The 810198-nt window shown below is 62.8% G+C and carries 746 protein-coding genes, 10 tRNA genes and 2 riboswitches; of the genes, 385 read left to right on the plus strand and 371 right to left on the minus strand.

All coding sequences use genetic code 11. The annotated features are described in order from the left end of the window. Positions 1 to 207: 207 nt before the first annotated feature. From GKC30_RS00005 to GKC30_RS00050, 10 genes are all read right to left on the minus strand, one after another. Positions 208 to 1185, minus strand: a complete 978-nt coding sequence (locus GKC30_RS00005) for a DUF4037 domain-containing protein (protein WP_155931374.1) — start codon at positions 1183 to 1185, stop codon at positions 208 to 210. A 463-nt stretch (positions 1186 to 1648) separates the two neighbouring features. Next, positions 1649 to 2968, minus strand: coding sequence for a (Fe-S)-binding protein (locus GKC30_RS00010; RefSeq protein WP_155931375.1), 1320 nt, complete (start codon positions 2966 to 2968; stop codon positions 1649 to 1651). 63 nt (positions 2969 to 3031) lie between these two features. Continuing rightward, complete coding sequence (locus tag GKC30_RS00015) at positions 3032 to 3934, minus strand: universal stress protein (RefSeq protein ID WP_155931376.1); 903 nt, start codon at positions 3932 to 3934, stop codon at positions 3032 to 3034. Next, entirely contained in the window at positions 3927 to 4919 is a 993-nt protein-coding gene (locus GKC30_RS00020) for a CoB--CoM heterodisulfide reductase iron-sulfur subunit B family protein (RefSeq protein WP_155931377.1), read from the minus strand. The genes GKC30_RS00015 and GKC30_RS00020 overlap by 8 nt, the downstream gene beginning before the upstream one ends. Next, a complete protein-coding gene (locus tag GKC30_RS00025) occupies positions 4916 to 5485 on the minus strand; it encodes a 4Fe-4S dicluster domain-containing protein (protein WP_155931378.1) in 570 nt (189 codons plus the stop codon). Before GKC30_RS00025 ends, GKC30_RS00020 begins: the two co-directional genes overlap by 4 nt. A gap of 16 nt (positions 5486 to 5501) precedes the next feature. Further along, positions 5502 to 8960 (minus strand): 4Fe-4S binding protein, encoded by a 3459-nt coding sequence (locus GKC30_RS00030; RefSeq protein WP_155931379.1) that lies wholly within the window; start codon positions 8958 to 8960, stop codon positions 5502 to 5504. A 52-nt stretch (positions 8961 to 9012) separates the two neighbouring features. Then, entirely contained in the window at positions 9013 to 10155 is a 1143-nt protein-coding gene (locus GKC30_RS00035; RefSeq protein WP_155931380.1) for a 4Fe-4S dicluster domain-containing protein, read from the minus strand. A 19-nt stretch (positions 10156 to 10174) separates the two neighbouring features. Continuing rightward, positions 10175 to 10600, minus strand: coding sequence for a hydrogenase iron-sulfur subunit (locus tag GKC30_RS00040; RefSeq protein ID WP_155931381.1), 426 nt, complete (start codon positions 10598 to 10600; stop codon positions 10175 to 10177). A 9-nt stretch (positions 10601 to 10609) separates the two neighbouring features. Beyond that, positions 10610 to 12634, minus strand: coding sequence for a CoB--CoM heterodisulfide reductase iron-sulfur subunit A family protein (locus GKC30_RS00045; RefSeq protein WP_155931382.1), 2025 nt, complete (start codon positions 12632 to 12634; stop codon positions 10610 to 10612). Between the two features lie 21 nt (positions 12635 to 12655). Further along, positions 12656 to 12925 carry a transposase gene (locus tag GKC30_RS00050; RefSeq protein WP_155931383.1) on the minus strand — a complete coding sequence of 90 codons (270 nt, stop codon included), beginning with the start codon at positions 12923 to 12925 and terminating at the stop codon, positions 12656 to 12658. A gap of 574 nt (positions 12926 to 13499) precedes the next feature. Between GKC30_RS00050 and GKC30_RS00055 the strand changes: the two genes are divergently transcribed. Further along, entirely contained in the window at positions 13500 to 14912 is a 1413-nt protein-coding gene (locus GKC30_RS00055; protein WP_155931384.1) for a sigma-54-dependent transcriptional regulator, read from the plus strand. Positions 14913 to 15008: 96 nt separating this feature from the next. Here GKC30_RS00055 and GKC30_RS00060 read toward each other — a convergent pair whose 3' ends face one another. The 4 genes from GKC30_RS00060 to GKC30_RS00075 form a co-directional block, all read right to left on the minus strand. After that, positions 15009 to 16376, minus strand: a complete 1368-nt coding sequence (locus GKC30_RS00060; RefSeq protein ID WP_196772769.1) for a sigma-54-dependent transcriptional regulator — start codon at positions 16374 to 16376, stop codon at positions 15009 to 15011. Between the two features lie 161 nt (positions 16377 to 16537). After that, positions 16538 to 17335: a response regulator gene (locus GKC30_RS00065; protein ID WP_155931386.1), complete on the minus strand. Its 798-nt coding sequence runs from the start codon at positions 17333 to 17335 to the stop codon at positions 16538 to 16540. Between the two features lie 33 nt (positions 17336 to 17368). Continuing rightward, a complete protein-coding gene (locus GKC30_RS00070; RefSeq protein WP_155931387.1) occupies positions 17369 to 17797 on the minus strand; it encodes a DUF1634 domain-containing protein in 429 nt (142 codons plus the stop codon). A 48-nt stretch (positions 17798 to 17845) separates the two neighbouring features. Next, a complete protein-coding gene (locus GKC30_RS00075) occupies positions 17846 to 18853 on the minus strand; it encodes a sulfite exporter TauE/SafE family protein (protein WP_437179094.1) in 1008 nt (335 codons plus the stop codon). Positions 18854 to 18968: 115 nt separating this feature from the next. Here GKC30_RS00075 and GKC30_RS00080 point away from each other — a divergent pair, with 115 nt between their 5' ends. From GKC30_RS00080 to GKC30_RS00110, 7 genes are all read left to right on the plus strand, one after another. Continuing rightward, entirely contained in the window at positions 18969 to 19328 is a 360-nt protein-coding gene (locus GKC30_RS00080) for a response regulator (RefSeq protein WP_155931388.1), read from the plus strand. Further along, positions 19325 to 21085, plus strand: a complete 1761-nt coding sequence (locus GKC30_RS00085) for a sensor histidine kinase (protein WP_155931389.1) — start codon at positions 19325 to 19327, stop codon at positions 21083 to 21085. Before GKC30_RS00080 ends, GKC30_RS00085 begins: the two co-directional genes overlap by 4 nt. Next, a complete protein-coding gene (locus tag GKC30_RS00090) occupies positions 21057 to 21434 on the plus strand; it encodes a response regulator (protein WP_367613888.1) in 378 nt (125 codons plus the stop codon). The genes GKC30_RS00085 and GKC30_RS00090 overlap by 29 nt, the downstream gene beginning before the upstream one ends. A gap of 2 nt (positions 21435 to 21436) precedes the next feature. Further along, the gene (locus tag GKC30_RS00095; RefSeq protein ID WP_155931390.1) at positions 21437 to 22099 is read left to right on the plus strand and encodes a nitrogen regulation protein NR(II); all 663 of its coding nucleotides are present in this window, start codon (positions 21437 to 21439) and stop codon (positions 22097 to 22099) included. A gap of 76 nt (positions 22100 to 22175) precedes the next feature. Then, on the plus strand, positions 22176 to 23384 hold the full coding sequence (locus GKC30_RS00100) for a hybrid sensor histidine kinase/response regulator (RefSeq protein WP_155931391.1): 1209 nt from the start codon (positions 22176 to 22178) through the stop codon (positions 23382 to 23384). Between the two features lie 73 nt (positions 23385 to 23457). Next, the gene (locus tag GKC30_RS00105) at positions 23458 to 23868 is read left to right on the plus strand and encodes a response regulator (RefSeq protein WP_155931392.1); all 411 of its coding nucleotides are present in this window, start codon (positions 23458 to 23460) and stop codon (positions 23866 to 23868) included. A 64-nt stretch (positions 23869 to 23932) separates the two neighbouring features. After that, positions 23933 to 24292 carry a hypothetical protein gene (locus GKC30_RS00110; RefSeq protein ID WP_155931393.1) on the plus strand — a complete coding sequence of 120 codons (360 nt, stop codon included), beginning with the start codon at positions 23933 to 23935 and terminating at the stop codon, positions 24290 to 24292. Positions 24293 to 24481: 189 nt separating this feature from the next. Here GKC30_RS00110 and GKC30_RS00115 read toward each other — a convergent pair. From GKC30_RS00115 to GKC30_RS00155, 9 genes are all read right to left on the minus strand, one after another. Then, positions 24482 to 24575, minus strand: a tRNA-Ser gene (locus GKC30_RS00115). 84 nt (positions 24576 to 24659) lie between these two features. Next, a complete protein-coding gene (der, locus tag GKC30_RS00120; RefSeq protein WP_155931394.1) occupies positions 24660 to 26156 on the minus strand; it encodes a ribosome biogenesis GTPase Der in 1497 nt (498 codons plus the stop codon). A gap of 289 nt (positions 26157 to 26445) precedes the next feature. Continuing rightward, positions 26446 to 28773 (minus strand): methyl-accepting chemotaxis protein, encoded by a 2328-nt coding sequence (locus GKC30_RS00125; protein ID WP_155931395.1) that lies wholly within the window; start codon positions 28771 to 28773, stop codon positions 26446 to 26448. 191 nt (positions 28774 to 28964) lie between these two features. Next, positions 28965 to 30008 (minus strand): S-methyl-5-thioribose-1-phosphate isomerase, encoded by a 1044-nt coding sequence (gene mtnA / locus GKC30_RS00130; protein WP_155931396.1) that lies wholly within the window; start codon positions 30006 to 30008, stop codon positions 28965 to 28967. A 61-nt stretch (positions 30009 to 30069) separates the two neighbouring features. Beyond that, complete coding sequence (gene gatB, locus GKC30_RS00135; RefSeq protein WP_155931397.1) at positions 30070 to 31503, minus strand: Asp-tRNA(Asn)/Glu-tRNA(Gln) amidotransferase subunit GatB; 1434 nt, start codon at positions 31501 to 31503, stop codon at positions 30070 to 30072. 21 nt (positions 31504 to 31524) lie between these two features. Next, positions 31525 to 32166, minus strand: a complete 642-nt coding sequence (locus GKC30_RS00140) for a DUF4254 domain-containing protein (RefSeq protein ID WP_155931398.1) — start codon at positions 32164 to 32166, stop codon at positions 31525 to 31527. Beyond that, positions 32159 to 33517, minus strand: a complete 1359-nt coding sequence (locus GKC30_RS00145; RefSeq protein ID WP_155931399.1) for an MltA domain-containing protein — start codon at positions 33515 to 33517, stop codon at positions 32159 to 32161. The genes GKC30_RS00140 and GKC30_RS00145 overlap by 8 nt, the downstream gene beginning before the upstream one ends. Before the next feature lie 54 nt (positions 33518 to 33571). After that, the gene (locus GKC30_RS00150) at positions 33572 to 35338 is read right to left on the minus strand and encodes an ARMT1-like domain-containing protein (RefSeq protein WP_155931400.1); all 1767 of its coding nucleotides are present in this window, start codon (positions 35336 to 35338) and stop codon (positions 33572 to 33574) included. A gap of 1 nt (position 35339) precedes the next feature. Next, complete coding sequence (locus GKC30_RS00155; protein WP_155931401.1) at positions 35340 to 36191, minus strand: NAD(+)/NADH kinase; 852 nt, start codon at positions 36189 to 36191, stop codon at positions 35340 to 35342. A gap of 161 nt (positions 36192 to 36352) precedes the next feature. Between GKC30_RS00155 and GKC30_RS00160 the strand changes: the two genes are divergently transcribed. Together GKC30_RS00160 and flgM are read left to right on the plus strand one after the other, a co-directional pair. Further along, entirely contained in the window at positions 36353 to 36763 is a 411-nt protein-coding gene (locus tag GKC30_RS00160; RefSeq protein WP_367613889.1) for a DVU0524 family FlgM-associated protein, read from the plus strand. A 28-nt stretch (positions 36764 to 36791) separates the two neighbouring features. Beyond that, the gene (gene flgM / locus GKC30_RS00165; protein WP_155931402.1) at positions 36792 to 37118 is read left to right on the plus strand and encodes a flagellar biosynthesis anti-sigma factor FlgM; all 327 of its coding nucleotides are present in this window, start codon (positions 36792 to 36794) and stop codon (positions 37116 to 37118) included. 167 nt (positions 37119 to 37285) lie between these two features. Here flgM and fliW read toward each other — a convergent pair whose 3' ends face one another. The 11 genes from fliW to flgF all read right to left on the minus strand — a co-directional run bounded on the left by fliW (position 37286) and on the right by flgF (position 47665). Then, positions 37286 to 37732, minus strand: a complete 447-nt coding sequence (gene fliW, locus GKC30_RS00170) for a flagellar assembly protein FliW (RefSeq protein WP_155931403.1) — start codon at positions 37730 to 37732, stop codon at positions 37286 to 37288. Next, positions 37705 to 37947: a carbon storage regulator CsrA gene (gene csrA, locus GKC30_RS00175; RefSeq protein ID WP_155931404.1), complete on the minus strand. Its 243-nt coding sequence runs from the start codon at positions 37945 to 37947 to the stop codon at positions 37705 to 37707. The genes fliW and csrA overlap by 28 nt, the downstream gene beginning before the upstream one ends. A gap of 123 nt (positions 37948 to 38070) precedes the next feature. Next, on the minus strand, positions 38071 to 39735 hold the full coding sequence (gene flgL, locus GKC30_RS00180; RefSeq protein WP_155931405.1) for a flagellar hook-associated protein FlgL: 1665 nt from the start codon (positions 39733 to 39735) through the stop codon (positions 38071 to 38073). 16 nt (positions 39736 to 39751) lie between these two features. After that, positions 39752 to 41863, minus strand: a complete 2112-nt coding sequence (gene flgK / locus GKC30_RS00185; protein ID WP_155931406.1) for a flagellar hook-associated protein FlgK — start codon at positions 41861 to 41863, stop codon at positions 39752 to 39754. Next, the gene (flgN, locus tag GKC30_RS00190) at positions 41864 to 42343 is read right to left on the minus strand and encodes a flagellar export chaperone FlgN (RefSeq protein ID WP_155931407.1); all 480 of its coding nucleotides are present in this window, start codon (positions 42341 to 42343) and stop codon (positions 41864 to 41866) included. Between the two features lie 76 nt (positions 42344 to 42419). Further along, entirely contained in the window at positions 42420 to 43133 is a 714-nt protein-coding gene (locus tag GKC30_RS00195) for a rod-binding protein (protein ID WP_155931408.1), read from the minus strand. Between the two features lies 1 nt (position 43134). Continuing rightward, positions 43135 to 44268: a flagellar basal body P-ring protein FlgI gene (locus tag GKC30_RS00200; RefSeq protein WP_155932337.1), complete on the minus strand. Its 1134-nt coding sequence runs from the start codon at positions 44266 to 44268 to the stop codon at positions 43135 to 43137. A gap of 45 nt (positions 44269 to 44313) precedes the next feature. Next, the gene (locus tag GKC30_RS00205; RefSeq protein WP_155931409.1) at positions 44314 to 45024 is read right to left on the minus strand and encodes a flagellar basal body L-ring protein FlgH; all 711 of its coding nucleotides are present in this window, start codon (positions 45022 to 45024) and stop codon (positions 44314 to 44316) included. A 14-nt stretch (positions 45025 to 45038) separates the two neighbouring features. Next, entirely contained in the window at positions 45039 to 46055 is a 1017-nt protein-coding gene (gene flgA / locus GKC30_RS00210) for a flagellar basal body P-ring formation chaperone FlgA (protein WP_155931410.1), read from the minus strand. Between the two features lie 33 nt (positions 46056 to 46088). After that, the gene (flgG, locus tag GKC30_RS00215; protein ID WP_155931411.1) at positions 46089 to 46871 is read right to left on the minus strand and encodes a flagellar basal-body rod protein FlgG; all 783 of its coding nucleotides are present in this window, start codon (positions 46869 to 46871) and stop codon (positions 46089 to 46091) included. Positions 46872 to 46891: 20 nt separating this feature from the next. After that, positions 46892 to 47665: a flagellar basal-body rod protein FlgF gene (gene flgF / locus GKC30_RS00220; RefSeq protein WP_155931412.1), complete on the minus strand. Its 774-nt coding sequence runs from the start codon at positions 47663 to 47665 to the stop codon at positions 46892 to 46894. Between the two features lie 132 nt (positions 47666 to 47797). On the opposite strand from flgF, the gene GKC30_RS00225 reads away from it, so the two are divergent. The 11 genes from GKC30_RS00225 to pnp all read left to right on the plus strand — a co-directional run bounded on the left by GKC30_RS00225 (position 47798) and on the right by pnp (position 58371). After that, a tRNA-Gly gene (locus GKC30_RS00225) sits at positions 47798 to 47873 on the plus strand. Positions 47874 to 47964: 91 nt separating this feature from the next. Continuing rightward, positions 47965 to 48423, plus strand: a complete 459-nt coding sequence (rimP, locus tag GKC30_RS00230) for a ribosome maturation factor RimP (protein ID WP_155931413.1) — start codon at positions 47965 to 47967, stop codon at positions 48421 to 48423. A 60-nt stretch (positions 48424 to 48483) separates the two neighbouring features. Then, entirely contained in the window at positions 48484 to 49797 is a 1314-nt protein-coding gene (gene nusA, locus GKC30_RS00235; protein WP_155931414.1) for a transcription termination factor NusA, read from the plus strand. Positions 49798 to 49853: 56 nt separating this feature from the next. After that, the gene (locus GKC30_RS00240) at positions 49854 to 50072 is read left to right on the plus strand and encodes a YlxR family protein (protein WP_367613954.1); all 219 of its coding nucleotides are present in this window, start codon (positions 49854 to 49856) and stop codon (positions 50070 to 50072) included. Next, positions 50069 to 52948, plus strand: a complete 2880-nt coding sequence (gene infB / locus GKC30_RS00245; RefSeq protein WP_155931416.1) for a translation initiation factor IF-2 — start codon at positions 50069 to 50071, stop codon at positions 52946 to 52948. Before GKC30_RS00240 ends, infB begins: the two co-directional genes overlap by 4 nt. A 67-nt stretch (positions 52949 to 53015) precedes the next feature. Continuing rightward, positions 53016 to 53309, plus strand: coding sequence for a DUF503 domain-containing protein (locus GKC30_RS00250; protein ID WP_155931417.1), 294 nt, complete (start codon positions 53016 to 53018; stop codon positions 53307 to 53309). A 10-nt stretch (positions 53310 to 53319) separates the two neighbouring features. Continuing rightward, positions 53320 to 53661 (plus strand): 30S ribosome-binding factor RbfA, encoded by a 342-nt coding sequence (rbfA, locus tag GKC30_RS00255; RefSeq protein WP_155931418.1) that lies wholly within the window; start codon positions 53320 to 53322, stop codon positions 53659 to 53661. Next, positions 53648 to 54604 carry a DHH family phosphoesterase gene (locus tag GKC30_RS00260; RefSeq protein ID WP_231116975.1) on the plus strand — a complete coding sequence of 319 codons (957 nt, stop codon included), beginning with the start codon at positions 53648 to 53650 and terminating at the stop codon, positions 54602 to 54604. The genes rbfA and GKC30_RS00260 overlap by 14 nt, the downstream gene beginning before the upstream one ends. Next, positions 54604 to 55545 (plus strand): tRNA pseudouridine(55) synthase TruB, encoded by a 942-nt coding sequence (gene truB / locus GKC30_RS00265; RefSeq protein WP_155931420.1) that lies wholly within the window; start codon positions 54604 to 54606, stop codon positions 55543 to 55545. The genes GKC30_RS00260 and truB overlap by 1 nt, the downstream gene beginning before the upstream one ends. A 61-nt stretch (positions 55546 to 55606) precedes the next feature. Continuing rightward, complete coding sequence (rpsO, locus tag GKC30_RS00270; RefSeq protein WP_367613890.1) at positions 55607 to 55876, plus strand: 30S ribosomal protein S15; 270 nt, start codon at positions 55607 to 55609, stop codon at positions 55874 to 55876. A 251-nt stretch (positions 55877 to 56127) separates the two neighbouring features. Then, positions 56128 to 58371: a polyribonucleotide nucleotidyltransferase gene (pnp, locus tag GKC30_RS00275; protein WP_155931422.1), complete on the plus strand. Its 2244-nt coding sequence runs from the start codon at positions 56128 to 56130 to the stop codon at positions 58369 to 58371. Between the two features lie 78 nt (positions 58372 to 58449). On the opposite strand, the gene amrB is transcribed toward pnp, so the two are convergent. The 10 genes from amrB to GKC30_RS00325 form a co-directional block, all read right to left on the minus strand. Beyond that, the gene (gene amrB / locus GKC30_RS00280) at positions 58450 to 59274 is read right to left on the minus strand and encodes an AmmeMemoRadiSam system protein B (protein WP_155931423.1); all 825 of its coding nucleotides are present in this window, start codon (positions 59272 to 59274) and stop codon (positions 58450 to 58452) included. Positions 59275 to 59290: 16 nt separating this feature from the next. Further along, the gene (locus GKC30_RS00285; RefSeq protein ID WP_231116976.1) at positions 59291 to 62161 is read right to left on the minus strand and encodes a tetratricopeptide repeat protein; all 2871 of its coding nucleotides are present in this window, start codon (positions 62159 to 62161) and stop codon (positions 59291 to 59293) included. A 318-nt stretch (positions 62162 to 62479) separates the two neighbouring features. Continuing rightward, positions 62480 to 63496, minus strand: a complete 1017-nt coding sequence (locus GKC30_RS00290; protein ID WP_367613891.1) for a sigma-54 interaction domain-containing protein — start codon at positions 63494 to 63496, stop codon at positions 62480 to 62482. Positions 63497 to 63682: 186 nt separating this feature from the next. Beyond that, a complete protein-coding gene (locus GKC30_RS00295; protein WP_155931426.1) occupies positions 63683 to 64447 on the minus strand; it encodes a substrate-binding periplasmic protein in 765 nt (254 codons plus the stop codon). Positions 64448 to 64559: 112 nt separating this feature from the next. Beyond that, complete coding sequence (locus GKC30_RS00300; protein WP_155931427.1) at positions 64560 to 65954, minus strand: NAD(P)/FAD-dependent oxidoreductase; 1395 nt, start codon at positions 65952 to 65954, stop codon at positions 64560 to 64562. Positions 65955 to 66073: 119 nt separating this feature from the next. Next, on the minus strand, positions 66074 to 66400 hold the full coding sequence (locus GKC30_RS00305) for a flagellar basal body rod C-terminal domain-containing protein (protein ID WP_155931428.1): 327 nt from the start codon (positions 66398 to 66400) through the stop codon (positions 66074 to 66076). A 78-nt stretch (positions 66401 to 66478) separates the two neighbouring features. Further along, complete coding sequence (locus GKC30_RS00310) at positions 66479 to 66859, minus strand: hypothetical protein (RefSeq protein ID WP_155931429.1); 381 nt, start codon at positions 66857 to 66859, stop codon at positions 66479 to 66481. A 43-nt stretch (positions 66860 to 66902) separates the two neighbouring features. Beyond that, positions 66903 to 67673 (minus strand): GTP cyclohydrolase FolE2, encoded by a 771-nt coding sequence (gene folE2, locus GKC30_RS00315; RefSeq protein ID WP_155931430.1) that lies wholly within the window; start codon positions 67671 to 67673, stop codon positions 66903 to 66905. Between the two features lie 100 nt (positions 67674 to 67773). After that, positions 67774 to 68193 carry a nickel-responsive transcriptional regulator NikR gene (gene nikR / locus GKC30_RS00320; RefSeq protein WP_155931431.1) on the minus strand — a complete coding sequence of 140 codons (420 nt, stop codon included), beginning with the start codon at positions 68191 to 68193 and terminating at the stop codon, positions 67774 to 67776. A 23-nt stretch (positions 68194 to 68216) separates the two neighbouring features. Beyond that, positions 68217 to 68876 carry a class I SAM-dependent methyltransferase gene (locus GKC30_RS00325; RefSeq protein ID WP_155931432.1) on the minus strand — a complete coding sequence of 220 codons (660 nt, stop codon included), beginning with the start codon at positions 68874 to 68876 and terminating at the stop codon, positions 68217 to 68219. Between the two features lie 310 nt (positions 68877 to 69186). Between GKC30_RS00325 and gcvH the strand changes: the two genes are divergently transcribed. From gcvH to GKC30_RS00345, 4 genes are all read left to right on the plus strand, one after another. Next, on the plus strand, positions 69187 to 69567 hold the full coding sequence (gcvH, locus tag GKC30_RS00330) for a glycine cleavage system protein GcvH (RefSeq protein WP_155931433.1): 381 nt from the start codon (positions 69187 to 69189) through the stop codon (positions 69565 to 69567). A gap of 72 nt (positions 69568 to 69639) precedes the next feature. Further along, positions 69640 to 70974, plus strand: coding sequence for an aminomethyl-transferring glycine dehydrogenase subunit GcvPA (gene gcvPA / locus GKC30_RS00335; protein WP_155931434.1), 1335 nt, complete (start codon positions 69640 to 69642; stop codon positions 70972 to 70974). Then, complete coding sequence (gene gcvPB, locus GKC30_RS00340) at positions 70971 to 72413, plus strand: aminomethyl-transferring glycine dehydrogenase subunit GcvPB (RefSeq protein WP_155931435.1); 1443 nt, start codon at positions 70971 to 70973, stop codon at positions 72411 to 72413. The genes gcvPA and gcvPB overlap by 4 nt, the downstream gene beginning before the upstream one ends. Then, complete coding sequence (locus GKC30_RS00345) at positions 72403 to 73764, plus strand: dihydrolipoyl dehydrogenase family protein (RefSeq protein WP_155931436.1); 1362 nt, start codon at positions 72403 to 72405, stop codon at positions 73762 to 73764. The genes gcvPB and GKC30_RS00345 overlap by 11 nt, the downstream gene beginning before the upstream one ends. An 86-nt stretch (positions 73765 to 73850) precedes the next feature. Here GKC30_RS00345 and GKC30_RS00350 read toward each other — a convergent pair whose 3' ends face one another. After that, positions 73851 to 74552, minus strand: a complete 702-nt coding sequence (locus GKC30_RS00350) for an SDR family NAD(P)-dependent oxidoreductase (RefSeq protein ID WP_155931437.1) — start codon at positions 74550 to 74552, stop codon at positions 73851 to 73853. 173 nt (positions 74553 to 74725) lie between these two features. On the opposite strand from GKC30_RS00350, the gene GKC30_RS00355 reads away from it, so the two are divergent. Then, positions 74726 to 75172, plus strand: coding sequence for a NanQ anomerase/TabA/YiaL family protein (locus GKC30_RS00355; RefSeq protein WP_367613893.1), 447 nt, complete (start codon positions 74726 to 74728; stop codon positions 75170 to 75172). 94 nt (positions 75173 to 75266) lie between these two features. On the opposite strand, the gene GKC30_RS00360 is transcribed toward GKC30_RS00355, so the two are convergent. Further along, entirely contained in the window at positions 75267 to 75785 is a 519-nt protein-coding gene (locus tag GKC30_RS00360) for a hypothetical protein (protein WP_155931438.1), read from the minus strand. Between the two features lie 215 nt (positions 75786 to 76000). Between GKC30_RS00360 and GKC30_RS00365 the strand changes: the two genes are divergently transcribed. Both GKC30_RS00365 and GKC30_RS00370 read left to right on the plus strand, forming a co-directional pair. Continuing rightward, a complete protein-coding gene (locus GKC30_RS00365; protein ID WP_155931439.1) occupies positions 76001 to 76525 on the plus strand; it encodes a hypothetical protein in 525 nt (174 codons plus the stop codon). Then, complete coding sequence (locus GKC30_RS00370) at positions 76495 to 77844, plus strand: L-cysteine desulfidase family protein (protein ID WP_367613894.1); 1350 nt, start codon at positions 76495 to 76497, stop codon at positions 77842 to 77844. Before GKC30_RS00365 ends, GKC30_RS00370 begins: the two co-directional genes overlap by 31 nt. Positions 77845 to 77912: 68 nt before the next feature. Here the strand turns inward: GKC30_RS00370 and GKC30_RS00375 are convergent, their stop codons facing one another. From GKC30_RS00375 to GKC30_RS00395, 5 genes are all read right to left on the minus strand, one after another. Further along, on the minus strand, positions 77913 to 78380 hold the full coding sequence (locus GKC30_RS00375; RefSeq protein ID WP_155931440.1) for a hypothetical protein: 468 nt from the start codon (positions 78378 to 78380) through the stop codon (positions 77913 to 77915). Positions 78381 to 78461: 81 nt separating this feature from the next. Continuing rightward, positions 78462 to 78971, minus strand: coding sequence for a tetratricopeptide repeat protein (locus tag GKC30_RS00380; RefSeq protein WP_231116978.1), 510 nt, complete (start codon positions 78969 to 78971; stop codon positions 78462 to 78464). A 60-nt stretch (positions 78972 to 79031) separates the two neighbouring features. Beyond that, a complete protein-coding gene (locus GKC30_RS00385; protein WP_155931441.1) occupies positions 79032 to 80690 on the minus strand; it encodes a ribonuclease J in 1659 nt (552 codons plus the stop codon). Then, complete coding sequence (locus tag GKC30_RS00390) at positions 80691 to 81416, minus strand: lysophospholipid acyltransferase family protein (protein ID WP_155931442.1); 726 nt, start codon at positions 81414 to 81416, stop codon at positions 80691 to 80693. It abuts the gene before it with no gap. Between the two features lie 160 nt (positions 81417 to 81576). Then, positions 81577 to 83640: an elongation factor G gene (locus GKC30_RS00395; RefSeq protein WP_155931443.1), complete on the minus strand. Its 2064-nt coding sequence runs from the start codon at positions 83638 to 83640 to the stop codon at positions 81577 to 81579. A 259-nt stretch (positions 83641 to 83899) separates the two neighbouring features. Here GKC30_RS00395 and GKC30_RS00400 point away from each other — a divergent pair, with 259 nt between their 5' ends. Both GKC30_RS00400 and GKC30_RS00405 read left to right on the plus strand, forming a co-directional pair. Then, positions 83900 to 84862: a ParB/RepB/Spo0J family partition protein gene (locus GKC30_RS00400; RefSeq protein ID WP_367613895.1), complete on the plus strand. Its 963-nt coding sequence runs from the start codon at positions 83900 to 83902 to the stop codon at positions 84860 to 84862. Further along, the gene (locus GKC30_RS00405; protein WP_155931445.1) at positions 84855 to 85994 is read left to right on the plus strand and encodes an SPL family radical SAM protein; all 1140 of its coding nucleotides are present in this window, start codon (positions 84855 to 84857) and stop codon (positions 85992 to 85994) included. Before GKC30_RS00400 ends, GKC30_RS00405 begins: the two co-directional genes overlap by 8 nt. On the opposite strand, the gene pgm is transcribed toward GKC30_RS00405, so the two are convergent. Further along, the gene (pgm, locus tag GKC30_RS00410; RefSeq protein ID WP_437179095.1) at positions 85991 to 87643 is read right to left on the minus strand and encodes a phosphoglucomutase (alpha-D-glucose-1,6-bisphosphate-dependent); all 1653 of its coding nucleotides are present in this window, start codon (positions 87641 to 87643) and stop codon (positions 85991 to 85993) included. The two genes, GKC30_RS00405 and pgm, sit on opposite strands and share 4 nt — an antisense overlap. A gap of 216 nt (positions 87644 to 87859) precedes the next feature. Here pgm and GKC30_RS15090 point away from each other — a divergent pair, with 216 nt between their 5' ends. From GKC30_RS15090 to GKC30_RS00420, 3 genes are all read left to right on the plus strand, one after another. Continuing rightward, positions 87860 to 87982 (plus strand): hypothetical protein, encoded by a 123-nt coding sequence (locus GKC30_RS15090; protein WP_269203793.1) that lies wholly within the window; start codon positions 87860 to 87862, stop codon positions 87980 to 87982. Beyond that, the gene (locus tag GKC30_RS00415) at positions 87975 to 89867 is read left to right on the plus strand and encodes a methyl-accepting chemotaxis protein (protein WP_155931447.1); all 1893 of its coding nucleotides are present in this window, start codon (positions 87975 to 87977) and stop codon (positions 89865 to 89867) included. The genes GKC30_RS15090 and GKC30_RS00415 overlap by 8 nt, the downstream gene beginning before the upstream one ends. A gap of 171 nt (positions 89868 to 90038) precedes the next feature. Continuing rightward, entirely contained in the window at positions 90039 to 90923 is an 885-nt protein-coding gene (locus GKC30_RS00420; RefSeq protein WP_155931448.1) for a tetratricopeptide repeat protein, read from the plus strand. 20 nt (positions 90924 to 90943) lie between these two features. Here GKC30_RS00420 and GKC30_RS00425 read toward each other — a convergent pair whose 3' ends face one another. Continuing rightward, positions 90944 to 91363, minus strand: coding sequence for a DUF3592 domain-containing protein (locus GKC30_RS00425; RefSeq protein ID WP_155931449.1), 420 nt, complete (start codon positions 91361 to 91363; stop codon positions 90944 to 90946). Between the two features lie 104 nt (positions 91364 to 91467). Here GKC30_RS00425 and GKC30_RS00430 point away from each other — a divergent pair, with 104 nt between their 5' ends. After that, the gene (locus GKC30_RS00430; protein WP_155931450.1) at positions 91468 to 91926 is read left to right on the plus strand and encodes a hypothetical protein; all 459 of its coding nucleotides are present in this window, start codon (positions 91468 to 91470) and stop codon (positions 91924 to 91926) included. A 34-nt stretch (positions 91927 to 91960) separates the two neighbouring features. Here the strand turns inward: GKC30_RS00430 and GKC30_RS00435 are convergent, their stop codons facing one another. Together GKC30_RS00435 and GKC30_RS00440 are read right to left on the minus strand one after the other, a co-directional pair. Then, positions 91961 to 92353 carry a response regulator gene (locus GKC30_RS00435; protein WP_155931451.1) on the minus strand — a complete coding sequence of 131 codons (393 nt, stop codon included), beginning with the start codon at positions 92351 to 92353 and terminating at the stop codon, positions 91961 to 91963. A 7-nt stretch (positions 92354 to 92360) separates the two neighbouring features. Beyond that, on the minus strand, positions 92361 to 92981 hold the full coding sequence (locus GKC30_RS00440) for a D-sedoheptulose 7-phosphate isomerase (RefSeq protein ID WP_155931452.1): 621 nt from the start codon (positions 92979 to 92981) through the stop codon (positions 92361 to 92363). A gap of 204 nt (positions 92982 to 93185) precedes the next feature. Here GKC30_RS00440 and purU point away from each other — a divergent pair, with 204 nt between their 5' ends. Next, complete coding sequence (purU, locus tag GKC30_RS00445) at positions 93186 to 94064, plus strand: formyltetrahydrofolate deformylase (protein WP_155931453.1); 879 nt, start codon at positions 93186 to 93188, stop codon at positions 94062 to 94064. Between the two features lie 63 nt (positions 94065 to 94127). On the opposite strand, the gene GKC30_RS00450 is transcribed toward purU, so the two are convergent. Beyond that, entirely contained in the window at positions 94128 to 95771 is a 1644-nt protein-coding gene (locus tag GKC30_RS00450) for a hypothetical protein (RefSeq protein ID WP_231116979.1), read from the minus strand. Between the two features lie 133 nt (positions 95772 to 95904). After that, the gene (locus GKC30_RS00455) at positions 95905 to 96807 is read right to left on the minus strand and encodes an HD domain-containing protein (RefSeq protein ID WP_155931454.1); all 903 of its coding nucleotides are present in this window, start codon (positions 96805 to 96807) and stop codon (positions 95905 to 95907) included. Positions 96808 to 97153: 346 nt separating this feature from the next. Here GKC30_RS00455 and GKC30_RS00460 point away from each other — a divergent pair, with 346 nt between their 5' ends. The 3 genes from GKC30_RS00460 (at position 97154) to GKC30_RS00470 (ending at position 102228) form a co-directional block, all read left to right on the plus strand. After that, positions 97154 to 98356, plus strand: coding sequence for an efflux RND transporter periplasmic adaptor subunit (locus GKC30_RS00460; RefSeq protein ID WP_231116980.1), 1203 nt, complete (start codon positions 97154 to 97156; stop codon positions 98354 to 98356). 3 nt (positions 98357 to 98359) lie between these two features. After that, positions 98360 to 101503 (plus strand): efflux RND transporter permease subunit, encoded by a 3144-nt coding sequence (locus tag GKC30_RS00465; RefSeq protein ID WP_155931455.1) that lies wholly within the window; start codon positions 98360 to 98362, stop codon positions 101501 to 101503. Positions 101504 to 101637: 134 nt separating this feature from the next. Continuing rightward, positions 101638 to 102228 (plus strand): hypothetical protein, encoded by a 591-nt coding sequence (locus tag GKC30_RS00470; protein WP_155931456.1) that lies wholly within the window; start codon positions 101638 to 101640, stop codon positions 102226 to 102228. A gap of 17 nt (positions 102229 to 102245) precedes the next feature. Here GKC30_RS00470 and GKC30_RS00475 read toward each other — a convergent pair whose 3' ends face one another. Continuing rightward, complete coding sequence (locus GKC30_RS00475) at positions 102246 to 102983, minus strand: ion transporter (RefSeq protein WP_231116981.1); 738 nt, start codon at positions 102981 to 102983, stop codon at positions 102246 to 102248. 217 nt (positions 102984 to 103200) lie between these two features. Between GKC30_RS00475 and GKC30_RS00480 the strand changes: the two genes are divergently transcribed. Together GKC30_RS00480 and GKC30_RS00485 are read left to right on the plus strand one after the other, a co-directional pair. Then, positions 103201 to 103407 (plus strand): DNA-binding protein, encoded by a 207-nt coding sequence (locus GKC30_RS00480; protein WP_231116982.1) that lies wholly within the window; start codon positions 103201 to 103203, stop codon positions 103405 to 103407. Between the two features lie 22 nt (positions 103408 to 103429). After that, on the plus strand, positions 103430 to 103936 hold the full coding sequence (locus tag GKC30_RS00485; RefSeq protein ID WP_155931459.1) for a hypothetical protein: 507 nt from the start codon (positions 103430 to 103432) through the stop codon (positions 103934 to 103936). Between the two features lie 34 nt (positions 103937 to 103970). Here GKC30_RS00485 and GKC30_RS00490 read toward each other — a convergent pair whose 3' ends face one another. Beyond that, positions 103971 to 104282 carry a zinc-ribbon domain-containing protein gene (locus GKC30_RS00490; RefSeq protein WP_367613896.1) on the minus strand — a complete coding sequence of 104 codons (312 nt, stop codon included), beginning with the start codon at positions 104280 to 104282 and terminating at the stop codon, positions 103971 to 103973. Positions 104283 to 104558: 276 nt separating this feature from the next. Here GKC30_RS00490 and GKC30_RS00495 point away from each other — a divergent pair, with 276 nt between their 5' ends. The 12 genes from GKC30_RS00495 (at position 104559) to tsaB (ending at position 115650) form a co-directional block, all read left to right on the plus strand. Then, entirely contained in the window at positions 104559 to 104846 is a 288-nt protein-coding gene (locus GKC30_RS00495) for a DUF1844 domain-containing protein (RefSeq protein WP_155931460.1), read from the plus strand. Between the two features lie 39 nt (positions 104847 to 104885). Then, positions 104886 to 105941 carry an N-acetyl-gamma-glutamyl-phosphate reductase gene (gene argC / locus GKC30_RS00500; protein WP_155931461.1) on the plus strand — a complete coding sequence of 352 codons (1056 nt, stop codon included), beginning with the start codon at positions 104886 to 104888 and terminating at the stop codon, positions 105939 to 105941. 129 nt (positions 105942 to 106070) lie between these two features. Next, positions 106071 to 107681, plus strand: a complete 1611-nt coding sequence (locus GKC30_RS00505; protein WP_155931462.1) for a glycosyltransferase family A protein — start codon at positions 106071 to 106073, stop codon at positions 107679 to 107681. A gap of 165 nt (positions 107682 to 107846) precedes the next feature. Continuing rightward, complete coding sequence (gene rpsB / locus GKC30_RS00510) at positions 107847 to 108674, plus strand: 30S ribosomal protein S2 (RefSeq protein WP_155931463.1); 828 nt, start codon at positions 107847 to 107849, stop codon at positions 108672 to 108674. Between the two features lie 2 nt (positions 108675 to 108676). Then, a complete protein-coding gene (tsf, locus tag GKC30_RS00515; RefSeq protein WP_155931464.1) occupies positions 108677 to 109507 on the plus strand; it encodes a translation elongation factor Ts in 831 nt (276 codons plus the stop codon). Positions 109508 to 109608: 101 nt separating this feature from the next. After that, on the plus strand, positions 109609 to 110331 hold the full coding sequence (gene pyrH / locus GKC30_RS00520) for a UMP kinase (RefSeq protein ID WP_155931465.1): 723 nt from the start codon (positions 109609 to 109611) through the stop codon (positions 110329 to 110331). A gap of 1 nt (position 110332) precedes the next feature. Beyond that, positions 110333 to 110887, plus strand: coding sequence for a ribosome recycling factor (frr, locus tag GKC30_RS00525; protein ID WP_155931466.1), 555 nt, complete (start codon positions 110333 to 110335; stop codon positions 110885 to 110887). 12 nt (positions 110888 to 110899) lie between these two features. After that, on the plus strand, positions 110900 to 111610 hold the full coding sequence (gene uppS, locus GKC30_RS00530; protein WP_155931469.1) for a polyprenyl diphosphate synthase: 711 nt from the start codon (positions 110900 to 110902) through the stop codon (positions 111608 to 111610). A gap of 123 nt (positions 111611 to 111733) precedes the next feature. Further along, a complete protein-coding gene (locus GKC30_RS00535) occupies positions 111734 to 112534 on the plus strand; it encodes a phosphatidate cytidylyltransferase (RefSeq protein WP_155931471.1) in 801 nt (266 codons plus the stop codon). 12 nt (positions 112535 to 112546) lie between these two features. Continuing rightward, positions 112547 to 113764: a 1-deoxy-D-xylulose-5-phosphate reductoisomerase gene (gene dxr / locus GKC30_RS00540; protein ID WP_367613897.1), complete on the plus strand. Its 1218-nt coding sequence runs from the start codon at positions 112547 to 112549 to the stop codon at positions 113762 to 113764. A 58-nt stretch (positions 113765 to 113822) separates the two neighbouring features. Beyond that, the gene (rseP, locus tag GKC30_RS00545) at positions 113823 to 114881 is read left to right on the plus strand and encodes an RIP metalloprotease RseP (protein ID WP_155931473.1); all 1059 of its coding nucleotides are present in this window, start codon (positions 113823 to 113825) and stop codon (positions 114879 to 114881) included. Beyond that, complete coding sequence (gene tsaB, locus GKC30_RS00550; protein WP_155931475.1) at positions 114859 to 115650, plus strand: tRNA (adenosine(37)-N6)-threonylcarbamoyltransferase complex dimerization subunit type 1 TsaB; 792 nt, start codon at positions 114859 to 114861, stop codon at positions 115648 to 115650. Before rseP ends, tsaB begins: the two co-directional genes overlap by 23 nt. Positions 115651 to 115764: 114 nt before the next feature. On the opposite strand, the gene dnaA is transcribed toward tsaB, so the two are convergent. Beyond that, positions 115765 to 117111 carry a chromosomal replication initiator protein DnaA gene (gene dnaA, locus GKC30_RS00555; protein WP_155931477.1) on the minus strand — a complete coding sequence of 449 codons (1347 nt, stop codon included), beginning with the start codon at positions 117109 to 117111 and terminating at the stop codon, positions 115765 to 115767. A 621-nt stretch (positions 117112 to 117732) separates the two neighbouring features. After that, complete coding sequence (gene thyX / locus GKC30_RS00560) at positions 117733 to 118467, minus strand: FAD-dependent thymidylate synthase (protein WP_155931479.1); 735 nt, start codon at positions 118465 to 118467, stop codon at positions 117733 to 117735. Positions 118468 to 118603: 136 nt separating this feature from the next. Here thyX and GKC30_RS00565 point away from each other — a divergent pair, with 136 nt between their 5' ends. Beyond that, the gene (locus GKC30_RS00565) at positions 118604 to 119053 is read left to right on the plus strand and encodes a DUF2721 domain-containing protein (protein ID WP_155931481.1); all 450 of its coding nucleotides are present in this window, start codon (positions 118604 to 118606) and stop codon (positions 119051 to 119053) included. Here the strand turns inward: GKC30_RS00565 and GKC30_RS00570 are convergent. Beyond that, positions 119050 to 119580 (minus strand): hypothetical protein, encoded by a 531-nt coding sequence (locus GKC30_RS00570; RefSeq protein ID WP_367613898.1) that lies wholly within the window; start codon positions 119578 to 119580, stop codon positions 119050 to 119052. The two genes, GKC30_RS00565 and GKC30_RS00570, sit on opposite strands and share 4 nt — an antisense overlap. 88 nt (positions 119581 to 119668) lie before the next feature. On the opposite strand from GKC30_RS00570, the gene GKC30_RS00575 reads away from it, so the two are divergent. The 20 genes from GKC30_RS00575 to GKC30_RS00670 all read left to right on the plus strand — a co-directional run bounded on the left by GKC30_RS00575 (position 119669) and on the right by GKC30_RS00670 (position 141491). Beyond that, positions 119669 to 120655, plus strand: a complete 987-nt coding sequence (locus tag GKC30_RS00575; RefSeq protein WP_196772770.1) for a zinc dependent phospholipase C family protein — start codon at positions 119669 to 119671, stop codon at positions 120653 to 120655. 89 nt (positions 120656 to 120744) lie between these two features. After that, positions 120745 to 121515 (plus strand): AsmA family protein, encoded by a 771-nt coding sequence (locus GKC30_RS00580; RefSeq protein ID WP_155931485.1) that lies wholly within the window; start codon positions 120745 to 120747, stop codon positions 121513 to 121515. 97 nt (positions 121516 to 121612) lie between these two features. Then, on the plus strand, positions 121613 to 123301 hold the full coding sequence (locus GKC30_RS00585; protein WP_155931487.1) for a glycosyltransferase family protein: 1689 nt from the start codon (positions 121613 to 121615) through the stop codon (positions 123299 to 123301). A 235-nt stretch (positions 123302 to 123536) separates the two neighbouring features. Next, positions 123537 to 124421, plus strand: a complete 885-nt coding sequence (locus tag GKC30_RS00590; protein ID WP_155931489.1) for a flagellin N-terminal helical domain-containing protein — start codon at positions 123537 to 123539, stop codon at positions 124419 to 124421. A gap of 162 nt (positions 124422 to 124583) precedes the next feature. Then, entirely contained in the window at positions 124584 to 126284 is a 1701-nt protein-coding gene (gene fliD / locus GKC30_RS00595; protein ID WP_155931491.1) for a flagellar filament capping protein FliD, read from the plus strand. Between the two features lie 22 nt (positions 126285 to 126306). After that, on the plus strand, positions 126307 to 127017 hold the full coding sequence (gene fliS, locus GKC30_RS00600) for a flagellar export chaperone FliS (protein WP_155931493.1): 711 nt from the start codon (positions 126307 to 126309) through the stop codon (positions 127015 to 127017). A gap of 86 nt (positions 127018 to 127103) precedes the next feature. Next, complete coding sequence (locus tag GKC30_RS00605) at positions 127104 to 128177, plus strand: glycosyltransferase family 4 protein (RefSeq protein ID WP_155931495.1); 1074 nt, start codon at positions 127104 to 127106, stop codon at positions 128175 to 128177. Beyond that, positions 128174 to 129388 carry a glycosyltransferase family protein gene (locus GKC30_RS00610; RefSeq protein WP_155931497.1) on the plus strand — a complete coding sequence of 405 codons (1215 nt, stop codon included), beginning with the start codon at positions 128174 to 128176 and terminating at the stop codon, positions 129386 to 129388. Before GKC30_RS00605 ends, GKC30_RS00610 begins: the two co-directional genes overlap by 4 nt. 93 nt (positions 129389 to 129481) lie before the next feature. Continuing rightward, positions 129482 to 130708, plus strand: a complete 1227-nt coding sequence (locus GKC30_RS00615) for a YIP1 family protein (RefSeq protein WP_155931499.1) — start codon at positions 129482 to 129484, stop codon at positions 130706 to 130708. A gap of 9 nt (positions 130709 to 130717) precedes the next feature. Beyond that, positions 130718 to 131050 (plus strand): hypothetical protein, encoded by a 333-nt coding sequence (locus GKC30_RS00620; protein ID WP_367613899.1) that lies wholly within the window; start codon positions 130718 to 130720, stop codon positions 131048 to 131050. 119 nt (positions 131051 to 131169) lie between these two features. Beyond that, complete coding sequence (locus GKC30_RS00625) at positions 131170 to 132315, plus strand: OmpA family protein (RefSeq protein ID WP_155931501.1); 1146 nt, start codon at positions 131170 to 131172, stop codon at positions 132313 to 132315. Positions 132316 to 132465: 150 nt separating this feature from the next. Beyond that, positions 132466 to 133659, plus strand: a complete 1194-nt coding sequence (ahbC, locus tag GKC30_RS00630) for a 12,18-didecarboxysiroheme deacetylase (protein ID WP_155931503.1) — start codon at positions 132466 to 132468, stop codon at positions 133657 to 133659. A 209-nt stretch (positions 133660 to 133868) separates the two neighbouring features. Continuing rightward, positions 133869 to 134849 carry a porphobilinogen synthase gene (hemB, locus tag GKC30_RS00635; protein ID WP_196772771.1) on the plus strand — a complete coding sequence of 327 codons (981 nt, stop codon included), beginning with the start codon at positions 133869 to 133871 and terminating at the stop codon, positions 134847 to 134849. Positions 134850 to 134853: 4 nt separating this feature from the next. Continuing rightward, a complete protein-coding gene (gene ahbD / locus GKC30_RS00640) occupies positions 134854 to 136053 on the plus strand; it encodes a heme b synthase (protein WP_155931505.1) in 1200 nt (399 codons plus the stop codon). Between the two features lie 115 nt (positions 136054 to 136168). After that, on the plus strand, positions 136169 to 137296 hold the full coding sequence (locus tag GKC30_RS00645) for an SGNH/GDSL hydrolase family protein (protein ID WP_155931507.1): 1128 nt from the start codon (positions 136169 to 136171) through the stop codon (positions 137294 to 137296). Positions 137297 to 137468: 172 nt separating this feature from the next. Beyond that, positions 137469 to 137918 (plus strand): siroheme decarboxylase subunit alpha, encoded by a 450-nt coding sequence (ahbA, locus tag GKC30_RS00650; RefSeq protein ID WP_155931509.1) that lies wholly within the window; start codon positions 137469 to 137471, stop codon positions 137916 to 137918. 26 nt (positions 137919 to 137944) lie between these two features. Beyond that, a complete protein-coding gene (locus tag GKC30_RS00655; protein WP_155931511.1) occupies positions 137945 to 138280 on the plus strand; it encodes a hypothetical protein in 336 nt (111 codons plus the stop codon). 94 nt (positions 138281 to 138374) lie between these two features. Then, the gene (gene rpe / locus GKC30_RS00660) at positions 138375 to 139025 is read left to right on the plus strand and encodes a ribulose-phosphate 3-epimerase (RefSeq protein WP_155931513.1); all 651 of its coding nucleotides are present in this window, start codon (positions 138375 to 138377) and stop codon (positions 139023 to 139025) included. Between the two features lie 41 nt (positions 139026 to 139066). Further along, positions 139067 to 140992: an ATP-binding cassette domain-containing protein gene (locus tag GKC30_RS00665; RefSeq protein ID WP_155931515.1), complete on the plus strand. Its 1926-nt coding sequence runs from the start codon at positions 139067 to 139069 to the stop codon at positions 140990 to 140992. Between the two features lie 7 nt (positions 140993 to 140999). After that, on the plus strand, positions 141000 to 141491 hold the full coding sequence (locus GKC30_RS00670) for a GNAT family N-acetyltransferase (protein ID WP_367613900.1): 492 nt from the start codon (positions 141000 to 141002) through the stop codon (positions 141489 to 141491). Positions 141492 to 141567: 76 nt separating this feature from the next. Here GKC30_RS00670 and GKC30_RS00675 read toward each other — a convergent pair whose 3' ends face one another. After that, complete coding sequence (locus GKC30_RS00675; protein ID WP_155931517.1) at positions 141568 to 144594, minus strand: proline dehydrogenase family protein; 3027 nt, start codon at positions 144592 to 144594, stop codon at positions 141568 to 141570. 21 nt (positions 144595 to 144615) lie between these two features. Continuing rightward, positions 144616 to 145089 (minus strand): Lrp/AsnC family transcriptional regulator, encoded by a 474-nt coding sequence (locus tag GKC30_RS00680; RefSeq protein ID WP_155931519.1) that lies wholly within the window; start codon positions 145087 to 145089, stop codon positions 144616 to 144618. 205 nt (positions 145090 to 145294) lie between these two features. Here GKC30_RS00680 and GKC30_RS00685 point away from each other — a divergent pair, with 205 nt between their 5' ends. The 7 genes from GKC30_RS00685 (at position 145295) to GKC30_RS00715 (ending at position 150955) form a co-directional block, all read left to right on the plus strand. After that, positions 145295 to 146383: an ABC transporter permease gene (locus GKC30_RS00685; RefSeq protein WP_196772772.1), complete on the plus strand. Its 1089-nt coding sequence runs from the start codon at positions 145295 to 145297 to the stop codon at positions 146381 to 146383. 14 nt (positions 146384 to 146397) lie between these two features. After that, positions 146398 to 147192 (plus strand): ABC transporter ATP-binding protein, encoded by a 795-nt coding sequence (locus GKC30_RS00690; protein ID WP_155931521.1) that lies wholly within the window; start codon positions 146398 to 146400, stop codon positions 147190 to 147192. A 9-nt stretch (positions 147193 to 147201) separates the two neighbouring features. After that, on the plus strand, positions 147202 to 148350 hold the full coding sequence (locus tag GKC30_RS00695) for an MlaD family protein (protein WP_155931523.1): 1149 nt from the start codon (positions 147202 to 147204) through the stop codon (positions 148348 to 148350). A gap of 15 nt (positions 148351 to 148365) precedes the next feature. Continuing rightward, positions 148366 to 148968, plus strand: a complete 603-nt coding sequence (locus tag GKC30_RS00700; protein WP_155931525.1) for an ABC-type transport auxiliary lipoprotein family protein — start codon at positions 148366 to 148368, stop codon at positions 148966 to 148968. A gap of 4 nt (positions 148969 to 148972) precedes the next feature. After that, on the plus strand, positions 148973 to 149530 hold the full coding sequence (yjgA, locus tag GKC30_RS00705) for a ribosome biogenesis factor YjgA (RefSeq protein WP_155931527.1): 558 nt from the start codon (positions 148973 to 148975) through the stop codon (positions 149528 to 149530). A gap of 94 nt (positions 149531 to 149624) precedes the next feature. Then, entirely contained in the window at positions 149625 to 149894 is a 270-nt protein-coding gene (locus GKC30_RS00710; RefSeq protein WP_155931529.1) for a hypothetical protein, read from the plus strand. A gap of 155 nt (positions 149895 to 150049) precedes the next feature. Beyond that, the gene (locus tag GKC30_RS00715) at positions 150050 to 150955 is read left to right on the plus strand and encodes a DMT family transporter (RefSeq protein WP_155931531.1); all 906 of its coding nucleotides are present in this window, start codon (positions 150050 to 150052) and stop codon (positions 150953 to 150955) included. Here GKC30_RS00715 and GKC30_RS00720 read toward each other — a convergent pair. Beyond that, positions 150915 to 151790: a 1,4-dihydroxy-6-naphtoate synthase gene (locus GKC30_RS00720; RefSeq protein ID WP_155931533.1), complete on the minus strand. Its 876-nt coding sequence runs from the start codon at positions 151788 to 151790 to the stop codon at positions 150915 to 150917. The two genes, GKC30_RS00715 and GKC30_RS00720, sit on opposite strands and share 41 nt — an antisense overlap. 122 nt (positions 151791 to 151912) lie before the next feature. On the opposite strand from GKC30_RS00720, the gene GKC30_RS00725 reads away from it, so the two are divergent. The 4 genes from GKC30_RS00725 (at position 151913) to GKC30_RS00740 (ending at position 155634) form a co-directional block, all read left to right on the plus strand. Continuing rightward, positions 151913 to 152584, plus strand: coding sequence for a TetR/AcrR family transcriptional regulator (locus GKC30_RS00725; RefSeq protein ID WP_155931535.1), 672 nt, complete (start codon positions 151913 to 151915; stop codon positions 152582 to 152584). Further along, positions 152575 to 153669, plus strand: a complete 1095-nt coding sequence (mqnE, locus tag GKC30_RS00730; protein ID WP_155931537.1) for an aminofutalosine synthase MqnE — start codon at positions 152575 to 152577, stop codon at positions 153667 to 153669. The genes GKC30_RS00725 and mqnE overlap by 10 nt, the downstream gene beginning before the upstream one ends. Positions 153670 to 153751: 82 nt before the next feature. Beyond that, positions 153752 to 154816 (plus strand): cyclic dehypoxanthinyl futalosine synthase, encoded by a 1065-nt coding sequence (gene mqnC / locus GKC30_RS00735; protein WP_437179096.1) that lies wholly within the window; start codon positions 153752 to 153754, stop codon positions 154814 to 154816. Beyond that, complete coding sequence (locus tag GKC30_RS00740) at positions 154813 to 155634, plus strand: menaquinone biosynthetic enzyme MqnA/MqnD family protein (RefSeq protein ID WP_155931541.1); 822 nt, start codon at positions 154813 to 154815, stop codon at positions 155632 to 155634. The genes mqnC and GKC30_RS00740 overlap by 4 nt, the downstream gene beginning before the upstream one ends. Positions 155635 to 155697: 63 nt before the next feature. Here GKC30_RS00740 and GKC30_RS00745 read toward each other — a convergent pair whose 3' ends face one another. The 48 genes from GKC30_RS00745 to GKC30_RS00980 form a co-directional block, all read right to left on the minus strand. Next, positions 155698 to 156591: a selenium metabolism-associated LysR family transcriptional regulator gene (locus GKC30_RS00745; RefSeq protein ID WP_155931543.1), complete on the minus strand. Its 894-nt coding sequence runs from the start codon at positions 156589 to 156591 to the stop codon at positions 155698 to 155700. Between the two features lie 63 nt (positions 156592 to 156654). After that, a complete protein-coding gene (rplQ, locus tag GKC30_RS00750; RefSeq protein WP_155931545.1) occupies positions 156655 to 157194 on the minus strand; it encodes a 50S ribosomal protein L17 in 540 nt (179 codons plus the stop codon). Continuing rightward, a complete protein-coding gene (locus GKC30_RS00755; protein WP_155931547.1) occupies positions 157184 to 158224 on the minus strand; it encodes a DNA-directed RNA polymerase subunit alpha in 1041 nt (346 codons plus the stop codon). The genes rplQ and GKC30_RS00755 overlap by 11 nt, the downstream gene beginning before the upstream one ends. 12 nt (positions 158225 to 158236) lie before the next feature. Further along, entirely contained in the window at positions 158237 to 158863 is a 627-nt protein-coding gene (gene rpsD / locus GKC30_RS00760; protein WP_367613901.1) for a 30S ribosomal protein S4, read from the minus strand. 16 nt (positions 158864 to 158879) lie between these two features. Then, positions 158880 to 159266 (minus strand): 30S ribosomal protein S11, encoded by a 387-nt coding sequence (gene rpsK / locus GKC30_RS00765; RefSeq protein WP_155931549.1) that lies wholly within the window; start codon positions 159264 to 159266, stop codon positions 158880 to 158882. A gap of 85 nt (positions 159267 to 159351) precedes the next feature. Further along, on the minus strand, positions 159352 to 159723 hold the full coding sequence (gene rpsM, locus GKC30_RS00770; RefSeq protein ID WP_155931551.1) for a 30S ribosomal protein S13: 372 nt from the start codon (positions 159721 to 159723) through the stop codon (positions 159352 to 159354). Between the two features lie 12 nt (positions 159724 to 159735). Next, positions 159736 to 159849: a 50S ribosomal protein L36 gene (gene rpmJ / locus GKC30_RS00775; protein ID WP_155931553.1), complete on the minus strand. Its 114-nt coding sequence runs from the start codon at positions 159847 to 159849 to the stop codon at positions 159736 to 159738. Between the two features lie 129 nt (positions 159850 to 159978). Then, positions 159979 to 160749: a type I methionyl aminopeptidase gene (gene map, locus GKC30_RS00780; RefSeq protein WP_155931555.1), complete on the minus strand. Its 771-nt coding sequence runs from the start codon at positions 160747 to 160749 to the stop codon at positions 159979 to 159981. A gap of 2 nt (positions 160750 to 160751) precedes the next feature. Beyond that, complete coding sequence (gene secY / locus GKC30_RS00785) at positions 160752 to 162059, minus strand: preprotein translocase subunit SecY (protein WP_367613902.1); 1308 nt, start codon at positions 162057 to 162059, stop codon at positions 160752 to 160754. 25 nt (positions 162060 to 162084) lie between these two features. Then, a complete protein-coding gene (rplO, locus tag GKC30_RS00790; protein ID WP_155931559.1) occupies positions 162085 to 162531 on the minus strand; it encodes a 50S ribosomal protein L15 in 447 nt (148 codons plus the stop codon). Next, positions 162528 to 162701, minus strand: coding sequence for a 50S ribosomal protein L30 (rpmD, locus tag GKC30_RS00795; protein WP_367613903.1), 174 nt, complete (start codon positions 162699 to 162701; stop codon positions 162528 to 162530). The genes rplO and rpmD overlap by 4 nt, the downstream gene beginning before the upstream one ends. A gap of 11 nt (positions 162702 to 162712) precedes the next feature. Continuing rightward, the gene (gene rpsE / locus GKC30_RS00800) at positions 162713 to 163204 is read right to left on the minus strand and encodes a 30S ribosomal protein S5 (protein ID WP_155931560.1); all 492 of its coding nucleotides are present in this window, start codon (positions 163202 to 163204) and stop codon (positions 162713 to 162715) included. A 17-nt stretch (positions 163205 to 163221) separates the two neighbouring features. After that, positions 163222 to 163581 carry a 50S ribosomal protein L18 gene (gene rplR / locus GKC30_RS00805; protein WP_155931562.1) on the minus strand — a complete coding sequence of 120 codons (360 nt, stop codon included), beginning with the start codon at positions 163579 to 163581 and terminating at the stop codon, positions 163222 to 163224. Positions 163582 to 163593: 12 nt separating this feature from the next. After that, positions 163594 to 164130 carry a 50S ribosomal protein L6 gene (gene rplF, locus GKC30_RS00810; protein ID WP_155931564.1) on the minus strand — a complete coding sequence of 179 codons (537 nt, stop codon included), beginning with the start codon at positions 164128 to 164130 and terminating at the stop codon, positions 163594 to 163596. A gap of 12 nt (positions 164131 to 164142) precedes the next feature. After that, positions 164143 to 164526: a 30S ribosomal protein S8 gene (gene rpsH / locus GKC30_RS00815; RefSeq protein WP_155931566.1), complete on the minus strand. Its 384-nt coding sequence runs from the start codon at positions 164524 to 164526 to the stop codon at positions 164143 to 164145. Between the two features lie 15 nt (positions 164527 to 164541). After that, the gene (locus GKC30_RS00820) at positions 164542 to 164727 is read right to left on the minus strand and encodes a type Z 30S ribosomal protein S14 (protein WP_367613904.1); all 186 of its coding nucleotides are present in this window, start codon (positions 164725 to 164727) and stop codon (positions 164542 to 164544) included. Positions 164728 to 164738: 11 nt separating this feature from the next. Continuing rightward, complete coding sequence (gene rplE / locus GKC30_RS00825; protein WP_155931568.1) at positions 164739 to 165278, minus strand: 50S ribosomal protein L5; 540 nt, start codon at positions 165276 to 165278, stop codon at positions 164739 to 164741. Positions 165279 to 165287: 9 nt separating this feature from the next. Then, a complete protein-coding gene (gene rplX, locus GKC30_RS00830) occupies positions 165288 to 165608 on the minus strand; it encodes a 50S ribosomal protein L24 (protein ID WP_155931569.1) in 321 nt (106 codons plus the stop codon). A 12-nt stretch (positions 165609 to 165620) separates the two neighbouring features. After that, positions 165621 to 165989 carry a 50S ribosomal protein L14 gene (gene rplN, locus GKC30_RS00835; RefSeq protein ID WP_155931571.1) on the minus strand — a complete coding sequence of 123 codons (369 nt, stop codon included), beginning with the start codon at positions 165987 to 165989 and terminating at the stop codon, positions 165621 to 165623. Between the two features lie 17 nt (positions 165990 to 166006). Next, a complete protein-coding gene (rpsQ, locus tag GKC30_RS00840; RefSeq protein ID WP_155931573.1) occupies positions 166007 to 166273 on the minus strand; it encodes a 30S ribosomal protein S17 in 267 nt (88 codons plus the stop codon). A 3-nt stretch (positions 166274 to 166276) separates the two neighbouring features. After that, complete coding sequence (rpmC, locus tag GKC30_RS00845) at positions 166277 to 166468, minus strand: 50S ribosomal protein L29 (RefSeq protein ID WP_155931575.1); 192 nt, start codon at positions 166466 to 166468, stop codon at positions 166277 to 166279. A gap of 1 nt (position 166469) precedes the next feature. After that, entirely contained in the window at positions 166470 to 166883 is a 414-nt protein-coding gene (gene rplP / locus GKC30_RS00850) for a 50S ribosomal protein L16 (protein WP_155931577.1), read from the minus strand. Next, on the minus strand, positions 166883 to 167524 hold the full coding sequence (gene rpsC, locus GKC30_RS00855) for a 30S ribosomal protein S3 (protein WP_155931579.1): 642 nt from the start codon (positions 167522 to 167524) through the stop codon (positions 166883 to 166885). Before rpsC ends, rplP begins: the two co-directional genes overlap by 1 nt. Before the next feature lie 2 nt (positions 167525 to 167526). Then, positions 167527 to 167859, minus strand: a complete 333-nt coding sequence (gene rplV / locus GKC30_RS00860; RefSeq protein WP_155931581.1) for a 50S ribosomal protein L22 — start codon at positions 167857 to 167859, stop codon at positions 167527 to 167529. A gap of 12 nt (positions 167860 to 167871) precedes the next feature. Beyond that, positions 167872 to 168141: a 30S ribosomal protein S19 gene (rpsS, locus tag GKC30_RS00865; RefSeq protein WP_155931583.1), complete on the minus strand. Its 270-nt coding sequence runs from the start codon at positions 168139 to 168141 to the stop codon at positions 167872 to 167874. 11 nt (positions 168142 to 168152) lie between these two features. Next, complete coding sequence (gene rplB, locus GKC30_RS00870; protein ID WP_155931585.1) at positions 168153 to 168983, minus strand: 50S ribosomal protein L2; 831 nt, start codon at positions 168981 to 168983, stop codon at positions 168153 to 168155. Positions 168984 to 168986: 3 nt separating this feature from the next. Beyond that, positions 168987 to 169277 (minus strand): 50S ribosomal protein L23, encoded by a 291-nt coding sequence (gene rplW, locus GKC30_RS00875; protein ID WP_155931587.1) that lies wholly within the window; start codon positions 169275 to 169277, stop codon positions 168987 to 168989. 2 nt (positions 169278 to 169279) lie between these two features. Continuing rightward, on the minus strand, positions 169280 to 169900 hold the full coding sequence (rplD, locus tag GKC30_RS00880; RefSeq protein ID WP_155931589.1) for a 50S ribosomal protein L4: 621 nt from the start codon (positions 169898 to 169900) through the stop codon (positions 169280 to 169282). 21 nt (positions 169901 to 169921) lie between these two features. Then, positions 169922 to 170554 (minus strand): 50S ribosomal protein L3, encoded by a 633-nt coding sequence (rplC, locus tag GKC30_RS00885; RefSeq protein ID WP_155931591.1) that lies wholly within the window; start codon positions 170552 to 170554, stop codon positions 169922 to 169924. Positions 170555 to 170564: 10 nt separating this feature from the next. Further along, positions 170565 to 170885 carry a 30S ribosomal protein S10 gene (gene rpsJ, locus GKC30_RS00890; RefSeq protein WP_155931592.1) on the minus strand — a complete coding sequence of 107 codons (321 nt, stop codon included), beginning with the start codon at positions 170883 to 170885 and terminating at the stop codon, positions 170565 to 170567. 130 nt (positions 170886 to 171015) lie between these two features. Beyond that, on the minus strand, positions 171016 to 173088 hold the full coding sequence (gene fusA / locus GKC30_RS00895; RefSeq protein ID WP_367613905.1) for an elongation factor G: 2073 nt from the start codon (positions 173086 to 173088) through the stop codon (positions 171016 to 171018). Between the two features lie 15 nt (positions 173089 to 173103). After that, on the minus strand, positions 173104 to 173574 hold the full coding sequence (rpsG, locus tag GKC30_RS00900; protein ID WP_155931596.1) for a 30S ribosomal protein S7: 471 nt from the start codon (positions 173572 to 173574) through the stop codon (positions 173104 to 173106). A gap of 97 nt (positions 173575 to 173671) precedes the next feature. After that, on the minus strand, positions 173672 to 174043 hold the full coding sequence (gene rpsL, locus GKC30_RS00905; RefSeq protein ID WP_155931598.1) for a 30S ribosomal protein S12: 372 nt from the start codon (positions 174041 to 174043) through the stop codon (positions 173672 to 173674). Positions 174044 to 174250: 207 nt separating this feature from the next. Then, positions 174251 to 178399 carry a DNA-directed RNA polymerase subunit beta' gene (rpoC, locus tag GKC30_RS00910; RefSeq protein WP_155931600.1) on the minus strand — a complete coding sequence of 1383 codons (4149 nt, stop codon included), beginning with the start codon at positions 178397 to 178399 and terminating at the stop codon, positions 174251 to 174253. Positions 178400 to 178480: 81 nt separating this feature from the next. Next, a complete protein-coding gene (gene rpoB / locus GKC30_RS00915) occupies positions 178481 to 182584 on the minus strand; it encodes a DNA-directed RNA polymerase subunit beta (protein WP_155931602.1) in 4104 nt (1367 codons plus the stop codon). A gap of 296 nt (positions 182585 to 182880) precedes the next feature. Beyond that, entirely contained in the window at positions 182881 to 183267 is a 387-nt protein-coding gene (gene rplL, locus GKC30_RS00920) for a 50S ribosomal protein L7/L12 (protein ID WP_155931604.1), read from the minus strand. A gap of 39 nt (positions 183268 to 183306) precedes the next feature. Further along, positions 183307 to 183828 (minus strand): 50S ribosomal protein L10, encoded by a 522-nt coding sequence (gene rplJ / locus GKC30_RS00925; RefSeq protein ID WP_155931606.1) that lies wholly within the window; start codon positions 183826 to 183828, stop codon positions 183307 to 183309. Positions 183829 to 183988: 160 nt separating this feature from the next. Further along, positions 183989 to 184696 carry a 50S ribosomal protein L1 gene (gene rplA / locus GKC30_RS00930; protein ID WP_155931608.1) on the minus strand — a complete coding sequence of 236 codons (708 nt, stop codon included), beginning with the start codon at positions 184694 to 184696 and terminating at the stop codon, positions 183989 to 183991. A 14-nt stretch (positions 184697 to 184710) separates the two neighbouring features. After that, positions 184711 to 185136 carry a 50S ribosomal protein L11 gene (gene rplK, locus GKC30_RS00935; RefSeq protein ID WP_155931610.1) on the minus strand — a complete coding sequence of 142 codons (426 nt, stop codon included), beginning with the start codon at positions 185134 to 185136 and terminating at the stop codon, positions 184711 to 184713. A gap of 45 nt (positions 185137 to 185181) precedes the next feature. Beyond that, complete coding sequence (nusG, locus tag GKC30_RS00940) at positions 185182 to 185739, minus strand: transcription termination/antitermination protein NusG (RefSeq protein WP_155931612.1); 558 nt, start codon at positions 185737 to 185739, stop codon at positions 185182 to 185184. Between the two features lie 35 nt (positions 185740 to 185774). Continuing rightward, positions 185775 to 186032: a preprotein translocase subunit SecE gene (secE, locus tag GKC30_RS00945; RefSeq protein ID WP_155931614.1), complete on the minus strand. Its 258-nt coding sequence runs from the start codon at positions 186030 to 186032 to the stop codon at positions 185775 to 185777. Between the two features lie 85 nt (positions 186033 to 186117). Beyond that, a tRNA-Trp gene (locus tag GKC30_RS00950) sits at positions 186118 to 186194 on the minus strand. Positions 186195 to 186206: 12 nt separating this feature from the next. After that, positions 186207 to 186356: a 50S ribosomal protein L33 gene (gene rpmG, locus GKC30_RS00955; RefSeq protein ID WP_155931616.1), complete on the minus strand. Its 150-nt coding sequence runs from the start codon at positions 186354 to 186356 to the stop codon at positions 186207 to 186209. A 3-nt stretch (positions 186357 to 186359) separates the two neighbouring features. After that, positions 186360 to 187553, minus strand: coding sequence for an elongation factor Tu (gene tuf / locus GKC30_RS00960; protein WP_155931618.1), 1194 nt, complete (start codon positions 187551 to 187553; stop codon positions 186360 to 186362). Positions 187554 to 187623: 70 nt separating this feature from the next. After that, positions 187624 to 187699: transfer RNA gene (locus GKC30_RS00965), tRNA-Thr, on the minus strand. Positions 187700 to 187753: 54 nt separating this feature from the next. Next, positions 187754 to 187830, minus strand: a tRNA-Gly gene (locus GKC30_RS00970). Between the two features lie 63 nt (positions 187831 to 187893). After that, positions 187894 to 187979 (minus strand) — tRNA-Tyr (locus GKC30_RS00975). 11 nt (positions 187980 to 187990) lie between these two features. Next, positions 187991 to 188066 (minus strand) — tRNA-Thr (locus GKC30_RS00980). A gap of 237 nt (positions 188067 to 188303) precedes the next feature. Here GKC30_RS00980 and GKC30_RS00985 point away from each other — a divergent pair. Both GKC30_RS00985 and GKC30_RS00990 read left to right on the plus strand, forming a co-directional pair. Then, the gene (locus tag GKC30_RS00985; RefSeq protein ID WP_155931620.1) at positions 188304 to 189335 is read left to right on the plus strand and encodes a tRNA dihydrouridine synthase; all 1032 of its coding nucleotides are present in this window, start codon (positions 188304 to 188306) and stop codon (positions 189333 to 189335) included. Between the two features lie 67 nt (positions 189336 to 189402). Beyond that, positions 189403 to 190398, plus strand: coding sequence for a chemotaxis protein (locus tag GKC30_RS00990; RefSeq protein ID WP_155931622.1), 996 nt, complete (start codon positions 189403 to 189405; stop codon positions 190396 to 190398). 81 nt (positions 190399 to 190479) lie between these two features. Here the strand turns inward: GKC30_RS00990 and hypE are convergent, their stop codons facing one another. Beyond that, a complete protein-coding gene (gene hypE, locus GKC30_RS00995) occupies positions 190480 to 191484 on the minus strand; it encodes a hydrogenase expression/formation protein HypE (protein WP_155931624.1) in 1005 nt (334 codons plus the stop codon). Positions 191485 to 191486: 2 nt separating this feature from the next. Beyond that, on the minus strand, positions 191487 to 192581 hold the full coding sequence (hypD, locus tag GKC30_RS01000; protein ID WP_155931626.1) for a hydrogenase formation protein HypD: 1095 nt from the start codon (positions 192579 to 192581) through the stop codon (positions 191487 to 191489). 334 nt (positions 192582 to 192915) lie between these two features. On the opposite strand from hypD, the gene GKC30_RS01005 reads away from it, so the two are divergent. From GKC30_RS01005 to GKC30_RS01040, 9 genes are all read left to right on the plus strand, one after another. Then, on the plus strand, positions 192916 to 193287 hold the full coding sequence (locus GKC30_RS01005; protein WP_155931628.1) for a hypothetical protein: 372 nt from the start codon (positions 192916 to 192918) through the stop codon (positions 193285 to 193287). Between the two features lie 312 nt (positions 193288 to 193599). Further along, positions 193600 to 194241, plus strand: coding sequence for an HDIG domain-containing metalloprotein (locus tag GKC30_RS01010; protein WP_155931630.1), 642 nt, complete (start codon positions 193600 to 193602; stop codon positions 194239 to 194241). Next, positions 194207 to 195121 carry a D-alanine--D-alanine ligase family protein gene (locus GKC30_RS01015; RefSeq protein WP_155931632.1) on the plus strand — a complete coding sequence of 305 codons (915 nt, stop codon included), beginning with the start codon at positions 194207 to 194209 and terminating at the stop codon, positions 195119 to 195121. Before GKC30_RS01010 ends, GKC30_RS01015 begins: the two co-directional genes overlap by 35 nt. 3 nt (positions 195122 to 195124) lie before the next feature. After that, complete coding sequence (locus GKC30_RS01020; RefSeq protein ID WP_155931634.1) at positions 195125 to 196408, plus strand: 3-deoxy-D-manno-octulosonic acid transferase; 1284 nt, start codon at positions 195125 to 195127, stop codon at positions 196406 to 196408. Positions 196409 to 196429: 21 nt separating this feature from the next. Beyond that, the gene (gene kdsB, locus GKC30_RS01025; RefSeq protein ID WP_155931636.1) at positions 196430 to 197170 is read left to right on the plus strand and encodes a 3-deoxy-manno-octulosonate cytidylyltransferase; all 741 of its coding nucleotides are present in this window, start codon (positions 196430 to 196432) and stop codon (positions 197168 to 197170) included. Then, positions 197170 to 198294 (plus strand): glutamine-hydrolyzing carbamoyl-phosphate synthase small subunit, encoded by a 1125-nt coding sequence (carA, locus tag GKC30_RS01030; RefSeq protein ID WP_155931638.1) that lies wholly within the window; start codon positions 197170 to 197172, stop codon positions 198292 to 198294. Before kdsB ends, carA begins: the two co-directional genes overlap by 1 nt. 42 nt (positions 198295 to 198336) lie before the next feature. After that, positions 198337 to 199140: a tetratricopeptide repeat protein gene (locus GKC30_RS01035; RefSeq protein ID WP_155931640.1), complete on the plus strand. Its 804-nt coding sequence runs from the start codon at positions 198337 to 198339 to the stop codon at positions 199138 to 199140. Between the two features lie 145 nt (positions 199141 to 199285). Next, on the plus strand, positions 199286 to 199408 hold the full coding sequence (locus GKC30_RS15095) for a hypothetical protein (RefSeq protein WP_269203795.1): 123 nt from the start codon (positions 199286 to 199288) through the stop codon (positions 199406 to 199408). A 122-nt stretch (positions 199409 to 199530) separates the two neighbouring features. Next, complete coding sequence (locus tag GKC30_RS01040) at positions 199531 to 201033, plus strand: FAD-binding protein (RefSeq protein ID WP_155931642.1); 1503 nt, start codon at positions 199531 to 199533, stop codon at positions 201031 to 201033. Positions 201034 to 201056: 23 nt separating this feature from the next. Here the strand turns inward: GKC30_RS01040 and GKC30_RS01045 are convergent, their stop codons facing one another. From GKC30_RS01045 to GKC30_RS01065, 5 genes are all read right to left on the minus strand, one after another. After that, on the minus strand, positions 201057 to 201602 hold the full coding sequence (locus GKC30_RS01045; protein ID WP_367613908.1) for a D-glycero-alpha-D-manno-heptose-1,7-bisphosphate 7-phosphatase: 546 nt from the start codon (positions 201600 to 201602) through the stop codon (positions 201057 to 201059). Continuing rightward, complete coding sequence (gene pdxA, locus GKC30_RS01050; RefSeq protein WP_155931644.1) at positions 201599 to 202642, minus strand: 4-hydroxythreonine-4-phosphate dehydrogenase PdxA; 1044 nt, start codon at positions 202640 to 202642, stop codon at positions 201599 to 201601. Before pdxA ends, GKC30_RS01045 begins: the two co-directional genes overlap by 4 nt. Positions 202643 to 202688: 46 nt before the next feature. Then, positions 202689 to 203156 carry an NUDIX domain-containing protein gene (locus GKC30_RS01055; RefSeq protein WP_155931646.1) on the minus strand — a complete coding sequence of 156 codons (468 nt, stop codon included), beginning with the start codon at positions 203154 to 203156 and terminating at the stop codon, positions 202689 to 202691. 42 nt (positions 203157 to 203198) lie between these two features. Further along, the gene (locus GKC30_RS01060; protein ID WP_155931648.1) at positions 203199 to 203813 is read right to left on the minus strand and encodes an L-threonylcarbamoyladenylate synthase; all 615 of its coding nucleotides are present in this window, start codon (positions 203811 to 203813) and stop codon (positions 203199 to 203201) included. Between the two features lie 132 nt (positions 203814 to 203945). Then, positions 203946 to 204536 carry a TrmH family RNA methyltransferase gene (locus tag GKC30_RS01065; protein WP_155931650.1) on the minus strand — a complete coding sequence of 197 codons (591 nt, stop codon included), beginning with the start codon at positions 204534 to 204536 and terminating at the stop codon, positions 203946 to 203948. A 163-nt stretch (positions 204537 to 204699) separates the two neighbouring features. On the opposite strand from GKC30_RS01065, the gene GKC30_RS01070 reads away from it, so the two are divergent. From GKC30_RS01070 to lipA, 10 genes are all read left to right on the plus strand, one after another. Next, entirely contained in the window at positions 204700 to 205095 is a 396-nt protein-coding gene (locus GKC30_RS01070; protein ID WP_155931652.1) for a response regulator, read from the plus strand. A gap of 14 nt (positions 205096 to 205109) precedes the next feature. Then, positions 205110 to 205835 carry an Hpt domain-containing protein gene (locus tag GKC30_RS01075; protein WP_155931654.1) on the plus strand — a complete coding sequence of 242 codons (726 nt, stop codon included), beginning with the start codon at positions 205110 to 205112 and terminating at the stop codon, positions 205833 to 205835. A gap of 9 nt (positions 205836 to 205844) precedes the next feature. Beyond that, positions 205845 to 207521, plus strand: a complete 1677-nt coding sequence (locus GKC30_RS01080; protein WP_155931656.1) for a chemotaxis protein CheA — start codon at positions 205845 to 205847, stop codon at positions 207519 to 207521. Between the two features lie 413 nt (positions 207522 to 207934). Continuing rightward, complete coding sequence (locus GKC30_RS01085; protein ID WP_155931658.1) at positions 207935 to 208816, plus strand: ABC transporter substrate-binding protein; 882 nt, start codon at positions 207935 to 207937, stop codon at positions 208814 to 208816. A gap of 40 nt (positions 208817 to 208856) precedes the next feature. Continuing rightward, entirely contained in the window at positions 208857 to 209573 is a 717-nt protein-coding gene (cobI, locus tag GKC30_RS01090; protein ID WP_155931660.1) for a precorrin-2 C(20)-methyltransferase, read from the plus strand. Positions 209574 to 209585: 12 nt separating this feature from the next. After that, on the plus strand, positions 209586 to 210380 hold the full coding sequence (locus tag GKC30_RS01095; protein WP_155931662.1) for a sirohydrochlorin cobaltochelatase: 795 nt from the start codon (positions 209586 to 209588) through the stop codon (positions 210378 to 210380). A 94-nt stretch (positions 210381 to 210474) separates the two neighbouring features. Next, positions 210475 to 212028, plus strand: a complete 1554-nt coding sequence (locus GKC30_RS01100; RefSeq protein WP_367613909.1) for an ASKHA domain-containing protein — start codon at positions 210475 to 210477, stop codon at positions 212026 to 212028. After that, positions 212018 to 213145, plus strand: a complete 1128-nt coding sequence (locus GKC30_RS01105) for a small ribosomal subunit Rsm22 family protein (RefSeq protein WP_155931665.1) — start codon at positions 212018 to 212020, stop codon at positions 213143 to 213145. The genes GKC30_RS01100 and GKC30_RS01105 overlap by 11 nt, the downstream gene beginning before the upstream one ends. Then, positions 213142 to 213804 (plus strand): lipoyl(octanoyl) transferase LipB, encoded by a 663-nt coding sequence (lipB, locus tag GKC30_RS01110; RefSeq protein ID WP_155931667.1) that lies wholly within the window; start codon positions 213142 to 213144, stop codon positions 213802 to 213804. Before GKC30_RS01105 ends, lipB begins: the two co-directional genes overlap by 4 nt. Beyond that, entirely contained in the window at positions 213731 to 214615 is an 885-nt protein-coding gene (gene lipA, locus GKC30_RS01115) for a lipoyl synthase (RefSeq protein WP_155931669.1), read from the plus strand. The genes lipB and lipA overlap by 74 nt, the downstream gene beginning before the upstream one ends. Before the next feature lie 58 nt (positions 214616 to 214673). Here lipA and GKC30_RS01120 read toward each other — a convergent pair whose 3' ends face one another. Then, positions 214674 to 215366, minus strand: a complete 693-nt coding sequence (locus GKC30_RS01120) for a Crp/Fnr family transcriptional regulator (protein ID WP_231116983.1) — start codon at positions 215364 to 215366, stop codon at positions 214674 to 214676. A gap of 72 nt (positions 215367 to 215438) precedes the next feature. Between GKC30_RS01120 and GKC30_RS01125 the strand changes: the two genes are divergently transcribed. The 4 genes from GKC30_RS01125 to GKC30_RS01140 are packed head-to-tail and all read left to right on the plus strand — an operon-like array spanning position 215439 to position 217581. Then, on the plus strand, positions 215439 to 215660 hold the full coding sequence (locus GKC30_RS01125; protein ID WP_155931671.1) for a hypothetical protein: 222 nt from the start codon (positions 215439 to 215441) through the stop codon (positions 215658 to 215660). A 38-nt stretch (positions 215661 to 215698) separates the two neighbouring features. Beyond that, complete coding sequence (locus GKC30_RS01130; RefSeq protein ID WP_155931673.1) at positions 215699 to 216058, plus strand: DsrE family protein; 360 nt, start codon at positions 215699 to 215701, stop codon at positions 216056 to 216058. A gap of 13 nt (positions 216059 to 216071) precedes the next feature. Further along, positions 216072 to 217055, plus strand: coding sequence for an arsenic resistance protein (locus GKC30_RS01135; protein ID WP_155931675.1), 984 nt, complete (start codon positions 216072 to 216074; stop codon positions 217053 to 217055). 22 nt (positions 217056 to 217077) lie between these two features. Continuing rightward, positions 217078 to 217581, plus strand: coding sequence for a universal stress protein (locus GKC30_RS01140; RefSeq protein ID WP_367613910.1), 504 nt, complete (start codon positions 217078 to 217080; stop codon positions 217579 to 217581). A 105-nt stretch (positions 217582 to 217686) separates the two neighbouring features. Here GKC30_RS01140 and recJ read toward each other — a convergent pair whose 3' ends face one another. From recJ to GKC30_RS01185, 9 genes are all read right to left on the minus strand, one after another. Next, positions 217687 to 219336, minus strand: a complete 1650-nt coding sequence (recJ, locus tag GKC30_RS01145) for a single-stranded-DNA-specific exonuclease RecJ (RefSeq protein WP_231116984.1) — start codon at positions 219334 to 219336, stop codon at positions 217687 to 217689. A 68-nt stretch (positions 219337 to 219404) separates the two neighbouring features. Continuing rightward, the gene (locus tag GKC30_RS01150; RefSeq protein ID WP_155931681.1) at positions 219405 to 220265 is read right to left on the minus strand and encodes an HDOD domain-containing protein; all 861 of its coding nucleotides are present in this window, start codon (positions 220263 to 220265) and stop codon (positions 219405 to 219407) included. A 66-nt stretch (positions 220266 to 220331) separates the two neighbouring features. Beyond that, a complete protein-coding gene (locus GKC30_RS01155; RefSeq protein WP_155931683.1) occupies positions 220332 to 221330 on the minus strand; it encodes a tetratricopeptide repeat protein in 999 nt (332 codons plus the stop codon). 16 nt (positions 221331 to 221346) lie between these two features. Further along, positions 221347 to 222048, minus strand: coding sequence for an orotidine-5'-phosphate decarboxylase (pyrF, locus tag GKC30_RS01160; RefSeq protein ID WP_155931685.1), 702 nt, complete (start codon positions 222046 to 222048; stop codon positions 221347 to 221349). Further along, positions 222041 to 222682: a guanylate kinase gene (gene gmk, locus GKC30_RS01165; RefSeq protein ID WP_367613911.1), complete on the minus strand. Its 642-nt coding sequence runs from the start codon at positions 222680 to 222682 to the stop codon at positions 222041 to 222043. The genes pyrF and gmk overlap by 8 nt, the downstream gene beginning before the upstream one ends. After that, positions 222683 to 222937, minus strand: a complete 255-nt coding sequence (locus GKC30_RS01170) for a DUF370 domain-containing protein (protein ID WP_155932352.1) — start codon at positions 222935 to 222937, stop codon at positions 222683 to 222685. Positions 222938 to 222987: 50 nt separating this feature from the next. After that, positions 222988 to 223869 (minus strand): YicC/YloC family endoribonuclease, encoded by an 882-nt coding sequence (locus GKC30_RS01175; RefSeq protein WP_155931687.1) that lies wholly within the window; start codon positions 223867 to 223869, stop codon positions 222988 to 222990. Positions 223870 to 223882: 13 nt separating this feature from the next. Continuing rightward, positions 223883 to 224410: a DUF4416 family protein gene (locus GKC30_RS01180; RefSeq protein WP_155931689.1), complete on the minus strand. Its 528-nt coding sequence runs from the start codon at positions 224408 to 224410 to the stop codon at positions 223883 to 223885. Beyond that, positions 224407 to 225762 (minus strand): MiaB/RimO family radical SAM methylthiotransferase, encoded by a 1356-nt coding sequence (locus GKC30_RS01185; protein ID WP_155931691.1) that lies wholly within the window; start codon positions 225760 to 225762, stop codon positions 224407 to 224409. Before GKC30_RS01185 ends, GKC30_RS01180 begins: the two co-directional genes overlap by 4 nt. Positions 225763 to 225819: 57 nt before the next feature. On the opposite strand from GKC30_RS01185, the gene GKC30_RS01190 reads away from it, so the two are divergent. Both GKC30_RS01190 and GKC30_RS01195 read left to right on the plus strand, forming a co-directional pair. Beyond that, positions 225820 to 226338, plus strand: coding sequence for a tetratricopeptide repeat protein (locus tag GKC30_RS01190; protein ID WP_155931693.1), 519 nt, complete (start codon positions 225820 to 225822; stop codon positions 226336 to 226338). Between the two features lie 45 nt (positions 226339 to 226383). After that, positions 226384 to 226884 carry a tetratricopeptide repeat protein gene (locus GKC30_RS01195; RefSeq protein ID WP_155931695.1) on the plus strand — a complete coding sequence of 167 codons (501 nt, stop codon included), beginning with the start codon at positions 226384 to 226386 and terminating at the stop codon, positions 226882 to 226884. A gap of 6 nt (positions 226885 to 226890) precedes the next feature. Here the strand turns inward: GKC30_RS01195 and mnmA are convergent, their stop codons facing one another. Then, positions 226891 to 227940: a tRNA 2-thiouridine(34) synthase MnmA gene (mnmA, locus tag GKC30_RS01200; protein WP_155931697.1), complete on the minus strand. Its 1050-nt coding sequence runs from the start codon at positions 227938 to 227940 to the stop codon at positions 226891 to 226893. Between the two features lie 153 nt (positions 227941 to 228093). Between mnmA and GKC30_RS01205 the strand changes: the two genes are divergently transcribed. Further along, positions 228094 to 229833 carry a dipeptidase gene (locus GKC30_RS01205; protein ID WP_155931699.1) on the plus strand — a complete coding sequence of 580 codons (1740 nt, stop codon included), beginning with the start codon at positions 228094 to 228096 and terminating at the stop codon, positions 229831 to 229833. 92 nt (positions 229834 to 229925) lie between these two features. On the opposite strand, the gene GKC30_RS01210 is transcribed toward GKC30_RS01205, so the two are convergent. The 7 genes from GKC30_RS01210 to GKC30_RS01240 form a co-directional block, all read right to left on the minus strand. Further along, positions 229926 to 230684: an FRG domain-containing protein gene (locus tag GKC30_RS01210; protein WP_155931701.1), complete on the minus strand. Its 759-nt coding sequence runs from the start codon at positions 230682 to 230684 to the stop codon at positions 229926 to 229928. 75 nt (positions 230685 to 230759) lie between these two features. After that, the gene (gene gatA / locus GKC30_RS01215; protein ID WP_155931703.1) at positions 230760 to 232217 is read right to left on the minus strand and encodes an Asp-tRNA(Asn)/Glu-tRNA(Gln) amidotransferase subunit GatA; all 1458 of its coding nucleotides are present in this window, start codon (positions 232215 to 232217) and stop codon (positions 230760 to 230762) included. A 25-nt stretch (positions 232218 to 232242) separates the two neighbouring features. Further along, the gene (gene gatC, locus GKC30_RS01220) at positions 232243 to 232527 is read right to left on the minus strand and encodes an Asp-tRNA(Asn)/Glu-tRNA(Gln) amidotransferase subunit GatC (protein ID WP_155931705.1); all 285 of its coding nucleotides are present in this window, start codon (positions 232525 to 232527) and stop codon (positions 232243 to 232245) included. Positions 232528 to 232571: 44 nt separating this feature from the next. Then, entirely contained in the window at positions 232572 to 234578 is a 2007-nt protein-coding gene (locus tag GKC30_RS01225; protein WP_231116985.1) for a type 1 periplasmic-binding domain-containing protein, read from the minus strand. 113 nt (positions 234579 to 234691) lie between these two features. Beyond that, positions 234692 to 236614, minus strand: a complete 1923-nt coding sequence (gene dnaK / locus GKC30_RS01230) for a molecular chaperone DnaK (RefSeq protein ID WP_155931709.1) — start codon at positions 236612 to 236614, stop codon at positions 234692 to 234694. Positions 236615 to 236724: 110 nt separating this feature from the next. Beyond that, on the minus strand, positions 236725 to 237390 hold the full coding sequence (locus tag GKC30_RS01235) for a nucleotide exchange factor GrpE (protein WP_196772773.1): 666 nt from the start codon (positions 237388 to 237390) through the stop codon (positions 236725 to 236727). 152 nt (positions 237391 to 237542) lie between these two features. Continuing rightward, the gene (locus GKC30_RS01240; RefSeq protein WP_367613912.1) at positions 237543 to 238748 is read right to left on the minus strand and encodes an aminopeptidase; all 1206 of its coding nucleotides are present in this window, start codon (positions 238746 to 238748) and stop codon (positions 237543 to 237545) included. Positions 238749 to 238862: 114 nt separating this feature from the next. Between GKC30_RS01240 and GKC30_RS01245 the strand changes: the two genes are divergently transcribed. Further along, positions 238863 to 239843 carry a YheT family hydrolase gene (locus tag GKC30_RS01245; protein WP_155931711.1) on the plus strand — a complete coding sequence of 327 codons (981 nt, stop codon included), beginning with the start codon at positions 238863 to 238865 and terminating at the stop codon, positions 239841 to 239843. A gap of 27 nt (positions 239844 to 239870) precedes the next feature. Here the strand turns inward: GKC30_RS01245 and GKC30_RS01250 are convergent, their stop codons facing one another. The 7 genes from GKC30_RS01250 to GKC30_RS01280 form a co-directional block, all read right to left on the minus strand. Beyond that, a complete protein-coding gene (locus GKC30_RS01250; RefSeq protein WP_155931713.1) occupies positions 239871 to 240320 on the minus strand; it encodes a hypothetical protein in 450 nt (149 codons plus the stop codon). After that, a complete protein-coding gene (locus GKC30_RS01255) occupies positions 240304 to 240897 on the minus strand; it encodes a hypothetical protein (RefSeq protein WP_231116986.1) in 594 nt (197 codons plus the stop codon). Before GKC30_RS01255 ends, GKC30_RS01250 begins: the two co-directional genes overlap by 17 nt. A 215-nt stretch (positions 240898 to 241112) precedes the next feature. Continuing rightward, entirely contained in the window at positions 241113 to 242273 is a 1161-nt protein-coding gene (locus GKC30_RS01260) for a Bcr/CflA family efflux MFS transporter (protein ID WP_155931715.1), read from the minus strand. A 78-nt stretch (positions 242274 to 242351) separates the two neighbouring features. Beyond that, a complete protein-coding gene (locus tag GKC30_RS01265) occupies positions 242352 to 243635 on the minus strand; it encodes a Fic family protein (RefSeq protein WP_196772774.1) in 1284 nt (427 codons plus the stop codon). Between the two features lie 151 nt (positions 243636 to 243786). Continuing rightward, positions 243787 to 246384: an ATP-dependent chaperone ClpB gene (gene clpB, locus GKC30_RS01270; protein ID WP_155931719.1), complete on the minus strand. Its 2598-nt coding sequence runs from the start codon at positions 246382 to 246384 to the stop codon at positions 243787 to 243789. A gap of 89 nt (positions 246385 to 246473) precedes the next feature. Beyond that, on the minus strand, positions 246474 to 246809 hold the full coding sequence (locus tag GKC30_RS01275) for a chaperone modulator CbpM (protein WP_155931721.1): 336 nt from the start codon (positions 246807 to 246809) through the stop codon (positions 246474 to 246476). A 12-nt stretch (positions 246810 to 246821) separates the two neighbouring features. Beyond that, positions 246822 to 247781, minus strand: coding sequence for a DnaJ C-terminal domain-containing protein (locus GKC30_RS01280; RefSeq protein WP_155931723.1), 960 nt, complete (start codon positions 247779 to 247781; stop codon positions 246822 to 246824). Positions 247782 to 247930: 149 nt separating this feature from the next. Here GKC30_RS01280 and GKC30_RS01285 point away from each other — a divergent pair, with 149 nt between their 5' ends. Both GKC30_RS01285 and GKC30_RS01290 read left to right on the plus strand, forming a co-directional pair. Then, positions 247931 to 248488: a BON domain-containing protein gene (locus GKC30_RS01285; protein ID WP_155931725.1), complete on the plus strand. Its 558-nt coding sequence runs from the start codon at positions 247931 to 247933 to the stop codon at positions 248486 to 248488. A 37-nt stretch (positions 248489 to 248525) separates the two neighbouring features. Then, positions 248526 to 249848: a phosphoglycerate mutase gene (locus GKC30_RS01290; protein ID WP_367613913.1), complete on the plus strand. Its 1323-nt coding sequence runs from the start codon at positions 248526 to 248528 to the stop codon at positions 249846 to 249848. A gap of 95 nt (positions 249849 to 249943) precedes the next feature. Here GKC30_RS01290 and GKC30_RS01295 read toward each other — a convergent pair whose 3' ends face one another. From GKC30_RS01295 to GKC30_RS01305, 3 genes are all read right to left on the minus strand, one after another. Next, positions 249944 to 250909, minus strand: coding sequence for an ABC transporter substrate-binding protein (locus GKC30_RS01295; RefSeq protein WP_155931727.1), 966 nt, complete (start codon positions 250907 to 250909; stop codon positions 249944 to 249946). 17 nt (positions 250910 to 250926) lie between these two features. Beyond that, positions 250927 to 252036 carry a transporter gene (locus GKC30_RS14940; RefSeq protein ID WP_155931729.1) on the minus strand — a complete coding sequence of 370 codons (1110 nt, stop codon included), beginning with the start codon at positions 252034 to 252036 and terminating at the stop codon, positions 250927 to 250929. 431 nt (positions 252037 to 252467) lie between these two features. Continuing rightward, positions 252468 to 253040: a Fur family transcriptional regulator gene (locus tag GKC30_RS01305; RefSeq protein ID WP_196772775.1), complete on the minus strand. Its 573-nt coding sequence runs from the start codon at positions 253038 to 253040 to the stop codon at positions 252468 to 252470. A gap of 209 nt (positions 253041 to 253249) precedes the next feature. Here GKC30_RS01305 and GKC30_RS01310 point away from each other — a divergent pair, with 209 nt between their 5' ends. Next, the gene (locus tag GKC30_RS01310) at positions 253250 to 253567 is read left to right on the plus strand and encodes a hypothetical protein (RefSeq protein WP_155931733.1); all 318 of its coding nucleotides are present in this window, start codon (positions 253250 to 253252) and stop codon (positions 253565 to 253567) included. An 86-nt stretch (positions 253568 to 253653) separates the two neighbouring features. Here GKC30_RS01310 and GKC30_RS01315 read toward each other — a convergent pair whose 3' ends face one another. Together GKC30_RS01315 and GKC30_RS01320 are read right to left on the minus strand one after the other, a co-directional pair. Further along, entirely contained in the window at positions 253654 to 254382 is a 729-nt protein-coding gene (locus GKC30_RS01315) for a rhomboid family intramembrane serine protease (protein ID WP_155931735.1), read from the minus strand. Then, positions 254379 to 256139: a dephospho-CoA kinase gene (locus tag GKC30_RS01320; RefSeq protein ID WP_155931737.1), complete on the minus strand. Its 1761-nt coding sequence runs from the start codon at positions 256137 to 256139 to the stop codon at positions 254379 to 254381. The genes GKC30_RS01315 and GKC30_RS01320 overlap by 4 nt, the downstream gene beginning before the upstream one ends. A gap of 177 nt (positions 256140 to 256316) precedes the next feature. Between GKC30_RS01320 and upp the strand changes: the two genes are divergently transcribed. The 4 genes from upp (at position 256317) to GKC30_RS01340 (ending at position 260466) form a co-directional block, all read left to right on the plus strand. Continuing rightward, positions 256317 to 256943: a uracil phosphoribosyltransferase gene (upp, locus tag GKC30_RS01325; protein ID WP_367613914.1), complete on the plus strand. Its 627-nt coding sequence runs from the start codon at positions 256317 to 256319 to the stop codon at positions 256941 to 256943. 93 nt (positions 256944 to 257036) lie between these two features. Then, a complete protein-coding gene (locus GKC30_RS01330) occupies positions 257037 to 258407 on the plus strand; it encodes a uracil-xanthine permease family protein (protein ID WP_155931739.1) in 1371 nt (456 codons plus the stop codon). A gap of 336 nt (positions 258408 to 258743) precedes the next feature. Next, positions 258744 to 259502, plus strand: coding sequence for a glycosyltransferase family 2 protein (locus tag GKC30_RS01335; protein WP_155931741.1), 759 nt, complete (start codon positions 258744 to 258746; stop codon positions 259500 to 259502). Between the two features lie 127 nt (positions 259503 to 259629). Continuing rightward, the gene (locus GKC30_RS01340; protein ID WP_155931743.1) at positions 259630 to 260466 is read left to right on the plus strand and encodes a mechanosensitive ion channel family protein; all 837 of its coding nucleotides are present in this window, start codon (positions 259630 to 259632) and stop codon (positions 260464 to 260466) included. 47 nt (positions 260467 to 260513) lie between these two features. Here the strand turns inward: GKC30_RS01340 and lpxB are convergent, their stop codons facing one another. Continuing rightward, on the minus strand, positions 260514 to 261650 hold the full coding sequence (lpxB, locus tag GKC30_RS01345; RefSeq protein ID WP_155931745.1) for a lipid-A-disaccharide synthase: 1137 nt from the start codon (positions 261648 to 261650) through the stop codon (positions 260514 to 260516). A 144-nt stretch (positions 261651 to 261794) separates the two neighbouring features. Here lpxB and GKC30_RS01350 point away from each other — a divergent pair, with 144 nt between their 5' ends. Beyond that, positions 261795 to 262715, plus strand: a complete 921-nt coding sequence (locus tag GKC30_RS01350) for a Gfo/Idh/MocA family protein (RefSeq protein ID WP_196772776.1) — start codon at positions 261795 to 261797, stop codon at positions 262713 to 262715. An 81-nt stretch (positions 262716 to 262796) separates the two neighbouring features. Here the strand turns inward: GKC30_RS01350 and GKC30_RS01355 are convergent, their stop codons facing one another. The 5 genes from GKC30_RS01355 to GKC30_RS01375 form a co-directional block, all read right to left on the minus strand. Further along, entirely contained in the window at positions 262797 to 263495 is a 699-nt protein-coding gene (locus tag GKC30_RS01355; RefSeq protein WP_155931747.1) for a BON domain-containing protein, read from the minus strand. Between the two features lie 105 nt (positions 263496 to 263600). Then, complete coding sequence (locus tag GKC30_RS01360) at positions 263601 to 265247, minus strand: ArnT family glycosyltransferase (RefSeq protein ID WP_155931749.1); 1647 nt, start codon at positions 265245 to 265247, stop codon at positions 263601 to 263603. Next, on the minus strand, positions 265247 to 265870 hold the full coding sequence (locus GKC30_RS01365) for a phosphatase PAP2 family protein (protein ID WP_155931751.1): 624 nt from the start codon (positions 265868 to 265870) through the stop codon (positions 265247 to 265249). Before GKC30_RS01365 ends, GKC30_RS01360 begins: the two co-directional genes overlap by 1 nt. A gap of 9 nt (positions 265871 to 265879) precedes the next feature. Further along, entirely contained in the window at positions 265880 to 266227 is a 348-nt protein-coding gene (locus GKC30_RS01370) for a hypothetical protein (protein ID WP_155931753.1), read from the minus strand. A gap of 97 nt (positions 266228 to 266324) precedes the next feature. Then, positions 266325 to 268106, minus strand: coding sequence for a motility associated factor glycosyltransferase family protein (locus GKC30_RS01375; protein ID WP_155931755.1), 1782 nt, complete (start codon positions 268104 to 268106; stop codon positions 266325 to 266327). 172 nt (positions 268107 to 268278) lie between these two features. Between GKC30_RS01375 and GKC30_RS01380 the strand changes: the two genes are divergently transcribed. After that, positions 268279 to 270576: a cysteine synthase gene (locus GKC30_RS01380; protein WP_155931757.1), complete on the plus strand. Its 2298-nt coding sequence runs from the start codon at positions 268279 to 268281 to the stop codon at positions 270574 to 270576. A 102-nt stretch (positions 270577 to 270678) separates the two neighbouring features. Continuing rightward, a complete protein-coding gene (locus GKC30_RS01385; protein ID WP_155931759.1) occupies positions 270679 to 270933 on the plus strand; it encodes a hypothetical protein in 255 nt (84 codons plus the stop codon). Positions 270934 to 270998: 65 nt separating this feature from the next. On the opposite strand, the gene GKC30_RS01390 is transcribed toward GKC30_RS01385, so the two are convergent. Then, positions 270999 to 272258, minus strand: coding sequence for a glutamate-5-semialdehyde dehydrogenase (locus tag GKC30_RS01390; RefSeq protein WP_155931761.1), 1260 nt, complete (start codon positions 272256 to 272258; stop codon positions 270999 to 271001). A gap of 335 nt (positions 272259 to 272593) precedes the next feature. Between GKC30_RS01390 and GKC30_RS01395 the strand changes: the two genes are divergently transcribed. The 5 genes from GKC30_RS01395 (at position 272594) to GKC30_RS01415 (ending at position 279041) form a co-directional block, all read left to right on the plus strand. Then, entirely contained in the window at positions 272594 to 273247 is a 654-nt protein-coding gene (locus tag GKC30_RS01395) for a tetratricopeptide repeat protein (RefSeq protein WP_155931763.1), read from the plus strand. 38 nt (positions 273248 to 273285) lie between these two features. After that, positions 273286 to 275121, plus strand: coding sequence for an indolepyruvate ferredoxin oxidoreductase subunit alpha (iorA, locus tag GKC30_RS01400; RefSeq protein WP_155931765.1), 1836 nt, complete (start codon positions 273286 to 273288; stop codon positions 275119 to 275121). A 1-nt stretch (position 275122) separates the two neighbouring features. Further along, positions 275123 to 275719 (plus strand): indolepyruvate oxidoreductase subunit beta, encoded by a 597-nt coding sequence (locus tag GKC30_RS01405; protein ID WP_155931767.1) that lies wholly within the window; start codon positions 275123 to 275125, stop codon positions 275717 to 275719. Positions 275720 to 275731: 12 nt separating this feature from the next. Further along, positions 275732 to 277312: a sigma-54-dependent Fis family transcriptional regulator gene (locus GKC30_RS01410; RefSeq protein WP_155931769.1), complete on the plus strand. Its 1581-nt coding sequence runs from the start codon at positions 275732 to 275734 to the stop codon at positions 277310 to 277312. Between the two features lie 85 nt (positions 277313 to 277397). Next, complete coding sequence (locus GKC30_RS01415; protein ID WP_155931771.1) at positions 277398 to 279041, plus strand: glycosyltransferase family 2 protein; 1644 nt, start codon at positions 277398 to 277400, stop codon at positions 279039 to 279041. A 70-nt stretch (positions 279042 to 279111) separates the two neighbouring features. On the opposite strand, the gene GKC30_RS01420 is transcribed toward GKC30_RS01415, so the two are convergent. Together GKC30_RS01420 and GKC30_RS01425 are read right to left on the minus strand one after the other, a co-directional pair. Beyond that, positions 279112 to 279663 (minus strand): hypothetical protein, encoded by a 552-nt coding sequence (locus tag GKC30_RS01420; RefSeq protein ID WP_155931773.1) that lies wholly within the window; start codon positions 279661 to 279663, stop codon positions 279112 to 279114. Between the two features lie 163 nt (positions 279664 to 279826). Then, entirely contained in the window at positions 279827 to 281440 is a 1614-nt protein-coding gene (locus GKC30_RS01425) for a glycosyltransferase family 2 protein (protein WP_155931775.1), read from the minus strand. Positions 281441 to 281541: 101 nt separating this feature from the next. Between GKC30_RS01425 and GKC30_RS01430 the strand changes: the two genes are divergently transcribed. Both GKC30_RS01430 and GKC30_RS01435 read left to right on the plus strand, forming a co-directional pair. Beyond that, positions 281542 to 283278 carry a glycosyltransferase gene (locus GKC30_RS01430; protein ID WP_155931777.1) on the plus strand — a complete coding sequence of 579 codons (1737 nt, stop codon included), beginning with the start codon at positions 281542 to 281544 and terminating at the stop codon, positions 283276 to 283278. A gap of 39 nt (positions 283279 to 283317) precedes the next feature. After that, positions 283318 to 283641, plus strand: a complete 324-nt coding sequence (locus tag GKC30_RS01435) for a hypothetical protein (protein WP_155931779.1) — start codon at positions 283318 to 283320, stop codon at positions 283639 to 283641. 14 nt (positions 283642 to 283655) lie between these two features. On the opposite strand, the gene GKC30_RS01440 is transcribed toward GKC30_RS01435, so the two are convergent. Together GKC30_RS01440 and GKC30_RS01445 are read right to left on the minus strand one after the other, a co-directional pair. After that, positions 283656 to 283886, minus strand: coding sequence for a cold-shock protein (locus GKC30_RS01440; RefSeq protein ID WP_367613915.1), 231 nt, complete (start codon positions 283884 to 283886; stop codon positions 283656 to 283658). Positions 283887 to 283959: 73 nt separating this feature from the next. Next, positions 283960 to 285492 (minus strand): ABC transporter ATP-binding protein, encoded by a 1533-nt coding sequence (locus GKC30_RS01445; RefSeq protein ID WP_155931781.1) that lies wholly within the window; start codon positions 285490 to 285492, stop codon positions 283960 to 283962. 234 nt (positions 285493 to 285726) lie between these two features. Between GKC30_RS01445 and GKC30_RS01450 the strand changes: the two genes are divergently transcribed. Together GKC30_RS01450 and hypF are read left to right on the plus strand one after the other, a co-directional pair. Beyond that, entirely contained in the window at positions 285727 to 286665 is a 939-nt protein-coding gene (locus GKC30_RS01450) for a DUF362 domain-containing protein (protein ID WP_155931783.1), read from the plus strand. 40 nt (positions 286666 to 286705) lie between these two features. After that, positions 286706 to 289033: a carbamoyltransferase HypF gene (hypF, locus tag GKC30_RS01455; RefSeq protein ID WP_155931785.1), complete on the plus strand. Its 2328-nt coding sequence runs from the start codon at positions 286706 to 286708 to the stop codon at positions 289031 to 289033. Positions 289034 to 289119: 86 nt separating this feature from the next. Here hypF and GKC30_RS01460 read toward each other — a convergent pair whose 3' ends face one another. Both GKC30_RS01460 and GKC30_RS01465 read right to left on the minus strand, forming a co-directional pair. Beyond that, positions 289120 to 290304 carry a phosphoglycerate dehydrogenase gene (locus GKC30_RS01460; protein ID WP_155931787.1) on the minus strand — a complete coding sequence of 395 codons (1185 nt, stop codon included), beginning with the start codon at positions 290302 to 290304 and terminating at the stop codon, positions 289120 to 289122. Between the two features lie 21 nt (positions 290305 to 290325). After that, a complete protein-coding gene (locus GKC30_RS01465) occupies positions 290326 to 291465 on the minus strand; it encodes a pyridoxal-phosphate-dependent aminotransferase family protein (protein WP_155931789.1) in 1140 nt (379 codons plus the stop codon). A 315-nt stretch (positions 291466 to 291780) separates the two neighbouring features. Here GKC30_RS01465 and GKC30_RS01470 point away from each other — a divergent pair, with 315 nt between their 5' ends. Next, entirely contained in the window at positions 291781 to 292437 is a 657-nt protein-coding gene (locus GKC30_RS01470; RefSeq protein WP_155931791.1) for a nicotinate-nicotinamide nucleotide adenylyltransferase, read from the plus strand. Positions 292438 to 292489: 52 nt separating this feature from the next. Here the strand turns inward: GKC30_RS01470 and GKC30_RS01475 are convergent, their stop codons facing one another. Further along, positions 292490 to 293509, minus strand: a complete 1020-nt coding sequence (locus GKC30_RS01475; protein ID WP_155931793.1) for a glycosyltransferase family 9 protein — start codon at positions 293507 to 293509, stop codon at positions 292490 to 292492. A 129-nt stretch (positions 293510 to 293638) separates the two neighbouring features. On the opposite strand from GKC30_RS01475, the gene GKC30_RS01480 reads away from it, so the two are divergent. The 20 genes from GKC30_RS01480 (at position 293639) to hisA (ending at position 312524) form a co-directional block, all read left to right on the plus strand. Next, positions 293639 to 294688, plus strand: a complete 1050-nt coding sequence (locus tag GKC30_RS01480; protein WP_155931795.1) for a hemolysin family protein — start codon at positions 293639 to 293641, stop codon at positions 294686 to 294688. A gap of 31 nt (positions 294689 to 294719) precedes the next feature. After that, positions 294720 to 295151: a cytochrome c maturation protein CcmE gene (locus GKC30_RS01485; RefSeq protein WP_155931797.1), complete on the plus strand. Its 432-nt coding sequence runs from the start codon at positions 294720 to 294722 to the stop codon at positions 295149 to 295151. Positions 295152 to 295735: 584 nt separating this feature from the next. Continuing rightward, positions 295736 to 297631 carry a heme lyase CcmF/NrfE family subunit gene (locus GKC30_RS01490; RefSeq protein WP_155931799.1) on the plus strand — a complete coding sequence of 632 codons (1896 nt, stop codon included), beginning with the start codon at positions 295736 to 295738 and terminating at the stop codon, positions 297629 to 297631. Next, the gene (locus GKC30_RS01495) at positions 297631 to 298302 is read left to right on the plus strand and encodes an ABC transporter ATP-binding protein (protein WP_155931801.1); all 672 of its coding nucleotides are present in this window, start codon (positions 297631 to 297633) and stop codon (positions 298300 to 298302) included. The genes GKC30_RS01490 and GKC30_RS01495 overlap by 1 nt, the downstream gene beginning before the upstream one ends. Beyond that, a complete protein-coding gene (locus tag GKC30_RS01500) occupies positions 298296 to 298973 on the plus strand; it encodes a heme exporter protein CcmB (protein ID WP_155931803.1) in 678 nt (225 codons plus the stop codon). Before GKC30_RS01495 ends, GKC30_RS01500 begins: the two co-directional genes overlap by 7 nt. A 3-nt stretch (positions 298974 to 298976) precedes the next feature. Continuing rightward, the gene (gene ccsA / locus GKC30_RS01505; protein WP_155931805.1) at positions 298977 to 299642 is read left to right on the plus strand and encodes a cytochrome c biogenesis protein CcsA; all 666 of its coding nucleotides are present in this window, start codon (positions 298977 to 298979) and stop codon (positions 299640 to 299642) included. 71 nt (positions 299643 to 299713) lie between these two features. Beyond that, a complete protein-coding gene (locus tag GKC30_RS01510) occupies positions 299714 to 299863 on the plus strand; it encodes a CcmD family protein (RefSeq protein ID WP_155931807.1) in 150 nt (49 codons plus the stop codon). Beyond that, positions 299853 to 300449, plus strand: a complete 597-nt coding sequence (locus tag GKC30_RS01515) for a tetratricopeptide repeat protein (protein WP_155931809.1) — start codon at positions 299853 to 299855, stop codon at positions 300447 to 300449. The genes GKC30_RS01510 and GKC30_RS01515 overlap by 11 nt, the downstream gene beginning before the upstream one ends. A 198-nt stretch (positions 300450 to 300647) precedes the next feature. Continuing rightward, entirely contained in the window at positions 300648 to 301814 is a 1167-nt protein-coding gene (locus GKC30_RS01520) for a branched-chain amino acid ABC transporter substrate-binding protein (RefSeq protein ID WP_155931816.1), read from the plus strand. 81 nt (positions 301815 to 301895) lie between these two features. Then, entirely contained in the window at positions 301896 to 302798 is a 903-nt protein-coding gene (locus tag GKC30_RS01525; protein WP_155931818.1) for a branched-chain amino acid ABC transporter permease, read from the plus strand. Between the two features lie 147 nt (positions 302799 to 302945). Next, entirely contained in the window at positions 302946 to 304139 is a 1194-nt protein-coding gene (gene livM / locus GKC30_RS01530; RefSeq protein ID WP_155932359.1) for a high-affinity branched-chain amino acid ABC transporter permease LivM, read from the plus strand. Further along, positions 304132 to 304926: an ABC transporter ATP-binding protein gene (locus tag GKC30_RS01535; protein WP_155931820.1), complete on the plus strand. Its 795-nt coding sequence runs from the start codon at positions 304132 to 304134 to the stop codon at positions 304924 to 304926. Before livM ends, GKC30_RS01535 begins: the two co-directional genes overlap by 8 nt. Position 304927: 1 nt before the next feature. Next, on the plus strand, positions 304928 to 305635 hold the full coding sequence (locus GKC30_RS01540; protein ID WP_367613955.1) for an ABC transporter ATP-binding protein: 708 nt from the start codon (positions 304928 to 304930) through the stop codon (positions 305633 to 305635). Positions 305636 to 305711: 76 nt separating this feature from the next. After that, entirely contained in the window at positions 305712 to 307166 is a 1455-nt protein-coding gene (guaB, locus tag GKC30_RS01545) for an IMP dehydrogenase (RefSeq protein ID WP_155931824.1), read from the plus strand. Positions 307167 to 307232: 66 nt separating this feature from the next. Further along, a complete protein-coding gene (gene guaA / locus GKC30_RS01550; RefSeq protein ID WP_155931826.1) occupies positions 307233 to 308777 on the plus strand; it encodes a glutamine-hydrolyzing GMP synthase in 1545 nt (514 codons plus the stop codon). 33 nt (positions 308778 to 308810) lie between these two features. Further along, complete coding sequence (tatB, locus tag GKC30_RS01555) at positions 308811 to 309137, plus strand: Sec-independent protein translocase protein TatB (protein ID WP_155931828.1); 327 nt, start codon at positions 308811 to 308813, stop codon at positions 309135 to 309137. Further along, entirely contained in the window at positions 309134 to 310441 is a 1308-nt protein-coding gene (tatC, locus tag GKC30_RS01560) for a twin-arginine translocase subunit TatC (RefSeq protein ID WP_155931830.1), read from the plus strand. Before tatB ends, tatC begins: the two co-directional genes overlap by 4 nt. Before the next feature lie 114 nt (positions 310442 to 310555). Then, positions 310556 to 311143: an imidazoleglycerol-phosphate dehydratase HisB gene (gene hisB, locus GKC30_RS01565; RefSeq protein WP_155931832.1), complete on the plus strand. Its 588-nt coding sequence runs from the start codon at positions 310556 to 310558 to the stop codon at positions 311141 to 311143. Continuing rightward, positions 311143 to 311793 (plus strand): hypothetical protein, encoded by a 651-nt coding sequence (locus GKC30_RS01570; protein WP_155931834.1) that lies wholly within the window; start codon positions 311143 to 311145, stop codon positions 311791 to 311793. Before hisB ends, GKC30_RS01570 begins: the two co-directional genes overlap by 1 nt. Beyond that, on the plus strand, positions 311790 to 312524 hold the full coding sequence (gene hisA, locus GKC30_RS01575; RefSeq protein WP_155931836.1) for a 1-(5-phosphoribosyl)-5-[(5-phosphoribosylamino)methylideneamino]imidazole-4-carboxamide isomerase: 735 nt from the start codon (positions 311790 to 311792) through the stop codon (positions 312522 to 312524). Before GKC30_RS01570 ends, hisA begins: the two co-directional genes overlap by 4 nt. A 115-nt stretch (positions 312525 to 312639) precedes the next feature. Here the strand turns inward: hisA and GKC30_RS01580 are convergent, their stop codons facing one another. Continuing rightward, on the minus strand, positions 312640 to 313011 hold the full coding sequence (locus GKC30_RS01580) for a response regulator (RefSeq protein ID WP_155931838.1): 372 nt from the start codon (positions 313009 to 313011) through the stop codon (positions 312640 to 312642). Positions 313012 to 313229: 218 nt separating this feature from the next. Between GKC30_RS01580 and GKC30_RS01585 the strand changes: the two genes are divergently transcribed. From GKC30_RS01585 to lepB (GKC30_RS01600), 4 genes are all read left to right on the plus strand, one after another. Beyond that, entirely contained in the window at positions 313230 to 313427 is a 198-nt protein-coding gene (locus tag GKC30_RS01585) for a ubiquitin family protein (protein WP_155931840.1), read from the plus strand. Between the two features lie 10 nt (positions 313428 to 313437). Beyond that, positions 313438 to 314361: a PP-loop family protein gene (locus GKC30_RS01590; RefSeq protein WP_155931842.1), complete on the plus strand. Its 924-nt coding sequence runs from the start codon at positions 313438 to 313440 to the stop codon at positions 314359 to 314361. 2 nt (positions 314362 to 314363) lie between these two features. Further along, positions 314364 to 315383, plus strand: a complete 1020-nt coding sequence (locus GKC30_RS01595; protein ID WP_155931844.1) for a glycosyltransferase family 2 protein — start codon at positions 314364 to 314366, stop codon at positions 315381 to 315383. 84 nt (positions 315384 to 315467) lie between these two features. After that, positions 315468 to 316358, plus strand: a complete 891-nt coding sequence (gene lepB / locus GKC30_RS01600; RefSeq protein WP_155931846.1) for a signal peptidase I — start codon at positions 315468 to 315470, stop codon at positions 316356 to 316358. Between the two features lie 47 nt (positions 316359 to 316405). Here lepB (GKC30_RS01600) and mltG read toward each other — a convergent pair whose 3' ends face one another. The 3 genes from mltG to GKC30_RS01615 are packed head-to-tail and all read right to left on the minus strand — an operon-like array spanning position 316406 to position 318986. After that, positions 316406 to 317488 carry an endolytic transglycosylase MltG gene (gene mltG / locus GKC30_RS01605; RefSeq protein WP_155931848.1) on the minus strand — a complete coding sequence of 361 codons (1083 nt, stop codon included), beginning with the start codon at positions 317486 to 317488 and terminating at the stop codon, positions 316406 to 316408. Further along, positions 317461 to 317877: a Holliday junction resolvase RuvX gene (ruvX, locus tag GKC30_RS01610; protein WP_155931850.1), complete on the minus strand. Its 417-nt coding sequence runs from the start codon at positions 317875 to 317877 to the stop codon at positions 317461 to 317463. Before ruvX ends, mltG begins: the two co-directional genes overlap by 28 nt. Next, on the minus strand, positions 317877 to 318986 hold the full coding sequence (locus tag GKC30_RS01615; RefSeq protein ID WP_155931852.1) for a sensor histidine kinase: 1110 nt from the start codon (positions 318984 to 318986) through the stop codon (positions 317877 to 317879). Before GKC30_RS01615 ends, ruvX begins: the two co-directional genes overlap by 1 nt. A gap of 272 nt (positions 318987 to 319258) precedes the next feature. On the opposite strand from GKC30_RS01615, the gene GKC30_RS01620 reads away from it, so the two are divergent. After that, positions 319259 to 320269, plus strand: a complete 1011-nt coding sequence (locus GKC30_RS01620) for a T6SS phospholipase effector Tle1-like catalytic domain-containing protein (RefSeq protein ID WP_196772777.1) — start codon at positions 319259 to 319261, stop codon at positions 320267 to 320269. Between the two features lie 67 nt (positions 320270 to 320336). Here GKC30_RS01620 and GKC30_RS01625 read toward each other — a convergent pair whose 3' ends face one another. From GKC30_RS01625 to hmcA, 9 genes are all read right to left on the minus strand, one after another. After that, on the minus strand, positions 320337 to 323858 hold the full coding sequence (locus GKC30_RS01625; protein ID WP_155931856.1) for an FAD-binding and (Fe-S)-binding domain-containing protein: 3522 nt from the start codon (positions 323856 to 323858) through the stop codon (positions 320337 to 320339). 275 nt (positions 323859 to 324133) lie between these two features. Next, the gene (gene hslV, locus GKC30_RS01630; RefSeq protein WP_155931858.1) at positions 324134 to 324682 is read right to left on the minus strand and encodes an ATP-dependent protease subunit HslV; all 549 of its coding nucleotides are present in this window, start codon (positions 324680 to 324682) and stop codon (positions 324134 to 324136) included. A 16-nt stretch (positions 324683 to 324698) separates the two neighbouring features. After that, entirely contained in the window at positions 324699 to 325244 is a 546-nt protein-coding gene (locus GKC30_RS01635) for a macro domain-containing protein (protein ID WP_155931860.1), read from the minus strand. A 114-nt stretch (positions 325245 to 325358) separates the two neighbouring features. Further along, positions 325359 to 326759: a sulfate respiration complex iron-sulfur protein HmcF gene (hmcF, locus tag GKC30_RS01640; RefSeq protein WP_155931862.1), complete on the minus strand. Its 1401-nt coding sequence runs from the start codon at positions 326757 to 326759 to the stop codon at positions 325359 to 325361. A 28-nt stretch (positions 326760 to 326787) separates the two neighbouring features. Continuing rightward, positions 326788 to 327465, minus strand: coding sequence for a sulfate respiration complex protein HmcE (gene hmcE / locus GKC30_RS01645; protein WP_155931864.1), 678 nt, complete (start codon positions 327463 to 327465; stop codon positions 326788 to 326790). 27 nt (positions 327466 to 327492) lie between these two features. After that, positions 327493 to 327624 (minus strand): sulfate respiration complex protein HmcD, encoded by a 132-nt coding sequence (gene hmcD / locus GKC30_RS01650; RefSeq protein ID WP_155931866.1) that lies wholly within the window; start codon positions 327622 to 327624, stop codon positions 327493 to 327495. Positions 327625 to 327640: 16 nt separating this feature from the next. Then, positions 327641 to 328810, minus strand: coding sequence for a sulfate respiration complex protein HmcC (gene hmcC, locus GKC30_RS01655; protein ID WP_155931868.1), 1170 nt, complete (start codon positions 328808 to 328810; stop codon positions 327641 to 327643). Further along, the gene (hmcB, locus tag GKC30_RS01660; protein ID WP_155931870.1) at positions 328811 to 329884 is read right to left on the minus strand and encodes a sulfate respiration complex iron-sulfur protein HmcB; all 1074 of its coding nucleotides are present in this window, start codon (positions 329882 to 329884) and stop codon (positions 328811 to 328813) included. A 34-nt stretch (positions 329885 to 329918) separates the two neighbouring features. Continuing rightward, a complete protein-coding gene (gene hmcA, locus GKC30_RS01665; RefSeq protein ID WP_155931872.1) occupies positions 329919 to 331502 on the minus strand; it encodes a sulfate respiration complex hexadecaheme cytochrome HmcA in 1584 nt (527 codons plus the stop codon). Between the two features lie 748 nt (positions 331503 to 332250). On the opposite strand from hmcA, the gene GKC30_RS01670 reads away from it, so the two are divergent. After that, a complete protein-coding gene (locus GKC30_RS01670; protein ID WP_155931874.1) occupies positions 332251 to 332448 on the plus strand; it encodes a 2-hydroxymuconate tautomerase family protein in 198 nt (65 codons plus the stop codon). A 24-nt stretch (positions 332449 to 332472) separates the two neighbouring features. Here the strand turns inward: GKC30_RS01670 and GKC30_RS01675 are convergent, their stop codons facing one another. The 3 genes from GKC30_RS01675 to GKC30_RS01685 form a co-directional block, all read right to left on the minus strand. After that, positions 332473 to 334593: an acetate--CoA ligase family protein gene (locus tag GKC30_RS01675; RefSeq protein WP_155931876.1), complete on the minus strand. Its 2121-nt coding sequence runs from the start codon at positions 334591 to 334593 to the stop codon at positions 332473 to 332475. A 135-nt stretch (positions 334594 to 334728) separates the two neighbouring features. Then, positions 334729 to 335448 (minus strand): MBL fold metallo-hydrolase, encoded by a 720-nt coding sequence (locus GKC30_RS01680; protein WP_155931878.1) that lies wholly within the window; start codon positions 335446 to 335448, stop codon positions 334729 to 334731. Between the two features lie 88 nt (positions 335449 to 335536). Next, complete coding sequence (locus GKC30_RS01685; protein WP_155931880.1) at positions 335537 to 335974, minus strand: gamma-glutamylcyclotransferase family protein; 438 nt, start codon at positions 335972 to 335974, stop codon at positions 335537 to 335539. Between the two features lie 205 nt (positions 335975 to 336179). On the opposite strand from GKC30_RS01685, the gene GKC30_RS01690 reads away from it, so the two are divergent. Beyond that, positions 336180 to 336255, plus strand: a tRNA-Thr gene (locus tag GKC30_RS01690). A 168-nt stretch (positions 336256 to 336423) separates the two neighbouring features. Here the strand turns inward: GKC30_RS01690 and GKC30_RS01695 are convergent. Next, positions 336424 to 337032, minus strand: a complete 609-nt coding sequence (locus tag GKC30_RS01695) for a glycerol-3-phosphate responsive antiterminator (RefSeq protein ID WP_155931882.1) — start codon at positions 337030 to 337032, stop codon at positions 336424 to 336426. Positions 337033 to 337343: 311 nt separating this feature from the next. Between GKC30_RS01695 and GKC30_RS01700 the strand changes: the two genes are divergently transcribed. From GKC30_RS01700 to GKC30_RS01725, 6 genes are all read left to right on the plus strand, one after another. Further along, entirely contained in the window at positions 337344 to 338180 is an 837-nt protein-coding gene (locus GKC30_RS01700) for an HAD-IIA family hydrolase (RefSeq protein WP_155931884.1), read from the plus strand. Then, positions 338173 to 339039 (plus strand): carbohydrate ABC transporter permease, encoded by an 867-nt coding sequence (locus GKC30_RS01705; protein WP_367613916.1) that lies wholly within the window; start codon positions 338173 to 338175, stop codon positions 339037 to 339039. The genes GKC30_RS01700 and GKC30_RS01705 overlap by 8 nt, the downstream gene beginning before the upstream one ends. A gap of 19 nt (positions 339040 to 339058) precedes the next feature. Then, on the plus strand, positions 339059 to 339859 hold the full coding sequence (locus tag GKC30_RS01710) for a carbohydrate ABC transporter permease (protein WP_231116987.1): 801 nt from the start codon (positions 339059 to 339061) through the stop codon (positions 339857 to 339859). 14 nt (positions 339860 to 339873) lie between these two features. After that, positions 339874 to 340722 (plus strand): phosphodiesterase, encoded by an 849-nt coding sequence (locus GKC30_RS01715; RefSeq protein WP_196772778.1) that lies wholly within the window; start codon positions 339874 to 339876, stop codon positions 340720 to 340722. An 11-nt stretch (positions 340723 to 340733) separates the two neighbouring features. After that, a complete protein-coding gene (locus tag GKC30_RS01720) occupies positions 340734 to 341831 on the plus strand; it encodes an ABC transporter ATP-binding protein (RefSeq protein WP_155931892.1) in 1098 nt (365 codons plus the stop codon). Between the two features lie 63 nt (positions 341832 to 341894). Continuing rightward, positions 341895 to 343202: an ABC transporter substrate-binding protein gene (locus GKC30_RS01725; RefSeq protein WP_155931894.1), complete on the plus strand. Its 1308-nt coding sequence runs from the start codon at positions 341895 to 341897 to the stop codon at positions 343200 to 343202. 203 nt (positions 343203 to 343405) lie between these two features. On the opposite strand, the gene GKC30_RS01730 is transcribed toward GKC30_RS01725, so the two are convergent. From GKC30_RS01730 to GKC30_RS01760, 7 genes are all read right to left on the minus strand, one after another. Further along, complete coding sequence (locus tag GKC30_RS01730; RefSeq protein ID WP_155931896.1) at positions 343406 to 343882, minus strand: hypothetical protein; 477 nt, start codon at positions 343880 to 343882, stop codon at positions 343406 to 343408. Positions 343883 to 344261: 379 nt separating this feature from the next. Further along, positions 344262 to 344675 carry a hypothetical protein gene (locus tag GKC30_RS01735; RefSeq protein WP_155931897.1) on the minus strand — a complete coding sequence of 138 codons (414 nt, stop codon included), beginning with the start codon at positions 344673 to 344675 and terminating at the stop codon, positions 344262 to 344264. A gap of 179 nt (positions 344676 to 344854) precedes the next feature. After that, positions 344855 to 346597: a bifunctional metallophosphatase/5'-nucleotidase gene (locus GKC30_RS01740; protein ID WP_155931899.1), complete on the minus strand. Its 1743-nt coding sequence runs from the start codon at positions 346595 to 346597 to the stop codon at positions 344855 to 344857. A gap of 111 nt (positions 346598 to 346708) precedes the next feature. Then, positions 346709 to 346966 carry a HypC/HybG/HupF family hydrogenase formation chaperone gene (locus tag GKC30_RS01745; protein WP_155931901.1) on the minus strand — a complete coding sequence of 86 codons (258 nt, stop codon included), beginning with the start codon at positions 346964 to 346966 and terminating at the stop codon, positions 346709 to 346711. Continuing rightward, positions 346935 to 347489 carry a HyaD/HybD family hydrogenase maturation endopeptidase gene (locus tag GKC30_RS01750; RefSeq protein WP_155931903.1) on the minus strand — a complete coding sequence of 185 codons (555 nt, stop codon included), beginning with the start codon at positions 347487 to 347489 and terminating at the stop codon, positions 346935 to 346937. Before GKC30_RS01750 ends, GKC30_RS01745 begins: the two co-directional genes overlap by 32 nt. A 336-nt stretch (positions 347490 to 347825) precedes the next feature. Beyond that, complete coding sequence (locus tag GKC30_RS01755; RefSeq protein ID WP_155931905.1) at positions 347826 to 349544, minus strand: nickel-dependent hydrogenase large subunit; 1719 nt, start codon at positions 349542 to 349544, stop codon at positions 347826 to 347828. 61 nt (positions 349545 to 349605) lie between these two features. Next, entirely contained in the window at positions 349606 to 350592 is a 987-nt protein-coding gene (locus GKC30_RS01760) for a hydrogenase small subunit (RefSeq protein ID WP_155931907.1), read from the minus strand. Positions 350593 to 350942: 350 nt separating this feature from the next. On the opposite strand from GKC30_RS01760, the gene GKC30_RS01765 reads away from it, so the two are divergent. The 3 genes from GKC30_RS01765 to GKC30_RS01775 all read left to right on the plus strand — a co-directional run bounded on the left by GKC30_RS01765 (position 350943) and on the right by GKC30_RS01775 (position 352931). Next, the gene (locus GKC30_RS01765) at positions 350943 to 351791 is read left to right on the plus strand and encodes a YkgJ family cysteine cluster protein (protein WP_231116988.1); all 849 of its coding nucleotides are present in this window, start codon (positions 350943 to 350945) and stop codon (positions 351789 to 351791) included. A 159-nt stretch (positions 351792 to 351950) separates the two neighbouring features. Beyond that, positions 351951 to 352250, plus strand: coding sequence for an MTH1187 family thiamine-binding protein (locus GKC30_RS01770; RefSeq protein ID WP_155931909.1), 300 nt, complete (start codon positions 351951 to 351953; stop codon positions 352248 to 352250). A 27-nt stretch (positions 352251 to 352277) separates the two neighbouring features. Further along, on the plus strand, positions 352278 to 352931 hold the full coding sequence (locus GKC30_RS01775) for a Crp/Fnr family transcriptional regulator (RefSeq protein WP_367613917.1): 654 nt from the start codon (positions 352278 to 352280) through the stop codon (positions 352929 to 352931). Positions 352932 to 352962: 31 nt separating this feature from the next. Here GKC30_RS01775 and GKC30_RS01780 read toward each other — a convergent pair whose 3' ends face one another. Next, entirely contained in the window at positions 352963 to 353709 is a 747-nt protein-coding gene (locus GKC30_RS01780; protein ID WP_155931911.1) for a UPF0280 family protein, read from the minus strand. 89 nt (positions 353710 to 353798) lie between these two features. Continuing rightward, a complete protein-coding gene (locus GKC30_RS01785; protein ID WP_155931913.1) occupies positions 353799 to 354452 on the minus strand; it encodes a lactate utilization protein in 654 nt (217 codons plus the stop codon). A 237-nt stretch (positions 354453 to 354689) separates the two neighbouring features. On the opposite strand from GKC30_RS01785, the gene rpmH reads away from it, so the two are divergent. The 11 genes from rpmH to GKC30_RS01835 all read left to right on the plus strand — a co-directional run bounded on the left by rpmH (position 354690) and on the right by GKC30_RS01835 (position 362831). Next, positions 354690 to 354824, plus strand: a complete 135-nt coding sequence (gene rpmH / locus GKC30_RS14945; protein WP_231116989.1) for a 50S ribosomal protein L34 — start codon at positions 354690 to 354692, stop codon at positions 354822 to 354824. Between the two features lie 20 nt (positions 354825 to 354844). Next, entirely contained in the window at positions 354845 to 355183 is a 339-nt protein-coding gene (gene rnpA / locus GKC30_RS01790) for a ribonuclease P protein component (RefSeq protein ID WP_231117018.1), read from the plus strand. A gap of 11 nt (positions 355184 to 355194) precedes the next feature. Further along, positions 355195 to 355488 carry a membrane protein insertion efficiency factor YidD gene (gene yidD, locus GKC30_RS01795; protein WP_155931917.1) on the plus strand — a complete coding sequence of 98 codons (294 nt, stop codon included), beginning with the start codon at positions 355195 to 355197 and terminating at the stop codon, positions 355486 to 355488. Further along, a complete protein-coding gene (yidC, locus tag GKC30_RS01800) occupies positions 355443 to 357101 on the plus strand; it encodes a membrane protein insertase YidC (protein WP_155931919.1) in 1659 nt (552 codons plus the stop codon). The genes yidD and yidC overlap by 46 nt, the downstream gene beginning before the upstream one ends. Before the next feature lie 45 nt (positions 357102 to 357146). Then, positions 357147 to 358229 (plus strand): protein jag, encoded by a 1083-nt coding sequence (locus GKC30_RS01805; protein ID WP_155931921.1) that lies wholly within the window; start codon positions 357147 to 357149, stop codon positions 358227 to 358229. 168 nt (positions 358230 to 358397) lie between these two features. Further along, positions 358398 to 359807: a tRNA uridine-5-carboxymethylaminomethyl(34) synthesis GTPase MnmE gene (gene mnmE, locus GKC30_RS01810; RefSeq protein ID WP_155931923.1), complete on the plus strand. Its 1410-nt coding sequence runs from the start codon at positions 358398 to 358400 to the stop codon at positions 359805 to 359807. Between the two features lie 2 nt (positions 359808 to 359809). Continuing rightward, positions 359810 to 360097 (plus strand): hypothetical protein, encoded by a 288-nt coding sequence (locus tag GKC30_RS01815; protein WP_155931925.1) that lies wholly within the window; start codon positions 359810 to 359812, stop codon positions 360095 to 360097. Positions 360098 to 360178: 81 nt separating this feature from the next. Next, positions 360179 to 360625, plus strand: coding sequence for a pyridoxamine 5'-phosphate oxidase family protein (locus tag GKC30_RS01820; RefSeq protein WP_155931927.1), 447 nt, complete (start codon positions 360179 to 360181; stop codon positions 360623 to 360625). Between the two features lie 3 nt (positions 360626 to 360628). Continuing rightward, complete coding sequence (locus GKC30_RS01825) at positions 360629 to 361207, plus strand: GDSL-type esterase/lipase family protein (protein WP_155931929.1); 579 nt, start codon at positions 360629 to 360631, stop codon at positions 361205 to 361207. 11 nt (positions 361208 to 361218) lie between these two features. Continuing rightward, complete coding sequence (locus GKC30_RS01830; protein WP_155931931.1) at positions 361219 to 362250, plus strand: threonine aldolase family protein; 1032 nt, start codon at positions 361219 to 361221, stop codon at positions 362248 to 362250. After that, positions 362247 to 362831 carry an LOG family protein gene (locus tag GKC30_RS01835; RefSeq protein WP_155931933.1) on the plus strand — a complete coding sequence of 195 codons (585 nt, stop codon included), beginning with the start codon at positions 362247 to 362249 and terminating at the stop codon, positions 362829 to 362831. The genes GKC30_RS01830 and GKC30_RS01835 overlap by 4 nt, the downstream gene beginning before the upstream one ends. Positions 362832 to 362865: 34 nt before the next feature. Here the strand turns inward: GKC30_RS01835 and GKC30_RS01840 are convergent, their stop codons facing one another. Beyond that, the gene (locus tag GKC30_RS01840; RefSeq protein ID WP_231116990.1) at positions 362866 to 363519 is read right to left on the minus strand and encodes a DsbA family protein; all 654 of its coding nucleotides are present in this window, start codon (positions 363517 to 363519) and stop codon (positions 362866 to 362868) included. Positions 363520 to 363559: 40 nt separating this feature from the next. Further along, entirely contained in the window at positions 363560 to 365404 is a 1845-nt protein-coding gene (locus GKC30_RS01845; RefSeq protein WP_155931935.1) for a bifunctional lysophospholipid acyltransferase family protein/GNAT family N-acetyltransferase, read from the minus strand. 203 nt (positions 365405 to 365607) lie between these two features. On the opposite strand from GKC30_RS01845, the gene GKC30_RS01850 reads away from it, so the two are divergent. The 4 genes from GKC30_RS01850 to GKC30_RS01865 all read left to right on the plus strand — a co-directional run bounded on the left by GKC30_RS01850 (position 365608) and on the right by GKC30_RS01865 (position 368618). Continuing rightward, complete coding sequence (locus GKC30_RS01850; RefSeq protein WP_155931937.1) at positions 365608 to 366042, plus strand: bacteriohemerythrin; 435 nt, start codon at positions 365608 to 365610, stop codon at positions 366040 to 366042. 218 nt (positions 366043 to 366260) lie between these two features. Then, positions 366261 to 366548: a co-chaperone GroES gene (groES, locus tag GKC30_RS01855; RefSeq protein ID WP_155931939.1), complete on the plus strand. Its 288-nt coding sequence runs from the start codon at positions 366261 to 366263 to the stop codon at positions 366546 to 366548. Positions 366549 to 366598: 50 nt separating this feature from the next. Further along, entirely contained in the window at positions 366599 to 368254 is a 1656-nt protein-coding gene (gene groL / locus GKC30_RS01860; RefSeq protein ID WP_367613956.1) for a chaperonin GroEL, read from the plus strand. A gap of 103 nt (positions 368255 to 368357) precedes the next feature. Beyond that, a complete protein-coding gene (locus GKC30_RS01865; RefSeq protein WP_231116991.1) occupies positions 368358 to 368618 on the plus strand; it encodes an antibiotic biosynthesis monooxygenase family protein in 261 nt (86 codons plus the stop codon). Positions 368619 to 368703: 85 nt separating this feature from the next. On the opposite strand, the gene GKC30_RS01870 is transcribed toward GKC30_RS01865, so the two are convergent. Continuing rightward, a complete protein-coding gene (locus GKC30_RS01870; protein ID WP_155932363.1) occupies positions 368704 to 369234 on the minus strand; it encodes a tetratricopeptide repeat protein in 531 nt (176 codons plus the stop codon). An 84-nt stretch (positions 369235 to 369318) separates the two neighbouring features. On the opposite strand from GKC30_RS01870, the gene GKC30_RS01875 reads away from it, so the two are divergent. The 5 genes from GKC30_RS01875 (at position 369319) to GKC30_RS01895 (ending at position 374929) form a co-directional block, all read left to right on the plus strand. Beyond that, a complete protein-coding gene (locus GKC30_RS01875) occupies positions 369319 to 371079 on the plus strand; it encodes an aldehyde ferredoxin oxidoreductase family protein (RefSeq protein WP_155931943.1) in 1761 nt (586 codons plus the stop codon). Further along, positions 371076 to 372269, plus strand: a complete 1194-nt coding sequence (locus GKC30_RS01880) for a class II aldolase/adducin family protein (protein WP_155931945.1) — start codon at positions 371076 to 371078, stop codon at positions 372267 to 372269. Before GKC30_RS01875 ends, GKC30_RS01880 begins: the two co-directional genes overlap by 4 nt. Positions 372270 to 372340: 71 nt before the next feature. Continuing rightward, positions 372341 to 372700, plus strand: a complete 360-nt coding sequence (locus GKC30_RS01885; RefSeq protein ID WP_155931947.1) for an ArsR/SmtB family transcription factor — start codon at positions 372341 to 372343, stop codon at positions 372698 to 372700. An 11-nt stretch (positions 372701 to 372711) separates the two neighbouring features. Beyond that, a complete protein-coding gene (gene arsB / locus GKC30_RS01890; protein ID WP_155931949.1) occupies positions 372712 to 373800 on the plus strand; it encodes an ACR3 family arsenite efflux transporter in 1089 nt (362 codons plus the stop codon). A gap of 214 nt (positions 373801 to 374014) precedes the next feature. Then, complete coding sequence (locus tag GKC30_RS01895; RefSeq protein ID WP_155931951.1) at positions 374015 to 374929, plus strand: CPBP family intramembrane glutamic endopeptidase; 915 nt, start codon at positions 374015 to 374017, stop codon at positions 374927 to 374929. A 417-nt stretch (positions 374930 to 375346) separates the two neighbouring features. Here GKC30_RS01895 and GKC30_RS01900 read toward each other — a convergent pair whose 3' ends face one another. The 11 genes from GKC30_RS01900 to GKC30_RS01950 all read right to left on the minus strand — a co-directional run bounded on the left by GKC30_RS01900 (position 375347) and on the right by GKC30_RS01950 (position 385521). Continuing rightward, positions 375347 to 377269: a response regulator gene (locus GKC30_RS01900; RefSeq protein WP_155931953.1), complete on the minus strand. Its 1923-nt coding sequence runs from the start codon at positions 377267 to 377269 to the stop codon at positions 375347 to 375349. A gap of 224 nt (positions 377270 to 377493) precedes the next feature. Beyond that, positions 377494 to 377850: a DVU0259 family response regulator domain-containing protein gene (divK, locus tag GKC30_RS01905; protein ID WP_155931955.1), complete on the minus strand. Its 357-nt coding sequence runs from the start codon at positions 377848 to 377850 to the stop codon at positions 377494 to 377496. 104 nt (positions 377851 to 377954) lie between these two features. Beyond that, complete coding sequence (locus GKC30_RS01910) at positions 377955 to 378359, minus strand: response regulator (protein WP_155931957.1); 405 nt, start codon at positions 378357 to 378359, stop codon at positions 377955 to 377957. 10 nt (positions 378360 to 378369) lie between these two features. Next, positions 378370 to 379299 (minus strand): universal stress protein, encoded by a 930-nt coding sequence (locus tag GKC30_RS01915; RefSeq protein WP_155931959.1) that lies wholly within the window; start codon positions 379297 to 379299, stop codon positions 378370 to 378372. Between the two features lie 3 nt (positions 379300 to 379302). Continuing rightward, positions 379303 to 379839: a hypothetical protein gene (locus GKC30_RS01920; RefSeq protein ID WP_155931961.1), complete on the minus strand. Its 537-nt coding sequence runs from the start codon at positions 379837 to 379839 to the stop codon at positions 379303 to 379305. Positions 379840 to 379864: 25 nt separating this feature from the next. Further along, on the minus strand, positions 379865 to 380266 hold the full coding sequence (gene tmcA / locus GKC30_RS01925; protein WP_155931963.1) for an acidic tetraheme cytochrome c3 TmcA: 402 nt from the start codon (positions 380264 to 380266) through the stop codon (positions 379865 to 379867). Positions 380267 to 380278: 12 nt separating this feature from the next. Continuing rightward, the gene (tmcB, locus tag GKC30_RS01930; protein WP_155931965.1) at positions 380279 to 381601 is read right to left on the minus strand and encodes an electron transfer complex ferredoxin TmcB; all 1323 of its coding nucleotides are present in this window, start codon (positions 381599 to 381601) and stop codon (positions 380279 to 380281) included. Positions 381602 to 381637: 36 nt separating this feature from the next. Continuing rightward, positions 381638 to 382297 carry a TmcC family electron transfer complex membrane anchor subunit gene (gene tmcC, locus GKC30_RS01935; protein ID WP_155931967.1) on the minus strand — a complete coding sequence of 220 codons (660 nt, stop codon included), beginning with the start codon at positions 382295 to 382297 and terminating at the stop codon, positions 381638 to 381640. 12 nt (positions 382298 to 382309) lie between these two features. After that, positions 382310 to 383569 (minus strand): electron transfer complex subunit TmcD, encoded by a 1260-nt coding sequence (gene tmcD, locus GKC30_RS01940; protein WP_155931969.1) that lies wholly within the window; start codon positions 383567 to 383569, stop codon positions 382310 to 382312. 85 nt (positions 383570 to 383654) lie between these two features. Beyond that, entirely contained in the window at positions 383655 to 383999 is a 345-nt protein-coding gene (locus GKC30_RS01945; RefSeq protein WP_155931971.1) for a NifB/NifX family molybdenum-iron cluster-binding protein, read from the minus strand. Between the two features lie 175 nt (positions 384000 to 384174). Next, positions 384175 to 385521, minus strand: coding sequence for a sigma-54 interaction domain-containing protein (locus GKC30_RS01950; RefSeq protein WP_155931973.1), 1347 nt, complete (start codon positions 385519 to 385521; stop codon positions 384175 to 384177). 278 nt (positions 385522 to 385799) lie between these two features. Between GKC30_RS01950 and GKC30_RS01955 the strand changes: the two genes are divergently transcribed. Next, complete coding sequence (locus GKC30_RS01955) at positions 385800 to 386216, plus strand: MarR family winged helix-turn-helix transcriptional regulator (protein WP_155931975.1); 417 nt, start codon at positions 385800 to 385802, stop codon at positions 386214 to 386216. Positions 386217 to 386229: 13 nt separating this feature from the next. Here GKC30_RS01955 and GKC30_RS01960 read toward each other — a convergent pair whose 3' ends face one another. Continuing rightward, a complete protein-coding gene (locus GKC30_RS01960) occupies positions 386230 to 386562 on the minus strand; it encodes a thioredoxin family protein (protein WP_155931977.1) in 333 nt (110 codons plus the stop codon). Positions 386563 to 386695: 133 nt separating this feature from the next. Continuing rightward, positions 386696 to 389602: a sigma 54-interacting transcriptional regulator gene (locus GKC30_RS01965; RefSeq protein ID WP_367613918.1), complete on the minus strand. Its 2907-nt coding sequence runs from the start codon at positions 389600 to 389602 to the stop codon at positions 386696 to 386698. Between the two features lie 188 nt (positions 389603 to 389790). Between GKC30_RS01965 and GKC30_RS01970 the strand changes: the two genes are divergently transcribed. The 4 genes from GKC30_RS01970 (at position 389791) to GKC30_RS01985 (ending at position 392566) form a co-directional block, all read left to right on the plus strand. Beyond that, on the plus strand, positions 389791 to 390033 hold the full coding sequence (locus GKC30_RS01970; protein WP_155931981.1) for a hypothetical protein: 243 nt from the start codon (positions 389791 to 389793) through the stop codon (positions 390031 to 390033). A gap of 246 nt (positions 390034 to 390279) precedes the next feature. Further along, positions 390280 to 390699 (plus strand): response regulator, encoded by a 420-nt coding sequence (locus GKC30_RS01975; RefSeq protein WP_155931983.1) that lies wholly within the window; start codon positions 390280 to 390282, stop codon positions 390697 to 390699. 3 nt (positions 390700 to 390702) lie between these two features. Further along, on the plus strand, positions 390703 to 391968 hold the full coding sequence (locus tag GKC30_RS01980) for a glycosyltransferase (RefSeq protein WP_155931984.1): 1266 nt from the start codon (positions 390703 to 390705) through the stop codon (positions 391966 to 391968). Between the two features lie 46 nt (positions 391969 to 392014). Beyond that, positions 392015 to 392566 carry a peptidylprolyl isomerase gene (locus GKC30_RS01985; protein ID WP_155931986.1) on the plus strand — a complete coding sequence of 184 codons (552 nt, stop codon included), beginning with the start codon at positions 392015 to 392017 and terminating at the stop codon, positions 392564 to 392566. Positions 392567 to 392682: 116 nt separating this feature from the next. Here GKC30_RS01985 and GKC30_RS01990 read toward each other — a convergent pair whose 3' ends face one another. The 5 genes from GKC30_RS01990 to GKC30_RS02010 form a co-directional block, all read right to left on the minus strand. Continuing rightward, positions 392683 to 393486 (minus strand): class I SAM-dependent methyltransferase, encoded by an 804-nt coding sequence (locus tag GKC30_RS01990; protein WP_196772779.1) that lies wholly within the window; start codon positions 393484 to 393486, stop codon positions 392683 to 392685. 88 nt (positions 393487 to 393574) lie between these two features. Beyond that, positions 393575 to 395266 (minus strand): AMP-binding protein, encoded by a 1692-nt coding sequence (locus GKC30_RS01995; protein WP_155932364.1) that lies wholly within the window; start codon positions 395264 to 395266, stop codon positions 393575 to 393577. A gap of 77 nt (positions 395267 to 395343) precedes the next feature. Continuing rightward, positions 395344 to 398670, minus strand: a complete 3327-nt coding sequence (locus GKC30_RS02000; RefSeq protein WP_155931990.1) for a response regulator — start codon at positions 398668 to 398670, stop codon at positions 395344 to 395346. Positions 398671 to 398804: 134 nt separating this feature from the next. Continuing rightward, complete coding sequence (locus GKC30_RS02005) at positions 398805 to 399131, minus strand: AzlD domain-containing protein (protein ID WP_367613921.1); 327 nt, start codon at positions 399129 to 399131, stop codon at positions 398805 to 398807. Continuing rightward, entirely contained in the window at positions 399107 to 399826 is a 720-nt protein-coding gene (locus tag GKC30_RS02010) for an AzlC family ABC transporter permease (RefSeq protein ID WP_231117019.1), read from the minus strand. Before GKC30_RS02010 ends, GKC30_RS02005 begins: the two co-directional genes overlap by 25 nt. 140 nt (positions 399827 to 399966) lie before the next feature. Between GKC30_RS02010 and GKC30_RS02015 the strand changes: the two genes are divergently transcribed. Beyond that, positions 399967 to 401454, plus strand: a complete 1488-nt coding sequence (locus GKC30_RS02015) for an aminotransferase-like domain-containing protein (RefSeq protein WP_155931992.1) — start codon at positions 399967 to 399969, stop codon at positions 401452 to 401454. 145 nt (positions 401455 to 401599) lie between these two features. Then, complete coding sequence (gene rarD, locus GKC30_RS02020; RefSeq protein ID WP_155931994.1) at positions 401600 to 402577, plus strand: EamA family transporter RarD; 978 nt, start codon at positions 401600 to 401602, stop codon at positions 402575 to 402577. 165 nt (positions 402578 to 402742) lie between these two features. Here the strand turns inward: rarD and GKC30_RS02025 are convergent, their stop codons facing one another. The 3 genes from GKC30_RS02025 to GKC30_RS02035 are packed head-to-tail and all read right to left on the minus strand — an operon-like array spanning position 402743 to position 406572. Next, on the minus strand, positions 402743 to 404488 hold the full coding sequence (locus GKC30_RS02025; protein ID WP_155931996.1) for an ADP-ribosylglycohydrolase family protein: 1746 nt from the start codon (positions 404486 to 404488) through the stop codon (positions 402743 to 402745). Position 404489: 1 nt separating this feature from the next. Next, positions 404490 to 405185, minus strand: coding sequence for a DarT ssDNA thymidine ADP-ribosyltransferase family protein (locus GKC30_RS02030; protein WP_196772780.1), 696 nt, complete (start codon positions 405183 to 405185; stop codon positions 404490 to 404492). Next, positions 405175 to 406572, minus strand: a complete 1398-nt coding sequence (locus tag GKC30_RS02035; RefSeq protein WP_196772781.1) for a 3'-5' exonuclease — start codon at positions 406570 to 406572, stop codon at positions 405175 to 405177. Before GKC30_RS02035 ends, GKC30_RS02030 begins: the two co-directional genes overlap by 11 nt. 293 nt (positions 406573 to 406865) lie before the next feature. Between GKC30_RS02035 and GKC30_RS02040 the strand changes: the two genes are divergently transcribed. Next, entirely contained in the window at positions 406866 to 407321 is a 456-nt protein-coding gene (locus GKC30_RS02040; RefSeq protein WP_367613923.1) for a response regulator, read from the plus strand. A 105-nt stretch (positions 407322 to 407426) separates the two neighbouring features. Here GKC30_RS02040 and GKC30_RS02045 read toward each other — a convergent pair whose 3' ends face one another. The 4 genes from GKC30_RS02045 to GKC30_RS02060 form a co-directional block, all read right to left on the minus strand. Further along, positions 407427 to 408437: an electron transfer flavoprotein subunit alpha gene (locus GKC30_RS02045; protein WP_155932002.1), complete on the minus strand. Its 1011-nt coding sequence runs from the start codon at positions 408435 to 408437 to the stop codon at positions 407427 to 407429. Between the two features lie 14 nt (positions 408438 to 408451). After that, the gene (locus GKC30_RS02050) at positions 408452 to 409258 is read right to left on the minus strand and encodes an electron transfer flavoprotein subunit beta/FixA family protein (RefSeq protein ID WP_155932004.1); all 807 of its coding nucleotides are present in this window, start codon (positions 409256 to 409258) and stop codon (positions 408452 to 408454) included. Between the two features lie 109 nt (positions 409259 to 409367). Continuing rightward, positions 409368 to 411224 (minus strand): 4Fe-4S ferredoxin, encoded by a 1857-nt coding sequence (locus GKC30_RS02055; protein ID WP_155932006.1) that lies wholly within the window; start codon positions 411222 to 411224, stop codon positions 409368 to 409370. A gap of 176 nt (positions 411225 to 411400) precedes the next feature. Further along, positions 411401 to 413509, minus strand: a complete 2109-nt coding sequence (locus tag GKC30_RS02060; RefSeq protein WP_155932008.1) for an acyl-CoA dehydrogenase family protein — start codon at positions 413507 to 413509, stop codon at positions 411401 to 411403. 244 nt (positions 413510 to 413753) lie between these two features. On the opposite strand from GKC30_RS02060, the gene GKC30_RS02065 reads away from it, so the two are divergent. Then, entirely contained in the window at positions 413754 to 417692 is a 3939-nt protein-coding gene (locus GKC30_RS02065; protein ID WP_231116992.1) for a class I adenylate cyclase domain-containing protein, read from the plus strand. Positions 417693 to 417734: 42 nt separating this feature from the next. Here GKC30_RS02065 and GKC30_RS02070 read toward each other — a convergent pair whose 3' ends face one another. From GKC30_RS02070 to GKC30_RS02080, 3 genes are read right to left on the minus strand one after another with little or no spacing between them, the layout of a single operon-like run. After that, positions 417735 to 418535, minus strand: coding sequence for a metal ABC transporter permease (locus tag GKC30_RS02070; protein ID WP_155932369.1), 801 nt, complete (start codon positions 418533 to 418535; stop codon positions 417735 to 417737). Then, positions 418535 to 419335, minus strand: coding sequence for a metal ABC transporter ATP-binding protein (locus tag GKC30_RS02075; protein WP_367613924.1), 801 nt, complete (start codon positions 419333 to 419335; stop codon positions 418535 to 418537). Before GKC30_RS02075 ends, GKC30_RS02070 begins: the two co-directional genes overlap by 1 nt. Before the next feature lie 58 nt (positions 419336 to 419393). After that, complete coding sequence (locus tag GKC30_RS02080) at positions 419394 to 420416, minus strand: rhomboid family intramembrane serine protease (RefSeq protein WP_155932012.1); 1023 nt, start codon at positions 420414 to 420416, stop codon at positions 419394 to 419396. Positions 420417 to 420518: 102 nt separating this feature from the next. On the opposite strand from GKC30_RS02080, the gene GKC30_RS02085 reads away from it, so the two are divergent. Then, positions 420519 to 421631, plus strand: a complete 1113-nt coding sequence (locus GKC30_RS02085; protein WP_196772782.1) for a glycoside hydrolase family 3 protein — start codon at positions 420519 to 420521, stop codon at positions 421629 to 421631. 98 nt (positions 421632 to 421729) lie between these two features. On the opposite strand, the gene GKC30_RS02090 is transcribed toward GKC30_RS02085, so the two are convergent. The 3 genes from GKC30_RS02090 to GKC30_RS02100 form a co-directional block, all read right to left on the minus strand. Further along, the gene (locus GKC30_RS02090) at positions 421730 to 422212 is read right to left on the minus strand and encodes an META domain-containing protein (RefSeq protein WP_155932014.1); all 483 of its coding nucleotides are present in this window, start codon (positions 422210 to 422212) and stop codon (positions 421730 to 421732) included. A 115-nt stretch (positions 422213 to 422327) separates the two neighbouring features. Beyond that, positions 422328 to 423671 carry a TrpB-like pyridoxal phosphate-dependent enzyme gene (locus GKC30_RS02095; RefSeq protein WP_155932016.1) on the minus strand — a complete coding sequence of 448 codons (1344 nt, stop codon included), beginning with the start codon at positions 423669 to 423671 and terminating at the stop codon, positions 422328 to 422330. A 274-nt stretch (positions 423672 to 423945) separates the two neighbouring features. After that, positions 423946 to 424677 (minus strand): SIR2 family NAD-dependent protein deacylase, encoded by a 732-nt coding sequence (locus GKC30_RS02100; RefSeq protein WP_155932018.1) that lies wholly within the window; start codon positions 424675 to 424677, stop codon positions 423946 to 423948. 173 nt (positions 424678 to 424850) lie between these two features. On the opposite strand from GKC30_RS02100, the gene icd reads away from it, so the two are divergent. After that, positions 424851 to 425993: an NADP-dependent isocitrate dehydrogenase gene (gene icd / locus GKC30_RS02105; RefSeq protein WP_155932020.1), complete on the plus strand. Its 1143-nt coding sequence runs from the start codon at positions 424851 to 424853 to the stop codon at positions 425991 to 425993. 334 nt (positions 425994 to 426327) lie between these two features. Then, positions 426328 to 427017, plus strand: a complete 690-nt coding sequence (locus GKC30_RS02110; RefSeq protein WP_231116993.1) for a hypothetical protein — start codon at positions 426328 to 426330, stop codon at positions 427015 to 427017. A gap of 81 nt (positions 427018 to 427098) precedes the next feature. Here GKC30_RS02110 and GKC30_RS02115 read toward each other — a convergent pair whose 3' ends face one another. The 4 genes from GKC30_RS02115 to greA all read right to left on the minus strand — a co-directional run bounded on the left by GKC30_RS02115 (position 427099) and on the right by greA (position 431728). Next, complete coding sequence (locus tag GKC30_RS02115) at positions 427099 to 429282, minus strand: glutamine synthetase III family protein (protein ID WP_155932022.1); 2184 nt, start codon at positions 429280 to 429282, stop codon at positions 427099 to 427101. 446 nt (positions 429283 to 429728) lie between these two features. After that, positions 429729 to 430376: an RluA family pseudouridine synthase gene (locus tag GKC30_RS02120; protein ID WP_155932024.1), complete on the minus strand. Its 648-nt coding sequence runs from the start codon at positions 430374 to 430376 to the stop codon at positions 429729 to 429731. Beyond that, positions 430373 to 431149: a hypothetical protein gene (locus GKC30_RS02125; protein ID WP_231116994.1), complete on the minus strand. Its 777-nt coding sequence runs from the start codon at positions 431147 to 431149 to the stop codon at positions 430373 to 430375. The genes GKC30_RS02120 and GKC30_RS02125 overlap by 4 nt, the downstream gene beginning before the upstream one ends. A gap of 84 nt (positions 431150 to 431233) precedes the next feature. Beyond that, positions 431234 to 431728 (minus strand): transcription elongation factor GreA, encoded by a 495-nt coding sequence (gene greA / locus GKC30_RS02130; RefSeq protein ID WP_155932028.1) that lies wholly within the window; start codon positions 431726 to 431728, stop codon positions 431234 to 431236. Between the two features lie 323 nt (positions 431729 to 432051). On the opposite strand from greA, the gene GKC30_RS02135 reads away from it, so the two are divergent. The 6 genes from GKC30_RS02135 to GKC30_RS02160 all read left to right on the plus strand — a co-directional run bounded on the left by GKC30_RS02135 (position 432052) and on the right by GKC30_RS02160 (position 439373). Continuing rightward, a complete protein-coding gene (locus GKC30_RS02135; RefSeq protein WP_155932030.1) occupies positions 432052 to 433239 on the plus strand; it encodes a BMP family lipoprotein in 1188 nt (395 codons plus the stop codon). A 3-nt stretch (positions 433240 to 433242) separates the two neighbouring features. Continuing rightward, on the plus strand, positions 433243 to 434721 hold the full coding sequence (locus tag GKC30_RS02140; RefSeq protein WP_155932032.1) for an ATP-binding cassette domain-containing protein: 1479 nt from the start codon (positions 433243 to 433245) through the stop codon (positions 434719 to 434721). After that, the gene (locus GKC30_RS02145; protein ID WP_155932034.1) at positions 434718 to 435770 is read left to right on the plus strand and encodes an ABC transporter permease; all 1053 of its coding nucleotides are present in this window, start codon (positions 434718 to 434720) and stop codon (positions 435768 to 435770) included. The genes GKC30_RS02140 and GKC30_RS02145 overlap by 4 nt, the downstream gene beginning before the upstream one ends. After that, positions 435767 to 436753, plus strand: a complete 987-nt coding sequence (locus GKC30_RS02150) for an ABC transporter permease (RefSeq protein ID WP_155932036.1) — start codon at positions 435767 to 435769, stop codon at positions 436751 to 436753. The genes GKC30_RS02145 and GKC30_RS02150 overlap by 4 nt, the downstream gene beginning before the upstream one ends. 251 nt (positions 436754 to 437004) lie before the next feature. Further along, entirely contained in the window at positions 437005 to 438009 is a 1005-nt protein-coding gene (locus tag GKC30_RS02155) for a 2-hydroxyacid dehydrogenase (RefSeq protein WP_155932038.1), read from the plus strand. Beyond that, positions 438006 to 439373, plus strand: coding sequence for a glycerate kinase type-2 family protein (locus GKC30_RS02160; protein ID WP_155932040.1), 1368 nt, complete (start codon positions 438006 to 438008; stop codon positions 439371 to 439373). Before GKC30_RS02155 ends, GKC30_RS02160 begins: the two co-directional genes overlap by 4 nt. A gap of 80 nt (positions 439374 to 439453) precedes the next feature. Here GKC30_RS02160 and GKC30_RS02165 read toward each other — a convergent pair whose 3' ends face one another. Continuing rightward, positions 439454 to 440146: a M15 family metallopeptidase gene (locus GKC30_RS02165; protein WP_231116995.1), complete on the minus strand. Its 693-nt coding sequence runs from the start codon at positions 440144 to 440146 to the stop codon at positions 439454 to 439456. Positions 440147 to 440292: 146 nt separating this feature from the next. Next, the gene (locus tag GKC30_RS02170; RefSeq protein WP_155932042.1) at positions 440293 to 441180 is read right to left on the minus strand and encodes a PHP domain-containing protein; all 888 of its coding nucleotides are present in this window, start codon (positions 441178 to 441180) and stop codon (positions 440293 to 440295) included. 252 nt (positions 441181 to 441432) lie between these two features. Here GKC30_RS02170 and GKC30_RS02175 point away from each other — a divergent pair, with 252 nt between their 5' ends. Next, positions 441433 to 443937, plus strand: coding sequence for a diguanylate cyclase (locus GKC30_RS02175; protein ID WP_155932044.1), 2505 nt, complete (start codon positions 441433 to 441435; stop codon positions 443935 to 443937). A 15-nt stretch (positions 443938 to 443952) separates the two neighbouring features. Here GKC30_RS02175 and GKC30_RS02180 read toward each other — a convergent pair whose 3' ends face one another. The 4 genes from GKC30_RS02180 to GKC30_RS02195 are packed head-to-tail and all read right to left on the minus strand — an operon-like array spanning position 443953 to position 449634. Continuing rightward, positions 443953 to 445077, minus strand: coding sequence for an HD domain-containing phosphohydrolase (locus tag GKC30_RS02180; RefSeq protein WP_155932046.1), 1125 nt, complete (start codon positions 445075 to 445077; stop codon positions 443953 to 443955). Next, positions 445074 to 446276 (minus strand): response regulator, encoded by a 1203-nt coding sequence (locus tag GKC30_RS02185; protein WP_155932048.1) that lies wholly within the window; start codon positions 446274 to 446276, stop codon positions 445074 to 445076. Before GKC30_RS02185 ends, GKC30_RS02180 begins: the two co-directional genes overlap by 4 nt. 29 nt (positions 446277 to 446305) lie before the next feature. Beyond that, entirely contained in the window at positions 446306 to 448483 is a 2178-nt protein-coding gene (locus GKC30_RS15100) for a two-component system sensor histidine kinase NtrB (protein WP_155932050.1), read from the minus strand. Beyond that, positions 448480 to 449634: an HD domain-containing phosphohydrolase gene (locus GKC30_RS02195; protein ID WP_155932052.1), complete on the minus strand. Its 1155-nt coding sequence runs from the start codon at positions 449632 to 449634 to the stop codon at positions 448480 to 448482. The genes GKC30_RS15100 and GKC30_RS02195 overlap by 4 nt, the downstream gene beginning before the upstream one ends. A 245-nt stretch (positions 449635 to 449879) precedes the next feature. On the opposite strand from GKC30_RS02195, the gene GKC30_RS02200 reads away from it, so the two are divergent. From GKC30_RS02200 to GKC30_RS02290, 19 genes are all read left to right on the plus strand, one after another. Further along, the gene (locus GKC30_RS02200) at positions 449880 to 451268 is read left to right on the plus strand and encodes a sigma 54-interacting transcriptional regulator (RefSeq protein ID WP_155932054.1); all 1389 of its coding nucleotides are present in this window, start codon (positions 449880 to 449882) and stop codon (positions 451266 to 451268) included. A 277-nt stretch (positions 451269 to 451545) separates the two neighbouring features. Next, complete coding sequence (locus GKC30_RS02205; protein WP_155932056.1) at positions 451546 to 451821, plus strand: hypothetical protein; 276 nt, start codon at positions 451546 to 451548, stop codon at positions 451819 to 451821. 76 nt (positions 451822 to 451897) lie between these two features. Further along, positions 451898 to 452473 carry a GNAT family N-acetyltransferase gene (locus tag GKC30_RS02210; protein WP_231116996.1) on the plus strand — a complete coding sequence of 192 codons (576 nt, stop codon included), beginning with the start codon at positions 451898 to 451900 and terminating at the stop codon, positions 452471 to 452473. A gap of 23 nt (positions 452474 to 452496) precedes the next feature. After that, positions 452497 to 452769, plus strand: coding sequence for a hypothetical protein (locus tag GKC30_RS02215; protein ID WP_367613926.1), 273 nt, complete (start codon positions 452497 to 452499; stop codon positions 452767 to 452769). A gap of 64 nt (positions 452770 to 452833) precedes the next feature. Beyond that, positions 452834 to 453484 carry an SET domain-containing protein gene (locus tag GKC30_RS02220; RefSeq protein ID WP_367613927.1) on the plus strand — a complete coding sequence of 217 codons (651 nt, stop codon included), beginning with the start codon at positions 452834 to 452836 and terminating at the stop codon, positions 453482 to 453484. A gap of 80 nt (positions 453485 to 453564) precedes the next feature. Next, complete coding sequence (locus tag GKC30_RS02225; protein ID WP_155932060.1) at positions 453565 to 454632, plus strand: acyltransferase family protein; 1068 nt, start codon at positions 453565 to 453567, stop codon at positions 454630 to 454632. A gap of 179 nt (positions 454633 to 454811) precedes the next feature. Next, complete coding sequence (locus GKC30_RS02230) at positions 454812 to 455708, plus strand: YitT family protein (protein ID WP_155932374.1); 897 nt, start codon at positions 454812 to 454814, stop codon at positions 455706 to 455708. A 338-nt stretch (positions 455709 to 456046) separates the two neighbouring features. Beyond that, on the plus strand, positions 456047 to 457999 hold the full coding sequence (locus tag GKC30_RS02235) for an amylo-alpha-1,6-glucosidase (RefSeq protein ID WP_155932062.1): 1953 nt from the start codon (positions 456047 to 456049) through the stop codon (positions 457997 to 457999). Positions 458000 to 458001: 2 nt separating this feature from the next. After that, positions 458002 to 459288, plus strand: coding sequence for a glycosyltransferase family 4 protein (locus GKC30_RS02240; protein ID WP_155932064.1), 1287 nt, complete (start codon positions 458002 to 458004; stop codon positions 459286 to 459288). Continuing rightward, positions 459285 to 460484, plus strand: a complete 1200-nt coding sequence (locus tag GKC30_RS02245) for a glycoside hydrolase family 57 protein (RefSeq protein ID WP_155932066.1) — start codon at positions 459285 to 459287, stop codon at positions 460482 to 460484. Before GKC30_RS02240 ends, GKC30_RS02245 begins: the two co-directional genes overlap by 4 nt. A 17-nt stretch (positions 460485 to 460501) precedes the next feature. After that, a complete protein-coding gene (gene glgP / locus GKC30_RS02250) occupies positions 460502 to 464743 on the plus strand; it encodes an alpha-glucan family phosphorylase (protein WP_155932068.1) in 4242 nt (1413 codons plus the stop codon). A 148-nt stretch (positions 464744 to 464891) separates the two neighbouring features. Continuing rightward, complete coding sequence (locus tag GKC30_RS02255; protein WP_155932070.1) at positions 464892 to 466304, plus strand: sigma-54 dependent transcriptional regulator; 1413 nt, start codon at positions 464892 to 464894, stop codon at positions 466302 to 466304. Between the two features lie 258 nt (positions 466305 to 466562). After that, positions 466563 to 466877, plus strand: a complete 315-nt coding sequence (locus GKC30_RS02260) for a hypothetical protein (protein ID WP_155932072.1) — start codon at positions 466563 to 466565, stop codon at positions 466875 to 466877. Then, complete coding sequence (locus GKC30_RS02265; protein ID WP_155932074.1) at positions 466861 to 467214, plus strand: hypothetical protein; 354 nt, start codon at positions 466861 to 466863, stop codon at positions 467212 to 467214. Before GKC30_RS02260 ends, GKC30_RS02265 begins: the two co-directional genes overlap by 17 nt. 35 nt (positions 467215 to 467249) lie before the next feature. Continuing rightward, entirely contained in the window at positions 467250 to 468491 is a 1242-nt protein-coding gene (locus GKC30_RS02270; RefSeq protein ID WP_155932075.1) for a KamA family radical SAM protein, read from the plus strand. Beyond that, a complete protein-coding gene (locus tag GKC30_RS02275; RefSeq protein WP_155932076.1) occupies positions 468488 to 469525 on the plus strand; it encodes a D-alanine--D-alanine ligase family protein in 1038 nt (345 codons plus the stop codon). The genes GKC30_RS02270 and GKC30_RS02275 overlap by 4 nt, the downstream gene beginning before the upstream one ends. After that, positions 469522 to 470535, plus strand: a complete 1014-nt coding sequence (locus GKC30_RS02280; protein WP_155932077.1) for a D-alanine--D-alanine ligase family protein — start codon at positions 469522 to 469524, stop codon at positions 470533 to 470535. Before GKC30_RS02275 ends, GKC30_RS02280 begins: the two co-directional genes overlap by 4 nt. A 1-nt stretch (position 470536) precedes the next feature. Beyond that, positions 470537 to 471055, plus strand: a complete 519-nt coding sequence (locus GKC30_RS02285) for a GNAT family N-acetyltransferase (RefSeq protein WP_155932078.1) — start codon at positions 470537 to 470539, stop codon at positions 471053 to 471055. Positions 471056 to 471138: 83 nt separating this feature from the next. Beyond that, positions 471139 to 472899, plus strand: a complete 1761-nt coding sequence (locus tag GKC30_RS02290) for a histone deacetylase family protein (protein WP_155932079.1) — start codon at positions 471139 to 471141, stop codon at positions 472897 to 472899. A gap of 87 nt (positions 472900 to 472986) precedes the next feature. On the opposite strand, the gene GKC30_RS02295 is transcribed toward GKC30_RS02290, so the two are convergent. The 5 genes from GKC30_RS02295 to GKC30_RS02315 form a co-directional block, all read right to left on the minus strand. Then, positions 472987 to 473571: a histidine phosphatase family protein gene (locus GKC30_RS02295; RefSeq protein WP_155932080.1), complete on the minus strand. Its 585-nt coding sequence runs from the start codon at positions 473569 to 473571 to the stop codon at positions 472987 to 472989. Positions 473572 to 473605: 34 nt separating this feature from the next. After that, positions 473606 to 473776, minus strand: coding sequence for a hypothetical protein (locus GKC30_RS02300; protein WP_155932081.1), 171 nt, complete (start codon positions 473774 to 473776; stop codon positions 473606 to 473608). Positions 473777 to 473918: 142 nt separating this feature from the next. Further along, positions 473919 to 477083: a beta-phosphoglucomutase family hydrolase gene (locus tag GKC30_RS02305; protein ID WP_367613928.1), complete on the minus strand. Its 3165-nt coding sequence runs from the start codon at positions 477081 to 477083 to the stop codon at positions 473919 to 473921. 28 nt (positions 477084 to 477111) lie between these two features. Further along, a complete protein-coding gene (locus tag GKC30_RS02310; protein ID WP_155932082.1) occupies positions 477112 to 478314 on the minus strand; it encodes a trehalose 6-phosphate synthase in 1203 nt (400 codons plus the stop codon). Between the two features lie 10 nt (positions 478315 to 478324). Next, positions 478325 to 479728 carry a DUF4139 domain-containing protein gene (locus tag GKC30_RS02315; RefSeq protein ID WP_231116997.1) on the minus strand — a complete coding sequence of 468 codons (1404 nt, stop codon included), beginning with the start codon at positions 479726 to 479728 and terminating at the stop codon, positions 478325 to 478327. A 257-nt stretch (positions 479729 to 479985) separates the two neighbouring features. Here GKC30_RS02315 and GKC30_RS02320 point away from each other — a divergent pair, with 257 nt between their 5' ends. Further along, a complete protein-coding gene (locus tag GKC30_RS02320; RefSeq protein WP_155932084.1) occupies positions 479986 to 480966 on the plus strand; it encodes a GGDEF domain-containing response regulator in 981 nt (326 codons plus the stop codon). Positions 480967 to 481357: 391 nt separating this feature from the next. Here the strand turns inward: GKC30_RS02320 and GKC30_RS14850 are convergent, their stop codons facing one another. The 5 genes from GKC30_RS14850 to GKC30_RS02340 all read right to left on the minus strand — a co-directional run bounded on the left by GKC30_RS14850 (position 481358) and on the right by GKC30_RS02340 (position 486923). Continuing rightward, the gene (locus tag GKC30_RS14850) at positions 481358 to 481522 is read right to left on the minus strand and encodes a hypothetical protein (protein ID WP_196772783.1); all 165 of its coding nucleotides are present in this window, start codon (positions 481520 to 481522) and stop codon (positions 481358 to 481360) included. Between the two features lie 503 nt (positions 481523 to 482025). After that, entirely contained in the window at positions 482026 to 482679 is a 654-nt protein-coding gene (locus GKC30_RS02325; protein WP_155932085.1) for a S24 family peptidase, read from the minus strand. Positions 482680 to 482785: 106 nt separating this feature from the next. Then, entirely contained in the window at positions 482786 to 484984 is a 2199-nt protein-coding gene (gene rnr / locus GKC30_RS02330) for a ribonuclease R (RefSeq protein WP_155932086.1), read from the minus strand. After that, positions 484971 to 486152 carry a tetraacyldisaccharide 4'-kinase gene (gene lpxK, locus GKC30_RS02335; protein ID WP_155932087.1) on the minus strand — a complete coding sequence of 394 codons (1182 nt, stop codon included), beginning with the start codon at positions 486150 to 486152 and terminating at the stop codon, positions 484971 to 484973. The genes rnr and lpxK overlap by 14 nt, the downstream gene beginning before the upstream one ends. A gap of 39 nt (positions 486153 to 486191) precedes the next feature. After that, positions 486192 to 486923, minus strand: coding sequence for a Bax inhibitor-1/YccA family protein (locus tag GKC30_RS02340; protein WP_155932088.1), 732 nt, complete (start codon positions 486921 to 486923; stop codon positions 486192 to 486194). Positions 486924 to 487107: 184 nt separating this feature from the next. Here GKC30_RS02340 and GKC30_RS02350 point away from each other — a divergent pair, with 184 nt between their 5' ends. Then, positions 487108 to 488322 carry a GAF domain-containing protein gene (locus tag GKC30_RS02350; protein WP_155932090.1) on the plus strand — a complete coding sequence of 405 codons (1215 nt, stop codon included), beginning with the start codon at positions 487108 to 487110 and terminating at the stop codon, positions 488320 to 488322. On the opposite strand, the gene GKC30_RS02355 is transcribed toward GKC30_RS02350, so the two are convergent. From GKC30_RS02355 to GKC30_RS02365, 3 genes are all read right to left on the minus strand, one after another. Continuing rightward, a complete protein-coding gene (locus GKC30_RS02355; RefSeq protein WP_155932091.1) occupies positions 488319 to 488747 on the minus strand; it encodes a YccF domain-containing protein in 429 nt (142 codons plus the stop codon). The two genes, GKC30_RS02350 and GKC30_RS02355, sit on opposite strands and share 4 nt — an antisense overlap. Positions 488748 to 489031: 284 nt before the next feature. Continuing rightward, positions 489032 to 489961 carry a calcium/sodium antiporter gene (locus tag GKC30_RS02360; protein WP_155932092.1) on the minus strand — a complete coding sequence of 310 codons (930 nt, stop codon included), beginning with the start codon at positions 489959 to 489961 and terminating at the stop codon, positions 489032 to 489034. Positions 489962 to 489970: 9 nt separating this feature from the next. After that, on the minus strand, positions 489971 to 491080 hold the full coding sequence (locus tag GKC30_RS02365; protein WP_155932093.1) for a tRNA(5-methylaminomethyl-2-thiouridylate) methyltransferase: 1110 nt from the start codon (positions 491078 to 491080) through the stop codon (positions 489971 to 489973). Between the two features lie 212 nt (positions 491081 to 491292). Here GKC30_RS02365 and recA point away from each other — a divergent pair, with 212 nt between their 5' ends. From recA to trhA, 10 genes are all read left to right on the plus strand, one after another. Continuing rightward, positions 491293 to 492366: a recombinase RecA gene (gene recA / locus GKC30_RS02370; protein ID WP_155932094.1), complete on the plus strand. Its 1074-nt coding sequence runs from the start codon at positions 491293 to 491295 to the stop codon at positions 492364 to 492366. Positions 492367 to 492454: 88 nt separating this feature from the next. Continuing rightward, positions 492455 to 495094, plus strand: a complete 2640-nt coding sequence (alaS, locus tag GKC30_RS02375) for an alanine--tRNA ligase (RefSeq protein ID WP_155932095.1) — start codon at positions 492455 to 492457, stop codon at positions 495092 to 495094. A 407-nt stretch (positions 495095 to 495501) separates the two neighbouring features. Further along, positions 495502 to 495930: a 50S ribosomal protein L13 gene (gene rplM, locus GKC30_RS02380; protein ID WP_155932096.1), complete on the plus strand. Its 429-nt coding sequence runs from the start codon at positions 495502 to 495504 to the stop codon at positions 495928 to 495930. A gap of 12 nt (positions 495931 to 495942) precedes the next feature. Next, positions 495943 to 496332: a 30S ribosomal protein S9 gene (rpsI, locus tag GKC30_RS02385; protein ID WP_155932097.1), complete on the plus strand. Its 390-nt coding sequence runs from the start codon at positions 495943 to 495945 to the stop codon at positions 496330 to 496332. 160 nt (positions 496333 to 496492) lie between these two features. After that, positions 496493 to 497755 carry a radical SAM family protein gene (locus GKC30_RS02390; RefSeq protein ID WP_155932098.1) on the plus strand — a complete coding sequence of 421 codons (1263 nt, stop codon included), beginning with the start codon at positions 496493 to 496495 and terminating at the stop codon, positions 497753 to 497755. A gap of 13 nt (positions 497756 to 497768) precedes the next feature. Further along, positions 497769 to 499016, plus strand: a complete 1248-nt coding sequence (locus tag GKC30_RS02395; RefSeq protein WP_155932099.1) for an HD domain-containing protein — start codon at positions 497769 to 497771, stop codon at positions 499014 to 499016. A gap of 535 nt (positions 499017 to 499551) precedes the next feature. Then, positions 499552 to 500157 (plus strand): cobalt transporter CbiM, encoded by a 606-nt coding sequence (cbiM, locus tag GKC30_RS02400; RefSeq protein ID WP_155932100.1) that lies wholly within the window; start codon positions 499552 to 499554, stop codon positions 500155 to 500157. A gap of 11 nt (positions 500158 to 500168) precedes the next feature. After that, positions 500169 to 500816: a NikL family nickel/cobalt ECF transporter subunit gene (locus tag GKC30_RS02405; RefSeq protein ID WP_155932101.1), complete on the plus strand. Its 648-nt coding sequence runs from the start codon at positions 500169 to 500171 to the stop codon at positions 500814 to 500816. A gap of 197 nt (positions 500817 to 501013) precedes the next feature. Next, a complete protein-coding gene (locus GKC30_RS02410; protein ID WP_155932102.1) occupies positions 501014 to 501460 on the plus strand; it encodes an RrF2 family transcriptional regulator in 447 nt (148 codons plus the stop codon). Between the two features lie 85 nt (positions 501461 to 501545). Further along, positions 501546 to 502187, plus strand: coding sequence for a PAQR family membrane homeostasis protein TrhA (trhA, locus tag GKC30_RS02415; protein ID WP_155932375.1), 642 nt, complete (start codon positions 501546 to 501548; stop codon positions 502185 to 502187). 53 nt (positions 502188 to 502240) lie between these two features. Here trhA and GKC30_RS02420 read toward each other — a convergent pair. The 3 genes from GKC30_RS02420 to GKC30_RS02430 form a co-directional block, all read right to left on the minus strand. After that, positions 502241 to 502317, minus strand: a tRNA-Pro gene (locus GKC30_RS02420). Between the two features lie 62 nt (positions 502318 to 502379). Then, a complete protein-coding gene (amrS, locus tag GKC30_RS02425) occupies positions 502380 to 503399 on the minus strand; it encodes an AmmeMemoRadiSam system radical SAM enzyme (RefSeq protein WP_155932103.1) in 1020 nt (339 codons plus the stop codon). A 67-nt stretch (positions 503400 to 503466) separates the two neighbouring features. Next, positions 503467 to 503844 carry a hypothetical protein gene (locus tag GKC30_RS02430; RefSeq protein WP_155932104.1) on the minus strand — a complete coding sequence of 126 codons (378 nt, stop codon included), beginning with the start codon at positions 503842 to 503844 and terminating at the stop codon, positions 503467 to 503469. Positions 503845 to 504161: 317 nt separating this feature from the next. On the opposite strand from GKC30_RS02430, the gene purM reads away from it, so the two are divergent. The 4 genes from purM to GKC30_RS02450 all read left to right on the plus strand — a co-directional run bounded on the left by purM (position 504162) and on the right by GKC30_RS02450 (position 508192). Next, the gene (purM, locus tag GKC30_RS02435) at positions 504162 to 505223 is read left to right on the plus strand and encodes a phosphoribosylformylglycinamidine cyclo-ligase (RefSeq protein ID WP_155932105.1); all 1062 of its coding nucleotides are present in this window, start codon (positions 504162 to 504164) and stop codon (positions 505221 to 505223) included. Between the two features lie 112 nt (positions 505224 to 505335). Then, on the plus strand, positions 505336 to 506271 hold the full coding sequence (locus GKC30_RS02440; protein WP_155932106.1) for a glycosyltransferase family 2 protein: 936 nt from the start codon (positions 505336 to 505338) through the stop codon (positions 506269 to 506271). Between the two features lie 11 nt (positions 506272 to 506282). Beyond that, complete coding sequence (locus GKC30_RS02445) at positions 506283 to 507785, plus strand: glucosyltransferase domain-containing protein (protein WP_155932107.1); 1503 nt, start codon at positions 506283 to 506285, stop codon at positions 507783 to 507785. Further along, the gene (locus GKC30_RS02450) at positions 507785 to 508192 is read left to right on the plus strand and encodes a GtrA family protein (RefSeq protein ID WP_155932108.1); all 408 of its coding nucleotides are present in this window, start codon (positions 507785 to 507787) and stop codon (positions 508190 to 508192) included. The genes GKC30_RS02445 and GKC30_RS02450 overlap by 1 nt, the downstream gene beginning before the upstream one ends. A 31-nt stretch (positions 508193 to 508223) precedes the next feature. Here GKC30_RS02450 and rlmD read toward each other — a convergent pair whose 3' ends face one another. After that, on the minus strand, positions 508224 to 509621 hold the full coding sequence (gene rlmD / locus GKC30_RS02455) for a 23S rRNA (uracil(1939)-C(5))-methyltransferase RlmD (protein ID WP_155932109.1): 1398 nt from the start codon (positions 509619 to 509621) through the stop codon (positions 508224 to 508226). Between the two features lie 256 nt (positions 509622 to 509877). On the opposite strand from rlmD, the gene GKC30_RS02460 reads away from it, so the two are divergent. After that, the gene (locus tag GKC30_RS02460) at positions 509878 to 510183 is read left to right on the plus strand and encodes a hypothetical protein (protein ID WP_437179098.1); all 306 of its coding nucleotides are present in this window, start codon (positions 509878 to 509880) and stop codon (positions 510181 to 510183) included. Positions 510184 to 510331: 148 nt separating this feature from the next. Here the strand turns inward: GKC30_RS02460 and GKC30_RS02465 are convergent, their stop codons facing one another. Further along, positions 510332 to 510649 carry a helix-turn-helix domain-containing protein gene (locus tag GKC30_RS02465; RefSeq protein ID WP_367613929.1) on the minus strand — a complete coding sequence of 106 codons (318 nt, stop codon included), beginning with the start codon at positions 510647 to 510649 and terminating at the stop codon, positions 510332 to 510334. Positions 510650 to 510826: 177 nt separating this feature from the next. Then, complete coding sequence (locus tag GKC30_RS02470; RefSeq protein ID WP_155932111.1) at positions 510827 to 511630, minus strand: DUF3108 domain-containing protein; 804 nt, start codon at positions 511628 to 511630, stop codon at positions 510827 to 510829. A 140-nt stretch (positions 511631 to 511770) separates the two neighbouring features. Here GKC30_RS02470 and GKC30_RS02475 point away from each other — a divergent pair, with 140 nt between their 5' ends. Further along, a complete protein-coding gene (locus GKC30_RS02475) occupies positions 511771 to 512259 on the plus strand; it encodes a CBS domain-containing protein (protein ID WP_155932112.1) in 489 nt (162 codons plus the stop codon). Between the two features lie 78 nt (positions 512260 to 512337). Here GKC30_RS02475 and GKC30_RS02480 read toward each other — a convergent pair whose 3' ends face one another. Both GKC30_RS02480 and pyk read right to left on the minus strand, forming a co-directional pair. After that, the gene (locus GKC30_RS02480; protein ID WP_155932113.1) at positions 512338 to 513351 is read right to left on the minus strand and encodes an HD-GYP domain-containing protein; all 1014 of its coding nucleotides are present in this window, start codon (positions 513349 to 513351) and stop codon (positions 512338 to 512340) included. Then, complete coding sequence (gene pyk / locus GKC30_RS02485; protein ID WP_155932114.1) at positions 513348 to 514808, minus strand: pyruvate kinase; 1461 nt, start codon at positions 514806 to 514808, stop codon at positions 513348 to 513350. The genes GKC30_RS02480 and pyk overlap by 4 nt, the downstream gene beginning before the upstream one ends. A 295-nt stretch (positions 514809 to 515103) precedes the next feature. Here pyk and GKC30_RS02490 point away from each other — a divergent pair, with 295 nt between their 5' ends. From GKC30_RS02490 to GKC30_RS02565, 16 genes are all read left to right on the plus strand, one after another. Further along, on the plus strand, positions 515104 to 515550 hold the full coding sequence (locus GKC30_RS02490; protein WP_155932115.1) for a division/cell wall cluster transcriptional repressor MraZ: 447 nt from the start codon (positions 515104 to 515106) through the stop codon (positions 515548 to 515550). A gap of 2 nt (positions 515551 to 515552) precedes the next feature. Beyond that, the gene (rsmH, locus tag GKC30_RS02495; RefSeq protein WP_155932116.1) at positions 515553 to 516530 is read left to right on the plus strand and encodes a 16S rRNA (cytosine(1402)-N(4))-methyltransferase RsmH; all 978 of its coding nucleotides are present in this window, start codon (positions 515553 to 515555) and stop codon (positions 516528 to 516530) included. Beyond that, the gene (locus GKC30_RS02500; RefSeq protein WP_155932117.1) at positions 516527 to 516811 is read left to right on the plus strand and encodes a hypothetical protein; all 285 of its coding nucleotides are present in this window, start codon (positions 516527 to 516529) and stop codon (positions 516809 to 516811) included. Before rsmH ends, GKC30_RS02500 begins: the two co-directional genes overlap by 4 nt. A gap of 49 nt (positions 516812 to 516860) precedes the next feature. Beyond that, the gene (locus GKC30_RS02505) at positions 516861 to 518819 is read left to right on the plus strand and encodes a penicillin-binding transpeptidase domain-containing protein (RefSeq protein ID WP_155932118.1); all 1959 of its coding nucleotides are present in this window, start codon (positions 516861 to 516863) and stop codon (positions 518817 to 518819) included. Continuing rightward, on the plus strand, positions 518794 to 520314 hold the full coding sequence (locus GKC30_RS02510) for a UDP-N-acetylmuramoyl-L-alanyl-D-glutamate--2,6-diaminopimelate ligase (protein ID WP_155932119.1): 1521 nt from the start codon (positions 518794 to 518796) through the stop codon (positions 520312 to 520314). Before GKC30_RS02505 ends, GKC30_RS02510 begins: the two co-directional genes overlap by 26 nt. After that, positions 520311 to 521708, plus strand: coding sequence for a UDP-N-acetylmuramoyl-tripeptide--D-alanyl-D-alanine ligase (locus GKC30_RS02515; protein ID WP_155932120.1), 1398 nt, complete (start codon positions 520311 to 520313; stop codon positions 521706 to 521708). The genes GKC30_RS02510 and GKC30_RS02515 overlap by 4 nt, the downstream gene beginning before the upstream one ends. Next, positions 521705 to 522781: a phospho-N-acetylmuramoyl-pentapeptide-transferase gene (gene mraY, locus GKC30_RS02520; protein ID WP_367613932.1), complete on the plus strand. Its 1077-nt coding sequence runs from the start codon at positions 521705 to 521707 to the stop codon at positions 522779 to 522781. The genes GKC30_RS02515 and mraY overlap by 4 nt, the downstream gene beginning before the upstream one ends. Before the next feature lie 3 nt (positions 522782 to 522784). Continuing rightward, positions 522785 to 524086, plus strand: a complete 1302-nt coding sequence (gene murD, locus GKC30_RS02525) for a UDP-N-acetylmuramoyl-L-alanine--D-glutamate ligase (protein ID WP_367613933.1) — start codon at positions 522785 to 522787, stop codon at positions 524084 to 524086. Next, complete coding sequence (gene ftsW / locus GKC30_RS02530) at positions 524083 to 525198, plus strand: putative lipid II flippase FtsW (RefSeq protein ID WP_155932121.1); 1116 nt, start codon at positions 524083 to 524085, stop codon at positions 525196 to 525198. Before murD ends, ftsW begins: the two co-directional genes overlap by 4 nt. Beyond that, positions 525195 to 526283, plus strand: coding sequence for an undecaprenyldiphospho-muramoylpentapeptide beta-N-acetylglucosaminyltransferase (gene murG, locus GKC30_RS02535; protein WP_196772784.1), 1089 nt, complete (start codon positions 525195 to 525197; stop codon positions 526281 to 526283). Before ftsW ends, murG begins: the two co-directional genes overlap by 4 nt. Before the next feature lie 83 nt (positions 526284 to 526366). Further along, positions 526367 to 527788, plus strand: a complete 1422-nt coding sequence (gene murC / locus GKC30_RS02540) for a UDP-N-acetylmuramate--L-alanine ligase (protein WP_155932380.1) — start codon at positions 526367 to 526369, stop codon at positions 527786 to 527788. Positions 527789 to 527792: 4 nt separating this feature from the next. Then, a complete protein-coding gene (murB, locus tag GKC30_RS02545) occupies positions 527793 to 528674 on the plus strand; it encodes a UDP-N-acetylmuramate dehydrogenase (RefSeq protein ID WP_155932122.1) in 882 nt (293 codons plus the stop codon). Next, positions 528671 to 529552: a cell division protein FtsQ/DivIB gene (locus tag GKC30_RS02550; RefSeq protein WP_367613934.1), complete on the plus strand. Its 882-nt coding sequence runs from the start codon at positions 528671 to 528673 to the stop codon at positions 529550 to 529552. Before murB ends, GKC30_RS02550 begins: the two co-directional genes overlap by 4 nt. Positions 529553 to 529631: 79 nt before the next feature. Beyond that, positions 529632 to 530870 (plus strand): cell division protein FtsA, encoded by a 1239-nt coding sequence (gene ftsA, locus GKC30_RS02555; RefSeq protein WP_155932123.1) that lies wholly within the window; start codon positions 529632 to 529634, stop codon positions 530868 to 530870. Positions 530871 to 530928: 58 nt separating this feature from the next. After that, the gene (gene ftsZ / locus GKC30_RS02560; RefSeq protein WP_155932124.1) at positions 530929 to 532176 is read left to right on the plus strand and encodes a cell division protein FtsZ; all 1248 of its coding nucleotides are present in this window, start codon (positions 530929 to 530931) and stop codon (positions 532174 to 532176) included. Between the two features lie 160 nt (positions 532177 to 532336). Further along, complete coding sequence (locus GKC30_RS02565; RefSeq protein ID WP_367613958.1) at positions 532337 to 533995, plus strand: radical SAM protein; 1659 nt, start codon at positions 532337 to 532339, stop codon at positions 533993 to 533995. A 592-nt stretch (positions 533996 to 534587) separates the two neighbouring features. On the opposite strand, the gene GKC30_RS02570 is transcribed toward GKC30_RS02565, so the two are convergent. The 9 genes from GKC30_RS02570 to GKC30_RS02610 all read right to left on the minus strand — a co-directional run bounded on the left by GKC30_RS02570 (position 534588) and on the right by GKC30_RS02610 (position 543948). Next, complete coding sequence (locus GKC30_RS02570; RefSeq protein ID WP_155932126.1) at positions 534588 to 535652, minus strand: type I restriction endonuclease; 1065 nt, start codon at positions 535650 to 535652, stop codon at positions 534588 to 534590. A gap of 159 nt (positions 535653 to 535811) precedes the next feature. Further along, positions 535812 to 538313 (minus strand): leucine--tRNA ligase, encoded by a 2502-nt coding sequence (gene leuS / locus GKC30_RS02575; RefSeq protein WP_155932127.1) that lies wholly within the window; start codon positions 538311 to 538313, stop codon positions 535812 to 535814. A gap of 20 nt (positions 538314 to 538333) precedes the next feature. Continuing rightward, positions 538334 to 538828: a transcription antitermination factor NusB gene (gene nusB, locus GKC30_RS02580; RefSeq protein ID WP_155932128.1), complete on the minus strand. Its 495-nt coding sequence runs from the start codon at positions 538826 to 538828 to the stop codon at positions 538334 to 538336. 3 nt (positions 538829 to 538831) lie between these two features. Further along, positions 538832 to 539302 carry a 6,7-dimethyl-8-ribityllumazine synthase gene (gene ribH, locus GKC30_RS02585; protein ID WP_367613959.1) on the minus strand — a complete coding sequence of 157 codons (471 nt, stop codon included), beginning with the start codon at positions 539300 to 539302 and terminating at the stop codon, positions 538832 to 538834. 40 nt (positions 539303 to 539342) lie between these two features. Further along, positions 539343 to 540563 carry a bifunctional 3,4-dihydroxy-2-butanone-4-phosphate synthase/GTP cyclohydrolase II gene (locus GKC30_RS02590; RefSeq protein WP_155932130.1) on the minus strand — a complete coding sequence of 407 codons (1221 nt, stop codon included), beginning with the start codon at positions 540561 to 540563 and terminating at the stop codon, positions 539343 to 539345. 173 nt (positions 540564 to 540736) lie between these two features. Then, positions 540737 to 541483 (minus strand): glycosyltransferase, encoded by a 747-nt coding sequence (locus tag GKC30_RS02595; RefSeq protein WP_155932131.1) that lies wholly within the window; start codon positions 541481 to 541483, stop codon positions 540737 to 540739. Positions 541484 to 541652: 169 nt separating this feature from the next. After that, positions 541653 to 542318 carry a riboflavin synthase gene (locus GKC30_RS02600; protein ID WP_155932132.1) on the minus strand — a complete coding sequence of 222 codons (666 nt, stop codon included), beginning with the start codon at positions 542316 to 542318 and terminating at the stop codon, positions 541653 to 541655. 66 nt (positions 542319 to 542384) lie between these two features. After that, positions 542385 to 543479, minus strand: coding sequence for a bifunctional diaminohydroxyphosphoribosylaminopyrimidine deaminase/5-amino-6-(5-phosphoribosylamino)uracil reductase RibD (gene ribD, locus GKC30_RS02605; RefSeq protein WP_196772785.1), 1095 nt, complete (start codon positions 543477 to 543479; stop codon positions 542385 to 542387). A 10-nt stretch (positions 543480 to 543489) separates the two neighbouring features. After that, a complete protein-coding gene (locus GKC30_RS02610) occupies positions 543490 to 543948 on the minus strand; it encodes a deoxycytidylate deaminase (protein ID WP_155932134.1) in 459 nt (152 codons plus the stop codon). A 306-nt stretch (positions 543949 to 544254) separates the two neighbouring features. On the opposite strand from GKC30_RS02610, the gene GKC30_RS02615 reads away from it, so the two are divergent. The 5 genes from GKC30_RS02615 (at position 544255) to gltX (ending at position 550157) form a co-directional block, all read left to right on the plus strand. Further along, positions 544255 to 544764, plus strand: coding sequence for a Spy/CpxP family protein refolding chaperone (locus GKC30_RS02615; protein WP_155932135.1), 510 nt, complete (start codon positions 544255 to 544257; stop codon positions 544762 to 544764). Between the two features lie 249 nt (positions 544765 to 545013). Further along, positions 545014 to 546993 (plus strand): two-component system sensor histidine kinase NtrB, encoded by a 1980-nt coding sequence (locus tag GKC30_RS02620; RefSeq protein WP_155932136.1) that lies wholly within the window; start codon positions 545014 to 545016, stop codon positions 546991 to 546993. Then, positions 546990 to 548375, plus strand: a complete 1386-nt coding sequence (locus GKC30_RS02625; RefSeq protein WP_155932137.1) for a sigma-54-dependent transcriptional regulator — start codon at positions 546990 to 546992, stop codon at positions 548373 to 548375. The genes GKC30_RS02620 and GKC30_RS02625 overlap by 4 nt, the downstream gene beginning before the upstream one ends. 92 nt (positions 548376 to 548467) lie before the next feature. Continuing rightward, the gene (locus tag GKC30_RS02630; protein ID WP_155932138.1) at positions 548468 to 548692 is read left to right on the plus strand and encodes a NifU family protein; all 225 of its coding nucleotides are present in this window, start codon (positions 548468 to 548470) and stop codon (positions 548690 to 548692) included. Positions 548693 to 548759: 67 nt separating this feature from the next. Further along, positions 548760 to 550157: a glutamate--tRNA ligase gene (gltX, locus tag GKC30_RS02635; RefSeq protein ID WP_155932139.1), complete on the plus strand. Its 1398-nt coding sequence runs from the start codon at positions 548760 to 548762 to the stop codon at positions 550155 to 550157. 172 nt (positions 550158 to 550329) lie between these two features. On the opposite strand, the gene GKC30_RS02640 is transcribed toward gltX, so the two are convergent. From GKC30_RS02640 to rpmB, 4 genes are all read right to left on the minus strand, one after another. Next, positions 550330 to 551055: a 4Fe-4S dicluster domain-containing protein gene (locus tag GKC30_RS02640; RefSeq protein ID WP_155932140.1), complete on the minus strand. Its 726-nt coding sequence runs from the start codon at positions 551053 to 551055 to the stop codon at positions 550330 to 550332. 10 nt (positions 551056 to 551065) lie between these two features. Continuing rightward, entirely contained in the window at positions 551066 to 554113 is a 3048-nt protein-coding gene (fdnG, locus tag GKC30_RS02645) for a formate dehydrogenase-N subunit alpha (protein ID WP_155932141.1), read from the minus strand. A 26-nt stretch (positions 554114 to 554139) separates the two neighbouring features. Continuing rightward, the gene (locus GKC30_RS02650) at positions 554140 to 554316 is read right to left on the minus strand and encodes a hypothetical protein (protein WP_155932142.1); all 177 of its coding nucleotides are present in this window, start codon (positions 554314 to 554316) and stop codon (positions 554140 to 554142) included. A gap of 1165 nt (positions 554317 to 555481) precedes the next feature. Continuing rightward, entirely contained in the window at positions 555482 to 555694 is a 213-nt protein-coding gene (gene rpmB, locus GKC30_RS02655; protein ID WP_155932143.1) for a 50S ribosomal protein L28, read from the minus strand. A gap of 208 nt (positions 555695 to 555902) precedes the next feature. On the opposite strand from rpmB, the gene GKC30_RS02660 reads away from it, so the two are divergent. From GKC30_RS02660 to glyA, 8 genes are all read left to right on the plus strand, one after another. After that, positions 555903 to 556424, plus strand: coding sequence for a YceD family protein (locus GKC30_RS02660; protein ID WP_155932144.1), 522 nt, complete (start codon positions 555903 to 555905; stop codon positions 556422 to 556424). A 79-nt stretch (positions 556425 to 556503) separates the two neighbouring features. After that, positions 556504 to 556683 (plus strand): 50S ribosomal protein L32, encoded by a 180-nt coding sequence (gene rpmF, locus GKC30_RS02665; RefSeq protein ID WP_155932145.1) that lies wholly within the window; start codon positions 556504 to 556506, stop codon positions 556681 to 556683. Further along, positions 556676 to 557734 (plus strand): phosphate acyltransferase PlsX, encoded by a 1059-nt coding sequence (gene plsX, locus GKC30_RS02670; protein WP_155932146.1) that lies wholly within the window; start codon positions 556676 to 556678, stop codon positions 557732 to 557734. Before rpmF ends, plsX begins: the two co-directional genes overlap by 8 nt. A gap of 79 nt (positions 557735 to 557813) precedes the next feature. Continuing rightward, entirely contained in the window at positions 557814 to 558803 is a 990-nt protein-coding gene (locus tag GKC30_RS02675; protein WP_155932147.1) for a beta-ketoacyl-ACP synthase III, read from the plus strand. 160 nt (positions 558804 to 558963) lie between these two features. Beyond that, positions 558964 to 559707: a 3-oxoacyl-[acyl-carrier-protein] reductase gene (gene fabG / locus GKC30_RS02680; RefSeq protein ID WP_155932148.1), complete on the plus strand. Its 744-nt coding sequence runs from the start codon at positions 558964 to 558966 to the stop codon at positions 559705 to 559707. Positions 559708 to 559745: 38 nt separating this feature from the next. Beyond that, the gene (locus GKC30_RS02685) at positions 559746 to 559982 is read left to right on the plus strand and encodes an acyl carrier protein (RefSeq protein WP_155932149.1); all 237 of its coding nucleotides are present in this window, start codon (positions 559746 to 559748) and stop codon (positions 559980 to 559982) included. Between the two features lie 106 nt (positions 559983 to 560088). Then, positions 560089 to 561327, plus strand: a complete 1239-nt coding sequence (gene fabF / locus GKC30_RS02690; protein WP_155932150.1) for a beta-ketoacyl-ACP synthase II — start codon at positions 560089 to 560091, stop codon at positions 561325 to 561327. A gap of 185 nt (positions 561328 to 561512) precedes the next feature. Then, entirely contained in the window at positions 561513 to 562751 is a 1239-nt protein-coding gene (gene glyA / locus GKC30_RS02695) for a serine hydroxymethyltransferase (RefSeq protein ID WP_155932151.1), read from the plus strand. Positions 562752 to 562933: 182 nt separating this feature from the next. Here glyA and GKC30_RS02700 read toward each other — a convergent pair. Together GKC30_RS02700 and GKC30_RS02705 are read right to left on the minus strand one after the other, a co-directional pair. After that, positions 562934 to 563009: transfer RNA gene (locus GKC30_RS02700), tRNA-Ala, on the minus strand. Positions 563010 to 563092: 83 nt separating this feature from the next. Continuing rightward, positions 563093 to 564616 carry a glycosyltransferase family protein gene (locus tag GKC30_RS02705; RefSeq protein ID WP_155932152.1) on the minus strand — a complete coding sequence of 508 codons (1524 nt, stop codon included), beginning with the start codon at positions 564614 to 564616 and terminating at the stop codon, positions 563093 to 563095. A 65-nt stretch (positions 564617 to 564681) separates the two neighbouring features. On the opposite strand from GKC30_RS02705, the gene GKC30_RS02710 reads away from it, so the two are divergent. From GKC30_RS02710 to ruvC, 3 genes are read left to right on the plus strand one after another with little or no spacing between them, the layout of a single operon-like run. Next, the gene (locus GKC30_RS02710) at positions 564682 to 565281 is read left to right on the plus strand and encodes an RlmE family RNA methyltransferase (RefSeq protein WP_155932153.1); all 600 of its coding nucleotides are present in this window, start codon (positions 564682 to 564684) and stop codon (positions 565279 to 565281) included. Positions 565282 to 565336: 55 nt separating this feature from the next. Continuing rightward, positions 565337 to 566080, plus strand: coding sequence for a YebC/PmpR family DNA-binding transcriptional regulator (locus GKC30_RS02715; RefSeq protein WP_155932154.1), 744 nt, complete (start codon positions 565337 to 565339; stop codon positions 566078 to 566080). Positions 566081 to 566110: 30 nt separating this feature from the next. Continuing rightward, entirely contained in the window at positions 566111 to 566593 is a 483-nt protein-coding gene (gene ruvC, locus GKC30_RS02720; protein WP_155932382.1) for a crossover junction endodeoxyribonuclease RuvC, read from the plus strand. A gap of 80 nt (positions 566594 to 566673) precedes the next feature. Here the strand turns inward: ruvC and GKC30_RS02725 are convergent, their stop codons facing one another. Next, complete coding sequence (locus GKC30_RS02725; RefSeq protein ID WP_155932155.1) at positions 566674 to 567171, minus strand: hypothetical protein; 498 nt, start codon at positions 567169 to 567171, stop codon at positions 566674 to 566676. 137 nt (positions 567172 to 567308) lie between these two features. Here GKC30_RS02725 and ruvA point away from each other — a divergent pair, with 137 nt between their 5' ends. The 7 genes from ruvA (at position 567309) to GKC30_RS02760 (ending at position 576659) form a co-directional block, all read left to right on the plus strand. After that, a complete protein-coding gene (ruvA, locus tag GKC30_RS02730; RefSeq protein ID WP_155932156.1) occupies positions 567309 to 567929 on the plus strand; it encodes a Holliday junction branch migration protein RuvA in 621 nt (206 codons plus the stop codon). Next, a complete protein-coding gene (gene ruvB / locus GKC30_RS02735) occupies positions 567926 to 568909 on the plus strand; it encodes a Holliday junction branch migration DNA helicase RuvB (protein WP_155932157.1) in 984 nt (327 codons plus the stop codon). The genes ruvA and ruvB overlap by 4 nt, the downstream gene beginning before the upstream one ends. Before the next feature lie 93 nt (positions 568910 to 569002). Next, positions 569003 to 569158, plus strand: a complete 156-nt coding sequence (locus GKC30_RS02740; protein ID WP_155932158.1) for a rubredoxin — start codon at positions 569003 to 569005, stop codon at positions 569156 to 569158. Between the two features lie 501 nt (positions 569159 to 569659). Next, on the plus strand, positions 569660 to 571465 hold the full coding sequence (lepA, locus tag GKC30_RS02745) for a translation elongation factor 4 (RefSeq protein ID WP_155932159.1): 1806 nt from the start codon (positions 569660 to 569662) through the stop codon (positions 571463 to 571465). Positions 571466 to 571495: 30 nt separating this feature from the next. Then, a complete protein-coding gene (lepB, locus tag GKC30_RS02750; protein WP_155932160.1) occupies positions 571496 to 572116 on the plus strand; it encodes a signal peptidase I in 621 nt (206 codons plus the stop codon). A gap of 109 nt (positions 572117 to 572225) precedes the next feature. Then, positions 572226 to 573389, plus strand: a complete 1164-nt coding sequence (locus GKC30_RS02755) for an efflux RND transporter periplasmic adaptor subunit (protein WP_155932161.1) — start codon at positions 572226 to 572228, stop codon at positions 573387 to 573389. After that, positions 573390 to 576659, plus strand: coding sequence for an efflux RND transporter permease subunit (locus GKC30_RS02760; RefSeq protein ID WP_155932162.1), 3270 nt, complete (start codon positions 573390 to 573392; stop codon positions 576657 to 576659). Between the two features lie 6 nt (positions 576660 to 576665). Here GKC30_RS02760 and GKC30_RS02765 read toward each other — a convergent pair whose 3' ends face one another. The 3 genes from GKC30_RS02765 to GKC30_RS02775 form a co-directional block, all read right to left on the minus strand. Continuing rightward, positions 576666 to 577328, minus strand: coding sequence for a response regulator (locus tag GKC30_RS02765; protein WP_155932163.1), 663 nt, complete (start codon positions 577326 to 577328; stop codon positions 576666 to 576668). Beyond that, on the minus strand, positions 577316 to 580162 hold the full coding sequence (locus tag GKC30_RS15190; RefSeq protein WP_367613937.1) for a PAS domain S-box protein: 2847 nt from the start codon (positions 580160 to 580162) through the stop codon (positions 577316 to 577318). The genes GKC30_RS02765 and GKC30_RS15190 overlap by 13 nt, the downstream gene beginning before the upstream one ends. A gap of 154 nt (positions 580163 to 580316) precedes the next feature. After that, positions 580317 to 581924 (minus strand): hypothetical protein, encoded by a 1608-nt coding sequence (locus GKC30_RS02775; protein ID WP_155932164.1) that lies wholly within the window; start codon positions 581922 to 581924, stop codon positions 580317 to 580319. Between the two features lie 298 nt (positions 581925 to 582222). Between GKC30_RS02775 and GKC30_RS02780 the strand changes: the two genes are divergently transcribed. Next, positions 582223 to 582900: a CBS and ACT domain-containing protein gene (locus GKC30_RS02780; protein ID WP_155932165.1), complete on the plus strand. Its 678-nt coding sequence runs from the start codon at positions 582223 to 582225 to the stop codon at positions 582898 to 582900. Positions 582901 to 582966: 66 nt separating this feature from the next. Here GKC30_RS02780 and GKC30_RS02785 read toward each other — a convergent pair whose 3' ends face one another. Both GKC30_RS02785 and GKC30_RS02790 read right to left on the minus strand, forming a co-directional pair. Further along, on the minus strand, positions 582967 to 583335 hold the full coding sequence (locus GKC30_RS02785; RefSeq protein ID WP_155932166.1) for a response regulator: 369 nt from the start codon (positions 583333 to 583335) through the stop codon (positions 582967 to 582969). A 30-nt stretch (positions 583336 to 583365) separates the two neighbouring features. Then, on the minus strand, positions 583366 to 585780 hold the full coding sequence (locus GKC30_RS02790; RefSeq protein WP_231117001.1) for a PAS domain-containing hybrid sensor histidine kinase/response regulator: 2415 nt from the start codon (positions 585778 to 585780) through the stop codon (positions 583366 to 583368). Between the two features lie 348 nt (positions 585781 to 586128). Between GKC30_RS02790 and GKC30_RS02795 the strand changes: the two genes are divergently transcribed. After that, positions 586129 to 586998 carry a radical SAM protein gene (locus tag GKC30_RS02795; RefSeq protein WP_155932167.1) on the plus strand — a complete coding sequence of 290 codons (870 nt, stop codon included), beginning with the start codon at positions 586129 to 586131 and terminating at the stop codon, positions 586996 to 586998. 1003 nt (positions 586999 to 588001) lie between these two features. On the opposite strand, the gene GKC30_RS02800 is transcribed toward GKC30_RS02795, so the two are convergent. Together GKC30_RS02800 and GKC30_RS02805 are read right to left on the minus strand one after the other, a co-directional pair. Then, positions 588002 to 588274: a hypothetical protein gene (locus tag GKC30_RS02800; RefSeq protein WP_155932168.1), complete on the minus strand. Its 273-nt coding sequence runs from the start codon at positions 588272 to 588274 to the stop codon at positions 588002 to 588004. Positions 588275 to 588338: 64 nt separating this feature from the next. Continuing rightward, positions 588339 to 589217, minus strand: coding sequence for an alpha/beta hydrolase (locus tag GKC30_RS02805; protein ID WP_155932169.1), 879 nt, complete (start codon positions 589215 to 589217; stop codon positions 588339 to 588341). Between the two features lie 104 nt (positions 589218 to 589321). Between GKC30_RS02805 and mobA the strand changes: the two genes are divergently transcribed. Next, entirely contained in the window at positions 589322 to 589975 is a 654-nt protein-coding gene (gene mobA, locus GKC30_RS02810; RefSeq protein WP_155932170.1) for a molybdenum cofactor guanylyltransferase, read from the plus strand. Here the strand turns inward: mobA and mobB are convergent. Next, positions 589972 to 590559, minus strand: a complete 588-nt coding sequence (gene mobB / locus GKC30_RS02815) for a molybdopterin-guanine dinucleotide biosynthesis protein B (protein WP_155932171.1) — start codon at positions 590557 to 590559, stop codon at positions 589972 to 589974. The genes mobA and mobB overlap by 4 nt on opposite strands. 134 nt (positions 590560 to 590693) lie before the next feature. Here mobB and fdhD point away from each other — a divergent pair, with 134 nt between their 5' ends. The 8 genes from fdhD (at position 590694) to GKC30_RS02855 (ending at position 600017) form a co-directional block, all read left to right on the plus strand. Further along, the gene (fdhD, locus tag GKC30_RS02820) at positions 590694 to 591473 is read left to right on the plus strand and encodes a formate dehydrogenase accessory sulfurtransferase FdhD (RefSeq protein ID WP_155932172.1); all 780 of its coding nucleotides are present in this window, start codon (positions 590694 to 590696) and stop codon (positions 591471 to 591473) included. Positions 591474 to 591508: 35 nt separating this feature from the next. Continuing rightward, positions 591509 to 592741, plus strand: a complete 1233-nt coding sequence (locus GKC30_RS02825; protein ID WP_367613960.1) for a molybdopterin molybdotransferase MoeA — start codon at positions 591509 to 591511, stop codon at positions 592739 to 592741. Positions 592742 to 593061: 320 nt separating this feature from the next. Beyond that, entirely contained in the window at positions 593062 to 593949 is an 888-nt protein-coding gene (locus tag GKC30_RS02830) for a formate dehydrogenase accessory protein FdhE (RefSeq protein ID WP_155932173.1), read from the plus strand. A gap of 14 nt (positions 593950 to 593963) precedes the next feature. Further along, complete coding sequence (locus GKC30_RS02835) at positions 593964 to 594935, plus strand: transposase (protein ID WP_231117003.1); 972 nt, start codon at positions 593964 to 593966, stop codon at positions 594933 to 594935. 293 nt (positions 594936 to 595228) lie between these two features. After that, entirely contained in the window at positions 595229 to 595456 is a 228-nt protein-coding gene (locus GKC30_RS02840; RefSeq protein ID WP_155932174.1) for a hypothetical protein, read from the plus strand. A gap of 25 nt (positions 595457 to 595481) precedes the next feature. Further along, positions 595482 to 598511, plus strand: coding sequence for a formate dehydrogenase-N subunit alpha (fdnG, locus tag GKC30_RS02845; RefSeq protein WP_155932175.1), 3030 nt, complete (start codon positions 595482 to 595484; stop codon positions 598509 to 598511). A gap of 12 nt (positions 598512 to 598523) precedes the next feature. After that, complete coding sequence (locus GKC30_RS02850) at positions 598524 to 599249, plus strand: 4Fe-4S dicluster domain-containing protein (protein ID WP_155932176.1); 726 nt, start codon at positions 598524 to 598526, stop codon at positions 599247 to 599249. A gap of 222 nt (positions 599250 to 599471) precedes the next feature. Continuing rightward, positions 599472 to 600017 carry a TlpA family protein disulfide reductase gene (locus GKC30_RS02855; RefSeq protein ID WP_155932177.1) on the plus strand — a complete coding sequence of 182 codons (546 nt, stop codon included), beginning with the start codon at positions 599472 to 599474 and terminating at the stop codon, positions 600015 to 600017. Positions 600018 to 600073: 56 nt separating this feature from the next. Here GKC30_RS02855 and GKC30_RS02860 read toward each other — a convergent pair whose 3' ends face one another. The 3 genes from GKC30_RS02860 to GKC30_RS02870 all read right to left on the minus strand — a co-directional run bounded on the left by GKC30_RS02860 (position 600074) and on the right by GKC30_RS02870 (position 604046). Beyond that, on the minus strand, positions 600074 to 600820 hold the full coding sequence (locus GKC30_RS02860; RefSeq protein ID WP_155932178.1) for a response regulator: 747 nt from the start codon (positions 600818 to 600820) through the stop codon (positions 600074 to 600076). After that, on the minus strand, positions 600817 to 602754 hold the full coding sequence (locus tag GKC30_RS02865) for an ATP-binding protein (RefSeq protein ID WP_155932386.1): 1938 nt from the start codon (positions 602752 to 602754) through the stop codon (positions 600817 to 600819). The genes GKC30_RS02860 and GKC30_RS02865 overlap by 4 nt, the downstream gene beginning before the upstream one ends. Before the next feature lie 65 nt (positions 602755 to 602819). Next, a complete protein-coding gene (locus GKC30_RS02870; protein ID WP_155932179.1) occupies positions 602820 to 604046 on the minus strand; it encodes an ABC transporter substrate-binding protein in 1227 nt (408 codons plus the stop codon). Between the two features lie 264 nt (positions 604047 to 604310). Between GKC30_RS02870 and GKC30_RS02875 the strand changes: the two genes are divergently transcribed. Continuing rightward, positions 604311 to 604985, plus strand: coding sequence for a CBS and ACT domain-containing protein (locus GKC30_RS02875; protein WP_155932180.1), 675 nt, complete (start codon positions 604311 to 604313; stop codon positions 604983 to 604985). Between the two features lie 186 nt (positions 604986 to 605171). On the opposite strand, the gene GKC30_RS02880 is transcribed toward GKC30_RS02875, so the two are convergent. Next, a complete protein-coding gene (locus GKC30_RS02880; RefSeq protein WP_155932181.1) occupies positions 605172 to 605921 on the minus strand; it encodes an N-acyl homoserine lactonase family protein in 750 nt (249 codons plus the stop codon). A gap of 168 nt (positions 605922 to 606089) precedes the next feature. Here GKC30_RS02880 and serS point away from each other — a divergent pair, with 168 nt between their 5' ends. After that, on the plus strand, positions 606090 to 607367 hold the full coding sequence (gene serS / locus GKC30_RS02885; RefSeq protein WP_155932182.1) for a serine--tRNA ligase: 1278 nt from the start codon (positions 606090 to 606092) through the stop codon (positions 607365 to 607367). 70 nt (positions 607368 to 607437) lie between these two features. On the opposite strand, the gene GKC30_RS02890 is transcribed toward serS, so the two are convergent. The 3 genes from GKC30_RS02890 to GKC30_RS02900 all read right to left on the minus strand — a co-directional run bounded on the left by GKC30_RS02890 (position 607438) and on the right by GKC30_RS02900 (position 609233). Then, positions 607438 to 607623, minus strand: coding sequence for a hypothetical protein (locus GKC30_RS02890; protein WP_155932183.1), 186 nt, complete (start codon positions 607621 to 607623; stop codon positions 607438 to 607440). Between the two features lie 26 nt (positions 607624 to 607649). Continuing rightward, positions 607650 to 608126 (minus strand): hypothetical protein, encoded by a 477-nt coding sequence (locus GKC30_RS02895; RefSeq protein ID WP_155932184.1) that lies wholly within the window; start codon positions 608124 to 608126, stop codon positions 607650 to 607652. Positions 608127 to 608216: 90 nt separating this feature from the next. After that, positions 608217 to 609233, minus strand: a complete 1017-nt coding sequence (locus tag GKC30_RS02900; RefSeq protein WP_155932185.1) for a TAXI family TRAP transporter solute-binding subunit — start codon at positions 609231 to 609233, stop codon at positions 608217 to 608219. Between the two features lie 223 nt (positions 609234 to 609456). Here GKC30_RS02900 and GKC30_RS02905 point away from each other — a divergent pair, with 223 nt between their 5' ends. The 8 genes from GKC30_RS02905 (at position 609457) to GKC30_RS02940 (ending at position 616104) form a co-directional block, all read left to right on the plus strand. Next, positions 609457 to 610200 carry an RNA methyltransferase gene (locus GKC30_RS02905; RefSeq protein ID WP_155932186.1) on the plus strand — a complete coding sequence of 248 codons (744 nt, stop codon included), beginning with the start codon at positions 609457 to 609459 and terminating at the stop codon, positions 610198 to 610200. A 60-nt stretch (positions 610201 to 610260) separates the two neighbouring features. Then, a complete protein-coding gene (gene dinB, locus GKC30_RS02910; protein WP_367613939.1) occupies positions 610261 to 611439 on the plus strand; it encodes a DNA polymerase IV in 1179 nt (392 codons plus the stop codon). A 147-nt stretch (positions 611440 to 611586) separates the two neighbouring features. Then, the gene (locus tag GKC30_RS02915) at positions 611587 to 612867 is read left to right on the plus strand and encodes a hypothetical protein (protein ID WP_155932187.1); all 1281 of its coding nucleotides are present in this window, start codon (positions 611587 to 611589) and stop codon (positions 612865 to 612867) included. Positions 612868 to 612950: 83 nt separating this feature from the next. After that, the gene (locus GKC30_RS02920; protein WP_367613940.1) at positions 612951 to 613121 is read left to right on the plus strand and encodes a hypothetical protein; all 171 of its coding nucleotides are present in this window, start codon (positions 612951 to 612953) and stop codon (positions 613119 to 613121) included. A gap of 20 nt (positions 613122 to 613141) precedes the next feature. After that, entirely contained in the window at positions 613142 to 613582 is a 441-nt protein-coding gene (gene fliJ, locus GKC30_RS02925) for a flagellar export protein FliJ (protein ID WP_155932188.1), read from the plus strand. Further along, a complete protein-coding gene (locus GKC30_RS02930) occupies positions 613569 to 614234 on the plus strand; it encodes a MotE family protein (RefSeq protein WP_231117004.1) in 666 nt (221 codons plus the stop codon). The genes fliJ and GKC30_RS02930 overlap by 14 nt, the downstream gene beginning before the upstream one ends. Before the next feature lie 164 nt (positions 614235 to 614398). Further along, entirely contained in the window at positions 614399 to 615175 is a 777-nt protein-coding gene (truA, locus tag GKC30_RS02935) for a tRNA pseudouridine(38-40) synthase TruA (RefSeq protein ID WP_155932190.1), read from the plus strand. Continuing rightward, positions 615172 to 616104 (plus strand): DMT family transporter, encoded by a 933-nt coding sequence (locus GKC30_RS02940; protein ID WP_367613941.1) that lies wholly within the window; start codon positions 615172 to 615174, stop codon positions 616102 to 616104. Before truA ends, GKC30_RS02940 begins: the two co-directional genes overlap by 4 nt. Before the next feature lie 37 nt (positions 616105 to 616141). On the opposite strand, the gene GKC30_RS02945 is transcribed toward GKC30_RS02940, so the two are convergent. The 4 genes from GKC30_RS02945 to GKC30_RS02960 all read right to left on the minus strand — a co-directional run bounded on the left by GKC30_RS02945 (position 616142) and on the right by GKC30_RS02960 (position 618494). Continuing rightward, positions 616142 to 616660 carry a cache domain-containing protein gene (locus GKC30_RS02945; protein WP_155932191.1) on the minus strand — a complete coding sequence of 173 codons (519 nt, stop codon included), beginning with the start codon at positions 616658 to 616660 and terminating at the stop codon, positions 616142 to 616144. Positions 616661 to 616762: 102 nt separating this feature from the next. Continuing rightward, the gene (locus tag GKC30_RS02950; RefSeq protein WP_367613942.1) at positions 616763 to 617161 is read right to left on the minus strand and encodes a secondary thiamine-phosphate synthase enzyme YjbQ; all 399 of its coding nucleotides are present in this window, start codon (positions 617159 to 617161) and stop codon (positions 616763 to 616765) included. Between the two features lie 8 nt (positions 617162 to 617169). After that, positions 617170 to 617955, minus strand: a complete 786-nt coding sequence (gene cobM, locus GKC30_RS02955; RefSeq protein WP_231117005.1) for a precorrin-4 C(11)-methyltransferase — start codon at positions 617953 to 617955, stop codon at positions 617170 to 617172. Next, entirely contained in the window at positions 617955 to 618494 is a 540-nt protein-coding gene (locus GKC30_RS02960) for a 3'-5' exonuclease (protein WP_155932192.1), read from the minus strand. The genes cobM and GKC30_RS02960 overlap by 1 nt, the downstream gene beginning before the upstream one ends. Before the next feature lie 242 nt (positions 618495 to 618736). Between GKC30_RS02960 and lptE the strand changes: the two genes are divergently transcribed. The 5 genes from lptE to lon all read left to right on the plus strand — a co-directional run bounded on the left by lptE (position 618737) and on the right by lon (position 623909). Further along, on the plus strand, positions 618737 to 619246 hold the full coding sequence (gene lptE, locus GKC30_RS02965) for an LPS assembly lipoprotein LptE (RefSeq protein WP_155932193.1): 510 nt from the start codon (positions 618737 to 618739) through the stop codon (positions 619244 to 619246). 36 nt (positions 619247 to 619282) lie between these two features. Then, positions 619283 to 620275, plus strand: coding sequence for a DNA polymerase III subunit delta (locus GKC30_RS02970; RefSeq protein WP_155932194.1), 993 nt, complete (start codon positions 619283 to 619285; stop codon positions 620273 to 620275). 56 nt (positions 620276 to 620331) lie between these two features. Beyond that, positions 620332 to 621015, plus strand: a complete 684-nt coding sequence (gene radC / locus GKC30_RS02975) for a RadC family protein (RefSeq protein ID WP_155932195.1) — start codon at positions 620332 to 620334, stop codon at positions 621013 to 621015. Continuing rightward, positions 621016 to 621288 carry an acylphosphatase gene (locus GKC30_RS02980; RefSeq protein ID WP_155932196.1) on the plus strand — a complete coding sequence of 91 codons (273 nt, stop codon included), beginning with the start codon at positions 621016 to 621018 and terminating at the stop codon, positions 621286 to 621288. Positions 621289 to 621383: 95 nt separating this feature from the next. Beyond that, positions 621384 to 623909 carry an endopeptidase La gene (gene lon / locus GKC30_RS02985; RefSeq protein WP_155932197.1) on the plus strand — a complete coding sequence of 842 codons (2526 nt, stop codon included), beginning with the start codon at positions 621384 to 621386 and terminating at the stop codon, positions 623907 to 623909. A gap of 93 nt (positions 623910 to 624002) precedes the next feature. Here the strand turns inward: lon and GKC30_RS02990 are convergent, their stop codons facing one another. The 4 genes from GKC30_RS02990 to GKC30_RS03005 are packed head-to-tail and all read right to left on the minus strand — an operon-like array spanning position 624003 to position 627768. Beyond that, the gene (locus tag GKC30_RS02990; RefSeq protein WP_155932198.1) at positions 624003 to 625037 is read right to left on the minus strand and encodes a tetratricopeptide repeat protein; all 1035 of its coding nucleotides are present in this window, start codon (positions 625035 to 625037) and stop codon (positions 624003 to 624005) included. A 41-nt stretch (positions 625038 to 625078) separates the two neighbouring features. Continuing rightward, positions 625079 to 626140, minus strand: coding sequence for a tetratricopeptide repeat protein (locus GKC30_RS02995; RefSeq protein WP_196772786.1), 1062 nt, complete (start codon positions 626138 to 626140; stop codon positions 625079 to 625081). Positions 626141 to 626161: 21 nt separating this feature from the next. Further along, positions 626162 to 626776 carry a hypothetical protein gene (locus GKC30_RS03000; protein ID WP_155932199.1) on the minus strand — a complete coding sequence of 205 codons (615 nt, stop codon included), beginning with the start codon at positions 626774 to 626776 and terminating at the stop codon, positions 626162 to 626164. Continuing rightward, positions 626773 to 627768 (minus strand): tetratricopeptide repeat protein, encoded by a 996-nt coding sequence (locus tag GKC30_RS03005; RefSeq protein WP_155932392.1) that lies wholly within the window; start codon positions 627766 to 627768, stop codon positions 626773 to 626775. Before GKC30_RS03005 ends, GKC30_RS03000 begins: the two co-directional genes overlap by 4 nt. 313 nt (positions 627769 to 628081) lie before the next feature. Here GKC30_RS03005 and GKC30_RS03010 point away from each other — a divergent pair, with 313 nt between their 5' ends. The 3 genes from GKC30_RS03010 to GKC30_RS03020 all read left to right on the plus strand — a co-directional run bounded on the left by GKC30_RS03010 (position 628082) and on the right by GKC30_RS03020 (position 629708). Then, on the plus strand, positions 628082 to 628324 hold the full coding sequence (locus GKC30_RS03010) for an FmdB family zinc ribbon protein (protein ID WP_155932200.1): 243 nt from the start codon (positions 628082 to 628084) through the stop codon (positions 628322 to 628324). 75 nt (positions 628325 to 628399) lie between these two features. Further along, a complete protein-coding gene (gene hemC / locus GKC30_RS03015) occupies positions 628400 to 629332 on the plus strand; it encodes a hydroxymethylbilane synthase (RefSeq protein ID WP_155932201.1) in 933 nt (310 codons plus the stop codon). Positions 629333 to 629510: 178 nt separating this feature from the next. After that, the gene (locus GKC30_RS03020) at positions 629511 to 629708 is read left to right on the plus strand and encodes a hypothetical protein (protein WP_155932202.1); all 198 of its coding nucleotides are present in this window, start codon (positions 629511 to 629513) and stop codon (positions 629706 to 629708) included. A 91-nt stretch (positions 629709 to 629799) separates the two neighbouring features. On the opposite strand, the gene cobT is transcribed toward GKC30_RS03020, so the two are convergent. Continuing rightward, entirely contained in the window at positions 629800 to 630870 is a 1071-nt protein-coding gene (cobT, locus tag GKC30_RS03025; RefSeq protein ID WP_437179099.1) for a nicotinate-nucleotide--dimethylbenzimidazole phosphoribosyltransferase, read from the minus strand. A 186-nt stretch (positions 630871 to 631056) separates the two neighbouring features. Between cobT and GKC30_RS03030 the strand changes: the two genes are divergently transcribed. From GKC30_RS03030 to GKC30_RS03040, 3 genes are all read left to right on the plus strand, one after another. Next, positions 631057 to 631890: a WcbI family polysaccharide biosynthesis putative acetyltransferase gene (locus GKC30_RS03030; RefSeq protein WP_155932204.1), complete on the plus strand. Its 834-nt coding sequence runs from the start codon at positions 631057 to 631059 to the stop codon at positions 631888 to 631890. Then, entirely contained in the window at positions 631880 to 632872 is a 993-nt protein-coding gene (locus GKC30_RS03035) for a glycosyltransferase family protein (protein WP_367613943.1), read from the plus strand. The genes GKC30_RS03030 and GKC30_RS03035 overlap by 11 nt, the downstream gene beginning before the upstream one ends. A 69-nt stretch (positions 632873 to 632941) precedes the next feature. Further along, entirely contained in the window at positions 632942 to 633349 is a 408-nt protein-coding gene (locus tag GKC30_RS03040; protein ID WP_196772787.1) for a hypothetical protein, read from the plus strand. 76 nt (positions 633350 to 633425) lie between these two features. Here GKC30_RS03040 and GKC30_RS03045 read toward each other — a convergent pair whose 3' ends face one another. From GKC30_RS03045 to pyrR, 3 genes are read right to left on the minus strand one after another with little or no spacing between them, the layout of a single operon-like run. Beyond that, entirely contained in the window at positions 633426 to 634040 is a 615-nt protein-coding gene (locus GKC30_RS03045; protein ID WP_155932206.1) for a hypothetical protein, read from the minus strand. Continuing rightward, a complete protein-coding gene (gene thrB, locus GKC30_RS03050) occupies positions 634037 to 634573 on the minus strand; it encodes a homoserine kinase (protein ID WP_155932207.1) in 537 nt (178 codons plus the stop codon). Before thrB ends, GKC30_RS03045 begins: the two co-directional genes overlap by 4 nt. A 7-nt stretch (positions 634574 to 634580) precedes the next feature. Beyond that, a complete protein-coding gene (gene pyrR, locus GKC30_RS03055) occupies positions 634581 to 635120 on the minus strand; it encodes a bifunctional pyr operon transcriptional regulator/uracil phosphoribosyltransferase PyrR (RefSeq protein WP_155932208.1) in 540 nt (179 codons plus the stop codon). Positions 635121 to 635285: 165 nt separating this feature from the next. Between pyrR and GKC30_RS14855 the strand changes: the two genes are divergently transcribed. Then, entirely contained in the window at positions 635286 to 635609 is a 324-nt protein-coding gene (locus GKC30_RS14855) for an IscA/HesB family protein (RefSeq protein ID WP_196772788.1), read from the plus strand. 124 nt (positions 635610 to 635733) lie between these two features. Continuing rightward, positions 635734 to 636063: an IscA/HesB family protein gene (locus GKC30_RS03060; RefSeq protein WP_155932209.1), complete on the plus strand. Its 330-nt coding sequence runs from the start codon at positions 635734 to 635736 to the stop codon at positions 636061 to 636063. Between the two features lie 139 nt (positions 636064 to 636202). Here GKC30_RS03060 and GKC30_RS03065 read toward each other — a convergent pair whose 3' ends face one another. The 15 genes from GKC30_RS03065 to GKC30_RS03135 form a co-directional block, all read right to left on the minus strand. Next, positions 636203 to 637441 carry a phenylacetate--CoA ligase family protein gene (locus GKC30_RS03065; RefSeq protein WP_155932210.1) on the minus strand — a complete coding sequence of 413 codons (1239 nt, stop codon included), beginning with the start codon at positions 637439 to 637441 and terminating at the stop codon, positions 636203 to 636205. A gap of 312 nt (positions 637442 to 637753) precedes the next feature. Then, the gene (locus tag GKC30_RS03070; protein ID WP_367613945.1) at positions 637754 to 638554 is read right to left on the minus strand and encodes an ABC transporter ATP-binding protein; all 801 of its coding nucleotides are present in this window, start codon (positions 638552 to 638554) and stop codon (positions 637754 to 637756) included. A 278-nt stretch (positions 638555 to 638832) separates the two neighbouring features. Next, entirely contained in the window at positions 638833 to 640065 is a 1233-nt protein-coding gene (locus GKC30_RS03075; protein WP_155932211.1) for an ABC transporter substrate-binding protein, read from the minus strand. Between the two features lie 89 nt (positions 640066 to 640154). Beyond that, complete coding sequence (locus GKC30_RS03080) at positions 640155 to 641201, minus strand: branched-chain amino acid ABC transporter permease (RefSeq protein WP_155932212.1); 1047 nt, start codon at positions 641199 to 641201, stop codon at positions 640155 to 640157. A 2-nt stretch (positions 641202 to 641203) separates the two neighbouring features. Next, positions 641204 to 642091, minus strand: coding sequence for a branched-chain amino acid ABC transporter permease (locus GKC30_RS03085; protein ID WP_367613946.1), 888 nt, complete (start codon positions 642089 to 642091; stop codon positions 641204 to 641206). Then, complete coding sequence (locus GKC30_RS03090; RefSeq protein ID WP_155932213.1) at positions 642092 to 644002, minus strand: AMP-binding protein; 1911 nt, start codon at positions 644000 to 644002, stop codon at positions 642092 to 642094. Between the two features lie 57 nt (positions 644003 to 644059). Beyond that, a complete protein-coding gene (locus GKC30_RS03095; RefSeq protein WP_437179097.1) occupies positions 644060 to 644905 on the minus strand; it encodes an ABC transporter ATP-binding protein in 846 nt (281 codons plus the stop codon). 66 nt (positions 644906 to 644971) lie between these two features. Next, the gene (locus GKC30_RS03100) at positions 644972 to 645628 is read right to left on the minus strand and encodes a CBS domain-containing protein (RefSeq protein ID WP_155932214.1); all 657 of its coding nucleotides are present in this window, start codon (positions 645626 to 645628) and stop codon (positions 644972 to 644974) included. Between the two features lie 151 nt (positions 645629 to 645779). Further along, complete coding sequence (locus GKC30_RS03105; protein WP_155932215.1) at positions 645780 to 646814, minus strand: GNAT family N-acetyltransferase; 1035 nt, start codon at positions 646812 to 646814, stop codon at positions 645780 to 645782. Then, positions 646811 to 647878, minus strand: a complete 1068-nt coding sequence (locus GKC30_RS03110) for an SGNH/GDSL hydrolase family protein (RefSeq protein ID WP_155932216.1) — start codon at positions 647876 to 647878, stop codon at positions 646811 to 646813. Before GKC30_RS03110 ends, GKC30_RS03105 begins: the two co-directional genes overlap by 4 nt. A 28-nt stretch (positions 647879 to 647906) precedes the next feature. Continuing rightward, on the minus strand, positions 647907 to 648434 hold the full coding sequence (locus tag GKC30_RS03115; RefSeq protein ID WP_155932217.1) for a nucleoside deaminase: 528 nt from the start codon (positions 648432 to 648434) through the stop codon (positions 647907 to 647909). Between the two features lie 33 nt (positions 648435 to 648467). Next, positions 648468 to 649586, minus strand: a complete 1119-nt coding sequence (hisC, locus tag GKC30_RS03120) for a histidinol-phosphate transaminase (RefSeq protein WP_155932218.1) — start codon at positions 649584 to 649586, stop codon at positions 648468 to 648470. After that, complete coding sequence (locus GKC30_RS03125; protein WP_155932219.1) at positions 649579 to 650907, minus strand: ATP-binding protein; 1329 nt, start codon at positions 650905 to 650907, stop codon at positions 649579 to 649581. Before GKC30_RS03125 ends, hisC (GKC30_RS03120) begins: the two co-directional genes overlap by 8 nt. A gap of 138 nt (positions 650908 to 651045) precedes the next feature. Continuing rightward, positions 651046 to 652407 (minus strand): sigma-54-dependent transcriptional regulator, encoded by a 1362-nt coding sequence (locus tag GKC30_RS03130; RefSeq protein WP_155932396.1) that lies wholly within the window; start codon positions 652405 to 652407, stop codon positions 651046 to 651048. Beyond that, the gene (locus GKC30_RS03135; protein WP_155932220.1) at positions 652407 to 654872 is read right to left on the minus strand and encodes a c-type heme family protein; all 2466 of its coding nucleotides are present in this window, start codon (positions 654870 to 654872) and stop codon (positions 652407 to 652409) included. Before GKC30_RS03135 ends, GKC30_RS03130 begins: the two co-directional genes overlap by 1 nt. Positions 654873 to 654994: 122 nt before the next feature. Between GKC30_RS03135 and GKC30_RS03140 the strand changes: the two genes are divergently transcribed. Next, positions 654995 to 655345: a hypothetical protein gene (locus tag GKC30_RS03140; RefSeq protein ID WP_155932221.1), complete on the plus strand. Its 351-nt coding sequence runs from the start codon at positions 654995 to 654997 to the stop codon at positions 655343 to 655345. 10 nt (positions 655346 to 655355) lie between these two features. Here the strand turns inward: GKC30_RS03140 and GKC30_RS03145 are convergent, their stop codons facing one another. Then, the gene (locus tag GKC30_RS03145) at positions 655356 to 655646 is read right to left on the minus strand and encodes a hypothetical protein (RefSeq protein WP_155932222.1); all 291 of its coding nucleotides are present in this window, start codon (positions 655644 to 655646) and stop codon (positions 655356 to 655358) included. Between the two features lie 120 nt (positions 655647 to 655766). Then, positions 655767 to 657518, minus strand: a complete 1752-nt coding sequence (locus GKC30_RS03150; protein ID WP_155932223.1) for a YeiH family protein — start codon at positions 657516 to 657518, stop codon at positions 655767 to 655769. 325 nt (positions 657519 to 657843) lie between these two features. Here GKC30_RS03150 and GKC30_RS03155 point away from each other — a divergent pair, with 325 nt between their 5' ends. Beyond that, positions 657844 to 658377 (plus strand): ferritin-like domain-containing protein, encoded by a 534-nt coding sequence (locus GKC30_RS03155; protein WP_155932224.1) that lies wholly within the window; start codon positions 657844 to 657846, stop codon positions 658375 to 658377. Positions 658378 to 658457: 80 nt separating this feature from the next. Here GKC30_RS03155 and GKC30_RS03160 read toward each other — a convergent pair whose 3' ends face one another. The 4 genes from GKC30_RS03160 to GKC30_RS03175 all read right to left on the minus strand — a co-directional run bounded on the left by GKC30_RS03160 (position 658458) and on the right by GKC30_RS03175 (position 662279). Continuing rightward, the gene (locus GKC30_RS03160) at positions 658458 to 659801 is read right to left on the minus strand and encodes a glutamine synthetase family protein (RefSeq protein WP_155932225.1); all 1344 of its coding nucleotides are present in this window, start codon (positions 659799 to 659801) and stop codon (positions 658458 to 658460) included. Positions 659802 to 660058: 257 nt separating this feature from the next. Further along, on the minus strand, positions 660059 to 660481 hold the full coding sequence (locus GKC30_RS03165) for a universal stress protein (RefSeq protein ID WP_155932226.1): 423 nt from the start codon (positions 660479 to 660481) through the stop codon (positions 660059 to 660061). Continuing rightward, positions 660478 to 661098 (minus strand): sugar transferase, encoded by a 621-nt coding sequence (locus GKC30_RS03170; protein WP_155932227.1) that lies wholly within the window; start codon positions 661096 to 661098, stop codon positions 660478 to 660480. Before GKC30_RS03170 ends, GKC30_RS03165 begins: the two co-directional genes overlap by 4 nt. Next, complete coding sequence (locus GKC30_RS03175; protein ID WP_155932228.1) at positions 661095 to 662279, minus strand: glycosyltransferase family 4 protein; 1185 nt, start codon at positions 662277 to 662279, stop codon at positions 661095 to 661097. Before GKC30_RS03175 ends, GKC30_RS03170 begins: the two co-directional genes overlap by 4 nt. Positions 662280 to 662488: 209 nt before the next feature. Between GKC30_RS03175 and GKC30_RS03180 the strand changes: the two genes are divergently transcribed. After that, positions 662489 to 662695, plus strand: a complete 207-nt coding sequence (locus GKC30_RS03180; RefSeq protein WP_155932229.1) for a hypothetical protein — start codon at positions 662489 to 662491, stop codon at positions 662693 to 662695. 63 nt (positions 662696 to 662758) lie between these two features. Here GKC30_RS03180 and GKC30_RS03185 read toward each other — a convergent pair whose 3' ends face one another. Continuing rightward, on the minus strand, positions 662759 to 664468 hold the full coding sequence (locus GKC30_RS03185; RefSeq protein ID WP_269203797.1) for a methyl-accepting chemotaxis protein: 1710 nt from the start codon (positions 664466 to 664468) through the stop codon (positions 662759 to 662761). 239 nt (positions 664469 to 664707) lie between these two features. Here GKC30_RS03185 and ilvD point away from each other — a divergent pair, with 239 nt between their 5' ends. Then, positions 664708 to 666369 carry a dihydroxy-acid dehydratase gene (gene ilvD, locus GKC30_RS03190; protein ID WP_155932230.1) on the plus strand — a complete coding sequence of 554 codons (1662 nt, stop codon included), beginning with the start codon at positions 664708 to 664710 and terminating at the stop codon, positions 666367 to 666369. A gap of 60 nt (positions 666370 to 666429) precedes the next feature. Here the strand turns inward: ilvD and GKC30_RS03195 are convergent, their stop codons facing one another. From GKC30_RS03195 to GKC30_RS03210, 4 genes are all read right to left on the minus strand, one after another. Next, complete coding sequence (locus GKC30_RS03195; RefSeq protein ID WP_155932231.1) at positions 666430 to 667116, minus strand: HD-GYP domain-containing protein; 687 nt, start codon at positions 667114 to 667116, stop codon at positions 666430 to 666432. 203 nt (positions 667117 to 667319) lie between these two features. Further along, positions 667320 to 667994 (minus strand): DUF47 domain-containing protein, encoded by a 675-nt coding sequence (locus tag GKC30_RS03200; protein WP_155932232.1) that lies wholly within the window; start codon positions 667992 to 667994, stop codon positions 667320 to 667322. Between the two features lie 41 nt (positions 667995 to 668035). After that, positions 668036 to 669274 (minus strand): inorganic phosphate transporter, encoded by a 1239-nt coding sequence (locus GKC30_RS03205; RefSeq protein ID WP_155932233.1) that lies wholly within the window; start codon positions 669272 to 669274, stop codon positions 668036 to 668038. 28 nt (positions 669275 to 669302) lie between these two features. Beyond that, positions 669303 to 671117: a HAMP domain-containing sensor histidine kinase gene (locus tag GKC30_RS03210; RefSeq protein ID WP_155932234.1), complete on the minus strand. Its 1815-nt coding sequence runs from the start codon at positions 671115 to 671117 to the stop codon at positions 669303 to 669305. Between the two features lie 317 nt (positions 671118 to 671434). Here GKC30_RS03210 and GKC30_RS03215 point away from each other — a divergent pair, with 317 nt between their 5' ends. Then, positions 671435 to 673105 carry a methyl-accepting chemotaxis protein gene (locus GKC30_RS03215; RefSeq protein WP_155932235.1) on the plus strand — a complete coding sequence of 557 codons (1671 nt, stop codon included), beginning with the start codon at positions 671435 to 671437 and terminating at the stop codon, positions 673103 to 673105. A gap of 74 nt (positions 673106 to 673179) precedes the next feature. Here the strand turns inward: GKC30_RS03215 and GKC30_RS03220 are convergent, their stop codons facing one another. From GKC30_RS03220 to GKC30_RS03235, 4 genes are all read right to left on the minus strand, one after another. Continuing rightward, a complete protein-coding gene (locus GKC30_RS03220) occupies positions 673180 to 674262 on the minus strand; it encodes a mechanosensitive ion channel family protein (protein ID WP_155932236.1) in 1083 nt (360 codons plus the stop codon). Between the two features lie 168 nt (positions 674263 to 674430). Then, entirely contained in the window at positions 674431 to 674694 is a 264-nt protein-coding gene (rbp, locus tag GKC30_RS03225) for an RNA-binding regulator (protein ID WP_013513777.1), read from the minus strand. 264 nt (positions 674695 to 674958) lie between these two features. Then, a complete protein-coding gene (locus tag GKC30_RS03230; RefSeq protein ID WP_367613947.1) occupies positions 674959 to 677637 on the minus strand; it encodes a cobyric acid synthase in 2679 nt (892 codons plus the stop codon). 266 nt (positions 677638 to 677903) lie between these two features. Then, positions 677904 to 679421, minus strand: coding sequence for a catalase (locus tag GKC30_RS03235; protein WP_155932237.1), 1518 nt, complete (start codon positions 679419 to 679421; stop codon positions 677904 to 677906). Positions 679422 to 679859: 438 nt separating this feature from the next. On the opposite strand from GKC30_RS03235, the gene GKC30_RS03240 reads away from it, so the two are divergent. Genes GKC30_RS03240 through GKC30_RS03280 form a run of 9 tightly spaced genes read left to right on the plus strand, consistent with a single transcriptional unit; the run spans position 679860 to position 689145 of the window. Then, positions 679860 to 682070 (plus strand): heavy metal translocating P-type ATPase, encoded by a 2211-nt coding sequence (locus tag GKC30_RS03240; protein WP_155932238.1) that lies wholly within the window; start codon positions 679860 to 679862, stop codon positions 682068 to 682070. 2 nt (positions 682071 to 682072) lie between these two features. Beyond that, on the plus strand, positions 682073 to 682372 hold the full coding sequence (locus GKC30_RS03245; RefSeq protein ID WP_155932239.1) for a hypothetical protein: 300 nt from the start codon (positions 682073 to 682075) through the stop codon (positions 682370 to 682372). A gap of 32 nt (positions 682373 to 682404) precedes the next feature. Further along, positions 682405 to 682959 (plus strand): hypothetical protein, encoded by a 555-nt coding sequence (locus GKC30_RS03250; protein WP_155932240.1) that lies wholly within the window; start codon positions 682405 to 682407, stop codon positions 682957 to 682959. Between the two features lie 27 nt (positions 682960 to 682986). Continuing rightward, positions 682987 to 683526, plus strand: coding sequence for a magnetosome protein MamC family protein (locus GKC30_RS14860; RefSeq protein WP_196772789.1), 540 nt, complete (start codon positions 682987 to 682989; stop codon positions 683524 to 683526). 21 nt (positions 683527 to 683547) lie between these two features. Further along, positions 683548 to 683925 carry a YtxH domain-containing protein gene (locus tag GKC30_RS03260; RefSeq protein WP_155932241.1) on the plus strand — a complete coding sequence of 126 codons (378 nt, stop codon included), beginning with the start codon at positions 683548 to 683550 and terminating at the stop codon, positions 683923 to 683925. Between the two features lie 3 nt (positions 683926 to 683928). After that, positions 683929 to 684168 (plus strand): hypothetical protein, encoded by a 240-nt coding sequence (locus tag GKC30_RS03265; protein ID WP_155932242.1) that lies wholly within the window; start codon positions 683929 to 683931, stop codon positions 684166 to 684168. A 3-nt stretch (positions 684169 to 684171) separates the two neighbouring features. Next, positions 684172 to 686319: a heavy metal translocating P-type ATPase gene (locus GKC30_RS03270; protein WP_155932243.1), complete on the plus strand. Its 2148-nt coding sequence runs from the start codon at positions 684172 to 684174 to the stop codon at positions 686317 to 686319. Beyond that, a complete protein-coding gene (locus GKC30_RS03275) occupies positions 686303 to 687034 on the plus strand; it encodes a ferrous iron transport protein A (RefSeq protein WP_155932244.1) in 732 nt (243 codons plus the stop codon). The genes GKC30_RS03270 and GKC30_RS03275 overlap by 17 nt, the downstream gene beginning before the upstream one ends. Then, positions 687031 to 689145, plus strand: a complete 2115-nt coding sequence (locus tag GKC30_RS03280; RefSeq protein ID WP_155932245.1) for a heavy metal translocating P-type ATPase — start codon at positions 687031 to 687033, stop codon at positions 689143 to 689145. Before GKC30_RS03275 ends, GKC30_RS03280 begins: the two co-directional genes overlap by 4 nt. 101 nt (positions 689146 to 689246) lie before the next feature. Here GKC30_RS03280 and GKC30_RS03285 read toward each other — a convergent pair whose 3' ends face one another. Continuing rightward, positions 689247 to 689465: a hypothetical protein gene (locus tag GKC30_RS03285; RefSeq protein WP_155932246.1), complete on the minus strand. Its 219-nt coding sequence runs from the start codon at positions 689463 to 689465 to the stop codon at positions 689247 to 689249. Between the two features lie 63 nt (positions 689466 to 689528). Next, positions 689529 to 689954, minus strand: coding sequence for a hypothetical protein (locus GKC30_RS03290; protein WP_155932247.1), 426 nt, complete (start codon positions 689952 to 689954; stop codon positions 689529 to 689531). Between the two features lie 260 nt (positions 689955 to 690214). Between GKC30_RS03290 and GKC30_RS03295 the strand changes: the two genes are divergently transcribed. Both GKC30_RS03295 and GKC30_RS03300 read left to right on the plus strand, forming a co-directional pair. Beyond that, entirely contained in the window at positions 690215 to 690940 is a 726-nt protein-coding gene (locus GKC30_RS03295; RefSeq protein WP_155932248.1) for a DUF4198 domain-containing protein, read from the plus strand. Positions 690941 to 690955: 15 nt separating this feature from the next. After that, a complete protein-coding gene (locus GKC30_RS03300) occupies positions 690956 to 691279 on the plus strand; it encodes a hypothetical protein (protein WP_155932249.1) in 324 nt (107 codons plus the stop codon). Positions 691280 to 691408: 129 nt separating this feature from the next. Here the strand turns inward: GKC30_RS03300 and GKC30_RS03305 are convergent, their stop codons facing one another. The 4 genes from GKC30_RS03305 to cbiE form a co-directional block, all read right to left on the minus strand. After that, complete coding sequence (locus GKC30_RS03305; protein WP_155932250.1) at positions 691409 to 692545, minus strand: sensor histidine kinase; 1137 nt, start codon at positions 692543 to 692545, stop codon at positions 691409 to 691411. A 1-nt stretch (position 692546) separates the two neighbouring features. Beyond that, positions 692547 to 694817 (minus strand): PAS domain S-box protein, encoded by a 2271-nt coding sequence (locus GKC30_RS03310; RefSeq protein WP_155932251.1) that lies wholly within the window; start codon positions 694815 to 694817, stop codon positions 692547 to 692549. A gap of 158 nt (positions 694818 to 694975) precedes the next feature. Next, entirely contained in the window at positions 694976 to 695686 is a 711-nt protein-coding gene (locus GKC30_RS03315) for a CDP-alcohol phosphatidyltransferase family protein (RefSeq protein ID WP_367613948.1), read from the minus strand. A 364-nt stretch (positions 695687 to 696050) separates the two neighbouring features. Further along, positions 696051 to 697295 (minus strand): precorrin-6y C5,15-methyltransferase (decarboxylating) subunit CbiE, encoded by a 1245-nt coding sequence (gene cbiE, locus GKC30_RS03320; RefSeq protein ID WP_155932252.1) that lies wholly within the window; start codon positions 697293 to 697295, stop codon positions 696051 to 696053. Between the two features lie 147 nt (positions 697296 to 697442). On the opposite strand from cbiE, the gene fsa reads away from it, so the two are divergent. The 3 genes from fsa (at position 697443) to GKC30_RS03335 (ending at position 700564) form a co-directional block, all read left to right on the plus strand. Beyond that, positions 697443 to 698090: a fructose-6-phosphate aldolase gene (gene fsa, locus GKC30_RS03325; RefSeq protein WP_155932253.1), complete on the plus strand. Its 648-nt coding sequence runs from the start codon at positions 697443 to 697445 to the stop codon at positions 698088 to 698090. Positions 698091 to 698541: 451 nt separating this feature from the next. Then, entirely contained in the window at positions 698542 to 699426 is an 885-nt protein-coding gene (gene yhdJ, locus GKC30_RS03330) for an adenine-specific DNA-methyltransferase (RefSeq protein ID WP_155932254.1), read from the plus strand. Next, a complete protein-coding gene (locus tag GKC30_RS03335) occupies positions 699413 to 700564 on the plus strand; it encodes a restriction endonuclease (RefSeq protein WP_155932255.1) in 1152 nt (383 codons plus the stop codon). Before yhdJ ends, GKC30_RS03335 begins: the two co-directional genes overlap by 14 nt. A gap of 34 nt (positions 700565 to 700598) precedes the next feature. Here the strand turns inward: GKC30_RS03335 and GKC30_RS03340 are convergent, their stop codons facing one another. Next, entirely contained in the window at positions 700599 to 701369 is a 771-nt protein-coding gene (locus GKC30_RS03340) for an exodeoxyribonuclease III (RefSeq protein WP_367613950.1), read from the minus strand. Between the two features lie 115 nt (positions 701370 to 701484). Then, positions 701485 to 701625, minus strand: coding sequence for a hypothetical protein (locus tag GKC30_RS14865; RefSeq protein ID WP_196772790.1), 141 nt, complete (start codon positions 701623 to 701625; stop codon positions 701485 to 701487). A gap of 59 nt (positions 701626 to 701684) precedes the next feature. Between GKC30_RS14865 and GKC30_RS03345 the strand changes: the two genes are divergently transcribed. After that, positions 701685 to 702878, plus strand: a complete 1194-nt coding sequence (locus GKC30_RS03345; RefSeq protein WP_155932257.1) for a BaiN/RdsA family NAD(P)/FAD-dependent oxidoreductase — start codon at positions 701685 to 701687, stop codon at positions 702876 to 702878. Positions 702879 to 702948: 70 nt separating this feature from the next. Here GKC30_RS03345 and cmk read toward each other — a convergent pair whose 3' ends face one another. The 3 genes from cmk to GKC30_RS03360 all read right to left on the minus strand — a co-directional run bounded on the left by cmk (position 702949) and on the right by GKC30_RS03360 (position 705255). Beyond that, a complete protein-coding gene (gene cmk / locus GKC30_RS03350; protein WP_155932258.1) occupies positions 702949 to 703611 on the minus strand; it encodes a (d)CMP kinase in 663 nt (220 codons plus the stop codon). Then, the gene (hisC, locus tag GKC30_RS03355) at positions 703604 to 704704 is read right to left on the minus strand and encodes a histidinol-phosphate transaminase (RefSeq protein WP_155932259.1); all 1101 of its coding nucleotides are present in this window, start codon (positions 704702 to 704704) and stop codon (positions 703604 to 703606) included. Before hisC (GKC30_RS03355) ends, cmk begins: the two co-directional genes overlap by 8 nt. 110 nt (positions 704705 to 704814) lie before the next feature. After that, a complete protein-coding gene (locus tag GKC30_RS03360; protein ID WP_155932260.1) occupies positions 704815 to 705255 on the minus strand; it encodes a universal stress protein in 441 nt (146 codons plus the stop codon). Between the two features lie 318 nt (positions 705256 to 705573). Between GKC30_RS03360 and GKC30_RS03365 the strand changes: the two genes are divergently transcribed. Beyond that, on the plus strand, positions 705574 to 706035 hold the full coding sequence (locus GKC30_RS03365) for a hypothetical protein (protein ID WP_155932261.1): 462 nt from the start codon (positions 705574 to 705576) through the stop codon (positions 706033 to 706035). A 130-nt stretch (positions 706036 to 706165) separates the two neighbouring features. On the opposite strand, the gene GKC30_RS03370 is transcribed toward GKC30_RS03365, so the two are convergent. The 14 genes from GKC30_RS03370 to aprB all read right to left on the minus strand — a co-directional run bounded on the left by GKC30_RS03370 (position 706166) and on the right by aprB (position 723691). Next, a complete protein-coding gene (locus GKC30_RS03370) occupies positions 706166 to 706894 on the minus strand; it encodes an ABC transporter ATP-binding protein (protein WP_155932262.1) in 729 nt (242 codons plus the stop codon). A gap of 186 nt (positions 706895 to 707080) precedes the next feature. Continuing rightward, positions 707081 to 708271 (minus strand): ABC transporter permease subunit, encoded by a 1191-nt coding sequence (locus tag GKC30_RS03375; RefSeq protein ID WP_196772791.1) that lies wholly within the window; start codon positions 708269 to 708271, stop codon positions 707081 to 707083. Next, entirely contained in the window at positions 708252 to 709154 is a 903-nt protein-coding gene (locus GKC30_RS03380) for a branched-chain amino acid ABC transporter permease (protein ID WP_155932263.1), read from the minus strand. Before GKC30_RS03380 ends, GKC30_RS03375 begins: the two co-directional genes overlap by 20 nt. Before the next feature lie 85 nt (positions 709155 to 709239). Further along, positions 709240 to 710397 carry a branched-chain amino acid ABC transporter substrate-binding protein gene (locus GKC30_RS03385; RefSeq protein ID WP_155932264.1) on the minus strand — a complete coding sequence of 386 codons (1158 nt, stop codon included), beginning with the start codon at positions 710395 to 710397 and terminating at the stop codon, positions 709240 to 709242. A gap of 40 nt (positions 710398 to 710437) precedes the next feature. Beyond that, the gene (locus GKC30_RS03390; protein ID WP_155932265.1) at positions 710438 to 711193 is read right to left on the minus strand and encodes an ABC transporter ATP-binding protein; all 756 of its coding nucleotides are present in this window, start codon (positions 711191 to 711193) and stop codon (positions 710438 to 710440) included. Between the two features lie 373 nt (positions 711194 to 711566). Beyond that, complete coding sequence (gene proX / locus GKC30_RS03395; protein ID WP_155932266.1) at positions 711567 to 712595, minus strand: glycine betaine/L-proline ABC transporter substrate-binding protein ProX; 1029 nt, start codon at positions 712593 to 712595, stop codon at positions 711567 to 711569. 47 nt (positions 712596 to 712642) lie between these two features. Beyond that, the gene (locus tag GKC30_RS03400; protein ID WP_155932267.1) at positions 712643 to 713470 is read right to left on the minus strand and encodes an ABC transporter permease; all 828 of its coding nucleotides are present in this window, start codon (positions 713468 to 713470) and stop codon (positions 712643 to 712645) included. A 97-nt stretch (positions 713471 to 713567) separates the two neighbouring features. Further along, positions 713568 to 714782: a glycine betaine/L-proline ABC transporter ATP-binding protein ProV gene (gene proV, locus GKC30_RS03405; RefSeq protein WP_196772792.1), complete on the minus strand. Its 1215-nt coding sequence runs from the start codon at positions 714780 to 714782 to the stop codon at positions 713568 to 713570. A 665-nt stretch (positions 714783 to 715447) separates the two neighbouring features. Further along, positions 715448 to 716104, minus strand: a complete 657-nt coding sequence (locus GKC30_RS03410; RefSeq protein ID WP_155932269.1) for a coiled-coil domain-containing protein — start codon at positions 716102 to 716104, stop codon at positions 715448 to 715450. A 51-nt stretch (positions 716105 to 716155) separates the two neighbouring features. After that, entirely contained in the window at positions 716156 to 717427 is a 1272-nt protein-coding gene (gene qmoC, locus GKC30_RS03415) for a quinone-interacting membrane-bound oxidoreductase complex subunit QmoC (protein WP_155932270.1), read from the minus strand. A gap of 10 nt (positions 717428 to 717437) precedes the next feature. Then, entirely contained in the window at positions 717438 to 719720 is a 2283-nt protein-coding gene (locus tag GKC30_RS03420; RefSeq protein WP_155932271.1) for a hydrogenase iron-sulfur subunit, read from the minus strand. Positions 719721 to 719723: 3 nt separating this feature from the next. Then, entirely contained in the window at positions 719724 to 720959 is a 1236-nt protein-coding gene (locus GKC30_RS03425) for a CoB--CoM heterodisulfide reductase iron-sulfur subunit A family protein (RefSeq protein WP_231117007.1), read from the minus strand. Between the two features lie 168 nt (positions 720960 to 721127). Further along, positions 721128 to 723125 (minus strand): adenylyl-sulfate reductase subunit alpha, encoded by a 1998-nt coding sequence (gene aprA / locus GKC30_RS03430; RefSeq protein WP_155932273.1) that lies wholly within the window; start codon positions 723123 to 723125, stop codon positions 721128 to 721130. Between the two features lie 65 nt (positions 723126 to 723190). After that, a complete protein-coding gene (gene aprB / locus GKC30_RS03435) occupies positions 723191 to 723691 on the minus strand; it encodes an adenylyl-sulfate reductase subunit beta (protein WP_155932274.1) in 501 nt (166 codons plus the stop codon). A gap of 621 nt (positions 723692 to 724312) precedes the next feature. Between aprB and sat the strand changes: the two genes are divergently transcribed. The 11 genes from sat (at position 724313) to GKC30_RS03490 (ending at position 740531) form a co-directional block, all read left to right on the plus strand. Further along, positions 724313 to 725599 (plus strand): sulfate adenylyltransferase, encoded by a 1287-nt coding sequence (gene sat, locus GKC30_RS03440; protein WP_155932275.1) that lies wholly within the window; start codon positions 724313 to 724315, stop codon positions 725597 to 725599. A 178-nt stretch (positions 725600 to 725777) separates the two neighbouring features. Continuing rightward, entirely contained in the window at positions 725778 to 727517 is a 1740-nt protein-coding gene (locus tag GKC30_RS03445; protein ID WP_155932276.1) for a carboxyvinyltransferase, read from the plus strand. Then, a complete protein-coding gene (locus GKC30_RS03450) occupies positions 727486 to 727788 on the plus strand; it encodes a hypothetical protein (RefSeq protein ID WP_155932277.1) in 303 nt (100 codons plus the stop codon). The genes GKC30_RS03445 and GKC30_RS03450 overlap by 32 nt, the downstream gene beginning before the upstream one ends. 57 nt (positions 727789 to 727845) lie before the next feature. Next, positions 727846 to 729765 (plus strand): aconitate hydratase, encoded by a 1920-nt coding sequence (locus GKC30_RS03455; protein ID WP_155932278.1) that lies wholly within the window; start codon positions 727846 to 727848, stop codon positions 729763 to 729765. 71 nt (positions 729766 to 729836) lie between these two features. Beyond that, entirely contained in the window at positions 729837 to 731735 is a 1899-nt protein-coding gene (locus tag GKC30_RS03460) for a SurA N-terminal domain-containing protein (protein ID WP_155932279.1), read from the plus strand. Between the two features lie 163 nt (positions 731736 to 731898). Continuing rightward, positions 731899 to 733113: a CgeB family protein gene (locus GKC30_RS03465; protein ID WP_155932280.1), complete on the plus strand. Its 1215-nt coding sequence runs from the start codon at positions 731899 to 731901 to the stop codon at positions 733111 to 733113. Between the two features lie 12 nt (positions 733114 to 733125). Next, positions 733126 to 734535, plus strand: a complete 1410-nt coding sequence (locus GKC30_RS03470; RefSeq protein ID WP_155932281.1) for a glycosyltransferase family 9 protein — start codon at positions 733126 to 733128, stop codon at positions 734533 to 734535. Between the two features lie 168 nt (positions 734536 to 734703). Beyond that, a complete protein-coding gene (locus tag GKC30_RS03475; protein ID WP_231117008.1) occupies positions 734704 to 736659 on the plus strand; it encodes a flagellar hook-length control protein FliK in 1956 nt (651 codons plus the stop codon). A 12-nt stretch (positions 736660 to 736671) separates the two neighbouring features. Next, positions 736672 to 737406 (plus strand): flagellar hook assembly protein FlgD, encoded by a 735-nt coding sequence (locus GKC30_RS03480; protein WP_155932282.1) that lies wholly within the window; start codon positions 736672 to 736674, stop codon positions 737404 to 737406. 59 nt (positions 737407 to 737465) lie between these two features. Then, the gene (locus GKC30_RS03485; RefSeq protein WP_155932283.1) at positions 737466 to 739127 is read left to right on the plus strand and encodes a flagellar hook protein FlgE; all 1662 of its coding nucleotides are present in this window, start codon (positions 737466 to 737468) and stop codon (positions 739125 to 739127) included. Between the two features lie 474 nt (positions 739128 to 739601). Then, the gene (locus GKC30_RS03490) at positions 739602 to 740531 is read left to right on the plus strand and encodes a flagellin N-terminal helical domain-containing protein (RefSeq protein ID WP_155932284.1); all 930 of its coding nucleotides are present in this window, start codon (positions 739602 to 739604) and stop codon (positions 740529 to 740531) included. Positions 740532 to 740652: 121 nt separating this feature from the next. Here GKC30_RS03490 and rnc read toward each other — a convergent pair whose 3' ends face one another. After that, positions 740653 to 741363 (minus strand): ribonuclease III, encoded by a 711-nt coding sequence (gene rnc, locus GKC30_RS03495; RefSeq protein WP_155932285.1) that lies wholly within the window; start codon positions 741361 to 741363, stop codon positions 740653 to 740655. Positions 741364 to 741381: 18 nt separating this feature from the next. Between rnc and GKC30_RS03500 the strand changes: the two genes are divergently transcribed. From GKC30_RS03500 to GKC30_RS03510, 3 genes are all read left to right on the plus strand, one after another. Beyond that, positions 741382 to 743484: an acetate--CoA ligase family protein gene (locus tag GKC30_RS03500; protein ID WP_155932286.1), complete on the plus strand. Its 2103-nt coding sequence runs from the start codon at positions 741382 to 741384 to the stop codon at positions 743482 to 743484. Between the two features lie 76 nt (positions 743485 to 743560). After that, entirely contained in the window at positions 743561 to 744625 is a 1065-nt protein-coding gene (locus tag GKC30_RS03505) for a phosphotransacetylase family protein (protein WP_155932287.1), read from the plus strand. Positions 744626 to 744750: 125 nt separating this feature from the next. Continuing rightward, a complete protein-coding gene (locus GKC30_RS03510; RefSeq protein ID WP_155932288.1) occupies positions 744751 to 745056 on the plus strand; it encodes a DUF4911 domain-containing protein in 306 nt (101 codons plus the stop codon). A gap of 352 nt (positions 745057 to 745408) precedes the next feature. Here the strand turns inward: GKC30_RS03510 and GKC30_RS03515 are convergent, their stop codons facing one another. After that, positions 745409 to 745645: a flagellar biosynthesis anti-sigma factor FlgM gene (locus GKC30_RS03515; protein ID WP_155932289.1), complete on the minus strand. Its 237-nt coding sequence runs from the start codon at positions 745643 to 745645 to the stop codon at positions 745409 to 745411. Positions 745646 to 746012: 367 nt separating this feature from the next. On the opposite strand from GKC30_RS03515, the gene GKC30_RS03520 reads away from it, so the two are divergent. Together GKC30_RS03520 and GKC30_RS03525 are read left to right on the plus strand one after the other, a co-directional pair. Continuing rightward, entirely contained in the window at positions 746013 to 747692 is a 1680-nt protein-coding gene (locus tag GKC30_RS03520; protein ID WP_155932290.1) for a glycosyltransferase family protein, read from the plus strand. A 368-nt stretch (positions 747693 to 748060) separates the two neighbouring features. Further along, on the plus strand, positions 748061 to 749251 hold the full coding sequence (locus tag GKC30_RS03525; protein ID WP_155932291.1) for a PhoH family protein: 1191 nt from the start codon (positions 748061 to 748063) through the stop codon (positions 749249 to 749251). 198 nt (positions 749252 to 749449) lie between these two features. On the opposite strand, the gene GKC30_RS03530 is transcribed toward GKC30_RS03525, so the two are convergent. Genes GKC30_RS03530 through GKC30_RS03540 form a run of 3 tightly spaced genes read right to left on the minus strand, consistent with a single transcriptional unit; the run spans position 749450 to position 753737 of the window. Next, complete coding sequence (locus GKC30_RS03530; protein ID WP_196772793.1) at positions 749450 to 750622, minus strand: CDP-glycerol glycerophosphotransferase family protein; 1173 nt, start codon at positions 750620 to 750622, stop codon at positions 749450 to 749452. Next, positions 750615 to 751994 carry a 2-C-methyl-D-erythritol 4-phosphate cytidylyltransferase gene (gene ispD / locus GKC30_RS03535; protein ID WP_155932293.1) on the minus strand — a complete coding sequence of 460 codons (1380 nt, stop codon included), beginning with the start codon at positions 751992 to 751994 and terminating at the stop codon, positions 750615 to 750617. Before ispD ends, GKC30_RS03530 begins: the two co-directional genes overlap by 8 nt. Before the next feature lie 15 nt (positions 751995 to 752009). Then, positions 752010 to 753737, minus strand: a complete 1728-nt coding sequence (locus tag GKC30_RS03540) for a 6-hydroxymethylpterin diphosphokinase MptE-like protein (protein WP_196772794.1) — start codon at positions 753735 to 753737, stop codon at positions 752010 to 752012. A 321-nt stretch (positions 753738 to 754058) separates the two neighbouring features. Between GKC30_RS03540 and GKC30_RS03545 the strand changes: the two genes are divergently transcribed. After that, on the plus strand, positions 754059 to 754985 hold the full coding sequence (locus tag GKC30_RS03545) for a class I SAM-dependent methyltransferase (protein WP_196772795.1): 927 nt from the start codon (positions 754059 to 754061) through the stop codon (positions 754983 to 754985). Between the two features lie 92 nt (positions 754986 to 755077). On the opposite strand, the gene GKC30_RS03550 is transcribed toward GKC30_RS03545, so the two are convergent. Then, positions 755078 to 755896, minus strand: a complete 819-nt coding sequence (locus GKC30_RS03550) for a TatD family hydrolase (RefSeq protein WP_155932296.1) — start codon at positions 755894 to 755896, stop codon at positions 755078 to 755080. A gap of 29 nt (positions 755897 to 755925) precedes the next feature. After that, on the minus strand, positions 755926 to 756924 hold the full coding sequence (locus GKC30_RS03555) for a glycosyltransferase family protein (protein ID WP_155932297.1): 999 nt from the start codon (positions 756922 to 756924) through the stop codon (positions 755926 to 755928). Between the two features lie 252 nt (positions 756925 to 757176). Here GKC30_RS03555 and GKC30_RS03560 point away from each other — a divergent pair, with 252 nt between their 5' ends. The 3 genes from GKC30_RS03560 to GKC30_RS03570 all read left to right on the plus strand — a co-directional run bounded on the left by GKC30_RS03560 (position 757177) and on the right by GKC30_RS03570 (position 760635). Next, a complete protein-coding gene (locus tag GKC30_RS03560; protein WP_155932298.1) occupies positions 757177 to 758070 on the plus strand; it encodes a DMT family transporter in 894 nt (297 codons plus the stop codon). Between the two features lie 124 nt (positions 758071 to 758194). Next, positions 758195 to 759556: a protoporphyrinogen/coproporphyrinogen oxidase gene (locus GKC30_RS03565; RefSeq protein WP_367613951.1), complete on the plus strand. Its 1362-nt coding sequence runs from the start codon at positions 758195 to 758197 to the stop codon at positions 759554 to 759556. Between the two features lie 8 nt (positions 759557 to 759564). Continuing rightward, positions 759565 to 760635, plus strand: a complete 1071-nt coding sequence (locus GKC30_RS03570; RefSeq protein ID WP_155932300.1) for a M24 family metallopeptidase — start codon at positions 759565 to 759567, stop codon at positions 760633 to 760635. Positions 760636 to 760715: 80 nt separating this feature from the next. Here GKC30_RS03570 and uvrA read toward each other — a convergent pair whose 3' ends face one another. Beyond that, on the minus strand, positions 760716 to 763502 hold the full coding sequence (uvrA, locus tag GKC30_RS03575) for an excinuclease ABC subunit UvrA (RefSeq protein ID WP_155932301.1): 2787 nt from the start codon (positions 763500 to 763502) through the stop codon (positions 760716 to 760718). A gap of 193 nt (positions 763503 to 763695) precedes the next feature. Then, positions 763696 to 763825, plus strand: a riboswitch (cyclic di-GMP riboswitch). A gap of 73 nt (positions 763826 to 763898) precedes the next feature. On the opposite strand from uvrA, the gene GKC30_RS03580 reads away from it, so the two are divergent. Then, the gene (locus GKC30_RS03580) at positions 763899 to 764906 is read left to right on the plus strand and encodes an HD-GYP domain-containing protein (RefSeq protein WP_155932302.1); all 1008 of its coding nucleotides are present in this window, start codon (positions 763899 to 763901) and stop codon (positions 764904 to 764906) included. Positions 764907 to 765058: 152 nt separating this feature from the next. Here the strand turns inward: GKC30_RS03580 and GKC30_RS03585 are convergent, their stop codons facing one another. From GKC30_RS03585 to GKC30_RS03595, 3 genes are all read right to left on the minus strand, one after another. Then, positions 765059 to 766258 carry a methyltransferase domain-containing protein gene (locus GKC30_RS03585; protein WP_155932303.1) on the minus strand — a complete coding sequence of 400 codons (1200 nt, stop codon included), beginning with the start codon at positions 766256 to 766258 and terminating at the stop codon, positions 765059 to 765061. A 168-nt stretch (positions 766259 to 766426) separates the two neighbouring features. Next, positions 766427 to 767137: a M48 family metallopeptidase gene (locus GKC30_RS03590; RefSeq protein ID WP_155932304.1), complete on the minus strand. Its 711-nt coding sequence runs from the start codon at positions 767135 to 767137 to the stop codon at positions 766427 to 766429. Beyond that, positions 767134 to 767580 (minus strand): 2-thiouracil desulfurase family protein, encoded by a 447-nt coding sequence (locus tag GKC30_RS03595; protein WP_367613952.1) that lies wholly within the window; start codon positions 767578 to 767580, stop codon positions 767134 to 767136. Before GKC30_RS03595 ends, GKC30_RS03590 begins: the two co-directional genes overlap by 4 nt. Before the next feature lie 121 nt (positions 767581 to 767701). Between GKC30_RS03595 and GKC30_RS03600 the strand changes: the two genes are divergently transcribed. The 10 genes from GKC30_RS03600 (at position 767702) to sppA (ending at position 777161) form a co-directional block, all read left to right on the plus strand. Beyond that, complete coding sequence (locus tag GKC30_RS03600; protein ID WP_367613961.1) at positions 767702 to 768859, plus strand: MFS transporter; 1158 nt, start codon at positions 767702 to 767704, stop codon at positions 768857 to 768859. A 69-nt stretch (positions 768860 to 768928) separates the two neighbouring features. Then, on the plus strand, positions 768929 to 769474 hold the full coding sequence (locus GKC30_RS03605; protein ID WP_155932306.1) for a chemotaxis protein CheD: 546 nt from the start codon (positions 768929 to 768931) through the stop codon (positions 769472 to 769474). A gap of 38 nt (positions 769475 to 769512) precedes the next feature. Continuing rightward, a complete protein-coding gene (gene budA, locus GKC30_RS03610; RefSeq protein WP_155932307.1) occupies positions 769513 to 770292 on the plus strand; it encodes an acetolactate decarboxylase in 780 nt (259 codons plus the stop codon). Positions 770293 to 770309: 17 nt separating this feature from the next. Beyond that, positions 770310 to 770654, plus strand: a complete 345-nt coding sequence (locus tag GKC30_RS03615; protein ID WP_155932308.1) for an Hpt domain-containing protein — start codon at positions 770310 to 770312, stop codon at positions 770652 to 770654. Continuing rightward, complete coding sequence (locus tag GKC30_RS03620; protein ID WP_155932309.1) at positions 770651 to 771610, plus strand: glycosyltransferase; 960 nt, start codon at positions 770651 to 770653, stop codon at positions 771608 to 771610. Before GKC30_RS03615 ends, GKC30_RS03620 begins: the two co-directional genes overlap by 4 nt. A 109-nt stretch (positions 771611 to 771719) precedes the next feature. Then, positions 771720 to 772424: an AMIN domain-containing protein gene (locus tag GKC30_RS03625; RefSeq protein ID WP_155932310.1), complete on the plus strand. Its 705-nt coding sequence runs from the start codon at positions 771720 to 771722 to the stop codon at positions 772422 to 772424. Between the two features lie 145 nt (positions 772425 to 772569). Beyond that, complete coding sequence (gene pstB / locus GKC30_RS03630) at positions 772570 to 773331, plus strand: phosphate ABC transporter ATP-binding protein PstB (RefSeq protein WP_155932311.1); 762 nt, start codon at positions 772570 to 772572, stop codon at positions 773329 to 773331. Between the two features lie 96 nt (positions 773332 to 773427). Next, entirely contained in the window at positions 773428 to 774093 is a 666-nt protein-coding gene (gene phoU / locus GKC30_RS03635; RefSeq protein ID WP_155932312.1) for a phosphate signaling complex protein PhoU, read from the plus strand. A gap of 347 nt (positions 774094 to 774440) precedes the next feature. Next, entirely contained in the window at positions 774441 to 776252 is a 1812-nt protein-coding gene (locus GKC30_RS03640) for a 30S ribosomal protein S1 (protein ID WP_155932313.1), read from the plus strand. A gap of 9 nt (positions 776253 to 776261) precedes the next feature. Continuing rightward, positions 776262 to 777161 (plus strand): signal peptide peptidase SppA, encoded by a 900-nt coding sequence (gene sppA, locus GKC30_RS03645; RefSeq protein ID WP_155932314.1) that lies wholly within the window; start codon positions 776262 to 776264, stop codon positions 777159 to 777161. A 103-nt stretch (positions 777162 to 777264) separates the two neighbouring features. On the opposite strand, the gene GKC30_RS03650 is transcribed toward sppA, so the two are convergent. Both GKC30_RS03650 and GKC30_RS03655 read right to left on the minus strand, forming a co-directional pair. Further along, the gene (locus tag GKC30_RS03650; protein ID WP_155932315.1) at positions 777265 to 777828 is read right to left on the minus strand and encodes a DUF2087 domain-containing protein; all 564 of its coding nucleotides are present in this window, start codon (positions 777826 to 777828) and stop codon (positions 777265 to 777267) included. 202 nt (positions 777829 to 778030) lie between these two features. Continuing rightward, complete coding sequence (locus GKC30_RS03655; protein WP_155932316.1) at positions 778031 to 778753, minus strand: glutamine amidotransferase; 723 nt, start codon at positions 778751 to 778753, stop codon at positions 778031 to 778033. Between the two features lie 346 nt (positions 778754 to 779099). On the opposite strand from GKC30_RS03655, the gene GKC30_RS03660 reads away from it, so the two are divergent. After that, positions 779100 to 780470 carry a M48 family metalloprotease gene (locus tag GKC30_RS03660; RefSeq protein WP_231117009.1) on the plus strand — a complete coding sequence of 457 codons (1371 nt, stop codon included), beginning with the start codon at positions 779100 to 779102 and terminating at the stop codon, positions 780468 to 780470. 108 nt (positions 780471 to 780578) lie between these two features. Here GKC30_RS03660 and GKC30_RS03665 read toward each other — a convergent pair whose 3' ends face one another. After that, on the minus strand, positions 780579 to 782192 hold the full coding sequence (locus tag GKC30_RS03665; RefSeq protein ID WP_155932317.1) for a lytic transglycosylase domain-containing protein: 1614 nt from the start codon (positions 782190 to 782192) through the stop codon (positions 780579 to 780581). A 204-nt stretch (positions 782193 to 782396) separates the two neighbouring features. Between GKC30_RS03665 and GKC30_RS03670 the strand changes: the two genes are divergently transcribed. The 3 genes from GKC30_RS03670 (at position 782397) to GKC30_RS03680 (ending at position 785594) form a co-directional block, all read left to right on the plus strand. Beyond that, positions 782397 to 783146 (plus strand): TrmH family RNA methyltransferase, encoded by a 750-nt coding sequence (locus tag GKC30_RS03670; protein ID WP_155932318.1) that lies wholly within the window; start codon positions 782397 to 782399, stop codon positions 783144 to 783146. A 45-nt stretch (positions 783147 to 783191) separates the two neighbouring features. Further along, on the plus strand, positions 783192 to 784574 hold the full coding sequence (locus tag GKC30_RS03675; RefSeq protein ID WP_155932319.1) for a protein kinase domain-containing protein: 1383 nt from the start codon (positions 783192 to 783194) through the stop codon (positions 784572 to 784574). A 162-nt stretch (positions 784575 to 784736) separates the two neighbouring features. Then, on the plus strand, positions 784737 to 785594 hold the full coding sequence (locus GKC30_RS03680) for an AraC family transcriptional regulator (protein WP_155932320.1): 858 nt from the start codon (positions 784737 to 784739) through the stop codon (positions 785592 to 785594). 91 nt (positions 785595 to 785685) lie between these two features. On the opposite strand, the gene metE is transcribed toward GKC30_RS03680, so the two are convergent. Continuing rightward, positions 785686 to 787959, minus strand: coding sequence for a 5-methyltetrahydropteroyltriglutamate--homocysteine S-methyltransferase (gene metE, locus GKC30_RS03685; RefSeq protein ID WP_155932321.1), 2274 nt, complete (start codon positions 787957 to 787959; stop codon positions 785686 to 785688). A gap of 50 nt (positions 787960 to 788009) precedes the next feature. After that, positions 788010 to 788207: riboswitch (cobalamin riboswitch) on the minus strand. Between the two features lie 1467 nt (positions 788208 to 789674). Here metE and GKC30_RS03690 point away from each other — a divergent pair. The 7 genes from GKC30_RS03690 to GKC30_RS03720 all read left to right on the plus strand — a co-directional run bounded on the left by GKC30_RS03690 (position 789675) and on the right by GKC30_RS03720 (position 799772). Next, complete coding sequence (locus GKC30_RS03690; protein WP_196772796.1) at positions 789675 to 790988, plus strand: sigma 54-interacting transcriptional regulator; 1314 nt, start codon at positions 789675 to 789677, stop codon at positions 790986 to 790988. A 266-nt stretch (positions 790989 to 791254) separates the two neighbouring features. Further along, a complete protein-coding gene (locus GKC30_RS03695) occupies positions 791255 to 792103 on the plus strand; it encodes a substrate-binding domain-containing protein (RefSeq protein WP_155932323.1) in 849 nt (282 codons plus the stop codon). A 34-nt stretch (positions 792104 to 792137) separates the two neighbouring features. Then, the gene (locus tag GKC30_RS03700; protein ID WP_155932324.1) at positions 792138 to 794159 is read left to right on the plus strand and encodes a TonB-dependent receptor domain-containing protein; all 2022 of its coding nucleotides are present in this window, start codon (positions 792138 to 792140) and stop codon (positions 794157 to 794159) included. 52 nt (positions 794160 to 794211) lie between these two features. Then, entirely contained in the window at positions 794212 to 796035 is a 1824-nt protein-coding gene (locus GKC30_RS03705; RefSeq protein ID WP_196772797.1) for an extracellular solute-binding protein, read from the plus strand. 1 nt (position 796036) lies between these two features. Then, positions 796037 to 797131 carry a microcin C ABC transporter permease YejB gene (locus GKC30_RS03710; RefSeq protein WP_155932326.1) on the plus strand — a complete coding sequence of 365 codons (1095 nt, stop codon included), beginning with the start codon at positions 796037 to 796039 and terminating at the stop codon, positions 797129 to 797131. A gap of 2 nt (positions 797132 to 797133) precedes the next feature. After that, positions 797134 to 798177 (plus strand): ABC transporter permease, encoded by a 1044-nt coding sequence (locus GKC30_RS03715; RefSeq protein ID WP_155932404.1) that lies wholly within the window; start codon positions 797134 to 797136, stop codon positions 798175 to 798177. After that, positions 798174 to 799772, plus strand: coding sequence for an ABC transporter ATP-binding protein (locus tag GKC30_RS03720; protein WP_155932327.1), 1599 nt, complete (start codon positions 798174 to 798176; stop codon positions 799770 to 799772). The genes GKC30_RS03715 and GKC30_RS03720 overlap by 4 nt, the downstream gene beginning before the upstream one ends. 145 nt (positions 799773 to 799917) lie before the next feature. Here GKC30_RS03720 and GKC30_RS03725 read toward each other — a convergent pair whose 3' ends face one another. Together GKC30_RS03725 and GKC30_RS03730 are read right to left on the minus strand one after the other, a co-directional pair. After that, positions 799918 to 800487: a manganese efflux pump MntP gene (locus GKC30_RS03725; protein WP_155932328.1), complete on the minus strand. Its 570-nt coding sequence runs from the start codon at positions 800485 to 800487 to the stop codon at positions 799918 to 799920. Between the two features lie 302 nt (positions 800488 to 800789). Beyond that, positions 800790 to 802883 (minus strand): TonB-dependent receptor, encoded by a 2094-nt coding sequence (locus GKC30_RS03730; RefSeq protein ID WP_155932329.1) that lies wholly within the window; start codon positions 802881 to 802883, stop codon positions 800790 to 800792. A 454-nt stretch (positions 802884 to 803337) separates the two neighbouring features. Between GKC30_RS03730 and GKC30_RS03735 the strand changes: the two genes are divergently transcribed. The 4 genes from GKC30_RS03735 (at position 803338) to GKC30_RS03750 (ending at position 808986) form a co-directional block, all read left to right on the plus strand. Beyond that, positions 803338 to 804300, plus strand: coding sequence for a helix-turn-helix domain-containing protein (locus GKC30_RS03735; RefSeq protein ID WP_196772798.1), 963 nt, complete (start codon positions 803338 to 803340; stop codon positions 804298 to 804300). A 237-nt stretch (positions 804301 to 804537) separates the two neighbouring features. Further along, positions 804538 to 806337: an ABC transporter ATP-binding protein gene (locus GKC30_RS03740; RefSeq protein WP_196772799.1), complete on the plus strand. Its 1800-nt coding sequence runs from the start codon at positions 804538 to 804540 to the stop codon at positions 806335 to 806337. Continuing rightward, positions 806331 to 808058: an ABC transporter ATP-binding protein gene (locus GKC30_RS03745; protein ID WP_155932332.1), complete on the plus strand. Its 1728-nt coding sequence runs from the start codon at positions 806331 to 806333 to the stop codon at positions 808056 to 808058. Before GKC30_RS03740 ends, GKC30_RS03745 begins: the two co-directional genes overlap by 7 nt. A 400-nt stretch (positions 808059 to 808458) precedes the next feature. Next, positions 808459 to 808986, plus strand: coding sequence for a DNA-methyltransferase (locus tag GKC30_RS03750; RefSeq protein ID WP_367613962.1), 528 nt, complete (start codon positions 808459 to 808461; stop codon positions 808984 to 808986). A gap of 567 nt (positions 808987 to 809553) precedes the next feature. On the opposite strand, the gene GKC30_RS03755 is transcribed toward GKC30_RS03750, so the two are convergent. Beyond that, on the minus strand, positions 809554 to 810093 hold the full coding sequence (locus GKC30_RS03755; protein WP_367613963.1) for an IS66 family transposase: 540 nt from the start codon (positions 810091 to 810093) through the stop codon (positions 809554 to 809556). Between the last annotated feature and the right edge of the window lie 105 nt (positions 810094 to 810198).

Genomic DNA, 810198 nt, shown 5'->3' on the forward strand with positions numbered 1-810198 from the left:
AATAATCACCCAACCGAGGTCCTTTCTGCCGAATAGCCATGCCTTCCTCCTTTGAATGAAGAAAGAATAGCATAATAAATCAAATACTTAAAGAGAAAAAGTGTGGTTGTTGCCGTGCAGAGGTCTCCCTTCCGTGTCACGAGGTGTCTTGACGTGGCGGGTAAAGATTCATTGATCTGCTCCAAAACATCCAATCCAGCTGGAGTCTTACCTCATCAAGGCTTTGATGGCGGAGTCGCCAATGCGACTTGTGAGATAGGCTTGGGCTTGAAAGAAAAGTGGAAGTCCTGAGCCGTCATCAAGGTCTTCCGGCACAATATCGCGTTTCACAAGTTCCTTCATTAGCGTCTTGCAGATACTTGTTACGAGTGTTGCACGGCGTTCATATTCAATTGTTGTCGATACCTCGAAAAGATACGCATCGAGCTGACCTGCTATTGCACAAGATTGGAAGACATGGTGGATCCACTTCCAGTAAGGGGCGTAGTCGTGGTCCATGACTATGGCGAGTGCCATCACCGCATGTTGAAAATTACCAATCGCAATTTCTGAGGCGATGGGGTCCTTCCGCTTGGCTAGCCTCCAGCAGAAATTGTATTCTCCATAGTGGGCGACATCATAGCAAAGCTGCGCCATACGGAGAAACCAGATATCCTCTGGATAGTTACGGAGCTTTGCCTGTATATCTCCCAGTATTCCCTTGGGGTCATAAAAGACTGCGCCGTGGCGGATGTAGTGGAGATGCGATTCAAGATTCGCCAGCGCGTTCCTGCAGCAGACCCAATCATCCAAAGACTCAGGCAGTCTGTGGTTGGTAAAAAAACTGCCAAAGTATTCACAGGCGGTATGCACTTGTATGGATGGCGTAAACTGAAAACGGTTTCGAACACCACTCCACTCGGCTGGGGCTGCGTTTCTCATTTCGGATTGCAGGGATTCGTTTGATATGCCGTCCTCATCGACGCGGAACACGTCAAAACGAGGCCCCCAACCATGATCGCGGGATAATGCGTCATCCGCGCAGAGAACGTCCGAACCGCTGAAGAGACCGACGCCGATGTTGCTGAGCAGGTCGGCATACCGGGAAGCAAGCCAGGAACGACCCCATTCAGTCCAGTACTCTCTCGCGATATCCAGACCTTTTCCTGGTGCTGGGATGGTCATATGAGCCTTTGGATCTGACATGAATCTTCACCTGTCTGCCCACGGGGCAATCAATTGTTCTCAGAGGTCACAGTGGGGTCACATCAGGGGCAGCACCCCATGGTCCTGCCCAGCTTCGCTCCACCTCTTGAAGTGCCCCCCGGTTTCTGGCGAGAAAGGATTCAATGAGCCACTTGCGCTCGATTCAGGCGATGATTGTTACCAGACAAAGGCTTGCCTGAAAAGCCGGGCTGCCTGGACAGCATGCCTTGTTGGTTTTGCACGCAGGAAACTGATAACCCAGAGGAGTTATCTGGTTCAGCCCTATAAAAATCCGAGTGCCCGGCAAGAATAAAAGGCAAGACAGCCGCATACTGACAATACGCGAGGTTTGCCTTTTTTGAAGCAACGAAACGCTAGGACCTTTGCCAACGACCTGAGCCCCGGAATATTTGATTCCGGGGCTGTTCCCATGGTCCGGCCGCAGCCTTTCCGCAAGTCCGAATCAGTATTCGGCCGAGTCCAGTTCCACGCCCAGCCGCTCCCATTGGGTTTTGGCCGCAGCCTCGGCCCGAGCCACCATGTCCTGCTCCCATGGTTCCAGGATCAAGGTCTCGGCCACCAACTGCCAAAGGTATTTCACTTCGTATTTGTAGTCCGTGTAGTACTTGGGAATGCGCTTCATGATCTGGTCCCGGCAGTTGGAGCAGCCGACCACGACCACATCCGCGCCGCTGCGCTTGATCTGGTCGTACTTGTGTCGGCCATGCCAGGCGGACTCGTCCTCAAAGGGCATGGGCCACATGCCCCCACCTCCGCCGCAGCAATAGTTGAGGCCCCGACCCGGCGACATCTCGACAAAGTCGTCCACGCACTGCCTCACAATCCAGCGAGGCTCGTCGTAATACCCCTTGCCGAAGTGGCGGGCCAACTCGCGACCATGCTTACAGGAGTCGTGCCAAGTGAACCGTTTGCCCGCATTGACCGACTTATCGAGCTTGATACGGCCCTCGCGAATGACCTGCATCAGGTAGTCGTAGAGGTAGATGAATCCAACCTCGTTGTTGGGGTCCTCCAGCACACAGGTGTCCATCCCCTTGCGGCAGCCATAGGACCCACCGCCGCAGTCGGGCATGATCATGCGCTCGATATTGTACTGCTTCATATAGTCGATCTTACGCTTGGCCAGTTTTTTGTTGCCCTCGTAATTGCCGGTGAAAAGGGCCCAGTCCACAGCCTCCCATCCTTCGGAGGGCACGGTCCAGTCCTCCCGGGCCGCGTAGAAAACCCGCCACCACCAGAACTGGTCCTCGAAGTCGCCGTAAACTTCCTTGGAATTGGGAAAAAACAGAACCTTGGCGTCCTGCTTATCCACCGGAACAAAGAAGCCGGGACACTCCTCGGCCATCTCCACGCCCAACTCGGCCATGCCCAAGAGATACTCCTCCCTGGAGATGGCGAGATTGTTGCCGGTCTCAAGATTATTCGCCATGCCCTTATGCAATGATCCTGGCACTTTGTCGCGTTCGCGCAGACTCTTCATGTGGGCCATGACCGCCGGGATGTCGATACCCATGGGGCAGGAATAGGCGCATCGTCCGCAGCCAGTGCACAGCCACGGAAAGTTGGAGCCCACAACCTCGTCCACCATCCCGTAGGCGAGCATGCGCATGACCTTGCGCGTGTCCCACCCCTCCATGCCGGGTGTGCCTGTGACCGGACAGCCGTTTGAGCACGTCCCGCAGATCATGCAGGCACTGAAGTCGAATCGGTTCAAAAAGTCGCGCACCGCGGCGTCCATCGGCTTGGGTATGACCATATCCATGATCCGCTCCTTGTGATGCGCCGCCTCCCCTGCCCCGTCGGAGCAGGGGGAGCGGCGGGCAGGCTATGCAGTGGCCTCGGTATGCACGACCTGTCCGGCCTGGTCGTACATAAGGCCGCAGCGCAGGTCGAAGTGACGGTTGACGCTCATGGTCGGGCATGCTCCGTTGAGAGCCACCTGGACCACAGTGGAACCCAAAAACGCCTTTTCCGGGTCCATCTCCTTGGAGTGGTGGGCCATGATTATCAGATCGGCCCGCTTTTGCTGCGCCATGCGCAAGATTTCCATGGGCGGCTGGCCGTGGCAGACCCCGAAGGAACAATCGGAAACGCCGTCCAGACGCGGCCCGTATTCGTTGACAAGACGGGCCTCCACATCCCCCGCGCTCACGCCGGGCTCGACCACGTGCATGACCGTCAGGTTCGCCTTATATTGGCGGGCCATCTGGCCCCCATAGTTCACGGCGCACTCGGCCTGGTCCGAAAAGTCCGTGGCCACAAGGATATTCCCAAACAACGGGTCCTTGCAGGCCATGTCCTTGTGTACGATCATGACCGGGCAGCGCGCCTTCTGACTGACGCGCTCAAGAGTGCTGCCCGCCATGCCCCACATCTTGGAGCGCTTCTCTTCATATTCCTTGGTGTGCGGCCCCATGACGATGAGGTCGGTATTCTTCTTGCGGGCCAAACGCAGTATCTCGGCATGGGGGATGCCCGGAATGACGTTGATCTGGTACTGCGCGATGCCACTGAGGATGTCGCCGTACATCTCCTGAATCTGCCCCTTGATCCGCTCGGTTTCGCCCGAGGGCTCAAGGTGCTCCATGGAACCCCACCCCTGGGCCATTCCCGCCACGTGGGCCAGGTAAAGCTTTGCCTCGAACTTCTTGGCGAACTCAGCTGCCGCAATGACCGCGCACTTGTCCACGCCAGAAGGCGTGACACCGACGATGATGTCCTTAAACATGATTCCCTCCCTTGTTGAGGTTGTTCATCTTTCCAGTCCGTGCCTGGTCCGGTATGCTCTGTTCTGCCCCGGCCGCCCGGCCCGGCTCGGCGCCTTCGGCCTGGAGCGTGACGCTCCAGGCCCGGGTTTCAATGCCGCGCCTGGCTCCAGCGTTCAGTGTCAGGTTCTTGCCAAGCTGCACCTCCGACTCGCCAAGCCCCATGGCAAGCCCCATGATCTGCGTCAGATAGAGCACCGGAATCCGGCGGCCTCCTGCCTTGACCGCGTCTCCCTGGTAGGCTTCGAGATTCATCTGGCACAGCGGGCATACCGTGACCACGGCGTCGGCACCGGCGGCCTGGTCGAGAATGGCGGCCACGGAGCGTAGCGCCACATCGCGATGGCCGACCATGAGCGAAGCGCCGCAGCAACGGTTGCCGCACTCCCATTCATGCACCTCGCCGCCCATGGCCCGGATGATCGGCTCCATGGACGTCGGTCTGCCCGGCGAGTCGAACACGGCATAGGGCCTGAGAATCTGACAACCGTAATAGGGGGCCAACTTCATGCCCTCCAGGCTGCGGGTCACCTTCTGGGCCATGATCCCCGCGCCCACGTCGTTGAGGAGCACATCCAGCAGATGGCGCACCGGCACACCGCCCCGGTAGGTCAGGCCGGATGCGGCCAGCACTTCGTTGACTTGGCCGTGCAGATGTCTCTCGCCCACCACCTCGCGGTTGACCTTGAGCAGGTTGAGATAGCAGGCGCTGCACGGGGCGAGAATGTCCATGCCCGGCAGCGCATCCTGGGCGATGGCCAAGTTGCGGGCGGGCAAGGCATAGTTCATCAGCTTGCTCACCGGCTCGGCCGCACTCGCTCCGCAGCAAGTCCAGTCAGGAATCTCGACCAGCTCCGCGCCCAGCCGGACCATGACCGCCCGGACCGAAACATCGAACTCGCGTGCGCTTTCCATGAGCGAGCAACCTGGGTAATATGCGTACTTCATGATCCCGCCTCCATCTGTCTGGCCTTGGCAAACATGGGGCCGAGCCTTCCTCGCTGGGCGCGGCTTGGCAGATGCAGCTTGCCCTTGCCGAGCATCCTGAGCCCAAGCGGCAGAAACGCCATTGGCAATCTCGGGTCCATACGCCGTAGAAAGTACCCCTGCATCATGCTTGCCTCCTGGAGCCGCCCGTTGGCCTCCACATCGCTCATGAACGCCTCGTAGAATGCTCCGTTGCGTCTTGCCTGCCTCGCCCCGTCGAGCCGGGCCAACCGCTTGAGCGCCCCCATGGCCGATGTCAGCCTGAGGCCCCGCGGGCAACGCAGGGTGCACATGTAGCACGACGAGCAGAGCCAAAATGTCCGACTCTTGAGGATATCATCGATCATGCCGAACTGGACCATCCGCCACATGCGGCGCGGGGTAACGTCCATGGCGTACCAGTTGGGGCAGGAGGCGGTGCAGGTGCCGCACTGCATGCACGCCCCCACCATGTCCCGCAGCTCGGTCAGCGCGATACGGGTTTCATCTCCTTCCGGGCTCCATGTCCTTGTGATCGTTTCGCTCATGGCTCACCATCCTTGGCTATGCCGGTTCTTCCAGGGCTGCGTCGATAACCGCCATCATCGGCCCGTCGTGGAAGCCCCGGAGTATGGTCGCGCTGTTGGGGCACACGGCCGCGCATGCCCCGCACCCCTGACAGAGCAGTTCGTCCACGGCTATGCGCCCGGCGTCCATGTCCAGAGAACGAGCGCCATAGGGACAGGCAGTCACGCACGCCTGGCACAGGGAACAAAGGGAGTGGCGCACCTGGGCCACCACGGTTTCCCGGGTGATTCTCTCGGCGTTGAGAATGCGCAGGGCGCGCTGTCCCGCCGCCTTGGCCGAGGCAATGGTCTCGTCCATGCGCCGGGGAGAATGGGCCACGCCGCACATGTAGATGCCCTGCTTGAGAAAATCCACGGGACGCCACTTGAAATCGGCCTCGCGGTAGAATCCGTCTCCATCCACCTCGACGCCGAATATTTCGAGCAACTCCTCCACGTCGTTGGGTTCCAGGCCGCTTGACAGGGAGACCATATCCGGCCGAAAACGGACCTCGGCCCCCAGCACAGGGTCGCGTCCCGTGACCACTGGCCCGTCTTCCTCGAATGTCACGGCGGGCCTGGATTCGTCATCGTAGCGAATGAAGATGGCCCCGACCTTGCGCGCCTGCGTGTAATAGGTCTCAAGAAATCCCTGGGCCATGATGTCGCGGTAAAAGACGTAGACAGGCAGGTCAGGGTTGCGCTGCTTGAGGGTGAGGACATTCTTGAGCATTTCCGGGCAACAGACCCGGCTGCAATATTTCCTGTCGTCGTCCGGGGCGCGCCAGCACTGGATCATGACAACGGAGCCCAGAGCCCCGGCGTCGATGGCGCCTGTGGCCAGCCCTTCCTCCAGTCCCAAATGGGTCATGACCGACTTGTGGACGCACAGGCCGCTTTCATAGACCTTGGCCTCGTGGCCGCCGGTAGCCAGGACGGTCACTCCGTGCTCCAGGGGAAACACCCCCTGTGGGCTGGCAATGGCCGATCGGAACCTGCCGGCGCTGCCGCGCGAAAGCACCACTCGCGAATCCTTGAAAACCTTGATGTTCGGATGCTTCTGCACCTGTCCGATCAACTCCTCCATGAATTTTCGCGGGTCCGAGCCGTCGAGCTGGGTGTGCAGACGCATGGCCAGGCCCCCGAGTTCCTCTTCGGATTCCACGAGACAGACGCCATACCCCTGATCCGCAATGGTCATGGACGCAGTCATCCCGGCCAGTCCGCCGCCGACCACCAGCGCAGAGCGTGCCACATCCACCATGACTGACGGGGGTACCGGGTCCGCCCCCTGGAGCCTGGCCACGGCAGTGGCCAGGGCCGCATAGATATCCTTTTCTGCCTTGACCTTCCGGGCCTGGGCTTCTGTATCGTCTGTCAGGTCAAGCCCGAAGGTGGGTGTATAGATGTCCACCACATCCATGAGGGCGGGATTGAGCCCGATGGTCCGTCCGAGTTCCTTGAGGCGGGGAATATAGGCATAAGGCATGCAGGCTCCGATCAACACCCGGTTGGGTCCGAATTCGGACACGCCCTCCCTGATCTCGTTCCAGCCCGCTTCGGTACAGGCGCTCCGCACGGGCATGACCCGGCATACGGAGTGGACATCGGCCATCCGCGCACTCAGCGCCTCCAGGTCCACCGCCTGCCCGAGGGTGGGGCAGGAGGCGCACACGGCCACAAAGGTCCGGGGCGGCTCCCTGGAGACGTCCGGATAAGACGGCTCCGGCTCGCCGCCGATACCGGCCAGCACATCGTAGACCTTGATGATCCGCGATGCAGCCGAGGCAGCGGCGCCAGCCTGAATGACCGACTCCGAAATGTCCCTTGGCTCGCCGAAGGCCCCGGCTGAAAACACGCCGACGCGGCTGGTCCGCTCCGGGGCGTAGGGCTGGGTCTGGACAAACCCCCACTCGTTGAGGTCGATATCCGTGGTCAGGGCGAACCTCTCCATGCCGTGCGGCGGGCGGGCCCCGGCGGCCAGAACCACCATGTCGTAGTGTTCTGCCACCAACTCGCCCTCGTCGGTCATGAATTCAATCTTCAGCCCGCCGTCTCCGTTATCGGGCACCACCGAATGGGGCCTGCTGCGCACGAAACGAACGCCCTCCTCGGTCTCGGCGCGGTTGCGGTACCGCTGGTATCCCTTGCCTGTGGTCCGCATATCCATGTAGAAAATGGTGGTCTCCAGGTCGCCGTCTGCGGCCTGTCTGGCCAGAACGGCCTCCTTGATGGAGAACATGCAGCACACCGCCGAACAGAAGTCCGCCCCCTTTTGCACGTCGCGGGAGCCCACGCACTGTATCCATGCTATACTGCGCACAGGGGCGTTATCGCCCGGCCTGAGCAGCCTGCCTCCGGTGGGGCCGGTGTGGCTCATCAGCCGCTCGAACTCCACTGCGGTCAGCACGCCAGGATGGTCGTAACACCACACGTCCTGCCCTCCTTCCGGGTCCATGGACGGGGTGTAGCACTCGAATCCGCCGGCCAGAACCACGGCACCGACCTCAAGCTCCTCCACCGTGTCCGACATGATGCGCATGTAGAGCTTGTCGAGCCAGGGGACGAAACGCTTGGCGAAGAGGGGCTTGATCAAATATTCCCGGGCACCCTGCATGACCAGGTCTGCCCCTTGTTCCTCTTGTCCCGGATCAACCATAATCACCACGGGCATATCCGGCCGCAGCTCGTGACAGCGGGCAAGCAGGCGATCGGCGGCCATGTCGGCGAGATTCGTACCTGCCAGCACCAACCCTGTGCCCATGTCCGCGGCGAGCATGTCCAAGGCATCGCTGCCCGAAGCGGCGAAACGCAGGGAGAAGTTCTCCTCGCCCAGGCTCTGGCTGACCACGGCCGCTGTTTCCTGGTCGCCATCCACCACCAGGATGTTGAAATCCTTGCGCTCTTCGAACTTGAAGTCAATGGCCCCGGTGGGGCACGCCTCATGGCATTTCCAGCAGCGCTGACAGTTTTCGAGATCAACCACGTAGTGATTGGGGATGGCGTGGGGTACCGGCAGGTGTACGGCAGCCCGCATGGTCAGCCCGGCGTTATATTCGCTGGGGACGCGAACGGGACAGACCTCTGAACAAAGACCGCAGCTGACGCACTTAGCCGGATCGATCAACGGGGACTTGCGGTTCAAAGAGACGAAGAACTTGCCCGGTTCGCCCTCCAGGGAGGTCAGCTCGGTGGAAAGCATGATGTCGATGTTGTCGTGAAAAAGTCCCTTGCGCAGACAGAACTGGCTCGATGAGTCGCGAGCCATGAGCGGCAGCATCTTGCACATGCCGCAGTGGTCCGAGGGAAACTGGTGGTCCAGCTGACTTAAGATGCCACCGTGATTGGGCCGCCTGTCGATGAGGGCCACCTTGTGGCCGGTGACGGCGAGGTCCAGGGCGGCCCTGATGCCTCCGATACCGGCCCCGACCACCAATGCGCCATATTGCTTTCTCATACTGTCCTCCCAATAATCATGCTCCGGCCTGGACCGGAGAGCGGCCCCGGAATCAGGCCATGTGCGACACCGCCTCCTGGAACTCGTCCTCCTTGAACACCGAAAGCGGCGGCGGCTCCTGAAGGCTGCGCCCCGGTTCGTAGCCAAAGCTCTCCTGAGTCCGCGCCGCGACGGTTCGGAACAGTTCCATGACCGGGATGTCGTTAGGGCAGGCGTTGGAACACTGCCCGCAGCCCACGCAGGCCATGCTCATGTGCGCCATGCGGGTGAGATGGAAAAAGATGGTGTCCGTGGGCAGCTTGAGGCTGCCCTTACGCTTGGCCCACTCCACATACTGCCAGGGCTTGTGCTCGAAAACGTCGGTGTTGAAGACGCATTCCTTGCAATAGCAAACCGGACAGGCCACCCGACAGTTGTAACAGTTGACGCAGCCGCTGAGGTACTCGGAAAGATCGGTCAGGGTTCCCGTCACCGCCTTGGTCCTCTCGATCATGGCGTCGCGATAGGCGGTTCTGGCCTCCACCAGGGAGGCCAGAGCCGTGTCGCGCCCGTTGGAAGACTGGATCTCCTGCAACCCCAGAGCACTGAGCAGGGCCTCTCCCCGAGCGCTGTCGGCCATGGCAGGAATACTCTCGCGCAGATCAGCCCCGGCCACGCCCACAACGATGTCCGCATTGGTCGGCGAGGGGTGCTCGCAGGCCATGCAGGCGGTGGCGATCCCAACCCCGTCGGCAGCCGCGTCCGCCCCGGCCAGGCCATGGAAGCCGAGAGTGGCCTCAAGCGGGTCCCGATCGCCCAGGAACAGCCTGTAGTTGGCGTTGTCGTATGCCCCCAGACAGTCCATGCCGATCAGAACGACATTGTCGAAGCTGCCTTGGTTGAGCTTGACCAACTCGACAAAAGCCCGGATCTCACAGGGGCGCATGACCGCCGCGATGCGCTCGCCTGCCTGGCCCCGCGTCAGGCGCGACAGGAGTTTGGCGCTGCTCATTGGAAAGGCCGGAGCAAGCGGGTCCGCGCCCAAGAGTTGCTCCGGATCGGTCACCAGGGTGGGCATGGGCATGCCCCTGCCGAAATGATGGACAGGCACCAGGACGCCGCCGACGGCCCCGTCGGCCATTAGCCCCTTCAGAAACCCCTGCAGGGCCAGGATCGGATTGTTCCCTTCCACCCGTATCTTTGCTGTGGTCGCCATGACGTCCCCCTCCTGCCAGTTAGACCACGGCCATGGAACGCGCTTCCATGGGACCGAGTTCCCTGATCTCGTTGATGAAATGGTTCACCGTGGCCGCAAATTCGTTGCCCTCGCTGGCTCCCACCCAGGTCAGCTTGACCCGGCCCTTGTCAATGCCGAACTGAGGCAGGATTTCGTTTAAGAGCTTGATTCTGCGCCGGGCCTTGTAGTTGCCGTTAATATAGTGACAGTCACCGGGATGGCAGCCGCTGACCAGCACGCCGTCCGCGCCGGAGAGCAGGGATTTGACAATGTACTTGGGGTCCACCATGCCGGTGCACATCATCCGTACCAGCCGCAGGTTGGGCTGCTGAAGCATGCGCGAGGTTCCGGCAAGGTCTGCCGCGGTGTAGGTGCACCAGTTGCAGACAAAGGCCAGAATGGTCGGCTCGAACTCGGTGTGCATGACTGCCTCCTAAGCGTGTTCGCCCGTTTGGGCGTGAGGTTGCATCGCATGTTCCGCCCCAGCGTGAGCCGGAGTGGCGGCGGGCATCATGCCCAGCAGCCCGTCGATCTCGTCGAAGAGCTGGTTTTCCGTAAAATGTTTGATCTGGGCCGCTCCGCTCGGGCAGTATCCGGCGCAGCTGCCGCACCCTTTGCACATGGCCTCGTTGATGACCGACACCTGACGGCGCTCGTCGAACTCAATGGCCGAGTAGGCGCACAGGTCAATGCACACCTTGCAGCCGATGCAGATGTCCGGGTTGATCCACGAGGTGGTCGGAGAGATGGAAACCTTGCCCCTGGCTGCCAGAGCCAGGGCCTGAGCCGCCCCGCCCGAGGCATGGGATACCGCGTCCGGGATGTCCTTTGGCCCCTGGCAGGCCCCGGCCAGAAACACGCCGTCCGTGGCCGTGGAGACCGGCCCGAGCTTGGGATGCTCCTCAAGGAAGAATCCATCCTGTCCCTGGGCCACTCCGAAGACGCGGGCCACCTCGGCCATGTCCGCCCGGGGCTCCATGGCTGTGCAAAGCACCACCATGTCCACCGGCACACGCACATTCATGCCGAGCAAGGTATCCTCGCCGACCACCACCAGTCTGCCGTTCTCCTGCACTATCTCGGCGGGACGGCCACGGATGAAGGTGACTCCCTCCTCCTGGACCCTCTTGTAGAACTCCTCGTACCCCTTCCCGAAGCAGCGCATGTCTATGTAGAAGTTGTAGACTTTCGCATGGTGGCCCACCTTGTCCTTGATCAGGTGGTCGTACTTGAGGGCGTACATGCAGCAGGTGCGCGAACAGTATTCGTGATAGTTCCTGTCGCGACTCCCCACGCAGTGGATGATGGCCACGCTCTCTGGGGATTCCCCGTTCTTCATGACGATCCTGCCGCCCGTGGGCCCCACGGCGTTGTTCAGCCGTTCGAACTGCAACGCGGTGTAGACCTCGTCAAAACGGCCGAACCCGTATTCGGTCATGGGCGTCGGATCCATGGCGTCATACCCCGTGGCCAGGACAATGCTGCCCACATGAAAAACCTCCCGGCTCTCCCGCATGGCGTAGTCTATGGCCCCGGTGGGACATACCTGCTGGCACAAACCGCACTTGTCTTTGGTGATCTTGCGACAGATGGCGCCGTCGATGACAGGAGTGTTGGGCACGGCCTGAGGCGAGTTGCGGTAGATGGCCTTGCGCATGCCAAGCCCCTCGTTGAATTCGTTGGGCGCCTTGGTCGGGCACTTTTCCAGGCACGCCCCGCAGCCTGTGCAGATGTCCGCGTTGATGTAACGCGGCCGATGCAGGACTGTGACCGTGTAGTTGCCCACAAACCCGGATACGTCCACCACCTCGCTCCAGGTCATCAGGTTGATGTTTGGCTCCTGGGAGACGGCCACCATCTTGGGGGTCGAGATGCAGGCCGCGCAGTCGAGGGTTGGAAATGTCTTGTCGAACTGGGCCATGTGCCCGCCGATGGAGGGCGATTTTTCCACCAGATGCACCCGGTGGCCGGACTTGGCGATATCGAGGGCGGCCTGGATGCCCGCAATGCCCGCACCCACGACCATGACGTCGGGCAACACGTCCACCTCACGCGAGAACAGCTCCTGGTGCCTGCCCACCCGCTCCACGGCGGCTTCCACGATGTGCTTTGCCTTGGCCGTGGCCTCTGCCGGGTCTGCGGTGATCCACGAGCAGTGCTCGCGGATGCAGGCGTGCTGCATCAGATAAGGGTTGAGCCCTCCCCTGGCGCATGCTTTCTGAAACGTCTTCTCGTGCAGACGGGGCGAACAGGACGCCACCACCACCCGGTTCAGACCGTGTTCGCCGATGTCCCTGATGATCATCTCCTGACCGGGATCGGAACACATGAACTGATAATCGCGAGATACCGCCACGTTCCTGATCCGCCCCGCATACTCGGCGACATCGGCGCAATCGACCTTGCCCGCAATGTTCGAGCCGCAATGACACACGTACACGCCGATCTTCTCAGCCATGGCCCGCCCCTCCTCGCATGGTCAGCGAATGGTTTTGCCGTTGTTCAACTCCAGGGTCAGCTCGCCCACAAGCCGCTTGAGTTTTTCATTCTCCGCGGCCAAGTCGGCCTCGGACTGGGGACCGGGCTGCCTTTCAAAGACTTGGTGGCAGTTTTCAAGAAAATGTCCCCGCCACTTGTAGTACTGCCCGGGACGAAGATCGTGCGCCCGGCAAAGGTCATTGACGCATCCTCCGGTAAGCCCCTCCAGCACGATCCTCGCCTTTGTCTTGGAATCCCATTTGCGCTTCATCCGCCATACCTCCTTGCCAATATCCCCTGCGTCCCGTGTTTCCGGTCTCCACCAAGGAGAGCAAGGGAGTGCCCCATCATGCAGGCGGCCGTGCTTCCAAAGATCCAAGCCATGCCAACCTCCCAAGGTCAAAGGGCAAATCGCACAGCACTGTTCCGTCTGCCAGCGCATCCGAGGTGTCTCATACTCTCAAGAACAAGTTGTGTGCCGAAACGGACATCTGCAGGAATATTCGGTGAATGCCAGAGAGAGTCGAGCCCCTGGGCTGATTTTCGGTTGGCAAATTCAGGCGGTTTTGTCTTGTTTTGCTGGACGAATATCGTTCGGCAAGAAAGCCGATCCTGAACAAGAGAGTCCGGGACGCACAAGAACGCGTAAAATGAAGACGATGAGACGGCACGGACTCTCTTCGCCCCATGGCTTCGGGATGGCGGCTCAAGTCGCACCGGACAGGACAAATGCTCGCGCCGCTGACACCTTTTTCTTTTTTTTTCCCATGAATCCGGCAGCTAGGCGCATTGAACAAGAACGCACAATTGTGATATGCTCTGTGCGGAAATACCCTGGGGGGGGAATGTCCGAGACAGACATCCTGATCATTGACGGCGACGTCGGCTACACCGCCAAACTGTGCGAAGATCTCGCCAGACATGGCGTGTCCGCCGTCTGTTGCAACTCCCTTGCCCGGGCCATGGGAATGTTGCACACCGGAAACTATCGGGTGGTCCTGCTCGGCGACGACCTTCCAGACAAGGGGATAGACGCCCTGGCGGCCATTCGCGAAATCCCGTCCTTTCCCGAAGTCATCCTCGTCTCACGCAACAGGGACCCGGACGTGGCGGAACGATGTATTCGCGAAGGCGCTTGGGACTATCTGCTCAAGCCGCCCAACATCCAGCGCTTGTTTGTGCTTGTCGATCGCATAGGAGACTATTGGAGAAAGAGGTCTTCGACCCGTCCGCCCGTGGCGCTGCGCAGGGGAGGCATTGTGGGCAGCAGCCGGATGCTGCAGCTCGCACTTGACAACGTGGCCGTGGCCGCCGCCAACGAAAGCAACGTCATGCTCATTGGCGAAACAGGCACGGGCAAGGAATTGTTCGCACGGGCCGTCCACGAAAACAGCCCGCGCCGGAAGAAATCGTTTGTGGTGGTGGACTGTGCGGCCCTGCCCGACACCCTGGCCGAAAGCCTGCTTTTCGGTCATGAACGCGGGGCGTTCACCAGCGCCGACAGCCAGACCATCGGCCTGATCAGGCAGGCGGACGGCGGTACGCTGTTCCTTGACGAGGTGGGAGAACTGCCGCTGCCCATTCAGCGGGTATTCCTGCGCGTGCTGGAAAGCCGGACATTCAGGCCCGTGGGGGCAACCACCGAGGTGATGAGCGACTTCAGGCTGGTTTCCGCCACCAATCGCGACCTGGAGGCAATGGTGGAAAGTGGTGACTTCAGACGCGATCTCTTTTACCGTCTGCACGGCTCCCACATCCAGTTGCCGTCTCTGCGGGAAATCTCCGAAGACATCAACGAAATGACCTGTCACTTTATCAGGCGTCATTGCCAGCGGCTCAACCTGGAGAACAAGGGCTTCTCTCCCGATTTTCTGGCAGCGCTCCTTGATTACGACTGGCCCGGAAACATCCGCGAGATGATAAATACCGTCGAACAGGCCATCGCCCAGGCCGGGTCGGAGAGCATCCTCTACCCTCGCCATCTGCCTCGAAGGCTCCGCTCGCGAGTGGTCAGGCGCACGTTGGGCGGCGAGCCAGCCCCCGCCGAGAGCAAGCACCAGGATTTCTGCCACGACGCCTCCCCCCTGCCCTCCCTAAAGAGCTATCGCGCCATCCAGACCGCCCTCATCGAACAGGACTACCTTAACCGGCTGATGGATCAGACCGGCGGCGACATTCGCCGGGCCTGCGAGGTTTCCGGGCTTTCCCGCGCCCGCCTTTATTCCCTGATCAAACAGCACGGAATCGAAAGAGGCTGACCGATACCACCGGCCAAAACAGCCAAGGACACGCCTTGCGGGGCAGGCAGGACGAAACATTGTCCGGATGATGCGGGAGGACGGGACGGAGCGAGACTATTCCGCGGCCGCTTCGGCCTCGTCCATCTTCTTGAGCTTGCGCCAGAGCCCGGCGCGGCTGATGCCGAGAACCTTGGCCGCTTCGAGCTTGTTGTGCCCCACTGCGGCCATAACCCGTCGGATGTGCTCCTCTTCGATCTCGGCCAGGGTAGGCAGGCGTTCGCCATGCGGACGGCCCGGAGCCGTTTTCGCGGGAGAAACCCCGGATTTCTGAAAACGCCTGGGCAGATCCTCACGGCGGATCAACCCTTCGCGCCGGACAATGACTCCTCGTTCAACGATGCTTTCCAGCTCGCGGACGTTGCCGGGATAGGGATAGTCCATGAGCAGATCCAAGACCTCGGTGTCGAACCCGTCAACTTTCATGTCAAATGACTGGTTGTAACAGGCCAGAAAGTAGTTGCACAGCGGGGGTATGTCATCGCGCCGTTCCCGCAAGGGAGGCACATGCAGGGTAAAGACGTTGAGCCGGTAGTAGAAATCCTCGCGAAACTGGCCTGCGCGGATCTTGGCCTTGAGATCCTGGTTGGAGGTGGCCATGATGCGCACGTCCACATGCACCTCCTGCCCCCCGCCCACGCGGTGGATGGTGCGGTCTTGCAACATGCGCAGCAGCTGGCTTTGCATGGGCAGGGGAGTGTCTCCCACCTCGTCGAAGAGAATGGTGCCCCCGGAGGCGGCCTCAAACAGGCCGGTGCTGCCCCGGCCGCCACCCGCCTCGGGCTCCTGGCCGAACAACTCCCTTGAGAGCAGGTCGTGGGAGAACGAGCCGCAGTTCACAGCAAGAAACCGGCCCCGCGTACGCGAACTCTTGCGGTGGATGGTGCGTGACAGCAACTCCTTGCCAGTGCCCGTCTCACCCAGGAGCAGCACGGTGCAGTCCAGAGCCGCCACCATGTCCACGTCGCGCTTGAGCTGCTGCATGGCCTTGGTCTGGCCGATGATGCTGCGTTCCTCGCCGGGCCTGTCCATGCCTGCACCCGGAACTACGGTGGACTCCGCCGCCGGCTCTTCCTTCAGGCTCTCCAGGCGTTCCCATAGCCGCGACATATTCTGCTTCTCAAAGTACTCGGTGTGCTGATCCTGGGCCGCCTGACGCAGGGTATTTCCGCCAAAGCCCGTGAGCAGGGCGGTGCGCATCCCCGGTCGCATTTCATGGAGTCTGGCGATGGTTTCCAGACCATCCATATCCGGCATACGCATATCCACCACAGCCAGGGCGGGTTCCTTTGTGGCGGCCAGCCTCAAGGCTTCGGCGCCGCTTGATACGGCGACAACGTCGAAGCCGCGGCTCTCCATGCGTTGTACCAGGGTATCCCGGAAGCTTTCGTCGTCGTCTACGAGAAGGATAATGCGTCTGCTCATGGTGTTTCGGAGCTCTCTGCTCAAAGAACCGGCATGTGAGGGTTGAAAGGAGTGCGGGAGGTGCTCATTGAGCGAAACACCCCCCGCGTCCCGTTGGGTTTGCATGGTCTTGTGCCATCAAGGCGCTGTTCTCTCGACTCGCTCCCCATGGCTTGAGAATGCTATTTGCGACTACTCTTGTCGATAGCCTCGGCGTTGTCCAGGTCGCCGCCCGTCGCCATGCCCGCCGCGGCCATGGCGTCTTCGATACGCCGGGGCACGCGCTTGAGAAACGCCCAGAAGCTGCCCATGCTCTGCTTCTCGAAGTATTCGGTATTCAGAGCCATGGTTGCCTCGCGCAGCTTATCACTGCCAAAAGCCGTGAGCAGCATGGTTTGCATCCCCGGCTGCTCGCGCTTGAGCCGGGTGATCAGATCCAGGCCGTCCATATCGCCGAGCTTGAGGTCCACCACGGCGAAATCGATTTTCTCCCTGGCTGCGATCTCGAGGGCTTCGGCACCGCTGCTGGCCGTGAACACCTCGAAGCCCTTGAGTAACACGCGCTGCGCCACGGTGTCCAGAAAGGCTTCCTCGTCATCTACCACCAGGAATGCGGGACGCCTGGAAAAACCGGCCAGGAAGGCCCAGAAGCCGCTCATGTCCTGCTTCTCGAAATAGGCGGTGTTCAGAGCGTCGCTGGCCTCGCGCAACTTGTCGCTGCCGTAGCCCGTGAGCAGGAGAGTCTCCAGTCCGGGCTTGTCCCTCTTCAGCCGGGTGATAACGTCGAGCCCGTCCATGTCCGGCAGCTTGAGATCAATCACGGCCAGATCAATGTCGTTTTCCGCGGCCAGCCTGACGGCTTCGGCCCCGGTCGCTGCCTCCAGGGTGTTGAAGCCCTTGAGCCTCACGCGTTCGGCCAGGGTTTCCAGAAATTCTGCCTTGTCGTCCACGAGAAGGACGGTTATTTTCTTGTCACTCATGGGAAACTCCTTGTGTTTCGCTGTGGACGGTTCCTAGTGTCCACCGCTGCCGAATATGCCCGAGGCCGCCAGAGACAATACCACCACTTCGGCCACGCATATGCCGAAATAGGTCCAATCCTTGCGCCGCACGAAACCTGGCAGCAGCACGAGGTAGCAGACGATGGTCAGCAGGGCCAGCAGGGCCATGCCCAGGAAGTTGAGATAATCCCCTTTTCCGAGGAGCGCCACCCAGCCCCAACCGCGAGGGGCGTTGGTCACCTGGATGAATTGCTGCACGTTGAGGTGCCAGTTGCGGACAACCATTTCCAGCTCGATATGTGCACCAATGATGCCGGTCACATAAAGAATGTAAGTGACAACCATGACCAGAATCCCCAGATAGGCACCCATGCCGAGGATGTTTGCGTAGATGATCTGCTCCGGCATTGGCCGGATATCGGGATCGGTGTGCTGACTCATACCGTTTTCTCCTTGATTTGCGCTCAGTTCGTCCGGCTTGCCGACTTTCTAACCGAGCAGTCCGATGTGCAATCCCTTGTCGATGGCCTTGAGCCCCGCAAAGAGAAGGACCACAATCACCATGTAGCGGATGAATTTGGGCTTGGCTATGCTGAGCAGCCTCACGCCCACAAAGGAGCCGAGCATCAACCCGATGATGGAGGGAATGGCCATCAGCGGAATGACGCAACCCTGATTGATGTAGATCCAGGCGGCCGAGGTGTCGGTGATGGAAAGGAGGAACTTGCTGGTGGCCACGGATATTTTCAGCGGTGCGCCCATCATCAGGTTGAACACCGGCACGTTGGCCCAGCCGGCACCCAGGCCGAACATGCCCGCCAGTATGCCGATGAGGATGAAAGTAATCAGGGCCTGGGGGGTGCGGTGGGTTTTCCAGGAGACTTTCTGGTTCATGGATTCGTCAAAGTAGGTGCCGCCTATGCCAAAGGCCATGCCTAGAGCGTCTTGCTTTTTGATGTCCGGTATGGCCGAATTTTTGCTCATGAGCAACAGAACCGCTATGCCGACAATGGTGGTACCCAGGCAGATCTGGAGGATGTCGGGGTTGAGCTGGGAAAGGTGCAGGCCGAGAACGGCCCCGCCGATGGAGCTGGCCGAGGCGATGAGGGCCATGGGAAGCGCCATGCGCAGACTGGCCAGATTGCGTCGCAGCAACCCCGGCCCGGCGGCCAGGGCTCCGGCCAGGGCGACCATCAGGCCCGCACCGCGCACAAAGTCGAGATGAAAAGGGAAAAAGCCGCTGACCAGAGGGACATAGAGAACGCCCCCCCCCACTCCCGCCAGCACGGCGATGATGCCCAGGACAAAACAGAACACCAGCAGCACCAGGGGCCAGAACCACCAGGGCTGTGTGTCCATGGCGGCCACCGCGGCCCCTTCGGCGGCCCCGGCGGCCGCCGCCGGGTCGGACATGAGGAAGACAAGGAGTGTGAGCGAGACCAGGGTGCCCGCTGTTGCCCAGGCAATGGGTGGCAATGTGAAGTTGAATCCGCGCATGCTGAAACCTCTTGCTGTGATTTTTTGAAACAAGGGCATTTACAAACGAAACAGTTTGTGCTTAGTTGGCAACGGCATTTGTGTCAATACTTTTATCTTTGTCAAAAATTGAAACATGCGAATCCTTCTTGTTGACGATGAGGTCGGGTTTGTGGAGGCCCTTGCGGAACGGCTGCTCCTGCGAGGGTTCCGCCCTGTGGTCGCTCTCGACGCGACCCAGGCGCTGCGCACCCTGGAGGCGGAGTCTTTCGACGCCATGGTTCTGGATCTGCGTCTGCCGGACGCAAACGGTGCAGAGGTGCTGCGCCATGCCAGGAGACATTGCCCGGCCATGTCCGTGCATGTGCTCACCGGCCACGGCACGGACCTGGATCGCGAGCTGTGTCTCGGCCTGGGAGCTGTTTCATTTATCAACAAACCGATCGGTGTGGAAAAGCTCGCCCTGCTCTTGCGTGGCGAAGAGGAGGCGGTATGAGCGCAATGCGGCGGCGTCTGGTTGCCTGCCTGGTGCCCAAATTCCTGAAACCGCACAACAGCTCGCTGGTCAGACAGGGGTTTCTCGATTATCGGTCGCTGTGGCTGCTCGCCATTGCGCTGCTTGCCGTGGTGTCGCTGCTGCCGCTTTGCACTCTCACGGCCATAGACTACGCCCTGACAGGGCAGGTGGCGCGTTCGGAACAGGTGCTGCGAACCGTACGCACCGCGTCCAACGCCCGACGCACCGTGACCTATTTTCTGGATGAGCGGCGCTCGGTGCTGGAATTCACCCTGCGCGAGGAGACCTTCGACCTGATGAAAGACCCCGAGCATCTGGCCCAGGTGCTCAGAAACATGCGCGCCGGTTTCAACGGCATCGTGGACCTTGGGCTGCTCACCGAGGATGGCGTTCAGGTGTCCTATGCCGGCCCGTTCGACCTTCAGGACCGCTCCTATAAGGATATGCCGTGGTTCAAAACAGCCATGGAGAAAGGGGCCTACATCAGCGACGTGTTTCTGGGGTTTCGCAACATCCCCCACGCCATTGTGGCAGTGCGCGGCGAGACCCGAACAGGACGCCCCTATCTGTTGCGGGCCACGCTGGACACCCTGGCCTTCTCCAACATGCTCGCCTCCCTTGAGGCGGGAAACAGCGGCGACGCCTTCATCATCAACGGGGGAGGCATACTCCAGACGCCGTCCAAGACCTATGGGGCCATCTCACAGGTGGCGGGCATTCCGGTGCCCGCATTCAGCGAGCGCACGGACCATTTCGTCACTACGGACAGCAGAGGGGTGGAGCTTCTGGTGGCCTATGCCTACATCAAGGCGTCGCCGTTTATCCTCTGCGTGGTCAAGCCCACCTCCGAGGCCATGGTCGGCTGGCTGCAGCCGCGAATGGACCTGCTCTGGCTCGCGGGAATCAGCCTGGTGGTCATTGTCACAGCCATCTATGTCATTTCCACCTACATGACCAACGCCATTTACGACTCCAACCTGCGTCAGGCCCAGGTCATGGAGCGCATGGAGCAGACGGGCCGGCTCGCCTCCATCGGCCGCCTGGCCGCAGGCGTGGCGCACGAAATCAACAACCCTCTGGCGGTCATTTCCGAGCGGGCCGGGCTCGTCCGCGACATGCTCACCCTGCCGGGACGCGAGGCAGACCCCGGGCTGGTGGACAACATAGACATCGTTCTGGAGTCCGTGGAGCGCTGCGGCCAGATCACCAAGCAGCTCCTCGGCTTTGCCTGCAAGATCGATCTGACCATCGAGAAACTGGACCTGGGCCGTGTGGTCCGCGGCGTACTCCGCTTTCTGGAAAAAGAGGCCGAGTACCGCAGCATAGACATTAATGTGGACATTCCGTCCGATCTGCCGCCTATTCATTCCGACCGAGGCAAACTGCAGCAGATCACCCTGAACCTCGTGACCAACGCGCTACAGGCCATGAAGTCCGGTGGGCGCATGGCCATAGCGGCAAACCTTGGCAAGGACCGGGATGTCATTTTGCGTTTTTCGGACACGGGTTGCGGCATTGCCCCAGAGCATCTGAGCCGCATTTTCGATCCCTTTTTCACCACCAAGGGCAACCACGAGGGCTCCGGCCTCGGTTTGTCCATAACCTATGGACTGGTCAGGAAACTCGGGGGGGCCATCTCCGTCGAAAGCGAGATAAACAAGGGCACGACGTTTTTCGTCTCCCTGCCCCTGAGAATGGAGGAGCAAGGTGTCGGCACTGAAGATACTGTTGGTTGACGATGAGGAAAAGTTTGTTTCGGCCCTGGCCCAGCGGCTTGCTCTGCGGGGCTTTGTGGCCGAATGGGCAGTGTCCGGCGCCGAGGCCCTGGCCAAGGCATCCCGCACCACGTTCGATCTGGCGATCCTGGACGTGAAAATGCCGCGCCTTGGGGGCGTGGATCTCAAGCGCGAGTTGAGCCGGATCATGCCGGGTACGCGGTTCATCTTTTTCACAGGACACGGCAGCGAGGACGAGTTCAAGGTCTGTTCGGCCGAGGCCTCCTGCTATCTGGTCAAGCCGATGCCCATCGACGAACTGGTGGTCAACATCCACCGGGTCATGGGCATTTCGCCCAAGGAGAATTGAACATGAACGCGACTCTGCGGATACCCTTTGAAACCCTGCACACCTTCGGACAGATGAACGTGCACCTGACCCATGAGTTGCAAAACGTCATGGCCACCATCTCCGAGACCTCGGGCCTGCTTGAGGATCTCGCGGCCTTCAGGACCTCGGGAGGCGGCGTGGACCCGGCCCGCCTCGAAAAGCTGCTGCGCCGCATCGGAGAGGAGGCCGGCCGAGGTCAGCGGCTCGTCAGCCGCATCAATTCCCTGGCCCACAGCACGGACGCCCCGGCCATCCGCCTGGACCTGGGCCGGGTGGTCCGGTTCATGGCCGAGGTTTCCAGCTGTTTTCCCAAGTCCCGCACCATACGCCTGGACATCTGCGACCGATGCGTGGCCCTGGATGCGGCCCCTTACACCGTGCAGCAGTTGCTCTACGGGTGCTTGCAGGCGGCCTTCCGTGGACTTGCGCCGGACCAGGAGGTGGCCTTGAGCCTGCGCATGGAGGGTAACATCTGCGTCCTGCGCCTCTCCGGCCTGGCGAAGCTTGCTGCGGCGGACCAGGAGGAACCTTTTCCCGACCGCCCCACGGCCCTGGCCGCCGAGGCGCTGGACGCGACCCTCGGCCTGGACCGCGACGCGGGCATCCTGACCCTGCACCTGCAATGCGTGACCGGCGGAGACTAACATATCCCGCAGCCCCCGAAACGGTCACTGACGCCGCATCGGGACGCCTGAAACGCGCAACTCGGGAGGTGCTACAATGGACGATTCCATACTTCCAAACCAGCGGACCGACGCGCCCCTGGACATCCTGTTGGTGGACGACGAGACGGGCTTTCGCGAAAGCGTGGCCCAGCGCCTCCAACTGCGAGGCATTTCGCCCAGGACAGCCGGTTCGGGCGAAGAATGCCTCGAGATCATGGCCAGCCAGCCAGCCCCGGTGTTGGTTCTGGATGTCCGGCTCCCGGGCATGAACGGCCTTGAGACCCTCAGGCGCCTCAAGGACGGGTATCCCGATGCCGAGGTGGTGCTCATCACCGGCCACGCCACAACCTCCGACGGAGTGCAGGGCATGAAGGACGGGGCCTTCGACTACCTGATCAAACCTGTGGAAATCGACCAGCTGGCCCGGAAGGTACGGCAGGCCCACGACACCGTCATCCGGCGTGAGGAGCGCCGCCGCGAGGCGGCCTTCCGCACCCAGGTGGCGCAGCGCATGGCCGAGACCGAACGGCTGGCCTCCCTGGGTACTCTGGCGGCCGGGGTGGCTCACGAGATCAACAACCCGGTGGCCATCATGATCCAGGAAGCCGAATGGCTCATGGATCTGCTGCAAGACGACGACCAAGGCCGGATCAATCCCGCGGAACTGCGCCAATCCCTCCAGATTATCCAGACTCAGGGGAACCGATGCCGGGAAATCACCCACAACCTGCTCCACTTCGCCCGCAAGGCCGAGACCCGGCGGCAATCCATGAGCCTCAACGCCATGGTCATGGAGCTTCGCGAAATCATGGAGCGTCAGGCCGCGAAGCACCATATCATCCTCGAAATCAGGCTGGCCCCGAACCTGCCCGAACTCGTGGCGTCCCCTTCAGAAATCCAGCAGATACTCCTCAACCTCGTCAACAACGCCATTTCGGCCATGGAGGACAAGGGCGGACGCATCCAGATCGCCACGGCCGTGGAAGTTCGCGCCGACATAGGCAAAACGCTTCTGCTCCGGGTGGAAGACACCGGACCCGGTATTGCCGAAGCCGACATCTCCAGGATATTCGACCCCTTTTTCACCACCAAACCTGTGGGCAAGGGCACGGGGCTTGGCCTGTCCGTCTGCTACGGCATCGTCGCCAGGATGGGGGGCGATATCTCGGTGCAAAGCGCCCCGGACCAGGGCGCCGCCTTTTCGGTCCACCTGCCCTTGCAAGCGCCTGGCATCACACCGCAGGCGCGGCCCGACCCATCGTGACAGGCACTCCGGCCACCCTTGGCCGGGAAGCGAAATGCCTTGCTGCAAGGCGTTTGTACCAGGAGAGGATACCATGAGCGAGATACGCGTAATGCTGGTGGATGACGAGCCCGCCTTTCTGAACACTCTCAAGAAACGGTTGGTTCACCGGAAGTTTTCCGTATCCACAGCCCAGTGCGGAGAGGAGTGTCTGGCCCTGCTGAAGCAGGCCCCTGTGGATGTGGTTATTCTGGATGTCAAGATGCCTGTCATGGACGGCATCGAGGTCCTGGGAGAGATCGTCCGGCGCATGCCACGCGTCGCCGTAGTGCTGCTCACGGGCCACGCCGACTCGGCCACAGCCGTGGGCGGCATTGAGGGGGGGGCCTTCGACTACCTGCTCAAGCCCGTGGCCATCGACGATCTCGTCAACGCCATCCAAGGGGCATACGAATCAAAACAGCTTGGGGGCTCCTCCGGCTCCAAGGCATCGAAACGGGATTGAAATACGCCGCCAGGGAGAGCATAGGGGCTGGTTCGCGAAGAAATCCCGACCGCAAAAGATTTCCTTGCCGACGGGGCTGGTTGGCGAAGTCGAAAAACTCGGTCAGCGCTTTCGCTTCCGGTCCAAAGAGTTCCAGCTGCTGCCGGCCACCAGCGACCATGTCCTGGCAGTCATGACCGAACCGGATTCCGCCCTGAAAAACAGCCAGCGCGACTTTATCAAGGCGCGGCTTCGAACCCTGGGCTACCTGATCATGCCCTCCCGCAGGCATACGCCGAAAATTGGCCCCGCCATGGCCGTCTCCCCAAAATCCCATATCAAACCAAAAGAATATCACGCCTTCGAAAACCGGAGAAGGGAAGCCGCATACGCACCGCAACAAGGGAACCCACTTCTGATCAACGGGCTGGGTGCTGTACGGTGAGAGTCTTATCTCTATGCAACAGAACGAAGCATAATGAGCGCACGACGCCTGTTACCTGTCATGGCGCAGTCAGTATGCGGGTTTGATGCCATTTTATTCCAATATTCAAAGGCTCTCAATCCCTTTACACTTCCCGACTGTCACCCACGAAAAAGGGGCTTGCGACATTCATCGCAAGCCCTTGAAATCTGGCGGAGAAGGAGGGATTTGAACCCTCGATACGGCTCTACACCGTATACACGCTTAGCAGGCGTGCGCCTTCAGCCAACTCGGCCACTTCTCCTGTTTCGAATCCTGGCCGCAGCCGCGGCCGGGTCGAGGTAGAAGGCTCTACCCTTTTCCTGCGGACCTTGTCAACACGCCGGTCCTATTTCTCTTTCTTGTCCCGCTCAGCACGGTGGCGTTTGCTCTTGAGAGCCTTGTATTTGTCCTCGTGGCGGCGCGTCTTGGCCCCGCCGATGCGCTCGCGGCCAGGCCCGCGTTTGCCCAGGGCAGAAATACCCCTGCTCTTCTCCCATTCCTTTTTGTCATGGCTGGACCGAAAGACGATGTTCACTGGCGCGGAAGTGATGCCCAGCAGCTTGCGGAACTGGTTCTCAAGATAGCGGGTGTAGGATTCCCGGACCAAGGTATGGTCATTGCAAAAGAAAACAAAGGTCGGGATGGGCTCGTCCGCCTGGGTCACATAGAAGAACTTGGGCCTGCGCCGCTTGACCACCGGGGGCTGGAGCTTTTCCACCACCTGGGCCAGGGCGCGATTGAGCGCCCCGGTGGTTATGCGGATTTCGCACTCACGACGCAGGGTCTCGGCCAGGGGAATGATCTTGCCGATACCGACGCCCTTGTGGGCCGAGGTCATGACCAGGGGCACATGCGGGATGATGCGCAGTTCCTCGCGAAACGCCTCCAGGGCCCGTCTGGTCTCGCCGCGAGGAATAAGGTCCGCCTTGTTGACCACCACCATGAAGGGCGTTTTCTCCTTGGCCAGAAACTCGATCAGCCGTTTGTCCTGTCGGCCCACGCCCAGGGTTATATCAATGACCAGGATGGTCACGTCCGAGCGTTTGGAATTCTTGAGGGCCCGGATGACGCTGATCTTTTCCAGGTGATCCTGAATGTTGGCGCGTCTGCGCACCCCGGCCGTGTCCACAAAGGTGTAGCGCTTGTCCTGGCGCTCGAAGGTCACGTCGATGGAGTCGCGGGTGGTGCCGGCCACGTCGCTGACGATGAGCCTGTCCGTGCCGATGATGCGGTTGATGAGGGAGGACTTGCCCGCATTGGGACGGCCGAGCATGGTCAGGCGCAAGCCCCGCTCCACGGTATCCTCCTCCCCGGCCGTGTCCATTCCCAGATCAAGAACGAAGCGGCGCACCCTCTCCCGCACTTCATGCAGATTATAGCCGTGGGCGGCGGAAACCGGCATCAAAGGCAGCCCCAGCCCATGGAACTCGGCCGTGCTCTGGGCCGCGAACTCGTGGCCGTCCACCTTGTTGACCAGAACCATGACCGGCTTGCCGCTGCGGCGTACGAACTCGGCGGCCTGCTCGTCCAGCGGCGTCAGTCCCTGCCTGCCGTCCACCACGAAGAGGATGGCATGGGCTTCAGTAATGGCCTCGCGGGCCTGCTCGAAAATCTCGTCCTCAAAGTCCTTGCTCAGTTCCGGCGTGGCCTCGGACTCGAGAACCATGCCGCCTGTATCCACCAGGTCGAACTTGACATCGCCCATCTGGCATTCGCCATAGATACGGTCGCGGGTCACGCCGGGCAGATCGTGGGTGATGGCCCGCGACTTGCGAAGCAGCCGGTTGAAAAGAGTGGATTTGCCAACATTGGGGCGTCCCACAAGGGCGACGATGGGCAGCATGGGCACAGACTCCAGGGATAATGTGACTGCGGGCCGGGACAGCGCGAAACCGGCACTTCCCGAACTCCCGCAATGGAAGAGTTCTTGCGGCAGACTGTTCAAAAATGTTCGAGTGCAAGGCGCGAAAAAAGGACAAGGCCGAAGCGTACTCCTGGTACGCGAGGATTTGACCTTTTTGAAGCAACGCAGCAATCGGACGTTTTTCAACAGCCTGCCAAGGGAAGCGCGGGCTTACCGTACCTTCAATCAAATGTCGAGTCCATTGTTCCCGGCATCTGACATTGTATAATCAATCCTTGGCAGCCATGCGCTCAATGACGGAGTTGAGCCGCGAGGCCATGGACGCCACCTCCTGGATGGCCTGGGAGGATTCCAGCATGACCTGCGAGGTCTCCAGGGAGATGCGGTTGATGTCGTCGGTGGCGCGGTTGATCTCCTCGCTGGTGGCCGACTGCTCTTCCGAGGCGGTGGCGATGGAACGCACCTGGTCGGCAGCGTTGTCCACCCGACCCACGATCTCCTTGAGCGCCCGGCCGGACTCGTTGGCCAGTTCGGTGCTGTGGGCCACAGCCTTTGCAGCACGATCAGTGGCGGCCACGTTGTCGCGAGTCATGGTCTGGATGCGCTCAATGGCACCGCCCACCTCGCTGGTGGCGGACATGGTCTTTTCGGCCAGCTTGCGCACTTCGTCGGCCACCACGGCGAACCCGCGTCCGGCCTCGCCGGCACGCGCCGCCTCAATGGCTGCGTTGAGAGCCAGCAGGTTGGTCTGGTCCGCGATGTCGGTGATCACTTCCAGGACGTTGCCGATGCCCGCCGCCTGCCGCCCGAGTTCCTCCATGGAGGTCTTGAGGCTCTCCGCCTGCCGCTGCACATCGGCCACGGCGGCGATGACCTGGCCCACGCTGGTCTCGCCCTGCTGCGCGTTCTCCTTGGCCCTATCCGCATCTTCCGCCGCGTTGCTGGCGCTCCTGGCCACCTCGAGCACGGTGGAGTTCATCTCCTCCATGGCCGTGGCCGTCTCGGCCACTCTGGCCTTCTGTTCGTCCGCGCCCCGGCTGGCCTGCTCGATCTGGGCCGAAAGCTCCTCGGCCGCACTGGAAAGGTACTGTGAAATCTCCTCGGCCTCCCTGGCGGCCTCGGCGATGCGTAGGTTCTGCTCCTCAATGAGCTTCTGCTGGCTGCGGATATCGGTCATGTCGATCCAGATGCCCAGCGAGCCGAGCATCACGCCGTCCATGTCGAAAAACGGCGTGGAGGTGCACATGATGTGGCGCATCCGCCCCGTACGGGTCTCGTACTCTATCTCGTTTGAAAGCTGGTTGCGCTCCTTGATGGCCCGGTCCGAGAGAGTCTCCCGGCCGGGCTCGTCGTAGAAGAACCGGCCGGGCGACATGCCGATGAAGCTGTCCGGCTCGCCGTCGCGACCCAGAAGGTCGCACATCTGACGGTTGACCCAAAGCAGCTTGTGGTCGGCTCCCACCAGGGCGCAGGGCAGGGTCAAGCCTTTGAGCACCCCCTCGGAAAAACCGAGCTTGGTCTTGAGCTCGGCCACCATGGCCTCGATCCGCCCAGCCAGCTCGCTGAACTCGAAGCGGTAGATTCCGTCCAGTTTGGCATGAAGATCACCGCCCGCCACCTTGGTGGCAAAGTCGAGAATCCCCTGCACCGGATGGGTGACAAGAAACCGGATAATGACTACCAGCACACCGGCCAGGAGCACGGCCACCACAGCGCCACCCACGGCCAGTGCATTGCGCTGGACCGTGGCCGGAGCGGCCATGTCCTCTTCATAGGCGCTCATGACCATGACCCAACCGTTTCTGGCCATGGTGTCGAAAACCATGTATTTTTCCCGACCTTCCCACTCGTATGTGGTGCTTCCGGCCTTGCGCGACAGGGCGGTGCGCACGAATTCGAAGTCATTCATCTCCTTGAGATAGAGATCCTTGTTCACAGCGTGGGCGATGATGCGTCCCTTGGCATCGAGCATGAAGCCGTAGCCGTTCTCGGCCACGCGGAAGGGATCGATGAACCGGCTGGTGAAGGTCTCCCAGTTGGGAAAGAGGCCAACGCCGCCGATGACCTTGCCGTCCGGGCCGTACACCGCGCAGGCCACAGCGAAGATGAGCAGGTTGCTATTGCCGCTCTTGGCGACAAGGATATCGCTTGAAAGATAATTCTTGTGACGGCCGCCGAGGATGACCTTGACGTATTCCCGTTCACTGCGGTCCGCGCCGGCCATGCTGTCGCCCAGGGCGTTGTATCCGGCCACTACCTTGCCATTGGCGTCAAAGGCAAAGGCAGCCCAGAAGCCCCGGGTGTTTTGGAGCAGTTCCCTGAACAACCCGTCGGCGCTGACCAGGTCGCGGCCCATGAGGGCGTCGCTGACCGACTGCTGCGAGGCAAGCATTCCCGCCATGCTCTCGGTCTGTTCCATGTAGGCGTCCAGCGCCGTCATGGACTGCTCGACCATATTGTGCATGGCCACGGATTCCTCTTTGAGCACCGTCTCGTAGGTATGGCTGCTCACCCACCAGACGCCCGCTCCCACCGCAGCAAGGATCACCACCGAAATCAGCGCGGCGATGACTGAATTGACACTACGTACCTGCATTGTTTTATCCTTTTCCCGCCAGAGTGATGGCGCTCCCCAACGCCGCGATGCTTCCAAGTCCTTAGAATTACAGAAACACGCAATTTTGTCAAATTTCTGTGAAGGGTACGGGGAAGCCGACGGCAAACGTCGTCGGCTGCGTGAGTTTCCATGTCAGAATCTGCAAAAGAGGAGGCGCCTGGGCGGCTCGATCAATGCTCGGCGAAGAGCTTGCGGATGGCCTCGGAATACGGGGGATAGAGCACCCCCTTTTCCGTTATGATGCCGGTAATAAGCTCGTTTGGCGTGGGGTCGAAGGCGAGGTTGTAGACCTCAACGCCCTCGGGCGGGATGCGGTGGTCGCCGATGTGCGTGACCTCACGCGGATCACGGTCCTCAATGGGCACATCGTCGCCGGTAGGGGTCTCGGGGTCGATGGTGTAGACCGGGGCAGCCACATAGAATGGAATGCCGAAGCGCTGGGCCATGATGGCCACGCCAAAGGTGCCGATCTTGTTGACCGCGTCGCCGTTAGCCGCGATGCGGTCAGCGCCCACCACCACCTTGTCCACCAACCCGCGCTTCATGAGCAGGGCGCAGGCGTTGTCGCAGGCCACCTTGACAGGGATGCCGTCCCGGTGGAGCTCATAGGCCGTCAGCCGCGCACCCTGAAGGAAGGGGCGCGTCTCGTTGGCAATGACAGACACCTTCTTGCCCTGATCCACGGCTCCGCGCACCACGCCCAACGCGGTGCCGTATCCGGCCGTGGCCAGCGCCCCGGCGTTGCAGTGGGTCATGATGGTGTCGCCGTCGTCCATCAATGCGCCGCCGAAGCGGCCGATGGCCTCGCACATGGCAATGTCGCCCTCGTGAATCTCCCGGGCCCGGGCCAGCCAGAGGGTCAGCAGCGCCTCCAGGCCCACGTCTCCGGCCTCGCTCCAGACGCGGCGCATCTCGCGCACAGCCCAGCGCAGGTTCACGGCAGTGGGCCGGGCGTTCTCGATCTGGTCGAGCTTCCCGTTCAGGTTCGCCGCCCAGTCGCCGCCCTGGCCCTGGACCTCGCGGCCCGCCAGATAGCAGCCGTAGGCCGCCGTGACGCCGATGGCCGGTGCGCCACGCACCACCATGACCACCAGGGCGAAGCAGATGTCTTCCGTGCTCCGGCACTCGAACCACTCCTCGCGGTTGGGCAGGTAGCGCTGGTCAAGCAGGATCAGACTGTCCTTGTCCGGGGAATACTGGATATGTTCCGTCATGGAGTAGCCTCCGTGCTGATGTGGTACGGGAAATCGTGTCTTGCCGCGTGATGGGGCAAGACTAGGAAAGCTTCTGTTGAATCAGCTTGGTCACCACGCCGGGATTGGCCTGTCCCTTGGAAAGGCGCATGACCTGCCCCATGAAGAAGCTCATGAGCTTGGTCTTGCCGCCCCTGTAGGCCTCGACCTCAGCCGGATTTTCGCTGATGACGCGATCCACCATGGCCTCCAGTTCTCCGGCATCGGACACCTGGGCCAACCCCCTGGCCCTGACATACTCGGCCGGGTCGTCGCCGCTGGCGCACAGGTCGCGGAAGCTGTCCTTGCCGATCTTGACCGAGATGGTGCCGTCGTCCACCAGGATAAGGAGCGCGGCCAGCTTCTCTGGCGTCAGCGGGCAATGGCCCGCCACGATTCCGGTCTCGCCGAGAAAGGGCAGCAGATCGCCCACCACCCAGTTGGCCACCTTTCTGGCTTCGCCGCAATAGGCCCGGACTGCGGCCTCGTAGTACTCGGCCACGGCCAGTTCACTGGTGAGCAGAGCGGCATCGTAGTCGGCCAGCCCGTATTCGGCCATGAAGCGCACCCGCTTGGCCGAAGGCAACTCGGGCAGTTCGCCCCGCCACTCTTCCACCCGGGACGCGTCCAGGACCAGCGGCACCAGATCCGGGTCCGGGAAATAACGGTAGTCGTGGGCCTCTTCCTTGCCGCGCATGGAGTGGGTGGTGCCCTTGTCCGCATTGTAGAGCCGGGTTTCCTGGATCACTTTTTCGCCGTCCTCGACCAGATCGATCTGGCGGGCCACCTCGTATTCGATGGCCTTTTGGACATGCTTGAAAGAATTGAGGTTCTTCAGCTCTGCGCGGGTGCCGAAGGCGTCCTGGCCCACGGGACGGATGGAGACGTTGGCATCGCAGCGGAAGCTGCCCTCCTCCATGTTGCCGTCGCAAATGTCGAGATACAGGAGGATGGAGCGCAGTTCCCTAAGGTAGGCCACAGCCTCCTCGGCCGAGCGCATGTCCGGCTCAGAGACAATCTCGATAAGCGGCACCCCGGCCCGATTGAGATCCACGAAGCTGGCGTTCTCGGCCGCGGAGTGGATATTCTTGCCCGCGTCCTCCTCCATGTGGATGCGGGTCAGCCCCACCTCCTTGCGCTTACCGTCCACCTCGATGACCACGCGACCATGCTCGCATATGGGCAGCTCGAACTGCGAAATCTGGTACCCCTTGGGCAGATCTGGATAAAAATAATTCTTGCGGGCAAACACGGACTTGAGGTTCACGGCGCAGCCGGTGGCCAGCCCCATCTTGGCCGCGAACTCCGGGACCCTGGCATTAAGCACGGGCAACACGCCGGGCATACCCGAGCACACGGCGCAGACGTTTTCGTTGGGTTCCTGGCCAAAGGTGGTGGAACAGGCGCAAAATATCTTGGTCCGGGTCTTGAGATGGGCGTGGACCTCAAGGCCGATGACGGTTTCGTACCGGGACATGCGAAGGCCTCCTTGCGGCCGCTAGCCGTTTTTTCCGTAGAGTTCCGGGTTGAGGCTCGGATCGTTGTACATCTTGAACTGGTAGTAGACCTTGGGCCGCTTGCTGCCCGCCGCATACTCGTCGATGAGTTCGAGAACAGCACCCTCCAGGTCCGCGTGTTGGCGTTTGAGCACTTCAAGTTTGGCCTGGCACTGGGCCACATGATCCGCGTCCACGCCGCGACGGGTGCACTGCTCTTTCATGTGATAGATCTTCAGCGCCTGGATGGAGAGCCGATCCAGTGCAGCGCCCACGGTCTCGGTGTTATAGCGCTCGGCCCCTTCGGACGGGAGCAACGGGCCAAGTACGCCGTTAAGACAGGCGTCCACGCGCTCGATGAGGTCGTTGCGCTTCTGGTTGAGCTTGTCGATGGCGAACTTGCATTTGGCGATGACCTCGGCGTCCACATCGGTGCGACGGGCGCGATCTTCCACATGCCAGAGCTGGAAATTGGTCCAGTGCTGACGGGCCACCAGCTCGCGAAAGCCTTGGATGCCCTCAACCTCTCCAGGCTCGCCCTCGTACACGGGTTCACCGAAGTGCCAATCGATGACGGAACGGATCTGGTGCGCCACGGCATCGCGCATGGCCCCCTTGACTGTGTCGAATGTAATCTCAGCCATTGATCAATGCTTCTTTGCTGATGAGGAGGTAGACGGTGGCCTCGGTCATGATGTTGTTGGCGATGGGCTCCACCTGATTACCCTCGCCGATATAGTAGTCGAGCCTGGGGCCGCGAATGGCAGTGCCCACATCCTGGGCCAGCCCGATGCCGGTAACGGTCCGCTTGCCCACGTTCCTGCCGTTCTCGGCCCTGGGAATCTCGGCCTCAAAGGCGAGGAGGCTGCCAAGTGGCAGGAGCTCCCGGTCTGTAGCCAGCGAAACCATCGGCGTCAACGGCTTTCCCATGGCTCCTTCGGGCGGCGAATCCTCCATGCGGAAGAAGACATAGCTGCGGTTCTCGGCCATCAGCTGAAACATCTGCTCAGGATGCTTGACGAAATACTCCTTTACATGGGCCTTGGAAAGCCGTCCCCTGGGGAGCAGCCCCCTGGCGTGCAGGATGAGGCCGAGACTTCTGAACTCATGACCATTCTTGGCTCCATAGAGCACGTTGCGGGTGGTGCCGTCGGGCAGCAGCAACCGCCCCGCCCCTTCCACCTGCATATAAAACACGTCGATGGGGTCTTTGGCCCAGGCGATCTCCAGCCCGCGCCCGGCCAGAACGCCGCGCACGTCCACAGCGCCCCGGTCGTGATAGGGAAGCACCCGCCCCCGCTCCACCCGATAGACCGCCCTTCTTCCGCGCACCAGCCCGGTGCGCAGGTCGTCGGGCACACCGTAGATGGGGAATTCGTACCCGGGCATTCTGGTCAGGCTGGCCGGAATCTCCGGGGTGAAATAGCCTGTCATCAACGGTTTCTGGCGCATGCCGAACCAGACAAACCGGCTGGCCAGCAGATGCGGATCATCGTCCAGATACGGCAGCAGCTCAAGAAATTCCTCCAGGCTGCGCACCACCTGTCCCCAGGTCAGGGCCATGCCGGGCCGGGTCAGGGCGAGCCTGTCCCGAGGCATGTTCATGGCATATTCCAGGCTGCGCTGCACCGGCCCGGCAAGCTCCGCCCAAGAGGAAAGCCCCTGACTGGAGAGATCGATGCGGGCGATGCTCTGCGCCCCCTCGGTGTTCGAAAGGGGAAAGAACAGATCGCAGGCAGGCAGATTGTGCAGATCGGCGAGGGGCCGGAGGGTCAAGGCGCCGGCAGAGCGCGACCGATGCAGGCCCACGTTGGCGACGGAGTCCGGCCCACCGTCGCAGGCCACGGTTCCATTGCCCTCGGCCTGATCAGCGGCCCGGCCCGCCCCGAAAAAAGGACCGCCCTTCACACAGGCGGCAAGGCCGACCGCCCACAGAAGCAGGAGGACAAGCCCGGCCGCCTTCAAGGCCGTTGCACCGCGCCAGAGTGTTGTCATATTCTGATTCGCACTTTGTCGTTCGCCCAGAGGGCGAGGCTGATCCAGGCCGCGTCAGTTGGAGCAGGAATCCACGGCAACGTCGCAGTATTTGCCCACGCCGTATTCCCGCCTGCGGAAAAATTTTTCGGCGCTGGGACCGATGATCTGCAACTCGGGCGAGGTCTTAAGCACATCAAGGGCGATGTGCATTTCCTTGGTGCAGCCGGTGGAATAGGTGGCGTCCTTGCCGGTCCACACCGGGGGCACCTTTCTGCCCATCAGGGCGAAACTCTTCTCGATGTCGAAATGGGTCTGGAAGCGCCAGACGTTGATGTAGCCGCTTCGCTGCACCTTCTCCCACATGAACATCAGGTCGTCGCCATCCATGCCTTCCTCAAAATGCTCGCCCGGGTTGATGATATACACGTCATCAAGCTGGGAACGCAAGTGGGCGACGAAGGTGGTCATGATTTCGATGGCGACCTTGGTCTGACCGGGCACACTGCCGATGATGCCTGAATAGAACATGACCGTCTTGCCCTCGCGTCGGGCGCGGCGCATCTCGGCAATGATTTCGTCGGCCTTGCCATTGATATAGCGCTCGCTGAACTTGCGCACCCACTCCGGCTTGGGACGGTGATAGAGATGGAAGGTGCCTGCCTCGTCCCGGAAAAAATTGACGATGTCCCGCGTGTAGCCGTGGCTGCATTGGATGAGCCGGTTGTAAAGCTCCGCGCCCCTGGCAAGAATCAGGTCGCACTCCTTCCATGCCCTGGCAAAGGTGACGGAGCAGCGGTAGGGGTTGAAGCGCTCGCGTGTGCCCTCGGAAATGACCACGAACCGATGTTTGCCCATGATGTCGAGCAGCTCGTTTTTGGTGAGCCGGTCCTCGTTGACGAACTTCGCACCCTCGAAAGCGGTAGCCAGAGCCGGATCAAAATCGCGATCCCAGAAGGTCGAATGATCGAAAAAAAACCCCTCCTTGAGCGCCATGACCACGCGGTGTCCCAGGCGCAACAGGCTCCTGACCACCTGGAGATCGAAGATGATGCCGCCCGCCCGGCTGGGGATGTAGAGGACACGCTTCTCTCCGCCCAAGGAGGGATTCAGGGCCTCGTAAACCGGCGCGAACAACTCCGAAGATCCGGCCAGTTCGCTGGAGACTCCTGGCGCCTTGAGGGCCTCGGCCTCAAATGTGCCCACATCCCAATTGTCGCACAGGGTGGCAACACGCATAAGCCGTTCGATCTCCAGCATGTCCAGGGAAAACCGCTTGGTATCGATACGGTCGCAGGGTCCGCAATTTTCAGCGTACGCATTGATTACACTGTCAAAGATTTCGCTGCGCACCACCTGGGCGGCCTGCCGGTTCAGATCGCGCCGGACCTGCCTGTAGGGGTCGTCGATGCCGCTTTGGGTCATGAAGATGGTCATGAACCGCTTGAGCAGCCGCGAGGGGATGACGATGGGAGAGGCAAGAGCCATGCGGAACTTGTGACGAGCCAACTGGATGAATCGGCTGGAAACATTCCGGTCGGGACAGTATTGGCGCGACAGGCGGATGAACGCCCGCCACTGCAGGATGTACTCTTGCATCAAGAGGCGCGGCAGCCCCTCCTTGAGCAGCATGAGGAACATCCAGTCCGAACATGGGGCGTAAAATTCGCCCGGTTGAAGGGCCACCATGAATTTGAGCTGCTCCATGGAGGCGTTCTTAGTCGGATCTATGGTGTATTCGAGGTTGTTCTCGGTCATGAAGTGCAGCAGCAGCGCGTCGAGGGACGCATCGTCGCCGAACTTGACATCAAGGACGGAATGGAAATGCCGGTTGAAAGCCATCTTATCTCTCCGTCAACAAACCATGGTTCTTCAATTTATCGAAATACGCCCCCTGCCCCATGTCCGCCACCAGCAGATCACGGGGGCTGCGCCGCACCCGCACCTCGTCGCCGGATTCAAGAGGGAAGGAGAACTGCCCGTCCTCGGTCAGGGAAACGCCAGTGGCCGCCTCCTCGACGCACACCGCGCACTCCTCCCCGACGGGAAGGACCAGGGGTTTGAAACCGCTCAGGAAGGGGCACACCGCCGTGACGCAGTAGGAAAAAAGGTCGGCATGGACCAACGGACCGCCCGCCGAGGCACCATAGGCCGTGGAGCCGGTAGGCGTGGAGACGATCAGTCCGTCGGCCCTGACCGAGGCCAGTCGCCTCCCGCCGTAGGAGAACCCAAGCCGGACAAGCCTGGCCAACTCGCCCCTCCCCACCACGACATCGTTGACCGCCAACCCTGAACGCACCACGTTTCCCTGACGCACGACATCGTAGGCAAGGGCCATCCGACGCACAGACCGCACATTTCCCTTCAGATTTTCTGCCAGCCAGGGCTTCCATCCCGCCCTGTCCAGTTGGGCCAGAAAACCCACCCGGCCAAGATTGACGCCCACAAACGGCGCCTCAAGGTGAAGCATCCTTCGGGCCACGCCGATGAATGTTCCGTCGCCACCGAGGACCATGATCAGATCCGGTCCGGGCTGCCCGAAAACATCCGCATCATACGCCTCGGGCCGATGCTGGCAGACCATGACCTCGACATCCGAACCGGACAGAAAGGCGGCCACCTCAGCTCCGAGGGCCTTGGCCTCAAAGTCGCCCGACCGGGTGACAACCAGCACTTTTCGCAGATGAAGTGACATGCCTTGAATGAGTAGCTAAAATTTTATAACCATTCAACCTTTTTCCGATTGTCCGCAGAAGTCGACACTTGCGACGCCAACCATTTCTGGCTTTTTTCTCCAATTGGCCCTAAAGTTAATCAAACCAGGGACGATCTATACATTCAAGGAAGGGTTTGCGCGTGAATACTTCGTCGGCCAATGTTCGCACCATGCTGCGCACCTACGGGAAGCAGCTCACGAATGCGAAACGCTTGGCGCGCTTCAGGCAGGCCCTGGGAGAGGCCAAGGCCCTGGACGGAGTGGACCGGCAGGCCAAACGCCGCGAACTGGTGGAGCGCATCGCAAGGGAGGTCATCGAAAACCTCATCGTCAGTTCGACCCCCTCGCCCGTGGTCGCGGCCATCCTCGGCCAGATCCAGGAGGAGTTCGGACATCCGTTCCTCTTCGAGTACCCGGTGGACGGGACGGACGTGATCATACTGCGCAGCACGGCCGATGGCCCTCAGGAGGTCGTCGGCCCGGAGCGCAACCGGGTCATGAGACGGCTCTGGGAGATCACGCTTTCGAAGGTTGACGACACCATGCTCTAGTTTAGGATTATGGTTCCGGGAGGGAAACATGGTCATCAAGAATATCGCGGGGGAGATGACTCCCTACAGCAACAGGAAGATCGAGAACCAACGCACGGCCGACCAGCAGCGCCGGGGCCAGGAGTCCGCCAGAACCGCGGGCGAGTCCGCCGACAAGGTGGTGCTCTCCTCCGAGGCCCGCTTGCGCGGCGCCGCCCTGCAGGCCGCCAATGAGGCATCCGATGTCCGCCGCCGCAAGATCGACGACCTCAAGCAGCAGATCAAGGACGGGACTTATAAGCCCGACCTGAAAAAGGCTGCGGCCAACCTCATCCGGGACGACCTCGACCTGCTTTCCACGGGGCAACCGGAATAGTTCGGTCCGGCGCTCCTGCCCGATGCGGGCAGGAGGCCGATGCGTCTGCGCGATCGGCAGAAAAGACCCCTTTGTCCGGGCTGCAGCCCGGACAAAGGGGTCTTTTCTGCCGAAAATCCTAAGGAATCGTGATACTCGGCCAAACCCGGTGCCGCCAAAAGGCGGCATCAGCCGCGAATGGGACTGAAGTGCGTGGGGTATCCACTGTCGGTCTGGGGCACCTGCACCCCTATCCGCGCCTCGGTGTTGATGACAATGGGGCCTTGAAGATTGAGGGTTGTCTCCTCGGGTCTGTTCTGGGGAATGGTCACCGTGACCAGAATGGCCAACTGCTTGATGTTCTTGATCTTGAGAGTTTTGCGATCCAGGTTTTCAAGCTTCACGTCGTATTTGTCGAGAAAGGAATAGGGGTCTGCCACCAGCAGCCCCAATCCGGGATCGGTAACGCACTGCAGGAGGAAAAAGGGAGACTCTCCTTCCCGAACGCTTAGAAGCGCGAACTCGCGCTTGTCCTCAAGACCAATGAGGCCGCGGGGGAAATAGACGATGCCGTCCGAGCTCACTTCCCTCTCGCCCAGCCTGGTCATTATTTTCTTGGTTCTTTCTTTTCCCATAGCGCAGCCGCCGCGAGCAGGTCCTGCTGGCTGGTCTCCAGCGCCTGCTTGTTCTGTTCCTTGATCTTCAGATACACCTCTTCCCGATAGACGGTCATGTCCTCGGGTACCTCAAGGCCGATCTTTATCTGCTTGCCCTGAACGCTCAGGATTTTCAGCTTGATCGTATCGCCCAGGTACAGGCTTTCTCCCGGTCTCCGGGTCAATATCAGCATAATGCCACCAAATGGGTCATCCTAGGGCTTGAGTCCGCATACTCGCGGGTTCTTCCCGGCGACTACATCACCTGGCCCGGGAAGTCCAGCAGACAAAGAAAATCGCCTAGCCATTCCGGGCTCCTAGATGAACTTGCTCAGGTTGAGCTGCATGATCATGGAGGAGGAACGCAGTACAGCCTCATAGACTATCTGCTGCTGGACCAGATCGGTCATCAGTTCGCTGACATCGGCATCCTCGACGGAACTGAGCAGCGCCTTTTCGTTGTATTTGAGACCATCAAGGATGTTCTCGGTAGCGAGAAGCCGGTTTTGGCGGCCACCCACGTCGGCAAGCCTGTTCATGATCTGGGCCTGGGCATTGTTCAGGTTATCGAGCATCTGCTGCACGCCGGTCTGGTTGTTGGTCTCGGCGAAGGCCACAAGGTTGCCCATGACCTCGAAAAGATTCTTGGAAAACTCGTCGTCGCCCTGAATGGTCAGAGCCATTTTGGGGTCGTCGTCTGAGTGAAACACCCTGTTCGCATTCTGACTGCTCAGGGGAACGGAGGCTCCCCCCGCGGCAAGCACCGCATCGGGGTCCATATAGATGCCGCCGAAGATGTCCTTGCCCACATCGTTGATGCACACCCGATCGTTGGCCGAAATATCGAGGTTGATGTCTGCGGCTCTCGGCCGAATGACAAACTGCTGCCCCGGTTGCAGTATATTGCCGCCATTGGAGGAAAGGGTAAGAAGACCGCTGTTGGCAATGCTCAAGACCGAGGAATTGCTCGAAGTATCGGCCGGAGCCACGTTGCCCGTGACCCAGTTGATGCCGCCGTCGAGGCTGTAGGAGTAACGGATCTCCTCGTTCATGGCCACAGCGGAGGTATTGTCGATACGCACGGTGACGGAACCGCTCTGGAACGATCCCGAGGCGTCGGCATTTACGCCGCCAACGGTGCGCGGGTCCACCATGGGGGGAGCGTCCTTGTCATCGCCGACGTACCTGGCCGAGGGGCGCACCCAAAGCCAGGTTCCATCGGCCACGGAAGGATCGTCAGGGTCGTTGACCTTGACCGTGGCGTCGGAGTGGAAAAGCACATTGGTGCCGCTTGATGGCAGACTGACGGTGGCCACGCCGGCGGCAAAACTCACGGCTCCGTCTTCGAGCCAGGTGCGGCCGCCGTCAATGCTGTAGCGCACCCCGAGATCTCCGTTGGAGAGATCCATGGTGCCGCCAGGCGGGGTCGGTGTCGTGGTATTGGTGTCGATGAACTGGACCAGCACGGTGGTGTTCGAAGACCCCTGGATGGTGAAATCGGTGTGTCCGAAATCCTCGTCGTTTGTGGTCAGCCACATGATCTGCTCAAAAGCCTTGCCGTCCACCTTCTGGCCCGAATAGATGCTCTTGCCCTCGAAGTTGGTGTTGGCCAGCCCGATCATCTGCTCGAAAATGCTGCGCAACTCGTAGCTGACCTGTTCGCGGTTGTCGCCGCTCACTGTGCCGGTGGCGGCCTGACCGGCCAGTTCCTTGGCCCGGGTGATGAGTGTCGAAACCTGCCTGAGCGCCTCGTCCGAAGAGCCGAGCCACCCCTTGGCCGTGGAGATGTTATCGCCATACTGCTCAAGCGAGCGCAAGGTGTCGCGGTGACCGAGAATCCGCGTCATACCCGCGGGATCATCGCTTGGCGAATTGACCTTCTTATGCGTCTGGGCCTTGGTATTGAGGTCCATCAACGAGTTCAGAGAGGTGTTGAGGTTGTGAATGTACCTGCTGAAGAGCATTTGTTGCGATACGCGCATGACCGTCCCCTTCTTCCTAAGACTTCAGCGACAGGATCGTCTGAAGCATCTGATCGGCAGTGGTGATGAGCTTGGCCGCCGCCGTATATGACGCCTGATAGCGGATCAGGTTGCTCATCTCCTCGTCGAGGTTCACACCCGCCACCTGCTGCTGGCGCTCATTGAGGTCATTGGCCAGCGTGTTGTAGAAACCATGATTGAACTTGGCTCTATTGGTATCCGCGCCGACATTGCCCACAAGCCCGTTGTAGTAACTGAGCAGGGTTGTGTTTGTTGTCCCCTCCGCCACCGAGGAGATGGCCACCTGGGCCTCGCGCAGGGCATACATGGCCAGGGTCGTGGTGTTGTCGCCCGCGTTCATCTCGCCTGCGCCATTGACATGGCCGGTGGCCAGATAGTCGAGATCGCCGGTAATCTTTTCGTTCACCTGAATGTCCATGGGCGAGGAACCCTTGAAAAAGGTGTTGATGCCCAGAGCGGCCATGAGTCCCGCGCTATCGTTGCCAAAGGCGAAGGCGTATCCCTCTTCGGCTTCGAGATGCAGCTTGTTGTTGATTATTTCGGCTTTTATGGCCCCTGCGAAACTGGAGTTGACCGCGTCCGCCACATCGGTAAGCGAGTGGATCTTGGGGTCGAAGCTGCCCCCGCTAAAATCCAGAGAAGCGGACGAAGCGAGGAGCCCGGTTTCCTCGTCGTACACATAGATGAAGGTGTTGCCTGCCTGGAGCTTGTCGCCGAAGACCAGCCCGGTGGAGTCCGAACCAAGGGCCTTGGTGATCGAGGACACACCGTAGGTGCCATCCACCACGTTGAAAGCCTGGAGTCCGGCTCCCTGGCTGTGTCTGCGGTTGGTCTCCCAAACAAGGGTTTCAGTCAGGTTTTCCAACTTGTCGCGGTACTTGCCAATGTAGTTGTCACGAAATGAGAGCAGTGCTGCCAGACTGCCGCCAGTGAGCCGGGTGGTGTTCTCCTCGCCGTTGAAATGAATCTGGGGTGTGATCTCCAGCTTGCTCGACGTATTTTCCACCCAATAGAGTCCCTGATGCGGACTGATGGTGAAACGGTCGCCGACAGCGAACTGTCCGGAGGGGTTGCCCTGGGAGCTGTTGGCCGAACCGAACCAGATCTGGAGCCCTTCCACATTGATCCGTGATTCATAATCCCGGGCATTGAAATGACGTTCCTTGCCGTCTGCGTCGGTAAGCCAGGTGACACCCCCGTCCAAGGAAACACGGAACTGGGCCGCGGTAGCGTCCGAGGCGGCCGGTCCGTCTTTCACGAAATCAATGGTGTATTCGAAATCATCGTTTCCATCGAAATAGATGTCGCCCGCAAAGGTGGAGCCGGAGCGCAGATCCGAGCTCTTCTGCGGGGCGAGGAACTCAAGGCTGAAATGGCTGGTGCCGTCCACCAGGGTGTGTCCGGCCTTGGTCAGAACGGTGAAATTTCCGCCGCCGTTATCAATGGTGGAGATGTCCATCAATTCCGCCAGCTCGCGGACCTTGCGCGCCCGTTCGTCAAACAGGCCGTTGGCGTTGTTGGACCCCTCGATATTGTGGACCTGGATCTCCTTGTTGAGTTCCGAAATCTCCACCATCAGGGAGTTGGCCTGCTTGACCTGGGCGGCGACGGTGGAATTGATGCGCTGCTGCATGAGCGAAAGATCGGTGTCCACCTGACGCAGGGTCGAAATAAGAGTTGCCGTGTCATTGACAACGGACTGACGCGCCCCGTAGTTGTCCGGGCGCTGGCTGACCTCGTTCCAGGAGTTGAAGAACTGGGAAAGGGTATTGCTCACTCCGGTGCCGCTCGACTCGTTGAGCAGATTCTCAACACCCCTGAGCTGCTCCCACAGCGTCCCCCATTTGTCGCGCATTGCCGATTGACCGAGATACATGGCCTCGACCATCTCGTCGAAATGACGCACCACCTCAGTGGCCTTGACGCCTGTTCCGAGCTGACCCGGAGAATAGTCGATGTACGGCCCTTCCTGCAGCACCGCCGACTGGCGCGAATATCCCACGGTGTTGACATTGGAGATATTCTGGCCGGTGACCTGGAGCTGCACCTGCGAGGCGAACAGGGCCCAGCGGCCCATATCGAGAATCGAGTTGGCGCCAAAGGACATTTAGAGCCTCCCGGTCAGCAGCCGGGCCGAGCTGGGAGCCCGTGCCAGACGCCCCGAGGGGGCATAGGCTCCCGAGTTCTTTGGCTTGATCTGATTGTGCATGAAGGTGAGCAACTTGCTGCTCTGCTCAAAGAGGGCCATGGCCATCTCGTTGTTCTTGGCGGCCTGGACAGCGCATTTCTGCTCGGTATCATCAAGCATTTCGAGCAGCTTCTCCAAGGTTTCCGAGGTTTCCGGCTTCAGGGTGACATACAGCTCGCGCACCCGCACCGCGCCCGGCACGAGCGTATCGATCTTGGCACGCAATGACCGTCTTTCTGCAGCCACCTGACGCATCAGCTCCTGGATGGACAACTCTATCTGGGAAACCCCCTGGGGCTGGCCCTGATTGAGCCTGGAAAATTCTTCCTCCAAAAGGACGAAGAGGAGCACCATTGCCTTGTTCTGGCGGACCAAGTTTTCCTCAATGAGACGAATCATGCCCGTCACCAGCCTTTGCATCTAGCTAAGAAGATTAATGAAATATTAACTCCCCCTGATACGCGACCACTTTCGGTCAGCCGTTTCTTGCAAAACTCCGGCCAACTTTGGCTGCCTCGTCCACGCCAGATTCGCGCCCATAGGTTCTGGCCCGCTCCCGGGATTCGCCGACAAGGCCTTCGCGGATGCGCTCGGCATCCAGCCGTCTGGTCAGGGCTTCAAGGCGCGCCTTGACATCCACATCGGTCATGGGAGCATGGAACGCGGAGCCCTGAACGTCTCGAACAAAGGTCCCCCCGTTCCCCTCGCCCGATCCGCCCCAATCCTCCAGGGTCTTGCCCCGGTTTTGGTTCAGGGCGATGGGATCCTGTCCACCCATGGCGATGGGCTGGGCCTTCAGCGGCCGGATCTCCACGGCACCGGGCAATGCTTCGCGGCTGGTTTCCTTGAGCTTCTCACTGAGTTGCTCGTAGATCATATCCGCCAGTCCGATGCCGCCCGCCTGGGCCATCTTTTCGGCAAAGTCCTTGTCAAACATCGAGAGATACATCTCTTCCTGCTTGCTCTTGGTGTACCCGTCCTTGGGCACGGTGTTGCGCATCTCCTGCCACATCTTGCTGATGAACACGGCCTCGAAGCTCTGGCAGGCCTGGCGAAGCTGCTTTGACTTGTCACCGGAATCCCCGGCCAGCCGATCCTTGAGTCCGTCCATCTCCTGCTTGAAGCGAACGAGATCGCTGGTGTCTGCCTGTTTGGCGAGGAGTTGCGGGTCTATCCCTGAACCGAGCATCTTAAATCACCTCCACTTCCGCGTGCAGCGAGCCCGCGGCCCTGAGTGCGCGAATGATGGATATCAGATCGCGGGGGGTGGCCCCTATGGAATTGAGACCGTCCACCAACTCCTGAAGGGTGGCGCCCTCCATGAGCATGAGCGGATTGTTCTGCTCCTCGATGGCCAGATCGGTTTCGGGAGTGACCACGGTTTGCCCGTCCGAGAAGGGGCCGGGCTGGCTCACGTCCTGGCTCTCTGCAATGACGATCTGCAAGTTGCCGTGAGCCACGGCCACCCGGCTCAGGCGCACCTCGTGGCCGAGGACCACGGTGCCGGTCTTCTCGTCCACCACGACCTTGGCCCTGCCGTCCGGCGCGATATCGAGATTCTCAAGGGAGGCCATGAGAGGGACCATGTTGCCCAGGTATCTGTCGGGCAGGTTGAGTTCCACGGTGGAGATGTCACGGGCCGAAGCGTAATCCCCGCCCATGGTGGCGTTGATTTTGTTGACTACCTGCATGGTGGTGCTGAAATCCTGCACCATGAGGTTGAGGGTCAGGGTGTCCTGATTGTTGAACTTGAAAGGAACGCCGCGCTCCACCGATGCGCCGCTTGGGATACGCCCCACTGTGGCAATGTTCTTCTGGGCCGTAGCCGCCTCGCCCTCGACGGCGAAACCGCCGATGGTCAGGGGGCCCTGGGCCACGGCATATACACGGCCATCAAGGCCCTTGAGGGGAGTAAGCAGAAGAACGCCGCCGAGCAGACTCTTGGCGTCACCCAGGGAAGAAACCGTGACATCAAGCGTGGAGCCGGGCCTGGCCGAGACCGGCATCCTGGCCGTGACCATGACCGCTGCCACGTTCTTGGGCTTGAGTTTGTCCGGGCTGGCCTCCACTCCCATCTTCTCCAGCATGTTGGACATGGACTGAAGCGTGAAGGTGGAAGAAGTGCCGTCCCCGGTTCCCGAGAGGCCAACCACCAGGCCGTAACCCACCAAGTCGTTGTTGCGCACGCCGCTGAAGCTGGCGATGTCCTTGAGTCGTGCCGCCGAGGCGTCGCCAGGGGCGACGATCAGGGCCAGAGCCAGAACCGCCGCACCCAGCATGAGTAAAAGCTGGCTGCCCAACGCCCGCGTGTTCCGAGTGTGCATGGTCATGATTCCTGTCCTTGTGCCTTGGGTGTGCATCGTCTCCACCTAGAAGGGGTAGATGTTGTCCAGAATCCTCGTCAGCCAGCCCGGACGCTGCTTGTCGGCCAGGACGCCCTGTCCGAATATCTCGATCTGCGCCTCGGCGAGACTGGTGGAGGGAATGGTGTTGTTGGAGGCGATGTCCCGCTGGCGAATGAGTCCCCGGACCACCAGGAACTGGGTCTCGTTGTTGACCCGGATGCGCCGTGCGCCCTCGACCTGGAGCAGATTGCCCGGTAGCCTGCGCACGATGCGCGTGGCCACCACGGCCTCGAACTCCGACTCCTGCTTGGTCTCGCCGTTGGATTTGAGATCGGTCACGGTGGAGGTGTCGAGTTCCATGCCCGCCTTGGCACCCAGTGTTCCAGCCAGGGGCATGTGGCCGATCAGGCCGGTGCTTGGCATGGCCGTGACCGATATGTTGTTGGAATTGTCCTTCTTGGCCTTGGTCTCGGACTTGATGCGCGAGTTGGATGCCTCGGCCACCTGGACCAGGACGATGTCGCCCACCCGGCTGGCCCGGTTGTCGTCATAGAGAAATTCCGAGCGGTTGGCGTCGAACAGCGAGCCGGGGTTCTGGGCCGGGTCCTGCTCCTCGTATACCGGCTCCGTCAGCACCGGCATGGGCATCTCCTGATACCGGGAGGCACACCCTGCCATCAGGGCGAGGGAGGCCAGCATCATGGCGGCCATAGCGATCAGAAACAAACGTCTCATGACTTTCTCCTTTATTACCGGACCACGACCGTTTCGTTGTCCACCACGGTCGCCACGATCACCTTGTTGCTTTGCATGTTCCGCACCGACACCTGCTGCCCCATGTCCGCATCGGCCAGGGCCTCGGCCTTCATGGTCAGTTGTATCCGCTTGCCTTGATAAACCAGAGTGACCACATCGCCCTTCTCGATGGGCGGCACCCGCTCCAGATGGGCCATGGAAAAGGGCTGGTTGCGGCCAAGGGGCCGGACCATGCGCCAGGGACCGCCCGTGCCGTCCCACAGATCCTGATTGTAGGCCAGGTTCATACGCATGAAGGTCACATTCTCCCTGCTGACACGCTCGAAACGGTTCAGCGGCTTGGCGGCCACGGGCACGGCCTTCCATACATCAACAAAGACGTTGCCAGCCTTGGTGGACACGGTGCGGCCGTCCGGGGACACGCCCCGCAGCCTGATCTGATTGCTGCCGGGCCTGAGGTCGCCCTCAAGCTCCACTGACAGCGTGTCGTAGTCGTTGGGGAAAAAATAATACAGCGGCAGCCGCAGGTTGCGAAACTCGAAGTCGTCGCTCAGATCCCTGGCTCGCGGCGTCAAAAACGCGACAACTGCCGCCTCCAGCTCCTCGCCCGAAACCACGGTTCCCCCGGTCTGAATCGTGAGCTGACTGGGCAGCACGAGATTGCGCACCATGTCGCCCATGTAATACCGCAGCACGCCGAGCAGTTTATCGCGATCGATGGTCACGGGTCGGCCGATCCGGTCCGACGCCTTCCACAGCTTCACCTTGCTCACGGCCTCCCAGGTACGCTGGTCAATGGCGTCCACCGGATCGGCAATCTCGCCCAGGAGCACATCCGGCCCGCGGACACAGGCCACGCTGCGAACCAGAAGCTTCCAGTTGTCGCCCGACACCGGGCGTGTGCCCGCGCCTGGCATGGTGGCCGTACCCGCGACCAGAGCGACCGCCAGCGCCAAAGCGCGGACCATGCGGCCCAGACGGCTGTTCCGTTTCCGTGTCGTGCCTGCCATGTCTCGTCCCTTTCTCCGCCGCCAGCGCATCCGCTAGCGCTTGATGTTGATGGCCGTCTGGAGCATGCCGTCTGAGGTGGTGATCGCCTTGGAATTGATCTCGTAGGCGCGCTGGCCCACGATCAAACCGACCATCTCGTCCACCATCTCGACGTTGGAGCCCTCCAGAAACCCCTGGGCCAGAGTGCCGAAGTTGTCATCGCCGGGCGTGCCACCCACGGCAGCGCCGGACGCTTCGCTCTCTCGGTAGAAGTTGCGCCCGATGGCGGTCAGACCTGCCGGGTTCTGAAAACGGTAGATGTCGAGGTCCGCTTCGGCCAGGGCCGCGCCCTCGCGATCCAGGGCGGCGATATGGCCGGTCTCGGTAATGACCACGCTGACGGTCTCCGGCGGCACAGTGAACTCGGGCTGGAGCACGTGGCCGCCCGCCGTGACCACCCGGCCCTCATTGTCGAGCTTGAAGGCGCCGTCGCGGGTGTAGACATCCTCGCCATTCATATCCACAAGAAAGAACCCTTCGCCCTCAATGGCCATATCGAGCGCGTTGCCCGTGTTCTTGAAGTCTCCCTGAGTGAAGAACTTGTGCACCGTCACCGGCCGCACACCCATGCCGATCTGCATGCCCACAGGCAGTCGGCCGCCGCTTTGGGTTTCGGTGCCCGCGATCTGGAGTGTCTGGTACATCAGGTCCTCGAACTCGGCGCGGCTTTTCTTGAAACCCGTGGTGTTCACGTTGGCCAAGTTGTTGGAGAGGGTGTCGATGTGTGTCTGCATGGCGACCATTCCGGTCGCGGCAGTCCAAAGTGAGCGCATCATTGGCTATTGCCTCCTGGTTGTCATAAGAGCTTTCCGATCTTGACGATCATATTCCTGTCGAGACTATCCGTGCCCTGAAGCATCTTGGAATACATCTCAAAGGCGCGTTGGGTCTCGATCATCTGGACCATCTCGGTGACCACCTCGACGTTCCCCTTTTCGATGAAACCCTGTTGAACGGTCAGGTCCTCGGGCGGTATCTCCTCCGCTCCGGGAGCCGCCCGGTAAAAATTGCTGCCCACGCGCACGAGGGCTCCGATGTTCTCGAAAGTGACGAGATCAAAGGCTCCGGCCGGTTCGCCATTGATGGAGATCATGCCGTCCGACTCCACGCTCAACGTGGCTCCGGGCGGCACCACCAGAGGGCCACCCTCCACCATGACGGCATGGCCGTCCTGCGTGACCAGGGTTCCCGTGGTGTCGACCAGGAAGTTGCCCGCCCGCGTGTAGAGCACATCGCCACCCACCTGGGCGCGGAAGAACCCCTCGCCCGACAAGGCGAAATCAAGCTGGTTGCCCGTCTGGTGCATACCGCCCTGGGAGAAGTCCACCGTCTGCTCCGAAAGCCGGGCCTTGGCCATAATCTTGGGATCGGGAAACATGTCCTTGTCGCGCAGAAACGACTTGGTGGTCACCACATAGTCATGGGCAAAGCGCGTGAAGACATCGTGAAAGGCCATATGGTCCTTTTTGAAGGCGGTGGTGTTCACGTTCGCCAAATTATTGGCGATGGATGACATCCTCATTTCATTGGACAAAGCGCCGAACAACGCGCTCAAGCTGCTGTCTCGCATGGGGCGGACCTCCTGTCTGCCCGATGGATTGCACTATGTATGCCAACCCGATGCCGGTCATCGGCTGCGGATTTCACCGAAAGGCGGCTGTTGACATTGGCTGCGGTTATGTATAAATAGGCACGCTTCCGAGCGGGTGTAGCTCAGCTGGTAGAGTACAAGCTTCCCAAGCTTGGTGTCGCGGGTTCGACCCCCGTCACCCGCTCCAACGCCTTTCGCAGGGTCCGTCATGGCCCCTGCGGGGTTCGCACAACAGGGTGAGCTCGGGCTCGCCTTTTTTATTGGCATCGGGAGAAACCATGCGTCCGACATTCGAGGATACACTCGCGGAACTCATCCGCCCGGAGGTGGAGGCCATCGGCTGCCGCCTATGGGGGCTCACCTCGCCAAGCAAGGGCCAACGACGTATCATAAGGATATATATCGACGGCCACGACGGGGTGACCATTGACCAGTGCGCCGAGGTCAGCCGACAGGTGGGCCTGCTTCTCGAGGTGGAAGACATCATCCCCGGCGCATTCATTCTCGAGGTCTCCTCGCCCGGCATGGACCGGCGGTTCTTCAGCACGGCCCAGATGAACGACTATACGGGCAGCCAGGTCGCCGCCCTGCTTCACGAGGCCCGCGACGGCAGACGCAAGGTGATCGGCACACTCGTCCGGGTGGACGAGACCGAATTCACCGTGAAAGAAGACGGGCAGGAGACGACCCTGGCCTGGAACGACCTGAAGGAAGTCAGGATTGTTCCTGAGTTTTAGGGCATATCAGCAATATGCACCGGGACGGAGACTGACCCCGGGCGAAGCGGAGGTTTGATCATGTCGGAGCTGAAAAGAGCCATCGACCAGATTAGCAAGGACAGAGGTATCGACCGCGACCTGCTCATCGACACCCTCGAAGAGGCCGTGCGCTCCGCTGTGGCGCGCAAACACGGCGACACCATGGATATAGAGGTCGCATTCAACGAAGACAGCGGCGAGATCGAGGTCTTCGAGTTCAAGGTGGTGGTGGCCGAGGTCCACGACCCGGTCAGCGAGATTTCCCTTGAAGACGCCCGGGAGCATGATCCCAACGCTCAACTCGACGACGAGATGGGCTTTCCCGTCAATATTGAAGACCTGGGCCGCATCGCCGCCCAGTCGGCCAAGCAGGTGATCATCCAGCGCATGCGCGACGCGGAACAGGAGATCATCTACGAAGAATACAAGGACCGCATGGGCGAGATCGCCAGCGGCATCGTCCAGCGGCGCGACCGCACCGGCTGGATCATCAACCTCGGCCGGACCGAGGCGCTGCTGCCCAAGGACGAGCAGATTCCGCGTGAACGCTACAAGCGCGGCGACCGCGTCCAGGCGTACATCATTGACGTGCTCAAGGAGTCGCGGGGACCGCAGGTCATCGTGTCGCGCTCCCATCCCGACTATATGGTCGAGCTGTTCAAGCGCGAGGTGCCCGAGGTGGCTGACGGCACGGTCAAGATCATGGGCGTGGCCCGCGATCCGGGCCTGCGCGCCAAAGTTGCCGTCATGTCCCGCGAACGCGATGTCGATCCGGTGGGCGCCTGCGTCGGCATCCGTGGCTCGCGCATCCAGAACGTGGTGCAGGAGCTCAAGGGCGAGCGTATCGATATCGTGGTCTGGAGCCCGGACATCGCCATGTACGCCCAGCACGCCCTCTCTCCGGCCGTCATCACCCGGATCACGGTGGACGAGGAGGAGGAGACCCTCGAAGTGGTCTGCCCCGACGACCAGCTCACCCTGGCCATCGGACGCAAGGGACAGAACGTCAAACTGGCCGCAAAGCTCCTCGGCTGGAAGATAGACATCTTCACGGAATCCCGCTACGGCGAACTCAACGCCTCGCGCAAGGGCATGGACCAGATCGCCAGCGTGGCCGAAATATCCATGGAGAGCTTCTTCAACGCGGGATTTGAATCCCTGGAATCCATCGTTCGCGCCAGCGACGAGGAACTGCTGGCCGTAAGCGGCCTGAATGAGCGCAAGATCGCCGACATCCGGCTGGCCATCAACATGCTGGCACCGGAAATAGCCGCCCTGGCCACCGAGACCGGCGCCGACGCCGCCAACGACGACACGAACGACACTCCCGCCGATGGCGAGGAGACGAAATAAGGGCCGGTCAGCAAGGACACGCGGGCATGATGAACGCAGGACACCAACCCGTCCGCATGTGCGTCGTCTGCCGCCAGCGCTTCCCCAAGGAAGAGTTGACGCGGTATGTCCGCCCGGCCGACAGGGAAATGCCGGAAACAGACGATCCGGTTTCCGACCCGGAACAAATCAAACCGGGGCGTGGGTTTTACGTATGCGTCCAGGCCCGGTGCAGGGAATTATTCCCGAAAGTGTTCAAGGGCCTGATGAAGAAACGCAAGGGGGAAAGTAGATGACGGCACAGGTTCGGGTAGAAGACTTGGCAGCTGAGCTTGGACTCAGCACCAAGGAAATAATACAACACCTCCGCGAGATCGGTATCCAGGCCAAAAGCCAGATGACCACCGTCGACGCCGAGGATGTGGACCGCCTCAAGGCGGAACTTAAGAAAGGCACCCCCACGCGGCGGGAAGTGCGCCGCGTGACCGATACCGGCGTCATTGTCAGGCGCAGGCGCACCAAGACGCCGACAGCCGGAACCAAGGCCCCGGCCGAAGAGACCGAAGAGGCCGTGATCGCGGAGAGCGATGAGACGGTAGAAGCTGTCACGTCCGGACCGGCGGAGGTCCCCGCCCCCGAGCCGGAGCCGACCGCCAAGCCCGCCGCCGCTCCCCTCAGGAAACGCGAAAAGCCCGAGCCCCAGGTCAGGATCATCAGACCCGCGGCAGAGCCGACGCCTGAACCCGAGACCGTTCCCCAAGCTTCCCCCGTGGCAGAAGAGGCCGCGCCCGAACCCGCGCCTGAAAACGCCGCGCCCGTCGCTGTGGACCAAACCGTGGACGACACCATGGAAATCGCCCCGGCCAAGGAAGAGACCCCTTCCACCCCGGAAGACGAGGCTGTAGAGGCCGACAAGGTTCCCGTCGAAGCGACCTCGGATGACGTTATCGCCGCCGCCCCGGGCGAGGCGGACGAGCAGCCCAGAAAAAAGAAGAAACGCAAGAAGGAGCCCGAGGCTCCGAAGGTCAAAATAATTTCCATGCCCGACCCTGTTGAGGTCAGGGCCCGGGAGGCGGCCAAGCTGGCGTCCGAAAGCACCCCGCGTCCGGCCCGTCCGAACGGTCCGGGCGGACCGCGTCCCGCTGGCGGCCGACCGGCCAGCCCGCGCCCAGGCGGCTTTGCCGCCCCCGGTGGCCGTGACGATGCGCCCCCCATGGACCCGTCCATGCCCGATGGCCGCAGCAAAAAGAAAAAGGGCAAGAAGGACCGGCGCGTGGTCGAATTCGCCGCGGGCGGCAAGACCGACCGGGGCGGACCGTTCAACGACGGCTTCCCCCAGGGGAGAAAAGGACGCAAGGGACGCAAGGGTCAAAGGCCGCTGACTCCCGATCAAAACATCCAGCCCATGAAGGCCGCAAAGCGCAAGATCCGCTTCGACGAAGCGATCCGCCTGGCCGACATGGCCCACCAGATGGGCGTCAAGGCCCAGGATCTGATCAAGACCCTTTTTGGCATGGGCGTCATGGCCACCATCAACCAGGCCCTGGATCTCGATACCGCCTCACTGCTGGCTGCCGAGTTCGGGTATGAGGTGGAAAACGTCTCTTTTGACGAGCAGGAATTCCTCACGCCCACCGAGGCGGACAAGGCAGAGGATCTCAAGCCGCGCCCGCCCGTGGTAACCATCATGGGCCACGTCGATCACGGCAAGACCTCCCTGCTCGACGCCATCCGGCTCACCAACGTCACCGACGGCGAGGCGGGCGGCATCACGCAGCACATCGGCGCGTACCACGTCAATACCGACCGCGGCGAAATCGTGTTTCTCGATACTCCGGGCCACGAGGCGTTCACCACCATGCGTATGCGCGGCGCCCAGGTGACGGACATCGTCATTCTCGTGGTGGCGGCCGACGACGGCGTCATGGACCAGACTCGCGAGGCCATCAGCCACTCCAAGGCCGCTGGCGTCCCCATCGTGGTGGCGGTCAACAAAATGGACAAGGAAGGGGCCAACCCCGACAACGTCAAGCGCGAACTGGCCGAGCTGGGCCTCATTCCTGAGGAATGGGGCGGCGAAACCATCTTCGCCCATGTCTCGGCCAAGATGAAGACCGGCCTTGACGAGCTTCTCGAAATGATCCTGCTCCAGGCGGAAGTGCTGGAACTCAAGGCCAATCCCGACAAACACGCGAGAGGCCACATCGTGGAGGCCAAGCTCGACAAGGGACGCGGCCCGGTGGGAACCATGCTCATCATCGAAGGCACCATCAACCAGGGCGACAGCTTTGTCTCGGGCATCCACTTCGGCAAGGTCCGGGCCATGTTCGACGACCAGGGCCGCAAGATCAAGAGCGCGGGTCCGGCCATGCCTGTGGAAATCCAGGGCTTCGACGGACTGCCCGAGGCGGGCGACGAGCTCTTCGTGGTGGATGACGAGAAAGTGGCACGTCGCATCGCCCAGACCCGAGCCATGAAGCAACGCGAAAAGGTGCTCTCCGCCAAGTCCAAGGTCACGCTGGAATCCTTCCTGGCCAGCCGCCCCAACGACGAAGCCCAGACACTCAACCTGGTGCTCAAGGCCGACGTGCAGGGCTCCCTCGAAGCCGTCACCGAAGCGCTCAACAAACTCTCCACGGACGAGGTCAAGATCAACGTCGTCCATGGCGGTGCAGGGGCAATCACCGAATCCGACATCCTGCTGGCCAGCGCCTCGGACGCCATCACCATCGGCTTCAACGTGCGGCCCAACCTGAAGGTCAAGGAGATCGCCGAGCATGAAGGCGTGGAGGTTCGCTTCTACGACATCATCTACAAGCTGGTGAGCGAAGTGAAGGACGCCATGAGCGGCATGCTGGCCCCGGACATCGAAGAGGTCTACCTCGGTCAGGCCGAGGTGCGCGACACCTTCAGTGTGCCCAAGGTCGGCACCGTGGCAGGCTGCTTCGTGGCCGACGGCAAGATCACCCGCAACTGCAAGGTCCGGCTGCTGCGCGGCGGCGTGGTCATCTACACCGGCTCGGTCTCATCGCTGCGCCGCATCAAGGACGATGTCAAGGAAGTCACCAAGGGCTTCGAGTGCGGCATGGGCCTTGAAAAATTCAACGACATCAAGATCGGCGACGTGATCGAGGCATTTGAGACCAAGGAAGTCGCCCGCACCATAGACTAGACACACGGCAATCACGGCGGGCGGCCCATGACCCATGGGACCGCCCGCCTCTTTTTTTGGACCAGACATGATCATCGGCGTCCTGACCCTCGAATTCCGGCTCCACGGCAACCGATCCCTCAAGGAGAAGCGCCGCGTGGCCCAGAGTCTGAAACAGAAGCTGCGCAACACCTTCAACGTGGCCGTAGCCGAGGTGGAGGCCATGGACATCCACGACAGGCTGGTGCTCGGGATCGTCACCGCGGCCAACCGGACGGACAAGGTGGAAAGCCGCCTCGGCAAGGCGCTGGCCATGGTGGAAGCCATCGCTCCGGTCGAGCTGACCCGGTGCGACACGGAAATATTCAGCGACAGCGAATGAGGACACATCCATGAAGGCATCCAGTTCCCGCCGGGCCGTACGCATGGGCGACCAGATCATGCGCGAGGTCGCCATCCTGCTGGTGGAGGAGGCCCAGGACCCCAGGCTCCAGTTGGTCACCCTCTCGGGCGTACGCATGAACGCCAATCTGCGCATCGCCGAAATATTCTACACCGTCTCCGGCGACGCCGAGCATCGGCGCGAGGTCCAGGCCGGGCTTGAAAAGGCCACGGGATTCCTGCGTTCCAATCTGGGCAAGCGGCTCAAGCTCCAGTACACCCCGGAGCTGCGCTTCGTCTTCGACGAATTCCTTGAGGACATGGTCTATGCCAGACCCGATGCGTCGCGTTAGCGAGATCATCCGCAACGGCGACGACTTCCTGGTGGCCGCCCACGTCAACCCCGACGGCGACGCCATCGGCTCCACCTGCGCCGTGGGACACATCCTGGCCCGTCTTGGCAAACGGTTTCGGCTCTACAACCCTTCGGGCCTGCCCGCCAGCTACGACTTTGTCCCCCTGCCTGCGCCGTTTGAGACCGATCTTCCGGCAACAATGCCCGCCTTGACCATCGTTCTCGACTGCGGCGCGATCGAGCGCATGGGGCCCGAGCTTCTCGCCCGAACCCGCGAGACACGCATCATCAACATCGACCACCACCTGGGCAACGGCGACTACGGCGACGAAAACTGGGTAGCCGTGGACCAACCCGCCGTGGGGTCCATGATCGCTCTCCTCGCCAAGGACCTGGGACTGCGCCTTGACGGAGGGCTGGCTGAGTGTGTCTACCTGGCCGTGTCAACGGACACCGGGTTCTTCTCCTACGGCTCCACCACCCCCGAGTCGCTGGAACTTGCGGCCGAGATGCTGCGCGACGGGCTTGATCTGGCCCGCATGAACATGCTCATCAACAAGCAATGGACCGAGGCGAGACTGCGCCTCTGGACCGAAGTCATGGGCAGCGTCGCTCTCTTTGCCGGCAAGCGGGTGGCCATCGGCGTCATCACCCGCGAGATGTTCCGACGCACAGGTACCGACTCCCAGGACACCGAAAATCTGATCAACACCATCCGCCGCCTCAAGAGCGTTCGCGTGGCCGTCATCCTCCGCGAGGAAAAGCCGGGAACCTACAAGTTCAGCCTGCGCTCCTACGGCGAGGACAACGTCCAGGCCATTGCCGCCCTCTTTGGCGGCGGAGGCCATCGCAACGCCTCGGGCGGCACCATTGCCGCTCCCCTTGAAGAAGTCCGCCGCCTTCTGGTGGACGCCATTACCAAATCCCTGGAGCTTGCCTGATGGGTCGCCGCAGAAAAAAGCGCAGCGCCGAGCAGCTCGACGGCCTGTTGGTCCTCAACAAGCCGTCCGGCCCCACTTCGGCCGCCTGCCTCAACGACATCAAATACCGGCTCAAGCAGTTCAAGATCGGCCACGCCGGAACCCTGGACCCCTTGGCCGAAGGGGTCTTGCTCGTTCTGCTCGGCCATGGTACCAAGCTGGCTACATACCTCAGCGGCGCGACAAAGACCTATCGCGGAACGCTCAAGCTCGGACTTTCCACCGATACCTATGATATTCAAGGGGAAATAGTCTCCGAAACAGCGGTTGAGGCCAGCGCCGAGGATGTCGTAAAGGAAATTTTGCACTGGAATCTGTTGACAGAGCAGGAAGTTCCAGCCTATTCGGCTGCCAAACACGAGGGCACGCCGCTGTATGCCATGGCCCGCGAGGGACTGGCAACTCCGGTCAAGACAAAGCCCATTGTTATTTCTCATGTGGAAGTGCTGGACGTGCGAATGCCGGAGGCGGTGTTCAGGGTCAGCTGTTCCGCGGGCACCTACATACGATCCCTGGTCCACAGCTTGGGGATGCGAATGGGGTGCGGCGCAGTGCTGACCGGCCTGACCCGCGAGCGCAGCGAGCCCTTCGGGCTTGATGCGGCTCACGACCTCTCGGACGTTCTGGAGAATGCGGACTCGTTCGCGGACAAGGTGATCCCCCTGCGGGACACCCTGCCCCACTGGCCCCGCTTCACGCTGACGCGGCCTCTGGCCGGACTTGTCAGAAACGGGGCCTGGCTGCCCGTAGCCGACGATCCGGCCCGGGGGCTCTACGGCACCATCGGCGATCGGGCGTTTCTGCTCGATCACGACGGAGCGCCGCTGGCCCTGGTGGAGGCAAAAATCCAGGACGGTAAGCCCAGGTGGGCCATTCTCAGAGGTCTGTGGGGCGAGGACTGACCCGCCCGCCGACGCACCGAAGGCTATTTGATACGAAACACTCAATTAGGAGGATACCGCTGTGGTCATGACTGCCGAAGACAAGCAGAAGATCGTTGAAGAGTACAAGACCTGCGAGGGCGACACCGGCTCTCCCGAGGTCCAGGTCGCGTTGCTGACCGCCCGCATCCAGTACCTGACCGAACACTTCAAAACCCACAAAAAGGACTTCCACTCCCGCACCGGCCTGCTGAAGATGGTCGGACAGCGCCGGAAGCTTCTGAAGTATCTTCAGAACAAGGATGTCCAGCGCTACCGCGACCTGATCGGTCGCCTCGGCCTGCGCAAGTAGTTCTTTGAAACACTGATGTCGGGGGAGGCGCCAGCCTCCCCCGGTTGTTTGTCACTTTCTGCGGCGGAGCCGACTTTTGTTGCTCCGCGCAAGACCCCCTCACGCGACGTTTAGTTGGCTGCGGAAGGCGTTTTTGGACACGAATTTCCGGTCCGAACTCTCCAAAAGCTCCTCCCCAAGCCGGCTAACCCCAAAGAGGGTCAATCGCAGGAAGTGATCCACCCATTACCTAAAGAAAGGTAGGATTATCCATGCTGAAACCCTTTGACAGCACCAGCCTGACCACCACGGTCGGCGGCATCGACATCACCATCGAAACGGGCAAGTACGCCCGTCAGGCCAGCGGTGCCGTGACCATCCGGTCCGGCGGCACCGTCATCCTGGTCACCTCCACCACCCAGCCGCTGGAAGTGGACCGTGGCTTCTTCCCCCTGACCTGCAACTACCAGGAAATGGCCTATGCGGCCGGTCGCGTGCCGGGCAACTATTTCCGCCGCGAAGGCCGCCCTTCCGAGCGCGAAACCCTGATCTCCAGGCTCATCGATCGACCCATCCGGCCCCTGTTCGCCAAGGGCTTTGCCGACGAGGTGCAGATCATCGCCACGGTCCTCTCGGCCGACAAGCATGTCAATCCCGACGTGCTGGCCCTGACCGGCGCCTCGGCAGCGACCCACATCTCCAAGATGCCCTTCCTCGGCCCCATCGTGGGCGCTCGTGTCGGGTATGTGGACAAGCAGTTTGTCCTTTTCCCGTCCTACAAGGGGATGGAGGAGCTTTCCAGCCTGAATCTGGTCTTCGCCGCCACACGCGAGGCCATGGTCATGGTCGAAGGCGGGGCCAACTTCGTCAGCGAGGAGCTGGTGGCCGACGCCCTGGCCTGGGGCCACGAACAGGTCCAGCCCCTTTTTGACATTCAGGACGAACTGCGCGCCAAGGTCGGCGTGCCCAAGATGGAAGTCACCCCGCCCAAGCAGGACGAGGAGCTTGTCGCCTTCCTCGGCGAAATCATCACCGACGACCTGCGCACCGCCGTGACCACCCCGGAGAAAATGATCCGCTACGCGGCCAAGGACGCGGCCAAGCAGAAGGCCAAGGAAGCCGTGGCCGAGAAGTTTCCTGACGACGAGGCCAAGCTCAAGGCTGTGGGCGACGTTGTCGCCGACCTGACCAAGAAGATCGTGCGCGAGCGCATCGTCAAGGAAGGGCTGCGCATTGACGGCCGCGACACCACCACGGTGCGCCCCCTCTCCATCGAGACCGGCGTTCTGCCCATGACCCACGGTTCCAGCCTGTTCCGCCGCGGCGAGACCAGCGCCCTGGCCGTGGCCACCCTGGGCTCCACCCGCGACGAGCAGCGCTACGACTCCCTGCTGGGCGACGCCACCAAGCGGTTTATGCTCCACTACAACTTCCCGCCCTATTGCGTGGGCGAAGCCCGCATGCTGCGCGGCACCAGCCGCCGCGAAGTGGGCCACGGCGCCCTGGCCGAACGCGCCATCGCTCCGGTGCTGCCCAACCAGGACGAGTTCCCCTTCACCATCCGTGTGGTCTCGGAGATCATGGAGTCCAACGGCTCCTCGTCCATGGCCTCGGTCTGCGGCGCGACCCTGTCGCTGATGGACGCGGGCGTGCCCATCTCCGCCCCGGTGGCGGGCATCGCCATGGGCCTGTGCAAGGAAGGCGACCAATTCTTCGTGCTCACCGACATCCTCGGCGACGAAGATGCCCTGGGCGACATGGACTTCAAGGTGGCCGGAACCCGCGAGGGCATCACCTCCATCCAGATGGACATCAAGATCTCGGGCATTCCGTCCGAGGTTCTGAAAAAGGCCCTCAGCCAAGCCCGGGACGCCCGTCTGCACATCCTCGACCACATGGCCGAGGTGCTGCCCGAGCCCCGCGCCGAACTCTCCGACCTGGCCCCGCAGATGGCCGTGGTCTACATCGACCCCGAGAAGATCCGCTCGGTCATCGGACCCGGCGGCAAGAACATCAAGGCGATCACCGCCGAAACCGAGGCCGACATCGACATCGAGGATTCCGGCAAGATCTCCATCTTCGCCCCCACCCTCGCCTCCATGGAAAAGGCCAAGGAAATGGTCCTCTACTACGACCAGAAACCCGAGCCGGGCAAGAACTACCTCGGCACGGTGCGCAAGGTGCTCGAAGTGGGCGCCCTTGTCGAAATCCTGCCCGGACAGGAAGGCATGCTCCACGTCTCCCAGCTCGATTTCGAGCGGGTCGAGCGCGTTGAGGACGTGGTCCAGCTCGGTCAGGAGGTCTGGGTCAAGTGCATCGCCCTTGAGCCCGGCGGACGCATCCGCCTCTCCCGCAAGGCATGGCTGATGGAGCAGGCCGGGCAGGAGGTTGACCTTGAGGAGTTCAAGCGCCCCGCTCCACGCGGCGACCGGGACGGCGGACGCCGCGATGATCGCAGCGGACGTGGCCGTCGCGACGACCGCGGGGGCGACCGCGGAGGCCGTGGCCGCCGCTAGACGCTTCCTCTGAATGAAAACAAAGGCGACCGTCCCCGGACGGTCGCCTTTTGCGTTCGAAGATTCTCGGCAGACGCCCTAGCCCACCAGCACGCCCGCGTAGCCCACCACCTGATCGAAATCGCCGGACGCCTCTCCCGAAGTGGCGTAGGCTGCCAAGTGCCCCCAGGTCGCGCCCATTTCCAGAGCCGCGAACAGGGCCACGGTCATGGGCAGCACCCCGCACATGGAGATGGAGTGCGAGCGCACCGTGTCGAACAGGCCCCGCGGATCAAGGGCCAGCACAGCATCAAGGGCCAGCGAGTCGAGCCGCCGGGCCTCGTCGTGGGACACATAATGGCTCATATCCGAGCTGACCACCATGGACACCGGCCTGGAATAGGCCGCAAGGGTCCGGCCAATGGCCCGCCCCACCCCCTCAAGATCGGCAAAGGAGCGAGAGGCCACGGCCAGGGGAACCATGGTCACCAACGGGTCGAGCCGGTGCAAAAAGGGCAGGACGACCTCGATGGAATGCTCGCGCAGGTGGGCGGCCGTGTCCGCCTTGATGCGCTGATCGGCCGCGAGCAGGAGCGAGGCCAGCTCCTGGTCCACGGGAAGGGCTGCGCCCGGAATATGCCAGTTGCCGTCGGGCCAGAGGGCGAATGGAAGGCCAAGGCCGGTATGATTGGGGCCAAGAAGCAGCACAGTGCTGGCCAGCGCCGCCCCCGCCAGGGTCATGCCGCAAACGCCGCCCGAGTAGATGTATCCGGCGTGGGGCACCATGGCCAGAAGGGTCCGGGCGCCCTCGGGTGCGTGCTTTTCAGGAAAACTTTGCGGCGAGAGAAGGCCCTGCACCACCGCACCAAGACGAGCCGGGTCGGCATCGTAGAAACGTCCGGCCACAACGGGCTGTCTGTCCATGACTCTCTCCTTCTCCCTAGCGTGGAGCGGGTGCGTACTGTTGCGCCTTCTGCTCCAACTCATAGGTGTCCAACGCCGATTTCGCCAACTGGGCCTGAAGGCTCTCGGGTTTTTTCTCGACAATGTCGCTCAGGAGCTGCTTCCACTCGTCCATGGCACCTGCCTTGCGATAGATCCGCGCCAGCTTGAACCGGGTCGAGGCCCACTCGGGATTGCCCACGTCAATGTAGCGGTCATACTCCCTGGCCCACTTGAGGGCCTCCTCGTAGCGCCCGGAGCGCTCTGTGGCATAGATGGACATGAGTACGGCGTCCTTGACCTTCTCGGGATCGCCCCGGGTCTGCAACAGCAGGGACAACGCCTCCTGAGCATAGACGAATACCCGACGAAGATCCTGCTCCTCCATGGCCGACTTGGCCATATAGTACATGGCGTAAGCGCGAAAAGCCGGGTCCACCTTGACATCCTTGGCCAGCTCGGCCCACATCACCAGCGCTTTGGACGCCTCCCCGAGATTCTGCAGCGACATGGCCCTGGCGTACTCGAACTGGCGCAGCCGCTCGGGCGACAGGGACCAGTTGGTCCGGGCCATCTCTACCACATCGGCTATCTCCTTCCAGGCCAGCTGGTCGAGATAGATATTCACGGCAAGCCCCAGAGCCTCGTCGGACACGCCGGGCTTCTGCTCTGGCACCAGGTAGGGCCTGATCAGCTCAAGGGCCTTTTCCGGCTTGCCTATCCGCGAGTAGCTGAGGGCCACCTGAAGAATGACCGCATCGTCGACCTTGGTATCTTCCTGCCCGATGAAGTCGTAAGTCTCCCAGTATCTGACGACCCTGCCAAAGCGCTCCTCGGCAACCATGCCGGGCACGGCCAAGGCAAAGACCGAGTCGCCCAGGGAGCGCGCCCTGGCCACCAGCGGACTGGAGGGATACTTCTCTATGAGATCCTGGGCAGCGCCCAGGGCTTCGGGATACTGGCGGTTAAAGGCATACCACATGGCCAGCTTGAGTTGGGCCACCGGGGCCAGCGGGCTGTCCGGGAACTGTTCCACTATCTGTTGGTATATCCGCTCGGGACGCAGGTTGTAAGGCCGATCGAAGACGCTGACCATATCCATCATGGACGGGTCGTCATAGATGCCCTCCTCGGCCAGACGCATGCTGGCCACCAGCCCGCCTTCCTTGGTCGGGAATTCCAGCACGGTCCGCTCATATATCTGCTTTGCCGCGTCCTTTTCACCCAGATGCAAGTAGATGTCGCCGATGCGGGCCAGAACCACATCCGCGCCCTCGCTCTCTGGATTGAGGTTGTAGTAGGTGAAGAAATGGTCCTTGGCCTGAGCCCACTTCTCAAGAGCCATCTCCACACCGCCCGCCAGCCGCAGAAATTCCATGTTTTCCATGTAATAATCCGGCCAGCGTTTATCGATGTAGTCCACGATCTGATAGGCCTGCTCCACGAATCCGGTCCGGTTGAGGGACTGGGCCAGATAATAGGACGCGGGTTTGGCCAACTGGTGCTCGGGATAGGTCTGAATGAGATACTGGAACTGGTCCGCTGCCTTGAGATACTCGCCCCGGCGATAATAGTATTCACCCCAGTAGTAACTGATGGAGGGGATGTTGTCGTCATCGGGGTAATTGTCCTGCAGAACCTTGAAATATGCCTTGGCTTCGGGAAAATTGTTCACCTGGAGGTTGAGCAGGCCGAGGTTGAGCAGGGAGCTGGGCACACGGGTGGATTGAAGATTGGCGTTCATGGCCTCGATGAAGGCCTGGGCGATCTCGCCGAAATGACCTGAGAGGTCATGACCATAAAGCTGTTTCTTGATGTCGGCCACAGCGTAGAGCGTCTCTTCGCGAATATCCAGAGGCACCTCAGGCTGTCTGAGAATATCTTCGAAAAGCGGCAGGGCCTCGCCCAGCTTGCCGCTGAACATGAGGGACTGGGCATCCTGGACCTGCTCGGCCAACTCCCGCTCCCTGATACTTGCCGGAGTTTCGGATTCGGGCTCGGGCAGCGCTTCGGGCGCCGGAGCCTCCTGGGCCAGAGGCTCCACCGTGACCGCCGGGCCCTGCTCTGCCACCTGGGCCGCCTCCTCAGGGCTCAGAACCGGAGGCGGCGCACCCTGCACCACGGCGGGCGGCGCGGCCAGATCTCCGGCCATGCCTTCCTGGTGGGATGGGTCCCCAGGCACCGCCTGAAAGCCATCAGACTCCTGGGTCTGCTCCCGGAATCCCGGGTCGATTTGAACCGCACCGGGAGGCGGCGCAACGTGGCCGCCCACCATGGAACCGTCGGACCCTGGGATGGGCGAGGCGTCCACCACCTGGGCTCCGCCGGAAAACGGACCGGCCAGCTCCGCGAACTTGACCTCATCGGCCGTCCGGTTTTGGGCCCTGAATCGCAGGGCGCTCGATGCCGGATACTCGCCTGTCCGTTCAGGGGAGGCAGCCACCGGAGCGGGGACCTGCGCCCCTGACGCATCAGGGACTGAAGGGACCGGGGCCTCGTCTGAAACAGCCACGTCACCAGGCGGAGCCACCTCGGTGCGCACGGAATAAGGCACGGCAAAGAAGGGGCGGCGGTCGGCGGGAACGCCTGATTCCGGGGGCAGCTGGGTTTCGGCAGGCCCACTCCCTTGCACCGGGACGGCTTCGGAGGTCGGCTCCGCAGCCTCGGCGGGCTCTGCGGTCGGCCTGGGGGCCTGAGCAGCCTCGGACGGCGGACGCCAGCGCGCTCCGATGGGGTCGCGGAAAATCTGAAGCACAAACTCCGGCCTGCCCGGAGTGGGCAGACTGATGAAGCCAAAGGCATCGGTCTTGGTGGTGATGAGGACGCCCTCGTCGTCGGAACGGATGGCCTCCACCAATTTGCCCGGCATATCCTTGGTTCCTGGCCGAGGCTCGGTATCCCAAATGGTCGCCGGGAGTTGGACCCGAAGCTCCCGCGGGCCTGTCCGACGCACTGAATTTTCAGGCAAAGAGCCGGAATCAAAAGAAAAAGTGAGCCTGTCAGAATCCCCCTGAGAGGCAAAATTCACGCGCAGGGCCGCCGCCGGATCAGGCAGGCACAACCAGGCAATCAGGGCCAGCGCAACGGGCCAGGGGGTGAATTTGGCTCTTTTCACAGTCACGTCGAGCAGTTATGCAATTGTCGTGCTACACGGCGCATCGGAGATAATGCAGCCATGGGCGACGGGTCACAGCAGATCCCGTTTCTTCAGCTTCTCAATGAGGGTCGTGCGTTTGATCCCGACCATCTCTGCGGCCTTGTTCTTGACACCGTCACACTGATCCAGCGCCTCTTCCAACAGCCTCCCCTCAATGGTTTCAATGAAGTCCTTGAGCTTGAGCCCCTTGTCCTCCATATCCTTGAGCGTAGGCCAGACAAACCCAGCTGGCCGCAAGGACTCCACTTCGACCACCTTGCGCAGCGGCTTTTCGCCGATGTCGTGAAACATCTTGTCCGGCAGATCCTCGGGCGTGACCTCACCGGCATCGCAGAGGATGGAAAGCCGCTCCATGAAGTTTTCCAGCTCGCGGACATTGCCCGGCCAGGAGTAGGTCAAAAGCATCTCGCGGGCGCGTTCCGAGAGGGTCAGGGGCTTGCGGTCCTTGGTCTTGCAATGGGAGGAAAGAAAATGCTGGGCCAGAAGCAGGATGTCGCCCCCCCTCTCGCGCAGGGGCGGCAGATGCAGAGGGATGACGTTGAGCCGGTAGAAGAGATCCTCGCGGAACCGTCCGGTCCGAACCTCTTCCTCAAGATCGCGATTGGTGGCGGCCACCACGCGAACATCCACCTTCTTGACACAAGTGCCGCCGACCCGCTCGATTTCCTTCTCCTGCAGGGCACGCAAAATCTTGACCTGCAGGCTCAGATCCATCTCGCCTATCTCGTCGAGAAAAATGGTACCGCCGTCTGCCAGCTCGAACCGGCCCGGACGGGTGCGGATGGCGTGGGTGAAGGCGCCCTTCTCGTGGCCGAACAATTCGGATTCAAGAAGCTCCCGCGGAATGGCCCCGCAATTGATGGGCACAAAGGCGTTGTCGCGGCGGGTGCTGTTGCGGTGCAGGGCGCGCACCAACAGCTCCTTGCCCGTGCCGGATTCGCCGGTAACGAGCACGGTGCTGTCCGTAGGCGCGACCTTGGCCAGCACCTTGAACACTTGGGCCAGGGCGGAACTGCCGCCGATGATGCCATCCAATTTGAGCATCACTTCTCCTTGCGTAATGGCGTGGAAATTCTGCCAAAGGGGGCTGCCCCGCATGGCCTTATCTGCACCTTGACCATCACTGTCAACAAAATGACGGCGTGTCAACAGGTCCGGACAACATTGGCCCGCTTAAGAACCTGCGCCGGAGCTGTGAGAGGGAATGGATATCCGGTGAAACGACACTGGACCTCAGCGGGGGATGTCAACAGTATCAACGGCCTTGATGGCCTGGTTTACGCGCTCGATGACACTGGCAGGCACTCCTCGGCTGAACATGAGGTGGCGCATGTTGCCCGAAGGGATGTCCGGCAGGGCTCTGCTGCCAAATATATCCGCGGGCAGTCCGTTGACACGGATCAGGGAATCCTTCTCTTCTGGAGCGACAAGGATGCAGTCGAACCGCTCCATGGCCAGCATGCGGACCAGTTGGGCGTAATCGCCATTAACCCGTGCCATGCCTGGACGTGCCCGGGCGATGGCCTCGTCAACCGGCGCACCCAGCGAATACCCTTCAAGCACTCCCAAGCTGATGGAGTGGTCGGCAAGAATACCGGCCAGGGTATGCGTGCTGTCCCATATGTCGTTGTTGTTGATCAGATAAAGCACTTCCAACGGCTTGTTTTGGTATATCGGCCGGGAGAATTGTGCATACTGTTCCCGCTGCGGGGTTTTGAACCAGCCGATGGAACAGACCGGCTCCTCGGAGTGCATGAGTTGCAGAATCCGCTTGGCGGGCATGGACTGGAACCTGGGTTTGATCCCGGCCACGCGCAGGATGTTGGCCGTCTTGCGCAGCAGGAAGCCTTCCGGCCTGCCGGTGGAAGTGGTGTAATAATAGGGAGGGAACTCGAGATACACGACCAGAAGGGTGTCGCCGTCCTCATTGGCCGACGCGGACAGCGGTACGGCCATCAGGCACAGGACAAGGGCAAGCAGACGAAAGGCGATACGCATACGATCCCCGTGAGCTGGTTGTATCCCATCCAGACACAGGCTAGCCCAATCGTCAGAAAATGAAAAGCCCGGACCGGCCGGGCTGTATTCATCACTTTATGGACGGCGATTCCTACGCCCGGCGCAGGATCTCCTTGGCCGGAACCAGGGCCGTGGCGGCCGCGCCCACGATATTGCCCGCCACCCCGGGGCCGTCGCCCGCCACAAAGAGGCCCTCAACGGCTGTCTCCAGGTGTGCACGGGTTTCCACCTGGGTGGCGAAAAACTTGATCTCCGGGGCATAGAGCAGTGTCTCGTCGTTGGACACGCCGGGCACCACATTGTTGAGCTTCTCCAGGCCGTCCATGAGGTTGGTCAGAATACGCTCGGGCAGGGCCATGGCGATATCGCCGGGAATGGCGTTCTTCATGGTCGGCTCAATGTAGCTGTGGCGGATACGGTCCCAGGTGGAGCGGCGGCCCCGGCGCAGGTCGCCGTACCGTTGCAGGATGGGCTTGCCTCCGCCGATCAGGGTGGCCAGCCTCCCGATGGCCTCACCGTAAGCCTGATTGTCCTCCACCGGATCGTTGAGCACAACCTTGGAGAGGAAGGCGAAGTTGGTGTTGTCGGACTTGGTGTTCATGAGCGCGTGCCCGTTGACGCAGACGAAATCCTGATAGTTCTCCAGGGCCACGAATCCGCCGTAGTTGGTGCAAAAGGTGCGGGTCAGATCGTCGTACTTGGTGGTGCGCACGAAAAAGGTCGGGTCGTAGATGACCGAGCAGATGTCCTGCATGATCTCGTTGTGCACCTCCACCCGCACCCCCACCTCGATACCGCGCTGAGAGACCTCGATGCCGTGTTTGCGCACCAATGAGCCCACCCACTCGGCCCCCACCCGGCCCGGCGCCAGGATGACGTTCCTTGCCGTATATTCCTGCCGGTTGGTGATCACCCCGGTGACGCGGCCGTGGCTGACCGACACATCCTTGACCGTCTCCGAGGTGTGGAAGGTCACGCCCCTGTCCTGGATATACTCGGCCATGGCCGCGATATGGCCGGGCAGATTGTCGCTGCCCAGGTGCTTCTGCTTGATGACCAGCAGGTCGATGCCCACCCTGCGGGCCTGCTTGCGGATTTCCTCGGCCTTGGTCATGTCCGTGGGGAAGACCTTGCCGTCCATGTTGAAGCGGTTGAAGATGGCCTCGGTCTCGTCGATGAGCGCCCTGGCCTCGGACACGCCCATGAACTGGGTCAGGTCGGTCTTGCCCAGGGTATGGATGAAATTGAGCTTGCCGTCGGAGAAGAGCCCTGCCCCGCCGATGCCGCTGAGAATGTTGCAGGGGCGGCACTTGATGCACTCCTGGTCGCCGGAAATGGGACAGTTGCGGGCCAGGGGCCGCTTGCCCTTTTCGATGACCAGCACGTCGAGCTCGCCGTGCTCGGCCAGATGGTATGCGGCAAAAAGCCCTGCCGGGCCACCGCCCACGATGATAACGTCGAAATCGGTCCTGACGGTCTTGTTCATTTTCTTCCTCTCGGGTTGAGCGCAAGTATGGCCCGCGTTGCGCCGCACCGGATTCGCAGTGCACACAAACGGGCCATTATCTACCGTAAGACACGGGATGCGGAACTGTCAAGCCGGGATCAGACAATCATGTTCAACAGATGGCCGGTCATCTCCTCGGAGGCGCGGACCACCGCCGTATTAGCCGAAAAGGCGTGGCCCGTGGTGATCATGTCCACCATCTCGGTGGCGATGTCGGTGTTGGCCCCCTCCACTCCGCCGATGAAGGGCGCGGGCGCGGAACTCTCGCGAATGGCCGAAACGCGGACACCCTGGTCCCCGGGACCGGATTCGAGCGTCACCGAACTGGCCCTGAAGCCCTCGGTGTTGACGTTGGCGATGTTGTTGGCCGAGACCTGCTGGACCGTTGAGAGCGCCGAGAGCGCGGAAAGGCTGATGTCGGACATGTTGTGAGACCCCCTCTTCGGCTTCGGGGAAGCAGCCAGGAATAACCATACCCTGTCCCGACGCGGGAGGCAAGCCGCCTAGAAGGTGGCCGAGCCGGGCCAGGCCAGGATAAACACGTTGGCCTCGCCGAAGAGACGCCGGGTCAGCGTCTTGATCTGACCGCTCAGGTCGCGATCCGCGCCAACGACAAAGGCGATGTTCTCCTCGTGGACGATGCCCTCGGGGTGCATCTTGCCGCCGCGAGACGGGCCGAGTTCGGTATAGCCGCCCGCAAGACGGATCAGTTCGGCCCGGAATTCGACCAGGGCCGGCCCAGGGTCAGAGCCGTCTGGCATGACCGCGGGGATCACGGTGAAGTGGACGTGGCAGGGCTTGGCCTCCCCTGCACGGGCCTCGGTCACGCAAAGGGCAAAGGCAACGGTCATCAGAACCAGGGTGAGCATGGCAATGCGTTTCATGATCGACTCCTCGGGTCGGTGATTATCCCTCCCCTTACACGGATCAACCCCCGCTTTCAATAACCGCGAAGGCCGAGTGATTGTGGATGGACTCGAAGCTCTCCACCTCCACGCGGTACCAGCGGATCTGGGGATGTTCCTCCAGTCCCTGGGCTGCGGCGCGGACCACGTCCTCCACAAAGGCGGGGTTGGCGAAGGCGTGTTCAGTGACAAACTTTTCGTCCTCGCGCTTGAGCAGCGAGTAAACCGGGCACGACCCGGCCCGCTCACCGATTTCGATGATGTCCTCAAGCCAGAGGAAGCCCTTGAACCGGGTCTGAATGCGTACCTCGGCCCGTTGGGAGTGGGCACCCTCGTCCGAGATGGCCTTGGAGCAGGGGCATACGGTCATGACCGGTACGTCCGCGCCCAGAGTGAAGGTCAGGGTGTCGTCGCGGTATTCGCCGTCCACCCGGCAGGTGTAGTCCATGAGGCAGTCGGCCCCGCTCACGGGCGACTTGCGCCGCAGGAAGTACGGGAACACGAAGCGCACATGGGCGCTGCGGGCCTGGAGCCGCCCCACGATGTCGTCGAGCAGGGTCAGGAAGGTGTTGTAGTCCAGCTCGCCGGACCAATGCTCCAGGGCCTCCACGAACCGGCTCATGTGCGTCCCCTTGAACTCGGCAGGCAGGTCCACGGACAGGGAGACCTGGGCCACGGTGTGTTGGATGCCCGACTCGCGGTCGCGGACGATGATGGGCAGCCGAAGCCCCTTGACGCCCACCCGGTCGATGGGCATGGCGATGTCCGCCACATGCTTTTGTACGTCTTCCATGTCTCTTTCTTCCGTTATCTCCGGGCACGGGGACACGACGGACGTGACCACGCCGGAAGAGGGTGAAGCCGTGCCGCCGAAGCGTTGTCGGCGGGCCGGGCTAAATGAGGTCCTTGCCCGTGGTGGTCAGGGCAAGATTGCCGTGTTTGACGCCTTTGGTTGAGATGAGTTGCTGCCCCAGAGTCTTGATGGCGTCGGCGTCGCCTTTGAGAATGATCACCTCAAGGCAGTTGTGGTGGTCCAGATGGACATGCAGGGACGACTGGATGACCTGATGGTGATCGTGCTGGATCTCTGTCAGCTTCTGCGAGAGGCCCGACTTGTGGTGGTCGTAGACCAGGGTGAGGGTTCCGGCAAGATCCCCTTCGGCCTGCTCCCATTCGCGTTGGACCAGAGTGTTGCGAATCAGGTCGCGGATGGCCTCGGAGCGGGTCTGATAGCTGCGCTCCTCGCAGTGCTGGTCGAATTTTTCCAGCAGTTCAGAATCCAGAGACACGCCGAAACGAATGGTCTTGCCCATGCTTCCCTCCGATCAGGTTGCGTTCAGGGTATGGTCATTTCCCACAAATTTACCGTGGCGTTCTGGCCGCACAGGACCACTTTCTCCACCGTCAGCAGTTCGGCCGAAAAACCATGACGCCGCACCATCTCCCACACCGGCCTGGACACGCTGCGCACCGGCTCGCCGATCCATATCCTGCCGCCTGGGGCCAGGGCTTGGCGAAACAGACGGATGATCGGCTCAAAGAACCGCTTTTCGTAGAGCACATCGCCGCCCCATATAAAGTCGAAGCCGTTGACGCGCACGGCAGGCTCGCGCCAGTCCATAAGCGTCCACAACGGCTGGGGAACACTGTTCAGGGCCGCGTTGCCACGGGCGAATCGCACGGCGGGCCACTCGTAGTCAAAGGCCACCACCCGCGCTCCGGCATGGCTGGCAAGGATGCCGGTCAGTCCCAGACCGCAACCCATATCCAGGCAGGGCCTGCCGCGCAGCGTATCCGCGTTGCGCAGAATATGCCGCCCCAGCAGTACGCTGGCGGGCCAGACCTCGGCCCAGTAAGGCAGCCGCTCGTCCTCGCCCATGTCGCCCTCGCCCATCCGATCCCACAGCGCCTCCATGTCGGCCTCGCGCTCGAGAACCCACACCCTGCCGCCAACCTCCACGGACACACGCGAAGGACAGTCTGGCTGGTTTCCCATGTTGGACGCGGCTTCACGGCCGTCGACAGTAGAATCGCCAATCATACGCATGAAGGAGGGTACATGCGCAACGTGCCATGGTCAACGGTGTTCGTATCACTTTATACCACACCATGAGACATCCTCTGGCAAGTGGATGGGTGTCATATTTTTGGCGACCGACACACAAAATTCGGAAAATGGACATACGGGCAGAAAAAGCGTCATATTTTTTACTATTTCCAACGGCATTGGAGCGTGGTACGTTTACAGGATAGCTTTTGTCGATCAGCTTTCTTCCGACATATTATTTTTAAGGAGATGAACCACCATGATTCCCGACAATCTTCTCTACGCCAAATCCCATGAATGGTGCCGCATCGAGGGCGATGTGGCCACGGTGGGCATCACCCACTTCGCCCAGGAGCAACTGGGCGATTTGACCTTCGTGGAACTGCCCGGAGTGGGTGACACCTTCGAGGCCGGAGCCGAGATGGGCTCGGTCGAGTCTGTCAAGGCGGCCAGCGAGATATACGCCCCGGTGGCGGGCGAAGTCATCGAGATAAACGAGTCGCTGGAAGACGCCCCGGAAAAGGTCAACGAGGCTCCCTACGGCGACGGCTGGCTGCTCAAGTTCCGCATCGCGGCCGCTCCCGAGGGGTTGCTCGATGCCAGGGGCTACGCCGCCGTGGTCGAGTCCGAGAGCCACTAGCGCCACATTTTCGGCCGGAGCGCACCTGCTCCGGCCGCTTTGATTTTCACCACCACCCAGCAGGTATAGCCCATGCCCTATGTTCCCCATACCGAAGATGAAGTCAGGGAAATGCTCGCCGCCATCGGAGTCGCCTCCATCGGCGACCTCTTTGCCGAGATCTCGGCCGAGATGCGCCCGGCCAGCTTCGACATCCCCGAAGGATTGAGCGAGATGGAAGTCCTGGCCAGGCTGGAAGCCCTGGCTGGCAAAAACGCCATTGACCGCACCAGCTTCCTCGGGGCCGGATTCTACGACCATTACATCCCGGCCGCGGTGGACGCACTGACCATGCGCGGCGAATTCTACACCGCCTACACGCCTTACCAGCCCGAGGCATCCCAGGGAACGCTCCAGGCCATCTTCGAATACCAGACCGCCGTAACCCGGCTGCTGGGCATGGAATGCGCCAACGCCTCGGTCTACGACGGAGGAACCGCGCTCTACGAGGCGCTGATGATGGCGGTACGCAAAACCAGGCGGCGCAAGATCATCGTCTCCGAGGGGCTCAACCCCATCTACCGGGTCATGCTCGGCTCCTATACCTCGAACCTGGACCTTGAGCTTGTCACCGTTCCCCATCTTGACGGCCAGACCGACCTGGCCGGACTTACGGCGGCCCTGGACGATGACACCGCCGCCGTGCTCGTCCAGAATCCGAATTTCTTCGGGGCCATCAACGACTTCACCGACCTCTTTGCCGCTGCCAGGGCCAGAGGGGCCGTGGCCGTCATCTCGGCCTACCCCGTGCTCCAGGCCCTGCTCAAGACACCGGGCGAAATGGGCGCGGCCGTGGCCGTGGCCGAGGGCCAGTCCCTGGGGCTGCCCCTGTCCTTCGGCGGCCCCTACCTTGGCATCATGACCTGCACCAAGGAGATGATCCGCCAGATGCCCGGCCGTATCGTGGGCCGCACCGTGGACGACGAAGGCCGCACCGGCTACGTGCTGACACTGCAAGCCCGCGAGCAGCACATCCGCCGCCAGAAGGCCACCTCAAACATCTGCTCCAACCAGTCCCTGTGCGCCCTGCGGGCCTTGGTACACATGTGCGCCCTCGGCGAACTGGGGCTTAAACGCGCTGCCCGACTCTCGGTGGAACGCGCCCACCTCTGCGCTGAACGGCTCACGGCCATCCCCGGCGTGTCCATGCTCACCAAGGGCCCCTTTGGCAACGAATTCGCCGTGAACCTGCCGGTCAACGCCTTTACGGTCATCGCCCGGTTGACTGAACGGGGCTTTGTACCCGGATTTCCGCTGGGCAGGTATTACGAAGGACTGGAAAACGGCCTACTCGTGGCCTGCACCGAAAAGACCAGCGAGGAGCAGATCGGCATCTTCGCCGAAATGCTCCGGGGGGTGCTCAGATGAAGACAATATTCGACACATCCGTGGCCGGCCGAGAAGGATGCTGGCCCTGCGAAGGCAAGTCCGAGGAGGCGTTCATCCCGTCCGACCTTCTGCGCCGGGGCGACATAGGGCTGCCCTCGGCCTCGGAGCTTGACGTGGTACGCCACTTCACCCGGCTCTCCCAACGCAATTTCGGGGTGGACGGCAACTTCTACCCGCTCGGCTCGTGCACCATGAAATACAACCCCAAGTTCACCGAGGTGGCGGCCGCCCTGCCCGGCTTCACCCGGCTGCACCCGGTGCTGCCCCAGCTCCAGGGCGCGGGCGGCCAATGCCAGGGAGCCCTTGAGGTCATGCACGAAACCGAGCGGCTGCTCTGCGAGATCACGGGCATGCACGCCTTCACCCTGCACCCCATGGCCGGGGCCCACGGCGAACTGACCGGCGTCATGCTCATGGCCGCCTATCACAAGGACAAGGGCAACAGGAAAACCAAGATCATCGTACCCGACTCGGCCCACGGCACCAACCCGGCCTCTGCGGCCATCGCGGGCTACACCGTGGTTTCGGTGGAGTCTGTGGACGGCATTGTGGACCCGGCCGCCCTGGCCGCGGTGCTGGATGACGAGGTGGCGGGCATGATGATGACCTGCCCCAACACGCTGGGCCTGTTCGAGAAGAACCTGCCCGAGATCGTCCGCCTGCTGCGAGAGGTGGACGCCCTGCTCTACTACGACGGAGCCAACCTCAACGCGGTCATGGGAAAGATGCGCGTAGGCGACGTGGGCTTCGACATCGTCCACCTCAACCTGCACAAGACCTTCGCCACCCCCCACGGCGGCGGCGGTCCCGGCTCTGGCCCGGTGGGCGTGTGCGAAAAACTTGAACCCTTCCTGCCCATCTCGCGGGTGGTCAAGCTCGAAGACGGCCAGTTCTTCCTCGACTACGACTACCCGAAATCCATCGGCTACGTGGCACCTTTCTACGGCAACTTCGGCGTTGTGCTCAAGGCGTATGCCTACATCCTGCGCCTGGGCCGCGCCGGGCTGATTCGGGCCACGGAAAACGCCGTGCTGGCGGCCAACTACATGCGCAAGCGGCTTGAGAAACACTTCGAGATTCCCTTCAACCGCATCTGCATGCACGAATTCGTTGCCAGCGCGGCCGAACAGGCCAAAACCGGCGTACGCGCCCTGGACATTGCCAAGGCGCTCCTGGACAAGGGATACCACGCCCCCACGGTCTATTTCCCGCTCATCGTGCCGGAATCCATCATGATCGAGCCCACCGAGACAGAGAACAAGGAGACCCTGGACCAGTTCATCGACGCCCTCATCAGTATCGCCGAGCTGGCGGCCACAGACCCGGCAGCCGTTCAGGCCGCTCCGCGCACCCTGCCGGTCTCCCGTCTCGACGAGACCCGCGCCGCCCGCGCCATGGAGCTGACCGATGACCTATGATCTCGTGGTCCTGGGCGGAGGTCCGGGCGGATTCGACGCGGCAGTGGCCGCGGCCGGGCATGGCCTGAAGGTCGCCCTGGTGGAAAAGGGCTTTCTCGGCGGCACCTGCCTCAACCGGGGCTGCATCCCCACCAAGCTGTGGCTGGGCGCCACGTCCGCCATCGACGAATTGCACAACCAGGCCAGAATGAAGGTCGCCTCGGGCGAGGTGGTCGTGGACTTCCCAGCCCTCCAGGCCCGCGTGACCAAACATCTGGCGGGCACACGCAAGGCCATGGTCATGCAGCTTGGCAAGCTCGGCGTGGAGTTGGTGGAAGGAATGGGCAGACTGGCGGGCCAAGGCACGGTGGAGGTCGAGACGGCCGACGGAACCAGGACGCTTACATCCGCCAATGTCGTCATTGCCACCGGGTCCAAGCCCATCTTCTTTCCGGGCCTTGAGCCGGACGGTGAGTGCGTGCTCGACTCGGACATGTTCCTGGCCATGAAGACCATGCCCGCCTCCCTCATCGTGGTCGGGGCAGGCTTCATCGGCCTTGAGATGGCCCAGGTGGCCCACCGCCTCGGGGCCAGGGTCACGGTCATCGACGCCATGGACCGGGTTGCCCCGCTGGAAGACCCCGAGGTCTCGGCCGCCCTCCTGACCATCTTCAAGCGGTGGAAATGGGACGTACTGCTCGACAAACGGGTATCCGGCGTCCGAACCGCAGACGGCCAAGGCGAGCTGACCCTGGACACAGGCGAGAAGCTCGCGGCCGACATCATCCTGGTGGCCGTGGGACGCGGCCCGACGACCGACGGGCTCGGCCTCGAAACCGTGGGCATCGCCACCCCCATGCGGCGCATCGAGGTGGATGACCGCCTCCGGGCCGCGCCGGGCATCCACGCCGTGGGCGATGTCAACGGCATCATCCAGCTGGCTCACGCCGCATCGCATCAGGGCCATTACGTGGCCGCCCTGGTGGCCGGAAAGACCGACGCCCCCTACGACTCCGGGCCGGTGCCCAGTGTGCTCTACGGCGCACCCGAGGTCATGCGCGTGGGCCGCATGGAGAGCGAAGTCCACCTGGCCGACGAGGGGTGCGAGGTTTCCCGCGCTCCCCTGGCAGCCAATCCCATGGCCCAGGCCCATGCCGCCACCCAGGGATTCGTCAAGGTGATCTGGGCCAAAGGCCGCGTGGCAGGGATCACGGCCGTGGGCCACGATGTGTCCCGCCTGACCACCCCGGCCACCATGATCGTGCGCCAGGGCTGGACCGCCGACGACCTGCACTCCATCGTCTTCCCCCATCCCTCCCTGGATGAATCGCTGCTGGCCGCGCTTCAGGCCGGACGTACCCCGGTGGAATAACCCGCACCCCACATCCGAGAGCACAAAGAGGGGAAGGCCATGGCGGCCCTCCCCTCTTTTTCGCCGTGTCGGCTTGCGCTCCCCGGCTACCTCGGAAACGACCCGTTGTTGATGTCCAGGCAGGTGCCGTTAATGTATTCCGGGCAGTCGGTGGCCAGCCAGAGAATGGCCCGGGCCACTTCCTCGGCCCTGGCGAAACGGCCGGTGTACACGGCCTGGAGAATCGCCTTTTTCCGGGCCTCGGGGATGACATGAAGCATGTCGGTCTCCACGGGGCCGGGGGCCACGGCATTGACCACCACCCCGCTCGGGCCGAGGAGCTTGGCAAAGCTCTTGGTCAGGTTGATCAGCCCGGCCTTGGTCACGCCGTACCAGATGTCCGGGTGGCCGATCTGCCCGGCGATGGACGCGTTGTTGACGATGCGGCCATGGCCCTGGGCGGTCATGTGTCGGGCCGTCTCGCGAATCAGGGCGGCCGGAGACTCCAGGTTGAGACGCAGGATGGTACGCACCTTGTCTTCTGGATACTGGTCGTAGGGCAGGGCGTACATGACGCCCGCGTTGTTGACCAGTACGTCCACGGGGTCGAGCCGGGCCACCAGGGCAGGGATGCCCTCCACATCGCTCAGATCGTACTCCACGGCCGTGACGGCAGCGTTCCCGGCCAGCGGGAAGCTGGAAAAATCACGGGCCACGACGGTGACGCGGCAGCCTCGTTCGATGAACAACATGGTGGTTTCCAGGCCGATACCCTTGTTGCCTCCGGTGATCATGATATGTTTTTTCATGGGAAGTCACTTCTCCTGTGTTTGATTCGATGTTGCATTTCTGATGCTACCCGCACGCGGCCCGAGCGTCCACCCGCCGACGACCGCCCCACTCAGGCACCACTGCCCGCTTCCCTTCAAGGACAGGATGTGATTGAATCGATAAAAATCCACCCGCAACCAGCGAGGCTTCCGTGATTCTGGACACCCTGGCAAACGCCGACCGTTACGCAGCCCTCAATCCCCGCTTCCGGGCCGCCTTCGACTTTCTGCGCAGAAGCGACCTGTCCGCCTTGCCCTTGGGCCGGGTGGACATTGACGGCCCGCTTTATGCCATGATCGCCAAGGGGTCAGGCCGGACCCCCATGGAAGCTCTCATGGAGACCCATGACCATTATATCGACATCCACCATGTCCTGAGCGGTTGCGAGACCATCGGCTGGAAGGCGCGGCCCGACCTCGGCCCGGCCACAGCAGAGACAGATACGCGAACGGATGTAGCCTTCTACCACGACAAGCCCGAGGCATGGACAACGGTATCGCCCGGCATGATCGCCATCCACTTTCCCGAGGATGCTCACATGCCCATGCTCTCAGGCGGCGAGGTGCACAAGGTGGTGGTCAAGGTGCCCGTGGAATAAGGGGGAAGGAAAACCCGCCACAAGAACCGGAAAGCCCGCAGCGAGCCAACTTACGGCATCACAGGATCAATCAGCGGGGAGAGGCGGCCGTAGCTCAGTGGACCACCTGCTCGTCCATGTCCGCCGCGTAGAAACCTCCCTGTTGGGGCATTTCCAAGGCCATGAGCCCCTCCACGGACAGATCCGGCCCGGCCCAGAGGACGCCTTTCACGGCAAATCCCCGCGCCAGCCGCTTGGCGTGGTCCAGAGCCAGGGCGACCTGCTGGACGTACTGCTCACGAGAAAAGACGAACTCTGCGTCGTGGGTCCAGTCGGGCATAGGCTCCTCGGCAGGCCAGGAGATGGGGTTGCGCAGCCGCCACTTGACCGTGTCGGCAGTATGCGAAACCACGACACCGTCGTCGATGCCCAGGCAGGAGGGATCGCCGCAGTCGCAAGTGTAGATGAAGAACTCGCCGGACATGGTTGAGGAGGTGACGAGGTCCACAGGGTCCACATACACATTGGGCTCGTGCAGGAACTGACCGTCCACCGACAAGTTGAAGTCGATGTAGGCATCCTCGGGGTGCGTCTCATCCAATGACAGCGTAACGGAAATCCTGATCTCGTTCATGGGTAGTGTTCCTGGGCTCCTTTGGCCGCAGGGGCGGCCGCCGACAGGCATGTAGCACATTCGCGCACCCTTCACAACGCCGGGAATCACCCCCTCCCTTCCGCCCCGAGGCGCGGCTCTTCCCCCCATCCGCCACATGCTCATACGACTTGAGACCCGAGGCGAAAACGGGTATCCACAGTATCCTTCCATGACACCACACGAGGAGACCATCCATGGCCGCATACGAGATCACCCCCCTTTCACCCATGCCCGAGTTCGACATCATGTACTTTATGGAAATCGCTGGGGAAACCCGCGTGGACCACGAGGCGATGGAAGAGTTCGAACCTTTCTGGGACAAATGGGCCGCCAACAACCTCAAGGCATACAAGCTGACCAACCCCGACGGAGCGGGCAGCTTTCTGCTTATCTTCCTTGATCAAGAGGTCGAGGACACCATTGAAGGCGTCTGGCAGGACTCGCCCACCCATGGCCTGCTCTTCCACGCCCTGGCCATCACCATGGTCATGAGCGCGGCCCAGGGTTTTGTTCCCGAGCTTTCTGACGGCAACTGTGCGCCGCTCCCCAGACCCGGCGAGGGCGTACTCGGAGCCTTTTCCGAGCTGGGGCTGACCTGGAACCAGGAGGGCACGGTCAACCGGAAATACGCGGTACTCACGCCCTATCCCTATGCAGGCGGGTGCGAGGTGTGCTACCTGAGTGCGTCATGTCCCAAAAGCACAGCCAGGAGCAACTGACCATGCCCTTCTCGGTCAAGGATGTTCTTTCGATGCAGGTGGCCCCGGCCCTGGGCTGCACCGAGCCGGTGGCCATCGCCCTGGGCGCTGCGGCCGCCGTGTCGATATTGCCCGACACGGGATTCGATTCCATGGAAATATTCCTGGACCCCAACGTCTACAAGAACGGCTTGGCCGTCTCCATTCCCGGAACAGGCGGGCTCTCGGGCCTGGACATGGCCGCCGCCCTGGGCGCATCCGGCGGCGATCCCTCCCTGCGCCTCGAAGTGCTCCGCCCCATTCTTGACAGCCATGTGGCCGAGGCCAAGGCCACCCTTGCCGCCGGGAAGATCACCGTCTCGCTGCTCAAGGACCGCCACGGACTCTTCGTACGCAGCGTGATCCGGCGCGGCGACGATGTGGCCGAGAGCGTTATCGAGGGGCTGCACGACAATATCACCAGCCTGACCCTCAACGGACGGCCTGTGCCAAGCCCGCTGCTCAAGCCCCACGGCGAGGACGGCCACGCCAGACTCGTGGAGATGGAGGAATGGCTCAAGGGACTCTCCCTGACCGAAATCATGGCCCTGACCGATGACCTGGACGAGGCAGACCTCGCCTTTGTGCGCGAAGGGGTCGATGTGAACATGCGTCTGGCCGAGCAGGGTCTCAAGTACGGGCTGGGCCTTGGCGTGGGCAAGACCCTCGAGCGGCTGGTGCGCCAAGGGCTGATCAAGAAGGACATGGTCCTGGCAGCGCGCATTCTCGCCTCCAGCGCGGCGGACGCCCGCATGTCCGGCGTGCCGCTCCCGGCCATGAGCTCCGCCGGATCGGGCAACCACGGGCTGACTGCCATACTGCCCATCTGGGCGGTCAAGGACTTCATCGACGATGCCGACGAGAAGACCGTGCTCGAAGCCATAGCCCTCTCACACATCGTCACCGCCTTTGTGAAGGCCCACACGGGCCGACTCTCGGCCATATGCGGCTGCTCGGTGGCGGCCGGGGCCGGGGCCACGGCAGGCATCACCTACCTGCTCGGCGGCGATGCCGTCCACATCGCCGGAGCCATCAAGAACCTGCTCGAAGACCTGGCGGGCATCATCTGCGACGGGGCCAAGGCCGGATGCGCCCTCAAGCTGTCCACCGCAGCCGGCACGGCGGTACAGGCCGCCCTCTTCGCCCTGCACGGGGTCAACGTCCACTCCAGCGATGGCATCATCGGCGATTCTTCCGAAGACACCATGCGCAACATCGGCACTCTGGCCGTGGACGGCATGATCCAGACCGACCGGACAATCCTCGACATCATGCTGCGCAAGAGGCTTGCCGAGGCATAGCCCCGCCTCCACGAAAAAGCCCTGCCCACGCAAGCGGACAGGGCTTGAAACCACTGTATCGAAAAAGTCTAGAAATAGACCAGAGCCTGAGGCGGGGTCTTGCCCTCGAAGAAGGCTTCCACCCGCTCCCTGTCGGCCACGCTGATCCTCAGATCCGAAAGGTGCAGCGGCATTGCGAGGCCGCCGTAGGTCCTGACCGCCCTGTCGATGAAGTCTGCGTCCACAAAGGCGGCGCGGATGGTCACAGGGCGCCCTCCCCAGCCCACGGTAAGGCTCACCTCAGGCTGACGGTCAGGGCTCCTGGTGATGAAGTTGCCGGTACGGACCAGGCACTCGGAAACCTGATCGGGAAACATCCCGGCCATGCGACCCAATTGATCGACAAAGGCAGGCATCACCGCCAGATAGTGCAAATGATCGATCTTGCAGGCAATGGAGCGGCCGGGCATGTTCAGCATCCAGGGCTCCTCGGCAAATCCGCGCCCAAGAGCCCGTTGCACCCTCTCGACCATCTCGGCATAATCCTTGATAGGCATGGCGCCCTCCCCCGCAATGACGTTCCAGCCGCCCAGGCGGCCCCAAAAAGAAGACGCCCCGGCAAGCGGGGCGTCGTTCGCTCACTTGGTGCTGGTGGAGAACTGCTGCATGTACCGGGCGTTGAGTTCGGCATTTATTTTGGCCTTAATGGCCTTGACCTCGGCCGCGCCCACATCCGGGGCGAGCTTGTGGAGCGTGTCCGGCAGAATGCGCTCGCAATACTCGCTACGTGCATAGGTGTTCAGGTTCTCGTGCTCGGTGCTGGTTGCCACATCGTAGCAGACCACTATCTTGGCGGCGTAGTAATTTTCGTAGGCCCCGGCAGCATCACCCGCATTTTCAGCGCACTTCGCCTTGAGAAAATAGGCATAGGCGATGTCCATGGTCTCGTTGGGCCGGGCGATGGTCTGGTCGAAGAACGGCTGGGCGGCGGCGCAATCCCCCTGCTTATACAAAGCAACCCCTTGGTCCAGAGCGGTCCGCTGTCCACCGCATGCGGCCAGCGCAGCGGCAACACCCAGCAACATGGCAACCATCAGTATCCTCTTCATCGTCACATCCTCGCTGGCAAGGTTATAATTCTTCAGCATGTCCAATCATTAGTCCAATCTTGTCGTGAAGTCCATACATCAGGCAACAGGCGTGGAAACTCAGATGGAAATGACCAGGGGGACAACCACCGGGTCGCGCCCGAGCACCTTGCGGAAAAAACGGCGCAAGGCCGAACGGATGCGTTCCTTGAGCTTGGTCGTCTCGCCAGGGGCGATATTTTCGTGCACATCCAGCACGATACATTTGGCGTCGTCGAGCAGGTGCATATACTGCTGTTCGAAGACGAACCCCTTGGACATGATGTCAGGCCCCATGCTGATCTCCCCGGTGGCCTCGTCCACCACCAGGACCACGATGACCATGCCCTCGCCCGCCAGCAACTGGCGCTCGCGCAGCACGCTCTGGCCCACATCGCCGACCCCCTTGCCGTCCACCAGAATCTTCTCTGCCCTGAAGGGCCGACCGAAATACATGGAGCCGTCGGCCTCAAAGGCCACCGACTGGCCGTTCTCCACCACCAGGGCATTTTCCTCTTCCACCCCGCACTCGAATGCCAGCCGGGCGTGCTTGACCAGATGACGATACTCGCCGTGAACAGGAATGAAATACCGGGGCCGCACGGCTTCGAGCATCAGGGTCAGCTCGCCCGCATGGGCGTGGCCCGAGGCATGGACGCCGTGCATCTTTTCATAAAGCACCTCGGCCCCGAGGCGATAGAGGTTGTTGATGACACGGGTGATGGCCCGCACGTTGCCCGGAATAAAACGGGACGAGAGAATGCACAGATCGCCGGGTTTGACCGTGATCTGCCGGTGCTCGCCCATGGACATGCGCGAAAGCGCGGCCAGGGGTTCGCCCTGGGAGCCGGTGACAAGCAGCACCAGCTCGGAATCGCCGAACTCGTCCAGCCGGTCCAGCTCGATGAGGGTTCCCTTGGGAATGCGCAGGTAGCCCATGTCGCGAGCCAGCTCAATGTTGCGCAAGAGGGATTTGCCGGAAACGGCCACCTTGCGCCCTTCGGCGTCCGCCAGATCAACGACCTCCTGGATGCGCTGGATGTGGCTCGAGAAGAGCGAGACCAGGATGCGTCCCTTGGCGGTGGAAAAAATCTCGCGCAGACTGACCTTGATCTCCCGCTCCGTCAGGGCGAACCCCTCCCGGGCCACGTTGGTGGAATCCGAGAACATGAGCAGCACTCCCGGCTCGGAAAACCGGCGGAAGGCATTGAGGTCTGTGGCGTGGCCGCCGAGGGGATTGCGGTCGATCTTGAAATCGCCGGTATGGACCACCCGACCCGCCGGGGTCTCAATGCCCAGACCATACCCCTCGATGATGGAATGGCAGACCGGAAAGAAATTGAAGGTGAAATCGCCAAGGAGCACACGATCATGGGGCCGGACCGGCCGAAGATCGGCCCAGCGGGCGAGATCGTGCTCGCGCAGCTTGTTCTCCACCAGCCCCAGGGTGAACTGGCTGCCGTAGACGGGCACGTCCACATTCTGGAGCAGCCAGGGCAAGGCGCCGATGTGGTCCTCATGACCGTGGGTGAGCACGATGCCGTGAAGCATGGCCTTGTTTTGAAGCACGAAGTCGAAACAGGGAATGACCACGTCCACGCCAAAGTGGTAGTCCTCGGGGAACATCAGGCCGCAGTCCACCAGCACCATGGAGCGCGGCGTCTTGAAAGCCATGCAGTTCATGCCGATCTCGCCCAGCCCGCCCAGCGGGTGAACGCTGAAACAAGGAGAGTCCGTCATTTAGGCATCCTTGGCGAGCAGTTCGCGGTAGGCGGTGCGCATCATCTGGCGCAGGTCGTCCTTGAAGGCATCGCGGTCCTTGATGGTGTACTTGGCCGGGTCAATGACCGGCAGGGCCTTGAATCGGATCAGATGACGATTGTCGATGATTTTCGACCCCTTGGGCATGATCTTGCCGGTGCCGGTCATAACGAAGGGTACCACGGGCAGACCGCACTTGAGCGCCAGGATCATGCCGCCGATCTTGAACTCCATCAGATCGTCCAGTTCGGTGTTGCGCGTGCCCTCGGGAAAGATCAGCGGCGAGATGCCGGAGCGGGCCGTCTCCACTGCGGCGCTCAGGCTCTCCATGGCGGCCCGGCGGTTGTCGCGGTCGATGGAAATGTGCCCAGCGTGGGCCAACGCCCGGCCATAGAGGGGAATGTCAAAGAGGCTCTTCTTGGCCACGAAGCGAATCCTGTTGCCCTTGAGCAGCGTAAAGAGCACCGGAATGTCCAGATTGCTCTGGTGGTTGCCGATGAAGACATAGTGGCCCTTGGGGTCGATCTCGCCCATGTCGGCTTCGATTTTGACCCCGGCCAGGCGCACGGCGGCCGCCCCCCAGGCCAGCCCCCAGAAGTCGTACTCCTCGGGCGTGGAGTTTTCCCGGTCCACGCGAAGCATGCGGATGCTGTAGTAGATGGTGACAGGTATCAGGAGCAGGATAAAAAAAACGCGTCGAAACATGGGCATCCTCGTGGTGTTGACTCACGACTGAGTAAACCATATTCCTGCGCGAAACAAGTGCGCAACCAGCCCATTACGAAGAGCCGGATGTCTGCGGACGCCCGAAAAGAAGACGGGACGACGGAATGACCCGCCGTCCCGTTATTGCCTGGGTTCGGTCCTACTCGTCCTCGCTGCCCTTCCTGTGGGCGGCGATGACCTTTTCCGCCTCCTGGGGCGGGCATTCCTCGTAGGAGGCAAACTCCATGAAGAAGGTGCCCTGGCCGCCGGTCATGGAGTTGAGATCCGGGGCGTACTTGAGCATCTCGGCCATGGGCACATGGGCCTTGACCTCGGTGATGCCGGCCTGGGAGTCGGACCCCAGCACCTTGCCGCGCCGCGAGGAGAGGTCGCCAATGACATCGCCCATGAAGGAATCGGGCACGGCCACGGTGACGAGCATGATCGGCTCGAGCAGAGCCATCTTGGCCTTCTCGCAAGCCTTCTTGAAGGCCAGGGAGCCGGCCACCTTGAAGGCCATTTCCGACGAGTCCACGGAGTGGTAGCTGCCGTCGTAGAGCGTGACCTGGAAATCAATGACCGGATAACCAGCCAGCACACCCCGGGCGGCGGTCTCCTGGATTCCCTTGTCCACGGCCGGAATAAACTGGCGCGGGATGGAGCCGCCCACCACCTGATCCACGAACTCGTAGCCCTCGCCCGAGCCCCTGGGGGCGACATGAATCCAGCAGTCGCCGAACTGGCCGCGGCCGCCGGACTGCTTCTTGTGGCGGCCCTGGATCTCGCGGGCACCAGTCTTGAAGGTTTCGCGATACGGCACCTTGGGAGTCTTGAGCACGATATCGGTCTTGTAGCGCCGCTTGGCCTTCTCCACCGAGACCTCGATATGGTTCTGGCCCATGCCCGAAAGCAGGATGTCGCCGGATTCCTCGTCGCGGCTCAGGGTCAGGGTGATGTCCTCGTCAAGGAGCTTGGCCACGGCGGCATAGACCTTGTCCTCGTCGCCCTTCTCGGCCGGAGCCAGGGCAAAGGTGATGAGCTGCGGGGACATCTCTGGCTTTTTGAGCACAAAGCCGCTTTTCTCGGCCGTCAGGGTGTCGCCGGTCGAGGTGTTCTTGAGCTTGGCCAGGGTAACGATGGAGCCGGGGCCCATGGGTGTTTTGGACTGGGTCTGCTCCTTGCCGTTCATGAGCAGCAGCTGGCCCACGCGCTCCTTCTCGCCATTGCTGGCGTTGAGCAGGGCCGAATCGGGCTTGAGTTCACCCGAAAGGACGCGAACCACGGTCAGCTGCCCGGCAAAGGGATCGGCCAGGGTCTTGAAGACGAAGCAGGCCAGGGGCTCGTCCGGGGAACCGGAGCGCTCGCCCTCGTCCCCCTCCCATGGCTTGTGGGCCAGGGGGCCGGGTAACAGGCTCTGAACGGTGTCGAGAATCATCTGGCCGCCCTGGTTGTTCAGGGCAGAGGCCACGACCACGGGCACCAGCTCGCCCGCGGCCACGCCCGCCTGCAACCCGCGGGTGATGTCGTCCGGGGAGAGCTGCCCCTCCTCCAGGTACTTTTCCATCAGTTCCTCATCGCTCTCGGCGATGTTTTCTATCATGGCCTCGCGCAGGGCCTCCACCTCGTCGGCCACCTCGTCTGGAATGGCTTCCTCTGATACCGCGCCGTCAGCGCCGAACATCAGCGCCTTGCCGGACATCATGTCCACCACGCCCCGGAACTGCTCCTTGCTCCCCACAGGGTAGTAGAGCAGCGCCGGGCGGGCGCCCAGGGCGTCGGAAATGCCAGCAAAGGCGGTGTCGAACTCGGCCCGGTCGCGGTCCATCTTGTTGATCACGATCATGGCGGGCAACCCCATGCCCTGGACCAGCTGCCACACCTTGCGGGTCTGCGGCTTGACGCCGTCCACCGCGTCGATGACCAGTACCGCGCCGTCGGCAGCGGTGAGAGAGTAGGAAAGATCCCCGGAAAAATTGGAGTCGCCCGGAGTGTCGATGAGAAAATGGTCGTTCTTCTTCCACTTGAAGGTGGCGACGCCGGGCTGGATGGACCCGCGCCGCTTGATCTCCTCGGGCTCGTAATCCAGAACAGTGCTCCCTTCCTCGACCTTGCCCAAACGATTTATCACGCCGGCGTTGAAAAGCAGCATTTCGGCAACCGTGGTCTTTCCACTGCCGCCGTGACCGACGAATGCGTACGTTCTCTGTGTCTTCAGGTCAGGCATTTTCTACTCCACTGGTATTTATTGGTTTTTCCTATGATCAGGGGAACCTCCGGCCCCGTGGCATCACTGGCACTTGGTTTTTCACAGGTTTAGTCCTATAGGAAGAGCAACGCGAGATTGTCAAGGGGGGCGACCCGAAAAACATGCCCCCATGACACTGTTTTTTTTGGCAATTTTAGCGGAGTACGCCAATAATGGGCAACAAAGTCCCGCATTCCCGAACGGTTATCCCCCGGCAAGCACACAGCAGGAGCCCAAAGTGCATCTTTCAAACGAGACAGTGACCACCCCGGCCAGCGCCATCCGCACCGCCGGGACGCACCTCTTCTGGGCCACCGCCCCTTCTCCCGCCCTAATGTGCTCCCTCGAACGCCACGGGCAGATTCAGCCGGTGCTCGTCCGTACGACTGCAGGCGGGCTGGAGCTGGTGGCCGGGTACGCCCGGGTTGCGGCTCTGGGCCGACTGGGCCGCCCGGTACTGGCAAGACTGGTGGAAACGGAAAACCCGGCCGAGCCCGGCCTACTCTATCTGGCCGACAACGCCCAGCGCCCGCTGGACGATGCCATGCGACTGGCCGCCTGGCACCACTTCCGTCCCCTGCTCGATGATGCCCGGCTGGCCGAAGAAGTCCTGCCCTGCCTGGGTATCACCCCCGGCAGCCGCGACGCGAAACTCCTGGCCGACTGGCTCTCCCTGCCCAAGCAATGGCAGGGCAACCTCGCGGCCGGACGCGTTCCCCTGGCAGCCGGAACCGTTCTGTCCCGCATGACCGATGCGGACCGGCAGGCCGTTGCACCGCTCTTCGCCGAATTGTCCTGGTCACGCTCCAATGCCGTCAACCTGCTCACCTGGCTTTTCGAGGCAGCAAGGATGACCGGCAGACCCGTGGCTCGGATCATGACCGAACAGGGCATGGAGCAGACGACACAGCGCGGCCTCTCGCCCAAGGACGCCATGTCGCGGCTGGCCGCCCTGGCCCGCGAGGCTCGCCATCCCACCTTGAGCGCCATGCAGGCACGATTCACAGCCGCAGCCAGCGACCTGACGACAGGCACCCGGTGGCGCATCACCCAACCCGACCACTTTGAAACAGACGGGGTCGAACTCTCTGCCCGCATCGCCAGCCCAGACCAACTCGAACGCGCTGTCCGCGACCTTCAGATCATGGCCGAACGCCCGAGCTGGCATCAACTCTGGAAGGCCACCACAGACCATGACTGATCCCGCACAGCTGCCCCCACACCTGCGCCGCATCGCCCAGGTCTTTGTGGACGAATCCATGGCCGACTCGCCTCTGGCCCGCCGTGTCCGCAAGCGGCTGGCCGCCTCCACCCACGCCCAGGTTCCCTGGACCGTGGTTCCGGCAGGAACCGACCGGGTCCTCTTTGACCAAGGCGATGCCCAGGCACTTTATCTCAAGGATTACAAAGGAAAATTTCTGCGCTTCTGCCCCGGCACCCGCGCCTACCACTGCTGCGCCTACCGTATCATCCATATCGGCGAGAACTGCCCCATGGCCTGCTCCTACTGCATCCTGCAGGCCTATTTTCAGGACCGCGTCCTCAAGATCTGGGCCAATCAGGACGACCTCTTCACCCAGCTCGCCGACGCCTTCGGCGCCGACCGCACCACCCGGTTCCGCGTGGGCACCGGGGAGTTCACCGACTCCCTTGCCCTCGAACACCTCACCGGATACAGCCGCGACCTGGTTTCCTTCCTCAATGACCACGAAAACGTGGTTCTCGAACTCAAATCCAAGGTGGTGGATCTCTCCTGGATGGACGCGGCCAAACGCACGGATCGCGTCCTGCCCGCCTGGTCGCTGAACGCGCCCTTCATCAACGAGCACGAGGAGTTCCACGTCTCCACACTGACTCAGCGCCTGAAAGCGGCCCGCATCTGCGCCCAGGCCGGATTCCGGGTCTGCCTCCACTTCGATCCCATCATCCACTTCCCCGGCTGGCGCGAGGGGTATGCCCGGACCATCGACATGATCTTCGATTATCTCACGCCGTCCCAGATCGCCTACATGAGCCTCGGCTCCTTTCGCTGCATGCCGCAGCTCACGCCCATCATCGCCGACAACTTCCCACAGGCCACATACATATATAACGAATTCGTTCCTGGTCTCGACGGCAAGGCCCGCCTGCTCCGCCCCCTGCGCCTTGAGCAATTCGCCTTCATGGTCAACCGTCTGCGCGGCCACGGCATGAACAGACAGCTCTACTTCTGCATGGAATCCTCGGAAGTCTGGCAACAGGTCCTCGGCTACACCCCGAAAGACCTCGGCGGACTCGCCAACCACCTGATGACCAGGGCCTTCGGTGCACAGCGTGGAAAGGAACCGGCCTAAACTCCGGCCTTGCGGAAGACGGCGTCCACCATGGCCCGGGCCTCGCGCTGGATGGCCTTCAGGTGATCCGCGCCCCTGAATGATTCCGCATATATCTTGTAGATGCTCTCGGTACCCGAGGGACGAGCGGCGAACCAGCCGTTGTCGCTGACGACCTTGAGGCCGCCGATGGGCGCATCGTTGCCGGGTGCGCGGGTGAGCTTGGCGCGGATGGTCTCTCCGGCCAGGGTATCGGCTACTACCATGTCCGGCGTGAGGCAGCAGAAAGCGGCCTTTTGCGCGGGAGAGGCCGGGGCGTCCATGCGCTCGTAGACCGATGTGCCGTGTTCGTTTTCCAGTTCGCAGTAAAGCTCGCCGGGATCGCGCCCAGTGCGGGCCGTGATCTCTGCGGCCAGCAGGTCCATGATGATGCCATCCTTGTCCGTGGTCCAGACCGTGCCGTCGCGCCGCAGGAAGCTGGCCCCGGCCGATTCCTCGCCGCCGAACCCGCATGAACCGTCGAGAAGTCCGTCAACGAACCATTTGAAGCCGACCGGCACCTCGTGCACACGGCGGCCCAGGCTGGCGGCCACCCGGTCTATCATGGAACTGGATACCAGGGTCTTGCCCACGGCCGCGTCGGACGACCAACCGGGACGGTGGGTGAAGAGATACTGGACGGCCACGGACAGGTAGTGGTTGGGGTTCAGCAGACCGGAGCTTCTGGTGACGATACCGTGGCGGTCGTAGTCCGGGTCGTTGCCAAAGGCGATGTCGTACTCGTCCTTGTGCCGGATGAGCGAGGCCATGGCCCAGGGGGAGGAGCAGTCCATACGGATCTTGCCGTCCCTGTCCACGGTCATGAAGCCAAAGGCCGGGTCCACCGCATCGTTGGTGAGAGTCAGGTCAAGACCATACATGTCTGCCAGGGGCTCCCAATAGGCTATGCCCGACCCGCCCATGGGGTCCACCCCGATCCGAACCCCTGCGTCACGGATGACATCAAGGTCCACGGCATGGCGCAGATCGACGATGTAAGGGGTGATGTAATCATAGTGCTCGGTGGCCGGGCTCTTCAGGGCGCGGTCAAGGGGCATTCGCCTGACCCCCGCAAGCTTGGCCCCGAGCAGTTCGTTGGCCCGGTCCTGAATGGCTCTGGTGGTCATGGTGTCGGCAGGGCCGCCCTCGGGGGGATTGTACTTGTAGCCGCCGTCACGCGGCGGATTGTGGGACGGGGTGATGACCACCCCGTCGGCCAATCCGGTCTTGCGGCCGCGGTTCCAGGCGAGGATGGCGTGGGAAATCACCGGGGTGGGCGTGTACCCCCCATCGCGCTGGATACGCACCGCGACCCCGTTGGCGGAGAAGACCTCCAGGGCTGTAGCCAGGGCGGGCTCGCTCAGGGCGTGGGTGTCCATGCCCAGGTGCAGCGGGCCGTCAATGCCCCGGGACGCCCGGTGTTCGCACACGGCCTGACTCACGGCCAGGATGTGGTTCTCGTTGAATGTTCCGTCAAGAGACGACCCCCGGTGGCCGGATGTGCCAAATTCCACGGCACAGGCAGGATCCGCCGGATCGGGCTTGATTTGAAAATAAGCCGCCACGAGCCGGGGGATGTTGACGAGGATGTCTCTCGGGGCGGGCTTTCCGGCCAATTGGTGAGGCTGCATGGTCATGTCTCCGTTTCGTTGCCGTCGTTCGCGTCCGTTGACGGACAATACCACCACAGCACCCCCCGTGTCATGTCTTGCCGTATTCACGGAGTTATTCTCTTGCCGGCCGACAAGACAAGGGATAAAATTAATAGTAATCATTATACAAAAATTCATTATAAAAGGATAATCCGATCTGATATGGCAATGAAAACGTGCTGCCTCGCTCTGCACATGGCGCTGATTGATCAATCGGTCATCGGCGACGGGGAGGAGTGCCATGGCGCGGCAGCGGTTTTCTCGAGAAACATGGCCGCTTCGGCGGCGAAAGACAAAGGAGAGTCGCAGAATGTTTGATTTCGTGAACAGGAGACTGGCGAGCGCCGTGCTGATCCCCGTCATCGCCTCCATCGTCCTGGGCGTAGTCGCCTTGGTCGTGTATGTCCGCCAATCGTCCTACGCCATGAGCCTGGAAAGCGAGACCCGGGCCGCCGAAGGACAGGCTGTCAGCGTGACGGCCGCCCTCGACCTCTTTGTGCAGGACACCCTGGCCGCGACCCGGGCCATGGCCGAGCGAGGGGAAATCGTCGCGACCCTCGGCTCCGGCACAGGAGCAGCCCAATCGGTTCTGGACAACTACGTCAGAGACAATCCCAATCTCTTGGGAGGGATGGCCTTCGACACGACCGGACACGCCACAGCGGGCAGCATGAACGACGGATCAAGCCTGATCGGCCTGTCCGTCTCGGACCGCGACTATGTCAGAGCCGTGCTCGGCGGCGAAGCCTTCTTCGTATCGCGCACGGTTTTCAAGTCCAGAACCGACGGCTCCCTCACCTTTGCCCTCAGTGCACCAGTGCGCGACGACCACGGCAGGATCATCGGCGGCGTGGCGCTCTTCTCAGCCTGGGACGAGTTCGGGAAAAACTTCGTGGACCCCGTGGCCATCGGCGATGAAGGATACGGGTTCATCCTTGATGGTACGGGAAGGCTGGTCTATCACCCTGTGGACCGCTCCTTGGCGCTGACGGATATCAGCAGCAACGAGTTCGTGCGCCGGGCCATAAGCATGCGCAACGGCGAATTCTCCTACGACTGGGAGGGCCAGGCCAAGATCATGGCATTCCGGACCCATCCTGTCACGGGATGGATCGTGTGCATGTCCGCCTACGAGTCTGATCTGGCGGCTGGCGCAGTACGCCAGGGATACGTCCTCATGGGCATCGGCGCGGCCATCGCGCTGGCCGTGTCCGGGCTGGTGGCGTTTTTCATGAGCCGCCTGGTGGTCACGCCGGTAACGCGGGGCATGCACGCCTCGCACAATCTGGCCAAAGGCGACCTGACCATGAACCTCCACAGCGACTCCCCCAATGAATTGGGGCGGCTGACACGCGCCCTGGGCGAAATGATCGGCTCGCTGCGCAGCGTGGTGGGCAACGTCAAGTCCGCGGCTGAAATCGTGGCCTCCGGGAGCGAGGAAATTGCGGCCTCGGCCGAACAGATGAGCGAGGGTACCACCGAGCAGGCGGCCAGCGTCGAGGAAATATCGGCATCCATGGAGCAGATGGCGTCGAGCATCCGCCAGAACATGGAGGTGGCCCGGCAGACCCGCGACATGGCTGTCAAGATGGCCAGCGATGCGACAATGGGCGGCGAGGCGGTGTTGCAGACCGTGGCCTCCATGCGCGACATCGCGGACCGGACCTCGGTCATTGAGGAGATCGCCCGGCAGACCAATCTGCTGGCACTCAACGCGGCCATCGAGGCGGCCCGGGCCGGCGAGCACGGCAAGGGCTTCGCCGTGGTGGCCGCCGAGGTGCGCAAGCTGGCCGAGCATAGCGGCGAGGCCGCACGCAGGATCAGCGAGCTGACCGGCAGCAGCCTCAAGGTGGCCGAGGAGGCCGGAGAGATGCTCCAGAAGATCGTGGCCGACATCAAGCGCAACGAACAGTTGGTGAACGAGGTGGCCGCCGCCAGCCAGGAGCAGGACTCGGCAGCCGTGCAGATCACCCAGTCCATCGAGCACCTGGATATTGTGGTCCAGAAGAACGCCTCCTTCTCCGAAGAGCTGTCGGCCACTTCCCAGGAACTGTCCCAGCAGGCAGTGCAGTTGCAGCAGACTATGGAGTTCTTCACGGTGGCCGACGATAACGGCCGGGACCGCACAGGAGAAATCCGTGTGGTGCCTGGAAGTTCTCCCAGGGCGCTGCCCCGTGGCAATGACGGCCTCGAACGCATGTAAATCCCGCCAAAACCAATGGGGCGGCGCTTCCGGCATGACCGGGAGCGCCGCCCCTTTCCCGGCCGGGCAGGTGCGTGTCACACGGTTGTTTCCAGGCACTTGCTAAAACAGTCCCCCTGTATTAGCCTACGGCGGAACCATTTTGTCTCAACCGTCGGGAAAGATTGATCGATGCCAACCAACAAGGTCACTGCCAAGGACATCCGCGAGGACATCGCCCGCGCCCGCGCCTACGCGGGCAGGAACGATTACATGCGCACCCTCAGCTGTCTGGCCAACGCCGTTCGAGGATTGGTCTCAAGCCAGATATTCGGCGCGGAAAAATTCGAGATATACGCCCACATGGAAGAGGCCCTGCGTGATCTGAACAAGATGAAAATGATCAAACGCCTCTTCCCCGACGGTCTGCGCTTCACACGCGGCAAGGAGAAGTCCTTCTACCAGACCCTGACACGGCTGCACGGCAAGCTCGGGGAAGCAATGGAAAAGGCGCGGCTGACCAAGATGCGCCAACGTCTGGCCGTGCTGGACGACAACATGATCAAGGCAAGTCAGTTGATCAAGGAAGGCAACAGGCTCGACGCCCGCAAATTATACCGCAAAATCTCCGAGTATTTCCAGGACATCGAAGGCATAGACTCGGACATCGGCAACAGATTGGCCATGTCCGGCATGTTTCCCGAGGCCGTCGAGTATCTGACAAAGGCGCTGGCCGTCTCGCCTGCGGACACACGCGCCCACAACGCCCTGATCCTCTGCTATGAGGGCATGCGCGAACATGCCAAGGCCATGGATGCGATCAAGGAAGCCATGCGCCGCCTCGGCCCCAGCGAGGGGCTCTATCTGCGGCTGGCCAAGCTGCATCTGCTCAAACGCGAATGGGGCGAGGTCCATACCAACGCCCAGGCCGCGCTGGATCGCAATCCGCTCAATTCCGAAGCCCAGAAGCTGGTCAGACAGGCACAAACCAAGGTCTTTGCCGGACGCTCCGTCCCTTCGGCATCCGGCACTCCCCCGGCAACGCCCGCGAGCAAACCCCACAAGCTCGAATTCTAGGACATGGCCGCCCGCCGTCTTCAACGAAGCATGGCCCGCAACCAGAGCTGAAAGCGCGGTTCGATTTCGCCCGGCGTTCGCGAAATGGCTGGCCGCTGGCGGGCATAAAGCACATCGATGCGCTGTCCCGGCCGGTAACGCTCCCACTGATCGTAAGGCAGACTGGCCGTGGCTGTACGCACCAAGCCGTCGGTGTCCACGTACTTGTACTCCACCAAGAACCGGGAACCGTCGTTGCCGCCCGCTTCGGCACGCAGGACGGTGACCACGCCGACCGTGAAGGTTTCTCCATAGATGCGGAATCGCTCGGCACGCAGGATGTCGTAGGGGACCATGGACAAGACATAGACGATGAACGCGACTGCGGCGCAGCCCGTGAGCCCGCGCAGCACTCGCTTGAGCGGAGTGCGCCTGACGCCTTTGCCCGAAAGAAAGGTCATGCCATTGGATACACGGCCCGGCACCCCCACGCAAGAAGCGAAAAAGCCGAATCGGCGGCTTCTCCCCCTTGCCATCCACATCCGGGCCGGTCTACAGTGGAGCGATGGCACAAAAGAGCGAGAAATTTCGGGCGACGGCAAGGTCGGCTCCTTCCCCTGTCCCGGCCGCAGACGCCATTGCCCTTATCGAGGGGACCATTCTGCGCATGACGGCCTCGGTGCGCCGGGAGATGGCCGGCAGCCCGGCCCCCGTAGCTGGCGCGGCAGCGGGGGCGGACAACAGCGAAGCGCTTGAGGTGCGCCCGCTTGGCTGGTGGGTGCTTGTTTGCGGCGAGCCCCTGAACGAACGCTCCCTTGCTGCCCGCGACGCGGCTCGCGACCGCCTGCTTGATCAGGTCCGCGCCAGCGGGCTGGTCCTGGCGGAAAACATCTGGGTTTGGGACGAAACCGGCATGGCCCAACTGGTAATCAGCACCGTGCCCAGCCTCAAACGTGCCGAACGGCTGGCCAGCCATCTGCGCGGCAAGGGGCTGTCCGTCCGCATCCGCCGGGAAAAATTCTAAGCCGCTCCCCTCTTCGGTTCCCTGGCCCGAAGGCTCAGTCGATGAGCCCGAGGCGGCGCAGTTCCCGCTCAACCACTGCCTGACACACGGGCTTGGCGATGCAGCCCGTGGCGCCTCGAGCCTCCGCCCCCAAGGCCCCCTCTCCTTCGTCCAGGGCAGAGGTGACGATCACCTTGACCCGCCGCGCCGCGGGCACACCCCTGCCCTGCTCCAACCGGCGCATGCGCTCCAGGGTCTCCAGGCCGTCCATGCCGGGCAGCATCACGTCCATGAAAACGATGTCAAAGGGCGTGGCGTCCAGCGCTCCGGCAAAGAGGTCAAGGGCCTGCTCGCCGCAGTCCGCCTCATGGCACTCGCCAAAGGCCGAGAGAATGAGCTTGAGGAATTCCCGGTTGATGAGGGTGTCCTCGACGATGAGCGCACGCATGGGCTGGTCAGGGTTCCCGCGCCAGGAAGGGAGTCAGTTCGGCCACGGCCTCGAACAGGAAGTGGTCCACAAGATGGCAGAGCATGTGCCCGGCGGCGATGTGGATCTCCTGAACAACGGCGGTATCCCCTGATGGAACGGTGACGAGATAATCCGACACGGCGGTCATCTCCCCGCCGCTCTGACCCGAGAGGGCCACGGTGGCGATGCCGTTGCGCCGGGCCTCGCGCATGGCGCGGATGACGTTGGCGCTGGTGCCCGAGGTGGAGATGCCTACCAGGATGTCGCCGGGACGGCCCAAGGCCTGGACCTGCTTGGAAAAGACCTCGTCAAAGCTGTAATCGTTGGCAATGGCGGTCAGGGCCGAGGTGTCTGTGGTCAGGGCCAGACCGGGCAGGGGCGGCCGCTCCAGCCTGAAACGGTTGGTGAATTCGGCGGCCAGGTGCTGGCTGTCGGCCGCGCTGCCGCCGTTGCCGCAGAACATGACCTTGCCGCCGTTGGCCAGACACACGGCCATGGCCCGGGCGATGCCGACCACCAGTTCCGCCTGGGCGTCAAAAAAGGCCTTACGCGCCTCAAGCCCGGCCGCTGCGTGATCCATCACCTTCCTGAGAGCGGTTTCTGACATATGTGGTATCCTTGTGGTTCTCCCATGTGAGCGAGGGCATACCCTAATGCAAATCATGCCGACACGCAATCGCCCCTGGCAGTGCCCGCCCGAGGCAGGGGGGAGCAAAAGGCTTTTTTTCGAACGGATTTTAAGGTACAGCCCTCGATCAACCCGGCCGGATCACACGGCCGTAACCCAAGGGAACAAAAGCGACGAAAGGCCATGACAGAATCCAAGGAAAGCACCGTCCGCCTCCTCATCACCTGCCCGGACCAACCCGGCATCGTGGCTGCGGTCAGCGGTTTTTTGCACAGGAAAAACGCCAATATCATCCACTCGGACCAGCACTCCACCGATCCGGAGGGCGGCCGCTTCTTCATGCGCAACGAGTTCTTCCTGCCCGGCCTGGACCTGGACGGTCTCACCCGGCTGCGCGAGGAATTCGCCGAGGTGACCAACGGATTTGTCATGGACTGGAGCCTCAGCCCGGTCTGGATGCCCAAAAAGACGGTCATCCTCTGTTCGCGGGTGGACCACGCCCTGATGGAACTCCTGTGGCGATGGAAACGGGGCGACATGCGGGCCGACGTAACCATGGTCATCAGCAACCACCCGGATCTGCGTCTGTCGGTGGAGCACTTCGGCGTCCCCTTTCACCACGTTCCGGTAGGACCGACCCTTCGCGACAAGGTCCACGCCGAGGACACCATGATGTCTCTGATGGAGGGACAGGCCGATCTCGTGGTGCTCGCCCGCTACATGCAGGTTCTGACGCCAGACTTCGTGGCCCGGTTCGACCGGCGGATCATCAACATCCACCACTCGTTCCTGCCCGCCTTTGTCGGCGCCGACCCATACCGCAGGGCGCACCAGCGCGGGGTCAAGCTCATTGGGGCCACCGCCCACTACGTCACCGAGGAGCTGGACGAAGGCCCGATCATCGAGCAGGATGTCATCCGCGTCACCCACAGTCACGACATAGACGACCTCAAGCGGCTGGGTGCGGACATCGAGCGCCATGTCCTGGCCAGGGCCGTGCAGTGGCACCTGGAGGACCGCGTCATCGTGGACGGCAACAAAACCATCGTCTTTCGCAGGTAGATCAAGGGCTGACGCAAATCAGATCCGAGCAGCACCCCGAAAGGTCGCCCGCAATCCGGCCGGTCACGTTTCTGAAGCGCTTTCTGTCCCGTCCACACTCCGACCCTCGTCCTGCGCAGGAGCATCCGGCAAAGGCTGCACCGGGTCGGCCGCGCCGTCGCCCCCCGGCTCCTGCGGCCGTTTCGCCACGCCATATTTCTGCAAAATGCCCGCCAGCTTGGCCTTGAGGTTGGTGGTCGTCCTGGCCACCTGCTCCAGATTGATCAGCACCATGATGTCCACACGAAAGAGGGCCTTGCCCCATAGGGAGGCGATGGATTCCTTGAGTTCGGACTCCAGGTTGAGCATGTCCATGGCTGCGACCAGTTGCTTGCCGGTCTTGAGCTTGAACAAAAGCGTACCCTGACGGGTCGCGTCATTGGCGAAGAGCTGCGCCTTGCGGATCTTGGACATGCCGGGCAGACCGTCCACGGCCGCAACGGAAACGCGCCGCGCCCGACCGCTGCGCACCTGAATCTTGCCCCCCTCCTCGCGGCCGGTCTCGGCGAGAATGTGAACGGTGTGGTTCTCTAGCAGAAAAAACAGGAGTTTTTCCAACGTGGGGATGCTGAAGTCCTTAGCCAGAGGACGGATGGCCTCTATCTGGTCGGGGACGAACTCCGCAAGGGCATGATAGAAATGGTCGCTGGTACGGCCGATGGCAATGGCCGCGCCAAGCCCCACGGCCACTACCTGATCCAACAGAAACCTGAACTCCGTCTGCTCCTGCCTGCGCTCATCCTCCCCGATCGATCCTTCGCCCGAGGCGCGGGCCAGGGCACGCTTCTCGTACAGCTTCTCGAAAATCTCGCTGACCGGGTCGATGCAGGTGACGCGGGCTGCCTGGAGGATCTCGCCATCGCCGATATCCGCAGCCTGGGACAGCTCGGACACCCCGCGGGAAAGCACCGACTGAAGGAGCTTGACCCGCCTGCGCCCTTCGAACTCGGTACGGCTGGCGATGAAGCTTTTCTGGATGCGCGTCTTCTCAATGACCTGATTGGTGGGATTGAGCCCGGCCAGGATATCGTCAAAGAGAAAACGGATGACCAGAAAGCTCTTCTCCTTGGTCACGGTGAATCGTTCACCCGCAAGGATGGCCCCATGGGCGTCCGCCACGCGTTTGGCGATGAACTGCTGGACAAAGGCCCTCCAGAACCGCTCGTCCAGCTCGTGCTGCTCAATGAGGGCGCTATATTCGCGCAAGGCGTCCTTGCCGAAATAGCGCAGGACGATCTCCTCGAAATTGTCGGTGATCAGGGCCATGGCGTAGACAATGCCCTGCACGCACTTGATGAGCATGGACTCCGTATTGACCAGCCCGGTGCGCAGCTCGTCCGCCCTGCCCGTATCGCCCGCCCTGACGGCTTTTTCGTAATGCCCCAGCTGGACGATGAAGCCCGCGATCTGCTTGTGGATGTATTCGTAACCGGGGTGCCCGGCCCGGGCGCACAGCAATTCGATGACACTCGCCTGCTGGGCTTTGAGCAGAGGGTATTCGCTGATGTTGCCGTGGTTGACCCTGATGAATTCCAGCAGCAGATCGCGCTCCATGACCTCGCGCAGGGCGGAGCGCTCCTTGAGGATACGCAGCTTTTGCTGATAGGCGGCCAGCCGCTGATTCTTGTCCAACTGGGGGGAGCCGGACTCGGAAGAGGATGCGCTCATGCTTACCCCATGTCACGGGTCTTCGGGATGGGTATCCTCAGAAACCTACGCCATATAAGATTTTTTTGCAAAACATAAATGCCCCGACAGCCCACCATTGAAGGGAGCACAACGGGAGGGACGGCCTGTCCCCTCAGGCGGCGACGCGGACCGGCTCCTGGCGGCGGGAAAGACTGCGGCGCAATCCCTTGCGATACTCCCGGCCGTGCTCGTCCAGGATAAGGCCCAGGTAGAGCATGTTGCGCCGGGCGGCCTCGGTATAGGGATCTCGCTCCACGCCGAACCGCGCCTTGAAGTGGGCGGACATGCAGCCGATGGCGTTGGATAGACAGTTTTCCATCCTGGCACGCATAAAGGCGTGAAACCCCCTGGTGGAGGCAGCCAGCTCAAAACGCGAACCAAATTCGGTGATCCCCGCCTCTACAAACTCATCAAAAAGGAGATCCAGTTTTTCCAAATAGATGTCGTCCGCCATCTGGGCGATGATGTCGGCGGTAGCCAGAACGTGCGCGGCCAGCATCACCTCGATGTTGGCATGGACCACGGCAAGGGGCGAGGCAGCGAGTTCGGTGCAGCGGATCATGCTCTCCATGTCCAGCATGTCGGCCACCGGCCAGTTTCTGGCGTCTGCATAGGATTCAAGCAGGTCAATGGACCGCTCCACATGCCCGACGGCGAACCGCGCCCCGGTGCCGATGCGCTCTTCTTCGCGACGGATGTAGCCCGTGTCGTGGAACAAAGCCGCGATAAGGGCCAGCTCGACCGTGCGCGGCGACATGCCGTGACGGACGAGGTGAACGCCGTGGAGCAGACGGGCCGTGGCAAGCAACACACCGAGGGTGTGCGCAAAGTCGTGATAGCCCGTGTCACAATGATGGTAGCCCTCCATGGAGCCGTGAAAGAGCCGCTCAACGTCGGCAAAGGCGCGACCATAACGGCCCGGCTCGAATCCGGGAAGCATGGAGGCGACGATGTCACGGACCTCGCGGTCCGCTTCGGACGGATTTCTGATGATCAGGCGTACACTGCGGGTCATTCTCGAAACAACACCTTGCAAGAGAGTTTCCGATGCTGTTTTCACAGAAAACAGCCCGCGTCAACTGTCTGGCCGCTCCCGACAGGATAGGCGCATGGAATTCCCAATCAGCGTCTTGGGGACAAATCGATAATCCATCCGGCGCAACTTGAAATGCCTTTGCCCAGCGTGGTCAGAAAGCTGACAAACTTCACGCCCGGCCTTGCCTCCTTGACAATTTTTTTCTATGAAAATAAAGAGTTGATATTTCTCGCCAACAGGGCGGGCACAAGGGGAGCATTCCCCATGCAATTCGAGGGGTTGTGCGGCACCGTCCAAAAAAGCCACAAAACCGAAAGAAGGCGCGATGGCATCCAAAGTACGTATCCAGCGGCTGGGGTTTTCTTTCCTGATGGCAATCCTGCTTCTTGGAGGATGCGGCAGCGAAAACGCGACCGAGCACGGCAACACCGCCCAAACGGAAGCCGTGCCCATGAAGGTGATCAGGGCCGAAACCCGCGACATGCCCTTTTGGGTCGAGTTCATCGGCCAGATCAACGCTGCGGAGACCGTGGACATCCGTGCCCGCGTGGCCGGCTTTCTGCTGGAGAAGAACTTCAGGGAAGGCGCGTCAATCTCCAAGGGAGATCTCCTATTCGTCATTGATCCCAAGCCGTTTCAGGAAACGCTCAAGCAGGAGCAGTCGGGCCTGGACTACAACATGGCCTTGATCGAAAAAGCCCGCAGGGACTACGAACGCTTCAAAAAGCTCTATGAGGAGGGTGTGGTCAGCCGCGACGAGTATGAGAGCTACCAGACCCAATTGGCAACGCTCAAGGCCCAGGTCAACGACAACAAGGCCAGGGTGGAGAATGCCAGGATAGAGCTGGGCTACACCAGAATATACTCGCCCATAGACGGGGTCATCGGCCGGGTGCAGGTGGATGTGGGCAACCTTGTGGGCCAGGGGGAGAACACCCTGCTGGCCACGGTGTCCACCGTGGACCCGGTCTACGTCAACTTCAGCGTCAGCGAAAGCGACTACATCCGCGCCGTGCGCAACCAGTCCGCCAAGGACAGCCGCGATTCCCAGATCAGGATGATCCTGGCCGACGGCAGCGAGTACGACCACGACGGTGCCTACGACATGGTGGACCGGGCCGTGGACTCGCGCACAGGGACCTTGGGTGTGCGCGTCACCTTCCCCAACCCGGCGCATATCCTGCGACCCGGACAGTATGCCAAGGTTCGGGTGCTGTTCGACACGGTCAAGGACGCGGTGGTGGTTCCGACACGTGGGGTGATGGACACCCAGGGCATGAAGTCGCTCCTGGTGGTGGACCAGGCAGGCACGGTGCACAGCCAGCCTGTGACCCTCGGCTTCGAATTCAAGGAGATGGTGATTGTCAGGGAAGGGCTTTCGCCGGGCGACCTGGTCATCGTGGACGGCATCCGCCGGGTCAGGGCGGGCATGACCGTCAAGCCTGTGCTGGAACCCATGGATGCGGGCAACGGCCCAGCCACGCCCAAAGCCGATCAAAACGCCACGACACCCCCTCAGGCCGGATAGCCTATGTTCGTCAGATTCTTCATCGACCGGCCCATCTTCGCCTCTGTGGTGGCCATCATCATCCTGATGGTTGGCGGCCTGAGCATCCTCGCCCTGCCCGTTGCCCAGTATCCACAGATCTCGCCGCCTTCGGTCCGGGTCACGGCCAGCTACACCGGAGCGGACGCCCAAACCGTGGAGCAGTCGGTGGCCACGCCCATCGAAGAGCAGGTCAACGGCGCCCAGGACATGATGTATATGAACTCCATCTCGTCCAACGACGGCTCCATGAACCTCACCGTGACCTTCGACCTGGGACGCGACCTGGAGCTAGCCACCGTGGACGTGCAAAACCGGGTCAACCTTGCCCTGCAACAGCTGCCCCAGGAGGTCCGCAACACTGGCGTCCAGGTCAAAAAGCAGTCGCCCGAATTCGTGCTGATCATCAGCCTGACCTCGGACCAGCCCCAATTCGATTCGCTCTTTCTGAACAACTACGCCAAGATCAACCTGTATGACGCCATCAAGCGCATCGACGGCGTGGGCGATGTCAACCTGTTTGGCGACCAGGATTACGGCATGCGCCTCTGGCTTGAGCCGGACAAGCTGGCCTCCTACGGCCTTACGGTCACCGACGTGATCAACGCGGTGAACGAACAGAACGTCCAGGCCCCGGCCGGCCAGCTGGGGATGCCGCCCGCGCCCAAGGGCCAACAGTTCCAGATGACCCTGCGGGTCAAGGGACGGCTGACGGACGCCGAGGAGTTCGGCAACATCATTCTCAAGGCCAACGAGGACGGCAGCACGGTCAAAGTGCGCGACGTGGCCCGTGTGGAACTGGGAGCCAAGAGCTACTACACATTCTCCAGGCTCAACGGCAAGTCCACGGCCTCGCTGCTGATCTACCAACTACCCGGCTCCAACGCCCTGGACGTGTCCAAGAATATCAAGAAGACCATGGCCGAACTCGAAGCCTATTTTCCCCAGGGAATCGAATACTCCATCCCCTACGACATCACCCGGTTCGTCAATTCGTCCATAGACGAGGTCATGGATACCCTGTTCGAGGCCCTGCTGCTGGTCTTCCTGGTGGTCTTCATCTTCCTGCAGAACTGGCGCACCACAATCATCCCGATGGTCTGCGTGCCCGTCTCGCTCATCGGCACCTTTGCCCTGTTTCCGCTGCTCGACTTCTCCATCAACACCCTGACCCTCTTCGGTCTGGTCCTGGCCATCGGCATCGTGGTGGACGACGCCATCGTGGTGGTCGAGGCCACGCAGCGGATCATCGACGAGGAAGGACTCTCGCCCAAGGAGGCCACCAAGAAGGCCATGACCGAGGTCACAGGCCCCATCATCGCCTCCACCCTGGTGCTTGTGGCGGTCTTCGTTCCCGTGGCCTTCATGGGCGGCATCACGGGCCAGCTCTACAAGCAGTTCGCCTTGACCCTGTCGGTGTCGGTGATCATCTCGTCCATCAACGCCTTGACCCTCTCTCCCGCCCTGAGCGCCCTGCTGCTGCGGCCATACACCCCTATCCGGGGTCCGCTGGGCTGGTTCTTCGGCCGGTTCAACGCCGTCTTCGACGCCGTGAGCCGCCGCTACAACGCGGCGGTCGGAGCCATAGTCAGGCGCTCGGCCCTGGGCATCCTGACAGTGGCGGTCTTCGGCATCGGCTGCGGCGGGCTCTTCTCCATCCTGCCATCGAGCTTCGTGCCCGACGAGGACCAGGGCTACTTCATCGTCAACGCCATGCTCCCCGAAGGGGCGTCGCTGGAACGCTCCAATGCGGTGGCCGACAAGATCGAGCAATACCTCGAAAGGGCTCCGGGCATCAGTGACTATGTGACCCTTGGCGGATTCAACATGCTTACCGGCGCGTACTCGTCCTATTGCACGACCGTGTTCGTCATGCTCGACGACTGGTCGGAGAGGACCACGACGGACCTCTCCTTCGCGGCCGTCCTGGGCCGTGCGCAACAGATGTTCAGGGGTATCCAGGAGGCCATTGTCATGGGCTTTCAGCCGCCGCCCATACCGGGACTCAGTTCCACTGGCGGGCTCCAATTCGAATTGCAGGACCGCACGGGCGGCTCCATCGATGACCTTTCGGCCGTGGCCGAGACCTACATGCGCGAAGCGGCGAAACGTCCCGAGGTGGCCAACCTCTTCACCTCCTTCAGCGCCCAGGTGCCGCAGTACATGGTCGACATCGACCGCGACAAGGTCAAGAAGCTCGGTGTGCCCCTCAAAGAGGTCTTCCAGACCATGCAGACCAACCTCGGCGGCTATTACATCAACGACTTCAACAAGTACGGCCGCACATACCGGGTCATGGCCCAGGCCGAACCCCAGTACCGCACCCGGCTTGACGACCTGAACCGCTTCTACATGCGCTCTTCCGACGGCCAGATGGTCCCGCTCAGCACCCTGGGCACGGCAGAGAGGATAACCGGACCGGAATACATCCAGCGCTACAACATCTTCCGCACCGTGGAGATCAACGCGGCCACCCCGCCGGGCTACAGCTCGGGCCAGACCATCCGGGCCATGGAGGAAGTGGCGGCAGCCACCCTGCCCGAGGGCTACGGCCATGACTGGACGGCCATCGCCTATCAGGAGAAACATTCCGGCGGTCAGACCGGCCTGGTCTTTGCCCTGGCCATCGTCATGGTCTTCCTGGTCCTGGCCGCCCAGTACGAGAGCTGGGCTACGCCCTTTGCCGTCATCCTGTGCGTGCCCCTGGGCATATTCGGAGCCATGGCCTCTCAGTGGATTCGAGGACTTGACGACAACGTCTATGCCCAGATCGGCCTGGTCATGCTCATCGGCCTGGCAGCTAAAAACGCCATCCTCATCGTCGAATTCGCCAAGGAGAAACACGAGCAGGGACTGTCTCTGCCTGAGGCAGCCATGGCAGCGGCAAAATTGCGGTTCAGGCCCATCCTCATGACCTCCTTTGCCTTTATCCTGGGCGTCATTCCGCTGGTCACGGCCTCGGGCGCGGGCTCGTCGAGCCGCCACGCCCTCGGCACCTCGGTCTTTGGCGGCATGATCGCAGCCACCTGCCTCGGCGTGCTCGTGGTGCCCGCCCTGTACGCCTTTGTGCAGGAAATGGCCTTGAAAACGCGGCAGGCGCTGAAGCGGGGACTGGGCACCAATCAATAGACAGTGTCGACAGGCCGCCCATGCGGCGGTCCGTCTGACGACAATGCCCCAAGGGGGCCGAGCCGCCCTTGCCGCTGTTGCGGTCGAGCAATCGACGTGCTACCCAGCCCCGACATCATGTTGGAGGCAACGCCATGTCATATGTCGAGGAATTCCGGGCTGCGGCAAGCCGCACTGCCAGATGGGGACTGGGCGAATTCGCTCTGGGGGATGCGGACAGCCCCCTGGACCGGGCCATCCTCAACGAGCTTGAGGCGTCAAGCCACATTCCGTTCGGCGAGCGGGCGGGAAAGGCCATGACCGTGAACTTCGGCATGTTTCACATGCTGGTCAAAAAATACAACATGACCGGCTGCGTCATCACCATGGGTTCGGTCTCGGTGGAAGGCAGGGCGCTGATGGACGCGCCCCCGGCCCGCTTCAAATCCATGCTGGCCGAGCAAAGCGGCGAGGAGAACCTCGGCTCCTATCACCTGTGGACCACCCTGCCCGGCGGCGTGATCCTCGACCATGCCATCCTCTCGTCCCTGCACCGCGAGGGGCTTGCCGAGATCAACCCCGTGATCCCGTCGGAACGGGTCGTGTGCGCCCCGGCCGACGCATTGCCTCACGGACTCGCCTACCATCCCGCCGTGGTGGGCGAGGAGTTCCTCGTGGCCTCAGGCACCATCGACCGCGAGGCCATGGACTACCTCATGGGCGGAAGTTTTCCCAAGCAATACTGAGCCGTGAACCGCGATCTTCAATCCGTGCGCCCTGGCCCGAGCGGCTTGCCGCAATGGGGGCAGACGGTGTCGCCTGTCTTTCCTGCGTCTCCGTGTTCCACGAACCCCGCGCTCAAGATGCCCGCTGGCACGGCAAACATGGCGATGCCGAGCAGGGCAATGACCGAGGCCAGCAACCGTCCCATGCCCGTGACGGGGTACACGTCGCCGTAGCCCACGGTGGTCATGGTCACGATGGCCCACCACATGGACTGGGGGATGGAACTGAAGGCTTCGGGCTGCGCTTCGCTTTCGAGGTAGAACATCAGGCTTGACGCAATCATGAGCAGGATGAGCACCGCAATGCAGGCCACCACAAGTTGTTCCTTCTTTTGCACCACCACCCGGCAGAATATCTGGATGGCCTCGGAATATCGGCCGAGCTTGAGTACGCGCATCAGGCGCATGAGCCGCAGGGCGCGCAGAAAGATGAGATCAGTGGGCAGCAGGAGCGGAAGATAGACGGGAAGGATGGCCAGGAGATCAACCAGCATCAGCGGGGTGAGGGCATATCTGAAGCGTCCGGCCAACCCCTGGGCGCGGCCAGGACCACCCACCCAAAGCCGGGCCAGATACTCCACGGTGAAGATGCCGACGGAAAGCCACTCAAACGCCTTGAGCCAGAATTCGAACACAAGGGAAACTTCACGTACGGTCTCAAGAATCAAGGCCGCTATGTTGAGGAGAATGAGGGCCATGAGAAAGATTCTGACCATTCCGGCTCGAGGATTGCGCCCCTCCGGGTCTTCAAGCAGTAAATAAAGTGTCTCTTTCAGCGATTCGCCCACGGCGTCCTCCCAATGGATGAAACTGACTATAGACGCCTTCGGACGCCGCCTGTCAACGAGTCCGGCGCATACGGCTTTGCAAAATACCGGCATCGGGTGTACACCCGGCTGAAACGACCCCTATATCAAACGGATGATTGTGACGATGAGGTTTACGGACAGGATTCGCAAGGAAGGCTACACCCGCTATCGCGGCGCGGTGGACGCCTCGGTGTACGAATACTTCAACTGCGAGCACTCGTGGAAGGCGGTATGGTTCCTCAAGGACGGCCACTACCAGTGCTGCGGCTGCAAGGAACGGTGCGAAACCTCGGACCCGGACGGTTTCCAGCTTTTTCTCGACATCCGATAGCCCGAACAGGACAGGACAGGGAATGCGCCCCATCACACGCCTCATACTCAGCCTCGCCGTAGTGGCCTGCATGGCCGCAACGGCCAGGGCCGACGAATTCCGGGACATGGAGATATGCCTTGGCAGGCAGATGCTCGCCCGTCTGCTGTGCAAGCCCGCCGACGAGATCAACTACGTTTCCAGAATGCGCGATGGCCTCTACCTCTTCTCGGCCTTCTACGCCAACCGCGAAACCCACTTCTTCGTCGGCGTGGACCGCGATGTCATTCGGATTCAGGGCAGGGAGTTCAAGACCGTGACCAGGACCATCCCCTATCACTTCGACACCTCCTCCAAGTGCGCTGTGGTGGATTACAGGACCCCCGGCTGCCCGGTCACCGGCCCCATCGTCTGCTGCGCCGAAAAGACCGAAGAGGATCGGCAGGAGGAGAGGTTCTGGAACCGCCCCATCCCCGAGCTGCTTGAAGAGGACCTGCGCCGGGCCCTGCAGGGCGTCAACGCCACCGACAACGGCCAGCAGCCTGAATAAGGGCTGCTTGAAAGGCAGAGAGAAAAGGGGCTCCTCAAATACGGCGCAGCCAGGCGATCAGCCCGAGCAAGGCCACCGCGGGATACAGAGGCCACCATACTTCGCGGACAACACAGACGGCCCCCACGACAGCAAGCATGAGCACATAGGCCCAGGCCTCCGCCATGCGCCAAAGCGAAGTGCGCGTCCCCGGAGCGATACCCTGATGGCGAAAACGTGAAAGGGGTGCCCCCGGAGAGGCCCCCGTTGGGGCCGTACGCCGCGACGACTGAAGCTTCCTGCCGCATTCCTCGCAGAATCGCGCCTCGTCGTCGTTCTTTGTTCCACAGCCTGTGCAAATGATCACGGCGTGTTATCGCCTTTTCGCCCTTTGTGGTCAAGCTCTGAACGGCCAGGGCGCCCCTCCCCTCACAATCTCAGCATGGGGCAAAGCCATCACCCTCAAGAAGCCGACAGGAAATCTGGCGGTCTGCCCCGTCTGCCCGGGACGCCCCTGTTGACTCCGAAGCCCGCAGCAATTAACACCTTTGGGGGCGGCCAGGATTCCCGGCCGCAAAACATTCACCAGGCCGGTCCAAAGCGGCGCGGCCGAAACACCCCGGACGGCCCGGCGGAGGCGAAGATGGCTGACACCACCTGCAAGGAAAACCCCATGAAGGGGATTCCGCTGGACATCAACTTCACCACCTTCATCTATTCCCTGTCATCCTCGGCCATGGTCGCCTTGGGCGAGGCTCCCGATCCGAGCACCGGCAAGGTCGAGCTCCAGCCGCAAATGGCCAAGCATACCATCGACGTACTCGGCATGCTCAAGGAAAAATTCGAAAAAGGGCTGGATGACACGGAAAGAAAACTGCTGTGCGACATCGTCTACAACCTGCGCATGGCCTATATCAACAAGGTCCGCTAGCCCCACGCACCCCAACGATAAACCGAAGCGGAGACTGTCATGTCCCATATGATCAAGGCGGGGCTGGTCGGCGTGACCGGCTACACCGGCATGGAGCTTGCCCGGCTCATGGTCCACCACTCCTCCATGGAGCTGGTGCGCGTCACCTCCAGGGCCGAGGCGGGCAAACGGCTGGCCGACATCTATCCCTTTCTCCACCGGCTGCCCCTTGGCGAGCTGGTCATCACCCGACCCGACCCGGCCGATCTGGCCGAGGAATGCGATGTGGTCTTCCTGGCCGTGCCCCACAAGACAGCCATGGAGATCGCCGCCACCCTGCTTGAGCAGGGCGTCAAGGTCGTGGACCTGTCCGCGGACTTCCGCCTCAACGACAAGTCAGTGTACGAGCACTGGTACGCCACGGAACACACCCGGGCCGGGCTGCTCCCCGAAGCCGTCTACGGGCTGCCCGAACTCTATCTCGACCAGATCATGGGGGCGCGGCTCATCGCCAACCCCGGCTGCTATCCCACCTCGGCCATCCTCGGCCTGGCCCCGGCCCTGAAGGCAGGCATTGTCGAGACCGGCGACATCGTCATCGACGCCAAATCCGGCGCTTCCGGCGCGGGACGCGGGGCCAAGGTAGGCACCCTGTTCTGCGAGGTGGCCGACTCCTTCCGCGCCTACGGACTGCCCAACCACCGGCATACGCCGGAAATCGAGCAGGAAATTTCCAAGATCGCCGGAACCGGCATCACCGTTTCCTTCAACACCCATCTGCTGCCCATCGACCGGGGCATCCTCTCCACCATCTACACCCGGCTCAAGGGCTCGACATCCATCGAAGAGGTCCACGACATCTTTACCGAATTCTACTCGGACAAACCCCTGGTGCGGGTACTCCCCAAAGGGCTGCTGCCCGAGACGCGCCACGTTCGCGGCACGGTCTTCTGCGACATCGGGCTGGTGGTGGACCAAAGGACCAACCGACTGGTGATCCTCTCGGCCATCGACAATCTCTGCCGGGGCGCCTCCGGGCAGGCGCTGATGAACGCCAACCTCGTCTGTGGACTGGACATTGACGAGGGATTGCCCATGGCCCCCATGATGCCCTAGGCGCATTCCGCCGTCTTGCCCCAGGGGCCGGTCGTCAATGACGACCGGCCCCTGCCCTCCCCCATAAAACCTGATGCAATTCCCGCCACTTTCCGCTATACTTTCTGTAAACCCTTAACCGGACGCTCCATGCCTGAAGCCCGCTACATCCCCACCGACCGCTTTGAGGAACTCAACCTCATTGATCTCGACGGAGTATTCGGGGTTCTTGATGTTTACTGCGACAACTTTCTCCCGGACATGGAGGCATGCCAAGTCTTCCTCGCCCGCATCCTTGGCACCCCCGGAGCGTCGACTCATCCGGCCACCCGGCCCCGAGTGGCCGCGCTGCTGCGCAAGGCGTTGGCCTTCGGCCCCTTCCATCTGCCCACCATGGAAATCGCCCACAACCTGACTGGCAATGCCGAACTGGGCGAACGTATCCGCAAGCTGCGTTCCCTGGCCCTGGATTCTTCCCTCTCCGATCCCCGGGCGCTCATGAGTGACGAGGGACTGTTCCTGCGCAAGCGAAACAAGCTGCTGGACATGCTCGAGGACAAACCGGGCCATGTGACTGCCGCGTCGCATCTCCTCTACCTGGACGCATGCCGGGGCCTTGCCTCCGACCAATGGCTGGCCCGGTTCACCGTACCGAAATTCGTGCGTACGCAATGGGAACGCCGACTGTTGCTGCACTACGCGGCCACGGGCGAGACAGACCGCGCCCTGGCCCTGTGGCCCGGCGTGGCCCAAGGGCCTATCTGCGAGGTGGAGCTCAACTGCGCTGCCGAACTCTTCGCCGCCTCGGGCGACCGGGACCGGGCTGCCACCTGCTACGCCCGGTCCCTTGAGATCGATCCCGCCCAGACCCCGGCGCGGCTGCGGCTGGTCGAACTGCACAGCCCCACCCTGGCCGACGCAAACCTCCCGGCCCAACGCGATGTGACCATCTGCCTGTATTCATGGAACAAGGCCGAGGACCTGAAACGGACCCTGGCCAGCCTTGCCGAGACCAACCTGGGCCGGGCCAGGATACGGGTGCTGCTCAACGGCTGCACGGACGACAGCGCCCAGGTGGCCGAGGCGGCCCGGACGCATTTCCCCGAACGCGACTACGCGGTGCTGGCCCTGCCGGTCAATGTGGGCGCCCCGGCGGCCCGCAACTGGCTGGGTGCGCTGCCCGAGGCCCGCGCCAGCCAGTTTGTGGCCTACATCGACGATGATGTGGAACTGCCCGAAGACTGGCTGGCCCATTTTCTCACGGTCATGGAGCGCCATCCGAACACCGCCGTGGTCGGCTGCAAGGTGGTCTTCGGGGCCGACCCGAGGATGGTCCAGTACCTGTACCGCGCCTTTGCCCTTGCCCGGCCAGAAATCATCAAACTGACCGACCCCTGCCAGGTGGCGCAGATGGACCGGGGCCACTACGACTTCGTCCGGGAAACCGACACGGTCATGGGCTGCTGCCACCTGCTGCGCACCGCCTGCATGCCTGACGGACCTGACTTCGATCTGCGCTACTCCCCTACCCAGGTGGACGATACCGCCCACGACCTGACCCTGAGACTGCAAGGACATGAAGTCCGTTACTGCGGGCTGGTCCGCTGTCGGCACCACCAGAACACAGGCGGCGGCTTCAGACGCCAGATGACCGACGCCCAACTGGGACAGGCCCTGGGCAATGACATGAAATTCCACTATTTTTTCAAGGCGCATCTGGAGCGTATCAAGGCGATCATGGCCAATGCCGCCCGGACCTGAAAGCCGACACCGAAAATCGACACCTGCCCCCTTGCCATCCACCGGGGAATGCGCTAAGTACCCCGGACTTCAAATTCACACATCCCGCCCATAACTCCGGGTGGCCCGTGATGTCACGGGCTCCTTTACAGGCTGCGGGATGGACGAAAAACCCAGGAGATCACCATGGCTTACGTTACCATGAAGCAGATGCTGGAAACCGGCGTCCACTTCGGCCACCAGACCCGCCGCTGGAACCCCAAAATGCGCCCCTACATCTTCGGCGCTCGCAACGGCATCCACATCATGGACCTGCAGCAGACCGTCAAGATGTTTGCCACGGCCCATGACTTCATCGTGGACACCGTCGCCCGGGGCGGCAAGATCCTGTTCATCGGCACCAAGCGTCAGGCCCAGGAGGCCGTGACCCAGGAAGCCCAGCGCGCCGGCATGTTCTACGTCACCCACCGCTGGATGGGCGGCACCCTGACCAACTTCCAGACCATCAAGAAATCCATCGACCGCCTCAAGCACCTGGAGCAGATGTTCGAGGACGGCTCCATCTCCCGGTACACCAAGAAAGAGGCCGTGGGTATGAGCCGCGAGGTCAAGAAGCTCAACCTCGCGCTGGGCGGCATCAAGGACATGAACGACGCGCCCAGGGCCGCCTTTGTCATTGATCCCAAGCGCGAGCACATCGCCATCATGGAGTGCCGCAAGCTCGGCATCCCGGTAGTGGCCGTGGTCGACTCCAACTGCGACCCGGACATGGTGGACTACATCATCCCCGGCAACGACGACGCCATCCGCGCCATCAAGCTCTTCGCCGCCCACATGGCCGACGCCTGCATCGAGGGCGCCGCCATGCAGAAAGATTACGCCAAGACCGCAGACGAGGCCAAAGCCGCCCCCAAGGCCGCTCCCGCCGAGCAGGCCGCGGCGACCCCCGAAGCTGAAACCGCAACCGAAGAAAAAGCCGCGGCTCCCGCCGAGGCCACTACCGAGGAGAAGTAAGCATGGGCATCACCGCATCCCAGGTCAAGGAACTGCGCGAAAAGACCGGCGCAGGCATGATGGACTGCAAGAAGGCGCTGGTCGAATCCGGCGGCGACGAGGAAAAGGCTGTCATGTACCTGCGCGAGAAAGGCTTGTCCAAGGCCGCCAAGAAGGCCGGACGCGCCACCTCCGAGGGTCTCGTCACCCCCTATGTCTCGGCTGACGGAAAGACCGTGGTTCTTTCAGAACTGATGTGCGAGACCGATTTCGTGGCAAAGAACGAGGACTTCCAGTCCTTTGCCGCAGCCCTTTCCGAAAAGATCTCCGGCCTTGACGTGACCAGCGGCGCAGCCGCCGACCTTCCTGCCGAGGTGGCCGACGTGACCGACCTCATCGCCAAGCTGGGAGAAAACATGGGTGTGGGCCGCTTTGTCAAGGTGGCCACCGACGGCGTTGTTGGCGTCTACATCCACTCCAACAACAAACTTGGCACCCTTGTCGAACTAAAAGGCTCCGACGACGAGGCCCTGGCCAGGGACATTGCCATGCACGTGGCAGCCATGAATCCCGCCTGCATCAGCCCCAAGGAACTGCCCCAGGATACGCTGGACAAGGAAAAGGCGCTGTACATGAAGCAGGCCATGGACGAGGGCAAACCCGCCGAGATCGCCGAAAAGATCGTCATGGGCCGCCTGAGCAAGTTCTACAAGGAGGTCTGTCTCATCGAGCAGACCTTCATCAAGGACGACAAGAAGAGCATCAAGGACCTGCTCGGCAAGGCCGAGGTTGCCAGCTTCCATCGACTGGCCCTAGGCGAGGGCGCACCAAAAGACGCCGACAGCGACGACTAAAAAAATGAAAACGGGCCGCACGGCCCGTTTTTTTTGATCGCAAAACATGCTATCGCCAGTGGGCGAGTTCATCACTGACACGCAAAGACCTAGAGGTGAAAATGGAAACGATGCGGTATTCGCGGATATTGCTGAAACTCAGCGGCGAGGCCCTGGCCGGGGAACAGCGCTTCGGCATCGAGCCCGAAGCCATCGGCCAGTTCGCAAAAGAGATCGCCCAGGTGGCCACCACCGGACTCCAGGTGGCCCTGGTCATCGGCGGCGGCAACATATTCCGCGGAATGGCCGCCAGCGCCAAGGGCATGGAGCGGGCGCAGGCAGATTACATGGGTATGCTGGCCACGGTCATGAACGCCTTGGCCGTCCAGGATGCGCTGGAGAAGAACGGTTGCAGCACCCGTGTCATGACAGCCTTCAGCATGGCCGAGGTGGCCGAGCCCTACATCCGCCGACGCGCCATCCGGCACTTGGAGAAAGGGAGAGTGGTCATCTGCGCGGCAGGCACCGGCAACCCCTACTTCACCACGGACAGCGCCGCCACCCTGCGGGCTCTGGAGCTCAAGTGCGACGCCATCTTCAAGGCCACCAAAGTGGACGGCGTGTACGACAAGGACCCCCTCAAGTTCCCCGACGCCGTCCGCTACGACACCGTCACCTACATGGAAACACTGGAAAAAAGGCTGGGGGTCATGGACTCCACAGCCATCACCATGGCCCGGGACAACAATCTGCCCATCATCGTCTTCAACCTGTACGAGGAAGGCAACATCCGCAAGGCCGCCAGTGGCGAGAACATCGGTACCACCGTCCAAGGAGGAAACTGACATGCAAACCGTACTCAACGATGGCAAAAAGCGCATGGCCGGAGCCATTGGCGCCCTGGAAAAGGATTTCGCGAAGCTGCGTACCGGACGTGCCACCACAGCCCTGGTGGATACTATCGTGGTCGATTACTACGGTACCCCGACCCCCATCAACCAGCTCTCCTCGGTCTCGGTGCCCGACGCCAAGACCATCACCATCCAGCCCTGGGACAAGGGTGCCTTCGGAGCGGTGGAAAAAGCCATCCAGACCTCGGACCTCGGACTCAACCCGGTCAATGACGGCAAGATCATCCGCATCGTCATCCCGCCCCTGACCGAGGAGCGGCGCAAGGAACTTGTCAAGGTCGCCAAAAAGTACACCGAGGAATGCAAGATCGCCATCCGCAACGTCCGCCGCGACCTCAACGACACCCTCAAGAAGCTGGAAAAAGACAAGGAAATCAGCGAAGATGAGCTGAAAAAGGGCGAGGCCGACGTGCAGAAGCTGACCGATGACTTCGTCAAGCAAAGCGACAGCGTCCTTGCTGCCAAGGAAAAAGAAATCCTGGAAATTTAGGAAAAACCTCTTTTGCAAAGCATCACACCTCCCACCCATGTGGCCATCATCATGGACGGCAACGGCAGGTGGGCAAAACAGCGCGGGCTGCCCAGGACCGAGGGCCACAGGGCCGGTACCGAGGCGGCCCGCGCAGTGGTCACCCGCTGCCGCGAGCTCGGGGTCGGATACCTGACCCTCTACACCTTCTCCAAGGAGAACTGGGCGCGCCCCAAGGACGAGGTGCGCACCCTCTTCGATCTGCTGACCACCTTTCTCACCCGCGAGGAATCGAGCTTGGTCAAGCAGTCCATCCGTCTCAAGGTGCTTGGCGAATTGGAAGACATGCCCCTGGCCGTCCGCCAAGCCCTCAAGCACGTCATGCGCCGGACCGCCCACTGCGAGGCAATGACCCTCAATCTGGCCCTCAACTACTCGGGCCGCGACGAGATCGTCCGGGCGGCCAAAGCCCTGCTGGCCAAAGGCGTGGCCCCGGAAGCCGTGACAGAGGAGAGGTTCGAGGCCGAGCTGTGGACCGCCGGGCAACCCGACCCGGACCTGATCATCCGCACCAGCGGCGAGCAGCGATTGTCCAACTACCTGCTCTATCAGTGCGCCTACGCAGAATTCTACTTCACAGACACCTACTGGCCCGACTTCACCCCTGACGAACTGGACAAGGCCATTGCGGAACTAGCCGGGCGGCGGCGCCGTTTCGGCCTGACCGACGAGCAACTCGACTGATCTGAAACGAGCGGCGGCTTGGGCGGGAACAGGCTCCGCGCCTTGCCCCCACGCAGCAAATAGCGTACACAGTTTCCACTCGCCACCAATCCGAAATCACATGAAAAGCGCCAAAGACAAGCTATGACCATCGCCCTGCACAAAAAACGGCTCGCCACCGCGGTGTGCCTGACGGCCATCCCGGCGCTTGCCCTCGTTTTTCAGGGTTGGGTGCTTTTCGTGGTCCTGGCCCTGTTCTGCTCCCTGACCCTCTGGGAGTTCTACACCATGTTCCAGCCCATGCCCGGGGCAACGACCATCAAGGGGCTGGGGGCGGCATTCACCTTCGTGATGCTGGGCGCCTTTGCCACCGGAGAACCCGGCTACCCTGCCATGGTTTTCCTCGGGGCCTTCTGGACGGCGGCGGTTTTGTTCCTCCTCCGTTTCAGCAGCGATTCGACCTCCTCCTTCAAGCCCTTTCTCGTCTTTCTGGCCGGACTGATTTACATCCCCCTCAATTTCCACTTTCTCCTCTCCTTCTCCCGCCACGAGATCCTGCTCGTCATCGGGGCCGCCGCCATCTCTGACACGGCGGCCTTCTACTGCGGCACTCTCTGGGGCAAGAAAAAAATCTGGCCCAAGGTCAGCCCCAAAAAGTCCTGGGTCGGCAGCCTCGGGGGGATGGCGGCCTGTATGCTCGCCACTACCGCCTTCGGCCTGAGCTTTGGCACAGCCCACATCTGTCAATGGCTGCTGCTTGGCGCAGCCCTCAACATTGCCGCGCAGATGGGCGATTTTTTCGAGTCCGCCCTCAAGCGCTCCCTGGACATCAAGGACTCCGGCTCACTCCTGCCCGGCCACGGCGGCCTGCTCGACAGGGTGGACAGCCTGCTCCTGGTGGTGCCAACCTACGGCCTCATCCGCATGGCCCACACTTTCTTCTAACCGGGTAGCACGGTGAAGACATACATCTCCGCCTGGCCGCAAGCCGCCACCCTGCCCGACTTCCCGCGCTCCGTCGCCGTGCTCGGGTCCACAGGCTCCATCGGCGTCAACGCCCTGAAGGTGATGGAGACCCACCCGCAACTCTTCAAGATCACAGCCTTGTCCGGCGGACGAAACGGCTCGCTGCTGGCCGAACAGTGCGCGCGGTTACGGCCGCCCTACGCAGCCGTCCTCGACGATGCCGCACGACGCGAATTCGTGGCGCATCTGCCCGCCGGGTATTCGCCCCAGATTCTCGTCGGCCCCGAAGCCTTCGCCACCCTGGCCGCCCTTGACGAAGTGGACACGGTCCTCTCAAGCATCGTGGGCGCTGCCGGATTCGAACCGACCCTGGCAGCGGCCCGAGCGGGCAAACTCATCTGTCTGGCCAACAAGGAGTCCCTGGTACTCGGCGGCCACATCATCCGCGCCGCCTGCCATGCCTCGGGCGCGGTGATCCTGCCTGTGGATTCCGAACACAACGCCCTTTTCCAGGGTCTCATGGGCCATGGCCGCGATCACGAAATAGCCCGGCTCATCCTCACGGCTTCGGGCGGCCCCTTTCGCGGCCGCGCCGCCGCCTCCCTCAGGGAAGTCACCCTCGAACAGGCCCTGGCCCACCCAAACTGGAGCATGGGCGCGAAAATCTCCATCGACTCGGCCACCCTGATGAACAAAGGGCTTGAGGTCATCGAGGCATGCCACCTCTACGGTCTGCCCGTGGACATGGTCCATGTGGTGGTCCACCCCCAGTCCATCGTCCACTCGCTGGTGGAATACGTGGACGGATCGCAGCTGGCCCACCTTGGCATTCCCGACATGCAGATACCCATCGCCCATTGCCTGGGTTTCCCCCATCGCCTCGGACTGAACCTGCCCCGGCTCGACCTGGCCAGCGTGGGCTGCCTGACCTTTGAGGAACCTGATCTGGGGGCTTTCCCCTGCCTGAACCTGGCCCGCCAGGCCCTGGATGCCGGACCGAGCCACCCGGTGGTGCTCAACGCGGCCAACGAGATGGCCGTGGCCGCCTTTCTGGACCGGCGGATAGGTTTTGCAGACATCCCGGCCACCATTGAGACCGCCCTTGACCGTCACCAGCCCATGGACGTATCCACCCCAGAGGCGGTGCTCGACCTGGACAGCGTCGTCCGGGAGGAAATCCGCCGCGCCCTCTGGCCTGTCGCGGATTGATGCTTATCTCTGTAAAAAGCCGCGACAACACCACAGCGGGCGGCCCCATGAGGACTCTATGCTGACAAGCGCTATCGCCATTATCCTGGCCCTTGGAGGGCTGATTTTCTTCCACGAACTCGGCCACTTCGCCGTGGCCCGTCTCTTCGGCATGGGAGTGAGGACCTTCTCCCTCGGCTTTGGTCCCCGCCTGGCCGGATACACTTCCGGGCGCACCGAGTACAAACTCTCGGCCATCCCTCTTGGGGGCTACGTCCAACTGGCGGGCGAACAAGGCGAAGACGAGGAGGAGTTCCCCGAGGACCAACTCTTTGCCGCGCGCCCCGCCTGGCAAAGGCTTTGCGTGGTTGCGGCTGGACCTCTCTTCAATTTCCTGCTCGCCTTTCTCATCTACTGGTTCCTGGCCCTGGCCCAGGGGCAGGGAGTGATCATGCCCACCGTGGGAGATGTCATGCCCGAGAGCCCGGCCTTTGAAGCAGGGCTACGCAAGGACGACCATGTCCTGAGCGTGGACGGCAGGCCCATGGACTCCTGGAACCAACTGGTGGAGACGATCCGCGCCGGCAACGAAACCCCGCTGCGCTTCGAGGTGGCCCGCGGCAATGAGAGGCTGCTTCTCACCGTGACCCCCAGGGTGAACACGGTCAAAAACCTCTTCGGCGAGGAAGTGACCGTGCCCATGGTGGGCATCGGCCAGGGCGGGGTCATTGAATATCGGCCCGTGGAGGGCCTTGGGGCGGGCATGGCCCTTGCCCATACCTGGACCATGTCCAAGGTCGTGGTCAAGGGATTCGTCAGCATCATTGAGCGGCTCATTCCGGTGGAGTCCATCGGCGGCCCCATCATGCTCGCCCAGATGGTCCACACCAGCGCCCAGTCCGGGTTCTATGACCTGCTGGCAATGATCGCCATCATTTCCATCAACCTGGCCATCATCAATCTGCTGCCCATCCCGGTACTCGACGGCGGCCATATCGTCTATTTCCTGCTCGAGATGATCTTCCGCCGCCCTGTCAGTGACCGCTGGAAGGCGGCCGCAACCCGTGTTGGCATCCTCCTGCTGCTGATGCTCATGAGCCTTGCCATCTTCAACGATGTCCGCCGCCTGCTCTCATAAGCCGCATGAGCTGACCCTGGCCCTGTCCGGGGTTGAGGACCGCCTCCAGATGGCGCTTGGCGAGCCGTCGGAAACGGGCTGGACGCTCCTCGCCTCGCGGGAATGGACCGTGCCCGGGCAGTCGGTGCGTTTCCTGGCTCCGGGCATCAGGGAGACCCTGGACGGGTTCGGCGTGACGGCCTCGGCCATTACCCGCATCGCCTGCGTACGCGGTCCTGGCAGCTTCACCGGGCTACGACTGGTCCTGGCCGCAGCCCAGGGCATGGCCGCCGGCATCGGCGCCGCCCTGGCCGGCATCGACCTCCTCCCCCTGCTGGCCTCAGGACCTGGGCCGCTGCTGACCACCCCCCTGCACGTCCTGACCTATGCCCGACGCGGGCTGGTATATCACCAGAGCTTCCACCCCCCGTCGCTGACCCCCCTGACTCCGCTGACGGCCTGCACCCTGGCCGAGTCGGCCGAGCGCATGGTCAGCCCCGACGCCCCCGCCCACCTCTTGGGCAGCGGCCTGCGCCGCAACAAAGACTTCTTCGCCGACCTGACCGCCAGAGCGCCGCATCTATCTATTCTCCCGCCCAGATGGGACACCCCGTCGCCCGAGCTTCTGCTGGCGGCGGCCATGGCGGCCCAATATGCCCACGCCCCTTTGGAGCCGTGCTATGTCCGGCCTTCCGACGCGGAGACGAACCTGCCCCACATTGCCAGGCAACGCGGCCTTGACCCCGATGAAGCGGCACAGCGCCTGCGCGACCTCGGCCTAGGCCGATAAGCCGCCTGTTCCGATCAGTGATAAAACAGCCTCCCGGCTGATGGACGGCTCATGCGAGCCGGTCATCCGGGAGGCCATGTGGGGGCGTGTCCCCAGCCGACGCGATATGTCGACTCAGGGGGTCAGGCGGTCCGCCGTCTTTTCGATCTGACGGCCCAGCGGCGTCTGAAGAGAAATTTCGCGCTCGACCTTGGTGATGCCCTTGAGCACCGTGGAATGTCTGCGGCCGAGTTTTTCCCCTATGTCCTTGAGGGAGAGATCGGTATGCTTGCGGGCCAGATAAAAGGCGGTGTTACGCGCCAGCACGATCTGCCGCTTGCGGCTCTTGGACTTCAGCTCGTCCTCGGACAACCCGTAGCTCTTGCAGATGAACTCCACAATATTGAGAAAATCCGGTGCGCAGTGGTGCACGGCATAGTTGTCGAGCACTTCCCAGGCAAGGCTGAGGGTCACGGCCCTGTTGAGGAGCCGGGCCTTGAGCACAAGATTGTGCAGGCAGCTTTCGAGCTGACGGATATCGGTGGTGATGCGCTCGGCCAACAGTTCGGACACCTCCACAGGCACGACCACCTGCAGCTTGCGGGCCTTTTCCATCACGATTCTGCGCCGGGTCTCCATGTCGGGCCGGTTGATGTGGGCCAGAAACCCGGAGCAAAAACGCGACACCAGGCGGTTGTCCACGCCGGAAAATTCCTTGGGCATGAAGGAACTGGTCAACAGAACCTTGCACCCACGCTCGCGTAGAGCAGTGAGGGTGCACAGAAGCTCCTCCTGCATCTTCTCCTTTCCCTGAAAGAAGTGAACGTCCTCAAGGAGCAGCACATCAAGATTCTCGCGGAACTGCGCCTTGAACACGTCCACCTGCCGGGACTTGATTGCCAGCACCATGCGGGTGGCGAAGTCCTCGGACGACAGGCAGGCGACTTTGAGCCGTTTTCGGTTGGCGGCCCGACACAGCTGATTGCCCACCGAGTGCAGCAGATGCGTCTTGCCCAGGCCGGGGCCGGAACTAAGAAAGAGATGGTCCGAGGAAAAAACACTCTCGCACAGGCTCTTGCTGGCCGCACAGGCCAGTTCATTGGAGGACCCGACCACAAAATCGTCGAAGGAGAATCGCCAATTATGCACGGTGACGGCCTTTGGGGCCTCGGCTATTGGCAGACCGAGCTGGGCGGACGCGGCCTCGCGGGGCCTGGAGGCAGGGGCAGCGGGTGCGGCTGTGGGGGCGGAGGCCACGACAGTGATTCTGGGATCAGTGCCCATAACCTCGGCTGCGGCCTCGCGTATCACCAGAAGCAGACGCTCGCGCACCCAGTTGGCCACGAACTCGTTGGGGGCTGAAAGTGTCAGCCTGCCGCCCTCGACCACGCCGTCAAGGGGTTTGATCCAGACAGTGAAGAGACCGGGGTTGAGGCTCTTTTCAAGCGAAGTGCGTATTTGCGTCCAGGCAGCTTTCATCATGTCGTGTGAGATAGTGGATTGACCGGGCCAAGACAATTCTTGATTTTCAATTGTGAGATCAAAGCCGGGCTGGGGTTATCTACAGTTGCCAACCACAAACACGCTTCGCAACAACCTGAAATTATATGGCATTAACACAAAACGGCTGGCGGAGACGATTCCCGGTCTCAAACCAGTGAAACGGGCGTCCGCCAAGGCTTCCCGGGGTTTCGATTTTTTCTAGATTTTCTATTTATCAACATCCTGTGGATTTTTTTTCAACAGTCACAAATCTGTATTTCGACGAATTTTCAAAGATTGGATGATTTTTCTTTTATCTCGATTTTATTTTCTCACTTTTGCTACCGACACCATTTCCGACCGCGAAGGAGGGGTATATCTTAATTGCTTGAAATAAATCAAAAAATATAAAAAGCAGTGATAACCGTTTTCATCAACGATCACACACTTGTCACACTGCTGCCACACGAGCCCGCCCATAGCAAGGCTCCCGGCAGGAGGACCAATTATGAACACACAAAAATCTTGGAAATTCGAGAATAAAACACCTTGACAAAAAAAGTACAAGGCGTTTCGGGGACCAGCCCCATGGGAAGAAATCCCGGGCTGTTGGAAAAATTTCTAGTCGGCCTGAACTCGGGTCGGATACTTGCCGCAAGCGAATTTCGGCGATTCCGGGCAGTAACCCAACTGTTCGCATCGGGCGCCACCGCTGGCGAACAGGGCCGGGAGCCGCTCGCGGCAGAGTTCCAGCATGGCATCGGCCAGGGCGCGAATCTCCCACTGCGCCCGGTTGCAGCAGCGCAGGTTAAAGAAATGATGCAGACTGCGGCAATTCATGGTCATGACAATCTTGGTTTCGGCCGCCTGGGGAAGGACAAAACGGGCATCTTCGTTAGCCTTGGTCTTGCGGCCATGGGACACCAGGATTTCACGCAGATCGCCGTAGGCCGAACGGACCTCGTCAATGAACCGCTCGAAGCGCTCCCTGGCCTCGGGAATCCTGGCGATGGCCGGAGGCATGATGTAATCAAGGTCGTTTTCAGCCACATAGCGCTGGCTTTGCTGCGAATAGGAGGCAATGCGATGGCGCACTATCTGGTGTGAACACGCACGAGAGACACCCTCCACCGCAAAGGTCAGGGACACATGCTCCACCGGGCTGTCGTGACCGGACTCCATGGTCTTGCGCACGAAATCGGCCTGGGTCTCGCGGTCGATCTCGCCCGAGAGCAGTCGGGGCCACATGTCGCCAACGAACCCGGCGTGGTAGCACTGCCGGAAGGCGGCATAGATAAGCGACAGGGCATCGGGGGTCATGGACAGGAGTTCGACCCTGAGTTTTTTTTCGGGCATAGACGGGGCTCCGTGGCGGCTGGTGTGCATTCGGGTTTCACTGTGTAGCGCAAAGAGTCAGGGCTGTCACCCTCCGGCCGCCTTCCATCCGCGCTTTGGTCTTGACGGGCCGCAAGATTGGGAGCAAAGAGGCCCCATGGAAACCACCACCCTTGTCACCATCCTCCAGGCATCCATCGCCCCCTTTGTACTCATTTCCGGCATCGGCTTGCTGCTGCTCTCCATGACCAACCGCATCGCCAGGCCCACGGACCTCATCCGCCGCCTACTCGAAATGCTCCCCACAGCGCCCGAGCGGGATGTGAAATTCCTTCTCGGTCAAGTGACCGTGCTGCGCAAACGCTGCTCCATCATGCGCTGGGCCATCTTCTACTCCATCCTGGCCATCGTCTGCGTCAGCTGCGTGATGCTGCTGCTCTATGCCAGCCTGCTCTTCGACATCCCGCTGCATTTCATGGTCGAGGTGCTTTTCGGCGGCTCCCTTGTCAGTCTGATCATCAGTCTGCTCTACCTGCTTGAGGACATCCGCATCACCCTGCGCTCTCTTGACCTGGAAATCGAACGCCACGAAGGAAATAGCGACTAGAGCGCGATCTTGGCCAGGGCGTCTTCGGCCATGTCCTCCAAGGAGCCTGCGGCTTGGAGGATGAAATGGAGTACGCCGTAAAAAACCGGCTCCATGGTCTCCAACCGGGCCGAAAGCTCTCGCCACGCAGCATCCCGGTCCTCGTTGCCCTCCCGCTCCACGACCCTGGCTGCCAGGGTTCGTGAATCGGCCATGAGATAGAAGACTTTGCCCGCACCGTGGATATGCGGGTGAATCAATGGATCGGCCACCAGCCCGTCGGCCAGGACAATGACCGCCGCCGGTCCGGTCAGCGCGGACATGGCCGAAGCGGCATCAGCGGGTGTCGCCACATCGAGACCGAGCCGCTCTGCCAGGAGCCTGGCCAAACCATTCCTGCCGCTGCCGGGAAGCCCCACGAGCACCACCCTTCCGGTGGTTGCCCAGGGGTCGGCATAATCCTCGCGCCGCTCACCCCGGCCATGGGTCCGGGTGATTCCGGCCTCGTCCACCTCGACCACTTCCTTGCCCAGATGATCGTATCGCACACCGCACTCCTCGCGCTGACAGATGTTTTCCTTGCGGGAGCGAGGGTATCAAGTAGGATGGGGGCAACGCAAACGGTTTGAGGAGACCATGCCCAAGGATCTGATCCATTTCGACACGGCCAAGCGGACTGCCCGCGGCCTTGCGGACACGCGCTTCGCCCCCTGCCTCGCCGCTGAAGGCCACGGCCTGCTGCTCGGCTCGGTCTTTCACGATGCCCTGTTCTATGCCGCCTGGCCCGGCGACGCCCCCCTTGAGCGGCTGGCCCACGCCCTCCATGGCGCACAGGGAGAAGACACCTACGCTCTGGTCAGGATGCTGACTACCCATGCCCGAAGGAACGGCTCGTCCCTGGCCGTCTCGATACTGGTCGGAGTCGTGTCCCATCTCTTCGCGGACGCGGTCATGCACCCGCTGGTCTGGCACCTGACCGGCGACTACTACGCCACCGATGCCAAAGCGCGATCCCTGGCCCGTCAGCGCCACCGCGCTCTGGAGTCGCTCATGGACATGGTCGCCTGCCCGCACATGCTTGGCCGGTCTCGGTACAGCCTGCGGTTCATGCTGCATCGCTGCCCGGCCCTGCTCGAAAACGGCCTGCCCGTGGCCGACCTCGCCGCCATGGCGGGAATGGATTCGGACGCTGCCCGAGCCGGACTTGCCCGCGCCTGGCGCATCTTCGCCCTGTTCCAGGCAGCCTACTGGTCCCGACCGCTGGCCCTCGCCGCCTTTGCCCTGCGTCCCCATCTGCCGCCGACTGCGGCCGAACTGGCCGCCCTAGCCTACGCGCCACAGCTCCTGCGTCAGGCCCGACCTCTGTCCGGCTCCATATCCTTTCGCCATCCGGTCACGGGCGAAAGGCACTCTGCCACCCTTGACCAACTCACAGACGAGGCGGCGCAGCGGGCTGCCGCCCTGTGCCGCAAACTCGAACCCGCAGTTTTCGGCCCAAAACCCCTTGAGCCGAACAGGATCGCTCCGGGCGAAACCGGCCCTTCCATGGACGCCGGACTGCCCGGGGTGGAAAGCGGCCGCATGCGCCACTTCGCCGATCCGCCCTTCCCAGAACTGGCCTGACCCGGTCAAAGTACAAGACCGTTGCGCTCGCCACTCGGATGGCCTAGGCTGCAGATACTGACAAACACAGGCATTACAGGAGTGCGTACATGAAAAAATTTCTCGTTATCGGCCTTGGCGTGATGGTCATCGGCGTCATCGCCATTATCGTCCTCGCCATTCTCAACCTCGGCACCATTGTCAAAACCGCGACCGAAACCTACGGCCCACGGATCACCAAAACCGAAGTCAGGCTCGGCTCCGCCGACATATCCATCCTCTCGGGCTCGGGTGCTCTCAACAACTTCTTCCTCGGCAACCCCGAGGGTTTCTCCATGCCAAGCGCCCTGGAATGCAAAACTATTTGGGTCAAGGTGGTCAAGGAATCCCTGGCCACAGACACCATAGTCATCGAGGAAATCATCGTGGACGGCCCGATCGTCAGCTATGAACGGCGCGGCAATACCGACAACTTCAAGACCATCCTGAACAATATCAATCAGACCGTGGCCAGCGAGAAAAAAACCGCCCCTGCCGAACAGGAGGCCACCGGGGCCGAAAAAACCATCCAGATCAACAACTTCATCGTCAAAAACGGACGTATCAATGTGGGCGGTTCCCTGCTTGACGCCTTTGGCGCGGACAAGGGCGTGGGCATCGCCCTGCCCGACATCCACATGAAGGACATCGGCAAGGACAAGAAGACCACCCCGGCAGAGGCCTTTGCCCAGGTCCTGGCCGAGATGACCGGCGATGTCGCGGGAACAGTCACCCAACTCGGCCGCGAACTATCCAAGACCCTGGGCAAGGCCATGGAGGGGGCAAGCGAAGGCGCCAAATCCCTGGGCTCCACGGTCAAGGGTCTCTTCGGCTCGGAGTAGTCGCAGACGGGGCCGCGCCAAACCAGGGCGCGGCCCCATTACATTAATATATAGAGCACTGTCCGGGCTCCCGCTCCCCGCCCTGCGAAACAACGCCATGCCACACCCCGCACCCTACACAGCCCATCCCCTCACCGAGCCTGACGGCCTCGTGGATGTCCGCATCCAGATCAACGGCAAGACCTGGCACCTCTGGGGCCGCAAGGGGCAAGAGCGCGAACAGACCCTGGCCGCGACCGTGGAGCCGGGCCGTCTGCCGGTGCTCATCGGGGCCGGGCTCGGCCACTGTCTGCGCTCTCTCGCCGCGCTGGGCGGCCCGGTGGCCGTGGTGGATCGCGAAACCTCCATTGAAAAGATCACCGGGGTACGCCGCCAAATGGAAGAACACCCGGCCGTGACCTGGGTCGACGATGGTGAGCCACAGGCCGTGCTGGACCGGCTCCAGCGCTGGCGTGCCGCCCATGGCCACGCCCCGCCGCAGCCGATGATCATCCCCCTGTATCAAAGACTCGATCCGGCCTATTACGGCTCCATCGCCCATGCTCTCAAAGCAGAGGCGAAAGCGGACTTCCGTGCCGAAGCCGCCTATCCCAAATTCCGCTCGAAGATGCCGCGTGTCCTGTTCCTCGACTCCAGCTACTTCCTGTGCGGGGAGATTGTGGCCGCCCTGGCCCGGCTCGACACTCCCCACCGCACCCTGCCCCTCGGGCGCACCGCCACCGGCAGCACCCGGTTCATCGAAGACCTGCTCCATGCCGTTCTTGACTTCCGGCCCGACTTCGTGCTGACCGTCAACCACTTCGGCCTCGACCGCGAGGGACGGCTGGCCGGTCTTCTGGCCGAGCTGGGACTCCCCCTGGCGTCCTGGTTTGTGGACAATCCGGCCCTCATCCTGCACGACTACGCCCACCCCGGAGCGGACAACACGGCGGTCTTCACCTTTGACGCGGGCAACCTTGCCATGTTGCGTTCCCGGGGTTTCGCCCGCGTACAATACCTGCCCCTGGCCACGGACCCTGAGCGGTTCCGCCCGGGACTCGGCACGACCGCTCCGCCGCAGTGGGCCGCCAGGGTCTCCTTTGTGGGCAACTCCATGGCAGGCCCAGTGGCCCGGACACTGGAGATCGCGACTCTTCCCGAAGCCATGCGGGACCAATACCCGGAGGTGGCTGCCGAGTTCGGCGCATCAGGCCAGACCGATGTACGGGGCTTCCTCCTGTCCCGGCGCCCCGACTGGCGCACCGCCCTTGACGAACTGCCCACCCCCGAGCGCCGACTGGCCCTGGAGTCGCTGCTCACCTGGGAAGCCACGCGCCAATACCGGCTGGCCTGCGTCCGGTCCATCCTCGGCTTTTCCCCGCTCATCGTGGGCGACGAGGGCTGGCTGCCCCAGCTCGGCCGTTCTAACGACTGGCGCAGACTGTCGCCGCTGGACTACTATGCTGATCTGCCCCGCTTCTACCCCCTCAGCGAGGTCAGCCTCAACTGCACCAGCCGCCAGATGGCCGGGGCGGTCAACCAGCGGGTCTTCGACGTTCCGGCCTGCGGCGGATTCGTGCTCACCGACAGGCGCGAGCAGATGGACGATCTCTTCGAGCCGGGAACCGAGGTCATCGCCTATGACAGCCCGGACGAGATCCCGGCCCTGACTGCCGAGCTGCTGGCCGACCCGGCCCGGCGCGAAAACGTCTCAAGCGCCGCCCGTGCGCGCATCCTGGCCGAGCACACCTATGATCTCCGGCTGCGCACCCTGCTTGCAGCCATGCGCGAGACCTTCGGCGGCTGAGCGCCGCCCGCCCCCTCATCCCTGCTTTTTCTCGCCGTCTGGCCACCGTGGCGGCCAGGATTTCCCGCCCATGTTCACATTGACTTCACGATCAAAAAAAACATTCACACAACCTAAAGTTTTCCATTGGCCGGACGATCAGTAGGGCAACACAAGAAAGGTCTGCCCGGTAATCCACACCGCCGGAACAACGGATCTTAGGCAAGGAAGCCGAAACACTTTCAAGGAGGAAATTATGTCCCTGGTTATCAACAACAACCTGATGGCGATGAACGCCGCCCGCAACCTCGGCTCTTCGTACGGAGCCCTGGAACTTTCCACCCGTCGTCTGTCCTCCGGCCTGCGCATCACCACGGCCGCGGATGACGCCGCCGGTCTGGCAGTCCGCGAACTCATGCGCGCGGACATCACCTCCCTGACGCAGGGTATCCGCAACGCCAACGACGCCATCTCCCTCATCCAGACGGCTGACGGCGCCCTGGCCGTCATCGACGAAAAGCTGATCCGCATGAAGGAACTGGCCATGCAGGCGGCCACGGGTACTTACAACTCCGACCAGCGCCTGATCATCGACTCCGAGTACCAGGCCATGGCCTCGGAAATCACCCGTATCGCCAACTCCACGGACTTCAACGGCATCTATCTGCTCAACGGCAACCTCTCCGGCGAACACATCGGCTCCGGCCTGGCCACCACAGGCCAGTTGAAGGTCCACTTCGGTACTGGCAACGACTGCTCCGAGGACTACTACTACATCCAGATCGACAACGCCACGGCCTCGGCCCTGGGTGTCGGCTCCGGCATCGGAAGCGGCGCTGGCCATTCGATCTCGACCCAGGCCATGGCGCAGGCGGCTCTGGATGTCCTGAACAACGCCATCATCTCCAAGGACAAGATCCGCGCCAACCTCGGTGCCCTGCAGAACAGGCTGGAGAACACCGTGACCGTTCTGGAAACCCAGGCACTGAACGTCTCGGCTGCCGAGTCGCGCATCTCGGACGTGGACGTGGCCCAGGAGATGACCCAGTTCGTCCGCAACCAGATCATGACCCAGGCCGCCGTCTCCATGCTGGCCCAGGCCAACTCCCTGCCGAGGATGGCCCTGTCCCTCATCGGCTAGACGCACTCAGGGTCCCAAACCCAGCGCACTCAGGCCGGGCCCTCCCCAACGAGGGTCCGGCCCTTTGCTTTCAACAGGTTATGAAGATCGGCACTGGCACCCGGATTGCATTCCACAAGGCAGCGCATAGCAACCGGAAAAAACTTCCGACAGGAAAACGCCATGGCAGACGGAACATACTCCTCTGGTTCGATCAATTTCTCCGGCCTGGGAAACGGCACGGACTTCAACAAGCTCATCGAGGGGCTCCTTGATGTCGAGCGCAAACGTATCACCCGGCTTGAAAACTGGAAAAGCTCCTGGCAGCAAAAGAACGACCAGTTCTCCGCCCTCAACACGCAGATGCTCAACCTCAAGACAACCCTTGAGGAGTTCGACACTGTCGATGAATTTCTGAAGAAGGTCGTGACCAGCACCGACACCACGCGGCTCACGGCCACGGCCACGAGCAAGGCGCTGGAGACCAACGCCACCATCGAAATCGGCCAGCTCGCGTCCAACGATGTGCTCATCACGGCCTCGGGAGCCAGCTCGCTGAGCACCGCCATCACCTCGACCAACACGTTCTTCAAATTCTCGTACGCTGGCGAGACATACACCATCAACGACATCCCGGCGGGAACAACCCTCGAGAACTTCGTCAATATCATCAACAGCCACCCCGACTCCCGCAGCCGCATCCGGGCCTCCACAGTGTACGACGGCTCGGTCTACCATCTGCAGATCAGCGGGCTCGACCAGGGCAGCGAAAACCAGCTGGTCATCTCGGACGAAGGCGACATCATCTTCGGCGGTTCCTCCTTCCGCGAGACGCAAAACGCGGTCAACGCGCAAATCCGGGTCAACGGTTTTCCCTCTGCGGGCGGCGGCTGGATAGAGCGTTCGTCCAACTCCATTACTGACGTGCTCGAAGGACTCACCCTCAACCTGCACGACGCCGAGCCGGGCCGCACCATCAAACTGACCACGACCACGGACACGGCGGGGATCCGCGGGACCATCGACAAATTCGTCAGCTCGGTCAACGAGATCCGCGCCCAGATCATCAAGCTGACCAAGGTCAACGACGACGGCGAGGGCTCCATCCTCACCGGCAACTACGGCGTTGACATGATCGCCCAAAAACTCAAGAACATCACGGCCGACATCGGAATCGGCTTCACGGTTTGGGACCCGGAGAACATGACCGGAGACCGATTCTCGGCCCTTTCCCAGCTTGGCATCATGACCGACGCGGAACAGGGTTCCCCAACCTACGGTCTGCTCAAGATCAATGAGGACATGTTTGAAAAGGCCATGGCCGAGAACGATCCCGAGGCCATTGCCAAGCTCTTTGCAGCCAACAACTTCGGCGAAAGCCAGTCCCCTGATTTTACCTTCTCATCCCTGATCGAAGGCACCACCAAACCCGGCGCCTACAAGGTGGAGGTGGTCAGCGACGGCACCAAGATCATCAGCGCCACCATCAACGGCGAAGAGGCATCCATCGACGGGTGGGAAATCACAGGCAAGTCGGGCAATGCGCTGGGCATGGCCGTGCGCCTTGACAACATCTCGGCCGGAACCCACTCGGGGACAGTCTCCATCAAGACCGGCAAGGTCGGCGAGATGATCGAGGAACTCAAAGAGCTGACCAAGCCCTACAGTAAATTCACCTTCGAAGGCGGCCCCCTCTCGGTCCTGCAGGACAACTACAAAGACATCATGAACTCCATCGACGACAAGATCGCCTTTGAGACAAAGCGCATCAATAAGATGGAGACCAACCTCAAACTCAAATTCGCGCGCCTTGATGCGCTGCTTGGCCAGTACGAACGAATCCAGGGGCAGCTTGGCTCCTCAATCGCACAACTGGACGCATAGAAGACCACAGGAGGATGGCTGAATGACCAACCCCGCAAGGGCATATCTCACCACCCAGGTCGAAACGACCACGCAGGGCGAACTGCTGATCATGCTTTATGATGCGGCGATCAAGTTCCTCAAACGCGCCAGGATCGAAATGGAGAACAAGGACTACGCCAAAAAGGGCATATACATCTCCAAGGCCATGGCCATCATCCACGAGCTGGCCGAAAGCCTGAATAAGGAAAAGGGCGGCGACATCACGCCCAAGCTGAACCAGCTTTACATGTTCTGCACCTCGCAGTTGCTCAAGGCCAACATCCGCATGGACATCAAGATGATTGATGATGTCATCAGAATTCTCGACGGACTTCGCTCGGCCTATGCCCAGATCATTCCGGGGCAGGCGGGCAAGAGCAACCCAGCCCAGACCGTGCAACGACCAGCCCCGCCGCCCGTGCCCGGCATGGGCTCAATGCCGGCCATGACAGCCAACTCCATGGCGGGCAGGCCCCAGGCGACCAGCCCGGCCGCAGCGGCATCCACGCCGTCACTCGGGCCAGCCGCTCGGGAGGCGGCCCAGCCTGCCGCCCCAGAAGTACAGGCCGGGCCGGAGCAATCGACGCAGCCCGACCAGAAAAAGCAGCCGCAGCAAGCGCCGCCAAGCCTGGCTGAACCGCCAAAGCTGCGCACCGCCTTCAACGCGGCCAAGCTTCGCGCCGCCAACGCCTATACCAATAACAACCGATGATCCCGTCCGGCCCCTTGGAGGGGCCGGACTTACGTCGCCCCATGCGCCGTGTTTACAAGACAGACGCCTTGTGTCACTTTCCGGCCATGCCCCATTCCCCTGTCCGCGTTCTGCACATCGTCAACACCCTCGGGCTCGGCGGGACTGAAAAGGCCATGCAGCTTTTCCTTGCCCACCTGGACAAGAACCGCTTCCAACCCGCCGTCTTTTCTCCCCAGGACGGCCCGCGTGCCCGCCAGATCAGGGCTCTGGGCGTCAAGACATTCATCGGCGGCGACCTGCTGACCGAACTCCAGCGGCTCAAACCGGCCATCGTACACATCCACCGCGCAGGCTGGCCCGAAACGCACACCCTGCGGACAATCCGCCTGGCCAGAGTGCCCGTTGTGGTGGAAACCAATGTCTTTGGCAGGCACGACCCCAGCTCTTCTGCGGAAGTCATCGACCACACCCTGTTCGTTTCGCGCTTCTGCCTTGAACGCTATGCCCGGCACACGGGCATTTCACCGACCGCACATCGGTACTCGGTCCTGCCCAACCCCGTGGACACCGACACCCTCAATGCCGCGTCGCCTTCAAAGCGCGATTTCACCGCCATGGCGGCGGCACGCGTCTCGCGGCCCGATCCGGGCAAATGGTCGCGGTTGGCGCTGGATTTCGTCCCCGAAGTGGTCCGGGCCATCCCGAACTTTCGCTACCATATCGTCGGGGCCATCCCCGATGCCGTGAACTTTGCCCGGACAAAGGGCCTTGATCGTCACATGGTCTTTCACGACACCCTGGCCTCGGACACCGACATCGCCGCCTTTCTCGCCCCGGTCTCCCTGCTGGCCCACGCCAACGATACCGGCGAGTCCTTCGGGCTGGTCATTGCCGAGGCCATGGCCTGCGGCCTACCCGTAGTCACCCACCCCTGCCCCGGCATGCGCGACAACGCCCAGCTCGAACTGGTGGAACACGGCGTCACCGGACTGGTGGCCAGCAACGCCACAGAATACGCCAAAGCGGTAATCCGCCTCCTCACCCACCCGGAGGAGGCGCAGCGCATGGGACGGGCCGGACGCGAAAAAATCGCCGCCCTCTGCAGGGCGCAGACGGTGACGGCACGACTCGAAACCCTGTACCAGGACTTGCTCGCCCGCAAAGGAATACCATCATGAGCGTCTCCCTCCTCGCCACATACACCGACGCGGTACTCGACTTCGCTCTTGGGGCGCCGCCCTCCGCCACCCCGATACCACGCCCCGCCAAACCCTCGGACGAGGACATCGCCGCCTTTGTCCGGCGCACCCTCCGGCTGGCCGAAAAAAGCGGCGCGGATCGCCTCGTGCTGCTGGGTCTCGGCTCGGGCGCCATCCCCGCAGCCCTCAAGGCCGCCATGCCTGAAACCATGGCCCTGACCGTCTGCGAGATGGACCCGGACGCGGCCCGCGCCTTTCTGGACGCCAACCCGGACTGGCGCGACAGCTCGGAACGGGCCTGCGTCATCGCCGACGCCTCGCCCTGGGCGCAGCTGTGTCTGCTGGCTCTCTCGGGTGCCAACGCCCAAAACAGCGCCACAGCCCTGACCCCGGACCTGGAAGCCACGGACCGGGCACGGCTCCAGTCCCTGCAACGCCTCTTTGTCAGCGCCCGGCCGCATCAGGCCCTCAACAGCGCCCTGCTCAGCCATGTGGCGGTTCAGGCACCGGACTTGAGCGTGGGCGTAATCCTCAGCCCGGACGAGCCCGGACTTGACGACTTCTTCGGCCAGTTTCCAGACTGGGTTCGCGAGGTGGTGGTGATATGGGACGCAGAAAATATCCCGGACCGCGCCTACGCCTGCGCCGCTCCGATGCGTCATCTGGCCCGCCCCCTGGACGATTTCGCCACCCAGCGCAACCACATGCTTGCTCACTGCTCGGGCGACTGGGTTCTCTACCTTGACGGCGACGAGTGCTTCAGCCAGGATGTCTGGAGCCTGTTCACCGCGCTCATGCTCATCAAACGCCTTGAAGCATGCTATTTTCCGCGCATGACCCTGTATCCCGACGAGAGCCGCTGCAAGGTTGGCTTCGGCCTGTGGCCCGATCTTCAGTTGCGGCTGTTCAGAAACCGCCCCGGTTTGCGCTTCGAGCGACCTGTTCACGAGCGCCTGTGCGGCATCTCGGGCCGCACCGCCCTGGCCCTGGACGCGCCCATCCTGCACCTGAGCCGGATACGCAAGACCCCGGAACAACTGGCAGCCAAGCTTGAGCGCTTCCGTCAGGCAGGCGGCCCGGTCCATCGACTGAACAGCGAATACCCCCATCTGCCGCGCACCCTGTTTCCCGAGGCGGCCTTCATCTCGGGCGCATTGCAGACCCTGCTGCTGGAGGACAACCCGGCCTGAGCCCGGCGCAACGCGTTGCGCATCGCTTGATTCTTCCATATAAAATGGATACGAGCATGCAGCTTGAACCAAAACGTCATTCAAGGAACGACGATGGAAATACTTTGCCCGCACTGCCAGTTCAGCCGCGAGGTTGACGAGTCGAAAATCCCGGCCCGTTCCCAGATCGCCACCTGTCCCAAGTGTCAGACCAAATTCAAATTCCGCGACCTCCCGGACGAGGAGGATTTCGCGCTGGAAAACCCGGAGCCCTCCCGTCAGGATGACGCGGCCCTGGCCAGCGACAAACGGGAAACCCTACACCGCGAGACCGACAGCGGCCATGACGCGGACATGGAACCGGCCAACGGGATCGAAATGGACCCCGCGCCAAGGGATGAACCGCAATCCATGCCAAGGGTCGAACCCGAAGACGCCTTCCCCGGCCTGCCCGGGGACGACGACACGGCAGGACAGGAAAAGCACGAACGGCCAGCCAGGGACAATGCCGACGCCGAAGACGACGCACTCTGGAACCGGCTCAACGACATGCGGCCACCCCGGACAGGACACCGCTCCGACAGGGACCAACCGGAACAGGCCAACTCCGGCCCCGAGCCTATTCCGGGCTGGACCGGCGAATTCAACGAATCTTTCCCGGACCCCATGGACGATAACCCGACTGACCACAGCGTCGACGAAACAATGGGCGAGGCCGGCCCCCAGGTGCCTCCGCCTTTCGAACAGCTCGACCGCTACGGATTCTTCCCCGGCCTGTTCCTGACCGTCAAACTGATCCTGCGCACACCCCGCCTCTTCTTCGCGGTCATGCCGGTGGGCGGCGGACTGGCCAAACCCTTGACCTTCACCATCCTGGTGACCATGATCCAGGGACTGGCGCAATACTTCTGGCAGGCGGCCGGACTGTCCACCTCCATGGGAGCGGCCTCGCCCGAAGCCGGAGGCGGCGCGGCCGAGGCACTGATGATGCTGCTGTTCATGCCCGCCATCATCGCGGCCGGGCAGTTCGCCATCACGGGCGTCTACCATCTGCTGATGATCGCGATGCGGGCCGACAGCCAAGGCTTCGAAGGCACATTCCGCGCCCTGGCCTACGCCAACGCCCCGCTCATCCTGGGCGTCTTCCCCATGCCCGGAATGCAGGTGGAGATAGGCTGGATGGGCATCGTTGCCGTCTGGGTGCTCATCCTGACCATCATCGGCCTCAAATACATCCACAAGGCCAGTTATTCCAAGGTGGTGCCCGTGGCCCTCATCCCCCTTCTGCTGGGCCTCATCGGCGGAATCATGGCCTACTACAGCCAGTTGGCGACCATCTAGGAAAACGCCGTGGGCTGGTTGCGCGACACCATCGAGGCTTGGCGGGCACGGCGCAAGCTCGCTCGGGAGATAGATCCACGCACCATCCAGAAAATGGCGCGGGAAATCCGCGATCTGGCCATGCTTGCCGCCCAGCTCGGCCCCCGAGGCAAGGATGTCAGGGCCTTGATCCGAAATATCATGACCGAGATGGACCGGCTCACGGAACTGGCCGACCGACCCGAATTCCGCCGCCTCTCACCGGGCAAGCGGCTGCTCCTGCGCCAGGGACTGCTCGAATCACGCGAGCAACTCCTCGAATCCATCGAGTCCAGCCCCTCGCCCACAGAGCGAATCCAATAGCGCAGACACCGAGCCTCAAGCGGCATGCTCTTTGCTAGCTCCCCTCCCAAAGGACCGGGGAGCCTTGCCGCTGGGGCCTGTCTCCCCGTGGACGCCGCAACCACAATCCGGTGTGTGCCATGAAAAAAACTATTGTTTTCGGGCTGTTGTTTGCCTTGATCTCCTGCGGGCACATAGATCCGTCCATCACTGACCAGACCAGGGTCTACAGCGATCCCACTGTCAGAAAATCGCCGCTCCAGGTGGCGGTCCACCCCAAGGGTCGCCAGTACAGACCTTTGACCGCCTACTTCCACCCCTTCATCATCCAACAGGAAAACAGCGACTACGCCCAGCTTTCCGTCTCCTTTGCCAGGATATTCAACAACGTATGGCTCGAGGAGCGGCTTTTCTCCACCATGGAGTTCAGGCCGGAAAACACCTACCAGGGAGTGAACACCGCCCTGCGTCAGGCCAGGATGCGCGGCGCAGACCTGACCATCGTGGGGTATGTGCCCTACTTCTATGCCGGGCACACCTTGGATGACACGGCCATCACCATCCAGATCGACATCTACGAGACGGCCAGCGGAACCCTGGTCTGGACCATGCTCCAGTCCGGCCGCATCGAAAGCAAACTGCCCAAGGACTACATATACTTCCGACACGAATTCCGCATGACCGACGCCCCCTTTGACATGATCATCCGATCCATCGCCTCGGACATGGCCATCCCGCTCAAGGCGTGGCTGCCCTCGCCGGACGCCGACTTCGCCTTTGCCGGCAACGCCCGCGACGTGACGGCAAGTCTCACCGGCACGCCGCCCGCCTCCGCGTCGGCCACAGGCGGCGAGGCCGACCTGCCCCCCGAACCCGTTGTGCGCAAGCCAGCGCCCGTCGCCACGGCCGCAGGACATCCCGAGGATACAAGACCCCACGTCAACGGTGTCAATCTCGACATCCAGTTCGATTTCAACAAGGACACCATCCGCCCGGAATCCTACCCGCTTCTCGATGCCCTGGGCGAAGCCCTTAACGCCGACGACCTGCGCGGCCGCAAAATCATCGTCGGCGGCCACACCGATTCACGCGGCGACGAGAACTACAACCTCGCCCTGTCCAAGCGCCGCGCCGAAGCGGTCAAGACGTATCTCGTCAACAAATGGGGCGTGGCACCGAGCCAGATCGAAACCGCGGGTTACGGCAAGACCCGGCCCATCGCCACCGGCTCCACGGCCGAAGACATGCGCAAGAACCGGCGCGTGGAAGTCCGGCTTGCCGAGTAGCAAACCAACGCCTTGACATTTCGAGAACAATTCTTACATACTGAGGCGACACGGGAAAGGGGAGTGCGAAACTCCCCTTTTTTGCGCTTTTACAGCGTCGACAATGTGTGCTACCTGACAGCTTCACTTCATCAGAGAGGTTACATTCACATGATAGGCATTTCCAAGCTCTATTGCGGTGCCGTGGAGCCGTCCGACGCCCTGCGCTATGGCCGCGAATCCGGGCAGCTGCCCTCCCATCTGCTCCAATTCTCCAAGGACAAAAAACCCGTGGTGGTCTGGAACATGACCCAGCGGTGCAATCTCAAATGTGTCCACTGCTACGCCCACGCGGTTGATCCGAGCAGCCACGCCGACCCCATCTCCACAAACAAGGCCAAGGAAATCATCGACGACCTCGCCCAGTTCGGTGCGCCGGTCATGCTCTTTTCCGGCGGCGAGCCGCTGGTGCGCGAGGACTTGGTGGAGCTGGCCAAATACGCCACCGGCCAGGGCATGCGGGCCGTCATCTCCACCAACGGCACTCTCATCACCAAAAACAAGGCCAGGGAACTCAAGGAGGTGGGTCTCTCCTATGTGGGCATCTCCCTTGACGGCGCCGAGGCTGTCCACGACAAGTTCCGAGGCATCAAAGGCTCCTACAGACAGGCCCTCAAGGGCGTGGAAAACTGTCAGGCCGAGGGGCTCAAAGTTGGTCTGCGCTTTACCATCAACAAGCGCAACTCCCAGGAAATCCCCCACCTCTTCGACCTCATTGAGCAGCTTGAGGTGCCGCGCATCTGTTTCTACCACCTCGTCTATTCCGGGCGAGGCTCGGACCTGATGAAGGAAGACCTGGACCACGCCGAAACCCGGCAGGTGGTGGACCTGATCATGGACCGCACCCGCGCCCTCTTCGACAAGGGCAAGCCCAAGGAAGTCCTGACCGTGGACAACCACGCCGACGGCCCCTACCTTTACTTTCGCATGCTCAAGGAAGACCCGGCCCGCGCCGCCGAAGTACTCGAACTGCTCAAGATGAACGAGGGCAACTCCTCGGGTCGCGGCATCGGCTGCATCTCCTGGGACGGTCAGGTCCACGCCGACCAGTTCATGCGCCACATCACCTTTGGCAACGTGCTTGAACGCCCCTTCTCCGAGATCTGGACCGACCCGAACATCGAACTGCTCCAGAAGCTCAAGGACAAGCGCCCCCACGTCAAGGGTCGCTGCGCCAAGTGCCGCTTCCTCAATATCTGCGGCGGCAACTTCCGCGCCCGGGCCGAGGCATGGTATGACGACTTCTGGGCGCAAGATCCGGCCTGCTACCTCACCGACGAGGAAATCAGCGGCGAGAAGCTGTAGGGGGGAGGATGCCTCCGGCCGTCGGGGGAAGGGGAAAAGAACCCTTTTCAAAGGGTTTTTCCCACTTCCCCCGGACCCCCATCCCCTTTTGCCCCAACTTTTTGGAGCCGCTTCGGGGGGAGAGGAGAAGGTGAGCGGAATGGACGGCATTGTCGGGCGGGCTTGGATGTTGTAGAAGAATTACCGAGTTTTTTACGCGGGAGAATGCCATGATTCCTTTGGATTTCCATCGCGGACGCAGACTGAGGTCCAGCCTGGCCCTGCGCGAGATGGTACGCGAGCATGAGATCAGACCCCAGGATCTGATCATGCCCTACTTCGTGGTCGAGACCGACGACGAGTCCTTCATGAAGGAAATCTCGTCCATGCCCGGCCAATATCAGCTCTCCCTCAGGCAGCTGGAAAAGAAGGTGGGCGAGGCCGTGACCCTCGGCCTTCGATCCTGCATCCTCTTCGGCATCCCGGCGACCAAGGACGAGACCGGCTCCCAGGCATACGCCGACACGGGCATCGTCCAGCAGGCCATCCGTCTGCTCAAGGAGCGATGGCCCCAGCTGATCGTTGTGGCCGACACCTGTCTGTGCGAATACACCTCCCACGGCCACTGCGGACTGGTCAAAAACGGCGAGGTGCTCAACGACCCCACGCTCAACCTGCTGGCCAGGGCCGCCGTGGCCCAGGCCCGCGCCGGGGCCGACATGGTCGCCCCGTCCGACATGATGGACGGCCGGGTGACCGCCATCCGGGCCGCCCTGGACGAAGCGGGCTTTGTGGACACGCCCATCATGTCCTACGCGGTCAAGTATGCCTCGGCCTTTTACGGCCCCTTTCGCGAGGCCGCCGAGTCCACCCCGCAGTTCGGCGACCGCAAGACCTATCAGATGGACCCGCCAAATGGCCGCGAGGCCATGCGCGAGGCGGCCGCCGATTTGGCCGAGGGCGCGGACATTCTCATGGTCAAGCCCGGACTGCCCTATCTCGATGTCATCCGCCAAGTGCGCGACGCCTTTGACGCCCCTGTGGCCGCCTATCAGGTCAGCGGCGAATACGCCATGATCAAGGCCGCGGCCCTCAACGGCTGGATCGACGAGCGGGCCGTAGTCATGGAATCCCTGGTGGCCTTCAAACGCGCCGGGGCCGACCTCATCCTCACCTATTTCACGGAAGACGTACTCAAGGAACTCAAATAAAACGATGACCAAACATCAAGGACACCCCGGCGGCTGCCCGCCCGAAGGACACCCCGGTTCCATGCCCGGCTCGCACCACAGCGCAAAGGGACTTCCCGGAGTCCACCCCGGGGCCGAGACAGCCCCCAAGCGGTTCCTCGACGACGGCGTCACGCCCATCTGCCGACTCATCGCCTGGGAAGTGACCCGCTCCTGCAACCTCGCCTGCAAGCACTGCCGGGCCGAGGCGCATCCAGAGCCCTATGAAGGCGAACTGTCCACAGCCGAGGCCAAGGCGTTGATCGACACCTTCCCGGCCGTAGGCAGCCCCATCATCATCTTCACCGGCGGCGAACCCATGATGCGCCACGACGTGTACGAGCTCATCGCCTACGCCAAGGCCAAGGGACTGCGCTGCGTCATGGCCCCCAACGGCACCCTGATCACGCCCGAGACTGCGCGGATGATGAAAGAGGCGGGCATTGAACGCTGCTCCATCTCCATCGACGCGCCCGAGGCCGCCCAGCATGATGAGTTCCGTGGTGAACTGGGCGCTTTTGACGCCTCCATGCGCGGCATCCAGCACCTCAAGGACACGGGCATCGAATTCCAGATCAACACCACGGTGACCAAGAACAACCTCCACCTGTTCAAGGACATCTTCAATCTGTGCGAACGCATCGGCGCCTCTGCCTGGCACATCTTCCTGCTCGTGCCCACAGGCCGCGCCGTGGAGCTGGGCACCGAGGTCATCACCGCCGACGAGTACGAGGACGTGCTCAACTGGTTCTACGATTTTCGCAAGACCACGGACATGCAGCTCAAGGCCACCTGCGCCCCCCACTACCATCGCATCCTGCGGCAGCGGGCCAGGGAGGAAGGCATCCCGGTCAACTTCGAGACCTTCGGCCTCGACGCCGTGAGCCGGGGGTGCCTCGGCGGCGTGGGCTTCTGCTTCATCTCCCACCGGGGACAAGTACAGCCCTGCGGCTACCTCGAACTCGACTGCGGCAACGTCCGCAACATCCCCTTCCCGGACATCTGGAAGTCTTCGCCCCAGTTCCTCAATCTCCGCAACCCGGAGGTGTACGAGGGCAAGTGCGGCCACTGCGAATACGAGCGCGTCTGCGGCGGCTGCCGCGCCCGCGCCCAGACCATGAAGGGCCACTATCTGCGCGAGGAGCCGCTGTGCTCCTACGAGCCGAGAAAGAAAGAGAAAAAATAATGTCTTCGGCGGCTAAGGGAAATAGCATCCACGGGGCTGGATTCGTTACGCATGCCTTCAGTCCGACTGGAAAACCACCGGATGCAACCTCTTGACACTGCCCAACATCTCAATAATGAAAAGATTTTTTCTCAATACCACCCTTGTCCTTGTCAGTTTCCTGATTGCCTACGGCTTGATGGAGTTCCTCTTTCGACTCGTCATGCCCCACCTCCCCATGACCCTCTTCAACAACGAATGCAGGGAACTCAGAACCATCGGACAAACATCAAAGCGGGACAACGTACCGATCGGTCCGTACATTGCCGTCATCGGCGACTCCTATGGCGCCGGCCAGGGAGACTGGTTCATTGAGGAAGGCTACAACCCCAACTCTCGCTATCAGGCAACTCACGTCTTGCACGATCTCACAGGGCGGGACGTAGTCTCCTTTTCCCGCGCCGGAGCCGGGAATTTCGACGGTGCCGCCATCTACGCCGTCAACACTTGGCGGTATCTGAACAGCGCCAAGTTCCATTTTGCAAGTCCGGAAACCGTTATCGTCTACTTCTATGAAGGAAACGATATTTCGGACAACCTGCAGTTTCTGGAGCGCCACTTCAAACCGAGCCATGATCCGGTGCACTTATACGACGACGACAGCTTTGACCTCTTTGCCGAGCGGATGGATGCGACGCACTGCCAAGGCAATCTGCCAAGATTACAGGATAAATTTTTGGTGGGCAATCTGGTTAGCCGCTTTATCGAAGGGATGTTCTATGCCGCGACACGGAATCGACAGATCGCTCCGCGTGGAACAAAGTACGAAGCCACCATCTCAGACGAGACACATCAACTCCCGGATGCCTTGGAATCCGAATTGACCATGTTCACTCAGGAACAAATCAATGACGGCTGCCGACTTTTCGACAGAGCCCTGTTCCGTCTCGCCGAGGTGTGGCCTGACGCACGAAAGTTCGTCGTGTATATTCCCTCGCCCCTGACCACTTACGCGCTGCTGGACGCCAACCGTAACGCGAGGATGGAAGTTTCAAGAAAAGTTGAAAAGCTCGTCAAACGACTTTCTTCGCAACGCGGCTACACTTTCATCGACTTCGCGCAAACCGTCCGCGATGCGGCCCGGTCACAGTTTCTTCATGGCCCCAGAGATTGGAACCATTTCAACCGGGCTGGCTATGAACTTCTGGGATCGACAATGGCGCAAGCCCTGACTGGCGAAACTGCAAATCCACAGCAACAATGATTGGACAGGCACGGCTCCAAAATGCCTGCCAAACAGGCGCAGGACATTCCTGAGGAGAATGCGCCGTCTTTTGACACGATAGGCACAGTCAAGCAAGGAATGATCATAGTCGGGCGTTTCACCGAGACATCTTCGCGATGTTCACCGAGACAACCCGCAGGAGGCAAACCCCATGGACACCTACGACAAGCAGATACTCGACATCATCCAGTCCCATTTCCCCCTGGTTTCGCGGCCTTATGACGAGGTCGGCAGGCAGGTGGGATTGAGCGGGGAAGAGGTGCTGGCGCGGGTGCGGGCCATGAAGGAATCCGGGCTCATCCGCAGGATGGGGGCCAACTTCACCTCCCAGGCCCTGGGCTGGCAATCCACGTTGTGCGCGGCCTCAGTTCCCGAGGACAAGCTCGACGACTTCGTAGCCGAGGTCAACAGGCACGACGGCGTGACACACAACTATCTGCGCGAGAACGAGTTCAACGTCTGGTTCGCGCTCATCGCCCCAGACATGGACGCGGTGGAAGCCATCCTCGCCTCCATCACCGAGGCCACGGGCATCAAGGTGCTCAACCTGCCCGCCAGCCGCCTTTTCAAGATCAAGGTCGATTTCAAGATGGACAAGTAGGCCCGACTCGGGCAATAGCGGAGAGCATGGACATCTTCATCAAGGCCCTGCTCCTCGGCACCGCCGCCGGAATCATCGATGTGATCCCACTGGTCTTCCAGGGGGCGGGATGGCACCTGTGCACGGCAACCCTGTTGCGCTGGGTGGGCCTTGGAATCCTCATCACCTATGCCCGCATGCCGCTTTCGGGCTGGTTCACCGGGCTGGTCATCGGTCTGCTCACGGGCATCCCCTTCGCGCTCCTCGCCGCAGAGACAATGGCCTCGGCCGTGCCCCCTCTGCTGCTGACCTCTCTGGTCCTTGGCGGCCTTCTGGGCCTTGCCGCCGACAAGCTCATCACCGTCCACCCCAGACGCAGATGAGCGCGACGGGCCGGAGTCGCCCGAAGAGCTTGCGCATCCGAGGCGGAGCGGGTACACCTCTCCCAGCAGACAATTCCTACCCGGAGCGAGCGAGATGATCCTTTCCCCATCCATGCTGTCCTCGGACTTCGCCAACATGGAATCGGAGCTGACGGCCCTGAAACAGGCAGGCCTGGCATGGGTCCACCTGGATGTCATGGACGGCCAGTTCGTGCCCAACATCACCTTCGGGCCGCCGATCATCAAGGCCATGCGAGCCAGATCCGACCTGTTTTTCGACTGTCATCTGATGATCCGCGAGCCGGGGCGCTACGTCCGCGACTTCGCCGAGGCCGGTGCCGATCTCATCTGCGTCCACGCCGAGGCATGCGACCACCTGGAGCGCGTCTGCTCCCAGATCGCCGAGACCGGGGCCAAGCCTGCCGTGGCCCTCAATCCGCACACCCCGCTCAATGTCCTGCGCTATCTCATCCCCCAGCTCTCCATGGTCCTGATCATGTCGGTCAATCCGGGATTCGGCGGCCAGGCCTTCATCCCCTTCTGCATGGACAAGATCCGCGAACTCAGGGCCATGATCACCGCCGCCGGAAGCGACACGCTCATCCAGGTGGACGGTGGCGTGACGCTCGACAACGCCCGCGCCTTGGTCGAGGCCGGAGCCGACGTGCTCGTTTCAGGCTCGGCCTTCTTCGGCCATCCGCCCTACGATGCGCGGCATCGGGCCTTTCAGGACGCCTGCGCCTAGCCGCCCCGGCCCGCGCAGACCCTCTCACGGGCAGACCCCCCATGGCCGTCGTCAACCTCCGCGACATACACGTCAACTTCACCGGGACGGTATTGCTTGACGGCGTATCCCTGCGTATCGAGCCGGGCGAGCGCGTCTGCCTGCTGGGCCGCAACGGCGAAGGCAAGTCCACGCTGCTCTCGGTCATCCACGGCACACTGACGCCGGACGACGGGAGCGTTGATTACGCCCGGGGAGCACGGGTGGCCATGCTGCCCCAGGAGGTACCCGGCGATCTCGACGGGCGAATCTACGACATCGTGGCCGACGGGCTGGGCAAGATCGGCGCACACCTGAGCGCCTATCATCAGGCCGCCAACCAACTGGCCATGGCTGACGGGGACCAGACCGCGCTGGTGGCACGGCTGGAACACGCCCAGCATTCCCTGGAAGACGCCGGGGGATGGCCCCATCATCAGACCATCCAGGCAGCTCTCTCGCACCTCAAGCTGGACGGCGACGCGCCGTTCGCTTCGCTTTCGGGAGGCATGAAACGGCGCACACTGCTCGCCCGAGCCCTGGTCAGCCAACCCGACCTGCTCATCCTCGACGAGCCTACCAACCATCTGGACATCGAATCCATCACCTGGCTTGAGGATTTCCTGCTGCGCCAGAACGCGGCCCTGCTCTTCGTCACCCACGACCGGGCCTTCCTCAGGCGGCTGGCCACGCGCATCGTGGAACTGGACCGGGGCAATCTTTACAGCTGGGAGTGCGACTACGCCACCTATGTCGAGCGCAAGGAGGCGGATCTGGCTGCCGAGGCGAAGCAAAACCACAACTTCGACCGCAAACTGGCCGAGGAGGAGGCGTGGATTCGCCAGGGCATCAAGGCGCGGCGAACCCGGAATATGGGCAGGGTGCGCGAGCTGATCAAGCTGCGCGAGGAACGCCGCGCCCGGCGCGAACGCGGGGGAACGGCCAGGATGGTCATCCAGGAAGCAGAACGCACGGGCAAGTTGGTCATCGAAGCCACGGACCTGTGTTTCGGCTTCGGCGACACCCCCCTGATCGGCGGATTTTCCACCACCATCATACGTGGCGACAAGGTGGGGCTCATCGGTCCCAACGGCGCGGGCAAGACCACCCTGCTCAAACTGCTGCTGGGAGAGATCGCCCCGCAGACCGGAAGCGTCCGACATGGCGTCAATCTCCAGGTGGTGTATTTCGACCAGTTGCGCGATCAGCTCGACGAAGCCAAATCGGCCCGCGATAACGTGGCCGACGGCAATGATTTCATCGACATCGGTGGCCGCCGCAAGCACGTCATGGGGTATCTCAAGGATTTTCTCTTTCCGCCCGACCGGGCCAGGGTGCCGGTCTCGGTCCTCTCGGGCGGCGAGCGCAACAGGCTGTTGCTGGCCAAACTCTTCATGCGCCCTTCCAACGTGCTGGTCATGGACGAGCCCACCAACGATCTGGACGCCGAGACCCTGGACCTGCTCGAGGAGCTGCTCATGGACTACCCTGGCACCCTGTTGCTGGTCAGCCACGACCGCGAATTTCTCAACAACGTGGTCACCTCGACCATCGCCTTTGAGGCCCACGGGGTGGTGGCCGAGTACGTGGGCGGCTACGACGACTGGCTGCGTCAAAGGCCCGCCTCCCCCGCCCAACCGGAAAAAACCTGCCGCGCCAAGGAGCAAACGTCCCGCACGGCAACCCGAAAAAAACTGAGCTACAGGGATAAATATGATCTGGAGCAGAAGCGGGAAGCCCTCAAAGGGCTGCCTGCTCGCATAGAGACGCTGGAGTCGGAACAGACCACGCTCCAGGCAAGAATGTCGGAGCCGGACTATTACAAGACGCCGGGCGAAACCATGGCCGCGGACCAGACGCGGCTGGAAGCCATTGAACAGGAGCTGGAAAATGCGTATGGCACTTGGGAAGAACTCGAAGCCGCCCTTGAGGGCGTCCAACTGGACTGAAACGCCCGTGAACAATATCACCATACGAATGGTCGAGCCCGACGACCTGACCGCCTGCCACACCATTGAGGCGCGGTCTTTCCCGCCGCTGGAGGCGGCCTGGACCTCGGCCCTGCGCACCCGCATCGAGACCTATCCCGAGGGCTATCTCGTGGCCGAGACGGGAAACCGGGTGGTCGGCCAGATCAATAGCGGCTCCACCAGCAAGAACGACATATCGGACGCGGAATTCAAGCAGCTGGTTGGGCACGACCCGGACGGCGAGAACATCGTCATCTTCTCCCTCTCGGTGCTGCCCGAATACCGCAACCAGGGCATCGCAACCCGGCTCCTCGAAAGCTTCGTCGACCATGCCCGCGACATGGGCAAGCACAAGGTCATGCTCCTGTGCAAACCGGACATCGTGCCCTATTACGAGCGCCGCGGCTTCACCGACGGCGGCCTGTCCACCTCCACCCACGGCGGCGCCACCTGGCACGTCATGAGCCTGACGCTGTAAGGCGTCTTTCGACAACACGCAAGAAGGCCGGGCCGGATGATTCCGACCCGGCCTTTGTTTGGCTTTTGGTGATGGCTCAACTCAACCAGTCGTCGTCTTCCTCAATGGGGGCGAAGCCGCGGCGCATGGTATTCTCGCAGACCAAACGCGGATCGAGGAACTGGAGCAGATAGTCCGGCCCGCCGGACTTGGAGCCCACGCCGGACATCTTGAAACCGCCAAAGGCGTGGCGCTCGACCAAAGCGCCTACGCTGGGTTTGTTCAGATACAGGTTGCCCACCCGGAATTCACGGTAGGCCCGCTCAAGATTGGCCGGGCTGCGCGAATAGATCGCCCCGGTCAGAGCGAAGCGGGTGGAGTTGGCAATGTCAAGGGCCTCGCTCATATCCCGGGCGCGCATCACAGCCAGGACCGGGCCGAAGACCTCTTCCTGGGCAATGCGGTGTTCCCGGTTGATGCCATCCACGATGGTCAGCGGCACATAGCAACCGCCTCCGGCCTTCAGTTCGTCGGAAACCTCGCGCCGGACCAGCACATTGCCCTCCTGCCCGGCTATTTCCACATAGCGCAGCACGTTCTTCTGGGCGCTCCTGTCCACCACCGGCCCCATGTAGTTGGCCGGGTCTTCGGCCGGACCGAGCCTGACGGAATTGGCCGCCTCGGTCAGCCGGGCCACGAATTTGTCATAGATGGCATCAAGCACTATGACCCGTGAACAGGCCGAGCATTTCTGGCCCTGGAAGCCGAAGGCGGCGTAAAGCACGCCGAGCACGGCCTCGTCGAGGTCGGCGTCGTCATCGATGATGGTGGCGTTCTTGCCGCCCATCTCGGCGATGACCCGCTTGCACTGCTGCTGGCCGGGCTGCACCTTGGCCGCTCGCTCCTGAATGCGCAGACCAACCTCCATGGACCCGGTGAAAGCGATGACCGACACGGCCGGGTGATCCACCAGGTGGTCGCCGATGACCGAACCGCGCCCCGGAGTGTAGTTAAACACGCCATCAGGCAGCCCGGCGGCCTTCCACATCTCCACCAGCCCCCGGCCAATGCAGGAAGAGCTGCCCGCCGGCTTGTAGACCACCGGGCAACCGCAGACGATGGCCGCCGCGACCATGCCCACAGAGATGGCCAGCGGAAAGTTCCACGGCGCGATGACAGCGGCCACGCCCTTTCCCTGATAGAAAAGCTGGCTCATTTCGCCAGGAGCCTGCCCCATGCGCCTCGGCTTGCCAAGGCGGATCATCTCGCGGGCATAGTATTCGAGGAAGTCGATGGCCTCGGCCACGTCGGCATGGGCCTGATCCCACTGCTTGCCCACTTCAAGCACCTGCAAGGCGCTGAAGTCGTGAATGTTGTCCTTGAGGTATCCGGCAGCGCGCAGGAGCACTGCGGCGCGTTCCTCAGGCGCCACGTCGCGCCAGGAAAGATAGGCGGAAGAGGCGGCCTCGATGGCCTCGTCAACCTCGGCCACGCCCGCCTGGCAGACCCGTCCGATGATCTCGGCAGGGTCTGCCGGATTGTAGGATTCGAGGATGTCGCCCGTCTCCACGTCGCGGCCGTTGATAAAGAGAGGCACCATGGCGCCAAGGCTCGGGCGCAGCCTCCCGATGGCCTCGGGGAAGGCCAGCCGCTCTGCTTCGCTGGTGAAGTCCACGGCCGGGAAGTTGCGGAAGCGTCCGACGCCCTCCGCATCATCCTTGCGGGGCTCGGCGGCCTTGCACTTGCCCTCAAGCTGGCGGTGCAGGGTGATCTCGGGGTTTTCCAGCAGCCTGTCCATGTCCGCCTCGTCGGCAAAGGTCTGTTTGAGGAACGATTCGTTGGCTGTGTTTTCAAGCAGACGCCGGACCAGATAGGCCATGCCGGGCAACAGGTCGCCGTAAGGGCAATAGAGGCGCACCCGCCGGGCCACGTTCTTCAGGCCCTTGCGCACCGGCTCGGCCATTCCGTAGAGCACCTGGAACTCGTAGCGCTCCTCGGGCACCTTCAGGGCCGAGGCCAGTTCCATGACCGCCGAGATGGTGCGGATGTTGTGCGAGGCGCAGGCAAAGTGGCAGATGTCGCTGTTTTCGAGAATCCTCCTGGACACGCGCTCAAAGGCGGCGTCGGACTCGGGCTTGTGGGTCCACACGGGCACGGGCCAGCCGTTCTGCTTGGCCATGACCGTCTCGTAGTCCCAGTACGCGCCCTTGACCAGACGGATGGAGACCGGCAGCCCGGCCTCGCGAGCCCAGGCCAGGAAGTCGGCAACATCGGCATCCACGCTGCGCAGATAGGTCTGGAAGACAATGCCAAGGTGCGGATAGTCGGAATACTTGGTACGCAACTGCTTGTACAATTCCACCGTGGCGTCCTTGTACTTGAGCTGCTCCATGTCGATGCACAGAAAACCGCCCATATCCATGACCTTGCGGTACACCGGCTCAATGTTGGCGAGCATGCCCCGGACCGTGCCCTCAATGTCCACAGGCTTGGATTGGGAGTAGAAGGCCGAAGGCTTGACCGCCACATTGATCCGGGGTGCGTGGTCCCAGTCGAGGTTGCTGGCGCTGTCCAGGGCGGGCCATTTGTCCAGTTCCTTGTGGATGGCGTCGAGCACTTCGAGATAGCCGTCGCGGTAGGCTGCGGATTCGGCCTCGCTGACCGTGGCCTCGCCCAGCAGGTCGATGACAAAGGCGAAGCCGTCCTTGCGCAGCTTGCGGATGCCCTTGACCGCCTCCTTGGCCGTCTGGCCGATGATGAACTGACGGGCCATGGACTCGATGTTGGAGCGGATGGTCATGTTGAGCACCTTGGCCACCAACCCGCCGCCCAGCTTGGTCTTGGTCGCCCCCCACTTGAGCACATCCGGGATGTTGGAGTCGTCGCCCGCGAAATATTCCTCAATGTGGCGCGAGAGCGATCCCGAGGTGTTCAGGTACGGCAGCACATCGACAAAACGGAACATCTGAACCTTGAAGTCCTCGTTCTTCATGGCCCAGTCCATGACCTTGCCTGTCCACCACCCCTTGTTGAAGACAGAAGGGGCCTCGCCGGAAATGGACGAAAAGAACTCCCGCCCCCGAGCGATGATTCTCGGGTCCAGAAAGGATATGTCGATTGTCATCAGAAACTCCTTGAATCGGGTCTAGCCCTCGTTCACCGGAAGCGGGATCACGCGGGATTCCTTTACCGTAGTCAGAACGATGGTCGAATTGGTATCGCGCACCGCGCCGATGGTGCCGAACTTGGCCAGGGTGGCCTGCAGGGCCTCGGTATCCTCCACCCGGACCTTGACCAGATAGGAGTCCCGACCGGCCGTGTAGTGGACCTCCAGGACCTCGGGCAAACGGGCGAGCTTTTCGCCCACCTCGGTGGCCCCCACGCCCTCCTCGACGCGGATGGAAGTGAATGCGGTCAGGCCGCGGCCGAGCTTCTTGTGATCCACGATGCACTCGTAGCCCTTGATCACGCCGCTTTTGCGCAGCTTACGCACACGTTCAAGCACGGCGGACGGAGCCTTGCCGACCTTGCGGGCTATTTCCGCATTGGAAACCTTGCCGTCCTCCTGAAGGATGTTCAGGATTCTTAGATCGAGATCGTCAATTTTTCTGTTATTCATAGTCAAAAAAAATAATATTCTTTCCAAGCCCTGTCAAGAGGGTGCGCAACAAGCGAAAGGAAATAGCGCACGGGCTTTTCATTTCCCAAGAGCTCGTATATCTTCTGCTTTCCACCAACGTAGCCAGGGAACCGCCGTGACGCATCATCAGTTGCCCAAAGACCATCCGGGTGCCTCGGTCGTCGTCGACCAGGAGGGCGGTTCGATGCAGCTGCTCATCCGAGGCAGGCTTGATGCGCCGGGCACGGCCCATGTCTGGGACGCGGCAGCCGCCACGGCCAGGGAGGCTGCCGCAAGGCTTCCGGGTCGTGAGCTGGCGGCGGACTGCTCGGCCATTGAATACATGGACGGTTCTGGCGCGGCCCTGCTGCTCAAGCTGCGCGAAGTGGTGTCGGCCCAAGGGGCCACCCTGGCCCTGACCGGCCTCGGCCCGAGGCACAGCCGACTCATGGATCTGACCTGGCACTGCCCGGACGAGACCGACGCCCGGATTCCCGAGCGGCGCGGACTGGCCCATCGCGTGGGCATGGCGGCCGGCGATACCCTGAGGGCGGCGCGGGAGATGGTGACCTTTGTGGGCGAGGCTTCGGTCATCATCGCCGGAGCCATCGCGCACCCCTCGCGAATCCGTTGGAAGGATGTGCTGCTCTCCTGCGTCCAGGTGGGCGTGGACTCGCTGTTCATCATCACCCTCATCGGTTTCTTGATGGGGCTTATCATGTCCTTTCAGTCGGCCATCAGCCTGCAGCGGTTCGGAGGTGAAATCTTCGTGCCCAACATGCTCGGGCTGGTCATGTTCCGCGAGATGGGGCCGCTGGTGACGGCCATCCTGCTGGCAGCGCGCTCGGGCTCGGCCTTTGCCGCCGAGATCGGCACCATGAAGATCAACGAGGAACTCGACGCCCTGACCACCATGGGGCTCTCCCCCATGCGCTTTCTGGTGGTGCCAAAGCTGCTGTCGTCCCTGGCCATGGTGCCGCTGATGACCATCTTCTTCAATCTGGCGAGCCTTGTGGGCGGGGCCATCGTCATGCTCTCCCTGGGGTATCCGCTGGTGACATTCACTTCCCGGGTCTTCAAGTACGTTCAATACAGCGATTTCTTCGGGGGAATGCTCAAGGCCCTGGTTTTCGCCGTGCTGGTGGCCGGGGTGGGCTGCCTGCGCGGCATGCAGACCCGCAGCGGGGCGAGCGCGGTGGGCCTCTCCACCACAAGTGCGGTGGTCACGGGCATCATCTTCATCGCCTTTGCCGACGGCCTCTTCGCCGTGGCCTACTACTACCTCAAGATATAGGCAGCGAGGAACCCATGACCGCAGTGCAACCCATCATCAGCGTGCGCAACCTCACTTGCGGCTACGACGACACTGTTGTGGTGGAGGATGTCAGCTTCGACATCATGCCCGGCGAGGTTTTCGTCATTCTCGGCGGTTCCGGCTGCGGCAAGAGCACCCTGCTCAAAAACATGATCGGACTTTATGAGCCCATGGCCGGGCAGGTGCTCATCGACGGACGCGACCTGGTCGCGGCCAACGGCCGCGAACGCGATGCGATCATCCGCCGGTTCGGGGTCATGTATCAGATGGGTGCGCTCTTCGGCTCCATGTCGCTTTTGCAGAATGTCATGCTTCCGCTTGAGGAGTTCACGGATTTGCCGCACGAGGCCATGGTCATGGTCGCCCGTTCCAAGCTGGCCATGGTCAACCTGGAAAACTCGCTCTACAAACTGCCTGCGGCCTTAAGCGGGGGCATGAAGAAGCGTGCGGCCATCGCCAGGGCCATGGCCCTTGACCCCACCATCCTTTTTCTCGACGAGCCCGGGGCCGGGCTCGACCCCATCTCATCGGCCGAGCTTGACGAACTGATACTCAGCCTGTCACAGGCGCTGGGCATCACCTTTGTCATCGTCACCCACGAACTGGCGAGCATTTACAAAACGGCCGATCGGGTTATCATGCTTGACAAGGAAGTCAGAACCATCGTTGCCCAGGGCGACCCCAGAGTGCTGCGCGACACCTCGGAAAACATCTACGTCAAGCGGTTCTTCCACCGCATGCCCTCACAAGGCTCAGGAAGCTCCCAGGCCGACTGCGCCGCAGGATAAGGACAACAGATGATCAGAAAGCAGGACTATTTCAAGCTTGGCACGTTCATCATCGTGGGCACCGCGATGTTGCTTGCGGTCATCGTCATCCTGGGCGCGGGCCGCTTCTTCAGCACCAGCTTCACCATCGAGACCTACTTCAACGAATCGGTCAACGGCCTGGAGGTGGGCTCGCCGGTCAAGCTGCGCGGCGTGAACATCGGCCGCGTGGCGGACATCGACTTCGTACTCAACACATACCCCGATGCCAGCCTGGACGAACGCCGCTACGTCTACGTCATCTGCGACATCGACAACGACGTGTTCGGCGACCTGGACAAGCAGGAGTTCGCCGAGACCATCAAGCAGGAGGTTGCCCACGGACTGCGCGTACGGCCCACCTCGCTGGGGCTCACCGGCCAGCTCTTCCTCAACCTGACCTACGATTCGAACGGCGAAGCGCCGCTAACCGTGGACTGGATTCCGACCAACAACTACGTTCCTGCCGTCCAAAGCACCATGAACCGCATTGAGGCGGCCATCACCTCCATCAGCAAAACCTTGAGCGGCCTCAGCCAGGAAGACATCGGCGCCATCATCAAGGACATCAAGTCCATCGTCTCGACCATCAACAGCTTCATCCAGACCGAGGACGGCAAGGAGGCCGGAAAACGCATCCTCTCCATCCTCGCCGAAACACGCGACACCCTGACCAGGGTTAACCAGCTCCTGGCCGACCCGGCCGCAAAGCGCATCATCCCGGCCACCGCCAGAGCCGTCGAGGGCATTGACCGGATTGTTGCGGGTGCCGAGGGGGATGTCATCGCCGCTGCCCACGACGCACGGGCGGCCATGGCCAGCTTCCGCAAAGCTTCCGACGCCCTGGCCCGCACCCTGGCAGATCCGCGCCTGGATCAGGCCATGGAACACTTGGCGCCGTCCCTTGAGAACATAGGCAACGCCTCTCGCGACATGGCCGCCGCCGTATCCAAGGTCCACGCCCTGACCAACCGGCTCAACGCCCTGACGGCCAGCGAGGAGGCCAGCATCCGCGCCATCATCGACGACACCCGCGAGGTCATGGAAAACATCAGGGAGATCACCCGCGACGCCAAGCGCTATCCCTCTGGCATGCTCTTCGGCAACCCGCCGACACAGGCCAGGCCTGAAACCGACTAACCGGACCCGGAGACCATGAAAAAAATCATCCTGCTCATCGCCCTGGCCCTGGCCTGCACAGCCTGCGTCAAGCTCGGCGGCAAGCCCGTCGACAAGCGATACTACCGCATCGCCCTTGCCAGGGAACAAGTCGTCCCTCCGGCCCAGGACGGTCCGGTACTCAGCGTCCGCAGACTTTCCGTCTCGGAACTCTACAACACCCGGGAGATGGTCTACCAACTGGCCGACGGACGCATGGAGTCCGACTTTTACAACCTCTATTTCATCACGCCGGGCATCATGCTCTCCACAGAGCTGCGCAACTGGCTGGCTGCCTCGGGCCGGTTCTCCCATGTCGTGTCTCAAGGCAGCCTGGCCGTGCCCCATCTGACACTTGAAGGTGTGGTCAACACCCTGTATGGAGACTTCGCGGCCTCGCCACCGGCAGCTGTCATATCCATGCAGTTCTTCCTGGTGGACGAATCCACCCCGGACAATGCCATCCTCTTTTCCGGCGACTATGCCCAGCGCATTCCCCTGGCCCAGCCGACCCCGGGCGAGCTGGTCAAGGCGCTGAACCAGGGTGCCGGGGCCATCTTCACCCAACTTGAACTTGATCTGGCGCAGGCGGAGTATTGAAACCATGGGCAAACGAAAACCCCTGTATCATCCCGAGGAATTCAACGACCGGCAATACGGTCCGAGCAAGTCGCAACTCAAACGCGACAGCACAGAACTGCAAAGCCTCGGCGAGGAATTCGCCGCCCTGGGCGACAAGGTGGTCCGCGAGGCAGGGCTGCCCCCGGAGCTGGAGGCCGCCCTGCTGCTCATCCGCACCCTCACCAAGCACGAGGCGCGGCGCAGGCACCTGCAGTACGTTGGAAAACTCATGCGCTCCTTCGATACCGGGCGCATCCGCGAGATCGTGGAAGCGGCCAGACAGGGACACGCGGTACGCACCGACGCCTTCCACCGCACCGAGAGGCTCAGGGACCGCATGGTGGACGGCGACGACGAGCTGGTGCAGCAATTCTTCACAGCCTACCCCGGCGAGGGACAGCGGCTGCGCCAGCTGGTACTGGCAGCCAGACGTGAAAAGACCGCGGGCAAGCCGCCGACCTCGGCCCGGGCCCTGTTCCGGTTGTTGCAGGGCATACCGGAAAACCTTTCGGATGAGACCGCGCCCGAACGGCAGGAATAGCGGGCAATATCCTTCCGCACCCTTGACGCGGACGGTTGCGGGATTATCTTGAGCATCAACACGTCCCCCTGACACGCACCCCAAAGGAGAGATCATGGTCATTCACGAATATGCAGGCATCGTCACCGAGCTTGAGGACCACGACTGCCCGCACTGCGGCCGGGCCATGGAGCCCTGGCTCGCCCCGCCGGAAACCGGCTGGGGGGTCATCCTCATCTGCAATAACAACAACTGTCCCTTCTACCTCGGCTCCGAGGAGAACATTGAGCACAAGCGCGACGACTCGCACCTCGGCTGCCGCTACGCCCTGGACCCGGGCAACGGTTACAAGCCGGTCAACGTCCTGGCCGTCTGCCCCCACTAGCCCCGCTCTTTGCGGCAAGAAGACAAAGGCCCCGCTGAACCGGGGCCTTTGTCTTTTCCGATGGCAGCTATGGCAAAAAATGATGTCGGTTTGTGTTCCCAAGTCCGCCTGACAGATGATAGACCTCCCTACAAACTGGCGAAAAGGATGGAACAATGACGCTGACGCAAGGCAAGGGGCTGGCGTTCGTGGCGCTGCTGACCGGCGTGACCCTGTGGGCCAGCTCGTTCGTGGTGCTTAAGGTCGCCTTCACCCGGTTCGACCCCATGGTGGTCATTTTCGGGCGCATGGCCGTGGCCTCGCTCTGTTTCCTCCTTGTCGCCAGGCATCTCGCCCGTACGGTGGATTATCGCCCGGGAGACTGGAAACCGCTGCTGTTCATGGGCTTTTGCGAACCGGGGCTCTATTTCATCTTTGAGGCCATGGCCCTGACCTACACCGACGCCTCCCAGGCAGGCATGATCTGCGCCCTGCTGCCGCTCATGGTGGCCGTGGGTGCGCGCTTCCACCTGGGCGAGCGCATCTCGCGGCGGACGCTCTCGGGTTTTGTTCTGGCCATCGCGGGCGCTGTGGCGCTGTCGGCGGCGGCAAAACCCAGCATCAGCGCCCCCAACCCTGCCCTTGGCAATTTCCTCGAATTCATGGCCATGGTCTGCGCCACCGGCTACATGGTCACTCTCAAAGGCCTCACCCCTCGCTACAACCCTTGGTTCCTGACCATGATCCAGGCGTTCATCGGGTCCATCTTCTACTTTCCGCTGCTTTTTCTGCCCACCACGACCCTTCCGGCCACCTTGGATCCGGTCGGCATCGGCTCCATTGTCTTTCTTGGCGTGTTCGTCACCATCCTGGCCTACGGCTCGTACAACTTCGGCATGTCCAAGATTCCGGCCAGTCAGGCATCCGCATTTGTCAACCTGATCCCGGTGATCACCCTGGTTTTCGGCTGGTTCTTCCTGGGCGAACTGCTGACCCCCTTCCAGTACGCGGCCTCGGCTGTGGTCCTTGCCGGAGTGTTCCTCAGCCAGGACCGCAAGCGCCCGGCTCCTTCGGCCGCGTGATGAACACCGAGTCAGGCCCGGTCCGCCGCGCCCGAGGCGCTGCCTCGACCAAAAGGCGGCTCATGGCCCGTTCACCGGCCTCACCCACGTCCAGGCTGTAGCCGGTCACGAATGTCTCGATATGCCGGTGGATGACCGCGTCATCCATCTCCTGGGCATGAGTTTTGACATACTCCCACGCTCTCTGCGGGTTGGCCCGGGCGGCCAGCAGGCTCTCGCGGATCGCCTCGTTCATGGACAAGGCCGCCTCCCTGCCCAGAGACCGGCGCATGGCGATGGCCCCCAGGGGAATGGGCAGCCCAGAATGCGCCTCCCACCACGCCCCCAGGTCCAGGATGCGCAAAAGCCCCTTGGACGCATAGGTGAAACGCCCCTCGTGGATGACCACTCCGGCGTCCACCCGCCCGGCGGCCACGGCGTCCATGACCTCGTCAAAGACCATGGGCACGGCCTCGACGGAAATCCCGGCCTCGCGGCAGCACAGGCCAAAGAGCAGCGCACCCGTGGTCATGCGACCCGGAATGGCCACCCGTCCGCCGTCCAGGGCGGCCAGACCGTCCTTGGCGCAGCGCCCCACCAGCACAGGGCCGACGCCATGCCCCATGGCCCCGCCCGCCCGAAGCAGCACATACTCGTCCAGAATCCCGGCCACTGCCGCGGCCGAAACCTTGACCACATCCAACCGCCCGGCGGCAGCCATGGCGTTGAGCTCCTCAACGTCCGCCAAGGTGACTTCCAAACCGCCGGACCAGGGGACAATCCCGGCAGCCAGGGCATGAAAGATGAAAGTGTCGTTGGGGCACGGCGAATAACCGATTTTGAGCGCTTCAGCCATCCTTGTCCTCTTTGGTCGCTTACACGGTTTCATCAGGTTGACAGGCCAGCTGGGCACGGATACACAGAGTGACCACCTGGTCACCACTACCGGACCCGACCCGCAAGGGCAAGCAGGAACACATGGAATCCCGAAACCGGACCTTTGAAAACCTTCCCGGCGACAAACGCGAGCGCGTGCTGGCCGAGGCAACGCGGGAATTTGCCGAGCACGGCTACCACCAGGCAAGCGTGAACCGCATGGTGCAGCGGCTGGGCATCGCCAAGGGGTCGCTCTTCAAGTATTTCGGCTCCAAACAGGGCATCTTCGAGTACCTTTTCAGTCAGACCGTAGCCGAGTTCAAAAAGCCCCTCAAGGCCATCAGGGACGACGAAAGCGGAGATCTCTTCGAGCGCATCGAGCGGACCCTGTTGGCCGGTGCCGAGTTCGTGACCGCCCATCCTCTGGTCTACGGCATCTATCTCAAGATGGTCTACCAGCAGGGGTTCCCCATGCGCGACACCTTTCTGGGCGAAATCCGCACGGCCTCCGACAAGTATCTGCGCACCCTGGTGGCCAACGCCGCCGCCACGGGCCAACTCCGCCCGGACATAGACCAGGGCATGGCTGCGCTCCATCTGGACGCGGTAATGGACCGCTTTCTCCAGTCCTGCGCCGTCCCGGCCCTCAACCCCGGCGGAGGAGACATCCCGGACCGGGAAACCACCCGGACCAGGGCCAGGGCCGTGGCCGATTTCCTGCGCCGCGGACTCGGCGCCCACTCTGCAAATTCCGAGGAACACCGATGCAGATAGTAAAAAGCGACTTCTTCAAGAACATGGGCCTGGGCGACATCCGCGCCAAGATCGAAGCGGGCGAGCGGCTTTCCCCTGACGACGGAATGCGTCTCTTCGACTGTCCCGAGCCCCTGGCCGTGGGCGCCCTGGCCCAGCGCGTACGCACCCGGCTACACGGCCACAAGGCCTTCTACGTGGTCAACCGCCACATCAACTACACCAACATCTGCGTCAACGGCTGCGCCTTCTGTGCCTATCAACGCGAAGAGGGCCAGCCCGGCGGATTCGTCCTCTCCCCGGACGAAGTGCTGACCCGCATCGACGCCTCGCCCCTGCCACCGCGTGAAATCCATATCGTGGGTGGCTGCCACCCCGGCCTCGGCCTCGACTACTTCGAGACCCTGCTGCGCACCCTGCGCCAGCGTCTGCCCGAGGCCGTGCTCAAATGCTTCACCGCAGTGGAAATCGCCCATTTCGCCAGGATCGAAAGCATGACCACCCGCCAGGTGCTGGAACGCCTCCGGGCCGCCGGACTGGGCATGCTCCCCGGCGGCGGGGCCGAGATCTTCGCCCCGGCCGTGCGCCAGCGCATCTGCCCGCGCAAATCCACGGCCGACGAATGGCTGGCCATCCACGAGGAGGCCCACGGCCTGGGCATCAAGACCAACTGCACCATGCTCTTCGGCCATGTCGAATCCCGGGCCGACCGCCTGGACCACCTTATCCGGCTGCGTGAAAGCCAGGATCGAAGCCACGGCTACACCTGCTTCATCCCCCTGCCCTTTCTCACCGAAAACAGCCGACTGGCCATCGACAACCCCCTCACCGGGCTCGAGGAGTTGCGCACCATCGCCGTCAGCCGCCTGATGCTCGACAACATCCCGCACATCAAGGCCTACTGGGTCATGCTCGGGGTCAAGCAGGCCCAGGCCGCCCTCAAATTCGGGGCCGACGACTTCGACGGCACCGTGGTCGAGGAAAAGATCGGCCACGAGGCCGGAGCCGACAGCGAGCAAGGGCTGACCCGCGCCGAGCTCGAAGCCATGATCCGTGGCTGCGGCTGCACTCCCGTGGAACGCGACGCGTTTTTCAACGAGATATAGGGTGCCCCCGGCCACCCCATCCCTCCCCTTTCCCAAACTTTTTGGCGGGGGGGGAAAAGAACGAGAGGAAGGAATGAACGTGATGGAGAGAGTTTTCGGGAAGGTGCTGGGCGGGGAGCGGATCGGGGCAGAGGAAGCCATGATCCTGCACGATCAAGCCGAGCTGGCCGACCTGGGATGGCTGGCCCACCGGGTGCGGCTGGCCAGGCACCCCGAGCCGGTGGTCACCTATGTGGTGGACCGCAACATCAATTATTCCAATATCTGCGTGTGCTGCTGCACCTTTTGCGCGTTCTATCGCGAGCCGGGCCAGGAGGGCGGCTATGTGCTCTCGTTCGACGAGATCAGCCGCAAGATCGAGGAGACCGTCACCCTGGGCGGCACACAGATCCTGATGCAGGGCGGACATCATCCGCACCTGCCCCTTTCCTGGTACGAGGAGATGCTGGCCCACATCAAGGCCCACCACGCCATCCACATCCATGCCTTCTCGCCCCCGGAGATCGTCTTCATCAGCGAGCTTGAGCGCATCCCGGTGGCCGAGGTCATCAGGCGGCTACGCAAGGCCGGGCTCGACTCCATCCCCGGCGGCGGGGCCGAAATCCTGGTGGACGAGGTCCGCTCCCGGGTCGCGCCCAACAAGTGTCCGGCCGGGCAGTGGCTGGCGGTCATGGAGGAGGCCCATGCCCAGGGGCTGCGCACCACGGCCACCATGATGTTCGGCCATCTGGAGAGCGTGGAGCAGCGCGTGGCGCACATGCTGGCCGTGCGCGAGGTGCAGGACCGCACTGGAGGCTTCACCGCCTTCATCCCCTGGACCTTCCAGCCCGACCGCACCGCCCTGAGCCATTGCCGCAAACTGACCAGCGTGGAGTACCTGCGCACCCTGGCGCTGTCGCGCATCCTGCTGGACAACGTGGACAACATCCAGGTCTCTTGGGTGACCATGGGGCCAAAAATCGCCCAGCTCGCCCTCTTCTTCGGCGGCAACGACTTCGGCTCCACCATGATCGAGGAGAACGTGGTCAGGGCCGCTGGCGTCTCCTTCAGCCTCTCGCGCCAGGAGATCCACCGTCTCGTGGAAGACGCCGGGTTCACGCCCAGGCAGCGGACCATGAACTACGCCCTGGTGGAGACCCGGCCATGACCATACGCATCGGCAAGATCGGCTACCTCAACGTGCTGCCCATATACCACCCGCTGGAAACCGGGGAGATCGCCAACGACTTCTCTATCGTGTCCGGACCGCCCTCGGCCCTGAACCAGCTCATGGACGCTGGGCGGCTCGACGTTTCAGCCGCTTCGAGCATCGAGTACGCCAGGCATCCAGACAAATATCTGCTCCTGCCTGACATCGCCATCGGCAGCCGCGGGCCGGTGCAGAGCGTGTTGCTCCTCAGCCGCGGGCCGGTGGACTCACTGCACGGCGAAACCATTGTGGTCAGCGCCCAGACCCACACCTCGGCCGCCCTGCTTCGCGTCCTGCTGGCCGAGTGGAAAATCAGAACGAACTTCGTCACTGGCGATGCCACGGCTATCCTCTCGCGGGGGGAACGGCCGCAGGCCATCCTGTGCATCGGCGACGAAGCCCTCAACCTGCGCTTTCACCCGGACTATCCGGTGCGGACCGATCTCGGCGAGGCATGGCGCACCCTGACCGGCATGCCCTTCATCTTCGGGGTGTGGATCGCCCGGCGCGACAGCCTGGACAGGAGCGGACAGGCCGTTCGCCGGGCCTGCGACACTCTGATCAGGGCAAAGGTCTGGGGCCAGACCAACATCGCCTCCATGTGCGCCCTGGCCGCCGAGCGCAGCTGCCTGAGCCGGGAAGAGCTGCGCTCATACTTCGACGGGCTGGTCTACGACCTGGGCGAGGCAGAGAAACAAGGCATGACCCGCTTCTATCGCCATCTGGCCGAGCATGGAATCATCGAGGACGTGCCCTCCCTGAACTTCCTCGCCTGAAACGACCACGCAAAAGACCCGAACGATGACCGTCCGGGTCTTTGCACGCCCATGCCAGTCCTGTCAGCGGCCCAGGCAATGGTCCACGAACGCGTTGTAGGCCGGAAACATCTGGCGCTCCCTGTGATGGACGAGGAAGAAACGGCGGCGCCCCACCAGCTCGGGCACATCAAGCCGCACCAGAGCTCCGCTCTCAACCATCTGACGGGTGGCAAGGCGGGAAGTGACGCTTAGTCCCGCCCCGCTCAACACATGGGCCACGGCCTCGCAGGTTCCATCAACCCAACAGCGGACGTTGATGTCCTGCAGGCACAAGCCCAGACCGGCCAGGGCATCTTCCAACACCCGCCGGGTAGCAGATCCGTGCTCCCGCATCACCCACGGCAGCCCTGCAAGCTCGCGCACGGACACCGGCCCTGCCCCACCGGGGAGCCACGGAGCGCTGCTAGATGCAACCACTACGGTCTCGTCCTCAAGCAGGGGATGCGCGGTCAATTCATCGGACTCGGGCCGATGGCCCATCATGCCAAGAACCCACTGCCCATCGGCAACCCGCGCCGCCACCTCGGACGAATCGCCGGTCTGGACGCGAAAAGAAACCAGAGGATAGCGCGAGCTGAATCCGGCCAGAAATCCGGGGAGAATGTGATGGGCCGGGATGGTGCTGCAGCCGATGACAAGCTCGCCGACCACTTGATCGCGCAATATTTCGATGCTGTCCCGCGCCTGCCGCACATGGCTGAAGATGGCCTGGGCGCTGCGGTAGAGAATATCGCCAGCCTGCGTTGCCAGCACCCGGCGTCCCAGGCGGTCAAAAAGCCGGACTCCGAGCTCGGCCTCCAGGTTGGCCACATGGGAACTGATGGTCGGCTGCGAAAGAAACATCGCTTCTCCCGCCTTGGAAAAGCTCTGTGTCTCGTAGACATGGCAGAACGCCTCAAGCTTGCGGATATCCATGCTTCCTCCCTGCTCCCAATGAAAAAGGGGCAGGTCCATGACCTGCCCCTCTCGAAACGCCGGTTAGGCTTCCTTTTTCGGATCGGGCTCCTCGGCGGGAGCGGCTGCCTCGGCGGCAGGTTCCTCGGCGGCGGATTCCTTTGCGGGAGTCTCGGCCTTGGGAGTCGCCTTTTTGGCCGGAGCCTTCTTGACGGATGTATCCTCGGTCTTTTCCTCGGCCTTTTCAGGAGCCGGGGCATCGGCCGCCTTTTTGGTCAACTCAATGATGACCATGGGAGCGCAGTCGCCGGTGCGGGGCTGAGAGAGCTTGATGATGCGGGTATAACCGCCCTGACCGCCCGCGAAGCGCGGCCCTATCTCGTCAAAGAGGCGCTGCACCAGCTGGTGGTTGCCCAGAACCTTATAGGCCTGGCGGCGGGAATGCAGGTCGTTGCGAAGAGCCAGAGTGATGAGCTTGTCGACAACGCGGCGAAGTTCCTTGGCCTTGACATCAGTGGTGCGGATTTGCTCGTAGGTCAGGAGCGCACGAGCCATGTTCTTGAACATGGCGGTGCGGTGAGAATTGGACCGATTCAGCTTGCGACCGGACTTTCTATGCCTCATTTTTCTCTTTCCTCTTCAACCATTCCTGGTATTTCTTGTCAAAATCCTCGACGCCCATGCCGAACTTGAGGCTCATGGAGTCCAGAACGCGACGGATCTCGTCCAGGGACTTGCGGCCGAAGTTCTTGGTCTTGAGCATGGCCTGCTCGCTGCGCTGAACCAGTTCGCCCACAAGCTGTATGTTGGCGGCCTTCAGGCAGTTGGTGGCCCGAACAGAGAGTTCGAGTTCGTCAATGCTCTTGAAGAGGTTCGGGTTCAGGTCGATGGAGCTGTCCTCCTCCTCCATGGTCTCGGAAGAGAGTTCATCGAAGTTGATGAACACGGACAGTTGGTCCTTGAGGATCTTGGCGCTGTATGCGCAGGCATCCTCGGGGGTGACGGACCCGTCGGTCCAGACCTCGAGAATGAGCTTGTCATAGTTTGTCATCTGGCCGACACGGGCCTGCTCAACGGAGTAGGCAACCTTCTTGACCGGAGAGTAGCTCGCATCCAGGATGATGGAGCCGATCTCCTCGGTCAGGCCCTCGTGCATGTCCGCGGGCACATAGCCCTTGCCCATCCGCACTTCCAGCTCCATCCGCAGGGAGCGATCCTCGGTCAGGGTGGCGATGAGCTGGTCGGTATTCAGGATTTTGACATTCTGGTTCTCCTGAATCATGCCAGCGGTCACGCGGCCTTTGGTATCGGCCTCGAGAACCAGCCTCTGGGGCTCATCGGTGGTCATGGCGATGCGAACCTGCTTGAGGTTGAGCACGACCTCCGTCATGTCTTCGAGAACACCGGGCAGCGTCGTGAACTCGTGCTGCACTCCCTCTATGGAGGCGGCAACAATGGCACACCCCTGCATAGAGGAAAGAAGAACCCTGCGCATGGCGTTGCCGATGGTGGTGGCATAGCCGCGCTCAAGGGGCTCGCAGATGAACTTCCCGTAACGGCTGGTGGACTTGGAGTCGCGCACCAGCTTCTCGGGCTTTACCAGTTCACTCCAGTTGCGGGTGTTGATGAGTTTGTCGCCGTTCTCAATAAGCATGAAGTCCCCTATTTACTTGGAGTACAATTCGACAATGAGCTGCTCGTTGATCGGGAACTGGATGTCGTCCCGGCTCGGCATGGCCTTAACCGTGCCCTTGAAGTTGGCGCCGTCGGACTCCAGCCATGCGGGGCAGCCGCGGCGGGCGATGACTTCCTGGGCCTCATTGATCACGGGAATCTTCCGTGCCTCCTCGCGGACCTGGATGACATCCTCTGCCTTGACCTGCATGGACGGGATGTTCACCCGGCGGCCATTGAGCTTGAAGATGCCGTGGCGCACGAGCTGGCGCGCCTGGTCGCGGGAGTTGGCGAATCCAAGACGATAGATGACGTTGTCGAGACGGCGCTCAAGCAGCATCAGCAGGTTGTGGCCGGTGACGCCCTTCATGCCGTCGGCGCGCTCGTAGTAGGCGCGGAACTGGCCTTCAAGGATACCATACATACGCCGCACCTTCTGCTTCTCGCGAAGCTGGACGGCGTAGTCGCTCATCTTGTGACGCATACGTCCGGCGTGGCCCGGGGGATAGGGCCGCTTCTCGTACGCGCATTTATCAGTGTAGCAGCGATCACCCTTGAGGAACAGCTTGGTCCCCTCGCGGCGGCACAGCTTGCATTTTGCTTCAGTATATCTTGCCACGATTCATCTCCTTACATTAGACCCTGCGGCGTTTGGGCGGACGGCAACCATTGTGGGGAATCGGAGTGATGTCCCGAATGAAGGTCACCTTGAAGCCAGCGTTGTTGATGGCGCGCATGGCGGCCTCGCGCCCGGAGCCGGGGCCCTTGACGTAAATGCCCACAGTGCGCATGCCGGAATCCTGGGCACGCTTGGCCGCAGCCTCGGCAGCCATCTGAGCCGCAAAAGGAGTGGACTTGCGCGAGCCCTTGAAGTGGGCGCCGGCAGAAGCCCAGCTGACCACATTGCCCTTGACATCGGTGAAGGTCACGATCGTGTTGTTGAACGTGGCCTTGACGTGTGCGATGCCAACGGGAATGATCTTTTTCTCTTTCTTCTTCCCAGTTCGACGGGGTTTAGCCATTGCCTTGATCTCCGTTGAATAAAAGTCATTGAAAGCGCGGCGGCAGAGCCCTAAGGATTACCCGCGCATATTGTCTGTACCGACGCTATTTCTTCTTGCGGCCCATGACAGAGCGGCGCGGACCCTTGCGGGTGCGAGCGTTGGTCTTGGATTTCTGCCCGCGAACGGGAAGACCGCGACGATGACGCAGGCCGCGATAGCAGCCGATGTCCATCAGGCGCTTGATGTTGGTCGTGATCTCGCGGCGCAGGTCGCCCTCGACCTTGTGGTTGTTCTCGATCTCGGTACGGATGACGTTGACTTCCTCGGCAGAAAGATCATCGGAATTCGTGCGCCAGTCAACATTGACGTTTTCGAGAATCTGCAGGGCCATTGTCCGGCCGATACCGAAAATGTAGGTCAGCGCAATGTCCATGCGCTTATTTCTCGGCAGATCAACACCAGCTATACGTGCCATAGTTATATCCCTCTATCCTTGACGCTGCTTGTGCCTGGGGTTGTCACAAATGACACGCAAGACACCGTTACGCCTGATAATTTTGCACTTGGAACACATTTTCTTAACAGAAGGTCTGACTTTCATGACCGACTCCGGACTGTCTTGATAATACATAATGCCTATGCCCCACCAGGGGGTGGCCATTGAAAACGAAGCTGCGATTTATACAGCGTTTCGATATAAAGAGCAAGCCCGAATCTCTGCCCTGCCGGGCTAGTCGGAAATGCTCAAGATCATCGGCCCGTCGGAGGTGACGGCCACGGTGTGCTCAAAATGCGCCGACAGTTTTCTGTCTCTCGTCACCGCGGTCCATTTGTCCTCAAGAACTTCAACTTCGTGGGTCCCAACCGTGACCATCGGCTCAATGGCGAGCACCATACCGGCCTTGAGAGGAATGCCGGCCATGCCCTTGGGGACGAAATTGGGGATCTCGGGCTTCTCATGGAGATGGCTTCCGATCCCGTGTCCAACAAATCGACGGACTATACCGAAGCCGAACCCTTCAACATATGACTGTATTGCCGCGGAAATGTCATAGAGGTTGTTGCCGGGCACGGCCTGCTCGATACCTATGTTCAGCGACTCACGGGTAATGTCCATGAGCCTTTGGGCCTCATCGGAAACCCGCCCCACCGCGAAGGTGCGGGCGGAATCGCCGTAAAACCCTTCGTACACGACACCCATGTCGAAGCTGACGATGTCGCCCTCGACCAGAATGCGCTCCCGGGACGGAAAGCCGTGCACGATCTCCTCATTCACAGAACAGCACAGGGCAAAGGGAAATCCCTGGTAGCCCAGAAACGCCGGTCGAACCCCGTGCTCTTCGCATCTGGCCCGGCAGATTTCCTCGAAGAGCATGGTGGGAACGCCGGGTTTGACGTTTTCGCCCAACTCGTCGAGAATCAGGGACACTATGCGATTGGCCTCGCGCATGAGGCCGATCTCTTTGTCGTTTTTAAGGAAGATTCCCCTGAATTTCTTCAAGACTATCTTCCTTTGCCTGCCTTGCCGAGCAAGCCTTCATACTGACGCGAAATCAGATAGGACTCGATCCGGCCCATAAAGTCCATGGCAACGCCGACCACGATCAGCAGCGAGGTGCCGCCAAAGTAGAAGGGGACGCCGAAGTTGGAAATCAGCACCATCGGCAGCACGCAGACCGCAGAGACATAGAAGGCGCCCCACAGGGTGATACGGGCAAGCACCTTGTCTATGTATTCCCGGGTGCGGGCACCCGGGCGGATGCCCGGAATGAAACCGCCCTGCTTCTGGATATTTTCCGCTATGCTTTTGGGATCGAACATGATCGCCGTGTAGAAATAGCAGAAGAATATGATGATACCGATAAACATCAGGTTGTAAATGATGGAATCAGGGCTCAGGAACGAAGAGATGTCCTGAAGCCACTGCACACTGGAGAACTGGGCCAGGGTGGCCGGAAACATCAAAATGGACGAGGCGAAGATCGGCGGAATGACACCTGCGGTGTTGATCTTCAACGGCAGGTGGGTGGTCTGGCCCCCGAACATTTTGCGACCCATCTGACGCTTGGCGTAGTGGATGGGAATCCGGCGCTGGCCGCGCTCCATGAAGACAATGAAGGCCAGGGTGGCCACCATGAAGACCAGGATGAAAAGAAGCACGAACAGCGTGATCTCGCCCACGGTCATCAGGCGCACAGTGTTGATGGCCGCGCTCGGAAGTCCGGCCACAATGCCTGCATAAATGATCATGGAGATGCCGTTGCCTATCCCCTTTTCCGTGATCTGTTCGCCAAGCCACATCAGGAAGATGGTACCAGCGGTCAGCGTCAGCACCGTCATCAGCTTGAAACCCATGCCCGGAATCAGGACCATGGGCGCACCAGTGGGACTGGAAGCGCTCTCAAGCCCGGCCGCGATGGCAAAGCCCTGGACCACGGTAATAAGCACCGTTCCGTACCGGGTGTATTGAGTGATCTTTTTACGCCCGGCCTCGCCCTCCTCCTTCTGCAGTCGTTTCAGCTCGGGCGAAACGACTGTCAGAAGCTGGAGGATGATCGAAGCCGAGATGTACGGCATGATCCCCAGGGCAAAGATGGACATGTTGGAAAGTCCGCCGCCCGAGAACATGTCGAAGATGCCGAACAGGGTATTCTGCGCGTTGGCAAAAAAATCGGCCAACGCCGCACTGTCGACGCCGGGAATCGGGATATGGATGCCAATCCGGTAGACAGCAAGCAAAGCGAAGGTCCAGAGCAGCTTTTTTTTCAGCTCCGGCACTCGGGCAAGATTCTCAACTCCTGACATCGCCACAATAACCCTTCCGATACTCTATTCGTTATGCCTCAACGGCCTTGGCGCTGCCGCCTGCCTTGGCAATCTTGTCCGCTGCCGATGCGCTGAAACGATGCGCCTCGATGGTCACGGCCCTGTCGATCTCGCCAGTGGCCAGCACCTTGACCGCCGCGCCGTTCTTGACGACGCCGCGCTCATACATGTCGGCCAGGGTGATCTCGTCCTTGCCGTCGAACATGGCCAGCAGCCGGCCAAGATTGACGACTTCGTATTCCTCCCGGAAGAGGTTCTTGAAACCGCGCTTGGGCAGACGGCGGGCCAGAGGCATCTGGCCGCCCTCGAAACCGGGGCGCACTCCGCCGCCGGCGCGGGCGTTCTGCCCCTTGTGGCCCTTGCCGGCCGTCTTGCCGGAACCGGAGCCCGAGCCGCGGCCTATGCGCTTGCGGTTCTTCGTCTCTTCGGGGAACGGGTACAGTTCATGAAGTCTCATGATTCGGTTACCTCCACCAGGTGTCGCACCTTATAGATCATGCCCCTGATGACCGGAGTGTCCTCGTGGGTCTTTTCCTGCCGGATTTTGCGCAGCCCCAGGGAGTCAAGGGTCTTGACCAGTCCAGGCTTGACCGCAATCCTGCTTTTTATCAGCTTAACTTTCAACACGACGATCTCCTTTACTTTCTCGGCGTGGACACCGAGACGCCGCGCAGGGCGGAAACGTCCTCGGCGCTGCGCAGGGACTCAAGACCGGCGATGGTGGCCCGAAGCACGTTGTGCGGATTATTGGTGCCGATGGCCTTGGTCAGGATATCGTGGACACCTACCGCTTCCATGATGGCGCGCACCGGACCGCCGGCGATGATGCCGGTACCGCGACTGGCTGGCTTGAGCATGACCCGGCCCGCGCCGTAACGGCCCAGCACCTCGTAAGGCAGGGTGCCGTCCAGCAGGGGAACGGTGATCATGTTCTTCCTGGCCCGCTCTGAAGCCTTGCGAATGGCCTCGGGCACTTCGTTGGCCTTGCCCAGCCCGTATCCGACTCCACCCTCACCGTCACCGACGACCACCAAGCAGCTGAAGCTGAAACGGCGGCCACCCTTGACAACCTTGGCGACGCGATTGAGGTAGACGATTTTTTCGATCAGTCCACTTTCATTTTGTTCCATTGTACTTTCCTAGCTGCCTAGAATTTCAGCCCGCCCTCGCGGGCACCGTCGGCAAGGGCTTTGACCTTGCCGTGGTAGATATAGCCGTTACGGTCGAAGACCACGGACTCGATCTGCTTCTCGAGCGCCTTGGCGGCAATGTCTTTGCCCACCTTGGCGGCGGAGTCCCTGTTAGCCTTCAGTGTTTCTCCCGCCTTGTTCAGCACCTGGGTGCTGGACGAGGCCAGGGTGGTTCCGGTCACGTCGTCAACCAGCTGCGCGTACAGATGCTGGTTGGAACGGAAGACCACCAACCGAGGCCGGGCCTGGGTGCCGGAGATCTTCTTCCTGATGCGGGGCTTGCGCAGAAGCCTCTGATCGTTCTTGCTCTTACTCATGGCTTATTACCCCTACTTGGCGCCGGATTTACCAGCCTTGCGGCGGATAACTTCGTCGATGTACTTGATGCCCTTGCCCTTGTAGGGTTCCGGCGGACGGACACGGCGGATGCGGGCCGCTACCTCTCCGAGGAGCTGCTTGTCGATCCCCTGGAGAATCAGCTTGCTGCCCTCGACCCGACCTTCGATGCCAGCGGGCAGATCGAACTCGACCGGATGGGAGAACCCGACGTTCAGAACGATCTTGGGGCCCTGCACGGACACCTTGTAACCGACGCCGATGACCTCCAGGCCCTTCTCAAAGCCCTTGGAGACGCCCTCGACGCAGTTGGCCAGGAGCGTACGACGCAGACCGTGCTGGGCACGGGCCTCGCGAGAGTCGTCAGCTCGGGTGACGGAAACCTTGCCATCCTCGAGCGCATAAGCCACGGCCGGATGAACCGCGGTCGTCAGGGTGCCCTTGGGGCCCTTGACCTGGATCTCGGAGGCTCCAACAGACACCTCAACACCCGAAGGTATTTCGATGGGATTTTTTCCTATACGAGACATTGTGGAACCTCACTACCAGATTTCGCACAGCAGTTCGCCGCCGACATTGGCCTCTTTGGCCTTGGCGCCTTCGAGCACCCCTTTTGAGGTGGACACGATACAAATGCCGATGCCGTTTTGCACACGAGGGATGTCAGAAGCACCGACATATACGCGACGACCAGGCTTGCTGACCTTCTTCAGGCCAGTAACCAGCGGTTTTCCGTCAGCGTATTTGAGGGTAATACTGATGTCCCTGTCCTCGACAGCGTAGTCGGCGATATAACCTTCTTCCTTCAGGATACCCGCGATGGAAGTCTTCATTTTGGAAGACGGCACGACGACATCGCTATGATGTGCGCCGTAGGCGTTCCGAATGCGGGTCAACATGTCGGCTACAGGATCAACAACAGCCATTTCATTTCTCCTTGATTACCAGCTCGACTTGCGAACACCGGGCAGCTCCCCGGCGAGAGCCTTGTTGCGGAAGCAGATACGGCAGATGCCGTAACGCCTCAGAAAAGCCCGAGGACGGCCACAAATCGGGCACCGATTGTATGCGCGAACCTTGAACTTGGGTTTGCGGCGTGCCTTAACGCGAATGCTTGTCTTGGCCACTTTCCGTCCTCCTACTTTTTAAAGGGCATGCCAAGGAGATCAAGAAGCATCTTGCCTTCCTTGTCTGTCTTGGCGCTCGTGCACACGGTCACGTTCATGCCCTTGACCAATTCCACCTTGTCGATATCGAGCTCGGGGAAAATGGTGTGCTCCTTGATGCCCATGGTGAAGTTCCCGCGACCATCGAACCCGCGATCGGGAATGCCGCGAAAGTCGCGCACCCGGGGCAGGGCAAAGCTCACGAGCCTGTCGTAGAAGTCCCACATGGCGTCGCCGCGCAGCGTGACGCGTGCGCCGATGGGCATTCCCTCGCGCAGCTTGAACTGGGCGATGGACTTCTTGGCCTTGGTCACCACGGCCCGCTGTCCCGCGATGGCGGTCAGTTCCTCAACGGCCGGTTCGATGAGCTTGCTGTTCTGGCTAGCCGCACCCAGACCGATGTTCAGGGAGATCTTCGTCAGTTTCGGGATCTCCATGGAGGAACTGTAGCCGAACTCCTTCTGGAGCTCAGGGACTACCTTTTCCGCATATACTTTTTCCAGACGAGTCATTGGTACACCTTATTTGAAGACTTCGTTGCACTTTTTGCAGTAACGAAGCTTCTTGCCGTCTTCGGTCTTCTTGTACCCGACCCGCGTGGGCTTGGTGCACGCATCGCACACCACAGCCACATTGGATACATGGATCGGGGCTTCCTTTTCGATAATCCCGCCGGGCTGCTGGGCGTAGGGATTGGCTTTGGTGTGACGCTGGACCATGTTGACTTTCTCAACGAGGACGGTGTCCTTCTTGGGCAGAATCTTGAGCACCTTGCCGATCTTTCCCTTATCCTTCCCGGCGATGACCATGACCTTGTCGTCTTTGCGTATCTTGGTCTTCATCTGCATATCCTCTTACAGGACCTCGGGGGCGAGGGAAACGATCTTCATGAAGCCGGCTGCACGCAGCTCGCGGGCCACGGGTCCGAAAATACGGGTTCCCACAGGCTCGCCGTTGTTATTGAGCAGCACGGCGGAATTGTTGTCGAACTTGATGTAGGAGCCGTCGGGGCGCCCCACTTCCTTTTTGGTCCGAACGACCACCGCCTTCATGACCGCGCCCTTCTTCACCTTGGAATGGGGCATGGCCTCTTTGACGGACACTACGATAATATCGCCGACGCTCGCATAGCGGCGCTTGGACCCGCCGAGCACCTTGATGCACGCGACCCTTTTGGCCCCGGAATTGTCAGCGACATCGAGGTTGGATTCAACCTGTATCATGGTATTTTCTCCTAACCCTAGACGGCCTTTTCGAGGATCTGCACCAGGTGCCACCGCTTACGGCGGCTCATGGGCCTCGATTCGACAATCTGCACCTTGTCGCCAACACCGCAGTCGTTGGCCGGATCATGGGCCATGAACTTCTTGCGGCGGCGGATGTACTTCTTCAGCAGCGGATGCTTTACCAGGGTCTCGACCCGGACGACAATGGTTTTGTCGGCCTTGTCGGAAACGACCAGTCCGGTCAGCACGCGCCTGTTGCCGGTGTGTTTGAACTCAGCCATTGGTTACGCTCCCTGTCGTTCCTGCTGGATGGTCAGGATACGGGCGATGGTCTTTTTGACGCCGCTGAGTTGCCGGGTATTCTCAAGCTGCGCGGTGGCATGCTTGAAACGCAGACCAAAGAGTTCCTTGCGGGACTCGGTCAGCTTCTCGGCCAGCTTGGCGTCGTTCAGTTCACGAAGTTCCTTGGAAGTCATCTTACAGACCCTCCTTGACAACGATGGCCGTCTTGATCGGCAGCTTGTAGGAGGCGCGCTTGAGCGCTTCCTTGGCCAGTGCGATATCGACGCCCTTCACTTCGTACATGATCCGGCCCGGTCTCACCGGGGCGACCCAACCATCGGGTGCGCCCTTTCCCTTGCCCATGCGGACTTCCGCAGGCTTGGAGGTGACGGGGAAATCCGGGAAGATGCGAATCCAGACCTTACCACCGCGCTTGATGTGCCGCATGATGGCGACACGAGCGGACTCAATCTGCTGGCTGGTGATCTTTCCGTGCTCCAATGCCTTCAGCCCGATATCGCCGAAGGACACGCTGTTACCCCGTTGGGCCTTGCCTCTGTTGCGGCCTTTCTGCCGCTTTCTGAATTTCACTCTTTTTGGAGCAAGCATTACTGTTCCACCTCTTTGTCCAGAATCTCACCCTTGAAGATCCAGACCTTGACTCCGATGACGCCGTAGGTCGTCGCGGCCTCGGCAAAACCGTAGTCGATGTCGGCACGGAGGGTGTGCAGAGGCACACGCCCATCACGGTACCATTCGCCGCGTGCGATCTCGGCGCCTGCAAGGCGACCGGCACACGCAACCTTGATACCCTCGGCGCCGAATTTCCTGGCAAGGCCCACCGTACGCTTCATGGCACGGCGGAAGGCAATTCTGCGTTCGAGTTGCTGGGCAATGCTCTCAGCTACGAGCTGAGCTTCAACCTCCGGTCGACGAATCTCGTTGACCTCAATGGTGAATTCGGTTTGAAACTTGCCGCGCAATTCCTCACGCAGCTTCTCTATCTCTACACCTTTGCGACCGATGACGATTCCCGGACGCGCAGTGTGGATGATCAGGCGAATCTTGCCGCCGGCGCGCTCAATTTCCAGCCGAGCGATGCCGGCCTGAAAGAGCTTCTTCTTGACGAACTTGCGAATCTGATCGTCCTGCAAGACAAAGGCAGGATAATCTTTCTTGCTGTACCAGCGGGACAGCCAGTTCTTGTTATACCCCAGACGAAAACCGTAAGGATGTACTTTCTGTCCCATAACTACATTTCCTTCACTACGATGGTGATATGGCTCGTGCGCTTCTTGATCCGGTAGGCGCGGCCCATGGCACGGGGCTGGATGCGTTTCCAGGTGGGGCCTTCGTTGACCATGACCGTATCCACGATCAGGGAGTCCACGTCCACTCCAGGCATCTGCTCCGCGTTGGAAATGGCGGAATAGAGCACCTTGCTGAGAATCTTGGCGGCTTTCTTCGGGGTGAAGCGGAGGATGTTCAAGGCATCCTCGACACCCTTGCCCTTGATATTCTCGGCAACGATGCGGGTCTTGCGCGGAGACACGCGAATGTACTTGGCGACTGCTTTGGCTTCCATAATGGTCTCCCCCTACTTCTTCTTGTCGGCAGCGTGGCCGAAGTAGGTACGGGTGGGCGAGAACTCGCCGAGTTTGTGACCAACCATGTTTTCGGTCACAAACACGGGAATGAACTTGCGGCCATTGTGGACAGCGAAGGTCATGCCGACCATCTCGGGGATGATCGTGGAGCGACGCGACCAGGTCTTGATAACGCGGCGATCCTGATTCTCGGCAGCCACTTCGACTTTCTTTATCAGGTGGCCGTCGATGAACGGACCCTTCTTAAGAGATCTTGGCATTACTTATACTCCTACTTCTGGCCGCGGCGCTTGACGATGAGCTTCGCAGAAGCCTTCTTCTTGTTGCGGGTCTTGTAGCCCTTGGCCGGGATGCCCCACGGCGAGACCGGGTGGCGGCCGCCCGAGCTGCGGCCCTCGCCGCCGCCAAGCGGATGGTCAACCGGGTTCATGGCCACACCGCGCACCTTGGGACGGCGTCCAAGCCAGCGGTTGCGTCCGGCCTTGCCAATCTTGATCGACTCGTGGTGGACATTGCCCACCTGGCCGACAGTGGCGCAGCAGGCGGCCAGCACCTTACGCACCTCACCCGAGGGCATGCGCAGCAGTGCGTACTTGCCTTCCTTGGCGATGAGCTGGGCATAGGTACCGGCGGCGCGGCAGAACTGGCCGCCGCGACCCGGATGCAGCTCAATGTTGTGCACGATGGTACCAGTGGGCACCAGCTGCAACTGCATGGCGTTGCCGGGCTTGATGTCCGCGCCCTCACCGGAGAGGATGCTGTCCCCCTGATTCAACCCCACAGGGGCCAGGATGTAGCGCTTCTCGCCATCGGCGTAATGCAGCAGCGCGATGCGGGCGCTGCGGTTCGGATCGTACTCGATCTCGGCCACCTTGGCGGGAATGCCAAGTTTGTTGCGCTTGAAATCGATGATGCGATACAGGGTCTTGTGCCCTCCGCCACGGCGACGGGCAGTGATGCGACCGTTGTTGTTGCGTCCGGCCTTCTTGGTCAGGCCCTTGGTCAGCGACTTCTCGGGAGTGGTCCTGGTGATCTCGGCAAAGTCGGAGATCGTCTGGAACCGGCGGCCCGGAGAAGTAGGCTTCAGCTTGCGGGTTGCCATGTGTTACACTCCCTCGAAGATTTCGATCTTGTCGCCTTGCGCGAGCTTGACGTAGGCCTTCTTGTAACCGGAGATGCGTCCGGTAACGCGGCCAAACTTCTTGCGCGGCATGGCTTGTTTTCTGACAATGTTCACGGACTCGACTTTAACGTCAAAGGCTGCCTCGACCGCCTTCTTCACCTCGATCTTGTTGGTGTCGGGGTGGACGTAAAAAGAGACGTGATTGGACTGCTCCTTGGCTTCGTTGGCCTTCTCGGAGACAACGGGCTTGAGCAAAATCTTGGAATAATCCATGACTATTTCAACCTCTCTTGAACGTCTTGGGCGGCGGCCTCGAGCATGACCAGCTCGGGATACAGCAGCACGTCGTAAACATTCAGCTTGTCGGCCTCGATGACCTTGACGCCCGGCAGGTTCCTGGCCGAGAGGGCCAGGGTGCTGTCAGCCTCCTTGGCCACAATCAGCGTCTTGCCGAGGCCGAGATTCCGAACTATGGCCGCAAAGGCCTTGGTTTTCACTTCGGCCAAATCAATGGCCTTGAGCACGGTCAGCTTCTGCTCGGCCACCCGCGATGACAGGGCCATCTGCAGGGCCAGCTTGCGGACCTTCTTGTTGACCTTGAACGAGTAGTCGCGGGGCTGCGGGCCGAAAAGGACCGCGCCGCCACGCCACAACGGAGAACGGCTGGAGCCGGCGCGGGCGCGGCCGGTACCCTTCTGGCGCCAGGGCTTGCGCCCGCCGCCGCTTTTCATGCCGCGGGTCTTGGTGGCATGGGTACCGCTGCGCTTGGCTGCGCGCTGGGCACGGACAACGAGGTTGAGAATCTCGGGTTGCACCTCGACCTCAAAGACCTCGGGAGCCAGCTCTATATCGCCAACTTTCTGATTATTCTGATCTACAACTTGCAATTTTGCCATGACGTATACCTCCAGCCCCGGCTAGCCGTTCTTGCGGATCATCACGAAGCCGTTGTTGGGTCCGGGCACCTGGCCCTTCACCACCAGGACATTGTCCTCGGGCCTCACGTCGATGATTTCCACGTTGCTCAAGGTCACGCGTGCGTTCCCCATCTGGCCGGGCATCTTCTTGTTCTTCCAGACGCGACCCGGATAGGTGGCGTTACCGACGGAACCGGGAACGCGGTGCACCTTCTCGGCGCCATGGGATGCACGGGAACCGGAGAAGTTGTGACGCTTCATGACACCCTGAAAGCCCTTGCCCTTGCTGGTGCCCGTCACCTTGACCTTTTCACCGGCCGAGAAAATTCCGACGGTGATCTCCTGGCCAAGCTCGTAGCCGTCGACACCGTCAAGGGGAAACTCCCTGAGGTGGCGATAAAGGTCCTTTCCGGCCTTGGCCATGTGGCCTTTCATGGGCTTGTTGACCTTGCGTTCGGCGATGACATCATAGCCGAGCTGCAGGGCGTTGTAGCCTTCCTTGTCCTGCGTCTTGATCTGCATGACCGGGCAGGGTCCCGCCTGGATGACGGTAACGCAACACACGCTGCCGTCATCTTTGAAGATACGGGTCATGCCCAGCTTCTTTCCAAGTATTCCAAGCGTCTTAGGCATAATGAAACTCCTAGAGCTTGATTTCGACATCAACACCGGCAGGCAGCGAAAGCTTGCCCAGGGCGTCAACAGTCTGCTGAGTGGGTTCCAGGATGTCCAAAAGGCGCTTGTGAATGCGCATTTCAAACTGCTCACGGGACTTCTTGTCCACGTGAACGGACTTCTGAATGGTATTACGATGAATGTCGGTGGGCAGGGGCACAGGGCCTGCAATAGCCGCACCAGTATTCCGGGCCGTGTCAACGATTTCGCTGACAGCCTTGTCCAGAATACGATAATCGTATGATTTCAGTTTGATTCTGATGCGATCGCTCGCCATCGAAGCAGCCATGGTGCTTTCTCCTCAAAGGATTTATCTTCGCCGCGCCCGAAAAATTGCAGGCGCACAATTTCGCAACGGTCGGGTTGTGTACTCTCAACTCGCCGTGTCTGTCAAGCGAAGGGAAAATCCCGGCTCGTCGTTAATCTTTCTTTGTCATCAACTCTTCAGCCAAGCTGTTCGGCACCCTTTCGTAGTGATTGAACTGCATGGTAAACGTGGCGCGTCCCTGTGTCTTGGAGCGCAGGTCCGTCGCGTAGCCGAACATCTCGGACAGCGGGACATAGGACCGCACCACCTGGACACCGGGCCGGGCTTCCATTTCTCCGACACGTCCCCGGCGGCCATTGAGGTCGCCCATGACATCGCCCAGATATTCCTCGGGCGTGACCACCTCAACAGACATGATAGGCTCGAGGAGCACGGGCTTGGCGCCCTTGCATGCCTGCTTGATGGCCATGGAACCGGCAACGTAGAACGCCTGCTCGCTGGAGTCCACCTCGTGGAACGAGCCGAATACCAGCTTGACCTTGACATCGACCACCGGGAATCCGGCGACGATGCCGTTTTTCAGGGCATCCTTGATGCCCTTGTCCACGGCGGGAATGTATTCCTTGGGAATCACGCCGCCCTTGATCTCGTCCTCGAACTCGTAGCCCTTCTCGGGGTTGGGCTCGATCTCGATGACGACGTGGCCGTACTGGCCGCGGCCGCCCGACTGCTTGGCATGTTTGACATCCGCCTTGTTCGACGCGGAAATGGTCTCGCGATACGCAACACGGGGCGCGCCCACGTTGGCGTTGACGTTGAACTCCCGAAGAAGACGGTCAACAATGATCTCGAGATGCAACTCACCCATTCCGGCGATAAGGGTCTGCCCGGTTTCCTCGTCGGTCTTGACGCGGAAGGAGGGGTCCTCCTTGGCCAGCTTGACCAGGGAGTTGGACAGGTTGTCGCGGTCAGCCTTGGTCTTGGGCTCAATGGCCACTTCGATGACCGGCTCCGGGATATCCAGGGATTCGAGCACCACCGCCTGCTTGAGGTCAGCCAGGGTGTCGCCGGTAGCCAGGTTTTTGAGGCCCACGGCAGCGACGATGTCGCCCGCGTACGCCTCTTTTATCTCTTCACGCTTGTTAGCGTGCATTTTGAGCAATCGGCCGATGCGCTCCTTCTTGCCGGTGGCGCCGTTCATGAAGGTGGCGCCGCTTTCGATCTTGCCCGAATAGAGGCGCAGGAAGGTCAGGTGGCCGACAAAGGGATCGGTCATCAGCTTGAAGGCAAGGGCCGACAGGGGCTTGTCGTCGTCGCAGGGGCATTCGACGGTGTTGCCGGAATCGGGGTCGATACCCTTCATCACTTCGATGTCCAGGGGCGACGGCATGAAGTCCACGACCGCATCCAGCAGTTGCTGCACACCCTTGTTGCGGAAAGCGGTGCCGCAAAGCACAGGGCAGATGGCCAGGGCGGTGGTGGCTTTACGCACACCCTCGCGAATCTCCTCGGGCGTCAGCTCCTCGTCGGCCATGAACTTTTCGAGCAGGACTTCGTCTTCCTCGGCGATGGCCTCGATCAATTCGACACGCATCAACTCGTATTGGTCCTGCAAATCTGCGGGAACATCGGTGACCTGGAAGCTGGTGCCCTTGTCCTGGCTATCGAAGATGTAGGCCTTGCCCTCAATAAGATCGACCATGCCGACAAACTCGTCCTCTGCCCCGATGGGCAGTTGCACGGGCACGGCCTTGGCGTTGAGTCGGGTCTTCATCATGGAGACGCAACGGAAGAAGTCGGCACCGATACGATCCATCTTGTTGACAAAGGCCATGCGCGGCACGCGGTAGCGGTCGGCCTGCCGCCAGACGGTCTCGGACTGGGGCTCGACACCGGCCACGGAGTCGAACACGGCCACGGCACCGTCGAGCACGCGCAGCGCGCGCTCCACTTCCATGGTGAAATCGACGTGTCCGGGAGTATCGATGATGTTGATGCGATGATCGCGCCAAAAGCAGGTGGTGGCGGCAGAGGTGATGGTGATGCCGCGCTCCTGTTCCTGGACCATCCAGTCCATGGTGGCTTCGCCGTCATGCACTTCGCCGAGCTTGTGGGACACGCCGGTATAAAACAGAATGCGCTCGGTCGTCGTGGTTTTGCCCGCGTCGATGTGGGCCATGATACCGATATTGCGCTGCTTGTTTCTGGGAACCATTCTTGGCACAGTGATACTCCGGGTCTACCAGCGGTAGTGGGCGAAGGCTTTGTTGGCTTCGGCCATCTTGTGGGTGTCTTCCCGTTTCTTGACCGCCCCGCCGCGATTATTGAAGGCGTCAAGCAGCTCGCCGGAGAGCCGGGCGACCATGCCCTTCTCGCCGCGGCTGCGGGCGTAATTGATCATCCAGCGAATGGCCAGCGCGGTCTGGCGGTCGGGCCGGACCTCCATGGGTACCTGATAGGTGGCACCGCCGACACGGCGGGACTTGACCTCCACCGAGGGCCGGACATTGTCCAGGCACTTCTCGAAGGCGCGCAACGGATCTTCGTTGGTCTTGTTGGCAAGGCTTTCGATGGCCTGGTAGAAAATTCTTTCCGCGGTGCTCTTCTTGCCGTCAAACATGAGACGGTTGATGAAGCGGGTGATGAGCTTGCTGCCGTACACAGGGTCCGGCAGGATCTGCCGACGCGCGACAGGACCTTTACGAGGCATTTCTTTCTCCTTGAATTTCGGCCGGGGGGACATTATTTCGGGCAGCCTCCGCCCTACTTTGTCATCCCACCCCGGGCATTACGAAAAAAGCGTCAACCTATTTGGGGCGCTTGGTACCGTACTTGGAGCGGCCGCGACGGCGATCATCGACACCAGAAGTATCAAGGGAACCGCGCACGATGTGGTAACGGACACCGGGCAAGTCCTTGACACGGCCGCCGCGGATCAGCACCACCGAGTGCTCCTGAAGGTTGTGGCCTTCGCCGCCGATGTAGGCGGTTACTTCAATGCCGTTGGTCAGGCGGACACGGGCGACCTTACGAAGCGCAGAGTTCGGCTTCTTGGGGGTCGTGGTGTACACCCTGGTGCAGACGCCGCGGCGCTGCGGGCATTCGAGCAGGGCCGGAGTCTTTTTCCGCTTGGGCTGCGCCACGCGCGCCTTGCGGATCAATTGGTTGATGGTGGGCATTCATCCTCCGAAATCAATAGTTAATACATTACTGCACGCAATCATGCGCAAAGAGGACCGCTATTAAGCCAAAAGCCGAAGCCTTGTCAAGCGGTTTGGCCCGACCGGCTTTCCAAGGGGCGGTCCCCTGCGGCAAAGTGACCGGGGAGGACCAGCCTCCCCAGTCGCTTTACTATCCAGAACACCGCACGAGCGATGTTATAATCTTCAGTCAATCTCTACCAGGAGCGGGCTTTCCTCGAGATCCTCAAGGAACTTGTCCTTGCGCTCCAGCTGATCGGGCACGAGGATTTCCGCATCAGTGTATCGACGGAAGCCGGTGCCCGCCGGGACCAGCCTGCCGACGATGACGTTCTCCTTGAGTCCGCGCAGGCTGTCGGACTTGCCGCGCAGGGAGGCCTCGGTCAGCACCTTGGTGGTCTCCTGGAAGCTGGCGGCCGAGATGAAGGAATCCGTGGAGAGCGAAGCCTGGGTGATGCCCAGAACCAGCGTCTCGGCCACGGCCGGAGTGCCTCCCTCTGCCAGGACCTTGGCGTTCTCATCCATGAACCGCTGCTTGTCCACCTGCTCACCGATAAGGAAGGTGGTGGAACCGGGCTCAACAATGGACACCTTCCTGAGCATCTGGCGGACGATAATCTCGATGTGCTTGTCGTTGATGCTCACACCTTGGAAGCGGTAGACCTCCTGAATCTCCTCGACCAGATAGCGGGCCAGATACTTCTCGCCCTTGATGCGCAGGATGTCGTGCAGTTCGGGGCTGCCCTCGGTGAGCAGGTCTCCCGCCTCCACGAAGTCGGACTCCTGAACCGTGATGTGCTTGCCCTTGGGGATCAGGAATTCCATGGGATCTCCTGTCTCCGGGGTGACGACTACCTTGCGCTTGCCCTTGGTCTCGGAGCCGAAGGTGACGATGCCGTCGATGGACGAAACAACACCCATGTCCTTGGGCTTGCGCACCTCGAAGAGCTCGGCCACTCGCGGCAGACCGCCGACGATGTCCTTGGTCTTGGACGATTCACGCGGCTTGCGGGCGATGACATCGCCCGAGCGCACGGTGTCGCCGTCCTTGACCATGAGGATGGCGCCGACAGGCATGGCAAAGGTGGCGTCGATGGCTGTTCCTGCGCGTTTCTTGGGCCTGCCGTTCTCGCCCAGGATGGTCACGGCCGGACGGTAGTTGGTGGTCCGGTATTCCATGATGGTGTAGGACGCCTTGGAGGTACGGTCCTCCTGGACGGTCTTGCCCTCGATGATGTCGGTGAAGCTGATGGTGCCGGCCGCGTCGACGATGAACGGCTCCATGTAGGGGTCCCATTCGGCCAGGGGGGTGCCCTTCTTGACCGTCTGCCCTTCGTCCACCAGGAGCCTTGCGCCGGAGGGCAGCACATATTTCTCCCGCTCACGGCCCTGCTCGTCAACAATGCCCACCTGGCAGCTCTTGCCGAGCACCATCTTGTGGCCGTCGGCATTGACGACGGTACGCATGCGCGAGCAGACCACGCGGCCCTGGTGCTGCGACTCGATGGACGAGGACTCGATCTCCTTGGACGCCGTGCCGCCGATGTGGAAGGTACGCATGGTCAGCTGGGTGCCCGGTTCGCCGATGGACTGGGCAGCGATGATGCCGACCGTCTCGCCGACGTTGACCAGGTGCCCGCGGGCCAGGTCGCGTCCGTAGCACATGGCGCAGATGCCCTGCTTGGACTTGCAGGTCAGGCCCGAACGGATGGTGATGGAGTTCACCCCCGAGGCATCGAGCTTGGCCGCGTAGTTTTCATCAATCATGGTGTTGGCGGGAATGATCATCTCGCCAGTCTCCTCGTCATGGATCGGGAACATGGTCACCCGGCCCTTGACGCGGTCGGCCAGCCGCTCCTTGATCTCGCCGCTCTTGACGAAGTGGGTCAGCTCAAGGCCGTCCACGGTGCCGCAGTCCAGCTCGGACACGGTCACGTCCTGAACCACGTCCACCAGGCGACGGGTCAGGTAGCCGGAGTTGGCGGTCTTGAGCGCCGTATCGGCCAGACCCTTGCGTGCGCCGTGGGTGGAGATGAAGTACTGAAGGACCGACAGCCCCTCGCGGAAGGACGCGGTGATGGGCGTTTCGATGATCTCGCCCGAGGGCTTGGCCATCAAGCCGCGCATGCCGGCCAGCTGGCGCATCTGGTCCTGGTTGCCTCGCGCACCGGAGGTGGCCATCATGTAGATGGGGTTGAAGCTGGAGTTGACCTCGGTTTTTCCGGTCCTGGGATCGGTCAGCACGTCGGTGCTCATCTCCTGCATCATTTCGTTGGAAATGTCGTTGGTGGTCTTGGTCCACACGTCAACGACCTTGTTGTATTTCTCGGTGCGGGTGATGATGCCGTCCTGGAACTGGTTCTCGATCTCCTCCACCTCGGCATGGGCGGCGTCCAGAAGCCCGGCCTTGGCATCGGGAATCTTGAGATCCTTGACGCCGATGGTCACGCCTGCCCGGGTGGCGTACTCATAGCCCATATCCTTGATGCGGTCGCAGAGAATGACCGTGGCCTTGGTTCCGGCCAGACGGTAGGCACCGGAAACCAGGGCGGCGATGTTCTTCTTGTTGAGCACGCAGTTGACCATCTCGAAGGGCATTTTCTCGGGCAGCAGTTCGCTGACGATGATGCGGCCTGTGGTGGTCTCCACCAGCTTTCCGTCGATGCGCACCTTGATGCGGGCGTGCAGGCCCACCACGCCGTGGTCGTGGGCTGCAATGACCTCGGAGGGATCGGCAAAGACCATGCCCTCGCCACGCTGGAAGGAACGCGGGGTGGTCAGATAATAGAGCCCGAGCACGATATCCTGGGAGGGGTTGATCACAGGCGAGCCGTTGGAGGGGCTGAGGATGTTGTTGGTCGACATCATCAGCACCCGGCATTCGATCTGGGCCTCCACGCTCAGGGGGACATGCACGGCCATCTGGTCGCCGTCAAAGTCCGCGTTGTAGGCGGAGCAGACCAGCGGGTGCAGCTGGATGGCCTTGCCCTCGACCAGAAGCGGCTCAAAAGCCTGGATGCCCAGGCGGTGCAGTGTCGGGGCGCGGTTGAGCATGATCGGATACTCGCGGACCACATCCTCAAGGATGTCCCAGACCACAAGATCTTCGCGCTCGACCATTTTTTTGGCCGACTTGATGGTGGTGGCGATCTCGCGCTTCTCAAGCTCCGCATAGATGAAGGGCTTGAAGAGTTCCAGGGCCATCTTCTTGGGCAATCCGCACTGGTGGAGCTTGAGCTTGGGACCGACCACGATGACAGAGCGGCCGGAGTAGTCCACGCGTTTGCCCAGCAGATTCTGACGGAACCGGCCCTGCTTGCCCTTGATCATGTCCGAGAGGGACTTGAGCGGACGGCCGTTGGTTCCGGTGATGGCCCGGCCGCGGCGGCCGTTGTCGAACAGGGCGTCCACGGCCTCCTGCAACATGCGCTTTTCGTTGCGGATGATGATCTCGGGGGCGCCAAGTTCCAGCAGCCGCTTGAGGCGGTTGTTGCGGTTGATGACGCGGCGGTAGAGATCGTTCAGGTCCGAAGTGGCGAAACGGCCGCCGTCCAGGGGGACCAGCGGGCGCAGCTCGGGCGGAATGATGGGGATCACTTCCATGATCATCCACTCGGGCTTGTTGCCGGATTCGAGGAACGCCTCGACGATCTTGAGCCGCTTGGTGATTTTCTTTTTCTTGGTCTGGGACCGGGTGGACTGGGACTCCTCGCGAAGCTCGATGCGCAGGGCCTCAAGGTCGAGGGCCTCCAGCATCACGCGCACTGTCTCAGCGCCCATGCCGACCTTGAGCGCTTCCTCGCCAAAATGGTCGATGACCTGGAAGTACTGGTCCTCGCTGACCACCTGATGCTTTTTGAGCGGCGTGTCGCCCGGATCGAGCACGATGAAGGAATCGAAGTAGAGCACCTTTTCCAGGTCGGCCATGGTGATGTCGAGCAAGGTGCCGATCTTGGAAGGCAGCGTCTTCAGAAACCAGATGTGGGCAACGGGCGCGGCCAGCTCGATATGGCCCATGCGCTCGCGGCGGACCTTGGAGGCGATGACCTCCACGCCGCATTTTTCGCAGACGATGCCGCGATGCTTCATGCGCTTGTACTTGCCGCAGTTGCACTCATAGTCCTTCACCGGGCCGAATATCTTGGCGCAGAAAAGGCCATCGCGCTCCGGCTTGAAGGTGCGGTAGTTGATCGTTTCCGGCTTCTTCACCTCGCCAAAGGACCATTCCCTGATGGTTTCCGGCGAGGCGATGGATATCTGGATAGCGTTCAGGTTACGCCCCTGGACGGCGGCATTCGGTGCTCCACGCAAGGTGAACAGATCGTCCAACGTCATGGATATCCCCTATCGTAAAAAGTTATCACATGCCCGGCCGGCCGACTGACCGGCCGGGCTTGTCACCGAGAGTGTCCGGTCTTACGCGATATAGGGCCGCTGCGGAGCAGAGGCCGGGCGCTTGCGTTCCTCATAGTGCAGGGTCACATCCAGACCCAGCGACATGAGCTCCTTGACCAGAACATTGAAGGATTCCGGCAGGCCGGCTTCCAGGAAGTTGTCGCCCTTGACGATCTTCTCGTACATCTTGACGCGGCCCTGCACATCGTCGGACTTGACGGTGAGGAACTCCTGCAGGAGGTAGGCGGCGCCGTATGCCTCGAGAGCCCAAACCTCCATCTCGCCCAGACGCTGGCCACCGAACTGCGCCTTGCCGCCCAGCGGCTGCTGCGTGACAAGGGAGTAAGGGCCGGTGGACCGGGCGTGGATTTTCTCGTCAACGAGGTGGTGCAGCTTGAGGATGTACATGACGCCCACCGTGACCCGACTGTGGAAGGGTTCGCCGGTACGGCCGTCATAGAGGACGAACTTGCCGTCGTCGGAGAGACCGGCCTTTTCGAGCCAGCCCCATATCTCTTCCTCGTTGGCGCCGTCAAAAACCGGCGTCTTGGCCACGATGCCCTTCCTGACCTTCTTGACGGCCTCCACCAGCTGCTCGTCGGTCAGGGAGTCGATCAGGGCGTCCATGTCCTTGTCCTCGAAGAAGCCCTTGACATCCTTACGCATGTCCTTGAAGGCGTTCTCCTCGTACATGGCGTTCAACTGCTCGCCGAGCTTGCGGCCGGCCATGCCCAGGTGGGTTTCCATGATCTGGCCGATATTCATGCGCGAGGGTACGCCAAGGGGGTTGAGCACGATGTCCATGGGGGTTCCGTCCTCAAAGAAGGGCATGTCCTCCTCGGGCAGAATGCAGGATACAACGCCCTTGTTGCCGTGGCGTCCGGCCATCTTGTCGCCCACGCTGAGTTTGCGCTTCACGGCGACGTAGACCTTGACCATCTTGATGACGCCCGGAGGCAGATCGTCGCCCTCGGTCACCTTCTCGCGTTTCACGTCGTAGAGGTTCTTGATGAAATGGACCTGCTGATCGTAGTCGGCGATGATCATTTTTATCTGCTCGTTGGGATCTTTGTCGAAGATTCCCAACAGCTTTTTGACCGGCACCGAGAAGATGGCCTCGCGGTCCGCCACCTCGCCGGTCTTGCCCACCACGGCCTTCTTGTTTCCGGCCAGGTCCTTCTTATATGTCTCGCCCTTGACCACGGCCCAGATCCGTTCACGGGTGGTGTCGGTCAGCGAGGCGATGTGCTTCATTTCCTTGACGTCAAAGGCGGCCAACTCGGCTTCCTCGATGGCCTTGGTGCGCTCGTCCTTTTCGGAGGACCGGCGGTTGAACACCTTGACATCCACGATGGTTCCGGCAATTCCCGGCGGCACCTTGAGAGACGTGTTCTTCACATCGCGGGCCTTGTCGCCGAAGATGGCCCGCAGGAGTTTTTCCTCAGGGGTCAGCTGCGTCTCGCCCTTGGGCGTGATCTTGCCGACCATGATATCGTCGGGTTTGACACGCGCACCGATGCGGATGATGCCGCACTCGTCGAGGTTTCGCAGCATCTCCTCGGATACGTTGGAGATGTCGCGAGTCACTTCCTCGGGTCCGAGTTTGGTGTCGCGGGCTACGAGTTCAAACTCCTCAATATGGATGGAGGTAAAGACATCCTCCTTGACCATACGCTCGGAGATGAGGATGGAGTCCTCGAAGTTGAAACCGCACCAGGGCATGAAGGCCACAAGCAGGTTCTTGCCCAAGGCAAGCTCGCCGTCCTCGATACCGGGACCGTCGGCCAGCACGTCGCCCTTCCTGATAGCCTGTCCCACCTGGACCCTGGGCCGCTGGCCGAAGCAGGAGTTCTGGTTGGACTTGTGCCATTTCTGCAGTTCGTAGTGCTTGGCGCCGCCTGAGGAGGCATACAATCCGTTGTCGTAGTTGACGATGACCCGTTCGGCATCGACGTAATGAACAACGCCGTCCTCCTCGGCAAGGACACAGGCACCGGAGTCGCGAGCGACCGGGCCTTCCATGTCGGTGCCGACCAGGGGCTGCTCGGCCTGGAGCAGAGGCACGGCCTGGCGCATCATGTTCGAGCCCATGAGGGCGCGGTTGGCGTCGTCGTGTTCCAGGAACGGAATCAACGCGGCCGAGATGGAAACCGTCTGGCTCGGGCTGATGTCCATGCAGGTCACTTCCTCGGCCAGGGTCAGCTGCACGTCGCCGCTGATGCGGGCGTTGACGCGGGGGTTGACGAAGGTGCCGGTCTCGTCCAGGGGCGCGTTGGCCTGGGCCACCACTTCCTTGGCCTCCTTGGAGGCGTCCATGTAGTGGACTTCGCTTGTGACCTGCTTATCGCGAACCATTCGATACGGCGTTTCGATGAAGCCGTAGTCATTGACCTTGGCGTAGGTGGTCAGGGAGACGATCAGACCGATGTTCGGTCCTTCGGGCGTCTCGATTGGGCAGATGCGGCCGTAATGGGAGGTGTGCACGTCGCGCACCTCGAAGCCCGCCCGTTCACGGGTCAGGCCGCCGGGGCCCAGGGCGGAAAGGCGGCGCTTGTGCGTGACCTCTGAGAGCGGGTTGGTCTGGTCCATGAACTGGCTGAGCTGGGAAGTTCCGAAAAACTCCTTGAGCACGGCTGCCACGGGCTTGGGATTGATCAGGTCATGAGGCATGAGCGTGGCCACTTCCTGAAGGCTCATGCGCTCCTTGATGGCACGCTCCATCCGCACCAGTCCGATGCGGTACTGGTTTTCCACCAGTTCGCCCACCGGACGGACGCGGCGGTTGCCCAGGTGGTCGATATCGTCGGCCGGACCGTGGGAATCCTTGAGGCGCAGAAGCTCCTTGACCGCAAGCAGAATGTCCTCGTTGGTCAGGGTGCGGATGTTCAGGTCCACTTCCTGGTTGAGACGGGAATTGAGCTTGTAGCGGCCAACGCTGGAGAGGTCGTAGTAATCGGCGCTGCGGAACAGGTTCTCGAAGAAGCTGGCAGCGATCTCGGGCGTGGGCGGCGAACTGGGGCGCAGACGGCGATATATCTCGATCTGGGCCGATTCCATGTCCGTCGTCTTGTCAAGAAGCAGCGTGTCGCGCAGGGAGGAGGACACGTCCTGCCCCCGCGTGTGCAGCACGGCCAGATCCTTGATCCCGGCCTCGCGGATGCGAACGACCAGATCCGGGGTCAGCTCGTCGGCCGCCTCGGCGATGACCTCACCGTTCTTGTCCACCAGATCGGCAGCAAGGAAGAGACCGGCCAGGGAATCGGGATCGACCTCAACGGTCTTGATCCCGGCTCGGACGATTTTCTTCCATGCGCCCTTGGTGATGGGCGTTCCCTTGGCCACCAGCACCGTGTCGCCGTCCTTGATGTCGGCAAAGGCGATCTCCTTGCGGTACTGCTCGGCCACAACTGTGCGCTGCACCTTGCTCTTGAGCAGGGTGTAGGATTCGATGCCGTAGTAATATTCAAGGATGTCGGTTCGCGACAGGCCCATGGCCTTGAGCAGGATCGTGGCGGGCATCTTGCGGCGGCGGTCGATACGCACATACAGGATGTCCTTGTGGTCGAAATCGAAGTCGAGCCAGGAGCCGCGCATGGGGATGATGCGGCTTGAGTAGAGAACCTTGCGGCTAGAGTGGGTCTTGCCCGAATCGTGCTCGAAAATGATGCCCGGGGAACGCTGCAACTGGTTGACGATGACACGTTCGGTGCCGTTGATGACGTAAGTTCCCTTGTCCGTCATCAGCGGCAGGGTGCCGAAGTATATGTCCTGTTCCTTGATGTCGCGAATGGTGCGGTTGTCCGTTTCTTCGTCCACGTCAAAAACTACGAGACGGACAGTGATACGGATGGGCGTCTCGTAGGTCAAACCCTTGGAGATGCACTCATCGACGTCGTATTTTGGCTCACCGATTTCATATTTGACGAAATCAAGGCTGGCGGTCTTGTTGAAATCTTCAATGGGAAACACGGACCGGAACACGCTCTCAAGCCCGATGTCGGCACGACTGGTGGGCGGAGTGTCAAGCTGGAGGAACCGCTTGTAGGAATCGACCTGAAGCTCCAGCAGGTGGGGGATGGGGAGCGTGTTGACGATGTTGCCGAATTTTTTTCTGAGTTGACCCATTGTACCCTCATGTATGAGTGGTTGATGGTTGGGGCGCACTGTCCGATAGGAACCCGCAGCCCACTGTCGTCTGCAACGACCGCGTGGATTCGGCCGCCGCGTTAAAGGGTCCTGACCATGGCCGGGATTCCGGTCCCGGAGCGCATGTAAAACGGGGGCAGGCGATCGCTTTCGCCATCAGTGCCTGAACCCGAAGGCGGAACCAATCACCCAGTATATATAGAGACAGGACAAAGAGCGCAACACCCTTATTTCAGGGCGAGCGCTCTTTGCCTGATTAGCTTAAAACTTCGAAGTTACTTGATTTCAACTTCGGCGCCGGCTTCCTTCAGCTGCTTGGCAGCGTCGTCGGCCTCATCCTTGGAGACGTTTTCCTTGATCGGCTTGGGAGCCTCGTCAACCACAGCCTTGGCCTCTTTCAGACCCAGCCCGGTCAGGGCGCGCACGGCCTTGATAACGGCGATCTTGTTGCCGCCAGCGTTGGTCAGCACGACAGTGAACTCGGTCTGCTCCTCGGCGGCGTCGGCAGCAGCGGCACCCGCGGGAGCGGCGGCGACAACGGCAGCCGGGGCAGCAGCCTCGACACCGAAAACGTCTTCGAGCTCTTTGATGAACTTGGAAAGTTCCAGGACGGTCATGTTGCCGATGAATTCGACAACCTGTTCTTTGGTGATGTCAGCCATGATAAATTCTCCTTACGAAAGTTACGCTTTGAACCTGGTTTAGGCGGCTTCCTTCTGTTCCTTGATGGCGGTCAAGGCATAGAGGAACTTGCGCTCGATGTTTGCGAACAAACACACGAAATTGCGCGGTACGGCCTGCATGGTGCCGAGTACGGAACTCAAGAGCTCAGGCTTGCTGGGCATCTTGGCGAGTTCACGCACACCGTCGCCATCAAGAAACTGCCCCTCAAGAGAACCGAAACGCAGAGCGAACTTCTTGTTCGACTTGTCGAATTCGGCCAGCGCCTTGGCCAGGGCGACAGGATCGTCGTACCCGAGCGCAATGGCGCAGTTCTCTTTGAGATGTTCGCTCAAGCCACCGTGTTCGGTGTCCTTGAGAGCCAACCGGGCCAGGGTATTCTTGACGACCTGGTAGTCAACGCCGACCTCATAGCACTTGGCGCGGAGCCTTGTGAGCTCTTCAACGCTGAGTCCCTTGAAGTCGGTGACGACGGCAATGCTCGCCCGCGCAGCTTTTTCGTGCAGCTGCTCGATGATCTGGGCTTTTTCTTGCCTGTTCATCAACCACTCCTCGTCGTTCGGCCCGGAAAGCAGGTCAAAGCATTGTCTGAGCAGGATATTAAGGGATCACGGCCCCACCTGCCTTCTCTGACTCAACTCTCCGTGCGATTATATCCAGGGCGCCCCGCGAGGGACGCCCGGTATCCCAGTATCAGCCTTGTTAGGCTTCGATGAACTTTCTGATGGCCAGGGGGTCGATCTTCACGCCGGGCCCCATGGTGGTGGCCACGGCCATGGCCTTCATATAGGTGCCCTTGGCACTGGAAGGCTTCATACGCATGACCTGGGCCAGCAGGGTCTTGAGGTTTTCACACAGCTTCTCGGTACCAAAAGAGACCTTGCCGATGGGGGCATGAAGCACCCCGGCCTTGTCCACCTTGAACTCGACCTTGCCTGCCTTGAGTTCGGTCACGGCCTTGGTCACGTCCATGGTCACGGTGCCGGTCTTGGCGTTGGGCATCAGCCCCCGCGGGCCGAGGGTCCGGCCGATCTTGCCGACCAGGGCCATCATGTCCGGGGTGGCCACGGCCTTGTCGAAATCGAGCCAGCCGCCCTGTATCTTCTCGACAAGATCGTCAGAGCCGGCATAGTCGGCTCCGGCGGCCTTGGCCTCGGCCACCTTCTCGGGCTTGCAGAAGACCACCACGCGCACGTCCTTGCCAAGCCCGTTGGGCAGGCTGACCGCACCGCGGATCATCTGATCCGAGTACTTGGGGTCAACGCCAAGGTTGATGGCCACGTCCACTGTCTCGTCGAACTTGGCGAAGGCGCTCTCAATGGCGGTCTTGACGCCTTCCTCGACCGGAACGCGCAGGGCGGTATCCCTGTCGCCGACGGCATTGCGGTATTTCTTTCCATGCTTGGGCATTTCGTATTTCCTCGCTAGCCCTTGACTTCGATGCCCATGCTGCGGGCGGTGCCCTCAATCTGCAGCATGGCCTTCTCAAGGTCGTTGGCGTTCAGGTCCGGCATCTTCAATTCGGCAATTTCCTTGATCTGGGCCTTGGTGACTTTGCCGACCTTCTCCTTGTTGGGTTCACCGGAACCCTTTTCCAGCTTGGCGGCCTTGAGCAGCAGCACCGGGGCGGGCGGAGTTTTGGTGATGAAGTCGAAGGAACGGTCTGCAAAGACCGTGATGACGACCGGGATGATAAGCCCCTTCTGGTCCTGCGTCCGGGCGTTGAACGCCTTGCAGAACTCCATGATGTTCACGCCGTGCTGGCCCAAAGCCGGGCCGACCGGCGGAGAGGGGTTGGCGCTCCCGGCGGGGATCTGCAGTTTGATCTTTCCTATTTCTTTCTTGGCCATTGTATTCCTCGGTGAGAAATTTCGCTGTTGGCGAGTATTTCCGGGCTATCCCTTGTCCACCTGGACGAAATCAAGCTCCACAGGAGTCTGACGTCCGAAGATGGAGACGGAAACCTTAAGTTTTCCCTTGTCGTAATTGACCTCTTCCACAACACCGTTAAAACCGCTGAAGGGGCCGTCGATGACCCGCACCTCGTCCCCGCGCTCGAAGTTGAACTTGGGACGCGGCTTCTCCTGGCGGCTCTCCATCATGTTGAGAATGTTCTCCGCCTCGCTGTCGCGCATGGGCGTGGGTCGGTTCTTGCCGCCCACAAACCCGGTGACACGCGGGATGGACTGTATCAGATGCCATGTGTCATCGGTCAGGATCATCTTGATCATGATGTACCCGGGGTAGAATTTCCGGGTGGAAGTCTTGCGCTCCCCCTTGACCATCTCGACGACCTTCTCGGTGGGCATGACGACCTCTTCGATGAGGCCCCGGTCCTGTCCGGTCCGCATCATCTCCCGTACGGTCTGCTCCACGCGCTGCTCAAAACCCGAATAGGTATGAACAATGTACCAGCGCGAGCGGGGTGCTGCTTGTTCCAGTGTGGCATCCATGTTTGATCCAGCCTTTGCTCCAGAGCTAGGGACTTCTAGGACAATATGGCCCCGACGATCTTGGAGAGCGCCAGGTCAACAATGCCCAGGTAAAGAGCCACGACCAGACTGACGAGCAACACTGCCACGCAGGTGCTGATGGTCTCCTTGCGCGTCGGCCAGACAACCTTCTTGATCTCGACCTTGGACTCCTCAAAGAATTCGATGAACTCCTTGATTTTCCCGACCGGACCGGCTGATGACGCCATGGCGGACTGCTTGTCAGCGGCCTGTTTGCCTTTCTTTTTGGTCATAACTTCTTTTCCCAAATTATTGAGCGGGTCGCGGGGCCTTGCCTTGCACGGGCAAGGCCCCGTAACGCCCGCTTGCAAACAGAGTTGGCAGGGGTAGAGGGATTCGAACCCCCAACATCCGGTTTTGGAGACCGGCGTTCTAGCCGTTGGAACTATACCCCTGCTCTATCGAACCTACTTAGTCTCTTTGTGGACAGTGTGCTTCTTGTCCCAGGGACAATACTTGCTCACTTCCAGCCGCCCGGTAGTGTTCTTCTTGTTCTTCTGCGTAGCGTAGTTTTTACGCTTGCACTCGGTGCACTGCAGCTGAATGTTGATACGCATGGACTACTCCACGATCTCGGTGACGACACCAGCGCCGACGGTGCGGCCACCTTCGCGGATGGCGAAGCGCAGGCCGGCTTCCATGGCGATGGGCGCGATGAGCTCGACGTTGAAGGTGGCGTTGTCACCGGGCATGACCATCTCGACGCCCTCTTCCAGCGCGACAACACCAGTGATGTCGGTGGTGCGGAAGTAGAACTGCGGACGGTAGCCGGAAAAGAACGGGGTGTGGCGTCCGCCCTCGTCCTTGGAGAGGACGTAAACCTCGGCCTTGAACTTGGTGTGCGGGGTGATGGAGCCGGGCTTGGCGGCAACCTGGCCGCGCTCGACCTCCTCACGCTTCACGCCGCGGATCAGCAGACCCACGTTGTCGCCAGCCTGACCCTGGTCGAGGATCTTGCGGAACATCTCGACGCCGGTGCAGGTGGTCTTGATGGTGTCCTTGATGCCGATGATGGCGATTTCCTCGCCGACCTTGACCACACCGCGCTCGATGCGGCCGGTGATGACGGTACCGCGGCCGGAGATGGAGAACACGTCCTCAACGGGCATGAGGAAGGGCATGTCCACATCGCGCTCAGGCTCGGGGATGTAGGAGTCACAAGCGTCGAGCAGCTCGTAGATGGGCTTGGCATCTGCATCGTCGGCGCTCTCGCACTCAAGAGCCTTGAGGGCGGAACCGCGGACGACCGGGATGTCGTCACCGGGGAACTCGTACTTGCTCAGCAGTTCGCGCACCTCAAGCTCCACCAGCTCCAGCAGCTCCTCGTCATCGACCATGTCGCACTTGTTGAGGAAGACGACCATGGCGGGCACGCCGACCTGACGGGCGAGCAGAATGTGCTCACGGGTCTGGGGCATGGGACCGTCGGTGGCGGCGCACACGAGAATGGCGCCATCCATCTGGGCGGCACCAGTGATCATGTTCTTGATGTAGTCGGCGTGACCGGGGCAGTCCACATGGGCGTAGTGACGGCTCTCGGTCTCGTACTCGACGTGGGCGGTGGCAATGGTGATGCCGCGCTCTTTCTCCTCGGGAGCCTTGTCGATCTCGTCGAAGGCGACGAACTGGCCGTGGCCCTTGAGGAAGGCGAGCTTGGTGATGGCCGCGGTCAGAGTGGTCTTGCCATGGTCGATGTGACCGATGGTGCCGATGTTGACGTGCGGCTTGCTGCGCTCAAATTTTGCTTTACCCATTTGATCCCCCTAACTGAAAAGGTGTGTAGGTTTTATTACGCTAAAAACTCGGTTGACACGGCATGAACCATGGAGCCCACGACCGGATTTGAACCGGTGACCTCATCCTTACCAAGGATGTGCTCTACCTGCTGAGCTACGTGGGCGGCGAACCCACTTTTACCGTAAGGAGATGTGTGGCCATGGAGATGCTAGAGAAATGGAGCGGGAAACGGGACTCGAACCCGCAACCCTCAGCTTGGAAGGCTGATGCTCTAGCCAATTGAGCTATTCCCGCTCACTCTCCGTAGTCCATACAGCAGTCCCAGACCGCCTCCTACAGCGTGGCTTCAAAAAAATTTGGTGGTGGGGGGAGGATTTGAACCTCCGAAGTCGTTCGACGACAGATTTACAGTCTGTTCCCTTTGGCCACTCGGGAACCCCACCATTTTTGTCTTTGGAGCTGGCGATGGGACTTGAACCCGCAACCGGCTGATTACAAATCAGCTGCTCTACCAATTGAGCTACGCCAGCTCTCCGGGAACGAAGTCTATATCCGCCATGATGTCAAAAAGCAAGCGTTTCGTCGGCTTTTTCGCCAGATGCCCGCATGCGCCTTGATGCGCTCGAAGACGGGTCGGTTTATGTTGTTCACCCTGCTCTTGTCAACCCTGCCGATCAAGTTTTTTCAATTTCTCGACCACCGCTGCGGGAGCCTCTCCTTGCCGAACCCTTTGACTCCGCTTGCGACTCCCAGTATGAGCCTGTCCCATGACACCTTTTCGCATCGCTCCCGACGAGCCCTGGCTCGCGCCATTGGCCGGATATTCCGACCGGCCCTTTCGCCTGCTCGCCAAGCGTTACGGCTGTGCCGTGGCCTGCTCCGAAATGGTCAGCGTCAAGGGCATGGCCTTTGACAACGAAGGGACGCGCCGACTCATAGCCACCTGCCCCGAGGACACGCCCATGGTTCTCCAGCTTTTCGGGTCGGACCCGGCTCTCTTCGGCCCCGTCATGGACACGCTGGTGGCACAGGGCTATCGATACTTCGACCTCAATGCGGGCTGTCCGGTGCGCAAGGTGCTCAAGTCCGGCAGCGGCGTAAAACTCATGGAAGAGCCGGACACCCTGGTGCGTATCGCGTCCATCATGGTGGAGCGGGCTGCGGCCCTTCCCCAGAGCCAGGGCATTGGCGGCCGCGTGGGCGTCAAGTTCCGCCTGGGCTTCGAAAAAGGGGCGGACACCTATCTCGAGCTTGCCCAGCGGCTTGAGGACGCGGGCGTCAACTGGGTAACGCTGCATCCTCGCTACGGCCGCCAGATGTTCGCGGGCCAGGCCGACTGGGCCAAGCTCGCCCTGCTCAAGCGCACGGTCTCCATCCCGGTCATCGCCTCGGGCGACCTGTTCACGGCTGAAGACGGCGTTCGCTGCGTGAATCAGACCGGGGCGGATGCAGTCATGTTCGCCCGCGGGGCGCTCTATGATCCGTCCATCTTCGGCCGATTCCGCGCCCTGATGGCCGGAGAACGTCCCCCTGACCGCGACGGCGCGGCCCTGGCCGAAATCGTGCGCGAACATATCCGCCTGACCCGGGAGTATGAAGGCGACGGCCGATCCTTTCGCAAGATCCGCTCCATCATTCCCCGCTACGCCAAGGGACTCAAGGGTATCCGGGCTCTGCGGGCCTCTCTGCTCCAATGCTCGGACTGGACCGCTCTTGAGGAGGCGGCCTCGATCATCGCCGGGCTTGAGCCCGCCGACGGAGTCGCCCCGGAAACGCATGTTGACGTGATTTGCCAATAACGGTTACAACCACGCCTGATCGACCTTCTCGTTTTCGTACTCTTTTTTGAAAAGGAAACGGTGCCCCATGTCCACCGAGACGAGCGAAATCCTGCTTGAGGCAGGAACCAACGAACTGGAAATCGTCGAGTTCTATATCGAGGAAATCCCGAAGAACAAAGACGAGTCGCCGTCCGCCCAGACCGAGGGCGCGCCAAGAACCCGCAAGAGTTACTTCGGCGTCAACGTGGCCAAGGTGCTCGAGATCATCCGCATGCCCGAGGTGACGGAGATGCCCGAAGTCTCGCACGAATCCGTACTCGGGGCCTTCAACCTGCGCTCGCGCATCATCCCCCTGCTCGACCTCGCCATGTGGCTCAGGAAACGCCGCGTGGAGAACGAGCCGCCCAAGGTCATCGTCACCGAGTTCAATCAGGTGACCTCGGCTTTCATGGTTTCCGGCGTCACCCGCATCCACCGCATCAGCTGGGAGGATGTGGAAGCTCCCAACAAGTACGTCTCTGCCCTGTCGAGCGACTCCATCACCGGCGTGGTCAAGTTCGACGACCGCATCGTTTTCATCCTCGACCTGGAGCGCATCGTCTCCGAGCTCAATCCCGAAATGCGGCTCAAGCTCGACGACAATGTGGAGTTCAACACCGAAGAGCGCTACCGCGCCCTTATCGCCGACGACTCGCCCCTGATTCGAGAGATGATCCGCGACATGCTCGGCCAGGCCGGATTCCGGGTGGAAAAGACCAACAACGGCCGAGAGTGTTGGGACCGGCTCAAGGAGATCAAGCAGAGCGCCGTGGACGAGGGCCGCCCCATCACGGATTTCGTCCAGGTCATCGTTTCGGACATTGAGATGCCCATGATGGACGGCCACCACCTGACCCGGCGCATCAAGGACGATCCGGTCCTGCGGGACATCCCGGTCATCCTCTTCTCCTCCCTGATCACCGAAAAGCTGCGCTACCGGGGCGAGGCCGTGGGTGCCGACGACCAGATATCCAAACCCGAGATCACCTACCTCGCCCAACGCGCCGCCGCACTCATCGAGGCGCGCAAGAAGAAGCGCTGATCCGTAACGACTCGCCAAAAGAAGCGGCCTTCGGAGGATTCCGAAGGCCGCCTGTTTTTTGGATATTGCACCAAGGACGCGTCAGCAGATGCGCGGCAGTTGCTCGCCCTCGAGCATACCGAGCAGCCGCTTGCCGCCCAGGCGGGTGATCAGCGCCACCTTGCCGGGATTTTCGTCGGTCATGGTGCCGATGCGGCAGGCGTCCCGCCCCAAGGGGTCTGCACGCATGATCTCAAGGGCCTTCTCGGCATCTTCGCCGGGCAGCACGCACAGGAACTTGCCCTCGTTGGCCAGATAGAGAGGGTCCAGGCCGAGGATGGAACAGCCGCCCGCCACCTCGGGCCGCACAGGCAGACTCCCCTCGTCCAGGTGGCAGCCTACCCTCGAGCTGTGGGTGATCTCGTTGAGCGTGGTGGCCAATCCTCCGCGAGTGGGATCGCGCAGCACATGCACCTCGGGCAGTTCCCGCACCAGTCGAATCAGCAGATGGTTGAGCGAGGCGCTGTCGCTCTCGACCCGGGCTTGAAAGTCGAGCCCCTCGCGGGTGCCGAGGATGGTCAGGCCGTGGTCGCCGATGGTGCCGGAGATGAGCACCGCGTCGCCGGGCCGGGCGCGGTCGCCGCTGGGGGCCGGGTCCACGATGATCTCGCCGATGCCGGTGGTGTTGATGAATATCTTGTCCACCGCCCCCCGGGGAACCACCTTGGTATCGCCGGAGACGATGACCACCCCGGCCTCGCGCACGGCCTCGCCCATGGAGGCCACGATTATTTCGAGATGGTCCATGGGCAGCCCTTCTTCTATGATATAGGCGCAGGTCATGAACCGGGGCACCGCCCCCATCATGGCCACATCGTTGACCGTGCCGTGCACGGCCAGGGAGCCGATGTTGCCCCCCGGAAAGAAGATCGGGTCCACGGTGAAGGAGTCCGTGCTCATGGCGATGCGGCCGGAAACGGCCAACTCGGCCGCGTCATTGAGCCGGTTGAGTTCCTCGTTGCCCAGGTGCTTGAGAAAAAGCTCGGAAATGAGCCGCTGCGAAGCGCGGCCGCCGCTGCCGTAATCGAGTAAAACCTTGTCGCTCATGACTAATCCAGCTTGTATTTATAATAGGCGGCACAGCTGCCTTCGGTGGAGACCATGCACGGGCCGACCGGATTGGCCGGGGTGCACGCCTTTTTGAACAGAGGACATTCATCGGGCCGCTTGATGCCCTTGAGAATGTCGCCGCACTTGCAGCCGGGCAAGGCCGGCCCCTCTTCAATGACGATGCCGAACTCTTTCCCCGCGTCAAAGGATTCCCAATCGGGCCGGATTTCCAGTCCGCTGCCGGGAATGCACCCAATGCCGCGCCACAAGGCGTCGGTCGGTTGAAAGACCTCGTACATGATCTCCCGCGCCTTGGCGTTGCCCGCATCGCTGACAATGCGGGTGTAGCTGTTGACCACACGGGCCTCGCCCGCGTTGCGCCAACGGACCATGGACAGCAGGGCCTGGAGGATGTCCAGAGGCTCGAATCCGGCGATCACGGCGGATTTTCCATATTTATCGGCGATGAACCTGTACGGTTCCAGACCGATGATGGCCGAAACATGGCCGGGCAGGATGAAACCCTCGATACCGGCCCGCTCGTCGGCCAGCAGCGCTTCCAGGGCGGCAGGCACGGTCTTGTGAAAACAGAGCACGCGCAGGTTGCCGATGCCCTGTTCCCTGGCCATCTTCATTGTGGCGGCAATGGTCGGAGCCGTGGTTTCAAAACCCACGCCGATGAAGACCACCAGGTCTCCCGGATTTTCCCGTGCCAGCTTTAAGGTGTCAAAGGGCGAATAGACGACCTTGACCCGTGCTCCATCGGCCTGGGCCTTTTTCAGGTTGCGCCCCTGGTGGCCGGGCACACGCATCAGGTCGCCGAAGGTGGCCATGATCACCCCGTCCCGGCCCGCAAGATCGAGAAAGGCGTTGACCTCGGACTCGTGAGTGACGCAGACCGGGCACCCCGGTCCGCTCAGATGGACGATCTCCTCGGGAAGCAGGGAGCGCAGCCCGCTCTGAAATATGGCCACGGTGTGGGTACCGCACACCTCCATGAACCTGAGGCCGCCGGAAAGCTCGGTCCGCAGGGTTTCCAGCACCTTGCCGCACAACTCAGGGTCACGAAATTTGTTCAACAATTCAAAACTCAAACCATCCCCCCATGCGAAAGTGTCACCCCAATGCCGGGGTCAGGACTCTGCATATACCGATTGCATCCATCGGGCAAACAAAATCCCGGCGCATTTGCCTCGATCGTGCGGATGGCCTCTGAACATTGGACCAAGGAAGGATCAGCGCAGCACCGGCAAATCACTATCTGACAGAAATAGTGTACTATTTCAACTTTTCTGGCATTTTTTTATGAACATATGTTCACTTTACCCTTGACACTCCGACGCATGAGCATACCCTCATTCGTACAGGTGACCGCACCTTGTGCGGACGATGAAAACGGCCCAACCGGCCACAACAATGGAGGTATGTATGCCCTTCTTCAGCAATCGAGGATTTGGACGAGGCTTCCTGGCCAACGATCCCGCCCGGCGGCAAGGTGGGGGGCGCGGCTTTGGCCGCGGTTACGGCGGACAGGGATGCGGCCAGGGTTACGGCTACGGCTGCGGCTTTGGGCGCGGAATGGGTTTTGGCCAGGGATTCGGCCCCGGCCGGGGCGCTGTGCCCATCGCCCCGGCAACAGACCGCCCGAACCGTCGCATGAGCGGGTCCATGGCTCGGTCCCGCGAAGATGTCGCTCCCGGCCGAGGCTTCGGTGCCGGCCCGGCCTGGGGTTGCGGAGGAGCCATCCGGCGCAGGCGGCGCACCCGCATCCTCTGGAACCCGGCGGAGACCAGGGGATAGCCACCCCGGCAAGAGACGGGGCCGTCTCATGACCATCAGGCGGCCCCCGGCTCGGAAACACGCGTGCCTGCCGTCGCCAAACCAGCCATCTCAAGGCCGCCCCCCTGCCCGCAAATCGGGGCAATGGCGGCAGGACGCATGCCAACACCCTCTGCACGGTCTCAATGCCGGGACGCTGGCTCACAAAGAAATGCCATCTTCCCGATCCGCCCCGCTTTCTTTTTCATGCGCCTGCTGATAGATTGAATCCGTCGGGCGCAATGACGCCTCCGGCCAGACGAACCGTGCCCCAAGAGCGGCACGAAATCCGCGATGAACGCCTCCAAGACTCCCCCGGCTTCCGGCCTCGACATGTGCTCGCCCCTGCCCGCGCCGCCACCAATGGTCCACGATCCAGGACTTCCGGTGCCGGACGAATCCCGGTGCATGGAGCACTGGAGCGCCTTTGCCATGCTCGAAAATGTGGCCGCCCACAGTCTGGTGGTGGCCAGGGTGGCGACCTTTCTGGCCGTCCGCGCCAGGGAGATGGGTATGGCCGTGGACGTGCCCACGGTACGCGCCTCGGCCCTGCTCCACGACATCGCCAAATCCTATTGCATCCGCCACGGGGGCAACCACAGCCAACTCGGCGGAGCCTGGACAGTGGCCCTGACCGGCAACCCGGCCATTGCCACTGGCGTCACCCACCACGTCTACTGGCCCTTTGCATTGAACCTTGCCGACTATTTCACGCCGCTGGCGGTCATCTACGCGGACAAGCGCGTCCGGCACGACACCCTGGTCAGCATCGAATCCCGGTTCCGCGACCTGGGCGACCGCTACGGCGTCTCCGAACCCATACGACAACGCATCGAGATCACCAGGGTCCAGGCCGTGGAGCTCGAAACGCTGCTGTGCGACACTCTTGAGGTGGATTTGAATGAATGTGCTTTTGATTGCGGGCGGGTGGTCTGACGAACGGGAGGTCTCCCTCTCGGGCGCAAGGATGATCCACGCCGCCCTGGAAAGGCTCGGGCACCAGGTCTCCTTTTTCGACCCCGCCCTGGACTTTGCAAACCTCCTGCGCGTGGCCCGCGAGGCAGACTTCGCCTTCATCAACCTGCATGGAACCCCCGGCGAAGACGGCCTGATCCAGGCGGTTCTCGACAAGGCGTGCTGCCCCTATCAGGGGGCTGGTGCGGCGGCTTCCTACCTGGCCCTGAACAAGGCGGCGTCCAAGGAAGTCTTCGAGTCGGCAGGCATTCCCACGCCGGACTGGCAGTTCGTCACCCGTGTGCAGGGGCCGGACACCCCGCCGACCCTGCCCTTGCCGGTTTTTGTCAAACCCAACAAAGGCGGCTCCAGCCTGGGCATGAGCCTAGTGCGAACGTCCGGGGAGTTCCCGGCCGCCCTGAACACGGTCTTCTCCCTGTGCCAGTCGGCCCTGGTGGAACGCTTCATCCCCGGAGTGGAGCTGACCTGCGCGGTGCTCGACCATCGCCCTCTGCCCCTGATCATGATCACCCCGAAAGGCGACGCGGCCTTCTTTGACTACCACAACAAGTATGCCGAGGACGGCGCCGAAGAGATCTGCCCCGCACCCGTGCCGGACGAGGTGACGCGCAATGTCCAGTCGCTCATGGTCAAGGCCCACAAGGCACTGGGCCTGACCGGCTACAGCCGGGGAGACTTCATCCTGTCTGCCGACGGCACTCCCTATCTGCTGGAGATCAACACCCTGCCCGGCATGACGCCCACCAGCCTCCTGCCCCGCGCCGCCGCCCAGGCGGGTCTGGCCTTTGAGGATCTCATAACCGAGCTGATCCGCCTCGGCCTTGAGGAGCGAGGGCGCTAGGCCATGGGAAAGGGCATCGACGCGGCCCTGACCGCGTACAACGCGCTCTGGAAGTGCGCAACACCGCTGCTTAAGCTCAACCACCGCCTGCGCGACGGATGGGACCAGCGCACCCTGACCGGCGGCCTGCCCGCCCGTGCCGATCTCTGGGTCCAGTCGGCCAGCGGCGGCGAGGCGTATCTGACCTGGGAAATACTCAAGGACATGACCCCGCCCGGAGATGCCCCCCTGCGCATTCTCGCCACCGCGACCACCCGGCAGGGATACGAAACACTGTGCCGCGCCGCCGAGGACATCAACGGCCGCAGGCATGGGCTGGCCGTGCAACCCTGGTTCTTTCCCCTGGATGCGCCAGCGGTCATGCGCCGGGTCGCGGCCCATGTCCGGCCTCGTTGCGTCCTGATCCTCGAAACCGAGCTGTGGCCCGGATTTCTCGATGCCTGCCGCAGGCAGGGAACGCGGGTACTGCTGGCCAACGGACGCATGACAGCGCGCAGCCTGGGCGGCTATCTGGCCTGGCCCGAACTTTTCCGCACCCTGGCCCCGGACCGGATCATGGCCGTGTCCGAGGCCGACGGCCGACGCTTCGCCACCCTCTTCGGCCGCGAGCGCGTCGAGGTCATGCCCAACATCAAATTCGACCGCATGACAGCGCCCACTCCCTGGGGACAGCACGACAATCCCCTGGCGCGGATCATCCCCGGCGGGTCGCCTTTCGTGGTCCTGGGCTCGGTGCGCAAACAGGAACAGGCCGAGGTGGCAGGTCTGGCCTCAGGACTGTTGCATGCCCGCCCTTCGGCCATCATCGGGCTCTTCCCGCGCCATCTGCACCACATCCCTCTGTGGCGCAAGGCCCTCGAACGCGCCGGGGTGGCCTGTGCCGAACGCTCGAGCCTGAATGGACCCGCCGCGCCCGGCACGGTGGTGCTTTGGGACACCTTCGGCGAACTGCTCCCGGCCTATGGACTGGCCCGGACAGCCTTTGTGGGCGGCTCCCTGGTACCGCTTGGCGGACAGAACTTCCTTGAGCCCATCACCCGGGGCGTGGTGCCTGTCACCGGCCCGCACTGGAGCAACTTCGCCTGGGTAGGCCGTGAAATCTTCGACTCCGGGCTGGCCGTGTGCGCCGCCGATGGGGCCGAGGCACTCAACGCCCTGCTGCGACTGCTTGACGACCCCCCTTCGCGTGACCATGTTTCGGCAAGGGGCACGGCTTACATCAAGGACCGCAGGGGCGGTGCCCGGGCCGTGCGCAAACAGGTTGCCGATTTTCTCAATTCGGATTAACAACCCTCTGCACGAGACGAGATGAGCACATTTCCCGAGTGTCACGGCATCATCCCGGCGCGGTACGAATCGTCGCGCTTTCCAGGCAAGCCTCTGGTCGAGATCCGAGGCATGCCCATGTTTTGGCACGTCCACGAACGGGCCAGCCGGTGTCCGCAGCTTGCCAGCGTGACCCTGGCCACGGACGATGTGCGAATCCTCGACGCCGCACGCAAGCTTCGAGTGCCCGCGGTCATGACCGGCAGCCATCATCAAAGCGGCACGGACCGGGTGCTGGAAGCGGCCCAGAGCCTGGGCCTCCCCCCCGAGGCCGTGGTGGTCAACATCCAGGGCGACGAGCCCTGCCTTGACCCGGCCATGCTCACGGAACTGCTCACTCCGTTCTCGTTGCCCGAGGTGCGCGTGACCACGCTGGCAACGCCCATCGCCCCGGACGAGGCCGCCTCGCCCGACCGGGTCAAGGTGGTCCGGGCGCACAATGGCCGCGCCCTCTATTTTTCCAGGGCCGTGGTTCCCTTTGACCGCGATGCCGGGCCCGGTGGCCATCTGCTGCACATCGGGCTCTATGCCTTCCGCATGGAGGCCCTGCGACGATTCGGCCAGCTAGAACCAAGCCCGCTGGAACTGCGGGAAAAACTTGAACAGCTCCGTCTGCTTGAAAACGGCGTGGACATATACGTGACCGAAACGAGGCATGCCTGCCATGGCGTGGACAGGCCGGAAGACCTCGAAAAAGTGAAGCATATTCTGGAGAACGACTGATGAAAGCTATTTTGGCCCTTGAAGACGGCACCATTTTCAGGGGATCAAGTTTTACCGGCGAAGGCGAGGCCAGCGGCGAGGTCATCTTCAATACCGGCATGACCGGCTACCAGGAGATCCTGACCGACCCCTCCTACACCGGCCAGATGGTGGTCATGACCTACCCCCTGATCGGCAACTACGGCGTCAACCCGGAGGACGTGGAATCCGCCAATGTCCAGGCTGCGGCCTTCATCGTCAAGGAATGCTGCAAGACCCCGAGCAACTGGCGGGCGACCATGTCCCTGCCCGACTACCTGGCCAAGGCCGGAGTCATGGGCATAGAGGGCATCGACACCCGCGCCCTGACCCGCCATCTGCGCATCCACGGCGCACAGCGGGGATTCATGGCCACCGGCAACATGTCGCCCGACGAGCTTGTGGACCGGGCCAGATCCATCGAGAGCATGGAGGGGCTGAATCTGGCCGACCGCGTCTCCTGCTCCAAACCCTACACCTGGAACGGTTCCCGCCCGGTCTACATCGACGACCTGGGCGTCTTCGTCTGGAAGGGCGTTGGCCCAAAACTGGTGGTCTACGACTTCGGCATCAAGTGGAACATCCTGCGGCTTCTGGCCGACCAGGGATTCGACATGCTCGTGGTCCCCTCCAGCTTCAGCGCGGCCCAGGTGCGCGAGCTCGGACCCGACGCGGTATTCCTGTCCAACGGCCCGGGCGACCCGGCCGCAGTGCACACCGCTGTCGAGGCCACCCGCGAGCTCGCTGCCGACCTGCCCCTGGCGGGCATCTGCCTGGGTCATCAGATTCTCGGGCTGGCCATGGGCGGAACCACCTACAAACTCAAGTTCGGCCACCACGGCTGCAATCATCCGGTGATCGACCTGCACACTGAAAAAATCGAAATTTCCTCACAGAACCATGGCTTCTGCGTGGACATCAAGGGCTTGAACTTTCTTGAACCCACGCATATGAATTTGAATGACAGAACCCTCGAGGGGTTCCGCCACAGAGAAAAGCCGCTGCTGGCCATTCAGCACCACCCTGAGGCTGGCCCCGGTCCACACGACAGCAGCTATTTCTTCGTGCGTTTTCGTGATATGGTCAGGGACAGCACCGGCAAATAAGCGCCTTATCCGAACCGGAACCAACGCAAAGGGCAGGCACCCATGTCAACCGAACTGGTCAATGCACGAAAAAAACTGAACATGGTCAACACCATGCTCAAAAAGGGAAAGTACATGAACGCCGTGCAGTGTATTCACGACGGCCTCATCATGCTGCTCAAGACCCCGACCATCAAATCCGAGCGCGACGAGTTCGAGGACCTCATCAAAAAAGTCACCTACAACCTGAACAACGACCCGGACCTGCGCAAACTCTACCCGCTGGTCATCAGCTACGAACCGGGCAAGGAACGCGCCCTGCTCGACGCCATGCGCGAGCTGCTGCAGGAGTTGCAGAAGGTGCTCAACGAGGAAGTCCAGGAAGACATGCAGGCCATCATGGCCAGAAAACGCGAAGCCCTTGAAAAGGGTCAGTCCCTGCTCGACCAGCAGCAGTGGGACGAAGCTGGCAAGGTCTTTGATGCGCTGGTCAGGGAATTCGGCGGAGACACGGACCTCAAGGCGGACATTGCAGACCGCTACCTCAATGCGGACCGCTACAAGGAAGCCTTTCACATGCTGGACGACGCCCTGCGCGACGATCCCAACGCCATCCACCTCTACAACCGCATCGGCATGGTCCTGCGCAAAATGAAGGACTACGACACCGCCGAAAAATACTATGTCAAGGCCCTCAGCCTGAGCCACGGCGACGAATACCTGCACTACAACATCGGCCGCCTCTACTACGACTGGCGCAAGTGGGCCAAGATGGCCCGGGCCGCCGAGGCAGCCGTCAGCCTCAATCCGGATTTCGCCGAAGCGGTCAAGATGCTCAAATTCGCCAGAAAAAAAATGGCCGAATAACCCAGCCCTTTCCCGTTCTCACCTCCGGTCGCCCTGCTCCCTCCCCGGTTGAGGGTTTGCCCCGCCGACTGATACCGGCACCCTTTACTCCGCCTGGATCGTCTGGTAGACACTCCCTTCCCCGACAAGGGGTGCGGGAGGAAACATGAGTTATTGGACAGAATTGGGATGGATGGTCATACCCATGGTCGGCATTGAGATCGGTTTCGCGCTCCTGATGTGCGCCATTTCACATGCCATGGACAGGAAGCACCGGAACCGCTCCTGACCGCCGGGTATCTGCCCGGGCACAGCGTAGCGTTCCCACTTTCCCTTGACCCCGCATCGGGGTCAGGGGAAAATCTTTTTTGGAGCAGACCAGAAAGGCCGCCCCAAAACCCACGGTGCCCCATGCCAGCCACCTCCGCAACACCCGTCGGCCAGTCCGCCGCCATCCTGACCACTGACATTCTCGTCCTTGGGGCAGGGCTGGCCGGACTGCGTAGCGCCTGGGCCGCCGCCGAGTCAGCCCCCAACCTTTCGGTGACGGTCGTGCGTCCCGGCAACGGGCCGGACGGCTCCTCCTTCGCCAACCGCAACAACGCGCTGGGAATCCAACTGCCGGATACGGATGCGCGGCGGACCGCTTTTTTCTCCGAGGCAATGGCCTTGGCCGCCCCTGGCCTGATCGACCCGGCCCTGGTCACGATCCTGGCCGAAGAGGGCGAGGCCCGAGTGCGCGAACTCATGGCGCTTGGGCTGTGCCTTCGACAGGCCGCCACGGGTGGACCTGCCCGGTTCCCAGGCTGCGGGAGCCACGATCCTCGGGCTCTCGTCTTTGACAACCTCGGCGACGCATTTAATCGATTCTTCGCAAAAACAAGGTGTTGCGGCGTCAACTTTATAAACGGCATCGAGATAATGGGCATTCTGGACGACGGCGGCACGGCTCGGGGAGCGTGGGGTCTCGAATCGGCCACGAACAGGCCGGTGGCATTGGGTGCCAGAGCCGTGGTCATGACCCTGGGCGGCCCGGCACCGCTCTTTGCCCGCCATCAGGCAGGGCCAGGCAACTCCGGTCTGGCGCTTGGCATACTCGCCGAAACCGGAGTCCGAACAGCCAACGAACCATACATTCAGTTCATGTGGGGACGCGAAGACGCCTCTTTCCTCAACCCGGCCCAAGTGCTCGCCCCAGGCAACAGGATTCGGCCGCCTGATCCCGATGCGTCACGAACGGACACCCCCCCGCTTGATCCGCTCCGGCTCGACGCATCCGCCCCCTCCCGCACGCTTGACGGATTACGCTCTGCACGGGCTCTCCATTGCCCCGCTTTCCACCACCGCCCCCAGGCCGTGCTGGACAGACTGCTCCTGCTGGGATTGCACCAGGACGGATTTGCCAGGGTGATTACGCCCGCAGAGACGATCAAGGCCGGGATGTATGCCCATGCGGGCAATGGCGGAGCCGTGGTGGACGAACACGGGGCAACGACCCTGCCCGGCCTCTTTGCTGCAGGAGAATGCGCCACGGGTATGCACGGAGCTAACCGACTGGGCGGCGCCATGGTCCTGGCCACCCAGGTTTTCGGACGCCGTGCGGGGCTGGCTGCGGCTTGCCACGCCGCAGACGCGGAAACAATGGACATGGGGCGTCTTTATAACCTCGGCCAGGAAGAGTTCCGCCATATCAGGAACTCCGGGGACGAATGCCGGGCCTTGCGGAGCATCGCCGACGGCCTTGCCCGACACGCCCTGTTCGGCGGCACACCAGGGGACAGCGACGGACTCGCGGCTTTTCGCACCCGGCTGGCCGAGCTGGCCCGATCTTCGGAAACAAGAATCAGGATTGCGGCCCGGACGGCGCTGCTCGTGTCCAGGCCCACGGATGATCCCTTCCAGCCGGTATTCTGATCGACAGAAACCGGCCCGGACAATCATTTCAGGCTTTCGACAATGGCTGCGGCCGCCTCAAGGTCGTCCACCACGTGGTCCGCACTGTGGCGGCAGCGCGCTTCGTGCTCGGTCCCCTTGCCGGTACGCACAAGAATCGTTGTGGCCCCTACGGCCCGGCCCAGAAGCATGTCCGCCTCCTTGTCGCCGATGACCACGGCCCTGCGCGGATCAAACCCCAGGACGGCCACGGCCTGCTCCACCAAGCCGGGAGCGGGCTTGCGGCAAAGACACCCGGCCTCGGGCGCATGAGGGCAATAAAACACACCGTCAAGCTCCACTCCGCAAGCCGAAAGCAACTCGGCCATGCGCAGGTTGCAGGCGTGGACCGATGCCTCGTCATAATAGCCGCGACCCACTCCGCTCTGATTGGTCAGCACGGCCAGCCGGAGCCCCAAAGCGCTCATGCGGCGCAATCCCTGGACCGCGCCGGGCAGCAACTCCACCCCGGCCGGATCGTTCAGGTAATGCCTGTCGAAGATGATAGTTCCGTCACGGTCGAGAAGGATCGCCTCAACACCCACGATCACGCCCCCGCCGCGGCCAGACGCCTGAGCATGTCCAAAGCGGCCTGAAAACTGCCGATGGACGCCTTGCCCGTGCCCACCAGATCGTAGCCCGTGCCGTGATCCGGCGAGGTCCGCGGACGGGGCAGGCCCAGAGTCACGTTAACCGCCCGGCCAAAGTGCAGAAGTTTAAGCGGACCCAACCCCTGGTCGTGATACATGGCCAATACGGCCGGATAATCGCCCCGGGCAGCGAAGTGAAACAGGGTGTCCGCAGGGAAGGGCCCGGCCACCTCAAGACCTTCGGCCCTTGCCGCCTCCAGGGCAGGCACGATGACCCGCGCCTCTTCGTCGCCGATGCGGCCCGATTCGCCCGCGTGGGGATTAAGACCGCACACGGCCACCGGCCCGCACAGCCCGAGGGTCTCGACAAACCGGACCGTGAGCCTCAGGCAGTGCAGCACCCGCTCGGTGGTGACCAGACCAGCTACCTCGCGCAGGGCCGGGTGAGTGGTGGCGAGGCTGACGCGCAGAACCGGATCGCGATTCTCTCCAGGGCCGGATTCATCGGCCGTGTCCGCATCAGGATCATGACCGCACAGGTGCATACAGACCTGATCAGCGCCCACGCCCAGCCCCTGGGCAAGAAATTCGGTATGTCCAGGAAAATCAAACCCGGCGGCCTGAAGCATGGCTTTGTTCAGCGGGCAGGTAAGCAACCCGTGGACCAGACCTGTCTGCAGCAGGACCACGGCCGTCTCGAGACAGGTTCCCGCGGCCAGCCCGCCCGGCACCGTGGCCCGGCCGGGCGGAAAATCGAGTCCGCGCAAGGCAGCGGGCTCATACGCATAAATCCCGGCCCCCTTGCCCGCGATGGCGGCCGGATCGTCAAGGGACTCCCAGAATACGGGCAGGCCCAGCCGATTGAGTTCACGGTCCAGCACCGCCTCGGGGCCGACCAGAAGCACGCGCTCCTCCCGCCGCCGGGTATGGGCAAAATGCCGGACAACAAGCTCCGGTCCGAGGCCGCAAGGATCGCCGAGGGTAACACACAGGGTCAGCATGGCATGTCCGCCTGTTTGTGGTTGTTTCACGCCCCCGGAGCGAGGGTCACGCGTGGTGCGCCAGCCGGACGCGGAAGTCCGCCAGAATCAGGTCATGGTCAAAGGCGGTGCGCGGAAGCCGGTCCAGAGGGAAAAGCCGGACCTCGCCCGCGTCATCCCCGGCCCGCAGCGTCTCCATGTTTCGGGCCACGCCGGTATAGACCACGCTCATGGTGTGCTGGCGGGGATCGCGAGCCGGGTCGGAATAGACGCCGAGCAGGCCGGTCAGGATCACCTCAAGCCCGGTCTCCTCAAGGCATTCACGCACGGCCGCCCCCTCGCAGGTCTCTCCGCAATCCACGAATCCGCCGGGCAAGGCCCAGCCCAGGGGCGGGTTGGCTCTGTTGACGAGCACCACCGAGTCCTCGCCGGGTGCGCTGCCCGGCACCAGGATGACCACGTCCACCGTAGGAACAGGGTTGCAGTAAGGCGACAGCTCGCCCCCGCAATGCGGACAGTTCTTTCTTGACTCCATTGCAACGCTCCAAGGAGCCGTCGGGCCGACCGGCGGCAGTGTCTAGGCCGGTTCGGCAATGGTCACGGAAAAGCCCTTGTCGCAGAGCTTCTTGACCGACACCGCTCCGTCGCGCAGAACCTCGAGCCGGGTGGCGCCGAGTACGCGGATGACTGTGGACGGTTTGCCGCCCTTGGGCCAGGGCGGGTCCACATAGGCCGCACCGACCATCTCCATGAGCTGGGGCGAAAGATCCTCGGGCAGAGCTACCGGGGCCTCGCCGCCCAGATTGGCACTGGTGGCCACGATGGGACGGCGCAGGCGGCGGGAAAGTTCCGAGGCAAAGGGATGCCCGCTCCAACGCACCGAGGTGTAGCCATCATCGTCCGAAAGATTCGAAGGCAGACCCGGCAGCGCCCTGACCAGGATGGAAAGCGGCCCGGGCCAAAAGGCGCTGGCCAGTTGCAACAGGGCTGAGGGCCTGTCGTCAGTGACCAGGCCGAGCATGTCCACCCCGCCGATGATCAAAGGCAGCGGCTTGGCCGCTGTCCTCCCCTTGATCTGCATGACCTTGTCGCAAGCCGCCGCATTGGTGGCATCGCACCCCAATGCGTAGAGAGTCTCGGTGGGATAGACGACGACTTCTCCTGCGGCCATGGCCTTGAGTAGATTCTGCAAATGTGCCTCCAATGGTGCGCAATGCTGACAGCGGCCGCCTTCCGAGGGCTGTCCGGCCGGGCATGGAAACTTGGCCGAATATGTATACCCGAACGGACGGCCTTTCAATGAAAAAGTGGCCCAAGACGGCCCTCAGCGGCCATACCAGTCCGCCCGCAGGGCGGCCAGCTCTGCGGCTCCGAAGGACGGCGCGTCGTACATGCCCGCCCCATGCCGCTGGGTGAACGCCTCGTACAGGATGATGGCCGCGGCCACCGACACGTTGAGGCTCTGCACCATGCCCTGCATGGGAATGTACACTTCATCGGGAACCAGGGCGGCCAATTCGGGCGAGGTGCCCCTGTGCTCGTTGCTCAAGACCACGGCCGTGGGCCGGGTGAAGTCAAAATCCATCACCGGCCGGGCCGTGGGCGAGAACCCGGTACGCAGCACCTGACCGCCCTCCTGGTTCAGCACCTCCACCATGGCCCCCGCGTCCACATGCTGATGGAGCCGAATCCACTTCTTGGCCGACCCCGAACTCTTCCTGCCCAAATCCGGCCACTGCGAGGTGGTGTAGTACAAATGCACGTCCGACACCCCGAAGGCGTCGCAGCTGCGCAACACGGCCGACACATTGTGCGGATCCCAGATATTGTCCATAATCAGGGTCAGATCCTTTTGCCGCCGGGACAACACTCCCTCTATCCGCTGCTTTCTCTTTTCCGATATTTCGCGTCTCATTGCGGTTTGGTACCCGAAGACAGCACTTCAGCGCAAGGAGGTCGGGGAGTCGGCCCGCCACGGGACGGGGCATTATTTTTTTAAGCAAGTTATTGACAAATTTTTCCATTACATAGGAAAAGGTAAATGACTCTTTCACAGGTCCAAGAATCAGGGGACGCCGATGCGAGCACTCATAGTCGAAGACGAATTTCTGAGCAGAAAGGTTCTGAAATCCTTCCTGATGACACTTTTTGAAGTGGAGATCGTGGTCAATGGCCGCGAGGCCATAGAAGCCTTCCGGCTGGCGCATAGGGAAAAACAACCCTACTCCCTCATTCTCATGGACATCATGATGCCCGAGGTGGACGGCATCGAGGCCCTGCGCCGGATCAGGGAGATGGAAGACAAGGAGGGCCTCGCTCCGAAGGTCAAGGTGATCATGACCACGGCCCTTGACGATCCGCAGACGGTCATGAAATCCTTCTACGACGGCGAGGCCTCGGCCTACATAGTCAAGCCCGTGGTCAAGGAAAAACTCTACAAGGAGCTTGAGAAGCTCAACCTTCTCAGCAAGTAGAACGAGGAACAACCATGAGCGACGACCCGATGGTGGAGGAGTTTTTCTCCGAGGTCAACGACAAGTACTACCCCCAGGTGATGGAGGGACTGGAACTGCTCGAAGGAGGCGAGGTCGCCCAGGGAGTGGAGATTCTCTCGCGCCCGCTGCACACCATCAAGGGCGTCACAGGCTTCATGCCCGGCTTCGAGCCCGCCTCTCACTTCACCCACAAGATCGAAGACTTCCTGAAGAAAGTCCAGTCTGGCGAGGTGGAGCCTGCCCAGGAGAATCTCACCCTGCTTTCCAGGGGGATCAACATGATCTTCCAGGTACTTGAGCAGCTCAGAGACGACACCGTTGACGAGGAGGAGCAGGAAGAGGTGCTGACCCTCATAGCCGAAGCCTCGGCCAGCCGACAGACCGACACCGAAGCTGTCGGCGCCGGAGTGGAGGTGCGCGTGCGCGATGCTGTCACCGTCATCAGCGTGCGCGACCCCCGGGTTCACCTGGAGGGGCACTACAAGCCCATCATCTCCGCCGTCCTCGGTGTGGAGCCGGGCGACAAAATATTGCTTGATCTGAGCGGAGTGCTGACCTTCGGCTCCACGGCCTGGGCCACGGTGGCCAGCATGGGTTCCACCTTCACCATCGCCGCCTGTGGCTTGAGCCCCGCAGCCAAGCAGACCCTCTACGCCTGGGGGTTCGACGCCACCATCGCAGTGTATCCCGACGAAGATACATATTTTTCGACGCACTAAGGAGATTCCATGCAGGACAGCATCAGCAAATGCATCGAAGACATCGAGAAACAGATTCTCGACATGGCGGATACCGGCACCGGAGCCGGAGAAGCCGTGGATGCGCTCGGGCTGTCGCACATGAAGCTTTCCAGTGCGGGCGTCATCGCTGTCCTCGACATGCTCACCGACGGCATCACCCCGGTCAACGACGACATCGTCACGGCCATGCTCGGCGTATGCGAAGCGCAAAAGCGCTTTCTCTTCGCCGTTTCCGGCCAGCTCGACACGGACGCCGCAGCCATGGGCCGCATGGAGTCGCGCCCATGCGCTGAAAAAGAAGAACGATTCGAAAACGAAGAGGAAGCGGCCAAGGCGTTTCTGGACCCGGCCGAGGTTTCCGCCGAAACGGGGCAGGAGAAAGATCACGAAAGCAAGCAAACGGACAAGACTCCGGAAACCAGGGAAGAGGCCCAATCCAGAGCGGACAAATCACTGGCACCACAGGCCATCTCCTCTATCCGGGTACCCACGGACAGACTCGACCGGGTCATTGAGCTGGTGGGTAAACTCATGGTCACTTATGCGGTCATCGCCCAGGGCGGAGCCCGCAACCTCGCCCAGATGGCCGCCTCGTTGCGCGAGTTGGACAACGTCATCAGCCGTTTGCAAAAGGAAGTGGACGCCATCCGCCTGGTGCCCCTCAAGCAGATATTCATGCCCATGCACCGGCTGGTGAAGAGCCTGAGCCAGAAAATCGGCAAGAAGCTCGAATTTACCGTGCGCGGGGACGATCTGGCCCTGGACAAAACCATTGTGGAGAGCCTTAACGAACCCTTGGTCCATCTGCTGCGCAATGCCGTGGACCACGGGCTGGAAACCACCGAAGGCCGTAGGCAGGCGGGCAAGGACGAGACCGGCAACGTCATTCTTTCGGCCTGGCGCAAGGGCGACAACGCCTTCATCCAGGTGCGCGACGACGGACGCGGGCTCGACCCGGACCGCATTCTGGCCAAGGCCCTGGAAAAGGGGCTGGCCGACCCTGACAAGACCTACGAAACCCCAGAAATTCTGCAATTCGTTCTCCAATCCGGCTTCTCGACCGCAGAGAAGATCACCGATGTTTCGGGCCGGGGCGTGGGCATGGACGCGGTGATCAACGTCATCCGCACCACCCTTGATGGCGACATTGCCATTGAAAGCACCCTGGGCCAGGGGGCCTCCTTCACCATCTCCATCCCCCTGGACAGATCAGCCAACGAAGGCATTGTGGACGCCCTGGTCTGCAAGGTGGGCGGCGACACCTTCATCGTGCCCAGCCGCGACGTGGTCGAGATATACATGCCCCGCATCCACGACGTGGTCGGCCTGCCCGACGGACGCGAGACCGTGGACGTGCGCGGCGAAGTCCATTCCCTGCTCCGGCTGGCGGACCTGCTGGGCCTTGAGCCGGAGGTCACGGACATCCAGATGGCCCAGGCCATCGTGGTCCGCGTGGGCGAATACAAGGCCGCCATCCTGGTGGACGAGGTTCTCAGACAGCAGCAGGTGGTCATCACCGGCTTCACCGTGCCGGTGGAAGAGATATTCCACATCCCCATCCTCGGTTTCGGCATGATGGGCGAATCCGACGCCCTGGTCATCGACACGGAAGAAATTCTTCACTATTTCGAGGAACTTCGCGGAATATCCGCCGAGACGGCCTGACACGCCCCCCTCATCCATGACACCGTGGCGACAGCCGTGCGCCACAGGAGCGCCACGGCCCAAGGCGTACCGTGTCGCTTGCCTGACAAGCCCACTTCGAGTATGGACATCCGGCATCCCCGGTCCGTAACGGCCGAGCCGTGCGGTCCGGCAACAAAAGACCAGCCGCCTGTCACGGCCACATCGTCATGCCCGGCCCACTCCGGCCGATTCCCTGAGAGGCCGGGCCGCAGTCTCGCCCCGGAGCCGCTGCAAGAACTCCGAGACACGCGCCACAGTCGGCCCAAGGGCCTTTGACCCATGACAATAGCCAAAGCCCCCAAGGACTTCACATGAACCCCCTTTGCACTTCCCGCTCTCACTGCTCTCTGTTCGGCCTCGCCTTGCGCCTCATTGCCCCCGCGGCCCTCTGCATGATCATGGCACTGCTGCCCGGCCAGGCCCAGGCCCATAGCGTCCGCGACGATACCGGGCGTGTCATAGAAGTAAACCAGCCCTTCACGCGGATCATTTCGCTCTATGCCGCGCACACGGAAAACCTCTTTCAACTCGGTCTGGACGATGCCATCATCGGCGTCACCGATCGGGAGGACTTCCCCTCCACCGCACTGGAAAAACCTGCATTCACCGCTCGCGACACCGCAGAAAGATTTCTGAACGCAGGCCCGGACCTCGTCCTCATCCGCCCCGAGCAGCGGGCCGCCCACGCCGCCCTTTGGGCCGATCTGGAGCGGCAGGGCGTCATCGTGGCCGCCATGGAGCCGTCCACTGTCCCGGAAATGTACGACTATTGGCGCAGACTGGGCATCCTCACCGGCAGGGAGGTGCAGGCCGAGGAAATGGTCGGCCAGTTCAAGGACGGGCTGTTCATGGCCCGGCAGCGGGTGGATAGCATCGATCCGGCCCAGCGGCCCGGCGTCTTCTTCGAGTCCATCCACCGCAGAATCTCCACCTTTTCCCCAAACTCAATGCCCATCTTCGTCATGGAAACGGCAGGCGGTCGCAACGTGGCCGCAGACGCCGCCTCGCGTCCGGGCACCACTATCGCGGACTACGGCCTGGAGCGGATGCTGGCAAAGTCCTCGGAGATCGATGTCTACCTCACCCGGTACGGGGAGATGAATCCGGTGAACGTCAAGGACATCACCACCAGCCCGGCGGCATCGCACATCAAGGCCGTGCGCGACCGCAATGTCTTTCTTGTGGACGAGCGGCTCGTGTCGCTGCCCACCATGCGTCTGCTCCGCGGCATCGATGCGATCCACACCCTGCTGCACCCCACAATGTGGAACTGACAAACGCCCGGCGCGTGACGCCAACGGGAGATTCCAGCACATGACACGAAAAGGCACCCTCTACGGCATCGGCGTCGGCCCCGGCGACCCGGAACTGCTCACGCTCAAGGCGGTCAGCGCCCTGGGACGGGTGGATGTCGTCTTTGCCGCCTCCTCCACCAAAAACGACTACTCCACGGCCTACGGCATAGCCCGCCCCCACCTCAAGGAAGGAGTGCGCGTGGAGCACCTCGGCTTTCCCATGACCAAGGACGAAGCCGAACTCGATGCCGCCTGGGCCGTCAACGCCCGGGCCGTGTCCCAAGTGCTCAATCAGGGAATGGACGCCGCCTTCCTGACCCTGGGCGATCCGCTGACCTATTCCACCTACGGCTATCTCCAGCGCACCCTGCTGAAAATAGACCCGACCATCAGGCTCGAAGCCATTCCGGGCATCACGTCGTTCCACGCGGCGGCCGCCCGCATCGGGCTTGTGCTCTGCGAATCAAAGGAGTCGCTGCTCGTCACCTCCGGCGTGTCCGACCAAACGAACCTTGAAGCCCAGCTTGACGTGGCCGACAACGCTGTTATCCTCAAGACGTACAAGAACTTCGAGCAAATCCGGGCCACACTGGAACGGCTCAGGCTCTCGGACAAGACAGTGCTTGTCTCGCGCCTGGGCATGGACGGCGAATCCATCCTCATGGACATCAGGGACGCTCCAGCCACGCCCCACTACTTCTCGCTGGCCCTGGTCAAGAAAAACACCGGAGACTGAGAGCGCCGGAACATGAAAAAAGCCATCGTCCTTGCCGCCTTCGGCTCACGCCACGAAAACGCCATCGCCTCCCTGGCCCGCATCACGGAATGTGTCCGCCGCGTACATCCCGACACCCCGGTGTGCGTGGCCTACACCTCAAGGACCATCCGAGGCCACATGGCCAGGGCGGGCGAGGCGGTGGAATCCGTGGCCGAAGCCCTGGACAGGCTGCTGGCCGAAGAAGTCACCCATGTGGTCGTCCAGTCCCTGCACCTGATCCCGGGCACAGAGTTCCACGGCCTGCTGGAGCTTGCCAACGAACGCATGCTCAAGCGCGATGGTTTCAGCCGGGTCGAGGTGGGTTTTCCCCTGGTGGCGGGCGAAGCCGGGGTGGACAGGGTGGTGGACGCCATCCTGGCCGAAGCCCTGGACGGCCGAGGCGAGCACGACGCCGTGCTCTTCATGGGACACGGCACCAAACACGACGGCAACGTCTACTACGATTGCCTGCACCGGGCATTTCAGGCCCGCGACAAGGCCGTGCACATGGGGGCCATGGAGGCCGAGCCCGGTATCGACACCATCATCGAGCGCTTCACCGCAGGCGGGGTCAAACGCGCCTATCTCCTTCCCTTCCTCTTCGGAGCAGGCTGGCACACCGCCCGCGACATGGTGGGCGAGGAAGCAACCAGCTGGAAGACCCGGCTCGAAAACGCGGGCATCGAATGCGTCCCAGTGCTCAAGGGAGCGGGCGAATACAACGCCCTGGTGGACATCTGGCTGGCCCACCTGGACGACGCCATGCGCCGCCTCACCCGCTGCTGAACCGTCTCCCCATCACCGGACCTGCCTACCGGACGAGTTGCGCATTTACAGGCGCCTGGGCATGGGCTAATCTGCCCGCCACAAGGACGAAACCGTGAGCATACTGATACACACAGCCGACGGCGGTTGCCTGAACCTTGAGCCGCGCCCGGAAGAAAGCCTGGCCCGGACAATCGTTCTGAGCCGCCTCTGGCACGGCGTGCCACTCTGCTCCGGCCTGGGCAAATGCGGCCTGTGCCGGGTGCGATTCCTCTCCCCTGCGCCCGCCCACACGCCCGAGGAAGCCAGAAAGCTCGGCCCCGAGGCCCTTGCCCAGGGGTGGCGGCTGGCCTGTCTGCATCCGTCCGAACCCTGCGAGGTGGAAGTCCCGGCCCCGGTGCGTAGCGCCCGCGCCGTACGTGATTTGTCTCCGGCCAGAGGGGATTTCTCCCTGGCGGTGGACCTCGGCACCACCTCGCTCCACTGGGCTGTCCTGATCGACGGAAAACCCGTGACCATGGGCCAGGAACTGAACCCCCAGGCCGGCCTGGGCAGCGAAGTCATGTCCCGGCTGGCCGTGGCGGCCACGGCCGAGGGACGCTTGGCGCTGCGCACCCTGATCCTCGACCGGCTGACCGACATCGCGGCCACGGCCGCTCGGGACACGGGCGGATCGTGTCTCGCCCTGGCCGTGTCCGGCAACCCGGCCATGACCTACATCCTGCTGGGCATTCCCCCCGACGGGCTGGCCGCCGCACCCTATGCCCTGAGTTACGCGGGCGGCGACGAACAGCCGCTGGGGGCCGGGCTGCCCCCGGCCAACATCCCCCCCCTGCTGGCCCCTTTCGTGGGCGCCGACATCAGCGCAGGGCTGGTGGCCATCGAGTACGACGGCGCAGCGAGGTATCCTTTTTTACTGGCCGACATGGGCACCAACGGCGAGTTTGTCCTGGCCCTGTCTCCCAAGCGGCGGCTGGTGGCCAGCGTCCCTCTGGGGCCGGCCCTGGAGGGCGTGGGCCTTTCCTTTGGTCGCACGGCCGGGCCATCCACCATCACCGGCTTCAGGCTGACACCGCAGGGCCTCGCCCCCGTGCGCTTTGAAGGGGACGCGGCCCAAGGGCCGCCCACTGCCATGACCGGCACGGGCTATCTCTCCCTGGCCGCCATCCTGCTGCGCCAAGGCGTGCTGGACCGGGCAGGCCACTTCGGTCCCGGCTCCACCCCGCTGGCCGCCCGGTTGGCGGCCCGGCTGACCACCCTGGAGGGCGAACCCGCCCTGGCCCTTGATGACGGCCTGTTCCTCCCGGCTTCAGACTTGGAGGAGATCCTCAAGGTCAAGGCGGCCTTCAACCTGGCCATGTCGGCCCTTCTGACCGAGGCCGGGCTGTCCCCGTCCGGGCTGGCCGCAGTGCACATCGCCGGGGCCCTGGGCGAACATGTCTCCCTGGATGACCTGGAAACATTGGGTTTTCTACCGCCCGGCCTGGGGGCCAGGACCATCAAGGCGGGCAACACCTCGCTCAAAGGCACCGCGAAACTCGTCACCGACTCCCGGGCGCTGGCCTTTGCGCGCACACTGCCGGACACCATAACCGCCCTTGACCTGACCGCCGATCCCGCCTTTGGCGACAGGTTCATGCAAAGGATGCGCTTCACCCATGTCGATTGAAACCCTGTTCCCGGAAATCACGCCTGGAAACGCGGCCGAGCTGGAACGCTTCGGCGACATCCTCAAGCAGGTATGGCCTCTCAAGGCCAAGCACCGCGAGCAGCTCAAGTACGACATCCGCGACATGTCGCGCAGCCTGACCAACGAACGCGCAGAGCGGCGTCCCGACTATATGGGCGAGGCCCGGTTCCTCTCGCCCTACCTGTGTTATTTCCTGCCCTGGAACCTCTACCGCATGTCGCGGCTCTTCGGCGGCATGGAGCTGGACATCCCGGAAGACGGCGAGATAACGGACCTCGGCTCCGGGCCGCTCACCGCTGTCATCGCCCTGTGGATGTCACGGCCGCACCTGCGCGGACGCAGGCTCAACTTCACCTGTCTCGACCGTGTGCCCAAGGCCATGCAGGCGGGCCTTGCGCTCTTCAACGCCCTGGCCGGGGACACCCCGTGGCGGATCAGGACAGCCAAGGCAGCCTTCAGCGACCGCATCCAGCGCAAGGCCGATCTGATCATTGCGGCCAACGCCCTCAACGAATTGGACTGGTCTGGCAGGACCGCCCGGCCCCAGGCGGAAAAACTCGCCCGGCACCTTATCGGCGCCTGCAAGGACACAGGGCGCGTCCTGCTCATTGAAACCGGAGTGCGCCTGACTGGCCGCATCATCGCCGAGATGCGCGGCCAGTTCCTGGCCCAGGGGTTCAAACCCATCGCGCCCTGCCCCCACGCCGGGGAATGTCCCATGCCCGCCACGGGCCAGGGGGCGCCGTGGTGCCACTTCAATCTCTCGGTCAAGGGCGCACCCCGCTGGCTCGAACTGCTTTCGTCCGAGGCGCGGCTCGAAAAGACCGGCGTTTCCCTCAACTTTCTCTACCTCTCGCGCAAGGGAGGCAAGGATTTCGGCGCAGTGCGCCTCATATCCGAACCCTTCCCCCTGCACGGCGGCCTTGGGCAATACGCCTGCTCCGACCAGGGACTGACCCTTGTGGATTACGGCCCGAAACAGCGCCCACTGCTCCCCGGGCAGGGCATGATCCCGCAGTGGCCCGCCACTCCGCGAAAAGACCTTAAATCCGGGGCGCTGCTGCTGCCCTTCAAGCCCGCCATCAAAGAAAAATGACCATCATCGATCTCGGACTCATCGGCTATGCCCGGGCTGAGACGATCCAGCTGGAAACCCTGGACAAGGTCATCTCTGGCGAGTGCGGCAACACGCTCTTTCTGCTGGAACATCCCAAGGTCATCACCCTGGGCCGTCAGGGCGGAACCGAGAATCTGCATGTCAATCCCGCCTTCCTGGCCGCCCAGGGCATAGAACTGGCCCGCACCGCGCGCGGGGGCAACATCACCTGCCACTTTCCGGGCCAACTGGTGGCCTACCCCGTCTGGCGGGTGGAAAAGCGCCCCGGCGGCATGCGTCGCTTCTTCCACGACATGGAGGCTGCGGTCATCGCCACCTGCGCCGCCTTCGGGGTCGATACCGTGCGCCGCCCCGGCCATCCCGGCGTATGGGTGGACGAAAACCGCAAAATATGCTCAATGGGCATCGGTGTCCGCCGCTGGGTCACGTATCATGGCCTGGCCCTCAATGTGGGACGCGACGTAAGCCTGTTCGACACAATCACCCTGTGCGGCATCCAGGGCGCGAGGCCCACATCCCTCAGCGCCGAGGCGGGCCGCGACATCACCATCAAGGAAGTCAAGCATGTCTTTGCCCGCGAATTTGGAAAAGCCTTTGCGGATTCCGCCCTGGCTGCGGATCAGGCTGCCCGGCAATGAGCAGTTCGCCTCCACGGCCGGGCTCATGGACGACCTGCGCCTGAACACGGTCTGCCAGAGCGCAAAATGCCCCAACAAGTGGGAGTGTTTCTCCAGGAACGTGGCCACGTTCCTGATCATGGGCAGCGTGTGCTCCCGCAATTGCGCCTTCTGCAACATCACGCCTGGCCGCCCGACGCCCCTGGAAGACGACGAACCGGCCCGCGTGGCCGAAGGAGCTCGCAGGCTGGGCCTCACACACGTGGTCATCACCTCGGTCACACGCGACGATCTGCCCGACGGCGGGGCCACCCATTTCGCCGCCACCATCAGGGCCGTGCGCTCGACCCTGCCGGGCTGCACCGTTGAGGTGCTCATCCCGGACTTTCAGGGCGACGAGGCAGCCTTGGACACCATCTTCGCGGCAAGGCCCGACGTGCTCAACCACAATCTGGAGACTGTGCCTGCTCTGTACCCGGCCATCCGGCCCCAGGCCGACTACCGCCAGAGCCTGAGGCTCCTTGAACGGTCAAAGGGGATGGCCCCGGACATCCCCACCAAGAGCGGCATCATGGTCGGGCTTGGCGAGACCGATGCCCAGATCCTGCCCGTGCTCGACGACCTTGCCGCCGCAGGCTGCGACATCGTCACCATCGGCCAGTACATGCGCCCCACCCGCCAGCACCCCCCGGTGGACCGCTATGTGGAACCCGCCGTCTTCGACTCCTACGCAGACCAAGGCAGGCAGCGCGGCATCCGCCACGTCTTCAGCGCCCCCTTGGTCCGCTCAAGCTACAACGCGGCGCAGTTCGTGGGATCAGTAGGCAGCTAACCGGGCGCGGACTGCAAGGCGTTCGGCCGGGGCCGGACAAACAAGAGGCAGGGGCGGCTCACGACAGGCCCGATGCCCGGCATTGCTCCAGTCCTGATCGATCCAACACCTTCACATCCTTGCCCTGGACATCCACAAGCCCGGCCTCGCTCATTTTCCTCAATGCGCGGGAGAGTGCCTCGGGCGTGGCGCCGATGATCTTGGCCAGCTCTCGATGGGTTATGGACAACGTGACAGCGCCTCCGGCCGCTGCCGACAAGAAATAGGCGGCCAGCCGGGACGGCAACTGCCTGAGGGACAAGGCGTCGATCATGTCCATGGCCTCCTTGAGACGACGCGACATCACCCGCAATATCTGCAACAGCATACCCGGATCTTCCGCCACGAGCCTTTCCAGTTCCACCGGAGGGATGACCAGCACGGTGCTCGATTCCAATGCGGCCATATTGGCCGGAAGCTGACCGTCGGAAAAAACGGAGCAGAGACAAAACGGTTCGCCCGGATCGAAAATGAAGATCGTCTGCTCCCGCCCCTCCTCGGACATCTTGAAGAGCTTGACCCTCCCCGCAATAAGCAGATGCAGCCCTTGCGCCGATGCCTGCTCGCTGAAATACAGCCCGCCAGCGGGAATCGTTTCAACACTCGCCGACCGCGCCAGCCGCTCGACCTGTTCTCTCTCCAGGTGAGAGAACAGCGGGAGCGTTCCGATGATTTCCACAATTCTCGGCGTGTCCATTTTTTCCTTACGCATTGATCGAGGTCAATGCCGGCCAGACACCATCGGGGCATCATGGGACAAACAGTATGAAACCAAGGAGGTCCCATGCCCGCTTACGCCATTCAATGCCCCTATTGCCATGCCCCGCAGCACGCGGAACACCCCGGCGGCTATGCCCCCATGTATGTCAATTGCCCAACCTGCGAGAAGCGTTTCATCCTTGAACCCGTTGCCAACGGAGTCAAGACCTACCGGATGAACGAGGCTCCCTGCTGCTCCGACCCGGACTGCCGCGCAGCGGAGATGGGCGACACCGGCAACGACTGACAGACCCTGCCACCAAAAAGAAACCTTCAGGAGAGGTCATGAGCAAATATCAGTTCATCATTTCCGCAGGGCCGGAAAACCCGGTCCGCGCCACCCGGTCCGTCATGTTCGCCACCAAGGCCGTCGACGAAGGGCATCAGGTCGCCCTTTTCCTTGTGGACGACGCCGTTTATCTGACCAACCCGATGCTGACAGAGCATGTCCGGGCCGCCACTGGCGACACGCTCATGCAGTATCTCCAGGTCATTTTGGATCAAAGCATAGAGGTCATGGTCTGCCTCCCCTGCGCCAAGGCCCGGGGCATAGACGAATCCGCCCTGCCGCGCAACTGGCGGCTGGCAAAAGGGATCGAAGCCATCCGGCGCAATGAAGACGGATGGAACACCTGGACATTTTAACCTGGAGCGCCCCATGTGGTCTTTTCTGCAAACCATCACGAAAAAACTGACTCTGGCCATTCCCCTCATGATGGCCCTTGGATTCGCTTACGGCGTCAGCGCCGAGACCGCGTGGCTCAAGGGCATGATCATTCCCTTCACCTTTCTCATGGTCTACCCGATGATGGTCACTCTGAACATCAAAAAAGTGTTCGAGGGCGGCGACACCAAGGCCCAGATCATCACCCTCGGGGTCAACTTTCTGATAACCCCGTTCCTGGCCTGGGGTTTGGGGCTGACGTTTTTTGCCGATCTCCCATACATGGCCCTTGGTCTGCTTCTGGCCGGACTGGTGCCGACCAGCGGAATGACCATATCCTGGACCGGCTTTGCCAAAGGCAACATGGCCGCGGCGGTGAAGATGACCGTCATCGGCCTTGTGGCGGGATCGCTGGCAACTCCGTTTTACGTTCAGGGGCTCATGGGCGCGGCTATTGCCCTGGATATTGGGGCCGTCGTCAGCCAGATTTTCTTCATCGTGTTCCTGCCCATGGCGCTTGGCTTCGTCACGCAGCGCCTCCTGGTCCGCAAGTTCGGCCAAGAGCATTTTCAGCAGCGCATCGGGCCAAGATTCCCGGTGCTCTCCACCATCGGCGTGCTGGGGATCGTGTTCGTGGCCCTGGCGCTCAAGGCCCGCACCATCGCCGCCTCGCCCGAGCTGCTTGTGACCATCCTCGTGCCTCTGCTGCTGCTCTACGGCATCAACTTCACGATCAGCACGGTCATAGGGAAATGGCTGCTCAACAGAGGCGACGCCATCGCCATGGTTTACGGATCAGTTATGCGCAACCTGTCCATCGCCCTGGCCATCGCCATGAACGCCTTTGGCGAGCAGGGGGCGGACGCGGCCCTGGTTGTGGCGCTGGCCTACATCATCCAGGTGCAGTCGGCGGCCTGGTATGTCACCTTCACCCCTCGCCTCTTTGGTCCGCCAAAGGCGGCAAACACCCTGTCCTGAAAAGACGCCTAGGAGAAACACCGTGCTCCCGACCATCAAAAACATCCTCTATGCAACCGACCTCTCGACCAATGCCCGGCTGGCCCTGAGCTATGCGGCTGTCCTGGCCGACCGTCACGATGCGAACGTGACCGTCCTGCATGTGCTGCCAGACTCCCTTGAACTCCTCAGCGAACAGGCCGGCATGGATCTGGCAGAGGTCTTCGGCGAAAAGGCCGCCTACTGGATTGACAAGGGGGAAAAGGAAAAAACCATCCATGCAATCCATGAGCGACTGGAAACCATTGCCCACGAAGACTTCAAGGTGCCCGGCAGTTCCTCCCATCTCGCCGGGGCCAGGGTCGAGGTGGTTTGCGGCGATGCGGCGCAACGCATCGTCGCCGCAACGAAAAGCGGAGACTTCGATCTCGTCGTGATGGGAACCCATGGCCAGACGGGGTTGATGGGCATATTGCTCGGCAGCGTCGCCACCGAGGCCATTCGTCACAGCAAGATTCCGATCCTGGTCGTTCCCCTGCCCGATTGAACAAACCCGCGGCGGGCTGGACACGTTTCCTGCCCGCCGCATGTCAACTTTTGCCGCTTGCAGCGGACGCCGACGCGATCCATTCCATTCGCCGGGGCAGGCGGTCTACTCCAGCCAGTCACGGATGCGCAGATCAATAGTCGGGATGCCCCGGTAGCGGTCGATCTTGGGGGTGAAGGCGAAACGCATGGCCTGCCCCTTGGTGTTGCGAGGAAAATCGCGGCCCATGCGCCATGCCTTGCCGGGCAGTCTGGCCCCGGTTTCGGCATCGGCCAGCACGAGCTTGACGTGCTCGTTGTCGCGTCCGAAGAGGCGGTAGTCGGCCACGGTCACGGGCGCTGAGGCGAAGACGGGCTCGGGATTGCCCACGCCAAAAGGCTGGAGCATTTCGAGTTCGTTGAGCAGGGTGTTGGTGATCGCGCCAAAGGGCAGCTGGCGGTCGAGCTTGAGGGTCGGGGTCAGCGGATCAGGGCCGAGCTTGGCCATGACCGCTTGGTTGAATGCCTCCCGCAGGGCGTCAATATTGGCCGGATCGAGCGAGAGCCCGGCCGCCTGCTGATGACCGCCGAAACCGGCCAGCAGGGAAGCGACCGCCTTGAGCCCCTCATGCAGGTCAAACTCCGAAATGCTCCGGCCAGATCCCTTGAGCAGGCCGTTTTCCCCGGATGAGCAAAGCATGAGCGCGGGCCGGTAGAAGCGCTCGGCCACCCGCGAGGCCACAATGCCGATGATGCCCGGATGCCAGTGATCGGCGTGAAGCACCAACCCGGCCATGTGCCGCATGGTTTCGGCCTGGGCCAACGCCTCCTCGGCGATCTCCTGTTCCTGGCGGCGACGCTCGGTATTGATGGCGTCGAGTTCCCTGGCGATGGGCATGGCCTCGTCGAGGGTGGCGGCCAGCAGGAGCGCCAGCGCCTTGCCCGGATCGCCCATGCGCCCTGCCGCATTGACCCGCGGGGCGAGGTTGAAGCCGATCTGCCCGGCCCCCAGCTCTGCTCCGCGCTCATAGTCGCTGACCATCTTGAGGGCGGCCATGCCCGGCCGGGCGGCCTCTTTGATGAACAAAAGGCCGTTCTTGACCAGGATGCGGTTCTGGCCGGTGAGCCGGACCACGTCGGCCACGGTGCCCAGCGCCACCAGATCAAGCAGGGGGCGCACATCCATCGGCTCGCCGGGCAGCATCCGGTTCAGGGCGCAGGCGAGCATGAAAGCCACCCCCACCCCGGCCAGATCATCGCACGGGCCGCCCTCACGCAGGCGCGGATCGCAGACGGCATGGGCGTCGGGCAGTGTGTCGCCGGGCAGGTGGTGGTCGGTCACGGCCACCAGCATGCCAAGCTCCCGGGCACGGGCCACAGGAGCGATGTCGGAGATGCCGCAATCCACGGTCAGAAGTACGCCCGCACCCCGGTCGACCAGCCGCTCCACGCCCGGAATGTTCAGGCCGTACCCCTCCTCCATGCGGTTCGGCAGGTGGTGGAGGACCTCGATGCCGTGTGCGGCGAAAAACTCTTTGAGCAGGGCCGTGGCCGTGATGCCGTCCACGTCATAGTCGCCCCAGACCGCCAGGGTGCGCCCCTCGGCCAGGCCGCGCACCACCACCTCGGCAGCATCCAACAGACCGGGAATCTCCGATGGACGGGCCAGATGGCGTAGTCCCGGCGAAAGGAAACGGTCCATCTCCTCCACAGAGGCCAATCCGCGATTCCAGAGGATGTCCACGATAAGCGGAGACACGGACAGTTGATCGGCCATGGCCTCGGACGCGGGTGGGCGGCTGTCGCCGCGGGCTTTCCAGATGCAGGGCAAGGCGGTCCCCCGGATCAGGCCAAGAGCCGGACGAACTGCTCGATGTCCTTGGACTCAGCCAGTTCCTCGGCCACTTCCATGACCTCGTCCAAGGCCATTTCCAGGTCCGGACACAGGGATTCGAGCCGGGAGGAGAAATACTCGCCGTCCTCGTCAACGGCATGGGCAGCGCAATCCGCCAGACAGACCACAGTGGCCTCATTGGAATGGCCAGGCGAAAGCTCGGGAGTGTGGTGCCAGTTGACCGGCTCCACCAGCGCGGGGGGGAGATCCCACGACTTGAGAACCAGGGCTCCGATCACGGCGTGGTCCAGTCCCCAGTATTCGTCCTCGGCCTCGACATCGGGCAGCCCCTCCTCCTCGGCCAGCTCGCGGATGGCGACCCAGTCTTCCGGGCGACGCAGGGCGATGATGAGCTTGCCGATGTCGTGCAGCAGACCGGCAGTGAACATATTGTCGGGCTTGCCCACCTCGGTGACACGGGATATCTCGCGGGCGATCATGGCCACATAGAACTGGTGCCGCCAGTACTCGGCCAGATCAAAATCATCGGGCATGGCGTATCCGGAGGTGAGACCGTTGACGCCCAGGGTGAGGACGATGTTGCGGATCTCGTGCATCCCGAGAACCGCGGCGGCGCGGGACACTGAGACCACCTCGGACTGAAGGCCGTAATAGGCGGAATTGGCAAGCCGGAGAATACGCGTGGTCAGCCCCTGGTCCCTGCCCAGGGTCTTGCCCACATCCTCAAGGGAAGCCATGGACGAGGCCCCGGTCTGCGCGAAGAGTTTGCCGAGCACCTCCGGCGAATAGGGCAGATCGTCCCGCATCTTCGGAATTTCCCGCAAGAAGGTCTGTATCTTGTCCTGGCTCATGAAGGCTCCATGCTCACCGCGTGTTTCTCCGCCAGCTCCGAGCGCTACCCCAGGCGGCCCGGCCCGTCAATCGATCTCCAGCTTGATGGGCGCGGCAGGCTTGGCAGGCTTGGCCCCCTGGCCCCCCGGCTCGTTGCCGCCGCTCCCGGCAGGGGCGTTGGCAGACGCCCCGTTCGCCGAGCCACTCCCGGCCGAAACCGGGGTCTCGCCCACAGACGACTCCCCGCCTGCCGCCTGTCCCCCGCCGCCCCGGCGCACACCTGCGCCGGGCGGGTCATCCCCATCGGGCACATGGCCCTCGCTCTTGAGAAATGCCCAGAACATGCGGCTTTCCTTGAGGTCGGGATTGACCTCAAGGCTCTTGCGCAGGTACTTCCGGCATCCCTCCACATCCCCTTTTTCATAGAAGCAGCGGGCGATGTTGTGAAACAGATGCTCATCGTCCTCCACCAGATTCTCGGCGCGCAGATAATATTGCAGGGCCTGCTCGTACATCTTGTTCTTGCGCATATTGATGCCGAAATCGTTGAACAGATGTTTGTGCTCCGCCTCGAACGCCGCCTCAAGGCTGACGATGCGCTCGAAAATGTCGTTGGCCTTCACCTGGTCGCCCCGGTCGAGATAGGTCAGTCCCAGGCCGAAATTCGCCCGCACGTTCTCCTCGTCAATGGCCGTTGCCCGCTTGAACTCGAATTCCGCGCTGTAGGCTGCGCCGCGCTCACGATGCTTCTCGCCGCGCACCACGGCTTCGTCCATTTCCTTAATGGCTGGGTAGACGGTGGAAAGATAAAATTCGGGTTCTGGATTGAACTTGGTCAGGAATTCGTCGCGGGAAAGATTGCGCTTGGGACCGGAGGGAACATAGTTGCGGTTGAGCGGCTGCACCACGACGGTGCCGTCCTCCTGCTCCTCGCTGCTCCAATAGGTCTTCTGGATGGTGCGCCGCTGAGTGGTGCCGGTGCCGACCCTGGAAACGGACTGGGTGGAGAAGACGCCCTTGATCTTCTCCGCTCCGTCTCTGACGATCTCCCGGCCGCTTCGTTCCGTGTCGCTTCGTTCAGTCATCCGCTCCCCCCGGGGATTAGGCTGATCGCATCTCCTCAAGCATGTTCCGGGCCGCGTCCGCCGGAGCGTCAGCCATGGTGACGGGCCTGCCAACCACCAGAAAGTCCGAACCAGATCGAACAGCCCGCCCCGGCGTGACAACCCGGCGCTGATCGTCCGCCGCTGCCTTCGCGGGTCGAATGCCCGGCGTCAGGCACAAAAAACCTCCCCCGCACCGCTCCTTGACCGCAGCAACCTCAAGGCCGGAACAGACCACTCCATTTACTCCATATTGCTTGGCTTTCACAGCAAGGTCAAGGGCCATCCGCGAAGGATCGCCCCCATTGCCCAGCGGCAGGTCGTCCGGCCCCATGCTGGTGAGCATGGTCACGGCCATGACCAGCGGCGGCAGAGCGCCCGGAGGCGCTCCCAAGGTGCATCCTTCCATGGCCGCGTGGGCCATGCGTTCGCCGCCCAGGGCGTGGATGGTGATCATGTCCACCCCAAGACGGGCGGCGGAGCGGGCCGCCCCGAGCACCGTATTGGGAATGTCGAAAAATTTCATGTCCAAAAAAACCTTGAACCCCAGCTCCTTGAGCGGGGCAATCACGGCCGGGCCATCGGCGGTGAAAAGTTCAAGCCCCACCTTGACCCACCCTGCCGTGCCGCGAAGCAACCGGGCCATGGCATGAGCCGCTGCGGCATCCGGATAGTCAAGGGCCACCACCAGTTCAGCCATCGCTCCCCCACTGGTCGAGAATGGAGCCGAGAATGTCAGGACGCAGCACAGGCTTGCAACGCCCGGCCAGATACACGGCCCGAAGCTCCTGATAGGCCGAGTCCAGGGAGCCGTTGACCACCCAGTATTCAAAGAAATCCGCCTGCCGGATTTCATCGGCAGCATTGTCCAGCCTGCGGGCCACGGAGGCCTCGGAGTCAGTACCCCGGCCCGTCAGCCGCCGGACCAGCTCCTCTCGCGAGGGCGGCAGCAGAAAGACACAGGTGCCGTCAGGAAATGTCCGGCGCAGTTGCTTCGCCCCCTGCACGTCGATGTCGAAGAGAACATCGCGGCCCTGATCGAGCATGGCCTGGACCGGCTTGGTGGCCGTCCCGTAGAAGTTGCCGTGGACCTCGGCCCACTCGCAGAACTCGCCCCGGCTGCGCATGGCAACAAAGGCCTCGCGAGAGACGAAATGGTACTCGCGACCATCCTGCTCGTGCCCTCTGGGTGGCCGGGTGGTGTAGGAGACCGAGAAACCTATCTCCGGGAACTCGTCCCGCAGCATGGCGATGAGAGTGCTCTTGCCCGTGCCGCTGGGGGCGCAGACCACAAGAACCTGTCCGAGGCGGCGGAAGGTATCGGACCTTGTCACCTAGTCTCCCTCCTCGGCGCTGAAGCGCTGCCCAACGGTCTCGGCCTGGATGGCAGAGAGAATGACATGGTTGGAGTCGGTGACGATGATGGCGCGGGTCTTGCGCCCCTGGGTGGCGTCGATGAGCCGTCCCTCCTGGCGTGCGTCCTCGCGCAGACGGCGCATGGGCGCACTGGTGGGGTTGACGATGGAAACCACGCGGTTAAGCACCACGAAGTTGCCGAATCCCACATTGAGCAATCCCTGTTTCTGCATACTCACCTACAATTTCTTGATGCTTCGGACTTCACGATACGGCTCCCAGGCTACTCGATGTTCTGCACCTGCTCCCGGCAGCGCTCCAGCTCGGCCTTGAAGTCCACCACAAGGCGGCTGACCTCCACATCCTGAGCCTTGTTGCCGCAGGTATTGATCTCGCGAAAGGTCTCCTGGATGAGAAAATCAAGCTTCTTTCCCACATCGCTCCCGCCCCGCAGGGTCTCGCCGAGGCGTTCGAGATGGGCCTCAAGCCGGGTCAGCTCCTCGGAGACATCCAGCTTGTCCGTCAGATAGGCCACCTCCTGAAGCATGCGCTCCTCGGAAAACTCGGCCCCCGCCGACTGGAGCATGTCGAGGATGCGCTGGCGCAGTCCGGCTTTCTTTTCTTCGAGAATGGCCGGCACGCGCAAGGCAACGGACCGGGCGATCCCGTTCAGGGTGTCGAGCCGGGCGAGCAGATCGGCCACCATGGCCCCACCCTCCACGCTACGCGAACGCATCCAGTCCTCCAAGGCTCCCTCCAGCCCGCGGGTCAGGCTCTGGGCCAGCCCCGGATCGGGCTCGTTGCCCGCATCGCGCCACAGGGAGGACATGGCCATGATCCGGTTGAAGTCCGGCTCAAAGACACGGCCCTGACTGGCGGCCAGTTTCTCCATCTCGCGCATCATGGCCCGGGCCATGACCTCGTTGAAAGCCACGCCCAGCACCCCGGCGTCCATGACTTCAAGGTTGAGTGAGACATCCACCCGACCACGCGAGGCGCGGGTGCGCACGATTTTTTCCCAGCCGTTCTCCAGGCCGCGCAAGGAGCCGGGCAGACGCCACTTGACATCGAGAAAACGGCCGTTGACGCTCTTGATTTCCCAAACGTGGGTCCAGGCGTCCTCTGTGGTCTCGAACCGGCCAAAACCTGTCATGCTGACGGGCATATGTATCATCCCCTTATGTGTTGAGCTTGGTTTTATACAACTGACGCAACTTTGTCAGCCGCGATTTCATTTCCGGCCCCGCGTAATCGGGAAAGGTCCAGGGAAAATCCGACCATCTCCCTCGCTGCCAGATCAGGGTAAGGTCTGCCCAGATGCCCTGGCCAAGGTAGATGCGGTGTGAAAAATTCTTGCCCGTGGCCAACACCAGCCGCTCCAGGGTGAGAAACCCGGGATCAAGGTTGAAACATCGTCTGGTCCCGGCAGCATGGGCGGCCTCAATGGCATTGGTGTCCAGCTTGATCCGCGCCAGCTCGTCAAGGGGGCGCAGGGCATCGAAGGCGAGCAGCCGTCGGCCGATGGGTGTGCCCAACTCCTCGTCATAATAGCCGGTCTGATCAAAGGGGAACAACTCCGAGACATGTCCGGCCGGGCCGAAACGCGTCTCAAGCTCGCCGAGCAAGCCGGGCCAGACCTCGTTCCAGCGGGCACTGAGCACGGACATGATCAGCAAGCCGGGCGGCGGAATCTTCGGGGTGCTCATGCCAAGCCCTCCTCCGCGGGGTTGCCTGCGTCGCTCCTGCGCTCTGCCAGCGGCTCGACAAGAACGACACCCCGCTCGATGCCCGTGGGCCTCGCCCGGACCAAAGAGCGCGGCCCGACGCCGTCGGCAAGCCGGGTCAACCGGCATCCGGCGTAAAATTCGCACACCCCGTTACCCTGCCCGTCCTGCACCAGCACATCGAGACTGGGAAGCCCTGCCAGCCGCTCCCGGAATGTCCGCTTGCGCCGGGCCACCAGGGTGCGCAGCCGTGCGGCCCGCTCCTTGCGCTCTGGCACGGGCACCTGCCCGGCCATGTCGGCGGCCCGTGTGCCCGGCCTCTCGGAATAGGGAAAGACATGGGCATAGGTCAGAGGCAGCTCCCGGCACAGGGCCAGGGTGTTGGCAAAGGCGCTCTCGCCCTCACCGGGAAATCCGGTGATCAGGTCAGCGCCAAGGCCCATGACCGGCCAGACACGGCCCAGTCGGGCGAGAAAATCCACTGCCCCGCAAGGATCATAGTGACCCCGGCCCATGGCCCGAAGCACGTCCCGGTCCCCGCTTTGCAGCGAGAGATGCAGTTGGGGGCAGACCATGGACGATGCAGCCAGAACATCAAGGGCCTTGCTGTCAAGCTGGCCCGGTTCCACGGACGAGATGCGCAGCCGCGCCCGACCGGCCCAGCGCGGGCCAAGCTCCCGGTCCAACCGGGCCAGAAGATCCCAGAAATCCATGCGGCCCGGCAGTTCCCGGCCGTAATGACGCAGGTTGATGCCGCTGACGACCAGTTCCCGAAACCCGGCGTCAAGCAGCCGCGAGGCTTCGTCAACCACATCGCGGGGCGGCCGACTGACAGAGGGACCACGGGTCAGGGGCACAATGCAGTAGGTGCAGTGGTGCGAACAGCCGTCCTGGACCTTGACCACGGCCCTGGCCCGGGAATAGCCTGAGATGGAAAACGGGGCATACCCCCCGCAGTGGCGGGCCGTGCCGGGCGCCGCGGACGGCGCATCCGACATTGGGCCGGGGCCGTCCAGGAGCGCGGCCTTGTCCGCCTGGGGCACCACCCGAACCACGCCGGGCAGCCCTGCCAACTCATCGGCCATGACCTGGGCCGCGCAGCCGGTGACGATGATTTCGGCCTCTGGGTTGGCACGGTTGAGGCGGCGCACGGTCTGGCGCAGATCGGCCACGGCATTGGCCGTGACCGCGCAGGAATTGACCAGGATAAGGTCCGCCTCCCCGGCCGAGTCCGTTTCCGCGGCCCACCCGTCCCCGGTCCATGCCTCGGCAATGGCTCGGGTCTCATACTGGTTTATCTTGCAACCCAGGGTGGCGGTGAACAATCGAATCATGTACTCTCGGCCTGTCGCTGCGGCGAACACTCATGTTTCGGAGAGAAATACGAACCCATGACATACACCAAACGGCTCCGTCCCCTTGCCCTGACCCTCCGGGCCTTCCTGCTCTCGACCCTGTTGCTGGCAGGATGCGCCCACCAGCCCAAACTGGCGGGCAATCTGTCCATGACCTTCAAGGATTACGAACAGGCCGTGGTGGAATACCAGAAGGCCCTCAAGGAGGAGCCAGACTCGGCCCGGCTGCTGACCGGCCTGGGCCGTGCGTACTACAACCTCGGCCAATACGACAAGGCCGAGGAGGCGTTTCGCCATGCCGCCGGGGTGGAAAGCTACCCGAGCGCCGACTTCTACGTCGGGCTCTGCCAGATCGCACGGGGCGATCGCACTGGCGGCTTCGAGACCCTGACGGCCTTCCGCTATCCCGGCAGAATCCATGTGACCAAATCGGTGCGCGACATGGCCGCTCGCCTGGCCGCCAACCCCGACCTGACCGACGAAGCCATCGCCAGAGCCATGTTCCGGGCCTGGGACGAAGGCGTGGACCGCGAGAGGGACTCCGGCTCGCGTTAAGCTCCGCCCGAGCGACTAAAGCATTTGCCACCGGGGGTCAATGCCATGACACTGACAAGCCTGCCCCTGCTCGCCGCCCTGATCCTGCTCGCTGGCTGCCTCGCCCATGGCACGGTGGGTGTGGGCGCGGCTTCGGGCATGGGCGTGGCCCTGAGCAGTTACGGCGACTTCCTGCACAGCGGACCGGACGCAGCCTACCGCAACAACCGTGATGGGCTGCAAGCCTTCCTCCGCGGCGACTACGCCACGGCACGCACCCGCTTCGACGCCACCCTTGAGCAGCATCCGGGCAACCCCGACGCCGTGTTCTACCTCGGACTGACCCTGATGTTCCTGGACGAGCGCGAACAGGGATTCGCGGTGCTGGCCACGTATCGCGAACCCTTCAAAACACGCGTCGCCCAGGAGGTGAGCTGGTGGACGGACTACTGCCGAAAACGGCCGGACATGTCCCCCGAGACAATCCGCCAAACCCTGGTCAGGGCCAGGGCCGAAGGACTCGCCACCGAGCGGCGGGAACGGTGGGAAAGGCGCCGGGGGCTCTGAGTTGGCTCACTCCCCGTCCCGCTCCAGGGAGCGTTCGATGACGCCGCCGCCGAGCACTGCCCCTTGCTGGTCGTACACCGCCGCCACCTGCCCCGGTGCCGGCCGCTCATGGGGCTCCCGAAAACGGATCACGAGATGGTCGCCACGGAAGGCGAACCGGGCCGGTCTCGGTCGCTGGCGGTAGCGCGTCTGAACCATGACCTCTTCGGGCCAGCCCGCCGGATCGGTCATGAGGTTGACCCGTCCGGCCACGCAACCGGACACCAGGAGCGACGTTTTCGGCCCCACGATCAGGGCGTTGTCGGCCAGACGCTTGTGGAGGACATAGAGCGGTTCGGTCCAGGCAATGCCAAGCCCCCGCCGCTGCCCCTGGGTGTGCCGCCAAAGCCCCCTGTGCCGACCGATGACCGAATCGTCTTCAAGGAGAATGGGGCCGCCACCGGGCATGGAACCGCGCCGGGCCAGAAACGCCTGATAGTCGTCGCCGGGCACGAAGCAAATCTCCTGGCTTTCGCCAGGAAGGGACGGGGTCAGGCCAAATCCGGCCAGCCGCGCAGGCACGTCCCGCTTAAACAGGGCACCAAGGGGGAAACAGGCACGGCGCAAGGCCCCCACCCCCACCAGCGAGAGGAAGTAACTCTGGTCCTTGGCCGGGTCCGCTCCCCGCGCCAGCAGGGGGCCATCCCTAGTCACAACCAGTTGGGCATAGTGGCCCGTGGCCAGACTCTCGGCGCCCAGGGCTCGGGCCGCGTCAAAGAGTGCGCCGAACTTCATGCGCGGGTTGCAGACCGCGCAGGGATTGGGGGTCAGGCCCCGTCGGTAGGCATCGGCAAAGGGAGCCACCACCTCGCGCTCGAACTGGGGGCGCAGATCGACCACATGAAAGGGCACGTCCAGGCGTGCACAGGCTGCGTTCAGTCCGGCCGCAGCGTCCTTCCCTCCGCCGCCCGGCAGAAAACGGCCGTGCAGGGCAAGCACATCGTGCCCGCGCTCCTTCATCAGGGCCAAGGCGAGCAGGCTGTCCATGCCCCCGCTCACGGCTACGGCTGTGGTCATCGTTTTTCCCGGGGTTGTCGTTTCGGCAGTGCGGCACGCCCGCTCCTGGGGGCATCCTAAGGAAGCCGGGAACGAATGCAAAGACTTTGTGGTATGACCGGGCCGAGTCATGCTACATCGACCCAGGGAATGTTACCACACAAGGAGTACGCCATGAAGTCGCTGTATTGTTTCCTGCTGGCCGCCCTGCTTACCCTGACAGCCGCGCCCCAGGCCCCGGCATGCACCACGATGATCATCACGCCCGGTGCAAGCGCCGACGGCTCCATGATGGTCGCCCACTCCGACGACGACGAACTGGGCGACCAGCGGCTGGTCTACGTGCCCGCCAGGGAGCAGACCGGCAGCCGCAAGGTATTCCACGAAGCATACGCCTTTCCGCGCCTTGTCACCAAGGATCGAGGCCCGGCCTACGCTACACCGGGGCATCCGCCCACCGAGCCGGTGGCGACGATCCCCTACGCCGAGATATGGAAGCTCCTGGGCCGGGAGCAAAAGGTCTCCTTCGCCTATTTCGACGGCAACTACGGGATAATGAACGAAAAGAACCTGATGATGGGCGAATGCACCAACGCGGCCAACTTCGAACCGCCGTCCAACGCCAAGGCGGGCGCGGGCAAGCCCCAACGGCTCTTCTACAGCTCGGAATTGTCGCGCATCGCCCTGGAGAACTGCGCCACGGCGAGGGAGGCCATCACCCTCATGGGCGCACTGGTGGACAAATACGGCGTCTACGACACGGGCGAGACCCTGCTGGTGGCCGACGAAAACGAGGGATGGGTCTTAGAGATGTGCGCCCTGCCCGATGCCGTCCACCACTCGGCCTGGGTGGCCAAGCGGGTGCCGGACGGCGAGTTCTTCGTGGCCGCCAACACCTTCCGCATCCGCGAGGTAATCAGGGACGACCCGGACAACTTCCGCTACTCCAAGCACCTCGTGCCCGGCCTGAAGAAGCTCAAGTGGTGGGACGAGAAGACGCAAGGGCCCATCGACTGGCTGCGAGCTGTCAGCCCCGGTGAGTACAACCACCCCTACTACTCGCTGCGCCGCGTCTGGCGGGCCATGGACCGGGTCAACCCGGATCTGGGCCTCTCCCCCTGGGTCAAGGACACCTACACCACGGACTATCCCTTCTCCATCAGGCCCAATGTCCCCATCGACGTGGCCAAGGTTTTCAGCCTCTACCGCGACCACTACGAGGGCACCCAGTTCGACCTGACCAAGGGCGTGGCCGCCGGACCATACGGCGATCCGCATCGCTTCGTCGGCCCCTATGACGGCAACCAGAACAACGTGGACACGGACAAGAAATTCTACGGCGCATGGGAGCGGCCCATCTCGGTCTTCTACCAGGGCTACACCTTTGTCTGCCAGACGCGGCCCAAGGCCCCGGAATATACCAAGGGCGTACTCTGGTTCGGCCCGGATGTGGCCTACACCACCTGCTTCACGCCGTTTTTCGCCAGGGCGGCCCAACTGCCGCGCCCCTACCAGACCGGATCGCCACAGGGGTTCGATCCCACCTCGGCCTGGTGGCATTTCGACCTGCTTGGCAACTGGGCGCGCCTCAACTTCCAGCGCATGACCCAGGTGGACATCCAGCCCGTGCAGCAGCGGCTCGAAACCAAGGCCATGGCGGGCGTGACGGCCATGGACGAGGCTGTCAGGGACAAGAGCGACGAGGAGGCCATCCGCCTGATCACCGAATTCGGCTTTGCCACGGCAACCCGGGTGCTTGACACCTGGCGCGACCTGACCTTCGCCCTCTTCGCCAAGTATTCCGACGGCTACCTCAACACCCCCGGCGGCCCGGTGCGCGACATCGGCTACTCCTCGGACTGGCTCGACCGGACCAACTACAAGGACGGCCCGATCAGCTACGACATGAAGTAGCCCGCACCGGATGCAGAGATCGGACGCAGAGCATGAAAAGAGCCGGTCGCCGAGTTTTCGGCGACCGGCTCTCCTTAACATTCACAGAATTCTTAACGCAGAACCTTTTTTTCTTTTCGGAAGGCATCATCAAGGAGACTTTCCTGAGTACCATACAATGAAAAAGCATTAATATTCATAAAGTCAAGTTCAATTAAAAAATCCTTTTTCAATGAGCTTGGGATTATTATCTTCTTGAGACTTGACCCATTAAAACCACTTAACGCATTATCTATTTCAGCAAAAAACAGCCCGTCATCATTTTTATTAAAAGCCCATAAATACTCAGCTTGCTGAACAAAATGACGTTTTTCCCCAGCAATATATGGCCCAACAGAGTTCACGTTTAGTCCTGGCAATGTCACTATTTTACTGTTTGAATCCAATGTGTATTCAAAAACAACACCGTCTGCCTCATCGTTATTTGAACAACAAAAAAAAGCTGCGATGAATGGCGACCGTGTCCAATCCAAAAGTGGAGATGGAAACCCATAGTGCCTGAGATAAACAAGATAATCCGGATTACTCAGACCCCTAGTGACAAAAGACTCTTCTTCATAGCCAGTTATGTCGAATTGCCAAGACTTGCCCGTAAATGTTTCTAAGTTTGGAATTATTCTGGCCAACATGTTGTAGTACTTGACTATTGGAACATTATAACAACCTCTTCGTTCAAGAGTTGTTTGCAGTTTCCATTGACTGTCGGCTTGACCTCTGAACAATAGAGACTTCCTCTTACTGGATTCTCCACCAACCATGCTGAACAAATCGAGAAAATCACGCCACGATTCAACTCTCTTTTCTTTCGTCATAAGTCTTCCATAAAGTAAAAGGCTGCCCCCTTCAACAGGAGCAGCCTTCTATCAGCAGCAAAAACCAAAGATCGTCTACAGCGCAGCCATGGGCATGGAGTCCAGATTCCGCTCCAGGCAGTCGGCCACCGAGAGCATGGCCGCCTCCTCGAAGGGGCGGCCCATGAGCTGGAGGCCCACCGGCATGCCGGAATCGGCACCAAGGCCCACGGGTAAGCTCATGCCGGGCAGACCCGCCAGGTTCAGGGAGATGGTGAAGATGTCCATGAGGTACATCTGGATGGGGTCGGCCTTGGCCCCGATTCGGAAGGCCGTGGTCGGACAGACCGGCCCGGCGATGAGATCGCACTGGGCAAGGGCCGCGTCGAAATCCTGGCGCAGCAGACGGCGGACCTTGGCGGCCTTGTTGTAGTAGGCGTCGTAGTAGCCGGACGAGAGGACATAGGTGCCCATGATGATGCGCCGCTGCACTTCGTCACCGAACCCTTCGGTGCGGCTGGCGGTGTACATGTCGATGAGTTCCTCTGCGCCCTGGCTGCGGTGGCCGAAGCGCACCCCGTCGAAGCGCGAGAGGTTGGACGAGGCCTCGGCCATGGCGATGATGTAATAGGTGGCAATGGCATAGTCCGTGAGCGAGAGGGAAAGGGGCACGGTCTTCGCGCCCAGGGCCTCGGCACGGGCCACGGCGGCGCGGCAGGCCGTCGCCACCTCGGGGTCGATGCCCTCGCCCCAGTATTCGCGGGGCAGACCGATGGTCACGCCGTCCAGGGACTCGCGGCCAAGCCCGGCAAGATAGTCGGGCACGGGCGCATTAACCGAGGTGGAGTCACGGGGATCGTGCCCGGCGATGGCCTGGAGCACCCGGGCCGCATCCTCCACCGAACGGGTCATGGGGCCGATCTGGTCCAGGGACGAGCCGTAGGCGATGAGTCCGTAACGCGATACGCGGCCATACGTGGGCTTGACCCCCACGATGCCGCAAAAGGAGGCGGGCAGCCGAATGGAACCGCCAGTGTCCGTGCCAAGGGCGGCAAAGCACTGGCCCGCGGCCACAGAAGCTCCCGAGCCGCCGGACGAACCGCCGGGTACGCGGTCCGCATCCCAGGGGTTGGCAGTGCGGAAATAGGCGGAGTTCTCGGTGGAGGAACCCATGGCGAACTCGTCCATGTTGGCCTTACCGATGAGAACGGCACCGGCCTCCCGCAGACGGGTCACGGCCGTGGCGTCGTAAAAGGGGGTGAAGTTGTCGAGAATTTTCGACCCGCAGGTGGTCCGCGTCCCGCGGGTGGTCAGCAAATCCTTGAGAACCACGGGAACGCCCCACAGGGGTTTTGCAGGGTCCGGCCCCCTGGCGTCCAGGGCCTCGGCCGCGCCCCTGGCCTCGTCGGCCATGACGGTGATCAGGGCGCGGACAGAGGGTTCGGTGGCCTCGATGCGTTCCAGGCAGGCGTCCACGGCCTGGACGGCGGTAATGTCACGATCCTTGAGCAACGCGGACACTTCGGTCAACGTCTTGGTGTGCAGTGCAGACATGATCAATCCTGAGTATGGGCGGAAATCAGACGATTCTGGGGACAATAAAGAATTGGCCGTCCTGCCTTGGCGCGTTGCCCAGCACCTCGTCGCGGCAGTGCTCCTTGCGCGGCTCGTCGTCGCGCAGCACCGTGGTGTGTTCCACCGGGCTGTACATGGGCTCCACGCTGGCCGTGTCAAGGGTGGCGAGCTTGTCCATGTGGCCCAGGATGTCGCCGAGCTGTCCGGCGAAGAGTTCGAGCTTTTCCTGCGGCAGATCCAGACGCGCCAGACGCGCCACCTTGGCCACCTCTTCGGGGCTTATCTTCATTGTCGATGCTCCTTGCATGAATATGAGCGTGGCGAAACAGACGGCTAACGGCCGCCTCCCTCAATGCGCTTTTCGTAGGCTTCAAGACGCCTCTCCCGACGCTCCCTGGCCTTGGCGATGGCGTCGGCAAGGGTTGCGGCGTTGACCAGCCGCTTGCCGTTGCGAGCCGGGCTGAAGAGATACATCTCCTGCATGGCCACGCCCTGCCCGTCCCAACTGATGGGGGCCATGCTGAAGTCCATGCTACTTGCCGAGGCAATGCGCTCGTTGACATCGGCAGGGTTCCACCCCGCGGGCAGGGTGCCGAGCTTTCCGGCGAAACGCACAAAATCGTAGCCAAGGGCCACCCATAGATCGGCCTGTCCAAGCCCCTCCCCGGTCAATGCTGCCTGGAGAGCGCGGCCGCCCTCGCTTCCTTCCCACCATGCACCGGGGCACACGGCCAGCCGGTAGTAGTGTTCGTCGATGTTCCTGGCGCTGTCCAAGGCGCGACTCCAGAGGCTCGTTCCCAGATAGAGGAGCTGGTCGCCCTCGTAGAAGAAGAAGTTGGGCAGCAGGGTCTGGGCCTGGCTCCAGCCGTCGGGCAAGAAAACCGCACCGAAATCAGGCGGATCAAGAGGCGCGTCCTTGTTGTCCTTGAAATCGGCGGGCACCTTGAGCAGCCGGGCCACGCGTCGGCTCCACTCCTTGAGCTCCCTGGGCGGGTAGGACTGCATGCCCCGGACCCGGGCGCCCAGGGGCGCAGCCTCGCGGTAGAAGGTCTCGGCCATGGTGCGGCCAAAGGCCTCCTCGGGATAGAAGATGGCAAGATCCTTGATGTTCAGCTGGTCAACGGAAAGCCTGACCAAACTGCGCACCTCGTCGTCGCGGCTGGAAAAGAACCGCCAGGCGTCGCGCCCCTCGGTCAGCTCGCCCAACGAGGAAAGGAAGGCGAAGACCGCACGGGTATCGAGAATCCGCCGCCCCTTCGCCCCTTCGGAAAGCAACCTGAAATTCTGCACCTGGAGCGGTCCGCCCACCACCGAATAATGGGCAGGCAGTGCGGCCAGCCGCGCCTCCCAGCCGGGGGTGTCGGTATTGATCACCCGCAGGTCCACATCCATGGCGTCCTGGGCCAGCCGCCATTGGGCCAGCCCGGCACCGCGCAGGATGCCCGCCCCCATTTTGCCGAAGGGACCGGACAGCGGCAGGGCCAGGACCACGCCCACACGCGGCAGACCGAAACGGGCCTCAAGGGCGGCCAGGGTCTGCTCAAGGGGGGCGCGTTCCACCAACTCGCCACGGGCGGCCAGGGTGCGCATGGTCCGCCAGATACCGGACCATGCCGCCTTGTCCGAGGCATCGCGCACGCCCCGCTCAAACCCGACGAGCACATAGGGGAAACGCCACTGGCCCTCGGCGGTTACAGCGCGGGAAAGCTCAATGACCCTGGTGTTGTCCAGTGATTGGAGGGTGGCACGGTATGCCGCCTCCATGGCGGCCCGGTCAGCAGTGGACGGCGCCTGAGCATAGAACTCCGCCAGGGTTTCAAGGGAGCGGTCGAAATCGCCCCGGTTGCGAAAATACTCGCCATACCACAGGGCCGCGTCGGCCCGCGTCTCCCAGGGAAGGTCACTGGTCGCGAGCAGCCAGCGCAGATGGTTGCGCAGCCGCTCGCCCCGATTCAGTGCGGCCATGGTATCGAGATACAGCCGCTCCCAGGAACGCAGCCGGACCACCGAGGCGTCCATGTTGGCCCACGTCTCCAGGGCGATGCGCGCCTGATGGTTATGCCCGCTGCGCAGGGCGGAGTCTGCCAGCCGCTCGTAGACCTTTGGCAAGGCGTCGGGCGTCAGGTCGGGCCGCTCCAGCAGGGCGGCGTAATACAGTTCTGCGGCCTCGTAGTTTCGGCGCTCCCATGCTGCGTCGGCCTCGACGATCAGGTTTGGCGTGGAGAGCAGGTCCGCGCTGGGCACGGTCAGCCTCGGGGCGCAGCTGGCCAGAAACAGTGCTGCCAGAGCGAGCATCGCAAAGGTCCGCAGGAAGGGGGGCGTGATGGTATGTATTTTCATGGTAGGCATGGTGCGTTGTGTCCCGGCTTGATGAACGGGCAAAGAAAAACCCGGCCCGCTTCATGCGGGCCGGGTAATGCTATACTTCGCTTGGCCTCTCAAGGCAAGTTGGATTACTTGACCTCGGTGTAGTCGGCGTCCACCACGTCGTCGTCGCCCTTGGCCGAGGCAGCACCCTCGGCCCCGGCCGCTCCGGCAGCACCGGCCGCACCTGCGGCTCCGGCCGCCCCGGCGGACTGCTGGGCATAGAGCTGCTCGGCCAGCTTGTGGGAGACCTGGGCCAGCTCGTCGGTCTTGGCCTTGATCTCGTCCACGTTGTCCGAGGCCAGCGCGGCCTTCAGGGCCTCGATCTTGGTCTCGATGTCCGCCTTGAGTCCGGCGTCCACCTTGTCGCCGAGGTCGCGCAGGGACTTCTCGGAGGTATAGACCAGGGTATCGGCGTGGTTGCGGGCCTCGATGAGGGCCTGCTTCTTCTTGTCATCGTCGGCGTGGGCCTCAGCGTCCTTGACCATCTGCTCGATCTCGTCGTCGGAAAGACCCGAGGACGCAGTGATCTGGATGGACTGCTCGCGGCCGGTGCCCATGTCCTTGGCGTTGACATGGACGATGCCGTTGGCGTCGATGTCGAAGGAAACCTCGATCTGCGGCACGCCGCGGGGCGCCGGGGGAATGCCCGAAAGCTCGAAATTGCCCAGCAGCTTGTTGTCGGCCGACATGGGCCGCTCGCCCTGGAAGACCCGGATGGACACCGAGGGCTGGTTGTCGGCCGCGGTGGTGAAGACCTGGGACTTCTTGGTCGGGATGGTGGTGTTGCGCTCAATGAGCCGGGTCATGACCCCGCCCATGGTCTCGATGCCAAGGGACAGCGGGGTCACGTCGAGCAGGAGCACGTCCTTGACATCGCCGGCCAGGATGCCGCCCTGGATGGCCGCGCCCATGGCCACGACCTCGTCGGGGTTGACCGAGCGGTTGGGCTCGCGGCCGAAGAAGCTTTTGACCTTCTCCTGGACCAGGGGCATGCGGGTCATGCCGCCCACAAGGATGACCTCGTCAATGTCCGAGGCCGAGAGCCCGGCGTCCTTGAGGGCCTTGCGGCACGGCTCCACCGTGCGCTCCACCAGGTCCTCCACCAGCTTTTCGAGCTTGCCCCGGCTGATCTTGACCATCATGTGCTTGGGGCCGTTCTGGTCGGCGGTGATAAACGGCAGGTTGACCTCGGACTCCATGGAGCTTGAAAGCTCATGCTTGGCCTTTTCGGCGGCCTCCTTGAGGCGCTGCAGGGCCATACGGTCCTTGGAGAGGTCGATGCCGTTCTCTTTCTTGAACTCGTCCACCAGATACTTGATGATGCGGTGGTCGAAATCTTCGCCGCCGAGGAAGGTGTCACCGTTGGTGGCGCGCACCTCGACCACGTTGTCGCCCACCTCGAGGATGGAGATGTCAAAGGTGCCGCCGCCCAGGTCGAAGACCGCGATCTTCTCGTTGGCCTTCTTGTCGAAGCCGTAGGCCAGGGAGGCCGCGGTGGGCTCGTTGATGATGCGCTTGACCTCAAGGCCCGCGATCTTGCCCGCGTCCTTGGTGGCCTGGCGCTGGGAGTCGTTGAAATAAGCGGGCACGGTGATGACCGCCTCGGTCACAGGCTCGCCCAGGTAGCTTTCGGCGTCCTTCTTGAGTTTTTGCAGGATCATGGCCGAGACCTCGGGCGGGCTGTACTTCTTGCCGCCGATCTCGACCCAGGCATCGCTGCCGTTGCCCGCCACGATCTGGTAGGGGCAGTGCTCCTGCCACTTCTGGACTTCCGGGGCATCAGACCTGCGGCCCATGAGCCGCTTGATGGCGAACACGGTCTTCTCGGGGTTGGTGACCGACTGGCGTTTGGCGATGTCGCCCACCAGCCGCTCCTTGTCCGTGAAGGCCACCACCGAAGGCGTGGTCCGTCCGCCCTCGGGGTTGCTGATGCATTTGGGGTCCTTGCCCTCCATCACGTAGACACAGGAGTTGGTGGTCCCCAGGTCGATCCCTATGATCTTGCCCATACGTATATCCTCCTAAAATATTGCGATGAAAAATCTATTGCAGGGGTTTCGTTCTGTTTTCAATAATCACGCGCCCGCGGATGTAAAGGGCAGACGCGCAACATTTCCCGCTAGCGTTTGGCGACCATGACCTTGGCAGGACGCAGCAGACGGCCCTTGAGGGTATAACCGCCCTGCACCACCTGGGCGATGCGGTTGTCGCCCAGCTCGCCGTCCTCCACCGTGCCCACGGCCTCGTGGACCTCGGGGTTGAACTCGCCGCCGCGCAGCGCTTCCACCTGGATCAGCCCGTGGCCCTTGACCGCGTCGAGGAAGAGCTTGCGGGTCATGTCCACACCGATGACGAAATTCTTGCATGCGCCGTCGAGGTTGCCGGTGTGGGCCAGGGCGAGGTCGAGGTTGTCGAGCACGGGCAGCAGGTCGGCCAGGATGGATTCGCCCGCGTATTTCTTGAGGTCCTCGGTTTCGCGCAGCAACCGTTTCTTGACGTTCTCGGTGTCTGCCAGGGCCCGCAGCCGAATCTCCTCGGCCGCCTTGTGCACATCGCACACCGGACAGACAGAAGCACGGCACAGGGCCTCAAGCTCCTCCTGACTCAGGGAGACCTCGGGTTCGTCCACGATTTCCTGTCCGGTTCCCGGATCAGCCTGCGGGCCTGTCCCGGATTCCGGCCCCCTGTCCGCCCCGCCAGCCGCGCCCTTGTCGCCGCCGAAGAGCTTGCCTGTCTCGTCGTACAGATCGCCGATCGGATTGTCGGATTTCCTGTGTTTCGCCATGTTCGTCAGATTCCTCGCGCTGGGATTGTCGTGAAAGGCCCCGCGCCACGGCGGGACATGCCCGGCAAATAAGCACGGACAGGGGGTTGTCAATGGAAAAGGGCAAGGCTTTTTCAATACTGGCAGGTTCGCAATCACAACCGGGCGCTTCTCTACACCCGAAACTCCCCACCCTCGTAGATCAGCTTCGGTTCGCCGGTCCGCAATCTCGCCGTGACCCGTTTGGGTTGGGTGTTGACCAGGTCCCAGTGCATGTCAGAGGAGTTGAAGCCGAGCGACGCGGCCAGTTCCGGGGTGAGCAGCTCGGGCGGGCCGGAGAAGCTTTCGAGGACCGAGCCGCCCAGGGCGAGGTGGCAGTTGCCGCTTGGGCCGCCGAAGTTCTCGTCGAGCAGGGTGTGGGCCATGAAGCGGTCCACGCGGGAGAAGCGCTTGTCCGTCAGCGAAAACTCGCCCACCCGGCGTGCGCCGGAATCCGAATACATCTGGTTTTGCAGGAAGATCTGGCCGCGCCCGGCCTCGACCCGGGCGGCCACGCCGTCGGTGAACTCCAGAGCCGCGCCCATCACCAGATGGCCGTAGCGCAGGGTGGGCTGGTCCGCGTAATAGGTGCCGGACACGCCTCGCGCATCGGGCGCGAAATAGATTTCGTAGCCCGGGATGTTGGCCCCGCCCACGCCCACGAAGCGGCGGTTCTCGCCCAGGGGCACGGTCAGGTCCACGTCCTCGGACTCCACATGCAGCCGGGCGATGCCCAGCCCGTCGAGCCATGCACAGATCTCGCCCACCTCGCGGTGCAGCCGCCGCCACTCGCGCACCGGGTCGGGCATGTTCAGCCAGCAGGCCCGCAGCACGGCATGGGCGTATTCCTCCAGGGTCATGCCCGATGCCTCGGCCAAAGCCTGGGTGGGGTAGAGGCAGGTGGTCCAACCCAATGTGCCCGCTAGTCTGCGCCGCTCCAGGATGCGCCGGTTGGGGCCGTCGGCCTTGCGGGCCTCGGCAATGGTGCGCGGGTCCACGGTCTGGAGGTGGGTCAGGTCTTCGGGGGCCAGGATGTTGATGGCCCCGGCGGCCCGGGAATAGAGCTCTGCCACGCCCGGCTGCTGGAAGACGAGCTGGCCGAAGCTGGAGTTGAGGTAGCGCTCCATCTCCATGTAGGGCGTGGGCATGGCCACGGGCACGGGCATGAGGTGGGCGTCCATGAGCCGGGAATACACGGCTTCGGCCAGGGCCAGCCCGGGGATGTCGTAGCGGATGAGGACCACGTCGCCATTCCTGAGCGGCGTGGTCCGGGTCTGGGCCAGGGCCCAGAGCATGACCTCGGCGTAATTCTCCAGATCAACGGAATCGAAAAGCGGCACGCGGTCTCCTGCATTGCGGGGGCTTGCGGGACAGCGCTAGCCGCCCCTGTCGCCACCACTCTGCCCCGCCACCGCGGTTTTGACAACAACCGGGTTCGGGCGTACCTCTCTGCCATGCCCGTCCTGCCCACGCCCGACTACCTGCCCCCGCTCCCCTTTCGCAGCGGCAATGTGGCCACCCTCTATCCGCCGCTCATGCGCCGCGTCCCGCCCGGCTCGCCCCGGAGCCAGCGCATCGAGACCCCGGACGGAGACTTTCTGGACGTGGATTTTCACCCGGCACGCACAGGGGCCACGCGGCGGCTGGCCATCATCAGCCACGGGCTGGAGGGCAACGCGCGGCGCAAGTATGTGCTGGGCATGGCGGTCATGGTCACGGACATGGGCCTGGACGCGGCCTGCTGGACCCAGCGCGGCTGCGGCCCTGAACCCAACCGGCTGCCCCGGCTCTACCACTCGGGCGAGACCGGCGACCTGCACACGGTCATCACCCACTGCCTGGGGACCGGACGCTACGACGAGGTGGTCCTCATCGGCTTCAGCATGGGCGGCAACCAGATCCTGAAATACCTGGGCGAGGCCCCGGAAAAAGTGCCGCCCCAGGTCAGGGGCGCGGCCGCCTTCTCGGTGCCGTGCGACCTGTCGTCGGCCGAGCGGATCATCAGCCGGGCCGCCCTGGGCATCTATCTGGAATACTTCATGCGCGGTCTGCGGGCCAAGGTGCGGACCAAGGCGGCGGCGTTCCCGGAAATCTACGACGCCGCCCTGCTCGAAGGCATCGACTCCCTGCGCAGCTTCGACGACCGCTACACCGCGCCCATCAACGGCTTTGCCGATGCCGAGGACTACTACGCCCGCTCAAGCTGCATCCGGGTTCTCGACGACGTGCGCGTGCCCGCCCTGCTGGTCAACGCCCGCAACGATCCCTTCCTGACCAGCCGCTGCCTGCCCGTGGCCCAGGCCCGGCGCAATCCGTCCCTGCTGCTGGAGATGCCCCGCTTCGGCGGCCACGTGGGCTTTGTGGCCCAGGGCCACGCCTACTGGTCGGAAGTGCGCACCCGCCGGTTTCTGGTCGAGCTGCTGGGACTGGGCTGAGGGCCGCCCGGCGCTTCTGCGGCGCGACTACTCCCGAGGCCGGTGCTCCAGCACCCGCCTGGGGATGGGCGGAATCTTGTCCGCGCAGATGGCCATGAGCTTGCGCCGTGCTTGCTCCCAGGTCTGCTCGGTAAAAAAGAAGGTCTGCGGGATGGCGCGGACATTGCCGTCATACATCGTGATGAGCAGGCCATCTGCGTGGATCGGCAGCCACCGGGAAGCATTCCTGCGCCGATACTCCTCGAAGGAAACAGCGGCCGCAAAGGTCAACTGAACCTGACAGCCGATGTCCCATCGCTGGTTTTCCGAATCAAGGGCATCCATGTCCGGAAAAAGCTCCACCAGGATCGACTCCACCCGGTCGCAGGCAAGGATGAACGGCGCAGGGTCGTCTGCCTGCGCCAGACCGGGAAATCCCGCAGCCAGGGCCAGGAGGAGAAGGAGCTTGGGCAGAGGGTTGTTATTTGATCTGCTCATACTCTATCCTGTATCCGACCACCGTGGTGGCTGCCCCCTTCTGCACTATATGGATTCGCCAAAACACATTTGAGCCAGTAAACATATTAAATGTAAAGATTATTTTCTTTTCCAAGGTGTGTCCACTCCTCACCCCGTCATTATTGGAAAACACTTGCACTCCCGACCCTAGAGCGCCAGTTATGTGATTGATGGTAACCTTGACATGTCCCAACCCATGGAACAGCCTTACCACACTTCCCTCATACCCTTGAATACTGCCGTCAATATAATACTTGCGTCGCTCCTGTCCATGCTTCCGAATCTCGCACTTGCAGTTGGGGGGCGGCCTTTCCGGCTCCTCCTCGAACTGAATGCCTGCCATGGCCTTGCACTTGTCGCACGCCTTGTCCTTTGGGTGCACGGTCCAGAACGTGCCCGTTTCCGCCTTCTTGGGTCGGGTCCGGTATGGCGGGTCGCCGGGGACAGGCCCGGACTTCTTTTGCTCCATACTGGCGGAAACGCCGACCATGTGCTTAGGCATACCGTTCACGAGTTGATCGTCACCAATGTGTTGCATCCATTGCTCTTCCATCATGCACTCCTTTGCAGAGGACTAGATTTGCGCATCCATGGTGGATGCGAAACCCCCTGGTGTGCAAAAACATTAGCATGGACTTTTCGCCATCCGTTGATACCGGATGATAACGGGCACAGTCGGGCAAAAAAAGCGCCTGATGTATAGAAGAAAATCTCTTGACAGGATTTCGGCCGCCGTTGTCCCCTAAAAGGGTAACGTGGCCGCGCCTCCGCCTATTCCGGCCGCCGACCGAAAAAACGGAGCATGACCCAGAGGATGGTCAGGGGGGCCAGGGCACCGATGACCGCGAGCTGGCCGACAAAGGCGGGCTTGGAGGGCCAGTCGAGCCCGATGAGGCCCATGGACCCGGCTCCGACGAAGAAGATGGTGAAGGTCAGGATGGACGAGGCCGCGCCGATGTCGGTTTTGACCTGCTCAAGGCACATGTTGTTGCTGATGGGCCGGGACACGCCGATGGAAAAGGTGATGCAGAACATGAGCGCGGCCATGATGACGGGCGTGGGCGCATCGAACACGGCCAGAGCCGCCCCGGCGGCCAGCACCCCAAAGAGCGAGAGGAACAGAACGCGCACCGAACTGACGGACACGGTCAGCCGGGTGCAGGCAAAGGAACCGAGCATGATGCCAAGGGCGTTGATGCCGAAATAGTAGCCGAAAACCTGCTCGGACACGCCAAAACCAGTGATGTAAATGTCGGGAGAACCGCCGATGAAGGCGAAATGGGGCAGAACCATGACCGAAAAGGCCAGGGTCAGGGCCATGAACCGGCCGTTGCCGAGAATCTTGCGGTAGCGGCCCATGACGGCCAGGAAACCGCCGCTGGTGAATTCCGTCAGCGGCTCCTTGAGGCGCACCGCGCCATAGAGCACCACCAGGGCCAGCACCCCCTGGCAGGCAAATATCCACCGCCAGGATGCCACCTGGAGCATCAGTCCGCCCAGAAAGGGCGCCAGCATGGGGCACACGGCCAGGATGACCCCGATATAGCCCAGGATCTTCTGACGCCTGTGTCCCTCGTACAGATCCTTGGCCAGGGCCAGGGACAGTGCCGAGGCGGCCGCGGCCCCGGCGGCCTGGACCACCCTGGCCACCACGAGCATGACGATGGAGTCGGCCACGGCGCACAGGCCGCAGCCCACGATGAAGAGCGTGATGCCGCCAAGGAGCACGGGCCGGCGGCCGAAGCGGTCCGAAAGCGGCCCATGCACCAGCAAAAACACGCTGAAGGCCATAAAGAAGACCACCAGCGACATGTTGGCCTCCACCACCGAGATGCCCCACAGGGCCTGCAGCGTAGGCAGGGCGGGCAGATACATGTCGGTGGACAGGGCAGGAAAGGCGGCGAGCATGGAAAGCAGAAGCAGATTCGGCATCAGTGGCATCCTTGAAAATGAAAGCACCCTGCCGGTGTGACAGGGTGCCTTGGTGATACGCCTCTATCCCGCGAAACGCTAGCCGAAAGTCAGCTCCCCGCCGGATTCGTCCACGGTGACGGAGGCGCCTGTGTGCGTGAGCAAACCTTCTCCGACCCCCAAAAACGCGGCATACACACTATCAATGCTCTTACCCTGCACCGACCTGAAAGGCTTGTACCCCGACTCGCCCTTGACCAACAGGGATTCCGTGGCCAGACGGTCCAAATCCCTGCGTACCGTGTGCACACTCAATTGATCATAGACCACATTAAACGGAAACTCTTCCTTCATTGATCGGACGGTCATAACACCACCAGTCTTCTGCATCGCCAGGGCGACATTGAGTTGCCTCTTGTTGATTCTCCGCTTCTTAAAAAGAGATTCCGTCTTTTCCTTGAAGACAACACGTTCATAATCGCTGACAACCATCTTGAGAACTTCCGCAATACTCGCGCCAAAGCAGGCTAAGAATACATCAAGAAACGCATTGACTATTTTATCTCCGTCTTTCTGGCATATTCTGTAGGCTTCGTAGTACCGCTTATGAAATTGATTGTAATACCTGGATATCATCATGGGAGCATAACGAATCCCGGATTTATGCAACAGGTACGCCTCAAGAAGGCGTGCCGTTCTCCCGTTTCCATCCCAAAAAGGATGAATCAGAGCCAGATGGTAATGGGCGAGGGCAGCTCGCACGATGGGGTCTACTGCAAGCAGTTCACTGGAGTTGATCCACTGGACGAGCCGCCCCATGAGTGTTTCAATATCCTCTTTCAATTTCGGCGGCTTGTAGATTCCGCCGGTTTCCCTGCTTCCGACCTTGATATCATGCACACTCGGAAATTGCCGCAACTCTCTATACTTCCCAGGCACATTGTACTTGTGCGCGATTCCTTCAGTCAAAATTCGATGAAATTCCTTGATCATTGCCTCGGAAATCAACGATCCATCGGGATTATCTAACTGCATCGCATCAAGGGCGGCATATGCCCGTCTGGCGTTGAGCAACTCCTGCTCTGCCTGACTTCGCTCCGGACTATCCTCTGGGCGGGCCAACACGGATTGTGCCTCGGCCTCACTCAGGGGGTTGCCCTCAATGACAACCGTCCCCCAAAGCCCACGCCGTTCAAGCTTCTGGATTTCGACAAGTACAGCGTCTCCAGCAGGAAGCATGCAGAGATTTTCATGTATAGACTTAATGCTGTCCATGACTTGCGCAATAGCATCGTCGTCATATCTGCGGCTGAAATGGAACCGATCCCCCCTGGTCAAGGTAACCACTTCGACGCGGCTGTCACCATCAAACTTGCTAGCCATTTTGCAACCCATAACTAACTAAATTTAAAGTATAAAACCATAATTCATTTTATCTTTTGCAACGACACTTTGTTTCTCTATGCCAAAAAAAGGCGGAATAGGGAAGCCCCATTCCGCCTTCATATTTCGTTTGTCTCTATCCCGCGAAACGCTAGCCGAAAGTCAGCTCCCCGCCGGATTCATCCACGGTGACGGAGGCGCCGTCGGCCAGTTCGCCGGAGATGATCAGCCGGGCCAGAGGGGTTTCCAGGCGGGTCTGAATGTAGCGGTGCAGCGGGCGCGCCCCGAAGTGGGGATCGTAGGCCGACTGGGCGATGAAGGCACGGGCGGCCTCGGTCAGGGTCAGCCCTATCTTGCGGTCAGCCAGTCGTCCCCGCAGACCGTCCACCATCAGGTCCACGATGCCCATAAGCTGATCGAGACGCAGGGGTTTGAAGAGCACGGTCTCATCCACGCGGTTGAGAAACTCGGGTCGGAAGTGGCGGCGCAGCACATCCATGACCTGATCGGCCACACCGGGGCGAAAACCGCCCTGCTCGTCAATGCCGTCGAGCATGTATTCCGCCCCGAGATTGGAGGTCATGATGACGATGGTGTTCTTGAAGTCCACGGTGCGGCCGTGGGAATCGGTCAGACGGCCGTCGTCGAGGATTTGCAGCAGCACGTTGAACACGTCGTGGTGGGCCTTCTCGATCTCGTCGAAAAGCACCACGGAATAGGGCTTGCGGCGCACGGCCTCGGTCAGCTGGCCACCCTCGTCGTAGCCCACGTAGCCGGGAGGAGCCCCGATGAGCCGGGCCACGGTGTGCTTCTCCATGTACTCGGACATGTCGATGCGAACCATGTTGTCCTCGGAGTCGAACAGGGCCGAGGCCAGGGTCTTGCACAGCTCGGTCTTGCCCACGCCGGTAGGACCGAGAAAGATGAACGAACCGATGGGACGGGACGGGTCCTTGAGTCCGGCCCTGGCGCGCAACACGGCATCGGCCACGGCCTGCACGGCCTGATCCTGCCCGATGACCCGCTCATGCAGCAGTTCGGGCAGCTTGAGCAACTTCTCGCGCTCGCCCTCCATGAGCTTGGAGACCGGGATCCCGGTCCACCGGGCTATGACCTGGGCCACATCGTCCGGGCCGACCTCCTCCTTGACCATGCGCGGCACATCCCCGGATTCCAGGGCCTCGTTGCGCTGGGCCAGATCCTTTTCAAGCCCGGCAAGGGTTCCGTATTCCAGCTCTGCGGCGCGGTTGTAATCGTGGATGCGCTTGGCCTCCTCGATGGCTCGGCGGGTGGACTCGATCTCCCCCTTGAGGGAGCGCAGCCGCTCGATGCCCGACTTTTCGTTCTCCCACTGGGCAAGCAGGGCGGCCTGACGCTCCTTCTGTTCGGCCAGGTCCTTTTCCAGCTTGCCCAGCCGCTCCCGCGACGCCTTGTCCGTCTCGCGCTTGAGGGCCTCGCGCTCGATTTCGAGCTGCATGATAAGGCGGTTGGCCTTGTCAAGCTCATAGGGCTGGGAATCGATTTCCGTACGGATCAGGGCCGCAGCCTCATCGATGAGATCAATGGCCTTGTCCGGCAGCTGGCGGTCGGTGATGTAGCGGTTGGAAAGAACGGCAGCCTCCACCACCGCCCCGTCGGAGATACGCACCCCGTGGTGGACCTCGAAACGCTCGCGCAGACCGCGCAGAATGGAGATGGTGTCCTCCACCGTGGGTTCGTCCACCAGCACGGTCTGAAAGCGGCGCTCCAGGGCCGGGTCCTTTTCGATGTACTTGCGGTACTCGTCGATGGTGGTGGCGCCGATGCAGTGCAGTTCGCCCCGAGCGAGCATGGGTTTCAAGATGTTGCCCGCGTCCATGGCCCCGTCTGTCTTGCCCGCGCCCACGATGGTGTGCAGCTCGTCAATGAACATGATGATCTGCCCGGCCGACTCCTGCACCTCCTTGAGCACGGCCTTGAGCCGCTCCTCGAACTCGCCGCGGTACTTGGCCCCGGCGATGAGTGCGCTCATGTCCAGGCTGAACACGGTCTTGTCCTTGAGACCCTCGGGCACATCCTGGGCCACGATGCGCTGGGCCAGCCCCTCGGCGATGGCCGTCTTGCCGACCCCTGCCTCGCCGATGAGTACCGGGTTGTTCTTGGTGCGGCGCGAGAGAATGCGGATGACGCGCCGGATCTCGCTGCCCCGGCCGATGACCGGGTCAAGTCTGCCCTGACGGGCCTCCTCCACCAGGTCGCGCCCGTATTTCTTGAGGGAATCGTAGGTGGCCTCGGGGTTGTCGGAGGTGACGCGCTGCTTGCCGCGCACCTCGCTCAAGGCGGCCAGCACCTTGCCCGCGTCCAGGCCGAACTGCTTGTTGACTCGACCCACCCCCGTTGAAGGCGGCTCATTCATCAGGGAAAGAAAAACGTGCTCCACCGAAACGAACTCGTCCTTGAGGCGGCGGGCCTGATCGTCGGCCGCCACCAGCACGGACTGAAGCCGCTGGGTGACCAGAATCTGGTCTGGCCGGGCTCCCGGGCCGGAAACGCGGGGCTGCCGGGCTATTTCGGCGTCCACCGCGCCCAGGTAGGCGTCCGGGGCCACGCCGAGTTTGCCGAGTATCTGCGGCACCAGCCCCTGCTCCTGGGCCACCAGGGCGTGCATGAGGTGCTCGCAGTCCACCTGCTGGTGGCCGTGGCGGATGGCGAGGTTCTGGGCCTCGGACACGGCCTCCTGGGTCTTGCGCGTGAATTTGTTGGGATCCATTCGCGGTCCTCCTTGCTCACCTATTCACCGGGACGGCCGGGCCGCGATGCCAACGGCTCGCGCCCGAAAACCCGGCATTGTCCGAGGGATCAGACAAGCCGCCTGAGTTCCTCTATTTCCTTTTCCAATTCCTCGATGCGCTCCAGCAGATCCACAATGATGGACCCGCCGTCAAAGGAGATGTCGAGGTCCTTGACCAGCCGCATCAGCTTGTGGATGCGGTAGACATCGCGCAACCGGAAGAGATATTCCGAAGCCCCGGTGCGGGCCGGAGTAATCCAGCCGAGGTCGACCAGTTCCGCCACCTGGGACGGCTCGATGCTGGTCAGCTCCACCAGTTGGGTCCAGGCCACATACTCGCTACGCTCGGGCAGATTCAGGCCGGGCGAACGCATCATGATCTTTGCAAGGCGTTTGGTCGTCATGATCGATATCCTCTAGAAATTCCTGGGCATAAAGGACGATGTCTCCTTGAGTTCCTCCCACAGCCGCCTCTCCTCGCCCGAGAGTCTGTCGGGCGACTGGATCATGATGCGCACAAACTGGTCTCCCCGCCGGGCGCCGCTTCCCAGCCCGCGCCCCTTGATGCGCAGCTTCTTGCCCGAGCCGATTCCCGGCGGAATCTTCATCTCCACCGGCCCGTCCAAAGTCGGGATGCGTACCGTGGCCCCGAGGGCGGCCTCCCAAGGAGCCAGCGGCAGATCAAGGACAATGTCGCTGTCCTTGACCTTGTAGAGATGATGCGGCACGAGCCTGATCCGCAGATACAAATCGCCCCTGGCCCCTCCGTTCATGCCGGGATTCCCTTGCCCGGCCAGTCGGATCTTCTGCCCGTCCTTGACCCCGGCGGGCACCTTGACCTCCAAGGTCTTGGTGGTCAGCCGCGGAATGTTGTCCGGCCCGGCCACCTGCTCCTGAAGCGTGATGGACTTGGCCCCGCCCTGATATGCCTCCTCAAGGGTCAGCTCGTACACGGCCTCGGAGTCGCTCCCGCGCCGTGGGCGCGAATGATACCCGGAACCTCCGAACCCCTGGGAATAACCACCCTGCTGGAAGCCGCCGCGGAAGCTGCCGCCGCCCCCACCGAAGATGGTCTCGAAAAAGTCCGAGAATCCGGCCCCGCCGCCAAAATTGACGTTCTCGTATCCCGGGGGAGGCTGAAAGTGCTGCCCGTGCTCCCAGTCCGAACCGAACTGGTCGTAGAGCTTGCGTTTCTTCTCGTCCTTGAGCACTTCGTAAGCCTCGTTGATCTCCTTGAACCGGCCCTCGGCAGCGGCGTCGTTGGGATTGAGGTCGGGATGGAACTTGCGGGCCAGCTTCTTGAAAGCCTTGCCGATCTCATCCTTGGTCGCGGACCGGGACACGCCAAGCAACTTGTAGTAGTCTTTGTATTCCATTGGACGGGAATTCCTCTGTTAGGAGAAAAAACATTTTATTGAATCAGGATTCTAAGGTAATATGCTTTCAGGTTGTGTCAAGAAAGGAACCGACCCGGACACGACATTTTTTCCACAAAGTTTTCCACAGGAGCCAAAGGAAGCCCTTGATGCAACACCCCCGGAGAACCGTTCCCTGCCTCCTGCTTGTCGCCCTCGCCTTTGCCTGCGCGGCCTGGACTCCCTGGGGAGCCGTGTACGGCAGCATCCGCGACGAACGCAGCGTGGCCGACCAGGCCGTGGACAAGAAGATTTCCCTGAGCATCAAAAAGGCCATGGCCGACCGCGACGCCAAGAAGGCTCTCAAGATCCATGTGTACTGCTTTCTACGCCATGTCTATCTGGTAGGAGCCATCGATGACCGGGACTTCCGCGACTTTGCCGCGGACTCCGCCCGGAAGACCGAGGGCGTCGATCAGGTTTACACCCACCTGGTGAATGAAACCGACACCCTGACCGATGATTTGGAGATCGCTGCCAGGGTTCGCGCCGCCCTCATCGCCGAGAAGCAGCTGAGTTCCACCCAGATCGAGACCGAGACCATGAACGGCGAAGTGGTCATGATCGGCATGGTCCGCAGCCAGGCGGACGCCCAGCTGGCGGTGCGCATCGCCCGGGGCGTCCAGGGCGTTCGCAAGGTGACATCCTATCTGATCCCGCCCAGATAGACGCGACACAACCATATCATTAAACAATGGAGAACTCGTGCCAAAAACCTGTGTCATGATCGTGCTCGACGGCCTGGGGGACCGGGCCCACGGCGAGCTTGGCCATCAAACCCCCTTGCAGGCGGCGCAGACCCCGACGCTGGACCGCCTCGCCGCCCTGGGCAGCGCCGGTCTGTATCACGCGGGCAAGCTGGGCCGTCCCATGCCCAGCGAAGACGCCCATTTCGCCATGTTCGGCTCGCCCAGAGCAGAGTTTCCCGGACGCGGACCGCTGGAGGCACTGGGGGCCGGGGTGAACCTGGACGGCGACGCCATTGCCATGCTCGCCCACTTCACCTGCGTGCTTGAATCCCTGGAGGGGCAGCTCATCGTCAAACACGACCGCATCTGCGGCACGCCTGACGAAATCGACGCCTTCCACGCGGCTGTGGCCAACTATTCCCGCAACGGCATCGCCATCGACCTCCACCGCACCGGGGGCATGTCCAGCGTACTGACCATGCGCGGCGACGTGTCGCCATTCATCACCGATTCCAACCCCATGGCCGACGGCCGGTTCGTTTCTGCGCTACGCCCCCTGGCCTCCCACGCCGACGACCCGGCCGCCATACGCACGGCAGACGCTCTGACAGAGTATCTTCGCTGGGCCTACGCCCGGCTGTGCGACCTGCCGCAGAACAAGCAACGGGTGCGCCAGACCCTGCCCCCCATCAACGGGCTGGTCACCCAACGAGCCGGCAAGCTCAGCCAGGGCGTGTCCATGCGCGACCGCTTTGGCCTGCGCGGCCTGTCCATGGCCAGCGGCTTCATGTACAAGGGTTTGGCAGCCTTTCTGGGGCTGGATTTCCGCAAGGTGCGCGACAGCCGGGACCCGGCCCGCGATCTGGCCGAACGGGTGCGGCTGGCCACCGAATTTCTGGACCGCTACGACTTCATCCACATCCACCACAAGGCCGCCGACCGCGCCGCCCACACCAAGAGCCCCCGGGGCAAGGTCAAGGCCATCGAAGCCCTTGACCGCGGCCTGGGCGAGACCGTGGACCCGCTGTTGATGAATGAGGATGTTCTGCTGGTGGTGACTTCCGATCACTCCACCCCGAGCCGGGGTACACTGATCCACTCGGGCGAGCCGGTGCCGGTCCTGTTCGCGGGCGAGGGGGTGCGCCGCGACGCTGTGGCCGCCTTCGACGAGACGGCGGTGGCGGCCGGCGCCCTGGGCCTGCTGCGCGGCGACGAGATGATGCACATGGTCCTCAATTATCTCGACCGCGCCCGCATGGAGGGCACCCACGACACACCCATGCCCCAGGAATTCTGGCCCGGCGACTACGACCCCTTCCTGGTCCGGCCGGAGGGATGACGGGCGCGGTGGGTAAAAGCTGCTGAGAGAAGAGACAACAGGACCGCGCCGGTTCACCCGGCGCGGCCCACGACAGCGCATGACTTTTTTGAGGATCAGTCTTGCAACGCCAGCGTCCATTGACGCAGGAAGTCAGGATAGTCCAGCAAATCCGCCGCCACATAGAACGGCAGGGTGAAAACCGCTCTGTTTTTGATGGCCGGGACATCGGCAAGCCCGGGATCCCGGACCAGGGCGCCTTGCAACGCCTTTTGCACGGCAAAGGCGTTGCCGACCATGACAATGACATCGGGGTTGGCCTGTTTGAGTCCGTGAAGCCTCGGTGTGGAGGCATGCCCCTTTGAGACCGCCGACGGATCGGGAATCATCGGCGCAGCAGCGTTGACGCAACCCAGGCGGGAGAGAAAGAACTGATCCGAGTAGCCGCCAGGGGCTTCCACGTTGACAAATGTTTTTCCAGTGGACGACGAATAGGTGCCGCTCAGAACCACCACCCTTTTCCCAAGAGGCTTGCCTGGAAGGGCCGTCTCAGCCTGCTTCATGTTCTCTTCGTAGGCGGAAATAAGCTCCTTGCCGCGCTCCTCTTTGCCGAATTTGGCCGCTATGTCCGCCACGGCAGAATCCAGCCCGCTGTCAAAATCCACATACTCCACTGTCGCGCCCGGAACATCTTTGACCAGATCCGGAATCTTGCCGAAGTCAATGTCCTTGTAAAGGCATGTCGGAGTGTATTTTTCCACGATAACCCGCGTCACGCCGGTTTTCTTCATGAACGTGGAAAGCGACGCAGGCGCCATGACAGTGACCTTGTTGGCGCAACCCAGAGCCTGGGCCACCAGAGCGACCTCGCGCCCCTTGGACCAGAGGCTCAAACGACTGACCATGCCCGTAGGGGCAATGCCGAGCTTCCAGGCAACATCCACCAGCCTGTCGCCGACCATGACCACCTTGACCTTCTGCAGCGTCTTGGGCGGCCCGGCAGCCAAAACCGGATTCAGGGCCAAAACGACAAACAGGGCCATAAACGCAAGGGTCCTCGCGGACCAACTGCAAACCTTCATTGAAACACTCCTTGCGGCTAGAAATGATAGGACAGGCTGGTGACGATCCTGTAGTCCTCACCAAGATTGAACTTGCTGCTTCGCTCCGGCGTCCGTGGCTCGCCCCGCAGGTTGCGGTAGACCACCACGGGGACACCCACGGCAAGCCGGGTGCTGTCGGTAATTTTCCAGTGTACTCCGGGGGTGATGAAGATGAAGTGCCCCCCAGTGTTGACCGTTTTTTCTCCATTGTGCGTCACTGGCTGTTGGTCCACCCCGTTAAGCTCGATTTCCAAGTCAAAATACTTGTTCAAAGCATAGCCGTAGCCGAAATCGTACTTGAACTGGTTCCCCCCACGCGAATCGTGGGCTCCGTCGCCAGCTATGGTGTACATGAAATGTGCATCGACCCTGGACCTGCCCAGCATCTTGGTTGCGCCAATCTCCATCTTGGGGTCCCATGAGCCTGTGCTCAACTGGAAGTTCGGCCCCATGTACTCAGCCGAAGAAGCCCCGCCAGGAGGAGTTTTTTTATCGGTATTGCTCAAGGGGACTTTCACGCCCGCTCCAACTGCCAGACTGAAGGGATCACCATTGCGCTCGGAGAGCAGTGCATACCTGCCCATAATGATCGGATCGCCAAATCCGCTGTTGCGCACCGTGGCTGAGTGTGCAGGAGGATTGCCGGACTTCTGCTTCTGCTCGCGGTTAATCAGTGGAACCTGAATCCTGGCCTCAAAATCATCGAACAATCCGGCCTTGGCGGTGAGATTGACCACATTGTCGACCCGTTTGTACTTCCCGTTGTAGTTTCCGGTCTTCCGGTCCTGGCCGTCATAGAGCTTGTCCTTGCTCACATGCACATACTTGAGGCTGACGGAATACTTGCCAACAGGCAAAACCATGCCGTTGGACATGTTCACGAGTCCTGCGCAGCGCAGGGGTTTTTCTCCAGCCTGACCACCCTTTGGGCCACCACCCTTTCCCTTGCCACCCGCCATCCTGCCCTTGGCTCCTGCCCCACCGCCGAGTTCGCCCACCACGGCATCGCCAGCGCCGTGGTCATGCGCTGACTCTTCCGCGACGGACGCTCCCGGGCTGGCCATGCCCATGATCAGGGCGACAACCAATGCGTAAAGTATCTTCACAACATCCTCTCCTCGCAGGCGCGCTCAATGGGCGCACCCGCAGATGAAATTGAAACTCATGTTCATATGATACGCGTCGGGAAATAAGTCAACAAAAACAGATGGATGACAACAATGCCTCTGCCGCGACAAGAATGGCGGGTGCAGAGGGCTGGCGTTGAGAACGCTGTCATTCGCGCAGGGGCAGCAATCGAAAAGCGCTACAGGCGTGTCCGCCCAATGTGAACACCCCGAACGTACGACATGTCGTTCAGGCCAACACAGCCAGCGCCAGCCGAGTCCGCCGCACCAACGCATAAAAGCAGAAGCGAACGGCATCCCTCGCGCAAACAGGCGAGCCGACGAATGGCTTCCCCAGAGCAGTCAAGCCGCCGGGATTATGGTCGGGAAACCGGCAGGGCAGCGGAATCCACAGTTGAACCGGCTAGATGTCAGTCCAGCCCAGACTTGATGCCGTGCCGGGTGCCGCAGTCCGGGCATAGCCCGTAATATCGGGCCGTGCAGTGGCGCAAGACAAATCCTTCCTGTAGTGCAGCCACCTCGCGCATGCTTTCGAGAAACGGGTTGCTCACTGACACGCGACGACCGCAGTTCTCACAGACGAGTTGGCAGGAATGACCGGAAACGACTTCGTAAAGGCATGAAACTCCTGCCTGTCCCACGCGCCTGGCAAGACCGGCCCCCTGAAGATGGGAAAGCGCCCTGTAAAGAGTGGACAGACTGATACCGCTTTCGACACCGCCCGACGCGGCCAGCAGTTCCTCGGCGCTGAAAGGTTCCCTCATCGCAAGAAAAGCCATGAGGATACGCCGTCGCTGCGGCGTAAGTTTCAGGTTGTTGCTCTCGAGATACTCCTTGAACTGGTCAATTCCGTCATCAACTTCCCGAGAAGCAGACTTGAACCTTGGTCGGCCACTCCTGCTGCGAATATTCTCATTGAGACGCGCAACAGGCAAAGAACTGGCGGCAACCCCCTGACAATCAACGCAATAGTCCTTTTTCATTGACATTTCTCCCCCAACAAAAGTATTGTACTGATATCGAATTTCATTTTCAAAGGCAATAAAAACATGTGTCGCGCATTCCTGGCCAAAACCCGGCAACGAACCCGCCCCGGAACCACGTAAGAGCTATAAACCTCTCAATGGTTGCGGTGTCGTTGACACCGGGCACAAGCGGGCTGTCTCAAAACTTACAAACAGGGAGTATTCAGATGAAAAAAACCATGTTTTGCGCGGGGATCGCCGCCCTGCTTCTCTTCTCCACATCCGTGTGGGCCCACACCCCTCTGTGCGACTGCTTCGATAACGGCGACGGAACCGTCACCTGCCAGGGCAGCTTTTCAGATGGTTCTTCGGCATCAGGCGTTACCATGCGGGTCCTTGATGCTGGAGGCAAGATCGTTGTGGAAGGAAAAATGGACAAAGTCAGCGAATTCTCCTTTGAAAAACCCCAGGGCGACTACACCGTCCAGTTCGATGCCGGAGCTGGCCACACTCTGGACATCGGAAGTTCCAGAATCGTTCACTAGCCCCGAGAAGCGACACACGGCAGCAGGCAACACGCAAGGTCGCTTGTCCAGCGCTGGGCAAACGACCTTGCCGCCCTTCCTCCGGCCTACTTGTCCTCAAGCTCCGGATCGTAGTCCCTGGTGGTCGGGTTGTAGCAGTAGCGGCATTTGCCGGGCCGACGGAACCAGTGGATCAGGCCGCTTCCGGCCACGAAGCCGCCCACGTGGGCCCACCAGGCCACGCTCTGTGCGCCGCCGCCCGAAACAAGTCCGGCCGCCACCTGGGACAAAAACCACACCCCGAGAAAAAGCCCCGAGGGAATGCGCAGGAACAGGGGAATGAAGACAATGGGCACCAGGGTAAGCACCCGCCCGTGGGGATAGAGGATGATATAGGCACCCATGACCCCGGCCACGGCCCCGGATGCGCCGATGATGGGCACAGGCGAAGTCTGCTCGAAAAGCATCTGCAGCCCGACCGCGGCCAGCCCGCACAGCAGATAGAAGACCACGAACCCGAAATGGCCGGTGACATCCTCGATGTTGTCGCCGAAGATCCAGAGCATCCACATGTTCAAAATGACATGGACCCAGCCGCCATGCAGGAACATGTAGGAGAGCAGCGGCCAGCCCGAGATGTCGGGATACCCGGCCCGCACGGCCCAGACTGGCTCGAAGAAACGGGCCGGAACCACGCCATGAACGTGGAAGAGATGGGCCAGGGAGCGAGGATCAAGCCCGAGACTGTAGAGGAATACCGCCGCGTTGAGCAGGATGATGGCCGAGACCGCCACGGGCGTGGTCACTCGCGGCACGTTGTCCCGGATGGGTATCATTGGTCGTCTGCCTCATCCGGGTCGCTCGTCCACGCTTCGTCCTGCGTCTCGTCCGCCTCTTCCCGCTCCGCCATCAGCGCGAGTTCTCCGGCCGCCTCGCGGTCCATGTTCGCGGCGAGTTCCGGCCAGAGGCCGACCAGCCAGGAACGGGTTGCCGCCGTCCGCTCCTCGTACCGGGCCAGGGCCGCCCCGTGCAGCCGGGCGGCCTCGGCCTCCAGGCGGTCCAGCCCGTCGTCGTTATCAAGGATCACATCGCAGACGGCCAGCTTGTCCGCCTCGGGCCACTGCCAGGAATCGAACACGGCCAGGGTTTCGGCGTCCAGCCCCCGCGCCAGGCGCAACGCTCCGGTGCGCAGGGCCTCCGGGCAGCGCACCCCGGCCACCATGTCCACCACTCCGTCGGTGTGCCAGCCCCCCTCCAGCAGCAGCGGCACCTCGGCATAGACCACGGACGCGTCACGGTGGGCGCGGAAGAACTCCTCGCAGCGGTGCCGGACCATGGGATGAATCATGTCCATGACCTCGCGCCGAAGCCCTTCGGAGTTCCGCATGGCCGCCAGGAGGGCGGGGCGGTCCACCCCGCCGTCGCCGCGCAGATAGGCACTCCCGTAGCGTTGGCCGAGCATGGTCGCCCCGTCGCCGCCCGGCTCGTAGAGCCAGCCCACGGCCTCGTCGGCGCTGAAGCAGGCATGTCCCTGTCGGCAAAGAAACCCGAGCAGGGCCGACTTGCCGCTGCCCGGCATGCCCACGATGCCCACCCGCAGACACTCCCTGGGCAGGGCGGCCAGCAGGGAGCGGAAATCCTCTGGGGGCTCGCGCCACAGAATGAGCGGCTCCCCCGTGGCCGGATGACGCAGACCGAGATGAAAGGCGTGAAGCATCTGGCGCGGGGCCAGCCCGGCCAGAATGTCGGGTCTGCGCGTCCACTGGGCGTTCTCACGCGGCCCGTAGACCGCATCGCCCAGCAGAGGATGCCCCAGATGGGCCATGTGAACCCGAATCTGGTGGGTCCGTCCGGTGTGGATGCGCACGGCCACGAGGCTGGCCAGCCCACGCGGCCCGGTCCACAACACCCTGTAGTCGCTGCGGGCCTCGCGCCCCCCCCTTGGCGTGACAGCCATGCGCGTCTTGTGGGTCGGATGCCTGCCTATGGGGGCGTCGACGGTTCCCCTGGCCGGATCCGGCCGCCCGTGAACAATGGCCAGATAGGTCTTGCACACCCGACGCAACGCGAAATCGGCGGCCAGCCGCAGCCTGACCGCCTCGCTGCGGGCAACGGCAATGAGACCCGAGGTATCCTTGTCCAGCCGATGAACAATGCCAGGCCGCTGACGGTCCATGCCCGAAAGTCCGGCAGCCATGTCCGGCCAGCGGTGCAGCAGGTGGTTGACCAGGGTGGGCCCCGGCTCGCCCGGCGCGGGGTGAGTGGTCAGCCCGGCCCGCTTGTCGACGACCGCGAGATGTTCATCCTCAAAGACCACGGCCACCTCGCCGGGCACGGCACGGGCCTCGGCATCGGCCGCGGGCGGCCCCCCGTCGCCCAGGCGCAAGGTCTCGCCGCCCGAGAGGACATGCTTGCCCCGGATCACGGCCTCGCCGTCCACCAGAGCCAGCCCGGCCTCGATCCACTCCTTGGCCCGGCCACGCGACACCCCCTCGTCCGCCAGCTCCCTCGCCCAAAACCTGTCAAGCCGCAGTCCCCGATCCGATGGCGCGACCACGCGCTCCCAGCTCCGTTTTTCCGCTTTGATGCTCATGCCTCACGATATACCGGGAATCATTGGAAAGCAAAAACCATTTTCCCGCGAGTTCCCGCAGACGGCCAATTTACCCTTGACCCGACAGGGGCGGGAGACTAGAAAAGGAAAGTTTTGCACAGCGGCGTTCATCCGCCGTCCTTCATCCAACCCAACATCGCACCAAGGGGGAGTTTCGTGGCCCTACACGTGGTTGACCACCCGCTCATCCGGCACAAGATCGGCATCCTTCGCAAACATGACATTTCCACCAGCCGCTTCCGCCAGTTGGCGAACGAAGTTACCCGGCTCCTGACATACGAGGCCACCAAGGACTTTGAGACGGAGAAGATCACCATTGAGGGATGGGCCGGCGAGGTGGAGGTGGACTCCATCAAGGGCAAGAAGGTCACGGTGGTGCCCATCCTGCGCGCCGGGCTCGGCATGATGGACGGCGTCTTCGACATGATCCCCGGCGCCAAGGCATCGGTGGTGGGCTTCTACCGCGACGAGGAGAGCCTGGAGCCTGTGCAGTACTACGTCAAGCTCGCCAGCCAGATGGAGGAGCGCACCGCCCTGATCCTGGACCCCATGCTGGCCACCGGGGGCACGCTGAATGCCACCATCAAGCTGCTCAAGGATTCGGGCTGCAAGTCCATCCGGGGGCTTTTCCTCTGCGCCGCGCCCGAGGGTATCGAACGCATCCTGGGCGAGCACCCGGACGTGGATATTTACGTTGCGGCCGTTGACGAAAAGCTCAACGACATCGGCTACATCATTCCCGGCCTCGGAGACGCCGGGGACAAGATATTCGGCACCAAATAGGGAGTCGGGCACGCCGGGCGGCGTGCCTTTTTTTTGGGGGAGTCTTACCGGGGCCGACGGGGTGTCGGCCGCAACACGAGGAGGAGTCGCAAGATGCGTGAGGTTCATTCCACGGAGTACAGTTTCAAACCCAAGGATGCGCTGCTGGGCGCCCAGATGCTCTTTGTCGCCTTCGGCGCACTGGTGCTGGTGCCGCTGCTCACCGGCCTTGACGCCAACGTGGCCCTGTTCACGGCCGGGGCGGGAACCCTGGTCTTCCAGGTCATCACCCGCGGCAGGGTGCCCGTGTTCCTGGCCTCAAGCTTCGCCTTCATCGCCCCCATCATCTACGGCGTCCAGACCTGGGGCATTCCCGCAACCATGTGCGGCCTCTTCGGAGCGGGTGTCATGTACATGGTCATCAGCCTCCTGGTGCGTATCTTTGGCGTGGGCATGTTGCGTCGCATCCTCCCCCCGGTGGTCACCGGCCCGGTAATCATGGTCATCGGCCTGGTGCTGGCCCCGGTGGCCGTCCACATGGCCATGGGCCGTACCGGCGACGGCTCGGCATGGCTCGTGCCAAACGCCACGGCCATGATTATCGCGGGCGTGGCCCTTGTCACCACGGTCTTCGCCTCACTGCTCGGCAGGGGGTGGATCAAGCTCATCCCCATCCTGCTCGGCATCGTTGCAGGCTACACCACCTCCCTGGTCCTCGACTTCACCGGCTTCACCGCCGCCACCCAGGCCGCCTTCGATCCCGGCCAACTGCCCAACTGGACAGGCTCCGCCCTGATCGGCTTCGAGGCCGTGGCACAGGCACCCCTGCTGGCCGTGCCCAACTTCGTCTTCCCGGAATGGAGCGCCGAGGCGCTGCTGTTCATCGTGCCAGTGGCCATCGCCCCGGCCATCGAGCATTTCGGCGACATCCTGGCCATCGGCGGCATCTCGGGAAAAGACTACGTCAAAGACCCCGGCATCCAGCGGACCATGCTCGGCGACGGCGTAGCCACCTCCCTGGCCGCCACCCTGGGCGGCCCGCCCAACACCACCTACTCCGAGGTCTCGGGCGCTGTGGCCCTGACCCGCGCCTTCAACCCGGCCATCATGACCTGGGCGGCCATCACGGCCATTGTCCTCGCCTTTGTGGGCAAACTCGGCGCGTTCCTCTCCACCATCCCGACCCCGGTCATGGGCGGAATCATGATCCTGCTTTTCGGGGCCATCACCGTCATCGGCATCAACACCCTGGTCCGGGCAGGCAATGACCTGATGCTGCCGCGCAACCTGGCTATCGTGGCCATCATCCTGGTGGTCGGCATCGGCGGCATGACCTTTGACCTGGTCATCGTCAAGCTGGGCGGCATCGGCCTTGCGGGCATCGTGGGCGTACTGCTCAACCTCGTGCTCCCCTGCAAGGACTGCAACGACCCCCTGCCCGACGAAATCGCCCCGGCAGGCCCGGACCACCGTACCGACCTCTAGCAGACAGTTGAAAAATGGCCATCTGCGTCGTTGCTTCAAAAAGGTCACACCTCCGCAGGACAGCGGATTTGGACGTCGGCCCAGCCGACGCCCCGAAGGGGTGAGCCCCAGGACGGGGCGAATCAACCCCCCGCGTGCAGGGAGTACACTTCGGCCTTGACCTTTTTCCGCGCCTCGCTTCTCACCATTTTTAAACAATCTGCATGTTCTGACTTTTCCAACGACCAGCCAAGCCCCTACCACCGGCCGGGAGCGCGACGCTCCCGGCCATTTTTTGCATTGGACCCGGCCAAGGGAACCCGGTATGAAAAAGCGATCCATCCAAGGGAGACGACAATGCGCGAAACCGTGACCGGACTGGTCCTGACCCTCAACGGCGAACGGCTGCTCGAAAAATGCCTCACCTCGCTCGACTTCTGCGACGAACTGCTGGTGGTGGATTCGGGCTCATCCGACCGCACCCGCGAGATAGCCGAGGCATGCGGGGCCAGAATCATCGTCAACCCCTGGCCCGGGCCGGTGGCCCAGTTCGCACTCGCTCTGGCCCAAGTGCGGACCGACTGGGTCGTTTCCTTAGACCAGGACGAATACCTGACCGACGAGCTGCGCCAGACCATCGTGGCCCGGCTGGCCATGCAGGAGCAGGTGGCAGGATACTATGTGTCGCGCAGTTCCTTTTATTTCAACAGGTTCATGAAGCACTCTGGCTGGTATCCAGACCTTCTGCTGCGCGTGTTCCGCCTGGGGCGCATGGAGGTCTCGGCCAGCGGGGCCCACTACCACTTCACCCCGCAGGGCGAAACGGGCAGGCTCGCGGGCGACATCCACCACTATCCCTACGAGTCCTTCCGACAGCACATGGACAAGATCAACTACTACGCGGAGGAAGGAGCCAAGGCCCTGCGAGAGAAGGGACGCCGGGGCGGCCCAGCCGCAGCCCTGCTCCACGGCGCGGGCCGCTTCCTCAAGCTCTATCTGCTCAAGCTCGGACTGCTCGACGGCAAGGCCGGATTCTACAACGCCATGGCCGGATTCTACTACGCCTTCCAGAAATACGTCCGCATTGAGGAAACCAACAAATGGGGCAATAACTGACCTGAATTTCCTTCATTATTTTGCCGGGAGTACTCCACACCCTGCCAGGTCGTGCCAGGGTCCGCCATGAAAGGCCGCGACGACTGACCGCTCCCGGCGCAACACCACCAGCCCTTCAGGAGGCGTCATGAATCCCCTGGACACCCAGACCGTGCAATCCCTGCTCGAACAGACCGTCACTCTTGTCTCCATTCACGGACTCAACCTCGTTATCGCCCTGATCATCTTCTTCGTGGGGCGGGCCGTGGCGGACAAGGTGGCCGGACTGGCCCGAACCATGATGATCAAGACCCATGTGGACGACACCCTGCGCTCGTTTTTGCGCAATGTCATCTATTACGCCCTGCTGGCCGCGGTCACGGTCATGGCGCTGGGCCAGGCGGGACTGAACGTGACCTCCTTCCTGGCCGTGCTGGGTGCCGCGGGTCTGGCTGTGGGTCTGGCTCTCAAGGACTCGCTCTCGAACTTTGCGGCCGGAGTCATGCTCATCATGCTCAAGTTCTTCAAGCGCGGAGACTGGGTGACTGTGGCCGGGGAGTCGGGCACGGTAAAATCCGTGAGCATCTTCAACACCATCCTGACCACCGCCGACAACCGCATGGTCATCGTACCGAACTCGGCCATCCTTGCTGGCACCATCGTCAACGTCACGGCCAACGAGACGCGCCGCGTGGATATGGTCATGGGCATCGGCTACGGCGACGACCTGCTCAAGGCCAAGGAGCTGCTCCGCAAGATCGTCACCGAAGACCCCAGGGTGCTGCCCGAGCCCGCCCCGGTCATCCAGGTCCTTGAGCTGGGTGAATCGTCGGTCAACTTCGCGGTCAGGCCGTGGGTCAAGACCTCGGACTACTGGGCCGTCTACTTCGCCATCACCGAGAAGGTGAAACTCGTCTTTGACCAGGAAGGCATCTCCATCCCCTTCCCGCAGCGCGACGTGCACATCTATCCTGTCGAAAAATAAAAAAAGGGAGCCGGAAGGCTCCCTTCTCCCGTGCAGCCAGAAAGGAATCAGTCGAGGGATGCCAGATCGTCCAGAATGATGGCCGCGGCCCGCGCCGCAGCCCCTGGCTCACCCACCATGGATCGCAGCCCGGCAAGATCGCGCCGGACCGAGGCGAGGGCGTCCGGCGAATCGAGCCAGACGGTGGCGGCAGCGGCCAGTTGCCGGGCCGTGGCCCGCTCTTGGACAAGCTCCGGGTACACCTCCCGTCCAGCGATGAGATTGGGAAGACTGATGTGGGGCACCCGAATCAGCATCCGGCCCATCAGTGCCGAAAGTGCCGAGACCCGGTAGGCCACCACCACCGGGGTGCCGATGAGGGCGGTCTCAAGAGTGACCGTGCCAGAGGCCGCAAGCATCATCGAACAAACGCGAAAGGTCTCGTACCGGGCCTCGGGTCCGACTATCTCGACCTCAATATCGCTGCCCCACAACGAGCGCAGCCGCTCGGCATCCATGCCCGGAGCGCGGACGATGACAAAACGCAAGCCAGGTCGTTTCTCGCGCAGGAGGCGCGCCGCCTTGGCAAACTCGGGCAGCAGGGTCGAGACCTCCCTGGTCCGGCTGCCGGGCAGCAGGCCGACGAGGTTTTCATCCACGGCCATGGCGTCGAGCCGCTCAAGGGGCAACACGTCCATGAGCGGATGGCCCACATACTCCACATCCATGGCGTGGCGGGCATAAAAATCCTTCTCAAAGGGCAGGATGCAGACGACCCGGCGGACATGCTCGCGCAAGAACTCCACCCGCTTCGGTCGCCATGCCCAGAGCTGGGGGCTGATGTAGTAGTAGACCGGGATACCCAGCTCCCGAGCCATCCTGGCAACGCGAAAGTTGAACTCCGGGCAGTCGATGAGCACCACGGCCCGAGGCCGTACGGCCATGAAGGCCAGCCGGATGCGCCGCAAAAGAAGCAGGATGCGCGGCAGACCCCCCAGAATTTCGGTGATGCCCACCAGCGAAATAAGGCCCATGTCGTATCGGGTCTCGAAGCCCAGGGCACCCATGGCCGGACCGCCCATGCCGGTGAAGCGCAGACAGGGTTCCCGTTCACGCAGCTGCTTCATCAACTCGGCCCCGTGCAGGTCGCCCGATGCCTCGCCGACGTTGAACCAGATGGGGGCGTGTGCATTTTCCTTCAGCATGTCCGCTGAGTATCCCATGTCCGGCTTGGGGGCAAGGAGGGTGTACCCTCGTCGGGAAAGCGCTGCGGCCGGGGGTTGCCAATCGTGCACCGAGGGCGTAGTAAGGCGGGCTCAAGCACGAACTCTCAACAAGGAAACCCTGTCATGCTGAAAGTCGGAGTTGTCGGTCTGGGCTGGATGGGACGCGTCCATCTGCGCAACTACACCGAAATGGCCGGAGTCCAGGTTATCGGCGTGGTCGATGTGGACTCCAAGGCGCGGGAAGAGGTCGCCACCCAGTTCGGCGTTGCTGCCTTCGCCACCCTTGAGGACCTGCTCGAACACGAGCTTGACGCCATCAGCGTCTGCGTGCCCACCAGCCTGCACCACGAGGCCGGGCTCAAGATCATTGAAAAGAAAATCAACCTGATCATCGAAAAACCCCTGGCCGCCACCGCCGCAGAAGGCGAAGAGCTGGTCCGCCGGGCCGGCGACATGGGCGTGGCCCTCATGGTCGGCCATGTCGAGCGGTTCAACCCGGCCGTGGCACGGGTCAAGGAACTGGTGGGCGACGATGTCATCTCCATCCAGATCGAGCGCGTTGGCCCCTATCCGCCGCGCATCCAGGACGTGGGCGTGGTCAAGGATCTCGGCTCCCACGATATCGACCTCATCCGCCACATCACCGGCTCGGAGTTCAAGTCGGTCAACGCGGTCATGTCCACCACCCTGGGCAAGCACGAGGACAGTGCGCTGATAACCGCCCAGATGGAGAACGGCGCCCTGGCCAGCATCTCCACCAACTGGGTCACGCCATACAAGAGCCGCAAGATCCTGGTGGCCTGCGAATCCAAGTATATCGAAGCCAACCTGATCACCCAGGAGGTCAAGGAATACTCGGCCTTCTCCACCTACGACAAGAGCTATTCGGTGCGCGAATGGCCGCTGATGTTCCGCGAGCCGGTCAAGGAGGAGCTGACCCGGTTCCTGGCCGCCCTGCGCAACAACACGCCAGTGCCCATCCCCGGCGAGGACGGCTTGGCCGTGCTCCGGGTCTTCGAGCGCATATTCAGCCGCCAAGGGTAATCCCGCTCCGGCAACACGAAAAACGGCCCCGGCCCCTGCGCAATCAGGAGGCCGGGGCCGCTCTTCGTGGACAAGACGCTCTCAGTCGCGGACCGCTCGGGCGGACTGGGCAGATTGAATGGTCGGGTTCACCGCGATATAGTCCACCACGTCCCGAACGCCCCACACTTCTCCGGCAATGGCCAGAGCGGCGGTTTTTTGACTGTGATCGGCTGTGGCGCCTATGAGGATGGCCGTGCCGCCGATGACCTCCACCCGCAGGTAGGCACTCTCGAGCCGCTTGGTATCGGACAGCTTCCTGCTGACCGAGTACAGGAGCGAGGCGTCGCTCCTGGCTTCGGCCGGGGTCGAGGGCGGGAAGAATTTGCAGGTGACGAACTTGAGCCCCTCCACGTTCCGGGCTGTGGATACCGCCCTGTCCGCCTGGCCCCGGTTGTCCAACTGGCCCACGAGGTAGGCATGACCGCCGATGACATGGGCGGAAACCTGGGGCACGCCGCCCATGATCAGCCGCTCGCGCAGACGGCGTTCGAGCATCCTGTCTGAATCGCAGACCAGCTGACCGCCCGACACACTGTTCTTTGGGATGTATTCGTCGGCCAGCACCACGGCATCGTAGCCGGTCATGGCCCCGCTGGCCACCTGGACGGCAGGATACACGGCACACCCGGCCAGCACGAGGACGGCAAGCAACGCGGCCGCCGGGGCAGCGAAAGCCCCCAGGCTCCGGCCACGGGATGCGCCCCAGGGGCGATCAAAGGGATGCGACTGGCGTTTCATGAACATTCTGCGCCATGAGCGACTTGTCTGGACTTTATCTCAACAACCTCTGCCCCAAGTCTCGGTCCCGGTCAAGCATATTGCAAAAACCGTACACATCCCTTGTCAGTCCCGCACGGCCAGCACATAGGTCATACCTGCGATTTCCTGACTGTCGATGACCCGCAGCCCGGTCGGTCGGCCGGGCCACTCGTCCCAGTGCCTGTCGCGGATGACGAGGATGACCCGTCCACGCCGGGCCATGAGGGCGGCCAGCTCGTCATAGTCGCCGGTCTCCTCGATGTCATGCCCGGCATAGTAGGTGAAGATGCCGGAATAGACCTTGTAGGCCAGGGGCGCGTAGCCCTGGTCGACATGCTGGCCGATCATTTCCCCCTGCCGCCTGGGGCTCATGGCGTCGTCCAGGGACGGGGCGACCATCAACCCCACAGGGTAAAGCCACAGGGTCACTGCCAGCACCGACCAGAGCAGACAGGTCTTGCTCCCCCGACGGCGCAGCCAGACAAGCCCCAGCCCGCCAACCAGCAGCAGGCAGGCCGAGAGGCCCAGCCCGCGCACCGGCACCGGAAACGGCAGCAGATCGCCCGCAATCAGCAGCCCCGCGCCCAAAGCCAGCCACAGCCCGGCCACCCAGGCCCAGAAACGGGCCGAGCGGACCGCGTCGAGGCGGGTCATGGCCTGGGCCGTGAGCAGGGCCAGAGGGGGAAACATGGGCAGGATGTAGATGAGCACCTTGCCGCTCAGGCTGGAGAGAAAGACGAAGGTGGAGAGGACCATGATCCACAGGAAGGGCATAGGCGTCGCCTCGCGCCGCCCGGCCCAGATCGCGCCCCACGCCTCGAGCGAGAAAAACCGCCTGGCCGGGGCGGACACGGCAAAAAGCGTCCAGGGCAACCAGGCCAGGGGAAGGGCGATGAAATAGTAGGTTAGGGGTTCCCGATGGTGAAAGGTGTGTGTGGCCCGCTGCAACACATGCTTGCCAAGGACGGTATCCAGAAGAAAAGACGGTCCTTCGGCCAGGGCCACCCCGACCACCCAGAGGGTCAGCATGGACAACATGGCCAACAGACCGAGCCCCATGGCCCTGGTGAAAAGCCTGCGCACCTCTCCCCGCCACGCGAGATAGAGAACAAGGGTCAGCAGCGGCAGGATGAAGCCGATGGGCCCCTTGGTCAGCGTGGCCAGCCCGGCCAGGAGAAAGGCGGCCAGTGGCCATCCCCCCTGCCTTGGCCCGGACACGGCCCGGTACAGGCAGGCGTGGCTGAGGATGATCAGCCCGGCAAAGAGCAGGTCCATGCGCGAGTAATGGAACAGCCCCACCAGAAAGAAATTGGCAAGGAGCATGAGCACACAGGCCAGACACACGGAGCGGTCGAAACCCAGCGTCCGGGCCAGCACATGGGCCGAGGCCACGAAGAAGAGCCCGGACAGGGCCGCGCCGAGGAAGAACACGGCGGGCATGTCCGCCGGAGTCAGGGTGTCGATGAGCCACAGGAACCAGAAATAGACCGGCGGCTTGTCCGGGTAGGGCTGGCCGTTGAGGGAGAGGACCAGCCATTTGCCGCGCTCCGCCAGATTCTGGTAGGCGTTGGCGTAGCGCACCTCGTCAGAAAACCACAGAGCTCGGTTGCCCAGGGTGAACCATGTCTGAGCCGCCACGGCGAGGATCATGGTCAGCCAAGGGTGGTCCCTGAGCAGGGACCACAGCCGGGAGGCCGGGCGCTTTTGGGAGTTGCAGCAGTCCATGAGCATCACCCCTTTTTCCTGAACAACGAGGAGTCCGCCAGGACCATGGTGGCCATACCGCCAAAGCTGCCGAGCATCCAGCCAAAGAAGACATCGCTCGGATGATGCCAGCCAAGATAGACACGAGAGAGCCCTACCAGGGCGGCAGCGACACCCGTCAGCACGGTCAGGCCGGTTCTGCCCAGGCGCAGGGCGAAAGGCACGGCCCAGCCCATGAACTCCGTGGTGTGGCCCGACGGGAGCGAATGAAAGGCCCCCCGTGTGGTGATGGGGTCGAACCACACCCCCTGGCCCGGCCGGGGGCGGCCCACGGTGTGCTTGACGAAATGGACGGCCAACCCGGCCACCACCGCCTGCACGGCCACCAGGATGCCCATGAAGCGGAGGGTCTCCCTGTCGCCGGAGCGCCACGCCCGAAAGAGCACCCAGCCGAACAGGCCGTAGAAAACCGGGTTGCACCAGTCGGTGATCAGGGTGAAGGCCAGGGTCAGACCGGGATGCGCCTCGCGATGCTCCTGGAAGAATCCGGCCACTGCCTCCTCCGAGGGGAACACGAGCCAGAGTGCTGCAAGCAGGAACAGCAGGGGCGCAGAGAGCAAGGCCAGATGTCTCAGATGAAAAATACGCATGCGGACTCCCTAGGCCATCCGAGCCGGATGGGCAAGGTCGGCCTCCGAGGGCAGCGGCTGTTCGTCGTCGAGTCCGTCTTCCGGGTCATCGGTTTCGTCGCCAAACCCTTCCGCGTCCGCATTATCGGCTATCATCTGCTGCGGCGCCCCGGCATCGGAAGCGCCTCGGGCGGCTGCGGTGCCTGGGTACGGAACATGGGTGTAGTCGTCCCATACCGCCTCGTCCACGCCCAGTTCGGTCAGGATGCCGGCCAGGGGCCGACCCTCCTGCTTCCAATACTTGTAGCCGTGATCGGCGCACGCAAAGGGAATGACCAGGGTGCCGTCCTCGTCCAGGTAGGGTATGGTTTTGTCCATGGACGGGGACTCTTTCACCTTTCGCGAAAAAATTCAACTGAACTCGCGCCCGTCCGCATATGCGGGGCTGGACGCCAACAGAGGCTCGTCAAAACGGTCAGGCCACGGCCTGCCCTTTGTCGGAATTGGCGTCGGCCAGGCAGACCAGCCTGTCGATCTCGCGGACCTTCTTGAGCACGCAGCGCATGATGCGTCTGAATTCAGGATAATCGCGCTGCGCGTATCGCTTTTTGGCACGGGTCAGTCCGGCCAGATCCACCAGCTCGTTATAGAGGTAGGGAGTATACAGCGGGTCCTGGTTCAGGAATATCTCGACCCGGCCCATGGCCTCGTGCACTGCGGTCTGGTTGGCTCCAAGGTTGCGAAAGAGCTTACCCAGGTGCTTTTCGATATTGCGCAGCGATGTGGACCACGCCGGTCCACGCGGCTCGAAACGCATCGGGACCATGGTCCCCCGGCTGGCCGCAAGCTCGGCCATGAACCGCATCACCCCGCCCGGAGCCGAGGCGAACAACCCCTCGACGTAGGCGGTTTCCAGGTCCACCACGCGGGTTCCCTCAATGGGTACGCCGCCTCCGTAGACGTTGAAGACCGGCACCGGCGACTGCTTCAAATCCTCTTCCAGTTCGCGCTTGGCGGTCATGTACTGCACCGTGGTCAGGATCTCCTCGCCTTCCATGTTGCGGGTGGTCTGATGAAAGCTGCGGCGGGTCATGTTGGTGGTGTGGCCGTGGTGACCGGCTGCGTGGGAACGGTTGCCGATCCAGGCGTAATCCTGGCCGACGAGAACCATATGGCTGACGCCCATCCAACGCAGCAGGCGCGAGAGAGTCACCGAGACGTTGCCGCCCGCGTCAATGACCAGCTCGTGGTCCTTCATGACATACGTTCCCATGCCACCCACGGTCCACAGGGGAAAGGTCGGCCCGGCATATCGGGCCACAGCCTCGGGCTGAACCTTGGTGGAATAGATGAGCGGAATGTCTTGCACGAAATCGGGATCAAGACGGCTGAAGATGTTGAGCATGGACACGTCGTAGTCGATGGCCACGCAGAAGTGGGGCCTGATGCCAAGCGCCTGGAGGGCGGGCACTGTCTGCAAGGCGCAGGTATAAAGGGCCTGTCCAGGGTTGTCCCGCAGCCGCGCAGCCGATTTCTCGAGGCTCGGCCCGGCGCCGAGAATGACCCCGCCCAGTCCGGCCGCCCTGCCCTCAAGCCCCCTGATGGACCCCTCGGCCATGGCCCGACGGAAGTTGCGCACCTCGTTGCCGACCATCACGTCCTGGCGAAAACGCAGGGTCGTCAGTTCCAAGGAAAAATTCTCCAGCTTGTTGCGCATCCAGGTGGTCCAGCGGGCGTACTCCGGCCCCAACTGCTGGCTGGGCAGATCGCCCTTGAGATGAATCTGGCCATAGACGAACTGGAGATCAAGGTTCTTGACCACCTCATGGACATACCGCTCATCGGGCATGAGAATATGAAACTTCCTCGCCTCGAAAAAGGGGCGGTAATCGGTCTGGCCCAGGCAGGCCAGGAGCATCTCCGGCCGCGGCTCGAGCAACATGACCTTGTGGCTGTCTGGCGTGTTCTTGAGTACGTGATTGACGCCGTAGCCCAGATTGCAGCCCACGATGAAGGTGGCCGAGGTGTCGGGCTTGTCGCCTTCGGTCCACGAGGAGTAAAGCCCCACGGGCGGCAGAGACTCGAACATGCCCTTGCCGCTCTCCATGCGCCAGTCGTGGATGCCGTATTCATTGATGAACAGGTTGTTGAGCAGCGCCTCTTCACCAAAGGGATGAGTGGAAAGCCACTGAAAAACGGGATGCCCCTTGGCCTGGAGGTACTCGATGTTGTCCTTGAGAAAGGGATATGCGGTCATGCTCGTTCCTTTTCGCGGCAGGGCGCGATGCTGCGACTCATTGCCGGGTCCGCCCGGACTGCTTGTTCTGGCTGAAAATTGCATGATGCGTGCCAGTTGCGCCCCCCGGTTTTTTACCATACGGTGCCTGGGTCGAACACGAATCCTTTTTCCGCTATTTCAGGGAACTGTCATGACCAAAGACCTGCTGGCGCTCATCGGGAACACCCCGCTGGTGGAGATTCGCCACCTCAACCCGAACCCGAATGTCAAGATTTTGGCCAAGCTCGAGGCGCAGAATCCAGGCGGATCGGTCAAGGACCGCGTGGCCGCGGCCATGATCGAGGCGGCCGAACGCTCGGGCGAGCTGACCAAGGACAAGATCATCATCGAGGCCACCTCGGGCAATACCGGCGTGGGGCTGGCCATGGTCGCGGCCATCAAGGGATACCGCATCAAGCTGCTCATGCCCGAGACGGCCAGCGAGGAGCGCAAGATGATCATGGCCGCCTACGGGGCGGAGCTGGAACTGACGCCCGGCCATCTCTCCACCGACGGAGCCATCGAACGCGCCTACCGCTACGCCCGCGAGGAGCCGGACACCTATGTGCTCATGGACCAGTTCAACAACCCTGCCTCCATTGACGCCCACTACCACGGCACGGGCCTCGAGATATGGGAGCAGACCGGCGGCGCTGTGACCCATTGCGTCATGGCGCTTGGCACCTCGGGCACGGCCATGGGCATCGCCAGGCGGCTGCACGAGATGGGCCAAGTCCATGTGGCTGCCGTGGAACCTTACGCGGGCCACAAGATTCAAGGCCTCAAAAACATGCTGGAATCCTATCCTCCCGGCATATATAACAAGACCTGGCTTGATGAAATCCTGCACGTGGACGACGAGACCGCCTTCGAGAACTGCCGCAGACTGGCCCGGTCCGAGGGCATCTTCGCGGGCATGAGCTCGGGCGCGGCCCTGGGCGGGGCCGTCCAGCTTGCGGAGCGCATCGACTCCGGCCTTATCGTGGTCCTCTTCCCGGACTCGGGCGAGCGCTACCTGAGCACCCATCTTTACCGCCAACAGGCGGGCAGCGGCATCAGCGTCTTCGACATGGCCACGGGCGCGACCAAACCCCTGGCCACCCAGGCCGGCCTCGGTCTCTACTCCATGGGACCGAGCCTGGACAATCCCGACGGCCTCGACGCATGGCGGCGCGTGGTGGTCCTCGACGTGCTCACCCGGCATCTGCGGGCAAACGGGGTGGATGTCCACGCCGCTGTGGGGCTGACCGACATGGATGACCGCACCCTGGCCGCGGCGAGGCACGCGGATATAGACCGGGCCGCCTTCGCCGCCAGCCGACGGGCCATGATCGTGGACCGCGCCCGAAGCATGGGCGTTGACGCGGCCGAAACAGGGGGCGCGGGCGTGGCCTTCCCCCTCTCCTCCACTGGCGAGGACAAGGCCCTCGCCCTCTGCCGCAAGCTGCTCGGCAAGGGACTGGCCTACGAGAAACTGCGCTCGGTCTACTTCGACGTGTTCCGCGACAAGCGCTACGGCGAAATCGGGGCCATGGACATGGACAAGGTCTCGGGCGGTCGCACCGTGGACCTGGACGCCTACGTCAAGGACAACCCGCTTGACTTCACCCTGCTCAAGCGGGCCACCCTGCTCGACCTCAAGCGCGGCGAGGTGCTGGAAACCGAATGGGGCAACGTGCGCCCCTCCTGGTTCCTGCAGCACGCGGCCACGGCCCTGACCGTCCTGCCCCGCATCGACGTGATGATCGGCAGCGAGAAGCACCGCTTCCCCCACCTTGAGAATCTCAGGGCCATCTGGTCCACTTCCGGGCGCGAGCTGCAGGCGTGGCTCATCTACCATCAGACCACGGAGTGCAGCGACGAGACGCTGCCCACCGTGGCCGAAAAGCTCGGCGGCTACCGGGCGGCCCGCTTCTGGCTGCTCTCCTCGGCCTGCCGCAAGCCCCTGTGCGCCAGCGCCGAAAACCTCTCCATGTGGTCGCGCAACTGGCGGCGGGTGCAGGAGGCGGCCGCATCCCTCATGACCGGACGCACCGACAAGGGAGAAGCCGTTTCCGCCGAGGTCAGCCAGGCCGCCTTTGATCTGCGGGCCGGATTCAAGACGGCCATGAGCGAGGATTTCGCCCTGCACCGCTTCTGGCCCGCGCTCTTCCGCTTCGTCAAGCAGGTCAACGCCTGGGCCGCTGCCGCGACCCTGACCGGGGCCGAGGCCGCCACCTGCCTTGAGGAGCTGCTGGCCGTGGATTCCATCCTCGGCATCCTCGACCACGCGCAGATGCCCCTCTCCCTCTCGGAGCTACCCCGCGAGGTGCAGGGCATGCTGGCCGACCGCCAGAAGGCCCGGGAGACCCGCGACTTCGCCGCCTCCGACGCCCTGCGCGACATGATCGCCGAGGCAGGCTACCGCCTGGAGGACACCGCGGGGGCGCCCAGGGTTTTCAGGATGTGAGGGGGGCAACATAGTACCCGAACATTTTCGAAACTATCTTGACAATCTCAACAAAAAAAATGAAACTATATCCAAACCACTTTTTCCACGAGGGTACACTTGATGAGAAAGCATGTTTGGGGGATTATCATTGTTGCTGCGGCTGCTCTGGTGGGATTGTTTAGTCTATACAAACTATACTCTGCCTATCAAGCATACAAGTACATATCTTTTTATAAAATGGATGAATTCTTCATGGATCCCGTCAAAGAAGCTTTTGTCATTTATTCAGTTCTTTTTGTTACTGCCTTTATTGCAGCCAGAAAGGGAACAAAGTTGATCGATAAAGAGTCGTTGCAGAACATCGTGAAGGAATAAGTATCTTGGGGGCTGACCTGACAAGGCACTCCGCTTTGCTAGGACAGCCTCCACCTTACCCCCCCCTACTCCCGCACCTGGCCCTCGCCCAGGAGGACGAACTTGGCGCTGGTCAGCTCGTGTACGCCCATGGGGCCGTAGGCGTGGAGCTTGGAGGTGGAGATGCCGATTTCGGCACCCAGGCCGAGCTGAGCGCCGTCGTTGAAGCGGGTGGTGGCGTTGGCCACCACCAGGGAGGCGTCCACCTCGCGCAGAAAGCGCATGCAGTGCTCGTAGTTCTCGCTGAGGATGGCCTCGGTGTGGTTGGAGCCGTGCTCGGCGATGAAGTCCAGGGCCTCGTCCAGGGAATCCACCACCCGCACCGCCAGGACCAGATCGAGGAACTCGCATCCCCAGTCGGCGGGCGCGGCCGGTTCGGCGCTCTCGCCCAGCAGGGGCAGGGAGCGCGGGCACGCCCTGAAACGCACCCCCTTGGCGCTCAGGGCCTTGTCCACGCGGGGCAGGAGCACCTCGGCCACGTCGCGGTGGACCAGCAGGCACTCCAGGGCGTTGCAGCCGCTGGGGTACTGGGTCTTGGCGTTGTCGATGATGGGTACGGCCCGGGTGATGTCGCAGGAGGCGTCGGCAAAGAGGTGGCAGACGCCCTTGTAGTGCTTGAGCACCGGCATGGTGGCCTGCTCGGTCACGGCCCGGATCAGCCCCTCGCCGCCGCGGGGAATGACCACGTCGATGTAGTCGGCGAGCTTGAGCAGCTCGGCCACGGCCTCGCGGTCCGTGGTGGCGGGCACCTGGACCGCGTCACGCGGCAGCCCGGCCGCTTCCAGGGCGCGGTGCATGAGCCCTGCCAGACAGGCGTTGGAATGGAACGCCTCGGACCCTCCGCGCAGGATGACCGCGTTGCCCGCCTTGAGGCAGAGGATGCCCGCGTCCACCGTGGCGTTTGGCCGCGACTCGTAGATCATGGCCACCACGCCGAGCGGGACGCGCATACGCCCCACCAGCATACCATTGGGCCTTCGGGTCATGGACTCGATGCCGCCCACAGGGTCGGCCATGGCCGCCACCTCGCGGCAACCGACGACCATGGAGCCCAACACCTTTTCGCTGATGGTCAGCCGCTGCACCCGGGCCTTGTCCAGCCCGCGCTCGGCGGCGACCGCAAGGTCCAGGGCGTTGGCTTCCGCCACGGCCACGGACTCGGATTCCAACAGATCGGCCAGCACCAGCAGCGCCTCGCTCCTGGCCTTGCCGGACGCCCCGGCCAGCGCCCGCGATGCCCGCCGGGCGCGCCTGCCCATGTCAATCATCTCCTGGCGTATGTCCATGCCCCCTCCGTGCGCGGCTTGTCGATCATCTTGTGCATATCCGAAAACGCGGGTCGGACCGGAGGTCCGCCCGGTCAACAGTGCTAACCTCTGTACAGTCGCAAAGTCAAACCTTCCCGACGAACTCTGCCCTGGCTCCGACACAGGTGGTTTTACATATTTTGTCATTTAATCGACACCTGAGCCACAGCGGGACCGAAAATCAGACCCAAAAACCCTGTTTCAACGAAATAGGCTTTGACCTTTTTTACAATTTTGCTTATCAAGCCCTCTGCGCCGTCAGGCCATAGAATCCAAGAGCTATCCAGACACCCACACGGAGGACACTGAAACCCATGGTTGAAAGCAAGACCGCCGGACAGGCCACCCTTGACGAGATCGAGGCCCGCGTTCCCTCGTCCCTGCACCCCGTTCTCGAAGCGGCTTTCAAGTACAGAAAGCAGATTGTGGCGGGCGTGGCGGCCATCATCCTCGCGGCCGCGGCCTACGCGGCATACAGCGGCTACGCGGCGCGGACCCTGGCCGAGGCCCAGAGCCAGCTCGGCGTCATCGTCATCGAGGCATCGGGCCAGGACAGGCTCGACAGGCTCGAAACGCTGCTCGGCACAGCGCCCTCGTCGGCCAAAGCCGCCGTGCTCTCGGAACTGGCCCAGTCGGCCATGAAGCTTGAGGACTGGGACAAGGCCGCCAACGCCTGGAGCCGTCTTGCGGGGGTGGCTGACAAGGAGATGAAGATCGTGGCCCGCCTTGGCGAGGCCAAGTGCCTGCTGCTGGCGGGCAGGGCCGACGAGGCTCTGACCAATCTCAAGAGTCTGGCGGGCATGGTTCCGACAGGATTCGCCGCCCCCGTCTACCGCCAGTTGGCCCTGGCCGCCGAGAAGGCGGGCGATACGGCCCAGGCGCTCCAGGCCTATCGCCGACTGGCCGGGGAGCAGGTGTCCGACAAGCCCTTTATCGACCACAAGATCGCCCAGTTGGAAGCGAACTGATCGCGCTCACCCGATCCTATCAATTACGGAGAGATTTCATGGCACATTCCCTCCTGGCCGACACCCCCGGCCACATAGACCTTCTGCTCGGCAACGAGGCCATCGTCCGCGGAGCGGTCGAGGCCGGCCTGCAAGTGGCCACCTGCTACCCCGGCACCCCATCTTCCGAGGTGCCCGACACCCTTTTCCGGCTCTCGCCCGAAGCCGGGTATTCCTTCGAGTACTCGGTCAACGAAAAGGTCGCCCTTGAAGTGGCAGGAGGCGCGACCCTGGCCGGAGCGATGACCCTGTGCACCATGAAGCATGTCGGGGTCAACGTGGCCGCCGACCCGCTCATGACCCTGTGCTACACAGGCACCCCGGGGGGCCTGCTCCTGCTCTCGGCCGACGACCCCGGCTGCCATTCGAGCCAGAACGAACAGGACAACCGCTACTACGCACGGCTGGCGTGCATGCCTGTCCTCGAACCGACCACGGCCCAGGAGGCCAAGGACATGACCCGCGACGGGTTGCTCCTGAGCAAAAAACACGGCGCACCCTTCATGCTGCGCACCACCACCAGGGTCAACCACCTGCGCGGCCCGGTGGAGTTCGGCCCGGCGCCCGCTCCGGGCAAACCCGACGGCTTTCAGCGCAACCCCTCGAAATTCGTCCCCATCCCGGCCTTTTCCCGGCCCATGCACGTGGCCCTGCTGGAGCGGCTCGAAGCCTTGCGCCAGGAAGCAGAGAACTCTCCCTACAACACCGTCACCGGCAACGGCCCGCTGGGCATCGTCTGTTCGAGCATCAGCCGCGCCTATGTGGCCGACGCCCTGACCCAATCAGGCCTGACCGACAAGGTTCGGGTGCTTGGACTCGGCTTCAGCCACCCCCTGCCCGAGACCCTGTGTCTCGACTTCCTCTCGGGTGTCTCCAAGGTGCTCGTGGTGGAGGAGCTGGAACCCATTCTCGAAAACGACCTGCGGGCACTGGCCCAGAAAAACGCGTTGAACGTCGAAATTCTGGGCAAGAACGTGCTGCCCCGCTGTAATGAATTCACGGTGACCATGGTCGAGGACGCCATCCGCACCCTGACCGGCGACCCCGCTCCGGTGCGTAACGCCTGCCAGCCCGCCGCCCTGCCCATGCGGCCGCCCAATCTCTGCGCAGGCTGTCCCCATCGCGGCACCTACTTCGCGGCCCGCAAGGTCTTTGGCGACGACGCCATCTATTCCTCCGACATCGGCTGCTACACCCTGGGGCTGCTGCCCCCCCTCCAGGCGGCCGACTTCCTGCTGTGCATGGGCTCGTCCATCTCGGCGGGCGGCGGGGCGGCCCTGGCCTCGGGAAAGGCCGTGGTGGCCTTCATCGGCGACTCCACCTACTTCCACTCGGGCCTTACCGGCGTGGCCAACGCCGTGTTCAACAAGCACAACGTGCTCATCGTGGTGCTGGACAACCGGACCACGGCCATGACCGGCCATCAACCGCATCCGGGCGTGGACAAGACCATCCTCGGCGACAACGAATCACGGCTGGACATTGAGGCATCGGTGCGCGGGCTCGGCGTGACCGAGGTGCGCGAAGTCAACCCCTTCAACCAGAAGAAGACTCAGGCCGCCCTTGAGGAACTCAAGGCCATGAAGGGCGTACGGGTGCTCATCGCCAAGGAGCCGTGCCCGCTGTTCACCCGCCGGGTCTACAAGAAGGTCGCGCCCCAGGTGGCCTATGTGGCGGAAAGCTGCACCGGCCGATTCGAGTGTCTGGACACCCTGGCCTGCCCGGCCATGTACCGCGACGGCGACCGAGCTGCGGTCAATCCCATCCTGTGCAACGGCTGCATGCTCTGTCTGCAGGTCTGTGGGCACATCAAAGCCAAGAAAAGGGGCAGCTAGAATGCACCACGTCAAGCCCATACGCATATTCATGACCGGCGTGGGCGGCCAGGGAACCCTGACCGCCACCACCCTTCTGGCCAGGACCGTGCTCGCCGCCGGTCTGCCCGTCACCTCCGGGGAAATCCACGGCATGGCCCAGCGCGGCGGTGTGGTCGAATCCACCGTGCTCATTGGCTGCAAGTCGCCCAAGATCGGCCACGGCGAGGCGGACATCCTCCTGGGTTTTGAACCCATGGAGACCGTGCGCGCCCTGCCCTACCTCAAGCGCGGCGGCTTGGCGCTCTCCAGCACCGAGTTCATGCCCCCGCTCTCGGTGGCCATGGGCAAGCAGGAGTGCCCGAGCCTTGACGAGATCAAGGCCCAGGTAGCCGCCTGCACGGATCAGGCTCGCTTCATGAACAGCCAGACGCTGGGCATCCAGGCGGGGGCTGTCCAAAGCGGCAACATCGCCCTGCTTGGCGCCCTGTGCGCCACCGGGGCGCTGCCCTTCGGCCCTGAGGCCCTTGCGGCGACCATCAAGGCAAACTTCCCGGCCAAGATCCAGGCCGTCAACCTCAAAGCGCTGGAACTCGGCGTGGCCGCGCTCAACGCCTAGAGAAAGAAACCCATGGCACACACCACACAAGGCGACTCCGACCTCAGTTATCTGGTCACCCTCAAGACCATTCAGGAAACCCTCAAGCGGGACGCCCCGCTCGAGGAGTCCCTGAACCAGCTCCTGAGGATACTGGCGCAGGATATGGAGTACGTCAGGGCGTTCATGGTCATCATGGACCCCAAGACCGAGAACCTGAAGCTCTCCCTGACCTACAGCCCGGCCCAGACCGACGATGTGACCTATTCACCGGGCCGGGGAGTCATCGGCCGCGTCTTCGGCTCGGGCCAATCCATCACCGTGCCGCGCATGTCCGACGACAAGGAATTCCTCAACAAAGCCTTCGGCCGTAGCGAGGAGGAGTTGCGCAAGCTCGGTTTCATCTGCGTGCCGGTCATCAGCCGTGGCGCGGGCGACCATGAGGTCATCGGTGCGCTTTCGGTGGACGTGCCCCTCATCCCTGCCGAGGACCTCGACGCCCACCGCCAGTTCCTGGAGGTGGTGGCGGGCATCATCGCGGGCCATGTGGCCCAGCTTCAGGAAGAGATGGCCGCCCAGAACCACCTGCTCACCCAGGGACTGTTGGCGGGCAGCGCGGACTCCACGCCACCCAAGGACTTTGTGGCGGCGAGCAAGGCCATGCGCCTGGTGCTGCGCCAGTCGCGCCAGGTTGCCCCCAGCCGGGCCACGGCCCTGCTGCGCGGCCAGTCCGGCACGGGCAAGGAGCTTCTGGCAGAGGCCATCCATTCCGCCAGCCCCAGGGCGGACAAACCCCTCATCCGACTCAACTGCGCGGCCCTGCCCTCGGAGCTCATCGAGTCCGAGCTGTTCGGACACCAGAAGGGCGCTTTCACCGGAGCTTTCCAGACCAAGCGCGGCCTGTTCGAGGTGGCTGACCAGGGAACCCTGTTCCTCGACGAGATAGGCGAACTGTCCATGGACGCCCAGGCCAAGGTGCTGCGCGCCATCCAGGAAAAGGAAATCCAGCGCGTTGGCAGCGAGCAGACCATCACCGTGGATGTGCGCCTCATCTGCGCCACGCACCAGCCCCTTGAGGAACTGCTTGAAAAAGGCAAATTCCGCGAGGACCTCTACTACCGCATCAACGTCTTCCCCATTTTCATTCCGCCTCTGCACGAGCGCCGCGAGGACATCCTGCCCCTGGCCGAACATTTTCTTAGCGAGTTTTCCAGCGAGTACGGCAAGGAGGTCAAGCGCATCTCCACACCTGCCATCGAGCTGCTGGTCATGTACCACTGGCCCGGCAATGTGCGCGAACTCAAGAACTGCATCGAACGCGCCGTGTTGTTGTGCGAGGAGTCGGTCATCCGCACCTACCACCTGCCGCCAACGCTCCAGTCGGCCGAAAGCTCGGCCACTGGCATCAACCTCTCCTTTGGCGAGGCGGTGGCCAAGTTCGAACAGGAACTGCTGGTGGACTCGCTCAAGAAGACCGGCGGCAACATGCTCCAATCCGCCCGCGATCTGCGCGTCTCCTACCGTATCGTCAACTACAAGGTGAAGAAATACAACATCGACGTGAAGAAGTTCTCGCAGACCAAGAAGAAGCCTCGCAGAAAGCTGGAGAACTGATCCCTGCCCAGCCAGACAACAAGCCCCCGGAAGCCATCGCCTCCGGGGGCTTTCCCTTGGCAGGCCAAGTCTGCTACACCGGGGCATGCACAACGCCGCCCGCCTCGTCTCGCGTCTGGTGAGCCGCACCCGAAACAGCGGGTATCTCCCCCCGGACCACGCCACGGCCGCAGCCGCGACCCTGCTTGAAGCCCGGCCCCTGACCCCGCCCCTGGCGGCCCTGGGCAGCGCCCTGGTACGCCATGCCGCCACCTTTGACCCCTTTGACCGCGACACCTTGAGGCTGGCCGGGGACGTGAACCGGACCCTGGGCCACCCGCCCATGGACAATTGGCTGGCCAAGGCCCAACGGTTGACTGCCGGCGAACCCGTGCCGGAAAACATCGCGCCGCCCGACCCGCGTTCAGCCGGACCCGCCGATCTGCTTGCCCATGTGCAGGCCCAGCCCGCCAATGCCCACCGCTACCCGCTCCTGCTCGCTCTGTGGCGCCTTGGAGCTCGCGACCAGTTGATCAGGGCCATCGAAATCGTGGCCGCCTCCCCCTCGGGGCTGTTGGCCGGAACCATGCTCGCCTGGGGAGCCTGGAACGCGGGCGAACCGCTGCTGGCCCGGATGCTGCTCGACGAGGCGGTGCCGGCCTTTCCCGGTCACAACCTTCGCGCCCGCATGGCCCTGGACCAGGGCGACAGGGCCACGGCCCGCGCCCACCTGCTGGCATCCCTTGACGCCGAGCCGTTCCAGCCCGCCGTTATCGAGCAGTTGGCCGAGATGGCAACGGACCGCGCCGGGACCAACCCCGGACCGGACACCCACATCTGCCTCTACTCCTGGAACAAACCGGACATGCTGGCCGACACCATGGCCTCTCTGGCTGCCACGCGGCTTGGACAGGCGCAGGTGACCGTCCTCAACAACGGCACCACCGTCTGCCCGCCGGACGAGTTGGAACGCCGGGTGCTACAGGCCGCGCCCGGACTCGCCGCATCGCTTGCCTTTGTCCACCTGCCGGTCAACGTGGGCGCTCCGGCTGCCCGAAATTGGCTGCTCGCCCTGCCCGATGTGCGCTCCGCCCGTTTGGTGGCCTTTCTCGACGACGATGTGCTCCTGCCGCCCCACTGGCTGACCCGGCTCACGTCCAGCCTGACCCGCTTCCCCGAGGCCGCCGCCGCAGGCTGCAAATGCGTCAACCAAGGAGTGCGGACCATCCAGTACGCCTTCCGCAACCTCGCTGAGGTGGGCCAGCGCAGAATCCGTTTTACGCCCAATGCGCCCACCCTCATGGACATGGGGCAGTTCGATGCGGCCCGCCCCTGCCTGACGGTCATGGGCTGCTGCCACCTGCTCCACAGGGAGCGGCTGGACCGGCTCGGCGTACCGGACTTTGGCGTGCGCTTCTCCCCATCCCAGGTGGACGACATTGAGCATGACATGCAGATATGGAAGGCGGGCGGCCAGGTGGTCTACGATGGCGGCGTGTCCGTGGTCCACCTCCAGGAAACCGGCGCCACGCGTACCAGGGCCTCCCTGGCCCAGGCCCACGCCAACCACCACAAGCTCGAACACACCTTTGACCCTGACGACCTCGTACGCATGGACAAGGCCACTGGCCGCGCCGACCGGCTCCACTTCACACGCTCCCTGGGAGCGGTGCTGCCCGCCCTGGGCGGCCCGGCAGGAGCGTTCTGGCGCATGCTCCATCCCCTGCTCCTCGAAGCCCTGGCCGACTGAGGAGCGCCCGCGAAAAAAGGCGGCCCGGCAACCCCGGACCGCCCCTGATGACGACAGAAACTATTTTCGCCTACTTGAAGGAGCGGGCAAAGAGGTCCACAATGGCCTTGCGGCCGTTTTCCTCAAGAAAACGGGTGCCGGTGCCCGTGAAATGGGTCTCGGTAATCAGCGGATCGGTCACGGCAGACCACTGGCCGGAATCCCAGCGGAACCAGCCGTTCTTCACCTGACCGAAGACATAGAGATCCTTGTTGCAGATCTTGGCGAACTCCGCGCCCCATCCTGTGCCGCCCTTGACTGTCCCGTCTTCCTGGATGGTCCCGACAACGAACACCTGATGGGAGGATTCCACCTGATACATGATGGTCTGGAGCACCTTGCGCATCTTCTCCGCGTTGGTGAACTTGCGGTTAAGGAGTTTGGAGACGTAGGTAAGGCTGACATCCTTGCGGACCAGCTCCTCTCCCGTCAGAACCCGGATTCCCCGGGTACGCTCGATCTTGTGTCCCTCGAAGGTATAATTGACCTCGGCCAGGCCGTATTGTTCGGCCAGACGACCGAACTCGGCCTCGGCGCCCTGTGCGCCGCCGCTGAACAGCGTGTAGGAATCGAATCTGGACATGCGTTCTCCTTGGTATGGATCGATATGCGTGGCGTGGACGGCCGTATCGACACGGCCCGGATTTCACTGATGCTCATTATGCACACGCCCGGCGCACGGAGCAATGGCCTCTGCAACACTTTTTCCCAAAAATCCACTCTTTTCTCAGGCGGCCATGCCCCTGTCACTCGCCCAAGGCCCGCATCTTCGCGGTCAGGTCCGCCAGCAGGATGCTGTCCATGCTCCGGGCCATGCGCTCGAAATCCTCGGGCTCGTATTTGCCCAAGAGCTTGCGCATGTTGGCCGCGGCCCCTGCCGCCTGACCGCCGCCCACGTCGCTCTGCGCACCCGAGACACGCTTGTGGCGCACGGCCAGAAACCCCTGGTACACGGCGTACCCCCCGCCAAGGACCATGCGCAGGTCGCGCTCCAGGTCGTCATATTGGGTGGGCGAGAAGCGTAGATCAAAGGGGCCGGTCTCAAGCAACCGCTCTGCCCTGAAAAGATGCACGCAGCCCGTGACCGAGGCGCAGGGACGGATGTAGTCCGCCTGACCGAAATCCGCCTCCTGGAGCATCAGGGTGGTCATCAGTGCCTGCCCGCGTCCGGCCGGGTCCGGGGTCAGGTTGTGCTCGCCGCACTGGACCCGGGCCGGGCCATCGAAATCCACCACCTTGCAGCCCCACACCCCGGCGTCCGGGTATCGGCCCACAGCCCCGCCAAGGCGAGGCAGCCAATCCGGCGGCAGGGCAATGTCGTCGTCGATGAAGGCGGCGAAATCGCACGCCTGCACTTCCGGCAGGTGCATCAGCCAGTTGCGGGCAGCCGGAGCGCCCACGTTGACCGGAAGCCTGACCAGGGCGGCCCGGTCAGAACCCACCCTGTCAATGAAGCGGCGCACCACCTCGGCCGTGCCGTCGGTGCTACCGTTGTCGAGGAGCCGCACATGGGCTTCGCCCAGCTCGGAGCGAGCCAACGAGTCGAGGGTCACGGCCAGATCGGCCGCCTTGTTCCAACTGTAGCCCAGAACCATCACCCGCCCGGCCAGAGGGCGCAGATCATGCAGGCCGTCCGCGCTCAACTCGAAAAGACGCAACCACAATCCGGGATGCCACGGACGTGAACGGGCACACTGGCGCAGCAGCCCGGTCCCCTCGTCGAGCCTGCCCGAGCGCAGCCAGGCGGTAGCCAGCCGTTCACGCACCAGGGGCAAGGGCAGCGACTCCCCCAGATGGCGGTAGATTCCGGCCGCGGACAGCGCCTCGCCCGACACCAGCAATGCGTTGGCCCTGGCAAAGGCGAAAAGCGGACCAAGCCCCTCGGGCTCGACCCCGGCGGCCAGGGCGGTGGAAAGGGGCGACCAGTCGCCCCGGATGCGACAGAACTCGTAAAGATGATGCCACCAGAAGAGATTGCGCGGGGCATGGCGCAACTGCCCGGTGATGCAGGCCAATTGATCCTGAGGCGATCCGGCCATGGCCAGCCGCGTCTCGGGCGTGATCTCGGGTTGCCAGTGGGCCATGGCCGAACGAAGCATGGGCACCAGCGGTCCGGGCAGGGCGGGCAGCCTCCCCATGGATTGGGCCAGCCGGGCCGCACACTGGCCGTCAAAGGGATTCTCACCCCAGGCCGCCAGCATCAGGTCCGCGGCGATCATGGAAAAGAGATCGTCCCGATTGCGGCTGTGGGCCAGGGCCGTGGCCGCCGTGGAATGCAGATGTTCCCTGCCGGTGCAGCCCAGCAGCAGCGGGCGCAGCAAATCGCCCGGAAGCCTGACAAGATCGCTGGAATGAGCCATGCTTCCCCCTATGCGCCGCATGGCGAAAAGTCAACGGCCTCCACGGAACACAGCGTGTAGCCTCTTTCGGAGCACCCGGATTTCTGCTAGGAATCGGCATCATGGACACGCCGGAAACCTCTGCCCCTCCGGGCCTCGACGAAGCCGCCGCTCCCCCGGCCGCGTGGGCCGGAATCCTGCCCACCTTCCGGGAGCGCTTTTCAGGCTGGCATCTGGGCATGGGCACTCCAGACGTTCTGGCCGGACTGCTGCGGGGCCTCGCCGCCCTTGGGGCCAGCGAGCCCGGATGCCACGACACGGCCAGGGCAATGGGCCTGTGGGGAGCGCAGGCATACCCCCTTTCGGCCTCCCTTGCGGCGTCCATGCCCCCGGACGCTGTTGCCGATCATCCCGCCCTGCACGCGCTTCTGGCCCGGCTGGCCGACACCCCGCCGCCCGAGCAGGCGGACAGGGAGGCCGCCGCCACCTGGCACACCCTGGTCAGGGGCAACGACCACGAACTGACCCTGCGCTTTCTGACCCTGACCCTGCGCGACCCGCTCCGCTGGCCCGCATGGCTCCGCCACTGCTGGCAGGATCTGCTCTTTCTGAACCGACCGGATCTGGCCGAAGCCGCCCTGGACATGGTCCCCTGGGACGCTCCCTCATTGCCTCTCAAGGCGCGGCTGACGGCCGAACTGGCCTTCCATTCGCAGCCGCCCGACAAGGCGCTGCCCCTGGTGGCTGCCCTGGACCCCGCCCAATGGGGGCTCTGGCGCATCCAGGCGGGCAGCGAGCTGCTGCTGCGCCTCGGAGAAGCGGAAAGGGGACGCGATCTCCTGGCCACGCTCTGGCGGGCCATCCCCTGGCATGTCAATCTGACCCTCAAGCTGCACGCCCTTTACGCCCAACCGATCCGGGAAACGAACGACGAGGAGACCTCCTCCGTGGCCGTGCTGCTGTACTCGTGGAACAAGGCGGACCTGCTGGCCTCCACCCTGGAGAGCCTGGCCGCCAGCCAACTGGGACAGGCGCGGATATTTGTCCTGGACAACGGGTCCGCGGACCATACCCCCCAGGTGCTCGAGCAGGCCAGAAACCTCTTCCATCGGCCAAGCGGCGGCCCGGCCCTGCATGTGACCACCCTGCCGGTCAACGTGGGCGCTCCGGCGGCTCGAAACTGGCTGCTCTCCCTGCCCGAGGTGCGCCCCATGACCTGGGCCGCCTTCCTGGACGACGATGTGATCCTGCCCCAGGACTGGCTGATGAAGCTGCTGGGCGCGGCGCGGGAGCACGGCGGCGCGGACCGCATCGGGGCCGTGGGCTGCCGCATCACCTCGGCCACCGCGCCCCACGGGCTGCAATCGGCGGACTACAATCTCTTCCCCAGACCGCCCAAAGCCCCGGAACCGGGCGCACTGCCCAACCGGGTGGCCATCTTCGACAACTGCACGGGCTCGCCGGACACCGGGCTATTCACCTATGTCCGGCCCTGCCTGTCGGTTTCGGGCTGCTGTCACCTCGTGTCCATGGCGGCCATTGCCAGGGCGGGCGGCTTTGACCTGCGCTTCACCCCTTCCCAGTTCGACGATCTGGACCGCGACCTGCGCTCGGCCCTGGCCGGGATGCCCGCCCTGTACGCCGGAAACCTGGCCGTGCGCCACGTCCAGCATTCCAGTCTGGCCAAGGCCCAGACCCTGCGCCAGACCGGCCACGTCATGGGCAACAAGCTCAAGCTCGACACCAAGCACTCGGACGAGGAACTGGCCGGACTGGCCCGCGATACCTCCCGGATGCTCTGGGACGACCTCGCTGCAAAGCACGACACCCTGGTTGACCGGCTCGGCCGCAATGCTTAGTTCCCGTTTCGGAACATCAGCCTGAAGAGGAAGAGTGGCATGGAAGATGTCAGGGTTTACGGCGATTTTCACCGCGTTTCCCCGGAGCTTTACGAGCGGATCAGGGATGCGATCCCCTTTGATCAGGTGGAATACGACGGCGACGTGCTGCGCCTGGACCACGAGGGCGTCTACCTGATGATCGACGATTTTCTGGAGCTGATGCGCGACTCGCTGCCCGAGGGCGGCTACGGCCACGTCGAATACATCGACAACCTCGAATGGGCCGTGACCCGCTACACCATCACTCCGGGCAGGATCGACGAAAAACACGTCCCCGTGGACAACGTCCTCGACGCCCACATGCGCGACCACGGGCTGTAGGCGAACGACCCCCGCTACAGCAGCGTCCGGCGCCCACCTTCTTCGACCAGGTGAACGTCCACGGCCTTGGGGGCGATCTCCTCGTCGGTCACGGCGTAAGCGACGCGCTCGCCCGGCTCCAGGCTCTGGAAGCCGTCGCGCACGATCTCTGTGTAGTGGACGAAGACATCCACTCCATCGTCGCCGGTAATGAAGCCGAATCCCTTCTTGTCGTTGAACCAGGTCACTTTGCCTTCGCGCCGCACGGGAACCTCCGGTTGCATGAGCCGCCTGCAGTCCACCCTACCCCGCGACGGAATCCTTGGCAATGGCCGCGCCTCACGAACCCCGAAGCCTCTCATGCTCCTCGCGGGTGCCGGAAAAGACCACCCGGCCCGCATCAAGCGCCAGGACGCGGTTCACAGCCCCGATCATGTCGGCCTCATTGTGGGAGATGAGGATGAAGGGCACCCCGGCCCCGGCCAGTCTGTCCAACACCCGGCGCACAAGGGCTCGCGAGGGTGCATCCAACCCTGACAGCGGCTCGTCGAGCAGGAGCACGTCCGGCCCCGGAGCCATGGCCCGGGCCAGAAAAACCCGCCGCTGCTGCCCATAGGACATGCGCCGCAGGGAGCGCCCGGCCAGATGGGCCAATCCCACCCGCGCCAACCACTCGCGAGCGGCGAGCAGCTCGTTGCCCGTGGGTTGGTCGAGCATGCCCACGCTGCCCCGAAAGCCCGAAAGCACGGTTTCCAGCGCGGTCACTTCCCAGCCCAGCTCCCGAGCGTATCCGGCCTGAAGCGCGGGCGAAACCACACCGAGCCGCGATCGCGCCTGATCCATGGACATGCCGCCCAAGCGCTCGACCGTCCCGGTTCCGTTCCCGGCATCGTCGGCATAGGGAGCCAGCTCCGAGGTGATCAACCGCAGCAGGCTCGACTTGCCCGCCCCGTTGGGACCGACCACGGCCCAGCACTCGCCGGGAAGCACCTGCCAATGGACGGAGTGCAGGATGCGCGTGCCGCCAACGACCACGCTGACGTTATCCATACGCACCAGAAAAGGATACCCGGCAGCCGAAGGCTGGACGGACTGCCGCGTAGGCAAGTCGCAGGCGGCCAGCCCGGCCGGTTCGTCGGCCAGAACCTGCAGGGCCGTCTGGCGGTCGCCCTCGGCCTTCACCTGCCCGCCTTCAAGTATCGTGAACCGCTCGACGCACCCCGGCACGTCGCCCGCCCGGTGGGCCACGCAAACCAGGGTGGACCGGGCCGAAGCCGCGTCGATCAGGGCCAGCACCTCCCGATGCGCTGCGGCGTCGAGCCCCTCCAGACATTCGTCGAGCAGGAGCACTTCCGGCCCGGTAGCCAGGGCGCGGGCAACGAGGACCATGCGCGTCTGCCCGGTGGAAAGAGTGCCCATCTCCCGGCCCGCCAGATGGCCGATGCCGAGTTCGTGGATGACCGCCCCGGCCATGGCCCGCTGGGCCTCGGTCGGCTCGTCGTAGAGCAACGGGGTGTCAAAGAGTCCGGCCAGGATCACGGAACGGGCCGTGGCCCGGCGGGCATGGAGAAAGTAAAAATCCTGCATGTCCGAGGAGACCAGTCCGATGCGCTGGCGCAGACCGATGGGCGAGGATTGGGGACCGTGGCCGAAGTCGTAGGTCCGGGTCTGGGTCTGGCCCGGAGTCTGGTCGGTCGCCAATTCCCCGCGCAGAAGCTTGAGCAGCGTGGTCTTCCCCGAGCCGTTATCCCCGATGACCGCGGCGTGGCGGCCTCGCCTGAGTTGCCATGAGATGGGGCCGAGCAAGCGGGATGCGCCACGCGTGACCGTGGCGTCGCGCAGCTCGATAAGGCAGTTGTCACAAGAGCGCATGGCGGCATTGTTCCTTTTCGCTTCACGCTTGGCAACACTTTTGCCTTGAAGGTTCACGGGGTTCCGGCCATGAGGCTGTTGAAAACGGCGGCCTGCGTCGTTGCTTCAAAAAGATCAAACCCTCGCGTACAGGAAGTACGCTTCGGCCTTGAGCTTTTTTCGCGCCTAGCAGCTCACCATTTTTGAACAGCCTCCAGGTTTTGACTTTTTCAACGGTCGGCCTATGCTCGGGCCATGAGGAAAAACCCGCCCCAGCCCATGGTCGCCATGATCCATCTGCCCGGCTACGCCCCGGTCCGGCTCGGCGACGCCGTGGCCCGGCTGCTCGAGGCAAGCGGCCTGGGCCTGACGCCAGGCATTCGCGTCCTGGTCAAGCCCAACCTCGTGGCCGCCAGAAACGCCCGCCACTGCACCACCCATCCCGGCGTGGTCAGGGCCGTCTGCGCATATCTGCTTGATGGCGGTGCCAGGGTGACGGTGGCCGACTCCCCGGCCTTTGGCCCGGCAGGCCAGGTGGCCCGCGCCTCGGGGCTGGCCGAAGCCGTGGCCGGACTGGGCCTGAAGGTGACAACCTTGAGCCGCCCGGTGCCGATCCCCCTGACACGGGGCGGCAGCATCGGCCTCTCGCGGGACGCCCTTGAGGTGGACGCCATTCTCAACCTGCCCAAGCTCAAGGTTCACTGCCAGATGGTCATGTCCGGCGCGGTCAAGAACCTCTTCGGCTGCGTGGTCGGATTTCGCAAGGCCGTGGCCCATCACACCATGGGCGACGACCGTGATATGTTCACCGCCATGCTCATGGATGTGTACACTGCCCTGCCCCGGACACACCACCTCATGGACGGAGTGGAGACCCTGCACCGCGACGGTCCCACCGGGGGCGTCCCCTTTCCCTTGGGCCTGCTGGCCGCGTCCGACTGCGGAGTTGCCCTCGATACCGCCGCCTACACCATTTTCGGCCTTGACCCCGACCAGGTGCCCCTGTGGCGCGAGGCCATGAGCCGGGACATGGCCGGGGCAGTTCCCCTCGGCCTCGCCTACCCCCTGGACACCCCGGAGCGGTTCGACCCGGCCGGATTCCTCATGGCACCCCAACGCGCCCTGAAATTCGAACCGATGCGCCTGCTCAAGGGACGGGTGCGCAGCCTGTTGAAACACTTCACGAAATCCTGATTCCCCTTGCGCTCGCCCGCTGGGGGCGCTACGGTAAGCCATGTCCTTGCTCTCGCGCCACCGCTTCATCGTTACCGGCCAGGTGCAGGGGGTCGGATTCCGGCCCTTCGTCTACCGCATAGCCTCGGCCAACTCGGTCACGGGCACGGTCAACAACTCGAGCCAGGGCGTGGTCATCGAGGTGCAGGGCACTGCCGCCCAGGTGGAAGCCTTCGGCTTTGACCTGACCGAGACCCTGCCGCCCCTGGCCCGCGTCGTCAGCCTGCATTCCGAGCCGGTGGAGCCGGTGGAAGGCGAAAACGGATTCACCATCCTCAAGTCCACGGACGGGGCAGGACACTCGGTGCTCATCAGCGCGGACGTGGCCACCTGCCCGGACTGCATGGCCGACATCTCCAACCCCGGCAACCGTCGCCACCGCTACCCCTTCACCAACTGCACCAACTGCGGACCGCGCTACACCATCACCCGGTCCATCCCCTATGACCGGCCCATGACCTCCATGGCCTGCTTCCCCCAGTGCCCCGAATGCCAGGCCGAGTACGACGATCCGCTGGACCGCCGCTTCCACGCCCAGCCCAACGCCTGCCCGGCCTGCGGTCCCGAGGTGTGGCTGGCCGACCCGGCCGGGACCACCCTGGCCCGTGGCGACGAGGCCATCCGCGAGCTGGCCCGTTCCCTGGCACAGGGAAACATCGCGGCGGTCAAGGGGCTGGGCGGCTTTCACCTGGTCTGCGACGCAGCGTCGGACCGGGCCGTGGCCGAACTGCGCCGCCGCAAGCACCGGCCGGACAAGCCCCTGGCCATCATGACCTCCGACCTGGAGGCGGCCCGGCGTCTGGCCAGCCTGATCCCGGCCGAAGAGCAGTGGCTGACCGGCATCCGCCGCCCCATCGTCCTGGCCGCCAAGCGGGAGCCGTCGCCAGTATCCGCCCTGATCGCACCAAACACCAACTTTCTCGGGGTGATGCTCCCCTACACGCCGCTGCACCACATCCTGCTCGAGACCTTCGCCACCGCGAGCGGCCACGAAACGCCCGCCCTGATCATGACCTCCGGCAACCTCTCGTCCGAGCCCATCGCCCTGGGCAACCGCGAGGCCCTGGCCCGATTGTACGGGCTGGCGGACGTGTTCCTTCTCCACAACCGCGACATCCTCATACGCACCGACGACTCGGTGGTGCGGGTCAACCCGGATACCGCAGGACCCATACTCCTTCGCCGGGCGCGGGGTTTCGCGCCCGAGCCGGTGTTTCTGGCCAAGTCCGGCCCCACAGTGCTCGGCACCGGGCCGGAACTGAAATGCACCCTGACCCTGACCAAGGGCGACCTCGCCTTTCCCAGCCAGCACATCGGCGACATGGCCAACCTCGAATCCCTGGCCTTTTACAGGGAAATCCTCGACCACATGCAGGACATCCTGCGCGTGACGCCGACCCTCATCGTGCGCGACCTGCACCCGGACTACATGACCAGCACCCTGGCCGACGATCTGGGACAGCGGCTGGACATCCCGATCCTGAAGCTCCAGCACCACGTGGCCCATATCCACGCCGTGCTGGCAGAAAACCGCTTCAACGACCCGGTCATCGGGCTGGCGCTGGACGGCACCGGCCTTGGCGAGGACGGAACCATCTGGGGAGGCGAGTGTCTGCTGGTGGACCCGCAAAGCCTGGAGCATCAACGCCTGGCGCATTTCGCCCAGATCCGGCTGCCCGGCGGCGAGGCCGCGGTGCGCCAACCGTGGCGCATTGCCCAAGCCGCCCTATGGGAACTTGGCGTGACGGAGTCCGGGGCATATCACTGGCCGTGGCTCGATCGATTCGGCCAGGAGAGCGCCTTTCTGCCGCAGATGCTGACCCGGGGCATCAACTCGCCGCGCACCAGCAGCTGCGGCCGCCTCTTCGACGCCATGGCCGCCCTGTGCGGACTGTGTTCGACCATCTCCTACGAGGGTCAGGCCGCCATCCTTCTCGAAAAGGCCCAGGACATGACTGAAACCGGGGCCTATCCCTGCCCGCTCAAATCGGCGGACCCGGTCTCGCTGAACACTCTGGAACTGGTGGCCGCCGCCCTCGGCGACCTGAACCGGGGAACATCGGTGGGCAAGGTGGCCCGCCGCTTCCACCTTGGACTAATCCGCGGACTGACCGAAATGGCCTTCGCCTTCTCCACCCTGCTCGATACCCACCATGTGGCCCTGTCGGGCGGGGTGATGCAGAATCTGACCCTGGCCACCGAACTGCCCCGAGCCCTGGAGAGCGCCGGACTCATCCCCCTCATCCACCACCACCTTCCGCCCAACGACGGGTGCATCTCGCTTGGGCAGGCCGTCTGGGGCCAGCGCCGGATGCTGCTGGACGGATAGCCGCCACGCCCCCGAAACCACGCACAAAAAAAAGGGCCGGAACCCGCGTCCCGGCCCTTGGTACCTGTTCCGATGCAACCAGGCTGCTAGAAAGAAACCCGGCTGACGCCATCAATGGCGTTCAGAGCCTCCCGCACCGCCTCGCCCGGCTGGGTGTGCACGATGTACACGGTCTGGACATGGTCGCCCAGACGGCGGGAATTGCTCTCGCGGATGTTCACGCCCAGTTCGCCCATGGCCGTGCCGAACTTGCCGAACATTCCCGGCGTGTCTTCATGGGTGATGAAGATGGTATAGACATCCGCCCCCTCATCATCCACGGTCTGGCCGACGTTGACCGAGTTGTTGAACTCGCCGCGACGCAGATAGCCCGTGACCACCTCGGCGATCTCCATCCCGGTGCGGATGCCCGCGTTGCGGGTGGACGCCCCGAGGTGGGCGGAGAGCACGATGTTGTCGAGCTCGCGCAAGCGGCATTCAAAGGGCATTCCCTCGCGCTTGGGCTCGGATTCGTAGCAGTCGAGCGCGGCCCCGGCGATGGCTCCGGTCTTGAGCGCGTTGTACAGGGCATCCTCGCTCACGTTCATACCCCGCGAGGCGTTGACCAGGAAGGCGGTGTCCTTCATGATCTTCAACTCCTCCTCGCCAATGACCACCTCGCAACCACCGCAGTGCAGGCTGACGAAATCCGAGCGCTGGAGCAGTTCGGGGATGGTGTCCACATACTCAAGCGGCGCGTCGATGGAGCGGTACATGTCAAAGCCGATGACCTTCATGCCCAGGGCGCCCGCCTTGGCCGCCAGGGCCTGACCGATACGGCCGCAACCGATGATGCCCAGAGTCTTGCCGAAGAGTTCCACGCCGCCGAACCGCTTCTTGTGCCAGACCCCGTTCATCAGGGTGTGGTGGGCAAAGGGCACCCGCCGGGCGATGGCGAACATCAGCCCCAGGGCGTGCTCGGCCGTGGCATTGGTATTGCCGTTGGGCGCGAACTTGACGATAATCCCGAGCTCCTTGGCGGCCTCAAGGTCGATATTGTCCGTGCCAACGCCGCCGCGGCCCACTATCTTGAGCCGCCCGCCGTTGCGAACGCCCGCCTCCATCACCATGCGGGTGACTTTGGTGGCCGAGCGCACCAGAAGCGCGTCAAAGGAACCGATCTCGCTGATCAGGTCGTCTTCGTCGCGTTTCTCGGTTTCAACAGTAAAACCTTCCTTTTTCAAATACTTGACGGCCTCGTCCACCAATCCGTCATTGGCCAGTATGCGCATGCGCCTTCCCCCCTCGGGTTCCTAAAGTTTCTTCAGTTCGGCTTCGAGCTTGCCGAGATAATCGGCCAGCATGTCGGGCATGATGTCGCCCATGTGGCCGATGCGGATGACCAGCCTGCGGCCCTCGGCCTCCAGGGCCGCGTTGAGCTTGCCGTAGCCCGGGTCCATAAGGTAGCCCTGGCCGCGCAGCGACTCCTTGACGCCCTTCTTCAGCTGGGCAGCACTCACGCCGGCCGGGCAGAGCACGGCGGACACCGTGGGCGAACGATAGCCCTCGGGTGCGAACATCTCGAATCCGTTGAGACGGGCCGCCCAGGCCTCGACCATGCCGCGCATCTCAATATGCCGGGCAAAACGGGCGGCCACGCCCTCTTCCTTGACGATGCGCTCCAGCTGCACGAACATCTGGTTGGCCAGGGTGCAGTTGGGCGTGGTCAGGGTCTGGTTCTTGCGGGCGCGCTCCAGCTGCTTGGTGATGTCCGTGGTGTGGCCCTTGCAGGTCACGGCCTTTGCCTTTTCCTCGGCCTCGCGGCTGATGAAGCCAATGCCGAACCCAGCGGGCAGGGCCAGGGATTTCTGGGTGGCCGTGGAGTACATGGCCGCCCCGGAATTGATCAGATCAAGGTCCGCCCCGCCGAAGATGGACACGCCGTCCACCAGGGGCATGGCCCCGTGCTTGCGGATCATGGCGCAGACCGACTTCATGTCGTTGGTCACGCCGGTTGAGGTCTCGTTGTGGGTGAAGGAGACCACCGCAGGCTTGAGTTCGCGCAGTTTCGCCTCAAGCACGGTCAGGTCGATGGCCTGACCGTATTCGAACTTGAGATTCTCGGCCTTCTTGCCGTTGGCCACCGCGATATTGAAGTAATGGTCGCCAAACGCGCCCACCGAGACGTTGAGCAGGGTCTCGTTCTCGGCCACCAGCGAGCGGATGGACGCCTCCATGGCCGTGGAGCCGGACCCCAGGAAGAGGACCGGCTCATAGGCGTCGCCCGCCCCGGCCAGTATCCGCAGATTTTCCCGGATGGGAGCGAAACGCAGGTCGTTCTCGCTGTCGCGATGCCCGAACTCGGGCAGCAGCGCGGCCTGCTTGACATCGTCGCGAATATACGTCGGGCCGGTGATGAAGAGTTTCAGGGGTGCAAAATTTGGGGTGTTCATGGCTCGTGTCCTTCGGTGAATTTGACGAAAAATGGGAATTTCCGCCTGGCGCGCGGAAAATGTCCCCGTTCATATAACGGGAAGAACCCAATGTCCAGACGGGCCAAGACCCGACAGGACCTTCGCGGATGCGGGGGCTGGGGAGAATTTCATGCAGCAGAAAGGGGAGACAAGTCGATTTTCCCCTGGGGATGGGGGTGAAGGATGAAGAGCCGTCGCTGTCGCTCCTCCCCTCTCCCGCCCATGCACAGCCTCTCCCTTGCCACCCCCGCCCATCCGCTGTATTTTGCGGGCACAATCACGCAAGGAGACCCCATGAAGATCGGCATCCTCGGCGGCAGCTTCAACCCCGTCCATGTGGGCCATGCGCGCGCGGCCATAGAAGTCCTGGAACGGCTCGGGCTGGACCGGGTCGAACTGGTCCCGGCCAAGCGGCCGCCCCACAAGGAAGGCGCGGATATCCTGCCCTTTGACTTGCGCATGGAGCTTGTGGGCCGGGCCATCGAGGGCATCCCAGGGCTCGGCTCCAACCCGCTTGAGGGGGCGCGGCCCGGCCCTTCGTTCACCTGCGACACCCTGACCTGTTTCCGGGCGGAGCAGCCCGAGTCCGAGATATTCTTCATCCTGGGCGCATCCACTTTCCTTGATCTGCCATCCTGGCGGCGCGGGCTGGAAATCCCGTCCATGGCCTCCCTGGCCGTGGTCAACCGCTGGGAGGCGGCCGACAAGGTGGCGGGATTCATCGAATCCCAGTGGCCCGAGGCCAGGCGCGAGGCTGACGACACCTGGACCTTCCCAGGCGGCCGAATCGTGCGTGTGCTGGACATCCCCCGCCTCGACATCAAGGGCGGGCACATCCGCCGCCGCTGGCTCGAGCGCCGCTCCCTGCGCTACCTCGTGCCGCCGGGCGTGGAGGCCCTGCTCGAAGAGCGGGACGACGAAGTGGCCGTCTACTGGGGCAAACGGGCCTGATTAATGTATTGAACCGCCCTGACGGGGGGAGGGGCGCGAGCCTGATCCGCTTCTAGGCTTTCTTTCCGGCGAGCATCTGCCGGACCACGGCCATGACCGCCTCGGGGCGGATGGTGGTCAGACATGCCTGGGCCTTGGCGCAGGGTTTGCCTCCGTGCAGTGAGCAGGGGCGGCAGTCGAGATCGGCCTCGATGATCCGGTCGTGCGCCCCCGCCGGGAAGAACCCCCAGGCGCGTACGGTGGGACCGAAAAGCGCGGCCGCGGGCGTGCCCACGCCGCCGGCCAGGTGCATGGGTCCGGAGTCGGCCGTTATCAGCAGATCGGCCCGTGCCATGAGGGCGCAGGTCTCGCGCAGGCTGGTGGCGTTGGTGTAGTCCCGCCGATTGTCCCGGACCAGAGGCGCTGCATCACGCCCGACCACGAACCAGCCCATGCCCGCCGCAGTCAGCAGGCGGGTCAGCTCCTGCCAGTGCCCGCGTGGCCACTGCTTGGCCGGATGAGTGGCGTAGGGATGCAGGGCGATACGCGGCTTGTGCCGGTTCATGCCCGTCAGGCGCTCGTCGGCCCCGGCCAGTTCGGCCTCGGTCAGGAAGAGGCGCGGGGTGATGACGGCTGCCTCGGGCGCGTCGGAATCACGGGCCAGGGCGTAACGCTGGGGCACGGTGGTGGCCTCGAGTTTTATCCGCAATCGGTCCAAGCGGCTCAAGCCGAAGAGCCGCCGCGTGATCCCCTGTTTGGGATAGCGGCGCACCGGGCCGCGCCACAACCAACCGAGCACCCGCGAACGCAGGGTGCCGTGCAGGTCGATCAACTCGTGGCGGGCGAACTCCCGGGCCAGCTCGCGTGCCGTGGCGGGCCACGCATCCCTGAGGTGACGGTCTTCGAGGCCGACGACGCGGACCACGGCGGGATGATTATCGAACAGGGGCGCGTTGGCCGTCCGGGTGACGAAGACAAAGGTGTCGCCCCTGACGGCGTGCCAGTGGGCGAGCACCCCGGTGGTCAGGGCCACATCACCAAGATGACCCAGGCGAAAGACGACACCGGGCATCGCCGCGCTAGAGGATTTCATGCCCTTTCCGTTCGCCTCAATCCACCCGGAAGTCAAGGCGATTCCATATTGCGCCGCAGGTTGGCATCTGGTATGTTTCAGGCTCCAGACTCCGGCCCGACCCGGACTGACAGGAAGTGACAGAGCCGTATGATCGAACTCGTAATTGCGGTCGGCGTGGCCGTTTTCGTTTCCATGTTCTGCTCCCTGGCCGAGGCGGCCCTCTATTCCATGAGCTGGGCGGACATCGAAAAGCTCACGTCAACCGGCAGCAAGTCGGCAAAGATGCTGCACAGGCTGCGCACCAAGGTGGACGAGCCCATCACCGCCATCCTGACGCTGAACACCTGCGCCCACACGGCGGGAGCGGCCGTGGCTGGCTGGGCCTGGGCCAATGTCTACGGCAAGGAGACGCTCTGGCTCTTTACATTGGTCTTCACAGTAATTATTCTCGTCTTCACGGAGATACTGCCCAAGACCCTCGGCGTGGTGTACAGTGACCGCATCGCCCCGCCCCTGGCAAGGCCACTGAACGCCCTGGTGTGGGTATTCAGGCCGGTCATCTCGGTGATGCGGCTGCTGTCCAAGGCCGTGAGCCGGAAGACGGAAGGCCCGAACCACACCGAGGACGACATCAGGGCAATTGTCTCGCTGACGAGGCGCTCGGGCTCCATCAAGCCGTACGAGGAGCAGTCCATACGCAACATCCTGCTGCTGGACCTCAAGACGGTGGAAGAGATCATGACGCCCAGAACCGTGGTCTTTTCGCTCCCGGCAGAACTGACCGTGGCCCAGGCGCGGCAGCAGCACCCGGAATGGCCGCACAGCCGCATCCCTGTCTGGGCGGACGACCCGGAGGATATTGTGGGCGTGGTCTACCGGCGGCAGGTGCTTGAGGCCCTGGCCGACGACCAGGACGACCTGCGGCTTGCAGACATCATGCGGCCCGTACGCTTCGTGCTCGAGAGTGTCACGCTGGACAAGCTGCTGGTGAAGTTCCTTGGCAGCCGCAACCATCTCTGCGTTGTGCTTGACGAATACGGCGGTGTGGCTGGCGTTGTCACCCTTGAGGACGTGCTGGAAGAGATACTGGGCAGCGAGATCGTGGACGAAACGGACCGCGTGGTGGACATGCGGGAGTTTGCCAGGGCGCAGCGTAACGCGCTGGCCACATCGGGCGACGACACCGTGGAAAAATAGGCGCGGCCAACCGCGCCCGGAGCAACGAATAATGGCAAAAAAGTCGAACAAGACAGTGTATGCGGTAGCGCTGACGCTCTTCCTGGGCGGCCTTGGCTACCTGATTTTTTCCGGCCTGACCCAGGACAGCATGTATTTCCTCAACGTGTCCGAGGCCCTGGCCGTGGAACCTGGGGAGGTGCGTCAGGCGCGTCTGTTCGGCAAGGTCTCGCCCGAGGGACTGGTGCTCGACCCGGACAACCTCGGTGCGGCCTTCAACCTCATCGACAAGATGGACCCGACCAAGATCCTGCGCGTGGAGTACCGGGGAGCGCTGCCCGACACCTTCAAGGAGGATGTCGAGGTCATCGTGGAAGGCGGACTCGACCCTGCCGCCACGGTGTTCACGGCCCGGACCCTGGTGACCAAATGTCCCTCCAAGTACGAGGAGGAGAGCCGCCAGATGGAGCAGGCCAAAGGCTGATCCCCGCCGGGTACCGGGGCCGCCTGAGCGCCGCGGCCACGGCCGCCTCCCGCAGCTTGCGGACGGGGGAAAATGGGGTATGCCCCAAAGCGGCTCCGGGGGTAAGGCAATGCGCCCCCCCCCGCTGACCGGGCGCGGACGGATTTCTTCCGGTCAGCAGTTCCGCGAAATCACTGTGAGCGGTTGTGGTCACCGACCAGAATGGCTGAAGCAATAAAATCAAAGGATGGCGCCCCACAAGAGTGCGCGAGGGCCTGCCCGGTTTGAGGCAGCCTCGCAAGCGGGCATGGGACGACAACCCGACCGGGCGGAATCCGCCTTTTTTTATGCCAGCGCGATTGGTGAAATTTTGTTCACATGCTTGCCAGGAAGGGAATCAGGGGCATATCGCCTCCTGACACTGCTCCGGGGCGGGTGCCCCGGCTCGCGGAGAGCGTTTCCGGCACCCGGAAAAAACTCATACCATCCCGGTAAAAAGTCGAGTATGCAGACCGGGGAACACGGTTCGAGCGTGTCCAAAACGCCCATCGGGCGAAGCCGACCTCCGGCGTGAACCGTGTCCGACCATCTGCCAAGGAGCCTTTATGCATCTGACAGGTTACGTGGCCCTGCTGTTCTCCCTGCTGTCATTTCTCTTTCTTGCCGCCTGGGCCGGATTCGCGGCCTGGAGCCGCAAGGACGAGGCCCTGGTCCTTGTGGAGCGGGGACAGATTCTCGCCGCTGCGGGCGTGGCCTTCTCCTCCCTGCTGCTGCTCATAGCCCTGGGCTCGCGCGACTACTCCTTCCGCTATGTCTACGACACTGTGGACAACGCCCTTCCCTTCATCTACACCCTGACCGCCTTCTGGGGCGGCCGCGAGGGATCGCTGCTTTTTTGGGAGCTGCTCATCGCCGTGTCCGGCGTCATTTTTCTCTATTCACCGAGCTACAAGATGCTGGCCCCGAGGACCAAGCTCTTTTTCTGGATGTTCTTCCTTACAGTGCAGGGCTTCTTCCTGCTCCTGCTGACCGGGTGGAGCAATCCCTTCATCGAGATCGTACCTGCCCCGGCAGACGGGCGCGGCCTCAACCCGCTGCTGCGCAACCCGGGCATGATCTTCCACCCCCCGCTCCTGTTCATCGGCTTTGCCTGGTACACCGTTCCGGCTGCCTGCGCCCTGGCCGCAAGCATCGCTGGCGAGGAGAAATCCTGGGTCACCATCTGTCGCAACTGGAACATCCTGGCCTGGGCATTTTTGGGCGCAGGCATCATCCTGGGCGGCTGGTGGTCGTACATGGAGCTTGGCTGGGGCGGCTACTGGGCATGGGACCCGGTGGAAAACGCCTCCATCATCCCCTGGTTCGTGGGCACGGCCCTGCTCCACACGGCGCTGATCGAAGCGAGACGCAACGCCCTGCAGCGGACCAACGTGTTTCTCATGTCACTGACCTTCCTGCTGTGCATCTTCGCCACCTACCTGACCCGCTCCGGCGTCATCGACTCCCTGCACACCTTTGGCGAGTCCCCCGTTTCCGCGCCCCTGTTCTGGAGCATGGTCTTCTGGCTGGTGCTGACCACACTGATCGTCTTTGTCAGCGAACGCCACACCCGCCGCACCCTGTCCGATTTCATGAGCCGACAGGGAATACTGGTGATCACGGCCTGGTTCCTGCTGGCGCTGGGAGCGGTGGTGACCATCGGTACCATGTGGCCGGTCATCAGCAGGCTGTGGACCGCACACCCCATGGGGCTCGACGCCAACTTCTACAACCGCGTCTGCCTGCCCTTCATGGCCGTACTGGTGCTGATATTCAGCTACTGCCCCTGGCTGGGCTGGAAGGGCGGTCTGCGCGACACCAGGGGCGTCATCATCGTGACCGTGGCCCTGGTTGCATCCCTGGCCGGATTCCTGGCCATGGGCTTCACCAAACCCCTGGCGGCCTTTTCCGCCGCCTCGTCCGTGGCGGCACTGGTCAGCATTGCGACCCTCTTCGCGCTTCAACCCGCCATGCGTACCTCCCGCCAATCCTGGGGGGCTTACGGCATCCACCTCGGCATGGTGCTCATGGCACTGGGCATCACCTTTTCCGGCCCCTACAAGGTTGAGAGCGAATATGTCATGAGCGAAGGCGATACTGTGGTCCTGGAAGACTACGAGATCACCTACGTCAGTGTGGCCGAGGACTCGACCCCGGAGCTGCGGGCCAGAGCCACGGCAGTGCTTGAGGTCTCGCGGGACGGGAAGGTGCTCGGACAAATGCGTCCTGACAAGCGCATCTACGTCAACTTCGAACGCCAGCAGTTCGCCGAGGCGGACACGGTCTTCAGTCTGGGCAACGAACTGTACGCCACCCTGCTAGGATTCACCGAAGACCACAAGGCGAGCTTCAAACTCAGCGTCAATCCCCTGGTCAACTGGATATGGATCGGCGGCACCATCCTCTGCATGATGCCCCTGCTCATCCTCAGGCGGATACGACGCCCGGAGGCGCACGGCTGATGTCCCACTGCGGCGGCGAGGCCCTGCTGACGGTCAGGCGGGCGGCCAAGTTCTACGGCGGCAAGCTCGTCTTCAAGGACGTGTCCTGCGAGGTGCGGGCCGGCGAAATACTGCTGGTTGCCGGGCCCAACGGCGCGGGCAAATCCACCCTCATGCGCATGATGGCCGGGCTCTCCAGGCCCTCGGCCGGGGAGGTGGTCACCCACGCCGAGCCGGAACGCACCGCCTATCTTGGCCACGCCACCTTCATCTATCCGGGCATGACCGCCCTGGCCAACCTCGGCTTCTGGGGAACCATGTACGGCCTGACCCCCTCACGCGACGAACTGATGGCCCTGCTCAACCGGGTGGGCCTGGAGCGCGCTGCCGAGGAAAAGGCCGGATCGTTCTCGCGGGGCATGGCCCAGCGGCTGAATCTGGCCCGGGTCTACATGGTGCGGCCCGCCCTGCTCTTCCTCGACGAGCCGGGAACCGGGCTTGATCCCCGCTCCCTGGCCCTGCTGCGCCGGGAGATTACCGGGTTTCGAGACCAGGGTACCGGAGTGGTCTGGATCAGCCATCACATCGGCGAGGACGCGGCTCTGGCCGATACAGTCCTCGCCCTGGGCGGACGCCGGGTGGAGTACCTTGGCCCGGCACGGGAGTATGCGACGGAGGCCGGAACATGCTGAAGCGCTCGGCAGCCATGGCCGCCAAGGATCTGCGGCTCTCGGTCTCCGGCGGGCAGGGGCTGGTGCAGGCCATGCTTCTGGGCCTGCTGCTCATTTTTCTGTTCAGCCTGTCCAAGCCCCTAGGCGGCGTGATAACGGCCCAGGCGGCAGGAGCCATCTTCTGGCTGGCATCGGCCTTCGGACTGGTCCTGGTGTTCAACGACCTCTTTGCCATCGAGGAGGCCAACGGCGCACGGGTGGGCATTCTCTCGTCACCCGCGCCCGTCCATGCGGTATGGGTGGGCAAGGGGCTGGCCGGGCTGTGCCTGCTCCTGGTCTCGCAGCTGGTATTTCTCCCGGCCACCGCGGCCTTCCTGGGCCAGACCGTGTATGGTCCGTGGTGGCTGCTGCTCACGACCCTGATCGGGGCGGACATCGGGCTGGTGGTCATCGGGGCGCTGCTTGGCGCACTGTCCCAGGGGCAGGCGGCCAGGGAATCGCTGCTCTCGGTCATCGTGTTCCCGCTGCTGCTGCCCGTGCTGCTGGCGGGCATCACCCTGTTCGCCCTCTGTTTTTCGCCGGAACCCGCTGAAGGTCCCGGCAGCTGGCTCGGGTTGATCCTCGCCTTTGACGCCCTGTTCGCGGGGGCCGGATTGTTCCTCTTTCCCTTTGTCTACAGCGGTGAGGAGTAGCCAATGAAGGTGAAGATTCTGGCCGCATCGGCCGCCGTGGCCCTGCTGGCTCACCAGTATATGATCTGGTTCTACGCGCCCGTGGCCCAATCCGGGCCGGTGCAGAAGATTTTCTACATGCACCTGCCGTGCTCCTGGTGGGCGCTGGCGAGTTTTTTCGTGGTCTTTCTCGCCTCGCTGCTCTACCTCTTCCGGCGCGATCCCGCCTATGACCGCATGGCCGGGGCCGCCGCCGAGCTGGGGGTGCTCTTCGCCACCTTGAGCCTGATCACCGGCTCCATCTGGGCCAGGGCCGAATGGGGACACTGGTGGATATGGGACCCCAAGCTGACCACCTCGCTTATCATGTGGTATGTGTACGCGGGCTATCTGGTCCTGCGCTCCACGCCCATGGGCCGCGAGCGCAAGGCTTTGGTCTGCGCCGTGCTCGGCATCGTGGCTTTTCTGGACGTACCTCTGGTCTTTTTCGCCGCCAAGCTGTGGGGCAGCGCCCATCCCGATGGCGTGGCCAGGGAGAGTTCGGGCATGGCTCCGCGCATGTGGCACACGATATTCACCGGCCTCGCCGCCTTTGGCCTTGTCTGGGGGGCCATGCTCCTGACCCGTGCCGGGCAGTTGGCCCGGCTGGCCCGGCTGGAGGCCATGCTGATATGGGACGAAGAGGCGTGACCGCAAGGCAATAAATACCACACGTCCCAAAACCGGACGGCTTGAACACCCGATCAAACCAAGGAATCCCTATGTCTGCAACAACCTATATCTTTCTGGCCAATTGCGCGGTCTGGCTCGGCGTGACCGGCTATCTCGTATTCCTGGCCACCCGCTCGGCCGAACTCGAAAAACGCGTGCGGCAACTCGAACTGCTCGGAGGTGACGACAATGACCGCTAGCAATGTGGAACTGGGCCGCAAGGCCGTCATCGCCATGGTTTTCTTGGGCGTGGCCGCCATGTTCGTGGCAAGCTTCGTCTACCGGCTGAACAACCCGAACCTGTTCGTGGCGTCCCGGCAGACGCCCAACCAGGAGGTGTCTCCCGGCACCATGCCCCCGGGCATGGAGCAGATGGGCGGCAACATGGCCCGGATCAGGGATTATATGGCCCAGGTGGAGGCCAACCCCGACGACGTGGACGCCTTGATCGGCCTTGGCAACTCCTTTTTGATGATGCGCGCCTGGGAACGCGCCGTGGCCCCCCTCGACAGAGCCAACGAGCTGCGGCCCGGCGACATTGAGGTACTCAAGGGCATCGGCATCGCCCGGTTCAGTCTGGAGGACTACATCAAGGCGTCGGCCGCCTACGATGAGATCCTGGAGATCGCTCCCGATGACACTCTGGCCCTTTTCAATCTGGGCGTTATTTTCAAGTATTACTTCGACAAGCCCGATCAGGCCCGCGCCTATTTCGAAAAAGTCCTTACCCTTGAACGCGAGGACTCGGAGATGATCAAGCTGGCAAAACAGGAACTTGAAAAGTAAAAGTCCTTGAATACCAGGATTTTGCCCACAGCACGCCGAGGCGTTATCCTATTGACAAGATTCGCGAAACATCTACAATGACGCATTCATCCGCAGACGTGAGCGCACGTGCTGTGGCCCGTGGCGTTTCAGTGAAAAAATCGTCGCGGAACAGTGTGTTGCTGAGAAAACTTATACTTTAGTGAGGAGAGAGGAAGTATGCGCACCAAACTGCATTTGATCGTGCTGTGCCTCGCCATGGTCGCCATGCTGGCGGCCTGCGGCAGCGAAGAGAAAAAAGCCGATGAAAAGGCCGATGTCCAGACCGGCGAGGTCGCCCCGGCCGGCAAGCTGGTCCTCGGCGTGGCAGGCGCCCATTCCGGCGATCTGGCCTCCTACGGTCTGCCCAGCGTCAACGCCGCCAGACTGGTGGCCGCCAAATTGAACGCCGCGGGCGGCGTCAACGGCATGCAGGTGGAGGTTGTGGCCCAGGACGATCAGTGCAAGCCTGAGCTGGCCACCAATGTTGCCACCAAGATGGTCTCCGACAAGGTCTCCATCGTACTCGGGCACATTTGCTCCGGCGCCACCAAGGCCGCCCTGCCCATCTACCTTGAGTCCAGAATCGTGGTCATGTCCCCCTCGGCCACCAACCCGCCCCTGACCCAATCCGGCGAGTACCCGAACTTCTTCCGCACCATCGCCCCGGACGATGCGCAGGCCGCCCTTGAGGTCTCCTTTGCCAAGAGCCTGGGCCTCAAAAAGCTGGCCGTCATTCATGACAAGGGCGACTACGGCATGGGCTTCGCCAACTTCTGCAAGCAGTTCATCGAGGCCGATGACGAGATGGAAGTGGTTCTGTACGAGGGAGTAACCCCCGGCGCGGTGGACTACTCCGCTGTGATCCAGAAGATCAGAAGCTCCGGTGCCGACGGCGTGATCTTCGGCGGCTACCACCCCGAGGCATCCAAAATCGTCTCCGGCATGCGCAAGCGTGATCTTGCCATCCCCTTCCTCTCCGATGACGGCGTGAAGGACGATACCTTTATCAGGGTCGCTGGCGAGTTCGCCGAAGGCGTGTATGCCACCGGCCCCATGGACTTCTCCACCAACGCCATCTTCCAGGAGGCCGTGGCCGCCCACAAGGCCGAGTTCGGCTCCGACCCCGGCCCGTTCTTCCCCGAGGCCTACTCCGCCGCCCTGGCCCTGCTCACCGCGGTGCAGAACGCCGGTTCCACCGACTATGACAAGGTCATCGAGGCCCTGCGCACCCAGTATGTGGACACCCCGGTCGGCTCGATCAAGTTCGATGCCAAGGGCGACGCAGAAGGCGTCGGCTTCGCGGTTTACCAGGTGCAGGATGGCAAGTACGTGGAAATCAAATAGGTTGTCATAATCAGATGCCTTTATCCAGGGGACAGGCTCACGCCTGTCCCCTGGTGTATTTAACGTATAGGACCAACATCAATGGATTATTTTCTTGAACTCTTTTTCGGTGGCCTGACACGGGGGAGCATCTACGCCCTCATCGCCCTGGGCTACACCATGGTCTACGGCATCATCGAGCTGATCAACTTCGCCCACGGCGAAATCTACATGATAGGGGCCTTTACCGGCCTGATCGTGGCAGGCGTGCTGACCACCCTCGGGTTCCCCGAGGCTTCCATACTGGTCATCGCCCTGATCTGCGCCGTCATCTGGTCGGCCTCGTACGGCTACACCGTGGAGAAGATCGGCTACAAGCCCCTGCGCGGCGCACAACGCCTCTCTCCCCTCATCTCGGCCATCGGCATGTCCATCTTTCTTCAGAACTACGTCATGCTCGCCCAGACCCCGGACTTTCTGCCCTTCCCCTCGCTCACGCCTCAGTTCGATTTCATGCGGCCCTACAGTGCCATCATGAACTCCTCCGAGCTGGTCATCGTCGTGGCCACCATTGCGGTCTGCGTCGGCCTGACCCTGTTCATCAAGTACACCAAGCTCGGCAAGGCCATGCGCGCCACGGCCCAGAACCGCAAGATGGCCATGCTCGTCGGCGTCAATGTCGACATGGTCATCTCGGCCACCTTTGTCATCGGGTCGAGCCTGGCCGCGGTGGGCGGAGTGCTCATCGCCTCCCACATCGGGCAGATCAACTACTTCATCGGCTTCATCGCGGGCATCAAGGCTTTTACCGCCGCAGTGCTGGGCGGCATCGGGTCCATCCCCGGAGCCATGCTCGGCGCACTGGTTCTCGGTCTGACCGAGGCCTTTGCCACCGGCTACGTCTCCTCGGACTACGAGGACGTGTTCGCGTTCTGCCTGCTCGTGCTCATCCTGATCTTCCGGCCCGCTGGCATCATGGGCAAGGAAAAGGCACAGAAGGTGTAACCGGGCATTCACGGCGGCCTGACCGCCTTGCCTTACAAGGACTATCTCGTGAACAACACAATCAACGAAACAAGCCCGCTGGGGATACTACGCCACATCCTCTCGGCCGGATGCCGGAACATCCCCCACGCGTTCCAAAAATCCGTCATGGTAGCCGCATGGTTCGCCTTCCTGACCTTCCCCATCCTGGTCGTCAAGGTCAACACCATTGACGGAACCATCCTCTGGCGCTGGGAGAACATGGTCTCCATCGCGGTGGCCACCTTCTTCGGCTCCTATCTCTGGCGCTGGCTGCTGGCCCGCAAGGAGCTCAAGCGCGATGAGGCGAAGCGGGAAACCCTGGCCGAAAGACTGCTGACGACAATCCAGTCCCATCCCGTGCTCAAGCTCGCCGGGCTCTGCGCCATTGCCGTCCCTGCAGTGCTCTATCCCCAGGTCTTTGACCTTTACCAGACCAACATCATGGTCTCCTGTCTGGTCTTCATCGTGCTCGGTCTCGGACTGAACATCGTGGTGGGCCTGGCAGGTCTGCTGGACCTCGGCTACGTGGCCTTCTACGCCTCCGGCGCCTACGCCTACGCCCTGTGCAACATGCACTGGGACATCGGATTCTGGACCATGCTGCCCATCGGCGCGGCCTTGGGCACCGTCATGGGTGTCCTTCTCGGCTTCCCGGTGCTGCGCCTTCGGGGCGACTATCTGGCCATCGTCACCCTCGGCTTCGGCGAGATCATCCGCCTCGTGCTCGAAAACTGGGGCGAAGTGACCAAAGGCCCCTCGGGCATCTCCAACATCTCGCGCCCCGAATTCTTCGGCATGAAGCTGACCATCGCTGAATCGACCATGTATATGTATTACATCATGCTCGGCCTCCTGGTTCTCACCATCTTCTGCGTGAACCGTCTGCAGTATTCGCGCATCGGCAGGGCATGGCTTGCCCTGCGCGAAGACGAGATCGCCTGTCAGGCCATGGGCATCGACAAGGTCAAGACCAAGCTCCTCGCCTTTGCCCTGGGGGCCACCTGGGCAGGCATGGCCGGAGTCGTGTTCGCGGCCAGAACCACCTTCATCAACCCGGCCTCCTTCACCTTCTGGGAATCGGCCATCATCCTTTCCATCGTGGTCATCGGCGGCATGGGCTCCATCCGGGGCGTCATCGCCGGAGCCATCATCCTCATCCTCGTGCCGGAATACCTGCGCGAATTCTCTGAGTTCAGAATGCTCCTGTTCGGGGCCATCATGGTCATGGTCATGGTCTTTCGGCCTCAGGGACTGATCAGCGCCAAACGCAAGGTCTACACCTACAAGGGCGCAAACACAGCGGGGGCGGCCAATGAATAACCCGGTTCTCAACGTTAAGGCCGTGGACAAGGACTTCGGCGGCATCCGCGCCCTGGACGATGTCGATCTCGTGGTGCACCAAAAGGAGATTGTGGCCCTCATCGGTCCCAACGGGGCGGGCAAGACCACCTTCTTCAACTGCATCACCGGCATCTACACCCCCACCAGCGGCGACGTGCTGCTGGACCCGAAAGCCTCGGGCAAGCCCGTGCGCGTCAACGGCAAGAAGCCCAACAAGGTCACCGAGCTGGGCATGGCCAGAACCTTCCAGAACATCCGGCTCTTCCCCTCCATGACCGCCCTGGAAAACGTCATGATCGGCACCCACTGCCGGACCAAGTCCGCCGTATTCGGAGCCATCACCCGCTGCAAGGCCACACGCAGGGAGGAGCAGGCCGTCATTGACCACAGCTATGAGCTGCTCGTGCTGATGGGGCTTGAAAAGTACGTCAACGAAACATCGGCCAACATGCCCTACGGCAAGCAACGCCGACTGGAGATAGCCCGGGCCCTGGCCACCGACCCCTTCCTGCTGCTGCTCGACGAACCTGCAGCGGGCATGAACCCCCAGGAGACCCATGATCTTGAAAAACTGATTGTAGACATCCGCGACCGCCTGGGCATCTCCATCATGCTCATTGAGCACGATATGAAGATGGTCATGTCCATGTCCGACCGGATCTACGTTCTCGACTACGGACGGATGATCGCGGACGGCACTCCCCGCGAGATCGCCGAAAACCCGGCCGTGATCAAGGCCTACCTCGGGGAGAGCGACGATGCCTAGGATTCTCGAACTCAAAGGGGTCAACAGCTTCTACGGCAACATCCAGGCCCTCTATGACATCGACATGCACATCGACCGGGGCGAGATCATCACCCTGATCGGCGCCAACGGCGCGGGCAAGACCACCACCCTGATGACCGTTTGCGGCGTGGTCCAGGCGAGAACCGGCGAGGTGATTTTCCAGGATGAACCCATCACCCGGATCAACCCGGAAAAGCTTGTGGCCCGTGGGGTCTGCCAGGTGCCCGAGGGGCGGCTGATCTTCCCGGAGCTGACCGTGCAGGAAAACCTCGACATGGGCGCTTTCCTGCGCAACGATCGCGAGGGCATCCGACGCGACATCGATATGTGCTTCGGCCTCTTCCCCATCCTTTCGGCCCGGCGCAGACAGCAGGGCGGCACCCTCTCGGGAGGCGAGCAACAAATGCTCGCCATCGCACGGGCCCTGATGGCCAAACCGAAGCTGCTGCTGCTCGACGAACCGTCCATGGGGCTTGCCCCGCTGGTGGTCCGCCAGATTTTCGAAATCGTCCAGAAGGTCAACGAGGAACACAACACCACCATCTTCCTGGTGGAGCAAAACGCCAACCTCGCCCTGAAGATCGGACACCGCGGGTATGTGATGGAAAACGGGAGGATCGTCCTCACCGACACCTGCGACAAGCTCCTGGCCAACGAACAGGTTAAAAAGGCCTACCTGGGCCTGTAAAAACACGCCGCGAGGCCGGACCCTGTCCGGCCTCTGGCATATATGGCGGCACAATCGCCCTGGAGGTTTTTTGAAGATGAGCAAGATACTCGAAAAGGCCCTGACCTTTGACGACGTGCTGCTGCTACCGGCTTACTCCAACGTGCTGCCGGACTCGGTGGACGTTTCCACGCAACTGACGCCCGAGATCAAGTTGAACATCCCGCTGGTTTCCGCGGCCATGGACACGGTCACCGAATCGCGCATGGCCATCTCCATGGCCCGGCACGGCGGAGTGGGCGTCATCCACAAGAACATGTCCGTGCGCGAGCAGGCCCGCGAGATCGACCGGGTCAAGAAATCCGAATCAGGCATGATCACCGACCCCCTCACGGTCCACCCGGACGACGACCTGGCCAAGGTCAAGGCAATCATGGCCGAGTACCGCATCTCGGGCCTGCCCGTGGTCAAGGGCGACCATCTGGTGGGCATCATCACCAACCGTGACATTCGCTTCGTCAAGGACGATGCCTCCCTGGTCTCTGAGCTGATGACCAGCCGCGACCTGGTCACCGTGCCCGAGAACATCGACAACGACGAGGCCAAGCGCAAGCTGCACCAGCACCGCATCGAAAAACTGCTGGTGGTGGACGGCGAAAACCGCCTCAAGGGACTGATCACCATCAAGGACATCAACAAGCACAAGAAATACCCGGACGCCGTCAAGGACAGCCGGGGCCGTCTGCTGGTGGGCGCGGCCATCGGCGTTGGACGCGACTGCCTGACCAGGGCCGAGGCGCTGCTCCGCGCAGGGGCCGACTTTCTGGTGCTTGACTCGGCCCACGGGCACTCTGAAAACATCCTCAAATCCGCACGCGAGCTGCGGGCCTCTTTCCCGGACATTCAGTTGGTGGGCGGCAACGTGGCCACCTACGATGGAACCAAGGCCCTCATCGAGGCCGGAGTGGACACGGTCAAGGTGGGCATCGGTCCCGGCTCCATCTGCACCACGCGCATAGTGGCCGGAGTGGGTGTGCCCCAGATCACGGCCATCATGGAAGCGGCACGGGCCGCCCGTGAGGTCGGCAAGTGCATCATCGCCGACGGCGGCATCAAGTATTCCGGCGACGTGGTCAAGGCCCTGGCCGTGGGCGCCCACTGCTGCATGATGGGCTCGGTCCTGGCGGGCACGGACGAGAGCCCCGGCGAATCCATCCTCTACCAGGGCCGCACATACAAGCAGTATCGCGGCATGGGCTCCATTGATGCCATGAAAAAAGGAAGCTCGGATAGGTACTTCCAAGAAAAATCCAAAAAACTGGTTCCCGAAGGCATTGTGGGCCGGGTTCCCTATCGCGGCCCGGTGGGCGAGTCGCTCTACCAGTTCGTGGGCGGTCTGCGCTCGGGAATGGGCTACACCGGGGCGTCCAACCTTGAGGAGCTCCACGAAAATTCCAGACTGGTTCAAATCTCCCCCGCAGGACTGCGCGAATCCCACGTCCACGACGTGACCATCACCAAGGAATCGCCCAACTACCGGGGAGACGCCTGACCCGAAGCAGGGCCAGGACCGGGTTTCACCTTTTCATTTTCCATGATGTGAAGTAAAGAGAGACACATGCACGACAACAGAGTTCTCATCCTTGATTTCGGCAGCCAATTCACCCAGCTCATCGCACGCCGCGTGCGCGAGGCAGGGGTCTACTCCGAAATCCATCCCTGCAATGTGGACCCCGAGCGGGTCAAGGCATTCAAGCCGTCGGCACTCATCCTTTCAGGAGGACCGTCCAGCGTGCTTGAGGGCGGTTGCCCGGCCCTGAACATGGACTACCTCGACATGGGAGTACCCGTGCTCGGCATCTGCTACGGGATGCAGCTCCTGGCCCACAACCTGGGCGGCAAGGTCGTGGCCTCCACGGACCGCGAATACGGCCGCGCCCAGTTTTCGGCCCAGAACGACTGCGTCCTGTTCGAAGGGATCGAGGAGCGGGACAACCTCACCGTCTGGATGTCCCATGGCGACCGGGTCGAGGCTCTGCCCCAAGGCTTTCTGCCCATGGGCCGGACCGACTCCATCGAGTTCGCGGCCATGGGCGACCCGGCTAGGCGCTTTTACGCCCTCCAGTTCCACCCCGAGGTGGCCCATACCACCGACGGCGCCCTCATCATCCAGAATTTCCTCTTCAAAGTGGCTGGGCTCAAGCCCACATGGTCCATGGCCAGCTTTGTCGACACCTGCATCGCGGACCTGAAAAAACAGGTGGGCGAGGCCAAGGTCGTTCTCGGCCTCTCCGGCGGCATCGACTCCACCGTGGCCGCAGTGCTGCTGCACCGGGCCATCGGCAAGAATCTGCACTGCATCTTCGTGGACAACGGGCTCTTGCGCATGGGCGAAAAAGACGAGGTGGTCGGCTTCCTGGCCGAACACTTCGACCTCAACGTCAAATTTGTGGACGCCTCACGCGAATTTCTGGACAAGCTCGCGGGAGTGACCGACCCTGAACAGAAGCGCAAAATCATCGGCTACACCTTCATTGATGTCTTTGACCGCGAGGCCAAGGCCATTCCTGGCGTCAAGTTCCTGGGCCAGGGCACCCTGTACCCGGATGTCATCGAATCCGAGTCCTTCAAAGGCCCGTCAGCGGTCATCAAGAGCCACCACAACGTGGGCGGGCTGCCCGAGAAGATGAACCTCAAGCTGGTCGAACCCCTGCGCGAACTGTTCAAGGACGAGGTGCGCCGCGCCGCCTACGAACTGGGGCTGCCCGAACACATCATCTGGCGTCAGCCCTTCCCGGGTCCGGGCCTGTCCATCCGCATCATCGGCGAGGTCACGGACGAACGGCTGTCCATCCTGCGGCTTGCCGACCGTATCGTGCAAAACGAGATGGTCGCCTCGGACTGGTACCGCAAGGTCTGGCAGGGTTTCGCCGTGCTCCTGCCGCTGAAGACCGTTGGAGTGATGGGCGACGACCGCACGTATGAGAACGTCATCGCCCTGCGGGTGGTGGATTCCATCGACGCCATGACCGCTGACTGGTCGCGGCTGCCAAGCGAACTGCTGGCCCGCATCTCCAACCGCATCATCAACGAGGTCAAGGGCGTCAACCGCGTGGTTCTGGACATCTCGTCCAAACCGCCCAGCACCATTGAGTGGGAATAATACGATTCTGTCTCCTGTAACCAGGGTGGATATATGTTTGGAATAGGCGGACCCGAACTTCTGATCATCTGCGTTGTGGCTCTCATCGTCATCGGCCCCAAGAAGCTGCCAGCCATGTTGCGGTCGCTGGGCAAGGGCATGGCCGAGTTCAAGCGCGTCACCACCGACGTGAAAAGCACTCTCGACGACGAGGTCAAAAAAGCCGAGGCAGCCGCACGCAAACGCGAGGTGGACGAGGAAATGGAGCGGCGCAAGGCTGAAAAGGCCGCCGCTTCCGCCGACCAAAACACCGAAGCCTCTGCCGCGCCTGAAGGCACCTCTGCCGACGACTCGAAAACGGAGGCCAGGGACAAGGCATGACCCCGGACAAGGAAGAGGCCAGAAACGGGGCCGTCGGAAAGCAGGAAACGGACCCCTCAGCCACCGCTGCCACGGATGATCCCTCGCTGACCGAGCCCAATGGGCCGGTGATTTCCGACGAGGAGCTGGCCCAGGCCAGAGAGGCCCTGGACCGCGACCCGGCGGAGGGAGATCGGGGCGGAACCGACGAGCCTGGATCGGACGAGACCTCCGGCCCCGATGCGCCGGGCGGCAACAACGCCCCGCCTCCTGCCGTGCCCGGTGACGGCACCGCGGGTGACGCCGAACCAGAACCCGACTCCGAAGACGGGGAAGGCGCACAGATGAGTCTGCTCGACCACCTGGGCGAACTGCGCCTTCGGCTGACACGCAGCTTCATCGCCATCGCGGTGGGCACGGTCGCCTGCTACGGCTTTGCCGAGCAGATGTTCAACATCCTGATGCAGCCGATGATCGAGGTCTTCCAGCAGCGCATGGCGGACAAGCCCATGCTGCCCATCGGCTTTTACGACGATCTGCGGGACGCCCTGACCAAGCTCCTGGGCGAACAGGGATTCCAGCACACGGACAAGATCGACCTGTTTGTGGACGCCCTGCAGCGCTCTCTGGTGCAGATGGCCCAGGAGGGGCACTTTCAGTACACCTATCCGGCCGAGGCGTTTTTCTCGTACATCAAGATTTCCATCGTGGCCGGGCTCTTCCTGGTCAGCCCTTACGTCTTCGCCCAGATATGGGGCTTCATCGCCCCGGGCCTTTACGCCCACGAGCGCAAATGGATGATACCCATGGCCGTGATCTCGGCCGCGTTCTTCACCTCCGGCGCCCTCTTCGGTTACTTTGTCGTCTTTCCCTTTGGTTTCGAGTTTTTTGCCAGCTTCTCCACCGAGGGCATCCAGTTCACGCCCAAACTCAATGAATACCTGAGTTTCTGCCTCAAGCTGCTCTTTGCCTTCGGGTTTGTCTTTGAACTGCCCCTGTTCATCTTCTTCCTGGCGCGCATGGGCATGGTCTCGTCCCAGGGGCTGCGCAAAAAACGCAAATACGCCATTCTTATCGGCTTTGTGCTGGCCGCCGTGCTCACCCCGCCCGATCCCTTCACCCAGTGCCTCATGGCCGGGCCGCTGATCGTTCTCTACGAGGTGGGCATCTGGGTCGCCTTCTTCTTCGGCAAGAACGAAAAACGCCACCTGGAACGACGCGCCAAGGCCGAGGAGGCCGCCCGGGCCGAGATGGACGCCGCCGCTGCCAACAGGCAGGACAAGGAAACGGCTGACAAAGAGGCGGGAGAACCGGACAAGGCATAGACCAGCCGGACAGGGGTGGAACACGGCACATGGCGCAACTGCCCGGTTTCCTTTTCTAGAGTTTTACTATACACTCCTGCCCGAAGAGTGACGCTGCAACACAAGGAGAGGCCCATGGGCAAGCGCACGGCCACGGTCAAGCGGGCCACCAAGGAAACGGACATCCTCCTGACGCTGACCCTCGAAGGCGAGGGCCGGGTGTCGGTGGACACAGGCATCGGCTTTGCCGACCACATGCTCACCCTGGCTGCCTTCTGGGCCGGATTCGATCTCGACCTCACCTGCCGGGGCGACCTTGAAATCGACTCGCACCACACCCTGGAGGACATTGGCCTGTGTCTTGGCCAGGCCCTGTCCGAGGCCCTGGAAGACAAGCACGGCATTGTCCGTGTGGCCTCGGCCAAAGTGCCCATGGACGAGGCCCTGGCCGAGGTGGTCATCGACCTCTCGGGCAGACCATACATCGTCTACGACGACGCCCTGCTGCCGGACATCATCGCCGGGGACGAAAAGGACGTTTGGCGCGAATTTTTCAAATCGTTTGCCTACAGGGCTGGCATGAACCTGCACATCCAGTTTGTTTACGGCCAAAACGGCCACCACCTGCTTGAAGCCGCCTTCAAGGCCCTGGGCATTGCCCTGTCCCAGGCTGTAAGGGTCGGACGTTCGGGGGTTTCCAGCACCAAAGGGAGTCTTGACTGATGCGACGCACACGCCTTATCCCGGCCTTGGCCCTGTGCCTTGTTCTGCTCGTCACCGCAGGTTGCGGCACGCCCCAGCGCACGGCGGCCGTCCCCAGGCCCGAAGGCAAGCTGGCCGTAGTCGGGTTCACCAACCCCATCTACAACTGGCAGCTCCTGGCCGGATACCTGGATGAAGAAGGCCGCCCCGTACCCGACGGCACACTCTCGGCGCTTGATTCTGTCCTCATCGACACTTTGCACCGCCATCAGGTCTACGATTTCATCACGCCCGACTCGGTGGCCCCCTGCCAGGAGCTGGTGGTCTTTGAAGAATCGGGCATGCCCAAGCTCTCTTCATGGAAATACTGGCTGGGCGTGGGCAAATGCGTCCAGGCGGACGTTCTCCTCGTACCCCAGGTCACTCACTGGCGCGAGCGCGAAGGCACCACCAGCGGGGTGACACACGCCGCCTCGGTGGCGCTTGAATTCTTTCTCATCGATGTGAAAAACGAGCGCATGACCCGAGCCCGGTATGAGGAAACCCAGGTCGGACTGCTGGAAAACCTCTTCACCGCCCGCAAATTCGCCGACCGGGGTGGCGCCTGGGTGACAGCCACCCGTCTGGCCTCGGACGGCATCGAAGAAAAACTCATGGAACTTGGCTTATGATTCTCTTTCCCGCCGTTGACATCAAGAACGGCCAGTGTGTCCGCCTCGCCCAGGGCAGGGAGGACCAGGTCACGGTCTTTAGCGCCGACCCTGTGGAGCAAGCCCTGCGCTGGGCCGACCAGGGCGCCCGCTACCTGCATGTGGTGGACCTCGACGGTGCCTTTTCGGGACTGCCCCGCAACTTCGAGCTGATCCGCTCCATCTGCGCCGCCATCGACATCCCGGTGCAGCTCGGCGGCGGCATCCGCGACATCGCCACTGCCCAAAAATACATTGAGGCCGGTGTGGAGCGGCTGATCATCGGCACCATGGCCCTGGAATCGCCAGACCTCTTCTCCGAACTGTGCCGGACACTGCCGGGCCGTATCGGCGTCTCGCTGGACGCTGTGGACGGCAGACTCAAGACCAAAGGATGGGTCAAGGACGCCGGGTTGACCATGGACGATGTTCTACCCCGGCTGGAACGCGACGGCATCCGCTTCATCGTGTTTACCGACATCGCCCGCGACGGCATGCAAACCGGGGTCAACGTGGCCGGTCTCAAGGCACTGTGCGCCAGGACCAGTGTGCCGGTCATAGCCGCCGGAGGAGTGCATACCCTCGACGACATCAAGGCCCTGCATCCGCTGTGTGCCGACGGCCTTGAGGGCGCCATCTCGGGCCGGGCCATCTATGTGGGCACACTGGATGTGCGAGAGGCCCACGCCTGGATAGACGCACAGGCAGCATAACTCTCCGCCTCCAAAGACAGCGACGCTCCCCGGACCGACCCGGGGAGCGTCGCTGCATTTCCTTCCGCCGCGGAAAACCGGCCGAACCGGCCGGGGCGGGGCCGCACCTAGCCCGTCAGGCCCGGACCTTGTTCAGGGCCATCTTGACCTTGTCCTTAAGCTCGGTCAGATCCACGGACTTGACCACATAGTAGTCGGCCGCAATGGACTTGAGGTCGTGCTGGAAGGAGTCATAGGCGGTGGACAGGATCACGGGTATCTGCTGGTCCTCGGCGCGAATCTCCTGAAGCAGGTCAAGGCCGGAGCGATTGACCCCCAACTTGATATCAAGAATGATGATGGTCGGTTTCTCGCGGTGGACGACATCAAGAATGTCCTCCTCGCCGTCAGAGGTGGCCACGGCGTAGCCCTCGGTTTCCAGCTCCTCCCGGTAGAGCATGCGTATGTGCTTTTCGTCATCGACCACGAGTATCGTCGGCTGGCTCATGGAATCCTCCTTGGGAATTTTCCCTAGCATCCACCCTAATAGATTATCCCGAACCCGGTCAACAATACGCCGCGTCTTTTTGTTCGATAATCACACGGACGGCTCCAAGCCCCGCCAATGGGGGCCGCAGGGGGCATCTTGGGTTGAGTTTGCCAGCCATCGCGGGTAGGGTCCGCCTCATCTGTCGGCTCTCAAATGGCTGGCAAAAGGAAGTACCCATGATAACTGTCCGCCTGGAGCCGGACAACGATGTGGTCGAGCTGCACGGAACCAAGACCGTGCTGGCCGTCCTCAACCGGCTCAAACTTCGTTCCACCATGGCCATCGTGGTCCGCGACGGCCAACTGCTCACCCCGGACCGTCGGCTGGCCCCCGGCCAGACCCTCATGGTCCGCAAAGTGACCTCGGCAGGCTAGAGGCGTTGCCATGAAATGCTCACGCTGCAAACAGCTCGCCTGCGTCTCGCTGCCCAGCCACAACTCCGGCTTTTGCGCCGAGTGCTACCCCCTCTTCTTCACCCGCCAGGTGGAGACCGCCATCCGCCGCGAAAAGATGTTCACCCGCGAGGAACGCATTCTGGTGGCCCTGTCGGGCGGCAAGGACTCCCTCTCCCTGATGCTCGAGCTTGCCTTGCAGGGCTATGCCGTCACCGGCCTGCACATCGATCTCGGCATCCCCGGCTCCTCTGAAAAGGCCCGTGCCAAGGTGGAAACCTTCTGCGCCGCCCACGGCCTGAAAATCCAGGTGCTCGAGATGGAGAAAGAAGGGCTGCCCATCCCGGATGTCAAGGCACACGTCAACCGCCCTGTGTGTTCCGTGTGCGGCCGCATCAAGCGCCACCATTTCAACCGCGTGGCCCTGGAGGGCGGCTACGACGCCCTGGCCACTGGCCACAACCTCGACGACGAGGTGGCCCGGCTCTTTGCCAACACCCTGCGCTGGGACACGGCCTATCTTTCGGACCAGGGGCCGGTGCTGCCCGCGCGCGAGGGCTTTGTGCGCAAGGTCAAGCCCCTGTTCCGATTAAGCGAATTCGAAACGGCCAACTACGCCTTCCTCAAGGGCATCGAAATCCACTCCGACCCCTGCCCTTATGCCTCGGGCGCAAGCTTCACCGGGCACAAGGAACTCTGGGGCGAGCTGGAGCATCGCAGCCCGGGCCAGAAATTCCAGTTCTATCAGGGCTTCCTGAAAAACGGCAAACCCGCCTTTGCCGCCCGCGAAAAGGAGATCGGCGAGCCCCTGGCCCCGTGCTGCGAGTGCGGCTCGCCCACCAGTGCGGGCACCTGCTCGGTCTGCCGAATCAAGGCCGCCGTACGCGAAAGCAAGGCCAAGACTACGGGCGCCTGACCATGACCGGACCGATCGTCACCGTGACCATGCCCTGCCGCAACTGTGAGGGGACCGTGAGCAGGGCGATGGAAAGCATCCTGGCCCAGACCCTGACCCGGATCGAGGTGGTGGCCGTGGACGACGGGAGCCAGGACGCCACGGGTGCCATCCTGGACGAGTTCGCCCGGCGCGACAAGCGGGTGTGTACGGTCCACTCCGCCCACGGCGGGGTTGCCATGGCCGCCAACACAGCCATCGGTCTGGCCCAAGGACGCTACATCGCCCGCATGGACGCCGACGACGAGATGCTGCCCGACCGTTTGGCCGCCCAGGCCCGGCTCCTGGACGAAGACCCTGCCCTGGGGCTGGTCGGTTGCCGCATCCGCTTTGGCGGGAGTCGGCGGCGCAGCGCCGGGTATGCCCGGTATGTGGACTGGACCAACACCCTGCTGACCCACGAGGCCATCAGCCTGAACCGATTCGTGGAGTTTCCGGTGCCCAACCCCTCCATCATGTGCAGACGCCAGTGCCTTGAGGACCACGGCCCTTACCGGGATGGAGACTTTCCCGAGGATTACGACCTGCTCCTGCGCTGGCTCGACGCCGGAGTGCGCGTTGCCAAGGTGGATGCCGAACTCATGGTCTGGAACGATCCTCCTGCCCGGCTGTCGCGCACCCACCCCCGCTACCGGGTCGAGGCATTCTACCGGCTCAAGGCGCAACACCTCGCCCGCTGGCTGGCGCGGCACAACCCGCACCATCCCGAGGTCCACATCCTCGGTTCGGGCCGTACCACGCGCAAACGGGCGGATATGCTCCGCGGGCACGGCATCCGGTTCGCGGCATACTACGATGTTGACCCGCGCAAGATCGGTCAGGTGGTGGAGGGCCTGAAAGTGCGGCCGCGAGACGCCGTGCCGCCGCCCGGCAACGCCTTTTGCCTTTCCTACGTGGCCAGCCGGGGGGCCCGCGAGGACATCGACGCATTCCTCAAGGCCCGCGGCCATCAGCTGGGTCGCGACTACCTGCCGGTGGCCTGATCCCAGGCCGCTTCCCATATCCGGCCCGCTCTGGCATTATCCCCACGGGCGGTTGTCGCCCCGCCAGACTGAACCGGAGTAGCCATGTCTCATGACTCGGCCCCGTGCAACAGTGATCCTCAAACCGTCCGCCCCACTCCGGCCGAGGACGGCTCCGGCAACTCCCTGCCGCGTCGCAGGCCGTGGCTCGCCGCACTCCTCTCGCTGATCGCAACAGGCGTGGGCCAGCTCTACAACGGGCAGTGGCGCAAGGGGCTGGCCTTTTTCGTGGCCGAGGTGGCGATGGGAGCGGCGCTGCTCCGGTCCATGGGCACCTTTGCCGGACTGGCCACAGCCATGGCCGGTCTGATCGCCCTCAACCTGCTGGCCGCGACCGAGGCATACCGCTCGGCACGGCGCGGCGGACTTCCCCTGACACGGCTCAACCGCTGGTGGATATACGTCCTGGCCGTACTGGCCAGCAGCACGGTCGGTGTTGCCGGCGAGCGGCTGGTCAAGAGCAGATTCTACCAGAACTTCCAGGTGCCGTCCGGGTCCATGGAGCCCACCCTGCTCGTGGGCGATCGGTTCATGTCCGTTCGCCTTGCCCCGGACGCCCCCCTGAGGCGTTCGGACGTGGTGGTGTTCATTGAGGAGACGAGCGGGCAGCATTTTGTCAAACGGGTGGTTGCCCTGCCCGGCGAGACGGTGCACATCGCCGAGCGGCAGGTGTTTGTGGACGACCGTGCCCTGAACGAACCCTACACCCGGCACGTCGGGCGCTCCATGCTGCCGGGCCGCGACCGATTCGGCCCCCTGCATCTCGGTCCCGACCAATACTTCCTGCTGGGCGACAATCGGGAACGCTCCCACGACTCCCGCTGGCTCGGGCCGATCCCCAGGGATCGGATCGTGACTCGCGCCCTCTACATCTATCTGCCGGGCGCACCCGGTGACCGGGGGTGGACGGCCCGCCTTGGCGAATCGATCCGCTGACCGCGGGATTCAAACTCTCTGCCCAAGGGAGTGCCTGTCAATCCGGGCTATTGCACCTGGCCGCCGGGTGCGGGGGTGGAACGGTACGTGGCCGGATTGCGTCTGATCTGGTATCTGACCACGGCCCGGTTGTGTTCCTCCAGGGTTTTGCTGAACTGGTGCGAGCCGTCTCCCCTGGCCACGAAATAGAGGTACTCGTGCTCCTCGGGATTGACCGTGGCCAGCAGCGCCTCCAGGCCCGGCGAACAGATGGGGCCGGGCGGCAGTCCCCGGTGGACATAGGTGTTGTAGGGATTGTCCGGGTCACGCAAGTGTACACGGGAGATGTTGCCGTCAAAGGCCTCGCCCAGGCCGTAGATGATGGTCGGGTCGGCTTGGATGAGCATGCGTTTCTTCAAACGACTGTGGAAGACCCCGGCGATGCGGGCGCGCTCCTCGGGAACCCCTGTCTCCTTTTCCACCAGGGAGGCGATGATCACCGTACGGTGCAGATCGTCCCAGTCCGGCAGCCCGTCCGGCCAGACCTTGGCCGCGTTGGCGAAGAATTCCCGGACCATGAGTTCGACCATGGCCCGCGAGTGGTCGCCTCTGGGAGGCGTGATGAGGTATGTCTCGGGAAACAGGTATCCCTCGGCCGAGTCAGCCAGGATGCCAAACCCGGCAAGCAGGTCCGGGTCGCTTACGGCCTCGGCAAAGGCTGCGTGGGAGCCGACCCCGGCCTCTTCCACCACCTGGGCGGTCTGCCACCAGGTGAGCCCCTCGCGCACGGCCACCCGGCGCATGATCCCCGCCGAGGTCGTCAGCTCATGCAGAATCCTGTCCGGCGTCCAGCCAGTGTGCAGTAAAAACTCCCCGGCGCGGATGGAGGCGGTCTTGTTTTCACGCACGGCCATGGCCCGAAAACGCCGACCGTCAGAGATCAACCCGTCGCTGCGCAGCCCGGCCGCGATGACCGAAAAGGGCTGACCGGGCTCCACTCTGAAGACCATCTCGCGGCCCGGACTCTCCGGCGGCACGGTGTGAAACCGATGGTCGAGCCACAGCTGATGTCCCTTGTAACCGCCAAGGGCCAGGATGGCCAGGAGAGTCAGGCCGCCAAGGGTCAGAAGGATTGTTCGTTTTCTAGCCATGAGCGCAGGATGATGACGGCCGCCTGACTGTCCAGGGCCATCTTCCGTTTGGTGCCGCGGAGTCCTGCGGCGTTGAGTTCCTCCTCGGCCTGGGCCGATGTCAACCGCTCGTCCATCAGGTGAATGGGCAGCTTGGTTCGGCGCCCCAGACTCAGGACGAAATTACGCACCTGCCGCGTGGTCAGGGTGTCCCCGCCGTCGAGCCCGAGGGGCAGGCCCACCACAATGGTTTCCACCGACTCATTCTGAACGATTTCGAGCAGATCGTCAAAGAGCCTCTGGCGCGTGGTCCGTTCCAGGGGTCGGTAGGGGGAGACCAGGATTCCCGACGGATCGCTGATGGCAAGGCCCACCCGCTTGAGACCGAAGTCAATGCCCAGGGCGCGCATCAATCATGCTCCCGCGTCCTTTGCGACTCGGCGGCCACCACGTCCGCCCCGCCCATGGGCAGATGAATGATCACGCGGGCGTGACCGCCCTCGGCGTTGGCAAGGGTAATGGAGCCCTGATGCTCGCCCACCACGCGCTTGGCACGGGTCAGGCCCATGCCGGCGCCCACGGTCTTGGTGGTGTAGAAAGGATCAAAGGCCAGCTCAAGCCCCTCGTCGGTAAAGCCCGGACCGTCATCGCTCACGGTGATGACCACGCCTCCATCGCGTTCCAAGGCGCAGACCTGCACTTGGGCTCCTGGTCCGGCGAACTCGGCACTGTTGAGCAGAATTTCGGATAGGGCGCGGACCATCAGGTCGCGATCCACACGGATGTTCATGTCCGGGCAATCCGTCTTCCAGACGATGCCCCTGCTCTTCACCGCAGGATGGTCCCCGATGCGATGCTTGGCCTCCTCGATGACCACCCACAGGTTGACCTGGACGATCTGGCCGACGCTGATGGCGCTGTAGTCGGCAACGGACCGGACCATGGTTTCAAGTTTCAGGGCCTCCTCGGCAATGGCCTCAAGGGGCTGGCGGGCGGCCTCGTCCGCACCCCGGAGGAGCAGACGGGCGAACCCGGCGATGGACACGACCGGATTGCGGATCTGATGGGCTACGGACCGGGCAAAGGCGATGAGGCTTTGGGCCCGCTCGGCGGCCAGACGATGATTCTGGGCCAGAATGTCCTTTTCGCGCTGGTTGAGCAGGGTCAACTCGGTCATGTCCTCGATGAGGACCACGATCGAGGAGATTTTGCCCTCCTCGCGCAGGGCCGAGGAGATGACCGAGAGGTATTTGCGTGTGCCATCTGGCGTGAGGTAGGGCGTGACCCGTTCGGTCTTGGGCGTCTCCTTCTGGATCGCCTCAATGACCACCTCGGTGAATTCATCGTTTTCGCCGTTGGCCAGAAACAACTCGCCCCAGGTGCTGGCCCTGAAGAGGTGCATCGAGCAGCCCATTATCTCGCAGGCCGCCCTGTTGACTTCCACGATACGGCCATTCGGGGCGATGATGATCAATCCCACCGGAAGGTTGGCGAGAATGGCTTGGACGAGTTTTTCCATGGTGTTTCCGGCCCTGAATATGCCACGGGACCGGCATTATGGCAATCGCCCCGCGCATCCCCGACGGCGCAGTCTACGGGGGCGAGGGTTTCACGGGTCTCGCCCTGCTCTCCGGCAACGGACAGCCCGCCTCTCTGCGGATGATCAAGATCAGAGACCGAAAACTCCCAGTGTCCGACAGGACCCGTCCACCGAAATTCGCGCCCCTGGTTGACGCAACGAGGCTTTCGTGTATTGATGGGCGCATATCTCTTGGGCGATCGGGAGGCAGCATGAAACGACTGGTCATTCTCTGCGACGGCACATGGAACTCGGCTGACGCCGAGCACACCACCAATGTGGTCAAGACATGGAAAGCCCTGGCGGAAACCGACGCTGACGGCAACCGGCAAGTCCCCTGGTACGACCCCGGGGTCGGGTGCGACGGGAGCTGGCTTCGCCGGGCCTTTGACGGAGCCACCGGCACCGGGCTGTCCAAGAACATCCGGCAGGCATACACATGGCTGCTCAAGCACTATGCTCCGGGTGACAAACTCTATCTTTTCGGATTCAGCCGCGGGGCTTACACGGTACGCAGTCTGGCGGGCATGATCCGCAACTGCGGCATCATTCGGCGGCCAGCCTTTGAGAAGGACGCAAAACTGGTGGAAAAGGCGTTCAAGCTCTATCGATCCCACGCCCAAGGCGACCACCCCAACGGCGAAAACGCCATGGCGTTTCGGAGGGCCCACGCCGACGAGGCCAACATCCTGTTCATCGGAGTGTGGGATACCGTGGGCGCCCTGGGCAATCCGCTATGGACAAACAGCCTGGCCAGCAGGAAAAACAAATTCCACGACACCAGCCTGAGCCGCATCGTCCAGAACGCCTACCACGCCCTGGCCATCGACGAAAAACGCCTCAACTTCAACGCCTGCCTCTGGGAGCAGCAACAGTCGCACCGCACCACCCAGGTGCTGGAGCAGGTCTGGTTCTCCGGGGTGCATGCGGATGTGGGCGGCGGCTATGCGGACGCCACCTTTTCGGACATCCCCCTGGCCTGGATGATGGAAAAGGCGAAATCCTGCGGCCTTGCCTTCACGGACCCGCCGCCGACGCCGCAGCCCCTTTGGGGCAAAAATCCGCACGAGTCCTGGAAGGGATTCTACAAGGCCATCCCGGCCCATTCGCGCCCGGTTCGGCTCAACGGAACCACCAACGACACCATCCACGAGTCCGCATCCGAAAAATTCTTCCGGGAGGCGACCTACCGCCCCGCCAATCTCATCCCGCCCCTGGGCTAGACGATGCAAAAGAAGGGGAGTGCCCAAGCGGACACTCCCCTTCTTCCGACGGCAAGACCGGCCAGGATCAGGCGCCCTTGCGCTCCACCTTGTCCATCAACGCCTTCATTTCCCGGCGCCATTTGCGCCCGCCCAGGCACTCGGCCAGATACTCCACGGTATGTATGACCCGGTTCGACCGCTTCATCTGAAGCATGGACCGCTTGATGCCCACCTTGCACGACGGACAGCCCACCACGATGGGCCGGGCCCGGTCCTCGCCCAGGTCCTTGCCCAACTGCGCCTGCTTGCGCTCGCGCAATCGATTGTAAATGGCCGGACTGGTCATGGCCCCAAGGCCGGACTCGCCACAGCAGCCGGGAGAAAGCGCCACCTCGGCTCCGGTAAGCCGGGACAGTCCCGCCCGGTACATCTCGGCGGCCTTGAGCTTGGGCACATCCACCCATTCGGCATGGCAAGCCGCATGGTAAAGAACAGCTCCGCTCCCGCCCAAGGGGGGCAGACGGTCCATAAGGAACTGGACCGCGTCCAGATGCACCAGCGGCTCCACCAGCTCGCCGGAAAAATCATAGCTCTCCAGGGATTCGCGGCAGGTGCCGCAGGCCGTAAGCAGTGTGGTGGCCTTGAGTCCAGCCTTGCCGGTCTTGACCAGCAAATCCAGGAACTCGCGCACGTTGCGGTGGCGGTTGGTCTTGTACGCCTCTTCGCAACCGCTCGCGAGCAGTGGATAGCCGCAGCACATGTGCCTATCGGGCAGAACCACGTTCACCCCGGCCTTGAGCAGCAGATAGACGGTGGCCATTCCGATGGAGCGCGAAAAAAGCGCGGCCCCGCAGCCCGGGAAGTAGAGCACAGTCTCGTCCCGGGCGGCCCGGCTGTTCCTGAGCACCGAGCCGCTATCCAGATCCAGCACCTCGTGCAAGTTGCGATAATCCATGTGGGGGCTGCGGCCCGACAGGACCGGGGATTCGAAACGAGACAGCCAGCGGGCGGGCACCAGCCCCAGGGTCTTGTCCTGGATGGTCTGGCCCACGGAAAGGACCTTGGCCGTGGCGGGCAGGCTTGCGGCCGGGTTGCGGGCCAGGGTCTTGAGAACGATCTGCTTGAGCGGATGCCCGGACCTGCCCTTGGAATCAAGAAAGGCCCGAAGGGACAGGGCGGCCCCGGCCGAATCGATCTTGACAGGGCACACGGCCGTACACTTGCCGCAAGCCGTGCAGTGGTCCATAAGGTCGCGCAGCTGGGCCAGGAGTCCAGGAGAGGGCTCGCCTGACTGGACCTGCGAATAGTAGATGCCCTCGATGAGCGCCCCCAGGCTGATGTTCTTGTTGCGCGGATGGTGCATCAGCCCCCGTGCCGGATGGTACATGGGACAGACCTGTTTGCACTTGCCGCACCGGGTGCAGGCCTGGATGTTGCGCAACAGGGCCATGAGCGCCTCCTTGTCCTTCAGCGCGGTCTTGTCCAGATCCTGGATCAGCCGGTTGAAGGAAAAGGTGAAGGGCTGGCTGGGCAGTGTGCGGCGGACCAGCTTGCCGGGATTGAGGACATCGGCGGGGTCCACGCGCCTCTTGTAGGCGGCCAGGGACTTGATTTTTTCCTCGCTCAGGAAGCCTATCTTGGTGATGCCGATGCCGTGCTCGCCAGAGACCTCGCCCTTGAGCTCAAGCACCTTGCGCATGACCACCTCGGCCGCCTCGTGCGCCGAGGCCAGCATCTCCGGGTCGTTGGAGTTGACCGGCAGGTTGACGTGGCAGTTGCCGTCGCCCGCGTGCATGTGGTTGGCGATGATGACGCGCTTTTGCTGCATCTCCTGCCACATGGCCTTGATCTCGCGGTCGAGCTTGGGATAGGCGTCGCGCAGCTTGATGAAGAGGAAACGGCACTGGGCGTCCTGCTCCTGGTCCGAAATATCGCGGGCCGTGATCTCGCCCTCGATGATGGCCCGGGCGCGGGACAGGGCTTCTAGAATGTCCGGGTCCTCGTAGTCGACGCCCTCCATGTCGCGCACCTTGTGCAGGGTCTTGCGATAGATCTTGGCCAGATAGACGAGGTTGAGGTCTTCCAGGAAGTCCGAGAACTCCGGGATGACCTCCAGGGGAATGACCACGTCCTCGTTGACCTTGAAGCCCGAGGTGCGCTTGGCGATGGCCGAGAGCTTGTGCCTGTCCTCCCAGAACACTTCGGCCTCGCGGTCGTTGCGGGCAGTGAAGATGTCCACCCCCTCGTAGGGCTGGGCCAGGGCCACGATGGTCCGGCAGGCGTCGTCGAGCGCCGCCTTGTCATCGGAATCGAGCTGGAGCAGCAGCACCGAGATGGGGTCGCCCTCGTAGCGCATGGATTTGGCCTGATACTCGATGGCCTGCACGTATTTCGGCCCGAACTCCTCCAGGGCCGAGATCTTGACCAGGTCGCCCTGGCTGCGGATGGTGTCGCGCAGGCCGACCACGTCCTTGATCACGAACATGGCGTTCTTCATGGACCGGCCGTAGAACTCCAGGCACAGGGTGCGCGAGTGGGCCGGAATCGGGTAGCAGACAAAGCTGGCCTGCGTGATGATGCCGTCCACGCCCTCTTTCTGCACTCCGGGCAGGCCGCCCAGATATTTGTTGGACACGTCCTTGCCCAGGCCCTCGCCGCGTATCTCGCCGCCGTGCAGACTGACCGTGTCCATGAGGCCGCCATGCTCGTCGAAGATGTCGAAGACCGCTGTTTCGTCGGTGTAGATCTTGTGGCGCGGGTGGTTCTTTCGCCGCACCTCGATCAGTCCGCCGTCGGGCGTGACCATGCGGTAGCTTTCGATGGTGTCGATGGTGGTGCCGTACTCGAAGGCGAAAGGGCCGCCCGAGTTCTCGGAGATGTTGCCCCCCAGGGACGAGCCGGCCTTGGAGGCCGGGTCCACGGTGAAGAGCAGCCCCTGCTCTGCCGCGGCCTTGATGGCGTCAAGGGTGATCACGCCCGATTCGGCCGTGAGGGTCCGCGCCTCGGGATCAATGTCGATGATCCGCTTGAACCGGGCCAGGGAAAGGATCACGCAACGCCCCAGGGCCGGGATGGCCCCGCCGGTCAGCCCGGTGCCGCCCCCGCGGGGGATGATGCCGAATTTCAACTCGTTGGCCAGCCGCACCACCTGCCTTATCTGCGCCTCGGTCTCGGGAAAAAGCACCAGCAGCGGCAGCTCCATGCGCAGGTCCGTAGCATCCGTGGCCGACTCGATGCGGCAATGGGGCGCGTCGCCTATGGCCTCGCGGGGCATGAAGGCACCCAGCCGCTCGACCAGGGTGTCGCGAAAGGCCTGATCCGCCTCAAAGCTCTCCCAGAAAAGATCGATGCCCGTGGACAGTATCTTGGCGAACCCCTTGGAAAGCATGGGCCTTGACATATTCAGCCGCCGCTCCACCGAGGTACGCACCAGTTGCGGGTCTATGAAGGGGTTGTAGCGGACCATGAACAGCTCGGCGGCCAGGGTGGAGGCCAGGGTCTTCACGTCCTCGGGCCAATGCTGGTAGCGCTCCATGTCCACCACGCCCAGGGCGCGGGTGATGAGCTGTTCGTCGGAAATGGATATATGGGGGCCGAGCTGGGCCATGTCTTTACTCTCCAGGCGGTTCGTCAAAGGGGATTGCGTAAGCGGTTTTCCCTTGGAAGGCAAGTATAGGACCCCGGGGGGTGGTTGGCAAGGAAGGGCGGCAGAGGGGAAAAAAAGAGAAGCGCCGTCGTTGGCGCTCCTCCAGTTTTGCAATTGTCCTCCCGGCGGAGTGACACGCTCTTACAGCCCAAAAGAATGCTGCCAGAGGAATCAAACGCCCCGCAACAAGAACCAATCAACAAGCCCGGCGTCGGCTGGCGCAGCCCCGCCCCAAATCAGTCAACTGGTTTCTCCTGGGTTTCCAGGACGATCTTGTCATTGGTGAAGACGCAGATTTCCGCGGCGATCTCCATGGATTTGCGGGCGATCTCCGTGGCGGTCAGGGCGGTGTTCCGCCTCAGGGCGCGGCCGGCGGCCAGGGCGTAGGCACCGCCCGAGCCGATGGCGGCCAGCCCGTCGTCGGGCTCAATGACATCGCCGGTACCGGAGATGATCAGGATGTGCTCGCCGTCGGCGGCCAGGAGCATGGCTTCGAGTCGGCGCAGGTACTTGTCGGTGCGCCAGTCCTTGGCCAGTTCCACGGCAGCCCGGAGCAGATTGCCCGAAAAGCTCTCAAGCTTGCCTTCAAAGCGTTCTGACAGGGTAAAGGCATCTGCCGTGGCCCCGGCAAAGCCGATGATGACCTTATCCTTGTAGATACGGCGCACCTTGCGGGCGGTGTGCTTCATGGCCACGGACTGACCCATCGTGACCTGGCCGTCTCCGGCCACGGCCGTGCCGTGCTCGTCCCTGACCGCGATGATGGTCGTGCCTCTGAGTTCCATGGGGTCTCCTTGATGGTTACAGGATGCGCTCGGCGTGGGCGGTCCAGACGGCAAGGGCGGCGGCGTCGTGCAACACCAGATGGACCTCGGCGGCCAGCCCGGCGTCAAGCCCCTGCCTGAGGGCGTCAAGGGCCACGGGCGCGGCCAAATCCACGGGATACCCGTAGGCCCCGCAGGAAATGGCAGGGAAGGCGATGCGCTCAAGGCCGTGTTGCCGGGCCAGGGCCAGACTGTTGCCATGGCACTGGCGCAGCAGTTCCGGCTCGCCCTGCCCGCCGCCGCGCCAGATCGGGCCGACGGTGTGGATGATGAAGGGGGCCGGGAGATCGAATCCCGGAGTGATCACCGCCTGCCCGGTTTCAAGCCGCCCTATCCCGGCGATGATGGACTGACAGGCGTGCTGAAGTTTCTGGATACCGGCGGCACGGTGGATGGCCCCGTCCACGCCGCCGCCACCTGCCAGCCGGGAATTGGCAGCATTGACGACGCACTCCACCGCAAGGGTGGTGATGTCTCCCTGATGGATGACAAGATGGCCGGGGCCGGATTTCCAGCGTCGCATGTTGGCCGAGGATACCGATTCGCTCGGTTTTGGCAAGGGGCGCCAGGAGAAAAGGAAAACGGCGGGCCAGAGAAAAGGCGGCCCGGGATGACTCCCGGACCGCCCTGCTTGCGGTTATTCGTCCTCGTCTTCCTGAGGCTTAAGATGATCTGGCACAACGGCCATCTCGATCAGCAGCGGCTTGAGGAAGGACCACTTGATGCCGATCTCGAATTCCTCTTCAAGGTCGCGGATGGCATCCCAGCAGTTGTGACAGGGAGCGATGACCAGTTCCGCGCCAGTGGCCAGGATCTGATCGCGCTTCTTTTCCAGGGCCACGTTGCGTTGCGGGCGGTACTTGCCTATGCCGTTGAATCCGCCGCCGCCGCCGCAGCAGTAGTTGTGCTCGCGGTTGGGGCTCATCTCGTGGAAGTACTCGGGCTCCACGATGTAGGACATGATCTCGCGGGTGATGTTGGCCAGACCGTGGTTGCGCACGTAGTTGCAGGAATCCTGCAGAGTGACGGGCTTCTTGAGCTTCTTTGCCGGGTCGATCTTGAGTCGGCCGGTGCGCAGCACCTCGGCCACCCACTCCACGTAGTGGATGTAGGGCCGGGGCGGCAGGCCGTCGGGACGGCCGACCCAATAGGGGCCTTCGATGACCGATGCGCGGTGTGCATGGCCGCATTCGGTGCCCACCACCCGCTTGGGGCGCAGCCGCTCAATGGCGTCGTAGACGGTCTGCACCTGCATGGTGCAGGCCTCCCAATCTCCGGCGAACATGGAGAGCGAGGTCTGCTCCCAGCCTTCGCTGGGCATGGTCCAGTTCTCGCCGGTCAGGTGGAAGAGGATGGCCGCCTCGGCAATGTCCTCGGGGTAGTGCTTGGCCTCGCGGGCGTTGAGGGTGTACATGATGTCCGCATCCTCGACATCGATGGGGATGGTCAGGCCCGGCCACTCCTCCTCGGACTCCTCGGCCATCCACTCGCAGGTCTCGACCCAGTCCTCGGTGGTGACGTTCATCTGGGCGCGGTAGACCCGGTGCATCCCGGCGCCGATTTTCAGCTCCCAGGGCACGAATCCCTGCGAATAGAGCAGCCCGCGCAGATAACTGAACATGACGCCCATGTCGATGCCGTGGGGGCAATAATGTCCACAGCGGTTGCAACAGGTGCACTGGGACCATGCCACGTCCATGCAGTGGCGCATGAACTCGTTGGTGACGTTACCGTTCTTCTTGACGATCTCGCCCAGGGTGGACTGGATCTTGTAGGCCGGAACCTGTTTGGGGTCGCGGTCGTTGACATCGTACAGGAAGCAGGCGTCGGCGCACAGGCCGCAATGGGCACACATCTCAAGCCAGGTCCTGATCCGGGATTTGAGGGTGGCCTTGAGCGACGCCTGGAGCTTCTCGACATCCACGTCGAGCTCTTCCATTTCCTTGTAATATTGCTTGCCGCCGGTATCGCCGAGCACCATCTGGAGGTATTCCTCGGTGTTGATCGGCTTTCTGTTACACAGCTTTCCTTCTGGCATTTTTGCTTCTCCTTGTTTGGCCTGCGACTTACCAGTCGAAGCTCTTGTACTTCATGCCGCCGCGCTTGATGCCGAAGTCCATGCCCAGCTGGGCGCGGGACCAGAAGAAGCCGACGACATGGAACAGCTTGGTGAAAGGCAAAAGCGCGATCCAGGCCAGGCCGCTGATGATGTGGGCCAGCAGCCAGAAGTCGTAGTCGCCCACGCCCTGCACGACCATCAGGCCGGTGATGAAGGGGGCAATGGAAACCACCAGAACGAACCAGTCCCTGGCATCGGTGACGATACGCACCTCGGGCAGCAACATGCGGCGCACGGCGATGCCAAGGGCGGCCACCAGGGTGGCGATGGTCAGGAAGTCGGCAGTGGCCATGGACATGGTGGGCCAGGCGATGCCGAAGCGCTCCATGAGGATGACGGCGTGGCCCTCAAGGAAGAGAGGGACGCCCAGAAGCCCGATATGGAAGGTGAAGAACATGACCGTAAAGCCAGGCTTCGCCCGCCAGCTATGGTTGGCAAAGGGAATCAGGAACGCCAGGATCGAGCGGACGGCGCCTTTGGCCGCAGCGGCCGGATGCGCGGTGTAGGCCACGCGGTCCAGCCTCCAGTTCAACCCCTGGATATAGAACACGGTGCGGACGACAAGCCCGATGACGGCGACGGAAAACGCCAGCCACAGGGCGGGGCCCGTTAACAATTCGTACATTGTATACTCCTCGTCTCTTATGACCTGTTAATCTTTGTCCCTGCTGAAGAGGAACTTCCAGTAGGCCAGGAAAACCACAAGGGACGCTCCCATGAGGATATATGCCCACCCCTTGGTATAGAGCAGGAAATCCTGAAGGGTGTAGAATGCATGTTCCATTTCCGTCCTCCCGGGTCTAGTGCTCATCCTTGTACTCGGGATGCTCGTAGAAGATGGGCATCCGGGTAACGATGAACTTGAAGGTTACGACGAGCATGGTGCACACGAACAGGGTGACACCGATTTCCTGCCAGCTCGGGAAGTAGCGCATCTCGGAAGGCAGGTGGTAGTTGTAAGCGATGAGCGAAACATTGAGCCTGTTGAGGACAATGCCCAAAACGGTCAGCAGCGCGGTCCAGCGAATGAGCTTGAGGTTCTTCTCGCGCACGCCGATGGCGTAGAGCAGCGAGGGCAGGAGCGCGAAGCCGAGCAGCTCGAAGAGGAACCACTGGCCCCAGCCCGTGGCGAGCAGATGCCAGTTGTCGTCAACCGCCACGCCGATGACCTTGATGAAGACATAGCCGAGCAGAACCCAGGATGCGCCCTTGGCAAAGGCGTAGTACAGGTCGTCGTGCTGGCTCAGGTAGTCCTTGCTCATCTTGTTGTGGAACGCCTTGTGGGAGACCCAGCCCTCGAACAGGACCATGGACATGCCCGCCGCAGCCGACGACACGAAGAAGAAGGTCGGCAGATAGGTCGAGTACCACAACGGATGCAGCTTGCTCGGCGCGATGAGATAGAGTGCGCCCAGCGAGGACTGGTGCAAGGTGGAGAGGATCACGCCAAAGATGGTCAGCGCGATGGTGCAGCGGTGGATCATGTTCCGCAGCCGCTTGTAGCCCAGCCACTCCAGGGCGGCGGGCGAATACTCGAGGAACAGGACCGTCAGATACAGGGCCACGCACAGGCCCACCTCAAAGAGCATGGAGGTGGTGCCGGACTGGACCACAAAGGGATAGGCCAGACGCCAGGGGCGGCCCAGGTCGTACTGCAGGGCGATGACAACGAAGAGATAGCCGAGGAATGCGGTCAGGATGGCCGGACGCACGGCGGCGTGGTGCTTCTTCATGCCGAAGAGGTAGACCGCGGACGAGGTGACGTAGCCACCAGCGGCCAGGGCCACACCGCAGAGCAGATCGAACCCGATCCAGATGCCCCAGGGGTTGTTGTGGTCGAGATTGGTCACAGCGCCAATGCCCCAGCCGAAACGCCAGACCGTAAGGAAGGCGCCCAGGATCAGGATCATGCCGGTGATGACGTTGAACGGGGTGAACAGTGTTTTCTTGGAGACGGCTTCGGTGGTCATTTATGCGCCCTCCTCTTCCTTTTCGCCCTGCTCGGCGACCTCGGCGGCCTTGGCGGCCTCCTCGAGCGCCTTGGCGACTTCACGCTTGACCGTGGCTTCCTTGTCCGCCGAAGCGCGCTCCATGGCGGCCTTGAGTTCGGCCTGGGCCTTTTCCTGCGTGGCGGCAACTGCCTCGGCCACGGCCTCGGCTTTTTCCTTCTTGTTGATCTTGTCGGTGCGCTTGGTCACGCCGTAAAGGCCCGCCAGGAGCAGGGGCCAGAGGGCCGGAACCATGGCCACCACCGACAGGGCGCCGCTGGTCAGCTCAGGGCCGGACTTGACGCCCAGATCCTCGCGCATGCCGATCTGCGAGAACGGCGCACCCGAAAGATAGAGCCAGCTGGTGCCGCCCATCTCGTGCTCGCCGTAGATGTGGTCCACATAGCTGTCGGGCGCGGCCGCGATGCGGCTATGGGCGATCTTGATCAGCTCCTTGCGCTCGCCGTAGACCAGGGCCTCCTTGGGGCACTTGGACACGCATCCGGGGATGGTCAGCCTGCCCGCCTGGATATTGGCCTCGCACAGGTCGCACTTGAGCACCTTGGGGGTGATGGGATCGTTGTAGGTAAAGGTGGGTATCTCGAAGGGACAGGCCACCATGCAGTAGCGGCAGCCGACACAGACCGATTCGTCGTAGGTCACGGCGCCGGAGGGCTGTTTCTTGAAAGCGGCCACAAAACAGGCCGAGGCGCAGGAAGGCTCCAGGCAATGCATGCACTGGATCTTGTTGAACACGGAGGCACCGCCTCCGGGCTGGTACTTGTTGACCACCGTGAACGCCTCGTTCTGCGTGCGCCGCCAGGTGTCGAGCACCGTCAGATCGTCAAAGGGCTTTTCCGGGGCGGGCTGGTTGTTGACCGCGTTGCAGCCCTCCTCGCACTTGCGGCAGCCGATGCAGCGGACCGCGTCGAAGAGTACGCCCTTGCTCCCTGGATATCCTTTAAAGTGTACGTTTCCAGCGGCTTGAGCCTTGGTGGCGAACGCGGCGGAAACACCCGCCGCTCCCATCAGGCCGAGGAAGTTTCTTCGTTTCATGGATGACTCCTAGTGTCTTTTCACCGGGTTCGGATTACTTCACCTTGTGACAACCGTCCGCATCGCCGCAGCCCGTATTGGTGGGCTTCTCAAGCTGCATGGAGGTGTGGCAGCCCATGCACTGGCCGTGGTAGGCGGCCATGAGGCCCGGTCGGCCCGGCGTGGCCGGGTCAAAGGGCGCGGTGTGGCAGCTGGCGCACTTGGGCGGGGTCTTGGAGGCCGGGCTGTTGTGATGGCAGCCCTGGCACATGAGCACATCCTGCCCATGGAAGTGGCCCGCCATGGTGTCACCCTGCATGTCCTGGATCAGTCGCTTGACGATCTTGCGGTGCGGCAACTTGCTGGGCTCGTAGGTGTCGGAGAGGGAACCGATGATCACGATCTCTGGGATCTCCTCGTCGGCGATGGTGGCCACGGTCAGGTCGCGGGCGGCAATGGCCCCGGCGGCCCGTGCCGCTGCGGCTTCCTTGGCCGGAATCGCGCCATCGGCGTAGAGATCCTTGAGGGAGTCGTCATGGCATTTGACGCAGGAGGTTTGCGAGGGGGCCTTGTTGACGGGCATCAGATCATGGCAGCCCGCGCAGACCGGCTTCTCCTGCTGCATGGCGCTGTGGCAGCCGATACAGCCCTGCATGTTGGAGCGCAGGTGCATATCGCCTGCCAGCTCGAAGAACTTGCCGTCCATGGTCCCTTCGCCCACATGGCAGGAGCGGCAGTCGCCCACGGCGGTTTCGTGCTTTTCGTGGTTGAAGGCCACCGGCCCCATGCTGACCTTGGGCTTGTCTCCGTCCATGGTCACCAGCAGGGCGGCGTCTGGCTGGCCGCGTTTGAGCCGGGGGATGTCGGCGAGCACCTTGTACTTGGCCTGGGCCTCGGTGGAATGGCAGCCCGCGCAGGAAACAGGGCCGCTGTCCTTCTTCTGCGCCGTGAAGTCCTGATGGCAGGAGACGCAGGACGAGTGCGAGGCCTGGGCGTAAGAGGAGACCAGCAGGCCCGTCTCATCGTGGAAGGGCTTCTCCTGGTGGCAATTGCGGCAGCTTTCCTCCTTGCCCTTGACCTCCACGGTCTTCTTCTGCGCCTCGTCGTAACGATGGTGGCAGGTTCCGCACTTTTCGTCGCCGCCCGTGGCGATGACATGGCGGGCATGAAGGGAAAGATCCATGGCAACAGGCTGCCAGGCGGTCTCGGCGCTCCTGTCCACATGGCAGGAACGACACTGGCCGTCCAGGGGTCCGGTCTGCTGGCCAGCCCGCGACATCTCCTGGTGGCAGCCGATACATTGATTGTGGTAGATCAGCTTGAGTTCGTCGGCGTCCCCGTCCTCAAGACGCATGAACTTGGTGGACAGTTTTCCATCGGCGTCCTTCTTGTGACAGCTTGCACAGTCCTTGCCCTGCTTGGCCAGGGCGTCGGTGTGCTGGTCATGATAGAAGGTCACCACGGGCAGTTCGAGCTTTCCGTAGCTCGCCAGCGTGTCGATGTACACTCCGTCGACCCGTGCCACCGCGCCGGCATTCGCCTGCGCATCCAGCCCACGGGCCTCAAGAAAGACGATCGATGTCGCTGCGAACACGAAGAGGATTCCAGCCCAAAAAAGCAGTCTTCTTCCTTTCTCCATAACGCATTCCTTGATAAGTTGGTGGAATACTGTGCACCTTCTCCAACCGGACGCACCCTGGCACCTTTCGCGCCAGACAGTGGCGCGAAAGCAACCGGAACCGGCCGGACGCCATTGCGCCGCCCCGGTCCGGGAACGTCTCACGGGTTGCAGCAATACGCGGAAAGCGTCAGTGCAACGAGCCCCTCAAATCCCTGGCTGCTCCCAGAGGACGAGCCCACTGGCCGCCACAGCGCACCAGTTGTCTCCGCCCTGGGGAAAGCACCCCTTTTCCTAATTCATGCCCCCGCAGGTAGGAAATACCCCTTGCCGGGACCATGTGCGCAATCACGCTCGGTCCCTCCGTCCCGCACCATGGCGAAACGGCCGCCAGCGCCTGATTTTCGCGCCCGGACTTAAGGGCGAACATCACGGTCCACCCTTGCCCCAAGTCCGCTTCCATACCGAGTCAGTATGGATTGTTTCAGGTGTTGGTATATAACCAGCAAAATCGCGTCAAGCTATTTGACGAGATTAAATCCCAGCTCGGGAAAATACAGGAACAGATACGGCGTGTTGCAAATCCGGCAAGGATTGGACCGGCCAGGGCGACACGAAGCCTTATTTGCCTACAGAAAGGTATGGAATTAATTGGAAGGGCGATTCTCCACTTCAGCGAGTGGTCACCGTCTGGAAAAGGGGGTACGGTGCAGCACCGGCCCAAAAGAATCGAAAACCAAGAAAAACCCGGACAGAGATGGGAGGATCAATGCCCCACGTCAACATACGCATCACCAGGGAAGGCGCCACCGCCGAGCAGAAACAGCGGCTGATCAAGGGCGTGACGGACCTGCTGGCCGAGGTGCTGGGCAAGAATCCGGCCACCACCCTGGTCATCATCGACGAAGTGGAGACCGACAACTGGGGAATCGGCGGCCGGTCCGTCACCGAGTTGCGAAAAAAGTGATCCGCCCTGGCGGGCCGGCACCCCCTAGCCCCGGCTCTCCTTGAGCAGCAGGGTCAGGCGCACGTCGGCCACCAGGGCGCGTTCGTGATTGATGAGCACGGGATTGAACTCCGCCTCCCATACCTGGGGAAAATCACTGGCCAACTGGGCCATGATCAGGATGATTTCCTCCAGGGCGGCAGTGTTGACCGGCGGATCGCCGCGAAGGCCGCGAAGGAGCATGTAGGATCTGATCTCGCGCACGATCTCGAAGGCGTCCTGGCGCGAAAGCGGGGCCAGCCGGAAGGAAATGTCCTTCATGATTTCCACGAAAATCCCGCCAAGGCCGAACATGAGCATCGGCCCGAACTGCTCGTCGCGCTTGAAGCCGATGATCACTTCCTTGACTCCGGGCGGGGCCATTTCCTGCACCAGACAGCCAGCGATGTAGGCATCGGGCCGCATGCGTTGCGCCCTGGCCGCAATCTCACGGAAGCTCCGCATGACCTCGCCCGCATCGCCCAGGCCGAGCACCACCCCACCCACATCCGACTTGTGCGAGATGTGCGGCGAGGCGATCTTGAGGGCCACGGGGTAGCCCATCTCCTCGGCTGCGGCCACGGCCTCGTCGCTGGAGCGGGCCAGTACGGTTTTCGGAGTGGGCAGACCATAGGCCCGCAGCACCTCCTGGGCTTGAAACTCCACGATCTCCGGCTCTCGACGCTCCTCGTGCCGGCGGATCACCTCCAGAGCCAGCTCCCGGTCGCTGGAATATTCCGCGTAAACCGGCTCGGGCCTGTGCTTCCACAAATAGTATTCATACATGCTCTCAATGGAGCGGACCGCGGCCTCGGGAAAAGCGTAGCAGGGTATCCCGGCCTCCATGAGCATGGCGCGGGCGCGGGCCACGCGCGTCTTGCCCATGAAGCAGGCGAACACGGGCTTGCCGCACTTGCGAGCCGTGTGGATGACCGCCTCCGCGGTCTTCTCAATCTCCACGGAGGCCGTGGGCGTAAGCAGGACGAGCAGCGAGTGGACCAGGGGATCGTCGGCCACCACATCCAGGGTTTTGCGATAGCGCCTGGCGTCCGCATCGCCCACAATATCCACCGGGTTGTAGAAGGCGGCGTAGCTGGGCAGGAAGGCCTGGAGCCGCTCGATGGTGCGCTGTGACAGCTCGGCCACAGTCAGGCGCGAGCGGTCAGCGATGTCGGCCGTGAGGATGCCTGGTCCGCCGGAGTTTGTGACCACCGCCAGATTCGGCCCCCTGGGCAGCGGCTGGGTGGAAAAGGCCTGGGCCAGGTTGAAGAGCGAGGCCACGTCGGCCACCCGGATCACACCGGACTGGAGAAAGGCGGCCGCGTAGGCCTGATCCGACCCGGCAATGGCCCCGGTATGCGACGAAGCGGCCTTGGCACCCGCCGTGGTGGTGCCCGCCTTTATCATGATCACCGGCTTTGTGCGGCACACGGCACGGGCCTGACGGAGAAACTCCTCGCCGTGCTCCACGTTCTCAATGTAGCCGAGAATGACCTTGGTGTCCCTGTCGTCGGCGAGGTAGCCGAGCATGTGCGCCTCGTCCAGCACCGCCTTGTTGCCCAGGCTGATGAATTTGGAAAACCCGATGTTCTCGCCCAAGGCCCAATCGAGAATGGCCACGCACAAGGCGCCCGACTGCGAGAAAAAAGCGATGGACCCCGCTCGGGGCTGACCCGCCGCAAAGGAGGCGTTGACCCCGTGGGCCGGATTCATCATCCCCAGACAGTTTGGTCCGAGCATGGCCATGGAATGCGCCTCGCACAGGGCCTTGATCTCCTGCTCGAAGTGGTAGCCCTCCTTGCCCACCTCCTTGAACCCGGCGGTGATGACGATGACCGACTTGGTCCCTATTGCTCCCAGGGCCTCGATGGACCCAAGCACATGGTCGCGGGGCACGGCGATCACCGCCAGATCGAGCCCGCGAGGCAGGTCCGCAATGTTGCGCACAGCGACAAGGCCCTCGATGACGCCCCCCTTGGGATTGACCGGAAAGAGCTTGCCGCGGAAACCGGCACCGAGCATGTTGGTCATGACAGTGTGCCCGATCTTGCCGGGCGACGCGGATGCGCCGATGACGGCCACGGTCTCGGGGTGAAAGAAGGCGTGCAGATTTTCCTTGGCGATCAACGGAGGCTCCTGGAGCGATTGGGGTTGCGCGACGCAAGGGCAACCTAACCTGAAACACGGTCCTGAACAAGCTCTGCACAGCCCCTGGCATCAGACCGGACCAGCGCTCTCGCGCCTCCCAGCCCCCAGGAAGGCTCAGACCTCGAACTCCGCCCTGTCGCCGGAACGCTCGTAGCTAAAGACCTGCGGCCCTCCCGGATCGGACTCGAAACCGGCCAGCGACGCGGTGTCGCCAAAGGTGTGCATGGGGACAAAGACCCGCGCACCCGTCATCCTGCAGGCGGTCTCGCCGCCGGACTTGTTGGCCAGCCTCGGATCAGCGTTGGAAAAGACCACATGCGGCCGGAACTCTCCCACCCGCTCCATGGCCGCACGAAAGTAACTCCGCGTGAACTCCGCCTCCCGCGCCGACACACCGGGCCATATCCACTCCGCAAGATCGCCGCCGTAGTAGAATCGCAGCCCCTGCTCCTCCACAAGAAAGGCCACCCCCATGTCGTTGCTGGCCAGAGTGTGCACCTCCATGCCCTCAAAGGCGTACCTCTCGTCCGCCTCGACCACGAACACCTTGCCCCGCGTCGGCACAGCCTCGGGCCGCAGCTCGGGCACATCGTCCGAAAGCACTGTCCGCACCGAGGCCGCTCCAGCGGTAATCGCATCAAGATTTCCGCTTAGGTGGTCCTCGTGGCCATGGGAGATGAACACGGTCAGGTCGCGCCCGGCCACGGCCCGTCGAACCGCATCGGGTGCCCCTGGCGGCAGATGGGTGTCGGCCGGATAGTCGAAGAGATAGGACCGCCCCGGCGCGTCGAGCACAAAGCTATTATGACAAATATAGGTGATGACAATACGCATGGCCCGCTCCTGACCAAGCATAGCCCGGCCGACACCGGACGGGCAAGCCTTCCCGGGCTTCCGGCCAGAACATGCTCCCAGCAGACAGTCAGGGCCGGAATTCACCCCCCTCGACGAGTCGCCCGCCCCGGTGCGGATAGAAATATATCCAGGCCTTCACCACGAGCCCGTCGTCCAGGGCCACCTCGACCTCCTCGCGCCGGTAGAGGGTCGGATGGTCTTCCAGGGCATCGAGCCGGGCCAGCATGGCTTCATTCACCGCATACACCTCCCCCTGCACCCTGCTCACCGGCTCGCCGGGATACACGCCGGGATATTCGTCCACATACAATGCGAATCGCTCCACCGTCTGCCCGCACCCGACAAAACATGCCCGCCCGAGGAAAAAATGATTGGAAAAACCGCGCTTCAAGGTGCCATAGACAAAAACCAGATGCCTTCCCCCCTGCCTTCCGCCGCCACCGGACCGACGCGTCTGCGGCACATCCACCCCTCTCTGCCCTCGCCTGATTGACGTTTTGCGCATCTCTCACCCGCCGAGTTTGACAAAAACGTCACCAACATCCCTCGCCACAAACAACATTACCCCGACAAATCAAAGACATACCCAATCAAACAGCCTTGTCTCCAGCTCCCGCTGCCACTGTTTCAAAGAACGGGCCAAACCCCGACCATCAGTGTTTTTCGCTTGACCCAGCGCCCGCCCGTGGTTTAAAAATCGTCCCTCTTTCGCCAGAATAGCTCAGATGGTAGAGCAACTGATTCGTAATCAGTAGGTCCGGGGTTCAATTCCCCGTTCTGGCTCCAAGAAAATCAAGAGGTTAGGCTGATTCGCCTAACCTCTTTTTTGCTTAAATGAGTCTTTTGTACAACTCGTGTAAAAATTCTCCCCTCCCTGCCGGACACTGTCCGTCAGAGAACTCGTCCCAAAGCCGTCTCCCTCCTTGGCGACTCGCATGGTTTCGCCTAGCTGAATCAAGACAGCTCTGCCCCCTCCCTTGTCACGTGATGGGCACTGTCCAGACAAAACGGCACCGGAACCCACAGCCCGGTGACGGAAGCAGAGATGGCGGCCACAGGTGTTGCGAGCATCATTTCTACTTCCTCTCGCGTAGAGATCATGCCCCCCGTGATAAGGGGCGGACGAATTAATCCATGGAGATGATGGACAGCCTTGGCGAGCAAGCCGGGCATGATCTCCACGGCATCCGGCTCGTATTTCCCGACCGCGCTCACGGCCGTGTCAATGGAACGGGAGTCGATCATGAAGATTCGTTGAATGGTCACAAGCCCAAGCTTTTTGCCCTTGCGAATGACCCCGCCTTTGGTGGTGATCACGCCGTCAAAGGAAAACAGACTCCTCAAATGCTCCAGCCCGGCCGGATTCGGAGCCAGCCCCTCCACCATGTCGAAATGGATGAACACCCGCTTGCCGTTTCCGCGAAGCACACCTACCGCCTGCTCAAGCTCCCTCACGTTATCATGAAGCAGGAACACCGTATGAATGTCGGACTCCAAAGCCGTGACCACATGCTGCAAATCCGCAATGGCTGCAATGACCCGCTCGCGCCTGATGGTGTCCATGATCGCAATCCCCGCACTCACCACTCGCCCCTTTTTCTTTTTACCATACCGGAGCCAGCCATCTCGTCCGCGTCGAAAAGGTGACGCCAAAGAGACAAGTGTGAAACGAAAAAAGTCATAAGTTTCACTTGATTTACGCTATTTCTGTTGTAGGCTTGTCCCGAGCTGCGTCAGAGATCATGTGAAAGCGGCGTCATATTCGTTCTTGGGAAAAGCACCTGAAAAACCCATTTGCTTTGGCAGGTGGAATAGCTTTCCAGCGAGTATGGCGCCCTTTTTTGTTCAACCAGCAACCAAGGCAACAGGTTCCAATGCCTAAACATTTTCAAGAGCTTAAGGAAAAGCGTCTTTTCCTTTTCGACATGGACGGCACTCTGAATAACGGCCCGCAGTGCATCACGGGCACCGTCGAGTGCCTGAAGGCTATCGCTGACATGGGGGCGCACTCCTGCATATTGACTAACAATTCTTCCAGAACCAGGCAGGAATGCCGGCACATTCTGGCAGGATTCGGCTGCGACGTCCCGGAAACGAACATCTACACCGCCGGAACAATCGCCGCCCATTACATTGCATCCCACTGGCCGGGATCAAGCGTCTATGTACTCGGCAATACGGCCTTGAAAGAGGCGTGTGGGGAGTTCGGTCTCAGCGTAACCGACAGCCCGGCCACCACGCCGGACACGGTGCTGGTCGGCCTTGATCCCACCTTGAGCTACAGCAAGCTATCCACTGCCTGCATGCACCTCAGGGCCGGAGCCCGCTACCTGGCCACGCACCACGACATGATCTGCCCGGTAGGCGAGGGGCGGATCGTGCCCGATATCGGCTGCACACTGGCCTATATCCAGGCCGCCACCGGGCTCCAGCCTCTGAGCACGGGAAAACCAAATCCGTATGTACTTGCAGTGATCCGCGAGAAACACCCGGTTCCGCTGGAGCACATCATCATGGTCGGGGACAGGCTCACCACCGATATCGCTCTCGGCGTGTACGGCAGTATTGCCACGGCGCTAGTGTTCAGCGGAGTCACCTCACGCAAGGAATACGACCAGTCCGCCTACACAACCCCGCATGTGTTCTCCCATGTCGGCGAGCTTGCCAGCGTCCTGAAGAGGCATGAAGCCGAGGAGGCGGGCCGTGCTTAAACGTCTTCACATTCTGCTGCTTGCGCCCAGTGCGGCACTGCTGTTCCTTTTTACCTACAAGCCCTTTTTCCAGGCGGTCATCGAATCGATGTACGACTCCCGCGCCACCAGCAGCGGTCAGTTCGTGGGATTGGCGAATTTCGTCCGTCTCTTCGATGATCCCGCCTTCATGGCCGCAGTCATCAACAACATCATTTATGTAGTATTCACGGTGATCCCCAGCCTGATCATCGGCTTGTTCTTCGCATTGCTTCTCAAGGAAAACTCGCGGGCCAACCGCTGGCTGCGCTCCATATTCTTCTTTCCCACCCTTGTGCCGCTGGTTGCGGCCGCCGCCCTATGGTCGTTCATCTTTCTGCCCGGCGTGGGCCTGCTGGACCACTACCTCTCCGTCTTCATCAGGAGCAGCCACCACAACTTTCTGGGACAGGAGAACACGGCGCTTACGGTGCTCATTATCATCAGCATATGGAAATACTCCGGCTATTACATGCTCTTTTTCCTCGCTGGTCTGCAGTCCATCCCAGACGACGCCCTGGAAGCGGCCCACATCGAGGGGGCTTCGCCCTGGCAAGGATTCTATCACGTCACCTTGCCGCTTTTACGGCCCACGCTGACCTTTGTGGGAACCATAGCCCTGGTCTATTCCTTTACCCAGATTGATCATATCCCGGCCATGACCAACGGCGGTCCAGGCCATTCCACCACAGTGCTGCTCTACTACATCCAGACCATAACCATGGAATCGCAGGATCTGGGCAAGGCTTACGCCGCGACCCTATGCACGGTCGTGGGTCTCTTTTTCCTCACCTGGCTCAACAACGCACTTCTTGATTCCGGAGTTGACTATGAGCGGTAACCACTCGGCATACAACAAAATGGGAACGATCATTTGCGCCTTGATCGGCGCGGTGTGGGCTCTCCCCTTTGTCTGGATGATCACGGCTTCCCTGCGTCCGGATTCCGGCGGGGCGGACATCGCATCGCTCATTCCCCAATGGCCCCTCTCGGTAGGGTATTTCCAGGACGCACTCATCTACGCGGACTGGGGAACCCTCTACCGCAATACCATTATCTTCAGCGTCGGCATCCTCTCGGCTCAACTTTTCTCCATCACCACGGCAGGCTATGTCTTCGCCTTTGTACCGTTTCGGGGCAGAGAGCTGGTCTTTCGGCTCTTTCTTGTGCAACTGATGCTCTGGCCCATCGTGCTCATGGTGCCCAACATGGTGACGCTCAAGTCGCTGGGCCTGCTGGACACCCTCCTTGGCGCCATGCTTCCATACATGGCTTCGGCCTTTGGCATCTTCATGGTCCGCCAGGCGTTCCGCAGCGTGCCAAAAGAGATGATCGAGGCCGCGCAGGTGGAGGGAGCCAACCTCCTCCACATCTTCATCCTTGTGCTGCTGCCCGCCATCTGGCCGACGCTCCTGGCCTTCAGCATCGTCAGCCTCACGACCCATTGGAACGAATATCTCTGGCCGCTCATGGTCCTCAGCGACATGGACACCCATACCCTGACCATCGGACTGGTAAGCTTCACCACCAGCGCCGAATCCGGGGCCGAGTGGGGGCTCATTGCCGCAGGCACCCTGCTCGTATGCCTGCCCATAACCTTAACATTCGTCCTGTTCCAGAAGCACTTCATCAGCAGCTTCGGATTCACTCAATATAAATGAAACGGAGGACATTCATGCTCATCGCCCACATATCCGATCTGCACATTCGCCCGCACGGGGTGAAGCTCTACGATTTTGTGGATACCAACGCGCTCATCAGCCGCCATGTGGCAACGCTCAACAGCATCGCCAAGACAACGGACAGGCCTGATGCGGTGATCATCACCGGAGACATTGTCAACTGCGGGCAAAAACAGGAGTATGCGATGGCACGGCGCATCCTTGGACAGATAACCCTGCCTGTCTACATCATCCCGGGAAACCACGACAACAACGCGCATCTCCTTGAAGCGCTCATGGACATCTGTCCGCCGCTCGAAAATGTCGACAAATCCGGCGAGCACAACATTCGCTACACCGTTGAAGACTATGCTGTGCGCTTCATCATGCTCGACTCCTCCATCAGCGGCGAGTTGCACGGCGAGATAGGCCGAGAACAGATGGCCTGGCTGGCAAGGGAACTGCAGAAGGACACGGACAGGGAAACCGCCGTGTGCATGCACCACCACCCCCTGCCTTCGGGCAACGCCCACATGGACGCCATCAGGTGCCGTGACGGCCAAGCGCTCATCGACATGTTGAAGGGATACCCAAATGTCACGCGATTGCTGTGCGGCCACACGCACCGCTCCATTTTCCAGAACGTAGGCCACATCCTCATCTGCACCGTGCCCGGTGCCGCCCACCAGGTGCCCTTTCACAGTACGGACCTGGACGGTTCCTACACCCTTGAACCCCCCGCACTCTATTTTCACCGCCATACACCCGAAACCGGCCTGGTCACCTACAGCCAGTCGCTGGCACCCTTCGACGGACCGTATCCGTTCGATAGTGCCTGCGCCTGCCCTGAAGGCCAGCTGTAAGGAGAAACAACATGAGCAGTGTCCGCTTGAACAACGTCGCAAAACACTTCGGCGCCGCAAAAATCATCCAGAACCTGTCCCTGGCCATCAACGACGGGGAATTCATCGCTGTTGTCGGACCTTCGGGAAGCGGCAAGTCCACTGTTTTACGGCTTATCTCCGGCCTTGAGCCGGTCACGGAAGGGACCATACAGATCGGCCCGCGGGATGTGACCACGCTGCATCCCAAAAAACGCAATGTGGCCATGGTCTTTCAAAACTACGCCCTCTACCCGCACATGAGCGTGGAACGCAACATCCTCTTTGGCATGAAAATCAGAAAGGAAAGCCGCGAAGCGCAGCGGAAGGCCCTCAGTCGGGTCGTGGAAATCCTGCACCTTGAGGGATTGCTGAAGCGCAAGCCGCGCCAGCTTTCCGGCGGACAGCGGCAGCGCGTGGCAATGGCCCGCGCCATCGTACGCAGACCCGAGTTGTTTCTCATGGATGAGCCGCTCTCCAACCTCGACGCCAAACTTCGCAACGAGGTTCGCCTGTCTATCATGGAGCTTCACCGCAAACTGAAGACCACCACCGTGTATGTGACCCACGACCAAGTGGAGGCCATGACCATGGCTGACCGCATCGTGGTGCTGCGCGACGGGATCATCCAGCAGGTGGGCACGCCGCAGGAGCTATACCAGACTCCCGCCAACCTCTTTGTGGCGCGGTTCATCGGCTCGCCTGCCATGAACATTATCGACATAGCCTGCGAGAATGGTTCACTGCGTCTGCCAAACGGGTTGAAAGTTCCTACCCCAGCATTCGTGAAGCCTGCCCTGAATCAAGCCAGGACAGTGCGGATGGGCATCCGCCCCGAGCACATAATTCTAGCCTCCGAAGGACAAGCCGATGATCAAGGGAGCGGCCTCGTAAGCCTCGCCGGCACGCTTTCGACCGTCGAAATGCTCGGCAGCGACATCGTGCTCCACACAACCGGCGGTTCCAACGGACTCAGAGTGCGCGTGGCAAACCATGGCGTACCCTATGCAAGCGGGGACACCACCCGACTCCTGCTGGACCTTAGCAAGGCGCACTTCTTCTCCGCAGAGGGCAAGGAACGCCTGTGCTGATCGTACCGAAGCCCCCCCCTGCATGCAGGGGGTATATGTAAATCAAACCATTAGGAGATGATCATGAGAAATGTACGAATCGTGCTGTTCCTGGTCCTAGCGGTAATGCTCATCAGCAGCGCCGCAACGGCCGCAACCAGGATCGACTTCATGTTCCCTTCCCCGGTACAGGGCAAGCTGGCCAAGGAAATGACCACCATCGTCACCGAGTACAACAAGTCACAGTCCGAGGTCGAAGTGCGCGGCATCTTCACTGGCGACTACGACACCACCAAGGTCAAGGCCGAGGCCGCCGCCAAGGCGGGCAATCCTCCGGCGCTGGTCATCATGATGGCAAACCTCATACCCGACCTGGCCATCAACGGCTTCATCGCGCCCATCCAGACCCTGGCCCGACACGCCAATGTGGACGCCGACACATTCCTTGCCGAGGAGTTCTGGCCTGCGTTGCGACAGAACGCCTCCTTCAGCGGCGAGGCTTACGGCATCCCATTCCACAACTCCACCCCGGTCATGTACTATAACAAGACCATGTTCAACAAAATGGGCATTGAACCGCCCACCACGTGGGCCGAAGTGGTCGAAGCAGCGAAAAAGATAGCCAATCCGGACCAAGGCCGCTGGGGCATCATGCTCCCGAGCGTGAACACCGACTACTGCGGGTGGATCCTTTCCTCCCTGGTCATGGCCAATGGCGGCCAATACTACAACTCCAAGTATCCTGGCGAGGTCTACTACACCGCACCGACCACGGTTGGAGCAATGACCTTCTGGCGCGACCTGGTGTTCAAACACAAGGTCATGCCCCAAGGCGTTCTGACCCCCAACACCATCTCTTCCACCTTCTTCGCCGGCCAGCTCGGCATGGCGTTTCTCTCCACTGGCGCATTGGGCCACATGCGCGAAAACTCCAAGGACTTCGAACTTGGTGTGGCCTTCATGCCGCAGAAAGTCACCCGCGGCGTTCTTATCGGCGGAGCTTCACTGGTCACCTTCAAAGGCATCTCCGAAGAGCAGCAAAAGGCTGCGTGGAAGTTCATGAGCTATCTGACCAGCCCCGAGGTGTCCGGCCGCTGGAGCCGGTTCACCGGGTATTTCGCCCCGCGCATGAAGGCATACGACCTGCCGGAAATGAAACAGTATCTCACACAACACCCAGACGCCAAGACCGCTCTGGACCAGCTCAAATACGCGCAACCCTGGTACTCCACCTACGAGACTATCGCCGTACGCAAAGCCATGGAAAACAACATGGCCCGTCTGCTCAACGATCCGAACCTGAAGCCTGCGGAGGCCGCCCGCGCCGCGCAAAACGAAGCCGACGAAATCCTTGCTCCCTACGTGGAGAAGACGGCCCTGCAACTGCCTTAGCGGCATCGTATAACTTCCCAAATAAAGGGGGGCGCACCTTGCGCCCCCCTTTTCGCCTTTGCCCAGGCAGGTCCAATGAAATCCTTTGCACCCGGAAGAAAGATGAAGGCGTTATGCCAACGCCACTCGGCAAAGCAGGTTTGATCTGCCAACCGCCGCGAATGACAAGGCATACCTGCAAGTTGTCCGGCACAGCCAAAATCCTAGATGTAGATGCACTTGAAATTACGGGTCACATCTGGATGCTTGCGAAACTCCTCGTATTCCCTGGCCGCTTTTTGCATGTAATGGACCATCTGGGAAACCAGCGCGGCCCGCTCCACCTTTCGGCTCCATGAGCGCACCTCGCAATCGCCATCGGCCTCAAGGACCATGGCCCAAACCAGGATCGTGTCTCCTTCGATACGCCCCGAGACTGTCTTGGCATCCAAAAAAAGGTCGATCTGACGAAAAAGCGCACTGTGCTCCTGAACAGCCCTGTTGATCTCCATGACCTCACCGCCGGTCAGCTCCAGAGCCTTAAGCGAAACAGTGCCCTTCACAGAGACCAATCCCGACAGACCGTCGCTGGCGGCCCGCTCGCCACCGAAAAAACCGGGGGCGAACAGGGCCACGCACCAGATAGCAATTCCAAGGACGAACGCCGCACCCAAAAGGGGCATCCGCTTCGATCTATTCATATTGACCACACGCTGCAACCTTGAATAAAAAAAACGTAATCTTTCCAATGAGAATCCCTGTGAATTTCTTTGCCAAAGGGCACAGCTATCCCATTTTGCCGATCTTGGCAATGCAGTGATTAGGCTCATTCCCGACCAGGAGGGCCAACTGGTTCATTTTTTGTGGCAAACTTTTTGGCCGAGCCCAACCGCCGTTGGTCTGGGCGCATCAAGGCCGTTGCCCGACTCCGGGAGATCAAGCGCGGCAACCCCGCTGGGATAATTCCCGACCGCCCTCACCCCGCAACAGGCTCTTCTCCGACAAGGAACCCCCAATAGCCCCTCTCGGCGAGAGGCAACCTGCGCATCATCCGTCCCTTGGGCGCTTGGCGCTTCCGCATCAGAGGCTGGGTATCTGGGACACTATCCGCGCCACGGTGGCCGCGGCGATGACAGAAAGGCAAAGCCGGGCCCGGGTCGGACCGAAAAACACATCAAAATAGACCATGTCGCCAAACTGGAAGCTCTCCGGGACCACCTCCGTGAGCAGGGGCAGCTCAATGGCTTCGTCCCCGTCAAAGGCCACGGGAATCATGCCCTCGCGCTCCGGCCCCATGTCAGTCATGTGCATGGCGCCCAGCGCTTCGGCCATGGCGGGACAAACCTCAAGAGCAACAGGCAGATAGACCCCGCCGAACTGGAGCAGACAGACCGGATGATCCTCAAGCAGCATTGCCTCGGGCTCGGCCTCGAACGCTTCAAGCAGATACGGTCCGGCATCTTCGAATAGTATTCTCTGCCCTTCCTCAGTCATGGTGTCTCCTTTGTTTCCGATTCTCGCGCCTTCGCTCGATAGAGGACGGCCGAAAGGCTGATATACTGGCCTTGTTCACGCCTCGTCAACCATACCGGACCGGCTGCCCAGGAAGCCGGGACACCCCCCGGTCATTGCAGCGAGGGCGGCTTTGGTTTTCGCGTAAAACGCTTCGGCCCTTAACGGACAGGAATGTAAGTGACACCAGTGGTTGTCGGCGGGTCCAGGACTTTGGTCCCGGCCACGAACCCGAGGAAGACCAGGGCGTCCACGAAGCCCGTGTCCGTGGCGTTCGAGGCCTCTTGCATGACCGCATAGCCATCCCCGCCCCGTGCGACATAGGCGTTGGTCGCCACCCGATAGGTGCGTGCAGGGTCCAGCGGAATGGCTGCGCCCCCGACGCCGACCAGTGCCACATCGCTGATTCGTGAGCCTTCGGGGCGGTTCATGTCGGCCTTGAAGCGCATTCCCGACACGTAGGGAAAGGCCCCGCCGCCTCGTCCCACGCCGTTTTCCAGCGCACGCACGACCTGGGCTCCGGTCAGCTCCACGACAACGATCGTATTCCCGAAAGGCAGCATGGTATGGATCATGCCCACGGTGATGCCGCCCTGCTCCAGCCCGTGGCGTACGCTGCCCGCATTGATCAGGGCCATGTCCGCCGGGCCGCCCGTGGCCGCGAGCCTCTCGAGCATGGAACGGGCGACCAAGGGGGCGATCAGACTGCCGCCGTGCAGACCGCGCCCGGTCACGTCCATATCCGGAACCCGGATATGGGGCAGGTCGGCGGACGCCCTGCCCACCGTCTCTTGACGCATGGCCGCCACGCCATCGCGATAAGGCTTGAGAAAGGCATCGATCTGCGCGTCCGCAGGCACCACTGCCGCCGCCGGATTCCGGTTCACCAAGGCCAGGATATCTTCCCTGGCCCGGCCTGTAAGGGTTTCCCGTTCCCCGTCAGCCCCGCTGGCCTCAAAGACATCGCCAACCAGCAGGAGCGGCCTGCCCTGCGCAGCCGTGATCCTGCCAGACTTGTCAAAGGAAACATCGAACCGGCCGAGCACACGCGCCCATTTCCAGGCCGTGACCACATACACCGGGTCGCCGTCCGGTCCGGCCACCAGCACAGGATAGGCGTTGTCCGCTGTCAGGCCCAGGCCAGCCAGGGCCTCGGCATCGCCAAGCAGGGAATGGGAGTGGCCACCCACAATCAGGTCCACTCCTGGCACCGTGGCCGCCAGCTCCATGTCGCGGGCAAGGCCCACATGGGTGAGCAGAATGATCTTGTTCACCCCTGCCCGCTCAAGCTCGGCAACGGCGCTCCGCGCCGCAGCGGCTTCGTCGGAAAAGGAGAGACCCGGCCCGGGGCTGGACAGGACAGGGGTATCGCGCAGGCTCAGGCCGACGACGCCAACCGACTCGCCATTGAAATCGAGCACCACAAACGGAGTGATGCGTCCGGCCAATTCCGGCACGCCTGAGGCATCCACATTGGCCCCCAGCACCGGAAGCCGGGCGAACCCGAGCATACGGGCCAGAAACGCACCGCCCCGGTCAAACTCATGATTGCCAAGAACCATGGCCTCGAAGCCGAGCCGGTCGAGCAACTCCATCTCGGGTCTGCCCCCGTATCTGGTGAAATACAGGTCGCCCTGCACTGCATCGCCCGCGTGAAATAGGGCCACGGAACGATTGTCTGCACGGCCCGCATCACGCTCCTCCTCCACGGCACGGGCAAGCCGGGCCCAGCCGCCCAGCCGGGCCGTAACCGGCGTACCGCCCGGCAGCAGCCTCTCGGCAGTGTCATCCAGGAAGGAATGGGAATCGTTGATGTGGAGTACCGTCAGCTCCAGAGCCGGGGCCTGAGCACCCAGGGTCAGCACCATCATGAAGGCGAGCCAGAATCGGACTGTCAACAGCATCGGCACCTCGAGGTTTTCCCTCTCATAGCAGGGAACGCAGGCGATGGAAACGGACGCAAAAAGGCCCGGGGACGCACTGCCCCGGGCCCCTGAAAATGGCCGGGAAAGAGGCTAGAGCATCTCGTGGCGATAATTATCGCCGCCAAGCAATTCCACCATATCGCGCAGGATTTTCAGGGTTTCCTGAGCCTCCTTGGGATCGAGCCTGCGCAAGGCGAACCCGGCGTGGATGATGATGTAGTCGCCCAGGGTGACTTCCTCGTCCAGAAGCATGATGGAGGCCTGGACCGTGGTATCCCCTTCGCCCACTCGGCAGGTGGCGACGCCATCGTTGATCTCAAGTATTTCTGCTGGAATCGCGAGGCACATAGATCTTCTCCGTTGCTGGGTTCATCTCGGTTCGCAGGGCGAATTCCCCCCCCGCCCGCTCCACTTCGGCGAGCACGGCGTCCGCGACCTCGGGCAGCCGAGCTTCCAGGTCCGGCGACAGGGCGGCAGAGAGGTCCTGATAGTTATATGGTTCCACTCCGAGCAGGACCACCTCCTCGGGCACATGGCCGATCAGGCTGCACTGGGCGAGGGTGTCGAGCAGATCGGTCTGGTGCATGGAGTTCTTGAAGGCGCAGGCCTTGCTCAGATCTTCGCCCAGCAGACGGAAGAGGTCGCCGGGCTGGCCCTCGTTGAGCACGATGTCCACAATGATCAGGACATCGGACTCCATGATCGGCCCCATGAGCTTGAGGCCCAGGGTACCGCCGTCGAGCACCTCGACATTGGACGAGAATTCGTATTTCTGGATCAGCTCCTCGGCCACACGGACGCCGAACCCCTCGTCGGTGTAGAGGATGTTGCCGACGCCGAGAACAAGGATGCGCTTTTCACTTCCTGACATGCTTTTCCCTTAATGGACGCCGCCGATAGAATCAATGGCTAACAGGCTGTTGAAAAACGGCGATCTGCGGACGTTAAGCGACTGTAGGCGAGTCTTCGAGCCGTACAGAAAGCTTATTCAAAAAATTCAAACCCTCGAGCACAGGAAGTACTCTTCAGTCTTGAACTTTTTCCCGCGCCTAACATCTCACCATTATTGAACATCCTGCATGTTTGGACTTTTTCAACGGTCTGTTAAGGTGTCCTGCCCGGAGTTTTGCCCCCGCGCCTGGTGAAAAAAGGCGGGAGCCCGAGGGATTCGGGCTCCCGCTTCATGGCGTTCGCGCCCCGTAGCGGACTACAGGATCTTGAACTTCTTCACATTGCCGGTCTTGTTGTCGATGACGTGCACGCCGCAGGCGATGCAGGGGTCATAGGAGTGCACGGTACGCAGGATTTCGACCGGACGCTCGGGATCGGCGATGGGAGTGTTGTCGAGCAGGGCCTCCTCGAGGGGGCCGGGGATGTCGTTGTCGCAGCGGGGACCGATGTTCCAGGTGGAGGGAACCACAAGCTGGAAATTCTCGATCTTGCTGTCCTTGATGTTGATCCAGTGGGAGAGAGCGCCGCGGGGGGCGTTGACCCAGCCGACACCCTGGGCGGAGGCGGCCATGTCCCAATCCTTGCAGATGTCCACGTCGCCCTTGGCGACATTTTCTCTGAGGTCGTTGACCCACTCTTCGGTCTTCAGAGCGACGATCAGGCACTCGATTCCGCGGGCGCCGGTGCGTCCCAGGGTGGAGAAGAGAGCCTCGGGACCGACGCCGAGCGCCTTGAGGACGAAGTCCACATAGGTTTTGAACTCGGGATGTCCCTGGGCATAGTTGACCAGGCAGGTGGCCAGCGGGCCGACCTCAACGGACTTCCCGGCATAGCGCGGAGCCTTCATCCAGGAGTACTTGGTCTTGTCGTCCAGGCTGGTGTACATGGGATCGGTCACGCCGCTGTAGGGATGCCGGGGTGCGCCGTCCTTGTACCAGGCGTGCTTGACATGCTCGTCGATCTTGGAGGGATCAAGCGGGTCCACTTGGCCCAGGTTGCGATTCAAGATCACGCCGGGCTTGACATAGCGGGTGTTCAGGTCGGTCTCGCCGCCCGGAACCGGGAACTCGCCGCAGCACATGAAGTTGGTGGTGCCGCCGATGGCAGCCCAGTCCTTGTAGAAACCGGCAACAGCGATGAGGTCCGGGATGTAACAGTCGAGAATGAAGTCCTTGACCTCTTTGTAGAGGGCCAGGAAGTCATTGATGTACTGGTCGGTGAGGCCTTCGTAGCAGGTGACGCCGCCCATGACGGTGAACTGGGTGTGCGGGTTCTTGGCACCCCAGACAGCCATGGCGCGGGCAGCCTTGACCTGCATATGCAGGGCCTTGAGGTAGTGATCGGTGGCGATCAGGTTGACCTCGGGCGGCAGGACGTAGGCCGGGTGGCCGCCGAGGAAGTAGGCATTGGTGAAGATGCCCAGACGGCCGGAATCCACGATGCTCTTGACGGTGTCCTTGGTCTTCTGCAGGTCTTCCTTGCTGGAGACGAAAACCGGGTCCTGGCGAACGGTCTTGGCCACGGCGGCGGCCATCTCGGCGGCCTTGTTGACATCGGCCTTCAGACAGTCGGTGACATCGACAAAGTCCAGGGCGTGCAGGTGATAGAAATGCACGAGGTGATCGTGCATGAACTGCGCGGCCAGAACAAGGTTACGGATGATGGTGGCGTTGTGGGGCAGCACCTTGTCAACGCCCACGGCGTTGTCCACGCAACGGACCGAGGCCAGGGCGTGGGTATAGGTGCAGACACCGCAGGAGCGCTGGGTAAAGTGCTGGGCATCGCGGGGATCGCGGCCCTGCAGGATGATTTCGAGACCGCGGAACAGCTGGGAGCTGCTGCGCACATCGATTATCTTGCCATTCTCCACCACGGCCTCGACGCGAAGGTGCCCTTCGATCCTGGTTACCGGGTCAACGATGACATCGTGTTTCCCGGCGGCCATGGCAGCGGCTTTGGGAGTGCAACCGGACATATTGTATCCTCCTTAAGAATTCTGATTCAGTCTGCCTGCAACGGACTCACGCGACACGGACCTAGAAATCGGTGAGGTCCGCATACATGTAAGTCTCGCCATCCCAGTCCGCTCCATCCCAGAAATCGGGCTGCGAGCAGCCGATGCAGGGGTGGCCGGCCTGAACGGGCCAGTTGTACTGGTTGAATTTCACGGTGGGACAGTTGTTGTACGTCTCCACACCGCGGCAGCCAAGCTTGCGCAGACACCAGCCCTCGCGGGCTTCCTTGGAACCGAAGGAGGGGGCGAACTGATCCATGTTGAAGAAGTCCTGCCTGGGGCAGTGGTCATGGACGGTTTCGCCGTAGAAGGCCACCGGGCGACGGAGGTTGTCCAGCTCGGGGATGCCCTTGGTCACGAAGTGGACGATGGTGCCGACCAGGGAGAACGGGTTGGGCGGGCAGCCAGGCACGTTGATGATGGCCTTGTCCGGGTACAACTCGTCAATGCCCTTGGTCGCGGTCGGGTTGGGAGCGGCTTTTTGCACACCGCCATAAGAGGCGCAGGTGCCGTAGGTGATGGTGGCCATCGCCTTGTTGACGACCTTGGTGGTGGTCTCCAGCATGGTGTGACCGCCGACCTTGCCATGAGCGCCGGGTTCGTTGGCGATGCCGGCCGGGGCAGTGGGCACACCACCCTCGATAACGGCCACGTACTTTCCGGCGGCCACAGTGTCCCACAGCGCCTTTTCGGCGGCGTGGCCCGCAGCGGCCATGATGGTTTCGTGGTAGTTGAGCGAGATGTAGTCCAGAATGAGGGCGTCGATGTAAGGCTCGACGGTCCTCAGGATGGACTCGGAGCAACCTGTACATTCAGCGTTGTGCAGCCAGACCACGTCGGGCCTGTTGTCGCTGGTGAGGGCTTCGGCGACCTTCGGGGCGAAAGCCGGTCCCATGCCCATCACTGCGGCCACGGTTCCGCAGAACTTCATGAAATCACGACGGGAAACACCGCGTTTTTCCAGCCGTTCCACGGCTCCTTCCCTGCCATGACCTACGGAAAATTTCATAGAACACCTCCGTAATAAAATGAGTCTGTCATGATTGGCGAGAACACCGTTATTCTCTGTAATCACAACCGCCGGACACACGCCCGGACTCGGACCTATACCATCTTCAATGACACGCTTACCGTAATCGTGTCACTTTTGACATTATTTTCCCAAGTTCGTGCTATAACCCCCCGGAAAAATTAATTAACAATGATCTAACCCGCTTTACAAACAAAAGCAATAGGCAACTTCCAAAAATCTTTGAAGTGTCTCGGCATGGTAGCTGCATAAGGCATCGGGGAGCGCCAAATGGCCGCCTCGCGGCAATTTCCGGCAATTCTCAATCATTTTGGAGACTCGCACCGACCATGCCCGCAGACCGCCAGACAGAGCCAATCCCCGCCCCGGCCATGGCTGCCAGCAACCCGATGCGCCTTCTGATCGACTTTGGCCAGGGCGACCCGCTGACGCTGCGACTGAAACTGCCCCTCGGGCCTGTTTCCGTCGGCGACCTGCTTTGGGCCGTGTTCGCTGTGGCCGACGCCATCCACAAGCGCACCGCCCTGGACCTCGCGGCCATGGGCAAGACCATCGGTTGCGGGCCGGGCTGCTCGCGTTGCTGCCACCAGCTCGTGCCTGTCAGCGACCACGAGGCGGCCCATCTCGCCGGGCTTGTCAGGGCCATGCCCGAGCCGCTTCGCCGCCGCGTGATCTCACGTTTCGCCCTCGCCACCAACACCCTGGACCAGGCGGGCCTGATCACCCCGCTCACTGGTCATTTCTCAACCGGCGCCAGTGACGCAGCCGCCTTTCGCGATCTGGCCCGCCGCTACTGGCGGCTCGGCATCCCCTGCCCCTTCCTCGAAAAGGACTGTTGCCTTGTTCATCCGAACCGGCCCATGGCCTGCCGACAGTATCTGGTCACCTCGCCCCCCGAGCTATGCGCCGCACTGCATACCCCGGAGCAGAACCACGAGCTTGTCCTCCATCCCGTGGACGCAGGAGGGGCCTTGGCCGCCTTCTCGGGCGAGGGTCTGCGCCATTCCCGCGTTCTCCCCCTGACCTTCAGTCTGCTCGCGGAGCGGGCCATCAGGAGCGAGCCGGCTCTCACGCTGCCCGCCCCGGTGATGCTGGGCCGCTTCCTGACCCTGATGACCGACTGCTTCACCCGGAGGGACCCCCCTTTACCGGGCAGTGATATTTCCATGCGTGATTGACTCTTTGCCCGCGACGATGCAGGAATAAGTCTGTGGAGGCACCCTGTGCCGTGCCTCCGGCGCAAGGAGGAGCGCAAGTCCTCGGCCGGGACGCGGTAACGCCGACCATGCCGGACTGCTCCCCAGCCAACATCAACGCGTCAGCAAGGAGGGCGGCCCATGAGCGTCATCGTCCAGCTCAGTCTGTTTCCGCTTCATGTCCAGGGCTCTCTCGCCCCCCATGTAGCCAGAATCGTGGAGGTTATCCGCGCCTCGGGCCTCCCCTGCCAGCTCGGCCCCATGGGCACGGCCATTGAGGGCGACTGGAACGAGGTCATGACCGTGATCGACGCCTGCTACAGAGAGCTCGAACCCGACTTTGACCGCCTTTACCTCAGCTTCACCGCCGACAGCCGCCGGGGCAGAAAAAACGGGCTGACCTCCAAGGTCAGCTCCGTTCTGACCCGCATCGAACCCTGACCGGCAGCGCCCCACAGGAGAAACCGCGTGAGCATCGTCCACCAGCAGACCGTCCAGATGAAACAAGTGTCCCACGGGAACTTCCTGATGCGCAACGTGCTCAAGCACAACGTCGTGTTCAACGAAGGCACCCGCGGCGATGCGGCCTACATCCTGACCGAGGGCAAGATCGAGATTTCGGGCATCATCGAGGGCCACAAGAAGGTCTTCGCCATCCTCAAGCCCATCTCCATCTTCGGAGAGATGGCCCTGTTCCTGGACGACAACACCCGCACAGCCACGGCCATCGCCCTGCAGGATTCCAAGGTCATCGTGGTGACAAAGGATGACCTGGAAGAATACATGCGCGACTCCCCCAAGGTCATCTCTTCCATCATCACCGTGCTCGTCAGCCGCCTCAAATCCACCACAAGAAAGGCAATGAAGGTGCCGAGCACCGGCATGGGCGTGGTCCGCATCCTCGACCTTTTCTCGGCCAACGGGACCACCACCCTGCGCTACGACGCCACGGTCAGGTCCATGGCCGACACCTTCATCACCACCCCCGAGCGCATCGAGCAGTATATCCACGGCCTGGCCCAGCAGGGGCTGCTGAGCGTGGGCCGCGACGAGCACGACACCAGGATCATCCGGCTGCTCAAGCGCAACCTGCTGCACGAGGTGATGAAAAAAAAGGATTGAGGAAGCCTCGCCAGAAACAGCGAACCGCGAACTACTCCAGGGCCACCAGCTCCAGGTTGCCCCAGGCCGCAATCTTCTCATCATACTGGACAAAGACCCCGTCCAGCCCGCTCCCGGCCAGCTCTGCCGCCCGGTCCAGAACGCGGCGGATGTCCCCCGGCCCGCGCAGCAGATTGCCAAGGGCCGTGGCCGCGGCGTCGGCCAGCCGGGCATCGCGGGCGCGCACGGCCACCAGGTCGCCGCTGCCCAGGCTCAGGGAGTGGCCGATGGTCCCGCTTGAGGCGCAGAGGGAAACAGGGAAGGCGTCGGGCGCCAGCCGCAGACCAAGGCGAGCCCCGGACTGCGGCTCGGCCAGCAGGGCCACCACCCGCTCGCGGGTGGAGCACAAAAAGCTGTCGCCGCCGTTTTCCACAAGAACATTGGGGCTCTGTCCGACGAACGCCTCGGCCACGGCCTGAGCCACGGCCCCGGCCACGGCGGCCATGGGACCTACCCCGCACAGGGCGGCGGCACCGGCCATGGCCCGGACGATCTCCGGCGCCGAGTCCGGGACCTCAACAGGAGCCAGACTGGCCGCGAACTCCGGGTGAAACAGCATCCAGTTCTTCAACTCGCCGCGCAACCGCGCAACATGCGCCGCCATCTGGTGACGCAGATCAGACTCGGCCACCACCAGCAGATCGGTCTGCTCCACGGCCACCTGAAAGCGCACCTCCCCGTTCCGAGGGCGCACCATGTCGCGGTAGGCGCGGTCGCTCGAAAGATGCCGTTCACTCATGACAACTCCGCCGACGCACGTTATGAACAATGGACGAACACGGCTCGGAACATGATTTGGAACACGGTTTGGAACAGCTTTTCCACAACCTAGAGCCCAAGATCCTCGTTGATGAGCACCACCTTGATCCGCCCCTTGGGCAGACATTTCTCGGTAATGGTCCAGACGTTGCATATGCGTTGGGGCGAGTCGCAGTCCATGCAATAGCCCGTCTTGGCGCATGGCGTCTTCATGTCAAGCCGCATGGCGTTGACCGGAGCGGAATATTCCTTGACCCGGTTCATGGCCCGCTCAAGGTCGGGCACAAGCTTGTTGCGGCCCACAAGGACGATCACGTTCCTGGGACCGAAGGTGATGGCTCCGCAGCGGTTGCCGTACATGTCCAGATTGACCAGGGCTCCCTCGGCGGTGATCGCGTTGGCACCGGAAAAATAGCAATCCACCAGAAGGGCGCGGCGGCGCAATTCATATTTCTCATCGGCAGAAAGGCTTTTGTCCCAGGGGTCCAGCACCGCAAACCCGCCGTCAGCCGCAATCCGCTCGTGCAACCCGGTTGCCACAAGGGTGGCCGAACCGCCCCAGGACACTGTCTTGGGTTGCAGGGCGGGCAGGATTTCGCCAAGGACCAGCTCTCCCGCCGCCTTCACCGACTCGACCAGATAAGCGTCAAAGCCGTTGCCCGCCAGTTGCAGCTTCACCTCGCGCAGGGCGAGTTCCCAGTAGGCGTCTATGGGATTGTCCATGGTCACTCCTTATTTTATGTAATGGCCGATGCCGGAGGCCCGAAAAAAACCGCAAAAAAACTCTCGCCATCCGACTTGAAAACCTGTAGCAGATTGCGCGGCCGACAGGAAGCCCCGATACCCGCCCGACAGGCAGATGCGCCGCTTTTGCCTTGACGACAGCCGTGACTCCGGTTATATGCTTCCGTTCGACAGGGTTCCTGTTTCTAAAAAAACACACTCTCAGGAGATACCGATATGAAACGTACTTACCAGCCCAGCAAATGCCGCCGCAAGCGGACCCACGGATTCCTGGTGCGCTCGCGCACCAAGAACGGTCGCGCAGTGCTCCGCCGCCGTCGCGCCAAGGGACGCAAGAGATTATCCGTCTAAACTGGGGCAAGGAGCGCCGCCTGCTTGCCCGCCTCCAGTTCGGGACATGTTACGAGCAGGGCAAAAAGCACTTCTCCAAGAGCTTTATCCTGTTCATTGTTCGTCGCGAGTCCGGGTCGGGCGGCCTGCGCCTGGGCCTGACCGTCAGCAGGAAAATGGGCAATGCGGTGGCGCGCAACCGAATCAAAAGGGTGGTGCGCGAGTACTTCCGGCTGCATCAGTACGATTTCGAGCTGCCTCTTGATATCGTCGTCGTTCCCAAGCGGAACCTGGAGGCCGATCAGCTGGACCTCGCCCTGGCCACAGAAGAGTTCACCCCGCTTTTATCCCGCCTCAAGGCGCAAGCGGCGGCCTCGTAAGTGAGGAAATGATGCGCGCTCTTTTTCTTGCGCTCATTTGGTTGTACCAAAAACTCATCTCCCCCTTGCTGCCTCCGGCATGCAGGTTCATCCCGTCGTGCTCCGAGTACGCACGGGAGGCCGTCATCCGCCACGGAGCGCTCAAGGGCGGCCTTCTTGCGTCGTGGCGCCTGCTCCGCTGTCAGCCTCTATGCCGCGGGGGATACGACCCCGTCCCGGCCGTCTGGCCCACCGACAAACTCAAAGCGAGAATCATCCCATGGAAAAGAAGGAGCAACTCCGCCTTGTCCTCGCCCTGGTCCTAAGCTTCATCGTCATCTTCGGGTGGCAGTATCTCATGGCCCCTTCGGCCGAGGAGCAGGCGGAAATGGCCCGAAGGGCCGCCGAGGCTGAGCGCATGGCGGCGGCGCTCACCGTCCAGGAACAGGGCGTCGCCCCGGCCCCGGCAACCGAAGTCGGGGACTTCGCCCCCACCGAGGGCGTATCCGTCAAGGTGGACACCCCCCTGTACACGGCGGTCTTCAATTCCCAAGGCGGCATCCTCGAAAAATTCGTCCTCAAGAACTACCGCGAAACCGTCAAGGAAAACTCTCCCAACGTCGACCTCATCGGCGCCAACGCCTTTGCCAAGGGCCCCCTCGGCCTCATCCTGACCGCAGGAGGCAGGGAAATCCACACTTGGCGCCACGGGGAATGGGCCTTCACCGGCTCGAACATCACCCTTGGCCCGAACCAGGAACCAAAGAGCCTGACCTTCACCGGACAGGCTGGCGACTATCGCATTGAACGGACCCTTACCTTTGACCCCAAGACCTATCACATCACCGAGTCGTCCACCATCACCACCCTGGCCGCCATCGGCGTGGAAGGCGCCGTGGCCTTCACTGCGGCGGCAAAGTCCATGTCCGCCGAGGGAGACAGCTACAACCCCACCAAGATCGCCTACCTGAGCGTCAACGGCCGCGACGAGATGAGCGACCGCGACGACCTGCGCGACAAGGGCTTTTTCGCCCCGGCAGGACTCAAGTGGGGAGCCATAGAATCCAACTACTTCCTCTTTGCGGTCATTCCGGCCAGCGACCGGGCCACCCTGGCAGCCGGTGTTCAGGACGACATCTTCCGCATGGCCGTCAGCGAGGACGCCACCTTCCTGCCCAGCGTGGCCAAGACGGTCAGAGCGTCTTACTTCCTCGGCCCAATGGACCGCGACCTGCTCGCGGCCATGCCCAACCAGCTCAAGGAGGCGGTCAACTTCGGCTGGTTCGACTTCCTGGCCAAGCCGCTGCTCATCGGCCTCAATTTCTTCTATGACTATGTGCACAACTACGGCGTGGCCATCATCCTGCTGACCATTGTCATCAAGTTGATTTTCTGGCCCCTGTCCCAGCGCAGCTTCGCCTCCATGGAAAAAATGAAGAAGCTTCAGCCCATGGTCCAGAAACTGCGTGAGAAGTACGGCGACGACAAGCAGCGCCTCAACCAGGAGACCATGGCCCTGTACAAGACCTACAAGGTCAACCCCATGGGCGGGTGCCTGCCCATGCTCGTGCAGATTCCCGTCTTCTTCGGCCTTTACAAGGCCCTGCTTGGCGCTGTCGAGCTGCGCCACGCCCCGTTCATCGCCAAGGTGCCCTTCACGGACCTGCCCTGGCTGGTCGATCTCTCGGCCAAGGACCCATACTACGTCACCCCCATCATCATGGGCGCGACCATGTTCCTGCAACAAAAGCTGACTCCCGCGGCAGGAGACCCGACCCAGCAGAAGATCATGATGCTCCTGCCCATCGTCTTCACCTTCATGTTCCTGCAATTCCCGTCAGGACTGGTCATCTACTGGCTGTTCAACAACATTCTCTCCATCGGACAGCAGGTCATGATCGCCCGGTCAAGCAAAAAGAAAGCGGCCGATAAAGCCTAAATACCGCACCGGAGGCATTAACTCCGGCTTTGGAAGGATAATGAAATGAGCGACTTCAAGGAATTCCAGGGAAAAAACCTGGACGAAGCCATCGAAAACGCCTGTGATTATTTCAATCTCAAACGCGACCGCCTGGAAATCGAGATCATCGGCGGCGGTTCCACCGGGATATTCGGCATCATGGGTGTCAAGAAGGCCAAAGTGAAGGCCCGGCCCAGAGCCCAGGTCAACGCCTCGGACATCCTCAATGGCGAAGCGGACCCCAAACGCCGGGAGGCTCCCAAGACCCCGGAGCGTGATCGCAAGCCCGAGCCCCGCGCCAAGGCCGAACCCAAGAACCAGGGCGAGGCCGGGACTGAAAACCGGGAGGCCCGCCAGGAACGCAAGCCCGAGTCTGCCCCCGCGCCGCAGGGCGAGCCTGTCATCGAGGCCAACGGCAACGTCGAAACCGAGCCCCGCCAGGAACGCAAGCCCCGCGAGCGCAAACCCAAATCCGACAAACCCAGGGGCGACCGGCCCCGTGCCGATCGTCAGCGCACCGAGCGGAGCCGTGAAGAACGTCCGCCCCGCGAGCGCACCCCGCGCCAGCCCAGAGCAATGGACGAGGCAGAGGAGCATCCGCGTGCCAACCTGGCGGATATCGATCCCGTGGTCCTCCAAAAGACCGTGCATGAAGTCATGGTCAGGATTCTCACCCCCATCATTGGCGAGACCAAACTTGAAATCACCATCGAGCCCGACCGGGTCAAGGTCTTCATCGACGATGAGGAAAACAGCGGGCTGATCATCGGCCGCGAAGGGCAGACCCTTTCCTCCATCCAGTATCTGGTCAACCGCCTCGTCTCCAGGGCCATGGAAGCCTCGGTAAGGGTCCAGGTGGATACCGGCGACTACCGCGAAAGACAGGACGACAAGCTTCGACAGGTGGCCTGGCATCTGGCCGAAAAGGCGGGCAGCCTGGGCCGCACCCAATCCACCAAGCCCTTGTCCTCCTACCACAGGCGCGTGATTCATCTCGCCCTGCAGGACAACGAAACGGTCTTCACCCGCTCCAAGGGCGAGGGACCGATGAAACGGGTGCTCATCGTGCCCAAGGCCCGCAGAAACGGCAACAGCTCGCGCTACTAGCGACCATGTCGGGGCCGGCGGAGCGAAATCCCCGGCCCCTTTTCCTCCCGCCAGACCTGCGCCGGGGAAGACAGCGGGATCTGCCCCAGATACCCTGCGGAGCCCTCGGGGCAAGCCCCGGCTCGCCACCCCAACCCACGGGTTCCTTTTCGGACCCCGGAGTGCGGAATGCCTGACCCGCGACGCGCACACGACACCATCGCCGCCATCGCCACCCCGCCCGGCGACGGCGGCGTGGGCATCATCCGCCTAAGCGGCGTCTCCAGCCGGAGCATCGCCGCCCGGATGTTCCGCCCTGCCCGGCCCTCCTTCACGGACTTCACGCCCTACACCCTGCACTACGGCCGGATCGTCGCCTCCGACGGAGCGGTTCTCGACGATGTCCTGGTGGCCTTCATGCCCGGTCCCGGCTCCTACACTGGTGAAGATGTTGTGGAAATCAACTGCCACGGCGGTCGCGCCGTGCTGGCTGCCGTGCTGGAAGAGACCTTGCGCCAGGGTGCGCGTCTGGCCGAACGCGGGGAGTTCACCTATCGCGCCTTCATGCACGGCCGCCTGGACCTGACCCAGGCCGAGGCCGTGGCCGAGATGATCCACGCACCAAGCCGGAGCGCTTTGCATCTGGCACAGGCCAAACTCTCGGGCCTGCTCGGCAGGCGCATCACCGAACTGCGGTCCGGCCTGGAATCCCTGCGGGCCAGGCTCGCTGTGGCCGTGGATTTTCCTGAAGATGAAGTGGAGTGCCTCGCCCCCGGGGAATTGGCCGGAGACGCGGCCCGCATCCGCGCTGAAATCGACGCCCTGCTAGGGGCGGTGGACCGCTCCAGGACATGGCGGGAAGGCGCACTGGTGGTCCTGGCCGGACGGGTCAACGCAGGCAAATCGAGCCTGATGAACGCCCTGCTCGGCCATGACAGGGCCATTGTCACCGACCAGCCCGGCACCACCCGCGACTACCTGGAGGAATCCCTGAATCTAGACGGCCTCCTGGTCCGCCTGGTTGACACGGCGGGTATGCGGCCATGCCTTGCCGACGATTCAGGGCACGAACCCATAGACGCCGTGGAGACGGCCGGGATGCACATGGGCCAAAAGCTCATGGACAGAGCCGATCTCGTCCTGCTCCTGGCGGACGGGACCGCGCCCCTGGATGCAGCCACGCTGGAAACCGCCGCAAAGCTTTCGCCCGGTCGCGCCCTGGCCGTGCTCACCAAGCAGGATCTGCCGGGCTTTGATCCGTCCATCCGCGCCGCGCCGGGCCTGGAAACAGTCACCGTGTCTTCGACCACGGGGCACGGCCTGGATGCCCTCTGTGTCCGAATCCGCGCTCGGATTCTCGAGAACGCGGGCCAACCCGACCCGGACGAATTGGCCCCCAACGCCCGGCAGGCAGCGGCCCTGGGTCAGGCTGCGGAAGAGTTGCGTCTCCTGGAGGCCGATGCCGTGGCCGGGGTGCCTTACGACCTGCTCAGCGTACGACTGGAAACAGCCTGCGCCACCCTTTCGTCCATCACCGGAGAGATCACCTCCCAGGAGGTGTTGGACGCCATCTTCGACGCCTTCTGCATAGGGAAATAGCCATGACCGAGAGCAAACAATCCTCCGAACGCCCCGAAAGCATTGATGTCGCCCACGTCACCTGCGGGCTTGTGCCCCTGATGCAAACCCATCTGGGCGGCACCCCCCCCGAGGTGGAGTCTGTGGAATTCCGCGTCCGTCAGGGCATTGAGGTCGAGCTGTGGAATGCCTTTGGCACGGGGCGGCAGTGGCGGCTGGTCGAGATCAGAAATGATCTTTTCACCGATGTGGCCCGGTTCGTGCGCGTGGAGCAGGACGACCTGGACCCCCTGGGGCTGCTCGAATTTTAAGCCGCATCCAGCGGGTTGTCTTCGCGGCCCGAGGGGATTATGACTCGGGCTGCCGCTTCGACCAACCCACGGAGAACCACCATGCGCAAAGACGTGACCGTTGATCCCCCAGTCGTCGCCGACATCCTGGCCAGGGCCGAGGTGCTTTGGCTGGCTTTCACCGACGAGCATGGGCCCTGCTGCGTACCCGTCAACTTCGCGGCCATGGAAGGCGGGCTCTGCATCCATTCGGGCCGACGCGGCCGCAAGGCGGCGGCTCTGGACTCGGGAGCGCTCCTGGCCTTTTCGGCGGCTGTGGACCTCGAACCAAAGACCGGGGACGCAGCCTGCAAATACGGCTACCGCTTCCGCTCGGTCATGGGCACGGGCAGACCCCGCCGCGTCGAGGGCGAAGAAATACACACCGTCCTTGACGCCATCACCCTGAAATACGCGGGGAAACCGCTGCCCTACGAAGACAGGCCCCTGGCAGCCACTGTCGCCTATGTCATCGACATCGCCGCCATCACCGCACGCATCAAGGAGTAAGCCATGGTCATCTGCTATTTCGGAGATTCCCTGACCCTGGGCGTGGGCGACGAGGCGGGCATGGGCTGGCCGGGCAGGCTGGGCGTCGCCCTGCGCCGCGAGGGCGTCGAGGCCACGGCCTACAATCTCGGGGTGCGGCGCGATGCCACGGTACGCATGCAGCACCGTTGGCGGGCCGAGACCATGGTCCGGCGCATGGAAAACACTCCGCTCAGGCTGGTCTTCAACTTCGGCGTGGCCGATGTGTTCAACAATATCGGCACCGAGGAATCCCTGGGCGCGGCCGTGGCCATGCTCACCAGGGCAAAGGCCGAGGCCGAGGTGCTGGTGATCGGCCCCACCCCTGTGAACGACCGGAACAAACGCGAGGCCATCGCCGGTCTGTCGCGCCTCTTCCAATCCATGTGCCAACGCCTGGATATCCCCTTTGTACCCGCCATTGACGCCATGCACCGCTCCTTTGTCTACGGACAGGCCTTAAACGACGGCGACGGGGTCCACCCCGCCGGGGCGGGCTACGCCGATTTGGCCGAACACATTCTCAAGCACGACGCGGCCCGCGCCTTCTTCGGGCTCAAATAGGAGGCTTTCCCATGCGATCCTTTGCCAGCGACAACAACTCCGGGGCGCACCCGGCCATCATGGAGGCCGTGGTCAAAGCCAACGCGGGCCACGTCAAGTCCTACGGCGACGACGAAATATCCATCCGCACCGACGAGGTGTTCAAGGAATTCTTCGGCTCCCAGGCGCGCATCCACTACGTGACCACGGGCACGGCCGCCAACACCCTGGGGATTCGCGCAGTGACCCACACCTACAACTCGGTCATCTGCGCCGAGCAGGCCCACATCAACAACGACGAATGCGGCGCCCCCGAGGCCTTTGGCGGCATCAAGCTGGTGCCCGTGCCCTCAAAGGACGGCAAGCTCACGCCCGGCAGTGTGGCCCCCTACCTGGGCCACATCGGATTCGTCCACGCCAGCCAGCCCAAGGTCATCTCCATCACCCAGCCCACAGAACTGGGCAAGCTCTACACCCTCAGGGAGATCGAGAATATCGTGGAGTTCGCCCACGACCGCGACCTGCTGGTCCATCTGGACGGCGCCCGGCTGGCCAACGCCTGCGCCGCGCTCGGCTGCTCCTTTTTCGACATGACCACCGCCCTGGATGTGGACCTGCTCTCCTTTGGCGGCACCAAGAACGGCTGCCTCATGGGCGAGGCCGTGGTCTTCCTCAACCCGGACATCGGCGAGGGCTTCCCCTACCTGCGCAAGCAGGCCATGCAGCTGGTCTCCAAGATGCGCTTTGTCTCGGCCCAGCTCGAACGCTACCTCAAGGACGACCTGTGGCTTGAGAACGCCCGCCACGCCAACGCCATGGCCAAACGGCTGGCCGAGCGGGCCGGAGCCATCCCCGGCGTACGCATCAAGGGCAGCGTGGACTGCAACGCCATCTTCGCCCACATCCCGCCCGAGGCCACGGACATCCTGCTGCGCAAATACTACTTCTACGTCTGGGACGAGCACGACCACACCGTGCGCTGGATGACCTCCTGGGCCACCACCGAGGCCATGGTCGACGAGTTCGTGGCCGACATCGGGAAGGCCGTGCGGGCGGTGTCATGAAACGGGTCTGCGTCTATCTCGGCTCCAACCCCGGCACTGACCCGGCCTATGCCCAGGCCGCCGACGCCCTGGCCCGCGAGCTGGCCCAACGCTCCATCGGTCTGGTCTACGGCGGGTCCGACGTGGGTCTGATGGGTCGGCTGGCCAACGCCTGCCTGGACGCGGGCGGCGAGGTCATCGGCGTCATCCCCGAGCTGCTGGTGGAAAAGGAGGTGGCCCACACCGGGCTGACCGCCATGCACGTGGTGGCCTCCATGCACGAGCGCAAGCAGAAGATGGCCGACTTGTCCGACGGCTTCATCGCCCTGCCCGGCGGCCTGGGCACGCTTGAGGAATTTTTCGAGGTGCTGACCTGGAACCAACTCGGCTACCACGCCAAGCCCTGCGGGCTGCTGGATGTCAAGGGCTACTACGCCTGCCTCGCCGACCACATGGATCGCATGGTGCATGAAGGATTTCTGGTGCAGGAGCACCGAGGCATGGTCCTGACCGGCTCGGACCCGGCCGACCTGCTGGACCGCTTCGAGACCTATGCGCCGCCCCAGGTGGACAAGTGGATCAAGAGGAAGAAGGGGCTGTAGGCACCGATCACCCCGCCGCCCAAGCGCCCGAAGGCTATGGGCAAACGGACTTGGCGGCGAGGGCTTCCAGCCAGGCCTCCGGGCCGTAGCCCATGACTATGGTGTCTCCGGCGATGAGGATGGGGGTGCCGGGGAGCTGTGCGGCCCGGGCCAGTTCGGCCCCGGCGGCCACGCGGGGGCCGTGCTCTTTGGCCAGACGCAGGAACAGATCGGGCAGGGTCGTGCCCTCCAGCATGTCCGGGAAGGCCGCGGTGAACTGTGCCAGGATGAGCATCCGCGCCTCGTCCAGATCGCTCACCTTGGGCTGACGCAGGTCGCGATACGCGAAATCAAGCAACGGCTTAAGCCGGTCCGTCCCGGCCACGTCCTCAATGACCCAGGCGGCCATATCCGAGCCGAGGAAGCTGCGGCCCGGAAGAAAAAGGACTTTCACCCGGCCATAGAGATCGGGATACTCGCCCACCAGCTTGTGCCCCAGGCGGCAATGCCAGCACAGGGGGTCGGTCACAATCAGCACTTCCGTGTCGCCGGTACCGCGCAACTCGACCCTGGCCGCCTCGACCAGAGCCCGATACCTGGGGGCGCATCCGCCCTCGTCTTCTGCCGCCATGGCGCTGGCCGCGGCAAAGAACAACGTCAGGACCAGGACCGGCAGGATGGGCGTTGCGCCCGCAAGGTATGGTTTCATGGACCGGACTCTATACCCATCCGGCCCGGATGCCAACAGATCAGGCGGCCACGTGCAGATGGGGCGGCCTCCCCGATGGCTTTGCCGCCGTGGCGCCGTTGACGGCCAGAAAATCGCGCACCCCGTCCGCGCCCATGAACCGGCCAAGCACCTTGGGATCGCTGTGCAGGAGGTCCACCAGGATCAGACCGTCCAGACAGTGGCCGAAATCCGGGTCCACGTTGAAGCCCAGAATCTTGCCGCCCAGCTTGAGATACTGACGAAGCAGCACCGGGATGGACCGGCCCGCCTCCACGTCGCGCACCAGATCGGCCACATCGTCCGGGTCGTCGAAGACCGAGTCGGGCAGCGAAAAATCCACCTTGCCGAGCCGCCTGACCTTTGGAGGCCGCCTGGGAACGGCCATGCCGACCATGTCGTGCCGGAAGGCGTGGCGCTCCATGAAGCGCATGATCAGCTCGCGAGAGAGTTCGGAATACTCGCCCGAGATGGAAACACAACCGAAAAGCTTGGTGTATTTCGGATTGTTGACCACAAAGGCGGCCACCCCCTTCCACAGAAGCAGCAGCGGCTGGTAGCTCTTCTGATATTTGGGGACCACGAAGGAGCGGCCCATCTCCAGGGCCGGGCCCATAGATTCCAGCAGGCCGGGACGATACTTGAAGAGCGTACTGGTATAGAGACCAGCCACGCCCCGCGCCTTGAGGATTTCGTCGGTCAGACCGAAACGGTAGGCCCCGGCCACCTCGCGCTCGGCGTGGTTCCAGAGCACCAGATGACGATAGGTGTCATCGAAGGCGTCGATGTCCATGGGTTTTCCCGTCCCCTCCCCCACCAGACGGAAGGTCTCTTCCCGACGAATGCCTATCTCGCGCAGCAGGCGCGGGATGCGGAAGGCATCAGCCTCCAAGACCGTGAAGTCGCCGGAGCGGATCAGGATGTTGGCATCGGGCAGGGCGGCCACTTCGCTGGCCAGGGTGCGCCTGTCGCGGGAGTTGGCGACGGGCTCCATGGCCCTGGACGAAGACACGGCCCGGAAGGGCGCACGCGAACCCGGCGCCTTGCGCAGCAGGTAGGTCCGAAAGCGCAGGTGGTCCATCATCTCGCGGTCGTCGGCAAAGGCGGAAAGCCGGGCGCTCTCCACCACCCCGCCCAGGGCCACGCGGATGAGCCGGGCGGCGTGCTTGAGGTTCTCGTGTGGCAGGAGCACGGTCCGAAGCCGGGGATGGATCAGGCCCAGGGTCTGAAAGAGCCCGCTGTTGCGGCCCTCGAAAAACACCGGCATGGCCGCGGCTCCGGTCTTGCGGATGATGCGCCCGACCATGGGGCTCCACTGCGGGTCCGCCACCATGGCCTTTTTCATCCTCAGGCTCGACACCTCGCCCGCGGGAAAGACCACGAGCATACCGCCATCCTTGAGCCAGCGCATGCTCGCCTTGAGCCCGGCGATGTTCTTGGCAGTTGAGCCCTCCTTGCCAAAGGGGTCCACCTCGATGAGCAGCTCGTCCATCTCCGGGATCATGCCAAGCATGAAATTGGCCATGATCTTGATGTCGGTACGCACCGAGCGCAGGATTTTCACCAGCAACAGCCCCTCGATGACCCCGAAGGGATGGTTGCACACGGCCACCAGCGGACCGCAGGAAGGCACACGAGACAAGGGCTGACCGTCCAGGGTGAATCGTACCCCGAGCAGGTCCATGACCCGGTCGATGAACGGCTCCCCGGCCTCCCCGGCCTTGAGGGCGTCATACATGGAGTTGAGCGTGTCCAGCCGCAGCACCTTGGTCAGCGGCTTGCGAAACAGGGAAAACAGGGCGTGACGAAGCGGGTCGCCAAACGGGGAAGCGAGATTGAGCAACGGGCCTTTGGCCAGAGCGTCCATACCATCCCTCCTGGGTGCCGGGTTTGATGGATGCTACGCCCGAGCCTGGCTCGTATCCCGCCAATGCAGTGACAATACCGTGTCCGACGGTGACGGCCGGCGCACCTTCCCGTGACACGCGCCGAGGCGAGTCGGGGCGTGACAGCTGACCAGAATATAGGTATAGGCATAGCAAACCAATCAAGGCGTTACAGGAGAAACGCATGACTTCACGACTCAACCTCGCCGGATTCACCCAGGAATACATTGTGGGCATTGAGGAACTCGACGAGCAGCACAAGACCTTCTTCACCCTGCTGGACAAGATCGGCAAGGCCGCCCCGGACATGTACAGGCCCCTTGACGAGGACGAGGCCGACGCGGTCATCGACGTGCTCAACGAGCTGCGGGACTATGCCCTGCTCCACTTCCGCACCGAGGAAGGATATATGCAGGAGATCGACTATCCGGGCCTTGCCGGGCAGAAACGGGAACACAACAGGTTCATCACCGATGTGATCCGCATGGAAAGGGAACTCATGAACGGAACGGCCATGCCCGCCATCACCATCCGCAACTTCATGCACGACTGGTACCGCGACCATATTCTGAACCTGGACAAGCCATTTGGCCAAGCATACAAGAAAATCAAAGGGTAAGACGCGAATCATCCCCGTGCTTCTTCCCTGACACGGGCCGTCTGCCGAGATTGCATTTTTTTTGTCGGACGCGCTTGACTCGCTCCCGGCCGTGTTTATCTATCACCCAGCCTGGAGGAGCGCCCCCCGGGTGCGCCCCATTCATGCGGGCCGCCATGACGGCCGCAAGGCTCTGGAGCGGCCCCGAAAAGAACAATCACAATCGGAGGTATAGAGGAATGAAGCTGAAACCGCTGAACGATCGCGTTCTGGTAAAGCGCCTGGAAGTTGAGGAGAAGACCTCTGGCGGCATTTACATCCCTGATTCCGCCAAGGAAAAGCCCATGAAGGGCGAAGTCGTCGCGGCCGGTCCCGGCAAGCTGGACGAAGACGGAAAGCGCGTCGCGATGACCGTCAAGAAAGGCGACACCGTGCTGTTCGCCAAGTACGCCGGAACCGAAATTTCCATCGACGGCGACGAGCACCTGGTCATGCGCGAGGACGACATTCTCGCCATCATCGACTAACCCCAGGCTTCGCATTACCAAACCCATTTCTTTCCCCTAAGGAGTTATAGATCATGGCAAAAGAGATTCTTTTCGATGCCAAGGCCCGTGAAAAGCTGAAATCCGGCGTGGACAAGCTGGCCAACGCCGTCAAGGTGACCCTCGGCCCCAAGGGCCGCAACGTGGTCATCGAGAAATCCTTCGGCTCCCCGATCATCACCAAGGACGGCGTGACCGTGGCCAAGGAGATCGAGCTTGAGGACAAGTTCGAGAACATGGGCGCCCAGATGGTCAAGGAAGTGGCCTCCAAAACCTCCGACGTGGCTGGCGACGGCACCACCACCGCCACCATCCTGGCCCAGGCCATCTTCACCGAGGGCGTCAAACTCGTGGCCGCAGGCCGCTCCCCCATGGCCATCAAGCGCGGCATCGACAAGGGTGTCGCAGCCATTGTCGAGGAGCTGGGCCGGATCGCCAAGCCCACCCGCGACCAGAAGGAAATCGCCCAGGTCGGCACCATCTCCGCCAACAACGACGCCACCATCGGCAACATCATCGCCGAGGCCATGAACAAGGTCGGCAAGGAAGGCGTCATCACCGTGGAAGAGGCCAAGGGCCTGGACACCACCCTTGACGTTGTCGAGGGCATGCAGTTCGACCGCGGCTATCTCTCCCCCTACTTCATCACCAACACCGAGCGCATGACCTGCGAGATGGAAGAGCCCCTGATTCTCATCAACGAGAAGAAGGTCTCCAACATGAAGGAACTGCTGCCCGTGCTTGAGCAGTGCGCCAAGATGTCCAAGCCCCTGCTGATCATCGCCGAAGACATCGAGGGCGAGGCCCTGGCCACCCTGGTGGTCAACAAGCTGCGCGGCACCCTGAACGTGGTGGCCGTCAAGGCTCCCGGCTTTGGCGAACGCCGCAAGGCCATGCTCAAGGACATCGCCACCCTGACCGGCGGCCAGGTGGTTTCCGAGGACATCGGCATCAAGCTTGAGAACCTCACCGTCAACGACCTGGGCTCCTGCAAGCGCGTGGTCATCGACAAGGAAAACACCACCATCGTGGACGGCGCAGGCAACGCGGCCGACATCAAGGCCCGCATCGCCACCATCCGCGCCGAAATCGCCGACTCCACCTCCGACTACGACCGCGAGAAGCTCCAGGAGCGTCTGGCCAAGATCGTGGGCGGCGTGGCCGTCATCAACGTCGGTGCCGCCACCGAGACCGAGATGAAGGAGAAGAAGGCCCGCGTCGAGGACGCCCTCAACGCCACCCGTGCCGCTGTCGAGGAAGGCATCGTGCCCGGCGGCGGCGTGGTCCTGGCCCGCTCCGGCAAGGTCATCGCAAAGGTCAAGCCCGCCGACGACGACGAGCAGGCCGGACTGAACATCATCGCCCGCGCCGTGGAAGAGCCGCTGCGCCAGATCGCTGCCAACGCCGGGATGGAAGGCTCCATCGTGGTGGAAAAGATCAAGGAAGGCAAGGACGGCTTCGGCTTCAACGCCGCCACTGGCGAATACGGCGACCTGATCAAGGCGGGCGTCATCGACCCCAAGAAGGTCACCCGCACCGCCCTGCAGAACGCCGCTTCCGTGGCCGGTCTGCTGCTGACCACCGAATGCGCCATCGCCGACAAGCCAGAGCCCGCCTCCGCGGCCCCGGCCATGCCCGGCGGCATGGGCGGCATGGGTGGCATGGGCGGCATGGGCGGCATGTACTAGACCATTCCCCCTCACTGATCCTATAGTGAACCGGCCCGGACACCTCGTCCGGGCCGGTTCCGCCTTTTCACGCGGCGGCAGACACCATGCTCCAGGAATAACCATGACCGACACACCGCCACCGCCCTACTTTGCGGTCGTCTTCACCTCGACACGCACCGGCTTCGACGACGGCTACGCCGCCACGGCGGCCCGGATGTTGGAACTGGCCCGAGGCATGGAGGGCTTTCTCGGCGCGGACTCGGTCCGCGACGGGCTGGGCGTCACCGTATCGTACTGGGAAGAGCGAGGCGGCCATCCGCGCTTGGCGCGACCATCCAGAACACGCCAAGGCACGCCGAATGGGACGCGAGAAATGGTATGAAGCGTTCACCACCCGCGTCTGCCGGGTGGAGCGGGCGCAGGCTTTTTGCCGCACCGGAAATGACGGGGAATCGGGCTAGACGCCCTCAGCCCACGGCGTGGCCCGCCTTTGCGATGGCCTTTTCCACGGCCTGGGCGATGGTCTCCGGCGGGTCGGACACACCCTCTTCCATCAGCCCCGCCTGGAGATTGAGTTCGCGCTGCACGGCCAGTGCGCCGGGATTGAAATAGCGCTTCCATAGCCCCAGGGCCTTGTCCGGCCGCTCCAGACGGACCATGGTCAATCCCAGATAGAGGAAGGCGTCCATGTACTCACGCCGGATGCGCAGGGCCCGCTCAAACTCCAGCTTGGCCTGCCGGTACATGCCGAGGCGATAGAGACAGACCCCGAGCCGGTAGCGCACATCCGGGTCGTTCTTGTCCTCGTCAAGACACTGCCGATACTTCTGGCGAGCCTCCTCCCAACATCCGTCGACATACAGGGCGTTGGCCTCCTTCATCATGTCGATACAGGCGGCGGTGGACGCGGCCGGACCGGCGTTCTCCTCCTTTCGGAACCTGCGCACCGCGCCAAACAGGAAATCCCTGCGCGACCTGTCTATCTTCTTCTCGGCCATGGCATCCTCCGGGCGAAACAATACCCGTTTCACGGTCTCGGTCAACCGATTGCCTTTTCAAGGGGTTCGTGGGAATCTTTGGCCATGCACACCCCGCTCTCCGGCTGGACCGGCAAGATACTGCACATCGACCTTGGCACGGGCGAAACAGCCGTGCAGCACCCGGCCCGGGGACTCTACGAGACCTGTCTCGGCGGCCGGGGGCTGGCCGGGCATTTTCTACGCCCGGCCTGCACCCTGGAAACCGACCATCCCGACCTGCCCCTGCTCCTCTTTGCAGGCCCCCTCACCGGCACCATCGCCCCCGCCTCGGGCAGGGGGACCATCATGTCCCGCTCGCCGCTCACCGGGGCCATCTGCGACTCATCGGCAGGAGGCGGACTGGCCACCCAGCTCAAACGGGCCGGTTGGGACGGACTGGTCATCACCGGCCGGGCCGACACCCCCTGCGGCATCGAAATCAAGGACGCCGAGGTTCGCCTTGTCTCAACGGATCTGTCCGGGACGACAACGGACACGGTATTCGACCGGCTGGCGAACCGGATACCGGCCGACATGGCTGCGGCCGCCATCGGTCTGGCCGCCGAAAACGGCTCGCCTCTTGCCTGCGTCATGATCGACCGGCACCACGCCGCCGGGCGCGGCGGCCTCGGGCTGATCTGGGCGGTAAAAAATCTCAAGTATCTCTGCGTCACCGGCACCGGAAAAGTGCGCGTCCACGACAAGGCCGGACTGCTGCGGGCCCGCGAGGACATTCTGCGGCTCACGGCCGCTTCGCCAGTGCTGCTCGGCAGACACGGCTTTTCCCGCCGGGGCACCGGGGCACTCTACGACCTCATGGACGCCCGGCGGATGATGCCCACGGACAACTTCTCCCGCACCCGCTTCGAGGATGCGCCGCGCCTCAACGCCCCGGCATTCCAGGCGGCCTACGCCCCTCGCAGCCACGGCTGCACCGGCTGCCACATCCGCTGCAGGAAGATCGCTGCCGACGGGCGGGCCATGCCCGAGTTCGAGACCATGTCGCACTTCACCGCCCTCATCGGCAATACGGACATGGAGCTTGCCATGCAGGCCAACACCCTGTGCAACCGCCTGGGTCTCGACACCATCTCGGCCGGGGCCACCCTGGCCTGCCACCGCGAAATCACTGGCGAGGACTTCACGGCGCGTACGCTGGTCAAGGCGCTCTACGACATGGCCCACGGCGGTCATCTCGGCCGGGGCTCCCTTGATTTCGCCGAATCCTGCGGGCAGGCGGAGCTGTCCATGTCGGTCAAGGGAATGGAGCTGGCCGCCTACGATCCCAGGGGAGCCTACGGCATGGCTCTGGGCTACGCCCTGAGCACCCGGGGCGGCTGCCATCTGCGGGCCTACCCGGTCAGCCACGAGATCCTGCGCAAACCCGTGTCCACGGACCGCTTCAGCTTCGGCGGCAAGGCGCGGATCATCAAACTGGCCGAGGACACCCATGCGGCCACAGACTCTCTTGGCGTCTGCAAATTTGCCCTCCTTGCCACCGGCCTCGAAGAATACGCCCGTGCCTTCGGCGCCGTCACCGGGGTGGAGGCCGACGCCCGGTCGCTCATGGGCGCGGGGGAGCGCATCTGTTACAATGAGCGGATCATGAACGCTGAAAACGGATTCGACGCCAGCGACGACGACCTGCCGCCGCGCTTTTTCACCGAAGAAGGCTCATCGGGCGACGATGTCGCGATCCCCCCCATCGACCGGAACGCCTTTCTTGCGGCCCGGGCCGGCTACTACCGCATCCGGGGTCTGGACAACCAAGGCAGGCCCACCCGCGAAACCGCCGCCCGTCTCGGCCTGGAGCCGACACGATGAAAACCCTGTGCATCAAATACGCCCGCAAGCTCGAAGACCAGGGGCTGTGTGAGCCGGGCAAGACGCTGGTGGGCGGACTGGACGCCGGGCTGGAGTGGAACAGGCCCGATCCGCAGATCGCCATCCTGGCCCCGCTCTTCGACCTGCTGCCCATCAATTCCCTGGTCTTCGCCCCCCCGGCCGAACCTTACGCCACCATCATCGACCACCTGGCCGCCCCGATCCCGGACGCCCCAGTGGACAACCTGCGCCCCGAGGACACCGAAACGCGCACCTTCCTGCACGACATTCCCGTGTGCCACGAGTTCTCGGTCACGGCCCTGGCTGCGGCCCTGGCCCGACGCAAGGCGGCCATCGTGCCCGGCCACGGCATCGTCTCCTGCGGCACGGTCAGCCCGGAGCAGGGCTTCGTCTTTGTCTCGTCCACGGTCTTCGCCTGCTTCGTGCTCTTCTTCTCCCGCTATCTGGCCCAAGCCCGAGCCGGGGGACCGGATGTCCGCTTCCGGGCCGCCTTCAAGGCCGCTTCCTCCATGCTGAATGCCATGCGCCGCGACCAACCGCCCCTGGCACAGACTATCCCCACCGCCCGCGACCAAGCCCTGGCCGCCATGGCCGGGGCAGGCCGGGCCGTGGTGGGGCACGGACTGGTGGACTCCTTCTTCGGCAACATCTCCTGCCGACTGGGCGACACCATCCTCATCAGCCAGACCGGCAGCTCCCTGGACGAGCTGCCGGGGTGCATCGACGCCTGCCCCATGGACGGCTCGTCCACCACCGGGCTGACCGCATCCTCGGAACTGACCGCCCACGAGGATGTCTACCGCCAGAGCCAGACCCGCTGCATCCTGCACGGCCATCCCCGTTTCTCGGTAATCCTTTCCATGGACTGCGACCGGCCGGACTGCGCACACCGGGGCCGCTGCCATGTGGCCTGCCCCGAATGCCGCACCGTCGAGGGGGTGCCCATCGTGCCCGGCGAGGTGGGCACCGGCCCCACCGGGCTGTGCAACACCCTGCCCCCGGCCCTGGCCGGACACGGTGCGGCCATCGTCCACGGACACGGCCTGTTCGCCGCCAGCGACACAGGCTTCGCCGACGCCTTCGCCACCCTGCTCGACACCGAAAACCGCTGCCGCGAGGGGTATTTCCGCCGCCTGGAAGACCTGCTTTCAGGCCGCGCCCCCGCCTGACCAGCCGCCACCCGATCGTCGCCACCAGATCGTCACTTGACATATCCGCGCAAGCGGATACGATCTTGTCCATGGAAAAATTGGCGGCACGATGCAAGGGCCTCTCGGACGCCACCCGGCTGCGCATCCTCGGTCTGCTGGCCGGAGGGGAGTTGTGCGTGTGCGACCTGATGGCGGTGCTGGGCATGCCCCAGTCCACTGTCTCGCGCCATCTGGCTTTCCTGCGCAAGCAGGGTTGGGTCGAGGCGCGGCGAAGCGGCAAGTGGATGCACTACCGCAGACCAGATCAGCCCGACCCCTTCGCGGTCTCCGTCCTCGCGCTGCTCGACGAAACACTTTTAGCCAACGCCGCTGCCCGGGAAGACGCCCGGGCCCTGGAAGCTCGCCTGTCCGCCAAGGAGAACAATTCCTGCGGCAACGGCACATCATAAGGGGAATTGCCATGCCTGAGGCCAAACGCCTTTCCTTTTTGGACCGCTTCCTGACCTTGTGGATTTTTCTGGCCATGTTCGTCGGCGTCATGGCCGGGTACTTCCATCCCGGGATCAAGGAGGCCATCAACCTCTTCCAGGTGGGAACCACCAACATCCCCATCGCCGTGGGCCTGATCCTGATGATGTACCCGCCCCTGGCCAAGGTGCGCTACGAGGAGCTGCCCCGGATATTCCGCAACACACGGGTGCTCGGCCTCTCCCTGGTGCAGAACTGGGTGGTGGGGCCGCTGCTCATGTTCGGCCTAGCCATCGCCTTTCTCTCCGGGCATCACGAATACATGGTGGGCCTGATTCTCATCGGCCTGGCCCGGTGCATCGCCATGGTCATCGTCTGGAACGACCTGGCTGACGGCGACACCGAGTATTGCGCCGGACTGGTGGCCTTCAACTCCATCTTCCAGGTGCTCTTCTTCTCCTTTTACGCCTATATCTTCATCACCATCCTGCCCGGCTGGTTCGGCCTTGAGGGCGTGGTGGTGGACATCTCCATGGGCCAGATCGCTGAGTCGGTCTTCATCTATCTCGGCATCCCCTTCCTGGCGGGCATGGCCTCCCGGTACATCGGGCTTCGGACCAAAGGCAGGGAGTGGTACGAGAAAAAATTCGTCCCGGCCATCGCGCCGCTGACACTGGTATTTTTGCTCTTCACCATTCTGATCATGTTCTCCCTCAAGGGTGAATACATTGTGGAACTGCCTTTTGACGTGGTTCGCGTGGCCATCCCGCTATGCGTCTACTTCCTGCTCATGTTCGTTGTCTCCTTCTTCATGTCGGCCAAGGCCGGGGCCACCTACGAACAGTCGGCCACCCTCTCCTTCACGGCGGCCTCAAACAATTTCGAACTGGCCATCGCCGTGGCCATCGCGGTCTTCGGCATCGACTCGGGCGTGGCCTTTGCCGCGGTCATCGGGCCGCTGGTGGAAGTGCCGGTGCTCATCGGACTGGTGGGCGTGTCATTGCGCATCCGCAGGCGTTTCTTCCCCCACGCCGTGAACACCCCAACAGGCGTGTGCCATGTGACCTGCAAGCCGGAGTAGCCTTGAATGCAACAGAATTCAGACTGTTCAAAAATGGGCGAGTGCGAGGCGCAAAAAAAGATAAAGACCGAAGCGTAGTCTTCCTACGCGAGGGTTTTATCTTTTTGCAGCAACGAAGCAATCGTCCATTTTTCAACAGCCTGAACAGGCGTGTGCCATGTGACCTGCAAGCCGGAGTAGACGGACGCGAGGGGTTTGGGGTAGATTCGCGGCCATGAGTACCCAAGCGTTCCGCAGCTCCGCGGGCCCGATTCTCTGGTTTCTGGGCCTGGTCTTCGCCGCCACCTGGGGAGTGCAGTACTTCCAGATTCAGGATGGGCTGCGCTTTGACGCCGACCAGTTCACGCACACTCCGGCCGCCTGGCTGCTCCTGATCACCTGGATTCCCGGCCTGACCGCCCTGCTGATCACCACCGTGACCGAAAAGGGATCGCCCCGCCGGGTGGCCGACAGGCTGCTGCTGCGGCCGGGCACCGCCGGGCCGTACTTTCTGACCGTGCTTCTGGTTCCGCTGGTTTACGGGGTCATCCACACCGTCGGCTGGCTGGCCGGATTCTCCCAGGCAGACCCGGCCCTTGCGGCGCTCAACGCCTTTGCCGACACCCCTCAGGACCTGACCTCCCTCTTCACGGTCATGCTTCCGGCCTCCATGCTCCTCGGGCCGCTGCTCCAGTTCGTCTACGCCTTGGGCGAGGAGCTTGGCTGGCGCGGGTTCCTGCTGCCCCGGCTCATGGGGCTGGGCAAGGTTCCGGCCTATGCCATCCTGGGGGTGGTCTGGGGGCTATGGCACGCCCCGCTGATCCTGGTGGGCTTCAACTATCCCGGCCATCCGATTTCCGGGGTGATCATGATGTGCGTGGTGGCCTCCGCCCTTGGGGTATTCATCAACGAGATGACCCTGCGCTCGCGCTCGGTGGTGGTGGCGGCCTTCATCCACGCGACGGTCAATGCCCAGGTCCAGGGCATCTGGATGTGGCTCTTTCCCGAAACCGATCCCCTGCTCGGCGGCAGCTTCGGCCTGGTGGCCGCCCTGATCTGGCTGGCCGCTGGCCTGCTCTGCGCCAGGGCAGTGGCCCGACAGGAAACCCGCGACCGCGAATACGGCCGCTACGACACGTCCGCCAGTTGATCGGCGCATCGCGCTTGAGCCCCAGACACGGGAACCGTCAAGCCACCCTCCCCGAAATCACAGCCTCCCGCCACCCAAAGCACCCGTTTAGGGGCGCAGGGGGATCGAGTGCAAGGCGCAAGCGGGGGGCAAGGCCAAAGCGTAGTCCGCTACGCAAGTGGTTTGCCCCCCCGCGCAGCAACGAAGCAATCGGCCAGCGCCCACATTGGGGAGAAATGTTCGAGTACCAGTCGCGAAAAAGGGGCAGGGCTCCCCTTCTTCGCTTCCCGCTTCCCCATCTGCTCTTACGAAGCACCCGTTTAGGGGCGCAGGGGGAGCGAGTGCAAGGCGCAAGCGGGGGGCAAGGCCGAAGCGTAGTCCGCTACGCGAGGGTTTGCCCCCACGCGCAGCAACGAAGCAATGGGTCCCCCTGCGCCCCTAAACCTGGACGCTGAGTTCGCGGGGGATGTAGACTATGAAGGTGGAACCGTGGCCCTGCTCGGATTCCACGGTGATATTGCCGCCGTGCTGCTGCACGATCTCGTTGGCGACGAACAGGCCGATGCCGGTTCCGGCGATGCCTTTGGAAGAAAAGAAGAGGGTAAAGAGCTTGTCACGGGTCTCGTGATCCATGCCCGCACCGTTGTCCGTGATTTGGAAGGCGATCTGGCTGGCGTCGCAGGTGATCTTGAAGAGGACGTTGCCGGGCGCGTCAGGCTCGTTGCCGTTGCAAGCATCGATGGCGTTTTCAAGAATGTTGCCCAGGGCCGAGACAAGGATGGAGGCATCGGCCTTGAAGGAGCCAAGATTGGCGGCAAGGTCCAGCTCAAGAAGCACGCCTCTGGCCTCTGCCTTGGCCGACATGGATGTGTAAGTGTTCAGGGCAAAGGTGGCCACATCTATGCTTTTCCAATTCAGTTCGCGCTTTTTGGCGTAGTAGAGAATGTCGAGCACGGTCTGCTTCACGCGGCCGGTGAGGTGTTGCAGATCGTTGAACCCGTCTTCGACCCGGGCGAAGTTCTGCTTCTCAAGTCCGGCGCCCAGGCGGTAGATGGCCCCGTCGATGCCGGTGAGCAGCCCCTTGATGCCGTGGGCCGTGGAGCCGAGCAGAAGCCCCAGCGAGGTCAGCCGATCCTGGAGCTTCCTTATCTGGGTGATGTCCGTGATCATCTCGATGGCCTCGGTGATCTCTCCCGAGGTGTCGCGGATGGGCGCACTCCAGATGAGGGCGTTGATCTGCTCGCCCTTGCGGTTGGTGATGACCGTCTCCATCTGGTGCATCTCGCCGTCCTCGAAGGTCTTGATCAAGGGACAGTCGCGACAGGGCGAGGCGCGGTGCATGATTCTCTCGTAGCACAGCCCGCCTTCGAGATCGCCCAGGCCATCCTTATGGCGAGCGTTGGACGAAAGGATGGTGAAACCGCGATTCTGCACTGAGATGAAACAGGGAGTCTGGTCGAAAAGCTGTTGGTATTTGTGCTGGGTGGTGCGCAGTTCGTCGCGCAATTGCTCGGCCTCGCGCAGGTCCACCATGAATTCGAGGACCAGCTCCACCTCGTCGTCGCTTGCGGTGATGGGCACGGTATCCACGGCCACGGAATGGAGGTTGCCATTGACGCAGCGAACCACATGCTCGGCCCGGCGCGCCGCCTTGTCGGCGATGGTCCGGGCCACGGGACATTCCTGCTCGCCTTGGCGCAGATCGTCGTACATGCTCCAGCTCTTTTCGCCCACAAGGTCGCCAAGACGCTGGCGGTAGTGGTCGTTGATGGCCACCACCTCACGGTTGCGATTGTGAATGGAGACGAACATGGGCATCTGATTGAACATGCTCATGTTGTCGAGGTTTGCGGCAAAGGCGTCCAGGCTGGCGGTGAGGCCCTCGAAGAGTTGACTGGCCGCCATCCGACGCTCCACCTCCACCAGCTGCGCCGACTTTTTCTCCACAAGCGCCTCAAGGTTGCTTGTGTATTCCTCCAGCTGACGGCGCATGGTGCTGCGTTCTTCGGCCCGCTGCAGGGCAAAGGTGAAGACATCCATGTTGATGGGCTTGGTGATAAAGTCCGAAGCGTCGTGCTTGAGGCTCTGGATGGCCACATCGATGTCGGCGTGGCCCGAAATCATAATCACTTCGGTCTTGGGATCAATGCGCTTGATTTCGCGCAGGAGTTCCACGCCGCTCATGCCGGGCATACGGATGTCCGTGACCACCAGGGGGTAGCGTCTGGCCCTGAACATCTCCAGGGCATCGCTGGCATTGGCCGCCGTATCGACCTTGTGCCCGGCATCCTCAAGGGTGATGGAGAGAACTGTGCGTATGCCCTCTTCGTCGTCAACGAGCAGGATGGGAAGATGACTCATAGCGGTGAAAGGCCTCCATGCGAATTTCGCCGCAGCGAAGACGCGACCCTACACTACAGTGGCCGAATGCTCAACCGCACCTTTTGGCGGGGAAATGAAGCCCAGGACCCGGAATTACACGCGTTTTCAACCGGAAAAACGCGAGCGGGATACTTTCCGCGGTCCATGAGGGGCATTCCCCGGCGGCGGGGGCACGCCGCCGGGGAAGGCTCGTTGCATGAACCCTAGGAGTCGAGGGCCTTGTGGATGGCCTCGAGAAGCTCCTTGGGGTTGAAGGGCTTCTTGAATGATGCCACGGCGTTCTTGATGGCCAGATGGATGCCGGAAAGGCCGCTGACCACGATGACCGGGATGTTGTTATGTTCGGGATCCTGGATCATCTTCCTGTAAAACCTCGGCCCCCACTCGTTGGGCATCTCAAGGTCCAGGGTGATCAGATCCGGCTTTTCCTTCTTGAGCAGCTCCAGGGCATCGGCGACATTGGACGCCGTACAGGTGGAAAACCCGTCATCCTGGAGGACATCCTCAAGATACTTGACGATGTACGGATCGTCGTCGATGATGAGTATCTTACGAGACATACCTTGACCCCCTCGTTTTGATCGGCGCTCGATCCCCGGCCCGATGGCCGCCAAGGAAAGCTCCTGTTGTCGTATCGTTTCTGACCTGTTTCATGGTCACTCCCTTACCTGTTTCGCAGTGCGTGGTCGATGATGGCCTTTATTTCGTCCACCTTGGGCGGTTTCTGGACATAGGCGAAGGGGTCGGGATAGGTGGCTTTGCCTATTCCCATGATCTTCAGGGCATGCCTGAAGGTGGTGGCCCCCACGGCCGAGAGCATGATCACCGGAACCTTGCTCAGGCTCTGGTCCTCCTGCAATCCCTGATACATGACCAGTCCCCCCTCTCCGGGCATCATCACATCGAGGATGATCAGATCGGGTTTGAGTTCCCAGGCCCGCTTAAGTCCCTCCCGGGCGTTGCGGGCCAGGTGGGGCTCGTACCCACTGGTCTCAAGAAGTGTCTTGAGAAACAGCCGGATGTTGAGTTCGTCGTCCACCACCAGGACTCTCTTCGCGGTACTGCTCATGGCGTGCCGCCTAGCGTGCGTCCGCTGCCACCCAGTCGGGATGGTTGATGCTCGCCACGGGGCAGGAGGAGCGCAGGACAACCTCTTCCAGAGTGCTGCCGATCTCCGCCTCCTCGGGCGGAATGTCCTGCGAGTGGTGGGCCATGACCACCAGGTCGCCCTCCTTCTCGCGGGCGTACTTGAGAATCTCCACATAGGGCACACCCTCGCGGCACTCCACCTCGAACATGCCGAACTCGCCCATCTGGGAGACATAGCGCTTCTGGATGCGCTCCCTGGCTTCCGCAAGGCCCGCCTCGATCTGGGCCTGGGTGGGCTTGCCGCCCAGGTCGCCGGACTGGAGGTTGAGGGCATGGAAGATATACAGCGGGCATCCGATGTCCTTGGCCGCCTTCAGTGCAAACTGGAAGGCCGCGTCGGCCGCCTTGGAGAAGTCCGTGCAGAAGATGATGTTGGAGAAGAGGTTCCAGCATGTGTTGCACGGACGGTTGATGATCAGCACCGGGCACTTGGCGCGCTTGGCCACCTCGAGCATGGTGTTGCCCATGATGGAGCGGTGGCGGCCACCGCCCTCGTCGGAACGGGTGTTGGCTCCCATGACGATCAGGTCCGCGTTTTCCCGGCGGGCGAGCCGCAGGATTTCGGTGGCAGGTACGCCAACGGCGGACTGGATGCGCGTCTTGTAGCCGTATTGCTTGAGCTGGTTGTCATATGTGTTGGACAGTTCTTCCCTGACCCAGGCCTCGTAGTCGTCGCCAAGGCCTTCCCTGTCGCCGGTGCGAACATCCGTCACCTCAAGGCTGAATCCCCGGGAGGGTACGCCGAGCACATGAAAGAGGATGAGTTCCGCGTCCTCTCTTTCAGCGAGGTCGAAGGCGATCTTGGCCGGGCTGTCACAGACAGGAGTTCCGCTGGTCGCAAACAGGATCTTCTTAAACATGTACTACCCCCTAATGCTACAATGTTCCGGGATTCTCTGGAAACCAAACTCCCAGGCCACCCCTTCAATGAACTCGAACAGGGTGTAATCCGTCTCGAATTCCATGATGTTCACCGAGTCTCCGAAGACCGAGTGCTTGAGCAGACCGAGCTTCACCGGCATGTCGAGCAGACTTTCAAGCTGAAAGAGCCGCAGTTCCTGCTCGGCGTCGTTGTATCGCCCGGCCAGGGTACAGAGGAAGCTGAACCGGGGTTCTCCAGGGAACCCGACCATCTCCACCCGCCGGACCAGTTCCATGTGCGTCAGCATGTCGGTGACGCAACCGGATTCCGGGCAGCGGGCGCACTCGTCCAGAAGAGGGGGAATGAACACGCTCAGGGCCTGGAAGTCGGGATAGCGGCACATCATCGAGGCGAAGGAGCGCAGGGTGTACCTGTCCTCAAGGCGGACCTTTGCGGCCAGTACGGCCAGCGGCGTCGCCACTTCGGCTCCCGACTCAGAGACGATGATCCCGTTTCTGGCTAGTGAGACTGTGTTCATGGTTCCTCTCCATCCCCTCAGGGCACTACTTTTGATGGCACTCGCCGCAGGTGACGGGGCCTTTGGCCTCGTCCATATGGCAGGTGATGCACTGGCGATGATAGGCGCGCATCAGAGGCGTCTCTCCGCCTTCAGGCTTGACCGGATGGCAGGATTCGCAGCTCTCGCCTTCGCTCGAATACTCCATGTCCATCTTTCCGTCATCGGTTCTGCCGTGGTGGCATACCCCGCAATCGTCAAGCATGGCCTTTTCATTGTGATCGTCATGGTCAAAGGCGACCTGGGGCCGCTGAAGGACGCCGAAGGCATCCACAGGCACCATGGTCATGTCGTCCTGCGAAAGGGCGGCCGGCGCCAGATAGACGACCAGCAGGGCCGCGACAACGGCAATGAACGCCAGGGTCTGTCTTACGTGTGTTTTCTGCATCTTTGGTTCCCCCTACAGTCCTTCCGGCTTTTCCATGATCTCGTAGATGATGTCGCCAAGGAACCTCGGGTGCATGCCAAGCTCGTAGTAGCCGATGATGTCCTCAAGGCCGCCGTGGCAGTTGTGACACGGGCAGATAATGGTGTGGACACCTGTTTTCGCCAGCTGGTCGGCCTTGGCCTTGTTGCCTTTGGTGCGCACATTCTTGAAAGGCGGGCCGCAGTTGATGACCCCGCCGCCCGCGCAGCAGCAGTAGTTGTGCTCGCGGTTGGGAATCATCTCCACGGTCTGCTCGCACAACATGCTTGTGACCTCGCGCAGCTTGTCCATCAGGCCGCGTCCGCGGATGATGTTGCAGGGATCCTGGATGGTGACCGGGCCTTCGAGCTTCTTGGCGATCTTGATCTTGCCCTCGGTGAGCAGCTCCCAGAAGAACTCCACGGCATGGACCACGGGCACCGGCATGTCGGCATAGCCGAGCCAGCGGTTGCCCATGTCATAGATGGAGCGGAAGGCGTGGCCGCACTCGCCCATGACGATCTTCTTGACGCGCAGCTTCTGGGCGGATTCGAAGTGAGCCCGCTTGAGGCGGCCCATGTTCTCGAAATCGCCCACGAACATGCTCATGTCGCTGTTGTCCCATCCGGGCGTGGAGGGCATGGTGAAATCAACGCCCGCCACGTGCATGATGGCCGCAGCCTGGTAGATGAGCTGGGTACGGAACTTGGGCTCGGGACCGATGACCGAGTAGTAGATTTCGGCCCCTTCCTTGTCGAGCGGGATGCGCAGGTCGGGGAACTCGTCCCTGGCCTCGTCCTCCTGCCACTGCAGACTGTCTATCCACTCGTCATCCTTGACCCACATCTGATTCATGGTGGCCGCGTGGGAGTGGGAGGTATCGCGAATGTACTGTGGCACCACGTCCAGCAGGTAACAGATGCGCCGCATCATGGACATGGCGTAGCCGGTGTCAATGCCGATGGGGCAGTAGTGGGCGCACCGCTTGCAGAGGTTGCACTCGGTGTAGGCGATCTGGGCCATCTCGTAGATGCGCGACGGCTCGACCCTGCCCTTTTTGTTCATAAGTTCATAGATGGTCTCCGTGGTCTTGCTGACCGGGGAGTAACTGGGGTCACCGTCGTGGGACACGTAGTAGTGACACGCCTGGGCGCACAGTCCGCAGCGCATGCAGGTTTCCTGATACGCCTTGAGCTTGGCCCCGGTCTCTCCCTTGAGCACCCGGTTGACGACTTCCTCGATCCGCTCCGGGGTGAGCTGGGCCACACCCGCCGCGAGCCCCGGATCGTCTATCAATCTGTCCGCTATCTGACTCATTGTCTTTTCCTCGTGTTGCTGTGGTTGGATCGGCCGCTACCAGTCGCGGACACGCCGTACGCCGCCGAACTCTGAGCCCATGTACGACCGCGTGAAAACGGCGAAGAGGGCGTGGCTTAAGCGGGTGAACGGGATGAGCGCGATGAGCAGTTCGCCTGCGAGTATGTGCAGGGTCGTCATCAGCAGGGAGGGGCCGATCTGATGATAGGCCAGTACCCCGGTGACAAAGGGCAGCGCGACCAGGAGCAACGCGAACCAGTCCTTGCCCCGGGTCACGTTCCTGACATGGGGCAGCGTGAGCCGCCGCACGGCGAACACGACGCAGGCACCGATGACCACGAAGCTGATGATGTCGCCGGTCGTATCCGAGAGGCTCCACCAGCTGATGCCGAAGGCGGTGTCCCAGAAGACCACATGGGCGCCAAGAAAAATGGCCACCAGGAAGAAGCCTATGTGGAAGGCAAAGGTGGCGACGGTCATGAGCGGATCGCTCTTCCATCCCAGGGTGCCAAAGGGCACCAGCCAGTGGAAGATGGACCGCAGCGAATAGGGCAGGCTCATGTAGGCCAGCGAGGATGAGTCCTTGGCCTTGGCCAGGTTGTACATGCTTACCAGCCGGTAGATGGAGCCAAAGACGAAAATGGACCAGGCTACCCAGGCCAGGGGGCCGCTGACGAACGTATAGATTTCTATCATGGCGACCTCCCCCTAGAACCTGGCCATATCCGCCACGATGCGGACATAGCTGTTGTTTTCGATGGCCCGAATGAGCACCTTGGTGCCGTCCTCGCTGAACACGGGCGGGAAGGCGCGGTCGAAGCTCTGCTCGTACGCCTTGCCGTTGACCAGCACATGGAAGCGGCCACCCTTCTCAACCAAGGCGGCAGCGTTGGAGCCGTCGGGAGAAAAGACCACGGGCCAGGCCATGTCGTTGACGCCGGGCCACGCCTTGCCGTCCACGACGATGCGGAAGTTCCTGTTGTATTCGCTGGCCAGGACCGCTGCGCGGTGGCCGTCGGGGCTGAGAACCAAGTCGGTGACAATGGGGAAGGTGGCATCCCAGGGCACGTTGTCGCAGGCCACGGTAAACCGGCCAAATCCGGTGGCCACCACGCCCCAGAGCTTTTCGCCCGAGGCCGAATACTGAAGGCCCAGACACTGCACGTAGCGCGGACTCCAGATGAACTGGCCGTCAAGGGCCACGCCCCACTTGCCGGCGCTGCGCACGGGCGCGACCACGCCGACACCCTTGGGATGAAAGACCGGCTCCCACACCTGCTGGAAAGTCTTCTGCCAGGGCTTGTTGTCCACGGCGATGGTGTAATCGTAGGAGGTCAGCCGGGCCTGGGCCGCCACGCGTTCGCCATCGGGGCTGAAAGTCGGGGTGAAGAGGTTGACGTAGCGGCCGTCCCATGCCTCGCCGTCCACGGCCACGCTGTAGACGCCTTTCTTGTACCCCTCGATGTCCGCTTGGCCCAACGAGGCAACCTGGACCACGGCGGTGGTGTGCCTGCCGTCCGGGCTCAGGGAGTACTGGTTGGCGTTTTCAAAGCAGGTTTCCCACAGGGTACCGTTGAGAGCCACACAGTACTCGTTGTCGATCTTGGTCATGGCGGCGATAGAGGAACCGTTACGGCTGAACTTGGTCTCCCAGACGTATTCCGCAAAATCGCCCCAGGGCTCGCCGTCGATGGCCAGCGACCATTCCATGTCCTGCTGACACAGGACGGTCAGCCGCCCGTCGGGCGCGTACCGCGGGAACCACAGCTTTTCAAAGGTCGATTCCCACACCTCGTCGTTGGTCCGCACGGAGAACTCGCCGTCCCCCACCTTGACGATGGCGGCCAGTGTCTCGCCGTCGGGCGAAACATAGGGCTCCTCCTGCCATTCATGATCCTGGAGAGGGGAGAGGGAATCAACGACCTTTTTGCGGCCCACTTCCCAATCCCATGAGGATATTCGTCCCATAGCACCCCCTTGTGTTGTGTCGCCGCGCCGGGCGGCGGATTCGCCCCCTTCGGGGCTTCACTCCATCAACTGCGGGGGTCGATCGTCAGCGGGTCGTCCTGGCGGACCTCCCGGGCATGATCATCTGGTCCAAACGGTCTTCGAGGTAAGCGGCCAGCACTGCCTCGATGGGCCCCTTGACCCAGGGAATGATCCGTATGCCCAAGGCTTCGAACCCGTTTCTCACCGCGGTGCTCAGGCCGCCGCAGATGACGATGTCGACTCCCATGGTCTTGAGGTAGGCCGGAAGGGATGCCGCCCCGGCAGAGGGCAGCGCGGTCATCCCGCTACGGACCACGCGTCCGTCTTCCAGCGTGTACAACCTCAATTCCGTCGCTGTTTCCAGCAGGGTCGCCACCCGGTTCTGATAGCCTGCGATACAGATATCCATAGATCCTGCGTTTCGTTTTACGACCGTTACTCATTCGCGGGCTGGCGACAGCGCTCACTCTGCACAGCCCATACCAATAATTTTTATTAAATCATTTCAAACTATTAAGAAAAAACCCACCTCAGTCAAGCCCAGAAATCGACTTGTTTTGCAGCATCTCTCATGGCAATGCGCGTCATTTTGCGCCACCTCGCTGCAGTATCCTGCGCACCGTGTCGCGGGATATGCCAAGCTCGCGGGCGGCCGCGCTCTTGTTACCCCGGTTGCGCTTGAGCGCCTCAAGCACGGCCTGTCGCTTGCGACCGAGCATGTCCACCGAGCCGCTCCCCTCTGCCGGCCTGCTGTGCGCGGCAGGCTCCCCCCTGGCCTGGGGCTTGAGATATTCGGGCAGATGCTCGGTATGGATCATTTCCCCCGGACAGAGGATGAAGGCGTACTCGACGATGTTCTCCAGTTCGCGCACGTTGCCGGGAAAGGCGTGACGAAACAGTATCTGATGGACGTTTTCGGACACGGCGCGGATGTTCTTGCCCTTGAGGGAATTCTGCTGGCGGATGAAGTGGGAGACAAGGAGCGGGATGTCCTCGGGCCGCTCGCGCAGGGGGGGGATGTCGATACGCACCACATTGAGGCGGAAGAAGAGGTCCTGCCGGAACCCGCCCTTTTCGACCATGACCTCCAGGTCGCGGTTGGTGGCGGCCACGAAACGGACATCGGCGGCCACGGGCCTGACTCCTCCGAGAGGTTCGTAGACCTTCTCCTGCAGCACGCGCAGCAGCTTGACCTGGAGCGGCTGGGGCATGTCGCCGATCTCGTCGAGAAAGAGGGTGCCCCCTTGGGCCAGCTCCACCCGGCCGGGCTTGTCCTTGCGGGCGTCTGTAAAGGCCCCGGCCTTATACCCGAACAGCTCGCTTTCGAGCAATTCGCCCGGCAGCGCACCGCAGTTGACGGCCACAAAGGGTTTGTCCCGGCGCAGGCTCTGGGTATGGATGGCCCTGGCGAAAAGCTCCTTGCCCGTACCTGACTCGCCGAGCAGGAGCACGGTGGAACTGGACTGGGCGATGGGCGGCAGTATCTGAAGGGTGCGGATCATATGCGGGTTATTGGTGCGGATGTCCTCCACCGAATACCGCTCCTCCACCTTCTGCATGAGCTGGTGGATGGGGGTCAGGTCGCGAAAACTCTCCACGCCGCCGACCACTTTGCCGTCCTTGTCGCGCAGGGGGGAGGAGCTGAGACCGATGGGTATCTTCTCGCCGTCTGCCCGCAGCAGGAAACCGGACTTGTTGCGCACCGCAAGGCCGCTCTTCAGGCACGGACGCATGGGGCATGCGCCATCGCAGACGCTGGACGCGAAAATCTCCCAGCATTTCTGGCCCACAGCCTCGTCCGGGGGAATGCCGGTTATCTCGCCCGCGGCCTGATTGAAAAAGGTGATGTTCCAATCAAGGTCCACCGTAAAGATGCCCTCGGCCACGGAATCCAGCACGGATTCGAGCGGAATGTCCCGCGGCAGCCTCATCTGCGTCACCCAAACCTCCCTGGCGGGCCGCCGCGCACATCCCGCAACCATTCTCCCGCCACTCCCACATAGCAGAGTGCAGCAAAATACGCCAGCTTGTTTCGCCGCGTTTTCCGCGCAAAGCCGCGTCCGGCATTTTGCGTTGACAGCCGAAGCATTGGCGAACTAGCGTCTTATCCTCAAGGCGATCAGATGGTTCCACGCCGTATTGCGCCGCCATGCGTTCCGGGATGCGGCTTTGCCGTCTCCACCCTCTTGATGCCGACAACGGAGGCAGCATGAACGATACCCAAAGACTGACCCAGCTCATCGTGGAATTCTATGAGCGCCTCTCGTCATGGGAGCATTGCGTGGTGCGCGACACAGGCGTGACCCCGACCCAGATGCACGCCCTGGAGATACTGGGCAGCCACACCGCCCTGCGCATGAAGGAACTGGCCGAGCGCATGGGCGTGACCACCGGCACCCTCACCGTGCTGGCCGACCGGCTCGAAAAGGCGGGGCTGATACGCCGCAAACCTCACGAGGAGGACCGCCGGTCCATCCTGGTGGAGCTGACAGTGCAGGGTCACGCCCTGTACCGCCAGCATGACGAACTGCACACCCAGCTCACCCGCGACCTGACTGCGGGACTCACGGACTCCGAGCGGACCGCACTGAGTGCAATGCTTGAGAAGATGATCAGGGAGTTTTGAAGACAGACGTTCCTCAGGCCCCCTTGCCGGGACCAAGGCTTGCGCTGATGAATTCGTCCAGGGTCTCGGGATCGGACTCGCCGATGAGCCGATCCACCTCCCGGCCGCCGGAAAAAAGAAGAAAAGTGGGAGTCCCCCTGACCAGGAATCGCTGCATGGCGGTTTCCAGGTAGTCTTGGGAATACAGATAGCAGTCAAGTCGGCCGGCGTACCGTCTGGAGGCATCGTCGAGCAGGCGCGACTGCTCCCGAAAGCGCTCGTTGCGCTTGAGAAAGGCGACGAGAAAGGGCCGGGTGCCGCCGCTCAGTTCCAGTTCGAATGCCTGGGGTTTTATCGTCTTGACCATCACCGCGCCTCCGCAGGCCGCCGCTCCGAACAGGGGCGACGACTGTGCTCCGACACTACCAGCACTCCCGGCGCTACGCATCATATCGTCGCATTAGAGACGTTATAATTTGAGAAGGGCCGGACCAGGATGCTCAGTCGGCCAGCCCCCAGGCCTTGAGCCTGCGGTAGAGGGTGGCCCGGTGGATGCCGAGCTGCCGTGCGGCCCTGGCCTTGTTTCCGCCGCACCGTTCCAGCGCATCAAGCACGGCCCGCCTGTCCGCCCTTCCGGGGCGCACCAAAGGCCAGCTTCCCTCGCCGGGAAGGTCGGCATCCACCGTTCCCGCACCCCCGCCCGGTGTGGTCGGGAATCCGGCCGGAGGCCCGCCGAACATCTGGTCCACAAAATCGCGGCGGATGTGCCGCAAGGCGATCTCCCCACCCGGAGCGAGAATGCAGGCATGCTCCAGGGCGTGGCGCAGTTCGCGGATATTGCCGGGCCAGGCGTAGCTCATGAACAGGTCCATGACCTCTCCCGACACCCCGTCAAAGACCTTGCCGAACTGATTCGAGAAGATTTCGAGGAAGTGGTCCACCAAAAGCGGGATGTCCGCCTGTCTGGCCCGCAGGGGCGGCAGGGCCACGGGCATGACGTTGAGGCGGTAGTAGAGGTCTTCGCGAAAGAGCCCCTGGCGCACGGCGTTGCGCAGGTCCGCATTGGTGGCGGCGATGATGCGAACATCCGCCGTACAGGTGCGCGACTCGCCCACCCGCTCGTACTCCTTCTGCTCGAGAAAACGCAGCAGCTTGAGCTGGATGAGCGGCGAGATGTCGCCGATCTCGTCCAGAAACAGGGTGCCCCCCTCGGCGGTCTGGATGCGCCCCGCCTTGTCACGTATGGCTCCGGTGAACGCGCCCCGCACATGACCGAACAACTCGCTTTCGAGCAGGCTCTCGGTCAGGGCAGAACAGTTGACCTTGACCAGCGGATGCCCGGCCCGCGACCCGCCATAGTGCAGGGCCTCGGCAGCCAGCTCCTTGCCGGTGCCCGATTCACCCAGGATGATGACCGTGGAGTCCAGCGACGAGAGCTGCTCAAGCAGCCTGTACATGTCCTGCATGGCCGAGCTGCGGCCAATGATGCCCCGAAAGCCCTGCCGCTCGTGGAGCCGCTTCTCAAGGTCGGCAATGCGCGAGATGTCGCGCACCACGAGGACAGCGCCCGCGTGGCGCTTGTCGTGATCGATGAGCGGTGTGCAGTTGAGTTCGGCCGTGCGCACACCGAGACCGGGCACGGCAAACTCCGCCTCATAGCCGTGCACGGAACGGCTGGTGCGCAACACCTGCGACAGCACGCTCTGGCAGGCGTTGCCCGGCACGGGCAGCAGTTCGGAAAAAAGCGTTCCCCGGGCGTGCTCGCGGTCGATGCCCAGGAGTGTCGCGGCGGCGCTGTTGGTGGCGATGACCCGTAGCTCGCTGTCCACGGTGATGATGGCGTCGGGTATGCTGCGAAAGGTCGCCTCAAGGTTGAGGCGGTACTGTTCCTTCTCGGCCATGGCCAGACTCAGGGCATGCTCCGCCTCCTTGCGCTCGGTGATGTCGCGGCCCACTGCCTGGATCTCCACGACCTGGCCGCGATGGTCGAGCACTGCCCGATTGGTCCAGAGAACCCATCGCCCGTCCCCGTCGTGACGGACCACGCGCTGCTCGCGGTCGAACACAGGCCTCTCAGGCCCGGCCTCGCGCAGCCAGGAGCGCACGTCGCGCCGTTCGTCGTCGGCCAGGGCCGGGAAAAACTCGTGGCCCACGACCTCGTCCCCATCCACGCCAAAAAACTTGGCATACGCCTCGTTGACAAAGGAGAGTGCCCCGTCGGGCGTATAGCGGCAGATCAGCTCTGTCTGGTCCTCCACCACGGCGCGATAGAGCCGCGCCCCCTCGCGCAGGGCCTCTTCCACAGCCCGGCGGCGGGAGATATCCGACACGCAGACCGTGCAGACCTCGCGGCCCCCGTGGCTGAAGTGGCTCAAGGCCATCTCGGCCGGAAACTCCGTACCGTCCTTGCGCCGATGACTGGTCCCGGACAACCGGGACACGCCCGAACGGATCGCCTCCATGACCGGGCCCGGCTCCACCATCAGATCGGCAATGTCCATGCCGATAAGGGCTTGGCGGGCATGTCCGTAAAACCGTTCCGCCGCTTCGTTGCCGTCGAGGATGACGCCGTCGGCGCGGTCGAAAACCAGAACCGCGTCGCGCACCGAGTCGCGCACCGCTCCATAGAGCAGACGGCTCTCCGCCAACTCGGCCTCCAGGCGTCTTTGCGGCGTCATGTCACGCCACAGGACCACGAACCCCGAGGAAGCATGTCCCTGAAACACGGGCCGAAACAGGATGTCCAAAACCAGCCCGCCCCGGCAGTCCTCCAGGCGCTGGGGCAGAAGGACGGTGCCGGCCCTGGCCAGGGCCTCGCTGTGGCGGTGCGCCGCACCTGCAGGCAGGAGCGAAAGATAAGGAGCCCCCGTCACCTCGACAGCGGGCCGACCAAGCATGGCCGCGCCGCGCTCGCTGGCGGCCTCCACCGTGCCCTTGGGGTCGAGCAGAAAGACAGCTCCGTCCACCGCTTCGAGCAGGGAGCCGAGGAAACCGGATGTGCGGACCAGGCTCGCGGTCAGGTCGCGCTCGCGGACCTTGCCCGCTTTGAGATCCAGCCCCAGGCAGGCAAGCATGGACAGGCGGCGCCCGTCCACCGGCCTGCGCAGATAGGTCATGGCCCCATAGCGAACCACCACCCCGCCGGGATCGTCCATGTCCCGATCCACCAGCAGAACCAGAGGGGCTTCGCAGCCATTGTCCCGAGCCATGCGCAAGAGGTCGTAGCCGGGTCCGCCGTCCAGGTCCAGGGCAGCCAGGATCATGTCCGGCTCAAGGCGCTTCAGCAGGGATCGCGCCTCGGCCATGGTTTGTACGCACTCCACGCGGTATCCCTTGGCTGTCAGGGTGTCCGTGACAAGTCTGCGCGTCCCGAGGTCACTTTCGGCAACGAGAAAAATGGGGTTCACAGGCGATTCTCCTGAAAAACTCCATACATCACTTGGCCGGTTATCACCAGCCCCAAGGGCCTCAGGCAATGGCCCGCACATCGTATTGATTGAAGATGTCCAGTTTGCGCTGTCCATTTTGATCGCAAGGGTGTATGAGGGAAACGTGGAGGACCGTTCTGTTCGCAACCGCACACAGGAGGAGCGTCATGTCTTCGTTCACTGAAACCGACCTGCCCTTGGAACTCAACGACGGCGAGATCGTCACCCTGGCCGACGGCACCTCTGTCCGCTTCGAGTCGAGCGGCGAGGCCAAGGACATCATGATCAACGACGGATTTGCACCGGCAGCCACCCTGTTCCCCGGCAACGAGCATGTGTTCGAGGCAGGAGGGAACACCTACCGGCTGTCCTGTGAGTTCGGCAACTCCATGAAGATCGAGCGGGTCTGATCCGAGCCCGGCAGACGACGCGTCCGGGGCGCCGCGGCCAGGCCCTGCCGTGCGCTCCGACGCGGACTCCGGCGTCTCGCCCGACGTCGCCCCAAGTACCGCGCACTGGCAATGCGCCCGCTGTCACGCCCGGGGCGGTACCGCGGAAGAGGATTATTGCCTTTACTTTTTTCGCCAGCTTGGTACTCATGGAGGTCCCGCCCCCGGGCGGGACCAGGAGCTGACAGTCCTGGCAGGGAGGGGAACATGGCCAAAATACTCGTCGCCGAAGACGACAGGATTTCTCAGAAACTGGCGGTCAGGATCGTCGAGGATCTCGGGCATTCGGCCTTTGTCAGCCCCCACGGCCGCCATGCCTACGAGTCCCTCACCGCGTGCAACGATTTCGACCTGCTGCTCACAGACATCATGATGCCCGAAATGGACGGCCAGCAGCTGATCATGACCCTGCGCGGGGACCAGCAGTTCGCCCACCTGCCCATCATTATCATGTCCGCCGTGGTGGGCATGGCCGAAATCTCCAGCCTGCTCAAGCTGGGCGCCACCCTGTTTCTGGCCAAACCCCTGGACCGCAACGAGCTTCAGAACTACATCAACCGCTGCCTGGGCAGACCGGGAAGAATGGCCGCCCGCGGAGCCGCTCCACGAACCAACTCAAACCCCTGACCAATGCGCATCCTCATCACCCACAACAACTTCCCGGCCCAGTTCAGACATATCGCGGAGCACCTGGGCCGGGTTCCCGGCAACACCATCGTCTTCGCCACCAAGACACCCCGCGAGGAATGGACCATCCCCGGTGTGACCAAGGCGGTCTTCGCCCCAATGGGCGAGCCGTCCAAAACCCATCCCCTGGCGGGCGGGTTCGACGATGCGGTGCGCCACGGCGCCGGGCTGCTGCAACTCTGCCTGGGCCTGAAAAAGCAGGGTTTCGTGCCCGACGTCATCCTCGGCCATTCGGGCTGGGGGCAGACCCTGTTCCTGCGCGACGCCTATCCAGACACCCCGTTCATCGGCTATTTCGAATGGTACTATGCGGCCGACAGCCCGGAGACCGCCTTTGACGCCCGAGCCCGCACCGAGGCCGAAAAGGCCGCCATCCGGTTGCGCAACACGGCCATCCTGCACGATCTGGCCTCCTGCCGCGCCGGAGTAGCGCCCACGGCATGGCAGCGCTCGCAGTTCCCAACCGAGTTCCAGCCCAAGATCATCCAGGCCCACGACGGCATCAATACCGTATATTTTTCCCCTGCCGACGACGGACTGCTGCCCATCGACCAGCTCGATCTGCCCGGCACGGACCTGACAGGGGCCACCGAGCTGGTCACCTACTGCTCGCGAGGGCTCGAGCCCTATCGCGGATTTCCCCAATTCTACGAGGCCCTGCCCGCCATCCTCGATGCGCGGCCCGGCTGCCATGCGCTCATCGTGGGTGAAGACCGCGTCTGCTACAGCCCGCGGCTCCCTGAGGGACAGTCCTACAAATCCCTCTTGCAGGAAAAGGTGGCTGTGGACCAAAGCCGCGTCCACTTCACCGGCCCCCTGCCCTACGGCTGGTACAAGCGGGTGCTCCAGGCATCATCGGTGCATGTGTATCTGACTTGGCCCTTTGTCCTCTCCTGGTCGTTTCTTGAAGCCATGTCCTGCGGGGCGCTGGTCGTCGGCTCGGACACCGAGCCCGTACGCGAGGTGCTGCGCCATGGCGAGAACGGCCTGCTTACGGACTTTCGCTCGCCCTCGCGCATCGCCCGGACCGTGATCGAGGCACTGACGCGCCAGCGTGAGATGCTCCCGCTCCGGGCAGGAGCCCGGCGGACCATCCTGGACCGCTATTGCCTAAGCAAGTGCCTGCCCGTGCACCTGGGCCTGCTGGCCCAGGCGGCCAAGGACGGCCCGGCCCGCTTCGCAACTCCGGCCCACTCGGTCGCCAACTGACCCCTCTGCCCCGCCCCCTGCAACCCACAACCAACGGACCTCTGCCATGACACACACAGCAAAAATCCTTACCGCCTCCCTGCTCCTTGTCCTGCTCCTGGCCGCACCGTGCCGGGCAGCCGACCCCGAAAACACCCTCTTCCTCGACCTCGACTACGGCCGCGTGGTCATCGAGATGCGCCCGGACCTTGCCCCGGCCCATGTGGCACGCATCAAGGAGCTGGTGCGCTCGGGCTTTTACAACGGCCTTGTCTTTCACCGCGTCATCGACGGCTTCATGGCTCAAACCGGCGACCCTTCCGGCACCGGCCGCGGCGGCTCCGGGAAAAACCTCCGCGCCGAATTCTCCCGCCAGCCCTTCGTGCGCGGCACGGTGGGCATGGCCCGCGCCCAGAGCGAACACAGCGGCGACAGCCAGTTCTTCATCTGCTTTGCCCCGGCTCCCTACCTTGATGGCCAGTACACGGTCTGGGGCCAAGTCACCTCGGGCATGGAGTTCGTGGACAAAATCCGCAAGGGACAAGGCTCAAGTGGCATGGTCGGCACCCCGGACCGTATCGTCCGCATACAGGTGGCCGCCGACGTGGCGGCGAAATAATCACGCCCGCACCGGAGAAAACGACAAAAGGCGCACCTCCCCATGGAGGTGCGCCTTTTGTCGCGCATGGCCTTTGGCGGATCAGTTGTCCACCCTTGACGAGAGATTCCCACCAATCAATATCGCGTTATCCAATCAGGCAACTCCGACTGGACCTCTCCCGCCGCGGAATCGCCCTCTTTTCTCACGGCCAACGCAAGCCTGTCGCAACACAAGGTGGTTCGTGCGGTCAGAGCTTCGAAAACGGATTTCCCGTGTTTCGAGTTGGCAAGATTTGTCTCCTTCTTCATGGTGGTTAGCCATGTGCAGGGAATAATCAACCAAGCAAAGAGCAAATAAAAAAGGTATGACTTGAGTTTCGGATAAACGCCATCCACATCTATGGGCTTCATGTTAAGGGCATGAAAATAATAAAGCGCGACAGGCAGATGCACAGGATGATTGTGGTAGGCAAAAGAACAGTCCATTGGGACATCAAAACCGATGAATTTCCATTTGACCTTGAAAAGACCAGTCAAAAAAAAATGAATCCGTGACTTAATGCTCATGATGTTTGGGGTGGTCATAACAAAAATTCCACCCTGTTTCAAAACCCGTGCAACTTCTTTATATACCGCGACATGGTTGGGAATATTCTGTACCGTCTCTGAAATAATCACACAATCAAAGCTCTCATTTTCAAAGGGAGTTTTCTCTGTAAGATCAACGCCATTAACGATTTTTACGTTTTTGTTTGCGTTCTTGTACACAGAATAATTGGTTCCGGTCACTTCGTATCCAACCTCCTGCAAAGCGGCGCAAAGAGCGCCATCTCCGCAGGAATATTCGAGGATCCTTTTCCCGACAGGACAATGTCCAGTGACCAGCTCGTATACCTTCGCCCGGGTATATCCAAAGTGAAAACTATCTACGTCCTTCATATCGTCACAGCTGTTCAACATGTATCAAACCTCAAGAGCACTTGTTGGAGTGTACGCCCGCCGATCAATACGCATGGCCTTTGGCGGATCAGTTGTCCAGATAGATGAAGCGCTTGATCTTCTGGGTGGGGGTCTTCTCAAAGGGCTCCACCTGCTCCACCACGCGGGCGAGGCGGGCGAAGGTGGAGACCTTGGAGTTGGTTTCCTGGCGCACGGCCTCGAGAACGCCCTGGACCTTGGCCCTGACCTCGGACTCCATCATCTTCTTGACCCCGAAGACCTCGTCCAGAGTCTCGTAGTTGAGATGGATGCGGGCCGAGAGCTTGCCCGCCGCGTCGTAGACCATGGATTCCATGACGTGGTCGCAGCCGTTGATGATGGACTCGATCTCTTCGGGATAGATATTTTCCCCGCTGGAACCGATGATCACGTTCTTGAGACGGCCCTTGATATAGAGGTAGCCGTCCTCGTCGATGAGGCCGAGATCGCCGGTCTTGAGCCAGCCATCCTCGGTGAAGGTGTCGGCCGTGTCCCGCGGCGCCTTGTAATACTCGCGCATGACGTTGGGCCCTTTGGCGTATATCTCCCCCTCGCCCGTGGCCGGGTTGGGGTCGGCGATCATCAGCTCGATGCCGGGCAGCGGCGGGCCGATGGCCCGGAAGCGCTGGCGGTCCGGCGGGGCCCCAGCCAGCAGCGGCGAGGTCTCGGTCATGCCGTAGCCGATGGCGTAGGGCACTTGGGCCTCCCCGAGGAAACGCTCCACTTCGGGCGACAGGGGAGCGCCGCCGATACACATGCAGCGCAGACTGCCGCCAAAGGCCTCAATGAGTTTTCTTCCGGCGATGCGGGAGACCTGGCGCCGCGCCGCGCCGATCTTCATCAGCCCGCCCATGACACCCTTGCCCGAGAGTTTGGGCTTGATCCGGCTCTTGTAAATCTTCTCGATGATCAGGGGGACCACATTCATGACCGTGGGCCTGACCTGTTCCATGGCGGGTAGCAGGGTCTTGGGTGTGGGCGGTTTCCTGAGGTAGTGGACCGAAGCCCCGCAATGAACCGGAACAAGCAGGCCCACCGTGCATTCATAGGTATGGGCCATGGGCAGCACCGACAGGAAGCGGTCGGTCTCGAACACCGGGATGGTGGCGACCCCGGCCAAGACGTTGGAGACGAGGTTGCCGTGGGTCAGGACCACCCCTTTGGAATGGCCTGTGGTGCCCGAGGTGTAGAGGATGGCGGCCACGCTGTCGCTGGTCAGGCCGGAGTCCCCCTTGCCGGTCTTGCGCTCAATGAAACGTCGGGCGGCATCGCTGAACTTCTCGAACTTTTCGCGCCCCAGCTCCACCGCCTCTTCGAAGCTGGTGCGCTGCTCCTGTTCATCGACCACGGAAAAGTCGTCCATGACCACCACGGTCTTCAGGTTGGGGAAAGAGCCTTCCTCCACCTTGTGCAGGTAGCGGTTCGAAGCCACAACCACCTTGGCCTCGGAGTGCCTGAGGATGTGGTGGACCGCGCTGACATGGAACTCCTGCAGGATGGGCACGGCGATGGCTCCCGAGGAGACGATGGCAAAATAGGTGATGGCCCAGTTGGGCATGTTCTCGCCGATGATGGCCACCTTGTCGCCGGGATTGACGCCATTTGCCGCCAGCAAGGTGGTCACGGCGTGGGCCAGATCAATGAAGCGGGTGTAACTGATGGGCTCCTCGCCGACATAGCTCAAGGCGGGCCTGTCGGGAAAACGGCCGGCTGCCGTCACCAGCAGGTCCTTCAGGGTCATGGTTTCGGTGTTCACACTCTCCTCCAGGTGGGGGCTGCCTCAGGGCGCCCGCATCCATACCACGCCGGGCGCAGGGGTCAAGCCCGGGATTTGGCCGACCGACGCGGCACAAGACTCGACAGCACACGGACCAGGTCGGTAAAGTCCACGGGTTTGGCCAGATAGTCGTCCATGCCCGCGGCCAGAAACTTCTCGCGATCGCCCTGCATGGCATGGGCTGTCAGGGCGACGATGGGCAACTGCGCCTTGGGGCCGAGGCTCTCGTCATCCCGAATCATCCTGGTGGCGGCAAGCCCGTCAAGGCCGGGCATCTGGATGTCCATGAGGATAATGTCAAACTCCCCGGAACGGAGCCTGTCCAGGGCCTGTTCGCCGTCTTCGGCCGTGACCACCCTGTGGCCGAGCTTTTCCAGCATCCGCAGAACAGACACCCGATTGACCGGCTCATCCTCGGCCAGAAGTACGGTGAGGGGTTTGACGCTCTCAGGAACCGGCACCACCAGATCGCAGGAACGCGACACCTCGTCCGCCTCGCGGACCCTGATGTAGAGGTGGATGCGCGTGCCCTCCTCGTCACTTTCCACATACACTTCGCCGCCCATGAGCCCGGCCAGCCGCTTGACGATGCCAAGGCCCAGGCCGGTGCCGCCGTATTTCCTGGTATGCGACCCGTCCACCTGGGAAAAGGCGTTGAAGACCGTTGCGAGCATGTCTGCCGGGATGCCGATGCCCGTGTCGTTGACCGCCAGAAAGAGGCGCATCTCGCCCGGAGCGTCAAGGGGCTGCGTCCATGCCTCCACAGTAACCCGCCCCGAGGGGGTGAACTTGACCGCATTGCCCACGAGGTTGAAGAGTATCTGGCGAATGCGCGCCTCGTCGCCCACAAGCATCGGCGGCACGGACTCATCCACCTCCACGGCCATGAGTAGTTGCTGTTCGGCGGCCTGAACCGTGAAATTCTCAAGCACGTCCGCCACCACATGGCGCAACGCAAGGGGCTCGCTCTCAAGGGAGAGCATCCCGGCCTCCATCTTGGAGAAATCGAGCACATCGTTGATGACGCGCAAGAGGCTGCGGCCGGAGTTCAGCGCAGTGTCCACATAGTCGCGCTGCTCGTCGTCGAGACGGGTGCCGCCCACCAGCTGGAGCATGCCGAAGATGCCGTTGAGGGGTGTGCGTATCTCGTGACTCATGTTGGCCAGGAATTCGCTTTTGGCCCGATTGGCCGACTCGGCCGCCTCCTTGGCCCTGATCAGCTGCTGGCCGGAGAGCTTGCGTTCCTCCTCCACCCTGATGGTGGCGGCCACTATGCCCATGAGTTGCCTGTCATTCTCCGTGGGGTCGAAATCCCCCCGAAACAGAACATAGAGTGCACCCACGGCCTTGCCGTCCAGGAAGACCAGCTCGCCCGCAAAGGTGGACGGAGCCGCTTCGCCCGCGTGCGGCGTCTGCGCGGCATAGGGCGAATCCGCAAGATCTTTGACCAGAAACACGCCGGGCTTGCCCTCTGCGATCATGGCGGCGAAGACTCCCTCGTCAATGCAGCCGGCGCTCAGGGCGCAGGAGTTGGTGCCGCGGATGCTGGCGCAGCCGCTGGCACCGGAGCCAAAGCGGTTGTAGCAGCCCACCTGCCCGCCCAGCAGTTCGCGGATCAACCCGCACAGGCTCGAAATATTCTCGTCGGGATCAGCGGTGAATCCCAGAACGCAGGTGTTGATGCTGGCCAGACGGTTTTCGGCGCGTCTGCGCTCGGTGACATCGTGGGCGATGCCGACCATGCGGCGCGAGTCGCCGTCAGGCCCGCGATGGAAGACCCGACCGCGGGAGGCGAGCCAGCGCCACGAGTCCGCATCGGTGCGGACGCGATACTCCACCTGAAAAACCGGGGTGTCTCCGGCCAGGCTGCGCTCCACCTCGTGGCGCACCGTCGCCGCATCATCGGGATGGAGACGGCCGTACCAGTCCTCCAGACGGCGGGGCAGCCTGTCAAAGCCGCACTCCAGCAGCCCGGCCCAACGATCGCTCAAAATCAGCAGGTCCTCGGCCACGTCCCAGTCCCAAAAGGCGAGATCGCCGCCGCGCACAGCCAGATCGAGCCGTTCGTCGGTCTCGCGCTTGGCCCGGTCAGCGGCCACTTGATCGGAAATGTCGAGTACGCAGACCAGGTCATGGCCAACCTCGCCCAGATGAACCACACTGACGAAAAGCTCCACGTCGCGTACGCGGCCGTCCGCCAGCCGATGACGGGTTATCAGGCGTTTGCCGCCGCCCTCCCTCACGTCGTCCAGACCGTCCGCAAGGTGTTCGGGCCTTGAATCCGGGCGCAGACCGTCCAGGTCCATGCCCACCAATCGCCCCATCGGATAGCCGTAGAACCGCTCGGCCGCAGGGTTTGCCTCTCTGATCCGCCCGCTGGCCGATTCCACGAGCATCAGCGGCATATGACTATCGATAAACATGGCCCGGTGCCGCTCAGTGCTTTCCCACAGGGCGCTCTGGGCCCGCTTGCGGATCTCTGTCTCCTGCTCCAGGGCCTTGCCGGTGCGGTCCGCTTCAAAGGATTTCTTGAACAGCCTTCGGCCAAGCCAGATGATGGCCACGGTCAGCAGAGCCAGCACGACCGAGGCGACCCATAGGGCGACAGCTCCCGCCCCGGTTTTTTCGCCCGTCGGCGAAAGCCAGCGCCGCATGGCCTGATGATAGGCAGACCCCCGGTCCACGCGGAGCGCTCCCAGTTCGGCGTCCATGGCGGCCAGCAGTTCGGCTGCCTCGGACCGGGCAGCCAACCTTAAGCTCACCGGATCAAAAAACACGAGCGTGTCCTGCACGCCCAGTTCCCGCTGATGCCGCAGCCCGAGAACCCGGTTGGCCACAGCAGCGTCCAGATCGCCGCGGCCCACGGCAGCCAGGGCCTCGCGGCAGGTGTCGTACATGCGCAGCGTCAGGCCCACGCCATGGCTTCCCACCAGACGCTTGAAGGCGTCCACATGGGAGCAGTCGCGACCAAAGCCCACGTTCCTGCCGTCAAGATCCTTGATGCCCAAGACGGTCAGGTCGCGCACATACACCGCACCCCAGTCGGCAATGATGGAATTCCCGGAAAAGATCACATTCCCGTCGCCGTAGGAAAAGGGCAGCCCCGCGCAGAGGTCCGTTTCTCCTGCAAGGAGTCTGCCCCGGCACTCTTCCCGGGTGCCCGGCACGAAAACCGTCTCGCGCCCAAGGGCCTTGCCCACGGCCCGCACAATGTCCGGCACAAGGCCCTGGGCAGCGCCGTCAGGGCCGGTGAAGGCGAGGGGGGAATTCTCGTAGTAGCCCACCCGGACACTCCCCTCTCCGGCGGATGCGGGAAGGTGGACGGACAGGCAGAACAGCGCTGTCAAAAAGAGGATACGGATTGCCATGGAGCCCCCATTGGCTTCGGCCGGGCCTGCACGATGCTCGCCGCCGGGACGAAGGCCGCAGCCAGGACACCGATACCTGAAACCGTCCGGCAAATCCATTATTAGATACGGACGGGAACAGCCGGGCCAGGGAGCTATCCGAAAAACCAGCGGCCAGCGGCCACCAGCCCCATGCCCAGGGCCACGGTGCCAAAGAAGCTGCGCGTCTTCCAGGCGAGAAGAAAGGCGGGAAGCGCCGCCCAGAGAAAGAGATTGTCCAGGCCGAGGGCGAATCCCCCGTCCGGGAGCAGGAGCGCGGGAAAGAGCATGGCCGAAAGCACGGCTGTGGGCACGTAGGAGAGCCAGCGCACCACCGGCCCGGGCAGGGAGCGCGAGGCCAGGAGCAACACAGGGGCCACCCTCGGCCCATAGGTAACCAGAGTCATGCCGACAATGGTCAGGAAGACTGCCGTTTCATCCACGACTCCACTCCCGCTCCAAAGGTTGCGCCAGCAATGGTGGCGACGATCACGCTGAACCTGTCGGCCCCGGCCTGGATCAGAACCATGGCCGCCAGTCCGCTGAACCCGGCCACCAGGACGTGCAGCCCGTTGCGCACCTGCATGGTCAGGAGGGCGATGAACATGGCGGGCAGGGCGTAATCAAGGCCCAGGGGCCTGACATCCGGTATGGCCGCCCCGGCAAGGTGGCCCAGCCAGGAAGCCAGCACCCAGGCCGCGTGGGCTGTGACGTTGATGGCGAAGCCCACGGCGCGGCCCGTCTCGCCCCTGGCAAAGCGGGAGGAGTGCACGGCAAAGGTCTCATCCGTGACCTGATAGGCGAACAGTCCGAGTTGGCACCGGCTCCACCCCTTGAGCCCCGGTGCCAGGGAAGCTGTCATGAGCAGGTGGCGCAGGTTGACCACAAAGGTGGTGACCACAATGGATACCGGCGGCATGCCTGCGGCAAACATGGCCACCGCAATGAGCTGGGCCGAGCCCGCGTAGACCAGCAGCGACATGAGCGCGGTCTCAGCGGCCGAAAGCCCCGTCTTGTGGGCCAGCACGCCAAAGGCCGCGCCAACGGGCAGATAGCCCATGACAATGGGCAGCGCCTGCCGGACGCCCGGAAGCCATGCGGCAAAGCCCGCCTGCGGCTCCATGATTTCGCTGTTCATCTCCTGGCCCTCCCCCATACCGGCGTCTTGTCCTGCCATGGCCTTGCAGTAAAAGGGAAAAACTGCCATCAGTACAGACACAGACAACAAGATTTTCATACGGAACAGATTTTTCCGCAGAGTCCTGCCCAGGGGGCGCCATGCACGACCAGACAACATCGGGCGACCACGTCCCGCACGATACCGCACCAGACGGCGGGGCGTCCTACCGCTATCAGGCTGTGGAGCGCCACATCATGACCATGGTCGGGTCCGGCGCCCTCGGCCTGGGCGACAGACTGCCTTCCCTGCGCACCCTGAGCGCCAACCTCGGGGTGTCCATTTCCACGGCCAATCAGGCCTATGTGGAACTGGAGCGCAAGGGAGTCATCGAATCAAGGCCACGCTCAGGGTTCTTTGTCCGCCGCCCGGCCGTCCGGCTGCCCCTTGCGGAGCGCACCGAGTCCGGCCACCACGACGGCCCCCGTCCGGTGACACGCAGCGGGCTGATCCAGACCGTGCTCGAGGCCGTGGGCCGAAGCGACACCGTGCCGCTTGGCGTCATCGCCCCCGGGCCTGAACTGCTGCCGCGCAAGGAGCTTTCACGGATCACGGCGGCAGTGGTACGCGATGACCCTGTCCGGGCCATGGGCTACGCGCCCATCCCCGGCGACCCGGAACTGGTGCGTCAGATCGCCTTTCGCTCCATGGAGCACGGCATGAACACGGCCCCTGACGAGCCGGTGGTCACGGCCGGGTGCATGGAGGCGCTCTATCTGGCCCTGCGCTCTGTCTGCCGCGCAGGCGACGCCGTGCTCATCCAGTCGCCCACCTATTACTGCTTCCTGCAACTTCTCGAAACCCTGGGCCTGAGGGCCGTGGAGATTCCGTCCCACCCCGAGGGCGGCGTCCGCCCGGAGGAGCTTGACCGCGCCCTGCGTACCTTCGCCATCGCGGCCTGTGTTCTGGCCCCCAACTTCAACAATCCGGACGCCAGCCTGACCCCGGACGCAGCCAGACGCGAGATCGTGTCCATGCTCGCCCGCCGGGACATCCCGCTGGTGGAGGACGACGTGTCCACGGACCTGCACTTCGCCCAGGCGCGTCCAGGCACCTACAAGCAATACGACAGGGCCGGGCTGGTCCTGCTCTGCTCCTCCTTCTCGAAGACCCTCTCCCCTGGCTATCGCGTGGGCTGGATGCTGCCCGGCCGGTTTCGCCGCAAGGTGCTGGAGATCAAGGCCACCACCAACGTCTCCACCTCGACCCCGGCCCAAATGGCCATCGCCGAGTATCTTCGCCAGGGCCGCATGGAGCGTCACCTCAAACGGCTGCGATCCGCCCTGGAGCGGCAGATGGACACCATGCAACTCCATCTGGGCAGGCACTTTCCGCCCGGCACCCGCGTCAGCCATCCGTCAGGCGGGGCCGTGCTCTGGGTCCAACTGCCCGGCGGCGTGGACTCGGTGGAACTCTTCTTCCGCGCCCGGGCCAGGTCCATCGGCATCGCGCCCGGGGCCATCTTCTCCACTGGCGACGCATTTGCCGGATACATCCGCCTCAGTTGCGGCGCACCCTGGACCGACGCCCTGCACGACGGCATCCGCACCCTGGGCCAGATGGCCTCGGCCATGCTCGGCGGGGAGTGACGGCGACATCGCGCCGCCCAGCGCCATCCCCCCGGTCCGCCGAATGTCCGGCGAATTTTCCCTTTACCGCGCCGGGACGCAGGCGTAGCCTCCCTTCCTGGCGCAGGAAGCCAGCACCGCAACAACCGCGAACCGGACCACGGGCATGACCTCACGACCCCCAAGCGACATCACTGCCGGGCTTCTTGCCGCCCTCGCCGCATTCATCGCCTGGGGGCTGCTTCCGGTCTACTGGAAGGCGGTCCAGGACGTGGCTCCTCTCGAAATTCTCTGCCACCGCATCCTCTGGTCACTGGTCTTCATCGCCGCCATCCTGTCCTGCAAGCATCGCTGGGCCGAGACCTTCGCCCCCCTGCGCTCGCCGAGAAACCTGCTCATCCTGAGCCTGAGCAGCCTGACCATCGCCTGCAACTGGCTCATCTACATCTGGGCCGTGAACAACGGCAATGTCCTGGCCACCAGCCTGGGCTATTACATCAACCCGCTGGTTAACGTCCTCTTTGGGTTCCTCTTCTTCCGCGAACGGCTCAACCCCCTGCAGACCACGGCCATCGGCCTGGCCGCCCTGGGGGTGGCCAACTCCGTGATCGGTTACGGAGAATTCCCCTGGATTTCCCTGACCCTGGCCGTGACCTTCGCCTGCTACGGGCTGCTGCGCAAGATCGCGGCCGTGGAATCCCTGCCCGGCCTGTTTCTCGAAACCATGGTCCTGGCCCCGGCCGCCCTGCTCTATGTGCTGCACCTCCAGGCCGCTGGCCGCAGCGGCTTTCTGGCCGGCAACTCGCACATCGACCTGCTGCTGATAGGCGCAGGCGCCGCCACGGCCCTGCCTCTCATCGGTTTCGCCTTTGGTGCGCGTCGGCTCCGCCTGACCACCGTGGGGCTGCTGCAATACATTGCGCCCTCCATCGCCTTCTCTCTTGGCATCTTTGTCTACAACGAGCCCTTCGGCCCGACGCACCTGCTGACCTTCGCCCTGATCTGGAGCGGGCTGGCCCTGTACACCATCGACTCGATCCGGGCCATCCGCCGCCATCGCCGCACCCGGACCATGGTCGACCGCACCCCCGAAGCAACGACAACGGTGCCGACCGATCCCGCGCCCAAGGGCCGGGAGCCCTGACACGCTCCGCTTCCCCTCAACGTCCATCGCGATCCACGATGAAACCAGAAGTCCGTTCCCCTTTTGCCCGCCCCAGGAGGAGCAATTGTCGGAAAGGCTTTCCTGGGTGTCTTAAATTGCAAGATGGTAGTCTGTTTAGCTGTAGGAAGAAGCTAGCTCAGACGACTACACTTGATTAAATTCGACAACATAGCCATTAGGGTCTAAGCACTTAAAAAAGGATTCAGCCTCTGCCGTGGTTAGGCTTGTCACTATTTTGAGATCAGACTGTTCGATGTTTTTAAAAACAGCTTTGATATCCTCAACCATGAAGCAAAGCACTAGTGATGGTGTCTGCTCGCCATTTTTGTTTTTTGCATTCTTGTAGACTGAAAGACCATTCTTAAAGCGAGCATAATCGTTCGTCTTCTTCTTCACTTCAAGACCAGCTCGATTTGAATAAAAGTCAATAGTTTCTTCAAAAAGTGAGGTGCCTATTTTAACACCAATACGATTAGAAACAGACTGTGGCCTTGCAATATCTGACTTTCCATGAGCAGTAGTAGCATAATCCAAAAGGGTTCTCTCTTTTTGAGGCTTCCGAGAAAACTTCTTTATGTACAATTTCTGGCTATCATCAGTAATAAATTTATACCTAACTACGCTATACTTTGCCGTCTCAGGTGCAATCTCGACACCTTCTAGCAATGTAGCTCTCCTACCATCAGGTAATATGACTTTCTTATCTGCGATAAGGGCAGGAAGCTTGTTATAAAAAGACGTCAACATGCTTTCCGTAATAGGTGGCGGAGTTTTATCGGTTGCCCCTGGATTATTAACAATTTGTTTGGAAATCCTTCTAATATATTCGCGATCTTGAACATATTCTATATATCTTGCTGCCCACTCTTCACCAAAAAGAGCACCATACAGCCCTCCAGCCATTGAGGCAATCGTATCTGAATCTGCACCATCAGCTTTCGCAACTTTCAACAGCCCTTGTTCTGGGTTTATCGCATTTGAACTTACAATGAACACAGCAGACATAGCAGCGACTGTACCAGCTCCATTGATTCGCTTATCATAAAAACCAATTTTACCAAGTACATCGCCTTCGACTAGCAATGCTCCCTTTTGTATTTCGCTTTTTATGAATTCTAGGTTGCGTACAAAGCTATCTAGAGATTTGTTCCACAATTCTTGATAGTTTTTCAAAGCTTGATTCGCAGCATCAAACCATTCACCATAAAGATCATTATCGCTAGGTATCGCCCCCCAATCAGACACAGAAGAAAGAAGCGTATCGACTAATTCACCATACTCTAATGTCTTAAAGACCTTAACCCCATGCCAAACAGCATACCCATATGCTAAAGCACCAATAAGAGCTAATGGGTGACCATGTGTAGTGATGCCATTACGAAAGATATCATTCGCAAGTAATCTAAATTCAGCATCAACTGCCCTATCTATGCAATGAGGAAGGATTCTCATTGCCACGCCATTGCCACCTGCTTGAAAATATTGATGCCGCTGTTTATCCGCCGCTTGCCAAGGCTGTCTTCCTTCCAGCCAAAGCTTAGCTGCTCGCTTGGTTGCCCCTCCACCACCGCGCTCATACTTGGTCCAAAATGGAAGTTCAACTAATGAAAATGCATCAAACCATTTTTTACCATACTGAAGACTTCTGGCAGTTGCTAAAATCAGTTGAGTGTCATCACTATAGTCCCCAGCGCCAATAACTTCTTCATGATTGTAGAACCTACCACCAGTTCTTCTAGACCAATCGGGAAAAGCGTCTTTGCCAGTATACGAAACCTGAACAGTTCCAGCACGCAACTCGTAAGGCCATCCAAGGGAATCCCCTATCGCCGCCCCAAGAAATGATCCGCATGATTTAGAATTTATATCTATTGTGAGGGTATTGCTCATCTCATTCTCCAAATAGGATTTCTCGAGGTCTCTCGCCTGCTTGAATCATCCTACTCAACTCGTATTTATCAAACAAATCAGGAGCTACGTAGAAAGGTACATCCAAAACTTGTTGGTTTATTCGAATTCTTGCTAATTCGTTTTTAGCTTGCGTTTCATTCACTACGCAAATCCCCTGAATATCCTCTAATGGAATCTTGCCTTTGACGAGGACTTCTGCCTGTTCGTCTGTTGGGCATGCACTTATCCGAGTTGCACCTCGGACGAAATTTTTTCCATAGGATCCCACCACGACATCTTCATACAACCACGAAAAGCCGTCAACGCCTTCTCTCAACAATCGTCCATACTGTGTTGCAGCATTTCGAGGACAAAAAAGTGTCCCTTCCTGCCACAGATAATGCGGAGAAATTAGGAGGACCAGCCAATCTGAAAACAACTTTTCTTTCCCTTTGGCTTTTGAGAGATACCACGCATTCGGATATTCTATTGAACAGCAAATCGATTCTGGATGCCCGTCGAGTCGATCTAAGTCCGTAGGATTATAAACCTTTCTAACATCACCAGCCAACAACTTTGTTGGCAGCACCCCAGCCCTTCCTTCTAGCATATACGGAAGATTTCTTGACGGTGTAAAATGGCACAAACGGCTAATCCCTAGCTCTTGCACCTTGTCCTTGACCAAACTACTCATCATCAAACACTCCATATAAACCTTTATTTTCAGGCATCAATGGGGTTAGCTCATCATAATATATAGCCAACAACACCCGCTTTGCACGAGTTACTCCGACATAAAATAATCGTCCATCAATCGCCATAGCCTCTTCTTCACCGAATAGAGATACCGACTCTGAGTTCGGTAAATCCTCAAGTGTGCAGAAAGGCATGATGACTGTATCAAACTCAAGCCCCTTGCTCGAATGAAACGTTCCATAGCGAATTCCTGGTCCATCAATCCACTCATTCATATCTCGCCGCAATCGCGTACTCCCCGCCGGCAGCAGAGGTTCCAAAATACGTTCAACACTTCTCGTTCTGTAGAGAATTGCAACACTTTGCGTTTGGGCCAGCCTCGCCCCTAGGTCGGTAGCCAATTTCGCAGCTCTATTTAAATCAGAACACCGAACCAAAGTTGGGAGTGGACCATCTGCAGCAGGCGTCTTCGGCTCAACAATGTCGGGCACGCCTTCAAAAAACGGCATTCTCGACACTTCCAATGCCAGCCGAGCTATCTGCTTTGAATTTCGGTAGTTTTCTTCGAATTCCCAGACTTTCGCGATTTCCAAGCCTGCACTTCGCCAACTCATCCTGTTCCCATAAATTTGTTGAGCGACATCGCCAAAAAAAGTGATCGTACCATCATCAGGAACCATTTTAACTAAAGAACGAATCATTTCTGGCGACAAATCCTGCCCCTCATCAATCACGATATGTTTATACAGACGAGGAGAATAATCATTGTCTAGTTCATCCGAAACAGAGCATGATAGATCATCCCAATCGTAATCCTTATCATGGTCACGCCTTCTGCTTACATACTCTTCGTACACTTCAAACATTAACGGGCGCTGGGCTCTTCTCATACGGAAATGCCCCCGACCTTGCCTTTCGGCGGCAACATAGTCTTGTAATGTCCGAAGACCGTGTTGACTTATCCACTTAACTTCTTCGACAAAAAAATCGGCGGACCGATTCAAAAGCGGAAGATTTCCATGCTCAGCCCTTTTGTCCGAAATGACTTGGTTGAGAATCCTCTCCCTTAAATCGTTGCTTGCAATAGCTCCATATCGCATTTTGCCGCGTGAATTGAGATATCCTCGAGCAACCTTATGATAATTTTCTACAATGATATCATTTGGAATACCAACAAGTAAGGACTTCAAATAGGTTACTAGCGTAACATTGAATGTTACCAACAGGGTATTCCCACAATGATCAGTATTGGGGTCAGACAAGAATAAGGCGCGCAAAATCGCCATCGTAGTTTTACCGCTACCAGCAGTCCCTAAAATTGCGAAATGACCTTTGGCTGGCAAGTAGACAACCTCTTTTTGTCTACCTTCTGGTTTTGGCAGTGACATGTTGCCTCCAAAGCATATTGGATTTTCAAATTTTTGATTTAATAGACGACTATCGAAAATCCAATTACCATGAGAAAGGATGCTCAGCAACAAACACGCGGAACCTTGCGCGACGGCCCGTAGGCGACGGTATGAGGTTTCCGAAAGCACGAGCCACAACGCTTTTTCCCCTGATTCCCTGATGGCCCCGGACGGCCCGTTTCCGCCCCTCCCGGTGTCGCGCCCGCCGGGCCGTTGCCCCATTTGCGCACCCGCAGCATTAGTGGTGGCGCACAAGCGGAGGCTTTGCTAACGTGAAAGCATCAGAAAACCCCAGGCAAAGCGAAACGGCCATGGACACCGAAAGCGAAGCCGGAACGCCTTCCGGCCAGGATACTGGCGTCATCCTGGTGGCCGACGACTCGGACACCAACCGCGCCCTCATCGCCCTCTACTTCCGGGGAACACCCTGGCGGCTCGATTTTGCCGCAGACGGACACGAGGCCGTGGCCCGATTTGCCTCGGGATGCTACGCCCTGATCCTCATGGACATCCGAATGCCCGACATGGACGGCTACGAGGCCACCCGCCGCATCCGCGCCATGGAGACCGAAAGGGGCATTGCGCCCACCCCCATTGTGGCCGTTACGGCCGATGCCTTTCCCGAGCACCAGACCCGGTGCCTGGACGCCGGCTGCACGGACTTCCTGGCAAAACCCGTGCGCAAGGAAACCCTGCTCGGCTGTGTGGCCCGCCACACCCGCCTCTGAGCGCCCATCCCTGACCGCCAGTCCCTGCGGCAACCTCGCACGGGCCACGCAAAAAGGGCCGCCCCGTCACCGGAGCGGCCCTGCATTTCCGAGTCTCCCGACCAATCAGCCGAGGAGTTCGTTGACCTTTTTCATGACGGCAAAGGCGTCGCCCACATAGAGTACGTCGCATTTGCCCTGGGCCCAGCCGCACCCGGCATCGGTGTTGATGGCCCGGCGCTCGCCGATGAACCGCCAGCCGACCACATGCGGCTCCTCGCCATGGCAGCAGGTGGCCAGCCCCTTGGCGTGGCGGGGCGAAGAGCCGGTCTGCCCCACCTGGTGCATGTGCGTCAGGAACGAAATCACCGCATGCCCCTCGCCAGAGATGTCCACCAGGGACTTGGAAGAGCCGAGGGAACTCTTGGTGGCGTTCAGAAAGGTCAGAATGGTCTCCTCGGCGGCATCCACATGGACCGCGCCGTCGGCTTGCTTCTTGGTCCAGCCCGCCCCGGCCACCAGGAGCACCCTGGCATCGGGCCGGATGGTCTGCTGGTCGGCCGAAGGGCATTCCAGGCCGGACACGGTGGTACGTGTCGCCACATCCACGGCCAGCGCCTCCACCTCGGCCTTGCCCGCGCCGGAGAAGGGCTCGGCGCAGCCGGAATCGAGGGTCAGCACCCAGGGCCGCTCGCTGCGGGTCAGGGTGCCCTCCATGCGCTGACGGTAGAACCAGCGCCGGGCCACGGGCTGTCCGTCTGCCGCTTCGAGCCCCGAGAGATGCGTGTCCACCCGGCCGCCCAGGCGCACGGCCAGTCCGGGCAGGGCGCGGCTGAAGCGCGAGGTGGCCGGAGCCACGACGATTTGCGCATCGCATGCCTTGGCCACGGCCTCGGCAGCGGCCAGATCAGAGGCGTAACGCCCGTCAGCAAAGGCGGGGCCAGACACGCCGTATATCCTGGCGCCGCATTGCGCCACGGAGTCTGCCGCGGCAGTCACCTCCGCGCCGATGATGCCCACGACCAACGTGTGCCCAAGCCCCCCGGCCAGCGCCGTGGCAGCCGTGAGCGCCTCAAGGGCGGACTTGTGCAGAGTGCCGTCGCATTCGGTGTGTGCAAGAAAAAGAACGGTATTCATATCGGATACTCCCCCTATGCCTTGAGCCATTCGACGATTTCGCGGGCCATGTCGTCCACCGGCACGTCCTTGACCACACGGGTCTCGCGGCGCTGCTGGGGCACAGCCACTTCCGAGAGCCTCAGCCCTGAGCCGGAAAGATCGGCGGGCTTGGCCTGCATCAGGGCGGGCATGTTCTTTTGCATGTTTTGCATACCTGTCTGCGGATTGTTGGGCGGCTCGGGCAGCTCGCCCGTGGCCCAACCGAACACCGCCGGAGCGCCGGATACCACCGAGATCTGATACGCGCCGCCTTCGATGCGTTCCTTGACCTCCATGGACCCGTCGTCGCGCACCGCAAGCTTGTCCACACCCTGAAACTGCTCGGTGACGCCGAGGATCTCGCCCACCATCTGCATGACAGCGCCGGACCCCCGCGAGGCGGACTGCCAGCCGCCGAAAAGCAGCAGCTTGCCGGTGTCCAGTCCGGCGATGCCCTTGATGGATTCGGCCAGCACCCTGGCGGTCTCGAAGCTGTCGGTGAAGCCCGAGGCCGGGCCGTCGGCCACCACCAGTTCAAAGGGAGCCTTCTGACTCACGGACATCATCACCTGCTGCAACTTGGCCTTGGGCGCCAGGCTCACCAGCCAGACGCGACTGCCGGGGTTGGCCTTGGCCAGGGCTGCAGCCTCAAAAAGGGCATGCCCGGCCCAGGGATCAAGCACGGCTGGAAGCATCATCTCGTTCTTGAGCGCCCAGCCGGAAGGGCCCTCGGTCGGGGCCAGTGTCTGAAGCGGGTCGGGCACGATGCTTCCGCAGACCACGATATGCAATTCGCTCATCAGTTACTCCTTGGAATGATTCCACAACCCGGTCACAGCCAGGCTGCACGACAGGACCATCCGAAATGGTTCAAAAGCGGTGTGCATTGGCGCACCCCGTGCGTATAGCCTAATTCTCCACGGAATGCAGCCCGCCCGAACCGGCCAGGAAGCGGACGTTGGTACGCTCCTTGTCCTTGGGGTCAGACTTGCTGCAATTCCAGATACATGCTCCGCAATGGACACATTTCTCGCGGTCAAAAAGCGGGACGCCCCCCTCGGGATTGACGGAAATGGCCTGTCCCGAGCACGCCTCGATACAGACCCGCTCGCGGCACGCCTCGCAGGTGTAGGGATCGGCAAAGCGGACATGGTCGGCGTAGCCGGGCGCGGCCTGGACCTTGCCGCCCAGGAGCAGCGCATCCTGATGAGAGACGAGCAGGGTGCCGTCCAGGGGTATCTGCGGCCAGCCCACGCGGTCCATGAGGGCATCGTGCAGCGACTTGCCCTGGCGGGCGCACTCGGCCCTGATCTCGCCTATCTCGCCATGGGCGATGTAGCCCTCGTAGTAATCCTCGATGGTCGGGATGCGGTCCTGGGGCTTGCGCGGAGCGCCGGGCATGTTCAGCAATCCGCCGGTAAGGCCGCTGAGTCCCATGCCGATGAATCCTTTGACCACGGACGAGACAAACCCGTCACGCGATTTTTCGGCCACCCTGGCCTCGGCCTCGACCCAGGAGGCGCGGCGTCTGGAGACATAGCTGGCTTCGAGATTCTCCCGAGTGAAAGGCTTGCCCGCCTTCATCAGCTCCAGCACGGCCTCGCCGAGCATGACGCCCGTGGCCCATGCCTCGTCCACGCCCGAGCCGGTGAGCACGTTGGTGGAGCCGGAGCCCTCGCCGATACGCGCAAACCCGTCGCCGCAAAGGACAGGTTCGCCGCGCCGCCCCGACTCCTGCAACGATTTTGCGCCCCAGGAACGCAAAGCGCCACCCTGAAGCCGCTTCCACAAATAGGGGTGGAGCATCCAGTGCTGCATGTAGCGGTAGGCGGTGCGGACCGGATTGTCGAACCAGGAAGGAACGAAGATGCCCAACGAGGCCACATTGCCCGGATAGACATAGAGGAAGCCGAATATTTCCGGCTCGGGGTAGCCGATGGTGTGCAGCACGGTGCCGGGCTGCCAGTCGCACCCCTCGGGCAGGTCCACCACGCACTTCATGCCGATGGCCCATTCGCGCTGATGATTGCCTTCCGGCAGGCCCAGCTCGCGGTCCAGGTGGCGACCTACCGGCCCCACAGGGCCGTCGGCCACCACGGTCAGGGCGGCCTTCATGTCCATGCCGGGCATGGAGCCGGGGGTGAGTGCGCCGTCCTTGCCCACGCCCTGATCGACCATGCGTACGCCCCGGACCGCCCGGCCCTCCACAAGGGGTGCGGCCACCGGGCTGCCCGGCCAGATCTGGGCCAGGCCCGTGCCCATCAGGTTCGCCCCGACCCACTGGTTGAATTGGCCTATGGAAAAAATCATGCCCGGATGCTTCTTAAGAAACGGCGGCACATATGGCAACTCGAAGGCCTCGTCCTCCATCCAGCGGGACAGGGCCTTGTCCGCCAGCCGGAAGGCCGTCGGCCTGCGGCTGGCACCCACGGGATCGCCCAGATAGACCACTTTCTCCTCCACGACCTCGTGGGCCATGGGAATCTGGGTCAGGTCAATATCGGGAAACGATGCCCTGATGGCGCGCCCCTTGGTGACCACACCGGACACGCCGAACCCGATGTCGTCGGCGCGTTCGTAGCAGATGACCTGCGGTGGCATGCCGGGCATGGCCGCGCTCTCCACGGCCGGGGTGCCGTCCTCGTTCATCAACCCACGCGTCAGGGTGGTCAGGAACCCGCCCGCGGCCGGGCCGAAGCCCACGCAGACGATGTCCGCCTCCATCTCGGCGCGGGGAATCTCAGGGGTGTCCGGGGAATCGCTCATGGTGCCTCCGATGGTGACTCCGGTGTTGCCTCCGGCGGCCAGGAAACCTGTTGGCAAAGGTTCCCCGGACCCTCAAAGGCTATATGGTATGCGCTGCGGCGTTTCGGTTCTGGTCACATTGATCAAGAAAAGAACGGGAGGGAAGCGCTGTGTTACGCTACCCTCCCGCATTGTCGTTACCCTATGGGATAATCCAGCGCCTCGGGAATCATGACCTCGGTGAGGGCGTTGCCCGCCCGATCCCTGGCCTTGCGCGACCCGGCCATGCACATGTCGATCCTGGCCTTGAGGGCGCGGAATCCGGGCAGTTCGTCGCGGCAGCAGTCGCCGTGGTCGCCGGGCAGACTGTCCGGGGCGTTGCACTTGCATTCGTTGAAGCCGTAGACCAGCTCGGTGCAGATGCGGGCCACCTCGCCAGCGGCACGGGCGGCCTGGACATGGCAAAGATCTTTATAGAATCCGGTCAGATCGTCAATACCGTCGGCCAAGGTGGGGCTCATGGGTCCCTTCTCAATGAGTTCCATGACGTCGCAGGCCAGGAAGTAGGGGCCAAGCAGCCAACCCAGGGCGTCGGCCATGGGGAAGGTCACGCCTTGGCGCTTGCTGTGGAAAAGCTTGCGGCCGTCATCGTCGGTGGCGTTTTGCAGATGATTCAGGGTCCACTGCCAAAGCTCCATGGCCGAAGCCAGGACAAAGCCGCCCAGGCCGGGAACGTCGCGACCCGCCCGCTGCATCTGGCGCACCCAGGCGCTCATGGTCGCCTGGAAGACCTCGCTGGTCATGGTCATGGTCAGATGACGCCGCTGCACGGCCTCGGGGCCTTCGTAGGTGGCCTCAAGCTGGGTGTCGGCCCATTTCTGCATCAGGAAACCGGGGCAATCCTCGGTGATCCCGTAGCCGCCGACCATGGCCACGGCCTCGCGCATCATGGTGGCGCCGACTCCGGTGTTCCAGAGCTTGACTCCGGGATTGAGCACCCCGGCCAGGGCCTCCATATAGGCGTACTGGACCAGGGTGTCCGCCCTGAGGGCGTCGAGACGGGCCTGATCGCGCTCGGCGGCCGGGGCGTATTCGAGGTCGATGAACTCTTTGACCTGATCGTGCATGGTACGCAGGACGGCCATCTGCTTGCGCGGGCTGGTCACGCCCTGGGCCTCGAAATGGGCCTCCTTGGCCTTTTCAATGGGATCAAAGGCATCGGCCAGCCTGGAAGCCGCAAAGGCCAGGGAACACCCCGCCTCGCCCGAGGCCCATACATCAATGAGCCGTTGCAGGGCGTCCTCGTTGATCTGGATGCCCTTGTCGAAACGGGGCGAGCCTTCCTTGCAGGAATCGCCGCCCCGAAAACGGTTGCGGTGGTAGCGGATGACCGGCTCCACGGCCGAGAGCAGCTTGGCCGAGGACATCAGGCCCACCGGGATGCGGGTGCGGTGAAAGACTGCGCCGATGATCTCGGAGTGGTTGTATTTGGGCACGATGACGCCGTCCACCACGTCGTAGCCGCCGATGATGCGGCTGGCCGGAACCTTGAGGTTGAGCACGGGATCGCGGGTGGAGGAAAGCTGGTGGACCATCTTGAGGGTGGGCGCACCCCGGTCGAAGAGCCCTTCGTCCGAGTCCTCGAGAATGACCATGAACGAGCCCTTGATGCGCTCGTCGGCCGACTCAACGGCCGCGGTGACGAAATTGGCGAAGTCCATGTTGGTGATGAACCGGCCCCGCTTGTCGATCTGGAGGACCGGCTCCTGGCCGTCCCGCCACTCGGCCACGGTGGCTTTGCCGCAGAGTACCCCGGTGTCAACGCCCACATAAGGCAGCGGTTCGGTCAGGGCAAACGCCCCGCGCCAGATCTCGCGGTCCTCGCCCGGCTGCGGCGGCACACATTTGGCCATGTAGAAATCGCGCTGCTCTGGCGTGCCCTTCTCGTGGATGGGGGCCAGGGCCAGGTTGGAGGCCAGGGAGCAGGTGGCCGCGCCCGCGTCCACCCAGGACAACTCGAAGGCGACCAGTGACAGGGCCAGATTCTTCGGCCCTTCGATGAAGCCGCCCTGATGGGGGTCCATGAACAGCGCGGTCAGCCCCGACTGGTCGAAGGCGGTGAGCAGCTCGTTCTTCTGGTCGGTCCACTCGTGGGTGTTTCTGGCGCCGTCCGCCACCAGCCTGGCCACCACGCTCCGGGCGATGGCCCGGGCGGACTGGACGGACATCTGAAGATCGAAACGGTCGGAGAAACGCCACATGATCTGGCGGACGTCGTCTCCCGGGAGCGTACGCAGTGTATACATTGAACCTTTCCTGAGTTTGATTTTGTGCCGGAATTCTGGACTATATAATAGTAGTTGGGCACGATAGGGGAAGTTCCACCATGAGTCAAAGTGTTTTTGGCTCTCAAACACCCGTTTACCCCGCATCCTGCCTTGATTCCCGGACTTTCCCGCCTCGCCGGTCCATCCCCCGCAGGGCGTGCTCCAGATTGCCCGGAGCCGCAGTCGGCCGGGAGTGGGCCCGCCTGGAAGACTGTCGATTATAATGCCCGCAAGCCGCGACTCCTTTGACTTCCGCACCTGTTGGCGGCACAGTGGCTATGCCCGTACCGGCTCCAACGCCATGAACCAGCACCTAGCGAACATAGCCAGCCTCGCCGACGCCATCCGGCTCTGCCGCGCCGCCCCCTTGCCCGCTGACACGCCGGATCTGGCCGGGATCGCCGCCGAATTTGCCGCTACGGTCGCTAAACTGGGGCCGGACAAAACCTCCCAGGCAGGCCCGATGGCCGACGCGGCCCTCAACCTCTTCCGCATCGCCCGTTCGTCGAGCGACGGGGCCACTCTTCGCGCCTGCCTGTCCGGCATGCTGGCTGCAGGCCGCTTCGGCAGGCTCTTGGCAGGTCGGGTAATCACAGGCATGACCGTGTCCCTGCACGAAATGGCCGCAGTGGTCGCACAGCTGCCGACTTACTCCCGGCTGGCCCTGGCTCACGAGATGCTGTGCGACATGCGGACCATACCGGACAAGCCGCTCTTCTCCTGGCTCGAGGGGCTGGTCCGCCCCCTTGTCGAGACCGAGCCGGACGGGCTGATGCCGTTCCTGGCCGACTTGGCCCGCGAGGGCGAAATCCTGGCCTTCCCGGTGCGTCAGGCGCTGGCTGACCGCGGATTCGAGCAATGGCTCGAGTCCCGGCTGACCTCAGGAGCGGAGGGTACGGACCTCGACCGTCTGTGCCTTGCCATGGCTGCCCTGGATTCGCCGGAACTGGCCGCCAGCCTGATCCGCGCCATGGCCGCCGGGCTCACAAGGCCCACGCCCACTGCCCTCCGCACCGTGGCCGCCCTGACCGAGGCGGACAACCGCGCCGCGCTCGACATGTTCCTCAAGACGCTCGCGTCCTGCAGCCGCACCCGCTGCGACGTTTCCCTGGCCGGGGCCTGCCTGGACGGCATCATCGCCCAGGACAATCCGGCCACAGGGCGGCTCATGGCCACCATCCGCCAAAAGAAACCGTCCCTACGCCGGGTGGCCGACAGCCGTGTGCCCCTGCTGGGCGACACCACTTTCGCTGCCTACATCGCCGCCCTGCCCGCAGACCAGCGGGCCGGGGCCGGGGCCGACGGTCTTACCGCGCTCAGGGCCGTGGCCCCGGATTTCGTGGAGAGCGCCGGGCGGGGGGGCGCCATCAGACGAGCCGCCAGTCCTTCGCACCCTTCCCAGCCTGCAGAAACACAGCCCGATGAGACCAAGCCCGCCACTTGCCCCAAACAGGGTCTTCTGGCCCGGCTCCTCGGCCCCAGACGAAAGACCCTGGACACGATGCTGACCGATCAGCGCAACATCCGCGACATGGATCTGGCCCGCTCCCGGGTCCAAGGCCGGGAACTGGACGGCAGGGAACTGACCGGGCTGGACCTCTCGGACTCCACCTTCACATCCGTCACCTTTCTGCGGGTCAAGGTGGCCGGTTCCCGGTTGACTGGCAGCGTATTTTCAGGCTGCTCGGCCACCGGATGCGCTTTCACGGCCACGGATTTTTCCGGCGCGGACATAACGGACGCCGCCTTCACAAAATGCACCTTCACGGACTGCGATTTCACGGGGGCAGCCATCTCGGGCTGCACCTTCACCGGCTGCCGGTTTCAAACCAGCGCATTCGGCGGGGCCGCGCTCCTGGACATGCGCCTCACCAGGACCGTGTTCACGGCCTCGGCCCTGGCCGGCTCCACCCTGCACGGGGTACGCGCCCGTTCGTGCCGATTCGAGGACACTGACTTCACAGCCGCGTCATTTACGGACTGCGCCATGGCCGGACTGGAGTTCTCGAACTGCGTCATCACAGCCGCGAACCTTGACGGATGCGCCCTGCACTCCGCGACCATGCCCGGCACCACCGTGACAGGCTGCCGGGTCCAGGCATCGGACATCCCCCACTCCCTGTTCCTGGGCAACCGGCTCGACCGGCTGCCCAAGGCAGCCGACAGATTCGCTTCGCAGAACCTTGAAAACGCGACCGACGCCGGGGAGGACAGCCAGCCGGACAATGCCGTAGCGATCTCGCACGACTGGTCCAGAGAATTGACCTTCATGCGGCGCGAACGGAGCATCCAGATGGCCAACCGCAAGCGGTTGGCCCGGGCCGTGGGCCGTCTCGCCCCGGAAAAGCGGGCCTATCTGCACATGCTCCCCCATCTGCTGGCAACCGACCTGTTCGAGACCCGTTTCGGGCTCGACAATGTGCCCGCCTGCGAGATCTGGGGCTACTCCCCCACACTGACCGCCATCGAACTGTGCCGTCAGTTCTTCCCTGGCACAACCCCTTCGGGGACCAGGGCGCGGCTGCGCATCCTTGCCGTGTACGCCATGGGCAGCTTCGGCACCGTTGCCCAGACCGCGCAATCCGACATCGACTGCTGGGTCTGTTATGACGGAGAGGCGGACCCCGGAATCGAGGCCGGACTGCGCCGCAAACTCGACGCCCTGGGCCTGTGGGCAGAGAGCGAGTTCGGGCTTGAGGCGCACTTCTTCCCCATGCGCATGGACGACGTGCGCGACAACAGGTTCTCGTCGGGCGACGAGGAAAGCTCGGGCTCGGCCCAGGCGCTGCTGCTCAAGGAGGAGTTCTACCGCACGGCGGTACGCATCGCGGGCAAGCACCTGGCATGGTGGGTGACACCGGCCGGGGCCGACATCTCCACCCACGATGCCTGTGTGCGGGCTGCGCAACGCTATCCGGCCATGGGCCGCCCGAGGCTCGAGGACTTCGGCCACCTTGCGCCCGTGCCGCCGGACGAATATTTCGGCGGATCGCTGTGGCAGATGGTCAAGGCGATCCACTCCCCCTTCAAATCGGTTCTCAAGCTCGGGCTGCTTGAGACCTACGCCGACCCGGCCGCATCGCACCTGCCCCTGTGCGACCGCATCAAGCGCAACCTGTTCATGAACCGCCGGGGGATACGACGCACCGATCCCTACGCCGGGCTCTTCAGCACCCTGCGCACCTACTACACGGATCGCGGCGACACCAAGGCCGCGAGCCTGCTCACCGAATCCTTCCGGCTCAAGGCAAGCCTGCGCGACATGGAATTCTTCCTGGGCGCCCCGGCCCGGATGGAGGACGCAAGCCTCGTGGCCACCCTCTTCGGCCGGGAGTGCTCCGAACCCGAACGCCGCTGCCAGTCTGAAGCCTCCTGGACCTTCGGCAAATCCCTGAAGATGGGCGACGCCGTGCGCGACTACATGGTCTCCACCTACCAGCGCATCCAGGCGAGCCTCTCGGAGGGCGCCCGACGGGACGTGCGTATCAACCCGGAAGACCTGACCCGCATGGGGCGGCGCATCGCGGCCAATTTCTCGCCCAAGCCGCACAAGGTCATGCGAGTCCCCTTCATGGATGCTCAGGGCGGAGCCTTCGCCCTGCTCCACTTCTCGGCCAGGAAGGCTCCGGGCAAAAAAACCGTGTGGATCACGCGGGGCGGCTCAAGGGCCGAGGCCAAAAAGCCCTCCTCCGCCCTCCATATCCTGCACACGGGCGACGATCCGGCGCACATGCTCGCCTGGCTGCTGGCCAACCGGCTCCATACCCCGCGAACCCTGCTCCAGGGAGACAGGACCATGGCTCCCCTCTCCCTGGCCGACCTTCAGAAGCTCATGCCCGCAATGCACGAATTCTTCCCCTATGCGCAGACCTTTGAGCCCGACATCAACGAAGGGCTGACTCCCGAGCGCGTCAACCGCGCCTTCTTCATCTTCAACCTCACGGCCGCGCCGGATCAAAAGCGCATCGAGCAGGTCTCGGTGATCTATTCCACCAACTGGGGCGAGATGTTCTGCCGCACCTTCCACCACCCCGGTCCGATCCTGGAGCGCCAGCCATCCCAGTTCCTGGCCGAGGCTCTGAACCAGCCGGTCACGGACATTCCTCGGATGGCCCAGTTCCTGCCCAAGGGGTCGCAGTGCAAGCGGATCAATCTGATCTGACGGAGTCGAGCACCCAGGGCCCCTGCCCGCGGGCGGGCAGGGTCACGACGCCTTGCGCGGCAAGAGCAGAGAGAGGAAAAAACCGGCCGAGGCCACGGCGATGATGGACGCGCCCGAGGTGATGTCCGCCTGATACGAGACCGCCAGCCCGACAACCGTGAAAAGCCCGCTGAGCAAGGCCGAAAGGACCATCATGGCCCCCAGGGAACGGGTGCGGCGCTCGGCGATGAAAGGGGGGATGGTCAGCAGCGCGATGACCAGGATCAACCCCACCACCCGGATGACCATGACCACGCTTAAGGCCACCATGGAAATGAGCAGGCAATAGAGGGCATCCACAGGCACACCACGGGCCCGGGCGAACTCCTCGTCAAAGCTCATGGCCAGGAAGCCGCGATAAAAGGCGAGGACCAGGCCGGCCACAAGACAGGCCAGACCGGCCATCACCCAGAGGTCGGAACGCGGAACGGCCAGGATGGAGCCAAAGAGGTAGCTCATGAGGTCCACGTTGTAACCGGGGGAGAGGTCGAGCAGGATGATGCCAAGGGCCATGCCAGCGGCCCAGATGACACCGATGACCGTGTCGGCCCGCTCCCGGACGCGCAGGGTGACAAGAGCCATGACCAGTGCCGCGCATAGGGTAAAGCCCGTGGTCACGGGCAGCACGGGCAGGCCCAGGAAAAAGGCCAGCCCCACCCCGCCGTAGGAGGCGTGGGCGATTCCGCCGGAGATGAAGACGATGCGGTTGACCACCACCAGGGTGCCGATGATGCCGCAGATGAGGCTGGCCAGCAGCCCGGCCAACAGCGCGTTGCGCATGAACTCGAAGTGGAGCATTTCCATCACGACTCGTCCCCCTCGCGGTGACGGCCCAGCACCCGGTGAGGCACATCGCCGTGGGTCACCAGCTCCACAGGGCAGCACAGCTCGCCCTCGCCGCCGTACCCCATCCTGAACATCTCGCCGGTCAGCTCGGGAGCCTTGTGAAAATGCAGGCTGCGGTTGACGCAGGCCACGGACTTGACCCCCGAGGCCAGGGACGAGATGTCGTGGCTGACCATGACCACGGTCATGTCGCGATTCAACTCGGCAAGGAGCCGGAAAAGGGAGTTGCGACTCCTGGAATCCACGCTGGCCGTGGGCTCGTCCAGCAGGAGCAGTTCGGGATCGTCCACCACGGCGCGGGCGATGAACACCCGCTGCTTCTGCCCTCCCGAGAGGTCGGCCAGGGCGCGGTGCGCGTGGTCGAGCATGTCCACACGCTCCAGGGCGCGGCGGGACTGCCGGGCCTCGTCCTGTCCGCCGCCGAATCCGGCGATGCGCTTAAGGCCGGTGCTGACCGTGCCCATACGCACCGCGTCGAGCACGGTGATGGGAAAAGAGCCGGAAACATGCGTATGTTGCGGCAGATACCCGATGCTTCCGCCCGCTTCCCCCGCGGGAACGCCCAGGACGCGCACCGTGCCGCTGTCGGGCTTGAGCAGGCCAAGCATGACCTTGAGCAGCGTGGATTTTCCGCCCCCGTTGGGGCCAAGCACGGCCAAGAAATCGCCGCGTTCCACGGTGAGCGAAACATACTCCAGCACCGGAACGGAGCCGAAGCGCAGGGTCAGCCCATCAATTTCTATAACATTTTCAGCCACAAAATACTCCCGATGGTTCATGACCCGTCAACGACTCCAGGCTAGCACGGCCCCTGCCTCATGCCAACCAGGCATATGCCCAGGCCCCGGCAGGAAGAGCCAGGGCCGCAGCATAGAGGGCTCCGTCCGCCAGGGGGGAGGGCAGGCCGGTACGGCTGGCGCCCACTCCGGCCAGCCCGCCAAGAAGCAGGCCGGCCGCAAAACCGAACAGATGTGCGCCCAGATCGGTGTTCTCCCCGGTACCAAGCATGGCCAGCAATCCCAGCCCGGCTGCCACCGGCACCAGGGCCGATCGCAGGAGACGGGCTGCACGGCGAGCCAGGGGTTCGCCGTTCAGGCCCAGACCATGCAGCCCCCCCCCAACGGCGAAGGGAGCGATGGCCGCCAGCACCCCGGCAGCGCCGAAGGTGGCTGTGGAAAAACCGATAGCGTTGTGCGGCGCGGACAGGACCATGGAGTTTATCATATTGCCCAGGCCGCCCGAGAGCATGGTCAACAGCCAGGCAAGCCCGGCCCCCAGACGCCGCGAGGCAAGCCAGACAAAGACCCCGCCGATGACGGCGTTGCCCAGCACATGGGCTCCGTCCCCGTGCAGGGTCAGGGCCGTAAAGAGCCGCCACCACTGGCCCGAAAGGATGCGCCCGGCATCGGCGCTGCCCAGTTCGAGCCACAGGGCCGGGTAGACCCCAAGCCCCGGATAGGCGCGGTTGTATGCCCAGAAAAAGAGCACCAGCAGGGCCATGGCCGCCAAGGTGGGCTCCGGGCCGCTCACAGGCCGCAGATCGGGCAGTGATGCCGGATGCCGACCCGGCGCGTTTTCCTCAAGATACAGGCGGATTTCGGCGGCCGCCCGCTCGGCGAACCACGCCTGCACCTGGATCGAATACCCCTGCCCCTGATCGGGCCGCAGTCGCCGCTGACGATGGGGAATGTGGCGCGAGGAGAGGACCAGGGACCATTGCCGGGCCGTGGCGTGATCCAGGGCAACCGCTTCCCCGTCCAGAACCAGGGGGGCCAGTTCGGTCCAAGACGGCCTGACGGCCCGGCCCAGAAAGCCTCGGGGTATCTCGTGGCTGTGCATGTCGGCATAGTAAGGCAAATCCCGGCCGGGTCAATGCGCGTGCGCCCTTGCGTCCCATGGCCGGGCGGTCTATGAACCGGAAAACCGCAACCGGAGACCACCATGCGCCCCAACGCCTTCGCCCCAGTCCTCGCCCTGATCCTTGTCGTGTCCCTGCTCGCCCCCCTGCCAGCGAGCGCCGATGACGACCTCGACATCATGGTCGGCCAGATGCTCATGGCCGGGTTCCGGGGCTTCGCCGTGACCCCGGACAGCCCCATCGTCCGCGACATCCGCGAGCGCCACCTGGGCGGAGTCATCCTCTTCGACTATGACGTGGCCATGAACAGCCCGGACCGGAACATCGACTCCCCGGCCCAGGTGGCCCGGCTCACGGCCGATCTGGCCGGGTACGCAGCGATCCCCCTGCTCGTGGCCGTGGACCAGGAGGGCGGGCGGGTGCAGCGGCTCAAGCCAGGGCGCGGTTTTGCCGGATCGCCCTCGGCCAGGGAGCTGGGAACCCTGGACGACGCGGCCATCGAAGCCGCCGGGGCCGAGGTGGGGCGGACCCTGCGCCGGGCGGGGTTCAACCTCGATTTCGCGCCTGTGGCCGATGTGGATGTCGATCCCGACAGCCCGGCCATCGGCAGGCTCGGGCGCAGCTTCTCGGCCAACCCTGCCCGCGTCGGCCAATGCGCCGGACTCTTTCTGGCCGGTCTGGCCAGCCAGGGCGTGACCGGCTGCCTCAAGCATTTCCCCGGACACGGCAGCGCGGGCACGGACAGCCACCTGGGCGTCACCGACGTTACCGCCACCTGGAGCCGCGACGAGCTCATTCCCTACCGCATCCTGATCAACCGGGGTGCGGCCCGGATGATCATGACCGCCCACATTTTCAACGCCCGGCTCGACCAGGACCATCCGGCCACCCTCTCGCGTCCGGTCATCACCGGCCTGCTGCGCCAGGAGCTCGGCTTCGACGGCGTGGTCGTCACAGACGACCTGGACATGAAGGCCATCACCGACCGCTACGGCCGCGACGCGGCCATCCGGCTGGCCATCGAGGCCGGGGCGGACATCCTGCTCATCGGCAACAACCTGACCTACGACCCGGACGCGGTGCGCCTCGCCCACGGCCGGATCACGGCCATGGTCCGCGACGGAATCATCGCCGAGGCACGGATCAGGGAGTCCTTTGAGCGGATACTGCGGCTCAAACAGAATCTGCCCGAATAGCCGCGACAAGACGCCAGCCACGCACAAGGCCCCGCGCATCACAGGATGCACGGGGCCTTTTTGCATTGATAGACATGGGCAACGCCCGCAGGAGCCCTCTACCAGAGCCACCCGGAAGAGCCGGTGGTAAGCCGGACGGGGCGCAGGGACTCCTCCATGGTCAGGTCCACATCGCTGCCCGCAAGCCTGACCCCGCTCACGCGGCGCAGAAAGGAAAGATAGGAGAAAGCCTGCTCGTCCAGGGCCGGGCCACAGGACGTGCCATCATGGGTCAGATCGTCAATATGGAGTACGCTCCCCTCAAGGACGTAGCTGCCGCTGAAGGTGCCGCAGCCCGCGCCGCCGCTCACGCTGCCGTCAGGGAAAAACTCGATGGTCAGCGGCTCCTTACCCACCACCGAACGGCCGGACAGGGACCCCACGGTCCATTTTTTGCCCACCAGGGCGCTTCTGACCGCTTCGGGGTCCACCGGGGCTGCTTCCTTGGAGCCGCATCCTCCGGCCATAATGAGGGCGGGCACAAGGACGAGGGCAAGGGCAAGGGCGGCCAGCTGGGGCATTGGACGCGTCGCATTGGGCATGAACTGTCTCCTTGTTGATTTCTGCCCCCAAGTGGTACCAGTCGGCGCAACCCATTGGCAAGAAAAAGGCCCGGCCCCCCTTCGCCGGGCCGGGCCTGAGTGGGCAGCGGGAGGATTACTCGACCACGGGGCAGCGCTTCAGCGCCTCCTCAATATCGCGCTGGGGCAGCTCGAAGTTGGTCAACAGCCCATGGTTGAAGGCATCGTAGGAGGCGAGATCAAGCAGGCCGTGGCCTGAGTAGAGGAAGACGACGACATCGTCGGGCCCGGCCGTTTTGGCCGCCTCAATGGCCCCCTTGATGGCGTGGGATGTCTCGGGCGCGGGCAGAAACCCCTCGGTCTCAAGGAAGAGCCGGGCCGCCTCGAAACACTCGGTCTGGAAGTAGGCCACGGGCTCGCACAAGCCCTCGGCCACCACATTGCAGACGATGGGCGCGTCGCCGTGATAGCGTAGGCCGCCAGCATGGATGGGCGCGGGCATGAAGTCGTGCCCCAGGGTGTGCATCTTGACCAATGGAGTCAGCCGGGCCATGTCGCCGTAGTCGTAGCGGTATTCCCCACGGGTCAGTGTCGGACAGGCCCGCGGCTCCACCGGAATGAAGCGGACCGGGTCGCCCGCCAGCTTCTTGGGCAGAAACGGCAGCACCAGCCCGCCGAAGTTGGACCCGCCGCCCACGCAGCCCACCAGATGGGTCGCTTTCTCGCCGATCATGTCGAGCTGGGCCTGCACCTCAAGGCCGGTGATGGTCTGGTGGATGATGACGTGGTTGAGGACCGATCCCAGGGCGTACTTGGTGTTGTCGTGGGTGGCGGCGTCCTCCACCGCCTCGGAGATGGCCAGCCCAAGCGAGCCCTTGCAGCCCGGATCGCGGGCCAGCATCTCGCGGCCGGTGCGCGTCTGCTCGGAGGGCGAGGCGAAGATGGTGCCCCCGTAGGAGTTGATGAGCATCTTGCGGTAGGGTTTCTGCTCATAGCTGACCTTGACCATGTAGACCACGCACTCAAGCCCGTACTGGGCGCAGGCAAAGGACAGGGCCGTGCCCCACTGGCCCGCGCCGGTCTCGGTGGCCAGCCGCTCCACGCCTTCCATCTTGTTGTAGTACGCCTGGGGCACCGAGGTATTGGGCTTGTGCGACCCGGCAGGAGAGACGGACTCATCCTTGTAGTAGATGCGGCATTTGGCGCCGATGGCCTTCTCGAGCCTGTCTGCCCGGACCAGGGGCGAGGGCCGCCAGAGCCTGTAGATATCCTGCACCGCCTCGGGAATGTCGATGAACCGCTCCTGGCTCATCTCCTGGGCTATGAGAGAGTCCGGGAAGATGGGGGCCAGCATGTCCGGGGTAATGGGCTTGTGGGTCTCGGGATTGAGCGGCGGGGCCAGGGGCGTGGGCAGATCCGGCATGGGATTGTACCACTGTGTGGGCATCCTGTCCTGAGGCAGAAAGATCCTTTTGAGCATGAAACTCCTCCAAACTGTTGCATATGGTCCCCGGGCGGGCAATGACGCCGGCCGGGCACGAAAAAGCCGCCGGTTCGGCAACCGGCGGCTCCACAGGCCCTTGACCGCGCACGGCGAATGGCCGCCGTCGGCAGACGGCGGGCACGCCCGGACGCGGGCTCAGGACCGGGGCCGCTTGACGTTGCGCCACCCGCGTCCGCAGAAATAGGAATGCGATATGGGTGTGTTCATGGCTTTCTGGGTACGCTCAATGGCCCGTCCGAGTCAAGCCGGGTCAGGAAGCGGTTCCGGGAACCATCTCGGGCAGGATGACCCCGGCCGGTCCGTGCAGGGCGAAATCCATCAGCCCGGTGCTGGGCGTGGGCTCGGCATTGATTTCCACGGTGACGGCCCCGTGATCCCTGGCCAGCTGGTGAAAGGAGGCCGCAGGCTGGACAAGGCCGGAGGTGCCCACCGAGAGAAAGACATCCACGTCCCGAAGCTGGGCCACTGCCAACCGCAACACCCCGGGCGTCAGCGGCTCCCCGAACCAGACCACGCCAGGCCGCAACAGATGCCCGCAGACCGGACACTCGGGCAGGGGCGGCAGCGCACTGCGGTCCTCGCGGGCGTGGGTGCAGACCGTGCAGCGCACCTGCCACAGACTGCCGTGCATCTCCACCAGCTTCCGACTCCCGGCCTGACCGTGCAGCCCGTCCACGTTCTGAGTGATCAGAAGAAAATTCGGAATCAGCCGCTCCATGGCCGCCAGGGCCAGATGGGCGGGGCCGGGCTCGCACCCGGCCACCAGGGTTCGCCGCCAGTTGTAGAATTCCCAGACCAGCTCCGGGCGGGCCGCAAAGGCGTCTGGCCGGGCCAGATCCTCGGCGCGATGGGTCTTCCACAGCCCGTCCTGACCGCGAAAGGTGGGCACCCCGCTCTCGGCCGAAACGCCCGCCCCGGTAAGCACCACCACTTTCCTGCCCGGATCGAGCAGGGCCTTGACCATTTCGATGTTCGCCTGCATCTCGTCCCTTACCGGCTGTTGAAAAACGACTATCTACAGTATTCATGTTCTTGTGACCGTCTGCGAGACCGGGTAGCGGCTTGCAATCCGGCCGAATAAACGTCATAGTCCGCTTCCCGTTTTACTCAATCCCAACCGAACATCCGCTGTTTCATCTCGCGAAGGAGGACGCTTTGGCTGAAAAGACCATCTACTACATCGAAGGTGACGGCATCGGCCCCGAGGTCTGGAAGGCCGGACGCCCCGTACTCGACGCCGCCGTGGCCAAGGTTTACGGCACGGCCAACTCCCTGAACTGGGTCGAGCTGCTGGCCGGCGAGCGCGCCTATGCCGAGACCGGCGAGCACCTGCCAAAGGCGACCATGGACGCCCTGGCCGGGGCCGAACTGGCCATGAAAGGCCCGCTCCAGACTCCGGTGGGCAAGGGGTTCCGCAGCCTCAATGTCACCCTGCGCCAAGTCTTCGACCTCTACGCCTGCATCCGCCCCATCAAGTACTTTAAGGGAATCGAGTCCCCCGTCAAGCGGCCCGATCTCGTGGACATGACCGTGTTCCGCGAAAACACCGAGGATGTCTACGCGGGCATCGAATACCAGTCCGGCAGCGCCGAGGCCAAGAAACTCATCGAATTTCTGGCCGACGAACTGGGCGCAAAGGTGGACATGAGCGCCGGAGTGGGCATCAAGCCCATCACCCCGGCCGGGTCCAAGCGGCTGGTCAAGCGCGCCATCGACTTCGCCCTGGAACACGGCAAGCCGTCGGTCACGCTGGTCCACAAGGGCAACATCATGAAGCACACCGAGGGCGGCTTCCGCGCCTGGGGCTACGAGCTGGCCGAGCAGGAATACGCTGGCAGGGTCGTGCGCGAGGGCGAGGACGGCAGCGGCGTGGTCATCAAGGACCGCATCGCGGACGCCATGTTCCAGAACGTGCTCATGTACCCCGAGCAGTATTCGGTCATCGCCACCACCAACCTCAACGGCGACTACATCTCCGACGCCCTGGCGGCGCAGGTGGGGGGCCTGGGGCTGGCCCCTGGCGTGAACATGGGCGACACCCTCGCCTTTTTCGAGCCCACCCACGGCACGGCCCCGACCATCGCGGGCAAGGACATGGCCAACCCCGGCTCGCTGATCCTCTCCGGGGCCATGCTCCTGGAGCATATCGGCTGGACCGAGGCCGCATCCCTCATCCACGCGGCCATGGAAAAAACGCTTCAGGACGGCAGGGTGACAGTGGACCTCGCGGCCCAGATTCCCGGCGCAACCCAGGTGGGCTGCCGGGAGTTCGGCGAGATTCTGCTGGCCAACCTGTAGGGCTGTTGAAAAACAACGATCTGCTTCGTTGCTCAAAAAGGTCAAGGCCTCGCGTACCTGAAGTACGCTTCGGCCCTGACCTTTTTTCGTGCTTCGCATCTCACCATTTTTGAACAGCCCCGGCATTGAGATTTTCAGAGGATTACTCGTTGGAACGACCAGATCATGAACAAGGGCCGCCCCCGAGATGACGGGGGTGGCCTTTTCGTTGTTCTCAAGGCTGGCTCCACAGCCTTGGGCGGGCCGCGAACCCGCGCCCTGTCGCGGTTTCCGGCCGATTTCGACCGGGATTGTTTGACCAGCCGGAAAACCTGCGGTAACTTCACGCATTACCATGACCGCACGACTCCGCCATATGGGCCGCTTCATCCGGGCCGCGCCCTGGCCCTACATGACCGGGCTGGCCTCGCTCCTGCTCGCCTGTGCGCTAGCGGGACTGGGCCTGACGCACCTGGCCCAGACCAACCCGGCCCGGGCCGTGGTCCTGGGCGGATGGGGCGCGGGCTGGCTGGTGGTGGGTCTCTTCGCCATGGCCGACGGGGTGTCCCGCTACCGCGAATACCAGCGGATCAAGGCCATGCTCCTGCGTTTCGGCTATTCCGAGCGCATCCTCGAACCCCTGGCCCGCTCCCGCTGCCAGCGCGATGCCGCCCTGCTGGCCGCCCGCGAGGCCGGGCACGGCGACTGCGCCCGCGCCTACTTCACCGCCCTGGGCTACCGCTGGTACCACATCCTGCCCGATTCGGTCATGCGCAACCCGCTGGCCTTCCTGCGCCCGAGCTTTCTGCGCTCGTCGTTTCTGCCCGGCAAAAAGGGGGGGCGCCGCGAGGCAGCGGACGCCAAAGCAACTACCCCGGCCGCCGCGCCGGAGCTGTCTGTCCACACCGGCCACCTCCGGCCCGACGGCGTGGCCCGGCACGGAAAGCAAACCGAAACGCAACTCTCGACTCCGCGGTCGAGATGCCTCCCCAGCGTTCAGATGCCGTCAGAATGCGCTCCGGGCACAGAGGGCTCCCACGCCTAACCTCTCCCCCCATCTCCCCAGGCACAAACAAAAAGGCCCGCCATGACGGCGGGCCTTTCGTGTTTGGGGGCTTGGGAGGCGCTACTTGATGAAGAGCATCTCCTGGTAGCTGGGCAGGGGCCACAGGTCGTCGGCCACCACGCACTCAAGGGCGTCGGCCACCTCGCGCACGGCGAGCATGGCGGGCAGGATCTTCTTGGTCTTGTAGACCGCCTCTTCTTCCACGGACTTGAAGCTGGCTTTCCCCATCAACTTCTCAAGGGCTTCGGTGTTGGCCTGGAGCTTGCGCAGCTTGGCGGTGATGTCCTGGAGAATGGCCGTGGTCGGCTCGATGCCGGCGGCCTTCATGCTGGCGGCGGTGGCGGCCAGCTCGCCCTGGTAGCGGATGGCCGCGGGCAGAATGATGGTCCTGGCGATCTTGCACACCAGCAGGGCCTCGGTCTTGATGGCCTGGTTGTACTGCTCGTGGTAGATCTCCACCCGGGAGTGCAGCTCGGCCTCGGAAAGGACGCCGTACTTGCCGAACATCTCGACCACGTCGGCATCGCCGATGCAGGGCAGGCAGTCGGCGGCGGTCTTCAGATTGGGCAGGCCGCGCCGCTTGGCTTCCTTCTGCCACTCCTCGGAGTAGCCGTCGCCGTTGAAGATGATGTGGCCGTGCTTCTTCATGATGGCCTGGATGACCTTCTGGCAGGCAGCACCGAGCTTGGAGGCGTCGCCCTTGGTAATCTTCTCGATCTCGTCGCAGACAAAGTCGAGGGATTCTGCCAGCATGGTGTTCAGGGCCACCTGGGCTCCGGCGATGGATTGGTTGGAACCCACGGCGCGAAACTCGAAACGGTTGCCGGTGAAAGCGAAGGGGCTGGTTCGGTTGCGGTCGCCCGCGTCCATGGGCAGCGGGGGCAGGGTGTCCACGCCCACGGTCAGGCAGTCCTTGGTCTTGCATCCCTTGAGGCTGCCCTTTTCGATCTGCTCGAAGATGTCGGTCAGCTGCTCGCCGAGGAATACGGACATGATGGCCGGGGGGGCCTCGTTGGCGCCCAGGCGATGGTCATTGCTGGCCGTGGCCACCACGGCCCGCAGCAGTTTGCCGTACTTCTCCACGGCACGGATGGTGGCCGCAGTGATGGTCAGAAACTGCATGTTCTCGTGCGGGGTGTCGCCGGGATTGAACAGCGAGCCCTGCGAGGGGGTGGAGAGCGAGAAGTTGAGGTGCTTGCCTGAACCGTTGATGCCCGCAAAGGGCTTTTCGTGCAGCAGACAGGCCATGCCGTAGCGCTTGGATACGGACTTCAGCGTTGTCATGAGAATCTGGTTGTGGTCGGTGGCCAGGTTGGACTGCTCGTAAATGGGCGCGATCTCGAACTGGCCGGGGGCCACCTCGTTGTGGCGGGTCTTGACCGGCACACCCAGCTTGTACAGCTCACGCTCCACTTCGAGCATGAAGGAGAGCACCCGGCGCGGGATGGCGCCGAAGTAGTGGTCGTCAAGCTCCTGGCCCTTGGAGGGCTTGGCCCCGAACAGGGTGCGGCCGCAGACCATCAGGTCGGGCCGGGCGAAGTAGAAGTTGCGGTCCACCAGGAAGTATTCCTGCTCGGGCCCGGCATTGGACACGACCATCTCGCCGTTGTCGTTGCCAAACAGGGAGAGGAAGCGGCGTCCGGCCTTGTTGATGGCCTGGTTGGCGCGCAGCAGCGGGGTCTTCTTGTCCAGGGCGTGTCCCTTCCAGGAGACGAAGGCCGTGGGGATGCACAGGAAGGTGCCGTTGGGATTCTCGATGATGTATGCCGGGTTGGTCACATCCCAGGCGGTGTACCCACGGGCCTCGAAGGTGGCCCGCAGACCGCCGGAGGGGAAGCTCGAGGCGTCGGGCTCGCCCTGGATGAGCAGCTTGGGATCGAACTCGGCGATGGCCCCGCCCTCGCCGTCCGGGGTCAGGAAGCCGTCGTGCTTCTCGGCGGTCAGGCCGGTCAGCGGATAGAAGACATGGGTGTAGTGGGTGGCGCCCTTGGAGAGCGCCCATTCCTTCATGGCCGCGGCCACCGGGCCGGCGATGGCGGGGTCCATCTTCTCCCCGGCCTTCTTGGTCTTCATCAGGGACTTGTACACGTCCTTGGGAAGCATCGCCTTCATGACCTTGTCGCTGAAGACGTTGGACCCGAATATCTGCGCCGGGGAGGTCTCGGCGAAGTTCAGCGGCTGATTGGTGGGTTTGTAGTTGGTCACCGCAGCGATGGCGGTCTGACGTGTCTGGTATCCGCTCATGAATGACTCCTTATCAGGCAAGTGGAAGATGTTTCCGGACAGAGCCGGACCAAAGGGCAGCCTGCCCCGACTGTCTTGCCCGCCCCTCTACCAAGGAACGTGCCAAACAGAGAAAATTCATCAAGAACAAATAGTTAAACAAAATCAGCCAGCATGGCCTCTGACAAAATAATACGAAAATGTATCACAATTGCTCTTCCTGCCGCTTTCAGGTTTCATTTTTGTGAAACGAAACGTACTTTTCTTCCAACGCTTCGAAATAAATGCTTAATATTATCACATTAATGAGAAACCGGCCTCTGCGTACCGCTGGCAAGACCGCTACCAGTCCCCAAGGACTGGCACGGATCGGTCATGCCGCGGCATCTCTTTGCATTTTTACCAAAAACGTCACAAACGGCTTTGCCATACCTGAGTGCGCCGGAAGGATGAAGGATCAGGGGGGATCAGAAGGGGGGCGGCGACGAGAACTCCATGGGCTGGCGTGTGGCCGGATGGCGGAAACGCAGGGTCGAAGCGTGGAGCCGGAGCTGCCCCGGCCCAGTGCCCGTGCCATAAAGCCGGTCGCCGACGATGGGAACCCCGAGGCCCTTGGCGTGAGCCGCATGAAGGCGGAGTTGATGGGTCCGGCCGGTCAGAGGCATGAACTCCACACGGGTGCGCCCGTCCTCGACGCCGAGCTTCCGCCAGCGGGTGACACCCGGCTTGCCGCCCTCGGGATCGTAGACCTGGCGGGGCCGGTCGGCCGGGTCGAGCCGGAAGGCCAGTTCGATGACGCCAGCGTCCTGCGCCACCACCCCGTCCAGCAGGGCCACATAGCGCTTGCCCACCAGCCGCTGCATGAACTGCCCGGACAGGGCGCGGTGAGCCCGTACGGTCAGGGCCATGACGATGAGGCCGGAGGTATCCTGATCCAGACGGTGGACCGAAGGCTGGTCGAGACACTCCGGGAACAGAGCCTTGAGGCGGCTGACCACGCAATCCTGGTTCTCCGGCCCGCGACCGGGCACAGAGAGCAGACCGCCGGGCTTGTCCACCACCACGAAAAGCGGATCGCGGTGGAGGATGGAGAGTCCTTCCGGGATGCGGATCATGCCGGGTCGAGCCCGCAGAGCATGTGGCCGAGAATGCGGCCGCATTTCTGGGAACAGGAGGTGTAGACCCCGCCGTGTCTGCGGGTGCCCGAGCGGTTCTCGCGGCCAAAGTAGAACTCGGCAACGCCCAGAGGGATCAGGTTGTGGCGGGCCGCATAGCCCAGCAGCTTGGGTGCGCAGCAGTCTCCCGTGCCCGCGGGGATGCCGCTTTGGCCAAGCACGATCTCGGGCAGGGGTTTCGCCTCGTTGCGGAAATTGGGGATGCGATAGAGGGCGTGGATGTCGAGCATGAGGGCCCGCGAAATCTCCGCCCGTTTGGCGGCCAGGACAGCCCGTCCGGGGTCGCCCTCGGGCAGACGCTCCATGTCGCGGCCAAGCCGCTTGATCAGCCGCTCCACCCCGGAGCTCATGGCGGCCAGTTCTTCGGTATTCACCAGAGGCGGCACCCAGCCGGGCACATGCCACACGCCGTTGAGCTGACCCGAGAACGCCTTGAGAACTCCGGTGCGCCCCTGTTGATCGCGGCAGACGAGGACACCGAACATGTGCCCGCGGGCCTCGCCGAAGAGGGATGCGGTGGAGAGGGCAGGGTCCGCGGCCTCGGCATTGACGTGCATATCCACCCGCCCGGCGCTGGTCAGGCTATGCAGCAACTCCCTGGCCTGGGCCAGGGCAGGCCCCACGGGCAGGGAATGGGCCCTCCCGCACCGGGCGCAAAACCCGGAGCAGGCGGTACGCCCGTCGCCCTCGACAGATATTTCGATTGGTTCCATCAACATATAAACGTACAGTGACCCCACCGCTGTGTGCGATGGGGCCACTGTACACCGAAGGCAGATGGGAACCAAGTGCAAAATCTACCTGATGTTCAACCCCGCTGATCCCAGGAACCGGACGGAGAGAATCTCGTACTCGATGCGGCCTCGCGGGGCGTCCACCACGACCTCGTCGCCGGCCTCCTTGCCAAGCAGGGCGCGGCCCATGGGCGAGAGCACGGAAATGGAGCCGTTCTTGTGGTCAGCGTCGTCCGGGCCGAGCAGGGTGAACCGCTTGGTTTCCTCGGTCTCAATGTCTTCGATCTCCACAGTGGCCCCGAATATGGCCCGCTCGCCTCCAAGGGTGTCGAGGTCGAGAACATCGAAAAGCGGCATGCGCGAGTTGATGTAGGTGATGCGGGCCTCAAGCATTCCCTGGCGCTCGCGGGCGGCGTCGTATCCCGCGTTTTCGCTCAAGTCGCCCTCCTCGCGGGCCTCCTTGATGGCCTGAATGATGGCGGGCCGCTGCGCCCGAAGCTCTTCGAGTTCCTGTCTGATCTTTTCAAAGCCTTGTTTGGAAATGGGAATTCTGTCCATTGCGTGTTTCCTTCCTGATTATGATAAGGTAAAAAAAAAGAGCAGATGCGCGGCTACTCGTGAAAGGGACCGCGCCCCTGCGTTCGTCGTCTCGTGTGCGTGACAATTGAATACATAGAACATGAACGCACACTGGTCAAGCCATGAAGACGCCAATTCCACATTCCTCAGTTGACACGATCGGGCCGAGTGTTTCACAAATACCACTTTGCGCGGCGGGAAACAGGAAGGTTCCCCGCCTTTCCCGCAGCCTGCCCACAGGCCGGGAAACCCAACCGCCAGACGCCTGCCCAGACGGCGGGCAACCACAAATGGAGGATTCGATGTCCAAGCTACGCTCACTGCTTTTCGTGGCGCTTTCCGTGGTGTCCATGGCCGTGCTGCTCGCCCCGGGGCCGGTTCTGGCCAAGGAGTTCACCATCGGCCTGATTCTGGTCGGCCCTTACAATGACAAGGGATACAGCCAGGCCCAGTACGAAGGCGGCAAGTATGTCGAGGCCCGCATGCCCGGCGCGAAAATGATCTACCTCGACAAGGTCAACCCGGCCGACAGGCCCGGACTGACCGTGCCCCAGGTGGTGGACGATCTCGTGGAAAAGGGCGCCGACCTGATCATCGCCGGGTCCGACGACATGAAGGACGGCATTCTCGAAGCCGCGGCCATGCACTCCGACAAAACCTTTGTCCACATCTCGGGCGACGCCGCCTGGACCGGGTCTGCCCCGGCCAACCTCGGCAACCTCTTCAGCCGCATGGAATATCCCAAAATGATGGCCGGATTCGCCGCGGCCATGACCACCGAAACCGGCAAGATCGGCTTTCTCGGCCCCCTGATCAACGAGGAGACCCGCCGTCTGGTGGCCGCCGCCTACCTCGGCGCGGCCCACGCCTGGACCACGGTGCGCGGCCGGGACATTAAGGACCTCTCCTTCAACGTCAAGTGGATCGGCTTCTGGTTCAACATCCCCGGCGTCACCGCCGATCCGACCCAGGTGGCAGGCTCCTTCTTCGACACCGGATACGATGTGATCATTTCGGGCATAGACACACCCGAGGCAGTGGCCGTGGCCAGACAGAAAAGCGCCCAGGGTGCCAGGGTCTTCGCCCTGCCCTACGATTATGAAAAGGCCTGCGAGGGCCAGGGTTCCATCTGTCTTGGCGTACCCTACTTCAACTGGGGGCCGTCCTTCCTGCGGCTGGCCACCCAGGTGCGCGACGGCAGCTACAAGCCCGCCTTCGAGTGGGACGCCCCCTACTGGGACGCCATCAACGACCACGACAAGTCTCCCGTTGGCTTCATGCCCGGCGAGGGACTCAGCGCCGAGGTCAAGGCCAAACTCGACGCGTTCGTGGCCCAGATGGGCTCCGGGCAGATCGACCTGTTCACCGGACCACTCAACTACCAGGACGGCTCCGTCTTCCTCAAGCCCGGCGAAAAGGCCACGGACAAGCAGATCTGGTACATGGAGCAACTGCTCGAGGGCATGAGCGGACTGTCCAGCGCCAAGTAGCAGATGATCGTCTTACAGGACATTCACAAGCATTACGGCCGGGTTCGGGCCAACGACGGCGTCAGCCTGACCTTCGAACCCGGCCGCATCTACGCCCTGGTGGGAGAAAACGGCGCGGGCAAAAGCACGCTGATGCGTGTCCTGGCCGGGCACACCCGCCCCACCTCGGGCACCATCGACCTGTGCGGCCGCACCGTGGCCTTTCTCACGCCTGCCCTGGCCCGCGATCACGGGGTGGGCATGCTCTACCAGGATCCTCTCGACTTTCCGGCCATGCCCATTTGGGAGAACTTCCAGCTGGGTGCGCCAAGCCGGACAAAACGACAGGTCGTCGATGTCATCGGCGAACTCTCCTATCGGCTCGATGCCTGTTTCCTGCCCGACGAAGCGGTCTCGTCCCTGACGGTGGGCGAGCGCCAGCTCCTGGAACTGCTCCGGCTCCTTGACCTGGGGGCCACCGCATTGATCCTCGACGAACCGACCACGGGCATCACCCCGGAACAGAAGCGCGACCTCTTCGACCTGCTGATGAAGCTGGCCCGCGAGGAAAACCACACCATCGTCCTGGTCACCCACAAACTCTCCGAGGCCCTGGAAATGGCCGACGCCATCCTGGTCATGCGCCAGGGGGCCCTCGTGGCGACACTGACCCCTCCCTATGACGAAAGGGAGCTGGTGCGGCGCATGTTCGGCGAGGCGGCCAACGCCGCGGCCGTGGGCGCGCCGGAACCGGCCGAGTCGGATACGCCTCCCAGGCTGGCCCTCGAGGATGTGGTCATGGCCGGACCCAAGTACTCCATGGGGCCGATGTCCTTTTCTGCCAGACCCGGCGAGTGTGTTGGACTGGCCGGGCTGGACGGCAGCGGCCAGGAGCTGTTCCTGCGGGGCCTGTGCGGGCTGGACCGAATGCCCGGCGGCTCTCTGACCCTGGACCAACGGACATACGCCGACAACGACTTCGCCGCCTTGCGCCGGGCAGGCGTTCACTTTGTGCCTGCGGACCGGCTGGAGCTGGCGCTGTTTCCGGCCCTGACCCTGCGGGAGCACATCGCCCTGGCCTTTCCGGGCCGCCTGGACGAGATGGACGCCTTCTACCAGAGCCAGTGCGTGGAACGGTTCAACCTGCGAGCCCACCCGGACACCCTGGCCAGCGAGCTTTCCGGCGGCAACCAACAGAGACTTCTGCTTTCCCTCATCCCTGACGATGCCTCCCTGCTGCTCATGGAGCATCCCACACGCGGCCTTGACGCCGGATCGGCCCGACAGGTGTGGACTCATCTCAACAGCCGCTGCCGGGCGGGGGCGACCCTGATCTTCTTCTCGCCCGACCTCGACGAGGTGCTGGAGCACAGCCACCGGGTGGTGGTCTTCTACGACCGGGCCATGGTCGCCGTGGTGGACCGGGCCAGGGCCAGCACCGAGGTCGTGGGTGCGCTCATGGCAGGCAAGAGCCCCGCGGAAGTCCTGGGAGACAGACAATGACCCGGCCCTGGACACGTTTTTCGGCGCTGGTCGAAGCGGGCTGGCTCGGCGCGGCCCTGCTCCTGGCCCTGGGCCTGACCGTCCTGGTCACGCTGCCTTCGGGCGCCCCTCCCCTGGAGACCATTGCCGTGCTTCTGGACGGCGGCCTCGGCTCGATGGCCAAGCTGGGCCGGGCGCTGGCGGGCTGGGTGCCGCTGACCCTGTGCGCCGTGGGTCTGCTCGTCACCTTCACGGCCCGGCTCTGGAACATCGGCGTGGAGGGCCAGGTGGTCATGGGGGCCATCTTCTGTACCGCGGCCCTGCGCCCCTTTGCCACAGGCGGGGTGCCCGAGATACTCCTGGCCATGGGGGCGGGAGTCCTGGGTGGTGCCCTCTGGGCCCTGCTGGCGGGACTGTTGCGCGTCTTTGGCCGGGTCCACGAGATATTCTCCGGCCTGGGTCTCAACTTCGTGGCCCTGGGCGTGACCCTGTGGCTCATCTTCGGCCCGTGGAAGCGACCGGGCGTGGCCTCCATGTCCGGCACCGCGCCCATCGACGTGTCCCTGTGGCTGCCCCGGCTCGGCCCCATGAGCGTAAGCTGGGCCGCCCTGGCCCTGGCACTGTCCGCCATCCTCGGGGTGGGACTGCTGCTTCACCGCTCGTCCTGGGGGCTCAAGCTCAGGGCCGTGGGCGAAAATCCCAAGGCAGCCACCCTGTTCGCGCTGGGACCGCGCCGCCGTCTGCTCCAGGCATTCATGCTCTGCGGCGGGCTGGCCGGACTGGCCGGGGCCATCCAGGTGCTCGGCGTCTACCACCGGCTGCTGCCCTCCATCTCGTCGAGCTACGGCTACACCGCCCTGCTGGTGGGCATGATGGCCTCCTTCCGGCTTGGTCCGGTACCCTTCATCTGCTTCTTCTTCGCCGTGCTCAATGTGGGGTCCATTCAGCTGCCTCTGCAAATGGGCCTTGATTCGTCCCTAAGCGGCGTCATCCAGGGGATCATGGTCCTGTCCGTTTTCATCGTCCACGGCCTGCGCCTGTGGCTGCGCCAAAGGAGGGAAACGGCATGACCGAAACCCTGGCCCTGGCCCTGGCCGCCGTACTCATGGCCGCCGCGCCCCTGGTGCTGGCCACCCTGGGAGAGACGCTCACGGAAAAGGCGGGCGTCATCAACCTGTCGCTCGACGGCTCCATCCTGCTGGCCGCCATGACCGCCTTTGCCGTGGCCGTGACCTTTGACAACCCATGGCTGGGCATGCTCGGGGGCATGGCCGTTGGCGCGGCCATCGCCGGGCTGCTGGGGATCATCGGCATCTTCATGGGCCAGTCGCAACTGGCCGTGGGCTTCATCCTCACCCTGCTGGCCCGCGATCTGGCCTATTTCCTGGGCCACGCCTTCTCGCGCCTGCCAGGGCCCGATCTGGGGCTGTGGACCATTCCGGGGCTGGCCGAGGTGGTTGGCATCGGCCCCATTCTGGGCTCCCGCTCGCCAGTGGTCCACCTGAGCCTCGTGGCCGTTTTCCTGTGCTGGTGGTGGATGTACCGCACCGAGGCCGGTATGCGGCTGCGGGCCGTGGGCGAATCCCCTCGGGCGGCCTTTGGCCGGGGTATCCGGGTACGGCTGGTCAGGCTGTGGTACTGCCTTGCGGGCGGCGCCCTGGTGGGCATGGCCGGTGCCGCCTACTCCCTGGCGGTCAAGCCGGGCTGGGGTCGCCCCCAGGGCTGCGAAGGCGCGGGCTGGATCGCCCTGGCCATCGTCATCTTCGGGGGCTGGCATCCGGTTCGCGCCGCCCTTGGCGCGGTCCTCTTCGCCGCGCTCCAGGTGTCGGGCATCTATCTGCAGGAAATTTTCCCGTCCATTCCGGCCCCTGTCTTCCAGGTGGCCCCGTTCCCCGTCATGATCCTGACCCTGCTGGCCGTGAACATGGGGCGCGTGGGCTGGATTCAGGATCTGGTCCGCCGCCACCCCTTCCTCAGGCGCTTCTCCCGGGGCTGGTCCTTTGATCCCCCGGCGGCCTTAGGCCAGGACTTCAACCCGAAAAAGGGACTGTAATCGACACAGCCCTGACTGGTTACAACAAATGTGAACACATAGGTTGTTCAGAAGTGGGGGGAGATGCCAGGCGCGATAAAGGTTCAAGGCCGAAGACCTTGAGCCCTTGGCGAATCTTCGAGCCTTGCGGATCAGGAGGGCAAAGAGGTACTCCTGGTGCGCGAGGGTTTGATTCGCCCCGTCAGAGTCCGCCTGCAACGACGGCAGATCGCCGTTTTTCAACAGCCTGCCAACCCGACAAGGAGGTGTGCATGAGCAAACCCAAGGTCTTCGTCACCCGGCGCATCCCGGACGCGGGCATTGACCTGCTGGCCCAAACGGCCGAAGTGACCGTCAACCCCGAGGACCGCACCCTGTCGAGAGCCGAGCTGCTGGCCGCGGTGGCCGACTGCCAGGGCGTCATCGGCCTGCTCACCGAGCGGATCGACGCCGAGTTCTTCGACGCCGCGCCACAGCTCAAGGGGTACGCCAACTACGCCGTGGGCTACGACAACATCGACGTGGCCGAGGCAACCCGCCGCGCCATTCCGGTCTCCAACACCCCGGGCGTGCTTACCGACGCCACGGCCGAATGTGCCTGGGCGCTGCTCTTTGCCGCGGCCCGGCGCGTGGTGGAAGCGGACAGGGTCATGCGTTCCGGCGACTGGCAGGGCTGGGGGCCGCTCCAGTTCCTTGGTCAGGGCGTGCGCGGCAAGACCCTGGGCATTGTCGGCGCAGGCCGCATCGGCACGGCCATGGCCCTGATGTCGCGGGGTTTCGACATGCCGGTGCTCTACACCAGCTCCTCGGGAAGGCGCAACGCGGTCCTTGAAGACCGTCTCGACGCACGTCTGGTTCCCTTTGAAACCCTGCTGGCCGAAGCGGATTTCATCTCCATCCACGCCCCGCTCACGCCAGACACCCGGCACCTCTTCAACGCCGCCGCCTTTGCCCGGATGAAGCCCACGGCCTGTCTCGTCAACACATCACGCGGCCCGGTGATCAAGGAGGACGATCTGGTGCAAGCCCTCAAGGACGGCGTCATCGCGGGCGCGGGGCTCGACGTGTTCGAACGCGAACCGGCCATGGCCGACGGACTGGCCGGGCTGGAGAATGCGGTGGTCCTGCCGCACATCGGCTCGGCCACCATAGAGTCGCGCACGGACATGGCCACCCTGGCTGCCCGCAACATGCTGGCCATGCTGGCCGGACAGAGGCCCGAGACCTGCCTCAACCCCGACCTCTTTGCCGCCCCGGCCGGTAGGACATGGACATGACCACTGTCCATGCCGCCCGGCGTGACCACCTGCTGGCCATCGTCAACCGGGCCATTGAGGCCGTGGCCCCGGAAGGAGCCATGCGCAAGGCCGTGACACGCGACGGGGATGTCCTGACCGTGGGCAAAGAGCGCTACGACCTCAACGACTTCGAGCGCATTCTGGTCCTCGGCGCGGGCAAGGCGAGCGCGGCCATGGCCCGCGCCCTGGAGGATATTTTGGGCGAGAGAGCCCTGGCCCGCTGGCTCCACGACGGCTTGGTGGTCACCAAGTACGGCCACGGCTGCGCCCTTGGTCGCGTGCGGGTGACAGAGGCCGCCCATCCCGTGCCCGACGAGGCAGGGCAACGCGGGGCCGAGGCGCTCCTGCATCTCGCGGCCACGGCCACGGAGCGCGATCTGGTCTTCTGCCTCGTCTCGGGCGGGGCCAGCGCCCTGACCCCCGCGCCCGTGCCGCCAGTGACCCTGGCCCACAAGCAGGAGACCACCAGCCGCCTGCTGGCCTGCGGGGCGACCATCGACGAGATCAACGCCATCCGCAAGCACCTCTCGGCCTTCAAGGGCGGGCATCTGGCCAAGGCCCTGGAACCGGCCACGGTCCTGACCCTGATCATCTCCGACGTGGTGGGCGACAGGTTGGATGTCATCGGCTCCGGTCCCACCGCGCCTGACGACGCCACCTTTGCCGACTGCCTGGACATCCTCGACCGCTACGGACTCGGCGGGGCCGTGCCTCCCGAGGTGGTTGCCCTGCTCCGGGCCGGGCGCAACGGCAGCCTTCCCGAGACGCTGGGCAGCGACGATCCCTGCTTCGCCCGCGTGCGCAACCTGATCATCGCGGGCAACGCCCAGGCCCTGGCCGGAGCTGCCGAGGCGGCCCGCGAGCTGGGCTATTCGCCGCTAGTGATGGAGCCGGCCATGCAGGGCGAGGCGCGGCAGGTGGCCTCGGATCTGATCTGCGCGGCCATGGGCATCTGCGGCGGCAACGGCCCCAAGCCTCCGGTGTGCCTGCTGGCCGGGGGGGAAACCACCGTAACCCTCCGGGGCAACGGCAAGGGCGGCCGCAACCAGGAGATGGCCCTGGCCGCAGCCATCCGACTCCACGAATCCGGCCCGGAGAGCGGCCGCATCAGCATGGCCTGCGTGGGCACCGACGGCACCGACGGCCCCACGGACGCGGCAGGCGCCCTGGTCCTGCCCGACACCCTTGGCGACTGCGACGCCACAAACCTGAGCGCCGCGCTCCGCCACCTCGCGGACAACGACGCCTACACCTTCTTCACCGCCACCGGAACCATCGTCAAAACAGGCCCCACGCGCACCAATGTCATGGACGTGGCCGTCATTCTTGTGGACCCGGCCTAAGCTCCCTTGACCGCATGAAAAATACCGGCGCACAGGGGGCTGTGCGCCGGTATTTTTCATGTGGATCGGATTCGGGCCGATCAGCGGACCGGAAAATCGAACCAGGTGTCCGGGAAGGGTTCGTTCTCCAGGGTGAAATGCCACCATTCCTCGGCCAGGGGGCGGAACCCGTGGCTGACCATAATCCCCTGAAGCAAGGCGCGGTTGGCCCGCACCTGGGCGGACATGGCCGGGCTCTCGGGCCAGGAGGGTGGGCCGAAGAAGTCAAAGGGCGTGCCCATGTCCAATGCTTCACCCGTGCCCAGGTCAATAATGGTCAAATCCACGGTGGACCCGCGTGAATGACCGGAACGGGCCGCAATGTAGCCATCGCGGAACAGATGGGCCTTGTCCACGTCCGGGTAGAACTCCGCCTTCATCCGCGTGTCGCTGAGGTCTTCGGCCCAGCGCACGAAATGGTCCACGGCCCGTTGGGGCCGGTAGCCGTCAAAGACCTTGAGGCCCAGGCCGAACCGGGCCAGGGTGGCCTGCACCCCGGCCAGGGCGCGGGCCGCCTGCACCGTCAGGATGACTCGGGGGGCTTCGTACCCGTCCACCGGATCGCCCAGGAAGTTGTGGCTGGTGAAATAGCGCACATCAAGGACCACCCCCGGAACGACCTCCTCCACATGGCAGAACCCCTCGGGCAGCCCGGCGGCCCAGGCGGGAGCGGCCAGCAGAAGAAGCAAAAGCAGGGACGGCAGGAAAAAGCGCATTCCGGGAGCACGGGACATGGCGGCACTCCTGTGTTTCAATCGGTTCGACAGTCGGGGCGGACTATTCCCGCCGTGCTCACGCATACCTGAAACCGCGCAAGCGGACAACCCAGCACGGAATAATTTCTGTCAGGAGATGAGGCCGCCTTCGGGCGACCAGGGGATCACATGGAGGCAAAGGCTCCGCAGGAGAGGGCCAGGGCCACCCCGGCGGCGCGGGCGCGACCGGAAGTCCTGAGGCACTGTTTGACCATGGCCTCCTTGAGCACCCCCTGAAGGCTGCGCAGCAGATGGAGGCTGTTGACCGAGTATTCGGTGGGCGGCTCAATCAGAGCATGGGGGGCGAAACGGATTCTGCGACGCAGGAAGTCGAGCACGGGCTCTGCGGGAGCCATGACCTCATCGGTGCAGCCGACGATGAACTGCTCGCCGGGATAATGGGCGTCACTGCTCACGGCCCAGCCCAGCCCCTCGCCCCGGTCGGCCATGGGCAGATCCAGGGTCAGGTCGAGCTTGTGCTGGGTCTTGCCGAAGAGCTGGCCCGCCCCGCAACCCGTGAGTTGCGAGTCAAAGGTCAGGGCCGAGCCGTTGTGGATCTCCACGTAATCGGACACGGCCAACAGCCGGAGATAACCCCGGCGAGAGAGGATGTTGCCCGCCGAGGTGCGGCCCAGGTGAAAGGGATGGGGCACGATGGTCAGGGCGCCTGTGTGGGCGGCGATACGGCCCACGTCGCGCACGGACCAGCCAAAGGTGGGAACATCCCCAAGGCCCCGGCGCAGCCCCGCCTCGTCGTCGAAGAGAAAGATGATGTCGATGCCCTCGGCCGACACGGCCTCCACGCCCGGGATGACCGAGGTGCGCAGATCCGCCGAGGCCTCGGCCAGTCGCTGGTAGGCCTCAAGGGGCTTCTTGTAGGAGTGTTCGGTGGACGCCACAAAGTCCGGGCCGCACTGCCGAAGGTGCCGCCGAATCTTACGCAGCCTCAGGGACTTGCTCCTGGCAGGCATGCGGTGGATATTGGCATGAAAGTGAAGGTCGAATGTCAGCATGGACTGGGTATTCCGAAGCTCCTCACGGCTCACGGGGCAGGTAACGGATGCGCCTTGCGGTGCGTGGTCTGCCAAGTTGACGCCCGGTGCAGAATTTAACCACTCCCCCCGCTTTGTCAAGCAAAGTCGGGCTGCGCCTCTCGCCCCGCCCGAAACAATGATTCTCATTGCCCGCGAATGAATAATGCCGCATGGTGAGTACGCTTGCGCCAAAAGCGCTCCACCGATTCCAGTGAACGAGGATGGCTCACCGTGAAACGGCAATTCCTGATACGCGTTCTGATCTACTCTGCCGCCGCAGCCCTGCTCTGCGTCCTGCTCCACAGCCTGCTGACCCAAGGGCGCAGGAACGACCAGCGGATTGCTCTGTCCCTCCGGCTGGCCACCCTGCGCACCAGTATCGAAAAGGAGGTCATCAGCAACCTCCTGCGCATACAGGGCGTGGCCACCTTCATCGCCACCACGCCCCGCCTGGACGACGACGCCTTCAGCCGTTTTGCCAGTGAAGCCCTGCGGGATACCGTTCTGCTCAAAAACATCTCGGCCGCACCGGATTTCATCATCCGTTTCGTCTACCCCATGGAGGGCAACCGCCAGGCCCTCGGAGCCGACTACAGAACCCTGCCCGGTCAATGGGAACAAGCGCTGCGGGCAAAGGAAACAGGCGCTCTGGTGGTGGCCGGACCTGTCGCCCTGATCCAGGGGGGCACCGGGCTGGTGGGCCGCGCCCCGGTGATCATTCGCAACGGGGACCGGGAGCGCTTCTGGGGGCTTGTCTCGGCCATCATCGACGTTGACCGCCTCTACGATGCCGTCGGACTGCGCGGCTACAGCGACCTGAACCTGGCCATCCGGGGCGTGGACGGCAAGGGCGAGGAGGGAGAGGTCTTTTTCGGCGATCCTTCGCTCTTCGCCCCGGCAAGCGGGGCCGTGTTCATGCCCGTATCCTTTCCCTCGGGCTCATGGCAGTTGGCCGCCCTGCCCGCATCGGGATCGGCGGGCATTGCGCCTTCCCTGCCTGTGATGTACGGGCTGGTGGTCCTGCTCTATGGGGGCGGGCTGCTTCTCTCCTACCGGAACCTGCGCAAGGATCACGACCTGCAGCGCGTCGGCCAGGGACTGGCCGAGGCGCAGACCCTGGCCCACCTGGGCAGTTGGGAGATGGATTTCACCACCAAGGAGGTCCGATGGTCAGACGAGACCTACCGCATCTTCGGACTGGACAGGAACAGCTATGTCCCGACCATGGACGCCATATGGGATCTGGTCCATCCAGAGGACCGGGAGTCGGCCGAGCGAGCCTTTGGCGCCGCCATGGCCGAAGGTGCGGGGTACTCCCTGACCCATCGCATCGTCAGACAGGACGGCAGCGTGGGGCATGTTCTGGCCAGGGGCTCCTTCACCATCGGAAAGGACCGCTCCCCGGCCAGCGCCATGGGCACCCTGCTCGACATCACCCCCCTCAAGGAGACCGAGTCCGCCCTGCGCACCAGGGAGCAAACCCTGCACGCCATGAGCGACGCCTCTCACGATGCCATCATCATGGTGGATGGCGAGGACACCATTCTCTTCTGGAACCGGGCCGCAACAAAGCTTTTCGGTCATACCGAGCAGGAGGCCATCGGCCGCAAGCTGCACCCCATGGTCTCTCTCGAAGCAGACGCGGCGGCGGCCAGGCACTCGTTTCAGCGATTCGCCCGCACCGGCTCCGGCCAGGCGGTAGGCACGGTCAGGGAGTTCACCGCCGTGCGCAAGGACGGCACCACCTTCCCGGTGGAACGGTCGGTCTCCGCCTTTGAGCTGGACGGCCAATGGCACGCTGTGGGCATCCTGCGCGACATCACGCGGCGTATCGAGGCTCGCGAAAAACTCGAATCCTACGCCCGGCGCATCGCCCTGGCCTCCGAGGCCGGAGGCGTGGGCGTGTGGGAGTGGAACCCCCTGACCGACGAGCTGATCTGGGACGCCCGCATGCGACAGATTTACGCCATCAAGCCCGGCGAGTTCAGCGGACTCTACCGCGCCTGGGCCAGCCGGGTGCATCCGGAGGACCTGCCCGGCGCCGAGGACGCCCTGACGACGCTGCGCAGCCAGGGCGGCGACTGGAGACACGAGTTCCGCATCCTGCTGCCCGACGGCGGCCTGCGCCACATCCGGGTCGCGGCCAGAGCCCGCAAGGACAAAAACGGCCAAGTGACGAGCATCATCGGCATCAACAGGGACATCACCGAACAGCGGCTGGCCGAGCAGGAACTGACGCGGCTGGCCACTCGCGACAGCCTCACCGGCCTTTTCAGCCGGGGGCACTTCATGGAACTGGGCACCAGGGCCGTGGAACACGCCAGGCGCTACGGCGAGCCGGTCTCGGTGCTCATGTTCGACGCCGACCGATTCAAGGCGGTCAACGACACTTACGGCCACGACGCGGGCGACGCGGTGTTGCGGGCCTTGGCAGCCACAGCCGCCGACACCCTGCGTCAGGTGGACATACTGGGCCGTATCGGGGGCGAGGAGTTTGCGGCAGTGCTGCCCCAGGCAGACACCAAGCAGGCCATGCTCGTGGCGGAACGGCTGCGCTCGGCCATCGCGGCCCACGAGATGGACATCGGCACCGGCAAGCCGCTCTCGGTGACAGTGAGCATCGGCGTAAGCGTGTTCGATGAGCCCTCGGCCAGCCTCGAGACCATGCTCAAGGACGCGGATGCCGCCCTGTATGCTGCCAAGCAGAACGGACGCAACCGCGTCGAACGCGGCTGATCTAAAGACGCACCCTCACCCGTCCACAGGCACCAGAACCCGCAGCCGCTCGGGCAGACGCTGGGCCTTGGCGAAATTTTGCAGGCGCATCAATGCCGTCTCGGTTATCTCCGTTCCTTCGGCCATGATGTGGACCTCGTCCAGGCTCCACAGGGGTTCGTCGAGAATCATTCCCTGCCGCATGTCCCCAACGGGAATCTCCCGCCGGATGTAGCCGTCGCCCCCGGCCGTGCCCAGCTCCAGCACGCCGAGGACACGGGAATCGTAAACCCCGGACCGGGCTCTCAAGGCATCAATGGCGTCCCGTTTGTCCATGCCCTGCTCCACCAGGGCGTCATAGTCGAGACACGCCTTGAGGATACGCGCCTCAACGGGCAGCGCGGGCGTGTCGGACAGGGAGTCGTTCTGATGCAGGATGATCTCCGAAACACGCTCCATCCTGGGGATATGGGCCAGCATCCTGGCCGTGACGGCCGGATGGGCCTCAAAGGCCGTACGCTCGTCATCGGTCAGGGGCTCCCCGCGGAAGACCTTGCCCAGCACCGCATCGGTCAGGGTGACGCTCCCGAGCTGGCAGAGCATGGCCGCCAGATCAAGGCTCAGGGTCTGATTGAGGCCCAGACGCTGGGCCACGAAGGCTGCCAGTCGGCGGACCCTCTCGCTGCGGCCAAAGGCCGCCGGATTGACCAGCCCGAGAATGTCGGTGAGGACCTTGATGCTGCCGCGCAGGGTGCCGCGCAGCAGCTCGCGCTCGGCGATGACCAGGGAATACTGGCGTATGGCCGCCTCCAGGGTACGGATCATTTCGTCCATGGAGCAGGGTTTGGTCAGAAAACGGAAGACAGCACCGTCGTTGACCGCCGCGATGGCCGCCTGGAGGTCGGCATGGCCGGTGAGCATCACGCGCACGGTGTCTGGCGACACCGCCTGGACCTTGCGCAGGAAGCGGATGCCGTCCATGCCCGGCATCTTGAGGTCTGAAACCACCACCGCGTATGGCCCGAAGAGGCGGAAGCGTTCCAATCCCTCATCAGGGCCAAGGGCCGTGTCCACCTTGAACCGGCGACGCAGGGAGGCCCGGTAGGTGTCGAGAATGTTCTGCTCGTCATCGACGAAAAGCACCTTGGGTTCGCCGCTCATTTTCCCTCCATGTGGCGGCGACAGGCATCGCGCCAGACCGGATAGCGGTCAGTCTTTCCCACTCCCTCCAGCCAGTCGAGATCAATGGTGGGGAAGACGTAAGCGCCACCGCCCTGGTCCAGCTCATGCTGCAGGGAGTCGGCGGCGTGGACCACGAACCCCACGCAGAACTCATGACCCGCCACTTCCGGCGAATGGTGCTCGTTGATGGCCTCCACCACCTCCTTCCTGAATCCCCACAAACCGGCGAGGTAGGCCCCCACCTCGGCGTGGCTCACCCCCAGCTCGCGCCGCTCGATGGACAAGACCGGGCCCTTGCCCAGGCGGGCCTGCTCGATCACGGGCAGATACGTCTCGGACATCTGGGTGACAAAGACGAACTTGCCGATGTCGTGCAGGATACCGGCGATGAAGCACGCCTCGACAAAATCGTCGTCACCTCCTTCGAGCCGGGCCACCTCCTTGGCGCAGTAGGCGGCCTGAAGGCTATGGATCCACAGTCTGCCGATGGAGTAGCCGGGCACGCCCGAGGCGTCCGCCTCGGTGAGCAGATTTGCGCCCAGCACCAAGCCCTTGAGGGCCTCCACGCCAAGCAGGGCCACGGCGTGGGCCGGGGAGGTGATCTTTTCATAGAAGCCGAAAAACGAGGAGTTGACCACCCGCATCAGGGTGGCGGAAATGCCCACGTCCTTTTCCACCAGCTTGGCGATGCGCCGCAGATCCGGCTCGCCTTCCTTCAGCTCCCGCTCGATCTGGATGTAAAGGTCGGGCATGGCAGGCAGGGATTGCAGCCCGGTGACAACGGCGCGGACCGCCTCGTTGTCGAGGATGTGCCGCAAGTCCGTGACCCGGCGGATGGTGGCCACCACGGTCTCGGAGCTGCATGGCTTGCTTAGGAACTGGTGGGCGTGCTTGACCGACTTGAGCACCGCCTGCATCTCGGAATATCCCGAGAGGATCATGCGCACGGCTCCCGGCTGTCTGCGCTCCACCTCCTTGAGAAAATCCGCGCCGTCCATGCCCGGCATGCGCATGTCCGCAATGACCACGTCGAAGCGCTCACGGTCGATGTGTTCAAGGCCCTCCCTGGCGTTGAGGGCGAAGCGGCATGTCCACTCCTTGCGTCTGCCGTAGAGCAGTGTCCTGAAACCGTCCAGAATATTCTGGTCGTCGTCCACAAAGAGAATGTTTCGTTTCATTGCTCGATTCCTTGCCTGTTGCACCGGGCTCAATCCGTTGCGGGCAAACGGATGATAAAGGTCGAGCCCCTGCCCGGCTCGGATTCCACGTCGATGACCCCGCCGTGCCGTTCGACAATGATGTCGTGCACGATGGCAAGTCCCTGCCCGGTCCCCTTGCCCACCTCCTTGGTGGTGAAGAAGGGGTTGAATATCTTGTTTCGGATCTCGGGGCTGATGCCCGTGCCGGTGTCGGAGATGGAGATGATCACCTCGCCCTCGCCCCGGCGGGTGGCGATGGTGATGGTCCCCTTGTCGCCCGAATTGCCCACCACATCGCCGATGGCCTGGGCCGCGTTGACCAGGATGTTGAGAAACACCTGATTGATATCGCCGGGCAGGCATTGGACCATGGGCAGGGCATCGAAGTCCGTGACCACCTCGGCCACGTATTTCCACTCGTTCTTGGCCACGATGATGGTGTTTTCCAGGGCGGCGTTGATGTCCACGGCCTTTTTCTCGCCGTCGCCGGGGTGGGCGAAATTCTTCATGGCCCGGACAATGGTGGCCACGCGCCCGGTGCCTCCCAAGGCCCGCTCGCACGCCTTGGGTACCTCGTCGAGAACGAATTCGAGATCCGCCTCCTGGCCAAGGGCGTCGATCCGCTGGACCAGATCGGCCCGGAATCCGGCCTCGCGGCATGCCTCGGCCAGTTCGGCCTGGGCTGCCAGCACCTTGGTCACTTCGGCAAAGGCGTCCTGAACGAAGAGGACGCTGTCGCCCACGTACTGGATGGGGGTGTTGATCTCATGGGCCACCCCGGAGGCCAGCTCGCCCACGGATTCGAGCTTCTGGGCGATATGCAGCCGCCGCTCCAGATTCTTGCGCTCGGTGATGTCAAGAACGATGACCCCGATATGGTCCTCGCCCCGCAACTCCATGGGCACCAGATACCGGGCCACCGGAAAGGACTGACCATTGGTGTGCCGGGCGACACCCTCCACATAGGTGTTGTTTCTGATGACCCGGGGGCAGAGCAGATCCTCGAGCAGAGCCGCCGAGTTGGCAAACGCCTCGGCGCACGGCCTGTCCGCCAGTTGCCAGGGCGAAAGGCCGAACATGGCGTGGACCACGCTGTTGGACTTGACCACATGCCCGGTACGCGGATTGAGAATGAAGAAGGCCGCGCCGATGCCTTCCAGCAGGGCCGAAACCAGCTGGCCTGACTCCCGCGCCTCGATCTCGGACTCGCGCCGTTCGCGGATTTCGATGGAGAGTTGCACGGTACGCATCTTGAGATCGGCCGTGCGTTTCTCCACTTCCCTCTCCAACTCGTCGTGCATGGACCGAAGCTTGGCTGTGGGCACTATATAGAGCTTGTTGCCGACCACATGGATAATGAGCATGAGCAGGAGCGCCCCCACCCCCAGGGTGGCGACCATGCCTGCGGCCAGCGCCCGCGTCTGCCTGTCCACCTCGCCGCCGTGCAGCGCGATCTCCAGGGAAACTCCCCGGTAAGCCGTATCCAGCCGATAGGTGCTGACCGGCTCGGGAACCGAAGCCGAAACGATGACGGGCACGCCGTCAAGCAAAAGGGCCACGCCAACGGCACCGTCACTCGACAGCCACGCCTGGGCGGGATCGACGGGCACGAAGGCGCACAGCAGGCCAACCGGCTCCCCCCCGCGCAGCACGGGCATGGCAAGACGCCACAGGCTCCCTCCGTCTCGGTCCATCACCAGGGAGACCTCGCCGGAAGCGGCGGCCGACAGGGCATCAAAGGTCCGCCCTCGGGGCACCAGTTGCTCCGCCCGGCGGTCTGTGACGTAGACCGCATCGCCCCCGGCGTCCTGAAGGGTGAAGACCGCGCCGCGGTCCAGCAGGAACAGGGAGTGCATGACCCCCCTGACCCTGTCCTGCCCGATTTGACGGTCCAGCCTTTCGATCAGGACAGGCAACCGGGAGAACTCGCCCAGCAGGATCAGTCCGGCCGAATGGTGCGCCTCAAGGGCCTGACTGCGGAAATGAAGCTCGCACTGGGCGCGCTCGGTCTGCAGCCTTTGCGCCTCGCCGCCGATGAAGTGAAAAATGACATACAGCCCGACCGCGAGCTGGAACAGGAAAAAACCCACCACACCCCAGTTGAACAGCCTGGGCAGGGATATCCGTCCGCCCTGGCTCCCGCAGGCAGCTGCTCCGGTCTTGTCACGGTTGTCGAGATTGGTCATTGCCCACCCCGCCTCTCAGGCACCAGCACCTTGAAGGGCTGGCGAACGGACCCGCGCAGTTGAAACGCCTTGAGCTTGGCGATGATGCTGCGGGTCACCTCCATACTTTTGCGGCAAAGCACCAGCCCGGTCGCGTCCACCACCGGCTCGTCCAGAATGATGCCCGGCCATAGTTCATCGATGGTCATTTCCGCCAGGGAATAGCGGGCCTCCTTGCCCAGGCTCCCTTCCAGATAGTAGAGCAGTTCGGGATCGTAGCGGTCAATGTGCTCCTCCAGGGCGGCAAAGGCCGCGCTGGGCTTGCCCGTGTGCATCATGGCCGTGTCGTAGTCAAGGACCAGCTTGAGCATCCTGGAGCCGAGGGGGATGTCTTCCCCCTTGACGGAATCAAGGGGGACGCCCGTGCCGTCGTAGTTCTTTTCCTGATAGGCGATGATCTCGGCGACCTTTTCCATGCGCGGGATCTTCTTGAGCATCTCGGCCCCGAGGGTGGGGTGCATGGCGAAAAGCTGCAGCTCCTCGCCCTCCAGAGGCCGTCCCGCCTGGAGCTTGGCCAGGGTTCTGTCCGGCAGCAGAATGCAGCCGAGCTGGGAGAGCATCCCGGCCATCTCGAAGAGCCAGCCGTTTTTCAGGTTCATCCGCTCCACCAGATAGCCCATGTGGCGCTTGATGCGCTGGGAGCGGCCAAAGGCCTCGGGATTGACCAGGGAGACGATTTCGGTAAGCAGCTCCACGGTTCCCTTGAGAGTTTGCCGGAGCAGCACTTTTTCGGCCATCACGAGCCGGTGCTGGCGCAACGCCGCCTTGATGGCGCGCTCCAGATCATCCAGGGGACAGGGCTTGAGCAGGAAGCGGTAGAGCTGACCACGGTTGACCGCGTCCATGGCCAGGGTGAAGTCGCCATGCCCGGTGAGCATGATCCGCACCGTGGCAGGGGAAAGGGTCTGGACCTCGGCGAGCAGATCCATGCCCGACATGCCGGGCATTTTCTGGTCCGAAACCACCACGGCGTATTTCTCGCCGGACTTGATCTTGTCCAGGGCCTCTGCCGCGCCCTCGGCCAGGTCAAGGTCGAATTTCTTCCTGTAGCCGGCCCGGAAAGTCTTGAGGATGTTCGGATCATCGTCAACAAACAGCACCCGTTCAGGCATGCGGACCTCGCTCGCGACGCACCCGCCACAGGGCACGGTAAGTTATCCCACAGGGGGCGACCATAGAACAATCTGTGTCATTTTGGAATTATAAGTAACCCCTGACCATACGATTTTCGGCTATCGCCGCCAGTCCAGAGTTTGGCGTTGTCCCCGGTCGGGTTTGCCGCTATGGCTTGTCAGACCGGCGGCCATTGGCAGATAAGGCCGTGTGGGGACGCGAGGTGCAACGAGTCGTGCGAAAAATGCTTGTCATAACCCGTGACGGTGGCCAAACGGAACAGCTCGGGCTGGCGCGTTGCCAGGACCACGGGATGGCGTCGGCCCGGGAGGGGGCGCTTCCGGGCCGCAACCACGCCGGAGATATCGACACCCTGCTGGTGGACGCCGAGTCCCTGCTCCGGGGCAACGACTCGGTGGCCGACGCCCTCAAGGCGCTGTGGGAGCACTATCCGGCGGCGGCCATCGTGGTCATGACCGACGAGGCGCACACCCAGGTGGCCATCGACGCGGTCAGGGCCGGGGCCTTCGACTACCTGACCCACCCTGTGGGCTGCGAGGAGCTTGGGCTGGTCATGGACAGAGTCCATCAGTCCGATGTCATGCAGTCGGAGCTGGACTACCTGCGCGGCCAGTTCTGGAACGAGGAGGCGCTGGAATTCGTGGACACCCGCAGCCGGACCATGCGCGAGGTGTTCGCCAAGATCAGACAGGTGGCGGCCACACGGACCACCGTGCTCCTCACTGGCGAAACAGGCACCGGCAAAAGCCTGATGGCCAAGCTCATCCACGCCCACAGCAACCGCAACGACAAGCCCTTCATCAGCGTCCACTGCGGGGCCATCCCGGACACCCTGGTGGAGAGCGAGCTCTTCGGCCACGAAAAGGGCGCCTTCACCGGAGCGGTGCGCCGCAAGCTGGGCAAGTTCGAACTGGCGGGCGGCGGCACTCTCTTTCTGGACGAGATCGGCACCATCAGCCAATCCGCCCAGGTCAAGCTGCTCAATGCCATCCAGGAGCGGGTCATCCAGCGCGTGGGCGGCGAGGCAGACATCCCTGTGGATGTACGCATCATCGCCGCCACCAACGACGACATAAGTACGCTCTGCGACAACGGGCTGTTCCGGCGCGACCTCTTCTACCGGCTCAATGTTTTCCCGGTCTGTCTGCCGCCCCTGCGCGAACGCAGCGAAGACATCCTCAAGCTTTCAGAATCGTTCATCAAGCAGCTCAACAATCTGCTTAACAAGGAAATCCGGGGCATCCATCCCGACGTGCTCGACGCCTTCAGGGACTACCCCTGGCCCGGCAACGTCCGCGAGCTGGAAAACATCATCGAACGCGCCTGCATCCTCGAAACAGGGCCCATCCTGCTTCCGTCGAGCTTTCCGCCCGATTTCTTCTCCCCCCCCGGCACGGTCGTCACGGCGCCGGTCAGAACCGGCCTGCCCCTGCGCGAGGCGAGGCGGATCACGGTGGAGCGGTTCGAAAAGCAATACCTGACCGCCGTGCTTGCGGAATGCGCAGGAAGAATCACTGAAGCAGCCAGGCGCACGGGCGTCACCACCCGGCAGCTCAACAAGCTCATGAACCGCCACGGCCTGACCAGACGGCAGTTCCGCCCCCCTCGATAAGTCCCGAAAGTTCCCTTTTTGCCCAAACAAGAACAAATACTTCCTGAACAAATGTAACGCGCAGGAATAGATAACTTTTCCAGCCAGCCTTCCCACGCTTGCCCCCTGCTCGACCTCCACGATGCCGTGACAGCGGCCATCGCCAGAGCAAACAGGAACCCGCAGTTCCCTTTCGCTCCGCTCCCGCAAGCATCTTTAATCAATAATTTCAAAATATTGATGTTGTGGCACGGTGTCTGCTTTGGAGCCGGGGTCCGTCACGGCCCCCGAGGAGATCATGCAGCGCCACGCCGACGCCCCATCCGCGCACAGGGAAACCATCAGCGGATTCATCGTGCCCATGCAGTGGGACGAGCAGTTCCGCGTGACCGAGGTGCTCATCGCCTGCGAGGCCGAGCGGGACGTTCAAGTGGCCAACCTGGACAACTTTCCGGGTCTGGTCTCGCTGGCCCGGACCCGGGCCTTTGTCACCGGGACAGTGCGGCGCGTGGGCAACGTGGAAACCATCCATGTGGAGAGTTTCACCCCCGTGGAAACCACGGAGTACCGATAGTCATGCCGCCCCTGACGGACACGGCCGGACGGATGACGCCCGCCGATCTTTTCAACCCAAGCGCCGCCCGGACGGCATGACCACCATGGACAACCAAAGCATTGATCAGGATACCGGGCAGGCGGTCGAGTGCGAAGTACGCATCTTGACCGGCGTAGCCCCCGAGGATGTGGAATCCCTGCTCGACATGGCAGCCGCCTGCGGCATGTTCAACGACGATGAACTGAGTACCGCCGAGAGCATGGTCTGGGATTGCGCCTACCAGGGCGAGAGCGACGCCTGCCGCTTCATCCAGGCCAGGACCAACGACACAGGCGGCGACTCCCTGGCCGGTTTTCTCTGCTACGGCGCCCTCGCCCACTGGCCCGACAGCTTCGAGCTCATCGGCATATCTGTGACACCAAGGCTCCAGCGCCAGGGCATTGGCTCGGCCATGCTCGCCGAGATGGAGCGCCAGGTGGCGGCCAGGGGCGGCAGACGCATCCTGCTCGAAACGGAAAGCGCTCGAGCCTTTGAGGCCGCGCACTCCTTCTACGAAGCCAACGGCTACGACAGGGAAGACAGGTTCCTCCGGCAATTCATCCCCAAAGAAGGCGGACTGGTCTATCGCAAGGATTTCACATCTGAAGCGCCGGAACGCCAGCCCCAGTAAACGACACAGGGAGACCAATCGACGTGGCAGCAGATTTTTACGACGACACCATCTACGGGCAGATCCTGCCCGTGGAACGGGAGGACGACGACGAGTCCGGGCTCATGATCCTGGTGGACGGCGAGGAGGAGTTCCTCGTGGAGCCCGACAAAAACGGCCTGAAACTCATGGACCACATGGACAAGTGGGTCACGGCCCAGGGCGCCGTCACCGAAGAAGGCGACGAACTGCTCATCAGGGTGCGCGACTTCACCCTTGACGACGACTGGTCATACGGGGACGACGACAACTGGTGACGCCGTCCCGCCAACCCGGCCAAGGTGCACCGCCCGCAACCGCATCATCAAACGAGACAATACCGTGATCCACCCGAACACAGAAGTCCGCTTCGTCAACGCGCAAATCGGCTACGGCGTTTTCGCCACTGCAGACATCCCCCGCGGAACTATCGTCTACGTCAAGGACCGTCTGGAGATCGAACTTTCCGACAAGGATTTCAATGCCCTGGACGAATGCCACAGGGCCATTGCAGGCAAATACTCCTACATGGACGAGAACGGGGTACGCATCCTCAGCTGGGACCACGCCAAATACGTCAACCACCGCTGCGACTGCAACACCATGAGCACGGGCTACGGGTTCGAGGTAGCCATCCGCAACATCTGGAAAGGCGAGGAGATCAGCGACGAATACGGCCTCTTCAACATCGAGGAGGAGATCCCCCTGGCCTGCGGCTGCCCCAATTGCCGAAAAGCGTTGCGACCGGACGACATAGAGCGCTATCATGGCGTGTGGGACATGCAGATCATCGCGGCCTTGGACAAGATCACCGATGTCCACCAGCCCCTGATGGAATTCATGGACCCCGACGCCCGGCGCAGGCTCCGCGCCTACCTCTGCGGCGAGGAACCCTACACCTCTGTGCTGGCCCTCAAGTGCCGCCGAAGCGACATCGTAAGCCACGCCTGCGCAGATGGGCCGCTCCCGGAAGCCGTGGGCCTTCGGGGATAGCGCCATGCGCCTTCCGGCGGGCGACCCGGCTATTCCGGGCTGCCGGGGGAACCGGCGCCTGATCACGGGAGGCAACGCCCATGGGACTGATCCGCCTGCTGCTCGCCATCGCGGTGCTCAACTCCCACTTCACTGTATCCGGGCTGCCCATGGTCCGGGGACACGAAGCGGTGCTCGCCTTCTTCGCCATCTCGGGCTTCTACATGGCCCTCATCCTGGACACCCGCTACGCCTCGCCCGGACGGTTCTACCTCTCCCGGTTCCTGACCATCTACCCGCCCTATGTCCTGGCCGTGGCCGTGGCCGTCGGTCTGCTCGTGTCCTTTGACATCCACCCCATGACCTCCAAGGCGGAGCTTTCACGGCTGATGTCCGATCCGGCGGGCTTCCTGGTCATGACCTGGACGACGCTGGGCATCCTGGGCCAGGAGCTGCTCTTCTGTCTCTCCCACGCCCCGGAAGGCGGGCTCCAGTTCATTCCGGCGGCACGGGACTCCATCTGGCGAAACGCCCCGCTCATCCAGGGCTGGTCCCTGTCCCTTGAAATCATGTTCTATGCCATGGCGCCGCTCATGGTCCGCCTGCGATCGCGCACCCTGGTCGGCCTGGCCTGCGCAAGCCTGGCCCTGCGGCTGGCCGTGCCGCTGGCCGGACCGGAAAACGTCCTTTTCTTCAAGCGGTTCTTCCCCCTTGAGCTGTGGACCTTTGCGGGAGGCATCCTGGCGTACAGGCTCCGCAAGAGGCTGCCCGCCACGCCGCAATTGACAGACTACGCGGCCTTCGCCGCCCTTGTCGCGACCCTTCTCCTGGCCGGATGGACGCCCGAACCGGCCAAGCCCTATCTCATGCCCGCCGCGGTCATGGCGGCCATGCCCTTCGTCTTCCGCAGCTTTGGCCGATTCTGGTTTGATCGCTTCATCGGCAAACTGAGCTACCCCTTCTACCTCTTCCACTACAGCGCGGTCGCCGTGTTCGAGGCCGCGGCCGAAGCGCCCGAAGGGTGGGAGATCCTCCTGATCTCCCTGTCCGCCGCCCTGATGGTCCACACCCTGTTCGAACCGGGGCTTGCCCACCTCAAACGCCGGCTGCGCGGCCCTGCCCCGGACGGTCTCGGCCAGGACGCATCGTCCGCCACCCCGGCGCGGTAGCAAGGCTGCCCGTAGGCATCCGGGCCCGACAGCGCCGAAGCCCACCCGACGATCACCCTTGATCGACCCCCCTGAAAAAGGTATGCCCCAATGGGGGCCGCATGAAGTCGCATCGGCCCTTTGACGATTACCGGCAGCGAACGAGCAGGACCACAGCGTTTCAGGGCGGAATGTTCACCATGTCCAACACGGCCAAATCACGGCTCGGCAAGGGGCCGTCGTTTCGAATGGAGTTCTCCTACTCTCTGTGGTGGAACGCGCTGCTCATCACCCTGGGCACCCTGCTCGTGGCCGTGGGCATGAAAAGCCTGGCCGTGCCGCACGAGTTCATCCCCGGCGGACTCTTCGGGCTGGCAAGCCTGATCTTCTACGTCACCGGCCCCCTGAGCCCGGGCTGGATATACCTGCTGCTCAACATCCCACTCTTCATCTTTGCCTGGGTCAAGGTCAGCCGCCGCTTTTTCTGGTACAGCGCCTACGCCACCGTGACCACAACCCTGTTCTACGAGCTGGTGACCATCCCCATCCATGTGGAGAACCAGCTCTATGCCAGTGTGGCCTGCGGCGTCATCGTCGGATTCGGCGCGGGCGTGGTCCTGCGCTCGCTTGGTTCCAACGGCGGGCTGGACGTTATCGCGGTCTACCTTTTCCAGCGCTTCAACATCGGCATCGGCAAGGTCTACCTCGTCTTCAACGCGGTTCTGTTCAGCTTGAGCCTGTTCCGGCTGCCGCTCGACCTGATCATCGCCTCCCTCATCCTGGTCTTCATCACCGCCGTGGTGGTGGACAACACCCTGTCCATGTTCAACCAGCGCAAGGTGGTTTTCATCATCTCCAACCACGCCGATGCCATCAGCCGCGACATCCTCAACTCCCTGCGCCAGAGCGCGACCTTTCTGCGCGGCTTCGGAGCATACTCCCGCGAGGAAAAAAACGTGCTCATGACCGTGGTCAACAACGTCCAGCTCAAGAAGCTCGAGGAGATCACCTTCAGCCACGACGACAACGCCCTGTTCATCGTGGAGAATACCTTCTCGGTTCTTGGGTCAAGCTTTTCCCGAAGAAAAATATACTGACCCGAGAAAAACGGCTTCGGCGACCAAGACGGCCGCCAATCGCTACCGACATCCGCCACTATCCCTGCCCATCGCCCACAAAAACAGACTCTCCGACCAAATGCGCCCCCAAAGAACGGTCGCAAACGCCTTATCCGGCACCAATCGACAGCCAAAACAATCCCGGCTGCCAACATCAGATCAGCCGATCCGTGAGGCGGTCGTGAAAAAATACCATGGCGCTCCACGTTTTCTCTTGCCAGTCGCAGCCATTTCTTATCTAAATCAAAGATGGGACAAGTGCCTTTTGCGCGGGGATCAGCGGACAACCAAGGCACAAAACCTGACTGGCGGTCAGCATGATAAGAATTTCCAGGGACATATGCGTCAACACCGAAACGGCGACGCGCCGGGAATGGCTCGATACCAACGGTATCGGCGGGTATGCGTCGAGCACGGTCATCAACTGCCACACGCGCAAGTACCACGGCCTGCTCGTGGCCGCGCTGGCCAAACCGAGGGGTCGTTACGTCCTGCTCTCCAAGGCGGAGACCTCGCTGGTCAGCCACGACCGGGAATTCGTGCTGGCCACCAACAAGCATCCAGGGGTCTACCACCCCACCGGACACCAGTTCGTGGACTGCTTCGAGCAGGGGCTCTTCCCTGCCGTCACCTACCGCATCGGCGACGTACGCATCAGGGAGAGCGTCATGACCCTGCACGGGGAAAACACCGTGCTGCTGTGCTATGAACTCCTAGAGGGCAAGGTCAGCCCGGTTATGCGCGTCCGTCCCCTGCTCGCCTACCGGGACATCCATGCCCTGACAAAAGAGAACATGTTCCTGCAACCCAAGTGCTTTGTGAAAAAGAACGGGTGCGTCATAGAGCCCTACGAGGGCATGCCTCCCCTGCACATGGGTACCAACCGCGCCTCGGAGTTCTTCCCCGGCCCCAAATGGACGCGCAACGTCGAATATCTCATTGAGCGTGACCGAGGCTTCGACTACCAGGAGGACCTCTTCTGCCCCGGCATGTTCGAGACGCGGCTCACGCGGGGCAAGCCGGTCATTTTTGCGGCCTCGACAACTCCCCTGGGAAACCTGGAACGCCGTCGCAAGGCCGAAACCGCCCGGCGCGAGGCGCTTTTCGCCGCGTCCGGGGACCGCTCCAGAAGCGTTCACTGGCTCAAGTATTTCGGAGATCAGTTCCTGGTCCGCAACGCCTCTGGCTTCGCCTCGGTCATTGCGGGCTACCACTGGTTCGGCGAGTGGGGCCGCGACACCATGATCGCCCTGCCCGGGCTGACCTTCCACGCCGGGCGCAGGGAATTCGGCGAAGAGGTGCTGGCCGCCTACGCCGGACTTGAGCGCGACGGGCTGCTGCCCAACTACCTGGACCAGAAATCCGAGCACCTGGCCTACAACTCGGTGGACGCCTCCCTGTGGTTCTTCTGGACCGTGCAGGAATACCTCAAGACCGGAGGCAGCCGGGCCTTTGTGATGCGGCATGTCTATCCTGCCCTGCGGAGCATCGTGGCCGCCCACCTGGACGGCCGGGTGCCCCTGTGCGGCCTGGCCGACGACGGGCTGCTGTATGCCGGCAATGAGACCACCCAGCTCACATGGATGGACGCCCAGGCCTACGGCAGGCCGGTCACGCCGCGCCACGGGGCTCCGGTCGAGATCAACGCCCTGTGGTATAACGCGCTGCGCTTCTTCCTTGAACTGGCTGGCGGCGACGACGCCCTGGCATCCCGAGCCCGCGAGGCCGCAGCCCGGCTTGAAGCGAGCTTCATCGACCGATTCTGGAGCGCCGAGGAGCGCTGCCTCTGCGACGTGGTCAACGGGGAGCGCCGGGACCATGCCGTCCGCCCCAACCAGATATTTGCCGTGTCCCTGCCACACAGCCTGCTTGATGTGGCCCACATGCGCGCAGTCATCAGCAAGGTCCAGGCGCATCTGCTGACCCCCTGCGGTCTGCGCACCCTCTCGCCCCGGAACCCGGCCTACTCGCCCTTTTACCGGGGCGACGCCGACTCGCGGGATTCGGCCTACCACCAGGGCATGGTCTGGCCCTGGCTGGCAGGACACTTCGGCGAGGCCCTGCTGCGACAGGCCGAGGACAAGGCCGGAGCCAAGGCATTCCTGCGCACCTATTTCAAGCCCATCTTGCGCGAGTTTCCCGACAATTTCGGCATCGCCTCGGTGCCCGAAATCTACACGGGCAACCCCCCGCACCAACCCAGGGGCTGCATCGCCCAGGCGTGGAGCGTGGCCGAGGCCATCCGGCTGAACAAGCTGTTGAGGAACTGATCATGCGTGTACTCATGTTCGGGTGGGAATTTCCCCCATATATTTCCGGCGGCCTAGGCACCGCCTGCCTCGGCCTGAGCAAGGGGCTTGCCGGGCTCGGCACGGACATCGTCTTCGTGCTGCCCAAGCTCGAATCCGGCGAATCCGGCGGCCACCTGACCCTGCTGGGCGCCAACCGCGTCCGTGCCAGGATAGGCGTCTCCGAGATCCTGGCCCTGCGCGAGCGGGTCAAGGTGCTCGAAGTGCTCTCGCCATTGCGCCCCTATCTGACCGAAAAGGAATACAAAAGCCTCATCGAGCGCGACGAGTTCGTCTCCGCCCGCGACATTCTGGGGGAGATAGAGAACGACTTTGCGGGCGGCTACGGCGAAAACCTCATGGCCGAGATCGTACGCTACAGCGTGGTGGCCGCGCATCTCGCCGCCTCGGAGCGGTTCGACGTGATCCACGCCCACGACTGGATGACCGCCCCCGCGGGCATCGAGGCCAGACGCGTCTCGGGCAAGCCCCTGGTGGTCCACGCCCACGCCCTGGAGTTCGACCGCAGCGGCGATCACGTCAACCAGAAGGTCTACGACATCGAACGGGCCGGATTCGAGGCCGCGGACAGGATCATCGCCGTGAGCCACTATACCCGGGACACCATCGTCAACCGCTACTCCATCGACCCGGCCAAGATCACCGTGGTCCACAACGCCGTGTCCAAGGAGCGGCGTTTCGGACAGATGCGCCTTGCAAAACCCCTCAAGGAAAAGATCGTCCTCTTCCTTGGGCGCATCACTTTCCAGAAGGGGCCGGATTACTTTGTGGAGGCAGCGGCAAAGGTGCTGGAGCAAAACCCGGACGTGCGCTTTGTCATGGCCGGAACAGGAGACATGTTCCCGCGCATGGTGGAACGCATGGCCGAACTGCGCATGGCCCATCGCTTCCACTTCCTCGGCTTCGTGCGCGGGGCGGATGTGGAACGCATCTACGCCATGAGCGATCTGTATGTCATGCCCAGCGTGTCCGAGCCCTTCGGCATCACCCCGCTCGAGGCCATGGTCTACAACGTGCCCGCCATCGTTTCCAAGCAGTCTGGCGTGGCCGAGATCCTCGACAGCGCCGTCAAGGTGGACTTCTGGGACGTGGACCGCCTGGCCGCCGAGATCGTCGACATCCTCGGCAACGAGGAGCGGGCAGCCAAGCTTGCCGCACAAGGTGCCGAGACCCTCAAGAAGATCAAGTGGGAGATCGCGGCCGAGCATGTCCTCAACGTCTATCGGGAACTCGCCGGAGGTGCGCGATGATCTCCGTCTGCCTCTACTTCCAGGTGCATCAGCCCATGCGGCTCAACCAGAACTACTCCTTCTTCGACATCGGCGTGAGCCACGACTACCGAGACGAGGCCGCCAACCGGGAAATCCTGCGCAAGGTGGCCGACAAGTGCTACCTGCCCGCCAACCGGCTGATGCTCGACCTGATCAACGAATTCAAGGGAGCGTTCCGCATTTCCTATGCCATAACCGGCGTGGCCATGGAGCAGTTCCAGGAATTCTGCCCCGAGGTGCTCGAATCCTTCCGCGAGCTGGCCGACACGGGCTGCGTGGAGTTCATCGGCGAGACCCACTACCACTCCCTGTCCTTTCTCTTCTCAAGGGATGAATTCAGACGCCAGGTCAGGATGCACGAGCGGGTGCTCAGGGAGTTCTTCGGGGTCAAGCCCGTGACATTCCGCAACACCGAGCTGATCTACAGCAACGCCCTGGCCCAGGAGATAGAAAAGATGGGCTACCGTTGCGTCCTGGCCGAGGGTGCGGACCATGTGCTGGGGTGGCGCTCCCCCAACTACGTCTACCAACCCGACGGGTGCTGCAAGCTCAAGGCACTGCTCAAGAACTACCGCCTCTCGGACGACATTGCCTTCCGCTTTTCCAACCAGGCCTGGAGCGAATGGCCCGTGGATGCGAACAGATTCGCTGAATGGGTTCATGCCGTGGCCGGCAACGGCGAGGTGCTCAACCTGTTCATGGACTACGAGACCATCGGCGAGCACCAGTGGGCGGACACCGGCATCTTCGAATTCTTCCGCGCCCTGCCCAGGGCCGTGCTGGCGCACCCGGATTTCGCCTTCGAGACCCCGGCCGAGGCTGCGGCCAGACACGACCCCATGGCCCAGCTCGACGTGCCTCACTTCACCTCCTGGGCCGATCTGGAGCGCGATGTGACCGCCTGGCTCGGCAACCCCATGCAGGATCAGGCGGCGGAGCTGGCCTACGCCCTGGAGGACAGGGTGCTGGCCACGGGCGACGACGATCTCATCGCCACATGGCGCGAGCTGCTCACCAGCGACCATTTCTACTACATGTGCACCAAATGGTTCTCGGACGGCGACGTGCACAAATACTTCAACCCCTATGAAACGCCGCATCAGGCGTTCATCACCTACATGAACGTACTTAACGACCTGACTTTGACCGTGGACAGCAAACTCGGCAACAAGTGACACCAGGAGTGTGCCCGATGAAATCCAGCTGGCTCTTTGAAGTATCGTGGGAAGTATGCAACAAGGTCGGCGGCATCCACACCGTCATCAGCAGCAAGGCCGCAGAGGCCGTGGCCGCCTTTGACGGCCACTATGTGGCCATCGGCCCCCTGCTCGACCGGAACCCGGGATTCGAGCCCTGCGATCCGCCCGAGGAGTTTCTGCCCGCCCTGGAACGCCTTGCACAGCAGAATATTCCCGTCCAGGTCGGCCGCTGGGACATTCCGGGCAACCCATGGGCTCTGCTCGCCGGATTCCAGGGGGTCTTCCCGAGTCACGACAAGCTCCTCTTCCAACTCTGGAGCGACTTCGGCGTGGACTCCATGACCGGCGGCTGGGACTATATCGAGCCGGTCATCTTCAGCACCGTCTCGGCCATGATCATCAAGGAAATCAGCGACGAGCTGGGCGACGAAACCGATGTCTACGCCCACTTCCACGAGTGGATGTCCGGGGCCGGGGTGCTCCATCTCAAGAAGCAGGCCCCGGATGTGGCCACCCTGCTGACCACCCATGCCACCATGCTCGGCCGGGCCATGTCCGGCTCGGGCGTGGACATCTACGAACGTCTTGAGGAGATCGAGCCGTCCCAGGAGGCCAAGGCCATCGGGGTGCTGGCCAAGCACTCCATGGAATCCGTCAGCGCACGCGAGGCCGACTGCTTCACCACCGTTTCCGACATCACCCGGCGCGAGGCATCCAACCTGCTGGGCACCAACCCTGCCGTGACCACCTATAACGGATTCAACCTCGAAGGCTTCGCCAGACCCGCTGCCGTGGAAAAGGCGCGGCGCGGCGCCCGCGCCCAACTGGTGGACCTCGCCTCCCGCTTCCTGGAGCGCGATCTCAAGCCCGACAAAACCCTGCTGGTGGCCACCAGCGGCCGCTACGAATTCCACAACAAGGGCATCGATCTGCTCATCGAAAGCCTGGCCAAGGTGGACGAGGAGCTGGCCGGAAGCGAGTCGGACATCACCGTGGTCGCCTTCCTGCTCGTCACCTGCGGCTATGCAGGCTTCAGCGAGGAGGCCCGCAGACGGCTCAAGGACGAGCACTACAGCATCGAAAAATACGGCGGCATCGCCACCCACCACCTGGGCGACACCGACCGCGACGCCATTGTGGTCAAATGCCGCGAGACCGGCCTGGACAACGCGCCGGAAAACCGCTGCTGCGTGATCTTCATCCCGGTCTACCTCGACGGCAACGACGGCATCCTCAACCTTGAGTACTACGACGCCCTTGCAGGCATGGACCTGACCGTGTTCCCCTCTTTCTACGAGCCGTGGGGCTACACGCCCATGGAAAGCGCGGCCTTTTTCGTGCCCACCATCACGGCCGACAGGGCCGGATTCGGCCAGTGGGTCATGGAGCGCCACCCTGGCGGCCATCCCGGAGTCATGGTCCTCGATCGGCTCAAGGACAACTACCGCACCGCGGTGGGCAAACTGGCCAAGCTCCTGTCCGACTTCACCCGCTGGTCGTCCGAGGAGCGGGCGTTCCGGCGAGGCGAAGCCCGGCGCATCGCCGAGGAAGTCACCTGGAAAAACTTCTACCCGCACTATCTCGAAGCCTACAAGATGGCGGGCGACATCCGCACCGAACGGGTGGCCGGCGTGCAGCGCATGGCCGTGGCCCCAGGCAGGCTCTTCAGTTTCACTGGCGTCAACACCACCCAACCCAGGCTCAAATCCTTCTCCGTGATCACCGACCTGCCGCCGAGCCTGGCCCGGCTGCGCGATCTGGCCGCCAATCTCTGGTGGGTCTGGCACCGCGACGCCCAGGAGCTTTTCGAGACCATCGACAGCCAGCGATGGGCCCAGTGCGCCCACAACCCGGTCCAGTTTCTGGACACCATCGACCCCGAGCGCATCGCCGCCATCGCCAACGATGCTGCCTTCATGGCCCGCGTCGCCGAAATCCTCCGCCGCTTCGACGCCTACATGGCCGAGAGCGGCAAGGCGGACCACGGCGGCATCACCTGGAACAATCCCATTTCCTACTTCTCCATGGAGTTCGGGCTGCACGAGTCCATACCCATCTACTCCGGCGGCCTCGGCCTGCTGGCCGGAGACCACATCAAGGCGGCCAGCGACCTCAACCTGCCCTTCATCGGCGTTTCGCTGCTCTACAAGAACGGCTACTTCCACCAGCGCATCAACGGCAACGGCGACCAGGTGGTCGAATATCACGAGAACAACTTCGCCTCCATGCCCGTCAATCCGCTGCAACGCGGCGACTCGGACCGGATCATGGTCACAGTGGACCTGCCGGGCCGCACGGTCTTCGCCCAGATATGGGAGGTGCGCGTGGGCCGGGCCAAGCTCTATCTGCTCGACACCGATGTGCCCGAGAACTCGCGCACCGACCGCGATATCGCGGCCAAGCTCTACGAACCCTCGTCCAAGGGACGCATCGAGCAGGAGATCGTGCTGGGCGTGGGCGGAGTGCGGATGTTCCAGACCCTGGAGATCGCCCCGTCCATCTACCACCTCAACGAGGGCCACTCGGCCTTCCTGCTCTTCGAGCGCGTGCGCCAGCTCATGCGCCTCGAGGGAGTTGATTTCTCCACGGCCAAGGAGATAGTGCGCGGCTCCACGGTCTTCACCATGCACACCCCGGTGCCCGCGGGCAACGAACGATTCGAACGCTCGCTGGTGGAGAACTATTTCCGGGGCTATGCGGCCGAGATGGACGTGCCCTGGGACGCCCTGTGGAATCTGGGGCACATGTACGCCGAGGAGGCCGACCACCTGAACATGACTGTGCTCGCCCTCCAGCTTTCCTACCTGCGAAACGGCGTCAGCAAGCTCCACGGCGAGGTCTCGCGGCGCATGTGGATGGACCTGTGGCGAGGCTTCCTGCTCGGCGAAGTGCCGGTGGGGCACATCACCAACGGGGTTCACATTACCACATGGCTTGACGAGAGGGTCCGCCGCGACATGGAGGAGAGTTGCAACATCTCGGTTCACAAGACACTCATGGACGACATTGACTGGAACGTCATCGACGCCATCGACGACCGCCGCCTGTGGGACACCCATGTCGCCCTCAAGCACCGGCTCTACGAGGAGATACGCCGCTCCATCTCCAGCCAGTGGGCACGCGAGGGCGAGCCGCCCAACCGTCTGCACAGCTTCCTCGAAACCCTTGACCCCGGACACCTGACCCTGTGCTTCGCCCGGCGTTTCACGGCCTACAAGCGGCCCACGCTGCTCTTCCACAACCTGAACAAGATCAAGCAGATATTCAACGACCCCAGCCGCCCGGTCAATATCATCTTCGCGGGCAAGGCGCACCCGGCAGACACCATCGGCGCAAGCTTCATCAACCTCATCTGCCGTCTGGCCAAGCAGGACGACTTCCTTGGCCGGGTCATCTTCCTCGAAAGCTACGACATCAGGCTGGCCCGCCTGCTGGTTTCCGGCTCGGACGTGTGGCTCAACACCCCCACCCGGCTGATGGAAGCCAGCGGCACCAGCGGCATGAAGGCCGCTCTCAACGGCGTGCCCAATTGCAGCATCCTCGACGGCTGGTGGGACGAGGCCTACAACGCCGCCAACGGCTGGGCCGTGGGCCAGGGACTGGTCTACGAAACCCAGGTCAACCAGGATATCGTGGACGCGGACAACCTCTACGCCGTGCTGGAAACCGAGGTGGTACCCGAGTTCTACGACCGGGGCGACGACGGCGTGCCCCACGCCTGGATCAGGCGGATGAAGGAATCCATGAAAACCGCCCTGGCCCAGTACGGCACCCACCGCATGGTCCGCGACTACATCAGCGGCATGTACCTGCCCGCCCTGGCCCTGGCTGCGCGACGCAACAAGAACGACCACGCCCTGGCCAAAGACGTTGGCGCGTGGCATCGGCGCATTCCCGGCCGCTTCTCCACGGTCAACATCAAGGAGATCCGGGTGGAAGGTATTCACGGCGATGTCTTCATGCTCGGCAACACCCTGCGCATCACCGCCAAGGTGGACAAGGGCCAGCTGCTCCAGGAGGAGATGCTGGTGGAGATGTTGGTGGCAAACCCCTCCGAGGACGCAGTGATAGACTGCGTACCGCTCAAGCTCAAGCACACCGAAGGAAACACCCTGGTCTTCAAGGTGGAATACACACCCGCATCGTCGGGCACCTGCCGCTACGGGGTACGGGTCATCCCGGTGCATCCGGGACTTGGCACCAAGTACGAAACCCGTCTGGTCCGGTGGAGCTGATTCCCCGGCGCCACGCGCCGACAGGCTGACCACGTCCGGCCCGGACGCCCTCCCCCGCAGGGAGACGCGTCCGGGCCTTTGTACGCCGAGGCGCAATTCCCCTTGCCAGTCGATCCTCCTGGGATTACAGCGTTCACGAGGAGCAACCATGCGCAAGTACATGATCGCCACACCGGACACCGCGGCCCATGACGCTCTGGAGGCGATCCTCGCACCCGACGGCGAGGGTGAGACCTTCCGGGACATGGCCGCCCTGCGCTCGGCCCTGGCCGCCCGTCCGGTCGATGTGCTCTTCGTGGACTACGGTCTGCTGACCGAGGGCAGCGCTTCGCACCGAGACGGCATCAGCGCGGTCTGGCAGGGCCACCAGGACGTGGAGATCGTCATCCTCGTCCATCAGGAGGAAATCCGCCGCGCCGTGGACGCGGTCAAGGAAGGCGCCTCGGACTACCTGACCTATCCGGTCAACCCGGCCGAGGTGCAGATGGTTCTCGAGCGGCTGGACAAGACCCTCATCCTGACCAGCGAGCTGGACTACCTCAGGGATCAGTTCTGGAACGAGGAGGCCCTGCGCGTGGTCAGGACCAACAGCCCGGCCATGCGCGAAGCCTTTGCCAAGGTCCGCCAGATGGCCGGGACCAGGACCACGGTGCTGCTCACAGGCGAGACAGGCACGGGCAAAAGCCTCATCGCCAAGCTCATCCACTCCCACAGCGTTCGGCGCGACGCCCCTTTTGTCAGCGTCCACTGCGGGGCCATCCCGGACACCCTCATCGAAAGCGAGCTTTTCGGCCACGAAAAGGGCGCCTTCACTGGCGCGGCCAAGCGCAAGATCGGAAAATTCGGTCTGGCCGAGGGCGGCACCCTGTTCCTCGACGAGGTGGGGACCATCTCGCCCTCCATGCAGGTCAAGCTCTTAAGCGTTCTTCAGGACAAAACCATCCAACGCGTGGGCAGCGACCGGGACATCCCGGTGGACGTGCGGATCATCGCAGCCACCAACGACTCCCTGCGCGACATGTGCGAAAAGGGGTTCTTTCGCAAGGACCTCTACTACCGGCTCAACGTCTTTCCCATCGAAATCCCGCCGCTTCGCGAGCGCAGGAGCGATATTTTCTCCTTTGCCGAGGTGTTCATCCAGCACTTCAACGGCCAGCTCGGAAAGAACATCAAGGGGCTGCACCCCAAGACACTGGACGCCTTCCAGCGCTACTCATGGCCCGGCAATGTGCGCGAGCTGGAAAACCTCATCGAGCGTGCCTGCATCCTGGAGCAAGGCGAACTGATCACCCCGTCGAGCATTCCGCAGGACCTCTTCGGCCACTGTCTCCAAAGCGCCGGGAGCCGCACCGACATCTCCATCCCCCTGGGCCGGGCGAGGCAGAATGTGGTGGACGCCTTTGAACGCGCCTATCTGACCGAGCTGCTTGAGTCCACCCACGGCAAAATCAAGAACGCCGCCCAATGGGCGGGCATCACCCCGCGCCAGCTCCATAAACTCATGGCCCGCCACGGGTTGCACCGCCGCGATTTCCGCTCCCCGACAAAAAAAGGGAACTGACGCTTCACTGCACCCTGTTTCGGAACCGACGATTCTCCTTTCCTAAAACCCCCACAAATTCAGGATATTGGGCAGCAAAGCCCGGCACCGACCACTGCCGCGGACACCACGCACACGCCCGGCGACAAAAGGGGGAACTCGCAGTTCCCTTTTTCTTCCCCCTGACAATCCTATCTATTCCCTATTATTTCAAGATTATACACGACTGGCCCCAAATATGCTTTGCCCTGCCGATCGTGATGGACTCAAGGAGCAGACATGGGAGACCGCACACGCACATCTGCGCCAGGACATGAGATCGCCGTGGGCGTTCTCATTCCGCACGGCTGGGACGACAACTTCAGCGTCACCAGTGTTTCCCTGGCATGCGAGGGCGAGCGGGAAATCGTCATCGGCAATCTTGAGAGCCATCCGGGACTGCTCGTGCTGCTGCGCAGACGGGTCAGACTCACCGGGACCGTTGCCCGCGACGGGGAGGGGGAGACCATGACCGTGGAAGGATACAAACCCGTCGCCGACAGCGACGCAAACGGCCCGGAAACCAGAGGGACGACGAATGGAAAGATTCTGTAAGCTTCTTGCCCCCCTGCTCCTGGCCCTGGTTCTTGCCGCGGGACCAAGCGCGGCCCGGGGCGAAGCGGAGATGATGGAAATTGAGGCGGACATCACGGTGGAGGGCATCGTGGTCGTCATGGATGACGGCGTGTTTCTCGATGACGGTGTCAGGCTCTTCCTGCTCATCGACATGGAGGATGTCCGCCTGGAAGGGATGCTCGTGGAAGTGTTCGGCCAGTATCTGCTGGTAGACGAGATGCCCGCCATCAAGGTTCAGGAAATGACCGTCCTCGACGAGGGGGCAGCCTCTCCCGGCAACCGCCGCCCAAAGCCAGAGAACGACCGCAACGGCTGACCAAGCCATACCATTTCACCCAAGAGGACATGACAATGATCGAAATCGAAGCCTGCACCGAACAGGAGCCTCCCCTTCCCAAGGACATCCCTTGCGCCGATGGCACCTCCGCCTTCGGCGGTCTCTATCCCTCCCTGCGGGCTTTCCGCGAACACGTTTTTCCGGGCGTGACCGAGTCGCGATGGAACGACTGGCGCTGGCAAATAGCCAACCGCGTTCTGGACGTGGACACTGTCGAAAAAGTGCTCGGATATTCCAGGGCCGGTTCCATGCCCCTTGGCAAGGGGCTGCCCATGGCCGTGACACCCTACTATCTCGGCGTGGCGGCTGTGGCGGGCTCCACCGCCCTGCGCCGATGCATCGAGCCGACCATCCACGAATTCGTCATGGACCCAAGCGAGGCCGAAGACCCCCTTGGCGAGGAGGGGCACACCGCCGTGCCCGGCATCGTCCACCGCTACCCGGACAGGGTTCTCTTCCTGGTCACCGACTATTGCTCCACTTACTGCCGCTACTGCACCCGCTCGCGGTTGGTGGGCAAAGGCGGACGCAGGCACGATACGCGCAAGTGGAAACGCGGCATCGAATACATCCGGGCCAACCCTGCCGTGCGCGACGTACTCCTCTCGGGCGGCGACCCCCTGACCATGCCCGACGACAGGCTCGACTGGCTGCTGACCGAACTGCGCACCATCCCCCATGTGGAGATCATCCGCATCGGGTCAAAGGTGCCTGCCGTGCTGCCCCAGCGCATCACGCCGGAGCTGACGGCCATGCTTCGCAAGCACCACCCGCTCTTCATCAGTCTGCACTTCGCCCACCCCGACGAGCTGACGGCCCAGACCGTTCGCGCCTGCGCCATGCTGGCCGATGCGGGCATCCCCCTGGGCAGCCAGACCGTGTTGCTCAAGGGCGTCAACGACGAGGTGGAGACCATGAAGCGGCTCATGCACGGCCTGCTCAAGGCCCGTGTGCGCCCCTACTACCTGTATCAGTGCGACCCCATCCCCGGTTCGGCCCACTTCAGGACTCGCGTGGAAAAGGGGCTTGAAATCATCCAGGGCCTGCGCGGCCACACCTCGGGCTACGCGGTGCCAAGCTACGTCATCGACGCACCGGGCGGCGGCGGCAAGATTCCCCTGCTGCCCGAATATTACGTGGGCCGCGACAAGGGCAACGTGCTGCTGCGCAACTACGAGGGCAGGCTCTTCACCTATCCCGACCCCGAGCCGTCGGCCGTCATCACTGGCGCCGCGCTCACGGAGAACGCGCAATGAACATCGGCATGACCTACGACCTCAAGGACGACTACCTCAGGCAGGGATTGTCGTGCGAGCAGGCCGCCGAATTCGACTCCGAAGTGACCATCGCGGGCATTCAGGGAGCGCTCGAGGACCTCGGCCACACCGTGGACCGCATCGGCAACGTCACCGCCCTGGTCTCGCGGCTGGCCGCAGGCCACCGCTGGGACCTGGTCTTCAACATCGCCGAAGGGCTGCACGGGCTGGGACGCGAGGCCCAGGTTCCGGCCCTGCTCGACGCATGGTCCATCCCCTACACCTTTTCCGGCCCAGAACTGATGGCCCTGACCCTGCACAAGGGCAGGACCAACGCCGTGGCCCGCTCCCTTGGCGTACCCACGGCCGACTACGCAGTCGTCGCCCGGCCCGCTGACCTGGACGCGGTGTCCCTTCCCTTCCCCCTGTTCGCCAAACCCGTGGCCGAGGGCACCAGCAAGGGCATCAGCGACCGCTCGCTGGTCCGCGACGCCGCCGCCCTGCGCGAGGTCTGCACCGACCTGCTGACAACCTTCCGCCAGCCTGTGCTGGTGGAAACGTATCTGCCCGGCCGCGAGTTCACCGTGGGCCTTCTGGGCAGCGGCGACCACAGCCGTGTGGCCGGCGTCATTGAGGTCAGGGCCGTGGGCCAGGGCGACGCCTCGGCCTACACCTATGAAAACAAGCAGGACTGGACCCGGCGCGTGGCCTACGAGTTGGTGGACGACGAGGCGGCCATGGGCGCGGCCCGGCTCGCCCTGCACGCCTGGCGCGTCCTGGGATGCCTGGATGCGGGCCGCATCGATGTGCGCCTGGACAGCGACGACGCGCCCCGGTTCATTGAGGTCAACCCCCTGCCGGGCCTCAACCCCGAAAGCTCGGACCTGCCCATCCTCTGGCGCCTTGGCGGCCGCACCTACGACGCCCTGATCCGGGAAATACTTCTCTCCGCCCTGGATCGCGTCAGGAGAGCGGAAAACGCCGGGGAGGCCCCCGGAATGGCTGCCGGAGTTGCAGCCGGAGTAGCAGCATGAAACGTACAGCGGCAGTGGTCAGAAACCGGGTTCCCCGAGGCGCAGCCGGAGACGTGGCCGATGTCATCGCCCAGAGCCGGTTCGTCAGCCGCATGTTGCGCGAACTTGGCTGGAGCGTGGTCGAGGTGGAGCTTGGCTCCGACCTGGGCGAGGCCGTGAACACCCTCCAGGGCATCCGCCCGGCCGTGGTCTTCAACTTGGTGGAAAGCATCATGGATTCCGACGAGCTGGCCAACCTCACCCCGATCATCTTCCGCAAACTCGGCCTGCCCTTTACCGGGGCCGACAGCTCGGTGCTCTTCCTGACCAACGACAAACTTGCCGCCAAGCGGCACATGCTCTCCGTTGGCCTGCCCACCCCGGCCGGGGTGGACGAGACCGGGCTGAAGCGGGGCCGCTTCCCCGGACCCGGCCGCTACATCGTCAAGAGCCGTTGCGAGCACGCCTCCATCGGCCTGGACGATTCCTCGGTCATGGACATAACCGGCGCGGACCAGTTGCTGGCCGCCATGGCCGCCCGACGCCACCGCCAAGGCGGGGCCTGCATGGCCGAGCGGTTCATCAACGGCCGCGAGTTCAGCGTCTCCCTGCTTGAGACAGCGGACCACACGGCCGAAATCCTCGGCTCGGCCGAAATCGTGTTTCGCCACGACATGCCGGTCAAGATCGTGGGCTACGACGCCAAGTGGCAGGAAGGGTCCGAGGCGGACCTGTCCACGGTGCGCGGCTTCGCCTTCCGCAGGGCCGAGCCAGGGCTGACGGCCCGATTGGAACGCACCGCCCGAGACTGCTGGGACGAGATGGGACTCAGCGGGTACGCCCGTGTGGATTTCCGGGCCGATGCCCAGGGGGATCTTTTCATCATTGATGTCAACGCCAATCCCTGTCTGGCGGAAAACGCCGGATTCATGGCCACGGCCAGGGAGGCTGGGAGAAAACCTTCCGATGTCATCGCCGCCATCGTGGACGGTGCGCTGCGAAGACACATCGGCGAAAAGAAGGCGGCCTGACATGAGCGAGACGCAGCTTTTGACCCTGGACATCGTCTACGACGACCAGCTTGCCGTGGAAGACGTGCGGGCTTTGTGCGCCCTGACCGCCGAGACCCGGTTTTTTTCCGAGGAGGAAGTGCTCATCGTCGAGGAGCTGGCCTGGGCGGCCATCACCGGAGGCGAGGAAAGCGGCTACCACTTCCTGCTCGCCCGGCCAGAGGCCGACACGCCGGTCTCGGCCGCTGGCTTTGCCTGCTTTGGCCCGGTGCCGTGCACCAAGGGGAGCTGGGATCTCTACTGGATCGTGGTCGATCAGGCCATGCAGGGGCGCGGCCTGGGCAGACGCATCCTGCGCGAGTGCGAGCGGCGGATGCTGGCCATGGGTGTGCGCAAGGTGTTCGTCGAGACCTCCTCGCGGGAGCAGTACGCGCCCACCCGGAGTTTTTACGAGTCCTGCGGCTACAGGCTGGAATCGCGGATGATGGATTACTACGACCGGGGTGAGGACTGTCTTGTCTACACCCGGAGCCTCGACTGACCGGATACGGCCAACTTCAGAAAATGACATGGTCCGGGCTGGCAAAGGACAGGTACCGGGCCGCGAGGGCCAAGGACTGACGCATGTTCAGGATTCGTCCGGTGTACGACACCCGGCTGCCAGTGGATCAGACAGCCATGACCAAGGCGCAGGCCATCCTGCGCGAGCGCTTCCCCCTGCTCGATCCCGCCGAAATTGACCTGCTTCCCGAGCTGCTGGCCAACCCGTTCCTCAAGCAATACCGCTCCATCCTCTTCGTGGCCGAAAACGGCAAGGGCGAGGTGCGCGGCTTTGCCCTGCTCTGCCATTTTCCAGACCTCGACTTCTGCTATCTCGACTTCGTCTCGGTCAGCCTGCGCCACGGCGGGGGCGGCATCGGCTCTGCCCTGTACGAGCGAATCCGCGAAGAGGCGCTGGCCCTTGGGGACACGGCCCTGTTCTTCGAGTGTCTGCCCGATGACCCGGCTCTATGCTCCAACCCCAAGATCCTCAAGGAAAACAAGGCCCGCCTCGCCTTCTACGAGCGCTACGGTGCCCGGCCCATCACCGGCACGGCCTACGAGACCCCGCTGATCCCGGGGGGCGAGTGTCCGCCCTATCTTGTGGTCGATCCGCTGGGCAGAAAGCTCAAGCTCACCCGCGCCAGAATCCGGGCCATTGTCCGGGCCATCCTGACCCGCAAGTATCGCGATGTCTGCCCGGCAGAATACACGGACAGGGTGGTGGCCTCTTTCGCCACCGGAGATCTCGCCCTGCGGCCGCCCCGATACGGGGCGCGAAACGACTCCGCGCCCGCCCCGGCCCCATGTGCGGTCATGAGCCGCGACAGGCGCATCGCCCTGGTGGCCAACGACGTTCACGACATCCACCATGTCCGCGAGCGCGGCTATGTGGAAGCCCCGGTACGCATCGCCAAAATTCGCAAGGAACTGGATCGGTGCGGCCTTTTTGACGAACTTGCCGTACGCCATTTTCCCGAGGCGGTCATCACCGCGGTCCACGACAAGGGGTATGTGGACTATTTCCGCCGGGTCTGCGCCAGCCTGCCCGAGAACAAATCCGTGTATCCTTACGTCTTTCCCATCCGCAATGCGACCAGGCCGCCACGCGAGCTGCCCGTGCGCGCCGGCTATTACTGCATGGACACCTTCACCCCCCTCAACGCCAACGCCTGGAAGGCGGCCAAACGGGCCGTGGACTGCGGGCTGACCGCGGCCCAGGCCATGACCTCCGGCCGCAGACTCGCCTACGCCCTGGTGCGCCCGCCCGGCCACCATGCCGAGGGACGCGCCTTTGGCGGGTTCTGCTATTTCAACACCGCGGCCGTGGCCGCCCACTGGCTCTCCCGGCTGGGCAGCGTGGCCGTGCTCGACATCGACTACCACCACGGCAACGGCACCCAGAACATTTTCTATGAACGCGACGATGTGCTGACCCTGTCCATCCACGGCCACCCCCGCTTCGCCTATCCCTACTTCAGCGGATTTGCCGAGGAAACGGGCAAGGGCCGGGGACTGGGGTACAACCGCAACTTCCCGTTGCTGGAGCGGGTGGACGGCGAGAAGCATCGCAACACCCTGGTCCGCGCCCTGGCCCTTGTGCGCGACTTCGCCCCCACCTTCCTGGTGGTCTCCCTGGGCCTGGACACGGCCAAGGGCGACCCCACCGGCACCTGGAGCTTAAACGCCCGTGACTTCGCAGCTTCGGGCCAGCTCATCGGACGCCTGGGACTGCGCACCCTGGTCATCCAGGAAGGCGGCTATCTGATACGCTCCCTGGGGGTTAACGCCCGCAGCTTCTTCCAGGGATTGCACCAGGGCGCAACCAGAGCCTCCCGGCGGTAGCGACGGTGCTCGCCCCATGGCGACCCGGCGGCCCACACGACCAGATTATCCGATAAGCCGCGCTGGCGCGGTTCCACGGCCGGCCTCTCAGGCCATGCCGTCCAGGCACAGGCCCACCGCCCTGGCGGTCCAGCCCGCTGGCGAGCCGTCGAGCACGTTGACGCAGCAGTACTCCTGGGGAATTGAGAAGAGATCGGCCAGATGGCGGCCTGTGACATGGCAGAGCAGCGCCCGGTTGAATCCGCCGTGGGCCACGGCCAGGACCGTGCCGGTCAGCGGGGCCAGCGAATCAAGGAACCGGACGGCTCGTGCCTGAACGTCGGCAAAGCTCTCCCCCCCGGCCGGGCGGTATCCGGGCAGGTCCGCGCCGCGTCGCCCGTACTCGCCGGGGTATCGTTCGCGCACCTCGGCAACGGTCAGCCCCTCCCACTGTCCGAGGGCTATCTCGCGCAGCAGGGGCGTGGGCGCGGCCACACCCTGGGAGCAATGAGCCAGCACGCGCCGGGCCGTTTCCCGCGCACGGGCAAGGTCACTGCAAAAGGCCGCGTCAAAAGGCATGGCCAACGCCCGGCCGACCGCATCCGCCTGCCGCTCTCCCTCGGCGTCCAGAGCCACATCGCGCTGGCCCAGAAAACGCCGCGGCGTCACCTGGGCCACCTGTCCATGACGCATGAGGATGAGCCTCAGGCTTGCGCCCGGCGTAAGGTCAGTAGGAAAACGGATACTTGCGCCCGTCCTTTTCGTAACTCTTGCTCTTGTCGAAATTGAAGGACTCCAGCTCCCGCTTGGGGCGGGCCGCCTTCTTGCGGAACAGGAACAGGCCAAGGATCAGCCCGGCAACAGCCAGGGCCAACCCGACATATATGTAAGTCTGCATTGGAGTTCTCCTTTGCTCCGTCCACCCCCGCCTCCCCGAAAGAGAGGTGGAATCGGGCGACAACGGGCATATCGTCACCATTTTAGATGCTCGCCCACCGGCCGTCAATACGATCCGACCGAAAAGCGGCTCCCGGCGGCGGTTACTCGCGAACGGCCTCCACAGTCATGCCCGGCTTGAGCATGTAGGGCCTGCCGAAGATCTCCACGGGCAACACGCGGTCGCCCTTGTGATAGGCGGTAATGTTCACCCGGTCGCGGGCGATGTGCAGATCGAACCACACCTTGCGCCAGACGAAACTCAGGTGCACCTCGCCCCAATGGTCGGGCAGATCCGGGGCCACCTTCATGGGCGTGGCCGAGAGGTTAAGCCCGATGAAGTCCTGTTTGACCACTTCCAGGGTTCCGGCCATGACTCCTGTATGGATGCCTTCGATGGTGGTGCCGCCCTGGGTGTCTTCGATGTCGCTGTGCATGGCCTCCATGAACCAGTCCCAGGAGACCTCGCTCGGGTAGATGTAGCGGGAGATGACTGCATGCACCACCTTGGACAGGGTTGAGCCGTGGCTGGTGCGCTGCTCGTAGTAGTCGTAGTTGTCGCGCAGCAGCTTGACGGGATCGTCCACCCGGTGGCCGAGCTGGTTCAGAATCCGCGCCACCTCGTCGGGCTCCAGCACATACCAGGTCATGAGCGTGTCCGCCTGCTTGGCCACCTTGTAGTTGTCGGGCGAGTCATTCTCGGCCTTGAGAATGCGGTCCATGCGGTGGATGGAATAGAACCGTTTGCGATACGCCTCCCAATCCAGCTCCTTGAGATCCATGTAGCCGTCGAACTGGCTGATGATGCCGTCGCCGGTCATGATCACGTTGAGCTTGGTGGTCATGTCGCGCCACTTGGCCACGTCGCCCCCGGTCAGGCCGATGCGTTCTTCCAGCCCCTCGCGCACCTTGGCGGGCAGCTCGTCGAGGATCTCCAGAGACTTCTCCAGCAGCCAGACCACCATGATGTTGGTGTAGGCGTTGTCCTTGAGCCCCGGCTCGGTGCTGCCCGGCAGCTTCTCGTGGAACTCGTCCGGCCCCATGACGCCCTCGATGTGGTATCTGCCGGTCTCCTCGTCGAAGCGGGCTATGGAGCCCCAGAAGCGGGCGATGTCGAGCATCAGCTCGGCCCCGAAGGCCCGAAGGAACGCCTTGTCCCCGCTCCAGGACACATAACGCCAGGCATTGACGAACACGGCGATGGACACATGCCGCTGGCGGCGGGAAAGGTCCGGGTCCCACTTCTTGGATTCCGGGTTGTAGTGGACCTCCTGGGTCTCTTCGGTGCCGTCGTCTGCGGTCTGCCACGGGTACATGGCCCCCAGGCAGCCGTTTTCACGGGCATAGGCCCTGGCCGCGTCGAGGCGGTTGTAGCGGTACATGAGCAACGACTTGGAGATGTCGGGGAAGTTGGAGTCAAAGAAGGGCTGGATGTACATCTCGTCCCAGAAGATGTGTCCCCTGTAAGCCTCGCCGTGCAGTCCCCGGGCGGGCATTCCCGCGTCGCGGTTGACATTGTGGGGGCTGGCCGTGACCAGCAGGTGGTAGATGTGCAGGCGCAGCACCCGCTGCACGAAACGGTCGCCCGTGACCCGGATGTCCGCCTTCTGCCACAGGGCCTTCCAGCTCCTGGCGTGGGGTCCGTGCACCCCGGCGAAGGTACGCGCCCCGCGCAGCCCGTCCAGGCACATTTCCTTGAGATCGCCCGGTTCCTGGTCCAGCGAGGTGCGTACATAAACGAACTTTTCCAACGTGTACCGGGTGTTTTCCGTGGCCGAGACGCATAGTTCCTCAGACACCTTGGCCTCGTCCTGGACCACCTCGCGCTGAACGCGCAGGGGTTTGCCGTCTTCATACACCGAGCACTTGGCGGCCATGACGATCTGATAACGCGACTGCGAGGTCTCCACATGGAGAAAGATGCCCTCTCCAGCCGGGCCACCGCCCACCCGGCGCAGGTGGCGGGTATTGAGCGAGGCGTAGCGGGCCACGCCCTTGTTCTCCACATTGCCGTCGATGGACGAACGCAGGGTGATGCGCGAGGAGTAGTTGAGCGGGGTCAGGTCGAAGCTCAGGGCGCAGAGGTGACAATTGGCCATGGACGCCAGCCGACGCGAGGCGATGCGCGTGAGTCGGCCCACCTGGTCCTTGACCACCATGTCGCGGGAAAGCACCCCGGAGCGCATGTTCAGCCGGTGGGAGTAGCTGAGGATCTCCATGGACAGCGGGCTGACGAACTCGCCCTGACCGATGCGAAACTCCACGGGCAGCCAGTTGGGGCAGTTGACCATGTCGTTGTTCCACACGTCGCGCCCCTGCACCTGGCTGACGGTCTTGTTGAACACGCCCGAGATGTAGGTGCCGGGATAAAAGTAGTACGAGGCGCACTCGCACTCATAGGCCCCGCGTGTGCCGAGATAGCCGTTGCCCACGGCGGTCAGGGTTTCACGCAATTTCTCGTCGCCGGGATCAAAGCCGTTGTATGTCAGCAGCCACTCGTCGCTGGCCATGCCTGTCTCGAACCAGTCGAAGAGGTCATCCACCGTGATTTCGCCGAGGTCGGAAACGACCTTGTCCGCACCAAAGCGCAGCAGCAGCTCTCCCGGAGTGTTGCGGGCCACGCCCAGCGTCATGCCGAAATTGCCAGCTCGCCCGGCCTGAACGCCGGAGATGGCGTCCTCCACCACCGCGCACTCTCCCGGATTGCATTGAAGCTCTCTGGCCGCGGCAACGAATATGTCCGGGTCGGGCTTGCCCTTGAGCCCGCGCTCGGCCGAAACCACGCCATCGATATGCGCCTCGAAAACGTCGTCAAGCCCGGCCAGTTGAAGAACGAGCATGCAGTTGCGGCTGGAGGTGGCCACGGCCACGCGCACCCCCCGCGCCTTGAGCTCGTCGATGAGCCGCACCGAGGAGGCGAAGACCTCCGGGCCTTCATCGCGCAGAATATTCTGATACAGCTCGTTCTTGCGATTACCCACGGCGCAGATGGAATCCAGCCCGGCCGGGTCCTCGGGATCTCCGGCGGGCAGCCGGATGCCGCGTGACTTGAGAAAACTCAGCACACCCTCGAAGCGTGGCTTGCCGTCCACATAGTTCTGGTAGTCCCGGGTCCGGTCAAAGGGTTCGAAGGGGATGTTCTTCTCCTCCGAGTGGCGTTTGAGAAATTCGTTGAACGCGGTTTCCCATGCCTGAGCATGAACGCTCGCCGTCCTGGTGATCACGCCGTCGAGGTCGAACACGACGCCTTTGAGGGGAATTGCAGCCACAGTGTCTCCTTATCTGAGATTATCCCGGTCACGGGGACAGGGAGCCCATGATCGCCACCAGCATGTCCGGCTCGGGGACGATCACCGCGTTGGTCGTCACGCCCCTGACTCGCGTGGCCAGGGCTTTGTCGCGGGTTACGAAGATGGCTCGGGTATTGGCGGCCATGGACATGGCCGCCTCGAGCATGGGCACGTCGCTTGCGGTATCGCCGCAGACGAGATGCGGGCCGTGGACCATCTCCAGGTCCAGCTCCGAGCTGAGGTATTTCACCCCGTCGCCCTTGTCGAAATCCTTGACCGCATCCGCTTCGGTCTCAATGGTCAGGATGATTTCCACATCCAGCCCCGTGTCCTCGATACGCAACATGTCGCGGCCAGGGTCCAATTCCTCCACCAGCCCGGCGAGCACCCCCAGAAAAGCCTGGGACTCATCCTCGGGCACCGAACGGCCGATGTCCTGACGGGCCACGGTGGACTGGCCGAACTTGAATTGCAGCCCCGAACCGATGAGCGAGAATTTCTCGTACTGGGGCCGCGCCACCAGCTCGGCCAGCCGGTCGTTGAGGTCGCTCATGAGCCGCTGCTTCTCCGGCGGGATGGGCAGGCGGCGGACCCGGCCTTCCAGGTCGAGGCACTCGCGTCCCTTGGACGCAGCGTAGTAAATGCGCCCCTCTGGGTTGACGCTGATTTCAATGAGCCCGGCCAGCGGGGCCGAGGTCAGGACCATCGGGCGCTGCACCGCGCCCATGGCGAAACGCGACAGGAAAACCGCGTTGTACGCCGACTGGATGGATGTCAGGTAGCGGGCGCAGTAGTTATTGATGGTCCCGTCGCGGTCGGTGATCAGGCAATTGAGGTCAAGCCCCTTGAGCAGATCGCGCCCGGCAGCCACATGACCGTCGAAACCGGGATGCAGGTCCGAAAGAAACTCGAGGAAGGTTTCCTCGCCCTGCTCAAGATAAAAGATGTCCTTGCGGGTCTCGTTGATCTCGTAATCCATGTCCAGGACGATGTCGCGCACTCCGTCCAGGGAGAGTACGCGACGGCCATCGACTTCCGGCACTTCGTCCAGGGCGCACAGGGCGCTGCGCAGCGAGGGCACCACATGGCCGGGCACCTCGTCGCCGCGCAGAATGGCGGCCACAGCCTGGGCCCGAACCTCCCTGGTTTCGGCCATGAGGGCGTAGAAGTCCTTGAGGGTGGTCAGGGTCACGGCGTCTTGTGCGGACATTGCGTCTTCCTTAGTAGCTCACTTGCACTGTGTAGGTGATGATCAGAGGCGCACCGTCTCCGGTGGGAGGCACCAGGAGATCGAACTGGAGACTCCCGGCGTCCGGCGTGGTGTAGTCCCGGCTTGCGGCAGTGACCTTCCACTGGCCGGGATAGGCGTCGGTCAGCTTCAGGGCTCGCGGATCGGGCTTGCTGTTTCTGACCTCGATGCGCCAACTCATTTCAACGGAATTCTTGCCCAGCCGGCTGAAGGCAGTCTGGGTGCGGGTCACGGCCACGTCAAAGGAGGACCCGAGCGCCAGGTCCACTTCGCCGCCACGGCCCACATGGCCGAGCCGGGCCTCGCCAGCCAGCAGCAGCCGGTTGTCCGAGGCGGGCATGAAGACCCTGGCAAGCCCGGCCGGCATGGCCCGCCCAAGACCATTGGCATCGGTGTTGTCAAAACGCAGGGCCAGGGCGACAGCCTGGGACACAGGACCCGACACCTGTCCGATCCCGCCGTGATAGCGGCTCGAAAGCTCCTGCCGCACCGACGCCTTGGGGGCGGAAAACAGACTCAGCTGGACCATGCCCGAACCCGGGATGTCCACGGGCCGCTCCACGGTATAGACATGGTACTCGGAGAACGACTCCTCGACGGGTTGCCCGGCCATGTCCATGTCTTCGCTCATGGACCGGGTGACCATCATCCCCTTGCCCATGGCCCGCTCCGGCGCTGCCTGACGCACGTCTCCGGCCACCAGCTTCAGGGCCGACTCGGCATGGGCATGGCCCGAGCGGTTGTCCACTGTGGCCCAGGCATCAACGGACGCGGCCTTGCCGGCGGCATCGACGATGACCGTGTAGTCGGCCCGCCAGTTGATGCCGCCCATGAGATAGCTCAGACGCACGTCACGCCGCCCCTCGTTGCCGTTTTCGGTGATCAGGGTCAGGGCGGGCACCGCGCTCAGGCCAGCGGGCAACTGGGGCAGCAGCAACGCCTCATAGCTGCCCACATAGATCTCCTCGCCTATCTGGAACACGGGTGCGCCGTCGTTGGCGACCAGGGTGGCCTTGCGCTGAACGCGTGCGTTGGCGTCGGCCGGATCGGGCAGGATGACCGTCAACTCGCGCCCCACATAGCGATCGAGCAGGGATTGCACGGTGATCGATGGGGCCTCGTACTCCAGCCCGACAACACGCATTCCCTGTGCGGACGCACGCACCGAGGTGGGCTCCAGGGTTGCGGGCACATCCTTGAACACCACCCGCGCCGCCCCCTTGGGCAGGACCACGGAACGCGACTCCTCCACCAGAGCGCGGCCGGAATTGTATACAGCCAGCGACGCGCCAGTGGTTCCGGCGGCCCGGCCCTGAACCGGCAGCAGCAAGAGCAAGGCGGCAATGAAGAGCATCAACCGTTCAAGTTTGGGCATGGTCGGCATTTCTCCGTTTCGAAGTGACAGGTTTCCTGCGGAAATACGGTCCGCTAAGTAAATCCAAACTACATTGACGCGCCGCGTTTTGCAAAATTTTTAGTCCTCTTTTTGACCGAAACCACGAAAGGCGTTCAACCTGCCGTATTTTCATGACTATCGAACGCAAGCAGGCAGACGCTCTGTCTCCCAGGCCAGCCCGCCCCAGCGTTGATTGCTCGCCATGCGCCGCGTTTTCTGATAGTCGCCAGGCGATCATGAAACTTCTGATCGTCGATGAGTGCTCGGCCTCGGTGGCCTTCATGCGAAACGTCCTCGCCGCAGCGGGCTACGCCGACATCATTGCCGTGTCGCATTTCGATCAGGCCATGGCCGTTCTCGCCGCCTCGCTCGAATCCGGCACTCCGGTCGATCTGGTCATCATGGGCGTGGACCTCCCCGGACATGGGGGCATCGGGGCCATTCTGACCCTCAAATCGCACCACGACTTCGAAGACATCCCCCTTATCGCCGTGACCCAGCGCAGCGACGAAGCCACACTGGACCACGCCTTCTCTGCCGGAGCGTCGGACTACATCGTCAAGCCCCTAAGCGCCATTGAGCTGCGCGCACGGGTACGCTCGGCCCTGCAACTGCGCCGGGAGATGGTCAAACGGATGCAGCGCGAACGGGAGCTTGAGGAACTGGCGCGAAAGCTCGAGCGCATGTCCAACCTCGACAGCCTGACCGGACTGGCCAACCGCCGCTGCTTTGACGACAGCCTGGTCAAGGAATGGGTGCGCAACGGCCGGGCCGACACGCCGCTGGGTTTGATCATGATCGACATCGACCACTTCAAGCACTACAACGACGCCCTTGGACACGTGGACGGCGACGCCTGTCTGCGCCGGGTGGCCGAGGCCATCCAGGCAGAAGTCCACCGGCCGGGCGACATGGTGGCACGCTACGGCGGCGAGGAATTCGCCGTGATCCTGCCGAACACCGACTACCCCGGCAGTCTGGCCGTGGCCGACAACATCCATGCCAGCGTGGCCCGCATCGGCATCGAACATCCTGATTCCACGGTGAGCTGCGTTGTCACCGTGTCCATCGGCGTGGCCTCGGGCGTCCCCTCCTGCGGAACCACCCCCGAACATCTGCTCAAGGCAGCCGACCGCGCCCTGTATCAGGCCAAGGAATCCGGGCGCAACCGCACCCGGGGCCTTTTCCTGCCCGGCCCTGAAGACCTCCGCCAATAAGCCGAGCTCCCGCTTCCGGCAACGACGCAGGCTCTCTCCGAAGTCAGCCCTCACAAGACCGGCACGCCTTCGCGCAGACTCAGAGGTTTCCACAACCACTGTCCGGGCCGGATATTGGCGACTGGGCCCCATGCACACCCTACTGCCCTGACCCCCGGCATGACCGGGCAGCGCACCCAAATCCCCAGCGGTTTGACACGCACCGCAGAAAGACCCGCCGCACCCTGCCCCGAAAGGCCGCACGCCGAGTTGAAGACTGACCGCGCAGGAACACGCGGGGCCGACCGCATCGGGGAATGCGGCCGGCCCACGCTCAACAGGGATGGGAAGGCGGGGATGACCGGCCAAGGATCGCCGGCACCGCCAGGGGGATGGGAAATTCTTCCCGCGCCTAGCGCAGGAAATGAATGGACAGATATGACCCGCAGCAAGGGCAGACCTTGACCGGGGCATCGGCGGAGTCGCCCTTGAGAATCACCGCCTCCCAGGGAATGAAACCGTCAAGGGTGTACTGGACCTTGAGCCTGTGGCCGCACTTGCAAAACCGTTCCTGCATGACTCTCTCCTTGGTCTGCGCCTATGGCGATTGCTTCTGATCAAGCCAACGTGCCTTCTTGATAGACACGTCGCGCCACGGTGTCAAGCAAAAACCTACATTTGTATTAAAAAGATTTACAGAGTTGTCCTGAGGATGCAGGCGTCGCCGGGCAGCGGTTGCCTTAGCAGGCCGTTGAAAAAGTCAAAACATGGAGGCTGTTCAAAAAGGATGAGATGCTAGGCGCGAAAAAAGTTCAAGGCCGAAGAGCACTTCCTGTACGCGAGGGTTTGAACTTTTTGAAGCAACGACGCAGATCGCCGTTTTTCAACAACCTCTTAACGCATGGCAAGGCGGCCTCAAGATCCGGGCTGCTGGGAACAAAGGGAGAAGAAAAAGAGATGAAAAAGCAAGGAAAGCGGCCCGAGCGGACCAGACGCGGACCGGCTGGGCAGGAAAACAGCTGACAGGATAGGGGAGCCAGACCAGACAGGCCGCCCACACGCCGCGCCGCTGTCGGCAGGTTATCGATATTCCCGCGAAGTCCAGAGAATCTTGCCGATGACGCGCACGTTGTCGAGCTCGTCGCCGGAGAGGTGAATGGGCGAGTAGTCGGTATTGTCGCTGCGCAGGACCAGGGTGCCGGGCAGGCGCTCGACCCGCTTGACCATGACCGTCTCCTCCACGCCCACGGCGTAGATGCCCCCCGAGAGAATGTCCGAACGGGACTGGTCGATGAGGACCATGTCACCCTCCTTGATCTCGGGCTCCATGGAATTGCCCACCACTTCCATGAGGACCATGTTGGCCGGATTGCCCCGCGAGCGCAGCCAGTCTGCCCTAAAGGAGTAGTATCCTTCCACCTGCCCCTCGGTCTCAAAGGAACCGCCTCCGGCGCAGAGACGGGCGCGGACCTTGGGAATCTCGTGGTAGGGGGCGTGCCCCTCGTCCTCGAAACCGGCAGAGCGAGGCGATCCGGCGCCCTTTTCCAGCCACAGGGGGTTGAGTTCGAAACGGGCCGCGAGGTCGAGTATCCAGCGGGCAGGAACGGTTCCCTTGCGTTTGGCAAGGGAAACGGCCGCCCGGCCAAGGTCCAGCTCGCGGGCAAGATGGGACTGGCTCGTAATGCCTGTCTCGGAACACAGCCTCTCGAAAAATGCGTCGAAGTCGTTGCTCATCGTTGCGCCCTGGTTCTTGCGGTGTTGCTCCAATGCGCAGATGTTTACCAAGAATATACTTATGGGTCAACAAAAAACAACAACCGCGTGAACCGGGCCAGGAGGATCAGATAAGATCCTTGTAGTCCATTGCCGAGTCGGCAATGGACTTGAGGGTGAAGTTCAACTCCAGCCGCTCCAGGCTCGCCTCCTCCAGAACGACCTCCACGGACTGGCCGAGCTTGAAGGCCTGTCCGGTTCGCTCGCCCACCAGCATCTCGCGCTTGGGCCAGTAGGTGTAGTAGTCGTCGTCCATGGACGAAAGGCGGACCATGCCCTCGGCCATGACCTCGCGCAGCTCCACATAAAATCCATAGTCGGTGATGTGCGAGATGACGCCGCCGAAGGTGCCGCCCACCTTGTCGCGCATGAAAAGGACCATGACCCGCTTGTGGATCTCGCGCTCCGCGTCCATGGCCGCCCGCTCGCGCCCCGAGAGATGCCCGGCGATGTTGAAGAGCTTCTTGCGGCCCGGTATGGCCGGGGCCGGGCCGTCGGCCGAGGCCAGGGCCGCCTTGACCAGCCTGTGGACCACAAGGTCTGCGTAGCGCCGGATTGGCGAGGTGAAATGGCAGTATTCCGTCGAGGCGAGGCCGAAGTGGCCTTCGTTGTCCGGCGAGTACTTGGCCTGCTTCATGGAGCGCAGGAGCATACGGTTGACCACGTATTCCTTGTCCGTGCCCTTTTGGGAACTGATGAGCCGTTGCAGGGCGGCCGGGGTCATCTCCTTGGGCATGGTCACGCCCGGATCTGTCTGGGCCAGGAGGCGGAACAGGTTCTTGAGCCGTTCCTCGTCGGCCGGGGGATGGATGCGAAAAAGGCAGGGCAGGTCGCGCTCAATGAGAAACCGGGCAACGGCCTCATTGGCCGCGATCATGAACTCTTCGATAAGCTGATGGCCGAAGTGGCGGGTCTTGGGCCTGATGTCGCTGGTGTCGCCGTGCACGTCAAAGAGGATTTCGGCCTCTGGCAGATCAAAGTCGAGGCTCCCGCGCCGAGTGCGCAGAGCGTTGATCTTGCGGGCCAGCTCCACGGCCAGGGTAAGCATGGGCAACACCGGCCCGATGGCCCCGGCCTCGGCGGCATCGCCCTCGAGCACACCGCGTTTGACCTGGCCGTAGGTCAACCGCGCATGGCTTCGGATGACGGCTGGAAACAGTTCGGACTTGCGGGGTGCGCCCTGGTCGTCCATTTCCATGCGGGCCGCCATGACCAGACGGGAAACGCCGGGATTGAGGGAGCACAGGCCGTTGGAGAGCCGCTCCGGGAACATGGGTTCAACGGATTGGGGGAAATAATAGGAATTGCCGCGTTCCAGGGCCTCGCGATCCAGGGGGGTTCCCTCGCCTACATAATGAGCCACGTCGGCGATGGCCACCCACAGCACGTAGCCTTTCCCCTTGCGCTCCACCAGCACCGCGTCGTCGAAATCGCGGGCCGTGGCCCCGTCGATGGTCACGAACGGAAGGGCGGTAAGGTCGCGCCGCCCCTTGATGTCCTTGGCCGCAGGTTCCTGGGGCAGCGCCTCGGCCTGGGTCTGCGCCCCGGACGGGAAGCGCAGCCGGATATTGTGGTTGGATTTGACCAGGGCCTCCTGCACCGGAATGCTCGCCTCGGGGCCGAGGTAGGCGGTGATCTCCCCCTCCCACATGGTCGGGTCGATGCGCTCGCCAGGGGCACACAGGGCGATGTCGCCCGGTCGGACCTCGATGGCCGGATCGGCCAGTCCGGCGATGATGCCGAAGCCGAGGCGCGGGTCCGTGGGCCGACAGAGCCACTCCCCGCCGCGCATGCGCTTGTGTATCTTGACCGGCAGCACCTTGCGGCCGCGCTCCAGCACCCGGACCACGCGGCCCTCGTGATTGCGCTCGCCCTTGTTCTCGCGGACGATGGCGGCCACCACCTTGTCGCCGTGCCAAGCGTCGCCCAGGTCGCGCTGGTTGATGAAGACATCCTTGCGCCGCGAGTCCTCGGGCACCACGAAGCCGAAACCGCCGCGCTGGATTTCAAGCCGCCCGGTGATGCAGTGCATGGCCTCGGCCAGTCCGTAGCCGCGACGGATGCGGATGAGCCTGCCCTGCTCCACCAGCTCGCTCAGCATGTCCTTGACAGCGGCCTTGTCCTTCTTCTTGAGCTTAAGGCGGCGGATAACCTCTGCCCGGGACATGGGTCGACGCACCTCCTTGAAGAGCCTGAGCAATCCCGCCGAAGAGAGCGGCGGCTCAGCCGGGCCCGGGCCGGTCTGCCTGCGTTTATTTTTGGCCATGGTCATCCTCCCTGTCCGCACTTTCTTCCTGGTATGCCGCCATGTCGGCCGCAGTCTGTTCCTCGGCCTCGCGGGCTTCCTCGAGAACATCCTTGCGCCGGAGATTGAAGGCGTCGAACCGGCGGCTCCACCATGTGTTGAAGGGCTTTCCCGACCCCAGGGCGGACGGGCCGAAATCGATGCGCAGGTCAAGCCGCCAGAACTCCTCGGAGCACATGGGGCCGAGCTTCACAGCATCCTTGGGCGTGCACAGGATCGCATCGCAGCCCAGACGACGGGCCGTTGTCTGCATGGCCAGCACATCGGCCTTGGTATAGGCGTGATGATCGCGAAAGACCAGATGCCGCGCCGGGGGGTATCCGAAATATCGCGCCGCAGAACGGCGGACCTGCTCGGGATCACCAACGCCCGTGACCAGGAGATAGGCCCCGCCTCCGAAACCGATCTCAGCATTGCCATGCAGCACATGGGTCACGCCCACTGGCCGCAGCTGGAAGCTGAAGACCGGCTTGCGAAAACGCTCCAAACGCTCGGAGAAAAAAGGAATAAGCCGGGTGAAGTTCTCGGGCGACATCTTGACCAGAAAGGCGTCGGCCCGCTTGAGGGCGGCTATAGGCTCGCGCCAGGACCCGGCAGGAATGACCCGGTTCCACTGCCCGGCCAGATCATCGGGCCGCAACAGCACGAGATCGACATGGCGTTTGACCGCCATGTGCTGGAAGCCGTCGTCAAGGACCACCAGTCCGGGCCGGAAGCGCTCCATGGCCCAGCGTCCGGCGCGAGTGCGGACAGGGTCCACCACCACCTTGGCCTTGCGGTGCATGGTGGCGAGCATCAGCGGCTCATCCCCGGCTTCCTCGGCCAGGGCGCCGGGGGTGACGAGATAGGGGTGGGTCACGGGCTTTGCCTTGTAGCCCCGCGTGAGCAGGAGCGCCTCCAGCCCCCGACTCTCCGCCCAGCCGAGCAGCCACCCGGCGATGGGGGTCTTGCCCGAACCGCCCCAGCCGATGTTGCCCACCGAAACGGTCAGCGCGTCGGCCTCCCAGGCGGCGAGCAGCCCGCGCTGATAGAGCCCGGCCCGCATCCGCATCCCGGCCGAATAGACCCATGAGAGGGGGGCCAGCACCGGGGCCAGGGAGCGTTGGAGCGCATCAATGGAGTGTGACATCGCAAAAAGGGGAGGCTGAAGAGCCTCCCCGTCAGTGCGTTATCTGCGGTCGCCCATGAGCCGCAGGAGCATCAGGAAGAGGTTGTAGAAGTCGAGATAGAGGGTCAGGGCGCCAAGGATGGTGCCGCGCCGGATGGCGGCGGTGTCCCCTGCCGGGACGTTCTCGCCCATGGTCTTGAGCTTCTGGGTGTCGTAGGCGGTGAGGCCGAGGAAGATGATCACGCCGATGACCGAGATGGCAAAGGCCATGGCCGAACTCTGCATGAACATGTTGACCACCATGGCGATGATGATGCCGATCAGGCCCATGAAGAGCAGGCTGCCCCAGCTGGTCAGATCTTTCTTGGTGAGCATTCCGTAAAGCGACATGGCGCCGAACATGCCCGCAGTGGTGACAAAGGTGGAGACCACCGAGGCCGTGGTGTAGGCCATGAGGATCGGGGCCAGGGAAAAGCCGTTGAGGGCGCTGAAGGCCAGGAACAGGCTGGTGGCCGTGGACGGGTTCATGGTCGAGATCTTGAAGCTCAGGAAAAAGACCATGCCAAAGGCCGCGAACAAGGCGATCATCGGCAGCATGGTGGGAGCAAGGGTTCCGGCTTCGGGATTGTAGGAAAAAGCGAGATGGAACAGGGCCGGGACGTTGAGCGTGGCATAGGCCATGAACGCGGTCAGGGCGAGGCCGCCGCTCATCCACCCGTACACGCCGCGCATGAAGGCGTTGACGATTTCCGCTTTCGCCACCTGGCCGGATGCGCTGGGGTACTGATTCATGAATATTCCTCCACAATGTTTTGATGACTGTTTTTTTGGCCGAGACAATGCCAGCAGTGCATTAATTAATCAGCTTTCCCCCCCGAGGCAAGAAAAAGCGGATTCCTGCACAAAAATATTTGACCGCGCACATGAAAAAGGCATTACTGACAAAGCGGAGTAGTCACCCCCGGAGAAGCGCACCATGCCATCACGATACTGCACTGTCGCCAAAGTCGCTGTTGTCGGCCAATCGCCCGTGCTCCTGCCAACTTCCGGCGTGGACAAACCGGAAATCTCGCCGACGGTCATGGATAAATGGCAAAGCCTGACAAACGTGGTAGCCAAGGCAACCGGGGCCGCCGCAGGGCTGGTCATGCGGCTGCATCCCGAAGACATCGAAGTCTGCATCGCCAGCACGGGGCCGGACAACCCCTACAAGCCCGGCGAGCGCGAGCGCCTGGGCCTTGGGCTTTACTGCGAGACCGTGCTTGGCACACGCAATGTCCTGAACATCCCCGACGCCGCTGCCGATCCCCAGTGGCGGGACAATCCCGATGTGCCCCGTGGCATGGTCGCCTACCTGGGCATGCCCATCAAGTGGCCGGACGGCGAACTCTTCGGCACCATCTGCGTGCTGGACAGAAACAAGCGGGAATTCTCGCCCCAGAACATCGATCTGCTGGCCCATCTGCGCATGGCCCTGGAGTCCGACCTGCACCAGCTTTCGGAACGTCATCGGCTCGCCAGGGAAAACCGCGAAAAAGATCTCGCCCTGCGCGAAGCGCATCACCGCATCAAGAACCACCTGCACATGCTCGCCGGGATCATCCAGATGAAAGCGCTTGAACCCCTTCCCGAGCAGGCAGGAGTAAACAGACTGCTCGACGACCTGACCGCCCGCATCCGGGCCATCGCCAGCCTCCACTCCCTCATGGCCGAAACCACGGAAGACCGGATCGAGCTGGGCGACCTGCTGGAGAGGATCGCGGCCACCATCATCGATGCGCTGGCCCAACGCCCCGTAAAGCTGCGCCTGGAGCTTTCGCCCGTCAGGGTCAATCGGCGGGTGTTCTTTCAGGCCGGGTTGCTGGTCAGCGAATTGGTCACCAACGCGCTCAAGCACGCCTTTGCCGAGACCCAGGAACCGGAAATAGCCATTCACCTGGCCGACAGGGATGAGAACACCTTTTCACTGGTGGTGCGCGACAACGGGTGCGGCATGCCCGAAGGGTTCGCGCCCGGAGAGTGCGACTCCATCGGCATGACCCTGATCAGCGATCTGCCCGGCCAGATGGACGGCTCATGCACGTTCCGCTCGGATCACGGCGCGGTCTTCGAATTCGTTCTGGAAAAACGGCCGGGGGAACCTGACCCGCCAATGGTTCCGCCCGAGAGCGGACCACCAAGGGTCCCCTAGGCGCGGGGGTTGAAGGCTTCCGCCTCGCGGATGGAGACCACGGCCGTGCCCACCGGAGCCAGGGTGAGGGCCGCCAGCTTGAGGTGCTGCCAGCCCCACGGGATGCCGATGATGGTCACGAAACAGGCCAGGGCCGAGAGGATGTGCCCCACGCACAGCCACCATCCGGCAAAGACGAACCAGATGATGTTGCCGACAACACCCCAGCCCGAGGTGCCGAGGTCTCTTCGTCCGGTGAGAATGTCGCGCCGGATGAGGGTACGGCCAAACGGCACCAGGGCGAACCCGGCGATGACAAAGGCCGAACGAGCCCAGGGCAGGCCGATGATGGACAGGGCCATCAGGCATCCGGCCAGGAGCCAGCCCAGGGCCATGAACACCCCGCCCATCACGAACCAGATCACGTTACCGAGAAATGAGAGCATGCCGCCTCCTTCTTATCATATTGGAACATGCTGCAACTGACCTTCAAAAATGAATTTCGTAGGCTGTTCAAAAAACTCGAATGCAGCCTTGAGCCGTTGGCGAGTCTTCGAGCCTTACGGATCATGAGAGCAGAGATGTACTTCCTGTACGCGAGGATTTGATTCGCCCCGTCCTGGGGCTCACCCTTTCGGGGCGTCGGCTGGGCCAACGTCCAAATCCGCTGTTCTGCGGATTTGTGACCTTTTTGAAACAACGCAGCAATCGGATCTTTTTCAAAAGCCTGTCAGGCCGTGAAGTCGTTGACCCAGCGAAGGAGGTTGATGCCGACGAGCAGCGCCCCCTCGAGGCGGGTCACGCGCCAGCCGGTGCGCAGCATGACCAGCACCAGCCCGACCATGCCCACCAGCACGATGAGGCCGGACCCAGCCTCGGGCGAGACGGTCAGGGGTTTGATAAGGCAGGTCAGGCCCAGCACTCCGGCGAAGTTGAAGAAGTCCGAGCCGATGAGGTTGCCAAGCAGCATCTCGTTTCTGCCTTTGACCGAGGCGGCAAGGCAGGTGACCAATTCCGGCAGACTGGTGCCCGCGGCCACGATGGTCACCCCGATGACCCAGGAGGAGACCCCGAGATCCGTGGCAATGGCCGTGGCCGCCGAGACCATCAGGTGTCCGCCCGCCGAGATGGCTCCAAAGCCCAGCAGCAGCAGCAGGCCGTCGCGCCAGGAAGCGCTGCGTCCCATGAGCTCGTCAAGCTCGCCTTCTCCCGGCGACTCGCGCCGCATGCCGAGAAAGATCAGGTAGCCCACGAGCAGGGCCACCAGCGCCCCGCCGAAAACCCTCCCCAGTTCGCCCGTGAAGGACATGAGCAGGATGCCGCCCGTGGTTGCCAGGAGCAGCAGTCCGTCGCGGTACACCACTGTCCGGCTGGCCACCAGTGGCCTGATCATGGCCATCAGGCCGAGGATGAAGCCGAGATTGAAGATGTTGGACCCGACCACGTTGGACAGGGAGATGTCGTTGTGTCCCCGAATGGCCGCGTTGAACGTGACCAGAAATTCCGGGGCCGAGGTGCCCATGGCCACGATGGTCAGGCCGATGACCAGCTCGGAGACATTGAACCTGCGGGCGATGAGCGCCGCCGAGGTGACTATCCAGCTTGCCCCGAACCAGAGCAGAGCGGCCGAAGCGCAGAAGGTGGCGAAATCGATGAGCATGAAGGCACCTTACGCCGTGTCCCCGGCGGGTGCAAGGGGGGCTCGCGACGGCCTGGCTGCCCGGTTTTTTTTCCACTCCCCCACGGCTGCGGGCTGGGGCTCGGCCCAAGGCAAAGCGGTGTCACGCGAGGGGGCCACCGCCACGATCTCGCCCCCGGCGCCGCTTTTAACGCCCCGACGCACTACAACGCGCACCGGCTGCCCCGTGGCCTCGAAATGGCGGCGGGCCCGGGTGGCATAGGAGGCGACAAGGGCGGCCGCATCGTGCACGGCTCCGGCATCCCACTCGCCCGCCAGAGGACGGGCCACGGCCAGAGGGCCGGGAAAATCCGCCAGTCTGAAGACATAATCACCAGGAATAACGCACGATTCGAGGGCATCGTTGTCCTCGGCCTTGCGACCAAAGGCAAGCCAGTGACTCCCGGCCCAGAGCTGCCTGCCCGCCCGGGCCAGACGAAAATCGACCGGCTCCGGCTCGGGACGGTGCATAAGCAGTCTGGCGAATCGGGCCGAGCCCTGGACCTCGGTCAGGCAGCAGCCGCCCGCCGGGGTGGGAATCTCGGTAAACCCGTATCGCCCGGCCAGTTCATACTGGGGTTTGCGGCCCCGACCGCGCCAGTCGAGCAATCCGTCGCGGTCCACCAGCCCGGATTCCTCCATGGGCGTGGGCGGCAGATTGCGGGCGCAAAGGGGTCTGAGGAGCAGATCGCGCACCCCGGCCCGCTTGGTGATGACGTTGAGGGCGTCGCTGCGCTGGCTCATGGGCCGCTGGCCGACGACCTCGCCGGAAATCAGGAATTTCGCGCCGTAAGCGGGCAGCAGTGCCGCGGCCCGGCCAAGCATGGTGATCTTGCAGTCGATGCACGGATTGAGCCACTTGCCAAACCCCTGGGACGGGTCGCCAAGGAGCATGGCAACAAACTCGCTGTCGATATCCACTGCCTCCACCTCGATGCCGTAGTGCTCCCGCCAGAAGGGAATCAGATGCGGCTTGCCGAAAAAGGGCGTGGTAAAGTGCAGGCCGAGCACGGCCAGCCCCTGGTCCATGACCGTACGCATGGCCAATATGGAGTCCAGCCCGCCCGAGAGCAGGGCCAGGGCATCGTATTTCCTGTTCATGGATGCGACCCTTATTGGAGAATCGGTCCAAGGTCAAAGGAAGACATGGCACCCGACCGCACCCCGACACGCCCGGTCCGACGAAAACCTAGCGGTAGCGCCGCTCTCGGGGGTTTTCCCGACAGGCATCTGCCTGTTGCCCGCCGGACACGTATCTGGTATCGAAGCGTGTTGCTCATACGTTGCGCCTGAAACCCCCGGAGGAAATTCCCATGGCACGAAAAGCCGTTGATCCCGAAACCCTGCGCAAGGAGGCTCTCGGCACCGCCCTGACCACCATCGAGCGCAAGTTCGGCAAGGGCGCCATCATGCGTCTTGACGACGAGGCCTCCCACACCATCCCGTTCATCCCCACGGGTTCCATCGGCCTGGACATCGCGCTGGGCATAGGCGGCGTGCCGCGGGGCCGCGTCATCGAAATTTACGGCCCGGAGTCCTCGGGCAAGACCACCCTGGCCCTGCATATCGTGGCCGAGGCCCAGAAGCGCGGCGGCAACGCGGCCTTTGTTGACGCCGAGCACGCCCTGGACCCGGGCTATGCCAAACGGCTGGGCGTCAAAACCGACGAACTGCTCATCTCGCAGCCAGACTACGGTGAACAGGCCCTTGAGATCGCCGACCTGCTGGTGCGCTCCGGGGCCATGGACGTGGTGGTCATCGACTCGGTGGCCGCCCTCATTCCCCAGGCCGAGCTTGAGGGGCAGATGGGCGAAACCCAGGTGGGCGGACAGGCGCGGCTCATGTCCCACGCCCTGCGCAAGCTGACCGGCACCATCCACAAGTCCAACTGCGTGGTCATCTTCATCAACCAGATCCGCATGAAGATCGGCATGACCGGCTACGGCAACCCCGAGACCACCTCGGGCGGCAACGCTCTGAAATTCTACGCTTCCTGCCGGCTCGACATCCGCCGCATCCAGACCCTCAAGGACAAGGACGAATCCTACGGCATCCGCGCCCGGATCAAGGTGGTCAAGAACAAGGTCGCCCCGCCCTTCCGCGAGGCGCTGGTGGACGTGCTCTACGGTCAGGGCATCAGCCGCACGGGCGAGCTGATCGACATGGGCGTCGAGCTTGGGATCATCGAAAAATCCGGCTCCTGGTTCGCCTTCGGGGCCGAAAAGCTCGGCCAGGGCAAGGAAAACGTGCGCCAACTCCTTGAAGACAACCCGGACATAGCCGGAGCCATTGAGGAAAAGCTCATGACCCACCTGGGATACCGCGGCGAGCCCGCCTCCGGCAAGCTGGCCGGGGCATCCTCCGCATCCGACGAGGCCGACGACTAGACACCGCCCGTGCCCGGCAACGGCGCCTCGGCCATCCGGTCCGGGGCGCTCTTGTCTGCAACCACCTCTTTCTGGAGACCATTCACAGATGAACGCCGCTGAAATCCGCCGGAAATTTCTGGACTATTTTGAAAGAAACGGCCACGCCGTGGTCGGGTCCTCACCGCTCATCCCCAAGGACGACCCCACCCTGCTCTTCACCAACGCTGGCATGGTTCAGTTCAAGCGTCTCTTTCTGGGCCAGGAGAGACGCGACTACTCCCGGGCCACCACCTCGCAAAAATGTCTGCGCGTTGGCGGCAAGCACAACGACCTGGAGAATGTGGGCCGCACTGCGCGTCATCACACCTTTTTCGAGATGCTCGGCAACTTCTCCTTTGGCGACTATTTCAAGGAAGACGCCATCCGCTACTGCTGGGAGTTTCTGACCGAGGAGCTGAAGCTGCCCAAAGACCGCCTCTACATTACTATATATAATGACGATGACGAGGCCGGGGAATTATGGCAGACGGTGGCGGGCGTACCGGCCGAGCGCATCTACCGGCTGGGCGAGAAGGACAATTTCTGGTCCATGGGCGACACCGGCCCCTGCGGCCCGTGCTCCGAGGTCCACTTCGACCAGGGCGAGCATGTGGGCTGCGGCCCGGAGTGCGGCATCGGCAAGTGCGACTGCGACCGCTACCTCGAAATCTGGAACCTCGTGTTCATGCAGTACGATCAGGCCGAGGACGGCACCCGCACCCCCCTGCCCCGGCCCTCCATTGACACGGGCATGGGCCTTGAGCGCATCGCTGCCGTGTGCCAGGGCGTTGCCTCCAACTACGAAACAGACCTCTTCCAGTCCATCATCAGCTACACCGCCGATCTGGCCGGGGTGAAGTACCGCGAGAACGAGGAGATAGACACCGCGCTCCAGGTCGTTGCCGACCACAGCCGGGCCATCGCCTTCCTCATCCCGGATCAGGTGCTGCCCTCCAACGAAGGGCGGGGCTACATCCTGCGCCGCCTCATCCGCCGCGCCTGCCGCTTTGGCAAGCTCATGGGGCTGACCGACTCCTTTTTGTGGAAGACCGCCAGCCGGGTGGTGGACGACATGGGCGACCACTTCGCCGAATTGCGGGAATCTCGCGACTTCATGATCGAGGTGGTGCGCGGCGAGGAGGAAGGATTCGCCAAGACCCTGGACAAGGGGCTTGAGATGCTCGAAGCCGAGCTGGGTGAACTCAAGGCGTCCAAGGCCGGGCAAGTGCCCGGAGAGACGGCCTTCAAGCTCTACGACACTTACGGATTTCCCATCGACATTGTCCGCGACGTGGCCGAGCGCCACGGCATCGGGGTGGATGAAACAGGCTTCGACGCCCTGATGAAGGAACAAAAATCCCGCTCCAAGGCCGCCTGGAAGGGGTCCGGCGACAAGGACGTGGCCACGGTTTTCCACACCCTGCTCGAACAGGGCGTGACCAGCGAGTTCACCGGCTACGAGGCCATGGCCGACCAGTCCGAAATAACGCATCTGCTCGACGAGACGGGCCAGACTGCCGATACCCTGGAACAAGGCGCCACCGGCTGGGTGGTAACGCGCTCCACCCCCTTCTACGGCGAATCCGGCGGCCAGGTGGGCGACACAGGCGAGATTGCCGCGTCCTCGGGCCGGGGCGGAGTGGTCGACACGGTCAAGCCCTCCCAGTCCCTGACCGCCCACAAGGTGGAGATGGGCCAGGGCCGATTGCGCGTCGGCGACTCCGTGTTTCTGAATGTGGACCGCGCCCAGCGGTTGGCCACCATGCGCAACCACACCGTCACCCACCTTCTCCACTCGGCCCTGCACAAGGTGCTGGGCGAACACGCCAAGCAGGCGGGCTCCCTGGTCGGGCCCAACAGGCTGCGCTTCGACTTCACCCACATCAAGGGGCTGACCGTGGAGGAGATCGCCCGCATCGAGGCCCTGGTCAACCAGAGCATTCTCGATGCGGTTCCGGTCAGCCGCCAGGAGGTCTCCATCGAAGAGGCCCAGGCCAAGGGGGCCACAGCCCTGTTCGGCGAAAAATACGGCGACACGGTCTCGGTCATCGAGGTGCCGGGCGTGTCCATGGAGCTGTGCGGCGGCACCCACCTCGACAACACGGGCCTTGCCGGGCAGTTCGTCATCCTCGGCGAGTCCGGCGTGGCCGCGGGCATCCGGCGTATCGAGGCAGCCACTGGCGGCAATGCCATCGCCTACCTCAACGAGCGCCGCGCTGCCGCCGCCGAGGCGTCGGCCCTGCTCAAGGCACAGCCTACCGACCTGCCCGCCAAGGTCCGCGCCCTGCAGCAGCAGGTCAAGGACATGGCCCGCGAGGTCAGGCAACTGCAAGCCAAGCTGGCCTCGGGCACCGGCCGCGACATGCTGGCCGAGGCCGAGCAGATCGGCGGCGTCACCGTGCTGGCCGCCCGAGTGGAGGCCCCGGACATGAACGTCATGCTCGAACAGATGGACGCCCTGCGCAGCAAGATCGCCTCTGGCATTGTCTGTCTCGTGGCTGCCCATGACGACGGCAAGGTCTCGGTGGCCCTGTCCGTGACCAAGGACCTGCACGGCCGTTTCAAGGCGGGCGATCTGATCAAGTCCGTGGCCGCCGAAGTGGGCGGAGGCGGAGGCGGCCGCCCGGATCTGGCCCGCGCAGGCGGCACCGATGCCTCGGGCATCGACAACGCCCTGGCCAGGATCAAGGCGCTTGTGGCCGGATAGGCGGGGCAAGGCCTCGGCCCGAAGGGACGAAATACTTGCATCAATCGCTTCGGGTGACCAAAGTATGAGAGGCCAGGCAGCCGCGGCGAATTCCCGAGCTGCGAACGGAAGATGCGCGACCCTGATTCCTCCAAACAAACCCCTTGTGGGCGGAAAGGTTTTTGTGTATCTACGTTCTCCCGGTCAGGCTCGGCGGCGCGAGGAACACCCCGTTACACCCCAGTTCCTCCCGCCACGGACAGATCGGACAACCGACTGGAACGACACTCGAATCGGACCGCCGAACCACTCCCGACCGGGCCGAGCGCCCTGTCGGCGCAAGAATGTGGCGGCCTGAAAAATTGGTTGACATGCGGGGGCAAACTCCGTAAATGTCCCCTTCCCAGTTTGCGCAAGGAGCATTCATCATGAAGACATATAGCCCCAAGCCGGAAGACGCGAACCGCGAATGGTACGTGGTCGACGCCACGGACAAGATCCTTGGCCGTCTGGCCACCGAGATCACCAATCGCCTGCGCGGAAAGCACAAGCCCGAGTTCGCCCCCCACATGGACATGGGCGACTTCATTGTCGTGGTCAACGCCGACAAAATCCGGGTCACCGGCCAGAAGCTCGACAAGAAAATGTATTACAAGCATTCCAACCATCCCGGCGGGCTCAAGGAAAAGACCCTGCGCGAGATGCTGGACAAAAAGCCCGAAAACGTCATCACCGCCGCGGTCAAGGGCATGCTGCCCAAGAACCGGCTGGCCGCCCAGCTGCTCAAGAAGCTGAAGGTCTACGCAGGTCCCGAGCATCCGCACGCGGCCCAGGCTCCCAAAACTCTGGATTTCTAATCGGGGATAATCATGAGCGATTTCACATACAGCACCGGCAAGAGAAAGAACGCCATCTCCCGCACCCGCATCTACGCCGGGACCGGGCAGATCACCGTTAACGGCCGTCCCTTCGAGGACTACTTTCCCCGCAAGACCCTGCAGATGATCGTCCAGCAGCCGCTCAAGCTCGTGCGTATGCTCGACAAGTACGACATCAAGGCAAACTGCTCCGGCGGCGGCGTCACCGGCCAGGCCGAAGCCCTGCGCCACGGCATCTCCCGCGCCCTGTGCGAGATCAACCCAGAGCTTCGCTCCGTGCTCAAGCCCGCCGGTCTGCTGACCCGCGACGCCCGCAAGAAGGAGCGCAAGAAGTACGGTCTGCGTAGCGCCCGCGCCAGCTTCCAGTACTCCAAGCGTTAAGCCGCCTGCCAGGATTATCCGGTTCATTCGGGCCGACACCGCGTCGCGGTGTCGGCCTTTCTCGCGCAATCCGACCTGCCAGGGACAGGCCGGGGCAACCAGCGGCCCGCCACCCATTCACTCCTTGCCCTGCCTCGACCTTTTCCCGTATACCCTTGGCATGGCTTCCAAGAACAAACCCCAGCCCCACATGCTCTTCGCCACCCCCGAGGGCGAGATATACGACCACCCCGAACTGCTCATGCTCTGCCGCCGGGGCAACGAGTTCGGCCTGCCCCGGCCCGATGAAATCACGCCTCTGCCCGAGGAATCCGAATTCTTCATGCTCCCCGGCCGCCATGCCATGGGCTACGACCCGGAAAGCGGACAAACCGAGGTCATGGAGGAGCTGGCCGTGGCCGCCTTCGCCTGCCCCGGGAACACGGTCACAGGCATCAGCGCCTACGAAACCGACGAGGGCGCCCCTCTGCTGCCCCTGCTCTCCTACGCTGCCATAGGTTACGCCAACGGCAGGTTCTGGGTCTGCGCCAAACAGGTGGACGAGGACAAGCGCCAGGTCTTTTCCCACATCCCGCCGGACCGCATTGAGGCGGGTGCGCACACGCTGATCAACGAGATGCCCGGCAACCGTCTCGTCAACCATCTTGCCGGATGCGCCCTGACCAGCGGTTGTCCGGCAGCAAAAAACCTGGCTCTGGGCCGGTTCGAATGTCCCCTGCCCACCTCGCGCACCTGCAATGCCCGGTGCGTGGGCTGCATCTCGCATCAACCCGAAGACTCAGGCTTTCCCTCCCCCCAGTGCCGTATAGCCTTCACCCCCACCGTGGAGGAAATCGTCCAGATCATGCGCCGCCATGAATCACGCGAGCGCAGGCCCATCTTCTCTTTCGGCCAGGGCTGCGAGGGCGAACCGCTGCTGGAGGCGGAGCTCATCTGCGAAGCGGTCAGGGCTTATCGGGCCGACGGTGGAACCGGCACGGTCAACGTCAACACCAACGCTTCCAGGCCCCAGGTCATGCCCGCCCTCAAGGTGGCCGGCGTCAACGCCATCCGGGTCAGCCTCAACTCGGCCCGCCCCGGCCCCTACGAAGCTTACTACCGGCCCGCGGGCTACACTTTCGATGATGTGCGCGAGGCCATGATCAAGGCCCACGAGGTGGGGCTCTTTGTCTCCCTGAACCTGCTTTTCTTCCCGGGCGTCACCGATACCGAGGAGGAACTGGAGGCGCTCATCGAGCTTGGCGAGACCAGCCGGTTCGACTTTGTCCAACTGCGTAATCTCAACCTCGACCCCGAGCTTTACCTGCGCCTCATCGCTCCTTTCGGCCACTCCCCCTGTATGGGCTTCATCAACTTCCGCAAGCGGCTCAAAAAGGGGCTGCCGTGGATCAACTACGGGTATTTCAACCCGTATCTCCCCTGAGCCGGAGCCAGCCATGTCGGTGATCATCAGAAAGAGCCTGCTGGAACTCGTCTTCTCAGGCGCTTTCATGAAGCGCTGGAACGACAAGCTGCGGCCCATGGAGCTGGTGGAGGTGGACAAACAGGCCCACAAGATGATCGTGGCCTGGCTCCTGTTCCTGCTCAACTCCAAGTCCATGGATGTGGCCCGCAAGCGGGCCCTTGGCGAGTCCATCATCGAGGGGGGCATTTTCGACTATCTCTACCGGCTCGTGATTACGGATATCAAGCCCCCGGTCTTTTATCGCATCAAGGAAAACCCGGTCCACTACCGCACCCTGACCGACTGGGTGCTCGCCGAGCTCCGCCCCCGTATCATGCCCCTGGGCGACGAATTCATGCGCCGCATGACCGACTACCTCATGCGGCCGGAAGACACCGGGCTGGCCCGGCGCATTCTCCACGCCGCCCACCTCTACGCCAGCTATTCGGAGTTCAAGCTGCTCAAATCCATCAACAGGATGGACCATGAACTGCTGGAAATCGAACAGAGCTTCATCGAGCGCCTGGGCGAAATGCGCGATCTGGCTGGAGTTGCCGAACTGCTCGACGAAGAAAGCAACGTGCTCGGCCGCTTTGCGCGCATGTGCGGCAGACTGCGCTTTCAAAAACGCTGGTCCCAGACCCCGCGTGTGCCCGAGACCTCGGTCCTTGGGCATCTGTTCATTGTGGCAACCTTTTCCTGGTTCTTCAGCATGGAGGTGGGTGCCTGCCGCGCCCGCGCCCAGAACAACTTTTTTGCCGGACTCTTCCACGACCTGCCCGAACTGCTCACACGCGACATCATCTCGCCGGTCAAAGGCTCTTCCAGTGACATCGCGTCCCTGATCCACGAATACGAAAACCTCGAACTCACGCGGGTGGTGCTCGCCCCCCTGCGCGAGGGAGGCTACGACGAGGTGGCGCAGCGGCTGGAATACCTGCTGGGCAAGGCCGTAGGCAGCGAGTTCAAGGGAACCATCCGCCGCGACGGCATGGTCCTTGAGGCCAGCGACGACAAGCTGGCTGGCGAATGGAACATCGACTCCCTTGACCCCAAGGACGGCCCCCTGCTCAAGGTATGCGACTCTCTGGCCGCCTTTATCGAGGCCCATACCGCGCTGAAGAACGGCATCTCCTCGGGCCAGTTGCACCATGCCCTGTATCGCATCCGCATGCGCTTCAACGAAACCCCGGTGGTGGCAGGAGTGCAGATCAGCGCCCTGCTGGCCGACTTCGATTAACCCGCTGGCTGAAGAATCGCTGCTTGCGGACGGTTCTTTTCTCCTCTCTTCGATCACTCAAGGCGTCGATGCAAGAGAGAGGTGCGCTTTCGGATCAAAACCAAAAGCCAACAACCGCTTTTTGGCTGTGATCGACACTTCCGCGCCGCGCCGTCCATTGCCTCTGCGTCGCAAGTTAAGTGCAAAAAGTGTCACCAACCCGGACAGGAAGCAGATTCAAAGCCACCGCAGCCCCATCTGGCCCGGCGGTTTCCCGGTCTGCGTTTCCCCCTGCCATCCCGCCGCCTCTGGCCAAGCTGGGGCACGCTGTTTTCTCTGGCTGCTCTCCACTGGGCGCAGCAAAAGAAAGTACCTGGTCAGGGAGTTATGAAAGCCTGGGGAAGCGAAGGCGACGGCATTTTGCCTTTCTCTTCCTTGCGCTGCCGCCCGCAACGGCGTATACGGAATCCGGGTTGTTCACACGCCGCAGACATTCACCCCTTGGCCGCGGGCACGGCGATAGGGCGAACCGGCGCAACACCGGGGCAAAAATCACATGCACATATCCGAAGGCGTCCTGGCGGCTCCGGTGCTGCTCGGCGGAGCCGTCCTGACCGTGATTGGCACGGCCATCGGGCTGAAAAAAACGGATAACGACCGCATCATGACCGTGGCCATCCTCTCTGCCGCCTTTTTCATCGCCTCCCTGATCCACGTGCCCATCGGCCCTGCCAGCGCCCACCTGATCCTCAACGGCCTGCTTGGGGTCATGCTCGGCTGGGCTGCCTTTCCCTCCATCCTCGTTGCCCTGCTGCTCCAGGCCGTGCTCTTCCAATACGGCGGCCTGACCACGCTGGGAATCAACACCTTCAACATGGCCGCCCCGGCCGTGCTTTGCTTCCTCGTGTTCCGCCCCTTGCTGGCCCGCGCCGCAAGCTGGCGCTTTGCCGGGGCCTTTGTCTGCGGATTCCTGGCCGTGCTCTTGAGCGCCCTGCTCACCGCCGCCTCCCTGGCCCTCTCGGGCGACGCCTTCACCCACGCGGCAACGGCTCTGTTTGCCGCCCATGTGCCGGTCATGGTGGCAGAAGGGGTTATCACCGGATTCGCATACACCTTTCTGGCTCAGGTCAAGCCCGAGGCCCTGGCCTCACCCATCAAATGACGGAGACCATCATGCCCCGCCAAGCTCTCGCCATCTACCTGGCTCTGACCGCCCTGCTGTGCCTTGCCACACCCGGACACGCCCACAGGGTCAAGCTCTTTGCCTATGTTGACGGCGACACCATTGTCACCGAAAGCGGTTACAGCCGCAGCAGCCGGGTCAACCAGGGCACCATAGAGGTCTTTGACGCGGCCACTGGCGCACTCCTGCTCACCGGCATCACGGACGAGGCGGGCAGCTTCGCCTTTGCCGTGCCCGAACCGGCGCGGGGCGGAGCCATGGCCCTGCGCCTCAAGCTCTCGGCAGGCGAGGGGCATCAGGCTGAATGGACCCTCTCCGCCGACGAACTGGCGGCCACCGGCCAGCCTCCGGCATCTGAAGCCAAGCCAACCCCCGCGGCCGAAGCTGAGGCCGTTGTCCAGCCCACCCCGGAAAATCAGACGCCCGCCATGCCAGCCGCTTCCCAAAGCCCCCAGAACGAAGCCCAAATGGAAGCCATGATCCGCAGAGAGCTGGCCCCGATCAAACACATGCTGGCCGAACTGAGCCAGACAGGGCCGGGCATGACCGAAATAGCGGGCGGCATCGGCTACATCGTCGGCATCTTCGGCATCCTCGCCTATGTGAAGAGCCGGGCTAGATCCAAAGACCGCGGTTGAATCTTCCCGCCCCGGCCGCCCTGCCTCCCGGCGCTGCACCTGCCGTTGTCCTGGCCCGGATTTTGTGCTAATTCCCCTTCAGGTAAAGACCTGTTTAGTTTCCATCCTTTAATTCCAAGCAGATGGGGAAAGGTCTTTTCCGACTTATTCGGGTAACAATGAACAACGCAGCGCAGCAGCAACCAATCAGGGGAACCATGCGACTCACCACGCGCAGCCGATACGGCACCAGGATGGCTCTGGACATCGCCCAGCATTGCGGGACTGGCCCGGTCAGAATACAGGACATTGCCGAACGCCAGGGAGTTTCTACCAAATACCTTGAAAAACTCATCAAAAAGCTCAAGGATGCAGGCTTCATCAAAAGCAAGCGCGGCCCCAAGGGTGGTCACACTCTGGCCTGTCCGGCTTCGGAAATCCTCCTGGGCGAGCTGGTACGCATCCTTGAGGGAGACGACTCCCTGGTGGAGTGCCGCACGGGCAAGGTCGACTGCCTGCGGCGCGAGGTGTGCCTGACCAGCCGTCTGTGGGTGGAGGCGGCCGAGGCCATGTATCAGCGCCTCAATTCCTTCACCCTGGCAGACATGCTGGCCGATGCCGAGCAGTGCTCCAAACCCGAAGCCCCACCCATGCTCATGGACTGACCTTCCTTCCGCCCCCTTGATCAAACGCTTGTTTCATTCGCGACAACCGTGTAATGAAAGCATGACAGCATACCTTGGAGGCATGATGTTCCGCTTTCTGCGCGACCCCATGAACGGGCTGACTCACTGCATCGCGGCGGCCTTGGCCGTGGCCGGGACCGTAGCGCTCATTCTGCGGGCGGTCGATCCGGTAATGCCCTGGCATCTGGTGGGATTTTCCGTCTTCGGCGGCGGTCTTGTGCTGCTCTATACGGCGAGCACTCTCTACCACTGGCTCCCCCTTGGCGAACGAGGCGTACGGGTTCTGCGCCGGGTGGACCATGCCATGATCTTCGTCTGCATTGCGGCCACCTACACGCCCATCTGCCTGATTCCGCTACGCGGCCCCTGGGGCTGGTCCATCCTCGGGATCATCTGGGGCATCGCCCTTGGCGGCATCCTGCTCAAGATGTTCTGGCTCTCGGCCCCACGCAGGCTCTCCACGGCCATCTATCTCGGCATGGGCTGGATCGCCCTGGCCGGCATCTACCCCCTGGCCATGAACCTGCCCGCAGCCGGACTGGCCTGGCTGGTGGCCGGCGGCCTTGTCTACACCATCGGGGCGGTGATCTACGCCCTCAAACGGCCGAACCCCTTCCCCGGCCTCCTCGGATTCCACGAAATTTTCCACCTCTTCGTCATCGGCGGCAGCACCTGCCATTTCATCCTCATGTACCGTTTCATCTGACCTGTAAAAGGCAAAAAAGCCGACACGATGCTCGTGTCGGCCTTTTTACCTTCTGGTCGGGGCGGAGAGATTTGAACTCCCGGCATCCTGCTCCCAAAGCAGGCGCGCTACCAGACTGCGCCACGCCCCGATGTCCTGCTCCCTTGGCAGGGATGACTCTCTACTGGAAAAATGGCGCCTTGGCAAGCGAGCCTACCCCATGCCCACTCCAGCCAGGGGCGTTCCGCAGCGCAGGCAGCGCCCCCCTGAGAGGCCTGTGACCACAGGCGAGAACCCGACGCGGTCGACAAGCGTGGCCCCACAGCCCGAGCATTGCGTCCGCTGACGCCTGGAGCCCGGCAGGTTGCCGATGTACACATACTTGAGCCCCTTGTCCCGGCCCATGGCCCACGCCGCCTCCAGCGCCTCGGCCCCGGTGACGGACGTGTTGTTCATGCGATAGTCCGGGTGAAAGCGCGAGATATGCCACGGCGTGTCCTCGCCCAGTTCGTCCACCAGAAAATCCGTAAGCCGGTCCAATTCTTCAGGCGAATCGTTCTTGCCCGGAACAAGCAGGGTGGTCACCTCCAGCCACCAACCGAGATCGTGGCGGATTCGCACCAGATTTTCGAGCACTGGCTTGAGCCGCGCCCCGCATATATCGCGGTAAAAGTCGTCATTGAAGCTCTTGAGGTCCACGTTGGCAGCGTCGATGAGGGAGGCGAGTTCATCGAGACACTCGGGGCTCATGAACCCGTTGCTGACCATGATGTTTGCCAAGCCCTGCTCTGCGGCCAGCCGGGCGGTGTCCTGCATGACCTCGAAAAAAATGGTGGGTTCGGAATAGGTGTAGGAGATGCTCTCGGCCTTGAGCTTGACGGCCTCCTCCACCAGATCGCCTGGGGTCATGGCCCGGCCGGCGACACGCCCCCCCTCGCGCTGAGGCTGCGAGAGCGACCAGTTCTGACAGAAGGCGCAGCTGAAGTTGCAGCCAGCCGTGGCAAAAGAATAGGTGCGGCTGCCGGGATGGAAATGATAGAGCGGCTTTTTCTCTACCGGATCAAGGTTGATGGCCGCTATTTTGCCGTAATTGAGGGCCATGAGCGTCCCCTCACGATTTTCGCGCACGCCGCATTGGCCTCGCTCGCCCTCACCGACAACACAAAAATGATTGCACAAACGACACTGGACCGTGTCGCCTCTCAGCCGCCTCCAGAGCCGTGCCTCGTGCATGGTTCACCTCCCGGGCATTGAGCATGCCACAAGCCGCAGCCGCCGTCACCGTCCCTGGGGAGAAAAGCTACCAGTTGCGCTCCTCGGTGGTGGTGGTCCTGGTCTCGGAATCGGTGGCGCTGTCGTAGGTGGTGGTTGAGCGCGTGGACGAGGATGTTCCCGAGGCGGGCCACTTGGTTTCCGGGTTCACGGTGATGATGACCTTGTCGTACCAGTCCACCTCCTCGGGCTTGGGACGCGGCTTGACCTTGATGGTCGAGTCCCCCGCCCCGTTGGTGCCGAACGTGGCGGTTGCCGTCTCCGCGCTCTGTTCTGTGCCAAAGGTGTTGTTGCGGCGGTCCCTGGCCGTGTCCTTGTTGATGAACTTGGACTCGGCAGCCACCTGGGAGAGCGTCAAAAACACAACGGCCGCAGCCACGACAAGTATCCTGCATAATCGGCGCATGGTTCCTCCGGGTTTTGGGCGAACCGCTCTTAGTGCTGCATACGACCGGCCCGCAAAAATGGCAAATGCAAATCGCGGGCCGGAAGCACCGCGCAGATGCCCCTTGAACTTGGCCGGACAAACCCCTATAACCCGAGGAATCCCCAGCCCTAACCGGGAAGAGATTACAATCCTTCGCGCAGGCTCTTCAAAACGATCCAATGACAGGGCGCTGGAAAAGCACAGGGCCGTAGTGCGCCCGCCGTGCGCAAGGGGTTGGAATTTTTATAGCAACGCAGCAATCGGACGTTTTTCTACAGCTTGCCAAGGAGCAGCACATGAGCGAAAGCGCCAGACGGTCCCAGGCATACACTGCCGCAGGGGTGGACATTGAGGCGGGCAACCGATTCATCGGCCGCATCAAGGATATGGTCAAATCCACCTTCACGCCCGGCGTGGCCATGGACATAGGCGGGTTCGGCGGACTGTTCAAGCCCGACCTCAGCGGAATGCAGGCGCCCATGCTGGTGGCCGGGGCCGACGGCGTGGGCACAAAGCTCAAGCTTGCCTTCCTCTTTGACCTGCATGACACCGTGGGCATCGATCTGGTGGCCATGTCGGTCAACGATGTGCTGGTCCAGGGCGCGGCTCCCCTTTTCTTCCTCGACTACTTTGCCACCGGCAAGCTGGAATCTGGCGTGGCCGAGCAGGTGGTGGCGGGGGTGTGCGAGGGCTGTCGCCAGTCCGACTGCGCCCTGCTGGGCGGCGAAACGGCCGAGATGCCCGGCTTTTATCCTGACGGCGAGTACGATCTCTCGGGCTTTGCCGTTGGCCTCGTGGACACTCCGCGCCTGGTCACCGGCAAGTCCGTGGCACCCGGCGACATACTGATCGGGCTCGCCTCCTCGGGGGCGCACTCCAACGGCTACTCCCTCATCCGCAAGCTCCTCGACCAGTCCGGCCTGCGCCCCGACCAGCCCTTTCCCGGCTCCAAGCGGACGGTGGCGCAAGTGCTTATTGCGCCGACCAAAATCTACGTGCGTCCGGTGCTCGACCTGCTGCGCAGCATTGAGGTCAAGGGCATGGTCCATGTCACGGGCGGCGGCTTCTACGACAACGTGCCCAGGGTGCTGCCCGAGACCGTCTCGGCCCGCGTGGAGTTCGGCTCCTGGCCCATGCCCCCCGTCTTTGACTGGCTCAAGACCGAGGGCCGTCTCTCCTGGCCGGAAATGCTTCAGATATTCAACTGCGGCATCGGCTACATTCTCATCTGCTCCCCGGATCATGCGGAGAAAGCCATGGAACTGCTCGACGCCCGCGACGATGTGGACGCCTACCGCATCGGCGAGATCACTGAACGCGACCCGGCACGCGAGCAGGTGGAAGTAGTCTTTCCATAGCCGCGGCACAGCCCTATTCACTCCGAGCGTGGTCGCGACTCTCCCGGAGCAGGGAACCAGACCGTCGAAATCCTCGACAGTCTGCCAATCGACCAAGAATGAGGCAAGAGCGATGACCAGCCCGCCACTTCTGACGCTTATCATACCCGTATACAACGAAAAGGAAGTTATTCCTGTTTTCCTGAGAGAGACCGCCTCAATAGTCGATAGCATGAAGAATATCGACGTTGAATTCTTATTCATCAATGACGGAAGCACTGATGGCAGCTTGGCGACCCTTCTTGATTTAAAACAAACATACGAGAATATCAGAATCATCGACTTGAGCCGGAACTTTGGGAAAGAGGCGGCCCTTTCAGCCGGACTGCACCATGCAAGAGGAGAAATTGCCATTCCCATCGACGTTGACCTGCAAGATCCTCCAGAGCTGATCCCCGTCATGGTAGACAAATGGCGCGAAGGATATGACGTAGTACACGCCCGCCGCATAGACAGATCATCAGATTCCATTGCAAAGAGACTCACGGCAAAGTGGTTCTATCGGGTCCACAATGCAACTTCGGACATTTCAATTCCCCAAAATGTTGGCGACTATCGCCTGCTGTCAAGGCCGGTGATAGATGCCATCAACAGCCTGTCAGAAACGCAAAGATTCATGAAAGGCATCTATTCATGGGTTGGATTCAAAAGCACGGTGGTTGACTACACCCGCCAAAAACGGGCTGCCGGGAAATCAAAATTCAATGGCTGGAAGCTATGGAACTATGCACTGGAAGGCATCACAAGCTTTGGCACTGTGCCTTTGCGGATATGGACATACATCGGCTCAATAGTCGCTCTTATAGCATTCATGCTTTCCATCAAAGTGCTTGTACAAGTCCTGATCTTTGGCATTGATGTCCCAGGATACGCCTCATTGCTGATTGCCGTATGCCTGATCGGTGGATTGCAACTGATCGGCATAGGCGTGTTGGGCGAGTATGTAGGCCGCACTTACATCGAATCAAAAAACAGGCCTGTTTTTATTATTCGGAATATAATCGAATAACGGGGTAATGAATGGAGTCACTCATCAATCTGGACAAAGAGGACAGAAAATTCTGCCTATACTTCGGCGTTCTGCTGTTACTATATTTTTTGCCCATAATTATCGCAGGCTACCCGGTAAACGACGATTATCACAGAATCTTTAGAGGAAGCTCCTGGGACGATGACGGCCGCTTCCTGGCATCCCTCGCCCACCGCTTGCTGGGGCATTCGCTCACAATATATAACCCGGCGCCCCTTCCGCTTCTCTTATCCATTCTAATTTTCACATATGGGGGGCTGCTGATTAAAAAGACCTTTCTCCCTGATAATGATGCACTGCTGTCACCGCTTCTCGCGCTGGGATTCATCATCAACCCTTTTCTCATTCTTATCCTCGTTTTTCAACTTGACTCTATCGGAATCGCCCTCAGCCTGGTGCTGCTGATAATACCCTTCGCAATACGCGCTTCCCAATTCAAAAAAAGGCTCAAATATCATGCCTGCTGCGTAGTCTTCATCTTCCTGAGCTTGAATTCATACCAAGCGTCTTTAGGATTTTTCCTGTCCCTTGCCTTCATCGAGTTTCTCTACAGGGCGAAACAAGGGCAGCCCGTTTTCAAGGCACTGTCGGACAGAATCCTTCAACTCGGAACAGGCTATCTTTCCTACAAAATATTCTTGCTGCTCCCTGTCATTTCGAACAATGCCCGCCGCCCTGCACGATCACAGCTCATCGAGTTCAACCGGGAGGGGGTAGAGCTTTTTGCCAGCAACAGCATAGAAATCATAACAACAACCATTACTTCACTGAGCTATCTGCAACTAACGTATTTCACGGCCCTTTTCATTCTCTCCATCTGGCTTTCGTTCTCCATATACAAACAAGCAAAGTCGCCAAAGAAAATGGGTGTAGCGCAAAAGATTGTTATGCTCCTCCTTCCAGCCACACCTTTCATCATCCTTTTCTCATCCTTCGCACACCTGGCTGCCATTGATGGATTTTGGCATCTCGGAAAGCTGCACTCCCTCACCTCATTCAGCGGACTCACAGCATTTCTTTTTTTGGCCCTCAGATGGCGAACCGGCGACAGGCGCACCTTGTTGTGGGTGCTTACTCCAATCATTACTCTTTCTTTGAGCTTCAGTTACCTGACAGCAAATGTTGTGAAAGCTGAGTACGAATTTCACGCGTCCACCATTACTTCAATAGTGAACGAGATCAACGATCAGATAGTTGACGAGAAAGTACCGCTCTATGTAGCCGGCTCACTCCCCAGATCACACTACTTCAACCGCATTTCGCGCACATTTCCAATATTCAACGCGCTGGGCACGAACATTGGGTGGGCGCTGATGTACAGACTGTCGTATTCTGGATGCGCTGTTGACAAGTATCTGGCTGCACCTGAAGAGATGACGCTTAGGAACTCTTTAAAGGAGTTCGAAATAATCCAGGACTCTCACTTTTACCAGATCAGCAGAAGCGACGATGGACTACTTTTGACGCTCAAAGGCACAAGCTACTCACGATAATGATATCCAAGCACTTGATTATATATATACTGATAGGCTTCATCGGCGCTGCGGTAGACTTTTCGACATTCCTTATCATCAACGTCTACACAGGCCTTGGGTATATTGTTGCAAACACCATGGGTTCACTTTTTGGCATGATCAACAATTTTATTCTTAACTTTACATTCAACTACAAGCTGAAGAACAAACACTTGCAAAGATTTGCGTTGTTTTGTTCTGCCGGGTTGATCGGCATTCTTGGTTCAAACCTCATAATTTTTCTATTAGTGGAATTGATGAATCTCCAGGAAACCCTCGCCAAAACAGCAACCTTGGCTGTCGTGGTGGCGCTTCAGTATACCTTCAACCGCCTATACACTTTCCGCAAGGAATTGGACCAGAGTCCTTCTGCCCACACGTCATAAGCGTTCGTTGGTCACATTCCCCGAAACATTGCTACACGACCAATTCCAACAATGCCACAGTCTCAATGTGATGGGTGTGGGGAAACATGTCAACAGCCCGTGTGCGCGTAAGCCTGTATCTGTCCGAAAGCCGCTTGACATCGCGGGCCAGGGTGGCCGGGTCGCAGGACACGGCCACTATCCTGGGAGCGCCCAGCGCCAACAGGGCCTGGGCCGTGTTCTCGTGCAGACCTGATCGCGGCGGATCGACCACCACCACATCGGGCGGAGCCTGATCGCCGGAGCCGTCCATGCCTGGAATGCCCTGCTCCAAGGAACCCGCGATGAAGGTGCAGTGTGACAGACCGTTGAGCCGGGCGCTTTCCCGCGCCTTGGCCACGGCTTCTTCGCTCAGCTCAACGCCGATGACGCGGCCCGCCTCGCCGGCCAGATAGATGCCGATGGCTCCGGTGCCGCAGTAGAGATCAAGAAGCGACTGAGCCTCGGACAGGGCGCAGAAGTCGGCTATCGTGGCGAACAGTTCGCCTGCCCCGCCCGTGTTGGTCTGGAAAAATGCGTTGGGCGAAAGGCGGTAGCGCACCTGACGATCCCCCCGGATCAACCGCTCTTCCACGAAGGCGTTGCCAAGGGTGTGAATGATGCGCTCACCAAAGGCCACGACCGAGCGCCTGGACCGTATGGAGTGGACAAAGGAGGCCATTTCCGGGAACCGCTCGCGAAACAACGCGGCCAGATCGTTGATGAGATTGTCCTTGCGCTCGTCCCTGGCCGTGATGAGATGGGCCATGACCTCGCCCGCCCGGGTGTGACGGATGACCAGATGCCGCCAATACCCGGTGTCTGCGGCCGGATCGTAGGCGGGGACGCCCGATGCGCGGCAGAACTCGCGCACTGCGGCCATGATTTCCACGTCATACGCGTCGCACAGGTGGCACTGGGCGATGTCCAGCACCGGGCCTGGCCGATTGGCTCCCTCAGGCGTCGGCTGGCGCAGGCCGAGATGCAGGCCGTCCTGACGCTGCTCAAAGGCGAACTCCATCTTGTTGCGATAACCCCAGACCTCCGGCGATGCGGCGGGCGGGTCCATGACCAGCCCCTGCACCCCGCCGATGCGGGCCAGGGCGGCGGCCACCTGGGCATTTTTCTGAGCCAGTTGCTCTTCGTAGGCAAGGTGCTGGAGGACGCAGCCGCCGCAAGTGCCAAAATGAACACAGTGCGGCTCCACTCGATGGGCAGAGGGGGTGATCACGGCCTCGGCCACCCCCTCGGCAAACCGCTTCTTGGACCGGACGATGCGGACGGACACCGTATCCCCCGGCAGACCGCCAGCCACGAAAACCGCCATGCCGTCCACATGGGCCACGCCCCGGCCGCCATAGGCCAGGGATTCGATGTCGCAATTCACAAGAGAGTCTTTGGGCAGTGGCATGACGCGCTCCGGGTTAACAGCTTGTCGATAACCGTCGATCTACTGTCGTTACGTGACTGCAGGCGAATATTCGAGCCGCAGGGCCCCCATGCTCTACAAGTTCATGTCATCCTGCGACAAAAACCCGTTTTGGTCCCGCACTCTTTCGCGCCTAGCATCTCACCGTTTTTGGGCAATCTGCAAAGTATACTTTTCCACCAGTCAAGGCGAGAGGGTCGTTTGACACGGATCAGGCCGACTGTCTATGGTAATACGCATGATCGACAAGGCCACGGCCATGGAAACCGTCATGCGCAGGCTCGACAAGCTGCCCGAGGGCCACGCCATCGACCTGCGCACATACAAGCGCAACCGATCCATCGTCATCGCCCGCACCGGCCAGGACGCCTATGAAGTGGTGGAAAACGGATTTGCCCAGGGACGCTACGAGGCCACGGCGGACTCCCTGAAAAAACTGCTCAAAACACTCTTCAAGCGCGAGTTTCCACGCAGCACCAAGATCAGGCTTTACGACCTCGGCCCGGCCGGGGCCGACATGGTTGTGGACCGCAAGACCCTCTGATGCCGTCATGCCAGCAACGGGCGGAATACAATGGAAACCGGGCTCCCGAACGGGGCGCGGTCAGCGGGGAACCTTGCGACGCCAGGGGATGCCGGGAAAGAAAACACGGCAAGGCGCAGCAAGAAAACCATCGCCTGACAGGGCAACGCTATTGTCCGTTGCCGCCGTTCTTGATCTGGTTGAGCAAAGAGACCACGCGCTCAGGGTCTTCAAAGACGGCCCGTCGAACCGCCTCGGAGACCTTGCCGTTCATGGCCAAAAGCAGCTCCGGGTCGTCACCCAGCTCCTGCGCCAGGGCGATGATGCGTTTCTCGCACAGCGAAGCAGGCTCACCCCGCTCGATCTTGCTCAGATACGAGTGATGAATCCCGATCCGCTTGGCCACCCGGCGGATGGAATACTCAGGATCGTGCTGGCGCATGGATTCCCGCTTCGCTCTGATGTAATCGCCAAAAAGCTTGCTCACGTCTACCCCTGAGACTATACTGACAGGTTTCCCACCATTCTTGCGTCTACTATACAGTAGCCAACAACCCATCGACAAGATTGAACAAGATCGCTTGGCGAACATTTCGCAAACACGATGCCAAGGGCCGCACGCCAAGCTGGCGGCGGCCCAAGGAAGAGAAAAAGGACGGGGGGATCAGTCGGCCGAGACAGGGGTTGGCGGCTGATAATCGACCAATTCCAGGGTGAAGTGGCCGACCACCACCTTGGAACGGACCTTGACCGGAATACGGCGGCTGTCGGCCGAAAACCAGACGATCAACTCTGCGCCGGGGCTCTTGCGGAACACGCCCGAAAGGTTGCGGACATCAAGCCTGACCCGGAAGCAGGGGATGTCCCCAATGGGGGTCTTGAGGGTCTCCATGTCCTCGACAAAGGACTCGCCCACCACGCTGACCTTGCCGTCAGTGACATTGGCGCCAAAGCGCATGGTCTTGAAAAGAATCTCCTTGCGGAAAGCGAAGAGCACGGACATGGGGTCAAAGACGTGCTCGGGCTGCTCCAGTTCATGGCGCAGGTCGCCCTCGATATAGCGAAACGTGCGGCGGGCCGCCGGGTCAAAGACGATTTCCGCCTTCTTGCTGTACTTGCCCTCGTTCTGATCGCTCACGTAGCGCAGGGAGTGGGTCACATCGAGATCGGTCCAGGACTCCATGGTGTCGCGCACCTTATAAAACTTGTCCACCCAGGGCACGGTGCTGGCTGTACCGCGAAAATAGCGGGCGGGCACCCCGTCCACCTCGGTGTCGGGCATGACCTCAAGCACGGCATTGCCAGCGTGGATAAAGGTCCAGTGAATTTCATAGGTCAGCTTTTCTCCCGGACCGAACGGGAGGGGCCGCGCCTGGGCGGCTACGGGCAGAAAATGGAAAAGCCCCACGACCAGGGCCAGGACAAGGACGAAATAACGAGACGACGAGCCGGATTTGAATATCTGCATCTCCCATTTTTTCCCGGCTTTGGCGACCGAGTCAAGACAAACCGGACCAACCGGGCGCGGCATATGGACAAATCAGGCCCAAAAGGCTAGAAGACCGGATAGCCGGAAAGCAATGTTCGCATGCGAAGGAGACACAGGACATGATGCTGAGAAAACGCGCCTGGGACATGATGCGCGATGAATTTCCCACCGTGCAGGACGACGCCAGCCTTGCCGAGGCAATCCGCGTCATGCGCCACGCCATGACCGATGCCCCGGACTGCCAGGTGGTGGTGGTCCAGAACAAGGGCGGCAAGCTCGTTGGCGCCATCAACCTGTGGAACCTCTTCAAGGCGGTCAAGCAGTCGGTGCTCAAGGACGACAACCTCAAGGCCGACGGCGAGGTGGACTGGGACCAGCAATTCGCCAACGCCTGCCTGCTCTGCACCCAGCTGCGCCTTGACGACTACCTGATCACCAGCCCGCCCACGCTGCGGCCCAACGAGCCCATCCTGCTCGTCCTCGACACCTTCATCAAAACCAAGCGCGACTGGGCCCTGGTGGTGGAAAACGACAAGGTCATGGGCGTGGTCTACGTCACCGATGTCTACCGCGAGATGACCCGCGACATGGTCCCGCTCTTCAAATAGTCAAACGGAAAAGACAATGAAAAACGCCCCCTGCGCTTCCGGCACGGGGCGTTTTTTCGTCTTTGCGGTCCGGTCCCGTCACTCCTTGATCTTTAGATCCACCATCAAGAGCAGTTGAAGCGCCTTGGTGATCTCCTTGTCGTAGCGGGCGTCGCCTGCCAGATCGGCGGCGGCCTTGAGATAAGGGAGTCCGGGCGAATGCGGTCGGTCGCTGATCATGGCGCAGAAGGAATCAACCACAGCGCAAAGTCTGCCAGGGAACTCGATCTTGGAGGTCTTCATGGGGTATCCCGAGCCATTGAGGCGCTCGTGATGCTCCATGACGCACTGCTCCACCTCGGGATACTTGAGGTTGAGCTTGCCAAGCATCTCGTAGCCCACCTTGGTGTGGGCGTTGACCTTGGTTCGCTCGTCGCCGGTCAGGGGCTTGTCCTTGGAGCGGATGAAGGCGGGAACCTTGGCCATGCCCAAGTCGTGGAGAAAAAGTCCGGCCGTCAGCCTGTCGAAGGTCTTGCGCCGCACACTGTCGCGAAAATTCTTTTCCTTGAGCTTGCCGAGCAGGGCCAGGCCGAGAAAACCGCAGTTGACGCTGTGGTTCTCCAGCGAATGCTCCTTGTGCATACGCCGGACCAGCGCCCGGGCACGGCGAATGTCCTCGTAGAGGTATTCCGTGAGCACCATCAGGTCCACCCAGAGCTTTTCGAAGACCACTGGCACGGGCTGGTCGAAAAACTCCTTGAGCTTTCGCGTCAGGGCCTGGGTGAAGATGTCGGCAATCTCCTTCTCCTTGAGATTGCCGTCCACCAGGACCAGATCAAGCTGGTAGCTGATGTGCTTGACGTACACCGGGTGGTCTTCTCGAGAGACAAAGATGAGCCCGTCGTTGGTCAGGGCCAGCAGGTCATCCACCTGCTCGTTGCTCAGGCGCCCACCCACCTTGTAGTAGGGCATGATCCGGGCCACATCCTCCTTGAACAGGAAGATGTTCAACGGCGGACGGTACTTGTTGAAGCTGCCGAGGATGTCCGCACTGATCTGGTAGTATTCCTCGTTCAGCCCGTCGGGGATGTCGTGCTTCTGCTTGGCGCTCATCGTTCCCCTTCTTGATCGTTTTTGTCTCTGCCGAGCTTTTCATACAGCTTGACCACGTTGGTCTGGGTCATGGACCTGCCCTTTTCCGGCTGTCCGGCGGTGACGATGACAATGTCGCCCTCGTCAAAGGCCGGGCATTGGCGCACAAAGACCTCGGCACGCTCCTGGTGGTCGTCGATGACATCCAGGGGCGCGGCCGGGATGACCCCCCAAGAGAGGTTGGTGAAATGCCGCACGATGTGGTCGCGGCTCAGGGCGTAGATGGACTGCTTGGGGCGGCAGGAGGCCAGTATGCGCGCCGTGCCGCCCGAGGTCGAATGGCAGACGATGGCCTTGGCTCCGGTCTTGCCCGCCAGCATGGCCGCGGCATAAGCCAGAAAAGTGGAGGGGTTGTCCTGCTCGCCGCCCCGGTCCACCTCGGCCCGGCCCGACTCGAACATGAAAGCCTCGGTCTCGTAGGCGATCTTGCGCATGAACCGGACGGTTTCTCCCGGATAGCGGCCGATGGCGGTCTCTTCAGAGAGCATGACGCAGTCGGCTCCGTCGAGAATGGCGTTGGCCACATCCGTGGTCTCGGCCCGCGTTGCCATCGGCGAGTTGACCATGGAGAGCAGCATCTGGGTGGCCACGATGACAGGCTTGCCCGCCTCATTGCATGCCTTGATGATGCGCTTCTGGGCCACGGGCAGCTCGGCCAGGTCCAGCTCCAGACCCAGGTCGCCGCGGGCCACCATGACGCCGTCGGCCTCGCGCAGTATCTCGGGCAGGTTCTTGAGGGCTGCCGTACGCTCGAGCTTGGCCACGATGGGCAGCCGACGGTTGTACTTGACCATCTCCTGGCGCAGGCCGCGGATGTCCTCGGCCTTCTGGACAAAGCTCATGGCCACAACGTCCACCCCGAGCTCCATGCCGATGGCCAGATCCGCCTTGTCCTTGTCGGTCAGCGGGGCCAGGGGCGTGGTCTTGCCGGGAAAGGTGATGCCCTTTCGGGGCGGACACATGCCCGAATTGGTGGCGCGCAGACGCAGCAGAAACTCCTCCTCCACCTTGACCACCGTGAACCGGATCATGCCATCGGACAGGGCCACGGGGTCGCCCTCCCTGATCCCGACATAGAGATCCGGGATATCAAGGCAGATGAATGGGCCGTCCACCTTGGACGCCTTGTCCGAGGTGCCGAGCATGACCTCAGTGCCCTTCTCCACCTCGAAGACCGGCAGGCCAAGGTCGCAGGTGCGGATCTTGGGGCCGGACAGGTCCTGGAGGATGGTCAGGGTCAGCCCGGTCTCGTCCTCAAGACGACGGATGATGCCCACCATCCGTTCGAAGAACTCGCGGCCGCCATGGGAGAAGTTGAGACGAAAAATCTTGGCCCCTGACTCCACCAGCTCCTTGACGGCCTCGTAAGAGCCGGTTCCCGGCCCCAGCGTGGCAATGATCTTGATATGCCTGTCCATGAAAACCCCGTGGGGCGCGACAACGCGCCCTGTTACCGACCAGGACGCAAAAACACCCTGGCATTATTTACTTTTTCTGTCAGCGTGGAGAAGCTTGCCAACCGCCCCACTCCTCCAGGTAGGCCGAAGTCTATGCGTCCGGCCCCGAAAAATCAATGATCCTCGCGGTATTTTGCCGCTGTTTTTTCTCTTTGCTGTTGACTTTCTCAAATTTTTCAATCATCGGTGGAAAGAAGTGGAACTTAGTGTAAAACTAGGGTAAGAATGTGGAGCGAGCAGCCGCTCCGGGGGAACGATGAAATTTCGAGGTCACGCACACAGAAGCCTGGACGACAAGGGACGGCTCATCCTGCCGCCCGAGTTCCGGGACATGATCCGCTCCGGCGTACCGGAGTCGATCATTGTGCTGACCATTTTCGACAAGCACGTTATCGGCATCACCCCGGAGCAGTGGTCGCGGATGGAAGACGAGCTTGAGAAGGTCAAGACCCCGAGCCGGGAGCTGCAAAACACCATCCGCATCCTCTACTCCGGCTATACCGAAACGCCGATGGGAGCACAGGGGCGCATCGCCATCCCCGCCCATCTGCGCAAAAGCGGCAAGCTGGACAAGGATGTGGTGGTCATGGGCGCCGGGCGTCGGTTCGAGATATGGCCTGCGGACAGCTTTGAACGGTTGCTCGACGAGGACTACGACGTGTCCCGCGAACTGGCTGAAAACAACGTCAGTCTGCCCTTCTAGCGATGGAAGGCCGCGTTGATCCCGCGACCCTCCACACGACGGTTCTTTTACATGAAGTGATCGAGTGGCTCCGGCCGAAACCGGGAGGGCGGTATCTGGACGGAACCCTCGGCATGGGCGGCCACAGCCTCGCGCTCATGGAGCGTGCCGGGGCCGGAGCCGAACTTGCCGGACTTGATCGCGATGCGCGAGCCCTGGCCCTGGCCGGCGAGCGGCTCGCAGGAATGGGCGACCGCGCCCATCTTTTCCACCTGCCGTTTTCGAGGTTTGAGGAAGCCTTGGACACACTGGGGTGGGAAACGGTGGACGGGGCCGTTCTCGACCTTGGCGTCTCGTCACTCCAGCTCGATGAAGCAGAGCGGGGATTCAGCTTCATCAGCGACGGGCCGCTGGACATGCGTATGGACCCGGAGTGCGGCCCCTCGGCAGCCGACCTGGTCAATACGCTCAAGCATGGTGATCTGGCGCGGATCATCAGGGCCTACGGGGAAGACCCCCTGGCCGGGAAAATCGCGTCGGCGATACTGAAGGCACGGGACAAGGGAGCGATCACCAGAACGCTCCAACTGGCCGAGATAGTGCGGCTGGCCTATCCGCCCAAGATGCGGCACACGGCCCGCAACCATCCGGCGACCCGGACCTTTCAGGGACTGCGAATAGCGGTCAACAGGGAAACAGAGGAACTTGAACACTACCTTGAAACCATAATCGGGCGGCTTGCGCCCGGTGCGAGAGCGGCCATCATCTCGTTTCACTCCCTGGAGGACAGGGCCGTGAAACGCGCCTTCCTGGCGGCAGCCAGGGGATGCCGCTGCCCGTCGCACCAACTGCACTGCACCTGCGGGGGCGTTCCCTCGTTCAAGGTGCTCACCCGCAAGCCGCAGACGCCGTCCGACGAGGAAGCGGCCCGAAACCCCCGCAGCCGCAGCGCCAAGCTGCGCGTGGCCGAGAGGCTCGGGCCGGATGGAGAAGAGGCATGAGCACGACGGACAAAACCCTTTTATGGATGATCCTCACCCTGCTGGGTGCGGCCCTCTCCCTCGGGCTCGGCGCGGTATGGCTCAACATTGAACGCATGGATCTGGCATACGACCTGCGCAAGATGGAGAAGAGCCTGAACCAGAAGGAGGCTCTGGCCGTGAAACTTTCGGTTGAGAGGAACAACCAGGTTTCACCTTATCAACTCAAAAGGCTCGCCGGTCAGTTGGACCTTGGCGTTGCCGCGCCGGGACAGATACGGCGTATCACCGACACGCAATAGTCGGCGTCAGGCATCATACCGGCGCCGCATAGGGAACACAGGGAACAGGATGGCTCAGGACGGCCAGAGGCGCAAGGATCACAGCAAGGTGAAGATAGGGCTTGTCGCGGCCCTTTTCGCGCTTGCCTTTGCCGGGCTTTGGGTTCGTGCGGGCTGGGTGCAGTTGCACCTTGGCGACGCGCTGCTGACCCAGGCATCGCGCCAGAGCCTTGCCGCCGAATTCGAATACGGCGAGCGCGGCCGAATTTTTGACCGAAACGGCGAGATGCTGGCCACCAGCGTCCAGGCCAACTCGGTGTATGCCAGCCCCTTTGAGATAGCCGATCTCGACGCGGCGGCCACCGCTGTGGCCAAGGCGCTTTCCCTGCCCCGCAAGGACGTGCGCCAGAAACTCTCCGCCAAAAAGCAATTCGTCTGGATCAAACGGCAGGTCAGCGATCGCGAGGCCGCTGCCCTGGCCCGGGCCGACATTCCTGGAATCCGCCTGACCACCGAATATTCCCGCATCTACCCCAACGGCCATCTGGCCGGACAGACGCTGGGCTTCGTGGACATCGACGGTCAGGGGCTGGAAGGAGTGGAGCGCCTCTATGACGCCCGCATGCAGCCGGGAAAGGCCAAGTTCGTGGTCCAGCGCGACGCCAAGGGCAGCCGGCTCTATCTCGACGCCCAGGGCCGGGAAATGAACATCAACGGCCTGGATGTGTTCCTGACCCTCGACACCCACATCCAGCACGCCGCCGAACAGGCCCTGGCCAACGCCATCGCCAAGTACAAGGCCCGGGCGGGCATCGTCCTCGTGGTGGAGGTGGAGACCGGCGACATCCTGGCCATGGCCAACCAGCCCTTCTTCAACCCCAATGCTGTCAAGGGCTCCACTCCCGGCCAGCGCAGACTGCGGGCCGTGACCGACGTGTACGAGCCCGGCTCCACATTCAAGCCTTTCCTTTTCGCCGCCGCCCTGGAAGAAGGCGCCATCAAACCGGACACGCTCATCGACTGCGAGAACGGCCGCTGGCGCGTGGCCAACAAGACCATCCGCGACACCCACCCCAGAAGCTGGATCCCGGCCCACCAGATTATGCGCTACTCCTCCAACATCGGTTGCGCCAAAATCGGCCTGGACATGGGCGCCGACATGTACGCCGACTATCTTTCCAGGCTCGGCTTCGGCGAGAAGACGGACCTCGGCCTGTCGGGCGAGTCCTCCGGGCTGGTCATGCCCCCGGCCAAGTGGACCAGTGTGGATCTGGCGGCCATCAGCTTCGGCCAGGGCATCGGCGTCACTGCCGTGCAAATGGCCCGGGCCTTCCTCTGCCTCGCCAACGAGGGCGTGACGCGCCAGCTCAATCTGGTGCGCGACCCTGCCCCGGCCCGTCCCCATGCGGCGGTGCGCGTCTTCAGCCGCGAAACCTCGGCCACGGTGCTCAGGATGATGCGCGATGTGGTCCACGAGGACGGCACCGGCCGTTCCGCTCGCATCCCCGGCATCACCATGGCAGGCAAAACCGGCACGGCCCAGAAGGCGACCAAGGGAGGCTACGGCGACCAGTATCTCTCCTCCTTCGTGGCCATGGTCCCGGCCGAAGACCCGAAACTTCTGGTCATCACAATGATTGACGAACCGCAGACGGCCAACTACGGCTCCATGGTCGCGGCGCCGGTATGCCGCGACGTGACCGTGCGTACCCTGGCCTATTACGGCAAGGTCTCCGAAACCCTGGAATCCGTGGTGGCCGAAAGGGTCTCCGTGGACTCGCTGGCGGACTCTCCGCTCAACGAGGCCATGGCTCCCCCGGCCGAACACCCCGAGAGCGACACCGTGCCCAACATCAGGGGCCTGACGGTGCGTCGCGCCCTGGAACTCCTGGCCAGACGGGGCATCGTCCCGGTGCTCAAGGGACAGGGCATGACGGTAAAAGACCATAAACCCAATGCGGGACAACCGTGGCCCACGGAACAACAGACGGAGGGAACGGACGATGTTTTTATTCTCTGGCTCTCATAGCGAAAAGAAGGCGAAACGAGGCGTTATGGAATTCGATGCCCTGCTCAAGGAAGCCGCAAAAGGCTTGGTTGTCCGCACGGATTCGCGAAAAATCCTGCCCGGCGACTGCTTTGTGGCCATGCCCGGCACCTCGGTGCGCGGCATAGACTACATCCCCGGAGCGCTGGACCGCGGCGCGGCCTACATCGTGGCCCCGGCCCAGGCCCGCGACCTGGTGGCTCCGGTGGCAGAAAAGCGCGCCCGGGTCGCCTACCACGAAAATCCCGCCGTGGCTCTCGGCGAACTGGCCCGCGCCCACTTCCATCTGCCCGACCGGGACCTCAAGCTGGTGGGCGTCACGGGCACCAACGGCAAGACGACTACCACCTACATCATCGAACACCTGCTTGCGGCCACCGGCCTCAAGGTGGGCGTGCTCGGCACGGTCAGCTACCGCTGGCCCGGATTCTCCATGAACGCGCCCCTGACCACGCCCGACTGCTGGATGATCCACGAGCTGCTCTTCAACATGAAAAAGGCGGATGTGGATGTGGCGGTCATGGAGGTCTCCTCCCACGCCCTGGACCAGTACCGCGTGGCCGGGCTCGACTTCGACGCCGGGGTGCTCACCAACGTCACCCAGGACCACCTGGACTATCACGGCGACATGGAAACATATTTCAATGCCAAGTCCAGGCTCTTCACCGGCTGTCTGCGCCAGGGCCGTCCCGGTATCATCAACTACAACGACCCCTACGGGCGCCGACTGCTGGCCGACCTTGACGACGCCATTGGCTACGGCATCGGGGACACAGCCATCGTCACCCATCAGGTGGGCGACAAGCCCATGGTCCAGGGACGCATCCTCTCCCTCACCGGCCAGGGCATGGAGATCGAGACCTCGTACAAGGGCAAGACCTGGACCGTGCAGTCGCCGCTCATCGGCGCGTACAACGCCATGAACCTCCTGGCCGCCCAGGCCGTGGGCCTACAGCTGGGCCTCACCTGCCGCGACATGCGGGCCCTCAAGGATTTCGCAGGCGTCCCCGGCCGCCTGGAGCGTGTCGTCAACGACCGGGACCTGGACATCTTCGTGGACTACGCCCATACCCCCGACGCCCTGGAGAACGTCCAACACACCCTCAAGAGCCTCGACTTCAAACGGCTGATCACCGTATTCGGCTGCGGCGGCGACCGCGACCGGGCCAAGCGCCCCCTCATGGCCAGGGCCGTGGCCCGCTATGCCGACGTGGCCGTGCTCACCTCGGACAACCCGCGCAGCGAACCACCCGAGGCGATCATGGACGACGCCCGGCCCGGTCTGGCCAAGGCCGCCCGGATCATCGAACACCCGGACCGGCAGACGGCCATCACCCTGGCCGTGGCAGAAATGGAACCCGGCGACGTGCTGCTCATTGCGGGCAAGGGGCATGAGGACTACCAGCAGATCGCCGGAACCACCATCCACTTCTCGGACAGGGAAGCGGCCATCAAAGCCATTGAGGAGACGCGATGAGGCTGACTCTGGGCGATGTCCAGCACTGCCTGACCGGGCTGACCGAGGCCTGCCGGGAATGCACCGTGATCAACGCGGTTCGCACCGACAGTCGTGCGGTGGAGCCGGGCGACCTCTTCTTCTGCATCGAGGGCTGGAACTTCGATGGTCACGAGTTCGCACCCCAGGCCGAGGCCAAGGGCGCCGTGGCCGTTGTCGCCTCGCGCCCCCTTGAGGGGCTCTCGATTCCGGTCATCGTGGTTCGCGACACGATCCGCTCCCTGGGACGGCTGGCCTCCTGCTGGCGCGACCTGTGCGGGGCCAGACTGGTGGCCGTCACCGGCACGGCGGGCAAGACCACGGTCAAGGAAATGCTCGCTGCCGTCATCTCCCGCAAGCACGCTGTTGCCAAAAACTTTCGCAATTTGAACAACCAGATAGGACTGCCACTGTCCATGCTCAAGGCAGACGATGCGCAGCCGGTTTGGGTCATGGAACTGGGCATCTCGATCAAGGGCGACATGGAAGAACTGGCCGTCATCGCCAGCCCGGACGTGGCCGTGATCACCAATGCGGGACCGGGCCATCTTGAGGGCCTGGGCGACGTGGCCGGAGTTGCCAGGGCCAAGAGCAGCCTGCTCAAATACCTGCGCCAGGACGGCGTGGCCGTGATCAGCAGGGATTATCCCGAACTGTGGGAGGCCGCCACCGCGCTGGTGCCCGAACCCGCAGGATTCTCCACCCGCGATGAATCCGCACCATTTTTCGCCGCATCACTCGGCGCGGACGATGAAGGCAGGGGCCACTTCCGTCTGCGCACCCCGGACGGCGACGGTGAATTCACGGCCCCCTTCTGCGGCGAGCACTATGCCGAGAATGTGGCCTGCGTTGCCGCAGCAGCCAGCGCCCTGGGCCTTTCCCGCACCGACGTGGTCGAGGGGGTCCAGGCCGTGGAACCGGACTGCCAGCGCTTTTGCTGCCGCAAGAGCGGCCATGCCCTGGTCATCGACGACACCTACAACGCCAACCCCCTGTCCATGGGCCGGTCCATCCGCACCGCCGCCACCATGACCAAGGGCCGCCCCCTGGTCCTGGTGCTGGGCGACATGCGCGAACTCGGCGCACAGGCGCGGGAAAGCCACGAGGCGCTTGGGCGGCTCATCAGGGAGGTCGCGCCCCTGGCCGTCTTTTACAAGGGTACGCATTTTGAGGATGTGGCGCGGGGCCTTGACCACGCCGCACCCCTGACCCGCATCGAGGAATTGGAACCTTTCCTGGCCCAGTGGCAGGCCCTTGGGACCGACAACGCCGTGGTGCTGGTCAAGGGATCGCGCTCCCTGAAAATGGAGGCATTTGCCGCCGCCCTGTGCCGGGAGCTTCAGGACGGACCCGCAATCGAGGGAGGTTCCCGGTGATCTACAATCTTCTCGTGCCGCTGAGCAGCGATGTCGGCGTGTTCAACGTCTTTCGCTACATCACCTTCCGCTCTGTGTGGGCGCTTTTGACCGCCCTGATCATCTCCATCCTCTTCGGTCCGGCCATGATCCGCTGGCTCCAGCGCATCAAGTGCGGCCAGTACATCCGCGAGGACGGTCCCAAGCATCAGGCCAAGCAGGGCACGCCGACCATGGGCGGAATAATGATCATCTTCGCGGTCTGCGTCTCCACCCTGCTCTGGGCCGATCTGACCAATGTGTATGTCTGGCTGACCCTGCTGGTCTTCGCGGGCTTTGGCGCTGTGGGGTTCGCCGACGACTATCTCAAGGTGGTCAAGAAGCGCAACGAAGGGCTCTCGGCCAAGGCCAAGTTCCTGCTCCAGTGCGCGGTGGCCGCGGCGGCCATAGCCCTGCTCATCCAGGAGCCCGCCTATTCCACCCGTCTGGCCGTGCCCTTTTTCAAGAATTTCAACCCGGACCTCGGCTGGTTCTATCTGCCCTTTGCCCTGGTGGTCATGGTCGGTGCCAGCAACGCGGTCAACCTCACCGACGGCCTCGACGGGCTGGCCATCGGCCCCATGGTGGTGGCCATGGCCTGCTTCGCCATCTTCATCTACGTCTCCGGCCATGCGAAAATGGCCGATTACCTGGCCGTGCCCAACGTGGTCGGCATCGGCGAGGTCACGGTCTTCTGCGGGGCCATGGTGGGCGCGGGCCTCGGCTTCCTCTGGTTCAACGCCCATCCGGCCCAGGTCTTCATGGGCGATGTCGGCTCCCTGTCCCTGGGAGGAGCGCTCGGCTTTGTGGCCGTGCTGGCCAAGCAGGAGCTGCTGCTGGCCATTGTGGGCGGCGTGTTCGTCTTCGAGACCCTCTCGGTCATCCTCCAGGTGGGCTACTTCAAGCTCTCCGGCGGCAAACGCATCTTCAAGATGGCTCCGCTGCACCATCATTTCGAACTCAAGGGCATCCCGGAATCGAAGATCATCGTCCGGTTCTGGATTCTTTCCATACTCATGGCGCTCATGGCGCTCTCGACCCTCAAGCTGAGGTAGGCAGTGAACCGCATCGTCAGACAATTCATCGAGCAGCGCACCCTGGCGGGCAAGCAGGGCGTGGTGGTGGGCACCGGCCGCAGCGGCCTCGCCGCCGCACGGCTGCTCGACGTGCTGGGCTGCAGGGTGCGCGTGGCCGACAGCGACGAAACCGTGACCGCCCAGCGCCTGGGGCCTCTGGCCGGACGGGTGGACCTGATCACCGGCCCCCACAAACCCGAACACTTCCGCGACGCGGACATGGTCGTGCTCTCGCCCGGCGTGCCGGTAAAACGGCTGGCCAGCGCCCTTGAGGGCGTCCCGGCGCAAAACGTGGTGGCCGAACTGGAGCTGGCCTCCTGGTTCCTCGAGGCCCCGGTGCTGGCCGTGACCGGCACCAACGGCAAAACCACGACCACCACGCTCATCAGCGAGATTTTCCGCCACGCAGGCATCAACGCCTTTACCGGCGGCAACATCGGCACCCCCCTGTGCGAGTATCTGCTCGACATGGAACAGGCCGAGGTCATCGTGCTTGAAGTGTCAAGCTTCCAGCTCCAGAACTGCCGCCTGTTCAAGCCGCATGTCGGCCTCTTCCTCAACTTCGCGGCCAACCACCTCGACTACCACGACGACATGGACGAGTACCTGGACGCCAAGCTGAACCTCTTTGCCCGCATGAGCGGCGATGACACCGCCCTGCTGCACGAGTCTCTGCGTCCGGCCATCGAAGGCCGGGGATTCACCGACGCCCGTGTCGAATGGTTCGGCCCCACGGACCGTTTCGAGGCCCCGCACCTGCCCGGCGAGCACAACCGCTCCAACGTGGAGGGCGCCTGGCAGGCCGTGCGCCGCTTCGGCGTGACCGAGGCCCAGGCCGCCGAGGCCATCCGCGGGTTCCGGCCCCTGGCGCATCGCATCGAACGCGTGGCCGAGGTCAGGGGCGTTGTCTACGTGGACGATTCCAAGGCCACCACCCTGGACGCTGTCCTGGCCGCGGTGCGCAGCTGCCGCAAGCCGGTGCGCCTACTCATGGGCGGAGTGTGGAAGGGCGGGGATGTGGCCGCCTTTGCCCGCGAGATCGGCGACACGGTTATCCATATCGGCCTGTTCGGCGGCAGCCGCGACGTGTTTGAGCCGGAACTCTCCAAGGCCTTTCCCGTGACCTGGGACGAGACCCTGGAGCTGGCCGTGCTCAGGCAGGCGTCCATGGCCCGGCCCGGCGAGACGGTGCTGCTTTCCCCGGCCACCTCGAGTTTCGACCAGTACAAGGGCTATGGCGAGCGCGGCGACGACTTCAAACGCGTGGTGGAAGGTCTGTCATGAGCGGAGGACTCAACGCCAAGGCGGCTGTGGGCCGCGCCGATCCCTGGCTGATGACGGCCACCCTGTTCCTGGGCGGGTTCGGCCTGATCATGGTCCTCTCCTCAAGCGGGATCATGGCCGAACGCGTATATGGCGACACCTACTTTTTCTTCAAGCGCCAGCTGCTTTTCACCGCCGTGGGACTGGTGGGCATGGCCGCGTGCATGCAGATGCCCCGCCGGGTGCTCTTCGGTCTGACCTATGTATGGATTTTGGCCGCCCTGGTCCTGCTCGCCCTGTGCCTCTCCCCTGCCGGGTTCACCGTCAACGGCGCCAGCCGCTGGGTCAGAATCGGCCCGGTCCACCTTCAACCGTTGGAGTTCTCCAAGGTCGCCCTGGTCCTGTACCTGGCCTATTTCTTCGCCCGCAAGCAGGACATGGTACGCACCTTCTCGGTGGGTTTCCTGCCGCCGTTCATCGTCACCGGCATCTTCTGCGGCCTGCTCCTGCTCCAGCCGGACTTTGGCGGGGCCGTGGTCCTGGCCGGGCTGCTTTTCTTCATGTGTCTGGTGGGCGGCACCCGTTTCAGCTATCTTTTCCTCTCGCTCCTCTTCGCTGCTGGCGCAGCCTGGCTGCTCATCTCGTCCTCGCCCTACCGATTCAAGCGCTGGACCGCCTTCCTCGACCCCTTTGCCTCGGCCCAGAACGAAGGCTACCAACTGGTCCAGTCCCTCTACGCCTTCGGCTCGGGACGCATTTTCGGCACAGGGCTGGGAGCGGGCAAGCAAAAGCTCTTTTTCCTGCCCGAGGCGCACAACGACTTCATCATGGCCGTGGTCGGCGAGGAGCTGGGCTTTGCGGGCATGTCGCTGTTCTTCATCGCCATCGGCTTCTTCCTGTGGCGGGCGCTTCGGGTCTGCATCAGGCTTGAAGACCTCCAGGACAGGTTCACGGCCTTTGGCGTCACCTGCGTCCTGGCCCTTGGCATGCTTCTGAATCTGGCCGTGGTGTTGGGCACCGTGCCGCCCAAGGGCGTGGCCATGCCCTTCATCAGCTACGGCGGCTCGTCCCTGACCGCGTCCTTCATCTGCGCGGGCATCCTGCTCAATCTCTCAAGGAGGGTGCCGTCATGACCCTGGCGCGCATCCTCATCGCCACTGGCGGCACCGGGGGCCACATCTTCCCGGCCCTGGCCGTGGCCGACGCGCTGGCAACACGCCATCCTGGAGCGGCCATCCTCTTTGCGGGCGGCAAGGGCCCCGAGGGCGACATGGCCCGCAGCCACGGCCTCGATTTTCTGGAGCTTCCGGCCAGGGGAATCATGGGCAGGGGCGTGTCCGGGCTGCTGGGCGGGCTGGCCTGGATCGGCCGGGGGCTCCCCCTGGCCCTGCGCGAGGTCAGACGTTTCCGCCCCGACGCGGCCATCGGCTTTGGCGGATACGCGGGGTTTTGCCCGGTGCTGGCCGCCGCCCTGCTCGGGGTCCCTTCGGCCGTGCATGAACAGAATTCGGTGCCCGGTGTGACCAACAAAGTCCTGGGCCGGGTGGTCAAACGGATATTCCTGAGCTTTCCCGACTCCTCGGGAGCCTTTCCGACGCACAAGACAACCCTCACGGGCAATCCGATACGCACGGCCATCCTCGCCGCGGGCGAAACCCGGAAGAAACAGGCGGGCCATACTCCCGGCAAGCAGGTGCTCGTGCTGGGCGGCAGCCAGGGGGCGCGTCCGGTGAACGACGCGGTCATCGCCGCCCTGCCCCGGCTCACGGAACTGGGCGTGACCCTGACCCATCAGGCGGGCCGGGCCGACGCCGACAGGGTCCGTGCGGCCTATGCGGCGTCCGGGGCCGATCCGGCCCAGGTGCGCGACTTTATCGACGATATGGCCGCCGAGTATGCGCGGGCCGATCTGGCTGTATGCCGGGCGGGCGCGACCACGGTGTTCGAGGTGGCGGGAGCCGGGGTTCCGGCCCTGTTCATCCCCTTTCCTCAGGCCACCCACGACCACCAGACCATGAACGCCCGCGCCCTGGCCGAAACCGGCGCGGCCCGGCTGCTGCCCCAGGCGGAGCTGACCGGCGCGGGGCTGGCAGAGGCCGTTCTGGCCCTGCTCGGCGATGCGGAACAACTGATGACAATGAGCCGCGCCGCCCGGAGTTTTTCCCGGCCGGACGCGGCGGCGGACATAGCAAGGGGCCTGGAGGCCCTGGCGGCCTAGCCCTGCGGGGCAGGCACAGGAGAGATGTCATGGCGGCAGCACAGGGACCATATCTGACCGTGGGCGGCGAGGCCTGCCCGGCCATGCGGGCGCGGGTCAACAACATCCACATGGTGGGCATCGGCGGGTCGGGCATGAACGGCATCGCCGAGGTGCTCATCAACATGGGCTTCACCGTGACCGGCTCGGACCTCAGCGCGTCCGCGGCCGTCCGTCGCCTGGAAAAACTCGGGGCCACCGTGTACATCGGCCACGGCGCGGCCAACGTGGGCGAGGCCGATGTGCTCGTCAAGTCCACGGCCGTCCCCGAGAAGAACCCCGAGCTGGTGGAGGCGCGTGAACGCGGCATCCCCATCATTCCCCGCGCCGAGATGCTGGCCGAGCTGATGCGCCTGCGAACCGGCGTGGCCATTGCGGGCACCCACGGCAAGACCACCACCACCTCGCTTCTGGCCACCATCTTCACCGAGGCCGGGCTGGACCCCACGGTAATCATTGGCGGCAAGCTCAACACCTATGGGGCCAACGCCCGTCTGGGCGAGGGAGACTACCTCATCGCCGAGGCCGACGAATCCGACGGCTCCTTCCTCCTGCTCTCGCCCATCATCAGCGTGGTCACCAACGTGGACAAGGACCACATGGATTTCTATGCAGACCAGGAGGCCATCGACGACGCCTTCACCCGGTTCATGAACGCCATCCCCTTCTACGGCATGAACGTGGTCTGCGGCGACGACGAGGGGGTGCAACGTCTCCTTCCCGCCATCAAGCGCCCCTGCCTGACCTATGGCCTGGGGCCGAAAAACCGACTGCGCGGGGAAATCGTCTCCTCGCACCTGCGCAGCCTCTTTCGCGTTTTCCTCGACGGCGAGCCCTTGGGCGAGGTGACTGTGGCCCAGCCCGGCATCCACAACGTGCAAAACGCCCTTGCCTGCATCGGGGTGGCCCTTGAGGCCGGGCTCGACAAGGAAGACATCGTCAACGGACTGGCCAATTTCGGCGGAGTGGGCCGCCGTTTCGAGCGCAAGGGCGAGCGCAGGGGGGTTCTGGTGGTGGACGACTACGGCCACCATCCGGCGGAAATCCTGGCCAATCTGCGCACGGCCAGGGCCTGCTATCCCGACCGGCGGCTGGTGGTGGCATTCCAGCCCCACCGCTTCACCCGGACCCAGGCCCTGTTCGGTGAATTCTGCAAGGTCTTTGCCGATGCCGACCTGCTCCTGCTCACGGAAATCTATCCGGCCAGCGAATCGCCCATCCCGGGGGTCAACGGCCTCTCCCTGGCCCAGGGCATCCGGCAGGTCAGCGACACCAAGGTCCAGTTCTTCCCGGATTTCGAGTCCCTGGAAAAACGGCTCAAGGACACCCTGCGGCCCGACGACCTCTTCATGACCCAGGGCGCTGGCTCCATCTGGCGCGTGGGAGAGAACTGGCTCAACCAGGAAGAGGAACCGCAAACCCCGGCCCCGGCCGGGACGCCTGAAACCCTGGCGGACGAGGCGTGAGCCCATGGCATTGCAACTGATTCCCGACCCGTCGCTCGCCGAGAGAACCACCCTTCGCCTGGGCGGCCATGCCGAGGTGGAGGCCGTGCTCCGCGAAGCATCCGACCTTGACGAGTTGGGGACGTTTCTGACCCGCCACACCCTGCGGCCCTTTGTCATCGGCCGGGGCAGCAATCTGCTGGCCCGCGACGGGCGTTGCGACATCGCCCTGATCCGCGCCGCAGGCCAGCCGGGACCGACGCGGGTTGAGCGCTCGGACGAGGGTTTGGTGGTGCGCTGCGGCGCAGCCCTGGCCCTGCCCGGTCTGCTCGGATGGGCGCAACGGGCCGGTCTGACCGGGCTGGAAGGGCTCACCGGCATTCCCGGCACCGTGGGCGGAGCCGTGGCCATGAACGCGGGCTCCTACGGAGTGGAATTCGGACAACGGGTCAGCCGGGTGCGGCTGTGGTCCCCCTCGGGCGGCCTGACCTGGGTGGGGGCGGACAGATGCTCCTTCGGCTACCGCCGTTTCGCGGTGCCCGATCTCCCTGCCGGGCGGCTCATCTGGGAGGTGGAGATCGTGCTTGAAACATCGACACCACGGGCCGTGCGTCAGGCCATGCGCGAGGTCTACGGCAAAAAACGCACCACCCAGCCGGTCACTGCCCGGAGCGCGGGCTGCGTGTTCAAGAACCCCGAGGGCGATAGCGCTGGCCGTCTGCTGGACAGGGCAGGCATGAAGGGGATGCGGCGGGGCCAGATGGCATTTTCGGACATCCATTCGAATTTCCTGATAAACCTGGGGGGCGGCACCAGCGCCCAGGCCCTGGACCTGATCGAACTGGGCCGGGAGGTGGTCAAGACCCGGCTCGGCGTCACCCTCGAAACGGAGGTCATCATCCTGTGAGCACCCTGACCATGAACAATCAGGGCCGTCTCGGCCTGGGCGGCAAACGCGGCAATTCGCTGCGCAAACGCAAGCCCCGGCCTACCCGCTCCCTGACATATGACGGTTTTTCCCGCTCCGCCTTCTCGGGCGCTGGCCGGATGGTTGTGCGGCTGGTCATGACAATGCTCGCCCTGTCGCTGGTGGCGGTGCTGGGCGTGGGCCTGCTCTACGGCTACCGGGTGCTCACCTCGCATCCCTATTTCGCCCTGAAGGAAATCCACGTCACGGGCAACACCCGGGTCTCCCGCGGGGACATTCTCAAGGTGGCCGAGGTGGGCCTCGGCATGAACAGCTTCGAGATGAACGTGGACCTCGTGGAACGGAGAATTTCGGACAACCCGTGGGTCATGTCGGCCACGGTCCGGCGCGAGTTCCCGGACAAGCTGCGTATCGCGGTGGTGGAGCGTGTGCCCGCATTCTGGCTGCGCCAGGGCGATGCCATGTATTTCGCCGATGCCCGGGGCCGGGTCATCGCCCCCATGCACCCGGGCGAGTTCGCCTCCCTGCCCGTGCTCAATGTGGCCGAGGGCGTTGACGATGGCGGGCCGGTGCTTTCCGGTCTGCTCAAAAGGATGGAGGAGCGCGGAACGCCCTTTACCCAGGCCCAGGTCGCCTGGGTGCGGCTGACCAGCGCACACGACCTGGAAATCCACCTGGACGGCCAGGAGGCCGGGCTGACGCTGCGCCTGTCCATGGACCGCTGGGAAGTCCAGCTTGAAAGGCTCAAGGTGGTCTGGCGCGACATGATGCGCCGGGGCGAACTCAAGGATGCGGCCATCATAGCGGCCAGCGGCGACAAGGTATGGATCAAGAAGCGTCCGGGTCAGGGCGCGTAGAATAGCGCACGGCAAAACCGAATCAATTGCGGCCGGGAGCCGGGGGTGCACCCCGGAAAAGCCGGAGAGGAGACACAGCATGGCCAGAAACGAACTCGTGGTGGGACTTGATGTCGGCACCACCAAGATATGCACAGTTGTGGGCGAGGCCACCGAAAACGGCGTGGACATCATCGGCATCGGCACGTCCCCGTCCACGGGTCTGCGCCGGGGCGTGGTGGTCAACATCGAAAAGACCGTCCAGTGCATCAAGAAATCCCTTGAGGACGCAGAGCTCATGGCCGGCTGCGACATCCGCACCGTGTACGCGGGCATCGCGGGAAGCCACATCCAGGGATTCAATTCCCACGGCGTCATCGCGGTCAAGGGCGGCGAGGTCACGCAGCGCGATGTGGACCGCGTCATCGAGGCGGCCAAGGCCATCGCCATCCCCATGGACCGCGAGGTGCTGCACACCCTGCCCCAGGAATTCATTGTGGACGATCAGCGCGGCATCGCCGATCCGCTGGGCATGGCCGGGGTGCGCCTGGAGGTCAAGGTCCACATCGTTACCGGCGCGGTGACATCGGCCCAGAACATCATCCGCTCCTGCAACCGCTCAGGACTCGATGTATCCAACATCGTGCTCGAGTCCCTGGCGTCGAGCAAGGCCGTGCTCTCGCCAGAGGAACGCGAGATCGGCGTGGCCCTGGTGGATCTGGGCGGCGGGACAACGGACATCGCCATCTTCTCCAAGGACTCCATCAAGCACACCTCGGTGCTGGCCCTGGGCGGGCACAACCTGACCAACGACATCGCCTACGGACTACGCACCCCCATGATGAGCGCAGAGAAGATCAAGATGCAGTACGGCTGCGCCATGGCCGATCTGGTCACCAGCGACGAGATCATCGAGGTGCCCAGCGTGGGCGGCCGCGAGTCGCGCCGCATGAGCAAGCGCGTTCTGGCCGAGATATGCGAGCCGCGCTGCGAGGAGATCCTGGCCCTGGTGGACCAGGAGCTGATCAAGTCCGGCTTCAAGAACATGATCGCGGCGGGAGTTGTCCTCACGGGCGGCACCTGCCTGATCGACGGCATGCAGGAACTGGCCGAGCAGATCTTCGATCTGCCGGTACGCATCGGCATGCCCGGCGAGGGCATCGGGGGCCTGACAGAGGAAGTCAGGAGCCCCAAATACGCCACCGCCGTGGGCCTGCTGCTCCACGGAGCCGAGGAGCAGGGCCTGCACAACAAGGTGCGCCCCTTCAAGATTCGCGACGATTCCGGTTTCGACCGCATCCTCTCGCGCATGAAGAAGTGGTTCACCGACATCGCCTAGGCAAACGAGGAATGACAGGGAACATCTAACAGGGAAGAGGATTTGAGGAGGAAGACACATGGAATACTTTGAAATCGAACACGAAAGCAACGCCAAGATCAAGGTCGTGGGTTGCGGCGGAGGCGGGGGCAACGCGGTCAACAACATGATCCTCTCCGCCCTCAAGGGCGTCAAGTTCATCGTTGCCAACACCGACAGCCAGGACATCCAGAAATCCCTGGCCGAACACAAGATCCAGATCGGCGAAAAGCTGACCAAGGGTCTTGGCGCGGGCGCAAACCCCGAGATCGGCCGCAGCGCGGCCATGGAGTCGGTGGACCATATCCGCGCCGCCCTTGAAGGCTCGGACATGGTTTTCATCACCGCGGGCATGGGCGGCGGAACAGGCACCGGCTCCGCTCCCGTTGTGGCCGAAGTGGCCCGGGAGCTGGGCGCCCTGACCGTGGGCGTTGTCACCAAACCCTTCTATTTCGAGGGCAAGCGCCGCCTGGAGCAGGCCGAGGAGGGCACCCGTGCCCTGGCCGACGTGGTGGACTCTATCATCACCATCCCCAACGACCGCCTGCTCCAGCTGGCCGCCAAAAAAGCCTCCTTCTCCGACATGCTCAAGAAGGCTGACGAGGTGCTCTACTACGCGGTCAAGGGCATCGCCGATCTGATCACGGTCCACGGCCTGATCAACCTCGACTTCGCGGATGTCAAGGCGGCCATGTCGCAGTCGGGCATGGCACTCATGGGCACCGGCATTGCCCGCGGCGAGGGCCGGGCCAAGGAAGCGGCCATGAAGGCCATCACCAGCCCCCTGCTCGAGGACGTATCCATCGAAGGCGCCAAGGGCGTGCTCATCAATATCACCTGCGGCCCGGACATGCTCATCGACGAGGTCTCCGAGGCGGCCGACATCATTTACAAGGAAGCCCACGACGAAGCCGAGATATTCTTCGGTACCGTCTTCGACCCCGACGCCGGAGACGAGATGCGCATCACGGTCATCGCCACCGGCATCCAGGCAGCCATGGAAGAGCCCGAACCCGCACTGAGCAAGGCCGAACAGCAAAAACTGCTGCTCCTTGGACCCCGGGGCGCGGAAAAGGCCCCGGCTCGCCGCCCCGGCCATCAGAAGGTCATCTCCCAGGACCGCAACATCCCCGCCTACCTGCGCAAGGCCGGCGGCGAACTGGCCACCGCCGAGATTCCCCAGACCCGCCGCAGTCAACGCGCCGTGGCCGGTCCGGGCGAAGAGGAGTTCATCTTCGAAGAGGACAATTACGACGTGCCCGCATTCATCCGCAAGAACGTGGACTAGAAACGGACGCATTTCACGAGAACACTGTTGATCGTCTGCGAGTAACGCGTCCGTCAATGTCGGCGGGCCGTGGCGTGCGCCCCTGATCCGGGGCAGCCCGCTCCGGCTGACCGGCGGTGTCGCGCCGCAAGATGATCCAAAACGCGAAGCGGGGGCCGTCATCCACAAGCGAATCCTGTACCACGGCACGTCCGAGCCATCGGCGCCGGACCTAGGCGGGCGTCTGCCCGTTGCCATCGCCATTCCTGGCGGAGAGGCCGCGGCCGTCTCCACCCTGGGATGGCAGGCCGTCTACAGGATGCTCGCCGAAGAGCCCGGACTTGCCGTCGAACGTGTCTTCCCGGACAAGCTCGGCCTCACAGAAGACCGCGAACCCGCGACGCGTGAATCACGAAGCCCACTATCCTCATTCCCTGTGATAGCCTGGAGCGTCACCTTCGAGGAGGACTTCCTCAACCTCCCTCGAATGCTTCGGGCAGCGGGCGTTCCGCCACTGTCGGCGGAACGCCCGTTCCTCCCCCTGGTCATGGCCGGGGGCCCGCCCGCCTTCCTCAACCCCGCGCCCATCGCACCCTTTGTGGACTGCTTCTGGGTGGGCGAGGCTGACGGACACTTCATCCCTTTTTTTCAGACCCTCCGCCGCCTTGTTTTCGAGGGCGCAGACAAGACCGCCATCCTCGACGCCATCAGGGACCACCCTGGCATCTACGTCCCCGGCCGCACCAGGCCCCCGGTGCGCCGCGTCGCCTCCGGCCGATCCGGCGCCCCCCTGCCCGACCCTGCATTTTCCTGTTTCATCAGCGGCCAGGCCGCCTTTCGCGACACCCTGCTCCTGGAAATCAACCGGGGCTGCCCCTACGGCTGCCGCTTCTGCGCAGCGGGATTCATCTACCGCCCGCCGCGCCACGCCGACCTCGACGAGCTCAAGCGCATTGTCACCCTGACCGACCCGCCCAAGGTGGGGCTGGTGGGCACGGCCCTGACCGACTGGCCCGACCTGCTCCCCTTTCTCAAGTGGCTGCACGGGCAGAAAAAAAAATTTTCCCTCTCCTCCATGCGCGCCGACGGCATCACCGAGGAACTGCTCGTCTACCTGCGAGAGCGCGGCATCCGCACCGTGACCCTGGCCCTGGAAGGAGCCAGCGAACGGCTGCGGCGCATGATGAGCAAGAAGCTCAAGCCCGAGGATTTCCTCAACGCCGTCAGGCTGTGCGCCCGCTACGGGGTCAACCATCTCAAGCTCTATCTCATCGCGGGCTGGCCCGGAGAGACCGATGCCGACTACGATGAACTCCGCGAATTCCTGGCAGAGATCATCCGCATCCGCTCCGAGGAGCCCGGCGGAGGCAAGAAGCAGTTCATGCGTATTACCATCGGCGTCAGCTCACTGGTTCCCAAGCCCTTCACCCCGTTCCAATGGGCGCCCATGGCCTCGGAAGCCGCCCTTGAAACACGCATGAAGCAACTCACGGCCATGGCCAAGCCATACAAGGGTGTGACCCTGCACCATGACGCGCCCTTCCAGGCCCGGCTCCAGGCCATGCTTGCTCGGGGCGGCGAGGAGCTGGCCGAGTTCATCCTCCTGGCCGCCGAACACGGCGGATGGAAAAAAGCCCTCAAGCTCTGGAGCGGCGATCAGTCCGCCATCATCGACCGCGAGCGCGGCGAGCACGAGCCCTTCCCCTGGGAGGTCATTGATGTCGGCGTCTCCCGCCAGCATCTGTGGAAGGAATGGCAACGTGCCAAAGAGGCGGTCGTCTCGGCGGGGTGTCCCCCCAAAGGGTGTGAGAAGTGCGCAGGGTGCGGGATGAATGAGTGAGAGGAGAGCCGTCGCTGTCGCTCCTCCAAGTGTTTTGATGCCCTCCCGGCGGGGTTACTTTCTTTTGCTGGCCCAAAAGAAAGTAACCAAGAAAAGGGCCTTACGATCTTGGCCGCCTGCACTCCACGGCCAAGAAGCTGATCAAATCGCGCTGCTCCCGAATCAAGTCGCCGAAGCGGCTCCGTGATTCGAAAAAGCCGCAGCCTGCGATTTGTCAGCTTCTAAGCCTTAGGAGGCTTAAGGGCTGGGGCGTTCGGGAGCCGGACGGGCCTTACGATCACGATAAGCTCTCTTCATGTCCACGCTGGTCACGCCATTTTCATCTTCACTTACGACAGATAGACAATGGGCGGAGCATCGCAGCGCCAGTTCGTCGGCCCGCGTCTCGGGCGAAACCCGGCGGAAGCGGAGTCTTCGACGCTTCCAACTGTTTCGCCAGCGGGACGACGTTACTGGAGCGCGGCGCGGGAGACCCGATCACAGTATAAAGAGCGCCTTTTGCTTACTTTTGGGCGCTCCGGTCCAAAAGTACCTCGGCCCGAAGGGACGAAACGCTTCCCAGCAGTCACTTCGGTGGCAGGTTTGCTCGAAATCATTCGTAAAAGAGAGGAGTCGCCTTCAGCCGGTCGGAATATGCGTAAATGTCGTCCAGTTCAGCAATGGGAACTCTCTCCATCGCCTTTTCCGCGTTGACAACAATACCAAGATAGTACTGAGACCTATTGAAATGAAATCGACAAAGAGGTTTTCTGTTGTTGTCGTCAAGCAGCACACCACAATAGCTTTTTGTATCTCGCATCGCGACACGTTCAGGAGAAACGACTTCCCGCAATATTGACTTGACGATGTAAAAAGCCTCTATTTCATCTTCTGTGGTGATGATTCCTGATCCTTCTTCTTGAACTTCAACATCCTGAATATCGTCGATGTCTTCATCCGATTCTGTAATCATGGCACTTTTCAATCTGTCATTGATTACTTCATTTATATAAATGCTTATGGCCTTCTTCACCAATTCTGTGAATTTTTGCCGGACCGCAGGCATCAGCTTCCCAGAGTAGACCTTGCATGCAAATAGACGTACAAACTCATCGGATGGTGCCTGCATTTCTTCAGAAAAGAGACGCCTGATCGCCCGTGTGTACTTGAGCTCGCTTGCCGCGGAAACGGTTTTTTCTATGTCGAACTGTGTTTTGGTGAGTTTTTTGAGTTCTTGAACCAAGCTCTCTTCTGGAGAATTGAAGTCAAGGACCATGTATGGCTTGTCGTCCATTATATTGGCACGATCAAGGTCTGTGAAGAACTGGTACTGAATCCCGTTGGTGAGAACACCGATTCGCGCCGAAGGGGTGACTTGATAATACCGCAACAATTGCGTTGGATTGATCTTTCTCAAGTCCAACTTGGAGGACTTACACTCAATGAGCATAATGGGTTTGCCATCCCTCATGACGGCGAAATCCACCTTCTCCCCCTTCTTCACACCAATGTCGGCAGTGTATTCAGGGAATATTTCCTGAGGGTTGAATGGATCATACCCCAGCGTTTGCAAAAAAGGGAGCACCAAGGCATTTTTGGTCATCTCTTCATTGGAAAGCATGTGCGAATGCTCTTGGATGCGAGCGGCCAAGGAGTGGAGGCGTTCGGCAAAATCCATACGTCACCTCTTTGTGGGTTATTGAAAACCTGTTATACTACCGAGTCATTGGTTGCAACTCCTCATGCGTTTTGATGGGGTATTCAACTACGCACAGCAATAAAAGGCCGGGCGGACCAGCATGGTCCGCCCGGCCGGGTTTCGCGGGGAAGGCGCGGCCTAGTTGGCCACGATATTGACAAGCTTGTTGGGGATGACGATGACCTTTCGCACCGTGGCGCTCTCAAGGTATTTGGCCACATTTTCAAGCTCCAGGGCGATCTTCTCCACCTCGGCGGCCGGGGCGCCGCTCGGGGCCTCGAACTTGCCGCGCACCTTGCCGTTGACCTGGACCACCAGGGTGATCTGATCCTTGACCAGGGCGGCTTCGTCATGGATGGGCCATGGGCGGGTGGCCAGCGGTTCAGCGTGCCCCATGATGCTCCACAGCTCCTCGCACAGGTGCGGGGCCACGGGCGAGAGCAGGGTCACGGCCGTGGCGATGGCCGAGGAGAGGGCGGCAGGCTCGCTGGCGGCCAGCTCGTCCTTGAGGGCGTAAATCTCGTTGACCAGCTCCATCACCGCAGCGATGGCCGTGTTGAACTGGAACTCGTTCTCGATATCCCGGGTGACGCGGCGTACGGTGTCGTGCTCCTTGAAGCGCAGTTGCCGTGCCGCATCGGAGTTCGGCTCGGCGTGGGAGGCGGGGGTGGCGGCGGCGAGCTTGTCCTCAAGCTCTTCCACCAGCCGCCACACGCGGCTCAGGAAACGAAACGCACCCTCGATGCCCTGGTCCGACCACTCAAGCTCCTTGACCGGAGGAGAGGCGAAGAGGATGAACAGTCGGGTGGCGTCCGCGCCGTAGCGCTCGATCATGGAATTGGGGTCCACCACATTGCCCTTGGATTTCGACATCTTGCCGCCGTCTTTCAGAACCATGCCCTGGGTGAGCAGATTGGCGAACGGCTCGCTGGCCTGGACAAAGCCGGTATCGCGCAGGGCCTTGGTAAAGAAACGGGAGTACAGCAGGTGCAGGATGGCGTGCTCGATGCCGCCGATGTACTGGTCCACATTCATCCAGTAGCCGGTGGCCTCCTGGCTGAAGGGGGACTCCTCGTTGCGCGGATCGCAATAGCGCAGGTAATACCAGGAGGACTCGAAAAAGGTATCGAAGGTGTCTGTCTCGCGCCGGGCGGGCTTGCCGCAGGCCGGACAGTCGCAGTTGACGAAGGACTCCATGGCAGGCAGGGGCGACTTGCCGTCGCTTCGCACCTGAGCGTCTTCGGGCAGGAGCACGGGCAACTGGTCCTCGGGCACGGGCACCACGCCGCAGGCGTCGCAGTAGATGACCGGGATGGGTGCGCCCCAGAACCGCTGGCGCGAGACGTTCCAGTCGCGCAGCCGGTAGTTGACCGCCATCTTGCCCAGGCCGGAGGCGTCCAGATGCTCGACAATGGCCTTCTTGGCCGACTCGTTGTCCATGCCGTCGAAGTCGCCGGAGTTCACCAGGAAGCCGGGGGCGGTGTATGCCTCGGTCAGGTCGGCTTCAGCCAGCACCTCGCCCCTGGCGTGCAGGTCGGGCGGGTTGATGACCGTCTTGAGCGGCAGGCCGTACTTGCGGGCGAACTCGAAATCGCGCTGGTCGTGGGCCGGAACGGCCATGACTGCGCCCGTGCCGTAGCCCATGAGCACGAAATTGGCCACATAGATGGGCATGAGGGCGCCTGTGACCGGATTGACGCAGTACTTGCCGGTGAAGATGCCTTCCTTCTCCAGGTCGTCCGCGCCGCGCTTGATGCGGTCCATGTTGCGGATGTTGGCCACAAAGGCGTCTATTTCGGCCTTGTCGGGCGCATCGGCGGTGAGGATGTCCACCAGGGGATGCTCGGCGGCCACGGACATGAAGGTGGCACCGAACAGGGTGTCGGGCCGGGTGGTGAAGACCGGAATGGAGTGGTCCATGTCCTTGACCCGGAAGGTCAGCTCCGCGCCGTAGCTGCGGCCTATCCAGTTGCGCTGCATGGTCAGCACGCGTTCTGGCCAGCCGCCCTCCAGGGTGTCCAGGTCGGCCAGCAGCTCGTCCGCATAGTCGGTAATGCGCAGGAACCACTGCTCCATGTCCTTCTGCTCCACCTCGGAGTCGCACCGCCAGCAGCGGCCTTCCTCCACCTGCTCGTTGGCCAGCACGGTGTTGCAGTCCGGGCACCAGTTCTGGGGCGAATGCTTGCGGTAGGCCAACCCCTTCTCAAGGAAACGCAGAAAGAATATCTGCTCCCATTTGTAATATTCCGGGCGGCAGGACGCGATCTCGCGCCGCCAGTCGTAGGAATAGCCCAGCCGCTTGAGCTGCTCGCGCATCTCGGCGATGTTCCGGTAGGTCCAGTGGGCGGGGTGGGTGCTGTTCTTGATGGCCGCATTCTCGGCGGGCAGGCCAAAGGCGTCCCAGCCCATGGGGTGGAGCACGTTGCATCCCTGCATGGATTTGAACCGGGCCACCACATCGCCGATGGAATAATTGCGCACATGGCCCATGTGGATCTTGCCCGAGGGATAGGGGAACATCTCAAGGACGTAGTACTTGGGCTTGGACGGGTCGACCTCCACCTCGAAACAGCCGGACTCCTGCCAGATGCGCTGCCATTTGCGCTCAATCGCCTGGGGATCGTATTTGCCTAAGGCCATGGTTCTCTTCCTTCGTGAAATTATGCGTTGCCGTCCATGGTCGAGTCCCGGGCCGCGTCCATGGCCGACTCCCTGATCTCGCTGCGGGCCGCACCGTCGAGGATGCCGTTGACAAAGCCACGCGATTTTTCGTCGCCGAAGAGCTTGGAGAGCTCGATGGCCTCGTTGATGGCGGCCTTTACCGGGATGTCGGTGAACAGCATCTCGTAGAGCGAAAGACGCAGGATGGACAGCTCGATGACCGCGATGCGGTCGAACTTCCAGTGCTGGGAGTGCTCGCCGATAACCGCGTCGATACGGGCGAGGTTGGCGTCCACGCCCATGACGAGGGTGCGGGCGAAGTCGCGTGCGGTGGCGGATTCCTGCTCATCGACCATGGGATTGCGGTCAAAGGCGGTTTCTATGTCCACCGGGTTTTGCGGGTCGTCGAAATGGACGCCGTAGAGCACCTGAAAGGCCAGGGTTCGGCCGACCCTGCGCACACCGGGCCTGTTGCCCTTTTTCTTGCCGGACATGGGCTAGAGCTGTTCCAGGACCCGGATGGTCTCAAGCATGGCCGAGGCAGCCTCGACGCCCTTGTTGCCCGCCTTGCTCCCGGCCCGCTCGATGGCCTGATCCAGGGAGTCGCAGGTGAGCAGGCCAAAGCCCATGGGCACGCCGGTCTCCATGCTGGCCTGGGCCACGCCCTTGGCGCACTCGTTGCACACGTAGTCGAAGTGGGGGGTGGCTCCGCGGATGACCGCGCCGAGCACAACCACGCCGTCGTAGTGGCCTGAACGGGCCAGCTTCTGGGCGGCCAGGGGCAGCTCGAAGGCACCGGGCAGCCGCACCAGGGTCAGGTTGTCCTCGCTGCCGCCGTGGCGGACCAGATAGTCGACGGCGCCGGAAATGAGCCGGTCCACGATAAAATCGTTGAAGCGCGCCGCCACGATGGCCACCCTGAGGCCCTGCGCGTTGAGCTGTCCTTCAATGGTCTTCAAGGGCATGATGGAATCTCCCGTGTAATGAAATTTGGTCTTATGGACTATGTTACGCTTTGTCGTCTTCGTCAACGTGCAGCAGATGGTGCATCTTGTCGCGCTTGGTCTTGAGGTAGCCTTTGTTCAGCTCGCAGGCGCCCACTTCGATGGGGACGCGCTCGACCACATTGAGACCGTAGCCCTCAAGGCCCACCATCTTCTTGGGGTTGTTGGTCATCAGCCGCATATTGGAGACGCCCAGTGCGCGCAGTATCTGCGCCCCGGTGCCGTATTCGCGCAGGTCCGGGGGAAAGCCGAGCTTCACGTTGGCCTCCACGGTGTCGTAGCCCTGATCCTGGAGGTGGTAGGCCCTGATCTTGTTGCCAAGGCCGATGCCGCGTCCCTCCTGGCGCATGTAGACGAGCACTCCCTTGCCCTCGTTGTTGATCATGCACATGGCATCCTGGAGCTGGGGCCCGCAGTCGCAACGCATGGAGCCGAACACGTCGCCGGTCAGGCACTCGGAGTGGACGCGCACCAGGGTGGGATCGTCGGGGGTGATGTCTCCCTTGTAGAGGGCGATGTGGGTCTTGCCGTCTGTTTCGGAGTAGAAGGCCGCGCTCTTGAAGTCGCCCCAGCGGGTGGGCAGGTTGGCCTCGGCCACCTTGGTTACGGAGAATCCGCCGAATTTCATGCGGTAGGCGATCAGATCAGCCACCGAGCATATCTTAAGCCCGTGTTTCTTGGCGTAGATTTCGAGTTCGGGCATGCGGGCCATGGTCCCGTCCTCGTTCATGATCTCGCAGATGACCGCAGCGGGCTTGAACCCGGCCAACCGGGCGATGTCCGTGCCGCCCTCGGTCTGTCCGGCACGCACCAGCACGCCGCCGTCCTTGGCCCGCAGGGGAAAGATATGACCCGGGGTGACGATGGAGTCCTGGTCGGCCCCGTCGGCCACGGCGGCCAGCACGGTGGTGGCGCGGTCCTTGGCCGAGATGCCGGTGGTCACGCCCTCGCGGGCCTCGATGGAGACCGTGAAGTTGGTGCCGAAACCGGACTCGTTTTTCTTTGCCATCAGCTCCAGGCCGAGATTGTCGGCCATCGCGTTGCTCATGGGCAGGCAGATGAGTCCCCGGCCGTGGGTGGCCATGAAATTGATGATTTCCGGGGTGATCGCCTCGGCCGCGCAAACAAGGTCGCCCTCGTTTTCGCGGTCCTCGTCGTCCACCATGATGACCATCTTGCCCTGGCGGATATCCTCAATGGCTTCTTCCAGCTTGCACAGTGCCATGTTCACAATACCTCGTTGTTCTTTTTCCTGCGCGGTGGGCCGCCCGGCGGCCTGCGCCCGGCCTCGCGGAACCACACTACTTACCGCAAATGGTCCCGGTGGGAAAGAGGAAAAATTGGCATTGAAAATCGGCTGGATAGGCGGAGGTTGGCCCCTGCCGCCATCCCGGGCCGTCAGACCCGGTTGGCGTGGGTCGATGCGGTGTCGCGGACGCGACAGAGGGAGTCGGCAAGGCATATGGGGCACTCACGCGCCCCGGCGAGCCTGTCAAGCAGGGCGGCCTGTCTCGGCGACAGGGCCGAGGCGTCGAGGCTGCGCCCGGCATCGAACATGCCGACCACGTCTTCGACCACGGTTTCGCTGTGGGCGTTGACATGCCAGTCGAGGATGTTCATGAAGTCTGCGTCAGCCCTGTCCCGATAGCGCCAGCCGCCGCAACGCGCCGTGACCAGCCTGCGCGAGACGCAGACGCACAGAGGGTCCACGTTGCCAGGGCGGACCACGTCGCCTCCGGGCCGGGGAAGCTGCGGCGCGTCAAGGGTCAGCTGGGTGTCGATGCGGCCGATGATCAGCTCGGTGTCGAAGTGTTTCAGGTACAGGCGCAGGGCCAGGGGTTTGAGGACGTTGTCGTCGTCAAGGAAGATAAGCTTGTCGCCCTGGGCCAGACTGGTGAGCAGAGCGCGGATGCCGTTGCCGCCGTTGCGGTCTGCCGGCAGGTTGAAACCACGCACAGCATAGGCCGAGGCCGGGCATTCGCCCCGAACCCCGTCAAAACCTATGAGGATTTCCACCTGATCCGTTTCCAGTCCGGCGAACCGGGCTGCCCGTTCAACCGATTCCACGGCCTTGCGCAACGCCTTTGGCCGGTTGCCCGCTGTGGGCGTGATGATCGAAAAGAGGATGCCGCCGTCCCTGGCCATTTCCGCTCCCTTCCCGCGTCCATGCGGGCCTGATGGGCCGTGGAGCCCTGATTGTCGCGTGGCCGGATTGGCGGCCTTTCACCTTACCGTATCGGCTCGCGGCTCTTCGGGCTTTAGGGGCAAATGGCGAAAAAATGGAAACGAGGGCAGGGAGTTGGCAGGGCCAGGGTCAAAATCCGTGCTCGCGCAGATATTCCATGGTCATGGCGGATTTTCCGCCCTCCGTTGCCTCGGGCTGGCCATTGGTCCAGGGGCCGACCATGCGCTCCACGTATTTGCCGATGATGTCGGTTTCCATGTTCACCCGTCTGCCCGGCGTCCACTCGGCAATGGTGGTGGCCTTTTGCGTCTCGGGAATGATGTTGACCTCGAGCCAGTCCGGGCCGCAGTCATTGACCGTCAGGCTGATGCCGTCCAGGGCCACAGAGCCCTTGGGGATGACGTAGCGGCCGTGGGCGGGGGGAAAGGCAAGACGGAAGATGCGCGATTCCCCTGCCGGGCGCACTCCGGCCACCTCGGCCAGACAATCCACATGACCGGAAACGATGTGTCCGCCAAGGCGGTCGCCCAGGGCCATGGCCCGCTCCAGGTTGACCCGCGAGCCGACCTTGAGCGCACCCAGGCTGGTGACGGACAGGGTCTCGCGGCTGGCATAGGCCGTGAACCAGCCGTCGCCAAAGGTCTCCACGGTCAGGCAGACGCCGTTGACAGCGATGGATTCGCCCGCCTCAATATCGTAAAGGGGAAACAAGGCGCGGATGCGCAGCCGGGTTTCAGCGCCGCGCCCTTCCGCCGCCTCTACGCGGCCCATGCCCATGACCAGTCCCGTAAACATGGCGTCTCCTCGCTTGGTTGTCGTCCGTGGTTGTAGCAGGCGTCCGGTGCGGAGTAAACCGCCGGTCTATCTGGGCCGCAGGGTGATCATGATGTCATCGCCCGAGCGACGGGTGTCGATGATGCGGAAGTTGGCGGCCTCTGCCATGGAGCGTTCCCCGTGGCCCGCATAGGCAGAGGGTGCGGATTCGTCGCCCAGGATGCGCGGGGCCACGAAATGAACGATCTCGTCGGCCAGCCCCTGGTCGACGCATTGCATGGCGAGCCGTCCGCCCCCCTCCCACAGGCTGGTGTGGCAGCCCAGGTCGAAGCGCAGGCGCTCCAGGCCCACCGCGAGGTTGAGTCCGCCTGCGGATCCGGGCAGGGGCCAGACGCTACTGCCCCGGCCGCGCAGCCTGTCGGCCTCGGAGCTGCGGGCGCTTTCACGGGTGGTCATGAATATGGTCCGCTCCGGGCGCTGGCGGGTCAGAACATGGTCGTCCGGGTTGACGGGCAGGCGCGATGTGACGACCACCCCATAGGGCTGGAGGAAGTCATCGGCCAAGCCCGGCGCACGGCAGGTCAGGCTCGGGTCGTCGGCACGGAAGGTGGTCCCGCCCACGATGACCGCGTCTGCCCGGGCGCGCAGTTCGTGAACCCGGGCAAAGGACTCGGGACAGGAAACGGGCTCTGGTCTGCGCTGGCGCGAGGCGATCTTGCCGTCCAGGGTGGCGGCCATCTTGACGATGTTGAACGTGGAGTGGGTGGTCTGCCAGACCAGGAAGTCGGCGATGAGGTCGCGGCAGACCTCTTCAAGGACGCCCACTTCGATCTCCAGGCCTGCGGCGGCGAGCCGCTCCACGCCCCCGGCGGCCACCGGGTTGGGATCGCGGGTACCGATCACGACCCTGGCCACGCCCGCGTCGATAAGGGCCTGGGTGCAGGGCGGCGTCTTGCCGTGGTGGTTGCAGGGCTCAAGGGTGACGAACATGGCGGCCCCGCGTGGGTCGATCCCCTTGCTGCGGGCATCCACCAGACACTCGCGCTCGGCATGCAGGCCGCCGTAGCGCATGTGCCACCCCTCGGCCACAATGCGTTCGTCGCGCACCAGCACCGCGCCCACGCAGGGGTTGGGGGCCGTGGTTCCGCGCCCCAGCCGGGCCAGCTCCGCGGCCCGGGCCATGAATGCGGCGCTAGAGGAAGTCGCCTTCCATGAACACATGCTTCACTCCGGCCTCGTCGAGCATCTGCTCCGAGAGCTCGTCGGGGTAGTTCTGGGCGTAATAGATGGTCTTCACTTCGCAGTTGATGAGCATCTTGGTGCACAGGATGCAGGGCTTGGTGGTGCAGTATATGTTGCACCCGGTCAGGTCCAGGTGGTGGGTGGCGGCCTGGATGATGACGTTTTGCTCGGCATGGAGACCCCGGCACAGCTCGTGGCGCTCGCCCGAGGGAATCCCCAGTCTTTCGCGCAGGCAGCCCGCCTCCTCGCAATGAGCGATGTTGGTGGGCACCCCGTTGTAGCCGGTGGCCAGGATGCGCTTGCCGCGCACGGCGATGGCTCCCACCGCCCGGCGGGTGCAGGTGGACCGCTGGGCCACCAGATGGGCGATACGCATGAAATACTCGGGCCAGGGCAGTCTCTCGGACATGGTTCCTCCAAGGCTCGCGGCTTGATGAAGCGCGGCAAGCTCCCCCTATCATGTCTCATGCCGAAAGGAAATGAGCATGTGCCCGGCATGAGCCCAGGACTTGATGCGCGGGGCATTTTGTGCAAATTTGGGAACACTTTTTGTGCAGAAAAAAGCACTTTTGACCGACTTGCGCCAGGCCGTACGCTCTATCTCCATGGATTTGCACATGAAAAACATTGGCATGGGGTATGCTTGAGCAGAGCCAGGCAGGTCGGCTTTCGGCCTGCCTGAAAAACACACCCACAGCAACATGGAGGAACCCGCATGACCAAGAGAAACATTACCACCACCGCCCTGGCGACGATCCTTGTCCTCGCCTTGGCGGGCTGGGCCATTGCCGGTCCCGGCCATGGCCGCGGCTACTGCGGCCCCGGCCCAGCCGGACAGAATCCCTACGCCCAACTCACCCCGGAGAAGCAGGCGGCCGTGGAGGCCATCTTCGAGAAGTACCGCCCGCAGATGGATCAGCTTCGCGACTCCCTGTGGACCAAGCACGCCACCATGCAGGCCATGATCAACGGCGGCAAGGCCGATGAGAAGAAGCTCGGCTCCCTGGTGGCCGAGATGCGCAACCTGCGCGAGAAGATGGGCGAGCTGCGTGCCGCCATGAACGACGAACTGACCAGGGAGACCGGCATCGAGGCGCCCTTTGGCCCCAAGGGCCGCGGTTTCGGCAAGGGATTTGGCCCTGATGACTGCCCCGCCTTCGGCAAGGTGTACGGACGCAGTTTTGACGGTGGATGCGGGCCTTGCGGCGAGCCGCGTCGTTCCTAAAGGACAGGTATTTCCGAACACTGCGGAAAAACAGGACGGGCGGGGCGGTCATTCATGGGGAATGCCGCTCCGTTTCCGTGCGCCGGACATGGCGGCGGGCGTCGCCTTTCGGGGATATCCCGCAGGGTGGCTTGCGGTTTCGTCCGGTGCGGAATAATGGTACATCCGTGATCCGGACCGGGCATCTCCCCTTGCCCGGCTCCGGTTCGGGATATTCCTGCGGCGACACCAAGGGGGCTAGGCGCGTTCATGGAAATCAATTCCACTGGTAAAGAGAAAGGCCCGCTGGTGGCCCTGGTCCTGGCCCTCATCGTGCTGGGCCTTGGCAGCCTGTACCTGACATGGCGATCCATCGCGCACCAGCGAGAAATCGTCGAGGGCCACATCATCATGACCGGCGGCTCCATCCTGCGCGGGGTGGACAACAATCTCTCGCGCATAGTCCGCTCCCTGCGCACCAATCCCCAGGTGGCCCCCATCTTCCCCTCCATGGCCGAAGACCTGTTCTCCGAGCTTTCCAAATCGGACGACATCGTCTTCATAGCCCTGTGCGACGCCGACGGCATCCCCCTGGCCTCGTCGGACAGGGAGTCGGGCAGTCCCATCATCTCCCTGCCTGACATGGTTACCCGCGACCTGGAGCCCGGCAGGGCCTTCCACGCCATGGCCGAGATGAACAAGCGGGCCGTGCTCGTTTCCGGCATCCGGGTCCGGGCCGACTCGGCTCTTCTGAGCCGGGGCGAGCCGGTGCCCCAGCGCGATTCCGGCCGGGGCGGGACCCGCGGCGCGGGGCCGGGGATGATGGAGCACGGCATGATGGGTCCGGGCATGGGCCGCGACCCGGGGCTTGACGGTCCTCTCGATATCGACGTGGCCCCGGTCTATCTGCTGGTGGGACTCAACGCCGAGAAGCATCTGGCCCAGTTCCGCCAGTACCGCAGGGCGGCCACCTATCAGACCGGCTATGTCTTCCTGGCCGCTGTGGGGCTGTGGTCCCTGGCCTTCGCCTATCTGCGGCGGCGCGACGAAGGGCGCAAGCTCGTACGCATGGAGCGCTTCCAGAACAAACTGCTCGACAATATGCCCGACGGCCTTGTCACCCTCTCCGAAACCGGCGAGATCATGGCTGCCAACCATTCTGCCAAGCGGCTGCTGGCCCCGGCCGGCGAGGACGGTGCGCCCGAGATCCTCGGCGTGGACTGGGCCGGCTTTCCCTTTGCCCGCGAGCCGGGCGGCAAGGCCGGATCCGCGTCCTACAACTGGGAGCAGTTCGACTACCAGGGACGACGCCTGGAGATCCTTTCCCTGCCCTTCCAGGGGGTGGACGAGGACGCCGCGCCCGAATTGGGCCAGCGGCTGGTGCTTATCCGCGACCGCACCCAGATCCGCTCCCTGGAGGAGAACCTGAACGAGGCCAAACGGCTGGCGGCCATCGGCTCCCTGGCTGCGGGCGTGGCCCATGAAGTGCGCAACCCCTTAAGCTCCCTGCGCGGTTTTGCCCAGCTCTTCGCCGCCAAGCTCAAGGGCCAGCCCCCCCTTGACCAATACGCCGCCACCATGGTCCAGGAGGCCGACCGCCTCAACCGCGTGGTCACGGACCTGCTCTATCTGGCCCGGCCCCGACGGCTTGACCCCGAGGAGACGGACCTGAACGCGGTGGGCGAATCTCTGCGTCAACTCATGCGTTTCGACTTCAAGAGCAAACGGGTCGAACCGGAATTCGATTTTGTCCAGCCCGTGGTTTATGCCGATCAGGATGCGCTGCGACAGGTGCTGCTCAATCTCATCAGTAACAGCCTCGACGCCATCGGCGATTGCGACGAGTGCGGAAAGCCGGGGCATATCCGGCTGACGAGCGAGCGGGTCGAGGGCGGGGTGTGCGTCCTGGTCTCGGACGACGGTCCCGGCATGGACCCGGGCATAGCCGACGACGCATTCAAGCCCTTTGTCACCGGCAAGAAGACCGGCACCGGGCTCGGTCTGGCCATCGTCCAGAACATCATGCGCGCCCACCGGGGGCGGGCCGGGATGGAATCGCAGCCGGGGCAGGGCGTCACGGTGCGCCTCTTTTTCCCCGACGCGCCGCCCGACGGGGAGGCATCGCAGGGGGATCAGCCGGAAGGCCCAGGCGCACCGGACCTGCCGGAGCGGACCCGGGAGACGACATCACAAGGAAATGGCAGCCCCCTGTCCGGGCAGGACGGGGCAGGCCGCCGGGAGGATACATGATCGAGGATCGCGTGGTACTCGTGGTGGATGACGAGCCGGGTCATCGGCTCATGGTCCGGGCCGTTCTTGAGGATGACGGCTGGACCGTGCTTGACGCTCCCTCGGGCGAACGCGCCCTGACCTTGCTGGCCGAGGCTGCCGAATCCGGCACCATGCCCGACGTGGCCCTGGTGGACATGAAAATGCCGGGCATGGACGGCATGCAGTTGCTCAAGGAGCTGCAGATGCGCCGCCAGGGCATGCCCGTGGTCCTGCTGACTGCCTTCGGCAGCGTGGGCAGCGCCGTGGACGCCATGAAACGCGGGGCCTTCGACTACCTGACCAAGCCTGCGGACAACGAAGAGCTGACCGTGGTTCTGGGCAAGGCTTTCGAGTACCACAAGCTTGTCCGCGAAAACGTGCGGCTCAAGGCCGAGGCGGGCGGCGACCTGAAGTTCATCGGGGCCAGCCCCGGCATCGAGCGGGTGCGCGACCTCATCGCCCAGGCCGGCCCCACCGAGGCCACGGTGCTCATCCTGGGCCAGTCGGGAACAGGCAAGGAGCTGGTGGCCGAGGGACTGCACCGGGCCAGCAACCGCGCCTCTCGTCCCCTGATCAAGGTCAATTGCGCTGCCCTGCCCGACGACCTGCTGGAGAGCGAGCTCTTCGGCTATGAAAAGGGTGCCTTCACCGGAGCGGTCAAGGACAAGCCCGGACGCTTCCAGCTGGCCGACGGCGGCACCCTCTTTCTCGACGAGATCGGCGAGATGCCCGGCGCACTTCAGGCCAAGCTCTTGCGCGTGCTTCAGGAGAAGACCATTGAGCCGCTGGGCTCGGTCAAGACCTTGCGGGTGGACACCCGGATCATCGCGGCCACCAACCGCGACCTCAAGCGAGAGGTGGAGGCGGGCCGCTTCCGCGAAGACCTGTACTACAGGTTGGCGGTGCTGGAGATCCGCATTCCGCCCCTTTGCGAGCGCAAGGAGGATCTGCCCCTTTTGGTCAGCTTCCTGCTGCGCAAGCTGGGCAACAAGAACCACAAGGTCATCCGCACCGTGACCCCGGCCTTTCTGGACGCCCTGTCGGGCTACGACTGGCCCGGCAACGTGCGCGAGCTGGAAAACGTGCTGGAGCGCGCCCTGATCCTGTCGCGTTCGGACGCCCTGGGCCCGGACCTGCTGCCGCCCCAGGTGTCCGGCGCCCGTGAGGCCGCAGTGGACATGGCTCCCAGCTACAGCCAGGTCCTGGCCTCGCCCGCCTCGCTGGAGGAAGCGGAGAAACTCGCCATCATGCGCGCCCTGGAGGAGAACGGCAACCATCGCGAGCGCACGGCCGACGCCCTGGGCATCAGCCGCCGCACCCTGCAGTACAAACTCAAGAAGTTCGGCCTGACCCGGCGCTGACCGCGCCTGAACCGGGCACGTCGCTGGTCAATTGACAGGCCGGGCCGAACCCCGTACTTGTGCCACCCATAAACACAAACGGAGGAAGCGCCATGCGCGAGAAAGTCATCAAGGTACTCGACAAGGTCCGTCCCGCGCTTCAGGCCGACGGAGGCGACGTGGAGCTGGTGGACATCACCGACAACGGCATCGTTCAGGTCCGCCTGACCGGAGCCTGCAAGGGATGCCCCATGTCCCAGATAACGCTGAAAAACGGCATCGAACGGATCGTTCTCAAGGAAGTCCCCGAGGTCAAGGCCGTCGAGGCCGTCAACTAGTCGTCCGGCCGTGCCCCCTGGCGGGGCGCCGCGTTGAAACAGGTTCACCCGCAAGGAGACCATGCCCATGGGCAAGATCGTATCCCGGTTCGCTCCGAGCCCAACGGGATTTCTGCATATCGGCGGCGCCCGCACCGCGCTGTTTTCCTGGCTTATCGCCCGCTCCCGGGAGGGCGAATTCCGCCTGCGCATCGAAGATACCGACCGCGAGCGCTCCACCGACGAAGCCACCCAGGCCATCATCGACTCCATGAACTGGCTCGGGCTCGATCACGATGGCGAGATCGTCCACCAGTCCGAGCGGGCCGCCCGCCACAACGAGGTCATCGATCAGATGATCGCCTCGGGCCACGCCTACTTCTGTCAGTGTACCAGGGAAGACGTGGACGCCATGCGCGAAAGGGCCATGGCCGAGGGCCGCAAACCCAAGTACGACGGGACCTGCCGCGAGCGGGGGCTGACTTCCGGCGCGGTCCGGCTCAAGGCGCCCCAGGAGGGGGCCACGGCCTTCAGGGACATGGTCAAGGGCCCCATCGTGGTGGAAAACGCCGAGATGGACGACATGATCCTGCGCCGCAGCGACGGCACGCCCACCTACAATCTGGCCGTGGTGGTGGACGACCACGACATGGATGTGACCACGGTCCTGCGCGGCGACGACCACGTCAACAACACGCCGCGCCAGATCCTCATTTATCAGGCCATGGGCTGGGACGTGCCCGAGTTCGGCCATGTGCCCATGATCCTTGGCCCGGACAAGAAAAAGCTCTCCAAGCGCCACGGTGCGCTCTCGGTCATGGAATACGAGAAGATGGGCTACCTGCCCGAGGCCGTGTGCAACTACCTCGCCCGGCTGGGCTGGTCCCACGGCGACCAGGAGCTTTTCACCATGGACGAGATGAAGGCCCTCTTCAATCCCGACAACCTCGGCTCGTCGCCCTCGGTCTTTGACCTGACCAAGTTCGAATGGGTCAACGGCCAGTACATGCAAAAGGCCGACCCGGACCGGCTGGCCGGAATGCTCTGCGATTTCCTTGCCCGCGAGGTGGGCAAGGAGGAGGCGGCCAAAGTGGACCGGGCCACCTTCGCCCGCATCGCCCCCCTGCTCCAGCCCCGGGCCAAGTCCGTGGCGCACATGCTGGAACAGGCCCGGCCCTTCATTGTGGACGCCGCCTTCCTCCATTACGACGAGGCTGCGGTGAAGAAATTCCTCACCGACGAGACCAGACCCCTGCTCGAAGCCATCGCCCAACGCATGGAGGCGCTGCCCGAATTCACCGAAACGTCCCTTGAGGCCATGCACAAGGCGTTCATCGAAGAGCGCGGTATCAAGTTCAAGGACATAGCCCAACCCATCCGCGTGGCCATCATGGGCACCACCCAGTCGCCGGGCCTCTTCGAGACCATGGCCGTGCTCGGCCGCGAGCAGACCATGGCCCGCCTGGAGCGCGCCCTGGGCCTGTAGTCCCGATCCGCTAACATGTGAGAACGCCCCTGCCGGAAGGGTTCCGGCAGGGGCGTTTTGCGCACCGAAAGGACGAAGGAGGGCGGCCCTTCCGGCGTGGCTTTTCGGAAGGCGGCCCGGGATCGCTCCCGGGCCGCATTGGTATAGGTCCGGTCACGGCCTGGACGGTGCGCTACGAGGTCATGCGCTTGATGGGGGAGCCGAGCTTGGCCAGGAGTTGTTTTCTGGTCAGCGGCCCAGGCTTCACACCCGAGGCGTCGGCCTCCATGTATTCGTAGTAGCTCTCCGGCGGGAAGGCCGCCAGATAGATGACCCGAACCATGTCAGGATCGATGAGCATGGCTTCGGGATACTGTTTTTTGACTTCGGCCAGCCGTTTTTCTGCCAGTTCGAGCATCTCGCTCCTGTCGCCAAAGTTCATGGTTCCGGTGGGACAGGCCTTGACGCAGGCCGGGAGCATGCCCGCCCTGACACGGTCGATGCACATGTCGCACTTGGAAACCACCCCGGTATCCGGGTCCGTGCGCGGGATGTCATAGGGGCAATTGTTGCGCAGGGTGTCGGCTTTCTCCTTGGCGGTATGGTCGGTGTAGACCACCGCGCCGGTGGCCTCGTCGTGGATGACGGAGGCCGGGTTTTCGTTGACATCGGCGCAGGGCGGATAAACGCAGTGCCGACACTGTTCCGGGAAGAACAGCCAGCGCAGCATGCCGCCCGCCTCCGTCTCGGCGAAGCGGACCAGCCGTATCGTCTTGGACGAAAGGTCTCTGGGGTTCTGGTAAGAGCCCCAGTTGACAGTCTTCTCGGCCGGGAGTTTTTTCCATTGCTTGCAGGCGACCTGGCAACCCCGGCACGCCGTGCACAGGGTCAGATCAACAAAGAAGGACTTTCCACTCATAGCGTTCTCCTTACAGCTTGCGGACGTTGGCCACAAAGACCTTGGTTTCGGGGATGCCGGTGTTGGGATCGCCCACCGCCGGGGTCAGCAGGTTGGCCGAGTCGCCGCCGCTGCCATCGTGGGGCATCTGCCAGCCGAAGTGCCAGGGCAGACCGATCTGGTGGGTGGTCCTGCCCATGACCGTCAGCGGACGCAGCCGCTTGGTGACCATGGCCACGGCCCAGACGCTGCCCCGGATGCTCTCGACCATCACCTTTTCACCGTTTGCAATTCCCTTCTCCCTGGCCAGTTCCTCGCTCATTTCCACGAATATCTGGGGCATGGCCTCAAGCAGCCACGGCGTATGGCGAGTCATGTGGCCGGTCTGCCAATGCTCCGTGACCCGGAAGGTGGTGGCCACCAGGGGGTATTTGGGATCGGCCACGGCCAGGGCCTCGCGGGCGAAGCGCAGGACCGCGGGGTTGTTGAGTTCCTTGGAGAAACTATGGGCCTTGAAAGGTGTCTCCATGGGTTCATAGTGCTCGGGGAATGGGCCGTCCTCGCGGCCGGGGCCGTAGAGCTGGCCAAGGCCAGCCGCTTGCATGATGAAGGCGTACTTGGCGCCGGGCGCCCAGCCTCCATCGGGCACGTCGCCGATCCACTTGCCGCCGTCCCAGCGGACCACGGCCTTTTGCGGGGCATAGGGCTTGCCGGTGTTGTCGCAGGAGGCGCGGTTGTAGAGGATGCGCCGGTTCACGGGCCAGCACCAAGCCCAGTTGGGGAACAGACCGATGTTGGCCTGCTCCGGGGTCTGCTCCTTGCTTCGCCGGGCGGCCATGTTCCCGCTCTCGGTGTAGGAGTTGCAGTAGAGCCAGTTGCCCGAGGCCGTTGAGCCGTCGTCCTGGAGCAGGGCGAAGCTGGGCACCTGGGTTCCCTTCTTGTAGGTCTTGCCGTCAATGGTCACGTCGCGGGTGAAGTGGCCGTTGATCAACCTGGCCACTTTGTGCGGATCAAAGTCATGGCCGCTCTTCCACATGTCCACGGACAGGTTCTTGATGGGCTCGGGCAGGGCGCCGCCTTCCTTTTCGTACAGGGCGCGAATGGCGTCGTAAAGCTCGGTCATGATGTGGCCGTCGCTCTTGGATTCGCCCCGGGGAACCGGTCCCTCGTAGCGCCACTGCATCCAGCGGCCCGAGTTGATGATGGAGCCTTCCTTCTCGATGGACACGGCGCAGGGCAGGAAGAAAACCTCGGTCTTGATCTTCTTGGGGTCCTGGCCGGGACCGCGCCAGAAGGAGCCGGTCTCGTTGTCGAAGATGTTGACGTTGACCATCCAGTCGAGGTTGGCCATGGCCTTCCTGTTTTTGCCCGCGTTGGCTCCGCCGCAGGCCGGGTTCATGCCCCAGGCGAAGAACCCCTTGAACTCGCCCTTGGACATGGCGTCAAAGAGCTGGAGCCATGTGTAGGTCTTGCCGTCCTCGGCCTTGGGCAGCCATGCGTATGCCTGCTCCGCCGTGGCCGCCGGGTACATGGCCTTGAGGAAGCTCGCCATGTATTTGGGGGTGTTCTGCCACCAGGCTGCGCTCATGGGGTCTTTGGCTCCCTCAAGATGCGGCTTGGTCTTGGCGTCGATATACGTCTTGTAGTCCGCAAGCCCCGCATTGGGAGTGGCCAGATATCCTGGCAGCAGATGCCACAGCAGGGCGTGGTCCGTGGACCCCTGGACATTGGACTCGCCGCGCATGGCGTTGACGCCGCCGCCGGCCACGCCGATGTTGCCAAGCAGCAGCTGGACCATGGCCATGGTGCGGATGTACTGCACACCCACGGTGTGCTGTGTCCAACCCATGGCGTAGAGGATGGTTCCGGCCTTGTCCGGCTTGCCGGTGGCCGAGTAGAGCTTGTAGAATTCAAGCAATTTCTGCTTGTCCGCGCCGGAAACCGAGGACACGGTGTCGATGTCGTAGCGCTCGTAGTGCTTCCTGAGCAGGTTGATGACGCATCTGGGGTGCTTGAGGGAGGGGTCTTTCCTGGGTAGCCCGTTCGCGTCCCGCTCGAAGGCCCACTGGGACTTGTCGTAGGAACCGGCGTAGTCTTGGTCGTCGCCGTTTTTCGTGTACCCGGTGAACAGGCCGTCGTTGAAGCCGAACTTCTCGCCCACCAGGGTCGAACCGTTGGTGTGGGTCAGCACGTAATCCTTCTGGATCAGGTCGTTGTCGAGGATGTACTTGATGAGCCCGCCGAGGATGGCGATGTCCGTACCGGCGCGGATGTGGCAATGCAGGTCTGCCCTGGACGAGGTACGGGTGAAGCGCGGGTCGAGATTGATGAGCTTGGCCCCCTTGTGCATGGCCCTGGTCACCCACTTGAAGGAGATGGGATGGTTCTCTGCCGCGTTGCTGCCCATAACCAGAACGCAGTCGCTGTTGGCGATGTCGTTCCAGTGGTTGGTCATGGCGCCGCGGCCAAAGCTCTCAGCCAGGGCGGGCACGGTGGAGCTGTGGCAGATGCGGGCCTGGTGCTCGATGTAGACAAGGCCGAGGGAGCGCAGGATGGACTGGTAGGCCCAGCACTCCTCGTTGTCGATGGCGGCCGAGCCCACCGAGGCGATGCCGTTGCACCGGTTGACCACCTGTCCCTTGGCGTTTTTCACGGCAAAGGTGGCGTCGCGGGTCTGCTTGACCCGCTTGGCGATCTCGCCCAGCGCCCATTCCCAGGACACCTCTTTCCATTCCGTGGAATAGGGGGCGCGGTAGCGAGGGCGCGGGGGGCGCTCGTCGTTCTCGGCCAGTTGCCAGATGGACGCGCCCTTGGCGCAGGTGGACCCTTCATTGATGGGATGGTCGGGGTCGCCCTCTGTGTTGATGGCCCGCTTGGTCTTCAGGTCGGTGTTGACGATCAGGCCGCAACCCACGCCACAGTAAGGGCAGATGCTGGTGGTCTGTCGGCTCCACTTGGGATCGAGCATGGTCACCCTGTCCAGGGCCTGGGCGTCGGGAACGAAGCCCAGCCCGCTAAAGGCCGCGCCCACCGCAGTGGCGGCCGTTAGTTTGAGAAATCGTCTCCTGTTGATCTTCATTGGTACTCCTCGTGTTGTCGGTTGTGTCATCTTCCGCGAATCTCGCGGCTTAGGGTGAGCAGCAGACCGTAGCCATGGACTTTGAGCGGCGGAACGGCGATCGCCTCGGGTTCGCCCTGGACGGCCCATCGGGGCCGCATGTCCAGGGCGATGACCTCCACTGCTTCCAGACTGTGCCCCAGTCCTGAAAACGGGGACGGCACGGCTGACTGCGGAGATGACGTGCCTGTTTTGCCGGTTGACAAGAACACTCACACCTCCTTTGACAGTATTGAGCATCCCGCGGGAGCGGGACGTATCCGGGATTGAATGAATAAAACGCATAGAAAGGCCACCTTGGCAGACAACCCTGCGCACTGCGGGACAAACGCACTGCACCGGCTCTCACCGAGGCAAGAAAGGAAGGGGTTACGGCGTGTTTTCGGGAAAGATTCAGCCAGCGGACCGGACTTGAAGGCGCAGGTCTAGGCCTTGCCGGTCTAGGTGACGTCTCCCGGAGCTGGAGCCTCTGCCTGACATATCGGCGGCCTGCTCTGCGGGGCGGTGTATGAAGGGGACCAGACCTGATTCCCATGACGCACCAGTCAGAGTCGCCAGGCCATGACACGCGGCCCGAGGAACAGTCTTGTCAGGTTGTTGATGGGAATCGCTCCACGACGGAGCAGACGGGACAAGGAGGATGACAATCGTGTGTGCTGCAGGGAATCGCAACGAGGAGGGATGCTGCATACGGTCGCCACCCCCCGACGGGCGCGGCGAGGCAGGCCACCACCTCTGGGCGGGAGAGTGGCTCCGGCAGCCGTTTTCCGTCCGCTTGTCGTGCTGTGCATCTTTGCCCGCGCTCCTTTGGCTCGACTGCACCATATGCCCCTGTCAAAGGAATGCAAACAAGCCTATCAGTAACACGAATCGGCACAATTGTGCTCTTTTCGACACAATTGTGGGCAGCAAGAGAACAAAGAGGCACGGGCGAAAAGGATGATGGAGGGGAAGTGGTCGGACGGCAAACGGCGAGCCCCCTGCCGGGACTGAGACGGCAGGGGGCTCTTCACAAGGGGGAGGTGTCGCGCTGCTACGCTGCTGAGAAAGTCTCGCTTCGGGCGGGTGTCGCTTGTCCGGGAGCCTCCTTCCCGACGACTTGGCCCGTATTTGAAGAGACACATAGCAGAAGACGTGCCAAAATATAAAACAAATGAAATTGGAGTGTTACAATTCAAGAGAGGTGCGCCCCTTGTGCAAATGTGCAAGAAGCCACCCTGTCGCGGGGCGATGAATTGCACTTTTCGGCGTCGGCTTGGGGGGAAAACGCAAAAAAGCTGCCGCCGAGGAGTCGGCGGCAGCGCAAAAAGCGATGGGAAGCCCTTGCTGCTAGACTTCGGCCTTCTTGGCCACGGGCTTGATGATGGCGCCGTTGCGGATGCAGCGGGTGCACGCCTTGACGCTCACCACCTGACCGGACTCAAGCTGATGGCGCACCTTCTGCAAGTTGGGCATGAAGCGGCGCTTGGTCTTGATGTGGGAGTGGCTGACGTTGTGGCCGGTCTGGGGGCCCTTACCGCATATATCGCAAACCTTGGACATGGCGACCTCCTGGGTACTCTTCAATAATCGTTGGAGATTTTTTTATCCCCGCCTCCCGGAAGGCGAGGCCCTCCATGCTGCGGGAGAAATTCTTTACCGAGTTGAAGACCAAATGGCAAGGGGTTTTTTCTTGACAAGGGAAAAAGTTCCCATATACGAAGCATCGGTTGCCCGCGCCGGGATTTCCGGCCGCCGGGCGGAGGACACGATGCAGGAACATTGGATTGCCATCAGCGACATTCCCGCCCAAGGCCGGGAGATTGTCTTCGACGACCAGACGCTGTGGCGCCAGGGGTGCGACGCGTATTCACTGAAGGTCAAGCCCGGACGGGATTTGGTGGCGGTCTTTACAGTCCTGCCTCAAGACAACGGGGCGCTGGTGCGCGGCACCCTTGAGGGCTCCGTTTTTCTGCCTTGCGACCGTTGCGCAACGGACTTCGAGTTCGCCATCGACACCAGATACGACCTGTTCGAGCAGTTGCCGGGAGGCGAGGACGAGGCGGACGAGGAGCCCCGTGTGCGCGAACAGGGAGGCGAGTTGCAGCTCGACATCGGTGCGCTTCTGTGGGAGGAGTTCGCCCTGGCCCTGCCGGTCAAACCCTTGTGCGCCGAGTCGTGCAAGGGCGTGTGCCCCGGCTGCGGGGCGGACCGCAACACCGAAGTCTGCCAGTGCAAGGCAGATGAAGGCGACGAGCGGCTTGCGGTCTTCCGCACCTTGAAGCTAAAGTAGCGCTCCGGCATGTTGGCGCTTGCCAGCCGGTCCGCACTGCACTAATACGATCACAACCAGTTTTAGCGAGGTATACATCATGGCAGTTCCCAAGAAACGGACTTCCCGCTCCCGCAAGGGCATGCGCCGCTCCCACGATCACGTGGCTGTTCCCAATGTCGTCTACTGCGAGTGCGGCGAGCCCACCCTCCCCCACCGCGCCTGTTCCGTGTGCGGCAACTACAAGGGTCGTCAGGTCGTCAGCGGCGACAATGCCTAACACCGGGGCGCAGACCGCTCCACGCATTGCCGTGGATGTCATGGGGGGCGATTTCGGCCCCCAGGTCGTCGTGCCTGCTGCGGTCGAGGCCGCGCGCGACGGCATTGCCGTCGTCCTGGTGGGCGATTCGGCACGCATTGAGAGTGAGCTTTCCGGGCTCAACACCGCCGGGCTGGACATCACCGTCGTGCCCGCTTCGCAGGTCGTCGAGATGGACGACAAGCCTTCGGACGCCTTACGGCGCAAGAAGGACTCGTCCATCCAGGTGGCCTGCCGTTGCGTTACCGAGGGACGCGCCGACGGAGTGGTCAGCGCGGGAAACTCAGGAGCCACAGTGGCCTGCGGCATGTTCGTGCTCGGCCGGATCAAGGGCGTCATGCGCCCGGCCCTGGCGGGAATCATGCCCACCGAGAAGAACCCGGTGGTGCTCATCGACGTGGGTGCCAACGTGGATTCCAAGCCCCTGCACCTGCTCCAGTTCGGCCTGATGGCCGATGTGCTTTCCCGGTGTGTGCTTGGCGTCTCCAACCCGGCCGTGGGCCTACTCTCCATCGGCGAGGAGGAGGGCAAAGGCAACGCCACCGTCCGCGATGCCTTCGAGCTGATGCGTCAGTCCGACCTGCGTTTCATCGGCAATGTGGAAGGACGGGACATCTTTACCGGCGACGTGGATGTGGTGGTCTGCGACGGCTTTGTGGGCAATGTCGCCCTCAAGCTGTCCGAGGGGCTGGCCAAGTCCATGAGCAACATCCTGAAGAAGCAGCTCCGGTCGAGTTGGCTCTCCAGGCTGGGCACCCTGCTTTCCATCCGCGCCTTCAGGCGCTTCAAGAAGGTGGTCGATTACGCCGAGTACGGCGGTGCGCCGTTGCTCGGGCTCAAAGGTCTCGTGGTGGTCTGCCACGGCAAGTCCAACGAACTGGCCATTGTCAACGCCATCAGAATGGCCGCCACCAGTGTGCGCAACAAAATGCACGAACACTTGGCCGAGGGGCTGGCCGCCCACAGCGGGCTGGCTGGCAAAACCGAAAAGGCTTCCAAGGACGCGGCCTGATCAGACCCACTGCGCCGAAGCGGCGGGCATCCGCCGCGCCGCTTGACCCGGGCAGACCAAACGCTTACACCACCCACCTATGCACACCAATTTCATTCTCCGGGGTTTCGGTCATTATGCGCCCGAGCGTGTGCTGACCAACGCGGACCTCGAAAAGATCGTGGACACCACCGACGAGTGGATCACCACCCGCACCGGCATCAAGCAGCGCCATATCGTGGCCGAGGGCGAAGCCTCGTCCGACATGGGCCTTGCGGCCGCCCGCAAGGCGTTGGCCGCCGCCAACATGGCCGCTTCGGAGCTGACGCACATCGTCTTTGCCACCTTCACGCCGGATTACCCCATCCCCTCGGCTGCCTGCGTACTTCAGGAGAAGCTCGGCGTCTCGGGACAGATGTGCCTCGACGTGCAGGCGGCCTGCTCCGGGTTTCTCTACGCCATGGAGACGGCGCGAGGCTATGTGGCCCTGAATCCGTCGGCCAGGGTGCTGGTGGTGGCCGCAGAGGTGGTCACCAGCCGGGTCAACTGGGAAGACCGCGCCACCTGCGTCCTCTTTGGCGATGCGGCGGGTGCGGCAGTGCTTACCAACGGCGACGCTGACGAAACCCCAAGAGTGGTGGACATCATGCTCGGCGCGGACGGCGGCCTGGGCGATCTGCTCACCGTGCGCGGCGGCGGTTCGGCCATCCCCTACAAGCTCGGCCAGTCTGTGGGCGAGGAGTATTTCGTCGAGTTCCAGGGGCGCGAGGTGTTCAAGCACGCCGTGCGCCAGATGACCGGCATCAGCGAGACCCTGCTCTCGCGGCACGGCCTGGCCAGCGCCGATGTGGACGTGCTCATACCCCATCAGGCCAACTGGCGCATCATCGATGCCGTGGGCCGCAAGCTGGGGATTCCCGTGGAGCGCGTGTTTTCCAACGTGGACAGATACGGCAACACCTCGGCCGCGTCGGTGCCCGTGGCTCTGTCCGAGGCCCTGGAACTGGGTGTGATCAAGCCGGGCCACCGGGTGCTGGTTCCCACCTTTGGCGGGGGCTTCACCTGGGGCGCCATGCTGGTCCAGTTCTAACGCTCCGGCACCGGCCCGGGTCGCGTGATCGTCACCCGCCGGTCACGCCCACGCGACAGGAAGATGGCATACCCCGGACCAAGCGGCCCCCGAGTGTTTGCAGTCCGGGCGGGTTTGGTATATTGGGGGCTGACCAACGAGCTGACCATGAGGTATTTCGATGAGTGATCTTCCTAAAATCGCCTTGGTTACCGGCGGTTCCCGCGGCATCGGCCGCAAGGTGGCCGAACGGCTGGCCAGTGACGGGTTCGAGGTTTTCCTGACCTATGTGAGTCGGCCCGAGGAAGCGGACAAGGTGGTGGCCGCCATCAAGGCCGAGGGCGGCAAGGCGCGGGCCTTCCGGCTCGACTCCGGCGACCGGGATGCCATTGCCGCGTTTTTCAAGGACGAGATCAAGGGCCAGGGCACCCTCGATGTGCTGGTCAACAACGCGGGCATCACCCGCGACGGCCTGATGATGCGCATGAAGGACGAGGACTGGGACACGGTCCTGCGCATCAATCTCACCGGCTGCTTCGCCTTTCTCAAGGAAGCGTCGAGAATCATGGGCAAACAGCGCTCCGGGCGCATCATCAACATCACCAGCATCGTGGGCCAGATGGGCAACGCAGGCCAGGCCAACTACTGTGCGGCCAAGGCAGGGCTCATCGGCCTGACCAAGTCCGCCGCCCGCGAACTGGCCGGGCGCAACATCACTGTTAACGCCGTGGCCCCGGGCTTCATCCAGACCGACATGACCGATCAGCTGCCCGAGGCCGTTGTCCAGTCCATGCTCGCGCAGATTCCGCTCAATACCCTCGGGCAGTCCGAGGACATCGCCGCCGCCGTCTCCTTCCTCGCCGGGCCAGGTGCCGGATATATCACCGGCCAGGTTCTCGGGGTCAACGGCGGCATGTATATGTAATTGAAATAAAACAAAAAACAATCGTATTGGAGGAAAAAATGTCCGAAGTAGCCGCAAAAGTCAAAGAGATCATCGTGGAGCAGCTTGGCGTGAACGCCGAAGAAGTTGTCGATGGTGCCGCATTTGTCGAGGATCTCGGTGCGGACTCCCTGGACCTGACCGAACTGATCATGGCCATGGAAGAGGAGTTCGACCTCGAGATCGACGACGAGCAGGCGCAGAAGATCATCAAGGTCCAGGACGCCATCGCCCACATCGAAAAGGCTGTGGGCTAACCCGCCCCGACCGAACGCGACGAATCACGAGAGCGTCTTATGCACACATTGGTGTAAGACGCTCCTTTTTTCTTTTTCGAAAACGCAGACAGCACGGATATCCATTATGAACAGGGTTGTCGTCACCAGCGTTGCGGCCGTTACCCCGCTTGGCAACGACGTTGAGACCAGTTGGCAGAATCTTCTGGCCGGCAAGTCCGGTGTGGGGCTGATCACGAAATTCGACACCGCCGAGTACGAGACCAGGATCGCCGGCGAGGTCAGGGACTTCGACCCCACCATCTACATCAACAAAAAAGAAGCCCGGCGCATGGAGACCTTCACCCAGTTCGCGGTCTGCGCCTGCAGGATGCTCTTTCGCGACGCCGGATGGTCCATCCCCGAATCGGAAAAGGATCGGGCCGGAACCATCATCGGCGTTGGGCTCGGCGGTCTGCACAGCATTGAGGAGATGCACTCCAAGCTGCTGGAGAAAGGCCCGGGCCGCATCTCCCCGTTTTTCATCCCCATCCTCATCGCCAACATGGCCGCTGGCCAGGTGTCCATCGAGGCCGGGGCCATGGGACCGAACATCTGCACCACCACCGCCTGCGCCTCGGGCACCCACGCCATTGGCTGCGCCTACACCGACATCGTCATGGGCCGGGCGGATGCCATGATCTGCGGCGGCGCGGAATCCACCATATCGCCCCTCGGGGTGTCGGGCTTTAACGCCATGAAGGCGCTCTCGGTGCGCAACGACGAGCCCGAGAAGGCTTCGCGGCCTTTTGACGCCGACCGTACCGGCTTCATCATGGGCGAGGGCGCGGGGCTGCTGCTCCTTGAATCCCTGGACCACGCCAAGGCGCGGGGAGCCACCATCCTGGCCGAGGTGGTCGGGTTCGGCGCTTCCGGCGACGCCTATCATATGACAGCCCCGCCCGAGGACGGCTCTGGCATGGCCCTGGCCATGGCCGCCGCGCTCCGCGAGGCCAGGGTGGACCCGTCGGCAGTCGACCACATCAACGCCCACGGCACCTCCACCAAGCTCAACGATCTGTGCGAGACCCGGGCCATCAAAACGGTCTTTGGCGACCATGCCTATAATATCGCCATCTGTGCCAACAAGTCCCAGATGGGACATCTGCTCGGCGCGGCCGGCGGGGTGGAGGCGGTTTTTGCGGTCAAGACCCTGGCCGAAGGCGTCATCCCCGGCACCATCAACCGCGAGACGCCCGACCCGGAATGCGACCTCGACGTTTGCGCCGACGGACCGCGACAACAGCAGGCCGAATATGCGCTGAGCAACTCCTTCGGCTTTGGCGGCACCAATGCCTGCGTCCTGTTCAAGCGCTTCACCGGATAACAACAAGGGAGGCTGAACGGCCTCCCTTTTTTGATATAAAGCGGATCTCCACCCCGCATGGGACGGTGGGTGCGGCCGCCGCCGGGGATGAATGTCCCCGCGCCCGGAAGCCGCCAGAAAACCGGCCGCGCCGCATGAGGCGGTGGGAAGCCATTCGTATTCACCCCCAAAACGAGGTTCACACCATGGAAGAGTTGTTCGTACAAGACCCTGAAATCGCAGCGGCCATAGCCAACGAGATCGACCGCCAGGTCAGCAAGCTCGAACTCATCGCCAGCGAGAATTTCGTGTCCACGGCCGTGCGTCAGGCCCAGGGCAGCGTCATGACCCACAAATACGCCGAGGGCTACCCCGGCAAGCGGTGGTATGGCGGCTGCGAGTTCGTGGACATGGTCGAGGACATGGCCCGCGACCGGGCCAAGGAACTCTTTGGCGCTGCCTATGCCAACGTCCAGCCCCACTCCGGCTCCCAGGCCAACATGGCCGTCTACTTCGCGGCCTGCAAGCCCGGCGACACCGTGCTGGGCATGGATCTTTCCCACGGCGGGCACCTGACCCACGGCAGCCCGGTCAACTTCTCGGGCAAACTCTTCAACATGGTGCATTACGGCGTCTCCCGGGAGACCCAGACCATAGACTACGACCAGGTGGAAGCCCTGGCCAAGGAACACCGGCCCAAACTCATCATCGCCGGAGCCTCGGCCTACCCGCGTGTCATCGACTTCGCCCGGTTCCGCGCCATCGCCGACGAGGTGGGCGCGAAACTCATGGTCGACATGGCCCACATCGCGGGCCTCATCGCCGCGGGCGAGCACCCCTCCTGCATCGAACACGCCCACTACACCACCACCACCACCCACAAGACCCTGCGGGGGCCACGCGGCGGCATGATCCTGGGTGGCGAGGAGCTGGAGCAGGAGCTGAACTCCAACATCTTTCCCGGCATTCAGGGCGGGCCGCTCATGCACGTCATCGCGGCAAAGGCCGTGTCCTTTGGCGAGGCGCTTTCGCCCGGATTCACCGAGTATCAGCAGCAGGTGGTCAAGAACGCCAAGGTGCTGGCCGCCAGCCTTCAGGAGGCCGGATACAAGCTGGTCTCCGGCGGCACGGACAACCACCTCATGCTCGTGGACCTGACCGACAGGGACTACACCGGCAAGGACGCGCAGATCGCCCTGGACAAGGCGGGCATCACCGTCAACAAGAATACCATACCCTTTGAGACCAAATCCCCGTTCCAGACCTCGGGCATCCGGTTGGGCACCCCGGCCCTGACCACCCGCGGCATGATCGAGGAAGACATGATCGTGGTGGCCGAGGCCATTACCGCCGCCCTTGAGAACATCGGCGACGACAAGGTGCTCAAGGAGATCAGCGAAGAGGTCGAGGAGTTCGCCCGCGAGTTCCCGCTCTACGCATGGTAGATCGACATTGAACTGATTCGAAATGGAGGGAGCGGCCCGAGGGTCGCTCCCTCTATTTTTGCGCGATGAGGCGGGCGGGGAACAAGCAAGCTGCAAAGATCCACTGGCGGCTTGGTGGCGTATTGCGGCGCATCAAACAAAAATGGCTCCAGATAACCATCTGAAGCCATTTTGATTTTTCCTGGTGGAGACGAAGAGATTTGAACTCTCGACCCCTGCCTTGCGAAGGCAGTGCTCTCCCAGCTGAGCTACGTCCCCTTGGGTTGAGGCTTGTTATCGCTTTTTCGGGGCGGGGACAAGTGTTTTGACGGGGGCAGGATGATTTTGCGACCATGGCGCGGTCACAATCCAAGGGCGGTGACAATGGCGTCCACCCGGTGGGCGTAGGTGTGCTCGCCCAGGATGAGCTCGCGCCAGGCTCGGCGCAGGCCCGGCGTAGCCGGATCGGCGCACAGGCTCTGGAACAAAGGCTCGATGTCCTTTGGCGCGGCAAAGGTGATCGGCCCGGTCAATTCGGCCGGAAAGATGGAGAGGCCGGGATTGGCGTCGGTCAAAAGCAGGCCCCCTGCGCACCAGACATCGAAATGGCGCTGGGTCAGTCCGGCCGGGAGCTGCATACCAGTGACGTTGAGGCTGGCTCCGGCCGCGCCGTACACAGCGGGCAGGGCCGCATAATAGTCCAGGGGCGGGCGCAGCTCGGCGCGCAAGCCCGGCGCGGCCTGCCATCCCTCGTCGCCGAAGACGACGGCCTGCGGTCCGGCCCCGGTCAGACAGCGGGTACGCCAGAGGTGCCCTGCGGCCTCGGCCCCTGCGCCCGGACGGCGGATTTCGCTGCCCGGCCACAGAGGCGCAGGAACGCGCCGCCGCCACCAGTGATGGTCGGGCCGCTGGCCGTTATCCAGCATGGCCCCGGCCTCGGCCAGCAGGGAGGGGTCCGGGACCAGCCCGGCAAAGAAGCGCTCCTTGTGCGGAAAGGCGGAGCGGCCCACGAAGACAAGCCTGTCCGCAAGGCCCTGGGCGCAGTCGGGCAGCGGACCGGGCCGTGCAAACAGCTCCGGGCTGGTGGCCAGGGGCAGATGCCGCACCCAGTGCGCCCCGGCTCCGATGAGCGGACCGATAAAGGAATGGTCCGTGACAAAGAGCCGCGCCCGCCGCCAAAAGCCGGATTTGATCCCGGTGAGCAGATTGCAGGGATTGTCCACCAGCCAGACCGCCACCCTGGCCCCGGCCTCGCGCAACAGGGAGAATCCGAGGCCAAAGGGCTCAAGTCCCCGGAAATTGACGCTGAGGAAGAGGTCGGGAACATCCTGGGCCAGCATGCCGGGAAGCTCGGTGCCCGGCGAGCGCTCCAGCCCCTCGCGCTCCACCGTGACCACCCGGAACCCGCGTGACTCGAAGGCCAGGACCAACTCCCGGGTCATCAGGTCGCCCTTGGCCGTGGGCAGCCACACGGTCCGGGGCCTGCCCCGGTCGCGAGACGGCGCGACGCGGGCCTTGGCCAGCGCGGCTCGGGCGGCCAGAGGGGCATAGAAGGAAGGGAACGCCTTGAGCCCCGGCCGGTAGCGGATGACCGTGGCAGAGGCAGCTCGCTCTGTGGTGAAGCCTCCGGGCGTCAGCGGCGTGAATCCGGCCGGGACGGCCCCGGCCCAGCCAACGACCTGCTCGGCCATGGCCGGGCACTCGAGGAAGTCGGCGGTCGGGAAATTCGGAAAGAGCGCGGCCGTTCGGGCCGGGTCAGGCCCCAGGCCAAGAAACACGGCGTCCGGCCCTCCGGGCAGTACCTCGAACTGATCCGGCCCATCGGGCAGGGTCTGGGCATTGCCCAGTTCGTTGACGATGCGGACTCTGGCGGGACGTGGTACCATGCTGCGCTTGGCTTTTTCGGCGGATTCGGCTACCAATCGCTCCACGCCGGGCAAGGAGCGGTGCCATGAAACAATACCAGGACAAATACTTCAAACGGGCCAAAAAGGAAAACTACGCGGCCCGGTCCGTTTACAAGCTCAAGGAAATGGACAAGCGGTTCGGCCTCTTCAGGAAGGGACAGACCGTCCTTGACCTGGGCGCAGCCCCGGGCTCGTGGTCGCAATACGCCGGGGAACGGGTCGGCCCCCAGGGGCGGGTGCTGGCCGTGGACATCCAGGCAACCCGACACACCTTTGCCGACAACATCACCTTCCTCCAGGCCGATGTCTTTTCCGACGCGCCGGAACTGCTGGCGGCCATGGAGCCGCTGGCGCCCTTTGATCTTGTTATCAGCGACATGGCCCCCAAGACAACCGGAATCAAGTTCGCGGATCAGGCCAACAGCCTGGAGCTGTGCGAACGCGCCTTTGAGGTGGCGATCAGGCGGCTTAAACGCGGCGGCCACTTCGCGGTCAAGATTTTCGACGGTGCAGAAACCAAGGCGTATGCCGACTCCCTGCGGCCACATTTCGAAAAAGTGAAGTATTTCAAGCCGTACAGCTCGCGCTCCGAAAGCAAGGAGCTCTTTATCGTTGCGCTTGGCTTTGTCGGCACAGACGGATAGTATATTCGACCGTTTTGAACCCAATCTTTCTTTGCACATCCTTTGAGGAGGACATATGGCCGGACACAGCAAATGGGCGAACATCCAACATCGCAAGGGTCGCCAGGACGCCAAGAAGGCGAAATTCTTCACCAAGGCAGCCAAGGACATCATCCTGGCCGCCAAGGCGGGCGGCGGCAACCCCGAAGATAACTCCGCCCTGAGGCTGGCCATCCAGAAGGCCAAGCAGGTCAATCTGCCCAAGGACAAGATCGAAAACGCCATCAAGAAGGGCACTGGCGAGCTGGCGGGCGGCGATTATGCCGAGGTCGTGTACGAGGGGTATGGACCGGGCGGCGTGGCCATGCTCGTGGACGCGGCCACGGACAACCGCAACCGCACCGTGGCCGAGATCAGACACATCTTCAGCAAGCACGGCGGCAGCATGGCCGAGGCCGGAGCCGTGGCCTACCTGTTCAGCAAGAAGGGCGTCATTCTCTTTGACAAGGAGAAGTTCACCGAGGACCAGCTCATGGAAGTGGGCCTGGAGGCCGGGGCCGAGGACATCGTGGACGACGACGATTCCCTGGTGGTGCACACCGCGCCCGGCGACTTCATGGCCGTGCAACAGGCCTTTACCGACGCGGGCATGGAATACGAATCCGCCGAGGTGGGCCGTGTGCCCGAGACCCTCATCCCCGTGGACGTTCCTACCGGCCGCAAGACAATGAACCTCTTCGACGCCCTCGAGGACAACGACGACGTGCAGAAGGTCTACCTCAACGCCGATTTCCCGGACGAACTGTTCGAGGACGAGTAGGCGGGCGTGCGCCAGGGCAGCGTGGTGGTCATGGGGCTCGACCCCGGCTCGCGGGCCACGGGTTACGGCATCGTCCGCGAGTCCTCGGGCCAGGCCGAGCTGGTGGCCACCGGGGTCATCCGCACCCCGGCGGGAAAGGACATGGGCACGCGCCTTGGCGTCATCTACGCCCGGCTGGCCGAATTGATCACGGCCCACGGCCCGGCGGAGGCAGCCATCGAGAATGTTTTCGTGTCCAAGAATCCGTCCTCGGCCCTCAAGCTGGGCCAGGCCCGCGGCGCGGCCATGGCCGCCTGCGCCACCCACGGCCTGAGCGTGGCCGAATACGAGCCGAGCAAGGTCAAGAAGAACCTCGTGGGCGTGGGCGGTGCGCCCAAGGATCAGGTGGCCTTCATGGTTGCCCGCAGCCTGGGCATCAAGAAGCCGGACTGGCCCGAGGACGCCTCCGACGCTTTGGCCGTGGCCATCTGCCACCTCAACGAGCGGCGCATGCGCAGACTCATCGACGGCTGACCGCCCCGCTTTCGAAACAGGAGACAGGTTCGCCCGACGCTGGCCGGGTGAACCTTTTTTCCCGCAATGCGGGCGGGCGGCTACTGGCTGTTCTTGCCCTTGCCTGCTTCCGGGCCCTTGGCGGCGTCGGCCCCATTGCCCTTTGCGTTCACCGAGGGATGCACGCCGGTCTCGTTGGCAATGTCCCCCCATCCCATGCCTGACTCGCGCATGGCCCGGATCTCGGACGGCGAACGGCCGCTCCTTTCGGCGATGGCCCTGACCTGCGCCTCGTCGAGATTGTGCGCCGCGATCCCGAAGCGCTCCCTGGCCCGCTCAAGCTCCACGGCCGCTTCGGACTGCTGCCACCGGGTGCCGCGCCGGTTGACCTGCTCATACCGCTCCTTCGCCCTCCTGACCCGTTCCTCGGCCCGGTTCGCCTCCCGGACCACAGCCTCGCCCACCAGGGAGACGAGGTCGTCCCTGGACAAAGGGGCCGTATCCCGAGCCGCAACCAGTGTCGGCATGACCAGCGAGGCGGCCAGGGCCATGGTCAGCAGAAAGGTGTTCGGGCTGGTGTTCGCGGCGGCATGGTGCATGGCGGCTCCTTGTGTTGAATCTTCATATACACCCATCGCGCCGGAAAAGTCACTGTGAAGGCGCATCGCCACAGGGGTGAGCATTCCCTTTGAATGTCTTGCCGCGATGGGGTACACCATGGGCACGGAGGGGCCGCATGATCGGATATCTCAAGGGAACGGTATTGTCCGTGAGCGACAAGGGACTGGTGCTGCTCACTCCAGGCGGAGTGGGCTACGAGGTGGCCGCGCCCACCTCGGTGCTGGCCCGGCTGCCCGGCCGGGGAGGCGAGGCAGCGCTCTTTGTCCACACCCAGGTGGGCGAAAAGGCCATTGATCTTTTCGGCTTTCTCGAAAACGACGATCTCGACCTTTTCCGCACCCTCATCTCCATCGACAAACTCGGCCCCAAGAAGGCCCTTGCCATACTCTCCATGTTCGACGCCGGGCATCTGCGCGAGATCGCCTGGCGCGAGGACGCCGACACCCTGGCAACGGTGCCGGGCATCGGACCGAAATCCGCCAAGCAGATACTCTGGCACCTCAAGGACAAGGTGGACAAACTCGCCCCGGCCCACGCCCCGGCCAAGGGCGAAGGGCCACGCGTCGAAGGAGGACGGGGCGAGTACCTCGACGCCCTTGCGGGCCTCAAGGGGCTGGGGTATCAGGAGGATGAAGTGAGACCCATGCTGCTGGAAATCTTCGACGCTGAACCAGACCTCGACGCCGCCTCGGCCATCCGCACGGCGCTGAGGCGCATCGCGGCGGCCCGCTCATGAGCAAGAGCACACTCCCCGAAGAGAGCGTCCGGCCGCGCCGCCTGTCCGACTTCATCGGCCAGGACGAGCTGCGGGCCAACCTCGATGTCTTCATCCGCGCCGCCACCGAGCGCTCGCGGCCCCTTGACCACACCCTGTTCTACGGCAATCCCGGCCTGGGCAAGACCACCCTGGCCCGGATCATGGCCAGCGAACTGGGCGTGAACATGGTCACCACCTCCGGCCCGGTCATGGAGCGCTCGGGCGATCTGGCCGCCATCCTGACCAACCTTGACCGGGGCGACATTCTCTTCATCGACGAGATCCACCGCATGCCCCCCACCGTGGAAGAAGTGCTCTACCCGGCCATGGAGGATTTCCAGATCGACCTGATCATCGGGTCCGGGCCCGGGGCGCGCACGGTCAAGCTCGACCTTGAGCCCTTCACCCTGGTTGGCGCAACCACCCGGCTGGGGCTGCTCACCTCGCCCCTGCGCGACCGCTTCGGCTGCATCTTCCGCATCGAATTCTACTCGCCCGAGGAGCTGGGCCGGATTGTGGAACGGGCCGCAGCCATCATCGGGGTGCGGGTGGAACCGGACGGTGCGCTGGCCATCGGACGACGGGCCCGGGGCACCCCCCGCATCGCCAATCGGCTGCTGCGCCGCGTGCGTGACTACGCCCTGGTCCACGGCGACGGGACAGTCACCCGCGAGATCGCCGAATCCTCCCTGGACCGGCTGGAGGTGGACCAGCACGGACTTGACGCCATGGACCGCAAGATTCTCTCCCTCATGGTCGAGAACTTCAGCGGCGGGCCGGTGGGACTCAAGACCATCGCCGCCGCCTGCGCCGAAGAAGTGCGGACCATTGAGGACATCTACGAGCCCTACCTGATCCAGTGCGGATTCCTCAAACGCACCCCGCGTGGACGCGTGGCCACGGCCAAGGCCTACCGCCATCTCAAACTGCGCATGGACGAACGCCTGGAGCTGCTCTGACCGGCCCTGGCCGCGCATCCTGCACAAGCGGCCTTGCTCGGTCCGCGTTTTGTGGTATGATGGGGCCAACCAACCTATTCGGAGGATACGATCATGGAACGATGGGAATGTCCCTGCGGCTACATCTACGACCCTGCCGAGGGTGATCCTGAGAACAACGTGGCCATCGGCACCCGCTTCGAGGACCTGCCCGACGACTGGGTCTGCCCGCAATGCGGCGCGGAAAAGGAATACTTCGAAAAACTGTAGTCACCCCCGCACAAAAAGGCTTGCGCCGCGTCGAAAGAGGCGTATGGTGGAGCCAAGGACAAAGGACCGTTTCCAGGTAACGCCAAGCACAACCCTGATTCAGCGAATCGGCAGCGTTTTCAGGCAACACCCAACAAACCGACCTTTGGCAGAGGCGTTGTATCACGGCAACATCTCGACAACATTTCCAGGCAGCCCCCGCTTATGGCGGGGGCTTTTTCGTCTCCGCCCATCCCGCGGCGAGGGACGCTCCCGCCGAATCAACCATTGCGGTCGCGGCGAGCTTCTCCATCCTTCCACCCGGCCCTGGCCTCCTCCCGCGACTCTTCGCACCCGCAAGCCTGCTGCCCTTCCGCCAATGAAAGCGGCCATCATCTCTTCGCCGCCCTCGCCCATATATATTAGACAACCCCCGACAAATGCCGTAGAAGACGTTCCGGTACACCCGGCCGCCCGGCCGCGCCCTGCGGGGCGGGACTCGTCACCACAGACACGGAAAATATGAGCAAGATAGACAATATCCGCAATTTCAGCATCATTGCGCACATCGACCACGGCAAATCGACCCTGGCCGACCGCATTCTCGAATTGACGGGCATGATCAACGACCGCGCCAAGAAGGACCAGTACCTCGACAAGATGGAGCTGGAGCGCGAGCGCGGCATCACCATCAAGGCGCAGACCGTACGCATTCCCTACACTGCGCCCGACGGCGCGAAATACGTCCTCAACCTCATCGACACCCCCGGCCACGTGGACTTCAGCTACGAGGTCTCCCGCTCCCTGTCCGCCTGCGAGGGCGCACTGCTGGTGGTGGACGCCACCCAGGGCGTGGAGGCCCAGACCCTGGCCAACGTCTACCTGGCGCTGGACAACGACCTCGAAGTCATCCCGGTGCTCAACAAGATCGACCTGCCCAGCGCCGAACCCGAGCGCATCGCCCGCGAGATCGAGGACATCATCGGCCTTGACTGCTCTGACCCGCTCATGGTCTCGGCCAAGAGCGGGCTCAACGTGGACCGGGTCATAGCGGCGGTGGTCGAGCAGTTGCCGCCGCCCAAGGGAGACCCGGACGCACCGCTCAAGGCGCTCATCTTCGACTCCTGGTACGACTCCTATCAGGGCGTGGTGGTCCTCTTCCGCATCATCGACGGAACCATCAAGAAAGGCGACACCATCAAGATTTTCTCCACGGGCAAGCGCTTCGAGGTCACGCGGCTTGGCGCCTTCATGCCCGAGGCCGTGGACATCAAGACCATGGGCGCGGGCGAGGTGGGATTTTTGTGCGCCTCCATGAAGGAGCTGGGCGATGCCCCGGTGGGCGACACCATCACCCTGGCCGACAATCCTGTGGCCGAGCCCTACCCCGGCTTCAAGCCGGTCAAGGCCATGGTCTTCTCCGGCCTCTACCCGGTGGAGCCCTCGGAATACGAAACCCTGAAGAACGCGCTGGAAAAGCTCCAGCTCAACGACGCGGCCTTCAGCTTCGAGCCCGAGACCTCCCAGGCCCTGGGCTTCGGCTTCCGCTGCGGCTTCCTGGGCCTTCTGCATATCGAAATCATCCAAGAGCGGCTCGAGCGCGAGTTCGAGGCCAAACTCATCACCACCGCGCCTTCGGTCATCTATCAGGTGGATACGGTGGGCGGCGACTCCCTGACCATCGACAATCCGAGCAAGCTGCCGGACCCCACCAAGATAGCCGCCATCCGCGAGCCCTTTGTACGCATGGAAATCCATGTGCCCAACGAATTCGTGGGCTCGGTGCTGGCCCTGTGCGAGGAAAAGCGCGGCATCCAGAAGAACATGGCCTACATCACGCCAACCCGCGTGGTCATCACCTACGAGCTGCCCTTTGCCGAGGTCATGTACGACTTCTTCGACAAGCTCAAGTCCTCCACCAGGGGATACGCCAGCCTCGACTACGAGATCATCGACTACCGCCAGGCCGATCTGGTGCGGCTCGACATCCTGATCAACGGCGACCCTGTGGATGCCTTCTCCTGCATCGTCCACCGCGAAAACGCGGCGCGCACCGGACGCTCCCTGGCCCTCAAGCTCAAGCGCTCCATCCCGCGCCAGATGTTCGAGGTGGTCATCCAGGCCGCCATCGGCAACAAGATCATCGCCCGGGAGCGCAACGCGCCCTTCCGCAAGGATGTCACGGCCAAGTGCTACGGCGGCGACATCACCCGCAAGCGCAAGCTTCTGGAAAAGCAGAAAGAAGGCAAAAAACGGATGCGCCGCATGGGCAATGTGGAGATACCCCAGGAGGCATTCCTCTCCGTCCTCAAGGCGGACGAAGACTAACCCGCTCACCCGCGAACAAGGCACCTATTCATGACCCAAAGCTCCCTCAAATCATTCCGCGACACGGTGGAGGCCATCGTGGTGGCCCTGCTGCTGGCCTTTGTCATCCGCGCCTTCGTGGTTCAGGCCTTCAAGATTCCCTCGGGTTCCATGCTCGATACCCTGCTCATCGGCGACCACCTGCTGGTAACCAAGTTCGCCTATGACCTGCGCCTGCCCTCCACGGTGTTTCTGGACACCACCGACGGCAAGGTGCTCTACACGGTGAGCGACCCGGAGCGCGGCGACATCGTGGTCTTCAAGTATCCCGAGGACGAGACCAAGGACTTCATCAAGCGGGTGGTGGCCCTGCCCGGCGAGACCCTCGAGATCCGGGAGAAGGTGGTCTACATTGACGGCCAGCCCCTGGACGAGCCGTATGTGCGCCACACCAAGCACACCATGGAGCCGGTGCGCGACAATTTCGGCCCCTACACCGTGCCCGAGGGCCAGTATTTCATGCTCGGCGACAACCGCGAGGCGTCCCACGACTCCCGCTGGTGGGGCCCGGTCAAGCGCGAAAAGATCGTGGGCAAGGCCCTGGTCATATACTGGTCCTGGGGTTCCATCACCGACGTGCGCTTTGGCCGCATAGGCACGCTGTTCCTCTAGGTTTCGACCCCGACACGGCTTGGGCCGCAAGGCCGTCGCGCCCCACGTCTCTCTGCCAAGGCCCATTCCTCTCTGGCGAAGGCGCGGGATTCCGTGCTATGGAAGGGCCATGCCCATAAAACAACTCGCCATCCCCTCCATTGTGCTGGCCGCGCTGCTGCTTGCGGCCTGCGGCTCCGACCCCGTCGCCCCGGCCGGAATACGGGCGTCCTATGTTCCCCGCGCCACGGCGGTGGCGGAGCGGACCACCCTGCCCCGGCTGCATGAGGCCGTGGGCACGGTACGGGCCAGGACCGACGTGAACGTCGAGGCTCAGGTCACGGGCCGGGTGCTCGAAGTGCTGGTGCGCCCCGGCGACAGGGTGGCCCCTGGCGACAGGCTGGTGGTCCTTGACGGCCGCGCCTCCCAGGCCCGGCTCGACCAGGCCCGCCAGGCCCGCCAGAGCGCAGCCAGCATGATCGCCCATGCACGGGACGGCCTGGCTTCGGCCAAGGCCGCCTTCACCCAGACAGAGGCCGCCTATCGACGAATGCGCCAGCTCGGCGAGCAGCGCGTGGTCACGGCCGAGGAGGTGGAGCGGGCCGAGGCCGCCTATCTTCAGGCACGGGCCGCCCTGGGGCAGGCCGAGGAGGGCGTTGCCGCGGCCCTGGCCCGCGCCCGCGAAGCGGACGAGGTGATCCAGGAGGCCGAGATCGGCCTTGATCACACCACCATCGTGGCAGGCGAGGCCGGCGAGGTGGCCAGACGGCTGGCGGAACCGGGCGACCTTGCCTTTCCCGGCAAAGGCTTGCTGGTGCTCCAGACCGGCGAGAGTCTGCGCCTGGAGGCCATGGTCCGCGAGGGGCTCATCGGCCGGGTGCGCGTGGGCGATACCGTGCGCGTGGCCGTCTCGGCCCTGGGCGAGGGCGACACCTTGGAAGGCGTGGTGGACGAGATGGAGCCGCTGGCCGACCCGGTGACGCGCTCCTTTCTGGTCAAGGCCCGGCTTCCCGAGGCCCCTGGCCTGTATCCCGGCATGTTCGGCCGCCTCTTCGTGCCCCTTGGCGAGCGCGATGCCGTGCTGGTTCCCCGGGCTGCGGTGACCCGCGTGGGCCAGCTGGAAACGGTCATGGTCAGAGAGGGGGACTCCTGGCAGCCGGTGCATGTGCGGACCGGGGACCGAGTGAGCGGCCGGCCTGGCGATCTTGTGGAGGTGCTCTCCGGCCTGTCCGGCGGTGAGACTCTGGGCGTGGGCATGGCCGAACCGGCCGACCGCACCGGAGGGGAGGGCTAGATGGTCGGCTCCGAGCCCGGCCGCACCGGCCTTATCGGGAGCATTGTCGGCTATTTCCTGACATCGCGCATGTCCGTGATCCTGGCCCTGGCCGCCCTGGCCCTGGGAGCGGCGGCCATCGTCGTCACCCCGCGTGAGGAGGAACCCCAGATCGTGGTGCCCATGGCCGACGTGGTCGTGCGTGTGCCCGGCGCATCGGCCGAGGAGGTGGAAAAACTCGTCACCACCCCCCTTGAGCGGCTGCTGTGGCAGATCGACGGGGTCGAGTACGTCTACTCCATATCGCGCAAGGACATGGCCGCTGTGACCGTGCGCTTCTTCGTGGGCGAGAACCGCGAGGACTCGCTGATCAAGCTGCACACCATGATAGCCAAGAACGTGGATCTGGCGCCGGGCATCGTCGAGGGCTGGGTGGTCAAGCCCGTGGAGATCGACGACGTGCCCATCGTGGCCCTGACCCTGCATGCGGACCACGGATACGAAACGCTGTATTCCGACCACGACCTGCGCCGCATGGCCGAGGAGATGTTCCACCGGCTGGCCGAGGTGGAGAATGTCTCGCGCATTACCCTGCACTCGGGGCGCAGCCGGGAAGTTCGGGTGGAAATCCGGCCTGAACGGCTGACCGGATTCAACATCTCGCCCCTTGAGGTGCGCCGCGCCCTGGCCGGGGCGGACCGCGCCCTGACCGCGGGCGATCTGGTGGCCGCCGACCGGCGTACCCGTGTGGTCAGCCAGTCCTTCCTGCTCTCGGCGGGCGAGGCGGCCTCGCTGGTGGTGGGCGTGTTCGACGGCAGACCCGTGTATCTGCGCGACGTGGCAGACATCAGCGACGGTCCAGGCGAGCCTGCCGACTACTCGCGCATCGGTTTTTCCGATACGTATCTTTCCCGGCTGGGCCTCGACACGGCCCACCCGTCGCGCCCGGCCGTGACCCTGGCCGTGGCCAAGAAAAGAGGCGTCAACGCCGTGACCGTGGCCGATACCGTGGTGGTCCGCGCCGAGGAATTGCAGCGCGAAGTGCTGCCCAGGGGCGTGACCCTCACCGTCACCCGCAACCAGGGCGAGACCGCCCAGGCCAAAGTCAACGAACTGCTCTCGTCCCTCGGCTTCGCCATCGTCACGGTGGTGGCGCTGCTCGCCTTTGCCCTGGGCTGGCGCGAAGCCCTGGTGGTGGCCCTGGCCGTGCCCATGAGCTTTTCCCTGGCCCTGTTCGTCAACCACCTCTTCGGCTACACCATCAACCGCGTCACCCTCTTCGCCCTCATCCTTTCGCTTGGTCTGGTGGTGGACGACCCCATCACCAACGTGGACAACATCCAGCGCCACATCCGCGCAGGCATCAAGAACTCCCTTGAGGCCACCCTGGACGCCGTGCGCGAGGTGCTGCCCCCGGTGATCATGTCCACCCTGGCCATCATCGTCTCCTTCACGCCGCTCTTCTTCATCACCGGCATGATGGGACCGTACATGGCCCCCATGGCCGCCAACGTGCCCCTGACCGTGACCTTCTCCACCCTGGCGGCCCTGACCGTGGTACCCTGGATGGCGTGGCTGCTCCTGCGCCACCGCCACGGCCAGACCGCCCCGGACACGGCCGCAGCAGCCGAAGAGGGGAACCGCGGACCCGCGCCCAATGCCCGGCTCCTGGCCGTCTACACCCGGATCATCACGCCCTTTCTGGGGACGCCGCGCAATCGACGGCTGCTGGCCGTCGGCATCCTGGCCGGGCTGGGGCTGTGTCTCGGACTGGTGGCGTTGCGGCTGGTACCGCTCAAGATGCTGCCCTTTGACAACAAGAACGAGCTGCAATTGCTCGTGGACATGCCCGAAGGCACCACCCTGGAGCGCACCGACAGGACGCTGCGGGACTTCGAGGCATTCCTGCGCACCGTGCCCGAAGTCACCACCCTGGTCACCTACGCGGGCTCGCCCTCGCCAATGGATTTCAACGGCATGGTCCGCCATTACTACTGGCGCGACGAACCCCATCTTGGCGAAATCCGCATCAACCTGACCGACAAGTCCGAGCGCACCATGCAGAGCCACGCCATCGCCCTGCGTCTGCGCGATCATCTGGACACGGTGGCCCTGCGCCACGGGGCGGTCATCAAGCTGGTGGAAACCCCGCCTGGGCCGCCGGTTCTCTCCACCCTGACCGCCGAGATCTACGGCAGGCCGGACCTGCCCTATCCTGTCCTTCTCGACGGCGCGGCACACCTGCGCGAGATGATGCGCAGTGAGCCGGGCGTGGTGGACGTGGACGACTCCTCCGAGGCGGACCGCCCCATGCTCGACTTCGTTCTCGACAAGGAAAAGGCGGCCTTGCACGGCATCACGGCCTCGGACGTGGTCCAGACCCTGCGTCTGGCCCTAAGCGGCGAGGAGCCCGCCTTTGTCCACGCCCCTGGCGAACGCCAGCCCCTGCCCGTGCGAGTCGTTCTGCCCGCTGCCCTGCGCACTGGGACACAGGCGCTGGACCACCTGACCATGAAGAGCGCTTCCGGGGCCATGGTCCCCCTGGCCGAGGTGGGATCTTTCCGCGAGATCGCCACGGACCAGCCCATCCTGCACAAGAATCTGCGCCGGGTGGCCTACGTCTACGCCGAGACGGCGGGCGTGCCTCCGGGCGAGGCCGTGCTCGACCTCAAGAAAAGGCTGCGCAGCGACCCCATGCCGCCGGGCACCACGGTGGACTGGGCTGGCGAGGGCGAGTGGAAGATCACGCTGGACGTGTTCCGGGATCTGGGGCTGGCCAACGCGGCGGCCCTGGCCTCCATCTATGTCCTGCTGGTGATCCAGACGGGAACCTTCCTCATGCCGCTGCTGGTCATGTCGGCCGTGCCTTTGACACTGCTCGGCATCCTGCCGGGATTCTGGCTGCTCAACCTCGCGGCGGGCTCCTCCGTGGGCGGCTACGCGGACCCGGTCTTCTTCACGGCCACCTCCATGATCGGCATGATCGCCCTGGGCGGCATCGTCATCCGCAACTCGCTGGTGCTCATCGAGTTCATCCAGTCCGAGCTGGCGGCGGGCAGACCGCTCCGCGAGGCCATCATCCAGTCCGGCGCGGTGCGGATGCGCCCCATCCTGCTCACCGCCCTGACCACGGCCCTTGGGGCATGGCCCATCACCCTGGACCCCATCTTCTCGGGCCTGGCCTGGGCGCTCATCTTCGGCCTGGCCGCCTCCACCCTCTTCACCCTGGTGGTGGTGCCAAGCGGCTATTATGCCCTGTACGGCGGAGGCAAGGACAATCCCGCCAGCTGACCCTTCTCAGATGGCCCAGGTGTCGAGGTCGATGAGGCCGAGGCGGGCGGCGTAGCGGATGAGCTCCACCGAGCTTTGCAGACCGAGCTTCTTCATCAGGTTGGTGCGGTGGTTTTCCACGGTCTTGGGGCTGATGAAGAGCTGGGCCGCCACCTCCTTGGCGGTGAGGCCCTCGGCCAGCAGGCGCAGCACCTCCTGCTCGCGGGCCGTGAGGGTGGTATAGGGGTCGCGCCCGGCTGTCTGCTCGTCCTTGGCCTGCATCAGCCGGAAGACCACCTCCTGGGACAGGGCGTCGTCCAGAAACAGCTCCCCCCTGGCCACGGCATCGAGCCCCCGCATCAGGTTGCCAGCGGCCGACTCCTTGATCAGGTAGCCCGATGCGCCCGCCCGAAAGGCCTCGACGATGTAGTCCGCCTCCGAGTGCATGGAGATGATGATGAACCGGGTCTGGGGCAGCGAGCTTTTCAGCTCGCGGATCATCTGGATGCCGTTCTTGCCCGGCATGGAGATGTCCACCAGCATGATGTCGGGCTTGTGCCGTTTGCCGAGCCGGATGCCGTCGGTGCCGTTGCCCGCCTCGCAGACCACGGTGTACCTGTCGTCACGGTTGACGATTGTTTTCAGTCCTTCCCGAAACAGGGGATGGTCGTCCACGATCATGAGTTCCATGCCTGGGCGCTCCTTTTGGTGGTTTCAAGGGGAATGCGAAAGACGATGCGCGTCCCTGTCCCGGTCAGGGACTGGATCTCCACGGTGCCGCCGAGGAGTCTGGCCCGCTCCTCCATGCTCCGCAGGCCCATGCGCTTTTCCGCCGCTGCGTCGGCCATGCGCGAAACCACGTCAAACCCCTGGCCGTTGTCCTCCACGCGGACGAACAGCTCGGGATGGCTGCGCACAAGGCGCACCGAAACGCGGTCAGCCCGGGCGTGCCGCGCCGTGTTGTTCAGCGCCTCCTGGACCATGCGGTAGACGTTGATCTCGGCGTCGAAGTCGAGGACCATGTCTTCTGTGCCCACGGCCTGAAACGCGACATCGAGCCCGGTGCGCCCGGCGATTTCCCCGCAATGGTTCTTCAAGGCCCGAATGAGCCCGAGCTGATCCAGAGCAGGCGGACGCAGCCCGTAGGCAATCTCGCGCACCGCGGCGATGGCTCCGCGCACCACCTCGGCAACGGCATCGGTCCGGCGTTGCAGCACCCCGTCCACCTCGGCCAGCCCGTCGAAGAGGGTCTCCATGTTCAGGACGATGGAGGAAAGATCCTGGGCCACGTTATCGTGCAGATCGCGGGCAATGCGCTGACGCTCATTTTCCTGGGCATGAAGGAGCTGCCGGGTGAGGGAGAGGATGCGCTCCCGGGCCTGCCGACGCTCCTCCGCCTCGGCCGTCAGCCGGGCGTTGGCCTCGGAGAGTTCTGCCGTGCGCCGCTTGACGCGGCTTTCCATCTCGGCATGGGCGGCCCGCAGTTCCGCCTCGAGGAGCTTGTGGCCGGTGACATCCGTGAGGATGATCAGGCGCGCCCGCGCTCCGTTCCAGCGGATGGGCTTGAGGCTCAATGTCACCCAGACGGCCCTGCCGTCGGCCCCCACCACGCGCAACGGCGCACCAGGCCCGTCGCCCCGCCCGGCAAGATAGGCGGCCAGACTGCCGCGCACCCAGGCTTGATCATCCGGGTGAATCAGGTCCATGGGGTCAAAGGTTTTCAACTGTTCGCAGGGGGTGTTCAGCATCCGGGCCATGGCATGGTTGACGAAGACCACCGCCCCGTCGCGGACCACCGCCACCCCCTCCTGGGCGTTCTCCACCAGGGCGCGGTAACGCTCCTCGGACTCGGCCAGGGCCTGTTCGGCCCGCTTCCGGGGGGTGACATCCTGAAGCGAGACGATGACCCGCGAAAGGGTCTGCCTGTATTCGGGGGGCACGGAAAAATGAACCATGACCCAAAGGATCTCCCCATCCAGGGTGCGGTGGGTGATTTCGCCGCTGTATTCATAGCCGCCCGAGGCGAGGACGACCATCTCCTCGGTGAAGGCCTGCATGGAGGATTCGGTCAAAACCTTGTCGAGCTGGCCGAGCAGCTCCTCCCTGCTCCCGGCCCGCAGCAGATTCAGGGTGGCCCGGTTCACGGCCACCACCTCCACCAGCGAGGCGCAGCGGGCCAGGTCTTCGGGATGGTCGGCGAAGTGGCGGCGAAAATCGGTAACGCCCTGTTCCCGCAGACTGTCGAAATGCGCCTTGAGCCGCGTCAGATCCTCCTCCCACAGGGAGATGGGCGAATCCTCGAACAGGGCGCGGAACCGGGCTTCGCTTTTCTTGAGAGCCTCCACGGTGTTCATGTACTCGGTGGCGTCGCTGGCCATCCCTTCCACGGCCACGGGTATCCCGTTTTCATCGCGGTGCAGGACCAAGCGCTGACGCGCCCAGCGCACTTCGCCCGACTTTTTGACAAACTGGAAGAGATACTCGGGCCTGACCACACCCCGGCACATTTCATCCCACACCTCGCTGAAATATCCGCGCCAGTCAGGATGGATCATTTCGCGCACAAACAGGGGGTGCGACATCATCTCGTGCGGCGTGTAGCCGGAGAACCGCTCCACCGAAGGGCTGATGTAGTCGTAGGTGCCATCGGGAACGGCCATGCGAAAGAAGATGTCACTGGTGGAATTGGCGATAAAATTGAGACTGTATCTGGCCACGGCAAGCTTCCTCTGAGCCTCGTGCCGGGCGGTGGCGTCCGAGAGAATGCCCTCGATGGCTCGGGGCGACCCCGGGGAGTCCGCGTGCAGGGTGATGCGCTGGTTTATCCAACGCATCGAGCCGTCGCGATGGATGAGGGGAAACTCGTACTCGTGGCGACAGACGCCGTCCAGCAGCTCGGTCCACCAGAGGTCCAGCACCCCGGTCCATTCAGCCGGAACGAGCTGCTCGAAGAGGCCGGGCACTTCGTAGAAGTCCTTGGGCGGGTGGCCGGTGATGCTCTCCACGGCCGGGCTGATGTAGTCGAAGCGCTTGTCGACCAGACGCTGACGGAAGAGGCAGTCCCGGGTGTTCTCTGTAAGGAAGCGCAGATGGCGTTCGCTCTGGGTCAGAGCATTGCGCAGCCGCCGCCGGGCCGAGGCGTCGCGCATGATGGAAATGACGTGGGTGAGACGGCCGGAGTCGTCCAGCACCGGGTCAAAGCGGCCCCAGACGGGGCACAGCCTGCCCGAGGCGGTGCGGATGGCGTATTCCCCTTCCCAGCTGCGCCCCGTGCCCATGACCGGAGCCACGGTTTCCTCAAGCAACACCCGTGTGGGGCCCGGCAGGATGTCCTGGGCCCGGCCGGCCAGAATCTCCTCAAGCGAATAGCCGTAAAAGTCGGTGAATGCCTGGTTGGCGAAGATGGGCCGCAGACCTGCATCGCGAATGGCCATGGCCACGCCCGAGGCGCTGAGCACCTGTTCGAAGAGGTGGGGATTGATCTCCCGCCCCACATGGGGGGTGGTCGGCGATTTTGTTTTCACGCGCACTCGGGGTCAGGGGTGGCCGGATCGGGTCTTGTTCCTTAGCATTTCTTAACCCATTCGCACGGGGAAGGGAAGACGACCGAGACAACGGACGACCGCTTTTTACCGGGACCACGGCCAATCCCGGATGGCCGGGGCGCACCGGCCGCCATCACTGCGCCAGTCCCGCGATCCACGACGCCCCGAGCCGGGCGTGTTCCTCAGCCACCTGCTCGACCCAGCCCGAGAACTCGCCCCGGGCGCCAAGAACCTCCTGCCCCCCCCGAAGCGGGGCCATGACTATGGTGAAAGCCAGCCCCTGGCCATCGCGCAGGGATTCGAGGGTGGAGACAAAGGATTGCCAGCGGCCCAGGTTGCGCCCGGTGATCAGCCAGAGCACGGGCATGTCCAGCCGGGCCAGCCCGGCGCTGCCCGGCAGTCCGTCCGGGCCCACACTGTCGTCGAGCAGGCAGACCAGAAAGGCGGGGCGCACCGCCTCCGGCTCCAGGGCCAGGGCCAGGGCCAGACCCGCAGCCACTCCGGTGCCGTTGCCCCACACCCCTGCCCGACTGCCATCCACCGCCTCCAGTCCGACAAAATACGCCAAAGCGGCAGCCGTGTCCGCCGCCTGCCTCTGCCGGGCGCGGGTTGCGGCCTCGGCCACGCTGATGCCCTCGGGCCGGACAGAGGCAACGGCCTCGCCGGACTCGTCGCAACCGCGTGGCCGGAAGGAGAACACCGCCAATCCCGACGCGGACAACGCCCGCGTGAAACCCCGGACCAGTCCATCGTCCACGCAGCGCTCCCCGTAGGTCAGGACCACGCCGGGATGCCCCCCTCCGGCGGGCGGCAGAGTGGCCCGCCCCGCCAGGGCGTCCTGCTCCTTGCCGGACTTTCCACGCGCCTTCGGTTTCGGAGCCGGGTCGGCACCGGGCGCGGCAAACTGCACATCGCTCTCGCGTACATGGACCTTGACCGGGAAATGGGCGATGCGGTCGTCGTCGGTCATCAGGATAAACCGCTCGATGCGGTCGTCCTTGGCCAGAAAGGTGACGGTGCCCGTGACCGGCTCGTCGGCATAGAGCGAGGGGCCGATGGTGTAGATGTACTTGGCGAACTCCTTGAGGCGGCGCAGGGTCTTGTTCTTGGAGTCGTAGATGAGGAAACGGCCATACTCGGTGTCGCGGGCGTCGATGATGGAAATGGTCCGGTCGTCGCGGGTCTGGAACTGCCCGGAGAATTCCGAGGATTCGTAGGTGTAGTATTCGGCCATCATGGACCGGCCAAACCTCGCCTCGTGGCCCCGATGCGCGAGAACGTCATGCCGGCTGACCATGATGGGCGGGCCCTTGCCCTCCTCTTGCTCGCCGGCCGGAGACGGCCGGGACGCCTCCTCGGAAGGGGGCGGCGGTTCGGACGGCGCAACGGTCTTGACCGGGCTGATGTCGATGGCCTCGGCCACGGGCGGCGGCTCCTGCGGCGGCGGAACGGATGCGGGAGTGTGAGCGGGAGCGGGCTCGGGGGGAGGTGCGTCGTCCAGAAGAATGGTCTTGTCCATTGGCAAGGCTTGGGGTTGGGGCTCTGGCGCAGGCTCGACCGGAAGCGGCGCAGGCAACGGGGTTGGCTCGGGAAACGGGGCGATCACGGGCTCGGCCAGGGCCGTCAAATCCAGCTCCATGAGCTTGGGCGGCAATGTTCGGCCCAGATGCAGAGTCTGGATCAGCACCGTCGCAATAAGCGCATGCAGGAAAAAGGAAAGCAGCAGACTGAGTGTACGCATTTCCGGGCCTTGTTCCATCGTCCTTGCCAATGCTGGCACAACAAGACCGGACAGGAGGCTTCCGGTCCTTTATTCAGTGTACGCCCCCAAGCGGCCCATGGCAAGCGCACCAAACGGAAACGATGTGTTTCCAGACGGTTGGTGTCGGAAATTTCGATCGAACCATGGACCGATGTCCGGCCCGGATGCACCGTGACCGCCGGAAGGTCCGGCCGGACGTTGCATTTTCGCCAATGACCGACTAGGGTTGGATCAAGGTGCGCCCCATCGCGCAAAGCCGGGATCAAAGGAGGCAACGATGCTTGTCAGAGACTGGATGACGGCCAATGTCATCACCCTGGGCGTCAACTCGTCGGTCATGGACGCAGCCGACATCCTGCGCCGCAAGGACATCCGGCAGTTTCCCGTGATAGACGCCGAAGGAAGGCTGGCGGGTATCGTGTCGGACCGGGATATCCGCGACGCCATGCCGTCCAAGTTCATCCCTGGCGACTGTACCGACGGCCGCGAAGGCGGCCTGAACACCCTGACCGCCAGCGACATCATGACTCCCGGCCCCCTGACCGTGGCCCCTGACACATCCATCAACGCAGTGGCAGACATCCTGGTCAGACACAAGGTGGGAGGACTCCCCGTGGTCGAAGGGGGGGTGCTGGTGGGCATCATCACCCAGGCGGACGTGATGCGTTTCCTTTGCGCGGCGGCAGGGTCGGTGCGCTCCGGCATCCAGCTCGCCTTCCGCCTTGAGGCCCAGCCAGAACCTCTGGCCCAGCTGCTCACCGACATCCGCGATATGGGGCTGACCTTCACCAGCGTGTTCACGGCCTACGACATCCGCAACCCCGGCACCCGCAACGCCTACATCCGGCTGGAAGGCCCTGGCGGCCGCGCCGTGGAGCAGCTGGTGGAAGCCCTGCAAAAGAAATACGTGGTCCTCTTCTACGTCAACGAGGGCGTGACCGTGGACGTGGCCTGACCGGCCGCATCCCCGCGATGTCAAAGGGCCGCGCTCCCCGGAGAGCGCGGCCCTTTGCCGTGGCGTCTAGTCGGCCAGGGCCTTTTTGACGGAATCGAGCAGCTTTCGGGTGTCGATGGGTTTGGTGAAGGTGTCCACCACATCAAAGACCTTGGCCAGCTCGACGATGGCCTCGGGGTTGAAGGCCTCGCCGCCCGAGATGGCGATGAACTTGCGGGAGCGGTCTGACTTGATCAGCTCGCCCATGACCTGGAGCCCGCCCTTCTTGGGCAGAAAAATGTCGATGATGCTCAGATCGACGGCATTGTCCCTGAACACCCGCAGGGCCTCCTCGCCGTCAGCCGCCTCGACCACCGCGTAACCCTCGGCTTCGAGCACGCTCCTGAGCAGCTCACGGATCATGGGGGCGTCGTCAACAATCAGTATGGTCTTCATCCTCCCGCTCCTTGCGTTGATGGTCGTCTATCAATTCAGGGCCGACTCCCGCTTCAGAAACTCTAGCGCGGACCGGACCTCGGACTCAAGCGTCTTGTATTCCCTGGCAGCGGATGCGTGGTCCTGCTGGCGGCAGAAGAACTCCACCTGCTCGGCAAGGGCGCCGGCCCGGCGTCCCCCCACGGTCTTGGCGCTCCCCTTGATGGAGTGGGCCAGCCGCCCGGCCTCGTCCAAACGCCGGGAAGCCAGGGCTTCGGCCAGATCTTCCAGATCCCTTGGCGTGTCGCGCAAAAAGATGGCGTCCATGCGTCCGAGCAGGGCGCGGTTTCCGCCGAGCATCTCAAGGGCCGTCTCCCGGTCAAAGGCGTGGCAGCCCTTGTCCGTCCTGTCGGGAGGTCCGGCCGTGCAGTCTCCCTGCGAGGCATGGCCGCCCTTCCCCTCCGAGGAGTCGTCCAGCGCGGCAGAATCGCTGCTCACGGCCGCGGCCACGGTCGCATAAAAATCATCAATGCGGATGGGCTTGGCGATATAGCCGTTCATGCCTGCGCCCAGGAACCGCTCGCGGTCGCCCTTGAGGGCGTGGGCGGTGAGGGCCACGATGGGCACCTGGGGGTCAAGGGCGCCCGATCCCGGATCACGGATGGCCCGGGTGGCCGTGATGCCGTCCATGACGGGCATCTGCACATCCATGAGCACCAGATCGAACCGCTGGGACCTGACCGCCTCCAGGGCCTGGGCACCGTTTTCCACGGCCACGGCCTCGTAGCCCTTTTCGGCCAGCAGGTCCAGTGCCAGACTGCGGTTGAGCGCGTTGTCGTCGGCCAGCAGGACGCGCAGGCCGGGCCTTGGCGGGGCGGCTTCAACCTCGGCGCGGTCCGCCTCCAGAGCCTCGGGGTCGCCCACGCCGAACCTGACGGCAAAGGAAAAGGTACTGCCTCGGCCCTCCTCGCTCTCCACCGCCAGGACGCCGCCCATCAATTCCACCAGCAGCTTGCAAATGGCCAGCCCGAGCCCGGTGCCGCCGTGCTTGCGGGTGATGGAGTCGTCGGCCTGGAGGAAGGATTTGAAGATGGCGCGCCGCTTTTTCCTCGGAATGCCGATACCCGTGTCCGAGACGGCGAATTCAAGGGTCAGCGACTCTTCTGTCGCGGCAGGATCCCGGCCCTGGGCAACGCCAATGCGTACGGTCACGCCGCCAGCCTCAGTGAACTTGACCGCGTTGGCCACAAGATTGACCAGCACCTGGCGCAATCGGCCAGGGTCGCCCACAATGGCCCGGGGAACTTCCCCGGCCACCTCGGCCACCAGGACCAGCCCCTTGTCCGCGGCGTGCAGGCGGTGCATGTCCAGCGCGGTGCGCAGCACCTCGCGGACATCGAAGTCGATGCGCTCCAGGGCGAGCTTGCGCGCCTCGATCTTGGAGAAATCAAGAATGTCGTTGATGACCGTAAGCAAAGAGGTGCCCGCTTCGAGGACGCGGCTCAGACACTCGTTCTTTCGGGTGGGATCGTCCACGCGCAGGGCCAGCTCGGCCATGCCAAGCACCGCGTTGAGAGGAGTGCGTATCTCGTGGCTCATGTTGGCCAGGAACGCGGACTTGGCCCTGGTGGCGGCGTCGGCCTTCTTCATGGCGGCCACCAGCCGGGTGGATTTGCTGGTCAGCTCCGCGTTGGCCCGCTCCAGCTCGCGGGTGCGAAGGCGGACCTTGTCCTCGGACCTGTCGTGGGCGATCTTGAGGGCGTCCTCAGCCCGTTTGCGGTCCGTGATGTCTATGCCCAGGACCATGATCATCCGCTCCCCGGACGAATCGGTCATGGGGCTGCACTGGAGATGAAAGGTGCGCCCCCGGGCGTCGGTCCAGTCCCACTCCTGGGTGCGGTCCGTGCCCATGGATTCCATGGGCGGGCACCCCTCGCAGGAGTTGTTGGCGCAATTGAGGGCGTCTGCGCACTTCTTGCCCTTGGGGCTGCCGAAATACTTGCGGAAATAACGGTTGGCGTAGCGGATGGATTGATCCGGGTACAGGTGGTAGACGATGCCGGGCAGGGACTCCATGAAAAAGATCTGGCGCTGCTGTTCGCGGCGCAGATCCTCGTCGGTGCGGCGCAGTTCGGTCAGGTCCAGGGTGTTGATGGCCAGCCGCGTCACCTCGCCCCAGGGATTGGTCACAGGCACGATGGAATGGACCAGCGAGCGCCCCCCGACCTCTTCCTCGAAGCGCAGAAAACGCACGGACTCGATGGCCTCGGCAATGCGCTCCCGGCGCGAATCCGCCGAGTCACGCGGGAGCAGGTCGTAAATGTTGGCCTGCTCAAGCTCCTTGACCGTCTCCATGCCATAGAGCTTGGCGGCCATGAGGTTGGCGGCCAGCACATACCCGCTCACGTCGATGATCAACGACGATTCCATGGACGATTCGAGCAGCGCCCTGGAGGTCTCGTCCATGGAGACATATGAGGTGGGCCTTGCCGGCCGCAGGGGAAGCGCCATTATCCTTTCCCTTTCATCGGTTTCGGCGGTGTCTGCCAGGGCCCGCCGCGCACAGGCGGTCCACTCTGCCACCGTAGATAAGGGCTTGGTCCAGGTCAATGGTATTTTCCCCTCCACGCAACGGGTTTACCGGATTCAAGACTGTTTTCAATCCGGCCCGGGGATGGTAGTGTCGCGTCCTTGAAAATGGCTGCCCGGTTTTCCGGCCAGCGGCCTGGGCAAGGTAAGCCACATTCTCGACCCAGCGGTCTTTCGCAACAAGACGGCTTTGCCTCTTTTGCGAACACCACACGAGGAAATTCCATGAACTATCAGGGAACCATCATCCGCCCGCCCAGCGAGGCGGACAGCATCCTGCTCCAGGTGACTCTCGGCTGCTCCCACGGCAAATGCGCCTTCTGCGGGGCGTATCAGGACAAGCGATTCGGCATCAAGGACCGCGAGACCGTGGCCCGCGACATCGCCTTTGCCGCCCGTCACTGCCGCCGCCAGCGCCGCGTGTTCCTGTGCGACGGCGACGCCCTGGTCATGCCACAGGCCCGGCTGCTGGAAATCCTGGCCGCCATCCGCCGCGATCTGCCCTGGGTCACGCGGGTCTCCACCTACGCCAACGCCAAGAGCCTGCGCCAGAAGAACGACGCCCAGCTGGCCGAGCTGCGGAACGCGGGTATCGCCATGGTCTACATGGGGCTCGAATCAGGCGACGACGCCATCCTGGCCGCCATGAACAAGAACGGCGACAGTGCCGAAATCGTCGGCCAGGGCATCCGTGCCCGCAGGGCAGGGTTCAGGCTCAACGTCACGGTCATCAACGGCCTGGGCGGGGTTGAACGCTCATTGGAACACGCCAGGGCCACCGGACTGGCCCTCAGCGCCATGGACCCGGACCAGATCGGTGCCTTGAGCCTGATGCTCGTGCCCGGCACAAAGCTCCACGAACGCCACGCCCGGGGCGAGTTCGTCCTGCCCGATGCCGCGGGCATGCTGGCCGAAATCCGCGAGATGCTCGCCCACCTGACCCTCACACGCGGCCTTTTCCTGGCCAACCACGCTTCCAACTATCTGCCCCTCAAGGTCCGGCTGCCCTCTGGCCGGGATGCAGCCCTGGCCGAGCTGGACACGGCCCTGGCCGGACAGCGCACCCTGCGGCCGGAATCGTCGCGGCGGCTGTGACCCGGGCGCGAAGCTACGAGGTCTTGCTTGGCAGCTGGCCTGCCGCGCTCAGGGCTGGAAAAAAGGCAAAAAGAAAGTGCGCTGGCCGGTTTGCCCGGCTGGCCTCGGACCGGGGTTGCGGTCCCGGGGGCTCATGCGCACGTCACTCTTTGGTGATGTTTCGCGACTCGTTTCGCTGATTTATGGTTTTTGAGGGTGATATCGGTCACATCCTCCGTTACGGTTCGCTCCTTCTATCTCATGGGCGGCCGGGTCTGCCTCCCTTGCATGTATAGAATAAGCACCCGTCTCCCGATGTAAAGAGGTGGCTGCACGATTTTCGCCCCGGAAGGAGGCGGGTATCAGGGACCGGACGGGAAAGGCAGGGCGGAAGGAGGAAGGCGGCGGGCCAGGTATTTCTTCAGAGGCGGACGGGCAAAGCAAAGTGCGCCTTTCCGGGTTATCCGGGTGTATCTGGACCGCCATTTCAAAATTCCCTGTATGACGACCTGATACGTTTGGTTTGGCGCACGGTGCTCTTTCTAGAGAGTGGGCGACTCGATTCGCCACATGTATTCCAGAAAAAATCGGTGTCTATTTCCCTCCACCCTCCGTTGCCGTTGCCGCAATGCCTTCGCTCTCGAAGGGGCCTTTGCCTTTGATTGATACATACGCCCGTCCGCGAACCATGGCAAGGGGGGGCGGACGGAAAAACCGGCTGGAAAAACGCAACCGCCGGACAGGGCAGGAGATAAAAATGCACAGACAAAAAACCGGACGGCATGTCACCGCCCGAAGACCGAAGAATAGAACAAGGGGCAATTATACCAATGTATTGCACCCGTCATCCAATGGCAAGAACAAAAATCCGGGCATCAGGCTCGCGCATCAAAGCGCAGCCCTCGCAAGAATGGGGAACGGACAAGCCCATCCGGCCCTCTGGGGTGCGCCGACCTGGCCCAGACAGGGGGGTCCGGCCTTGCGCCTTCCCCCGGATACAGCGACAGGCCTCCGCCGGGACGGGCTATTCGTCGGCAAAGGGGTCGCTGATGAGGTCCGCCACACGGGAGGGGTCAAGGCCGTGCAGGTGTGCACCCTGTAGCGACAGTTCGTCGCCCAGCCCGGCCAGACTGGCCGCGGCCACTGCGGCTTCGCGCCTTCCGCTGTTGCGCTCCACCGCGTCCAGGGCGGCGTCGAGCCCTTCCTCTGACCGCTGTCCGCCGCGCAGTTCCCGTATCTTTTTGGAGAGTTGATCTATGCGGGGCTCAAGCCCCGGAGACTGGTCGATTCGATTCATGCGTGTTCCTCCTTGCCGCGTGTGCTGACCGCAGCAAAAGGCGTGCACATTCCGACATATCTTTTTATTTCTTTGCATTACCTTGAGGCTGCATGAGGGATGAGGCAGGAATTTCCGCCTCGGGCAGCCCCTCAAGGAACCGGGCCAGTCCATCAACGTAGTGGCGGCCAGCGAGCAGGAAGCCGTCGTTGTGCCCGCCGCGCAGGGCGAGAAAAGACTTGGGCCCCTGGTAGGCATCAAACAAGGCGCGACCCAGGGCGTAGGGAACGATCTCGTCGTCGGGCGCATGAATGAAGAGGATCGGCATCCCCAGCCCGGCGATGGCCGCAGCGGCGTCGTAGCGGTCGCGGGCCAGCAGGCGCACGGGCAGCCAGGGGTAGAGGCGGGCGCCCATGTCCGGTACCGAGGTAAAAGTGGATTCCAAGACCAGCCCGGCAGGAACCGCCCCTTCGGGGACGACCTCGGCCGCCAGCCCGGCGGCAACGGCCCCGCCCAAGGATCGGCCGAAGAGAAGGATCTCGCCGGGCTGAATGCCTCGCTCCAGGAGCCAGTCCCAAGCGGCGCGGGCATCGGCCCGTGTGGCGGTTTCCGAGGGTTGACCCCCGCTTCGGCCATAACCCGAATAGTCGAAGAGAAGCACGGACAGGCCGAGGCCGTGAAAGATCCGCAGCGACTCAAGCCGGTGCGAGACGTTGCCGCCGTTGCCATGGCAGAAAAGCAGGGTGAACCGGGCCTGCGGGTGGGGCAGCCACCAGCCGTGCAGCTCGGTGCCCAGCCCGTTGACAAGCCACACGTCCTCAAAGGCCAGGCCCGCGTCGGACGGGGTGGCGACCACGCTGCGGATGGGAAAATAGAGCAGCCTGCGCTGGGTCAGATAGACCCAGGCGGCCAGGCAGAGATAGGCTATGGCCAGGACGGACGCGATCTTCAGAAGCGAAGGCATGCCCAGACCTTACACGTCTGCGCTGCGGTTGCCTACCCTTGCCGGGCCGAACAAACGCGGCTGCGCCCCTTTTCATCGCCCCGGCCTTGACGTACCTTGGCCCCATGCACATCCTGGACGACACCCCCGGCAGCAGCGACCCCGTCGCCCCCATCCCCGTCACAGGCGTGATCCTGGCGGGCGGCCTTGGCACACGCATGGGCGGGGTGGCAAAGGCGTTTCTCGACATCGGCGGCCTACCCATCATTGAGCGGCTTTTGGCCGTGTACCGCCCCCTCTTCGAACAAGTGATCATCGCGACCCGCGAGGCCGGACCCTTTGCCCGCCTGGGGTTGCCGCTGGCCCTGGACCGCTTCGGAGCCCGCAGCTCGCTGACAGGCATCCACGCGGGACTTTCGGCCATGACCACGGACCACGGTTTTTTCGCGGCCTGCGACGCGCCCTTTCTGCAGACCGGACTGGTCCGCCGCCTGCTGGCCCGGGCGGAACCGGGCGACGATGTGGTCCTGCCGCTCAAGGAGGACGGCTACCGCGAGCCGCTGACCGCCGTGTATTCCCGGCGCTGCCTGCCCCATATCACCCGCCAGTTGGAGGACGGGAATTACAAGATCATTGATTTCTTTCACCGGGTGAAGGTCCGGGAAGTGCCGGTGGCCGCCCTGGCGCCCGGTGATCCCGATCTGATCTCGTTCCTCAACGTCAACCGACCCGAGGACCTGGCCTTGGCCCGGAAGATGGCGGAAGAGACAGCGCATTAGCGGCGGGCGGTCCTTCGGCCGCCCGGATGGCACGATCCTTCCCCCACCCTGTCCGCGCTCCACAGACCGCTTCGGACCCAACCGTGAAAGCGGCGGGCGATCCACTCGGCCAGACCGGCCGAATCGTCCGGGGAAAAAAGCGGCACTCCCACATCCGTCCTGGCGTCCGCCACCATGGCCAGCAGCCGTTTCTCCTCCGCGTTGCCCCGGTGGCACAGCGGCTGGGCGTGGGCCTCGGCGCGGAACACCTCGATTTTGGGCATGTCCGAGCGGAAATATCCTTCGGCCAGCACCAACTGGCGGTCGGAAAAATAGACCTCGGCCAGCTCGGCCAACGACATTTCCCGGTCCACGGATCTGATCACCGCCACCTGGGCGGGCGAGGACACGACCACGGTGGCCGCCCCGGCCCGGCGGTGCCGCCAGGAGTCCTTGCCCTCGCGGTCCATCTCGAACGAATGGGCGTCATGCTTGAGAGTGCCCACGCTCAGGCCCAGGGAGATCAGCTCGGGCAGCAGTCCCTCAATGAGGGTCGTCTTGCCGGATTTTTTCTTGCCCACAATGCACAAAACCGGAACAGGCATGAAAACCACCTCGTCAGTGTGAGAGCAGGGGGAAAAGACGCTTCTTTGCGTCGCCGCGCCAATGCCCGATATACAGGAAACAGACCGAAAACGCCACGCCGGGAAGTTCGCGACCGCCCGGCAGGGAGCGCCCCATGGAATCACAGAACCATGTCATCCACGAATACCGCCAGGGGTTTACGCGCAGGCCCGTCGCCTCCATACGCGAGGTGCCCCTGACCATCATGCTCAACGGCCGCGAGGTGGTGACCCTGCTTTGCACGGCCAAGCACCCGGAATACCTGGCCGTGGGCTTTCTCAAGTCCGACGCCTTCATCACCAGCCCGGACCAGATCACGGACCTGACCGTGCGCGACGAAAACCAGCGCCTGGTGGCCGAAGTGGAGACCTGCCACGATCCCTGGGAAAACCGTGTCCTGGAACGCTCCATCACCTCGGGCTGCGGCAAGGGAACCAACTTCGGCCGCAACGTGCAGACCGTATCCAAGCGCCGCCTCAGGGGCCGCATCCGGGTCACGCCCGAGCAGATCCTGGCCCTGGTCCGCGAACTGCACACGCGCTCCACCCTTTACAACCACACGCGGGGGTGCCACAATTCCTCCCTATGCACGCCGGAGAAGATGCTCCTCTTCCGCGAGGACATCGGGAGACACAACGCCATCGACATGATTTGCGGCCAGTGCTTTCTGGACAACGTGGCGGTAGACGACAAGATGATCGTCTCCACCGGCCGAGTGGCCTCGGAGATTCTGCTCAAGGTGATACGCATCGGCGTACCCGTTCTGGTCTCCACGGCCGTGGCCACCAATTTCTCGGTGGAGCTGGCACGCAAGACAGGCATCACCCTGGTTGGCAACGTCAAGGACGACAGTTTCTGGGTCTACCACGACAACGGAAGGATAATCGGATTCTAGACATCAAGGACCGCCCCATCCCCCGCACCCGCGCCATCAGGCGGCTGCTCGACACGGCCCGGCCGACGCCGCCGACGCAGCTGCCGCCTATGGAGTGCGCGGGTCTGACCGCCGCCGAGGCCGTGGCCGCAGGGTGCGACGTGCCGGAACGGGCCAGCTCGGTCCGCGATGGCTATGCCGTTTGCACCGCCGACATCGCGGCCGCAACCACGGGCAGACCGGCAGTCTTGCGCGTGACCCACACGGTGCGGGCCGAGACCGACCCATTGCGCCCCGTGGAACCTGGGACCGCCGCCCGAGTGCTCACAGGCGGCATACTCCCTCCCGGCTCGGACGCGGTCCTGGCCGAGGAGGACGTCATCGCCCGGGGATGCGGCCATGCGCCCTGCCCGACCCATGGCGATGCGGAGTGCATTGAGGTGAGGGGCCCGGTCCGGCCCGGCTGGTTTGTGCGCACCGCTGGCGGCGAGATCGCTGGCGGCGATGTCTTCATTCAAAGGGGACAGGAAATTTCGCCCCAGGCCGTAGCCGTGATGCTGCGCACCCGAGTTTCCGCCGCATGGGTCCACCCGGCTCCACGCGCCAGGGTCGTGGCCCTCGGCAGCGAGCTGTCCGACCCCACACACCCTGGCCCGGACACCCCGCCGCAACCTGCGGCCCGCTTCCCGGCCGACAATCTGATCCTGACCTCGGGTCTGCTTGCCCGGTGCGGCATCAGCTCCATAGAAACAGGGGTGCTGCCAGATCACGAAGACCGGCTGACGGCCCTGCTCGCGGCCGACGGCCTGCCCGAGCTGGTGATCACCACCGGAGGAACCGGCCGCAGCGAACGCGACTTCGCCCGCGCCGGGGCCCGACGGGCCGGATTCGAAACCCTCTTTGACGCTCTGGACATCCGGCCCGGACGCAACATGTTCGCCGCGCACCGCGACACCACCCTGCTCATCGCCCTGCCCGGCCCGCCCACTGCGGTCTTCGCCTGCTTTCATGCCGTGGTCCTGCCCGCGCTGCGCCGATTGCGCGGGCTGAACGAGACCGCGCCCGTTACCGCCCGTCTCGACGCAACCCTGTCCAGTCGGCCGGGCGGCGAATGGCTGGCCCCCTGCACTCTGAGTCGCCACGGCGGGCACCTGTGCGCCTCCATGCTGGCGGGAAAGGACACGCCACCCATGCTCGCCTTGGGCCAGGCCGACGGCGTGGCCGTCATGCCCGGAGGAGAGACGCTGCTCGCTGGCGACAGGGTCGAGGTGCTGACCACCTTGTTCTGACACTCGCGCCCGGATAGCCCGGCCGCCCTGCCCGCGGCACCCCTCTGACCACCGAACGGCAGAATTCGCGAGGGGCGCATGGGTTGTCTTCATTTTTCCCGGACAGCTTTTTTCTCCCACCAGGGAACCGGCTGGAATTATGGCCGAACCTTGGATCATTGTGCCGCAAAAGACATACTGCTGTCATTTTTTCCCTCATAAATCAAAGACATTGTGTGCATTTTGTGCCAGACCGTGAGCAAGTGCCAAACCGTTGGCAAGCCAAAGAGTGCGCCCTAGTGTATTTTTCAAACAACGCACAATACAGTGAGGTCACTCCAATGCAATTCAACATGGACAAGGCGACACGCAACCTGGATCGAAAACTGATCCAGCTCAGGGGAAAGTCCTATATCTCATCTGAACTGATCGACCTGTTGGACGCAGTGGCCCATCTCCAGTTGGAAGCCCGGACCAAGGCCCAAGTGGCCCTGCCCCCAGACCGGGAACTGCCCTCGGCAGAAGCCCTGCTCCAAGGAGTGCCCCTGATGACCCGCGAGTGTTTTCCCCATGACCCGGCCCAGGCCGCCGACCTGCTCGGCAGGCTTGTGGCTCTGCTCGACGCGACGGGCGGCCCCCTGGGCCAAGCGGCCCGAAGCGTGGGCAAGGCCCTGGCCGACGGCGAAATGACCCCCGAGGAATTGTTCCGTCGCTACCTGGGCGACGACGCCACCTTTTTCGCCTCCTGGACCGAACGGACCCCCGGTGCGCCCAAGGCCCTGGCCTTCCTCGCCTCAGCCGCCCTGGGGCCTTCCATTGAGGCAGCGTCAGAGCTGCTGGCTGCGAAGCTCCCGCCGGTCAAGGTGGCGATATCGGGCGAATGTCCCGTCTGCGGCAGCCTGCCGCTCATTTCCTCACTCAGGCAAAAAGAGGGCTTCCGCCATGCGGTCTGTTCCTTCTGCCGCCACGACTACCGCATCCGGCGCATCGCCTGCCCTGTGTGCGGCGAGGAGGACCAGAAAAAGCTGACCTTCTTCACGGTTGACGAGGAGCCCGGCTTCCGCGTCGATGTCTGCGAAAGCTGCAAGACCTACATCAAGACAATAGATTTCCGCGAGCTGGACCGGATTTCCCTGCCGGTGCTTGACGACCTCGATTCCCTGGCCCTGGACTATGTGGCCGCGGGGCAGGGATACAGGCGGGCCACGCTGTCCGCGTGGGGATTCTGAGACAGGAGGCGATCATGGATCACGCAATGCCCGGAACAAAACCGCAGTCGGCCATGCGGCCCAGACCCGGTGCGCTGGCAGGCGGGGAGCACCCCAGACGTCCGGTTGTGCCCCACACCCCGAAGGCGGCCGGAGACTTCGCCGCGCTGCTGCGCGACGAGAAACTGGCCCGGGCCTTTCTGCTCGACCTGGCATGGCCAGCGGGCTCCCCCTTCTGTCCGCGTTGCGGCCACAGCAAGGTCTACGCCCTTTCAGGCGAACGGCTGCGCTGCGCCGACTGCAAATACACCTTCCACCCCTTTTCGGGCCGATGGATAAACAACGGCGCCCTGAGCGCCGCCGAGTGGCTGGGCCTCGTGGCCCTGTTCGTCGACGAATGCAGTGTCCACCAGATGAAGGAGCGCCTCGGCCTCTCCTACAACACCGTGTACAAGGCCCTCACCGCCATCCGCTTCGCCATCGTGGCCCACGCCATCGACGCCCGCCAACTGCTCGGCGAGGCCACCGGGCTCGACTCCTACCTCAAAGGCAACCGGCTCACCGGGGGGCCCCGCGACATGCGCATGGACACCATTCCGGTCTACGGCATCCTTCGGCGCGACGCCATGGTCTTCATTGATTTGGTGCCCGGATTCCAGGCCGAGACCCTTTTCCACTTTCACATGAACTTCCACCTCAAGCTCATCCGCACCGGCAACCTGGTCTATACCGACCGCTACAAGGAATACGACGCCCTGCTCTTCTGCGGCAACGACTCCCTGCCCTACGAGATCATCCGCCGCTACGACGAGCCGCCCCATATCGACGCCAGCGGCGACGAATTCTGGCCCTTTGCCCTGGAGCGCATTCGCCGATTCAGGGGCATCTCCTGCCAGCGCTTCCCCTTGTATCTCAAGGAACTTGAGTTCCGGTTCAACAACCGGGAGCGGCCCATTGCCGAAATGCTGGCCGCCTATCTCTGCGCCCTGGTTCCCCAACTAGACTGACTTCGGGCCTCAGCAGACCATCTCCCCCTTCTGCCTGCCGCGCCATCAGCCACTGCCCGCGATGCCCCGCTCCCAGGCCGCGGCCATACTGACGCCTCCCCTTTTGTGCAAAACTCTTGTAAAGAAAAGCACTTATGCCCAAAATGGCATAATTGAACCCGCATCATTTCAGGCGTCTACGAAAAAATGGCCGAAATAGCAGTGTGCCGCACCACGCGCAAGACCGATTTCTTTGCCGTTTTTCCACGACTCGCCCATAGGAAAAGGAGCTTCAAAAAGGGAGAGGTGCGCACATGCGCGATTCATTCAACCACAAAGCGGTCGCCGGGACGGTGACGCTCCAGCCTTTTTCCGGGCTGGGTTTCGACGTGTCCGGGGTCCGCGAGGCCACCCGGACCATGACCCTGCGCCGCCCCGACACGGACATGGACCGGCAAACGCCGCCCATGCCCAGCGCCGTGGCGCGGCCAAGCGGCTACTCGCTCCTCGTGACGCTGTGTCGCGAAATTCGCGGGCGCTGACCCGCACCCAACATCAGGAGGTCTCATGCACACCAACCGAAGAAACTTCCTCAAGCTCTCCGCCACGGCGGCCGTTGCCACGGCCTTCGGCGGCCTCGGGCTTGGCTGTACGCCCAAGGCCGAAGCGGTCGACAGGGCGGCGGCCATGGACCCGAAGTGGAGCAGACAGACCACAAGCATCTGCTGCTACTGCGCGGTGGGCTGCGGGCTCGTGGTCAACACGTCTCTGAAGACCAAACGGGCCATCAACGTCGAAGGCGACCCCGACCACCCCATCAACGAAGGAGCACTGTGCGCCAAGGGCGCGTCCATCTGGCAGTTGGCCGAAAACGACCGCCGGCCCGACTCGGTTCTCTACCGTGCGCCCTACGCGAACAAATTCAAGAAGGTCTCCCTGGCCTGGGCCCTGGAAAAGATCGCCCACAACGTCAAAAAGGCCCGTGACGAAAACTTCACCCATCTCAATTCTCGCGGGCAGGTCGTCAACCGATGCGACAACATCGCCTCCCTCGGTTCGGCAGCCCTGGACAACGAGGAGTGCTGGGCCTACTCGACCATGCTCCGCAGCCTCGGCCTGGTCTACATAGAGCATCAGGCACGTATCTGACACAGCGCGACTGTTGCGGCTCTGGCAGAGTCGTTCGGACGCGGCGCGATGACCAATCACTGGATCGACCTGAAGAACAGTGACTGTATTCTCATAATGGGCAGCAACGCTGCCGAAAACCATCCCATCTCCTTCAAGTGGGTGACTCGCGCCCAGGAACGGGGCGCCACCGTCATCCATGTGGACCCCCGCTTCACCAGGACCTCGGCCAAGGCGGACATGTACGCCCCGTTGCGTTCCGGTGCAGACATCGCCGTACTCGGCGGTATGATCAAGTACATCCTGGACAACGACCTGATTTTCAAGGAATATGTCCTGGAGTACACCAACGCCTCGTTCATCGTCGGCGACAAGTACGCCTTTGACAACGGCATCTTCTCTGGCTACGACCGCGAGTCCAGAAGCTACGACCAGTCCAACTGGGCCTTTGCCATGGACGAAAACGGCAACCCCAGGAAAGACCGGACCCTTCAGGACCCGCGCTGCGTCTATCAGCTACTCAAGAAGCACTATGCGCGCTACACCCTGGAAAATGTCGAGACCATCTCCGGCATGACCCGCAAGGATCTCATCAAGTTCTACGAGACCTATGCGGCCACCGGCAAAAAGGACAAGGCCGGAACCATCATGTACGCCATGGGCTGGACCCAGCACACCGTGGGCGTGCAGAACATCCGAACCATGGCCATCATCCAGCTGCTGCTGGGCAATGTCGGCATCCCCGGCGGCGGCGTCAACGCACTGCGCGGCGAGGCCAACGTCCAGGGATCCACTGACCACGGCCTACTCTACCACATCCTGCCCGGCTACCTGGCCACCCCCCTGGCGGTACACCAGAGCCTGGCCGACTACAATAAGGCCCTCACTCCGATCTCCAACGATCCCATGTCCGCCAACTGGTGGCAGAACTTCCCCAAGTATTCGGCGTCGCTGCTCAAGGCCATGTGGATGGACGACGACCCTGCGGTCTCCTTCAACTACCTGCCCAAGCTCGACACCGCCTCGGCGGCCGTCTACTCCTGGCTGAACCTCTTCGATAAGATGGACAAGGGCCAGTTCAAGGGGCTCTTCGCCTGGGGGATGAACCCCGCCTGCTCGGGCGCCAACTCCCACAAGACCCGTCAGGCCCTGACCAAGCTCGACTGGCTGGTCAACGTCAACATCTTCCCCAACGAGACCGGCTCGTTCTGGGAAGGACCGGACATGGACCCCTCCAAGATCAAGACCGAGGTCTTCTTCCTGCCCTGCTCGGTGTCCATCGAGAAGGAAGGCTCTGTCAGCAACTCCGGCCGCTGGATGCAGTGGCGCTACCAGGGCCCTGACGCACCCCACGGCTTCAAGCCCGATGGCGACCTGATGTACGAGCTGATGCACGAGATCCAGGCCCTGTACAAGAAGGAGGGCGGCGTCTATCCAGACCCCGTGCTGCGGTTCAACCTTAAGGGATGGGCCACCAACGGCGTCTTCGACCCGCACAAGACGGCCAAGCTGATCAACGGCCACTTCACCCGCGATGTGGAGATCGGCGGCAAGCTCTACAAGAAGGGCACCCAGGTGCCCAGCTTCGCCCTGCTCCAGGACGACGGCTCCACCTGCTCGGGCAACTGGCTGTACTGCAACTCCTACACGGATCAGGGCAACATGGCCGCACGGCGCAGCCTGGCCCAGACCCCGGAGCAGGAAAAGCTCGGCCTTTTCCCCAACTACACATGGTGCTGGCCGGTCAACCGCCGCATCCTCTACAACCGCGCCTCCGTGGACCCCACCGGCAAGCCCTGGAACCCGGAGCTTCCCCTCATCCAGTGGGACGCCATCAACAAGAAATGGGTGGGCGACGTACCCGACGGCGGCTGGGCCCCCGGCGAACGGCATCCCTTCATCATGACCCGGTTCGGCTTTGGCCAGATATACGGTCCCGGCCGGGCCGACGGCCCCTTCCCGGAATACTACGAGCCCCTGGAGTGCCCGGTGAACTCGCACCCGTTCTCCACCACTCTGCACAACCCCACGGCCATCTCCTACGCCGACGAGGACAAGGCCGTGTGCGATCCCCGGTATCCCTTCGTGGGCACCACCTATCGCGTCACCGAGCACTGGCAGACCGGCCTCATGACCCGTAACCAGGAATGGCTGGTGGAGATGGAACCCCAGATGTTCGTGGAGATGGGCGAGGAGCTGGCCGCGCTGCGGGGCATCAGAAACGGCGAAAAGGTCATCGTGGAGAGTGTGCGCGGCTCGGTCTGGGCCAAGGCCATGGTCACCAAGCGCATCAAGCCCTTCGACATCCAGGGCACAGTCATCCATCAGGTGGGCCTGCCCTGGCACTATGGCTGGACCTGGCCAAAGGACGGCGGCGACTCGGCCAATATCCTGACTCCGTCCGTGGGCGATCCCAATACCGGCATCCCCGAAACCAAGGCCTTCATGGTCAACGTCCGCAAGGCGTAAAGGAGGAATGAAATGAGTAAGACCTTCTTCATCGACCTGACCAAGTGTACGGCCTGCCGGGGTTGCCAGGTTGCCTGCAAGCAATGGAAAAAACTCCCGGCCGAAAAGACCGAGAACTGGGGCTCGCGCCAGAATCCAAAGGACCTCTCGGGCGTCACCCTCAAGCTGGTCCGGTTCACCGAAGTGGAGACCGACGGCAAGCTTCAGTGGCTCTTCTACCCCGAGCAGTGCCGCCACTGCATCGAGCCGCCCTGCATCGACGCCATGACCGTGCCCGGCTCCATCGTCCACGACCAGGAAACCGGAGCCGTGATCTACACCAGCCTCACGGCCAAGGAACCCAACAAGGAGGCCTTTGCCACCAGCTGTCCCTACGACATCCCGCGCATCAACGAGGAGACCGGGATGGTGGTCAAATGCGACATGTGCAATGACCGCGTCAAGATGGGCATGCTGCCCGCCTGTGTGCAGACATGCCCCACCGGGGCCATGAACTTCGGCGAGCGCGAGGACATGCTCGAACTGGCTGAAAAGCACCTTGAAGCGGCCCAGGCGAGGTATCCCGACGCGGAACTGGTGGACGAGTACACGGTTCGGGTCATCTATCTGGTCCAGACCAGCCCGGCCAGCTACCACGAGTATCTTGAGGCGGACGCCTCGTCCATCCGGCGCGGCCCGCTCACCAGGAAGCAGTTCCTGGCCAAGCTGGCCTCGCCCCTCAAGCGCATGAACGGCTAAACAATCAAACTCCCCGGCGCGGAGAACACCGCGCCGGGGACAGCCTTGCAAGATAGAACACCTCCGCATGCCCGCCGCTTCGGACCTGGCGGCGTCGGCCACGGAGCGTCAAGGGCCCCGGCCATTGCTATTGTGCCGGGGCTCATTGTATTGTGACCCGAAACGTCCGCCCGGCCAGCGACCATGGACCGCCCAAAGAAACCGCTTCAAGGAACCACGCCCATGAGAACCCCCCTGCTGACGACCATGGCTCTGCTGATGCTGTACGCCCCAGTGGCTGCCACGGCCCTCGCCCAGCAGCCGCGCCCCTTTCCCGACCTGACCCTGAACGGAACACGCCTGAGCGAGCAGGCCGCCTACCTCGGGGTTGCCGACGCCCCTTTCCGGCTTACGCAAATCAAGGCCGAGTACCTCTTCATTGAGGCTTACAGCCTCTATTGTCCGGCATGTCAGCGCGACGCACCTGCCTTAAACGAACTGCACAGGCGCATCGAAACCACGGAGCTTGGCGCCAGGGTCCGCTTGATCGGACTCGGCCTGGGCAATACCAGCGCCGAAACCGACCACTACCGGGACAAGTATGCGGTGCCCTTCCCCCTGTTTGAAGACGGGGAGTACCAGATACACAGGGAACTGGGCGAGCCGGTGGCCCCCACCTATTACATCGTGCGCCTGGAAGGCGCTGCGGCCACCATCCTGTACGAGCGAGAGGGGCCGCTGGAGGCGGACATTTTCGACACCCTCACGCGGCTGGTGCAAGGCGGATAAGTGGCTCCCGGCGTCCTGGCGGCCCGGCCGGGCAGCCAGGGGAAGTCATGGAACCATCATCCGCCGCGGCGGGTCTGGGCATCAAGGGCCGAGGCCTCGGACCGATAGAGTTCCGCCAGCCTGGTGATGCCCACGGACTCGAAGACCGCACGAAAGTTGTCCGAGAGCCCGGCAAGAACCACGCGCACCCCGGTCTCGTGGCATTGGCGCAGCAGGTCGGTCAGGCCGGAGAGTCCGGCGCCGTTGATGGAGGCGTTCTCGTCGAAGCTCATCAGGATCAATCCCTTGTCCAGCCGACGGGCCTCGGCCAGCCGCTCTGTCAAGCGAGGCACCGTGTTGCCGGTGATGTTGCCGCGCACACGGATCACCACCGCATCACCCTGCACCTGAAGTTCGATCTGCTCGTCCTCTCGCTTGGCGATGGCCAAGCGCTCCCCGGCTCGGGAAAGGGCCAGTTCCAGGGCCTCGCGCCGAAGGGGTTTGTTTATGAAGTCCGTGGCGTCGAGGTTCAGCGCCTGGATGGCCAGATCCATGTCGCCGTGGCCGGTGATGACCACCACCTCGGCCATGGGGTTGATCTTCTTTATCTCCTTGAGCACCTCAATGCCGTCCATGACCGGCATCTTGATGTCTGTGAGTACCAGCGATGGCTTTTCCCGCATGAACAGCTCAAGCCCTTCCTGGCCGTTCTCTGCCTGCAGCACATCATACCCCATGGCGTTGAGCAGCAGGGAAAACATTTTCAATGTCGGCCGTTCGTCGTCGATGATCAGTATGGTTTCCTTCACGATGGATTCCTTCATTGTCTGTTCACGCCCTTGGCCGCGGGGAACTGCATCCGAAAGGCGGCCCCCCTGCCCTTTTCACTGCGAATGCGGATGTCTCCGCCGTAATCCTTGACGATGCCGTAGGTGATGGCCAGCCCGAGGCCCATGCCCTGGCCCGCCTCCTTGGTGGTGTAGAAGGGCTCGAATATCTTCTCGCGATCCTCCTCATCGATGCCCGAGCCGGTATCCTCCACCTCGATGAACACGGTGGAGTCCTCGGCTCCGGTACGGATGGTGATGCGGCGGCGGGAGGCGTCGTCATGGGGCGAGGCGTTGTCGTTGATGGCGTCGCGGGCGTTGGCCACGAGATTGAAGACCACTTGCTGAAGCCTGTTGGAGTGGGCCATGACCGGCGGAAGCCCGTCTCCCAGCTCCAGGTCGAAGGCGATGTTGTCCAACTCGAACTGGCGTCTGAGCATGGAGAGCACTGCCAGCACCGGCTGGTTGACATCCACCCGTTCCTCCATGAAGTCGGACTTGCGGCCAAAGGAGCGCAGGGTGTTGATGATCTCGGCCGCCCGGTCCACCTGGGCCGAGATTTCACGCACCACCTCCATGAAGTGCTCCTTGGGCACTTCGGTGTTCTCCTCCCCCATCAGATAGAGGAAGTCGCTGCCCATCTTGATGGCGTTGAGCGGCTGATTGATCTCGTGGGCCACGCCTGCGCTCATTTCTCCCAGCGATTTCATCTTGCTCGCCTGAATGAGCTGGGCGTCCTTCTCGATCATTTCGGTGATGTCTGTCACCGCGATGATGATGGCGTGATGCCCGCGATACGAGATGGGACAGGCGTGCATGTTGACGAAAAACGGCTCGTTGCCCCGTTTATAGTGGATCTGCTTGGGAAAATAGACGCAGCCGCTGCCGCCCTCGGAGAAGAATGCCAGGCACTGCTCATTGTGATCCGGGCCGAGTTCGACGAAACGCATGCCATGCAGGGTTTCGCGGGAATATCCGTACAACTCCACGGCCCGAGGGTTGGCATCGCGTATCTCGCCGGTCTCGCAGTCCACCACGAAGATGGGATCTGGCCCGGAGTCGAACAGGGAGCGGTACTTCTCCTCGGATTCGCGCAGACGGCGGCGATAGAGCTTGATGGACCAGACCATGTTCCTGAAGGAGTCGGCCAGCTGAACCACCTCGTCGCCCTCGTGCTTGCGGTAAAAGGTGCAGTTGGCGCACTTGCGGTACTCCTCGCCCGGGCTGGCCGTGCCGCGGGCCTGATCGAAATGCCAGCACGGCAGATCGGTGTTGTTGAAGGCCGGGCAGCGCGAGGCGTCCCAGTCCTCGTCCGGCCCGAGCTTGAGCGGAATGTCGAAATTTCCCCGGCTGATCTCGTCAGAGAGCCGGGTCAGATCGGACACGGGCCGGGTGATGTAGCGCGTCAGCCATGAGCTGAGGAAGATGGTGATGATGATGACGCCAGAAATGAAGCCGAGAAAGGCCACGCGCAACTTGCCCACCAGAGCGTCGATGTGGCTCTTGTTCAACCCCACATGGACCGTGCCGATGCGGTAGAGCCCTTCGTTGATGGCTGCGGCCAGATCATAGACAGGTTCGCCGTCGAGATCGAGGAGCTTGATGGAATCCTGGGCCCCTGGCGAAAGCCGGTTGGTCAGCAGGTTCTCGGGCAGGGGCCGGGTCAGGGTGTGGGCCAGGACCTCGCCCGTCTGATTCTCGATGAAGATGTACGAGACCAGGTGCTTGCGCTGATGCAGACGGGTTTCATCAAAGATCAGGGCCAGCAGCTGGGGCACATCGTTGTCCAGGATGTGGGAGCCGCCCCGCTCGGCCACGGAATAGGCGATGGCCTCGCCGCGCATCTCCAGCTCATGGGTCAGGGAGTTGACCAGGATGTAGCGGGCCACGAAGGCAATGGCCACGCTGATGAACATGATGGCGATGAGCATGGAGAAAAGGATCTTCTCCCTGAGCCCCAGCCTGGAAAAATGGTGGGAGAGACGCTTGCCGATGGTCACTGCGTTTCCTCCCGCCGCCCTGCCAGCCCCTGCCAGTCGAGCAGGGGCACGAAGCGTCCGCGCTCAAGGCGGGTGAAATATACCTTTTCGAGCCCCTGCCTGTCGTCCGGGCCGTAGGTGATGGACAGATCCGGCCCGAGTTCGTAATTGCGCAGGGATTCTATGGCCGCGATGAGCCCTTCGCGGGTCAGGTCACGTCCTGCCCGCTTGAGCCCCTCGACCATGATGCGCGCATTGAGGAACCCCTCAAGCCCAACGAAACTCGGCGTGTCGTCGGGATAATAGCGGGCCAGGAGGCGCACGTACTGCGAGGCGGCATCGTCGGCCCCGTCCGGTCCGGCCACGGGCTGTGGCACCACCTGGGACATGATCACCTCGGACTGGATCTCGGGCCCGAGTCTGCGGGCCAGCTCCTCGGCCCCCACAAAGGAAACATTGTAGAAGATGGGGTCGAACCCGGCCTCAAGGGCCACGGAAATGAACCGGGCGCAGGCGTCGTAGGTGCCGACCATAACCACGGCCTCGGCCCCGGAATGGCGGATTTTATCCATGCCCTCCGCCACATTGAGGGTTCCCCGGATATAGGAGCCTCGGGCCACGGGCTCCAGGTCGTACTGCTTGAGTGCCAGCTCGGTGCCGATGAGTCCGTCAAATCCGTAGGCGTCGTACTGGTAGAAGACCGCGATGCGGTCAATGCCGAGGGCCTCGACCAAATGGCGCACCGCCGCCTCGGTCTCCTGGTAGTAGGAGGCGCGGATGTTGACCAGATAGGGGTTGAAAGGCTGGCGCAGGGCATTGGCCCCGGTGAACATGCCCACCAGGGGGATGCCTGCCTCCTCCACCAGGGGCAGCACCTTGATGGTGGTCGGCGTGCCCACATAGCAGAACAGGGCGAAGACATCTCCCGAGATGATGAGTTGTTGGGTGTTCATCAGGCAGCGGGGCGGATCGTAGGAATCGTCGTAGGCAACTATGCGTATCTTGCGCCCGTGTATTCCCCCGCTTTCGTTGACATGGCGGATATACGCCTCGGCCCCGCGCAGGGTCTGGGTTCCCAGGTATCCCGCGTGGCCGGTCAGAGCCAGGGAGGAGCCCAATCGGATTTCGTCGGCCGACACGCCCGGGGCGCCGCTTTGCACCAAGCCGGACTCGTCCGCGCTCCCGCAGCCCATAAGCGCGGCCGACAAAAGAATGAACACCACTGCCCGCAACGTCTGGCCCATGAACGCCCCCCCGGAGTTTCGCGCATTTTCCAATTGCGGAACATGCCTTGTCCATGATTACTGATCCTGGGGCAAAAACACAAGCAACCGTCTTTTGCCCACGGTTCAGTACAATCGACCTGGCCAACGCGAGGGCACTAGCCAAAACGGTCCATTGCGGATATAGAAAGCACAGCCCGCAAACACCCTTTACGGGCGGGACCACGGCGAAAGCCCGAGCGGACGGCTCACCTCGTCAAGCCGGACTACACAGGAGGAAAACACATGCTGGTGAAGAACTGGATGACCGGGAACGTGATCACCATCACGCCCGACAGGTCCATGATGAAAGCGTCGAAACTGATGAAGGACAACTCCATCAGCAGGCTGCCCGTGGTTGACGAAAACGGCAGGATCGTGGGCATCGTCTCAGACCGCGATGTCAAGGACGCGTCGCCCTCCAAGGCCACCACCCTGGACATGCACGAGCTGTACTACCTGCTCTCCGAAGTCAAGATCAAGGACATCATGACCAGAAAGGTCACCACCATCCGCCACGACGAGACGGTGGAAAAAGCCGCCGTACTCATGCTTGAGGGCAACTTCGGCGGTCTGCCCGTGGTGGACGAGGACGGCAAGGTGGTGGGCATCATCACCGACACCGACATCTTCAAGGTCCTTGTCGAGATTTCCGGCGTGTACGAAGGCGGCATCCAGGTCTGCCTGGAGATTTCCACCGCGCCCGGCAGCCTCGCTCCGATTCTCGATTTTCTCAAGGACAACGGGGCGCGCATCATGTCGGTCATGACCCACAACGTGCCCGAGACCGTGGGCATGAAGCACGTCTACATCCGTATGCGCGACATGGAAAAACCCGACCTGAAACGGATCAAGGCCGCCATGGACGAGCGCTTCAACGTGGTCTACTGGGTGACAGACCCCGTTCACCGCGTCGTATGATCGGCCGCTGGCAACGGCGGCCTGCCGCGCTGCCGCGTATTCAGCCCCTCGACCGCTGAATGATCGCGAAGGCCCGGCCCTTGCGCACGCCTTGAACCCGTGGGGCACGCTGCTCCCGCCCCAAGCGGGAAAAAATCCCCCGGGCCGCTGGGCACGGGGGATTCAGGGCTGGCGGGCTGTTCCGGCCTACTCGGGCACGGTCTCCATGGAGGCCCACTTGGGCTCATGCAGGGGCAGGACGAAATCGGCCATGTCCCTGGCCCGAAGCAGGATGTCGTAAGCGGCCTGGGCATCGGTGTGGGTGCCGGGCGGAATGACCTCCATCTCCATGGCCTTGACCTCCAGGGGCGGATTGAGATTCTCGAGGATGGTGCAGAAACCGCAAATGAGCACACTGCCCTTGTCGGTCTCCACCTTCACGGACATGCCTCCCGGGGTGTGGGCCGGGGTGTGGATCATGGTAATGCCGGGCGCCACCTCGGTGTCGCCGTTCACCACCACCAGTTGGCCGTTGTCCTCCACATCCTCTATGTAGTCCTCAAGATAGCGGAAATCCAGCGGGTGCGGGTTGTGGATGTGCTCAAGCTCCAACTCGTGGACATAAATCCGCGCATTAACGCATTTATAGTCGTTCTCGCAGTGGTCGTTGTGCAGATGGGTGTGGATGACAATGTCGATATCCTCGGGCGCGAGGCCGTACTTGGCCAGCCCTTCCTCGAAGGTGTAGATCCTGCCTCCGATGGCCTTTTCGCGCTCCTCGGAGACGATGGGCTGCATCTCGCCGGTATCCACCAGGATTTTCTTGTCCCCGCCTTCAATGTACCAGGTGTAGATGGGGATGGTGTAGGGTGTGCCGTAGCCGTGCTGATAGGTCATCATGCCCTTGTCGAAGACCTTGGTTCCCATGACTATGGGATGGACTTTGTATGTGCTCATGGTCCACCTTGCGGGTTGTTGTTTGTCTTTCAAGGATATGGGTACCCATGCGCCAAAGTCAAGGTCGCGGGACGCAAACGCGGCTGCGGGGATCCATGGCGGATGGGGCTTCAAATCCGGGCCGACTTGCTGTAGTACGGTGAGCGAATCGTACCGAGGAGATGCTTGATGCTTGATCTAAAACTGATGCAGAAGAACCCCGATCTGGTCCGCGAGAGCCTGAAGAAACGCGGAGCAAAGGTGGACGTGGATGAATTTCTCACCCTTGACGAACGGCGCAAGGCGCTCATCGCCGAGGGCGAGGCCCTCAAGGCCGAACGCAACGCTGCCGGGCCCGAAATAGCAAGGCGCAAGAAGGCGGGCGAGGACGCTGGCACCCTGCTGGCCCGCATGGGCGAGATATCCGAGCGGGTCAAGACCCTGGATGCGGAACTGACCGAGGTGGAGGCCGCCGAGCGCGACTGGCTCCTGTCCGTGCCCAACCTGCCCCACGAATCCGTGCCCCTTGGCGCGAGCGAGGCGGACAACCCGGTGCTGCGCCACTTCGGCGAGAAACCGGCCATGGACTTCCCCCCCAAGGAGCACTGGGAGCTGGGAACGGCCCTGGGCGGGCTGGACTTCGAATGCGCGGCCAAGCTGGCCGGTTCGCGTTTTGCCTTGAGCTTTGGCTGGTGCGCCCGGCTGGAACGCGCCCTGGCCCAGTTCATGCTTGATGTCCAGACCTCGCGGCACGGCTATACCGAAGTCATCCCGCCCTACATCGTCAACCGCAAGACCATGACCGGCACGGGCCAGCTGCCCAAATTCGAGGAGGACCTGTTCAGGCTTGAGGGGACCGACTATTTCCTGATTCCCACGGCCGAAGTGCCGCTGACCAACATCTATGCAGGCGAGACCCTGAACGAGGCGGACCTTCCGGTCCGGTTCTGCGCCCTGACCCCCTGCTTCCGCTCCGAGGCGGGCTCCTACGGCAAGGACACCAAGGGACTCATCCGGCTGCACCAGTTCCACAAGGTGGAGATGGTCAACTTCGCCCACCCCGAGCGCTCCTACGAGGCGCTGGAGGAGATGACCGCAGCCGCCGAGACCATCCTGCAACTGCTCGGCATCCACTACCGGGTCATTGAGCTGTGTACCGGCGACATGGGATTCGGCGCCGCCAAGACCTATGACATTGAGGTCTGGCTCCCTGGCCAGGATCAGTACCGCGAGATTTCCTCCTGCTCCAACTGCGGCGATTTCCAGGCCCGGCGGGCGGACATCCGCTTCCGTTCACCGGACGAAAAAAAGCCCCGCCATGTCCATACCCTCAACGGCTCCGGGCTGGCCGTGGGCCGCTGCCTGGTGGCGGTCATGGAGAACTTCCAGCAGGCCGACGGCTCCATCGTCGTGCCCGATGTCCTCAAGCCCTACATGGGCGGCATCGAGGTCATCGAACCGCGATAGCCCGGTGAATCCGCAACGCAAAAAGGCCGGGCTCCCGAGGAGTCCGGCCTTTTTGCGTTGCTGTTGACGATCAGTCGTCCGCGGGCTCCGGCTCGCAGGAGTCGGAAAATCCGTCGATGCCGTCGAGCACGGCGGCCACGGTGCGGGCCAGCTCGGGCGGCATATCCACCGAGGCGAATCCGGCCAGCAGGACTTCCGGGTTGACGCCATGCCCCTCGGCCAGGGTGCGGATGGCGTCTTCAAGCTGCTTGTCCACGAACACTCTCCACTGCCTCCCGGCGGTTACTGGGCAACGACAAAGCCCCGGAACGCGTCGTCCGAGGTGCGGACTCCGGCCGGGGCCTGAGCGGGCTCCAGCTCCATGCGCGCAGCGCGGCCCACAAAGGCTGCCGGGGCCTTGGCCACGATGCGCCACTTGCGGGCCGACTCCGATGTGCAGAGCAGATCAATGACCTCGGCATCACCCGAGGGTTCGATGGCCAGGACCGAGACCGAGCGGGTGGTGATGCCCGCGGCCTCGTCCGAGTCGAAGATCATCATGGAGAACTGATAGCCGGTATCGAGGTTCTCCCACTTGACCGGGGTACGGGCCGGGGCGGTATCCAGGGCGTGGGCAAGGTGGCGCACATCGTCGTCACTCATGTACCCGCCCACATACTTGGGACCGCCAAGATTGAGGACATCCAGCGCGGCCTGCTTGCACCCGCCCGCAAACAGGACCAGCACCAGCATGGCCAGGGCGGCGGCAAATTGTTTCATGATCGTCTCCTGCGCGTCATTGGTACGGACACCATAGAGGACATCGGCGCAACAGGCAACAGTCGGCCCCCTGCCGCTCCCTGCCGCCCCCTATGGCCGCAGACGCTCGGGGATATCAAGGCCCTGTTCCGCCCAAAAACGGACCGCACCGGGATGCAGGGAGACGGACACGCCGTCCAGGGCGCGTTCAAGTCCCATATCCCTGGCCGCGCTGTGGGCAGCGCGCATCTCCCCCAGCCCCTGGGGCGAGTACACGGCCTTGAGGCAGTCGTAAACGGTCTGCCCGTCCAGGGCAGCGCTGGCGCACCAGAGGGAGGCGTCCTGAAAGGTCGTCACGTCCCGGTCCTGCCCCGCATAGGTTCCGGCGGGCACCACGACCTCGCCATAAAACGGATACGCCTCGTAAAACCCCGACTCCACGGCCTCGAAATGCAGGTCGAGCAGACGCAGCGGCACCAGGGCGGCCGCCTCGGTGATGGCGATGTTGGGATAGCCCACCAGCACCCAGAAGGCGTCGATGATTCCATTGGAAAAATCCGCCGCGGCCTGGGCATAGCCGACCTTGTGCACATCAAGGGAATCCCACAGGCCCAGATGGCCGAAGAAGCGTTCGGCGCAAAGCGCCGCGCCCGAGCCCGGATTGCCCACGGCCACGGCCATTCCCGCCATCTGGCTGGCCGAGGTGATGCCCGAGTCGGCCCGGACCACAAGCTGGGCCGGTGCGCCGTAAAGGAAAGAGAGCGCCCGGACGTTCTCGTGGCGGGCCGGGTCGTCCGGCAACTCCCCCCTGCGCCCCAGGAAGGCGTCGCCCGAGTAGACGATGCCAAGATCGATCACATCCGCATCCAGGCTGCGCAGATTCTCGGCCGAACCGCCCGCCCCCCTGGCCGACACCTCAAGCCGGGGATGACTGGCCGAGATGATCCCGGCCATCTTGTTGGCGAAGAAGTTGAACGTCCCGCCCGTGGGCCCGCCCCCAAAGGCGAGATAGCGCCGCTGCGGCTGTTTCCCGGCCTCGTGCGGGTCATCGGCCGGGTCGGACGAACAGCCGGGCATGAGGGCCAGCAGCATCGCCAGGGATGCAAGGACAAGGGAAAAGCGTTTCATGAAAACCTCCGGCACAGAAACGGGCGCTGTGCATAACCAAGCTGACGCCCATTACTGACGCCGCGCAATGATTTTTACACCACCCCTGACGCCTTGACAACGCCTCCGGCAAAGATGGCCCGTCCGATCCCGACACCGTGTCTGCCCTTCTTTGACATCCTGTCGGCCTGTGCTACATGGCCCGGGTCGGGGCGACCCGCAACCCAAGCACCTCGGAGGGGGCATGCTCGACGATCTCGCCGTGATCCTGTTCCGGCCAAAATACCCGGAAAACATCGGTTCCGTTGCCCGCGCCTGCCTGAACATGGGCGTGACGCGGCTCATCCTGGTGGCCCCGTACAACCTCGACCTGGACAAGGCCAGACCTCTGGCCACCAGCCACGCCCGCCACATCCTCGACACCGCCCTCGTGGTGGACACCCTGGCCGAGGCCGTGCAAGGGTTCACCGCTGTCTACGGCACCACGGCCCGCACTGGCGGCTGGCGCAAGGGGATCATGAGTCCGGCAACCCTGGCCGGGGTGGTGGACGAGCGGCTGCGCTCCGGCGGCAGGGTCGCCCTGCTCTTCGGCCCCGAGGACACGGGCCTGACCAACGACGAGACCTCAATCTGCTCCGGGCTGATGACCATTCCCACAAGCCGCGAGGGCACCTCGCTCAATCTGGCCCAGGCCGTGGTGGTGGTTCTCTACGAATGCTTCAAACGCGCCCTGGACGCGCCCTTCACCCCGGACGGACCGCCCGAGGAACGCGCCACCACGGTGCAGGAGCAGGAAGCCCTGTTCGAGAACCTGCGTGAAACCCTGCTGGCCATCGACTTTCTCAAGGACGACAACCCGGACTACTGGATGCTCCCGGTGCGCCGATTCTTTGCCAAGATCAACCTGCGCCGCAACGAGTTCAACCTGCTCATGGGCGTGTGCCGCCAGGTGCGATGGTTCGTGGACAGGCACGCCCCCAAGCGCTAGCCCCCGCCGTTTTGCGGAAAGCCCCTTAACAAACCGGGGTCAGCCCGGTATGATCGGGCCGTGCAGACCTGGATACTCCATATTGACATGGATGCCTTCTTTGCCTCGGTGGAGCAGCTCGACAACCCCGAGTACCGGGGCAGGCCCCTGGCCGTGGGCGGCACCTCGGACCGTAGCGTGGTCTCGGCCGCCAGCTACGAGGCCCGCAAGCACGGGGTGCGCTCGGCCATGAGCGTGGTCAAGGCGAGGCGCCTTTGCCCGGAGATCCTCCTGGTGCCCGGCCGCATGGGCCGCTACAAGCAGGTCTCGGCCCAAGTCATGGCCGTGCTGCGCCAATTCTCTCCCACCGTGGAACAGGCCAGCGTGGACGAGGCGTACCTCGACGGCACTGGCCTTGAGCGGCTCTTCGGCCCCATCGACGAGGTCGGTCGGCGTATCAAGGAGCGGGTGGGCGAGGCCACGGGCCTGACCTGCTCGGTGGGCGCGGCCCCGGTGCGCTTTCTGGCCAAGATCGCCTCGGACGTGAACAAACCTGACGGCATGTTCATCATCCGGCCCGAAGAGGTGGCGGATTTCCTGCACCGGCTGCCTGTGGAGAGGATTCCCGGAGTTGGGGCCAAGCTGGCCGAAACCCTTCGGCGCATGGGCGTCCGCACCTGCGCCGACATCCAGACCAAGCCACGGCAATACTGGGAGCGGCGCATCGGCAAGTACGGCGGCGTCCTCCATGACCGGGCCGCAGGCATTGATCCGGGCGGCGTGACGCCCACCAGCGAGACCAAAAGCTGCAGCGCGGAAAACACCTTTGCCCGGGACACTGCCGACCGGGCCGAGCTGACCCGCTGGCTGCTGGCCCAATCCGAACGCGTGGGCGCTGATCTGCGCGGCCACGGCCACAAGGGCCGCACCGTAACCCTCAAGATCAAATACGCGGACTTCACCCAAATCACGCGCAGCCGCAGCCTGGACACGCGCACCGACAGCACCGCCCTCATCTTCGAGACCGCCCGCGCACTGCTCGAACAGCTCGAACTGCGCCGGGCCGTGCGCCTGATCGGGGTCGGGGTGTCCGGCTTCGAGCCCAGGGCCCGGCAGCTCTCCCTGCTGGAGGCATCCCCGCGCCTGGCCGAAGCCAGCAGCGACCTCGACCTGGCCGTGGACGCCGTGCGCCGCCGCTTCGGCAGCCGCGCCGTGACCCGGGTGGATCTGCTGGACCTCAAGCGCAAGCGCGAGGACTGATCCCTTCTCCGGCCAACGGATGCGGCCTCGGCCGGCCCCCGGCCCATGCCCGAATGGACTTGCCAAATTCCGCAAACATTACTATCTTGTCAAAAGACGTAACCAACCCATCGAACCCGCCCAGGCGGGGAGGATTTGTATTACCTCATGAAAATTCTTTCCTTTTTTCCCGATACCTGTCGCGCCCTGACTTCCGGCCGCGCCATTGCCCCTGGCCTCCTCCTGTTACTGGCCCTGGTCGCCGCCCCCTTTGCGGCCGCTCCAGCCCTGGCCGACGACGAGGACGGCGGCATCATGGGCGTAAAGCTCTCCATGAACCCCGATCCCCTGGATCAGGCGGTGGAAGCAGGCATCGACCATCTCTTCGAGGTGCTTCGCGACCCGGCTGCGCCCTTTGACGAAAACAAGGTCGCGGCCATGCTCGACTTCGTGACCACCATGCAGGACGACCCCAAGGACATCGAGCCCGCACGGCGTTTCGGCGGCCAGGGCGTGTGCCTGCGCAGGGAGGTCGATACCTCCCTGGACACCATCCTGCGCTACTTCTACAACCCGGACATCCCCAACTTCCTGCTTTGTCCGGCAGTGCTGCGCCTCTCGGGCTGGCACGACGGCAGCGAATTCCTCACACGGGAGCGCAGACTGTGGGACGAACTGCCCACCCTGAACGATCCGGTGCTGGTGCGCGGGCGCGAATTCGAGGTCAACACCCCGGATTCCTTTGCCGAGGCCTACTACCGCTACGACCTCGACCGGCTGATCATCCTGCTCAAGTACCAGGGCAAGAACGTGGCCATCTCCATCTCCGAGCAGCCCGAGCGGTCCGATGTGGGCCGCAAGGGTGCCATCCTCGACGACCAGCAGTGGGACTACTTCTACTCGGGCATCGAGGGGCTGAACAAGGGCATGATCGGCTGGATGGACACCTTCATGTACAACTCCGGCTCGGTCCAGGTCTTCACCGAGCACGATGCGGCCGCGCCCCGCAGCTCGGTCTTTCTCTTCAAATGGCTCAAGGCCGGCTGGGCGGGCATGAACGTGGTCAAGCGCAGCCATATCTACGACGGCAGTCTGCGCTACGCCCGCAGTTTCAGCAAGGTGCTTGAATCCCCGTCCCTGACCCCGGACGAGGTGGCGGCGGGCATGCGAACCGTGGCCGCCCTGCCCAAGGCCGAAGTGGACGCCCAGATCCGCGAGTACGCCCGCAACTTCGAGATCCGCTTTGCTGACAACCCCAAGCTCCAGAAGCGCGAATACGCCCGGGTCATCGCAGACGGCGCCTATGCCAAAGTGCTGGACTCCGATGCCCGCAAGAGCGTTCTCGCCCTGCAAAAGCTCAAGTGCATGATCGGCATGGACGCCCTGCTCGACATCTGCGCCTCCCCCGTGGCCGCCGCGCCCAAGGTCGAAGTCGAACCCGGCAGCTAGCCAAGAGGCCGGAACCACGCTATCGTCACGGCGCGCTGCACCCCTGCGGCGCGCCGTTTTGTCTTCAATCCAAGGAGTGCGCCGTGCCCACCAGCGAAAGCGAAGCGAAATTCAGGTTCTGTCCCCTGCTCAAGACCAGCGACGACAAGATGAAGATGTGCCTGGGCACCATGTGCATGATGTGGCGCTGGGCCGACAACGCCAAGGAGCTTGGCTACTGCGGGCTGGCCCCGCTGGCCGCGACCGGGGCCTGAGCCCTTTTGGCGGGAGAACCATGACCAGCCCCTTTTCCTTCAAGCTCCAGAAGGTGCTCGACTACCGCACCCAACTGGAGGATCAGGCCCGTGCAGCCCTGGCCCGCGCCCAGGCCGCCCGCGATGAACAGTCCGCACAAGTGCTGGACATGGAATCGCGCCTTGGCGCCCATCTGGCCCGGTCCGCCGAGGCCAACCGCAGCGCCAACGACCTGTGGCTGTGGCGCCAGTACAAGGATGCCCTGGAACAGGACCTTGTCCGCGAGCGGTCCGTCCTGAGCCAGTTGGAGCACAAATTGCATATCCGCCGCCAGGAAGCGGTGGACCGCTCCCGGGACAAAAAGCTGCTTGAAAAGCTCAAGGAAACCCAGGCCAGGAAGCACCATGCCCAAGAGATCGCCCGCGAAGCAAAGGAAAACGACGAGATGGCAACCCTTCGGTACGAACATGAAGATTTCTAGAGTCCTGGCCAGCCTCGTCTTTCTGGCGGTGCTCAAGCTCACCGTGTTCGGTCTGCTCAGTGTCGATTCCATGACGCTTGGCATCATGCGCGCCGTCATGCCTGAGGCGACACAGGGCATGGGGACCGTGGCCCAGGCCCAGGAGCAGCCGCCAGCGCCGGCAACTCCGCCCACGCCCGTTGCCGACGCGGCCGACTCGGCCGCCAACCGCGCCGCGACCCGCGAGACAGAGGCCGACCAAACGGCTGCCGAAGTACGCACCGAACAGAACCTGCCCAGCGAATGGCGAGCCCTCAAGCGCAAGGAGGACGAGCTGGCCATCAAGGAACGCACCCTGCAGGAAATGGAGGCGTCCATCCGCGCCGAGGCGTTGCGGGTTGAAAAACTCCACGCCGAAATCAAGCAGATGCTCGACGAAGCCCAGAACATCAGGGACAAGCGCGTGCGGCAGTTGGTGGACATGCTCTCCAATACCAAGGCCAAGAAGGCGGCCGAAATTCTCCAGTCCATGGACACGGAGCTGGCCGTCAAGGTTCTGTCGGGCATGCGCGGCAGGCAGGCGGGCGAGATACTCTCCTTTGTGGAGGCCAAGAAGGCCGCCGATCTCTCGGAGAGGCTGACCCAACTCCAGATACCCTTCATGCAGGATTAATTGCCCCTGCAGACTGTCAATCACCAAGGGCGGGGACCATCTGGTCCCCGCCCTTGTCATGCGCCAGACCGGGCATTTACCCCTTCAAAATTTCGACGGCATGGCGTAATGAGGAAACCCGGCTGCCAAGGCCGCGCAGACACCTCCAACCCACGGACCATGTCATGCCCCGTTTCCTGCTCACCCTGGCCTACGACGGCACCGACTTCTCCGGCTGGCAGCTCCAGCCCCGCGAGAGGACCGTGCAGGGCGAAATAGAGGCATCCCTGGCCCGGCTCGTCGGCATCCCCGTAAGGGTCCACGGCTCGGGACGAACCGACGCCGGAGTCCACGCCCTGGGGCAGACTGCCCACTTCGACTGCCCGGCGGAGCGGGCCGCCATCCCCTGGCAACGCGCCCTCAACGCCACCCTGCCGCAGGATGTGCGCGTTCTCCGCTGCGACCGCGTGGCCGCCGACTTCCATGCCCGATACCATGCCCAGGCCAAGACCTACGAATACGGACTATGGCACCAAGACCGATTCTGCCTGCCCCAGCGACGGCGATTCGTCTGGGACTGCGGCCCCCTTGATTTCGCCGCCATGGACGAGGTGGCCCGCCTGCTCGCAGGCACCCACGACTTCGCCGCCTTCCAGAACACCGGCACTCCGGTCAAATCCACCGTCCGAACCCTCGCCGACATTTCACGCCATCCCGGCCCCACGGCCAGCGAGACAATCTGGCGATTCACTGCCGACGGCTTTCTCAAGCAGATGGTACGCAACCTCATGGGCTGCCTCGTGGCCTGTGGCCGGGATCGGATCACTCCGGCGGACGCTGCCCGCATCCTGGCCAGCGCGGACCGCGCTCAGGCACCCGCCACGGCCCCGGCCCGGGGACTGACCCTGATTGGCGCCGCCTATCCGGCCCGAACCTCGGCCACAGGCGGCGAAACGGCGTGAAGATCATCCTCGCGGGCGTGCTGGCCGCCCTGTTCTTCAGTTCCACCTTTGTCCTCAACCGGGCCATGAGCCTGGAGGGCGGCCACTGGGTCTGGTCGGCCAGTCTGCGCTATTTCTGGATGCTCGCCCTGCTGGTGGCCGGGCTGCTCCTCTTCCGGCGCCGCCTCCTGGTCGAATCGTTCCGGCTCTACGTCCGCCACATCGTCTTCTGGACCCTGGCCGGGAGCGTGGGCTTTGGCGTGTTCTACGCCCTGATCACCTTCAGCGCCTCCTACACCCCGGGCTGGGTGGTGGCCGCCACCTGGCAGACCACCATCCTGGCAACACCCGTGGTCCTGCTCGCCTTCGGACGCGCCGTGCCGCTGCGGGCCCTGCTCCTGACGCTGCTCATCTTTGCCGGGGTGCTGCTGGTCAACTGGGAGCAGGCCGCAGTCGGGTCGTGGCGGGACGTGCTGCTGGGCGCAGTGCCGGTGCTGCTGGCGGCCTTTGCCTACCCCTTTGGCAACCAGCTGGTCTGGGAGGCCCGCCAGGGCGGACAGCGCCGCCTGCCCAGGATCGACTCCCCGGCCATGGACGACCCCTTCTGCCGGGTGCTGCTCCTGACGATGGGCTCACTGCCGCTGTGGGCCATCCTCATCGCCGTCACCACCCCGCCGCCCCCATCCATGGACCAGGTGACGGGCACCGCCCTGGTTGCCCTGCTCTCGGGCATCGCAGCCACCAGCCTGTTTCTCTATGCCCGCCACGCGGCAAAATCCGCCTCCGAACTGGCCGCGGCCGACTGCACCCAGTCCATGGAGGTGGTCTTCTCCCTGGCGGGCGAAGCCATCCTTCTGGGAGGAGCTCTCCCCGGCCCCATGGGCTGGCTCGGCATCCTGCTGACCATGTTCGGATTGATGCTCTACCTTCGCGTCCAGAACGTCAGATAGAGCCTGACAGCAAAGCAGATGCTTGCGCTCAAAACAATCAATAGCTATCTATTTCAGGAAGATAAAGACCTGATCCGATAATGAAGTCCGTGTTCGGGATGGGCAGGACATACCCCAGCTTCTCATGGGGTCCGGTCGAACCGGGCTTGTCCCAGAGATATTCCAGAAAACCGCCACCCCCACGGCCAAGCTCCACCAGCGCGCGAATGACCGGGAACCCGTTCTCGTCCTCATACTCCATGAGCGCACGGCCGATCAGCTCCGGTGTGGAGCCATGGGCCACGCAGATTCCCTCGGAGTCGTAAACGAAAAAATACCCGTTTCGCTCAGGGAAAAAGCGCGACGAGGCAACAAAGGAGCGCAGGAGCCGGAGTCGCTCATCCCTGTCCCTGACAATCTCGAAAAGGCCGCCCAGCCCGGTGGCCGCCACAGCAACCACCAGCTCCACATCCGGCCGGATGGGCCGGGTCTTGCCCGGGGGAAAGGCCGCACATGGCGCGGCCAGTAGCGCAAACAGCAGACAGATGACGGCGACCCGGCAAAACGGATGCGGCATGATGTGCTCCCCGACTGAAAAGATGACGTATGATGGGATTGTAACAAACCCTGTGCCCGGCGCCATGATTATCGGCGCGGGCCCCGGAACGTGTTCGAGGGACTACCTGCCGCCCACGAACTTGACCCACAGCGAACGCGATCTGGGGCCGTCGAACTCGCAGAAGAAGACCTTCTGCCAAGTGCCGAGGCGAATGTCGCCGCCCTCGATCATGAGCGTCTGGTCGCAGCCCAGGAGGCTCGACTTGATATGGGCGTCGGAGTTGCCTTCGGCGTGATGGTAGTCACCGCGCTGGGGGACGAGCTTGCGCAGGTTGATCACCATGTCGCGGGCCACGTCCGGGTCCGCGCCCTCATTGACGGTCACGGCCCCGGTGGTGTGCGGGCAGTGGAGCAGCAGCAGGCCGTCGTTCCAGCCGTTGGCGCGGATCAGGGCACGCAACGGCCCGGTGATGTCGAGCATCTCCTCGCGCTCGCGGGTGCGAATGGACAGAGTCTCCACGGTACCTCCTATGGGCGGAACATGTGGGAAAAGTGCGGGTCGTAGAGCAGGGAGCGGGCCTGTGCGGCGTCATGGGCTCCCTGACCCGGCAGGACCAGAAAGACTGTCTGCCGGGTGAAGCCACGCTCACGGGCCGTGGCCGCCAGATGCGCCAGATCAGTATCGGCCACGGCCTGATCGGGCCAGCCCACGCGACGGGCCACGACCACCAGGGTATCCGGGGCCAGCCCGCCAGCCAGCAGCTCGCGCTGCACCCCCTCGGGATCGCCTGCCGAAAGATAGACGCACATGGCCGATTTGTGGGCTGCCAGAGAGCGCAGTGCCTCGGCCTCAGGCACCGGGGTCTTGCCTGCCAGCCGGGTCAGGATCAGGGTCTGGGTGACGCCGGGCACGGTGTAGGAACGCCCGGCCAGGGCCGCCGCCGCACAGGCCGAGGTCACGCCCGGCACCACGGCGCAGGACACACCCTCCCGCTCCAGCAGGTCCATCTGCTCCCGGATAGCCCCGTACAGGGAGGGATCGCCTGTGTGGACACGGGCCACGGAACCGCCCCGGCGCACGGTCTCCATGATCAGGGCATGGGTCTGGTCCAGGGACAGGGGTGCGGAATCGACCACCCGCGCCCCGGCCCGGGCGCAGGCCACCACCTCGGGCGGCACCAGGGACCCGGCGTAAAGGACGAGGTCCGCCCCGGCGATGAGCCGCTGGCCCTTGAGGGTCAGCAACTCGGGATCGCCAGGACCGGCGCCGATGAAGTGGACCATGCCCATGCCTTTCCCGGTCTCGCCGCCCATCACAGCACCCGCCCAAGAAAGGCCGGATTCTGCCGCAGCCCCTGGATGGCGATGCGTGCGCAGGCCTCGGCGTCGGACGCGGCGTGGTGATGGATGAGGTCGATGCCCAGATGGTCGCAGACGCAGGGCAGCTTGTTGGAGGGCAACCGCCAGGTGGTGCGCGCCAACTGCACCGTGCACAGAAAGGGCTGCGCGGGCGGCGCACAGCGCGACTCGCGGCAGCAGGCGTTGAGCACGGACTTGTCAAAGGAGGCGTTGTGGGCCACGAGAAAATCCGCGCCCGCAAGGAGCGGCGTCAGCTCGGGCCACAGCTCGCCGAAACTGGGCTGGTCGGCCACGTCTTCCCAGAGGATGCCGTGGACCTGGACACAAAATGGGTTGAACCTCTGCCTGGGGGGTCGGATGAGGCGGTAGTCGCGGGCCACGACCTCGCCCCGATCCACCACCACAAGGCCCACGGCGCAGGCCGAATCGCGCTTGGCGTCTGCGGTTTCGAAATCTATGGCCACAAATCGGGTGGTCTCCACGGTGGGGGTCATGGCGCTCCTTGACTGATGCTTGGTGCCACAGGGATACACCAAAGCCCCCCGCAGGCCAAGCCGTCAGCTCCCGGCAACAGGGCTAACGCATCGAACAATCGCCGGGCGGGACAGCCGATTCCCCTCCGGGACTGACGGGTGAGTCGCGGCGTCTGCCCTGATTGCCACGCTCCGCAAGTGGACTCTTGCGCCTTTTCCCGCTAGTATCCGTCGCCATGACATCGAACCGTCGGGAGACCGCCATGCCCCTTGTCCGCACCTTGATCCCGCTTCTGCTTCCGGCCGCCCTGTTCCTGCTCACCGCCTGCGGCTATTCCGTGGGCGGGGCCGGCGAGCGCTCCGTACTCGGACCGGAGTTCCGCACCCTGGCCATTTCCGGGGTGGAGAACCCGACCACCCTGCCATGGCTCGAATCGCGGGTCCGCTCGCTGCTGCGCGACGAGCTGACCCGGCGCGGGGCCATCACCTGGACCGACTCGCGAAACCAGGCCGACGCCCTCATCCACATTACCATTCACAAGTATTTCCGCCCCACGGCCGTGGAAGGTTCCAGGGAGCAGACCCTGCGCTCCAGCGCCATCTTCCTGTTCTCGGCCGAGGTCATCTCGAACACGGACAGCAGCGTGGTCTGGCGCTCCGGGGAGATCCTCCAGGAGTGGCCCTTCTATCCCGGCCAGGAGGACGAGGCCGACGCTGAGGTCACGAACCTCGGCATCCGCAGACTGGCCGACAAAATGGAACAGAACTACTAGCCCGGCCGTCTGCGCCGCGCCCGCCAGCAGCCCGTCATGAACCGCACCAGATACCTCATCCTCGTCTGCCCGGACCCGCAGCTGGTCAAGGCCCATGTCGACCAGCGGCTGGCCGCGTCCGGTCGGGACGGGTGGGAAATCAAACCCTTCTGGGGAGATGACGACGACCCACTTCCCGCCGCCTTCTGGACCGACCTGACCATCAAGAGCCTCTTTCCCCAGCCCAAGGCTCTTGTCATCCGCCGGGCCCACGCCCTCAGGGCCGAGCACTGGGACAAGCTCGACGCCGCGGTCCGGGGCGTGCCCGCAGACATCCTGCCCGTCTTCTGCCTGGAGGGCGAGTGGAAGGGCAAGAAGCCGTCCATCCCCGCCGCCCTCTCGCGCCGGGCCATCTTCAAGAGGGCCAGGGACGAGGGATGGGTGTGGGAGTCGGCCGGACTGGACCAGTCCTCTCTTGGCGAATTCGTTCGAACGTGGGCAAGAGAGCGCTCCATCTCCTTTGAGCCGGGAGCGGACCGCGCCCTGATCGCGGCCCTGCCCCCGGATGCCGTGGCAGCGCGGCTGGAGCTGGACAAGCTCGAGCTGGCAGCGGGCAATGGCCGCACCGTACGCCGCGAGCATGTGGAGCTGGTGGCCCCGGCCGGAGAGATGGAGTTCTTCGAGCTGATGGACGCCCTGGGCAGGCCCGGTGCCGAGGTGGCGGTCTGGCGGCGGGTGCTGGGCGACCACCTCAAGAAATCCCAGGACCGGATGCTCTTCAACCTCATAGGCTATCTGGCCGGGCAGGCGCGCATGTACTGGATGCTCCAGGCAGGGGAGGAGGACAAGGTCAAGGCCCACCCCTACGTCAAGAAGCTCAAGACCCAGGTGGCCCGGCGCCTCGGCCCCAAGGGCGTGGCCCGGATGATCGATCTGGCCCTGGAGTCCGAACTGAGCGTCAAGACCGGGGCGCGTCACCACGAGGAAGTCCTCGACGTGCTTGTGGCCGGGCTCATCGACCTGTTCCGGCCGGACCGGACGGCACGGTGAATCCCGCCGCATTATAATCCGATCGAAATAATACCCCGACGCTTGACACGGAAGCTATGAAAGAGAAGGACAAACCGCACTACCTCGGGCATCGGCAGCGGCTCAGGGAAAAGCTCCTGCAAAACGGGCGCTCCCTGGCCGACTACGAACTGCTGGAGCTGACCCTGGCCGCAGTCCTCCCGCGCCGCGACACCAAGCCCCTGGCGAAGCTGATGATTACGCGGTTCGGCTCCCTCAAGGATGCGCTCACGGCCCGGCCAGAACAGCTGGAGGCGGTCAGCGGCATCGGCCCGGCGGCAGTGGCCCACTGGGCGCTGCTCCAGGAGCTTTTCGCCCGCATGGGCGAGGCCCGGGCCCGCAGCGGTGTCCCCCTGTCGGAACCTGCCGATGTGGCCCGTGCGGCCATGGCCCGCATCGGTTCCAAGGGGGTCGAGGAGTTCTGGGCCGCGTTTCTGGATATCAGAAACCGGGTCATCGCCTGGGAGCAGGTCAGCAAGGGCACGGTGGACGCCACCCCGGTATTTCCCCGGGAGATCATGGCCACTGCCCTGCGCCTGGAGGCCGCGGCCCTGATCCTGGCCCACAATCATCCGGGCGGCGACCCCACGCCGTCCATGGAGGACTTGGCCCTGACCCAGCGCATCCGCGAGACGGCTCGCGGGCTCGACATCCGGGTGCTGGACCATATCATCGTCACGGACCACGACTACTACAGCTTCAACGAGCACGGACGGATGTAGATGAACGAGGCGCACAGCATCATACACGGCAAGGTCCAGGGGGTCTGGTTCCGCGCCTGGGCGGCGGACATGGCCCGCGAGCTGGGCCTCACCGGCTGGATGCGCAACCTGCCCGACGGCGGCGTGGAGACCCTGGCCCAGGGCGAAAAGGCCCCCCTTGAACGCTTTGTCGAGCGCCTGCTCGACGGCCCGCCCCTGGCCCGGGTGACGCAGGTGGAAACCGACTGGCGCGAACCGGACAAACGCTTCGACCGTTTTTCGGTCACGGGCTGAGTCGCGGTTTTTTGCACAAAAAACGGCCTTGCCAAGCTGTTTTGACGACTTATCTGGGGTAACACACACATTTCATCAGACCAAAGGACACCCCCTTGAGCAGGAAAAAGAACAAATCGCCGGTCAAGCCCACGCGCATCCGGCGCATCACCCCAAATACTGACAGCGGAAAAACCCCGGAATCCAAGCCGGAAAGGCCGAAAAAGGGTTCCGAGGAACTGCCCGACATTATTGAGGCGCTTACCGCCTCGGCTTCGGGTGGCAGCCCGCTGGCCGAGGGAGACGGCATGCCCGGCCCCGGCCCCGGCGATATTCCCAGGGAACTTCCCGTACTCGCCGTGCGCGATATCGTGGTCTTCAACTATATGATCCTGCCGCTCTTCGTGGGCCGCGAGAAATCGGTCAAGGCCGTGGACGCGGCCCTGTCCGGCGACCGCTACATCCTCATCCTGACCCAGAAGGACGAGACAGTGGACGACCCGGACCAGGACGAGCTGTACGCCACCGGCACGGTGGGCATGATCATGCGTATGCTCAAGATGCCCGATGGCCGCCTCAAGGTGCTGGTGCAGGGGCTGGCCCGCGCCCGCGTCAGACGCTTCACCTCTGACGATCCCTATCTCAAGGCCGAGCTTGAGCCCCTCATGGAGCCCGAGGTGGGCTCGCTGACCAGCGAGCAGGAGGCGCTGATCCGCTCCTCCCGCGAGCAGAGCGAGCGCATCCTCTCCCTGCGCGGCATCTCGTCCCAGGACATCATGAGCGTGCTCAACAACGTCAACGAGCCGGGCAGACTGGCCGACCTCATCGCCAGCAACCTGCGCATGAAGGTCGAGGCCGCCCAGCGCATCCTCGAATGCCACGACCCCATCATCCGCCTTGAGCTGGTCAACAGCCAGCTGCTCAAGGAGGTGGAAGTGGCCAGCATGCAGAACAAGATCCAGAGCATGGCCAAAGAGGGCATGGACAAGGCCCAGCGCGACTTCTATCTGCGCGAACAGCTCAAGGCCATCAAGCGCGAGCTGGGCGACGACGGCGACGAAAGCGAGGAGATGGAGGAACTCAGGCAGGGGCTGACCAAGTCCGGCATGCCCAAGGAGGTCATGAAGGAGTGCTTCAAGCAGTTGAGGAGACTTGAAGCCATGCACGCCGAATCGAGCGAGGCCACGGTCATCCGCACCTATCTCGACTGGATGATCGAGCTGCCCTGGAAAAAACTCTCCCGCGACCGGCTGGACATCAAGCTGGCCGAACGGATTCTCAACGAGGACCACTACGACCTGGAAAAGGTCAAGGAACGCATCCTCGAATACTTGAGCGTGCGCAAACTCAACCCGAAGATGAAGGGGCCGATCCTCTGCTTCTCCGGGCCTCCGGGCGTGGGCAAGACCTCGCTGGGGCGCTCCATCGCCCGCAGCCTGGGCCGCAAGTTCCACCGCATGTCGCTGGGCGGCATGCGCGACGAGGCCGAAATACGCGGCCATCGGCGCACCTACATCGGGGCCATGCCCGGCCGCATCATCCAGGCCATCAAGCAATGCGGCACGCGCAACCCGGTGATCATGCTCGACGAGATCGACAAGCTCGGGTCGGACTTTCGCGGCGACCCCTCGTCCGCCCTGCTCGAGGTGCTCGACCCCGAGCAGAACTTCTCCTTCACCGACCACTACCTCAACGTGCCTTTTGACCTCTCCAAGGTCATGTTCATCTGCACGGCCAACATGCTCGACTCCATCCCCGGCCCCCTGCGCGACCGCATGGAGGTCATCCGCATCCCCGGCTACACCGAGCAGGAAAAAACAGCCATCACAAGGCGTTACATCATTCCACGACAGATCCGCGAGAACGGCCTCAAGGAGAACGAGCTGACCATCAGCGATGCGCTGGTGGCCAGGGTCGTGCGCGAATATACCCGCGAGGCGGGCCTGCGCAACGTGGAGCGCGAAATCGGCACCCTGTGCCGCAAGATGGCTCGCAAAAAGGCCGAGGGCGAAAAGGGACCGTTCAAGATCACGGCCGGCAACCTCCACACCCTGCTCGGCCCGCCCCACTTCCTGGACGACGAAAAAGAGGCCACCCTGCCTCCGGGCGTGGCGGTGGGCCTGGCCTGGACTCCGGTGGGCGGCGAGATGCTGCACATTGAAGTGACCACAATGCCCGGCAAGGGCCAGCTCATCCTCACCGGCAAGCTCGGCGACGTGATGAAGGAATCGGCCCAGGCAGCACTGTCCATGGCCCGCGCCCGGGCCGACGAATACGGCATTGACCCCAAGTTCAACGAAAAGCTGGATATTCACGTCCACGTTCCGGCCGGTGCCACCCCCAAGGACGGCCCCTCGGCCGGTGTCACCCTGGTCACTGCGCTCATCTCGGCCCTGACCGACACCCCGGTCAGCCCGGACATCGCCATGACCGGGGAGATCAGCCTGCGCGGCCGAGTCCTGCCCGTGGGCGGCATCAAGGAAAAGATCCTGGCCGCCGTTTCCCGCGGCATGAAGAAGGTGCTCATCCCGGCCCAGAACAAAAAGGATCTTGCCGAAATCCCGGACGAACTGCGGCGGCGGATCACCATCAAGACCATTGAGAAGGTCGAGGAGATCTGGCCGTTGGCCAAGGCCAAATAAGGCCTAGGGCCGCTGGCATACAACGAGAGGGGGGCGCACCGGATATCCGGTGCGCCCCCTTGTTTTCCCTGGAGAGGATCGGCAATGGCCGGGTCAGATGTCGAACTTCAATTCGTCGCGGGCCGCACCGCTGCCGGTCCTGACACGCCCGGCTTCCGGGCATCCATTCGCCCCCTGCTCCTCTTCGGCGGCGGGCTGCACCTCGGCCGGTGCGGGCAGCGCCTCGCGGTTCGGCCCGGAAGCGATGGCCGGTTGCGCCGGAGCGGTTGTCCGGGAACGAATGAAGGCCACCAGCCGGGCCGCCACATCGTCAGGCACGGGCGGCTTGTTATACTGCTCGCGCAGGGCGTCGTTGTTGGCCAGCTCCACCAGCAGCTCCCCGAGCTGGCGGGCGGCCGTCAGCTCGGGGTTCAGGGCGTGGCTCCTGCCCAGCGCCTCCACGCATTCAGCCCAGCACCCGCGTTCGTAGTTGACTCGGGCGAGATTATAGAAAAGATTCTCGTCGTTCTCCACGAATTCCAGCCCCTTGGCGTAATAGTCGGCAGCCTCGTCATACATCCCGGCCTTGCGCAGGGCGATGCCGAATTCGTTAAACAGGTGCTGATCCCTGCCGGAGAAGGTGGACTTGATCTTGAGCAGTTCGCGCATCATTTCCCGCGCCTTGTCCTGGTCGTGCAGGGAAAGGGCGATAAGCCCGAGATTGAAGAGGGCGCGGACGTTGGCCTCGTCCATGCCCAGAGCCTGGCCAAAGCTGTCCTGGGCGCTGTAGAGCCTGCCCTGCTCGCGTTGCTCGCTGCCCTGGTCCAGATACTCCTGCAACAGTTCCATGGCGGGCACCGTGTTGCCCTCGAAGAACTCCACCTCCGGGATGTATCCCTCAATCAATTCACGAAGAGGAATGACCCGCTCCTCGCCCGTGGGCACATGGTGGGAATTGATCCGGCGCAGGGAGAAGCGGTCCTCGGAAAGCTGCTCAACATACCAGTATATTCGACTCACATGCTTGCGCGTGGTCATGCCCGTGCCCACTCGCATCTCATCGGCAGAGGAAAAAACGCACCTGATGTTGCCGCCTTTGCCCGCAAGGGCAAGATGGACCGAAGTGCCCGACTCGTTCAGGGAGTGCATGGTTCTCCGTTGTCATGCCGCCATGGCGGCTTTGATCGTTTTCATTTCCGTTCGCCGTCCCCGTCCTCCGGTGTGGAGCCAAGTCCGGTGCGTACACGCCCGCGCTCCACTGCCTGATCGGCCGTCATGTCCGGGCCGCGCCCCCAGTCGTGCTCCAGATCGCGCTCCAGATCAAGGACCAGGACTTCCTCGTCCAGCGGCAGGGCGCCGCTCTCGGCAACCAGCACATTCCTGGCCCGCCTGGCCACCTCGTCCGGCACCGGGGGCTTGCCGAAACGGGCCAACAGCCGCTCGTCCCCGGCCAGCCCCACGATGACCCGGAACAGGTCGTGGGCCACCCGCAGCGTGGGGTTGAGCCGGTTGGACATGATCAGGGCTTCAAGGCATCCTTCCCAATCGCCATTCTCATACCGCGTACGTGCAAGGTTGTAGAACAGGTTTTCGTCGTTCTTGACGAAGTCGAGGGCGCGTCGATAATAGGCCTCGGCCTCGCCATACAATTCGGACTTACGCAGACCGATGCCGAACTCATTGAACAAATGCTGGTTTTTCCCATCAAAGGCCGCCTTGACATCCACCAGTTCGGAGAGAACCGTCCTGGCCCGCAGATGCTCCCGGCGCTTCAAAAAGATGAGCCCCAGGCCGAACAAGGCCCGCACATTGCGCTCCTCAATGTTCCTGGCCCTGTTATACCCCAGTTCGGCACTGTAGAGCCGCCCGCGGACCCTATCCCGGTCCGCCCTGTCCAGTGTTTCCTCAAGGGAGTGCATGGCCGGGAGGACCACGTCCTCGTAGTAGGCGAGCCGGGGAGTGAACTCGTTGAGCAGCCGCCTCAGCGAAATGATCTCCGTATTGCCTGCGGGCACATGCCTGGAGTTGATGCGCCGCGCCTCGAACTCATCGTCCGCAATCTGCTCCACATACCAGTAGACCGTACTCTCGTGGCGCTGAGAGGTGGCACCCTGGCCGAGCATGACGATGGCCGTGGAGGAAAACACGCACCGTATGGCACCGTCTCCAGGCAGGAAATCCCAGCCGGAGACAGTCTTTCTCTCGACACCGGCCGCATCGGCCGGGCCAAAGCTCCGTGGTACGTCGTTCATGGCTTTCCATTGTGCGCCCTGTCATCCGGCAACATGAAAAACGTGCTCAAGGGGGGCGGCTCCCTTGCCGCCGCCCGGAAGCCTGCGTTTGCCTCGGGAGTCCCGCCAGACCACATCAAGCGCCAGATCGAAGGCGTGCCGCCTCGCCAGCAGCGGAGCCAGACTGTCGTAGGCCAGGGCCACCTCGGCCTGATCCCGGAAATCCGCCTCGTCCCAGCGGAAGTGCATTGCCCCCTCCCGTCTGGCCCAGAACACGGCGAGCATGTCTTTGAGCTTGTAGTCTTCCATCAGTCGTTGCGGGTGTAAAGTCCTATTTTTCGCCGCCAGCATGGAAAGCGGCACAGGCTCCCCGCCGTGGAAGACCTCAAGGCCGAAGCGGTTGTCGTGCATGGCCACTCCCTGTGCCCGATACACCTCGCGTACCGGATGCCCCAGAGTGTGGGCCACCTCGGCCATCTTGCGCCTGGCGTCGCGCCCCAGGGCCATGTCCCGGACAATGACGTTCCACTTGGCCGAGCCATAGGTTTTGATGGCGGCCTTGACCGCCTCCCGACTCAGATGCAGGGCGCAAACGCTGACAAACGTGCCGAAGAGGACGACCTCAAGCCGCCTGCCCGCCCCGCGCCCGCCGATCACGAGCCCCTCTCCAGATCCCGGTCAAGATCTTTCATCAGGGCTGTGGCGGCCAGCCGGGAGTCCACCCCTTCCGTCGCGAGCCCCAAGGGAGTTTCGACACCTGGATCGTCCTCCCCGACCAGACCGGCTGCGCGGCGGGCCACTTCTCCCGGCACCGGAGGTTTGCCAAAGCGGGTGCGCAGACTCTCGCTGCCAGCCAGGGCCACGGCCACCCGGCAAAGATTCAGGGCAGGATCGTGGTCGGGCTTGAGGGAGAGCGCCCGGGCCGAAAACTCAACGCTGTGCTCCCAGTCGTTCTTTTCATAAAAGGCCCGTGCCAGATTGTAGTGCAGGTTCTCATCCGCATCGGTCAGCTCCACGGCCCGCGAGTAGTACTGCACCGCCTCATCGAAAAGCCCTGCCTTGCGCAGCTCGATGCCGAACTCGTTGAAGAGGTGCTTGTGCTCCTCGGAAAAGGCCGCCCGCATGGCCAGCAACTGCTCGAACACCGTGCGCGAATTGCGCCTGTCGCCACGGCCCAGATAGACCAGACCCAGACCGAAGATGGCCCGCACGTTGGTTTCGTCCACGTCCAACGCCTTGGCGTACTCCATCTCGGCAGAGAGCGGCTCGCCGCCTTCGCGGTGTCGGTCCGCCTTGGCAATGGTCCGGGTCAGGGCGCGCATGGCAGGCTCCACATGAGTGTTGTGGATCTCGACCTCGGGAGTGTAATCGGCCAGCAGCACCTCCCGGCCTATGCACTTCTCTTCGCCCACGGGAACGAACTGGGGGTTGATCTTGCGTACGCCGAACTCGTCGGCCTGACGCTGGCAGACGTACCACAAAAGTTTGCTGCGCTGTTTTTTTGCCGTGGTGCCGGTGCCCACCTTGATCTCGGTCACGGTGGAGAAGACGCAGCGCAGCGGCTCGTCCGGGTTGTCGAGCCCGGTGCAGCCGCGCCTGCCATCAGGGACGCGGTTGTCCGCGTCGGCATGTGTGCGCGCATCCGCCATGATCTTTTTTTGCATCCCTCGTCCATGGTGGCGTATTCATGAGAGATATAAAGCGCCCTGCGAGAAAAAGGCTTCCTGCATCCGCCCTTTGAAGTCTAGCCCAAACAATCGTTTCAGGCAATGCGAACCGGGCTGGAATCGCCGTGAGGTTTGTTTTTGACGGAAAGCTGGACATGGGCGCCACAGACATTATCTGATGGCCACGGCAAACACGGCCCGGCGTTGCCAGCCGGATTGTTTTCAGCTATGCAAACCTTCCCTCGGGACGATCCGGCAAGGCATTCCGGGCAAAAATCAGACATGGGAGCATGCCATGCCCATTTTCGAATATCTTTGCGACGACTGCGGCACCGAGTTTGAAGAACTCGTCTTTGACAGGGAAGAGTGTCCTCCCTGCCCCAAATGCGCCTCGGCCAGGACCAGCAAGCTCATGAGCGCCGTGCGCTCGCGTACGGGCGGAACCGGCCCGGACGCGGGCGGCGACACCCCGGCTCCGGCCGCATCCTCCAGCGGCTGCGCAGGCTGCTCGGGCGGAAACTGCTCAAGCTGCCACTGACCGGCGAACTTTTTTCATAACCCGACACAGCGGCCCGTCTCGGGCTTCACCACACCCAAAAAGGCTCAACTCCGCATGAAACAACTGACCATCGCCACCCGGGGCAGCGCCCTGGCCCTCTGGCAGGCCAACCACATCAAGGCGCTGCTTGAGGCCGCCCACCCCGGTCTGACCGTGGACCTGCTCAAGATCAAGACCAAGGGAGACAAGATCCTCGACGTGCCGCTGGCCAAGGTGGGCGGCAAGGGACTCTTCGTCAAGGAGATAGAGGAAGCGCTGCTGGACAACCGCGCCGATCTGGCCGTGCATTCCATGAAGGACGTGCCAACCGAGCTTCCCGACGGGCTCGAGATCGGCGTGATCCCCGAACGCGAGGCGGCCACGGACTCGCTGCTCTCCGTCGATTACGACGGGCTGGCCGGGCTGCCCCAGGGCGCCCTGGTGGGCACGTCGAGCCTTCGCCGCCAGTCGCAGCTTGCCACCTTGCGGCCGGACCTGCGCATCGAGTCCCTGCGCGGCAACCTCGACACACGGGTGAAGAAACTGCTGGACGGCCAGTTCGATGCCATCGTGGTGGCCACGGCCGGACTCAACCGCCTCGGCCTCTCCGCGCCCAGGCAGGAGATTCTGGGGCCGCCGGATTTTCTGCCCGCCGTGGCCCAGGGCGCCCTGGGCATAGAGTACCGCTCTGACAACGCCGAGGTGGCAGCCATGCTCGCCTTCCTCGACCACGCACCCACCCGCAGGCAGGTGCTGGCCGAACGCGGCTTTCTCACCGGGCTGGACGGCGGCTGCCAGGTGCCCATCGCGGCCTGGTCGCGGCTTGAGGGCGACCGCGTCCACCTGACCGGCTTTGTGGCCGATGTGGACGGCTCGCGCCCCATCCGCCTGACCGCCGAAGGAATGGCGGACCATGCCTGGGACGTGGGCATGGATCTGGCGGCCAAGGTGCTTGCGGCAGGCGGCAAGGTTATCCTCGACGAAGTGTACGCCCGCCAGGGCGACTGATGCACACCGCCCCGGCTAAACACGGCCCCTCTGGAATGCTATGCAAAAAAAACAGGCAATAAGAGTGGTTGGCACCCAATCGACCAACGGAGAAACGAATTTCCTAAAGTTCCACCGATATGGGCCGATAAGAACTGCAAGAGTTCTTTTCAGCACCCCATGCAAGGAGGTTCGAATCATGGATATCGGTGGACTCGGAGTACAGGGAGCAAGTTTCGCGGATCAGGTCAAAGACATCCGCAAGGTGAGACTGCAAAGACAGGTCATGGAGAACCCGGAGCTGGCCCGCGAGCTGGTCAAGGTCGAAGCCACAGGCACATACAACGCCAAGGGCGATGTCATCCAGGCGGTGTCCAGTGATCTTGGAGAGGCATAATCTGGCCGCAGATTGCGGCAGCCAAAAAAGATAGGCCGGGCGACCAATCGCCCGGCCTATCTTTTTTGGCTGCCCGAAAGACGCCGGAAGGCTACTCGCCCGCCCCTGCCACACCGGCATCGGCAAAGGTCGCCATCCTGGTGTACATGTCGGCCGCGCTGCGCACCAGATACATGGCGCAAGCCGCGCCCGTCCCCTCGCCCAGGCGAAACCCCAAATCAAGCAGCGGCCAAAGGCCGAGAGCCTTGACCACAGCCCCATGCCCCGGTTCGGCCGAAGCATGGCTGATGACGCAATAGTCGGCCACGGCCGGGCAGAGCTTCCAGGCCGCCACATAGGCCGCGGTGGAGATGAACCCGTCCACGCAGACCATCTGGCGGTTTCTGGCCCCGCCGAGAATCAGCCCGGCCAGGGTGGCGATCTCAAGACCACCCAAGGCTGCCAGCACGGCCAGAGGCTCGCCGGACTCCACGGCCTGCCGGTTGGCCGCAAGCCCGCGCCGGATCACTGCGGCCTTGCGGGCCATGCCCTCGGCGTCGAGCCCGGTGCCCGGCCCCGTGACAGCCACGGGATCGAGACCGAGGAATGCGCAATAGAGAGCCGTGGACGGCGTGGTGTTGGAGATACCCATGTCGCCAGTGCCCAGTACGCGGACACCGTCGGCCAGGGCGCTATCGGCCAGGGACACCCCGAGCAGGAGGGCGCGAAGGCATTGCTCGCGGGTCATGGCCGGCCCCTTGGCCAGATTGGCCGTGCCCGGCGCGATCTTGGCCTGAATCAGGGCGGGGTGGTCATCGTATCCGCCGCCGCAGGAGCCCGCGTCCACCACATAGAGCTGCGCCCCGGCAGTGGCGGCCAGCACGTTGATACCCGCTCCGCCGCGCAGGAAGTTGAGAACCATCTGGCGCGTGACCTCCTGAGGGAACAGGCTCACTCCCTCCTCGTTGACGCCGTGGTCCCCGGCCACGGTATAGATACGCATGGGATCGGCGCAGGGCGGCTGCCCCCCCTGGATCAAGAAGAGCTGCAAGGCCAGGTCTTCAAGGCGGCCGAGGCTCCCCCGGGGCTTGGTCAGATTGTCGAGGTGGGCCTGGCCGCGGGGGGCCTGGGCACGATCCACCGGATGGATGGCGGCCAGCACCGCCTCAAGTTCGCAGGACAGGGTCTCGGGGGATGTGGTATGGGACATGAATTCCTCGCAGCGCAGTGTGTTTCGTTGGTTGGGGTGGATTACACCCTGGCCTTGCGCCTGTAAACCGTCCAGACGCCGCCCTTGTCTGGTCCGGGGATTCCGTGCTAGGGTCCGCCTACGGCCTTTTGCCGGAAAATCAATTGATTCCGGGGCGTCATGAATAAAGAACTCTGCATCGTTCACGCCAACTGCCAGGGAGAGCCCCTCATCGAACGGCTCATGACCAGCCCGCAGTTCGCGGCCCGCTACCACTGCGAGTTGTACACCAACTACATCCGCCAGCCCGTCCCGCCCGAAAGGCTGGGCCGGTGCGCCCTCTTCCTCTATCAGCACCTCGGCCCCGAGTGGAACGAACTGGCTTCGGCCGCTCTGCTCGCGGCCCTGCCCGCCTCGGCCCAACACCTGTGCATACCGAACATGTTTCACCTGGGATACTGGCCTCTGTGGAGCGGCCGCCCCGGTTTCGACTACCGCTGCGACCACCTGGACGAGTTCCTCGCCCTCGGACGCTCTCCCGAGGAGACCATGATCCTTTTCCTGCGTTCCGATCCGGCTGCCAGATACGACCTGCCCGGCCTGATCGCCCGTAGCGTCGCCCTGGAAAGGAAAAAAGAAGAACGCACCCCGATCAAGTATCTGGACATGGTCCTGGAGCGATCACGCAGCGTCCGGCTCTTCCACACCATCAACCATCCCGGCCGGGAGCTGATGGACCACGCAGCCAGGGGCGTACTGGCTCAACTTGGGCTGGCCGCCCCCGACAAGGCGGCCCTGGCCCGGCTCGATGAACCGTTTCAGGAATTCGAGCTGCCCATCAATCCCAAGGTGGCCCGGTTCTTCGGTTGGGACTTTGCCACGCCCGAAACCCAGTATCAGATTTACGGCAGACAGATGAACTTTGCCCGCTATGCGACCAACTACATCATGGCCGCACGGGCCGGAATCAGCGACTTCATCGGCTATCTCCAGGGGGTCCACAGTGCCATCTGACGCCATCGCCTGGCTGGGCGGCTCGTATTTTCGAGACGAGTTCGCCGCCTTGGGCCACAGGGTGGTCCACATCCCCATGGCGGCCACCGAAATCCTCGACTGGAACACGCTGGTGGCCCGGACCGGGGGCGAACCCGCGGGCGTGATCTACGCCGATTGCAGCCTGCCGCCGCCCCTGGTGGGCATGGAGCGTTTCCCCTGCCCCACGGTCTTCTATGCCGTGGATTCGCACATCCACAGCTGGTACCCCATGTACGCCCAGGGATTCGATCTGGTGGCCGTGAGTCTGCGCGACCACCTGCCGCGCTTTCGCCAGCGTCTCGGCGAGGGGCGGATCATCTGGCTGCCCCCCTTTCCCCTGGGCGGGGAGCGCCCCCCGGACCGACCGCCGGTCAAGGAGTGGGACATTCTCTTCGCGGGCAAGGTGGACCCCGAACTGACGCCCGGCCGCCACGCCCTGCTGCGCGAGATACGAGCGCGATTCCCTGGCCTAGCCGTGCGGCAGGGAAAATTTGGCGATCTCTTCCCCAGGGCTCGCGTGGTCCTGAACATCGCAGAGGCGGGCGACCTCAACTTCCGGGTCTTCGAAGCCATGGCCTGCGGCGCGTGCCTGCTCACGCCCGAGGTGGGCCACGGCCAATCCCTGCTTTTCTCCGAAGGGGTCCACATGACCACCTACCCGCCAAACGACCCGGATCAAGTGGTGGCCCGCGCCTGCGCCCTGCTTGATGCCCCGGACGTTCGCGAGGCCATGGGCCGGGCGGCCAGCGCGGAAATCGACGCCCGGCATCGGCCGCACCACCGCGCAGCGACCCTGGCCCAGGCCCTGGACGCACTGGCACCAAACACCGTGGCCGACCGGCTGGCCAAGGCCGGGGCAATCCACGCAAAATATCTGCGGCTGGTCTACCTGCACTGGGCCGAAGCCAGCGACGATCCGGCGCGGCGGGCCGCCTTCCTGGCCGCAGGCGCTGTTCCCTGATCCTTGTCCCCCCCCTTCAGCAACCGACCTGATCGGCCGATAGGAAGTACGGATGCCAAGGAGGCCGCCGTGCACATCGACACAGATCATCCAACGCCGGACGGGTTCGCCCGCCAGACATCGACGGCCGAAACGCCCTCGCCCCAAACGCCGTTGGCCGGCGCAGACGCGGCCAGCACCGGGGAGAAGCACGAAGTCGGCCCTTTGCGGATTGGCGGCGATCTGGCGGCGTTCTCGCCCGAGGCGATCCGGGCTTTTCGCGAGAGCGCCATAGAGCCTATCAAAAACGGCACTTTTTCCCTGCGCCAGATAGAAAACCGCATCAACACGGTCCGCGCCGAGATCGTCCAGGTCTGGAACTCCGCCCTGCCCGAAGACGAGAAATTCCGCATCATAAACGCCCGCGAGAACGAGATCTCCTTGCTCCAGGCCGGGCAATTCACCTTTGCCAAGGCCGGATTCTCCCGGACCGCCTGACGCCTCTGAAACCCCACGCCAAAAGGCCGCCCGAATGTATCGGGCGGCCTTTTGGCGTGGGGCGCGACCAGAACGCTTACTTGAGTCTGGGAGGGCCGAGCACGATCATCTCGGCGATGGTATGGTCCACCTTGGGCAGACGGCGCAGATTGGCACCCACGAACCGCATCTCCAAAGCGGCCAGTTCCTTGTAGAGCGGTGTCCGGTCCACCACCGGAACAGCATGGCCCCCGGCCCGAAGCCCTTCCGTCAGCCCCTGACAGCGCTGGCAGCCGGGAAAGGAGACCCGACGGCCGTCAGGCCGGACAAGCTCGTTGGGCACGCCGTGCATGCGGCAGATCATCAGGCGATGGTCATACAGCCCGCACAGCCCCTGCTCGCGGTCGAGGTTGAGAGGGCACATGACCCGTGGACGCAGACCACGGCTCAGGGCCTCGCGGGCCTGCTCCACATATTCGTGGGCACGTTGGCGCACGGCCTCCAGCCGTTCGGGCGGCAAAGCGGCGAGCCCTTCCCAAAGATAGGCCCATTCCACATACGTGTGGTGCTGAAAAAACGTCAGGCAACAGTTTTCGGCACAGTCGTCGCAAGTCAGTCCGATGACCTGGGCGCTCTCGACATAGCGGGACACCATGGCGTCATAGATGGCGGCAAGTTTGCGAAAAGCGCCATTGGGAGTCAATTTTTTCATGCGAAGTCGATCTGTTGAAGAATTGTGTCAACACAGGCCCCAGGAGCCTCGCGGTCGGTGCGGACCACGATGTCGGCTGCGGCGCGATACAACGGCTGCCGACGGGCAAAAAGGCCGCACAGGGTTTCTCCCGGAGCGATGGCCAGCCCCCTGTCGCGGCCGTCGCCCACCCGGTCGAGAAAGGTCCGCTCGTCTATGTCAAGAAGGACCACCGGCCCAAGCTCCTTGAGCCGGGCCATGGCCGACTCGCTGTAGATGACGCTGCCGCCCGTGGAGATGATGGTCCTGGTCAGGGAAAGCTGGCTGACCAGATGCCCCTCGATACGCAGGAACTCGGCCAGGCCGAAATGGTCCATGATTCCTTGCAGCGACATGCCGTAGTAAGCCTCCAGGTGGCGGTCCGTGTCCAGCTGGCCCCAGCCCAGCCGCGCTGCCAGCGCCTGACCCAGGGTGGACTTGCCCGCCCCGGCCATGCCCACCAGGGTGATGCACGGCTTGAGCACCGCATCCCGCTCTATGGCCGAAAAACCCATGGGCGGCTCAACTCCGCACGAGGCAGACACGGTCCTCGTCGTCGCGTTCCGTCACCAGGACGTTGACGTGTTCATGCCCCAGGGTATCGAGCTTTTTGCCCACGTAATCGGCCTGGATGGGCAGCTCGCGGTGGCCACGGTCCACCAGCACCAACAGCTCCACGCGCCGGGGGCGACCATAATCGAGGATGGCCTCAAGGGCGGCACGAATCGTGCGGCCCGAGTAGAGCACGTCGTCCACCAGCACGATGGAAGCCCCCTCGATGTCGAAACCGATCTCGGAACAATTGATTGTCGGGGCAAGCTCCAGGTTGGTGGTCCAGTCGTCGCGGTACAGGTTGATGTCGAGCTTGCCAAGAGGGATTTTGCGCCCCAGCCGTTCGTCAAGACGCACCTTGATCCGCTCGGCCAGATCCGCGCCGCGCCGCTGGATGCCGATGATGGAAAGCCGCTCGTCATCGCCCCTGCGCTCGAAGATCTCAAGGGCGAGCCGTTCGATGGTCCTCGCCATCTCACGGGCACTGAGGATGGTTCCACATTCTTTCATCTGCTTTGCCTCGCTTGCCCCGGGGGGGGCGGTTGCACCGTCAGGAATTATCCCATAGCTCCCGGGTGGTCAACAGCCACGCCGCCCGCGCTCTCCGTTTTGCGTTTGACAAAGCGCATCTTTGATCTTACCTGTCTACTTCCCACCATTGAACAGGAGGCAACAATGCTTGATGTCACAGACGCCGCGAAGAAGCAGCTTGAGGGCTACTTCAGCGGCAAAACCCCCTCCCCCATCCGCGTGTATCTTGCGGAAGGCGGTTGAGCAGGCCCTCGCCTGACCCTGGCTCTGGATGAGCCTAACGAAAAAGACGAAGTTTTCGAGGCGGCCGGATTCACCTTCCTCGTCGAAAAGGGGCTCCAGGCCCGAGTCGGCGCGGTGAAGATCGACATGACCTACTACGGGTTTGTCGTGGAATCCGAAAATCCTGTTGGCGGCGGCGGAAGCTGCAGCACCAGCGGATGCAGCAGCGGCTCCTGCTCCTGCTGATATACCGGCCGACTGTTTTCGATGCGGCGTCTCCTCGTGGGACGCCGCTTTTTTTCCACCAGCCTCTGGACAGCGAACAATTATTACTTATCCTCCAAAGCAAACCCATAACCCAGGAGACCCAATGATCACCATCACCGAATCCGCCCGCCAGGAACTGGCCAAATACTTCGAGGACAAGACCATCGAGCCCATCCGCGTCCATCTGGCCGACGGCGGCTGCTCCGGCCCCCGCCTCTCGCTGGCCCTCGACCAATTGCGCGACGGGGACACGAGCGTCGAACAGGGCGACTTCACCTTCCTCATCCAGACCGAACTGGCCGAGACCACAGGGGCCGTGACCATCGACATGACCGAGTTCGGTTTCCAGATCGCCTCGGAAAACCTCGTGGGCGGCGGTGGCTGCGGCTGCTCGTCCTCCAGCGGCTGCTCCTCTGGAAGCTGCGGCTGCTAGGCAGCCTGACCGCAAGACCCAAAGACACACGGCCGACAGGGAAATTCCCTGTCGGCCGTGTGTCTTTCCAAATCAAAAGGGGCGGCGCTCCTGGCACCGCCCCATCCGATGAGGACCGCAATCCCGGAACAAGCCGGGCTCAACCGAAAGTCCTTTCGTCCACCAGTCTCGGCGCATCCGCCGGAAGTGTTCCCGGCGCCACAAGCTCGACCTGGGGCCTGAGTTTCAGCATATTCTGGAAATCCGCGGCAAATGCCGCCATATCAATCTCCATCGCCGTCTCCAGTAACACAACCAGGGCGTCTCGTCCACCCGGATTCTTCACTCTGATCTGCCATGCGGAAACATCGGGATACCGGGCGCAGACCGCACCGGCCTGGGCCGGATAAATGAACTGGCCCTTGACCTTGGCCGTGTCGTCGGCGCGCCCCTTCCAGCCCGTCAGTTTTCGGGCCGTCCGGCCGCACACGCACTCGGAGAGGTCGATGGACGACAAATCCCCCGTGGCCAGACGGACCAGCGGATAATCGGTGAAAAACGGGGTGACCACCACCTCGCCCAACTCGCCGTCGGGCAGCGGCACCCCTGTGGCCGGATCGCAGATCTCCACATGCCGGAAATTCGAAAGGTGCATCCCCCCAAGCTCCATACACTCATACGCAATGCAACCCACATCCGCCGTGCCGTACCCCTGGCGCACCGTGATGCCAAACATCCCCTCCACTTCGCGGCGCAGGCTCTCGGGCAGCGGCTCGGCCGCCACATACGCCTTCTTGATCTGAAAGTCCCGGGCCAGATCATGGCCCATGGTCATGGCCTTCTCACCGATCACCTTGAGATAGCTGGCCATGCCCACAAAGGCTGTCACCGGCAGCCGGGTCATGAACTCTATCTGCTTCTCGGTGTTGCCAGGCCCGGCCGGAATCACCCCGCACCCGATGGCCCGCAGCGGCTGCTCCAGCATCAGCCCGGCCGGAGTCATGTGATAGGAAAAAGTCATCTGCGCCAGATCGCCGGGCCTGAATCCGGCCGCAAAGAACCCCTCGGACCACGCCCAATAGTCCGGGTCCGTTCCCTCGGGGTCGAAGATGGGGCCGGGCGACTGATAAATGCGCCCCAGCCGCCCCGGCTCGCAGCCCAAAAACCACTGAAGCCCGTGCTCTGCCTGCAACCCGATGATCTCGCGCTTCCTGAGCACCGGAATCTGACCGAAATCATCAAAGCTCTTGAAATCCTTTGCACAGGCCCCAAGACGCTCCAGCCGAGCCCGAAACTCGCCCGACGATCGCTCGGCCTCAAGCAGCACCTCACGCACCGCCTTCCACTTGCGCTTCATCCGCTTCTCGCGCGGCTCGGTCTCATATTCGTGGTAATACATTGAAGCTTGCCTCCGGCGGCCAGAGAACCTTTTGAAAAAGGTTCTCTGGCCTCTCCAAAACTTTTTGTCGCTCCGCCTGCGGCGGAGAAGGCGCAGATCCTCAGCCGTCACTCCCAGCGTACGACAACTCCAGAAAAAGCTCTACCACGACCGTCTTAATTTCATCCAGGCACAGGCCCCTGGCTCTCCCTGCCCCCACCCCACAAAACGTTTAGGGGAAAGGAGGGGTTGGGGGTCCGGGGGAAGGGGAGGAAAACCCCCTTTTCGCAAAGGGGGTTTTCCTCCCCTTCCCCCGGCCGCCGGAGGCATCCCCTACCCCAGCCAGCGCTTCCTGCGGCGGTAGTGTTTGACATCGCGGTAGCTGCGCCGGTCTCCGGCGTGTCCCATGCCGAGGTAGAATTCCTGGACATCGGGGTTGTTGAGCAGGTCCGAGGCGTTGCCGTCCATGACCACCCGGCCGTTTTCCATGATGTAGCCGCGTGTGGCCACAGAGAGGGCGGCCCTGGCGTTCTGCTCGACCAGGAGAACGCTCACCCCTTCCTCGGCGTTGATGCGCTTGATGATGTCGAAGATTTCCTCGACCAACAGCGGAGCCAGCCCCAGGGACGGCTCGTCGAGGAGCAGCAGTTGCGGTCTGGCCATGATGGCGCGGCCAATGGCGCACATCTGCTGCTCGCCGCCGGACATGTAGCCCGCCAGTTGTTTGCGTCGTTCCTTGAGCCGGGGGAAATAGGTATAGACCTTTTCAAGGCCTCCGGGAATTTCGGAGCGCGGCCGGGTGAACGCGCCACAACGCAGGTTTTCCTCCACGGTCAAATCCTCGAAGATGCGGCGGCCCTCCATGACCTGGAAGATGCCCTTGCGCACGATCTTTTCGGGAATCAGGCGCTGGATGGGTTCGCCCTGATAAATGACCGAGCCGTCCGTGACCTCGCCATGCTCGCCCTCAAGCAGTCCCGAGACAGCCTTGAGGGTGGTGGACTTGCCCGCGCCGTTGGCCCCGAGCAGGGCCGTGATCTCACCACGCGGACAGGCCAGGGAGAGCCCCTTGAGCACCAGGACCACGTCGTTGTAGACCACTTCGAGGTTCTCGACCTTCAATATCTCGTTCACAGTGCCTCCGGCGGCCAGAGAACCTTTTGAAAAAGGTTCTCCAGACTCTCCAAAACTTTGTTCGCTCCGCCGTCGGCGGAGAGGGCGTGGATGAGCGGACAGGCAGTCTTCCCTTTCGCACAAGAGGCTCGTCCAATGCGCCTGTGCGCCACTCTACGCCGCCATCAAATTATCCCAAACCCCTTGTCTTTCCGGCGGCGTAACTCCAAAAAGTTTGTAGGGGGGGGGGCCGGGGGGAAACTTTTTCAGAAGTTTTCCCCCGGCTCTTCACTCAATCTTCAATGTCCCAGCCAGTCGGCGCGGCGGTCGAGGATTTCCTCGGCCACGAAGGTGAGCTGGCCATCCTTGATGGTGTAGAGGAGTACGGCCATGTTGGGGCGGTGGTCATCCGGAAAGTAGGAGATGAGCGGCGCCAGCCCCATGGGATCGTAGTCGCGCAGGGTTTCGGCTGCGTCCTTGATGCTTTCGCCTGTGACAGCGCCCTTGTCCGCGGCGCGTTTCATGGCCTCGGCCATGGTCAGGATGGAGACGAAGCCCCGGACATAGTGGGTCATCTGGGGCTTGCCGCCGGTAATCTGCTCGATGATCTTCATCCCCGGCACATCCTTGCCGTAGACGGCGGCGGCCTGATTGGAGAAGGAGCCGTTGGCGTCGGCCCCGGCAAGGGCCGGAAGGGTTTCGTCCGTGCCCCATATGTTGGTGAAGAACACGCTGGTCATGCCGATGTTCTTGGCCGACTTGAGGATGACAGAGGTGGACGGCGTGGTTCCGCCGACCCAGCAGAAATCCGGGGCCTTGTTCTTGAGGGGCAGCAGTTCGGTGGTGGCATCGATGGCATTGAGGGCCACATTGGTCTCGCCCACGATCTCGTAGCCCAGTTCGGTGGCATATGCCCGGCCGGCCGGGATGGGCGCCAGTCCGTAGGGGTGGTCGGGATAGATGAAGGCCACCTTGGGAGCGCGGGCCTCGGTCCATTGCGAACGGAAGTACTTGAGGGCGGCTCGCAGCTGGGTCGAGTAGTCGGCGGAGATGAAGAAGTTGTAGGGCGCGGTTCTCGGATCGGTCAGATGGGCCGAATACGAGGCCGAAAAGTTGGGAACCTGATCCTTGGCCTGGGTGCGGACCAGGGCCTCGGTCACTGCCGAGCCGAACCCCTGGATGCAGACGACCTTGTCGGTGTTGACCATCTTCTTGTAGAGCGAGAGGCCCTGCTGGACGTTATAGGCCGTGTCCTGGAGATCAAAGACGATGGGGCGACCGCCTATGCCGCCGTTGTCGTTGATGTAGCGCACGGCGGCCCTGAGGCCGTCGGCATAGGGCACCCCCACCGAGGAGGTGGGGCCTGAGAGGTCGATGAGCCCGCCCACCCTGATGGGCGAGGTGTCGGCCTGGGATTCGGAGCCGGTGGTTGCGGTTTGCGCCGGTTTGTCGCCTTCGCCTCCGCAGCCCATGAGCATCAGCCCGGCGAGGAGCATGGTGCATGCTGCGGTTATGATTTGTCCTGCCCTCATGTCGTGAACTCCTAAGGGATTTGAGGTTGTCGCGCCCTGCCCCATCCCGGGTCGGCCGCGGACGCTATGTTCACCCGCGCAGTGCGGGGTTAATGGGCAAAGGGGTAGAGCTTCCAATACGCCTTGACCAGTCGCCAACGGTTGACCAGCCCCTCGGGCTCGAAGATGAGGAACAGGATGAGCACCAGGCCGAAGACGCCTTCGCGCAGGGCCACCAGCGACTGGGATATGCCGGGAAAGGCAGCGCTCAAGCTGTTGGCCAGCGCGTTAAGGGCCTCGGGCATCAGAACCACGAACACGGCCCCGAAGACCGAGCCCAGCACGCTTCCCATCCCGCCGATGATGATCATGGCCAGATACGAGATGGACAGGCCGATGTTGAACTGTTCGGCCGAGATGTAGCCGGTGTAGTGCGCCCACAGCCCGCCAGCCACCCCTGCCAGGAACGAGCTGACGCCAAAGGCCACGAGCTTGAACCAGAAAAGGTTGACCCCCACGATCTCGGCAGAGAGATAGTAGTCGCGGATGGCGACAAAGGCGCGGCCGTAGCGGGAGCGCATGATGTTGGCCACCATGAGCAGCGCGGCGGCGGCAAAAAAGAGAAGCAGGTAGTACATCCTGGCCTCGGTGTCGAAGACAAAGCCGAGGATGGTCGGCGGGTCGAGGAGCAGGCCGCTTGAGCCCCCGGTGAGTGCGCCGCCGTGCAGAAAGACGAACTCCAGCACCAGCTGGGCGGCCAGGGTGGCGATGGCCAGATAGATGCCCTTGAGCCGCAGCGAGGGGACGCCGAAGACCATGCCGACCATGGCTGTGATCAGCCCGGCTGTGAGAATGGCCAGGGGAAAGGGCACGCCGTGAAGAGTGCACTGCCCGGCAGCGTAGGCTCCCACGCCGATGAAGGCTCCATGACCCAGCGATATCTGGCCGCACACCCCGGTAAGCAGGTTGAGGGCCACTGCGCCGATGACCGCGATGAACACGAGGTTCATGACCGAGGTTTCGTGAATGTTCAGGGCCAGGGGGGCTGCCAGCAGGGCGAGGATGAAGAGACCCACCATGAGCTTTTGGAAGCCGCTTCGGAATATCCGGGCCTCGCCGCGATAGGAGGTGAAGAAGAGTCCGCATTTACCCTGCATGGCTAGACCCTCTCGATTTCCTTGGTTCCGAACAGGCCGTAGGGCTTGATCATCAGGATGACCACCAGGATGATGAAGGCCGCCACCTCGCGGAAACCGCCCAGGCCGAAGAACTGGCGGGCCGCGCCGTCGCAGAGGTTTTCAAGTACGCCGATGATCAGGCCGCCCAGGGCCGCGCCCAGCAGCGAGTCAAGCCCGCCGAGGATGACCGCCGGGAAGACCTTGAGGCCGAGATGGCCGAGGTGGGCGTTGATGCCGTTGATGTTGCCAAGGATCACGCCGCCCACGGCAGAGACCACGCAGGCGATGCACCAGCTCATGGCGAAGATGTTCTTGATGCCGATGCCCATGGACTGGGCGGCCTGCTGGTCAAAGGCCGTGGCCCGCATGGCGATGCCCGTGCGCGAATACTTGAAGAAGACCGAGAACACGGCAAAGAGCACCGCCGACAGGGCAAAGGCTGCCAGGTAGACCGGGGCCACGGGCAGCCCGGCAATGACCACGGGCTCGCTGGGCAGCACGGGCGGATAGACCCGGATCTGGGTTCCCCAGAAGAGCTGAACCAGCGACTTGAGCACCGAGCTCATGCCCACGGTGACCATGATCACCGAGATGTGCTCCTCGCCGATGAGCGGACGCAGGACCACCCGCTCGATGGCCAGCCCGAGCAGCACGGAAAAGGCAAGGGTAAGGAGAAACGCCCAGAGAAACGGGATGCTGAACTCCACTGTCAGGGCGAAGCAGACATAGGCCCCGGCCATGACCAGCTCACCCTGGGCGAAATTGACCACCTTGGTGGCCTTGTAGATGACCACGAACCCGAGCGCCACCAGCGAGTAGATACCGCCGACCACAAGCCCGTTGATGACCAATTGCAGATAGTATTCCACTTACGCCTCCATGTCCTCGATGCGGATGGTGCCGCACATCTCGCGCACCCGGCCGTCCTGATAGGTTATCTCTGTTTGCAGGTTCAGGGCGCAGGCGTCGGTGTAGAGCGCCTCGATGAGCTGCCCGTAGCGCTCGCCGATGGTGGATCGGCGCACCTTGCGGGTGCGCGTCAGTTCGCCGTCGTCGGCGTCCAGTTCCTTGTAGAGCAGGCAGAAGCGGCGGATGCGCGTCTCCCTGGGCAGCATCTCGTTGGTCCTGGCCACCTCCTCGCGGATGAGGGCGTACACCTCATCCTTGGCCGCGAGATCCTGATACGTAGTATAGGTGAGCATCCGGCTCTCTGCCCAGTGGCCGACAATGTCCATGTCGATGCACAGGATGGCGGTGATGAAGTCGCGCCCGTTGCCGAGCACCACGGCTTCGCGCAGATAGGGAGAGAACTTGACCTTGTTCTCCAGGAACTGGGGCGAGAAGCGGGTGCCGTCGGTCAGCAGCATGACATCCTTGAGCCGGTCGATGACCACCAGCCGTCCGGCTTCGTCGAAATATCCGGCATCGCCCGAAAGGAGCCAGCCGTCGCGCAGGGTTTCGCGGGTGGCTTCCTCATTGCGGTAGTAGCCGATAAACACCGCCGGGCTGCGGGAGATGATCTCGCCCGCCTCGGTGATGCGTACCTCGGTCTCGGGGATGGGGGCTCCCACGGAGGTGAAGTCCACCTGCCCGTCCTGATGGATGCAGGAGATGCCCGCGATCTCGGTCTGGCCGTAGATCTGCTTGAGCTTGACGCCCAGGGCGTGGAAGAAACGGAAGGTGTCCGGCCCCAGGGCGGCCCCGCCAGTGGTGGCGCTGCGCATGCGCGAGAAGCCCAGCCGGTCGCGCAGGGCGCGGAAAAGCCCCTGGTCGGCGAGGAAGTACTTGAACTTCAGCCACACGCCTGGCTCGCGCCCCTCGAACAGGGCGTCGGCGTACTCGTAGCCGATGGGCAAAAGCCGATTGTAGAGCCAGCGCTTCAGCGGCGTGGTCTCCATGATGTCCCCGCGCACCTTGGCCGCGATGGACTCCCATACCCGCGGCGGGGAGAAGACCAGATGCGGGCCTATCTCGCGGGAATCGGCCCGCGCCGTGTCCGGCTCCTCGGGAAAGTTGACGCAGAACCCGAACATCAACGCCGAAGCCACGGCCATCATCTGCTCGCCCATCCAGGCCAGGGGCAGAAAGGAAACGAATTCGTCCGTGGGATGTTTGGGGTCCACCTGGCCGAGGTTGTGGGCCATGGAGAGCAGGTTGACGTGGGAGAGCATGGCCAGCTTGGGCCGTCCGGTTGTGCCCGAGGTGGTGGCGATGATCGCGGGATCGCAGTCGCGGGTGGCCTTGGCCCAGAGGGCGTAGCGGTCTTCGGTGTCCTTGTGCTTCTCGCGACCCAGGCGGCGCACGGCCGCGAAGTCGATCAGGCCGGGAACGCTCTCCTCGTAGGCGGCCAGCCCGCGGGTGTCGTGGTAGACGATGTGCTCAAGGCGGGGAAGGTTGTGGCGAAAGGAGAGGATCTTGTCCACCTGCTCCTGATCCTCGGCCACCACCAGGCGGCATTCGGTCAGGGCGAAGACGTACTCGATCTCGTCGGCCGGGGAGTCCTGATAGAGTCCGAGCGCCATGCCGCCCAGGCCCTGGATGGCCAGCTCTGCCCAGATCCACTCGGGCCGGTTGTCGCCGATGAGGATGACGGTGTCGCCCCGGCCCAGGCCCAGGGCGTCGAGCCCGCAGGCGAACTCCGCAGTGATGCGCAGGCTCTCGCGCCAGGAGACGGCCTGCCAGACGCCCCATTCCTTTTCGCGCAGGGCTGGCCTGTCGGCGCGTTCTGCGGCCTGGCGCAGCAGCAGCCGGGGCAGCGTGGTCTTGTATGGCTTTGTCATGAAATATCCGTGTGTGTATGCGTCTTGGTACCCGAAAGGGGGAACCGGCCTTCCCGTCTATCTCCCGCTGAAGGTCGCCTGCTCGGTCCCCAGGTAGGCGGCGATCACGTTCTTGTCGGCCTGTACCTCGTCCGGCGTCCCCTCAGCCAGCTTGCTCCCGAAGTCGAGGACGATCACCTTGTCGGAGATGTCCATGACCACACCCATGTCGTGTTCCACGAGCAGGACGGTGACGCCCCATTCCTCTGCTATGTCGAGGATGTAGCGGGCCATGTCCTCGGTTTCTTCGAGGTTCATGCCTGCCATGGGTTCGTCGAGCAAGATAAGCTTGGGTTCCGCGGCGAGGGCTCGCCCGAGTTCCACCCGTTTCTGCACCCCGTAGGGAAGGCGTCCCGCGTGCTGGTGCCGGTAGGGGGAAAGATTGAGGAAGTCGATCACGTCTTCGACGCGACGGCGGTGCCTGTCCTCAAGCCTCGCGGCCCGGCCCCAGTACATGATGGAGGCGAGCAGCCCGTACTCCATCCGGCTGTGGCGGCCGACCATGAGGTTGTCCAGCACCGAGAGCCCTTTGAACAGGGCGATGTTCTGAAAGGTGCGGGAGAGTCCCAGTTCCGTGCGTTTGTGGGCGGGAAGGGACAGGAGGCATTCGCCGTCGAGTGAGATGGCGCATGGGCCGGCAGCGCCCCCGTCGGGGGTGTAGCGGCCGCTGACACAGTTGAGCATGGAGGTTTTCCCCGCACCGTTGGGACCGATCAGGGACGCGATGGTACCCTGCTCGACGGTGAAGGAGACTCCCATGAGGGCGGCGATACCCTTGAAGGTCAGGGTCACGTCGCGAACGTCAAGGTAGGCCATAATCCTGCAATTATGGTATGGAGCGTACCCGGTGGGCACTACGGTCATGGGGCGGGGCGGCGAATACCGTCTAACTCCGACCAGCCCGCATGTGTGGTGATTGCGGGTAGACCCTTAGGTCCATTCTCCCCGGAAATCCTCGGGAGCGACCAGTTTGTAGCCCCGTTCCCGAAGCGCGGCGGCCACGGGGGAGGGGTCTTCGGTATCTATTCGGACGACCACGATCCTGCGTCCGTTATAAAAGAATGTCCCGGTGGAGATGATGGATATCTTCATGTTGGCGATGACACCGGCGACTTCGTAAAGCACGCCGGAGCGGTCCTCCACCTCAAGGGTCAGGCGGCTGCCGCCCTCGCGGTATCCCATCTCCTCGGCCAGCACGTCGAGCATGACGTTGCGGTTGATGTACCCGATCAGCTCTCCGGCGTCGTCCACCACGGCCAGTCCGGCCAGGTTCATTTCGTACATCATGTCGGCCGCGCCCTCGATTTCCGTTTCCGGGCTGACGGTCTTGATGTCCGTGCGGTAGATCTTCTCCACCGTGAGCTTGCTCATCAGGTAGTTGAGTTCGTGTTTCTCAAGAGAGGTCATGATGCTCGGCATGGCCGCGGAGATATCCTCCTTGCGCACATAGCCGACCAGCCTGCCCTCTTCGTTGACCACCAGAAGCATCCACAAGGTGCTGGTGTCCAGCATCTTCTGGGCGTCCTTTACCAGGGTCTGGGGGGTGACCTTCACGAAGTCGCGCAGCATCTTCAGTCCGACGTACATGACACTCTCCTTGGAAACATGGACCCAGGGTTCGCGCCTCACCCGAAGCAAGGTCGGGTTGCGCACGAGTCTGTCCAGTTCCGGTGCTTACAACCCGATTCGTGCCGTCAAGTCAAGCGGAATCCGGTCGATTAGACAATTGTTGCCCGCATCAGGACGAGGCAGGAACGGTCACGGACTCACGGTCCGCCCGCACCATGTCGCACATGGCCTTGGACCGCTTGCCGTACAGGATGATGGCGTCCCAGTCCGGCTCCCTGGGCGTTTTCTGCATGACCAGCCCGTCGGCGCCGAACCAGTGGGGCAGCAGCCCGCCAAAGAAATAGCCCCGCTCGCGCAACAGGTCCACGGCCTGATCCACGGCCGGGTCGCCCAGGTTGAGAAATATCTGTATGGTTTCGGCCCGTTCCTCCGCCCCGGCCGTCACCGCATCGAAATCGGCCCCGGCCCGGGGCACGGTCAGACGGCACAACCCGGCCTCGGGCAGGAGGAATTCGCTCCACTGCGTGTCACCGGCCAAGGGCTGGGGGGCGAGGGTTTCGCGCACAAGGCCGAATCTATCCCAAAGCCCCCGGAGGAACCCGCCATACGGCTCGGGAGCCCTCGCGGCGCACGGGCTCGGCTTGAGCACGGCAAACATGAGCAAAAGAGAGACGTTGCGGGATACGCCGCCCTCGACCTCGTAGGTCTTGGCGGGCATGCACTCCAGCGCGAGGCCGGTGCAGTCCAGGCCGTCCTGAAAGGCGACCCGCTGCGATGCCGGATGATTGCACACCGCCTCGCAGAAGACCACGGGCAGCCCGAGCCTTCTGGCCTGGACCTGCATGACCTCGCGGGAGATGTCCCTTGCCACGTGGCTGCGACGATACTGCTTGAGGACCATGAACTGGCCCCCCTCGTATACGTCCGGGTTGGGCGCGTGGCGGAAGAGCCCGGCCAGCCCCACCACCTCGCCGCGCGGGGTGCGGGCCACGATGGTGTACTGGTCGTCGGTGGCGTTGCGCCGGACCACTTCGTCCGGGTCATAGACATGCCCGATGGGAAAGGCGTCCCCATACACTTCGAGATAAGCGAGGCTGACGCCCAGGGCGTCCTCGGGCCTAAACAGCCCCACCTCCACCTCCTGGCCCGGCTCGATCTCGCGCCGCGCCTCGCGCAACCTGGCTATCAACGCCTCCCGGTTCATGCGGATTCTCCTTCCAGCAGGTCGTTTTTTTGCAATTCGTCAAACAGGGCCTGGGCCAGTGCCTCGTGGCCCTCTGCCGAGAAATGCATGAGGTCGAGATAGAAATGGAAACGGCGCGGGTGGCCCCAGAGGCGGGGCGCGGTGCGCAGGATCGGCAGGTCGCGCGGCCCGGCCACGTCGGCCGTGACCTGTTCCACCAGATGGAACTGCCCGGCGCTCCACTCGCCCACGAAGTTGCGCCAGTTGGACTGGAGGGCTGACAGGCCGCCCTCGTCGCCGTCCGGAGACTGTGGCGTGTAAGCCGGAACGAAATCGAGCATGACCACCCGCGCCCCACGCGACTCGGCGAACTGCACCATGCGCTCAAGGTTCTCCCTCGCGTACTCCTTGAGCCGCTCCGCCGCAAAACCGGGCTTGGCCACAAACTGCCCGCCACGGGCGCCAAGGCCCAGGCGGCGGCGCAGAAGCCAACCCAGGCAGGTCTGATCCATGAACCGGATGTACCATGGCGTGCGCCGCTCCAGCTTGCGGACAAAGCCCATGGGCCACGGCGTGCCCGGCACCCAGTCCGCGCCGCTGATCCGGGCGATGGTCTCGTCGTTGAGGTTGGGCCGCAGGACCAGGATATCGCCCTTGGCCAGGGGCAGCGCACAGACCGCCTCGGCGGTCTGAAGGCCGTTGTAGCCGATGATGGACCCGTTCATCACCTGATAGTCGGCCCCGGCCTCGTCCAGTCTCTTTTGCAGGGCCTTGAACCAGATGTGCTCCTCGTCCGCGAGCTTGGCCCCGAACAGCTCGGACTCGCCCACGACCCAGATGCGCCGTCTGCCGGGCTGCGGCTCCGGGCCGCGCTGGCCCGGGCTGTTGATGTGCACCCGGGGCGAGGCGTAGCCGGGCGCAAGCCGCCAGAACAGCGGCGGGCCGCACTCCTGCAGGAATTCACCGTAGGGATATTCGCCGATCCGCCGGGGCCGGAACGGCAGGCCGTGGGTCTTCAGACAGCGTTTCCTGGCCTTGATCTCGGCCAGGGCGAGAAGCAGGACGGCGAGCAGCAGATAGATCACGATATTTCCTTAGATGCGGTTTGCGGCTTCAGCCTCGGCAGGCCGGGCAGCGTTTGAAGGATTCGTCCACGATGCGCAGCCCCTCGTCCTCGAAGTACGGCCCCTGCACGACCATGGGGGTGCTCATATACCGGGCGCACTCGCGGCTGGTGAGGAATATCCTCGGCCAAGTGGCGGAAACCGCATGGGCCGAATACAGACGCTCGGCGCTCAGGCCGAAGACCAGCCGCCCAATCCCGGCCTTGAACATGGCGAACATGCACATGGCGCACGGCTCCACGCTCGAATAGAGAGTGGACCCGGCCCGAAACTCTGGATCGTCGTAGTAGGCGTGGCAAAACCGCGAAGCCAGCACGGCTTCGACGTGCCGGGTGCGATCCCGTGCGCCAATGGCTTCGGCCTGTTGGGTCATGACGACCACGCCATCAGGTCCGGCCACCACGGCCCCGAAGGGTCCCTCGCCCGAAAGGGCCGATGCCCAGGCCGCGTCCAGGGCTGCCTTGAGATTCCTTCTGTCCGCGGACGACAGCGGGACGGATGTATCGTGTCTGGCCATGACTCCCCCCTGTTCCCGACCTGTCCAAGCAGGTCATGCGGTTTTGTCCAGCACCCGACGGAAGGCCCGGCAAAAATCCTCCATCACCGGCCCCTGCACCAGACTGACCCGAATCCAGTTGGGAAACCGGAACCCGGTCATGGTCCTGACCATGATCCCCTCGCGCATCAGCTTGCGGTACATGAGCGTGTCGGGCATGGGCACGCGGACCATCAGGTAGTTCCCCTCGTTGGCAATGTATTCAAGCCCCATGGCGTCGAACATGGGACAGAGCCGTTCGCGAGCCTCCCGCACCATGGTCCGGGTCGCCGCGATGAACGGGGCGTCGTCGCGCAAGGCGGCCTCGGCGCAACGCTGGGCCAGGGTATTGACCGAATAGACCACATGGGTGCGCCGGACCATGTCCACCACAGCGGCCGAGCCGCACAGGTAGCCCACGCGCAGGGCAGCCAGGGCATACATCTTGGAGAAGGTCCGAAAGACGATGACATTGGGGTGGCGCTCCATCAACGCCATGCCGTCCGGGTAGTCCTCCCTGTCCACATACTCGAAGTACGCCTCGTCGATGACCACCACGGCCCGGCCGTCCACCTCGTCCAGGAAGGCGTCCATGGTCGCCCGGTCCCAGTAGGTGCCGGTGGGATTGTTGGGATTGCAGACAAAGAGGATCTTGGTCCGCTCGTCCATGGCATCAAGCATGCCCCGCGGATCAAACGCCATGTCCCGAAGCGGGATCAGCCGCGCCTTGATGCCCGAGAACTCGGCAACCCACTCGTAGACCGCAAAGGTGCGGTCCGCGGTGACGATGTTGTCGCCCTCCCCGCAAAAAGCCTTGATCACGCTGGCGATGACCTCGCAGGAACCGTTGCCCACCAGGAACCGTTCGGGGTCCTTGCCGAAACGCCCGGCCAGACTGTGACGCAGGTCAAAACAATCGCCGTTGGGATAGACCGTCACGACCCCGGACGGGAAGGATTCCACCGCCTCGCGCACTGCTGGCGGCGGCCCCAGAGCGTTTTCGTTGTTGTTGAGGCGGTGGAGATGGTCCACGCCGTACAGGCGCATCAGCTCCCTGTCAGGGTTGCTCGGCCGGTAGGACTCGAAGCTTCGGACATGAGCCGGAACCAGTCGCCGCAGGTCGAGGTCAGCCATGCAGGAACACCACCATGTCCGACTTGCCCGCGTCAGGCAGCACCAGCCTGGGCGCGAATCCGCCCCGGACAAGGGAACCGGCCAGGGCCGCCTGCCAGCCATGGGCGAGGTCGAGCCGGAAAAGAATACTGCGATAGCCGTCGTGGGTCAGGGTGCGCACATGATCGGCCACGGCCTGATCCGCGTCCCGGCCCGCCACCATGGGGGCCAGGGTGGCTATGCCCAGCTCGGGCCGCAGCCGGGCCGAAAAGACGCTGCGCTCAGGCAGGTCCGCTCCCGCGTGGTCCACCTCGCGGATATCGCGCATGAGCACCAGCTGGTCGTAGGCCGCCTCCAGAAAGGGGCGCAAGGCCGGATGGGTCCAGACCGCCCGGCCCGAATCCTCGCGAAGATGGCGGAACAGGATGTCCAGCTCGACACCCTCCTGCCCGGCCCCGTCAGCCGGCATGGCGCCCCGAAGCCCCGGCCGCCCCAGGGGGAGCCGCCCCAGGAGTTCATAATTCTCAGCCGTCAGGTCGGCGGTGGCCAGCTCGCTGAACAGGCTCACCGCCCTGGTCCGCGCCACCGCGGCAAACATCCACTCCTCCAGCTTCCCGGCCGTGCCCCCGCCGCGGACAAAGACATACGGCCCGCAGAATCCAACGCTACGCTCGGAGGGCGAGCGCCAGGTCATGAGCCCGGCCGGGGCACCCGTGCCGTCCACGGCCAGGGCCACGGTCATGTCCCCCCGGTCCGCCATCTGGACGGCCTTGCCCGGAGTGAAAAAAGTCTCGTTGACCAGGTGGGCGGGATAATGGTCCACGGCCAGGGCGCACGCCTCGCGAATCAGGGCGGGCTCCGGGTCGTCCACCACGCGGACCTCGCCCCTGGCGTCCGCAGCCCGGACCGGACGCGGCGTCACCGCCTCATAGGCATGGTCCTGACGCAGCTCCAGGTGCACCACGCGGCCGTCGAGCCTGATCTCGAAGCCGTCGGACATGCGCGCGGCCAGAAGCAGCCCCAGGCGGTCCATGGACCTGCCCGGCCCTATGTCCTCGCGGGCCGCAAGGTTCATGGCCCACAGATCGGACGGATCGGCGACAAAGGAGAAATCGGCGCGGACGCACCAGCCGCCAGGGGTCAGGGTCAGGTCCACGGCAACCCCGGCCGAGGTCTCGGCCAGATGGGAAAGAAGCTCCTCGGCGGCCATGGTCAGCCGCAGCGCCTTGCCTCTATCAAGACCAAAGGCAGCCGCCCCCTGCTCCACCACCCCCTGGACCAGGAGAATGAACCGGGCCTCTGCGGCCAGCCTGAGCGACACGGAATGATCTCGGACCTGCATGAAACCCCCGGGATTTGATCTTCCCAGCGTGTTACACGCCCCGGCCCAGCAATTCAAGAGGCCCGGTAAGAGCGACGCAGCGCAAACGCACCTGCTCAACCCAGCGCCTTGAGGAGAAACCGGGTTCCCATCCCACGCTCATGGTTGGCGGAATTCGTCGGGATCGATGTCGAAGCGGGCGAGCATGTTCTGCACCGCCACCCGGGAGAGGCCGGAGAGCCGGGCCGCCTGGGAGATATTGCCGCCGCTCTGGCGCAGGGCCTCGCGCACGTAGTTGGCCGTGAAACCGTCAACCATCCCGGCCTTGGCCTCCTTGAAGGGCGGCAACTCGGCCCCGGCCGAGGACGGCGCAGCAGGATCTCCAGCCGGACCAAACACGGCCAGCTTGCGCATGGCGTTTTGCAGCTCGCGGACGTTTCCGGGCCATTCCTGGGCTGCGAGGCGGCCCAGCGTGGCCGGGTCCAACTCCTTGTCGGGAAGCCCCAGTTCGCTGCACGCCTTGAGCAAAAAGTAACGCGCCAGGAGCGCGATGTCGCCCTGGCGCTCCCGCAGGGGGGGCAGGGTCAGACAGAGAACATTGATACGATGATACAGGTCGCTGCGGAACGAACCCGCTGCGATACGCGCCTGCAGGTCCTGATTGGTGGAGGCGATGACCCGGACATCGACCTTGCGGGCGCGGTCCGAGCCAACGGGGCGCACCTCGCCTTCCTGGAGTACCCGCAGCAACTTGGCCTGGGTCTCCAGCGGGATGTCGCCGATCTCGTCAAGGAGGATGGTGCCGGTGTGGGCTTTGACGAAGAGTCCCTCGCGGTCCTTGTCCGCACCGCTGAAGGCGCCCCTGACATGGCCGAAGAGCTCGCTTTCGAGCAGGTTCTCCGGGATGGCCGTGCAGTTGACGGTGACAAAGGGCTTGTGGGCGCGGGCGCTCAGGTCGCGAACCATGCCCGCCACCACCTCCTTGCCCGTGCCCGATTCGCCGAGAATGAGCACGGTATAGTCGGTTGCGGCCACGGCGGCCAGGGACTGCTTGAGCTGCTCCATGGCCGGGCTATCGCCGATGAGCCTGTCCTTGTGCAACTCCAGCCGGTTTCTCAGGCGACGGTTTTCGCGCAGCAACTGGCTGCGCTCAAGCCCCTTGGCCACCACGCGGAAGAGCGCGTCCGGCTCGATGGGCTTGGTCACGAAATCGTAGGCCCCGGCCTTGAGCGCGTCCACCGCCGTCTCGATGGAACCGTGGGCCGTGAGCATGACCACGGACAGGGCGGGGGATTCGGACAGGGCCTTGCGGATCAGGTCGATCCCGCACATGCCGGGCATCTGAAGATCGGTGATCATCAGGTCCACCGGCCCGCGCCCGAGCCGGGCCAGGGCCTGATCGCCCGACAGGGCCAGATGCACACGGACATCGGCGAAATGGCCTTCAATGAGCCGTTTGAGTCCCCTGGCGAAGTCCGCCTGATCGTCCACCACCAGTATCTCGGGCACGGGAGTATCCATCACGCCTCCTCCTGCGGTTGCGAAGCGGCGGGAAAACGCAGGGTGAACACGGCCCCTGCCGGGCTGCCCTCGCGCCCGGGGTCCTCCTCGGGATGGAGGTTGCCGGCCACGATGGAGCCGCCCAGATCGCTCATGAAGCCGAAGACCACGGCCAGCCCCAGGCCCGATCCCTTGTTGACCTCCTTGGTGGTGTAGAAGGGGTCGAAAATGAATGGCTGGTGATCGGCCGCAATACCCGCTCCGTTGTCCGAGACCTTGAGCACCACGTCTGACGCACCGGGATCGTGGCCGAGCTCGATGAAAACCTGACCGCCGCTCTCGGGCACCATGTCCAGGGCATTGAGCAACAGGTTGGCCATGATGTGCTCCACGGCCTGGGGCTCGGCGTTGACCGGGGGCACGGGGCCGTCCACGGCCACCTCGATACGCACCCCCTGCTTCTCGGCCTGGATGCGGAAGACATCGACCACCGAGCGGACCACCGGGACCATGTCCACGGCCTTGTCCGTAGCCACCTTGGGGCGGGCGAAATTGAGCAGATTCCTGAGGACGCTCTGGGCCTGGCGGGTGTGCTTGAGGATGACCTCCACATCGTCCGAGGGCTGTCCCTGGGGGACGCTGGTGCGCAGCAGCTCGCCGTAGCACAGGATGACGCCCAGGGGATTGTTGATCTCGTGGGCCAGACCCGAGGCGAGCTTGCCCACGGTGGCCATCTTCTCTGCCTGGTTCATCTGGGCCAGAAGCCTTTTCTGGCGCGTGGTCTCATGCACGTAGACCACGGCCCGGCCGCTTTCGTCCGCCCCGTTGGCGAGAACGGGATAGATGCTCAGGGAGAAGCTTCGGCCGCCGGGCAGCGCCACCTCCCGCGAGAGCACCTGATCCATGCCGATGGAGCGGGATATGTCGCAATCGCCGGTCTGCCCGCCCATGCCGCACAAAAGCCCGATGATGTTGCCGCTGTCAGACGCCCCCCCGGAGAGATCACGCGAGAGGGCGCGGGCAGCCTCGTTGACCACAATGGGCGAGCCGGAGCTGTCTGCCAGCAGCAGCGGCTCGGTGATGCCCTCGAATACGGCCTGAAGGTTGGCGTTATGCCGCATGATGCTGTCCAGGGCCGCGAAGTTTTCGGCAGCGATGCCGAGCTGGCGGCCGATGGCGATGAGCACGGCCCGGTCCTGGGCGCAGAAGGAGCGGCCGGGCTTGTGGTAGAGGCAGAGCAGCCCCTCGGCGCTGCCGGGCGAGGATTCTTCCGGAATGAAGGCGCGATCCGCCTCAATGAGCGGACGCGACTCCGAAAGCAGCGAAACCCAATCCTCGGGCAGGGCCGGCGGCTCGTCGGATTCGGGCCATGAGTAATGGCGGTTGGTGGACAGGGCGCAGAGGTGGACAGTGCGTTCAAGGTCGAAACGCTCGGCAATGAGGGGCAGGGTGGCCCGCCAAAGCTCCCGCCGCGACTGGCTGCGGCTTGAGCCCGCCAGGAGCCGGGCGAACATCTCCACGTCCGACTGCCGGGCCTGGGCCAGCCGGGCCAGCTCGCTGGTGCGCTCCTCGACCATGGTTTCGAGGTTGGTGGCGTAGTTCTGGAGCTTCTGGCGCGTCTCGTAAAGGTAGTCGCTCAACCGCTCGATGCCTGCGGTTATCTTGTGAATCTCGTCGCCCCGCTCCACCTCGCGATACAGGGCCATGCTCGTGTCGTCCTGGAAATTGCGGCGAAAGCTGGTGGTCAGGGTGCGTACGCTGTTGGCCACGATGCGCTTGAAAATGATGTTGGTGGCAACGAAATAGAAGAGAGCGGCCAAGGCGAAGACAATGGCATAGGTGGTGATGGCCCCGTGGATGCGGGCCACGGAGGCGGTCACCGGCAGCCCCACGAAATCCACCCCGCCCACGGTATCCGCCTCATGGCCAAATCCCCGGTCGCCGTAGCGCTCCACCAGTTCCACAGGGGCGTCCTCCACGGTCCCGTGGCAGCGCAGGCATTCCTCCCTGAAAACCACGGGCCTGGCCATGACAAAGTGGCGCACACCGTCGATATTCTCGTAACCGTGCCAGATCTGCGCGGCCCTGTCCTTCTGGAATCGGGCCACCAGACTGCGCTCGAGTTCGTTGGCTTCGAAATCCTCATTGCGCGCCCCGATGGCCACACGGCGATAGACATGGTGCGTGGAACCGTCCGAAATGCGGCTCATGACCCGCCGCGAGATATAGGAACTGGACATGGCCTCGATGACGAAGGCATCCGGCAGCTTGACGTACATGGCGGGGCGCAGGACGTGGCGCACATAGCTCTGGACCGAGTCCACCTGGGCCAAAACCATGCTCGCCTTGGCGTGGACCTCGCCTTCGAGCAGCTTGCCCATGTAGTAGGAGAACACGGCGTAGAGAATCCCGCCGATGACCAGAGAGGTCGCAATCAGCCCGATGAGAAATTTGCTTTGCAGGGAGTGGGGTCTGGGAAATCGCATCTGGTCGCCTCGGCGCTCTGTAGAACCAGAACACGGGCCACGTCAAGCCCGACTTGACGCCGCCGCTTCAATAAACGTAAGCTCCATGCAAGAGGTGGAAACGTATCCGCCGGGGAGCGCCTATGTCAGAGCTCGTCCTTGCGCTGCTGGTGTCCGGCATGGTCGGTGTCGCCACAGCCGACGCCTTTGTCCAGTCCTGGACCGGGGTGCTGCGATCGGCAGCGGCCATCGTCCTGCGTCTGCGCGGGCGCATAGACGGCCGGGCGCTTCTCTCCCGCATCGCCACCGCCCTGCCCCTTGCAATGCTCTTCGCTCTGGCCATGTTCCTTTTTTTCGCCCTCTATTCGCACGCGGGCCTTGGCCAGACCGAGGGCGAGCAGTTCGCCTTCTTTCTCGGGGTCGTGCCCCGGACCATCCTCTTTCTGACCGGAGCCTCGCGCCTCATAGAGACCATGTTCGATCCGGCCGATTGAGCCCGGCGGGCTACTCCGGCCCCGGACCGTGGGGTTGATACTCGATGGTGCTGCGCGCATTGTGGTCGGCGTGGCCCACTATCTCGACGCTGGTGTAGTAGTAGGCGCCCGTCTCGATACCCGTCTCATTGACAAAGGCGGCCAAGCTACCCAGGGCAGGCACGCTCGCGGCCAGCCGCGGTCCGGCCACAAACATGAACCCCCAGACCAACGCCGCCACCAGGGCCAGCGCGGCCCATCTGACGCCAAGGCTGTGGTCCGCCATCAGGCCGCTTCCGGTCGTTTCCGTCACTGTTGTCATCGCGCTTCTCCCTGCATCCGCCCGCCCTTCCCGCTTCCCCGCCATGGCGGGGAAACGGGTGGCCGGAAGGATTTCGCGAACCCCTCCGGCCTGTGGGGTGAGGGCAGTAGGTTCTATGGATTAGATGCTGGCCGTGATGTCCGGGAACACCAGGTAGAACATGATGTAGGCCATCAGCAGCGTCAGGCACAGGTTGAAGCCCTGGCCGCATGCGTACAGGATCAGCGGCTTGCCGCCCTTGAAGTAGGGGCGCAGCTCGCGGAAGTTGGTGGCCAGTCCGATGGCGGCAAAGGACAGGCAGAAGAACCAGCCGCGCAGCGGGCCGGAGAAGCCGCGCAGCACGCCCTGGTCAACCATGGTGAAGCCCACATCCGAACCCATCACGCTGTAAACCATCGAAAAGACGATGGATGCGGTCAAAAAGCCCAGCACGAACTTGGGGAAGCGGTGCCAGATTTCCATGGCGCTGACGCGCTGGCCCTCGACGCACTCGACCTTGGTGCACCAATACACGGCCACACCGAAGGCAGTCATGCCGATGAGCACGTTCTGGATCATCTTGATGGTAGCGGCCACATACAAAGCTTTCTCGGAGAGGAAGGCTCCGGCAGCGGCCACCGCGCCGGTTGCGTCGATGGTGCCGCCCATCCAGGCGCCGCCCAGAATGTAGGGCATGCCGGTGGCCTTGATGATGATGGGCATGACCACCATCATGATGGCGGTGAAGACCAGGGACAGGCCGATGGCCAGGGTCAGCTCCTCCTTCTTGGCCTTGCAGGCTGCGGCTGTGGCGATGGCCGCCGAAGTGCCGCACACGGACATGTCGGCGGAGATGACCATGTTCAGGGTCTTGGATTTGATCTTGAGCACCTTCTGGCCGAAGATGAAGGTGGTGATGAGCACCACCGGGGTGACCACCCAGGCCACAAAGATGCCGGGGATGCCGATGGCCACGATCTTGTTGAAGAGCACCTCGGCGCCAAGCAGCACCAGACCGGCCTTGATGAAGAACTCGACCTGCAAAGCCTTCTTGGCCCAGTTGGGCGTGCCCACGGTGTTGGAGATGATCATGCCAAGGGCGATGGCCCAGGCAGCGTCGCCGATGCCGTAGTAGGCCATGGTCTTCTGCCCCGCCAGCACATAGGCGATGAACGCAATGCCGAAAACGAAGCCGAACCCCTTGAAGAAGGCAGCGCCCGAGCCGTCGATAAACTGCATGCCCACGGCGAAGACCGCGCCAAAGACCACCAGGAGCAGAAGCAGGCCGGGGATCAGGTTGTACGGCTTGTTTGTGGTCTTGCCCTTGGCCGAGGAGGCCTTGGTCCGCAGCTTGAGCCACTCCTCAATCTGGGACGAAGCCTTGGCGTTGAGGGCCGCGTCCTTGAATCCGGCCTGCCCGGCAGCGGCCTGGGCGGCCAGGGCCGTGGTCTTGGCCTGCACGGCCGCTGCAGCCGCGGCCTCGTACGCAGGCATGGCCGCGGCGTTCATGGCGTCGGCCTGCTCTTTGGAAAGGATCAGGGAATCCAAAGGATTGCTGGACCACTTCTTGGGTTTTGCCAGATAGGCCGAGATGCTCTTTGCCAGAGCGCCGTCCCTGGCCTTGATCCGCTCCTTGGCCGTCTGGGCCTCATACCAGGCCACGGTCTTGAAGGGCGCCTTGGCCGCTTCGGCCTCCATGATGGCGTTGGCCTCGGCGAATTTATCCCGCATCCCGGCCGGTTCGTTATTGAAATAGATGACGGAACCGATGATCAGGATCAAAAAGCCCAGCCAGATGGCCCAGTAATCCTCTTTCTTCCAGAGGTCGGACCACGAGCTGGTAGCCTTGTCCACCACCACATCGTCTCTTTCTTGCGCAACATTCTCTGCCATAGCCGTTCTCCTCAAAGTGATTTTTTCGCCGAAGGCCGCCTGCCCGCAGGCACGGTCCGCCGCCGACATGCCGCCTTGAGCAAATGCCGGGCCACTTTGGCTGCGACCATGCACCTGCCCGAAATCACAGGAAGATGTCACAAGCAGCACCTCACGGACCGTAAAGCTCCCTTTGCACCGCCCCCCCCGCAGACCGACATCCCGGCTTTGCACCCGGCCGCGTGGCGTGGCGGAGGCGGCGGCACATTGCGCCCCTGGCCCCGACCATGGTATCGGTGGTCCCAGAGCATCCCCAAACCATAATCGACAACCAAGGACGGGAATCATGACCAAAGACAAGGAAACCAGACGCGGAAAGGTGATCGAGGTACTGAACAAGGCCAGGGCCATGGAGCTGACCGCCATCTCGCAGTACATGAACCAGCACTATGGCCTGGACGCCATGGACTACGGCGATCTGGCCAAGAATCTGAAGCTCATCGCCATCGACGAGATGCGTCATGCCGAGATGCTCGCCGAGCGGGTCAAGGAGCTGGGCGGCGAGCCGGTGAGCGAAGCGGACGCCAAGACGGTCCGCAATCAGGCGGTCCAGGAAATCTTCGGATTCTCCGCCGACCTGGAAGATGTGACCATCGACGTATACAACCAGTTCCTGCTGACCTGTAGGGAAAACGGCGACAGCATCAGCGTCAAGCTCTTCGAGACCCTCATTGAAGAGGAGCAGGAGCACTTCAACTACTTCGACGGCGTCAGCGAGCACATCACCAAGCTGGGAGACAACTTCCTGGCCCGCATCGCCGGCACCCCCGCCTCCACCGGCCTTCAGCCCCAGGGCTTCGCCGTGGCCAAGGACGCATAGCCTTCCCTGCCGACACGCCAAAAAAGCAAAAGGCCCTTCGTGCGCGAAGGGCCTTTTGTCATGCAATGGCGCGGATAGAATCAGAGAATGGGAAGGTATTTGTCCAGTTCATACTCTGTGACCTGGGTGCGGTATTCGTCCCATTCGGCCAGCTTGTTCTCCACCAGAGCGGTATGCAGGTGCTCGCCGAGCACCTCCTTCATGAAGGCGGATTTACGCAGAACCGTGGCGGCCTCGTACAGGGAGCCTGGCAGGGCCTTGATTTTGTTACGCTTGAGGGTCCGGTCGTTCATGGCGAAGATGTCCTCCTCCACCGGATCGGGCAGCACATAATTCTCCTCGATGCCCTTGAGGCCCGAGGCGAGCTGCACGGCAAAGCAGAGATAGGGATTTGCCGCCGGGTCCGGGCAGCGCAGCTCCATGCGGGTGGCCGCCTCCTTGCCCGGTTTGTACATGGGCACCCTGACCAGGGCGGAGCGGTTGCGCCTGGCCCAGGCGATGTAGACCGGGGCCTCGTAGCCGGGAACCAGCCGCTTGTAGGAGTTGACCCACTGGTTGGTCACGGCCACGAACTCGGGCGCGTGCTTGAGGATGCCTGCGATGTAGGACTTGCCCTCGGGCGAGAGATTGTACTCGTCGCTTGCGTCGTAGAAGACGTTGCGACCGTTCTTGAACAGGGACTGGTGGACATGCATGCCCGAACCGTTTTCGCCGAAGATGGGCTTGGGCATGAAGGTGGCGTAGCAGCCGTGTTTGCGGGCGGTCTCCTTGACCACCACCCGATAGGTCATGGCCGTGTCCGCCATGATCATCCCGTCCTGGTAGCGCAGATCGATCTCGTGCTGGGACGGAGCCACCTCGTGATGGGAATACTCCACCTGAATGCCCATGGCCCCCAGGGCGAAGATGATGTCGCGGCGGATGTTGTTGCCCAGATCCAGGGGCGGGGCGTCGAAGTAGCCGCCCGAGTCCAGCACCTGGGTGTCCTGATCATCGGCAAAGAGGAAGAATTCAAGTTCCGGGCCGACGTAGAAGGTGTAGCCCTTTTCCGCCGCCATGCCCATGACCCGCTTGAGCACATAGCGGGAGTCGGCGGCAAAGGGCGAGCCGTCGGGATTGACCACGTCGCAGAACATGCGCGCCACCGGGCGTTCCGCGGGCCGCCAGGAGCATATCTGGAAGGTGGTCGGATCGGGCATGGCAACCATGTCCGACTCATCGATGCGGCAAAATCCGAGGATGGACGAACCGTCGAACCCCATGCCCTCCTCAAAGGACGCCTCAAGCTCGCTTGGCGTGAGCTGGAAGCTCTTCAGCGTGCCCAGGATGTCCACGAACCAATACTGGATGAAGCTCACGTCATAATCGCTGACCGCCTTCATCACGTCGTCCGCGTTCTTGCAGTTGAATACCGGGATGCTCATACCTTTCCTCCGTCTGGGGTTTCCGGCAGCGGGCCGGTTCTGCCGCCTGGGGCCGGGGCCGGAATTCAGCCCGATGCTACTCGGCGTAAAAGGCGAGGCGGCGCCATGGGTCCGTGTTACCCGCTTACCTGGGGCGTGATCAACACAAATGTCCAGATACTTGATGCCCGTCCGCCCGTCAGACGGATGCGGTCCCGGTCCGGCGGTCCAGGCGGCGGAGCCCGTGCCTCCTGGCCCCGCCCAGGGCGGCGGCGAACCTACTTGACCACCAGTACGGGGCAGTGGGCGATATTGAGTACCTTGTGAGTGACCGAGCCGAGGATGAGTCCTTCAAGGTTGGACTTGCCCTTGGAGCCCATGACCACGAGGTCGCACTTCTCCACCTCGGCCACGTTGGCGATGACATCGGCGACACCGCCTCCGACGACCAGATCGATGTAGTCGATCCTGGCGTTGTCCAGCCTGCCGCGATAATGGGCCATGACCACCTCGGCGTTTTTGGTCAGGTACTCCAGGAGTTCGTCGGCATTGGGCTGGCCCAGGCCGGTGGGCACGGTCTTGCGCACATGCAGGAGCACGACGGACGCGTTGAAGCTGGCGGCCATGTCCATGGCCATGTCCGCGGCAGCGTCAGAAAAACGCGAGCCGTCCACGGGCAGCAGGATGCGGGTGATGTTCATCGGTGTCCCTCCTTGTCTTCGGGCTTGTCGGCGTTGCCCATGAATTCCTCCGTAGTGGCGTGGCCCGGCTGGCAGACCCCATCGGCCCTGAAGACCGATCCCAGCGTCATCCAGAGGATTTTCAGGTCCAGTGCCAGGGAACGGTTGTCCACATACCACACATCGTACTCCAATTTCTCTTCCCAGGAAATGGCATTGCGCCCGTTGACCTGGGCCCAGCCGGTGATGCCGGGCCGCACCTCGTGGCGACGCGCCTGCCGCGGCGAATAGCGGTCGAGATAAGCCATGAGCAGCGGCCTGGGTCCCACCAGGGACATGTCGCCGCGCAGGACGTTGATCAACTCGGGCAGCTCGTCCAGCGAGGTGGCCCGCAGAAAACGGCCAAACCGGGTCAGCCGCTCGCAGTCGGGCAGCGGCTTGCCGTCGCGCCCCTCGGCATGGCGCATGGTGCGGAATTTGATGATGGTGAAGGGGCTGCCGTGCAGGCCGGGCCGGACCTGGCGGAAGAATACCGGGGACCCCAGAGCGAGACGAACGACCAAGGCCAGGACGGCCAGCACCGGCCAGAGGAGGAGCAGGGCCGCGCCTGCCGCGACCAGATCGAAAAGCCTCTTCATGCCTCGGCCCCGGCTCCGGCCTCGCGACCGGGTTCCGCTCCCGGCCCGCCAGGGAGCAGGCCCATGAAAGCCAGGATGGCGTCGTTGACCCGGTTGACGTCAAAACGCGCTTCGGCCCTGGCCCGGCTGGCGGCGCCCAGGGTCCGGGCCAGGGCAGGATCGAGGATGAACCGCTCCATGGCTTGGGTCAGGGATTCTACGTCCCTGGGCGGCACAAGAAATCCGTTTAGGCCTGGCTCAACGGTCTCCCGGCAGCCCGGCGCATCGGTGGTGACAACAGCCCGGCCCATGCTCATGGCCTCAAGAATGGAGCGGGGCACGCCCTCGCGGTAGTGGCTGGGCAGCACGTACACGGATGCCCCGGCCAGGAGCGGGCGCACGTCGTCCACCGGGTCCAGCACTTCCAGGGCTCCGTCGCGCCGCCAGGCAGCGATCTCGTCCGGGGTGACGGCATCGCCCCCGCTCTCAAGAGGCCCGGCCAGCCGGAACACGGCTCCGGGATGTCGCGCCTTGAGCCGGGCGGCCGCCTCGGCGAACAAACCGACGCCCTTGGATTTGAGGAGCCTGGAGAGACACAGAAACACCGTCTCCTGGGGCAATGGGGCCACGGCATAATGGTCCAGATCCACGCCCGAGCCGCCCACCACCGTGGTGGCCACCCGCTCCGGCACGACCCCGAGCCTTTGAAAAAAATTCTCATCATCTGGATTCTGGAAGATGATCCCGTCGCAGGCGTTGATGCCCGAGCGGTACATGCCCTTGGCCACGTTGAAGAGAATGCGCCGCCTGAGCCCGGCCGGCTCCTCGGTGAAGGCGTAGCCCAGGCCGGTGATCATGGCGTAGACGCGCTTTCTCTCTCCCACCCAGACCATGCGCGCCGCCAGGGAGCCGTAGACAACGGGCTTGAAGGTGTAGGAGAGGACCATGTCCGGCCGGATACGTTGAAGCGCCTGCTTGATATGGAGCAAGGCCCCGATGTCGGCCAGGGGATTCATGCCGCGGCGGGAAAGCGGGATACGGTGATAGTCCGCTCCCAGGGCCTCAAGCTGCGGCCCCACATCCGGGACATGGGCCGGAGCCAGCCCGTGGACCTCATGGCCCAAGGCCACCATCCGGGCCAGCAGAGGCCCGCGAAAATTGATCAGAGACGGCGCGTACCCGCCGATGACGGCTATCCTCATTGCTCTCCCCGTTTTCAGCCCGGCCGCGCCCGACGGCGGCCGATCGTCACTCCCTATCAAAAGCGCGGGCCTTTGGAAACAGCGATGGCCCGGCACACTCCGCCGGAGACGCGGGCGTCGACACAGCATTGGCAGTTGATTTTTATGACGGACACTCTATACATGCAACATAGAGGGATGCCAGTCCGGGTCAAACCAAGGAGCTGTGGATGCCAGAATACGTCTTGAACACCAACGCCCAGCGCACCGGAGAACGTGAGGTCCACGAGACAACATGCCAATTTGCCCCGCAGCCGAGGAACCGGATACCCCTGGGCTGGCATCGGGACTGCTTTGACGCGGTGGCCGAAGCGAGGAGGGTCTTCGTCAACGTGGACGGCTGCAAATACTGCTGCAGGGCCTGCCATACACGGTAGACCGGCGGGTTGCCTGGGCCCGGAACGAGCGGACCCGCCTCGCGGCGGGTCCGTTGTTAGTGCTCAGTAGCGCTCGAATTCCGCTTCCCGCTCCCTGGCCGGGGCAGCGGGCAGGGCGCGGACCGGCATCCGGCCCTGGGCCGTGCGCCTCCTGGACGCCACGGCGTCCAGGCGGAAGAAGCTCATGATTTCGATGAGCTGCTCGGCCTGGGCAGCCAGCTCCTCGCTGGTGGAAGCCAGCTCTTCGGAGGCCGAGGCGTTCTGCTGGATGAGCCCGTCGAGCTGATGCAGGGCCTCGCTGATCTGTCGCGCCCCGGAGTCCATCTCCGCGCTGGCCGAGGCGATCTCGTCCACCAACTCGGCCGTCTGGTTGATGGCCGGAACGATTTCATCAAGGAGCGACCCGGCCTCCTCGGCAACGCGTACGCTCGAACCCGAAAGTTCGCCGATCTCGGCTGCGGCCGAACCGCTGCGCTCGGCCAGCTTGCGCACCTCGGCAGCCACCACGGCAAACCCTTTGCCGTGCTCCCCGGCCCTGGCCGCCTCGATGGCCGCGTTGAGCGCCAGCAGGTTGGTCTGGCGGGCGATCTCCTCAATGATGGATATTTTCTCGGCAATGTCGCGCATGGCCGTCACCGTGTCCCTGACAGCCTCGCCACCCCTGGCGGCCTTGTCCGCCGCCTGACCGGCGATCTCGCGGGTGCGCCGGGCGCCGTCGGTGTTGGCAGCGATGTTGGTGGCCATCTGCTCCATGCTGGAGGAGACCTCTTCCACATTGGCCGCCTGATGCGACGCGCCTTGGGCCAGGGCTTGGCTGGCCGAAGACACTTCCTCGCTGCCGGTGGTGACGTTCTCGGCCCCGTGGTTGACCTTATCAATAATTTCCGTAAGTGTGCCGTGCATTTCCTTGAGGGATCTGAACACGCCGGACTCGGTCTTCCGATCCGTGCGCAGATCCACGGTCAGGTCGCCCCGGGCGATGGTTCCCACATATCCGGCGATGACATCCGGCTCGCCCCCGAGTTGGGCCAGCAAACGGGAGATGATCAGTACGGCCAGCCCCAGCGAAATGAGTACTGCCAGGATGACGACGATGGCGGAAACCGTCCTGCTCAGTTCATAGTCGGCACGGTTTTCCCCGTACACCTCGGCGGCCACCTTGAGTTGCAGACTGATCAGTCTGCCGTATTCCACGGTAAGCGGGTCGATGACCTGATAGAGCCGCCTGTCCGCCAGCTCGCCCAGGGCACCCCTGTCCTGCCGGGCCAGAATGGATTCCAGTTCGGCCACCAGCGCATCGGCCGGAGCCATGCGGGCCTTGAGGGCGTCCACCAGCCGCGCCTCCTCTGCGGTCAGCCGGGTGGAGAGATAGGCCGAGAGTTGCCGATCGATCTCGCGCCGGGCCTCGCGCACGGCCTCGACGCCCTGGTTCCAGGGCAACATGCCCCCGCGCACCTTGTGGGTGATGTCCACGATATTCACGGCGTACATATCCGAAATGATCTTGAGCTGCTCAAGGGGCAGCACACGGTCCTCATAGACCTCGCGCAGCCCTTCCACCGCGTTGCCCGCGACGCGGGACTCGTAATAGGTCAGCGCCACCAGCGCAAACGCCATGACCCCCGCCATCAAATACAACCTCGTTCCGACTTTCAAGCGATTCCTCCTGCTCGACTTGCGTTGCGTCTCCGTCCTTCCCGATCGGGAGCGCCTCTGTGTTGACCGGCCGGATGCCGAAACCTGGCCGTCCCCCAGGTCTTCATCTGAATCCATTATAATCGGGAGGGCCCAGTCTTGACCAATATCCGAATATTTACAAAAATACTTTGAAAATGCAAGGAGATCTGTTGCAATGACCGACAGGCGCACGGCACGATCTTCACCGGACCGCCGCCGATCCGTCACATGGCTCCTCCGGCCTGACCTCTGAGGGAACGTCCAAAGAGGTTGACAGCCGCCAGCGTTGGCGGTGAAGTAGCCGTCCGCATTTCGACCAACGAAGGAGTCACCCCATGCGCAGCAAGATTATGACCGCCGGGCTGGAAAAAGCCCCGCACCGTTCGCTTCTCCACGCCAGCGGCCTGACCAGGGAGGAGCTGGCCCGCCCCCTCATCGGCGTGTGCAACAGCGCCAACGAGATTATCCCGGGTCATGTCCATCTCCACACCATAGCCAAAGCCGTCAAGGACGGCGTCCGCATGGCAGGCGGCACCCCCCTGGAATTTCCGGCCATCGGCGTGTGCGACGGGCTGGCCATGAACCACGAGGGAATGCGCATGTCCCTGCCCAGCCGCGAGATCATCGCCGACTCGGTGGAAATCATGGCCACGGCCCATCCCTTCGACGCCCTGGTCTGCATCACCAACTGCGACAAGATCGTGCCCGGCATGCTCATGGCCATCCTGCGCCTGAACATACCGGCCGTCATCGTCTCGGGCGGCCCCATGCTGGCGGGCCGCAGGAAGAGCGCGGACCTGATCACGGTCTTCGAGGGCGTGGGGCGTGTCAGAACCGGGGCCATGGACGAGGCAGAACTGGCCGCCCTGGAGGAGACCGCCTGCCCCACCTGCGGCTCGTGCGCAGGCATGTTCACGGCCAACTCCATGAACTGTCTGTCCGAGTCCATCGGTCTGGCCCTGCCGGGCAACGGCACCATTCCGGCAGTGATGTCGGCCAGGGTTCGGCTGGCCAAGCGGAGCGGAATGCAGGTCATGGAAATGCTCGAGCGCAACATCCGTCCACGCGACATCGTCACGGAAAAATCCGTGCATAACGCCGTGACCATGGACATGGCCCTTGGCTGCTCCACCAACACCACCCTGCACCTGCCCGCCCTCTTTGCCGAGGCAGGACTGGATTTGCACCTTGAAATGTTCAACGAGATCAGCAAGAAGACGCCCAACCTCTGCAAGCTCTCCCCGGCCGGGCCGCACTACATAGAGGATCTCAACGAGGCGGGCGGCATCCCCGGCGTCATGAGCGAGCTGGTCAAGCGCGACCTGCTCCACCTCGACGTGATGACCGTCACCGGCAAGACCCTGGGCGAGAACCTCAAGGAGCTTGATGCCAAGGTCCTCAACCATGACATTGTCCGGTCCGTGGACGCCCCTTATTCCGAAGAGGGCGGCATCGCCATCCTCTACGGCAACATCGCGCCCGAGGGGTGCTGCGTGAAGCAGTCGGCCGTGGCCCCGGAGATGATGGTCAACACCGGCACTGCCAGGGTCTTCCACTCCGAGGAGGAAAGCGTGCAGGCCATTATGGGCGGCGAGATCAAGGCTGGAGACGTGGTGGTGGTTCTTTACGAAGGTCCAAGGGGCGGGCCGGGCATGCGCGAGATGCTCACGCCCACCTCGGCCATTGCGGGCATGGGCCTTGGCGAGTCCGTGGCATTGATCACTGACGGCAGGTTTTCGGGCGGCACCCGTGGCGCGGCCATCGGCCATGTCTCGCCCGAAGCGGCCGCAGGCGGCCCGGTGGGCCTGATCCGCGACGGCGACAAAATCGCCATCGACATTCCGGCCCGGTCCATCACCCTGCTGGTGGACGACGCAGAGCTTGAGAAGCGACGCAGCACCTTCAAGCCCGTGGTCAAGGAGATCGCCTCCCCCTTCCTGCGCCGTTACGCAAAGCTCGTCACATCTGCCTCGCGGGGCGCGGTCTTCGAGCGCTGACCCTGCGCAGACGAACTCTCAAAGACCGGCCGGAGCCACGCCCCGGCCGGTTTTTTTTCGTCATGCGGCCAGGGAACCGGCCTCGCAGCCCACCAGGGGCTCAAGCCTCGGGGCAGCCGACCGGAACGCCTCCACCACACGCGGATCGAACTGGGCGCCCGAACAACGGATGATTTCGTCGTGGGCCCGGTCGAAGCTGCGCGACTTGCGGTAGGGACGATCCTGGAGCATGGCCGACAGCGAGTCGGCCAGGGCGATGATACGCGCCCCCAACGGGATGGCAACGCCCTTGAGGCCATAGGGGTATCCTGCCCCGTCGTATCGCTCGTGGTGATGCAGGACCATGTCCACCACCCCGAGATTGTTCAGGGAAAGCACCGGGCGCAGGATGTCTGCCCCGGCCTGGGGATGTCTGCGGATGGCCTGCCACTCGCAGGGTGTCAGAACTCCGCGCTTTCCGAGCACTGCATCAGGCACGCCGATCTTGCCTATGTCGTGCAGATGTCCTGCCACATGGATGATCCCGGCCTGCGACACCGACAGCCCCAGCTCCAGGGCCAGCTCCTGGGAAACCCGCGCAACCTCGTCGGAGTGGCGCCGGGTGGTCTGGTCCTTGGCGTCGATGGCAAATCCCAGCGATTCTGCAAACTGATGCAGCACCGTGGTCACGAAATGGGCAGAGCACCCACAACCGGCATCCAGCGCCTTGGGTCCGCTGCCGCCGGGATACCTGGCGGGTTCACGCATTGATACCTCCTGAAGCGATCTGGAAAAACAGAGCAACCACACTTGGCGCGGACCCCATCCTCCGGATTCCGCACCAGGGCACTATATTGATTATGAAAATCAATTTCAACAAATTTCTGGCACGTTTTTTGGCCGTACACAGCAAAAGCCGACCCGCCCGGCCAATGCGGGCGGATCGGCAAGAGCCGGGATGTCTCGCGGGGCTACCGGGCGATCATGGACCGCAGAAAGTCGGCACAATTTTCAGTATTGTGCGCCATGTCGTCCAGGCAGCCAATGAAGTGCAGGATCTGGTAGATGTCCTTGAACGGGATGTCCTTGGCGTAGACGGATTTCTGAAGCTCGTTCTTGAGGGTGCGGACATTCTCGCGCTCGCGGCGCACCTTGCAATAGAGGTTCTTGGTGCCGTCGCGATCCAGCGACTCGCCGTTGACCAGGGCGATGGTGGCCTCCAGCGCCGGGCCGAGCAGAATGGTGGTCCGCTCCACGGCGTCGAGCAGATAGATGAGATCCTTCTGAATATCCTCGGGAATATCCACCTTGCGCATGGCCAGCCAGTGCAGGGCCTCCTGGGCCGAGTCCAGGATGTTGTCCTGGCTTTTGGTGTAGCTCAGGAACAGGGGTTTTTCCACGGGCATGAACAGTCCCCGAGGCAGGTGGTTACGGATGTTGCGCTTGATGACATCGGCGTGGTTCTCGATCTCGTCAATGGTCCGCGTGAGTTCCTCGAACTCCCGGCACACCCCGCCGCCCACATAGCATTCCAGCGACTCGTCGATGGTGGCGATGCACTCGGCGATCTTGTTGTAATGTTCGACCAGCCCTTCCATGGGGTCCCTCTTGGCGAGAAGACCGAAAAACGGCAACCTGATGGACATATTTCTACCCTCGTGAAAGTTTGTTCAAAAATTAGTGTGGCCTAGCTGTAACACAACCACTTGAGCAGCACAAAGAAAATGATACTGGTCAGGGCGGCGATGGGCACGGTAGCCACCCAGTAGGCCACGATGCGCAGCAGCACCCGGAAATCCACGGCCTTGAAACCGCGGGCCAGCCCCACACCGACCACGCCGCCCACGGCCGCATGGGTGGTGGAGACCGGCAGGCCGAGGTTCGAGGCCACCAGCACGGTGGAGGCCGCCCCAAAGTCCACGGCAAAGCCGCGGGTGTTGGTCAGGGTGGTGATCTTCTGGCCCACGGTCGCCATGACCTTGTGCCCGAGGATGCTGATGCCAAAGGCGATGCCAAACCCGCCGAGCACCAGCATGGAGGTGGGGATTTCCGCCTGGGCGAAAAGCGCATGTTCCTTGGCTATCAGATAGATGACCGCCACGGGACCTATGGCGTTGGCCACGTCGTTGGCCCCCTGTGCCAGGGCCACGTAACAGGAAGTGCCCACCTGCATCCGGCGAAAGACCAACTCCACGCCCTCGGCCCCCTCCTCTTCGTCCATGACCATCCTGCCCACCGCCAGCCTGCCCAGGAACCATGTCACCATGGACAGGGCCGCGGCCAGGGTCAGGGCGGTCAGCCAATGCAGTTCGAGCGATTTGCCCGCCGGGGTTTTGTAGAGAAAGGAGAGCGCGATGAGGGAGACGGTAAAGGCGGCCCAGATGGGAGCCCATCGCTTGGCCTGCCGGATGAACTGTTTTTTGTAGAGGATGTATTTTCGAATGTGGGAGAAGACGCAGAAGGCGATGGTGGCGGCGAAGAACGGCGAAATGATCCAGGAGAGAACGATGCCGCCTATCTTGAGCCAGTTGACCACATCGGGGCCGCCCACCACCAGCCCGAACCCCATTATCGCCCCGACGATGGAATGGGTGGACGAGACGGGCAGCGATGTGAGCGTGGCGATGAGCATCCATGTCGCTGCCGCGAGCAGGGCCGCGAACATGCCGATCATCATCAGCTTCGGGTCCGAGATGGCCGAAGCGTTGATAATGCCCTTGCTCACGGTGGCCGTGACGTGGGAGCCCATGAACACGGCCCCGACGAAGTTGAGGATGCTGGCGATGAACACTGCCTGACGCACGGTGATGGCGCGTGCGCCCACGGCCGAGGCCATGGAGTTGGCCACGTCGTTGGCCCCCAGGTTGAAGGCCATGAGAAAGCCCGCGCCCAGCGACAGGTAGAAGAAAAGATCGTAGATATCCATTGTATGGCCCCTCTTGCGAGGGTGTTGGTTAGACGTTGACCGGCCGATCCATGGCTGGCTTGTTCAGACGAAAGCAGAACCTGGCTCCCCGGGTGTCCTCCCCGTAGCCGTCATGCCAGATTTCGCCCTCGAAATTCCGCACGATGCGGCGGCAGATGGCCAGCCCCAGGCCCGAGCTGCCGGCACCGTCGATTGTGTTCTCGTCCACACGGTAAAAACGCTCGAAGACCTTGAAGCTGTGCTCCCGCGAGATGCCCGGCCCCTGGTCCTCGACGCAGAAGACGATGGATTCGCCGTCGTCCTCGGCACTCAGAGTGATCACCCCGCCCTCGGGGCTGTACTTGACCGCGTTATTGAGCAGATTGTGAAAGACGTGCAGCAGCCCGTCGGCCTCGGCCATGACGAACATCTCGTCCTCGGGGGTGCGGCTTCTCAATGCAATGGAACGCTCGGCGGCCCAGGGGGTGACATCGGCCACGGCCCGTCCCATGCTCTCGCGCCCGGAAACCGGCGAGAGCGCAAACGCCTCGCCCACCTGCTCGGACCGAGCCAGGGCGAGCATGCTGGAGATGACCTTGTCCATGTGGTCGGCGTTCTTGAGGATGATTTCGAGAAACTGGCGGCCGCCCTCGGGGTTGGCGGGCGGATTGTCGAGGAGGGTTTCGGAGTAGCCTTTGATGGATGTCAGCGGTGTTCGCAATTGGTGGGAGGCGTTGGCCACGAAATCCTTGAGGCTCTTCTCGCTGCGCTTCATCTGGGTGATGTCGTAAAAGACCAGGATGACCTTGCGCACTCCCTTGTGATCGAAAAAGGGCACCCCGCTGACCTCCACGGTGCGCGAATCCATCAGGTCGATCTGGACCGTGGCCTCGTTCACGCCTGCGTCAGGCCCCTGCTCGGCCAGCAGCCGGTCGGCCAGATCCTGAATCTCGAAGCGGCGTGTGACCTCGATGGGGGTGCGCCCCACGGTGCTGGCGGGCAGGTTGAACATCTCGTCAAGCGCCCCGTTGAAGGACTCGATGCGGCCAGCGGCGTCAAGGGTCATGACCCCTTCGCGCATGCCGTCGAACACGGCCTGGAGCTGACCCTTTTGATCCTCGATGATACGCACGTTGCGCTCGATGGACTGGGCCATGGCGTTGACCGACTGGGCCAGGGGCTTGAACTCGCCGCCCGGCAGGGCGCGCAGGCGCTTGGCATAGTCGCCGTCGCCGATGGCCCTGGCCAGCTCGGAAAACGCCGTGATGTCCCGGCTCATGTTCCGCGACATGACCGCGCTCACGACTCCTGCGAAAATCAGGGTGATGAAGAATATCCAGGAAAAGTTCTCGCGCAGTGAGCCGAGCCGGGCGTTGACCGTGGAGATGGGCACGGCCAGGCGCAGCACTCCGGGCGCAATGCCCGGAACGTCCTCGGCCCGAACAGCCACGTAGAGCATGTCCTTGTGCACGGTGCCCGAGTAGCGAACATCGGTTCCTCGCTCGCCCTCCATCGCCGCCGCCACCTCGGGCCGCGCACTGTGGTCGTCCACCGACCCAAGCTCGGCGTACGGCACGTCCGAGTCGGCCGCCACCCTTCCCTCCACGATGTAGGTGAGCCGAACGCCCAGCTTGAGCCCCAGCGCCTCCACCAGCCCGGCGAACTCCCGCTCAGAGCCAAAGGGCGGGTGGTTCTCCACCAGCCACTTGAGGGCATCGAGTTCGTGAAGGGAACGGCGCTCGGTCTCGCGCACCAGATCGCTGCCCACGATGCTGGTGGTGTAAAAAAAGACCACGGCCAGGACCACGAGCAGCAGCGCCCAGGTCCACAGCAGGATGCGCATTTGAAAGGAACGAAGCTTCATCCATCTTGCTCCGGGTTTGTCGTTTGGCGGGGACATCGACGCTCCGGCTGATCCCGCCGCACGACGCCCGCGCTCTGTAACACAATCGTCACTGAAATGTAATGTCTTATCGCGTTACAGTTCTGTGACAAGAAGTTTTGCCAACCATACCGGAATATTGTCGCAATCTTGTGACGCTGTGCGCCAGTTTTTGTCACGCTCTCCGGTTGGCTCTTTTTATAATTCCCCTCACGCATTCACGGGAGTATCTGCGAGGAATAAACCGGGAAAAGACCTTTGTCCCGCCAAACCATCACCATGCTTTGCAGGAGGGTACCATGCGCCTCAGGGACATAAGAATCGGCTTGAAACTCTCGCTCATCTTCAGCCTTCTGGCCGTGTTGCTCGTGGCCGCAGGCATTGTCGGCGTCATGGGCAACCGCGCCATCCATGGCGACCTTGAGGACGTTTTCGAAATCCGGCTGCCCGGCATGAACCTGCTCCTTGAGGCGGATCGCGACCTGCACCAGCTGCTAGTGGCCGAGCGTTCCCTGGCCTACGCAGCGCCGGGCTCACCCGAGTATGCCCGGCTGATGAAGGAATACGAGGAAAACCTCGAGCAGACCGTCCGACGCTTCGGCATGTACGCGGCCAAGGCCACCTCGCCCGGGGAGCAGGCCATCATCCCGCAGTTCCATGCCGCCATACGCGAATGGGAGCCCATCTCCCGCCGCGTACTGGCCGGATTTGCCGCAGGAACTCCCGAGAGCCAGGCCGCGGCCGTAACCCTCACCCTGGGCGAGGCATCGGTCAAGTTCGAGGCCATGCGCGGCCACATCGACAAGCTCACGGACATCATCCTCGACCTCGCGGAAGAGGACAGCAACAGCGCGGCCGAAGTCTACGAGAGCAACCTGATCATCCTGATCTGTACCATCCTCTTCGGCCTGATCGCGGGCGGGCTGATGACCTTTGTCATCGCCCGCACCATCACCGGGCCGGTGACCCGGAGCATGGCCCTGGCCTCGGCCATGGCCGAGGGCGACATGACCCGCGATATCGACATTGACCAGAAGGACGAGGTGGGCAACCTCGCCGCCGCCCTCAACCGCATGGTCTCGCGCCTGCGCACCGTGGTTCTGGACGTGCAGGAGGCCTCGGCCAACGTCACTGCCGGGTCCGAGGAGTTGTCGTCCTCCTCCCAGACCCTGTCTCATGGGGCCACCCAGCAGGCAGCCGGGGTTGAGGAAATCTCCTCGTCCATGGAACAGATGGCCTCCAACATCCGCCAAAACGCGGAAAACGCCACGGAAACGGAAAAAATCGCCCGCTCGGTGTCCGTGGACGCCGAGGAAGGCGGCAAGGCCGTGGCCCAGACCGTCAGCGCCATGAAGCTCATCGCCGAGAAGATTTCCATCATTGAGGAGATAGCCCGTCAGACCAACCTGCTGGCACTCAACGCGGCCATCGAGGCGGCACGCGCCGGGGAACATGGCAAGGGATTCGCCGTGGTGGCCGCGGAGGTGCGCAAGCTGGCCGAGCGCAGCGGCGCGGCCGCAGGAGAGATCAGCGAGCTGTCCTCAACCAGCGTGCAGGTGGCGGAAAAGGCCGGGACCATGCTCGGCAAGATGGTGCCCGACATACAGCGCACGGCAGGGCTGATACAGGAGATTTCCGCCGCCAGCCACGAACAGGACGCTGGCGCGGCCCAGATCAATCGCGCCATTCAGGACCTGGACAGCGTCATCCAGCAAAACGCCTCTGTCTCGGAAGAGACCGCTTCCAGCGCCGAGGAGATGAGCGCCCAGGCCGAACAGTTGCAGCAGGCCATCTCCTTCTTCAGGCTCTCAGGCAGTGCAAAGACGCGCCCCGCCCGCACGGCGCAACGCTCCCGGCCGACCCCCGAGCTACCGGCCAGCGCACCCGCCGCCGCGGCAGACCGGACCAGGAACGCGGGCATGGCCCTGAACATGGGCGCGGACAAGGACGAAGACTTCGAGCGGTTCTGAGCGGACCGGACCGGGCAGGAAGCCCATGGGCGGGGGCTATCGCCAAACAGCGGCGGCCCTTGCCCCCGGCCCGGTCATTCGACACCCGAAACGACGACCCCGTCCTTATCGGCTCCTTGCTCCAGCACCACCCGCCGCCTGGGCAGGGCCTGGGGATGATTGGCCCTGAGATACGCGATGAGCCCCTCGCGGACCAGGCAGCGAAGGTCCCAGGCCCGCGAGGCGTCCGAGGCGCTGACCAGGGCCCGGACGGTCATGGTCTCTGGTCCGGCCTCTGTCACCTGGAGCACGCAGGTCTTGCCGTTCCACAGCTCCCCCGCCTCCCGGCACAGCCTGAGCAGCTCCTCGCGCAGCGGACCCAGCGGCGTGGCATAATCCACATGCAGAAAGACCGGGCCGAGAATCTCGGCGCTTTTGCGCGTCCAGTTCTGGAACGGGGTATCGAGAAAGTAGGTGATGGGCACCACCAGCCGACGCATGTCCCATATCCTGACCACCACATAGGTGAAAGTGATCTCCTCGATGCGGCCCCACTCCCCTTCGACGATGACCACGTCGTCAAGGTTGATGGGATGGGTCAGGGCTATCTGGATGCCCGCGATGACAGACCCGAAGGTCTTTTGGGCCGAAAGGCCGAGCACGATGGAAAGCACCCCCGCAGAAGCCAGCAGCGTCCCGCCGAGCATGCGGAAGCGCTCGAACTGCATGAGCACCCCGGCCAGCGCCCCCAGCCAGATGAGAACCACCACGATGCGCTGGAGCACCTTGACCTTGGTGTGCACCTGCCGCGCACCCAGGTTGTCGGCCACGGACACATCGTATTTCCAGTCCACCAGCACGGCGAGTCCCCGGCAAACAAGGGTCATGGCCCAGGCCGCGAGCAGCACCCATGCGCCGCCGATGAGCGAAAGGGCCAGGGAGGCGACCCCCGGTTCCAACGCGCCCATCGGAACCAGGGCGGACAGGGCGGCCAGAGCGGCCACCGCCAGGGCAAGAGGGGCGACCTTGGGCGTCATCTCCGTGGCCAGCATGGTCCAGAGGCGGTCGCTGCCGCCCCGCTTGGCCCGAAGCCAACGCATGGCCGCGACGCACCCGGCCAGCACGGCGGCCGCAGCCGCAGCCCTCAGGGCCCAGCCCAGGATGTTCAGCGGTTCCATGGTTCCTCCGTGGGTTTGGCCCGCCCGCAGTCTTGCGGGCAAGGGCACGGCGCCTCAAGCATACCAGACATGCCCGCCCTGTCCAGCCGGACCCATACATGACGAAACGCCCGCCTCCCTTGTCGGGGGGCGGGCGCCGTATATCAGGACGGATCCTTATCTACGGAACTACCAGCGGGGACGTTCTTCGCGAGCCTTGGCTTCGTTGACCTTGATGTTGCGGCCGCCGAACTCCTTGCCGTCCAGAGCGGCAATGGCTTCGCGGGCGCCGGCATCGTCCATCTCAACGAAACCGAAGCCGCGGGGGCGTCCGGTTTCACGATCCTCGATGAGGTTGACAGAGGTCACTTCGCCGTAGGCTTCGAAAGCGGCGCGGACGTCGTCTTCAGTGGAGGACCAGGACAGATTGCCGACATACAGTTTTTTGGACATTCGATTTTTTCTCCTGAGAAAATGGGGTTGCTGTGGCGCACATGCGCCTATATCAAAAAAGGCAACGTACCAGATGTGCACGCTGCCTCCCGATATTCCTGTTCGCTTTCAACCAGCCCGGGCCACAGGGGGCCACGCCTCCGCGGGCGTTGCTGGCGTTTGAGCGCCACCTATTTGTCATCTGGCGAAGAAAGTCAACACTTATTTTCACCCACCCGATAAAAAATCCACGAATCAGGCAAACGGCGTCCGCTGCGCCGGGAATCATCCGCCCGCGACGCGGAACAGGCTGGCCTGGGTGCAGCAGCCGCTGAAGCCGAGCGCCTTGTATATCTTCTCCATGCACACCGCCTCACGGACCACCCCGGCCAGGTGATCCAGAGCGTCCTCCAGATCAAAGCGCACCTGCACCGCGCCCAGGGGGGGCAGCCCCTTGTCGGTGCGCAGTTGGTCGATGAACCAGCGCCGGAACTCGTCGGCGTCGAAGAGGCCGTGCAGATAGGTGCCCCAGACCCTCCCGTCGGCACGGGAAAACCCCAGAGGCTGGCCCGCGTTGTCGCGCAGGGCCACACGCAGGGAGTCGGCCAGGGGCTTGGTCAGACCGTGGTGAATCTCGTAGCCGTGGACCGGCAGGCTTGAGCGGGAGTGGGTGCCCCAGGTGCGGGTCAGGGTCTTCTCGGGCACCAGGGTGGTCTGCACCGGCAGCAGGCCGAAGCCGTCCATGCGGGTTGTTTCGGACTCCAGCCCGTAGGGATCGTCCACCACCTCGCCGAGCATCTGAAAGCCGCCGCAGATGCCGATGATCCTGGTGCGGCCGCCCTCGGCGGCCAGGGAGCGCAGCGCCGCGGCCATGCCCGCCCCGCGCAGGGCCTTCATGTCCGGCACCGTGGACTTGGAGCCGGGAATGATCACCGCATCGGGCGTGCCCAGCTGGTGGGCGTCGGACACCACGCGCACACGCACGTCCGGCTCGGCGTGGAGCGGATCGATGTCGTTGAAATTGGAGATGCGCGGCAGGTCGATGACCGCGATGTCCACGCACTGGCCGGGCGGCAGCTTGCGCGCCTCGGGCCGGAAGCCCTCCTTGAAGGAGACCGAATCCTCCTCGGGCAACCCCAGGGAGTGGATGTAGGGGACGGTGCCCAGCACCGGCCTGCCCGTGTGCTCGAACATCTGGCCAAAGGCGGGTTCGAGCAGCGTCTCGTCGCCCCGGAAGCGGTTGATGAGAAATCCCTCGACCATGTCGCGCTCGGCCGGGGTAAGCAGGTGCATGGTCCCGACCATGGAGGCGAAGACGCCCCCCCGGTCGATGTCGCCCGCCAGGAGCACCCGTGCGGCGGCGTGGCGGGCCATGGCCATATTGACGATGTCGTGGTGCTTGAGGTTGACCTCGGCCGGGCTGCCCGCGCCTTCGATGACCATGATGTCGTGCTCGTTGGCCAGGGAATCGTAGGCGGCCTTGACCGCCTCCCAGGCGCGGGGCTTGTAGCGCACGTATTCGCCCACGCTCATGTTGCCCACCGGGCGTCCCATGACGATGACCTGGGAGCCGGTGTCCGATCCGGGCTTGAGCAGCACCGGGTTCATACGCACGTCTGGCCGCTGGCGGCAGGCCATGGCCTGGGTCACTTGGGCGCGGCCCATCTCGCACCCCTCGTCGGTGACAAAGGAGTTGAGGGACATGTTCTGCGCCTTGAACGGGGCCACGTTGTAGCCATCCTGGAGAAAGATGCGGCAGAAGGCGGCTGCCAGGACGGACTTGCCCGCGTTGGAGCTGGTGCCCTGCAGCATCAGGGCCGGGGTGCGCTTGGTGCGCCGGACCACCGGGCCGCGCCCGGTGCCGCTGACCGCCTCCATGGCCCGGATCAGGCGCTCGTTGTCCTCGCCGCTGCGCACGGCCACACGAAACCAGTTGTTGTCCAGCCCCTCGTAGTTGCCGCACAGCCGGATGGCGATGCGGTGCTCCATGAGCAGCCTGTCCCGCAGGGGCGCCGCGTCCTGGCCTACGCGTTCGACCCGGCAGAGCAGATAATTGGCCGAGCCGGGGCACACCCGGATGCCCGGCACATGGCGCAGGCCCGAGGCCAGGCTCTCGCGCAGCAGCGCTGTCTGCTCGCGAGTGCGGGCCGCATAGGCCGTATCGCGCAGACAACGCGCCCCCACCTTCTGGGCCAGGGTGTTCACCGACCATGCGGGCATGGCCTGCTTGAGGCGCAGGATCACCTCGGGATCGGCAAAGGCCAGTCCGAGCCGGATGCCCGGAATGGCGAAAAACTTGGTCATGGAGATGACGGTGACGACGTTGGACGGCCTGTCGCGTACCAGACGGTCGGCTCCCTCGGGCAGGAACTCGGCAAAGGACTCGTCCACCACGAAGCGCGAGCGGGGGAACATGGCCGCCACCTCGCGCAGGTCGGCCGGAGAGAAAAGCGCACCCGTCGGGTTGTTGGGATTGCACAAAAAGACCAGCGAGGGCGTGGTCAACAACCGCCCCATGGCCGGAAAGTTGACGGTCCGGTCGTCCCCGAGCGGGACCTCGAGCACCTTGAGCCGGTGCGCCTTGCAGGCCCGCGCATAATCCACGTAGGTGGGCGAAGGAATGACCGCCTGTCCGAAACCGCCCAGGGAGGCGATGGCGAAAAGCAGCTCGGACGCTCCGTTGCCCGCCAGGACCTGGGTGGGCCAGACCTTGTATGCCTCGGCCGCGGCCATGAGCAGGTCATGACTGTCCGGGTCCGGGTAGGCGTCAACGGACTGGAGCGCCTGCCCCACCACCTGACCCAGCCACGGGGGCGGGCCCAGCGGATTGACGTTGGCGGAAAAGTCGAGAATCTCCTCGGCACGGCACCCGGCCTGCTCGGCCAGACGGCGCAGATTGCCCCCATGGGCGAACCGCTGTTCGTCCAACACATCGGGAATTCCCGCCAGAACGCGCTGCTTCACCGTGCCTCCACCGTCCGGGTCGAAGCGGGGGGCCACTCCGCCCGAAGTCTAGATTTTATCGAGACTTCACGCCGTTCTACGCTGAAAGCGCTTCCGAGACAAGGGTGAAATGTTCGTGGCCCACGGTCCGCGAATCGCCGAAGCGGGAATATTTCCCCTCCCGTCCGCACGTGACAAGGCCCCTGCCGGGGGCGGTGGCAGGGGTCTTGTGCGGGGTGAGGCGGCCCGGTCGGGCACGGGCTGACCGGGCCGGTGGTGCTACAGGGTTATTTGACGGGCGTTGCGGCCACCCGCTCCTCCTGGCTCATGGCGGTAAGCTTCCTGACCTTGGCCAGGTCAAGGCCGAGCCCCTTGGCCACACGGCTTCCGTAGTCCTCGTCGGCCTTGTAGAACAGGGCGCACTGACGCAGCTGGATCGGCTTTGGCACCTGGCCCAGGCTGCCCAGAATGTTGCTGACCAGATTGGCCCGGTCCTGCTCGGTCATGACGCGGCGATACAGGTTGCCCGGCTGCACGAAATCGTCGTTCTCATGGGCGAACTCATGGCGGCCTCCGTGACCCTCCAGGGGGATGGGCGGCTCGACAAAGGAGGTGTCCGGGGCCGGAGCGCCGAAGCTGTTGGGCCAGTAGTTGGGCCCGCCTCCGCCGTTGTTGTCCGTACGCATGGCGCCGTCGCGCTGGTAGCTCTTCTCGGGCGCGTTCTTGGGCTGGTTGACCGGAATCAGATGATAGTTGGGTCCAAGCCGGTGCAGATGGGTGTCGTGGTAGGAGAACAGGCGCCCCTGGAGCATCTTGTCTGGCGAGACGCCGATGCCGGGCACCAAGTTGCTCGGGTTGAAGGCGGCCTGCTCCACCTCGGCAAAATAGTTCTCCGGGTTGCGGTTAAGCACCAGTCTGCCGACCTTGACGGGCGGCACTTCCTTGTGGGGCCAGACCTTGGTGATGTCGAAGATGTCCCAGCCGAACTTCTCGGCCTGCCTGGGCGTGAGAATCTGCATCTCCAGGGTCCATGAGGGGTATTCGCCGCGGGCGATGGCATCGTGAAGATCGCGGGTGGCATGGTCCGGGTCCTTGCCGCACATCCCGGCCGCCTCGGGGCCGGTCAGGTTCCTGATCCCCTGATCGGTCTTGAAATGGTACTGGACCCAGAAATAGTCGCCCTTGGCATTATACCATTTATAGGTGTGGCTGGAGTAGCCGTTCATGTTCCGATACGTGGCCGGGGTGCCGCGATCCGAAAAGAGAATGGTCACCTGATGGATGGACTCGGGCGTCAGCGACCAGAAATCCCAGGCCATGGTCGGACTTTTCAGGTTGGTGACCGGGTCGCGCTTCTGGGTGTGGATGAAATCCGGGAACTTGAGGGGATCGCGGATGAAGAAGACCGGGGTGTTGTTGCCGGTCATGTCGTAGTTGCCTTCCTCGGTGTAGAACTTGATGGCAAAGCCGCGTGGATCGCGCTCTGCGTCGGCACTGCCCTTCTCGCCGCCCACGGTGGAAAAGCGGGCGAACACGTCGGTTTTCTTGCCCACCTTGGAGAGGAAGGCGGCCCGGGTGTACTTGGTCACATCGGCCGTGACCTCGAAATAGCCGTAGGCGCCCGCCCCCTTGGCATGGACCACCCGCTCCGGGATGCGTTCGCGGTCGAAATGGGAGAGTTTTTCCAGCAGATGAACGTCCTGCATCAGCACCGGCCCGCGAGGCCCGGCAGTGGCAGAGTTCAGGTCATTGCCCACCGGATGTCCAAAGGCAGTGGTCATCGTCTCTTTTTTCTTCTTTGTCATGACATTTCCTCCATAGATTCTTGGCTCATTTATCGGTCACGCCACACCCATCGGCGTGGGAACACTCCCACTTGCCGCCAGTGTTATCACGTCAAAATAGTAATGGCTACTATTTTCGTATTTCCCTGCATCATACCCCATGCCCAGGCCAAGAGGAAGCGTCGGACGCGAAAAATCATGTCCCGTCCGATGCGAAGGTGCCACGATCGGTGCCAGCATCGGCGTGATCCGCCCGGACAGACCGGACTGGCATGTTTTTCAGTGACATTGAAACCCATTTTCATTATCACCGATAAGCATGGATGGTACATGTGGAGGCGGTCGGCCCCGCAGCAATACCCCGACGAAACCAACCGACCGATGCGCGGCAACAAATGAGACCCGCTTTCATAATCAGAATTTGCCGCTTCAGGTGAACGTATGTATATGGATTCAAGCATGAAAGACATCATCTCCACCCGACACGCCATCACGGGGCGGGTCCGCTTCCGCGTCCGTCCCATGCTCCGCGACCACGCCCTGGCCAGACGCATCGGAACGGGACTCGAGGCACTTCCCTTCGTGGAAACGGTCCGGCCCAACGTGGCCTGCGCCAGCCTCGTGGTCCGATACCAACCGGGCGAAGCGCATCTGGCAGCCATTGAGGACGCCCTGTATCGGCTGGCGTCCGCCCGGGACACCGACACACTTGCCTGCATCGCGCACGATGCCCCTGATTGCGCCACCCCGCTGTGCCAGTGCCGGGCCTGCGATGCCACGCGCACGGGCTGCAACCCGGTCAAACCCGCCCTGCGCCGATTTGTGGCCATCAGCGCTGTGCTGGGAGGAGTGCTCGTCTCTGGCCCGCTTTTGGGCATCGGCCTGGCCCAGACAGCCTTCAGTCCCGTGGGCATCGCGGCTGCGGCTTTTTCCCTGCCCCTGTTCAAGCAGGCGTGGCAGCAACTGCGCGACCGCCGCTTCACCCTGGAGATGTTTCTCGGGGCGAGCTGCATGGCCGCCGTGTTTGCGGGAGAAGCCCTGACCGCCTTTGAAATCCTGTGGATCACCGCAGGCGCGGAACTGCTCAAGGCATGGATAACCGAACGCTCCCGCAAATCCATCAGCCGCATCCTCGAAGTCTCCTCCCACCATACCTTCATCCTGGTGGACGGGGTGGAGATGGAAAAGGAAGTGGCCGACCTGCGTCCGGGAGATGTGGTGGTCCTGCACACCAGCGAGAAAGTGTGCGTGGATGGCGTGATCGTGGACGGCGAGGCGCTCATGGACGAGGCATCCATCACCGGCCGGGCCGATTTCGTGCCCAAACGGGCGGGCGACGAGGTGCTGGCCGGAACCTTCGTGCGCCAGGGGGTCATCTATGTCCGGGCGCAACGGGTGGGCGACCGCACCTATCTGGCCCGCATATTGAAAATGGTGGAGGACTCCCTTGAGAACCGGGCACCCATCGAGGGCGTGGCCGACCGGCTGGCCTCCACCCTGGTCAAGCTCGGGTTCGCGGCCACGGCCGGGACCTGGCTGCTGACCGGCTCCCTGTGGCGGGCATTCACTGTCATGCTGGTCATGGCCTGCCCCTGCGCCACGGTGCTGGCGGCCTCCACGGCCGTGAGCGCCGCCCTGAGCGCTGCGGCCAGAAGGAACATCCTGATCAAGGGCGGCCGTTACCTTGAAGCAGTGGGCACCACCGACACCGTGTGTTTTGACAAGACCGGCACCCTGACCACCTCCGAGCCGGTCCTGGCCCGGATCGTTCCCCTAAGCGGCAGCGACACGGAGCGTCTCCTGGCCCGCGCCGTGTCGGTTGAGATGCACAATCATCATCCGCTGGCCCAGGCCATCAAGCAGGAGGCGGATCGGCGCGGGGTCGCCCCCGAGCCGCACACGGTCTGCGAATATTTCCTTGGCATGGGTATGCGCGCCGAGGTCGGCGGCAGCGAAATCCTGGTGGGCAACGCCCGGCTCATGGAACGCCACGGGGTAGACGTGGCCCCGGCCGGACGCAGGGCAGCGCCGCTGCGCCGCCAAGGGCGCACGGTGCTCTATGTGGCCGAAGACAAAGCCCTGCTCGGCCTGCTCGCCTTTGACAACCTCACCCGGCCTGAAAGCCGTCAGGTGGTCGACAGGCTGCGCCAGGGCGGCATCCGCGAGGTGGTCCTGATTACCGGCGACGAGCCCAACACCGCCAAAGAGCTGGCCCGCAAGCTCGGTATCGCCACGGTCCACGCATCGGTCATGCCCGAAGACAAGGCGCATATCGTGGATGCGATGCAGACCCGCGGGGCATCGGTGATCATGGTCGGCGACGGCGTCAACGACGCCCTGGCCCTGACCCGCGCCGATGTGGGCGTGGCCATGGGGGCGGGCGGATCGGAGGTGGCCATTGAGGCTGCTGACATTGCCCTGGTTACCGACGACCTGGGCGGGCTGGTCTATGTCCAGTCCCTGAGCCAGGCCACCATGAAGGTGGTCCATCAAAACTTCTGGATTGCCACCGGCTCCAATGTGGCCGGAGTGATCCTGGGCGCAAGCGGACTGCTCTCGCCGGTCATGGCCGGGCTGCTGCACATCGTCCACTCGCTGGGCGTCCTGGCGAACTCGTCGCGCCTGTTGCGCCACCAACCCCCGGCTCTGGCGGCCGGAACCGAGGACTAACCGTGAACCTTTCGACCCTGATGACCCTGCGCGACCACCTGAAGATCCAGCACCATGTGCCCGGACGCATCCGCATCAAGTTCACCCCGGCCCTGCTGGCCGATCCACGGGCCATGGCCCTCAGGGACAAGACCACTGATCTTCCCGCCTTTGTGCGCGAGGTGCGGGTCAATGTCTTCACCCGCGACATCGTCATTGAATACGATCCCAAGGCCGTGGTGCCGGAAGCGCTGCACGAGGCGCTGACCACCGCGGACCAAGAGAGATTGAGCGAACTGGCCGCACAGTTCGAGACCGTCTGACACGACAGAAAGCAACCCGAAGGAGGAGCGACATGGATTATTCGAATCAGGCGCAGTACGGCCCGGCAGCGGGCGCTGCCGAACCCCAGGGAGCCCAGCCGCAGCCCGGCGGACTCTACCAGTTTCAACCCGGCGTGGGCTTCGTGCCCGTGCAGGGACAGCCCGCCCAAGCCCAGGCCGCGGGCATGGAAGGCCAGGCCGCGGGCGCTCAGGCCGCCGGGCAGAGCATGGGTACGCAGGGCATGGGAAGCCAGACCATGGGCGGATCGGCCGCCTTCAGCCAAGGCATGTATGGCCAGGGCATGCCCGAGGGCGCACAACCCAAGTTCGATCAGAACAAGCTCGGCCAGATGTACGGCGTCATGACCGATGTCATGAACGGCGAGGCCGAGCCGACCAAGCTGCTGGGCCTGCTCGACGGCACGGGCGGCGAATTTTGGAAGGGGGCCCTGGTGGGCGCGGCCGCCGTGGTCCTGCTCAACAACGACGCCGTCAAGGGTGCGCTGGCCGGTCTGGCCGCCTCGGCCGGGTCCATGTTCCGCGAGGCCGACCCCGAGGGCGAACAGGTTACCGTGGGCTCCAAGTAGCCCGACACACTTGCCAAGGAGCAAAACATGACCAAGCAATATACTACTGCGGCCAGGGCTGTGCCCCTGAGTGGCGCCGTTCTGGGCGCGGCCGTATTCGGCGCCGTGATCGGCGCCACGGCAGCCGCGGCCCGAGGCATTCGACAGGTGAAAAACGGCGAGGCCACAAAACAGGACGTGGCCATGGATGTGGCCCGCGAGAGCGGCTCCACCGCCGTGGCCGCAGGAGCGGGCGTGGCCGTGGCCTCGGCCCTCGGCCTTGGCCCGATCCTCTCCGCCGTGGGCGTGGTGGCCGTGGCCGTGGGCACCAAGTACGCCATCGATTCCGTTCTCAGCCCCTCCCGCCCCAAACCCGCAGCCAAAGCCGCGGTCCCTGCCGCGTCAGCGACCGAAAAGACGGCACCCAAAAAAACCGCAGCAATCAAAACCCCGAGCTCCGCAGCCAAAAAAAGCGCGGCTCCCCAAAAGACCGTCAAAAAGGCTGCGCCCAAAAAAGCTGCGCCCAAAAAAGCGGCCACGACCACGAAACAGACCGCCAAAACCACCGAAACCCCAGACAAGGCATAAGCGCCTCAAGAGGAACAGAGCATGAGCGATCACAGCACACAGTGGCCCCAGCCCGGCGCCTCCTCTGCCGAGGGCGCGTACTCCAGGGACCCGCAGAACCCCACCCACTACTTCCAGGACGCCAACCAGTTCGGCGCCGCCATGCAGTCGGTCCCGGCCTCGCGGCCTGCCGTTGCCCAGGCTCCCTCTCCTGTGGCCTCCTGGTTCGCCTTCACCAACGCCGACTACCTCAAGGGACTGGCCCTGGGTGTGGGCGCGGCCCTGGTGGTGACGAACCCCACGGTGCAAAAGGCCGTGGTCTCCGGCGCGGTCAAGGCATGGGCGGCCATCCAGGGCGGCGTTGAAGAACTCAAGGAACAGGTCCAGGACGCAAAGGCCGAACTGAGCCAAAAGGACTAGACCATGTCAGGCAAAAACGCCACGGGCCTGTCCCGTCCCACGGGAATGTCCACCACCACCAAGCGGACCCTGGCCAAGGTCGGCATGGCCACATCCTTAGGCCTGCTTGTGACCACAGGGCTGCTTGAAACGGGCAAGACCGAGACCCTCAAGAGGCTCCACCTCTGGTCCGGCTTCGCCCTGGTGGGCTTCTCCTACTGGCACTATTCCCTGTATACCCGCAAACCCTCGGGCGGAGCCTAGCCCATGACCGCCCACGCGGCACCGACCTTCACCGTGGTCCACGAGGTGGCGGGACGCATGCGCCTTCGCAGCCGCCGCCTCTACGACCCCGCCCTGGACCTCGCCTACCTGGAGGCCCTGATCGGTGCGTTGCCCGGCGTGGACGAGGTACGCATCAACCGCTGGGGCGCATCCGTGGTGGTGGCCCACGACGGCCGCCCCGAGACGCGGGCCAGGGTGCTCAACCTCCTTGACCACGTCCCGCCCGATGCCTATGCGCCGGGCAACGCGGGTCGGGAAGAGGTCTCGGCCCTGACTGTGACAGGCCAGGGACTCGCGGCCGCCCTGACCCCATTCGCCCCCCAGACGGCGGCCGCACCGGCCAGTTGGCTGATGGGCGCCCCCACCCTGCTCAAGGGGCTGCACACCCTGCTCTACGACGGCGTCAAGGTGGAGGTGCTGGACGCGGCGGCGGTGGGCTTCTCCCTGTTGCGGCGCGACTACTTCACGGCCAACGCCATTGTGGCCATGCTCGGCCTGGGCGGCTACCTGGAGCACTGGACCGAAAAGCGCTCCGACGACCTGCTCAAGAGTCTGCTGCGGCCCGCCGTGGAAGAGGTTTCGGTGGAGCGCGACGCCAGGGAGATCCGTATTCCCTTCGACAGCCTGACCGTGGGCGATCTGGTCATCTGCGGCGCGGGCGAGCTGCTGCCGGTGGACGGTGTGGTCGTGGACGGCGACGCTGCCCTGAACCAGAGCTCCATCACCGGGGAATCCCTGCCCGTGCATGTCAGCGAGGGAGACGAGGTGCTCTCCGGTGCCGTCATCGAAGACGGCCGCATCAAGGTGGCGGCCCGCGCCGTGGGTCGGGAAACCTCCATGGCCCGCATCGGCCGCTTTCTTGAGAACTCCCTTCGCACCCGCTCCGCCTCGCAGAAGCGCTCCGACGAGCTGGCCGACAAGCTGGTGCCTGTCACCTTCGGCCTGGGGCTGGTCCTGTTCGTCCTGACCCGCGACGTGAGCCGCGCCGCTTCGGTGCTCACAGTGGACTACTCCTGCGCCATCAAACTGGCCTCGCCCGTGGCAGTCAAGTCGGGCATGCACACGGCCGGGCACTGCGGGGTGCTGCTCAAGGGAGCGCAAGCCCTGGACAACCTCTCCCGCATCGACACCATCGTGTTCGACAAGACCGGCACCCTGACCCGGGGCGACCTCGCGGTCACGGATGTACGGCCCCTGGACGGCATGGCCCCCCACGCCCTGCTGGCCCTGGCTGCCGGGGCAGAGGAGCATTACGCCCATCCGGTGGCTCGGGCCGTGGTGGCCGAATCCAGGCGGCGCGGCCTGCCCCTGCCGCCCATCAGCCAGGTGGACTTCATTGTGGCCCACGGCGTTTCCGCCTATGTGGAGGGCGAACGCGTACTGGTGGGCAGCCGACATTTCCTTGAAGACGACGAGGGCGTGGACTGCGCCCCGGTGCGCGACGAGGCCCGCGCCCTGCGCCGGGAAGGCAAGTCCATTCTCTATGTGGCCCGCTCGGGGCGGATTCTCGGGGTCATCGCCCTGCGCGACGAACTGCGGCCCGAGGCGGCCGAAGCCCTGGCAATGCTCAAGGAGCGCGGCATAACCACCATCGTCATGCTCACAGGAGACCATCGCGACACGGCCCGGTCCATTGCCGACGCCCTTGGCGGCATCGACGAGGTCCACTGGGAACTCAAACCCGAAGACAAGGCAGCCATCGTCAGGCGGCTCCAGGAGTCCGGGCACACCCTCGCCTTTGCCGGAGACGGGGTCAACGACGCCCCGGCCCTGCTCTCGGCCGATGTGGGCATCTGCATGCCCGGCGGCGCGGACCTCGCCCGCGACTCGGCCCAGGTGGTCCTGCTGGAGGACGATCTGCGGCTGTTGGCCGTGGCCCGCGACGTGGCCGACCGCACCCGCCTCGCCCTCAGGCGGACCTTCCAGGCCGCCGTGGGCTTCAACTCCGCCGTGCTCCTGGCTGCCACACTGGGCCGCATCTCGCCCGTGGTCTCGGCCTTCCTGCACAACGCCTCCACCCTTTGCATCGTCAGCTACGCGGCCGCGGCCTGCCGCCGCCGTCCCGCATCAGCCGATTTTCTCGAAGCCATCAAACCCTCCCAAGAGGCCAGCCATGTACGCCACCCTTAACGACGCGCCCACCGGCACACCCCTGACCATTTCGCGCATCGCGGGCGAAGACCTGGAGGGCCGCATGGGCCGCATGGGCCTGTTCGTGGGCGAGACCATCACCCGGCTCGACGAGGACGTGGCCCTGCGCACCGTCCGGGTGCGCGGCCCAAGGGGCGAAGTGGTCCTGGGCAGCGGCATGGGCGGCAAGGTCATGGCCCACCTCGACGACGGGCGCATCCTCCCGCTTATGGAGATGCGACCCGGCGACCGGGGCCATGTGGAATACATCAACGCGGGCGAGGCCCTGCGACAGGGCATGGCCGCCCTCGGACTCGACGAGGACGACCCCATAGAGCTTGTACGGGTGCTGCCGCCCATGGAATACACGGCCCTGGTCGTCGGACGTGGCCGGGTGCGGCTGGCCGAAGGCATGGCCGCCAAGATCCTCGGACGCATGGGATCGACCAGTTGCCAGTTCGCCAACGCCCGGGCCGGGCAGGATTTCACGGTGGAAACCATCATCGGCGGTCAGCGCGCCCAACGCGCCATCCGCTCCCTGCACATTACGCCGGGTACGACCCTGCGCCTGGAGATGGTGGGAGAGGCGCCAAGCTACCGCATGCCCGGCCGCGACCGCTGCGTCATCGCCGGAACGGGCGGCCTGCGGGTATATCTGCGCCTTGACCAGGCCGATCAGGTGGTGGTCGAATACGACGAGAGGGCCGCGCAGTGACCGACAACCGGATCACAGAAGAGTCCGCAGGAGGGCTCCGAAAGCCCCGACTGGTTCACGAAACCGGCTGTCGGCTCCGATTCCGCTGGAACCGCCTGCTCGACCCGGCCCTGAAGCCCGACTGGCTTGAAGCCTGGCTGGCCAACCTGCCGGGCGCCAGCCGGGCGCGGGTCAATCCCGCCGGACGCTCCCTGGTGATCGAATACGACGGCAAGACCGATCATCGCGCCCTCATCGCCGCCGCCCTTCAGGATGTGCCGGCAGAGGCATTCGGCGGCACCAGACCTGCCGAACCGCGCCGAAGGCTCATCGACGCGGCCGCCCACGGTGCGGCGGCGGCGCTGCTGCCCCTCGCCCCCCTGCCCGTGCAGGCCGTGGCCGGAACAGCCATGGGCCTGCCTCACATCCTGCGCGGCGTGGATACCCTGGTCAACCGTGGGCTCAAGGTCCGCGTCCTGGACATGACCACCATCGGCGTCAGCCTGCTGCGAGCGGACTTCACTACCGCGGCGTCCATTTCGGCCATGGTCATCCTCGGGGAATACCTCCGCACCATGTCCGACGACAAGTCCAACGCCCTGCTGCGTCGGCTCATCGCCGACCCGGTGGATACGATCCGGGTGGAGCGCGGCGGCGTGGAGGTCCGGGCCGGGTTCGGGGAAGTGACGGCAGGCGAGGTGGTGGTCTGCGGCCAGGGCGAGGTGGTGGCCGTGGACGGTGACATCGTCGAGGGCGAGGCCCTGCTGGACCTCGGCTCGATAACCGGAGAATCCGCGCCCGTGCATGTCGGCCCGGGAGACACCGTGGTCTCGGGCAGCGGCGTGGTCGAGGGACGGCTGCGCATCGAGGCCCGGCGCACAGGCCCCGAAACGAGCATGGCCCGCATCGCTGCCCTCATGGCCCGCGCCGCAGAGGAACCATCCGCCGCAGAGGTGCGCAGCACCCGGCTGGCCGACGCCCTGGCCCCCATCACCCTGGGCCTTGGCGCGGCTCTGTACGCGGCTACTGGCGATCTGAACCGCGCCCTCTCGGCCCTGACTGTGGACTTTGCCTGTGCCGTGAAATTTCCCGCCCCGGTGGTGGTCAGAACCTCCATGCACTCGGCCGCCAAGCTGGGAGCCATCGTCAAGACCGGGCGCGGCCTCGAAGCCCTTGGCGAGGTGGATGCCGTGGTCTTTGACAAAACCGGCACCCTGACCCGGGGGATCATGTCCGTGACCGACATCCGCCCCGTACCGGGCGGCAACGCGGACCACCTGCTGCGGCTGGCCGCTGCCGTGGAGGACAGGCATGGCCACCCCATTGGCCGGGCCATACTGGCCGAAGCCCAAAGGCGCGGGCTGGACATCCCCACTCCGACCCGCACCGACTGCTCCGTGGCCCACGGGGTCAGCGGCATGGTCGAAGGTATCCTGGTCCGCGTGGGCAGCCGACACTTCATCGGCGACGACTGCGGCATCGACTGCTCCAGCCTGGAAAAAACCGCCAGCCGTTACCGCGCCGAAGGCAAGAGCCTGATCTATGTTTCGGCCGGAAACTCCCTGCTCGGCGTGGCTGCCCTGCGCGACACCCTTCGGCCCGAGGCGCGGAGCGTGGTCGAGTCCCTGTGCGCGGGGGGCGTACGCACCGTGGTCCTGCTCACGGGCGACCATGCGGCCACAGCCAAATCCCTTGCTGCGGAACTTCCGCTGATCGACGCCATCCACTCCGGGCTGACGCCCGAGGAAAAGGCCCTTGAGGTGCAGCGGCTCAAGGAGGCAGGGCACACCGTGGCCGTGGTGGGCGACGGGATCAACGATGCCCCCGCCTTTGCCGCGGCCGACGTGGGCATTTGCATGTCGCGGGCTACGGGCCTTGCCCGGGATTCGGCCCAGGTGGTGCTGACCCGCGATTCGCTGGAACCGCTGGCCGATGTCCACCGGCTGGCCAGACGCTCGGGAGCGATTCTCCAGCGCTGCTTCGCCGAGGGAGTGACCGTCAACGTGGGCCTGCTTCTGGCCGCCTCGGCCGGGTATCTCTCACCCGCCACCGCCGCGGCCATCCACAACGCCAACACCTTTGCCCTTCTCGGGGTCGCGGCCCATGCCTCGTCGCGCCCCCTTGCCCCATGACAGAGGCCCTGCCGAAAACTCCGGCAGGGCCGCAAAAGAGCCCTCCCACCGGCCACCCAAAGGCGCTCGGCAGGAAAGTTCGGTAAATTATTGCGCCTGGATCAGGCCTTCTGGACTTCCTTGCGGGCGTCCTTGACCAAAGCCGTCACTTCATCCCTGGCCTTGCCGTACTGGGCCACAGTCCAGTCCTTGGCCTTGAGACCCGCCTTGATGGCGCACTTGGTGGTCTTCTTCACGGTCTGGGACCTGGTGGCGGCATAACCGATGACCCCGCCAACCACCGTACCGGCGGCGAAGATGGCGATTCGTCCTAAACTCATGGCGTCCTCCTTTGTGCCCGGCAACAGCCCGGCGTTCATGCAATCATTGCCTTGGTGCCCGCTTCAACACCGGAATCGTTCGATATCCACGCCGCAGGCTTCGGCCAAACTGGCGGCAACGCTCCCGAACTCGTCCTCGCCCTCGCAGACGAACAGCCTGTGGAGCAGTTCGGGCTCGATGATCTGCCGGTCATACTCCATGACCATGGAGCGGGTCAGTGGATTGAACCGCGTCCGCCTCACAGCGGGTACTGACAACTCCGCGGGCGGTCCGAAGCCGTTGACCCTGACATACTCTATGACCCTGGGGTCGGCAATGACGCCAAGCCCGATCTTGAGGGTCAAACGGCCGGGCACATGGCTACCCACCCGGACATGGTCGCGCAAACCGTATACCAGATCAAGAGACATCGCTCTACTCCAGGTGAAGCGCTCCCGGTCCTGGCACCCTGGCCAGCCCAGCTGCGAGCGCCGAGTTTGCATCATCATACGCCTTTGGCTGCCCTTGTAAAACCGCGAAGCTGAATCGCATTATCAGCTACGGCCTGGGCTGGCAGGTGAAGGCATCCCGGAACCGGACCGGCCGTGGCCAAAACGGCACGGCACGGTCGGGCTGTCTGTGCAAAGAGACAGGACGATTCGCCGCAGAGAACATTCGCAACGATCATGTTGACATACATGGAAATGACTGGGTATACCTGCCCTCGGAGTGAAAACGATTTTCAGATTCAATTGAAAGAGGAGTTGTCATGAAGAAGTTCCGTATTGCCTTTGGACTGATGAGCCTGCTGATCCTGGTTGCCGCCACTGCGGCCCAGGCCCATGACATGTGGCTGGAAAAACGGGGCGACCGGGCATGGCTGCTATACGGCCATCCGGGAAGCACCGACCCCTATCCCCTGTCCAGGATCACCGCCCTGACGGGCATTACCGCCAACCAGTGGAAAGTGGCGCTGGAGCCCGTGGAGCACAAGGGCGAGGCCTTTGCCTGGCTCAATGACGACTTTGCCCTGCTCTGCGTCGATTTCGACAACAAATACTGGTACAACACCGAGGAAGACGGCTGGCGCAACTTCCTTGATCCGCGTGAGGTGCGGGGCACCGTCATTGATGAGGGCCGCTCCTGGAAACTCGCCAAGGAGATCGTCTCCTGGCAGCCGTTCATGGCGCAGCCGATCGGGCAACGCATCGAAATCGTGCCCCTGAAGGACCCCACCTCGCTCAAGCAGGGCGACTCCCTGCCTGTAATGGTCTATTACGAAGGCAAACCAGCGCCCACCACCGGAGCAGCCGTATCCATCACCTCCGACTTCGCCATCGAGCACCCGGAGATGCGTACGCTCACCGACCAGAAGCCGGTCAACGTCAAGATCGGTCCTGCGGGACGCCAGCTGATCATCGGCAAGTACGAGCACCGCCTCGACGATACCCGCCGGGTCTGGTACGCCTTTTCCCTGAGCTTCACCACCAAGTAATATTACGGAGAAGCCATGACCAGACGACATATCCTGCCAGCCATGCTCATCGTCGCTTCCCTGCTGATCCCGGCGAGTGCCATGGCCCACGCCGCCATCTGCTCCTGCTTTGACAACGGCGACAACACCATCACCTGCGAAGGCGGCTTCTCGGACGGCTCGTCCGCCGCCGGAGTCCGGGTGTTTGTCCGCGACGCAAACGACACCACCGTCGCTCGCGGCGCCATGAACGATGACAGCGAGTTCACCTTCGACAAACCCGCCGGAGCCTACACGGTGCTCTTCGACGCCGGGCCCGGGCATCAGGTCGAGATCCAAAGCCGCAACATCGTCCAATAACACCAACGAGTTGAACAGCAAGAGGGCGCACCCTGGGGTGCGCCCTCTTTGCTGCTGTGCCATTTTCGGGAATGGACAATGTCCTTCCACGGCTGGCGCTTCCCAGCCGGACGGTATTTCGCGCCCAGGCTAGGTCTTGAGGTGGGCGGTGGGGATGGTGACGGTAAAGATGGCGCCCTGCCCCACGCGGGAATTGGCCATAATGGAACCGCCCATCTCCTTGACCAGCTTCTTGGTGGCCATCAGGCCGATGCCCGTGCCCCGGCTGCCCTTGGTGGTGAAAAAGGAATTGAAAATCCTGGTCAGAATCTCGGGCGCAATGCCGTGGCCCGTGTCCTCCACCTCGTAGCGCACAGCCATGCCGCCGCCATCGCGGGTGCGGATGATCACCTTCTTCTCCCCTTCGAGCCGATCCTGGCAGGCGTCTATGGCATTGGACACGAGATTGGTCAGACATTGATGAATCGCATTGGGATCAATACGCATGGCGGGCAGCGTTCCGTCCAGGTCCAGGACGAGGTCCACGCCGCAGTTGGCAGCCTGGGAGGCCATCAGGTCATGCACCTGCCTGGCCGGGGCATCGGGGTCCGCCTCCACGGGACTGATGGTCACGGGCTTGGCGTAATCAAGCAGTTCCATGGAGAGATTGCGGATGCGCTCCACATCGCGACGCACCATCTCCCAGCCCTGGCGCAGATACTCGCGGTTTTCGAGCTCCAGCCCCTTTTCGATGACGAACATGCCGCCTTCGAGGCCGCCTGCCACGTTCTTGATGGCATGCGACATGGAGGCCACGGTCTGCCCCACTGCGGCCATGCGTTCCGCCTCCACCAGCTCCTTGCTCTTCTCAAGCACGAGATGTTCCAGATTCTCTGTGTATTCACGCAGCTGGTCGCGAATGGAGATCTTCTCTTCGGCGCGTTTGAGCGAGATTTCGAGGGCGTTCTCGTGCAGGGGTTTGGTGATGAAGTCTCCGGCACCCAGACGCAGGCTCTCAATGGCCACGTCCATGTCGCCGTGCCCGGTGATCATGATCACCTCGCAGTCGGGACAGTCCCTCTTGACACGCTTGAGCAGCTCAAGCCCGTCCATTCCGGGCATCCTGATGTCGGTCACGATCAAGGGGATTTCACGCGCCGTCAACAGTTCGAGCGCCTGTGCGCCCGTGGCCGCCGTGACCACATCGTATCCGGCATCGGCGATGGCCAGCGCGAGTACGGTGCGGATTCCCTCTTCATCATCAACGAGCAATACTGTTTTCTGCATCTCAACTGTCCGCGACTGGAAGTGTTATGGTGAACCGTGCCCCGGCTTCACCGTTGTCCACATGGATGGCGCCGCCGATGTTCTTGACCAGGCCATAGCTGATGGAGAGCCCCAACCCGGTTCCCTTGCCGACCTTCTTGGTGGTGAAGAACGGATCGAAAATCTTGCTGAAGATCGCCTCGGGTATTCCGCCGCCGTTGTCCTCCACCTGGATGAAGACCCTGTCCTGGTCGCGTCCGGTACGCACGGTTATGAGTGCCGTATCAGAATTGACGGCTCCTGTCTTCTCCTCAAGCACGTCCCTGGCGTTGACCAGGAGGTTGACCACGACCTGCTCCAACTGCTCCGGCGAGGCCATGACCGGCGGGGGAGACTGGGCCAGCTCCCAGCGCACGGTGATGCCATGGGCGTCGAACTGCTTGTTGAGCAGGGTGAAGGCCCGGTTGACGCAATCGTTGACGTTGACCCGCTCCAGCTGCCTGTCCGCCTTGCGGCCGAACTCCCGCATGTGGTTGATGATCCTGGTGGCCCTGTCCACATAGCTGTCCACCTCGCGGGCCAGGGTGGCGATGGTCTCGGCCGGGATGGTCTCGCCCGCATTGATCTTCTTGATGAAGAAGTTGCTGGCGGACTTGATGACCGTGAGCGGCTGGTTCAGCTCGTGGGCCACGCCCGTGGCCATTTCGCCCAGAGTGGCCATCTTCCCGGCATGAAAGAGCAGTTGCTCGGCCTCCAGCCTCTCGGTGATGTCCGTGGTGCTGATGAGCAGATACTCTGTGCTGGCATGAGCCGAGATGGCCTGCATGACATCCACGAAAAAGGCGGAGCCGTCGCTGCGAACGGACTTGACCTGGTTGATGGAGGTGAAGGCGCGCAGCTGCGCCTTGATCCGCTCCGCCTCGTCGGGGTGGATGACCGTGAGAAAGGACCGGCCGACAAGCTCTTCGGGCTCGTAGCCGTAAACCGACGAAGCCGTGGAGTTGCAGTCGATGATGTTGAGGGTGGTGTTATCCACCACAAAGATGGAGTTGGGCACGCTGTTGAAGATGGTGTGGTATTTCTTCTCCGACTCCCTGAGACGCTCCTCGAGCTTCTTGCGTTCGGTAATGTCCAGGCACATCTCCATGGCCTTGGTCACCCGGCCGTGTTCGTCGCGGATGGGTGCGGTATGGACAATCCAGTGGGAATAGGTTCCGTCGGGATTGCGTCTGCTCTCCTCGCTGCAATGGGCCAAACCGTTCTCAAAGGTCTTCTCCACAGGGCAATCCTCGCACCGCTCGTCGATACCCTTGTATGCCTGATAACAGAAGGCACCCGGAAACGGGCTGAACCGCTCTCGGGTCTCCTTGTTGTATTCAAGCAGCTTGTAGTCGCGATCCTGGACCGTGACCACGCAGGGGACGTTGTCGAAAAGCAGCTCGTATTCGAGCATCTTGGCATTGAGGGCCTGTTGTTTGGCGTGCAGGGCCCGGACCATGGCCGTGTGCGAACGGGCCAGCTCGCCCAGCTCGTCCTCTCGCCCGGCAATGGGCAGGTCCGCCCTCAAGGTGCGCCCCTCGGCGATGTCGCGGGAACTCTTGTTCAGCTGGGAAAGGGGCTTGGTGATGATCTGACGCAGCCCAAGGAAGATGCCTCCAGAGGTGATGATGAAGAAGATGGTCCCAAGGACGATAAGGCCGGTGCGGTAGTCCGCAACCATGATGTCCGTATCGTCGAAGGAGAAAACGAGTTCCATTGTCCCGAGAATGGACTTGTCCGGCGGATGAAAGTGGCACGGCCCGCCCGAACATTCGGTCGAATTCTCAATGGGCGTCTGTACGCTGAAAAGATGGGCCCCCTCCCCGGAGCGGATCTCGCGGATGCGTTCCTCCCTGGAGAGGGCGGTCTTGGGCGGCGTCCACGCATGGCAGGCTTGGCACAGGGAGCTGTCCTGACCGATAACCGTTTCTTTTTCATCGGGATTGTTGGAGAACTTTATCTCCCCTTCCTTGTTGATGACCCGGATGGAGGTGATGGGATTGATCTCCGCGACCTTGCGGATGATCTGGTCTATCTCGTGGCGGGAGTTGCGCAGCATGGCGTTGTGCAAACCCAGCTTGATGGTTCTGCTGACCATGTCGGCAGTGATGACGTGCTCTGAGAGGGTGTGGGTGTTGACGAAGCCGATGCTCAGGTGGATGAGGATCAGAGTGCCCGCCAGCATGATGCCGCCAGTGGCGACAATAATCTTGGCGATCAGGTTTTTCCTGATGATCATGATGAGCCTGAGCATCTTCCCTCGTCAACTCCGCTGCCGCCATCCGACAGATAAATTTGTGGTTTATAGGCAAAAAAATGAAACAAAACCAGCCGACGTGTCAAGGCAAATCGATTGCAGACCGCCGAGGTCGGAAATTGTCGAAACGAGCCCGGATACGGGGGCGGCCGCGTTCAGGGGGTGTCGCGGCGCTTCTGTGGCGGAGGGGCGTCCTGGGGCGATGCGGCCTGACGGGCGGCGTGAAAGGAGTAAATGCGGCGCAGGGTCGCGAAGGTCTCCACGCAATGGTAGAGGGCAAAGGCCGCGCAAAAAAGCGTGACCAGGTCCCTGTTGAAATGGAGCGAGGCGAGGTAAAGCAGATAAAAGACGTATTTGGAACGGACAAAGCGGCGCAGCTTCACGCCCAGCTCGTTGGCGTAGATGACCAGCCCGATAAAGGCCACGTAGGTGGCGGCGAAGAGGACCATGGCAGGCCCCCACGCCCCGATATGGTAGACGGCCGCGGCAGGCAGGACAATGACCCCGAGCTGGTCGGCCACAATGTCCACCAGCAGCCCGCCGGGGTGGGGCGTGCCGGTCCTGCGGGCCAGAGGCCCGTCCAGGCCGTCGCAGAGCACATACAAGGCCATGCCCACGAATGCCAGCCAGGCCAGGGAGGGAGGCGTCAGCCCGGCCAGCACAAGGAATCCGACTCCGGCCGCCGAAACCTGGTTGGGCGTGACCCGAAGCCGCGCCAGCAGCCCGACAACCGGCGAGAAAATCCGGTCGCGCATTCCCGCGAAGTCGCGCTGGCTGGCCCGTTCCTCAAAGTTGAAATAGTCCATGGCGTTGCCTGCCCGTTTGCCGTCGATCCCGCCGTCGGTGCGCCCGACAGCGGGCCACACCCTGTCACGGGATCGTGACCATTGCCAGAAGTGTCCGTCATGCCGGAATATTTGTCAAGAGTAGGGGACAGATGGTTTTGCGCGACGATGCGTGGATTGAGGCATCGAGTCCAAGCGGGAAAAAAATGAAAACCCCCGGGAAAAAACACCGTGTCGGCAATCCCTTGAGCTTCACCTTCTGGCACACATACCAGTTTAGCAGACTGTAAAAAAATGGAGGAGCGACGGCTCTTTCTTCTCTCTTGCTCCCCACCTGGGCCATCGCAGGATGGGACAACCACTTCCCACTATGGGTGCTGACCGGAAAACAGACGCCTTTCCCGCCCGCAGCCTCGCTGCGATCGCCCGCGTATCACCCCTCTGGTCAGGGTTTTTCGGCCCAGAGGATAAATACCGGGTTTTGGGCCTTGAAACGCAAATCGCCAGCCAGGGAATCGGTGGCCGAGGCCTGGAGCTGGGTGACGCCAAAGTGCCAGCCTAAGGCTTGGAAATGGTCTTTGGCCGTGTGCAGGGTGTCGAGAAGGATGCAGTGGATGACCATGCGGCCGCGGGGCTTGAGGCGCTCGCAGGCTATTTCAAGCAGGGCGGTGTCCTCGTTGGAAGGGCCGCCGAGACCACCGCCGATGAAAACGCGATCGGGCCGAGGCAGGCCCTTGAGGCAGTCGGGCATGGTGCCGAGAACGACATCGACCAGCCAGGCGCCGGTACGACGGATGTTTTCGCGGATCATGGCCGCACGGGTCTTGTGGCGCTCCACGGCGAAAACGCGGCCGCGCCGGGCCAGATGGGACGCCTCGATGGAGACCGAACCGCAACCCGCGCCCAGATCCCATATGGTGGATTCGGGCTCCACGTTGAGCAGGGCGAGGCCGGTGGCGCGTACCGGCAGCTTGGTGATGAGGTTCTTCTGATGCAGGTAGAAATGGTCGGGAATGCCGAGGGTCAACTCAATCTCGGGCGGGTAGAGCCGTTCGAGAATGACAAGATTGAGGTCTGAAAAGTCCATGCCCCAGGTCTCGGGCAGGGCCAGGGGACGGATGCGCTCCTGCAAAGTGCCCAGGTCTTCGAGCACGGTCATGGAAAAGCATTCGGCCCCGCGCTCGAGCAGGGCGCGGGCCACCTCGGCCGGGGTATTCTCCGCATCCGTGAACACGGCGATAAGATCGGCGCGGACCAGGGCGGCGTAGAGGGGCGAGAAGTCGTCGCGGCCGTGCAGGGAGACGAAATCCATCTCCTGCCAGGCCAAACCGAGACGGGCTGAAGCCAGCTGCACGGTGGAAAGATTGGGCTCCACGATCAGGTTTTCGCTGCCCAGCTCCTCGGCCAGCCGCTTGCCGATGCCGAAAAAGAGCGGGTCGCCGTCGCAGAGCACGACCACGACGCGGCCCTTGGACGCGGCCTTGCGGATGGTCTCGAGCACGGGCGCGAGGTGGCCGGTGATGGGCAGCCGCTCGGCCCCCTTGGGGATCAGATCGTCCGGGCAGGCGGCCAGGAGCCGCTTGCCACCCGCCACCAGATCGGCGCGGGCCAGCGCATCGCGGGCACGGGGAGGAAGCTGAAGCGATCCGGGGGCAAGCCCGATGACGTAAACAGGGTTTGTGGTCGGCATGGTCGCCAATGTATCCAAAATGCGGCCTGGGGGAAAGGGGAATGGACCGACCGTCACACTACCGTTTGACCGTCTGAAAAATTGTGCTATGGTCGGAGCAAATCAAGAAAGGTCAATGGGTTGTCACCGCGTCGCCAAGGAGGTTGCATGCGATTTTTTCTGGATACGGCCAATGTGGAGCAGATTCGCGAGGTGAAGGAACTGGGTCTGCTTGACGGCGTGACCACCAATCCGACCATCATGGCCCGCGAGGGGGGCGACTGGCGCACCCAGGCCGAGCGCATCTGCTCCCTGGTGGACGGCCCGGTGAGCCTCGAGGTGATCGCCACCACCCACGAGGAGATGATCAAGGAGGCCAAGGATCTGGTCTCCTTCGGCGAAAACGTGGTGGTCAAGATCCCGCTGATCGCCGAGGGGCTCAAGGCCATGCGCGAGCTTGCCGAGCGCGGCATCCGGGTCAACGCCACCCTGGTTTTCTCCCCGGCCCAGGCGCTGCTGGCGGCCAAGCTGGGCGCGGCCTACGTCTCGCCCTTCGTGGGGCGGCTGGACGGCCTCTCCCAGAGCGGCATGGAGTGCGTGGAGCAGATACGAACCATGTTCGACAACTACGACTTCAAGACCCAGATCCTGGTGGCCAGCGTACGCCACCCCCTGCATGTGCTGGACGCGGCCCTCATCGGCGCGGACGTGGTCACCCTGCCCTACGCCACCCTGACCCAGCTCATCCGCCACCCCCTGACCGACTCCGGCCTGGCCGCCTTCCTGTCCGACTGGGAGGCGTATCAGAAGGGGTAAGGGGGGAGGGCAGAAGCTTGGAACACTCGAGATTAGGTCGCCCCTAAAATTCTCCTATCCATCTGATCAGTTACTAGACTATTCCGAAGTTTCTGCGATGTGTCAGCGGGTACCAAAGAATTTGAGTAGGCGAGTTCAGCCGGGAATCTCCTTGAAGCTGAAGCGATTTGGCTTGAAAAGCGGCTTGTTACCCGTTATTTTCTTTTATCGTTTTTTATAAGGAAATCAAAGAAACTCTGGCGAACATGGTTCCAAAAGGCGAACTGCTTACCATGGAGGAGCTTTCTGGTGATCTGAAGATGAGCCGAAGCACGCTTTACCAAATGACCAAGAAAGGCGAGCTACCCGACTCCAAAATTAGAACACAATAACACTTCGGCCGAGACAGAATTGAGGCATTGATGGAATATTATTCTAATAGCCCAGAACACAAAGCAGGGACGAATATAAAATGAGCCAAAAGTTTCACGACAGAGGCGACCATATAATTTACCATGGTGACGCATTAGACGTGCTAAATTCGTCAATACCAACTGAGTCTGTTGATTTGATTTTTGCTGATCCGCCATACAACATCGGCAAGAGATTCTCTCAGTTTGAAGACTGTTGGCCTTCAGAAACTGAATACGTAGAGTGGTCTTACAAGTGGATCGATGAGTGCATTAGGATCCTTAAACCTTCAGGAACTATATACTTGATGACTAGCACTCAGGCGATGCCATATTTTGATCTTTATGTAAGAAGCAAGCTTTCAATTCTTAGCCGAATTGTTTGGTATTACGATAGCTCAGGAGTACAGGCAAAAAAGCATTATGGCTCTCTGTACGAGCCCATTTTGCATTGCGTGAAGGACAAAAAGTCCTATTGCTTTAATACCAATGAAATTCTCGTTGAAGCGAAGACTGGAGCAAAACGTAATTTAATCGATTATCGCGGAGTAGTTCCCAAGCCATATAACACTAAAAAAGTACCTGGTAATGTTTGGGAATTCCCAAGAGTGCGCTATCGTATGGATGAATACGAAAAGCACCCTTCTCAAAAGCCAGAAGCATTACTTGAAAGAATAATTCTGGCCAGCAGCAGAAAAGGCGATACTGTTCTTGATCCATTTTCCGGCACCTTCACAACCGGAATAGTCTCTAAAAAGCTGGGCCGGAAAAGCATCAGTATAGAGTCGCAGGAAGAATACGTAAAAATTGGCTTGCGGCGTGTTTTGGGCCATAAGGAATATCAAGGAGAACATCTCTCGTCCGTGACGAAAAACACAACAATGAAAAATGGGCGCAGCGCAAAGCATGGTGTAGAGATGGGAGATCTTTTCAATGTCAATTGTTAATCACGACTTCACGGACAGAATCATTGAAATCCTCAACCTCCATTCCGGCGGAAGCGGTAGATTGCTGCTGAAAAACTCCGAACTTATCCAGTACCTTAATATCAAGACCAAGGCTGCTAATCGTGGATCTAAATCACGGGCAGGGCTTGCAAACCATTACGCTATTTACGTACTGGTTGAGGATTATATCAACGGTGGATTTAACACTATCAATGGCTACGCAGATTACGATGGAGCAAAATTTTGTGATCTCTTTCGTCGCCAAAGAGAGCTACCCTTCGGTAGCAAATTACAAAACCATGCTTTAAACCATCGCCTCAATGAAGAGTTTAGGAAATACTTTCCTTCTTGTGAAAATCTCCCAATAATTAGAGACGTAGGAAGCAATAGATATTGGATAAACGAAAAGCTTCTTCTTGCTGATTTGAACGAGAGGCAGATTAATCTTGCTGTCCCCATCAAGGAGATTATTGAAGCCTATATAAAAGCACGTAAGAGTGCCTTTTCTGAATTTATGAATTACTGCCAAGAGATTGTTGACATTCAGGAAAACTCTCCAGAAAAGGCTATCGACTTCATAAAAGGGCTGTTCAGACCCAATGTTGATGCAAGGATTTTTGAAATTGCAAGTTTCGCAGTACTTAAGCAATATTATGCAGATCGGCGCATATACTGGGGATGGTCACCTGAAGAGTTAATTGAGGAGTCACTTGTCCTGTATAAAACCGGAAGAACAAATGCCAATGATGGCGGAATAGACTTCGTTATGCGTCCGCTTGGACGATTCTTTCAAGTCACTGAGACTGTTGATGCTGGTAAATATTTTTTGGACATTGACAAGGTTCAAAGATACCCCATCACATTTGTTGTGAAAACTAACGAATCTTGCGCCGAAATCCTAAAAAAAATTGAACTTCAAGCAGAGGCTAAATACCAAATAAAAGCGATTGTGAAAAAATACATCGAATCCGTTGAAGAAATTATTAACATTCCTCGATTAATGGCTATTTTTAAAAGCGTTCTCGGGTCAGGCAAAGGATCGAATGTTGTAGAGGAAATAATTCTTCAAAGCAGAGTCGAGTTTAATATTGAAGCTGAGGAGCAGGATGTCCTCACTTTTAAAAACGCTGACATGTAAGCACAAGAATTACTTCACCCCCCTTCGCCGCGTCTCACGCAGTGTCGATCTCCACCCCGACCGGGCAGTGGTCCGAGCCGGGCACTTCGGGCTCTATCCAGGCGCGTGTTACCTTGGGGCGCAGCTCCTCGGAGACGAAGAAGTAGTCGATGCGCCAGCCCGCGTTGTTCTGGCGGGCGTTGAAGCGGTAGGACCACCATGAGTAGTGGCCGGGGCCGTCCTCGAACAGGCGAAAGGTGTCCACATAACCGTGGGCGATGAAGCGGTCGATCCAGGCCCGCTCCTCGGGCAGGAAGCCGGAGCGCTCCGCATTGGCCTTGGGGTTCTTGAGGTCGATCTCGCAGTGGGCGGTGTTGAAGTCGCCGCCGACCACGATGGGTTTGGTCCTGCGCAGGGCCTCGGCATGGTCCAGGAAGGCGTCGTAGAAGCCCATCTTGAAGGCGAGACGATCGTCGCCCATCTGGCCGTTGGGGAAGTAGATGTTGAAGAGGTGGAACTCGGGATATTCCAGATGCAGCACACGCCCCTCGTCACGGAAGCGGGCGTCGGGCAGCCCGGTGGTCACGGCCAGGGGCTCGGGATTGGCGAAGCAGGCCACCCCGGAGTAGCCCTTTTTCTTCTTGGACCAGTTCCAGTAGTGGTTGGCGTAGGCGTCGGGCTCGCGTTCCCCGGGCGCGAGCTGGTCCGGGTGGACCTTGGTCTCCTGAAGCATGACAATATCGCCGCCGCAGCCGTCCAGCCAGTCGCGAAAGTTCTTCCTGAGCACAGCCCGGTAGCCGTTGACGTTCCAGGAGTAAATGATCACGCGCACACCTCCAATGGCAAAGGGGAACCGCATCCCGGTTCCCCTCGCAAGCGCCGGTCGCCCGGCGAAATTCCCTCTGCCGCTCCGCCCCGAAGGACGGCGGACGGCACGCCGACTAATCCTCGCTGGGAGTGCTGACCTTGATCATCACCAGCGCAGCGATGGTCATGCCCAGGCCCAGGAAAAACCAGAAGAAACCCATAACCACATCCTCCTGTTTGCTTGGTCGAACCCTATTCCTAGCAGAAACCTTCATGAATGAAAAGACGGTTTTGCCCTCTGGCCCGGCAGGTCCAAGCCTGATACTGTCGCCCCATGCCGACGCCAGCGCCATATGACGCCATCATCCTCGGGGCCGGGGCCTCGGGGCTCTTCTGCGCCCAGAGGGCGGCCGGGCGCGGGCTGCGGGTGGCAGTAATCGATCACGCGGACAAGCCAGCACGCAAGGTCCGCATCTCCGGCGGCGGCATGGGCAACTTCACCAACCTTCACGCCTCGTCCGCCAACTACCTCTGCGCCAATCCCCACTTCGTCAAATCCGCCCTGGCCCGGCTCTCGCCCTGGGATGTCATCGATTTCCTCACAAGACTCGGGGTGACGTATGAGGAGCGCGAGCACGGCCAGCTCTTCACCCTGACCGGGGCCGGTCATCTGGCAGGCATTCTGGTGGACCGCTGCCGCAAACTCGGCGCGTATCTGCTCACGGGCCGGAAAATCGAGTCCGTGGACGGCCCCGGCCCGTTTCGCGTGGTCGCGGGCGGCGAGTCCCTGGAGGCGGCGGCACTGGTACTGGCCCTGGGGGGCCCCTCCTGGCCCCAGGCCGGGGCCACTGACCTCGGATTCCGGCTGGCCCGGCGGTTCGGTCTGGCCCTTGTCAACCCAAGGCCCGGACTGGTGCCCATGACCCTGGGCCCGGCCGACCGGGAGCGCTTTGCCCCGCTGGCTGGCAACGCCCTGCCCGTGACCATCGAATGCGGCCCGGTCCGCTTCACCGATCCCCTGCTCTTCACCCACAGGGGTATCTCCGGCCCTGCCGTGCTTCAGATCTCGTCCTACTGGCGCGAGGGCGAGCCTGTGACCATCGACTTCCTGCCCCAAGGCCGCGTGGCCGACCTGATGGAGGGCAACCGCTCGTCCTCCATGCTGTTACGCACCCTGCTCGGCCGGGCGCTGCCAAAACGGCTGGTTCAGACCCTCCTGCCCGAAGCCCTGGCCTCTGCAGAGGTGCGTCGGCTGGACAGACGGCAGGTCGAGGAGGCGGCGGGACTGGTCCACGGCCTGACCATCACCCCGTCCGGGACCGAAGGCTACGCCAAGGCCGAAGTGACCGTGGGCGGGGTGGATACCGCGAACATCTCGTCCAAGACCTTTGCCTGCGCCAACGTGCCCGGCCTGCACGTCATCGGCGAGACCCTGGACGTGACCGGCCACCTGGGCGGCTTCAACCTGCACTGGGCCTTTGCCTCGGCCGCGGCCTGCGCCGACGCCCTGCCCGGCGGAAACGGGTAGCGAAACCAAAGGCAAACAGCCCCTCTTGCCCGAGGCAAGAGAGACCGATGGAAACCCAAGGATTGCGGAATCAGCCGCGTATTCCCCGGACCAGGGCGGCGAAGACCTGCTCCTGGCCGAGGTTGGTGGTGTCGATGATCACCGCGTCGGGCGCGGGCTTGAGAGGCGCTTCGGCCCGATTGCGGTCCTGGTGGTCGCGCCGGGCGATCTGCTCGCGCAGTTCGTCGAAATCGGCCGTTTTCCCCATGCCCGCCAATTGGCGCAGACGGCGCCGGGCGCGTTCGTCGGCCGTGGCGTCGAGGAAGAACTTGCACCGGGCGGCGGGGAAGACCACGCTGCCCATGTCGCGCCCCTCGGCCACCAGGGAAAAACGCTGGCCAAGGGTCTGCTGGGCGGCCTTGAGACTGGCCCGGACCACGGGGAGCACCGCGATGTTCGAGGCCCACATGGCCACCTGCTCGGAGCGCACCTCGTCACCGATGGGTACGCCGTCCAGGGAAAGAACCGAATCCTCGCCGATGCCGGACAGGGAAAACTCCATCCCGGCCAGATCAACCGTCAACCTGGCATCGCCCCGCTCCCAGGCCCCGTCGCCCAGCCGCCAGGCCACGGCCCGGAACATGGCCCCGGTATCGAGATAGGGGATGGATAGTTCCCGAGCCAGCCGCTTGGCCATGGTGGACTTGCCCACCCCTGCCGGGCCGTCGAGGGTAACGATGAGCGGATCAGCCATCAAGCACCTCGGCCAGAGCGGCGAAGAAGGCCCGATTTTCGGCATCGGTGCCCATATTGACCCGGATGTATTCGCCCAGGCCGAAACTGGCCAGGGGACGGACGATGAAGCCCCGTTCAAGGAGCGACTCGAACACCTGCCGGGCGGGCATGGGCGGCTCGAACATGACGAAATTGGCCTGACTGGGCCAGACCCGGCAGCCGATGCGGGGCAGCTCATTCAGAAAAAACTCGCGCCCGCGCATGACCGTGGCCAGGGTCTCGTTGTAGAAGGTGTCGTCGTCAAGGGCGGCCAGGGCGGCCTCCTCGGCCAGCAGGTTGACGGTAAAGGGGATGCGCGAGTTTTTCATGTGCGCAGCCACCTGGGCAGGCATGAGGCCGTAACCGACGCGCAGCCCGGCCAGCCCGTAGGCTTTGGAAAAGGTACGCAGGACCACGAGGTTCTCGAAGCGGTCAAATGCCTGGACAGGGGTATATGACTCGGGGGGCCAGACAAAGTCGATATACGCCTCGTCCACCACCAGCAGGCAGTCGGGCGGCAGCACCCCGGCCAGGACAGAGAGGTCTTCGGCGCTGGCGGCCTGCCCCGTGGGATTGTCCGGGCTGGTGACAAAGACCATGATGGTGTTCTCGTCGGCTGCCTCGGCCATGGCGTCCAGCGGCAGCTCGAAGGCCGCGCCCCGCGGCACCTCGCGGTACTCCACCCCGGACAGCTTCGCGCACATGCGGTACATGGAAAAACTGTGCTCGTAGCAGATCACGTTGCTCTTGCCCGGCACGGCCCGGATGCGAAAGAGCATGTCGATGATCTCGTCGCTGCCGTTGCCCGCCACCACGCACTCGGACGGCACACCCACGGCACGGGCTATGGCTTCCACCAGCCTTGGCGAATGGTTCTCGGGATAGCGGAAGACGCGGGCCGCGTGCTGCGCGAGAACTTTCCGAACCACGGGCGAAACGCCAAGGGGGTTCTCGTTGCTGGCCAGCTTGATGACGGTGTCGAGCCCGTACAGCTCCTTGATCCGCTCAATGGTCAGGCCCGGCGTGTACGGGCTGAAATCCCGTATCTCGGGACGGACGCTGAAATCTCTCATGAGTACCCCCAAAATGGTGTCTGACCCGGCGGCGGCAAGGCCGCGGCATGGCAAAGGGAACGGCCGGAGCCGTTCCCTTATAATCTTTACCGTGTCCAGTAAAGGGCGGGCTAGCTGGGCCGGACCGTGAGCACAGGAACCTTGGATGCCTTGACCACCTTCTCGGCCACCGAGCCGAAGAGAATGCGGTCGATGCCCTTGCGGCCATGAGTGCCCATGACGATCATGTCGCACTTCTCAGCCTCGGCAATGGCCAGGATCTCCTCGGCCGGATAGCCGGTGACGACCTTGCCCACCGTGGCAGAGTCCTTGAAGTTGTCCTTGACGAACTCGTTCATGGTGTCCTCGGCTCCGGTGACGATCTCTCCCACGAAGTTCTCAATGGAGCTTGGGGGGACGTGAAAACCCACATACTGACTCAAGGACGGCGCCACATACAGCACCAGCACCTGTCCGCCAGCGCACCCGGCAATCATGTTCGCGTACTCGGCCACCTTGGGGCTGTAGTCAGAAAAATCCACCGCGCACAACACTTTCTTCACATTGGCCATCGTCGCTCTCCTTGTCTTGCGGTTACACACCCCCTCACACAGCCCGCGCAACGCGCCAAAGCGCACACCGCGCCGTGCCAGGGACTGGATATTCGGAGTCTTACATCTATTTTTTGCCAGAGGCCGAGGAGATAGACAACCATTATTTTGTCCTTTACTCTCTTAGGCGGGGCGTGGATGTCGCACCTTCCGGCATCGGCACTTTTTTCCTACTCCTCTTCCAGGGAAATGCAATCTTTCCGAGCCGATGCACCACCACTCCCCCCTGGCAAGCTCCTTGCATAAACTGAGGCAAACCACAGGATAGGAGTGCGAATCATGAAGATCCGTCCTGATCAGATCGAAGGCGTTCAGCCGGAGCAAACGCAACGGAAGACTCCCGCTGTCTCCGGGCAGGCCTTCGGCGATCTCCTCACCCAGGAAGTGGCCAAGGGGACCACGGCAGCCGCCGCCCCGGCGCCCCCGCCCCTGATGGTGAACCCTCTGCTCGCTTCCGGCGCCCTGGGCGCCTCGCAGCAGGTGGATGGAGCCGCCGTGGCCGACCGGGTCGAATCCATTCTCGACAGGTGGGAAAGCTACGCCGCCACCCTCCAGAGCCCCGGAGCCTCCCTCAAGGAAGCCAACGGAGCCCTGGACGAGATCGCGGCCGAGGTGAAAGCCCTCAAGGCTGAATCGCCGGGCCTTGGCTCCAGCCATCCGGGCCTTCAGACCATCGTTGACGAGCTGGACGCCCTGGCCGCCGCCGAGCGATTCAAGTTCAACCGGGGCGACTACATCTAGTCGCCCCGCCCTTCCCGCAGGACCCGGACAGCCCCCGCCGTCCGGGTCTTCGTGCTGCCCCGGCCACACGAACAAGGCCCCTCCCGGAAATCCGGGGGGGGCCTTGTTCGCTTCCAGGGCTCAGGCGGGGCTACTCGCCGAGGTATGCCTTGCGGATGTCCGGGTTGTGGAGCAGGACCGAGGCATCGTCCTCCATGACCACGGAGCCGGTTTCGAGCACATAGCCGCGCCGGGCGCACTGGAGCGCGAGGTTGGCGTTCTGCTCCACCAGGACCACGGTCACGCCCTGACCGTTGATGGTGGCGATGATGTCGAATATCTGCTTGACCAGGAGGGGGGCCAGGCCCATGGACGGCTCGTCCAGCAGCAGCACCTTGGGCCGCGACATGAGGGCGCGGGCCATGGCCAGCATCTGCTGCTCGCCGCCGGAGAGCGTTCCACCCAGCTGCCTGCGCCGCTCGCGCAGCTTGGGAAACAGCTCGTACACCCGCTCCAGGTCCTCCTTGATCCCGGCCGAATCGCGGCGGAAAAAAGCGCCCATGTCCAGATTCTCGGTGACCGTCAGCCTGGGGAAGATGCGCCGCCCCTCGGGCACCTGACACAGTCCCCGAGAAGGCAACTGGTCCGGGGCCACGTCGTTGATACGCTCGCCCTTGTAGAAGATGTCGCCTTCCACGGCCTTGACCACGTTGCACATGGTCATCAAGGTGGTGGACTTGCCCGCGCCGTTGGCACCGATGATAGTCACGATCTCGCCCTCATATACCTTGAGGGAAATGCCCTTGAGCGCCCTGATCCGGCCATAGGCCGAGACCACGTTCCGCAGTTCGAGGATGGGCTGCCTGCCGTCTTGACTCATGGGGGGATGCCTCCGGCGGCTTAGGAAACCTTTTGAAAAAGGTCTCCTAAGAACCTTCCAAAACTTTTTAGCGTAACGGCGCTAGTACACCCGTGGTCAGCCACAGGTCGGGTACGCCGTTTTCAATCATTGTCATCAGCCCAAGACGTGCCTGTTGCGCTTGGGCGTCTTCCTGCCTAGTCCATCCTAGTCCATCTCTTCGGACCTGCGGCCCATGCGCTTGGCAGGCCAAAGCCCGGCAGGGCGCACGAGCATCATGGTACACATGACCCCGCCGAAGACGAGCATGCGGTAAAGCTCGAAGTCGCGAAACAGCTCGGGCAGGGCCACCAGGACCAGCACGCCGAGAATGACGCCGGGGATGGAGCCCATGCCGCCGAGCACGACCATGGCCAGAACCATGGCCGATTCGAGGAAGGTGAAAGATTCCGGCCCGACAAAGCGCATGCGCGAGGCAAAGAACGCCCCGGCCAACCCGGCGAAGGTGGCGCCCATGGCATAGGCCAGAAGCTTGAGCAAAAAAGTGTTCACGCCCATGAGTTCGGCTGCGGTCTCATCCTCGCGGATGGCCTCCCAGGCCCGGCCGATGCGCGAGTGATTGAGCCGGTAGACCGCCAGCACCGTGAAAACGGCGATACCCAGAATGACGTAATAGAGCGACGAGAGGGATGCGAAGTTGTAACCGAAGAAGTCGGGCCTGGGGATGCCGAGGATGCCGTTGGGACCGTTGGTCAGGGCCATCCAGTTGTTGAGGATGAGGCGCACAATCTCGCCGAAACCCAGGGTGACGATGGCCAGATAGTCACCGCGCATGCGCAGGGTGGGAAACCCGATGATGCAGCCGGAGATGGCGGCCAACAGGGCGGCCACGGGCAGACAGGCCCAGAACGAAAGGCCGAAATGCAGACTGAGCAGAGCGTAGGTGTAGGCCCCCACGCCGTAAAAGGCGATGTAGCCGAGGTCGAGCAGCCCGGCCAGCCCTACCACCACGTTGAGGCCAAGCCCAAGGCAGATGTAAATGAGTACCGAGATGGCCACATCGTTGCCGTAGCGGCCCGCGAACTGGGGATAGATCAGGGCTGCGGCCAGGACAACGGCCAGCAGCAGCCAGGTGGGAGCCTTCTGGTAGCCCCTGCCCACGGCTTCTGTCGCCCGGACCAGAGGGGTGCCGATGAAATCAAGGAGCCCCGCCCGGCGAAGGTGGTAAACGGCCACGATGAGCGCGGCAGCCACGGCGACCTTGCTGAAGACCGCCCAGGTCTCGGAAAACTCGAATCCCCCTGGCTTGATGCCCAAAAGAGGCCAAAGCAGCATCAGAAACCAGAAGAGCCCGACCCCGAGGCCGATCCACAATCGCTTAGACTCTTGTATCGTCAACGTTCTCTCCCATGATGCCGGTGGGCTTGAAGTAGAGCACCCCGATCAGGATGATGAAGGCGAACACGTCCTTGTACTGGCTGGATATGTATCCTGCGGCGAAAATTTCGACCATGCCGATGATCAGCCCGCCGAGCATGGCTCCGGTGATGTTGCCGATGCCCCCGAGCACGGCCGCGGCAAAGGCCTTGATGCCTGGCACAAAGCCCATGGAGTAGCTGACCGTGCCGTAGTAGAGTCCGACCATGATGCCTGCGGCCGCGGCCAGCCCGGCACCGATGGCAAAGGTGAAGGCGATGATGTGGTTGGCGTTGATGCCGACCAGGGCGGACATGACCTTGTCCTGGGCCGTGGCCCGCATGGCCTTGCCGATGCGTGTCTTGAAAACCAGCAGGTTCAGGACCAGCAGCAGAAAGACGGTCAGCGCCACGATGAGGCACTGCATGTAGGAGATATACAACCCGCCAAGCTGGAACCCGCCCGCCGTGATCTCGGTGGGATAGGCCTTGTCGTACTGTCCCTGGGTGAGCATCAGCCCGTTTTGCAGGAAGATGGACATGCCAAGGGCCGACAGGAGCACAGCCAGCCGCGATGCTTGGCGCAACGGACGGTAGGCCAGCCGTTCCACGGCCATGGCCAGCATGGCGCAGTAGAGCATGGCCAGCACAAGCCCTATGCCCAGACAGACATAGGGATGCACCCCCTGGGCGGCCAGCCAGGAGATGAAGATGACGCCCATGTACCCGCCCGCGGCAAAGAACTCGCCGTGGGCGAAGTTGATCAGCTGGATGATGCCGTAGACCATGGTGTAGCCCAGGGCGATAAGGGCGTACACGCCGCCCAGGGTCAGGCCGTTGATGAGCTGCTGAATGAAGTAGTCCATGTGCTTCCGGGAGTGGCGGAGCCCCGCGCACGGGGCTCCGCTCTCGTAGTTGCGGGTGAAGCGGCAGACCGGGTCTGCCCCTTGGCTAGTACTTCTGGCCGGTCAGGGAGTTCCAGTACGGCACGAACTGGCCGTCCTTGACCTGATAGACCGTGTAGTTGGAGCCGGAGTCGCCCTTCTCGTCGTAGCTGACCTTCTTGGAGGCGCCGTCAAAGGAGAGCTTGAGCAGCTCCTCGCGCACCTTGGCCGGATCGGTGGTCCCGGCGGCCCTGACGGCCAGCAGATAGGCCATGGCCGAGTCATAGGAATAGGCCGAGTAGGCACCCGGGTCGGAGTACTTGGACGAGTAGTTGGCCAGGAAGTCCTTGTATCCCTGGGTGCTGGTGTCGATGTCGCCGAATGTGCAGAACATGCCTTCGGAGTCGGCCTTGGCGAACTCGATAAGCTTGGGATGGAACACGGCGTCCTGGCCCATGAGGATGGCGTCGACGCCCATGCGGCGGGCCTGGATGACCATGGTGGCCCCGGAGGAGGAGTTCTGCAGGGAGATATAGAACAGGTCGGGATTGCGGTCCTTGACCATGGTCAGGACGGCGGAGAAGTCCTTGTCGCCCTGGTTGACGTGCTCGTGGCCCAAGACCTCGATGCCCGCCTCCCTGGCGGCGGCGGCCACGCCGTCGGCCATGCCCTGGGAGTAGGTGGTCTTGTCGTCCACGATGAAGACGCTCTTCACGTCAGCCACTTCCTTCATGAACTTGACCGCGGCCGGCGCCTGATGGTCGTCGCGGCCGCAGGTGCGGAACATGTAGGGCAGGCCGCGCTCGGTGACAGCCGGGCTGGTGGAGGCCGGGGTGATCATGATGATGTCTTCCTCGGCCAGGGTCTCAGAGGCCGGGATGGTGGCGCTGGAGCAGTAAGCGCCGATAACGGCCGGAACCTTGTCGTTGATCAGCTTGTTGGCCGCGGCCACGGCCTGCTTGGGATCGCAGGCGGAGTCGGCGGGGACCACGACGATGTCGGAAAAGCCCGGCAGACCGCCCTGCGCCTTGATGACCGCCACAGCGGCTTCGGCTCCCTGCCTGATGTCGTTGCCATCGGCGGCGTAGGGGCCGGTCAGGGGCGACAGGGTGCCGATCTTCAGAACCGGATCGGCCTGCTTCTGTTCCTCGCCACCACCGCCGCAGCCCGCCAGGACCAGGGCCAGAGCGGCCATGGCCACTCCCAGTACGATTAACCGTTTCATTGACACTCTCTCCGTTGTTGCGGTTGCGGCCAGCCTCTCGTCACTGGCCCAAATATGCCTCGATCACCTTGGGGTCGCGCTGAATTTCCTCAGGCCTCCCCTCGGCAATCATCACACCGTGATCAAGCACGACGATGCGGCTGCAAATGCCCATGACCACCTTCATGTCATGCTCGACCATGAGCACGTTGACGCCCAGGTCGGTGATATGCCCAATGGCGTCCACCAGCTCCCTGGATTCCGAGGGATTGAGCCCCGCTGCGGGCTCGTCAAGCAGCAGGGTCTGCGGCTCGCTGGCCAGGGCGCGGGCTATCTCGAGCCTGCGCTGGTGGCCATAAGGCAGATTGGAGGAGATTTCGTCGGCCATATCGCCAAGCCCCATGAAGTCGAGGGCCCGCTGGGCCTTATCCTGGATGCGCGCCTCCTCGCGCCGCTGGGAGGGGCTGCGCAAGACCGCCCCAACCACTCCGGCAGACGAGCGGGAATGCTGGGCCACCATACAGTTCTCCAGGGCGGTCATCTTGGGAAAAAGGCGGATGTTCTGAAAGGTCCGGGCGATGCCCATGGCCAGAACCTGGTAGGGCCGAAGCCCGGTGATGCGTTTTCCATCGTAGGTAGCCTTGCCCGCCGAGGCCCTGTACACGCCGGTAATAACATTGAATACCGTGGTCTTGCCTGCGCCGTTGGGGCCGATGAGCCCCACCACCTCGCCTTCGCCAAGGGAGAACGACACATCGGTCAGGGCCTGCAGTCCTCCAAAGCGGACACAGATGTCATCAAGAATGAGATTCGCCATACAAACCCGATCAATGAGTAAAAGACACTTTTTCAACAGGAAGCACATTCGCAGCCGTTCCCGGCTCTCCGGCTCGGCGCATCTTTTTCTGACAGGACGCACACCTTTACCCTATTTGCGTAAAATTGTCTAATTTCCCTCAGCAATGGGAGCATCTTGCTCATTGTTTTGTCTTTGGTTATTTTTCAGAATATCATTTTTCTCCAAACAAGAGCAGCAGACGATCCTTCGCGGCACCCCTCGTTTTCTTGTCGATTGCCCTGAAATCGTCGCAAAGACGAAGGGAGACCTCCCGGCCTGCAAACAAACCGGGGCCGGAGCATTCGCTCCGGCCCCGGGCATATATCTGGGCAGGGAGATGTTTCGGACAGGACTATTTCGCCGCGTCCCTGGCCGCCTGGAGCCAGCCGTCCCAGGTGGCCTTGTTGGCAGCGATCCACTCGTCCACGTGCTTTTCTATGGATGCCTGCGACTTCTCACCTTTGTTCATCCGGGCGTTTTGCGCGTTAATGTCGGCAAGTGGCAGCGTGAAGGCCTCGAAAAACTTCCTGACCGCCGGGTTGTCGGCGAGGAATTTCTTGTTAGCCGCGATCCGAATATCGGAAACCACGAACCCGAGGTCGATGGGATCGGAGACTGCACCTTCGACCCCGGCGACGGTCATCCGATCCTCAGCGCCCTTCTGGGCTTCGCTGGGCAGAATTTCTGGCACGTTGATCCACATCACATCGGTGCCGGGCTTGAGCACATAGGTGGTCCAGTTGGGTGTCCAGGTATAAAAGAACACGGGTTCCCCGCTCTTGAACGCACCCACGGCACCTGCCATGCCCGCCTCGTAAGAGGCCTTGATCGGATTGACGTACTCTTTCAGGCCGTAGACCTCCATGTGATGGGCGATGGCTGTTTCACATCCCCAGCCGGGGGGGCAGGCGGTCAGGTCGGCCTTGCCGTTGCCGTTGGCGTCAAATGCCTTGACCACTTCAGGACGCTTGAAGTCTTCCAGGGACTTGATGCCGAACTCCTCCACATGCTTTTTGGACACCAGATACCCCTGGAGTCCGCCAGCCTTGGCCACATAGCCGATAAGCTCGCACTTGTCCGCAAAGTCGGCAGGCAACTGGGGATCATGCAGGGGGAACCAGCCGTTAGTCCAATAGTCCAGGTCACCCAGGGCGATGGACTTGTATGCCAGGGGATTGGCGAGATCCTTGGGCTTTTTGACCGTGTAGCCTAGCTCCTCAAGCCCGCGGCGCACAAGCGCCTCCTGGAAAAAGCCGGTGTTCCACGTGGCCCTGGCCGGGTTGACGGTCACGCCCTGGCCGGGCTTTTCGGCCGAGGCATGGGCCGGGATCGTCAGGAACAGCGCACAGGCTGCGGCAAGCAGGATTTTCTTCAGTTTCATGAGTTCCTCCTCAAATGGTTTGGAGCCCCCCCCATCCGGTGGGCGCGTTATTTCCGGGCCATGGACTGGGTGATGCGGTCAAGGATGATGGCCATGAGCACGATGCCCAGACCGCCGATGACGGCGCGCCCGATGTCCAGGGTATTCAGGCCGAGGACCACGGGTGAGCCGAGCCCGCCAGCGCCGATGAGCGCGGCGATGACAACCATGGACAGGGCCATCATCATGGTCTGGTTGAGTCCCGCCAGTATGGTGGGCATGGCGAGCGGTATCTGCACCCGCACCAGCACCTGCATCCGGGTGGCGCCAAAGGCCTGGGCAGCCTCGATCAGCTCGGGATGAACCCCCCGGATGCCGAGGCTGGTCAGCCTGATGATGGGCGGCAGGGCAAAGACTATGGTGGCCAGCACTCCGGCCACATTGCCCACCGAAAAAAGCATGACGATGGGCACAAGATACACAAAGGCCGGGGTGGTCTGCATGGCGTCGAGCACCGGACGCAGGGCCGACTCGAAACGGTCGCTGCGGCCGGATGCTATGCCCAGGGGAACGCCCGCAACGGTGCAAAAGACCACGGAAGAGAGAACCATGGCCAGAGTGGTCATGGACTCCTCCCAAAGCCCCAGCATGCCGATGAGCACCAGCGATCCCAGAGTGAATGCGGCCATGCGTTTGCCCACGAACCACCATGCCGCAAAGACCACCACCGCGATGACGACAAGCGGGTGCAATGCGTTGAGTCCGGCGTCAAAGCCGTTGAGGGTCTGCTCCACAGGCCACTTGAGGGCCTGGAAAACTTCGCGGTGGTTCACCACCAGCCAATCGACGCCTTTGGATACCCAGACGTCCATGGGTATGACTTGTTCTTCAAACATGCGTTATGCTCCTGAGCCGTTGCCTTGTCTTATCAAATCCACCCTGGAGGCTGCTCACAAAGGTCCGAGCCCGGCTCGAACCTTTGTCAGCAACCGGCTAGACGGAATCGGCCATTTCCTGTTCGGTGCGATGCAGGGTTCGCAAAAAGCGGTTTTTCGAAACCACGCCCCGGTACCGCCCCTCGTCATCCACCACCGGAACCGGGTAATGGCGCGAGGCCACCAGCGGCAGGATGACCTGCATGTTATCCGTGGCGTTGACAGTCTGCGCACCCTCGATGAAGGCCTGATCAATGGGCGCGTCGGCTGCCCCCCGCTCCATGCACTCGCCGATGGAGTCGGCCGAAACCACGCCCAGAAAGCGCCGCTTGGTATCGAGAATGTAGGCATAGTCACGGTCGCTGCCGCTGATAATCTCATGCACGGCCCGCAGGCTGCCCTGCTTGGACTTGATCACCGTGGGATAGCTGTCGCGGGCAATGTCCCCGGCCGAGATGACCCCCGTGGGGTCCACGCCCCGGAAGAAGGCGCGCACATAGTCGTCGGCCGGGTTCTGCAAAATCTCCTCTGGTGTGCCCACCTGCACCACGCGGCCGCCCTCCATGATGGCGATGCGGTCGCCGATACGCAGCGCCTCGTCCAGGTCGTGGGAGATGAAGACAATGGTCCGCTTCTGCTCCTCCTGGAGCTTGACCAGCTCGTCCTGCATCTCGGTGCGGATCAGCGGGTCCAGGGCTGAAAAAGCCTCGTCCATGAGCAGGATGTCCGGGTCCACGGCCAGCCCCCGGGCCAACCCGACGCGCTGCTGCATTCCCCCGGAGAGTTCGCGGGGGTAGGATTCCTCCCACCCGGCCAGCCCCACCTGGGCCAGGGACTCGCGGGCCCGATCATAGCGCTGCTCCCGGCCGACTCCGGCCAGCTCAAGGCCAAAGGCAGCGTTATCCAGCACGTTGAGATGGGGCATGAGGGCAAAGGACTGGAAAACCATGCTCATGTTGTGCAGCCGGAAGGTGACCAGCTCGTCGTGGCTCATGGCGGTCACGTCCTGACCGTCCACGAACACCTTGCCCGCCGTGGGCTCAATGAGCCGGTTGAGCAGCCGCACGATGGTCGACTTGCCCGACCCGGAAAGGCCCATGATGACGAATATCTCCCCGGCCTCTATGGAAAAGGACGCATTGTCCACCCCCACGGTCATGCCGGTCTTCTCATGAACCGACTCCTTGTCGGCCCCCTGCCCCAGCAGGCGCATGGCCTTTTGGGGATTGGGGCCAAAAATCTTGTATAATCCTTCAACTCGTATCTTTTCCATTGAACGCTCCATGAAATGACAGGACAAGAGCGGTCCGCACCGGGACCGACCAGAACACGACTCGTCGTGCGGGGGGATCAGAGCACCGGATAACGGTCGCGAAGGCCCCGAAAGGCCGCCACGGCGAAACAGAACCGCTGGCGATGGGAACAGCCGGAAGCAGGGGCTGACAACCGCTCAAAGCTGCCATACGGCATGTGATGTGACAATGTCATCGGTGTGTAGTGAGAATGGATAATGACTGTATCAGTGTGAGGTTGTATAATGCACATCGCTGTTTTCAACTGCGTCCTTGAAGCATCATATCATCATGCCCGGCATTGGTGAAAATCCATGTCCCGAGCTAAGAGATCGACTAGAACGCCACTTTGAGATGATGAACAATATATAAATCATTGGCGCTTGTCAAACGCATGGCTCGACGCCGAATCCTGCTTCATCGTCAATCCCCATGATTCCTTTGTGTACCAACGGCATCAACCGAATCCAACCCTCTGCTTGCGTCCGCTTCGGACGCTTAATCCACCCCCTCTGCCGCCCGGCGCTGCCCCCTTTCCTGCGCCCATGCCCTTGCCAGGGCTCAGTCCCGTCAAACAAAAAAAGGCCCCCGCGCATACGCGCAGGGGCCTTGGAATCGATCAGCAGCTGATCGGTAAGCGACAGGCCTACCAGGTGTCGCCGGAGAAGGCATCGCCGCCGAGGCCGAAGTCGGCCTCAGGCTCGCCGCCCACCACCGGGCCATCAGCCGCGCCAGCGGCCGGAGCCGCAGCGCCCTCGCCGCCAGCCACGCCGGCAACCACCACGCCCTGGCTCTTGACCTTCTCCACTTCGGCCATCAGGTCGTTGAGCTTCTTGGTCATCTCGTCCAGCTTGCTGGAGGCCACAGTGACCTTCTGCTCGCCAGCCGCGTTCTGAGCGGCAACGGTCTTGGCCTGGGCCTCAAGCGGTGCGATCTTGGCGGCCAGATCGGCCTTTTCTGCGGTCAGGGCCTCCACCTGGGCCTTGAGGGCTTCGTTTTCGGCCTTGAGGGCGCCGAGCACCTCCAGCACCTTCTGTGCGCGGGCTGCCTCGGCTGCGGGCAGCGCCTCGATCTTGACCTGGTTGCCGAGCTTGGCGATGTCGCCCTCGGCATACTTGGTCAGGCCGGGCTCCTGCTCATAGATCCACGCCTTGGACAGGGACTGCGCCACCGGGGCGAACTCCGCGTCGAGGGTTTCGGCCTGGGTGATGTAAGCCAGCATATCGAGCTGAGTCTGGTCGGCGGCGTCGCCGCGGAGCACAGACACGAAAGCGTTCATGGGGAAAACCTTAGCTTCAGCCATTTGATGCCTCCTTAACGAAGTAAGCTTCTTTAATTATGTTCACCCAGGCGACTATTTGTCGGCGCCCATGGGAATGCGGCCAATCTTCTTGGCATAGGACAGAGCCACGGTACGGTACACGAGGTGACCCAGCTTGGACCAGGGCAGGTACGCAAGCAGCATGAAGACCGAAACCAGGTGTATGTAATAGGTCGGATAGGCCAGCAGGCCCGCGCCCACGACCCGGAAGACCATGGCGCCGATCCCGGTGCCGAAAACAACCCAGACCAGGGTGATCAGATACCAATCGTACCAGCTGGAGGACTGCTTGGCCGCGTCCAGGTTGACCCGGCGCTTGGTCAGGGCCACGAGTCCGTACACGCCGAGCCCCGCTCCCACCAGCGCCAGCAGCTTGATCGGGTGATAGAAAGGCATCGGAGTGTGGCCGATGGCCGAGACGATCTCGCCCAGACCGCTGATGCCCATGGTGCGCAAGAGCCAGCCGCCCCAGTGGCCCGAGGCCACCACGCCGGTAACGACCATCAGGGCGATGAAGGCGAACATGAGCCAGCGGTGGCCCTTGGCGCGCTTCACATCCAGTTCGTCGGCGTCGGCGTCGTTGCAGTCATTGAACTGGGTGTGCTGCAGGATCTCGTACTTGACGGTGTCGATAAGCGCCGCCAGCATGGTGGGCGCAGACTTGCGGCCGACGATGAAGGTCTTGGGCTGCGCATCGAACGCCTTGATCATGTTGCGCACGCCGGTATAGAAGGCCCAGATCATGAAGGCGAACACGGCCATGAATATGGGGTCTATGGTGTAGTCGCCGGGGAACAGGCCGCCGAAGACGATCTTGCCGTCAGCGGAGGGAATCCAGGCGTGGTTGGCCGCGTCCCACTCGAAACGGGGCAGAAACGAGCCCACCTTGCCCGCCATGATCACCCAGATGATGCCGTAGATCAGGGCCGGGATGGCGGCCAGGGGCAACATGCCCGCAGAGCTGCTCATCCACTTGCCGATGATGGGCAGCGGAGCGAGGTTGCGGTAGGCCATGTTGCGCAGGGCCGAGAGCAGATCGCCCGGCTTGGCGCCCCGCGGGCACAGGTCCGAGCAGGTGCCGCAGTTGTGGCACAGCCAGATATCGATATCGTTGACCAGGCGATCCTTGAGCCCCCACTGGGCCCAGACCATCTCCTTGCGCGGATAGGGGTTGTCCGCCGGGGAAAGCGGGCAGACAACCGAGCAGGTGGCGCACTGGTAGCACTTCTTCAAAGAGTCGCCGCCCACGGCCTGCAACTCTTTCACGAACTTAAGGTCCGGTTGTACCTTTACGGTGTTGGACATTCCGTACCTCCTAGTAGCCCTTGAACGGGTTGGGGCCGAAGTTGTTGACAATGTTCGAGACGAATTCGTCGATCATGTCGGGAACCTTGTCGTACATGTCGATGGAGACCTCGTACTGCTCGACGCGCTCGGGCTCGACACCCAGGCGGCCCAGGGACTCGGCGATATTCTCCTTGCGGCGGTTGCACAGCTCGGAGCCCTTGACAAAGTGGCACTGGTAGTCGTCGCCGTACTTGCAGCCGAGCAGCATCAGGCCGTCAACACCCTTGCTCATGGCGTCGGCCACCCAGATGGCGTTGACCGAACCGAGGCAACGGACTGGCAGGAAACGCACATAGGGGCTCCAGCTGCGTCCGCGCATGGCGGCCATGTCCAGCGCCGGATAGGCGTCGTTCTCGCAAGCCAGGATGATGATGCGCGGGCCGCCGGCGTCCAGGGTGTCGGGCACCTTGACTTCCTTGATGGCCGATCCGATCTGGTCGATGCCATAGTTGGCAAAGGAGATGACGCGCTCGGGGCAGGCGCCCATGCAGGTGCCGCAGCGACGGCAGCGCGTCGGGTTGGGCATCGGCGTTCCCTTCTCGTCGTCGTCCAGGGCGCCGAACGGGCACTCCTCGGTGCAACGCTTGCACTGGGTGCAGCGCATGAAGTTGAACTCAGGGAAACTGAGGTCGCCCGAACGGGGATGCACGGAAACACCCCGGTTGGACGACTCGATGCACTGTATGGCCTTGAGGGCGGCACCGGCAGCGTCATCGGCGGCCAGGCCCAGCCCCATGGGCTGGCGCACGCAGCCTGCGGCGTAAACGCCGGTGCGGCGAGTCTCGTAGGGGAAGCAGATGTAGTTGGAATCCGCAAACCCGTCAAACAGCTCCAGGTCCGGGAAAGCCGGTCCCTGGCGGTAGACGAAGTTCATGGTCGGGTCAGCCGCGGTGGTGGGCACGATGGCCGTGGGCACCACCACGAGATCGGCGCTGATGGCGATATCGTCGCCGATCAGGGTGTTCTTGGCCTTGATGACCACCTCGCTGCCCGCTTCGTCCACCGAGGTGACGGTGCCCTTGGTCAGCATGACGCCGGGATCGTCCTGGGCGGTCTGATAGTATTTCTCGTTGATGCCGGGGACCATCATGTGATCGTAAATCACGTAGGCCAAGGCGTCGGGGGCCAGCTCGCGCACATAGTTGGCCTGCTTGAGGGCGACCAGCGAGGTCAGCTCCGAGCTGTAGGCCAAATGCCTGGCGGATTCCTTGTCCTCGTACTCGAAGACCTCGCACTCATCAGAGGTGTCGGCAGGGGCCTCTTCCTTGCAGGGCATGTCTTCCGGGGCGGCGCAGGCATCCCCGCACTCGCCGTAGCTTACGCCCTTCATGAGCAGGGTTGTGTCCACGATGAAGGCCACGGAGGACGGGGCCTTGCCTTCAGCCGTCTTGATTCCTCCGTTCTTGGCCATGGCCTCGAACTCGGCGGAGGTGACCACGTTCTTGACCCTGCCGTAACCCAGCGGGGCGAGGAACTTGGACTTGCCGGGAACCCAGCCCGTGGCCATGACCACTGCGCCGATCTCGTACTCGGTGCCGCCAATGGTGGCCTTGTATTTTGCGGGCGCTCCGGCCAGGGATTCCAGAGTGGCTCCGGTGATGACCTTGATCTTGTCGTTGGCCTGCACCTCGGCAATAAGTTCCTTGACGCCGATCTCCTGGGTCTTGTCCCCAAAGGAGCCGGACAGGGGGAACGACTTGTACATGGTCGCGGCCTTGCCGCCCAGCGTGTCGGACTTTTCGACCAACACCACGGGGTAGCCCAGGCTGGCGGCATTGAGGGCCGCGTTCAGACCCGCATAGCCGCCGCCGAGAACCAGCACGGTCTTGAAGGCTTCGGGAATTTCAGGGGCGGGAATCCGGCTCTTGGTGAGCTTGGAAACGCCCATGTTGATGTAGTCCTTGGCGATGACCTCCATCTGACCCGGGAAGGCGGGGTCGTCCTGGAAGGACCAGACGCAATGCTCGCGCAGATTGACGCGCTCCACCTGGACCTTCTCGCCGAACTTGAACACATCCCACTTGGCGCGGGGGGTGCAAGCGCAGCAAACCACGCCGTCGAGTCCCAGCTCGGCGATGTCGGCCTCGATTGCGGCCTTGCCTTCGGGGCTGCACAGCACGGGGTTGGACTTGGCCACCCCGACCGCTGCCGAGTGCTTGCCCCCGGCGACGAACTGGGCCAGGGCATCGACATCGAGATTGGCCCCGATGTCGCAGCCGCCACAGATATATACTCCAAGCTTTTCAGCCATTGCTTACCTCCCTACCACGGTTTTGATCGCCTTCATCGCGGCGGCGGTGCCGGACTGGGCGGTCTTCATGACGTCAAAGGGCTGCTTGGCGCAACCGGCGGCAATGATGCCATTGCCGTCAATGACAAAACCGTCGGCATCAACGGCCCCGGCCGGAACCTTGAGGCCGGCGATGCTGGGCTCCATGCCGGTGGCCAGCACCACCAGGTCGTACTTCTCGTCTGTCTTGATGCCGGTGACGGCGTTCTCGACCGTGACCACAGGGTTGCCCGTGCCGTCGTCAACGATGGCCGCCACCTTGCCCTTGACCAGGCTGAGCTTGTCGTCGGCCTCGGTGATGGCCTTGAACTTGTCGTAGCGGCCCGGGGTGCGCAGATCGATGTAGTAGACCGTGACGTTTGCGTCACTGCGCTCGCGGATGTAGCGGACATGCTTCAGGGAGGCCATGCAGCAGATGTATGAACAGTAGTTGAGGTGGTTCTGGTCACGGGACCCGGCGCACTGGACAAAGGCGATGCGCTTGGGCTCGGCGCCGTCGGACGGGCGCAGGATCTTGCCGCCTGTGGGTCCGTTGGGCGCGGCCAGACGCTCGAACTGCATGTTTGTGACCACGTTGGGCACCTTGCCGCCGCCCAAGTTGGTCAGCTTGGCGATATCGTAGGGCTTCCAGCCCGTGGCCACGACGATGGCCCCGACCTTGAGATCGATGCTTTTCGGCTGCTCGTCCAGGTCTACCGCGTCGTACTTGCAGGCGTCCTTGATGGCGGCCAGCTCGGAGTCGGAGGCATTGTCCGCGTCCACCACATAGCGCATGGGAAACATGAAAGGATGGGTCTTGTAGGCGACCTTGCGCTTGCCCACGCCGAAATCGAACTCGGAAGCCACTGTGGTCGTGGCGGCCTTCTCGCAGTCGCCGCAGGCTGTGCACCGCTCGTTCACATGGCGGGGGCGCTGGGTGATCTTGACATCATAGTCCCCGGCCGAGCCGGAAACGGATGCCACCGAGGCCATGGTCAGCACCTTGACTTTGGGGTTGTTCTTGATGCGCTGAAACTGGATCTCCAGGCCGCAGGAGGGGGGACACAGCTTCGGGAAGTACTGATTGAGCTGCGCCACCCGGCCACCGAGATAGGGGTTTGTTTCAACGATGTACACCTCGTAGCCCACTTCGGCGGCTTCGAGGGCGGCGGTGATTCCTGCGAACCCGCCGCCTACCACGAGAATACTGTTATTCGACATTCTCTTCATTCCTCCCGAATAATGTTGAGGCTTCGCCCAAAAATGGCCTAAACCCGGACCGGGAGCGGCATCCCGGCCCGGATTCAGACCATTTTAGCCCCGGCAGATTGGGAAAGTGACCGCGGGCCGGGGGCCCGCGGTCACGGGTCGATCACTACCTACTGCAGCTTAGGCGTCGGGGATGATCTTCACGTAGGGCTTCTTGAAGATGGTGGTCACGCCAGTGGCGGGATCGTACTTCGAGTTGACGAAGCACTTCCACTTGGAATCGTCAAGGCCCATGAAGTCGCCGCGGTAGTAGAAGCCCGGGTAACGGGACTCCTCGCGGAACTCGATGTGCTGCATGTGCAGGCGCACGGTCCACAGGCGATGGTACTGCTCCCAGCAGCGCATCAGCTCGTGCAGATCGCGGGCCGCAAGCTTCTTGGAGTCCTCCTCCATCATGCCGAGCAGCCAGAAGCCGGTGTTCAGCAGAGCCTTGGAGGTCATGTACAGGGTGGCAACGCCGCCGCCGTATTCATCGGTGCACTTGATGAGGCGCATCATGAAGTTGTGCGGGGTGATGTAGGCCGGGTTGACGACCGGGTCGGTGGAACCGCCCTTGGCGGCCTCGTAGGTGTACCAGGGCTGGTAGATTTCCTTGGCCAGATCAGCGGCCTTTTCCTTCAGGGTCGGCTTGAAGCCCTTGTGATCCACGCACCAGCGCACCATCTGCTTGCCGACGATGCGGCCTTCAGCATGGGAACCGGAGGAGAACTTGTGGCCGGAAGCGCCGACGCCGTCAGCGCAGGTCCACAGGCCGTTGACGGAGGTCATACGGTTGTAGATCTTGCCGTTGTCAGCCTTGATCTTGTAGGAATCGGGAACCCAGGACTCGTCCGGACCGGAAACCCAGATACCGCAGCAGCCGGAGTGGGAACCCAGGAGGTACGGCTCGGTGGGCATGATCTCGGAACCGCGATCCTCGGGAGCGCAGTTGGTGGCGGCCCAAAGGTTGGCCTGACCGACGCACATGTCGAGGAAGTCTTCCCAAGCCTCGGACTCGAGGTGCTTCCACTCGGGTCCGCTCAGGTCGCCGTTGACGGTGGTCAGCAGGGCTGTCTTGGTGTCCATGAAGATGGGGCCGCGACCTTCGCGCATTTCGCGAAGCATCATGTGGTTACGCAGGCAGGTCGGGATGATGTGACCCTTGGCGTAGCCGCGATCCTCGTAGGGCTTCAGCATGGCGCGGTTGGTGACGCAGTAGTCCTCGCCCTTGTAGTTGGTGGCCTTGGCCTTGAAGAGCAGGAACCAGGCGCCGACCGGGCCGTAACCGTCCTTGAAGCGGGCGGGCACGAAGCGGTTTTCCATCATGGTCATCTCGCCGCCGACCTGGGCGACCATGGTGTAGGTGGAACCGGAGTTCCACACCGGGTACCAGGCGCGACCCATGCCCTCACCAGTGGAGCGGGGGCGGTAGACGTTGACCGCGCCGCCGCAGGCGACGACACAGGCGTTGCAGGTGTAGACGTACACCTTGTTCTCGCGGGTGGAGAAGCCGACGGCACCGGCGATGCGGTTGGGCTCGTTGGCGTCCAGGAGCAGCTTCACGATGAAGACGCGCTCAACGTAGCGGTCCTCGCCGATGGCGTTCTTGGCGGCCTCGGCCACGATGCACTTGTAGGACTCACCGTTGATCATGATCTGCCAGCGGCCGGAACGGACCGGCTCGGCGCCGTTGCGGATGGCCAGACCCTCGGCCTTGGCCTTGCCGCCGTCGACGTTCTTGCCGTCTTTCTTGACCCAAACGGGCAGGCCCCACTCTTCGAAGAGGTGGACGGAATCGTCAACGTGACGGCCCAGGTCGAAGATCAGGTCTTCGCGAACCAGGCCCATGAGGTCGGTGCGGACCATGCGGACGTAGTCGTCCACATCGTTGGCGCCAACATAGGTGTTGATGGCGGAGAGGCCCTGGGCCACGGCGCCGGAGCGCTCAAGGGCGGCCTTGTCAACCAGCTCCAGGGTCAGGCTCGGGTCCACTTTCTGGATCCAGCGCATGGCCTCGAAAGCCACGCCGCAGTTACCCATACCGCCGCCGACGAGCAGAAGATCGACGTGTTTCTCGACGATCGTCGGCTCGGCCAGAGCGACACCTTTGGAAGCTTCTTTGCTGGGAAGCAGAGGCATAATTTCCTCCTAGGATTATTCTTGTTTTGCAGTCTGTAACGACAAATCAACGCTTCGGACGGAAACTAGACGAGGTTCCCGTAGTCGTCGGCCTTCCACTCTTTCTTCAGGTCGGCCTCGGTCACAGGGGCCTGCTCCTGAATGACAGCCTTGGGGGTCGCCAGCTCGGCCTCGGTGAAGAGCAGCTCGTTCTCGAGGTCGGTCGGCTCAGGCTTGCCGTCAAAGGGCTTGATGGAGCCTTCGGGAGTGGTGCGGATGGGGAACTTGAAGCGCTTGACGCTGCCGTTGCGGAACTTCACGGTCCACATGATGTCCTCGGCGGAACGCATCGGGATGGAGGTACCACCCATGGGGGCGAAGTCGGCGTACGGACGGGCTTCAATAGCGCCCTGGGGGCAAATTTTCACGCAGGAGTAGCATTCCCAGCACGCGGACGGCTCCTGGTTGTATGCCTTCATCTCGTCGGCATCCAGGATCATCAGATCGTTCGGGCAAATGTACATGCAAGCGGTCTTTTCGCCACCCTTGCAGCCGTCACATTTTTCCGGGTTAACAAAGGTCGGCATAACTTCTCCTCCTAAATAGGGTTTTATTATTCACGATAACCGACGTCCTCTACCTAAAAACAAAAATTTGCATCGCATCGGGTTGAAGCCGATGGGAATTTCGAATTAGCAACTCCGCGCCCAACTTGTCAACGAGAAAGTGAATTTTTTAACAAGCTCACCGCACTGCCCTGATGGGCAAACCTGCGTAAAACCGCCTCGCAGGCTTGTTTTCACCCTGTTCGCCCCTAAAAAGGGGCACACATGCCCAGACAGAGGGGTCAAAGACATATTATTACCACCAGTAATAGAGCAATTTTCAACCCGAGTGCAAGCCTTTTTTGGTCTTTTGATGCAACGATCCGGTTTCTCGCCTCAGGCCGGACCCAGGCTGGAAAATCAGCGCCCGCATGCGTTTTTTCTAGACAATGTCCCGAAAACCTCTAAGCAAAACCCCTCCGGCCCGGGGGATGCAGGACCCCGGCCGACGGCCGGAAAAAGCGCTTGACACGACTTTCACAAACGTACATTAAGGGGCTTACCCTGTTACGTGGGACACTATCATGGTCAACCAGCGCTCACCAGAACGCACCATGAATGAAGGCTATGGAATCATTTGACAAACTTTTTTAGGAGGCTCACATGTCCAACCTCGTAGCACCTCACGGTGGAAAAGGTCTCGTCTGCTGCCTGCTCGAAGGCGCGGAACTCGCTGCTGAAATCAAGAAAGCCGAAGGTCTGAAGACCCTCAACATCTCCGACCGCGCCAAGGGCGACCTGATCATGATGGGCATCGGCGGCTTCTCCCCGCTGAATGGCTTCATGGGCAAGGCCGACTGGGCTGGCGTCTGCGAAAAGTTCCTGATGGCCGACGGCACCTTCTGGCCCATTCCCATCACCCTCGACACCAACGACGAAGACGTCAAGGTCGGTGACGAAGTGGCTCTCAAGGCCGCCGACGGCGTGATCTACGCCACCATGAAGATCACCGAAAAATTCGAGATGACCGAGAAGGACAAGAAGTGGGAATGCGAGCTGGTCTACAAGGGCCAGGGCGAAGACTCCGCTGACGACAAGTTCTGGTCCGTGGCCCTGGAAGACCACCCGGGCGTTCAGATGGTCATGGCTCAGGGCAAGTACAACTTGGCCGGCCCGGTCAAGGTCCTCTCCGAGGGCGACTACGCCAAGCGCTTCCCCGGCGTCTACCTGACCCCGGCCCAGATCCGCGCCGAGATGGAAAAGCGCGGCTGGTCCAAGGTCGCCGCTCTGCAGCTGCGCAACCCCATGCACCGTTCCCACGAGTACCTGGCCAAGATCGCCGTGGAAGTGTGTGACGGCGTGGTCATCCACTCCCTGATCGGCAACCTCAAGCCCGGCGACATCCCGGGTGACGTGCGCATCAAGTGCATCCAGACCCTGATCGACAACTACTTCGTGCCTGCCAACGTCATCAACGCCGGCTACCCGCTCGACATGCGTTACGCCGGTCCCCGCGAGGGCCTGATGCACGCCACCTTCCGCCAGAACTACGGCATCAACAACATGCTCATCGGCCGCGACCACGCCGGCGTCGGCGACTTCTACGGCCTGTTCGAGGCGCAGGACATCTTCAAGCGCATCCCCTACGCCACCGAAGCCTGCCCCGAGCCGGGCAAGGCCCTGCTCTGCCAGCCGATGAACATCGACTGGACCTTCTACTGCTACAAGTGCGACGGCATGGCCTCCATGCGCACCTGCCCGCACACCAAGGAAGACCGCGTCATCCTGTCCGGCACCAAGCTGCGCAAGGGCCTGTCCGAGGGCACCGAGATCCCGGACCACTTCGGCCGCGACGAGGTTCTGGACATCCTGCGCGAATACTACGCCGGCCTGACCGAAAAGGTCGAGGTCAAGATGCAGAAGGCCGCTTCCGGCTCCAGCATGAAGTAAAGGGTTTAAGCCCGTTGCGACTCCGGGGGGAGGCAGCTTGCGCTGCCTCCCCCTTTCAGTTCCTCCGGGCGAACCGGGAGCCGCCCCCTCGCAGGGCTTGCCACGCCGCATCTTTCGGGATAGAGAACCGATTCCCCGTCCGGGGAGCCATATCAATTATAAGGAAGACGGAAAGACCATGATCAAAATCCGCAAGGAAGACACCGGGCGCACCCCTGTCGGCAAGGGCTCAGGCAGAGGGGGGCGTCCGGCCCGCGGCGAGGGGCCGGTGAAATTCGGCAAACGCCCCCCCCGCCCGACCCGCGACACCGACCAGGATGGCGAGGATGCGCCATTTGCCGACAAGGCGGCCGATGTTGCCCAGCACCGCTTCACCGACATCTCCCAGATCGACGGCCAGATTCTGCATCTGCTCGAGAAGCGCTCGTTCCTCATCCGCAAGGAAGGGGCGTGGCGCAAGTCGCGGCAGAAATCCCTGGTGGACCCCAAGCTCGAGAAACTCCTGCGTACCGCCTTTGACCAAGCCGCCTCTGACCTGGGACTCGACGCCCGGCTGACGCGCACCCTGTTCACCCTGCTCAACCAGTTCTCCCTGGCCGATGTGCGCAAAAAATTCACAGGCGAAGGCTACAAGCTCGCCCCGCGCCAGGAGCCCGTTCAGGCAGCCATCACCGGGCCGCGCTCCTTCCGTCGCACCCGGATGATGCTGGCCATGGCCGCCAGCGCCGGGCTGCGCACCACTCTGGCCCCGGTGACCATGAACGCGCCCAACAAGGATCTGGCCAAGGCCCTCAAGCAGGTGGGCGCCCCCATCCACTGGGACGAGGACTTCATCCGCAACGACGGCGGGCGCACCCTCGGCTTTGAGGGGGCCATGGTCTTTGTGGGCGAGGATTCCTTCAATTTCTACCTTCTCCTGGCACTGGCCCTGGGCCATGCCGGACGGTGCAAGTTCACGGGCAAGCCCGGTCTGCAGCTCATGGACATTGCGTCCCTGAACAAGGTCCTGCCGAATCTGGGGGCGCGGCTGGTGCCCATGAATCCCAACAACCCCGGCCTGCCCGCCCGCCTGGAATGCGGCGGGGCCATGGACGAGGAGATCACCCTGCCCGGATCCCTTGACCCGGACTTTGCCGCGGCCCTGACCCTGGCCGCCTGGACGTATCCGGGGGGACTGACCATCAGGGGCCTTGGCCCCGAGGCGCGGGAGCGGGTGGCAGAGGCCGTGGACGTACTCGCCGTCTGCGGCATCCAGGCCAGCTTAAGCGGCGACACGGTCACGGTCAACGACGGTGTCCCGGTCATGGAAGAGGTCCCGACCATCCCCCTGTCCGTGTCCTTGTGCGGTCTGCTGCTGGCCCTGCCCATCATGACAGGCGGCTCCATCAACATCCAGGGCACCTGGCCCTCAAGCGAAAGGGGAAGGCGCGTGCTCGACGAGCTTTCACGCCTTGGCCTGCGCATCGACACGGCCACCGACAACCTCATCGCCACCAAGGTGGCCGACATGCCCCGGGGCGCGGCTATCGCCCTGGGCAGCGATCCCGATCTGCTCCCCCTGGCCCTGGCCCTGGCCCTCAAGGGCGAGGACGCCGTGCTCAAGAATGCGGACGACACGGTCATGGAACTGCTCGACCGCATGGGCGCTGCCTATGAGCAGACCGACGATGGTCTGGCCCTCAAACCCGGCGGCCGGACCTGGGAGGGGACATGGTACAGTCCCGCCCCGACCTGGTCCATGGGTTGCGCCCTGGCCGCCTATGCCGTGCCCGGCATCGTGCTGGAGAACCACGGCGAGGTGACATCCACCTGGCCGGAGTTCTGGAACTTCTACAACTCGCTTCCCACCGGAAAAATGAAGCCAAAACCGGCCACGGAGAAGAAAGATGACACCCGCAGACGAATCAAAATCCGGTGAGCCAAGGCTTTCCGAGGACATTCCGACCCTGGAGGCCGAGATCGCCGCGCTGACCCTTGAACGGGAGAAGACCGTTCGGACCATCCGCGAGTTGATGGCCGCCGAGAAACCCGCGGAAGGCATCTTTCATCACGAGCAGATATTCGAACTGCAGCGCGACAAGCTGCGCCTGGATGTGGACATCCAGTTCCGGGTGAACAAGATCAACCGGCTCAACCTGGGCATTGACGGCCTGAGCCAGTCCGAACCCGGAAACGGTTTCCTGTTTTAGCGGCCCGCGCACGACGCATTGAGAACCCGACACCCCAACGACCCGCAGGAGAGGCAGATGGGCAAGAGCATCACCCACAAGATCATCGAGAAGCATCTCGTCTCTGGCGAGATGATCCCCGGCCGCGAGGTCGGGCTGCGCATAGACCAGACCCTGACCCAGGACGCCACCGGCACCATGGCCTGGCTCCAGTTCGAGGCCATTGGCGGCCGGGTCCGCACCGACCTCTCGGTCAGCTATGTGGACCACAACACCCTGCAGATGGGTTTTCGCAACCCGGACGACCACCGCTACCTGCGCACCGTGGCCGCCAAATCCGGCGCGGTCTTCTCCCCGGCCGGCACGGGCATCTGTCACCAGCTTCATCTGGAGAACTTTGCCAAGCCCGGCGCGACCCTGATCGGCTCTGACTCCCACACGCCCACTGCGGGCGGCATCGGCTCCATGGCCATGGGCGCGGGCGGACTCTCCGTGGCCCTGGCCATGGCGGGCGAGCCCTATTTCATCCCCATGCCCAAAGTGGTCAAGGTCCACCTGACCGGCGCTCTCACTGGCTGGGCACAGGGCAAGGATGTCATTCTCCACCTGCTTGGCCTGCTCACGGTCAAGGGTGGCGTGGGCAAGGTCTTCGAGTACGGCGGGCCGGGCGTGGCCTCGCTCTCGGTGCCGGACAGGGCCACCATCACCAACATGGGCGCGGAGCTGGGGGCCACCACCTCGATCTTTCCGGCCGACGCCCGCACCCGCGAGTTTCTGGAGAAGATGGGCCGGGGCGCCGACTTCCGCGAACTTACGGCCGACCCGGACGCCGAGTACGACGAGGTCATCACTATCGACCTTGGCACCCTTGAGCCCCTGGTGGCCCAGCCCCACATGCCAGATCGGGTCTGCCGGGTCAGCGAGCTGGCAGGCAAGGCCATTGACCAGGTTGCCATCGGCTCCTGCACCAACTCCTCTTACTCGGACCTCAAGAACACGTCCCAGATCCTGGCCCGGCGCAGGATTCCGCCCAGCACCGACCTGCTCATATCCCCCGGTTCCAAGCAGGTGATGAAGATACTGGCCCGCGAAGGTCTCATCGAGCCGCTTCTCGACGCCGGGGCACGGGTGCTTGAATGCACCTGCGGTCCGTGCATCGGCATGGGCGGATCGCCGGTCAGCGCAGGCGTGTCCGTACGGACTTTCAACCGCAACTTCGAGGGCCGCTCCGGCACTCAGGACGGACAGGTGTATCTCGCCTCGGCCCAGACCGCAGCCCGGCTGGCGCTGGACGGCAAATTCACCGACCCCGCCACCTGGGGCGATGCGCCCGAGCGGGTGGAGCTGCCCGCCGAGGTTCCCTCCATCCGCGACCTGTTTGTATTCCCGCCCGACAACGCCGAAGCCCTGAGCATCGTGCGCGGGCCCAACATCGTGGCCCTGGAGGAGTTCGACGACCTGCCCGGAACCATCGAAACCACTGTGGCACTGAAGGTGGGGGACAACATCACCACTGACCACATCCTGCCCGCCGGAGCCGAGATAACGGCCCTGCGCTCCAACATCCCGGCCATCAGCCAGTACATATTCAGCCGGGTGGACAAGGAATTCGTGGCCCGCATCCGCGAGCTGGGCGGCGGAGTCGTGGTGGGCGGCGAAAACTACGGCCAGGGGTCGAGCCGGGAACATGCGGCCCTGGGGCCGCGCCACCTGGGAGTCAGGGCGGTCATCGTCAAGTCCCTGGCGCGTATCCACCGGGCCAACCTCGTCAATTTCGGCATCCTGCCGCTGCTCCTTGCCGACCCCGGCGACTATGACCGTCTGCAACAGGGCGCGGGGCTGACCATCCCGGCCGAAAGGATCACGCCGGGCAATACCGTGGACATCCGCCTCGCCAGCGGCGAAACCGTGGCCGTCACAAATGATTTGACCAAAAAGGAACTGGATATTATCCAGGCAGGTGGTCTGCTCAACGCAGTCCGCAACAACCAGTCCTGACGACCGATACGAACGCTGCCGCCGCCCGGATCCGTGCCGGGCGCGGTCAAACGCGCCTCTGTGGAGTAGCAATGCTTGAGATAATGCGTGAAAACGCCTCGGGATGGATCGTCAAGATCCTGTTTGGCATCATCATCGTGGTCTTTGTCTTCGCCTTTGGAATGAGCGGGTTCGACACCGGGCAGGACCCGGTGCTGGCCACGGTCAACGACCAGAGCATCACCCGGGCCGAATTCGAGGACGCCTTCCAGCGCGCGGCCGAGGGATTGCGAAGCACCAACCCCGAAGTGACCACCGCCCAGTTGCAGGACCCCCAGTTCAAGCAGATGGTGCTGGGCGAACTGATCAACAACCGGCTGCTTCTGGACGAGGCCGACCGCCTGGGCATCACGGCCTCGGACGATGAGGTCTTCGCCGCCATCACCCGCCAGTCCTACTTCTGGAATCAGGCCGGAGCCTTTGACCGCGAGATCTACATGGCCGCCCTGCGCTCCATCCGCATGACGCCCGCACAGTTCGAGGCCAACTTCAAGCGGGAAATCATCGCAGGCAAGGTCACGGACATGGTCCGCAGAACCGCTGTAGCCACCCCGGAACAGGCCCGCCAGATATACGACTGGGTCGGCGAGGAGGCCCGCGTGGAGTACATCCTCTCCGTTCCGGCCGACTTCCTCGGCCAAGTGAGCGTTGACGAGGCAGAGGTCGAGGACTTCTACGCCACCAACGAGTCGCGCTTCATGGTGCCCGAGCAGGTGCGTGTGCGCTACCTGCTCTTCACGCCCAAGGATCTGGCCTCCCGCCAGGAGGCGAGCGACGATGAGGTCGAGGCATACTTCGAGGCCAATGCGGCGTCCCTGCGCCAGGAGGAAGCCGTCAAGGCCAGCCACATCCTGATCCAGTCCAGCGACGCCGATCCCGAAGAAAAGCAGGCCGACGCCCGCAAACGCATCGAAGCAGTATACGCCCGAGCCAAAGCCGGCGGCGATTTCGCTGCCCTTGCCCGGCAGTATTCCGAAGGCCCCAGTGCCCCGGGCGGAGGCGATCTCGGCTGGTTCGGCCGGGGCGACATGGTCCCCGAATTCGAAGCGGCCGCCTTTGCCACGGCCAAGGGGCAGGTCAGCGAGCCGGTGCGCTCACAGTTCGGCTGGCATGTCATCTTTGTCGAGGACCGCAAGGAACCGGGCGAACCGACCCTGGACGAAGTCAGACAGGACATCGTCCGCGCCATTGCCGAAGAAAAGGCGGCCGACAAGGTCACCGACCTGTTGGACGAAGCCATGGACCTCATGCTCTCAGGCATGACGCTTGATGCCGTGGCCGACGAACTGGGCATGCTTGCCGTGACCTCCAGCCCTGTCCCGGCCCAGGGGCTGGCCCAGGGTTTCGGCATGACTCCCGAGGCGGCGGCCGTGGTCATGCACATCGGCCCCGGCGAATCGCACAAGACCCCCATATCCATCGAGGGCGGCTACATGCTGGTGGAAAAGGTCGAGGACATCCCGGCCGCCCCCCTGCCGCTCGGCGAGGTACACGAGTCCATCGTCGCCTCCCTCTCCCAACGCAAGGCGTTTGAAATGGCCATGGCTGACGCCCAGGCCACCCTTGAGCGTCTGACCGGGCCTGACGCGGCAAAGGCGGCCACCGGGCTGGCGCGGCGCCTCAAGACATCCGAACCTTTCGACCGCCAGGGCTTCGTTCCCGGCCTGGGACAGAACAGGAATCTGGCCGACGCCGCCTTTGCCGCCGAGGAAGGCGCATGGCTGCCTGAGCCCTTTGCCCTGGAGGCAGGCGTTATCGTGGCCCGGCTCAAGGAGATCATCCCGGCCTCCGAGGCAGACTGGGAGAACCAGAGGGACACATGGCTCGAACAGGCCAACCGCAACTACCAGTTCGAGGCCATCAACGCCTACATGACCGAACTGCGCCAGCAGGCGGAAATCAAGATAGCCCGGCCCGATCTGCTCAACTGATCCGTACCGTTGACCGACACTCCCCGCCCGCGCCGGTTCACGCCGACGCGGGCGTTTTTTCTCCCGCAAGCCCCAAGGGCAAGGCGGCCACCCCGACAGACCCGGCCTGTCCGCCCGTCGCCGGAGTGGACAAATACCCAGGCTGCCGTTAGTGAGAGGGGCAATGCAGACATCCCCGAACACCTGGCCAAAATTCCGCCAAACGTCGCCGCGCATCCTGCTGCTCACCAGCCAATACTTCCTGACGGGTGAACTGAAGGCCGCGTGTCAGCGGCTTGGCGTGGAGCATCAGGTCATGGACTTCGGGACCAGGGAAATGGACCTTGACGCCTTTGTCTCGCGCACGGTCACAGCCCTGACCACCTTCCGCCCCGACTTCGTGCTCACGGTCAACCACCTGGGCGTGGACCGCGAAGGCGTACTGGCCGCCCTGCTCCACCGCTTCGACGTGCCCCTGGCCTCCTGGTTCGTGGACAATCCCCACCTGATCCTGGGCTCCTACCAGAACCTGCAAGGCATGCGTACAGCCATCTTCACCTGGGATTCGGACAATCTCGACTCGCTGACGGCCATGGGCTTCAGCCATGTCTTTTATCTGCCCCTGGCCGCGGACCCCACCCGGCTGGTGCCCCACCGGACCCGGCGCGTGGCCGCATGGCGGGCGCCCATCTCCTTTGTGGGCAATTCCATGCTGGGCAAGACCATCAAGCGGCTGGAGGCGTCCAACCCGCCACCCCGGCTGGTGGAAGCAGGCATCATGGTGGCCCGGGCCTTTGGCGAATCCGACGAGCGCTGCTCGGGCCGCTTTCTGATCCGCCATTTCCCGGAGCTGCGCGAAGAGTTCGAGGGGCTGGGCAGTCCGGAACGCATCCAGGCGTTCGAGACATTCCTCACATGGCAGGCCACATTGCTCTATCGGCTCGACTGCGTACTGCGCATCCTCGACCACTCACCGCTCATCGTGGGCGACGCGGGCTGGAAACAGCTGCTGGCAGCCCGCACAGGCTGGCGCTACCACCCGGAGCTGTCCTATTACGACGATCTGCCGGACTTTTACCCGCAAAGCGACATCAACTTCAATTGCACCAGCCAGCAAATGAAGGGCGCGGTCAACCAGCGGGTATTCGACGTTCCCTGCTGCGGCGCCTTCCTGCTCACCGACTACCGCAGGCAGATGGAGGAGCTGTTCGAGCCGGGCAGCGAGGTGGTTTTTTACAGCCATCCCGACGAGATCCCCGGACTGGTGGACATCTACCTGAACGATCCGGACAAGCGCCGCCGCGTGGCCGAGGCCGCCCGCAGACGCGTCCTGGCCGAGCACACCTACGACCACCGCATGAACCGGCTCATGGCCCTCATGCGCGACACCTTTGCCTGACCCTGGCCCGCCATGAGTGCCAAACGCCCCATTCTCATCCTCCAGATGCAGCGCATGGGAGACCTCATCCTCTCCTACCCGCTCTTGCTCTGGCTCGCCCGGCAATATCCGGGCCACCCCCTGTTCGTGGCCGCCGAGGAGATTTTCTACAAACCCCTCATGCGCATCTCACCCAAGGCGACCTATGTGCCCTGGACCGGGGTCAACATCCTGCGCCAGCAGCACTTCGAGCTGGTCATCAACCTGAGCATCCGCGAGGAGGCAGCCCGGCTGGCCCACGATCTGCGGGCCGAGGCCCGGCTCGGGCCGACGCAAACCCCGGACGGGGTCCGCTTTGTCCACGGCCCCTGGCAGCTCTATCGAACCTCTCTGGTGGGCAACAACCGTTTCAATCGATTTCACTGGGCCGACCTCAACGCCATGGACGCCATTCCGGCCAAGGCCATGGCAACCACCCGGTTCGACCCCCCGCGCACCCTGCCGCCCGATACCGGCCGGGTGGGCCTGTTTCTGGGCGCAAGCGAACCGGGCAAGCGCCCCTCTGCCGCGTTCTGGGCCGATCTCGTACGCGAACTCCTGGGACGCGGGCTGCGGCCCGTGCTCTTTGGCGGCCCGGCCGAAAAGGACCTGGGCCGCCAAGTGATGGCCTTGTCCAAGGCTCCGGCCCTCAACCTGTGCGGCACCCTGGGGCTGGACGAATTTGGTGCCGTGGGCCAGAGCCTGGCCCTGCTCGTCACTCCGGACACGGGCCCCATGCATCTGGCCGCATGGACCGGGCTCAAGTGCCTCAACCTGTCCATGGGCCACGTCAACCCGTGGGAAACCGGCCCTTACCCCCCCGGCCACCTCGTGCTGCGGGCAGACATGGACTGCGCCCACGGCTGCTGGCAATGCACCCGGGACAGGCTCCACTGCCACGCCCCCTTTGCCCCTGCCCGCATCGCGGTCCTGGCCGCCCGCGTGGCGGCTGGCGACAAACCAGACAAGCTGGCGCGGCTGACCCTGCCCGGCCTGACACTCTCCAGCACGGCACGGCGGCATGGCCTCTTCGCCCTGCACAGGCTCGACCCGGACGCACCTGACGCCCAACGACTCGTCTCCCGCTTCTGGCAAGCCTTTTTTCTCTGGCGGCTGGGCGGACGCGCCGAACCCGCGGCTCTCGCCGCATGGAACGAACTGGCCGGGTCCGCGCCCGAGGCCGCCAACGCCCTCCTGACCCACATCCCGGAGATGGGCCGCCAGCTCAAGCACGGTCTGCGCACCGGAGCGCTCCTGTCCGACACCTTCTGGACCTGCAGCCCGGCCGTTGCCCGTCCTCTGGCCGGATATGTCCAAATGGCCCTGGCCAACGGCTGCCACTCCCGCACGGCATGGGCCGAGGCCCTGGAGCTGCTGGAGGCGCTCATCTCCGTCAGCGGTTGATTCCGTCCCGGTCCAACCCCGATTCCCCCGGCAAAGAAAGCCGCCGACACCGCCCGAGAGGGGCAGGGTGGCGATTTGTGCCGCTTCAGCCCAACGGCAACATGCTTGAATTGCAGACTTTCACACTTGGCACGTCTTTTGATTGTAAGCATGCCGAAGGAGTGAACCATGCAAAATATTCCTGGCATCGCCCTGAAAGAAACCGAGAGCAAACTCACGGCCCCCACATACTCCGCCATTGGCAGAGATGAGCGGCAGTCCATGTTTGCCGAGGTTTTTGCCATGCACTCCGCCTCGGTAGAGAGCGAGTTGTCCATGGCGCCCGTCGCCACCAGGGAAAAAATGCTCGACGCCGCTCCGCAGCGCCAGGAGGAAGTCCGTACAGTTGCCCAAGGCTCTGAAACCCGCTCCTGCGAGACGGGCAAGGAGGCCCTCCGCCCCGCGCACGAAGCCCGCGATGCCAAGAGGGACGAACAGGCCGAGCGCGATGAACGCGACGAACGCATGACCAGAGAGGACTTCGAGAAGATCAAGGATGATCTCAAGGCATACGGCCTGACCGACGACGAGATCAAGGCTCTGGAGAAAAAGGTCGGCAGCGACGAAGGCATGACCTGGAAGGAATTCGTGGCCGCCCTGGCAACCAAGATGGAGGCCACGCGCAAGGCCGCTCTCGGCGACGAGCAAAAGGGTGTGCTCGCCAACTTCTTCGCCAAGCTCGGTTTTTCGGCCGAGGAGTCTGACACACTGCTGGCCAGACTTGAAAACGGCGAACAGGACAAGGTCATGGGCGAGTTGCAGGCCAAACTGGCTGAACTGCCCAAGGCCAGGCAACTGCTCCTGACCAAGGAGGAAATTGTCGCCTTCTCGTCCGCCATGGGCTTCTCCGGCGAGTTCACGACCAAGCTCAAGGAGATGTTCGGCTCCGGCACCACGGCCAAGGAGATGCGCGAGGCATTTACCCTGATCCGTCAGGAAATGTCCGACATGAACGCCAAGGACCGCGCTCTGGTTCGCGCCGTGGGCAAGGCATTTGCCCAGGCCATGGGCGAGACGGCCCGGGAGAGCAGCGCGGCTCGCGACCTTGAGGCCGCCGTGGACCTGACCCCCCGCGTGGCCGAAGACGCTCCCAAGGCCAAGGGCCAGCCCCAGGCACAAGCCAATACCCAGGCACAAGCCAAAGCCCAGGCCAACCTTGATGCCAACGTCAAAACCAACATCAAGACCGACGCAAAGGCCAACGCCGGGGCCGAAGTACAGACCGATATGAAGGCCAATGCCAGGGCCGACGCTCAGACCGACGCGAAGGCCAATGCCGAGGTCAAAGCCCAAGCCAGTGTGGAGATTCGCGAGGACTTCAAGGAAGCGGTGGACACCCGCCGGCACAACACCGGGGCAGAAGCCGCCCGCAAGAGTTCCTCTCCCCTGCCCGAAAAGGCTGGCGAAACGCGGCCAGACAGCGGCCAGGGCGACCCCAGGCAGGATTCCAGATCAGACGCCGACGCCGAGTCCAACAAGGCGTGGAACAATTTCTTCGGCCGCCTGAAGGACGACTCCGGTACCGCCGCGAGCCGCACCCAGGTCAGGACCGAAACCATAGAGCAGGCGCTGAGGACCGATGTAACGGACGCGGCCTCAAGGTCCCAGAACCGGGCCTGGGAAAAGGTGGACGCCCCCCGGGTCATGCGCCAAGTCGAAAATGCCGTGTTCAGAAACCTGACCAACGGCACCAAGCAGCTCACCCTGCAACTCACCCCCGAGAACCTCGGCAAGTTGAACATCATGCTTCAGGTGCAGGGCAAGGAAGTCAACGCCGTGATCCGGGCTGACAACCCAGAGTCCGCCAGGATCATCAACGAGAACATCGAAGTGATCCGCAGCGCCCTGGAGGGCCAGGGACTCAAGGTCGAAAAACTCGATGTGCAGGCCGGACTGGCCGGCAACCAGGACAACGCCTGGACCGGGCACGACCAGCACAATCTTTCCCGCGAGCGGGAAATCATGGCCGCCATGCGCAGACACATGCGGGCCATGCGCGGCGACACAGGCGCGGCGGGCACTGCCGCACAGGCCGAAATGGTCCATTCTCCGCGCACCGAAAACGGCATTCACGTCATCGCTTAAGGGAGGTCTGTCATGGGATACACCGACACCACCGGCGTCTACCTGGGCGCACAGGAGCAGCGGCTGGCCGCATCCAACTCGCCCACCAACAAGACGAGCCTTGCCCAGCAGGATTTTCTGACTCTTCTGGTGGCCCAGTTGACGCACCAGGACCCGCTCAACCCCATGCAGGACACGGACATGACCTCACAACTGGCCCAGTTCTCAAGCCTTGAGCAGCTGACCGACATCAACGATGGCGTGAAGTCCCTCAACTCCGCCATGACCCAGACCGACATGCTTTCTGCAGCCGCATACATCGGCAAGGAAATCAAGGCAGAGGGCTACAAGGTCAGCGTCAACGAAGGCACAGCCTCGACCATCTACTATGGATTCGGCGAGCCAGTGACCAACATCTTCATGAACATTTACGATGCCGAAGGCGCCATCATCCGCACCGTGGAGCTTGGCAGCAAGGAAGCCGGCTCCTACCAGTACAAGTGGGACGGCAGGAACGAGGCCGGGGAGCTGGTGCCCGACGGCATCTACGGCGTGGGCATCATCGGCCGCGATGTCAGCGGCGGCGCGGTCATGGTCCAGACCGAGATATCGGGCACTGTCGATGCCGTGGTCAACGAGGGCGGCACCCAGTACCTGCGCCTCAAGGACGGCCGGTTCATCAGCTTCCTCAACGTCAAGGAAATCGTGGACCCCGGAAGCAAGACCGTCACCGACGACACCGACACCTCGGAAGGGGCTGAAGGCTAGGCAAAAACCGCCGGAGGCGACAACGTCCCGGCTTCTTGGAGAAGATACAGGAGGTAATTATGGGTTTAGGGTCATCTCTCTACGCGGGCATCACCGGCCTGACCGTGCACTCCGAGCGCATGACGGTCATCGGCAACAACCTCGCCAACGTCAATACCGTGGGCTTCAAAGGCACCACCATGCAGTTCGAAGACCTCATGAGCCAGGATTTCGCCACGGTCAACGGCATCGGACAGGTGGGCAGAGGAGTGCGTGTCTCCACCATTTATTCGGACTTCGGCCAGGGCTCCTTCGAGTCCTCCACCGAGGCCACGGACATGGCCATCTCCGGTGACGGCATGTTCATCGTCTCGCCCAAGGGAACCGACGCCAGACTCTTCACCCGGGCGGGGAACTTCCGCTTTGACAACGACGGCTATCTGGTGGACCCCCACGGATACGTGGTCCAAGGCTGGCAGGTGGAGCAGGCGGTCACCACTGTTTCGACCGCCAGCGCCGCCACCCCTTCAGGCAGCGGCTCGACCCGCATTGTGGGCACGCCCACAGACATCCGCCTTGAAAACTTCCAGTCCGCTCCAAAGGCCACCACGACCATGACCATGGTGACCAACCTCGACCCCACGGCATCGGACAAGGCCAAGAACGACACCAACCCCTACTTCGCCATGTTCGAATTCTGGAACGGCACCGAGGACACCCCGCTGGACAACAACCGCTACTCCTACTCCACCACCATGAAGGTGTTCGACGACATCGGCACCGCCCACAACGTGACCGTCTACTTCGACCCGGTCACCTTGAGCAATGCGGGCGGCGACACGGCCTGGGAATTCATGGTCACTGTCGATCCCATGGCCGACAAGCGTGTCCTCAGCGGCGCCGACGGCAACCCGACCCCAATAGGCAAGGGGCAGAACTCGGCCGCAGGCATCCTGATGATCGGCACCCTGACCTTCTCCACCGGCCAGCTCACGGGCATGAGCGCCTACACCCTCAAGTCCAACGGCGGCATGACCGGCGGCACCAAGAACCTGGACAACTGGACCCTGGCCGACTTCTCGACCGGCGGCTACCCGGTGTTCACGGCCAACTTCCTGGGCAAGTCCAACGCCAGCGCGACAAATCAGGACGACGCCACCCTCATCCAGATGGACTTCGGCATGTCCAACAGGAACCTCAGCGGCAACGGCTGGACCGTGCCCATCGGCACCGTGCCCGAAAGAGCTTCGGACATAGGCGCTGCCACCGCCAACACCAGCAGACTGCCCAACTTCCGGGACCCCTCCATCAGCGCCCTGGCCACCCAGAGCTACAACACCGGCGGTTCGTCCACACTGTTCCAGAGCCAGAACGGGTACTCGGCCGGCATCCTGCAAAACATCTCGGTCTCACGCGAGGGAGTGCTCACCGGCCACTACTCCAACGGACAGGTGATCGAGCTGTATGCCCTGACCCTGGCCACCTTCACCAACAAGCACGGCCTACGGCGCGAGGGCGGCAACCTCTTCTCCGAGACTCGCGAGTCCGGCCCGGCCCTGACCGGCCAGGCGGGCACAAGCGGCAAGGGCACCGTGGACGGCAACGCCCTGGAATTGTCCAACGTGGACATGGCCACGGAGTTTGTGCGCATGATCACCACTCAGCGCGGGTTCCAGGCCAACACCAAGGTCATCACCACCACTGACTCCATGCTCGGCGAAGTGATCGCCATGAAGCGCTAGAAACGCCCTTACCGCGTCCCGCCCATACCGCGAGGACGCCTTCTCCAAGACTGCTCCGCGTCTGACCCGCGTGGAGCAACGCACCCAACGGCCCGGCAGGATATTCCTGCCGGGCCGGCTCGTCATGCCCCCGGACCCGCCAGTACACGGCTTGAGCCCCTGCCGAGCCACCAATCAAGGACATCGCCGCGAGCCGCTTTCAGGCACGTTCCATAGCCGCCCTTTCCGGGGCATCCCGCCGTAACCAACCCGCCGGCCCCTTCGCGCCAGCGGGGCAGGGCATTTTTTGCTGCCGCCAAGCGGCAATCCTTTGACGAGACAAGGCTTGCCGGAGATTCGGCCTTAGGAAAAAACGATCTGTCTAGACATTTTTTAGAACATTAACATCTTAATATAAATAAATAAACCTTAGTTGGCATACATAATGCTTGAGATGGCACAAATGGATTTGAAGTTTGAACAAGGAGGGTTCTGATGTCTTTAGTTATCAACCACAACCTGATGGCGATGAACGCCCAGAGGAACCTGACGGACCATTACGGCCGCCTTGGTGTCTCGACCCGGCGTTTGTCATCCGGTCTGCGTGTTGGCACGGCTGCCGACGATGCGGCCGGGCTGGCGATCCGCGAACTCATGCGCTCGGAAATAAGCTCATTGCACCAGGGCATCCGCAACGCTGCCGACGCGATTTCGCTCATCCAGACGGCCGACGGCGCACTGCAGGTCATTGATGAAAAGCTCATCCGCATGAAAGAGCTGGCCATGCAGGCATCCACCGGCACGTACAACTCCGACCAGCGCCTGATCATCGATTCCGAATACCAGGCCATGTGCTCGGAAATCAACCGTATCGCCATGGCCACCGATTTCAACGGCATTTACCTGCTCAACGGCAACCTCTCCGGCGACCCGGGCGTGGACCACAACGGCAGGGGCCTCGCGCCCACCGGCCCGCTGAAGATCCACTTCGGCACGGGCAACGACTGCGCCGAGGACTACTACTATGTGGCCATCCAGGGCTCCACTTCCTCGGCCTTCGGCCTGGGTCACGGCGCCGCGATAAAAACGGAAGGCGCCACCTGGGAGGAGCAGAACGCGGGCAAGGCCATTTCCACCCAGGCCCTGGCCCAGGCGGCCATGGCGGCCATCAACGACGCGATCATCTCCAAGGACAAGATCCGCGCCAACCTCGGCTCCATGCAGAACCGCCTGGAAAACACCATCACCAACCTGGAAATCCAGGCCGAAAACCTGCAGGCCGCGGAATCCCGCATCTCTGACGTGGATGTCGCCCAGGAGATGACGGAGTTCGTGCGCAACCAGATCATGACCCAGTCCGCGGTCGCCATGCTGGCGCAGGCCAACTCCCTGCCCAGAATGGCCATGCAGCTCATCGGCGGCTAGCCGCACCGGGTCGGCTGACGCGACTGAAGACGATCGGAACCGGCCCGGCGGCCTCTGGCCGCCGGGTTCCGGTCGCCGGTCGTCTGCGTGTCCGGCCAGGGCGCAGGGCCGGGGCCGGGCGCTACTGGTCCTTGAAGGCAATGGGGTTTTCGCCGGGCTCCAATGTCTCAAGGGCGAGCCGTGCCGCCTCCTGTTCCGCCCGCTTGACGCTGGTGCTGATGCCGCGAAACACCTCCCCCGTGGGCAGGGCGGCATCGACCATGAAAATCTTCTCGTGTTCAGGGCCGCTTGTCCCGGCCAGCATGTAGACCGGCCGATCGCGGAACCGTTCCTGGGCCACCTCCTGCAGGCGGCTCTTGTAATCCTTGGTCTCGGGCAGCATCTCTGGCCGGGGCCATCTGTTCTTGAAGATATGGAGGATGGTCCGCCGGGCCGCCTCGAACCCTCCGTCCAGAAACACCGCACCCATGAGCGCCTCGAAGGCGTCGGCCAGCAACGCATCGCGGTCGCGCCCGCCCTGCAGCTCCTCGCCCCTGCCCAGCAGAATGTGGCGATGCAAGCCAAGCTCTCGGGCGATGGCGGCCAGGCTCTTCTCCTTGACCATCTGGGACCGGATGCGGGTCAGCTGGCCTTCGGGCGCATCTGGAAACCGCCGGTAGCCCTCCTCGGAAACGCACAGCTCCAACACGGCGTCGCCGAGAAACTCCAGTCGCTCGTTGTCGCCGTCGCCCTCCTGCTCGTTGGCATAGGAGCTGTGGGTCAGCGCGGCCCGCACAAGCTTGACTTGGGCAAACCTATGGTGGATAGATTGCTGCAGGTCGCCGATATCCATTCAACCTCTCCGTGGTATATGCAATCAGACGCCAGCCTCGCCACCCTGTTCAATCCCGACTCCGTCGCCGTCATCGGCGCCTCGGACAACCCGGGCAAACTCGGCCATCTGGTGCTCGCCAATCTGGTGGGCGCAGGGTACAGGGGGAAATTGTTTCCCGTCAATCCCGCCGGGGGCGAAATCCTCGGAATTGCCGTAAGCCCCGCCATCGATCAGTTGCCACACCCCCCGGACTTGGCCGTGGTGGTCCTGCCGCGCCAACAGGTGCTGGACACCCTGGCCGAACTGGCCGAAGCCCATGTCCGCTCCGTATGTGTCATCACCGCCGGGTTCCGCGAAACCGGCCGGGACGGCTTTGACCTTGAGATGGAAATGGCCGAGCTGGCACGGCGCCGCAACATGACCCTGCTCGGGCCCAATTCGCTCGGGCTCATCAACACCGCCTGCGGCCTCAACGCCACCATCGCCCAGGCCATGCCCGCCAAAGGCTCCATCGGCTTCTTCTCCCAATCCGGGGCACTGTGTTCGGCCATTCTGGACTGGGCGGACGGCGAGCAGTTCGGCTTCTCCAAGTTCGTCAGCCTGGGCAACAAGGCCGCCCTTTCCGAAGCGGACGTGCTCGAAGCCCTGGGCGACGACCCTGACACCAAGGTGATTATCGGCTACCTCGAAAGCGTGGACGATGGGGAAAAATTCCTGCGCAAGGCACGGGCAGTGACCAGCTCCAAGCCGGTGATCATGATCAAGGCGGGCACCACCCCCTCGGGTGCGCGGGCCACATCGAGCCACACGGGCTCCATGGCCGGCTCCGTCGAAGCGTCCGCCGCCGCCTTCCGCCAGGCGGGCATCATCCAGGTGAACGACCTGGAAGCGCTCTTTGACCTGGCCCGTGCCTTTGCCGAGCAGCCGCTGCCGCAAGGCCCCAACCTGACCGTGATCACCAACTCCGGTGGCCCGGGCATCCTGGCCGCCGACGCCTGCGAAGGGGCCGGGCTCGCCCTGGCCCGTCCCGGTCCGCAATGTCTTCAGGCCCTGACCGAGGCGCTGCCCCCCTTTGCCTCCATATACAACCCCATCGACATCATCGGCGACGCCAGGGCCGATCGCTACCGGGCCACCCTGGAAGCGGTTGCCGACGACGAAACCACCCACGCCGTCCTGACGCTGCTCACGCCCACGGCCTCGGCCGAGATAGAGGCCACGGCCCAGGCGATCATCGACACGGCCGCCGCCTGCCACAAGCCCATGTTCGCCTGCTTCATGGGCCATGAGCGCGTCGGCCCGGGACGGGACATGCTGCTGGCCGCAGGAGTGCCCTGCTACGCCTATCCCGAGCCCGCCATCCGCGCCATCGCGGCCATGCTCGCCCACCACCGCTGGCTCAACCGGCCCCATCCGGTGGAGGTGTGCTTCCGCCGCGACAAAGGCAAGGCCGAGTATGTCATCGACAAGGCCCGCAAGCTCGGCCTCAAGGAACTGCCCTTTGCCGACGCCATGACCGTGGCCGCCGCCTACGAGCTGCCCGTGCCGGAAACACGGCTGGTACGCACCAGCGAGCAGGCCGTGCGCGCTGCCAAGAAACTCGGCTATCCCGTGGCGCTCAAGATCGTCTCGCCCCATATCCAGAGCCGGGCCGACGTGGGCGGCGTGGCCATCGACCTGCACACCCCCCGCGACGTGCGCGACGCCTGGCTGGACATCACCAGCCGCTGCCAACGCAAACGGCCCGACGCCTATATCGCGGGCTGCATGGTCCAGACCATGGGTCCCATCAGGGGGCGCGAGGTGGAGGTTCGCTTCACCCAGGACCCGCAGTTCGGCCCGCTGCTCTCCTTCTGTCTGGCCGGGCCTCTCTCGGAAATGCTCGGCGATGTCAGCCACAGGCTGGCCCCGCTCACTCTTCAGGATGCCCAGGACATTGTCCGCGAAATCCGCTCGTTCCCGCTCCTGCGCGGGGTTCGCGGGGAGGAGCCGGTCAATCTGGCGGCCATTGAGGACATTCTCTTGTCCATGTCGCAACTGGCCTGCGACTTTCCCTCCATTCAGGAGGCCGTGCTCAGTCCGGTGCTGGTCAACGCCGAAGGTGCCCTCGTTTCGGACCTGCGCTTGACCATCGGCTGATTATTTCGCAATGTCATCAAGACGAGTCGCGGGCCGAGGCCCTGCACTCGCTTCACAACCAGGGAGGAAATTCGGCATGGCAGGTCTCTACATCGGTTCGACCACCGGGTATTCGGGCAAGAACATGATCATCATGGGCCTGGGACTCAAGCTCCAGAAAGACGGCTTCAACGTGGGCTACATGAAGCCTGTCGGCGCCATGCCCATGGAAATCGACGGCAAGCTCGGCGACGAGGACGCCGCCTTTGTCCAGGATGTGCTCGGCATCAGCGAGGACCCGGAACTGGTCTCCCCCGTGGTGGTCACCCAGGATTTCAAGGTCAAGGCGTTCTCCGGCAATATGGAGGGGCTCCTCGACAAGATCGAAGAGGGCTACAAGACCCTGTCCGCGTCCAGGGATGTCACCCTGGTGGCCGGATCGGGCTCCATGTATTCCGGCAGGTACTGCAACACGGACGCCATCTCGGTCATCAAGCAGCTGGGCATCAAGGCGGTCATCATCGACCGCTTCCAGAAGGAGCTGAAATACGACTATCTCATGGTCATGAAGGAGCAGCTGGGCGACCATCTGGCGGGGGTGATCCTCAACGACATCCCGCCCCACTTCGTGGACGAGGTGGACCAGTTGCTCGGCCCGGCCCTGGAGGCCAAGGGCATCAAGATTCTCGGGGTCATCCCCCACGACCCGCTCATGGGGGCCATCAAGGTGGGCGACCTGGCCGACCGGCTGGGCGGCAAGATCATCTCGGCCCACAACAAGGCCGAGCGCGTGGTCGAGACCTTCCTCATCGGCACCATGCAGGTGGAGAACTTCATGACCCACTTCCGCAAGAAGAAGAACTCCGCCATCATCGTGGGCGGCGACCGCTCGGATGTCCAGCTGGTGGCCCTGGAAGGCGACTGCCCCTGTCTGGTGCTCACCGGCAACCTCTACCCCAACGACATCATCCTGACCCGATCCGAGGTGCTGGAAACCCCCATCATCATGGTCCGCGAGGACACCTTCACCGTGGCCAAGAAAATGGACGACATCCTCTCCCGCCACAAGCTGCGCGACGCCATCAAGATCAAGCAGGGCGCCGAGCTGGTGGCCGACCACCTCGACTTCCAGCACATCAAGAAGGAGCTGGGGCTGAAATAGGCGAGAGCCCGGCGATTCCCATTCAACACCCAAGGCCCCGAATCGGGGCCTTATTCGTGGATGATTCGAAGATCCGAACACCTCCGCCTGTTGCCATCCCGGCGGACACGGGCTAGGACCAGACCATGAAGAACACCTCAAGACGAAAGCCCCGCAAACGGGCCTGTCCGCCGCCGCCGCTGCACTCGGCGCGGACCTATGTGCGGGTGGAGCCATCGAAGATCGGGCTGTTCCGCTTTCTGCTCGAAGCCCACGACAACCTCGGCGTGTTCACCGTGACCAACCGCTTCACCGGCATCCTGCAACTGCGCTACAGCCCCCACATGCGCCGGGAGATGCGCTCCTTTCTCGACGCTGCAGCCACGGAGATGGCCCTTGAGGTCGTCCTGGACCCGGGCGGGGCCACTGCCCGGACCGGCCGAAAGGGCTGACGCGACCGAAAAAGCCGACACGGCCAACCCACCCCGGCGGCCAGCCGGGGGCGACACACCCATCATTTCGAGAATATCGGGATCGAATTCACGGGCAGGTCAGGCCCGGGGCGCGATGCCTGCGCCTGCGAACCGCTCGCATAAAGCGGCCTACGGTTCGATATATAAGTCGAAACACGCAGACTGTTCAAATGGTGAGATGCGAGGCTCGAAAAAAGTTCAAGGCCGAAGCCCTTGAGCCGTTGGCGAGTCTTCGAGCCTTACGGATCATGAGAGCAGAGATGTACTCCACGTACGCGAGGGTTTGAACTTTTTGAAGCAACGACGCAGATCGCCATTTTTCAACAGCCTGTTACGGGGTGGGGTCCATGGCAGAGGTGAGCAGCCTGGCGATGTCCTTAATGTCCGGGCGATAGTCGCCGGAGCGCACCAGGGACTTGAGCCGGGCGATCTTTTCGGCCCGCTGCGCCTCCTCGCTGTGGCTGAGGCGACAGCGCTCCGGGCGCTCCCCCCTGGCTGCGTCGAACTCCCTGAGGACACGCTCGGTTTCGATTTCAACAGCGCAGCCGCCTGATTCCTGCCTCTTCATCAACCCCTCCCTGGGTCTTTGAAGGTATGGGGGGACGGGCCTGACGGCCCATCCCCCAGTCTCCCCCCGTCCGTTTCGCGCCCTGGTCCGCGTCCGTGCGGACGGCTCCTTCCGGTTCAGGCGGCAGCTTCCGGCTTTTTCCCGGCCATGCGTCCGCTGTTCCCGGCCTGGTTGCCCCTCTTATCGGCAGGGAGTCAGGTTTGGCTTAGGTCTGGACCGCCCTTTTCCATTCACGACAAACTCTATTTATATCAACATGTTGACCTGAGCGTCCCGAGCGTTCCCAAGAGACCGCAGACTGAAAAAAAGGAGCGTGGCAGAGGGGTTATCCCATGACAACCAGGGGGAAATCGGGTTATACCGGCCCATGGGCGAAATCAAGAACGTGTGCCTGATCGACTGCCCCCAGTCGCTGATCAACGCCTTCGTGGAGCTGGGATGCGACGTGCTGCGCCTTACCGGAGTACGCGGCGGGACGCTGGACCTGGGCGAGGCCCTGGACCGGGCGCGTGACGAACGCGGATTTGCCCCCGACCTCGTTGTGCAGACCGAATTCCTGGGTCTGCGATGCCTGATCAAGGGACTGGACGCCCTTCCCTGCCCAACGGTGTTCTGGTGCATGGACCCGCACCTCAACGGCCATTGGCACGCCTTCTACGCCCGGCTCTTCGACCTGACCTGCTCCACCCAGCGGGCGTCCATCCCGACCATTGCCGGACGGGGCGCGACCGATGTGCGCTGGCTACCAATCTTCGGGCAGCGCTCGCCCTGTCCCGAGCACCATAAACGCACACGTGACGTGGCCTTTGTGGGCCGCCTGACTGCGGAGCGCCCGGGCAGAACGTGGATGGTACGGCTCATCGAGCAGTGTTGCGCCGGACATGTTCTGACCGTGACCGACGGGCTTTCCTTTTCCGCCATGATGGACCTCTACCGTGACGCACGGATCGTACCCAATGAATCGATCCTGGACGAGGTCAATTTCCGCCTGTTCGAAGCCGCGTCCTGCGGATGTCTGGTTCTGGGGCAGGACCTGGGGGAGGAGCAGGCGTCGCTGTTCGAGCCGGGGTGCGAGTTCGACACCTATGCCGACGGAATGGAGCTTGGGGAGAAGCTCGACCTGTACCTGAAGAACCCCAGGCTGACCCAGGCCATGGGCCGTGCGGCCTGCCAGCGGGTGCTGGCCGAGCACACGCCCCGCCACCGGGCCATGACGCTGCTGGAATTCGGCGGCGAGGCCACGGAGCGACGGGCCAGGGGAAGCGAGGCGGACGCCTGGATGGCCCTGTCCATGGCCGCCATGTGGGAATCGGGAATGCTCGGCGGATCGGCCAAGGACATGCTGACGCGACTGTCAGGGGATACCGGGGCCCTTGATTTGGCCGCATCGCCCGAGCTGGTCTGCACGGCCCTGCGGGTCCAGGCCAAAGCCGGGATGACTGACCGCCTCTCGTCAGTGGTGGACGGCCTGCTGGTTGCCGGACTGTGGGAAGACTCGGCGGAGGTGAACCTGACCGGGTCCATGGCCGCCCTGCGGCTGGAACGCTTCGACGCGGCCAAGTCCTTCTGGTATCGCCACATCCGCAATGTCGGCATCAACAACCTCGGCCCGCCGTCATCGCCCGATGACCTGCGCATTCTCTGGGCCAAGGATGCCGCCCGCCGGGGTGCGGTGATCCGCCCGGGCTTCGGCTTTGACCCGGCCGTACACCTGCCCGCCACGGCCGCCGAGTGTCTGTTGGCCGTGCTGGCCCACAGGGCCGAAGACCCCTCGGCCATGCGCCTGCTCGACAGTATGCTCAGACCCCTTCCCGGATACTCCCAACTGCGGGTGGGCCTGCTTTCCTCGCTGACCCTGCGCGAGCGGGAAGACTGGCGGCTGGCCCTGGAGCTGGCCCTGGCCGATCTGCGCTGCTGCCGGGTCGAATCCGGCCTGGAGGAATTGGCCCTGGCCAGGAAGCTGGCTGCATCCCAGGGGCAGGAGCGCATCTTCGCCCGCGCCCTGGCCGCAGCGGACCGCTCAGGACGGCTGACCGCCACGAAATAAGCCCCACCCCGCGCCAGGGTGACCCCCGCTGTCTGAAAGCACACCCCTTTCGACAATCTCAAGAAACGCGCTTCCCCTGATTCTTCGGCGGCCGCAAGGACTGTTCCGCACCCTTTTGGCAAAACGACCCACGGTCCACAAGGCCTGCTTCGCAAAATGTCACCCGCCCGTCATGCAGCCGCCCGTTGCATGGCGCATCTTGCATCTAGACATTTTCATGAAAACTGGTCACGGTAAGATCATGAATGCCGACAAGACCGAGGAGGTGACGATGAAGACGATTCGGTGACGCCAGGCCCGATGCGGCCACTGGTCCATGAGGGGCGCGACGCCAGTTGATCCAACACCAAAGCACCGGACGGGGGATTATGGCCCAAAAGCACTTTGTCCTCGACACCAACGTCCTCATTGAAAATCCCAAATGCATCACTGCCCTGCGAAACGGGCAGGAAAACCAGATATACATTCCCTACACCGTCCTCACCGAGCTGGACGGGCTGAAAAAAGACCCGCGTATCGGGCACATCGTCTCCCAGGCCGTCCAGGCCATTCTCCGCGACGAACTGGTCACCATCTTTCCGCCGGACTTTGCCCTGACCCTCACCGACGACGTGATGGACGACCGCATTCTCAAGGAAATCCTGCACATGGGGCCTATCGAGGCCACCCTGATCACCAACGACCGCATCCTCCAGCTCAAGGCCAAATGCTTTGGCATCCCCAGCGAGGAGTATCGGGATTCGGACCCCTTCCGCTCCGAATCCCAGCGCTACACCGGGTTTGTCGAGGACGACGAGGACCTGGTGCCCAACTGCTTCCGCTGGGAGAGCGGCACTCCGGTGTTTCACGGCCCGGAAGGGCCAAAGGCCATCGCCTACACCCACGAGATATGGGGCGTGAGGCCGCGCAGCGTGTACCAGAATCTCGCTCTGGAGCTCATGCTGGCCGAAGGCATCGACCTGGTCTCCATCCAGTCCGAGGCAGGATACGGCAAGACCTTCCTCTCCCTGGCCGCTGCCCTGTACCTGACCCTTGAGCGCAAGGACAATCCCTTCCGCAAGATCTATCTGGTCAAACCCGTGGTGGAGATCGGGGCCAAGATGGGGTATCTGCCCGGTGACATCGAAGAAAAGATGCTTCCGTATATCAAGTACATACAAGACCTTCTCGTCAAACTCCACGACATCCGCCCGGCCAACCGCATCTTCCTCAACCCGGAGGGGGACTCGTTTCGGCTCAACCCCAAGAAATTCGAGATCCAGCCCGTGGCCTTCATCCGGGGCATGAACATCGAAAACGCGGTGGTCATTGTGGACGAAATGCAAAACCTCTCGCGAGGCGAGACACGCGCCCTGCTCACCCGCATGGGCGAGGGAGTCAAGTGCATCTGCCTTGGCGACACCCGGCAGGTGGACAACCCCTATCTCAACGAGTCCAACAACGGCCTCAACTGGACGGTGAAAAAGCTCAAAGGATTCAAGAACTACGCCCATATGGTCCTCAAGGGCGACCGCTCACGCGGCCCCATCACGGACATAGTGCTCAAGTCCAAGCTCTAGCCGGGCCGGGGTGCGGACGGCGCACGGCGGCTGATCCGGCCGCACCCCGGAGCCGGTCGCCCGACGGCTGCCCGCCAAAGAACAAGGAAGCTGTTCAAAAACGGCGAGACTCACAAAAAAGATCAAGGCCAAAGCGCCCCCGACATGCGAGGGTGTGCCCTTTGTGAAGCTGCGCGGCGATCGGTCGTTTGCGACGCCTCAGGCCGGGTCCGAACTGTCGCAGAGGTATGCGGCGATGCGCTCCGAGGCCCGGCCGTCCGTGTGCAAAAACGCCCTGTCGCGAAGGGCGCGGCGATCCTTGGCATAGTCGTCACGGCCAAGGGCGACCTGTGCCAGGGCCTCGTGGAGTTCGCCCTGTGTCCTGCACTTGGGTCCGGGGGTCATGGTCTCGTAAGGAAACTGCAACTCCCTGTTCCGCTTTATATACTCGTCATAGTCTGGACAGAAGAAGAGCACGGGCCGGTCAAGGAGCAGATAGTCCATGAAAATCGACGAATAGTCCGTGACCATCAAATCCACCAGAGGCATGAGCGGATACACGTCGGCGTTGTTGTCAAAGACGGTGATGTTGGGCAACGACGAGACCAGGCGTCCGCCGGTAAGGTGATGCCCTTTGATCACCAGGTGCATCCCGGCCTTGTCCAGGAATCGGTCCAGCACGGCGTAATCCAGGGAGCCGGAACCGAAGGCGTCCCCCACCTTGTCCCTGAAGGTCGGGGCGAAGAGGATGATCCGCCGCTCTTTCTTCAAGCGCACCAGGGACACAAAGGCGTCATAGTCCGCATTGAGCAGATCGAGCTTGCCCGGTCTGCGGAAGAGGACATCCGTGCGGGGGTAGCCCAGGGGCGCCACGCACCTCGCCTGAAACGCCTTGGCAAAGACCTCGTTGGCATAAAAGGGCGAGGTCGTGATCACGGTGTCGTAACCCGAATAAAGGCGCTCCAGTTCAGCAGCCTCATAGTTGCCGGGCACCCGGGAGTCGCGCTCCATGAACCCGATCTTCTTAAAGCCCACGCCATGCCACAGTTGAATGAGTCTGGCGTCACGCACGAGCGGTTCGTAGGGGGCGTGCCGGAAGTCAAAGGTATCCACGACAATGGTGCCTGCGGCCGCAAGGGTCTGGATAGCCTCGTCCGAGGGAAAGAAAAGGGCGGGAAGCCCGGCCTCGCCGAGCATCTTGCAGACATCCCTGCGGCGGCTCAGGAAGTGGACGGGCACTTCGGGGCGCTGTGTCGCGAAATGCAGAAAAAGATGCTTCGCGTTGCCCAGGAACTGCCCGTCCTTCTGGCCGATGAAAACATGCCGGTCCGGATCTCGGGGGGACGTTTTCGTCGTCCGGGCAATTGCTCCCCGCTCATTCACCTCACTCACCGCCGCCCCCTCCCTGGGGCCGCCGCACATCCACGGTCATGCCGGAAAAATCCGCCAGCAGGGTGGTCAGTGTCGCCTCTGCCACTCGCTCGGGGGCGAGCAGGCTGTGCTCGGGCTCGATGCCGAAGTTTCTCCTGCGCATGGGGGTGTTGGTGCGTTCCGGGTTGATGGCGTTGATGCGGACGCCTTCGGCCCACAGCTCTTCGGCCAACCCTTGGACGAGGTTCACCACCGCGGCCTTGGTCGAAGAGTAGATGGAATAGAGCGCACGCCCCCTGGTGTAGGAGCTGGAGGTAAAGACCGCGATGGCCCCCCGCGTCAGCCTGAGGTGCGGAAGGGCCGCCTTGATCACGTTGATGGCCCCGAAATAATTGATGGCCACCTCCTCCTCGATGGAGTCGATCGTGCGCGAGGCCAGCGGGCCGGAGCGCAGCACGGCTGCGGTGTTGACCACAGCATCGATGCGCCCGAATTTGTCCAGCACACCCTCCAGGGCCCGCTCCACTGCCGGATATGAGCGGATATCCACACCGCCGGACCTGGAGAACCCGACCACGTTGGCCCCCCGATCCCTGGCCAGACGAACGATATGCTCGCCGATGCCGCTACTCGCCCCGAAAACCACCACCGTCTTCCCTGCCACGGATTCCGTGATCCGGGCATGGTCGACACTCACCGTGTTGATCTGAAAGATCTTGTCCGCCAGATAGAGGTCCTCGGGGTAGGTGATCTTGATGTTGCGTTCGTCGCCGGGCACCACAAAGACCTCGCCGAGGCCATAGCGCAGCACCAGACCGCAGTCGTCCGTCACCTCCACATCCGGGTCGCTCATGGCCAGCCGGTGGGCCTCGCGCAGAACCCCGGCGCGGAAGCCCTGTGGCGTCTGGCCCCGGCGCAGGGAGGTTCGGCGAGGAATATGCGTGATGCGGTCGGCCGCATCGACCTCGATGATGGTATCCACCGCCGCGATGGCCACATCCACCGCCGGATAACGCGACAGGGCGCTCAGGCACTCGGAAATGATCGTGTGGTTGAGGAAGGGCCGCACCGCATCGTGCAGCAGCACCAGGGCGTCGTCCTCGTCGACGGCGCTGATGCCCGAGGCCGAGCTTTCCCTTCTGGTGGAGCCGCCATTGAGGAGCTTGGTGACCTTGCCGTAGTTGTTGCGCAGCAAGATCTCCTCCACGGAAATCCGGTATTCGTTGCCGATGACGATGAATATCTCGTCAATGTCCGGGTGTGCGTCGATAACGTCAAGGGTGTGCTCAAGAACAGTCCGTCCCGCGATCTTGAGAAACTGCTTCGGGGTGGTGTAATTCATGCGGTTGCCGGAGCCGGCCGCGAGGAGGATGCAGTAGTGTTTGCTTCGCATGGCGTCGCTTCCCCGTTAAGGTTGATCGAAAAGCAGTCGCGAGTCGAACAGGTTTTCGTTGGGCGAGAGTTCGAGGATGTGGGAGAACCTTTCAAGCACCCTGGCGGAGGCAAATACCACCTGGCGGTTGTCCAGCCAGGCGAGCAGGCCCGAATGGGCCACGGTCTGCCGGCCCGCCGGGATGGGGGTTGCCCCGGTGGCGATGTGATACACTTCCCATTTCGCCTTTGGGATGAGACGGCCCAGAGTGGACGTTGCCGCCTCGATCTCTTTTGGAAAACAGAGCAGGGGCAAAGCCTTGCCCCGTTCGGCAAGAGTGATTCCCTGGACCAGCAGCCGGGCATTGTTCAGAGCCTTTCTCCACGCGACGTGCAGGCGGACAGCCACACCCCTGATGTCCGTTTCCGGGCCGGGGGGAGCGTCGCGCAGGGTCTTGACCATGCCGACGAAGGGGTCGTCCCCGGACAAAGGGCCGCCTTCGGCGAGTTGCCGCTCGGCCGCCCGGACCTCCTCCAACTGACTGAGCAGATACAGCCGGGTTTTGGCGATGTCCACCTCCTCGCGCCGGGCAAGGACGTTGTCCATGTCGCGAAGGAAGGCAGCCCGGTCGATGGTGGGGAGCGAGAATATCTGGCGCGGCGGCGTATGGGGAAACCACTTCCGCGAGAGCAGCGTACCGTCGGTGGTGCTGAAAAAACGGGTGCCTGCGGTTCCTGCTATGGCCTCGGCAAACATATCCGCCTCCGTGGCCGTTGCGATGTACCAGTCCCGGCTTTCCACCAGTGCGCCGCACCGATCGCTGAGGAGGTAGGTGCGGCTGTCCTCGATGAGGCGGATTGGGCTCGTCGCGCAGCCCCAGACCCCCTGCGCATGGGGTGCCGGGGGAAACGAAAGGTTGGCCCCGGCAACGAACGCCTGCGGCGACCCCAACGCCTCGGCCAGCCCCAGGCAGGCGGTGAGGCTGCTCACATAGCTCTCCCGCAGCCTGGAGGGATTGGGCAGCAGCTCCAGGTTGAAGCTGTCCATCATGATCACTCCGCGGAACTTGCGGGCGTAGCCGTGAAACGGGGTCAGCGACAAGGCGACCAGCACGGTCTCGGGCAAGGCGGGAATGGCGTCGTAGAAATGGCGTTGCACCTGGAAGGTGTCGAGCTGCACGACGAAATCAGGATGAATCCCTGCCTCAAGGCAAATGTCCAAAGTGCGGGCGATGCAGGCGATGAGACAGTGTTTCCTGAGTTCCGGCAGCTGCGGGGCGATGTCATTGACCGACGGCCCGGGAAGCAACAGAAGCAAGGGAAGCCCCAACCGAGCCTCGGAAAGCTTGTCCGCCAGGGGAGAGGAAAGCGCCCAAGGCATGTTGCGAAGCAGGTTCAGGGTGCGAAATAGGTCAGGATGGGTCTTCTTTCGCACGCTGAAAGGATCGACCGTGATGTGAGAGCGGCTGGGAAAGGCAATGTATTTGTAATGGGCGTGAACGAAGCGCTTTTGAATGTCCAGGACTGCTTCAGGATTCACGGCGTCCTCCTTGTCGGGGAGAACGAAGATAACGCCGTCGCGCAGGTCGGCCGGGGTGATGGCCGGGGGTCTTGGCTCCGCGGACGGGGCAAGGGTATGTAGCCGGAAGACCTTGTTGCCGGGGACGCCTTCGTCCACAGGAGCCGAGTCGAAAACGACGACGGCCTCCCCGTTCCACTGGCTCCGATCCAGCCCGCCGACAACGCTCCGGTACAGAAACGACATCACATGCTCTCCTTGACTCCGAGGTTCCCCTGTGCCGACCAGCGCTGCCGCCCGCCCCAGCGGTCGGCACACGCGCCCCATTGGCGCCCAGAACCTAGCACAATCCCTTGACAAGCGCCAGCTTGAAGCCGCCAGGCGATGCTGCAGGCAAAAGACTCGTCGCCGAAAAAAACATTGTCACGACAAATAGGTATGGGATACCTTCCGCGAGAACAGTCTTGCCCCAAGGCAAGAATCAATGCCATGCAGGAAACGGGCACGAAATCCTTTTCAACGTGCAGCCGCCACGCTCCTGGCAAGATAGGTGAATGGAGGACCAACATGGATGATGCCGCTATTCTTGAACGCATTCGCAAGGGGATGCAACGCAGCGATGTCTTCAACCTGATTCCGGCGTCGTCATCCCGGATTCTGGACATCGGGTACGGCGACGGAAATCTCCTGCTGCGGCTGAAGCATCAGAAAAACTGCACGGAACTGTACGGCATCGAAACCCACAAATCCCGGTTCAATAGCATGGAAGGGATGCTGGACGGCAACTGGAACATGTGCCTTGGCCCGGAAGACAACCATCTTGATGACAAGTTCATCGGATATTTCAACTACATCATCATGCACGATGTCCTGGAACACATCTACGACCCATGGATGTTCCTCTCATACATCCGCAGATACGCATCCCCTGAGTGCCGACTCCTGCTCGTATGCCCCAACGCCCAATACTGGCAGACGATCTTTTCTCTGCTGCAGGGAGACTTTCCTTACGGGTTGGACGGGCATTACAATGAAGACCACATTCGATGGTTCACGCCGAAATCCATGATAGAAATGGCCCTGCTGGCCGGGCTCAAGATCGAGGAGTGCCACCTGCTGCTCTCCTCGAAAATCAACGGCGACCTGCTTGGTTTCATCAACAGCAACGCCAACAAGGGAAACATTCTCCCCATGCCGCCCCAGGGCTTCGACCATCGCCAATACATCAACTTCTTTCCCCCGATCCTTGATGACCTGAGCCATGACGCCGGAGTGGACGTTCTCTTCCGAAACGGAGGAACCAAGGGGTATCTCGGGTTTTATGCGGTGAAGATTCTCCTGATCAGCACGGTGGCCCACATGGACGAGGAGCTCGACAGGATGACTACCGGGACCATGAAGGTCCGCAGACGCCTCTTCATGGAGAAGCATGCGGCCTCCTATGCGAAACGGCTTCCCAGGGAGTGGAAGGCCTATATCTGGCAACCGGGCTAGCCCCCGATCCAAAGGCCCGATCGGCCCAGGCCGGAAGCAGAACCCTGTCGACTCGTGTCCGGCAGGGTTTTCCCGTTCCGGTAGCCGGGCGGCTACAGGCCGAAGAAGCGCCGGGCGTTGTCCCCGGTGATCCGCCAGATGTCTTCCACGCTGCGGCCCTTGATCTCCGCCACCCGCTTGGCGGTGAAGGCCAGCAGCGCCGGGTGGTTGCGCTTGCCGCGCCACGGCTCGGGCGCCAGGAAGGGACAATCCGTTTCCAGCAGGAGCCGCTCGAAGGGGATGCGGGCCACGGCGGCCTGGAGGTCGTCGGTCCTCCTGTAGGTGACTGTGCCGGGGATGGAGACGTGCCAGCCGTTGTCCACCACGCTGCGGGCCAGGTCGAGCCCGGCGCCAAAGCAGTGCCAGAGCACCGGATAGTCCCGGAATCCGTTTTCCGTGAGCAGGGCCAGGGTGTCGGCATCGGCGTCGCGGGAATGGATGACCACGGGCAGCCCCAGCTCCCGGGCCAGCTCAAGCTGACGGACAAAGGCCCGCTGCTGGATGTCGTGGGGAACGCGCTCCCAGTAGTAGTCGAGGCCGATCTCTCCCAGGCCGCGAAGCCTCGGGTCGGCGACAAAGTGGTCGCGCATGCGGGCAAGGGCCACGTCAGTGAGCCTGTCCGCATCGTTGGGATGCACCCCGAGCAGAAAGGAGACCTCGGGATGGTCGTCAAAGAGCGACCGGCCGCGCTCATAGGCGTCCGGGCCGAGAAAGACGTTGATCAGGTGCGACACCCCGGCGGCGCGGGCGCGTTCGAGAATCGCCTCCCGGTCCCCGTCGAAGTCGCCGAGGTCCAGATGGGCGTGGGATTCCATGCCCACCAGCGGCAGGTTTAGGGATTCGGGTTCCGGGCGGACTTTCTTCTTTGCCATGTCGTGATCTTGTTGGCCCCTGCCTGGGCTCACCATGCGTCCCACAGGGCCAGGACCGATTTCCTCTGCCTTTCCGTGGAATACGCGCTGGCCGTTTCCTGCCCTGCCGCGAGCACGGCGTCAAGCTCCGGCCCGCCCTCTCGGATCAGGTCCGCGGCCTGCTCGAGGCACAGGGCCGCGTCCAGCACGTCGCCGTCGGCGCACCACAGGCCGTTGCCGGACCAAGCCACCTCGCGAAGCGGCCACCAGGGCATGAAGCGGGGGTCGGCCTGGACCTGGCGCATGTAGTCCCACCCGCCAAGTCCCGTGAAGCCCACGGGCAGACAGCCGCAGGCCATGGCCTCCAGCGGCGGCAGGGGACACCCCTCGGGAAATCCGGTCATCAAAAAGATGTGCGCCGAGTTCAGGGCCTTGGCCACGCCAAAGGCATCCAGCCCTTCAATGGGCAGCCAGCGCACCGCGCCCGGCCCGTTGCGGTGTTCGAACACCGCCCTGATCTGAGCGGCCACTCCCTTGTTCTTGCGCGGCATGAAGGCCACGGTCACGGCCTTGTCCCTGGCAGCGGTCGGCCGGGAGTCCTGACGCCGGAAGATGGCGCGGTCGATGCCTGGCCGCAGGACCGGGGCATCCTGACGGGTGGCCTGTCTGATGAAATGGGCCACGGGATCGGACACGGCCAGAAATGAAACAGGCAGGCCGCTCCAGGCCACGCCGGGCGGCAGGGCCGAGAAGAGGTAGGCCCAGTTCTGGACATAGACGACACAGCGGCTCCGGGCCTCCAGCCCGGGAGCCAGGGCGTTGGGCCACCCTTCGGGCACCAGCCAGAGGTCGTCCGGGGCCAGACGCAGGTCATTCCAGGCCAGGACCGGGGCCGCGTCGGCCAGCCCTTCGGGCCGCCAGCTTCCGCCCTCGCGCTCCACCAGACGGGCCTCGCGCCCTGCCTGATGCAGGATGTCCGCCATCTGGCGCAGGACAGTGACTCCGCCAGTGGGTTTGCTGACCGGGGGCAGAAAAATGTATGTTTTCATAAGACCAGAGTGAAACCACACTCGAAGTGATTTGGCAAGGGATGACCGGGGCCGCGCCCACTGGGCGCGGGGTGGGGAAGAGAGGGGGGCCCCACCCCGCAGGACAGAGGGAAGGAGTGTGGTGTTCCGTATGCAGACCCATCCTAGGCTGACCGGACCGACGGTTCCTTGCGGCCTGATGGAGATCGGGTGACATATCTGTTGCAGGATTTCCGCTTGTCAGGTGTTGGGGACGGGCCTAGTGTGCGGCCCATGCGCGCCATCCTCACCCCGGGCATGCGGTACATGCTCATCGGCACTTTTTTCTTCTCCGTGGGATCGCTCCTGATCAAGCTCGCGGGAGAGCGGGTGCCCACCTTGGAAATGCTCTTCATCCGGGGTATGGTGGGTATCGGCTTTGTCTGGTTCATCCTGCGCCGCACCGGGGTGGGCATGCTCGGCACCCGCAGGGCGCTGCTGCTCCTGCGCGGGGTGATCGGGTTCGCGGCGCTGTTCGCCGAGTTCTACGCCATCATCCATCTTCCCCTGGCCGATGCCACGGTCATCCTCTTCACCCACCCGGCCGTGGTGGCCCTGCTGGCCTGGATGGTGTTGGGCGAGCGCATCGGCCCGCGGGGGCTCATGGCCGTGGCCGTCAGCCTGACCGGCGTGGCCGTGGTCTGTCGTCCGGCCTTTCTCTTCGGCGGCGGCCCGTCAAGCCTCGACCCCCTGGCCGTGACCGTCGCCCTGTGCGGGGTGGTGGTCACTTCCCTGGCCATCCTGGCCGTACGCTCCCTGGCAAGGACCGAGCATCCGGCCGTGGTCATGCTCTACCCGCCCCTGGTCATCACCGTGCTTTCGCCCATCCTGGCATCGGGCTGGGTCTGGCCCACCGCACTGGAATGGACCTATCTCCTCGGCATTGCGGCCTTCATGAACGCGGGCCAGTATTACATGACCCGAGGCTACGCCATCGAGTCCGCAGCCCGCATCAGCGCCGTGACCTGCCTTGAGATCGTGTTCGCCGCCTTTTGGGGCGCCTCGGTCCTGGGCGAGATACCCGACGGCTGGACCGTGGCCGGCGGAGCGCTCATCGTTGCCGGGACCATCGCCCTGGGCCGGGGCGATGAACCGCAACCCGCCCCGGATACGCCCACAGGCGCATGATCCTCGCACCCCGCCCCATTTTCTCGCCCCCGCCCGGTCAAGCCGATCTCCTTTGGCACCAAACTTGATATCCTTCGCGGAACTTGGAAATATATTCCGCATGGAAACAGCGCAGGGAGCATCCGTGAAAAAAAAATACCTGATCATCGGCGCAGGCCCCACCGGGCTCGGCGCGGCCCATCGGCTGCGCGAACTGGGCGCAGACGACCTCCTCGTACTCGAGCGGCACGGCCACGCGGGCGGACTCTCGGCCAGCTTCAAGGATGACAAGGGCTTTACCTGGGACATCGGCGGCCATGTGGTCTTTTCGCACTACGAGTATTTCGACGCCCTGCTCGACTCCCTCCTCGGCGACGAGCGGCTGGAGCACCAGCGCGAGTCCTGGGTCCGATCCTGCTCGACCTGGCTGCCATACCCCTTTCAGAACAATATCCGCCACCTGCCCCCCCAGGCCCGCTGGGAATGCGTGGAGGGACTTCTGCCCGGCAATCGGCCCGAGGCCGCCCCGGCCGACTTCGGCCAGTGGATCGAAGGCGTTTTCGGCACGGGCATCGCCAAATATTTCATGAACCCCTACAATTTCAAGGTCTGGGCCACCCCTCTCGAGCTGATGCAGTTCGGCTGGATCGGCGAACGGGTCAGCGTGGTGGACCTGCGCCGCGTGCTCAGGAACATCATCCTTGAGCGCGACGATGTCTCCTGGGGGCCGAACAACACCTTCAAGTTCCCGCTGCACGGCGGCACCGGAGAAATCTTCCGACGGCTGGCCGCCCGCCTCGACGGGTTCATCGAATACGGACAGGAAGTGGCCGCCATCGACGCCTCGGCCAGGACCGTGACCACCAAGGCCGGGTTGACCGTGGAATACGAGACCCTGCTCAACACTGCGCCGCTTGACATCCTGGCCTCGCGCTGGCTGGCGGACAGGGACCAGACCATGGTCGAGGCCGCGGACCGTCTGACCCACAACTCGGTTTATGTGGCCGGAGTGGGCCTCGACATCCAGCGCGAGGCCGAGCGCAACCCACGCTGCTGGATGTATTTCCCTGAGCAGGACTCCCCCTTCTACCGGGTTACCAATTTCCACAACTACTCGCCAAACAACGTGGCCCGGCCCGGCCGACAACTGGCCTTCATGTGCGAGACCTCCTATTCGGCCCACAAGCCGGAAAAGCTCGACGAACTGATGGACCAGACCATCGCGGGTCTGGTAAACACCTCCCTGCTGGACGCGGCCAGAGCGGCCGATGTCCTGACCCGATGGGAGACCGCCGTGGACTACGGCTATCCCGTGCCCTGCCTTGAGCGCGACGGCGCACTCAAGGCCATTCAGCCCCGGCTCGAAGCCCTCGGCATCTTCTCCCGAGGCCGCTTCGGCGGCTGGAAATACGAGGTGGGCAATATGGACCACTCGGTCATGCAGGGCGTGGAATGGGCGGACAGGATGATCTCCGGCACTCCCGAAACCACCTACCGCTGGGAATAGAACACCGCATGAACACAGACATCTTCACCGCCCGGCGCGAGAGGCTCCGCCGGACCCTGCACGGACGGGGACTGGACGCGCTCCTGGTCTCCCACGCCGCCAACCGCTTCTACCTGAGCGGCTTCGAACTGCACGACGCCCAGTGCAATGAATCCTCGGGCTGGCTCCTGGTCACCGCCTCGGGAGAAGACCATCTCTTCACCGATCCCCGGTACGTGGACGCCGCCCGCCGCGTCTGGGACGACTCGGCCCTGCACATCTACAGCCGCGACAAGCACGATCTGGTCCTGGCCACAGCTCAGAGCCTGAAGGTGCGGACCCTGGGCTTCGAGCCCAAGGCGCTGCACCTCTTCGATTACGACAAGCTCAGGGAAAAAACTGACCTGACCGGGGCGGACAACCTCGTCGAAGCCCTGCGCATCATCAAGGACCAGGACGAGCTTGAGCGCATGGACGCTGCCATCGAGCTGAACCACCGCCTCTTTGAGCATATCGAGACCCGGCTTGAGCCGGGCCGCACCGAGGCCGAGATATCCTGGGAAGTGGAAAAGTTCTTCCGCGAGAACGGAGCCGAGGAAATGGCCTTTTCCACCATCGTCGGGGTCGGACCCAACGCGGCCCTGCCCCACGCCATCCCCGGCCAGACCGAGTTGCGAGACAACGAGCTGGTGCTCATCGACACCGGCTGCCGCTGCCTGGGCTACAACTCGGACCAGACCCGGACCTTCTGGGTGGGCGACACCCCTTCGGACCGCTTCAAGCGGACCATGGACCTGGTTCGCGCCTCCCAGCAGACGGCCATCGACATCATTCGGCCAGGTCTGCCCTGCGTCGAGGCGTATGAAGCGGCCTGGGCCGTGTTCGACAGGGCCGGGGTGGCCCACCAGTTCACCCACGGCCTGGGCCACGGCATCGGCCTTGAGACCCACGAGCCGCCGAGCCTGAGCAGGGCCGCCAGCTGCATCCTTGAACCGGGCATGGTGGTCACTGTGGAGCCTGGCCTGTACGATCCGGCCTGGGGCGGCATACGCTGGGAATACCAGGTGGTGGTCACCGAGGACGGCTGCCGGGTCATGTAGCCCGCCGATCGGTTCATGAATCAAAAAGGGCCGCTCCCCTCCCGCGAGGTGGAGCGGCCCGATTGTTTCGGCTTTCGGAATTACAGCAGGAAACCGCCCGTGACGGAATCCGGGTTGGCGATGATCTCCTCGGGGGTGCCCGAGGCCACGATGCGGCCGCCATGCTCGCCCCCGCCGGGGCCGAGGTCGATGACGTGGTCCGAGGCCATGATCACGTCGGTGTTGTGCTCGATGACGATGACTGTGGCCCCTTTTTCCACCAGGGCGTGAAGCACTCGGATGAGCTTGCCCACCTCGTGCATGTGCAGGCCGGTGGTAGGCTCGTCAAGGATGTAGAGGGCGCCGGGCAGGTTGCGCTTGCCCAGCTCGCGGGAGATCTTGATGCGCTGGGCCTCGCCGCCGGACAGGGTGGTGGCGGGCTGGCCCAGGCGCAGATATTCCAGACCCACCTCGGCCAGCACGTCGAGCCGTCGGACCAGGGCCGGATGGTTGGCGAAAAACTCGCGGGCCTGACGCACGGTCATGTCCAGCACATCGGCGATGCTCTTGCCCCGGTACTCCACCTCCAGCGTCTGGGCCGTGTAGCGCTTGCCCTTGCACGCCTCGCAGGTGACGTAAACATCGGGCAGAAAGTGCATCTCGACCCTGATCTGGCCGTCGCCCCTGCATGCCTCGCACCGGCCGCCCTTGACGTTGAAGGAGAAGCGGCCCGGCTGGTAGCCCCGGGTCCGGGCCTCTTTGGAACCGGCGAAGATCTTGCGTATCTCGTCGAATATCTTGGTGTAGGTGGCCGGGTTGGAGCGAGGGGTGCGGCCGATGGGGGTCTGGTCGATGGAAATGACCTTTTCCACCAGATCAAGGCCGTCTATGCCCCGGATGGTTCCGGGACTGTTGGCCTTCTGCCCCATGTGCAGCAGCAGATGCCGATAGAGGGAATCCATGACCAGTGAGCTTTTGCCGGAGCCGGACACGCCGGTCACGCAGGTCATGACCCCCAGGGGGACGCTCACATCCAGATCCTTGAGATTGTTGGTGCTCACCCCGCGCAGGGTGATGGCTCTCCTGGCCTTGCGCCGCGTCTCGGGCGGGGCGATGAAGAGGTCGCCGCGCAGATATTTTCCGGTCAGGGTCTCGGCCTTGAGCAGCTCCTCCACCGACCCCTGAAAGACGACCTCCCCGCCGAGCCAGCCCGAGCTTGGACCGATCTCGATGATGTGGTCGGCGTGGCGGATGGTGGGCTCGTCGTGCTCCACCACCAGCACGGTATTTCCCCGGCTCTGGAGCGAGCGCAGCGTTCCGAGCAGCCGCTCGTTGTCGCGGGGGTGCAGACCGATGGACGGTTCGTCGAGCACATAGGTGACGCCCACCAGCCCGGAGCCGAGTTGGGAGGCGAGCCGGATGCGCTGGGCCTCGCCGCCCGAGAGGGTGGACATGTTACGCCCCAGGGAAAGATATTCGAGGCCCACGTTGACCATGAACCCGAGACGGTGGGTCAGCTCCTTGAGCAGGGGCTCGGAGATGCGCGTCTCGTGGCCGGTGAACTCGAGGTTCTGAAGCCACTCCAGGGCGCGCTGGATGGACATGGAGGTGAACTCGTCCATGTTACTGTCGGCCACGCGCACGGCCAGGGCCTCGGGCCGCAGCCGCGCCCCCCGGCAGGCCGGACAGGGTCGGCTCTGGCGGAAACGGGCCGTCCAGTGGTCCCATACCCCGGCCTGTTGCTGGCTCAGGTCGAGCAGGGGCACCACCCCGGGCCAGCCAGTGGCCGGGTCGCCATGAAAAAGGGCGTGCCACGCCTCGGGCGGGAACTCGGCCAGAGGGGTGTCCAGGGTAAAGCCGTGGGACTTGCCGAGCTTCTTGAGCTGCGGGCCGTACTGACTCTGGCGATAGGCGGATTTCCAGGGGATGACGCCGCCCTGGTTGAGGGAGAGCCCCCGGTTGGGCGCGATGAGGTCCGGCTCGAAATAGTCCACGCTGCCGATGCCGTTGCAGGCCGGGCACGCGCCCTGGGGGGAGTTGAAGGAAAAGAGCTGGGGGCTGAGACGCGGCATGGAAATCCTGCACGAAGGGCAGGTGGACAGGGTGGACATGGCGATGTCGCGGCCCGGTCCGTCGCCCTCCAGCACTGTGACGATCATGCGCTCGTCGCCACGGGCCAGGGCCAGCTCCACCGAATCGGTCAGCCGCTTGGCCATGCCCTCGCGGATGACCAGACGGTCCACCACCAGATCAATGGTGTGCTTCTTGTTCTTCTCCAGCTCGGGCGCATCGTCCAGGGTATGGAGCACGCCGTTGACACGCACCCGGGCAAACCCCTCCTTGCGCAGTTTGGCGAAAAGGTCCTTGTGGGTTCCCTTCTGATGCTCCACCAGCGGGGCCAGAACCATGAACTTGGTGCCCTCGGGCATGGCCAGCACGGTGTTGACAATGGCGTCCGTGGTCTGGGCAGCGATGGGCCTGCCACACTCGGGGCAGTAGAACTTGCCCAGTCTGGCGAAAAACACCCGAAGGAAGTCATAGACCTCGGTGACGGTCCCCACGGTGGAGCGCGGGTTGCGGGTGGCGGTCTGCTGCTCCAGGCTGATGGCCGGGGAGAGGCCCTCCACCTTGTCCACGTCCGGCTTGTCCATCTGGGGCAGGAACTGCCGGGCGTAGGCCGAGAGCGACTCCACGTAGCGGCGCTGGCCCTCGGCATAGACGATGTCAAAGGCCAGGGTGGACTTGCCCGAGCCCGAGGGGCCGCAGACCACCACCAGCTGGTCGCGGGGGATGTCGAGGGTCAGGTTCTTGAGGTTGTGGTGCCGGGCACCTTCTATGCGAATGACGTTTCGCGGGCGGATGTCGTTTTTGGGGTCGGTGTTGTGCATCGGGGGATGATAAACATTCCCAGGTGGAAGGCAAGGGGCGCCAACCAGTCGGCAAACAAAAGCATCTGCACTCCATCCAGCCGGAATATATGCCTATCTATTATCCGGATCGCACGGATGCCTATCAAAGCGTGCGGGGCGGGAAAACATCGGTCGAGGTTTACAGCCCGGACCGGGGCGCGTATGGTCAACACTGAAGACAAGCCAAACCCGTCGCGAGGCGGGGACGGAAAGCCACGGGTCTTCGCCCTTTGCGGGCGGCGGAAGGCGATTGTGCCGCAAGCCGGACACCGGAGGGAGGCGAAGACAGCCGGGTTGCCAGAACATCCCAAGCCCGGGCCGTGCGGTCCCGGCGTCCAGGAGCGTCCCGGCGGCCCGACCATGCAGGAGGGAGCCATGGGAACCACAGCAGCGGCCGAAAACGGCGACCACACCCCCACACAGCCAACCGGAACCTTGTTCAAGGTCTCGCCCTACATGGTTATCCCCTCCCGGGTGGGCGGCTTCTCCCTGTTTCTCAAACAGGATCACGGCTATGTCCTGTATGCCGAAAAGGGGGAACTCTTCACGGACGAGCACAAGGAGCGGCTGTCCCGCCTGGGCGTGGAGCATCTGTACGTCCGCGCCGAGGACTACCGGCGCTACGCCGCCTACCTGCACGACAATCTGCTCGAACTGCTGAACGACGAAAGCATCCCGGTACGCGAGCGGGCCAGAGCCTGGAACGACGCCACAGTCTCCCTGGCCCGAAAGGCCTTTGAGACGAGTCTGCCCAAGAACATGGACCGGCGCAGCTTCGCCCGCATCCGGGCACTGATAGCCAACAGCCTGAAATTTCTGGCCCGCGACGACGCCCTCAGGGAACTCTCTCGCTTCATCGCCGAGGGCAACGAACTGTACCGCCACGGCATCGGGGTCATGGTCCTGACCGTGAGCGTACTCGCCACCTATGTGAAGGATGACGCGGATCTGCTGGTGGCTGTGGGCATGGGGGCCATGCTCCACGACATCGGCAAGCTGGAACTGCCTGCCGAACTTTTCTCACGGCGGCGCGACACCCTGAGCCAGGCCGAGTTGGACATGGTCCGTTCCCATCCGGCCCTGGGGGTGGGCGTATGCTCTTCCCTGCCCCTGCCCCAGGAGACGTTGCAATGTATTCTCTTCCACCACGAGCGCGAGAACGGCGCCGGGTATCCCTCCGGCGCCTCCGGGGCCATGCTGCCTTCCTATGTCAAGGTCGTGGCCCTGTGCAACGAGTACGACGGGCTGGTGCGCGGCGGCCCGGGCCGCAAGCCCCTGACCCCCTTCGAGGCCCTGACCCGGATCAAGTCCCAGCGCGGAGCCTATGACGTGGATCTGCTCAAGCGCCTCATCGCCACCCTGTCCCGCGCCGAACTGGCTTAAGGCCGTTGATACAGTCGGAACGTGCAGACGGTTCAAAGGTGGCGAGATGCAAGACGCGAAAAAAGGTCAAGGATTTGGCCTTCCAGAAGCAACGCCGCAGATCGCCTTATACAGACTGTTAAGACCGTTGCGCGACAAAGCCGGGCGCCGGGTCAGCCCCTCAGCCGCGCCCACACGGCATAGACCGGATCGCTGACAGACGGCTTGTCGCCAGCCGGGCCTGCTCCCTCCGCCGGAAGCGGCCAACCGCGCTCGCTGATGGTGCGTACGTCGCCAAAACCCTCGGTGTGGGCAAAATACTGGCTGACCAGCCCCATCCTCTCGAATTCGAGCAGCTCGGTCCATATGCGCAAAGCCCCTGACCCGTGCCAACGGTTGGAGAAGGTCAGGACAAACACTCCGCCAGGCCGCAGCACGCGGGCCGCCTCGGCAAAGACCGCAAAGGGGCGGGCCAGATATTCCACGGACGCGGAACAGACAACGGCGTCGAAACCGGCCTCGTCAAAGGGCAGCTCCGGGTTCTGATTGGGGTTGTGGATCACCGAGGCGGTCAGGGCCGGATTGGCAGCCATCTCCTTGGCGCTCAGGCCCAGCCCCGTGACCGAGGCCGGGGCCAGCCCCTCCGGCAACAGCGAATCCCGTCCGGCCATGAGGTCCAGGATGTCCATGCCCTCGCGCAGCAAACCGGCATGAATGCCTGTCATCCCTGCCCTGGCCCTGTTGTCGAGCCAGGCATCCTGCCCGGACAGGGCACTGCCCTGAACCTCGTGGGACTCGTCATCCCGGGAAAAAGGATCGTCGCTGAAAAAGTCCGTGGCCGCGCCCGGCAGCTGGGCCTGCATACCTGGGCCGTTGAAGAGAATGTCGGGCCAGCGGCGCAGCGTGCCCCCCGCACCGGAAGCGGGGCGGATGCCGAGAACCCTGGCCCGGATACGCACGTCGCGACCGGCCATGGGGTGATTGAGGTCGGCCTTGAAGCCTATCTTGTCCGTCTCCACCACGCGAAACGGGGCATCCGAGTCGGGGCGGGTGCCGGGCACGTTTTCAATGAGGTGCTGAGGATAGAACCGGCCAAGACGCGGCCTGACGCCCTGGGGCCCTCTGAACCGGGCCATGGGCATGTCCAGCACTTTTCCGGGCTTGAATTCGGGGATCTCGGAGGGATCAATGGCCATCTCCACCGAATCGCCCACGCCAAGGCCGCGCATCCGGCTTTTCAGGCCAAGGGGCAGGATGTCGCGCACAAAGCTGACCTCTTCGGCGCGGTAGCGTTCGACATGCGCCGCATGGGCGCTCTCCCACGTCAGCTCAAAAACCGTAGCGACTACTGAATCGCTTGTTATATATGACAATATGCCTCCTTGCAGCTGCGTCATCACTGTTTCGGGAGCCCCTTTCGTCAGGGGGGGCACTTCCGAGAGTGGAAGAGTATTGTAGCCGAAGAAAGGGAAAAGGCAACCGCAACACCCCGGTTCCGTCCAGGCTGGCCGGCGGGGAGAAAAGATCGGCCAGGGGCGCGGTCAGCGAAACCAGGGCGGCACCAGGGTCACAGCTCGGGTCAGTTCCCGCTCGAGGCGCTCGAAATCGGGCTGGTGGCTGGCCACTAGCGCCCAGTAAGCTTGGGAATGATTGAGATGCCGGGTATGGCACAACTCATGGAGCAGCAGATGGTCCACCAACTCGGGAGGCAGAAAAAGGAGCTTGGCGTTGAGGCTGATGACACCCCGCCCCGAGCAGCTGCCCCAGCGTGTGCGCTGACGCCGTACGCGCATGGCCGAATAGGGCAGTCCAAACCGGCGGCTGGCAGCATCCAGACGCGGCAGCAGGAACTCGCGTGCCTTGTGCACCGTGAGCCGGACCAGCGCATCGACGAGAAGGGCCGGATCGTCAACAGGGCCGCGAACCAGCAGGCGGGGACCGTTTTCCACCGCTTCGGCCTTGCCCGGCCGGTGCAGGGCGTCCACCCGGCAGCAACGGCCCAGGGCGCGAAATTCCACGGTCCCGGGCAGGGCTGGCGGATGCCCGTCCAGATTTGCGCCCCTGGCCTCCATGGCCTCGCGGGTGCGCTCGATCCAGGTACGCCGGGCGTCGAGGATGTCTCCCACCAGGGTCTGGTCGAAGCCGCGGGGCACCACCACCTCCAGCCCCCGGCCCGGCACCAGCTTGAGCAGCACCCGCCGGGCGCGGGGATGGGCGCGGACGGTCAGGGGCAGGCCCAGATAGTGCGTCATCCGCCCTCCTGCCCTTCCTCTGTGACCACCTCGACGCCCGCGTCAAGAAGCATGGCTGCAAAGAGTCCGTGACCCGGCACCAGAGTGCCGGAGAAAGAGCCGTCATAGACCCGGCCCAGTCCGCAGGAAGGAGAGCGGGCCTTGAGCACGGCCCGTGCGCAGCGGGCCAGCCGGACCAGCTCCAGCCCCTGCTCGGCTCCGCGCAGGAAGGCTCCGGTACGGTCAACGCCATCCCGGTCAACCACGCGGCCATGGCGCAGTTCGCAGGCCGGACGCGGGGTGGGCAGCCCGCCCGCAATCTCGGGACAAAAAGGAATGGCCCGCCCCTGGGCCACCAGGTCCATGACACGGGCGTCGGGCGAGGCCGTGCCGTCGTAGCGGCAGCGCTGTCCGGCCAGACAGGCGCTGACCAGGACCGGAGTGATATCGATGGGAGGGTTCACGAACGGCTGTCTCCAGGGGTTTGATGAATCCGGGTCGGCCCGATCAAGGCAACGGGGCGATTCTATCCTTGATCTTTGGCATGTCAAAGCCCTATTGTGCTCGCCTCGCAGCGAGGTGGCCGTGGACGAATCCTCCCAGCGCCGCCGCATGTATCTCTTCCTGCTCGTGCTCGTTGTGGGCGCACAGGCGGGGTTCCAGGGGTGGCGGACGCTCTTCAACAATTTCGCCGTGGAAGTGGGCGGGCTGTCCGGGCTGGACGTGGGCTTGGTCCAGTCCGTGCGCGAAGTGCCGGGTTTTCTAGCCCTTACCGCCCTGTACCTGCTCCTCATCCTCCGCGAGCACCGGCTGGCCGCGCTCTCGGTCTGCATCCTCGGCCTGGGCGTGGCCCTGGCCGGGCTGCTGCCCTCCACGGCCGGGCTGGTCTTTACCACCCTGCTCATGAGTTTCGGCTTCCACTACTTCGAAACCATGAACCAATCGCTGACGCTCCAGCATTTCAGCCGCACCGAGGCTCCGCTGGTCATGGGCCGCCTGCGCGGCGCGGCGGCCCTGACCAACATCGCCGTGGGAACGGCCATCTACTTCCTGGCCAGGACGATGAGTTACGCCGAAATGTTCGCCCTGCTCGGCGGACTGGCCGTGGCCGCCGGATTGTGGGGCATGACCCGCGACCCGGGAAGCGTGGGCATCACCCCCCAAAACAAGCGCATGGTCCTCAAGGCCCGTTACTGGCTCTACTACGTCCTGACCTTCCTCGGCGGAGCCCGGCGGCAGATATTCGTGGCCTTTGCGGTCTTCTTGCTGGTTGAGCGGTTCGGCTACTCCATCGGGCAGGTGACCGCGCTCTTCGTGCTCAATAACGTGATCAACTTCTTCGCGGCGCCGCTGGCGGGCCGGGCCGTGAACCGCTTCGGCGAACGAACGGTCCTCAGTGTGGAGTACGCGGGTCTGACCCTCGTCTTTGTCGGCTACGCCATGACCGACAGCGGCCTTGTGGCGGGAGTCCTCTACGTGGTCAACAACATCCTCTACAACGCGGCCATGGCCATCAGGACCTTCTACCACAAGATCGCGGACCCCGCCGACATCGCATCGGGCATGGCCGTCGGCTTCACCATCAACCACATCGCGGCCGTGGTCATCCCCCTGCTGGGCGGACTGCTCTGGCTGACCGACCACCGGATCGTCTTCCTCGGCGCAGCCGCATTGAGCATCCTTTCGCTGCTCTTTTGCCAGCGCATACCGGCCCGGCAGACCAAAGAGGACGGCAGGGGTTGACTTGGATCGCCGTGCAGTCCAAATTAACTCTGGTTCTTCCCCGATAACGATCAAAACGGACAACAGCCTATGAACAAGCACGGGCAGGATCTGCCCCGGGTATTCCTGCAGACGGGAGACTGTTTTTTCGGCGTTGCCCCCACACTGGTCTCCACTGTGCTGGGTTCGTGCGTGGCCGTGACCATGCATGTGCCCAAGATGGGCATCGGCGCCATCTGTCACGCCTTTCTGCCGGACAGCTCGGCAGGCAAGCGAGGCGCCCATGAACCGCAGATATGTCGGTTCGTGGATACCGCGCTGCAAAACATGCTCGAATCCATGGACAAGGTCGGGGTGCCCAGACGCGACCTGGTGCTCAAACTTTTTGGCGGGTCGTCCGGCCTCGCCGTGCGCGGCATGGAGTATTCTTCCTACGACATCGGCCGGCGCAACATCGAGATGGCCCGCAAGCTGCTGCGCTTTGCCCGGCTTGAGCTGACCGTGCAGGACGTGGGGGGCAACCAGGGCCGCAAGCTCCTGTTCAACACCCGCACCGGAGAAGTCTGGATCAAACGGCTACGACAAGCTGCCTTCGAAAAACAGGACAACGACGCCGGACGGGGAACCAAATTCTAGACGCGACCCCGTCCGGAAACCAGCAACAAGGGAAATCCATGCGTACCAACGCCCTGTGCCTGCTGTTACTGCTTCTGCTGCCGGCCCGTCTGGCCCTGGCTGGCGAGACCCTCTTCCAGTACTCCACCATAGACGCCCTGCTGGCCGGGCTCTACGACGGCCAGATGACCATCAGGGATCTCAAGGATCAGGGAGACTTCGGCCTGGGCACTCTCAACGGCCTCGACGGCGAGCTGGTGGTTCTCGACGGCGAGGCGTACCACGTCGTGGCCGGAGGAAAGGCTCAGATTCCGGCCGATTCCGCCCGGATACCCTTTGCCACCGTCTCTTTCTTCGAAGAGGACACCATTCTCAAGCTCGGGCGCATCGGCTCCCTTGACGAGTTGAACAGGGCCGTGACCGAGGGGCTGCCCTCGCGCAACGCCTTCTTCGCCATCCGGGTTGATGCGCGTTTCCCCTTTGTCAAGGCCCGGGCCATCCCCAGGCAGAACCCGCCCTACGTCCCCCTGGCCGAAGCGGTCAAGGAACAGGTGGTGGTCCAATTCTCCGGCGAAGGCACCCTGGTGGGCTACTACTCGCCGCCCTTCGTCAAGGGGGTCAACGTGCCGGGATTCCACTGGCACTTCCTGACCCGCGACCGCAGTGGCGGCGGCCATGTGCTCGACTGCTCCATGGAACCGGCCACGGCCCGCGTCGATACCCTGCGCCAATTCACAATGCACCTGCCCGCAAGCAGGGAGTTCGACGCCCTGGACCTCTCGGGCGACAAAAGCGAAGAACTGCATACGGTGGAAACAGGGGCGCCCAGGCACCAGTAATCCGCCCCTGGAGGAACATGAAGCCCTTCACCGTGACCGTGGACGCCGACCTGGCCGCCATCATGCCCCGCTATTTCGAACTGCAACGGGCCGATCTGGCGGCCGTGGCCCGGGCTGCGGCCGCTGGCCGGGCCGAGCCGGTGCGTCTCTTCGGCCACCGGCTCAAGGGAACGGGCGCATCCTATGGCTTCCCCCGGCTCACGGAGCTGGGCGCAGGCATTGAGGAGGCGGCCCTGGCGGATGATCTGGGCCGGGCGGCCGAGCTGGCCGCCGAGGTGGGTCGGTTTCTCGACGCCGTCCGAGTGGTCTACGCCAGTCATGGCCCCGATTCCGGCCATGACCCGTCAGGAGGCGGCCGATGATCATTCTCATGCTTGCCATCAACGACCCGGCCGGAACCGCCATCCAGTTCTGCCGCGCCCTCAACCGCCACACCCGGCACACGGCCCGGCTGGCCACTCTGGAGACGCGCTACACCCACGCCTGGGAAAAGGATCTGCACCTGCCCGACCTGGGCCCGGACGGCGTGGAGGAGCTGGGCATGCTCCTGCGCGAGGCGGATGTCCTCCACTTCCACATGACCTGCGACGAACACCAGCCCTTTGGCCCGCATCTGCCAGCCGACCATCTGCTCGGCAAGGCCGTGGTCCATCACCACCACGGACATCACGACTTCCGCTCCAACCCCGGCGCCTTTCGCGACAAGTACAAACGATTGGGCCGCGCCAACCTGCTGGTGAGCACCCCGGACCTGATGCGTCTGCTGCCCGAGGCCAGCTGGCAGCCCAACCTCGTGCCCGTGGATGACCCGCTGTTCACGCCCCTGCCGGGACGTTTCGCCCACCCCGGCCCGCTGCGGGTCTGCCACTCGCCCACCCGCAAGGATCTGAAGAACACCGACGACTTTCTGGCCGTGGTCAAAGCCATGGAAAACGGCCCGCACAAACTGGCCGTGGACCTCATCGACGACGTGCCCAACGCCGAGTGCCTGGCCCGCAAGCGGCGCTGCCATGTGCTCTTTGACCACATGCAGGGCTATTACGGAGTGAGCAGCCTGGAAGGTCTCTCCCAGGGACTTGCGGTCATCGCCGGGCTCGATGCCTGGAATCGCGCCCAGGTGGCCCGGTTCGCCAAGACCGAGGACCTGCCCTGGGTATCGGCCTCTGACAGGGCCGGCCTTAAGGCCCGGCTGCACGAGCTGGCAGAGGACCGCGACCGCTGCCGCGCCGTGGGCGAGGCGTCGCGCCGGTTCATGGTCGAGAGGTGGTCGGACCGCGCTGTGGTGGAGCGGCTGGCCCGGTTCTACGAGGCGATGTGAAGGTCCGCCTTTGCCTTTCGGCCCGGATTCCAGTATAGACTGCAGGCACAGACACAATGCCGACAAGCCGCCACCGCACGAGCGGCAAGAAGACCGACAGGACAGAACAATGAAGAGAATCAAGGGTCACAGCATGCTGCTGGCCGCCGCCATCGTGGCGGCCGGGCTCGCGGCCTTTGCCCTGCACGGAGGAATGGGCCGGACCTCGGACCGCAAGGCGGAGTCGGCTCAGGTGCGTATGGCCGTGGACCCCACCGTGATCCCTTCGGACATGCCCTTTGAGACTTCTCCGGGACCGGCTACCGAACAGGCGACCGGACAGTCCGCGGAACCGGCAGAAAGCCAAGCCGAAATCCCGGTCGAAGCCCCGGTTGCAGCCCCTCGGCCCCCTGCCGCACAACCCCGCGCCTCGGACACTCCTCCCCCGGCAGCGCCCTCGCCTGCCCCGTCACCCGCCCCCGAAGCCCTGCCCGCCGGAGGCACAATCACCGCCGCCAGCCTTGAATCGACTTCCGGGGGATTTGTCCTGACCGTTGTCGGCGACAGGCCCATCGGCCCCGTGACCCATCTGACCCTGGCCTCGCCTCCCCGGCTGGTGCTCGACCTGGCCGGGGCCTGGACGCTCAAGGCGCCCAATGTCCTGCGCGAGGAGGACGGGCCAGTCCGCCATGTGGTCATCGGCGTCCACCCCGACAAGCTGCGCCTGGTGGTCCATCTGCGCGAGGAATCCCTCCTTGGCCGCCTCGGCGACCCGGTCAGCACCCGCGAGGGCGACACCCTGCGCGTGACCGCGACCATCGCCCCCGGGCAGTGATCCAGTACCGCCCCGCCAGGGGAACCTGCCTCGTTTCCCAATTGTAACAATCAGGTCATGCGCCCGTAACCGCGCCCGGCTAGACAGCAGTGATCCCCTTACCGCAAACGGGATCAATTCTTCGACACCGGGAGTTTTACGCGGCATGAACAACGCCAACAAGGTGGCCTCCACCAATCTTGATTTCCATTACGGGGACTTCAAGGCTCTGGAGAACATCACCCTTGAATTCCAGCGCAACCGTGTCACGGCCCTTATCGGCCCGTCCGGCTGCGGCAAATCCACCTATCTGCGGTGCATCAACCGCATGAACGACCTGATCCCAGGCACCCGCGTCACCGGGCAGATGGTGCTTGACGGCGAGGACATCTACGCGCCGGGCATTGACGTGGTCTCCCTGAGGCGCCGCATCGGCATGGTCTTCCAGAAACCCAACCCCTTCCCCAAGACCGTCTTCGAGAACGTGGCCTACGGCCTGCGGGTCAACGGCATCAAGGACAAGGCGTTCCTTGAGCAGGCCGTGGAGGAAAGCCTCAAGGGCGCGGCCCTGTGGGACGAGGTCAAGGACCGGCTGCACACCTCGGCACTGGGGCTTTCGGGTGGCCAGCAGCAGCGGCTGTGCATCGCGCGCGCTTTGGCCGTCCAGCCCGAGGTGCTGCTCATGGACGAGCCCGCCTCGGCGCTCGACCCCATCGCCACCCAGAAGATCGAAGACCTCATCCATGAACTGAAGAGGAATTTCACCATCATCATCGTCACCCATTCCATGCAGCAGGCGGCCCGCGTCTCTGACCGCACTGCCTTCTTCTACATGGGCAGACTCATTGAAGTGGACAACACCAAGTCAATGTTCACCAAGCCGAGCAACAAGCAGACCGAAGACTACATCACCGGCCGCTTCGGCTAGAGCTGCCGCCCGTTGACAGCCTGCAAAGGGTGTGCGATCGGCTGCAATTGAGGAATAACGACAGGCTGGCGTCCACAGACCGCGCCGGAGGAATAGATGGAACAACGTGCTCATTTTTCCAAGAAACTCGAAGACCTGAAGGTCGAAGTGCTGCGCATGGCCGCCTTGTCCGAGGCCGCTGTCCACAAGGCTGCCAAGGCTTTTCTCGAAAACGACGCAGATCTGGCCGAGGAGGTCATCCTGGGCGATGCGGCCATCAACAAGCTCGAAGACCATCTGGACAACTACACCCTCGAACTGCTGGCCCTGGACCAGCCCATGGCCATCGACCTGCGTAACATCGTGGGGAGTCAACGCATAACGGTCAACCTTGAGCGCCTGGGCGACGAGGCGGTCAACCTGGCCCACCGCGCCATGTTCCTGAGCACCCGCCCCCCCCTGCCGCATAATCCCAAGATGGAAAGCCTGGCGGCCACGGCCAAGCACATGCTCTCGGACGCGCTCAAGGCGTATGTGGACTCGGACGTTTCCCTTGCCGGACTGGTCTGCCGCACCGACGACAAGGCAGACGACCTGAACATCGCCATCCTGCGCCAGTTCGTCAGCGAAATGGTCTCGGAGTCGCGCATCGTGGAACGCGGCGTTCACGCCATCATCGGCGCACGCCACCTGGAACGCATTGCCGATCTGGCCACCAATGTGGCCGAGTCCGTGGTCTTCATCGTCGAAGGCACGAGCATGAAGCACAGCTGCAAGGAATAGCCGACCGGAGCACATGGATTTACGGACCGGCAGGCGCATGTCTGCCGGTCCATTTTTTCTGCTGGTTTTTTCGTGGGTTCAGCCCCGGCGAACCACGCCCGAGCCCCAGGAATCCGCCAGGGAAAAGGAGTTTACACTGTGTCGTTTTTCCGATAAAAGCATGGTTCTTCTTTGACCAGGGGCCCAGACGGCCCCGTGAGCGTCAAGAGGACGGAAGCGGCCACAGGCCGACCGCGCACCCCAAGGCTCGACTGCCTCGGAACGATCTCCCTTGGGAGGCGCTGGTACCGTCTTCTTCAACATAAGCGCTAAAATACATTGTCCGAGGTCCGTTGTGGAGGTAACTCATGGAAAACACAAAAGAAACTATTGAATCGACCGAGATGGAGCTGAACTTCGCCGATGCGCTCGACGAATATCTGAATTCCGATTTCGGGGATCTTGACGAAGGCACCATCGTCCCCGGCGAGGTGGTCAAGATCGACAAGGACTACGTGCTCGTGGACGTGAACTTCAAGTCCGAAGGACAGATTCCCGCCAGCGAGTTTCTCGACGCGGACGGCAATGTGACCGTCAAGATCGGCGAGAAGGTCGACGTGTTCGTGGCCCGCAAGAACGAAGCCGAGGGCACCATCTACTTGTCCCGTGACAAGGCCAAGCGGATGCAGCTTTTTGATAAACTGGAAGAGCTGATGGAGAAGGACGGCGAAGTCATCGGCCGCATTCTCCGCCGCATCAAGGGCGGCTACACCGTCGATCTCGGCGGCGTGGAGGCCTTCCTGCCCGGTTCTCATGTCGACCTGCGGCCCGTCCCGGACATGGACGCCCTGGTCAACAAAAAGTTCGACTTCAAGATTCTCAAGATCAACCGCCGCCGCAGCAACGTCATCGTCTCCCGCCGCGTGCTTCTCGAAGAGATGCGCAGCGAGCAGCGCGACAAGCTCCTCGACACCCTCGAGGACGGACAGGTGGTCACCGGCAAGGTCAAGAACATCACCGAATACGGCGTGTTCATCGACCTGGGCGGCCTCGACGGTCTGCTGCACATCACCGACATGTCCTGGAAGCGCATCAAGCATCCCAAGGAGATGGTCCAGCTGGGCGACGACCTGGAGCTGAAGATCTTGAGCTTCGACCGCGAAGCGCAGAAGGTCTCCCTGGGCCTCAAGCAGCTGGTCCCCGATCCGTGGGAGAACATTGCCGAAAAGTACCCCGAGGGCTCCCGCTTCACCGGCATGATCACCAATCTGGCCGACTACGGCGCCTTTGTGGAGCTTGAGAACGGCGTGGAGGGACTGGTCCACATCTCCGAGATGTCCTGGACCCGCAAGCTGCGCCACCCCTCTCAGATGGTCAAGGTGGGCGAAGAGGTCGAGGTCATCGTCCTTGGCGTCGATCAGGACAAGAAGCGCATCAGCCTCGGCATGAAACAGATCAGCCCCAACCCCTGGGATGTGGTGGCCGAGAAATACCCCGAGGGCACCGTACTTGAAGGGGCCATCAAGAACATCACCGAGTTTGGCGTGTTCATCGGCATTGAGGAGGGCATCGACGGCCTCATCCATGTCTCGGACATCTCCTGGACCAAGAAGATCCGCCACCCCTCCGAGGTCTACAAGACGGGTGATGCCGTCCAGGCCAAGGTGCTGACCGTGGACAAGGAGAACGAGAAGTTCACCCTGGGCGTGAAGCAGCTGGCCGAAGACCCGTGGACCCAGGTTCCCTCCAAGTATCCCGTGGGCCAGATGATCACCGGCACCGTGACCAACATCACCGACTTCGGCCTCTTCGTCGAGGTGGAGGAAGGCATCGAGGGTCTGGTGCATGTCTCCGAGATCAGCCGCAAGAAGATCAAGTCTCCTTCCGAAATATACAAGGAAGGCGACTCCATAGAGGCAAAGGTGATCCACGTCTCCGCAGACGAACGCCGCCTCGGCCTGTCCATCAAGCAGACCAAGGAAGAGCCTGCCGCCGTTTCCGGCGGTGCGCGCAAGTCCAAGAGCTTCGGCGGCGGCGTTGATGCCGGCTCCACTCTGGGCGACCTGCTCCGCGAAAAACTCGAGGAAGCCGCGAGCGACATCCTTGAAGAGATCGCCGAGGAAGAGGCCAAGGCCGAACCCGCCGAGACGACCGAGGTCGCCGAGGACGAGAGCAAGTAGAGCAACGCCATGCGTTTGGAAGGAACCCGGCTGCGTTTCTCCCAGCGCCACCCCTTTCTCTTCGGGGTGATGATGATACTGTTGGCCGTGGTCCTCGTCATGGGGGCCACGGCCTTTCTTCGCTCGGTGGGGCTTGCTCCTGGCGGCGGATTCCGCTCGGACAAGCTCGGAGTGGTGGAACTTGAGGGCATGATCCTCGACTCCGCCGAGGTGGTCGGATGGATACGCACCCTCGGGGACGACAAGGCAGTCAAAGGCGTACTGCTGCGCGTCAATTCCCCAGGCGGAGCCATCGCGCCTTCCCAGGAAATCTATCAGGCCGTGGCCGACCTGGCCGGGCTCAAGCCCGTGGTCGCCTCCTACGCCACCGTGGCCGCCAGCGGCGGCTACTATGCCTCGGCCCCGGCCCATGTCATTGTGGCCAATCCCGGCTCCATCACCGCCTCCATCGGGGTCATGGCCGAGTTCATCACTGTGGCCGAGGCTCTGGACAAACTCGGCATCAAGCCCGAGGTGCTGACCACGGGCCGCTACAAGGCCGCTGGAACTCCCATGCGCGACCTGACCCAGGACCAGCGCGATCAGCTCCTTGGCCTGATGCGCGATCTGCACGAACAGTTCGTGGACGACGTGGCCGCAGCCCGCAAAATGGAACGCGCCCGGGTGGCCGCCGTGGCCGACGGCAGGGCCGTTACCGGCCGTCAGGCCCTGGAGCTGGGGCTGGTGGACATGCTCGGCAGCGAGTCCCAGGCATTTGACCGGCTCAAGTCCATGTGCGGCATCGAGGGCCGTGCCGTGCTCGTGCGCGGACCTGTCAAGGAGCGCACGCTCCTGGAACGCATCGTGGGCTCCCTGAAGATCGACCTCTCCTCCCAGGCAGTCCAGGGCTGGACCTTTTCCTACAAGTAATCGACCCCTCCCTGCGTTTTCCGGGACTTGATCTGGCGCAACCGCCGACAGCGGCGGGAAGCCGGATTTCAGCCGCCCGCCGCCTCTTGTGCCAGGATGCGCTTCAGTGCCGATGCCGTGGGGCCTGGAGCTGGTCCCGCTGTCGCAGATGGTCGAGCAGAGCCGCGGCCTGTGTCGGCAAAGCGCCCTCGCGGCGGGAGTATCTCCGGCCGTCCGGGGTGCGGGCGAGCAGGCCGTGGTCCACCAGTTCGCGACGCAGCAGCGCATGGTCGCCGAAAAGGTGGGCGGCCTCGATCAGGGCGTTGATCTCCTTCTCGGTCATGACCACACGAGAAGGAACGCGCGACCAGACCACCCAGAGGCAGAGCTTGCGCTGGGTGAATTTTCTGGGCCAGCGCACGAGCCGCCGCCTGTCGTCGAAAAGCCGCAACAGCCGTTTGATCAGGACAGGGTCAACCTGGCTAGACGACGGAGACAAGGCCAGCGCCTCCCGTGGCGTCTGCTGGGCTCGCAGGTGTTGGATGTTGCGGAATCCGCCCGCCCTGGCGAGCAGGTTGAGCATCTCCACATGGCCGGGGATTCGTTCAAGATCCTTGAGTTGACGACGCAGGGTGCGGGCGAAGTCGGATACATCGCCCACGCACATGGGCATGGGTGTTCTGGGCATGACATGTCCTTGTTATCGCGCCTGTCGCGGGGGTGGACTGCCGGTGGCCGCCGACTTCCGACTCGGCACGAAACAAGGTGTCGGGTGGAATGGATCAAAAGGCAGGTTTAGCTCCCCGTGCGGGGCGGCGACGCCTGGGTGAACTGCCGACCGTTTCAACCCTTAGCCTATACTCCGCCCGGACGCAACCGGCCCTGCCCCGTCAGCCGAGGCAATACTCAGCGAAACGGCGCAACAGGCCTGTCGATTCAGGGGTTTCGCGCACCGAGGCGAGCACGGTGTCGTGGTCGGCGCCGTGAGCTGCAAGTTTGGCAGCCTGGGCCGTGACGTAGTGGCGGGTGGCCTCGGCATCGAATTCAGGATGGAACTGTACTCCCCAGGCATTGGGGCCAAGGCGAAAAGCCTGATGCGGATCATGACCGCTGGCGGCCAGGACCACGCTTCCAGACGGCAGGGCAATGGCAGTCTGGGAATGGGTCACATGGGCCGCGAACACGGACGGCAGAGCCGAGAACAAGGGATCATCCGCCGCTTGCGCGGTCAGGGTCACATCCACAGTTCCTATTTCCGGGCCGCCGGGATGATAGGCTGCGCGGCCGCCCAGAGCGTGGGCCATGAGTTGATGGCCAAAGCAGATGCCAAGCAGCGGCAGCCCGGCCTCCATGGCTCGGGAGAGCCAGCTTCCGGCGGCCAGCATCCAGTCCGCATCGTCCGTGACCATGTCATGGGAGCCGGTAATCACGCATCCCGCAACAGCGGTCGGGTCCGGCGGCGACATGCCGTTTCGGACATCGGCGCAGAGCCATTGTCCGGAAGTCAGGCCCATGGCCTGAGCCGTCCAATGCTCGAAGTCCCCTCTGGCGGCAGCCAGATCGTCAAAGGTGGACCCGGTCTTGAGAATGAGAACGGAGCGGGGAGCGGCCATGGCGACACCTCGGGCGCTTGCTGGTTGACGAAGGCGTGATGGTGTCCCAGGCCATTGGCCAAGTCAAGACCGGAAACCCGGAGAGTCCTCACCGAGGCGCTTCTGTGCGAAAGGGCAGTGAAGCGAACATTGACCCCAGCCACCATCGCCTCCCGAGCACCGAGTCCGGCCCGGTCCTGACCGTCGGCATGACCCATGGCTTGGCCTTGAGGGCGCAGGACTGGCGGCAGAAGGCAGCGGCGTACCTGGCCCATCTCCAGAGAGGCCACAGCCTGGAAAGAGCCGAGGCGGCTTGAATATTAAGAATGAGTACGGTATCAAAAGAAAAAAAAACAATGAGGCGATGATGATGCGTACCTATTCCAAACCCTGGACCCGGCGCAGGTTCATCAAGGCCGGAGCCATGGCCGCAGCGCTCATGGCCCTTGGCGGCTGCGCCAAGAATCCCGTCACCGGCCGAAGCCAGCTCATGCTCGTCAGCGAGACCGAAGAGATCTCCATGGACACACAGGCTTCCCCGCACCAGATCTCCGCTGACTACGGACGGGCACAGGACGAGGCTCTCAACGCCTATGTGTCCGAGGTGGGCCACCGTCTCGCCGATCTTAGCCACCGGCCGGAGATGCCTTACAACTTCCAGGTGGTCAACGCCACCTATGTCAATGCCTACGCCTTTCCCGGCGGGACAATAGCCTGCACACGCGGCATCATGCTGGACATGGAAAACGAGGCCGAGATGGCAGCCCTGCTCGGCCACGAGATCGGCCACGTCAACGCCCGGCACACGGCCTCGCGCATGAGCAATTCCATCCTTGTCTCTCTGGCGGCCGGTGTGGGCGGAGCCCTGGTGGGTGCCAAGTACGGGGGAGAGTGGGGCGCCCTGGCAGGCGGCCTGGGCGGATTCGGCGCGGGTATGCTTCTGGCCGCCTACAGCCGCCAGGACGAACGCCAGGCCGACAGTCTGGGCATGGAATACATGACGCGGGCTGAATACAATCCCGATGGCATGGCCGGGCTCATGGACATGCTCAACGCCAAGCATGACCGCGAACCCAATGCCCTGGAAGTGATGTTCGCCACCCACCCCATGAGCAGCGAGCGGCTGGCCACGGCCCGCACGGCGGCCAACACCCGATACCCTTCGGCCAGAGAATACTCCTTCTACAGGGAGCGGTACATGGACAACACCGCCTCCCTGCGCTCCATCGAACCGGCCGTACGGGATTTGCAGACCGCGGAAAAATTCATCGTCAAAAAAGAATACCCCAAGGCCGACGAGCATATCGCCTCGGCCCTGAGCAAAGCGCCCAATGACTATGTCGGGCTTCTGCTCATGGCCAAAAGCAAGGCGGCACAGGGTCGGTACAGCGAGGGAATCCCCTATGCAGAGCGTGCCCGCGAGGCCCACCCGGGCGAACCCCAGGCCCTGCAGTTGAACGGCCTGCTCCAGGTCCGGGCAGGCAACTTCTCGCAGGCCCTGTCCAATTTCACGGCCTATGAGGCCGCCTTGCCGGGCAACCCCTACTCCGCCTTCTACAAGGGCTACAGCAAGGAAGGCATGGGCGACCGGCGCGGGGCAGCCGAAGAATATGTGCGCTTTCTCGGGCAGGTCAATCAGGGAGATCAGGCCAAACACGCCTACTACAGGCTGGTGGAATGGGGCTATGTCAAGGGACGGGCCGAGCCGGTGCCCGATCCATTCAAGGGACTGGCCTGATAGACGGCCCATGATCCTGCCCCGGCAGGGTCGGTGTCGTGCAAAAAAGGACCGGGGGAGAACGCGATGCGTTCTCCCCCGGCTTCATTTCGTTGGGCTGCGGGCGGTCTAATGGACGTACACCTTGAGATCCTGCCCGGCATAGATGGTGCCCCGGGAGTTGAGGGAATTCCACTTGCGCAGATCGGCCACAGTGACGCCAAACTTGCGGGCAATGGCCGTCAAGTTGTCGCCACGGCGCACCTTGTAACGCACCAGCTGGGCCTTGGTCTGCTCCGCGTCACGAACGGCCTGCCGGGTGGCCTGGCCGGAATTGTCCGGGATGTAAAGGCGCTGGCCCGCCTTGAGGGCGTTTGAGCGAAGACCGTTGGACTGCTTGATGGTGTCCACGGTGGTCCCGAACTTGCGCGAGATGGACCACAGGGTGTCGCCGCTACGCACCACGTAGTTGCCGCGACGCGAGGCGATGGCACGGGTGGACGAGGCAGTGCCCTCGGACGGGGAACTGGCCACCACGCGGCCCGACTCGTTGCCAGGCACCATGACCAGCTGGCCAGGGCGCAGGATGTCGGAATTGGTATTGTTGACCTTCTTGAGCACGGCCACGGGCACCCGGAAGCGGTTGGAGATGCGCCACCAGGAGTCGCCGCTGCGCACGGCGTACTGAGTGTAGCCTGCGTAGGGACGGGAACCGGGGTCCTTGAGATAGGCGATCATGCTGTCCGCCTTGGCTGCGGGCAGATAGGCGGTGGTCTCCATGTGCGGCGGGCTGACCTGTCGGCGATAGGCCGGGTTGTACTCGTGGAATTCCTTCCAGGTCAGGCCGCCCGCACGGGCCAGGGCGAGCAGGTCGGTACCGCCGGGCACCTGCACGGGCACCACCTCGGGCTCCATGTCCCAGGAGACCGGGTTGTACCCCAGGGTGTCAAGATTCTGGAATATCTTGGAAATGGCAATGAATTTGGGCACATAGTGCTTGGTTTCCGGCTTGAGCTTGGCACGGCCGGTGAGCTTGTGGTTGTTGGCCGTCAGCTCGAAGAAGTCGTCGCAGTCGGTCAGCTTGAGGGCCCGGGAGATTTTCCCTTCGCCGGCATTGTAGGCGGCCAGGGCCAGATACCAGTCGCCGAAGCGGTCATACAGGTCGCGCAGATGCCGGGCGGCGGCGTCGGTGGACTTGTAGGGGTCGCGGCGCTCGTCGATCCACCAGTCGGATCGCAGACCGTAGAGTCGTCCGGTGCCCTTCATGAACTGCCACATGCCACCTGCCCCGGCCCATGAATAGGCGCGGACATTGTACCCCGACTCGGTGAAGGGCAGAAGCACAAGGTCCTGGGGCAGACCGTACTGGGTGAAGACGCGGCGCACATATGGCAGATGCGGCTGCGAGCGCTCCAGCCAGCGCTCCATGGTTGCGCGAGCTTTGTGGTTGAAATAGTTGAAATAACGCTCAACATCGGCATTATTGTGGTCTTCGAGATCAAAGAGAAGGCCAAAGCGTGCGTTGAGTACCGCCTTCTCGGCCTGGGTCAGTTCCCCTTCCTCCACCGGGGCGGCAATGACCTCCGGGTCCAGAGCCTCGGCGTCATCGGGAACACCGCCTTGTTCCCGCTCGGCGACAGGCTCGCTGACAGGAGACTTGGCGGCACAACCGGCCATGAAGGTCGCCAATCCGACGATGCAGAGCGCCGCGAAAAGCGGGCGCAGAGATTTGAATGCGTCCAATTTTTCCTCCGGCTTCCCGCCCCAGTACCAGAAAACCAGGGACTTGGGAAGTCTAGAAAAAGTCTTATACGTGATGAACCGATGAACAATGTGCTACCCCACCTGGCTCGGGATTGCAATAGCTTGGCAAAAGCCCTACATAGTCGCGGGGCGGCACGCAACCATGTGCAACTCTTTGCCGCACCCAGACAAGGCGGGGATGAAATGCAGGACAAGAAGGACGGTAAACTTTACGTAGTCGGCAACAAGCCGGTGAAAGAGCTGCTGCTCGACGAACCGTGCCGGGTCGATTTCGTGGCCTTCCGCAAGGGCCGCCACGATGCGGCGCTTGAGGAAATCCTCGCCCTGTGCCGCACGGCCGGGGTGCCGTTCCGCTCCGTCTCGGCCAAGGATCTGGATTTCATGTACCGGGGCAACCATCAGGGCGTGGCCGCCCGCTGCGCGGCCCTGTCCTACGTCTCGCTTGAAACCCTGCTCGAATCCGCGCCCGAGGCGCCCCTGCCGCTCATCGTGGCCCTGGATCAGGTCCAGGACACAGGCAACGTGGGCGTGCTGGCCCGCACGGTCTATGCTCTGGGCGGGGCCGGGCTCATCGTCTGCCAGCACCACGGCGCCTATCTCGGGGCCGGGGCGGTCCGCTCCAGCGCGGGAGCGCTGAACAAGCTGCCCGTGGCCAAGGCGGGCAATATGGCCGCGGCCCTCAAGGACTGCGCCAACCACGATTTCACCCTGTACTGCGCCCGCTCGGGCGCGGATGCCCTCAATGCCTACGAGACCGAGCTGTCCGGCCCGGCCGTGCTGGTGCTCGGCAACGAGGAAAAGGGAGTGCGGCCCGGCGTGGCCAAGCTCTGTCACCACGATCTCTCCATCCCCCTGCGCCGCGAGTTCGACTCCCTCAACGTGGCCCAGGCCGGTGCCGTGCTCGTCTCCGAGTTCGCCCGCCGCCTGGGCTGATCGGCCCGACTTCCCGTTGGCCCGGCTTTGGGGTATCGTCGGGACATGCACATCGGACGGTACGAGATTCGCGGCCTGCTGGGCCGGGGCGGCATGGGCGCGGTCTACAAGGCGGCCATGCCCGTGACCGGACGCATGGTGGCCCTCAAGGTGCTCAAGCCCGCCGACATCCTCATCGACATCATGGGCAGCGATGCCCTGACCTCCCTGTTTCTGGGCGAGGCTGCCACCATGGCCCGCATCAGCCACGCCAACGTGGCCTCGGTCCTGGACGTGGACGAAGGCGGCGCGGCCACCCCGCCCCATTTCACCATGGAATACTATTGCGGCAACCTCGGCGCCCTCATGGGCGAGACCTACGATGCGGAGCGCCCTTCGCGCAGGCTGGGCGCACAGGCAGCCCTGGCCCTGGCCCGCCAGATGCTCCACGGGCTCGACCGACTCCATTACGAGGGCATCGTCCACCGCGACATCAAGCCCTTCAACGTCATGCTGGCCGAGGACGAGGGCGGTCTCGGCACGGTCAGGCTCATCGATTTCGGCCTGAGCCGGCTGCGCGGCGAGCGGCCTGCACGCCACCCGGGCATGGTGGTGGGCTCTCCCTGGTACACCGCCCCCGAACAGGAGGCCGACCCGGACAAGGCCGACAGCCGCGCCGATATCTTTTCCGTGGGCGTGACCCTTTACCGGATGCTTACCGGAAAGCTGCCGGAACCAGGGCGCGATTCGATCGGGCTGGTCCTGGACGATCCCGAACTCGCCGGCCCGGACTGGGACGGCCTCTTCAGCCGTGCCCTGGCCGCAGTCCCGGACAATCGCTTTGCCGACGCAGCCGCCATGCTCGATGCCTTGGACCGGGCCGAAACCGACTGGCTGGCGGCCCGCGACGCCGCCTGCTCCCTTGCGGACCCGCCTGATCCGTGGCCGTCCCGGTTGCGCCGCCCTCCGGCGCGGGCAACGCCAATCAAAACAGGAGCGCGGCAGGCGCGGAGCCTCTTTGGCCTCGACGAGTTGTGGCGGCCCAATAGCGCTGCCCCGGCCCTGTTCTCGGACCAGGGCGACGGCACCGTGCTCCAGCCCGGACCGGACGGTTCCCTTGCGGGGCTGCTCTGGGAGCGGGACGGCTCGCGCTATCCGCTGACCTGGGAACGCGCAAAGGCCCACGCGGCGCGACTGGGGGAACGCGCCTTTGCAGGGCGCACCGGCTGGCGGCTGCCCACCATCGACGAGCTGGCCGCGCTCATGGGCCGGGCCGCGCATCCGGGTCTCTCCTGTCAGGCCCCGGCGTTCGATCCGCGCAAGTCGCGGCTCTGGAGCGCCGACACCAAGGCATTCACCGCCGCGTGGTACGCCGACGCCCACCTGGGCTACATCGGCTGGCAGGATCGCTCCTGCCGCTTTTTCGCACGGGCCGTGTGCCCGGCCTGAGGAAGGCCGGGATGCCCATTCCACCCATGGCGGCCTTCCCCATCCACCTCCTCTGATCCTGCAGGCCCGCTCCCCCTTCCAAGGCGGGCGCACCCTGTCTGCCATTGCGAAAGCGCAAAAACCATCAAGCGACACAAGCGGCATCGTGGCACAAGGAGTCCCATGCGCACCACGAAAGAGGAAACCAAACAGGATTACGCGAAGCGGATGGACCGGGTTCTGGAGCACATCCAGACCCACCTGGACGAGCCCCTGGCGCTGAAGGAACTGGCCGCCATAGCCTGTTTCTCGCCATATCATTTTCACCGCATTTTCAGCGGCATGATCGGCGAGTCGGTGAAATCCCACATCAGGCGTCTTCGCCTGGAACGGGCGGCCATCACCCTGAAGCACGGCGATGCTTGCGTGACGGACATCGCCCTAAGCGCCGGATTCGAAACCCACGAATCATTCACGCGGGCATTCACCTCCATGTTCGGCCTCTCCCCCAGGCAGTTTCGCGATGCGCACCACGGCGGCATTGAACGTAAACACTCAAACTACTGGAAGGAGATCGTCATGGAAGCAAGTGTCAACACCCTTGAGGCCATGGATGTCGTTTTCGTCCGTCACGTCGGACCGTACAAGGATTGCCACCAAGCATGGTCGACCCTCTGCGGCTTTGCAGACGGCAAGGGACTCTTCACGCCATCGGCGCGGGTGCTCGCCGTTTGCCACGACGACCCCGACGTTACGCCCGAAGACAAGATCCGCTACGATGCGTGCATCACCGTCGCAGGGCCGGTCGAGGTCCAGGCTCCTGTGGGGATGAAGACCATCGCCGGGGGCCGGTACGCCAAAACCCTCCACAAGGGACCGCACTCCGAACTCCACAGGACCTACGCCTGGCTGTGCGGTCAATGGGCGCCGCAGAACGGGCACGAGGCGGATGCCGGGGCAAGCATCGAGATATATCTCAACACCCCGGACAGGACCGCACCTGAGGCCCTGCTGACCGAGGTGTACGTCCCCTTGAAATAGCCCGCCCAATCACGAATCGGATGGCGGCCGACCGCCCTGCTGCCGGGTGGTCGGCGTCCTCCGCCCCGGGCAGAGGACGCCGGGTCAAAGGCTACTCCGTTGCCTGTTCGCCCTGCTCCTGCCGCAAGCGTCTGGCGGCGGCAACCATGTTTTCCAGGGCAGCCAGGGTCTCCGGCCAGGCGCGGGTCTTCAGGCCGCAATCCGGGTTGACCCAGAGCCGCTCCGCCGGGACCACGCGCAACGCCCTGCGCAGCAGATCGAGAATCTCGTCCTCGCCGGGCACCCTCGGGCTGTGGATGTCATACACACCGGGCCCGATAGCCGCGGGGAACTCACGGGCGTCAAAGGCGTCGAGTAGGCGCATACCGCTTCGGCTCGCCTCGATGCTGACCACGTCGGCGTCCATGGCCCCGATCCACTGCACGATGGAATTGAAGTCGCTGTAGCACATGTGCGAGTGGATCTGGGTTTCGTCTGCCACCCCGCCCGTGACCAGCCGGAAGCTGTCCACGGCCCAGCGCAGGTATGCCTCGCGCTCGTCCTGCCGAAGCGGCATCCCCTCGCGCAGGGCCGCTTCGTCCACCTGAATGATGCCGACGCCCGCAGCCTCCAGATCAGTCACTTCGTCTCGCACGGCCAGGGCAAGCTGGCGGCAGATCTCGCCACGCGGGATGTCGTCGCGCACGAAGCTCCAGCACAGGATGGTCACCGGGCCCGTGAGCATGCCCTTCATCGGCCGATCGGTCAGGGACTGGGCGTAGGTGATCCAGTCAACAGTCATGGGGCCGGGCCTGGACACGTCGCCATAAATGACCGGCGGCTTGACGCAACGGCTGCCGTAACTCTGGACCCAGCCGTTTTCCGTAAAGCAGAATCCGTTGAGCATCTGGCCGAAGTACTCCACCATGTCGTTTCGCTCCGGCTCACCATGCACCAGCACGTCAATATCCAGGGCCTCCTGTTGGGCCACCGCCTCGGCGATCCGCCCGCGTATCCAGTCGGCGTAATCGGTCTCTGAGATTTCCCCCCGCCTGTGGGCGAGGCGCGTCTTCCGTATCTCCGGGGTCTGGGGAAAGGAGCCGATGGTCGTTGTGGGGAAAAGGGGCAGCCCGAACCGCTCCCGCTGCACAACGGCCCGGTGCGCTACCGGCGACTTGCGCGTGAGCATGGTTTCGTCCACCGAAAGAAGCCGCCCGGCCACAGCCGGATCATGAACCCGCACACTTCCGCGCCGCTCCGCCAGAGCCTCGCGGTTCTCGGCAAACAGCGCCGGGCTTTCGCCTCGGGCGAACCCCTTGAGGGCCACCACCTCGGCGCACTTCTGGACGGCAAAGGCCATCCAGCGTCTGATCTCCGGGTCAAGGGAGGTCTCTTGCTCCACATCCATGGGCGAGTGGAGCAACGAGCAGCTTGTGGCAACCATCACCCTGTCCTCGCCCAGAGCGTTCCGGGCCTCGTCCACGGCCCTGGCCGCGGCATCCAGGTCGGTCCGCCAGACATTGCGGCCATCGACCAGCCCGAGGGAGACGCCCATTCCCTCGGGTACCGCCCGAAGGGCCTCGTCGAGCTGACCGCTTCCGCGCACCAGATCCAGATGCAACGCGGCCACGGGCAGCGAAGCGGCCAGGTCGAGATTCTCGCGCAACTGACCGAAATAGGTGGCCAGCAGGATATCTACGCCATCGCAGGACCGGGCCAGTTCGCCATAGACGTATTGCGCGGCCTCTGCCGCCTGGGGCGGCAGGTCGAGGCACAAGGCGGGCTCGTCCAGTTGGACCCAGGAGGCCACACCGGACAGCTCGCCCAGAATCCGGCAATAGGCCTCGGCCAGCCCGGCCACATGGTCCCATCGGCTGGCACCGCCCGTTTCCCTTGCCAGCATCAGGAACGTCAACGGTCCTACCAGAACCGGCTTGGGACGAAACCCGAGGGCGGCAGCCCTGGCCGCGTCCCGGCGCAGGGCCTCGGCCCGGCCGGTGAAGATTGTGGCAGATTCCAGCTCGGGAACGATATAATGGTAGTTGGAATCAAACCATTTGGTCATGGTCATGGCCGGCGTGTCGGCATCGCCGCGGGCCATGCGGAAATAAGCGGCAAGCCCGCCGCACTCCCTGTTCCGAAACCGCTGCGGCACGGCGCCGACCATAACAGCCGCGTCCAGCACATGGTCATAGAGGGAATGATCCCCCACGCAGACGAAGTCCAGTCCGGCCCCGGCCTGCACCGCCCAGTGCCGCTCCTTGAGCTCCGACGAGACCGCCATCAGGCCGCCCTCGTCAAGCTCTCCCCGCCAGTGTCGCTCAAGGGCCCATTTCAACTCGCGGGCCGCCCCCATTCTCGGAAAACCAATCACGTGCGCGTTCATGTCCACTCCGTTTTTCAAGGTGTCAGACAAGGAGCCCCAATGGCCGCGCGGCCCGGCGCTCCCCGGCAGGACGTCTTCTGGCTTCCGGCCCCGTGATGCCCGCATCCTTCCCCTGCCGGGTGAATGCGGGCGGGTATGTGCCGGTTACAGCGGCGCGTCCGCAACGGATTTTCACCGTTTTCCGTTTCCTGCCGTATCCATAAATCAAGATTAATTGATATATCATGCCCGCCGATCATGCAAATCAAATTGTGCTGCGCCCTGTTGCAGGGGAACACTTAACTTGAGAAAGGAGGAAATTCCGGGGGGATCTGAGGCGAACGTGGAATTTTTGCAGGACTGACGCTCATTTCAGGGACAGGATATTCGTCATCGGGTTCGGCTTACTGCACCTTGGCAGTCAGTTTGACACGCCGGGATCAAGGCCGACGCCACCGCCAAGCGTTCGAATTCATCCGTGCCTGAACGGTTCGCGGGAGTAATGTGGTCACAGAGCAGAAATCTGTCCCGACCGTAGGTGTCGCATGGAGCTTGTAGCCGCAATAGGCCCGGTTTCTCTTGCGGAGCCAGGCCGCCTCCTCGGAGCGGTCCTCTGGCATCACGTCGATGACCTTGCGTGGCCACCGCTGCGATTCGACTACCGAGGCGGCCACCACGGCTCCCTCACGGACAAGGAACCCTTGTCCTTCAAGCTAACGGTTGAACATGTCGAGCAAGGTGTCCAGCTCCTTCATGCGGATCAAACCGTTACAGAAACGACAAATGGCGGTCTCGCCCGGCATGTCGTCCTCAATGGAATAACCGGTGAACCGGGCGAAGGAGGCCAATCGAGCAGCGCCTGCTCCGCGCCCGGATCGCTCAGGTTGTACCAATGAAGCAATAATAGCACAATAAATCAGACTGTTAAAGATCAAGAGGCCAACATCTTATGTACCTTCTTCGAGCTGCGTTGACTTTGAAAATCAATTTCTCTAACCTTAAAGCTTTGTCGCTTCCTTTATTCTTGGTTCTTCGTGATGGAGTTCCAGATCAGTAGGCTTTGAAGGACGCTTGGTGTTGCCCCCTCAGAAAAATTGCGCGAAATGGGTGGAGCTTTCATTGAGCCATTGACAGCTCTATTACTGCGAATTCTTAGGGTCAGAACAAGGCGACAGGTCTGGTGACGTTTATAATGCTCTCCTAGCTTGCAAAAACCACGATCTTTTTGGGCACTCTTTGCATCAGATTGAACAGCAATGCAAGCAACGCATCCGGCTTCAGCCTCCTCAACCCTTAGAGGCAAAAGGTAGTGTCTCAACACTTGCTAAAAAAACACGATTTAACACGTTGCAGCTATTGACGAAGATCCCTCGAACCGCAACTTCCACCCTTGAATTCCATAGCCTCGGCGCAGGAAAAAGCCGCTCCGTTGCAACCGACAACTTGACCGTGACAGTATGCCGGGAGGTTGGCTGTAGTTATTCTACGGTATCGTATGCAGCGAGATCGGGCATGCCGAGCGAGGGATTTCTCTGGCCGATATACATATGGAAACATGAGGGACGGATCGACTAAGGCACATAAATATATAATAATTTAAGCACTATGCCAAGCAACGCACGAGATACTTTATGAAAAGATGTTCCCTGAACGATACGCCCTTGGAAAAAGCTTTGCTCCCCGAAGGAAGAGAGTCCTGGGATGGCCTCGCTTCGCTGCTTGATGTCCTGCCGGGCATGGCATACCGACGCGTCAATGATGGCAAGTGGTCTCTCGCCTATGTCAGTGGAGGTTGCCGTGAGCTGCTTGGGGTCGAGCCAGAGGAAATGACAGCCCCTGGCGCAGGGGGATTCACCAATTACATCCACCCTTCCTATCACGTCAGATTTGACGACGCTTCAAAGGCTCTTGCGTATGGAAGTGGCTCCTTTCGGCTGGCTTATGTCACCTCGCATAAACGCGGATGGGATAGGTGGGTTTTCGATACCGGGGTCGGCGTCTTCGATAGCCGGGGCAAGCTCCAGTACGTTGACGGCTTTGTGTCCGACCATTCGGGCTACAAGGAAATCCAAAGCGGGATGAGTCGGCAGCTCGGCGAATTCCAGGACTATTTCAGGTCGAGCCGCCTGGGCGATATTGTCGGCAAGTCACCGGCCATGCAAAACGTCTTCAGCGCCATCATTCAAGTCGCACAGTCCGACGAAAACGTCATCGTCTATGGAGAATCCGGTACTGGGAAGGAGTTGGTAGCCCGCGAAATACACAGGGTCAGCAGGCGGGCGGCCAAGCCGTTCATCCCGGTAAACTGCGGGGCCATTCCTGAAAACCTCATGGAAAGCGAACTGTTCGGCTATCGCAAAGGGGCTTTCTCCGGTGCAGACAAGGACAAGCAAGGGCTGTTTGAAGCGGCCCATGGCGGGACACTATTTCTGGATGAAGTGGGCGAGATTCCTCTGACCATGCAGGTAAAACTGCTCCGCGCCCTGGAAGGCGACGGGTTCACGCCGATGGGTGGCTGCGAGGTGGTGAAACCTGACCTGCGTGTCGTTGCTGCCACAAACAGGAACCTCGCCGACATGGTGGCTAAAGGGCAGATGCGGGCTGATTTCTACTACCGGATCAATATAATCCCCATTCTCATTCCGCCGCTACGCGAGCGCAAGGAGGACATCCCCCTTCTTGTCGGCCATTTCCTGGGGCAAAGCGATGAGAACAAGTTCATTCCCGGGAGTTCCCTCAAGGCCATCATGGCCTACGACTGGCCAGGAAATGTAAGGGAATTGAAAAACCAACTTCGTCAATACAGGACATTGGGATTCATGGATATGCTCCACTCCAACGCCGACGACGAACCTGCCCACAATTCTCTGGCCTCGCCAACGGCAAAGAGCCTTCGGGAACACCTGGCGCAATGCGAGGTCGAGGCCATCTCGGCCGCCTTATTTCAGAACCAATGGAATCGAACCAAGACCGCCAACGCCTTGGGCATTGACAGACGAACCCTCTTTGACAAGATCAAAAAAATGGGACTTGATAGCGCATCCGGCTAGGTGGGGTGCTGGCCTCCCAAACCGGGGCATTGGGCGATATCCCAGCATTTAGCTCGAATAATTATGTTTTTTCCCTACGCATAGCACGGTGGGGTGGAAACACCCCAATGGCCGCCTTTGCGTGTTCCGACATAACAATCTAATATGGCTTACTTTTCAAGAAAAACATCGTGGCATGTTTTTCGCTAGTAGCGTCCTCATGCGGAGTCCTTCCTGCGTATTGAGAATGAATGTAACAATCATGTTCAACTAGCGGAGAAAACTGGATGAAAAACATGCCAATCATGGTCAACTCGATATTCATCGGGGACAAGGTGGTGGATGTGTGCAGTGCCATTGGCATTTATTGCAAAGCCATGTCCACCGGTGCCGTGCCCATGATCGAAACCCGGTATCCCTTCAGCAAGCAGATGGAATGCACACTGTGCATTATGGGGCAAAAACGCAAACTGCTCTACAGCACTGCCAAACGGCTTGAAACAAAACATATTGTTTTGGAAAAAAGCGGAGACTCGAACAGTCCCTCCCAAATGAGCCAAGAGCTGCGTGAGCTCGGCTACACCGTGGACATTCTCGACTTCACCCAATCCGTATCTGCCGCAATCCTGCAGGCAGGTGAGATCTTTGGCCGAAAGAAGATCGCACTGGAACGGGCCGACACCTACGAAAAGGAAATGACCAAAGCGCAAGACGCGATGCCCAAAAGTCTTGGCAAAAAGGTTCTGGTACTTATGGGCCTTTCGCATCGCAAGGCATCAGACACCTATCTCCTTGTGGAAAACTCGGAAGGCGACATCGACAACCTGATCCTCCGCCCCGCCGGCTGCATTAGTTCAGGCGACGATCTGGCCAAAGGGGATATCCGGGGGATGGGGTTCACGGTCATCAACACCCTTGAAGGCCTTGAATCAGTCGCTCCTGATGTCATCGCCCTGCTCGGAGACACCTTTGTACCGCAAATGGCAATCCGAAGGCTCCTGGTATCAAATCCCGCAGCCTCACACATTCCGGCCATCGCGAACCAGGCGGTTTTCTCACTCCCTCACTGTAGCCCAGGCGCTCCGGTATCGATACCGGAATCCATGCAAAGATGGGCCGAGGCGCTGGGATCATGATTGATTTCATTGGAGAAAAGGAGTGAGAGGAAAAATGTGCAAGAAAAGCAGCTTGAAACTGGCACACAGAGCGGTCGCCTTTGCGTTGGTCGCACTGCTGACGTTGCCCGGAGTCGCGGCAGGGAAGAATCCCGAGAAAAAGGCCGCGCAACAAGAAAAGGGGAAAACCGGCATCATACTGGACACCGTGGTGGTCTCCGCAACCCGCACAGAAGTTTCGGCATTCGAGGCTCCGGCGTCCGTGTCCGTGGTCGGAGAAGAGGAAATCAACCGGGAGCAACCCACCACTATCAGGGATCTCCTCGAAAACATTCCCAACGTGGATTTCTCCAGCGGAACCTCCACCTACTTCCAGGTGCCGAGCATTCGCGGGCTGGAGGACGAACAGACCATCATCAAGATAGACGGCGCCCGCCAGCTCTATAACGACAATGCGGGCAACGCCAGAACACCGATCGTCATCGAACCAACCTTACTCAAACAGGTCGAGGTGGTCCGAGGCCCCTCCTCCACCCTGCATGGCTCAGGCGGGATCGGCGGCGTCATCTCCATGCAAACCAAGGACGCCTCCGACATGCTCAGGCCCGGCGAAAAATTCGGGGCTCAGATCAGGGGTGGGCATCAGTCGGTTGATTCCCAGGAGTGGCTTTCCTCCACGGCCTATGCCGGGGATGACTTCTTCGGTTTGGTAGCCAACTTGACCACCCGCGACTTCGGACACATGCGCACCAGTGATCCGGACAGCAGCAATTCCGTGATCTATCGCACCGGCAGCAGCACCACCAACTACCTCAAAGGCTCCATCACTCCGTCCGAGGGACAGTACGCCTCGCTGGCCTACAACAGGTTCGAAGATGTCTTCCACACCGCTGGCGGCAGCGTATACCGCACCAACCAAACCCAGGTCACCGGCAACTACAACCTGAGCCCCGCAGACAACGACTGGCTCGATCTGCGCGCCGTAGGCCAATACACATACCGAGCCAACAGCTCCCAAGTCGCCATAGAATCCAGCGACAACATGGTCGGTTGGGGGGGCGACATTCAAAACACCTTCCGCTTCGGCACGGAAGAGGTCTTCCACCACACCCTGACAGCGGGCACAGACTATTACATCGACCACCAGAAAGGATCGGACGCCACCAGGCCCAAAGCCACAGGGTGGGATTACGGGATGTTCATTCAGGACAACATATCCCTGCCCTACGGATTCTCCCTCATCCCGGCCGCCCGGTACACTCAATACAGCCGCAAGGAATCAAGCGGCCAATGGGCGAGCCAGAAGGAGTCCGAAATCACTCCCAAGGTCACCGCCAACTGGAAGGCCCGCAAGTGGCTCAACCTCTTCGTCACCTATGCAGAATCTTTCCGGCCGCCGTCCCTGAACGAGATTTACTTCTTCATGGATTGGCCCGGCTTCGGCCAAGTGGTTCCCAATCCCGACCTCAAACCGGAAAAGGGAAAAACCTGGGAGTACGGCACGGGGCTGACCTTTGACGGCGTGTTCACCGACAATGATCCGTTGCGCATCAAGGCCGTGTATTTCCGGGAGATCATAAAGGACTTCCAGAGTGCCGTGTTCATCGGCGGTGTTCTCCCGAACATGCGCTGGACCACAGTCAACACCGGCAGCGTCCGCCGCTTCGGCTACGAAGCCGAGATGCACTATGCCTATGAGCGCTACGCCATGAGCCTGACTTACGGCAAGGTCATGGGCATGGACGAGGAAACCGGAGCCCGTGTGGGCCAGACCCCGGAACAGGTCGGGCTGCGGGTACACTGCGACATCCCGGAATACGATCTTGGCCTAACCTGGAAATCCGACTACACCGCCGAGTCCAAGGGGTACCAGCCGTGGAACGGCAGCACCGACACCGTGCCTGACTACCATATCCATGGCTTTGCCGTGGCCTGGACCCCTAAGAGTCTTCTGGGCTACGAGGGCCTGCGCGCAGACCTTGGCGTAGACAACCTTTTTGACAAGAAATACATCACCTACCGCGGTGCCTGGGACCGGGGCAGGAATGTCAAGCTGGGGCTGTCCCTCACATTCTAACGACAATCGGGCGCCCCCCGGAAGGGAGGCGCCCGCCAACGGATTGCTTACAATGTCCCGATTCAGTAGCGTGTGCGCTTTATTGCTGCTAGTCTGCCATGCCTACGCGGCGGCGGCGTATGCCGCGCCGCCTGCCCATGCGGTGTCGTCAGCGGGCCAGCCCAAGTACGGGCCGGGATTCAGCCATTTCGCATACGCCGATCCTGATGCCCCCAAGGGAGGAGAACTGCGCCAGAGCGCCACGGGCAGGTTCAACAACCTCAACCCCTTTTCCACCAAGGGAATCCCCCCGGCAGGTTGGCATTATCTCGCCGATAGCCTGACCGTGGCCGCCGAGGACGATCCCTTTACCCAATATGGCCTTGTGGCCGTAGGGATAGAGATGGCCGATGATCGGTCGTGGATCGCATTTCATCTCGACCCGCGAGCCCGCTTCCACGACAAAACCCCCATCACCGCCCATGACGTGGCCTTCACCTATCAAGCCATGAGCAGAGGGTTTGGCAACGCTTTTCGCCGGTTCTTTCATCACGTCGAGTCCGTAGAAACACTCGGGGAGCGCACGATTCGATTCAATTTCAAACCCAATGCTCCCCGATCGCTCCCGTTCATTCTCGGCCAGCTTCCGATCTACCCGGCCCATTTCTGGGACGGAGATGACCTGGAGCATACCACACTGACTCCGCCCTTGGGCAGCGGACCGTACCGGGTGAAGTCCCTCAAGCCCGGCCGCGAGATCATCTATGAAAGGGTCACGGACTATTGGGCCAAGGACCATCCCGTCCGCCGGGGTCAGTTCAACTTCGACATCGTCAGGTTCGACTACTACCGTGACGCCACAGTGGCCCTCGAAGCGTTCAAGGCCGGGTTGTATGACATCCGACAGGAGCATTCCGCCAAGGTCTGGGCCACGCTCTACAGCGGCCCGTCCCTCGAATCCGGAGAAATTGTCCGGGAGGAAATCAAACATGAGCAGCCCCTCGGCATCCAGGGGTTCTTTTTCAATATCCGACGGCCGGTGTTTCGCGACTGGCGCGTCCGGCGCGCACTCCTGCTCGCCTTTGACTACGAATGGGTCAATCGCAAGCTCTTGTTCGGGCAATACCCGCGTAACAGCAGTTTTTTCACCAATTCGGAGTTGGCGGCACGCGGCCCTGCCCAGGGCCGCGAACTGGCGCTCCTGGAGCCCTTCAGATCAACCCTGCCCCCCGAACTGTTCAAAACAATTCGCTCCATCCCATCCACTCCCGGAGACGGCTTCAACCGCGAAAACCTGCTTGAGGCCGCCCGACTCTTGGAGGAGGCCGGATATGACCTGCAAGGCGGACGGCGCATTCACCGGGATACCGGTCAGCCGCTCGAATTCCGTCTGGTCACGGACTCCACCTCCATGCGCCGTATCGCCATGATCTTCGGCCGACAGTTGCAGCGCCTTGGCGTTGATATGCAACTTCTGCTGGTGGACTCACCCCAATTCATCCGGCGGTTGCGCGATCACGACTACGACATGGTGGCCTCGTCCTATGGCCAAATGCTGATCCCTGGGCAGGAGCAGATGCTCTATTGGCACTCCTCTGCGGCTCAAATGGAAGGCGGTCGCAACCTTATCGGCCTGACCCGGCCCGATGTGGACGCCCTGACCGAGGCTCTGGCCCTGGCCGACTCCTGGGAAGAAACCGTGGCTGCAGGCCGTGCACTGGACCGGGTGCTCATGTGGGGCGACTATGTCATCCCATTGGGCGGATCGACGTTCTACAGGGTCGCGTGGTGGGACAGGTTCGGCTTTGTGGACAAACGCCCCGGATATGGCCTGGCCCTGGACTGCTGGTGGGAAAAGAAACCGCTGAACAGGCCGACAACACGAGGGGACGGCTAGCATGCTGACATATCTTGCCAAAAGATTCCTGTTTCTGGTCCCGACGCTCTTGGGCATCCTGGCGGTTAATTTCTTCGTCGTCCAGTTTGCCCCTGGTGGTCCAGTGGAACAAACCATCGCCCAGATGACTGGCGCGAACCGCTCCGTGCTGGAGCGGGTGAGTGGGGCGGCTCCGGACGAAATGCGCTCCGCCGACACCTCTGTCTCCCAGTCCATCTACAAGGGGGCCGACGGCCTGGACCCGGCCCTAATCCGGCAAATCGAAGAATACTACGGATTTGACAGACCTGCGGGCGAACGTTTCCTGCTCATGCTGAAGAATTACGCCACCATGAACCTAGGCGAGAGCTTTTTCCGCGACTCCACCGTGACGGACCTCATTCTTGAGAAAATGCCGGTTTCGATTTCCCTTGGGCTGTGGAGTACCCTCATCATCTACCTGGTCTCCATTCCCCTTGGCATTGCCAAGGCGGTGCGCAGTGGCAGCCGTTTCGATGTCTGGACGACCACAGCCGTGATCACGGGCAACGCCATCCCCACGTTCCTCTTTGCAGTCGTTCTCATCATCTTCACAGCGGGCGGACGCTATCTCCAGTGGTTTCCATTGCGAGGCCTGACTTCGCCGAATTTCGACGACTTAAGCCTTGCCGGTCAGATTCTCGACTATTTCTGGCACATGATCCTGCCGGTAACCTCCATGCTGCTCGGCGGATTCGCGGGGCTGACGCTACTCACCAAAAACTGCTTTCTGGACGAAATAGGCAAGCTTTATGTCATGACCGCCAGGGCCAAGGGGCTGACCGAAAAGCGCGTACTCTACGGCCACGTCTTTCGCAACGCCATGCTTCTGGTCATTTCCGGCCTGCCGGCAGCCTTTATCGGAATTTTCTTCACCGGGTCGCTGCTGGTGGAGGTCATCTTCTCTCTGGACGGCCTTGGCCTCATGGGTTTCGAGGCCGCCATGGAGCGTGACTACCCGGTTATGTTCGCCACCCTCTACATCAGCTCGCTGATCGGACTTGTCATGAAGGTGGTCTGCGACATCACCTATATGTTCGTTGACCCGCGCATCAACTTCAACTCCTTCGACTCGTGACCATGCGCATATTCACGCTCTCGGGCATCAACCGCCGCCGATGGCACACCTTCAAGGCCAACCGCAAGGGATATTGGTCCCTGATGCTGTTGCTGACACTGTTCGGCCTCAGCCTGTGCGCCGAACTGGTGGCCAACGACAAACCATATGTGGTCAAACATGGTTCGCACTACTATTTTCCCATGATGCGGGATATTCCAGAAACACAATACGGTGGCGATTTCCAGACCCCGGCCGACTACCGGGACCCGGCGGTCCAGTCGATGATCCACGAAAACGGCTGGATGCTCTGGCCCCCGGTTCGATTCAGCTATGACACGGTCAACTACGCCTGCGCCGAACCTTTTCCCGCGCCGCCGAGCTTTGACAACCCCCTGGGAACGGATGAATCCGGTCGTGACGTGTTCGCCCGCGTGCTCTACGGATTTCGGCTCTCCATGGCGTTCGGCCTGGCCCTGGCCGCCATAGGCTCCGCAGGTGGCATCCTGGCTGGTGCCTATCTCGGCTACAAGGGAGGGTGGACAGACATCCTGGGACAGCGGTTCATGGAAATATGGGGCGGATTGCCGGTCACCTATCTGCTCATAATTCTGGCCAGCTTCACCGAGCCAACCTTCTTCATGCTCCTTGGCATCATGCTGCTTTTCAGCTGGATGGGGCTTGTGGATGTGGTCCGCGTAGAATTCCTACGCTGCCGGAATCTCGAATATGTGAAGGCCGCACGGGCTCTGGGCATGAGTGAGGGAGCCGTCATGCTCCGCCATATCCTGCCCAACGCCCTCGTGGCCACCTTGACCTTCATGCCATTCATTCTCAGCGGATCGATCACCACCCTGACCTCGCTGGATTTTCTCGGCTTCGGCCTCCCGCCGGATTCTCCGGCCCTGGGGGAGCTGCTGGCCCAGGGCAAGGCCAATCTCCATGCCCCGTGGATTGGTGTTTCCGCCTTTGGTGTTCTGGGCATGCTGCTGATCCTGCTGATTTTCCTTGGCGAAGCGGTTCGTGACGCCATGGCTCCGCTTTCCAACAACCGGGGGACAAAATGATGGACTCCCTGCTCGAAATCCGGGGGTTGTGCGTCTCCTTCACAGGTCAGCCGCAGAAATCTCCTGCCGTGCGTGGCCTTGATCTCAGCCTTGAAAAAGGTCAATGCCTCGCCCTTGTTGGCGAAAGCGGCTCTGGAAAGTCCGTCACCGCCCAAGCCGTCATGGGTCTACTACCCTCTGGCTCAACCCGGGTGACAGGCTCTGTCCACCTCGCCGGAACAGACATGATCTCAGCACCGCCTGAGATGGTCAGAGCTATGCGAGGCAACCGGGTGGGCATGATCTTCCAGGAGCCTCAATCTGCCCTCAATCCTCTCCATTGCGTGGAGAAACAGATCGGCGAAACCCTGAAGGCGCATGGACGCGTGTCCGCAGCACAGGCCCGACGCAGGACGCAGGAACTGCTGGAGTTGGTCCGCATCGATCCTTCAGAATCACGGCTTAAGGCGTATCCGCATCAACTCTCCGGCGGACAACGCCAGCGGGTCATGATCGCAATGGCCCTGGCCAACAATCCGGATTTGCTCATCGCCGACGAGCCGACCACTTCCTTGGACATGACCGTGCAGGCGCGTATTCTTGACCTGATATCCTCGTTACGCTGTGAGCTGGGCATGGCAGTACTGCTCATTACCCACGATCTGCGCACAGTTCGCGACCACGCTGACCGTGTGGCGGTCATGCACCAGGGTGCGCTGGTGGAAGAGGGCAGCACCTCCGGGATATTTTCCGGAGGCAAACACGAATACACGCGAATGCTTCTGGATACGACCCTGCCCACGGAGCCGCCGCCAGCCGCAACCGGTCCATGCCTGCTAGCCACACGAAAGCTCACAGTGGACTTCGGACTGCCGGGGAAAATGGACCTGCGCAACGGCAAGCTCTGGACGAAGCGCCGGTTTCGGGCCGTGAACGAAGTTGACCTGACTGTCTTTGAAGGGCGCAATCACGCCATTGTTGGAGAATCGGGGTCGGGCAAGACCACATTTGCCGAGGCTGTCCTGGGATTCGTGCGGTTTTCAGGAAAGGTCGAATTCTCTGGCCGAGACCTCGCAGTCCTGAATCGAAAGGAAGTGTTGTCGGTGCGGCGGTGCCTGCAACCCGTGTTCCAGGACCCGTTCGCCAGCTTGAATCCGCGCATGACCATAGGCCAGATCGTCTCCGAGGGGCTCAGGGTTCACGGGAGCCCATCCCGAGATGGGCTTGACGCCGCAAAGGCCATGCTGAAAGAAGTGGGAATCCACGCGGACGCCGTGGACCGCTATCCCCATGAGTTCTCCGGCGGACAGCGTCAGCGGATTGCCATCGCCAGGGCTCTTGTGATGCGCCCAAGGCTTATGATCCTTGATGAGCCGACCTCCGCTCTGGACAAACCCGTACAGACGATGATGGTGGATCTCCTGGCGCAGCTTGGCGCAAGGCATGGCGTCACCTACGTCTTCATTACCCACGATTTGGGTCTGGTGCGGTCCCTGTGCCATGAGATGACCGTCCTCCGCGACGGCAGCGTCGTCGAGCAGGGGTTGGTCTCCGACATCTTTTACGCTCCGGAAAATGCCTACACCAAGCGACTCCTTGCTTCGGCCCACCTCTAGTGTCTCGGTCATTCCCACCTGGCGCATTCGACACCGAGAACACGGAAAACATCTTTGTCACACCTGAAGACGCCAGAAAGCTGACCTATCCGCCCCGGAGTCGCAACCCTGCCCGACCATGACTGGGGTGCGGGATTCACCTCTGTCAGAAGGTGAGCGAGCCGTGCTCCCAGAGAATGCCTACGCCGATGCCGACAAGCACAGTACCCCCGAGGATTTCGGCGTACTTGCCGAGACACTTGGCCCTGACTGCGGTCTTGCCTGCCTGAAGACCAACCATGGTGAAAAGCAGGGCGACGATCCCGATGACCGCCGAAGGCCACCAGATGGAAACTCCCAGCACCGAGAGACTGAGCCCCACGGCCAGGGCGTCGATGCTCGTTGCCACGGACAGGGCGATCAGGCTCATGCCTCGCGTCGGGTCGCCTTTGGAAGCCTCTTCTTCGTCAAAGGCCTCGCGGATCATCTTGTATCCGATGTAGCCCAGCAGAACGAAGGCTACCCAATGGTCATACGCCTCGATGGACTCCCGGACAGTGATACCGAGATGCCAGCCGATGACGGGCATGAGGGCCTGAAACAGCCCGAAGTGCCAGGAGAGCCGGAAGGTCTGGCGAAGGGAGACGGCCTTGAGGGCCACCCCGGTGGCAATAGCCACGGCAAAGGCATCCATGGCCAGGACGATGGCTATGGTGACAAGTTCTGCGGTTCCCATGTCTTGATCCGTTGTCTGGAGTGAAGGAAGAGCCTGTCTGTCGATGGGATATTGGGCAATGCGGTTTCCGGGCAAGATCATTTCCGGGCATCCAGTGAGCGACGGATCGGGCTCGCCTCGTCAACTCTCTGTAACTTGCCGCAAGATTGAATGGGAGTCATCAGCACCTGCCGCTGCACCCTCTGATCCCTATTCGGTGTTCGAATACGCCAAAACCGCTTCGCCTCATCCAAAGATCAACAGAAAAGCGCAGGCCATTGTTGGCCTGCGCTTCAGGGTTGAGGTCGGAATCCGGATGGATGTTACCAGCGGTAGGCCAACTGTAGCCCCACTTCACGAGGCGGAGCTGTCAGGGAATAATCCATGGTGGACTCATACAGCGTCGAATATCGCTTATCGAAAAGATTATTGGCATACAGGTAGATATCAAAGGACTCCTGCTCATAGCCGACTTTGGCGTTTACCGTGGCCATCGATCCTCGGGATGCGGTATTGCCGGCGTCCCAGTAAATCTTGCTGGAATACAATACGCCAGCCTGCCCCATAAAACCGCTTTGATGGCGATACACCAGAGAGAGATTGCCCGTGTAGTCAGGGGTATACTGAACTTTTTTCCCGGAATAATCCACATCGACGCCAAGCATGTTCGTGGCCTTGTACTCATCAAACTTTGCATGCGTATATCCAAACGAGGCAGTACCACGCAGCCCGGGAAGAATCTGCGCATCAAGCTCAGCCTCCGCGCCATACGCGGTTACCTTGCCCGCGTTTGTAGCAACAGGACCGCCGATGATCATATTCATCGACGTGACATGCATGTCAGTATATTTGGAATAAAAAAGCGTGAGGTTGGCGTTGAGCCTGTTTTCAAGCCACGAGGTTTTTGCCCCCATTTCATAGTTCCAGGCATACTGAGGCTTGTAGGTGGTTTCGGTTATCCCTGGAACCACCTGGCGGCTAAATCCGCCGGGCAGAAAGCTTCGATTCACTCCGGCATAGACCATGTGCTCATCGGTGATCTCGTAGCTCAGGACCGCCTTGGGCAAGAACTCGCTCCAGGACTCGCTCGGATTTTCGTTAACCAGAGAGACGGCTCCCATGGTCGTCTTAATATTGGCCCGGCGGTCGACATACTGCCACCGCAACCCAGTGGTGAGCTTCAGTTCGTCCACGAACAGCGGCACCTCGGCCTGACCGAAGGGGGCGAACTCCAACATCTTGTCCTCATACGGGAAGTTGATCGTGGTTGAAGGAGTATACCATTTCTTGCGGTCCAGCTCGCGGTATCCGCCATACAGTCCTGCGAGCCAGTTGACCCCACCCGCCGAGCTGTCGGCGTTTTGGATGCGCAACTCCTGCGTCACCTCCCAGCTTGACTCCTTGTATTCGTTATAAGTTCCAGCCATGTATGTGCTGTTGTCGTGGGAGGCTTTCATGTCATCGCTGCGAAATGTGGTGACGCTTTTCAGCTCCACGGCAGAGAGGTCAACTGCACCGTGAAGCGCGGCGCTGAAAGTATCCTTGTTTCGATGATCCGTTTCGCTGGCGTCGCCATGCAATGAAGGTCCGCTTCCCCGCACAACGGGTAAGGCACCTTCCTTGTACTTCGTGTAAGTCAGGTGCAGATTGAGTTCGGAATCATCGGTGGGCAGCAGGCGAAGTTGGCCTTTCAGGCGGGTATTGCGTTCGTCGTTGCTGTCCGAGCCAGTCATGTATCCATCACGGTAGTCATGCGAACCAGACAAGGAGAAAAAAAGCTTGTCTTCGATGATCGGACCACTGGTTGTGGCACCTGCCTCCATGCTGAACTCGGAGCCTCCGTCAATGTACACCTTGCCCGTTGGAGTGTTGTCAGGTTTTTTGGAGATAATGTTGACAACACCGGAAAAGGCGTTTTTCCCATACAGGGTCGCTTGCGCCCCGCGCAGAACCTCAATGCGCTCAATATTCAGAAGAGAGGCATCCATGGAACTGTAGGAATCGACGGGAACACCGTCGATATAAATCACAAGCGGGGTTGTCTCCGTCCCCATGGAGGTGATTGAACCGCGAAAGGATGCCATGGTATTGCTGCCAATAGTGTCAACCTGCATCAGGTTGGGCACCTGGGCGAGGACATCATGGACGGTCTTCAGGTTCTTGTCTTCCAGGTCCTGTGCCGTGAACACCGTCACAGCCACGGGTGTCTTTTGCACTTCGGTCTGTCTTTTCTCTGCGGTGATCACCACGGGAACCAACGTATGGTAAGATTCTTCCTTTTCCGAACCAGCCCCGGCGTTCTCGCCCTCCAAGCTCTCTGCCATCGCCTTGGGCGAAGCCAACAAGGCCACTGCGGCCACAAGAAATACGATCATAAACCCGTTACGGATTCTTTGCCGAACCTTACTGAACTGCATCGCGCCATCTCCTCTTGACCATGATGATTGTGAAACTCATTATCGGCAAAAGAGTATTATATTCCGAACTCTTCATTGAACATATGACACCCTTCTGTCAGATACGATTCTTTAAATTAATCGTGATGCGTTGTCTTGACGTGTTTATTTGAATTCTACCCAATTCCGACAAATCAGAGAGTTGCGGACGCTTCCCCGGCCTCGTGGCAAGTCGTTGACTTGGGCCAAATTTGGATATAACTGTCAAATTTATCGTAGTGACCGACCAGAGGGCAGTTCACCCGAGTGGCGCTGTGCCTGAGAAATCAGCTCCATCAGAGGATGGTAAATACTTTTTTGCCATTTTGACGATAATGATTTTCATTTTCGATTCCGGGAGATTGTGCCGGAAAGTGTGAAGGAAGAAGCTATGAATTTTGACGCTATTCTAAAAGAACGACAGGTTTTTTCCAGAATGTCCAAGCTGGACATCCCGGCGACGCTGCATGCTCAGCCAGAGGATTTTACCTTTGAACACGGCATGGTGACGGGAAACGGATTCCTGTTTGATCCGTTGCCGGGGTTCCATTTTGGTGCATGCGGACCAGTTTACATCAACGCGCCAATTGACGGTGACTTTCTTTACGACACGCAGCTCACCATCGCGCTACTTGTCCTGGAAGGCTCATGCACAATCGAGCTGGATCAATCAACCTCACACCATCTTCAGAACAGCATGTTTTTGATAGGCAGATGGAACAATCAAGCAGGCAAGGTTTCTGTCAAATCAAATCAAACCTACTGCCATGCCGCCTTCATGCTTGAGGAAAAGGCCCTTGAGGCCGTCTTCGGATTACGGAGTGCGAAAGACATAGTGAAAACCCTGGAAAAAGCGGCCGGGCAAAGAAGAGGGGGTGCCCATTCTGTATCAGGCATTGCCGGACCAGACACCATACTCGCGGCGAGAAACGTGCTTGCCATGCAGCGCATTGACGGGCTTGACATTCTCAGGCTCAGAGGGGCTTGCATCGGGCTTTTTTCTAAACTTATTAAGACCATTTCCGCATCAAGCACTGCGTACTACCCAATACCAAATGACGACAAGATACTGCTGGAAAAACTCAAGAAGCGCATTGAAAATGACTTCCTAAACATTGGACCAGCATCGGTTATATGCGCTGAATACCACATGAGCTTTTCAAAAGCCAATAATGCCTTTAAGCATCTCTATTCAACAACTATTGCGAAGTATATTCAGCAATGCAAATTAAAGCACGCCTATACATTGCTTCATTCTCGAAAAATGAACGTCAGCGAATGCGCCTTCGAGATTGGCTACTCAAATGTCAGCCACTTCATCCTTGCCTTCAAGAAACAATATGGGATTACCCCTAAAAAGCTTACACATCTGCAGGACGAGGCTGGAATAACCATCTGACGATCCTCGACGGTACTTTACTCTATCCACCGCCCTCCCCCCGTTTAAAACCAAAGCTAAGCCTCCGCCTCAGGCGGAAGCCTGGTTTTGGTCGCATACGCCCATCGGAACGCCCCTCCATTAGCTCCTGATTGATCTTTTTTTGCCCATTGTTTGCAGGCGCCGCAACCTATGGTTTTTTGGTGGCATGATGTCTTCCTTTGGAAAAACCTGCTGCTTCCAGCCAAGGAGACGCTGATGAAACTTCCATATGCCGCCACATGGCTGTCTGAGTTGCATCCAGATGGCATGCGCCAGCTCTGCGTGGGCACCATACTTGCCGTTCTGGGGGCTGTGCTTCTCCCTGTTCCAATTTTCATGGGATGGCTCGTGCTCAAACACTTCCTTGCCGAAGGGACGGCAACCGGGTTGCCAGCCATACCCTGCCTGATAGCGTTAGCTGCCGTGATAGCCTCGTCCGTTTGTCGCATAGCCTCCGCCGTGCTGTCTCACAAAGCGGCATTCTCGCTCTCCAGCGCAATAAGCGCAGCGGTCCTTGACCATGTGGGCAAACTCCCTCTGCATTGGTTTTCCGGAAGAAGTACGGGGGAGCTAAAAAAGATGCTCACACATGATGTAAGCCAGATGGAAGATTTCATCGCTCACAATATCACCGATTTTGTCGCCTCGCTCGTGCTGCCTGTTATTTGCATCATTGCCCTGTTTTTTGTCAGCTGGCCCATGGCTCTTTTGCTTCTGGCCATTGTTGCCACGGCCATCGGCATACATGCGAGCTCCATTCGTAATGCACAGAAAACTGATCTCTATGATCGCTATGCACGGTCTATGAGCCTTTTACATGCGGATGCCGTCGAATTCGTTCAGGGAATGCCTGATATCAAGATATTTAACCGCTCTGCGGAATCGTTTTCGCGAATGCAATCCGCCATTGACCAATTCAGGACGATGCAGGTGGAGATGCGCGATGCCTTCAAATACCGCTGGACGGCCTTCCTGACAGTCACCACCTTTCCCTTTGTTCTGCTTGCGCTTTCCGGGGCGGCTCTACATCTGGCTAACGCCATTCCCCTTGAGAAAATCATGCTGTTTCTGATGCTGGGGATCATCATCTTTGCACCGCTGAATAGACTGGTAAGATTCACGTCCTCCCTGTTCAAGGCAATCTCGGGCTATATGGCGTTGCGACAGCTGATGAATGTGCCCGCGCAACAGGCGGGATTGCGCAAACATTCAGAAATTGAATCTGCAGACCTTGAGGTCAACGGTCTTCGCGTTTCTTACGAAGGGAAAACAATACTCAACGACGTGAGTTTTCGGATCGAGCCCGGCACGGTCACGGCCATCGTCGGGCCTAGCGGTTCCGGGAAAAGCACGCTTGCCGCCGTCATCGCCGGAATGGAGGAAGCAGAGTCGGGACGCATAAGTATCGGCGGGATCGCATTGGAGGATTTCTCATACCCCGAACTCTCGAAAAGCATGGCGGTGGTATTCCAGCAGCCCTTCATCTTTTCGGGAACTGTAGCGGAGAACATCCGACTGGGCTCTGATCAGGCAGGGGACAAAGCCGTCAGGGATGCAGCCCGCATGGCCCACTGCGACCACTTCATAGAAACCCTGCCCCGCGGCTATGACACGCTTATCGGCGCAGGCCAGGAGGTACACCTCTCCGCTGGGCAGCGTCAGCGGATCGCGCTGGCCCGTATGGCGCTAAAAAACGCCCCAGTAGTGCTACTGGATGAGGCCACGGCATTTGCCGATCCGGAAAGCGAAGCGGAAATACAGCAAGGGCTCTCGGCGCTTCTTTCCGACAAAACAGTGCTCGTCATTGCACACCGCCTGCCTTCCATCGCACGGTCGAATTGTATTTTGGTCATGGAAAACGGTCGCATTTGTGAAAGAGGCAGGCATGAGGAGTTGCTCGCCGCAAAAGGGACCTATGCGCGAATGTGGGAGGCCTATGCCAGTGCCCGCAGCTGGCGGATTGCCACCCTGCCGACTGGCCCCAATCACGGAAAGGAGGGGGCAGCCGTATGCTAGATTCCATCCTGTTCACCCCGGAAGACCGTGCCAGCCTGCGCAAAAACGTTCTCATTACCTTTGCAACCCAGGTCATGCTCATTATTTCCTATATCATCGTCTTTTTTCTCATCAAGGATATCTCCGAAACATCATTATCCCACGCATCACTCCTTGGCTACACGGCAGTCCTTTTGTCATGTTGCGCCATATTTTATTATCTGCGTCTCCAGTCGTATTCCCAGGCGCTTGAGGACGGCTATCTGACTGTGTCCAGGCTGCGCACGCGACTTAGCTCGCGGCTTCGCAAACTGCCCATGGCCTTTTTCCGCCAGAATGAGACTGCGGATATCAGCAACCGCCTTTTGCAGGATATGACAGACGCCGAACTGGTCTTTTGCATCCACATCCACGAGATTCTGGCCGGGCTGATGGTGATCGCACTGATCACTGCCACGCTCCTTTTCATGGACACCTCCCTGGCTCTGGCCATGTTGCTGGCTGCCGCCCCGATCATTCCCATAGGCATCTATCTGTCCCGATTCATGAAAAAAAACAGCCCTGCGATTATCCGACTGCGAGAGCGCGTCAACAAAACACTTATGGAATACTTCGGCGGCATCGCGGAAATCAAGGCTGCCGACCTGTGCGGAAAACGATTCACTCCCTGGCACCGGGCCGACGCGGCATTACGCGCAGAATCCCTTGCCCTGGAAACCCGTTTCGGCATCTGGGCGCAATCAGCCCAGGTGGTTCTCGATTTTTCCTACATCGCAATGCTGCTTCTCGGAAGCTGGCTGATTTCATCGGGAAGCATCCCGGTCATGACCTTCATCTTTTTCCTGCTTCTGGCCGGGCAGCTTTACGCTCCCTTGTTCAGCCAGATCATGCTGTATTCGGAACTCCGCCACTGCTCCATTTCATTGAAGCGCACCTCGGCCACGCTCAATGAAAAACCCCTGCAAACCCTCCCTGGGCATACCCCTCCCAAGGGCATGGATATCGCGTTCAACAACGTGTGCTTTTCTTACAACAAAACGCCTGTCCTCAAGGATGTCTCCTTCACCGTGCCACAACATACTGTCACGGCCTTGGTTGGGGCGTCGGGAGGAGGAAAAAGCACCGCTGTCAACCTGTTACTGCGCTTCTGGGATGTCTCGGAGGGCTCCATAACCATCGGCGGCACTGATATCAGAACCTTTCGGCAATCAGATCTCTATGAATTATTCAGTGTGGTTTTCCAGGACGTTTACCTATTCAACGACAGCATCATGAACAATATCCTGCTGGCCCGCCCGGGCGCCACGGAGCAGGAGGCGGTGGAGGCCGCCACAAAAGCTTGCTGCCATGACTTCATCATGGAACTCGAAGAGGGTTACCAGACCCTTGCCGGGGAAAGGGGAGCCCGCCTTTCCGGCGGAGAAAGGCAGCGCATCGCCATCGCCAGGGCCATCCTCAAAAACGCACCCATCCTGGTCCTGGACGAGGCCACCGCCTCCATCGACCCGGAAAACGAGCTGCTCATACAACAGGGGCTCACCAACCTGATGCAGGGCAAAACCCTGCTTGTCATCGCTCACAGGCTCTCGACCATCAGCTCCGCCGACCAGATTCTCTTGCTTCACGATGGACGCATCGCCGAACAAGGGACACACAACGAACTCATGGCCAGCAAAGGAATGTACTACAAGCAATGGTGCTCCCAGGAGCAGTTGAAGAGCTGGAACGCCGTAACACGATGAGTCGCGTTACCGTCCTAGTGTCACGTTCGCGAAATTATCACAGGCTTGCCATAACCATAACCAATCAAAATATTTTTATGTTCTGCGCTGTTTTTCATGTGTGTTATTCCGGGACGCCACACTAGGCAACCCCATTCATTCAAACTTCACACCGCGTATTCCTTACGCATAGGAAACCACCCGTGAATACAAACGAAAAAGTGCTTGATGTCTTCACGACAACGCCGCTCCAGTCCGGAATGCTTTACTACGACCTGATGCATCCCGGTTCGACCATATACATGCAGCAGTACCGATTCACCGTTACAGGCGATCTTTCCCTTTCGCGCTTCATATACGCCTGGTTGGCCGCCTTCCGGACATTTCCTGCCAAGCACACCTCCTTTCACTGGGAGGGACACTGTTCACTGGCGACAACCGGGACCAGCGGTCCTTCACCCTGTGGGCCACGCTCTGGCTCACGGAATGCCACCGTGTCACCAGACCGGGCGGCACCTGCATGGTCTTCACCGACTGGCGGCAACTGCCAAGCATGACCGACGCCCTGCAAGCTGGCGGCTGGGTCTGGCGCAACATCGTGGTCTGGCACAAGCCTTCGGCCCGCCCGATCCTGAGGGAGTTCACCCGCCAGTGCGAGTTCGTCCTCTTCGGCGTCAAGGAGAGGCTCAACCGGACGCACCGACGCTGCCTGCCCGGCGTGTTCAAGCAATCCATCGTCGCCCACCAGCGCCGCATGCACCTGACGGAAAAGCCCATCCCCCTGCTGGAGGCGCTCCTTGTCGTGACCCCGAAGGCGGCAACCATCCTCGACCCCTTCATGGGCTCAGGCACCACCGGCGCAGCCTGCCAAAACACAGGCCGCCGGTCCATCGGCATCGAACTCTCGGAGCCCTACTTCGAGACCGCCCGGCAGAGGCTCACGCTATAGCCCACCCCTCGCGCACCCGTGCGTAGCACCACCCGTGCCAAAACAGAAAATGAGCCACGTAAGTTGAGAAAACCTGCGTGGCTCATTTTCTCAAGTTGGGTGTCAGCTTACAACAACCCGGTTCAGGACAAGCTGGCCGCACACTACCAAAACACCTAAAAATCCATTTAGGACATATTTAGGACACAAAACAGTTTTTCAGCCAAAACCACGAAAAAGGGTTCCAAGTATTTACTTGAAACCCTTAACTTTCTTGTGGTGGAGCTGGAGGAAATCGAACCCACGACCTCTTGAATGCCATTCTTGAGGGTCGTCAGCAGAATGATCAACTTAACACAATAATAAAACAGGACTTATTCGTCGCCAAGCCTATTCGGGACTCCCGGTCGCATGCTGTGCGGAAGGCGCGGAATGTCGTTGATCTCGCATGGCGTCGGGGAAAAAGCGGACACATAGCGGACAGGACCACCCCATGCATCCCACCTGAGGAGGCCAAAGTCTCGTATCCGTCCAGACAGCCCCACTTTTTCAGGCGAGCCGTCATCAAGTAGACATCAGGGAACTGGCTTAGGCCGGGTTGTTCTTTGACATGCCTTGCGGCAGCAGGGTCTTGAGATCGTCTCCGCTACGGGCATGGGGCAACTGCTCGAAGACCTGCAGAAGATATTCGAAGGGGTTGAGGCCGCAAGCCTTGGCGATCTCGATGAGGGAATAGATGGCCGCGCTAGCTTTGGCGCCTCTGGGGGAGCCGGAGAACAGCCTGTTCTTCCGGCCCACGGCAAAGGGTCGGATGGCATTCTCGGCTGCGTTGTTGTCCGGCTGCAGGCAGCCGTCCTCGAGGTAGACCATGACCCTTTCCCACTGGCCCAGAGCGTAGGAGATGGCCCGGCCCAGCAGACTCTTGGGCGGCGTGGTTTTCACGCGGGCGTCGAGCAGCGCCTTGATCTTGTCCATGATTGGTCGGACCCGCTCCTGGCGCATGGCGTGCACGGCCTCGGGGTCAAGCTTCTGCTCCCGCGCCTGCTTCTCCAGCTTGTAGAGCTTGCTTATGAGGTCCAACACCGTCTGGGCCGTGCCGGATTTCTGTATGCGTCCAAACAGCCCCACCTTTTCAGGCAAGCCTTCCTCGGGTAACCATCAGGAGTCTCGGTGAGAATCTGGCTTAGGCCGAATCGTTCTTTGACATGCCTTGCGGCAGCAGGGCCTTGAGGT

The organism is Pseudodesulfovibrio alkaliphilus (assembly GCF_009729555.1).
In the GTDB taxonomy this organism is placed as follows: domain Bacteria; phylum Desulfobacterota; class Desulfovibrionia; order Desulfovibrionales; family Desulfovibrionaceae; genus Pseudodesulfovibrio; species Pseudodesulfovibrio alkaliphilus.

What these genes read in the sequence shown, in the direction of transcription:
- GKC30_RS00005 (WP_155931374.1), bottom strand. Translation starts at nt 1,185, where the DNA reads ATGTCAGATCCAAAGGCTCATATGACCATCCCAGCACCAGGAAAAGGT.
- GKC30_RS00010 (WP_155931375.1), bottom strand. Translation starts at nt 2,968, where the DNA reads ATGGATATGGTCATACCCAAGCCGATGGACGCCGCGGTGCGCGACTTT.
- GKC30_RS00015 (WP_155931376.1), bottom strand. Translation starts at nt 3,934, where the DNA reads ATGTTTAAGGACATCATCGTCGGTGTCACGCCTTCTGGCGTGGACAAG.
- GKC30_RS00020 (WP_155931377.1), bottom strand. Translation starts at nt 4,919, where the DNA reads ATGAAGTACGCATATTACCCAGGTTGCTCGCTCATGGAAAGCGCACGC.
- GKC30_RS00025 (WP_155931378.1), bottom strand. Translation starts at nt 5,485, where the DNA reads ATGAGCGAAACGATCACAAGGACATGGAGCCCGGAAGGAGATGAAACC.
- GKC30_RS00030 (WP_155931379.1), bottom strand. Translation starts at nt 8,960, where the DNA reads ATGAGAAAGCAATATGGCGCATTGGTGGTCGGGGCCGGTATCGGAGGC.
- GKC30_RS00035 (WP_155931380.1), bottom strand. Translation starts at nt 10,155, where the DNA reads ATGGCGACCACAGCAAAGATACGGGTGGAAGGGAACAATCCGATCCTG.
- GKC30_RS00040 (WP_155931381.1), bottom strand. Translation starts at nt 10,600, where the DNA reads ATGCACACCGAGTTCGAGCCGACCATTCTGGCCTTTGTCTGCAACTGG.
- GKC30_RS00045 (WP_155931382.1), bottom strand. Translation starts at nt 12,634, where the DNA reads ATGGCTGAGAAGATCGGCGTGTACGTGTGTCATTGCGGCTCGAACATT.
- GKC30_RS00050 (WP_155931383.1), bottom strand. Translation starts at nt 12,925, where the DNA reads ATGAAGCGCAAATGGGATTCCAAGACAAAGGCGAGGATCGTGCTGGAG.
- GKC30_RS00055 (WP_155931384.1), top strand. Translation starts at nt 13,500, where the DNA reads ATGTCCGAGACAGACATCCTGATCATTGACGGCGACGTCGGCTACACC.
- GKC30_RS00060 (WP_196772769.1), bottom strand. Translation starts at nt 16,376, where the DNA reads ATGAGCAGACGCATTATCCTTCTCGTAGACGACGACGAAAGCTTCCGG.
- GKC30_RS00065 (WP_155931386.1), bottom strand. Translation starts at nt 17,335, where the DNA reads ATGAGTGACAAGAAAATAACCGTCCTTCTCGTGGACGACAAGGCAGAA.
- GKC30_RS00070 (WP_155931387.1), bottom strand. Translation starts at nt 17,797, where the DNA reads ATGAGTCAGCACACCGATCCCGATATCCGGCCAATGCCGGAGCAGATC.
- GKC30_RS00075 (WP_437179094.1), bottom strand. Translation starts at nt 18,853, where the DNA reads ATGCGCGGATTCAACTTCACATTGCCACCCATTGCCTGGGCAACAGCG.
- GKC30_RS00080 (WP_155931388.1), top strand. Translation starts at nt 18,969, where the DNA reads ATGCGAATCCTTCTTGTTGACGATGAGGTCGGGTTTGTGGAGGCCCTT.
- GKC30_RS00085 (WP_155931389.1), top strand. Translation starts at nt 19,325, where the DNA reads ATGAGCGCAATGCGGCGGCGTCTGGTTGCCTGCCTGGTGCCCAAATTC.
- GKC30_RS00095 (WP_155931390.1), top strand. Translation starts at nt 21,437, where the DNA reads ATGAACGCGACTCTGCGGATACCCTTTGAAACCCTGCACACCTTCGGA.
- GKC30_RS00100 (WP_155931391.1), top strand. Translation starts at nt 22,176, where the DNA reads ATGGACGATTCCATACTTCCAAACCAGCGGACCGACGCGCCCCTGGAC.
- GKC30_RS00105 (WP_155931392.1), top strand. Translation starts at nt 23,458, where the DNA reads ATGAGCGAGATACGCGTAATGCTGGTGGATGACGAGCCCGCCTTTCTG.
- der (WP_155931394.1), bottom strand. Translation starts at nt 26,156, where the DNA reads ATGCTGCCCATCGTCGCCCTTGTGGGACGCCCCAATGTTGGCAAATCC.
- GKC30_RS00125 (WP_155931395.1), bottom strand. Translation starts at nt 28,773, where the DNA reads ATGCAGGTACGTAGTGTCAATTCAGTCATCGCCGCGCTGATTTCGGTG.
- mtnA (WP_155931396.1), bottom strand. Translation starts at nt 30,008, where the DNA reads ATGACGGAACATATCCAGTATTCCCCGGACAAGGACAGTCTGATCCTG.
- gatB (WP_155931397.1), bottom strand. Translation starts at nt 31,503, where the DNA reads ATGTCCCGGTACGAAACCGTCATCGGCCTTGAGGTCCACGCCCATCTC.
- GKC30_RS00140 (WP_155931398.1), bottom strand. Translation starts at nt 32,166, where the DNA reads ATGGCTGAGATTACATTCGACACAGTCAAGGGGGCCATGCGCGATGCC.
- GKC30_RS00145 (WP_155931399.1), bottom strand. Translation starts at nt 33,517, where the DNA reads ATGACAACACTCTGGCGCGGTGCAACGGCCTTGAAGGCGGCCGGGCTT.
- GKC30_RS00150 (WP_155931400.1), bottom strand. Translation starts at nt 35,338, where the DNA reads ATGGCTTTCAACCGGCATTTCCATTCCGTCCTTGATGTCAAGTTCGGC.
- GKC30_RS00155 (WP_155931401.1), bottom strand. Translation starts at nt 36,191, where the DNA reads ATGTCACTTCATCTGCGAAAAGTGCTGGTTGTCACCCGGTCGGGCGAC.
- flgM (WP_155931402.1), top strand. Translation starts at nt 36,792, where the DNA reads ATGGTCATCAAGAATATCGCGGGGGAGATGACTCCCTACAGCAACAGG.
- fliW (WP_155931403.1), bottom strand. Translation starts at nt 37,732, where the DNA reads ATGGGAAAAGAAAGAACCAAGAAAATAATGACCAGGCTGGGCGAGAGG.
- csrA (WP_155931404.1), bottom strand. Translation starts at nt 37,947, where the DNA reads ATGCTGATATTGACCCGGAGACCGGGAGAAAGCCTGTACCTGGGCGAT.
- flgL (WP_155931405.1), bottom strand. Translation starts at nt 39,735, where the DNA reads ATGCGCGTATCGCAACAAATGCTCTTCAGCAGGTACATTCACAACCTC.
- flgK (WP_155931406.1), bottom strand. Translation starts at nt 41,863, where the DNA reads ATGTCCTTTGGCGCCAACTCGATTCTCGATATGGGCCGCTGGGCCCTG.
- flgN (WP_155931407.1), bottom strand. Translation starts at nt 42,343, where the DNA reads ATGATTCGTCTCATTGAGGAAAACTTGGTCCGCCAGAACAAGGCAATG.
- GKC30_RS00195 (WP_155931408.1), bottom strand. Translation starts at nt 43,133, where the DNA reads ATGCTCGGTTCAGGGATAGACCCGCAACTCCTCGCCAAACAGGCAGAC.
- GKC30_RS00200 (WP_155932337.1), bottom strand. Translation starts at nt 44,268, where the DNA reads ATGCACACTCGGAACACGCGGGCGTTGGGCAGCCAGCTTTTACTCATG.
- GKC30_RS00205 (WP_155931409.1), bottom strand. Translation starts at nt 45,024, where the DNA reads ATGAGACGTTTGTTTCTGATCGCTATGGCCGCCATGATGCTGGCCTCC.
- flgA (WP_155931410.1), bottom strand. Translation starts at nt 46,055, where the DNA reads ATGGCAGGCACGACACGGAAACGGAACAGCCGTCTGGGCCGCATGGTC.
- flgG (WP_155931411.1), bottom strand. Translation starts at nt 46,871, where the DNA reads ATGATGCGCTCACTTTGGACTGCCGCGACCGGAATGGTCGCCATGCAG.
- flgF (WP_155931412.1), bottom strand. Translation starts at nt 47,665, where the DNA reads ATGCGAGACAGCAGCTTGAGCGCGTTGTTCGGCGCTTTGTCCAATGAA.
- rimP (WP_155931413.1), top strand. Translation starts at nt 47,965, where the DNA reads ATGCGTCCGACATTCGAGGATACACTCGCGGAACTCATCCGCCCGGAG.
- nusA (WP_155931414.1), top strand. Translation starts at nt 48,484, where the DNA reads ATGTCGGAGCTGAAAAGAGCCATCGACCAGATTAGCAAGGACAGAGGT.
- GKC30_RS00240 (WP_367613954.1), top strand. Translation starts at nt 49,854, where the DNA reads ATGTGCGTCGTCTGCCGCCAGCGCTTCCCCAAGGAAGAGTTGACGCGG.
- infB (WP_155931416.1), top strand. Translation starts at nt 50,069, where the DNA reads ATGACGGCACAGGTTCGGGTAGAAGACTTGGCAGCTGAGCTTGGACTC.
- GKC30_RS00250 (WP_155931417.1), top strand. Translation starts at nt 53,016, where the DNA reads ATGATCATCGGCGTCCTGACCCTCGAATTCCGGCTCCACGGCAACCGA.
- rbfA (WP_155931418.1), top strand. Translation starts at nt 53,320, where the DNA reads ATGAAGGCATCCAGTTCCCGCCGGGCCGTACGCATGGGCGACCAGATC.
- GKC30_RS00260 (WP_231116975.1), top strand. Translation starts at nt 53,648, where the DNA reads ATGCGTCGCGTTAGCGAGATCATCCGCAACGGCGACGACTTCCTGGTG.
- truB (WP_155931420.1), top strand. Translation starts at nt 54,604, where the DNA reads ATGGGTCGCCGCAGAAAAAAGCGCAGCGCCGAGCAGCTCGACGGCCTG.
- pnp (WP_155931422.1), top strand. Translation starts at nt 56,128, where the DNA reads ATGCTGAAACCCTTTGACAGCACCAGCCTGACCACCACGGTCGGCGGC.
- amrB (WP_155931423.1), bottom strand. Translation starts at nt 59,274, where the DNA reads ATGGACAGACAGCCCGTTGTGGCCGGACGTTTCTACGATGCCGACCCG.
- GKC30_RS00285 (WP_231116976.1), bottom strand. Translation starts at nt 62,161, where the DNA reads ATGCCGGGCAAATTGGTGGAGGCCATCCGTTCCGACGACGAGGGCGTC.
- GKC30_RS00295 (WP_155931426.1), bottom strand. Translation starts at nt 64,447, where the DNA reads ATGCGTATCGCCTTTCGTCTGCTTGCCCTTGTCCTGTGCCTGATGGCC.
- GKC30_RS00300 (WP_155931427.1), bottom strand. Translation starts at nt 65,954, where the DNA reads ATGAACAAGACCGTCAGGACCGATTTCGACGTTATCATCGTGGGCGGT.
- GKC30_RS00305 (WP_155931428.1), bottom strand. Translation starts at nt 66,400, where the DNA reads ATGTCCGACATCAGCCTTTCCGCGCTCTCGGCGCTCTCAACGGTCCAG.
- GKC30_RS00310 (WP_155931429.1), bottom strand. Translation starts at nt 66,859, where the DNA reads ATGAAACGCATTGCCATGCTCACCCTGGTTCTGATGACCGTTGCCTTT.
- folE2 (WP_155931430.1), bottom strand. Translation starts at nt 67,673, where the DNA reads ATGGAAGACGTACAAAAGCATGTGGCGGACATCGCCATGCCCATCGAC.
- nikR (WP_155931431.1), bottom strand. Translation starts at nt 68,193, where the DNA reads ATGGGCAAGACCATTCGTTTCGGCGTGTCTCTGGATTCTGAACTGCTG.
- GKC30_RS00325 (WP_155931432.1), bottom strand. Translation starts at nt 68,876, where the DNA reads ATGGGAAACCAGCCAGACTGTCCTTCGCGTGTGTCCGTGGAGGTTGGC.
- gcvH (WP_155931433.1), top strand. Translation starts at nt 69,187, where the DNA reads ATGATTCCCGACAATCTTCTCTACGCCAAATCCCATGAATGGTGCCGC.
- gcvPA (WP_155931434.1), top strand. Translation starts at nt 69,640, where the DNA reads ATGCCCTATGTTCCCCATACCGAAGATGAAGTCAGGGAAATGCTCGCC.
- gcvPB (WP_155931435.1), top strand. Translation starts at nt 70,971, where the DNA reads ATGAAGACAATATTCGACACATCCGTGGCCGGCCGAGAAGGATGCTGG.
- GKC30_RS00345 (WP_155931436.1), top strand. Translation starts at nt 72,403, where the DNA reads ATGACCTATGATCTCGTGGTCCTGGGCGGAGGTCCGGGCGGATTCGAC.
- GKC30_RS00350 (WP_155931437.1), bottom strand. Translation starts at nt 74,552, where the DNA reads ATGAAAAAACATATCATGATCACCGGAGGCAACAAGGGTATCGGCCTG.
- GKC30_RS00360 (WP_155931438.1), bottom strand. Translation starts at nt 75,785, where the DNA reads ATGAACGAGATCAGGATTTCCGTTACGCTGTCATTGGATGAGACGCAC.
- GKC30_RS00365 (WP_155931439.1), top strand. Translation starts at nt 76,001, where the DNA reads ATGGCCGCATACGAGATCACCCCCCTTTCACCCATGCCCGAGTTCGAC.
- GKC30_RS00370 (WP_367613894.1), top strand. Translation starts at nt 76,495, where the DNA reads ATGTCCCAAAAGCACAGCCAGGAGCAACTGACCATGCCCTTCTCGGTC.
- GKC30_RS00375 (WP_155931440.1), bottom strand. Translation starts at nt 78,380, where the DNA reads ATGCCTATCAAGGATTATGCCGAGATGGTCGAGAGGGTGCAACGGGCT.
- GKC30_RS00380 (WP_231116978.1), bottom strand. Translation starts at nt 78,971, where the DNA reads ATGCTGAAGAATTATAACCTTGCCAGCGAGGATGTGACGATGAAGAGG.
- GKC30_RS00385 (WP_155931441.1), bottom strand. Translation starts at nt 80,690, where the DNA reads ATGACGGACTCTCCTTGTTTCAGCGTTCACCCGCTGGGCGGGCTGGGC.
- GKC30_RS00390 (WP_155931442.1), bottom strand. Translation starts at nt 81,416, where the DNA reads ATGTTTCGACGCGTTTTTTTTATCCTGCTCCTGATACCTGTCACCATC.
- GKC30_RS00395 (WP_155931443.1), bottom strand. Translation starts at nt 83,640, where the DNA reads ATGCCTGACCTGAAGACACAGAGAACGTACGCATTCGTCGGTCACGGC.
- GKC30_RS00405 (WP_155931445.1), top strand. Translation starts at nt 84,855, where the DNA reads ATGACTGATCCCGCACAGCTGCCCCCACACCTGCGCCGCATCGCCCAG.
- pgm (WP_437179095.1), bottom strand. Translation starts at nt 87,643, where the DNA reads ATGCAGCCTCACCAATTGGCCGGAAAGCCCGCCCCGAGAGACATCCTC.
- GKC30_RS15090 (WP_269203793.1), top strand. Translation starts at nt 87,860, where the DNA reads ATGGCGCTGATTGATCAATCGGTCATCGGCGACGGGGAGGAGTGCCAT.
- GKC30_RS00415 (WP_155931447.1), top strand. Translation starts at nt 87,975, where the DNA reads ATGTTTGATTTCGTGAACAGGAGACTGGCGAGCGCCGTGCTGATCCCC.
- GKC30_RS00420 (WP_155931448.1), top strand. Translation starts at nt 90,039, where the DNA reads ATGCCAACCAACAAGGTCACTGCCAAGGACATCCGCGAGGACATCGCC.
- GKC30_RS00425 (WP_155931449.1), bottom strand. Translation starts at nt 91,363, where the DNA reads ATGACCTTTCTTTCGGGCAAAGGCGTCAGGCGCACTCCGCTCAAGCGA.
- GKC30_RS00430 (WP_155931450.1), top strand. Translation starts at nt 91,468, where the DNA reads ATGGCACAAAAGAGCGAGAAATTTCGGGCGACGGCAAGGTCGGCTCCT.
- GKC30_RS00435 (WP_155931451.1), bottom strand. Translation starts at nt 92,353, where the DNA reads ATGCGTGCGCTCATCGTCGAGGACACCCTCATCAACCGGGAATTCCTC.
- GKC30_RS00440 (WP_155931452.1), bottom strand. Translation starts at nt 92,981, where the DNA reads ATGTCAGAAACCGCTCTCAGGAAGGTGATGGATCACGCAGCGGCCGGG.
- purU (WP_155931453.1), top strand. Translation starts at nt 93,186, where the DNA reads ATGACAGAATCCAAGGAAAGCACCGTCCGCCTCCTCATCACCTGCCCG.
- GKC30_RS00450 (WP_231116979.1), bottom strand. Translation starts at nt 95,771, where the DNA reads ATGAGCGCATCCTCTTCCGAGTCCGGCTCCCCCCAGTTGGACAAGAAT.
- GKC30_RS00455 (WP_155931454.1), bottom strand. Translation starts at nt 96,807, where the DNA reads ATGACCCGCAGTGTACGCCTGATCATCAGAAATCCGTCCGAAGCGGAC.
- GKC30_RS00460 (WP_231116980.1), top strand. Translation starts at nt 97,154, where the DNA reads ATGGCATCCAAAGTACGTATCCAGCGGCTGGGGTTTTCTTTCCTGATG.
- GKC30_RS00465 (WP_155931455.1), top strand. Translation starts at nt 98,360, where the DNA reads ATGTTCGTCAGATTCTTCATCGACCGGCCCATCTTCGCCTCTGTGGTG.
- GKC30_RS00470 (WP_155931456.1), top strand. Translation starts at nt 101,638, where the DNA reads ATGTCATATGTCGAGGAATTCCGGGCTGCGGCAAGCCGCACTGCCAGA.
- GKC30_RS00475 (WP_231116981.1), bottom strand. Translation starts at nt 102,983, where the DNA reads ATGGTCAGAATCTTTCTCATGGCCCTCATTCTCCTCAACATAGCGGCC.
- GKC30_RS00480 (WP_231116982.1), top strand. Translation starts at nt 103,201, where the DNA reads ATGAGGTTTACGGACAGGATTCGCAAGGAAGGCTACACCCGCTATCGC.
- GKC30_RS00485 (WP_155931459.1), top strand. Translation starts at nt 103,430, where the DNA reads ATGCGCCCCATCACACGCCTCATACTCAGCCTCGCCGTAGTGGCCTGC.
- GKC30_RS00495 (WP_155931460.1), top strand. Translation starts at nt 104,559, where the DNA reads ATGGCTGACACCACCTGCAAGGAAAACCCCATGAAGGGGATTCCGCTG.
- argC (WP_155931461.1), top strand. Translation starts at nt 104,886, where the DNA reads ATGTCCCATATGATCAAGGCGGGGCTGGTCGGCGTGACCGGCTACACC.
- GKC30_RS00505 (WP_155931462.1), top strand. Translation starts at nt 106,071, where the DNA reads ATGCCTGAAGCCCGCTACATCCCCACCGACCGCTTTGAGGAACTCAAC.
- rpsB (WP_155931463.1), top strand. Translation starts at nt 107,847, where the DNA reads ATGGCTTACGTTACCATGAAGCAGATGCTGGAAACCGGCGTCCACTTC.
- tsf (WP_155931464.1), top strand. Translation starts at nt 108,677, where the DNA reads ATGGGCATCACCGCATCCCAGGTCAAGGAACTGCGCGAAAAGACCGGC.
- pyrH (WP_155931465.1), top strand. Translation starts at nt 109,609, where the DNA reads ATGGAAACGATGCGGTATTCGCGGATATTGCTGAAACTCAGCGGCGAG.
- frr (WP_155931466.1), top strand. Translation starts at nt 110,333, where the DNA reads ATGCAAACCGTACTCAACGATGGCAAAAAGCGCATGGCCGGAGCCATT.
- GKC30_RS00535 (WP_155931471.1), top strand. Translation starts at nt 111,734, where the DNA reads ATGACCATCGCCCTGCACAAAAAACGGCTCGCCACCGCGGTGTGCCTG.
- rseP (WP_155931473.1), top strand. Translation starts at nt 113,823, where the DNA reads ATGCTGACAAGCGCTATCGCCATTATCCTGGCCCTTGGAGGGCTGATT.
- tsaB (WP_155931475.1), top strand. Translation starts at nt 114,859, where the DNA reads ATGTCCGCCGCCTGCTCTCATAAGCCGCATGAGCTGACCCTGGCCCTG.
- dnaA (WP_155931477.1), bottom strand. Translation starts at nt 117,111, where the DNA reads ATGATGAAAGCTGCCTGGACGCAAATACGCACTTCGCTTGAAAAGAGC.
- thyX (WP_155931479.1), bottom strand. Translation starts at nt 118,467, where the DNA reads ATGCCCGAAAAAAAACTCAGGGTCGAACTCCTGTCCATGACCCCCGAT.
- GKC30_RS00565 (WP_155931481.1), top strand. Translation starts at nt 118,604, where the DNA reads ATGGAAACCACCACCCTTGTCACCATCCTCCAGGCATCCATCGCCCCC.
- GKC30_RS00575 (WP_196772770.1), top strand. Translation starts at nt 119,669, where the DNA reads ATGCCCAAGGATCTGATCCATTTCGACACGGCCAAGCGGACTGCCCGC.
- GKC30_RS00580 (WP_155931485.1), top strand. Translation starts at nt 120,745, where the DNA reads ATGAAAAAATTTCTCGTTATCGGCCTTGGCGTGATGGTCATCGGCGTC.
- GKC30_RS00585 (WP_155931487.1), top strand. Translation starts at nt 121,613, where the DNA reads ATGCCACACCCCGCACCCTACACAGCCCATCCCCTCACCGAGCCTGAC.
- GKC30_RS00590 (WP_155931489.1), top strand. Translation starts at nt 123,537, where the DNA reads ATGTCCCTGGTTATCAACAACAACCTGATGGCGATGAACGCCGCCCGC.
- fliD (WP_155931491.1), top strand. Translation starts at nt 124,584, where the DNA reads ATGGCAGACGGAACATACTCCTCTGGTTCGATCAATTTCTCCGGCCTG.
- fliS (WP_155931493.1), top strand. Translation starts at nt 126,307, where the DNA reads ATGACCAACCCCGCAAGGGCATATCTCACCACCCAGGTCGAAACGACC.
- GKC30_RS00605 (WP_155931495.1), top strand. Translation starts at nt 127,104, where the DNA reads ATGCCCCATTCCCCTGTCCGCGTTCTGCACATCGTCAACACCCTCGGG.
- GKC30_RS00610 (WP_155931497.1), top strand. Translation starts at nt 128,174, where the DNA reads ATGAGCGTCTCCCTCCTCGCCACATACACCGACGCGGTACTCGACTTC.
- GKC30_RS00615 (WP_155931499.1), top strand. Translation starts at nt 129,482, where the DNA reads ATGGAAATACTTTGCCCGCACTGCCAGTTCAGCCGCGAGGTTGACGAG.
- GKC30_RS00625 (WP_155931501.1), top strand. Translation starts at nt 131,170, where the DNA reads ATGAAAAAAACTATTGTTTTCGGGCTGTTGTTTGCCTTGATCTCCTGC.
- ahbC (WP_155931503.1), top strand. Translation starts at nt 132,466, where the DNA reads ATGATAGGCATTTCCAAGCTCTATTGCGGTGCCGTGGAGCCGTCCGAC.
- hemB (WP_196772771.1), top strand. Translation starts at nt 133,869, where the DNA reads ATGATTCCTTTGGATTTCCATCGCGGACGCAGACTGAGGTCCAGCCTG.
- ahbD (WP_155931505.1), top strand. Translation starts at nt 134,854, where the DNA reads ATGACCAAACATCAAGGACACCCCGGCGGCTGCCCGCCCGAAGGACAC.
- GKC30_RS00645 (WP_155931507.1), top strand. Translation starts at nt 136,169, where the DNA reads ATGAAAAGATTTTTTCTCAATACCACCCTTGTCCTTGTCAGTTTCCTG.
- ahbA (WP_155931509.1), top strand. Translation starts at nt 137,469, where the DNA reads ATGGACACCTACGACAAGCAGATACTCGACATCATCCAGTCCCATTTC.
- GKC30_RS00655 (WP_155931511.1), top strand. Translation starts at nt 137,945, where the DNA reads ATGGACATCTTCATCAAGGCCCTGCTCCTCGGCACCGCCGCCGGAATC.
- rpe (WP_155931513.1), top strand. Translation starts at nt 138,375, where the DNA reads ATGATCCTTTCCCCATCCATGCTGTCCTCGGACTTCGCCAACATGGAA.
- GKC30_RS00665 (WP_155931515.1), top strand. Translation starts at nt 139,067, where the DNA reads ATGGCCGTCGTCAACCTCCGCGACATACACGTCAACTTCACCGGGACG.
- GKC30_RS00675 (WP_155931517.1), bottom strand. Translation starts at nt 144,594, where the DNA reads ATGACAATCGACATATCCTTTCTGGACCCGAGAATCATCGCTCGGGGG.
- GKC30_RS00680 (WP_155931519.1), bottom strand. Translation starts at nt 145,089, where the DNA reads ATGAATAACAGAAAAATTGACGATCTCGATCTAAGAATCCTGAACATC.
- GKC30_RS00685 (WP_196772772.1), top strand. Translation starts at nt 145,295, where the DNA reads ATGCAGCTGCTCATCCGAGGCAGGCTTGATGCGCCGGGCACGGCCCAT.
- GKC30_RS00690 (WP_155931521.1), top strand. Translation starts at nt 146,398, where the DNA reads ATGACCGCAGTGCAACCCATCATCAGCGTGCGCAACCTCACTTGCGGC.
- GKC30_RS00695 (WP_155931523.1), top strand. Translation starts at nt 147,202, where the DNA reads ATGATCAGAAAGCAGGACTATTTCAAGCTTGGCACGTTCATCATCGTG.
- GKC30_RS00700 (WP_155931525.1), top strand. Translation starts at nt 148,366, where the DNA reads ATGAAAAAAATCATCCTGCTCATCGCCCTGGCCCTGGCCTGCACAGCC.
- yjgA (WP_155931527.1), top strand. Translation starts at nt 148,973, where the DNA reads ATGGGCAAACGAAAACCCCTGTATCATCCCGAGGAATTCAACGACCGG.
- GKC30_RS00710 (WP_155931529.1), top strand. Translation starts at nt 149,625, where the DNA reads ATGGTCATTCACGAATATGCAGGCATCGTCACCGAGCTTGAGGACCAC.
- GKC30_RS00715 (WP_155931531.1), top strand. Translation starts at nt 150,050, where the DNA reads ATGACGCTGACGCAAGGCAAGGGGCTGGCGTTCGTGGCGCTGCTGACC.
- GKC30_RS00720 (WP_155931533.1), bottom strand. Translation starts at nt 151,790, where the DNA reads ATGGCTGAAGCGCTCAAAATCGGTTATTCGCCGTGCCCCAACGACACT.
- GKC30_RS00725 (WP_155931535.1), top strand. Translation starts at nt 151,913, where the DNA reads ATGGAATCCCGAAACCGGACCTTTGAAAACCTTCCCGGCGACAAACGC.
- mqnE (WP_155931537.1), top strand. Translation starts at nt 152,575, where the DNA reads ATGCAGATAGTAAAAAGCGACTTCTTCAAGAACATGGGCCTGGGCGAC.
- mqnC (WP_437179096.1), top strand. Translation starts at nt 153,752, where the DNA reads ATGGAGAGAGTTTTCGGGAAGGTGCTGGGCGGGGAGCGGATCGGGGCA.
- GKC30_RS00740 (WP_155931541.1), top strand. Translation starts at nt 154,813, where the DNA reads ATGACCATACGCATCGGCAAGATCGGCTACCTCAACGTGCTGCCCATA.
- GKC30_RS00745 (WP_155931543.1), bottom strand. Translation starts at nt 156,591, where the DNA reads ATGGATATCCGCAAGCTTGAGGCGTTCTGCCATGTCTACGAGACACAG.
- rplQ (WP_155931545.1), bottom strand. Translation starts at nt 157,194, where the DNA reads ATGAGGCATAGAAAGTCCGGTCGCAAGCTGAATCGGTCCAATTCTCAC.
- GKC30_RS00755 (WP_155931547.1), bottom strand. Translation starts at nt 158,224, where the DNA reads ATGCTTATTGAGAACGGCGACAAACTCATCAACACCCGCAACTGGAGT.
- rpsK (WP_155931549.1), bottom strand. Translation starts at nt 159,266, where the DNA reads ATGGCTAAACCCCGTCGAACTGGGAAGAAGAAAGAGAAAAAGATCATT.
- rpsM (WP_155931551.1), bottom strand. Translation starts at nt 159,723, where the DNA reads ATGGCACGTATAGCTGGTGTTGATCTGCCGAGAAATAAGCGCATGGAC.
- rpmJ (WP_155931553.1), bottom strand. Translation starts at nt 159,849, where the DNA reads ATGAAAGTCAGACCTTCTGTTAAGAAAATGTGTTCCAAGTGCAAAATT.
- rplO (WP_155931559.1), bottom strand. Translation starts at nt 162,531, where the DNA reads ATGAGACTTCATGAACTGTACCCGTTCCCCGAAGAGACGAAGAACCGC.
- rpsE (WP_155931560.1), bottom strand. Translation starts at nt 163,204, where the DNA reads ATGGAACAAAATGAAAGTGGACTGATCGAAAAAATCGTCTACCTCAAT.
- rplR (WP_155931562.1), bottom strand. Translation starts at nt 163,581, where the DNA reads ATGAGTAAGAGCAAGAACGATCAGAGGCTTCTGCGCAAGCCCCGCATC.
- rplF (WP_155931564.1), bottom strand. Translation starts at nt 164,130, where the DNA reads ATGTCTCGTATAGGAAAAAATCCCATCGAAATACCTTCGGGTGTTGAG.
- rpsH (WP_155931566.1), bottom strand. Translation starts at nt 164,526, where the DNA reads ATGGCTGTTGTTGATCCTGTAGCCGACATGTTGACCCGCATTCGGAAC.
- rplE (WP_155931568.1), bottom strand. Translation starts at nt 165,278, where the DNA reads ATGACTCGTCTGGAAAAAGTATATGCGGAAAAGGTAGTCCCTGAGCTC.
- rplX (WP_155931569.1), bottom strand. Translation starts at nt 165,608, where the DNA reads ATGAAGACCAAGATACGCAAAGACGACAAGGTCATGGTCATCGCCGGG.
- rplN (WP_155931571.1), bottom strand. Translation starts at nt 165,989, where the DNA reads ATGATACAGGTTGAATCCAACCTCGATGTCGCTGACAATTCCGGGGCC.
- rpsQ (WP_155931573.1), bottom strand. Translation starts at nt 166,273, where the DNA reads ATGGCTGAGTTCAAACACACCGGCAACAGGCGCGTGCTGACCGGACTG.
- rpmC (WP_155931575.1), bottom strand. Translation starts at nt 166,468, where the DNA reads ATGACTTCCAAGGAACTTCGTGAACTGAACGACGCCAAGCTGGCCGAG.
- rplP (WP_155931577.1), bottom strand. Translation starts at nt 166,883, where the DNA reads ATGCTTGCTCCAAAAAGAGTGAAATTCAGAAAGCGGCAGAAAGGCCGC.
- rpsC (WP_155931579.1), bottom strand. Translation starts at nt 167,524, where the DNA reads ATGGGACAGAAAGTACATCCTTACGGTTTTCGTCTGGGGTATAACAAG.
- rplV (WP_155931581.1), bottom strand. Translation starts at nt 167,859, where the DNA reads ATGGAAGCCAAAGCAGTCGCCAAGTACATTCGCGTGTCTCCGCGCAAG.
- rpsS (WP_155931583.1), bottom strand. Translation starts at nt 168,141, where the DNA reads ATGCCAAGATCTCTTAAGAAGGGTCCGTTCATCGACGGCCACCTGATA.
- rplB (WP_155931585.1), bottom strand. Translation starts at nt 168,983, where the DNA reads ATGGCAACCCGCAAGCTGAAGCCTACTTCTCCGGGCCGCCGGTTCCAG.
- rplW (WP_155931587.1), bottom strand. Translation starts at nt 169,277, where the DNA reads ATGGATTATTCCAAGATTTTGCTCAAGCCCGTTGTCTCCGAGAAGGCC.
- rplD (WP_155931589.1), bottom strand. Translation starts at nt 169,900, where the DNA reads ATGGCAAAATTGCAAGTTGTAGATCAGAATAATCAGAAAGTTGGCGAT.
- rplC (WP_155931591.1), bottom strand. Translation starts at nt 170,554, where the DNA reads ATGCCTAAGACGCTTGGAATACTTGGAAAGAAGCTGGGCATGACCCGT.
- rpsJ (WP_155931592.1), bottom strand. Translation starts at nt 170,885, where the DNA reads ATGGCTGCTTCGATGGCGAGCGATCGCATCAGAATCAAACTGAAATCA.
- rpsG (WP_155931596.1), bottom strand. Translation starts at nt 173,574, where the DNA reads ATGCCTCGTAAAGGTCCTGTCGCGCGTCGGCAGATCCTGCCGGACCCT.
- rpsL (WP_155931598.1), bottom strand. Translation starts at nt 174,043, where the DNA reads ATGCCCACCATCAACCAATTGATCCGCAAGGCGCGCGTGGCGCAGCCC.
- rpoC (WP_155931600.1), bottom strand. Translation starts at nt 178,399, where the DNA reads ATGACGTTGGACGATCTGTTCACCTTGCGTGGAGCACCGAATGCCGCC.
- rpoB (WP_155931602.1), bottom strand. Translation starts at nt 182,584, where the DNA reads ATGGGTCAACTCAGAAAAAAATTCGGCAACATCGTCAACACGCTCCCC.
- rplL (WP_155931604.1), bottom strand. Translation starts at nt 183,267, where the DNA reads ATGGCTGACATCACCAAAGAACAGGTTGTCGAATTCATCGGCAACATG.
- rplJ (WP_155931606.1), bottom strand. Translation starts at nt 183,828, where the DNA reads ATGAACAGGCAAGAAAAAGCCCAGATCATCGAGCAGCTGCACGAAAAA.
- rplA (WP_155931608.1), bottom strand. Translation starts at nt 184,696, where the DNA reads ATGCCCAAGCATGGAAAGAAATACCGCAATGCCGTCGGCGACAGGGAT.
- rplK (WP_155931610.1), bottom strand. Translation starts at nt 185,136, where the DNA reads ATGGCCAAGAAAGAAATAGGAAAGATCAAACTGCAGATCCCCGCCGGG.
- nusG (WP_155931612.1), bottom strand. Translation starts at nt 185,739, where the DNA reads ATGGATGCCACACTGGAACAAGCAGCACCCCGCTCGCGCTGGTACATT.
- secE (WP_155931614.1), bottom strand. Translation starts at nt 186,032, where the DNA reads ATGACCAAAAAGAAAGGCAAACAGGCCGCTGACAAGCAGTCCGCCATG.
- rpmG (WP_155931616.1), bottom strand. Translation starts at nt 186,356, where the DNA reads ATGCGTATCAACATTCAGCTGCAGTGCACCGAGTGCAAGCGTAAAAAC.
- tuf (WP_155931618.1), bottom strand. Translation starts at nt 187,553, where the DNA reads ATGGGTAAAGCAAAATTTGAGCGCAGCAAGCCGCACGTCAACATCGGC.
- GKC30_RS00985 (WP_155931620.1), top strand. Translation starts at nt 188,304, where the DNA reads ATGACACCTTTTCGCATCGCTCCCGACGAGCCCTGGCTCGCGCCATTG.
- GKC30_RS00990 (WP_155931622.1), top strand. Translation starts at nt 189,403, where the DNA reads ATGTCCACCGAGACGAGCGAAATCCTGCTTGAGGCAGGAACCAACGAA.
- hypE (WP_155931624.1), bottom strand. Translation starts at nt 191,484, where the DNA reads ATGAGCGACAAGGTTTTACTCGATTACGGCAGCGGCGGCCGCGCTTCG.
- GKC30_RS01005 (WP_155931628.1), top strand. Translation starts at nt 192,916, where the DNA reads ATGCCCTTCTTCAGCAATCGAGGATTTGGACGAGGCTTCCTGGCCAAC.
- GKC30_RS01010 (WP_155931630.1), top strand. Translation starts at nt 193,600, where the DNA reads ATGAACGCCTCCAAGACTCCCCCGGCTTCCGGCCTCGACATGTGCTCG.
- GKC30_RS01015 (WP_155931632.1), top strand. Translation starts at nt 194,207, where the DNA reads ATGAATGTGCTTTTGATTGCGGGCGGGTGGTCTGACGAACGGGAGGTC.
- GKC30_RS01020 (WP_155931634.1), top strand. Translation starts at nt 195,125, where the DNA reads ATGGGAAAGGGCATCGACGCGGCCCTGACCGCGTACAACGCGCTCTGG.
- kdsB (WP_155931636.1), top strand. Translation starts at nt 196,430, where the DNA reads ATGAGCACATTTCCCGAGTGTCACGGCATCATCCCGGCGCGGTACGAA.
- carA (WP_155931638.1), top strand. Translation starts at nt 197,170, where the DNA reads ATGAAAGCTATTTTGGCCCTTGAAGACGGCACCATTTTCAGGGGATCA.
- GKC30_RS01035 (WP_155931640.1), top strand. Translation starts at nt 198,337, where the DNA reads ATGTCAACCGAACTGGTCAATGCACGAAAAAAACTGAACATGGTCAAC.
- GKC30_RS15095 (WP_269203795.1), top strand. Translation starts at nt 199,286, where the DNA reads ATGAGTTATTGGACAGAATTGGGATGGATGGTCATACCCATGGTCGGC.
- GKC30_RS01040 (WP_155931642.1), top strand. Translation starts at nt 199,531, where the DNA reads ATGCCAGCCACCTCCGCAACACCCGTCGGCCAGTCCGCCGCCATCCTG.
- pdxA (WP_155931644.1), bottom strand. Translation starts at nt 202,642, where the DNA reads ATGCTGACCCTGTGTGTTACCCTCGGCGATCCTTGCGGCCTCGGACCG.
- GKC30_RS01055 (WP_155931646.1), bottom strand. Translation starts at nt 203,156, where the DNA reads ATGGAGTCAAGAAAGAACTGTCCGCATTGCGGGGGCGAGCTGTCGCCT.
- GKC30_RS01065 (WP_155931650.1), bottom strand. Translation starts at nt 204,536, where the DNA reads ATGAGACGCGAAATATCGGAAAAGAGAAAGCAGCGGATAGAGGGAGTG.
- GKC30_RS01070 (WP_155931652.1), top strand. Translation starts at nt 204,700, where the DNA reads ATGCGAGCACTCATAGTCGAAGACGAATTTCTGAGCAGAAAGGTTCTG.
- GKC30_RS01075 (WP_155931654.1), top strand. Translation starts at nt 205,110, where the DNA reads ATGAGCGACGACCCGATGGTGGAGGAGTTTTTCTCCGAGGTCAACGAC.
- GKC30_RS01080 (WP_155931656.1), top strand. Translation starts at nt 205,845, where the DNA reads ATGCAGGACAGCATCAGCAAATGCATCGAAGACATCGAGAAACAGATT.
- GKC30_RS01085 (WP_155931658.1), top strand. Translation starts at nt 207,935, where the DNA reads ATGATCATGGCACTGCTGCCCGGCCAGGCCCAGGCCCATAGCGTCCGC.
- cobI (WP_155931660.1), top strand. Translation starts at nt 208,857, where the DNA reads ATGACACGAAAAGGCACCCTCTACGGCATCGGCGTCGGCCCCGGCGAC.
- GKC30_RS01095 (WP_155931662.1), top strand. Translation starts at nt 209,586, where the DNA reads ATGAAAAAAGCCATCGTCCTTGCCGCCTTCGGCTCACGCCACGAAAAC.
- GKC30_RS01105 (WP_155931665.1), top strand. Translation starts at nt 212,018, where the DNA reads ATGTCGATTGAAACCCTGTTCCCGGAAATCACGCCTGGAAACGCGGCC.
- lipB (WP_155931667.1), top strand. Translation starts at nt 213,142, where the DNA reads ATGACCATCATCGATCTCGGACTCATCGGCTATGCCCGGGCTGAGACG.
- lipA (WP_155931669.1), top strand. Translation starts at nt 213,731, where the DNA reads ATGTCTTTGCCCGCGAATTTGGAAAAGCCTTTGCGGATTCCGCCCTGG.
- GKC30_RS01120 (WP_231116983.1), bottom strand. Translation starts at nt 215,366, where the DNA reads ATGCGTAAGGAAAAAATGGACACGCCGAGAATTGTGGAAATCATCGGA.
- GKC30_RS01125 (WP_155931671.1), top strand. Translation starts at nt 215,439, where the DNA reads ATGCCCGCTTACGCCATTCAATGCCCCTATTGCCATGCCCCGCAGCAC.
- GKC30_RS01130 (WP_155931673.1), top strand. Translation starts at nt 215,699, where the DNA reads ATGAGCAAATATCAGTTCATCATTTCCGCAGGGCCGGAAAACCCGGTC.
- GKC30_RS01135 (WP_155931675.1), top strand. Translation starts at nt 216,072, where the DNA reads ATGTGGTCTTTTCTGCAAACCATCACGAAAAAACTGACTCTGGCCATT.
- recJ (WP_231116984.1), bottom strand. Translation starts at nt 219,336, where the DNA reads ATGGCCGATCAACTGTCCGTGTCTCCGCTTATCGTGGACATCCTCTGG.
- GKC30_RS01150 (WP_155931681.1), bottom strand. Translation starts at nt 220,265, where the DNA reads ATGAGCCAGGACAAGATACAGACCTTCTTGCGGGAAATTCCGAAGATG.
- GKC30_RS01155 (WP_155931683.1), bottom strand. Translation starts at nt 221,330, where the DNA reads ATGACTGAACGAAGCGACACGGAACGAAGCGGCCGGGAGATCGTCAGA.
- pyrF (WP_155931685.1), bottom strand. Translation starts at nt 222,048, where the DNA reads ATGGCTGAACTGGTGGTGGCCCTTGACTATCCGGATGCCGCAGCGGCT.
- GKC30_RS01170 (WP_155932352.1), bottom strand. Translation starts at nt 222,937, where the DNA reads ATGCAGAAACAGGGATTGCTCAATGTGGGATTCGGCAACTTCGTGGTG.
- GKC30_RS01175 (WP_155931687.1), bottom strand. Translation starts at nt 223,869, where the DNA reads ATGCCCGTCAGCATGACAGGTTTTGGCCGGTTCGAGACCACAGAGGAC.
- GKC30_RS01180 (WP_155931689.1), bottom strand. Translation starts at nt 224,410, where the DNA reads ATGAGCACCCCGAAGATTCCGCCGCCCGGCTTGCTGATCATGTCCGTG.
- GKC30_RS01185 (WP_155931691.1), bottom strand. Translation starts at nt 225,762, where the DNA reads ATGATTCGATTGTTCACCGCCACCCTGGGTTGCAAGATAAACCAGTAT.
- GKC30_RS01190 (WP_155931693.1), top strand. Translation starts at nt 225,820, where the DNA reads ATGACATACACCAAACGGCTCCGTCCCCTTGCCCTGACCCTCCGGGCC.
- GKC30_RS01195 (WP_155931695.1), top strand. Translation starts at nt 226,384, where the DNA reads ATGACACTGACAAGCCTGCCCCTGCTCGCCGCCCTGATCCTGCTCGCT.
- mnmA (WP_155931697.1), bottom strand. Translation starts at nt 227,940, where the DNA reads ATGACCACAGCCGTAGCCGTGAGCGGGGGCATGGACAGCCTGCTCGCC.
- GKC30_RS01205 (WP_155931699.1), top strand. Translation starts at nt 228,094, where the DNA reads ATGAAGTCGCTGTATTGTTTCCTGCTGGCCGCCCTGCTTACCCTGACA.
- GKC30_RS01210 (WP_155931701.1), bottom strand. Translation starts at nt 230,684, where the DNA reads ATGACGAAAGAAAAGAGAGTTGAATCGTGGCGTGATTTTCTCGATTTG.
- gatA (WP_155931703.1), bottom strand. Translation starts at nt 232,217, where the DNA reads ATGTCTGCACTGCACACCAAGACGTTGACCGAAGTGTCCGCGTTGCTC.
- gatC (WP_155931705.1), bottom strand. Translation starts at nt 232,527, where the DNA reads ATGAAGATAAGCCCCGAAGAGGTGGCCAAGGTGGCGCGTCTGGCGCGT.
- GKC30_RS01225 (WP_231116985.1), bottom strand. Translation starts at nt 234,578, where the DNA reads ATGAAAATACATACCATCACGCCCCCCTTCCTGCGGACCTTTGCGATG.
- dnaK (WP_155931709.1), bottom strand. Translation starts at nt 236,614, where the DNA reads ATGGGCAAGATCATAGGGATCGACCTGGGGACCACCAACTCCTGTGTC.
- GKC30_RS01235 (WP_196772773.1), bottom strand. Translation starts at nt 237,390, where the DNA reads ATGGCGAAACACAGGAAATCCGACAATCCGATCGGCGATCTGTACGAC.
- GKC30_RS01245 (WP_155931711.1), top strand. Translation starts at nt 238,863, where the DNA reads ATGCCCGTCCTGCCCACGCCCGACTACCTGCCCCCGCTCCCCTTTCGC.
- GKC30_RS01250 (WP_155931713.1), bottom strand. Translation starts at nt 240,320, where the DNA reads ATGAGCAGATCAAATAACAACCCTCTGCCCAAGCTCCTTCTCCTCCTG.
- GKC30_RS01255 (WP_231116986.1), bottom strand. Translation starts at nt 240,897, where the DNA reads ATGATGGAAGAGCAATGGATGCAACACATTGGTGACGATCAACTCGTG.
- GKC30_RS01260 (WP_155931715.1), bottom strand. Translation starts at nt 242,273, where the DNA reads ATGCCGAATCTGCTTCTGCTTTCCATGCTCGCCGCCTTTCCTGCCCTG.
- GKC30_RS01265 (WP_196772774.1), bottom strand. Translation starts at nt 243,635, where the DNA reads ATGGCTAGCAAGTTTGATGGTGACAGCCGCGTCGAAGTGGTTACCTTG.
- clpB (WP_155931719.1), bottom strand. Translation starts at nt 246,384, where the DNA reads ATGGATCCCAACAAATTCACGCGCAAGACCCAGGAGGCCGTGTCCGAG.
- GKC30_RS01275 (WP_155931721.1), bottom strand. Translation starts at nt 246,809, where the DNA reads ATGACGACCAAACGCCTTGCAAAGATCATGATGCGTTCGCCCGGCCTG.
- GKC30_RS01280 (WP_155931723.1), bottom strand. Translation starts at nt 247,781, where the DNA reads ATGGAATACAAAGACTACTACAAGTTGCTTGGCGTGTCCCGGTCCGCG.
- GKC30_RS01285 (WP_155931725.1), top strand. Translation starts at nt 247,931, where the DNA reads ATGCAACACCCCCGGAGAACCGTTCCCTGCCTCCTGCTTGTCGCCCTC.
- GKC30_RS01295 (WP_155931727.1), bottom strand. Translation starts at nt 250,909, where the DNA reads ATGAAGGTTTGCAGTTGGTCCGCGAGGACCCTTGCGTTTATGGCCCTG.
- GKC30_RS01305 (WP_196772775.1), bottom strand. Translation starts at nt 253,040, where the DNA reads ATGAAAAAGGACTATTGCGTTGATTGTCAGGGGGTTGCCGCCAGTTCT.
- GKC30_RS01310 (WP_155931733.1), top strand. Translation starts at nt 253,250, where the DNA reads ATGAAAAAAACCATGTTTTGCGCGGGGATCGCCGCCCTGCTTCTCTTC.
- GKC30_RS01315 (WP_155931735.1), bottom strand. Translation starts at nt 254,382, where the DNA reads ATGATACCCATCCGGGACAACGTGCCGCGAGTGACCACGCCCGTGGCG.
- GKC30_RS01320 (WP_155931737.1), bottom strand. Translation starts at nt 256,139, where the DNA reads ATGAGCATCAAAGCGGAAAAACGGAGCTGGGAGCGCGTGGTCGCGCCA.
- GKC30_RS01330 (WP_155931739.1), top strand. Translation starts at nt 257,037, where the DNA reads ATGCGTGAGGTTCATTCCACGGAGTACAGTTTCAAACCCAAGGATGCG.
- GKC30_RS01335 (WP_155931741.1), top strand. Translation starts at nt 258,744, where the DNA reads ATGCGCGAAACCGTGACCGGACTGGTCCTGACCCTCAACGGCGAACGG.
- GKC30_RS01340 (WP_155931743.1), top strand. Translation starts at nt 259,630, where the DNA reads ATGAATCCCCTGGACACCCAGACCGTGCAATCCCTGCTCGAACAGACC.
- lpxB (WP_155931745.1), bottom strand. Translation starts at nt 261,650, where the DNA reads ATGCTGAAGGAAAATGCACACGCCCCCATCTGGTTCAACGTCGGCGAG.
- GKC30_RS01350 (WP_196772776.1), top strand. Translation starts at nt 261,795, where the DNA reads ATGCTGAAAGTCGGAGTTGTCGGTCTGGGCTGGATGGGACGCGTCCAT.
- GKC30_RS01355 (WP_155931747.1), bottom strand. Translation starts at nt 263,495, where the DNA reads ATGAAACGCCAGTCGCATCCCTTTGATCGCCCCTGGGGCGCATCCCGT.
- GKC30_RS01360 (WP_155931749.1), bottom strand. Translation starts at nt 265,247, where the DNA reads ATGCTCATGGACTGCTGCAACTCCCAAAAGCGCCCGGCCTCCCGGCTG.
- GKC30_RS01365 (WP_155931751.1), bottom strand. Translation starts at nt 265,870, where the DNA reads ATGCGTATTTTTCATCTGAGACATCTGGCCTTGCTCTCTGCGCCCCTG.
- GKC30_RS01370 (WP_155931753.1), bottom strand. Translation starts at nt 266,227, where the DNA reads ATGGACAAAACCATACCCTACCTGGACGAGGACGGCACCCTGGTCATT.
- GKC30_RS01375 (WP_155931755.1), bottom strand. Translation starts at nt 268,106, where the DNA reads ATGACCGCATATCCCTTTCTCAAGGACAACATCGAGTACCTCCAGGCC.
- GKC30_RS01380 (WP_155931757.1), top strand. Translation starts at nt 268,279, where the DNA reads ATGACCAAAGACCTGCTGGCGCTCATCGGGAACACCCCGCTGGTGGAG.
- GKC30_RS01385 (WP_155931759.1), top strand. Translation starts at nt 270,679, where the DNA reads ATGAGAAAGCATGTTTGGGGGATTATCATTGTTGCTGCGGCTGCTCTG.
- GKC30_RS01390 (WP_155931761.1), bottom strand. Translation starts at nt 272,258, where the DNA reads ATGGACATACGCCAGGAGATGATTGACATGGGCAGGCGCGCCCGGCGG.
- GKC30_RS01395 (WP_155931763.1), top strand. Translation starts at nt 272,594, where the DNA reads ATGGTTGAAAGCAAGACCGCCGGACAGGCCACCCTTGACGAGATCGAG.
- iorA (WP_155931765.1), top strand. Translation starts at nt 273,286, where the DNA reads ATGGCACATTCCCTCCTGGCCGACACCCCCGGCCACATAGACCTTCTG.
- GKC30_RS01405 (WP_155931767.1), top strand. Translation starts at nt 275,123, where the DNA reads ATGCACCACGTCAAGCCCATACGCATATTCATGACCGGCGTGGGCGGC.
- GKC30_RS01410 (WP_155931769.1), top strand. Translation starts at nt 275,732, where the DNA reads ATGGCACACACCACACAAGGCGACTCCGACCTCAGTTATCTGGTCACC.
- GKC30_RS01415 (WP_155931771.1), top strand. Translation starts at nt 277,398, where the DNA reads ATGCACAACGCCGCCCGCCTCGTCTCGCGTCTGGTGAGCCGCACCCGA.
- GKC30_RS01420 (WP_155931773.1), bottom strand. Translation starts at nt 279,663, where the DNA reads ATGTCCAGATTCGATTCCTACACGCTGTTCAGCGGCGGCGCACAGGGC.
- GKC30_RS01425 (WP_155931775.1), bottom strand. Translation starts at nt 281,440, where the DNA reads ATGGCTCATTCCAGCGATCTTGTCAGGCTTCCGGGCGATTTGCTGCGC.
- GKC30_RS01430 (WP_155931777.1), top strand. Translation starts at nt 281,542, where the DNA reads ATGGACACGCCGGAAACCTCTGCCCCTCCGGGCCTCGACGAAGCCGCC.
- GKC30_RS01435 (WP_155931779.1), top strand. Translation starts at nt 283,318, where the DNA reads ATGGAAGATGTCAGGGTTTACGGCGATTTTCACCGCGTTTCCCCGGAG.
- GKC30_RS01445 (WP_155931781.1), bottom strand. Translation starts at nt 285,492, where the DNA reads ATGCGCTCTTGTGACAACTGCCTTATCGAGCTGCGCGACGCCACGGTC.
- GKC30_RS01450 (WP_155931783.1), top strand. Translation starts at nt 285,727, where the DNA reads ATGAGGAAAAACCCGCCCCAGCCCATGGTCGCCATGATCCATCTGCCC.
- hypF (WP_155931785.1), top strand. Translation starts at nt 286,706, where the DNA reads ATGTCCTTGCTCTCGCGCCACCGCTTCATCGTTACCGGCCAGGTGCAG.
- GKC30_RS01460 (WP_155931787.1), bottom strand. Translation starts at nt 290,304, where the DNA reads ATGCGCATACTGGCCAATGACGGATTGGTGGACGAGGCCGTCAAGTAT.
- GKC30_RS01465 (WP_155931789.1), bottom strand. Translation starts at nt 291,465, where the DNA reads ATGAACACCCCAAATTTTGCACCCCTGAAACTCTTCATCACCGGCCCG.
- GKC30_RS01470 (WP_155931791.1), top strand. Translation starts at nt 291,781, where the DNA reads ATGAAGATCGGCATCCTCGGCGGCAGCTTCAACCCCGTCCATGTGGGC.
- GKC30_RS01475 (WP_155931793.1), bottom strand. Translation starts at nt 293,509, where the DNA reads ATGAAATCCTCTAGCGCGGCGATGCCCGGTGTCGTCTTTCGCCTGGGT.
- GKC30_RS01480 (WP_155931795.1), top strand. Translation starts at nt 293,639, where the DNA reads ATGATCGAACTCGTAATTGCGGTCGGCGTGGCCGTTTTCGTTTCCATG.
- GKC30_RS01485 (WP_155931797.1), top strand. Translation starts at nt 294,720, where the DNA reads ATGGCAAAAAAGTCGAACAAGACAGTGTATGCGGTAGCGCTGACGCTC.
- GKC30_RS01490 (WP_155931799.1), top strand. Translation starts at nt 295,736, where the DNA reads ATGCATCTGACAGGTTACGTGGCCCTGCTGTTCTCCCTGCTGTCATTT.
- GKC30_RS01495 (WP_155931801.1), top strand. Translation starts at nt 297,631, where the DNA reads ATGTCCCACTGCGGCGGCGAGGCCCTGCTGACGGTCAGGCGGGCGGCC.
- GKC30_RS01500 (WP_155931803.1), top strand. Translation starts at nt 298,296, where the DNA reads ATGCTGAAGCGCTCGGCAGCCATGGCCGCCAAGGATCTGCGGCTCTCG.
- ccsA (WP_155931805.1), top strand. Translation starts at nt 298,977, where the DNA reads ATGAAGGTGAAGATTCTGGCCGCATCGGCCGCCGTGGCCCTGCTGGCT.
- GKC30_RS01510 (WP_155931807.1), top strand. Translation starts at nt 299,714, where the DNA reads ATGTCTGCAACAACCTATATCTTTCTGGCCAATTGCGCGGTCTGGCTC.
- GKC30_RS01515 (WP_155931809.1), top strand. Translation starts at nt 299,853, where the DNA reads ATGACCGCTAGCAATGTGGAACTGGGCCGCAAGGCCGTCATCGCCATG.
- GKC30_RS01520 (WP_155931816.1), top strand. Translation starts at nt 300,648, where the DNA reads ATGCGCACCAAACTGCATTTGATCGTGCTGTGCCTCGCCATGGTCGCC.
- GKC30_RS01525 (WP_155931818.1), top strand. Translation starts at nt 301,896, where the DNA reads ATGGATTATTTTCTTGAACTCTTTTTCGGTGGCCTGACACGGGGGAGC.
- livM (WP_155932359.1), top strand. Translation starts at nt 302,946, where the DNA reads ATGGTAGCCGCATGGTTCGCCTTCCTGACCTTCCCCATCCTGGTCGTC.
- GKC30_RS01535 (WP_155931820.1), top strand. Translation starts at nt 304,132, where the DNA reads ATGAATAACCCGGTTCTCAACGTTAAGGCCGTGGACAAGGACTTCGGC.
- guaB (WP_155931824.1), top strand. Translation starts at nt 305,712, where the DNA reads ATGAGCAAGATACTCGAAAAGGCCCTGACCTTTGACGACGTGCTGCTG.
- guaA (WP_155931826.1), top strand. Translation starts at nt 307,233, where the DNA reads ATGCACGACAACAGAGTTCTCATCCTTGATTTCGGCAGCCAATTCACC.
- tatB (WP_155931828.1), top strand. Translation starts at nt 308,811, where the DNA reads ATGTTTGGAATAGGCGGACCCGAACTTCTGATCATCTGCGTTGTGGCT.
- tatC (WP_155931830.1), top strand. Translation starts at nt 309,134, where the DNA reads ATGACCCCGGACAAGGAAGAGGCCAGAAACGGGGCCGTCGGAAAGCAG.
- hisB (WP_155931832.1), top strand. Translation starts at nt 310,556, where the DNA reads ATGGGCAAGCGCACGGCCACGGTCAAGCGGGCCACCAAGGAAACGGAC.
- GKC30_RS01570 (WP_155931834.1), top strand. Translation starts at nt 311,143, where the DNA reads ATGCGACGCACACGCCTTATCCCGGCCTTGGCCCTGTGCCTTGTTCTG.
- hisA (WP_155931836.1), top strand. Translation starts at nt 311,790, where the DNA reads ATGATTCTCTTTCCCGCCGTTGACATCAAGAACGGCCAGTGTGTCCGC.
- GKC30_RS01580 (WP_155931838.1), bottom strand. Translation starts at nt 313,011, where the DNA reads ATGAGCCAGCCGACGATACTCGTGGTCGATGACGAAAAGCACATACGC.
- GKC30_RS01585 (WP_155931840.1), top strand. Translation starts at nt 313,230, where the DNA reads ATGATAACTGTCCGCCTGGAGCCGGACAACGATGTGGTCGAGCTGCAC.
- GKC30_RS01590 (WP_155931842.1), top strand. Translation starts at nt 313,438, where the DNA reads ATGAAATGCTCACGCTGCAAACAGCTCGCCTGCGTCTCGCTGCCCAGC.
- GKC30_RS01595 (WP_155931844.1), top strand. Translation starts at nt 314,364, where the DNA reads ATGACCGGACCGATCGTCACCGTGACCATGCCCTGCCGCAACTGTGAG.
- lepB (WP_155931846.1), top strand. Translation starts at nt 315,468, where the DNA reads ATGTCTCATGACTCGGCCCCGTGCAACAGTGATCCTCAAACCGTCCGC.
- mltG (WP_155931848.1), bottom strand. Translation starts at nt 317,488, where the DNA reads ATGGCTAGAAAACGAACAATCCTTCTGACCCTTGGCGGCCTGACTCTC.
- ruvX (WP_155931850.1), bottom strand. Translation starts at nt 317,877, where the DNA reads ATGCGCGCCCTGGGCATTGACTTCGGTCTCAAGCGGGTGGGCCTTGCC.
- GKC30_RS01615 (WP_155931852.1), bottom strand. Translation starts at nt 318,986, where the DNA reads ATGGAAAAACTCGTCCAAGCCATTCTCGCCAACCTTCCGGTGGGATTG.
- GKC30_RS01620 (WP_196772777.1), top strand. Translation starts at nt 319,259, where the DNA reads ATGAAACGACTGGTCATTCTCTGCGACGGCACATGGAACTCGGCTGAC.
- GKC30_RS01625 (WP_155931856.1), bottom strand. Translation starts at nt 323,858, where the DNA reads ATGGCCCAGCTCGGCCCCCATATATCCATTTCCGACGAACAGCTCATC.
- hslV (WP_155931858.1), bottom strand. Translation starts at nt 324,682, where the DNA reads ATGGAACTCAGAGGCACGACCATCATCGCGGTCAGGGACGAGCACGGC.
- GKC30_RS01635 (WP_155931860.1), bottom strand. Translation starts at nt 325,244, where the DNA reads ATGCGACGCTGGAAATCCGGCCCCGGCCATCTTGTCATCCATCAGGGA.
- hmcF (WP_155931862.1), bottom strand. Translation starts at nt 326,759, where the DNA reads ATGCCAGAAGGAAAGCTGTGTAACAGAAAGCCGATCAACACCGAGGAA.
- hmcE (WP_155931864.1), bottom strand. Translation starts at nt 327,465, where the DNA reads ATGTACGAATTGTTAACGGGCCCCGCCCTGTGGCTGGCGTTTTCCGTC.
- hmcD (WP_155931866.1), bottom strand. Translation starts at nt 327,624, where the DNA reads ATGGAACATGCATTCTACACCCTTCAGGATTTCCTGCTCTATACCAAG.
- hmcC (WP_155931868.1), bottom strand. Translation starts at nt 328,810, where the DNA reads ATGACCACCGAAGCCGTCTCCAAGAAAACACTGTTCACCCCGTTCAAC.
- hmcB (WP_155931870.1), bottom strand. Translation starts at nt 329,884, where the DNA reads ATGAAACGAAGAAACTTCCTCGGCCTGATGGGAGCGGCGGGTGTTTCC.
- hmcA (WP_155931872.1), bottom strand. Translation starts at nt 331,502, where the DNA reads ATGGAGAAAGGAAGAAGACTGCTTTTTTGGGCTGGAATCCTCTTCGTG.
- GKC30_RS01670 (WP_155931874.1), top strand. Translation starts at nt 332,251, where the DNA reads ATGCCCCACGTCAACATACGCATCACCAGGGAAGGCGCCACCGCCGAG.
- GKC30_RS01680 (WP_155931878.1), bottom strand. Translation starts at nt 335,448, where the DNA reads ATGCGTATTGTCATCACCTATATTTGTCATAATAGCTTTGTGCTCGAC.
- GKC30_RS01685 (WP_155931880.1), bottom strand. Translation starts at nt 335,974, where the DNA reads ATGCGCAAAACGTCAATCAGGCGAGGGCAGAGAGGGGTGGATGTGCCG.
- GKC30_RS01695 (WP_155931882.1), bottom strand. Translation starts at nt 337,032, where the DNA reads ATGGACACCATCAGGCGCGAGCGGGTCATTGCAGCCATTGCGGATTTG.
- GKC30_RS01700 (WP_155931884.1), top strand. Translation starts at nt 337,344, where the DNA reads ATGCCTAAACATTTTCAAGAGCTTAAGGAAAAGCGTCTTTTCCTTTTC.
- GKC30_RS01710 (WP_231116987.1), top strand. Translation starts at nt 339,059, where the DNA reads ATGGGAACGATCATTTGCGCCTTGATCGGCGCGGTGTGGGCTCTCCCC.
- GKC30_RS01715 (WP_196772778.1), top strand. Translation starts at nt 339,874, where the DNA reads ATGCTCATCGCCCACATATCCGATCTGCACATTCGCCCGCACGGGGTG.
- GKC30_RS01720 (WP_155931892.1), top strand. Translation starts at nt 340,734, where the DNA reads ATGAGCAGTGTCCGCTTGAACAACGTCGCAAAACACTTCGGCGCCGCA.
- GKC30_RS01725 (WP_155931894.1), top strand. Translation starts at nt 341,895, where the DNA reads ATGAGAAATGTACGAATCGTGCTGTTCCTGGTCCTAGCGGTAATGCTC.
- GKC30_RS01730 (WP_155931896.1), bottom strand. Translation starts at nt 343,882, where the DNA reads ATGAATAGATCGAAGCGGATGCCCCTTTTGGGTGCGGCGTTCGTCCTT.
- GKC30_RS01735 (WP_155931897.1), bottom strand. Translation starts at nt 344,675, where the DNA reads ATGACTGAGGAAGGGCAGAGAATACTATTCGAAGATGCCGGACCGTAT.
- GKC30_RS01740 (WP_155931899.1), bottom strand. Translation starts at nt 346,597, where the DNA reads ATGCTGTTGACAGTCCGATTCTGGCTCGCCTTCATGATGGTGCTGACC.
- GKC30_RS01745 (WP_155931901.1), bottom strand. Translation starts at nt 346,966, where the DNA reads ATGTGCCTCGCGATTCCAGCAGAAATACTTGAGATCAACGATGGCGTC.
- GKC30_RS01750 (WP_155931903.1), bottom strand. Translation starts at nt 347,489, where the DNA reads ATGTCAGGAAGTGAAAAGCGCATCCTTGTTCTCGGCGTCGGCAACATC.
- GKC30_RS01755 (WP_155931905.1), bottom strand. Translation starts at nt 349,544, where the DNA reads ATGTCCGGTTGCACTCCCAAAGCCGCTGCCATGGCCGCCGGGAAACAC.
- GKC30_RS01760 (WP_155931907.1), bottom strand. Translation starts at nt 350,592, where the DNA reads ATGAAATTTTCCGTAGGTCATGGCAGGGAAGGAGCCGTGGAACGGCTG.
- GKC30_RS01765 (WP_231116988.1), top strand. Translation starts at nt 350,943, where the DNA reads ATGCCCGCAGACCGCCAGACAGAGCCAATCCCCGCCCCGGCCATGGCT.
- GKC30_RS01770 (WP_155931909.1), top strand. Translation starts at nt 351,951, where the DNA reads ATGAGCGTCATCGTCCAGCTCAGTCTGTTTCCGCTTCATGTCCAGGGC.
- GKC30_RS01780 (WP_155931911.1), bottom strand. Translation starts at nt 353,709, where the DNA reads ATGAGTGAACGGCATCTTTCGAGCGACCGCGCCTACCGCGACATGGTG.
- GKC30_RS01785 (WP_155931913.1), bottom strand. Translation starts at nt 354,452, where the DNA reads ATGGACAATCCCATAGACGCCTACTGGGAACTCGCCCTGCGCGAGGTG.
- rpmH (WP_231116989.1), top strand. Translation starts at nt 354,690, where the DNA reads ATGAAACGTACTTACCAGCCCAGCAAATGCCGCCGCAAGCGGACCCAC.
- yidD (WP_155931917.1), top strand. Translation starts at nt 355,195, where the DNA reads ATGCGCGCTCTTTTTCTTGCGCTCATTTGGTTGTACCAAAAACTCATC.
- yidC (WP_155931919.1), top strand. Translation starts at nt 355,443, where the DNA reads ATGGAAAAGAAGGAGCAACTCCGCCTTGTCCTCGCCCTGGTCCTAAGC.
- GKC30_RS01805 (WP_155931921.1), top strand. Translation starts at nt 357,147, where the DNA reads ATGAGCGACTTCAAGGAATTCCAGGGAAAAAACCTGGACGAAGCCATC.
- mnmE (WP_155931923.1), top strand. Translation starts at nt 358,398, where the DNA reads ATGCCTGACCCGCGACGCGCACACGACACCATCGCCGCCATCGCCACC.
- GKC30_RS01815 (WP_155931925.1), top strand. Translation starts at nt 359,810, where the DNA reads ATGACCGAGAGCAAACAATCCTCCGAACGCCCCGAAAGCATTGATGTC.
- GKC30_RS01820 (WP_155931927.1), top strand. Translation starts at nt 360,179, where the DNA reads ATGCGCAAAGACGTGACCGTTGATCCCCCAGTCGTCGCCGACATCCTG.
- GKC30_RS01825 (WP_155931929.1), top strand. Translation starts at nt 360,629, where the DNA reads ATGGTCATCTGCTATTTCGGAGATTCCCTGACCCTGGGCGTGGGCGAC.
- GKC30_RS01830 (WP_155931931.1), top strand. Translation starts at nt 361,219, where the DNA reads ATGCGATCCTTTGCCAGCGACAACAACTCCGGGGCGCACCCGGCCATC.
- GKC30_RS01835 (WP_155931933.1), top strand. Translation starts at nt 362,247, where the DNA reads ATGAAACGGGTCTGCGTCTATCTCGGCTCCAACCCCGGCACTGACCCG.
- GKC30_RS01840 (WP_231116990.1), bottom strand. Translation starts at nt 363,519, where the DNA reads ATGAAACCATACCTTGCGGGCGCAACGCCCATCCTGCCGGTCCTGGTC.
- GKC30_RS01845 (WP_155931935.1), bottom strand. Translation starts at nt 365,404, where the DNA reads ATGGACGCTCTGGCCAAAGGCCCGTTGCTCAATCTCGCTTCCCCGTTT.
- GKC30_RS01850 (WP_155931937.1), top strand. Translation starts at nt 365,608, where the DNA reads ATGACTTCACGACTCAACCTCGCCGGATTCACCCAGGAATACATTGTG.
- groES (WP_155931939.1), top strand. Translation starts at nt 366,261, where the DNA reads ATGAAGCTGAAACCGCTGAACGATCGCGTTCTGGTAAAGCGCCTGGAA.
- GKC30_RS01865 (WP_231116991.1), top strand. Translation starts at nt 368,358, where the DNA reads ATGACCGACACACCGCCACCGCCCTACTTTGCGGTCGTCTTCACCTCG.
- GKC30_RS01870 (WP_155932363.1), bottom strand. Translation starts at nt 369,234, where the DNA reads ATGGCCGAGAAGAAGATAGACAGGTCGCGCAGGGATTTCCTGTTTGGC.
- GKC30_RS01875 (WP_155931943.1), top strand. Translation starts at nt 369,319, where the DNA reads ATGCACACCCCGCTCTCCGGCTGGACCGGCAAGATACTGCACATCGAC.
- GKC30_RS01880 (WP_155931945.1), top strand. Translation starts at nt 371,076, where the DNA reads ATGAAAACCCTGTGCATCAAATACGCCCGCAAGCTCGAAGACCAGGGG.
- GKC30_RS01885 (WP_155931947.1), top strand. Translation starts at nt 372,341, where the DNA reads ATGGAAAAATTGGCGGCACGATGCAAGGGCCTCTCGGACGCCACCCGG.
- arsB (WP_155931949.1), top strand. Translation starts at nt 372,712, where the DNA reads ATGCCTGAGGCCAAACGCCTTTCCTTTTTGGACCGCTTCCTGACCTTG.
- GKC30_RS01895 (WP_155931951.1), top strand. Translation starts at nt 374,015, where the DNA reads ATGAGTACCCAAGCGTTCCGCAGCTCCGCGGGCCCGATTCTCTGGTTT.
- GKC30_RS01900 (WP_155931953.1), bottom strand. Translation starts at nt 377,269, where the DNA reads ATGAGTCATCTTCCCATCCTGCTCGTTGACGACGAAGAGGGCATACGC.
- divK (WP_155931955.1), bottom strand. Translation starts at nt 377,850, where the DNA reads ATGTCTCGTAAGATACTCATCATCGACGACGATCCGTACATCGTCAAG.
- GKC30_RS01910 (WP_155931957.1), bottom strand. Translation starts at nt 378,359, where the DNA reads ATGAGCAGTACCGCGAAGAGAGTCCTGGTGGTGGACGACGAACTCAAC.
- GKC30_RS01915 (WP_155931959.1), bottom strand. Translation starts at nt 379,299, where the DNA reads ATGTTTAAGAAGATCCTGTTTGCGACCAGCGGAACTCCTGTCTGTGAC.
- GKC30_RS01920 (WP_155931961.1), bottom strand. Translation starts at nt 379,839, where the DNA reads ATGAACACAGTCTCACTAGCCAGAAACGGGATCATCGTCTCTGAGTCG.
- tmcA (WP_155931963.1), bottom strand. Translation starts at nt 380,266, where the DNA reads ATGCAGAAAACACACGTAAGACAGACCCTGGCGTTCATTGCCGTTGTC.
- tmcB (WP_155931965.1), bottom strand. Translation starts at nt 381,601, where the DNA reads ATGAGTCAGATAGCGGACAGATTGATAGACGATCCGGGGCTCGCGGCG.
- tmcC (WP_155931967.1), bottom strand. Translation starts at nt 382,297, where the DNA reads ATGATAGAAATCTATACGTTCGTCAGCGGCCCCCTGGCCTGGGTAGCC.
- tmcD (WP_155931969.1), bottom strand. Translation starts at nt 383,569, where the DNA reads ATGGGACGAATATCCTCATGGGATTGGGAAGTGGGCCGCAAAAAGGTC.
- GKC30_RS01945 (WP_155931971.1), bottom strand. Translation starts at nt 383,999, where the DNA reads ATGGATATCTGTATCGCAGGCTATCAGAACCGGGTGGCGACCCTGCTG.
- GKC30_RS01950 (WP_155931973.1), bottom strand. Translation starts at nt 385,521, where the DNA reads ATGAGGCTGCCGCGGGACATTCCGCTCGAATCCGTGCTGGATTCCGTG.
- GKC30_RS01955 (WP_155931975.1), top strand. Translation starts at nt 385,800, where the DNA reads ATGAACGATACCCAAAGACTGACCCAGCTCATCGTGGAATTCTATGAG.
- GKC30_RS01960 (WP_155931977.1), bottom strand. Translation starts at nt 386,562, where the DNA reads ATGGTCAAGACGATAAAACCCCAGGCATTCGAACTGGAACTGAGCGGC.
- GKC30_RS01970 (WP_155931981.1), top strand. Translation starts at nt 389,791, where the DNA reads ATGTCTTCGTTCACTGAAACCGACCTGCCCTTGGAACTCAACGACGGC.
- GKC30_RS01975 (WP_155931983.1), top strand. Translation starts at nt 390,280, where the DNA reads ATGGCCAAAATACTCGTCGCCGAAGACGACAGGATTTCTCAGAAACTG.
- GKC30_RS01980 (WP_155931984.1), top strand. Translation starts at nt 390,703, where the DNA reads ATGCGCATCCTCATCACCCACAACAACTTCCCGGCCCAGTTCAGACAT.
- GKC30_RS01985 (WP_155931986.1), top strand. Translation starts at nt 392,015, where the DNA reads ATGACACACACAGCAAAAATCCTTACCGCCTCCCTGCTCCTTGTCCTG.
- GKC30_RS01990 (WP_196772779.1), bottom strand. Translation starts at nt 393,486, where the DNA reads ATGAAGGACGTAGATAGTTTTCACTTTGGATATACCCGGGCGAAGGTA.
- GKC30_RS01995 (WP_155932364.1), bottom strand. Translation starts at nt 395,266, where the DNA reads ATGACCCTGAAGGACCTGCTGGTGACGGCAGCCGGCCGTTTTCCCGAC.
- GKC30_RS02000 (WP_155931990.1), bottom strand. Translation starts at nt 398,670, where the DNA reads ATGGCAATCCGTATCCTCTTTTTGACAGCGCTGTTCTGCCTGTCCGTC.
- GKC30_RS02010 (WP_231117019.1), bottom strand. Translation starts at nt 399,826, where the DNA reads ATGAACAGCGAAATCATGGAGCCGCAGGCGGGCTTTGCCGCATGGCTT.
- GKC30_RS02015 (WP_155931992.1), top strand. Translation starts at nt 399,967, where the DNA reads ATGCACGACCAGACAACATCGGGCGACCACGTCCCGCACGATACCGCA.
- rarD (WP_155931994.1), top strand. Translation starts at nt 401,600, where the DNA reads ATGACCTCACGACCCCCAAGCGACATCACTGCCGGGCTTCTTGCCGCC.
- GKC30_RS02025 (WP_155931996.1), bottom strand. Translation starts at nt 404,488, where the DNA reads ATGAGCAATACCCTCACAATAGATATAAATTCTAAATCATGCGGATCA.
- GKC30_RS02030 (WP_196772780.1), bottom strand. Translation starts at nt 405,185, where the DNA reads ATGATGAGTAGTTTGGTCAAGGACAAGGTGCAAGAGCTAGGGATTAGC.
- GKC30_RS02035 (WP_196772781.1), bottom strand. Translation starts at nt 406,572, where the DNA reads ATGTCACTGCCAAAACCAGAAGGTAGACAAAAAGAGGTTGTCTACTTG.
- GKC30_RS02045 (WP_155932002.1), bottom strand. Translation starts at nt 408,437, where the DNA reads ATGAATACCGTTCTTTTTCTTGCACACACCGAATGCGACGGCACTCTG.
- GKC30_RS02050 (WP_155932004.1), bottom strand. Translation starts at nt 409,258, where the DNA reads ATGAGCGAATTGCATATCGTGGTCTGCGGAAGCATCGTGCCCGACCCG.
- GKC30_RS02055 (WP_155932006.1), bottom strand. Translation starts at nt 411,224, where the DNA reads ATGAGCGATTCCCCGGACACCCCTGAGATTCCCCGCGCCGAGATGGAG.
- GKC30_RS02060 (WP_155932008.1), bottom strand. Translation starts at nt 413,509, where the DNA reads ATGTATACACTGCGTACGCTCCCGGGAGACGACGTCCGCCAGATCATG.
- GKC30_RS02065 (WP_231116992.1), top strand. Translation starts at nt 413,754, where the DNA reads ATGCCCGCAAGCCGCGACTCCTTTGACTTCCGCACCTGTTGGCGGCAC.
- GKC30_RS02070 (WP_155932369.1), bottom strand. Translation starts at nt 418,535, where the DNA reads ATGGAAATGCTCCACTTCGAGTTCATGCGCAACGCGCTGTTGGCCGGG.
- GKC30_RS02080 (WP_155932012.1), bottom strand. Translation starts at nt 420,416, where the DNA reads ATGCACAGCCACGAGATACCCCGAGGCTTTCTGGGCCGGGCCGTCAGG.
- GKC30_RS02085 (WP_196772782.1), top strand. Translation starts at nt 420,519, where the DNA reads ATGCGCCCCAACGCCTTCGCCCCAGTCCTCGCCCTGATCCTTGTCGTG.
- GKC30_RS02090 (WP_155932014.1), bottom strand. Translation starts at nt 422,212, where the DNA reads ATGCCCAATGCGACGCGTCCAATGCCCCAGCTGGCCGCCCTTGCCCTT.
- GKC30_RS02095 (WP_155932016.1), bottom strand. Translation starts at nt 423,671, where the DNA reads ATGCTCAAAAGGATCTTTCTGCCTCAGGACAGGATGCCCACACAGTGG.
- GKC30_RS02100 (WP_155932018.1), bottom strand. Translation starts at nt 424,677, where the DNA reads ATGCAGGCGAACATCGAAATGGTCAAGGCCCTGCTCGATCCGGGCAGG.
- GKC30_RS02110 (WP_231116993.1), top strand. Translation starts at nt 426,328, where the DNA reads ATGACCGCACGACTCCGCCATATGGGCCGCTTCATCCGGGCCGCGCCC.
- GKC30_RS02115 (WP_155932022.1), bottom strand. Translation starts at nt 429,282, where the DNA reads ATGAGCGGATACCAGACACGTCAGACCGCCATCGCTGCGGTGACCAAC.
- GKC30_RS02120 (WP_155932024.1), bottom strand. Translation starts at nt 430,376, where the DNA reads ATGATCCGCATCCCGGAAGGACTCTCCATCCTCCACCGCGATCCGCTT.
- GKC30_RS02125 (WP_231116994.1), bottom strand. Translation starts at nt 431,149, where the DNA reads ATGGAACCAATCGAAATATCTGTCGAGGGCGACGGGCGTACCGCCTGC.
- greA (WP_155932028.1), bottom strand. Translation starts at nt 431,728, where the DNA reads ATGGACAGAATTCCCATTTCCAAACAAGGCTTTGAAAAGATCAGACAG.
- GKC30_RS02135 (WP_155932030.1), top strand. Translation starts at nt 432,052, where the DNA reads ATGTCCAAGCTACGCTCACTGCTTTTCGTGGCGCTTTCCGTGGTGTCC.
- GKC30_RS02140 (WP_155932032.1), top strand. Translation starts at nt 433,243, where the DNA reads ATGATCGTCTTACAGGACATTCACAAGCATTACGGCCGGGTTCGGGCC.
- GKC30_RS02145 (WP_155932034.1), top strand. Translation starts at nt 434,718, where the DNA reads ATGACCCGGCCCTGGACACGTTTTTCGGCGCTGGTCGAAGCGGGCTGG.
- GKC30_RS02150 (WP_155932036.1), top strand. Translation starts at nt 435,767, where the DNA reads ATGACCGAAACCCTGGCCCTGGCCCTGGCCGCCGTACTCATGGCCGCC.
- GKC30_RS02155 (WP_155932038.1), top strand. Translation starts at nt 437,005, where the DNA reads ATGAGCAAACCCAAGGTCTTCGTCACCCGGCGCATCCCGGACGCGGGC.
- GKC30_RS02160 (WP_155932040.1), top strand. Translation starts at nt 438,006, where the DNA reads ATGACCACTGTCCATGCCGCCCGGCGTGACCACCTGCTGGCCATCGTC.
- GKC30_RS02165 (WP_231116995.1), bottom strand. Translation starts at nt 440,146, where the DNA reads ATGTCCCGTGCTCCCGGAATGCGCTTTTTCCTGCCGTCCCTGCTTTTG.
- GKC30_RS02170 (WP_155932042.1), bottom strand. Translation starts at nt 441,180, where the DNA reads ATGCTGACATTCGACCTTCACTTTCATGCCAATATCCACCGCATGCCT.
- GKC30_RS02180 (WP_155932046.1), bottom strand. Translation starts at nt 445,077, where the DNA reads ATGAGCGGCGAACCCAAGGTGCTTTTCGTCGATGACGAGCAGAACATT.
- GKC30_RS02185 (WP_155932048.1), bottom strand. Translation starts at nt 446,276, where the DNA reads ATGAAACGAAACATTCTCTTTGTGGACGACGACCAGAATATTCTGGAC.
- GKC30_RS15100 (WP_155932050.1), bottom strand. Translation starts at nt 448,483, where the DNA reads ATGACCAATCTCGACAACCGTGACAAGACCGGAGCAGCTGCCTGCGGG.
- GKC30_RS02195 (WP_155932052.1), bottom strand. Translation starts at nt 449,634, where the DNA reads ATGCCTGAACGGGTGCTGTTTGTTGACGATGATCCGAACATCCTCAAG.
- GKC30_RS02200 (WP_155932054.1), top strand. Translation starts at nt 449,880, where the DNA reads ATGCTTGTCATAACCCGTGACGGTGGCCAAACGGAACAGCTCGGGCTG.
- GKC30_RS02205 (WP_155932056.1), top strand. Translation starts at nt 451,546, where the DNA reads ATGCAGCGCCACGCCGACGCCCCATCCGCGCACAGGGAAACCATCAGC.
- GKC30_RS02210 (WP_231116996.1), top strand. Translation starts at nt 451,898, where the DNA reads ATGACCACCATGGACAACCAAAGCATTGATCAGGATACCGGGCAGGCG.
- GKC30_RS02225 (WP_155932060.1), top strand. Translation starts at nt 453,565, where the DNA reads ATGGGACTGATCCGCCTGCTGCTCGCCATCGCGGTGCTCAACTCCCAC.
- GKC30_RS02230 (WP_155932374.1), top strand. Translation starts at nt 454,812, where the DNA reads ATGTCCAACACGGCCAAATCACGGCTCGGCAAGGGGCCGTCGTTTCGA.
- GKC30_RS02235 (WP_155932062.1), top strand. Translation starts at nt 456,047, where the DNA reads ATGATAAGAATTTCCAGGGACATATGCGTCAACACCGAAACGGCGACG.
- GKC30_RS02240 (WP_155932064.1), top strand. Translation starts at nt 458,002, where the DNA reads ATGCGTGTACTCATGTTCGGGTGGGAATTTCCCCCATATATTTCCGGC.
- GKC30_RS02245 (WP_155932066.1), top strand. Translation starts at nt 459,285, where the DNA reads ATGATCTCCGTCTGCCTCTACTTCCAGGTGCATCAGCCCATGCGGCTC.
- glgP (WP_155932068.1), top strand. Translation starts at nt 460,502, where the DNA reads ATGAAATCCAGCTGGCTCTTTGAAGTATCGTGGGAAGTATGCAACAAG.
- GKC30_RS02255 (WP_155932070.1), top strand. Translation starts at nt 464,892, where the DNA reads ATGCGCAAGTACATGATCGCCACACCGGACACCGCGGCCCATGACGCT.
- GKC30_RS02260 (WP_155932072.1), top strand. Translation starts at nt 466,563, where the DNA reads ATGGGAGACCGCACACGCACATCTGCGCCAGGACATGAGATCGCCGTG.
- GKC30_RS02265 (WP_155932074.1), top strand. Translation starts at nt 466,861, where the DNA reads ATGGAAAGATTCTGTAAGCTTCTTGCCCCCCTGCTCCTGGCCCTGGTT.
- GKC30_RS02270 (WP_155932075.1), top strand. Translation starts at nt 467,250, where the DNA reads ATGATCGAAATCGAAGCCTGCACCGAACAGGAGCCTCCCCTTCCCAAG.
- GKC30_RS02275 (WP_155932076.1), top strand. Translation starts at nt 468,488, where the DNA reads ATGAACATCGGCATGACCTACGACCTCAAGGACGACTACCTCAGGCAG.
- GKC30_RS02280 (WP_155932077.1), top strand. Translation starts at nt 469,522, where the DNA reads ATGAAACGTACAGCGGCAGTGGTCAGAAACCGGGTTCCCCGAGGCGCA.
- GKC30_RS02285 (WP_155932078.1), top strand. Translation starts at nt 470,537, where the DNA reads ATGAGCGAGACGCAGCTTTTGACCCTGGACATCGTCTACGACGACCAG.
- GKC30_RS02290 (WP_155932079.1), top strand. Translation starts at nt 471,139, where the DNA reads ATGTTCAGGATTCGTCCGGTGTACGACACCCGGCTGCCAGTGGATCAG.
- GKC30_RS02295 (WP_155932080.1), bottom strand. Translation starts at nt 473,571, where the DNA reads ATGCGTCATGGACAGGTGGCCCAGGTGACGCCGCGGCGTTTTCTGGGC.
- GKC30_RS02300 (WP_155932081.1), bottom strand. Translation starts at nt 473,776, where the DNA reads ATGCAGACTTACATATATGTCGGGTTGGCCCTGGCTGTTGCCGGGCTG.
- GKC30_RS02310 (WP_155932082.1), bottom strand. Translation starts at nt 478,314, where the DNA reads ATGTCCGCACAAGACGCCGTGACCCTGACCACCCTCAAGGACTTCTAC.
- GKC30_RS02315 (WP_231116997.1), bottom strand. Translation starts at nt 479,728, where the DNA reads ATGCCCAAACTTGAACGGTTGATGCTCTTCATTGCCGCCTTGCTCTTG.
- GKC30_RS02320 (WP_155932084.1), top strand. Translation starts at nt 479,986, where the DNA reads ATGAAACTTCTGATCGTCGATGAGTGCTCGGCCTCGGTGGCCTTCATG.
- GKC30_RS14850 (WP_196772783.1), bottom strand. Translation starts at nt 481,522, where the DNA reads ATGCAGGAACGGTTTTGCAAGTGCGGCCACAGGCTCAAGGTCCAGTAC.
- GKC30_RS02325 (WP_155932085.1), bottom strand. Translation starts at nt 482,679, where the DNA reads ATGAGCAACGACTTCGACGCATTTTTCGAGAGGCTGTGTTCCGAGACA.
- rnr (WP_155932086.1), bottom strand. Translation starts at nt 484,984, where the DNA reads ATGGCCAAAAATAAACGCAGGCAGACCGGCCCGGGCCCGGCTGAGCCG.
- lpxK (WP_155932087.1), bottom strand. Translation starts at nt 486,152, where the DNA reads ATGTCACACTCCATTGATGCGCTCCAACGCTCCCTGGCCCCGGTGCTG.
- GKC30_RS02340 (WP_155932088.1), bottom strand. Translation starts at nt 486,923, where the DNA reads ATGAATCAGTACCCCAGCGCATCCGGCCAGGTGGCGAAAGCGGAAATC.
- GKC30_RS02350 (WP_155932090.1), top strand. Translation starts at nt 487,108, where the DNA reads ATGCCATCACGATACTGCACTGTCGCCAAAGTCGCTGTTGTCGGCCAA.
- GKC30_RS02355 (WP_155932091.1), bottom strand. Translation starts at nt 488,747, where the DNA reads ATGCTCTCATTTCTCGGTAACGTGATCTGGTTCGTGATGGGCGGGGTG.
- GKC30_RS02360 (WP_155932092.1), bottom strand. Translation starts at nt 489,961, where the DNA reads ATGCTCATCGATTTCGCCACCTTCTGCGCTTCGGCCGCTCTGCTCTGG.
- GKC30_RS02365 (WP_155932093.1), bottom strand. Translation starts at nt 491,080, where the DNA reads ATGAACAGGAAATACGATGCCCTGGCCCTGCTCTCGGGCGGGCTGGAC.
- recA (WP_155932094.1), top strand. Translation starts at nt 491,293, where the DNA reads ATGGCACGAAAAGCCGTTGATCCCGAAACCCTGCGCAAGGAGGCTCTC.
- alaS (WP_155932095.1), top strand. Translation starts at nt 492,455, where the DNA reads ATGAACGCCGCTGAAATCCGCCGGAAATTTCTGGACTATTTTGAAAGA.
- rplM (WP_155932096.1), top strand. Translation starts at nt 495,502, where the DNA reads ATGAAGACATATAGCCCCAAGCCGGAAGACGCGAACCGCGAATGGTAC.
- rpsI (WP_155932097.1), top strand. Translation starts at nt 495,943, where the DNA reads ATGAGCGATTTCACATACAGCACCGGCAAGAGAAAGAACGCCATCTCC.
- GKC30_RS02390 (WP_155932098.1), top strand. Translation starts at nt 496,493, where the DNA reads ATGGCTTCCAAGAACAAACCCCAGCCCCACATGCTCTTCGCCACCCCC.
- GKC30_RS02395 (WP_155932099.1), top strand. Translation starts at nt 497,769, where the DNA reads ATGTCGGTGATCATCAGAAAGAGCCTGCTGGAACTCGTCTTCTCAGGC.
- cbiM (WP_155932100.1), top strand. Translation starts at nt 499,552, where the DNA reads ATGCACATATCCGAAGGCGTCCTGGCGGCTCCGGTGCTGCTCGGCGGA.
- GKC30_RS02405 (WP_155932101.1), top strand. Translation starts at nt 500,169, where the DNA reads ATGCCCCGCCAAGCTCTCGCCATCTACCTGGCTCTGACCGCCCTGCTG.
- GKC30_RS02410 (WP_155932102.1), top strand. Translation starts at nt 501,014, where the DNA reads ATGCGACTCACCACGCGCAGCCGATACGGCACCAGGATGGCTCTGGAC.
- trhA (WP_155932375.1), top strand. Translation starts at nt 501,546, where the DNA reads ATGTTCCGCTTTCTGCGCGACCCCATGAACGGGCTGACTCACTGCATC.
- amrS (WP_155932103.1), bottom strand. Translation starts at nt 503,399, where the DNA reads ATGCACGAGGCACGGCTCTGGAGGCGGCTGAGAGGCGACACGGTCCAG.
- GKC30_RS02430 (WP_155932104.1), bottom strand. Translation starts at nt 503,844, where the DNA reads ATGCGCCGATTATGCAGGATACTTGTCGTGGCTGCGGCCGTTGTGTTT.
- purM (WP_155932105.1), top strand. Translation starts at nt 504,162, where the DNA reads ATGAGCGAAAGCGCCAGACGGTCCCAGGCATACACTGCCGCAGGGGTG.
- GKC30_RS02440 (WP_155932106.1), top strand. Translation starts at nt 505,336, where the DNA reads ATGACCAGCCCGCCACTTCTGACGCTTATCATACCCGTATACAACGAA.
- GKC30_RS02445 (WP_155932107.1), top strand. Translation starts at nt 506,283, where the DNA reads ATGGAGTCACTCATCAATCTGGACAAAGAGGACAGAAAATTCTGCCTA.
- GKC30_RS02450 (WP_155932108.1), top strand. Translation starts at nt 507,785, where the DNA reads ATGATATCCAAGCACTTGATTATATATATACTGATAGGCTTCATCGGC.
- rlmD (WP_155932109.1), bottom strand. Translation starts at nt 509,621, where the DNA reads ATGCCACTGCCCAAAGACTCTCTTGTGAATTGCGACATCGAATCCCTG.
- GKC30_RS02460 (WP_437179098.1), top strand. Translation starts at nt 509,878, where the DNA reads ATGATCGACAAGGCCACGGCCATGGAAACCGTCATGCGCAGGCTCGAC.
- GKC30_RS02470 (WP_155932111.1), bottom strand. Translation starts at nt 511,630, where the DNA reads ATGCAGATATTCAAATCCGGCTCGTCGTCTCGTTATTTCGTCCTTGTC.
- GKC30_RS02475 (WP_155932112.1), top strand. Translation starts at nt 511,771, where the DNA reads ATGATGCTGAGAAAACGCGCCTGGGACATGATGCGCGATGAATTTCCC.
- GKC30_RS02480 (WP_155932113.1), bottom strand. Translation starts at nt 513,351, where the DNA reads ATGAGCGCCAAGCAGAAGCACGACATCCCCGACGGGCTGAACGAGGAA.
- pyk (WP_155932114.1), bottom strand. Translation starts at nt 514,808, where the DNA reads ATGGACAGGCATATCAAGATCATTGCCACGCTGGGGCCGGGAACCGGC.
- GKC30_RS02490 (WP_155932115.1), top strand. Translation starts at nt 515,104, where the DNA reads ATGAAATTTCGAGGTCACGCACACAGAAGCCTGGACGACAAGGGACGG.
- rsmH (WP_155932116.1), top strand. Translation starts at nt 515,553, where the DNA reads ATGGAAGGCCGCGTTGATCCCGCGACCCTCCACACGACGGTTCTTTTA.
- GKC30_RS02500 (WP_155932117.1), top strand. Translation starts at nt 516,527, where the DNA reads ATGAGCACGACGGACAAAACCCTTTTATGGATGATCCTCACCCTGCTG.
- GKC30_RS02505 (WP_155932118.1), top strand. Translation starts at nt 516,861, where the DNA reads ATGGCTCAGGACGGCCAGAGGCGCAAGGATCACAGCAAGGTGAAGATA.
- GKC30_RS02510 (WP_155932119.1), top strand. Translation starts at nt 518,794, where the DNA reads ATGTTTTTATTCTCTGGCTCTCATAGCGAAAAGAAGGCGAAACGAGGC.
- GKC30_RS02515 (WP_155932120.1), top strand. Translation starts at nt 520,311, where the DNA reads ATGAGGCTGACTCTGGGCGATGTCCAGCACTGCCTGACCGGGCTGACC.
- ftsW (WP_155932121.1), top strand. Translation starts at nt 524,083, where the DNA reads ATGAGCGGAGGACTCAACGCCAAGGCGGCTGTGGGCCGCGCCGATCCC.
- murG (WP_196772784.1), top strand. Translation starts at nt 525,195, where the DNA reads ATGACCCTGGCGCGCATCCTCATCGCCACTGGCGGCACCGGGGGCCAC.
- murC (WP_155932380.1), top strand. Translation starts at nt 526,367, where the DNA reads ATGCGGGCGCGGGTCAACAACATCCACATGGTGGGCATCGGCGGGTCG.
- murB (WP_155932122.1), top strand. Translation starts at nt 527,793, where the DNA reads ATGGCATTGCAACTGATTCCCGACCCGTCGCTCGCCGAGAGAACCACC.
- ftsA (WP_155932123.1), top strand. Translation starts at nt 529,632, where the DNA reads ATGGCCAGAAACGAACTCGTGGTGGGACTTGATGTCGGCACCACCAAG.
- ftsZ (WP_155932124.1), top strand. Translation starts at nt 530,929, where the DNA reads ATGGAATACTTTGAAATCGAACACGAAAGCAACGCCAAGATCAAGGTC.
- GKC30_RS02570 (WP_155932126.1), bottom strand. Translation starts at nt 535,652, where the DNA reads ATGGATTTTGCCGAACGCCTCCACTCCTTGGCCGCTCGCATCCAAGAG.
- leuS (WP_155932127.1), bottom strand. Translation starts at nt 538,313, where the DNA reads ATGGCCTTAGGCAAATACGATCCCCAGGCGATTGAGCGCAAATGGCAG.
- nusB (WP_155932128.1), bottom strand. Translation starts at nt 538,828, where the DNA reads ATGTCCGGCAAGAAAAAGGGCAACAGGCCCGGTGTGCGCAGGGTCGGC.
- GKC30_RS02590 (WP_155932130.1), bottom strand. Translation starts at nt 540,563, where the DNA reads ATGGCACTGTGCAAGCTGGAAGAAGCCATTGAGGATATCCGCCAGGGC.
- GKC30_RS02595 (WP_155932131.1), bottom strand. Translation starts at nt 541,483, where the DNA reads ATGGCCAGGGACGGCGGCATCCTCTTTTCGATCATCACGCCCACAGCG.
- GKC30_RS02600 (WP_155932132.1), bottom strand. Translation starts at nt 542,318, where the DNA reads ATGTTTACGGGACTGGTCATGGGCATGGGCCGCGTAGAGGCGGCGGAA.
- ribD (WP_196772785.1), bottom strand. Translation starts at nt 543,479, where the DNA reads ATGGCCCGGGCCGCGGAGCTGGCCCGGCTGGGGCGCGGAACCACGGCC.
- GKC30_RS02610 (WP_155932134.1), bottom strand. Translation starts at nt 543,948, where the DNA reads ATGTCCGAGAGACTGCCCTGGCCCGAGTATTTCATGCGTATCGCCCAT.
- GKC30_RS02615 (WP_155932135.1), top strand. Translation starts at nt 544,255, where the DNA reads ATGACCAAGAGAAACATTACCACCACCGCCCTGGCGACGATCCTTGTC.
- GKC30_RS02620 (WP_155932136.1), top strand. Translation starts at nt 545,014, where the DNA reads ATGGAAATCAATTCCACTGGTAAAGAGAAAGGCCCGCTGGTGGCCCTG.
- GKC30_RS02625 (WP_155932137.1), top strand. Translation starts at nt 546,990, where the DNA reads ATGATCGAGGATCGCGTGGTACTCGTGGTGGATGACGAGCCGGGTCAT.
- GKC30_RS02630 (WP_155932138.1), top strand. Translation starts at nt 548,468, where the DNA reads ATGCGCGAGAAAGTCATCAAGGTACTCGACAAGGTCCGTCCCGCGCTT.
- gltX (WP_155932139.1), top strand. Translation starts at nt 548,760, where the DNA reads ATGGGCAAGATCGTATCCCGGTTCGCTCCGAGCCCAACGGGATTTCTG.
- GKC30_RS02640 (WP_155932140.1), bottom strand. Translation starts at nt 551,055, where the DNA reads ATGAGTGGAAAGTCCTTCTTTGTTGATCTGACCCTGTGCACGGCGTGC.
- fdnG (WP_155932141.1), bottom strand. Translation starts at nt 554,113, where the DNA reads ATGAAGATCAACAGGAGACGATTTCTCAAACTAACGGCCGCCACTGCG.
- rpmB (WP_155932143.1), bottom strand. Translation starts at nt 555,694, where the DNA reads ATGTCCAAGGTTTGCGATATATGCGGTAAGGGCCCCCAGACCGGCCAC.
- GKC30_RS02660 (WP_155932144.1), top strand. Translation starts at nt 555,903, where the DNA reads ATGCAGGAACATTGGATTGCCATCAGCGACATTCCCGCCCAAGGCCGG.
- rpmF (WP_155932145.1), top strand. Translation starts at nt 556,504, where the DNA reads ATGGCAGTTCCCAAGAAACGGACTTCCCGCTCCCGCAAGGGCATGCGC.
- plsX (WP_155932146.1), top strand. Translation starts at nt 556,676, where the DNA reads ATGCCTAACACCGGGGCGCAGACCGCTCCACGCATTGCCGTGGATGTC.
- GKC30_RS02675 (WP_155932147.1), top strand. Translation starts at nt 557,814, where the DNA reads ATGCACACCAATTTCATTCTCCGGGGTTTCGGTCATTATGCGCCCGAG.
- fabG (WP_155932148.1), top strand. Translation starts at nt 558,964, where the DNA reads ATGAGTGATCTTCCTAAAATCGCCTTGGTTACCGGCGGTTCCCGCGGC.
- GKC30_RS02685 (WP_155932149.1), top strand. Translation starts at nt 559,746, where the DNA reads ATGTCCGAAGTAGCCGCAAAAGTCAAAGAGATCATCGTGGAGCAGCTT.
- fabF (WP_155932150.1), top strand. Translation starts at nt 560,089, where the DNA reads ATGAACAGGGTTGTCGTCACCAGCGTTGCGGCCGTTACCCCGCTTGGC.
- glyA (WP_155932151.1), top strand. Translation starts at nt 561,513, where the DNA reads ATGGAAGAGTTGTTCGTACAAGACCCTGAAATCGCAGCGGCCATAGCC.
- GKC30_RS02705 (WP_155932152.1), bottom strand. Translation starts at nt 564,616, where the DNA reads ATGGTACCACGTCCCGCCAGAGTCCGCATCGTCAACGAACTGGGCAAT.
- GKC30_RS02710 (WP_155932153.1), top strand. Translation starts at nt 564,682, where the DNA reads ATGAAACAATACCAGGACAAATACTTCAAACGGGCCAAAAAGGAAAAC.
- GKC30_RS02715 (WP_155932154.1), top strand. Translation starts at nt 565,337, where the DNA reads ATGGCCGGACACAGCAAATGGGCGAACATCCAACATCGCAAGGGTCGC.
- ruvC (WP_155932382.1), top strand. Translation starts at nt 566,111, where the DNA reads ATGGGGCTCGACCCCGGCTCGCGGGCCACGGGTTACGGCATCGTCCGC.
- GKC30_RS02725 (WP_155932155.1), bottom strand. Translation starts at nt 567,171, where the DNA reads ATGCACCATGCCGCCGCGAACACCAGCCCGAACACCTTTCTGCTGACC.
- ruvA (WP_155932156.1), top strand. Translation starts at nt 567,309, where the DNA reads ATGATCGGATATCTCAAGGGAACGGTATTGTCCGTGAGCGACAAGGGA.
- ruvB (WP_155932157.1), top strand. Translation starts at nt 567,926, where the DNA reads ATGAGCAAGAGCACACTCCCCGAAGAGAGCGTCCGGCCGCGCCGCCTG.
- GKC30_RS02740 (WP_155932158.1), top strand. Translation starts at nt 569,003, where the DNA reads ATGGAACGATGGGAATGTCCCTGCGGCTACATCTACGACCCTGCCGAG.
- lepA (WP_155932159.1), top strand. Translation starts at nt 569,660, where the DNA reads ATGAGCAAGATAGACAATATCCGCAATTTCAGCATCATTGCGCACATC.
- lepB (WP_155932160.1), top strand. Translation starts at nt 571,496, where the DNA reads ATGACCCAAAGCTCCCTCAAATCATTCCGCGACACGGTGGAGGCCATC.
- GKC30_RS02755 (WP_155932161.1), top strand. Translation starts at nt 572,226, where the DNA reads ATGCCCATAAAACAACTCGCCATCCCCTCCATTGTGCTGGCCGCGCTG.
- GKC30_RS02760 (WP_155932162.1), top strand. Translation starts at nt 573,390, where the DNA reads ATGGTCGGCTCCGAGCCCGGCCGCACCGGCCTTATCGGGAGCATTGTC.
- GKC30_RS02765 (WP_155932163.1), bottom strand. Translation starts at nt 577,328, where the DNA reads ATGGAACTCATGATCGTGGACGACCATCCCCTGTTTCGGGAAGGACTG.
- GKC30_RS02775 (WP_155932164.1), bottom strand. Translation starts at nt 581,924, where the DNA reads ATGCGTACACTCAGTCTGCTGCTTTCCTTTTTCCTGCATGCGCTTATT.
- GKC30_RS02780 (WP_155932165.1), top strand. Translation starts at nt 582,223, where the DNA reads ATGCTTGTCAGAGACTGGATGACGGCCAATGTCATCACCCTGGGCGTC.
- GKC30_RS02785 (WP_155932166.1), bottom strand. Translation starts at nt 583,335, where the DNA reads ATGAAGACCATACTGATTGTTGACGACGCCCCCATGATCCGTGAGCTG.
- GKC30_RS02790 (WP_231117001.1), bottom strand. Translation starts at nt 585,780, where the DNA reads ATGGACGAGACCTCCAGGGCGCTGCTCGAATCGTCCATGGAATCGTCG.
- GKC30_RS02795 (WP_155932167.1), top strand. Translation starts at nt 586,129, where the DNA reads ATGAACTATCAGGGAACCATCATCCGCCCGCCCAGCGAGGCGGACAGC.
- GKC30_RS02800 (WP_155932168.1), bottom strand. Translation starts at nt 588,274, where the DNA reads ATGAATCGAATCGACCAGTCTCCGGGGCTTGAGCCCCGCATAGATCAA.
- GKC30_RS02805 (WP_155932169.1), bottom strand. Translation starts at nt 589,217, where the DNA reads ATGCCTTCGCTTCTGAAGATCGCGTCCGTCCTGGCCATAGCCTATCTC.
- mobA (WP_155932170.1), top strand. Translation starts at nt 589,322, where the DNA reads ATGCACATCCTGGACGACACCCCCGGCAGCAGCGACCCCGTCGCCCCC.
- mobB (WP_155932171.1), bottom strand. Translation starts at nt 590,559, where the DNA reads ATGCCTGTTCCGGTTTTGTGCATTGTGGGCAAGAAAAAATCCGGCAAG.
- fdhD (WP_155932172.1), top strand. Translation starts at nt 590,694, where the DNA reads ATGGAATCACAGAACCATGTCATCCACGAATACCGCCAGGGGTTTACG.
- GKC30_RS02830 (WP_155932173.1), top strand. Translation starts at nt 593,062, where the DNA reads ATGCAATTCAACATGGACAAGGCGACACGCAACCTGGATCGAAAACTG.
- GKC30_RS02835 (WP_231117003.1), top strand. Translation starts at nt 593,964, where the DNA reads ATGGATCACGCAATGCCCGGAACAAAACCGCAGTCGGCCATGCGGCCC.
- GKC30_RS02840 (WP_155932174.1), top strand. Translation starts at nt 595,229, where the DNA reads ATGCGCGATTCATTCAACCACAAAGCGGTCGCCGGGACGGTGACGCTC.
- GKC30_RS02850 (WP_155932176.1), top strand. Translation starts at nt 598,524, where the DNA reads ATGAGTAAGACCTTCTTCATCGACCTGACCAAGTGTACGGCCTGCCGG.
- GKC30_RS02855 (WP_155932177.1), top strand. Translation starts at nt 599,472, where the DNA reads ATGAGAACCCCCCTGCTGACGACCATGGCTCTGCTGATGCTGTACGCC.
- GKC30_RS02860 (WP_155932178.1), bottom strand. Translation starts at nt 600,820, where the DNA reads ATGAAGGAATCCATCGTGAAGGAAACCATACTGATCATCGACGACGAA.
- GKC30_RS02865 (WP_155932386.1), bottom strand. Translation starts at nt 602,754, where the DNA reads ATGCTCATCGCCATCATGTTCATCAGCGTGGCCATTGCCTTCGTGGCC.
- GKC30_RS02870 (WP_155932179.1), bottom strand. Translation starts at nt 604,046, where the DNA reads ATGGGCCAGACGTTGCGGGCAGTGGTGTTCATTCTTTTGTCGGCCGCG.
- GKC30_RS02875 (WP_155932180.1), top strand. Translation starts at nt 604,311, where the DNA reads ATGCTGGTGAAGAACTGGATGACCGGGAACGTGATCACCATCACGCCC.
- GKC30_RS02880 (WP_155932181.1), bottom strand. Translation starts at nt 605,921, where the DNA reads ATGAGCACATACAAAGTCCATCCCATAGTCATGGGAACCAAGGTCTTC.
- serS (WP_155932182.1), top strand. Translation starts at nt 606,090, where the DNA reads ATGCTTGATCTAAAACTGATGCAGAAGAACCCCGATCTGGTCCGCGAG.
- GKC30_RS02895 (WP_155932184.1), bottom strand. Translation starts at nt 608,126, where the DNA reads ATGAAACAATTTGCCGCCGCCCTGGCCATGCTGGTGCTGGTCCTGTTT.
- GKC30_RS02900 (WP_155932185.1), bottom strand. Translation starts at nt 609,233, where the DNA reads ATGAAACGCTTTTCCCTTGTCCTTGCATCCCTGGCGATGCTGCTGGCC.
- GKC30_RS02905 (WP_155932186.1), top strand. Translation starts at nt 609,457, where the DNA reads ATGCTCGACGATCTCGCCGTGATCCTGTTCCGGCCAAAATACCCGGAA.
- GKC30_RS02915 (WP_155932187.1), top strand. Translation starts at nt 611,587, where the DNA reads ATGAAAATTCTTTCCTTTTTTCCCGATACCTGTCGCGCCCTGACTTCC.
- fliJ (WP_155932188.1), top strand. Translation starts at nt 613,142, where the DNA reads ATGACCAGCCCCTTTTCCTTCAAGCTCCAGAAGGTGCTCGACTACCGC.
- GKC30_RS02930 (WP_231117004.1), top strand. Translation starts at nt 613,569, where the DNA reads ATGAAGATTTCTAGAGTCCTGGCCAGCCTCGTCTTTCTGGCGGTGCTC.
- truA (WP_155932190.1), top strand. Translation starts at nt 614,399, where the DNA reads ATGCCCCGTTTCCTGCTCACCCTGGCCTACGACGGCACCGACTTCTCC.
- GKC30_RS02945 (WP_155932191.1), bottom strand. Translation starts at nt 616,660, where the DNA reads ATGCCGCATCCGTTTTGCCGGGTCGCCGTCATCTGTCTGCTGTTTGCG.
- cobM (WP_231117005.1), bottom strand. Translation starts at nt 617,955, where the DNA reads ATGGGCGGCGAGACCGGGAAAGGCATGGGCATGGTCCACTTCATCGGC.
- GKC30_RS02960 (WP_155932192.1), bottom strand. Translation starts at nt 618,494, where the DNA reads ATGACCCCCACCGTGGAGACCACCCGATTTGTGGCCATAGATTTCGAA.
- lptE (WP_155932193.1), top strand. Translation starts at nt 618,737, where the DNA reads ATGCCCCTTGTCCGCACCTTGATCCCGCTTCTGCTTCCGGCCGCCCTG.
- GKC30_RS02970 (WP_155932194.1), top strand. Translation starts at nt 619,283, where the DNA reads ATGAACCGCACCAGATACCTCATCCTCGTCTGCCCGGACCCGCAGCTG.
- radC (WP_155932195.1), top strand. Translation starts at nt 620,332, where the DNA reads ATGAAAGAGAAGGACAAACCGCACTACCTCGGGCATCGGCAGCGGCTC.
- GKC30_RS02980 (WP_155932196.1), top strand. Translation starts at nt 621,016, where the DNA reads ATGAACGAGGCGCACAGCATCATACACGGCAAGGTCCAGGGGGTCTGG.
- GKC30_RS02990 (WP_155932198.1), bottom strand. Translation starts at nt 625,037, where the DNA reads ATGCACTCCCTGAACGAGTCGGGCACTTCGGTCCATCTTGCCCTTGCG.
- GKC30_RS02995 (WP_196772786.1), bottom strand. Translation starts at nt 626,140, where the DNA reads ATGAACGACGTACCACGGAGCTTTGGCCCGGCCGATGCGGCCGGTGTC.
- GKC30_RS03005 (WP_155932392.1), bottom strand. Translation starts at nt 627,768, where the DNA reads ATGGCGGATGCGCGCACACATGCCGACGCGGACAACCGCGTCCCTGAT.
- GKC30_RS03010 (WP_155932200.1), top strand. Translation starts at nt 628,082, where the DNA reads ATGCCCATTTTCGAATATCTTTGCGACGACTGCGGCACCGAGTTTGAA.
- hemC (WP_155932201.1), top strand. Translation starts at nt 628,400, where the DNA reads ATGAAACAACTGACCATCGCCACCCGGGGCAGCGCCCTGGCCCTCTGG.
- GKC30_RS03020 (WP_155932202.1), top strand. Translation starts at nt 629,511, where the DNA reads ATGGATATCGGTGGACTCGGAGTACAGGGAGCAAGTTTCGCGGATCAG.
- GKC30_RS03030 (WP_155932204.1), top strand. Translation starts at nt 631,057, where the DNA reads ATGAATAAAGAACTCTGCATCGTTCACGCCAACTGCCAGGGAGAGCCC.
- GKC30_RS03045 (WP_155932206.1), bottom strand. Translation starts at nt 634,040, where the DNA reads ATGAAAAAATTGACTCCCAATGGCGCTTTTCGCAAACTTGCCGCCATC.
- thrB (WP_155932207.1), bottom strand. Translation starts at nt 634,573, where the DNA reads ATGGGTTTTTCGGCCATAGAGCGGGATGCGGTGCTCAAGCCGTGCATC.
- pyrR (WP_155932208.1), bottom strand. Translation starts at nt 635,120, where the DNA reads ATGAAAGAATGTGGAACCATCCTCAGTGCCCGTGAGATGGCGAGGACC.
- GKC30_RS03060 (WP_155932209.1), top strand. Translation starts at nt 635,734, where the DNA reads ATGATCACCATCACCGAATCCGCCCGCCAGGAACTGGCCAAATACTTC.
- GKC30_RS03065 (WP_155932210.1), bottom strand. Translation starts at nt 637,441, where the DNA reads ATGTATTACCACGAATATGAGACCGAGCCGCGCGAGAAGCGGATGAAG.
- GKC30_RS03075 (WP_155932211.1), bottom strand. Translation starts at nt 640,065, where the DNA reads ATGAGGGCAGGACAAATCATAACCGCAGCATGCACCATGCTCCTCGCC.
- GKC30_RS03080 (WP_155932212.1), bottom strand. Translation starts at nt 641,201, where the DNA reads ATGCAGGGTAAATGCGGACTCTTCTTCACCTCCTATCGCGGCGAGGCC.
- GKC30_RS03090 (WP_155932213.1), bottom strand. Translation starts at nt 644,002, where the DNA reads ATGACAAAGCCATACAAGACCACGCTGCCCCGGCTGCTGCTGCGCCAG.
- GKC30_RS03095 (WP_437179097.1), bottom strand. Translation starts at nt 644,905, where the DNA reads ATGACCGTAGTGCCCACCGGGTACGCTCCATACCATAATTGCAGGATT.
- GKC30_RS03100 (WP_155932214.1), bottom strand. Translation starts at nt 645,628, where the DNA reads ATGTACGTCGGACTGAAGATGCTGCGCGACTTCGTGAAGGTCACCCCC.
- GKC30_RS03105 (WP_155932215.1), bottom strand. Translation starts at nt 646,814, where the DNA reads ATGAACCGGGAGGCGTTGATAGCCAGGTTGCGCGAGGCGCGGCGCGAG.
- GKC30_RS03115 (WP_155932217.1), bottom strand. Translation starts at nt 648,434, where the DNA reads ATGGCCAGACACGATACATCCGTCCCGCTGTCGTCCGCGGACAGAAGG.
- hisC (WP_155932218.1), bottom strand. Translation starts at nt 649,586, where the DNA reads ATGGCTGACCTCGACCTGCGGCGACTGGTTCCGGCTCATGTCCGAAGC.
- GKC30_RS03125 (WP_155932219.1), bottom strand. Translation starts at nt 650,907, where the DNA reads ATGCAGGTCCGAGATCATTCCGTGTCGCTCAGGCTGGCCGCAGAGGCC.
- GKC30_RS03130 (WP_155932396.1), bottom strand. Translation starts at nt 652,407, where the DNA reads ATGGATACTCCCGTGCCCGAGATACTGGTGGTGGACGATCAGGCGGAC.
- GKC30_RS03135 (WP_155932220.1), bottom strand. Translation starts at nt 654,872, where the DNA reads ATGCGATTTCCCAGACCCCACTCCCTGCAAAGCAAATTTCTCATCGGG.
- GKC30_RS03140 (WP_155932221.1), top strand. Translation starts at nt 654,995, where the DNA reads ATGTCAGAGCTCGTCCTTGCGCTGCTGGTGTCCGGCATGGTCGGTGTC.
- GKC30_RS03145 (WP_155932222.1), bottom strand. Translation starts at nt 655,646, where the DNA reads ATGACAACAGTGACGGAAACGACCGGAAGCGGCCTGATGGCGGACCAC.
- GKC30_RS03150 (WP_155932223.1), bottom strand. Translation starts at nt 657,518, where the DNA reads ATGGCAGAGAATGTTGCGCAAGAAAGAGACGATGTGGTGGTGGACAAG.
- GKC30_RS03155 (WP_155932224.1), top strand. Translation starts at nt 657,844, where the DNA reads ATGACCAAAGACAAGGAAACCAGACGCGGAAAGGTGATCGAGGTACTG.
- GKC30_RS03160 (WP_155932225.1), bottom strand. Translation starts at nt 659,801, where the DNA reads ATGAGCATCCCGGTATTCAACTGCAAGAACGCGGACGACGTGATGAAG.
- GKC30_RS03165 (WP_155932226.1), bottom strand. Translation starts at nt 660,481, where the DNA reads ATGAACATCACCCGCATCCTGCTGCCCGTGGACGGCTCGCGTTTTTCT.
- GKC30_RS03170 (WP_155932227.1), bottom strand. Translation starts at nt 661,098, where the DNA reads ATGAAGAGGCTTTTCGATCTGGTCGCGGCAGGCGCGGCCCTGCTCCTC.
- GKC30_RS03175 (WP_155932228.1), bottom strand. Translation starts at nt 662,279, where the DNA reads ATGAGGATAGCCGTCATCGGCGGGTACGCGCCGTCTCTGATCAATTTT.
- GKC30_RS03180 (WP_155932229.1), top strand. Translation starts at nt 662,489, where the DNA reads ATGCCAGAATACGTCTTGAACACCAACGCCCAGCGCACCGGAGAACGT.
- GKC30_RS03185 (WP_269203797.1), bottom strand. Translation starts at nt 664,468, where the DNA reads ATGGATTCAGATGAAGACCTGGGGGACGGCCAGGTTTCGGCATCCGGC.
- ilvD (WP_155932230.1), top strand. Translation starts at nt 664,708, where the DNA reads ATGCGCAGCAAGATTATGACCGCCGGGCTGGAAAAAGCCCCGCACCGT.
- GKC30_RS03195 (WP_155932231.1), bottom strand. Translation starts at nt 667,116, where the DNA reads ATGCGTGAACCCGCCAGGTATCCCGGCGGCAGCGGACCCAAGGCGCTG.
- GKC30_RS03200 (WP_155932232.1), bottom strand. Translation starts at nt 667,994, where the DNA reads ATGTCCATCAGGTTGCCGTTTTTCGGTCTTCTCGCCAAGAGGGACCCC.
- GKC30_RS03205 (WP_155932233.1), bottom strand. Translation starts at nt 669,274, where the DNA reads ATGGATATCTACGATCTTTTCTTCTACCTGTCGCTGGGCGCGGGCTTT.
- GKC30_RS03210 (WP_155932234.1), bottom strand. Translation starts at nt 671,117, where the DNA reads ATGAAGCTTCGTTCCTTTCAAATGCGCATCCTGCTGTGGACCTGGGCG.
- GKC30_RS03215 (WP_155932235.1), top strand. Translation starts at nt 671,435, where the DNA reads ATGCGCCTCAGGGACATAAGAATCGGCTTGAAACTCTCGCTCATCTTC.
- GKC30_RS03220 (WP_155932236.1), bottom strand. Translation starts at nt 674,262, where the DNA reads ATGGAACCGCTGAACATCCTGGGCTGGGCCCTGAGGGCTGCGGCTGCG.
- rbp (WP_013513777.1), bottom strand. Translation starts at nt 674,694, where the DNA reads ATGTCCAAAAAACTGTATGTCGGCAATCTGTCCTGGTCCTCCACTGAA.
- GKC30_RS03235 (WP_155932237.1), bottom strand. Translation starts at nt 679,421, where the DNA reads ATGACAAAGAAGAAAAAAGAGACGATGACCACTGCCTTTGGACATCCG.
- GKC30_RS03240 (WP_155932238.1), top strand. Translation starts at nt 679,860, where the DNA reads ATGAAAGACATCATCTCCACCCGACACGCCATCACGGGGCGGGTCCGC.
- GKC30_RS03250 (WP_155932240.1), top strand. Translation starts at nt 682,405, where the DNA reads ATGGATTATTCGAATCAGGCGCAGTACGGCCCGGCAGCGGGCGCTGCC.
- GKC30_RS14860 (WP_196772789.1), top strand. Translation starts at nt 682,987, where the DNA reads ATGACCAAGCAATATACTACTGCGGCCAGGGCTGTGCCCCTGAGTGGC.
- GKC30_RS03260 (WP_155932241.1), top strand. Translation starts at nt 683,548, where the DNA reads ATGAGCGATCACAGCACACAGTGGCCCCAGCCCGGCGCCTCCTCTGCC.
- GKC30_RS03265 (WP_155932242.1), top strand. Translation starts at nt 683,929, where the DNA reads ATGTCAGGCAAAAACGCCACGGGCCTGTCCCGTCCCACGGGAATGTCC.
- GKC30_RS03270 (WP_155932243.1), top strand. Translation starts at nt 684,172, where the DNA reads ATGACCGCCCACGCGGCACCGACCTTCACCGTGGTCCACGAGGTGGCG.
- GKC30_RS03275 (WP_155932244.1), top strand. Translation starts at nt 686,303, where the DNA reads ATGTACGCCACCCTTAACGACGCGCCCACCGGCACACCCCTGACCATT.
- GKC30_RS03285 (WP_155932246.1), bottom strand. Translation starts at nt 689,465, where the DNA reads ATGAGTTTAGGACGAATCGCCATCTTCGCCGCCGGTACGGTGGTTGGC.
- GKC30_RS03290 (WP_155932247.1), bottom strand. Translation starts at nt 689,954, where the DNA reads ATGATGATGCAAACTCGGCGCTCGCAGCTGGGCTGGCCAGGGTGCCAG.
- GKC30_RS03295 (WP_155932248.1), top strand. Translation starts at nt 690,215, where the DNA reads ATGAAGAAGTTCCGTATTGCCTTTGGACTGATGAGCCTGCTGATCCTG.
- GKC30_RS03300 (WP_155932249.1), top strand. Translation starts at nt 690,956, where the DNA reads ATGACCAGACGACATATCCTGCCAGCCATGCTCATCGTCGCTTCCCTG.
- GKC30_RS03305 (WP_155932250.1), bottom strand. Translation starts at nt 692,545, where the DNA reads ATGCAGAAAACAGTATTGCTCGTTGATGATGAAGAGGGAATCCGCACC.
- GKC30_RS03310 (WP_155932251.1), bottom strand. Translation starts at nt 694,817, where the DNA reads ATGCTCAGGCTCATCATGATCATCAGGAAAAACCTGATCGCCAAGATT.
- cbiE (WP_155932252.1), bottom strand. Translation starts at nt 697,295, where the DNA reads ATGCCGACCACAAACCCTGTTTACGTCATCGGGCTTGCCCCCGGATCG.
- fsa (WP_155932253.1), top strand. Translation starts at nt 697,443, where the DNA reads ATGCGATTTTTTCTGGATACGGCCAATGTGGAGCAGATTCGCGAGGTG.
- yhdJ (WP_155932254.1), top strand. Translation starts at nt 698,542, where the DNA reads ATGAGCCAAAAGTTTCACGACAGAGGCGACCATATAATTTACCATGGT.
- GKC30_RS03335 (WP_155932255.1), top strand. Translation starts at nt 699,413, where the DNA reads ATGTCAATTGTTAATCACGACTTCACGGACAGAATCATTGAAATCCTC.
- GKC30_RS14865 (WP_196772790.1), bottom strand. Translation starts at nt 701,625, where the DNA reads ATGAAGGTTTCTGCTAGGAATAGGGTTCGACCAAGCAAACAGGAGGAT.
- GKC30_RS03345 (WP_155932257.1), top strand. Translation starts at nt 701,685, where the DNA reads ATGCCGACGCCAGCGCCATATGACGCCATCATCCTCGGGGCCGGGGCC.
- cmk (WP_155932258.1), bottom strand. Translation starts at nt 703,611, where the DNA reads ATGGCTGATCCGCTCATCGTTACCCTCGACGGCCCGGCAGGGGTGGGC.
- hisC (WP_155932259.1), bottom strand. Translation starts at nt 704,704, where the DNA reads ATGAGAGATTTCAGCGTCCGTCCCGAGATACGGGATTTCAGCCCGTAC.
- GKC30_RS03360 (WP_155932260.1), bottom strand. Translation starts at nt 705,255, where the DNA reads ATGGCCAATGTGAAGAAAGTGTTGTGCGCGGTGGATTTTTCTGACTAC.
- GKC30_RS03365 (WP_155932261.1), top strand. Translation starts at nt 705,574, where the DNA reads ATGAAGATCCGTCCTGATCAGATCGAAGGCGTTCAGCCGGAGCAAACG.
- GKC30_RS03370 (WP_155932262.1), bottom strand. Translation starts at nt 706,894, where the DNA reads ATGAGTCAAGACGGCAGGCAGCCCATCCTCGAACTGCGGAACGTGGTC.
- GKC30_RS03380 (WP_155932263.1), bottom strand. Translation starts at nt 709,154, where the DNA reads ATGGACTACTTCATTCAGCAGCTCATCAACGGCCTGACCCTGGGCGGC.
- GKC30_RS03385 (WP_155932264.1), bottom strand. Translation starts at nt 710,397, where the DNA reads ATGAAACGGTTAATCGTACTGGGAGTGGCCATGGCCGCTCTGGCCCTG.
- GKC30_RS03390 (WP_155932265.1), bottom strand. Translation starts at nt 711,193, where the DNA reads ATGGCGAATCTCATTCTTGATGACATCTGTGTCCGCTTTGGAGGACTG.
- proX (WP_155932266.1), bottom strand. Translation starts at nt 712,595, where the DNA reads ATGAAACTGAAGAAAATCCTGCTTGCCGCAGCCTGTGCGCTGTTCCTG.
- GKC30_RS03400 (WP_155932267.1), bottom strand. Translation starts at nt 713,470, where the DNA reads ATGTTTGAAGAACAAGTCATACCCATGGACGTCTGGGTATCCAAAGGC.
- proV (WP_196772792.1), bottom strand. Translation starts at nt 714,782, where the DNA reads ATGGAAAAGATACGAGTTGAAGGATTATACAAGATTTTTGGCCCCAAT.
- GKC30_RS03410 (WP_155932269.1), bottom strand. Translation starts at nt 716,104, where the DNA reads ATGGCTGAAGCTAAGGTTTTCCCCATGAACGCTTTCGTGTCTGTGCTC.
- qmoC (WP_155932270.1), bottom strand. Translation starts at nt 717,427, where the DNA reads ATGTCCAACACCGTAAAGGTACAACCGGACCTTAAGTTCGTGAAAGAG.
- GKC30_RS03420 (WP_155932271.1), bottom strand. Translation starts at nt 719,720, where the DNA reads ATGGCTGAAAAGCTTGGAGTATATATCTGTGGCGGCTGCGACATCGGG.
- GKC30_RS03425 (WP_231117007.1), bottom strand. Translation starts at nt 720,959, where the DNA reads ATGTCGAATAACAGTATTCTCGTGGTAGGCGGCGGGTTCGCAGGAATC.
- aprA (WP_155932273.1), bottom strand. Translation starts at nt 723,125, where the DNA reads ATGCCTCTGCTTCCCAGCAAAGAAGCTTCCAAAGGTGTCGCTCTGGCC.
- aprB (WP_155932274.1), bottom strand. Translation starts at nt 723,691, where the DNA reads ATGCCGACCTTTGTTAACCCGGAAAAATGTGACGGCTGCAAGGGTGGC.
- sat (WP_155932275.1), top strand. Translation starts at nt 724,313, where the DNA reads ATGTCCAACCTCGTAGCACCTCACGGTGGAAAAGGTCTCGTCTGCTGC.
- GKC30_RS03445 (WP_155932276.1), top strand. Translation starts at nt 725,778, where the DNA reads ATGATCAAAATCCGCAAGGAAGACACCGGGCGCACCCCTGTCGGCAAG.
- GKC30_RS03450 (WP_155932277.1), top strand. Translation starts at nt 727,486, where the DNA reads ATGACACCCGCAGACGAATCAAAATCCGGTGAGCCAAGGCTTTCCGAG.
- GKC30_RS03455 (WP_155932278.1), top strand. Translation starts at nt 727,846, where the DNA reads ATGGGCAAGAGCATCACCCACAAGATCATCGAGAAGCATCTCGTCTCT.
- GKC30_RS03460 (WP_155932279.1), top strand. Translation starts at nt 729,837, where the DNA reads ATGCTTGAGATAATGCGTGAAAACGCCTCGGGATGGATCGTCAAGATC.
- GKC30_RS03465 (WP_155932280.1), top strand. Translation starts at nt 731,899, where the DNA reads ATGCAGACATCCCCGAACACCTGGCCAAAATTCCGCCAAACGTCGCCG.
- GKC30_RS03470 (WP_155932281.1), top strand. Translation starts at nt 733,126, where the DNA reads ATGAGTGCCAAACGCCCCATTCTCATCCTCCAGATGCAGCGCATGGGA.
- GKC30_RS03475 (WP_231117008.1), top strand. Translation starts at nt 734,704, where the DNA reads ATGCAAAATATTCCTGGCATCGCCCTGAAAGAAACCGAGAGCAAACTC.
- GKC30_RS03480 (WP_155932282.1), top strand. Translation starts at nt 736,672, where the DNA reads ATGGGATACACCGACACCACCGGCGTCTACCTGGGCGCACAGGAGCAG.
- GKC30_RS03485 (WP_155932283.1), top strand. Translation starts at nt 737,466, where the DNA reads ATGGGTTTAGGGTCATCTCTCTACGCGGGCATCACCGGCCTGACCGTG.
- GKC30_RS03490 (WP_155932284.1), top strand. Translation starts at nt 739,602, where the DNA reads ATGTCTTTAGTTATCAACCACAACCTGATGGCGATGAACGCCCAGAGG.
- rnc (WP_155932285.1), bottom strand. Translation starts at nt 741,363, where the DNA reads ATGGATATCGGCGACCTGCAGCAATCTATCCACCATAGGTTTGCCCAA.
- GKC30_RS03500 (WP_155932286.1), top strand. Translation starts at nt 741,382, where the DNA reads ATGCAATCAGACGCCAGCCTCGCCACCCTGTTCAATCCCGACTCCGTC.
- GKC30_RS03505 (WP_155932287.1), top strand. Translation starts at nt 743,561, where the DNA reads ATGGCAGGTCTCTACATCGGTTCGACCACCGGGTATTCGGGCAAGAAC.
- GKC30_RS03510 (WP_155932288.1), top strand. Translation starts at nt 744,751, where the DNA reads ATGAAGAACACCTCAAGACGAAAGCCCCGCAAACGGGCCTGTCCGCCG.
- GKC30_RS03515 (WP_155932289.1), bottom strand. Translation starts at nt 745,645, where the DNA reads ATGAAGAGGCAGGAATCAGGCGGCTGCGCTGTTGAAATCGAAACCGAG.
- GKC30_RS03520 (WP_155932290.1), top strand. Translation starts at nt 746,013, where the DNA reads ATGGGCGAAATCAAGAACGTGTGCCTGATCGACTGCCCCCAGTCGCTG.
- GKC30_RS03525 (WP_155932291.1), top strand. Translation starts at nt 748,061, where the DNA reads ATGGCCCAAAAGCACTTTGTCCTCGACACCAACGTCCTCATTGAAAAT.
- ispD (WP_155932293.1), bottom strand. Translation starts at nt 751,994, where the DNA reads ATGCGAAGCAAACACTACTGCATCCTCCTCGCGGCCGGCTCCGGCAAC.
- GKC30_RS03540 (WP_196772794.1), bottom strand. Translation starts at nt 753,737, where the DNA reads ATGTCGTTTCTGTACCGGAGCGTTGTCGGCGGGCTGGATCGGAGCCAG.
- GKC30_RS03545 (WP_196772795.1), top strand. Translation starts at nt 754,059, where the DNA reads ATGGATGATGCCGCTATTCTTGAACGCATTCGCAAGGGGATGCAACGC.
- GKC30_RS03550 (WP_155932296.1), bottom strand. Translation starts at nt 755,896, where the DNA reads ATGGCAAAGAAGAAAGTCCGCCCGGAACCCGAATCCCTAAACCTGCCG.
- GKC30_RS03555 (WP_155932297.1), bottom strand. Translation starts at nt 756,924, where the DNA reads ATGAAAACATACATTTTTCTGCCCCCGGTCAGCAAACCCACTGGCGGA.
- GKC30_RS03560 (WP_155932298.1), top strand. Translation starts at nt 757,177, where the DNA reads ATGCGCGCCATCCTCACCCCGGGCATGCGGTACATGCTCATCGGCACT.
- GKC30_RS03570 (WP_155932300.1), top strand. Translation starts at nt 759,565, where the DNA reads ATGAACACAGACATCTTCACCGCCCGGCGCGAGAGGCTCCGCCGGACC.
- uvrA (WP_155932301.1), bottom strand. Translation starts at nt 763,502, where the DNA reads ATGCACAACACCGACCCCAAAAACGACATCCGCCCGCGAAACGTCATT.
- GKC30_RS03580 (WP_155932302.1), top strand. Translation starts at nt 763,899, where the DNA reads ATGGGAACCACAGCAGCGGCCGAAAACGGCGACCACACCCCCACACAG.
- GKC30_RS03590 (WP_155932304.1), bottom strand. Translation starts at nt 767,137, where the DNA reads ATGACGCACTATCTGGGCCTGCCCCTGACCGTCCGCGCCCATCCCCGC.
- GKC30_RS03605 (WP_155932306.1), top strand. Translation starts at nt 768,929, where the DNA reads ATGAACAAGCACGGGCAGGATCTGCCCCGGGTATTCCTGCAGACGGGA.
- budA (WP_155932307.1), top strand. Translation starts at nt 769,513, where the DNA reads ATGCGTACCAACGCCCTGTGCCTGCTGTTACTGCTTCTGCTGCCGGCC.
- GKC30_RS03615 (WP_155932308.1), top strand. Translation starts at nt 770,310, where the DNA reads ATGAAGCCCTTCACCGTGACCGTGGACGCCGACCTGGCCGCCATCATG.
- GKC30_RS03620 (WP_155932309.1), top strand. Translation starts at nt 770,651, where the DNA reads ATGATCATTCTCATGCTTGCCATCAACGACCCGGCCGGAACCGCCATC.
- GKC30_RS03625 (WP_155932310.1), top strand. Translation starts at nt 771,720, where the DNA reads ATGAAGAGAATCAAGGGTCACAGCATGCTGCTGGCCGCCGCCATCGTG.
- pstB (WP_155932311.1), top strand. Translation starts at nt 772,570, where the DNA reads ATGAACAACGCCAACAAGGTGGCCTCCACCAATCTTGATTTCCATTAC.
- phoU (WP_155932312.1), top strand. Translation starts at nt 773,428, where the DNA reads ATGGAACAACGTGCTCATTTTTCCAAGAAACTCGAAGACCTGAAGGTC.
- GKC30_RS03640 (WP_155932313.1), top strand. Translation starts at nt 774,441, where the DNA reads ATGGAAAACACAAAAGAAACTATTGAATCGACCGAGATGGAGCTGAAC.
- sppA (WP_155932314.1), top strand. Translation starts at nt 776,262, where the DNA reads ATGCGTTTGGAAGGAACCCGGCTGCGTTTCTCCCAGCGCCACCCCTTT.
- GKC30_RS03650 (WP_155932315.1), bottom strand. Translation starts at nt 777,828, where the DNA reads ATGCCCAGAACACCCATGCCCATGTGCGTGGGCGATGTATCCGACTTC.
- GKC30_RS03655 (WP_155932316.1), bottom strand. Translation starts at nt 778,753, where the DNA reads ATGGCCGCTCCCCGCTCCGTTCTCATTCTCAAGACCGGGTCCACCTTT.
- GKC30_RS03660 (WP_231117009.1), top strand. Translation starts at nt 779,100, where the DNA reads ATGATGCGTACCTATTCCAAACCCTGGACCCGGCGCAGGTTCATCAAG.
- GKC30_RS03670 (WP_155932318.1), top strand. Translation starts at nt 782,397, where the DNA reads ATGCAGGACAAGAAGGACGGTAAACTTTACGTAGTCGGCAACAAGCCG.
- GKC30_RS03675 (WP_155932319.1), top strand. Translation starts at nt 783,192, where the DNA reads ATGCACATCGGACGGTACGAGATTCGCGGCCTGCTGGGCCGGGGCGGC.
- GKC30_RS03680 (WP_155932320.1), top strand. Translation starts at nt 784,737, where the DNA reads ATGCGCACCACGAAAGAGGAAACCAAACAGGATTACGCGAAGCGGATG.
- metE (WP_155932321.1), bottom strand. Translation starts at nt 787,959, where the DNA reads ATGAACGCGCACGTGATTGGTTTTCCGAGAATGGGGGCGGCCCGCGAG.
- GKC30_RS03690 (WP_196772796.1), top strand. Translation starts at nt 789,675, where the DNA reads ATGGCATACCGACGCGTCAATGATGGCAAGTGGTCTCTCGCCTATGTC.
- GKC30_RS03695 (WP_155932323.1), top strand. Translation starts at nt 791,255, where the DNA reads ATGAAAAACATGCCAATCATGGTCAACTCGATATTCATCGGGGACAAG.
- GKC30_RS03700 (WP_155932324.1), top strand. Translation starts at nt 792,138, where the DNA reads ATGTGCAAGAAAAGCAGCTTGAAACTGGCACACAGAGCGGTCGCCTTT.
- GKC30_RS03705 (WP_196772797.1), top strand. Translation starts at nt 794,212, where the DNA reads ATGTCCCGATTCAGTAGCGTGTGCGCTTTATTGCTGCTAGTCTGCCAT.
- GKC30_RS03710 (WP_155932326.1), top strand. Translation starts at nt 796,037, where the DNA reads ATGCTGACATATCTTGCCAAAAGATTCCTGTTTCTGGTCCCGACGCTC.
- GKC30_RS03715 (WP_155932404.1), top strand. Translation starts at nt 797,134, where the DNA reads ATGCGCATATTCACGCTCTCGGGCATCAACCGCCGCCGATGGCACACC.
- GKC30_RS03720 (WP_155932327.1), top strand. Translation starts at nt 798,174, where the DNA reads ATGATGGACTCCCTGCTCGAAATCCGGGGGTTGTGCGTCTCCTTCACA.
- GKC30_RS03725 (WP_155932328.1), bottom strand. Translation starts at nt 800,487, where the DNA reads ATGGGAACCGCAGAACTTGTCACCATAGCCATCGTCCTGGCCATGGAT.
- GKC30_RS03730 (WP_155932329.1), bottom strand. Translation starts at nt 802,883, where the DNA reads ATGCAGTTCAGTAAGGTTCGGCAAAGAATCCGTAACGGGTTTATGATC.
- GKC30_RS03735 (WP_196772798.1), top strand. Translation starts at nt 803,338, where the DNA reads ATGTCCAAGCTGGACATCCCGGCGACGCTGCATGCTCAGCCAGAGGAT.
- GKC30_RS03740 (WP_196772799.1), top strand. Translation starts at nt 804,538, where the DNA reads ATGAAACTTCCATATGCCGCCACATGGCTGTCTGAGTTGCATCCAGAT.
- GKC30_RS03745 (WP_155932332.1), top strand. Translation starts at nt 806,331, where the DNA reads ATGCTAGATTCCATCCTGTTCACCCCGGAAGACCGTGCCAGCCTGCGC.